The organism is Roseomonas sp. CCTCC AB2023176, from assembly GCF_042259275.1.
In the GTDB taxonomy this organism is placed as follows: Bacteria; Pseudomonadota; Alphaproteobacteria; order Acetobacterales; family Acetobacteraceae; genus Roseomonas.
In genome coordinates this window covers 1,950,852-2,849,950 of the sequence record NZ_CP170086.1, presented here as the reverse complement: position 1 = coordinate 2,849,950, position 899,099 = coordinate 1,950,852, and the positions used below count along the sequence as shown (strand labels likewise).

Annotated in this window: 818 protein-coding genes, 2 tRNA genes, 1 other RNA gene, 63 pseudogenes and 2 riboswitches (2 of these 886 cut by a window edge); of the genes and pseudogenes, 459 read left to right on the top strand and 425 right to left on the bottom strand. The window is 72.6% G+C overall.

Annotated elements, in window-relative coordinates; translation table 11 throughout:
• Positions 1–858: the 3' portion of a VacJ family lipoprotein gene (locus tag ACE7GA_RS14210; protein ID WP_376087484.1), read on the top strand. The gene continues 201 nt to the left of window position 1, outside the view; 858 of the gene's 1,059 nt are visible here — the last part of the coding sequence; its start codon lies off the left edge, out of view; the stop codon is at positions 856–858.
• Here the strand turns inward: ACE7GA_RS14210 and ACE7GA_RS14205 are convergent.
• The 4 genes from ACE7GA_RS14205 to ACE7GA_RS14190 all read right to left on the bottom strand — a co-directional run bounded on the left by ACE7GA_RS14205 (position 746) and on the right by ACE7GA_RS14190 (position 4,390).
• A complete protein-coding gene (locus ACE7GA_RS14205; RefSeq protein ID WP_376087482.1) occupies positions 746–1,345 on the bottom strand; it encodes an ABC transporter substrate-binding protein in 600 nt (199 codons plus the stop codon). The two genes, ACE7GA_RS14210 and ACE7GA_RS14205, sit on opposite strands and share 113 nt — an antisense overlap.
• A gap of 110 nt (positions 1,346–1,455) precedes the next feature.
• The gene (locus ACE7GA_RS14200) at positions 1,456–2,481 is read right to left on the bottom strand and encodes a Gfo/Idh/MocA family protein (RefSeq protein ID WP_376087480.1); all 1,026 of its coding nucleotides are present in this window, start codon (positions 2,479–2,481) and stop codon (positions 1,456–1,458) included.
• Positions 2,482–2,483: 2 nt separating this feature from the next.
• Positions 2,484–3,581 carry a mandelate racemase/muconate lactonizing enzyme family protein gene (locus ACE7GA_RS14195; protein WP_376087478.1) on the bottom strand — a complete coding sequence of 366 codons (1,098 nt, stop codon included), beginning with the start codon at positions 3,579–3,581 and terminating at the stop codon, positions 2,484–2,486.
• Positions 3,578–4,390: an NAD-dependent epimerase/dehydratase family protein gene (locus tag ACE7GA_RS14190; RefSeq protein ID WP_376087476.1), complete on the bottom strand. Its 813-nt coding sequence runs from the start codon at positions 4,388–4,390 to the stop codon at positions 3,578–3,580. Before ACE7GA_RS14190 ends, ACE7GA_RS14195 begins: the two co-directional genes overlap by 4 nt.
• Positions 4,391–4,515: 125 nt before the next feature.
• On the opposite strand from ACE7GA_RS14190, the gene ACE7GA_RS14185 reads away from it, so the two are divergent.
• A complete protein-coding gene (locus ACE7GA_RS14185) occupies positions 4,516–5,394 on the top strand; it encodes a hypothetical protein (protein ID WP_376087474.1) in 879 nt (292 codons plus the stop codon).
• Here ACE7GA_RS14185 and ACE7GA_RS14180 read toward each other — a convergent pair whose 3' ends face one another.
• Positions 5,395–5,847 (bottom strand): nuclear transport factor 2 family protein, encoded by a 453-nt coding sequence (locus ACE7GA_RS14180; protein WP_376087473.1) that lies wholly within the window; start codon positions 5,845–5,847, stop codon positions 5,395–5,397.
• A 5-nt stretch (positions 5,848–5,852) separates the two neighbouring features.
• Positions 5,853–6,641 carry a ribonuclease activity regulator RraA gene (locus tag ACE7GA_RS14175; RefSeq protein ID WP_376087472.1) on the bottom strand — a complete coding sequence of 263 codons (789 nt, stop codon included), beginning with the start codon at positions 6,639–6,641 and terminating at the stop codon, positions 5,853–5,855.
• Positions 6,642–6,747: 106 nt separating this feature from the next.
• On the opposite strand from ACE7GA_RS14175, the gene ACE7GA_RS14170 reads away from it, so the two are divergent.
• The 3 genes from ACE7GA_RS14170 to ACE7GA_RS14160 all read left to right on the top strand — a co-directional run bounded on the left by ACE7GA_RS14170 (position 6,748) and on the right by ACE7GA_RS14160 (position 9,656).
• Positions 6,748–8,406 carry an IclR family transcriptional regulator C-terminal domain-containing protein gene (locus ACE7GA_RS14170; protein WP_376087470.1) on the top strand — a complete coding sequence of 553 codons (1,659 nt, stop codon included), beginning with the start codon at positions 6,748–6,750 and terminating at the stop codon, positions 8,404–8,406.
• Positions 8,407–8,580: 174 nt separating this feature from the next.
• Positions 8,581–9,129, top strand: a complete 549-nt coding sequence (locus tag ACE7GA_RS14165; protein ID WP_376087468.1) for a hypothetical protein — start codon at positions 8,581–8,583, stop codon at positions 9,127–9,129.
• Positions 9,102–9,656, top strand: a complete 555-nt coding sequence (locus tag ACE7GA_RS14160) for a mannonate dehydratase (RefSeq protein WP_376087466.1) — start codon at positions 9,102–9,104, stop codon at positions 9,654–9,656. The genes ACE7GA_RS14165 and ACE7GA_RS14160 overlap by 28 nt, the downstream gene beginning before the upstream one ends.
• Before the next feature lie 89 nt (positions 9,657–9,745).
• Here ACE7GA_RS14160 and ACE7GA_RS14155 read toward each other — a convergent pair whose 3' ends face one another.
• From ACE7GA_RS14155 to ACE7GA_RS14125, 7 genes and pseudogenes are all read right to left on the bottom strand, one after another.
• On the bottom strand, positions 9,746–9,889 hold the full coding sequence (locus tag ACE7GA_RS14155) for a hypothetical protein (RefSeq protein WP_376100573.1): 144 nt from the start codon (positions 9,887–9,889) through the stop codon (positions 9,746–9,748).
• A 65-nt stretch (positions 9,890–9,954) separates the two neighbouring features.
• Positions 9,955–10,080, bottom strand: coding sequence for a hypothetical protein (locus ACE7GA_RS14150; protein ID WP_376100571.1), 126 nt, complete (start codon positions 10,078–10,080; stop codon positions 9,955–9,957).
• Positions 10,081–10,510: 430 nt separating this feature from the next.
• A pseudogene (locus ACE7GA_RS14145) lies at positions 10,511–10,897 on the bottom strand (amidase family protein); the annotation flags it as partial.
• Positions 10,898–11,154: 257 nt separating this feature from the next.
• Positions 11,155–12,600, bottom strand: coding sequence for an esterase-like activity of phytase family protein (locus ACE7GA_RS14140; protein WP_376087464.1), 1,446 nt, complete (start codon positions 12,598–12,600; stop codon positions 11,155–11,157).
• Between the two features lie 80 nt (positions 12,601–12,680).
• On the bottom strand, positions 12,681–13,328 hold the full coding sequence (locus ACE7GA_RS14135) for a transposase (RefSeq protein ID WP_376087462.1): 648 nt from the start codon (positions 13,326–13,328) through the stop codon (positions 12,681–12,683).
• A 463-nt stretch (positions 13,329–13,791) separates the two neighbouring features.
• Positions 13,792–14,151: a hypothetical protein gene (locus tag ACE7GA_RS14130; RefSeq protein ID WP_376087460.1), complete on the bottom strand. Its 360-nt coding sequence runs from the start codon at positions 14,149–14,151 to the stop codon at positions 13,792–13,794.
• A gap of 70 nt (positions 14,152–14,221) precedes the next feature.
• Positions 14,222–14,620, bottom strand: coding sequence for a RidA family protein (locus ACE7GA_RS14125; RefSeq protein WP_376087458.1), 399 nt, complete (start codon positions 14,618–14,620; stop codon positions 14,222–14,224).
• On the opposite strand from ACE7GA_RS14125, the pseudogene ACE7GA_RS14120 reads away from it, so the two are divergent.
• Together ACE7GA_RS14120 and ACE7GA_RS14115 are read left to right on the top strand one after the other, a co-directional pair.
• Positions 14,601–15,332, top strand: a pseudogene (locus tag ACE7GA_RS14120) (LysR substrate-binding domain-containing protein); the annotation flags it as partial. The gene ACE7GA_RS14125 and the pseudogene ACE7GA_RS14120 sit on opposite strands and share 20 nt — an antisense overlap.
• On the top strand, positions 15,251–15,691 hold the full coding sequence (locus ACE7GA_RS14115) for a LysR substrate-binding domain-containing protein (RefSeq protein ID WP_376100277.1): 441 nt from the start codon (positions 15,251–15,253) through the stop codon (positions 15,689–15,691). The pseudogene ACE7GA_RS14120 and the gene ACE7GA_RS14115, both read left to right, overlap by 82 nt.
• A gap of 156 nt (positions 15,692–15,847) precedes the next feature.
• On the opposite strand, the gene ACE7GA_RS14110 is transcribed toward ACE7GA_RS14115, so the two are convergent.
• A complete protein-coding gene (locus tag ACE7GA_RS14110; RefSeq protein WP_376087456.1) occupies positions 15,848–16,294 on the bottom strand; it encodes a hypothetical protein in 447 nt (148 codons plus the stop codon).
• Positions 16,295–16,537: 243 nt separating this feature from the next.
• On the opposite strand from ACE7GA_RS14110, the gene ACE7GA_RS14105 reads away from it, so the two are divergent.
• Entirely contained in the window at positions 16,538–16,726 is a 189-nt protein-coding gene (locus ACE7GA_RS14105) for a hypothetical protein (RefSeq protein ID WP_376087454.1), read from the top strand.
• Positions 16,727–16,904: 178 nt separating this feature from the next.
• Here ACE7GA_RS14105 and ACE7GA_RS14100 read toward each other — a convergent pair whose 3' ends face one another.
• Positions 16,905–17,396, bottom strand: a complete 492-nt coding sequence (locus tag ACE7GA_RS14100) for a DUF3429 domain-containing protein (RefSeq protein ID WP_376087452.1) — start codon at positions 17,394–17,396, stop codon at positions 16,905–16,907.
• 321 nt (positions 17,397–17,717) lie between these two features.
• Between ACE7GA_RS14100 and ACE7GA_RS14095 the strand changes: the two genes are divergently transcribed.
• Complete coding sequence (locus ACE7GA_RS14095; RefSeq protein WP_376087450.1) at positions 17,718–18,869, top strand: Acg family FMN-binding oxidoreductase; 1,152 nt, start codon at positions 17,718–17,720, stop codon at positions 18,867–18,869.
• 290 nt (positions 18,870–19,159) lie between these two features.
• Positions 19,160–19,615 carry a MarR family winged helix-turn-helix transcriptional regulator gene (locus ACE7GA_RS14090; protein WP_376087448.1) on the top strand — a complete coding sequence of 152 codons (456 nt, stop codon included), beginning with the start codon at positions 19,160–19,162 and terminating at the stop codon, positions 19,613–19,615.
• 8 nt (positions 19,616–19,623) lie between these two features.
• Here the strand turns inward: ACE7GA_RS14090 and ACE7GA_RS14085 are convergent, their stop codons facing one another.
• Positions 19,624–20,118: a TetR/AcrR family transcriptional regulator gene (locus ACE7GA_RS14085; RefSeq protein ID WP_376087446.1), complete on the bottom strand. Its 495-nt coding sequence runs from the start codon at positions 20,116–20,118 to the stop codon at positions 19,624–19,626.
• 94 nt (positions 20,119–20,212) lie between these two features.
• Between ACE7GA_RS14085 and ACE7GA_RS14080 the strand changes: the two genes are divergently transcribed.
• Positions 20,213–20,986, top strand: a complete 774-nt coding sequence (locus ACE7GA_RS14080) for an SDR family NAD(P)-dependent oxidoreductase (protein WP_376087444.1) — start codon at positions 20,213–20,215, stop codon at positions 20,984–20,986.
• Positions 20,987–21,058: 72 nt separating this feature from the next.
• Here the strand turns inward: ACE7GA_RS14080 and pcaG are convergent, their stop codons facing one another.
• From pcaG to ACE7GA_RS14055, 5 genes are all read right to left on the bottom strand, one after another.
• Positions 21,059–21,787, bottom strand: coding sequence for a protocatechuate 3,4-dioxygenase subunit alpha (gene pcaG / locus ACE7GA_RS14075; protein WP_376087442.1), 729 nt, complete (start codon positions 21,785–21,787; stop codon positions 21,059–21,061).
• A gap of 39 nt (positions 21,788–21,826) precedes the next feature.
• A complete protein-coding gene (locus tag ACE7GA_RS14070; protein ID WP_376087440.1) occupies positions 21,827–22,537 on the bottom strand; it encodes a protocatechuate 3,4-dioxygenase subunit beta in 711 nt (236 codons plus the stop codon).
• A 206-nt stretch (positions 22,538–22,743) separates the two neighbouring features.
• A complete protein-coding gene (locus ACE7GA_RS14065; protein WP_376087438.1) occupies positions 22,744–23,769 on the bottom strand; it encodes a tripartite tricarboxylate transporter substrate-binding protein in 1,026 nt (341 codons plus the stop codon).
• Positions 23,770–24,077: 308 nt separating this feature from the next.
• Entirely contained in the window at positions 24,078–24,914 is an 837-nt protein-coding gene (locus ACE7GA_RS14060) for an alpha/beta fold hydrolase (protein ID WP_376087436.1), read from the bottom strand.
• Positions 24,915–25,246: 332 nt separating this feature from the next.
• Positions 25,247–26,299, bottom strand: coding sequence for an MBL fold metallo-hydrolase (locus ACE7GA_RS14055; RefSeq protein ID WP_376087434.1), 1,053 nt, complete (start codon positions 26,297–26,299; stop codon positions 25,247–25,249).
• Between the two features lie 402 nt (positions 26,300–26,701).
• Between ACE7GA_RS14055 and ACE7GA_RS14050 the strand changes: the two genes are divergently transcribed.
• On the top strand, positions 26,702–27,067 hold the full coding sequence (locus ACE7GA_RS14050) for a hypothetical protein (protein ID WP_376087432.1): 366 nt from the start codon (positions 26,702–26,704) through the stop codon (positions 27,065–27,067).
• Positions 27,068–27,134: 67 nt separating this feature from the next.
• Here the strand turns inward: ACE7GA_RS14050 and ACE7GA_RS14045 are convergent, their stop codons facing one another.
• The gene (locus ACE7GA_RS14045; RefSeq protein ID WP_376087430.1) at positions 27,135–27,860 is read right to left on the bottom strand and encodes a GNAT family N-acetyltransferase; all 726 of its coding nucleotides are present in this window, start codon (positions 27,858–27,860) and stop codon (positions 27,135–27,137) included.
• Positions 27,861–28,298: 438 nt separating this feature from the next.
• Between ACE7GA_RS14045 and ACE7GA_RS14040 the strand changes: the two genes are divergently transcribed.
• From ACE7GA_RS14040 to ACE7GA_RS14010, 7 genes are all read left to right on the top strand, one after another.
• Positions 28,299–29,387 carry a hypothetical protein gene (locus ACE7GA_RS14040; RefSeq protein WP_376087426.1) on the top strand — a complete coding sequence of 363 codons (1,089 nt, stop codon included), beginning with the start codon at positions 28,299–28,301 and terminating at the stop codon, positions 29,385–29,387.
• Between the two features lie 256 nt (positions 29,388–29,643).
• Positions 29,644–30,324, top strand: a complete 681-nt coding sequence (locus ACE7GA_RS14035; protein ID WP_376087421.1) for a type 1 glutamine amidotransferase — start codon at positions 29,644–29,646, stop codon at positions 30,322–30,324.
• A gap of 146 nt (positions 30,325–30,470) precedes the next feature.
• Positions 30,471–31,271, top strand: a complete 801-nt coding sequence (locus ACE7GA_RS14030; RefSeq protein ID WP_376087419.1) for a ferredoxin--NADP reductase — start codon at positions 30,471–30,473, stop codon at positions 31,269–31,271.
• 138 nt (positions 31,272–31,409) lie between these two features.
• On the top strand, positions 31,410–32,549 hold the full coding sequence (locus ACE7GA_RS14025; RefSeq protein ID WP_376087417.1) for a TRAP transporter substrate-binding protein: 1,140 nt from the start codon (positions 31,410–31,412) through the stop codon (positions 32,547–32,549).
• 69 nt (positions 32,550–32,618) lie between these two features.
• Complete coding sequence (locus ACE7GA_RS14020; protein WP_376087415.1) at positions 32,619–33,305, top strand: TRAP transporter small permease subunit; 687 nt, start codon at positions 32,619–32,621, stop codon at positions 33,303–33,305.
• Between the two features lie 39 nt (positions 33,306–33,344).
• Positions 33,345–34,742 (top strand): TRAP transporter large permease subunit, encoded by a 1,398-nt coding sequence (locus ACE7GA_RS14015; RefSeq protein WP_376087413.1) that lies wholly within the window; start codon positions 33,345–33,347, stop codon positions 34,740–34,742.
• Positions 34,742–35,467, top strand: a complete 726-nt coding sequence (locus ACE7GA_RS14010) for a hypothetical protein (RefSeq protein WP_376087411.1) — start codon at positions 34,742–34,744, stop codon at positions 35,465–35,467. The genes ACE7GA_RS14015 and ACE7GA_RS14010 overlap by 1 nt, the downstream gene beginning before the upstream one ends.
• Before the next feature lie 107 nt (positions 35,468–35,574).
• On the opposite strand, the gene ACE7GA_RS14005 is transcribed toward ACE7GA_RS14010, so the two are convergent.
• Positions 35,575–35,949, bottom strand: a complete 375-nt coding sequence (locus tag ACE7GA_RS14005) for a hypothetical protein (RefSeq protein ID WP_376087409.1) — start codon at positions 35,947–35,949, stop codon at positions 35,575–35,577.
• A 251-nt stretch (positions 35,950–36,200) separates the two neighbouring features.
• Here ACE7GA_RS14005 and ACE7GA_RS14000 point away from each other — a divergent pair, with 251 nt between their 5' ends.
• The 3 genes from ACE7GA_RS14000 (at position 36,201) to ACE7GA_RS13990 (ending at position 40,017) form a co-directional block, all read left to right on the top strand.
• Positions 36,201–37,913, top strand: coding sequence for an MFS transporter (locus ACE7GA_RS14000; RefSeq protein WP_376087407.1), 1,713 nt, complete (start codon positions 36,201–36,203; stop codon positions 37,911–37,913).
• 183 nt (positions 37,914–38,096) lie between these two features.
• Entirely contained in the window at positions 38,097–38,456 is a 360-nt protein-coding gene (locus ACE7GA_RS13995) for a YciI family protein (RefSeq protein ID WP_376087405.1), read from the top strand.
• Between the two features lie 295 nt (positions 38,457–38,751).
• Positions 38,752–40,017 (top strand): RNA polymerase sigma factor, encoded by a 1,266-nt coding sequence (locus ACE7GA_RS13990; RefSeq protein WP_376087403.1) that lies wholly within the window; start codon positions 38,752–38,754, stop codon positions 40,015–40,017.
• A gap of 260 nt (positions 40,018–40,277) precedes the next feature.
• Here the strand turns inward: ACE7GA_RS13990 and ACE7GA_RS13985 are convergent, their stop codons facing one another.
• Complete coding sequence (locus ACE7GA_RS13985; RefSeq protein ID WP_376087401.1) at positions 40,278–41,300, bottom strand: glycoside hydrolase family 19 protein; 1,023 nt, start codon at positions 41,298–41,300, stop codon at positions 40,278–40,280.
• Between the two features lie 336 nt (positions 41,301–41,636).
• Here ACE7GA_RS13985 and ACE7GA_RS13980 point away from each other — a divergent pair, with 336 nt between their 5' ends.
• The 4 genes from ACE7GA_RS13980 to ACE7GA_RS13965 all read left to right on the top strand — a co-directional run bounded on the left by ACE7GA_RS13980 (position 41,637) and on the right by ACE7GA_RS13965 (position 45,952).
• Complete coding sequence (locus ACE7GA_RS13980) at positions 41,637–42,455, top strand: enoyl-CoA hydratase (RefSeq protein ID WP_376087399.1); 819 nt, start codon at positions 41,637–41,639, stop codon at positions 42,453–42,455.
• Between the two features lies 1 nt (position 42,456).
• Positions 42,457–44,091, top strand: coding sequence for an AMP-binding protein (locus tag ACE7GA_RS13975; protein WP_376087396.1), 1,635 nt, complete (start codon positions 42,457–42,459; stop codon positions 44,089–44,091).
• 229 nt (positions 44,092–44,320) lie between these two features.
• Positions 44,321–44,839: a GNAT family N-acetyltransferase gene (locus ACE7GA_RS13970; protein ID WP_376087394.1), complete on the top strand. Its 519-nt coding sequence runs from the start codon at positions 44,321–44,323 to the stop codon at positions 44,837–44,839.
• 54 nt (positions 44,840–44,893) lie between these two features.
• Positions 44,894–45,952 carry a hypothetical protein gene (locus tag ACE7GA_RS13965; RefSeq protein ID WP_376087392.1) on the top strand — a complete coding sequence of 353 codons (1,059 nt, stop codon included), beginning with the start codon at positions 44,894–44,896 and terminating at the stop codon, positions 45,950–45,952.
• On the opposite strand, the gene ACE7GA_RS13960 is transcribed toward ACE7GA_RS13965, so the two are convergent.
• From ACE7GA_RS13960 to ACE7GA_RS13935, 6 genes are all read right to left on the bottom strand, one after another.
• Complete coding sequence (locus ACE7GA_RS13960; RefSeq protein ID WP_376087390.1) at positions 45,944–46,513, bottom strand: DUF1643 domain-containing protein; 570 nt, start codon at positions 46,511–46,513, stop codon at positions 45,944–45,946. The genes ACE7GA_RS13965 and ACE7GA_RS13960 overlap by 9 nt on opposite strands.
• Positions 46,510–46,926 carry a DUF3592 domain-containing protein gene (locus tag ACE7GA_RS13955; RefSeq protein WP_376087388.1) on the bottom strand — a complete coding sequence of 139 codons (417 nt, stop codon included), beginning with the start codon at positions 46,924–46,926 and terminating at the stop codon, positions 46,510–46,512. The genes ACE7GA_RS13960 and ACE7GA_RS13955 overlap by 4 nt, the downstream gene beginning before the upstream one ends.
• A gap of 5 nt (positions 46,927–46,931) precedes the next feature.
• Entirely contained in the window at positions 46,932–48,062 is a 1,131-nt protein-coding gene (gene prfB, locus ACE7GA_RS13950) for a peptide chain release factor 2 (protein WP_376087386.1), read from the bottom strand.
• Between the two features lie 216 nt (positions 48,063–48,278).
• Positions 48,279–49,601, bottom strand: a complete 1,323-nt coding sequence (locus ACE7GA_RS13945; RefSeq protein ID WP_376100275.1) for a penicillin-binding transpeptidase domain-containing protein — start codon at positions 49,599–49,601, stop codon at positions 48,279–48,281.
• Positions 49,496–50,908: a transglycosylase domain-containing protein gene (locus ACE7GA_RS13940; RefSeq protein WP_376087384.1), complete on the bottom strand. Its 1,413-nt coding sequence runs from the start codon at positions 50,906–50,908 to the stop codon at positions 49,496–49,498. The genes ACE7GA_RS13945 and ACE7GA_RS13940 overlap by 106 nt, the downstream gene beginning before the upstream one ends.
• Before the next feature lie 338 nt (positions 50,909–51,246).
• The gene (locus ACE7GA_RS13935) at positions 51,247–52,047 is read right to left on the bottom strand and encodes an N-acetylmuramoyl-L-alanine amidase (protein ID WP_376087382.1); all 801 of its coding nucleotides are present in this window, start codon (positions 52,045–52,047) and stop codon (positions 51,247–51,249) included.
• A 663-nt stretch (positions 52,048–52,710) separates the two neighbouring features.
• On the opposite strand from ACE7GA_RS13935, the gene ACE7GA_RS13930 reads away from it, so the two are divergent.
• Entirely contained in the window at positions 52,711–55,917 is a 3,207-nt protein-coding gene (locus ACE7GA_RS13930) for an Rne/Rng family ribonuclease (protein WP_376087380.1), read from the top strand.
• A gap of 34 nt (positions 55,918–55,951) precedes the next feature.
• A pseudogene (locus ACE7GA_RS13925) lies at positions 55,952–56,955 on the top strand (bifunctional GNAT family N-acetyltransferase/(deoxy)nucleoside triphosphate pyrophosphohydrolase).
• 151 nt (positions 56,956–57,106) lie between these two features.
• Here ACE7GA_RS13925 and ACE7GA_RS13920 read toward each other — a convergent pair.
• From ACE7GA_RS13920 to ACE7GA_RS13910, 3 genes are all read right to left on the bottom strand, one after another.
• A complete protein-coding gene (locus tag ACE7GA_RS13920; protein ID WP_376087378.1) occupies positions 57,107–57,550 on the bottom strand; it encodes a BLUF domain-containing protein in 444 nt (147 codons plus the stop codon).
• A complete protein-coding gene (locus tag ACE7GA_RS13915) occupies positions 57,526–59,223 on the bottom strand; it encodes an EAL domain-containing protein (RefSeq protein ID WP_376087376.1) in 1,698 nt (565 codons plus the stop codon). The genes ACE7GA_RS13920 and ACE7GA_RS13915 overlap by 25 nt, the downstream gene beginning before the upstream one ends.
• A gap of 95 nt (positions 59,224–59,318) precedes the next feature.
• Positions 59,319–60,653 (bottom strand): metallophosphoesterase, encoded by a 1,335-nt coding sequence (locus tag ACE7GA_RS13910; protein WP_376087374.1) that lies wholly within the window; start codon positions 60,651–60,653, stop codon positions 59,319–59,321.
• A gap of 407 nt (positions 60,654–61,060) precedes the next feature.
• Here ACE7GA_RS13910 and ACE7GA_RS13905 point away from each other — a divergent pair, with 407 nt between their 5' ends.
• Positions 61,061–61,840: a competence/damage-inducible protein A gene (locus ACE7GA_RS13905; protein ID WP_376087372.1), complete on the top strand. Its 780-nt coding sequence runs from the start codon at positions 61,061–61,063 to the stop codon at positions 61,838–61,840.
• Here the strand turns inward: ACE7GA_RS13905 and ACE7GA_RS13900 are convergent.
• The 8 genes from ACE7GA_RS13900 to ACE7GA_RS13865 form a co-directional block, all read right to left on the bottom strand.
• On the bottom strand, positions 61,837–62,760 hold the full coding sequence (locus tag ACE7GA_RS13900) for a serine hydrolase domain-containing protein (RefSeq protein ID WP_376087370.1): 924 nt from the start codon (positions 62,758–62,760) through the stop codon (positions 61,837–61,839). The two genes, ACE7GA_RS13905 and ACE7GA_RS13900, sit on opposite strands and share 4 nt — an antisense overlap.
• A 46-nt stretch (positions 62,761–62,806) precedes the next feature.
• Entirely contained in the window at positions 62,807–63,568 is a 762-nt protein-coding gene (locus ACE7GA_RS13895) for a class I SAM-dependent methyltransferase (protein WP_376087368.1), read from the bottom strand.
• On the bottom strand, positions 63,565–63,954 hold the full coding sequence (locus tag ACE7GA_RS13890) for a type II toxin-antitoxin system VapC family toxin (protein ID WP_376087366.1): 390 nt from the start codon (positions 63,952–63,954) through the stop codon (positions 63,565–63,567). Before ACE7GA_RS13890 ends, ACE7GA_RS13895 begins: the two co-directional genes overlap by 4 nt.
• Positions 63,951–64,196 carry a type II toxin-antitoxin system Phd/YefM family antitoxin gene (locus tag ACE7GA_RS13885; protein WP_376087364.1) on the bottom strand — a complete coding sequence of 82 codons (246 nt, stop codon included), beginning with the start codon at positions 64,194–64,196 and terminating at the stop codon, positions 63,951–63,953. Before ACE7GA_RS13885 ends, ACE7GA_RS13890 begins: the two co-directional genes overlap by 4 nt.
• A gap of 80 nt (positions 64,197–64,276) precedes the next feature.
• Positions 64,277–65,047, bottom strand: coding sequence for an ABC transporter ATP-binding protein (locus ACE7GA_RS13880; protein WP_376087362.1), 771 nt, complete (start codon positions 65,045–65,047; stop codon positions 64,277–64,279).
• The gene (locus tag ACE7GA_RS13875) at positions 65,044–66,093 is read right to left on the bottom strand and encodes a FecCD family ABC transporter permease (protein WP_376087360.1); all 1,050 of its coding nucleotides are present in this window, start codon (positions 66,091–66,093) and stop codon (positions 65,044–65,046) included. Before ACE7GA_RS13875 ends, ACE7GA_RS13880 begins: the two co-directional genes overlap by 4 nt.
• 20 nt (positions 66,094–66,113) lie before the next feature.
• A complete protein-coding gene (locus ACE7GA_RS13870; protein WP_376087358.1) occupies positions 66,114–67,277 on the bottom strand; it encodes an ABC transporter substrate-binding protein in 1,164 nt (387 codons plus the stop codon).
• Between the two features lie 180 nt (positions 67,278–67,457).
• Positions 67,458–68,390, bottom strand: a complete 933-nt coding sequence (locus ACE7GA_RS13865; RefSeq protein ID WP_376087356.1) for a succinylglutamate desuccinylase/aspartoacylase family protein — start codon at positions 68,388–68,390, stop codon at positions 67,458–67,460.
• A 138-nt stretch (positions 68,391–68,528) separates the two neighbouring features.
• Here ACE7GA_RS13865 and ACE7GA_RS13860 point away from each other — a divergent pair, with 138 nt between their 5' ends.
• Positions 68,529–69,695: an aminotransferase class V-fold PLP-dependent enzyme gene (locus ACE7GA_RS13860; protein ID WP_376087354.1), complete on the top strand. Its 1,167-nt coding sequence runs from the start codon at positions 68,529–68,531 to the stop codon at positions 69,693–69,695.
• 57 nt (positions 69,696–69,752) lie between these two features.
• On the opposite strand, the gene ACE7GA_RS13855 is transcribed toward ACE7GA_RS13860, so the two are convergent.
• Positions 69,753–70,805, bottom strand: coding sequence for an amino acid ABC transporter substrate-binding protein (locus ACE7GA_RS13855; RefSeq protein ID WP_376087352.1), 1,053 nt, complete (start codon positions 70,803–70,805; stop codon positions 69,753–69,755).
• Positions 70,806–70,988: 183 nt separating this feature from the next.
• Here ACE7GA_RS13855 and ACE7GA_RS13850 point away from each other — a divergent pair, with 183 nt between their 5' ends.
• Positions 70,989–71,567, top strand: coding sequence for a YqaA family protein (locus tag ACE7GA_RS13850; protein ID WP_376087350.1), 579 nt, complete (start codon positions 70,989–70,991; stop codon positions 71,565–71,567).
• 22 nt (positions 71,568–71,589) lie between these two features.
• Here ACE7GA_RS13850 and ACE7GA_RS13845 read toward each other — a convergent pair whose 3' ends face one another.
• The 5 genes from ACE7GA_RS13845 to ACE7GA_RS13825 all read right to left on the bottom strand — a co-directional run bounded on the left by ACE7GA_RS13845 (position 71,590) and on the right by ACE7GA_RS13825 (position 76,501).
• Positions 71,590–72,555, bottom strand: coding sequence for a Bug family tripartite tricarboxylate transporter substrate binding protein (locus tag ACE7GA_RS13845; protein WP_376087347.1), 966 nt, complete (start codon positions 72,553–72,555; stop codon positions 71,590–71,592).
• A gap of 112 nt (positions 72,556–72,667) precedes the next feature.
• On the bottom strand, positions 72,668–73,540 hold the full coding sequence (locus ACE7GA_RS13840) for a LysR substrate-binding domain-containing protein (protein ID WP_376087345.1): 873 nt from the start codon (positions 73,538–73,540) through the stop codon (positions 72,668–72,670).
• Between the two features lie 13 nt (positions 73,541–73,553).
• On the bottom strand, positions 73,554–74,804 hold the full coding sequence (locus tag ACE7GA_RS13835) for a D-amino acid dehydrogenase (protein WP_376087343.1): 1,251 nt from the start codon (positions 74,802–74,804) through the stop codon (positions 73,554–73,556).
• A 67-nt stretch (positions 74,805–74,871) separates the two neighbouring features.
• On the bottom strand, positions 74,872–75,726 hold the full coding sequence (locus ACE7GA_RS13830) for a tryptophan 2,3-dioxygenase (protein ID WP_376087341.1): 855 nt from the start codon (positions 75,724–75,726) through the stop codon (positions 74,872–74,874).
• Positions 75,719–76,501, bottom strand: a complete 783-nt coding sequence (locus tag ACE7GA_RS13825) for a DsbA family protein (RefSeq protein ID WP_376087339.1) — start codon at positions 76,499–76,501, stop codon at positions 75,719–75,721. The genes ACE7GA_RS13830 and ACE7GA_RS13825 overlap by 8 nt, the downstream gene beginning before the upstream one ends.
• Before the next feature lie 207 nt (positions 76,502–76,708).
• Here ACE7GA_RS13825 and ACE7GA_RS13820 point away from each other — a divergent pair, with 207 nt between their 5' ends.
• The 3 genes from ACE7GA_RS13820 to ACE7GA_RS13810 all read left to right on the top strand — a co-directional run bounded on the left by ACE7GA_RS13820 (position 76,709) and on the right by ACE7GA_RS13810 (position 79,751).
• A complete protein-coding gene (locus tag ACE7GA_RS13820; RefSeq protein WP_376087337.1) occupies positions 76,709–78,058 on the top strand; it encodes a gamma-glutamyltransferase in 1,350 nt (449 codons plus the stop codon).
• A gap of 212 nt (positions 78,059–78,270) precedes the next feature.
• Positions 78,271–79,239, top strand: a complete 969-nt coding sequence (locus ACE7GA_RS13815; protein WP_376087335.1) for a pyridoxal phosphate-dependent aminotransferase — start codon at positions 78,271–78,273, stop codon at positions 79,237–79,239.
• Between the two features lie 257 nt (positions 79,240–79,496).
• Positions 79,497–79,751 carry a hypothetical protein gene (locus ACE7GA_RS13810; protein WP_376087333.1) on the top strand — a complete coding sequence of 85 codons (255 nt, stop codon included), beginning with the start codon at positions 79,497–79,499 and terminating at the stop codon, positions 79,749–79,751.
• 36 nt (positions 79,752–79,787) lie between these two features.
• Here the strand turns inward: ACE7GA_RS13810 and ACE7GA_RS13805 are convergent, their stop codons facing one another.
• The 8 genes from ACE7GA_RS13805 to ACE7GA_RS13770 form a co-directional block, all read right to left on the bottom strand.
• Positions 79,788–80,756 (bottom strand): MBL fold metallo-hydrolase, encoded by a 969-nt coding sequence (locus ACE7GA_RS13805; protein WP_376087331.1) that lies wholly within the window; start codon positions 80,754–80,756, stop codon positions 79,788–79,790.
• Positions 80,757–81,028: 272 nt separating this feature from the next.
• A complete protein-coding gene (locus tag ACE7GA_RS13800) occupies positions 81,029–81,904 on the bottom strand; it encodes a shikimate dehydrogenase family protein (protein WP_376087329.1) in 876 nt (291 codons plus the stop codon).
• Positions 81,901–83,136: a bifunctional glutamate N-acetyltransferase/amino-acid acetyltransferase ArgJ gene (argJ, locus tag ACE7GA_RS13795; RefSeq protein ID WP_376087327.1), complete on the bottom strand. Its 1,236-nt coding sequence runs from the start codon at positions 83,134–83,136 to the stop codon at positions 81,901–81,903. Before argJ ends, ACE7GA_RS13800 begins: the two co-directional genes overlap by 4 nt.
• A 408-nt stretch (positions 83,137–83,544) precedes the next feature.
• Positions 83,545–84,537 (bottom strand): isopenicillin N synthase family dioxygenase, encoded by a 993-nt coding sequence (locus ACE7GA_RS13790; RefSeq protein WP_376087325.1) that lies wholly within the window; start codon positions 84,535–84,537, stop codon positions 83,545–83,547.
• The gene (locus ACE7GA_RS13785) at positions 84,537–85,367 is read right to left on the bottom strand and encodes an ABC transporter permease (RefSeq protein ID WP_376087323.1); all 831 of its coding nucleotides are present in this window, start codon (positions 85,365–85,367) and stop codon (positions 84,537–84,539) included. The genes ACE7GA_RS13790 and ACE7GA_RS13785 overlap by 1 nt, the downstream gene beginning before the upstream one ends.
• Positions 85,364–86,116, bottom strand: a complete 753-nt coding sequence (locus tag ACE7GA_RS13780) for an ABC transporter ATP-binding protein (RefSeq protein ID WP_376087321.1) — start codon at positions 86,114–86,116, stop codon at positions 85,364–85,366. The genes ACE7GA_RS13785 and ACE7GA_RS13780 overlap by 4 nt, the downstream gene beginning before the upstream one ends.
• Before the next feature lie 21 nt (positions 86,117–86,137).
• Positions 86,138–87,184: an ABC transporter substrate-binding protein gene (locus tag ACE7GA_RS13775; protein WP_376087319.1), complete on the bottom strand. Its 1,047-nt coding sequence runs from the start codon at positions 87,182–87,184 to the stop codon at positions 86,138–86,140.
• Positions 87,185–87,295: 111 nt separating this feature from the next.
• A complete protein-coding gene (locus ACE7GA_RS13770; protein WP_376087317.1) occupies positions 87,296–87,571 on the bottom strand; it encodes a hypothetical protein in 276 nt (91 codons plus the stop codon).
• Between the two features lie 230 nt (positions 87,572–87,801).
• Here ACE7GA_RS13770 and ACE7GA_RS13765 point away from each other — a divergent pair, with 230 nt between their 5' ends.
• Both ACE7GA_RS13765 and chrA read left to right on the top strand, forming a co-directional pair.
• Entirely contained in the window at positions 87,802–88,602 is an 801-nt protein-coding gene (locus ACE7GA_RS13765; protein WP_376100273.1) for a chromate resistance protein ChrB domain-containing protein, read from the top strand.
• Positions 88,599–89,978: a chromate efflux transporter gene (chrA, locus tag ACE7GA_RS13760; RefSeq protein ID WP_376087315.1), complete on the top strand. Its 1,380-nt coding sequence runs from the start codon at positions 88,599–88,601 to the stop codon at positions 89,976–89,978. Before ACE7GA_RS13765 ends, chrA begins: the two co-directional genes overlap by 4 nt.
• Before the next feature lie 33 nt (positions 89,979–90,011).
• Here chrA and ACE7GA_RS13755 read toward each other — a convergent pair whose 3' ends face one another.
• Positions 90,012–91,946 (bottom strand): methyl-accepting chemotaxis protein, encoded by a 1,935-nt coding sequence (locus ACE7GA_RS13755; RefSeq protein WP_376087313.1) that lies wholly within the window; start codon positions 91,944–91,946, stop codon positions 90,012–90,014.
• Between the two features lie 245 nt (positions 91,947–92,191).
• Positions 92,192–93,157: a glycosyltransferase family 2 protein gene (locus ACE7GA_RS13750; RefSeq protein WP_376087311.1), complete on the bottom strand. Its 966-nt coding sequence runs from the start codon at positions 93,155–93,157 to the stop codon at positions 92,192–92,194.
• 321 nt (positions 93,158–93,478) lie between these two features.
• Between ACE7GA_RS13750 and ACE7GA_RS13745 the strand changes: the two genes are divergently transcribed.
• From ACE7GA_RS13745 to ACE7GA_RS13710, 8 genes are all read left to right on the top strand, one after another.
• Entirely contained in the window at positions 93,479–93,907 is a 429-nt protein-coding gene (locus ACE7GA_RS13745; protein WP_376087309.1) for a DoxX family protein, read from the top strand.
• A 153-nt stretch (positions 93,908–94,060) separates the two neighbouring features.
• Positions 94,061–94,525 (top strand): 30S ribosomal protein S6, encoded by a 465-nt coding sequence (rpsF, locus tag ACE7GA_RS13740; protein ID WP_376087307.1) that lies wholly within the window; start codon positions 94,061–94,063, stop codon positions 94,523–94,525.
• Positions 94,526–94,528: 3 nt separating this feature from the next.
• Positions 94,529–94,864 (top strand): 30S ribosomal protein S18, encoded by a 336-nt coding sequence (gene rpsR, locus ACE7GA_RS13735; RefSeq protein WP_376087305.1) that lies wholly within the window; start codon positions 94,529–94,531, stop codon positions 94,862–94,864.
• A 22-nt stretch (positions 94,865–94,886) separates the two neighbouring features.
• Complete coding sequence (rplI, locus tag ACE7GA_RS13730) at positions 94,887–95,456, top strand: 50S ribosomal protein L9 (protein WP_376087303.1); 570 nt, start codon at positions 94,887–94,889, stop codon at positions 95,454–95,456.
• 197 nt (positions 95,457–95,653) lie between these two features.
• On the top strand, positions 95,654–97,168 hold the full coding sequence (locus ACE7GA_RS13725; protein ID WP_376087301.1) for a replicative DNA helicase: 1,515 nt from the start codon (positions 95,654–95,656) through the stop codon (positions 97,166–97,168).
• A 2-nt stretch (positions 97,169–97,170) separates the two neighbouring features.
• On the top strand, positions 97,171–98,238 hold the full coding sequence (gene alr, locus ACE7GA_RS13720; RefSeq protein ID WP_376087299.1) for an alanine racemase: 1,068 nt from the start codon (positions 97,171–97,173) through the stop codon (positions 98,236–98,238).
• Positions 98,235–99,032, top strand: coding sequence for an MlaE family ABC transporter permease (locus ACE7GA_RS13715; RefSeq protein ID WP_376087297.1), 798 nt, complete (start codon positions 98,235–98,237; stop codon positions 99,030–99,032). The genes alr and ACE7GA_RS13715 overlap by 4 nt, the downstream gene beginning before the upstream one ends.
• On the top strand, positions 99,029–99,856 hold the full coding sequence (locus ACE7GA_RS13710) for an ABC transporter ATP-binding protein (protein WP_376087295.1): 828 nt from the start codon (positions 99,029–99,031) through the stop codon (positions 99,854–99,856). Before ACE7GA_RS13715 ends, ACE7GA_RS13710 begins: the two co-directional genes overlap by 4 nt.
• Before the next feature lie 71 nt (positions 99,857–99,927).
• On the opposite strand, the gene ACE7GA_RS13705 is transcribed toward ACE7GA_RS13710, so the two are convergent.
• A complete protein-coding gene (locus ACE7GA_RS13705; RefSeq protein WP_376087293.1) occupies positions 99,928–101,526 on the bottom strand; it encodes a calcium-binding protein in 1,599 nt (532 codons plus the stop codon).
• Between the two features lie 492 nt (positions 101,527–102,018).
• Here ACE7GA_RS13705 and radA point away from each other — a divergent pair.
• Both radA and ACE7GA_RS13695 read left to right on the top strand, forming a co-directional pair.
• Positions 102,019–103,436, top strand: a pseudogene (gene radA / locus ACE7GA_RS13700) (DNA repair protein RadA).
• A 234-nt stretch (positions 103,437–103,670) separates the two neighbouring features.
• The gene (locus ACE7GA_RS13695) at positions 103,671–104,435 is read left to right on the top strand and encodes a hypothetical protein (RefSeq protein WP_376087291.1); all 765 of its coding nucleotides are present in this window, start codon (positions 103,671–103,673) and stop codon (positions 104,433–104,435) included.
• A gap of 48 nt (positions 104,436–104,483) precedes the next feature.
• Here ACE7GA_RS13695 and ACE7GA_RS13690 read toward each other — a convergent pair whose 3' ends face one another.
• The 4 genes from ACE7GA_RS13690 to ACE7GA_RS13675 are packed head-to-tail and all read right to left on the bottom strand — an operon-like array spanning position 104,484 to position 108,015.
• Complete coding sequence (locus tag ACE7GA_RS13690) at positions 104,484–105,326, bottom strand: metal ABC transporter permease (RefSeq protein ID WP_376087289.1); 843 nt, start codon at positions 105,324–105,326, stop codon at positions 104,484–104,486.
• On the bottom strand, positions 105,323–106,180 hold the full coding sequence (locus tag ACE7GA_RS13685) for a metal ABC transporter permease (protein WP_376087287.1): 858 nt from the start codon (positions 106,178–106,180) through the stop codon (positions 105,323–105,325). The genes ACE7GA_RS13690 and ACE7GA_RS13685 overlap by 4 nt, the downstream gene beginning before the upstream one ends.
• 13 nt (positions 106,181–106,193) lie before the next feature.
• Positions 106,194–107,075, bottom strand: a complete 882-nt coding sequence (locus tag ACE7GA_RS13680) for an ATP-binding cassette domain-containing protein (RefSeq protein ID WP_376087285.1) — start codon at positions 107,073–107,075, stop codon at positions 106,194–106,196.
• Between the two features lie 7 nt (positions 107,076–107,082).
• Positions 107,083–108,015 carry a metal ABC transporter substrate-binding protein gene (locus ACE7GA_RS13675; protein ID WP_376087283.1) on the bottom strand — a complete coding sequence of 311 codons (933 nt, stop codon included), beginning with the start codon at positions 108,013–108,015 and terminating at the stop codon, positions 107,083–107,085.
• Positions 108,016–108,191: 176 nt separating this feature from the next.
• Between ACE7GA_RS13675 and mntR the strand changes: the two genes are divergently transcribed.
• The 4 genes from mntR (at position 108,192) to ACE7GA_RS13655 (ending at position 111,603) form a co-directional block, all read left to right on the top strand.
• On the top strand, positions 108,192–108,659 hold the full coding sequence (gene mntR, locus ACE7GA_RS13670; protein ID WP_376087281.1) for a manganese-binding transcriptional regulator MntR: 468 nt from the start codon (positions 108,192–108,194) through the stop codon (positions 108,657–108,659).
• Positions 108,660–108,824: 165 nt separating this feature from the next.
• Complete coding sequence (locus tag ACE7GA_RS13665; RefSeq protein ID WP_376087279.1) at positions 108,825–109,394, top strand: CvpA family protein; 570 nt, start codon at positions 108,825–108,827, stop codon at positions 109,392–109,394.
• Positions 109,391–110,854, top strand: a complete 1,464-nt coding sequence (gene purF / locus ACE7GA_RS13660; protein ID WP_376087277.1) for an amidophosphoribosyltransferase — start codon at positions 109,391–109,393, stop codon at positions 110,852–110,854. Before ACE7GA_RS13665 ends, purF begins: the two co-directional genes overlap by 4 nt.
• Complete coding sequence (locus ACE7GA_RS13655) at positions 110,851–111,603, top strand: SDR family NAD(P)-dependent oxidoreductase (protein ID WP_376087275.1); 753 nt, start codon at positions 110,851–110,853, stop codon at positions 111,601–111,603. Before purF ends, ACE7GA_RS13655 begins: the two co-directional genes overlap by 4 nt.
• Before the next feature lie 59 nt (positions 111,604–111,662).
• Here the strand turns inward: ACE7GA_RS13655 and ACE7GA_RS13650 are convergent, their stop codons facing one another.
• The 4 genes from ACE7GA_RS13650 to ACE7GA_RS13635 all read right to left on the bottom strand — a co-directional run bounded on the left by ACE7GA_RS13650 (position 111,663) and on the right by ACE7GA_RS13635 (position 116,121).
• On the bottom strand, positions 111,663–112,553 hold the full coding sequence (locus tag ACE7GA_RS13650) for an FkbM family methyltransferase (RefSeq protein ID WP_376087273.1): 891 nt from the start codon (positions 112,551–112,553) through the stop codon (positions 111,663–111,665).
• Between the two features lie 43 nt (positions 112,554–112,596).
• Positions 112,597–113,937 carry a ribosome biogenesis GTPase Der gene (der, locus tag ACE7GA_RS13645; RefSeq protein ID WP_376087271.1) on the bottom strand — a complete coding sequence of 447 codons (1,341 nt, stop codon included), beginning with the start codon at positions 113,935–113,937 and terminating at the stop codon, positions 112,597–112,599.
• Positions 113,938–114,031: 94 nt separating this feature from the next.
• Positions 114,032–115,420, bottom strand: coding sequence for a PQQ-binding-like beta-propeller repeat protein (locus ACE7GA_RS13640; RefSeq protein ID WP_376087269.1), 1,389 nt, complete (start codon positions 115,418–115,420; stop codon positions 114,032–114,034).
• Between the two features lie 8 nt (positions 115,421–115,428).
• On the bottom strand, positions 115,429–116,121 hold the full coding sequence (locus ACE7GA_RS13635; RefSeq protein ID WP_376087267.1) for a tetratricopeptide repeat protein: 693 nt from the start codon (positions 116,119–116,121) through the stop codon (positions 115,429–115,431).
• A gap of 439 nt (positions 116,122–116,560) precedes the next feature.
• On the opposite strand from ACE7GA_RS13635, the gene ACE7GA_RS13630 reads away from it, so the two are divergent.
• Complete coding sequence (locus ACE7GA_RS13630; protein WP_376087265.1) at positions 116,561–116,908, top strand: hypothetical protein; 348 nt, start codon at positions 116,561–116,563, stop codon at positions 116,906–116,908.
• 108 nt (positions 116,909–117,016) lie between these two features.
• Here the strand turns inward: ACE7GA_RS13630 and ACE7GA_RS13625 are convergent, their stop codons facing one another.
• The 3 genes from ACE7GA_RS13625 to ACE7GA_RS13615 all read right to left on the bottom strand — a co-directional run bounded on the left by ACE7GA_RS13625 (position 117,017) and on the right by ACE7GA_RS13615 (position 121,506).
• On the bottom strand, positions 117,017–118,579 hold the full coding sequence (locus tag ACE7GA_RS13625) for a sensor histidine kinase (RefSeq protein ID WP_376087263.1): 1,563 nt from the start codon (positions 118,577–118,579) through the stop codon (positions 117,017–117,019).
• On the bottom strand, positions 118,486–119,934 hold the full coding sequence (locus ACE7GA_RS13620) for a PAS domain-containing protein (protein WP_376087261.1): 1,449 nt from the start codon (positions 119,932–119,934) through the stop codon (positions 118,486–118,488). The genes ACE7GA_RS13625 and ACE7GA_RS13620 overlap by 94 nt, the downstream gene beginning before the upstream one ends.
• Before the next feature lie 237 nt (positions 119,935–120,171).
• Positions 120,172–121,506: a dihydroorotase gene (locus tag ACE7GA_RS13615; RefSeq protein ID WP_376087259.1), complete on the bottom strand. Its 1,335-nt coding sequence runs from the start codon at positions 121,504–121,506 to the stop codon at positions 120,172–120,174.
• A gap of 254 nt (positions 121,507–121,760) precedes the next feature.
• Between ACE7GA_RS13615 and ACE7GA_RS13610 the strand changes: the two genes are divergently transcribed.
• A complete protein-coding gene (locus ACE7GA_RS13610) occupies positions 121,761–123,080 on the top strand; it encodes an alkaline phosphatase (RefSeq protein ID WP_376087257.1) in 1,320 nt (439 codons plus the stop codon).
• 45 nt (positions 123,081–123,125) lie between these two features.
• On the opposite strand, the gene ACE7GA_RS13605 is transcribed toward ACE7GA_RS13610, so the two are convergent.
• The 3 genes from ACE7GA_RS13605 to ACE7GA_RS13595 all read right to left on the bottom strand — a co-directional run bounded on the left by ACE7GA_RS13605 (position 123,126) and on the right by ACE7GA_RS13595 (position 127,173).
• Positions 123,126–124,544, bottom strand: coding sequence for a hydrolase (locus tag ACE7GA_RS13605; RefSeq protein ID WP_376087255.1), 1,419 nt, complete (start codon positions 124,542–124,544; stop codon positions 123,126–123,128).
• Between the two features lie 64 nt (positions 124,545–124,608).
• Positions 124,609–125,436: a hypothetical protein gene (locus ACE7GA_RS13600; protein WP_376087253.1), complete on the bottom strand. Its 828-nt coding sequence runs from the start codon at positions 125,434–125,436 to the stop codon at positions 124,609–124,611.
• A gap of 81 nt (positions 125,437–125,517) precedes the next feature.
• Positions 125,518–127,173: an FAD-dependent monooxygenase gene (locus ACE7GA_RS13595; protein WP_376087251.1), complete on the bottom strand. Its 1,656-nt coding sequence runs from the start codon at positions 127,171–127,173 to the stop codon at positions 125,518–125,520.
• Between the two features lie 51 nt (positions 127,174–127,224).
• Here ACE7GA_RS13595 and ACE7GA_RS13590 point away from each other — a divergent pair, with 51 nt between their 5' ends.
• The 5 genes from ACE7GA_RS13590 (at position 127,225) to ACE7GA_RS13570 (ending at position 132,060) form a co-directional block, all read left to right on the top strand.
• Complete coding sequence (locus ACE7GA_RS13590; RefSeq protein WP_376087249.1) at positions 127,225–128,019, top strand: GntR family transcriptional regulator; 795 nt, start codon at positions 127,225–127,227, stop codon at positions 128,017–128,019.
• Entirely contained in the window at positions 128,016–128,762 is a 747-nt protein-coding gene (locus tag ACE7GA_RS13585) for a Fic family protein (protein ID WP_376087247.1), read from the top strand. The genes ACE7GA_RS13590 and ACE7GA_RS13585 overlap by 4 nt, the downstream gene beginning before the upstream one ends.
• Positions 128,759–129,946 (top strand): FAD-dependent oxidoreductase, encoded by a 1,188-nt coding sequence (locus ACE7GA_RS13580; protein ID WP_376087245.1) that lies wholly within the window; start codon positions 128,759–128,761, stop codon positions 129,944–129,946. Before ACE7GA_RS13585 ends, ACE7GA_RS13580 begins: the two co-directional genes overlap by 4 nt.
• 19 nt (positions 129,947–129,965) lie before the next feature.
• Positions 129,966–130,931 (top strand): Bug family tripartite tricarboxylate transporter substrate binding protein, encoded by a 966-nt coding sequence (locus tag ACE7GA_RS13575; protein WP_376087243.1) that lies wholly within the window; start codon positions 129,966–129,968, stop codon positions 130,929–130,931.
• Between the two features lie 229 nt (positions 130,932–131,160).
• Positions 131,161–132,060, top strand: a complete 900-nt coding sequence (locus tag ACE7GA_RS13570) for a DUF998 domain-containing protein (RefSeq protein ID WP_376087241.1) — start codon at positions 131,161–131,163, stop codon at positions 132,058–132,060.
• 95 nt (positions 132,061–132,155) lie between these two features.
• Here the strand turns inward: ACE7GA_RS13570 and pip are convergent, their stop codons facing one another.
• Positions 132,156–133,124 carry a prolyl aminopeptidase gene (gene pip, locus ACE7GA_RS13565; RefSeq protein ID WP_376087239.1) on the bottom strand — a complete coding sequence of 323 codons (969 nt, stop codon included), beginning with the start codon at positions 133,122–133,124 and terminating at the stop codon, positions 132,156–132,158.
• Positions 133,125–133,421: 297 nt separating this feature from the next.
• On the opposite strand from pip, the gene ACE7GA_RS13560 reads away from it, so the two are divergent.
• Entirely contained in the window at positions 133,422–134,027 is a 606-nt protein-coding gene (locus tag ACE7GA_RS13560; RefSeq protein WP_376087237.1) for a hypothetical protein, read from the top strand.
• An 84-nt stretch (positions 134,028–134,111) separates the two neighbouring features.
• A complete protein-coding gene (locus tag ACE7GA_RS13555) occupies positions 134,112–135,065 on the top strand; it encodes a metal ABC transporter solute-binding protein, Zn/Mn family (RefSeq protein ID WP_376087235.1) in 954 nt (317 codons plus the stop codon).
• Between the two features lie 209 nt (positions 135,066–135,274).
• Here ACE7GA_RS13555 and ACE7GA_RS13550 read toward each other — a convergent pair whose 3' ends face one another.
• Entirely contained in the window at positions 135,275–136,414 is a 1,140-nt protein-coding gene (locus ACE7GA_RS13550) for a M20 family metallopeptidase (RefSeq protein ID WP_376087233.1), read from the bottom strand.
• Between the two features lie 105 nt (positions 136,415–136,519).
• Here ACE7GA_RS13550 and ACE7GA_RS13545 point away from each other — a divergent pair, with 105 nt between their 5' ends.
• The 4 genes from ACE7GA_RS13545 to ACE7GA_RS13530 are packed head-to-tail and all read left to right on the top strand — an operon-like array spanning position 136,520 to position 139,085.
• The gene (locus ACE7GA_RS13545) at positions 136,520–136,939 is read left to right on the top strand and encodes a MaoC family dehydratase (RefSeq protein WP_376087231.1); all 420 of its coding nucleotides are present in this window, start codon (positions 136,520–136,522) and stop codon (positions 136,937–136,939) included.
• A gap of 10 nt (positions 136,940–136,949) precedes the next feature.
• Positions 136,950–137,480, top strand: coding sequence for a GNAT family N-acetyltransferase (locus ACE7GA_RS13540; protein WP_376087228.1), 531 nt, complete (start codon positions 136,950–136,952; stop codon positions 137,478–137,480).
• A 55-nt stretch (positions 137,481–137,535) separates the two neighbouring features.
• A complete protein-coding gene (locus ACE7GA_RS13535; RefSeq protein ID WP_376087226.1) occupies positions 137,536–138,132 on the top strand; it encodes a TIGR00730 family Rossman fold protein in 597 nt (198 codons plus the stop codon).
• Positions 138,133–138,143: 11 nt separating this feature from the next.
• Positions 138,144–139,085 carry a bifunctional riboflavin kinase/FAD synthetase gene (locus ACE7GA_RS13530; RefSeq protein WP_376100271.1) on the top strand — a complete coding sequence of 314 codons (942 nt, stop codon included), beginning with the start codon at positions 138,144–138,146 and terminating at the stop codon, positions 139,083–139,085.
• Positions 139,086–139,091: 6 nt separating this feature from the next.
• On the opposite strand, the gene ACE7GA_RS13525 is transcribed toward ACE7GA_RS13530, so the two are convergent.
• Positions 139,092–139,334 carry a hypothetical protein gene (locus ACE7GA_RS13525; protein WP_376087224.1) on the bottom strand — a complete coding sequence of 81 codons (243 nt, stop codon included), beginning with the start codon at positions 139,332–139,334 and terminating at the stop codon, positions 139,092–139,094.
• Between the two features lie 140 nt (positions 139,335–139,474).
• Between ACE7GA_RS13525 and ACE7GA_RS13520 the strand changes: the two genes are divergently transcribed.
• The 14 genes and pseudogenes from ACE7GA_RS13520 to mutL all read left to right on the top strand — a co-directional run bounded on the left by ACE7GA_RS13520 (position 139,475) and on the right by mutL (position 151,879).
• A complete protein-coding gene (locus ACE7GA_RS13520) occupies positions 139,475–139,741 on the top strand; it encodes a DUF3297 family protein (RefSeq protein WP_376087222.1) in 267 nt (88 codons plus the stop codon).
• A 20-nt stretch (positions 139,742–139,761) separates the two neighbouring features.
• Entirely contained in the window at positions 139,762–140,103 is a 342-nt protein-coding gene (locus ACE7GA_RS13515; protein WP_376087220.1) for a nucleotidyltransferase family protein, read from the top strand.
• Positions 140,081–140,542, top strand: a complete 462-nt coding sequence (locus ACE7GA_RS13510; protein ID WP_376087218.1) for a hypothetical protein — start codon at positions 140,081–140,083, stop codon at positions 140,540–140,542. Before ACE7GA_RS13515 ends, ACE7GA_RS13510 begins: the two co-directional genes overlap by 23 nt.
• Positions 140,543–140,700: 158 nt before the next feature.
• Positions 140,701–143,550, top strand: coding sequence for an isoleucine--tRNA ligase (gene ileS, locus ACE7GA_RS13505; RefSeq protein ID WP_376087216.1), 2,850 nt, complete (start codon positions 140,701–140,703; stop codon positions 143,548–143,550).
• Complete coding sequence (gene lspA, locus ACE7GA_RS13500) at positions 143,547–144,086, top strand: signal peptidase II (protein WP_376087214.1); 540 nt, start codon at positions 143,547–143,549, stop codon at positions 144,084–144,086. Before ileS ends, lspA begins: the two co-directional genes overlap by 4 nt.
• Positions 144,087–144,133: 47 nt before the next feature.
• Positions 144,134–144,553: a DUF3035 domain-containing protein gene (locus ACE7GA_RS13495; RefSeq protein ID WP_376087212.1), complete on the top strand. Its 420-nt coding sequence runs from the start codon at positions 144,134–144,136 to the stop codon at positions 144,551–144,553.
• Positions 144,436–144,711, top strand: a complete 276-nt coding sequence (locus tag ACE7GA_RS13490) for a DUF3035 domain-containing protein (RefSeq protein ID WP_376100269.1) — start codon at positions 144,436–144,438, stop codon at positions 144,709–144,711. The genes ACE7GA_RS13495 and ACE7GA_RS13490 overlap by 118 nt, the downstream gene beginning before the upstream one ends.
• A gap of 31 nt (positions 144,712–144,742) precedes the next feature.
• Positions 144,743–145,944 (top strand): annotated as a pseudogene (locus ACE7GA_RS13485) (M16 family metallopeptidase).
• Entirely contained in the window at positions 145,878–146,195 is a 318-nt protein-coding gene (locus tag ACE7GA_RS13480) for a hypothetical protein (protein ID WP_376087210.1), read from the top strand. The pseudogene ACE7GA_RS13485 and the gene ACE7GA_RS13480 overlap by 67 nt, the downstream one beginning before the upstream one ends.
• A complete protein-coding gene (locus ACE7GA_RS13475) occupies positions 146,192–146,731 on the top strand; it encodes a M16 family metallopeptidase (RefSeq protein WP_376087208.1) in 540 nt (179 codons plus the stop codon). The genes ACE7GA_RS13480 and ACE7GA_RS13475 overlap by 4 nt, the downstream gene beginning before the upstream one ends.
• On the top strand, positions 146,662–147,468 hold the full coding sequence (locus ACE7GA_RS13470; RefSeq protein ID WP_376100267.1) for a M16 family metallopeptidase: 807 nt from the start codon (positions 146,662–146,664) through the stop codon (positions 147,466–147,468). The genes ACE7GA_RS13475 and ACE7GA_RS13470 overlap by 70 nt, the downstream gene beginning before the upstream one ends.
• 101 nt (positions 147,469–147,569) lie before the next feature.
• Positions 147,570–149,186: a glucose-6-phosphate isomerase gene (gene pgi / locus ACE7GA_RS13465; RefSeq protein ID WP_376087206.1), complete on the top strand. Its 1,617-nt coding sequence runs from the start codon at positions 147,570–147,572 to the stop codon at positions 149,184–149,186.
• The gene (locus tag ACE7GA_RS13460; RefSeq protein ID WP_376087204.1) at positions 149,183–149,923 is read left to right on the top strand and encodes a metallophosphoesterase family protein; all 741 of its coding nucleotides are present in this window, start codon (positions 149,183–149,185) and stop codon (positions 149,921–149,923) included. Before pgi ends, ACE7GA_RS13460 begins: the two co-directional genes overlap by 4 nt.
• A 73-nt stretch (positions 149,924–149,996) precedes the next feature.
• Positions 149,997–151,879: pseudogene (gene mutL, locus ACE7GA_RS13455) on the top strand (DNA mismatch repair endonuclease MutL).
• A gap of 49 nt (positions 151,880–151,928) precedes the next feature.
• Here the strand turns inward: mutL and ACE7GA_RS13450 are convergent.
• The 8 genes and pseudogenes from ACE7GA_RS13450 to ACE7GA_RS13415 all read right to left on the bottom strand — a co-directional run bounded on the left by ACE7GA_RS13450 (position 151,929) and on the right by ACE7GA_RS13415 (position 157,591).
• Positions 151,929–152,504 (bottom strand): chloramphenicol phosphotransferase CPT family protein, encoded by a 576-nt coding sequence (locus ACE7GA_RS13450; protein WP_376087202.1) that lies wholly within the window; start codon positions 152,502–152,504, stop codon positions 151,929–151,931.
• A 49-nt stretch (positions 152,505–152,553) separates the two neighbouring features.
• Positions 152,554–152,808: a hypothetical protein gene (locus ACE7GA_RS13445; RefSeq protein WP_376087200.1), complete on the bottom strand. Its 255-nt coding sequence runs from the start codon at positions 152,806–152,808 to the stop codon at positions 152,554–152,556.
• 102 nt (positions 152,809–152,910) lie between these two features.
• A pseudogene (locus tag ACE7GA_RS13440) lies at positions 152,911–153,367 on the bottom strand (DNA polymerase III subunit chi).
• A 3-nt stretch (positions 153,368–153,370) separates the two neighbouring features.
• Positions 153,371–153,970, bottom strand: a complete 600-nt coding sequence (locus tag ACE7GA_RS13435) for a hypothetical protein (protein WP_376087198.1) — start codon at positions 153,968–153,970, stop codon at positions 153,371–153,373.
• A gap of 66 nt (positions 153,971–154,036) precedes the next feature.
• A complete protein-coding gene (locus ACE7GA_RS13430) occupies positions 154,037–154,762 on the bottom strand; it encodes a M17 family metallopeptidase (RefSeq protein WP_376100265.1) in 726 nt (241 codons plus the stop codon).
• Positions 154,726–155,406, bottom strand: a complete 681-nt coding sequence (locus ACE7GA_RS13425; RefSeq protein WP_376087196.1) for a hypothetical protein — start codon at positions 155,404–155,406, stop codon at positions 154,726–154,728. The genes ACE7GA_RS13430 and ACE7GA_RS13425 overlap by 37 nt, the downstream gene beginning before the upstream one ends.
• A gap of 135 nt (positions 155,407–155,541) precedes the next feature.
• Positions 155,542–157,137: a leucyl aminopeptidase gene (locus ACE7GA_RS13420; RefSeq protein WP_376087194.1), complete on the bottom strand. Its 1,596-nt coding sequence runs from the start codon at positions 157,135–157,137 to the stop codon at positions 155,542–155,544.
• A 67-nt stretch (positions 157,138–157,204) separates the two neighbouring features.
• Entirely contained in the window at positions 157,205–157,591 is a 387-nt protein-coding gene (locus ACE7GA_RS13415) for a DUF4112 domain-containing protein (RefSeq protein ID WP_376087192.1), read from the bottom strand.
• A gap of 220 nt (positions 157,592–157,811) precedes the next feature.
• On the opposite strand from ACE7GA_RS13415, the gene ACE7GA_RS13410 reads away from it, so the two are divergent.
• Positions 157,812–158,888, top strand: coding sequence for a TerC family protein (locus tag ACE7GA_RS13410; protein WP_376100263.1), 1,077 nt, complete (start codon positions 157,812–157,814; stop codon positions 158,886–158,888).
• Positions 158,889–158,959: 71 nt separating this feature from the next.
• Positions 158,960–159,208 carry a hypothetical protein gene (locus ACE7GA_RS13405; protein WP_376087190.1) on the top strand — a complete coding sequence of 83 codons (249 nt, stop codon included), beginning with the start codon at positions 158,960–158,962 and terminating at the stop codon, positions 159,206–159,208.
• Between the two features lie 70 nt (positions 159,209–159,278).
• On the opposite strand, the gene ACE7GA_RS13400 is transcribed toward ACE7GA_RS13405, so the two are convergent.
• The 5 genes and pseudogenes from ACE7GA_RS13400 to ACE7GA_RS13380 form a co-directional block, all read right to left on the bottom strand.
• Positions 159,279–160,319 carry an ABC transporter substrate-binding protein gene (locus ACE7GA_RS13400; protein ID WP_376087188.1) on the bottom strand — a complete coding sequence of 347 codons (1,041 nt, stop codon included), beginning with the start codon at positions 160,317–160,319 and terminating at the stop codon, positions 159,279–159,281.
• Between the two features lie 57 nt (positions 160,320–160,376).
• Positions 160,377–161,072 carry an HAD family hydrolase gene (locus ACE7GA_RS13395; RefSeq protein WP_376087186.1) on the bottom strand — a complete coding sequence of 232 codons (696 nt, stop codon included), beginning with the start codon at positions 161,070–161,072 and terminating at the stop codon, positions 160,377–160,379.
• Positions 161,073–161,075: 3 nt separating this feature from the next.
• Positions 161,076–161,452, bottom strand: a pseudogene (locus ACE7GA_RS13390) (DUF4166 domain-containing protein); the annotation flags it as partial.
• The gene (locus tag ACE7GA_RS13385; RefSeq protein ID WP_376087184.1) at positions 161,335–162,723 is read right to left on the bottom strand and encodes a saccharopine dehydrogenase NADP-binding domain-containing protein; all 1,389 of its coding nucleotides are present in this window, start codon (positions 162,721–162,723) and stop codon (positions 161,335–161,337) included. The gene ACE7GA_RS13385 and the pseudogene ACE7GA_RS13390, both read right to left, overlap by 118 nt.
• Positions 162,724–162,790: 67 nt before the next feature.
• Positions 162,791–163,276, bottom strand: a complete 486-nt coding sequence (locus ACE7GA_RS13380) for a thiol-disulfide oxidoreductase DCC family protein (RefSeq protein ID WP_376087182.1) — start codon at positions 163,274–163,276, stop codon at positions 162,791–162,793.
• A gap of 117 nt (positions 163,277–163,393) precedes the next feature.
• On the opposite strand from ACE7GA_RS13380, the gene ACE7GA_RS13375 reads away from it, so the two are divergent.
• A complete protein-coding gene (locus tag ACE7GA_RS13375; RefSeq protein WP_376087180.1) occupies positions 163,394–164,416 on the top strand; it encodes a Rieske 2Fe-2S domain-containing protein in 1,023 nt (340 codons plus the stop codon).
• Between the two features lie 21 nt (positions 164,417–164,437).
• Here ACE7GA_RS13375 and ACE7GA_RS13370 read toward each other — a convergent pair whose 3' ends face one another.
• Positions 164,438–164,785, bottom strand: a complete 348-nt coding sequence (locus ACE7GA_RS13370; protein ID WP_376087178.1) for a hypothetical protein — start codon at positions 164,783–164,785, stop codon at positions 164,438–164,440.
• Between the two features lie 166 nt (positions 164,786–164,951).
• On the opposite strand from ACE7GA_RS13370, the gene ACE7GA_RS13365 reads away from it, so the two are divergent.
• Both ACE7GA_RS13365 and ACE7GA_RS13360 read left to right on the top strand, forming a co-directional pair.
• Positions 164,952–165,716, top strand: a complete 765-nt coding sequence (locus ACE7GA_RS13365) for a 3'(2'),5'-bisphosphate nucleotidase CysQ (RefSeq protein ID WP_376087176.1) — start codon at positions 164,952–164,954, stop codon at positions 165,714–165,716.
• Positions 165,713–166,699 carry an L-threonylcarbamoyladenylate synthase gene (locus ACE7GA_RS13360; RefSeq protein WP_376087174.1) on the top strand — a complete coding sequence of 329 codons (987 nt, stop codon included), beginning with the start codon at positions 165,713–165,715 and terminating at the stop codon, positions 166,697–166,699. Before ACE7GA_RS13365 ends, ACE7GA_RS13360 begins: the two co-directional genes overlap by 4 nt.
• A 136-nt stretch (positions 166,700–166,835) precedes the next feature.
• On the opposite strand, the pseudogene ACE7GA_RS13355 reads toward ACE7GA_RS13360, so the two are convergent.
• Positions 166,836–169,197, bottom strand: a pseudogene (locus ACE7GA_RS13355) (xanthine dehydrogenase family protein molybdopterin-binding subunit).
• A 213-nt stretch (positions 169,198–169,410) separates the two neighbouring features.
• On the opposite strand from ACE7GA_RS13355, the gene ACE7GA_RS13350 reads away from it, so the two are divergent.
• The 6 genes and pseudogenes from ACE7GA_RS13350 (at position 169,411) to ACE7GA_RS13325 (ending at position 174,702) form a co-directional block, all read left to right on the top strand.
• Entirely contained in the window at positions 169,411–169,746 is a 336-nt protein-coding gene (locus tag ACE7GA_RS13350; RefSeq protein ID WP_376087172.1) for a winged helix-turn-helix domain-containing protein, read from the top strand.
• 58 nt (positions 169,747–169,804) lie between these two features.
• Complete coding sequence (gene modA / locus ACE7GA_RS13345) at positions 169,805–170,575, top strand: molybdate ABC transporter substrate-binding protein (protein ID WP_376087170.1); 771 nt, start codon at positions 169,805–169,807, stop codon at positions 170,573–170,575.
• A gap of 19 nt (positions 170,576–170,594) precedes the next feature.
• Positions 170,595–171,287 (top strand): molybdate ABC transporter permease subunit, encoded by a 693-nt coding sequence (gene modB / locus ACE7GA_RS13340; RefSeq protein ID WP_376087168.1) that lies wholly within the window; start codon positions 170,595–170,597, stop codon positions 171,285–171,287.
• 7 nt (positions 171,288–171,294) lie between these two features.
• A pseudogene (gene modC / locus ACE7GA_RS13335) lies at positions 171,295–172,409 on the top strand (molybdenum ABC transporter ATP-binding protein).
• Positions 172,410–172,594: 185 nt separating this feature from the next.
• A complete protein-coding gene (locus tag ACE7GA_RS13330; RefSeq protein ID WP_376087166.1) occupies positions 172,595–174,403 on the top strand; it encodes an ATP-binding cassette domain-containing protein in 1,809 nt (602 codons plus the stop codon).
• Between the two features lie 65 nt (positions 174,404–174,468).
• Complete coding sequence (locus ACE7GA_RS13325) at positions 174,469–174,702, top strand: hypothetical protein (RefSeq protein WP_376087164.1); 234 nt, start codon at positions 174,469–174,471, stop codon at positions 174,700–174,702.
• Positions 174,703–174,802: 100 nt separating this feature from the next.
• Here the strand turns inward: ACE7GA_RS13325 and ACE7GA_RS13320 are convergent, their stop codons facing one another.
• The 14 genes and pseudogenes from ACE7GA_RS13320 to ACE7GA_RS13255 all read right to left on the bottom strand — a co-directional run bounded on the left by ACE7GA_RS13320 (position 174,803) and on the right by ACE7GA_RS13255 (position 201,020).
• The gene (locus ACE7GA_RS13320; protein WP_376087162.1) at positions 174,803–175,519 is read right to left on the bottom strand and encodes a PP2C family protein-serine/threonine phosphatase; all 717 of its coding nucleotides are present in this window, start codon (positions 175,517–175,519) and stop codon (positions 174,803–174,805) included.
• 190 nt (positions 175,520–175,709) lie between these two features.
• Positions 175,710–176,072: pseudogene (gene tagF / locus ACE7GA_RS13315) on the bottom strand (type VI secretion system-associated protein TagF); the annotation flags it as partial.
• Positions 176,069–179,668: a type VI secretion system membrane subunit TssM gene (tssM, locus tag ACE7GA_RS13310; protein ID WP_376087160.1), complete on the bottom strand. Its 3,600-nt coding sequence runs from the start codon at positions 179,666–179,668 to the stop codon at positions 176,069–176,071. The pseudogene tagF and the gene tssM, both read right to left, overlap by 4 nt.
• Positions 179,665–181,056: a type VI secretion system protein TssL, long form gene (gene tssL, locus ACE7GA_RS13305; RefSeq protein ID WP_376087158.1), complete on the bottom strand. Its 1,392-nt coding sequence runs from the start codon at positions 181,054–181,056 to the stop codon at positions 179,665–179,667. Before tssL ends, tssM begins: the two co-directional genes overlap by 4 nt.
• Positions 181,053–182,390, bottom strand: a complete 1,338-nt coding sequence (gene tssK, locus ACE7GA_RS13300; protein WP_376087156.1) for a type VI secretion system baseplate subunit TssK — start codon at positions 182,388–182,390, stop codon at positions 181,053–181,055. The genes tssL and tssK overlap by 4 nt, the downstream gene beginning before the upstream one ends.
• Positions 182,391–182,440: 50 nt before the next feature.
• Positions 182,441–184,336 (bottom strand): type VI secretion system-associated FHA domain protein TagH, encoded by a 1,896-nt coding sequence (gene tagH, locus ACE7GA_RS13295; protein WP_376087154.1) that lies wholly within the window; start codon positions 184,334–184,336, stop codon positions 182,441–182,443.
• 180 nt (positions 184,337–184,516) lie between these two features.
• Positions 184,517–186,820 (bottom strand): serine/threonine-protein kinase, encoded by a 2,304-nt coding sequence (locus ACE7GA_RS13290; protein WP_376087152.1) that lies wholly within the window; start codon positions 186,818–186,820, stop codon positions 184,517–184,519.
• A gap of 88 nt (positions 186,821–186,908) precedes the next feature.
• The gene (locus tag ACE7GA_RS13285) at positions 186,909–190,643 is read right to left on the bottom strand and encodes a CHAT domain-containing protein (protein ID WP_376087150.1); all 3,735 of its coding nucleotides are present in this window, start codon (positions 190,641–190,643) and stop codon (positions 186,909–186,911) included.
• Between the two features lie 2 nt (positions 190,644–190,645).
• Positions 190,646–195,517 (bottom strand): beta strand repeat-containing protein, encoded by a 4,872-nt coding sequence (locus ACE7GA_RS13280; protein ID WP_376087148.1) that lies wholly within the window; start codon positions 195,515–195,517, stop codon positions 190,646–190,648.
• A gap of 13 nt (positions 195,518–195,530) precedes the next feature.
• Complete coding sequence (locus ACE7GA_RS13275) at positions 195,531–197,279, bottom strand: ShlB/FhaC/HecB family hemolysin secretion/activation protein (RefSeq protein ID WP_376087146.1); 1,749 nt, start codon at positions 197,277–197,279, stop codon at positions 195,531–195,533.
• A gap of 195 nt (positions 197,280–197,474) precedes the next feature.
• Complete coding sequence (gene cynS / locus ACE7GA_RS13270) at positions 197,475–197,921, bottom strand: cyanase (protein ID WP_376087144.1); 447 nt, start codon at positions 197,919–197,921, stop codon at positions 197,475–197,477.
• Positions 197,922–197,935: 14 nt separating this feature from the next.
• Positions 197,936–198,820, bottom strand: coding sequence for an ABC transporter ATP-binding protein (locus ACE7GA_RS13265; protein WP_376087142.1), 885 nt, complete (start codon positions 198,818–198,820; stop codon positions 197,936–197,938).
• Positions 198,821–198,824: 4 nt separating this feature from the next.
• Positions 198,825–199,673, bottom strand: coding sequence for a nitrate ABC transporter permease (gene ntrB, locus ACE7GA_RS13260; RefSeq protein ID WP_376087140.1), 849 nt, complete (start codon positions 199,671–199,673; stop codon positions 198,825–198,827).
• 6 nt (positions 199,674–199,679) lie between these two features.
• A complete protein-coding gene (locus tag ACE7GA_RS13255) occupies positions 199,680–201,020 on the bottom strand; it encodes a CmpA/NrtA family ABC transporter substrate-binding protein (protein ID WP_376087138.1) in 1,341 nt (446 codons plus the stop codon).
• A gap of 126 nt (positions 201,021–201,146) precedes the next feature.
• Here ACE7GA_RS13255 and ACE7GA_RS13250 point away from each other — a divergent pair, with 126 nt between their 5' ends.
• Both ACE7GA_RS13250 and ACE7GA_RS13245 read left to right on the top strand, forming a co-directional pair.
• Positions 201,147–201,488, top strand: coding sequence for an NIPSNAP family protein (locus tag ACE7GA_RS13250; protein WP_376087136.1), 342 nt, complete (start codon positions 201,147–201,149; stop codon positions 201,486–201,488).
• 80 nt (positions 201,489–201,568) lie between these two features.
• On the top strand, positions 201,569–202,930 hold the full coding sequence (locus ACE7GA_RS13245) for a GDSL-type esterase/lipase family protein (protein ID WP_376087134.1): 1,362 nt from the start codon (positions 201,569–201,571) through the stop codon (positions 202,928–202,930).
• Between the two features lie 7 nt (positions 202,931–202,937).
• On the opposite strand, the gene ACE7GA_RS13240 is transcribed toward ACE7GA_RS13245, so the two are convergent.
• From ACE7GA_RS13240 to argH, 4 genes are all read right to left on the bottom strand, one after another.
• On the bottom strand, positions 202,938–204,605 hold the full coding sequence (locus ACE7GA_RS13240; RefSeq protein WP_376087132.1) for an SDR family oxidoreductase: 1,668 nt from the start codon (positions 204,603–204,605) through the stop codon (positions 202,938–202,940).
• 287 nt (positions 204,606–204,892) lie between these two features.
• A complete protein-coding gene (locus ACE7GA_RS13235; RefSeq protein ID WP_376087130.1) occupies positions 204,893–205,051 on the bottom strand; it encodes a hypothetical protein in 159 nt (52 codons plus the stop codon).
• Positions 205,048–205,254 (bottom strand): hypothetical protein, encoded by a 207-nt coding sequence (locus ACE7GA_RS13230; RefSeq protein ID WP_376087128.1) that lies wholly within the window; start codon positions 205,252–205,254, stop codon positions 205,048–205,050. Before ACE7GA_RS13230 ends, ACE7GA_RS13235 begins: the two co-directional genes overlap by 4 nt.
• The gene (argH, locus tag ACE7GA_RS13225) at positions 205,251–206,669 is read right to left on the bottom strand and encodes an argininosuccinate lyase (protein WP_376087126.1); all 1,419 of its coding nucleotides are present in this window, start codon (positions 206,667–206,669) and stop codon (positions 205,251–205,253) included. The genes ACE7GA_RS13230 and argH overlap by 4 nt, the downstream gene beginning before the upstream one ends.
• Positions 206,670–206,688: 19 nt before the next feature.
• Here argH and ACE7GA_RS13220 point away from each other — a divergent pair, with 19 nt between their 5' ends.
• From ACE7GA_RS13220 to ACE7GA_RS13185, 8 genes are all read left to right on the top strand, one after another.
• Complete coding sequence (locus ACE7GA_RS13220) at positions 206,689–207,228, top strand: TlpA family protein disulfide reductase (protein ID WP_376087124.1); 540 nt, start codon at positions 206,689–206,691, stop codon at positions 207,226–207,228.
• A gap of 171 nt (positions 207,229–207,399) precedes the next feature.
• Positions 207,400–208,401, top strand: a complete 1,002-nt coding sequence (locus ACE7GA_RS13215) for a hypothetical protein (RefSeq protein ID WP_376087122.1) — start codon at positions 207,400–207,402, stop codon at positions 208,399–208,401.
• A gap of 11 nt (positions 208,402–208,412) precedes the next feature.
• Positions 208,413–209,471: a transporter substrate-binding domain-containing protein gene (locus tag ACE7GA_RS13210; RefSeq protein ID WP_376087120.1), complete on the top strand. Its 1,059-nt coding sequence runs from the start codon at positions 208,413–208,415 to the stop codon at positions 209,469–209,471.
• A 171-nt stretch (positions 209,472–209,642) separates the two neighbouring features.
• Positions 209,643–210,644 (top strand): TRAP transporter substrate-binding protein DctP, encoded by a 1,002-nt coding sequence (gene dctP / locus ACE7GA_RS13205; protein ID WP_376087118.1) that lies wholly within the window; start codon positions 209,643–209,645, stop codon positions 210,642–210,644.
• A 4-nt stretch (positions 210,645–210,648) separates the two neighbouring features.
• Positions 210,649–211,149 (top strand): TRAP transporter small permease, encoded by a 501-nt coding sequence (locus ACE7GA_RS13200; RefSeq protein ID WP_376087116.1) that lies wholly within the window; start codon positions 210,649–210,651, stop codon positions 211,147–211,149.
• A 9-nt stretch (positions 211,150–211,158) separates the two neighbouring features.
• Positions 211,159–212,439 carry a TRAP transporter large permease gene (locus ACE7GA_RS13195; protein WP_376087114.1) on the top strand — a complete coding sequence of 427 codons (1,281 nt, stop codon included), beginning with the start codon at positions 211,159–211,161 and terminating at the stop codon, positions 212,437–212,439.
• Entirely contained in the window at positions 212,436–213,323 is an 888-nt protein-coding gene (locus ACE7GA_RS13190; RefSeq protein ID WP_376100261.1) for a PfkB family carbohydrate kinase, read from the top strand. Before ACE7GA_RS13195 ends, ACE7GA_RS13190 begins: the two co-directional genes overlap by 4 nt.
• Before the next feature lie 28 nt (positions 213,324–213,351).
• Complete coding sequence (locus ACE7GA_RS13185) at positions 213,352–214,284, top strand: alpha/beta fold hydrolase (RefSeq protein WP_376087112.1); 933 nt, start codon at positions 213,352–213,354, stop codon at positions 214,282–214,284.
• A 43-nt stretch (positions 214,285–214,327) separates the two neighbouring features.
• Here ACE7GA_RS13185 and ACE7GA_RS13180 read toward each other — a convergent pair whose 3' ends face one another.
• Positions 214,328–215,371: a tagatose 1,6-diphosphate aldolase gene (locus ACE7GA_RS13180; protein ID WP_376087110.1), complete on the bottom strand. Its 1,044-nt coding sequence runs from the start codon at positions 215,369–215,371 to the stop codon at positions 214,328–214,330.
• Between ACE7GA_RS13180 and ACE7GA_RS13175 the strand changes: the two are divergent.
• From ACE7GA_RS13175 to ACE7GA_RS13160, 4 genes and pseudogenes are all read left to right on the top strand, one after another.
• Positions 215,265–215,855: pseudogene (locus ACE7GA_RS13175) on the top strand (aspartate/glutamate racemase family protein); the annotation flags it as partial. The gene ACE7GA_RS13180 and the pseudogene ACE7GA_RS13175 overlap by 107 nt on opposite strands.
• Before the next feature lie 119 nt (positions 215,856–215,974).
• Complete coding sequence (locus ACE7GA_RS13170; RefSeq protein WP_376100569.1) at positions 215,975–216,106, top strand: hypothetical protein; 132 nt, start codon at positions 215,975–215,977, stop codon at positions 216,104–216,106.
• A 515-nt stretch (positions 216,107–216,621) separates the two neighbouring features.
• Positions 216,622–217,467: a dienelactone hydrolase family protein gene (locus ACE7GA_RS13165; protein WP_376087108.1), complete on the top strand. Its 846-nt coding sequence runs from the start codon at positions 216,622–216,624 to the stop codon at positions 217,465–217,467.
• Positions 217,464–218,444 (top strand): hypothetical protein, encoded by a 981-nt coding sequence (locus tag ACE7GA_RS13160; protein WP_376087106.1) that lies wholly within the window; start codon positions 217,464–217,466, stop codon positions 218,442–218,444. The genes ACE7GA_RS13165 and ACE7GA_RS13160 overlap by 4 nt, the downstream gene beginning before the upstream one ends.
• A gap of 313 nt (positions 218,445–218,757) precedes the next feature.
• Here ACE7GA_RS13160 and ACE7GA_RS13155 read toward each other — a convergent pair whose 3' ends face one another.
• A complete protein-coding gene (locus tag ACE7GA_RS13155; protein ID WP_376087104.1) occupies positions 218,758–219,924 on the bottom strand; it encodes a helix-turn-helix transcriptional regulator in 1,167 nt (388 codons plus the stop codon).
• Positions 219,925–220,109: 185 nt separating this feature from the next.
• On the opposite strand from ACE7GA_RS13155, the gene ACE7GA_RS13150 reads away from it, so the two are divergent.
• The 14 genes from ACE7GA_RS13150 (at position 220,110) to ACE7GA_RS13085 (ending at position 233,608) form a co-directional block, all read left to right on the top strand.
• Positions 220,110–222,236, top strand: coding sequence for an acetate--CoA ligase family protein (locus tag ACE7GA_RS13150; RefSeq protein WP_376087102.1), 2,127 nt, complete (start codon positions 220,110–220,112; stop codon positions 222,234–222,236).
• Positions 222,236–223,105: a MaoC/PaaZ C-terminal domain-containing protein gene (locus ACE7GA_RS13145; RefSeq protein WP_376087100.1), complete on the top strand. Its 870-nt coding sequence runs from the start codon at positions 222,236–222,238 to the stop codon at positions 223,103–223,105. The genes ACE7GA_RS13150 and ACE7GA_RS13145 overlap by 1 nt, the downstream gene beginning before the upstream one ends.
• A gap of 74 nt (positions 223,106–223,179) precedes the next feature.
• Positions 223,180–223,746 (top strand): exonuclease domain-containing protein, encoded by a 567-nt coding sequence (locus ACE7GA_RS13140; protein WP_376087098.1) that lies wholly within the window; start codon positions 223,180–223,182, stop codon positions 223,744–223,746.
• Positions 223,743–224,558: an isocitrate lyase/phosphoenolpyruvate mutase family protein gene (locus tag ACE7GA_RS13135; protein WP_376087096.1), complete on the top strand. Its 816-nt coding sequence runs from the start codon at positions 223,743–223,745 to the stop codon at positions 224,556–224,558. The genes ACE7GA_RS13140 and ACE7GA_RS13135 overlap by 4 nt, the downstream gene beginning before the upstream one ends.
• Complete coding sequence (locus tag ACE7GA_RS13130; protein ID WP_376087094.1) at positions 224,555–225,271, top strand: 3-oxoacid CoA-transferase subunit A; 717 nt, start codon at positions 224,555–224,557, stop codon at positions 225,269–225,271. Before ACE7GA_RS13135 ends, ACE7GA_RS13130 begins: the two co-directional genes overlap by 4 nt.
• 10 nt (positions 225,272–225,281) lie before the next feature.
• The gene (locus tag ACE7GA_RS13125) at positions 225,282–225,932 is read left to right on the top strand and encodes a 3-oxoacid CoA-transferase subunit B (protein WP_376100057.1); all 651 of its coding nucleotides are present in this window, start codon (positions 225,282–225,284) and stop codon (positions 225,930–225,932) included.
• A gap of 52 nt (positions 225,933–225,984) precedes the next feature.
• Positions 225,985–227,055 carry an acyl-CoA dehydrogenase family protein gene (locus ACE7GA_RS13120; RefSeq protein WP_376100055.1) on the top strand — a complete coding sequence of 357 codons (1,071 nt, stop codon included), beginning with the start codon at positions 225,985–225,987 and terminating at the stop codon, positions 227,053–227,055.
• Complete coding sequence (locus ACE7GA_RS13115) at positions 227,048–227,830, top strand: enoyl-CoA hydratase/isomerase family protein (RefSeq protein WP_376100053.1); 783 nt, start codon at positions 227,048–227,050, stop codon at positions 227,828–227,830. Before ACE7GA_RS13120 ends, ACE7GA_RS13115 begins: the two co-directional genes overlap by 8 nt.
• 11 nt (positions 227,831–227,841) lie before the next feature.
• Positions 227,842–228,993 carry an acyl-CoA dehydrogenase family protein gene (locus ACE7GA_RS13110; RefSeq protein ID WP_376100051.1) on the top strand — a complete coding sequence of 384 codons (1,152 nt, stop codon included), beginning with the start codon at positions 227,842–227,844 and terminating at the stop codon, positions 228,991–228,993.
• Entirely contained in the window at positions 228,990–229,688 is a 699-nt protein-coding gene (locus ACE7GA_RS13105) for a DUF429 domain-containing protein (protein ID WP_376100049.1), read from the top strand. The genes ACE7GA_RS13110 and ACE7GA_RS13105 overlap by 4 nt, the downstream gene beginning before the upstream one ends.
• 27 nt (positions 229,689–229,715) lie before the next feature.
• Positions 229,716–231,197 carry an amidase family protein gene (locus ACE7GA_RS13100; protein ID WP_376100259.1) on the top strand — a complete coding sequence of 494 codons (1,482 nt, stop codon included), beginning with the start codon at positions 229,716–229,718 and terminating at the stop codon, positions 231,195–231,197.
• A 19-nt stretch (positions 231,198–231,216) separates the two neighbouring features.
• Complete coding sequence (locus ACE7GA_RS13095) at positions 231,217–231,453, top strand: CsbD family protein (protein WP_376100047.1); 237 nt, start codon at positions 231,217–231,219, stop codon at positions 231,451–231,453.
• Between the two features lie 151 nt (positions 231,454–231,604).
• Positions 231,605–232,660, top strand: a complete 1,056-nt coding sequence (locus ACE7GA_RS13090) for a serine hydrolase domain-containing protein (RefSeq protein ID WP_376100045.1) — start codon at positions 231,605–231,607, stop codon at positions 232,658–232,660.
• A 519-nt stretch (positions 232,661–233,179) separates the two neighbouring features.
• A complete protein-coding gene (locus ACE7GA_RS13085; protein ID WP_376100043.1) occupies positions 233,180–233,608 on the top strand; it encodes a hypothetical protein in 429 nt (142 codons plus the stop codon).
• 113 nt (positions 233,609–233,721) lie between these two features.
• Here the strand turns inward: ACE7GA_RS13085 and ACE7GA_RS13080 are convergent, their stop codons facing one another.
• Positions 233,722–233,910, bottom strand: a complete 189-nt coding sequence (locus tag ACE7GA_RS13080; protein WP_376100041.1) for a soj family protein — start codon at positions 233,908–233,910, stop codon at positions 233,722–233,724.
• 198 nt (positions 233,911–234,108) lie between these two features.
• On the opposite strand from ACE7GA_RS13080, the gene phbB reads away from it, so the two are divergent.
• From phbB to ACE7GA_RS13060, 4 genes are all read left to right on the top strand, one after another.
• Positions 234,109–234,831 carry an acetoacetyl-CoA reductase gene (phbB, locus tag ACE7GA_RS13075; RefSeq protein ID WP_376100039.1) on the top strand — a complete coding sequence of 241 codons (723 nt, stop codon included), beginning with the start codon at positions 234,109–234,111 and terminating at the stop codon, positions 234,829–234,831.
• A 315-nt stretch (positions 234,832–235,146) separates the two neighbouring features.
• Positions 235,147–235,473: a hypothetical protein gene (locus ACE7GA_RS13070; RefSeq protein ID WP_376100037.1), complete on the top strand. Its 327-nt coding sequence runs from the start codon at positions 235,147–235,149 to the stop codon at positions 235,471–235,473.
• 195 nt (positions 235,474–235,668) lie between these two features.
• Positions 235,669–236,658: an FkbM family methyltransferase gene (locus ACE7GA_RS13065; protein WP_376100035.1), complete on the top strand. Its 990-nt coding sequence runs from the start codon at positions 235,669–235,671 to the stop codon at positions 236,656–236,658.
• Positions 236,655–237,275 carry a YciI family protein gene (locus ACE7GA_RS13060; protein ID WP_376100033.1) on the top strand — a complete coding sequence of 207 codons (621 nt, stop codon included), beginning with the start codon at positions 236,655–236,657 and terminating at the stop codon, positions 237,273–237,275. Before ACE7GA_RS13065 ends, ACE7GA_RS13060 begins: the two co-directional genes overlap by 4 nt.
• A 6-nt stretch (positions 237,276–237,281) precedes the next feature.
• Here the strand turns inward: ACE7GA_RS13060 and ACE7GA_RS13055 are convergent, their stop codons facing one another.
• Complete coding sequence (locus ACE7GA_RS13055) at positions 237,282–237,626, bottom strand: phage holin family protein (RefSeq protein ID WP_376100031.1); 345 nt, start codon at positions 237,624–237,626, stop codon at positions 237,282–237,284.
• A 164-nt stretch (positions 237,627–237,790) separates the two neighbouring features.
• Between ACE7GA_RS13055 and ACE7GA_RS13050 the strand changes: the two genes are divergently transcribed.
• Genes ACE7GA_RS13050 through ACE7GA_RS13040 form a run of 3 tightly spaced genes read left to right on the top strand, consistent with a single transcriptional unit; the run spans position 237,791 to position 239,510 of the window.
• Positions 237,791–238,576 (top strand): DMT family transporter, encoded by a 786-nt coding sequence (locus ACE7GA_RS13050; RefSeq protein WP_376100029.1) that lies wholly within the window; start codon positions 237,791–237,793, stop codon positions 238,574–238,576.
• Positions 238,573–238,806: a hypothetical protein gene (locus ACE7GA_RS13045; protein ID WP_376100027.1), complete on the top strand. Its 234-nt coding sequence runs from the start codon at positions 238,573–238,575 to the stop codon at positions 238,804–238,806. Before ACE7GA_RS13050 ends, ACE7GA_RS13045 begins: the two co-directional genes overlap by 4 nt.
• Before the next feature lie 59 nt (positions 238,807–238,865).
• Positions 238,866–239,510 carry a glutathione S-transferase family protein gene (locus ACE7GA_RS13040; protein WP_376100025.1) on the top strand — a complete coding sequence of 215 codons (645 nt, stop codon included), beginning with the start codon at positions 238,866–238,868 and terminating at the stop codon, positions 239,508–239,510.
• A gap of 4 nt (positions 239,511–239,514) precedes the next feature.
• Here the strand turns inward: ACE7GA_RS13040 and ACE7GA_RS13035 are convergent, their stop codons facing one another.
• The 4 genes from ACE7GA_RS13035 to gloB are packed head-to-tail and all read right to left on the bottom strand — an operon-like array spanning position 239,515 to position 241,928.
• The gene (locus ACE7GA_RS13035) at positions 239,515–240,123 is read right to left on the bottom strand and encodes an SAM-dependent methyltransferase (RefSeq protein ID WP_376100023.1); all 609 of its coding nucleotides are present in this window, start codon (positions 240,121–240,123) and stop codon (positions 239,515–239,517) included.
• A gap of 13 nt (positions 240,124–240,136) precedes the next feature.
• Entirely contained in the window at positions 240,137–240,583 is a 447-nt protein-coding gene (locus ACE7GA_RS13030; protein ID WP_376100021.1) for a cupin domain-containing protein, read from the bottom strand.
• Entirely contained in the window at positions 240,580–241,173 is a 594-nt protein-coding gene (locus ACE7GA_RS13025; protein WP_376100019.1) for a glutathione S-transferase N-terminal domain-containing protein, read from the bottom strand. The genes ACE7GA_RS13030 and ACE7GA_RS13025 overlap by 4 nt, the downstream gene beginning before the upstream one ends.
• 17 nt (positions 241,174–241,190) lie before the next feature.
• Positions 241,191–241,928 carry a hydroxyacylglutathione hydrolase gene (gloB, locus tag ACE7GA_RS13020; protein WP_376100017.1) on the bottom strand — a complete coding sequence of 246 codons (738 nt, stop codon included), beginning with the start codon at positions 241,926–241,928 and terminating at the stop codon, positions 241,191–241,193.
• A 37-nt stretch (positions 241,929–241,965) separates the two neighbouring features.
• Between gloB and ACE7GA_RS13015 the strand changes: the two genes are divergently transcribed.
• The 7 genes from ACE7GA_RS13015 (at position 241,966) to ACE7GA_RS12985 (ending at position 246,251) form a co-directional block, all read left to right on the top strand.
• On the top strand, positions 241,966–242,808 hold the full coding sequence (locus ACE7GA_RS13015; RefSeq protein ID WP_376100015.1) for a class I SAM-dependent methyltransferase: 843 nt from the start codon (positions 241,966–241,968) through the stop codon (positions 242,806–242,808).
• A 79-nt stretch (positions 242,809–242,887) separates the two neighbouring features.
• Entirely contained in the window at positions 242,888–243,736 is an 849-nt protein-coding gene (locus ACE7GA_RS13010; protein ID WP_376100013.1) for a hypothetical protein, read from the top strand.
• The gene (locus tag ACE7GA_RS13005) at positions 243,733–243,894 is read left to right on the top strand and encodes a hypothetical protein (protein WP_376100011.1); all 162 of its coding nucleotides are present in this window, start codon (positions 243,733–243,735) and stop codon (positions 243,892–243,894) included. The genes ACE7GA_RS13010 and ACE7GA_RS13005 overlap by 4 nt, the downstream gene beginning before the upstream one ends.
• A gap of 9 nt (positions 243,895–243,903) precedes the next feature.
• On the top strand, positions 243,904–244,569 hold the full coding sequence (locus ACE7GA_RS13000) for a DUF2491 family protein (RefSeq protein WP_376100009.1): 666 nt from the start codon (positions 243,904–243,906) through the stop codon (positions 244,567–244,569).
• Positions 244,570–244,591: 22 nt separating this feature from the next.
• Positions 244,592–245,005: a DUF350 domain-containing protein gene (locus ACE7GA_RS12995; RefSeq protein WP_376100007.1), complete on the top strand. Its 414-nt coding sequence runs from the start codon at positions 244,592–244,594 to the stop codon at positions 245,003–245,005.
• A gap of 28 nt (positions 245,006–245,033) precedes the next feature.
• Positions 245,034–245,834, top strand: coding sequence for a hypothetical protein (locus ACE7GA_RS12990; RefSeq protein WP_376100005.1), 801 nt, complete (start codon positions 245,034–245,036; stop codon positions 245,832–245,834).
• A gap of 132 nt (positions 245,835–245,966) precedes the next feature.
• A complete protein-coding gene (locus tag ACE7GA_RS12985) occupies positions 245,967–246,251 on the top strand; it encodes a hypothetical protein (RefSeq protein ID WP_376100003.1) in 285 nt (94 codons plus the stop codon).
• Here the strand turns inward: ACE7GA_RS12985 and ACE7GA_RS12980 are convergent.
• A complete protein-coding gene (locus ACE7GA_RS12980) occupies positions 246,238–247,374 on the bottom strand; it encodes an acyltransferase family protein (protein WP_376100001.1) in 1,137 nt (378 codons plus the stop codon). The genes ACE7GA_RS12985 and ACE7GA_RS12980 overlap by 14 nt on opposite strands.
• A gap of 196 nt (positions 247,375–247,570) precedes the next feature.
• Positions 247,571–247,981, bottom strand: a complete 411-nt coding sequence (locus ACE7GA_RS12975; RefSeq protein WP_376099999.1) for a helix-turn-helix domain-containing protein — start codon at positions 247,979–247,981, stop codon at positions 247,571–247,573.
• A gap of 257 nt (positions 247,982–248,238) precedes the next feature.
• Here ACE7GA_RS12975 and ACE7GA_RS12970 point away from each other — a divergent pair, with 257 nt between their 5' ends.
• Positions 248,239–248,469, top strand: coding sequence for a hypothetical protein (locus ACE7GA_RS12970; protein WP_376099997.1), 231 nt, complete (start codon positions 248,239–248,241; stop codon positions 248,467–248,469).
• 235 nt (positions 248,470–248,704) lie between these two features.
• Here the strand turns inward: ACE7GA_RS12970 and ACE7GA_RS12965 are convergent, their stop codons facing one another.
• On the bottom strand, positions 248,705–248,986 hold the full coding sequence (locus ACE7GA_RS12965) for a hypothetical protein (protein WP_376099995.1): 282 nt from the start codon (positions 248,984–248,986) through the stop codon (positions 248,705–248,707).
• Between the two features lie 656 nt (positions 248,987–249,642).
• On the opposite strand from ACE7GA_RS12965, the gene ACE7GA_RS12960 reads away from it, so the two are divergent.
• On the top strand, positions 249,643–249,927 hold the full coding sequence (locus ACE7GA_RS12960) for a hypothetical protein (RefSeq protein ID WP_376099993.1): 285 nt from the start codon (positions 249,643–249,645) through the stop codon (positions 249,925–249,927).
• 166 nt (positions 249,928–250,093) lie between these two features.
• On the opposite strand, the gene ACE7GA_RS12955 is transcribed toward ACE7GA_RS12960, so the two are convergent.
• The gene (locus ACE7GA_RS12955) at positions 250,094–252,016 is read right to left on the bottom strand and encodes a type VI secretion system contractile sheath domain-containing protein (protein ID WP_376099991.1); all 1,923 of its coding nucleotides are present in this window, start codon (positions 252,014–252,016) and stop codon (positions 250,094–250,096) included.
• Between the two features lie 589 nt (positions 252,017–252,605).
• Between ACE7GA_RS12955 and ACE7GA_RS12950 the strand changes: the two are divergent.
• Positions 252,606–254,190 (top strand): annotated as a pseudogene (locus ACE7GA_RS12950) (ISL3 family transposase).
• Between the two features lie 959 nt (positions 254,191–255,149).
• On the opposite strand, the gene ACE7GA_RS12945 reads toward ACE7GA_RS12950, so the two are convergent.
• From ACE7GA_RS12945 to pckA, 6 genes are all read right to left on the bottom strand, one after another.
• Positions 255,150–256,073 carry a 3-hydroxybutyryl-CoA dehydrogenase gene (locus ACE7GA_RS12945; protein ID WP_376099989.1) on the bottom strand — a complete coding sequence of 308 codons (924 nt, stop codon included), beginning with the start codon at positions 256,071–256,073 and terminating at the stop codon, positions 255,150–255,152.
• Complete coding sequence (locus tag ACE7GA_RS12940) at positions 256,070–256,993, bottom strand: electron transfer flavoprotein subunit alpha/FixB family protein (RefSeq protein WP_376099987.1); 924 nt, start codon at positions 256,991–256,993, stop codon at positions 256,070–256,072. Before ACE7GA_RS12940 ends, ACE7GA_RS12945 begins: the two co-directional genes overlap by 4 nt.
• 1 nt (position 256,994) lies before the next feature.
• On the bottom strand, positions 256,995–257,744 hold the full coding sequence (locus ACE7GA_RS12935) for an electron transfer flavoprotein subunit beta/FixA family protein (RefSeq protein ID WP_376099985.1): 750 nt from the start codon (positions 257,742–257,744) through the stop codon (positions 256,995–256,997).
• Between the two features lie 187 nt (positions 257,745–257,931).
• On the bottom strand, positions 257,932–258,129 hold the full coding sequence (locus ACE7GA_RS12930) for a twin transmembrane helix small protein (protein WP_376099983.1): 198 nt from the start codon (positions 258,127–258,129) through the stop codon (positions 257,932–257,934).
• A 100-nt stretch (positions 258,130–258,229) separates the two neighbouring features.
• Complete coding sequence (locus ACE7GA_RS12925; RefSeq protein WP_376099981.1) at positions 258,230–258,670, bottom strand: hypothetical protein; 441 nt, start codon at positions 258,668–258,670, stop codon at positions 258,230–258,232.
• A gap of 29 nt (positions 258,671–258,699) precedes the next feature.
• Positions 258,700–260,343, bottom strand: coding sequence for a phosphoenolpyruvate carboxykinase (ATP) (pckA, locus tag ACE7GA_RS12920; protein ID WP_376099979.1), 1,644 nt, complete (start codon positions 260,341–260,343; stop codon positions 258,700–258,702).
• A 299-nt stretch (positions 260,344–260,642) separates the two neighbouring features.
• Here pckA and ACE7GA_RS12915 point away from each other — a divergent pair, with 299 nt between their 5' ends.
• Together ACE7GA_RS12915 and ACE7GA_RS12910 are read left to right on the top strand one after the other, a co-directional pair.
• The gene (locus ACE7GA_RS12915) at positions 260,643–261,617 is read left to right on the top strand and encodes a Bug family tripartite tricarboxylate transporter substrate binding protein (protein WP_376099977.1); all 975 of its coding nucleotides are present in this window, start codon (positions 260,643–260,645) and stop codon (positions 261,615–261,617) included.
• Between the two features lie 77 nt (positions 261,618–261,694).
• Positions 261,695–262,264 carry a glutathione S-transferase family protein gene (locus ACE7GA_RS12910; protein WP_376100257.1) on the top strand — a complete coding sequence of 190 codons (570 nt, stop codon included), beginning with the start codon at positions 261,695–261,697 and terminating at the stop codon, positions 262,262–262,264.
• Between the two features lie 16 nt (positions 262,265–262,280).
• Here ACE7GA_RS12910 and ACE7GA_RS12905 read toward each other — a convergent pair whose 3' ends face one another.
• Both ACE7GA_RS12905 and ACE7GA_RS12900 read right to left on the bottom strand, forming a co-directional pair.
• Complete coding sequence (locus ACE7GA_RS12905) at positions 262,281–262,736, bottom strand: DUF3237 domain-containing protein (RefSeq protein ID WP_376099975.1); 456 nt, start codon at positions 262,734–262,736, stop codon at positions 262,281–262,283.
• Positions 262,733–263,458 (bottom strand): HugZ family protein, encoded by a 726-nt coding sequence (locus tag ACE7GA_RS12900; protein ID WP_376099973.1) that lies wholly within the window; start codon positions 263,456–263,458, stop codon positions 262,733–262,735. The genes ACE7GA_RS12905 and ACE7GA_RS12900 overlap by 4 nt, the downstream gene beginning before the upstream one ends.
• Before the next feature lie 126 nt (positions 263,459–263,584).
• Between ACE7GA_RS12900 and ACE7GA_RS12895 the strand changes: the two genes are divergently transcribed.
• The 3 genes from ACE7GA_RS12895 to ACE7GA_RS12885 all read left to right on the top strand — a co-directional run bounded on the left by ACE7GA_RS12895 (position 263,585) and on the right by ACE7GA_RS12885 (position 266,247).
• Positions 263,585–264,286 carry a response regulator transcription factor gene (locus ACE7GA_RS12895; protein ID WP_376099971.1) on the top strand — a complete coding sequence of 234 codons (702 nt, stop codon included), beginning with the start codon at positions 263,585–263,587 and terminating at the stop codon, positions 264,284–264,286.
• A 6-nt stretch (positions 264,287–264,292) separates the two neighbouring features.
• Positions 264,293–264,481 carry a hypothetical protein gene (locus ACE7GA_RS12890; protein ID WP_376099969.1) on the top strand — a complete coding sequence of 63 codons (189 nt, stop codon included), beginning with the start codon at positions 264,293–264,295 and terminating at the stop codon, positions 264,479–264,481.
• An 80-nt stretch (positions 264,482–264,561) separates the two neighbouring features.
• A complete protein-coding gene (locus ACE7GA_RS12885) occupies positions 264,562–266,247 on the top strand; it encodes a stimulus-sensing domain-containing protein (RefSeq protein WP_376099967.1) in 1,686 nt (561 codons plus the stop codon).
• Positions 266,248–266,564: 317 nt separating this feature from the next.
• Here ACE7GA_RS12885 and rnhA read toward each other — a convergent pair whose 3' ends face one another.
• Positions 266,565–267,041, bottom strand: coding sequence for a ribonuclease HI (gene rnhA / locus ACE7GA_RS12880; RefSeq protein ID WP_376099965.1), 477 nt, complete (start codon positions 267,039–267,041; stop codon positions 266,565–266,567).
• The gene (locus ACE7GA_RS12875) at positions 267,031–268,020 is read right to left on the bottom strand and encodes a homoserine kinase (protein WP_376100255.1); all 990 of its coding nucleotides are present in this window, start codon (positions 268,018–268,020) and stop codon (positions 267,031–267,033) included. Before ACE7GA_RS12875 ends, rnhA begins: the two co-directional genes overlap by 11 nt.
• 183 nt (positions 268,021–268,203) lie before the next feature.
• On the opposite strand from ACE7GA_RS12875, the gene ACE7GA_RS12870 reads away from it, so the two are divergent.
• Together ACE7GA_RS12870 and ACE7GA_RS12865 are read left to right on the top strand one after the other, a co-directional pair.
• On the top strand, positions 268,204–268,410 hold the full coding sequence (locus ACE7GA_RS12870) for a hypothetical protein (protein ID WP_376099963.1): 207 nt from the start codon (positions 268,204–268,206) through the stop codon (positions 268,408–268,410).
• 121 nt (positions 268,411–268,531) lie between these two features.
• Positions 268,532–269,038 carry a GNAT family N-acetyltransferase gene (locus ACE7GA_RS12865; protein ID WP_376099961.1) on the top strand — a complete coding sequence of 169 codons (507 nt, stop codon included), beginning with the start codon at positions 268,532–268,534 and terminating at the stop codon, positions 269,036–269,038.
• A 21-nt stretch (positions 269,039–269,059) separates the two neighbouring features.
• On the opposite strand, the gene ispH is transcribed toward ACE7GA_RS12865, so the two are convergent.
• Complete coding sequence (gene ispH, locus ACE7GA_RS12860; RefSeq protein ID WP_376099959.1) at positions 269,060–270,061, bottom strand: 4-hydroxy-3-methylbut-2-enyl diphosphate reductase; 1,002 nt, start codon at positions 270,059–270,061, stop codon at positions 269,060–269,062.
• A 227-nt stretch (positions 270,062–270,288) separates the two neighbouring features.
• On the opposite strand from ispH, the gene ACE7GA_RS12855 reads away from it, so the two are divergent.
• The 11 genes and pseudogenes from ACE7GA_RS12855 (at position 270,289) to ACE7GA_RS12805 (ending at position 280,905) form a co-directional block, all read left to right on the top strand.
• Entirely contained in the window at positions 270,289–270,855 is a 567-nt protein-coding gene (locus ACE7GA_RS12855; RefSeq protein WP_376099957.1) for a hypothetical protein, read from the top strand.
• Positions 270,856–270,920: 65 nt separating this feature from the next.
• Entirely contained in the window at positions 270,921–271,445 is a 525-nt protein-coding gene (locus ACE7GA_RS12850; RefSeq protein ID WP_376099955.1) for a histidine phosphatase family protein, read from the top strand.
• Positions 271,446–271,488: 43 nt separating this feature from the next.
• A riboswitch (glycine riboswitch) is annotated at positions 271,489–271,592 on the top strand.
• A 3-nt stretch (positions 271,593–271,595) separates the two neighbouring features.
• Positions 271,596–271,696, top strand: a riboswitch (glycine riboswitch).
• Between the two features lie 45 nt (positions 271,697–271,741).
• The gene (gcvT, locus tag ACE7GA_RS12845; RefSeq protein WP_376099953.1) at positions 271,742–272,872 is read left to right on the top strand and encodes a glycine cleavage system aminomethyltransferase GcvT; all 1,131 of its coding nucleotides are present in this window, start codon (positions 271,742–271,744) and stop codon (positions 272,870–272,872) included.
• A 24-nt stretch (positions 272,873–272,896) separates the two neighbouring features.
• Positions 272,897–273,273: pseudogene (gene gcvH, locus ACE7GA_RS12840) on the top strand (glycine cleavage system protein GcvH).
• Positions 273,274–273,308: 35 nt separating this feature from the next.
• Positions 273,309–276,236 carry an aminomethyl-transferring glycine dehydrogenase gene (gene gcvP / locus ACE7GA_RS12835; protein ID WP_376099951.1) on the top strand — a complete coding sequence of 976 codons (2,928 nt, stop codon included), beginning with the start codon at positions 273,309–273,311 and terminating at the stop codon, positions 276,234–276,236.
• Entirely contained in the window at positions 276,233–276,820 is a 588-nt protein-coding gene (locus ACE7GA_RS12830) for an NUDIX hydrolase (RefSeq protein WP_376099949.1), read from the top strand. The genes gcvP and ACE7GA_RS12830 overlap by 4 nt, the downstream gene beginning before the upstream one ends.
• Positions 276,817–277,266 carry a GNAT family N-acetyltransferase gene (locus ACE7GA_RS12825; protein WP_376099947.1) on the top strand — a complete coding sequence of 150 codons (450 nt, stop codon included), beginning with the start codon at positions 276,817–276,819 and terminating at the stop codon, positions 277,264–277,266. The genes ACE7GA_RS12830 and ACE7GA_RS12825 overlap by 4 nt, the downstream gene beginning before the upstream one ends.
• Before the next feature lie 26 nt (positions 277,267–277,292).
• Complete coding sequence (locus ACE7GA_RS12820) at positions 277,293–278,216, top strand: alpha/beta hydrolase family protein (protein WP_376099945.1); 924 nt, start codon at positions 277,293–277,295, stop codon at positions 278,214–278,216.
• Between the two features lie 28 nt (positions 278,217–278,244).
• Positions 278,245–279,012: a substrate-binding periplasmic protein gene (locus tag ACE7GA_RS12815; protein WP_376099943.1), complete on the top strand. Its 768-nt coding sequence runs from the start codon at positions 278,245–278,247 to the stop codon at positions 279,010–279,012.
• A 93-nt stretch (positions 279,013–279,105) separates the two neighbouring features.
• Positions 279,106–279,731, top strand: a pseudogene (locus ACE7GA_RS12810) (ribonuclease HII).
• 88 nt (positions 279,732–279,819) lie between these two features.
• Entirely contained in the window at positions 279,820–280,905 is a 1,086-nt protein-coding gene (locus ACE7GA_RS12805) for a site-specific DNA-methyltransferase (RefSeq protein WP_376099941.1), read from the top strand.
• Positions 280,906–281,125: 220 nt separating this feature from the next.
• Here the strand turns inward: ACE7GA_RS12805 and ACE7GA_RS12800 are convergent, their stop codons facing one another.
• Positions 281,126–281,767, bottom strand: a complete 642-nt coding sequence (locus ACE7GA_RS12800; protein ID WP_376099939.1) for a Tat pathway signal protein — start codon at positions 281,765–281,767, stop codon at positions 281,126–281,128.
• A 177-nt stretch (positions 281,768–281,944) separates the two neighbouring features.
• Between ACE7GA_RS12800 and ACE7GA_RS12795 the strand changes: the two genes are divergently transcribed.
• The 8 genes and pseudogenes from ACE7GA_RS12795 (at position 281,945) to ACE7GA_RS12760 (ending at position 291,163) form a co-directional block, all read left to right on the top strand.
• Positions 281,945–283,753, top strand: coding sequence for a tetratricopeptide repeat protein (locus ACE7GA_RS12795; protein WP_376099937.1), 1,809 nt, complete (start codon positions 281,945–281,947; stop codon positions 283,751–283,753).
• Positions 283,754–283,764: 11 nt separating this feature from the next.
• Entirely contained in the window at positions 283,765–284,643 is an 879-nt protein-coding gene (locus ACE7GA_RS12790) for a 4-(cytidine 5'-diphospho)-2-C-methyl-D-erythritol kinase (RefSeq protein WP_376099935.1), read from the top strand.
• Positions 284,644–285,134: 491 nt separating this feature from the next.
• Positions 285,135–285,209, top strand: a tRNA-Gln gene (locus ACE7GA_RS12785).
• Positions 285,210–285,428: 219 nt separating this feature from the next.
• Positions 285,429–285,638: pseudogene (locus ACE7GA_RS12780) on the top strand (transposase); the annotation flags it as partial.
• Between the two features lie 104 nt (positions 285,639–285,742).
• A pseudogene (locus tag ACE7GA_RS12775) lies at positions 285,743–287,381 on the top strand (ISL3 family transposase).
• 613 nt (positions 287,382–287,994) lie between these two features.
• The gene (locus tag ACE7GA_RS12770) at positions 287,995–288,342 is read left to right on the top strand and encodes a hypothetical protein (protein WP_376099933.1); all 348 of its coding nucleotides are present in this window, start codon (positions 287,995–287,997) and stop codon (positions 288,340–288,342) included.
• A 37-nt stretch (positions 288,343–288,379) separates the two neighbouring features.
• Positions 288,380–290,185: a metallophosphoesterase family protein gene (locus ACE7GA_RS12765; RefSeq protein WP_376099931.1), complete on the top strand. Its 1,806-nt coding sequence runs from the start codon at positions 288,380–288,382 to the stop codon at positions 290,183–290,185.
• A gap of 207 nt (positions 290,186–290,392) precedes the next feature.
• Positions 290,393–291,163, top strand: coding sequence for an RMD1 family protein (locus ACE7GA_RS12760; protein WP_376099929.1), 771 nt, complete (start codon positions 290,393–290,395; stop codon positions 291,161–291,163).
• Between the two features lie 57 nt (positions 291,164–291,220).
• Here the strand turns inward: ACE7GA_RS12760 and ACE7GA_RS12755 are convergent, their stop codons facing one another.
• From ACE7GA_RS12755 to ACE7GA_RS12740, 4 genes are read right to left on the bottom strand one after another with little or no spacing between them, the layout of a single operon-like run.
• Complete coding sequence (locus tag ACE7GA_RS12755; protein WP_376099927.1) at positions 291,221–292,555, bottom strand: carbohydrate porin; 1,335 nt, start codon at positions 292,553–292,555, stop codon at positions 291,221–291,223.
• Positions 292,555–295,011, bottom strand: a complete 2,457-nt coding sequence (locus tag ACE7GA_RS12750) for a CoA transferase (protein ID WP_376099925.1) — start codon at positions 295,009–295,011, stop codon at positions 292,555–292,557. Before ACE7GA_RS12750 ends, ACE7GA_RS12755 begins: the two co-directional genes overlap by 1 nt.
• A 59-nt stretch (positions 295,012–295,070) precedes the next feature.
• Complete coding sequence (locus ACE7GA_RS12745; protein ID WP_376099923.1) at positions 295,071–295,919, bottom strand: transporter; 849 nt, start codon at positions 295,917–295,919, stop codon at positions 295,071–295,073.
• A gap of 7 nt (positions 295,920–295,926) precedes the next feature.
• Positions 295,927–297,552, bottom strand: a complete 1,626-nt coding sequence (locus ACE7GA_RS12740; RefSeq protein WP_376099921.1) for a CoA transferase — start codon at positions 297,550–297,552, stop codon at positions 295,927–295,929.
• 452 nt (positions 297,553–298,004) lie between these two features.
• Here ACE7GA_RS12740 and ACE7GA_RS12735 point away from each other — a divergent pair.
• Positions 298,005–299,026 (top strand): annotated as a pseudogene (locus tag ACE7GA_RS12735) (IS481 family transposase).
• Here ACE7GA_RS12735 and ACE7GA_RS12730 read toward each other — a convergent pair.
• The 5 genes from ACE7GA_RS12730 to ACE7GA_RS12710 all read right to left on the bottom strand — a co-directional run bounded on the left by ACE7GA_RS12730 (position 299,023) and on the right by ACE7GA_RS12710 (position 303,760).
• Positions 299,023–299,553, bottom strand: a complete 531-nt coding sequence (locus tag ACE7GA_RS12730; protein ID WP_376099919.1) for a DUF1269 domain-containing protein — start codon at positions 299,551–299,553, stop codon at positions 299,023–299,025. The pseudogene ACE7GA_RS12735 and the gene ACE7GA_RS12730 overlap by 4 nt on opposite strands.
• A gap of 41 nt (positions 299,554–299,594) precedes the next feature.
• Positions 299,595–300,539 (bottom strand): asparaginase domain-containing protein, encoded by a 945-nt coding sequence (locus ACE7GA_RS12725; RefSeq protein WP_376099918.1) that lies wholly within the window; start codon positions 300,537–300,539, stop codon positions 299,595–299,597.
• A gap of 59 nt (positions 300,540–300,598) precedes the next feature.
• Positions 300,599–302,242 carry an MFS transporter gene (locus tag ACE7GA_RS12720; RefSeq protein WP_376099917.1) on the bottom strand — a complete coding sequence of 548 codons (1,644 nt, stop codon included), beginning with the start codon at positions 302,240–302,242 and terminating at the stop codon, positions 300,599–300,601.
• 70 nt (positions 302,243–302,312) lie between these two features.
• Positions 302,313–303,317 (bottom strand): glutaminase A, encoded by a 1,005-nt coding sequence (gene glsA / locus ACE7GA_RS12715; RefSeq protein ID WP_376099915.1) that lies wholly within the window; start codon positions 303,315–303,317, stop codon positions 302,313–302,315.
• A 56-nt stretch (positions 303,318–303,373) separates the two neighbouring features.
• Positions 303,374–303,760 carry a hypothetical protein gene (locus ACE7GA_RS12710; protein ID WP_376099913.1) on the bottom strand — a complete coding sequence of 129 codons (387 nt, stop codon included), beginning with the start codon at positions 303,758–303,760 and terminating at the stop codon, positions 303,374–303,376.
• A 406-nt stretch (positions 303,761–304,166) separates the two neighbouring features.
• Between ACE7GA_RS12710 and ACE7GA_RS12705 the strand changes: the two genes are divergently transcribed.
• The gene (locus ACE7GA_RS12705) at positions 304,167–305,288 is read left to right on the top strand and encodes a helix-turn-helix domain-containing protein (RefSeq protein ID WP_376099911.1); all 1,122 of its coding nucleotides are present in this window, start codon (positions 304,167–304,169) and stop codon (positions 305,286–305,288) included.
• Between the two features lie 157 nt (positions 305,289–305,445).
• On the opposite strand, the gene ACE7GA_RS12700 is transcribed toward ACE7GA_RS12705, so the two are convergent.
• From ACE7GA_RS12700 to ACE7GA_RS12690, 3 genes are read right to left on the bottom strand one after another with little or no spacing between them, the layout of a single operon-like run.
• Positions 305,446–306,846 carry a patatin-like phospholipase family protein gene (locus ACE7GA_RS12700; protein ID WP_376099909.1) on the bottom strand — a complete coding sequence of 467 codons (1,401 nt, stop codon included), beginning with the start codon at positions 306,844–306,846 and terminating at the stop codon, positions 305,446–305,448.
• A 47-nt stretch (positions 306,847–306,893) separates the two neighbouring features.
• Positions 306,894–307,175: a YMGG-like glycine zipper-containing protein gene (locus ACE7GA_RS12695; protein ID WP_376099907.1), complete on the bottom strand. Its 282-nt coding sequence runs from the start codon at positions 307,173–307,175 to the stop codon at positions 306,894–306,896.
• Between the two features lie 18 nt (positions 307,176–307,193).
• Positions 307,194–307,595 carry a Rap1a/Tai family immunity protein gene (locus tag ACE7GA_RS12690; protein ID WP_376099905.1) on the bottom strand — a complete coding sequence of 134 codons (402 nt, stop codon included), beginning with the start codon at positions 307,593–307,595 and terminating at the stop codon, positions 307,194–307,196.
• A gap of 463 nt (positions 307,596–308,058) precedes the next feature.
• Between ACE7GA_RS12690 and ACE7GA_RS12685 the strand changes: the two genes are divergently transcribed.
• The 7 genes and pseudogenes from ACE7GA_RS12685 to ACE7GA_RS12655 form a co-directional block, all read left to right on the top strand.
• Positions 308,059–309,114, top strand: coding sequence for an AI-2E family transporter (locus ACE7GA_RS12685; RefSeq protein ID WP_376099903.1), 1,056 nt, complete (start codon positions 308,059–308,061; stop codon positions 309,112–309,114).
• 296 nt (positions 309,115–309,410) lie between these two features.
• The gene (locus tag ACE7GA_RS12680; protein ID WP_376099901.1) at positions 309,411–309,962 is read left to right on the top strand and encodes a hypothetical protein; all 552 of its coding nucleotides are present in this window, start codon (positions 309,411–309,413) and stop codon (positions 309,960–309,962) included.
• Between the two features lie 366 nt (positions 309,963–310,328).
• Positions 310,329–311,321 (top strand): Bug family tripartite tricarboxylate transporter substrate binding protein, encoded by a 993-nt coding sequence (locus tag ACE7GA_RS12675; protein WP_376099899.1) that lies wholly within the window; start codon positions 310,329–310,331, stop codon positions 311,319–311,321.
• 150 nt (positions 311,322–311,471) lie between these two features.
• Positions 311,472–312,584, top strand: coding sequence for a helix-turn-helix domain-containing protein (locus tag ACE7GA_RS12670; protein ID WP_376100253.1), 1,113 nt, complete (start codon positions 311,472–311,474; stop codon positions 312,582–312,584).
• A 335-nt stretch (positions 312,585–312,919) separates the two neighbouring features.
• Complete coding sequence (locus tag ACE7GA_RS12665) at positions 312,920–313,444, top strand: hypothetical protein (protein ID WP_376099897.1); 525 nt, start codon at positions 312,920–312,922, stop codon at positions 313,442–313,444.
• 310 nt (positions 313,445–313,754) lie between these two features.
• Positions 313,755–315,221 (top strand): alpha/beta hydrolase, encoded by a 1,467-nt coding sequence (locus tag ACE7GA_RS12660; RefSeq protein ID WP_376099895.1) that lies wholly within the window; start codon positions 313,755–313,757, stop codon positions 315,219–315,221.
• Between the two features lie 10 nt (positions 315,222–315,231).
• A pseudogene (locus ACE7GA_RS12655) lies at positions 315,232–315,413 on the top strand (IS630 family transposase); the annotation flags it as partial.
• Positions 315,414–315,535: 122 nt separating this feature from the next.
• Here ACE7GA_RS12655 and ACE7GA_RS12650 read toward each other — a convergent pair.
• From ACE7GA_RS12650 to ACE7GA_RS12615, 8 genes and pseudogenes are all read right to left on the bottom strand, one after another.
• On the bottom strand, positions 315,536–316,306 hold the full coding sequence (locus tag ACE7GA_RS12650; protein WP_376099893.1) for an HpcH/HpaI aldolase/citrate lyase family protein: 771 nt from the start codon (positions 316,304–316,306) through the stop codon (positions 315,536–315,538).
• On the bottom strand, positions 316,296–317,255 hold the full coding sequence (locus ACE7GA_RS12645) for an alpha-ketoacid dehydrogenase subunit beta (RefSeq protein ID WP_376099891.1): 960 nt from the start codon (positions 317,253–317,255) through the stop codon (positions 316,296–316,298). Before ACE7GA_RS12645 ends, ACE7GA_RS12650 begins: the two co-directional genes overlap by 11 nt.
• Positions 317,231–318,307: a thiamine pyrophosphate-dependent dehydrogenase E1 component subunit alpha gene (locus ACE7GA_RS12640; RefSeq protein WP_376099889.1), complete on the bottom strand. Its 1,077-nt coding sequence runs from the start codon at positions 318,305–318,307 to the stop codon at positions 317,231–317,233. Before ACE7GA_RS12640 ends, ACE7GA_RS12645 begins: the two co-directional genes overlap by 25 nt.
• Positions 318,300–318,704 carry a RidA family protein gene (locus ACE7GA_RS12635; protein ID WP_376099887.1) on the bottom strand — a complete coding sequence of 135 codons (405 nt, stop codon included), beginning with the start codon at positions 318,702–318,704 and terminating at the stop codon, positions 318,300–318,302. The genes ACE7GA_RS12640 and ACE7GA_RS12635 overlap by 8 nt, the downstream gene beginning before the upstream one ends.
• A complete protein-coding gene (locus ACE7GA_RS12630) occupies positions 318,704–320,017 on the bottom strand; it encodes a TRAP transporter large permease subunit (protein WP_376099885.1) in 1,314 nt (437 codons plus the stop codon). The genes ACE7GA_RS12635 and ACE7GA_RS12630 overlap by 1 nt, the downstream gene beginning before the upstream one ends.
• Positions 320,017–320,508 carry a TRAP transporter small permease subunit gene (locus tag ACE7GA_RS12625; RefSeq protein WP_376099883.1) on the bottom strand — a complete coding sequence of 164 codons (492 nt, stop codon included), beginning with the start codon at positions 320,506–320,508 and terminating at the stop codon, positions 320,017–320,019. Before ACE7GA_RS12625 ends, ACE7GA_RS12630 begins: the two co-directional genes overlap by 1 nt.
• 169 nt (positions 320,509–320,677) lie before the next feature.
• Positions 320,678–321,457: pseudogene (gene dctP / locus ACE7GA_RS12620) on the bottom strand (TRAP transporter substrate-binding protein DctP); the annotation flags it as partial.
• Positions 321,458–321,567: 110 nt separating this feature from the next.
• Positions 321,568–322,464, bottom strand: a complete 897-nt coding sequence (locus ACE7GA_RS12615; RefSeq protein WP_376099881.1) for a 3-keto-5-aminohexanoate cleavage protein — start codon at positions 322,462–322,464, stop codon at positions 321,568–321,570.
• Positions 322,465–322,605: 141 nt separating this feature from the next.
• Between ACE7GA_RS12615 and ACE7GA_RS12610 the strand changes: the two genes are divergently transcribed.
• Positions 322,606–323,367, top strand: coding sequence for a LuxR C-terminal-related transcriptional regulator (locus ACE7GA_RS12610; protein ID WP_376099879.1), 762 nt, complete (start codon positions 322,606–322,608; stop codon positions 323,365–323,367).
• Between the two features lie 150 nt (positions 323,368–323,517).
• Here the strand turns inward: ACE7GA_RS12610 and ACE7GA_RS12605 are convergent, their stop codons facing one another.
• The 7 genes from ACE7GA_RS12605 to ACE7GA_RS12575 form a co-directional block, all read right to left on the bottom strand.
• Complete coding sequence (locus tag ACE7GA_RS12605) at positions 323,518–324,435, bottom strand: hypothetical protein (protein ID WP_376099877.1); 918 nt, start codon at positions 324,433–324,435, stop codon at positions 323,518–323,520.
• A gap of 966 nt (positions 324,436–325,401) precedes the next feature.
• Positions 325,402–326,388, bottom strand: coding sequence for a Bug family tripartite tricarboxylate transporter substrate binding protein (locus tag ACE7GA_RS12600; protein ID WP_376099875.1), 987 nt, complete (start codon positions 326,386–326,388; stop codon positions 325,402–325,404).
• Between the two features lie 4 nt (positions 326,389–326,392).
• Positions 326,393–327,001: a glutathione S-transferase family protein gene (locus tag ACE7GA_RS12595; protein ID WP_376099873.1), complete on the bottom strand. Its 609-nt coding sequence runs from the start codon at positions 326,999–327,001 to the stop codon at positions 326,393–326,395.
• 4 nt (positions 327,002–327,005) lie between these two features.
• On the bottom strand, positions 327,006–327,395 hold the full coding sequence (locus ACE7GA_RS12590) for a RidA family protein (protein WP_376099871.1): 390 nt from the start codon (positions 327,393–327,395) through the stop codon (positions 327,006–327,008).
• A 9-nt stretch (positions 327,396–327,404) separates the two neighbouring features.
• Positions 327,405–328,559, bottom strand: a complete 1,155-nt coding sequence (locus tag ACE7GA_RS12585) for an LVIVD repeat-containing protein (RefSeq protein WP_376099869.1) — start codon at positions 328,557–328,559, stop codon at positions 327,405–327,407.
• Positions 328,552–329,688: a cupin domain-containing protein gene (locus ACE7GA_RS12580; RefSeq protein WP_376099867.1), complete on the bottom strand. Its 1,137-nt coding sequence runs from the start codon at positions 329,686–329,688 to the stop codon at positions 328,552–328,554. Before ACE7GA_RS12580 ends, ACE7GA_RS12585 begins: the two co-directional genes overlap by 8 nt.
• Before the next feature lie 78 nt (positions 329,689–329,766).
• The gene (locus ACE7GA_RS12575; protein WP_376099865.1) at positions 329,767–331,401 is read right to left on the bottom strand and encodes a GMC family oxidoreductase; all 1,635 of its coding nucleotides are present in this window, start codon (positions 331,399–331,401) and stop codon (positions 329,767–329,769) included.
• Positions 331,402–331,488: 87 nt separating this feature from the next.
• On the opposite strand from ACE7GA_RS12575, the gene ACE7GA_RS12570 reads away from it, so the two are divergent.
• The 4 genes from ACE7GA_RS12570 to ACE7GA_RS12555 are packed head-to-tail and all read left to right on the top strand — an operon-like array spanning position 331,489 to position 334,947.
• Positions 331,489–332,148 (top strand): FCD domain-containing protein, encoded by a 660-nt coding sequence (locus ACE7GA_RS12570; protein WP_376099863.1) that lies wholly within the window; start codon positions 331,489–331,491, stop codon positions 332,146–332,148.
• A 2-nt stretch (positions 332,149–332,150) separates the two neighbouring features.
• A complete protein-coding gene (locus ACE7GA_RS12565) occupies positions 332,151–332,660 on the top strand; it encodes a TRAP transporter small permease (protein ID WP_376099861.1) in 510 nt (169 codons plus the stop codon).
• Positions 332,657–333,925, top strand: coding sequence for a TRAP transporter large permease (locus ACE7GA_RS12560; protein WP_376099859.1), 1,269 nt, complete (start codon positions 332,657–332,659; stop codon positions 333,923–333,925). The genes ACE7GA_RS12565 and ACE7GA_RS12560 overlap by 4 nt, the downstream gene beginning before the upstream one ends.
• Positions 333,926–333,945: 20 nt before the next feature.
• Entirely contained in the window at positions 333,946–334,947 is a 1,002-nt protein-coding gene (locus tag ACE7GA_RS12555) for a TRAP transporter substrate-binding protein (RefSeq protein WP_376099857.1), read from the top strand.
• Positions 334,948–335,282: 335 nt separating this feature from the next.
• Here ACE7GA_RS12555 and ACE7GA_RS12550 read toward each other — a convergent pair whose 3' ends face one another.
• Complete coding sequence (locus ACE7GA_RS12550; protein ID WP_376099855.1) at positions 335,283–336,269, bottom strand: tripartite tricarboxylate transporter substrate-binding protein; 987 nt, start codon at positions 336,267–336,269, stop codon at positions 335,283–335,285.
• A 193-nt stretch (positions 336,270–336,462) separates the two neighbouring features.
• Here ACE7GA_RS12550 and ACE7GA_RS12545 point away from each other — a divergent pair, with 193 nt between their 5' ends.
• Both ACE7GA_RS12545 and ACE7GA_RS12540 read left to right on the top strand, forming a co-directional pair.
• Complete coding sequence (locus ACE7GA_RS12545) at positions 336,463–337,008, top strand: amino acid synthesis family protein (RefSeq protein ID WP_376099853.1); 546 nt, start codon at positions 336,463–336,465, stop codon at positions 337,006–337,008.
• A 167-nt stretch (positions 337,009–337,175) separates the two neighbouring features.
• Positions 337,176–337,625, top strand: coding sequence for an FAD-binding protein (locus tag ACE7GA_RS12540; protein WP_376099851.1), 450 nt, complete (start codon positions 337,176–337,178; stop codon positions 337,623–337,625).
• A gap of 117 nt (positions 337,626–337,742) precedes the next feature.
• On the opposite strand, the gene ACE7GA_RS12535 is transcribed toward ACE7GA_RS12540, so the two are convergent.
• Complete coding sequence (locus ACE7GA_RS12535; protein WP_376099849.1) at positions 337,743–338,393, bottom strand: hypothetical protein; 651 nt, start codon at positions 338,391–338,393, stop codon at positions 337,743–337,745.
• Positions 338,394–338,401: 8 nt separating this feature from the next.
• Positions 338,402–340,468, bottom strand: coding sequence for a PAS domain S-box protein (locus ACE7GA_RS12530; RefSeq protein ID WP_376099847.1), 2,067 nt, complete (start codon positions 340,466–340,468; stop codon positions 338,402–338,404).
• A gap of 440 nt (positions 340,469–340,908) precedes the next feature.
• Between ACE7GA_RS12530 and ACE7GA_RS12525 the strand changes: the two genes are divergently transcribed.
• The 3 genes and pseudogenes from ACE7GA_RS12525 to ACE7GA_RS12515 all read left to right on the top strand — a co-directional run bounded on the left by ACE7GA_RS12525 (position 340,909) and on the right by ACE7GA_RS12515 (position 343,398).
• Entirely contained in the window at positions 340,909–341,577 is a 669-nt protein-coding gene (locus tag ACE7GA_RS12525) for an IS630 family transposase (RefSeq protein ID WP_376100251.1), read from the top strand.
• A gap of 298 nt (positions 341,578–341,875) precedes the next feature.
• Positions 341,876–342,169: pseudogene (locus tag ACE7GA_RS12520) on the top strand (FAD-dependent oxidoreductase); the annotation flags it as partial.
• A complete protein-coding gene (locus ACE7GA_RS12515; protein ID WP_376099845.1) occupies positions 342,097–343,398 on the top strand; it encodes an NAD(P)-binding domain-containing protein in 1,302 nt (433 codons plus the stop codon). The pseudogene ACE7GA_RS12520 and the gene ACE7GA_RS12515, both read left to right, overlap by 73 nt.
• A 4-nt stretch (positions 343,399–343,402) precedes the next feature.
• Here the strand turns inward: ACE7GA_RS12515 and ACE7GA_RS12510 are convergent, their stop codons facing one another.
• Positions 343,403–343,852, bottom strand: coding sequence for a helix-turn-helix domain-containing protein (locus ACE7GA_RS12510; protein WP_376099843.1), 450 nt, complete (start codon positions 343,850–343,852; stop codon positions 343,403–343,405).
• Positions 343,807–344,586 (bottom strand): annotated as a pseudogene (locus ACE7GA_RS12505) (hypothetical protein); the annotation flags it as partial. The pseudogene ACE7GA_RS12505 and the gene ACE7GA_RS12510, both read right to left, overlap by 46 nt.
• On the opposite strand from ACE7GA_RS12505, the gene ACE7GA_RS12500 reads away from it, so the two are divergent.
• Positions 344,585–345,073: a cupin domain-containing protein gene (locus ACE7GA_RS12500; RefSeq protein ID WP_376099841.1), complete on the top strand. Its 489-nt coding sequence runs from the start codon at positions 344,585–344,587 to the stop codon at positions 345,071–345,073. The pseudogene ACE7GA_RS12505 and the gene ACE7GA_RS12500 sit on opposite strands and share 2 nt — an antisense overlap.
• Positions 345,074–345,075: 2 nt before the next feature.
• Complete coding sequence (locus ACE7GA_RS12495; RefSeq protein ID WP_376099839.1) at positions 345,076–346,068, top strand: transporter; 993 nt, start codon at positions 345,076–345,078, stop codon at positions 346,066–346,068.
• 765 nt (positions 346,069–346,833) lie between these two features.
• Here ACE7GA_RS12495 and ACE7GA_RS12490 read toward each other — a convergent pair.
• The 5 genes from ACE7GA_RS12490 to ACE7GA_RS12470 are packed head-to-tail and all read right to left on the bottom strand — an operon-like array spanning position 346,834 to position 352,465.
• Entirely contained in the window at positions 346,834–348,444 is a 1,611-nt protein-coding gene (locus ACE7GA_RS12490) for an ABC transporter substrate-binding protein (protein WP_376099837.1), read from the bottom strand.
• Between the two features lie 58 nt (positions 348,445–348,502).
• Complete coding sequence (locus ACE7GA_RS12485; RefSeq protein ID WP_376099835.1) at positions 348,503–349,405, bottom strand: ABC transporter permease; 903 nt, start codon at positions 349,403–349,405, stop codon at positions 348,503–348,505.
• Positions 349,402–350,355 (bottom strand): ABC transporter permease, encoded by a 954-nt coding sequence (locus ACE7GA_RS12480; RefSeq protein WP_376099833.1) that lies wholly within the window; start codon positions 350,353–350,355, stop codon positions 349,402–349,404. The genes ACE7GA_RS12485 and ACE7GA_RS12480 overlap by 4 nt, the downstream gene beginning before the upstream one ends.
• On the bottom strand, positions 350,349–351,368 hold the full coding sequence (locus tag ACE7GA_RS12475; RefSeq protein ID WP_376099831.1) for an ABC transporter ATP-binding protein: 1,020 nt from the start codon (positions 351,366–351,368) through the stop codon (positions 350,349–350,351). Before ACE7GA_RS12475 ends, ACE7GA_RS12480 begins: the two co-directional genes overlap by 7 nt.
• Entirely contained in the window at positions 351,368–352,465 is a 1,098-nt protein-coding gene (locus ACE7GA_RS12470) for an ABC transporter ATP-binding protein (RefSeq protein WP_376099829.1), read from the bottom strand. Before ACE7GA_RS12470 ends, ACE7GA_RS12475 begins: the two co-directional genes overlap by 1 nt.
• 51 nt (positions 352,466–352,516) lie before the next feature.
• Here ACE7GA_RS12470 and ACE7GA_RS12465 point away from each other — a divergent pair, with 51 nt between their 5' ends.
• A complete protein-coding gene (locus tag ACE7GA_RS12465) occupies positions 352,517–354,175 on the top strand; it encodes an ABC transporter substrate-binding protein (protein ID WP_376099827.1) in 1,659 nt (552 codons plus the stop codon).
• A gap of 117 nt (positions 354,176–354,292) precedes the next feature.
• Here ACE7GA_RS12465 and ACE7GA_RS12460 read toward each other — a convergent pair whose 3' ends face one another.
• Genes ACE7GA_RS12460 through ACE7GA_RS12440 form a run of 5 tightly spaced genes read right to left on the bottom strand, consistent with a single transcriptional unit; the run spans position 354,293 to position 360,192 of the window.
• On the bottom strand, positions 354,293–356,086 hold the full coding sequence (locus ACE7GA_RS12460; RefSeq protein ID WP_376099825.1) for a glycoside hydrolase family 2 protein: 1,794 nt from the start codon (positions 356,084–356,086) through the stop codon (positions 354,293–354,295).
• On the bottom strand, positions 356,083–357,177 hold the full coding sequence (locus ACE7GA_RS12455; RefSeq protein WP_376099823.1) for a hypothetical protein: 1,095 nt from the start codon (positions 357,175–357,177) through the stop codon (positions 356,083–356,085). Before ACE7GA_RS12455 ends, ACE7GA_RS12460 begins: the two co-directional genes overlap by 4 nt.
• Positions 357,174–358,004: a carbohydrate ABC transporter permease gene (locus ACE7GA_RS12450; RefSeq protein ID WP_376099821.1), complete on the bottom strand. Its 831-nt coding sequence runs from the start codon at positions 358,002–358,004 to the stop codon at positions 357,174–357,176. The genes ACE7GA_RS12455 and ACE7GA_RS12450 overlap by 4 nt, the downstream gene beginning before the upstream one ends.
• The gene (locus ACE7GA_RS12445) at positions 358,001–358,888 is read right to left on the bottom strand and encodes a carbohydrate ABC transporter permease (protein ID WP_376099819.1); all 888 of its coding nucleotides are present in this window, start codon (positions 358,886–358,888) and stop codon (positions 358,001–358,003) included. Before ACE7GA_RS12445 ends, ACE7GA_RS12450 begins: the two co-directional genes overlap by 4 nt.
• Positions 358,885–360,192, bottom strand: coding sequence for an ABC transporter substrate-binding protein (locus ACE7GA_RS12440; protein ID WP_376099817.1), 1,308 nt, complete (start codon positions 360,190–360,192; stop codon positions 358,885–358,887). Before ACE7GA_RS12440 ends, ACE7GA_RS12445 begins: the two co-directional genes overlap by 4 nt.
• Positions 360,193–360,274: 82 nt before the next feature.
• Here ACE7GA_RS12440 and ACE7GA_RS12435 point away from each other — a divergent pair, with 82 nt between their 5' ends.
• The gene (locus tag ACE7GA_RS12435; protein ID WP_376099815.1) at positions 360,275–361,270 is read left to right on the top strand and encodes a LacI family DNA-binding transcriptional regulator; all 996 of its coding nucleotides are present in this window, start codon (positions 360,275–360,277) and stop codon (positions 361,268–361,270) included.
• A 164-nt stretch (positions 361,271–361,434) separates the two neighbouring features.
• Here ACE7GA_RS12435 and ACE7GA_RS12430 read toward each other — a convergent pair whose 3' ends face one another.
• The 6 genes from ACE7GA_RS12430 to ACE7GA_RS12405 form a co-directional block, all read right to left on the bottom strand.
• Complete coding sequence (locus tag ACE7GA_RS12430; protein ID WP_376099813.1) at positions 361,435–361,839, bottom strand: hypothetical protein; 405 nt, start codon at positions 361,837–361,839, stop codon at positions 361,435–361,437.
• Positions 361,840–361,979: 140 nt separating this feature from the next.
• Positions 361,980–363,872 carry a potassium transporter Kup gene (locus tag ACE7GA_RS12425; protein WP_376099811.1) on the bottom strand — a complete coding sequence of 631 codons (1,893 nt, stop codon included), beginning with the start codon at positions 363,870–363,872 and terminating at the stop codon, positions 361,980–361,982.
• Positions 363,873–364,052: 180 nt separating this feature from the next.
• Entirely contained in the window at positions 364,053–364,847 is a 795-nt protein-coding gene (locus ACE7GA_RS12420; protein ID WP_376099809.1) for an amino acid ABC transporter ATP-binding protein, read from the bottom strand.
• Positions 364,848–364,881: 34 nt separating this feature from the next.
• Positions 364,882–366,018, bottom strand: a complete 1,137-nt coding sequence (locus ACE7GA_RS12415; protein ID WP_376099807.1) for an amino acid ABC transporter permease — start codon at positions 366,016–366,018, stop codon at positions 364,882–364,884.
• Between the two features lie 12 nt (positions 366,019–366,030).
• Positions 366,031–367,233 carry an amino acid ABC transporter permease gene (locus ACE7GA_RS12410; RefSeq protein WP_376099805.1) on the bottom strand — a complete coding sequence of 401 codons (1,203 nt, stop codon included), beginning with the start codon at positions 367,231–367,233 and terminating at the stop codon, positions 366,031–366,033.
• Between the two features lie 81 nt (positions 367,234–367,314).
• Positions 367,315–368,355 (bottom strand): amino acid ABC transporter substrate-binding protein, encoded by a 1,041-nt coding sequence (locus ACE7GA_RS12405; protein ID WP_376099803.1) that lies wholly within the window; start codon positions 368,353–368,355, stop codon positions 367,315–367,317.
• Between the two features lie 338 nt (positions 368,356–368,693).
• Between ACE7GA_RS12405 and ACE7GA_RS12400 the strand changes: the two genes are divergently transcribed.
• Both ACE7GA_RS12400 and ACE7GA_RS12395 read left to right on the top strand, forming a co-directional pair.
• Positions 368,694–369,356 (top strand): hypothetical protein, encoded by a 663-nt coding sequence (locus ACE7GA_RS12400; protein ID WP_376100249.1) that lies wholly within the window; start codon positions 368,694–368,696, stop codon positions 369,354–369,356.
• A gap of 34 nt (positions 369,357–369,390) precedes the next feature.
• The gene (locus ACE7GA_RS12395) at positions 369,391–369,657 is read left to right on the top strand and encodes a hypothetical protein (protein WP_376100247.1); all 267 of its coding nucleotides are present in this window, start codon (positions 369,391–369,393) and stop codon (positions 369,655–369,657) included.
• A gap of 4 nt (positions 369,658–369,661) precedes the next feature.
• Here the strand turns inward: ACE7GA_RS12395 and ACE7GA_RS12390 are convergent, their stop codons facing one another.
• From ACE7GA_RS12390 to ACE7GA_RS12375, 4 genes and pseudogenes are all read right to left on the bottom strand, one after another.
• Entirely contained in the window at positions 369,662–370,225 is a 564-nt protein-coding gene (locus ACE7GA_RS12390; protein WP_376099801.1) for a hypothetical protein, read from the bottom strand.
• A 135-nt stretch (positions 370,226–370,360) separates the two neighbouring features.
• A pseudogene (locus ACE7GA_RS12385) lies at positions 370,361–370,915 on the bottom strand (penicillin-binding transpeptidase domain-containing protein); the annotation flags it as partial.
• 80 nt (positions 370,916–370,995) lie between these two features.
• Positions 370,996–371,061: pseudogene (locus ACE7GA_RS12380) on the bottom strand (hypothetical protein); the annotation flags it as partial.
• Positions 371,062–371,494: 433 nt separating this feature from the next.
• Positions 371,495–372,256, bottom strand: a pseudogene (locus ACE7GA_RS12375) (transglycosylase domain-containing protein); the annotation flags it as partial.
• A gap of 101 nt (positions 372,257–372,357) precedes the next feature.
• Here ACE7GA_RS12375 and ACE7GA_RS12370 point away from each other — a divergent pair.
• The 24 genes and pseudogenes from ACE7GA_RS12370 to ACE7GA_RS12255 form a co-directional block, all read left to right on the top strand.
• A complete protein-coding gene (locus ACE7GA_RS12370) occupies positions 372,358–372,843 on the top strand; it encodes a hypothetical protein (protein WP_376099799.1) in 486 nt (161 codons plus the stop codon).
• A 324-nt stretch (positions 372,844–373,167) separates the two neighbouring features.
• Entirely contained in the window at positions 373,168–374,205 is a 1,038-nt protein-coding gene (locus ACE7GA_RS12365; protein WP_376099797.1) for an acyltransferase family protein, read from the top strand.
• A complete protein-coding gene (locus ACE7GA_RS12360) occupies positions 374,202–375,281 on the top strand; it encodes an NAD-dependent epimerase/dehydratase family protein (protein ID WP_376099795.1) in 1,080 nt (359 codons plus the stop codon). The genes ACE7GA_RS12365 and ACE7GA_RS12360 overlap by 4 nt, the downstream gene beginning before the upstream one ends.
• Positions 375,278–376,216, top strand: a complete 939-nt coding sequence (locus ACE7GA_RS12355) for a hypothetical protein (protein WP_376099793.1) — start codon at positions 375,278–375,280, stop codon at positions 376,214–376,216. Before ACE7GA_RS12360 ends, ACE7GA_RS12355 begins: the two co-directional genes overlap by 4 nt.
• Positions 376,213–378,093 carry a methyltransferase domain-containing protein gene (locus tag ACE7GA_RS12350; protein ID WP_376099791.1) on the top strand — a complete coding sequence of 627 codons (1,881 nt, stop codon included), beginning with the start codon at positions 376,213–376,215 and terminating at the stop codon, positions 378,091–378,093. The genes ACE7GA_RS12355 and ACE7GA_RS12350 overlap by 4 nt, the downstream gene beginning before the upstream one ends.
• Positions 378,094–378,210: 117 nt before the next feature.
• A complete protein-coding gene (rfbC, locus tag ACE7GA_RS12345) occupies positions 378,211–378,849 on the top strand; it encodes a dTDP-4-dehydrorhamnose 3,5-epimerase (protein ID WP_376099789.1) in 639 nt (212 codons plus the stop codon).
• A gap of 25 nt (positions 378,850–378,874) precedes the next feature.
• A complete protein-coding gene (gene rfbB, locus ACE7GA_RS12340; RefSeq protein ID WP_376099787.1) occupies positions 378,875–379,963 on the top strand; it encodes a dTDP-glucose 4,6-dehydratase in 1,089 nt (362 codons plus the stop codon).
• Complete coding sequence (rfbD, locus tag ACE7GA_RS12335) at positions 379,963–380,901, top strand: dTDP-4-dehydrorhamnose reductase (protein WP_376099785.1); 939 nt, start codon at positions 379,963–379,965, stop codon at positions 380,899–380,901. The genes rfbB and rfbD overlap by 1 nt, the downstream gene beginning before the upstream one ends.
• A gap of 13 nt (positions 380,902–380,914) precedes the next feature.
• Complete coding sequence (gene rfbA / locus ACE7GA_RS12330; RefSeq protein WP_376099783.1) at positions 380,915–381,790, top strand: glucose-1-phosphate thymidylyltransferase RfbA; 876 nt, start codon at positions 380,915–380,917, stop codon at positions 381,788–381,790.
• Between the two features lie 279 nt (positions 381,791–382,069).
• Entirely contained in the window at positions 382,070–383,281 is a 1,212-nt protein-coding gene (locus tag ACE7GA_RS12325; protein WP_376099781.1) for an inositol-3-phosphate synthase, read from the top strand.
• The gene (locus ACE7GA_RS12320; RefSeq protein WP_376099779.1) at positions 383,278–384,207 is read left to right on the top strand and encodes a hypothetical protein; all 930 of its coding nucleotides are present in this window, start codon (positions 383,278–383,280) and stop codon (positions 384,205–384,207) included. The genes ACE7GA_RS12325 and ACE7GA_RS12320 overlap by 4 nt, the downstream gene beginning before the upstream one ends.
• Complete coding sequence (locus ACE7GA_RS12315; protein ID WP_376099777.1) at positions 384,204–385,310, top strand: methyltransferase domain-containing protein; 1,107 nt, start codon at positions 384,204–384,206, stop codon at positions 385,308–385,310. Before ACE7GA_RS12320 ends, ACE7GA_RS12315 begins: the two co-directional genes overlap by 4 nt.
• Complete coding sequence (locus ACE7GA_RS12310) at positions 385,310–386,344, top strand: Gfo/Idh/MocA family protein (RefSeq protein ID WP_376099775.1); 1,035 nt, start codon at positions 385,310–385,312, stop codon at positions 386,342–386,344. The genes ACE7GA_RS12315 and ACE7GA_RS12310 overlap by 1 nt, the downstream gene beginning before the upstream one ends.
• Complete coding sequence (locus tag ACE7GA_RS12305; RefSeq protein WP_376099773.1) at positions 386,335–387,189, top strand: MBL fold metallo-hydrolase; 855 nt, start codon at positions 386,335–386,337, stop codon at positions 387,187–387,189. The genes ACE7GA_RS12310 and ACE7GA_RS12305 overlap by 10 nt, the downstream gene beginning before the upstream one ends.
• Positions 387,186–388,676: a YcaO-like family protein gene (locus ACE7GA_RS12300; RefSeq protein ID WP_376099771.1), complete on the top strand. Its 1,491-nt coding sequence runs from the start codon at positions 387,186–387,188 to the stop codon at positions 388,674–388,676. Before ACE7GA_RS12305 ends, ACE7GA_RS12300 begins: the two co-directional genes overlap by 4 nt.
• Positions 388,673–389,503: a sugar phosphate isomerase/epimerase family protein gene (locus tag ACE7GA_RS12295; protein WP_376099768.1), complete on the top strand. Its 831-nt coding sequence runs from the start codon at positions 388,673–388,675 to the stop codon at positions 389,501–389,503. Before ACE7GA_RS12300 ends, ACE7GA_RS12295 begins: the two co-directional genes overlap by 4 nt.
• Positions 389,500–390,738 carry a glycosyltransferase family 4 protein gene (locus ACE7GA_RS12290; RefSeq protein WP_376099767.1) on the top strand — a complete coding sequence of 413 codons (1,239 nt, stop codon included), beginning with the start codon at positions 389,500–389,502 and terminating at the stop codon, positions 390,736–390,738. The genes ACE7GA_RS12295 and ACE7GA_RS12290 overlap by 4 nt, the downstream gene beginning before the upstream one ends.
• A gap of 2 nt (positions 390,739–390,740) precedes the next feature.
• Complete coding sequence (locus ACE7GA_RS12285) at positions 390,741–391,472, top strand: PIG-L deacetylase family protein (RefSeq protein WP_376099765.1); 732 nt, start codon at positions 390,741–390,743, stop codon at positions 391,470–391,472.
• A gap of 162 nt (positions 391,473–391,634) precedes the next feature.
• Entirely contained in the window at positions 391,635–392,306 is a 672-nt protein-coding gene (locus ACE7GA_RS12280) for a uracil-DNA glycosylase (RefSeq protein WP_376099763.1), read from the top strand.
• A complete protein-coding gene (gene mdoH, locus ACE7GA_RS12275) occupies positions 392,303–393,988 on the top strand; it encodes a glucans biosynthesis glucosyltransferase MdoH (protein ID WP_376099761.1) in 1,686 nt (561 codons plus the stop codon). Before ACE7GA_RS12280 ends, mdoH (ACE7GA_RS12275) begins: the two co-directional genes overlap by 4 nt.
• Positions 393,989–394,075: 87 nt before the next feature.
• Entirely contained in the window at positions 394,076–395,422 is a 1,347-nt protein-coding gene (locus ACE7GA_RS12270) for an MFS transporter (RefSeq protein WP_376099759.1), read from the top strand.
• An 84-nt stretch (positions 395,423–395,506) separates the two neighbouring features.
• Positions 395,507–396,313 carry a lysophospholipid acyltransferase family protein gene (locus ACE7GA_RS12265; RefSeq protein ID WP_376099757.1) on the top strand — a complete coding sequence of 269 codons (807 nt, stop codon included), beginning with the start codon at positions 395,507–395,509 and terminating at the stop codon, positions 396,311–396,313.
• The gene (locus ACE7GA_RS12260) at positions 396,310–397,077 is read left to right on the top strand and encodes a glycosyltransferase family 2 protein (RefSeq protein WP_376099755.1); all 768 of its coding nucleotides are present in this window, start codon (positions 396,310–396,312) and stop codon (positions 397,075–397,077) included. The genes ACE7GA_RS12265 and ACE7GA_RS12260 overlap by 4 nt, the downstream gene beginning before the upstream one ends.
• A 23-nt stretch (positions 397,078–397,100) precedes the next feature.
• Positions 397,101–398,060 (top strand): annotated as a pseudogene (locus ACE7GA_RS12255) (asparaginase); the annotation flags it as partial.
• Positions 398,061–398,092: 32 nt separating this feature from the next.
• Here the strand turns inward: ACE7GA_RS12255 and paaK are convergent.
• The 3 genes from paaK to ACE7GA_RS12240 are packed head-to-tail and all read right to left on the bottom strand — an operon-like array spanning position 398,093 to position 400,583.
• Positions 398,093–399,376 (bottom strand): phenylacetate--CoA ligase PaaK, encoded by a 1,284-nt coding sequence (gene paaK, locus ACE7GA_RS12250; RefSeq protein WP_376099753.1) that lies wholly within the window; start codon positions 399,374–399,376, stop codon positions 398,093–398,095.
• Positions 399,373–399,795: a hydroxyphenylacetyl-CoA thioesterase PaaI gene (gene paaI, locus ACE7GA_RS12245; RefSeq protein ID WP_376099751.1), complete on the bottom strand. Its 423-nt coding sequence runs from the start codon at positions 399,793–399,795 to the stop codon at positions 399,373–399,375. The genes paaK and paaI overlap by 4 nt, the downstream gene beginning before the upstream one ends.
• The gene (locus ACE7GA_RS12240) at positions 399,792–400,583 is read right to left on the bottom strand and encodes an enoyl-CoA hydratase-related protein (protein ID WP_376099749.1); all 792 of its coding nucleotides are present in this window, start codon (positions 400,581–400,583) and stop codon (positions 399,792–399,794) included. The genes paaI and ACE7GA_RS12240 overlap by 4 nt, the downstream gene beginning before the upstream one ends.
• 158 nt (positions 400,584–400,741) lie before the next feature.
• Between ACE7GA_RS12240 and paaN the strand changes: the two genes are divergently transcribed.
• The 8 genes and pseudogenes from paaN to ACE7GA_RS12200 all read left to right on the top strand — a co-directional run bounded on the left by paaN (position 400,742) and on the right by ACE7GA_RS12200 (position 407,943).
• Positions 400,742–402,400, top strand: coding sequence for a phenylacetic acid degradation protein PaaN (gene paaN / locus ACE7GA_RS12235; protein WP_376099747.1), 1,659 nt, complete (start codon positions 400,742–400,744; stop codon positions 402,398–402,400).
• A gap of 89 nt (positions 402,401–402,489) precedes the next feature.
• Positions 402,490–403,626 (top strand): C45 family autoproteolytic acyltransferase/hydolase, encoded by a 1,137-nt coding sequence (locus ACE7GA_RS12230; protein ID WP_376099745.1) that lies wholly within the window; start codon positions 402,490–402,492, stop codon positions 403,624–403,626.
• Between the two features lie 93 nt (positions 403,627–403,719).
• Positions 403,720–404,697 (top strand): Bug family tripartite tricarboxylate transporter substrate binding protein, encoded by a 978-nt coding sequence (locus ACE7GA_RS12225; RefSeq protein WP_376099743.1) that lies wholly within the window; start codon positions 403,720–403,722, stop codon positions 404,695–404,697.
• Between the two features lie 109 nt (positions 404,698–404,806).
• Positions 404,807–406,075: a family 1 glycosylhydrolase gene (locus ACE7GA_RS12220; RefSeq protein ID WP_376099741.1), complete on the top strand. Its 1,269-nt coding sequence runs from the start codon at positions 404,807–404,809 to the stop codon at positions 406,073–406,075.
• Positions 406,072–406,797: an SDR family NAD(P)-dependent oxidoreductase gene (locus tag ACE7GA_RS12215; RefSeq protein WP_376099739.1), complete on the top strand. Its 726-nt coding sequence runs from the start codon at positions 406,072–406,074 to the stop codon at positions 406,795–406,797. Before ACE7GA_RS12220 ends, ACE7GA_RS12215 begins: the two co-directional genes overlap by 4 nt.
• 88 nt (positions 406,798–406,885) lie before the next feature.
• Positions 406,886–407,405, top strand: a pseudogene (locus tag ACE7GA_RS12210) (chromate transporter).
• Positions 407,406–407,407: 2 nt separating this feature from the next.
• Positions 407,408–407,689 (top strand): annotated as a pseudogene (locus ACE7GA_RS12205) (chromate transporter); the annotation flags it as partial.
• 35 nt (positions 407,690–407,724) lie between these two features.
• A complete protein-coding gene (locus ACE7GA_RS12200; protein ID WP_376100606.1) occupies positions 407,725–407,943 on the top strand; it encodes a hypothetical protein in 219 nt (72 codons plus the stop codon).
• Here ACE7GA_RS12200 and ACE7GA_RS12195 read toward each other — a convergent pair.
• A complete protein-coding gene (locus tag ACE7GA_RS12195) occupies positions 407,940–408,362 on the bottom strand; it encodes a type II toxin-antitoxin system VapC family toxin (RefSeq protein ID WP_376099737.1) in 423 nt (140 codons plus the stop codon). The two genes, ACE7GA_RS12200 and ACE7GA_RS12195, sit on opposite strands and share 4 nt — an antisense overlap.
• Positions 408,359–408,727: a hypothetical protein gene (locus ACE7GA_RS12190; protein WP_376099735.1), complete on the bottom strand. Its 369-nt coding sequence runs from the start codon at positions 408,725–408,727 to the stop codon at positions 408,359–408,361. Before ACE7GA_RS12190 ends, ACE7GA_RS12195 begins: the two co-directional genes overlap by 4 nt.
• 27 nt (positions 408,728–408,754) lie before the next feature.
• Here ACE7GA_RS12190 and ACE7GA_RS12185 point away from each other — a divergent pair, with 27 nt between their 5' ends.
• On the top strand, positions 408,755–410,209 hold the full coding sequence (locus tag ACE7GA_RS12185; RefSeq protein WP_376099733.1) for an FAD-binding oxidoreductase: 1,455 nt from the start codon (positions 408,755–408,757) through the stop codon (positions 410,207–410,209).
• Complete coding sequence (locus ACE7GA_RS12180) at positions 410,206–410,898, top strand: trypsin-like peptidase domain-containing protein (RefSeq protein WP_376099731.1); 693 nt, start codon at positions 410,206–410,208, stop codon at positions 410,896–410,898. The genes ACE7GA_RS12185 and ACE7GA_RS12180 overlap by 4 nt, the downstream gene beginning before the upstream one ends.
• 6 nt (positions 410,899–410,904) lie before the next feature.
• On the opposite strand, the pseudogene ACE7GA_RS12175 reads toward ACE7GA_RS12180, so the two are convergent.
• The 4 genes and pseudogenes from ACE7GA_RS12175 to ACE7GA_RS12160 form a co-directional block, all read right to left on the bottom strand.
• Positions 410,905–411,872 (bottom strand): annotated as a pseudogene (locus ACE7GA_RS12175) (Bug family tripartite tricarboxylate transporter substrate binding protein).
• 60 nt (positions 411,873–411,932) lie between these two features.
• On the bottom strand, positions 411,933–412,481 hold the full coding sequence (locus tag ACE7GA_RS12170) for a bifunctional precorrin-2 dehydrogenase/sirohydrochlorin ferrochelatase (RefSeq protein ID WP_376099729.1): 549 nt from the start codon (positions 412,479–412,481) through the stop codon (positions 411,933–411,935).
• The gene (locus tag ACE7GA_RS12165; protein WP_376100245.1) at positions 412,481–413,344 is read right to left on the bottom strand and encodes a TauD/TfdA dioxygenase family protein; all 864 of its coding nucleotides are present in this window, start codon (positions 413,342–413,344) and stop codon (positions 412,481–412,483) included. Before ACE7GA_RS12165 ends, ACE7GA_RS12170 begins: the two co-directional genes overlap by 1 nt.
• 5 nt (positions 413,345–413,349) lie before the next feature.
• Complete coding sequence (locus tag ACE7GA_RS12160) at positions 413,350–415,029, bottom strand: NADPH-dependent assimilatory sulfite reductase hemoprotein subunit (RefSeq protein WP_376099727.1); 1,680 nt, start codon at positions 415,027–415,029, stop codon at positions 413,350–413,352.
• A gap of 84 nt (positions 415,030–415,113) precedes the next feature.
• Here ACE7GA_RS12160 and cobA point away from each other — a divergent pair, with 84 nt between their 5' ends.
• Both cobA and ACE7GA_RS12150 read left to right on the top strand, forming a co-directional pair.
• The gene (gene cobA, locus ACE7GA_RS12155; protein ID WP_376099725.1) at positions 415,114–415,926 is read left to right on the top strand and encodes a uroporphyrinogen-III C-methyltransferase; all 813 of its coding nucleotides are present in this window, start codon (positions 415,114–415,116) and stop codon (positions 415,924–415,926) included.
• A complete protein-coding gene (locus ACE7GA_RS12150; protein WP_376099723.1) occupies positions 415,923–416,084 on the top strand; it encodes a hypothetical protein in 162 nt (53 codons plus the stop codon). The genes cobA and ACE7GA_RS12150 overlap by 4 nt, the downstream gene beginning before the upstream one ends.
• Here the strand turns inward: ACE7GA_RS12150 and ACE7GA_RS12145 are convergent, their stop codons facing one another.
• The 17 genes from ACE7GA_RS12145 to ACE7GA_RS12065 all read right to left on the bottom strand — a co-directional run bounded on the left by ACE7GA_RS12145 (position 416,085) and on the right by ACE7GA_RS12065 (position 434,905).
• Positions 416,085–416,510 carry an acyl-CoA thioesterase gene (locus ACE7GA_RS12145; protein ID WP_376099721.1) on the bottom strand — a complete coding sequence of 142 codons (426 nt, stop codon included), beginning with the start codon at positions 416,508–416,510 and terminating at the stop codon, positions 416,085–416,087.
• A gap of 4 nt (positions 416,511–416,514) precedes the next feature.
• Complete coding sequence (gene boxA, locus ACE7GA_RS12140; protein ID WP_376099719.1) at positions 416,515–417,747, bottom strand: benzoyl-CoA 2,3-epoxidase subunit BoxA; 1,233 nt, start codon at positions 417,745–417,747, stop codon at positions 416,515–416,517.
• Positions 417,748–417,805: 58 nt separating this feature from the next.
• A complete protein-coding gene (boxB, locus tag ACE7GA_RS12135) occupies positions 417,806–419,245 on the bottom strand; it encodes a benzoyl-CoA 2,3-epoxidase subunit BoxB (RefSeq protein WP_376099717.1) in 1,440 nt (479 codons plus the stop codon).
• 84 nt (positions 419,246–419,329) lie between these two features.
• Positions 419,330–420,988: a 2,3-epoxybenzoyl-CoA dihydrolase gene (gene boxC, locus ACE7GA_RS12130; RefSeq protein WP_376099715.1), complete on the bottom strand. Its 1,659-nt coding sequence runs from the start codon at positions 420,986–420,988 to the stop codon at positions 419,330–419,332.
• A 75-nt stretch (positions 420,989–421,063) separates the two neighbouring features.
• Entirely contained in the window at positions 421,064–421,864 is an 801-nt protein-coding gene (locus ACE7GA_RS12125) for an alpha/beta fold hydrolase (RefSeq protein ID WP_376099713.1), read from the bottom strand.
• Positions 421,861–423,426 carry a benzoate-CoA ligase family protein gene (locus tag ACE7GA_RS12120; protein WP_376099711.1) on the bottom strand — a complete coding sequence of 522 codons (1,566 nt, stop codon included), beginning with the start codon at positions 423,424–423,426 and terminating at the stop codon, positions 421,861–421,863. Before ACE7GA_RS12120 ends, ACE7GA_RS12125 begins: the two co-directional genes overlap by 4 nt.
• A 33-nt stretch (positions 423,427–423,459) precedes the next feature.
• A complete protein-coding gene (locus ACE7GA_RS12115; RefSeq protein ID WP_376099709.1) occupies positions 423,460–424,215 on the bottom strand; it encodes an ABC transporter ATP-binding protein in 756 nt (251 codons plus the stop codon).
• A complete protein-coding gene (locus ACE7GA_RS12110; protein WP_376099707.1) occupies positions 424,212–425,000 on the bottom strand; it encodes an ABC transporter ATP-binding protein in 789 nt (262 codons plus the stop codon). Before ACE7GA_RS12110 ends, ACE7GA_RS12115 begins: the two co-directional genes overlap by 4 nt.
• A complete protein-coding gene (locus tag ACE7GA_RS12105) occupies positions 424,997–426,010 on the bottom strand; it encodes a branched-chain amino acid ABC transporter permease (protein ID WP_376099705.1) in 1,014 nt (337 codons plus the stop codon). The genes ACE7GA_RS12110 and ACE7GA_RS12105 overlap by 4 nt, the downstream gene beginning before the upstream one ends.
• 1 nt (position 426,011) lies before the next feature.
• Positions 426,012–426,881 (bottom strand): branched-chain amino acid ABC transporter permease, encoded by an 870-nt coding sequence (locus ACE7GA_RS12100; RefSeq protein ID WP_376099703.1) that lies wholly within the window; start codon positions 426,879–426,881, stop codon positions 426,012–426,014.
• A 97-nt stretch (positions 426,882–426,978) separates the two neighbouring features.
• Entirely contained in the window at positions 426,979–428,166 is a 1,188-nt protein-coding gene (locus ACE7GA_RS12095; protein ID WP_376099701.1) for an ABC transporter substrate-binding protein, read from the bottom strand.
• Positions 428,167–428,295: 129 nt separating this feature from the next.
• Positions 428,296–429,894, bottom strand: a complete 1,599-nt coding sequence (locus tag ACE7GA_RS12090) for a hypothetical protein (RefSeq protein WP_376099699.1) — start codon at positions 429,892–429,894, stop codon at positions 428,296–428,298.
• A gap of 115 nt (positions 429,895–430,009) precedes the next feature.
• On the bottom strand, positions 430,010–431,026 hold the full coding sequence (locus ACE7GA_RS12085; protein WP_376099697.1) for a UDP-glucuronic acid decarboxylase family protein: 1,017 nt from the start codon (positions 431,024–431,026) through the stop codon (positions 430,010–430,012).
• Positions 431,023–432,141, bottom strand: coding sequence for a glycosyltransferase (locus tag ACE7GA_RS12080; protein ID WP_376100243.1), 1,119 nt, complete (start codon positions 432,139–432,141; stop codon positions 431,023–431,025). The genes ACE7GA_RS12085 and ACE7GA_RS12080 overlap by 4 nt, the downstream gene beginning before the upstream one ends.
• A 5-nt stretch (positions 432,142–432,146) precedes the next feature.
• Positions 432,147–433,232, bottom strand: a complete 1,086-nt coding sequence (locus ACE7GA_RS12075; protein ID WP_376099695.1) for a glycosyltransferase — start codon at positions 433,230–433,232, stop codon at positions 432,147–432,149.
• Positions 433,229–433,816 carry a histidine phosphatase family protein gene (locus tag ACE7GA_RS12070; protein ID WP_376099693.1) on the bottom strand — a complete coding sequence of 196 codons (588 nt, stop codon included), beginning with the start codon at positions 433,814–433,816 and terminating at the stop codon, positions 433,229–433,231. The genes ACE7GA_RS12075 and ACE7GA_RS12070 overlap by 4 nt, the downstream gene beginning before the upstream one ends.
• A 9-nt stretch (positions 433,817–433,825) precedes the next feature.
• A complete protein-coding gene (locus ACE7GA_RS12065) occupies positions 433,826–434,905 on the bottom strand; it encodes an inositol-3-phosphate synthase (protein WP_376099691.1) in 1,080 nt (359 codons plus the stop codon).
• A gap of 281 nt (positions 434,906–435,186) precedes the next feature.
• Between ACE7GA_RS12065 and ACE7GA_RS12060 the strand changes: the two genes are divergently transcribed.
• The 10 genes from ACE7GA_RS12060 to ACE7GA_RS12015 all read left to right on the top strand — a co-directional run bounded on the left by ACE7GA_RS12060 (position 435,187) and on the right by ACE7GA_RS12015 (position 445,446).
• Entirely contained in the window at positions 435,187–436,302 is a 1,116-nt protein-coding gene (locus ACE7GA_RS12060; RefSeq protein WP_376099689.1) for an NAD-dependent epimerase/dehydratase family protein, read from the top strand.
• Positions 436,299–437,366 (top strand): NAD-dependent epimerase/dehydratase family protein, encoded by a 1,068-nt coding sequence (locus ACE7GA_RS12055; protein WP_376099687.1) that lies wholly within the window; start codon positions 436,299–436,301, stop codon positions 437,364–437,366. Before ACE7GA_RS12060 ends, ACE7GA_RS12055 begins: the two co-directional genes overlap by 4 nt.
• Before the next feature lie 13 nt (positions 437,367–437,379).
• Positions 437,380–438,462, top strand: a complete 1,083-nt coding sequence (locus tag ACE7GA_RS12050) for a glycosyltransferase (RefSeq protein WP_376099685.1) — start codon at positions 437,380–437,382, stop codon at positions 438,460–438,462.
• On the top strand, positions 438,459–439,571 hold the full coding sequence (locus ACE7GA_RS12045; RefSeq protein ID WP_376099683.1) for a glycosyltransferase: 1,113 nt from the start codon (positions 438,459–438,461) through the stop codon (positions 439,569–439,571). Before ACE7GA_RS12050 ends, ACE7GA_RS12045 begins: the two co-directional genes overlap by 4 nt.
• The gene (locus tag ACE7GA_RS12040) at positions 439,568–440,353 is read left to right on the top strand and encodes a TIGR04290 family methyltransferase (protein ID WP_376099681.1); all 786 of its coding nucleotides are present in this window, start codon (positions 439,568–439,570) and stop codon (positions 440,351–440,353) included. The genes ACE7GA_RS12045 and ACE7GA_RS12040 overlap by 4 nt, the downstream gene beginning before the upstream one ends.
• Positions 440,350–441,267, top strand: coding sequence for a beta-xylosidase (locus ACE7GA_RS12035; RefSeq protein ID WP_376099679.1), 918 nt, complete (start codon positions 440,350–440,352; stop codon positions 441,265–441,267). The genes ACE7GA_RS12040 and ACE7GA_RS12035 overlap by 4 nt, the downstream gene beginning before the upstream one ends.
• Complete coding sequence (locus tag ACE7GA_RS12030; protein WP_376099677.1) at positions 441,264–442,247, top strand: zinc-binding dehydrogenase; 984 nt, start codon at positions 441,264–441,266, stop codon at positions 442,245–442,247. Before ACE7GA_RS12035 ends, ACE7GA_RS12030 begins: the two co-directional genes overlap by 4 nt.
• Before the next feature lie 17 nt (positions 442,248–442,264).
• Positions 442,265–443,254, top strand: a complete 990-nt coding sequence (locus ACE7GA_RS12025; RefSeq protein WP_376099675.1) for a Gfo/Idh/MocA family protein — start codon at positions 442,265–442,267, stop codon at positions 443,252–443,254.
• A gap of 96 nt (positions 443,255–443,350) precedes the next feature.
• On the top strand, positions 443,351–444,313 hold the full coding sequence (locus ACE7GA_RS12020; RefSeq protein ID WP_376099673.1) for a Bug family tripartite tricarboxylate transporter substrate binding protein: 963 nt from the start codon (positions 443,351–443,353) through the stop codon (positions 444,311–444,313).
• Positions 444,314–444,462: 149 nt separating this feature from the next.
• Complete coding sequence (locus ACE7GA_RS12015) at positions 444,463–445,446, top strand: hypothetical protein (RefSeq protein ID WP_376099671.1); 984 nt, start codon at positions 444,463–444,465, stop codon at positions 445,444–445,446.
• A 73-nt stretch (positions 445,447–445,519) separates the two neighbouring features.
• On the opposite strand, the gene ACE7GA_RS12010 is transcribed toward ACE7GA_RS12015, so the two are convergent.
• The 6 genes and pseudogenes from ACE7GA_RS12010 to ACE7GA_RS11985 all read right to left on the bottom strand — a co-directional run bounded on the left by ACE7GA_RS12010 (position 445,520) and on the right by ACE7GA_RS11985 (position 447,600).
• A complete protein-coding gene (locus ACE7GA_RS12010; RefSeq protein WP_376099669.1) occupies positions 445,520–445,888 on the bottom strand; it encodes a LapA family protein in 369 nt (122 codons plus the stop codon).
• 259 nt (positions 445,889–446,147) lie between these two features.
• The gene (locus ACE7GA_RS12005; protein ID WP_376099667.1) at positions 446,148–446,474 is read right to left on the bottom strand and encodes an integration host factor subunit beta; all 327 of its coding nucleotides are present in this window, start codon (positions 446,472–446,474) and stop codon (positions 446,148–446,150) included.
• A gap of 83 nt (positions 446,475–446,557) precedes the next feature.
• On the bottom strand, positions 446,558–446,953 hold the full coding sequence (locus ACE7GA_RS12000) for a S49 family peptidase (protein WP_376099665.1): 396 nt from the start codon (positions 446,951–446,953) through the stop codon (positions 446,558–446,560).
• A gap of 115 nt (positions 446,954–447,068) precedes the next feature.
• Positions 447,069–447,197 (bottom strand): annotated as a pseudogene (locus tag ACE7GA_RS11995) (S49 family peptidase); the annotation flags it as partial.
• On the bottom strand, positions 447,185–447,370 hold the full coding sequence (locus tag ACE7GA_RS11990) for a hypothetical protein (RefSeq protein ID WP_376099663.1): 186 nt from the start codon (positions 447,368–447,370) through the stop codon (positions 447,185–447,187). The gene ACE7GA_RS11990 and the pseudogene ACE7GA_RS11995, both read right to left, overlap by 13 nt.
• A gap of 2 nt (positions 447,371–447,372) precedes the next feature.
• The gene (locus ACE7GA_RS11985) at positions 447,373–447,600 is read right to left on the bottom strand and encodes a hypothetical protein (protein WP_376099661.1); all 228 of its coding nucleotides are present in this window, start codon (positions 447,598–447,600) and stop codon (positions 447,373–447,375) included.
• A 272-nt stretch (positions 447,601–447,872) separates the two neighbouring features.
• Between ACE7GA_RS11985 and ACE7GA_RS11980 the strand changes: the two genes are divergently transcribed.
• On the top strand, positions 447,873–448,325 hold the full coding sequence (locus tag ACE7GA_RS11980; protein ID WP_376099659.1) for a hypothetical protein: 453 nt from the start codon (positions 447,873–447,875) through the stop codon (positions 448,323–448,325).
• A gap of 245 nt (positions 448,326–448,570) precedes the next feature.
• Here ACE7GA_RS11980 and ACE7GA_RS11975 read toward each other — a convergent pair whose 3' ends face one another.
• From ACE7GA_RS11975 to ACE7GA_RS11955, 5 genes are all read right to left on the bottom strand, one after another.
• Entirely contained in the window at positions 448,571–449,836 is a 1,266-nt protein-coding gene (locus ACE7GA_RS11975; RefSeq protein WP_376099657.1) for a family 1 glycosylhydrolase, read from the bottom strand.
• A 114-nt stretch (positions 449,837–449,950) separates the two neighbouring features.
• Complete coding sequence (locus ACE7GA_RS11970) at positions 449,951–451,486, bottom strand: M81 family metallopeptidase (protein ID WP_376099655.1); 1,536 nt, start codon at positions 451,484–451,486, stop codon at positions 449,951–449,953.
• A 40-nt stretch (positions 451,487–451,526) separates the two neighbouring features.
• Positions 451,527–452,315: a dienelactone hydrolase family protein gene (locus ACE7GA_RS11965; RefSeq protein ID WP_376099653.1), complete on the bottom strand. Its 789-nt coding sequence runs from the start codon at positions 452,313–452,315 to the stop codon at positions 451,527–451,529.
• Between the two features lie 67 nt (positions 452,316–452,382).
• Positions 452,383–454,101: a 30S ribosomal protein S1 gene (gene rpsA, locus ACE7GA_RS11960; RefSeq protein WP_376099651.1), complete on the bottom strand. Its 1,719-nt coding sequence runs from the start codon at positions 454,099–454,101 to the stop codon at positions 452,383–452,385.
• Between the two features lie 216 nt (positions 454,102–454,317).
• Entirely contained in the window at positions 454,318–454,764 is a 447-nt protein-coding gene (locus ACE7GA_RS11955; protein ID WP_376099649.1) for a VOC family protein, read from the bottom strand.
• A 183-nt stretch (positions 454,765–454,947) separates the two neighbouring features.
• Here ACE7GA_RS11955 and ACE7GA_RS11950 point away from each other — a divergent pair, with 183 nt between their 5' ends.
• The 3 genes and pseudogenes from ACE7GA_RS11950 (at position 454,948) to ACE7GA_RS11940 (ending at position 457,715) form a co-directional block, all read left to right on the top strand.
• Positions 454,948–455,571: a glutathione S-transferase family protein gene (locus tag ACE7GA_RS11950; protein ID WP_376099647.1), complete on the top strand. Its 624-nt coding sequence runs from the start codon at positions 454,948–454,950 to the stop codon at positions 455,569–455,571.
• Between the two features lie 16 nt (positions 455,572–455,587).
• Positions 455,588–456,889, top strand: a complete 1,302-nt coding sequence (locus ACE7GA_RS11945) for an aminotransferase class I/II-fold pyridoxal phosphate-dependent enzyme (protein ID WP_376099645.1) — start codon at positions 455,588–455,590, stop codon at positions 456,887–456,889.
• Positions 456,886–457,715: pseudogene (locus tag ACE7GA_RS11940) on the top strand (PhzF family phenazine biosynthesis protein). The gene ACE7GA_RS11945 and the pseudogene ACE7GA_RS11940 overlap by 4 nt, the downstream one beginning before the upstream one ends.
• 109 nt (positions 457,716–457,824) lie before the next feature.
• Here ACE7GA_RS11940 and ACE7GA_RS11935 read toward each other — a convergent pair.
• A pseudogene (locus ACE7GA_RS11935) lies at positions 457,825–458,444 on the bottom strand ((d)CMP kinase).
• A 113-nt stretch (positions 458,445–458,557) separates the two neighbouring features.
• The gene (gene aroA, locus ACE7GA_RS11930; protein ID WP_376099643.1) at positions 458,558–459,919 is read right to left on the bottom strand and encodes a 3-phosphoshikimate 1-carboxyvinyltransferase; all 1,362 of its coding nucleotides are present in this window, start codon (positions 459,917–459,919) and stop codon (positions 458,558–458,560) included.
• Between the two features lie 120 nt (positions 459,920–460,039).
• Between aroA and ACE7GA_RS11925 the strand changes: the two genes are divergently transcribed.
• Entirely contained in the window at positions 460,040–460,360 is a 321-nt protein-coding gene (locus ACE7GA_RS11925; protein WP_376099641.1) for a TIGR02300 family protein, read from the top strand.
• 46 nt (positions 460,361–460,406) lie between these two features.
• Here the strand turns inward: ACE7GA_RS11925 and ACE7GA_RS11920 are convergent, their stop codons facing one another.
• From ACE7GA_RS11920 to ACE7GA_RS11910, 3 genes are all read right to left on the bottom strand, one after another.
• Positions 460,407–460,604: a hypothetical protein gene (locus tag ACE7GA_RS11920; RefSeq protein WP_376099639.1), complete on the bottom strand. Its 198-nt coding sequence runs from the start codon at positions 460,602–460,604 to the stop codon at positions 460,407–460,409.
• Positions 460,556–461,419 (bottom strand): cation diffusion facilitator family transporter, encoded by an 864-nt coding sequence (locus ACE7GA_RS11915; protein WP_376099637.1) that lies wholly within the window; start codon positions 461,417–461,419, stop codon positions 460,556–460,558. Before ACE7GA_RS11915 ends, ACE7GA_RS11920 begins: the two co-directional genes overlap by 49 nt.
• A 134-nt stretch (positions 461,420–461,553) precedes the next feature.
• Positions 461,554–462,069, bottom strand: coding sequence for a YdcF family protein (locus ACE7GA_RS11910; RefSeq protein ID WP_376099635.1), 516 nt, complete (start codon positions 462,067–462,069; stop codon positions 461,554–461,556).
• 130 nt (positions 462,070–462,199) lie between these two features.
• Between ACE7GA_RS11910 and ACE7GA_RS11905 the strand changes: the two genes are divergently transcribed.
• Positions 462,200–462,685, top strand: a complete 486-nt coding sequence (locus ACE7GA_RS11905) for a DUF892 family protein (protein WP_376099633.1) — start codon at positions 462,200–462,202, stop codon at positions 462,683–462,685.
• 204 nt (positions 462,686–462,889) lie between these two features.
• On the opposite strand, the gene ACE7GA_RS11900 is transcribed toward ACE7GA_RS11905, so the two are convergent.
• From ACE7GA_RS11900 to ACE7GA_RS11890, 3 genes are all read right to left on the bottom strand, one after another.
• Positions 462,890–465,793: a DUF4175 family protein gene (locus ACE7GA_RS11900; protein ID WP_376099631.1), complete on the bottom strand. Its 2,904-nt coding sequence runs from the start codon at positions 465,791–465,793 to the stop codon at positions 462,890–462,892.
• A gap of 129 nt (positions 465,794–465,922) precedes the next feature.
• The gene (gene lysA / locus ACE7GA_RS11895; protein WP_376099629.1) at positions 465,923–467,275 is read right to left on the bottom strand and encodes a diaminopimelate decarboxylase; all 1,353 of its coding nucleotides are present in this window, start codon (positions 467,273–467,275) and stop codon (positions 465,923–465,925) included.
• Positions 467,276–467,403: 128 nt separating this feature from the next.
• Positions 467,404–468,000, bottom strand: a complete 597-nt coding sequence (locus ACE7GA_RS11890; RefSeq protein ID WP_376099627.1) for a TetR/AcrR family transcriptional regulator — start codon at positions 467,998–468,000, stop codon at positions 467,404–467,406.
• Between the two features lie 128 nt (positions 468,001–468,128).
• On the opposite strand from ACE7GA_RS11890, the gene ACE7GA_RS11885 reads away from it, so the two are divergent.
• Positions 468,129–468,710 (top strand): ester cyclase, encoded by a 582-nt coding sequence (locus ACE7GA_RS11885; RefSeq protein ID WP_376099625.1) that lies wholly within the window; start codon positions 468,129–468,131, stop codon positions 468,708–468,710.
• A gap of 74 nt (positions 468,711–468,784) precedes the next feature.
• Positions 468,785–469,429: a glutathione S-transferase family protein gene (locus ACE7GA_RS11880; protein ID WP_376099623.1), complete on the top strand. Its 645-nt coding sequence runs from the start codon at positions 468,785–468,787 to the stop codon at positions 469,427–469,429.
• A gap of 41 nt (positions 469,430–469,470) precedes the next feature.
• Here ACE7GA_RS11880 and ACE7GA_RS11875 read toward each other — a convergent pair whose 3' ends face one another.
• Both ACE7GA_RS11875 and ACE7GA_RS11870 read right to left on the bottom strand, forming a co-directional pair.
• Positions 469,471–469,842, bottom strand: coding sequence for a cupin domain-containing protein (locus ACE7GA_RS11875; RefSeq protein ID WP_376099621.1), 372 nt, complete (start codon positions 469,840–469,842; stop codon positions 469,471–469,473).
• Positions 469,843–469,871: 29 nt separating this feature from the next.
• Entirely contained in the window at positions 469,872–470,240 is a 369-nt protein-coding gene (locus ACE7GA_RS11870; protein ID WP_376099619.1) for a cupin domain-containing protein, read from the bottom strand.
• Positions 470,241–470,355: 115 nt separating this feature from the next.
• Here ACE7GA_RS11870 and ACE7GA_RS11865 point away from each other — a divergent pair, with 115 nt between their 5' ends.
• Positions 470,356–471,282, top strand: coding sequence for a LysR family transcriptional regulator (locus ACE7GA_RS11865; protein WP_376099617.1), 927 nt, complete (start codon positions 470,356–470,358; stop codon positions 471,280–471,282).
• Positions 471,283–471,325: 43 nt separating this feature from the next.
• Here ACE7GA_RS11865 and ACE7GA_RS11860 read toward each other — a convergent pair whose 3' ends face one another.
• A complete protein-coding gene (locus ACE7GA_RS11860) occupies positions 471,326–472,231 on the bottom strand; it encodes a helix-turn-helix domain-containing protein (RefSeq protein WP_376099615.1) in 906 nt (301 codons plus the stop codon).
• A gap of 180 nt (positions 472,232–472,411) precedes the next feature.
• Between ACE7GA_RS11860 and ACE7GA_RS11855 the strand changes: the two genes are divergently transcribed.
• Complete coding sequence (locus ACE7GA_RS11855; protein ID WP_376099613.1) at positions 472,412–472,792, top strand: hypothetical protein; 381 nt, start codon at positions 472,412–472,414, stop codon at positions 472,790–472,792.
• Here ACE7GA_RS11855 and ACE7GA_RS11850 read toward each other — a convergent pair.
• The 4 genes from ACE7GA_RS11850 to ACE7GA_RS11835 all read right to left on the bottom strand — a co-directional run bounded on the left by ACE7GA_RS11850 (position 472,742) and on the right by ACE7GA_RS11835 (position 477,539).
• A complete protein-coding gene (locus ACE7GA_RS11850; RefSeq protein ID WP_376099612.1) occupies positions 472,742–474,487 on the bottom strand; it encodes a DEAD/DEAH box helicase in 1,746 nt (581 codons plus the stop codon). The two genes, ACE7GA_RS11855 and ACE7GA_RS11850, sit on opposite strands and share 51 nt — an antisense overlap.
• 65 nt (positions 474,488–474,552) lie before the next feature.
• Positions 474,553–475,311 carry an endonuclease/exonuclease/phosphatase family protein gene (locus ACE7GA_RS11845; protein WP_376099610.1) on the bottom strand — a complete coding sequence of 253 codons (759 nt, stop codon included), beginning with the start codon at positions 475,309–475,311 and terminating at the stop codon, positions 474,553–474,555.
• 4 nt (positions 475,312–475,315) lie between these two features.
• Positions 475,316–475,936: a TVP38/TMEM64 family protein gene (locus ACE7GA_RS11840; protein WP_376099608.1), complete on the bottom strand. Its 621-nt coding sequence runs from the start codon at positions 475,934–475,936 to the stop codon at positions 475,316–475,318.
• Positions 475,908–477,539 (bottom strand): phospholipase D-like domain-containing protein, encoded by a 1,632-nt coding sequence (locus ACE7GA_RS11835; RefSeq protein ID WP_376099606.1) that lies wholly within the window; start codon positions 477,537–477,539, stop codon positions 475,908–475,910. The genes ACE7GA_RS11840 and ACE7GA_RS11835 overlap by 29 nt, the downstream gene beginning before the upstream one ends.
• 182 nt (positions 477,540–477,721) lie before the next feature.
• On the opposite strand from ACE7GA_RS11835, the gene atzF reads away from it, so the two are divergent.
• Positions 477,722–479,491 (top strand): allophanate hydrolase, encoded by a 1,770-nt coding sequence (atzF, locus tag ACE7GA_RS11830; RefSeq protein ID WP_376099604.1) that lies wholly within the window; start codon positions 477,722–477,724, stop codon positions 479,489–479,491.
• On the opposite strand, the gene ACE7GA_RS11825 is transcribed toward atzF, so the two are convergent.
• The 6 genes from ACE7GA_RS11825 to ACE7GA_RS11800 all read right to left on the bottom strand — a co-directional run bounded on the left by ACE7GA_RS11825 (position 479,454) and on the right by ACE7GA_RS11800 (position 483,398).
• On the bottom strand, positions 479,454–480,389 hold the full coding sequence (locus ACE7GA_RS11825) for a DMT family transporter (protein WP_376099602.1): 936 nt from the start codon (positions 480,387–480,389) through the stop codon (positions 479,454–479,456). The two genes, atzF and ACE7GA_RS11825, sit on opposite strands and share 38 nt — an antisense overlap.
• Before the next feature lie 82 nt (positions 480,390–480,471).
• Entirely contained in the window at positions 480,472–480,999 is a 528-nt protein-coding gene (locus ACE7GA_RS11820; RefSeq protein ID WP_376099600.1) for an adenylate kinase, read from the bottom strand.
• A 4-nt stretch (positions 481,000–481,003) separates the two neighbouring features.
• Positions 481,004–482,200 (bottom strand): 23S rRNA (adenine(2503)-C(2))-methyltransferase RlmN, encoded by a 1,197-nt coding sequence (gene rlmN, locus ACE7GA_RS11815; RefSeq protein WP_376100241.1) that lies wholly within the window; start codon positions 482,198–482,200, stop codon positions 481,004–481,006.
• The gene (locus ACE7GA_RS11810) at positions 482,197–482,727 is read right to left on the bottom strand and encodes an invasion associated locus B family protein (RefSeq protein ID WP_376099598.1); all 531 of its coding nucleotides are present in this window, start codon (positions 482,725–482,727) and stop codon (positions 482,197–482,199) included. Before ACE7GA_RS11810 ends, rlmN begins: the two co-directional genes overlap by 4 nt.
• A 33-nt stretch (positions 482,728–482,760) precedes the next feature.
• On the bottom strand, positions 482,761–483,042 hold the full coding sequence (locus ACE7GA_RS11805) for a TetR family transcriptional regulator C-terminal domain-containing protein (RefSeq protein WP_376100239.1): 282 nt from the start codon (positions 483,040–483,042) through the stop codon (positions 482,761–482,763).
• Positions 483,042–483,398: a TetR/AcrR family transcriptional regulator gene (locus tag ACE7GA_RS11800; protein WP_376099596.1), complete on the bottom strand. Its 357-nt coding sequence runs from the start codon at positions 483,396–483,398 to the stop codon at positions 483,042–483,044. The genes ACE7GA_RS11805 and ACE7GA_RS11800 overlap by 1 nt, the downstream gene beginning before the upstream one ends.
• A gap of 33 nt (positions 483,399–483,431) precedes the next feature.
• Between ACE7GA_RS11800 and ACE7GA_RS11795 the strand changes: the two genes are divergently transcribed.
• Together ACE7GA_RS11795 and ACE7GA_RS11790 are read left to right on the top strand one after the other, a co-directional pair.
• Positions 483,432–484,097, top strand: a complete 666-nt coding sequence (locus ACE7GA_RS11795) for a glutathione S-transferase N-terminal domain-containing protein (RefSeq protein WP_376099594.1) — start codon at positions 483,432–483,434, stop codon at positions 484,095–484,097.
• Between the two features lie 47 nt (positions 484,098–484,144).
• Entirely contained in the window at positions 484,145–485,422 is a 1,278-nt protein-coding gene (locus tag ACE7GA_RS11790) for a class I SAM-dependent methyltransferase (RefSeq protein WP_376099592.1), read from the top strand.
• A gap of 31 nt (positions 485,423–485,453) precedes the next feature.
• Here the strand turns inward: ACE7GA_RS11790 and acs are convergent, their stop codons facing one another.
• Together acs and ACE7GA_RS11780 are read right to left on the bottom strand one after the other, a co-directional pair.
• Positions 485,454–487,388, bottom strand: coding sequence for an acetate--CoA ligase (acs, locus tag ACE7GA_RS11785; RefSeq protein ID WP_376099590.1), 1,935 nt, complete (start codon positions 487,386–487,388; stop codon positions 485,454–485,456).
• A 137-nt stretch (positions 487,389–487,525) separates the two neighbouring features.
• Entirely contained in the window at positions 487,526–489,121 is a 1,596-nt protein-coding gene (locus tag ACE7GA_RS11780; protein ID WP_376099588.1) for an ABC transporter substrate-binding protein, read from the bottom strand.
• Between the two features lie 91 nt (positions 489,122–489,212).
• Between ACE7GA_RS11780 and ACE7GA_RS11775 the strand changes: the two genes are divergently transcribed.
• Together ACE7GA_RS11775 and ACE7GA_RS11770 are read left to right on the top strand one after the other, a co-directional pair.
• Complete coding sequence (locus ACE7GA_RS11775; protein ID WP_376099586.1) at positions 489,213–490,433, top strand: amidohydrolase family protein; 1,221 nt, start codon at positions 489,213–489,215, stop codon at positions 490,431–490,433.
• 60 nt (positions 490,434–490,493) lie between these two features.
• Positions 490,494–492,083, top strand: coding sequence for an ABC transporter substrate-binding protein (locus ACE7GA_RS11770; RefSeq protein WP_376099584.1), 1,590 nt, complete (start codon positions 490,494–490,496; stop codon positions 492,081–492,083).
• Between the two features lie 38 nt (positions 492,084–492,121).
• Here the strand turns inward: ACE7GA_RS11770 and ACE7GA_RS11765 are convergent, their stop codons facing one another.
• The 10 genes from ACE7GA_RS11765 to ffs all read right to left on the bottom strand — a co-directional run bounded on the left by ACE7GA_RS11765 (position 492,122) and on the right by ffs (position 500,141).
• Positions 492,122–492,433 (bottom strand): hypothetical protein, encoded by a 312-nt coding sequence (locus tag ACE7GA_RS11765; protein WP_376099582.1) that lies wholly within the window; start codon positions 492,431–492,433, stop codon positions 492,122–492,124.
• A 164-nt stretch (positions 492,434–492,597) separates the two neighbouring features.
• A complete protein-coding gene (locus tag ACE7GA_RS11760) occupies positions 492,598–494,124 on the bottom strand; it encodes an amidohydrolase family protein (protein WP_376099580.1) in 1,527 nt (508 codons plus the stop codon).
• 8 nt (positions 494,125–494,132) lie between these two features.
• Positions 494,133–495,164, bottom strand: a complete 1,032-nt coding sequence (locus ACE7GA_RS11755) for an ABC transporter substrate-binding protein (RefSeq protein ID WP_376099578.1) — start codon at positions 495,162–495,164, stop codon at positions 494,133–494,135.
• Between the two features lie 110 nt (positions 495,165–495,274).
• Positions 495,275–495,619 carry a Rieske (2Fe-2S) protein gene (locus ACE7GA_RS11750; protein ID WP_376099576.1) on the bottom strand — a complete coding sequence of 115 codons (345 nt, stop codon included), beginning with the start codon at positions 495,617–495,619 and terminating at the stop codon, positions 495,275–495,277.
• Positions 495,616–496,023: an EVE domain-containing protein gene (locus ACE7GA_RS11745; protein ID WP_376100237.1), complete on the bottom strand. Its 408-nt coding sequence runs from the start codon at positions 496,021–496,023 to the stop codon at positions 495,616–495,618. The genes ACE7GA_RS11750 and ACE7GA_RS11745 overlap by 4 nt, the downstream gene beginning before the upstream one ends.
• A 126-nt stretch (positions 496,024–496,149) precedes the next feature.
• Positions 496,150–496,779 (bottom strand): HdeD family acid-resistance protein, encoded by a 630-nt coding sequence (locus tag ACE7GA_RS11740; protein WP_376099574.1) that lies wholly within the window; start codon positions 496,777–496,779, stop codon positions 496,150–496,152.
• 93 nt (positions 496,780–496,872) lie between these two features.
• On the bottom strand, positions 496,873–497,520 hold the full coding sequence (gene recR / locus ACE7GA_RS11735; protein ID WP_376100235.1) for a recombination mediator RecR: 648 nt from the start codon (positions 497,518–497,520) through the stop codon (positions 496,873–496,875).
• Between the two features lie 52 nt (positions 497,521–497,572).
• Entirely contained in the window at positions 497,573–497,920 is a 348-nt protein-coding gene (locus ACE7GA_RS11730; protein WP_376099572.1) for a YbaB/EbfC family nucleoid-associated protein, read from the bottom strand.
• A gap of 3 nt (positions 497,921–497,923) precedes the next feature.
• On the bottom strand, positions 497,924–499,966 hold the full coding sequence (locus ACE7GA_RS11725; RefSeq protein WP_376099570.1) for a DNA polymerase III subunit gamma/tau: 2,043 nt from the start codon (positions 499,964–499,966) through the stop codon (positions 497,924–497,926).
• A 79-nt stretch (positions 499,967–500,045) separates the two neighbouring features.
• Positions 500,046–500,141, bottom strand: an RNA gene (ffs, locus tag ACE7GA_RS11720) — signal recognition particle sRNA small type.
• A 253-nt stretch (positions 500,142–500,394) separates the two neighbouring features.
• Here ffs and ACE7GA_RS11715 point away from each other — a divergent pair.
• The 3 genes from ACE7GA_RS11715 to ACE7GA_RS11705 all read left to right on the top strand — a co-directional run bounded on the left by ACE7GA_RS11715 (position 500,395) and on the right by ACE7GA_RS11705 (position 502,349).
• Positions 500,395–500,841, top strand: a complete 447-nt coding sequence (locus ACE7GA_RS11715) for a YHS domain-containing (seleno)protein (protein WP_376099568.1) — start codon at positions 500,395–500,397, stop codon at positions 500,839–500,841.
• Positions 500,842–500,902: 61 nt separating this feature from the next.
• Positions 500,903–501,658 (top strand): hypothetical protein, encoded by a 756-nt coding sequence (locus tag ACE7GA_RS11710; RefSeq protein ID WP_376099566.1) that lies wholly within the window; start codon positions 500,903–500,905, stop codon positions 501,656–501,658.
• A gap of 82 nt (positions 501,659–501,740) precedes the next feature.
• Positions 501,741–502,349 carry a hypothetical protein gene (locus ACE7GA_RS11705; protein ID WP_376099564.1) on the top strand — a complete coding sequence of 203 codons (609 nt, stop codon included), beginning with the start codon at positions 501,741–501,743 and terminating at the stop codon, positions 502,347–502,349.
• Positions 502,350–502,834: 485 nt separating this feature from the next.
• Here the strand turns inward: ACE7GA_RS11705 and ACE7GA_RS11700 are convergent, their stop codons facing one another.
• A complete protein-coding gene (locus tag ACE7GA_RS11700; protein ID WP_376099562.1) occupies positions 502,835–503,146 on the bottom strand; it encodes a putative quinol monooxygenase in 312 nt (103 codons plus the stop codon).
• Positions 503,147–503,332: 186 nt separating this feature from the next.
• Between ACE7GA_RS11700 and ACE7GA_RS11695 the strand changes: the two genes are divergently transcribed.
• Complete coding sequence (locus ACE7GA_RS11695) at positions 503,333–503,689, top strand: H-NS family nucleoid-associated regulatory protein (protein WP_376099560.1); 357 nt, start codon at positions 503,333–503,335, stop codon at positions 503,687–503,689.
• A gap of 138 nt (positions 503,690–503,827) precedes the next feature.
• On the opposite strand, the gene ACE7GA_RS11690 is transcribed toward ACE7GA_RS11695, so the two are convergent.
• Positions 503,828–504,856: a UDP-3-O-acyl-N-acetylglucosamine deacetylase gene (locus ACE7GA_RS11690; protein ID WP_376099559.1), complete on the bottom strand. Its 1,029-nt coding sequence runs from the start codon at positions 504,854–504,856 to the stop codon at positions 503,828–503,830.
• Between the two features lie 127 nt (positions 504,857–504,983).
• Between ACE7GA_RS11690 and ACE7GA_RS11685 the strand changes: the two genes are divergently transcribed.
• From ACE7GA_RS11685 to ACE7GA_RS11675, 3 genes are all read left to right on the top strand, one after another.
• A complete protein-coding gene (locus ACE7GA_RS11685; RefSeq protein ID WP_376099557.1) occupies positions 504,984–505,172 on the top strand; it encodes a ClpX C4-type zinc finger protein in 189 nt (62 codons plus the stop codon).
• Between the two features lie 203 nt (positions 505,173–505,375).
• Complete coding sequence (nudC, locus tag ACE7GA_RS11680; protein WP_376100233.1) at positions 505,376–506,320, top strand: NAD(+) diphosphatase; 945 nt, start codon at positions 505,376–505,378, stop codon at positions 506,318–506,320.
• Positions 506,317–506,604 carry a hypothetical protein gene (locus ACE7GA_RS11675; RefSeq protein WP_376099555.1) on the top strand — a complete coding sequence of 96 codons (288 nt, stop codon included), beginning with the start codon at positions 506,317–506,319 and terminating at the stop codon, positions 506,602–506,604. The genes nudC and ACE7GA_RS11675 overlap by 4 nt, the downstream gene beginning before the upstream one ends.
• A 24-nt stretch (positions 506,605–506,628) precedes the next feature.
• Here ACE7GA_RS11675 and ACE7GA_RS11670 read toward each other — a convergent pair whose 3' ends face one another.
• The 4 genes and pseudogenes from ACE7GA_RS11670 to ACE7GA_RS11655 all read right to left on the bottom strand — a co-directional run bounded on the left by ACE7GA_RS11670 (position 506,629) and on the right by ACE7GA_RS11655 (position 509,779).
• The gene (locus ACE7GA_RS11670; protein ID WP_376099553.1) at positions 506,629–507,216 is read right to left on the bottom strand and encodes a phosphoribosyl-ATP diphosphatase; all 588 of its coding nucleotides are present in this window, start codon (positions 507,214–507,216) and stop codon (positions 506,629–506,631) included.
• Between the two features lie 17 nt (positions 507,217–507,233).
• A pseudogene (gene hisF, locus ACE7GA_RS11665) lies at positions 507,234–508,015 on the bottom strand (imidazole glycerol phosphate synthase subunit HisF).
• Positions 508,016–508,089: 74 nt separating this feature from the next.
• Positions 508,090–508,665, bottom strand: a complete 576-nt coding sequence (locus ACE7GA_RS11660) for a peroxidase-related enzyme (RefSeq protein ID WP_376099551.1) — start codon at positions 508,663–508,665, stop codon at positions 508,090–508,092.
• A gap of 85 nt (positions 508,666–508,750) precedes the next feature.
• Positions 508,751–509,779 (bottom strand): amino acid ABC transporter substrate-binding protein, encoded by a 1,029-nt coding sequence (locus ACE7GA_RS11655; RefSeq protein WP_376099549.1) that lies wholly within the window; start codon positions 509,777–509,779, stop codon positions 508,751–508,753.
• 239 nt (positions 509,780–510,018) lie between these two features.
• On the opposite strand from ACE7GA_RS11655, the gene ACE7GA_RS11650 reads away from it, so the two are divergent.
• The 11 genes from ACE7GA_RS11650 to rpsO all read left to right on the top strand — a co-directional run bounded on the left by ACE7GA_RS11650 (position 510,019) and on the right by rpsO (position 520,930).
• Positions 510,019–510,318: a hypothetical protein gene (locus ACE7GA_RS11650; RefSeq protein WP_376099547.1), complete on the top strand. Its 300-nt coding sequence runs from the start codon at positions 510,019–510,021 to the stop codon at positions 510,316–510,318.
• Positions 510,319–510,638: 320 nt separating this feature from the next.
• Complete coding sequence (locus tag ACE7GA_RS11645; protein WP_376099545.1) at positions 510,639–511,010, top strand: hypothetical protein; 372 nt, start codon at positions 510,639–510,641, stop codon at positions 511,008–511,010.
• Positions 511,011–511,029: 19 nt separating this feature from the next.
• Positions 511,030–512,148: a glutathionylspermidine synthase family protein gene (locus tag ACE7GA_RS11640; RefSeq protein ID WP_376099543.1), complete on the top strand. Its 1,119-nt coding sequence runs from the start codon at positions 511,030–511,032 to the stop codon at positions 512,146–512,148.
• A complete protein-coding gene (locus ACE7GA_RS11635; RefSeq protein ID WP_376099541.1) occupies positions 512,145–512,546 on the top strand; it encodes a DUF350 domain-containing protein in 402 nt (133 codons plus the stop codon). The genes ACE7GA_RS11640 and ACE7GA_RS11635 overlap by 4 nt, the downstream gene beginning before the upstream one ends.
• Before the next feature lie 203 nt (positions 512,547–512,749).
• Positions 512,750–514,171, top strand: coding sequence for an MFS transporter (locus tag ACE7GA_RS11630; protein WP_376099539.1), 1,422 nt, complete (start codon positions 512,750–512,752; stop codon positions 514,169–514,171).
• Positions 514,168–514,557, top strand: coding sequence for an acyl-CoA thioesterase (locus ACE7GA_RS11625; RefSeq protein ID WP_376099537.1), 390 nt, complete (start codon positions 514,168–514,170; stop codon positions 514,555–514,557). Before ACE7GA_RS11630 ends, ACE7GA_RS11625 begins: the two co-directional genes overlap by 4 nt.
• 108 nt (positions 514,558–514,665) lie before the next feature.
• Positions 514,666–515,940 carry a UV damage endonuclease UvsE gene (locus ACE7GA_RS11620; RefSeq protein WP_376099535.1) on the top strand — a complete coding sequence of 425 codons (1,275 nt, stop codon included), beginning with the start codon at positions 514,666–514,668 and terminating at the stop codon, positions 515,938–515,940.
• Between the two features lie 300 nt (positions 515,941–516,240).
• On the top strand, positions 516,241–517,491 hold the full coding sequence (locus ACE7GA_RS11615; protein WP_376099533.1) for an HlyD family efflux transporter periplasmic adaptor subunit: 1,251 nt from the start codon (positions 516,241–516,243) through the stop codon (positions 517,489–517,491).
• Between the two features lie 9 nt (positions 517,492–517,500).
• The gene (locus tag ACE7GA_RS11610; protein ID WP_376099531.1) at positions 517,501–519,486 is read left to right on the top strand and encodes a glycosyltransferase; all 1,986 of its coding nucleotides are present in this window, start codon (positions 517,501–517,503) and stop codon (positions 519,484–519,486) included.
• A gap of 239 nt (positions 519,487–519,725) precedes the next feature.
• Entirely contained in the window at positions 519,726–520,634 is a 909-nt protein-coding gene (truB, locus tag ACE7GA_RS11605) for a tRNA pseudouridine(55) synthase TruB (protein WP_376099529.1), read from the top strand.
• A 23-nt stretch (positions 520,635–520,657) separates the two neighbouring features.
• Positions 520,658–520,930, top strand: coding sequence for a 30S ribosomal protein S15 (gene rpsO, locus ACE7GA_RS11600; RefSeq protein ID WP_376099527.1), 273 nt, complete (start codon positions 520,658–520,660; stop codon positions 520,928–520,930).
• Positions 520,931–521,097: 167 nt separating this feature from the next.
• Here the strand turns inward: rpsO and ACE7GA_RS11595 are convergent, their stop codons facing one another.
• Both ACE7GA_RS11595 and ACE7GA_RS11590 read right to left on the bottom strand, forming a co-directional pair.
• A complete protein-coding gene (locus ACE7GA_RS11595; protein ID WP_376099525.1) occupies positions 521,098–522,093 on the bottom strand; it encodes an MFS transporter in 996 nt (331 codons plus the stop codon).
• On the bottom strand, positions 522,090–522,338 hold the full coding sequence (locus tag ACE7GA_RS11590) for a hypothetical protein (RefSeq protein WP_376099523.1): 249 nt from the start codon (positions 522,336–522,338) through the stop codon (positions 522,090–522,092). Before ACE7GA_RS11590 ends, ACE7GA_RS11595 begins: the two co-directional genes overlap by 4 nt.
• 695 nt (positions 522,339–523,033) lie before the next feature.
• Between ACE7GA_RS11590 and ACE7GA_RS11585 the strand changes: the two genes are divergently transcribed.
• Complete coding sequence (locus ACE7GA_RS11585; RefSeq protein ID WP_376099521.1) at positions 523,034–525,316, top strand: mechanosensitive ion channel domain-containing protein; 2,283 nt, start codon at positions 523,034–523,036, stop codon at positions 525,314–525,316.
• Positions 525,317–525,370: 54 nt separating this feature from the next.
• On the top strand, positions 525,371–526,009 hold the full coding sequence (locus tag ACE7GA_RS11580; RefSeq protein WP_376099519.1) for a DUF2231 domain-containing protein: 639 nt from the start codon (positions 525,371–525,373) through the stop codon (positions 526,007–526,009).
• A 307-nt stretch (positions 526,010–526,316) separates the two neighbouring features.
• Here ACE7GA_RS11580 and ACE7GA_RS11575 read toward each other — a convergent pair whose 3' ends face one another.
• Positions 526,317–527,087: a class I SAM-dependent methyltransferase gene (locus ACE7GA_RS11575; protein ID WP_376099517.1), complete on the bottom strand. Its 771-nt coding sequence runs from the start codon at positions 527,085–527,087 to the stop codon at positions 526,317–526,319.
• A 250-nt stretch (positions 527,088–527,337) separates the two neighbouring features.
• Here ACE7GA_RS11575 and ACE7GA_RS11570 point away from each other — a divergent pair, with 250 nt between their 5' ends.
• From ACE7GA_RS11570 to ACE7GA_RS11555, 4 genes are all read left to right on the top strand, one after another.
• A complete protein-coding gene (locus ACE7GA_RS11570) occupies positions 527,338–527,661 on the top strand; it encodes a hypothetical protein (RefSeq protein ID WP_376099515.1) in 324 nt (107 codons plus the stop codon).
• An 86-nt stretch (positions 527,662–527,747) separates the two neighbouring features.
• The gene (locus ACE7GA_RS11565; RefSeq protein ID WP_376099513.1) at positions 527,748–529,340 is read left to right on the top strand and encodes a cytochrome ubiquinol oxidase subunit I; all 1,593 of its coding nucleotides are present in this window, start codon (positions 527,748–527,750) and stop codon (positions 529,338–529,340) included.
• Positions 529,341–529,354: 14 nt separating this feature from the next.
• Positions 529,355–530,392, top strand: a complete 1,038-nt coding sequence (gene cydB / locus ACE7GA_RS11560) for a cytochrome d ubiquinol oxidase subunit II (RefSeq protein WP_376100231.1) — start codon at positions 529,355–529,357, stop codon at positions 530,390–530,392.
• A 1-nt stretch (position 530,393) separates the two neighbouring features.
• Complete coding sequence (locus ACE7GA_RS11555) at positions 530,394–530,498, top strand: DUF2474 family protein (RefSeq protein WP_376099511.1); 105 nt, start codon at positions 530,394–530,396, stop codon at positions 530,496–530,498.
• Positions 530,499–530,713: 215 nt separating this feature from the next.
• On the opposite strand, the gene ACE7GA_RS11550 is transcribed toward ACE7GA_RS11555, so the two are convergent.
• The gene (locus ACE7GA_RS11550; protein ID WP_376099509.1) at positions 530,714–531,256 is read right to left on the bottom strand and encodes a hypothetical protein; all 543 of its coding nucleotides are present in this window, start codon (positions 531,254–531,256) and stop codon (positions 530,714–530,716) included.
• Positions 531,257–531,282: 26 nt separating this feature from the next.
• On the bottom strand, positions 531,283–532,782 hold the full coding sequence (locus ACE7GA_RS11545; RefSeq protein ID WP_376099507.1) for a DUF4139 domain-containing protein: 1,500 nt from the start codon (positions 532,780–532,782) through the stop codon (positions 531,283–531,285).
• A 185-nt stretch (positions 532,783–532,967) separates the two neighbouring features.
• Here ACE7GA_RS11545 and ACE7GA_RS11540 point away from each other — a divergent pair, with 185 nt between their 5' ends.
• Complete coding sequence (locus ACE7GA_RS11540) at positions 532,968–533,387, top strand: hypothetical protein (protein ID WP_376099505.1); 420 nt, start codon at positions 532,968–532,970, stop codon at positions 533,385–533,387.
• A gap of 201 nt (positions 533,388–533,588) precedes the next feature.
• Positions 533,589–534,911, top strand: coding sequence for a dicarboxylate/amino acid:cation symporter (locus ACE7GA_RS11535; RefSeq protein WP_376099503.1), 1,323 nt, complete (start codon positions 533,589–533,591; stop codon positions 534,909–534,911).
• A gap of 68 nt (positions 534,912–534,979) precedes the next feature.
• On the opposite strand, the gene ACE7GA_RS11530 is transcribed toward ACE7GA_RS11535, so the two are convergent.
• The 5 genes from ACE7GA_RS11530 to coxB all read right to left on the bottom strand — a co-directional run bounded on the left by ACE7GA_RS11530 (position 534,980) and on the right by coxB (position 539,481).
• The gene (locus ACE7GA_RS11530) at positions 534,980–535,591 is read right to left on the bottom strand and encodes a cytochrome c oxidase assembly protein (RefSeq protein ID WP_376099501.1); all 612 of its coding nucleotides are present in this window, start codon (positions 535,589–535,591) and stop codon (positions 534,980–534,982) included.
• On the bottom strand, positions 535,588–535,809 hold the full coding sequence (locus ACE7GA_RS11525; protein WP_376099499.1) for a hypothetical protein: 222 nt from the start codon (positions 535,807–535,809) through the stop codon (positions 535,588–535,590). Before ACE7GA_RS11525 ends, ACE7GA_RS11530 begins: the two co-directional genes overlap by 4 nt.
• Positions 535,806–536,756, bottom strand: coding sequence for a heme o synthase (locus ACE7GA_RS11520; protein WP_376099497.1), 951 nt, complete (start codon positions 536,754–536,756; stop codon positions 535,806–535,808). Before ACE7GA_RS11520 ends, ACE7GA_RS11525 begins: the two co-directional genes overlap by 4 nt.
• A gap of 97 nt (positions 536,757–536,853) precedes the next feature.
• Positions 536,854–538,461 carry a cytochrome c oxidase subunit I gene (ctaD, locus tag ACE7GA_RS11515; RefSeq protein WP_376099495.1) on the bottom strand — a complete coding sequence of 536 codons (1,608 nt, stop codon included), beginning with the start codon at positions 538,459–538,461 and terminating at the stop codon, positions 536,854–536,856.
• 24 nt (positions 538,462–538,485) lie between these two features.
• Positions 538,486–539,481, bottom strand: coding sequence for a cytochrome c oxidase subunit II (gene coxB, locus ACE7GA_RS11510; protein WP_376099493.1), 996 nt, complete (start codon positions 539,479–539,481; stop codon positions 538,486–538,488).
• 499 nt (positions 539,482–539,980) lie between these two features.
• Between coxB and trxA the strand changes: the two genes are divergently transcribed.
• Positions 539,981–540,322, top strand: coding sequence for a thioredoxin TrxA (gene trxA / locus ACE7GA_RS11505; RefSeq protein WP_376099491.1), 342 nt, complete (start codon positions 539,981–539,983; stop codon positions 540,320–540,322).
• A 2-nt stretch (positions 540,323–540,324) separates the two neighbouring features.
• Positions 540,325–541,596 (top strand): PQQ-dependent sugar dehydrogenase, encoded by a 1,272-nt coding sequence (locus tag ACE7GA_RS11500; protein ID WP_376099489.1) that lies wholly within the window; start codon positions 540,325–540,327, stop codon positions 541,594–541,596.
• A 140-nt stretch (positions 541,597–541,736) separates the two neighbouring features.
• Here the strand turns inward: ACE7GA_RS11500 and ACE7GA_RS11495 are convergent, their stop codons facing one another.
• Positions 541,737–542,363, bottom strand: coding sequence for an NUDIX domain-containing protein (locus tag ACE7GA_RS11495; protein WP_376099487.1), 627 nt, complete (start codon positions 542,361–542,363; stop codon positions 541,737–541,739).
• Positions 542,364–542,379: 16 nt separating this feature from the next.
• On the opposite strand from ACE7GA_RS11495, the gene ACE7GA_RS11490 reads away from it, so the two are divergent.
• On the top strand, positions 542,380–542,862 hold the full coding sequence (locus ACE7GA_RS11490; RefSeq protein WP_376099485.1) for a glutathione peroxidase: 483 nt from the start codon (positions 542,380–542,382) through the stop codon (positions 542,860–542,862).
• Between the two features lie 197 nt (positions 542,863–543,059).
• On the opposite strand, the gene ACE7GA_RS11485 is transcribed toward ACE7GA_RS11490, so the two are convergent.
• The 4 genes from ACE7GA_RS11485 to ACE7GA_RS11470 form a co-directional block, all read right to left on the bottom strand.
• Positions 543,060–544,388, bottom strand: a complete 1,329-nt coding sequence (locus tag ACE7GA_RS11485; protein WP_376099483.1) for an NAD(P)/FAD-dependent oxidoreductase — start codon at positions 544,386–544,388, stop codon at positions 543,060–543,062.
• Between the two features lie 5 nt (positions 544,389–544,393).
• On the bottom strand, positions 544,394–545,572 hold the full coding sequence (locus tag ACE7GA_RS11480; protein WP_376099481.1) for an aminotransferase: 1,179 nt from the start codon (positions 545,570–545,572) through the stop codon (positions 544,394–544,396).
• 64 nt (positions 545,573–545,636) lie between these two features.
• On the bottom strand, positions 545,637–546,542 hold the full coding sequence (locus ACE7GA_RS11475) for a GNAT family N-acetyltransferase (protein WP_376099479.1): 906 nt from the start codon (positions 546,540–546,542) through the stop codon (positions 545,637–545,639).
• A gap of 52 nt (positions 546,543–546,594) precedes the next feature.
• Complete coding sequence (locus ACE7GA_RS11470; RefSeq protein WP_376099477.1) at positions 546,595–547,473, bottom strand: GNAT family N-acetyltransferase; 879 nt, start codon at positions 547,471–547,473, stop codon at positions 546,595–546,597.
• Positions 547,474–547,734: 261 nt separating this feature from the next.
• Here ACE7GA_RS11470 and guaD point away from each other — a divergent pair.
• From guaD to ACE7GA_RS11455, 3 genes and pseudogenes are all read left to right on the top strand, one after another.
• Positions 547,735–549,035 (top strand): annotated as a pseudogene (gene guaD, locus ACE7GA_RS11465) (guanine deaminase).
• Positions 549,036–549,303: 268 nt separating this feature from the next.
• Positions 549,304–549,837 (top strand): hypothetical protein, encoded by a 534-nt coding sequence (locus ACE7GA_RS11460; RefSeq protein ID WP_376099475.1) that lies wholly within the window; start codon positions 549,304–549,306, stop codon positions 549,835–549,837.
• Positions 549,834–550,313 carry a hypothetical protein gene (locus ACE7GA_RS11455; RefSeq protein WP_376099473.1) on the top strand — a complete coding sequence of 160 codons (480 nt, stop codon included), beginning with the start codon at positions 549,834–549,836 and terminating at the stop codon, positions 550,311–550,313. The genes ACE7GA_RS11460 and ACE7GA_RS11455 overlap by 4 nt, the downstream gene beginning before the upstream one ends.
• Before the next feature lie 252 nt (positions 550,314–550,565).
• Here ACE7GA_RS11455 and ACE7GA_RS11450 read toward each other — a convergent pair whose 3' ends face one another.
• Positions 550,566–551,390, bottom strand: a complete 825-nt coding sequence (locus ACE7GA_RS11450) for an EcsC family protein (protein WP_376099471.1) — start codon at positions 551,388–551,390, stop codon at positions 550,566–550,568.
• A gap of 125 nt (positions 551,391–551,515) precedes the next feature.
• Between ACE7GA_RS11450 and ACE7GA_RS11445 the strand changes: the two genes are divergently transcribed.
• From ACE7GA_RS11445 to ACE7GA_RS11430, 4 genes are all read left to right on the top strand, one after another.
• Positions 551,516–551,989, top strand: coding sequence for a hypothetical protein (locus ACE7GA_RS11445; RefSeq protein ID WP_376099469.1), 474 nt, complete (start codon positions 551,516–551,518; stop codon positions 551,987–551,989).
• A 169-nt stretch (positions 551,990–552,158) separates the two neighbouring features.
• Entirely contained in the window at positions 552,159–553,628 is a 1,470-nt protein-coding gene (locus ACE7GA_RS11440; RefSeq protein ID WP_376099467.1) for an ATP-binding protein, read from the top strand.
• Positions 553,625–554,071: a response regulator gene (locus ACE7GA_RS11435; RefSeq protein WP_376099465.1), complete on the top strand. Its 447-nt coding sequence runs from the start codon at positions 553,625–553,627 to the stop codon at positions 554,069–554,071. Before ACE7GA_RS11440 ends, ACE7GA_RS11435 begins: the two co-directional genes overlap by 4 nt.
• A gap of 2 nt (positions 554,072–554,073) precedes the next feature.
• Positions 554,074–555,138 (top strand): sensor histidine kinase, encoded by a 1,065-nt coding sequence (locus ACE7GA_RS11430; protein ID WP_376099463.1) that lies wholly within the window; start codon positions 554,074–554,076, stop codon positions 555,136–555,138.
• Positions 555,139–555,256: 118 nt separating this feature from the next.
• On the opposite strand, the gene ACE7GA_RS11425 is transcribed toward ACE7GA_RS11430, so the two are convergent.
• Complete coding sequence (locus tag ACE7GA_RS11425; RefSeq protein ID WP_376099461.1) at positions 555,257–555,904, bottom strand: CoA transferase subunit B; 648 nt, start codon at positions 555,902–555,904, stop codon at positions 555,257–555,259.
• A gap of 11 nt (positions 555,905–555,915) precedes the next feature.
• Entirely contained in the window at positions 555,916–556,698 is a 783-nt protein-coding gene (locus ACE7GA_RS11420; protein ID WP_376099459.1) for a CoA transferase subunit A, read from the bottom strand.
• A 174-nt stretch (positions 556,699–556,872) separates the two neighbouring features.
• On the opposite strand from ACE7GA_RS11420, the gene ACE7GA_RS11415 reads away from it, so the two are divergent.
• A tRNA-Ala gene (locus tag ACE7GA_RS11415) sits at positions 556,873–556,948 on the top strand.
• Positions 556,949–557,224: 276 nt separating this feature from the next.
• Here ACE7GA_RS11415 and ACE7GA_RS11410 read toward each other — a convergent pair.
• The 5 genes and pseudogenes from ACE7GA_RS11410 to ACE7GA_RS11390 all read right to left on the bottom strand — a co-directional run bounded on the left by ACE7GA_RS11410 (position 557,225) and on the right by ACE7GA_RS11390 (position 560,071).
• Positions 557,225–557,539 carry a hypothetical protein gene (locus ACE7GA_RS11410; protein WP_376100604.1) on the bottom strand — a complete coding sequence of 105 codons (315 nt, stop codon included), beginning with the start codon at positions 557,537–557,539 and terminating at the stop codon, positions 557,225–557,227.
• Between the two features lie 121 nt (positions 557,540–557,660).
• Positions 557,661–558,017, bottom strand: a pseudogene (locus tag ACE7GA_RS11405) (SDR family NAD(P)-dependent oxidoreductase); the annotation flags it as partial.
• A 61-nt stretch (positions 558,018–558,078) separates the two neighbouring features.
• A complete protein-coding gene (locus ACE7GA_RS11400) occupies positions 558,079–558,588 on the bottom strand; it encodes a hypothetical protein (RefSeq protein ID WP_376099457.1) in 510 nt (169 codons plus the stop codon).
• 47 nt (positions 558,589–558,635) lie between these two features.
• Positions 558,636–559,067, bottom strand: a pseudogene (locus ACE7GA_RS11395) (hypothetical protein); the annotation flags it as partial.
• Positions 559,068–559,618: 551 nt separating this feature from the next.
• Positions 559,619–560,071, bottom strand: coding sequence for a hypothetical protein (locus ACE7GA_RS11390; protein ID WP_376099455.1), 453 nt, complete (start codon positions 560,069–560,071; stop codon positions 559,619–559,621).
• 40 nt (positions 560,072–560,111) lie between these two features.
• Between ACE7GA_RS11390 and ACE7GA_RS11385 the strand changes: the two genes are divergently transcribed.
• The 9 genes from ACE7GA_RS11385 to ACE7GA_RS11345 all read left to right on the top strand — a co-directional run bounded on the left by ACE7GA_RS11385 (position 560,112) and on the right by ACE7GA_RS11345 (position 569,483).
• Positions 560,112–560,540 carry a hypothetical protein gene (locus tag ACE7GA_RS11385; protein WP_376099453.1) on the top strand — a complete coding sequence of 143 codons (429 nt, stop codon included), beginning with the start codon at positions 560,112–560,114 and terminating at the stop codon, positions 560,538–560,540.
• A gap of 24 nt (positions 560,541–560,564) precedes the next feature.
• Positions 560,565–561,404 carry an ABC transporter permease gene (locus ACE7GA_RS11380; protein WP_376099451.1) on the top strand — a complete coding sequence of 280 codons (840 nt, stop codon included), beginning with the start codon at positions 560,565–560,567 and terminating at the stop codon, positions 561,402–561,404.
• Between the two features lie 2 nt (positions 561,405–561,406).
• A complete protein-coding gene (locus tag ACE7GA_RS11375; RefSeq protein ID WP_376099449.1) occupies positions 561,407–562,054 on the top strand; it encodes an ABC transporter ATP-binding protein in 648 nt (215 codons plus the stop codon).
• The gene (locus ACE7GA_RS11370; protein ID WP_376099447.1) at positions 562,023–563,216 is read left to right on the top strand and encodes a capsule biosynthesis protein; all 1,194 of its coding nucleotides are present in this window, start codon (positions 562,023–562,025) and stop codon (positions 563,214–563,216) included. The genes ACE7GA_RS11375 and ACE7GA_RS11370 overlap by 32 nt, the downstream gene beginning before the upstream one ends.
• Positions 563,206–564,972 (top strand): polysaccharide biosynthesis/export family protein, encoded by a 1,767-nt coding sequence (locus ACE7GA_RS11365; RefSeq protein ID WP_376099445.1) that lies wholly within the window; start codon positions 563,206–563,208, stop codon positions 564,970–564,972. The genes ACE7GA_RS11370 and ACE7GA_RS11365 overlap by 11 nt, the downstream gene beginning before the upstream one ends.
• A gap of 176 nt (positions 564,973–565,148) precedes the next feature.
• Entirely contained in the window at positions 565,149–565,580 is a 432-nt protein-coding gene (locus tag ACE7GA_RS11360; RefSeq protein ID WP_376099443.1) for an alpha/beta fold hydrolase, read from the top strand.
• A complete protein-coding gene (locus ACE7GA_RS11355; RefSeq protein WP_376099441.1) occupies positions 565,568–566,011 on the top strand; it encodes an alpha/beta fold hydrolase in 444 nt (147 codons plus the stop codon). Before ACE7GA_RS11360 ends, ACE7GA_RS11355 begins: the two co-directional genes overlap by 13 nt.
• Before the next feature lie 56 nt (positions 566,012–566,067).
• Positions 566,068–567,402: a hypothetical protein gene (locus tag ACE7GA_RS11350; RefSeq protein WP_376099439.1), complete on the top strand. Its 1,335-nt coding sequence runs from the start codon at positions 566,068–566,070 to the stop codon at positions 567,400–567,402.
• 1,109 nt (positions 567,403–568,511) lie between these two features.
• Positions 568,512–569,483, top strand: coding sequence for a protein-L-isoaspartate O-methyltransferase (locus ACE7GA_RS11345; RefSeq protein WP_376099437.1), 972 nt, complete (start codon positions 568,512–568,514; stop codon positions 569,481–569,483).
• A 226-nt stretch (positions 569,484–569,709) separates the two neighbouring features.
• On the opposite strand, the gene ACE7GA_RS11340 is transcribed toward ACE7GA_RS11345, so the two are convergent.
• Complete coding sequence (locus ACE7GA_RS11340) at positions 569,710–570,951, bottom strand: NupC/NupG family nucleoside CNT transporter (protein ID WP_376099435.1); 1,242 nt, start codon at positions 570,949–570,951, stop codon at positions 569,710–569,712.
• Between the two features lie 104 nt (positions 570,952–571,055).
• On the opposite strand from ACE7GA_RS11340, the gene ACE7GA_RS11335 reads away from it, so the two are divergent.
• Complete coding sequence (locus tag ACE7GA_RS11335) at positions 571,056–571,280, top strand: hypothetical protein (RefSeq protein ID WP_376099433.1); 225 nt, start codon at positions 571,056–571,058, stop codon at positions 571,278–571,280.
• A gap of 247 nt (positions 571,281–571,527) precedes the next feature.
• Here the strand turns inward: ACE7GA_RS11335 and ACE7GA_RS11330 are convergent, their stop codons facing one another.
• From ACE7GA_RS11330 to tssA, 12 genes and pseudogenes are all read right to left on the bottom strand, one after another.
• Entirely contained in the window at positions 571,528–572,376 is an 849-nt protein-coding gene (locus ACE7GA_RS11330; protein WP_376099431.1) for a hypothetical protein, read from the bottom strand.
• A gap of 174 nt (positions 572,377–572,550) precedes the next feature.
• Positions 572,551–573,207: an OmpA family protein gene (locus ACE7GA_RS11325; protein WP_376100229.1), complete on the bottom strand. Its 657-nt coding sequence runs from the start codon at positions 573,205–573,207 to the stop codon at positions 572,551–572,553.
• 68 nt (positions 573,208–573,275) lie between these two features.
• Positions 573,276–574,766 (bottom strand): methyltransferase regulatory domain-containing protein, encoded by a 1,491-nt coding sequence (locus ACE7GA_RS11320; protein WP_376099429.1) that lies wholly within the window; start codon positions 574,764–574,766, stop codon positions 573,276–573,278.
• 268 nt (positions 574,767–575,034) lie between these two features.
• Positions 575,035–575,846, bottom strand: a pseudogene (gene tssG, locus ACE7GA_RS11315) (type VI secretion system baseplate subunit TssG); the annotation flags it as partial.
• Between the two features lie 371 nt (positions 575,847–576,217).
• Positions 576,218–578,050 carry a type VI secretion system baseplate subunit TssF gene (gene tssF / locus ACE7GA_RS11310; RefSeq protein ID WP_376099427.1) on the bottom strand — a complete coding sequence of 611 codons (1,833 nt, stop codon included), beginning with the start codon at positions 578,048–578,050 and terminating at the stop codon, positions 576,218–576,220.
• On the bottom strand, positions 578,047–578,541 hold the full coding sequence (gene tssE / locus ACE7GA_RS11305) for a type VI secretion system baseplate subunit TssE (protein ID WP_376099425.1): 495 nt from the start codon (positions 578,539–578,541) through the stop codon (positions 578,047–578,049). Before tssE ends, tssF begins: the two co-directional genes overlap by 4 nt.
• Positions 578,542–578,546: 5 nt before the next feature.
• Positions 578,547–579,050 (bottom strand): type VI secretion system accessory protein TagJ, encoded by a 504-nt coding sequence (locus ACE7GA_RS11300; RefSeq protein ID WP_376099423.1) that lies wholly within the window; start codon positions 579,048–579,050, stop codon positions 578,547–578,549.
• Positions 578,942–579,364 carry a tetratricopeptide repeat protein gene (locus tag ACE7GA_RS11295; RefSeq protein WP_376099421.1) on the bottom strand — a complete coding sequence of 141 codons (423 nt, stop codon included), beginning with the start codon at positions 579,362–579,364 and terminating at the stop codon, positions 578,942–578,944. The genes ACE7GA_RS11300 and ACE7GA_RS11295 overlap by 109 nt, the downstream gene beginning before the upstream one ends.
• A 34-nt stretch (positions 579,365–579,398) precedes the next feature.
• Positions 579,399–580,913 carry a type VI secretion system contractile sheath large subunit gene (gene tssC, locus ACE7GA_RS11290; protein ID WP_376099419.1) on the bottom strand — a complete coding sequence of 505 codons (1,515 nt, stop codon included), beginning with the start codon at positions 580,911–580,913 and terminating at the stop codon, positions 579,399–579,401.
• 42 nt (positions 580,914–580,955) lie between these two features.
• Positions 580,956–582,449, bottom strand: coding sequence for a type VI secretion system contractile sheath large subunit (gene tssC, locus ACE7GA_RS11285; protein WP_376099417.1), 1,494 nt, complete (start codon positions 582,447–582,449; stop codon positions 580,956–580,958).
• Positions 582,450–582,453: 4 nt separating this feature from the next.
• Complete coding sequence (gene tssB, locus ACE7GA_RS11280) at positions 582,454–582,957, bottom strand: type VI secretion system contractile sheath small subunit (protein ID WP_376099415.1); 504 nt, start codon at positions 582,955–582,957, stop codon at positions 582,454–582,456.
• Positions 582,958–583,132: 175 nt separating this feature from the next.
• Entirely contained in the window at positions 583,133–584,155 is a 1,023-nt protein-coding gene (gene tssA, locus ACE7GA_RS11275; protein ID WP_376100227.1) for a type VI secretion system protein TssA, read from the bottom strand.
• A 326-nt stretch (positions 584,156–584,481) separates the two neighbouring features.
• Between tssA and tssH the strand changes: the two genes are divergently transcribed.
• The 5 genes from tssH to ACE7GA_RS11250 all read left to right on the top strand — a co-directional run bounded on the left by tssH (position 584,482) and on the right by ACE7GA_RS11250 (position 590,617).
• Positions 584,482–587,148 (top strand): type VI secretion system ATPase TssH, encoded by a 2,667-nt coding sequence (tssH, locus tag ACE7GA_RS11270; RefSeq protein ID WP_376099413.1) that lies wholly within the window; start codon positions 584,482–584,484, stop codon positions 587,146–587,148.
• A 95-nt stretch (positions 587,149–587,243) separates the two neighbouring features.
• Complete coding sequence (locus tag ACE7GA_RS11265) at positions 587,244–587,720, top strand: Hcp family type VI secretion system effector (RefSeq protein ID WP_376094360.1); 477 nt, start codon at positions 587,244–587,246, stop codon at positions 587,718–587,720.
• 79 nt (positions 587,721–587,799) lie between these two features.
• The gene (locus ACE7GA_RS11260; RefSeq protein ID WP_376099411.1) at positions 587,800–589,707 is read left to right on the top strand and encodes a type VI secretion system Vgr family protein; all 1,908 of its coding nucleotides are present in this window, start codon (positions 587,800–587,802) and stop codon (positions 589,705–589,707) included.
• A gap of 1 nt (position 589,708) precedes the next feature.
• On the top strand, positions 589,709–590,311 hold the full coding sequence (locus tag ACE7GA_RS11255; protein WP_376099409.1) for a DUF6931 family protein: 603 nt from the start codon (positions 589,709–589,711) through the stop codon (positions 590,309–590,311).
• 3 nt (positions 590,312–590,314) lie between these two features.
• Positions 590,315–590,617, top strand: a complete 303-nt coding sequence (locus ACE7GA_RS11250) for a PAAR domain-containing protein (protein WP_376099407.1) — start codon at positions 590,315–590,317, stop codon at positions 590,615–590,617.
• Between the two features lie 24 nt (positions 590,618–590,641).
• On the opposite strand, the gene ACE7GA_RS11245 is transcribed toward ACE7GA_RS11250, so the two are convergent.
• Entirely contained in the window at positions 590,642–591,346 is a 705-nt protein-coding gene (locus tag ACE7GA_RS11245; protein WP_376099405.1) for a creatininase family protein, read from the bottom strand.
• Between the two features lie 121 nt (positions 591,347–591,467).
• Between ACE7GA_RS11245 and ACE7GA_RS11240 the strand changes: the two genes are divergently transcribed.
• From ACE7GA_RS11240 to ACE7GA_RS11215, 6 genes and pseudogenes are all read left to right on the top strand, one after another.
• The gene (locus tag ACE7GA_RS11240) at positions 591,468–593,063 is read left to right on the top strand and encodes an ABC transporter substrate-binding protein (RefSeq protein WP_376099403.1); all 1,596 of its coding nucleotides are present in this window, start codon (positions 591,468–591,470) and stop codon (positions 593,061–593,063) included.
• Between the two features lie 27 nt (positions 593,064–593,090).
• A complete protein-coding gene (locus tag ACE7GA_RS11235; protein WP_376099401.1) occupies positions 593,091–594,044 on the top strand; it encodes an ABC transporter permease in 954 nt (317 codons plus the stop codon).
• A gap of 10 nt (positions 594,045–594,054) precedes the next feature.
• A complete protein-coding gene (locus ACE7GA_RS11230) occupies positions 594,055–594,924 on the top strand; it encodes an ABC transporter permease (RefSeq protein WP_376099399.1) in 870 nt (289 codons plus the stop codon).
• A pseudogene (locus ACE7GA_RS11225) lies at positions 594,921–595,331 on the top strand (ATP-binding cassette domain-containing protein); the annotation flags it as partial. The gene ACE7GA_RS11230 and the pseudogene ACE7GA_RS11225, both read left to right, overlap by 4 nt.
• 107 nt (positions 595,332–595,438) lie before the next feature.
• Positions 595,439–595,846, top strand: a pseudogene (locus tag ACE7GA_RS11220) (oligopeptide/dipeptide ABC transporter ATP-binding protein); the annotation flags it as partial.
• Positions 595,847–595,988: 142 nt separating this feature from the next.
• On the top strand, positions 595,989–597,029 hold the full coding sequence (locus ACE7GA_RS11215; protein WP_376099397.1) for an ABC transporter ATP-binding protein: 1,041 nt from the start codon (positions 595,989–595,991) through the stop codon (positions 597,027–597,029).
• Between the two features lie 263 nt (positions 597,030–597,292).
• On the opposite strand, the gene ACE7GA_RS11210 is transcribed toward ACE7GA_RS11215, so the two are convergent.
• Positions 597,293–597,844, bottom strand: a complete 552-nt coding sequence (locus tag ACE7GA_RS11210; RefSeq protein WP_376099395.1) for a hypothetical protein — start codon at positions 597,842–597,844, stop codon at positions 597,293–597,295.
• Between the two features lie 540 nt (positions 597,845–598,384).
• On the opposite strand from ACE7GA_RS11210, the gene trpB reads away from it, so the two are divergent.
• From trpB to ACE7GA_RS11170, 8 genes and pseudogenes are all read left to right on the top strand, one after another.
• Positions 598,385–599,605, top strand: coding sequence for a tryptophan synthase subunit beta (gene trpB, locus ACE7GA_RS11205; RefSeq protein ID WP_376099393.1), 1,221 nt, complete (start codon positions 598,385–598,387; stop codon positions 599,603–599,605).
• 316 nt (positions 599,606–599,921) lie between these two features.
• Entirely contained in the window at positions 599,922–600,746 is an 825-nt protein-coding gene (trpA, locus tag ACE7GA_RS11200; protein WP_376099391.1) for a tryptophan synthase subunit alpha, read from the top strand.
• Between the two features lie 73 nt (positions 600,747–600,819).
• Positions 600,820–601,731 (top strand): acetyl-CoA carboxylase, carboxyltransferase subunit beta, encoded by a 912-nt coding sequence (gene accD / locus ACE7GA_RS11195; protein ID WP_376099389.1) that lies wholly within the window; start codon positions 600,820–600,822, stop codon positions 601,729–601,731.
• Positions 601,732–601,861: 130 nt separating this feature from the next.
• Entirely contained in the window at positions 601,862–604,036 is a 2,175-nt protein-coding gene (locus ACE7GA_RS11190; RefSeq protein WP_376099387.1) for a carboxypeptidase-like regulatory domain-containing protein, read from the top strand.
• A gap of 146 nt (positions 604,037–604,182) precedes the next feature.
• Positions 604,183–605,136, top strand: a pseudogene (locus ACE7GA_RS11185) (di-heme-cytochrome C peroxidase); the annotation flags it as partial.
• A 59-nt stretch (positions 605,137–605,195) separates the two neighbouring features.
• A complete protein-coding gene (locus ACE7GA_RS11180) occupies positions 605,196–605,885 on the top strand; it encodes a di-heme-cytochrome C peroxidase (RefSeq protein WP_376100225.1) in 690 nt (229 codons plus the stop codon).
• A 174-nt stretch (positions 605,886–606,059) separates the two neighbouring features.
• Entirely contained in the window at positions 606,060–606,998 is a 939-nt protein-coding gene (locus ACE7GA_RS11175) for a Bug family tripartite tricarboxylate transporter substrate binding protein (protein WP_376099385.1), read from the top strand.
• A 183-nt stretch (positions 606,999–607,181) separates the two neighbouring features.
• Positions 607,182–608,761: pseudogene (locus ACE7GA_RS11170) on the top strand (ABC transporter substrate-binding protein).
• Between the two features lie 6 nt (positions 608,762–608,767).
• Here the strand turns inward: ACE7GA_RS11170 and ACE7GA_RS11165 are convergent.
• A complete protein-coding gene (locus tag ACE7GA_RS11165; RefSeq protein ID WP_376099383.1) occupies positions 608,768–609,319 on the bottom strand; it encodes a 2'-5' RNA ligase family protein in 552 nt (183 codons plus the stop codon).
• Positions 609,316–609,789: a rhodanese-like domain-containing protein gene (locus tag ACE7GA_RS11160; RefSeq protein WP_376099381.1), complete on the bottom strand. Its 474-nt coding sequence runs from the start codon at positions 609,787–609,789 to the stop codon at positions 609,316–609,318. Before ACE7GA_RS11160 ends, ACE7GA_RS11165 begins: the two co-directional genes overlap by 4 nt.
• 171 nt (positions 609,790–609,960) lie before the next feature.
• Here ACE7GA_RS11160 and ACE7GA_RS11155 point away from each other — a divergent pair, with 171 nt between their 5' ends.
• Entirely contained in the window at positions 609,961–610,752 is a 792-nt protein-coding gene (locus tag ACE7GA_RS11155; protein WP_376099379.1) for a cupin domain-containing protein, read from the top strand.
• Here ACE7GA_RS11155 and ACE7GA_RS11150 read toward each other — a convergent pair.
• Positions 610,740–611,297, bottom strand: a complete 558-nt coding sequence (locus ACE7GA_RS11150) for a MarR family winged helix-turn-helix transcriptional regulator (protein WP_376099377.1) — start codon at positions 611,295–611,297, stop codon at positions 610,740–610,742. The two genes, ACE7GA_RS11155 and ACE7GA_RS11150, sit on opposite strands and share 13 nt — an antisense overlap.
• Positions 611,298–611,441: 144 nt before the next feature.
• Here ACE7GA_RS11150 and ACE7GA_RS11145 point away from each other — a divergent pair, with 144 nt between their 5' ends.
• Together ACE7GA_RS11145 and ACE7GA_RS11140 are read left to right on the top strand one after the other, a co-directional pair.
• A complete protein-coding gene (locus ACE7GA_RS11145; protein ID WP_376099375.1) occupies positions 611,442–612,035 on the top strand; it encodes a Bug family tripartite tricarboxylate transporter substrate binding protein in 594 nt (197 codons plus the stop codon).
• Positions 611,921–612,424 carry a Bug family tripartite tricarboxylate transporter substrate binding protein gene (locus tag ACE7GA_RS11140; RefSeq protein ID WP_376100223.1) on the top strand — a complete coding sequence of 168 codons (504 nt, stop codon included), beginning with the start codon at positions 611,921–611,923 and terminating at the stop codon, positions 612,422–612,424. The genes ACE7GA_RS11145 and ACE7GA_RS11140 overlap by 115 nt, the downstream gene beginning before the upstream one ends.
• Positions 612,425–612,494: 70 nt before the next feature.
• Here the strand turns inward: ACE7GA_RS11140 and ACE7GA_RS11135 are convergent, their stop codons facing one another.
• Complete coding sequence (locus tag ACE7GA_RS11135) at positions 612,495–613,016, bottom strand: hypothetical protein (protein ID WP_376099373.1); 522 nt, start codon at positions 613,014–613,016, stop codon at positions 612,495–612,497.
• Positions 613,017–613,110: 94 nt separating this feature from the next.
• Between ACE7GA_RS11135 and ACE7GA_RS11130 the strand changes: the two genes are divergently transcribed.
• The 23 genes and pseudogenes from ACE7GA_RS11130 (at position 613,111) to ACE7GA_RS11020 (ending at position 638,997) form a co-directional block, all read left to right on the top strand.
• Positions 613,111–614,361, top strand: a complete 1,251-nt coding sequence (locus ACE7GA_RS11130) for an aminopeptidase (RefSeq protein WP_376099371.1) — start codon at positions 613,111–613,113, stop codon at positions 614,359–614,361.
• Positions 614,358–614,828, top strand: coding sequence for a DUF1348 family protein (locus ACE7GA_RS11125; RefSeq protein WP_376099369.1), 471 nt, complete (start codon positions 614,358–614,360; stop codon positions 614,826–614,828). The genes ACE7GA_RS11130 and ACE7GA_RS11125 overlap by 4 nt, the downstream gene beginning before the upstream one ends.
• Before the next feature lie 64 nt (positions 614,829–614,892).
• Entirely contained in the window at positions 614,893–616,161 is a 1,269-nt protein-coding gene (glgC, locus tag ACE7GA_RS11120; protein ID WP_376099367.1) for a glucose-1-phosphate adenylyltransferase, read from the top strand.
• The gene (gene glgA / locus ACE7GA_RS11115; protein WP_376099365.1) at positions 616,161–617,633 is read left to right on the top strand and encodes a glycogen synthase GlgA; all 1,473 of its coding nucleotides are present in this window, start codon (positions 616,161–616,163) and stop codon (positions 617,631–617,633) included. The genes glgC and glgA overlap by 1 nt, the downstream gene beginning before the upstream one ends.
• A 58-nt stretch (positions 617,634–617,691) precedes the next feature.
• Positions 617,692–620,172 (top strand): glycogen/starch/alpha-glucan phosphorylase, encoded by a 2,481-nt coding sequence (locus ACE7GA_RS11110; protein ID WP_376100221.1) that lies wholly within the window; start codon positions 617,692–617,694, stop codon positions 620,170–620,172.
• Positions 620,172–620,729 carry a VUT family protein gene (locus ACE7GA_RS11105; RefSeq protein ID WP_376099363.1) on the top strand — a complete coding sequence of 186 codons (558 nt, stop codon included), beginning with the start codon at positions 620,172–620,174 and terminating at the stop codon, positions 620,727–620,729. The genes ACE7GA_RS11110 and ACE7GA_RS11105 overlap by 1 nt, the downstream gene beginning before the upstream one ends.
• Before the next feature lie 53 nt (positions 620,730–620,782).
• Positions 620,783–622,009: an ABC transporter substrate-binding protein gene (locus ACE7GA_RS11100; protein ID WP_376099361.1), complete on the top strand. Its 1,227-nt coding sequence runs from the start codon at positions 620,783–620,785 to the stop codon at positions 622,007–622,009.
• A 3-nt stretch (positions 622,010–622,012) separates the two neighbouring features.
• Positions 622,013–623,914 carry an ABC transporter permease gene (locus tag ACE7GA_RS11095; protein ID WP_376099359.1) on the top strand — a complete coding sequence of 634 codons (1,902 nt, stop codon included), beginning with the start codon at positions 622,013–622,015 and terminating at the stop codon, positions 623,912–623,914.
• Complete coding sequence (locus ACE7GA_RS11090; RefSeq protein WP_376099357.1) at positions 623,911–624,684, top strand: ABC transporter ATP-binding protein; 774 nt, start codon at positions 623,911–623,913, stop codon at positions 624,682–624,684. The genes ACE7GA_RS11095 and ACE7GA_RS11090 overlap by 4 nt, the downstream gene beginning before the upstream one ends.
• Positions 624,677–625,405 carry an ABC transporter ATP-binding protein gene (locus ACE7GA_RS11085; RefSeq protein WP_376099355.1) on the top strand — a complete coding sequence of 243 codons (729 nt, stop codon included), beginning with the start codon at positions 624,677–624,679 and terminating at the stop codon, positions 625,403–625,405. The genes ACE7GA_RS11090 and ACE7GA_RS11085 overlap by 8 nt, the downstream gene beginning before the upstream one ends.
• Positions 625,402–626,795, top strand: a pseudogene (locus tag ACE7GA_RS11080) (hydantoinase/oxoprolinase family protein); the annotation flags it as partial. The gene ACE7GA_RS11085 and the pseudogene ACE7GA_RS11080, both read left to right, overlap by 4 nt.
• 72 nt (positions 626,796–626,867) lie before the next feature.
• Positions 626,868–627,422, top strand: coding sequence for a hypothetical protein (locus ACE7GA_RS11075; RefSeq protein WP_376100219.1), 555 nt, complete (start codon positions 626,868–626,870; stop codon positions 627,420–627,422).
• Entirely contained in the window at positions 627,419–629,170 is a 1,752-nt protein-coding gene (locus tag ACE7GA_RS11070; protein ID WP_376099353.1) for a hydantoinase B/oxoprolinase family protein, read from the top strand. The genes ACE7GA_RS11075 and ACE7GA_RS11070 overlap by 4 nt, the downstream gene beginning before the upstream one ends.
• Complete coding sequence (locus ACE7GA_RS11065) at positions 629,167–629,727, top strand: FAD binding domain-containing protein (protein WP_376099351.1); 561 nt, start codon at positions 629,167–629,169, stop codon at positions 629,725–629,727. The genes ACE7GA_RS11070 and ACE7GA_RS11065 overlap by 4 nt, the downstream gene beginning before the upstream one ends.
• Positions 629,728–629,738: 11 nt before the next feature.
• The gene (locus ACE7GA_RS11060) at positions 629,739–630,008 is read left to right on the top strand and encodes a hypothetical protein (RefSeq protein WP_376099349.1); all 270 of its coding nucleotides are present in this window, start codon (positions 629,739–629,741) and stop codon (positions 630,006–630,008) included.
• Positions 630,001–630,747 carry a (2Fe-2S)-binding protein gene (locus ACE7GA_RS11055; RefSeq protein WP_376099347.1) on the top strand — a complete coding sequence of 249 codons (747 nt, stop codon included), beginning with the start codon at positions 630,001–630,003 and terminating at the stop codon, positions 630,745–630,747. The genes ACE7GA_RS11060 and ACE7GA_RS11055 overlap by 8 nt, the downstream gene beginning before the upstream one ends.
• Positions 630,708–632,717 (top strand): xanthine dehydrogenase family protein molybdopterin-binding subunit, encoded by a 2,010-nt coding sequence (locus tag ACE7GA_RS11050; RefSeq protein WP_376099346.1) that lies wholly within the window; start codon positions 630,708–630,710, stop codon positions 632,715–632,717. The genes ACE7GA_RS11055 and ACE7GA_RS11050 overlap by 40 nt, the downstream gene beginning before the upstream one ends.
• A 280-nt stretch (positions 632,718–632,997) precedes the next feature.
• On the top strand, positions 632,998–634,491 hold the full coding sequence (locus ACE7GA_RS11045) for a 6-hydroxynicotinate reductase (protein ID WP_376099344.1): 1,494 nt from the start codon (positions 632,998–633,000) through the stop codon (positions 634,489–634,491).
• Positions 634,488–635,330 (top strand): UPF0280 family protein, encoded by an 843-nt coding sequence (locus ACE7GA_RS11040; protein ID WP_376099342.1) that lies wholly within the window; start codon positions 634,488–634,490, stop codon positions 635,328–635,330. The genes ACE7GA_RS11045 and ACE7GA_RS11040 overlap by 4 nt, the downstream gene beginning before the upstream one ends.
• Positions 635,331–635,696: 366 nt before the next feature.
• The gene (locus ACE7GA_RS11035) at positions 635,697–636,275 is read left to right on the top strand and encodes an amino acid synthesis family protein (RefSeq protein ID WP_376099340.1); all 579 of its coding nucleotides are present in this window, start codon (positions 635,697–635,699) and stop codon (positions 636,273–636,275) included.
• Positions 636,276–636,329: 54 nt separating this feature from the next.
• A complete protein-coding gene (locus ACE7GA_RS11030) occupies positions 636,330–637,391 on the top strand; it encodes a spore photoproduct lyase family protein (RefSeq protein ID WP_376099338.1) in 1,062 nt (353 codons plus the stop codon).
• Positions 637,391–637,903, top strand: a complete 513-nt coding sequence (locus tag ACE7GA_RS11025; RefSeq protein WP_376099336.1) for an AAA family ATPase — start codon at positions 637,391–637,393, stop codon at positions 637,901–637,903. The genes ACE7GA_RS11030 and ACE7GA_RS11025 overlap by 1 nt, the downstream gene beginning before the upstream one ends.
• Positions 637,903–638,997: a spore photoproduct lyase family protein gene (locus ACE7GA_RS11020; protein ID WP_376099334.1), complete on the top strand. Its 1,095-nt coding sequence runs from the start codon at positions 637,903–637,905 to the stop codon at positions 638,995–638,997. Before ACE7GA_RS11025 ends, ACE7GA_RS11020 begins: the two co-directional genes overlap by 1 nt.
• A gap of 82 nt (positions 638,998–639,079) precedes the next feature.
• Here ACE7GA_RS11020 and ACE7GA_RS11015 read toward each other — a convergent pair whose 3' ends face one another.
• The 4 genes from ACE7GA_RS11015 to ACE7GA_RS11000 all read right to left on the bottom strand — a co-directional run bounded on the left by ACE7GA_RS11015 (position 639,080) and on the right by ACE7GA_RS11000 (position 643,135).
• A complete protein-coding gene (locus tag ACE7GA_RS11015; RefSeq protein WP_376099332.1) occupies positions 639,080–639,541 on the bottom strand; it encodes a YidB family protein in 462 nt (153 codons plus the stop codon).
• Positions 639,542–639,718: 177 nt separating this feature from the next.
• Positions 639,719–641,398, bottom strand: coding sequence for an amidohydrolase (locus ACE7GA_RS11010; RefSeq protein WP_376099330.1), 1,680 nt, complete (start codon positions 641,396–641,398; stop codon positions 639,719–639,721).
• 2 nt (positions 641,399–641,400) lie between these two features.
• Positions 641,401–641,832 carry a hypothetical protein gene (locus ACE7GA_RS11005; protein ID WP_376099328.1) on the bottom strand — a complete coding sequence of 144 codons (432 nt, stop codon included), beginning with the start codon at positions 641,830–641,832 and terminating at the stop codon, positions 641,401–641,403.
• A 76-nt stretch (positions 641,833–641,908) separates the two neighbouring features.
• Positions 641,909–643,135 carry a cytochrome P450 gene (locus tag ACE7GA_RS11000; RefSeq protein WP_376099326.1) on the bottom strand — a complete coding sequence of 409 codons (1,227 nt, stop codon included), beginning with the start codon at positions 643,133–643,135 and terminating at the stop codon, positions 641,909–641,911.
• Positions 643,136–643,230: 95 nt separating this feature from the next.
• Here ACE7GA_RS11000 and ACE7GA_RS10995 point away from each other — a divergent pair, with 95 nt between their 5' ends.
• A complete protein-coding gene (locus tag ACE7GA_RS10995) occupies positions 643,231–643,995 on the top strand; it encodes an IclR family transcriptional regulator (protein ID WP_376099324.1) in 765 nt (254 codons plus the stop codon).
• A 272-nt stretch (positions 643,996–644,267) separates the two neighbouring features.
• The gene (locus ACE7GA_RS10990; protein ID WP_376099322.1) at positions 644,268–645,533 is read left to right on the top strand and encodes a cation:proton antiporter; all 1,266 of its coding nucleotides are present in this window, start codon (positions 644,268–644,270) and stop codon (positions 645,531–645,533) included.
• A gap of 38 nt (positions 645,534–645,571) precedes the next feature.
• Here the strand turns inward: ACE7GA_RS10990 and ACE7GA_RS10985 are convergent, their stop codons facing one another.
• The 4 genes from ACE7GA_RS10985 to ACE7GA_RS10970 all read right to left on the bottom strand — a co-directional run bounded on the left by ACE7GA_RS10985 (position 645,572) and on the right by ACE7GA_RS10970 (position 649,256).
• Complete coding sequence (locus ACE7GA_RS10985; RefSeq protein WP_376099320.1) at positions 645,572–646,003, bottom strand: DedA family protein; 432 nt, start codon at positions 646,001–646,003, stop codon at positions 645,572–645,574.
• A complete protein-coding gene (locus ACE7GA_RS10980; protein WP_376100602.1) occupies positions 645,907–646,185 on the bottom strand; it encodes a DedA family protein in 279 nt (92 codons plus the stop codon). The genes ACE7GA_RS10985 and ACE7GA_RS10980 overlap by 97 nt, the downstream gene beginning before the upstream one ends.
• A 6-nt stretch (positions 646,186–646,191) precedes the next feature.
• Positions 646,192–647,868, bottom strand: coding sequence for an ArnT family glycosyltransferase (locus ACE7GA_RS10975; RefSeq protein ID WP_376099318.1), 1,677 nt, complete (start codon positions 647,866–647,868; stop codon positions 646,192–646,194).
• 230 nt (positions 647,869–648,098) lie between these two features.
• On the bottom strand, positions 648,099–649,256 hold the full coding sequence (locus tag ACE7GA_RS10970; protein WP_376099316.1) for a DegT/DnrJ/EryC1/StrS family aminotransferase: 1,158 nt from the start codon (positions 649,254–649,256) through the stop codon (positions 648,099–648,101).
• Between the two features lie 129 nt (positions 649,257–649,385).
• On the opposite strand from ACE7GA_RS10970, the gene ACE7GA_RS10965 reads away from it, so the two are divergent.
• Positions 649,386–651,023, top strand: a complete 1,638-nt coding sequence (locus tag ACE7GA_RS10965; RefSeq protein ID WP_376099314.1) for a helicase HerA-like domain-containing protein — start codon at positions 649,386–649,388, stop codon at positions 651,021–651,023.
• Between the two features lie 206 nt (positions 651,024–651,229).
• Here the strand turns inward: ACE7GA_RS10965 and ACE7GA_RS10960 are convergent, their stop codons facing one another.
• The 9 genes and pseudogenes from ACE7GA_RS10960 to ACE7GA_RS10920 form a co-directional block, all read right to left on the bottom strand.
• On the bottom strand, positions 651,230–651,568 hold the full coding sequence (locus tag ACE7GA_RS10960) for an OmpA family protein (protein ID WP_376099312.1): 339 nt from the start codon (positions 651,566–651,568) through the stop codon (positions 651,230–651,232).
• Positions 651,569–651,681: 113 nt separating this feature from the next.
• Entirely contained in the window at positions 651,682–653,643 is a 1,962-nt protein-coding gene (locus ACE7GA_RS10955) for a polysaccharide biosynthesis protein (RefSeq protein WP_376100217.1), read from the bottom strand.
• Positions 653,644–654,363: 720 nt separating this feature from the next.
• Positions 654,364–656,508 carry a glycosyltransferase gene (locus ACE7GA_RS10950; protein WP_376099310.1) on the bottom strand — a complete coding sequence of 715 codons (2,145 nt, stop codon included), beginning with the start codon at positions 656,506–656,508 and terminating at the stop codon, positions 654,364–654,366.
• Between the two features lie 534 nt (positions 656,509–657,042).
• Positions 657,043–658,263: a glycosyltransferase family 4 protein gene (locus ACE7GA_RS10945; RefSeq protein ID WP_376099307.1), complete on the bottom strand. Its 1,221-nt coding sequence runs from the start codon at positions 658,261–658,263 to the stop codon at positions 657,043–657,045.
• A gap of 305 nt (positions 658,264–658,568) precedes the next feature.
• Positions 658,569–659,770 (bottom strand): annotated as a pseudogene (locus ACE7GA_RS10940) (DegT/DnrJ/EryC1/StrS family aminotransferase).
• 189 nt (positions 659,771–659,959) lie between these two features.
• On the bottom strand, positions 659,960–660,526 hold the full coding sequence (locus ACE7GA_RS10935) for a sugar transferase (RefSeq protein ID WP_376099305.1): 567 nt from the start codon (positions 660,524–660,526) through the stop codon (positions 659,960–659,962).
• On the bottom strand, positions 660,519–661,787 hold the full coding sequence (locus ACE7GA_RS10930; RefSeq protein WP_376099303.1) for an O-antigen ligase family protein: 1,269 nt from the start codon (positions 661,785–661,787) through the stop codon (positions 660,519–660,521). The genes ACE7GA_RS10935 and ACE7GA_RS10930 overlap by 8 nt, the downstream gene beginning before the upstream one ends.
• A complete protein-coding gene (locus tag ACE7GA_RS10925) occupies positions 661,771–662,274 on the bottom strand; it encodes a hypothetical protein (protein WP_376099301.1) in 504 nt (167 codons plus the stop codon). The genes ACE7GA_RS10930 and ACE7GA_RS10925 overlap by 17 nt, the downstream gene beginning before the upstream one ends.
• 429 nt (positions 662,275–662,703) lie before the next feature.
• A complete protein-coding gene (locus ACE7GA_RS10920; RefSeq protein WP_376099299.1) occupies positions 662,704–663,675 on the bottom strand; it encodes a heparinase II/III-family protein in 972 nt (323 codons plus the stop codon).
• 845 nt (positions 663,676–664,520) lie between these two features.
• Between ACE7GA_RS10920 and ACE7GA_RS10915 the strand changes: the two genes are divergently transcribed.
• Together ACE7GA_RS10915 and ACE7GA_RS10910 are read left to right on the top strand one after the other, a co-directional pair.
• Positions 664,521–667,265 (top strand): SLBB domain-containing protein, encoded by a 2,745-nt coding sequence (locus ACE7GA_RS10915; protein ID WP_376099297.1) that lies wholly within the window; start codon positions 664,521–664,523, stop codon positions 667,263–667,265.
• A gap of 91 nt (positions 667,266–667,356) precedes the next feature.
• Positions 667,357–668,478, top strand: coding sequence for a hypothetical protein (locus ACE7GA_RS10910; protein WP_376099295.1), 1,122 nt, complete (start codon positions 667,357–667,359; stop codon positions 668,476–668,478).
• Between the two features lie 231 nt (positions 668,479–668,709).
• On the opposite strand, the gene ACE7GA_RS10905 is transcribed toward ACE7GA_RS10910, so the two are convergent.
• Positions 668,710–669,441: a DUF2064 domain-containing protein gene (locus ACE7GA_RS10905; protein ID WP_376099293.1), complete on the bottom strand. Its 732-nt coding sequence runs from the start codon at positions 669,439–669,441 to the stop codon at positions 668,710–668,712.
• 3 nt (positions 669,442–669,444) lie between these two features.
• Between ACE7GA_RS10905 and ACE7GA_RS10900 the strand changes: the two genes are divergently transcribed.
• Both ACE7GA_RS10900 and ACE7GA_RS10895 read left to right on the top strand, forming a co-directional pair.
• Complete coding sequence (locus tag ACE7GA_RS10900; protein ID WP_376099291.1) at positions 669,445–669,789, top strand: hypothetical protein; 345 nt, start codon at positions 669,445–669,447, stop codon at positions 669,787–669,789.
• A gap of 28 nt (positions 669,790–669,817) precedes the next feature.
• The gene (locus tag ACE7GA_RS10895) at positions 669,818–670,183 is read left to right on the top strand and encodes a Rieske (2Fe-2S) protein (protein ID WP_376099289.1); all 366 of its coding nucleotides are present in this window, start codon (positions 669,818–669,820) and stop codon (positions 670,181–670,183) included.
• A gap of 6 nt (positions 670,184–670,189) precedes the next feature.
• Here ACE7GA_RS10895 and ACE7GA_RS10890 read toward each other — a convergent pair whose 3' ends face one another.
• Positions 670,190–670,720 (bottom strand): gamma carbonic anhydrase family protein, encoded by a 531-nt coding sequence (locus ACE7GA_RS10890; RefSeq protein ID WP_376099287.1) that lies wholly within the window; start codon positions 670,718–670,720, stop codon positions 670,190–670,192.
• A 53-nt stretch (positions 670,721–670,773) separates the two neighbouring features.
• A complete protein-coding gene (locus ACE7GA_RS10885) occupies positions 670,774–672,012 on the bottom strand; it encodes an MFS transporter (RefSeq protein ID WP_376099285.1) in 1,239 nt (412 codons plus the stop codon).
• 129 nt (positions 672,013–672,141) lie between these two features.
• Here ACE7GA_RS10885 and ACE7GA_RS10880 point away from each other — a divergent pair, with 129 nt between their 5' ends.
• Positions 672,142–672,867, top strand: a complete 726-nt coding sequence (locus ACE7GA_RS10880; protein WP_376099283.1) for a helix-turn-helix domain-containing protein — start codon at positions 672,142–672,144, stop codon at positions 672,865–672,867.
• Between the two features lie 94 nt (positions 672,868–672,961).
• On the opposite strand, the gene ACE7GA_RS10875 is transcribed toward ACE7GA_RS10880, so the two are convergent.
• Entirely contained in the window at positions 672,962–673,546 is a 585-nt protein-coding gene (locus ACE7GA_RS10875) for a hypothetical protein (protein WP_376099281.1), read from the bottom strand.
• A 141-nt stretch (positions 673,547–673,687) separates the two neighbouring features.
• Between ACE7GA_RS10875 and ACE7GA_RS10870 the strand changes: the two genes are divergently transcribed.
• The 6 genes and pseudogenes from ACE7GA_RS10870 (at position 673,688) to mutM (ending at position 679,682) form a co-directional block, all read left to right on the top strand.
• Positions 673,688–674,326 (top strand): outer membrane lipoprotein carrier protein LolA, encoded by a 639-nt coding sequence (locus ACE7GA_RS10870; RefSeq protein ID WP_376099279.1) that lies wholly within the window; start codon positions 673,688–673,690, stop codon positions 674,324–674,326.
• Positions 674,327–674,438: 112 nt separating this feature from the next.
• Positions 674,439–675,235, top strand: a pseudogene (locus tag ACE7GA_RS10865) (gamma-glutamyl-gamma-aminobutyrate hydrolase family protein).
• Between the two features lie 358 nt (positions 675,236–675,593).
• Positions 675,594–676,277, top strand: coding sequence for a fumarylacetoacetate hydrolase family protein (locus ACE7GA_RS10860; protein ID WP_376099277.1), 684 nt, complete (start codon positions 675,594–675,596; stop codon positions 676,275–676,277).
• A gap of 13 nt (positions 676,278–676,290) precedes the next feature.
• A complete protein-coding gene (locus tag ACE7GA_RS10855; protein ID WP_376099275.1) occupies positions 676,291–677,112 on the top strand; it encodes an exodeoxyribonuclease III in 822 nt (273 codons plus the stop codon).
• Positions 677,113–677,156: 44 nt separating this feature from the next.
• Positions 677,157–678,551 (top strand): dihydrolipoyl dehydrogenase family protein, encoded by a 1,395-nt coding sequence (locus ACE7GA_RS10850; RefSeq protein WP_376099273.1) that lies wholly within the window; start codon positions 677,157–677,159, stop codon positions 678,549–678,551.
• A gap of 237 nt (positions 678,552–678,788) precedes the next feature.
• Positions 678,789–679,682: a bifunctional DNA-formamidopyrimidine glycosylase/DNA-(apurinic or apyrimidinic site) lyase gene (gene mutM, locus ACE7GA_RS10845; protein WP_376099271.1), complete on the top strand. Its 894-nt coding sequence runs from the start codon at positions 678,789–678,791 to the stop codon at positions 679,680–679,682.
• A gap of 1,743 nt (positions 679,683–681,425) precedes the next feature.
• Here the strand turns inward: mutM and ACE7GA_RS10840 are convergent.
• From ACE7GA_RS10840 to ACE7GA_RS10825, 4 genes and pseudogenes are all read right to left on the bottom strand, one after another.
• Positions 681,426–681,761: pseudogene (locus ACE7GA_RS10840) on the bottom strand (DUF6600 domain-containing protein); the annotation flags it as partial.
• Between the two features lie 1,076 nt (positions 681,762–682,837).
• Positions 682,838–683,221 (bottom strand): DoxX family protein, encoded by a 384-nt coding sequence (locus ACE7GA_RS10835; RefSeq protein ID WP_376099269.1) that lies wholly within the window; start codon positions 683,219–683,221, stop codon positions 682,838–682,840.
• A gap of 1 nt (position 683,222) precedes the next feature.
• On the bottom strand, positions 683,223–683,648 hold the full coding sequence (locus tag ACE7GA_RS10830) for a YciI family protein (RefSeq protein ID WP_376099267.1): 426 nt from the start codon (positions 683,646–683,648) through the stop codon (positions 683,223–683,225).
• 31 nt (positions 683,649–683,679) lie between these two features.
• Positions 683,680–684,120, bottom strand: coding sequence for a MarR family winged helix-turn-helix transcriptional regulator (locus tag ACE7GA_RS10825; protein ID WP_376099265.1), 441 nt, complete (start codon positions 684,118–684,120; stop codon positions 683,680–683,682).
• 71 nt (positions 684,121–684,191) lie between these two features.
• Between ACE7GA_RS10825 and ACE7GA_RS10820 the strand changes: the two genes are divergently transcribed.
• The 4 genes and pseudogenes from ACE7GA_RS10820 (at position 684,192) to ACE7GA_RS10805 (ending at position 689,475) form a co-directional block, all read left to right on the top strand.
• On the top strand, positions 684,192–684,677 hold the full coding sequence (locus ACE7GA_RS10820; RefSeq protein ID WP_376099263.1) for a VOC family protein: 486 nt from the start codon (positions 684,192–684,194) through the stop codon (positions 684,675–684,677).
• 278 nt (positions 684,678–684,955) lie between these two features.
• Entirely contained in the window at positions 684,956–686,179 is a 1,224-nt protein-coding gene (locus ACE7GA_RS10815; protein ID WP_376099261.1) for an FAD-dependent oxidoreductase, read from the top strand.
• Complete coding sequence (locus ACE7GA_RS10810) at positions 686,163–686,930, top strand: fumarylacetoacetate hydrolase family protein (RefSeq protein WP_376099259.1); 768 nt, start codon at positions 686,163–686,165, stop codon at positions 686,928–686,930. The genes ACE7GA_RS10815 and ACE7GA_RS10810 overlap by 17 nt, the downstream gene beginning before the upstream one ends.
• Positions 686,931–687,682: 752 nt before the next feature.
• Positions 687,683–689,475: pseudogene (locus ACE7GA_RS10805) on the top strand (gamma-glutamyltransferase family protein).
• Between the two features lie 319 nt (positions 689,476–689,794).
• Here the strand turns inward: ACE7GA_RS10805 and ACE7GA_RS10800 are convergent.
• The 3 genes from ACE7GA_RS10800 to ACE7GA_RS10790 are packed head-to-tail and all read right to left on the bottom strand — an operon-like array spanning position 689,795 to position 691,027.
• Positions 689,795–689,926 carry a hypothetical protein gene (locus tag ACE7GA_RS10800; RefSeq protein ID WP_376099257.1) on the bottom strand — a complete coding sequence of 44 codons (132 nt, stop codon included), beginning with the start codon at positions 689,924–689,926 and terminating at the stop codon, positions 689,795–689,797.
• Complete coding sequence (locus tag ACE7GA_RS10795) at positions 689,926–690,624, bottom strand: SirB1 family protein (RefSeq protein WP_376099255.1); 699 nt, start codon at positions 690,622–690,624, stop codon at positions 689,926–689,928. The genes ACE7GA_RS10800 and ACE7GA_RS10795 overlap by 1 nt, the downstream gene beginning before the upstream one ends.
• 16 nt (positions 690,625–690,640) lie before the next feature.
• Positions 690,641–691,027 (bottom strand): histidine triad nucleotide-binding protein, encoded by a 387-nt coding sequence (locus ACE7GA_RS10790; protein ID WP_376099253.1) that lies wholly within the window; start codon positions 691,025–691,027, stop codon positions 690,641–690,643.
• A gap of 281 nt (positions 691,028–691,308) precedes the next feature.
• Between ACE7GA_RS10790 and ACE7GA_RS10785 the strand changes: the two genes are divergently transcribed.
• Positions 691,309–694,371, top strand: coding sequence for a hypothetical protein (locus ACE7GA_RS10785; RefSeq protein WP_376099251.1), 3,063 nt, complete (start codon positions 691,309–691,311; stop codon positions 694,369–694,371).
• A gap of 106 nt (positions 694,372–694,477) precedes the next feature.
• Here ACE7GA_RS10785 and ACE7GA_RS10780 read toward each other — a convergent pair whose 3' ends face one another.
• Positions 694,478–696,058, bottom strand: coding sequence for a bifunctional metallophosphatase/5'-nucleotidase (locus tag ACE7GA_RS10780; RefSeq protein WP_376099249.1), 1,581 nt, complete (start codon positions 696,056–696,058; stop codon positions 694,478–694,480).
• Between the two features lie 258 nt (positions 696,059–696,316).
• On the opposite strand from ACE7GA_RS10780, the pseudogene ACE7GA_RS10775 reads away from it, so the two are divergent.
• The 6 genes and pseudogenes from ACE7GA_RS10775 (at position 696,317) to ACE7GA_RS10750 (ending at position 700,415) form a co-directional block, all read left to right on the top strand.
• Positions 696,317–697,220, top strand: a pseudogene (locus ACE7GA_RS10775) (sulfite exporter TauE/SafE family protein).
• A 41-nt stretch (positions 697,221–697,261) separates the two neighbouring features.
• Positions 697,262–697,989, top strand: a pseudogene (locus tag ACE7GA_RS10770) (TIGR02186 family protein).
• Between the two features lie 7 nt (positions 697,990–697,996).
• Positions 697,997–698,479 (top strand): universal stress protein, encoded by a 483-nt coding sequence (locus tag ACE7GA_RS10765; RefSeq protein WP_376099247.1) that lies wholly within the window; start codon positions 697,997–697,999, stop codon positions 698,477–698,479.
• Between the two features lie 14 nt (positions 698,480–698,493).
• Positions 698,494–699,057: an NADPH-dependent FMN reductase gene (locus ACE7GA_RS10760; RefSeq protein WP_376099245.1), complete on the top strand. Its 564-nt coding sequence runs from the start codon at positions 698,494–698,496 to the stop codon at positions 699,055–699,057.
• Positions 699,058–699,142: 85 nt separating this feature from the next.
• Positions 699,143–699,702: pseudogene (locus ACE7GA_RS10755) on the top strand (NifU family protein).
• 107 nt (positions 699,703–699,809) lie between these two features.
• The gene (locus tag ACE7GA_RS10750) at positions 699,810–700,415 is read left to right on the top strand and encodes a malonic semialdehyde reductase (protein ID WP_376099243.1); all 606 of its coding nucleotides are present in this window, start codon (positions 699,810–699,812) and stop codon (positions 700,413–700,415) included.
• A 22-nt stretch (positions 700,416–700,437) separates the two neighbouring features.
• Here the strand turns inward: ACE7GA_RS10750 and ACE7GA_RS10745 are convergent, their stop codons facing one another.
• A complete protein-coding gene (locus ACE7GA_RS10745; protein WP_376099241.1) occupies positions 700,438–700,806 on the bottom strand; it encodes a helix-turn-helix domain-containing protein in 369 nt (122 codons plus the stop codon).
• Positions 700,807–700,961: 155 nt separating this feature from the next.
• Between ACE7GA_RS10745 and ACE7GA_RS10740 the strand changes: the two genes are divergently transcribed.
• Positions 700,962–701,990, top strand: a complete 1,029-nt coding sequence (locus tag ACE7GA_RS10740) for an alpha/beta fold hydrolase (RefSeq protein WP_376099239.1) — start codon at positions 700,962–700,964, stop codon at positions 701,988–701,990.
• A 241-nt stretch (positions 701,991–702,231) separates the two neighbouring features.
• Here the strand turns inward: ACE7GA_RS10740 and ACE7GA_RS10735 are convergent, their stop codons facing one another.
• Complete coding sequence (locus ACE7GA_RS10735; protein ID WP_376099237.1) at positions 702,232–703,407, bottom strand: acetyl-CoA C-acetyltransferase; 1,176 nt, start codon at positions 703,405–703,407, stop codon at positions 702,232–702,234.
• Positions 703,408–703,491: 84 nt separating this feature from the next.
• A complete protein-coding gene (locus ACE7GA_RS10730) occupies positions 703,492–704,745 on the bottom strand; it encodes an alpha/beta fold hydrolase (protein ID WP_376099235.1) in 1,254 nt (417 codons plus the stop codon).
• A gap of 609 nt (positions 704,746–705,354) precedes the next feature.
• On the opposite strand from ACE7GA_RS10730, the gene phaR reads away from it, so the two are divergent.
• The 5 genes from phaR (at position 705,355) to ACE7GA_RS10705 (ending at position 709,614) form a co-directional block, all read left to right on the top strand.
• Entirely contained in the window at positions 705,355–705,960 is a 606-nt protein-coding gene (gene phaR / locus ACE7GA_RS10725) for a polyhydroxyalkanoate synthesis repressor PhaR (RefSeq protein ID WP_376099233.1), read from the top strand.
• A 1-nt stretch (position 705,961) separates the two neighbouring features.
• Positions 705,962–706,414: a GNAT family N-acetyltransferase gene (locus ACE7GA_RS10720; RefSeq protein ID WP_376099231.1), complete on the top strand. Its 453-nt coding sequence runs from the start codon at positions 705,962–705,964 to the stop codon at positions 706,412–706,414.
• A 173-nt stretch (positions 706,415–706,587) separates the two neighbouring features.
• Complete coding sequence (locus ACE7GA_RS10715; protein ID WP_376099229.1) at positions 706,588–708,267, top strand: calcium-binding protein; 1,680 nt, start codon at positions 706,588–706,590, stop codon at positions 708,265–708,267.
• A complete protein-coding gene (locus ACE7GA_RS10710; protein ID WP_376099227.1) occupies positions 708,210–709,100 on the top strand; it encodes a M10 family metallopeptidase C-terminal domain-containing protein in 891 nt (296 codons plus the stop codon). Before ACE7GA_RS10715 ends, ACE7GA_RS10710 begins: the two co-directional genes overlap by 58 nt.
• 55 nt (positions 709,101–709,155) lie before the next feature.
• Positions 709,156–709,614: a GNAT family N-acetyltransferase gene (locus ACE7GA_RS10705; protein ID WP_376099225.1), complete on the top strand. Its 459-nt coding sequence runs from the start codon at positions 709,156–709,158 to the stop codon at positions 709,612–709,614.
• Here ACE7GA_RS10705 and ACE7GA_RS10700 read toward each other — a convergent pair.
• The gene (locus ACE7GA_RS10700; RefSeq protein ID WP_376100600.1) at positions 709,599–710,174 is read right to left on the bottom strand and encodes a substrate-binding periplasmic protein; all 576 of its coding nucleotides are present in this window, start codon (positions 710,172–710,174) and stop codon (positions 709,599–709,601) included. The two genes, ACE7GA_RS10705 and ACE7GA_RS10700, sit on opposite strands and share 16 nt — an antisense overlap.
• Before the next feature lie 476 nt (positions 710,175–710,650).
• Positions 710,651–710,749 (bottom strand): annotated as a pseudogene (locus ACE7GA_RS10695) (zinc-ribbon domain-containing protein); the annotation flags it as partial.
• 148 nt (positions 710,750–710,897) lie between these two features.
• Here ACE7GA_RS10695 and ACE7GA_RS10690 point away from each other — a divergent pair.
• The 12 genes and pseudogenes from ACE7GA_RS10690 (at position 710,898) to ACE7GA_RS10635 (ending at position 731,471) form a co-directional block, all read left to right on the top strand.
• Entirely contained in the window at positions 710,898–712,343 is a 1,446-nt protein-coding gene (locus ACE7GA_RS10690) for a trypsin-like peptidase domain-containing protein (RefSeq protein ID WP_376099223.1), read from the top strand.
• Positions 712,344–712,633: 290 nt separating this feature from the next.
• The gene (locus ACE7GA_RS10685) at positions 712,634–715,789 is read left to right on the top strand and encodes an alpha-1,4-glucan--maltose-1-phosphate maltosyltransferase (RefSeq protein ID WP_376099221.1); all 3,156 of its coding nucleotides are present in this window, start codon (positions 712,634–712,636) and stop codon (positions 715,787–715,789) included.
• On the top strand, positions 715,789–719,067 hold the full coding sequence (gene treS, locus ACE7GA_RS10680; RefSeq protein WP_376099219.1) for a maltose alpha-D-glucosyltransferase: 3,279 nt from the start codon (positions 715,789–715,791) through the stop codon (positions 719,065–719,067). The genes ACE7GA_RS10685 and treS overlap by 1 nt, the downstream gene beginning before the upstream one ends.
• Complete coding sequence (gene glgB / locus ACE7GA_RS10675; RefSeq protein WP_376099217.1) at positions 719,064–721,193, top strand: 1,4-alpha-glucan branching protein GlgB; 2,130 nt, start codon at positions 719,064–719,066, stop codon at positions 721,191–721,193. Before treS ends, glgB begins: the two co-directional genes overlap by 4 nt.
• 47 nt (positions 721,194–721,240) lie before the next feature.
• Positions 721,241–723,358 (top strand): glycogen debranching protein GlgX, encoded by a 2,118-nt coding sequence (gene glgX / locus ACE7GA_RS10670; protein WP_376099215.1) that lies wholly within the window; start codon positions 721,241–721,243, stop codon positions 723,356–723,358.
• A complete protein-coding gene (gene treZ / locus ACE7GA_RS10665) occupies positions 723,351–724,940 on the top strand; it encodes a malto-oligosyltrehalose trehalohydrolase (RefSeq protein ID WP_376099213.1) in 1,590 nt (529 codons plus the stop codon). Before glgX ends, treZ begins: the two co-directional genes overlap by 8 nt.
• Positions 724,844–725,104, top strand: a complete 261-nt coding sequence (locus tag ACE7GA_RS10660; protein WP_376099211.1) for a DUF3459 domain-containing protein — start codon at positions 724,844–724,846, stop codon at positions 725,102–725,104. The genes treZ and ACE7GA_RS10660 overlap by 97 nt, the downstream gene beginning before the upstream one ends.
• Complete coding sequence (locus ACE7GA_RS10655) at positions 725,101–725,733, top strand: hypothetical protein (RefSeq protein WP_376099209.1); 633 nt, start codon at positions 725,101–725,103, stop codon at positions 725,731–725,733. The genes ACE7GA_RS10660 and ACE7GA_RS10655 overlap by 4 nt, the downstream gene beginning before the upstream one ends.
• Positions 725,655–726,188: pseudogene (locus ACE7GA_RS10650) on the top strand (4-alpha-glucanotransferase); the annotation flags it as partial. The gene ACE7GA_RS10655 and the pseudogene ACE7GA_RS10650, both read left to right, overlap by 79 nt.
• Positions 726,122–727,135, top strand: coding sequence for a 4-alpha-glucanotransferase (locus ACE7GA_RS10645; protein WP_376100215.1), 1,014 nt, complete (start codon positions 726,122–726,124; stop codon positions 727,133–727,135). The pseudogene ACE7GA_RS10650 and the gene ACE7GA_RS10645, both read left to right, overlap by 67 nt.
• The gene (gene treY / locus ACE7GA_RS10640; RefSeq protein WP_376099207.1) at positions 727,132–729,930 is read left to right on the top strand and encodes a malto-oligosyltrehalose synthase; all 2,799 of its coding nucleotides are present in this window, start codon (positions 727,132–727,134) and stop codon (positions 729,928–729,930) included. Before ACE7GA_RS10645 ends, treY begins: the two co-directional genes overlap by 4 nt.
• Positions 729,931–729,989: 59 nt before the next feature.
• Complete coding sequence (locus tag ACE7GA_RS10635; protein WP_376099205.1) at positions 729,990–731,471, top strand: sensor histidine kinase; 1,482 nt, start codon at positions 729,990–729,992, stop codon at positions 731,469–731,471.
• On the opposite strand, the gene ACE7GA_RS10630 is transcribed toward ACE7GA_RS10635, so the two are convergent.
• The 3 genes from ACE7GA_RS10630 to ubiA form a co-directional block, all read right to left on the bottom strand.
• Entirely contained in the window at positions 731,379–731,864 is a 486-nt protein-coding gene (locus tag ACE7GA_RS10630) for a response regulator (RefSeq protein ID WP_376099203.1), read from the bottom strand. The two genes, ACE7GA_RS10635 and ACE7GA_RS10630, sit on opposite strands and share 93 nt — an antisense overlap.
• 78 nt (positions 731,865–731,942) lie before the next feature.
• The gene (locus ACE7GA_RS10625) at positions 731,943–732,602 is read right to left on the bottom strand and encodes a methyltransferase (RefSeq protein ID WP_376099201.1); all 660 of its coding nucleotides are present in this window, start codon (positions 732,600–732,602) and stop codon (positions 731,943–731,945) included.
• Positions 732,599–733,498 (bottom strand): 4-hydroxybenzoate octaprenyltransferase, encoded by a 900-nt coding sequence (gene ubiA, locus ACE7GA_RS10620; RefSeq protein ID WP_376099199.1) that lies wholly within the window; start codon positions 733,496–733,498, stop codon positions 732,599–732,601. The genes ACE7GA_RS10625 and ubiA overlap by 4 nt, the downstream gene beginning before the upstream one ends.
• A gap of 29 nt (positions 733,499–733,527) precedes the next feature.
• Between ubiA and ACE7GA_RS10615 the strand changes: the two genes are divergently transcribed.
• From ACE7GA_RS10615 to ACE7GA_RS10600, 4 genes are read left to right on the top strand one after another with little or no spacing between them, the layout of a single operon-like run.
• Complete coding sequence (locus ACE7GA_RS10615; protein WP_376099197.1) at positions 733,528–734,244, top strand: 16S rRNA (uracil(1498)-N(3))-methyltransferase; 717 nt, start codon at positions 733,528–733,530, stop codon at positions 734,242–734,244.
• Positions 734,245–734,283: 39 nt separating this feature from the next.
• Positions 734,284–735,645, top strand: a complete 1,362-nt coding sequence (locus ACE7GA_RS10610; RefSeq protein WP_376099195.1) for a glutamate--cysteine ligase — start codon at positions 734,284–734,286, stop codon at positions 735,643–735,645.
• A gap of 20 nt (positions 735,646–735,665) precedes the next feature.
• The gene (locus ACE7GA_RS10605) at positions 735,666–735,959 is read left to right on the top strand and encodes a nucleotidyltransferase domain-containing protein (protein WP_376099193.1); all 294 of its coding nucleotides are present in this window, start codon (positions 735,666–735,668) and stop codon (positions 735,957–735,959) included.
• A gap of 5 nt (positions 735,960–735,964) precedes the next feature.
• On the top strand, positions 735,965–736,402 hold the full coding sequence (locus tag ACE7GA_RS10600) for a hypothetical protein (protein ID WP_376099191.1): 438 nt from the start codon (positions 735,965–735,967) through the stop codon (positions 736,400–736,402).
• Positions 736,403–736,418: 16 nt separating this feature from the next.
• On the opposite strand, the gene ACE7GA_RS10595 is transcribed toward ACE7GA_RS10600, so the two are convergent.
• Genes ACE7GA_RS10595 through ACE7GA_RS10560 form a run of 8 tightly spaced genes read right to left on the bottom strand, consistent with a single transcriptional unit; the run spans position 736,419 to position 743,217 of the window.
• Positions 736,419–736,877, bottom strand: a complete 459-nt coding sequence (locus ACE7GA_RS10595) for a GNAT family N-acetyltransferase (RefSeq protein WP_376099189.1) — start codon at positions 736,875–736,877, stop codon at positions 736,419–736,421.
• On the bottom strand, positions 736,874–737,587 hold the full coding sequence (locus tag ACE7GA_RS10590) for a hypothetical protein (RefSeq protein ID WP_376099187.1): 714 nt from the start codon (positions 737,585–737,587) through the stop codon (positions 736,874–736,876). The genes ACE7GA_RS10595 and ACE7GA_RS10590 overlap by 4 nt, the downstream gene beginning before the upstream one ends.
• A gap of 4 nt (positions 737,588–737,591) precedes the next feature.
• Positions 737,592–738,305, bottom strand: a complete 714-nt coding sequence (locus tag ACE7GA_RS10585; RefSeq protein WP_376099185.1) for a TSUP family transporter — start codon at positions 738,303–738,305, stop codon at positions 737,592–737,594.
• 12 nt (positions 738,306–738,317) lie between these two features.
• Positions 738,318–739,766, bottom strand: a complete 1,449-nt coding sequence (gene tldD, locus ACE7GA_RS10580) for a metalloprotease TldD (RefSeq protein ID WP_376099183.1) — start codon at positions 739,764–739,766, stop codon at positions 738,318–738,320.
• Entirely contained in the window at positions 739,763–740,155 is a 393-nt protein-coding gene (locus tag ACE7GA_RS10575) for an ATP-binding protein (RefSeq protein ID WP_376099181.1), read from the bottom strand. The genes tldD and ACE7GA_RS10575 overlap by 4 nt, the downstream gene beginning before the upstream one ends.
• Positions 740,128–741,219: a PAS-domain containing protein gene (locus tag ACE7GA_RS10570; protein WP_376100213.1), complete on the bottom strand. Its 1,092-nt coding sequence runs from the start codon at positions 741,217–741,219 to the stop codon at positions 740,128–740,130. Before ACE7GA_RS10570 ends, ACE7GA_RS10575 begins: the two co-directional genes overlap by 28 nt.
• Entirely contained in the window at positions 741,155–742,051 is an 897-nt protein-coding gene (locus ACE7GA_RS10565; protein ID WP_376099179.1) for a PAS-domain containing protein, read from the bottom strand. Before ACE7GA_RS10565 ends, ACE7GA_RS10570 begins: the two co-directional genes overlap by 65 nt.
• 20 nt (positions 742,052–742,071) lie before the next feature.
• Positions 742,072–743,217, bottom strand: a complete 1,146-nt coding sequence (locus tag ACE7GA_RS10560) for a COX15/CtaA family protein (protein WP_376099177.1) — start codon at positions 743,215–743,217, stop codon at positions 742,072–742,074.
• A gap of 449 nt (positions 743,218–743,666) precedes the next feature.
• On the opposite strand from ACE7GA_RS10560, the gene ACE7GA_RS10555 reads away from it, so the two are divergent.
• Both ACE7GA_RS10555 and ACE7GA_RS10550 read left to right on the top strand, forming a co-directional pair.
• Positions 743,667–744,449: a glycosyltransferase family 2 protein gene (locus tag ACE7GA_RS10555; RefSeq protein WP_376099175.1), complete on the top strand. Its 783-nt coding sequence runs from the start codon at positions 743,667–743,669 to the stop codon at positions 744,447–744,449.
• Complete coding sequence (locus ACE7GA_RS10550) at positions 744,446–745,168, top strand: TVP38/TMEM64 family protein (protein ID WP_376099173.1); 723 nt, start codon at positions 744,446–744,448, stop codon at positions 745,166–745,168. Before ACE7GA_RS10555 ends, ACE7GA_RS10550 begins: the two co-directional genes overlap by 4 nt.
• Here ACE7GA_RS10550 and ACE7GA_RS10545 read toward each other — a convergent pair.
• Complete coding sequence (locus ACE7GA_RS10545; RefSeq protein WP_376099171.1) at positions 745,148–745,780, bottom strand: hypothetical protein; 633 nt, start codon at positions 745,778–745,780, stop codon at positions 745,148–745,150. The genes ACE7GA_RS10550 and ACE7GA_RS10545 overlap by 21 nt on opposite strands.
• Before the next feature lie 76 nt (positions 745,781–745,856).
• Between ACE7GA_RS10545 and ACE7GA_RS10540 the strand changes: the two genes are divergently transcribed.
• Entirely contained in the window at positions 745,857–747,017 is a 1,161-nt protein-coding gene (locus tag ACE7GA_RS10540; protein ID WP_376099169.1) for a serine hydrolase, read from the top strand.
• A 47-nt stretch (positions 747,018–747,064) separates the two neighbouring features.
• Positions 747,065–747,895: an aldo/keto reductase gene (locus ACE7GA_RS10535; protein WP_376099167.1), complete on the top strand. Its 831-nt coding sequence runs from the start codon at positions 747,065–747,067 to the stop codon at positions 747,893–747,895.
• A gap of 334 nt (positions 747,896–748,229) precedes the next feature.
• Here the strand turns inward: ACE7GA_RS10535 and ACE7GA_RS10530 are convergent, their stop codons facing one another.
• Positions 748,230–748,625: a response regulator gene (locus ACE7GA_RS10530; RefSeq protein WP_376099165.1), complete on the bottom strand. Its 396-nt coding sequence runs from the start codon at positions 748,623–748,625 to the stop codon at positions 748,230–748,232.
• A 275-nt stretch (positions 748,626–748,900) separates the two neighbouring features.
• The gene (locus ACE7GA_RS10525; protein WP_376100211.1) at positions 748,901–749,167 is read right to left on the bottom strand and encodes a DUF3126 family protein; all 267 of its coding nucleotides are present in this window, start codon (positions 749,165–749,167) and stop codon (positions 748,901–748,903) included.
• 31 nt (positions 749,168–749,198) lie between these two features.
• Between ACE7GA_RS10525 and ACE7GA_RS10520 the strand changes: the two genes are divergently transcribed.
• On the top strand, positions 749,199–749,888 hold the full coding sequence (locus ACE7GA_RS10520; RefSeq protein ID WP_376099163.1) for a tripartite tricarboxylate transporter substrate-binding protein: 690 nt from the start codon (positions 749,199–749,201) through the stop codon (positions 749,886–749,888).
• Positions 749,889–750,153: 265 nt separating this feature from the next.
• Here ACE7GA_RS10520 and ACE7GA_RS10515 read toward each other — a convergent pair whose 3' ends face one another.
• Complete coding sequence (locus ACE7GA_RS10515; RefSeq protein WP_376099161.1) at positions 750,154–751,467, bottom strand: GTPase; 1,314 nt, start codon at positions 751,465–751,467, stop codon at positions 750,154–750,156.
• Positions 751,468–751,590: 123 nt separating this feature from the next.
• Between ACE7GA_RS10515 and ACE7GA_RS10510 the strand changes: the two genes are divergently transcribed.
• Together ACE7GA_RS10510 and ACE7GA_RS10505 are read left to right on the top strand one after the other, a co-directional pair.
• The gene (locus ACE7GA_RS10510) at positions 751,591–752,337 is read left to right on the top strand and encodes a hypothetical protein (RefSeq protein ID WP_376099159.1); all 747 of its coding nucleotides are present in this window, start codon (positions 751,591–751,593) and stop codon (positions 752,335–752,337) included.
• 236 nt (positions 752,338–752,573) lie between these two features.
• Positions 752,574–753,317: a hypothetical protein gene (locus tag ACE7GA_RS10505; RefSeq protein ID WP_376099157.1), complete on the top strand. Its 744-nt coding sequence runs from the start codon at positions 752,574–752,576 to the stop codon at positions 753,315–753,317.
• 65 nt (positions 753,318–753,382) lie between these two features.
• On the opposite strand, the gene ACE7GA_RS10500 is transcribed toward ACE7GA_RS10505, so the two are convergent.
• Entirely contained in the window at positions 753,383–754,345 is a 963-nt protein-coding gene (locus ACE7GA_RS10500) for a tripartite tricarboxylate transporter substrate-binding protein (protein ID WP_376099155.1), read from the bottom strand.
• Positions 754,346–754,582: 237 nt separating this feature from the next.
• Here ACE7GA_RS10500 and ACE7GA_RS10495 point away from each other — a divergent pair, with 237 nt between their 5' ends.
• The 8 genes and pseudogenes from ACE7GA_RS10495 (at position 754,583) to rbfA (ending at position 763,653) form a co-directional block, all read left to right on the top strand.
• The gene (locus tag ACE7GA_RS10495) at positions 754,583–755,695 is read left to right on the top strand and encodes a mandelate racemase/muconate lactonizing enzyme family protein (RefSeq protein WP_376099153.1); all 1,113 of its coding nucleotides are present in this window, start codon (positions 754,583–754,585) and stop codon (positions 755,693–755,695) included.
• A 680-nt stretch (positions 755,696–756,375) separates the two neighbouring features.
• The gene (gene rimP, locus ACE7GA_RS10490; RefSeq protein WP_376099151.1) at positions 756,376–757,038 is read left to right on the top strand and encodes a ribosome maturation factor RimP; all 663 of its coding nucleotides are present in this window, start codon (positions 756,376–756,378) and stop codon (positions 757,036–757,038) included.
• A 6-nt stretch (positions 757,039–757,044) separates the two neighbouring features.
• Positions 757,045–758,721, top strand: coding sequence for a transcription termination factor NusA (gene nusA, locus ACE7GA_RS10485; RefSeq protein ID WP_376099149.1), 1,677 nt, complete (start codon positions 757,045–757,047; stop codon positions 758,719–758,721).
• A 251-nt stretch (positions 758,722–758,972) separates the two neighbouring features.
• Positions 758,973–759,335: a DUF448 domain-containing protein gene (locus ACE7GA_RS10480; RefSeq protein ID WP_376099147.1), complete on the top strand. Its 363-nt coding sequence runs from the start codon at positions 758,973–758,975 to the stop codon at positions 759,333–759,335.
• The gene (locus ACE7GA_RS10475) at positions 759,239–759,811 is read left to right on the top strand and encodes a hypothetical protein (protein ID WP_376100598.1); all 573 of its coding nucleotides are present in this window, start codon (positions 759,239–759,241) and stop codon (positions 759,809–759,811) included. The genes ACE7GA_RS10480 and ACE7GA_RS10475 overlap by 97 nt, the downstream gene beginning before the upstream one ends.
• Positions 759,812–759,819: 8 nt before the next feature.
• Positions 759,820–759,942 (top strand): annotated as a pseudogene (locus ACE7GA_RS10470) (hypothetical protein); the annotation flags it as partial.
• 1,124 nt (positions 759,943–761,066) lie between these two features.
• Positions 761,067–763,157: a translation initiation factor IF-2 gene (gene infB, locus ACE7GA_RS10465; RefSeq protein ID WP_376099145.1), complete on the top strand. Its 2,091-nt coding sequence runs from the start codon at positions 761,067–761,069 to the stop codon at positions 763,155–763,157.
• Positions 763,158–763,233: 76 nt separating this feature from the next.
• Positions 763,234–763,653 carry a 30S ribosome-binding factor RbfA gene (rbfA, locus tag ACE7GA_RS10460; RefSeq protein WP_376099143.1) on the top strand — a complete coding sequence of 140 codons (420 nt, stop codon included), beginning with the start codon at positions 763,234–763,236 and terminating at the stop codon, positions 763,651–763,653.
• Positions 763,654–763,904: 251 nt separating this feature from the next.
• On the opposite strand, the gene glpK is transcribed toward rbfA, so the two are convergent.
• Positions 763,905–765,422, bottom strand: coding sequence for a glycerol kinase GlpK (gene glpK / locus ACE7GA_RS10455; protein WP_376099141.1), 1,518 nt, complete (start codon positions 765,420–765,422; stop codon positions 763,905–763,907).
• A gap of 40 nt (positions 765,423–765,462) precedes the next feature.
• Here glpK and ACE7GA_RS10450 point away from each other — a divergent pair, with 40 nt between their 5' ends.
• The 11 genes and pseudogenes from ACE7GA_RS10450 (at position 765,463) to ACE7GA_RS10400 (ending at position 775,883) form a co-directional block, all read left to right on the top strand.
• Positions 765,463–766,164 carry a glutathione S-transferase N-terminal domain-containing protein gene (locus ACE7GA_RS10450; protein WP_376099139.1) on the top strand — a complete coding sequence of 234 codons (702 nt, stop codon included), beginning with the start codon at positions 765,463–765,465 and terminating at the stop codon, positions 766,162–766,164.
• Between the two features lie 13 nt (positions 766,165–766,177).
• The gene (locus ACE7GA_RS10445) at positions 766,178–766,759 is read left to right on the top strand and encodes a hypothetical protein (protein ID WP_376099137.1); all 582 of its coding nucleotides are present in this window, start codon (positions 766,178–766,180) and stop codon (positions 766,757–766,759) included.
• Between the two features lie 74 nt (positions 766,760–766,833).
• Positions 766,834–767,115, top strand: a complete 282-nt coding sequence (locus tag ACE7GA_RS10440; RefSeq protein WP_376099135.1) for a hypothetical protein — start codon at positions 766,834–766,836, stop codon at positions 767,113–767,115.
• A gap of 24 nt (positions 767,116–767,139) precedes the next feature.
• Positions 767,140–767,397 (top strand): annotated as a pseudogene (locus ACE7GA_RS10435) (substrate-binding domain-containing protein); the annotation flags it as partial.
• Between the two features lie 29 nt (positions 767,398–767,426).
• Positions 767,427–767,921, top strand: a pseudogene (locus ACE7GA_RS10430) (molybdate ABC transporter substrate-binding protein); the annotation flags it as partial.
• A 460-nt stretch (positions 767,922–768,381) separates the two neighbouring features.
• On the top strand, positions 768,382–769,869 hold the full coding sequence (locus tag ACE7GA_RS10425) for a sugar porter family MFS transporter (protein ID WP_376099133.1): 1,488 nt from the start codon (positions 768,382–768,384) through the stop codon (positions 769,867–769,869).
• On the top strand, positions 769,818–770,069 hold the full coding sequence (locus ACE7GA_RS10420; protein ID WP_376099131.1) for a molybdate ABC transporter substrate-binding protein: 252 nt from the start codon (positions 769,818–769,820) through the stop codon (positions 770,067–770,069). Before ACE7GA_RS10425 ends, ACE7GA_RS10420 begins: the two co-directional genes overlap by 52 nt.
• A 231-nt stretch (positions 770,070–770,300) precedes the next feature.
• Complete coding sequence (locus ACE7GA_RS10415; RefSeq protein ID WP_376099129.1) at positions 770,301–772,547, top strand: PAS domain-containing protein; 2,247 nt, start codon at positions 770,301–770,303, stop codon at positions 772,545–772,547.
• A gap of 231 nt (positions 772,548–772,778) precedes the next feature.
• A complete protein-coding gene (locus ACE7GA_RS10410; protein WP_376099127.1) occupies positions 772,779–773,411 on the top strand; it encodes a transposase in 633 nt (210 codons plus the stop codon).
• A 130-nt stretch (positions 773,412–773,541) separates the two neighbouring features.
• Positions 773,542–774,531, top strand: a complete 990-nt coding sequence (locus ACE7GA_RS10405; RefSeq protein ID WP_376099125.1) for a Bug family tripartite tricarboxylate transporter substrate binding protein — start codon at positions 773,542–773,544, stop codon at positions 774,529–774,531.
• Positions 774,532–774,905: 374 nt separating this feature from the next.
• Positions 774,906–775,883: an SAM-dependent methyltransferase gene (locus ACE7GA_RS10400; RefSeq protein WP_376100209.1), complete on the top strand. Its 978-nt coding sequence runs from the start codon at positions 774,906–774,908 to the stop codon at positions 775,881–775,883.
• A 4-nt stretch (positions 775,884–775,887) separates the two neighbouring features.
• On the opposite strand, the gene ACE7GA_RS10395 is transcribed toward ACE7GA_RS10400, so the two are convergent.
• Together ACE7GA_RS10395 and ACE7GA_RS10390 are read right to left on the bottom strand one after the other, a co-directional pair.
• The gene (locus ACE7GA_RS10395) at positions 775,888–778,203 is read right to left on the bottom strand and encodes an NADP-dependent malic enzyme (protein ID WP_376099123.1); all 2,316 of its coding nucleotides are present in this window, start codon (positions 778,201–778,203) and stop codon (positions 775,888–775,890) included.
• 137 nt (positions 778,204–778,340) lie between these two features.
• Entirely contained in the window at positions 778,341–779,933 is a 1,593-nt protein-coding gene (locus tag ACE7GA_RS10390) for an ABC transporter substrate-binding protein (RefSeq protein ID WP_376099121.1), read from the bottom strand.
• 161 nt (positions 779,934–780,094) lie between these two features.
• On the opposite strand from ACE7GA_RS10390, the gene mutS reads away from it, so the two are divergent.
• The 8 genes from mutS to rsmA all read left to right on the top strand — a co-directional run bounded on the left by mutS (position 780,095) and on the right by rsmA (position 793,163).
• Entirely contained in the window at positions 780,095–782,803 is a 2,709-nt protein-coding gene (gene mutS, locus ACE7GA_RS10385; protein ID WP_376099119.1) for a DNA mismatch repair protein MutS, read from the top strand.
• A complete protein-coding gene (locus tag ACE7GA_RS10380) occupies positions 782,800–785,580 on the top strand; it encodes a [protein-PII] uridylyltransferase (protein WP_376099117.1) in 2,781 nt (926 codons plus the stop codon). Before mutS ends, ACE7GA_RS10380 begins: the two co-directional genes overlap by 4 nt.
• Positions 785,581–785,634: 54 nt before the next feature.
• On the top strand, positions 785,635–785,940 hold the full coding sequence (locus tag ACE7GA_RS10375) for a hypothetical protein (RefSeq protein ID WP_376099115.1): 306 nt from the start codon (positions 785,635–785,637) through the stop codon (positions 785,938–785,940).
• A 96-nt stretch (positions 785,941–786,036) separates the two neighbouring features.
• On the top strand, positions 786,037–787,194 hold the full coding sequence (gene lptF / locus ACE7GA_RS10370) for an LPS export ABC transporter permease LptF (RefSeq protein WP_376099113.1): 1,158 nt from the start codon (positions 786,037–786,039) through the stop codon (positions 787,192–787,194).
• Complete coding sequence (gene lptG / locus ACE7GA_RS10365) at positions 787,191–788,339, top strand: LPS export ABC transporter permease LptG (protein WP_376099111.1); 1,149 nt, start codon at positions 787,191–787,193, stop codon at positions 788,337–788,339. Before lptF ends, lptG begins: the two co-directional genes overlap by 4 nt.
• The gene (locus ACE7GA_RS10360; RefSeq protein ID WP_376099109.1) at positions 788,336–790,816 is read left to right on the top strand and encodes an LPS-assembly protein LptD; all 2,481 of its coding nucleotides are present in this window, start codon (positions 788,336–788,338) and stop codon (positions 790,814–790,816) included. The genes lptG and ACE7GA_RS10360 overlap by 4 nt, the downstream gene beginning before the upstream one ends.
• 168 nt (positions 790,817–790,984) lie before the next feature.
• Positions 790,985–792,331 (top strand): peptidylprolyl isomerase, encoded by a 1,347-nt coding sequence (locus tag ACE7GA_RS10355; protein WP_376099107.1) that lies wholly within the window; start codon positions 790,985–790,987, stop codon positions 792,329–792,331.
• A gap of 10 nt (positions 792,332–792,341) precedes the next feature.
• Positions 792,342–793,163: a 16S rRNA (adenine(1518)-N(6)/adenine(1519)-N(6))-dimethyltransferase RsmA gene (rsmA, locus tag ACE7GA_RS10350; RefSeq protein ID WP_376099105.1), complete on the top strand. Its 822-nt coding sequence runs from the start codon at positions 792,342–792,344 to the stop codon at positions 793,161–793,163.
• A 156-nt stretch (positions 793,164–793,319) separates the two neighbouring features.
• On the opposite strand, the pseudogene ACE7GA_RS10345 reads toward rsmA, so the two are convergent.
• The 3 genes and pseudogenes from ACE7GA_RS10345 to ACE7GA_RS10335 all read right to left on the bottom strand — a co-directional run.
• Positions 793,320–793,913, bottom strand: a pseudogene (locus tag ACE7GA_RS10345) (trypsin-like serine peptidase); the annotation flags it as partial.
• Positions 793,914–794,059: 146 nt separating this feature from the next.
• Positions 794,060–795,550, bottom strand: coding sequence for a glycerol-3-phosphate dehydrogenase (gene glpD, locus ACE7GA_RS10340; protein WP_376099103.1), 1,491 nt, complete (start codon positions 795,548–795,550; stop codon positions 794,060–794,062).
• Complete coding sequence (locus ACE7GA_RS10335) at positions 795,547–796,491, bottom strand: HAD family hydrolase (RefSeq protein ID WP_376100207.1); 945 nt, start codon at positions 796,489–796,491, stop codon at positions 795,547–795,549. The genes glpD and ACE7GA_RS10335 overlap by 4 nt, the downstream gene beginning before the upstream one ends.
• A 46-nt stretch (positions 796,492–796,537) precedes the next feature.
• On the opposite strand from ACE7GA_RS10335, the gene phnD reads away from it, so the two are divergent.
• The gene (gene phnD / locus ACE7GA_RS10330) at positions 796,538–797,497 is read left to right on the top strand and encodes a phosphate/phosphite/phosphonate ABC transporter substrate-binding protein (RefSeq protein ID WP_376099101.1); all 960 of its coding nucleotides are present in this window, start codon (positions 796,538–796,540) and stop codon (positions 797,495–797,497) included.
• A 286-nt stretch (positions 797,498–797,783) separates the two neighbouring features.
• Positions 797,784–798,932, top strand: a complete 1,149-nt coding sequence (locus tag ACE7GA_RS10325; protein ID WP_376099099.1) for an NADH:flavin oxidoreductase/NADH oxidase — start codon at positions 797,784–797,786, stop codon at positions 798,930–798,932.
• A gap of 13 nt (positions 798,933–798,945) precedes the next feature.
• Here ACE7GA_RS10325 and ACE7GA_RS10320 read toward each other — a convergent pair whose 3' ends face one another.
• The 4 genes and pseudogenes from ACE7GA_RS10320 to ACE7GA_RS10305 form a co-directional block, all read right to left on the bottom strand.
• Positions 798,946–799,080, bottom strand: a complete 135-nt coding sequence (locus tag ACE7GA_RS10320) for a hypothetical protein (RefSeq protein WP_376099097.1) — start codon at positions 799,078–799,080, stop codon at positions 798,946–798,948.
• Positions 799,081–799,265: 185 nt separating this feature from the next.
• A pseudogene (locus ACE7GA_RS10315) lies at positions 799,266–799,829 on the bottom strand (ABC transporter substrate-binding protein); the annotation flags it as partial.
• Positions 799,830–800,014: 185 nt separating this feature from the next.
• Positions 800,015–801,196: a mandelate racemase/muconate lactonizing enzyme family protein gene (locus ACE7GA_RS10310; RefSeq protein WP_376099095.1), complete on the bottom strand. Its 1,182-nt coding sequence runs from the start codon at positions 801,194–801,196 to the stop codon at positions 800,015–800,017.
• Positions 801,187–802,101, bottom strand: a complete 915-nt coding sequence (locus tag ACE7GA_RS10305; RefSeq protein WP_376099093.1) for a dihydrodipicolinate synthase family protein — start codon at positions 802,099–802,101, stop codon at positions 801,187–801,189. The genes ACE7GA_RS10310 and ACE7GA_RS10305 overlap by 10 nt, the downstream gene beginning before the upstream one ends.
• 111 nt (positions 802,102–802,212) lie before the next feature.
• On the opposite strand from ACE7GA_RS10305, the gene ACE7GA_RS10300 reads away from it, so the two are divergent.
• From ACE7GA_RS10300 to ACE7GA_RS10290, 3 genes are all read left to right on the top strand, one after another.
• Positions 802,213–803,196, top strand: a complete 984-nt coding sequence (locus ACE7GA_RS10300; protein ID WP_376099091.1) for a Bug family tripartite tricarboxylate transporter substrate binding protein — start codon at positions 802,213–802,215, stop codon at positions 803,194–803,196.
• A 609-nt stretch (positions 803,197–803,805) separates the two neighbouring features.
• Entirely contained in the window at positions 803,806–804,369 is a 564-nt protein-coding gene (locus ACE7GA_RS10295) for a chalcone isomerase family protein (protein WP_376099089.1), read from the top strand.
• A 36-nt stretch (positions 804,370–804,405) separates the two neighbouring features.
• The gene (locus ACE7GA_RS10290) at positions 804,406–805,872 is read left to right on the top strand and encodes a 2-dehydropantoate 2-reductase (protein WP_376099087.1); all 1,467 of its coding nucleotides are present in this window, start codon (positions 804,406–804,408) and stop codon (positions 805,870–805,872) included.
• Here the strand turns inward: ACE7GA_RS10290 and ACE7GA_RS10285 are convergent, their stop codons facing one another.
• Together ACE7GA_RS10285 and ACE7GA_RS10280 are read right to left on the bottom strand one after the other, a co-directional pair.
• The gene (locus ACE7GA_RS10285) at positions 805,873–806,823 is read right to left on the bottom strand and encodes a hypothetical protein (protein WP_376099085.1); all 951 of its coding nucleotides are present in this window, start codon (positions 806,821–806,823) and stop codon (positions 805,873–805,875) included.
• Positions 806,824–806,903: 80 nt separating this feature from the next.
• Positions 806,904–807,914, bottom strand: a complete 1,011-nt coding sequence (locus ACE7GA_RS10280; RefSeq protein ID WP_376099083.1) for an enoyl-CoA hydratase/isomerase family protein — start codon at positions 807,912–807,914, stop codon at positions 806,904–806,906.
• Between the two features lie 228 nt (positions 807,915–808,142).
• On the opposite strand from ACE7GA_RS10280, the gene ACE7GA_RS10275 reads away from it, so the two are divergent.
• From ACE7GA_RS10275 to ACE7GA_RS10250, 6 genes are all read left to right on the top strand, one after another.
• Positions 808,143–808,796, top strand: a complete 654-nt coding sequence (locus ACE7GA_RS10275; RefSeq protein WP_376099081.1) for an ATP-binding cassette domain-containing protein — start codon at positions 808,143–808,145, stop codon at positions 808,794–808,796.
• On the top strand, positions 808,709–809,314 hold the full coding sequence (locus tag ACE7GA_RS10270) for a TOBE domain-containing protein (protein WP_376099079.1): 606 nt from the start codon (positions 808,709–808,711) through the stop codon (positions 809,312–809,314). The genes ACE7GA_RS10275 and ACE7GA_RS10270 overlap by 88 nt, the downstream gene beginning before the upstream one ends.
• A complete protein-coding gene (locus ACE7GA_RS10265) occupies positions 809,311–810,366 on the top strand; it encodes an extracellular solute-binding protein (protein ID WP_376099077.1) in 1,056 nt (351 codons plus the stop codon). Before ACE7GA_RS10270 ends, ACE7GA_RS10265 begins: the two co-directional genes overlap by 4 nt.
• A gap of 831 nt (positions 810,367–811,197) precedes the next feature.
• Positions 811,198–811,488 (top strand): ABC transporter permease subunit, encoded by a 291-nt coding sequence (locus ACE7GA_RS10260; RefSeq protein WP_376099075.1) that lies wholly within the window; start codon positions 811,198–811,200, stop codon positions 811,486–811,488.
• Entirely contained in the window at positions 811,485–812,306 is an 822-nt protein-coding gene (locus ACE7GA_RS10255) for a hypothetical protein (protein ID WP_376099073.1), read from the top strand. The genes ACE7GA_RS10260 and ACE7GA_RS10255 overlap by 4 nt, the downstream gene beginning before the upstream one ends.
• A gap of 74 nt (positions 812,307–812,380) precedes the next feature.
• Positions 812,381–813,124, top strand: a complete 744-nt coding sequence (locus ACE7GA_RS10250) for a superoxide dismutase (RefSeq protein WP_376099071.1) — start codon at positions 812,381–812,383, stop codon at positions 813,122–813,124.
• Positions 813,125–813,287: 163 nt separating this feature from the next.
• Here ACE7GA_RS10250 and ACE7GA_RS10245 read toward each other — a convergent pair whose 3' ends face one another.
• Positions 813,288–813,749, bottom strand: a complete 462-nt coding sequence (locus ACE7GA_RS10245; protein ID WP_376099069.1) for a hypothetical protein — start codon at positions 813,747–813,749, stop codon at positions 813,288–813,290.
• Positions 813,707–813,934 carry a hypothetical protein gene (locus ACE7GA_RS10240; protein WP_376099067.1) on the bottom strand — a complete coding sequence of 76 codons (228 nt, stop codon included), beginning with the start codon at positions 813,932–813,934 and terminating at the stop codon, positions 813,707–813,709. Before ACE7GA_RS10240 ends, ACE7GA_RS10245 begins: the two co-directional genes overlap by 43 nt.
• Before the next feature lie 349 nt (positions 813,935–814,283).
• Between ACE7GA_RS10240 and ACE7GA_RS10235 the strand changes: the two genes are divergently transcribed.
• The gene (locus ACE7GA_RS10235) at positions 814,284–814,970 is read left to right on the top strand and encodes a CatB-related O-acetyltransferase (protein ID WP_376099065.1); all 687 of its coding nucleotides are present in this window, start codon (positions 814,284–814,286) and stop codon (positions 814,968–814,970) included.
• 115 nt (positions 814,971–815,085) lie between these two features.
• Here ACE7GA_RS10235 and ACE7GA_RS10230 read toward each other — a convergent pair whose 3' ends face one another.
• The 3 genes from ACE7GA_RS10230 to ACE7GA_RS10220 all read right to left on the bottom strand — a co-directional run bounded on the left by ACE7GA_RS10230 (position 815,086) and on the right by ACE7GA_RS10220 (position 819,394).
• Positions 815,086–815,688, bottom strand: coding sequence for a hypothetical protein (locus tag ACE7GA_RS10230; RefSeq protein WP_376099063.1), 603 nt, complete (start codon positions 815,686–815,688; stop codon positions 815,086–815,088).
• A gap of 5 nt (positions 815,689–815,693) precedes the next feature.
• Positions 815,694–818,213, bottom strand: coding sequence for a DNA translocase FtsK (locus ACE7GA_RS10225; RefSeq protein ID WP_376099061.1), 2,520 nt, complete (start codon positions 818,211–818,213; stop codon positions 815,694–815,696).
• A gap of 332 nt (positions 818,214–818,545) precedes the next feature.
• On the bottom strand, positions 818,546–819,394 hold the full coding sequence (locus ACE7GA_RS10220; protein ID WP_376099059.1) for an SMP-30/gluconolactonase/LRE family protein: 849 nt from the start codon (positions 819,392–819,394) through the stop codon (positions 818,546–818,548).
• A gap of 54 nt (positions 819,395–819,448) precedes the next feature.
• Between ACE7GA_RS10220 and ACE7GA_RS10215 the strand changes: the two genes are divergently transcribed.
• The 4 genes from ACE7GA_RS10215 to ACE7GA_RS10200 are packed head-to-tail and all read left to right on the top strand — an operon-like array spanning position 819,449 to position 823,297.
• Positions 819,449–820,132, top strand: coding sequence for a GntR family transcriptional regulator (locus ACE7GA_RS10215; protein ID WP_376099057.1), 684 nt, complete (start codon positions 819,449–819,451; stop codon positions 820,130–820,132).
• Positions 820,129–821,109 (top strand): Bug family tripartite tricarboxylate transporter substrate binding protein, encoded by a 981-nt coding sequence (locus tag ACE7GA_RS10210; protein WP_376099055.1) that lies wholly within the window; start codon positions 820,129–820,131, stop codon positions 821,107–821,109. Before ACE7GA_RS10215 ends, ACE7GA_RS10210 begins: the two co-directional genes overlap by 4 nt.
• Positions 821,110–821,114: 5 nt before the next feature.
• Positions 821,115–822,089 carry a Bug family tripartite tricarboxylate transporter substrate binding protein gene (locus ACE7GA_RS10205; protein ID WP_376099053.1) on the top strand — a complete coding sequence of 325 codons (975 nt, stop codon included), beginning with the start codon at positions 821,115–821,117 and terminating at the stop codon, positions 822,087–822,089.
• The gene (locus ACE7GA_RS10200) at positions 822,086–823,297 is read left to right on the top strand and encodes a mandelate racemase/muconate lactonizing enzyme family protein (RefSeq protein WP_376099051.1); all 1,212 of its coding nucleotides are present in this window, start codon (positions 822,086–822,088) and stop codon (positions 823,295–823,297) included. Before ACE7GA_RS10205 ends, ACE7GA_RS10200 begins: the two co-directional genes overlap by 4 nt.
• 6 nt (positions 823,298–823,303) lie before the next feature.
• On the opposite strand, the gene ACE7GA_RS10195 is transcribed toward ACE7GA_RS10200, so the two are convergent.
• From ACE7GA_RS10195 to ACE7GA_RS10150, 10 genes are all read right to left on the bottom strand, one after another.
• Positions 823,304–823,444 carry a hypothetical protein gene (locus ACE7GA_RS10195; protein ID WP_376099049.1) on the bottom strand — a complete coding sequence of 47 codons (141 nt, stop codon included), beginning with the start codon at positions 823,442–823,444 and terminating at the stop codon, positions 823,304–823,306.
• Between the two features lie 487 nt (positions 823,445–823,931).
• On the bottom strand, positions 823,932–824,123 hold the full coding sequence (locus tag ACE7GA_RS10190) for a hypothetical protein (protein ID WP_376099047.1): 192 nt from the start codon (positions 824,121–824,123) through the stop codon (positions 823,932–823,934).
• 921 nt (positions 824,124–825,044) lie between these two features.
• On the bottom strand, positions 825,045–825,452 hold the full coding sequence (locus ACE7GA_RS10185) for a DUF4149 domain-containing protein (RefSeq protein WP_376099045.1): 408 nt from the start codon (positions 825,450–825,452) through the stop codon (positions 825,045–825,047).
• Between the two features lie 16 nt (positions 825,453–825,468).
• Positions 825,469–826,872, bottom strand: a complete 1,404-nt coding sequence (gene ahcY, locus ACE7GA_RS10180; protein WP_376100205.1) for an adenosylhomocysteinase — start codon at positions 826,870–826,872, stop codon at positions 825,469–825,471.
• A 94-nt stretch (positions 826,873–826,966) separates the two neighbouring features.
• A complete protein-coding gene (locus ACE7GA_RS10175) occupies positions 826,967–827,422 on the bottom strand; it encodes a low affinity iron permease family protein (RefSeq protein ID WP_376099043.1) in 456 nt (151 codons plus the stop codon).
• A gap of 108 nt (positions 827,423–827,530) precedes the next feature.
• Positions 827,531–829,351 (bottom strand): phosphoenolpyruvate--protein phosphotransferase, encoded by a 1,821-nt coding sequence (gene ptsP / locus ACE7GA_RS10170; protein WP_376099041.1) that lies wholly within the window; start codon positions 829,349–829,351, stop codon positions 827,531–827,533.
• 138 nt (positions 829,352–829,489) lie between these two features.
• A complete protein-coding gene (locus tag ACE7GA_RS10165; protein ID WP_376100203.1) occupies positions 829,490–829,795 on the bottom strand; it encodes an HPr family phosphocarrier protein in 306 nt (101 codons plus the stop codon).
• 44 nt (positions 829,796–829,839) lie between these two features.
• The gene (locus ACE7GA_RS10160) at positions 829,840–830,268 is read right to left on the bottom strand and encodes a PTS sugar transporter subunit IIA (protein WP_376099039.1); all 429 of its coding nucleotides are present in this window, start codon (positions 830,266–830,268) and stop codon (positions 829,840–829,842) included.
• Positions 830,269–830,281: 13 nt separating this feature from the next.
• The gene (gene rapZ / locus ACE7GA_RS10155; protein WP_376099037.1) at positions 830,282–831,928 is read right to left on the bottom strand and encodes an RNase adapter RapZ; all 1,647 of its coding nucleotides are present in this window, start codon (positions 831,926–831,928) and stop codon (positions 830,282–830,284) included.
• 77 nt (positions 831,929–832,005) lie between these two features.
• On the bottom strand, positions 832,006–832,344 hold the full coding sequence (locus ACE7GA_RS10150) for a pentapeptide repeat-containing protein (RefSeq protein WP_376099035.1): 339 nt from the start codon (positions 832,342–832,344) through the stop codon (positions 832,006–832,008).
• Between the two features lie 69 nt (positions 832,345–832,413).
• Here ACE7GA_RS10150 and ACE7GA_RS10145 point away from each other — a divergent pair, with 69 nt between their 5' ends.
• The gene (locus ACE7GA_RS10145; RefSeq protein ID WP_376099033.1) at positions 832,414–833,367 is read left to right on the top strand and encodes a threonine/serine dehydratase; all 954 of its coding nucleotides are present in this window, start codon (positions 832,414–832,416) and stop codon (positions 833,365–833,367) included.
• Positions 833,368–833,613: 246 nt separating this feature from the next.
• Here the strand turns inward: ACE7GA_RS10145 and ACE7GA_RS10140 are convergent, their stop codons facing one another.
• Together ACE7GA_RS10140 and ACE7GA_RS10135 are read right to left on the bottom strand one after the other, a co-directional pair.
• Positions 833,614–834,687: a P1 family peptidase gene (locus ACE7GA_RS10140; protein WP_376099031.1), complete on the bottom strand. Its 1,074-nt coding sequence runs from the start codon at positions 834,685–834,687 to the stop codon at positions 833,614–833,616.
• 52 nt (positions 834,688–834,739) lie between these two features.
• Complete coding sequence (locus ACE7GA_RS10135) at positions 834,740–835,426, bottom strand: tripartite tricarboxylate transporter substrate binding protein (RefSeq protein ID WP_376099029.1); 687 nt, start codon at positions 835,424–835,426, stop codon at positions 834,740–834,742.
• Between the two features lie 489 nt (positions 835,427–835,915).
• Between ACE7GA_RS10135 and ACE7GA_RS10130 the strand changes: the two genes are divergently transcribed.
• Positions 835,916–836,314 carry a cupin domain-containing protein gene (locus ACE7GA_RS10130; protein ID WP_376099027.1) on the top strand — a complete coding sequence of 133 codons (399 nt, stop codon included), beginning with the start codon at positions 835,916–835,918 and terminating at the stop codon, positions 836,312–836,314.
• 31 nt (positions 836,315–836,345) lie between these two features.
• On the opposite strand, the gene ACE7GA_RS10125 is transcribed toward ACE7GA_RS10130, so the two are convergent.
• From ACE7GA_RS10125 to ACE7GA_RS10115, 3 genes and pseudogenes are all read right to left on the bottom strand, one after another.
• Complete coding sequence (locus tag ACE7GA_RS10125) at positions 836,346–836,765, bottom strand: DUF1028 domain-containing protein (RefSeq protein ID WP_376099025.1); 420 nt, start codon at positions 836,763–836,765, stop codon at positions 836,346–836,348.
• An 8-nt stretch (positions 836,766–836,773) separates the two neighbouring features.
• A pseudogene (locus ACE7GA_RS10120) lies at positions 836,774–837,001 on the bottom strand (DUF1028 domain-containing protein); the annotation flags it as partial.
• A 59-nt stretch (positions 837,002–837,060) separates the two neighbouring features.
• Positions 837,061–838,953, bottom strand: a complete 1,893-nt coding sequence (locus tag ACE7GA_RS10115; protein ID WP_376099023.1) for a calcium-binding protein — start codon at positions 838,951–838,953, stop codon at positions 837,061–837,063.
• A 243-nt stretch (positions 838,954–839,196) separates the two neighbouring features.
• Here ACE7GA_RS10115 and ACE7GA_RS10110 point away from each other — a divergent pair, with 243 nt between their 5' ends.
• The gene (locus ACE7GA_RS10110; protein ID WP_376099021.1) at positions 839,197–841,317 is read left to right on the top strand and encodes a YjbH domain-containing protein; all 2,121 of its coding nucleotides are present in this window, start codon (positions 839,197–839,199) and stop codon (positions 841,315–841,317) included.
• On the opposite strand, the gene ACE7GA_RS10105 is transcribed toward ACE7GA_RS10110, so the two are convergent.
• From ACE7GA_RS10105 to ACE7GA_RS10075, 7 genes are all read right to left on the bottom strand, one after another.
• Positions 841,305–842,102: a metallophosphoesterase family protein gene (locus ACE7GA_RS10105; RefSeq protein WP_376099019.1), complete on the bottom strand. Its 798-nt coding sequence runs from the start codon at positions 842,100–842,102 to the stop codon at positions 841,305–841,307. The two genes, ACE7GA_RS10110 and ACE7GA_RS10105, sit on opposite strands and share 13 nt — an antisense overlap.
• The gene (locus ACE7GA_RS10100; protein WP_376099017.1) at positions 842,099–843,055 is read right to left on the bottom strand and encodes a Bug family tripartite tricarboxylate transporter substrate binding protein; all 957 of its coding nucleotides are present in this window, start codon (positions 843,053–843,055) and stop codon (positions 842,099–842,101) included. The genes ACE7GA_RS10105 and ACE7GA_RS10100 overlap by 4 nt, the downstream gene beginning before the upstream one ends.
• A 91-nt stretch (positions 843,056–843,146) precedes the next feature.
• Positions 843,147–844,115 carry a Bug family tripartite tricarboxylate transporter substrate binding protein gene (locus ACE7GA_RS10095; RefSeq protein ID WP_376099015.1) on the bottom strand — a complete coding sequence of 323 codons (969 nt, stop codon included), beginning with the start codon at positions 844,113–844,115 and terminating at the stop codon, positions 843,147–843,149.
• Between the two features lie 22 nt (positions 844,116–844,137).
• On the bottom strand, positions 844,138–844,956 hold the full coding sequence (locus ACE7GA_RS10090) for a sugar phosphate isomerase/epimerase family protein (RefSeq protein ID WP_376100201.1): 819 nt from the start codon (positions 844,954–844,956) through the stop codon (positions 844,138–844,140).
• On the bottom strand, positions 844,956–846,116 hold the full coding sequence (locus ACE7GA_RS10085) for a dihydrodipicolinate synthase family protein (RefSeq protein ID WP_376099013.1): 1,161 nt from the start codon (positions 846,114–846,116) through the stop codon (positions 844,956–844,958). The genes ACE7GA_RS10090 and ACE7GA_RS10085 overlap by 1 nt, the downstream gene beginning before the upstream one ends.
• Before the next feature lie 4 nt (positions 846,117–846,120).
• Positions 846,121–847,275 (bottom strand): Gfo/Idh/MocA family protein, encoded by a 1,155-nt coding sequence (locus ACE7GA_RS10080; RefSeq protein ID WP_376099011.1) that lies wholly within the window; start codon positions 847,273–847,275, stop codon positions 846,121–846,123.
• An 84-nt stretch (positions 847,276–847,359) separates the two neighbouring features.
• Complete coding sequence (locus ACE7GA_RS10075) at positions 847,360–848,019, bottom strand: TetR/AcrR family transcriptional regulator (protein ID WP_376099009.1); 660 nt, start codon at positions 848,017–848,019, stop codon at positions 847,360–847,362.
• A 262-nt stretch (positions 848,020–848,281) separates the two neighbouring features.
• On the opposite strand from ACE7GA_RS10075, the gene ACE7GA_RS10070 reads away from it, so the two are divergent.
• Genes ACE7GA_RS10070 through ACE7GA_RS10055 form a run of 4 tightly spaced genes read left to right on the top strand, consistent with a single transcriptional unit; the run spans position 848,282 to position 851,172 of the window.
• On the top strand, positions 848,282–849,247 hold the full coding sequence (locus tag ACE7GA_RS10070) for an SMP-30/gluconolactonase/LRE family protein (RefSeq protein WP_376099007.1): 966 nt from the start codon (positions 848,282–848,284) through the stop codon (positions 849,245–849,247).
• The gene (locus tag ACE7GA_RS10065) at positions 849,240–849,854 is read left to right on the top strand and encodes a GNAT family N-acetyltransferase (protein WP_376099005.1); all 615 of its coding nucleotides are present in this window, start codon (positions 849,240–849,242) and stop codon (positions 849,852–849,854) included. The genes ACE7GA_RS10070 and ACE7GA_RS10065 overlap by 8 nt, the downstream gene beginning before the upstream one ends.
• Positions 849,851–850,729 (top strand): carbon-nitrogen hydrolase family protein, encoded by an 879-nt coding sequence (locus ACE7GA_RS10060; protein WP_376099003.1) that lies wholly within the window; start codon positions 849,851–849,853, stop codon positions 850,727–850,729. Before ACE7GA_RS10065 ends, ACE7GA_RS10060 begins: the two co-directional genes overlap by 4 nt.
• On the top strand, positions 850,726–851,172 hold the full coding sequence (locus ACE7GA_RS10055; protein WP_376099001.1) for a ketosteroid isomerase-related protein: 447 nt from the start codon (positions 850,726–850,728) through the stop codon (positions 851,170–851,172). Before ACE7GA_RS10060 ends, ACE7GA_RS10055 begins: the two co-directional genes overlap by 4 nt.
• On the opposite strand, the gene ACE7GA_RS10050 is transcribed toward ACE7GA_RS10055, so the two are convergent.
• Positions 851,144–851,608, bottom strand: a complete 465-nt coding sequence (locus tag ACE7GA_RS10050) for a LysR substrate-binding domain-containing protein (RefSeq protein ID WP_376098999.1) — start codon at positions 851,606–851,608, stop codon at positions 851,144–851,146. The genes ACE7GA_RS10055 and ACE7GA_RS10050 overlap by 29 nt on opposite strands.
• Positions 851,599–852,051 (bottom strand): LysR family transcriptional regulator, encoded by a 453-nt coding sequence (locus ACE7GA_RS10045; RefSeq protein ID WP_376098997.1) that lies wholly within the window; start codon positions 852,049–852,051, stop codon positions 851,599–851,601. The genes ACE7GA_RS10050 and ACE7GA_RS10045 overlap by 10 nt, the downstream gene beginning before the upstream one ends.
• Positions 852,052–852,147: 96 nt before the next feature.
• Here ACE7GA_RS10045 and ACE7GA_RS10040 point away from each other — a divergent pair, with 96 nt between their 5' ends.
• Genes ACE7GA_RS10040 through ACE7GA_RS10025 form a run of 4 tightly spaced genes read left to right on the top strand, consistent with a single transcriptional unit; the run spans position 852,148 to position 854,519 of the window.
• Complete coding sequence (locus ACE7GA_RS10040) at positions 852,148–852,474, top strand: hypothetical protein (RefSeq protein WP_376098995.1); 327 nt, start codon at positions 852,148–852,150, stop codon at positions 852,472–852,474.
• Positions 852,475–852,508: 34 nt separating this feature from the next.
• Entirely contained in the window at positions 852,509–853,147 is a 639-nt protein-coding gene (locus ACE7GA_RS10035) for an SDR family NAD(P)-dependent oxidoreductase (protein WP_376098993.1), read from the top strand.
• Between the two features lie 20 nt (positions 853,148–853,167).
• Entirely contained in the window at positions 853,168–853,617 is a 450-nt protein-coding gene (locus ACE7GA_RS10030) for an ester cyclase (protein WP_376098991.1), read from the top strand.
• On the top strand, positions 853,614–854,519 hold the full coding sequence (locus ACE7GA_RS10025) for a hypothetical protein (protein ID WP_376098989.1): 906 nt from the start codon (positions 853,614–853,616) through the stop codon (positions 854,517–854,519). Before ACE7GA_RS10030 ends, ACE7GA_RS10025 begins: the two co-directional genes overlap by 4 nt.
• Before the next feature lie 712 nt (positions 854,520–855,231).
• Here the strand turns inward: ACE7GA_RS10025 and ACE7GA_RS10020 are convergent.
• The 3 genes from ACE7GA_RS10020 to ACE7GA_RS10010 form a co-directional block, all read right to left on the bottom strand.
• Positions 855,232–856,671, bottom strand: a complete 1,440-nt coding sequence (locus tag ACE7GA_RS10020; protein WP_376098987.1) for a hypothetical protein — start codon at positions 856,669–856,671, stop codon at positions 855,232–855,234.
• Between the two features lie 144 nt (positions 856,672–856,815).
• Entirely contained in the window at positions 856,816–857,202 is a 387-nt protein-coding gene (locus tag ACE7GA_RS10015; protein WP_376098985.1) for an MAPEG family protein, read from the bottom strand.
• Positions 857,202–858,533 carry an aspartate aminotransferase family protein gene (locus tag ACE7GA_RS10010; protein WP_376098983.1) on the bottom strand — a complete coding sequence of 444 codons (1,332 nt, stop codon included), beginning with the start codon at positions 858,531–858,533 and terminating at the stop codon, positions 857,202–857,204. The genes ACE7GA_RS10015 and ACE7GA_RS10010 overlap by 1 nt, the downstream gene beginning before the upstream one ends.
• Before the next feature lie 78 nt (positions 858,534–858,611).
• On the opposite strand from ACE7GA_RS10010, the gene ACE7GA_RS10005 reads away from it, so the two are divergent.
• Together ACE7GA_RS10005 and ACE7GA_RS10000 are read left to right on the top strand one after the other, a co-directional pair.
• Positions 858,612–859,253 carry an arylsulfatase gene (locus tag ACE7GA_RS10005; protein ID WP_376098981.1) on the top strand — a complete coding sequence of 214 codons (642 nt, stop codon included), beginning with the start codon at positions 858,612–858,614 and terminating at the stop codon, positions 859,251–859,253.
• The gene (locus tag ACE7GA_RS10000) at positions 859,253–859,825 is read left to right on the top strand and encodes a GNAT family N-acetyltransferase (protein WP_376098979.1); all 573 of its coding nucleotides are present in this window, start codon (positions 859,253–859,255) and stop codon (positions 859,823–859,825) included. Before ACE7GA_RS10005 ends, ACE7GA_RS10000 begins: the two co-directional genes overlap by 1 nt.
• Here the strand turns inward: ACE7GA_RS10000 and ACE7GA_RS09995 are convergent.
• Both ACE7GA_RS09995 and ACE7GA_RS09990 read right to left on the bottom strand, forming a co-directional pair.
• Positions 859,794–861,124 (bottom strand): annotated as a pseudogene (locus tag ACE7GA_RS09995) (MFS transporter). The gene ACE7GA_RS10000 and the pseudogene ACE7GA_RS09995 overlap by 32 nt on opposite strands.
• 110 nt (positions 861,125–861,234) lie before the next feature.
• A complete protein-coding gene (locus ACE7GA_RS09990) occupies positions 861,235–861,726 on the bottom strand; it encodes a YbaK/EbsC family protein (RefSeq protein WP_376098977.1) in 492 nt (163 codons plus the stop codon).
• Positions 861,727–861,801: 75 nt separating this feature from the next.
• Between ACE7GA_RS09990 and hemW the strand changes: the two genes are divergently transcribed.
• From hemW to ACE7GA_RS09975, 3 genes are all read left to right on the top strand, one after another.
• A complete protein-coding gene (gene hemW, locus ACE7GA_RS09985) occupies positions 861,802–862,956 on the top strand; it encodes a radical SAM family heme chaperone HemW (RefSeq protein WP_376100199.1) in 1,155 nt (384 codons plus the stop codon).
• Between the two features lie 97 nt (positions 862,957–863,053).
• Positions 863,054–863,395: a VOC family protein gene (locus ACE7GA_RS09980; RefSeq protein ID WP_376098975.1), complete on the top strand. Its 342-nt coding sequence runs from the start codon at positions 863,054–863,056 to the stop codon at positions 863,393–863,395.
• A 215-nt stretch (positions 863,396–863,610) separates the two neighbouring features.
• Entirely contained in the window at positions 863,611–863,970 is a 360-nt protein-coding gene (locus ACE7GA_RS09975; RefSeq protein ID WP_376098973.1) for a hypothetical protein, read from the top strand.
• A gap of 252 nt (positions 863,971–864,222) precedes the next feature.
• Here ACE7GA_RS09975 and mdoH (ACE7GA_RS09970) read toward each other — a convergent pair whose 3' ends face one another.
• From mdoH (ACE7GA_RS09970) to ACE7GA_RS09925, 10 genes and pseudogenes are all read right to left on the bottom strand, one after another.
• On the bottom strand, positions 864,223–865,842 hold the full coding sequence (gene mdoH, locus ACE7GA_RS09970; RefSeq protein WP_376098971.1) for a glucans biosynthesis glucosyltransferase MdoH: 1,620 nt from the start codon (positions 865,840–865,842) through the stop codon (positions 864,223–864,225).
• A gap of 166 nt (positions 865,843–866,008) precedes the next feature.
• Complete coding sequence (locus ACE7GA_RS09965) at positions 866,009–868,192, bottom strand: M10 family metallopeptidase C-terminal domain-containing protein (RefSeq protein ID WP_376098969.1); 2,184 nt, start codon at positions 868,190–868,192, stop codon at positions 866,009–866,011.
• Between the two features lie 198 nt (positions 868,193–868,390).
• On the bottom strand, positions 868,391–869,440 hold the full coding sequence (locus tag ACE7GA_RS09960) for a calcium-binding protein (protein ID WP_376100197.1): 1,050 nt from the start codon (positions 869,438–869,440) through the stop codon (positions 868,391–868,393).
• Positions 869,420–869,473: pseudogene (locus ACE7GA_RS09955) on the bottom strand (hypothetical protein); the annotation flags it as partial. The pseudogene ACE7GA_RS09955 and the gene ACE7GA_RS09960, both read right to left, overlap by 21 nt.
• Before the next feature lie 202 nt (positions 869,474–869,675).
• Positions 869,676–869,894: pseudogene (locus ACE7GA_RS09950) on the bottom strand (calcium-binding protein); the annotation flags it as partial.
• Between the two features lie 80 nt (positions 869,895–869,974).
• Complete coding sequence (locus ACE7GA_RS09945) at positions 869,975–870,463, bottom strand: calcium-binding protein (protein ID WP_376098967.1); 489 nt, start codon at positions 870,461–870,463, stop codon at positions 869,975–869,977.
• 81 nt (positions 870,464–870,544) lie between these two features.
• Positions 870,545–870,661, bottom strand: a pseudogene (locus ACE7GA_RS09940) (hypothetical protein); the annotation flags it as partial.
• Positions 870,607–870,825: pseudogene (locus ACE7GA_RS09935) on the bottom strand (calcium-binding protein); the annotation flags it as partial. The pseudogenes ACE7GA_RS09940 and ACE7GA_RS09935, both read right to left, overlap by 55 nt.
• Before the next feature lie 126 nt (positions 870,826–870,951).
• Positions 870,952–872,451, bottom strand: coding sequence for a tripartite tricarboxylate transporter permease (locus ACE7GA_RS09930; RefSeq protein WP_376098965.1), 1,500 nt, complete (start codon positions 872,449–872,451; stop codon positions 870,952–870,954).
• Positions 872,451–872,966, bottom strand: coding sequence for a tripartite tricarboxylate transporter TctB family protein (locus ACE7GA_RS09925; protein WP_376098963.1), 516 nt, complete (start codon positions 872,964–872,966; stop codon positions 872,451–872,453). Before ACE7GA_RS09925 ends, ACE7GA_RS09930 begins: the two co-directional genes overlap by 1 nt.
• Before the next feature lie 152 nt (positions 872,967–873,118).
• Between ACE7GA_RS09925 and ACE7GA_RS09920 the strand changes: the two genes are divergently transcribed.
• Complete coding sequence (locus ACE7GA_RS09920) at positions 873,119–873,610, top strand: hypothetical protein (RefSeq protein ID WP_376098961.1); 492 nt, start codon at positions 873,119–873,121, stop codon at positions 873,608–873,610.
• A gap of 45 nt (positions 873,611–873,655) precedes the next feature.
• On the opposite strand, the gene ACE7GA_RS09915 is transcribed toward ACE7GA_RS09920, so the two are convergent.
• Positions 873,656–874,624: a Bug family tripartite tricarboxylate transporter substrate binding protein gene (locus ACE7GA_RS09915; protein ID WP_376098959.1), complete on the bottom strand. Its 969-nt coding sequence runs from the start codon at positions 874,622–874,624 to the stop codon at positions 873,656–873,658.
• Positions 874,625–875,205: 581 nt separating this feature from the next.
• Between ACE7GA_RS09915 and ACE7GA_RS09910 the strand changes: the two genes are divergently transcribed.
• Positions 875,206–876,435: a hypothetical protein gene (locus tag ACE7GA_RS09910; RefSeq protein ID WP_376098958.1), complete on the top strand. Its 1,230-nt coding sequence runs from the start codon at positions 875,206–875,208 to the stop codon at positions 876,433–876,435.
• Positions 876,436–876,741: 306 nt separating this feature from the next.
• A complete protein-coding gene (locus tag ACE7GA_RS09905; RefSeq protein ID WP_376098956.1) occupies positions 876,742–877,323 on the top strand; it encodes a hypothetical protein in 582 nt (193 codons plus the stop codon).
• Between the two features lie 225 nt (positions 877,324–877,548).
• On the opposite strand, the gene ACE7GA_RS09900 is transcribed toward ACE7GA_RS09905, so the two are convergent.
• The 3 genes from ACE7GA_RS09900 to ACE7GA_RS09890 all read right to left on the bottom strand — a co-directional run bounded on the left by ACE7GA_RS09900 (position 877,549) and on the right by ACE7GA_RS09890 (position 880,254).
• Positions 877,549–878,700 carry an MFS transporter gene (locus ACE7GA_RS09900; protein ID WP_376098954.1) on the bottom strand — a complete coding sequence of 384 codons (1,152 nt, stop codon included), beginning with the start codon at positions 878,698–878,700 and terminating at the stop codon, positions 877,549–877,551.
• A gap of 33 nt (positions 878,701–878,733) precedes the next feature.
• Complete coding sequence (locus ACE7GA_RS09895) at positions 878,734–879,387, bottom strand: methyltransferase domain-containing protein (protein WP_376098952.1); 654 nt, start codon at positions 879,385–879,387, stop codon at positions 878,734–878,736.
• 102 nt (positions 879,388–879,489) lie between these two features.
• The gene (locus tag ACE7GA_RS09890) at positions 879,490–880,254 is read right to left on the bottom strand and encodes an SDR family NAD(P)-dependent oxidoreductase (RefSeq protein ID WP_376098950.1); all 765 of its coding nucleotides are present in this window, start codon (positions 880,252–880,254) and stop codon (positions 879,490–879,492) included.
• Between the two features lie 115 nt (positions 880,255–880,369).
• Between ACE7GA_RS09890 and ACE7GA_RS09885 the strand changes: the two genes are divergently transcribed.
• A complete protein-coding gene (locus tag ACE7GA_RS09885; protein ID WP_376098948.1) occupies positions 880,370–881,407 on the top strand; it encodes a Bug family tripartite tricarboxylate transporter substrate binding protein in 1,038 nt (345 codons plus the stop codon).
• 7 nt (positions 881,408–881,414) lie between these two features.
• Positions 881,415–881,833 (top strand): annotated as a pseudogene (locus tag ACE7GA_RS09880) (RbsD/FucU family protein).
• Between the two features lie 342 nt (positions 881,834–882,175).
• Here ACE7GA_RS09880 and ACE7GA_RS09875 read toward each other — a convergent pair.
• The 5 genes from ACE7GA_RS09875 to ACE7GA_RS09855 all read right to left on the bottom strand — a co-directional run bounded on the left by ACE7GA_RS09875 (position 882,176) and on the right by ACE7GA_RS09855 (position 887,006).
• The gene (locus tag ACE7GA_RS09875; RefSeq protein WP_376098946.1) at positions 882,176–883,687 is read right to left on the bottom strand and encodes a tripartite tricarboxylate transporter permease; all 1,512 of its coding nucleotides are present in this window, start codon (positions 883,685–883,687) and stop codon (positions 882,176–882,178) included.
• A gap of 13 nt (positions 883,688–883,700) precedes the next feature.
• Positions 883,701–884,156: a tripartite tricarboxylate transporter TctB family protein gene (locus ACE7GA_RS09870; RefSeq protein ID WP_376098944.1), complete on the bottom strand. Its 456-nt coding sequence runs from the start codon at positions 884,154–884,156 to the stop codon at positions 883,701–883,703.
• A 140-nt stretch (positions 884,157–884,296) separates the two neighbouring features.
• Positions 884,297–885,304 carry a tripartite tricarboxylate transporter substrate binding protein gene (locus ACE7GA_RS09865; RefSeq protein WP_376098942.1) on the bottom strand — a complete coding sequence of 336 codons (1,008 nt, stop codon included), beginning with the start codon at positions 885,302–885,304 and terminating at the stop codon, positions 884,297–884,299.
• Positions 885,305–885,374: 70 nt separating this feature from the next.
• Complete coding sequence (locus ACE7GA_RS09860; protein ID WP_376098940.1) at positions 885,375–886,190, bottom strand: alpha/beta hydrolase; 816 nt, start codon at positions 886,188–886,190, stop codon at positions 885,375–885,377.
• Positions 886,191–886,205: 15 nt separating this feature from the next.
• The gene (locus ACE7GA_RS09855) at positions 886,206–887,006 is read right to left on the bottom strand and encodes a GNAT family N-acetyltransferase (RefSeq protein ID WP_376098938.1); all 801 of its coding nucleotides are present in this window, start codon (positions 887,004–887,006) and stop codon (positions 886,206–886,208) included.
• Positions 887,007–887,090: 84 nt separating this feature from the next.
• Between ACE7GA_RS09855 and ACE7GA_RS09850 the strand changes: the two genes are divergently transcribed.
• From ACE7GA_RS09850 to ACE7GA_RS09835, 4 genes are read left to right on the top strand one after another with little or no spacing between them, the layout of a single operon-like run.
• Entirely contained in the window at positions 887,091–887,918 is an 828-nt protein-coding gene (locus ACE7GA_RS09850; RefSeq protein WP_376098936.1) for a sugar phosphate isomerase/epimerase family protein, read from the top strand.
• Positions 887,915–889,345: a mandelate racemase gene (locus tag ACE7GA_RS09845; RefSeq protein WP_376098934.1), complete on the top strand. Its 1,431-nt coding sequence runs from the start codon at positions 887,915–887,917 to the stop codon at positions 889,343–889,345. The genes ACE7GA_RS09850 and ACE7GA_RS09845 overlap by 4 nt, the downstream gene beginning before the upstream one ends.
• Positions 889,342–889,953: a LysE family translocator gene (locus tag ACE7GA_RS09840; protein WP_376098932.1), complete on the top strand. Its 612-nt coding sequence runs from the start codon at positions 889,342–889,344 to the stop codon at positions 889,951–889,953. The genes ACE7GA_RS09845 and ACE7GA_RS09840 overlap by 4 nt, the downstream gene beginning before the upstream one ends.
• On the top strand, positions 889,953–890,468 hold the full coding sequence (locus tag ACE7GA_RS09835; protein ID WP_376098930.1) for a CAP domain-containing protein: 516 nt from the start codon (positions 889,953–889,955) through the stop codon (positions 890,466–890,468). Before ACE7GA_RS09840 ends, ACE7GA_RS09835 begins: the two co-directional genes overlap by 1 nt.
• 7 nt (positions 890,469–890,475) lie before the next feature.
• On the opposite strand, the gene ACE7GA_RS09830 is transcribed toward ACE7GA_RS09835, so the two are convergent.
• From ACE7GA_RS09830 to ACE7GA_RS09795, 8 genes are all read right to left on the bottom strand, one after another.
• The gene (locus ACE7GA_RS09830; RefSeq protein ID WP_376098928.1) at positions 890,476–891,507 is read right to left on the bottom strand and encodes a dihydrodipicolinate synthase family protein; all 1,032 of its coding nucleotides are present in this window, start codon (positions 891,505–891,507) and stop codon (positions 890,476–890,478) included.
• On the bottom strand, positions 891,494–892,519 hold the full coding sequence (locus tag ACE7GA_RS09825) for an NAD-dependent epimerase/dehydratase family protein (protein ID WP_376098926.1): 1,026 nt from the start codon (positions 892,517–892,519) through the stop codon (positions 891,494–891,496). Before ACE7GA_RS09825 ends, ACE7GA_RS09830 begins: the two co-directional genes overlap by 14 nt.
• A gap of 60 nt (positions 892,520–892,579) precedes the next feature.
• Entirely contained in the window at positions 892,580–893,194 is a 615-nt protein-coding gene (locus tag ACE7GA_RS09820) for a Maf family protein (protein ID WP_376098924.1), read from the bottom strand.
• The gene (locus ACE7GA_RS09815; RefSeq protein ID WP_376098922.1) at positions 893,194–894,045 is read right to left on the bottom strand and encodes a pyruvate, water dikinase regulatory protein; all 852 of its coding nucleotides are present in this window, start codon (positions 894,043–894,045) and stop codon (positions 893,194–893,196) included. The genes ACE7GA_RS09820 and ACE7GA_RS09815 overlap by 1 nt, the downstream gene beginning before the upstream one ends.
• Positions 894,046–895,070: 1,025 nt before the next feature.
• Positions 895,071–896,180, bottom strand: a complete 1,110-nt coding sequence (locus ACE7GA_RS09810) for a glycosyltransferase family 4 protein (RefSeq protein ID WP_376098920.1) — start codon at positions 896,178–896,180, stop codon at positions 895,071–895,073.
• A 138-nt stretch (positions 896,181–896,318) separates the two neighbouring features.
• The gene (locus ACE7GA_RS09805; RefSeq protein WP_376098918.1) at positions 896,319–897,941 is read right to left on the bottom strand and encodes a heparinase II/III family protein; all 1,623 of its coding nucleotides are present in this window, start codon (positions 897,939–897,941) and stop codon (positions 896,319–896,321) included.
• Positions 897,938–898,672, bottom strand: a complete 735-nt coding sequence (gene rpe / locus ACE7GA_RS09800; protein WP_376098915.1) for a ribulose-phosphate 3-epimerase — start codon at positions 898,670–898,672, stop codon at positions 897,938–897,940. The genes ACE7GA_RS09805 and rpe overlap by 4 nt, the downstream gene beginning before the upstream one ends.
• Positions 898,673–898,698: 26 nt before the next feature.
• On the bottom strand, positions 898,699–899,099 hold the final stretch of the coding sequence (locus ACE7GA_RS09795) for a pyridoxal-phosphate dependent enzyme (RefSeq protein WP_376098913.1). The gene runs 742 nt beyond the window's last position; only the last 401 of its 1,143 coding nucleotides appear in the window; the start codon falls outside the window, past its right edge — the gene reads right to left on this strand; its stop codon occupies positions 898,699–898,701.

The window sequence follows — 899,099 nt, the reverse complement described above, 5'->3', positions numbered from 1 at the left end:
GACTTCAACCTCGCCGTGGACGACGCCGTGCTCCGCCCCGTCGCCGAAGGCTACCGCGCCGCCGTTCCCGAACCTGTCCGCCGGGGCCTGCGCAACGTCGTCAACAACATGACCGAGCCCCGGGTCCTCGTGAACAACCTGCTCCAGGGCCGCTTCCTCGACGCGGGCCACACGACGATGCGCCTCTTCCTCAATTCCACCGTCGGGATCGGCGGCATCTTCGACATCGCGACCCCCGCCGGCATCGCGCGCCGCAGCGGCGACTTCGGCCAGACGCTCCATGCCTGGGGCCTCGACGACGGCGCCTACCTCATGCTCCCCATCGCCGGCCCCTCCAACGTCCGCGACACGTTCGGCCTCGTCGGCGACGCCTTCCTGAACCCGATCGGCTACGTCATCCCCTTCTACGCCAGCGCCGCGCGCGGCGCCGTGGACGGCCTCGACGTGCGCGAGCAGAACATCGAGAACCTCGACACCCTCCGCAGCGGCTCCCTCGACTTCTACGCCCGGCTGCGCAGCGTCTGGCAGCAGCGCCGCGACGCCGAACTCGGCCGTACGCGGGACGAAGCCGCCCCCAACGTCCTCGACGACCCAGGCGGCGACACCGCCCCGCCCGCGACCCTCCCCGCCGCCGCGGCGCCGGCCCCGCGCGCGGCCGAGCCGGCGACATCCCGCCGCGACCGCCTCTCCGCCCGCAGCACGCCGTCCCACCGCGTCATGGCGGTCCGGCACGTGCGGCCGCGCGTCACCCGCGCAGCAATCCGGCCGTCCGCTGCCGCAGCTCGGCGGCCAGCCGATCAGGCCCCCCGTCGCGAAGTATCGCTGCGAATTCCGATCGTCTGGACGCCAGTTCACTGATCGTCCCGGTCAGGTACACGTCCACGATCCGCAGCCCCCGCGGCGTGTTGCGGACCAGGTAGTTCAACGACACCGCCGCATCCCGCGGCCGGTTCAGCGTCGTCCGCACCAGCGTGTCCCCGTTCTGCAGCGCCTGCGTGCCGCCGGTGGAGAAACTCTCCCCCGAGAACCCGTCGAACCGGCTCGCATAGGTCGCGATGGACCAGTCCGCGAAGGCCGTCGCCACCGCTTCCTGCTGCGCCAGCGAAAACCCCGTCCAGCCCGGCCCCACCGCGATCCGTGCCATCGCCGGCAGGTCGAAGGCCTCCGTCATCGCCGCGCGCACCCGTTGCTCGCGTCCCCTGATGCCGAGGCTCCGCGCATCCCGCATCACCGCCAGCAGCGTCGCGTGGAACCGGTCCACGACCGCCGTCGCCGCGTCCTGCGCACGGGCCAGCACGGGGAACGCCGCGACCGAGGCGGCGAGGAAGGAACGTCGTCCGATCATGGGGCCGAGCGTAGCACGGAACCCGCGCCGGAGTTGTCTACCCCGTCCCGCCGTCGCGCGCCCGCATCGAACGGTGCGTCAGTGCCCCGCCCGAATCAGGCGTCGCCACGTCAATCCGCCACGACCCGCACCACCCGCCCCGTCGCCGAGGATTCCAGCACCGCATCGATCAGCCGATGCACCCGCAGGGCCTCCACCCCCGGCGCCACGGGCTCCCGCCCCTCGTCCAGCGCATCGAGGAAATCCGCCAGGATCGCCCGGTGATGCTCATGCGAATACCCCATCGGATCGGCACCGCCCCCGTGCGCGGCTGAGGACCCGTGATGCTCCTCCGCCCCATCCTCCGGGAACAGCGCCAGCGTCTCCCCATCCAGCCGCGCCGTCGCCCGCTCGAAAATGAGGTCGAGCCGCTCCGGAAATCCGGGACGCTGCGCCGTCGTCGCGTAGAGCGACCCGATTGCCCCGCCGGCAAAACGCAGCACCGCCGCCGCCACGTCCTCCGTCTCCATCCGATGCGCGACGGAGGTCCCGGCCATCGCCGCCACCTCTTCCACCGCCCCCGTAAAGGTCAGGAACAGGTCGATCGCATGGATCGCCTGCGTGATCAGCACCCCGCCCCCGTCCCGCGCCAGCGTCCCCCGCCCCAGCTCGTCGTAATACCCCTGCGTCCGCCACCACGGCACCGCGATGGACGCGGTGACGAGCCGCCCGAAGGCCCCGCCCGCCATCATCCCCCGCAGACGCCGCGCATGGGCCCGCGTGCGGTAATGCAGCACGGTCCCGAGTGTCACTCCGGCCCCCCGCGCGATCCGCACCACCTCGACGGCACGCTCGGTCGTCAGTTCCAGCGGCTTCTCCAGCAGGATCTGCTTTCCCGCCGAGGCCGCGAGCCGCACGTTCTCCAGATGCGCCGCGGGCGGCGTCAGGATCATCACCGCCGAGACCCGGGGATCCCGCACCAGCCCTTCCAGATCATCCGTTACCGGAAACCCGAGCGCCGCCGCCTTCTCCCGCCGCTCCGCCGTCCGGCTGTACACGCCGATCACCTCGGCCCGATCAGCCAGATCCTTCAACGACTGCGCGTGCGGCGCCCAGCCCATCCCCGCACCGACCACCGCGATCCCCCGACGAGCCATCGTCAAAGCACCCGATACCGCTCGACGACGGCCGGATCAGGCGAGAACCCGATCCCCACCCCCTCCGGCAGCCGCAGCACCCCACCCTCCGGCCAGGGCGCATCCACCCCGCAGGATGCCTCGGGTTCCACGTAGAGATGCTCGATCAAGGCGCCCTCCGGCAACGTCGCGGTGAGATGCAGCGTGGCCCAGTACCCCGGCCCGAAATAAGGCGAATGCGGCATCAACGTCCGTCCCCGCGCCGCCGCATCCCGCAACACCGACAGGAATTCCGACACGCCGCCGATCTTCGTCACGCTCGGCTGCGCATAGGTCACCGCATCCAGCACCCGCGCAAAATCATGCGCCGTCGTCACGTTCTCCCCGGCCGAGATCGCCAGCCCCGCCCGCCCCAGCCGCGCCAGCGCCGCGAAATCATCCGGCGGAAACACCGGTTCCTCCAGCCACAGCGTATCCACGTCGCGCAGGAACGGGATCATCGCCGCGGCCTCCGCCTCGTTCCAGGCCCCGTTCACGTCCACCATCAGCCGCGGCCCCGACCCCATCGCGTCCCGCCCCGGCGCGATCGTCTCGCGCGTGATCTCGTGCAGCTTGACGTGGCCGAACCCTTCGCGCGCCGCTTGCCCCGCGAAGCGCGCGACGAGCGCCGGATCGCCGTAGCGCACGAGGCTTGTATAGGCCGGCAAACGCACCCTCGGCGCATCGGTTATCAGTGACGCAAGCCCGACCCCCCGTCGCTTCGCCGCCAGGTCCCACAGCGCGATATCCAGCCCCGACAGCGCGAAGATCGTAATCCCGTGCCGCCCGAACAGATGCAGCCTCCGCTGCGCCTCCAGGTTGAACGCCTGAACATCTGCGATCGCCCGCCCCACCGCGAGCGGCCCCACCATGTCCGCCACCGCCGCCGCGACCGCGCGCCAGCATACATACCCAAAGGCCTCGCCCCAGCCGACGAGCCCGTCCTCCGCCTCCACCCGCACGAGCACGATATCCAGCGTGTCCCAGCGGTTCGGCGTGATGCCCATCCCCGACCCGCCGTCGCGGAAGGGAATGCGCAGGACGATCGGCTCGACGCTCCGGATCGGGACGGCGTCGCTCACCATTCCAGCACCCGCCGAGGATCGCCCTGATGGTCGAGGTTCGCGAAATGCCCGCCCATGACGATCGTCCCGACCTCGTCTTCCGGCTCCGGCTCCGTCGCCGCCAGAACGGCGGCCGCATAATCCTCCGCCCGGTCCTTCGGCGTGTAGCCCAGGTCGAACGCCACGCGGTTGTCGAAGAACCCGCGCGCATTGTCCGACGCGCCGTACACCACGGCGTAGCGCAGCGACGGATGCTCCAGCCCGATCCGCACCAGTTGCGCCAGGTCCCGCCACGACACCCAGATGGACAGCCGCCGCCGGTCCACCGGCGCATCCCCCGCGAAGCCGATCCGCACGCACAGAACGCGCAGCCCGTGCTTGTCCGCGAAAAGCGCCCCCGCGCCCTCCCCGAACGCCTTCGTCAGCCCGTAGCGGCTGTCCGGCCGCAGCAACACCTCCGTCCCGATCCGCCGCCGCCGCGGGTAGTACCCGACGACGTGGTGCGACGACGCGAACACCACCCGCTCCACCCCCGCGATCCGCGCGGCCTCGAAGACGTTCCAAGCCCCGACGACGTTCCCCTCGACCTGCGCCTCGATCGGCGCCTCCGTCGTACAGCCCGCGAGGTGCAGCACCCCACGCACCCCGCGCATCGCCGCGGACACCACGGAAAGGTCGGCGATGCTCCCCTGCATCACCTCGTCACCCGGTGCGGGATCGCTGACCGGTGCGACGTCCAGCAGCCGCATCCGCGGAAACCACGGCCGCAACTCCCGCCGCATAGCACGGCCGACGAGGCCGGCCGCGCCGGTGATCAGCAGATCCATCGCGTTCCTCCACGGCGCAGGATGGGCGCCACCCGCCGGACCGTCCACGCCACCCACCCACCGCCGTCCCGGATCGCGGGAACGCAGGGTTTGACCCAACAGCACGCGATCCGCAGCCTGCCGCCATGCCCCACATCATCGAACTCCGCCGCGGAACCGGGTCGCTGCGCCTCGCACCGCGTCTCGGCGGACGCGCGACGAGCCTTCGCCTGGATGCCGGCCACGGCGCGCGCGACGTCCTCGCCCCCTTCCCGGAGGATGCGACGCAACTCCTGCGCTGGCCGAAGGGCGGCATCTACCCGCTCCTGCCCTACGGCAACCGCATCCGCGACGCACGCCTGGACGCGTGGAACGTCACGCTCCGCCCGCACCCCGACGGCGCCCCGCACACCCTCCACGGCCCCGCGCACCGCGCCATCTGGACTGCCCACGCCCACGACGCCGCGACCGCGATCCTAAACCTCGACCGTCCTGCCGACGACGAATGGCCCTGGCACTTCGAAGGCGAACTCCGCTTCGACCTCGCCGCACCGGATCGCCTGTTCATCGCCATCGCCCTGACGAACCGCGACGCCACGCCCATGCCCGCGGGCATCGGCCTGCACCCGTATTTCACGACGGCGCCCGACGCGCTCATCTCGGCCGAAGCCCCGCTCGACTGGCCCTTCGCGCCCGACGGGCTGGCCGGTCCGTCGCGTCCCGCGCCGTCACCCCGCGGCACGCTGCCGGCGGGTGACCTCACCCTCTACCGCTCGGAATGGAACGGCCTGGCCGAAGCCGGCCTTCCCGGCGGTGGGCGCCTGGTCCTGCGCCGCCTCTCCGGCCCGCTGGACCACCTCGTCATCCACCGCCCCGCGACCAACCCGTATCTCTGCCTCGAGCCGATGAGCCACGTCGCCGACGCCTTCAACCTCGCCGTACGCAGCGTCCCCGGCACCGGCGCCGCGACGCTGCAACCCGGAGAGCGGATGGAGGGGTCGGTCGAAATCGCCCTGACTGCGTGATCAGCCTGGGCCCAGGTGGTACCCGCGCCCCGCGTATTCGAAGTCATGCAGCTCATCGATCGCCACGCCCTTCTGCGCCGGCGCCGCGTAATACGCCCGGATCTCCGTGATCAGCCCAGACGCCGGGTCGAAGCGATACCACTCATCCCCGCGCAGGGCCGTGCCCTGCTTGCGCTTCCAATGCGTCCACTCGATCACCGCTTCCGGCACGCGCTCCGCCCCGCCATCCGCGGGCCCGAGCAGGATGCGCTCGATCGTCCACTGGCTGCCGAGCGTCTCGACGCACCACACCCACCCCTTCGCGATCGCGTCCGCACCACGCCACGGCGCCCCCGGCAATCCGGGCGGGAAGTAGTGCACCGCATCCGGCGTGAAGCACGCGACAAGGGCGTCGTAGTCGCCCGCGTTGCAGGCCGCGAAGTAGCGGCGGATCATCGCCTCCCTTTGGTCCACCGGCCTCACTCCACCGCGGCCCGGGGCGCACGCACGTGCGGCGCATCCTCCGGCCGCGAACCCGCCGCCTGCCAGGCCGCGAAATCCGCGCGCGTCTGGTCGTTCGGCGGATAGACGCCCCAGAGGGACTCGCCCGCCTCGATCCGCAACGTCAGGTATCCTTCCAACGGATCGCGCCGCTCGCAAGCCTCCAGCACCTGCAGCGCGGCCTGGCGCGGGATGACCGTGATCCCGTCCCGCTCCCCATGCACGATGTCGCCGGGATAAACGGCGACACCCGCGCAGGCGACGGGCACGTTCAGGTCGGCCACGTGATGGAAGGACAGCCGCGTCGAGGCCACGACCTCCTTGCAATAGGCCGGTAGCGTCATCCCCGCGATCTCCGCCCCGTCGCGGAACGACCCGTCGGTCACCACGCCCGCGACGCCGCGCCGCATCATCCGCGTCATCAGGATATTGCCCATGCAGGCCGCGCGAGCGTCGTCGCGGCTGTCGATCACCATCACCTGCCCCGCCCCGATCTCCTCGACGCCGACCCATTGCAGGTTGTCCGGGTTCGGCCGTGGCGTCAGGGTCGCGTAGGTCTCCTTGTCCTCGCGCGCGGGGATCAGCCGCATCGTGTAGGCCTCGCCCGCGAAGGACGGCAGGTCCGGGTTCAGCGGCTTAACCCCGACGAGGAAGCACTGCTTGAAGCCCAGACGGAACAGCTCCGTCGTGATGGACCCGCTGCTGCATCGCGCGAGGCGCGCGAGGTGGTCGGGCGTGATCTCCGCCCCCGTCGTTCCGGCGTCCATGCGCGGCGTCTCCCCATCGTTGCCGCGACGGTGATCGTCCGCAACGCCGAGGGTCAACGCGCGCGGGCTTTCGCGAGGTGTCCGGCCGTGCCTACAGTCCCACATCATGGACCGGGTTACCCCCCTCAACTCGTCCCGCCCCGATGGCGCAGCCCTGCTCGGCAAGGCTTGCGACGTCCTCGAAGCCGTCGCCGCCGCCCCCGGCGGCATCGGCCAGGCGGAACTCGCCATCCGCCTCGGCCTGTCCCGCACGACGCTCTACCGCATCCTCGGTGCCCTCGTGGCCCGCGGCCTGCTGCGCCAGGACCCGTCGCGCCGCGTCTACGCCGTCGGCTTCCGCCTGCTGGAAATGGCGCAAGGCGTCACGCGGTCCCTCGGCGATGGCAGCTGGGCCGCGCCCGACCTCCCCGCCGTCGCCGCGCCGGAGATCCGTCACCTCCGCGACATCACTGGGGAGACGACCTACGTCGCCGTCCTCCAGGGCCGGGAGGTCATAGCCCTCGGCAAGTTCGAAGGAGCGCACGAGGTCCGCTCCGCCTCCCGCCTCGGGCAAGCCAAGCCGCTGCACTGCACGTCACAGGGCAAGGCCATCCTCGCCTTCCTCCCCGAAGCGGAGCGCGAGGACCTGCTGCGCCGCCTGCCGATGAAGGCTTTGACGCCCTACACCATCACCGACCGCCGCCGCCTCGCCGCGGAACTGCGGATCGTCGCCGCGCGCGGCTACGCGACGGACGACCAGGAGATCGTGCCGGAGGTCCGCTGCGTCGGCGCCCCCATCCTCGACGCGGAGGGGCGGGTACACGGCGCCATCTCCGTCGCTGGCCCGAAATGGCGCATGACGCTGGAACGCCTCGAACTCCTGGGGCCTGAAGTCGCCGCGGCCGCCCGCCGCATCGGCGCCGGACTTCGCCCCCCGCCGCGCGCCCCGAACTCCACCGCCGTCGCGCAACCGGGCCCCGCGGCCTTCCGCGGCTCCTCGCCGCGCTGGGCATCGGGGCGGCTGTGGTGGACCGACAACCTGGCCCCCGAAATTCGCATCGCGACGGGCGGCGAGGACCGGCGCGTCGCCCGCTGGGACGCCCCCCTGCGCGCCCTCGCCCCCGCAAGCGACGGCACCGCCATCGTGGTGGACGAGACCGCGACGGCCGCGCGCGTCGCGCCCGACGGCACGGTGGTGTCGCGCGCGACGCTGCCGGCGCTGTCGCATCTCCGCGCGCTGCGCACCCGGCCCGACGGCGTGCTGTGGGGCAGCGCGGAGGCCGAGGGCGGGAGCGTCGTCGGCCCCGTCGCCGCCGACGGCCATGTCCGCCAGGTCTGGCGCCTGCCTGGCGAGGTGCGCGCCATGGCCTGGGGCCCCGACGGCACGCTCTACGCCTCGGCGCTGCGGGAGGGGACGATCCACCGCCTCGACGAGGGGCGGCCCGCGCCGCTGCTGCTCGCCCGCTTCCCCGCCGGCGGCGGGCGTCCCGCCGGGTTGGCGGTGGACGCAGCCGGCGGCGTCTGGACCGCGCTGCGCGACGGCTGGAGCGTCGCGCGCCTCGCCGAGGACGGCGAGGTGGACCAGGTGCTGCCGCTGCCGGTGCCCGGCCCGACCGGCCTGTGCTTCGGCGGCCTGGACCTCGCCACCCTCTACGTGACGACGGCGCGGGAGGGCGTGCCCCTCGACACCCTCGCCTCCGCCCCGCTGTCGGGCCGGCTGCTCGCCTTCTCGCCGGGTATGACGGGGACGAAGGATGCGGCGGCCGATTGGCGAGCAGGCGTCTGATGCCCCGAGCCGGCAGGACGGAGCCCCGTCGACGGCCGGGGGGCCGGTGATCCGCGACGACCGCCGCGCAGGGTTCGCCTCGCAGTCCCGTCCCATGATTCGGGAGCCTGCTCCCGCATCGTCGTTGTCCCGCGTCGCTGCCGCGCGCCACATCGCCCGGGGGAGGAACGCGCGATGTATCTGGGCGAACAACTGATCAACCCGACCGAGGCGCGGCTGCGACTCTCGGCGCAACTCGGCGCCAAGGCGATCGTCGTGGACACGCGGCCGAACCTGCAGTTGCTCGACGAGGACGGGCGCTGGAACGCGCAGAAGGTCGCGGCGCAGCGGCGCTTCGTGGAGTCCTTCGGGCTGCGGCTCGAGGTGATGGCGCTCGACCTCGGCTCGATCCTGCTGGACTTCCTCTACGCGCCGGAGCGTGCGGCGGTGGTGGCGGAAGGCGTGCGGCGCGACATCCGCGCGGCGGCCGCGGGCGGCGTCGCGACGCTGAAATACAACGCGCAGATGGTCGGCATCACCCGCACCGGCACGGTGGAGGGCGCGGCGGCGTGCGGTGCTCGGCCTTCCGGGCGGCGGATTACGATCCGGCGCGGGACGCTCAGTTCTCCTACTGGGGCGTGGGGCACCCCGACGGCCACCGTGAGGACAGCGACGCCCCGGCCAATGCGGTCGGCACGCCGGAGGCCTGCGGGCAGGTGCTGGCAAACACCATCCCCGGCGTGACGGAGGCGCAGGGCTGGGAATGCCTGGAACGCTTCGTCGAGGCCGTGCTGCCCACCGCGGAGCAGGAGGGCGTGCGGCTGGCGGGGCACCCGCACGATCCCGCCTATCCTCCGGGCGGGTTGAACGGCGTGCAGCACGTGCTCGGCAGCACCGCCGGTCTGCGGCGCTTCCTCGACCTCGCGCCGGGAAATCGGAGCCACGGGCTCAACTTCTGCCAGGGCACGGTGGCCGAGATGTCGCCCGCACCGAACGCTACGGTGCAGGCGGCGATCCGGGAATTCGGCGCGCGGGGCCGGATCTTCATGGTCCATTTCCGCAACATCCGCGGCGGCTACTGCGATTTCCACGAGGTCTTCCCGGACGAGGGCGACGTGGACATGGCGGAGAGCATCCGGAACTACCGGGCGGTCGGCTATGACGGGATCCTCTGCCCGGACCATGTGCCGCTGAGCGACCTCGACCCGGGGCGGGAGCGATTCTTCGCCTTCGCTCTGGGCTACACGCGGGGGCTGTTGCAGGCGGCGTAGGTCCCGGGCGCGGCGGGGAGTCCTCGGGGCGTTCGGATGGTCGGTGGCCTTGGCGGGGGCGGGCGCGGCGGGGGGCCGTGCCCGCCGGGTCACGGGAGGCCGAGCCGGGCGGCGAGACGCTCGGCGAGAGCGAGGAGGGCGCGGTCGCGGCCAGGGGCGGCGACGAGGGAGAGGCCGACGGGGGCGCCATCCGCGGTGGCAGCGGGCATGGAGAGTTCGGGCAAGCCGGCCATGCCGGCGATGGCGGTGACGGCGACGGTGCGCTCGCGGACGGCCTGTTGTTCGTCGGGGGTCGCGTTCAGCCGGGGGCGGGCGCGGGGGAGGTCGGGTAGGCCAGGACGGCGCCTCCGGCGAGGAGGGCGCGGAGGCGGGCGGCGAAGGGGCGGCGGAAGGCACGGCCAGCGGCGGCCTTGGCGGGGGGCATGGCGCGGGCCTGCTCGAAGCGGGAGCCGACGCCGGGCCCGAAGTGCGGGTTCGTGGCGGCGACCCAGTCGCCGAGGGAGGCCCAGGCTTCCTCGGCCTGGACGCAGCGAAAGTGTTCGTAGAGGGCGGGCAGGCCCTCGGGGATGGGCGCGACCCGGAGGGCGGGGCCGAGTTCCGCTTCGAGGGCAGCGAGGGCCGGTTCCAGGGCGGCGGCGACGGCGGGGAGTGCGTTCGCCCAGGCTTCGTCGACCCGGAGCAGGGGGCCGGCGAGGGCGTCTGGGCCGGGGGGAGGAGGACCTCCCCGGCGCGGCGGAGGATTTCGGCGCGGGCGGCGAAGAAGCCGGCGGTGTCGAAGGAGGGCGCGAGGGGGCGGGCGCCGACGAGGGAAACGGCGCCGTGGGTCGGGCGGAGGCCGTAGATGCGCAGTAGGAGGCGGGGATGCGGACTGAGCCGCCGGTGTCGGAGCCGAGGGCGATGTCGGCCTGGCCCGCGGCGACGACGGCGGCCGAGCCGCAGGAGGAGCCGCCGGGGAAGCGTTCGGGCGCCTTGGGGTTGATGGGAGTGCCGAAATGGATGTTCTCGCCGGTCAGGCCGTAGGCGAGCTCCATCGTCTTCGTCTTGCCGAGGTAGCGGGCGCCGGCCTGGGCGAGGTCGAGGACCGCGACGGCGGTGGCCGCGGCGGGGCCGTGGGTGCGCGCCCAGTCCGGGTTGCCGTAGCCGGTGACCTCGCCGGCGACGTCGTAGAGGTCCTTCGCAGCGAAGGTCAGGTCGCCGAGGGGGCCGGGGACGTGGGGGATACGGGGCTCGGTGCCCGGCATGAACCCCGAGCCGCGATCCGCTTGGGTCATTCCGTCCATCGCCTCATCCCGCCCCGGTGACGGGGAGGGATGGTGCGGGAGGGGTGGGGTGGAGTCCACCCGGTCAGCCCGCGGCGCCGGTTGCCGCGAGGCCGCGTGAGTCCCGGCCGCGTGAGTCCGGGCCGCGTGAGTCCCGGCCGCGCGGGTTAGGGCCGCGCGGGGTGGGGCCGCGCGGGGTGGGGCCGTGCCGGGCCGGTCGGTGCGCGTGGCGGGTCGGGTCAGCGGGCACGGAGGAACTCGGGGACGCGGAGGAGGATGAACTCGTTGTCGTCGGCGCGGGTGAGGTGGCGTCCCGCGGAGAAGGGGAGGTTGTTGTCGTTGGCGACGATGATGTGGTCCGCGTCCACCATCGCCACGTCCTCGATGGTGAAGAAGGGGAAGGTGAGGACGTTGGCGGGGGCGTTGGCGGCGCGGTCGCCGCGCTGGCGGGCGAGGTTGCGGGGGTCGCGGATGGCCATGAGGTCGATGTGGCCGATGCGGCGGACGAAGCCGTCCTCCTCCGCGCCAAGGTCCACGAGGACGACGCGCTTGAGGCGGGCGGGGTCGTGGAAGCAGGCCGGCGGCGTCTGGCCTTGCGCGCAGGCCAGCGACGGGTCGCCCTCGCCGTTGTCGCGCTCGATGATGAGGGCGCGGCGGTCGTCGATCATGTTGAAGTCGCCGATGGCGGTCGCGCCCTGGGAGAGGCGGAAGCGGAGGGAGCGGCCGGTCCAGGCCCCGCGCTCGGTGGAGAATTCGAGGATGCGGAGGAAGGCGCCCTCCGGCTGGTCGGAGTTGGGGGCGTAGAGGGGCTGCTCGAGGAGGGCGTAGAGGGTGCGGCCGTCGGGGGAGAGGGCCATGCCCTCGTAGCCGCCGGAGCGACGGGCGCGGAAGGGGACGCCGGCGGTGGGGGTCGCGGGGACCTGGAGGGAGTGGTGGTCGGGGGAGCGGAGGGGCTGGCCGTCCAGCGTCGTCTCGATCACGCGGCGGACGCGGCCCTCGGCGTCGGTCTCAATGAGGTGGGGGCCGAACTCGTCGCCGAACCAGAATCCGCCTGCGACGGGCTGGATGGATTCGAGGTCGAAGTCGGCACCGGTGAGGTAGCGGCGCTCGGTGCCCTCGGTCGCGATGCGGAAGGGGACGCGGCGGTCGGGGTCGGAAAGGAAGATCGTACGCTCGACGGTGACCTGGCCCGTGGCGAAGTCGGGGCGGACCTTGTGGAACATCAGCATGGCGTCGCCGGAGTTGCGGCGGTTGCCGAAGCCGTTGTCGGTGACGACCCAGTAGGCGCCGGGCTCGCCGGCGACGGGCTTGATGCCGGAGAAGCCCTGGACGGGCTGGCCGCGGAAGGGCGTGGCGAGGCCCGTCGGGCGGCCGTTCGGCGCGGGGCCCGTGGTGCCCGGGAGGGATTCCGGGGCGTCCACGCGGAGGTTGCCGGGGCCGGTCCAGCGGCCGGAGATCCGGAAGTCCGCCGGGGCGTCGGCGGGGGGCTGGGCGAAGGTCGCGGCGGGGAGGATGGCGTGGCCGGCGAGTTCGGCCTCGAAGCGGGTTTCGGCCGCGGTGGCGGGCTGGGCGGCGGGCTGGGCGCTGGTTGGGGCGCTCGTCTGGGCGCTCGTCTGGGCGTCGGCCGGCGTGAGGGCGGCGGTGATGGCGAGCGTCGCCGCGGCGGCGAGCAGGATATTGCGCATGCGGTCAGGTCCCCCTTGGACGGGCGGGGGCGTAGCCGGGGCGTGTTGCGGTGGCGGGTCGGTGGCGTGACGGGCGCGTGTCACGGCCAGTTGCGGCGGAGCGACGGGTGGATGGTGCGGCGTCCCGCGGCCATGCGGTGGAGGCGCTTGAGGGTGGTGATCGTGTCGCGGAGGCGGGCGCGCCAGTCGCGGTCGCGCTCGCCGGGGCGTTGCTGCCAGTCCTTGCCGAACGCCATTCCCATCGTTCGCACGGCTTCGGACAAAAGCTGGTCGGGGAGGAGCCAGTAGGGGCCCGGGAGGGCGGATTGCAGGCCGAGGCGCTTGATCAGGAACAAGAGACGCAAGCCTCCGAGACGCGCGGCGCGGCGGCAGGCGCGGACGATGAAGTGCTCGATGCGGAGCGGGTGATCCGGTGAGAGTTCGGGCCAGGCGAGGCTCTCGAGGAGGGCGTGCCAGAGGCCGCCATGGGTGAGGCGGCGGAAGAAGCGGGAGACGGTGTCGGGCTTGCCGTAGACGTCGGGGACCTCGCGCCAGGGGATGCCATAGCCGCGGCAGGCCATGTGGAAGATCGCGTCCATCCGCGCCCGGAGGTCGCCGACCTGCCGGCCTTGCGGGGCGCGGCGCCAGACGTAGGGCAGGAGGGCGCCCCATTCGGTGTCGGAGAGGGGGGACCAGGGGCGGGGTGGGGTGAAGGGAGCGCCCGCGGGGCGGAGGGGGATGGCGGGCATGGGCGCGGTCCTCCGGCGGTTGGTGGGCTGACCTTATAGGAATGTGGACTTTATTGTCAATCTTTTCCTTGTAAAGTTGGGACGAGTGGGACGTGGCTGGTATCGGCGCGCCGGGCGGCTCCCCTGGGATGAGTGTCCAGGCGGGCATGGCCGGGACGGGTGGGCAGGGGCTGCTTCCCTGGACCGGACGGGCGAGCGTCGCGGTTCCCGTGGTGGGGGCGTGCGGAATGCTTCGGGCCACATCTCGATCCGCTGCCCGGCGTACGGTTGGTGAGACGGGCGGGCGATGCCGGCGGGACGCCGCCTCGAACCGCCGGATGGACGGAGCGGCGCGTGTGCGAAGCCGGGGCTCGGCGCCTCCGTGCCGCGGCGGGGCAGGAGCGGAATCCTTGCCCGGGCAGACGCGGCCAGGGCCGCGCGGGGGCGGTTGCCGCCCCGCCGGCCCCGGTCGCGTCGGGCCACGTCAGCCGCCGGCGGCGTGGGCGGGCCGCCAGTGCGGCCAAGTGACGTAGGCGGTCAGGGCGCCGCCGTCGTGGGCGCGGATCTCCACCGTCTCGCCTTTCGGCATGTGGACGATGTCGCCGGGCGTCGCGGTCCTGGCAGTGCCGTCCGAGGTGATGGTGAGCGCGCCGTCCAGGACGACCATCACGTCGTCCACGGCCATGGTCTCACGCAGGGCCTGGCCGGGGCCGTAGCGGCCGTAGCCGACCGTGACCGGGCCGCCGTGGCGTTCGTCCACGAGGTTGGCGACGGAGATGTCAGCGTCCTGTCCGGGAGAGCGCTCGAAGGGCGCGTCGGCGGGGGAGAGAACCTGGACCTTCATGGGTGTGTTCCTTGCGGGGGCTGGGGGTGGGCGGGCGGCGCCCGCTTCGGGGAGGTGGACGGGCCGGGCGTCAGGCACCGTCCGGGATGCGGGCGACGACCTTGATCTCGGCGTCGAAGCCGGCGAGCCAGGTCACGCCGACGGCCGTCCAGGCCGGGTAGGGCGGCGCGCCGAGCACGCCCTCCCGCACCGCCAGGAAAGTCTCGAACTGCGAGGCGGGGTGGGTGTGGAAGCTCGTGACATCCACGACGTCGGCGAAGGTGCAGCCGGCGGCGGCGAGCACCGCGGCGAGGTTGTCGAAGGCGAGCCGGACCTGGGCCTCATAGTCCGGCTCGGGGGTGCCGTCCTCGCGGCTGCCGACCTGGCCGGAGACGAAGAGGAGGTCGCCGGAGCGGATCGCGGCGGAGTAGCGGTGCCGCTCGTAGAGCGCGTGCGGGACGGCGGGGAGGATGGCTTGGCGTGCGGGCATCGGGGGGTCTCCGGCCTTGGCGGGGGGTGGTCTTCCGTCGGCGGGTTGGAGATATTCCCGGTGCCCGCGGGGTATAATCCGGGCGGTCGGCAAATCACCCGTGCAGCGGATGCAAGGACGGATGCAGGAACGGGCCCGGTCGCGGCTGGAGCAGATCGACGCCTTCGTCGCGGTGATCGAGCACGGCGGCATCTCGGCCGCGGCGCGGGTGCTCGGCCGCGATCCGTCCGTCGTCTCGCGGCGGATCGACGCGCTGGAGGCGCGGCTCGGCGTCAGGCTGCTGTCCCGCACGACGCGGCGGGTCGCGCCGACGGAGGCAGGCGTCGCCTACCTCACCCGCGTCCGGACGGTCCTGGCGGAGCTGTCGGCGGCGGACGCCGAGGCGGCCGAGGGAGCCGCGGCGCCGCGGGGGCTGCTGCGCGTGAGCCTGCCGGCGACCTATGCCCGGCGCTGGGTCGCGCCGCGGCTGCCGGGCTTCGTCGCCGCCTATCCGGGGGTGCGGCTGGAGCTGCTGCATGGCGACCGTTTCGTGGACCTCGTGGCGGAGGGGTTCGACGCGGCGGTGCGGATCGGGGGCATGGCGGATAGCAGCCTCGTCGTGCGGCACCTCGCGGATTTCGGGGTGATCCTCTGCGCCGCGCCGGACTACCTCGCGCGGCGGGGGGTGCCGGCGCGGCCGGAGGAGCTGGAGGGGCACGACTGCCTTCGCTACCCGAAGGATGGGTTCCGGGGGGCTGGAAGCTGCGGAACGGCGCGCGGAGCGTGGTGCAGCGCGTGTCGGGCTCGATCGTCTCGGACGAGGGGGAGGGGCTGCTCGTGGCCTGTCTCGCGGGGGCGGGGATCCTGCCGGCCTCGGACTGGGAGGTCGGGCCGGAGCTGGCGGAGGGGCGGCTCGTGCGGGTGCTGCCGGATTGGACGTTCGGCGACGGGGGCGCGGTGCAGGTGGTGCTGCCGCCGGGGCGGCTGGTGCCGGCCAAGACGCGGGTCTTCGTGGATTGGCTCGCGCGGGACTTCGTGCCGGTGCCGCCTTGGCGCCGCGGGGGCGCGGCGGGGCCGGGCCTGTCGGGGTAAGGGCCCGGCGGGAGGGCCGGGCGCCCCGGGCCCGTCGCGGCGACGGTTCGGCGGAAGGTCCGGGCCGAGGGCGACGGATGGGTGCGCGCCGGAGGGGCGGTCGGGACGGCGGCGCGCCGGCGGCGGCGGGAGGCGTGGCGGGCCGGCCGTCGCGGGTCAGCCGGGCATCATTCCCGCGCGGCGGGCGCAGGCGCGCATGCCGTTCAGGGCGGGCGAGGCGCCGGTCAGGGACAGGGTGATCGGGCGGGCGGTGCCGGGGGTGATGCGGACCTCCCTCCCCCGCTGCATCGCGACGAGAAGGTCGGAGAGGCGGCGTGCCTCCTCCTCGGTGTTCGCGGCGATGAGCATGGCGGGGCTGCCGCCGGGGTTGGCCTGGCCGGGGAACTCGAAGGTGCGGTCGTCCACGGCGAAGCGGATGGGGGCGTCGGCGGTGAAGTTCGCGCGCTCGGCGCGGACGGCGATGATGAGGATGACGCCGGCATCGGGGGTGCGGCCGATCGTGGCCTGGAAGCTTCCCTGGCCCTGGGCGCCGGTGCCGGCGATGCAGCCGTCCCGTCCGCCGCCGGTGACGCGGCCTTCCAGCCAGTTGCCGTGGCGGGTCATGCCCGGCGGGGCGCCGTTCTGGGCGCCGTTCTGGGGGGTGGGCTGGCCGCCGCGCGGGGTGGCGCCTTGGGCGAGGGCCGGGGGGACGCGAGGAGGAGGGGGGCGAGGAGGAGGGCCGCGAGGGCTCGGGAGGGCATGGGAGCCTTTTGGCGTGGGTCGGCGTTCCCTCACAACAGGGGCCGGGCGGCGCCGCGTTGCGGTCCGCAGTCTGGGTCCGCCGCGATCATCGCATTTTGAGGACGGGTGCGCCGGGGCATGGGGATGGTGGCGGAAGAGGCGGGCTGGACGGCGGAGGAGCGGCTGCGGGAGCTCGCGCGGGGGACGCGCCGGGCGGCGCGGCATGGGGGATTCGAGGAGCGGGCGGAGCTGCTGCGGATTGCCGAGCGGCTAGAGGCGGCGGTGGCGGAGATGGAGCGGCGGACGGGGGCGTGACGTCGGCGGCCAAGGGGTCGCGGGCCAAGGGGTCGCGGGCCAAGGGGTCGCGGGGTGGTGCGTGGGGCGGCCTGGTTTCGGCGACGGTGGCGGTGGGTAGGCGGCGAGGGTTCGTGCGGGTTCGCCGGGGCGGCCGTGTTCGGGCGACGGGTTCGGGCGAGGGGTTCGGACGACGGGTTCAGGCCACGGTCGCGGCGAGCAGCAGGAAGCCGGCGGCGCCGCCGCTGAGGAACCAGCGCAGGCGGAGGTAGGCGGGGGGCATGAGGCCGCGGCGGGTGGCGAGGGTCTCGATGCCGGCGGTGGCGAGGAGGAGGGCGGCGATCGCGACGAGGCTTCCGGCGCGGGGGAGGAGGAAGAGGGCGGCCCAGGCGATGAGGGAGGGGAGGACGCCGAGGGCGAGGCGGGGCCAGGCGGCCCATTCCTCGCCGGGGCGGGGGCGGAGGGCGAGGCCCCAATGAACGCCGCCGAGGAAGGAGGCGATGAGGGCGCCGTAGGTGACGAGGAGGACGAGGGCGGCGAAGCGCCATTCCGGCCAGACGAGCGCGGCCACGCAGAGGGCGGCGAAGGGGATGAGTCCGGCGGGGCCGAGGATGCGGGCGGGGGCCGGGAGGGTGTCGTCGGGCCGTGCGCCGGAGGGGGCGGGTGACGGGCGGCGGGGCGAGTCGGGCATGGGCGGGAGGGTGGGCGGATGGCGGTCCGGCGCAAGGGTGGGGGGGTGGGGGTGGCCGTTCCTGGTGTAGCGGTTCCTGGCGCTGCGGTTCCGGGGCGAGCGTTCCGGGGCGAGCGTTCCGGGGCGAGCGTTCCGGGGCGAGCGTTCTGGGCCGAGCGTTCTGGGCCGAGCGTTCTGGGCCGAGCGTTCTGGGCCGAGCGTTCTGGGCCGAGCGTTCTGCAGGGGGCGTTCCGGGGTCAGCGTTCCGGGGTGGAAGTTATGGCTTGCATTCGGTTCAACGTTTTACTATTTGGTTCAGCGTTGAACATTAGGAGAAGGCCGATGGCCTCGCGTCGTTTCGTCCTGGCCGCCGCTGGCGGCCTTTCCCTCGCCCTGGCGGGGCGGCGGCTCGTGGCGGCGGAGGCGGGGAATCCCGTCGGGCCGTGGGAGGAGGCGCCGCGGGCCGCCTCGCATCCGGACTGGCGGGTGCGGGCGGCGTCCTGGGCGGTGCTGGCGCCCAATCCGCACAACCGGCAGCCCTGGATCGTCGAGCTGGAGGGGGCCGATGCGGCGGTGCTGCGGGTGGACCTCGCTCGGCTGCTGCCCGTGACGGACCCCTATGACCGGCAGGTGACGATCGGGCTGGGGTGCTTCCTCGAGCTGTTCCGGATGGCTGCGGCGGGAGAGGGCATCGCGGTGGAGGTGCAGCGGTTCCCGGAGGGGGTGCCGGGCGGGCGGCTGGATGCGCGGCCCGTGGCGCGGGTGGTGCGGGTGGCCGGGCGCGCGGAGGCGGATCCGCTGTTCGCCCATGCTCTCGCGCGGCGGTCGGCGAAGCGGCCCTACGACATGGCGCGGCCGGTCGGGGCGGCGGCGATCGCGGCGCTGCGGGCGGCGGCGGGGACGGAGGTGGCCTGCGACGGGACGGAGGAGCCGGGGCGGGTCGCGGCCCTGCGCGACCTGATGATGCGGTCCGGGCTGATCGAGGCGACGGATGCGGAGACGCATGGGGAATCCGTGCGTCTCATGCGGTTCGGGCGGGCGGCGGTGGCGGCGAATCCGGACGGGATCGCGATGTGGGGGCCGGGGATCGAGGAGGCCGTGGCGAGCGGGCAGTTGTCCCGGCGGGCCGTGGAGTCGCCCTCGGCGCCGGCCTTCGGGCCGTATCTCGAGCGGTACCGGGCGATGATCGAGACGACGCCGGCCTGCGTGTGGATGAACACGGCGGGGGGGACGGCGGCGGATGCGCTGGCGGCAGGGCGGGCCTGGCTGCGGGTGAACCTGGCGGCGACGGGGCTGGGGCTCGGCGTGCATCCGATGAGCCAGGCCTTGCAGGAGTTCCCGGCGATGCGGGGGCCGTTCGAGGAGGCGCACCGGATGCTCGGGGCGACCGGTGGGGCGCGGGTGCAGATGCTGGCGCGGCTGGGATACGTCGCGGGACCGGCGCCCGCGCCCACGCCTCGGTGGCCGGCGGCGACGCGGATCCGGGCGGCGTGACGCGGGGGTGCGCGGGTGGCCCCGGAGGAAGGCGCGACCTCCCTCCGGACCGCCATCCGCCAGGGGACTTGTCCCCCGGCCCCCGTTCCATTGAACGCCCTTGGGGTAAGGGGTGGCCGCCGCGCGGCGACCACCCCTTACCCCAAGGGCATCCCCCGAAGACCGAGGACCGGGAGGCGGGCCTCCTGGTGGGTGGCAGGTTTGGAGGGAGGGCAGCGCCCGCCCTCCAAAGCAGGCCGCACGACCGCGAGCCGCAGCGCGGAGCGGCGCTGGCGGGCTATAGGGGCGGGGTGACCCGTCCGGACGACCATCCCTTCTTCGCGCTGCTCAATGAGGTGGGGATCATCGAGCAGCTGGCGCGCAACCTCTTCGAGGGGGCGCAGGAGGACGGGCTGCTGCTGCCGCACTTCGTCGTGCTGAACCATCTGGTGCGCGTGGGGGACGGGGCCAATCCGGCGCGGATGGCGCGGGCGTTCCAGCTCGCGAAGGGGGCGCTGACGAACACGGTGGCGCGGCTGGAGGCGCGGGGCTTCGTGCGGGTCGAACCCGATCCGCGGGACGGGCGGGGGAAGCGGGTCTGGCTGACGGAAGCCGGGCGGGCGCGGCGGGAGGCTGCGGTGGAGTCTGCGGTGCGGGTGCTGCGGGAGAGCGGGGCGGCGCCGAGCGAGGAGGAGGCTCGGGGGCTGGTGCTGGCGCTGCGGGCGGTGCGGCAGAGGCTGGATCAGGCGCGCGCGCGGGAGGACTGACGGCCGCGTCAGGCGAGGGTGGCGGTGGCGCGGTCGAAGGCGTCAGGATCCCCGAGGGTGCGGGCGACGAGCATGGCGCCTTCGAGGGTCGCCAGGATGCGCAGGCCGTCGTCGGGGGTATTGCCGGCGAGGCATTCGGCACCGCGCTGGAAGAAGCGCCGGGCTTCGGCGGCGACCTCGGGCGGAAGGGCGCCGGCTTCGGCGCCGAGGACGCCGCACAGGCACATGCGGCCGTCCTCGCGGAGGGCGTGGCGGAAGGCGGCGCGCCAGGCGGCGACGATTCGGTCGGGCGGCTCGGGCTCCAGCGCGGCGAGGAAGCGGTCGGCGTAGCGCCGGGCGACGGCCGCGGCCAGGGCGGCTTTCGTCGGGAAGTGGTGGTGCACGCTGGCGCTGCGGATGCCGACGTCAGCGGCGAGGTCGCGGAAGCTGAAGCCGTTGTAGCCGGCCTCACGGATCCGGCGCTCGGCCGCGTCCAGGATTTCGTCCGCCTTCGATGTGGCCACGCCGAACACCTCACCTATCGAGCGATAGGTAGGGCTTGCGGGCCCTCCGATCCAGCGGCTAGGCTGTCTATCTACTGATAGATAGGATTGGGTGATGCGCTTCAGCGGCAGGACGGCGGCAGTCACGGGCGGCGGGTCGGGGATCGGGAAGGAGGTCGCCCGACGGTTCGTCGCGGAGGGGGGCTCGGTGGTGATCAATGGCCGGGACGCGGCGAAGCTCGAAGCCGCGGCGCGCGAGATCGACGGGACCGGGGAGCGGGTCGCGACACATGCCGGCGACATCGCGGACCCGGCGGTCGGACGCGGCCTGGTAGAGGCGGCCGTCCGGCGCTTCGGCGGCCTCGATGCCCTGTTCAACAATGCCGGTGTGTTCCGGCCCAAGCCGTTCCTCGACCTGGAGGAGGGCGAGTACGACTGGTTCCTCGACACGATCCTGAAGGGGAAGTTCTTCGCGGCGCAGGCGGCGGCGCGCGCGATGCGGGAGGGCGGGCGCGGCGGCGTCATCGTGCAGACGGGGTCGATGTGGGCGCTGCAGGCGGTGGGGGCGACGCCCTCGGCGGCCTATTCGGCGGCCAATGCGGGCGTGCACGCGATGGTGCGGAACCTCGCGATCGAGCTGGCGGCCGACGGCATCCGCGTGAACGCGGTCGCGCCGGCGGTGGTCGAGACGCCGGTCTATCGGACCTTCCTGAGCGAGGAAGAGGTCCGGGCGACGCTGCCGACCTTCGACGCGTTCCACCCGCTCGGGCGGATCGGGCAGCCGGGCGACGTGGCGGAGGTGCTGCTGTTCCTCGCCTCCGACGCGGCGGCGTGGGTGACGGGCGTCGTGGTGCCGGTGGACGGCGGCGTCATGGCCGGGCGGCACTGAGGGTCGGTCCCGCGCCGAGGCCGTGACGCAGTGCGAGGCGATCGGGTGCGGGGCGGTCGGGGCGCGGGGCGGTCAGTCCTCGAAGTGCGGGGTCTCCTCCTCGGCGGGGCCGCGGAGGCGGATGTCGAGGCGGTAGGCGGGGTGGCCCTCGGCTTCGCCGTCTGGGGTCGTGATGAGGTGGGGGCGGCGGGATTCGGGGACGAGGGTGAGGATGGGGTCGTCGGCGTTCTCGGGCCCGAACATCGGGAAGAACGCGACGGTGCGGACGCGGCGCATGAGGCCGGCGCCCATGACGGTCAGGTTGACGTGCGGGGCGCGGCGGATCCCGGCCTCGGCATAGGGGCCGGGGAGGATCGTGTGGAAGGCGTAGCGGCCCTCGGTGTCGGTCCAGGCGCGGCCCCATCCGAGGAAGTCGGGATCGGCGAGGTGCCGGGCCGGGTCGAGGGGGTGGTTGAAGCGGCCCCCGGCGTCGGCCTGCCAGGCTTCGAGAATGGCGTTGACGCAGGGCGCGCCGCCTTCGCGCGTGACGATGCCGTGCAGGACGATGCGGGTGCCCCGGGTGGTGGGCGGAGCGTCGGGGGTGAGGCGCGTGAGGTCGTTGTCGCCGTCGCGGAAGAAGGTGGCGGGGAAGAAGGGGCCGATCGTCTGTTGGGCGGTGGGGAGGATGGAGGCGTTCGGGCGGGCGGGGGCGGCCCCGGTCCGGGGCGCGCCGGAGGGCGACGCGGCGTCCGGCGTCGGGGCGTCCGGCGTTGGGGCGGTGTCGGGATGTGCGGCGGCGGGCCGGGGCGGGGCGTCGGTCATCGGTGGGATCGCGGCGGGCGGGGCGTCAGGCATGGGGAGTCAGGCGGGGGGCGTCGCGTGGCGGCCGCGGAGGACGATGTCGAAGGCGAAGGCAAGGTGGGTGGTGCCGACCTCGGCGGGGTGGAGCTGGGTGGAGATCAGGCGGCGGCGCGAGGACTCGTCGGGCATGGAGTTCAGGATGCGGTCCCAGCCGTTCATCGGGTCGCCGGGGAAGTACATCTGCGTGACGAGCCGCGAGAGGGATGACGGGCCGAGGACGGAGAAGTGGATGTGCGGCGGGCGCCACCAGGTGTCGGGCACGGGGACGGGGTAGGCGCCGGGCTTGATCGTGAAGAAGGCGTAGCGGCCCTCCCCATCCGTGCGGACGCGGCCGTTGCCGACGAAGTCGGGGTCGAGCGGGGCGTCCCGCTGGTCGATCGGGTGGAAGTAGCGGCCCGCAGCATTGGCCTGCCAGAGTTCGACGACGGCGCCGGGGACGGGGCGGGAGTCCTCGTCGAGGATGCGTCCGGCAACGTGGATGAGTTGGCCCTGGGCGATGCGGCCGGGCGTGAGGCGGGCGAGGTCGCCGGAATCCGGGGGGAGTTTGCGCCAGAGGTCGAGCGGGCCGGTCGCTTCCGTGCGCGTCGTCGGTCGGCGAATGGCGGGCTGGGACGGCGTGTGGGTCCAGGTGTTGGGGTAGCCGGGGACCGGGACGGCCGGGTCCAGGCCCGCGGGCAACGGGTCGAAGCGGTCGGGGGCGTCGAGAGTCATCGGGGTCCTCCGCGCGGCGGTCGGGGCGGGTCGCCGCCCCACGGGGTGGCCGGGGCCCGCGGGCGGCGTCCCGACCGGTCGGTCTGTGATCCCGGTCGGACGTGGGGTCCGGGACGTCGTTCGAGCGGGTCGGGCGGGCAGGTCGGGCGGGCAGGTCGGGCGGGTCCTTGGCCGGACCCTCGGTCGGGCAGGTCGAGCGGGAGGGGTCAGTCGTCGGGGCGGAAGCCGGAGGCCTGGACGATGGGGGCCCAGGCGGCGAGCTCGCGGCGCATGCGCTCGGCGAAGGCGGCGGGGGCGAGGGTGAGCGGGGCCATGTCGATCCGGGTCAGGACCTCGCGGACTTCGGGCGAGGCGGCGGCGGCGGCGAGGGCGGCGTGGAGCTGGGCGACCACCGGTTCCGGCGTGCGGGCGGGGAGGAACGCGCCGTACCATTCCTCATGCGTCAGGTCGGCGTGGCCGGCTTCGGCGAAGGTCGGGACGTCGTCGAGGCGGGGCATGCGCTCCGGCGAGGTGACGCCGACGATGCGGACGTCGCCGGAGCGGTGGAAGGCGGTGAGCTCGCCGAGCGGCAGGAGGACCATCGGGATGGTGCCGGCGAGCAGGTCCTGCACCGCGGGGGCGGAGCCGCGATAGGGGACGTGGGTCATCGTCAGGCCGGTCTTGCGGGCGAGTTCGGTGCCGATGAAATGCGGCATGGAGCCGGGCACGGGCGAGGCCCAGTTGATGCCGCCGTTCTGCGCGCGGGACCAGGTGATGAAGTCGGGCAGCGTGCGCGCGGGGTGGTTCGCCTTCACCGCGAGGGCGAAGGGGAAGACGCAGGTGGGGGTGACGGCCACGAAGTCGGCGACGGGGTCGTAGCGGAGGGTGCGCGTGTAGAGATGGGGGTAGATCGTCAGCATCGAGGCCGGCGTGAAGCACATGGTGTTGCCGTCGGGGACGGCGGCCTTCAGGGCCTCGAGCGCGAGGCGGCCGCCGGCGCCGGGGCGGTTCTCGACGACGCCGCCGTTCGTGGCACGCAGGCGCTCCGTGTAGAGGCGGGAGACGCTGTCGGAGGTGCCGCCGGGCGGGAAGCCGACGAGGACGCGGGTGGTGCGGCCGGAGGGGGCCTGGGCTTGCGCGGGGGCGGAGGCGAGGGCCGCGCCGAAGGCGGTCGTGAGCGCCGTGGTGAGCGCGAGGGCGTCGCGGCGGGCGAGGGTCGGGGTGGGACTGGGGGTTGGGGCGATCGGGTGCATGGGCGTGTTCCTCCCGTCGTGGCGCGGGCGCGTTCGGCGCCTCGTCGGCGGGCATAGCACGCCGGCGCGGAGGGTGCGCGGGGCGCCGCGGGCGGTCAATGGGCCGGGTTTATGACCTTTTGGGCGGGCGGCGCGTCGGACGTTGGGAGTGGTCGGCCGCGTCGGGCGGCCGCGTCAGCCATCGTCGTTCGGCGTCCACATCCGGCGCGCGGGTTGCGGTGCACCGGGGGGGACGGCGGTCCTGCGCGGCCCGGGGCCGCCGCCGTCGCCAGCGGCGGCCCCGGGGATGTGGGCTGATCGCCGGCCGGTCAGGCCTGGATGAAGGCGAGGATGTCGGCGTTGAGGGTGTCGGGGTGGGTGGTGAGCATCCCGTGGGGCAGGCCGGGATAGGTCTTGAGCGTGCCGTGGCGCAGGAAGCCGATGGAGCGGCGGGCGCTGGCGTCGATCGGGACGATCTGGTCGTCCTCCCCGTGCAGGACGAGGGTGGGGACGCCGATGGCGCGCAGATCCTCGGTCTGGTCGGTTTCGGAGAAGGCGGCGATGCCGTCGTAATGGGCCTTGGCGCTGCCCATCATGCCCTGGCGCCACCAGTTCTGGACCACGCCTTCCTGCGTCGCCGCGCCGGGGCGGTTGAAGCCGTAGAAGGGGCCGGCGGCGACGTCGCGGAAGGCCTGGGCGCGGTTGTCGGCGACGGCCTTGCGGAAGCCGTCGAAGACCTCGATCGGCAGGCCGCCCGGGTTGGATTCGGTGCGCAGCATGAGGGGCGGGACGGCGCTGACGAGGACGGCCTTGGCGACGCGGCCGTCCGGCTCCCCGAAGCGGGCGACGTAGCGGGCGACCTCCCCGCCGCCGGTCGAATGGCCGACATGGACGGCGCCGCGCAGGTCGAGGTGCCGCATCACCGCGGCGGCGTCGGCGGCGTAGTGGTCCATCGTGTGGCCGTCCCAGACCTGCGCGGACCGGCCGTGGCCGCGGCGGTCATGCGCGACGACGCGGAAGCCCTTCGCGAGGAAGAAGAGCATCTGCGTGTCCCAGTCGTCGGCGGAGAGCGGCCAGCCGTGGTGGAAGGCGATGGCCGGCGCGTCGTGCGGGCCCCAGTCCTTGTAGAAGATCTCGACGCCATCGGGGGTGGTGACGAATGGCATGGGGATGTCCCTCCTTCCTAGGAGGCGCGGGCGGCGTCCCCCGGCGCGGGTCGCGCTCAAGGTCGGATGAGGGCGGAGGCTCGGCCGGAGGTCAACCGAAGGTTGCGTTTCAGCGCGACCGTCGCGTCGGGGCGGGAGGCGATCCTGGCCGCCCGCGCGGGCGGCGTGGCGAGGGAGGTGGGGCGAGGGAGGTGGGGCGGATTGGTGAGGCGCGGATCGGCATGGGGCGGGCCAGCGACGGACGGCGCGTGCCGTTCAGCGCCGTCGGGGCTGCGTGACCCGCGGGGCGTCCTCCGCCGACGTCCGGCGGCTGGCCGCGCCGCGGGGCCCGATCAGGTCGCGGCGGCCCAGTCGGCGGGGACGAAGCGGTAGCCGTCGCCGTCCTTCGCGACGAAGCCCGTCGCGGGGAAGGGGAAGTGGTAGCCGGTGACGCGGATGCGGTCCGTCGCGACGCGGTCGAAGGTGCGGCGGCGCGTGGCTTCCGCGGCGTTCGCGTCGAAGTCGAAGACGGCATGGAAGCCGGGGCGGCGGGCGAAGAGCTCCGGGCGGTTGGTGACGTCGGCGAGGTACATCATCTGGTCGGCCCCGTCGGAGACGTGCCAGGCGGTGTGTCCCGGCGTGTGGCCGTAGGCGGCGACGGCGCGGATGCCGGGGACGATTTCGGCGCCGTCGGCGACCTGACGGACCTTGCCTTGGTAGGGCGCGAAGCGGCGCGTGGTGTTGGCGAAGTTGGCGCGCTGGCCTTCGGGCGAGCGGGCTTCGTTCGACGCGTCGGTCCAGAAGCGCCACTCGGCCTCGGGGACGATGATCTCGGCGTTGGGGAAGACGGCTGCGCCGTCCGCGGTGGTCAGGCCGCTGATGTGGTCGCCGTGGAAGTGGCTGATGACGACGGTGTTGATGCGGGCGGGGTCGATGCCGGCGGCGCGCATGTTGGCGGTGGCGAGGCCGACGGGGGAGCCGGGGGCTTGGGCGCCGTTGCCGCTGTCGAAGAGGACGATGCCGCGCGGGGTCTCGACGCAGGTGAGGGTGAAGGGGATCCGGAAGGAGTCTGTGGGGAGGTAGGATTCGGCGAGGACGCGCTGCACCTCCTCGATCGGGGCGTTGCGGACGAAGCCCTGGAGCGGGATGGGGCGGCTGCCGTCATGGATCATCGTGACGGTGAGGGCGCCGACGCGGGTGCGGAAGAAGCCGGGGGCCTGGTTCAGCGGGGCCGGCGATGCGGTGGCTGGCGATGCGGGGGCTGGCGATGCGGGGGCTGGCGATGCGGGGGCTGGCGATGCGGGGGCCGGGGCTGTCGAGGTCTGGGCCGAGGCGGGGACGGCGCGGAGGAGCGCGGGGGCGGCGAGGAGCGCAAGGGCGGCGCGGCGGCCGGGCGGCGTGGGCATGCTGGGTTCTCTCCCGTCCGGGTCGGTCGGCGCTTGGCTGCGCCGGTTGGGGCGAAGCTGTGTCCGGACCGCGATGTGGTCAATGGACCGGCGGTCCCGCGCGCGCATCCCGGCGCGATCGGGCCAAAGGGGGAGTCCGGCGCGGTGACGCTTGCGGAACCACCGTTCCGTGATTCGCCGGACTCATCGCGGCGTGCGGGGATCGCCGTTAGCGTAAACATAGATCAGGTTTCCGCCCTGGCCTGCAAAACGCGCCATCCCGCGGCCCAGGACGACCTGTTCGGGAAGACGGCGGAGCGGAATCATCCGACGCCGGTTTCGGGAGCGCGTTCGGACGGGCCGGCGCCTCGCGGGAGGGGCGAGGGCCGGGTCGAGGCGTCCCGGCGGGAGGCCAGGGGAACCATGGCGAGCAGGGCAAGGAGCAGGCCGGGGCTGACGCACGAGGACCGGACCGAACTGGACGAATTCGTCGCGTCCCGGTTCGGGCTGACCGTGCAATGGGGGTTCACGGGGCGGGGCGAGGCGTTCGCGACGCTCTTCCTGGACTGGCCCGGCGTCGGGGACGACGTGCCGCCGCTGACGATCACGCGGGAGGAGGACGGCGTGCGCGTGACGACGGATGCGGGTGATGTCGTCGTGCGGGCCGCGCGGATGCGGGAGCTGGTCGCGGGGCTCTGCCCGCGTCTGCCCGGGGCGCCGCGGCCGGCGCTGCGGCGGGTGGAGACGCGGCCCGTGATGGAGCGCGGGGAGGCGATGAGCCCTCCCTGATGGGACGGCCTGACGCCGGCGCCGCGGGATCGGGGGCGTACGTCCCGCGCCGCCGGTGGCCGATCCGTCAGGTCGCGGCGATCCAGGGCAGCGGGTCGGCCGGGACGCGGGCGAGCGAGGATTTGGGCGCGCCGCCGGGGGTCCAGTTGGAGTCGTCGAGCCAGGCGGCGATGGCGTCGCGGCGGGCGGGCCATTCGTCTTCCAGGATCGAGAACCAGGCGGTGTCGCGGAGGCGGGACTTGATGACCTTCACGGCGCGGAGCGTGCCTTCGTAGCGGAAGCCCAGGCGCGCGGCGGCGGCGCGGGAGGGCGCGTTCATCGCGTGGCACTTCCAGGTCAGGCGGCGGTAGCCGAGGTCGTCCATCGCGTGGCGCATGAGGAGGAACATCGCCTCGGTCGCGGCGCGGCTGCGCTGCATGCGCGGGGAGAACCAGATGTGGCCGATCTCGATGTCGGAATCGGCGGGGTGGATCTCCATGAGGGTGAGCCAGCCGTCGGCGGTGCCGGTGCGGTGGGGGCGCACGGCGAAGGCCATGGGGTCGTGCTGCGCGGCGAAGGCGGCGACGTGGCGGCGCATGGCGTCCGCGTCGGCGAAGGGGCCGTAGCCGAGATAGGCCCAGGAGGGATCGGCGCCGGGGGATTGGGAGGCGCGGAAGAGGTCCTCGGCGTGGCGGGTGTGGAGGGGTTCGAGGTCCACGGAGCGGCCGCGGTGGGGGATGCGGGCGGGGAGTGGGCGGGGGGTGGGGTCGACGGGTTCGCCAAGCGGGGGGGCGACGGGTGCGGTGGCGTTCATCGGGGGATGGTGGCTGGGCGGGGTGGTGGGCTCAAGCCATGGCAGGCGCGGGGCGGGATGCGGCGTGTGGCCGGGGCCGACCGGGAGTCGGGCTGCGGTCCTGGCAGGGGCTATCACGGGCCCGTGATCAGGGTTGGCTTTCTGCTGCGTGGACCGCGCCGCGACGGGCGGGAGCCCTGGGGAGGGCGGTTCAGCGCTGCTTAAGCCACCGCGAGGCAGGATGCGGTGCGACGGCCGAGGGGCAGGTCGCACGGGGCCGATGCGCGCTGTCTCTTTCCGCGCCGTCACTTTCAGGGAGGCCGCATGGCCGTGAGTCAGGCGACCAGCGCCGCGCGGAGTGTCCTCGACGTGCTGTTTCCGGGGCGGGCGGTGCCGGCGGGTGGTGTTCGTTCGGGGGGAGTGCCTTCGGGGGTAGCGCCTTCGGGGGGCGGGCCGGGCATGCCGCCGGCGCAGAAGCGCCGGCTCCTGCTCGGCTGGGCGGTGCTGATCGCGGTGATCTACGGGGCGATCGGGATGGTCGCTGTTTCCGTCATTGGCGGGGAGAAGGTGGCGTCGCAGGAGAGCCACCGGCTCCGCATGACGCCGGGGCTGGCGGAGCGCGGGCAGACGCCGCCCGATCCGATTCCGGAGACCGGGGACTTCGTGCCGGTGACGATCGGGCTTTACCTCGACGGCGTGGACACGATCTCGATCCGCGATTCCTTCTGGACGCCGACCTTCTATGTTTGGTTCCGCTGGAACGGGGACCGGGCGCTGAACCCGGGCGGCCACTTCCGGCTGGTGGATGGCAGCATCACGCGGAAGGACCTGCAGGACGAGTACTACGGCGCCGACGGGACGAACTACCAGCGCTACCGCGTCACGGCGCGGATGACGAAGTTCTTCAACACGACGCGCGTGCCGCGGGATGGGCACCAGTTGAACCTCTACGTCGAGGATTCGCGGTTCGATGCCTCGCGCCTGCGCTACGTGGCGGATCGGGCGACGGGGATCAGTTCCCGCGTTCGCGTCCCGGGATACAGCGTGTCGCGCGAGGCGGAGCATGTGGCGAAAACCCATACCTACCGCACGGGCTACGGCGATCCGCGCGTGGACGGGAACGGGCGGCGGACCTTCAGCATGTACACCTACGGCGTGAACATCCAGCGCGACGGGATGGGCGTGTACTTCAAGGTGTTCATCGGGCTGTTCGCGGGCATGGCGCTGTGCTTCGCGAGCTTCGGGCTGCGCGCGTCGGATGCGGGGCCGCGGTTCTCGATGGTGGCGGGATCGTATTTCGGCGCGGTGGCCAATTCGTACCTTGCGGGGTCGCTGATCCCGTCCTCCGGTCAGTTCGGGCTGGTGGAGTTCGTGACCTTCCTCGGGCTGTTCACGATCTTCTTCTCGCTCATCGCGACGATCGCCTCGATCTACGTCTGGAACATCCGCGGGGATAAGGACCTGTCACGCGCCTTCGACCGCGTCACGGTCGCGGTGGCGGGGCTGGGCTACGTGGCCGTGAACATCGCGCTGCCGCTGAGCGCCTGATCTCCTTCGGGTGTTGCGCGGGTCCGGGAGGAGGGCCTTGCCCTCCTCCCGGACCCGCGACCCACCAGGGGGCAACGGCCCCCTGGACTGCGTTCCGTAAAGAGATGCCCCGGGGTGAGGGGGCGCGTCCCCTGGCGGATGGAGGTCCGGAGGAAGGCAGAGCCTTCCTCCAGGGCCACCCGGCGCAACATCCGAACGAGGTCTGCACCACGCGCCCGCTTGCCCGCGCCGGCGGGGCGGTGGCAGGACGGCGGGCATGACGATCGCCATCCTGCAATGCGGGGACGCGCCCGCGGAACTGGTGCCGGAGCATGGGCCCTATGGGGAGATGGTGCGGCGGCTGCTTGGGGGGCGGGCGGCGGTCATCCTGGACGTGACGCGGGGGGACCTGCCGAGGGAGGTCGGGGAGCACGAGGCCTACGTGCTGTCGGGGTCGCCGGCGGGGGTCTATGAGCCGCTGCCGTGGATTCCGCCGTTGCTGGAGTTCGTGCGGGGGGCGAAGGGGCGGGCGCGGATGGTCGGGATCTGCTTCGGGCACCAGGCGATGGCGCAGGCGCTGGGCGGGCAGGTCGTGAAGTCGCCGAAGGGGTGGGGGATCGGGCTGCAGCGCTACGGTGTCGAGGCGCGGGCGGGGTGGATGGATCCCGTGGATCACGTGGATGCGCCGGCGTCGCACCAGGATCAGGTGGTGGTGCGGCCGGAGGGGGCGCGCGTCGTGGCGGCGAGCGGGTTCACGCCCTTCGCGGCGCTGGATTACGGGGACGCGATCTCCTTCCAGTTCCATCCGGAGTTCACGCCGGAGTTCGGGCGCGCGCTGATCGAGGGGCGGCGGGAGCGGTACGGGGCGGCGGCGGAGGCGGCGGTCGCGTCCTATGACGCACCGAACGATTGCGCCGTCGTCGCGGGGTGGATCGGGCGGTTCCTCGACGGGGGGTAAGGCCCTTCCCCTGCCCTTCCGGTGCGGGTTCCGCGGAGGCGGCGGGCGGGGCGGGACCGGGGTTGCCGGCGGCCCGGAGGTGACGCACGGGTGGCGTGCGTGGATCGTGGATTGCACGATCGGGGCGGGCCCCCCATACGCGGGGCATGTCCGTGACGGCCCCCGCCAAGAGCGCAAACCCCGCCTTCTTCGAGGAGACGGTGACCGAGGTCCGGCACTGGACGGACCGGCTGTTCTCCTTCCGCTGCACGCGCGATCCGGCCTTCCGGTTCTCCGCGGGACAGTTCGCGATGATCGGGCTGCGGGTGGAGGGGAAGCCGCTGCTGCGGGCCTATTCCATGGGCTCGCCGCCCTGGGACGAGGGGCTGGAGTTCCTGTCCATCAAGGTGCCGGACGGGCCGCTGACGTCGCGGCTGCAACACATCCAGGCTGGGGAGACCGTGCTGATCGGGCGCAAGCCCGTGGGGACGCTGCTGCTGGACAACCTGCGGCCGGGGAAGACGCTGTGGCTCGTCTGCACGGGGACGGGTCTCGCGCCCTTCCTGTCGCTGGTTCGGGAGCCGGAGGCCTATGACCGGTTCGAGCGGGTGGTGGTGCAGCACACCGTGCGGGAGGTGGCGGAACTGGCGTTCCGCGACATGATCGAGGGGCTGCCGGAGCACGAGGTGCTGGGGGAACTCGTCGCGGGCAAGTTGCACTACCTGCCCAGCGTGACGCGGGAGGCCTTTCCGCGGCAGGGGCGGGCGCCGGACCTGTTCGGGTCGGGGCGGCTGACGGAGGAGCTGGGGCTGCCGCCGATCTCGCCGGAGCATGACCGGGTCATGCTCTGCGGATCCGAGGCCTTCAACGCGGACATGAAGGCCTTCCTGGAGGGGCGCGGGTTCCGGGAGGGGTCGAACCACGAGCCCGGCGCGTACGTGCTGGAGAAGGCGTTCGTGGAGAAGTAGGAGGCTCGGCGGAACGTATTGCAGCGGGGTTAGGAATCGGTAATACGCGCCCCAGCGCGCCGGAATCAGGCCCGAGAACGGGTCGGGCGAGCCGCGCCGAAGGGAAACGCGCGGCAAAGCCGCGCGGAGGGAGACGAGATGACCGAGAAGACCCCCGCCGGGCGTCGTGGCCTGCTTCGTGGTGCGGCCGTCGCGGCCACTGCCACCGCCGTCCTGGCGACGCCGTCCGTCAGCCGCGCGCAGACGACGACGCTGCGCTTCCAGTCGACCTGGCCGCAGCGCGACATCTTCCATGAGTTCGCGCAGGACTATGTCGAGCGGGTGAACCGCATGGCCGGCGGGCGGCTGCGGCTGGAACTGCTGGCGGCCGGCGCGGTCGTCGGGGCCTTCCAGGTGCTGGACGCGGTGAATGCGGGCACGCTGGATGGCGGGCATGGCGTCGCGGCCTATTGGTTCGGGAAGAACAAGGCGTTCTCGCTGTTCGGGACGACGCCGCCCTGGTTCGGGGATGCCAATCAGCTGCTGGGGTGGTTCTACCATGGCGGCGGCGAGGCGCTGTACCGGGAGCTGCTGCACGACATCCTCCGCGTGAACGCGGTGGGCTTCCTGTCCGGCCCGATGCCGACGCAGCCCTTCGGGTGGTTCAAGCAGCCGATCGAGCGGCCCGAGCAGATCCGCGGGCTGAAGTACCGGACGGTCGGCCTGGCGGCGGATCTGATGGCGGAGATGGGCGCGGCGGTGGTGTCGCTGCCGGGCGGCGAGATCGTGCCGGCGCTGGAGCGCGGCGTGATCGACGGGGCCGAGTTCAACAATCCGTCCTCGGACCGCGTGCTCGGCTTCCCGGACGTCGCGAAGAACTACATGATCCAGTCGTACCACCAGCGCGTCGAGAGCTTCGAGATCCTGTTCAACCGGACGAAGTTCGACGCGCTGCCGGCGGAGCTGCAGGCGATCATCCGGCACGGGGCTGAGGCCGCGTCCGCCGACATGTCGTGGAAGCTGCAGGACCGGTATTCGCGCGACCTGCTGGAGATGTCGCAGCGGCAGGGCGTGAACGTGCGGCCCCTGCCCCGCCCCGTGCTGGATGCGCAGTTGCGGGCCTGGGACACGGTGATCGCGCGGCTGGAAGGGGACAATTCCTCGCCGGCCAACGGGCCGTTCTTCAAGAAGGTCTGCGACAGCCAGCGCGACTGGTGCCGGCGGATCGGCAACTTCTTCCTGCGCTACGAGGCGTCGCCGGTGGTGTCCTACAACCACTTCTTCGCGCGCCAGGGCTGACGCCCGGCGAAGGGTACGACGCGGGCGGGGCCGGGGGGTCCCGCCCGTTTTCGCTTGGAAGGGGGACGCATGCAGCGGGTCCTGCTCGGGATCGACAAGCTCTCGACCGTGGTCGGGCAGGCCTTCGCGTGGTGCATTATCGCGCTGACGGGCGTCGTCACCTACGAGGTCGTGGCGCGCTACGCGTTCCGGGCACCGACGACCTGGGGCTACGACGTGACGTACATGCTGTACGGCACGCTGTTCATGATGGCGGGGGCCTACGCGCTGTCGCGCAACGGGCATGTGCGCGGCGACTTCCTGTACCGCATGATGCCGCCGCGGCGGCAGGCGATGCTGGACGGCGTGCTCTACGTGTTCTTCTTCTTCCCCGCGATCTTCGCATTCATGTACTACGGCTTCGGCTTCTTCCTCGACAGCTACCGGCAGAACGAACGGTCCATGTTCTCGCCGACGGGGCCGGTGATCTGGCCCTTCAAGTTCCTCATCCCGCTGGTGGGCTTCCTGCTGCTGCTGCAGGGGCTGGTGGAGCTGGTGCGCTGCATCCGCTGCGTGCGGGAGGGCGAATGGCCGCAGCGGCTGTCGGACGTGCAGGAGCTGGACCAGATCATCCTGGCGCAGGCCGAGGCGCGCGGCGCCGAGGCGCTGGCGGCGGAGCTGGCGCGGGGTGGCGACGCCGCGCTTGCTTCCGACGTGACGCCGCCTGCTGAGGCGACCCGGCGCGAGCGCGCGGGCGACCAGCAGGACGGGCGCTGAACCACACCCGCAGCATCGAGACCGAGATCCGGCAAGACCATGAGCGATCCCGCCCTCGGCCTGACCATGCTCGGGCTGTTCCTGTTCTTCATCCTGCTGGGATTCCCGATCGCCTTCACGCTGATGGCCATGGGGATCTTCTTCGGCTACCTCGGGATGGGAGACCGCGTCTTCGACCTGTTGGTGCAGCGCACCTACGCGGTGATGGCGAACGACGTGCTGATCTCCGTGCCGCTCTTCGTGTTCATGGGATACGTGATCGAACGGGCGAACATCCTGGACCGACTGTTCAAGTCCTTGCAGATGGCGTCGGGGAACATACCCGGGTCTCTGGCGGTCGCGACCCTGGCCACCTGCGCGCTGTTCGCGACGGCGACGGGGATCGTGGGCGCGGTCGTGACGCTGATGGGGCTGCTGGCATTTCCGGCGATGCTGAAGGCGGGCTACGACGTGAAGCTCGCCTCCGGCGTCGTGTGCGCGGGCGGGTGCCTCGGCATCCTCATTCCCCCCTCCATCATGCTGATCCTGTACGGGGCGACGGCGGGGGTGTCCGTCGTGCAGCTGTACGCGGCGGCGTTCATCCCGGGGGTGACGCTGGCGATCTGCTACATCCTCTACACCATCGTCATCGCGATCCTGAAGCCGGAGGTGGCGCCGCGGCTGCCGCCCTCCGAGGTGAACATCCCGTTCAGCCGGATCCTGCTGGCGCTGGCGACGTCCTTCATCCCGCTGGCGCTGCTGATCGCGTCCGTGCTCGGCGCGATCCTGATGGGGCTGGCGACGCCGTCGGAGGCGGCGGCGATGGGGTCGCTGGGGTCCATCGTTCTGGCGATCGTCTATCGCGCCTTCACCTGGGCGAAGCTGCGGGAGAGCGTCTACCTGACGGCGCGGACGTCCGCGATGGTGTGCTGGCTCTTCGTCGGGTCCTACATCTTCAGCAGCGTGTTCGGGTACCTCGGCGGGCAGCAGGTGGTCGAGGACTTCGTGAAGTCCCTGCCGCTGAACTCCTTCACCTTCATGATCCTCGCGCAGGCCATCATCTTCGTGCTGGGCTGGCCGCTGGAGTGGACGGAGATCATCGTGATCTTCGTGCCGATCTTCCTGCCGCTGCTGGATGATTTCGGCATCTCCCCGCTGTTCTTCGGGGTGATGATCGCGCTGAACCTGCAGACGTCCTTCCTGTCGCCGCCCGTGGCGATGGCGACCTTCTACCTGAAGGGCGTGGCGCCGAAGCATGTCCGGCTGGAGGACATCTTCAAGGGCGTGATGCCGTTCATCTACATCGTCGTGGCGACGATGCTGATGGTCTACGTCTTCCCGGGGCTGGTGACTTGGCTGCCCGAGACGCTCTACGGGGGGACGACGGCGGGCGATCCGGCGTTGCAGATGGAGGCGCCGCCGGCGGGCGGGTTCCAGGAGGAGGAGCAGCTGCGCTGATGGCGCGTCGGACGATCGCGCGCGGGGGCCGCGCGGAGCGGGTGGCGTCCTGGATCGCCGACGCGTTCTCGACGGGCAATCCGCTCGGGGCGGTGCCGGAGGACGACTTGCCGCGGACGCGGGCGGAGGGGGAGCGGATCGCCTTCCGGGTGCTGGAGGAGCTGGGGATCCCGCCCTGCGGGGTGCGGGTGTCGGGCGCGGGTCGCGGGGCGTTGGCGGGGCCTATGGTCGAGGGGCGGTTGCAGCCTTCCGGCACGCCGCTGGTCGGGCTGCGGCATTCCCGGGCGACGGCGGCGCTGGTCGGGGTGCTCGGGGCGTCGCTGGAGCCGGGCGAGGACGGGCCGCCGGTCATCGCGGCGGTGCATCCGGCGATCGACGTGGCGGATAGCCGGTTCACTGTCCCGCCGGCGGGCGTGGCGATGCGGGTGGCGGATGTCGGTGGGCTCGGGCAGGTGGTGATCGGGGATGCGGCCCCTCCCCCGCCGGACGGGATCATCGTGGCGGGCGCAGGCGGGCCGGTGCGGGTCGAGGTGCGGCTGGCCTTCGCCGCGGCGGCCGCGGCGGCGCGGCGGCTTGGCGGGTTGCCGGCCGGGGCGGTGCTGGTGGTCGCGGGGCTGGCACCGCTGGCGGCGCCCGATGCGGGGGACTGCATCGAGGCGGGGTTCGGCGCGCTCGGGACGGTCAGGACGCGGCTGGCGGCGCCGGTGCTGGGCCTGCCCGGTTGACCGGTGTTGCAGCGGATCCGCGCAGGGCGGAACCGCTCGGAGCGGTGGATCTGCCCTTTTGGGGGACGTGCCGCAGCGCTGTGCCTGACGCCGGTCGGGCGGACGCTCTAGCCCTCGAGCCAGGTCGCCACGAAGCCGATGATCCACATGCCGAAGGCGAGGGCGGCGACCCAGTCCGCATGGGCGAGCAGGCGTTCCTGCATCAGGCGGGAGAGCTCGCGTCCCGCCTCCGGCGGCATGGGGCGGCGGCGCCGGGCGGAGGCGAGGGCCAGGCCGAACTCCGAGTTGCGGTGGTCGCGGTGCGGGGCGGCGAGCGCGGCCGCGACGAGGAAGAGCCAGACGCCGGCGACGAGGACGGCGCCGCCGCGGAAGAGAAGGACGGCGTCGTAGCACAGGCCGAGGAGTGCGATGCCCACGGCGATCCCGACCAAGGTCAGGTTCCGGCGGATCAGGGTGTCGGCGACGGTGCGGGCGAGGTCCATCGGGGTCCTCCGGAGGCGGACGGGGGGCTTTCTCCCGCAACGCGGCAGGTGGGCACCCGGGCCGCTGACATCGGCTTGAGCGTTCAGGGTGGACCGGGTGATTGCCGCATCGCAACACCCGCGACGAAACCGTAAGGAATCAGTGGCTTTTCGGCGGCTTTCCCACGTGACGGAATGTCACGGCGCTGGCAGTTTGCCCGGGAGCGCGCGTCCAGGCGCGCGAAACGACGAAACGGGGGGACTCCGAACAGATGAGCACCACAACCGTGGGTGCCGCCAGCGCGGCGCGCCCGATGACGCAGGAGGAGCGGAAGGTCATCCTGGCCTCGTCGCTCGGCACCGTCTTCGAATGGTACGACTTCTACCTCTACGGGTCCCTCGCGGGGATCATCGCGGTGAAGTTCTTCTCGCAATTCCCCGAGGGGACGCGGAACATCTTCGCGCTGCTCGCCTTCGCGGCGGGCTTCCTCGTGCGGCCCTTCGGCGCGCTGGTGTTCGGGCGCCTGGGCGACCTCGTCGGGCGGAAGTACACCTTCCTCGTCACCATCGTGATCATGGGCGCGTCGACCTTCATCGTCGGCATCCTCCCGACCTCCGACCAGATCGGCATCACGGCGGCGGTGATCCTCATCGTGCTGCGCTGCCTGCAGGGCCTCGCGCTCGGCGGCGAGTACGGGGGTGCCGCGACCTACGTCGCGGAGCACGCGCCAAACGGGCGGCGGGGCTTCTACACCTCCTTCATCCAGATCACCGCGACGGCGGGCCTGTTCCTCTCGCTGCTGGTGATCCTCTTCACCCGGCAGATCGTGGGCGAGGCGGCCTTCGCCGACTGGGGCTGGCGCGTGCCGTTCCTGCTGTCCATCCTGCTGCTCGCGGTCTCCATCTGGATCCGGATGCAGATGCAGGAGAGCCCGGCCTTCAAGAAGATGAAGGAGGAGGGCACGGGGTCCAAGGCGCCGCTCTCCGAGGCGTTCGGGCAGTGGAAGAACGCGAAGATCGCGCTGTTCGCGCTGCTGGGCCTCGTCATGGGTCAGGCGGTCGTCTGGTACACCGGGCAGTTCTACGCCCTGTTCTTCCTCGGCTCCGTGCTGAAGGTGGACATCTTCACGACGAACCTGCTGATCGCCTGGTCGCTGCTGCTGGGCTCGGGCGGCTTCGTGCTCTTCGGCTGGCTGTCCGACAAGATCGGTCGCAAGCCGATCATCCTCGGCGGCTGCCTCCTCGCGGCGCTGACCTACTTTCCGCTCTTCAAGCTCATGAGCGCGGAGGCGAACCCGGCGCTCGCGGCGGCGCACGCAAACATCCCGGTGGTGCTGGAGGCGGACCGGTCGGGCTGCTCGTTCCAGTTCAATCCGACGGGGACGGCGCGCTTCACGCAGCCCTGCGACGTGGCGAAGGCCGCGCTCGCCCGGGCATCGGTGAACTACACGGTGCAGGACCGCCCGGGTAACCCGGCGGTGACCGTGCGGATCAACAACAACACGGCGGTCGAGGCGGCGAACAACCCGGCCTTCGCGACGCAGCTGGCCGCGGCCATCACGGCGTCCGGCTACCCGGCGGCGAGCAATCCGACGGTCGTGAAGATGTCGGGGCCCTTCGACATCTTCCGCGAGCAGCCGGCGGTGCTGATCGGGATCCTGACCATCCTCGTCATCTACGTGACGATGGTCTACGGGCCGATCGCGGCGGCGCTGGTCGAGATGTTCCCGACGCGAATCCGCTACACCTCGATGTCGCTGCCCTATCACATCGGCAACGGGTGGTTCGGCGGGCTGATGCCGGCGACGGCGTTCGCGATGATCGCGCAGACCGGCGACGTGTATTACGGCCTCTGGTACCCGATCGTCATCGCGCTCGCGACCGTCGTCATCGGCTTCTTCTTCGTGCCGGAGACGAAGGACCGCGACCTCTTCGCGGCGGACGACTCGATCGGACTGGGGGCGGGGCGGGCGTCCCGCACCTGAACCGGCCGCCCTCGGGCGGCGATGGAAGGGGCGCCGGGGAGACCCGGCGCCCTTTTCTTTTCGGAATCCGCACGGGCCGTGTCGAAATGGGTTGGGCTCGCGGCTCCTGGATATGCGCGGGCCAAGCCTTCACGCCAAGCCTTCACGACGGGCCCGCGCGGAACCGAGAAAGGGGATGACCCGATGCAGTACGTCATGCTGATCCACGAGGCCGCCGAGGACTCGGCGCAGCGGAACGACCCGGCGAAGGGGCCGGCCTATTGGGGCGGGTGGATGGCCTACGCCCAGGCGATTCAGGAGGCCGGGATCATGGTCGGGGGCAACGGCCTGGACCTCCCCGGCACCTCCACGACGCTGCGGCTGCGGGACGGGCAGCGGGTGGTGCAGGACGGGCCCTACGCCGACAGCAAGGAACAACTCGGCGGGTACTTCGTGCTGGACGTGCCGAGCGTGGAGGTCGCGCTGGACTGGGCGGCCCGCTGCCCGGCTGCGGCGCGCGGGACGATCGAACTGCGGCCCGTCCTGCCGGCGCCGAACGGGTGACGTTCGGGGTGTTCCCGATGAGGGAGCGGGTGGCACCGGAGGAAGGCGCTGCCTTCCTCCGGACCTCCATCCGCCAGGGGACTTGTCCCCTGGACCCCATCCCATTGAACGCCCCCGATCGCCGGGTGGTCGCCACGCGGCGCAAGCGCGCGTGGCGACCACCCGGCGATCGGGGGCATCTCTCAAATAGATCGAGGTTCAGGAGGCGAGCCTCCTGGTGGGTGGGAGGTTTGAAGGGAGGGCAAAGCCCTCCCTCCAAGGCAACCAGCGCCCCGGCATCGGGAACGCCCCCGACGTGACGCCGTCCGACGTCGTGCAGGGCGTGCTGCAATCCGCCTACGGGCGGCTGGTCGGTGCGCTGGCGCGGCGGACGGGGGATCTGGCGGCGGCGGAGGATGCGCTGTCGGAGGCCTTCGCGGCGGCGTTGCGGCGCTGGGCGGTGGATGGGGTGCCGGACCGGCCGGAGGCCTGGCTGCTGGTGGCGGCGCGCCGGGCGCATGGCCATGCGGCGCGGCACGGGCGCGTGCGGGAGGCGGCGGTCGCGGCGCTGCGGCAGCTGGAGGAGGAGCGGGCGGAGTCGGAGGGGGCGTGGCACGATCCGCGGCTCGGGCTGATGTTCGCCTGCGCGCATCCGGCGGTGGATGCGGGCGCGCGGGCGCCGTTGATGCTGCAGGCGGTGCTGGCGCTGGATGCGGGGCGGATTGCCGCGGCGTTCCTGGTGTCGCCGGCGGCGATGGGGCAGCGGCTGGTGCGGGCGAAGGCGCGTCTGCGGGAGGCCGGGGTGCGCTTCGAGGTGCCGGCGGAGGCGGAATGGCCGGAGCGGCTGTCGCCGGTGCTCGATGCGATCTACGCGGCGCATGCGGGGGGATGGGGCGATGCGGCGTCGGTGGCCGAGGGGACGGACGCCCGCTCGCCGGGGCTGACGGCGGAGGCGATCTGGCTCGCGCGGCTGCTGGCGGCGCTGCTGCCGGGGGAGGCGGAGGCGCAGGGGCTGCTGGCGCTGCTGCTGCACTGCGCGGCGCGGCGGGCGGCCAGGCGGGGGCCAGGTGGGGAATACGTGCCGCTGGATGTGCAGGACCCGCGGGACTGGGATGCCGGGCTGATCGTCGAGGCGGAGGCGGCGTTGCGCGGGGCCGCGCGGATCGCGCGGGCGCGACCGGGGCTGGGTTCGGTCGGGCGGTACCAGCTGGAGGCGGCGATCCAGTCGGCGCATGCGGCGCGGCGCAGTGGGGCGGGCGCGGATCCGGAGGCGGTCGCGCTGCTCTACGAGGGGCTGGTGATGGTGGCGCCGGGGCTGGGCGCGCTGGTGGGGCGGGCCGCGGCGATCGGGGCGGCGCGCGGCGCCGCGGCGGGGCTGGCGGCGCTGGATGGCCTGGCCGTCGAGGAGCCGGCGCGGTGCGCGGGGTACCAGCCCTACTGGGCGGTGCGGGCGCACCTGCTGGCGGAGGCCGGCGCGGGCGGGGCGGCGGAGGCGTATGACCGGGCGATCGGGCTGTCGGAGGATCCGGCGGTGCGGGAGTTCCTGCTCGGGCGGCGGGCAGGGCTTGGCGGCGCGGCCTGATGCCGGTCCTGGCTTCCTGGCGGTGTGGGTCGGTTGTCCTGGGAGAAGGGCGTTGCCCTCCCTCCAAACCTTCCATCCGCCAGGAGGCTCGCCCCCTGGACCTCGATCTATGGGGGACGCCCTTGGCTGAGGGCGTTCAACAGAATGGGGTCCAGGGGACACGTCCCCTGGCGGATGGAGGTCCGGAGGAAGGCAGAGCCTGCCTCCGGGGCCACCCAGCGCAACACCGCCAGGAAGCCAGGACCAGAGGCAGGCCGGCGTCAGGTCGGCTTCTTCTCGCCCCAGATCTCCTTCGCCTTTTTCGTCAGGGCTGCGCGCTTGGGGAAGGTCTTGGCGTCGTAGCGGTTGACGATCTTGGAGACGGCTTCGCTGTCGTCCTTCGTTGCCTTCACGTCGCATTTCTTCGTCAGCCAGAAGAAGAGGCCGGCGCGCAGGCCGACGGTGGCGTCGGTATCGAGGAGGTCGGGCTGCTCCACCACGGGCGGGGTGTCGGCGCCGGGGCTCTGCTCCTTCATCCACTTCGCGAACTTCTCGTAGTTCTCGCGGCCCGTGAGGTGGATGAAGCCGCGGCCGATGAACTTCCAGCCGTCGCCGGGCAGGGTGTTGCCGAGCGCGGGGCCGGTGGGGCCGTACTTGAAGTTGAAGTAGGCCTCCTGCGCCTTCCGGTTTTCGGCGGCGAGGCCCTTCAGTTTGGCCTGGAGCGCTTCCTTCGCCTTCTGCATCTCCGTCGTATCCGCCTTCGCGATGGTGGCCTTCGCGATCTTCTTGTCCAGTTCGGCGATCTTCTCCCGCACCTCGGCGGCGGTGCAGGAGGAATAGCGGGCGATCTGGTCCTCGGTGAGGTTCTTGTGGGCGGCGCGGACGTTCTTCTCGGTGTAGAAGGTGTCTTCCTTCAGCGCGGTGAAGCCGCCGGTCTCGTGGCAGCACTGTCCGAGGAAGTGGCAGAGCTGGAGGGGATCGGTCGAGATCTTGTTGAACCAGAGCGCGGCGGACGCGGCGTTGATGATCGCGTCGAAGATCGCTTGCTGCTTCGCGTCCTTCACCTCCTTCCGGCCGACGAGGAGGAGGAGTTCCTTCTGCGTGACCTCGATGTGTTTCAGGCCGGTGGCCGGGGCGCCCGAGACGGGGGAGGTGAGGTCGAAGGGCGAGCGCTTCGGGTCCACGCGGCACATGACGTCGGCGGCCTGGAAGCGGCTGCGGTCGAGGAGCGACGTGATGGGGTCGGCCGGGCCGAGGGGGCTCATGAGGCCGCCGAGGGTCGGGGTGCGCGTGGGCCAGGGCATGCGGGTCTCCGTGCGGTGATGCATAGCGGATCGGCGGGGGGCGAGCACGCGGGGCGCAGTCACACGGACGTGCGGGATGGCGAGGGCGGGGCGCGGCAGGGTCGGTGGGGTGGGGCGTAGTCGGGCAACGGTAAGCGGTGGCGGGTGACGGGTGACGGGTGACGGGTGACGGGTGACGGGTGACGGGTGACGGGTGACGGGTGACGGGTGACGGGTGACGGGTGACGGGTGACGGGTGACGGGTGACCCGGGGCCGCGGCGCTGTCCAGGGAACGGCCGGGCATTGCATCATCGGGCGGCCGGCGCGGTGCCGCTGGCGGTGGAGGAGGTCGCGTCATGCCGGATGGGGGTCGCGTGGAGGCGGGGCCGGTCCTTTTGCGGGACCAGGCGGCGGGAGGCGTCGTGACGTTGACGCTGAACCGGCCGGCGGCGCGGAACGGGTTGTCGCTCGCGCTGCTGGATGCGCTGCACGCGGCGTTGTCCGGGATCGCGGGGGATGCGGGCGTGCGCTGCGTGGTGATCGCGGCGGCGGGGCCGGTGTTCTGCGCGGGGCATGACCTGAAGGAGGTGCGGGCGGCGCATGGGTCCGAGGATCGGGGGCGCGTGCTGTTCGGGCGGATGCTGGCGCGCTGCGCGGAGGTGATGCAGGCGATCCCGTCGCTGCCGCAGCCGGTGATCGCGGCCGTGCAGGGCATGGCGACGGCGGCGGGGTGTCAGCTGGCGGCGGCTTGCGACGTGGTGGTGGCGTCGGACGCGGCGCGCTTCGCGACTCCGGGGGTCGATATCGGGCTGTTCTGCTCGACACCGGCGGTGGCGCTCGCACGGGCGGTGAACCGGAAGGCGGCGATGGACATGCTGCTCACCGGCGAACCCGTGGACGCGGAGACGGCGCTGCGGATCGGGCTGGCGTCGCGGATCGTGCCGGCAGAGCGGCTGCGGGAGGAGGTGGCGGCGTTGGCGGCGCGGATCGCGGGGCGGTCGGCGCTGGCAGTGCGGCTGGGGAAGCGGACCTTTGGCCGGCAGGTCGGGCTGCCGCTGGACCAGGCCTATGCCGTTGCCACGGAGGCGATGCTGGACAACATGCTGGCGGAAGACGCCGAGGAAGGCATCGCGGCCTTCGTCGAGAAGCGGACGCCGACGTGGAGGGATCGCTGAGATGGATGCCGTTCCGGGTGAACTGAACGCCTATGACGCGCTGCCGCGGACGGCCGCGAACTTCGTGCCCTTGACGCCGCTGCTCTTCATCGAGCGGGCGGCGGAGACGTTTCCGGATCGGGTGGCCATCGTCCACGGGGCGCATCGGTGGACCTGGCAGGCGTACCGGGACCGGGCGGTGCGGCTGGCCTCCGCGTTGTCCAAGCGCGGGATCGGGCGCGGGGATACGGTGGCGGCACTGCTGCCGAACGTGCCGGCGATGCTGGAATGCCATTACGGCGTGCCGATGTCGGGCGCGGTGCTGAACGCGATCAACATCCGGCTGGATGCGGACACGATCGGCTACATCCTTGACCATGGCGAAGCGAAGGCGATCGTCGTGGACCGGGAGTTCCTGCCGGTGCTGGAAAAGGCGATAGGCTTCGCGAAGGCGCGGCCTGTGATCATCGAGTACGACGATCCGACGGCGCGGTTCCCGCATTCTCTGGGGGGCGTGGACTACGAGGCGTTCCTGGCGGAGGGCGATGCGGGCTTCGCGTGGGTGATGCCGCGGGACGAGTGGGACGCGATCGCGCTGAACTACACGTCGGGCACGACGGGGCGGCCCAAGGGCGTCGTGTATCATCATCGCGGGGCGCACCTGGCGGCGCTGGGGAACGTGCTGGCGATCGGGATGCCGCCGGCGCCGACCTACCTGTGGACGCTGCCGATGTTCCACTGCAACGGCTGGACGTTCCCGTGGACCATGGGGGCGATCGCGGGGACGAACGTGTGCCTTCGCGCGGTGCGCGGGAACGCGATGTGGGAAGCGATCCTGGCCCACGGCGTGACGCATATGTGCGGGGCGCCGATCGTGCTGAGCACGCTGGTGCAGGCGCCGGAGCGGCAGGCGGGGACGGGGCTGGTCTTCGGCACCGCGGGTGCGGCTCCGCCGGAGGCGGTGCTGGCCGCGGCGGATGCGGCGGGGGTGCGCGTCAGGCACATCTACGGGCTGACCGAAGTGTATGGGCCCGCGACGGTGAACGAGTGGAAGTCGACCGATGACGCGAAGAGCGCGCCGGAGCGTGCGGCGCTGATGGCGCGGCAGGGCGTGCGCTACGTCACGCTGGAAGGGCTGGACGTTCTGGGCGAGGGCGACGTGCCCGTGGCGGCGGACGGCGTCGCGATGGGCGAGGTCGTCATGCGCGGCAACATGGTGATGAAGGGATATCTGAAGGACCTGCCGGCGACGGAGAAGGCGCTGCGCGGCGGGTGGTTCCGGACGGGGGACCTCGGCGTGAAGCATCCGGACGGGTACGTGCAACTGCGCGACCGGGCGAAGGACATCATCATCTCGGGCGGGGAGAACATCTCCTCGATCGAGGTGGAGGACGCGCTGTACAAGCATGCGGCGGTGGCCGTGGCCGCCGTGGTGGCGGCGCCCGACGAGAAGTGGGGCGAGGTGCCCTGGGCCTTCGTGGAGCTGAAGCCGGGGGCGAGCGCGACGGCGGAGGAACTGATCGCGCATTGCCGGGAGCGGATCGCGGGGTTCAAGGCGCCGAAGCGGATCATCTTCGAGGAGGTGCCGAAGACCTCCACGGGGAAGCTGCAGAAGGTGCCGCTGCGCGACGCCGTGCGGAGCGGGCGGTTCGGGTAGGGCGTGGGGCGACCGGGCGGAGTTGCCGGGCGCGGCGGGTGCGGCCATGGGGCATCCATCCCGATCGGTTCATGCCGGCAGCGACCGGTCTCCGTCGGCCAGGTCGTTGTGACGGCCGACGGTGCGCGCGGGGGGCGGCGTGGCAGTGTTCTGCGGCTTTCTTCGCGCCGGATGACGTGCGGCGGTCCGCCGGATTGCGCGCGGGGCGAGTTCGGATTTCCCTGCACAGATGGTTCGCGATTCGACGCCCGAGGACGTGCCTGCCATTGCTTCGATCTACGGGCATTGGGTGACGCACGGGCTGGCGTCTTTCGAGGTCGAGCCGCCGTCGGTCGAGGAGATGGGACGGCGGCGGGAAGCGCTGGTCTCGGGTAGGTATCCGCACCTCGTGGGCGAGGACGGCGGGCGGGTGCTGGGGTATGCCTATGCCTCGGCGTACCGGACGCGGCCGGCGTACCGGTTCTGCGTGGAGGATTCGGTCTACGTCGCGCCGGGGGTGTCGCGCGGGGGCGTGGGGCGGGCGCTGCTGGCGGCGCTGATCGCGCGCTGCGAGGCGGCGGGATTCCGGCAGATGATCGCGGTGATCGGGGATAGCGGGAATGCGGGCTCGATCGGGCTGCATGCGGCGCTGGGGTTTTCGCGCGCGGGGCTGCTGCCCTCGATCGGGTGGAAGCACGGGCGCTGGGTGGATTCGGTGCTGATGGTGCGGGCGCTGGGTCCGGGCGACGGCGCGCCGCCGGCGGGGTGACGCAACGGGGTCTCCGTATGGGCGTTGAGCGGGGACAACCAGAGTAGGTCACCGATGCCGGACACGAACCTCGCGCCGCCCGTCGCCGGCCATGGCGCGGCGCGGTTGGTGAGCGTGACGGTGGATGCCTACAACGCCGAGCTCCGCGACAAGGAAGGCTTCATCGGCGACCGCGCGAGCAAGCGGGCCTTCGGCGCGATCCTGGAGGAGTGGCGGGAGCGGTTGCGGAAGAATGGCGGCGATCCGCTGGGGGATGTGCCGACCGCAGACCTGAACAAGAAGCGCTTCGACCGGCTGCTGGCGGATGAGGCACCGGAGGTCGCGGCGCTGATGCACGGTGTCGTCGAGGAGTTTGCGCGGGAGCTGGCGGCAGTGACGCGACGCTTCCTGCGGCTGAAGGGGTGGAAGGACACGCAGCGGATCGTCGTCGGTGGCGGGATGAGCGGGAGCCGCGTCGGGCACCTGGCGATCGGGCGGGCGTCGCTGCTGCTGCGGGGCGAGGGGTTGGACCTGGGAATGCGTCCCATCCGGCACGCGGCGGATGAGGCGGCGCTGCTGGGCGCGGTGCACCTGGCGCCGTCCTGGATCTTCGCGGGGCATGATTCGGTGCTGGCGGTCGATATCAGCGGGACGAATGTCCGCCTCGGGATCGTCGAGTTGCAGCAGGAGAAGAAGGCGGACCTGTCGGCGTCCCGCGTCATCGGGCTGGAGCGGTGGCGGCACAAGGATGACGGGCCGACGCGGGAGCAGGCGGTGGCGCGGATCGTGGAGATGCTGCGCGGGCTGCTGCGGCGGGCGGAGGAGGAGAAGCGGCGGCTCGCGCCCTTCATCGGGATCGGGTGTCCCGGGGTGATCGCGGAGGATGGGTCGATCGAGCGCGGGGGGCAGAACCTGCCGGGGAACTGGGAGTCCTCGCGGTTTCACCTGCCGAGCGCGTTGCAGGAGGCGATCCCGGAGATCGGCGGGCATGGCAGCGTCGTGCTGATGCACAACGACGCGGTGTTGCAGGGGCTGTCGGAGATCCCGTGGATGCGGGACGTCGAGCGGTGGGGGGTGCTGACGATCGGGACGGGGTTGGGGAATGCGCGGTTCACGAACGTCGCGTCAGGGTGACGGCGGCGTCCAGGGTTCCGGCACGGTGTCGCCGGCGACGTAGAGCGGGTGGCCTGGCGTGCCGTCCGCGGTGACGCGGAGGGCCAGCGGCGTGATGCCGGCTTGGGCGAGGAGGGCGGCGAGGTCGGCGTTGCGGCGGCGGAGGGGTTTCGGGAAGAGGCCCCAGGCCGCGATGACGCGGTCGGCGCGGGTGGACCATTCGGCGATGGCGTCGTCGTTGCCGGGGCCGACGGGGTCCTCCGCTTCCAGCAGCATCTCGGGGCGGGTGGCGCGGAGGGCGAAGGCGTTGAGGACGACCATGGCGCCGCCGCCCCAGCGCCGCGTGAAGTCGCGGGCGCGACGGACGGTGGGGTCGTCCACGGTCTCGTCGGCGGTGGAGGGGTTCATCATGATCCAGGCGGTGAGGCCGGGGGAGCCGAAGGGTTGGTTGTCCCAGCGGCGTTCGAGGACGGTGCGGTAGCGGCCGTCGGGGGAGAAGACGGCGCGGGAGACGATTTCGGCGCCGACGCGCAGGCGGACCTTGCCGCCGGGGTCGTGGAGGTCCTGGGGACGAGCGGTCACCGCAGGACCTGCGTGTGCAGGAACAACGCGAGGAGGGCCGCGAAGATGAGACCCCAGACCAGGAGCGCGCCGCGGCCATAGGGGCCGTTGGCGGCGAGGGTCACGCGGCGGGGATCTGCCGGATCGTAGGCGACGAGGACGGTTTCGTTGCGGGAGCCTGCGTCGTCCTCCGTCAGCGTCACGGGGCCGCGGAGCCGGGCGGTGATAGCGCCGGCGGGCGTGTCGAAGGCCACGGACATGCGGCGGTTCGCGATGCGGACCGGGCCCGGCGGCCGGAGGAGGCGCGCGGTCGCGCGAGGCCAGGTGCGGGCGCGGCGGCGGGAGAGGAGGACGGAGGCGACGGCGAGGCCGGACGCGCCGAGGAGGAAGGTCCAGAGGACCGTCGCGACGGGGTTGATCCCGTTCAGGCCCATCGCGGCTACAGCGCGCTCGCGCTGGCCTCTGACCGCGTGGCGCCCACGCGCTGGGCCAGGGCGGCCGCCATGAACTCGTCGAGGTCGCCGTCCAGCACCGCGGCGGGGTTGCCCTTCTCCACGCCGGTACGGAGGTCCTTCACCATCTGGTAGGGCTGCAGGACGTAGGAGCGGATCTGGTGGCCCCAGCCGATGTCGGTCTTGCCGGCCTCAATGCCCGCGGTCACCGCCTCGCGCCGCGCGAGTTCGCGCTCATACAAACGGGCACGGAGCATATCCATCGCGATGGCGCGGTTGCGGTGCTGGCTGCGGTCCTGCGTGGACGCCACCACGATCCCCGTCGGAATGTGCGTGAAGCGGACGCCGGATTCCGTCTTGTTCACGTGCTGGCCGCCGGCGCCGCTCGCGCGGAAGGTGTCGGTCTTCAGGTCGGCGGGGTTGATCTCGATCTCGATCTTGTCGTCGATCACGGGGTAGACGTACACGCTCGCGAAGGAGGTCTGGCGCTTGTCGTTCCCGCCGAACGGGGAGATGCGGACGAGGCGGTGCACGCCCGTCTCGGTCTTCAGCCAGCCATAGGCGTTGTCGCCGGACACCTGGATCGTCGCGGACTTGATGCCGGCCTCGTCGCCCTCGGACTCCTCGGTGAGCGTCACCTTGTAGCCGTGCTGCTCGGCCCAGCGCATGTACATGCGCAGCACCATCTGCGCGAAATCCTGCGCATCGGTGCCGCCGGCGCCGGAATTGACCTCCACGAAGGCGTCGTTGGCGTCGGCCTCGCCGGAGAGCAGGCTTTCGATCTCGCGGCGCTTGGCGTCGGCGGCCAGGGCGTTGAGGTCGGCCACCGCGGCGTCGGCGGTCGCAGCGTCGCCTTCGGCTTCCGCCAGCTCGACCAGGTCGAGCGCGTCGGCCACGTCGCGCTCCAGCTTCCGCACGCCCTCGACCTGGTCGGCGAGGCGCGTGCGTTCGCGCATCAGCTTCTGCGCCGCCGCCGCGTCGTTCCAGAGGGAGGGATCCTCCGCGCGCGCGTTCAGTTCCTGGAGGCGCACGACGGCGCGGTCCCAGTCGAGGTGTCGGCGGAGCAGGGCGACGGAGTCCGTGATCTCCGCCTTCAGGTTCTCGGCATCGGCGCGCATGGCGGGCTAGGTCATCTTCAGGTGCGATTCACGCGTACGGCCTTCGGCCTCCCGCGACCGCACGGGGTTCAGGTGCGATTCACGCGTACGGCCTTCGGCCTCCCGCGACCGCACGGGGTTCAGGTGCGGTTCACGCGTACGGCCCTCGGCTTCCCGCGACCGCACGGGGTTTTGGTGCGATTCACGCGTACGGCCTTCGGCCTCCCGCGACCGCACCTAATAGAGTCCCCCCAGGCTGCTGTCCACGGAGGAGGCGGTGCCGCCGCGGCTGCCGCCCGTACTGGCGCTGGCCACCTCCCCTCCTCCGATCGGCGGGCGGGCGCTGTTCTCGGTGCCCGGGCGGAAGGGCTCGAGGATGGACTGTCCGTTGCTCGTCGTCACGCGCACCAGGGCGACGCCGGGCGGCGCGCGGAAGGGCACCGGCGGGGAGTCGCGCAGCGCCGCTTCCAGCACGTCGTGGAAGATCGGCGCGGCGTTGCCGCCGCCGGTCTCGCCTTCGCCGAGCGGGCGAGGGTCGTCGAAGCCGACCCAGACCGCGATGACGATGTCCGGCGTGAAGCCGACGAACCAGTTGTCGTGGTAGTCGTTCGTCGTGCCGGTCTTGCCGGCGATCGGGCGGTTCAGGCCCTGGCCGGCGCGGGTGCCGGTGCCGCGCTGCACGACACCCTGGAGCAGCGAGACCATCTGGTAGGCGGCGATGGGGTCCAGCGCCTCGCGGCGCGTGTCCTGCAGGCGCGGCGGGGAGGAGACGTCGCCGCCGCAGCCTTGGCAGCGCAGCGCGTCGTTGCGCCAGACCACGTTGCCGAAGCGGTCCTGCACGGAGTCGATGAGCGAGGGTTCGACGGCGCGGCCGCCGTTGACGAAGGCGGCGTAGCCGGCGGCCTGGCGCATGACCGTGACCTCGCCGGCGCCGAGCGACATGGACAGCAGGCGCGGCATGTTGGGGATGACGCCCAGGCGGGAGACGGTCTGGGCGATCTTGTCCATCCCGACCTCCTGCGCGAGGCGGACGGTCACGAGGTTGAGCGAGCGCTCCATGGCCTGGCGCATGGTGACCATGCCGTTGGAGGACGTGCGGTCGTAGTTGCCCGGACGCCAGAGGCCCTGGGGCGTGTTCACCTCGACCGGGGCGTCGAGCAGCATCTGGTTCGGCGGAATGCCCTGCTCCAGCGCGGTGACGTAGACGTACGGCTTGAAGGAGGATCCGGGCTGCCGCATCGCCTGGGTCGCGCGGTTGAACCAGGACTGCTCGAAGGACCAGCCGCCGACGACGGCCAGCACGCGGCCGGTGGAGGGGTCGATCGCGGAGATGGCGCCCTGGATCTGCGGGATCTGGCGCAATGCCAGGCGTTCCGGGCGACCGGCGGCGCGGGCGCCGGTTCCGCCCTGTCCCGCCCCTGCCTGACCGGGCTGGGCCGGCAGGATTTCCACCATCACCACGTCGCCGGGGGTGACCACGTCGGCCATGCGGCGCGGGGCGGCGCCGAGGCGTCCGTCGCGGTTCGGGCGCGCCCAGGCCGAGACGTCGCCGAAGTCCAGCGTGCCGGTGCGGGGCTGGGACGGCGCACGGGGGCCGGGCGCTCGCCCCAGCCGAGGCGGGCCTCGCGGTCGCGGACTTCCAGGACCACGGCGAGGCGCCAGTTCGGCAGCATGCCGGGAACGCGCTGGACGCCTTCCAGCGCCGGCATCCATTCGGCGGCGCTGGCGGAGACCTTCGTCACCGGGCCACGCCAGCCGCCGCGGCGGCGGTCGTAATCCATGAGGTGGCGCTGGAGGGCCTGTTCGGCGGCCAGTTGCAGCGCGGGCTCCATGGAGGTGCGGACGACGAGACCGCCCATCGTCGTCTGCTCGGGCCCGAAGCGGGAGGTCAGTTCGCGGCGCACCTCCTCGAGGAAGTACTGGCCGTGGGCGACGATCTCCGGGCGACCGCGCGCGCGCCTGCGGGGCTCGGCCTTCGCGGCGTCAGCCTCGGCGCGGGTGATGGCGCGGTCATCGGCCATGCGGTCGATCACCCAGTCGCGGCGAGCGCGGGCGGCGTCGGGATTGCGGGCCGGGTTGTAGTTGTTCGGGGCCTTCGGGAGGGCCGCGAGGAAGGCCATCTCGCCGATCGTGAGTTCGTCCAGGCCCTTGTTGAAGTAGTTCTGCGCGGCGGCGGCAACGCCGTAGGCCTGGGCGCCGAGGAAGATCTCGTTGAGGTAGATTTCCAGGATCCGGTCCTTGCTCATCGCCTGTTCCAGGCGGACGGCGAGGACGGCTTCGCGGACCTTGCGCATGAGCGACCGGTCGGCGCCCACCAGCATGTTCTTCGCGACCTGCTGGGTGATGGTGGAGGCGCCGATCGGGCGGCGGCCCGTGCCGAGGGTTTCGAGGTTGGTGACGGTGGCGCGGGCGATGGCCAGCGGGTCCACGCCGTGGTGGGTGCGGAAGGACTGGTCCTCCGCGCTGATGAAGGCCTGCTGCAGGCGCGCGGGGATGGCGCCGATCGGGACGAAGACGCGGCGTTCCAGCGCGAGTTCGGCCATGAGGCGCGAGTCCGCGGCGTAGATGCGCGACATCTGCGGCGGCTGGTAGTCGGCGAGCCAAGCGTGGTCCGGCAGGTCGGCGGTCGCCTGGCGCCAGACCGTGTAGGCGCCGATCGCGCCGACGGTGACGCCCATGACGAAGAGGGCCGCGACGGCGCCGAGGATGCGGCGGAACCAGGAACCGCGGCGGCGCTTCTTCTCGACCCGCGGCGGGGGCGGCGGCGGCGGCTCGGCGCCGTCCGCCATCGGGTCGGGCGCGTTGCCGGCGGGCGGGCGGCGCTCGCCGGTCAGGGGCCGTTCGGCGCGGAGGGGCGGTGGCGACATGCTGTCCTTATACGCGTCGGGCGCGCGACCGGATGACGGTTCCGCTTCCGCTTCGTCCCAGATGGGAGTGGGGGCGGATCCTTACATCACGGCGGCGCTGTGCGGGATGCCCGGCCTGCGGGTCGGGGTCGCACGAATGGGTTAAGCGGGGCGCCCGGCAGCGGTTGCCAGGGGCGCAACGATGGGGGCGGGCGTGGCGGGAAGGTCACGGCGCGGAGGATGCACGGGTGGCGGGGCCCTTCGGGGCCGGGCGCGCCGACCCGGACGCGGGGCGCGGGGTGTCGGTCATCCGCGGCGGGCGGGCATCACCCTTCCGGGCAGGGGCGCGCCGGCCGGGCCTACCCGATCCCGACCCCGGGGCGGGCGACGTAGTCGCCGACGGCGGCGGCGAGTGCGGTCGCGAGGGTCGCGCGGTGCTCGGCGCGCAGCAGCGCGGCCTCGTCCTCGGGCGAGGAGAGGAAGCCCATCTCGACGAGGACGCTCGGGACGTCCGGGGCCTTCAGGACGGCGAAGGCGGCGTGGCGGTGGGTATTGGGGAGGAGAGGCACGCGGGGACGGAGGGCGCCGACGGTGAGGTTGGCGAGGCGCGTGGCGCCCTGCCGTGTCTCTTGCCGGACCATCGAGATGAGGATGCGCTGGACCTCCGGCGGGACGGGGGGCAGGCGGAGGCCGCCGGCGGCGTCGGCGGCGTTCTCGCGCCGGGCGAGCGCGGCGGAGAGGGAGTCGGAGGCGGTTTCCGACAGCGTGTAGACGCTGGCGCCGCGGGCGCCGGGGGCGGAATCGGCGTGGAGGGAGACGAAGAGGGCGGCGTTCTGCCGGCGGGCGATGGCGACCCGCTCGGAGAGCGGAATGAAGACGTCGCGGGAGCGGGTCAGGCCGACGCGGCAGGTGCCCGTGGCCTCCAGCCGGCGCTTCAGGTCGAGGGCAGTGGCGAGGACGATCCGCTTCTCATGCGTGCCGCGGACGCCGATGGCGCCGGGGTCGCGGCCGCCATGGCCGGGGTCGAGGACGACGGTCGGGCGGGTGTCCGGGGCGCGGGCGCCGGGGCGGCGGGAGCTGGTCTGGGCGTAGGCGGGCGCGGCCAGACCCCCGAAGGCCAGGATGCCGAGTGCGACGCGACGCGGGAGCGGTGCGCCCATGATATGACTCCCCCTGATACAGGCCGTGCGGCGCCCGGCGGACCGAGCGGGCGCGGATGCCCGGGCGGCCCCCGACCGGCCCGGACGCCGCAACCATAGCATGGACGGAGGCGGGAACCGGGACACGAATCGGCGGAATGATGGCGGGGCGACGCAGCGGCGGTGCTTGCGGGGCCCGGTGCGGGGCGCCTATGTTGCATCGCCCCGGCGGCACGCCGCCGGAGGGGGATTGCGGTGAGCCCGGAGGGGTGCCGCGGCAGACCCCCGCGCCGCCCCGGACTGGGCCGCGCCCGCCTGACGCGGGTGGCGGTACCGCTTCCGCCGGGGGACCGGCCGGGACGCCCCCGATCCGGCGCGCGCCCCGCGGCGCGGCAGGGCCATCGATTCCCCTTTTGGAGACATGGGGGGTCCGTGTACCGCCCGCGCCCGTCGCCGGCCCGCGCGATACGCCCACATGGGATGATCGCCGCGGGGCCCGCGCGCGGCGCGCCGAACCATACGGGCCGACCGAAACCAGCTTTCGGGGCCCACAGCGGACGAAGGGAGGGAGCAGCACGATGCGACATGCCGTGCCCCGACCCGTCGCGCCGCCTCCCCCACCCGCATTCGCCGCCCGCCCGGGGTTACCCCCCTGGCGCCGCGCGGCCCGGAGTCCTGCGCCCCATGACCAAGCGCATGCTGATCGACGCTTCCCAACCCGAAGAGACGCGGGTGGTGGTGCTCGATGGGTCTCGGATCGAAGAATTTGATATCGAGACCGCCAATCGCCGCCCGCTGAAGGGCAACATCTATCTCGCCAAGGTCGTCCGCGTTGAGCCGAGCCTGCAGGCGGCCTTCGTGGAATACGGGGGTGGGCGGCACGGCTTCCTCGCCTTCGGCGAGATCCACCCGGACTACTACCAGATCCCCGTCGCCGACCGGCAGCGCCTGCTGGAGATGCAGGCCCGCGAGGCGGAGGAGGACGAGGGGCCGGAGGACGAGATCGAGACGGCCGCCGAGCGCCTGGCGCCGCACGACGACAAGGACCTGAACTCCGGCGGGCGCGGCCGGTCGGGGAGTCGTGGGCGGTCCGACGGGGCGGGCCACCGTTCGGAGCGGGGCGGCGGGGTAGACGCCGCTGCGCCGGGCGGGCACGCCGAGGCTGGCGCGGCAGCCCCGGACGCGGCGGCGCGTGGGGCCGCCATCGGGGAAACCGACCGGGCCTTCGCCGAGAGCGAGGCGGACGCCACGGGCCATTCCGAAGGCGCGTCCGGCGTCGGATCGGAGACGGGCGACGAGAGCGGCGCACCGCTGACGCCCGACGCGGCGCCGGCGGAGGATCGCCAGGAGGGCTCGGCGCCCGGCATGCCGTCCGACCCCGCTCCGGCCGGCGAGACGGGGGATGAGAGCGGGGCGGCGATCGCGCCGCCTTCCGACGCGCCTTCCGACGCGCCTTCCGGGCGGGGCGGCAGCGCCAAGGCGATGGCGATGGCGGTTGACCGGGTCTCGGCGGACGAGGAGGCCGGCGACGAGTCGGAGGGCGATTCGGGGGACGACGGCGGCGTGACCGTCGTCGAGAAGGCGCCGCCGCCGGAGACGATCGGCGGGCCGAGCGGCGAGAGCGAGGAGCACGAGGACGACCGGCCGCGTCGCGTCCCATCCCGCTGGCTACGCAACTACAAGATCCAGGAGGTGATCCGGCGCCGCCAGATCATGCTCGTGCAGGTCGTGAAGGAGGAGCGCGGCAACAAGGGCGCGGCGCTGACGACCTACATCTCCCTCGCCGGGCGGTTCTCGGTGCTGATGCCCAATTCGCCGAAGGGCGGCGGGGTGTCGCGCAAGATTTCCTCGGCGGGCGACCGCAAGCGGCTGCGGGAGGTCATCGACGAACTGGGGCTGCCGCGGGGAATGGGGATCATCGTCCGCACGGCCGGGGCGCAGCGGCCGAAGCCGGAGATCCGGCGGGACTGCGAATACCTGCTGCGGCTGTGGGACAACATCCGGGAGCGGACGCTCGCGTCCACCGCGCCGGCGCTCGTGTATGAGGAGGCGGACCTCCTCAAGCGATCGATCCGCGACAACTTTGCGCGGGACATCGAGGAAATCACGATCGAGGGCGACGACGCCTTCCAGGAGGCGCGCGAGTTCATGCGCGCGCTGATGCCGCAGCAGGAGAAGAAGGTCAGGCTGTATCGCGATTCCGCGACGCCGCTCTTCGCCCGCGCGGGCGTCGAGGCGCAGCTCGACGCGATGATGTCGCCGGTCGTGCAGCTGAAGTCGGGCGGCTACATCGTCATCAACCAGACGGAGGCGCTGGTCTCCATCGACGTGAACTCGGGGCGCGCGACGCGGGACCGGCACATCGAGGACACGGCGCTGCGCACCAACCTGGAGGCCGCCGACGAGATCGCGCGGCAGCTGCGGCTGCGGGATCTCGCGGGCCTCATCGTCATCGACTTCATCGACATGGAATCGTCGCGCAACGACGCGATGGTCGAAAAGCGGATGAAGGACGCGCTGCGGCTGGACCGCGCGCGGATCCAGGTCGGGCGCATCTCCCATTTCGGGCTGCTGGAGATGTCGCGGCAGCGGCTGCGGCCGTCGCTGACCGAGCATTCCTTCGTGACGTGCCAGCACTGCCAGGGGCTGGGGATCGTGCGGTCCGCGGAGAGCGCGGCGCTGGCGATCCTGCGCGCGATCGACGAGGAGGGGGCGAAGCGGCGCGCGGCGGAGGTCTGCGTGCACCTCCACCCCGAGCTCGCGATGCACATTCTCAACCGCAAGCGCGAGAGGCTGATGGCGATCGAGGAGCGGCACTCGATGTGCGTGCTGTTCCAGGGCGATCCGTCGCTGCACGGGACGGGGCACCGGATCGAGCGGACGCGCGCCCAGGTGCACGCGCCGCTGCCGGAGCGGAGTTCGGCGCCGGCGCTGCGGATGGACTACGCGCCGGAGGCGGAGCGCGTGCCGGAGGAGGTCGAGGACGAGGTCGAGGAGGCCGCGCCGGAGGAGGTGCGGCCCGCGGCGGCCGCGGGCGCGCCGGAGGAGGCGCGGGCCGAGGGCGCGGCGACGGGCGAAGGCGGCGAGCGGCGTGGGCGCCGGCGTCGCCGGCGGCGCGGGCGGCGCGAGATCATGCCGGGTGGCCCGGAGGCGGGTGCCGAGAACGGAGCCGAGGTGGGCGCCGAAGGCGAGGATGACGAGGCCGAGGGTGTCGCCGCGGCCGAGAGCGAGGAAGTCGGGGACCCGGCGGGCGAGGACGCGTCGGCCGAGGCGGTTGCCGAGGGTGAGCCGGAGGCTTCCGGCGAGGAGCGCGGGGAGCGGGGCGGTCGCCGGCGGGGACGCCGCGGCGGACGTCGCCGCCCGGAGGGCGAGGAGCCCGCGGAGGCGCCGGTGAACGTCGCGGACGCCGCGCCTCGGCAGGTGCCGATCCGCCCGGCCCCGCCGCCGCGCTACGTCGGGCCGACGCCGGCCGATCCCTTCGCGGGGACCTACGACCACCTGATGGAGGCGATGGAGGCGGTGGAGGAGGCTGCGGCCCGGCCGCGGACGCCGCCTGTGCGGCCCGCCGTGCCGGTGCCGGTCACGCCGGCGGTCGTGCGGGACACGATGGCGGAAGCGGTCGCCGTGCCTGCGGCCGCGGGCGAGGCGGTCCCGGACGTGACTGCCGGAGCGGTCGAGCCGGCGCAGGCTGCTCCGGCGGCGCCTGCCGCGACCCTGGAGGTGGCGGCCGTGGCCCCGGAGCCGGTGGCGGCGGAGACCCCTGCCCCGGCGCCCGCGCCGGCGGAGGAGGTCCGCGCGGAGCCCGTGGCGGCGCCGCCGGTCCAGCCGGTGGTGCTCGGCGCCGACGCGCCGCCGCCCGCGGCCCCGAAGCGGGGGTGGTGGCGGCGCTGAGCGGCGCCGCGCCGGGGGGCGCGGTGCTTCGCGCGTGACCGAGGAGCTCTTCGCGCCGCTGGAGGCGGAGGGGCTGGTCCTCCGCGCCCTGTGCGCGGAGGACGCGGCGGCGCTGCACCGGCTGCTGAACGACTGGCAGGTGGCGCGCATGCTGCGCCAGGTGCCCTTCCCCTATCCGCGCGAGCTGGCCGACGAGTGGATCGAGAGCAGCCGGGCGCGGATCGCGGCGGGCACGGCGTATCACCTGGCGATCGAGCGCGACGGGATGCTGGTCGGCGGGATCGGGCTGAGCGTGGAGGCGGACCGGTCGGGGGAACTCGGCTACTGGGTCGGGCGGCGGCACTGGGGGCGAGGATCGCGACCCGGGCGGCGCGGCGGATGGCGCGCTGGGCGCTCGCGAACCTGGACCTTGACGTGATCCGGGCCTCGGCGCTGGAGGAGAACCCGGCTTCGGCGGCCGTGCTGGCGCGGATCGGGTTCGTGCAGGACGGGGTCGGGGAGGCGGACAACACGGCGCGGAAGGCGCGGCTGCCCGTGCGGCTGTTCCGGGCAGGGCGGGAGGCGCTGTCCGGGGCGGAGGCTGTCGCGGAGGCGGCCCCCTCCCCTGCCCCCGCGGCGCCGGTGGCCGAGGCGTCCGGGGTCGGGTTGCTGCTCGTCGCGGCCTGCGCGCTGGTGGATACGGACGGGCGCGTGCTGCTGGCCCGGCGGCCGGAGGGGAAGCCCATGGCGGGGCTCTGGGAGTTTCCGGGCGGGAAGCTGAACCCGGGGGAGACGCCAGAGGCCGCGCTGATCCGAGAGTTGAAGGAGGAGCTGGACATCGACGTGTCCGCCGCCTGCCTCGCGCCGTTTGCCTTCGCGTCGCATCCGTTGGAGGGGCGGCACTTGCTGATGCCGCTCTACCTCTGCCGGCGCTGGGGCGGGACGGTGACGGCGCTGGAGGGGCAGGCGCTGGCCTGGGTGCGGCCGGCGCGGCTGGGGGACTATGCGATGCCGCCGGCGGACCGGCCGCTGGTGGCGCTGCTGCGGGATTTTCTCTGAGGCCGGGGGTGGGGCGGCTGGTGTGGCGAAGGTGGCCCGCTTCAGGAGGCCTCCTTCGGGCTTCCTCGAGCGGGGACGTTGAACAGGACGCGGGGTCCGGGGTGTCCGGGAGGCAGAGCCTCCCGGAGTCACCAGAACAACGCCGGCCGGATCAGGCTTCCGCGTATTCTTCCTCGAGCAGGCGTTCGTGCAAGAGGTCGAACAGGTCCTCGCCGCTGAGGCGGGCGGGATCGAAGCCGCTCTCGGTCGCGACGCCGGCGAAGAGGCGGGCCCCCGCCTCGCCGGCACCGACGAAGGCCATGCTCCAGTCGGGGAAGGCGCGGGTCTCGACGCGGGCGAAGGAGAGCAGCAGCACGTCGCCGTGGCGCGGGTCGGACTGGATTCGCTCGAAGGTCGCCTCGACCGTCTCGCGCGGGCCTTCCAGGACCTGGGCGAAGCAGCCGGCGTTGAACATCAGCGCGCCCGTGACGCCGTCGCGGAGGTTGTTGCGGCGGCTGACGGCGAGGATCTGGCGGACGGCGGCCTCGTGGCCCTCGACGGGGCCTTCGATGCGGTTGCGGCTGCTGTAGATCAGGCGGTGGAGGGAACGGGGCACGCGGACTCTCCGGTCTGGGCGCGGTTCGGGCGGGTAGCGAGGAAGGCGCGCGCGGCTTCGGACGAGAGGGGGCGGGAGATGAGGAAGCCCTGCACCTCGCCGCAGCCGTCCTCGCGCAGCTGGTCCCATTGTTCCGTGGTCTCGACGCCTTCGGCGCTGGTGTGGACGCCGAGGGAGGCGCCGAGGCCGGCGACGGCGCGGACGATCGCGGCGCAGTCGCGGTCGGTCGTCATCTCCGCGACGAAGGAGCGGTCGATCTTCACCTTGTCGAATGGGAAGCGCTGCAACTGCGTGAGCGACGAGTAGCCCGTGCCGAAATCATCCATCGCGATGCGGAGGCCGAGGGCGCGGAAGGTCTCGTCCGGGTTCTCGATCAGCGCGCCTTCCGTGATCTCCAGCGTGAGGCGGGCGGGGTCGAGGCCGGCGGCGGAGAGGGCGCCGGTGACGGTGCGGAGCAGGCCGGGATCGCGGAACTGCACCGGCGAGAGGTTGACCGAGATGCCGACGGGTTCGGGCCAGGCCGCGGCTTCCCGACAGGCGGCGCGCAGGACCCAGGCGCCGATCGGGACGATGAGGCCGAGCTCCTCGGTCAGCGGTACGAACTCGGCGGGGGAGACGAGGCCGCGCTCGGGGTGGCGCCAGCGAAGCAGCGCCTCGAAGCCGGAGACGGCGCCGGTGCGGGCGTCGAGCAGCGGCTGGTATTCGAGGGCGAACTGCTTCAGCGCGAGGGCGCGGCGCAGATCGGTCTCGAGCGTGCGGCGGGCCTGCATGCGGGCGCTCATGCCCGGTTCGTAGAAGCGATGGGTGCCGCGGCCCGCGGACTTCGCGTCGTAGAGGGCGAGGTCGGCGTGGCGGAGGATTTCGGCGGGATCGGTGCCGTCGGCGGGGATGAGCGCGACGCCGACGCTGGCGCCGATGTTCAGCATGTGGCCTTCGATGAGATAGGCGCGTCCCAGCAGGTCCACGAGGCGCGCGGCGAGGGCGGCGGCGGCACGCGGCGGGTCGTCCGACATCTGCACGACGGCGAATTCGTCGCCGCCGAGGCGCGCGGGGAGGTCGGCGTCGCGCAGCGCGCAGCGCAGGCGCTCGGCGACCGTGCGCAGCAGCGCGTCGCCCATCGGATGGCCGAGCGTGTCGTTGACGAGCTTGAAGCGGTCGAGGTCGAGGCAGAGGAGGGCGGCCTTCGTGCAGCCGGGGCCGCGTGCGTCCGCGGCCACGTCCTCCAGCCGGCGGAGAAGCGTGTCGCGGGTGGGGAGGCGCGTGAGGGGGTCGAGGCCGAGCCGGGGCGGGTTGGCGCCGAGGTCGGCGAGTTCGAGGAGCCAGCCGCGATCCCGGCAAGGGCGCAGGCGGGCGAGCACGGCGCGCTCTCCGATGGTGAGCAACCGGTCATCCGGCGCGGTGGTGCGGCCGTGGCGGAGCCCGTCCGGGACGGCTGCGAGCGGGACGGCGGCGAGAGGGATGGCTGGCATCGGGACGGCGGCGAGAGGGATGGCGGCGAGCGGGGGGACGGCTTCCGCGATCCGGCGGCCGAGGAGCGGCGCGGGGCCGAGCAGGCGCTCCGCCGCGCCGTTCAGGCCGAGGACGGTCCCCGCTTCGTCCAGCGTCATGATGCCGGTCGTGAGGTCGTCGAGGATGTCCGGGCCGAAGCCGGGTCGGTCGGGCGCGGCGGGCATGAGGGGTCCCGTGAGGTGCGGGCGGAGTGTCCGCCCGCCGGACTAACGGACCGTGAAGGCGCCGCACGGCATCGGCGCGTCCGGCGGCGGCGTGATCAGCCGCGGAAGGCGGCGAGGACCTGGGCCTTGAGCTTGGGGCCGGGCGGCGTCGTGAAGGCCAGGTCGCCGCGGCCGAGATAGCGGCCGGCGTTCTTCACCGCCCAGTCGGCCGCTGCCATGCCGCCGGCGCCCTCGATCCCCGGCGCGGCGTAGAGGAAGTCGCCGGAGCGGCGGTCCAGGGGCAGGTCGTCCTGGTTCGCGCGGTCCAGGATGGCGCGGACGGCGACCGCGTCGGCGTCGCTCGTCATCGCGTCGCCGTCAAAGCGGAAATAGGCGTCGTAGGCCAGGCGGTTCACGGGGCCGGCGGGCAGGCCGGTGCCGAAGGTGGTGTGCGCGATCAGGCCGACGCCCTTGCCGGCGTTGCGGGCGACGATGGCGCAGGCCCGGCGGGCGGCGTCGCCGAGCGGCATCGCGGCGGGGAGGGTGAAGAGGACTTCCCGGTCCTCGGCGGTCATGTTGGCCGCAAGGAAGTCGCGGACCGTCGCGGCGTGGGCCGGGTCGGATTCGGCGCCGACGGCGGTCGTGGTGAAGGCGATTCCGGGCGTGCCGCCGAAGGTGACGCCGGCGAAGGCGACGGCACGGTTCCAGGAGCCGGTGTGGACGTAGCGCGTGGCACCGATCCGGTGTTCCAGCATCAGGTGGTCGTGGCCGCCCATCATCAGCGTGCCGTCGGGGAGGAGCGGCAGGGCCTGCCGGTCGGCCGCGATGCCGGCGTGGGAGAGGACGAAGTTCAGGTCGGCGCCGCGGTCGAGGAGGCGGGGCAGGTTCTCGCGGGCCCAGGGGACGGCGTCGGGCACGCGGATCATCGGGCGGATGGGGGCGGGGTAGGTGTTGCGTTCGTCGGTCGCCATGGCGACCAGGCGCATGCGGCGGGGGCCGAGGGGGATGTCCACGTGGTCCGGCGCGAGCGGCTCGCCGGTGCGGGCGTCGGCGATGTTGGTGACGACCTGGACGTCGAGGGCGCGGAGTTTCGCGACGACGAGGGCCATCTCCTCGAAGTCCGGCTCATGGTTGCCGAGGTTGCAGATGACGGGGAGGCGGCGGCGGAGTGCGGCGACGAAGGCCCAGTCGGCCTCGCCCTTGCCGCGGCTGGCGACGGCATTGCCCTTCTCGAAGAGGTCGCCGTTGATGATGGCCACGGCCGGCGTGCCGCGGCGGGCGGCGAGGGCGGCGTCCACGATCGCGAGGACGCCGGCTGCGCCCTCCATGGCCGAGTGCTGGTCGGACATCAGGATCAGCAGGGCGTCGCCCGCCGGCGGCTGGTCGGCGCGGGCGCGGGCCAGGGGGAGCGTGAGGACGCCCGCGAGGGCGGCGCGGCGGGTCATGAGCATGGGCAGGGTGATCCGGGACGGGGCGCGGGGGAAGGCTGCGCGCACGGGGTGCGGCGCCGCAAGGGCGGTGGGCAGGTCGGGGGTCGCTCGTCGGCCGGGCTGGTTCTGGCGACTCCGGGGAGGCCCTGCCTGCCCGGACCCCTCCGCCGGGGACCCAACGGGGCCCCGGACCCCCGCGGACTGTTTAACGTCCCCGTTGGGAGGCCTCCGAAGTGGGGACCTCCCAACGGGGACATTCAAACGGATCGCGGGTCCAGGAAGCGCGTTCGCTCCCTGGTGGGAGGGTCTGGGAGGGGAAAGCCCTCCCAGGGGCCTCTGGCACCACACCGACCGACGACGCCCGGCGCAGGCCGCCTCCCACGCCGTTGCCGGCGCTGCTACACCGGCCGCCCTTCCGGAGACGCCGCATGACCGATCCCACCGCCTGCCTGCTCATCATCGGCAACGAGGTGCTGTCGGGGCGGACGCGCGACGCGAACCTGCAGCACCTGGCGACGGAGCTGGGGAAGGTGGGCATCCCACTGCGGGAGGCCCGGGTGATCCCGGACGTGCCGGAGACGATCGTGGCCACGGTCAACGACGTGCGGGCGCGCTTCACCTACGTCTTCACGACGGGCGGGATCGGTCCGACGCATGACGACATCACGAGCGAATGCATCGCGCGCGCCTTCGGCGTGCCGTGGGAAGTGCACGAGGAGAGCCGGCGGTTGATGGAGGCGGACTACGCGCGCCGCGACCCGCCCGTTTCGATGAACGCGGCGCGGCTGCGGATGGCGACGCTGCCGCGCGGCGCGGCGCCGGTGGTGTGCAAGGAGACGAGCGCGCCGGGCTTCCGGATGGAGAACGTCTTCGTCATGGCCGGCGTGCCGCGGATCATGCGGAGCATGCTGGAGGAGATCATCCCCACGCTCGAGGGTGGGCGGCCCGTGCTGCAGCGCGCGGTGCATGCGGACGGGCTGCTGGAGGGGAACATCGCCGCGGCGCTGGAGGCGATCCAGGCCAAGCATCCGGAGTTGGATGTCGGGTCCTACCCCTACTACCGGAACGGCGGGAACGGGGTGGCGCTGGTCGCGAAGGGGACGGACGAGGCGGCGCTGGACGCCGCGGCGGCGGAGATCACGGCGATGATCCGGGAGTTCGGGAAGGAGCCGGTGCAGGGCGAGCCGCCGCCGGCCGCGGCAGGTTAGGCGAGCGAGTCGAGGACGGCGGCGACGAGGCGTCCCACCGCGAACTTGTCCACGGTGCGGAAGGGCTCGACCTCGGTCTGGGCGCGGTGGACGAGGATGAGGTCGAGGCTCGGGATCACCAGCAGGACGTGGCCGCCCCAGCCGCGGGCGGAGTAGGCGTCGCGCGGGAGGATGATTCCGGGCAGGTGCACGCCGTCCCGGCAGACCCACCACATGTACCCGTAGGCGCCATCCTGGCCCGCGTCGGAGATCGGCTGGACGGAGCAGCGGACCCAGTGCGCGGGGACGATCTGGCGGCCGTTCCACGCGCCCTCGCCGAGCCAGAGTTGGCCGAAGCGGGCGAGGTCGCGGGTGGACAGGGTGATGGGGTAGGCGGGGTGCTCGCTCTCCGGCGCGTGGACGTGGGTCGCGTCCTCCGGGCGGAAGTCCTGCATCCCGAGGGGCGTCGCGAGGTCCTCGGCGAAGGCTTGCGGGATCGTGCGGCCGGTGGCGCGCTCGTAGATCGTCCCGAGGGCGTTGAAGTCCCAGTTGTTGTAGGTCCAGTGCGTGCCCGGCGCGTGGGCGTGGCGCGGGGGCTTGAGGGTCTTCATCCACGCGCTCTCGTAGCCCGCGGGGTGCATGATGCCGGAGCGGGCGGTGAGGAGGTCGTAGACGGTCACGGAGCGCTCGACGGGGGAGAGGCCCTCACGGTCGTCGATGCCGAGCTGTTCGAGGGTGGCGGAGAGGGTCATCTGCCCGCGCTCGACGGCGATGCCGATCAGGGCGGTCAGGATGGACTTGCGAATGGAGCGGAGGTTCGCGCGCCAGGTCGGGTCGCCGTATTGCGCGACGGTGCGGCCGTGGCGGAGGACGAGCAGCGCTTCCGTGCCGATCGCCTCGGCGATGCGGGTGATGGCCGGGGCCGGTGCGTCGTCTGGCATGCGGTGACGATGGCATCGCGTGGCGCATGGCGCCACCCGTACGTGGTCAGTCCGTGGGACGCGCGGCGGAGATCGCGAAGCGGACGGGCGCGGAAAGGCGCAGGCGGGTCGCGAGCGACGCGTCGCGCAGCATGATGCGGTAGAGGGCGCCGACCGGGTGGTCGCGGAAGCCGGCGAAGCCGGCGCGGGCGAGGTCGGCGCGGAGGGCGTCGGGACGCAGGCCGGCGCTGTAATGGACCTGGGATTGGATGCGCGCGGCGGTGTCGGCGCCTGGGCGGGACGGCGCGGGGGCGAGGCGGGCGGCGATGGCGCGCTTGAGGCGGCCGATCGCGGTGTAGGACACGAAGTCGCCGTCCACGATCAGCAGGCGGCCGCCGGGGCGGAGGACGCGGTGCCATTCCGCGAAGGCGGCGGGGGCGTCGGGGAGGGTCCAGACGAGGTGGCGGGTGACCACCGCGTCGTAGGTGGCGTCTCGGTCGGGGAGGGATTCGGCGTCGCCGAGGAAGGCGCGATGGTGCGGGCCGCCGTTCTTCGCGCGGGCGCGGGCGAGCATGGCCTCGGAGAGGTCGAGGCCCGTGACCTCGGCGCCGAGGGCGCGGAGCATGCGGGTGATCTCGCCGGTGCCGCAGCCCAGGTCGAGGACGCGCTGGCCGTGCAGGTCGCCGAGGCCGGCGCGGATGAGGGCCTTCCAGGCCTCGGCGACGGGGCCGTCGGGGATGCGGTGCGCGACGTCCTCGTCGAAGGTGGCGGATCGTTCGGTCCAGTAGGCCGCGATCTCGTCCTTCAGGGTGTAGTTGGCGAGGCTCATCGCGGTTCTCGATCGAACAGTCGCACGTCGTAGCGGCCCATCGTCTCGTCCGTGCTGACCAGTACGAGGTCTTCGATCTGTGCCTGGGCGACGAGTAGACGGTCGAAGGGGTCGCCGTGGTGGCGAGGCAAGGCGCCGGCGGCGACGCCGTGCGCAATGCTTACCGGCAGCGGTTCCATGGCAGCCCGGTCCAGGATCTCGTCGATCTCGTCGATCGGGAAGATCAGCCGTCCCGCGGCCCGCTTGATCGCAATCTCCCAGGCGGAGGCGGCGCTCACGTAAACCGCGTTGCGGGGCGCGGCGACGGCTTTCGCGACCCGCGGCGGCAGGCGATCCGGTTCGGTAACGGCCCAAATCAGGACATGCGTGTCGAGGAGGAGCCTCAAGGCTCCTCGCCGTCGAAGGCGCGCTGCATGTCCTCGGGCAAGGGGGCATCGAAGTCCGGTCCGACCGACACCCGGCCCTTGAGGAAGCCGAGCTCCCGCGGGCGGTCGCGGCGCGCCAGCGGAACGAGCCGGGCGAGCGGTCGGCCGCCCTTGGCGATGACGATCTCCTCCCCCGCCGCGGCGCGATCCACCAGGGCCGATAGTTGGGTGCGCGCTTCGTAGAGGTTCAGGGTTTCGGGCATGGCCGCATCCTCCGCCTGACGACGGCGATATCGTCACTTGAGCAATATTGGTCAAGGTCATCATCGTAAAGCCGAGGTCGCTACAGGTGCGCCTCGACGGTGATGGAACCACGGGAGTTGCGCTCGACGGCGAGGTGGACGCCGTAGGCGCGTTCGCAGGCGGGGGAGGAGAGGACATCCTCCGGGGTGCCGTCGGCGGCGATGCGGCCGGGTTCCAGCAGCAGCACGCGGTCGGTGTGGCGGCCCGCGAGGGCGAGGTCGTGGAGGGCGAGGATAACGATGGCGTCGCGTTCCGCGGCGACCTGGTTCAGGAGGGCGAGGACCTGGAGCTGGCGTTGCAGGTCGAGGGCGCTGGTGGGTTCGTCGAGGAGGAGGACGGGCGCCGGCGTGACTAGGCCCTGTGCCAGCGCGACCATCTGCTGCTGGCCGCCGGAGAGGGCAGCGACGCCGCGCTCGGCGAGGTCGGCGATGCCGAGGCGGTGGAGGATGGCGGCGACGGTGCGGGTGTCGTCCCCCGTGCCGCGTATGTCGATTCCAGGGGCCTGCTTCAGCGCAACGAGGACGGCGTCGAAGACCGAGAGGGACGCGGTGGTCGCGTAGGCCTGGGGGACGTAGCGGATGCGGCGCACGCGGTCCGCATGGCGCAGGCGCGTGAGGTCGGTGTCGTCCAGGCGCACGGTGCCCTTCGCGGGCATCAGGCCGGCGATGGCGCGGAGGAAGGTGGACTTGCCCGCGGCGTTGGGGCCGATCAGGGCGGTGACGGTGCCGGGGTGGAAGGGGGCGGGGCTGAAGCCCTCGATGACGCGGCGGCGGGCGTAGCCGGCGGTCAGGTCCTGGATCAGCAGGCTCATGCGGCGCGGCCCCGGCGGGAGAGGACGAGGGAGAGGAAGAAGGGCACGCCGACGAGGGCGGTGATGATGCCGAGCGGGAAGATCGTGCCGGGCACCAGCGTCTTCGCGACCACCGACGTCGCGGAGCAGATCAGGGCGCCGGAGAGGGCGGAGAGGGGGACGAAGAAGCGTTGGTCCTCGCCGACCAGAAGGCGCGCGATGTGGGGGCCGACGAGGCCGATGAAGCCGATGACGCCGACGAAGGAGACGGCGGTGGCGGCCAGCAGAGAGACGAGGGCGAGGACTTCGAGGCGGATGCGGCGCACGTCCACGCCGAGGGAGCGGGCGCGTTCCTCGCCCATGCGGATGGCGGTGAGCGCCCAGCGGCGGCGCCAGAGGAGCGGGGCGGCGACGGCCAGCACCCCGGCGGCGATCGCGATGCGCGTCCAGTTGGAGCGGCCGAGCGAGCCCATCATCCAGAAGATGATCTGCTGCAGCTGGACCTCCGACGCGCGGTACTGGAGCAGGCCGAGGAGGGCGTTGAAGGCGAAGAGGAGGGCGATGCCGAAGAGGATCATCGTCTCCGACGTCACGCCGCGCAGGAGGGTCAGGAGGTAGACGAGGCCGGCGGCGAAGAGGGCGAAGACGAAGGCGTTGGCGGTGATGGCGGCGTTGCCCGCAAGGCCCGGCAGCAGCGCCCAGCCCATGACGATCGCGACCGCCGCGCCGACGGAGGCCGCGGAGGAGAGGCCGAGGGTGAAGGGATCGGCCAGTGGGTTCGCGAGGATGGTCTGCATCTGCGCGCCGGCCAGGCCGAGCATGGCGCCGATGACGAGGGCCATGGTCGCGACGGGCAGGCGGATGTCCCAGACGATGACGCGTAGGCGCGGCGTCTGCGCGTCTGGCGAGAAGACGGCGGCCAGGATGTCGGAGAGCGGCAGGTTGCCCGGGCCGGTCGCGAGGTCGAGCAGGAAGCAGGCGACGGCCAGCACGGCGATGCCGGCGATCAGCAGGCCCCGCGTGCGGAGGCGTGCCCGGTAGGCGAGGACGGGCGCGGTGAGGGACATCGACATCTCAGCCCCGCATCTCAGCCCCGCGCGGGTTCGAGCGTCGCCCAGAACTGGCCGCCGAAGGGGATGGGCAGGAAGCGTGCGTGCAGGTCGCGGAAGGTCGCGTCGGGGTCGAGGTCGGCGAAGAGGTCGGGGTGGCACCACTTCGCGAAGGCCTGCAGGGCCACGACGTGGTACGGGCTCATGTAGAACTGGTGGTAGATCGAGTGGAACCGGCCGGCGCGCGTCGCGCGGAGGTTCGCGAAGACGGGGCGGCGGGCCAGGGCTTCGAGGCGACGTCGCACGTCGTCGGGCTTCGCGTCGTAGCCGAGGAGGACGCTGGTGACATCGGGCTTCGTCTCGGCCCAGTTGGCACCGGTGCCGATAATGACGTCGGGGTCGTCGGTGAGGATGGCTTCGGGGTTCACCATGCCGCCGGCGCCCGGGAAGCGGGACGAACCCCAGTTGCGGCCGCCGGCTTCCGCGACCAGCGCGCCGAGGTAGCCGTTGCCCCAGGTGCGGCAGCATTCGTTGGGATCGTAGCCCGCGGCCTGCTCGATGAAGACGAGGGGCTTCTGGGCGTCGGTCAGCGTGGCGACGCGGTCGTGCACGCGGGCGAGTTCGGTTTCGTAGAAGGCGATGTAGGCCTGCGCGGCGTCGTCGCGATCGAAGAGCGTGCCGAGGAGGCGGAGGGAGGGGACGGTGTTCTTCGTCATCTCCTCGCGGAAATCGACGAAGACGCTGGGGATGCCGGCGCGGGCGAGTTTGTCGATCGCGCCGGTCTCCTGCATGCGACGGAGGGAGGAGGTGGTGAAGACGACGGCATCGGCGTCGAGGGAGATCACGCGCTCCACGCTGAAGTCGCCGGAGGCGGAGGAGCCGAGTTCGGGGATGCGGGCCATCGCAGGGAAGCTGGCGCCATAGCGGCGGAAGGCGTCCGGGTCGTAGAGGCGGAGGTCGTTGCCCCAGGCGGCGATGCGGTCGAAGGGCCGGTCGCGATCCATCAGCACGGTGGCGTGCAGCAGCCGGCCCTCCCCCGGCACGATGCGGCGGGCGCCGCGGGGGATGTCCACGGTGCGTCCGGCGATGTCGGTGACGCGGGCCGTGCGGGCGGCCTGCGCCCGGACCCCCGGGGACAGGATGGAGGGGGCGGCCAGGAGGGCGGCGGCGCCGAGGAGGGTGCGACGGGTGCTGAGGGACATGCGGGGCTCCGGACGGGCCAAGCGTTATTGAGAGTTAGTCGCATCTGCAAGTGGCGGATGAGAACCGGAGGGCGGAGGGCAGGTTAACTCTCCGCCATGTGAGGCCCGTTCCGCCCGGCGAGGGGAGACGGCCTGGACGGGGATGGGCCGGTGGCCGGGGCCGCGGGCGTGGTGGTGCGATCAGCCGGCTTGGCGCGCGAGGCGCACGGCGAGGTGCCCCCGCATGATACGGGGCGTGGGCATCACCAGCATGCAGTCGTCGTGCGGCGTGCGGATGTCCGCCGCGCCGTCGCGGGCGATGAGGGTTCCGGCCGCGGGCACGACCTGCCCGCCGCGGACCGGCGTGACGAAGGTGAAGTCGCGCGTGGCCGCGACGATGCCCTGGGTGACGCGCCAGAGGCTCTTGGCGACCTTCCGGGCGGGCCTTGGGGGGATCAGGCCGGCGTGGCGGAGGATGGATGCGACGGCGGCTTCCAGGACTTCGACGGTCCCTGATTCCCAGTGCTGGCCGCCCTCGACGAGGAGCGCGGTGCGGTGACCGTCCTCGGCCGCGAAATCCGCGTGGTCGAGGAGGCGGCCTCCTTCCGGGTGTGCGTCTTCGGCGACCACGATTTCGGGGCCGGCGAGGGAGAGCGCGAGCGCGCGGGCGCGCGACGTTCTTCCGCACAGAACGAGCGGGTCGGAGGGCCAGAGCATCGAGTGGAGGTCGATGAGGATGTCGGCGGACTCGACGACGGGGCGGAGTTCCCGTGCGCGGCGGATCTCCGCGCTGTCACGCGGGCCGTCGAGCCATTCGGGGCGCCAGACGCGGTTCAGGTCCTCATCCACGTAACGGGAGAGGGTGGGGTCGGCGGGGTCGAAGCGCGCGAAGGCCGCGAGGTTGGCGAAAACGAGGGTCAGGCGTCCACGCGACGGGCGCAGGCCGTCCAGCAGCCAGCGGCGGAGCACGACGGCGCCCGCGAATTCATTGCCGTGGACAAGGGAGACGACGACGACGTGCGGGCCGGCGACGCCGGAATCGAAGGTCCAGACGCCCGGCAGCGCGTTGCCCGCCAGCACCGGATGCAGGTCCGGGACGGGGATGCGCACGGCCAGGCTGGGGGTGTCCAGCATGCCGGTCAGGGCAGCGATTCCGCCATGCTTGAGGCGCGCGGATCCGACTGCGGCGATCGTCGCGGCGTGAAACCCATTCCCCCTCTCCCGGGCGGCAGTCTAGACGCTATGTCGCGAACGACAATTCCAGGCGGGTTCATGGACCTTCGCGCGCATTTCTCCCGCTTCCTGAACGCCGTGCCGGGGCGGCTGCACTTCGCGGCGCATTCGCATCACCCCTGGCCAGACGCGACCCGCGAGGCGCAGCTGCAGGCCTGGGACGATGCGGCACGGCTGCAGGACGGGAAGTGGGAGCAGGTGCTGGGGCCGGTGACGGCGGCGTGCCAGGGGCATGTCGCGCGGTATCTCGGGTTGCCCGACCCGCGCACCATCGCCTTCGCGCCGAACACGCATGACTTCGTGCGGCGGATCCTCTCCTCCCTCACGATCGACCACGTGCCGCGGGTGCTGACGACGGATGGGGAGTTCCATTCCTTCTCCCGCCAGGTTGCGCGGATGGAGGAGGAGGGGCTGCTGCACGTGACCCGCGTGCCGTCGGAGCCGGCGGCCTCCTGCCTGCCACGGCTCTGCGACCTCGCGCGCTCCGGCTTCGACCTGATCTGGGTGAGCGAGGTGTTCTACGGCACCGGCGCCGCGGTGGAGGGGCTGGAGGACCTGGCGCATGCGGGGCGGGAGGCGATCGTCGTGGTGGACGGGTACCACGCCTTCATGGCCCGTCCCGTGAACCTGTCGCGCGTCGCCAACCGCGTTTTCTACGTGGGCGGCGGGTACAAGTACGCGATGGCCGGGGAAGGCTGCTGCTTCCTGCACTGCCCGCCGGGCTGGCTGCCGCGGCCCCGCGACACCGGCTGGTTCGCGGGCTTCGGGGCGCTGTCGCGGTCCGATGGCAAGATCGAATATGCCGGCGACGGCGGGCGCTTCCTGGGCGCGACCTTCGATCCGTCGGGGCTCTACCGGCTGGACGCGGCCATGCGCTGGTTCGACCGCGTGGGGCTGACGGTGGAGGCCGTGCACGACCACGCGCTGGCCATGGGCGAACGCTTCTGCGCCGGGCTGCGCGGTGCCGTCTTCGACGAGTGGCGGCTGGCCGTGCCGCTGTCGGAGGATCGCCGCGGCAACTTCCTGGCGTTCGAGACGGAGGACGCGGAGGACTGGCACCGCCGCCTGGAAGCCGCCGACATCGTCATCGACCGCCGCGGCCGCCGGCTGCGCTTCGGCTTCGGACCCTACCAGACGGAAGCCGAGGTGGACGCGCTGAACGAACGCATGGAACACCTGGCGACGGGGCTCCGCGCGGCGGCTTAGGGGGTGCGGGTGACTGCGGAGGGAGGGCCTTGCCCTCCCTCCGGACCTCCATCAACGCTACCGCATCGCCGGCGCGTAGATCAGGCCGCCGCGGCTCCAGAGGCGGTTCACGCCGCGGTCGATGCCCATGGGCGTCAGGGTGCGCTCGAACATCTCGCCGTAGTTTCCGACGGCCTTGATGGCGTTGTAGGCCCAGCGGTCGGAGAGGCCCATCATGGTCCCGAAGCCGCCGGTGACGCCGAGCAGGCGCTGGATCTGCGGGTCGGGGGTGCGGAGCATCTCGTCCACGTTGGCCTGGGTGATGCCGTTCTCCTCCGCCTCGATGAGGGCGAAGAGGGTCCAGCGGACGATTTCCAGCCAGCGCTGGTCGCCCTGGGCGACGACGGGGGAATAGGGCTCCTTCGACAGGACCTCCGGCAGCAGCACGAAGTCGTTGGGATTGGGCGCGCGGAGGCGGGTGCCGGCGAGCGCGGCGCGGTCCCAGTTGAAGGCGTCGCAGCGGCCGGAGAAGAGGGCCTGGAGAATTTCCTCGAGGTTCTGCATCACCAGCGGCGTCAGGCGGATGCGGTTGGCGCGGGCGAAGTCGGCGACGATGAGTTCGTTCGTCGTGCCGGTCTGCACGCAGACGGTGGCGCCGTCGAGCTGGACGGAGCGTTCGAGGCCGGGCGAGCGGCGGGCGAGGAAGCCGGCGCCGTCGTAATAGGCGACGCCGACGAATTCGAGGCCGAGCTGGATGTCGCGCTGGAAGGTCCAGGTCGTGTTGCGGGAGAGGACGTCGATCTCGCCACTCTGGAGCGCGGTGAAGCGCTGCTGCGCGGAGTAGGGCTGGTAGCGCACCTTGTTCGGGTCACCGAGGACGGCGGCGGCGAGGGCACGGCAGAACTCCACGTCGAAGCCGGTCCATTGGCCCTGGGAGCCGGGGACGGAGAAGCCGGGCGTGCCCTGGGAGACGCCGCAGCGGATGGCGTCGCGGCCGCGGACGGAATCGAAGATCGGGGTGGCGCCGCGCTGCGCCGCCGGTGCGGCGGGCTGCGCGGGCGCCTGCGCCCAGGCGAGCGGCGCTGCGACGAGTGCGGCGCCGATGGCGCCGAGGAATGACGGCAACTTCATTCTTCTGTCCCCCAGGCCCGGTTCGATCCGGGCGTGATTCGATGGGCATCCTGCCCGAGGGGCGGGGGTGGCGCCAATGCCGGGGCCTGCGGCGGGCATGACCCCGCGGTATGCGCGGCGGGGCGCGCGTTGCCACGGGGCGGGGGGCGTGCGAAGCGGCGAACGCTGTCCTGCCGGGTTCCCATGCTGCGTGCTCTCTACGACCGCGTGCTCGCGCTTTCGGCGCATCGACATGCCGGGCGCTATCTGGCGGCGGTGAGTTTCGCGGAGAGCAGCGTCTTCCCGATCCCGCCGGACGCGATGCTGGTGCCGATGTGCCTCGCGCGGCCGGATCGCGCGTACCGCTACGCGCTGACCTGCACGATCGCGTCGGTGCTCGGCGGGATCGCGGGCTACCTGATCGGGTTCTTCCTGTTCGAGGCGCTCGCGGAGCCGGTGCTGCGCGCCTACGGCCATGCCGATGCGCTGGCGCGGTTCCAGGGGTGGTACGACCGGTGGGGGGCACTGGTGATCCTGGTGAAGGGGCTGACGCCGATCCCCTACAAGCTCGTCACCATCGCTTCCGGTGCGGCGAAGTTCGACTTCGCGGTGTTCCTGGCGGCGAGCGTCGTGACGCGGGGGGCGCGGTTCTTCCTGCTGGCGGCACTGCTCCGGCGGTTCGGGCCGCCGATCAGGGATTTCATCGAGCGGCGGCTGACGCTCGTAACCACCGGTGCGGCCGTGGCGGTCGTGCTGGGCTTCGTGGCGCTGCGGTATCTCTGACGCGCGGCGCCGTCGCGAAGCATCAGTCCGGCTTCGCGCCGGAGAGGGTGACGACGTGTCCCCAGCGCTCCGTCTCGGCGACGGTGAAGGCACGGAACGCGCCGCGGTCGCGTTCGGGCGCGACGGAGCCGAGGGCGTCGAGCCGCGCCGCCAGGGCCGGCGAGGCGACGATGTCAGCGCATTCCGCGGAGAGCCGGGCCATGACGGCTGGCGGCGTGCGGGCCGGGGCGAAAAGGCCGCCCCAGATGAGCATGGTCAGGCCGGGGAAACCGGCTTCGGCGGCCGTCGGCATGTCCGGCAGGCGGGATGAGCGGACCGGCGCGGTGGTGGCAAGGGCCCGGACGCGGCCGCCCTCGATCCGCGCGAGCGCGGGGGCGAGGTTGTCGAACATGACCTGCACGCGCCCGGCCTCCAGGTCCTGCGCGGCCGCGGCGGCGGCGCGGTAGGGGACGTGCACCATCGCGATCCCGGCGATCTGGTTCAGCAGCTCCCCCGCCAGGTGCAGCGAGGTCCCGCTGCCGGAAGAGGCGAAGTTGAGGCGTCCGGGCTGATCCTTCGCGAGCGCGACGAGGTCCGCGAGCGACGACGCGGGGAGCGCCGCATTCACGAGGACGACGTTCGGCGTCATGTAGATCGCCGCGATCGGCCCCAGGTCCCGCAGCCAGTCGAAGGCGGGGCGGAAGAAGGTCTGGTTGATCGCGTTGTTCACCGTGCCGAAGAGCAGGGTCTGTCCATCCGGCCGGGCCCGTATGACGGCTTCGGTGCCGAGATTGCCGGCGACGCCGGGCCGGTTCTCGACGACGACGGGAACGCCGAGGGCCGCGCCGAGCGGGTCCGCGACGAGGCGCCCCATGAGGTCGGGCTGGCTGCCCGGTGCGAAGGGCACGACAAGGCGGATGGGTCCGTTCGGCCAGGCGCCCTGCGCCCGCGCGACGGCGGGACAGGCGAGGAGCGGGAGCACGGCGCGGCGGCTGACACGGTGCGGCATGGAGCATCCCCGGCGGTCCTGCATCCATGCGTGGCGCGGAGGCGGGCAGCCAATCGAAAGCTGTTCAGGGCCTATGCCGCCACTGCATGCGGCCGCGTCCGTTCCGGTCAGGTCAGGCGGCGATGGCCTGGCGGAAGGCCTCGACGAAGCGGCCCGCGGTGGCTGACGGCGCGCGGTGCGCGGCCTGGACGCAGGCGACGGGGAAGGGGATCGCCGGCGCGAGGGGGCGGAGGGTGACGCGTCCCCCGGCGGAGCGGGCGGTGTAGGCGTCCACGACCGCGGCGCCGACGCCCTGGGCCACGAGGGAGAGGGCGACGTGGTAGGTCTGCACCTCGACGGCGGGGGAGAGCGTGACCTCCGCGGCGCGGCATGCCGATTCGAAGGCGATGCCGAGCGGGTCGGCGCCGCGCAGGCCGATGAAGGGTAGGGCCGCGAGGTCGGCGAGCGTGCAGTCGCCGCGTCCCGCGTGACCCGGCGGGAAGATCGCGACGAGGGTGCCCTGCGCGACGTCGGTGCGGGTGAGGCCGGGATGCGGCGGCGGGTCGAAGGCGAAACCGAGGTCGAGTTCGCGCAGGAGCACGCCTTCGGCGACTTCCGCGGCGTGCAGCGTCTCGACCTCCAGCACCGTGTCGGGGTGACGGCGGCGGAAGGCGGCGATGGCGCGGGGGAGGATGTCGAGGGACAGCGCCGGGGCCGCGGCGACGCGCAGGCGGCCGCCCCCGCCGGCGCGGAGGGAGCGGGCGAGGCGGCGGAGGTGGTCGAGGCCGGCGAAGACGCGCTCGCCTTCCGCGTGCAGGGCGAGGGCTTCGGGGGTGGGGTGCAGGCGGCCCTTCACGCGGTCGAAGAGGCGGAAGCCCAGCGCGTCCTCCGCCTGCTGCAGCGCGCGGGTGGCGGCGGGCTGCGACATGTTCAGGAGTTGCGCGGCGCCGGAGACGGTGCCTGAGAGCATGACGGCGCGCAGGACTTCCGCGTGGCGCAGTCTCATGGAAGGGAGCGCATCACGGGGTGAAGCCGTCCAGCGGGATCGGCGCGGGACGGCCGGCGAGGAGGTCGGCGACGACGCGGCCCGATCCCATGGCTAGCGTGAAGCCGAGGCCGCCATGGCCGATGTTGAGGTGCAGGTTCGGGATGCCCGGCGCGGGGCCGAGGATGGGCAGCCAGGATGGCGTCGCGGGGCGCAGGCCGGCCCAAGGGCGCAGCGTCCGCCAGTCCGTCGCGTCGGGGAAGGCTTCCTGCGCCTGGCGGATCAGGAGGTCGAGGCGGGAGAGGTCGAAGTCGGTGGAATAGCCGACGATGTCCGCCATCCCCGCGACGCGCAGGTCGCGGCCGAGGCGGGCATAGACGGTCTTGTGCGCGTAGTCCGTGACGCTGATCCGCGGCGCCGCGTCGTCGCGGTGGATGGGGAGCGTGAGGGAGTAGCCCTTCAGCGGATAGATCGGCGCGCGGATGCCGAGGGGGCGGAGCAGGCGCGTGGCGCCGACGCCCATGGACATCACGACGGCGTCGGGTTCGATCACGTCCTGGTCCGTCGCGACGCCGACGACGCGGTTGCCGGCGAGGAGGATCTGGCGGGCCTCCTGGCCGAATCGGAACTCGACGCCGAGGTTGCCGTCGCGCATCGCGGATTCGAGGCCGGCGCAGAACAGGCGGCATTCCGCCGCGTCCTCCCCGCGCGTGAGGATGCCGCCGGCGAGGCGGTGCGCGATGCGGGAGAGGGAAGGTTCGATCGTGAGGCACTCGGCGGCGGTCAGGGCTTCCTGTTCGGAACCCAGCTGACGCTGGTAGTCGAGGAGGCGCTTCGCGGCTTCGAAGCCCGGCGCGTCGGAATAGACGACGAGTTTGCCGGCGTGGCGGAAGGCGCAGTCGATCGCCTCGTCCTCGATCACGGCGCGAGTCAGGTCGCGGGACAGGAACGAGAGGAGGAGCAGGCGGCGGGTCGAAAGGTCGGCGTCGCGCGCGTTGCAGGCGGCGAGGAAACGCAGGCCCCATTCCCACTGATGCGGGTCCAGGCGCGGGCGGAAGCGCACGGGGCTGTCGCCGCGCAGGAGCCAGACCGGCAGCTTGGAGATGATGCCGGGGCCGGCGAGCGGGGCGACGTAGGAGTAGGAGAGTTGCCCTCCGTTGGCGTGCGAGGTTTCCAGCGCGACGCCGCGGCGGCGTTCGAGGATGGTGACGGCGTGGCCGTCGCGCGCGAGGCAATAGGCGGCGGCCAACCCGGTCACGCCGGCGCCGAGGACGAGGACTTTCACGCCGTCAGGATGGCGGAAGCGCGGACGGCCGTCGAATGCGCGTGGGCTGGCCCGGCATGCGCCGGGGTTATAGCCGTCCCCGCACCGTCCAGAGTTCCGGGAAGAAGCGGCGCTCCACGGCTTTGGCGAGGTAGGAAACGCCGGCGGAGCCGCCCGTGCCGGTGCGGCCGCCGATGATGCGTTCCACCGTGCTCATGTGCCGGAAGCGCCAGGTGCGGTGGGCGTCGTCGAGGTCCACGAGTTCCTCGGCGAGTTCGTAGAGGTCGAAGAGACGGGCGCTGTCGCGGTAGACGGTTTCCCAGGCCGCGACGACGCCTTCGTTCGGCTGGTGCGGCGTGGCGGGGTCGCGGTCGAGGACCTCGCGCGGGACGGGGATGCCGCGCCGGGACAGCAGGGCCAGCGCCTCGTCGTAGAGGGACGGCGCGTGGAAGGCGCCCTCGAGCACCGCCCGGATGTCCTGCCGGTGCGCGTGGGGACGCAGCATGAAGGCGTCGCGGGCGCCCAGCTTGATCTCCAGCAGGCGGTAGCCCCAGGACTGGAAGCCGGAGGAGGAGCCGAGCGAGCCGCGGAAGGAGAGGTAGTCGGCGGGCGTCATCGTCGTCAGCACGTCCCAGGCGGAGACGAGCTGGCGCTGGATGGAGGAGACGCGGGCCATCGCCTTGAAGGCTTGCCCGGGGTCGTCGGCGCGGAGGCGCGCGCAGGCCAGTTCCAGTTCCCGGTTCATCAGCTTCATCCACAGTTCCTGGACCTGGTGGATGACGATGAAGAGCATCTCGTCGTGCTGGTCGGAGAGCGGTTGCTGCGCGGCCAGGAGCGCGTCGAGGTTGAGGTAGTCCGTGTAGGACATCCGCTCCGAGAAGTCGGTGCGGATGCCCGCGCCTTCCCGCGGCGCGTGCTCGGGCCCGGAGGGGCCGTCAGCCACGGCGGCCTTCCCGCGCCTCGCGGACGTAGCGCTCGAGGTCGGGGAGTTCGATCGCGCCGGGGATCAGGCGGTCGCCGATGACCAGCGCCGGCGTGCCCTCGACGCCGAGGCGCTGGGCGAGGGCGAGGTTCGTCTCGATGCGGCGCATGATCGCGGGGTCGTCCATGTCGCGGCGCAGGCGCGCCCAGTCGAGGCCGGCGCGCTGGGCCTCGGCCTGGATGACCGTTTCCGGCGTGTCGGTGCGCAGGCGCATGAGGGCGTCGTGCAGCGCCTCGTACTTGCCCTGGCGCTGGGCGGCGAGGAGGGCGCGGCTGGCGAGGGTGGAGTTGGGGCCGAGGATCGGCAGGTCCTTCAGCACGACACGCACGTTGCGGTCGCGCTGGAGCAACTGGTTCAGCGCGGGCTGGAAGGACCGGCAGTAGCCGCATCGCGCGTCGAAGAACTCGACGATCGTCACGTCGCCGCGGGCGTTGCCCTTGATCGGGTCGTCGGCGGTGCGGAACAGGGCCTCGGCGTTGGCGAGGAGCGCCTGGCGGCGGGTTTCCTCCTGCGCGGCTCGGTCGCTCTCCTGCAGGGCGCCGATGGCGTCACGGAGGATGGAGGGGTCGCGGCGCAGGGCGTCCCGCAGGACGGAGACGATCTCCTCCCGCTGCTCCGTCGTGAAGGAGGGCGCCGCGGCGGGTTGCGGCGGGGTGGTCGGCGAAGGAGTGGTCTGCGCGGGGGCGGCGCCGGCGAGGGTGACGCTGGCGGCCAGGGCGAGGAGGAAGCGCCGCATCGGGGAGTCCTTGTGGTCCGGGAGGAAGGCGTGGCCCGTCGGGAGGCGGGGCGCAAGGGCCTTGCGGGCGGGGCGGCAGGCGCGGCGCAGGGGCAGTGAGGTCAGGGGGGCGGGGGGGCCCTCCCCTTGCGCCCGCGGCTACGCTGTGGCCAGGAACGCGGCGACGAGGACGGCCGCGCCGCGGCCGGAACGATGCCGGAGGACGCGATGCAGCGAGGGTGGACCGCCCGTGTGCGGGGCGGGGGCATGGCCCGGCGGACGGCGCTGGCGGCCTCCGCGGTGCTGCTGGCGGGCTGCTCCTCCCTCTCGAGCGTCGTGAGCGGCGGGACCCAGGCGCAGCCCGGGCAGCGCGGCTACGTCACGGGTTTCGTGGGATACGTGGTCGCCGAGGAGCCGCGCGCGGCGGTCGTCGGGCGCGACATGCTCTCGGCCGGGGGGTCGGCGGCGGATGCTGCTGCGGCGGCGGCCTTCGCGCTGTCCGTGACGCTGCCCTCGCGGGCGGGGATCGGGGGCGGCGGGGCGTGCCTCGCCTACAACCCGCGCCGCAATGAGACGGAGGCCTTCGTCTTCCTCCCCGGCGCGCGGTCCGGCGTTCCGGCGGGGGCGGACCGTCCCGCCGCGGTGCCGCTGATGGCGCGCGGCCTCTTCGCGCTGCACGCGCGGCAGGGGCGCCGGCCCTTCGAGGAGACGATCGCCCCGGCCGAGGCCTTGGCGCGGTTCGGCACGACGGTGTCGCGGGCGCTGGCGGAAGACCTTTCGGCGGTATCCGGGCCGCTGATGGCCGATCCGGGCGCGCGGGCCGTCTTCGCGCCGGGCGGGCAGGTGCCGGGCGTCGGGCAGAACCTCGTCCAGCCGGACCTCGCGACCACCCTGGCTGCGATGCGGACGGCGGGGGTCGGCGACCTGCACCAGGGCGGGCTGGCGCGGCGGCTGGAGGCGGCGAGCGCGATCGCCGGCGGGGCGCTCACGGTGCCGGAATTGCGGGCCGCCCTGCCGCAGGCCGTGGCGCCGGTGTCGGAACGGCTGGGGAGCGACGTGCTCTACACGCCGCCGTTGGCGGTGGATGGCGGCGCTACGCTCGCGGCCTTCCGGGCCGCGGCGAACGGGCAGGCGCCCGGCGCGGTCGGCGGCACGGTGCCGGCCAGCACGGCGCTGGTGGCGCAGGACCGGGACGGCGGAGCGGTGACCTGCGCCTTCACGATGAACAACCTGTTCGGGACGGGCCGGGTCGCGCCGGGGATGGGCTTCCTGCTCGCGGCGGCGCCGAACATCGGGGCGGTGACGCCGCCACCGCTCGGCATGCTGCTGGTGGCGAACGCGCCGACGTCGCAGATGCGCTACGCCGGCGCGGGGTCGGGCCAGGGCGCGGCACCGGCGGCGGCGGGCGGGCCCGCGGGGCTGCACCTGGTGCGCCGCGCCTCGTTGCCGGACGCGGTGGTGGCGGGGGCGCCGGAGCCCGGGCGCGCCGTCGCCATTTCCTGCAGCGGGATCGGGGCAAATACCTGCGCGGCGATCGCGGATCCGCGGGGGACCGGGCTGGCCTCGGGCGGGAACTGACGTGACGCTGTTGCCATGGGGCTGAAGGTCGGGCGGGGGGCGCACGCGCCGCCCTTCCTCGTCATGGACGTGATCGCGGCGGCGAATGCGCGGGCCGCGTCGCTGCGGCCCGGCGAGCCCGGCGTGCTGCGGATGGAGGTGGGACAGCCCGGGACGGGCGCGCCGCGCGGGGCCGCAGAGGCTGCGATTGCGCGCTGCGGGACGGGCTGCCCATGGGGTATACCGAGGCCTTCGGGCTGCGGTCGCTGCGCGCGCGCATCGCGGCTCATCATGCGGCGCGCTACGGGCACGCCATCCCGGCGGAGCGGGTGGCGGTGACGGTCGGGGCGTCGGGGGCGTTCCCGCTGGCCTTCCTCGCGGCCTTCGATCCGGGGGACCGGGTGGCGATGGCCGCGCCCTACTACCCGCCCTACGTGAACGTCCTGACGGCGCTGGGGATGGTGCCGCAGGCGCTGCCCTGCGACGCCTGCACGCGCTTCCAGCCGACGGTCGCCATGCTGGAGCGGCTGGACCCGCGGCCGGCGGGGCTGATCGTCGCCTCCCCGTGCAATCCCGCGGGGACGATGCTGGCGCCGGAGGAACTGGCGGCCATCGCGCGCTGGTGCGCGGCGAACGGGGTGCGGCTGATCTCCGACGAGATCTACCACGGGCTGTCCTACGGCATGACGGAGGCGACGGCGGCGGCGCATTCGGATTCCGCCATCGTCGTGAATTCGTTCAGCAAGTACTTCTCGATGACGGGGTGGCGCATCGGCTGGATGGTGCTGCCGGAGGATCTGGTGCGGCCGGTCGAGCGGATCGCGCAGAACATGTTCATCTCCGCGCCGCACGTGGCGCAGGTCGCGGCGGAGGCGGCCTTCGACTGCGTGGAGGAGCTGGAGGGCAACCGCGCGGCCTATCGGCGCAACCGGGAGGTGCTGCTGGCGGGGCTGCCGGCGGCGGGGTTCGACCGGATCGCGCAGGCGGACGGCGCCTTCTACCTGTGGTGCGACGTGGGGCGCCTGACGAATGACAGCCCGGACTTCTGCGCGCGCATGCTGGCGGAAGCGGGGATCGCGGCGACGCCGGGCGTGGACTTCGACGCGGAGCGCGGGGCGCGATTCGTGCGGTTCTCCTATTGCGGGGCGGAGGGTGACATCGCGCAGGCGCCGGGACGGCTGGCGCGGTGGTTGCAGCGATAGGGGCGTGTTCCGCCTTCCGACCGCCTTCGACCCTACGTTCCTGCTGCGTGCCGGCGTGACGCTGCTGGTGCTGGCGGCGGTGGAGGCGGCGCGGGTGCTCTACGTCATGCCGCGCGGGGCGGTGGGCGACGCGGTGGCGATCTACGTCGCGGTGCTGCTGGGCGGGCTGTTCACGCTGCCGTCGCGCGCGGGGGTGCTGGACGAGGCCGCGGGGGTGGCCGGGTTCCTGCTGGCGCCGGTGGCGGTCGGCGGTCGGGTTGCTGGCGCTGCCCTGGGCGGTGGGGGCGGTGGACCTGCGGCTCGGCGCGGTGGTGCTCGGGGGCGGGGTGGTGGCCGCGCTCGCGGTGCTCATGGCGACGGCGCTGGTGCCTGCCGGAAGCTGGGCGCGGCGGGCGGGGGACGATCCGCTGGCGCGGACGGCGGGTGCGGCGGCGGGACTGCTGCGGTCGCACTTCCTGCCGGGAGGCGTGGCGGCGGCGGGCTTCGTGGTGGGGTCGCTCCTCCGCGGCTAGGCCGGCTTTGGGCTGGCGGTCGCGGGCATCACCGTGTCAGGGCGACCGCCTGTGGGGTGCAGGCCGTGCGTCGAGGGGTTGCCGCGGGTGGAGGTCCTCCGGGTCGGCGTTCCTGACGGAGCGGTCGTCAGGGCGGCGGGGGTCAGGGCGGCGGGTCGGACCAGGGGCCGGTCGCGTAGCGGCCGTCGCCGGGGGCGTGACGGGGTCGTGGGTGCAGAGGATCTCGACCTCCCCTGCCCTCTCCGCCGCCAGGCCGCGGAGCAGGGCGGCGGAGGCGTGCCTGGCCTCGCCGTTGGCCTGCATCATCGCCTCGTAGGACTTGGCCAGCGGTGGGGCGGCGCCTTCCGCGCGGAGTTCGCTGTGCATGAAGATCGCGTCGCCGGCGTGAAGAACCCAACCCCCTCCCTCGGCGCGCCCCGTGTCGATGGCGACGCCGCAATGGCCGCGCGTGTGGCCGGGCAGGGGGACGAGCAGGATGCCGGACGGGGCGCCGTGTTCGAGCGCCAGGGCCTGCAGGCCCATCCATTCGGTGCGGGCGTCGCGGGGGTCGTAGGTCTTCATGTCCGCGGGAAGTTGGGCGGGCTGGTAGCGCTGGCGCTCGATCACGCCGGCGCGCTCCACGGCGGCCGCGGCCTCGAAGGCGTGGACGTGGACCGTGGCGTTCGGGAAGTCGTGAATGCCGCCGGCATGGTCGAAGTCGAGGTGCGTCATGACGATGTGGCGCACGTCTTCCGGCCGGTGGCCGAGGGCGCGGAGACGGGCGACGGCGGTGTCGTCCGGGTTCAGGTCCGGGCGGTCGGCGGTGGCCATGGCGGGGAGGCGTTCGGCCGGCGTCTCGATGTCGCGGAGGCCGAAGCCGGTGTCCACAAGGACAAGTCCGTCATCGGCTTCGGCGACAAGGCATCGGCAGGCCAGGCGCGCGGGACCGAGGCCGTTCGTGAGCCCGTCCCAGAACCGGCCGCCATAGGGGCGCATGCAGCCGCAGTTGATGACATGGAGGCGCATGGGGGTCGAACGCGGCGGCGGGCGGGTTGTTGCCGGGCGGGGGCGGCCCCCGTCCGCCAAATCGCGGCTGATGCCCGGTGCGTCGTTTACTTGTTCCAAAGCCAGTCGATGACGAGGAAAGCTGTCGGCAGGCCAAGGATGGCCCAGAAGATCCAGTCGAACATTTGCGGCATGTTAAGTTCCTCCGTGTGACGGCGTGCGTCATCTACGGAAGCCGCGGGTGGGAGTTGCGAGTTGGTCGTGCTGCGCGGTTCACGTGCGCGCGGCGTCGGTCACGGTGACGCCTGGGGCGGTGCCTTCAGTGTGCGGCGATATGCCGGTCGAAGGCGGCAGCGATGGCGCCGGGCTGGGCGGTGTGGCCGCTGAAGAGGCGGAAGCCGTCCTCGGCCTGGGCGATGGACATCTCGCGGCCCGGCATGAGGGGGCAGCCGAGGCGCTGGGCGGCCTGGAGGAGCGGGGTCATGGGGGTGGTAGACCGCGTCGGCGACCCAGTGGCCCGGGTGGAGCGCGGCGGAGTCGAGCGGGGTGGTCGTGTCGGGAAGCATCCCGGCCGGGGAGGCGTTGACGATGCCGCGGGCGCCCTCGGCGGCGGATTCGGCGGATGCCGCGGGGGTGAAGCGAGCGGGGCCCCACTCGCCGGCCTCGGCGGCGAGGGCGGCGGCGCGGGTGGGGTCCTGGTCCACGACGCGGACCTCCGGCACGCCGGCCTGGGACAAGGCCCAGGCGATGGCACGGCCGGCGCCGCCGGCGCCGATGAGGACGGCGGGGCCGGTCCTCAGCGTGGTGCTGCCGATCGTGGCAAGCAGGGCGGCGAGGAAGCCGGTGCTGTCCGTGTTGTGGCCGGTCAGGCGGCCGTCGCGGACCGTGATGCAGTTCACGGCGCCGATCTGGCGCGCGCCGTCGTCCAGCGCGTCGAGGTGCGGGATGACGGCCTGCTTGTAGGGGAAGGTGACGTTGATGCCGGCGAAGCCGATGAGGCGCAGGCCGTCGAGGATGCGCCGGATCGTGTCGTCATTCGCGTCCTGCACGGCGATGAGGTGGTAGCGGAGGTCGAGGCCGACGGACGCGCCGGCGGCCTCCATCATCGCGGGGGCGGCGGAGTGGGCGATCGGGTAGCCCAGCAGCCCCAGCAGGACGCGCGGCTTCAAGACCGGTAGGACCCGTTGATGTCGATGTAGCCGTGCGTCAGGTCGCAGGTCCAAACCGTCGCGTGGCCCTTGCCGAGGCCGATGTCCACGGTGATCTCGATCTCGCGGCCCTTCATGTGCTGGGCGACGGGGGTTTCGTCGTAGTCGGGGCGGAGGCCGCCGTCCCTGGCGATCCAGGTGCCGCCCATGCCGACCGAGAGGCGGTCGCGGTCGGCGGGTTCGCCGGCCTTGCCGACGGCCATGACGACGCGGCCCCAGTTCGCGTCCTCGCCGGCGATGGCGGTCTTCACGAGCGGGGAATTGGCGATGGCGAGGCCGATGCGCTTGGCCGAGGAGTCGCTGACGGCGCCGGTGACGTCGATGCGGATGAGTTTCTGCGCGCCTTCCCCGTCGCGCACGACCTGCAGGGCGAGGTCGAGGAGGACGGCGTCGAGGGCCGCCTGGAAAGAATCGAGCGAGGCGCCGGAGAAGGCGGCGACCTTCGGGTGGCCTGCCTGGCCCGTGGCGAAGAGGAGGACGGTGTCCGAGGTCGAGGTGTCGCTGTCCACGGTCGTGTTGTTGAAGGACGCCTCCGTCGCGCGGCGCAGGCAGGCCTGGAGGACGCCGGCGGGGATGGCGGCATCGGTCGCGACGAAGCAGAGCATCGTCGCCATGTCCGGCGCGACCATGCCGGAGCCCTTGGCGATGCCGGCGATGGTGACCGCCGTGCCGCCGATCTCCGCGGTGCGGGCGGAGGCCTTGGGGAAGGTGTCGGTCGTCATGATGCCGCGCGCGGCGTCGGCCCAGCCGCGGGCGGACAGGGTGTCGCGCAGCGCGGGGAGGGCGGCGGTGAGCTTTTCGACGTTCATCACCTGGCCGATGACGCCGGTGGAGGCGAGGAAGACCTCCGACTGATCGCAGCCGACGAGCGCGGCTGCGGCGGTGGCGGTGGCTTCCACGGCCTCGACGCCCGCGCGCCCCGTGAAGACGTTGGCGTTGCCGGCGTTGGCGACGAGGGCGCGGGCGGTGCCTCCCTTGAGGGCGGAGCGACACCAGTCGATCGGTGCGCCGGGGCACTTGTTGGAGGTGAAGACGCCGGCGACGGTCGTGCCCTCGGCGAACTCCATCATCATCACGTCGGGGCGGCCCTGGTAGCGCAGGCCGGCGGCGGCGACGCCCAATCGCACCCCGGCCACCTCCGGCAGCGAGGGCAGCGGGACCATCAGGGGGGAGACGGGGATCGGGTTGGGCATCACAGGCGCGCTTCGCTGGCGCTCCGGCGGGGGCCGGCGCTCGGGAGAGGCGGTATGGAGGAGGGGCGGCGGGGGGACAAGCGCGCGGCGGGCGGGCGGCCGCGGATGTGGGCGCGGACGCGCTGCGGCTTCGTGGTGCCGCGCGGCAGGCGGACGTGGGGGCGGACCTGGACCGGACCGGACGCCTTCCCCTGGCGGTCGGCGGCGTGCACGGCGCGACAGGCGTCCGTGACACAGTCGGCGCAGTCCGGGCGTTCCGGGTGGTACGGCTGCCAGTACCGGGCGTCGCGGATCGCTCGAGGAAGAAAGCCGGGCGTGATGGTCAGGGCATCGGGCATCCGCACCGCCATGGGATGCCGTGCTATTACCCTGCGACTGTCGCTTGATGACCTTGCTTCCAGAAGGAAGCTACTCCGCCGCCATCTCGATCGCCTTCGCGTCGCCCGGCTTGTTCTCGGCGCCCCAGAGTTTCCGGGTGGACATGAAGCGGGAGACGAGGAAGTCGCCGGACAGGACGGGTTCGTACTTCGCGTCCGCGTCGGAGACGCCGAGCGCGCGCGGATCCACGAGGGTGCGGAAGTCGGGGTTGCAGAACAGCGGCATGGAGATGCGGTCCGCGTTCTTCTTGTGGATCACGCGGTGGATCGTCGCCTGGAAGCGGCCGTTGGTCCAACGTTTCATGAGTTCCCCGATGTTGATGACGTAGGAGCCGGGGATGGGCGGGACGTCGAGGTAATCGCCGTTGCGGTCCATCACCTGCAGGCCGCCGGAGGAATCCTGCCAGAGGATGGTGACGATGCCGTGGTCCGTGTGCGCGCCGGAGGCCACTTCGGTCGCACCGATCGAGAGCGCGGTCTCGTGCGGCCAATAGTGGTTCAGGACCATGTCGGCGACAGGCTTGGTGAAGTGGCGCGAGAAGAAGTCGGGCGCCTGGCCCAGGTAGAGGGCGAAGCCTTCCAGGACCTTCATGCCGACGCCGTAGCAGCCCCAGTAGTAGGCGAGCAGCGCGTCCTCGAAGCCCGGGAGGTCGGGGAACTTGTTGGGGGCGTAGAGCGGGGTGCCGGCCAGGACCTCCGGGTCATCGGCGGCCACGGGGAAGCCGAGGTCGAAGAAGTCGCGGGCGAAGGTGAGGCCGGAGCGGTGGACGACGTCTTCCTGCCCGCGGTAACCACGGTTGTTGCGGTCGGATGCGACTTTTCTCCGTTCCTCGATGGGGAGGGAGAAGAATTCGTGGGCCTTGGCGTAGGCGCGCTCCATCGTGGCCAGCGGCACGTCGTGGCCGACCGCGTAGAAGAAGCCGATCTCGTCGCAGGCCTTGCCGATTTCCGCTGCGACGCGCGCGCGGGCGTCGGGGTCGTCGCCGTAGAGGCCGGAGATATCCACCTTCGGAATCGTCTTCATCAGCCGCGCTCCTTGCCTTGGGGTTCACGCCAGTCGAGGCGTCGTCCGATCCAGTGGACGAGGCCGTAGACGGCCAGCGACAGCGTCGTCGCGATCAGCGCGACGGCGTAGACCTGGTCGCCGCGATAGGTCTGCATGGCCCGGTTGATGACGTAACCCAGGCCTTCGGAGGAGATCATCCATTCGGCGGAGATCGCGACGATCACGGCGGACGTGCCGGCGATCTGCTGCGCCGCGATGATGTGCGGGACGGCGAAGGGGAGGCGGACGGAACGGAAGGTTTCCCACCACGTCGCGTTGAGGATGCGCATGCGGTCCAGCAGCACCTCGTCCGCCGCGCGCAGGCCCTGCATCGTGTTGACCAGCACGGGGAAGAAGCAGGCGAGCGCGACGACGCCGGCCTTGGACCAGGGCGTGTCGCCGATCGCGAGCATGAGGACGGTGACGAGCGCGACGTAGGGGACGTTTCGCAGAGTGATCGCGGCGGGCATGAGCGCCTGGCGCGTCAGCGGGATGGTGTCGAAGAGGATGGCGAGGCCGATGCCCACGACGTTGGCGATGAGCAGGCCCAGCGTCGCGACGGTGAGGGTGGAGACGAGGTTCGTCGCGATGAGGTCGTGATCGGTGACCAGCGTCTCCAGCACGCGTTCGGGGCGCGGGATGACGAAGGCGGGGAGGCCGGAGAAGAGGATCGCGAGGTACCAGAGGCCGAGGATCGAGAGGATCGGGAGGACGACCCGGAAGACGGTGCCGGCCCAGGCCAGGGGGAAGCGCGGGGCGTGGCGGCGTTCGGTCGGCTGCGCGACCGTGTCGAGGGCGGCGTGGCTCATGCCGCAATCTCCGCACCGAAGAGGAGGCGGCGCACGCGCGCCGCGGTTTCGAGGAAGACGGGGTCACGGCGGAAGGAAGCGGGGCGCGGGCGGGGGATGGGAACCGGGACGATCTCGGTCACGCGGCCCGGGGAGGGCGAGAAGACGAGGATGCAGTCGGCGAGGAGGATCGCCTCCTCGATGTGGTGGGTGACGAAGAGGACGGTCTTGGGGCGCGCGGCGAGCTCACGGTCGAACCAGGCGCCGATTTCTTCGCGCTTCATTTCGTCCAGCGCCGAAAAGGGCTCGTCCATCAGCAGTACGGCCGGGTCGTGTGCGATGGCGGAGGCGAGGTTCACGCGTTGCAGCATGCCGCCGGAGAGCTCGCGGGGGCGCTTTCCCTCGTGGCCGGCGAGGCCGAAGTCGCGGAGAAGGTCCTCGGCGGGGAAGCCGGTGCGGCCGGCGATGCGCTGGGTGAAGCGGATGTCGGCGAGGGCGGCTTTCCAGGGCAGCACCGCCGGGCGCTGGGAGACGAGGCCGAGGGAGCGGTTGCGGCGCGCCTGGGAGGCGGGAACGCCGCCAATGCGGACCTCACCTTCCGACGGCGTCTCCAGGTCGGCGACGATGCGGAGCAGCGTGGTCTTGCCGCAGCCGGAAGGGCCGATGAGCGCGACAAACTCGCCGGCCGCGATGTCGAGCGTCGTGCGGTCGAGCGCGAGGCGGTCGCCAAAGCGGCGGGAGACGCCGCGGATGGAGATCGGCGCGGCCATGGCCGGCGCGTCCCGCGGCCGCTACGCGGGCCGCGGCGCGGGCAGGAAGCGGTTCGTCATGATGTCGGCCGGGGCGACGTCACGGGGGATCTCGTTCGCCTCGCGCAGGACGGCGGAGTTCTCGGACCAGACCGCGTCCTCCATGAACAGCAGGCCGGAGCGGTTGGTGGCGTCGGAGACGTAGAGCGGGTTCTGGACGTTCCAGCGCCAGGTCAGACGCTCGGCGCTTTCCACCTGGCCGGGGAAGCGTGCGACGACGGTCACGCTCTCCGCGGGGTTGTCGAGAATGAAGCGGACGGCGCGCTGCACGGCGCGGAGGTAGCCCTGAACGACCTCCGGATTGTCTTGCGCGAAGCGGGTCGTGGTGAAGATGGTGTCGGCGTAGGAGCGGACGCCCCAGCGGCCGAAGCGGATGCCCTGCCAGGTCTTCCCGCGGAGGTTCGCGGGGGCGTCGGGCTTCGCGATCTCCTGCTCGATCTGATAGGCCTGGTTCGTCACCCAGCCGAGGAAGTAATCGACGCGGCCGACGAGCAGCGGCTCGGCGTTCGCCTGCGCGGTGACGATGCGGACGCGGTCGGGGTTGACGCCGTTCACGCGGGCCAGGGCGCGAACGAGGTATTCGGAGCCGGCCTGCACACCGACCGACTTGCCGTCGAGGTCGCGCGGCGTCGGCTCGGGGTCCCCCGGGTTGGCGAGGCGGAGGAGGGCGGCGGGGCCCTGCTGGTAGAGCGTGCCGACGGCGATGACGTCCACCGGATCCCGTGCGACCTTTGCGGCGATGAGATGGGAGGAGGAGGTGGCGAGGCCGAACTGCGCCTGGCCCACCGCGACGGTCGGGATGGGGTTCCGGCCCGGGCCGCCATCCATGATGCGGTGCTGGATGCCCTCGGCCTCGAAGTAGCCCTGGGCCTCGGCGACGATGATCGCGGCGAATTCGCCGTTGCGGAGCCAGCCGAGCTGGGTGGCGGCGGGGATGAGGCGGCGCTGCGAGAGCGCAGGGCGGGCGAGCGTCGCCGCGCTGGCGGCGAGGAGGGTGCGGCGTCCGAGGAGGATTCGGCGGATGGTCATGCGGCGGTCCTCGCGGGGCCCGGGGCGGGGAGATCAGTCTCCGCCCGCGGGGCGTTCACCGGCAAGGGGCAGCAAGCGTCATGCCATCGGGGGCCGTACGGCCCCGGCGGGTCAGTAGCCCCGATAAGGGCGGCCGCGGCCGACCCAGACCTGGCGGCAGACGTTGCGGCTCACGCTGACGGGCCGGCCGAAGCGGTCGCGGCGGACGACAGTGACGGGGCGGCAGCGCGTGACGTAGCGGACGTCCTCCAGCAGGGTCGCGTCCGCGGCGGCGATACCGGCGAGCGGGGCGGCGGAGGGCATGGCGGCGGTTGCCGTGCCGGTCGCACCGAGGGCGCCGCCGAGGGCGAGGGCGGCGGCGAGGGCGGTGCGGGTCAGTCGGGTCATCGGCGTCTCCTGTCTCAATTCACGACGCGGGACATTACGCGTGGCGTCCGCGGCGGTTCCATGGCGAGTCCGTGGCGCTCGCGGGACCGACGTTGACAGGGGCGAGAGCGGTCCGCCAGGGTCCGCGGCGAGGGGTGCCGCGATCACCCCGTGAGGCCCCGGCCGAAGCATCGCGTCCACACCCCCGTGACGAGGAGCGGACGCCCATGCCGGGTCCCGACAGGATCTCCGTGAGCCAGTTGGCGCGTTTGGTCGGCCTGCCGGACTCGCCGGTCATCCTGGATGTCCGGACGGAGGAGGATTTCGCGGCCGATCCGCGACTGATCCCCGGCAGCCGATGGCGCGACTGGCGTCGGGCGGAGGATTGGGCGGGCGGGCTGCCGCCGGGGTCGGTCGTGGTGTCGTGCCAGCGCGGGTTGAAGCTGAGCCAGGGGGTCGCGGCCTGGTTGCGGCACGTCGGGCGCGCGGCGGAGACGCTGGAAGGCGGGTTCGCGGCCTGGGAGGCCGCCGGGCTGCCGCTGGTGGACAGCACGGCGCTGCCGGCGCGGGACGCGGCGGGGCGGACGGTCTGGGTGACCCGGGCGCGGCCGAAGGTGGACCGGATCGCCTGTCCCTGGCTGATCCGGCGCTTCCTGGACCCGGATGCCGTCTTCCTGTTCGTGGCCGCGTCGGAGTTGATGGCGGTTGCCGAAAGGTTCGGCGCGACGCCCTTCGACGTCGAGGGAGTGCGGTGGAGCCATGAGGGGCCGCTCTGCACCTTCGACACGATGCTTGCCGGGTTTGGGCTGCGGTCGCCGGCGCTGACGCGGCTGGCGACGATCGTGCGGGGGGCGGATACGGCGCGGCTTGACCTCGCGCCGGAATGCGCGGGGCTGCTGGCGGCCTCGCTCGGGCTGTCGCGGATGCACCAGGATGACCTCGCGCAGCTGGAGGCGGGGATGGCACTCTACGACGCATTCCATCGCTGGTGCCGGGACGCGACGGAGGAGACGCATGACTGGCCGGCGCCCGCGGCGAAGGTGCCGGCATGACGGCGGACGGGATGGATACGGCGGGGGCCGCTCAGCGCGCACCATCACTCCCGGCCATGCCGTCCTTCGCGGAAGCGGTGCGGGTCTGGCTGCGGATCGGGCTGCTATCCTTCGGGGGACCCGCGGGGCAGATCGCGTTGCTGCACCGCGCCGTCGTGGATGAGCGGCGGTGGATCGGGGAGCGGCGGTTCCTCCATGCGCTGAACTTCTGCACGCTGCTTCCGGGGCCGGAGGCGCAGCAACTCGCGACCTATCTCGGCTGGCTGATGCACGGGGTGCGGGGCGGGCTGGCCGCGGGGACGTTGTTCGTGGTGCCGGGGGCGACCGTCATGCTCGCGCTGTCGGTGCTCTACGCGACCGTCGGGAGCGTGCCGGTCGTGTCGGCGCTGTTCTACGGGCTGAAATGCGCGGTGCTCGTGCTGGTCGTGGAGGCGTTGATCCGGATCGCGCGCCGCGCGCTGAAGGGACGCGCGGCCTGGGCGCTGGCGGGGGCGGCGTTCGTCGCGCTCTATGCGCTGCACGTGCCGTTCCCGGTGATCGTGCTGGGGGCGGGGCTGGTGGGGTACCTGATGCCGGCAGCCTTCTCGGGCGGGGGGCACGGGGCGGCGAAGGGCGACTCCCCTGCCCTGCTGGACGCGGTGCTCGCGGTGGATCCGGAGCGGCCGGAACGCCAGGCGCGGGCGGCGCGGCGCGCCGGCGTGATCGCGGTCGCGGCCTGGCTGGCCCCGGTGGCACTGCTGCTGCTCGTCGGCGGGACGTACCGGGACGTCGCGCTGCTCTTCTCCAAGATGGCGGTCGTGACCTTCGGGGGTGCCTACGCGGTCCTGGCCTATGTCGCGCAGGAGGCGGTGGAGTCCTACCGCTGGCTGGCGCCGGCGGAGATGCTGGTGGGGCTGGGGCTTGCGGAGACGACGCCGGGGCCGCTCATCCTCGTGCTGCAGTTCGTCGGGTTCCTGGCGGGGTTCCGGGCGCCGGAGGGGCTGTCGGCGGTCGCGGGCGGGGTCGCGGCTTCGGTGTTGACGCTGTGGGTGACCTTTGCCCCATGTTTCGCCTTCGTCTTCCTCGGCGCGCCGGTGGTGGAGCGCTTGCAGGGACATCGCGCGCTGTCCTCGGCACTCGCGGCGGTGACGGCGGCGGTGGTCGGGGTGATCGCGAACCTCGCGCTGTGGTTCGGGCTGCGGGTGCTGTTCCGGGAGACGGTGCGGGTGGGCGCATGGCCGGCGGTGGACGTGCCGGTGCCCGGGAGCCTTGATCCGCTGGCGGCGGCGATCGCCGGGTTGGCGGCGCTGTGCGTGTTCCGGCTGCGGCTGGGGGTGGTGCCGACGCTGGGCGTGGCGGCGGTGGCGGGCGTGGTGCTTCGGCTGACCTTCGGGTGACCCCGGGAGGCCCGGGGGCAAGGCCGGACGGCATCAGAACTCCGCCCAAGCCTCGGCGGTCGCGGCGCCGGCCGCTGCGGCGCGGCGGATCGGGCGGATCCTCGCGGCTGGCTCCGGCAGCGCGAGGGCGGCGTAAGCCGGGGGACCTGACGCTTCGGCGACCGGGGCCGGCCTCGACAGGCCCGGGGCGGGAGCGCCGGTGTCGAAGCGCTCCAGCGCGTGGATGAGGTTCCGGCCCTCGTTCGAGAGGGAGGCGGCGGCCGCGCTCGCCTGCTCCACCGCCGCCGCGTTCTGCTGCATCACGCCGTCGAGCTGGGACACCGCACCGTTGATCTCGCGGATGCCGGTGGCTTGCTCCTTCGCGGCGGCGGCGATGGCTGACACGCGTTCCGTGACCTCGCGCACCTGGGCCACGATGCGGCCGAGCGCCTCGCTCGTCTCGGCGACGAGGCGCACGCCCTGCGACACGCCGTCGCCGGCGGACGCGATGAGGGCCTTGATGCGGCCCGCCGCTTCCGTCGCGCGGCCGGCGAGCGCCCGCACCTCGAAGGCGACGACCGCGAAGCCGCGGCCCGCATCGCCGGCCCGGGCGGCCTCCACGCCCGCGTTCAGCGCGAGCAGGTTCGTCTGGAAGGCGATCTCGTCGATCAGGCCGACGATCTGGCCGATCTCGCGCGAGGAGCGCTCGATCCCACCCATGGCTTCCATCGTGTCCCGCAGCACGGCGACGCCCGCCTCCGCCTCGCGCCGGGCCTCGCCCATCGCGTCGGACATCTGGCGCGCGCCCTGCGCGGTGCTCTCGACGGTCGCGGTGATCTCGGCCACCGCGGCGGCGGTCTGCTGCAGGGTGGAGGCGCCCTGCTCGGTCCGGCGGGCCAGGTCGGCGGCGGCGGTCGCCACTTCACCCGCGCCGTGGCCGATCTCGCGGGCGTTGCCGGATATGGCGGCGAGCGCCTCGCGCAGCGCCGCGACGGTGCGGTTGAAGTCGGCGCGCAGGCCCTCGTAGTCCGGCGCGAAGGGCTCGGCGATGCCGTCCTTCAGGTCGCCTGCGGCGAGGCGGCCGAGCCCGGCGCCGAGCGCCTCGACGACGCGCGCCTGCTCCGCAGCCCGCGCCCGGCCGGCGGCCTGGAGTTCCTCCTCCGCCGCGCGGGCGGCGGCCTTCTCCGCCTCCATCGCCTGTACGGCGAGGGCGTTTTCCCTGAAGACCTGCACGGTGCGCGCCATCGCGCCGATCTCGTCGGCGCGGTCGGCGCCAGGGACCTCGACGGACAGGTCACGGGCGGCGAGCCGTTCCATCGTTGCCCGCAGCGCCTCGAGCGGCGCCGTCATGAGCCGGCGGGCGAGCCGCATCGCGGCCCAGAGGCCGGCGAGGATGCCGGCGACCGCGAGGCCGACGGCGAGAAGGGTGCCGTGCCAGGCGCCCGCCGCCGCTTCCTCGGAGAGGCGGCGGTTCGCCTCGGTCTTCTCGACGACGAACTCCCGGATCTCGTCGTCCAGGCGCACGAGGGCAGGGTTGACGGTGAGCATGACCCGGAGCGCCGCGTCGTTCTGGTCCCGCGCGCCGAACTCCGCGGCGCGGGCGAGTTCGGTCGTGAGCGCACGCGCCTCGGCGTCGAGCCGGTCGAGGAACTCGCCATGCTCCGGCAGGAGGGCACGGGCCTCGCGCAGGCGGTCGGAGAGGCGGCCGAGGTCGGCCTCGTAGGCGGCCTGCGCCGCGCGGCCCTCGGCGCTCGCCTCGTCGTACTGGATCATGCGGTAGACGTCGTACCCCAGTGCCACCGCGTTGCGGCCGGCGCGGGCAAGGATCGGCAGCGCCGCGTCGCGCCGCTCGACGAGGTCGCGGTAGTCGCGCACGACGGCGGCGGTGTTCCAGGCGCCGTAGGCGGTCGTCAGCAGGCCGACGGCGGCGACGAGGCCGACAAGGGCGAGGACCTTGGAGGAGATGCGAAGGTTCTGCAGGCGCGACACGGGGGTCCCCTCGGCCTTGCCGTGGGCTTGGTCGCCCGCCGGTCCGGCGTGGGCACTTAGGCGGGGAGGGTGAAGGTTCCCTGAACGCCGCGGGGTCGCCCGGGGCCGGGCTTGTTCGGGGCGTTGAGCGTTGCCCCTGGAGCGTGGAGGTCCGGCGGAAGGCACAGCCTTCCTCCGGGGCTATCCGGCACGAGACCACGAAGAAGCCGGACCGAAAAGCCCGGGCACGGCTCCCCCGGGAAGCCTCAGCCCCGGCCGATGGCGCGAAGGGCTGCGCTGCGCAACGGCCCCGGCAGGCTCGCCACCGCGACCTTCGTGCGGACGCGCAGGGAGAGCGGACCGGCGCCGATCGCCTGGCGCACGGCGGGCAGGGCGTCGAAGTCCTTCCGGGCGAAGGCGGTTTCCAGGGCGGCGATCCGGCGTTCGCGGATGCTGGCACGGACCAGGTCGGCATGCGGGGCGGCGGCGGGGGTGACGGAGAGGAAGTGCTCGAGGATGCGGGCATCGCTCAGCAGCATCTTCTGCACGTCGCCGGAGTAGTTGCCGTCATGCTTGCGGATGCCGACGGTGGGTTCCATCACCACCCCGATCGGCGGATGCATGGACATGCGCAGCGCCGTGCCGAAATCGCCGGTGGCGCTGCGGTTCACCGCCTCGTCCCAGCCGCCGACGTCGCGCATGACGTCGGCGCGGGCGACCATGGCGGAGGGGAAGAAGGGCTGGAAGCGGACCATGCGCGGCAGGGTCGGCCCGTCGAAGACGCCGAGGCCGGGGCCGACCTCGCGGAGGCCGTTCCAGTAACCCTCGGGCGCGTCGGCGAACTTGTCGCGGTCCTCCCAGGTCGTGTTCCGGACGATGCGGAAGTTGGAGTAGGCGACCTTCGTGCGGGGCTCGGCCTCCCAGAGGCGGGCCATGGCGGCGAGGTGGCCGGGCTGCCAGAGGTCGTCGCTGTCGCAGAAGGCGAGGAGGTCGCCGGTGGCGAGCGGGATGCCGCGGTTGCGCGCCGCGACGTCGCCGGAATTGGCGATGCGCTCGACCCGGACGCGGTCGCCGAAGGACGCGGCGACGGCGGCGGTGTCGTCCTTCGAGCCGTCGTCCACGACGATGACCTCGCCCGGGGGCAGGGTCTGCGCCAGGATGGATTCGAGGGTGATGCGGATGAGGTCGGCCCGGTTGTAGGCGGGCATCACGACGCTGAAGCGCGGGGTCATGCGCGGTCGGTCCCGGTCCGCGGGTGGATGGTCGGTCGCATCGAGGTGTGTCCCACTTGCCCAATCCGGATGCCGCGTCGCGTCAGCAGGTGAGAATCGCGCGCCGCTCGCGGTAGCGGTGTTGACGCAGATGTCAGGGCCCCGGCGCATGAGATCGGGGGGGGGGGCCACTCGCGCGCCTTGGATCGGCGCAGGCGGGTCCGGGGAGGCCGTTCAAGGTCAGGTTGCGCGGTGCGGCAGCGTGGCCGACACTCTCCCCCTGGCCGGCCAGACGCGGGCGCCCGCGCCAATGCGGAAAGGGGGGAGGTGAGGATGTCGGGAATGACCGCCACGGGTGCGCGGACCTCGATCGCCGACGGGCAGGCGGACCTGGCGCTCCTTGTCGGCCGCGTGATGATCGGCCTGTTGTTCCTTGCCGCGGGCCTGCTGAAGGTGACCGACTTCGCGAATGCGGCGGTGGCGAGCATGGTGCGGAGCGGGCTGCCGGCGCCGACCGTGGTCGCCGCGCTGGTCACGGCGCTGGAAGTGGCGGTGCCGCTGTTGCTGATGGCCGGGTTCTACGCGCGGCCCGCGGCGGTGGTGCTCGCGCTGTTCACCCTTGCGGCCACCTTCGTCGCGCACCGGTTCTGGGAGTTCGGGGGGGCGGCCTGGTACGGGCAGTTCTTCAACTTCTGGAAGAACCTCGCCGTGATGGGCGGGCTGTTCGTCCTCGCCGCCATCGGGCCGGGGCGCTACGCGATGCGGCCGTAGCCGATGACGGGGCGGTGCGAGCCTTGCACCGGCCCGGTCGGTCCGCTACACGCCCGCCTCCCCTGCCGGGAGCGAGGCATCGCCCCCGGCTATGCCCATTCGTGTCCCCGCATCCCGCGTGGGGCGCCGGGCTGAGCATCCGAAGGGATACCGATGCCGCTCTATGAAACCGTGCTGATCGCACGGAATGATCTCACGCAAGCGCAGGTCGAGGCCATCGCGGACCAGGTCGGCGGTATCGTCGGCGAGGCCGGCGGCGAGATTCGCAAGCGCGAGTACTGGGGCCTCCGCGGCCTAGCCTACAAGATCAAGAAGAACCGCAAGGCGCACTACATGCTCCTTGGCCTCGACTGCACGCCGGCGGCCGAGAAGGAGATCACGCGCCAGCTGGGCCTGCACGAGGACGTGCTGCGCCACATGACGCTGCGGATCGAAACGATCGACGACGTTCCGTCGGCGATCCTGTCGAAGCGCTCCGACGACCGCGAGCGCGGCTTCCGCGGCCCGCGCCCGGCCGGCCGCTTCTCCTCGGGCCGCGGCCGCGAGCGCGGCGACGACCGGGAGGAGTTCCGCGCCCGGTCCCGCGACGAGCTGGAACCGATGGGCGGGGAGGAATAAGCCATGTCCGAGCGAACCACTGACGCCCGCGGCAACGATTCCCGCGGTGGTGATTCCCGTGGCGGTGATTCTGGCGACCTGTCCCCCGCCGGGCGCCGCACCGCCGTGGGAGCCCGCCGCCCCTTCTACCGCCGCCGCAAGTCCTGCCCCTTCTCCGGCCCGAACGCGCCGAAGATCGACTACAAGGACGTGCGCCTGCTGTCCCGCTTCCTGTCGGAGCGCGGGAAGATCGTGCCGTCCCGCATCACCGCGGTCTCGGCGAAGAAGCAGCGTGAGCTGGCGCTGGCGATCAAGCGCGCCCGCTTCCTGGCGCTGCTTCCCTACGTGATCAACGACTGAGGCCCGTAGGGAGCATATCGCCATGACGATCGAACTGATCCTGATGCAGCGGGTCGAGAAGCTCGGCCAGATGGGCGAGCTGGTGAAGGTGAAGCCGGGCTATGCCCGGAACTACCTGCTGCCCTCCGGCCGCGCGATCCGCGCGACGAAGGACAACCTCGCGCGCTTCGAGCAGCAGCGCGCGACGCTCGAGGCGCAGAACATCAAGCGGCGCGAGGAGGCGCTGTTGATCGCCGAGCGGATGGAGGGCCTCGCGGTCGTCCTGATCCGCGCTGCCGGCGAGAGCGGGGCGCTGTACGGCTCCGTCTCGGTGCGTGACATCGCGGATGCCTGCGCAGAGTCCGGGCTGCAGGTCGCACGTGACCAGGTGATCCTGGAGACGCCGATCAAGACCCTCGGCATTTTCAACGTCCGGGTCGCGCTGCACCCGGAGGTGGACCTGCCGGTGGCCGTGAACGTCGCCCGTTCCTACGAAGAGGCGGACAAGCAGGCGCGCGGCGAGGACCTGCGGGCCGAGACGGAAGCCGAGGAAGCCAGCCTGGAGGCCGAGCTGGCCGCCGAGCTGTCGGAACTGGGCGCCGCCCGGAACTGATCCGGGCCCCTCCGGGGTTCTTCGGGGCCGCGTCCGGCCGGGGTCTTCCCGGTCGGGCGCGGCCCTTTTCGTTACCGCGCGTCATGCCGGATCGGGACCGACCCAGCGCAGACCGGAACGGCACCGTCCCCGTGATCCACACCTGTCCACAGGCGGGGCGGGCGACGCCGGGGCGGATGGTCTGCTAACGTTCTCCCATGAACGCCTTCGATTCCCTGCCGGAGCCGGGGGGTGGCCTCCTCGGCCTCTCCCAGCGCATGCCGCCCTCCAACATGCAGGCGGAGCAAGCGCTGCTCGGGGCGTTGCTGGCGAACAACAAGGCCTATGAGCGGGTGTCGGAGTTCCTGGCGCCGGAGCATTTCGCCGACCCGATCCACGGCCGAATCTTCCAGGCCATCTCGCGGCGGATCGAGGCGGGGCAACTGGCCGACGTCGTCACGCTGCGGGCGGAGTTCGAGCATTCCGGGCTGCTCGACGAGGTGGGCGGGCCGGCCTACCTGGCGCAGCTGCTCACGGCGATGGTCGGCATCATCAATGCCGGGGAATACGGACGCGTCGTCTTCGACTGCCATCTGCGGCGGCAGTTGATCGACCTCGGCGAGGTCGTGGTGAACCGCGCCTTCGGGGCGGAACCGGAACTGGACGGCAAGGCGCAGCTGGAGGCGGCGGAGCAGGAACTCTTCAACCTCGCGAAGGACGGGGGGACGGAGGGGGGCTTCGTTTCGTTCGAGCGCGCGCTGACCGATGCGGTGGAACTGGCGGAGCGGGCCTTCTCGACGCCGGGCGGGGTGTCCGGGCTCTCCACCGGGTTGCGGGACGTGGACAGCAAGCTGGGCGGGCTGCACCCGTCGGACCTCGTGATCATCGCGGGGCGCCCGGGCATGGGAAAGACCGGCCTCGTCGTGAAGGTCGCCTGGGGGGCGTCGAAGGCCATCCTGCGGGAGGCGCTGGAGAAGGAGCCGGGGGCGGTGCCGCGCGGCGGGGTCGCGGTCTTTTCGCTGGAAATGTCGGCGGACCAGTTGGCGACGCGCGTGCTGGCCGAGGCGTCGCGGGTGTCGGGCGACCGCATCCGGCGCGGCGACATCTCGCAGAAGGATTTCGACCGGTTCGTGGAGGTGTCGCGCGAGTTGGCGACGCTGCCGCTGTTCATCGACGACACGCCGGCGATCACGCTCTCCGCGCTGCGGACGCGGTGCCGGCGGCTGATGCGGACGAAGGGGCTGAACCTCGTCATCGTGGACTACCTGCAACTGATGCGGCCCTCGGCCGGGTCGCGGCCGGAGAACCGGGTGCAGGAGATTTCGCAGATCACGCAGGGCCTGAAGGCCATCGCGAAGGAATTGTCGGTTCCCGTCATCGCGCTGTCTCAGCTCTCGCGCGCGGTGGAGCAGCGGGAGGACAAGCGGCCGCAGCTCGCTGACCTCCGCGAATCCGGCTCGATCGAGCAGGACGCGGACGTCGTGATGTTCATCTACCGCGACGAGTACTACCTGCAGCAGCGGCAGCCGAAGGAGATGGCCTTCGACAACGGGGAGAAGTTCTCCGAGGCCATGGAGAAATGGCAGCGCGACATGGAGCAGGCGCACAACAAGGCCGAGCTGATCGTCGCGAAGCAGCGCCACGGCCCCACGGGGACGATCCGGCTGTTCTTCGAGGGAGAGTTCATCCGGTTCGGCGACCTCGACGTGGTGCACGAGGGGGATTCGTACTGAGCATGGCGGGGTCTGGCGCGGGGGTCCTGACGGTGGACCTCGGCGCTGTCGTCGCGAATTGGCGGAACCTGCGTGCCGTGCACGGCGCGCCCTGCGCGGGGGTGCTGAAGGCGGATGGCTATGGGCTCGGGGCCGCCGCGGTCGGGCGGGCGCTTGGGGACGCGGGGTGCCGGGACTTCTTCGTGGCGCATCTGTCGGAAGGCGTGGCGCTGCGGGGGGCGATCGGGGCGGGGCCGATGGTCGCGGTCCTCAACGGCTTCCGGCCGGGCGAGGATGACGGGGCCGGGCTGACGGCCGTGATGAACACGCCGGGGGACGTCGCGGCCTGGGCGGCGGCCGGGGGCGAGGCGATCCTGCACGTCGATACGGGGATCAACCGGCTCGGCCTGACGGCGGCGGAGGTGGAGGCGCTGGCGGGCGATGCGTCGGCGTTGCGGGGCCTGCGGCTGCGCTTCGTGATGACGCACCTGGCCCGGGCGGATGAGCCGGGGGAGCCGATGAACGGGGCGCAGGCGGCGCGCTTCGCGGAGGCGCGGCGGCGGTTGCCGGGGGCGCCGTTCTCCTTTGCCAATTCGTCGGGGATCTTCCTGGGGCTGGGGTTCCGGTCCGACCTCGCGCGGCCGGGATGTGCGCTCTACGGGATCAACCCGACCCCGGGCGCGCCGAACCCGATGCGGCAGGTCGTGACGCTGGAGGCACCGGTCCTCCAGGTGCGGGAGATCGCGGCGGGAGAGAGTGTCGGGTATTCCGCCACATGGACCGCTGCCCGGCCGTCGCGGGTGGCGACGGTTGCGGCGGGGTATGCCGATGGCTATCTGCGCTCCCTCTCCGGTCGTTCCGTCGCCGTCCAGCGCGGGCGGCCCCTGCCCCTCATCGGCCGGGTGTCCATGGATCTGCTGACCTTCGATGCGACCGAGCATCCCGAATTGCGCCAGGGGGACCGGGTCACGCTGATCGGCGACGCAGAGGGCATCCGTCCCGATGACCTGGCAGCGCGGGCCGGCACGGTGGGGTACGAGATCCTGACCTCGCTGGGGCCGCGCTACGAGCGGCGGTACGTCGGGGGGTGACCGCCGTCCTTGATCCGGTGCTCGACTCTCTCGCCGCCCTCGGGCGGGGGGTGATCGGGGCGGTCCGCGGGGCCGGGGCGGTGACGCTCTTCGCGCTGGAAGGGCTGTCGCACGCGGTCCGGCCACCCTTCTACGGGCGGCAGTTCCTGCGGGCCTTCCTGGAGGTCGCGTTCTTCTCCCTGCCCGTCGTCGCGCTGACCGCGGTGTTCACGGGCATGGTGCTGGCGCTGCAATCCTATTCCGGCTTCTCCCGCTTCGGGGCGGAAAGCGCGATCGCCAGCGTCGTCGTGCTGTCTGTCACGCGCGAACTCGGGCCGGTGCTGGCGGGACTGATGGTCGCGGGACGGATCGGCGCGGCCTTCGCGGCGGAGATCGGGACGATGCGCGTCACCGACCAGATCGACGCGCTGACGACGCTCTCGACCGATCCGATGAAGTACCTCGTCGCGCCGCGGTTGCTGGCAGGGGTGCTGGCGATGCCGCTGCTGGTGGTCGTCGCGGACATCCTGGGCGTCGCGGGCGGGTATCTGATCGGGACGTTGAAGCTGGGGTTCTCGTCGGGGGCTTACCTGCGATCCACGCTGGACGTCCTGCAGGCAATGGACGTGGTGTCGGGGCTGGTGAAGGCGGCGGTCTTCGGCTTCATCGTCGCGTTGATGGGAACCTATTGCGGCTACACGTCCCGCGGCGGGGCGCAGGGCGTGGGCGGGGCGACGACGGCGGCGGTGGTGTCGTCCTCCATCCTCATCCTCGCGCTGGACTACGTGCTGACCGAGGCGTTCTTCGCGCGATGAGTGGCGCAGCTTCCGATCGCGCACCGGAGCGGAACGTGGATCGGACGCCCGGCGATGCAGCGCCGAAGATCCGGCTGCGCGGGTTGCGGAAGGCCTTCGGCGAGAAGGTCGTGCTGGACGGGGTGGACCTGGACATTCCCGCGGGACGTTCGACGGTGATCCTCGGGGGATCGGGGTCGGGGAAGTCGGTGACGATCAAGTGCATCCTCGGGCTGATCGTGCCGGATGCGGGGACGATCGAGGTGGACGGGCGGGACATCCTGGCGATGTCGGCGCGGGAGCGGGCGGCGATCCTCGACCGCACGGGGATGCTGTTCCAGAACGGCGCGCTCTTCGACAGCCTGCCGGTCTGGGAGAACGTCTGCTTCAAGCTGCTGGCGCAGCGGCGCATCGCGCGGACCGCGGCGCGGGACAAGGCGGCGGAGGCGCTGGAGGCCGTGGGCCTGGCGGCGAGCGTTGGCGATATGTCGCCGGCGGAGTTGTCGGGCGGGATGCAGAAGCGCGTTGGGCTGGCGCGCGCCATCGCGTCGGAGCCGGAGATCCTGTTCTTCGACGAGCCGACGACGGGGCTGGACCCGATCATGGGCGCGGTGATCGACGGGCTGATCGTGGATTGCGTACGGCGGCTCGGCGCGACGGCAGTGTCCATCACGCACGACATGGCGAGCGCGCGGCGCATCGGCGACCGCGCGGCGATGCTGCACAAGGGGCGGATCGTCTGGACGGGGCCGGCGGGCGATCTGGGGGAGACGGGGAACGCCATGGTGGACCAGTTCGCGCGGGGGGAGCGCGAGGGGCCGATCCAGATGGAGTTGCGGCGATAGGACGGGCCGTGGACCATCTCCGGCGCCGGGCGGGCGTGCGGGAGGTCTTCCCGCACGCTCCGTCCTGACGGCTACAGCATGAAGTCCGCGGCCGTCAGCGTGAACTTGCCGGCCAGCTGCACCGCGAAATCGGCCGCGCCGTCGCCATCGGTGTCGCCGTAGATCGTCGTCGCCTGCTGTCCCGCGTCGTAGCGGAGCTCGCCGGCGACCTTGCCGAAGGCGGCCGTGCCGATGAAGGCGAAGGCCTGGTTGCCGGCGAGGCCGGTGCTGGCGTCGATCGTCTGCAGGTGGATCTGGTCGAGTTCCGCCTGGTTGAAGTCCAGGATGCGGTCGCGGCCGGCGGTGGCGACCGTGCTCCCCGCGATGCTGTTGTACCGGAACAGGTCCGTGCCCAGGCCGCCGCACAGCACGTCCATGCCGGCACCGCCGACGAGGACGTCGTTGCCGTCCTGCCCGAAGAGGCGGTCATTGCCGGCGCCGCTGCTGATCAGGTCGTCGCCGCCCCGGCCCTCCAGCCGATCGGCGAGCTTGGAGCCGGTGAGGGTGTCCGCGTAGGCCGACCCGCGCACGCCCTCGAAGTTCGCGAAGACATCGCCCTCGGCGTCGCCGCCGCTGGCCTCTCCCGAGGTCAGGTTCACTTCGACGCCGGCGGAGGAGATCATGTAGGACAGCATGTCGGTGCCGGCACCGCCGTCCATCACGTCGACGCCCGCGCCACCCTCGATGACGTCATCGCCGTCGCCGCCGTCCAGCGTGTCGTTGCCGGCGAGGCCGAAGAGGACGTCACGGCCACCGCCGCCGTCGACCTCGTCGTTGCCGTCGTCCGCCTCGATCCTCTCTCCCATCGCGCCGCCGAAGACCGTGTCGTTGCCGGAACCGGCGACCACGCGGCCGATCAGGACGCCCTGCGCACCGTCGTAGAGGTCGTCGCCGTCGTAAAGGAAGACCCTGCCGGAAATCGTGCCGGTGTTGATCACCTGGTCGGCGCCGGCGTTCGTCGTCACGGCGCCTTGGCTCGGACTGCCGCCGATGAAGCCGCTGTTGACGAGCCTGACCTCGCCGCCGGAAAGGCCGTTACCGGCGGCGATTGCCGTGCCAGTCCCCGCGGCGATGCTGCCGGAGTTCGTGATCTCCGCGCCACCGAGGACGTTGATCGCGCTTCCGGACCCGGATCCACTCAAGGAGCCGTTTACGTATCCGTTGCCGTATCCCTCGATCTCGCCCGTGTTGAGGATCGTCGCCCAGCCGTTGGACCGGATGCCGTAACCCGAGACGATCTGCCCGCTGTTGGACAATGTGCCGCCCTGCCCCATGTCCACCGCGAAGCGTTCCGCCATGATGCTTCCGGCGTTCACCACGTCGTGGTTCGTGCCGGACATCACGACGCCGTCCATGGCGGAGGTGATGGAGCCGTCGGCCGTGATGGTCACGTCGGCGCCTGCTCCCATCACGACGGCATTCTCGAGCGCGGTGAAGAGGTCACCCCCGACCTGGACCGTGACGTTGCTGCCGCCCGAGACGATCGGGCTGCCGGCCGCGAGGCTCGCCAGCACGGCGTCGGGGCCGATCATCAGCGTGTCGCCGTTGCCGAGCGTGTGCATCGGCGAGTTCGCCACGGTCTTGGTCAGGTCGTTGTTCGTGAAGAAGACGGCCATGGTGCGTGATCCCATTCATCGAGGTTGCGGCCGCCGCGTCGGTCGGCCGTGTGTTGCGCCGTCGGGTCGCGCCGTTGCGGCAGCCGGGGTGGCCTCGCCGGACGACGTGCCCCGCGGTGAGGCGGGCTCGTTGTGAGGGCGGAAGATTTCGGACGGGTCGCATCGGGGCTGGCCGTTCGTCGCCTCTGTCGCGCGGAGGCTGGCTTACCGGGGCGGTGGCGGACGGGTTGGGAGTGCCGGGTGTGGCCGTCGTGAGAGGGTTCCGCGCGCGGGCCGGCCCCGGCGCGCCCGGCGGGTGAAGGCGCGGGAGCGGATCAGGGCGTCATCCTGGCTCCCCGACCGCATGCGACGCGGGCCCCTTGGGCGCGCGATCGGCACGGCATGGCGCCGCCGCTGGCCGGGCCCGGGATCGCGGCGATCCCGCCCGCACGGGATCGCGCCGGCGGCGCTTGACCCCCGCCCCCGGGGCCCCGACGTTCGCAACCTGTTCCCGTCCGGAGGCCCGCCTTGGCCAAGCCCAGCACCCGCTACGTCTGCCAGTCCTGCGGGACCGTCCACCCGAAGTGGCAGGGCAAGTGTGAGGGCTGCGGGGCCTGGAACACCCTGGCCGAGGAGACGGCGGGCGGGGCGACGCCGGCGACGGCGAAGGCTTCGGCGGGCGGGCGGCGGGTGGAGTTCCTGCCGCTGCGGGGAGAGTCCGCGCCGCCGCCGCGGTCGCGCACGGGGATCGCGGAGTTGGACCGGGTTCTAGGCGGCGGGTTCGTGCCGGGCTCGGTCGTGTTGGTGGGCGGCGATCCGGGGATCGGGAAGTCCACGCTGCTGCTGCAGGCCGCGGCGCGGGTGGCGGAGGGCGGGCGCCGCACGCTCTATGTCTCCGGCGAGGAGGCGATCGAGCAGGTGCGGCTGCGGGCGCTGCGTCTCGGGGTGCAGGATTCGCCGCTGGGGTTGGCGGCGGCGACGTCGCTGCGGGACATCATGGCGTCGCTGGACGGGGAGCGGGATGCCGGGCTCGTCGTCATGGATTCGATTCAGACGGTGTGGCTCGACAGCCTGGATTCGGCGCCGGGGACGGTGTCGCAGGTACGGGCCTGCGCGGCGGAGCTGGGGCGGCTGGCGAAGAGGCGGGGTTTTGCCCTGGTGCTGGTCGGGCACGTGACGAAGGAAGGGACGCTCGCGGGGCCGCGCGTGCTGGAGCACATGGTGGATGCGACGCTCTACTTCGAAGGGGATCGCGGGCATCAGTTCCGCATCCTGCGCGCGACGAAGAACCGCTTCGGCGCGACGGACGAAATCGGCGTCTTCGAGATGACGGAGGGCGGGTTGCAGGAGGTGCCGAACCCCTCCGCGCTGTTCCTGGCGGAGCGGCGGGGGAACGTGTCGGGCTCCGCGGTCTTCGCGGGGCTGGAGGGGACGCGGCCCGTGCTGGTCGAGGTGCAGGCGCTGCTGTCGCCCTCGGCCGGCGGGACGCCGCGTCGGCAGGTGGTGGGGTGGGATGCCGGGCGGCTGTCGATGCTGCTGGCGGTGCTGGAGGCGCGCTGCGGCATGACGCTCGGGATGAACGACGTCTATCTCAACATCGCGGGGGGTTGCGCATCCAGGAGCCGGCGGCGGACCTGGCGGTCGCGGCCGCGCTGGTCTCGGCCGCGACGGACCGGCCGGCGCCACCGGACACCGTGTATTTCGGGGAGGTCGGGCTGTCCGGGGAAATTCGGCAGGTGGCACAGACGGAACTGCGGCTGCGGGAGGCGGCGAAGCTGGGGTTTTCGGCCGCCACGCTGCCGCGGCGGGTGGCGCGGGGCGGGCGGGCGCTGTCGGCGCCGGAGGGGCTGCGGATGACGGAGGTCGGGCACCTGGCCGACCTCGTCGCGCCCTTCGCGGCGGCGCCGCGGAAGGGTCGGGCGCCGGCGAGGGAATCGGCGGCCTAGATCGGATCCGCGCAGGGCAGAAACGCCCGGGGCGGCGCTGCGGGTCTGCGGACAAAAAGCTAGGCCCTCTGATACCGACGACAGCCGGCCGGGAGCGAGTCCCGGCTTTGGCTGATCGATGCGTCACGGAATGTTTATGGGCCTTGCCGAACCGGCACTTGATCGTTGCCGTGCCCTGCTGCCTTGTCGCGAATACACGGTCACGGATGCGCGGCCGATGACGAGAGGGTGGTGATGCCTCAGTGGTTCCGACGGGCTTTCGCCAGCGTGGTGGTGGCACTCGCCTGTGTGTCGCACCTGCCGGCAAGGGCTGCCCCGGTGAACCCGTCCTACGAGACGTACCTCGATGCGGGCGCTTGGCTCTCGGCGGTTGCAGGCCGACAGCCCGCCGCGCTCGTCCCTCTCCGGACCAGCGGAGTCACGACCTCCGACGGCTACGGAACCTATACCGACCTCGATGCGCCTGTCCGGGTCACCAATTCCCAAGGGGAGGAAATCCTGTTCTCCCGCCGTCAGGCCTACGCGAACGGGCTCGCGCAGGAGCTGCCGCGTTCGGTGCCGGTCGCCACCGCGCCGGGGACCCTGGACCTGGGCTTCGGATGCTACGCCGTCTATTTCCCCTGCCTCGGCCTCAACGCGGCGACGGTGACGTTCGACCAGCCGATCCTCGGCTTCGGTGGTCGGCTGAGCACGGCTTTCCTCAACAGAGGAATCGTGGAGGAAGGCGGCAACCTGGACGACCTGCTTGCCGCGGTGGCGGCGCAGGCCGGGGAGGGTGTGGCGTACCGGTACGACGGCTTCTTCGGCATCCTCTTCGACCGGCCCGTCATGGCCTTCGACTTCGTTTACTCCCCTTCCGGGGGGGACGCGGCGGCGTACCTGACCTTCACGAACACCTTCGCGGTCGCCGCTGGCGTCCCGGAGCCTTCCACCCTCATGCTCCTCGCCCCCTTCATAGGCGGCTTGCTCATCGCGCAGCGGGCACGCTCGCGCGGCTGAGGACGGGCGGCCGCTAACGCCGCGGGACGGTGCCGCGCGGCTCTCCGGTCAGGCTGGCCGCGCGCGCAACAGCCCGTGCTTCGGCGAGACGGCGAGCGCCAGCGCGAAGAGCGCCGACAGCACCAGCACGATGCATCCGGCTGGGGAGATGTCTGCGACGTAGCTGACGTGCAGGCCGATGATGACGGCGATCCAGGCAGCGCCGACGGCCACCGCGCACATGCGGCCGAAGCGGTCGGCCATGAGGATGCCGATGGCGCCGGGCGTGATGAGGAGGGCGACGACGAGGATGACGCCGACGGCCTGGACGCCCGCGACGATGGCGGCGGCGAGCAGGGCGAGGAGGATGATCCGGAGCGTCGTGGGCGAGGCGCCGATGATCCGCGCCTGGCCCGGGTCGAAGAGGAAGAGGACGAGGTCCCTTCCCTTTATCGCGAGGATCGCGAGGCCGATGCCGGCCACGGCGAGGGTCTGCCAGAGGTCCTCTTCCTCGATGCCGAGGATGGAGCCGAAGAGGACGTGGGACAGGTGCACGTTGCTGCGCACCTGCGTCAGCATCACCAGGCCGAGGGCGAGCATGCCGGAGAAGACGACGCCGAGGGCCGCGTCCTCCTTCACGCGGCTCGTCGCGGGGACGGCGCCGGCCATGAGGGCGCAGGCCATGCCGGCCGCGAAGGCGCCGAGGACGAGGGGGATGCCGATGAGGTAGGCGCCGACCACGCCGGGCAGGATGGCGTGGGAGACGGCGTCGCCCATGAGCGACCAGCCCTTGAGGACGACGAAGCAGGAGAGCAGGCCGCAGAGTGTCGCGACGAGCAGGCCGACGGCGAGGGCCTGCAGCATGAAGGGCTGGGCGTAGGGACCCCAGAGGAGGGATGGCAGCCAGCTCATGTCGCGGCCTCCGCCGCCCGGCGCGCGGCTCGGCGGCCGGCGAGGACGCCATGGCGCGGCGCGAAGAGCCAGGCCGCCACGAAGACCAGCGCCTGGAAGACGACGATCGTCCCGCCGGTGGAGCCGTCGAGGAAGTAGGAGACGTAGGCACCCAGCAGGCCCGTCGCCCCGCCGATCCCGCCGGCCAGCGCCAGCATGTGCCCGAAGCGGTCGGTCAGCAGGTGCGCGGTCGCGCCGGGGATGACGAGCATGCCGATCACGAGGATGGCGCCGACGGTCTGGAGGGCTGCGACGGCGGTCGCGGCCATCAGCGCCAGCAGCAGGATGCGCATCCAGCGCGGGGAGCCGCCGATGGCGCGGAGTTGCACCGCATCGAAGCAGGCGAGCATCAGGTCGCGGCCCTTCACGGCGAGCACGGCGACGACGAGGACGGCGATGGCCGCCATTTGCCAGATGTCCTCGTCGGCGATGCCCAGGACGTTGCCGAAGATGATGGTGCGCAGGCGGATGTTGGACGGGAACAGCGTCAGCAGCACGAGGCCCGCGCCGAAGAAGCCGGTGAAGACGATGCCGATGACGGCGTCCTCGCGGATCGGCGTGCGTTCGCGGAGGGCGGCCATGAGCCATGCGGCGAGGAGGCCGGCGAGGAAGGCGGCGGGGGCGAAGGGGACGCCGATGATCCAGGCCAGCGCGACGCCGGGGACGACGGCATGGCTCAGCGCGTCGCCCAACAGGGACCAGCCCTGGAGGACGACGTAGCAGGAGAGGAGGCCGCAGACCGCGCCGACCAATGCCGCCGTGCCGATGGCGCGGAGCATGTAGTCGTAGGCGAAGGGAACAAGGAGTTCCTCCATCACGGTTCCCCCGTCACCGTTCCACATCGCGCTCGAGACGGCCGAGGACGCGGCCGTCGGGCGCCAGGACCAGGGGGCGCTCGTCGTCGGTGAGGATGACGGAATGGCCGCGCTCCGCGACCTCGGCGGTGGGTGCGACGCTGTGCTGGCGAAGCGTGCCGCCGAAGGCGCGCTGCAGGTTCTCGGCGGTGAAGATGGTCGAGGTGGGGCCGGAGGCCAGGACGGTGCTGTTCACCAGCACGACCTCGTCGCAAAAGGCGGGGACGGAGCCGAGGTTGTGGGTGGAGACGAGGACGATGCCGCCCTCGTCACGGTGGGCGCGGAGGAGGTCGGTGATCGCGGCCTCTGTCGTCACGTCCACGCCGGTGAAGGGCTCGTCCAGCAGCATCAGCCGCGCGCCCTGGGCGAGGGCGCGGGCGACGAAGACGCGCTTGCGCTGGCCGCCGGAGAGTTCGCCGATCTGGCGGTCGGCAAAGGCCCCCATGCCCACGCGATCCAGCGCGGCCGCAACGGCGTCGCGGTCGGCGGCGCGGGCGATGCGGAGCATGCCCATGCGGCCGTAGCGGCCCTGCAGGACGACGTCGCGGACGCGGACGGGGAAGTTCCAGTCCACCTCCTCGGCCTGCGGGACGTAGGCGACGAGGTTGCGGCGAAGGGCCTGCTCCACCGGCATGCCCGCGACCCGGACGGTGCCCGCGGCCGGGCGAACGAGGCCCATGATGGACTTGAACAGGGTGGACTTGCCGCTGCCGTTCACGCCGACCAGGCCGCAAATCGTGCCGGGCGCCAGGGTGAAGGAGGCGTCGCGCAGCGCGACGTGGCCGTTGGGGTAGGCCACCGTGACGCCCTGGACGGCCAGTCCTTCCGTCGCAGTCACGTAGGTTCCGTCGGGCATGGTGTATTCACCGCGTGGCCTGCGGGGCGGAGAAGCCGCGAATGATGGTCTCCGCATTGGCCTCCAGCAGCCGCAGGTAGGTGGGGGCCGGGCCGTCGGCGGGGGTCAGGCTGTCCACGTGCAGCACGCCGCCGAAGCGGGCGCCGGCCTCGCGCGCGACCTGGCGCATGGGACGGTCGTTCACCGTGCTCTCGCAGAAGACGACGGGGACGCGGGTGCGGCGGACCGTGTCGATGAGGGCGCGGACCTGGCGCGGCGTGCCCTCGTCCTCCGCGTTGATGGGCCAGAGATAGGCCTCGCGCATGCCGTAGTCGCGGGTGAGGTAGGAGAAGGCGCCCTCGCAGGTCGCGAGGACCCGGCGGTCGGCGGGGATGGCCGCGAGGCGTTCGCGCAGCCGGGCATCCACCGCGCGGATCTGCTGGGCATAGGCCTCGGCATTGCGGGCGAAGGTCTCGGCGTTGGCGGGGTCGAGGTCGGTGAGCGCTTTCCGGATGTTCTCGACGTAGCGGAGCGCGTTGGTCGGCGACATCCAGGCGTGGGGGTTGGGCTGGCTGCGGTAGGGCCCCTCGCCAACCGGGATCGGTTCGAGGCCGTCGGTCAGCACGGCCTGGCGGACGCCGTTCACGCGCTGGAAGAAGCGCTCGAACCACCGTTCCAGGCCCATGCCGTTCCAGAGGACGAGGTCGGCGGCGCCGGCGCGCGCGACGTCGAGCGGCGTCGGTTCGTAGTCGTGGATCTCGGCGCCCGGGCGGGTGAGGGATTCGACGAGGACGGCGGTGCCCGCGACGTTCTGCGCCATGTCGGCGAGGACGGTGAAGGTCGCGACGACGCGCTTGGGGCGGGCATCCTGGGCCAGGGCCGCGCCACCGCAGGTCAGGAAGGCCGCGAGGACCCAGGCGGTCAGGGCGGTCAGGCGGCGCGTGGGGGCGTGAGGGGGCATGGTTCTCCGTGTCCTGCTCCGGCGTCGTTTCGTTGCTATAGCCGCAATCCGTAGCCTTGCCTACACCTTCGGGCCGCCCCTGGTTTGGGTGGACGAATCGGGGAGGTGTAGGTAGTTCGACACCTTGTGATCATCGTGAGACATGCGCGGGGCCGGCTGCGGTCCTCCCCATGGCCGTGACGGAGCCGCCCCCGCGGGACGATCACGCGCGCCCGCCCGATGCCCTGCCGGCCGAGGGCACGCAGGCCGAGCGGCACCGCAGCGCCCGCGTCGCGCGGGCCAGCATCCTGATCGAGGACTACGTCGAGCTGATCGACGACCTGATCGCGACGGGCGGGGAGGCGCGCCCGACGGACATCGCGCGGCGGATGGGCGTGAGCCACGCGACGGCGATCGCGGCCATCGCCCGCGCCAAGGCGGCGGGGCTCGCGACCTCCAAGCCCTATCGCGGCGTGTTCCTGACGGCGGAGGGGCGGGACCTCGCGGCGCGGGTGCGGGCGCGGCACCGGCTGGTGGTGGACCTGCTGGTGGCGGTGGGGGTGCCGCCGGCGGTGGCGGAGACGGATGCGGAGGGGATCGAGCACCACGTCAGCGACGTCGCGCTTTCCGCCTTCGAGCGGTTCCTGGCGAGGCGGGGTGGGTGACCTGGCCCCGGTGGGCGCGGCTTGCGTCCGCGCGGAGGGCGGCGCGCGGGGTCCGCGCCCTCTGCCCCGCCGGTTCCGCCGCGTACCCCCTCCCCCGCCGGGCCTGCCTGACCCGCTTGCGGCGCGGATGACGGCGGGGCCGCCCCCCACTATACCCCGCCCCCGATGACCTGGGTTGATGCCATCGTCCTCGCGGTGATCGCCGTCTCGGGCATCGTCGCCTATTTCCGCGGGCTCGTGCGGGAGCTGCTGTCCATCGGCGCCTGGGTCGGCGCGGTGGTGCTGGCGGTCGCGCTGCAGCCCTGGAGCCGTTCGTTCTTCACCAACATCTTCCCGACCACGCCCTGGCTGGCGGACGTCGCGGGGCTGGCGCTGGTCTTCGTCGTCACGCTGATCGTATTGAAGATCATCATCGCGCTGATCGCCAAGGCCGTGCATGCCTCCGTCCTCGGCGGCGTGGACCGGGCGCTGGGGGTGCTGTTCGGACTGGCGCGCGGTGCATTCCTCGTCCTGCTCGCCTATATCGCGGCGGGTGCGTTCCTTCCGGCGACGGAGCGCTGGCCCGACCCGGTGCGGCAGGCGCGCAGCCTGCCCGCGGTCGCGGACGGCGCGGCCTGGGTCGTGGAGAAGCTGCCGCCCGAATACCGCCCGCGCCTGCCGGATCCGCCGACCACGCGCGCCCCTTCCGCCGATGAGTTGCTGCGCCCCCCGCGCGCAACCGGACCTGAGCCATGAGCATCACCGACCGCCCCCGCACGGAGGACGACGCGTTCCACGAGGAATGCGGCGTCTTCGGCGTCTGGGACCATCCCGACGCCGCCGCCATCACGGCGCTCGGCCTGCACGCGCTGCAGCACCGGGGGCAGGAGGCGTCGGGGATCGTCGCCCGGTCGCCGGATTCCGGCTTCCACGCCCACAAGGGCCTGGGCCTGGTCGGCGACATCTTCGGCGACGCGAAGGTCATGGCGGGGCTGCGCGGCGATGCGGCCGTCGGTCACAACCGCTACGCCACGACGGGCGAGACGGCGCTGCGCAACGTGCAGCCGCTCTATGCCGACTTCGCCTTCGGGGGGCTGGCGGTCGCCCATAACGGCAACCTGACGAATGCGGGGGAGCTGCGGCGGACCCTCGTGCGGCGGGGCTGCCTGTTCCAATCGTCCACGGATTCGGAGGTCTTCGTCCACCTCATCGCGATCTCGCTGTATTCCTCCGTGCTGGACCGGCTGATCGACGCGCTGAAGCAGGTGGACGGGGCCTATTCGCTCGTGGCCCTGCACGACGGCGCGCTGATCGGGGCGCGGGACCCGCTGGGCGTGCGTCCCCTGGTGCTCGGGCGGCTCGGCGAATCCTGGGTGCTGGCGAGCGAGACCTGCGCGCTCGATATCGTCGGCGCCGATTTCGTGCGCGACGTGGACCCCGGCGAGATCGTCATCATCACCGACGCGGGCGTCCAGTCGGTCAAGCCCTTCGGCGCGACGCAGCGGCGCTTCTGCATCTTCGAATATATCTACTTCGCGCGCCCCGATTCGGTCGTGGAGGGCACGCCGGTCTACGGCACGCGCAAGCGCATCGGCGCGGAACTGGCGCGGGAGAGCGGTATTTCCGCCGACGTGATCGTGCCGGTGCCGGATTCGGGCGTACCGGCGGCCATGGGCTTCGCGCAGGAGGCCGGGGTTCCCTACGAACTCGGCATCATCCGCAACCACTATGTCGGCCGCACCTTCATCGAGCCGACGGACCAGATCCGGCACCTCGGCGTGAAACTGAAGCACTCGGCCAACCGCGCGGTGATCGAGGGGCGGCGGGTCGTGCTGGTGGACGATTCCATCGTCCGCGGCACGACATCCAAGAAGATCGTCGAGATGGTCCGCGCCGCCGGCGCGCGCGAGGTGCACATGCGCGTCTCCTCCCCGCCCACGACCCATTCCTGCTTCTACGGCATCGACACGCCGGAGCGGGAGAAGCTGCTGGCGTCGCAGCACGACGTGGCGGAGATGGCGCGGATCATCGGGGCGGATAGCCTCGCGTTCATCTCGCTCGACGGGCTGTACCGGGCGCTCGGGCGGCCGGGGCGCGACGCGGCGAACCCGGGCTACTGCGACGCCTGCTTCACGGGGGACTACGCGATCCCGCTGACGGACCTGCTCGGCCACCCCGAGCGCAAGCGCGAGTTGCTGGCGCTGAACGGGGCATGAGCGCCGGCCTGCGCGTGGCGGAACACGGCGCACCGGCCGAGATGCGGCCGCTCGCGGGGCGCGTTGCCTTCGTGACCGGCGCGTCGCGCGGGATCGGGCAGGCGGTGGCGGTGGAACTCGCCCGCCTCGGCGCGCATGTCGTGGCGACGGCGCGCTCGCAGGGCGGGCTGGAGGAGACGGACGACGCGATCCGCGCCGCCGGCGGGGCGGCGACGCTGCTGCCCTTCGACCTCGCGCGCGACGCCGACAAGATGGACCCGATCGGGCCTTCGGTCGTCGAGCGCTTCGGGCGGCTCGACATCCTCGTGCATGCCGCCGGCGCGCTGGGGACGCTGACGCCGGTCGGCCACGTCGCGCCGAAGGACTGGGCGGAGGTCGTGTCGGTGAACATGACCGCGACCTACCGGCTGATCCGCACGCTGGACCCGCCGCTGCGCGCCTCCGACGCGGGGCGGGCCGTGATCCTGACCACGGGGCGCGTCCTACGACCGAAGGCCTATTGGGGGGCCTACGGCGCGACGAAGGCGGGGATGGAGCACCTCGTCGCGACCTGGGCGCTGGAGGTGGCGGGGACGCCGCTGCGGGTGAACCTGCTGGACCCTGGGGTCGTCGCGACGCGCATGCGCTCCGCGGCCATGCCGGGCGAGGATCCGTCCACGCTGCCGCAACCGGCCGACGTCGCGCCGGCGATTGCCGCGCTTTGCCGGCCGGAGGAGACGCGGCATGGGGAAGTCGTGCGGCTGGGGTGACGCGGGTGGCCCGGGAAGCAGAGCCTCCCGGAGTGACCGACGCGACCCCCGGCCGCCCGCTACCGCGTCAGCACCAGCATCCAGTCCTCGCGGCTCTCGCGCGCGAGGATCGCCTCCGGCGTGACGGGCAGGACACCACGCTCGGCGTCGATGCTCGCGACCGTGAAGCCGTGGCTCAGCACCTCGTCCAGGAACCGCTCGGGCGCGTCGTAGCGGTGCGCGTTGAACTCGAGGTACACCGTGAGCGGCGCGCCGCGGCGCAGGATGCCCGCCATGCCCGCCCAGACCTGCTCCTCCGCGCCCTCCACGTCGATCTTGACGAAATCCACCGGCGCATCGCCGACGAGGTCGTCCAGGGTGATCGTGCTCAGCGTGCGCTCGCGTCCCTCGCCAGGCGCGCGGAGCGTCGCGTTCTGCGGATGGTCCTCCGGCACGTCCAGCACCATCGAAACGTCGCTGCGGCCATAGGCCGGGCGGTCGCAGAGGGTGACGCGGGAGCCGAAGCCGTTGGCGAGGAGGGAGCGGCGGAGCAGCCCGACCATGCGGGCGTTTGGCTCGACCGCCGTGACCCGCCCGGCGGCGCCGACGAGGTCGGCGAGCAGGAGCGTGTAGTAGCCGACATTCGCGCCGCAATCCACGGCGTGCATTCCGGGGCGGACGGCGGAGGCCATCGCTTCCGTCACCCACATCTCCCAGTAGCCGTCGAGGAGGAGGTGGGCGGACAGCCCGGCGTCGCGCGTGTCCACGTAGGCCTTGTAGCGGCCGAGGATGCGGCAGAGCGCGGTGGCCTGCGCGACGAAGACCGGGCTTGCGAGCGCGCGCATCCAGGATTCGTTCTCCGCGCGCGTCCGGGTGCGGAGGTTCGCCAGGTCGAAGAGCGGGGCGGAGGGTGACGCCGGCGGCGCCGGCGGCAATGGGGAGGGCTGCCGCGACGACCGGAACAGGCTCATCGCCCCGCCCCCGGCGCGAGCGGTGGGACGGGGCGCGCGGCCGTCATTCGGTGCCGAAGGGGTTGTCGGTGCCGCGGGCGTTCACGCGGATCGGCACGCCGGGCATGTCGAATGCCTCGCGGAAGGAATTGACGAGGTAGCGGCGGTAGTCCTCGGGCATCAGGTTGGCGCGCGTGCCGAAGATGGCGAGGGTCGGCGGGCGGGCCTTCGGCATGGTGGCGTAGCGCATCTTCAACCGCTTGCCCTCCACCAGCGGCGGGGCGTGGCGGCTGATCGCGGCCTCGAACCAGCGGTTCAGTTCGCCCGTTGGGATGCGGCGGTTCCAGAGGGCATAGGCCTCGCGCACCGCGGGCATGAGCTTGTCCACGCCGCGGCCGTTGGCGGCGGAGATCGGCACGACGGGCAGGCCCCTGAGCTGCGCGAGGGAGGCGGTCAGGACGTCGTCCAGCCGCTTGCGGGCGATGGCGCGGTCTTCCACCGCGTCCCACTTGTTGAGCGCGATGACGACGCCGCGGCCCTCGCGCTCCGCGAGGCGCGCGATGCGCAGGTCCTGCTCGTCCATGCCGAGGAGGGCGTCGAGCACGAGGATCGCGACCTCGCATTCCTTCAGGGCGGCGATGGTGGCGGCGGTGGACATCTGCTCCAGCGCCTCGGTGATGCGGGCCTTCTTGCGCAGGCCCGCAGTGTCCACGAGCCGGACCTTGCCACCCGTCTCGTCGGTCCATTCGACGGCGACGGAGTCGCGTGTCAGGCCGGGCTCGGGGCCCGTGATCATCCGCTCCTCGCCCAGAAGGGCGTTGAGGAGCGTGGACTTGCCGGCATTGGGGCGGCCGACGATCGCGAGGCGGAGGGGGCGGTCGGGATCCTCGTCGTCTTCCTCCTCCGGCTCGGGCGGCAGCGCGTCGCGGATGGCGTCGTGCAGTTCGCCCATGCCGTCGCCGTGCTCGGCGGAGACGACCAGGGGTTCGCCGAGGCCAAGTTCGTAGGCCTCCAGCGCGTTCGCGGAACCCTGGCGCCCCTCCGCCTTGTTCGCCAGCAGGATCACCGGCTTGCCCTGCCGGCGCAGCCAGGTGGCGAAGGAGCGGTCGGAGGGGGTCAGGCCGGCGCGGACGTCCACGACGAAGAGGACGAGGTCGGAGCCCTTGAGGGCCGCCTCGCTCGAGGCGCGCATACGGCCGGGAATGGTGTCGGGTGCCGCTTCCTCGATGCCTGCGGTGTCGGCCAGCAGGACATCGCGGCCGGCGACGCGGGCCACGACCTCCTTCCGGTCGCGGGTGACGCCGGGCGTGTCGTCCACGATCGCCAGCCGCCGGCCGGCGAGGCGGTTGAAGAGCGTGGACTTGCCGACGTTCGGCCGGCCCATGATGGCGATGCGAGGGAGCATTCGGGGGTGGGTGGACACGACGCGGCGCGCCGGGTCAACCCGAACCGGTCCCTGCGCGACGGGGCGGCGGGGCGATCCGCCGGCGCAGTCGGGTTCAAGCGCCCCGGAACGCCGTCAGCGACCCGTCGTCGGTAATAGCGAGGATCGTCCCGTTCACCGCGGCCATCGGGAGCGTCGCGGGGCCCGCCGTGCGGATCCGGGCCGTGACGGCCCCCTCCGCCGGATCGGCGACGACGATCTCGCCGAGGGAGGAGGGCACCAAGATCTGGCCGCCCGCGAGCATCGGGGGGCCGAAGGTGGCGGGGTCGCGCCGGCGACGGTTCTCCGGGCGGTTGTCGAGGGCGGAGACCCAACGGATGCGGCCGTCGAGGCGGGAGAGGGCGACGAGCTCGCCCCCCGTGCTCGTCAGGAAAACCCAGTCGCCGGCGACGGCGGGGGTGGTGGCGCTGCCGACGTCCCGTTCCCACAGGCGGCGGCCGGAGCGGAGGTCCACGGAGAGGATCGTGCCGCCCATGCCCGTCGCGATGACGCGTTCCTCCGCGACCACCGGCAGGCCGGTGATGCCGCCGAGTTCGGCGATGCCGCCGCGGCGTGAACCCGGACCGCCGGAGACGCCCTCGCTCCACTGCACCCGCCCGTCGGCGGCGCGGAGGGCGACGAGCTCGCCGGAGGGGAAGCCGGCCACCACCGTCTCCCCCACCACCGCGGCAGAGGGCAGGCCGAGCGGGATCGCGAGCACCTGCTGGCCCCGGTAGGTCCAGAGGGTCCGCCCGTCCTCGGTCGAGAGGGCGAGGAGATGGTTTTCCAGCGTCGTGACGAAGATCCGGCCGCCGGCGACGGTCGGCGCGCCGCGCGCGGGGGCGGGGGTGCGGGCACGCCAGCGGACCTCGCCGGTGGAGGGATCCATCGCCAGGACCTCGGCCGCCCCGGTCGCGGCGTAGAGGACGCCACCGTCGAAGGCGAGGCCCGCACCGGCGACGCCCGCGCTTTCCCGCGGGGGCTTGCTGTCCACGCGCCAGCGGCGGCCGCCGCGGGCGAGGTCGAAGGCCGAGACCTCGGCGAAGGCGTCGGCGGTGAAGACCGTGTCGGCCGTCGCGATCGGGCCGGCGGTGATGCGCTGGCGGTAGCCGGAGCCGTCGCCGATGCTGCTGCGCCAGGCTTCGCGGAGGCTGCCGCCCGTCGCGACGTGGCCGGGGTTATGGGCGAGGTTGCCGCCGGCCTGGGGCCATTCGGCCGGATTGGCCGGGGCGGGCAGGGTCACCGGGCGGCTGGCGGCCGCGGGGTCGGCGGAGATGTTTCCGGCGGCCTGGAGGACGGATTGCCGATCGCCCGGCAGGGGCTTCTTGCTCTCGCCGAAGATGCTGTCGATCGTCTCGCAGCCCGCGAGCGCGAGACCGGCGCCGCCGAGGAGCAGCGTCCGCCGCGTGGCGGCGCCGGAGGGTACCCGCCGCGCCGCGGTGAGGGGTGGGGTCGCGTCGCTCATGCGGGGCCTCAGCCTTGCGGCGTGGCAGGAGGGGTGGGGGCCGGCGGCAGTTGCGCCAGCAGGCGCCCGGCACGGTCCCGGATGCCCTGGGGGGCGTCCGCATCGGCCACGAGCGTCTGGAGCGTGCGCCGCGCGGCCTCCGGGTCGCCGCGGCGCATGGCGACGAGGGCCGAGACCTCGCGGGCCGAGGCGCGCCAGGCGCTGCCCTCGGCGGTCAGGGGCTCGATCCGGGCGGTCAGGCGGGCGGGGTCGGTCCGGTCCAGGCCGTGCAGGACCCAGAGGAGGTTCGCGAGGTCGCGGTAGAGCCCGTCGGCCTCGCGGTCGCCGGCGATCCGGTCCCAGTCGGCCAGGGCACCGTCGAGGTCGCCGGCCTCCGACCGCAGGGCCGCGGCGCGCAGGCGGGCGAGGGTGCGGTAGCCGACCGGGGAGCCGTCGGCGATGCCGGTGAAGCGGGCGGCGGCGGCCGAGAGGGCGTCGGGCGCGGCGCCGACGAGGGCCTCGGTGGAGCGGTGCGCCTCCAGGAAGGCGGTCGCCACGCCCTCTGCCTTGCGGTTCTCGTTCCAGCGCCAGGCCTGGAAGCCGCCGACGCCGAGCAGGACGACCACGGCGATCCCGGCGAGGAGGCCGCCGTAGCGCGCCCACATCTTCCGAGCGCGCTCGGCGCGCAGTTCCTCCCGCGCCTCGTCGAGAATATCGGACAAGCGGTCCTTCCCCGTTCCCCCGGGGCCACCCGCGCGAGGCGGGGCCGGGGACCATGAAGCGGCGTCCTATAGCGGCGGCATGGCGGTTCGTTAAGCCGTGCGCCTGCCCGGGCCGGTGCGGGCGGGCGCGAAAGGGGGTGCGAGGGGTGCGGGACCCGCGGAAACCGGCGCCCGCCCGGTGTTTCGCGAGACGTTCCGGAGGGAGTTCCGGGAAGGGTGGCCGCCCGGTCGGCCGCGGCGCGGGGATCCCCGGCGGCGTCACCACTCCCGACCCCGTCCTTCCGCCTTCGGCCCGGAGACGCCTGACGCGGGGACCGGCGCGTGCGCCCCGTGCCGGGACTCCGGCGGCGCGGCCGCCGGAGTCCCCGGGCCGCGCAACGCTCGAAGCGTTCGACCGATGCGGTCACGCCCCGTTAAGGCGACCGGGGTGGAATGGCCCATGCGCGCCGCCGTGCCCCTCCTGCTCGTCGTCCTGCTGCCGGGCTGCGAGGCCGCGCTTGGGCCGGCGGTCGCGGTGAACGCCGTCTCGCTCATGGTCACGGGGCGGGCGGTGCCGGACCTGCTGGTCTCCGGCGTCACGGGGCGGGACTGCTCCATCGCCTACCTCGATGCGGGGGAGCGCTATTGCCGGCCGGAGGCGGTCGCCGTCGTGCAGCCTTTCTGCACGCGCAGCCTGGGCGGCGTGGATTGCTGGAACGGCCCGGTGCCGGGCTTGCCGCCCCCGCGCCCGGTGGCCGACGCCGCCCCGGGTGCCACGCCGGAGCCCTGGCCGGCGCGGCTGTTCTGAGGCCGGCCGGGTTCGGGGGTGGTCTCGTCCGGGGGTGTTGGGATGGGTGGCCCCGGAGGAACGGCGGAGCCCTCTCTCCAAGGCAACCCGCGCAACCGCCAGACGACATCATGCCCGGATCGGCGGCACCGCGGCGCGGGGGCGGATCAACGGGAAGGCGATGGTGCAGGCCAGGCCTTCCGGTCGCCAGTCCTGTTCCACCGTGCCGCCGAGTTGCGACGTGACGGTGCCTTCCAGCACGCGGGAGCCGAAGCCGCGGCGTGCGGGCGGGGCGGCGAGAGGCGGCCCGCCCGTCTCCGTCCAGGCCAGGCGCAGCGTCCCGTCCCGCAACGACCAGGTGATGGCGACGTGCCCGCCGGGGGCGGAGAGGGCGCCGTACTTCACCGCGTTCGTGGCGAGTTCGTGCACCGCCATGGCGAGCGGCTGCGCGGCGCCGGCGGGGAGCGCCACCCTATCCCCAGACAGCGTCACGCGCGCGGCGCCGCGGGAGAGGAAGGGAGCGAGCTCGCCTTCCAGCAGGGCGCGGAGGTCGGCGCCGGCCCAGCGGTCCTCGGCCAGCAGCGTCTGCGCGCGCGCGAGCGCGCCGACGCGCCCTTCGACGGCGCGCACGAAGCCCGGCAGGTCGCCCGCCCGCGTCAGCCGCAGCGTCGCCTGCACCACGGCCAGCGCGTTCTTCGAGCGGTGGTCCACCTCCCGCATCAGCAGCCACTGGCGTTCCTCCGCCGCGCGGCGCTCGGTGATGTCCACGACGACGCCGAGGAGGCGCAGCGGGCGGCCCGATGCGTCGTCGTGGCGGCGGGCGCGCACGGACACCCAGCGGACGCGCCCGTCGCCGTCCAGCACGCGGTATTCCGACGCGGTAGGCGTGCCGTGCGGCTGGGCGAGCAGGGCGCGGAGCTCGGCCACGCCGCGCGAGCGATCGTCGGGGTGCAGCCGCGCCGCGACCTCCCCGACCGGCAGGCCGGCGGCGGCGCGCTCGGGGTCCAGGCCGTAGATCCCCGCGAGGGTCGCGTCGGCGACGATGCGGGCCCCCGGCACGTCGTAGTCCCAGACGCCGATATTGCCGGCGGTGGCGAGGGCGAGGCGCAGGCGTTCCTCGCTCCGCGCCAGCGCGGTGACGCCGCGGAGCCGTTCCGTGGCGGTGCGGGTGCGTTCGGCGAACTCGCGTACCAGCGCCAGGTCTTCCGGCGACCATTGGCGCGGCGCGGCGTCGTTCAGGAAGAACATCGCGACGAGCCGGCCGCCTTCGACCACCGGCACGTTGATGAAGGACCGGGCGGCGCGGGCGATCAGGGCGGCGCCCTGGTCGGCCGTGCGCGGGTCGCGTTCGACGTCGCCGACGGTCACGACGGCACCGCGCTTCAGGTCCTCGACGAAGGTGCCGTAGTCGCGGAAACGGTGGGACCCGGCGAGGGATTCGACGCCCGGTGCGGTCCAGTCGCGCTCGATCGTCAGCGTCTCCGCCTCATGGTCCACCGTGCCGTAGCCGGCGCGGTCGACGCGGAGCGCGCCGCCGAGGAGGGCGGCCGCGGCCTGCGCGACGGAGGCGGGGTCGGCCGCGTCGCGGATCGCCTCGGTCAGGCGGGCGAGGAGGGCGCGGCGACGCTCGGCGGCGCGGGCCCCGGCCTCGGCCCGGGCGCGCTCGACGGCGTCCCAGGTGCGCTGCGCCACTTCCTCCACGGCGCGCCGCTCGGCCGGCGTCCAGGGGCGGGCGCGGCGGCGTGCACGAAGAGCAGCGCGGAGAGGCGGCCGGCCTTGACGAGCGGGACCACCACGACGGCCGCGATGCCGGCTTGCCGGAAGGCCTCGACCTCCGCCGGCGAGAGGCGCGGATCGGCCGCGATGTCGCCGATCGCGTCGGGCCGGCCGGCCCGGAAGGCGGCCAGCCGCGCGGCGCCGAAGGCGTCAAGGCGGTGCCGGCCGACGAGGCTCGGCAGGCCGCCCGGGTTCCATTCGCGGTAGACGGCGGCGGTGCCGTCCTCCTCGACCTCGGCGTAGCCGACGCGGTCTGCGGCGAGGGCGGTGCCCAGGACCTCCGCCGCGCCGGCCATGATGCCGTAGGCGTCGTCCACCGGCCGCAGGCGATCGCCGAGGGCGACGAGCATGCGCTGCAGCGCCTCCCCCTCCCGCAGCGTCGCCTGCGCGAGGACGCCCTCGGTCACGTCCGTGCCCTCGCAGAGGATGCCGGTGACCGTGCCGTCGGGGTCGCGGATCGGCTGGTAGACGAAGTCCACGTAGCGGGTGCGCAGCGCCCCGTCCGGGCCCGGCAGGGTCGCGGGCTGCGCCCGGCCGACATAGGGATCGCCGGTGCGGTGCACCCAGGCCAGCAGGTCCAGGTATCCTTCCGCCGCGAGGTGGGGCAGGGCGTCGCGCACCGTCAGGCCGGTCAGGTCGCGGCCGCCCATGAGGGCGCGGTGCGCGGCGTTCACGAGTTCGAAGCGGTGCTCCGGGCCGCGCAGGACGCAGAAGAAGCCCGGCGCCTGCTCGAGGAGGGAGAGGAGGCGGTCGGCCGTGTCCTGCCGCCGTTCCGCCCGCACCCGGGCCGTCGTCTCGCGGCAGAGGATGAGCACGCCGCCGATCCCGTCTGGCGCCGCGTCGTCGTGGACGGGGCTGCAGGAGTAGGTCCAGTGCACCTCCTCGATCGCGCCGTGGCGCCGGATGGGGAGGGGCTGGTCCTCGTGCCAGGTCGCGGGACCGCCGGACATGACGGCGGCGACCTGCGGGCCGATGACGGCCCAGGCCTCCGGCCAGGCGTTGCGTCCGGGCATGCCGAGGATGGCAGGGTGATCCTCCGACCCGAGCGAGGCGCGGCAGGCGTCGTTGCAGAAGCAGAGGTGGTCGGGACCCCAGAAGAGGAAGGCGGGGTGTCCGGTGATGAGGACCGTGCGGAGCGTGATCCGGAGGGCGGTCGGCCAGGTCTCCGGCGCGCCCAGCGGGGAGGCGGACCAGTCCCGGGCGCGGAGGATCGCGCCGACATCGCCGCCGCCGGAGAGGAAGGCGCGGGGGTCGTGCGGGCGGGCCGTCATGGCGGGATCCGCTGCGCCGGGGCGTGTCGGCTCATCCGCGTCCCCTCCGGCGTGGCATCGCACCTCCCGGGGCCCCGGTTGGCCTGACGATCCACCATAGGGCAAGTCGCGGCCGGGCCGAATGGGGAAGGACCAACGCGGCGGGACTGACGCGACGGGACCGGGGCGGCGGGACCGGGGCGGCGGGACCGGGGCGGCGGGACCGGGGCGGCGGGACCGGGGCGCGACGCGCCGGGCCTAGTCCCGCCGCGTGTCGGCGAAGCGGACGGGGCGACCGCGGGGGGCGCCCTGCACCGCGTCCTCCCGCATCGCGACGGCGCCGCGCAGGACGGTCATCGCGGGCCAGCCGGTGCAGCGGTGGCCGATGAAGGGGTTCCAGCCGCACGGGGTGGTGAGCCAGGAGGCCTCGATGGTGCGGGTGGCCTTCATGTCCACGACGGTGAGGTCGGCGTCGTAGCCCGCGGCGAGGCGGCCCTTGCCGACGGCGCCGTAGACGCGCGCGGGGCCGGCGGCCATGAGGTCGACGAGGCGCGACAGCGACAGGCGTCCGGCGGAGACGTGGTCCAGCATCATCGGCACGATGGTCTGGGTACCCGTCAGGCCAGCGGCGGTGGCAGGCCAGGGGCGTTCCTTCGCCTCCTTGCTGTGCGGCGCGTGGTCGGAGCCGACCGTGTCCACCGTGCCATCGGCGATCGCGGCCCAGGCCGCGTCGTAGTGGCGGCGGTCGCGGATCGGCGGGTTCATCACGGCGTAGGCGCCGAGCGCGTCGTAGGCGTCGGGCGACCACTGCGTCAGGTGGTTCAGCAGCACCTCGCAGGTCGCGACGTCGCGGAAGCCGGCGAGGTATTCCAGTTCCTCCGCCGTCGAGACGTGGAGGATATGCGCGGGGCGACCGGTCTTGCGGGCCAGCGCCATGAGGCGGCGCGTTCCGAGGAAGGCACATTCGACGTCGCGCCATTCGGCGTGCAGGCGGTAGGGCCCGCCGGCGGCGAAGGCGGGCTTGCGTTCCTGCAGGCGGTACTCATCCTCCGAATGGTAGGCGATGCGGCGGCGGCCGCCGCGCATGACGCGTTCCAGCGTCTCGTCGTCCTCGATCATCAGGTCGCCGGTGGAGGAGCCTGCGAAGACCTTTACGGCGCAGACGTTCGGTTCGCGTTCGAGGGTGCCGAGTTCGTTCACGTTGGACCGCGCGGCGCCGACGTAGAGGCCCATGTCGGTCCATGCGACCTCCGACACGCGGTCGCGCTTCCAGTCCAGCATGTCCCGCGTCGTGACGGAGGGCGCGGTGTTCGGCATGTCGTAGACGGCGGTGAGGCCGCCGAGGAGGGCGCCCTTCGTGCCCGTCGCGATGGTCTCGACGTTGGGATCGCCGGGCTCGCGCAGGTGGACGTGGGGGTCGGTCAGGCCGGGGAGGACGTGGAGGCCGGTGCAGTCCACGACCTCGGCGGCCTCGTGCGTGCGGAGGTTGCCGATGCCGGAGATCCGGCCGTCCTTCGCGGCGACGTCCGCCTGTTCGATGCCCCAGGGCAGGACGAGGGTGCCGCCGCGGAGGATGAGGTCGTGATGGGGCATGGGCGGGGCCTCCGGCGAGCGAACCCTCCTCCCGTGCCGGGGCGTGCGGCGCTTGTCCAGACGGGCGGCCGCCGCCGCGGCGCGCCGGCGCCGGCGCCGGGACAGGTGTTGGCGCGGAGCGGTGGCCGCGCCGGCCAATCGGCAAGATGAACGCAGCGTCACATTTCATCCATCTGTAACGGACGGGAACCCGTCCTGCCCCCAGATGCGCGCCGGCGCGGGCCGACGGCCCGGGACGATCATCGGGGGATCAGATGCGACGTACCTTCCTTGCCGCGGCGGCCGCCGCGGCGCTCCTGCCGGGCCTGGCCCTCGCCCAGGCGCCGGCGGCGCCGGCCGCCGCGAACACGGGCAACGTCATCTTCTTCCATCCCGACGGGCTCGGCGTGAACCACTGGGGCGCGGTCCGGATGCACTCCGTCGGGCCCGACGGGCGCCTGAACTGGGACCGGCTGCCGGCGACCGCCGTCTATCTCGGCCACATGAAGGACGGGCTGACCGGCACGTCGCATGGCGGCGCGACGGTGCATGCCTACGGCGTGCGCGTGCAGGCGGATTCCTTCGGCCTCGACGGCAGCACGCCGATCCGCGCCCTCGGGGGCCACCAGGGCTCGCTCATGCAGGAGGCGATGCGGCGGGGCCGGGCCGTCGGCCTCGTCAATTCCGGCGCGGCCTACGAGCCGGGGACGGCGGTCTTCGTCGCCTCGACCGAGCGGCGCAGCTCGCTCGAGGAGATCACGCGGCTCGTGGCGGAGAGCGGCGTGCAGGTGCACCTCGCGGGCGGCGAGCGCTGGTACCTGCCGCGCGGCGTGCAGGGACGCCACGGCGAGGGGGCGCGGACCGACGGCCGCAACCTGATCGAGGAACTGCGCGCGAAGGGCTACCGCGTCGTCTTCACGCGGGACGAGATGATGGCGCTGCCCGCCGACGCCGACCGCGTGTGGGGCATCTTCGCGAGCGACCACACCTTCCACGACCGTGCGGAGGAGGAGCTGGCGCGCGACAACCGCCCGCTCTACGTCCCGACCGCGCCGACGGTGGCCGAGATGTCGGAGCTCGCGCTGCGCATCCTCTCCCGCGCGCCGGCCGGCTTCTTCCTCGTCGCGGAGGAGGAGGGCACGGACAATTTCGGCAACGCCAACAATGCCGCGGGCGTGCTGGAGGCAGGGCGCCGCGCGGACGAGGCGATCGGCGTGTTCCGCCGCTTCGTCGAGGCCAATCCGCGGACGCTGATGCTGACGACGGCCGACTCCGACGCGGGCGGGATGCAGGTGATCGGCCCGGGCGCCGGGCAGACCGTCATCCGCGCTGGGCAGGCGCTGCCGGAGCGCGACCGCAACGGTGCGCCGCTCGACGGGCAGACCGGCACGGGCGGGCAGGCCTTCCTCTCGGCCCCCGACCGGAACGGCGCGCGCCATCCCTTCGCGGTCGCCTGGGCCACGCTGACGGACGTCTCGGGCGGCATCCTCGTTCGCGGGGTCGGGCTGAACAGCGAGTTCATCCAGGGCACGATGGACAACGTGGACGTCTACCGGATCATGCACCGGACGCTGTTCGGGGAGGTGTCGAACTGACGTGGCACGGGGGCGGGGCGGCCGCGATGCCGCCCCGCGACTGCCTCACCACGTCAGTTCGGCGACGGTCACCCTTCCCTCCGCCGCCGGCCAGGCGCGGGAGACCAGGCGTTCGAGGTTGAAGATGCCGGCGACGGGGCGGCCGAGTTCGGCAGTGGGCAGGCGCAGCACCGTCGTCGCGCCAGCGGCGACGCCGCGGGGGACGTCGGTCGGTTCGCGGCCGTCCAGCAGCACGACGTCGCGCGGCAGGCCGAAATAGCCACGGGGGCGGGTAAAGCGGATGACGCCACCGGCGGCACGGTCGGCGTCCGTGAGCGGGGCGGCGGGGCGGAGGTTCACGACCTCCGACGAGCGCGGGAACGGCGTGCGGTAGAAGTGCGTCGTGGGGTGATCGGGGGCCGTCACCACGATCTCCAGATACGCGTCCGGGGGTACGGTTGCGGGGCCCCAGGCGCCGCCTTCGCCCGTGACGCGGCGGTGGAGCGGTTCGCCGGTGCGTGCGGCGGTGGCGGGGTCGACGCGGAAGACCTCGACCGTCGCGCCGGCGACGGGGCGGTTGGTCTGCACGCCGCCGGGAGTGCCGGTGACGCGTCCGTTCAGGGTGACCCGCGCCTCCGGCGTAACGTCGAGGCGGTCGGGCTCGCGGCCCGCGACGAAGCGGAACATCTCGCGGAAGGCGCGGGCGGAATAGGCGGTCTCGCGGTGGTCGATCCCGGGCAGGACGACGTTCGTCGCGCCGCGCAGTTCCGGGCCTTCCGCCGTGATGCCCGTCGGTGTGCCGGGGCGGCCGACGAAGCGGCCATCGGGCTGCGCGTAGACGTCGTTGCCATCGGAGCGGATCGTGAGGAAGGCGGTGCCGGGGACTACGTCGGTGTCGCCGCCGTTCAGGCGGCGGAGGAAGGGGCCGCGGCCGTTGAACTCGCCGCCCGGCGAGAACTCCCAGTCGTAGACGCCGCGGTTGGGCGTGCCGCAGAGCACGCCGTGCGAGACCTCCGCGCCGCCGCCGTTCAGGACGACGTGGTTGCGGATGGGGTAGCCGCCGCGGGAATTGCCGATCAGCGCGATCCGCGCGGCGCCGGTGCGGGCGCGGAGCGCGGCGATCTCGGCGCGCAGTTCGCGCAGTGCGTCGTCCGTTCCCGAACGCAGGGGCTGGGGCACCGCGTCGTCGTTGCGCGCGAGGGGGTCGGTGAAGTCCAGCGCACGCAGGCGGTCGCGCGGCCAGCCATTGCTCTCCCAACGCCAGATCGTCGTCATCCAGAGGGCGGCGTGATCGCCGTTGCCGTGGACCAGGAGGAGGGGCGTCGGGGCCTGCGATCCCTGGGCCTGCGATCCCTGGGCCTGCGATCCTTGCGCCTGCGATCCTTGCGCCTGCGATCCTTGCGCGCGAAGGATCGCGGGCGCGAGCAGCGGGGCGGCGGCGAGGGCCCCGGGGACCAGGCGAAGCAGGGTGCGTCGGTGCGGCAAGCGGGGGTTCCTCCCTTCGGCAGGCTGTACCGGGTCGGGCGCCGCGCGTCGCGGCGCCGCACGATCACGGATGCGTCGCCGCGGCCGCGCGGGCCGAAGCGTCCGGCGCCAGGGCGTCCGAAGGCGTAGCGCCGGGCTGGCGCGCGGCCCAGCGTCCGCGCCAGTCCGCCCCGCCGAGCCAGCCCTCCAGGCTCCGCGCATCGGCCTGGCCCTGCGTGAGGGCCTCGACGCTCCGCCAGGCCAGGGCGAGCATGCATGAGAGCACCGGGGCCCCGCCGAGGCGCCCGTGCTTCAGGATCGGGCGCAGCGTCGGCATTCCCGTGCCGAGCATCACGATGGCGTCCAGCCCGTCCGGGTCCAGGTCCTCGAGAGCCGCGGTCGCACCGAGGCCGTCCATGGCGTAGATCGGGTGGAAGACGCCGTCCTTCAGCGCCGAGCCTGACACCCGCGCGACCTCGAAGCCCAGGGCCTGCCAGTAGGCGATCCCGGCGCGGGTCAGGTCGTCGGGATAGGGGGAGACGAGGCCGATGCGGCGGGCGGAGAGGGCGTGCAACGCGTCCCGGACCGCCTGGCCGGCCGTGATGACCGGCACGCCCCGCGCGGCTTCCATGCGTGCGACGATCGCGGCCTCCTCCGACGGCCCCGCGTAGTAGGAGGCGCCGGTGCAGGCGAAGGCGAGGGCGCCGACCGGGGCGTTGGCGAACTGGGTGGCCGCGCCTTCCAGGTCCCGCAGGTAGTCCAGCAGCCGTTCCACGATCGTCGCCTTCGGCGAGGTGAGGCGCGCATTGATCATCGCGACGCCGGGCGGGAGCAGGACGTGGAGTTCGGGCTCGACCGTCGTGTTGGCCTGTGGCGTCAGGACGCCGAGGAGGCCGCGGGGCGCGTATTCCAAGCCGGTGCTACCTCCGGGTCCAGCGCGGCGCACGGGTCTGGACCGGGTGCGTGTCACGGCGCGAGGTCGTCCCGCCCGGCGTCATGCCGCAAGCGCCGCCGGGAAGGCGGCGGCATCCGCGCCGCGCAGGCGCTCGACCACCGCGGCGGGGTCGGCCGGATCGGCGTTTCCGCGCCAGGCCACGTGGCCGTCGGGGCGCAGCAGGACGAGGGCGCGTTCGTAGAGCGCGGCCGCCGCGGGATCGCCGATGCGTGCTTCGGCCAGCGGGACGCCGGCCGCCGCGAAGGCGGCGCGCAGTCCCGGCGCGTCGGGGGCTTCCGCGCAGCGGATCAGGGTGAAGCCGTCGGTCTGCAGGTCCAGCGTGGAGCGCCCGTCCGGCAGCCAGGCGTGCGGCGCGCGCATCCCCGGCCAGGTGGAGGGCACGAGTTGATTGGGGTCGTCGGGCGGCTCCGGCGTGCCGTCCGGCACGACGATGGGGCTGTCGGCGTAGCGGTATCCCAGGTGCAGCCCGGCGGAATTGAACTGCTTCGACATCCAACGGATCTTGCCCCGCAGCACCGCGCGGGCCGCCGGGTCCTCCCCGATCGTGTCGGGCGTTTCCGCCATCACCATGTCGATGCGGTCGGAGTTGTTGGCGGAGACGACGGAGTTGCGCACCGCGACCGGCTTCCGCTCCGCCTCGTAGCAGTCGAGCAGGTGCGGGCCCGCCCAGCCCGCCCGCGCTGCCGCGATCTTCCAGGCGAGGTCGGCGGCGTCCCCGATCCCCGTGTTCATTCCCACGCCACCCGTCGGCACGAAAAGGTGCGCGGCATCGCCCGCCAGGAAGACGCGCCCCTGCCGCCAGCGCGACGCGACGCTCTGGTGGTGGTGCCAATGGGTCGTCGCCAGCAGTTCGAAATCGAAGGGCTTGCCCATCGCGCGGTGCAGTACCGTCGCCACGTCATCCAGCGCCGCGTCGCGCGTCGGGTCCGCCCAGTAGTACTGGTAGTTCCAGAGGTCCCGGCCGTTGACCGCCGTGAAGACGCCGTAGCAGCCCGGCGTGAAGCAGAAGTACAGGTTCGCCAGCCCCTTCCCGTGCGCCTCCAGGAAGCCCGGCGAGCGGAAGAGGAAGGACACGTTGCTCCGCATCCGCCCGCGGCCGGACATGCGGATGCCCAGCGCGCGGCGGATGCCGCTGCCGCCGCCGTCGCAGGCGACGAGGAAGTCGGCCTCGACGGCGCTCCGCGCACCCGTCGCCGCATCCTCGATCACCGCGCGGACGTGGTCGCCGCGGTCCTCGTGCGACACGAAGCGCGTGCCGTGCCGCATCTCCAGCGGCGGCAGGCGGCGCGCGTGGTCCAGCAGCACGGGTTCCAGCGCGGCCTGCCCGATCTGCGTTTTTCCATAAGGGCTCCAGGCCAGTTCGCGAAAGCGCGCGACGGTCGCGGGATCGCGCGCCCGGATCCTCTCGCTCGGCGGGGATTCGAAGCGGTGGATCTCGTGCCCGGCCAGCCGGTCGCAGAAGACGATGTAGTAGCCGTCGGCCTGGCGGATGCAGGCCTCGTACACCGCCTCGTCCAGGCCGCGGCGGCGGAAGATCTCCATGGACCGCGCGCCGAGCAGCGTCGCCTTCGGGTGTTCCGTCGGCCCCGTCCGCTCCTCGACCAGCAGGGACGCGACGCCGCGATGGGCGAGCTCGATCCCGAGCGTCAGCCCCACCGGCCCACCGCCGACGATCAGCACGGGCAACCGGGCCACGCACGCCTCCCTGGCGTCCTGACTGGACAGGTTGGACAGGTTGTGGCCCTTATGCAAGCGCCACCTTCGGAGAGGTCCGCCCTGGACGGCCTTCCCCGTGCCGCCCCCTTCTGGCTCCGCATCGCCGAGGTGCTGCGGGCCGAGTTGCGCGACGGCATCTATCCGCCGGGCCGACCGCTGCCCGGCGAGCATGAACTGGCCGCCCGCTTCGGGGCGGCGCGGATGACCTTGCGTCGTGCGATGGATGCGCTGGCCGCCGAGGGGCTGCTTCGGCGCGAAGCGGGGCGCGGCACGTTCGCGGCGGCGGCAGCGGCAGCGGCCGGCAACACGGCGGGATGGGCGGCGGATGTGCGCGGCTTCTCCGCCGCGTCGGAGGTCGCGATCCTTGCCCTCGGCCCCGCGCCTCTTCCCGCCGCCCCGGCCGTCGCGCTCGGCCTGGAGGCCGGCCTGGGCGCGATGCGCCTGGAACGCGTGCGCCGCGACGAGGCCGGTCCCTTCTCCCACGCCCTGTCCTGGGTGCCGCTGCCGCTCGGCGCGCGCCTGCCGCGGCGGCGCCTCGAGACCGGCGTGCCGCTGCCCGAGATCCTGGCCGACCGTGGCGCCCGGATGGCCAGCGCCGAGCAGGCGATCGGCGCCGAGGCCGCCTCCCCTGCCCTTTCGGCCGCGCTGGGCGTCGCGATCGGCGCGCCGCTGGTGCGCCTGGACCGCACGATGACGGACGCGGAGGGCGTGCCCTTCGTCCACACGCGGTTCCTCTACCGTGCAGACCGCTTCGCCTATCGGGTCCCGCTGGACGCCGAGGGACGCGCCCGCCCGCCACGCTGGGCGCCGGTGGTCCGTGCATGACGGAGGTTCGGGACTCGGTCGCCCGGAGGCGCGCCGAACTCGACGCGATGCGCCCGCTGCCGCCGGAAGCCCTGCGATTACCCGAGCACGCCTACGACCTGGAGATCACCTACACATCGAACGCCGTCGAGGGGAACACCCTCACCGCCGCCGAGACAAGCCTTGTCGTCGAGAACGGGATCACTGTCGGCGGGAAGCCGCTGAAGGATCACCTGGAAGCGCTGGACCACTTCGATGCGCTGCGTTTCGTCCGTTCCGCCGCGCGCGACCCGGCCCCGCTGCGGGAAGCCGACGTCCGGAACCTGCATCGCCTCATCCTGGCGCGCTCCGCCCCGGAGATCGCGGGGCAATATGCTCGGCACGGCCGCTTCGCGCTCACCGAGTCCGGCCGTCACGCCTTCCCCTCGCCCGCCGAGATCCCCGCCCTCATGGGCGACTTCGCGGCTTGGCTGTCGACGGCACCGGACGAGCCGGCCACAGCCTTCGATGCGCACCGGAGGCTCGTGGACATTCATCCCTTCGAGGACGGCCATGGGCGCACGGCGCGACTCCTGATGAACCTCATGCTCATCCGCGGCGGCGACCCGCCGATCGCCATTCGGCCAGAGGACCGACCGGCCTACCTCCGCGCCCTCGGCACCGGCCAGGCGGGCGGAGGGACGGAGGCCTTCGACCGGCTCCTCTGGCAACGACTCGGCGAGAGATTGGATGATATGCTCTGCGCGCTGAGGTCCGCAGGATGACACCCCGCATCGCCATCGTCGGCGCCGGCCCCGTCGGCCTGACCCTCGCCGTCCTGTTGCACCGCGCTGGGTTTGCGCCGCAGGTCTTCGAGGCGGGACCTGCCATCGCGGAGGAACTGCGCGCCTCCACCTTCCACCCCCCGACGCTCGACATGCTCGACACGATCGGCGTCGCGCGGCCGCTGATCGCACAGGGGCTGGTGACGCCGACCTGGCAGATCCGCCTGCACGAGACGGGGGATCGCGCGGTCTTCGACCTCTCCGTCCTGTCGGAGGACACGGGCTTCCCACACCGGCTCCAGGCCGAACAGCACAAGCTGTCGCACCTGCTCCTCGCGCTGCTGCCCGCCGGCACGGTCCGCTTCGCCACGCCCGTGGCGGCCGTGGCGCAGGACGCGGATGGCGTGACGCTTGAATTGGAAGGCGGTGAGACGGCCCGCGCCGACTACGCCGTGGGCTGCGACGGCGCGCGGTCGGTCGTGCGGCGCGCGATGGCGCTGGACTTCCCGGGCGACACCTATCCGGAGACGACGATCCTCGCGACCACGCCCTTCGCCTTCGACGCGGTCCTGCCCGGCCTGTCCAACGTGAACTACGTCTGGACGAGCCACCCCGCCTTCTCCGGCACGTTCTCGCTCCTCCGCGTGCCGGGGAAGTGGCGCGCCAGCCTCTACCCCGCCCCGGAGGAGACGGTGGAGCAGGCGCTGGACCCCGCGGCCATCGAACGAAAGCTCCAGGCGATCCACCCGAAGGATACGCCCTACGACGTGCCGGACCTCCGCCCCTACCGCGTGCACCAGCGCATCGTGGAGGACTACCGGCGCGGCCGGCTGATCCTGGCTGGCGACGCCGCGCACCTGAACTCGCCCTCGGGCGGGATGGGCATGAACGGCGGAATCCACGACGCCTTCGAACTGGCCCCGACGCTGACGGCCGTCCTCCGCGGCGAAACCGACGACACCATTCTGGATCGCTACACCCGCCGCCGCCGCCCGGTGGCCGAGCGCGAGATCATCGCCCAGGCCGACCGCAACCGCGCGCGGATGCGGGAGAAGGACCCGGACCGCCGGCGCACCCTGCTGGCGGAAATGCAGGTGCTCTGCGACGATCGGGGCCGCCTGCGGGAGCACCTGCTCCGCACTTCCATGATCACCGGCCTGCGCCAGGCCGCTACCATCACCTGATGGGCACCTGACGGGGACGATGATGACGACCAGCCGCCGTATCCTCCTCGCCGCCATGCCGGCCCTGGCCGCGCCGCTGCCGCTGCGCGCGCAGCCTGCCTGGCCCGCGCGCCCCATCCGTTTCGTCGTCCCCTTCCCGCCCGGCGGCACCACGGACATCGTCGCGCGCGTCTATTCGCAGCGGATGACGCAGACGCTCGGCCAGCCCGTGATCGTCGAGAACCGCGCGGGCGCCGGCGGCACCGTCGGCAGCGACGTCGTCGCGAAGGCGCCGCCGGACGGATACGCCTTCATCATGTCCAACATCGCGTCCCATGCGGTGGGGCCGAACGTCTATCCGCGCATGCCCTACGACAGCGTGCGGGACTTCACCCATATCGGGTTGCTGGCCGACGTGCCGTCCGTGCTCGCGGTCGGCGTGCAGTCGCCGGTCCGGGATTTTCCAGGCTTCCTGGCCGCGGCGCGCGCGCGTCCCGGCCTGACGATCGCCTCGCCTGGCAACGGCACGACGTCCCACGTCCTCGGCGCGACACTCGCGCGCCTGACCGGCACGCAGCTCACGCACGTGCCCTACCGCGGCTCGGCGCCCGGGCTGCAGGACCTCATGGCGGGGAACGTGGATTCCATGATCACCACCCTCGCCGAGACCGGCCGCAACGAGCGCACGCGCCTGATCGCCATCACGTCCGAACAGCGCACGCCGGGCTGGGACGGCGTCCCGACCTTCGCCGAACTCGGCCTGCCACAGATGAACGCGCCGACCTGGTTCGGCCTCTCCGGCCCGCCCGGCCTGCCCGACGCCATCGCGGACCGGATGAACGCCGCGATCCTCGAAGCTCTCTCGACCGAAGAGGTCCGCGCCCGCCTCGCCGACTTCGGCGCCGTGCCGCCGCCGCGCAGCCGCGCCTGGTACGCGGCCTACGTCGCGGAGGAAGTCGAGCGCTGGGGGCGGGCGGCGCGGGCGGCGGAGGTCCGGGCGGAGTAGTCCGGCTGAGGGGCGACGCGTTCGTTCTGCGCCTCGTGAACTACCGGTCACATGCCCTACCGTCGTCCGGTGGACCGCTAGCGACATCGCGGCGGGTCAGGGCATTACCGTGCGATCACCGATCCTGCGGTCGGGAAGACCCGCAACTTTAGGTTGCACCGACCCGATCGATCATGATCAAGTTCAGTGGCAGTTAACGCGCACATTCGCCAGAGGACGGACAGCGCTCATGTCGGAAGACGTGGCTGATCGGCAGGGCAAAGGTGGGGGCCGCACAGTTCCCAGCATCGCCGAGCAGTTCGACAACCTCGTCCGGGCGCCGAACAGGGCTTTGCGGGCGCTGGAACTCAAGAACCAGATCTCCGAGGAAGCGGCTGAGCAGGGTGAGCGACTTCGCTCAGCCCCTGCTGTCCGAAGCTCGCCCAGAGCGACCCTCCATGACCTTCTTCAGATCTCGTCCAGCTACTATAGTCTTCGCTGGGGGCTGGCGATCCTGGCCGTGTTGTTCCCCGTCCTCCTTGTCTTGCAGGGTGGCGGCCTCGCGCACGCGCAGGCGTCGCTGAGCGCCTATTACCATTACTCAGCCACTCACCCGACGCATTATGGAGCCGGCACCGCGCGAGATATCTTTGTCGGCGTTCTCTTCGCCATCGGTGCGTTCCTCGTGCTCTACCGGGGTTACTCCATCCGTGAAGATTGGGCGATGAACGTCGCCGGCGTCGCCGCGATCATCATTGCCCTCTGTCCGATGGACTGGCCGGTGAACGGCAGCGCCGAGGCTGCCCGCACTCGGACTGCCACGTGGCATTTCGGCGCCGCGGCGGTCTTTTTCCTGACGCTCGGCGTCACCTGCGCCTTCTTTTCCCAGGCCTCACTGAAGGTGCTGAAGAACGCCCAGGGCCGCCGCGTCTACACGGCGATCTATGCCGTCCTCGGCATGCTCTTTGCGCTCGTTCCTGGGGCTATCTTTGCCGTGTACCTGCTGTCCGGGCGGCCGAATGACAGCACGTGGGTCTTCTGGTTTGAGGTCGCCGGCATCCTGATCTTTGTGACGTTCTGGGCGGTCAAGAGCACCGAGATCTGGTGGATCGAGCACGAAGGGCAGTTGAAGCGACGGGCGAGGACGTGAGGAGCCCGCCCGCTCCTCGCATTCGGCGCCCGTGATGCTCGATAGCACAGCGCGTTGCGCGGTCCCGCTCTGCGTGGCCTTCGCGCAATCCCGCGCTACCCCCGCCGCCGGAACCGCTCCACCGCCGCCACCAGCGCCGTCCGCACGCCCGGTTCCAGCGCGGAATGGCCGGCATCCGGCACCACGGTCAGGCGCGCGCCCGGCCAGGCCTCGGCCAGTTCGAAGGCGGAGGTTGGGGGGCAGACCATGTCGTAGCGCCCCTGGACGATCTCGGCCTGCACGTGGGCCAGGTTGCGCATGCCACCCAGAAGACCCCCGGGCGGAAGGAACAGCTTGTTCGCGAAGTAGTGCGCCTCGATCCGCGCGAGGCCGAGGGCGCTGCGGTCCTGCGCGAAGGACGCGACGGTCTCGGGGGACGGCAGAAGCGTGCTGCACAGCCCCTCGTAGTTCGACCACGCCCGTGCGGCGGCCATATGGACGCCGGGGTCGGGGTCGGTCAGGCGCTTGAGGTAGGCGCGCAGCAGGTCGTCGCGCTCGGCGGCGGGGACGTGCTCGGCGAAGTTCTGCCAGGCATCGGGGAAGATGCGGCGCAGGCCGTAGAGGAACCAGTCCACCTCGTCGTCGCGGCCGAGGAAGACGCCGCGCAGCACGCAACCCGCGACGCGCAGCGGGTGCGCCTGCGCGTAGGCGAGCGCGAGCGTCGAGCCCCAGGAGCCGCCGAAGAGCAGCCAGCGCTCGATGCCGAGGAAGCGGCGAAGGATCTCGATGTCGCCGATCAGGTGCTGCGTCGTGTTGTCGCGCAGTTCGCCGAGAGGGCGGGATCGGCCGGCGCCGCGCTGGTCGAAGATGACGACGCGCCAATGCGCCGGGTCGAAGAAGCGGCGGTGCACGGCGCCGGCCCCCGCGCCGGGGCCGCCATGCAGGAACAGTACGGGCTGACCGCGCGGGTTGCCCACCTGCTCCCAATACATGACGTGCGACGGCCCGGCGCCCCCGGCGGGGGAGATCGGCAGCAGGCCCGTCTCGTAGGGCGCGATGTCGGGGAACAGGTCGCCGCGCGGCATGGTCGGCCCCGTTTTGCCGTGAGGGGCGGAGGGGACGCAACGGGGTGACCGTCGTGTCGGGGCCGCAACTCCTTGCGCGCGGGGCCGATAAGGCCTTCGCGCGGGCAGCGCCCGTGCTTAGGTAGAGAGAATCATGGCCCGCCCCCCGTTCCCGCGCCGCGCCAGGACGCCCGCCCCGCCGGGGGCCGCGGGGGCCTCCAGGCCTGCGCGGTCTGCGGGACGGAAAGCCGCCAGAACCGCTTCCGCCCTGCGCCGCCGGAGAGCGCGCCCGACCTGGACCTGCGGCCGGGGGAGCCCGTGCGGGCAACGATGGAGCAATGGCTCCAGCAATGCCCGCATTGCGGCTACGCCGCGCCGGAGATCGCGCGCGCCCATCCCGCGGCGATCGCGGCCGTCGGCACCGCGCCGTTCCGCGCGGTGCTCGCCGACCCGACCCATCCGCCCCTCGCCCGGCGCTTCCTGGGCTACGCCTACGTGCTGGAGGAGACGGGGGCGCTGCACGCGGCGGCCGAGGCGACGTTGCAGGCGGCCTGGGTGGCGGACGACGCGCGCCGCCCGGACCTCGCCCGCGCCTGGCGGCGGGATGCGGTGGCGCTCTGGCGCGCGGGGCCGGCGCTGGATGCGGAGCAGACGGTGCGGGTCGTGGACGCGCTGCGCCGGGCCGAAGCCTTCGACGATGCGGCCGCGGCCGCGGGGGCGCTGGCCGCGACGCGTCCGCCGGAGGCCGTCGCCGGCGTGATCGCGCTGGAGGAGCGGCTGATCGCGGCCGGCGATTCCGGCCGGCACACGGTGGCGAGCGCCCTTCCCCCGCCCTCCCGGCGCCCGCATGCGAGCCACGCCACCGTCGCGAAGCGGGGTGGCGGGCTGGCGGACTGGATGCGACGGTTGTTCCGCCGGGGCTGAGGGACGCGCCCCGGCGGGTCACTTGCCGGCGCGATGAATGTTATGTTATAACGTCCTTTATCCAGCACGGGCCCGAGGCTGAGCATGCAGCGCCGTACCCTCCTCCTCGCTCCGGCCGCAGGCCTCGCCCTCCCGGCGCTGGTCCGTGGTCAGGGCCTTCCGGCGGTCGTCGCCTCCTTCTCCATTCTCGGCGACGTCGTCCGCCAAGTGGCGGGCGAGCGGCCGCTCGCCTTGCAGGTCCTCGTCGGTCCCGACGCCGATGCGCACGAGTTCCAGCCGCGCCCTTCCGACGTGGAGCGCCTGCGCGGGGCCGCCCTGCTCGTCCGGAACGGGCTGGGCTTCGACGGCTGGATGGACCGGCTGGTCCGGGCGTCCGGTTCCGGCGCGACCCTCGTCACCGCGACGGAGGGGGTGACGCCGCGGGTCATGCAGGCCGGGCACAGCCACTCCCCCGGCAGCGGCGCGAGGCGGCGGCAGGCCCAGGCGGCCGCCCCGTCCCGCACGCCGGACCCGCATGCCTGGGGCGACCCGCGCAATGCCGCGACCTACGCGCGCAACGTTGCGGCCGGACTCGCCGCGGCCGATCCGGGGAACGCGGCGCTCTACCGCGGGAATGCGGAGGCCTATGCCGCCCGCCTCGCCACCTTGCACGAGGAGGTGCGGGCGGCGGTCGCGGCGGTGCCCGAGGCGCGGCGGGTGGTCGTCACGAGTCACGACGCCTTCGGCTACTACGGCGACGCCTACGGCATCCGCTTCCTCGCGCCGCAAGGCCCTTCCACGGGCGGGGAGGCTTCGGCCGGGGAGGTCGCGGCCCTCATCCGCCAGATCCGCGCCGAGGGGATCACCGCCGTCTTCGTCGAGAACATGTCGGCCCCCGCGACGCTGGAACGGCTGGCGCGGGAGGCGGGGGTGCGGGTCAGCGGGCGGCTCTATGCCGATGCCCTGTCCGGCGCGGGTGGGCCTGCCACCACCTACGAGGCGCTGGTGCGGCACAACACGGGGTTGATGGTCGCTGCGATGCTGCGCGGGGCGGCGTGAGGCGGTTTGCCCGGCCTTCCGCCATGAAGGCAGCCGCTCCGACAGCTCGGCCGCAGCCGGCGTGTCCACCAGGAGCGCGACGAGCGGGCGCCCGGCACCTTACGCCGGAGGGGAAACCGGCGGCTTACTCAGAGCGTCTCGGTAGCCCCGCGATAATCTGACCGCGCAGCGGGTCGAATGCGCGCGGGAGAGGAACGCCGACGCTGCGCTCAGAGCGTCTCCAGCAGCCCGGCGAGGACCTGCCCGCGGGGCGCGAGGTCGCGCCACAGGATATGTTCGTACGGCGCATGGGCGCCGGCGCCGGTGCAGCCGAGGCCGTCGAGCGTCGGGATGCCGAGCGCCGCGGTGAAGTTGCCGTCCGAGCCGCCGCCGCGGTGCTGCTTCGGCAGGTCGTAGCCCGCCTCCTTCGCCAGGGTCCGCGCGCGGTCGTAGAGGGCGAGGATGGCCTCGTCCTCGGCCATGGGCGGGCGGTTCATGCCGCCCTCGACGGTCACCTTGATGCCGTCGCGCTCATAGGCCAGGGCGAGGATCGCGGCCTCCATCCGCTCCCCGTCCGCGACGGTCTGGACGCGTAGGTCCACCTCGCAGCCGGCCTCCGGCGGGACGACGTTGGGGCGCGTGCCGCCCCAGACCGGGGCGACGTTCGTCGTGATGCCGCCCGGCAGGTCCACCATGGCGTGGAGGCACCCGATGATCTCCGCCAGCGCGACGACGGCCGACCGCCCCTCCGACCAGTTGCCGCCGGCATGGGCGGAGACGCCCTCGATCCGGATGGTGAAGCGCCCGACGCCCTTGCGCGCGGTCACGCAGGCGCCCCGCGCGCCGCCGGCAGGTTCGGGAATGAGGACGGCGGCGGCCCCGCGCGCCTCGCGCTCGATGATCTCGCGGGAGGTGGGGGACCCCACCTCCTCGTCGGGCGTCAGCAGCAGCGTGATCGGGCGGTTGGTCGGGACCTTCTGGCGCAGGATCTCCCGCACCGCGTGGAACGCCAGGAAGGACCCCGCCTTCATGTCGTAGATGCCGGGGCCGAAGGCCTTCTCGCCCTCCACCTTGAATGGCATCGAGGACGCCAGCACCCCGTGGTCCCACACGGTGTCGAGGTGCCCGGCGATCAGCACGGGCTGCTGGTTCGACCCCTTCGGTCCGGGCGTACGGGCGATCAGGTTGTCGCCGTAGCCGTCGCGCCCGGGAATCCGGGTGACCTCGGCGCCCACCGCCCGGAGTTCGGCCTCGGCCCGGTCCATCAGGCCGTTCACGGCCTTCGGGTCGGTCGTCGGGGTCTCGTGCAGCACCCAGCCGCGCAGTTCCTCCAGCAGGGCTTCGCTGGTGCCGATCTGGGTGCGGGGCATGCGGGACTCCTCGAGGACGGGCGGGCTTCTGGGCCGGGGGGCCCGGCTTGTCCACCGCTCCGGCCCCGCCTAATGCGGCACCGCAACGCAAGGGATCGCGCGCAGATGGACGGCGTGTTCTTCGAGGACCTGTCGGTCGGCCAGACCGCCTCCTTCGGCAAGACGGTGACGGAGGCCGACATCCTGATGTTCGCCGCGGTCTCCGGAGATACGAACCCCGTCCACATCAACGCCGAGGCCGCGGCGGCTTCGATGTTCAAGGAGCGCATCGCGCACGGAATGCTCTCCGCCGGCTTCATCTCCGCCGTGCTGGGCACGCGCCTGCCGGGGCCGGGGACGATCTACCTGTCCCAGACGCTGAAGTTCCGCGCGCCCGTGACGATCGGGCAGACGGTGACGGCGACCGTCGAGGTCACCGCGCTCGACGCCGCCAAGAAGCGCGCGACGCTCAAGACGACCTGCACGGCCGGCGGCAAGGTGGTGATCGAGGGCGAGGCGCTCGTCATCCCGCCCTCGCGCGGCTGACGCGGGCGCGATGGACGGCCCCACCCTCACGACCGACCGGCTGATCCTGCGCCTTCCCGTGGCGGAGGACCTCGACGGCTGGGCGGCGCTGATGGGCGACGAGGGTTCCGCACGCTTCATCGGCGGGCTGCAGACGCGGCTGGGCTCCTGGCGCGGCCTGGCCTCGATGGCCGGGTCCTGGGGCCTCCAAGGCTTCGGGATGTTCTCGGTGATCGAGCGCGAGACGGGGCAGTGGATCGGCCGCGTCGGGCCGTGGCGCCCCGACGGCTGGCCGGGCGACGAGATCGGCTGGGGCCTGCTGCGCAGCCACTGGGGACGCGGGCTGGCGGCGGAGGCCGCGGTCGCCACCATGGCCTGGGCGCACGACGCCCTGGGCTGGCGCGACGTCATCCACTGCATCCGGGCGGAAAACCTGCCGTCCCGCGCGCTCGCCCGACGGCTGGGTTCCCGCTTCCTGCGGATGGACCGCCTGCCGCCGCCGCACGACGAGGCGGAGATCGAGATCTGGGGCCAGACGCTCCCCGCCCGGACCGTGCCGTGAGCGTGAAGTCCGTGGCGGGTGGATGCCCCGTGGCCCGCATGCCACATACCTCCGCATGACAGGCAACATGAAGGGCGTCTGCGTCTTCTGCGGCGCGAACCCCGGCAACCGTCCCGAATACGCCGACGCCGCGCGCACCCTGGGCCACGCGATCGCCGCGCGCGGGCTCAACCTCGTCTATGGCGGCGGCAAGGTCGGGTTGATGGGCGTCGTCGCGGATGCCGCGCTGGAAGGCGGCGCGCGGGTGGATGGCGTCATCCCCGAAAACCTGATGAACCGGGAGCTGGGCCACGGCTCCGTCACGCAGCTCCACGTCGTCGGCTCGATGCATGAGCGCAAGGCGATGATGGCCGAACTCTCGGACGGCTTCGTCGTCCTGCCCGGCGGCTTCGGCACGCTGGAGGAAGCCTTCGAGGTCCTCACCTGGGGGCAACTCGGCCTGCACCGGAAGGGCGTCGTCTTCCTTGACGTGGACGGGTTCTGGTCCCGCCTCTTCGACATGATCCGGGGCATGGAGGCCGAGGGCTTCGTGCGGCCGGAGCACGGGATGATCGCCATGCGGGCGGACACGCCGGAGCAGGCGCTCGACATCCTCGCGAACTATCGCCCGCCGGAGGTGACGCGGTGGATCGAGCGGGTCGCCCAGGCCTGAGCGCGCCGCCCCTGACGACGCGCGCGCCCCGGATCTGGACCGACCACGCCCCACTGCCGGAGGACGCGCGGGGCGGGACGGTCGCGCTCGGCAATTTCGACGGCGTGCACCTGGGGCATCGTGCCGTGCTGGGCGCGGCCCATGCTGCGCGCCCGGACCTGCCCCTCGCCGCCCTGACCTTCGAACCCCATCCGCGCGAGCACTTCCGCCCGCAGGACCCGCCCTTCCGCCTGACCCTCCTGCCCGCCAAGGCCGCGGCCCTGGGCGAGGCGGGCTGCGCCCACGTCCACGCCCTGCCCTTCGACGCCGACCTCGCGGCGATGGAGGCGGATGCCTTCTGCGAGGCGGTGCTGCACCGGCACCTCGGGGCCCGTCACCTGGCCTGCGGCGCGGACTTCGCCTTCGGGCACCGCCGGGGCGGCGACATCGGCTTCCTGTCCCGCTGGGCGGAATCGCGGGGGATCGGCCTCTCCGTCGTGCCGCCAGTCACCGACGCGGCAGGCCCGGTCAGCAGCACGCGCGTGCGCCGGGCGCTGCAGGACGGCTACCCGGAGCGGGCCGCCGCCCTGCTCGGCCGGCCCTGGGAGGTCTGGGGCGAGGTCTTCCACGGCGACCGCCTGGGCCGCGAACTGGGCTGGCCCACCGCGAACATCTGGATGGGACGCCACCTCGAACCGGCGCGGGGCGTCTACGCCGTCACCGTCGCCCTGCCCGACGGGTCGGAGGCGAAGGGCGTCTCCAACGTCGGCCGCCGGCCGACCCTGGGCGGAGACCCGGAGACGCGGCTGGAGACGCACCTCTTCGACTGGTCGGGCGACCTCTACGGGCAGGGAATCGGGGTGCGGCTGGTCCGCTTCCTCCGCCCCGACGCGACCTTCGATGGGCTGGAGGCGCTGAAGGCCGCCATCGCGGGCGATGCCGAGGCGGCCCGGGCGGCGCTCCTGGAGGCCTGACCGCGCCTATGCGGCGTGCGGCAGGCCGCCGGGGAAGCGCCGGGTCGCGTGCCCTTCCGTGGACCGTGCGGGGCCGGAGGGCGCGAGGGCGAGCCACACGCAGACCGCCCCCGCGCTCGACGCCGTCCAGAGGATCAGGCGCAGCGCCAGGTTCGGCAGCACCTCCTCCGTCGGCCACAGCACGGGCGCGCCGAGCAGGCCCGAGAGCAGCAGGATCGCGCCGAGGAGGAGGAGGGTGGTCCGGGTCATGTTGCGCCGGGATGTAACGCGGCCCGCGCCCAGCGCCACCTGCGGCGGGCGCGGGGCTGGCTTGCCGCGCCCGCGTGGAAACACCCGAGCGCGGGGCGGTGGTTGGACAGCCGCGCCCGGTCTCGGCTAACCCGCGCCGCATGACGGATACCCCTCCCGACCGCCTCTCCGCCGATCCCGCCTCCCCCCACTTCGACGAGGAGTTGCTGCGCCGCGGCATCGGCATCCGCTTCAAGGGCGTCGAGAAGACGAACGTGGAGGAATACTGCGTCTCCGAGGGCTGGGTGCGCGTCTCGGTCGGCAAGACGCTGGACCGGCGGGGCAAGCCGCTGACGATGAAGATGCAGGGGAGCGTGGAGGCCTATTTCCGCGACCCGCCGCCGGCGCAGGACGCCGCACCGGAATAGGCCGTGCTAGACGGGGGCGCATGGACGGCTACCCGACCTATGAGGAGATCCGGGCACGCCGCCTCGCCGCGCTGAGGGCGGAGGCGATCGCCGCCGCGCGCGCGGCGGCCGAGGCCGGGGCGCGGCATGGGGTGCGGGTGGTCGTGTTCGGGTCCGTCGCGACGGGGCGGATGCATGAACGGTCGGACCTGGACCTGGCGCTGGACGGGCCGAAGGAGGCTCAGCGCGCTGCGGACACCGACGTCTGGCTCGCGGCAGCCGACCACGGCTTCGAGTCCGATGTCGTGCTAATGGCCTATGCCTCGGCCTCGCTGCTCGCCACAATCCGGAGGGACGGACGTGACCCCGCCGATCTGGTCTGACGTCTCAGCCGATCTGGAAATCGCGCTCACGGAGGCGAGGAGGGCCGAGGCGAAGGCCACGAACCTCGCCTCGCTGTCCGTCGAGGCGCGGGAGAACGCCGAGATGGCGATCGGGAAGCACCTCCACGACGCCTATTGCGCGGCGGAGACCGCGATCGAGCGCCTCCTCCTCACCGTCGATGGCGACGTGCCGCGCGGTCGGGATTACCATCGCGACGTCCTTCGCCGCGCCGCACGGCCGACCGAAGGACTGCGCCCGCCGATCATCCGGCACGAAACCTGGGCACTGCTCGGCGATCTCCTGAAGTTCCGGCACGCCTACCGCCACGCCTACGGGGCCTTCGCGTGGGACCGGGCCGAACCCAACGTCGCGCTCGCGGCCCGCGCGATCCCGCTGCTGGTGGAGGACCTGACCGCCTTCGCGAAACCGCGGGGCTGAGGCTTCGCCTTGACCCCACCCGGCGCCCCTCCCCATAACCGGCCCATGACCCGGCGGCCGAACGCGCGAATTCCCGGCCCGGTCCTCCTCTGAGGGCCGGGACACCTCCCCTTCGCGCCAGCCCCATCGCCGCGATCCGCGCGGCCCCGAGAACCCCGATGAACGACGCCCCCGCCGGGACGACCAGCGCCCCTGGCACCCGCGACTACCGTGACACGGTCTTCCTGCCGAAGACGTCCTTCCCTATGCGCGCCGACCTGCCGAAGCGGGAGCCCGCGCTGCTCGACCGCTGGCATCGGCAGGACCTCTGGGGGCAGTTGCGGCGGCGGTCCGCGGGGCGGCCGAAGTTCATCCTGCATGACGGCCCGCCCTACGCGAACGGCCCGCTGCACATCGGCCACGCGCTGAACAAGATCCTGAAGGACGTCATCAACCGCGCCGCGCAGATGGCGGGGTACGACGCCGACTACATCCCGGGCTGGGACTGCCACGGCCTGCCGATCGAGTGGAAGGTCGAGGAGGAGTACCGGAACCCCAAGGGCAGGTACCAGGGCGGCCGCGACAAGGAATCCGTCCCCGTGCTGGAGTTCCGCGCGGAGTGCCGCGACTACGCGGCAGGATGGCTTGAGGTGCAGAAGGGCGAGTTCCAGCGCCTCGGCGTCCTCGGCGACTGGCAGGGCCGCTACGCCACGATGGACTTCCCGTCGGAGGCCGCGATCGTCGCGGAGATCGGCAAGTTCCTCATGAACGGCTCGCTCTACCGTGGGCTGCGTCCCGTGATGTGGAGCCCGGTCGAGAAGACCGCGCTGGCCGATGCGGAGATCGAGTACCAGGACGTGACGTCGCCGACGCTGCATGCGGCGTTTCCGGTGGTGTCGTCGCCGGTGCCGGACCTGCGCGGGGCGCGCGTGGTGATCTGGACGACGACGCCCTGGACCATTCCTGGCAACCGCGCCGTCGCCTACGGCGACGAGATCGAATACGCGATGTTCCACGTGGATGCGGTGGAACCCGCATCGGTCGCGCGCGCCGGCGACATGCTGGTGGTCGCGCTGAAGCTGCTGCCGGACGTACTGAAGTCGGCCGGAATCGCCGCCCACACCGTCCGGCGCGTGCTGCCCGGCGCGGAACTGGCGGGCACGGTCCTCGCGCACCCGCTGCGCGGCTGGGAGGGTGCGGAGGGCGGCTACGCCTTCGACGTGCCGATGCATGCGGGCGACTTCGTCACGGATGACGCGGGCACGGGCTTCGTCCACATCGCCCCGGGGCATGGCGAGGACGACTTCGAACTCGGACGCGCCCACGGCCTGCCGGTGCCGGAGACGGTGAACGACGACGGCACCTACACCGTCCAGGCACCTGGCTTCATGGGCGTCCACGTCTTCAAGGCACACCAGCCCGTGTGGGACGCGCTGATCGCCAGCGGCACGCTCGTCGCCAAGGGGTCGCTGCACCACTCCTACCCGCATTCCTGGCGATCCAAGAAGCCGGTGATCTTCCGCGCGACGCCGCAATGGTTCATCGCGATGGACGACGGCAACGCGATCCGCGCGAAGGCGCTGCAGGCGATTGCCGAGACGCATTTCGTCCCGGACCAGGGCCGCAACCGCATCGGCGCGATGGTCGCGGCGCGTCCGGACTGGTGCATTTCCCGCCAGCGCGCCTGGGGCGTGCCGATCGCGGTCTTCGTGGACCGCCGCAGCGGAGAGCCGCTGCGCGACCCCGCGGTGATGCAGCGCATCGTGGACGCCTTCGCGAAGGAAGGCGCGGACGCCTGGTACAAGCCGGGTGCCGCGGCTCGCTTCCTGGGTGAGGGCCGGAACCCCGACGACTACGAGCAGGTCATGGACATCGTGGACGTGTGGTTCGAGAGCGGCTCGACCCACGCCTTCGTCCTGCGCGACCGCGGCCTGCCCTTCCCGGCGGATCTGTACCTCGAAGGTTCGGACCAGCACCGCGGGTGGTTCCATTCGTCGCTGCTGGAGTCCATCGGCGCCAACGGCTTTGCGCCCTTCAAGGCGGTGCTGACGCACGGCTTCGTCCTCGACGAAGCCGGGCGGAAGATGTCGAAGTCGCTGGGCAACACCACCGCGCCGCAGGACGTGCTGAAGGACTACGGCGCGGATATCCTGCGGTTGTGGGTGATGAACTCTGACACCGCGGACGACCTGCGGATCGGCAAGACCATCCTGGGGCAGCAGGCCGAATTGTACCGGCGCATGCGGAACACGCTGCGCTGGCTGCTCGGCAACCTCGACGGCTTCACTGCCGAGGAGGTGGTGCCGCACGAGGAACTGCCGGAGCTGGAGCGCTGGATCCTGCATCGCGTGACGGAACTGGATGCGCGGGTGCGGGAGGCCGTGCGGACGCATGACTGGTCCGGCGTGTATCCGGAGATCCATGCCTTCTGCGCGACGGACCTCTCGGCCTTCTACTTCGACATCCGCAAGGACAGCCTCTACTGCGACGCGCGCTCCGCGCACCGCCGGCGTTCCGCGCGCACGGTGATCGACGTGCTGCACCGCTGCCTCTGCGCCTGGCTGGCGCCCGTGCTGTGCTTCACGGCGGAGGAGGCGTGGCTGGCGCGCTTCGGCGATGATGCGGAGAGCGTGCACCTGGGGGACTTCCCGCTGGTCCCGCCGGAGTGGCGGGATGAGGCGCTGGCCGCGCGCTGGCGCGACATCCGGGCGCAGCGCGGCCGCGTGACGACGGCGATCGAGGCGGAGCGCGGCGCCGGTCGCATCCGCTCCTCGCTGGAAGCCTCCGTCACGGTCGGAGGTGGCCCCGCGCTCCTCTCCCCCGAACTCTGGGAGGAGGTGCTGATCGTCTCCGACTACGACGAGCTGACCTACGAAGGCGATGCCCCGGCGGAGCCGCATGTCCGCGTGGCACCGGCGTCCGGCACGAAGTGCGACCGCTGCTGGCGTGTGCTGGAGGAGGTCGGCCAGTCCGCCGCCCATCCGACCCTCTGCCGTCGCTGCGAGGCCGCCGTGGAAGCCGGGGCATGAGCCTCCTCGCCCGCGGCCTCCTGCTTGCCCTCGTCATCCTCGCCGCCGACCAGGCGTCGAAGTGGTGGATCCTAACTGTCGTGGACCTGCCGACCGTGCAGAACGTCCCGCTCTTCGAGGCCGGTCCCTTCGGCCTCGACCTTACCATGGTCTGGAACCGCGGCGTGACCTTCGGGCTGCTGTCGGGCTCGGAGCCCTGGCACGCCTGGGCGCTGGCGGGGCTGGCTGCGGCCATCGCCCTCTTCCTGCTGCGCTGGATGGCCCGGGCGGAGAACAACCGCACGGCCCTGGCCCTCGGCGCCATCGTCGGCGGCGCGATCGGGAACGTCATCGACCGGATCCGCTTCGGCGCCGTCGTGGACTTCGTGGATGCCCATGCCTGGGACTGGCACTGGTACGTCTTCAACGTCGCGGACGCCGCCATCGTGCTGGGGGTCGTGACCCTCCTGGTGGAGGCGCTGTTCCCCGACCGCTCCCGATCCCGGATGCGGACCGCGGCGGACCCGGCGGCGCCCCGGCGGCCGGACCCGCTGTGAACCGGCCCTTTTTCCGCCACCGCGACGGGTCTAAAGAACCGGCTGCCATGCCACCCAAGCCACGCGTCATCGGTCCCTGGGCCACCCTCCTGCTGCTGCCGCTCCTCGCGGCCTGCGGCGGCGACACGTCCCGCTTCCTCGGGCTGACGCGCGACGCGCCGGACGAGTTCCAGGTCGTGACGCGCGCCCCGCTGTCGCTGCCGCCCTCCCTCGGCAACCTGCCGCCGCCGCGTCCCGGGGCGGGGCGGCCGCAGGAACTGTCGGCGCGGGAACAGGGGAGAGCACGATCGCCCCCGGCGCGGCCCTCGGCCAGGGCGCGCCGCGCGCGCCCTCGACGGGGGAGGCCGCGCTGCTGGCGCAGGCCGGCACCGCGCCCGGTGCCTCGGCCAGCGACGAGGTCCGCCGCCGCGTGGATGAGGAAGCCTTCCGACTCGACCGCCCCACCCGGAACTTCGCGGACCGGCTGATCTTCTGGCAGGACGCCCCCGCGCCAGGGACCGCCCTTGACCCGACGCGGGAGGCGCAGCGGCTGCGGGAGAACGCGGCCCTCGGCCGAGCGCCGGGCGACGGCGAGACCCCGATCATCCAGCGCCGCCGTCGTGGGCTGCTCGAAGGGCTGTTCTGATCCCCGGGCGCGCCGGACCAGCTTCCGCCCGATGCTTGGCCGAGGGCAGGAACGGCCCCACATACAAGGCATGCCGTTGACCCGCCGTGCCGCCGCCCTCGCCGTGGCCGCCGCACCTGCCGTCGCCTTCCTGCCGCCGGCGCGGTCGCAGACCGTCCCTCCGCCGACGACGCCGGCACCCGTACTCTCCGCGGCGGACCGGCCGCTCTTCGGCGCGGGGCTCTGGCGCCTGCCGAACGGGCTGACGGTCGCCCATGTTGAGACGCGCGGTGCCCCGGTCGTCGCGCATTACCTGTTCTACGGCGTCGGCGCCGGCGAGGACCCGGCGGGCAAGTCGGGCGTCGCCCACTTCCTCGAGCACCTGATGTTCAAGGGCTCCCGCCGCGTGGCGGAAGGCGAGTTTTCCCAGCGCGTGGCGCGGGAGGGCGGGCAGGACAACGCCTTCACCTCCCGCGACGTCACGGCCTATCACCAGACCGTCGAAGCCTCGCGGCTCGCGCTTGTCGCGATGATGGAGTCCGACCGCCTCATCGCCCCGGCCTTCCCCGAGGCCTCCTTCGAGCCGGAGCGGCAGGTGGTGCTGGAGGAGCGGCGCCAGCGCACCGACTCCTCCCCCCGCGGCCGCTTCCGCGAGGCCTTCGAGGCCGCGATGTACGGCCCGCAGCACTGGCATGGCCGCCCGATTATCGGCTGGCCCGACGAGATCCGCGCGATCACCCTCGACGACGTGCGCGACTTCCACCGCCGCTGGTACTGCCCTTCCAACGCCACCCTCGTCGTCACCGGCGCCGTGACGCGGGAGGTCCTGCGGGACGTGGTGGAGCGCGAGTATGGCGGCGCCGAGAACCGTGCCGTCTCGCCGCGCCTGCGCCCGCCGCCGCCCGACGCCCCCTGGAATCCCGGCTGGTCCGGAACGACCCGCAGGTCCAGGAAGCCCAGATGATCCGCGCCTGGATGGCGCCGAACCTGACCTGGGGCCGCACGCCGGCGGACCGGGAACACGCCTATCCGCTGGAGGTCCTGGCGCACCTGCTGGGCGGCGGCCCCGGATCCCGCCTGCACCGCGCGCTGGTCGAGACCGGCCTCGCGGTCGGCGCCGGCGCGTCCTACGACTCGGACGAACTCGGCTCGGGCGATTTCGGCGTCTACGCCTCCCCCGCCGCGACGTGCCGCCGGCGCGCGTCGAGGCCGCGGCGGAGGAGACGGTCGCGCGCCTCCTCGACGGCGGCGTGACGGCGGAGGAGGTCGCGCGCTCCCAGCGCCAGTTGACCGCCGGGGCGCTGCTCTCGCTCGACGGGCTCGGTGCCGCGCCGCGGCTGATCGGCGGTGCGCTGGCCATCGGCCTGTCCCTCGACACGGTGGAGCATTGGCCGGCCCGCATCCGCGCGGTGACCCCCGAATCCGTCATGGCCGCGGCGCGCGCGGTCTTCACGCACCCCTCCCTCACCGGCTGGCTGCTGCCCGAAGGCGTGTCCGCGTCGTGAGCGGGTCCATTCCCGCGGCTTCGGGGCAGAGCGGCTTCACCCTGCCCGTCCAGGTCGTGCGCGGGGCCGGGATCACCGCCTGGCTGGCGGAGGACCATGCAGTTCCCGTCGTCTCCCTCACCTTCTCCGTCCCCGGCGGCGCGGCGCTCGACCCCGCGGGGCAGGAAGGGGCGGCGGCGCTGGCTGCCTCTCTTCTCACCGAGGGCGCGGGGGACCTGGACGCCAACGCCTTCCAGGAGGCGCTGCGGGACGCGGCGATCTCCCTCTCCTTCTCGGCGGACCGGGACGAGTTCTCGGGCTCCCTGCGCTGCCTGCGCGACGCCCTGCCGGAGACGGTGCGGCTCGCCCGCCTGGCGATCACCGCGCCGCGCTTCGACGCGCCGGCGGTGGAGCGGGTGCGGGCCCGGGCCACCGCCGGCGCGCGGCAGGCGCTGGAAGGTCCGCGCGGGAAGGCGGGCCTGGCCTTCTGGGCCGCCGCCCTGCCCGGCGCCTATGGCCGCCCCCCGGCGGCTCGCCGGAGAGCCTCGCCGGTCTGACGGCGGAGGCACTGCGTGCCCTGCCCGCGCGGCAGTTCCGGCGCGGCGGCCTTTGCGTCGCCGCCTCCGGCGCGATCACGGCGGACGAGCTCTCGGCCCTGCTCGGCGCCCTCTTCGGCGGCTGGCCGGAGGGCGCGCCGGACGGCCTGCCGCCGGTCCCCGGCTTTGGGGCGCGCGGCGTGACCGTGATCCCGGTCGAAAGCCCCCAGTCGAGCGCCCTCTTCGGCCAACCGGGGCTCACGACCGACGACCCCGATTGGGAGGCAGCAGGCGTGGTCCTGCGCGTGCTGGCGGGCGGCGGGTTCTCGTCCCGCCTGATGGACGCGGTGCGGGTACGCCGGGGCCTGGCCTATGGCATCTCCGCGGGCATGGAACCCGTGATGCGCCGCGGCCTGATCATCGGCTCCGTGGCCACCCAGAACGCGCGCGTGGGCGAGACGCTCGCGGTTCTGCGGGAGGAATGGGCGCGCATGGCCGCAGATGGCCCGACGGAGGAGGAACGCGCGGACGCGATCGCCTTCCTCACCGGGTCGCAGCCGCTGTCCTTCACCTCGACGCGCCAGGTCGCGAGCATCCTGCTGGCCCTGCAGCGGAACGAGCGGCCGCTGGACTGGCTGGAGAAACGCCCAGCGCGCCTGGCTGCGCTGTCACGCGAGAGGCTGGCGGCGGTTTCGGCGCGGCTGCTGCGTCCCGATGACCTTGCCGTGGTGGTGGCGGGGCGGCCGGTCGGCCTCTGACGCCGCGTCGCCGGGCATGGACTTCTTCGCCGACCTCTGACCGGCTACCCCGCGCCGCGCCGCGCCCGTAAGGTCGGGGCGGCACGGCGGAGGGACGGCGGATGACGGCTGCGGACGAGGCCTGGGCGCGCGTGGAATCGCAGGCCCGCGCGCCCGCCGGGCGCGCGATCCGCCCGCTCTTCGCCGCCGATCCGGGCCGCGCCGCCCGTCACACCCATCGGGCCGCCGGCCTGCTGCTCGACCTGTCCAAGACGAGCGTCTCGGAGGAGGCGCGCGGCGCCCTGCTGGACCTGGCCCGCGCGCGGGGCGTGCTCGCCGCGCGCGACGCGATGGCACGGGGCGAGGCGGTCAACGCGACGGAAGCCCGCGCCGTGCTGCACGTGGCGTTGCGCGCCCCGCGCGGCACCTTCCGTGTCCCGGCGCTCCAGGGGCGCGACGCAGGGTCGGAGGACGCGTCGGCCGCCGTCCACGACACGCTCGACGCCATGCGCGGCTTCGTCGCCCGCACCCACGCCGAGGGTCGCACCACCGACGTGCTGAACATCGGCATCGGCGGCTCCGACCTCGGCCCGCAGATGGCGACGCGGGCCTTGTGGCGTCACGGCATGCCGATGCGCGCGCATTTCCTTTCCAACGTGGACGGCCATGCCTGGGAGGCGCTGCGGCACGGCCTCGACCCCGACCGCACGCTCGTCCTCATCGCGAGCAAGACGTTCACGACGGCGGAGACGATGGCGAATGCCCGCCTCGCCCGCGACTGGCTCGGCGAATCCCGCCGCGGACAGCTCGTCGCGCTCTCCACAAACCTGACGGCGACCCGCGACTTCGGCGTGCCGGAGGAGCAGGTCTTCGGCTTCCGCGACTGGGTCGGCGGGCGATTCTCGATGTGGTCCGCGGTGGGGCTGGTCATCGCGATGGCCTGCGGCTGGGACGTGTTCCAGGGCCTGCTCGACGGCGCGCGCGCGATGGACGAGCACTTCCTCTCCGCGCCCGAGGCGGAGAACCTGCCGCTGCTGATGGCGCTGACCGAGGTCTGGCACGTCAACGGCCTGGGATACCCGACCCGCGCCGTGCTGCCCTATGACGAACGCCTGTCCCGCTTCGCGGCCCATCTGCAGCAGGTGGAGATGGAGAGCCTCGGCAAGCGCGTCACGCTCGACGGCGCGCCGGTCCCGCGCAACACCGGCCCGGTCATCTTCGGGGAGCCCGGGACGAACGCACAGCATTCCTTCATGCAGTTGCTGCACCAGGGCACGACGCCCGTCCCCGCCGACATCGTCCTCGTCGCCAATCCCGACCACGGTTTCGAGGAGAACCACCGCCAACTCCTCGCCAACGGCCTCGCCCAGGCCGAAGCCTTGCTGCGTGGCCGCGACGCGGCGGAGGTGCGGGCGGAAATGCAGGCGGCGGGCATCGCCCCGGACCGCATCGCGGCCGTCCTGCCGCACCGGCTCTTCCCCGGTGACCGGCCCTCGACGACGATCCTGCTGCCGCGCCTCACGCCGCAGGCGCTCGGCGCCCTCGTCGCCCTCTACGAGCACAAGGTCTTCTGCCTCGGCGCCCTCTGGGGCGTGAACGCCTTCGACCAGTGGGGCGTGGAACTGGGGAAGGTCCTGGCGACGGCGTTGCTGCCGGACCTCTCGCCCGGCGCGGCGCCGGGCGTGCACGATCCCTCGACGGCGGCGCTGATCCGCGAGATCGCGGCGCTCCGCGCGTGAGGATCGCCGCGATCGCCGACGTGCACGGCAACCTCCTTGCGCTGGAGGCGGTGCTGGACGACTTGGCGGGCTTCGCGCCGGACCTCGTCGTCAACCTCGGCGACACGGTGTCCGGCCCGCTCCAGGCCGCGGAGACGGCGGACCTGCTGATGGCGCGCAGCTTCCCGACGGTGCGCGGCAACCACGACCGGCACCTGATCCATCCGCCGGCGAAGGGCATGGGCGCCTCCGACCGTGCGGCGCATGCGGGGCTGGCGCCGCACCACCTGGCCTGGCTCGCGGCCCTGCCGGCCACGTTGCGGCCGGTGCCGGAGGTGCTCTGCCTTCACGGCTGCCCCGACGACGACACCGAACTCCTGCTGGACGACGCGGCGCGCAAGCGCGGCCTGGTGCGCGCCTCGGCCCAAGACATCGCTGAACGGCTGGGCGATCCGGGCGGCGCGACGCTCGTCCTCTGCGGCCATTCGCATCGGCCCGATGCGGTGGCGCTGCCCGGCGGGCCGCTGGTCGTGAATCCCGGTTCCGTCGGCCTTCAGGGCTTCGAGGACGACGAGCCCTTCCCTTACCGCTTCTCCGCGGGCACGCCCCATGCGCGCTACGCCCTCCTCGACCGAACGCCGCGGGGCTGGGCGGCGACCTGGCGCGCCCTGACCTATGACTGGGACGCGGCGGCGGAGGTCGCGCGGCTGGCCGGGCGCAAGGAATGGGCGTCGGCCCTCGCGACGGGCTTTCCCTGACGGGTCGTTAACCCCTCTCACGATCCCGCCTGCTAACTTGCGCCGGCCACCGCGCCGGGCCACCCCTGCCCCACTGCATGTCCCTGATTCGCCGCCTGCCCCCACCACCGCCGACCGCATCGCGGCCGGCGAGGTGGTGGAGCGCCCGGCCGCCGCGGTGAAGGAGCTGGTTGAGAACGCGCTGGACGCCGGCGCCACCCGGATCGCGGTGACGCTGGAGGGGGCGGGTCCGACCGCATCCTCGTCGAGGATGACGGGGCGGGGATGGGGCCGGACGACCTCGCGCTCTGCGTCGAGCGGCACGCGACCTCGAAGCTGCCGGACGAATCCGTTCTGTTCCGGATCGCGACCCTCGGCTTCCGCGGGGAGGCGCTGCCCTCCATCGGCGCGGTGTCGCGGCTGACCCTCACGACCCGGCCGCGCGACGGGGATGCCCACGCCCTGTCGGTCGAGGGTGGCCGCGTCGGCGAGGTCCGCCCCGCCGCCGCGCCGCCCGGCACGCGGGTCGAGGTGCGAGACCTGTTCTTCGCGACGCCCGCCCGACGAAAGTTCCTTCGCACCCCGGGCACCGAGGCCGCGGCGGCGGTAGAGGCGGTGCGCCGCCTCGCCCTCGCCTGGCCGGAGGTCGCCTTCCGCGTGACGGTGGAAGGGCGCGTGGCGCTGGAGGTCGCGCCCTCCGACCGCGCAGGGCGGGCGCGCGACCTGCTAGGCCGCGACTTCGCGGCCGCCGCGGTACCCGTCGAGGGGCGCTGGCCGCACCTCGACGGCGTCCTCGCGCTCGACGGCCTCGCGGCGCTGCCGACCCATTCCCGCGCGACCGCGGCGGAGCAGCACCTCGTCGTCAACCGGCGCCCGGTGCGGGACCCGATGCTGCGCGCCGCGCTGCGCGTCGCCTATCGAGACGTGCTCGCCGCGGGGCGTCACCCCGTCGCCGCGCTGTTCCTCGAGGTTTCGCCCGAGGTGGTGGACGTGAACGTCCACCCGATGAAGACGGAGCTTCGCTTCCGCGACGCCGCGGGCGTGCGGGGGGCGCTGATCGGCGCCCTGCGGCGGGCGCTCGGCGTCGCGGCGGGGGCGGCGCCGGACGCCGCGCCGGGTCCTGCCGTGGCGGGGGGCGGGATCGTGCTGCACGGGACGGCCCTGGGGGTGGGGGACGCCTCCGAGGTCTCCTGGCCTGCGGGCACCGACGGCCGGTTCGACGATCCGGTCGGCGGATGGGATGGCGGGACCGCCCCTGCCGTCGCAGTGCGGCCCGGCTTCGCCGAGGCGACGGGCTGGCTCGCGCCGCCGCCCGCGCCGGCGACCCAGGGACGGCTGTCCCTGCCGATGACGCCGCAGCCCTGGCCGACCCCGGGCGATGCGCCGGTCCCGGAGGGGCCGCTCGGCCGGCCCGTCGCGCAGTTCCTCGACACCTACATCGTCGCGGAGGCGCCGGACGGCGCGCTCGTCCTCGTGGACCAACATGCCGCGCATGAGCGGCTGACCCATGAACGCCTCTCCGTGCAGTTGGTCGCGGGCGGCGTGCGGTCGCAGCCCCTGCTGATGCCCGCGGTCGTGGACATGCCGGCGGCCGATGCCGCGCGGGTCGTAGGGCGCGCCGAGGACCTCGCGCGCCTCGGCCTGGAGGTCGAGGCGTTCGGGCCGGGTGCCGTCCTCGTGCGTGCCCTCCCGGCCCTTCTCGGCACGCCGGAGCCGGGCCCGCTGCTCACCGACATCGCGGCGGAACTGGCGGAGTGGGAGGAGAGCACCGCCCTCGAACGGCGCCTTGACGCGGCCGTCGCGCGGCTCGCCTGCCACGGCAGCGTCCGCGCGGGGCGGCGCCTCAACCCGGCGGAGATGGCGGCGCTGCTGCGCGCGATGGAGGCGACGCCGCGCGCCGCCACCTGCTCGCACGGGCGCCCGACGTTCCTGCGGCTGTCGGGCGAGGTCCTGGCGCGGATGTTCGGGCGGACGTAGCGCCGGTCCGGGCGGGCCGGACCCGCCGTCGCCGGGCTGGTGTCGCCGTTCAGGCCGAGGGGGCGGCGCCTGCCACGCGATCCGCAAGGGCTTGGAAGCGGCCAGGCGAGCTCCGCGCGAGCCAGGCGGCGATCACCGCCTCCGCGTTGCGCTCCGGCGGAAGCGACGAGTCCACGTCCAGGTCGTAGGGCCCGTAGCGGTCGAGCAGGACGAGGTCGCGCCTCGCGTCACCGGGAGGGCGATCGCCGCGGGCGCGCTCCCGGCGCTCCAGTTCCGGCAGCGGGCAATGGAGCCCGATGGTGAAGACGTCCCGGCCGGACAGCGCGGCGGACAGGTGCCGCGCCTGCCAGTCGTCCTCGATGATGACGTCCAGGACGAGGTCGTTGCCGGCCGCGGTCAGCGCGGCGAGGCAGCCGTAATAGCCGTCTTGCAGCCGCGGGCGGATGGCGGCGCGGCTGAAGGGCCCCTCGCGGTCCCGCCGCGCCGGCAGGATCGCGTCGCCGAAGAGGAAGAGGTCGAGCGAGAAACGGAGGAAGGGCGCCGGCATCGCGGCCTGGATCGCACGGGCGAGGGTGGATTTCCCCGCGCTGGAGGGGCCGTGGAGGAGGATGACGGAACCCGGCATGGGCCGCCCCGTAGCACGCGGCCCGGGGCGGCGGGATCGGGCGAGGCGGTCAGGCTGCCTCGTCGTCCTCCTCGTCTTCCTCGTCCTCGCGGAGGTCGCAGAGGATGACATAGCCCGGGCCGTCCTCGCCCTCGATCTCGCGGATCAGGTCCATGTCGTAGATCTCGACCTCGCTGTCCTCGTCGTCGTCCTCGGAATCCAGGACCACGCCGAAGACGATGGGGCGGTTGGGGTCGAGCCGCTTCAGCTCCTCGATGAGCTGCGCGACTGTTTTGCGGGGGGCGTCTTCGACGTCGTCGGACATGGTGCCGATCTCCGGATGGTGGGGGGCAGTTGGCAGGGGCGTGCCGAGGCGGCAAGCCGCGCGAGGGTCACGGCTGCGCCATCACGGGACGGCGCTATGGGATCAGGCGCTCTTGGTCCAGCCGCGCTCGCCCTGCTGCCAGTAGGTGAGGCCATGCCCGCCCTCCTTCCAGCGGCGCCAGCGCGCGCGTGCCGCGGCGACGGCCGCGGCATCGGTGCCGTCGAACAGGTCGAAGACGCGGTCGAAGGTGCCGGGGTCGGAGACCTCCGCGCCGTCGGCGAGGAAGAGGTGGCGGGCGCCGTTCGGCGCTTCCCCTCCCCTCCGAGGCCAGCGTCAGCCAGATCGGCTGCAGGTCCGGGTCGCCCGTCGCCGGCGTGCCGTGCGGCAGCCAGTCCGGGTCCGTCGAGAGCCAGAGCGAGGCGTCCAGCGCCGCCAGCCGCTCCGCATCGCCGAGCCGCACGACCGCCCGCGCGCCCGAGGCCAGGACCTTGCCGAGCAGCCGTGGCAACGCGGCCTCCAGCGGCGTGCGGGTCAAGTGGTAGAAGCCGATCTCCGCCACGCCTCAGCCCTTCGCGCCGGGGCGGGCGCCGCCGGGGGCGGATCCCGGAATGCCCCCGGGAATACCCCCTGGAATTCCCCCTGGAATTCCCCCTGGAATTCCCCCTGGGGCCGGGCCGGCCTCGCAGCGCAGCAGGTACCAGTTGTGCACGGGCGGGGCTGCGGCGCGGTCGGTGTAGCCGAGCCAGGTTTCCACGAGGATGTTCCCGTCGGGTTGCACGGTCGCGAGGTTGAAGACCGTGTTCCATGCTCCGGCCGGCGCCGCCCCCGGCGCCCCGGGGCGCGGGAAGGCGATGAGGCGGATCGAGGTGCCGTCGCGCCGCCCGGGCGAGAAGTCGGTGCGTGTGACCACCCCGCCCGGCAGGTCCAGCACGATGGTCGCGACGCGCCCGTCGCGGAGGAGGGCGCGCGTGCGCTCCGCGTCCCGCGCGTTCGGGTCGGCCGTGACGCCCTGCAGGCGCGTGCACGACAGAAGGTCGGGCGGCAGTTCGGGCGGGGCGGGACGCGTCGCCGGAGGCGGCGCGGTCGGACCCTTGGTCGGCTGCGCGAGGACCGGCAGCGGGGCGAGCATCAGGGCGAGAAGCAGCGTGGCGCGAGGCGTCATGGCGGGGTCTCCCGCGGCGAGGATAGCGGAAGCGGGGGCGTCATGCCCGCTCGAACCGCGCTTCGATCAGCCGGTCCAGGAGGCGGGCTCCGAAGCCGGTGGGGCCGGGTGGCAGGGGATAGGGGCCGGCCTCGTCGTCCTCCGCCCGGAGGTCCATTCCGGCGATGTCGAGATGCGCCCAGGGGATGTGCGGCCCGCCCCCTCTGCGTCCCCTGGCGCCGCGAAGTCGCGCAGGAAGGCGGCGGCGTGGCAGGCATCGGGGAGGAAGCGCGCGAACCAGCCGGGACCGCCGCCGCCGGCGGGGAGGCAGTGGCGGAGATCAGCGATGTCGCTCGCCAGGTCCTCGCGGTGCCGCTGCCCGATCGGCATGGGCCAGAGGGGTTCGCCCACCGCCTCGCCGGCCGCCAGCACCGCGTCCCGCAGCGAATCGTCGTTGCCGAAGAGCCCGGCGCGGTGATGGCCGAGGGCGGTGACGATGGAACCCGTGAGCGTCGCGACGTCGAGAATCGCGCGGGGGCGCAGGGCCCGCGCGAAGGCCAGCGCGTCGGCGAGGACGAGGCGGCCTTCCGCGTCGGTGTCCACGACCTCGACCGTCCGGCCCGACAGCATCCGCAGCACGTCGCCCGGGCGGTAGGAGGCGGCGCCCGTCGCGTTCTCCGCGATCGCGAGGACCGCGGTGACGGCGGCGGGCGAGTTCCGGCGGGCGCAGGCCAGAACGGCCCCGGCGCAGGCGGCGGCGCCGGCCATGTCGGCCTTCATCGCCTCCATGCCGGCGGCCGGCTTGATGGAGATGCCCCCCGTGTCGAAGGTGATGCCCTTTCCGACGAGGACGACGGGGCGGCCGCCCCCTTCCCGCCTCGACCCTTCCAGCGCAGGACGACGAGGCGCGGCGGTTCCGCCGATCCGCTGCCGACGGCGAGGAGGCCGCCCGCGCCCATCCGGTGCAGCGCGTCACGGCCGTGGACGCGGACGGTGATGCCGTCCTCCTCCAGCGCGCGGAGGCGGCGGGCGAAGGTGCGCGGTGTCAGGATGTTCCCCGGCTCCGCCGCGAGGGTGCGGGCGAGGCTGGCGCCGGCGAGCGCTGCCTCCGCACGACGCAGGGCGGGGGCGCAGGAACCCGGGTCCTCGACCCAGAGGTCGAGCCGGTCGAGCCCGGCCTTCGGCGCGGAACGCAGGTGGTCCGTGCGGTGCGCCCGCGTCCCTGCGCCCGTCGCCAGCGCCGCGACGGCCCAGGGCGCGCGCCCCCGGGCGTCGAGCGTCGCGCGGGAGTCGTGCGCGAGGCAGGAGGCGGCGAGGGCGCCCGCCGCCTCGAAGCCGGCGGCGGTCGGCGCGCCGATGCCGACGAGGAGCGCCGGCGGGTCCGCGAGCCGCAGCGACTGGCCCGCCGCGCCGGTGAAGCCGCCCGCCCGCGCCGCGGCGGCGAAGGGGGCGGGCACCGGGGCACCCTCTGCGACCGGGACGGCCAGGGGCGCATCCGGGCGCGGGGCAGTGCGGAGGCGGAAGGTCAGCACGGCGCGGCGGCCCGCCGGATCGCCCGCCTTGCCGTCACGCCGCGACGCACCACGGCGGGGTCAGCGGTTCCCGGTTTCAGGGGTGGAGGTCGCGGTGCCCTCGGCGAGGGCCGCGGGGGACGCGCCCCCACCGGCGACGGCCGCGGCGTCATCATCGGCCGGGGCGGGCGCTGCCGGCACGCCTTCGTGGTGGTCGGCGACGAGGCGGTCCAGCAGGCGCACGCCCCAGGCCGTCGCGCCCTTCGGCACCGTCGCCGCGTCCTTCGTGCTCCAGGCCGTGCCGGCGATGTCGAGGTGGGCCCAGGGGCAGCCATCCACGAAGCGCTGGATGAACTGGGCGGCGGTGATGGAGCCGCCGGGCCGCCCGCCGACGTTCTTCATGTCCGCGATGTCGGAGCGCAGGCCCTTGTCGTAGGCGTCGCCGAGCGGCATCCGCCACGCGAGCTCACCCACTGCCTTGCCCGCGTCAAGGATGCGGCCCGCCAGCGCCTCGTCGTTGCTGAACAGGCCGGCATGTTCGTGACCCAGCGCGATGATGATCGCGCCCGTGAGCGTCGCGAGGTCCACCATGAATTGCGGGTCGTAGGTCCGCTTGCACCACCACATGACGTCGGCGAGGACGAGGCGGCCTTCCGCGTCGGTGTTGATGACCTCGACGGTCTGTCCCGACGCCGTCGCGACGACGTCGCCCGGGCGCTGCGCGGTGCCCGACGGCATGTTCTCCACCAGCCCGACGATGCCGATGACGTTCGCGCGCGCCTTGCGGCCGGCGAGCGCCGCCATCAGCCCCGCGACGGTGCCGGCGCCCGCCATGTCCCACTTCATGTCCTCCATCCCGCCCGCGGGCTTGATGGAGATGCCCCCGGTGTCGAAGGTCACGCCCTTGCCGATGAAGGCGATGGGCTTCTGGTCCTTCTCCCCGCCGTTCCAGCGCATGACGACCATGCGCGGCGGGTGCTGCGAGCCCATGGCGACGCCGAGCATCGCGCCGAAGCCCAGCTTCTCCAGGTCCTTCTTGCCATGGACCTCGACGTCGAGCCCGAGCTTGCGCAGCTTCTCCAGCCGGTCGGCGAACTCCGGCGGGTGCAGGATGTTGGCGGGTTCCGAAACCAGCTCGCGCGTCAGGAACACGCCTTCGGCCACGGCCTTGCGCGGCGCCCACGCGGCCTTCGCCGCGGCGGGGTCGTCCGTCAGGATCTTGAGGGCGGAGAGCTTCGGCTTGTCCTCCGGCTTCTCCTTCGTGCGGTAGCGGTCGAAGCGCCAGGCGCGCAGCACGGCGCCCATGGCGAGGTCCGCCGCATGCGCCTCCAGCGCGCGCGCATCCACCGCCGCGTGGTCCTCGGGCGCCAGTGCGGCCGCGGCGCTGCCGCCCGCCGCCTCTACGTCCTTGGCGTCAAGGTCGGCGCGCTTGCCCAGGCCCACCAGCAAAACGCGCGAGAGCCCGCCGCCCGGTGCGTAGAGCGAGAGGGTCTGGCCGCGCTTGCCCTTGAACTCCGCCGCGGGCAGCGCGCGCCCGATCGTGCCGCCCAGTTGCCGGTCCCAGTCGTGCCAGGTCGCGCCGGAGGCCCCGACATCCTCCTCCGCGAGGGGCAGGACGAGCGCACCGCTCTCCGGCAGGCCGGACGGGGGAACCTTGGCGAAGGCGATGTCGAGCATGCGGCGGTCCGGAATCCTGGGGCGGAGATGGCGGGGGCGGGTAGATTACCACCCCGCGCCGCCCGCGCTACCGCGGGACCGCCACGTGATCCTTCAACAAGCGCAGGTTCCGCAGGTTGGAGCGGAGGAAGACGTCCCCCACCCAGCCCAGCACCGGTACCGCGCTGACGAGGGAGTCCAACCCGACATTCGCGGCCATGCGCAGCAGCGTCGCCTTCGGCACGCCGAGACGATGCGCCTCCCAGATGATCCAGGCGGACATGGCGATCGTCGCGGCGGTGCCAAGGCCGGGGATCACGTTCAGCGCGGCGTCCGCACCGAAGCGGATGGGCGTGAAGGGGATGCGCACCGCGCTGTCGAGCAGACGGGCGAGACGCTCGACCCGCGCGACGCGCTCCGCCGCGGAGAGCCCGCGGAAGGCGAGCGGGATGGACGGGACGGCAGGGACGGACACGATCGGCTCCTCCTCTCCCCGCCGGTCGCGGCGGGGAACGGAATCCGACATCGCGGCGACACGCCGCCAGAGGGGCCCGGATTCTGTGACGGGAGGTGGTCGCGTCGCCCCGCACGATCAAGCGTGAGCGGTGTCTTGAAACCGCGGCGGCGCTTCCGCATGTCCTCCGGCGAGACCCCTGATCCGGGCCCCTCTGGTGTCCGCCGCCGGCGCGGACGCGATGTCGGATCGCGACACCGTCGCGCCGGCATCATCGGAGGCACTTGTGGAACTCGCGTTCCTCTTCTCGGATTGGTTGGGCAAGCCGGCCTGGATGTGGCTGGCCTTCATGGGCATCGTCGCCACCCTCCTCGTCCTCGACCTCGGTGTTCTCCACAAGGATAGCCGCGAGATCGGGGTGCGGGAGAGCCTCGTGCTCTCGGCCGGCTATATCGGCCTCGGCCTGCTCTTCGGCGCCTGGGTCTGGTGGGCGCTCGGCGCGCAATCGGGCATGGAATACCTGACCGGCCTCGCGGTCGAGAAAGCGCTGGCGATGGACAACGTCTTCGTCATCGCGATGATCTTCGCCTTCTTTGCCGTGCCCCGGATCTACCAGCATCGCGTGCTGTTCTGGGGCATCCTCGGCGTGATCGTGCTTCGCGCGGTCATGATCGGGCTGGGCGCCGCGATCGTGTCGGAATTCGGCTGGGTCCTCTATGTCTTCGCGGTGTTCCTCATCGCGACGGGCGTGAAGATGCTCGTCTTCGCGGACCGGGAATACGACGTGGGCAACAACCCCGCGCTGCGCTTCGTCAAGCGCCGGTTCAACGTGACGGAGGACCACCACGGGGAGCGCTTCTTCGTGCGGCTCCCCGACCCCAGGCGGCCGGGGCGCACGGCGCCGTTCATGACGCCGCTCTTCCTCGCGCTCGTGCTGATCGAGATCGCCGACGTGATCTTCGCCGTGGACAGCGTCCCCGCGATCTTCGCGATCACGACGGACCCGTTCATCGTCTACACGTCCAACATCTTCGCCATCCTCGGCCTGCGGGCGCTGTATTTCGCCCTCGCCGCGATGGTGCACCGGTTCCACTACCTGAAATACGCGCTGGCGGTCGTGCTGATCTTCATCGGGTCGAAGGTCTTCCTCGCCGACCTGTTCGGGCTCGACAAGCTCCCGCCGGCCCTCTCGCTCGGCGTCACCTTCGGCATCCTCGCGGCGGGTGTGGGCTACTCGCTCCTCAAGACGCGCGGTGCCGGCGGCGGGGAACCCGTCACGCCCCGCGGCGCGATCCGCAACCCACCGTCCAGCCGATAGGAGGCGACGATGCTCCAGGACTTCTTCCTTTGGCTCCTGACTTTCTTCGTGATCGAGCCGATGCAGGCGGAGTGGACGACGCGGCTGAATGCGCTCGGCGCGCCGCCCGCCGTGGTCGGCGAACTCGGACGCTGCGCGCGACGGCGGCCGGGCCGGCGCTGGCGAACCGGGCGGCGGAGGATCCGTGGTGGGGCGTGTCCACCGCGGCCGGCGTCGCGCTGGGCTGGCGCGACGGGATCGCGGTGGTGGCGGAGGCGACGCCGGGCTGCGCCGCGGCGATCGCGGGGGCGCGGCCGTTCCTGTCCGGGCGGGCGACGTGAGGGATGTTTGGTGCGGGTGACTCCGGGATGGTCCGGGGAGGCAGACGCCCTCCCCGGGTCCGCCCGCCCCTCAGGCCGCGAAGCGCAGCGCCTCCTCCGGCGGCAGGAACTGCGGCATGTAGAACTCCTCGGCCCGCAGCGGCGCCGCAATCCCGAAGGCCTCGCGGATCGTGTCGATGGCGGCCTGCATGCGCGGCATCGGCAGGTTGCCGAAGCCGCCCGAGGCGACCTCCGGCGTGCGGATGAACTCGAAGTTCGCGACCAGGCGTGCCTTCTCCAGGTCCGCGGGCGCGGTCGCGTCGCGGCGGCGCAGCGCGGCGATCGCGGCATCCGGCTCGCGGAAGGCGTCGAGGTGGCCGCGGATGATCGCGCGGATCATGCCCGTGACGATGCGCGGGTTCGCCTCGGCATAGGGGCGCCGGCACTGCAGCGCGGTCGAAAGCAGCGTCACGCCGTGGTCGCTGTAGCGCATGGACACGATGTCGGGCCGCGGCACGTTCACGGCCATGAGGGAGAAGACGCCGGAGGTCTCGAAGCCCGTGATCGCGTCCGCGTCGCCGCGGGCCAGCATGGGCTCCCGCAACTGCGGCGTGACCGAGAGCCAGGAGATGCGCGACGCGTCGATCCCCGCCGCCTTCGCGAAGACCGGGAACATCTGACGGCCCGTGTCGGTCTCCGGTGCCGCGATCCGCTTGCCCTCCAGCCCCTTCGGCGTGGTGATGCCGGTTCGGCGCAGGGTCATCGCAGCGACCGGCGAGCCCTGCTGCAGGACGAAGGGCGTGACGATGTCGCTGCCCGCCGTCGTCATCCGCAGGCGCATGACCGGAGAGACGTCACCGACGCCGAACTCGTAGGCGCCGGAGGAGACCTTCACCGGCGTGTCGCCGGAGCCGAAGCCGCGGTCGATCGTGATGTTGATGCCCTCGTCGCGGAAGTAGCCACGGTCCATCGCCAGGAGGTAGCAGGATTGCGGCCCCTGGAAGGACCAGTCGAGGCAGAAGCGCACGGGCGTCAGCGTGGCCTGCCCGCGTGCCAGGCGCGGCGTGGCCAGCAAGGCCGCGCCAGCACCCAGGATCGGGGCGGCGAGAAGGCGACGGCGGGTGGGGGTCATGGGTGGCCTCCAGGTAAGATGGAGGAAAGTTAAGCAAGGCCCATGCCGCCCCGGCAGTCAGCCGATCTCCGCGATCCAGCCCGGCAGGTCGGCGAGCGATGCGAGTTCCCGGAAGCGCGGATGCCCCTGCGGCGCGTCCGCCGCCTCATGCGCCCAGACCAGCGGATAGGGGATCAGCGCCGCCCATCCGCCGGCGTCCAGCACGGGCAGCACGTCGGACCGGACGGAATTGCCGGCCATCATGGCCGCCGCCGGCGTCACGCCGTGCCGCGCGAAGATGCGGCGGTAGGTGTCCGGGCGCTTGTCGCCCACGATCTCCACCGCGTCGAAGAGACTGCCGAGGCCGGAGGCAGCGAGCTTCGATTCCTGGTGGAACAGGTCGCCCTTGGTGATGAGGACGAGGCGAACGGTGCCCGCCAGCGCCTCGACCGCGTCGCGCACCCCCGGGAGGGTCTCGACGGGATGGCGCAGCATGTCGCGCCCGGCCGCGAGGATGTCGCGCAGCACCGTTGCCGGCAGGCTGTCGCCGACGACGTCCAGCGTCGTTTCCAGCATGGACAGCGTGAATCCCTTCGCGCCGTAGCCGTAGAGCGCGAGGTTCCGCGCCTCCGCCGCTGCGAGGCCTGCCGCCACGGCCTCGGCGGAGGCATAGGGCGCGAGGAGGTTGCGGAAGCGCCCCTCTGTCATCCGGAAATACGTCTCGTTGTGCCAGAGCGTGTCGTCGGCATCGAGGCCGAGGAAGGTGATGGGCATCGGTCAGGCCGGGCGCAGCCAGCCGACGTAGCGCACGACACGGCCGAAGATCGGCAGGGCGATCGGCACGTCGAAGCGGAAGCGCCCGGCGTCGTCCAGCGATTCCGCGCATCGGATCGCGGGGCGAGGCGCGCGGGCAGCGGGACCGGCCCGATCCGCCAGCCGCGCACGCGCAGGCCGAGGCCGCCGGCGTCGGAGGGAACGGTGAGCCGGAAGATAAAGGGGCCGAAGCGTTCCCAGACCTCGCCGGGGCCGGCCGGGGTCAGCCGGCTGCGGAAGCGCGTGCCGCCGAAGTCACGGCGCCAGGTCTCGCCGGCGGCGTCGGCCTCGATCTCCACGCGGACGGGAACGCGGTCCGCGGCGGGCGGGAAGCCGAAGAGGCGCGCGACGAGGCGGGCGGCGACGGTTGCGGCGCCCTCCACCCGCGCCTCGCCTTCCAGCGCGAGCCAGGGCGCGGCGCGTGGACGTCGCGGACGGGCGCGGGCAGGGCGGCCCAGGCGGCCTCGCCGAGGACGCGCCGGAACAGCGGCACGACCGGCGCGGGCCGGTCCACGCGGATGCCGGAGGTGATGCGGTGCGGGGCGAAGGTCGCCTCGATCTCCGGCAAGGTCAGGAAGCCGGCGGCGGAGCGTGCGCCCGGCTCGACCGTTTCCTGAGCCAGCCGCCGCAGCGCGGCGAGCGCGGGCAGGCTCGGCACCCAGGGGCCGTCGCCCGCTTCGGCGACGAGGGTCCAGGTCGCCGCGACGGGATCGCCGGCCGCGTCGCGCCCCGTCGCCGCGGCGACCATCCCGCCCCGGTCGGAGCCCAGGCCGTCGAGCCATGAGGCGGCCGCGCGCACCGGCCGCGCGAGCGGCTCCAGCGACAGGCCGGGCAGGACCCGCAGGGGTAGGCTGGCGACGAGCAGGCCGAGGTGCATGAGGGGCACCTCCAGCCCCGCCCGGAACACCGCGGAGCGCCGCACGCCGTAGCGCGCGGGCACCGCGTCCAGGTCGGGCGTGTCGGCGAGGGAGGCGAGGCGCGGGCCAAGCCCCTCCGCCCGCAGGCGGCGCGTCAGGCCCCAGCCCGGCCGTTCCTGCCATCGGCCGTCGAGGAAGACGCGGACGGGCTTCCCCGCCCAGGAGAGGATGGAGCGGATGACGGCGAGGCCGCGCGGCGCGCGGTTGCCCGGCAGGATCGCGACCTCGACCGTGTCCACTCCCGTCCAGCCCGCGGTCAGTGCGTCCAGCGCGGCGCAGGACAGGGCGGGGGTGGAGCTGACGCCGGTGACCGCGACGAGACCGGCGGCCCGCGCCTCCGCGTCCAGCGCCGCCGGGAAGGCTGCGACGAAGGCGCGCCCGTCGGCGAGGTCGAGGTAATGCGCGCCCGCGCCGATCGCGGCCCGCGCGACGCCCCAGCGCCCTGCGACGAAGGGTCCCGACGCATCCACCACCGCCCAGGCATCGAGGGCGCGGAACTGCTCCGCGGTCAGGGCTTCCGCGTCGAGCTGCGCGGCGGCCGCGCCGACCTCGCGCGCCAGGGCCTCGACGCGCGGCAGCCCGCGGGCGCCGACGATCACGGCGAATTCCTCCCGCGCCAGGCCGCGTACCAGACGTTCCCCGAAGGCGCCGGTGCCGCCGAGGACGAGGACGCGTCGCGGCGTCGGCGCCGTCACGGCTCGCGGCGGACCCGGATGGGGCGTGCACGCCGCGGCGCCGTTGCCGCCGCGGGGGAGGCCGTCATCACGGTCGGGGCACGGTCCGTATACCCAAGGCGGCAAGGTCCGCCGGAACCTCGGTGCGCACTCGCGCGCGGAGGCCGGGCGGGGGCAGTTCACACGTCTCCGTCCGGCCGAAGAGGCGGTACCGGTTGCGCGCCACCCGGTCGTAGAGCCAGTCCCGCAGCGGCTTCGGCAGCATGCGCCCTGCCCGCGCCCAGCCCCAGCCCGGCAGCGTGCCGAGCACCGCCATGCCCGCATCCGACTTGAAGTGGATCGTCCCGCCGAGGACGACGGCATTCGTCTCCGGCATGTCCGGGGAGATGCCGTGGCGGCGGGCGATCGCCTCGCCCCAGGGCGACTGGACCGGCACGAAGGTGAAGCGCCCGCCGTCGCGCGCCGCGACGAAGCGGACGAAGCCGGAGCAGAGGATGCAGACCCCGTCGTAGAGGATCGTGCCGTCCGGCACGCCCTCCGCGGGTTGGGAGGCCCATCGCCCGCGCGCCGTCATCGCTGCCCTGCCTTCATGGGGCGCAGCGTACACCGCGGCGGGCGCCGCGTCGCCCCGCACGCGCCTTGCACGCGCCTTGCACGCGCCTTGCAGGGCCTGAGGCCGAGGAGGCCCGCAATGCTCGTCACCCGCCAGAAGGTCCTGCGCCGCTTCTGGTACCCCGTCCTGCCGATGTCGCGCCTGGGCGACAGGCCTGTGCCCTTCCGGTTGCTGGGCCAGGACATCGTGCTGTGGCGCACGGCCGACGGGTCGCCGGCGGCGCTGACGGACCGCTGCCCGCACCGCTCCGCTACCCTCTCGCCCGGCACGGTGGAGGACGGGGCGATCGTCTGCCCCTATCACGGCTGGGCCTTCGGCCGGGACGGCGCCTGCCTCCGCCTGCCGCAGGCACACGAGCCCGAACGCAACCGCCCGGGACGCGGTGCGACGGCGCATCGCTGCGCCGAACGCTACGGCTACGCCTGGGTCTGCCTCGACGAACCGCTGCTGGACATCCCACACATCCAGGAGGCGGAGGATCCGCGCTTCCGCCAGATCCACGAGTTCTACGAACCGTGGACCGCGGCCGGCCTGCGGATCATGGAGAACTCCTTCGACACCGCGCATTTCTCCTTCGTCCACCGCGGCACCTTCGGCATTCCCGACGACCCGCGCCCCGCCCCTTCCACTATCGAGCACGCGCACTGGGGCTTCACGATGCGCAGCGAGGCCGTCGTGGTGAACCAGGGCGTGTCGAAGGAGATCTTGCGCGACACGAACGAGCGGACGGTGCGGCGGATCGAGGGCCGCTGGCACCTGCCCTTCTTCCGCGCCAGCCGGATCGACTATCCCAACGGCATCACCCACGTCCTCTGCACCGGCGCGACGCCAGTGGACGACCGGGTCAGCCAGATCGTCCAGTGGGTCTATCGGTCCGACACGGAGGAGGACGCGCCGGCGGAGAAGGTGATCGCCTTCGACCGCGCCGTGACGCAGGAGGACCAGACGGTGCTGGAGACGACGACCTGGGACGTCCCGCTCTCGATGGGCGAGGAGCTGCATATGCCCGCGGACAAGCCGGGCCTTGAGATGCGCCGCCGCCTCGCCGCGCTGCTCGCGCAGCATGGGGAGGCGGAGGCGAGGCTGCCCGCGATGGCCTGAGGCCGCCGCGGGCCGCGGGGATCAGCGCGCCTCGATCCCGCGCGGGGTCGCGACGATCTCGCTCGTCGTGCAGACGTTGACCTGCATGAGTTCCGCGGTCTGGCCGTTCGCCCAGACCACCTTGAAGTCGTGGTTACCGGCGAAGCGGGACTGGAAGTTCATGCTGGCGCCGTTCGGCAGCACGCCCTGGCCCAGCTGGTCGTTGCCCCAGTTGGGGTTGGCGGAGGAGCCGAAGTAGAATTCGTTCACCTGCTGGCCCGAGGCGTTGCGGAGCGTGAAGCGGGTGTCGCACTGCGCAGAGGCAGCGCCGGCGAAGCCGAGCGTCAGGGCGGCGATGGCGACCCCGAGGGTCAGACGGCGGGTGAACATGGCGTTTCCTTTCGCGCTACTGGGCGCAGCAGAAGGCATCACGGCTTCGTGACAGAGACAAGCCGGCGCTGGGTGACATCGCGTCCATCCGAGGAGACGGTGCGATAGGCGGGGCGGCCCGCGACATCGTTCCGCCCGCGCCCGCGGCGCGGTATCTTCCTAGGCGATGACCGATGAAGAACTGCTAAACCTTGCAGCCCGCCTCGCCGGCCAGGCCGCTCAGGCCATCCGCGAGATCCGCGCCGCCGGCTTCTCCGTGGAGCGCAAGGCGGACGATACGCCGGTCACCCTCGCGGACCGCACGGCCGAGGCGCTGATCGTGAAGGGCCTACGCGCTGCCACCCCTGGCATCCCGGTGGTAGCCGAGGAGGAGGTCGCGGCCGGCCACTCCGTCGCACTCGCCGAGCGCTACTGGCTCGTGGATCCGCTCGACGGCACGCGCGACTTCGCGGGCGGGCATGATTCCTTCGCCGTGAACGTCGGGCTGGTGGAGGGGGACCGCGCCCATCTCGGCGCCGTCGCCCTGCCCGCGACGGAGGAGATCTTCGCGGGGATCGTCCCGGCCGGGATGGCCTGGAAGGAGGATGCGGCGGGGCGCCGCCCCATCCGCGCCCGCGCCGTGCCGGAGGGCGGGGCCGTCGTGATGGCGTCGCGGCACCACGGCGACGACCCGCGCCTCGACCGCTTCCTGGAGGGGCGGCGGGTCGCGGAGATTCACAAGATCGGCTCCGCCGTGAAGTTCTGCCGTCTGGCGGAAGGGGCGGGCGACCTCTACCCCCGCTTCGGGCGGACGATGGAATGGGACACGGCGGCGCCGCAGGCGGTGCTGGAGGCCGCCGGCGGCCGCGTCGCAGGCTTCGACGGCGCGCCGCTGCGGTACCGCAAGCCGCGTTTCGAGAACCACGCCTTCCTGGCGACCGGGGCCCCATGACCGAGATCCTGCAACCCCTCGAGGTCGCGCGCGCCGCGAAGCTGCTGCGGGAGGGGCGCCTCGTCGCCTTCCCGACGGAGACGGTCTACGGCCTTGGCGCCGATGCGCGGAACGCCGAGGCGGTCGCCGCGATCTTCGAAGCCAAGGGCCGCCCGCACTTCAACCCGCTGATCCTGCATTTCGGCTCGATCCGGTTCGCCTTCCGCGAGGTCGTCCCGGACGAGCGCGCGGAGCGCCTGGCGCGGAAGTTCTGGCCAGGCCCCCTCACCCTCGTGCTGCCGCGCCATCCCGACAGCCGGGTGGACCTGCTCGCGGGCGCGGGGCTCGACACGCTGGCGATCCGGGTACCGGGTCATCGCCTCGCGCTGGCGATGCTAAACCTGACGATGATCCCGATCGCCGCGCCCTCGGCCAATCCCTCCGGCGGGGTGTCGCCGACCACCGCGGCGCACGTGCGGGACGGGCTGGACAACGTGGTGGACGCGATCCTCGACGGCGGCCCCTGCGCGGTGGGCGTGGAGAGCACCGTCCTCGACCTCTCGGGCGGCGGCGCCGTGCTGCTGCGGCCCGGCGGCGTGCCGGTGGAGGAGATCGAGGCGGAGATCGGCCCCGTCGGCCGTCCCGTCCCGATCGAGGCGGGCGAGGCGACGCGGAGCCTCCGCTCGCCCGGCATGCTGCTGTCCCACTACGCGCCGGATTCACCGGTACGGGTCGGCGCGACGGAGGTGGGAGAGGACGAGGCGCTGCTGGCCTTCGGCGATCCCCTTCCGGGGGCGGCGGTGACCTGGAACCTCTCGCCGCGGGCGAATGTCGGGGAGGCCGCGGCCCGGCTCTTCTCCGGCCTGCGCTGGCTGGACCTGCGGGTGTCGCGCCTCGGGCTGAAGGGCATCGCGGCGATGCCGGTGCCCGGCGGGGGACTCGGGGCCGCGATCAACGACCGACTCCAGCGCGCCGCGGCCCCGCGGCCGCGGCCGCTGGTCTGACGGCGGGATTCGTTGTTCGGGGGCTGATCCGGGTGGCGTTGCTCGGGCGACTCCGGGGGCGCTGCCTCCCGGACCCTCCGCCGGGATGCCAACGGGCACCCCGGGGTGGCGCAGCCCGCCATCAGCCGCGCCGGCGCTACCCGCGCGACGCCTGGATCGCCTCCCAGATGCGGATCGGTGTCGCGGGCATGTCGAGATGCGCGACCCCGAACTCCGACAGCGCATCCATGAGCGCGTTGGTGACGGCGGGCAGCGACCCGGCGCAGCCCGCCTCGCCGCAGCCCTTCGCGCCGAGCGGGTTGGTGGTGGCGGGCACCGGGTGGCTCTCGAACCCGATCGGCGGCACGTCCGCGGCGCGCGGCAGGCAGTAGTCCATGTAGGAGCCGGTCACGGGCTGCCCGGCCTCGTCGTAGTGCACGCGTTCCAGAAGCGCCTGGCCGATGCCCTGCACGATGCCGCCATGCGCCTGGCCCTCGACCAGCATCGGATTCACGAGCGTGCCGAAGTCGCCGACGGTCGCATAGCGCACGACCTCCGCGATGCCCGTCTCCGGGTCGAGTTCCACCTCCGCGACGTGGCATCCGTTGGGGAAGGCGGAGGGCACGCCCTTGAAGACATGCGCGACGTCGAGCGTGCGCGGCAGGTCCTCCGGCAGGTCGGTGGCTTCCCGCACCCGGCGCGCGAGGTCGAGGATGTCCACGCCACGATCCGTCCCGGCGATGGTGAAGCGGCCCCCCGTTTCCCCCTTGGCGAACTCGATGTCCGCGGCGTCGGCTTCCAGGAAATGGGCGGCCAACTGCTTCGCGCGCTCCTCGACGATCCCGCTCGCCTCCAGGATCGCGCTGCCGCTCTGCATGATGGAGCGGGATCCGCCCGTGCCGCCGCCGGCGACCAGATGGTCGGAGTCGCCCTGGAACAGGCGAATGCGATCGAAGGGGATGCCCAGCCGGTCCGACAGGACCTGCGCGAAGGGAGAGGCATGGCCCTGGCCATAGTCCAGCGTACCCGTGACGATGGTCACGCCCCCGTCCGCATCGAAGCGGATGCCGCCCATCTCCGCGCTCTCGGGGGCCGTGACTTCCAGGTACTGGCCGATGCCACGTCCCCGGACCTTGCCGCGGGCGCGGCTCTCGGCGCGCCGGGCCTCGTAGCCGTCCCAGTCCGCGGTGCGGATGGCGTCGTCCAGCACGGCGGGGAAGTCGCCGCTGTCATAGAGCATGCCGGACGGCGCCTTGTAGGGCATCTGCTCCGGACGGATGTGGTTCAGGCGGCGCAGCGCGACGGGGTCCAGCCCCATCTCGCGTGCGGCCGTCTCGACCAGCCGTTCCATGTAGTAGTTGCCCTCCGGCCGCCCCGCGCCGCGATAGGCGCCGACGGGCGTCGTGTTGGTGAACACGCAGCGTGAGGAGACCTCGACGAGCGGCGTCGCGTAGACGCCGATGATGTTCTTCACCGTATTGGTCGTGGGCGGGATGACCGTCGCGTTCGACAGCCAGGCGCCGAGATTCGCGACGCCGGTGACGCGGAGCGCGAGGAACCGGCCCGCCACGTCCAGCGCCAGCTCGCAGGTCATGTCGTGGTCGCGCCCGTGGCTGTCCGAGAGGAAGCTTTCCGTCCTCCCGTCCGTCCACTTCACCGGCCGCCCGAGCGTCCGTGCCGCGTGCAGGAGCCCGATGTATTCGGGATAGACGGACGCCTTCATCCCGAAGGACCCGCCGACATTGCCGGTCAGGACCCGCACCTGCTCCTTCGGCACGCCCAGCACGGTCGCGATCCCGCCCCGCATCCCGAAGACGCCCTGGCAGCCGAGGTGAAGGACGTAACGGCCCGTCTCCGCCTCGACCTCCGCGATGGCCGAGCGTGGCTCCATGGCCGAGACGACGATGCGGTTGTTGCGCAGCGGCAGGCGCGTGACGTGGGCGGCGCGCGCGAAGGCCGCCGCGACCGCGTCCGAATCGCCGTAATGGAAGTCCAGGTGCACGTTGCCCGGCACGTCGGCGTGGATCTGCGGCGCCCCGGGCTCCACCGCCTCCGCCGCCGTGGTCACGGCCGGCAACGGCTCGATGTCCAGCGCAATGGCTTCCGCCGCGTCGCGGGCCTGCTGCGGCGTCTCGGCCACGATCATGGCGACGGGCTCGCCGACGTAGCGCACGCGGTCCGTCGCGAAGGGCTGCTGCGGCGGCCGCGGCGCCTCGCTGCCGTCCCGGTTCTTGTTCTGCGCGGCGGGCATGCGCGTGATTCCGGCCGCCGCGAGGTCCGCCGCGGTGATCACGGCCTGGACGCCCGGCATCCCGCGCGCGGCCGCGACGTCCAGCGGCGCCAGCACGTGTGCGCCATCGGGCTCCGCAACACCACGGCGTGCAACTGCCCCGGGACCTGCAGGTCGTCGGTGTAGCGCCCCTCCCCCGCAGGAGCGTCGGGTCCTCCTTGCGGGACACGGGCTGGCCCACCGCGAAGCGGCCGGCGGCGAGGGTAGCGGGGTCGAGGATCACGTTCATCGGGCGTCTCTGCTCAGGCAGGGGCCCCTCGCGCGGGGCGGGATGGGAAGCGCACGGCTCATCTAGGGAGGATCGCGCCGGGCGCGACCATCGCGACGCTCTCATGGGCTGGCGTGGGTTGGGGCGGATCATCCGCCCATCCGCCCTCTCCGTCGAGGCGGGCCGGTTCACGACATGGTTCACGCCGGGCACCGCCGGCGCTTGAATGGCCGCGTGACCGACCCGGCCCGGATCCCCCTGCGCGTCTCGCTGCGCCTCGACCTGCCCTCCGGCGGGCGGGTGGGGCCGGGGAAGGTCGCGCTGCTCGAGGCGATCGCGACGGACGGCTCCATTTCCGCCGCCGCACGGGCGCTGAAGATGTCCTACACCCGGGCCTGGGGGCTGGTGGAGGCGCTGGATGCGGCCCTCGGCACGCCGGTCGTGACCCGGGCGCCCGGGGGCGTGAAGGGTGGCGGCGCGGCGCTGACGGAGGCCGGCCGGGCCCTCGTCGCGCGCTACCGGGCGGTGGAGGCGGCGGCGCAGCGCCGGGCCGGACCGCCGCCGGGGTAGTTGGTCGTTATCCTCCGTCGTGTACAACGGGTCCCGGAAAGCGTTCCGGAGCCCCGCCATGCGCCGCGCCCTGCTGAAGTCCGCCCTTCTCTTCCCCTTGCTGGCCGCGACCCCGGCCCGCGCGCAGGAACCCGTGACCGTCTTCGCCGCCGCTTCGCTGACGGACGCGCTGCGCGACCTGTCCCGGCAGTGGGAGGGGCGCGGCAACCCGGCGCCGCGCCTGTCCTTCGCCGCCTCCTCCGCGCTCGCCCGCCAGATCGAGCAGGGGGCGCCGGCCGACCTCTTCATGTCCGCCGACGAGCCCTGGGCCGACTACCTGCAGCAGCGGAACCTGTTGGCCGAGAGCACCCGCACCTCCCCGCTCGGCAACGCGCTGGTGCTGATCGCACCGGCCAATGCCGCGCGCCCCGTCGAGGTCACCCGCACGACCGACATCGCCGCCCTTCTCGGCAACGGGCGCCTCGCGATGGGCGACCCGTCCAACGTCCCGGCCGGGCGCTACGCGCAGGAGGCCCTGGCCTGGATGGGCCAGTGGGACCGCGTGGGGCCGCGGATCGCGCGCGCCGACAACGTCCGCTCCGCCCTGCTGCTGGTGGAGCGCGGCGAGGCGCCACTCGGCATCGTCTACGCGACGGACGCTGCCGCGTCCCAGGGCGTGCGCGTGATCGGCACCTTTCCCGCGGAGAGCCATACCCCCGTCACCTACCCCTTCGCCCTGACGCGGCGCGGGGCGGGCAACGACCGCGCGCGGGCGCTACTGGATTTCCTGCGGGGTCCGGAGGCCGCGCCGACATGGCGCCGCTACGGCTTCACCCAGCGGCCTGAATGACGCGTTCGAGGCACCGTCCGTGCTGACACCGGAGGAGTGGCAGGCCGTCGCGCTGAGCCTCTCCGTCGCGACCCGTTCGGTCGCGGTCTCCCTCATCCCCGCCGTCGCGGTGGCCTGGGTGCTGGCCCGCACGCGCTTTCCGGGGCGCGCGCTGCTGGACGCGCTGGTCCACCTGCCCCTCGTCGTGCCGCCCGTCGTCGTGGGCTGGGGCCTGCTGCTGCTCTTCGGCGTGCGGGGCCCGATCGGGGCGCCGCTGAACGACTGGTTCGGGGTGCGCCTGGTTTTCACGACGGAAGGCGCCGCGCTCGCGACCGCCGTCATGTCCTTCCCGCTCATCGTCCGCGCGGTGCGGCTGGGGCTTGAGGGGGTGGATACGGGCCTCGAAGCGGCGGCCGCGACGCTCGGCGCGGGCCGCTGGGACCGGTTCGTGACGGTGACGCTGCCGCTGATGTCGCCGGGCATCCTCGCCGGCGCGGTCACGGCCTTCGCCGCGGGGCTCGGCGAGTTCGGCGCCGTCATCACCTTCGCCTCCAACATCCCGGGCGAGACGCAGACCCTCCCGCTCGCGATCTACTCCGCCACGCAGTCGCCGGGCGGGGAGGCGACGGCGGCGCGGCTCGCCGCGGTGTCGTTCGGGCTGGCCATCGGTGGCCTCCTGCTCGCGGAGTTCCTGGCGCGACGCATGGGCCGCTGGCTCGGGCGCGAGGCGTAGCGCGACGATGCTGGACGTCGCGCTGCGCCACCGCTTCGCCGCGCACGCCGGCTTCTCGCTCGACCTCGCCTTTGCCGCGCCGACGCCGGGGGTGACGGCCCTCTTCGGCCCCTCGGGCTGCGGCAAGAGCACGACGCTGGCCGCCGTCGCGGGGCTGCTGCGGCCGGAGGCCGGGAGCGTGACCCTGGACGGGGAGGCGATGTTCGATACGGCCCGGGGCTTCGCGCTGCCGCCGGAACGCCGGCGCTGCGGCGTCGTGTTCCAGGATTCGCGGCTGTTCCCGCATCTCTCCGTGCGGTCGAACCTGCGCTTCGGGATGCGGCGGGCGCCCCCGGCGGCGCGGGGCCGTCGGAGGAGGAGGTCGTCGCGCTCCTCGGCATCGGCGCGCTGCTCGACCGGCGCCCGCGCGACCTCTCGGGCGGGGAGCGGCAGCGGGTGGCGCTGGGCCGCGCCCTGCTGTCGCGGCCGCGGCTGCTGCTGATGGACGAGCCCCTGGCCTCGCTCGATGCAGCGCGGCGGGCCGAGGTCCTGCCCTTCCTTGCTCGCCTCCGCGAGGCCGCGCGCATCCCGATCCTCTACGTCACCCATGCGCTGGAGGAGGTGGACGCGCTGGCGGATACGCTGGTGCTGATGGAGGGCGGCCGCGTCCTCGCGGCGGGGCCGGCCGAGGAGGTCGCCGCGCGGACCGACCTGCCGCTGGCCGCGCGGCGGGACGCGGGGGTGCTGCTGCCCTGCACGGTCGCCGACCACGATGCGGCGCGCGGCCTGACGCGGCTGTCCTTCGCCGGCGGTGAACTCGTGGTCCCGCTGCGCGACGAACGGCCGGGCACCGCGCTCCGCGTCCGCCTCCGCGCCCGCGACGTCTCCGTCGCCACCCTGCGGCCCGAGGCGATCTCGGTGAACAACGTCCTCCGCGCGACGGTGGTCGGCGTCGAGGCCGTGCCGGGTTCCCCGCACGAAGCCTACCTTCGCCTCGCGGTCGGCCCGACGATCCTTCTCGCGCGGGTGATGCGCGACGCGTTGGCACGGCTCGCCCTCGCGCCGGGGGCGGAGGTCTGGGCGCTTGTGAAGGCCGTCGCCTTCCACCGGCCCGGCCGCGCGGAAGATGCGGCGCCGGGCTGACGTCGGTCCCGAACCTTCCATCGGCCGGGGTGCCGCGTGTCTTCCCTCCGTCGCCCATTGCGGCCGCGTCGGGGCAGCCATGACACGGTTCCGCCTCACGCCGTCGTGAGGACGCCATCATCCCCAGGCATAAGCGGATTCACGGGGCGGCCGGCATTCCGCCGCAGCGCCCCGGACCGAACGCCATGCGCCTCGTGCGGAACTACCTCCGGGTCCTCTCCCTCCTGAAGCCGCAGCGCGGGGTCGTGGCGCTGCTCTGCCTCGCCAACCTCGGTCTCGCCGGGATCGGCTTCCTCGACCCCATCCTGTTCGGGCGGGTGATCGAGCTGCTGGGACGCAGCGTGTCCGGGGAGGCGCTGTTCCGCGACGCCGCCGCGGTCATCGCGCCCTGGGCGGCGCTCGGGCTGATCGGGATCGGCGCGGGCGCGGCGGTCTCGCTGCTGGCCGACCGCATGGCGCACCGCGTCAAGCTGGAACAGCTCGACCGCTTCTACGGCCACGTCCTCGCCCTGCCGCAATCCTTCCACGCCGCGAACCACTCGGGCGGCGTGATGCGCGTCATGCACGCCGGCCTCGACACAATGTTCGGCCTCTGGCTCGGCTTCTTCCGGGAGCAACTGGTGACGCTGGTGTCGGTCGTGGTGCTGCTGCCCCTGACCCTGTGGTTGAACCCGGTCCTTGCCGCGGCGCTCCTCGTCCTCGCCGTCGTCTTCGCGGGCGTCACCGCCCTCGTCGTCACGCGGACCGAGGGCGCGCAGTCCGGCATCGAGTCCTTCCACACCGCGCTGGCGAGCAATGCGGGCGACGCCGTCGCGAACGTCACGGTCGTGCAGTCCTTCGGACGCCTTCTCGCGGAACGCCGCCGCGCCGCGGACCTGTCGCGCGCGGTGCTGGAGCGGCAGTTCCCCATCCTCGGCTGGTGGGCGCTGGTGCACGTGCTGTCGCGCGCGGCGAGCACCATCGCCGTGCTCTCCATCGTCGTGCTCGGTGCGCTGCTGCATTCGCGCGGCCAGGCCACGGTCGGGGAGATCGTCGCCTTCATGGGCTTCGCCGGCCTGCTGATCGGGCGGCTGGAGGGGCTGGTCTGGTTCGTCTCCCGCCTGTTCTCCGCCAATGCGGTGCTGGAATCCTACTTCGCGATCCTCGACGAACGCCGCGGCGTCGCCGACCGCGCCGATGCCGTCCCCCTGGCCGCCGGCCCGGGCGTCGTGCGGTTCGAGGACGTGGCCTTCGCCTATCCGGGCGGCGACGCCGTGCTCTCCGGCGTGTCGCTCGAAGCGCGGCCGGGCACGGTGACCGCCCTCGTCGGCCCGACGGGCGCGGGCAAGTCCACCGCCATGGCGCTGCTCCAGCGGCTCTGGGACCCGACCGCGGGGCGCGTGACCCTCGACGGCCAGGACCTGCGCGACGTCACGCTCGGGAGCCTGCGCGACTCCATCGGCGTGGTCTTCCAGGACGCGATGCTCTTCAACCGCTCGATCCGCGAGAACCTGCTCGTCGGCAGGCCCGACGCCACGCAGGAGGAGATCGAGCACGCCTGCCGCCTGGCCGAGGCGCACGACTTCATCCTGCGCCAGCCCCAGGGCTACGACACGCTCGTCGGCGAACGTGGCGCGACCCTCTCCGGCGGGCAGAAGCAGCGGTTGGCGATCGCACGCGCGCTGCTGAAGAACCCGCGCATCCTCATCCTCGACGAGGCGACGAGCGCGCTGGACGCGGCGACGGAGGCGCGCGTCGGCCGGGCGCTGGCGACGCTCATGGCGGGGCGGACGACCTTCGTCATCGCGCACCGCCTCTCGACCATCCGCGACGCGGACGAGATCCTCGTCTTCGACGGCGGCCGGATCGCGGAGCGCGGCGATTTCGCCGACCTCGTTTCGCGGGACGGGGTGTTCGCGGGGCTGGTGGCGAGCCAGATCACGATCGCCACGGCGGCTGCGCCGGCCCCGGCCGCGCTGCAGGACAACCACGCCGCCGCGCCGGTCGCGGCCTGACGGAGGCCCGCGGAAGGGGCCGTCCCGGGCGGGACGGTCTCTCCGCGTGATCGGGAAAGGATGCGATGTCCGGACGACTCTGGTCCCTCGGCGTGTTCCTCGTGGCGCTCGGCGTCGCCGCGCACGTCGTGGGGTGGGACACGCTGCTCTGGCTGCCCGGCGTGATCCTGGATTCGCTGATGTGGATCCCGGAGGCGGTCGTGGAGGCCGTGCGGACGGCACCGGCCACGGCAGGCGTGATCGCGCTCGGCGTGGTGCTGATGGTGGCGGCCCGCCTCGTTTCCCGTCGCAGCGGATAGAGCCGATCCGCGCGGGGCGGCATCGCCCGGAGCGGAGAAACCGCTCCCCCGGCAGCAGCCTCGGCCAGTTAACGTGGACGACGGTCGGCCTGGAACGGGTCTATTCGAGGCTGACGACGATCGCGGTGACGTTGTCGCGGGCCTGCGCGGCCAGTGCGGCGGCGATGAGCGTCTCGGCCGGGGCCCCGTCGCGCAGCATCGCCTCGACCGCGGTCTCCGGCAGCGCCTTGAACAGCCCGTCGGAGCAGAGCAGGAAGCGATCGCCCGCGGCCGCCCGTCCCGTCGCCTTCTCCAGGTCCAGCACGCCCTCCACCCCCACGGCGCGCGTGATGACGTTCGCCTGCGGGTGCGCCTCCGCCTCCTCCGCCGTGATCTCGCCCGCCTCCACCATCTCCTGAACGAGGGAGTGGTCCCGGGTCACCCGCAGCAGCCTCCCCCCGCGCAGCAGGTAGACCCGGCTATCCCCGGCCCAGAGCGCGGCGTAGTGCCCGCCCCGCAGAACCAGCAGCGCCACCGTGGTCGCCATGGGCCGCGGCCGCCCTTCCGCCGCGCTGCGCGCCTGGAGGGTCCCGTGCACTGCCCCGATCCGCAGCCGAACCTGCGCCAGCACCTCCGCGGCCGACAGGCCCGCCGGCACGTCCGACAGCGCCTCGATCACCGCCCCGCTCGCCACTTCGCCCGACCCGTGGCCCCCCGCGCCATCGGCGACCGCCCAGAGGCCGAGCTCGTCGCGCGACAGCAAAGCGTCCTCGTTCCGCGCCCGCACCACCCCCGGATGCGTGGCCGCCGTCGCCTGCGCCAGCACGACCGCGCTCACGGCACCGCGGGCACGCCGAGGCCCAGCAGCGCCGGGAACTGCCCCGGTGAGGGAAGCCCGGCCGTGACGACCAGCACCTCCTCCCCGCGCCAGAACCGGCTGTTGCCGTCGAGCGTGGCATCCGGATCGTCGGGTGCGCCGTCGGGAGGGGGATCAGCCCGGCGAGGATGTCGGCGTCCAGCGCCCCGCCGACGGCGCGTGCCGCCGCGTCCTCGGCCAGGTCGTACCAGTCGGGGCTCGGGTGCCCGCCTTCCGGCAGGATGGCGGCGACGGTCAGGGGGAAGCGTCGCCCCACCGTGTCGTTGCTGGGCAGCAGGACCCCGGCGACGGCGTCCGGGCCGCAGGCGCCGGGGGAGAGGCGGAAGCGGAAGCCTGCCGCGCCCTCCCAGGCCTCGGGCCAGGAATCGCCGAAGGTCCCGGACGCGTGCAGCATGCCGGCGGAGAGCCAGGCGTCCCAGGGTTCCACGAAGCGGCCGGGCAGGACGCGGCGGACGAAGTCGCCATGGGCCGGCATCTTCCCGAAGACGCCGGGGGCGGGGGCGGTGCCGCTCACGGGCCGGCGGCCGGCAGAACGGGGCAGCGGAACTCCGACAGCTCCCGCAGGCTGAACGGGTTCACGCTGCTGCCGGCCTGGAGCTGGAACTCCGCGCCCGGGCCGGATTGCGGAACGGTCAGGCGGAAGCGGTCCGGCCCACCGGCGCCGACGAGGCGGCCGAGCATCGCGAAGCGCATCGCCGCCCAGGGCCCCTCGAAGGACCAGGTGTTGCTCAGCGCCGTCTCCGGGTCGGTCTTCAGGCTGACGGGCGCGCGCGACGGCCAGGTCATCTCGACCGGGCGCGGCGGGTTCGGCGGAAGCGCGACCGCCGTCCCCTCATTGTCCAGCGTCGCCGCGGTGGCGCCGGCGGGAAGGCCGACGAAGGTCAGCCGCCAGCGCAGGCCGAGGCCGACACCCGGCACTCCCGATGGGAAGAAGGCGTCGCGGATCGCCTGGGCGCGCTGGAACTGGAGGATGTCGGCCTGCGACACCGCGGGCTCCAGCCCGTCCGCCGCCACGGGCCGCCAGGGGCGCTGCGTGATGTCCACGTGCGGGCGGATGTGCTGGGCGAAGAGCTGGTCCATCGCCCCGCCTGGCGCGAAGAGCCGCACGAAGTCGTCCAGCGGCATGTCCGGCGCGGAGAGGGTGCGGCGGAAAGGGAAGGAGGTCTCGACGGCGCGGCAGACCGGGGAGTTGCGGGCGGCGCCGCCCCCACCGCCTCCTCCGCCGCCACCGCCACCGCCACCGCCACCGCCACCGCCGCCCCCACCGAAGGCGGCAGTCCCGGCGGCGGCGATCCCGGCACGCGCCCCGCCGGCCCGCGCCTGTTGCGTGGACTGGGCGAGGGCGCGGAGCCAGTTGGCGATCGGTTGCGGCTGCCGTGCTGCTTCGGCCAGGAGTTTCTGGCCGGGGTCGAGGCCCGGCGCCGGCGGCAGCGTCGTGCCGGGCGGCGAGGTCGCGAGGCGCTGCACCTGGACGTAGAGCTCGTTCAGGATGGACAGCACGTTGTCGAGCGGCGCGCCGGAGGCGTCGCGGAAGTCGCGGAACTGCGCCTCCACGACGCGGGCCACGGGCTCGCCCAGGCTCGCGACGTTGATGCCGAGCGCGGTGGCCGACCGGCTGCCGATGCCCACTGCGTTCGTGACGGCCGAGGTCGTCCGGGACGCGACGGCCTGCCCGACCTCCTGCGCCGCCGCGGCCACGCCCGCGTTGCCGGCCGCCGTCAGGTTCTCGGGCGGCGTGCCGGGGGAGAGCTGGCGGGCGATGGCGCGGACCAGGTCCTTCATCGGCGAGTTGGGCGCGCCGAGGAGGTTCAGCTTCTCGGCCGCCTGCTGCAGCCCGGCAGGCGGCGGCAGGACGAGGTCGTTCAGCAGTTCCTGCCAGGCGCGCACGTAGTCCGCGGCGTAGAGGGCGAGGACCTCCGACTCCAAGGAGCGCGGGCTGGAGGCGCGGGCGGCCTCGGGGCCGAGGACCCAGGCCTCCGAGGACGCCTCGAGCACCGCGCGGGGCAGGCCGGGCAGAACGTTGCGGTACAGGCCGTCCACGGTGAAGAGGCCAGGGACGCCGTCCGTCAGCGGACGGCCGGAGGCGCGCGCGAAGTGCCGCACGCCGGCCGCGCCGAGCACGTCGGAGGGCCGCCATGGCGCGGCGTTCGCGGCGAGCGGCCGCAGCCGGGCATAGACCCGAACGGCCATCGGCACGCGGGAGAAGACGCGCCGCGCCTCGTCCACCAGTGCGCCGTCCAGGGGATAGGAGGGCAGGTCTTCCGCCAGCAGGGCTTCGAGGTGACGGGTCAGCGCATCGCGGCCCGGCTGGTTGACCGCGCCGGGATAGGCGACCTGCCAGTCCAGCCCGAACCATTCCTTGATGAGGTCGCGGTCCAGCGGCCCTTTGCGCCCGAGCATGAGATAGACGCGCGTGGCCTCGTAGAGCGCGTCGGGGCGCTGAAGGTTCTCGCGGATCTGCCCCTCGACGCGCGCGAGGAGGCGCGGGAGCAGCACGCGGCCGAGGGCGCGGCGATAGGCGGATTGGGACGCGGCCGTCAGGTCCCCTTCCCGCGACAGTCCGAAGCCCGGGCCGTCGCCGGCCGCCGCGGGCGGGAGGGAGCGGTTGGCTTCGAGGTAGGCGAGGACGCGGGACAGGTCGGGATCGGCCACGCGCTCCAGCGTGCCGGACTGTCCCGCCGAGGCTTCGGCCACCGTGACGGCTTGCGCGAGGCGCTGGGCGCGGGCGCCTTCCTGCTGCTGCGCGTACCAGGCATAGGCACCGCCGCCGCCGATCAGCAGCAGCGCGAGGCCCCAGGCCACGGCCTGCGTGACGAGGCCGCGGCGGCGGACGTTGCCCTCGCGCGCAGCGAGACGCGCCTCGTTGAAGACCACGTCCTTGAGGAGGCGGCCGAGGAAGTAGGACCGGCCCTTCTGCCCCATCACCGCCGCGGGGCGCCGCGGATCGAAGCCGAAGGAGCGGGACAGCGCGCCGGCGAGGCGGTCGAGCGGCGTCCCCTCCTGCGTGCCCGACGTCATGTACACACCGCGCAGCATCGGCGCGGGATCGAGGCGCGAGCCGCCGAAGGCCGCGCGCACGAAGGCCATGAGCGGCCCTTCCAGCGCCGCCATCTGCGCGGGGAAGCCGGAGATGAGGGCGCGCTGCTGCCCTCCGCGTTCCGTCTGCAGGCGTTCGATCACCCGCCCGTTCAGGCGGTCCAGCAACTCGGAGAAGCGCTTGGCGAAGGCAACGGGCGCGCCCTCCTGGCCCGCGGCCTCCTTCGGGTCGAAGGTGAAGCCCCAGACCTGCTCCCGCGCGCCGCGGTCGAGGTCGTCGAAGAACTCGACGAAGCCGGGCATCAGGTCGGCCTTCGTGACGAGGAGGTAGACCGGCAGTTTCACGCCGAGTTTCTCTTCGAGCTCCCGCACACGCCGGCGAACGGCCGCGGCGTGCTGCTCTCGCCCCGCATCGTCCAGGCGGGCCAGCAGGTCCGTGCCGAAGGCGACGAGGATGCCGTTCAGCGGCAGGCGCGGACGCGTGCGGCGCAACAGGTCGAGGAAGGAATCCCACCCCGCCTTGTCCACCGCCTGTTCGGAATCCTGCGTCGTGTAGCGACCGGCCGTGTCGATCAGGACGGCGCGCTCGGACAGCCACCAGTCGCAGGCGCGGGTGCCGCCGACGCCGGCGACGCGGCCCTCGGCCAGCGGGAATTCCAGACCGGAGTTCAGCAGCGCCGTCGTCTTGCCCGTGCCGGGCGGGCCGATGATGACGTACCAAGGCAGGTCGTAGAGGGCGATACCCTTGCCGCTCTTCTTCAGCGCGTTCAGGGCTTCGGTCAGCTTCGTGCGCTGCCCCTCCTCCTCCTCCGCGAGGCGGGAGGCGTGCTCGGTCTTCGGATCGGGCTTCGCGACCTCCTCCACGATCGTCGCGTCGCGCTTGCGGCGGCGGATCGCGATGATCAGGAAGACGAGGAACCAGACGAGGACCGGCACCGCGGCGAGCGCGGCACGGAGGGGCACGGAGTCGAAGGCCTCGCCCAGCAGCGGCGCGAAGAGCCAGATGACGACGGCGAGCGCGATCGCACCGAGCAGCGAGCCCAGCGACGACCAGGAGAGGAAGGTCCGGCTCATCGTGCGCCCTCCCGACGCAGCAGCACTTCGATGCGGCGATTGGCCTCCCGCCCCTCGGGCGTCGCGTTGTTGGCGACGGGTTCGGCGTCGCCGCGGCCATCCGAGCGGAAGCGCGAGGGCTCACCGTTGGCGCGGCGGATGACGTCCATCGCCGCCTCCGCGCGTGCCTGGGACAGCGCGCCGTTGGAGGGGAAGCGCAGGGTGCGGATCGGCACGTTGTCGGAGTGGCCGAGGACGGTGACCGCGCCGGGTTCGTCCTTCAGCCCCTGGCCGATGCGTTCCATGATGTTGACGAAGCGCGGATCGAGCGTCGCGGAGCCCGAGGGGAACATGCCGGTCCCCTTGATGCGGACGAGGATGCGCTGCGCGTCGCTCTCCACGCCCACCAGCCCCTGCGCGATCTCCGGCGCGAGGAAGCGGCGGAGCGAATCCGTGGCGTCGGGCGGCCGCGGCACGTCGGGCGGCGGGGGCGGCGGCGGGGCGGGCGGCACGACGACGGCAACGCGCTGGATCTCCGGCGGCATGCCGGGGGGCAGGGCGGCGATGCGGCGCTCCAGGTCCTCCGCGCGGTTGCCCAGCGCGTCGGAGGCCCAGAACCAGGCGCCGCCGATCGCCAGCAGCGCGACGGGCAGTGCGACCCAGGCGGGGATGCGCGCGCCGGGTGCACGATGCGGCGCGTCCACGCCGCGCCAGTGCGGCGACAGCTCCTTCTCACCGGCACCGCGGAGGTTGAGCAGCAGCTGGTACAGGCTGGTCCGGAACCGCTCGTGCTCCGCGGGGCCGTTCGGCATCAGCCGGAACTTGCCGATGAGGCCGAGCGAGAGGGCGAGGAAGCCGATCTCCAGCGCGCCGCGGAAGCGCCCAGGTTCGCGCTGCATCTGGGTCAGGCGGTCGAAGACGTGTTCGCCGGTTCGGACGTCGCGGTGGAAGGTGGAGCCGAGCGAACCGGCGGCCCAGGCGGAGCGCGCGCCCCAGGCGGTGGAGAGCACGACGTCGTCGAGCGCGGCGCAGAGGACGTAGTGCGCCTCCCGCATCTCCTCGGGGGAGGCGATGCCGGTGGCCTCGCGCTCGAACTCGCGCAGCGCGGTCAGGGTGCGTTCGCGGAGTTCGCCCGGTTCGGGCGCGGCCGTCATCGCGCCGGTGCCGATGCGGGCAAGGATCTCCAGCAGCGGCGCGGCCGCAGCCGCGAGCGGACCGACGCCGATGCGCGGCAGGGCCTCGACGCCGGCGGCCAGGATGGGCGCGGGCGCGGCAGGCCCGCGCGGTGCCTGCAGCGCGTCCGGCGCGAAGGGCTGCGGCGGGAGCGGCGCCGCCCCGGGCCGCGGCGCGGGGCCCCGCATCACCGTGCGATCGGAGTCGCCGGCCTCGTCGAATGGGTTGTCGCTCATGCGCGGATGGCCCACAGCGCGAGTTTGAGGTTCGGAAATTCGCCGGACACGTGGATCGCGAAGCCGCCGGCGGTCTGCATCTGCTGCCAGTGCGGCGAGCCACGATCCAGTTCGAAGTAGACGGCACCGGCATGGAACGGGATCTGCCGGGGCGCGACGGGCAGCGGCCGGACGTCAATGCCGGGCAGCGCAACCATGACGAGTTCGCGGATGCGTTCGACCGCACCGATCTTGACTTGCTGCGGGAAGAAGCGCCGCACCTGCTCGCTCGGCATGTCGGCCATCACGCTGAGGACGAACTGCGAGGCGCGGAGGACGTTGCGGTCCATGATGGGCCCGACGCGTACGCCGTGGCTGCGCTCCTGCAGCGGGATCTCCACCGCGTTGGTGATGAGGTCCACGGAGAAGCTGCGGCGCAGGTCCGCGACGACCGGCGCGAAGGAGCGCTGCAGGTCGTCGTGCCGGTAGCCTGGGTAGGCGGTCGGGCGCTTGTCCGGGGAGGTGAAGGTCGAGAGCTCCCCGGCCAGCTGCACGAAGGTGGCGTAGAGTGGCTCGGGATGGACGTTGCCGGTCTCCGCCCAATGGGCAAGAAGCGGCTGCCACCGGTTGAGGCACTGGAGGAAGAGGAAGTCCGTCACCTCGGCGACGCCGCGCGCGCCGGGCTGCGACAGCCGCGCCGCCAGCGCTTCGGAGCGTTGCGTCATCATGCCGACGAATTCGGGGATGAGGTTGCCAAGGACCGGCGTCGCGGAGACGCGGAGGCAGGACGGGATGTAGCGGTCCTCGACCACCACGCGGCGATCGGCCTGGACCTCGATGACGCGCGCGAGGCCGATGGTCGTGTAGCCGTCGCGCTCCTCGCTCTCGAGCATGAAGCGGAACCGGGGGCGCCCGATCGCCAGTTCGGCGGTGAGCGCCGCGCCGGAATGGGTGTCGAAGGCCTCGAACCCGCGCATGAGGTAGCGGGCGCCGGCGGCGTCGGGGCCTTCGCGCTCCGTCACCTCCTGCGCGCCGGGCTGCCGCACGGGCATGGCGAGGAAGACGACCTGGTTCCGCGTCCCTTCCGGCAGGTCGAGCGGCGCGGGCTGGTCGGCGGTGTGCGGGATGGCGAAGGGCGTGCCGTCCGGCATCACGCCGGCGCAGGCCGTCAGCGCGAACTTGCCGGCGCCCAGCAGGTCGCGGTCGAGCGCGAGCTCCGTCACGCCCCAGGGATGCGCGCGCAGCGGCGAGACGCGCGATTCCAGCCGGCCCTCGTGGTGCCGGTCGGCCTGCTGGAAGTGCTGCGCCTGCAGGAACATTCCTTCCTGCCAGACGACCTTGTCCTGCCAGTGCATCCCCACTCCTCATCGCCGCGCCGCCACGGCCCCCGCCGCGGCGGACGGCGCTATTCGGTACGCGTGTTCGCCTTCGCGGCTTCCTCGTAGGCGCGCGCGAAGGCGCGGCCGAAGGCGCTGTCGAAGTCGTCCTCGAACTGTTCGATGAGCTTGGCGTGGGTCGCCTTGTAGGCGGCCCACAGCGCCTTCTCGCGCCCGCCGAGCAAGCCGCCGCCGCCCGGATTGGCGGCTTCCACCTCCGCCGGCGCGACGCGGTCGAGCAGCGCGCGCGCGGCGGCCTGGGTCGCGGCGAGGGTCGCGACCTGATGGCGCGTCAGGTCCTCGACCGTCTCCTCGACCGCCGAGGCGCCGTTCGGGAGCGTCAGCAGCGCGGCGAGCGATGCCTCGTCGGTCGCGGCGAACTTCACCGGGTTGTTGTCGCGGCGGGAGAGCATGGTCTGCTCGATCCGGAAGGCGCGCTTCACGTCGGCCCGCGCGATAAGGAGCGCGCGCAGGCCGCCGATCGCGGCGCGCAACGCGACGCCGGCCGCGTAGAGGGAAGCATCGGGATCAGTGCCCGGCGGCAGGGGTGCCAGGTTGGCCCCGCGCAGGAAGGCGTCGAGGCCGGCGGCATCCCCGGGACCCGCCGGGACGGCTCGCGCAGGCACGGCGGCGGGCAGGGCCGCGTAGCCCGGCCGCTCGGCGAACGGGTCGCCTTCGGACGGCGAGGCCGCGTCGCGATCCGCAGCGGACATGGGCGGGCCAGAGGGCGGGCCAGAGGGCAGGTCGGAGGGCGGTACAGCAGGGGCGGGGGGCGGGACGGCGGGGGCGCCAAAGCCGGCCGGCGCGAAGGGGTCGGCAACCGGTGCGGCCGCGGGCGGCGGGGCGGCGGGGAAGGGGCCCGCGGCGGGCGGGAAGGGCTCGGCCGCCGGGGCCCCGAAGCCCGCCGGTGCGAACGGGTCGGCCGGGGTTGCGGCCGGCGTCGGGAACGGGGCGGCGGGCGGGGCCATCGGGTCGGGCGCGGCCGACGGCGTCGGCGCGGTGGGCCTCAAGTCGCTGAGCAGCGCGTCCCAGTCGGGCTCCTGCCAGCCGGCCGCGGACGGCGGGGGCGACGGGGCTGCGTTCCAGTCGGCCGGCAGGGCGGCGCCGAAATTCGCGCGCGGCGGCACGAAGGCATCGCTCGTCGCCGGCGCATGGTCCGGCCGGGTTGGCCCGAAGGGATCGTCGAAACCGGGCTGCGGGCCGAGCTTGCGGTCGGCGAAGGGGTCGAAGTCCATCGCCGGCGGAACCATCGACGGCCGGTCGTCCGGGCGGGACGGCATGCCGCGTTCGTCGCCGACGGGGACGAAGCCCTGGACGGGCTGGATCGGCGGGGCGGCCTGGAAGGGATCCGGCTCGCCCGCGAAGGGGTCCCGCAGCGCGTCGTTCGCCCGGGCGTCGGGGCGGAACCCACCGGGCGCGTCGAAGGGCGCCGGGTTCGGCGAAGGGCGGCGATAGCCCGCGCCGGGCGGCGCGGCGCCGTAGCCGCCGCCCGGTGCCGCGGGTGACCCGCCGAAGGGTGACCCTCCCGGCGCCTGGCCGAACGGGGGCGGGCCCAGGCCGCCGCCGGCGGGCAGGGACGACCAGGCCCCCGGCGTCGGGGCACGCGCGTCGCCCTCAACCCGCACCTCGAACTCGTAGCCGCCGAGGCGGAGGCGGTCGCCGTCCTCCAGCGGGGCGGCCTGGTCGCGGCCGACCGGGACGGAGGAGGCATTGACGAAGGTGCCGTTCACCGAGAGGTCGCGGACGCTCCAGAAGCCGTCGCGGAACTCCAGCGTGCAGTGGCGGCGGGACAGCAGCCGGTCGGGGTCCGACAGGACCCAGTCGCAGCCCTCGGCGCGGCCAAGCGTGTAGTCGCCGCCGGGGATGCTGCGGGTGCCCGGCGTGGCCGCGTCGGGGCAGCGGAGGACGGACAGGATCAGCCGCAACGCGATCTCCTCCTCTGCCCGGTGGCGTGTCCGACGGCCCCGTCGCCCCGGCCGGAGCCGATGCGGCGCAAGGGCGTCCGCGCATCACGGATGATGCGCCGCGCCGCGTGCCGCGCCAATCGCGGCGTCACGCCGCGACTGTCGCGTGCGTCGCGCCGGGTCGGGGGTTCCGCGGGCGGGTCACGGCGCGGTCTCGACGACGAGGGGCCGCAGCGCGACGCGCCGGTTGGACCGGCGCGCGCCTTCGACCGCCGCGGTGACCGCACCCGCATAGGCCGCCTGCGTCGGCTCCTCCGGCAGGTCGAGCGGGAAGATCGGCCCTTCCGAGACGATGACGACGAGGAGGTCGGTGCCGAAGGGCTTCGACACCTCCCAGCCCGGGAAGTCGGGCCGCGGGTCGCCGAAGCGGACCCGCGCGCCGCGCGGATGGACGGCCGCGCGCTCCATCACGTGGACGCTCCCGTCCCCGCCGAGGAAGGCGATGTGGAGGTGCGTCGCCCAGTCGGGCATCTCGATGTTCATGCGAATGAACTGGCCGCCACGCAGCGGCGACGGGCCATCCAGGGCAATCCGCGGCGGCGCCCCTGGCTCCGCCAGGGCGGTGCGGAATACGGGGAAGACGCTGCAATAGGGTCCCTCGAATGCCTCGAGGTCGAGGCGCGCGCTCCCCGAGGGCAGGTTCCGTTCGGCCAAGGCCGCGCGGAGACGCGGCAGTTCGGAGCGCGGAATGACGCCCTGGATCTCAATGCCCGACGGGCCGTTTCGCGTGGCGAGGAGGCCGCACGGCGCCGCGGCGGTCGCGGCGGCGAGGGCACCCCGCATGGCTTCCGCCTGGCGAGCGGCAGCCTGTTCCGCCGCTGCCCGTTCGGCCGCGGCCCGCTCGGCGGCCGCGCGTTGGGCGGCAGCATCCGCGGCAGCGCGTTCTGCGGCGGCCCGTTCTGCGGCGGCCCGTTCGGCAGCGGCCCGTTCGGCAGCGGCCCGTTCGGCGGCCGCGCGTTGGGCGGCAGCATCCGCGGCAGCGCGTTCTGCGGCGGCCCGTTCGGCGGCGGCCCGTTCGGCGGCGGCCCGTTCGGCGGCGGCCCGTTCGGCGGCGGCGCGCTGAGTGGCCGCGGCATCGGCGGCCGCCCGTTCCGCGGCGGCGCGCTCCGCCGCGGCCCGCTGGGCAGCTGCGTCCCCGGTCATTCGCTCGTTCGCGGCGCGCTGGGCTGCGTCGCGCTGGGCGGCGTTGTCCGTTGCCTCGCGCTCCGCGGCGATCCGTTCGTTGGCGGCGCGCTCCGCCGCGGCCCGCTGGGCGGCGTCCGCGGCCGCCCGTTCAGCGGCAGCGCGATCCTCCGCCGAGCGGTCCAGCGGTTGGAGATCGAGGGTCGTGGTTGTCGTTGGCGTCGGGGGCTGCGTCGCGGGCCAAAGGAGAAAGGCGCCGACGATGCCCGCGATCGCCAGCCCGCCGCCCCCGGCGATGGGCAACAGCCAGCCAGGCCGCCCGGGCCGGGCGGGTTCCGGGCGCGGCGGCGTCGGCGCCGTATCGCCCCTGGGCACGATCGGCGGCGGGCCGCTGACGACCGTCGCGTCGTCCGGGTCCACGCGCAGGTCCATGGGCAGGTCCACCGGCATGGGCGCGGGCGCGGGTCCCGCGGCCACCGGCAGTTCCATGGAGGCGACGATCGCGGCGGCGAAGGACTTGGCGTCGGCCCAGCGCTCGTCGGGGCGCTTGGCGAGGGCGCGCAGGACCACGGCGTCGAGCGCCCTTGGGGTCTGGGAGGAGAGGGCCGAGGGCGGCGGGGGCTCGGTGTTGAGCACCTTGTGCATCACCGCGGACAGGCCGCCCGAGAAGGGCTTCTCCCCCGTCAGCAGCTGGTAGAGCATCACGCCGGTCGCCCAGATGTCGGCGCGCGCGTCCACCGGTTCGCCCCGGAACTGCTCGGGCGCCATGTAGGACGGCGTGCCCATGAGGGTGCCGGCCTGGGTCATGGCCGAATTTTCGATGCGGGCGATGCCGAAGTCGGCGAGCTTGGCCCGCCCTTCCTCGGACAGCATCACGTTCGCGGGCTTGATGTCGCGATGCACGATGCCCCGCGCGTGGGCGTAGGACAGCGCGTCCAGCACCTCGCCCGTCAGTCGCACCACCTCCCGCAGCGGGATGCGTTCGTCGCGGTCGAGGATGTTCTTGAGCGAGCCGCCGGTGACCATCTCCATGACGATCCAGGCGATGCGCGCGTCCTCGCCGTAGTCGTACACGCCGACGATGTGCGGGTGCGACAGCCGCCCCGCCGCCTGCGCCTCCCGCTTGAAGCGGGCCGCCGCCTCCTGCCCTTCCGCATCGTCCGCCGGCGGCTTGCGCACGATCTTGATCGCGACCCGGCGCTCGATCGCCCGGTCGAAGCCGTCGAGGACGACGCCCATCGCGCCCTGCCCGAGCGTTCCCCTCACCTCGTACTTCGCGCCGCCCGACCAGTCGGTCATCTCGGGCGGGATCTGGCCGCTCATGCCTGGGTCAATCCGCCTGTCGCGGCCATGCTACCGTGCGGCGCGGCGGACGCACCACCCGGCACGGCGCGGCATTGCGTCGCGACCGTCATGCCGGCGCGAAGAGCGAGGCGGGGTCGCCGGAGAGGCGGACCTGGCCGTGGTGCTCCAGCAGGATCGCGGGGTCGCACCAGACCTCCCCGCCCAGGGCGCGCCAGCGGGCGCAGAAGAGGTAGTCCTCACTGAGGTAGCGCCCCTCGCCCGCGGCGGCGCCGGGCTCGATGCCCGCCTCGAAGAAGGCGTGGGCGTGGCCGCCCTCCGCGCCGCCCGCCGTGCGGTAGCGGATTTCCGGAAGAGCCTCGGCGAGGCGTTCCAGCACGGAGCGGTGGAGGAGGAGGAAGCCGGTGCCGAGCGCCGCCACCTCCACCGCACCGGTACGGGGGTCGCGGCGGGCGGGCTCGGGGCGGCCGCCCTGCCCGGTGGGGAAGGCGGCGACCCACTCCTCCCGCGCCTCGGTCTTCGCGCGGTAGAGGCCGCCGGCCACGGGGCGCGCATGCCCGAGCAGGCGCAGCACGGCGTCCGCGCCGAAGCCGATATCGGCGTCCACGAAGAGCAGGTGTGAGGCGGAGGAGGCGAGGAAGGCCGCCGCCAGGGCGTTGCGGGCGCGGGGGACGAGGCTCTCGTTCGTCGTCGTGGCCACCGCGACGGGCAGGCCGAGCGAGAGCGCGGCGCGCTGGGTGTCGAGCAGGCCGCGCAGCGTCGCGGCGGTCACCATCCCGCCGTAGCATGGGACGGCGACGAGCAGCCCGGTACACTCGACGGCGGAGCGGAAAGTGGGTGCGGAGGCCGCGATCCAGGGCGGTGCAGGGCGGTGTTCGAGGTGCAGGGCCGTCGCGCGGCCGTCGGGCGCTTCGCTCAAGGGCGGACCACGACGCTCATCCCGCGGTCGCGCCCCCGTCGCCGTACGGGTCGGGGCGGAGGGTCCCGGCCCGATGAGGGCGAAGGGCGCCCAGAGGGCTGGGTGGCCTGCGCCGGGGACGCGGAGGAGGTCGAGTTGCGCGCGGCGCAGGGCTTCGGCCGGCGGGTCGCCGGCGCGGGTGTTGCGGAGCGTGAAGGCGGCGACGCGTGCCGCTGCGACGTCGTTGACGTACCAGTGGGTGACGAGCAGCCCGCGCGCGCCGCCGAAGAAGAAGGCGCGGGCGAGGGTGGAGAGGCTCTCCCCCGCCGCGACGCCGCCGCCGGAATTGCAGGCGGAGAGGACGACGAGGTCGGCGTCGAGGTCGAGGTCGAGGATCGTGCCGGCGGTGACGAGGGCGCCGCTCGCGTCGGGCAGCGGCGTCGCGATGATCGCGGGCTCGGTGAGGCAGGTCAGGTCGCTCGGCAGCACGCCGTGCGTCGCGAAGTGCAGGACGCGGTAGTCGGACAGGCGGGTGTTGCGCACCGAACTGGCCGTGAATGCGGGGCCGAGGCGGAGGTCGGCAGTGGTGGCGCCGGTGACCTCCCGCGCCGCCGCCAGCTCGATCGCGGAGGCGGGGAGCGGCGCGAGGGAGGAGAGCGCCTGGCCGCAGGCGGGCTGTGCCGGGAAGGCGCGGGCGGCGACGGCCTGCGGCACGGGCCGCGGGTCCCCGAAGCCGAACCAGGGCCGCGCGGCGCGGGACGGCCCGGCGCGGCGGATGGCGACGAGGGAGGAAGCTGCGGGCACGTGCGCGACGGGCAGGCGCGCGAGGAGGAAGGAGGCGCCCTCATGCCCCGTCGGGCGGGACGGCGCCTCGGTGACGAGCACGCCGTAGGGGATGGAGAGGAGCGGGCCCTCCGGCACGGCGACGAGGGCCCGGGCGCGCGACAGGGGCTCGGCAACGCCGGAGAAGATCGCGGCGTGGACTGCGTAGGCCGCGGCGGCGTCGAAGGGCTTGTCGGCGGCGCCGGACTCGACGCTCGCGCGCAGGCGGGCGACGGCGGCGGCGACGGCCGGCGTGTCGGCGCCGACGCGGCCCGCGTGGATCTGCCCGTCGAGCAGCAGGAAGGTCCAGCCGCGGCGGTCGGGCGGCAGGGTCGTCAGCACCATCGCCTCGCCCGGGGCGAGGGCGGCCATGACGTCGCGCGCGGGGGAGACGGAGGCGACGAGCTGCGCGTAGCCCGGGGCAGCGGATTGCGCGGCGGCATCGGCCTCGGCGGCGGCGGTCTCGGCCTCGGCAATGCGGGCGTTCAGCGCGTCGAGGGGGCGGCCGTCGGCGGCGGCCTCGTCGCGCTCGCGGTAGCGGGCGGAGAGGTCGCGGTCCGCGGCCTCGCGCCGGCGCAGGGCCTCGGCGACGGCGGGGTCGCGCGCGCCGGCGGCGAGGCGCGCGGCGGCGCGGGCGATCTGCACGGCCGTGACGTTGCCCTGCGCCAGTTGCGCGGCCCCGAAGGCGTCGGCCAGGCCCTCCGGCGTGCCGGCGGCGGCGAATGCGTCCACGCAGGGCGCGATGCGGGCGGGCGAGGTGCCCTCCCGCAGGTTCGTCAGGATCGCGACGGCGTCGCGGCAGGGCCCGGCGGCGGCGGCGGGCGATAGGGAGGCGGCGCGCAGCAGCAGCGTGTCGGCGAGCGGGCGGGAGCGCGGGACGCCGCGGGCGAAGCGGTCGGCCGCCGTCGCGTAGGCCCGGTCGGCGGCCGCGAGGTTGCCGCCGCCCCCGGCGGCGATGGACCCGCCGGTGCGGGACACGCGGGCGAGGATGATGTCGGCGTCCGACCCGGCGGCGGAGCGGGCGAGGCGGGCGGCCTCGGCGGAAGCGGCCTCGGCCTCCGCGGCCCGGCCGGCGGCGCGGAGGATGGCGGCGCTGTTCCGCCGTGTCTCGATCAGGCCGATGAGGGCGCGGCTGGCGATGGGATCGGTGACAACGGCCGGCGCGCCGGGCGTGGGCGGCGGGGCGTAGCGGGCATAGGCGCCGCCGGCCTGGGACAGCAGCGCAAGGGCCGGGTCGGCGCGGCCGCGATTGGCCTCGTGCAGGCCGCGGTAGTGGGCGATGGCGGCCGTGGCGAGCGGGTCGGCGGCGCGGGGGGCGAGGGCGGCGGCGCGGGCGAACAGGACCTCGGCCTCGGGGTAGCGGCCCTGGTTCGAGAGCTGGAGGGCGAGCAGCGCCATGGGCTGGAAGGTGTCCGGCGCGTTGCCGCCCAGCGCCCGCTCCTGCAGCGTCAGCGCGGCGCGGTAGGCGGTCTCGGCGGCGACGAAGCGCTCGGCCTGGTTCGCGTCGCGGCCCGCCTGCATCAGGCCCTCGTAGCGGCCGATGTCGCCGGAGGTGACGGCCTCGCGCGCCATGCGGCGGATCATCGCGTCCAGCGCGGCGGAGGGGAGCGGGGCGGCGTCGGGGCGGATGCTGCCGCCGAGGACGCCGATAGACTGCTCGGCCGCGGCATAGGCGGGCAGCACGCCCTCGGCGAGCCAGGTGCGGTTGCCGGAGCGGACGGTGAGCGCGAAGGCGGGCCAGCCGCCGGCGCGGCGGCGGCAATCCATCAGCGCGGCGGGCTGGCCGCCGAGGGCCGTCGTCGGGCGCGGCGCGGCGCAGTCGAGGCGCGCGGCGAGGCCGGCGCGCGCGGCCTCGGCAGCCTCGAGCGGTGCCGCGGCCTCCGTGGCGCGGATGCGGGCGGAGGGGGAGGACCATTCGCCGCAGAGGACGTCGCCACCGGCGCCGGAGCGGGCGAGGCGGCACTCCTCACCCGCGGCGGTGCGGCCGATGGCGACGGACGTCGCGGTGCCGCCGCCGGAAACGTAGGCCGATTCCGGCGGGGCCGTGCAGGCCGCGAGGGCGAGGAGGCCGATCGTGAGAAGGCTGGTCGTGAGGGGGCGCGTCGTGAGGAAGGCGGCGCGCATGGTCAGTAATCCTCGCCGCGGATGTTGGGGGGTGCGAGTTCCTCCTGCTCCGAGCGGTCGCGGAAGAGGCGGACGCCGACCTCCGGTATCGTCGGGCGCAGGCGGTCGAGCGGCGGCGGGTTCGCGGCGGGGTCGGAGGCGAAGGGCACGTCGAAGGGACCGTCGGCAACCGTCGTGAGCCCCGCGAGGTCGGTGGCGGAGGGCGGCACCACCGGTTGCGGGGCCGGTCCGGGCGCCACGACGACGGGCGGCACCACGGGGTCCGGCAGGACGACCAAGGGCGGTGGACTGGGGGGTGGAGGACTGGGGGGCGTGACCACCACGGGACGGCAGACGGCGACCCCGATCGGGCAGTCGTTGAAGAGGAAGGCGGTCTGATTCGGGAGGGGCTCGGCGAGGATCGTGCCGCCGGCGGCGCCCCGTTGCCCGAGGGCGGCCGCGGGCTCGCCGGGGACGCCGGCGATGGACCCGAACAGGTTGACGCCGGAGCCGCCGAAGACGCGCAGCCCCGCCGCGGAGAGGGTGCCGGAGGCGGTGCCCGCGGCGCCGAGCCGGAGGTCCACGGGCGTCGTCGCCGCGTCGAGGCCCGTGAAGGTGACGGTCGGCGCGGTGATCGTGAGCCCCGTGCCGACCGCGCGCCCGCCGAGGGTCGCAAGGCCCGTCGCGTCCAGCCGGATGGCGCCGGCGGCCTGGATCAGGCCGTTGATCGTCACCGCGTTGCCCCCGAGGACGAGGGCGCCGGTGCGCGCGATGGCGGAGTTGCCGTTGACCGTCGTCGTGCCGGTGGAGACGAGCGACGTTGTCGTCCCGCTGACCGTGCCGTCCACCGTCAGGTCGCCGGTCTGCGCGATGCCGAGTCCGCCGGCGGCATTGACGAGGTTGCCGGCCGGGACGGTGAGGGTCGGCGCGGTGTTCACGAAGTCCAGGCTGCCGCCGAAGGAGGAGGCGGCGAGGCGGGACACCTCGTTCGCACCTGTCAGGATCGCGCCGTTCCCGGTGGCGAGGGACAGGGTGCCGGCGAGGATCCGGCCGGCGCCGGACTCCTGCAGCAGGCCGCCGGTGGTCAGTGACACGGTCGGTGCCTCGAGCGTACCGAGGATGGTCTGCCCGCCGGAGGTGCGCAGCGTGATGCTGCCGCCGGCGGCAATGTCCGCGACTTGCGCAAGCGCGTTGCCCGCATTCGCGAGCGTGAAGGCGCCGCCCGCAACACCGCTGAGCGTGCCGGACGAGAGCGTCGCGGCAGCCGCCTGCGTGACGTTCCCCGTTGTCCGGAGGTCGAGGGCGCTGGCGATGGTGGTGGGTGCCGCGATCCGGACGTCCGTCGCGGTCGTCCCGAGCGTACCGCCGAAGCCCGTCGCACCGATGCGGAGCAGGACGGCCGCGGTCGTGTTCGCGAGTAGGATGGGTGGAAGCACGACCTCCCCCGGATTGCCCGTGACCACGTTCACCGCCACCGCCCGCGCCGAGGCGGGCGCGAACTCGACGACCCTGCCCCGGTAGGTGCCGGGATCGTCGAAGGTGGGATTCGCGACGATGAAGGAACCAGCCTCAAGCGAGAGGGTGCCGGTTCCGGCGTTCACGTCGGTAATGAAGTTCCGGATAGAGCCGGTGGTGCGGAGGCCGATGCCGTTCGCGGTAAAGGACGGCCTGTCCTCGGCGCCGGAGCTACCGAATTGGATGTTGGTGACGCCGTTGTCGAGGATGAAGCGGCCGGCGACGCGGCCGCCCGGGAGGACGGCGATGGAATTCGGCGTTCCGGCCGCCGCGCCGTTGAGCAGGGCAGAGCCGCCTGAGATGACCGTGAACTCGTTCGCGACGATCTGGCCGCCGGTCTGGACGATACCGTCGGTTCCCGCGGCGAGAGTGACGAAATTGGCGTCACCCGGCGGGAGCCGCCCGACGCGTCCGGCGAGGACGATGCCGCCCGTCAGGGTCGGATCCCCGAGGGCTGAGGTGGAGCCCGAGCTCAGGGATACGAAGCCGGACCCGAAGTCCGACGTGGATTCGACGATGCCACCGGCCTCCACACGCAGCGTGCCCGATGCGCGGGCGTCGACCCCGCCGAGGGCGCGTAACGTCCCCCGGATCGAGAGGTCGCCGCCGTCCACGACGAGGCTGGCGGATGCGTTGTTGACCGCGACGGTTCCGACCACGTTGAGCGAGGTCACGTTCCGCAGCGAGAAGGGGCTCTCGACCGAGATGTCGCCGAGGTTGGCGATGCGGTTGTCGCCTTCCAACGTGAGGCCGTTGAAGCGGACCTCCGCGTTCAGCGTGTCCGCCGTGACGACGGATCCAGCGGTCTGGACGATACTGCCGGTGGCCCGCAGGGTGAGCGACAGGGCGCGGCCGACGGTGACGCCGTCGAGCGTGAGATCGGAGGCGCTGTTCCCGGTGCCGACGAAGGACAGGTTGCCGCCGACATTCGCCGTGATCACGTCGACGAGGTTGCCGTCGGTGAAGCTCGGCGGAGCGACGGCGAGGGAGACGTCGCCGGGCGTCGTGAGTTCGAGGCGCCCGGCGAAAATGCGGCCGCCGGTCTGGGTGATCCCGCCGGCGCCGGCGGTGAGGGCCATGGCCTCGGGCGCGGAGCCGAAGGCGATCCGGGAGATGACGTCCCCGCCCAGCGTCATCGTGCCGCCCGCCGAGAGCGTGACACCCTCGCCCCGGATGTTCGAGAGCTCCTCCGCGGTGAAATTGCCCGTCGCCGTGGCCGTGACCGCTCCGCTCCCCGCAGTGAGGCTGGCGCGGTTGCCGATGGTGAGATCCCCCACGACGTCGAGGGTGACGAAGCTGCTCGTGCTGTCGACGGAGCCCGAGACGGTGAGGGAGCGGAGATTGCGGAAGGAGATGCCGAAGAACGCGTCGAGGGTCTCGATCGTCCCGACGGAGTTGTCGCCGAGGGCGTTCACCGTGCTGGCAGTGCCGGTCTGGGCGAGCGTTCCCGCGGTGATGCCGGCCCCGTTCGTCTGGGTCAGGTTGCCGCCGAGGGTGACCCGGTTGGCATCTGGAACCCCGATAGGCCGGCTCATGCTCACGGAGCCGTTGAAGGCGAGGTCACCGCCGGAGAGGAGGACCGGTGCGCCGACATTCGTCGTCGAGAAGGTGGCAAAGGTCAGGTTGCCCGAGGCCTTCGAGACCGTGCCGCCCGACAGCGTGATGCCGGAGGTGGCCGTGAGGGCCGTGACGCCCGGCGCCACGACGACCCCCGTCCCGGAGGTGAGGTTGAGGACCGAGCCGGATCCCTGTGCGGAAAGGGTGGCGTTCAGGCGGATCTGCCCACCCGCATCCAGCGTGACGGAGCCGGACCCGTTCGTGATGGAGGCATCCACCTGGATTGCGTTCCCCGCGACGAGCGTGAAGGCGCCGGGGAAGGACGGGTTGGCGGGCCTGTTGATCGCCGCGGAGACGGTGATGTCGTTCGTCGCCTCCAGCCGCAGGTCGCCGGTGAAGCCGTTGACGAAGTTGGCACCGATCTGGGCGTTGGTCGGGGGATCGGCGGCGGCGAGGAGGCCGTCGCCGCCGACGGTGCCGTCATCCGTCCCGTTGCCCGCGACGATGGTGATGTTGGTGGGGTCCAGCAGGAAGGTGCCGTTCTGCCCCCCGAGTCCGGCCCGCACGTTCACCGTGCCGCCGATGATGCGGTAGCCCGCCTGCCCCGAGACCTCGACGAAGCCGCCGTCGCCGCCCGCGGGTCCGCCGGCGGCGGAGATCGCGCCGGCATGGGCGGTGTATTCGGTGGAGTTCACGAGGACGGTGCCGCCGCGGCCCGCGTCCGTCGCATCCGCGCGCACCGTCGCGCCCGCGGCGACGCCGGTCCGGCGCGACATCTGCGCCGCGGCGCTGCCGCGACCGTCGGTGCCGAGCGCCACGCGGCCGCCGCCGGCGCGGCCCGAGGCGTCCACCCGGGCGGCGCCCGCGACGAGGGTGTTCCCCGATCCGATCGCCTGGATCGAGCCGCCCGTCGTGCCCCCGGCGAGGCCGCGCGCCGTCACCTCGCCCTCGATCCGGACGGAGCCGCCGTTGCCCGCGACGACCACGCGGCCGGTGCGGCCGGTCGAGGCGTCGGTATCCGCGTTGATGCGGCCGCCGGCACGGACGAGGTCCTGCACGATTCCGTCCACGGCGGCGGCGGTCAGTTGCACGGTGCCGCCGGTCGCGGTGATCGTGCCGTCGTTGCTGACGAGCGCGCCGCCATTGGCGGGACGCTGCCGCACCGGGGAGGTCAGTTCCAGCGCGAGCATCCCGTCGCCGTGCAGGTCCACGACGCTCGTCTCGGCGCCGCCGAGGGCGACGCGGCCCATGCGCGCGGTGATCGTGCCGCGATTGGCGACCTGCGGCGCGACGAGGGCGGCGAGGCCGGTGTCGCGGACGGTGATGCCGCCGTTGTTCTCGATGCGCGCGTCGGGACGGCCGGGTTGGTCGAGCACCAGGCGGCCGCCACGCATGAAGGCCTGATTCGTCGTGTTCGCGGTGGAGACGACGAGCGTGCCGACATCTACCTGCGCGCCCTGATGGAAGACGACCCCCGATTGGTTGACGATCGCGACGCCGCCATTCGCCTGGATGCGCCCCGCGATCTGCGACGGGTCGGGGCCGGTGACGCGGTTCAGCGTCATCGACGTCGCGGCGGGCTGCTGGAACTGGACGGTGTGGTCGCGCCCGATGTCGAAGGAACGCCAGTCCAGGACCGCGCGGTCGGTCGTCTGCGTGACCTGCGTGCGTGCGGCATTGGACTGGTTGATCGTGGCGGTGCCCGCGACGACCTGGCCGCCCTGCGGTCGCGCGTTGGGTGCGGGCTGCGCGACGGCAAGGCCCGGGAAGGCGAGCGCGGTGCCGGCGAGGAGGGCGGCGCGGAGGGTGGTGATGCCGGTCATCGTCCGATGCCCCTCAGAACCGCGCCAGCACGCGCCAGAACACGGCATTCGCGTCCTGCGCCGGCACGTTGGCGCCGCCCGGGCGGCGTGTCACGCGGTGTACGCCCTCGACCAGCGCCTCGAAGCGGTCGTTGATCGTGGTGCGCAGGCCGAGGCCGTAGGATTGCAGGCGGCGGTCGGGATCGCTGGAGAGGTTCTCCCACGTCCGGCCGGCGTCGTAGAAGGCGTAGAGCGTTGGCTCCAGCCGCAGCGGCACGCCGAGGGCTGCGGTCTCGAAGCGCTGGGAGAGTTGCAGCTCGAGCGAGCCGGCCAGCGCACGGTCGCCCGTGACCTCGCCGACGTAGAAGCCGCGGCCCAGGCGGTTACCGCCGAGGTAGAACTTCTCGGCCAGCGGCAGGACGTCGTTCGTCCACTGCCCCGCGATCGTGCCCTGCAACGACAGCAGCGCGCCATCCCAGGGGGAGAAGAGCGCCTGGGTGCGCGTGGCTTCGGCCGCGATCTTCGTGAAGGCGGTGTCGGCACCCGCGCGGCCCGGTGTCGCGCCGTTCGCGTCGGCACCGAAGGCGTCGAGTCCCTGGGAGAGGCGCACCGTGACAAGGTTGCTCGCCGGACGGTCCTCGCCCAGCAGCAGGTCGTAGGTCGTCCATTCCGCGCCGAGGCGGACGACGCGGAGGGAATCGCGGGAGAAGCGCTGGGACCGGCCGGCCGCGTCGTCCAGGCGGATCTCCGTTTCCAGCACGTCGAAGGCGCCGGAGAGGTTCAGCGTCCCCTGGCGGCGGCGGATGAGGGGGTAGGAAACGGAGAGGCCGGCGGTCGTCGTGTCGCCCTCGTAGCCCAGGCGCTCGAGGACGCCCGAGGGCTCGGCCCGTCCGCGTCCCGCGTAGAGGCGGACGCGCAGGCCGTCGCCGCCGACGAAGAACTCCGTGCTGGCCTGGCCGAAGAGCTGGGTCGCGTCGCGGGCGATGAAGAAGGCGAGTTCCGTGCGCTCGCCGAGTTCGGTGAAGGAGTTGAACTGCACGGCCGCGAGGCCCTGCTCCGGCCCGGCGTAGCGGGGGCCGCGGTTGTCGGCGGTGACGTAGCCGCTGATGGCGGCGCGCGAGACCTGCGCGACGAGGGTCAAGGCGCCCGGCGCGGTGCCGGTCGGGCGCAGGACGCCGCGCACCGTCACGCCGGGAACGTCGCCGGCGAGGAGCAATTGCCGCTCGAGGGAGGCGACGTCGAGCGGGCGGCCGTTCACGAGGCGGTTGAGGAAACGCAGGACCTGGGTCCCGGCGGGACCGATGTCGCCGTCCAGCCGCACCTCGGTCACGGTGCCCTCGGCGACCCGCAGGCGCAGCGTGCCGTCGGCGCCGACGACGGCGTCGGCGGTGACGAAGGCATAACCGGCGCCGCGGTAGAGGGAGACGATCGCGGCGCGCGCGTTCTCGATCGCCTGCACCGGGACGGCCGGGCCGGTGAGGGGGCCGGCCTCGGCGCGGATGCGGTCCTCGGCGAAGGCGGTCGCGCCCTCGATCGCCACGGCGCGGATCGGGACGGCGCCCGCGACGCCCTGCGCCGGCGCCGCAGCCGGCGGCGTCGCGAGGCCAGGGCCGACGGCGGGCAGGGTCGCCGGGGCCAGTTGCGGGATGGGCGTGCCGCCCGGCGGTATCAGCCCACTCGGCGGCGCGGGCTGCGCGAGGGCGGGGTCCGCGAGGAGGGCGAGGGCGCAGGCCAGGGTGGCCGCCTGGCGGCGCCGCCGATCCCCGAAACGTGTGATACCCATATTCCCCCACCCCGGTGCGCGCGGCGACGCGTTCCGTCGGAGGGAGCGTAGCGGTGCTTTGAAATCCTTGTGAAGGGCGTCGTGCCATCAGCGCGACGGACACGACGCCGGCGGCTCACCTCACGGGATTGCGATCAGAACTTCAACACATCCGGGCCCGGTCGTTTCAATTGGCAGGATCGTCGTCCCCGTTGCTCAGTATCGCTTGTAAGGCAGGAACTTGCCGGACATGGTGATCCGCACGCGGTCACCCTTCTGGTCGGGCTGACGCTCCAGCGTCATGTCATAGTCGATGGCGGACATGATGCCGTCGCCGAACTCCTCGTGGATCATCTCCTTCCACGTGGTGCCGTAGACCATGATGAGTTCGTAGAAGCGGTAGACCAGCGGGTCCGTCGGCGGCATCGGCTGCGCGCCGCGGTAGGGGATCTCGCATAGCGTCGCCGCCTCCTCCTCATCGAGCCCGAGGATTTCGGCGACGCCCTTCGCGTGATGCGGCTCCGCGCTCATCTGGCCCATGCAGAGGGCGCAGGTCCAGACGGGGCTCATCCCGATCCGGGCAGCGATGTCCGTCCACTTCAGGCCCTTGGCCTTCTTGAGCTTGAGGATCTTGTGACCGAGTTCGGTCTTCGCGTCGTTCATCGGGATCCGGTTCGTCAGGCGGGTTGGGTGGTCAGCGGCGCGCGGGGCGTCCAGCCGGGTGGCGGGGCCTTCGCGTCGAAGCGGCTGCTGCGCGTCAGCAGGAAGTCGAGGATGTGGTCGCGCAGTTCGTGATAGCCGGGCACGTGGTGCAGGTTCGCGCGGGTGCGCGGGCGCGGCAGGGTATTGCGCACGACCTCCGCGATGCGGGCGTTGGGGCCATTCGACATCAGCAGGATGCGGTCGGCGAGGAGAATGGCCTCGTCCACGTCGTGGGTGATCATGAAGGCGGTCTGATGCGCCTCGGCCACCAGGCGCGAGACCTCGTCCTGCAACGCGCCGCGGGTCAGGGCGTCGAGGGCGGAGAAGGGCTCGTCCATCAGCAGCATCTTCGGTTCGAGCGCGAAGGCGCGGGCGATCCCGACGCGTTGCTTCATGCCGCCCGACAACTGCGCGGGGCGCCGGTCCGCGGCGTGGGACAGGCCGACCTTCGCGATCGCGGCGCGGGCACCTTCCAAGCACTGGGCCTTGCTCCACTTCGGGTGCCGGCAGGAAAGGGCGAAGCCGACATTCTGCGCGGCGGTCAGCCAGGGCATCAGCGCATGGCCTTGGAAGATCACGGCGCGGTCGAGCGAGGGGCCAGAGACCTCGGCGCCGTCAACGAGCAGGGCTCCGGAGTCCGGTGGCTCCAGGCCGGCCAGGATGTTCAGGATCGTCGTCTTGCCGCAGCCGGAATGGCCGACGAGGCAGACGAATTCGCCCCGTCCCACGCCGAACCAGACATCCTCGAAGACCGCGGTCTCGCCGTAGCGGCGGGCGATGCCCTCGACCGACGCATACGGGCGCGGGGCAGGTCCGCGCGCGGGCTCGTCGGGGCGCACGACGCGAAGGGGGACGTTCATGCGCCTATTCCGCGTAGGCCACTGAGCGCGCCGCGAGGCCGAGCAACCGGTCCAGGAACAGCCCCACGATCCCGATCAGCACGATCGCGATGACGATGTCCGCGATGGACAGGTTGTTCCACTGGTTCCAGAGCCAGTAGCCGATCCCCGTCCCGCCCACGAGCATCTCCGCTGCGACGATCACCAGCCAGGCGATACCGATGGAAATGCGCATCCCCGTCAGGATCGTCGGCGCCGCGGCGGGCAGGATGACGCGCAGCGCGGTCTTGAGGCGCCCGGCTTCCAGCGTGCGCGCGACGTTCAGCCATTCCCGTCGCACGCTCGCGACCCCGAAGGCCGTGTTCAGCAACATCGGCCAGATCGCGCAGATGAAGATGACGAAGATGGCGGAAATGCTGCTGTCCTTGATGGAGTAGAGCGCCAGCGGCATCCAGGCCAGCGGCGAGACGGGCCGCAGCACCTGGATGAAGGGGTTCAGCGCCCCGTAGAGCAGCGGCGACATGCCGATGAGGAACCCCAGCGGGATCGCGACGAGGCAGGCGAGGCCGAAGCCCAGCGCCACGCGCCCGATCGAGAAGGCCAACTGGATGCCGATGCCACGGTCGTTGGCGCCGCGGACGTAGAAGGGGTCCGCCAGCAGCTCGCCCAGGCGCTTCGCGATGTCCAACGGCCCGGGCATGGGCGTCTGCCCACCGGATTGCGCGGCCTGGCCGAGCAGGGCCGCGTATTCCGGATCCAGCGCCGGCCCGCTGCCGCCCACGGGGCGCACCGCGATCTCCCAGGCGCCGAGGAACAGCGCGAGGATGGCGACGGACAGCAGGGCGGACTTCCACGCCGCCACCGGCTTCTGCACGGTGCGTCAGCTCCGCCGCATCGGCAGGCTGTTCAGGTAGGCTTCGGGCTGCGCCGGGTCGAAGGTACGGCCCATGATCTGCACGGGGCGCATCGGGTTCTCCGGCACCGGCAGGCCCAACTCGCGCATCGCGCGCCCGGCTTCGAGCGAGAGGAAGACCTGCTGCGCGACGGCGCGGTAGTCGAGGTCGCGCTGCACCTGACCCCAGCGGCGCATCTGCGTCATGATCCAGATCGCCATGGTCTCGTAGGGGAAGGGGTCGAAGCCGATGCGGTCGGGCACGCGCTGCACGCGGCCCAGACCGTCGGCGAAGGTGCCGGTCAGCACCTGCTCGACGACCGTCACGGGCTGGTTCAGGTAGTTCTGCGCGGCGATGGCCGCCGCGACCTCCCGCCGGTTCTCGGGCTTGGCGGCGTAGGCGGTGGCTTCCACGATGGACCGCATCAGGGCGGCGAAGGTGTTCGGCGCCTCCGTCACCATGCCGCGCGGCACGGCGAAGGCGCAGCAGGGATGGCCATCCCAGAACTCCTTCGTCAGCACGTGGATGAAGCCGATCCCGTCGAAGACCGCGCGCTGGTTGAAGGGGTCGGGGCCGAGGAAGCCGTCGATGTTGTCCGCGCGGAGGTTCGCGACCATTTCCGGCGGCGGCACGGCGCGGATCTGCACGTCGCGGTCCGGGTCCACCCCGTTCTCCGCCAGGTAGGCGCGCAGCAGGTAGTTGTGCATCGAGAAGTCGAAGGGCACGGCGAAGCGGAAGCCGCGCCAGTCCTTCGGGTCGCGCTTCTCCCTGTGCTTGTTGGCGAGCGTGATCGCCTGTCCGTTCGTGTTCTCGATCGCGGCGACCGCCCAGGGGATGGGCTGCGCGACGCCCACGCCGAGCGACATGGCGACGGGCATGGGGGAGAGCATGTGCGCCGCGTCGTATTCCCGCGCGATCGCCTTGTCCCGGATGACCGCCCAGCCCGCGGTGCGGATGACCTGCACGTTCAGGTTCTGCCGCCGGTAGAAGCCCATGGGGTCGGCCATGATGATGGGCGTCGCGCAGGTGATGGGGATAAACCCGATGGAGAGGTCACGCTTCTCCGGCGCGGCCCCTTGCGCCGCGGCGTCGCGCACCGCCCCGATGGGCAGAACGTCGCCGATCGCGGCGAGGACCGTCGCCATCCCGAAGGTCTTCAGCATCGCCCGACGGGTCGGCGCGTGGGGCAGGACGGCGCGGATCACCGCGCGGTCGGCGGCGGCGCCCATCGCGCCGGTGCCGTCGGACGGGGCAGGCGCGTCGCAAAGCAGGGCATCGGCCGCGCAGCCGCATCCCGGGCGATGGGCGTGGGGGAACAGGGGGCGCATGGGACGTCTCCGAGGTCGGGACGGCTTAGCAACCGGCGTGCCGCGCCCCTCGCCCGGCGCCGGGGTAGCCAGCGCGCCGCCCCCGCCCGATCATCCGCCCCGGCGCAACCTTGGGGGAAATGCCGGATGATCGTGGACCTGCGGATCTACACCTGCCAGCCCAACCGCATGGCCGAGTTCGTGAAGCTGTATGAGGACGCGGCCTGGCCTCTGCAGAAGAAGTACCTGGGCCGCTGCCTCGGCTGGTACACGACGGTCGAGGGGCCACTGAACCGGGTGGTCCATATCTGGGCCTATGATTCGCAGGCCGACCGCGAGGCGCGGCGTACCGCCATGGCGAAGGACCCGGCTTGGGGCGACTACCTGCGGAAGGCGGCGGAACTCGGCGTGCTGACGGACATGCAGAACCGCATCCTCGCGCCGACCGCCTTCTTCAAGGCCTACCAGGACGAGCAGAAGCAGGCCTGACGCGGCGATTGGCACGGCGGTCCGCGCCATGCCAGCCTCCCCGCACCGGCGCCGCACGAGCGTCGGGTGGAGGAAATGCCATGACCGGGATCGTCGTGCCGCGCCGCGCGGCAGGTGCCCTGTTGGTTGCGGCCGCGGCCCTGCCGCGGGTCGCGGCCGCCCAGCCCCAGGGATCTGCCGCGGAAGCCTGGGCCACCAGTTGGGCGGCCTCGGTGCAGGGGCCGTACCCCGTCGGCAACCCTTCCGCCCAGCCGGACCAGGGCGTCATCTTCCCCTCGCGTGAGGCGGGGGCGCGCGACCAGTCCTTCCGCATGATCGTCCGGCCGACCGTGTGGGGACGGCAGGCGAGGCTCCGCTTCTCCAACGCCTTCGGCGCACGGCCGCTGACGCTCGATGGCGTCTTCGTCGGGCTGCAACTCGGAGGCGCGACGGTCCTCACCGGCACGAACCAGCCGGTCCGTTTCGGCGGCGCGCCCACGACGACCATCGCGCCGGGGTCGGACGCCTGGAGCGACCCCGTTGCCCTGCCCTTTGCCACGGACCCCTGGCGCGGCGCTGCTCGGGGGCGGAAGCTCGCCGTCTCCTTTCACGTCGCGGGCGAAAGCGGGCCGATGACCTGGCACGCGAAGGCCTTGCAGACTTCCTACGCCACCGCGCCCGGCGCCGGCGCGAAGGGCGCGGAGGAAGGCGAGGCGGCCTTCCCCCAACCCACCGCATCCTGGTTCTTCCTGGATGCCGTGGACATGATGATGCCGGGCGGCACGCCGGTCGTGGTCTGCTTCGGCGATTCGATCACGGACGGCACGGCCAGCACCATGAACGGCGACGACCGGTGGCCCGACGTGTTCCAGCGCCGCCTGCACGCCGCGATCCCCAACCGCGCGGCCGTGGTGAATGCGGGGATCGGCGGCAACCAGGTCGCCGGTCCCGCCGAGTACGGGCCGGAACGCCCCTTCCCCGGCGGCCCCGCCGCGGTCCAGAGGTTGGAGCGCGACGTGATCCGCCTCTCCGGCGTATCGCACTTCATCTGGCTCGAAGGCATCAACGACTTCTCACGCAACGGCAATGCGAGCATCGACACCGTGACGGGCGGGGTGCGGCGCGGCGTCGCGATGCTGCGGGAACGCGTGCCAGGGATTCGCATCATCGGCGCCACCGTGATCACGGCGCTCGGCAGCACCAGCCCGGCGCACGGCTTCCCGGAGCAGGACGAGAAGCGGCGCGCGCTGAACGACTTCATCCGTTCCGGTGTCTTCGACGCCGTGGTGGACTTCGACGCGGTGATCCGTGACCCCGCGACCGGCGGCATGCGCGCGGAATTCGTGCCGGAGAGCACGACCGGCGGTCCGGGTGACAAGCTGCACCCGAACCGCGCGGGCTACGTGGCCATGGCCAACGCGATCGACCCGGCCGCCATCCTGCCGGCGCTGGCGCGCCGGTAGCCCGGGGTCAGCGGGAGCGCAGCGCGGCCGCGATGCGCTCCAGCAGGCCACTGCCCGCTTGCTCGGCGTCGCGGTAGCGCGCCTCGGCCTCCCGCTTCGCGCGGGCGTAGGATGCAAGGCTCCGCTCCCGCGCATCGTCGGAACGGTCCTGGGCCTCGCGCCGCGCGCGGCCGAAGAGCGACCAGCCGCGGTCTCGCGCGTCGTCGGCCCGGTCGCGCGCGTCGTCGTAGTAGCCCTTGCCGCGGTCCCGCGCTTCGTCGGCGACGGAAGAGGCGTAGCGCGCGGCGCGGTCGGCGTAGCGTCCCGCCGTCTTCGCGGCGCCCTCGGCGTAGGGGGCCGCGGTCTTTGCGGCGGTCCCGGCGGCGGTCTCCGCGAAGTCCAGCGCGCGGGTGGCAATGCGGCCGATCTCCGCCAGCAGCCCGCCCGTCGCGTCATCGGCGTCGCGCGCCGCCTTGCGGCCGCGCTTCGACGCGGCCTCGTAGGTGTCGTCCGCGACCTTCGCCCAGCTGCGGCCCTTCTGGCGTGCCGTGCCGTAGGCGTCGTCCGCGTAGCCGGTCAGGCGGCGGCCCTTCTCGCTCGCGAAGTCCACGGTGTCGTCGAGGCGGTCCTGCATCCGCTCGAGGAAGCGGCGCGGGGCCGTCTTCTGCCGCTCCCGCCGGATCGTCGCCATGCCGATCGCGGCGCCGGTGATCAGCGCGGCCGCGCCGAAGAGCAGCCCGGTCGTGCCCAGCGGGTTCATCTGCGCTTCCAGCAGGAGCGACGTCTGGCGCGGCGGCGGGCCGGAGAGCGAGGAGGTTTCGGCCAGGTCCTCGCGCGGCGCGTAGAGGTTGTCGCGCCGCTCCTCGCGGCCCGTCTCCTCCGTCACCTGCATGGGCCGCGCGATCTTCGACATGACGAAGTCCGTCAGCCCGGGCATCAGGTTGCCCATGAGCGAGACGGCCAGGCCCCCGCCGCCGACCGTCAGGTCGCGCACGCGGTGCTCGCAGGCGTGCAGGATGCCGCGCGCGACGACGCGGGGGTGGTAGGCGGGCGGCGGGTTCCTCGTGCCCGGCGCGCCGGTCAGGTTGCGCGCGTGCTCCATGTACGGCGTGTCGATGGGGCCCGGCTTCACGAGCGTGACGGAGATCGGATAGCCCTCCGCCAGGAATTCCATCCGGAAGGAATCGGTGATCCCCTTCACCGCGAACTTCGCGGCGCAGTAGGGACCCTGCAGCGCGATCGCACGGTCGGACAGGACCGAGCCGACGTTGACGATGGCGCCGCCCCGCTCCTTCAGGTGCCGCGCCGCGACGAGCGTGCCGTGCACGACGCCCCAATACGTCACGTCGAACAGGCGGCGGTGGTCGTCCAGCGGGACGTCCTCCGTCTCGCCGTAGATGAACGCGCCGGCGACGTTGCACCAGGAATCGAAGCCGCCGAACGCCGAAATGGCGGTCTCGGCGATGCGCTCGACCTGCTGCATGTCCGCGACGTCGGCGACGACGGGCTGGGCGCGGCCGCCCTTGCTGCGGATCTCCTGCGCGATCTCGTTCAGCGCGGCCTCGTTGCGGGCGGCGATGACGACGGCGGCACCGCGCTCCGCGGCGGCACGGGCCGTGGCGAGGCCGATGCCGGAGGAAGCGCCGGTGATGACGATCACCTGCTCGGAGACGGGCTTGAGGCGAGGTGCGGGCATGGGGGCTCCGGGTCCGGACGGGCGTTTTTTCGGCCGCCCCGACCCGTCACGCCATTGCGGCGCCCGGCGGATTCGGGGCTGATCCCCGGCACAACGACGCACGCGCCGCAGGGTTCCGCCCCGGCCCACGCTTTCCGGGGGCAGCCGGTTTGGTCGGCGGGAGCCCGCACCTCCGCGCGGCGGGTAACTCCCTCCTCCGAGTGTTGCGACGCGGTGCCCCGCGCCGGGTCGGAACGCGTGGGGCGACCCGGCCCGATCTGTGGAACGGCGCTTCGGCGTGCCGGCCGTCAGCCCCGGCGGTGGAGGACGGCGCCCAGCACGATCGCGCCCATCGCCGCGCCCGCCGCCTGCTGCGCCCGGCCGGTGTCGCCGCCGAAGGCGAGGACGAAGGTCGCCACCACGCCCGCGGCGCCCGCGACGAAGAGGGCGGTCGCGAGCCCCCTCAACGGACGACCGGGACGCCGGGGATGACCTCGGAGGGGTTCACGCGGGGCGGCGCAGCGCCGGTCGCGGGGGCGATGCCCGGCTCGTAGGGGTAGACCCGGGGGTAGATGATCGCCTCGGGCGGCCCCGGGGGACGCGGCGGGCCGGGGCGGCCGCAGGCGGCCAGGGCGACGGCGACGCCGAGGAACAGGACGGCCCGGGTCATCCCAGCCGCTCCGCCCATTCCGCCGCCATGGCCGCGACGTTCGCCGGCGCCGTCCCCCCGTAGGACGTCCGGGACCGCACGGAGGCCGCGACGGAGAGGACGCCGAAGACGCCGTCCGTGATGCGCGGCTCCACCGCCCGCATTTCCCCGATCGTCAGGCCCGCAAGGTCCACGCCCATCTCCTCGGCCTTGGCGACGAGGCGGCCGGTGGCGTGGTGGGCCTCCCGGAACGGCATCTTCAGCTCGCGCACGAGCCAGTCGGCAAGGTCGGTCGCGGTGGAGAAGCCGGCGCCCGCGGCCTCGGCCAGCCGGCCGACCACGGGCTGCATGTCACGCACCATCCCCGCCGTCGCGGCCAGCGCGAGGGCCAGGTTCTCCGCCGCGTCGAAGAGGCCTTCCTTGTCCTCCTGCATGTCCTTCCCGTAGGTCAGGGGCAGGCCCTTCATCACGGTCAGCAGCCCGACGAGGGCGCCGGCAATGCGTCCGGGCTTGGCGCGCACGAGTTCCGCCGCGTCGGGGTTGCGCTTCTGCGGCATGATGCTGCTGCCCGTGGTGAAGGCGTCGGACAGCTTCACGAAGCCGAAATAAGGGTTGGTCCAGATCACCACCTCCTCCGCGAAGCGCGAGAGGTGGGTCGCGCAGATCGCGCAGGCGGCGAGGAACTCCAGCGCGAAGTCGCGGGACGCCACGGCGTCGAGGGAGTTGCGCATCGGCCGATCGAAGCCGAGCGCTTCCGCGGTCATGTGCCGGTCGATCGGGAAGCCTGTGCCGCAGAGGGCGGCGGCACCGAGGGGGCTCTCGTTCAGGCGGGTGCGGCAATCCGCGAGGCGGCCGCGGTCGCGGGACAGCATCTCGACATAGGCCATGAGGTGGTGGCCGAAGGTCGTGGGCTGCGCGGGCTGCAGGTGGGTGAAGCCCGGCATGACGGTGCCCGCGTGTTCCGCCGCCCGCGCGACGAGGGCACGCATCACGTCGGCCACCTGCGCGTCCAGCCCGTCCAATGCGTCGCGGACCCACAGGCGCACGTCCAGCGCCACCTGGTCGTTGCGGGATCGCCCGGTGTGGAGGCGCTTCCCGGCGTCGCCGATCCGCTCGATCAGGCGGGCTTCCACGTTGAAGTGGATGTCCTCCAGGTCCTCGCGGAACTGGAATGTCCCGCCCTCGATCTCCGCGGCGATGGCGTTCAGCCCGTCCCGGATCGCGGCCTCGTCCTCCCGCGAGATCACCCCCACGTGCGCCAGCATGGCGGCGTGGGCGAGGCTTCCGCGGATGTCCTGGCGCCACATCTTGCGGTCGAAGCCGATGGAGGCGTTGATCGCCTGCATGATGGCGGACGGGCCGTCGGCGAAGCGACCGCCCCAGGTATAGGCGGCGGGGCCCTCGGCGCTGGGGCGGGCGGTGACGTCGTCGGGCACGGAGGAAGGGATCTCTCGGATGATCGGTCGGCGCGCGGTTATGGCCGGGATCGCGGGCGGGACGCTAGGCGCCCCGGGGCCCTCGCGCGCTGCCGCGCCCGCGGGGCGCCTGCGCGAGAGCGAGCCCCGCGAGGTCCCGGCGATCGCCTTCACCGATGCGGCAGGCGCGCGGACCGACCTGTCGGCCTTCGCCGGCAAGGGCGTTCTGCTGAACCTCTGGGCGACCTGGTGCGCACCCTGCGTCGCGGAGATGCCGGCCCTCGACCGCGCGGCGACGGCGCTGGAGCCGGAGGGGATCGTCGTCCTGCCGCTGTCCTCCGACCGCGGGGGCAAGGGGCAGGTCGAGCCCTTCTACGGCCGGGTCGGCATCCGCCACCTCGGCATCTGGCTGGATGAGCGGGCGGCGGCGACGCGGGCGCTCGGCGCGCGGGGCCTGCCGACGACGATCCTCATCGGCCGGGACGGGCGGGAGCGGGCGCGGCTGGAAGGCGCGGCGGAGTGGGATTCGGCGGAGATGCTCGACGCGGTCCGGCGGCTGTGCGGAGCCGGGTCCGCCTGATCCGCAGCGGGTGACCGTCGCGCGGAGAGAAGGTTCGCGAACCGATGACAGATGGGTTTTGCCGGCTCGCAGCTTTGTGAATCGGGCGAACGTCCGATTTGTTTCGCCACGGTATCCTGTCTCCCGACATCGCCCCTAACCTCCGGTCGTATCATTACGATCGAGGTTCGCGTGTTCCGTGCCGTGCTGCTCGGCCTCGCCCTCATGACGGGTGCGGCCCTGGCCCAGACAGGCAATCCCGCCCATGACGCCCTCGCGGCGCAACCGGAAGTCGAGCGCCGGTCGACCCTGATGGTCGGCCTCTCCAACGCGGGGCTGCCCTGCTCCGGCGTCCTGGTCGCAGCCTTCGCCGGCATCGACATGGAACGGAACGCCTATTGGGACGTGCGGTGCCGGGATGGGCACCAATACCGCGGCACGGTCGCGCCGGCCCGCTTCACGGGGCCCGTCTTCCTCAGCTGCGGCGCCGCGGCGCCGGCACCCCGCGGCGGGCCCTGCTTCCAGCCAGTCAGCGCGGCCCCGCCGCCAACGGATGCGCCGGCGACCCCGGCGGGCCTCGTCGCCGTCTCCACGACGCGCGTCCCCGTGCCCGGCGCCCTGGCGACGTCGCAGACCAACGTCGTCGTGCCGCGCGGGACCACCATCACCGGCTTCGGTGCCGACCGGGAGGCCTCCTGCCGCGCCATGTGCGACCCGCGGGAGCCGAACCGCATTTCCGCCTGCATGGCGATCTGTGCCCAGGGCGGCGACCCCGACGCGCCGCCCTTCGGCTCGGACCCGCACATGAGGTTCGGCGCAGCCTATGCGACGCCGGCGCCCTGGGGAGCGGTCGGCTTCGGCAACGGGATGGCGGACCGGCTGGCCGTGAACCGGGGCGCCGCGGCGGCGTGCCAGACCATGGCGGGCCGCAACGCCTCCTGCATCTTCCAGGCGGAGTTCGTGAACCAGTGCGGCGCCGTGGTGCAGGCGATCGAGCGCTCGCCGCGGGCGATGGTCATCACCGCGGACATCAACACCTTCGTCGCCGCCCTCATCGTCACGGGCACCGGCGCGACGCAGAGGGACGCCGAGCGCATGGCGATGACGGCCTGCGAGCGGCAGCAGAACACGCCGGGGCGGCGCGCGGCGGGCGGGGGCGGGCCGGTCTGCCGCGTCACGGCGTCCGGCTGCTAGGGGATCAGGGGATGGACATGCTTCGGAACGGTCTTCGCGGCGCGGCCCTCGCGGCCGGGCTGTGCTTCGGCGCGGCGGCACAGCCGGCGACGGCGCCGGGCGGGGAGTCGGCGGCGCTCGATGGGGTGCGGCAGCGCGGCACCGTGCGCTGCGCCGTCATGGGCAACCTGCCCGGCTTCTCCGCGCCCGACGCTGCGGGGCAGATGCGCGGCATGGACGCCGACTTCTGCCGGGCCGTCGCGTCCGCGGCGCTCGGCGACGCGCGCAAGGTCACGTTCGAGCCCGCCGCGACGCCCGAGGACGCGATCCGGATGCTGATCGACGGGCGGGTGGACATCGCCGCGCGCAACATCACCATCACCTATTCGCGCGACGCTAACTTCGCGGTGACGCCGGCCGGCGTGCTGCTGTTCGACGGCCAGGGCTTCCTGGCGCGGCGTGATTCCGGCGTGACCTCGGCGCGGCAGTTGGACGGGAAGGTGGTCTGCGCCGCGGGCGGCGGCGGCGTGCTGGCCGACGGGCTGGTCCGCTCCTGGGCCACGGCGAACGGGCTGAACATCGCCGTCGTCACCCTGCCGAGCTCCGCCGACGTCACGGCGGCGCTGCGGGAGAACCGCTGCGACGCCGCCTCCGCCGACCAATCCGCCCTCGCCGCCCGGCGCGTCACCGAATTCGACCGCCCGGACGACTACGTGCTGCTGCCCGAGATCATCTCGCGCGAGCCGCTGGGCCCGCTCGTCCGCAGCGATGCCGGACGGTGGCGGGAGGTCGTGACCTGGACCCTGCAGGCGCTGATCGCCGCGGAGGAGTACGGCATCGCGTCCACCGGCGTGGACCCGACCGCCTCTCCCGGCAACCCGGAGGTCGCGATGCTGACGGGCATCGTGCCAGGGGCTGGCGCGGCACTCGGGCTGGAAGCCGACTGGGCGCGCCAGGCTGTGCTGCAGGTCGGCAATTACGGGGAGATCTTCGACCGCAACCTTGGGCGCCGCTCGCCGATCGGGCTGGGGCGCGGGCTGAACGACCTGTGGCGGGCGGGCGGGCTGATGTACCCGCTGCCGCTGCGTTGAGGCAGGCGACGCGGCTGGACTCGTCGCTCGGGATGGGGACGTCTGCGCCCACCTCGCGCTGACCCGGTGTGGAAGGGGATCCGCCCCTTCCCCCGCTGCGGCGGCCCGTGCCACGCTCCCGCCCCGGAACGAGCGGCCCGTCAGCGGCCGCCTGAGGAGGAGCGGCGCACGATGATCCAGGCCACCCGACGCGCGATGTTCGGTGCCTTCGGGGGTGCCGCGCTCGCCGCGCCTGCCCTCTTCCAGGGCGGAAAGGCCGGGGCCCAGACGGTCCGGGCGCTTCGCTTCGGCCACGTCCAGCCGCCGGATGGGGAGGTGAACCGCGGCATCCTCCGCGCCGCCCAGGCGCTGCAGGACTTCTCCGGCGGACGGATGCGCATCGACAACTTCCCAGCCTCGCAACTCGGCGGGGAGCGGGAGATGCTGACGCAGGTCAGCAGCAACACGCTGGACATGTGCATCACCGGGCCCGGCGTGCTCGGGTCCTGGGTGCGGCCGATCTCGATTTTGGAGGCGCCCTTTGTCGGGCGCGATTTCGCGCACAAGCTGCGGATGTTCGAGCACCCGGCGGTGCAGGCGTCCTTCCGCCAGTTGGCGGAAGGCCGGAACATGCGGCCTCTCGAGCCGTTCTACTACGGCACGCGCCACATGACGACGCGGGACAAGGCGATCCGCGTGCCGGACGACCTGCGCGGCCTGAAGATGCGCGTGCCCGAGGCGCCGCTGTTCCTCGACATGATGCGCGCCTTCGGGGCGGCGCCGACGCCGATGTCGCTGGGCGAGGTGTACCTGTCCCTCCAGACCGGCGTGATCGACGGGCAGGAGAACCCGCTGCCGACGATCGCGGCGAACAAGTTCATGGAGGTCCAGCGGTACATCAACCTGACCGGCCACATCCTCGTGCCTTTGGTGCCCGTCATCTCCAACCAGACCTGGACGGCGATGCCGGAGGCGGACCGGGACCTGCTGCGTCGCGCGATGCGTGAGGGCATCAAGCTCTCGGACGACCTGCTGACCGCGAACGAGACCCGGCTGCGGACCGAGTTCGCGGAGCGCGGCAGCCAGGTGATCGAGAGCGACCGCCCGGCCTTCCAGCGGGCGCTGGCCCCGATGTACCAGCGCTACGAGGAAGTCTGGGGCCGCGGCGTGCTGGCGCAGCTCGAAGCGCTCTAGCCGCGTGCGCGACCTCCTGCGGAAGCCGGAGGAGGCGATCTCCGTCCTCCTGGGCTGCGTGCTGTTCGGCGTGCTGATCTGGCAGGTCATCACGCGTTACCTGCTGAACGACCCCTCCACGGTCACGGAGGAAGCGGCGCGCTACCTCTATGTCTGGGTCGTGTTCTTCGGCGCCGCGGCGGCGATCTCGACGCGGACGCATATCGGCATGCCTTTCGTCGTGGAACGGCTGCCGGCCCGGGTGCGGCTGGCGACGAACCTGCTGACGCAGGGGCTGTCCGTCGTCTTCTGCGTCGCGATCGTCGTCTACGGCTTCCGTGCGGCGTACCGGGAATGGGATCTGCCGAGCGTCGCGATGGAGGTGCCGACGGGGCTGGTCCTCGCCGGCGTGCCGATCGCCATGGCCTGCGCGGCCGTGCGCCTGGTGCGGAACATGGTCGCGGACGTCGCGGAATGGCGGCGCCATGGCCACGTGCGCATCGCCACCGCGGCCTCGGACTTCTAGGGGACCGCGATGTTCGGCTTCTTCGGCGCCTGGCTCGCTCTGGTCATGGCGGCGATGCCCGTCGCCTTCGCGCTCGGCTTCGTCGCCGTGGGGTGGCTGCTGCTGGAGAACGGGCCGATGATCACGGCGCCGCAGCGGCTGATGGCCGGCGCCGACAACTTCGCGCTGCTGGCGGTGCCCTTCTTCATCCTGGCCGGCAACCTGATGAACTCCGGCGGGATCACCGACCGGATCTACGGCTTCTGCTCCGCCTTCGTGGGCCATTTCCGCGGGGGGCTGGGGCAGGTGAATATCGTCGGATCCATCGTCTTCTCCGGCATGTCGGGGTCGGCCGTCGCGGATGCGGGCGGGCTCGGCGCGCTGGAGATCCGGGCCATGACGAAGGAGGGCTACAAGCCGGAATTCGCGGGCGCCGTGACCTGTGCGTCCTGCGTTCTCGGCCCGATCATCCCGCCCTCCATTCCCTTCGTGCTCTACGCCGTCATCTCCAACACCTCGATCGGCCGGCTCTTCCTCGGCGGCATCCTGCCGGGTCTGGTGATCGCGCTGCTGCTGATGGTCTATGTCTGGTACGTCGCGAAGCGCGACGACCTGCCCCGGCAGCCGCGCGTGCCCTGGCGGGAGCGCGCCTGCTTCGCCGCCCGCGCCTTCCTGCCGCTGCTGACGCCCGCCATCATCATGGGCGGCATGTTCGGCGGCATCTTCACGGCGACCGAAGCGGCGGCCGTGGCCGCGCTCTACGCCCTGTTCCTCGGCGTCGTCGTGTACCGGGAGGTCTCGGGGGCCGAACTGCTGCGGGTGCTGCGGGAATCCTTCGCCCAGACCTGTACCGTCGCCTTCATCGTCTGCGCCGCCGTGCTGTTCAACTGGGTGCTGGCGCGGGAACGCATCCCGCAGCAGGTCGCCGAGGCGCTGCTGGGCTTCTCCTCCGACCCGCTGGTCATGCTGCTGCTGATCAACCTGCTGCTGTTCTTCCTCGGCATGTTCATGGAGGCGCTGGCGATCATGGTGCTGACCGTGCCGGTGCTCATGCCCGTGGTGCAGGCCGTCGGCATCGATCCCGTGCATTTCGGCGTGGTGATCACGCTGAACCTCATGCTCGGGTTGCTGCATCCGCCGATGGGGATCGGCCTCTTCGTCGTCAGCAAGGTCGGCAACATCGAGTACGAGAAGCTGGCAATCGCCGTGCTGCCCTTCTTCATCCCGCTGATCGGGGCGCTCATCGTCCTGACGATCTTCCCGCAGATCACGACCTTCCTGCCGAACCTCGTCTACGGGTCGCCACGCTGAGGGCAACGGTCCTCTGCCTCGGGATGGCGGTGTGGGACCGGATCCTGTCCCTGCCTGCCATCCCGACGGCACCCGTGAAGACCTACGGGACCGAACTGCGCGAGACCGGTGGCGGCCCCGCCGCGACCGCCGCCGTCACCGTCGCGCGGCTCGGCGGCGCGGCGCGCCTCGTCGGGCGCGTGGGCGACGACCCGGACGGGGCGCGGATCGCGGAGGAGCTGGCCTGCTTCGGCGTGGACACCCGCTTCCTGGCGCGGCTTCCGGGCGCGCGGTCCGGCACCTCCTCCGTCGGCGTGGACCCGGCGGGGGAACGGCTGATCCTGAACTACCCTGGCCGCGGCCTGCACGTCCCGCCGGACTGGTTGGATTGGGATGCGGCGATGGCCGAGGTCGGCTGCGTGCTGGTGGACATGGGCTGGCCGCTCGGGGCCGCGCGGGCACTGGCGGAGGCCCAGGCACGCGGCATCCCCACGATGCTCGACGCGGACCTCAACCCATACCCGGAAGCCGCCGCGCTCGTCCCGCTGGCGGACCATGCCGTCTTCTCCGAACCCGGCCTGGCGGCGCTGACCGGCATGGGGGAGCCGGAGGCGGCCCTCCGGTCACTCGACCTCCGCGCCACCGCCGGCGTCACCCTCGGCGCGCGCGGCTATCTCTGGCGGGACGCCGGCGGCCTCCACGAGGCGCCGGGCCTTCCGGTGGAGGCCTTGGACACGCTCGGCGCCGGGGACTGCTTCCACGGCGCCCTGTCGCTCGCGATCGCCGAGGGCGTGCCGATGGCCCGTGCGGCCCGTTTCGCCAACGCGGCCGCCGCCCTGAAATGCACCCGTCCCGGCGGCCGCCTGGGCCTGCCCACCCGCGCCGAAGTGGACGCGCTGCTGTGACGCGCCGGGCGCGCCCCATATGTGCACCGTGTCCTTCCGTCGCGTCCTTCGCCTCGCCCTCCTCCTGATCCTCGTCGGCCTCGGCGCGACGGCCTGCGGCCTCTACGCGCCCGACGCGCCAAGGCCGGAACTGGAGGCGCGCTACGCCGCCCCGCCGTCCCAGTTCATTCCGGTTGACGGCGTGCGGCTGCACGTCCGGGATACCGGTCCGCGCGACGCGCCGCCGGTGATCCTGCTGCACGGCTTCGCCTCCTCCCTCCACACCTGGGAGGACTGGGCGGGGATGCTGGCGGCCGATCACCGCGTCATCCGCCTGGACCTGCCGGGCTTCGGCCTGACCGGGGCGGACCCGTCCGGAGACTATTCCGATGCGCGGACCGTGGAGGTCATCACGGCCCTGATGGACCGTCTCGGCGTCGCGCGCGCGGACGTGGTCGGTTCCTCCATGGGTGGCCGCATCGCCTGGACCATGGCGGCGACGCGGCCGGAGCGGGTGGACCGGCTGGTCCTCATGGCGCCGGACGGCTTCGCCGGCCCCGGCCGCACCTACGGCACGCCGCAGCGCGTGCCCTTCCTCCTGCGCCTGCTGCCCTACACCCTGCCGACGCCGCTGCTCCGGGCCTCGCTCGAGCCGGCCTATGCCGACAAGGCCGTCCTGACCGAGGCGACGCTGGACCGCTACCGCGCGATGCTGCTCGCGCCGGGCGTGCGGCAGGCGATCCTGGATCGCAGCGCGACGGCGGTCCTGCAGGAGCCGGAGCCGATCCTACGTCGCATCCGCGCGCCCGTGCTTCTGCTTTGGGGACAGGAGGACCGGATGATCCCTGCCTCGCACGCCGCGGATTACCAGCGCGCCCTTCCCGAGGCGCGGCTGGTGGTCCTGCCCGGCCTCGGCCATGTGCCGATGGAGGAGGATCCGGCACGGTCGCTGGCACCTGTGCGGGACTTCCTGGCGCGGTGACCGTGCCCGGCCCGCGGCGTCATCGCTGCGCGGGCCGGCGGTCTCACGGGTAGGTGGTCACCCAGCCCTCGCCCTCGTGCTCCATCGCGCCGTCGGCGGCGCCCTCCTCCCTTGCAAATGGGCGCGTGGTCCAGGGCGTGCCGTGTTCCGTCAGCAGCGCGTTGATCGCGGCCATGTAGGGAACGCCGCCGGTGCGCAGCCGGCTCTCGAAGGCCGCCATGTCGGGGTAGGCGCGGAAGCCGTCGGCCCAGATCGCGCGGCCCGCCAGATAGCCGGAAGCGCCGGCCCGGAAAGCGTAGGTCAGGATGCGGCGGAAGGGTTCCATCCCTGCGCCGGCGGAGAGCATGACCCAGGGACGGTCCAGCAGGTCGTTCAGCCGGGCGAACTGGGCCTGGGTGTCGGCGACGTCGCTGCCCTCCCCTTCCGGGGCCGGTATCGTCGCGTTCGGCACGGGCGTTTCCAGCTTGAAGATGTCCACGCCGTATTCGGGCTTCCGGAACTCCCGCACCGTCTCGATCACCAACTCGGGGCGCTTGTCGGCGGATTCGGCGTAGGCCGAGGCGTCCTCTTCTCCCAACGGATAGACCAGCGGTTCCAGCAGGAAGGGGATGTCGGCCGCGCGGCAGCCCGCGCCGACTTCCCGCACGAAGGCGTGCTGGCGGTCGTTCACGGCCGTCGGCGCATCGGGGCGGTAGAACAGCATCAGCTTCACGCCATCCGCCCCGGCGCGGCGGATCGTGGCCGGGGACCAGCCGGGATAGGTGCGGGTCAGGCGCCCACCCTCCAGCATCTCGAACTCGAAGGTTTCGAGCGTCAGCAGCAGGCCCTTCGCCGGGTCCAGCAGCCGATGCGCGTAGGGCAGCGCGTAGCCCGGATCGAGCAGCATGGCCGATGCGTGGGGCTGCAGGGCGCGCAGGAGCGCCGCCTTGACCTCCCCCACGTTCTCCCAGGTGACGGCGGCCTCGCCCCGGGTCTCGCGGATGCGGTTGCGGATGGGGGGGCGCTGGTCCACCGCGACCATCCGGAAGAACCCCGCCGCGTCCGACAGCCGACGCAGCCCGCGCAGCTTGCCCGCCGAGATCGCCATCCCGTCCGTCCCCTCCGGTTCCCTGCTGCTTCACACGCTGATCGGTGCGTGCCAAGCCGGTGACGGGAGAAGCAACGCCGTGATCCAGCGCCTCGCAGTCCTCCACACCGTCCGCGCCCTCGCGGATCGTTTCCACGCAGCGATCCGGGAGGCGCATCCCGACCTCGACCAGTTCCACATGCTGGACGAGAGCCTGTTACAGGATCTGATGCGGCACGGACCGTCGCCGGCCATCACGCGGCGCGTCATGAACTTCGCGCAAGGCGCGGCGGATGCTGGGGCGGACCTGATCCTCTTCACCTGCTCCTCCACCTCCCCCGCCGTGGACGTGGCGCGGCAGACCGTCGGCGTGCCGATCCTGAAGATCGACGACCCGCTGATGGAAGCCGCGGCGACGGCCGGGGCGCGGGTGGGGATCCTCTGCACGACGACCTCCACCGCCGGCCCCTCGGACGCGCTGCTGCGGGAGCATGCTGCGCGCCTCGGCGTCGCGCCGGAGGTCGAGCTCGTGCTGGTTGCTCCCGCCTTCGCCGCGCTGTCCAGGGGGACCGCGCGCGGCACGACGCACTGCTGCGTTCGGCGGCGACCGACCTCGCGGGGCGGGTGGACGCGATCGTCCTGGCACAGGCCAGCATGGCGCACCTGCAGGAGGAACTGGGCGGGATCACGCACAAGCCCGTCCTCGCGTCCTTCCCGCTGGCGATGGCCGAGCTCGAGCGGCGCGTCGCGGCCTGACGCGCCGAAGCGGGCCGCTCTGCCGCGCCCGCAAGCATCGGACGGCGTCGCCGCGGTTCCGCCTGCGTCGCCGCCTCCTGGCGCGACACGGGTGCAGCATGGGCGCCGCACCCCCTCGATGAAGGCGCCGAGGTCGGCCGGCGGATGGGATGGGAGCCCGGCCCCGCCCGCCCGCGAAACACCGCGGGGACCCCCGATCCCGCATCGGCGTACCCCCCGGCCGCGGCACTCCACCGCTGGTCCGGGCGGATCGGTGCTCCATCGCCACGCGCCGTGCGGCAGCGGTCATGGGGCGCGTGGCGAAAGGCGCCACGAGGAGCCCGCCCCGCGCGGGCCCGGCCGTGCTGGCACCGAAACCATGGTCCTGCCGGCCCCAGCGGGGCCATGGCCTCCGTCCTTCCGCCCGCCTTCAACCTTTGCGTGAATCCCCCAATCGGGGGACGCGCGCGGGGCGTGTGCCCGCCAACCCTCGTCCCATCGGCACGCAACACGTCTCGCCGGTGACGGAGGTTACGATGCGACACGCCTTCCGCGCGCCCGCGCGGTTGTTCCCCGGCGCTCTGCTGCTCCTGGCGGCCCCGCTCCTGGCGTCCCTGGCGGCCTCGGCTGAACCTGTCGGCGTCGTCGCCGCGCGTGTCGGGCCGGCGGATGGCCCGTCGCGCCTCGTCTACGGCCTGTTCAATCATCCGGATGACGGCCGCACGCGCGCGCCGGTCGTCATCCTCGTCCACGACGAGGGCGGACCGGACGGGCGCGTCGGCGCGCTCGCGGCGTGGCTCGGCGAGCAAGGCTTCGCCACACTGGAACTCGACCTCGCCTCGCCCGATGACGAGGCGCTTCCCGTGCCCGCGAACGCTGGGCCCGCCGGCCGGGACCTCCTCGACGTGCTCGCCGCGATGGCGGAACTGGAGGCAGTGGATCAGGGCCGCATCGCGCTGCTCGGCCTCGGGCGCGGCGGGCGCGCGGCGCTCCATGCACTCGCCCTGTCGGACCTCTCGACGGGGCCACGACCCGCGGCGGCCGTCGCGCTCTATCCGGGATGCCGCGCCCTCGCGGCAGAGGGCTTCGCCCTGGCGCCGGGCTACGGGGTGCCAGCGCTCATCCTCGCCGCGGGCGCCGACGCGGATGACGCGGCGGAGGCCTGCGCCGCGCTGCGCGGGACGGCGCCGGACCGGATCGCGCTGCACGTTCTCCCCGGCGCACATTACGCCTGGGACGCGGACGAGATGGCCGGGCCTTCCGGCGTCACCGCCGTGCCCATCGCGGGGCGCGGCCTCGTCCGCGTGCGCGCCGACGGGTGGGTCGCGGACGAGGCGAGGCGCCGCCTCCGCATCTTCCTCCGGACGGTCCTCACGCCGTGAGGACGCTAGCCCGCGCGCGGCCGTCCCCAAGCACGGCAGTCGCGGCGGCCCTGTCCGGCGCGCTCCGCCGGACGCGGCCGTCCACGCTGCTGCCCGTCGCCCTGTCCGCGCCCCTCCTCGGCCTCGCCCTGGGCTTCGCCTGGCCGGAGGCGGGGCTGGCGGTACGGCAGGTCCTCGGGGCCGTCGTGCTCGTCCTCGTCTTCGCAGCAGTCGCCTCGACCGAGTTCGGTCGGCCGACGCGGGCCGAGGCCACGGCGACGGCACGGCTGCTCCTCGCGGCCTGCGTCGCGGCGCCGGTCGTCGTCGCCCTCGTCGCGCACGGCATCGCGCTGCCGGCCGATCTCGCGCTCGGCGCGGTGCTCGCGGCGGCAGGACCGGTCTCGATCGGCGCCTCCGTCATCGCGCGGCGGTTCGGCAGGCCGGCGCGCCCGGTGGTCTGGGGGGCGGTCGGCGGGCTCATCCTCTCCCCGGTGCTCGTTCCCCTCGCCGTCACGATCGGGGGATGGAGCGGGCCGCCGCCGGCGGAGCTCGCGCGGCAGGCGGCGCTCGTCGGGGTGGGGCCGGTCGCAGCCGCGCTCCTCCTCCGCCGCGCCGCACCGAAAGCAACGGAGGCCGCCTCCGCCGATCTGCGCGGCCTCGTCGTCCTCACGCTCGTGCTGCTCGCCTGCTCGGCCGGGGGAAAGGCTGCAACGGCGCTCGATGCCTGGGGCGCCTGGCCGGCGGCGGTCGCGGGCGCCACGCTCCTCGTCTCGGCTTGCGCGGCCTGGGTCGTGGGTGTCGTGACGGGCGGTGCCGTCGAGGGTCGGGCGCTCGCGGTCGGGGCGTGCCTGCGCAACAACTCCCTCGTCTGGGCCGCCGCGCTGGCCGCCGGCGGATTGCCAGCCCGGGCGGAGGCGGTGATGGCGCTGTTCCTGGCCGGAACCTTCCTCGTCACCTTCGGGCTGCTCATCGTGGCCCGGGGCCGTGCGGTGCGCTGAGGCTGGTCGGCCTCCTTCCCAAGTGGACCATGGGGCGTGGCGCCGATGACCCCGGTCGGCTCGGCCTCCCCGGTCCCGGCGCGAATGCGGGCCGTCGCGCATCGGCCGGTGGTGAACGCACGCCGGACCCCGCAGCCTGTTGGGTGTCCCTGGGGTGGCCGGCCCCCATTCCGGGGGCCGGCCACCCCGGGACTTCCGAACGGCCCGGGACTTTCAAACGGATGGCCGTCCCGGGTCGCGATCGCCCCTGCCGGGAGGGCGCGAAAGGGCGAAGCCCTCCCGCAGGCCGCCAGAACGACGGCCACGGATCAGTTCAGAGCGGCCCCCCACTCGTCTCCGGTCCCCAAACCCGGCGCGGCACGGCGGCAGAAAGGCGGGCGAGCGCGGCCTGGGACCGGGCGCCCGTCTTGTCGAAGCAGCGGGCCAGGTGGGTCCGCGCCGTCTCCCGCGACACGCCGAGGCGGGCGGCCGCGTCCGGCAGTCCCGCGCCGGAGCCGATGAGGACGGCCAGCCGTGCCTCGGCCGCGGTCAGGCCGAAGGCGTCCCGAAGCGCCTCGGCGTCCGCGGGCGCCTCGGGGTCGTGGGCGACGACGAGGACGGCGGGACGGTCCGCACCGGAGAAGAGGACGCAGGCCGGCGGCAACGGGGAGACTAGCAGGATCAGGGCGGAGCGGCCGGAAGGGCGCGCGACGCGGAGGCGTGCCCCCGGCTCCTCGCCCTTCGCGCGCGCCGTCGCCACGGCGCCCGCGATGGCCGCGAGGAGGGCGCGGTCGTCATCCGCGTGCCCGGCGCCCAGGCGCCCGCCGGAGAGGACCAGGCCGTCGGCGGCCCCCAGCATCGCCTCGCCCGCCGCGTTGGCGCGCAGGACCCGGCCTGCGGCGTCGAGGGTGAAGGCGGCGTCGGGCAGCCCATCAAGGAAGCCCGCCAGCGCGGCCCCGGTCACGCTGCGCGCCGCGATGGCGTGGCCAATGTCGAGGGCGCGGTGCAGGTGGGGTGTCAGGCGTTCCATCCGGCGCACCGTCTCCCCCGGCGCGTCGGCCACGCGGGCGCCGAGCTGGAAGGAAACGCCGCCGCTCGCGCCGGGCGCACGGCACCAGGGGCCGTAGGAGAAGGCAAGTTGTTCACGTACGCCCTGGGGCGCGAGGATATCGGCGTGGAACGCCGTGCGGCGCACCGCCGCTGCGTCAACGATGGCGCCGCCGAGCACGGGATGGCCCGGCTCGATGCGCGCGAGGGCGCGGGCATAAGCGTTGTCCGTGTAGCGACGCATGTACAGGTCGGTGAGGTCGGGATCGAGCCGGCCGACGAAGATCATGCCACCCGTGGGCGTCGGCTCCTGCCGCACGACCATGCCGCCCATCGCGCCGAGGTGGTCGGAGATCGCGGTAAGGACGACCGGCCAGCGCGTGGGTTCGACGGCCGCCTCGTAGATGGCGGGCAGGAGGCGCTCGAAGTCTGGGCGTGGGCGCGTCTTCGGCATGGGTCGTCGGCTCCCGGACCGGGTGAGGCGGTCGCGGGGCGCAAGCCTGGCCGCCGCGCGAGTCCGGACACAACCGAAACTGGTGCGACATTTCGCCGATAGGCCGGGCAGCGCCTGGCCTGGGGGCGCCCTTGCCCTGCCCCGCCCGCTCGCGCAGGTTGCCCGTAACGGGGAGGGGCGGGCGCATGGCCGATGGCACCGTGGGATCGGCGCGCTTCGCCTCGCTGGACCCGCTGATCGCGCCGCGCTCCGTCGCCGTGATCGGGGCGTCCGAGGATCGGTTGCGGATCGGCGGGCGGCCCATCGCCTACATGAAGGCGCGGTCCTTCGCCGGCGACCTCTGGCCGGTGAACCCGAAGAGGGACCGCGTGCAGGACCTGCCGGCATTTCCGGACGTGGCCGCGCTGCCCGCGGCGCCGGACGTCGCGATCGTCGCCGTGCCGGGCGCCGCGGCCGAGGAATCGCTGGATGGCCTGGGACACCGGGGCTGCCGTGCCGCCATCGTCTTCACCGCGGGCTACGCGGAGATGGACGAGGCGGGACGCGTCGCGCAGGACCGTCTCGTCGCGATCGCGCGCGGGCACGGGATGCGGCTGCTCGGCCCGAACTGCCTCGGCGTGTTCAACGCGGCGATCGGATACTTCCCGATCTTCTCCTCCTCCTTCGAGAATGGCTGGCCGAAGGAGCCGCGCGCGGGCCGCGGGCGTGTCGGCATCGCGAGCCAGTCGGGCGCCTACGGCACGCACCTGTTCGCCGTGGCGCGCGACCGGGGCCTGTCCACGCCGGTGCTGTTCACGACGGGGAACGAGGCGGAGGTCACGCTCGGCGATTGCATCGGCTGGATGGCGGAAAGCGAGGACATAGCGGTCGTCGCGGCCTATTCGGAAGGCGTGCGCGAAGGCCCGCGCTTCCTGGCCGCGTTGGACCTCGCGCGGCGCAACCGCAAGCCCGTGGTGATGATGAAGGTCGGCCGCTCGGCGCTCGGCGCGGCTTCCGCGCGGTCGCACACCGCCAGCATCGCGGGAGACGATGCGGTGACCGATGCGGTGCTGCGGGAATTCGGCGTACACCGCGCGCGGACCACCGAGGAACTGCTGGACGTCTGCCACGCCGCAACGCCGCGCATCTACCCCGTGCGGAACACGCTGGGCGTCGTCACCATCTCCGGCGGTGCCGGCGTGCTCATCTCCGATGCCGCGGAGGCCGAGGGGCTGCCGATGCCGCCCATGCCCGTCGAGGCGCAGGCGCGGCTGAAGGCGCTGATCCCCTACAGCAATCCCGCCAATCCCGTGGACTGCACGGCCCAGGCCTTCAACGACATGTCGCTCATCGGTACCTTCGGCCGCGCGATGGTGGGGGAAGGCGGCTATGCCTCCGTCATCGCCTTCTTCACGCAGGTCGGCGCCTCCCCCTCCATCGCGCCGCGGCTGCGGGAACAGCTGCTCGCGGTGAGGAACGACCATCCCGACCGGCTCTTCGTCCTCTCCGTCGTCGCGCCGCCGGAGCGGGTGGCGGAGTACGAGGAGGACGGGTTCCTGGTTTTCGAAGATCCGTCACGCGCCGTGGTCGCCCTGGCGGCGCAGGGCCACTTCGGCGTGGCCTTTGCCCGCCCGGCGCGGGAAGCGGTTCCGCTTCCCGCCGTGACGCTTCCCGCCGCCACGCCGGACGAGGCAGCGGCGAAGGTACTCCTGGCGGCCGCCGGCGTCGCGTCCGTGCCGGAACGGGCATGCGCCAACGAGGATGAGGCGGTGGCCGCGGCGCGCGACATCGGCTTCCCCGTGGTGCTCAAGATCCTGTCGCCGGACATCCTGCACAAGTCGGAGATCGGCGGCGTGCTGCTGGACGTCGCGGACGACGCGGCGGTGCGCACGGGATTCGCGACGCTGATGCAGCGCGCGGCAGACCGCGCGCCGGGGGCGCGGATCGAGGGCGTCCTCGTCGCGAAGCAGATCACCGGCGCGGTCGAAATGGCCGCGGGCATCCTGCGCGACCCCGTCTTCGGCCCCGTGCTGATGGCCGGGCTCGGCGGGGTCTTCATCGAGGTCCTGCGCGACGTCGCTTTCCGCCGCTGCCCCGTGACGCCCGCGGAAGCCGAGGCGATGCTGCGCACCCTCCGCGGCTTCCCGCTGCTGGACGGCGCGCGCGGGCGGCCGAAGGCCGACGTGGCGGCGCTGGCGCGATCACTCTCCGCTCTCTCGGCCTTCGCCGTCGCGGCCGGGGATGGGCTGGTGTCGGTGGACGTGAACCCCATCCTCGTCTTGCCGGACGGGCACGGCGCCTTCGCGGCCGATGCCGTGGTCGAGGTCGCCTGATGCCGATCGACCCCGAACGCCTGCTGCATTGGCCGATCCCGGAGGTTCGGCAGGACCTCACCTGGCGCGACACCATCCTCTACGCCGTGTCCGTCGGCATCGGGCACAACCCGCTGGACGAGGCGTCGCTGGCCTTCCTGGACGAACGGCGTCTCGCCGCGCTGCCCTCCATGGCCGTCGTCCTCGGCTATCCCGGCTTCTGGCTCGGCGACCCCGCGACGGGGGTGGACGCGGTTCGGCTGGTGCACGGCGAACAGTCCGTCGCCCTTCACCGGCCCCTGCCCGTGGGGGGCTCTATCCTCGGCCAGTCCCGCGTCACGCGGCTGCTCGACCGCGGCGAGGGCAAGGGCGCGATCCTCTATTGGGAACGGCTGATCCTGGGCGAGGACGGGACGCGGTACGCGACCCTGACCGGCAGCACCTTCCTGCGCGGCGATGGCGGCTTTTCGACGGGCGACCCGCGCTGGGGCGGGGAGACGCCGAAGCCGCACCCGGAACCCGACCGCGCGCCGGACCGGCACCTCGACCTGACCACGCGGCCGGAGCAGGCGCTGCTCTACCGCCTGAACGGCGACTACAACCCGCTGCACATGGACCCGGGCTTCGCGCGGCGCGCGGGCTTCGACCGGCCGATCCTGCACGGCCTCTGCACCTTCGGCGTCGTCTGCCACGCCCTGGTGCGCGACCTCTGCGGCGGCGATCCCGGGCGCTTCGGGGAGATGGCCGTGCGCTTCTCCTCCCCCGTCTTCCCCGGGGAGACGATCCGGACGGAGATCTGGGACGAGGAAGGCGGCGCCGCCTTCCGGGCGCGGGTGGCGGAGCGGGACAAGGTCGTCGTCTCCAACGGCCGCTTCCGCTTCGGTCCGTGATGCAGGGCGCGCCGCCCCGGCGCATCGCCGCGCCGCCGATGCGGATGAGACCGAACGGGTGTAACCTGCCCCACATGATCGGGACCCGCCCCGTCGTCGTCTTCGACACCGAAACAACGGGCTGCACCGGGCAGGACCGCGTCGTCTCGCTGGGCGCCGTGCGGCTGGACGCGGCGCTGGAGCCGGAGGCGACGCTGCACCTGGTGTTCTCCCCGGGCATCCGCTGTTCCTGGGGCGCGGCGCAAGTCCACGGGATGTCCGACGCCTTCCTGAGGCTCCAGCCCGCCTTCGTCGAACACGCGGCGGACATCGCCGACTTCTTCGGCGACGCCATCGGCTGCGCCCACAACATGGCCTTCGACCGCCGGATGCTCGGCGGCGAGTTCGACCGGCTGGAGATGGAACGGCCCTGGTCCGGCGAGGTCTGCACCATGCTGTCCTGGCGCCGCGCGCGCCCTGGGACCCGGGCGGGCCTTGCCCATGCCTCCGCCGCCCTCGGCCTTTCGCGGGAAGGCGATCTGCACGGGGCGCTGGAGGATGCCTGGCTCGCCGTCGGCGTGCTGCGCGCCCTGCACGGCCTGCCACCCCCGCCGATGCGCCTGCACGGCTTCACGAACGAGAGGAGGGCCAGGGCGGCATGAGCGACAAGGCCGAACGCTTCCGCGCGCTGCATGCCTCCGGCTGCTTCGCGATCGCCAATGTCTGGGACGCCGGCTCGGCGCGGCTGGTGGCCGGCTTCGGGTTCCAGGCGCTGGCCACGACCTCGGCGGGCCTGGCCTTCATGCTTGGGCGGCGCGACGGCGTCGCGGCCGTTTCGCGCGAGGAAGCCCTGGCCAACGCGCGGGACATCGTGGGCGCCACCGACCTGCCCGTCTCCGCCGACCTCGAGGATGGCTACGGCCCCGCGCCGGAGGACGCCGCGGTGACGGTCGCACGCGCGGCGGCAGCCGGCCTCTGCGGCTGCACCATCGAGGACACGACGGCCGATCCGGTCCGCCCGATCCACGCCTTCGATGCGGCCGTCGCCCGCGTCGCTGCCGCCGCCCGCGCGGCGCAGGCCGCCCCGCATCCCTTCATCCTGACCGCGCGGGCCGAAAACTTCCTCCACGGCCGCCCGGACCTGGACGACACGATCCGCCGCCTGACCGCCTTCGCCGAGGCCGGGGCGGATTGCCTCTACGCCCCCGGCCTGCCGGACGAAGCCGCCATCCTCGACGTGGTCCGCGCCGTCGCGCCGAAGCCTGTGAATGTGCTGACGGGGCCCCGCGCCGGCCTCGTCCCGCTGTCGCGCCTGGCGGAGCTGGGGGTACGGCGAGTCTCCGTGGGCGGCGCCATCGCCCGGGCCGCCTACGGGGCGGCGATGGAGGCGGCGCGGTGGCTGGCCGCAGGCGACCTGCCGCGCTACGCCGGCATCACGCCCCACGCGCAGATCAACGGGAACATGCGCCCATGATCAACAAGTTCGTCCGTACGATGGCCGAGGCGATGGAGGGCATCCGGGACGGCTCCACCATCCTCGTCGGCGGCTTCGGCGCGGCCGGCCAACCCGACGAGTTGATCGAGGGCCTGATCGAGCAGGGCGCGAAGGACCTGACGATCGTCGCGAACAACGCGGGCACGGGCCGCACGGGCCTCGCGCGGCTGATGGAGCTGGGGCGGGTGCGGAAGATCATCTGCTCCTACCCCCGCTCCGCCGGTTCCGTGGTGTTCGAGGAACTCTACGCGGCCGGCCGGCTGGAACTGGAACTGGTGCCGCAGGGCACACTGGCCGAGCGCATGCGCGCCGCCGGCGCCGGTATCCCCGCCTTCTACACCCCGACCGCCGCGGGGACGCTGCTCGCACGCGGGAAGGAGGTGCGCGACTTCAACGGCCGCCCCCACGTGCTGGAACAGGCGCTGCACGGTGACGTCGCCCTCGTCGAGGCGTGGGAGGCCGACCGCTGGGGCAACCTGGCGTTCCGGAAGTCCGGCCGCAACTTCAACCCGGTGATGGCAAGCGCCGCGAAGCTCACGGTGGTGCAGACGATGCACGTGCGGGAGGTCGGGGAGATCGACGCCGAGCGCATCGTCACGCCCGGCATCTTCGTCAGCCGCGTGATCCATGTGCGGCGCGGCGCCCCTTGGCATGTCGCGCCGGACGGCGCGCCAGCGAACGCCGCGGCGTAAGGAGGGAACGATGACACCCTGGTCCCGCACGCAGATGGCCGCGCGGCTCGCGGCCGACATTCCGGAAGGGTGGTACGTCAACCTCGGCATCGGCGTCCCCACGCTCGTTGCCGACCACGTCCCGCGGGAACGCGAGGTCGTGCTGCATTCGGAGAACGGCATCCTCGGCATGGGGCCAGCGCCGGAGAAGGGGCAGGAGGATGCCTGGCTCATCAACGCGGGCAAGCAGCCGGTCACGCTGCATCCCGGCGGGTCCTACTTCCATCACGCCGACTCCTTCGCGATGATCCGCGGCGGCCACATCGACCTTTGCGTGCTCGGCGCCTACGAGGTCGCGATGAACGGCGACATCGCGAACTGGGCGACGAGCGAGACGGACACGGCGCCGGCCGTCGGCGGCGCGATGGACCTGGCCGCTGGTGCCAAGCGCGTCTGGGTCATCATGGAGCACACGACGAAGGCGGGCGGCGCGAAGCTCGTCCGCGCCTGCTCCTACCCGCTGACGGCGATGGGGGCGGTCACGCGGGTCTACACCAACCTCGGCGTCTTCGAGGCAGCCCGCGACGGGTTTCGCGTGGTCGAGACGGCGCCGGGCGTGTCGCTGGACCATCTGCGCACCGTCACCGATGCCCCGCTGCTGACCGAGGCGCTGGCGGCGTGAGCGAGGCGACGCACCGCATCGCCGGATGGCAAAGCCGGAACGCGTGACTGCCATGTCCGCCACCGAGGACGAGGCCGCCGAGTCGATCCGGCTCATCCGCGACAGTGCGCGGGCGATCGCCGATCCCGCGAACCTGAAGCGCGCCCGGGCGCAGCGCTTCGAGGAGCCGGGTTTCGACCCCGGCCTCTGGCGAGAGATCGGGGAGCTCGGCTGGATCGGCCTGGCCGTGCCCGAAGCCGCCGGCGGGTCTGGACTGGGCATGCGGGAGTTCTGCGCCCTGGCCGAGGAGTTTGGCGCGGCGTTGACGCCGGAGCCGCTGGTGCCCTGCGCGCTGTCCGCGCACCTCCTGGCCGCCTGCGACGACCATGGTGCGCTTCCCCAGCTTCTGACCGGCGAGATGGTCATCGCGACGGCCTGGCAGGAAGCCCCGAACACGCTGGAGGCACCCGGCACGCCCGACGCACCGCGGATCTTCGTCCCTGCCGCGGCGGGTGCGGACGTGTTCCTGCTGCCGGTGCGGGATGGCAAGACCCTCGCGCTCTATGAGGTCCTGGCGGCAGGTTGCGAGGTCTCGCCGGAAGCGCTGCAGGACGGCGGGTACCAGGGTACGGTCCGTGCCGACCTGTCGCGGGGGAAGAAGCTGTCCTCCGACATCGGGGCGGCACTCTCCGTCGGCCTGGACCGCGCGGCGCTGGCGACCGCGGCCGTGATGCTCGGCGTCATGGACCGCGCCTTCGCGATGACGCTCGACTACCTCAAGACGCGCACGCAGTTCGGCAAGCCGATCGGCTCCTTCCAGGCGCTGCAGCACCGCGCGGCCGACCTGAAGATCCAGGTCGCGTTGACCCGTGCCAGCGTGGAGGCGGCCGCCGCCGCCTTCGATTCCGGCGCCATGCCCCAGGCCTGCCGCGCCGCGGCGTCGCGCGCGAAGCACCGCGCGTCGGAATCGGGGATGCTCGTCACGCGGCAGGCGATCCAGCTGCACGGGGGCATCGGCTACACGGATGAGCACGATGTCGGCCTCTACCTGCGCCGTGCCATGGTGCTGATGAACCAGTTCGGCAGCGCCGCCCTGCACCGCAGCCGCTTCATGTCGGCGGCCCCGGAGGAAACCGATGACTGACGCCCCGGCGCCGGAGATGCACCTGCACGAGGCGCGCGACGGCGCCGTGCTGACGCTGACGATCGACTACCCCGCGCGCCGCAACGCCCTCGCCCTGCCCCTGCGCGAACGCCTGGCGGCGGTGCTGGAGGCGGTCGAAGGCGATCCCTCCATCCGCGCCATCATCGTCACCGGCGCGGGCGGCATCTTCTGCTCCGGCGGCGATATCGCCGGCATGGACGTCTCCTCCGCCCTGAACGGGCGGGAACGGCTGCGGCGCGTGCACCGCGTCATCCGCTTCCTCGCCGCGGGGTCCAATCCCGTCGTCGCGGCGGTCGAGGGCTGGTGCGTCGGCGCCGGCCTCTCGGTGGCCTGCGCCTGCGACGTGATCGTGGCGGCGGAGGACGCGAAGTTCATGGCGGGCTTCGGCAAGGTCGGGCTGATGCCGGATCTCGGCCTGCCCTACACCTTGCCGGCGCGGATCGGCGCGGGGCGGGCGAAGCAGCTTTTCCTGTTCCACCGCCAGATCGGCGCGGCGGAGGCAGAGCGCATCGGGCTGGTGGATGAGGTCGTCCCGAAAGGGCAGGCGCTGGCCGTGGCAGGGGAACGCGCCCGCTTCCTGGCGGAACAGGCCCCGGCGCCGATGGCGCTGACCAAGGCCATGCTCGCGGCGGGTCTCGACGCCGCGCTGGAAGTGGAGCGGCACTACCAGACCACGCTGTTCCTTTCCGCCGACCACGCGGAGGGCCGCGACGCGTTCATGGGCAAGCGCGAGCCGAAGTTCCGGGGAGGCTGACGATGGATGCGATGACGCACGAGGACCTGGACGCCCTGCCGGAAGACGATTTCCGCCGCGAGGTCCGCACCTGGATCGAGGCAAACCTCCCGCCCGACCTCCGCGACGCGCCGAAACGCCTGCACTGGCACGAGAGCAAGCCCTGGTACATGAAGCTGTCCGAACGCGGCTGGCTCGCCCCGGGTTGGCCGCGCGAACACGGCGGCATGGGCCTCTCCCCCGGCAAGATGGTCGCCTTCATCGAGGAATTGGAGCGCGCCGGCGCCCCGCGCGTCTCAGACATGGGCGTCACCATGCTCGGCCCGCTGCTGATCAAGTTCGGCAGCGACGCGCAGAAGGCGCGCTTCCTGCCGCGCATCCTCTCGGGCGAGGATATCTGGTGCCAGGGCTATTCGGAACCGAACAGCGGCTCCGACCTGGCATCCCTTCGCACCGAAGCCGTGCTGGACGGCGACCATTACGTCGTCAACGGCCAGAAGACCTGGACGACGCTTGCCCACGACGCGAACTGGATTTTTGTTCTCGTCCGCACGGACCGGACTGCGAAGAAGCAGGAAGGCATCTCCTTCCTGCTCGTGCGCATGGACAGCCCTGGCATTACCGTCCGGCCCATCGTGAACCTCGACATGCACGATGAGTTTGCAGAAGTCTTCTTCGACAACGTCCGCGTCCCCCGCGAGAACCTCGTCGGCGAACCGGACAAGGGCTGGACGTATGCAAAGGCGCTGCTGGGCTTCGAGCGCATCTTCCTCGGCTCCCCGCGCCAGTCCTCGCACGCGCTGGCCCGGCTGCGGATGCTGGCGGACCGGATGGGCACCTGGGAGGACCCGGTCTTCTCCGACCGCTACGCGCGCCTGCGGATGGAACTGGAAGACCTGAAGACCCTCTACGGCGTCTACGTGGACAAGCTGCGCCGCGGCGAGACGCTGCCGCCCGATGTCTCCATGCTGAAGATCGTGCAGTCCGAACTCTACCAGCGCATCACCGACACGATGCTGGAGATCGGCGACGGCTACGCGGGGCTGCTGGGGCCGGTTCCCGGGAACCGCGAACTGAACCCCGCGGGTGCCTTCATGCAGGCGCGTCCCACGACGATCTACGGCGGATCGAATGAGATCCAGCGGAACATCATCGCGAAGAACGTGCTGGAGATGCCGGGGTGACCGCGGCGGCGCGTATCCTTGGCGTCGATGCCGCCAAGCGCGGCTGGGCGGTCGCCGAGATCGTGTCCAGCGCCGTCAAGCTTTCGGTGGACACATTCCTGGACGAAATGGTCGCCGAGGCTTCGCCGGGCCTCATCGCGATTGACGCGCCGATCGGGCTTCCCACCCGGTACGAACGTGGCGGACGGGCCTGCGAGCTCCAGGCGCGGAAACTCATCGGTCCACGTCGGAGCTCCGTCTTTGCAACGCCTCCTCGTGACATCGTGGGCATGTCCGGCAGGCGATACGACGAAGTCGCTGCTGCGATGCGCGAGCGGCGGGGCGTCGGCCTGAGCCAGCAATCCTTCGCCATCCATCCCCGCATCCGCGAAGTGGATGCTCTCGTCCGCCGCCTCGGCCAGAGCCGCGTCGTCGAGGTCCGTCCGGAGTTCTGCTTCTTCGTCCGCAACGGAAGATCACCTTTGTTCCATTCGAAGAAGGTGCCAGAGGGGTTGGAGCAGCGTAGAAGGCTTCTCGAGAGCGCCTTCGGACCGCTGAGGTTCGAACAGCCCCAGGGCGCGCAGATGGATGATTGTCTCGACGCAATCGCGGCGCTCTGGACGGCTCGCCGTGTTGCGAACGGCCAGCCCGCGAGGCTTCCGACCGAAGGTTCCCCCGTGGACGGATGCGGATTGAGAATGGAAATGTGGGCCTAGCGGAAACGGACGCCCCATGACCCACCCCTGGCGCCTCACGGCCACCGAGATCGCGGCGATGGTCCGCGCCCGCACGCTGAGCGCCGAGGAGGTCACCCGCGACGCCCTCGCCCGCCTGGACGCGGCGAACCCCGCCATCAACGCCGTCGTCCAGTTCATGCCGGACGAAGCGCTCGCCGCCGCCCGCGCCGTGGACCGCGCGATCGCCAGGGGGACGACCCAGGCCCCCTCGCCGGCGTGCCCGTCACCACGAAGGTCAACGTGGATCAGGCGGGCTACCCCACCACGAACGGCCTCCGCCTCCAGAAGGACAACGTCGCGAAGGCCGACAACCCCGTCGTCGCCAACCTCAAGCGCGCCGGTGCCGTCCTGATCGGCCGCACCAACACGCCGGCCTTCTCGCTGCGCTGGTTCACGCGGAACTCGCTCCACGGCCACACCAGGAACCCGCGCAACCCCGCGATCACGCCGGGCGGGTCGTCCGGCGGCGCGGCGGCAGCGGTCGCGGCGGGCATCGGGGCCGTCGCGCACGGGACGGATATCGGGGGGTCCGTCCGCTACCCGGCCTATGCCTGCGGCGTGCAGGGTCTGCGCCCGACGCTCGGCCGCATTCCCGCCTGGAACCCGTCGGGGCCGGACCGCGCGGTCGGGGCACAGTTGATGGCTGTCTCCGGGCCGCTCGCGCGATCGGTGGCGGACCTGCGCCTGGCGTTGCAGGCCATGGCCGCGCCGGACCCGCGCGACCCATGGTGGACCCCCGCCCCTCTCATCGGCCCGTCCTACCCGAAGCGCGCCGCCCTCTGCGTCGCACCGGAGGGGATGCCGACCACCCAAGCCGTCGAAGCCGCCCTGCGCGACGCCGCCCGGCGCCTGCAGGAAGCCGGCTGGACGGTCGCCGAGACCCCAACCCCGCCCTTCCGCGAACCCGCCCGCCTCCAGGCCCTGCTCTGGCTCGGGGAAAGCCGCCGGTACATGAACAAGGGCCTGCTGGACGAGGCCGACCCGGACGCCTCCTTCGTCTTCGCCCAGATGGAACGCCTCGCCCCCCACCCCACCTTCGAGGAGTTCCAGGACGCCCTCCAGCGCCGGGTCGCGCTGTGCCGGGAGTGGAACCTCTTCCTCGACCGCTACCCCCTCGTCATCACCCCCGTCTCGGCCGAACCACCCTTCGAGGACCTGTCGGATGTCCACTCCCCCGCCGACTTCGAACGGATCATCGAGTCTCAGCTGACCCAGGTCGGCCTGCCCCTGATGGGCCTGCCCGGCCTGTCCGTCGTCACCGACCTGACCGGCCCCGCCCCGCTCGGCGCGCAACTGATCGCCGGGCGCTACCGGGAGGACATCCTCCTCGACGCCGCCGCGGTGATCGAAGCCGCAGGGCCCCCGTCACGCCCGTGGACCCCGTCGCGGCCTGAAACCGCTCAAGACGGCGTCGCGGGTACAACCCGCGGCCCCCGCCCGCGTTCCTCCCGCCGTGGCGCGGCTCATCCGGGCTGCCCAACGGCTTGACACACGAAAGGGACGGCACATGGACAGCGACCGCATCATCGGCGCCGGCCGCGAAGCGGCGGGCAACGTGCAGGAAGGCATCGGCAGCCTGATCGGCGACAACCGCACGCAGGCCCGCGGCCAGATGAACCAGATGCGCGGCCAGGCGCAGAACTCCGTCGGCCAGTTGGAGGACTACATCCGCGACCAGCCCATCCAGGCCGCCCTCATCGCGGTGGGCATCGGCTGGCTGCTCGGCCGCCTGCGGATCATCTGATCCGGCCCTTGCGGGCGCGTCGCGCGGGCCGTCCGGCAACGGGCGGCCCGCGCTGCGTCCGGGGCGGCCTGTCGCGGCGCACGGCACCCGCCGCGTGTCGGATCGTATCGGCGCGCTGACAGCCCGACCGGCGGCCGCCATCTCGCGGGCGATGCCCGATTCACTTCATCGCCGACCGTTCTTCCTCGGTGCCGCTGCCGCCATGGCCGGCGCCGCGGCACGCGCCGCCGAACCGCCTGCGCTGACCGAGGCGCTGCGGGACGCCGCGCTGCTGCCGCGCCTGCGCAGCGTCATCGTCGCACGCGGGGGCGAGGTGCTGGCCGAGCGCGTCCTGCGCGGCCCCGGCCTGGACGTACCGACGAACATCAAGTCCGCATCGAAGTCGATCCTCTCCGCCCTCGTCGGCATCGGGCTGGCGCGCGGCGTGCTGCGCGGGCTGGACCAGCCGGTCATTCCGCTGCTCGGCCGCGCCCCACCCGGCGCGGATCCTGGCGTCGAAGCGATCACGATCGGTCACCTCGTCTCCATGCGCGCGGGGCTGGAGGGGACGTCCGGTGCGAATTACGGCGCCTGGGCCGCGAGCCGGGATCCCGTCGCCTACGCGCTCACCCGCCCTTTCCTCGACATGCCGGGCGGCGCGATGATCTATTCGACCGGCTCTTCCCACATGCTCGGCGCGGCGCTCGCGGCGGCGGCACGGCGGCCGTTGCTGGACCTCGCGCGCGACTGGCTGGGGCAGCCGCTGGGGGTCGAGGTGCCGGCCTGGCCACGCGACCCGCAGGGCCGATACTACGGCGGCAACGACATGCGCCTCTCGCCCCGCGCGCTGCTGCGCTTCGGGGAGGTCTATCGGAACGTCGGGCTGCACGGCGGGGCGCATGTGCTGCCTGCCGACTGGGTCCGGGAATCCTGGATCCCCCGCGGCCGCTCCGCCTGGTCAGGCCAACTCTACGGCTACGGCTGGTGGCTCGGCGAGGCGGCCGGGACCGCGGTGCCCTTCGCCTGGGGCTATGGCGGGCAGATGATCTACGTCGTCCTGGCGCTCGGGGTAACGGTCGTGATGACCTCCGACCCCGATGGCCCGCGGGACCGGGCGCATCAGGCCGCACTGCATGCGCTGATGGCGGAGAGGATCATGCCCGCCCTCGGCGCACGCCCGTCCGTGGCACGGGCGGAGCCGCTGCGCGTGCCGGAAGGCATGGGGTGATGCGCCGGGCCGCCCGGGCCCGTGGCGGGATGGGTGGCAACGCGTCCAGGGCGTCGTTCGAGGAGCAACCCCGGCGCCACGTCTGACGCGCGGGCCTGACCGGGCGTTGGGCGATCGCGGAGGTGAACCGCCGTCCAGATCCGCGCCCGGCGCGGGCGAATTCCGGCGATCGGCGCGACCATGGTCGGCGCCCGTGCCGTTGCTGTCACGCGGGCCGCCGGGGAGGGCACCGCGAGTCCCGCCCCGCGCCGGCGGCGTCATGCCGGCGCGGGGCCTTCAGCTTCCGCGGCCATTCGACCGCCCTGGCGGACGGACGCTTCCAGCGCCCCCCGCCGGACACGACATGGACGGGTTTCGGCCGGAGCACGTGCCGGGATTCCATCCCGGCGCACGCGACCGCGGCCCGTGCGGCCTATCGGCGGCATAGGACACGTCCCATCGCGCGGACCGTGCCGCATTCGCCATGGTCTTCCCGACGCCAGGGCCCATCCCGGGCCCCGCGCCGGGGAGATCCAGTTCATGATGACCAAACTCGCGACCGCCGCGGCGGCCGCCCTGCTGGCCCTTCCCGCGGCGACGCTGATGGGCACGGACGCCCGGGCGCAGACCGCCGTTCCCTGCGAGATCGCCGTCAACTCCGTCTACACGAACGGGATCGGGCAGAATCAGTTCGAGTACTTCGTGCAGGTGCAGAACCGCGGCAACGAGGCCCGGCAGGTGAGCGTCGGCTTCGGCAACTTCCCGCAGGACGTCACCCTGTTCAGCCCGCAGGTGACCCTCACGCTCCGCCCGTACCAGCAGGAGACCGTCCGCTTCGGACGCGGCACCCGGACGAACGACATCACGCTCGGCACCGTGCTCGTGACCCAGGGCATTGGCCTGAGTGGGCCGTTCAGCACGCGGCCCTACATCATCATCAGCAACTGCGTGGCGGTGCCGGGCGGCTGAAGCCGGTTGCTGGAGCAGACCCGCGGAGAGCGGAATCGGTCGGAGCGATGGATCTGCTCCTCATGACTGCATGCTGGAGCGCTTCGCCTGATGACAGCCAGGCTGGAAGCGCTCTAGGCCGCCATCCGCCGCTGCTCGCCCTCCTGCATCAGGCTCGCGGCCGCCTCCGCCAGATGCTGGGCCGCGTCGTCCGCACCCAGCTCCAGGCAGCGCCGCTCCAGATGCGCCATGAGGCGGGTCAGGGCCGACACGTCGCCCTGCGCGTGGTCGGGCCAGAGGACGGCAGCGATCGGGGTGTCCATGGTCGGCCTTCGGTCGTCGGGGTGGCGCGGTCTACACCCGCATCTCCGTCATGGGAACGTGTTTCGCGCCCACGGGAACGTGTTGTTTCGCCGAGGGGTTGAATCCGGCGCCGCAGCACGTTTGGCTCTCCCCCGGGGAGCGGACCGGGCGAGCCCGTCGTGCGCCCTCCCGAAGAACCACGTCCTGGGAGGACCTTCATGGCACGCGTCGCACTCGTCACCGGCGGCCAGCGGGGCATCGGCGCCGCGATCAGCGAACACCTGCTGCGTGCCGGTCGGAAGGTCGTCGCCTCCTACGCCGGCAACGACGAGGCCGCGCGCGCCTTCACCGAGCGCACGGGCGTCCCCTGCTACAAGTTCGACGTCGCGGACTACGACGCCTGCGCCGAAGCGGTGAGGAAGATCGAGGCGGAGGTGGGTCCGATCGACATCCTCGTGAACAACGCGGGCATCACCCGCGACAACACGATGAAGCGCCTGGACCGCAAGGCCTGGGACGAGGTGATCGATACGAACCTCGGCTCCTGCTACAACATGTGCAAGCTGGTGTGGGACGGGATGACGTCCCGGAAGTTCGGGCGAATCGTCAACATCGGCTCGATCAACGGCCAGGCCGGGCAGTACGGGCAGGTGAACTACGCCGCCGCGAAGTCGGGCATCCACGGCTTCACCAAGGCACTCGCACAGGAAGGTGCTCGCGCCTCGATCACGGTCAACGCGATCGCTCCGGGCTACGTGGACACGGAGATGGTGCGTGCCGTGCCGCCGGACGTGCTGGAAAAGATCATCGCCCGCATCCCGCGTGGTCGCCTGGGCACCGCGGACGACATCGCGCGCGGCGTGGCTTTCCTCACGGCGGACGAGGCGGACTTCATCACGGGCTCGACGCTCTCGATCAACGGCGGCCAGCACATGTACTGACCGGCGCCGCCCGCCACCCTGCTGCGCGGCGGGCCACCCTTCCCGAGGGCCCGCCGCCCGAGGGGCTGCAGGTCTCGGTCCAGGGACTGTCCACGCCCCCCGCGAGGAGCGCCTCGCCGAGTCGTGCTGCGGGTCGATGCACGCCCGTCGTGCGGCCTGTCAGCGGACCTGCGCCGTCGCCCGGGCCTGCCACTGATTCGATCCCGTAACGTCCCACGGGTTTCCATCCGGATGCGTACCGTCCCGCGATATCCGCACAAATAGGCGTTACCCCGGATGGCTGCGTGCCCTATGATCGAGGGCCCGGAGGTTGTGATGACGGATAGCATTCGAGTGCCGCCCGACCCGCGAGCTGGAAAGTTGGCGTCCTCGCCGCGCTACACGCGACGCCTGTCGGACAAGCTGCTGATGGTCTTCCATTCCGCCTGCGACCAGGGTCGCCTGGACGTGGCGGAGAGCGTCCTCGACCTGGCGGAGCAGGTGGTCCGGCGCGATCCCCCGCCGATGCAGCCGGAACGGCGGCGGCAGGACATGGTCGCGATCGTCCAGGCCTATGAGCGCCTCTGGGAACTGCGCAACCCCGGAAAGCCCTCCCGCGGGACGACCATGGTGGACCCCCCGGGTCACTATCGGGACGCCTGAGCTTCCGACCCGCTCCGGCCGAACTCCCGGCGGCATCCCGCGCCGGTGCCGCTTAGCGCCGAACATGCCCGGGATGACCGGACCGGGGCGCGAAGTGCAACCCTTCCGATGGCCTGAAGCGGAGCGCCTGGACAGGTCCGGGCGCGGTTCGGCACATGGCGCAGGCCGCTGCGGCGCGACGAAGAAGGGAACTCCATGGCGATCGTGATGGGCGCCGACCGCATCCTGGAGCGGATCGAGGCCCTCTGGGACGAGCTGAACGAGCTGGAGGACCGGCTGGCCGCGCGCTTCGGCGGCCCGCCCGAGACGACGGCTCGCCTCCTCGCCCTCGAACAGGCGGTGCGTGACCTGGGCGCGCGGCAGGAGGAGATCCTGGCCGGGACGGACCGGCTGCTGCGGCGGCAGGTGACCTACCTCGACGACGACGTCGCGCTGACCACCCTGGAGTCGGGTGAGCGCATCTACGCGGACCGGCGGGATGGCGGGATCGCCACGCACCTGCTGACCGCAGGGATGTGGGACCCGGCGCACCTGTCCCTGTTCCGCCGGCTGCTGCGTGCGGGGGACCGGGTGCTCGATATCGGCGCGAACCACGGCGTCTATGCGCTGGCGGCCGCCGCGGCCGTCGGCCCATCGGGCGAGGTCCATGCCTACGAGCCGAACCCGCGCCTCGCGGCCCTGGCCCGCCGGTCCGCCCTGATCAACGGCGCCGCGGGCTGGCTGCACGTCCACGAAGCGGCGGTGGCGGACGAGGCAGGCACGGGCGTGCTCGCCTTCGACGGCTCCTGGTCGGCCGCGGGCAACATCCGGAAGGGCCGTCCCGAGGCGGCCGGCCTGCCCGTCCCCGTCCTGGCCCTCGACGAGGTGTTCACCGATCCGAACCTCATCGTCCACGCGATCAAGCTGGACATCGAGGGTGGCGAGGGGCTGGCGCTGCACGGCATGCGCCGGCTGCTCGAGCGGTCGCCGGAGGTCCGGATCCTCGTGAATTTCGCGCCGTCGAAGCTGGCCGATGCCGGCACACCGGCCGAGGAGGTCGCGGCCATGCTCGCCGGCCTCGGCCTCACCCCCTCGGAGATCACGACGGAGGGAAGGCCGTCACCGGGCACCTGGGACGAGCTCCTCGCCGCGCCGGGCCGCATGGGGAAGATCCTCGTCGCCCGCGGGGAGGTCCTGGCCCTGTGACCGACCTCCTCGCCGTCATCGCCCGGGCCGCGCCGGACGCCGCGGACCGGATCGGCGCGCTGCGGCCAGCGCATCTGGGCGTGCTGACGCCACTGGTGGAGGCCGGGACCGTCCGGCTGGCCGTCCCCCTCCTCGACGACGCGGGGAGTTATCGCGGCAGCCTCATCGTGATCGAACCCGGGGCCGTCGAGGGCTACTTCGCGGCGGAGCCATTCAGGGCGATCTGGGTCTCGCACGAGGTCCGTCCCTTCCGGCTGGCCGGGTTGCCCTGGCCGCCCCTGCCCACCGGCCCCGTGCCGCCGGCGCCGACGCACGTGGTGCTGCTGGCCGGGGACGGGGCGGATGCGGAAGCGCCGGCCCGCCGGATGGGTGCGAGGCCGCGGCACTTCGCGCGGGTCGAGCGCTCCGCCGCCGACGGGATGCTGGCGCTCGGCGGAGCTTTCCTCGACGCGCCGGGCGGAGCGATGGTCGGGTCGCTTGCGGTCACCCGCCACGGGAGCATCGGGGAAGCCCAAGCCTGGTGGGCGGAGGACCCCTACCTTGCCGAGGGCGTCTGGCGCGACACGGAATGGTTTGCGACCCGCTTCGCCCCCCTGCCCTACCGCCCCCTGGCCTGACAGCGCCTACCCACGGTCGCCGACCAGGCTGTTGGCGATCCAGGACACGATCCAGATGACGACCGCGCCCCAGAAGGCCGCCCAGAAGCCGCGGACCTCCAGGCCCGGGATGAGCCACGCCGTGAGGCCGAGCATCATCGCGTTGATGACCAGCGTGAAGAGGCCGAGGGTCAGCACCGTCAGCGGCAGCGAGAGCAGGAAGATCACCGGCCGGATGAAGGCGTTGACCAGCCCGAAGACGACGGCGGCGATGATGAGCCAGCCCCAGCCGCGGATCGCGATTCCCGGGATCAGGGCCTGCGCCACGAGGAACGCGATGGCGGTGATGAGCGTGCGCGCGACGAAGCCCATGCGGTCCCCCTGGCTGGCCTCCTTGCCGGTGACGATGGTCGGGCAACGCCGCCCGGCGCGGACGGTTGCGGGAACGAGATGAGGCTGTCCAGCGCCAATCTGGCCGGCATCGGTGCGCTGCTGCTCTGGGCCTTCCTCGCGCTGCTGGCGCGGGGGCGGCGGGGTTGCCGCCCCTGCAGGTGACGGCGGTGGCCTTCGGGATCGCGGGCGCGGTGGGGCTGGGGGTGCTCGCGCTGCGCGGTCAGGTCGGGCTGCTGCGGCAGCCTGCGGTCGCCTGGGCGCACGGCGTCGGCGGGCTGTTCGGCTACCACGCGCTCTACTTCGCGGCGCTGGCCTGGGCGCCGGCGGTCGAGGCGAATCTCCTGAACTATCTCTGGCCGCTGATGATCGTGCTCCTCTCCGCACCGATTCTCGGCCTTCCGCTGGGGCCGCGTCGACTTGGTGGCGTCGTGCTGGGGGCGGCGGGATGCGCCCTTCTCGTCGGTCCCGGCGCGACCTTCCCGCCAGGGGCGGCGGCCGGGTTCCTCTGCGCGGCGGGGGCGGCGCTGACCTGGGCGGTCTATTCCGTGACGGCGAAGCGACTCTCGGCCGTGCCGACCGAGGCGGTGGCGGGGTTCTGCCTCGGCGCCGCGGCGCTGGCGGGGCTGGCGCACTTGGCCTTCGAGACGACGGTGCTGCCGGACCTGCGCGGCGCCGTGTCGCTGCTGCTGCTCGGCCTGGGGCCGGTCGGGGCGGCCTTCTTCCTATGGGATGTCGGGATGAAGCGCGGCGATCCGCGGCTGCTGGGGACGCTCGCCTATGCGGTGCCCGTCGCCTCGACGCTGCTGCTGCTGATCGCAGGGGAAGGCGCGGCGACGCCGCGCGTCGCGGTCGCGGCGGCGCTGGTCGTGGGCGGCGGCTGGCTCGCAGCCTCAGCGCGCGACGCGGTGCCGGAGGCGGCGCGGCCGTGACCCGTCGCGTCACCCTCATCGCGGCGCTGGACTATCCGGGCGAGGCGGAGTTCGCGGAGGACTGGATCGCCGCGAACCGGGCCCGGCTCTCCCACGTCTCGGCGCAGAAGGGCTGCGGCTGCTGCGTGCTGATCTGGGACATCGAGGGGCCGGACGCGGTCATCGCGACGCTCCCGCCCGACCTGGTGTCGGACCCCGGACGGCCGCGCTGGCGGGCGGATGGCGGGTAGCATGCGGCACCGTGGACGCGCCCGATCCGCCGCGCGATGAGGGCAGTGGAGGTCACGCCATGCCCGCCTATCGCCTGCACCACTGCCCGGAATCCGGCAATTCCTACAAGGTCGCGCTGACGCTGGCGTTGCTCGGGCAGGAGTGGGAGCCGGTCTGGACCGATTACTTCGGCGGCGAGACGCGCCGGCCCGAATGGCGCGCCGCGGTGAACGCGATGGGCGAGATCCCGGTGCTGGAGGACGGCGCGGACCGGCTGACCCAGTCCGGCGCCATCCTGCCGATGCTGGCCGAGCGCCACGGCGGCTTCGGCCCGGCCGATGAGCGGGGCCGGTGGGAGATCCTGCGCTGGCTGCTCTGGGACAACCACAAGCTCACGAGCTTCGTCGCGACCTATCGCTGGATGCGATGCTTCGCGCCGGACCACGACCCGGCCGTCGTCGCCTTCGTGCGGGGGCGGGCAGAGGGCGCGCTGGGCGTGCTGGAAGGGCATCTGGCAGGGCGCGCCTTCATCCTGGGGGAACGGCCGACGGTCGCCGATCTGTCGCTCTGCGCGTATCTGTCCTACCCCGGCGACGAGACCGGCTTCGACCTGCCGGCGACGCATCCGGCCATCGCGGGCTGGCTGTCGCGCATCGCGGCGCTGCCCGGGTGGCGGGCGCCCTACGACCTGCTGCCGGGACCACGCGCCGCGCGGTTGCGCTGATCCGTCACGGCGCTTTTCGCAGCAAGGCGCGCACGACTTCCGCGTGGCCCTGGTGCTTCGGGCCTTCGTCGAGAAGGACGGTTCCCTGCAGGCACTCGAGGATCTCGAGGCCGGCGAAGTGCTCGCGGACCAGGTCGGCGGTCCAGAGCAGGGCGGGATCGCGCGGGCCGCCGGAGCGACGGCCTTTCTGCGCGGGGCTGAAGCACTCCAGGACGAGGAGGCCACCGGGGGCCAGGGCGCGGCGGGCCGTCGCCGCGACCACGGCGCGGTCGGCGGGCGGGAGGTGGAGGAAGATCCAAGCGACGAGGTCGAAGGCCGCCGCCGGTGTCTCCCACCGCGTCAGGTCGGCGGTGACGAGGTCGGGCGCGACGCCGTGACGCACCGCGAGGGCGCGGGCCTTCGCGATTCCCGTCGTGGACCAGTCCACCGCCGTGACCGACAGGCCCTGACGCGCGAGCCAGACGCCGTTCCGGCCTTCTCCATCGGCCAGGGCCAGCGCGCGCATCCCCGGGCGGAGGCGGGGAAGGAGGGATTCGAGGTACCGGTTCGGCGCCTCCCCGAAGGCGAAGGCGCCCTCGGCATAGCGGGCGTCCCAGGCCGCGGCGTCGCTCACGGCGCGCGATCCGTCACGCGCCCGGCGGCTCCCAGCCGGGCGGGGCGAGCTTGAAGCCCTCGAAGCGGAAGGCGGGTGAGACGGTGCAGGCGACGAGCGTCCAGGCACCGAGGCTCTCCGCCGCCTGCCACGCGCCGGTCGGCACGAGGCCGAAGAGGGTCTCGCCCGCGCCGAGGTCGGGGCCGAGGCGGTGATCGGTGACGGTGCTGCCGTCCGCGATCCGCAGGCGCAGCGGGGCGCCGGCGTGCCAGTGCCAGGCCTCCGCCGCGTCCACGCGATGCCAGTGGCTGCGCTCGCCGGCCGCGAGGAGGAATAGGATAGAGGTCCCGGCGCCGCGGGACCCGTCGGCCGCCGCGTCGCGCCATGTCTCGCGGTAGTGCCCGCCCTCCGGATGCGGGGAGAGGCCGAGCGCGGCGGCGACGGCCGTGGCGGGCAGCGTGGCGTCGCGGAGGTCGGTCACGCCGGCGCCCGCGGTTCCGTCCGGGCGAGGGGCGGCAGTTGCGACACTTTCGCGAACCAGGCCGCGAGTTTCGGATGCGCCTCCCGCCAGGGCTCTTGCCCGAAGCGGAAGTCGAGGTAGCCGAGCGCGCAGGCCACGGCGATGACGCCGACGTCGTTCAGCCCGGCGGGCGGCGTCGCCTCCAGCAGCGCGAGGGCGCGGTCGATCGCGGCCTTCTGACGGTCCATGTTCGCGGTGCGCGCTGCCTCGGCCGGGCGCATCGCCTCCATCCGGCGCATGACCGCGGCATCGAGGATGCCATCGGCGAGCGCCTGCCAGGTGAGGACGCGGATTCGCGCTGCGTCGCGCGGCACGACGGGCGGCGCGGTGCCGATCGTGTCGAGGTATCCGACGATGACGCGGCTGTCGAAGATCGCGCGCCCGTCATCCGTGACGAGGCAGGGCACCTTGGAGAGCGGGTTCACCGCGAGGAGTTCGGGCGGGGAGGCGTGCGGGTTGGTCTCGACGGTCGGAAGGTCGATCCCCCGCAGGATGGCGCAGGCCATGACCTTGCGCACATACGGGGAAGCGGGGGACCAGTGGAGCAGCATGCGGGTGTCCTGCGGCGTCAGCCCCTGAAGTTGTCCTTCCCCGTGCGCCGGGCCGCAAGTTCCGCCACGTCACGCGCCCGCAGGAAGGGGTTGGTCGCGCGTTCCTGCGCCAGTGTCGTCGGCACCGTCGCCTTGCCCTCGGCCCGCAGGCGGCGAACCTCCTCGGCGCGGGCGCGCAGGGCCTCGTTGTCCGGCTCGACGGTCACGGCGAAGCGGGCGTTGCTCTCGGTGTATTCGTGCCCGCAGAGGATCAGCGTGTCCTCCGGCAGGGAGTTCAGGCGCCCCAGCGACCCGAACATCTCCTCCGCCGTGCCCTCCAGCAGCCGCCCGCAGCCGAGGGAGAAGAGCGTATCGCCGACAAGCGCGGCCTTCGCCTCGGACAGGTAGAGCGCGACGTGGCCGCGCGTGTGGCCCGGCGTGTCGATCACCGTGATGTAGCCCGTGCCGATCGGGACGACCTCGTCCACCGCGACGGCGAGGTCGAGGTGCGGCAGGCGGTGCGCGTCCTGCGCGGCGCCCATGACCTTCGCGCCGGTCGCCGCGACGACCTCGGCCACGCCGTTGATGTGGTCGGGGTGGTGGTGTGTCAGCAGCACCCAGTCCAGGCGGCCGGGTTCCGGCATGCCCTTCAGGGCGTCCAGGCAGGGTGCGGCCTCCCCGGGGTCGCAAAGGGCGACGGTGCCGTCCTTCTCGTCGCGCAGAAGCCAGGCGTAGTTGTCCGAGAGGTTGGGGACCGCCGTCACCGTCCAAGCCATCTTCGAATCTCCGGGGGTGAGTCCCTATATCGTGCGCATGAGGAACGAGGTCCACGGCGCGCGGGGTCACCTCACCGCGCCGAACCCCTGGGGATTGGAAGAATTCTACGCCTCCGCCCTGGGGCAGGTAACGCGCCGCGTCCTGCGCACCCGGCTGCGCGCCCTGTGGCCGGAGCTGGCTGGGCAGGACGTCCTGGGCCTCGGCCATGCCGGGCCGTACCTGCGGCTGTGGCGGCAGCGGGCCTGCCGGCTGGTCTCCGCGGCGCCGGCGCCGCTGGGCCCGATCGCGCCCTGGCCGCCGGATGGGCGCTGCGCCTCCGTGCTCGTGGAGGATGGGCGGCTACCCTTCGCCGACATGTCCTTCGACGCGGTGCTGATGGTGCATGGCCTGGAGGCGGCGGAGAACGTCCGGCGCGGCCTGCGCGAGGCCTGGCGCGTGCTGCGGCCGGAGGGGATGCTGCTGGCCGTCGTGCCGAACCGCCGGTCCATCTGGGCGCACCTGGAACGCACTCCCTTCGGGCACGGCCATCCCTACACGCCGGGGCAGTTGCACCGCCTGCTGGACCAGAACCAGTTTCAGGTGACGCGGCGCGAATCCGCGCTCTTCGTCCCGCCGGTCCGGATGCGGCCGCTGCTCCGGGGTGCGCGGGCCTGGGAAGCGGTGGGGCGGGCCCTCGCCCCGGAATTCTCCGGCGTGACGCTGATCGAGGCACGGAAGTCCGTCGCGGGCCTGATCCCGCCGCTGACCATCGCGTCCCGCCCTCGGCGGGCCCTGGTGCCCGCGGCCCGGCGCGCGCTGGCCTCGGCCGGGCCGCTCGTCGCTGCGGCGCGGGAGGGCGGGGAAGAAACACAGGCGCCCGAGCGCCCCGCGGGGAGTTGAACGGCCCCGTGCTGGTCGCCCCGGCCGTTCCGCGCAACATGCGGCCGCCCCGAGCGGGCGGCGGGACAGGGATGGATTGATGCGGAAGGGCCTGTCGCTCCTGGCCGCGGGGCTGGTCGCCCTGCCCCTCGCGCGACCCGTCACCCTCGTCCTCCCGGTCGGCCTGACCGCGGCCTTCGTCGCGGGTCAGGCGGAGGCGCAGCGGCGGTCGTCGGGCGGATATTCGCGGCCGTCCTATTCGGGGTCCCGGACGCCGTCCACCAGCAGCCGTCCCAGTGCGCCGCGCGCGCCGTCCGTCGGCGGGTCGGGGGGCTATTCGCGGCCCTCATCCGGCTCGCCTTCGGTCATTCCCGGTTTTGGCGGATCCGCGTCCGATCGCGGCTATGCGCGGCAAGGGTCGGGCGATGCGCTCCAACGCTACCGCGAGCGCGAGACGCCGCGCACGCCGTCCACGACCGCACCGGCCGGCCCGCTGCCGGGGCCCTCTGCCGGCGGGCCGCTCGGCTGGCCGACGGGGCGCGCGCAATCCGGCGGCGGGTGGAACACGAATGGCGGCTGGGGCAGCGGCTGGCAGCCCGCCCCCTATCGCGACGACTACTTCCGGCGCGGTGGCGGCTTCGGCTTCCCGGGCGGAGGCGTGCCGGGATCGGTCATTGCGGGGCCGAGGGGCTTCGGGGTGTGGGACGCGGCCTTCCTGTGGTTCCTGTTCTCCAACCTGAACCGGCCCGGCTCGACCGACTTCTTCCATAACCATCGCAGCGACCCCGCGATCCAGGACTGGCGCCGGCAGGTGGAACAGCAGGCGCAGTCTGACCCCGAGGTCCGGCGCCGGCTCGACGACCTGGATGCCGCGCTGCAGCAGCGCCGCAACGACCCGGTTGACCCGACCTACCTGCCGCCGGACGCGCCCCCGACGTCGCGACCGTGAAGCCCGACAGCGCGCGGACGCCGAGCCCGGCGCGGGCGTCTTCCGGCGGCAGCGGGCTTGGGCTGCTCGTGCCGATCGTGCTGCTGGTCGGCGGCGGGGCCGCCGTGTTCTGGATCGCACGGCGGCGGATGGCCGCGGCGACGCCGGGGGAAGCATAGGGGGGAAGCATGGCAAGCAGTCCCATCGGCACCGCGGCCGGGATGATCCGCGACAAGATCACCGGTGCGCCGCAGCGCGAGGCCGGGCGGCGCTACCGCGTCGGCATGACCGTGACGCTGGATCCCACGCCTTTCCTGCTGGCCGGCGACGCGCTGCGCGTGCCCGCGCCGCGGGAGGCGACGACGAGCGTGACGGAGGTCGGGCGCATCGGCGGCGACGGGCCGGGCGGCATGGTCCGGCTCTACACCTCCGGCGGCGGCTTCGTGCAGGTCGCGCTCGGGACGGGCGCGGAGGCGGAGGAGGCGCGCTACTTCGCGCCGATCGACGAGGTCACGCCGGCCTCCGAAGACGAGTGGGGCGCCTGGCTCGACCCGCGGGAGGGCATGATCGGCTTCCGCGAGTTCCAGACGAAGGACGGCAAGAACCACACGCGTGTCTGGCAGCCCGGGCCGGAGATGGTGCCGCCGCGCGTGCTGGAAGAGACGATCGAATCGGCCTCCGGCACCCGCACGGTCACGCACCGGTCGATGCTTTACGCGACGCCGACGCATCTCGGGGCCGGAGCTCCGGAGGCGGAGTTCGTCCTCGTCGAAATGACGGAGGAAGGGAGCAACGCCTCCGTGACGATCCACGCGGGCATCGCCCTCTCGCCCGCCTCGCTCTCCATCGTCTGACACAGCGGAACCGACCGACGCCATGAACGCCATCCTCGACGCGCTCTCCGCCGGGCTGCCCGTGCTGCTGCCGCAGTTCGCGCTGACGCTGGCGCTGCTGATGATCGGTGCGTCGCTCTACATGATCATCACCCCGTACAAGGAGCTGCCGCTGATCCGCGAGGGGAACGCCGCGGCGGGCGTGACCTTCGGGGGGACCATGGTCGCGTTGTCCTTGCCGCTGGCTGCGACACTCGCGACATCCCGGGCGATCCTCGACGTCCTGCTCTGGGGTATCGTGGCGATCGTGCTGCAGCTCATCGTCTTCTTCGTCGTCTCGATGCTGCTGCGCGGCATGCGCGGGCAGATCGAGGCGGGGAACGTCGCCGCGGCGACGCTGCTCGCCTGCATCCAGATCGCGGTCGCGATCCTCAACGCCGCCGCCATGGCGGGTTGATCCAATGCCAACACGGGAGAATGCCAGCATGTTCGCCTTCATCCGCAACCTCGTCGGCGTGAAGACCGACCAGGCCGCGAACGCGGCCATCGAAGCCATCGTCCGCTGGGACCCGCAGGGCGCCACGGAAGCCGAGCTCCGCACGATGGAGGAGCACCTGGACCGCCTCGGCCTCCAGGTCGCGCAGGCGCAGCAGGCCTTCGAGAAGGAGAAGCGCGAGGCCGACGCGATCCAGAGCCTGTCGCAGCAGCGGATGATGGCGGCGGAGCGGCTGCAGGCGCAGGCCGCGTCCGAGACCGACCCGTCGCGCAAGGCGGAGCTCGAGCGTTCGCTGACCACCCTCGTCAACATGCTCGAGGAGATGGCGGCCGACGTGGACCGCGAGAAGGCGGAAGCCGCGGACGCCGAGGAGTTCCTGACGGCACTGCGCCAGACCTACGACCAGGCGGGCCAGAAGCTGAAGGGCGCCCGGGCCGAGCTGAACAAGGCGCAGCGCGACATGGGCCGGGCGCAGCAGCAGCGGGAGATGGCGGAGCAACGCGCCAACGCGGCGCGGCAGGCAGCAGGGCTGTCGGGGGCGACGAGCAGCCTGTCCGTCGCGCTGAAGGCGATGCAGGACGCGGCGCAGAAGGACTTGGCCCAGGCCCAGGCGCAGAGTGCCAAGGCCAGGCTGCTGACGCCGAGCAAGCCGGAGCAGGATGACCCGAACATCGCCCGCGCGCTGGCCGAGGCGAAGGGCGCGGGCCCCGCGGCCACCTCCATCAGCGACCGGCTGTCGGCGCTGCGGACCCGGACGGGGACGCCCGCGACGCTGACCGGGCCGCGGTAACGCCGGGCCGGCGCGCGGCCGCCGCGCACCGCGCCCGTCCCTATGAGGATCGAAGCCATAACCCCCGCCGACGGAACCGTCGGCGGGGCTGTCGCGTTCGGGGACGGAACGGAACCGTCGGAGGACCCCGCCATGCCCCGCTTCGTCCCCTTCTGCCTGGCCCTTGCCGCCGTGACCGGCGGGCCGGCCCTCGCGCAGCAGGACGTGCCGCGCGTGCCGTCCACGGTGGAAATCCCGCGGGGCGTGCCGGGTGCGCCGATCGTCGTCACGCCTTCCCAGCCCGCGCCGGGCACGCTGCGGACGGAGAACGGGGTACCGGTGTACCGGGTGCCGGAGTCCTCCCGCTCGACCGAGACGGGGAACTACCGCGCGCCGAACCGCGACATTCCCGCGGGCTCCACGATCATCCTGCGCTGACGGGGCGGCCCAGGCGGCTGGCCCAGCGCCGGGTCGGGCGTTCGACCAGCCGGTGCAGGGCCAGCGCGGCGCCGAAGGACCAGAGGAGAGCGAGGGCCAGCGCGGCGGCGGGCGGCCAGCCCGCACGGATGGTCGCGCCCATGATGGCGAAGCCCGACACGCCGTGCACGACGTAGAGCGGGTAGGAGATGGCGGCGAGCCGTGACAGCACCGGGCCCACGCGCAGCCTGCGCCGCGCGAGGAAGGCGCCAAGGAACAGGACGGCGGCGAGCAGGTAGGACGGCACTTCCGGCAGCAGGCCCCCGGGCGGCCATAGGCCGGCCAGGACGCTGAAGGCCGCGAGCAGGGCCGCGATCAGCCATGGCGCCACGCGCGCCCATCGGTCGTAGCGCTCCGCGAGGTACAGCGCGGTCCCGATCGAGAGGAAGACGATCATCGTGGCGGCGAGGGAGAGGTTCATCAGCCCCTCCGGATCGTTCCTCGTCGTCAGGGCCAGGGCGAGGAGGCCTGCGCCGGCGGGCATCGCGAGCCAGGCGACAGACCCGCCGCGCAAGGCGGGCGCGATGGCGGCGGCGCAGAGGTAGAACAGGACCTCCACGTTCAGCGTCCAGACGATCCCGTCGAAGGTCGTCAGCCCCGACAGGCCCTGCGCGCCGGGGAGGAGGTTCGCGAGCATCTCCGCCGCCGTTCGCGGGAAGGTCGTCGCGAGCGCGGCGACGACCGCGGCCTGCAGTGCGTAGCCCGCCCAGTAGGTCGGCAGCAGGCGTGCCGCTCGTGCCGCCAGGAAGGCGCCGGCGCCGCGGTCCCGCAGCGCGAAGGGGATGACGTATCCGCTGATGAGGAAGAACAGCGCGACGCCGAGCGGGCCGGCGCGGATCGGGCCGAAGACGAGCGTCGCGAAGGCGTCGGTCCAGGCGGGCGGCGCGCGAAAGGCGTCGGGCTGGCCGGTCATGCCCGCGGCGAAGGGCTGGGCGTGCCAGTAGAGCGAGAGATGGTGGGACAGGAGGACGAGCAGGGCGGCCGGGCCGCGCAGGGCATCAGCGAAGGCGACGCGGTGTGGCGCCGCTTGGCCCCGGGGAGGCTCGGCCTTCCCGGCCCCCTCCGCCGGGGCGCCAACGGGCACCCCGGACCCCGCGGACTGGTTAACGTCCCCTGGCGATGGACGCCTCTTCGAGGCCCATCGCCAGGGGACGTTCGAAACAGATCGCGGGGCCAGGGAGCGCGTTCGCTCCCTGGTGGGTAGGTCTGGGAGGGCAGAGCCGCCCTTGCCGAACGGTGTTGCCGCCCATGCGCGCGGCCGAGGAGCGGTCATCCAAGGCTCATGCTTCCGGCGGTCGACGCCGACGTGGCGCACCACCCCCGGACGGCGACCGCTCCGGCCCGGGTGGGCCATAGGCGGCGAGAGCGCGCAGGATGCCGACGGCAAGGGGCAGTAGGATCTGGCCGAGTGCACCGACGAGGCGGAGAGCTTCGGCGCGCTCCACTGCGAAGGGGCCGCCGCCCCCTCGTTCCGCCGTGACGCCAAGGATCGGGTACGGCGTAGTCTCGAGCACCCGGCAGACAGCAACGAGGGTCGCGAGGTCGGGTTCTCGTACCCCGTTCGTGTAATTGGCATAGCGCGACTGGCTCAGCCCGGTGCGACGCGCAACCTCCGAGTCCGTCAGTCCGAGCTCGCGCGCACGGTCGCGCAAGCGCCTCGCCCAGGACGGCAGGTCGGGGTCGTCGGGCACGGGGCGGACCGTCTCCTGCCGTCCCGGCCATCGTAGCGCATGCGGGGGCTGGCGCGAGGGCTGGGGCAAGCGAGGCAGGAGCTCGCCCTGCAAACACGTAACGTGTTCTTTTTCGTCACGCATCGGCCCATGTCCCTCTCCATGCAACCTGCCCGGAGACGTACCTTGCTCCGCTCGCACCGCCCTTCCGATGCACCGCCCGTAGCGCCTCCAGAGCACCCCGACCGTTTGTCCCGGCTCCGGGCCGGGGCCGACCGATGCGGATCGGGGGGCAAGGGTGCGGCGGGTCCGACGGCGTTCGGGTCGGCCGCTACGTCATCCTCCATGACGGAGAAGGCACCCGCCACGCCCTATCGGCCACGACGGTCCAGGCGCTCTGCGAGGCCGACGAAGCGACCCTCCTCCTGCTTTCCGGCGGGCACCTCGTCCGGACCGAGCACCTGCCCCGGACGATCCTCGCATGGATCGAGCCTGGAGCGCGGCCGTGACGGCGCGCCTCCGGCGGGCCCCCGTCCCGACGATCGAGGCGTCGGACACCACGCCCGGCGCGGTGCATCCGCGCGATTCCGGCACGGCCCCCTGGGCGGGGGAGGCGGGGCGGCGTTCCTCCTCTTCGGGATCCGGTGCCTCGCGACGGGCCAGAGGTATGTCGGCCTCAGGACCAGCGCGTGGCACCCCGTTCAGGCGCCTCCTCCCCTACCGTCCGGGCCGGGCGGGGCCGCATCACGTCGCCACGCGACGGCGAAAGCGTCCTTCACTGTCCGGCGTGATGGCGGGCCACGCCCCGCGCGGGACGAGCGATGGCAGGTCGGCAATCGCCGCGGCCGCCTCGCGGGGTGGCAGGGCTCCGACGCCTGCGGTCGCGAGGCGGTCGGACATGAGCCACTCCCAGGCGAAGCGCCACGCGTCCTCGGCGGCGGCGTGCGTCGCGGGCGGGGCCCATCGGGCCAGCGACGGGCGAACGACACGCGGCTCCAGGCCGAGCGAGCGGTAACGGCCCGCCACCAGCGCACCGGCAGCGCTCTCCGACAGCGCCCATCGTGGCTCGCGGGCCCCGCTTCGTACAGCCGAGCGAGCCAGTCGGCATCCCAGCCGGATGCGCCGGTGTCCGTCGCGACGACACGGCCCTCCAATGCCGCGTCGAGGGCGTCGCAGGCGGCTGAGGCCGTCAGTCCCGACCGAGCCAGGTCGTCACGCACCAGGCCGTGGACGCGTTCCGCGGCAGGGTCCCAGGCCCCCTCGCGGCGCAACCAGTCGGGGTGCGGCCGGATGAGGATGCTGGAGAGCCGGATGCCGCCCAGAGGCAGCGGCTCGGCCCAGCCGACCTCGATTGGATAGGCCCCGCCGGTGATGCCGGACGACTCGACGTCGAGAAAGAGGGGCGGCTCGTTGGCGCTCATCCCGGGATGAGACTGCCGCTCCGGCGTGCCGTCCAGCAATGAGGCGCGCCCGGTGACCGCTTGCGCCACGAACGGGTGCGGAGCCCCGCGCCTCTGCCGTACGAGGGATCCGGTCCGGTCACACGCAGGCGCGGTCGGCGGCGCCTGCCTTCTCGTTCGCTTCGGCTATCCCGGTCGTCCCAGTACAGGGTGGGGTGGAGGCTGCTCGACGCCAATCTCGCCATAACACTGGCCCGGCGGCAGGCGGACGGAGCCTGCGTCATGGACGTGCTCGGGCGTGAGCCTTCGACCGTCAAGAATGACCTCAACGCGCGCATGCGCCTGCTGCACGGCGCGAAGATCACCAGGACCATCGAGGAGATCCCGCGCGCCTTTCCACCCCCACCGCTCCGGGCCCGCTACCGCCTGAACTCGGGCGACCGCACCGAGACACTTGTGGAACCGTACGTGGGGCGGACGGCCGAGATCCGCGCCTGGCCCGAGCTCATCGCCCGACCTGTACCAGCTGGAGGGCCTGCCACGGCACGACCAAGCCCGGAGCGTTGATGGCGCGGAGGGCGAGTGACGGGCGGAACCTGCACCGAGGCTTCCGCGATGATCAGGGTCTACGGGGACGGCGCCCGCAGGAGGTCGGCACTCGGCGATCTCACGCCAGAACCTGCGAACCGGCGCCTGGTGGACGACGCCCTCGTCGACCCGGACGGGGGAAGGGTCAGTCAGGATGGGGGATGGCAGGACGGACTCCTGCCGGTCTGCGCGGCATGCGCGCGATGAGTCGGATCTCCGTGCTCAACTCCTCCACGTCGAGCCAGGGGCGCATGTGGCAGACGGCCGCGGTCCTGCCGTCGGGAAGCGCCCTGAGCTGAAGGTTAATGCTGTGGAGCGGCTTGGGAATGAAACGTTCCTGCGCCGACGACCGGTCGCGGCCAGTAATGACGGATTGATCGTAGACGTATTCCGCCAGCCATCCCCGGAGGCACCCGGCCAGGGCCTCATCGTCCATCGAGCGAATGAACTCGGACGCCAGCACGCGCAGGGACTGCATGAACCGCCCCGTTCCCAGCACGAAAGGCAGCCTCGCCGCGATTGCCGCATTCTGGCTCGCGTCGGGCCGGTCGTACTGCCGCGGCTCGTGGACCATGCCGACACTCGGGAAGAAGGATTCGCCCGAAGCGGACACCGAAAGGGTGATCAACCCCGCTCGCGAGGCCGCCAGCTCCTGGCGGTCGGTCATGCGGGAATACGGGTTCGCGCCCTGGCCTCGTGCGCGGGCCAGGCCCGGCGACCAGCCATCCGGACGGAGGGACCGGACGCGGGTGAACCAGCCCGAGCGCGCATCCTCGTGCATCAACCGCGCGGCGAACACCCAAGCCGGGTTCATGGGCGGCGTCGCCCCATCCTCCTCCTCGAAGGCGAAGCCCGCCGCCTTAGGTTCAGCGGGCCCATAGGCCTCGCGCGCCGCGACGGGTGGCATGAGAACGCCCAGGTATTGGCTTCCGGGGAAGAGGGCGCGCAGCTCGCGCCAGGCGTCGCCTGCCTGGCCGCTCGCGACGACCCGGATCTCCGTATCGGCCCGCAGGTCCTCCCAAACCTCGAGGCCGACCAAGGAAGCCGCGGCGTTCGTCAGGGCGACCGCGTGACAATCGGCCGCGAGCCGGGCGAGGGCTACGAGGCATCGCACCTCTTCCGGATCGGCGCCGAAGGACCAGTCCACCACCAGTACGCTCGCCGGATACTCGGCCGGCCTCCGGCCCTCCCCATCCAGCTCGAACGGCAAGGTACAGAAGCGGGTGAACAGCGCGGATCCGGCAGTCAGGTCGGCAGTGACCTGATCCCGGGTGGCGTCGATGACGCAGACCCGGCGGGCAACGCCCGTCGTGCTGTGCAAGACGAGGAACCACAGGCCTCGCCACGTCGCCTCCAGCGCGACGAAGCGCGGATGGTGCACGATCGGCGTCATGGCTTCGGTCAAGCCCGCATCGAGAGTGCGGATGAGCCGCTCCAATTCGGCCAGGGGGTCCTGGCCAGCCGCTTGCGACGTGACGAACAGCTGACGGACCGCCGGGAGGACGTCCTCCTGCGCGGCGGAGTCCTGCCCGAATCTAGCCCGTGCGACCAAGTCATGCAGGAAGCTCACTCCCTCGGCGCCTCCGAGCCCGTCCGCCGCCCGGAGCACGGCCGAGCGCCGTGTCACGTCGTGCAAGGCTTCGGCGACTGCGTCCCGCAGGCCCGGCTCCTCACCCAGCACGCTCCGAAGCCGCGAGAGAGCGCGCCGGAGCCGCAGCGCCGGTCTGAGCGACGGAAGCTGCTCGGCGACGCGGTGCGGCGCGAAGTCCTCGATCCCGGCGAAACGCAGTTCGGCCACCCCGCCGTCAGGAAGAGCAGGCCCGACCAAGCGTAGCTGCGGGGCAAGTTCGCGCATGACGTCGCCGAAGCTGTCGTGATCGACCTCGATGGGGGAGCATGGAGCGAGCGATCCCTGCCGACCTGATCCGCCGTCCGCGGACAGGTCGGCGAGGACGGCAACGACGAAGGGCAATTGGCCCCGCGTGGCGGGCGATCCGGCAGCGAGCGGAAACTGGATGTTCAGGCGCGGCCCTCGCGCCGGGTCCAGCCTCTCGTCGGCGCTCGTCATCTCCTGGCTCCTGATCGAGGCGGGCGAGCACCCTGCCGGTCGGACGGCCCTCGCGCAGCGCCCGACGCTGCGCGGTTCAGGTAGCACTATCGCGGACGCTGCGTGAGGAATTAGCCATGATGTCACGCCTGCTCCTGACCCCTGACGAAGCGGGCAGACCGGCGCGCGGGGGCGCATGGTTCCACGGCCTGATCGTGCGACGCGAGATCGCGGTCAGGACGTCTCGGGGTGGTAACGTATGCGCCGTCGGGGCGCTCTCCCTCCCGGGTCAGGCCGCGGCGTTACCCAATTGGCCCGGGGCTCCATCGCGTCGGCGCGCGGGACCGACGCGACCCTTGGCGGGCTGATCGGCCTTGCCCAACGACCTTTGGTCGCAACGGCAGGCGGGTGGGATGGCACGTCATGGCTCGTCTCGGGTCTGCGAACCAACCACGCGTCCGCATCATAGCACTGGCCGCGATCGCGATACTGGCCGCATGCACGCAGGACCCTCAGTATGGAGTTGGAGTTGACCCGGCTCCGTGGTTCTTTCGCATTTTGTGTGGAGATTGTGGTCGACACGGTCCCGCTGCCCTGATTCAGGGTGGGGATGATCACGTCCACCGCTCTTCCAGGCTGCCTCATCGAGCGCTTGGAGCGCGGCCCTGCCGGCCTAGTCGTCGTCGCTCGTGCGCGACGGGAGCGGTGTCGCTGTCCCTCCTGCGGCAACCCAGGTTCCGCGGTTCACAGCCGCTACGTCCGGCACCCGTCGGACCTGCCAAGCTTTGGAGAGGCAACGCGTCTGCAGATCGAGGTCCGGCGGTTCTACTGCCACCACCGATCCTGCCCGCGCCGCACCTTCGTCGAGCCGCTGCCGCGGTTCCTGCCCCACCGGGCGCGGCGGGGAGCCGCCTTCTGGGGCAACTCGGCATGCCGGCGAGCGGGGACACCGTGTTGCGTCTCCTGCGCCGCCTCCCCGTGCCGAAGCCTCCAACGCCCCGGGTGCTCGGCGTCGATGATTGGGCGTTGCGCAAGGGGGGGACCTACGGGACCATCCTCGTCGACCTGGAGCGGCGGCGCGTCGTCGATCTTCTGCCGGACCGGCGCGCCGCGACACTGGCCGGCTGGCTCCGGCGGCACCGCGGCGTGCGGACCGTCGCCCGCGACCGCTCGACCGCGTATGCCCGCGGCATCGCGCTCGGGGCGCCGCGGGCGCGGCAGGTCGCCGACCGCTGGCACCTGCTGTTGAACGTGCGGCAGATGGCCGAGCGCTGGCTCGCCGGGGCGCACGGTCGCCTCCGGCGTCTGCCGCCCATTGCCCATCACCGCCCCTCGCCGGCGCGGCGCGCGGCCTTCCCGTGCAGCCGAGGCGAGCGTGCGGCCGGCCCGGGTGCGTGTCGAAGCGCCGTGGAGCGGAGCCGGAGGATGGCCCTCTACGAGGAGGTTCGGCGCCGCCATGCCGCCGGCGAGCCTCTGCTGGCCATCAGCCGCCGCATGGGGCTGGCCCGCGGGACGGTGCGGAAATACGCCGGGGCCGGAAGCTTCCCCGAGCGCGGTGCGGGGCGCCGGACCCAGCCTGCTGAACCCCTGTATCGCCCACCTCGAGGCGAGGCTCGCCGATGGCTGTGAGAACGCGATGGTGCTCTGGCGCGAACTGCGGGGCCTCGGCTACCCCGGTACGCCACCCCGGTACGCCGAAGCAGGTGCACCGATGGCTGAGCCCGCGGCGCAGCAGGCCGTCGAAGTTTGGGCCGGGGCGCGGAGGTGTCGTCGAGGTCGGACGGGCTGCCGACGGCGAGCGCACGCCGTCGCTGCCCTCACCAAGGCAACTCGCCTGGTATCTCATGCGGCCACGTGACCGGCTTAGCGCGGAACCGGCTTAGCGCGGAGGAGAACGCCGACGGCGAGCGCATCGGGCAGGATGCGGCTGCCGCCACCGTCTCAGCGCTCGTCCGCCGTCTCGCCGATCTCGTGCGGGACCGGAGCCTCAGCGCGGTGGCACCGTGCCGTGCGCCGCTTACGGCGCTCAAGGGCTGGCTCAGGGATGCGCGGCGCAGCAGTCAAGGCCGCTCTCACCACGCACCGGAGCAACGGACACCGAGGGGCAGGTGAACAAACTAAAGCTGCTGAAGCGACAAACCTTCGGTCGCGCGAGCTTCGTTCTGCTCCGCCGCCGTGTGCTCCTCGCTACCTGATCCACACAAAACGCGGAACAACCACGAAAGCGGGTCAATCCCAATCCCAGTCGCGACGCCGCCGCATCGCGCTCGCGGGCCGCCGCGCGCCGCAGGGCCGCCGCGTCCAACTCCGTCCGCGTCACCGCCACCGCGTCCGTCATCGCGCCCTCCATCCACCAACAGAGAGAGAGCGGATCACCAACCCGGCCGTGCCGTAACCCCTCGCAAGTCAGCCACCACGGCCGAGCGTGTCAGGGGCGGACGGCCCTGGGCTACCGGCCACCCGCCCCGGCGACGCTGCAGATCGGCCACGTTCCTCAGGTCCCGGGCTTAGGCCCAGGAGGAGCAGCACCAGCCCACACATGGCCCCTCCACTGAAATCAGGCCCGAGCCACTTCGGGGAGGCTGGTCACGACCATACCGCCGGGTACCGCGCCGCCCCGCGTCGCGCTCTACGCTCGTTACCCGTGGGGACTGCAGCGCAACACTTCCAGTGAGGATCGGGCCCGGGTCTGCCGCGAGCGCGCCGAGCGCGATGGGTGGAGCGTCACCCAAGTGTTCACCGACCGTACGCTCGACGGTCTGTGGATATGCAGGCCCGCCTCTCCTCGCTTGGTGCGCGGCGCGAGGTGCTGCGTCGTGACCTCACCGGGTCGCCCGCGCCGACGCCGAGGCTCCATCCCAATCTCGCGACCGTCTACCGGGACCGAGTGGCCGAACTCGAGGCGGCCCTCACGTCGGGTGCTGCGCCGGACGCGCTCGAGGTTGCGCGTGCCCTGGTCGACTACGTCGTCGTCCAGCCCCCGACCGGGCCGGGCAGTCCACTCGGCATCGACGTCGTGAGCGAGCTCACGGGTATGCTCGGTGTTGCGGGCGCCCTTGCGAAAGGAGGCGTTGAGGTTGCGGCGCCAGCCATGTTCGCGCGTTCGGCAAAGGCAGGTCTGGGAGGGTACAGCCCTCCAGAAGCCGCCAGCGCCTCAGCGCGATGGCCGCGGCGTCTCGCCGGAGTAGTCGTAGAAGCCCTTGCCGGTCTTGCGGCCGTACCAGCCGGCCTCGACATACTTCACCAGCAGCGGACACGGCCGGTATTTCGAATCGCCCATGCCGTCGTGCAGCACGTGCATGATCTCGACGCAGGTATCGAGGCCGATGAAGTCCGCCAGCTCGAACGGCCCCATCGGGTGGTTCGCGCCGAGCTTCATCGCCGTGTCGATCGAGGTGATGTTGCCCACGCCCTCATGGAGTGCGTAGCAGGCCTCGTTGATCATCGGGATGAGGACGCGGTTCACGATGAAGGCGGGGAAGTCCTCGCTCGTCGCCGTGGTCTTGCCGAGCTTGCGGGCCAGCGCGTCCACGGCCTGGAAGGTCGGCTCGTCCGTCGCGATCCCGCGAATAACCTCGACCAGCTTCATGACCGGCACGGGGTTCATGAAATGCATGCCGATGAAGCGCTCGGGACGGTCGGTCACGGCGCCGAGGCGGGTGATGGAGATGGAGGAGGTGTTGGAGGCGAGGATGGCGGAGGGCTTCAGGTGCGGGCAGAGCGACTTGTAGATCGCCCGCTTGACTTCTTCCTTCTCCGTCGCCGCCTCGATGACGATGTCGCAGTCGCCCAGAAGCGCGCTGTCCGTTCCGTGCGTGATGCGGGCGAGGGCGGCCTGCTTGTCGTCGGCGCTGATCTGCCCCTTCGCGACCTGGCGATCCATGTTCTTCGACATGACGCCGCGCGCCTTCTCGAGCGCGGCCGGGTTCACGTCGACCATCACGACGCCGAGGCCGGCGAGCGCCGAGACGTGCGCGATGCCGTTGCCCATCTGGCCCGCACCGACGACGCCCACCGACGCGATGACGGGGGAGGTGAGGGCGTCCTTCGACGGGCGCGGATGGACTTCGACGTTCACGCAGGCTTCTCCAGCTCGGCTTCGAGTTCGGGGATGATCTTGAAGATGTCGCCGACCAGACCGTAGTCAGCGACGCCGAAGATCGGCGCCTCCTCGTCCTTGTTGATGGCGACGATCACCTTGCTGTCCTTCATCCCCGCCAGATGCTGGATCGCGCCGGAGATGCCGAAGGCCATGTAGAGCTCGGGCGCGACGATCTTGCCGGTCTGGCCGACCTGCATGTCGTTCGGCGCGTAGCCCGCGTCCACCGCGGCACGCGACGCGCCGACGGCTGCGCCGAGCTGGTCCGCGATCCTGTCGAGGATATGGAAGTTCTCCGCGGATCCCAGCGCGCGGCCGCCGGAGACGATGATTCGGGCGGCGGTCAGTTCGGGCCGCTCCGTCTTCGCGATCTCGGCGCCGACGAAGGAGGAAAGGCCGGGATCGGTCGCGGCGGGCGCGGCCTCGATCGGGGCGGAGCCGCCCTCGGCCGCCACGGGATCGAAGGAAGCAGCGCGGACCGTCAGCACCTTCTTCGGGTCGGACGAGGCGACAGTCGCGACCGCGTTGCCCGCGTAGATCGGCCGCTGGAAGATGTCGGCGTCCACGATCGCGGAGACGTCGGAAAGCGGCTGCACGTCGAGCAAGGCGGCCACACGAGGCATGATGTTCTTGCCGAGGGCGGAGCCAGGGGCACCAATGTGCGTGTAGCCATCGGCCATGCCGACGATCATCGCGGCGACGGGTTCGGCGAGCGGGTGTTCGACGGCGGCGTGGATGACCTTGGCGACGCCGGGCAGCTTCGCCGCGGACTGCGCCACGGAATCGGGGCCGGCGACGAGAAGGTGCACGTCACCCAGCTTCCCCATGGCCGCGACCGCGGAGCGCGTGGGCTGGGAGACCTTCTGGCCGTCGTGGTCGGCGAGGACGAGGACCGTCATCTCAGATCACCTTCGCTTCCGTGCGGAGCTTCTGGACCAATTCCTGGACGGAGCTGACCTTGACGCCCGCCTGGCGCTTCGACGGCTCCTCGACCTTGATGACGCGCAGCCGTGGCGACGGGTCCACGCCGAGGTCGGCGGGCTTCATCGTCTCGATCGGCTTCTTCCGCGCCTTCATGATGTTCGGCAGGGAGGCGTAGCGCGGTTCGTTCAGGCGGAGGTCGGTGGTGACGATCGCCGGCATCTTCAGGCGCACCGTCTCCAGCCCGCCATCCACCTCGCGCGTGACGTTCACGGCGTCGCCGGCGACCTCGACCTTGCTGGCGAAGGTGCCCTGGGCCCAGCCGAGCATCGCCGCCAGCATCTGGCCCGTGGCGTTCATGTCGTCGTCGATGGCCTGCTTGCCCATGACGACGAGGCCGGGCTGTTCCTTCGCAACGATGGCCTTGAGGATCTTGGCGACGGCGATCGGCTCGATCGTGCCGTCATGTTCCACCAGGATGCCGCGGTCGGCGCCCATGGCGAGGGCCGTGCGGATCTGCTCCTGCGCCTGGGCCGGGCCGATGGAGACGGCGACGATCTCCGTCGCGACGCCCTTCTCCTTCAGTCGCACGGCCTCCTCGACGGCGATCTCGTCGAAGGGGTTCATGGACATCTTGACGTTCGCCGTCTCGACGCCCGTGCCGTCCGGTTTGACGCGGACCTTGACGTTGTAGTCCACGACGCGCTTGACGGGAACGAGGAGCTTCATGGGCTGGCGGGGTATCCTGTCGGCCCCTCTCCGGGGGCTGTTCCCTCTTCGGGTCTGGGGACCGGGCCGGTCCCTGGCGATCAGGCGGGATCAGTGGGGCGCATTCCCGGCGATCTCGCACTTGCACAATCGTCGCCTATACGCCCCGCTTTACACCCCCGCAATACCGCAGCGGGGCGCCGGCGGCTCAGCGTCGAAGGGCGAGGAGCAGCAGCGCGAAGATCACGAGCGCCGCGCCCTGGAACAGCACGCGGTAGCGCATGAGGGTGTTCGATCGCTGCCCGCCGGAATCGCCGCCGCCGACCATCCCGACCATCCCCATGAAGAGGGTGACGAGGGTGGCGCCCATCGCGAGGACGAGGAGGATGGTGAGGAAGGTTGTCATGGTGACGACCATGTGGGGCGGCGGCGGGGGGCCACAACGGCCGCTATCGCGGGGCGGCGATGCGACGCCGGCCGCTTGAATCAGCACTGAAAACAAGGGTTTATGGCGCGTCGGAGCTCTTCTTCCGCCGGCCCAAGGTTTTCACGTCCGGGACAGGTTCGGGCCCCGCCATCTTCCGCACGACCGTCAGCAGCGCGGCCTTGGTCGGGAAGTCCAGGCCGCGGTAGGCGCGCAGCAAGGCCTCCTCGTCGCCGGCCAGCAGGCCGAGCGAGCCCTGCTCCTCCTCCAGCCATTCCTGCGGCGGGATCACGTCGGGATCCATGCCGACGAGGTAGGAGACGGAGGTGCCCAGCACCTCGGCCAGTCGCTGCAGGCGGGCGCCGCGCGGCGGCTGGGCCGTGCCGTCGCGCAGGCGCATCAGCAGGTCCGCCGGCAGGCCGGCGGACCGGAAGGCGGCTTCGGGGGAGAGTTCGAGGCGCTCGAGACGCGCCTCGATCAGCTCCACCATCCGGGGCGCGTCGGCGTTGAAGTCCTCGGGCACGCCCCCGGAACGTGCCGCGCCGGCGGCGGTTACGCCGCCGCCCGGATCGCCGCCGCCTTCACCTCGTCGGAGACGGCCGAGGCGAAGGTCTCGAAGTTCTTCTCGAACCGGGACTGCAGGTCGCGGGCGGTGCGGTCATAGGCCGCCTTGTCCGCCCAGGACTCGCGGGGGTTCAGGACGTTCTCCGGGACGCCCGGCACGCTCTTCGGGATGGCGAGGCCGAAGAAGGACTCGGTGACGAACTCGGCGTTCGCGAGCGAGCCGTCGAGCGCGGCACGGAGCAGGGCGCGGGTGTGCATGATGCTCATCCGCTGGCCCGTGCCGTAGGCGCCGCCGGTCCAGCCCGTGTTCACCAGCCAGACCTGCGCGCCGTCGCGGGCGATCAGGTTCGCCAGCATCTTGCCGTAGTTTTCCGGGTGCCGCGGCAGGAAGGGCGCGCCGAAGCAGGTCGAGAAGGTCGCCTGCGGTTCCTTGCCCAGCCCCTTCTCGGTGCCCGCGACGCGCGCCGTGTAGCCGGACATGAAGTGGTACATCGCCTGCGCCGGCGTGAGCTTGCTGATGGGCGGCAGCACGCCGAAGGCGTCGGCCGTCAGCATCACCACATTCTTCGGCTTGCCCGCCATGCCCGACGGCACGGTGTTCGGGATGAACTCGATCGGGTAGCAGGACCGGGTGTTTTCGGTGAGCGAGTTGTCCTCGAGGTCGAGGTGCCCGCGCTCGTCGGCGATCACGTTTTCCAGCACCGCGCCGAACCGGTGAGAGGCGTCCCAGATCTGCGGCTCGGCCTCACGCGAGAGCTTGATGACCTTGGCGTAGCAGCCGCCCTCGAAGTTGAAGACGCCGTTCTCGGACCAGCCATGCTCGTCGTCGCCGATCAGCGCACGCTCGGGGTCGGAGGACAGGGTCGTCTTGCCCGTGCCGGACAGGCCGAAGAACAGCGCGGTGTCGCCGGCCTTCCCGACGTTGGCCGAGCAGTGCATCGGCAGCACGCCGCGCGCCGGCAGCAGCCAGTTCATGACGGTGAAGATGCTCTTCTTGATCTCGCCGGCGTAGGACGTGCCGGCGATGCAGATCGTTTTCTTCGCGAAGGACAACGCGATGAGCGTGGTGGAGCCGGCGCGGCCGCCATCGGTCTCCGGGTTCGCCTCCATCTCCGGGGCGTGAAGGATGACGTAGTCCGGCTCGAAGCCCGCCAGCTCCTCCGCCTTCGGGCGGATGAACATGTTGCGGGCGAAGAGGGCGTGCCAGGCATTGGTCGTGACAAGCCGCACGCGGATGCGGTGCGCGGGGTCAGCGCCGGCGTAGAGGTCCTGCGTGAAGAGCTCGGACTGCGTGCCGAGGTAGCCGCGGACGCGGTCGGCGAAGGCGGCGAACTTCCCCGGGGCAAGCTTCTGGTTGACCTTGCCCCACCAGATTTCGTTCGTGACCTCCGGGTCGTCGGCCACGAACTTGTCCTGGACGGAACGGCCGGTGTGGACGCCCGTCACGCCGATGAAGGCGCCGTCGGCGGAGAGCCGGCCCTCGCCGCGCCGCATCGCCGCGGCGACGAGGCCCGGCGCGACGAGGTTGGCATGCACGGGCGCCGTGCTGGCGACCCCGGTGCCGGACAGGGCGCCGGCTGGGGTCACCCCCGCCGCGACGTGGAGGGTCTCGACGGGACGGACGGCGTTCATGCGAGGTCTTTCCTTGGCGATCTTCGGGGTCGCGTTACGACCGGGTAGACGTGGGACGTTGCACGCGGTGTCGCCGCGCATCCAGGCGAAAGTACGGCGTTCGCTTAGCGAACGGAAGCGGCTCGCCGAGGTCGCAACGTCACGGATCGGTGGCCTTCCGTTGTGCGCCGCAGCAAGACGGGATCCGCCATTGGGGCATGACTCGGCTCCGGGGCTTCACAGAGTTAAGTCAGGACTGGTGCTCGAAGCGGATCGTTCTCCAGGCTAACGTTCAAGCATTGAACGATAAGGGAACTTCCATGAACCCGTTTTCGCGCCGCGCCGCCCTCGCCGCAGGGACCGGCCTGCTCGCCCTGCCCCCTGCCCACGCGCAGATGCCGGAACGGCCGGTGCGCCTCGTCCTCGGCTTCCCGCCGGGAAGCGGGCCGGACGTCGTCGGCCGCATCCTGGCCGAAGCCCTGCGGGAGGGCGTGCCGGCGGGCGTCGTCGTGGACAACAAGCCCGGCGCCGCCGGCGCCATCGCGGCGGGGGAGATCGCCCGTTCCGCTCCCGCCGACGGAACCGCCCTGCTGTTCGGGGAAGTCTCGCAGCTCGCCATGGCGCCCTCCACCTACGCCCGGTTGCCCTATGACCCCTCCCGCGACTTCGCGGCAGTGGCGGAGGTCGCCGCGGCCGACTTCGCCTTCGTCGTTCCGGCGAACACGCCGGCGAACGACCTTGCTACCTACGTCGTCTGGGCACGGGCGCGGCCGCAGACCTTCATGGGCACGTTCGGCGCCGGGACGCCGGGGCATTTCGGGGCGGCCCTGCTGTCCAACGGGGCGGGGCTGCGCACCGAGGCCGTGCACTTCCGCGCCACGGGCGATGCGATGACGGCGATCCTGGGCGGCGACGTGCAGGGCATGTTCGGCACCGTCGCGCTCGTCGCCCCGCATGTCCGGGCGGGCCGGCTGAAGGCGCTGCTGGTGACGGGGCCGTCACGGTCGCCCCTGCTGCCGGAGGTCCCGACGGCAGCCGAGGCCGGGCAACCCGCGCTGGCCTTCCACGCCTGGTTTGGTCTCGTCGCGCCGGCGGCGACGCCGGCCCCTGTGCTGGACACGCTGGAAGCGGCGGTCCTGCGCGCCCTGGCCAGCCCGGCCACGCGCACGCGGATGGAGGACGCGGGCTTCCGCGTCGCCGCGAACGGCCGGCAGTCCTTCGCGGCAATGATGGCGGCCGAGCGGACCCGCTGGGCGGAGGTCGTCCGGGCCACCGGATTCCGCGCGCTCGAGTAGCCTGTCCCGGACGAAGTCGCGCCCAGATCCCGCCGCCCAGACCCCGCACGAGGAGCCGTGTGTTGCTGACCCTGTTCATGGCGTCCGGATCCAGTTCGATGGCCCCGCACATCGCGCTGCGCGAGGTCGCTGCGTCCTTCGAACTTTGCCCGATCTCCCTCTCGCGCCGTGAGCAGCGCGATCCGGCCTACCTGGCGATCAATCCGGAGGGGAAGGTTCCCACCCTCCTGGTCGATGGGCGCCCGCTGACGGAGGTCGCGGGCATTCTCTTCTACCTGGCGCGGCGCTTCCCCGCCGCTGGGCTGCTGCCCGCGGGCGAAGTAGAGGCCGAGGCGCAGGTGGTGTCGTGGATGTCGAGCCTCGCCACGACCGTCCACCCGGCGCGGCGACAGGGGCTCGACCATGCGCGCCGGGTCTGGGCGGTCGTGGAGCGGCGGCTCGACGGGCGCGAATGGACCGTGGGCGATCGCCCCTCCGTCGCGGACATCCACCTGTTCCGGCTGTTCTGGCGCCTGCGGCGCTCCGCCGATCTTGCACCCGGCGAATTCCCCGGCCTGACGGACCACCACGATCGCATGATGGCACGGCCATCGGTCATCGAGACGATCGCGGCGGAGGAAGCCATCGGGTACGAACTGCCCGCCTGACCTTCCCCGCCCGGCGTCAGACCGCGAAGATGCGGATGCGGACGCTGTCGGGACGGCGCTCTCCGAGTCCCAGGAACAGGCTCCGCGTCAGCCAGGCATGGGCAGGCGTTGCCGTTTCGAAAACCGGGGCGGTGCGGAAGTAGACGCGGTCCGGCGGGACGGGTTCGCCGCGCAGCAGCCGTGCCATGTCCTCCGGCGCGGCGTGGCGCAGGCCGCGGTTGACGACGTAGACCAATGCGCCGTCGGAGAGGCGCAGCGCATAGCGCGCCTCGATCTCCGCGACGCCGTCCGGGCGGATGAGTTGGTAGTCGGCGCCGCCGGGGAGGACCTCGCCCGTCAGGCGGGGACCGGTGAGGCTGCCGCCGAGGATGGGAATGACCCGACGCTCCCCGTTCGGCCCGGGGCCGAGGCTCAGAGGCGGGCCGACGACCACCTCCAGCTCGGCGACGAAGTCCGGGGTGGGGTCGGTCACGCCGCCGCGGCCCGGGCCGCCCGGACCGCGGTGACCAGCGCGTCGCGGACCTCGCCGGCGGTCCGCGCCGGCTGCCGGAAGGGCATGAAGCGCACCTCCTCCTCGGCGCGGACCAGATCGCAGCCGTCGGGCGAGAGGTTGGCCATGCGCCACGCGCCCTCCCCGCCCCCGAGGTGCCGGGCAATGGCGGCGAGGGCGTCGGCGTGGTCCTCGTTCACGTGGGCCAGGACATCCGCTTCCGCCTCGGCCAGGGCCGCGACCGCCTCGGCCGGCGGGGCCAGGTCCGCGGCGCGGAGCCGGTGCGCTGCCGCGAAACCCCCGACCAGCAGCCCGCCGCCCGGCGTGATGCGCCAGAGGGAGAAGTCGCCGAAATCGGCATAGAGCGCGGCGTATGGGTGGCGCCCGAGCCAGCGCGCCTTCAGGGCCGGGTCGTCCACCTGCTCCGCAATGCCCGTCACGCTGACCCGCGGCGCGGTCTGCGGGTTGGCGTCGGCGGCCGGTCCTGCCGCCAGAAGGGCGCAGCGGGCCTCGGCCGTCAGGTGTCGGGTATGGGCGGAAAGGGTCGAAAGCCAGAGCAGGATCGTCCCGTCCGGCGCTACGGCCGGGGTCACGAGGGCAACGAAGGGCGCCCCGCCTTCCATCACCGTGGCCAGCGTCGCGGCGCCCGCCGAACGCAGGAGGTGGCGGGCCGTCAGCCCGTGATCGGGTGCCGTTTCGGTCACGGTGTCCTCACGCTTTCGCCATCATCGGCAGCCAGTCTGCGATGAAAGGGAGAGATGCCGATGACGACCGCCGCCGAAACAGTCATATCGGGTCACAAGACTGCCAACCGGGAGACCCGGCCCCCCATGCCGCACACCATCGCGCTCGTCGACGATGACCGCAACATCCTGACCTCCGTCTCCATGACGCTTGAGCAGGAGGGCTTCACGGTCCGCACCTACACGGACGGGGAGAGTGCCCTGCAGGGGCTGATGTCGCGGCCCGCGGACCTCGCGGTGCTCGACATCAAGATGCCGCGGATGGACGGGATGGAGCTGCTCCAGCGCCTCCGCCAGCGGTCGCAGATGCCCGTCATCTTCCTGACGTCGAAGGACGACGAGCTGGACGAGCTGATGGGCCTGCGGCTCGGCGCCGACGACTACATCACCAAGCCCTTCTCCCAGCGCCTGCTGCTGGAGCGCATCCGCACCCTGCTGCGCCGGAACGAGGCCTCGCGCGCCGAGGGCAGCGGCACGCCGGCAGGCGGCGTGATCGCGCGCGGTGACCTGGTGCTGGACGAGACGAAGCACACCTGCGCCTGGAAGGGGAAGCCGGTGCAGCTGACCGTCACCGAGTTCCTGCTGGTGAAAGCGCTGGCGCTGCGCCCGGGCATGGTGAAGAACCGCGACCAGCTGATCGATGCGGCCTATGGCGAGAACATCTACGTGGACGACCGCACGATCGACAGCCACGTCAAGCGCGTGCGCAAGAAGTTCCGCGCGGTGGACGACGAGTTCGGGCAGATCGAGACGCTGTACGGGATCGGGTACCGGTACAAGGAGGCCTGACGCGCGATGCTCCGCCCCTCCCTCATGCTCGTCCTTCTCGCCCTCGGCGGCTGCGGCGATGGCGGATGGCCGCAGGCCATCACGGTCGGCGGGGCCGGGCCGGCGCGCGGCACTTTGACCGGGGAGGAGGTCAACGACCTCCGCACCGCCCGGACGCGGCTGGAACGTCAGGCCCCGCCGACGAACCGTCCCTGACGGCGGGGCGGCGCGGGACCATGCGCGCCCCGTGGGTTTCCAAGCCGGCCACGTGCTAAGCAGACCGTGACGGAGGTTCCATGCCCGACGCCAGCGGCCCGGTGACGACCGCCCTACCGCCGGCCATCCCGGCGGAGCGGCGCGGGACGAACCGGCGCGTCTCCCCGCTGCTGCGGCGCATCCTTCTGGTAAACATGCTGCCGCCCTTCCTGCTGGTGGCGACGCTTCTCTACCTCGACCAGTACCAGGACGGGCTGCTGGCGGCGGAGGTCGCGGGCCTGCGGACCCAGGCGCGCATCTACGCCAACGGCATCGCGGAAGCGGCGGTACGCATCCAGGACGACCGCGCCCAACTGGTGCCGGAGACCGCGCGACCCCTGCTGCGCCGCCTGACGGAGCCCAGCCCGGGGACCCAGGCCAAGCTCTTCGACACGACGGGCCTGGTCATCGCCGACAGCCGCGTGCGCGAAGGCCCGGGCGGCACGATCGTGACGGAGCCGCTGCCTCCGCCCGCGGAACCGGGGCCGGTCACGGGAACGCTGGGCCGGCTCTACGAACGCGTGCTGGACTGGCTGCCGCGGCCCCGCGTTTCCGGCCCCGCCGTGGTGGTGGACGAGACGCCCGGCGCGCCGTCCTTCGATTGGCAGCCGGACCTCGGCCCCGAGCGGCGGGAAGAACTGCGACTGGCGCTGGAGGGCGGCGTGAACCCCTACGTCCGGCGCACCTCGGATGGCCGCCTCCTGGTCTCGGTGGCGGAACCCGCCCGGCGCGCCAACCAGTCGGTCGGAATCATCCTCCTGACGCGGGAGGCGCGGGAGGTGGACCAGCGGCTGCTGGAAATCCGCGCCTCCGTCCTCGCGCTGTTCGGGATCGCGCTGGTGCTGACGGTCGCGCTCTCGGCCTATCTCGCGCGCACGCTGGCGTCGCCGATCCTCGCACTCGCCCAGGCAGCCGCGGCGATGCGGCAGGGCAAGGGGCGCGGCGGGTCCATCCCCGTCCCGATCATGGCGCGGCAGGACGAGATCGGCGTGCTCGCGCGGGACCTCCAGGCCAGCGCCACCGCGCTCTGGGCCCGGGTGGACGCGAACGAGCAGTTCGCGGCGGACGTCGCGCACGAACTCAAGAACCCCCTGACCTCCGTCCGCTCGGCGATCGAGACGCTGCGGCGCGTGGAGGACCCGGAGCAGCACAAGCGCCTGCTCGCGATCATCGCGGAGGACGCGGTCCGGATGGACCGGCTGATCGGCGACATCTCGGACTCGTCGCGGGTGGATGCCGAACTGTCGCGCGCCGTGGCCGGGCCGGTGGAAGTGGCACCGATCCTCGACACGCTGGCGGAACTGCACAACGCGACGCGGCGCGCCGACGATCCGGTCATGGAACTGGACGCGCCGCCGAGCCTCGTCGTGCGCGGCGTGGAGGATCGGCTCGTGCAGGTCTTCCGCAACCTCCTGGGCAACGCGGTGTCCTTCTCGCCGCCCAACGGCCGGGTGTTCGTCCGTGCGCGGGTCACGGGCGCTATTGCGGAACTCGCGGTCGAGGACGACGGGCCTGGCATCCCCGAGGCGAAGCTTGAGGGCATCTTCAACCGCTTCTACTCCGAGCGGCCGCGCGGCGAGCGCTTCGGGCAGCATTCGGGCCTTGGCCTTTCCATCTCACGCCAGATCGTCGAGGGCCTTGGCGGGCGGATCACGGCGGAGAACCGCCGGCGGGACGACGGCACGGTCGCCGGCGCCCGCTTCGTGGTGCGGCTGCCCGTCGGCTAATGCGCTTCCACGCCTGACTTTGGTCAGGCGCGGCGTCCTTGCACTCCGTTCTCAAGCGCGGATTCACCGCTGCGAATGATTCCGCTCTCCGCCGGTCTGCTCCAGCACCACGCCCGCAGGTTGTTCTGCGCGCCCGGCCTAACCGGGCCGCGGCGAGGGCGTCGTGGCGACGAGGCCTGGTCGGGATGGCGGGCCGGCGCGGCCCAGGTGCTGGTCGGGCCCTTGCTCCCCCGCCTTGCCGGATCGGGCCGGCCCTGGAGGAAGGCGAAGGCGCAATGTGGCGCCGGATCGGACCGGCGGCGGATCACCCGGGGCGATTACGGCCCGGCGGCACCGCTCGCGCCAGCCAGCCCCATCCGCGCCGCGGTCGCCATCCGGTCCACACGCTCGTTCATCGGGTCGCCGGAATGGCCCTTCACCCAGCGCCAGTCCACCTGGTGCGGCTTCGCGGCGGCCAGCAGACGCTGCCACAGCTCGTAATTCGCGACAGGGTCCTTCGCCGCGTTGCGCCAGTTGTTCCGGACCCAGCCGTGCACCCAGCGCGTGACGCCGTTGCGGACGTATTCGCTGTCCGTGTGCAGGACGACGCGGCATGGGCGCGAGAGGGCTTCCAGCGCCGAAGCGGCGGCGGTGAGTTCCATCCGGTTGTTCGTCGTGGCGGGATCGGCGCCCGACAATTCCTTCTCATGCGCGCCGAAGCGCAGCACGGCCGCCCAGCCGCCGGGGCCGGGATTGGGCTTGCACCCGCCATCGGTCCAGATCTCGACCGCGGGGGCCGGAACGTCAGAGGCCATAGGCGCCGGGTCCTTCGGCCTGGGCGTGGAAGCGAAGGCGCCGCAGGTATTCCATCGGGTCCTTCCGCGTCACCAGCGCGCCAGGCGGCGTATTGGTCCAGTCGTAAAGACGTGTCAGGAGGAAACGGATCGCTGCGCCGCGGCACAGCACGGGCAGCGCGTTCCGCTCCGCCTCGGTCAGCGCGCGTCTCGCGGCGTAGCCGCGCAGCAGCGCGCGCGCCTTCGTCACGTTGAACTGCCCCGCGTTGCTGAAGCGATCGGGCTCGAAGCACCAGGCGTTCAGGCAGACCGCGATGTCGTAGGCCAGCAGGTCCGTGCAGGCGAAGTAGAAGTCGATCAGGCCGGAGACGCGCGGCTGCCGGTCCGCGTCGTCGAGGAAGAAGACGTTGTCCGGGAACAGGTCGGCATGGATGTGCCCGCGTGGCAGGTCGCGCGGCCAATCCTGCAGGATGCCGCGCAGCTGCGCGTCCAGCTCGTCGCAGAGCCCGGCCTGCACCGTGTCGCCGTTCGGCCGGCAGCGCTCCAGCAGCGGCGCCCATCCCGCCGGCCCCAACGCGTTGGGACGCTCGATATCGTACCCCTCGCCCGCCGCATGCAGGGCGGCGAGCGCGGCGCCGAGCGGCGCCATGTGCGCCACCCCCGGCCGCCGCGGCCACACGCCGGGCAGGAAGGTGCAGATCGCCGCGGGACGCCCCGCGAGTTCCCGCAGCGCCTCGCCGTCCAGCCCCGCGACGGGTTCCGGACAGGCCAGGCCGTGCCGCGCGAGGTGGCGCATCAGCCCGAGGAAGTAGGGCAGTTCCTGCGGGTCCACCCGCTTTTCGTAGAGTGTCAGGATGAAGTCGCCGGCCGTCGTGCGCAGCGCGTAATTCGAGTTCTCCACCCCCTCCGCGATGCCCCGGAAGGCAAGGAGTTCGCCGAGTTCGTAGCCGGAGAGAAAGGCGCGCAGCGCCTCGTCCGAGACTTCGGTATAGACGGCCATGGATGCGCGGCGGGAGTGGCCCGGCTGGCGGCGCTTGGCAAGCCCGTCGGCGCAGGCGCGATCACCAAAGCCGGAAGGCATCGCGACGGCGCGCCCGATCGGCTTGCGCGATTCCACCTTCGACCCCACCCTCCGGCCGAGGATCGCCGCACCGGCGCGGCGTCCGGCGTGGAAGCCCTGCCCATGTCGTCCGAAACCTTCGTCCTCCTGAACAGCATCCTTACGATGGGCGTGCCGATCCTGTGGTGCCTTTACGAGCTCTGGTCGCTGGGCCGCGCGCGGTCCGGCCGGGACGACCGTCGCGCCCCCGAGCCGCCGGCGCCCAAGCCCCTGCCGGATTGCCTCATTCCCAAGCCGATCGTGCGGCAGCGGGTGCTGGAGGACGCCTGACACGGCCGCACCAACGCCGTCTTGAGCGCCCGGCGGATCGAGTCGCCGCGGCCTCTACCCCCACGCATTCCGGCGGGCCTCGGCGCGCGGCATAAGCGCGGCGTCGTCCCCCGAGGCCCGCATGTCCGCCCCGCCCATCCCCACGCTCGTCACGGAGCGCCTGACGCTCCGCGCGCCCGTCGAGGCGGATTTCCCGGCCTATGCCGCCCTCATGGCCTCGGCCCGCGCGACCTGTATGGGCGGGCCTTTCGACCGGCGCGTGGCCTGGGGGATGTTCTGCCACGACCTCGCCTGCTGGCGCCTCTACGGCCACGGCGCGCTGATGCTGGCCGTCCGCGCGACGGGCGAATGCGTCGGCGGCGTCAGCATCAGCCACGGCCCGCTCTTCCCCGAAAAGGAACTGGGCTGGCAGGTCTACGAAGGGAACGAAGGGCGGGGCTACGCCACGGAGGGCGCGCGCGCCCTGCGCGACTGGGCGGCACGCACCCTCGGGCTGCGTGGCCTCGTCAGCTATGTGGACCCGCGCAACCACCGCTCGGCGGCCGTGGCGGAACGCCTCGGCGCGGTGCTCGATCCCGCCGCGCCGAAGCAGGATCCGGACGACCTGGTCTACCGCCACCCCGCATGAACGGGGCCCGGAACGGGTCGCCTACTTCGCGACGGCGGGCTGCTCCGCGAGGCCGGCCGGCAGCTTGAAGGTCACCCGCTCCTCCGCGACGATCACGTCCTCCGTTGTCACCGCGAACCGCTCGCGCAGGCAGGACAGAACTTCCTCGACCAGCACCTCCGGCGCGCTGGCGCCGGCCGTCACGCCGATCACCCGCAGCCCGTCGGCCAGCGCCGGGTCGAAGTCGCGCCCGCGCGGCACCAGCACGGCGCGGGGACAGCCGGCGCGCTCCGCGACCTCCCGCAGCCGGACGGAGTTGGAGGAGTTCTTGGCACCGACCACGACGATCAGTTCCGCCCGTCCGGCGATCGCCTTCACGGCGGCCTGACGGTTGGTCGTCGCGTAGCAGATGTCCTCCTTCACCGGGCTGCTGATCTCCGGGAAGCGGTCCTGCAGGACGGCGATGATCTCCGCCGTGTCGTCCACGGACAGCGTTGTCTGCGTCGTGAAGGCGATCCGGCCGGGCGGCGGCGTCACGGTGCGCGCGTCCTCCACGCCCTCGACAAGCGTCACCTGGCCGGGCGGCAACTGGCCCATCGTGCCGATGACCTCGGGGTGGCCGGCATGGCCGATGAGCAGGATATGCGCACCGGAGGCGTGGTGGCGCTCGGCCTCCCGGTGCACCTTGCTCACCAGCGGGCAGGTGGCGTCGAGGTACATCATCCGTCGCGCCCGCGCCGCGGCCGGCACGGCCTTGGGCACGCCGTGGGCCGAGAAGACGACGGGCTGGCCGTCATCGGGGATTTCGTCCAGTTCCTCGACGAAGACGGCGCCCTTGGCTTCCAGGCCCTCGACGACGAAGCGGTTGTGGACGATCTCGTGCCGCACGTAGACCGGCGCGCCGTAGCGGGCGATCGCCTCCTCCACGATCTTGATCGCGCGGTCCACGCCCGCGCAGAAGCCACGCGGCCCGGCGAGGAGCACCGTCAGCGGCGGCTTCGCTCCGGTGGTCGGCGGCGCGGCGGGGTTTGCGAACTCGGCCATGGCGTGCGACTTGGTCCTCCTACGCGGGCGCGAACAGCCCCCGGCGAGACCGGGCGGGGCGGGGCGCGAACGCTCCCTACACCGGTTCGGGGCCGATTGTCGTCGGCCCGGGCGGGGATGGGCTGTGCTTGACGAACCCGGTCCACCGCGTCGGGCAGCCCCTCCCCGCGCGGACCGGGGCCGCCAGGGGCGGCAGGGCCGCGGCAAACCCGATGAGGCCCAGGCTGGTGAGGCGCAGGCTGACGATGACGAAGACGGCGGTTCCCGCGGCCCTCCTGGCGCTCGGCCTCCTCGCGGGCTGCGGCTCGGGCACCGGAATCCCGACGCCTCCCCCGCGGGCCCCGTGCCCGAGCGCGGGCATCCTGTCAGACGCCGCGGACCTCACCCGCTACCGCGCGGGGGCAGCCGCCGACATCTCGACGACGGAACTGGAGGCGCGGATCGTCGGTCTGGACCGGCGCTGCGACTTCGCACCGCGGAACGCCGGCCTTGAGGTCACCGTCCGGGTCCGGGTGCAGGCGCAGCGCGGGCCGGCGCTGGCAGGCACGTCCGCCCGGATCCCCTATTTCGTCGCGGTCACGGACCGGGAGGAGAACCGGGTCTTCAGCCGCGGCACCGACGCCGTGACGGTGAACCTGCCGCGGAACGGCACCGGCGACTCCGTCCTGGGGGAGGAGATCAGCGTCCTCATCCCCGGCGACCCGAACGTCGCGGCCACGCGGCGTATCGTGGTGGGCTTCGTGCTCACGCCCGAGGAGGTCGCGCTGAACCGGCGCCGGGGACCGCGGAGCTGACGCAGCTGGCGGCGACGCTCCATGTCGTCACCCACCCGGAGGTCGTCATCGACCCGGCGGTGCCGGTGCCCCGCTGGCCGCTGACGGAGGTGGGCATCCGCCGCATGCGGGCCCTGGCCACCTGGTTCGACGCGGTCCCGCCGGCCGCCGTCTGGGCCAGCACGGAGACGAAGGCGATCGAGGGCGCCGGCATCGTCGCCAGGCGCTTCGGCCTGCCCGTCCACGTGCTGGACGGGCTCGGCGAGAACGACCGCAGCAGCACAGGCTACCTGCCGCTGGACGCCTTCCAGGCCATGGCCGACGCCTTCTTCGCCCGCCCGGACGAGGAGGTGCGGGGGTGGGAGAGCGCGCGCGCCGCCCAGGCGCGGATGGTCGCGTCCGTGAGCGAGGTTCTGCGCGAGTCGCCGCCGGGGGATGTCGTGGTCGTCGCCCACGGCGCCGTGTCCGCGCTGCTGCGGTGCCACCTGGCGGGCGCAGCGATCTCCCGGGCGTGGGACCAGCCGGGGGCGGGGTACCTTTTCGCCGTGGCTCGTGACGCCTTCCCGGGACCGGGCGTCGCGACGGAATGGGTCGCGTTGCCCCCAGGTTGAGGTTGCGCGGGGCGCGGCATTCGGGCATGCCCGTCTCACCCGTTGATCCCGCGCGGGAGAGAGGGGACCTTTCTTCGAGAGGGTTTCCCCCGCCGAAGGCGCAACCGGCCCCCGGAAACGCTCAGGCAGAAGGACCGCGCGGGGAAGGGACCTCTGGAAAGCCCGGGGCCGGACCATGGCAGCATGGGCGGCCTCGGCACCGACGGAGTAAGGCGGTTCGCCGCCGAATCTCTCAGGGACCGGGACAGAGGGGGGCCACGGACTCAACCGGCCGCGGAGGCGGTCACGGGGGAATCGTGGCCGATACCGAAGCGCTGCTGGAAACGCCGCTCGCCGCCCTGCACCGGGAACTCGGCGCGCGGATGGTGCCCTTCGCGGGCTACGCCATGCCGGTCGAATACAAGGGTGGGCAGTACCCCGCGGGCATCCTGGCGGAGCACCTGGCCTGCCGCGCGGGCGCCGCACTCTTCGACGTGTCCCACATGGGCCAGGCGCATATCGTCGGCGACGGCGCGGCGACGGCGCTGGAGCGGATCACGCCAGCGGAGGTCCAGGCGCTGAAGCCGGGCCGTCAGCGCTACGGGCTGCTGATGACGGAAGCTGGCGGCATCCTCGACGACTTCATGGTCGCCAATCTCGGCGACCGGCTGTTCGTCGTGCTCAACGCGTCCCGCAAGGCGATGGACGTGGCGGCGATCGGGGCGGCGCTGCCGGCGGGCGTGCGGATCACGCCGCACCCGGACCGCGCGCTGCTGGCGCTGCAAGGGCCGGGGGCGGAGGCGATCCTCGCGACGCTCGCCGAGGGGATCGCTGCCATGCCCTTCATGGGCGTGCTGGAGACGTCCGTCGCGGGCGCGCCCGCGCTCGTCACGCGGTCCGGCTACACCGGCGAGGACGGGTTCGAGATCGGCCTCTACGCCGCGGATGCGGAACGGGTGGCACGGGCGCTGCTCACGGCCGGCGCGACGCCGGCGGGGCTCGGGGCTCGGGATTCACTGCGGCTGGAGGCGGGGCTGCCGCTCTACGGGCAGGACATCGACGAGACCACGTCCCCCGTGGATGCCAACCTGACCTTCACCATCGGCAAGCGCCGCAAGATGGCCTGGGACTTCCTCGGCGCGGATCGCGTGCGGGAGGACCTGGACAACGGGCCGAAGCGGCTTCGCGTCGGCATCCTGCCGGACGGCCGCCAGCCCGTGCGGGCAGGCGCGGAGATCGGCGCGGACGGCACGGCGGTCGGCACCGTGACGTCCGGCACCTTCGGGCCTTCGCTGAACGCGCCCTGCGCCATGGGATACGTCGCGCGGGAACACGCGGCCGACGGCACGGCACTGGAATTGCTCGTCCGCGGCCGTGCCATCCCCGGCCGCGTCGCCCCCACCCCCTTCGTCCCGCACCGCTACAAGCGCGGCGTCGCCGCCGCCTGAACCGATCGCCTGAGGAACCCCGGAATGTCGGAACTCCGCTACGCCGCCAGCCATGAATGGGTCCGCCTCGAGGGCGGGACCGCGACGGTCGGCATCTCCACCCACGCCGCGGAGGCGCTGGGTGACGTCGTCTTCGTGGACCTGCCGCAGCCGGGCCGCGAGGTCGGGCCGGCGAGGCCGTGGCCGTCGTCGAGAGCGTGAAGGCGGCCTCCGACGTCTACGCGCCGATCGGCGGACGCATCACCGAGGTGAACGGGGCGCTGACCGACGACCCGGCCGGCGTGAACCGGGACCCGCAGGGCGAGGGATGGTTTTTCAGGATGGCGCCGAAGGATGCGTCGCAGGCGTCGTCGCTGATGGACGAGAGGGCCTACGCCGCGCATGCGGTGGCCGGGTCGTGACCGCGTCCGATCGCGGAGCGGTGGAGCCGCGGAGCGTGAATCGGCCGCAGGACAGCGCACTAAAGGAACTTGCCTCGCTTGAGGCGGCCGACTCCTTCGTCGCCCGCCACATCGGGCCGAACGAGGCGCAGGTCGCGGCCATGCTGCGCGCCGTCGGGGCGTCGAGCCTGTCCGAACTTGCGGACCGGACGGTGCCCGCGGCGATCCGCGACGACCATCTCGGCGCGCTGCCGCCGGCGGTGGACGAGGCGACGGCGATCGCCGAACTCCGCGCGTTGTCGGAGAAGAACGAGAGCCTCCGCTCCCTCATCGGCACGGGCTACCACGGCACCCACGTCCCGCCGGTGATCCAGCGCAACGTCCTGGAGAACCCGGGCTGGTACACGGCCTACACGCCCTACCAGGCCGAGATCGCGCAGGGCCGCCTGGAAGCGCTCGTGAACTTCCAGACGATGGTCGCGGACCTGACGGGTCTGCCGGTCGCCAACGCGTCGCTGCTGGACGAGGCGACGGCGGCCGCCGAGGCGGTGCACCTCGCGCTCGCGTCGCACAAGGGCAAGTCGCTTGACCTGATCGTCGCGGCGGACCTGCACCCGCAGGTCATCGCGGTGGTGCGGACGCGGGCGGAGCCGCTGGGCATCGCCGTGCACGCCACGGCACCGGCCGAGATCGCGGCGGCCTGCACGTCGAGGAAGCCCTTCGCCGTGATCCTCTCCTACCCCGGCACGACCGGCGAGGTGCGGGACATCGCGCCGGAGATCGCGAAGGCCCAGGCGGCCGGCGCGATGGCGATCGTCGCGGCGGATATCCTGGCGCTGACGCTGCTGACGCCACCGGGAGAGATGGGCGCCGACGTTGTCGTCGGGACGACGCAGCGCCTCGGTGTGCCGATGGGCTATGGCGGCCCGCACGCGGCCTACATGGCGGTGAAGGATTCGCTGAAGCGGCTGATGCCCGGGCGGCTCGTCGGCGTCTCGGTGGACGCGGCGGGGCGACCGGCGATGCGGCTGGCCCTGCAGACCCGCGAACAGCACATCCGGCGCGAGAAGGCGACGAGCAACATCTGCACGGCGCAGGTCCTGCTGGCCGTCATGGCCGGGATGTATGCGGTCTGGCACGGGCCGGAGGGGCTGACGCGCATCGCGCGGCGCGTGCACCTGCTGGCCTCGCTCTACGCCGACTGCGCGCGTCGCGCCGGCTTCCGCCTGCGTCACGACGCCTTCTTCGACACGGTCTGCATCGAGGCCGGCGCGCGCGCCGACGCGGTGATGGTCTACGCCCGCGCGGCCGGCTTCAACCTGCGCCGCGTGGACTCACGGACGGTCGCCGTCTCCTTCGACGAGACGGTGACGCGGCAGGACCTCATCGCCCTCGTCGCCGCGCTCTGCGAGGCGGCGGGGACGGATCGGATCGGCCTCGGCGAGCTGGATGGCGGCGAGTGCCTGCCGGCCGACCTGGTGCGCCGCGGCCGCTTCCTGACCGCCGGCGTCTTCAACACGCACCGGTCGGAGCACGCGATGCTCCGCTACCTCAAGTCGCTGGAGGACAAGGACGTCGCGCTGAACCGCAGCATGATCCCGCTGGGGTCCTGCACGATGAAGCTGAACGCGACGGCCGAGATGATGCCGGTGACCTTCCCGGGCTTCGGCGACATCCACCCCTTCGCGCCGGTGGATCAGGCGCAGGGCTACCTGGAACTGGTGCGGCGCCTCGAATCCTGGCTTTGCGCCTGCACCGGCTTCGCGGCGGTGTCGCTGCAGCCCAATGCCGGGTCGCAGGGGGAATATGCGGGCCTGCTGGCGATCCGCGCCTATCACCGCGCGCGCGGGGATGCACACCGGGACGTCTGCCTCATCCCGTCCTCCGCCCATGGCACCAACCCCGCCTCGGCCGTGATGGCGGGAATGCGGGTCGTCGTCGTGGGCTGCGACCGGGACGGCAACGTGGATCTCGGTGACCTCGAGGCGAAGGTCGCGCAGCACGCCGAGAACCTCTCGGCGCTGATGGTCACCTATCCTTCCACCCACGGCGTGTTCGAGGAAGCGATCCATACGATCTGCGACCGCGTCCACGCGGCGGGCGGGCAGGTCTACATGGACGGCGCGAACATGAACGCGCAGCTCGGCCTGACCTCGCCGGCGGCGATCGGTGCCGACGTGTGCCACCTGAACCTGCACAAGACCTTCTGCATCCCGCATGGCGGCGGCGGTCCCGGCGTCGGGCCGATCGGCGTCGCGGCGCATCTGGCACCGTACCTGCCGAACCATCCGATGCTGGCGGAGGCCGGGCCGCCGACGGGGTATGGGCCGGTCTCCGCGGCGCCCTTCGGCTCCGCTTCCATCCTGCCGATCTCCTACGCCTATATCCGCATGATGGGGGCGGCGGGGCTTCGGCGGGCGACGGAGGTCGCGATCCTCAATGCGAACTACCTCGCGGGGCGGCTCGCGCCGCACTACCCCATTCTGTACCGCGGCCTGAACGACATGGTCGCGCACGAGTGCATCCTGGACTGCCGCGCCTTCCAGCAATCGGCGGGCGTGACGGTGGAGGACATCGCCAAGCGCCTGCAGGACTACGGCTTCCACGCCCCGACCATGTCCTGGCCGGTCGCGGGCACGCTGATGGTGGAACCGACCGAGAGCGAGCCGCAGGAGGAACTGGACCGCTTCGCCGAGGCCATGATCGCGATCCGCGCGGAAATCCGCACGATCGAGGAAGGCCGTGCCGACCGCGCCGACAACCCGCTGAAGAACGCGCCGCACACCGCGGCGGAGGTCGTCGCGGACACCTGGTCGCACGCCTACACGCGCGAACAGGCCGCCTTCCCCCTGCCCTGGGTGCGAACTGCGAAGTACTGGCCGCCGGTGAAGCGCGTGGACAACGTCTACGGCGACCGCAACCTCGCCTGCACCTGCGCGCCGCTGGAGGCCTACATGGAGCCGCCGCGCATGGCGGCGGAATGAGCGGCAAGACCCTGCCCGGCGGCTGGACCCTGCTGTCCAGCCGCACGGCGCTGAAGGACCGTTGGATCAACGTTTCCGCCGATGCGGTGCGGGACCTCCGGGGCAACGTCCTCGACCCCTTCTACGCGCTGACCTATCCGGACTGGGTTCAGGTCGTCGCGATCACGCCCGCCGAGGAACTGGTCCTGGTGCGGCAATACCGGCACGGCGCGCAGGCGGTGACGCTTGAACTGCCGGCCGGCGCGATCGACGCGGCCGACGCCGACCCGACCGTGGCCGCCGCGCGCGAGCTGCGCGAGGAGACGGGTTACGAAGCGCCGTCCTACCGCGTGATCTCCAGCCTCCACCCCAACACCGCGACGCACCGCAACCGGTCCCACGCGGTTCTGGCCGAAGGTGCGGTCCTGCGGCACGACACGGCGCACGAACCGGGTGAGGACATCACGGTCGAGCTCTGGCCGCTGGACCGCGTGGTCCGCGGGCTGTCGGAGGGCTTGCTGCCACAGGCCATGCACGTGTCCGGGCTGCTGCTCGCGCTGGCGGCGAGCGGGCGTCTCGACCTCTCGTTGCGGAGTCCCGGATGACCGTTCGCATCATGCCCGCGGAACAGCGCCACCGCGCGGAGTGGGACACGCTCTACGCCGCTTACGCCGAGTTCTACGGGGTGACGCAGACGCCGGAGATGCGGGACCGCGTCTGGTCATGGATCCACGACCCCGCGCACGAGACCCGCGCCTTCATCGCGGAGGACGAGGGCGGCCACGCCGTCGGCCTCGCGCATTTCCGCCCCTTCGCGCGACCGTTATCCGCGACGGTCGGGGGTTATCTCGACGACCTCTTCGTCTCCCCCCACATGCGTGGCGCACGCGTCGCCGACGCGCTGATCGCCGCGCTGGCCGAGGAAGGCCGCCGCCAGGGCTGGAGCGTCATCCGCTGGATCACCGCCGACACGAATTACCGGGGACGGGCCGTCTACGACCGCGTGGCCAAGCTGACACCCTGGCGGACCTACGACATCCCGCTGACCTGACGCGGCGCGCGGTCCTCGTCGGCCCGGTGGTCCTCACGGGCTGCGCCGCCGCCGCGCAGCCAAGCACGGGAATCGTTCGCATCCAGCCGAACAGCATCAACGAGGCCCGTGTCACCGAGGAACGCGGGGTATGGCGCGACTCCCGCCGCGCACGCGACATCCCCGTCCTGACACGTGCGCCGCCCGGTCCGGGTCCCTTCCCCGCCGTCATCGTCTCCCACGGTCTCGGCGGCTCTCGCGAGGGCCTGGCCTATCTTGGCCGGGCGCTGGCGAATGCAGGCTACGTCGCCATCCACCTGCAACATGTCGGCACCGACGACAGCCTCTGGCGCAACGGCGGCGCCGGCCTTGCCGCCGGCGCGCTGGACGTGCAGGGCGCGCTGGACCGGCTGCTCGACACGAAGTTCGCGCTCGACAATCTGCCGCCGAGCGCCGACGCGCAACGTATCGCCATCGCCGGTCATTCCTACGGCGCCTGGACCGTCCAGCACATGCTCGGCGAACGGCTTCCGGGCGGCGACCGCGGCCTCGGCCTGCCTGACCCGCGGCTGAAGGCCGGGATCGCGCTCTCCCCGATCCCGGCGCGCGGCCTGCCGCCGCGGCTGGCCTATGGCGGCATCGTCGCGCCGGTGCTGCACGTCACCGGCACGAATGACGGGGGGTACATCGAAGGCGTGCAGCCCCGCGACCGCCGTGCGCCCTTCGAGGGCTCGGCGGGACCCGCCGCCCTCGCCGTGCTGGACGGCGCCGTCCACCAGTCCTTCGCGGACGAGGCCGCGGCCGGCCCGCGCTTCTCGGACCCCACCTACCACCCGCGCACCGCCGCCCTGTCCGTTACCTTCCTCGACGCCGTCCTGCGGCGCGACGAGGCCGCGCTGGCCCGCCTGCGTGACGCGCGCACGACGATCCTCTCCCCGACCGACGAGTTCGTGCTGCGCGGGCTGGCCTGACCCGCGCCTCGACGCGTCGCGCGCAGCCGTGCAGGTTGCCCGCGACATCGGCCGGACCCGCAGCATGCACCTGACGCGACGCATCCTCCTCGCGGCGCCCGCCATCCTCGCCGCGGCGCCGGCATGGCCGACGGAGCCGCTGGACATCCTTGCCTACGACCTCCGCCCGCTCTCCGCTCCCCCCACGGCCGACGGCCGGCATGGCATCGTCCTCGACGTGGTCGCGGCTGCGGTGCGGCGGATCGGCCGCGAACCCCGCTTCACCTTCGTGATCTTCCCCGAAGCAGTGGAGCGCGCCCGCACCGTTCCCGGCACCCTCGTGGCACCCCTCGGACGGGTGCCGAGCCGGGAGGACGCCTTCACCTGGGTGGCCCGCGTCCTGGACGTCCCGCAGGCCATGGGCACCCTCGCCGGCCGCCCCGCGGTGGATCTCGCGGCGGCCCGCGGCCTCGCCCGCATCGGCGTCATTCGCGGCGGCCTCCAGGAGGCCTTCCTGCGCGAGAACGGCCTGACGAACCTCGTCATCCTGGAAACCGGGCGCGACCTCGCCGTCGCACTCGCAGAGGGCCGGCTGGACGCCTGGTACAGCACGGCACCCGAGATCGCCCTTCAGTTCGAGGCGATCGGGCGTCAGGGCGGCGCCACGGTCGGCCCCACCCTCCAGGTCGCGCCGGCCTGGCTCGCGGCTCATCTCGACGCGCGCGACATGCCAGTGGCCGGGCTGCGCGCCGCGATGGATGCGCTGCATGCCGACGGGACCGTGGAGCGCATCTACCGTTCCTACGTCGGCGGCTGAGGGACGCGACGCGCCGATGCGTCGAGCGGAACCGCGTGCCCGTGCCGGTCCCCACTTCGCCTTGGAGGCTGAGGCGGGGGCCTCGTCGCCGGCGTGGACGAGGCGGGGCGCGGGCCGCTCGCGGGGCCCGTCCTCGCGGCCGCCGTCATCTTCCCCCGCCCCCGGACGACGCGCTTGCCGCGCTGCTCGACGACAGCAAGCGCCTTCCGGCCGCGGCGCGCGAAGCGGCTTTCGACGCGCTCCGCGCCGCAAGGCTGCGGGGCGACGCCCTGATCGCCGTCGCCGCCGCGAGCGCCGCGGAGATCGGTCGCCTCAACATCCTCCGCGCAACGCATCTCGCGATGGCGCGCGCCGTCGCGCGGCTGCCCATCGCCCCTGCCCTCGCCCTCGTGGACGGCAACCAGCCGCCGAGCCTCGGCTGCGCGGTGCGGTGCGTCGTCGGCGGGGACGCGCTGTCGCTGTCCATCGCCGCGGCCTCGATCATGGCGAAGGTCACGCGGGACCGCGCGATGGCGCGGCTCGGGCTGCGTCATCCCGGCTATGGCTTCGAGCGGCATGCGGGCTACCCGACGTCGTCGCACCGGGAAGCGCTCGTGCGCCTGGGGCCCACCCCGCACCACCGGCCTGGCTTCCGGCCGGTGGATGACGCTCGGAAACAATCCGTGATCTCGCGTTGCAGGGAAAGCACGGTGGATCAACCGCTTGCAGCGGAGTCCTGACACGTCGCTTGACCAGGGGATTCCGCTCTAGGCAAGGTCGCGCGTCCGTACCGGCTGGGGGGCCGGGGCCGACGCAGGGGGATCACCGTTGGGTACCGGCCTAGACCTGCCGCTGGACACCGTCCTGCGCGGCGATTGCATCGAGACGCTCCAGCGCCTCCCGCCCGCATCGGTGCACGCGATCTTCGCCGACCCGCCCTACAACCTGCAGCTCCGCGGGTCGCTGCGACGCCCGGACGACAGCATGGTGGACGGCGTGGATGCGGAATGGGACCGCTTCGCGGACTTCCCGACCTACGACGCCTTCACCCGCGCCTGGCTGTCGGAATGCCGCCGCGTGCTGCGGCGGGACGGCACGCTCTGGGTCATGGGGGCCTATCACAACGTCTTCCGCCTCGGCACGGCGCTGCAGGATCTGGGATACTGGATCCTGAACGACGTCGTGTGGCGCAAGTCGAACCCGATGCCGAACTTCCGGGGACGCCGCTTCACCAACGCGCATGAAACGCTGATCTGGGCCGCGCGCGGGCCGGAATCCCGCTACCGCTTCAACTACGCCGCGATGAAGGCGGAGAATGGCGGCAAGCAGATGCGGAGCGACTGGCTGTTCCCGCTCTGCACGGGGGCGGAGCGCCTGCGCGGGCCGGACGGGCGCAAGCTTCACCCGACGCAGAAGCCCGAAGCCCTGCTGGAACGCGTGATCACGGCCAGCACCGCGCCGGGCGAGGTCGTCCTCGACCCCTTCCTCGGCAGCGGCACCACCGCTGCGGTCGCCAAGCGCCTGGGCCGCCGCTACGTCGGGATCGAGCGCGAGGACCTCTACGCCGACGCTGCGGAAACCCGCCTCGCCGCCATCGAACCGCCCGCCGAGGGTAACTTGCCGCAGGTGGTCGAGAAGCGCGACCAGCCCCGCGTGCCTTTCATCAAGCTGGTGGACAAGGGCCTCGTCCCGCCCGGCACGAAGCTCTGGGACCGCCATCGCCGCTGGGCCGCCGAGGTCACGCGCGACGGGCAGCTGAAATGCGGCCGTGCCTCGGGCTCCATCCACCAGGTCGGCGCGCAGGTGCAGGAGGCGCCGTCCTGCAATGGCTGGACCTTCTGGCACCTGGAACGGCGCGACGGGTCGCTGCGCGTGCTGGATGAGTTGCGGGCCGAATTCGCGCCGGCGCCGTAGGCCCGTCCTGCGGATCCGCACCGGCGGCCGATCGGCGCCCGGCCCGAACCAGTCCGCGCCGGCGGCACCGCCTGCCTTGCCCGACGGAGCGCCGGGGCCGAAGCCAGCGTCGCGGCGTCCGCTCGCGGGCGCCCTGCCGGCCGGTGACGCGAAAGGCCCGGGGGGAATGTCCCCCGGGCCCTCCGGTACGCTCAGCGGCCCGGGTTCAGCGCCACCGGGATCAGCGCCAGATGATGTCGGTGCGGGAGCAGGTCTCGATGCCCCGGCGCTCGGCCGCGGCGCCGTTCATGTACACCACGCGGATGTCGCTGTTGCAGCCCAGCGAAGCCGGCAGGTTGATGTAGACCGACCCGCCGGGTGACAGGGTATTGGCGCCCAGCCGATCCCCGCCCCAGGAGTTCACGCGGGAAGAGGAGACGTAGATCTCCCGGATCACCGCGCCGCTCTGGTTGACGAAGTTGAAGGACGGGTTCGCGGCGACGGGCGCGCCGCCGATGACCGCCCCGGCACCCGAGCCGCCGCCGATGACCGCGCCGGCGCCGGCGCCGCCCCCGAAGGCGATGGTGTCGATGGAGCAGGCGTTGAGGCCGCGACGCTCCTCCGACCGGCCGCTGGCATAGACCACGCGGACGTCGAGGACGCAGTCGCCGAAGGTCGGCGTCACCCAGACCCGGTTGCCCGAGGGCAGGACGCCGGCGCCGAGGATGTCCGGCCCCCAGTTCGTGACGCGGGCCGAGGACACGTATGCCTCGTTGATCTGCTCCCCCGATTGGTTGACGAGGAAGAAGCGGTTCTGGGCCTGCGCCGGTGCTGCCGCGACGGCGGCGGCCAGCAGGGTCAGGGCGATGATCAGGCGGCGCATGGTCTCCTCCGCGCGGGATGGTGCTCGGCGGAAGGTCAACACGGGCAGCCGCCGTGCGGCAAGCCGTTGCCATGTCGCGTCGGTCATGCCGCGGAAATGCCACATCGGGCGCATCGCGAAGGGTGCAGCGCAGCACGGGGCTGGCCGGGCGGGGGCGGCGGACTCTAGGCTAGGTCCATGCCGTTCCGCGCGCCGTCCCGCGTTCCCGCCCCTGCCCTGCTGCGCCTGCCCCGGGCGTGGGGCCCGCGGGCGACGGCCCCCGTCCGCGCCGCCCTGGTCGCGGCCGCGCTGCTGGCGGGTTGTGCCGCGGGCGGCCCTGCCGAGCCGGAGGAGGACGCGCCGGCGGCGGAACGCGGGGACCTGCCGCCGGCCGTGGAACGCGCCGCCCGTCGCCTCGCGCCTTCCATGCGCGGTGCCTTCGGCGCCTACCTCGCCGGTCGCTTCGCCACGAGCGAGAGCGATGCGGGCGTCGCGGCGGAAGCGCTGATGCGCGCCCTGCAAGCCGATCCGGACGAGCCGGAACTTCTGGCGCGCGCCTTCAACGCGGCCGTGATGGACGGCCGCGCGGAGGCCGCCCGCCTGGCGCGGCGCCTGCCGGAGAACCAGCTGGCCGCGCTGCTGCTCGCTGGCTCCGACGCGCAGGCCGGGCGCTGGGACCGTGCGGAGCAGCGGATCCGTTCGCTGCCGCGGCAGGGCAGCGCGCAGGTCCTCCAGCCCCTGCTCCTCGCCTGGACCCAGGCGGGGCGTGGCAACGTCGATGCGGCGCTCGCGACCCTGCGGCCGCTGACGGAGGGCGGGCGCCTGCGCGGCGTGGCCTCCCTGCACGCGGCGATGATCGCCGACGTCGCGAACCGCCCGCGTGAGGCCGAGCGCTTCATCCGCGTGGCGTTGGCCGACGCGGCGGAGCCGAACCTAAGGCTGCTGACGGTCGCGGCGGGGATCCTCGCCCGCGCCGGGCGGGAATCCGATGCCGCCGCGCTGTTCGACACGATGGCGGTCGGCACGGACGACGTGGCGCTCGCCGCCGGTCCCGCAGCGCGCCGGGCCGCCATGGCGACGCGCGCCGTCGCGAGCGCCGTCGAGGGAATGGCCGAGGCGCAGGTCGCGCTCGGCGCCGCGCTGCGCGGCCAGGGCGCACCGGAGCTCGCCCTGACGCTCGCGCAGCTCTCCCTCCGGCTGCGGCCGAACTTCGCGCCGGCGCTCCTGCTGGCGGCGGAAAGCCTTGCCGACGACCGCCATCCGGAGGCGGCGATCACCGCCCTGCAATCCGTCCCGGCGACGGACCCGATGGCGCCGCTCGCGGCGCTGCGCCGCGCGAGCCTGCTGGATCGCGTGGATCGGGCCGAGGACGCGCTCGCCGTCCTGCGTGGCCTGGGGGAGGCCTTCCCGAACGCACCGCAACCCCCGGCGCGGCTGGGCGACATCCTCCGCGCCCGCGGCCGCGCGGCGGAGGCGGCGGCGGCCTACGACCTCGCGATCTCGCGCGTCGGCGCGCCGCGGTCCTCGGACTGGCCGCTCCTCTACGCGCGGGGCCTCGCGCGGGAGCGGGCAGGGGACTGGCCGGCGGCCGAGGCCGATTTCCGCGGCGCCCTGCGCCTGCAGCCCGAGCAGCCCTACGTCCTGAACCACCTTGCCTATTCCTGGGTCGAGCGCGGCGAGCGGCTGGACGAGGCCCGCGCGATGCTGGAGCGCGCCGTCGCGCTGCGGCCGGAAGACGGCAACATCATCGACAGCCTGGGCTGGGCCTTGTTCCGCCTAGGCGATATCCCCGGCGCGATCCGCTGGCTTGAGCGTGCGACGGAGTTCGAGCCGCGGAACGCCGTGATCAACGACCATCTCGGCGACGCCTACTGGGCCGCGGGGCGACAGGCCGAGGCACGATTCCAGTGGCGGCGCGCGCTGGGCCTCGAGCTCGAACCGGGCGAGAGCACGAAGATTGAGGCGAAGCTGCGCGACGGGCTCCCGGCCACGGCGGCGGTGCGCTGAACTGCCCGGCGATGGCGGCGCCCGCCCCCGAGGTGACGGAGGCCGCGCCGGCGAAGGTCAACTTGCACCTTCACGTCACGGGACGGCGGGCGGATGGCTACCACCTGCTCGACAGCCTCGTCGTCTTCGCCGCCGTCGGCGACACGGTGACGGCGTCGCCCGCGCCCCGGCTGGAGCTAACGATCAGCGGGCCGGAGGGCGACGGCCTGTCCGCGGGCGAGGACAACCTCGTCCTGCGCGCGGCGCGGGCCCTGGCCGGCGATGGCGCCAGGCTGCACCTGGAGAAGCGCCTTCCCGTCGCATCGGGCATCGGCGGCGGCTCGGCCGATGCCGCGGCGGCGCTGCGGGCCCTCGACCGGCTCTGGTCCCTCGGCCTCGGGCCGGAGGGCCTGCGGGACATCGCGGCGAGGCTCGGGGCCGACGTCCCGGTCTGCCTGGCCTCTCGGCCCACCGTGATGCGCGGGATCGGCGATGTCGCGCTGCCCGCCCCGGCCCTGCCGGACTTCGGAATCCTCCTGGCCAATCCGCGCCTGGCCCTGCCGACGCCGGCCGTCTTCGCAGCGCGCGAGGGCGCCTTCACGGCCCCTGCCTCCCTGCCCGCGTCCTGGCCCGATGCGGCGGCCATGGCGGATGACCTCCGCCTCCTCGGCAACGACCTGGAGCCGGCGGCGGTGCGGCTGTGCCCGCCGGTCGGGGAGGTGCTGTCCGCCCTGGCGCGACTTCCGGGGGCGCTGCTGGCGCGGATGAGCGGGTCCGGGGCGACCTGCTTCTCCCTGTTCGGCAGCGCGGCGGCCGCCGAACGCGCCATGACCGCGTTACCGTCGACCTGGTGGAGGTGGGCCGGAGCGCTTCGCGACGGCCTGCAGGTAGATCCGCACCTCGCGGGATGACGCGGACCGGAGGGGATGCCGTTCAGTGGTAAAGTCTTCACTTCTGTGCTGGAGACAACCGGCCTAAATCGATCTGGGGCGTGCGGTGTCAGCGGGCCGAGCGCGGCAATCTGGGCGGGTCGAGGCCGGGCCGCGCGGGTCCCGGCGCAGGCGGTTCGGTCAACCTCCGGGACAGCGGGCTAGAGCGGGATCGGGGCGAACGTCGGGCTCGGCGTCGCGCCGCGATCCCGATGCGCCCGCGCTTCGACACGCACCCGGACGGAGATGGGTTGCGGCCGGACGACACACCGGCACGCGGGGCACGCCGCGATGGCATGGCTAGATGGCCGAAGGCCGCCCGACGCTTCGGAGGTTGTTTGGGTGGGGGGAAGGCCGGGACGGTCGAGGCCGGGTATCGCCCGACGCCGGACACGACGCGTGTCACCCGCGGGGAGCGGCAGGTCGGGGCTTTACGGCAAGGGAGCACAGAGACATCTTGCGGCCGGAGCCGGTGGGGCGTCGCCAAGCGGTAAGGCAGCGGTTTTTGGTACCGCCATTCCCAGGTTCGAATCCTGGCGCCCCAACCAACCCGCTTTCCCTTATGAAACCAGCATCTTGCGAAGGGTCGGGGTGCTCCACGTGGAGCACCTCTGTGGAACACCTGACAAGGGGGTTCCTTGCACGGTCCGGGTCGTGTCCCCGTTGGTGGTGTAGGACCTGACCGCCTCTGAGAGGGCGGTCACCGCGGTGGTTCATAGCAGGGTTGGGTTGCTGAGACCTGCAACCCCGACCTTGGACCGACCACGATGACCGACGATGAGACTGCTCTTCGCGATCTCCTCGCGAAAGGCTCGGATGCGACGTTCCTGCGCGAGATGATTGGCTTCGCGGCCGAGCGGCTGATGGAGCTGGAGGTGGGTGAACTCACCGGCGCGGGCCATGGCGAGCGTTCCCCCGAGCGGCTGGTGCAGCGCAACGGCTACCGCGAGCGGGACTGGCAGACGCGGGCAGGCACCTGGGATTGGGATTGAGATTGGGATTCCCCCGCTTTCGTGGCTCTTCCGCGCTTGGCGTGGAAGTCCCGGTCGACACGGTCCCGCTGCCCTGATTCAGGGTGGGGATGATCACGTCCACCGCTCTTCCAGGCTGCCTCATCGAGCGCTTGGAGCGCGGCCCTGCCGGCCTAGTCGTCGTCGCTCGTGCGCGACGGGAGCGGTGTCGCTGTCCCTCCTGCGGCAACCCAGGTTCCGCGGTTCACAGCCGCTACGTCCGGCACCCGTCGGACCTGCCAAGCTTTGGAGAGGCAACGCGTCTGCAGATCGAGGTCCGGCGGTTCTACTGCCACCACCGATCCTGCCCGCGCCGCACCTTCGTCGAGCCGCTGCCGCGGTTCCTGCCCCACCGGGCGCGGCGGGGAGCCGCCTTCTGGGGCAACTCGGCATGCCGGCGAGCGGGGACACCGTGTTGCGTCTCCTGCGCCGCCTCCCCGTGCCGAAGCCTCCAACGCCCCGGGTGCTCGGCGTCGATGATTGGGCGTTGCGCAAGGGGGGACCTACGGGACCATCCTCGTCGACCTGGAGCGGCGGCGCGTCGTCGATCTTCTGCCGGACCGGCGCGCCGCGACACTGGCCGGCTGGCTCCGGCGGCACCGCGGCGTGCGGACCGTCGCCCGCGACCGCTCGACCGCGTATGCCCGCGGCATCGCGCTCGGGGCGCCGCGGGCGCGGCAGGTCGCCGACCGCTGGCACCTGCTGTTGAACGTGCGGCAGATGGCCGAGCGCTGGCTCGCCGGGGCGCACGGTCGCCTCCGGCGTCTGCCGCCCATTGCCCATCACCGCCCCTCGCCGGCGCGGCGCGCGGCCTTCCCGTGCAGCCGAGGCGAGCGTGCGGCCGGCCCGGGTGCGTGTCGAAGCGCCGTGGAGCGGAGCCGGAGGATGGCCCTCTACGAGGAGGTTCGGCGCCGCCATGCCGCCGGCGAGCCTCTGCTGGCCATCAGCCGCCGCATGGGGCTGGCCCGCGGGACGGTGCGGAAATACGCCGGGGCCGGAAGCTTCCCCGAGCGCGGTGCGGGGCGCCGGACCCAGCCTGCTGAACCCCTGTATCGCCCACCTCGAGGCGAGGCTCGCCGATGGCTGTGAGAACGCGATGGTGCTCTGGCGCGAACTGCGGGGCCTCGGCTACCCCGGTACGCCACCCCGGTACGCCGAAGCAGGTGCACCGATGGCTGAGCCCGCGGCGCAGCAGGCCGTCGAAGTTTGGGCCGGGGCGCGGAGGTGTCGTCGAGGTCGGACGGGCTGCCGACGGCGAGCGCACGCCGTCGCTGCCCTCACCAAGGCAACTCGCCTGGTATCTCATGCGGCCACGTGACCGGCTTAGCGCGGAACCGGCTTAGCGCGGAGGAGAACGCCGACGGCGAGCGCATCGGGCAGGATGCGGCTGCCGCCACCGTCTCAGCGCTCGTCCGCCGTCTCGCCGATCTCGTGCGGGACCGGAGCCTCAGCGCGGTGGCACCGTGCCGTGCGCCGCTTACGGCGCTCAAGGGCTGGCTCAGGGATGCGCGGCGCAGCGGCGTGGCCGCAGTGGTCACATTCGCCGCCGGACTGCAGGGGGACGGCGCAGCAGTCAAGGCCGCTCTCACCACGCACCGGAGCAACGGACACACCGAGGGGCAGGTGAACAAACTCAAACTGCTCAAGCGACAAACCTTCGGTCGCGCGAGCTTCGTTCTGCTCCGCCGCCGCCCCCTTCTCGCCGCCTGATCCACGCAAAGCGCGGAAGAACCACGAAAGCGGGGGAATCCCAAACCCAATCTCAATCCCAGTCAGGCTTCATCCGGTCAGCTTGGCCCAGCCACTTCGTTCCGGCCACAGGCCAACAACTTGGCGATGGCCGCGGTTGGCATCGCACACTCGTCGCAGCGTACGTTGCGCCCGACGCTTGTCCGCCTCGGCGGCACAACGGGCGCATCTCATCCTACGCCGGGCCGTCACGCCCAAGTGCCGCACCGACGATCGTCGCGGAGCATGGCGCGGCAACTCGGGCCCACGCACCCGTCGCCGGCTGTTGGCGCGACGTCCTGCGGCTGAGCGTTGCGTGCCAATCCGAACCCGCCTCCATGGCCGAGCGCCTCGCGGGTGATATCGCTGATGGCCAGCAAAGCCCGAAGCGCACGGGCTGTCCGCCCGTCCCGAAGCGCCGAGGAGTACGCTCTTGCAGACCGGATCATCCTTTTCCCGCCGTCTCCTGATCGCCGGCTTGCCGACCGCCATCGTCGCGGGCTGCGCGGCAGAGCCACCCGCCCCGTCCGTGACGGTAGGGCCCGCACCGTCCGCTGACCCAGGCGAGGAGGAAGTCGGCGCGCCGGATGCCCGCGTGGAAATCAGCCAGTTCACCGGTGGCTTCATCGGAAATGTCTCGTGGGGCTCCGGCACCCTGCTCTACGACGGGCGCCGCTACCCCTTCCGGCTGAACGGCCTCGGCCTCGGCGGCATGGGCGGGGCACGCGTCACGGCCAGCGGGGAGGTGTTCGGCCTGCGCAGTCCCGCCGATTTCGGCGGCGTCTTCGCCCAGTTCCGGGGCGGTGCGGCTGTCGGCGGGGACGTCATGCGCGGCTGGCTTTGGCTGCGCAACACGTCAGGCGTCCGCATGCGCCTGCGGCCGAACCGCAGCGGACTCGCACTGCAGCTCGGCGGGGACGGACTGCTGGTTCGCATGACCTGACGGGGCGATGATACCGAGGCCGGATTGCGGATCGGAGGTGGCGGCCCGGGCGCGTCCCGCGGGTGAGACAGGGTCACCCCCGGGCAGACGCAGCCAGCCCCCCTTTGAGTCCCTGCCCGATCCGCGGGACGGTGACATAGAGGACGACGCGTCGAACACGACGCGCCACTCGCTCCTGCGGCATGCATCGCGCCTGCTGCTGGAAATAAACCTTCCGAAGTTCTTCCTGGCTGTTATCCTCGCGCTGGCGCTGCCCGCCTTGCTGCTGGGTGCAGCGCCGAAGGTCGGCGTGTGGCTCGTGCAGGCGACCTGGTCGCAGACGCCAGACCTCGGGCGGGTGCTGACTCCCCTCGCGACGGCCGTCGCGCTGGCTGGCGCTGCTTGGTTCTGGGGCGGCACTCTTCTGCGCCTCGCGGAGGGCTGCTTCTGGGCCCTGAACGCCAGCTTCGTGCAGCCGCTCTACGTGATGATCCGCGAACTCGTGCGGCTCGCGGCCGAGGCGTTCCCGCCGCTCCGCGAGGTGGCCGGCACCCGTAGCGCCGCCGGCCTCGCCGCGGGCGGGCTGATCGCCCTCGGTGCGGCGGGCGTCGCCTGGTGGGCGGGTCCGCTACCGACGTTCCTCCCGGACGATGGATCGCTCGAAGGACTCCTATGGTCGGTACGCGCGGCGCTCGCCAACGGGGTCTGGGCGGCCATGCTGTACCTGGGCACCGGCGCGGTGGCCTGGTCCCTGGCCGAAGCCGCAAGCGGCGCGCCGGAGAGCTGGACGCCAACGGACGCGCCGGACGCGGATGCGACCCGTCCAGCCTGGCGCGTGGCCCATCTCTCCGACGTCCATGCCGTCGGCGAGCCTTACGGATTCCGCCTGGAGTCCGGTCGCGACGGGCCGCGCGGAAACGCATTCCTGGGTGACGTGCTGGCTCAATTGGCGGAGGAGGACCGGGCGCACCGCCTGGACTGCATCCTCGTCACGGGCGACCTGACCGATGCGGGCCGTAACGCGGAGTTCATCGCCCTGGAGGACGAACTCGCGGCCCAGCCAGGGCTGGCCAACCGGCTGCTCGCCTTGCCCGGCAATCACGACGTGAACATCGTGGACCGGGCGAACCCTGCACGGCTGGAACTACCCTTCGGCCCGGGTACTGTGCTGCGCCGCGTCCGCATGCTTGTCGCCCTGGCCCGGCTGCAGGGTGAAAGGGTGCACGTCGTGGATCGCGCGACGCGGCGCCTCGGCCCGACGCTCGCGGCCTTCCTCGCCGCGGAGGACCGCGAAGCCCGGCTGGCGCGCTTCATGGACCGGGGCGGCGTGCGCGCCGCGCTCGCGTGCCGGAGGATCTGGGACGAGAGCTTCCCGATGATCCGCCCGCCGTCGTCCGGCGGCCTCGGCGTGGTCCTGCTGAATTCCTGCGCAGAGACCAGGTTCTCCTTCACCAACGCGCTGGGCTTCGTCGGCGGGGAGCAGCTTCGCGCCACCGAGGACGTGCTTGCGCAGTTCCCCGATGCGCCGTGGCTCGTCGCCCTGCACCACCACCTCGTCGAATATCCGGGGCGCGGCGTCGCGGTGGCCGAGCGGATCGGCACCGTCCTCGTGGACGGCCACCGCGTACTGCACCGGCTGCAGCGCTTCGCGCCCCGCATCATCGTCCTGCACGGGCACCGTCACACCGACTGGATGGGACGGTGCGGGGAACTTCGTATCGTCTCCGCCCCATCCCCGGTCATGGGCCAGCCGTCGGCCGGTCGACCACCGGGCCCCTGGATCCACCATTTCCTCAGCGGGCCCGGGGGCGGGTTGGAAGCCGGGACCCCGCGGCGCGTCTCCGCAGGCCCGGACCTGACGTGAGGGGGTGAGCCTGCCGGCCGGCTCCGAACAGGCGCAACGCGGCGCGCGGCGCCGGCGCGACCTGGATTTCCCCGCCCAATCCTGTCCCCAGCGTCTCGACTGCGCGGCGCCGGACGCGCTGCGACTTCCCTCGGCGTGACAGGGGCCGAAGATGGCTCGCGGCGGTCGTCACGACCCCGCCGGGGGGGACCGATGTTCCTGCGCGACATGGCGGCCCCGATCCCCGTCGTGGCCATGCTGCTGGGGGAGCGCTTGGACACCCGTGGCCTCGGCCGCCGCGATAGCTCCCTTCCAGGCCTCGTCGTCATCCCCGCACCGGCCGGCATGGCCTTCGCGTTCCGCTGGGGAGCGGTCGTCACCCTGTCGCTTCCAGCCGAGGCGCGGGCCGAGCTCGCCACAGGACTGCGGTCGCGCCTGCAGGGTGCTCTGGATCGGCCAGTCGAGGAGACGGCGACGCTGCGCCTCGATCGCGACCGCGACGGGCTGGACGAGGATGGTTCGATCCGGGTGCCGGACCTCGATCTGCCCCGGCTGGCCATCGTCGCGGAAACCCTCGCCAAAAGCGGCCTGCTGACCCACGAGGAGTCCGAGCTCGCGGGCACGCTGGACCGCCTGGCGCCGGTCATCGCGGAGCTGCGGCGGGGCCGGCTCGTGCCGTCGCCCGGCGTTCCGCTGCGCTCGATCGGGGAAGCGCTCTCGGCACGCGCCCGCGCAGCGGCCCAGGTGGACACGGCGGCCAAGTCGGACCTGCTGTGGGAGCACCCCGAGCTGGAGCCGCTGCACGCAGCCCTCAGCACGGAGTGGGAGCTGGAGGAGCGGAGCGAAGCGCTGGGCCGCAAGATCGCGATGGTACGGGAGGCGTCGGAGACGCTGCTCGCCCTGATCCAGGCGCGGCGGTCCCGCGGGCTGGAGATCGCCGTGGTGCTGTTGATCGCGACCGAGGTCGCGACCGCCCTCTTCATGCTCGCAAGGCCCTGACACGCGCCCCGGTCCGCGGCGTCGTGGACTGGATCCGGCGACGCGGGCCCTGCCTCCTCAGAGAAAGACGCGGAACTTGATCTGTGGGATCGCGATGAAGTCCACGCTCGGATTGAAAGCCGGGTTGACGACCAATTGTACGCCGGGCGTCAGCGTGCTGTTGGGCGTCACGGCGATGTTCCAGTAGGCCTCCACGCCGTACTGGTCGCGGCGGGCGAGGCCCGGGATCAGGTTGCTGAAGGGCCTTGACCACATGCCGGCGACCGCAGCCTCGCCGTTGATCCCGAAGGGCCGGAGATAGGCGGCGCCGGCCACCGCGGTGTGGTTCGTGAAGGTCGTGGAGATCCCGCCGCCGCGCGCTTCGTTGTAGGTGTAGCTGGCAAAGCCGACCACGCGGCCGCGCTGCAGTTCCCCGTTGATCTTGAAGCCGCCGCCTGGCGAGTTCGGGGATGTGTCCACGTTGAAGGTACGCCGCGTGCCCGCATAGAAGACGAGCAGGGAGAGGTGATCGAACTCGCCGTTTGGCCGGCGCCACTGGTGCCCGACCTCGACCCCGCTGAACAGCTGGTTGGCGTTCAGCGTGCTCCAGTCCAGCCCCCGCTGGCCTGGCGAGCCGTTCATATCGTTCAAGGCGCCGTTGACGTAGAAGCCGTCGGCGAAGGAGCGCCAGCGGAAGGACAGACCCGCGCCGAAGGCCGGGTAGGGGATTGTGTCGTGAAAGGCGAGCGGGCTGGCGGTAAAGCCCGTGCGCGCGTCCTTGAATCGGAAGAAGTTGAGGGTCGCCTGCGGGGCTTGGTTGCCGATGCGGAAGTTAAAATTGCGTCCGATGTGCTGCTCGTAGAACAGGTCTTCCACGGCGAACCGGTTGTTCCACGACGTGAACTCGTAAGCCGACCAAGCCGAGCCGAGGTTCGCCAGACCGAAGGGGGCGGGCCACGTGTTGTTCCCGCCGAGCGCGCCGCGCCAGCCCCCGCGGAAGACGAAGGTGCCCTCGTAATCGCCACCGCGGTCGATCGGTGTCCAGGTCGCGCCGTAGCCGAACCAGCCTCCCACCGCCCAGTCCTGGCGGACCCCAGGCCGCGTGTCCGTCGCGTACTGAGCAAGCTGCTGATAGCTGGCGAAGAAGGTGATGCCGTGATCCTGGAACAGCCGCAGGCGGAACCGCTGGAGATCGGCGCGCCAGGGTGCCTCTAAACCCGGGAAGAGCGTGCCGCGCGGCGTCTCCGGCGAGGCCAGCGCCTCCGGCGCGCCCTGGTCCGGATCGTAGAGCGCGTCGGGTCCGGGAAGCCGCACCTCCGCGACCGGCCGCGGAGGGACGGCGGAGGACGCGACCTGCGCCGCCGCCGGCCCGGCAGCGAGCGTCAGGCCAAGGAAGGCACCGGCCCAGCGCATCAGCCCCGCGCCCATTCGGTTCGGCCCAGCACGCCCGCGGAGACCAACTCGCCGACTTGGGCGTCGGTGAAGCCGAGCTCGCGCAGGATGGCCGGGCCGTCCGCCCCGATCCTCACCGCGGCGGAGGGGCGCGGCTCGGGCCGACCGTCGAAGGCGAACCAGGTCGGCGCAAAGCATTCGGTGGACCAGCCGTCATTCGTCGTCTTCTCGAAGCGCACGGTCGTGCTTGGGCGCTCTCGGTGGCGGTCGGCCAGGTCCTTGCAGCTCTGCACTTCCGCGGCCGGGATGCTCTGCGCGCTGCACCAGGCCAGCGCCTCCGCCCGGCTGCGGCTTCCCAGTTCAGCCGTGATGTCCCGCGGCGCCTGGGCGAAGATCCAGCCATCGGAGAGCCGGTACACGCGAGCACCTGCCGTCATACCGGTCGCCAACTGTCCTCGCGCGCTGGCCGGCGGCTCCGTACCTGGCCGCTGGAACAGCAGCTGGATGAGCGTCGCTGCGTTGCAGAGCGAGGTCTCCGCCCAGTCGCCGCGGCCATCGCCCCGCTGCTCCCGCGCGTAGAGCGCGAGCACGCCGGCGAAGCAGCCGAGGTAGCCGCAGAGGTAATCCACCGCCGAGGCGATGCCGTGGAACGTCGGCGTCTCCGGCCCCCCGAAGCGCATCATGACGCCTGTCGTTCCCTGAATGGAGGGATCGTAGCCCTTGTCGTGGTGGCGCGGCCCGTGCCGCTCACCGCGCGTCGCGGTGATCTGGACGCCGATCGCGCGGGGGTTGCGCCGCGCGAGGCTGGCTGCATCGATCCCCAGGCGGACCATCTGGTCGTCCATCATGTTCGCGCAGACCATGTCCGCCGTGTCGGTCAGGCGCTGCGTGATGGCCTGTGCCTCCGCCTTGTGCCGGTCGAGGATGATGCTGCGCTTGCCCGCCGAGTTCTCGCCTGACCACATGACGTGGATCGTCGGGGCGTGCTGCGGATCCATGACGTCCACGCGCGTCACCGTCGCCCCGAGCTCGACGAGCATGCGAGTGCAGCTCGGCCCGGCCAGGACGTTCGTCATGTCTACGACCTTGTAGCCCGCGAGCGGCAGCCGGGCGTTCGCGCGCCCCGTCGTGGCGGGTGCGGCGGCGGACCGGGCGGGGATGGCTCCCCCAGCCTGACGCGGCGCGAGCGGCGCGTAGGGCTGAGCGCTGCGCGTCCACACCGCGCGCCCGATCTGGACGTCACCGCCCCCAACCTCGGCGAAGACGCCGGCGGTGCGCGCGTCCGCGTCCTTCTGCCATTCCTCCCAGGTCATGACGATGCTGCCGGCCGATCCGTTGGCCGCCAGGAAGCGCTCCCACTCCGCCGCGGTGCGGCGGCGGAAGGCGGGTTCCAGCAAGCCCGCAAGCTTGTCGGTGTAGGTGAAACCGAGAGAAAGGCTGTCGCCGAGGTTGCGGCGCATGTTCGCCATGTTGGCGGCGTCGTACGGATCGGCGAAGACGGCGCCGGTCGCCAAGGCCTCCTCCCACAGCCCCATCGCCTCAAGCAGGTGGCGGGAGAGACGGCCGTTCGGGCCGGCCATTGGAAGGATCCAGCGGTTGTCGAGCGTGCGGTAGCAGGTGGAAAAGGGGGCGAAGCGCCGCTCCAGCCACATCTGCCGCTCCGGCTCACGGAGCGCGTCGGCGACGAAGCCGCGGAACTGGTCGGGCGTCGTGCCAGGCGGAAGGCCGCCCACCACGATCGGCTCCAGGTGCTTCGGCAAGCCTTCCGATGTTATGGAGAGCGCCCCGATTGCGGAGAGCCCGCCGGCGATGCGGCTGCCGAACAGCTCTCGGCCAAGCCCGGTCCGCTGGCGGTCCACGAGGGATGCCACCGCGGCGACGGCGCCGTTCACGCCGCAATAGATCGAGGGCAACGGCAGTGGTGTGTAGATGACCGGGCGCCCTAGCACCGGTGCGGACACGCTCATGTTGGTGAAGAAGCCGGTCAGCGCATTGATCAGGTCCTCGGAGCAGTCATGTGGCAGGTGACCATAGGCGTCATCGCCGGGCAGCGCGGCGACGATGCGCAGCAGGACTTGATGGGGCGCACGCGTCTCAGGGGCGGTTCCATCCACGATGATGATGTCCGCCGTTGCGGCGTCGGCCGCAGCGACGGCCGGCACCACGGTCTTGCCGCGATCGAAGAAGGCGTCGTCCAGGCCCGTGGCCGGCGACCCGGCGGCGCGCACGACGAAGACCTCGGCTCCCTGGTCCGCGAGGAGCAGGCCGGCGAGCCGGCCCGAGAGGGTCGCGCTGCGTTCGACCACGCGGACGGTGCGCAGCGGCGGCGCGCCAGGCCGCGCCTCGCGGTGCCCCTGCGCCATCTGCGCAAGGGCCGGCGGGGCCACGAGGCCGCCGAGTGTGACGGAACCGACCGTCCCGCCGAGAGCAAGAAGGGCATCGCGCCGCGTGGCGCCGGTGATCCATTTATCGGCCATGGGAAGCCTCCACGGGTGGGGAACGGGCCTGGAGGAATCCAAGCCGCTGAAGCGCTGCTCTATCGCTGGAACACGAGTGTCAGGCGGAGCTGGAAGCCCCAACGGGATCCGCCTTCCGGCCGCTCGGCGTAGTAGCGGACGAGGCCGCCGAGCTGGATCGGCTGGGTACCGACGCGCAGGAGTTGATTGACCCCGGCTTGGATCGGCACGGTCCACTGCCCGGCGGTGGCGTTGTAGGTGCTTTCCGTGCTGACGAAGTACGTCGTCCGCTGCGGCGTGGTGTAGGCGATGGCGGCCTGCACGAAGCTCTGGCTCACGCGCTCCCGATCGTCCGGCGTGCCGCCGAGCGACCAGATGTGGTTCGCGAGGACAAGCCCGATCCAGGGGCCGCGCGTCAGCACCGCGACGGCAGTCGGCCCCGCCGCGTACTGGCGCGTTGAAGTGAACCGGTTCGTGCCGGTCGGCACCAGGATGGCCGGTCCGACACCCCAGGTCAGCCCCCACGACGTCGGCCGTGCCGGAGAGATCCAGGCGCTCGCGAGCGTGTCGCCGAGGCCCGTCTCGTGGTCCGGCGCGACGCGCTCCAGGTGGGCGAACGGGATGACCGTCCGCGTGATGATGTTCCAGTCCGCGTTGAGTTGGAACGGCAGGACGGGCTGCGCGACGGCGGTGTAGCGGAAGCCATCGCGGTTGCGTCCCAGCCCGTAGTCGAAGTTGTTCTGGATCGGGACGGTGATGAGGGTGGCCAGCGGATTGTTCAGCTGCTGCGCCAGGGCCTCGTCGCCCGTATAGGCCGGCGGCGCGGCCTCCGCGCCCTCGGTGCCAGCGTAGAGACGGACGTCCTGCGCCTGCGCCGGAAGCGCGGCGAAGAGAGCCAGCAATGCTAGGGCGGAGAGCCGGCGCTTCAACACAGGGTCAGCCCTCCCAGACGGGATGGGACCCGCCGCGGACGTCCAGCAACGGCTCGCGGAAGCGCGTCGGCGTGCGCGACAGCTTCACGAGCGGCGCGAGCCTTTCGTACTGGCCGTAGGCCGAGGCGGCGCGGACCGTCTCGGGCGGCCCCAGTCGGCTTTCCGGGCCAGGATTCGCCAGTTCTTCCGCCGGCACCTGACCGAGGCTCATGAACCACATCGCGCAGCGGGTCAGGTTGATCCGGACGTGGTAGCTGCCGCCTTCCTTCGCGCGGCGGCGCAGCGCGGCGAGGACGCCGGCGGTGCCGAGATAGCCCGCGATGTAGTCGTTCATCACGAAGGTGGGCGGGAAGCGCGGGCGGTCCGGCCCGCCGCCCTCGATCGCCGTGAAGCCGCTCACGGTCAGCGCCTCCATGTCGAAGCCCGCATACATGTTCCACGGCCCGGACCAGCCGTATCCACGCACCGAGCAGTAGATGACGCCGGGCTTGGCGCGTGCGACTTCCTCAGGCCCGAAGCCGAGCTCGCCCATCTTGCGGCCCCGGAAACCCTCGATGAACACGTCGGTCCGCGGCAGCAGCGCCTGCAGCTGCTGCCGGCCCTCGGGGATCTTCAGGTTCACGAAAGACGAACGCATCCCGATGTTCACGTCCTGGTAGATCGCGTCGTGCTCGAAGCCCTGGGCGCGCGCGATGTGCAGCACCTCCGCGCCCTGACCGGCGAGGTTGCGCGCAACGGTCGAGCTGGCGATGACGTGGGCGCAGGCCACCGCACGGATGCCGGAAAGCGGCTGCGTCGGGTTCGGCGTCCAGGGAACGATCGGGCCGTCGCCAATCTTCACGATCTCGACCAGAGGTGTGACGGCCACTGCGCGGCCCTGTGGGTGCACCGCCCATTCCTCCGCGGTCCGATGGACACCCATGATCATCCCGGCCTCTCCGACGCGCTGTTCCAGGTCTGCACTGTCGAAGGCGCGGATCCGCGCGGCGATCGATTCCGGGTCAGGTGACGCGCCGATTACCCGCAGGAAGCCGACGAAGTGCTGGGGATAGAGCCCCGTCGGCGTGACGCATCGGCCGTCCTTCGCCTCGAAGACGGCGAAGGAAAGGGGGTTCCCGATCGCAAGCGGCGCCTGGAGAGGCCGCCCGTTCATCGTCGGCTGCCAGGACCAGGCGGGCGGCAGCGGATCACCGGGCAGCATGTTCACGGCCCGCAGTTCCTCCACCAGCAGCCGCGCCCAGGGGGCGACGCTGTAAACGGCTTGGCGGAGATCCACGCTGAGGTCCTGCGACTGCCCGGTACGCTCGCGCCAGATCGCCGCGGCGTTCACGCCGGCGCCCATCGCCGGGATTGCCATACAGGCGCCCGTACGGAAGCGGCTCCGCACCAGGGGATCGCGGCCGGTGAAGGTGACGCGTCCGCCCGCATCCTCCGCATTGACGCCGAGGTCACGCATGAAGGTGCGGAAGGCCGCGTCGATATCGAAGTCTGCATTTGCCGGAGGCTGCGCGGCGACGGAGCCGGCCGTTCCAGCGAGCAAGGCCCCGCCTGCCAGGAGCTTCGCCAAGTCGCGGCGCGGCAGGTCGTGCCGAAGCGGGTCGCGCGCCGCGCTGTCCTGATCATTCGCCATGGCGCCACTCCGGATCTCGCTGCGGACGACCTTGCGTCGACGGTCGGAGACGGAGCAACGGGGCTGGGATGCACGGTACAGGCGGTGGACGCGGACCCTACGCGACGTGGCGCAACGACGATGTCTTGCTCTGCACTGACGCGGGATGGACGCTTCATCCCTCCTCCCGCGCACAGGTGGGAATGGCCATGCAGTGAGGACGATGCGTCCTGGCGAGCCAGCTACGGAAGGTCGCATCCGCCGGTGGCGGCGGATCTGCATGACAGCAGTGCTGTGTGCGGGGGAACAGCGGTGGTGCCATGGGCGTTGCAGGCCATGCGCCCATGAACTCTTCCGGCGTAGAACGAGCGCGGCACCCGCGCCCGGACGGTTGCCGCGGCGATGCTGGCGGCTAGATATTTTGTCCCACGGTGTAATGATACGCTGGAACGGCAAGCCTGGATGGACGGGCAGTGGGAGGGGTTCTTCACGGCGGCGCCACGACGACGGAGGCAGTCCGTCGCGCAATCCAAGCTAGTCAAGCGAGCGTAAGGGCCCTGGCGGCCCGCCATGACATCGGCCCGACGACGGTGCAGAAGTGGCGGCGTCGGGACTTCACCGCCGACGCCCCGATGGGGCCCCAGGCGCCCCGCTCCACCGTCCTCTCCCCCGAGGACGAGGCCGTCATCGTCGCCTTCCGCCGCCACACGCTCCTGCCGCTGGATGACTGCCTCTACGCCCTCCAGCCATCGCTCCCACACCTGAGGCGGTCATCCCTGCATCGCTGCCTCCATCGGCACGGCATCGCCCGCCTCCCCGAGGCGTCCGAGCCCGAGCGAGCCCGCTTCAAGGCCTACCCGATCGGGTTCTTCCATATCGACGTCGAACCAGCGGTTTGCCGGACATCGCCGAGGTGCACACCGAGGAGGGGCGGCTCTACCTCTCCGTCGCCGTCGATCGCACCTCGAAGTTCGCCTTCGCCCAGCTGCACGAGAAGGCCACGCGACGGATTACCGCCGACTTCCTCCAGGCCCTCGTCGCGGCCGTCCCCTACCGCATCCACACGATCCTGACCGACAACCGCACGGGGTTCGTCGACCGCACGCCGTCGAACGAAGAGGCCGAAGCCGCGGCCGACGCCATCTGGGCGGCCACCGACCAACCCCGCATCTGGCGCCGCCATGCCTTCGACCTCGCCTGCGAGCAGAACAGCATCGAGCACCGCACCACCAAGCCCGCCCATCCCTGGACGAATGGTCAGGTCGAGCGGATGAACCGCACGCTGAAGGACGCCACCGTCCGCCGCTACCACTACGGCTCCCATGACGAGCTGCCGCAGCACCTCAAGCTGTTCCTCGACGCCTACAACCACGCGCGCCGTCTCAAGACTCTGCGTGGCCTCGCCCCCTACGAGTTCATCTGCAAGGCCTGAACGGATCAGCCGTCCAGGTCCACCTCCGACCCGACCCACTACACCCTGGGACTAAACATCTAGACGCTGCCGGGCGCCGTCGCCGGCGCAGCGCGCGTGGCGGCCTGCGCGTGCTCCAAGGCCTCGCGCAGGGTTGCCTCCTTCGTCTCGTCGAAGGAACTCCGCATGACGCGCCCGCCCGTGCCGCTCAGTCCCGCCATGACCTTATCTGTCGTCATCTTCCGGATCAGTAGGAAGAGCCCGGCCTCGCCAGAGTCGAGGGTCGCAGCGATGTCCCGCATCAGGTCATCCTTGATCCCGACATCCGTCAGCCTCCCCGCGAGGGCGCCCGAAGCCGCCCCCAGGGTTGCACCGACGAGCGGCATGAGGACGATCAGGCCGATGAGGCTGCCCCAGAGCGCTCCGGAGGCCGCGCCCGCAGCCGTGGGAGAGAAGAGCTGGTTGAGTCGGACCGTGCCATCCGCCTCCTTCACCGCGACGACGGCGTCGCCGAGCTCGATAAGGTACTCCGACTGGAGAGAGAGGACGCGCTTGCGCGCATCCTCCGCGGCGGCTTCGTTCGCGTAGGCGATGACGAGGAGATCGGCCATGGATCCTTGACTCCGGGGGTGGGGGGAAGATTTGCCCGCCGTTACTGGTAGGACGTGCACACCGACTCGGTGGCTGGTCCCGCGGCGGAGCGAAGCACTAGGCCGAGCAGCAGGCGTGTCTTCGGGCCGGAGAGACATCCGGCGGGGATGAGCCCGCAGCCGAGCGGGTCCCGCTCGGACCCGTCGTCGCGGTCGGCTCCGGTAAGGACCGGACCCGTCATGCAACGCGACGCGAGATGACCGGCAGGCGCGTCGCGCACCTGCCTGGGGCGGCGCGATCCTTGCCGGCGCGTGGCCGCGCCCATGCCCGCGATGACCGCTCCCTCGTAACCGAGGCACGGCAGCACTTCGATCAGGCGTCTGTCCTCGGCCATGCCCCACCGAAGCAGCGCGACGGAACTCGGCGGCCCGCCGAAGGTCGGTGGGCTTGGGTCGCGTCGCAGATGTACGGACACCCTTCCACGACCGTTCCGACAGACCGGACCGGTACGCGGAAGGCAGGGGGCATCGCCGCGTGGGACGCCCGCGAGAAGCTCGCAGCATGGACGTCGTCGGTGAGGACGGTGACGGTCACCGACCCGCGCGCCTCCGGCGAGGCGACGACGCGGAGCGCCGCAGGCAGGCCCGCCGGGCGTGTCGGCGACACGCATTGCATCGGTCACGACGACTTGGCTTTGGCCGGCCACGAGCACGCCGGGGAGAAAGCTCCTTTCATCGATCGGATCGGTCTCCCGCGCGAGGGCGGTGCCGTAGAAGCCCTGCCCGAACGCCCCCTGCACGCGCCGGGCGACGTCCATGATGTCGGACCGCGCGAGGAACGCGCTGGGTACGCGCGCAACTGAATGGGCCTCGATAGCCGTAAGGTCCTGGAGGTCCGGCACGACGGCGACGTGCTCGGCCGCCCCGAACCTCGGCATCATCCCGCCCGCGGTCGCGCGGGACATCGTGCTGGTCGCGCGCAGCAAAGGGATGAAGACACGCGCCATGCGGGCCGGCTCCTGCCCCACGGGCAGGCCGCCAAGGGCCAGCCCCCGCCGCCGCGCGGTCACGCCCGGCGCCCGCCCGGCTCGTCGCCCGGCCGGTAGGCGGGAAGTCGGCTCGCCGGCACGATCGTCAGGAGGGAGAGACAGGCCATGATCAACAGGCCCATCTTCAGGGCCCGCAGCCGCGCTTCCGCGTTGATCCGCAGCGCCTCGTCCGACTGCTCGGGGGTCATGGTCGTGCGGGCCAGAACGTCGCGCAGCCGGTCGTTGCTGACGAAGTTGATGCTGTCCAGGTCAACCTGGGAACGGACCTCGGCCGGCAGCGTCGGGTTGTCTGCGACGGCCCGCAGGACGCCTGCGCTGAGAAGCCCGACGAGGAGTGCTCCGGCAAGTGCCGTGCCGACACCCGCCGCGAGATTCTGCGTCGTACCGCGCAGGCTTCCCACGTCGCCGGCGAGTTCCTTCGGCGCCGCCGTCACCAGCACGTTGAAGACGAGCGTCACCAGCGCGCCCTGGCCGATCCCGAAGAGTATGAGCCCGGTCATCACAACGGGCGCCGACCAGTCGTTGCGAATAACGATGGCAAGCCAGAGCAGTGCGACCGTGCAGAGCGTGAACCCAGCCATCCCGATCACCCGCGGCGCATAGCGTCCGTAAAGCTTGACGACCAGCAACGCCGTGAAGAACACCGTGAGGTTGAACGGCAGCATCGCGACCGCCGTCTCGATCGGCGACCGGCCCTGCACGATCTGGATGTACAAGGGTACAGAGAAGTTCAGCATCGCCTCGAGGCAGACTACCGAGAACATCGTCGTCAGCGCCGCAATCTCCCGGCCTGAGGTGATGACGCGCATGTCGAGGAGCGGCGTGCCGCCCGCGGCCTGAACCCGCCGCGTCCAGGCGATGAACGCCTGCAGCAGCGTCGCGCCGAGGACGATCATGATCGGTGCGGGCGAGAGGCCAAACATGTTGAACGGTGCGGATGGCTGGGCCAAGCCGAGGCCCCAGCGGTTGAGATTGTTGAAGCCGAAGACGATGAGAACGATCGAGGCGGCGGCGAGCACCACGCCGACCACGTCCACCTTCACCTCCGGGCGCGGCGGGTCCGGCCGCAGGCGGAAGCTCAGGACGAACACTGCGGCCGAAACGAGGACCAGGAGCCCGAAGACCGGCCGCCAGCCGAGGAAGGTGCCTAGGAAGCCGCCGATCAGGAAGGCGAGGACACCTGCCCCTGCGCGCGCCGAGCCCAGTGCCCCCACCGCCGTCGCCCGTTGTTGTCCCTTGTAGTGGTTCGCGATAAGGGCGACGAGCGCCGGCACATTCACCGCAGCGGCGAGGCCGGCCAGGAGCTGCGCCGCCAGCATCACCGGCGCCACGGGCGCGAGCGTCATGAGAACCTGGGCCGAGCCGAAGACCACCACGACGATCCGAAAGACCGTCGTGGACCCGAAACGCTGCACAAGCTTCGCGCCGAGCATCACGAACCCCGCGACCGCGAGGGAATACATGACGACCCCCGTGGCGACCGTCGTCGGTGGGACGCCGAAGCTCGCGACCATGCCGGACAGCGAGACGGGCAGCGCAGCGACGTTGTAGGACATGATTGCCTGGCCGAGCGCTATGACGATCATCGGCACCCACGACGCGCCGGCGTCCTCCGCATCCTCGGCCTGCCGCAGCAGGGCCGTCGTGCTCTGCACGCCCATCAGAGATCTTCCTTCAGCAGGTTTCGGTCGGCATCCGGGCAGGGGAGGAGCATCCGCCGGACCTGCCTGATCACGCTTCCGGCCTGGACGCGAAGAGGTTCAGGCCCATCCGGTCGGCGAGGAACCGGGTCACGAGCTGGCCGCGGACGCTGTTCCCGGCCTCGTCGAGAGGCGGCGAGAAGGTACCGAGCCCGCCCTTGCCGGGCGCGATGGTGACAAGGCCACCCGCGACGCCGCTCTTGCCGGGCAACCCCGTCTCGTAGAGCCAGTCGCCGGACTGCTCATAGAGCCCGGCCGTCGCCATGACCGCGAGGATCCGCTTGCAGCGGTCGGCGTCCACGACGTGCTCGCCCGTGACCGGGTTCGTCCCGCCGTCCGCTAGCGTCGCGCCCATCACGGCGAGATCGCGGGCCGTGACGTTCAGCGCGCATTGCCGCGTGTAGAGGTCCGTGACTTCGTCGGGATCACCGACCAGGGCACCATAGGCGTGCAGTAGCCGCGCGATGCCCTGGTTGCGGCCGTTGGTCGCGGCTTCCGACTCGTACACCTCATCGTCGATCTCAAGCCGCCGCCCCGCGAAGCGCGACAGTCCGTCTCGGATGAAGGTCCATTTGGCCGCACTGGTGTTGCCGGGAACCAGCCCGGTCGTCGCCAGCGCACCCGCGTTCACCATGGGGTTTACGGTCCGGCTTGCGTTGAGCTCTACCGCCATGATTGAGTTGAAGGGGAGTCCGGTCGCGTTGACGCCGATTCGCAGCCGGGCCTCCCTTCCCCCGAGCGCCTGGCAGACCAGCGCGAAGACGAAGGGCTTCGAAATGCTCTGGATCGTGAAGGTCCGATCTGCGTCGCCCACGGCATGGACCGCGCCATTCACTCCGACGACGCAGACGCCAAACCAGTCGGGCGATGCGCGCCCCAGTGCGGGAATGTAATCGGCCACCACGCCGTCCGTCACGGCCTGGTAGCGCTCCATGCTTTCGCGAACAAGGGCCGCGACTTCGTCTCCGTCCGGCAGGCGGCCGGTGGAGACGGTGGCCTGACCGGCCTCCGCCTCGCTGTGCAAGAGCCGATGCATCGCGAGACTGCCTCCCACCATCAACCCGTCGGCGCACCACCCCGTAGGCCGGTGATTCAGCGGACCTGCGTGACCTCGGCCACGACCTGGAGACCGTCCTGCTTGTTGAAGACGATCGCCTTCAGCGTGTTGTCCGGCAGGTGCACGACGGCGACGCCCCGACCCATGTCGGTCGCGACGATCCGGGCGCCCGGCCAGCGGGTGCCGATCTCGTTCAGGAGCATCGTCTCGAGCACGCCGCGGACCGTATTGCCGCCCGTTGCGCGACGCTCCACCTCGGCGCGGATCGCCGGCGATACCTCCGAAAGCTCCGCCTGCTGGAACTCGCGGGAACCCATGCTGGATTGCGCCAAAGCGGCCCCGGGAACCATCGGCACGCCAGACGCGACGCTCGCGCATACGACGGCCACTGCACCGAAGACCTTGGATCGGATGGTCATCATCAGGTCGCTCCTTCTGGTTCCGATGATCGCAGTGCCAGGGCCGGCTGCCGTCCGGCGAGGACCGTCCCCATCGCCGCCCGAACCACGGCCGCTACGTCATCGCCGAGTCAGACAATAGGCGACGCGGCGCGGCGACCGCATGAGCCGGTCGTCTCAGGCATACGCCGCACGTCTCAAAGGAGCGGGCCAAACAACGGAGGCCGTTAGGGTTCGTGCATTCGACGGTACGCCTCGGTGTGATCGCCTCAGCCCGCGCAACGCATCGGCGAAGGACCGGCTCCGGCCATGCGGCCACCGAGACGGCTTTCGCGAGCGGAAATACATCGCCGGCCAGCAGGGAACGACCCGCACTGCGCGCCGTGGCCAAGACGGTTCCGCCTCGGCGGGACATTGAGGGACGCGAACGATGCAGCCCAGCTCCATGGACGATCCCGCATTGCAGCCGACGAATACGATGCGTCCCTGGATCCTACCGTCGGCGGCACCGGGCGGCCCGCCGCAAGGGTCACCGCTGCGCCCGGCCCGCTTCTCGACCGGAGACGTGCCGGAGGAGAAGCAGTTCGCGGCGTGGCGCGACGAGTGCAGCTCGGTCATCGAGATGCGTAACGCACTGGGGACAGGCCCCGGCTTCGCGGCGCGCTACGAGATGTGGAAGCTCGGTTCCTTCGCGCTCAGCACGGCGCAGACGCCGGCCGCTAGCTACGCGCGCACGCGGGCCGCCATTCGGCGGGACGGCATCGATCATTGGGTCCTGGCGATCGTGCGCCGCGGCACCTTCGCCGTGCGGACCGCGTCCGGCGATGTCGTGCGGGTGCCGGCCGGCGTGCCGACGATCTTCTCACTTGCCGAGGTCTCCGAGGCCCAGCGGTCCGACATCGACTGGCTCTGCTTGTACTTTCCCCGTGAGATGTTCCCGGATTTCGCGCCGACCCTCGATCGCTGCTGCAACCGACCAGTCCCTAGCACGATGGGTCAGCTGCTCGCGGCCTATCTGGACGACCTGCGCGGGCGGCTGCCGTCAATGACGGAGCAGGATCTGCCGCGTCTGGTGGAGGCAACACGCGCGATGATTGCGGCCTGCGTCACCCCTCCGCCCGAGGCGCGGCTCGCGGCGACGGTGCAGCTGGACCAGGCGCGGATGGAGAGGGTGCGCCGCGCGATCCGGCAGAACTTGCGCTCGCCGACGCTGACTCCCAACCGGTTGTGCCGGACCGTGGGCATGTCGCGCTCGCAGCTCTACCGCCTCTTCGAGCCGATCGGCGGCGTCGCGCGCTACATTCAATCCGAGCGGCTTCGGGAGGCCTATCGCGCCCTCGGCGATGCGCGTGACACGCGCGATATCCACCGGATCGGGGAGGATCTCGGCTTCTTCGATCCCTCGACCTTCAGCCGCACGTTCCGCAAGGCGTTCGGATGCACGCCGACCGATCTGCGACTGGCGGCTCAGTCCGGAGAGCGGAGCGCCCCCGTCATCCGCGCGCCGCAGGAGGAGCGACGGGATTTCGCGAGCCGTCTGCGCGCCCTCTAGGGCGCTGCCAAGACGATCCGCTGGACATCGGTTGCAGCCCGGGCGCGCTAGACCGAACTCAACGGGGGTCGGCCCCTCCTGGTCCTCGGGCGGCCAGCCATGCGCGTGCCTTGCCGCGGCGTAGCCCTGCCCCGGCCGCGACGTCACGCACTGGACGTCATGGCTCCGGCGCGCGCTCCACCGGCAGTGAGGTCGACGCGGGTCGCCCCGCGGCATCGGCCGGCAGCGGCGTACGCGCCGTCGGAGCCGCCATCCGCCGCGTGGCAAGGTTGCCGACGGCGGCAGCGGGGGCGACCGACGGCGGCAGGCTCGTGACGGAAGGCGGCTCGGTCACCCAGCCGCGTTCGGCCCGCCCCTTTTCGTAGCCGTGCTCGAAGAGGGCCTGCATGAAACCCTGGTCGAAGGGCCCGCTGCGATCGGCCCGGAAGGCCGAGTCAATGTAGCTCAGGCGGAAGGCGACGCCGTCCCGCAGTGCGGTCAGGTAGATCCGGTTGATGTCACCGATCCCGCTGAAGTGCAGCAGCGTCGAGACGGAGCGGGTCGCGATGCTGAACACCCCGCGCGCCGTCGTCGCGCCCTCCACGTCCATGCGCCCGTTGCGGATGACCCAGACCGTCCGGTCGCGGGCCAGTCGGTTCTGCCGCACGATGCGGGCGAGCTGAAGGGAGGGCGGATAGAGGAACACCTGCGTCGCGGCACCACCATCGACGTGCATTTCCTGGTAGGTGCGACCGTCGGATTCGACGTCGATCAGCACTGGGGGGAAGGCACCGGGAATTGAGGCCGAGGCCAGAAGGATACGGCGGAACAGCGACAGCGCGTCGGGATGGCCGCTCGCTGCGATCGCCCCGATGTTCCAAACCACGGGACGCTGCAGGTCCAGGTTCGTCGTCCCGATCAGTAGCAGCCGGCCGCGCCTGTACTCCCTCGCGATGGCATCGAGCATGGCCATGTCCGCGTGGCGCTGGATCAGGCGGTAGAGCGGCGAGGTGTCGGCGATCGCCTCCCCGAAGGCGGCACCTATCACCGTGCGAAAGATGCCGGGCAGCACGAGGATGTCTCCCGGCGCATTGGCGGTGAAAACCTCACGGAGCTGCCCGTCGTAGGCCGAGCCGAGGAAGGCGAATGGCGCGATCAGCGCCCCCGCGGAGATGCCGGTGACGACATCGAATTCCGGTCGATTGCCGGACGCGGTCCAACCGACGATCAGTCCCGCGCCATAGGCGCCGTTGTCGCCGCCGCCGGACACCGCGAGCAGGTTCTGTGGTGGCAGCCGCTCCGGACCGCGGCGGCTCGCCGGAAACCGCTCGGCCTGCCGGCTCGCGGCGAGCAGGGCTTCCTGCATCAGGTCGTCGGGGCTCCCGTCCGGCCAGAAGCGCCCGTTCGGCACCCCCAGGACGGCGAGGCCGATCGTCGTGTCGGCGGGCGGGGGCGGTTGCCGCAGGATGCTGCTGCAGGCCGACAGCGCGCAGACAAGTAGGGCCGCGGCGACCGAGCTGCGCCACGCGCCCGCAGGTTCACGGTCCGGACGCAAGCCGGGAGCGGCGCGGATCGGCATGACGAGGTGCCCTCCTGGTCCGCGCGAGGCGGCGCGTGGGCGCCGCGCTACCGGGGCGTGGCCCGGCCGGCCGCGACGCCCCGTTCGAAGGCGCGGTCCTGGGCCTGCATGTGCCGATCCCAGGCGAAGCCGCCCGCGGCGCCGGTGCCCGCGCCGATTGCGGCGCCGAGCCCGGCATTGCCGGCCATCGCGCCAATCAGCGCGCCCGCCGCCGCGCCGCCGGCCGCGCCGGTCCCGGTGCGTTGCGCCGTGGGCGACAGGTCCGCGCACGCGGAAAGGGCGACCGTCGTGAAGGCGACGGCGCCCGTCAGCGCAAGACCACGTATCATGGTTAGCCTCCGGTCAGGTCAGCGGTTAGCGCGCGCGGTGCGCCGCGCCGCGCAGGGATAGGTCTCGGCGGCCCAGCGGAGCAGCCCGTCCACGGCGCGCTCGCGCCCGAATTGCGGGTTCGCCCGCGCCCAGGCGACGAAGGACTCCTCGGCCGCGGCGAGCGTCGGCGTGGGATCGGGAAGGCAGAAAGCTGGTCGTCCCCGCGCGGCAACCGCCGCGTGGTACTGCCCGGCGCTGACGATGAAACCGCGGCAGTAGCCCACGGCCGCGTTCGCCGCGGCGCCGGCGCCCTCGGTCGCGGCGCAGAGGCCGGCGAGCTCCGACGTCGTTACTCCGGGGCCGGTTCCGACCTGCGCCAGGCCCGGAAGCGCGAAGGCTCCGGACATGACCGCCACGGCCATCACAACTGCCTTGCGCATGGCGAAAGCCCCTTCCGTTCTCGCCAGCTCGCCTTTGCGAAGCCAGCCCTGTAGTATGACTGACCGGCGTCTCGGCGGACGCGGTCGGACCCGGTGCCGCATCGGCCGGACCGCCCTTCGTCGTTGCGGCGGCGCCGGTCTGCAAACATGCGGGCAGGCTAGGTCCGCGCCGCCGCGAACGACCATAGGCAGGCCGTGTGGAACCTGGGCGCGCCGTCCCACGGCGAGGGCCAGCGGTTCGTCATGCCGGCGACGAACCCTACCGGACGACCTGCCGCGGCGCGGTATTCCCCGTCGCGCCGGCACGCTGACCACGCGACGACCGACGGCAATGCGCTGATCGTCCGCAGCCTGGACCGGGCGTCCCCGCGACGCGTGCCAGGACAACCAGCGGCTTGCGGCGTCCGGCCCCGTTGAGGACTGATGACGCCACGCCGGGGCGGCGGAGCGGATACGAAGGCGCATGCCGATTCAACGTGGCGTAGTTCAGTCCGGCCCGCCGCGCGTCCTCCTGGGCCTCTGTACCGCCATCCTCGTGGCGGCGGCCCTGAATGCGGCTCAGGCCGTGCTGGCGCCCGTGGCCTTCGCGCTCTTCACCATCGCGATGGCGTGGCCGCTCCAGGCCCTCTTGGAACGGGTGCTGCCGAAGGGGCTCGCACTCGTCGTGACGGTGTTCGCGGCGCTCGTCGTGCTTGCGATCCTCGCGGTCGCGGCGGGCTGGGGCTTCAGCCGGGTCGCGCGCTGGGTAATCACCGACGCGGTGCGGTTGCAGGAACTCTACATCCAGAAGGTCGCCCTCGCCGAGCGCTGGGGTCTGCCGCTGGGTGGCGCGCTCGACGACGCCTTCGATGCGCGGCGGATGGTCCGGGTGGCCCAGTGGGTCCTGTCACAGGTGCAGGACATCCTCGCCTTCCTGGGCGTCACCCTCGTCTTCGTCATCCTCGGTCTGCTGGAGGTGAAGGCGGTCTCGGCGCAGCTCGCGGGCATCGCGCGCCGCTACCCCCCCGCCCTGCACGTTCGGGATGCGCTACGCGAGACCGCGTCCAAGCTGCGGACCTATATGCTCGTCCGCACGATCATGAGCGTGGCGACTGGCGTCGCGGTCTGGGCCTTCGCCGAGGCGGTGGGCCTGCAGCTCGCGAAGGAATGGGGCGTGATCGCCTTCGTCCTGAACTACATTCCGTTCATCGGGCCGCTCGTCGCGACGATCATCCCGACGATCTTCGCGGCGTTGCAGTTCGGGACTTGGCAGTTTCCGCTGCTCGTCTTTGCGGCGCTGCAGGCCATCCAGTTCCTGTCCGGTAGCACGATCGAGCCGCTTCTCGCGGGCGTACGGCTCTCGGTCTCTCCCTTCGCGGTGCTCGTCGCCGTGTTCCTCGGCGCGCTCGTCTGGGCCATCCCCGGCGCCTTCATCGGCGTTCCCGCGCTGATCGGCGCGCTGACGCTCTGCGAACGCTTCCCGCAGGCGCACTGGGTGGCCGACCTGCTCTCGGGGCGGGCGCCGGATCGAGCGGGATAGCCACGGCACCTGTCGGTTCCCGGGCCGGGTGCGGCGCCATGACCGCCCGGCACAGCGGTCACCCTGGGGTCCCGCCGGCCCGGCGACCGACCCGCGGGGAAAGCCAGGCCCCTCCGCATCGCCCCGTCCTGCGCAAACGGGCGTGAAGCGGTGTCCCGTCGCTTGACCCACCGTCCCAAAGTGGCGGCACGCGGAGGTGCTTTAGGCGCACGCAGCCTTCCTTCGGGCATAGACCGTCGGTGCCACGGGAAGCTGGACGGCAGGCGGCGATGCTCGCGGGGATCGGGACGCGAAGGATGAGTTCCGACGGGAGAGGACGGCTGGAACCGGGCTTCGGTGCCGTTCGCGTTGTCACGCTCGCCGGCGCGGCGCTCAACGGCTTCCTGCACCTCGCGATGTACCTCGTTGTCCTCGTGCCGGCGGCTCGCGGGGCGGTGGATGCGGCCTCCCTGCCCCTTAAGGTCGCGCCCTTCCTCCTCGCCATCGTTTTCGTCCTGCTCGCCTCACTCCCCGTGCGCGCGCTCCTCCGGCCGGGCCAGCGTGTCGGAATCGCCTGCATCGTTCTGGGTGTCGGATACGTAGCGCTCATGCTCCTCGTCGGGACCCCGGCGTCGCCGGGACCGCTGCATGCGCTGAACCTCCTGCTGCTGCCTTTCAAGGTGGCGTCGGGCGCCCTGCTCCTGCTGCTGGGCGTCGGCATCAACCCGATGACGGCTAGGGGCTGGGTTCCCGCGCCCCTGGACCTTCTCGTCGTGCTCTACGGCGTAAGCCTTATCTTGGGGGGATGGCTGACGGCACGGTCCGCCGCGCGGTTGACCCGTCCCGCATCGGGGACCGGCCATTCGTGAGCCCCGCCACGCCCGAACGCCGCGACGGCCGCCAACCGCCGTGGCCATTCCGATCCGCCGGCCGGATGACCGACTGCCAAGACGTCGGCAGGACGCTGCCAACGGGGGCCGGAGGCCGGCCCGATGGCGACGGCAGTCCATGACGGCCCTGCCGCAGACAGCGACAGACAAACCGTATGCGGATGGCTAACGTCTGCCATCCGTCGCGCCTTCGGGGCGGACGTCGCGGCGATGCTCGCGCGTTCAACGAGGCCGGCCGGCCCCCATCCGGCCGCGCCTTCGGAGAAGCCGCTCGGTTCTTCGCGACCCGCCGCCGGTCCCGGCGCCGGCGGCCCACGACGCCGAACATCCGCGAGGATGACGATCATGCCCCAAGCGCTGAGCCGGCGACGCGGCCTCGTCGCCCTTGCCGTGATGCTCGCGGTCCAGCGGGATGCCGGCGCGAAGCCACAGGGCTGGCTGCCGTCGCGCCCATTGCGTCTTGTCGTCCCCTCGGTCGCCGGGAGCACCCCGGACACCTTCTGCCGCTTACTGGCCGAGGAAATGCGCGGACGCCTTCTGCACCCCGTGGTGATCGAGAACCGGCCCGGCGGCGCCGGCACCATCGGCCTGCTCGAGGTCGCGCGCGCCGCGCCGGACGGCCACACGATCGGCTACGCGAACGTCATTACCCTTGCCATTAACGATGCCCTGCTCTCCAGCCAGCCCTACGTGATCGAGCGTGATTTCCGGCCCGTCTCCTTCACCGGCTCGTCGCAGAACCTCCTCGTGGCGCGGCCCGGCCTGCAGGTCGGGGATCTCCCGGGGCTTGTTGCCGCGCTGAAGCGGGCGCCGGGACGCCTGACCTACGGCACGCCGGGCAGTGGGACGATCGGCCACCTCGCCGGCGAGCTCTTCCGCCTGCGGACGGGCACGTCGATGCTGCACGTGCCGTATCGCGGCAGCCCGCAGGCGACGCAGGCCCTCGCGGCCGGCGAAGTGGACTTGGTCTGCGACAGCGTCTTCGCCGTGCTGGGCTCCGTTCGCGCCGGCGACGGCGTGCCCCTCGCCACGACGGGAACCCGGCGTTCCCCGCTGTTCCCCGCCGTGCCGACGATGGAGGAGGCGGGCCTCGCCGGTTTCGACATGACGTTCTGGGGCGGGCTTGTGGTGCCCGCGGCGACCCCCGCTGCCATCATCGAGTCGTTGAACGAGATCGTAAACGCCGCCCTGGCCTCCGCGGCACTTCGGGCGCGCTACGCCGCGCTGGGGCTGGAAGCGTCGGAACCAGGCCCGCCCCCAGTGTTGTTCGAGCGTGCCGCGACGCAGCGGGCCGGATGGGCGGCCCTCGTGCGCGCGGCGGGTGTCCAGATGAACTGAGATCGTGAAAATCGGATGTCAGAGCGCCGTCCCCGCGCGAGTCATGCACGCTACGGTTGCATCGCGGCTGCGTGAGGCGCAGGTTCGCGCGGCGTAATCATGCAGGTCCGCATGGTCGTCAGGCAGACCCGAAGAAGGCAGGTGGATTTCATGAGCTCGCGCCCCTCGGGGCCTGCGCCCAGCGAGCCGGACGACGTCCCGCAGCACGAACCGCCGGCCTCATCGGCGGCTCTGTTCGTGCCGTCCGTCGTCGAATCCACGTTGGACCTGGCCGTGCAGGACCAGTTCGGCCACTGGTGCGACTGCAACGGCAGCCTAGCGTATTACGACACCCCGCCCGACGGAGGGTCCTCGGGCTTCCCGGCGGAGGCGACGACCTGGCACTTCGGCGGCTTCGCGCTCATGACCGCCCGAACGCCGGCCTCGCACTTCCGGCGGCTCCCCGAGCATGTGCGCCGGGACGGCATCGACCACTGGGCTGTCACCCTCGCCGTGGAGGGTGAGAGGGCGATCCGTGTGGACGACGCCGTGGGCGTCGTGCGGCCCGGGCGCCTGTTCATCAACTCGCTCGACCAGCCCAGCGACTCTCACCGGACGCGCTCCCGCTGGATCACTCTCTTCATGCCGCGCGACGCCTTCCCCGCGATCGGCGGCAAGATCGATGCGTTGCGGATGAAGCCGGTCGTCACACCGATGGGCATGGTTCTTCACGACTTCCTGCAATCGCTCGCGGCTCGCCTGCCGCAGGTCCGGCTGGAGGAGGCCGCGCAGCTCGCGGCGGCCACGACCGCCATGGTCGCAGCCGTCGCCGCTCCCTCGGCCGACCGGCAGGCCGAGGCAGCTGTTCCTGTGCAGGCGGTCCTCGGGACCCGCATTCGCCGCCTTATCCGGGAGAATGCGCATCTCGCCACGCTCGGGCCGGAGCGGTTGTGCCGCATGCTCGGCATGTCCCGCGCTTCGCTCTACCGCGCCTGCGAGCCCTTCGGCGGCGTCGCGTCCTTGATTCAGACGGAGCGCCTGCGGGCGGCGCAGCGGGCACTCTGCGACCCGGCGGATGTCCGTGGCATCGCGGCCATCGCGGCGGATGTCGGGTTCTTCAACGCTTCCACCTTCAACCGCCTGATGCGCCGGCAGTTCGGCTGCACGCCCGGCGACATCCGCCGGGCCGCGCTGTCCGGGCGTTCCCTGCCGAGCCTGCTCTCGCCGGCCCAGACGACGCAGTCGAGCAACCTGCGTTCGCTGCTTGCGGGCCTCCAGGGATGAGCGCCCCGCCACCGGGTTAACGAGTCCGCTACAAGACCCGCCAGGCAGCGCCTCGTCTATCCGGTATCGGCGAACCGTCGGGAACGCCAGCCACAGCACGGGGACGGCAGGCTCATCACGACGGCACCCCCAGGTGCCCTATCCTGCGACGCGAGGTCGGCTCGGCGGCGGGTGTTGCGGGCCTGCACCGCCGGGGCGCACCGGCACGTCCGGAGAGGAGGGGTCATGCGGTCAGCATCAGGTCCGGAAGGACCGCTCGGCATGGTCCCTGGCGGTTCCGCCGAGGGCGGGGGCCGATCCGCGGACGGCGGGATGCTTGCGTGGAGAGCAGGTCGATGAGCATCGCCTTCGCCGCGGAACGACGGCTGCTGACCGAGGACGAGCTCGGCCCGATCCAGCGAAGTCACTACCCGATGCTGGAAACGCTCTCGCGTGACGAGTTGCAGGAGCTGGTGGGCTGGATGCGCGCGCGGCGCAACCGCGCGAGGGACCTGGTGCGGGATCACCGCAGGGCACGGCGGGGCAAGGCGCCGCAAGCGGCCGCCACGCCGGCGCCGGATGCCGACCGCGGCCTCGACGCGAAGAAGCAGGTCTTCGCCGGAGCCCTGAAGCGGGTAAATTCCCGGCTGGACGCGCTGCTGGCGGCGGAGCGGCGCCGCAACAACCTCGCGCGGCTCCATCAGGCCTTGGCGCGGAGAGCCGCAGCACCGTCGCGTCACCCCTCGGCCGGCGCGACCGCGCATGAGGAGGCCCGGTCCGTGCCGAACGGTCGAAGCCGGCCGATCATCGGCGGCGGCCGCATCGGCCGCACCGGGCAGGCGGTCCGCCATGCGCAGGCAGCGCGCGATGCCCGATCCTGACGCGCGAACATCGGTACCAGCGGGTGGTCCGGTAGGGCGAGGCGGGATGACGTCCCACCGCTGATCGGGGCGCGGCGGCGCGACGGGTTCAGGCCTCCCGCCCCGGGGGCACCGCGGCCCGCGTTGGCCGCGACGTCGAAGCCGGGTCGCCGCGCCATCGGAGTGCCGCTCACGGCACCAGGGTGGCGCGTGGCGCCCGACCGCCCTGCACGATCGCAGCCATGCCGAACCGGCCGGCTTGGGCCTCACAGCTTCACCCTCCCGGGATCCGCTCGGCGGGTAGGGGCGTCACGGAGTACCAGGAGACGCGATGCGGATTATTCGTTCGGCCTCTTGGCTCCTGTGGAGGATCGTCCTCGGAATAGGCGCATTCGCGATCGCCCTCGTCGCGTTCCGTGCGTGGGACAGCGAAAGGGGTCCGCCGCTGCAACCCTGGCACCTCGTCGTGCCGGAGGAGTTGCGCGCGGAGGCACTCGATGCCGCGGATTGGCCTGATTACCTCGCCGCGGAGGAGGCCACGTTCGCGGCCGTGCGCGCCCGGGTCACGGAGGCCCTCGAGCCCGAGGCGCGCATCCCGGCGAACCGCTACTTCCGGGAGAGCCCTCTCTTCCCCGGGCGCTTCCCACGGGACTGGAACCGATCCTTCGCCCTGGAGCCGGAGGGCGCCGATCCGCTCGGGGCCGTCGTGCTGCTGCACGGCCTGACCGACGCACCCTACAGCATGCGCCACATCGCCGAGCATTACCGGCGCCGCGGCTGGGTCGCCCTTGGCCTCCGCCTGCCGGCGCATGGCACCGTTCCCGCCGCGCTGACCGACGTGACCTGGGAGGACTGGCTGGCCGCGGCCCGCCTGGCTCTTCGCGAGGCGCGGCGGCGCGTCGGTCCGGGCCGGCCGATCCACCTCGTGGGCTACTCGAATGGTGGGGCGCTGGCGATGAAGGGGGCGTTGGATGCGCTGGAAGATCCGCGCCTGACGCGTGTAGACCGCCTCGTCCTGATCTCCCCCATGATCGGCGTCACAGCCTTCGCGCGCTTCGCAGGACTCGCGGCCCTGCCGGCCTCTCTCCCGCGCTTTGCGAGATCGGCCTGGCTCGACATCGTCCCGGAGTTCAACCCGTTCAAGTACAACTCCTTTCCGGTGAACGGGGCACGTCAGTCTTACCGCCTCACGACCGCACTGCAGCAGCAGATGCAGCGTCTTGCCGCGGAAGGACGCCTGGCGCTCCTGCCGCCGGTCCTGACCTTCCAGTCGGTGGTGGACTTCACGGTCAGCACGCGCTCGGTGGCGGAGGCGCTGTATGGTTCGCTGACCGGGATGGGCCATGAACTCGTCCTGTTCGACGTCAACCGGAGCGCCGCCATCGGCCCCCTGGTCACGCCCGCCGCGGCCGGGGCGCTGGATCGGCTGCTGCCGCCGTCGCCGCGTCCCTGGCGCTCCGTCGTCATCGGCGAGGCCGGCCCGGGGGACGGCGTCGTGGTGGAGCGGGTCACCGAGGCGGGCGGGCGCGAGGAGCGGGTGACGCCGATCGGCCTCCGCTGGCCGCGCGAGGTCTATTCGCTCTCGCACGTCGCGCTGCCCTTTCCCGCGGGTGACGCGCTCTACGGCTTCGACCCTGATCCGGCCGAGGATTTTGGCGTGCGGCTCGGTACCATCGCGCTGCGCGGCGAACGCGGAGTGTTGGCGGTCAGCCCCGCCGTGCTGGCCCGCCTCACCTTCAACCCGTTCTTCCCTTACCTCCTGGCCCGCATTGGCGAGGGGATCGTGCCGGCGCGGTGACGGGCGACGCTCGTGCGGACCGGGCCTGAACCTCATCGAGATGGCCTTCGCAAAACTCAAGGCCCTCCTCCGCCGCGCCGCCCACCGCACCCGCGACGCCCTCTGGCGCGGCATCGCCCAGTTCCTCGACACCTTTACCCCGCCGAGTGTCGCAACTACCTCGGCCGTTACGGCTACACACGGTCAGCGTGAACTGGCTTAAAGGACAAGGAGCTCTATCCGGCAGGTGTCTGCCCCCATCCTACCCCGCGGCGATCATCAGTTCGACCCGCGCACCGCAGCCCCGTCTGGGCCATCGTGACTCGATCTACGAGCTAAGCGCGGCCGATGCGGACCCAGCGCGCGGCGCTCTCGGCGAGCAGGATCTTGTCGGTACCGACGGTGAAGACGCGGACTCCCCGGCCTTCCCATTCGCGGATGCGGCGGGTCGCGGCGTCGGCGCTGGCCTCGAAGACCGGCAGGATGGCCGGGACGCCATGGCGCGCCGCTGCCTCGAGGAGGCCGACCATCGCGCGCTCGACCTCTGGATGGTGCCAGTCTCCGCGGTGCCCCATGGAGACCGCGAGGTCGAACGGACCGGCCATGACGGCGGTTAGACCCTCCGTCGCGCAGATCGCGTCGGCCTTGGCCGCACCGGCCGCGGTTTCGATGAGGGCGATGACGCTCGCCTCCAGCGATTCTTCGTAGGTCGGCCAGTCCAGGACGTAATGGCCCCCGGAACGGACGCAGGGGCAGGCGCCGCGGGTCCCGGCAGGGGCGAAGCGGGTCGCGGCAACCGCGGCACGGGCCGTCTCCGCGCTCTCGATGCCCGGAACGACGACGGCGACGGCACCCGCGTCGAGCACCTGCGGGATGTCAGCGATCCGACGCGGGCGGGCGACGGGTGCGAGGCCGTTGGCATCGCAGGCGCGCAGCAGGTCGGTCGCGCGTTCGATTCCGAAGTGGCCGTGTTCCAGGTCCACGATGGCGAAGTCGAAGCCGGCGGCCCCGAGGATGTCCACGGATTCCGGGTGCGGTATCTGCGCCCAAGTGCCGAGGATGCGCTCGCCGGACGCGAGGAGGCTGCTGAAGGATCTACGCGGCATCGCGCGCCCCGTCTCCGATGCGGCGGTGGACCAGCGCGCGGGCTGCGTCTTCGATACGGCGAGCATCGGGGATGACGGCGCGTTCGAGGGCGTCGTTGTAGGGCATGGGCAGGTCGGGGTTGCCAAGGCGCGCGACGGGGGCGTCGAGCCAGTCGAAGCAGTCCTCCATGATGCGGGCGGAGATCTCGGCGCCGATGCCGCCCGTCACGCAGGCCTCGTGCACGACAAGGCAGCGGGAGGTCTTCCGGACGGACTTCGCGACCGTCGCCATGTCGAGGGGGCGGATGGTACGGGGGTCCACGACCTCCGCTTCGATCCCGTCCCGCGCGAGGGCGCGGGCCGCGGCGAGGGCGCGGGGGACCATGGACTGGATCGCGACGATGGTGAGGTCGCGTCCCTCCCGCTTCACGTCGGCGATGCCGAGGGGGAGGGAGTAGGGCTGCTCAGGGGCCGGGCCGCGGCCTTCTACGTAGAGCAGCTTGTGTTCAAGGAAGACCACGGGCCCGTCGTGGCGGATCGCAGCGGCGAGGAGGCCCTTCGCGTCGTAGGGCGTGGCGGGGGCGACGACAACCAGGCCGGGAATGTGGGCGAACCAGGCTTCCAGCGACTGCGAGTGCTGCGCGGCGAGTCGGATGCCGCCGCCCTGCGGGCCGCGGACGACGAGCGGAACGGTGGTCGTGCCGCCGAGCATGAAGCGAGCCTTGGCCGCCTGGTTCACGATCATGTCCATCATGAGCGTGACGAAGTCGAAGATCTGCACTTCGACGACGGGACGGTAGCCGCGGATGGCACTGCCGACGGCGAGGCCGCCGATCGCCTGTTCGGAGATCGGCGTGTCGCGGACCCGGTCGGCACCGAAGCGGTCGCGCAGGCCGCGGGTACAGGCAAAGATGCCACCAAGCTTGCCGACATCCTCCCCGATCATCACGACGCGACCGTCGCGGTCCATCTCGCCGTGCAGCGCTTCGTTGATGGCCTGGACGTAGGAGATGACGCGCTCGCCCGGCGGGGGGCGTTGGGGGCGGCGGGCAGGGGCGGCGTGACGGCGGGGGCAAGGACGGACCAGTCGGGCTCGCGGGCCTGGCGCGCCGCCTCGACGGCGCGCTCGATCTCCGCTTCGGCGTCGTCCAGCAGGGCGTCGAGGTCGGCGGGCTCGTGGCCCTCCGCGATCAAGGCGGCGCGTTCACGGGCGATGGGGTCGCGTTCGCGCCACCGGAATTCTTCTTCCTCCGTCCTGTAGCGGGGGAGGTTGGCGCGCATGGAATGGTCACCCCAGCGGTAGGTCTCGGCCTCGATGAAGGATGGCCCTTCGCCGTTGCGGGCGCGCGCGACGGCACGGGCGACGGTGGCGTGGAGGGCGCGGGCGTCGTTGCCATCCACGCGCTCGCCGGGCATGGCGTAGGCGGCCGCACGGGCGGCAAGGCCAGGACCTGCGGTGGATTCGGACTGTGCCGTGGAAAGCCCGTACCGGTTGTTCTCGCACAAGAAGACGACGGGAAGGCGCCAGAGGGAGGCGACGTTCAGGGCCTCGTGCACGATGCCCTCGTTCGCGGCGCCGTCGCCGAAGAAGACGACGCCGATGTTGTCGCCCTGGAGTTGCGAGGCGAGGGCGGCGCCGATGCCGATGCCGGGCCCCGCACCGACGACCCCGTTGGCGCCGAGGACGCCGATCGACAGGTCGGCGATGTGCATGGACCCGCCGAGACCACCGCAGTAGCCGGTCGCGCGGCCCATCAGTTCGGCCATCATGCGATCCATGCTCGCGCCCTTCGCGATGCAATGGCCGTGTCCCCGGTGGTGGGTGATGATCCAGTCGCGCAGGGTCAGGTGCGCGCAGGCAGCGGCCGCGATCGCTTCCTGGCCGACGCAGGAATGCGCGGTTCCCTTCACCTCGCCGGCCAGGAACAGCTCGATGACCCGTTCGTCGAAGCGGCGGACGCGGAGCATCGTCCGCAGCAGCGCAAGCCGGTCGCGGGCGGCAGGTGCGGCGCCGTCAGGCATCGGTGGCGCCCAGGACGGCGGTGCACTTGATCTCGCAGAGGATGCCGGGCGTCGAGAACTCGACGACGCCGTAGCCGGTCCAGGTGGGGAACGGCGCGGTGGTGAAGTACCGGTCCTTCACACGCATGAAGGTCGGAAGGTGGGTGCGGAAGTCGGTGAACCAGGTCTCCATCTCCACCACGTCGGCGAAGGAGCCGCCGGCGGCGGCGAGGACCGCCCCGACGTTGTCGAGGGCCTGGGCGAACTGCGCCTCCGGCTCCTCCACCACTGTCATGTCGGGGCGCCGCCCCACCATGCCCGCGATGTAGAGCGTGTGGTCCACCAGCACGCCGGGCGAGTAGCGGAAGCGCTCGACGAGCGGTTCCATGCCGGGGGGGACGACGCTGCGCTGGGGCATCAGAGCACCGAGGGAAGCCAGGTGGCGAGGGAGGGAAAGGCGATGAGGAGCGCGAGCCCGATCGCCTGGAGGGCGATGAACGGCCACATGGCGCCGAAGATCTCGTCCAGCGTCATGTCGGGCGGGGCGACGCCCTTGAGGTAGAAGGCCGCGGGCGCAAACGGCGGGGAGAGGTAGGCGATCTGCATCGAGATGTTGAAGAGGATGCCGAACCAGATCGCGTCGAAGCCGAGCGCGGTGATGGTTGGGACGAAGATCGGCATCGTCAGCAGCATGATGCCGATCCAGTCGAGGAACATGCCCAGCGCGATCCAGACGGCGATCATGACCAGCACGACGCCGAGTGGCGGGAGGGGGATGGAGGAGAAGAGGGCGGTCGCGTAGGCGATGCCGCCGACGACGTTGTAAAGGCCGATGAGCGCATTGGTGCCGAGGACCAGCCAGAGGACGACGCCGCAGGTGGACATGGTCTGGAGCGCGGCCTCGCGCAGCAGGGGCCAGCGCAGCTCTCCCCGGATGGCGCAGGCGACCAGGGTGCCGGCGACCCCCATGCCTGCGCTTTCCGTGACGGAGGCGACGCCGAGGTAGATGGAGCCGAGGACGGAGAAGGCGACGAGGAGCGGCAGCGCGATGCCCCTCAGCAGGCGCAGCTTCTCGGCAAAGGGGATGTTCGCCTGTTCCGGCGGCAGGGGCGGGCCGAGGGCGGGGTTCATCCCGCAGCGGATGAGCGTGTAGGCGATGTAGAGGGCGGCGAGGACAAGTCCGGGGATGAGGGTGGCGATGAAGAGGTCGCCGATCGGGACGTTCGCGGTAAGGCCGTAGAAGACGAGGATGATGGAGGGCGGGATCATCGTGCCGAGGGAGCCCGCGGAGCAGATCGTGCCGATCGCCAGGCGCCGCTGGTAGCCGAGGCGGAGGAGCTGCGGCAGGGCGACGAGGCCGAGCACGACGATCTCGCCGCCGATGACGCCGACGGTCGCGGCCATGACGACGCCGACGAGCGTGGTCATCACCCCGACGCCGCCGGGCAGGCGCCCGGCCCAGACCGCGAAGGCGTTGTACAGGTCCCGCGCGAGGCCGCTCCGTTCGAGGATGGAGGCCATGAGGACGAAGAGCGGGACGGAGACGAGGATGTAGCTGTCGAGGAAGGAGTAGGTGCGGGAGGACAGCAGCAGCAGCGCGTCGGGGCCGAAGATCCAGAGGGTCAGGCCGACGGCTATGGCGCCGGAGGAAAACGCGAGGGGGACACCGAGGACGAGGGTGACCAGGATGCCGATCACGATGATCGCGGTGACGAGCTCGACGGACGGCATCACTCGGCGCGGCCCCGGATGACGGCGACGAGGCGTTGCGCGACGGCGGCGAGGAAGAGGAGCGTGCCGGCAGCGAGGGCGACGCGGACGATGGTGGGCAGCGGCCAGTTCGGCGGGCCAGGGGTGAGTTCAGGCGCCCATCCCGTGGCGTCGAACCGCCAAGCGGCCTCGGAGGCCTGTCCCCAGGCCGCGTAGCCGAGGCCGGCAAGGTAGATGACGCCGAGGAGGAGGGACAGGATTTCCAGCGCCCGTCGCGCGGACGGGCGGAACCGATCCCTCACGACGGTGATGCGGATGTGTTCGTTCCGCGCGAAGGCATAGGCGCCGCCGAGGGCGAAGCCGATCGCGCAGAGGGTGGTGGTGGTCTCGTGCGCCCAGTTTGTGGGGCGGTCGAAGAGGTAGCGGGCGCCGACCTCCCAAACCGTGACGACGACCGCCGCGAGGAATATCCAAGCGGCGGCGCGGCCGACGACGAGCGCGAGACGCTCCATGACAGGCAGGGCCGGGGTCAGGCAGGCCGGGCCTAGGCGAGCCGGCCGCGGAAGCCGCGCAGGCTCGCGAGGATCTGGCCGGCGAGGGGGAGCGCGGGCCGTAGGTGTCCTGCACCGCCGCCGCGACCTGGCCGAGCTTCGCGACCTCGGCGTCGGACCATTCGATGATGGTGATGCCTTCGGCGCGCATCTTCGCGAGCGCCTCGGCGTCCTCGCGCTCGATCGCGGCCTTATGGGCGGCAGACATGCGCTTGCAGGCCTCCGAGATGGCGGTACGCGCCTCCGCCGGCAGACCGTCCCAGCGGCGCTTGTTGAAGGACATCTCGCAGGTCGGCATCGAATGGTTCGCGGCGACGGAGAAGCGCGCGTTGCGATAGAGGCCGACGGCGTAGTTCAGGCCGGGGTTCGCTTGGTCCGCGGCGTCCACGACGCCGGATTGCAGGGCGTTGAAGAGTTCGGGGAGCGGTAGGTTCACGACCGCGGCACCAGCGCGGCCAAACATCTCGGCGATCATGCCGGGCGGGCAGCGAACCTTCAGGCCGCGCAGGTCTTCGACGGTGTGGAGAGCGCGGCGGGACGGGATATGTTCACCGGGCCAGTAGAACTGGTCGACGTAGTAGAGTCCGAACCGGTCGTAGAGCTGGCGCCCCAGCTGCACGCCATCGGATTCCGCGAACCAGCGGTCGCGTGCGTCTACCGACGGGAAGGTGGCGCCGGTGTCGCCCAGGATGACGAAGCCCGGATCCTTCGAGGCGAACCAGGACGGCGCGGCGAACTGGCCGTCCAGCAGGCCGTTGCGGACGGTGTCCAGCAGTTCCGTCGGGGCGACGACGGCGCCGCCAGGGAGGACGGAGACCTGCACGCGTCCGCCCGTTGCGGTCTTCACATCCTCCGCGAAGGCGGTGGCGACGGTATGCAGGGCGGCGTTGGTGCCGAGGAAGTGCTGCATCCGCAGCGTCATGCCCTGCGCCAGCGCTGGCGGGGCGACATAAGGCAACGCCAGCGCGGCGGGCGCGGACTTCAGGAGGGTGCGGCGGTTCATGGACGTGGTTCTCCCGTTCAGTTCTTGATGTTGAGGATCTGCCTGGCTTCGTCGGGGGTCGCGACCTCGCGCCCCAATTCGCGCGCGATCTCGGCGACGCGGCGGATGATGTCGACGTTCGTCGGCATCACGCCAGTTTGGCCGAGCTCGTGGTAGGTGTAGTCGCCGAGGCCGATGGAGATGTGGCCACCGGCCGCGATGATCGGCGCGGCGAGCGAGAAGAGATTCCCGCCGAAATTCACCACCGTCCATTCGATGCGGCGGTCGGGCGGCAGGAAGTCCAGATGCGCCTGCAGGCCGCGCAGCGTCCCGGGATGGCCGCCGAGGAAGGTGTTGTCCGTGAGGCAGAAGCAGAGATAGCCCGGCTCCTCCAGCAACCCCATGTCCATGAAGGCGCCGACATAGCGGGTGAAGCCGATCGTCCAGGAGACGAGGTAGGGCTTCAGCCCCGCGCCACGAATCGCGTCCGAGAAATGCGTCAGCGTGCCGGTCGAGTTGCGGTAGACAAGCTCGGTCGTCTCGAAGCGGCGGGCCTGTGCGTTGTACCGGTCCACGTTGACGGAACCCATGTCCATCGGCGCGAAGTGCGGCGCGCCGGCGGGGTCCTTCGCCATCTCCAGGATATGGGCGATCCGCGCCTCCGGCCCCTGGTCCAGCGTGACGTAGCCGAGGGTCGGGTGGACGAGGATGTCGGACGCCGCGCGGATGCGGCGCACGGTGTCGGCGTAGGACTCCGCGGCGTGGTCGGGCGACCCGTCAGCCTGGCGAGCGTGGAAGTGCAGGACGGCTGCTCCGGCGTCACGGCACGCCACCGCGTCGCGCGCGATCTCCTCGGGCAAGTAGGGGACGTTCGGGTTCCCCTGCTCGCGCATCATGTACTCGTTGACCCGCGCCTCGATGATGAGTTTGCGCAAGGACGTCCCCCGGAAGAACTATGCTGTTCGGCATAGATTGTTCTGTTTGAGGGAGGATGCGCCGGAGTGCGGTGCAGCATCAAGGGCGTTCTCGTCACGAAGGCTGGACGTTGACCTATGCTGTTCGGCATAGTTGGTGACATGCCCCGCAAAAAGGACACCGCCCTCAGCGTCCTCCTCGACCGCGTCGGTGCCCGCTTCCCCGGACACATCATGCGGCGGCTGATGCTGCCGGACGGGCGGTTCCGCTATACCTACGCGTCCCCGCACCTGCGCGACACCTTCGGACTGGATGTCGAGGCGATCGTCGCGGACGACCCGGCGACGCATTCCTGGATCCACCCCGACGACCGCGCAGGTTTCGAGGAGGCGCTGCGCGTCTCGGCACGCGACATGACGACCTTCGACGAGGAGGTGCGCGTCTTCACCGGGGATGGGCGGACGCGCTGGGTGCGGTCGCTCTCCACGCCCACGCGGCTACTGGACGGGACAGTGGCCTGGGACGGCATCGCCCTCGACGTGACGGAGCGGCGCGAGGCGGCGGAGGCGATGGAACGTGCGCTGCGCCTGGCGCGGGATGCGGAGGCGCGCGGGGCTGTGCCAGGCGTCGCACCGCCGGAGGTCGTGGCGGCGCTGGACATCCTGGACGAGGAGCGGCTGAGCGAGCGGGGCGTGGCGGCGCTGGCCGCGCTGCGGCGGGTGCTCGCGCCGGGTGCCGCACCGGCGGGCGGCCCCGCGCTTTCGCCACGGCAGCGGGAGGTGCAGTCGCTGCTCGCGCGCGGGCTGTCGAACCGGGAGATCGCGGAGCGGCTGGGCATCACACCGGGTACGGCGAAGCTGCACGTTTCCGCCGTGCTGAAACGGCTCGGGGCTGCGAACCGGACGCAGGCAGCCCTACGCTGAGCTGTTCCAGGTACGGCCCGTGAGGTCGGCATAGTGTGTGGCCGGATGCCGCCTGGCGGCTTTCGCGAAGCGGGCGACCGCCCGGTTCCTGGCGGAAGCGGTTCGCGACCGGCGGGGCGTCGGCCAGTGCTCGGCCGTGGCCGTGGCTGCCTACGGACCACTCGGCGCAGGGCGCGTCACGTGTCCATCCGGAAGGCTGACGAGCACCGTCTCGTCCTGCCAGTCCTCTTGACCCGCGAGCGCGGACCCGAGTCTCTTTCCCTCGACCGCGATGGCGGGCCGGTCCACCCCCTGGCCGTGGGTCGCGGGATCGTAATGCCAGGTCACGTTGGCCCAAAGCGGCACGCCCGCCACGCGGAGGGGCGCCTCGCGCCGCACATAGGCGCGGGCGAGTGACCCGTCCTCGTTGAGCGTCGCGACCTGCGGGAGCGGCCGCCCGATGCCCTGAGCCTCATCCGCGCGGGCACCAGGGGCGATGCTGATCTCGACCGTCCCCCGCTCCGGGTCCGGCGTGATCTGGGCCAGTGCAGGCAGGGCCCAACCCTTCCAGACCATCGTCCGCGACAAGCCACAGGTGACGAGTTCGCCTTCGCTGTTCACGACGACCGCGTTCTCGCTGCAGTCCCAGCCGCTGATCTGGGTCGGCGCGGCCAAGCGGACGTACCAGGTCCCCGCCTGCCGGGTGATGCCGCGGAGGGAGAGGCCGTGGAATTTCACCGGTTGCGGGAAGGAGGCGCTGGTCCAGTGAGTATGTGCCGGCGTGCTCCAGGTCACGTGGGTCCCGGCCGGGAAGGTCATGCCATCGAAGGTGGCCTCCTGTACCAGCACGGACTCGGTGCGGGTTCGTTCCGCCCGCAACTGGGCTTCCGATTGCATCCCGAATACCAGCAGGAAGCCGAACTCCAGCAGGGGAGGCACGATCAGGATCGCCATGCCGGCGAGGGAGAACCACCGGCGTCGTCCCCGGAACCGGACGGCAAGCCAGAGGAGGACCACAAGCAGAGGCAGTGTGATGGGCCAGAGGTAGATCGGTAGGAACGGGTAGGCCAGCCAAGGCGGGATGTGCATGCGATCGTCCTGTGGTCCGCTGCCGCGCCACCTTCCGCTGAACCCTGCGGCCGGTCTTCGGCGGCATCAGCGTCATGGCGTCGTGAGGAGGGCGTAGCGTGCCATCCGTCGCATGTCGGTTCCGCCGGGTTGCCCGAAACGTCGCGTGCGTCACGCCGGTGAGCCGCACCCTTGGGGGGGACGCTCGGCATGAGCGGGCGTGACACATCAGTTCGCGCGCGGCGGTACCGCCCAACGGGGCGAGGCCGACGGTGACTCTTCCGGCCTGACCCAAGAGGGTTTGGTGGACCCGAGCCGGGCTGTGGTTCGCTGCTCGTGGTTTTCGGTGGGAGCCGGCGACGTGGCCTGCGACGAGCCGTGTGGGGAACCGACGCGATGGCGTGAACGGCTACCCGAGAAGTCTGACGTCACCAGAGTGGACGGCACACGCGCCGCTGATCCCGCCCGCCAAGCCCGCGGGCCTCCGCGGGGACGGACATGCGATCCGCCGTGAACGCGCTCCTTTATCTCCTGCGGGCTGCCCTGGCGTTGTCTGCCGCGGCGGGCGCTGCCCGCTGCGAAGCACGGTCCACAACATTTCCCGGAGCCTCGGGCGCGACGGAGCGTGGGGGACATATCGGTGGCCCTTGTCGCGGCTGGGCGGCGACGGGCGGGACGCGAAGTCGAGCCGACGGCGGGCGTGCTCGACAGCCAGGCGGCGAAAGGGGGGGGCGCTGCACCGAACGCGTGGGCCATGCCACGGGCAGGCGCATGAAGGGGCGCTAGCGCCACCGCCCGACCCGGTGGCCTGCCGCCGCGGGCGCTGCCCGCATCTCCAACTCGTCCGGGCGGACGCCGGCCACTTCGCGTCAAGTGGACGCGGCGGTCGCCGCCGGCAAGGTCGTCGGCGCCTTCGATGGTCGCATCGCCAGGGCGGACCGCCTGTCAACACCTGCGAAGTCGCAAGCCGATCCGCCAGCCGCCGAGTTATTCGAGCACGCGGCCAGACAACCTCAAGCGCCAACCGGACAGTTGTCGCGCAACCTCCGCGGTGGTTTCTTCGGGCCTCAGGTACACCGGTTCGATGGAGAAACTGTCGAGGCGGCGCGTCCAGTCTGGGTCGCGGGCCATGGTCGCGACCGCATCGGAGATTCGCTGCGCGGTGGCTAGGTCCAGCCCTGCCGGAGCGAAGACCCCCCACCACGGGACGAGGTCCACCGAGGGGTAGCCGAGCTCTGCTGTGGTCGGAACGTTCGGCAGGTCGGCGTGCCGACGGGCGTTCGTCGTGGCCAGGGCGCGGGCACGGCCATCGTCCAGGACCGGCTTCGCGACGCCGGTGAGCGCGGGGAGGAAGTCCACCTCGCCGGTGAGCAGGCCGTTCAGCGCGGGGCCACCTCCGCGGTAGGGAACATGAGTGAGCAGGACACGCGCCGCGCCGGCCAGCGCGACGCCGGCCAAATGCGGGTCGGTGCCGACGCCGGGCGTCCCGTAGGTGAGAGGCCGCCCCAGATTCGCGCGAACGAGGTCGGACAGGCTGCGATAGGGCGAGGCAGAGGGCACGACGAAGAGAATGGCTTGCCGCGCGAGCGTCGCGATCGGCGCGAGTTCCCGTTCCGCGTCATAGGGAGGTGGGGGCTGCAACGCTGGCAGGACGACGAGGGCCGGGGACGAGGTGAAGAGCAGCGTGTACCCATCCGGGCGCGCGCGCGCCACCGCAGCCGTCCCGATGGCGCCGGAGGCACCGGCCCGGTTTTCCACGACGACGCTCTGGCCGAGAGATTCGCCGAGCTTCGTCGCGATCACGCGGGCCAGGATGTCGGTGCCGCCGCCGGGGGCGAAGGGGACGATCAGGCGGATGGGACGGGTGGGAAAGGCGTCGCCCTGCGCCTGCGCCGCGCCGACCGCCGCGCCGATCGCCGCGGTCGACAGGAGGAGGGTGCGCCGTGCAACCCGTCCGTCTTCGCCACCCCGCACCGGATCAGCCTTTCGTGGCCTTGCTGAAGGCGGGCCGCGCGGCGATGCGCGTACGCCATGCCTCCAGCGATGGCAGGGGTGGACGCTCCACCGGGAAGTCGAGGCAGCGCGCGACGATGGGCGCCAGGGCAATGTCGGCGAGTGTCAGGCGCCCGAGGGCGAACCATTCGCGACCCTTCAGTTCAGAGTCCAGTATCGCGAGGAGGCCGTTCATGTCTGCGAGTTGCGCGGCGAAGTCGGGGGCACGTTCGGCGGCCGGTTTCTTCGCTTCTCGGAACATGGAGAGGTAGGGCGCATTGAGCTGCGCGAGCACCCAATCCATCCAGCGCTCGACCTGCGAGCGGTCAGCCGGGGTCTCCCCGTGCATGGCCGGCGCGTGCGTCGCAGCGAGGTAGCGGAGGACGGTGTTGGACTCCCAGATAACGACGTCGCCATCCACGAGAGTCGGGACCTTCGCGTTGGGATTCATCGCCTTGTATTCGGGCGTCGCGGTGTTGCCAAACTGGCGGCCGTAGTCCTCCCGCTGATAGGGAATGCCGGCCTCCTCCAGCAGGAAGAGCACCTTCTGCACGTTCCCCGACGTCGCGCGTCCCAGCAGCTTCAGCATCGGCATCCCCTCACCCTCCGCGCGGCGCGTAGGCGATCGCGTCCATCTCGATCTTCGTACTGATGACGGCGCGCGCCTCCACCGTCGTGCGGGCGAGGGTCGCGTCCTTGAAGTGTTCGGCGAAGACCTTGTTGTAGCGGCCGAAGTCGCGCGTGTCCTCGAGGTACGTCGTGACGCGCACCACGTCCGCCAGTGTCAGGCCCTCAGCTTCCAGGATCCGGGCGATGGAGAGGATGGTCCACTTCGTCTCCTCCTCGATGGTGCCGTGGAACATGTTGCCGTCGGCATCCTTCGCGACCTGGCCGGAGACGAAGACGAAGTCGCCCGCGCGGACCGCGGGGTGGAAGGGCAGGTTCGGGTTCTTCTTGCCGATCGGGTAGACGTCGTCGCGGCGGCTCATCGGGGCTCCTCAGCGGACCAGGGGAGATTCGAGGATGTGCACGCCGGCGACGCGGTCCACGAGGTAGATCAGGCCGCGGTCGTCGAGCGTGACGTCGTTGGAGGAGGCGCGGTCCGCCCCGGGCGCGGGGTCGGGAACGAAGTGGCCGACCTCCTTCGGCGCGAAGGGGTCCGCGAAGTCCACGATCCGCAGGCCGCAGGCGAACCAAGCGCAGGGCAGTACCGTCCCGCGGAAGACCTCGGAAGGCTGGTGGCAGCCCGTCATCGCTGGCTGGGTCGATCCGTCGAGGTCGAGGCCCGGCACCTGGAAGGTCGAGATGACCGTCGGGTTCGTCTCGTCGGTGATATCGTAGAACCAGAGGAAGGCGGGCGGTGCGGGGTAGAGCTTCGCCACGTCTTCGTCCGCGACGATCAGGATGCGGCGGCCCTTTACCGGATCCGGCACCGGCATGCAGGTGTGGGTCGGGTGCGGGAAGGCGGTGGAGGTGTTGACGTGCGCGACGGGACGCGGGTTCGACAGGTCGGAAATGTCGAGCGTCCACATCCCGTGGTGCCAATAGGAGACGTAGAGGCGGTCACCCAGCCGCATCGGGTGGTGGCAGCGCGGGAAGGGCCAGCCTTCCGGCATGCGCTCCACCTCACCGGCCGCGGCGTGCTGGCCGGGGATCCACCAGCGCATGATCTCGCGCGGCGTCGCGGGGTCCGAGAGGTCGAGGATAGCGGGGAAGTGGCCGACATAGCCGTCGTCCGTCGCGGATATGTAGGCGAGCGTGCCGTCGAAGGTGAAGCGGTGGACGCCCTTGCCACCCATCCGGACCTTCGTGATCAGGCGCGGCTCGGCCGGCCTGGCGACGTCGTAGATCGCGAGGCCGCCGCCGAAATCCTCGTTCCCCGGCCCGAACTTCTCGTGGTTGACGAGCATCAGGCCATCGGCGACGCGCACCTTGTGGGAGTGCCAGCCCTCGGGGATGGGGATATGGTGCAGCACACGCGGGTTCCGCGGGTCCGCAATGTCCACCACCGTCGTCCCGTGCGGCGGGCGCATGTGGCCGATGTAGAGGTTGGTTCCGTCCACCCAGACCTGCCCCCCGCCGGGAACGTCCAGGCGGGAGATGAGATTGACGTTGCGGCTGCCGCGGAGCGCGGAGCGGTCGACCTCAGGCAAGTCGCGCGACCTCGCCGTTCCGGTCCTTGCCCCACTTGCGGTACAGCGCGAAGGCCTTCAGCGCGGGCTCGTCGCTCGCGACGAAGAGTATGGCGGGATCCTTGTCCGAGCCGTTCACGTGCTCGCACCAGGAACCGCCCGGGACGGCGAGCGTGTCGAACTCCCGCCAGTCGAAGCGCTTGCCGTCCACGATGGAATGGCCGGAGCCCCTAAAGGGCGCGACCAGCAGGCTGGCAGTTTGGCGCAGCGGCAGGGTGCGCTCGCCGGGGCGCAGCATCTGCGCGAAGAAGGTGATGGTCTTGAAGACGGGCCCGCCATTCGTGGGGTCCACATACTCCACCATGATGGCCTCATGCGGGTCGCCGTCCCAGCCGGCGTGGCGGTCCAGCACGGCCTGCATCGCCTCCCACCGGTACACGTACATGGGCGAGGAATGGCCAGCGCCGCGGACGTTCACGAAGCGCGGCTTCATGCCGCCCGTGCCGTAGATCCGGTGGGAATAGTCGTCCGGGAAGCGCGCGGACTGCTGCTTCTTGACCTCGTCGTCCTCGACGTAGTGGTGGTCGAAGGCGACGGCGTTCAGCGTCTCGACCAGCGGCAGGTCGAGGACGGAGAGATTGATCGCCGGCTCGTCGCCGACGGTGCCGTGGTTGTGCCAGGTGTCGATCGGCGTCAGCACCATGTCGCCCGGGCCGAAGACGATGTCCTCGCCCTCGACGCCCGTGAAGTTGCCCTTGCCCGTGAGGCCGAAGCGGATGGCACTCGGCGTGTGCTTGTGGGGCGGCATGATCTCGTTGGGGTCGTTCAGCCGGTACGCCGTGTACATCGTGCTGACGCTGGCCCGCTGAGGCGCAAGGCCCGGGTTCACGAGGATCACCGAGCGCCGGTCGCTGTCGGCGGTCGAGACGAGTTCGGCCGAGCGACGGAGGATCGGCTCGATGTCGTCCCGGTAGGACCAGAGGAAGGGCTGGGCCTTGCGGGTCGCCATCAACTGGCGGATCTCGTCGTGGTCCGTATCCTTCGACGTAGCCCAGAAGGGGAAGAGGTTGTGGCGCGCCAGGTCCTCGTACAGGGCCTTCAGCGCCGCCTCCCGGTTGCTCTCCGGGGCAATGTTGTGGTGCGTGTCCATGGGGCCTCCTGCGGGGGCGTCAGGGCAACCGATACCCAACCGTAGGGCCAACCATTCGGCGGCCGCAAGCCCGGCTGGTCAGGCCGCCGAGAGCACTGCGGGCGGTGCCAGCGCGCGGCCCAGGATGAGGTCGGAGGCCCGCTCCGCGATCATGATCACCGCGGCGTTGATGTTGCCGGAGACCGTGCCCGGCATCACCGAGGCGTCCACGACGCGGAGCCCCTCCACGCCGCGCACGCGCAGGTTCGCGTCCACCACGGCGCGGTCGTCCAGGCCCATGGCGCAGGTGCCGAGGGGGTGGTGGACGGTGATGGCGGTGTTGCGGACATGGGTGTCCAGGTCGGCGTCCCCGTCGCGTCCGGCACCCGGCGCGACTTCCCGCGCTTGGAAGGGCGCCATGGAAGGCTGCGCCATGGCCTGTCGGATCATGCGCAACCCTTCCCGCAGCCGCGCGCGGTCGCGCTCGGTCGAGAGGAGGTTCTGCCGGATGCGCGGGGCCGCGCGGGGATCGCCGGACGCCAGGGTGATCCGGCCCTCGCTGTCGGGGTGCAGCAGCACGGCGCGGCAGCCGAAGCCGTCCGGAAAGGGCCGGCGTAGCCAGGGCTGGGCCGTGAAGGGCGCGGCGGTGAAGAGTAACTGGACGTCGGGCGACGCGCCCGCGCTGCTGCTGCGGAGGAAGGCCGTGACGCCCCCAGGGACGTCGCTCGCGAAGCCGCTGCCGCGGAGGTAGGCGCGGGCAACCGAGAAGGCGATCCGGTCCACGCGGAGCGCCGCGGGGAAAGGTCCCGGCGCACCCCGCGCGTAGGCGAGCATCACCGAGGCATGGTCGCGGAGGTTGCGGCCGACGCCGGGCAGCGGGGCGCGGACGGCGACATCCAGCGCCCGGAGCGCGTCAGGATCGCCGATGCCCGACAGCATCAGGAGCTGGGGCGAGTTGATCGCGCCACCGGCCAGGATCACCTCGCGCGCGGCGCGGGCGGTGCGCGTCTGCCCGCCCTGAGCGTATTCCACCCCGACGCAGCGCCGGCCTTCGAAGACCAGGCGCGTGGCGTGAGCGCGCACCTGGATTTCCACGCGGCCGGCCCGCAGGGCCGGACGCAGATAGGCCGTGGCGGCGGAACAGCGGCGGCCGTTGCGGATGCTCATCTGCAGCCGCGCGAAGCCTTCCTGCCGCGCGCCGTTGTAGTCGTCGGCCCAGCCGAAGCCGGCGGTGCGTCCCGCTTCGGCGAAGGCCTCGACCAGCGGATCCTGGTAGGCGCAGGGCTGCACGCCGATCGGGCCGTCACCGCCGCGGTACGCGTCGGCGCCGCCGGACCAGCTCTCCTGCCGGCGGAAGTAGGGGAGGACGGAGTCGTAGTCCCACCCCTCCAGGCCCTTCGCCCCCCAGCCATCGTAATCCGCGCGGTTCCCCCGCACCCAGGCCATGGCGTTGGTCGAGGAGGAGCCGCCGACCACCTTGCCCCGGGCACATTCCACCGCGCGGCCGCCGACCGACTCCTCCGGCTCGCAGTCGTAGCCCCAGTCGTGCAGGCGCTTGATGAGGATGCGGCCCCAGCCGAGCGGGACGTGGATCCAGGGATCTCGGTCCCAGCCTCCCGCTTCCAGCACCAGTACGGTCGCGCCGCCTTCGGACAGGCGCCGCGCCAGGGTGCAACCCGCGGAGCCCGCGCCGATGATGACGTAGTCCCGCTTCGGACCGGCCTGCGCTGTCATGGGCGAACCGGACCATTCTGCGCGCAACCTTGTCAACCAAAGCCGGTCCTGGTTACGCTGGTTAGGTGTGCGGAGACCCATCACCCCATGACACTTCCCGGGGCGAAGGACGAGGACGAGGCCCTGCTGGCCGCCCTGCGCGCCCGCCTCGCGGCAGGCGGGCCCCTGCCGGCGGAACGCGCCCTCGCCGACGCGCTGTCCGTGAAGCGCCACCGGGTCCGCGCCGCGCTCGAGGCGCTGCGCGCGGCCGGCGAGATCGGCCCCTCCCGCCCCGGCCGCCGCGCGGGCGAGCGACGGACGGACGAGCTGGTCCGCGTCACCAATTCGGTGGAGGTGGTGGAGCTGCGGCTGATTCTTGAGCCGGGGATGGCAAGGCTCGCCGCAGTGCGCGCCTCGCCGATGGAGGTCGCGCGGATCGTGCGCCTCGCCTCGACCGATGGGGTGCAGGAGGCCGGAGCGGCAGACCTGGCCTTCCACGAGGCCGTGGCGGCCGCGGCGCGCAACGCCCTGGCGGCGGAACTCTACGCGCGCGTCCGCCGGATCGGCCGCGACGTCCGCGTTTCCATCGCGTCGTCCGCAGGCGCGGGGGCCAGCCGGCTGCGGCAGCGGGACGCGGAGCATCGCGCGGTGGCACAGTCCATCGCGGCACGCGACGCCGACGCGGCGGAGGCCGCGATGCGCGCCCACATGCTCGCGGTGAAGCGGCGGGTGATGGAGCGCCTCTCCCCCGGTCTGACGGCCGCCTAAGGATGAGCGAGGCCGCCCCCCTCATCGAGGCCAGGGGCGATGTCCGCCTGCCGCGCCTCGCCCTGGTCGTCGAGGAGGCGCTGACCCGGTTCCTCGGCGTGCTCATGGTGCTGATCGTCGTGCTGAACGTGGCCAACGTCGTGGGGCGCTACGTCTTCTCCGCCCCCGTGCCCGCAGCGGACGAGATCATGACTTATGTGATGGTCTGGGGCGTATTCCTTGGTGGCGCGGTGGTCACGCTGCGCGGGTCGCACTTGACGATGGACCTTGTCGTCGGATTGCTGCCGGCGGGGCTGCGCGCCGTAGCGGAGGTGGCGTCCCTGTTGACCCTAATCGGGGTGCTGGGCTTCGTGGCGTGGCAATCGCTCGACTACCTCGAGACCCTCGGGATGGTCGGGCTGACGAGCATGTCGGCGCGCCTGCCGATGACCTGGATCCACGCCGCAATACCGGTCGGCTTCGCGCTGATGATGGTCGCCGCGGCACTGCGGCTGCTGGGACGGCGCTCGTGACCGCAGCGCTGGTCGCCCTGCCGCTCGCGATGCTGGTCGCGGGCTTTCCCGTGTTCCTCGTGCTCCTGGCGGCCGCGACCGCCTATGCGATCTTCATCGCGGACGTGCCGGCGACCGTCCTGCACCAGACGATGTTCGGCGGCGTCGACTCCTTCGCGCTGCTCTCCATCCCCTTCTTTCTCTTCGCGGGGGAGGTGATGACCCAGGGCGGGATCGCGCGGCGTATCGTGGACCTCGTCGTCGCCGTGGTCGGGCGCCTACCCGGCTCGCTGGCCCTCGCGACGGTCGGGACCTCGACCATCGTCGGCGCCATCTCCGGCTCCTCCGCCGCGGCGACGGCGACGGTCGGCCGCATCCTCTACGTACCGCTGCAGAAGGCTGGCTACACGCGGCCCTTCGCGACGGGCGTCATCGCGGCCTCAGCGGGCATCGACGTGGTGATCCCGCCCTCCATCGCGATGATCCTCTATGGCGTGGTCGCAGAGGTCTCGGTGCCCAAGCTGTTCCTGGCGGGCATCGTGCCCGGCCTGGTGCTGGCGGGTTTCATGGCGGTCTTCATCATCATCCACGCCGCGGTCACGCGCGTGGGGGGGACCACACCGTTCAGCCTCGCCCTGGTCATCCGCGCCTTCATCCGCTCGCTTTGGGCGCTGGGGATGCCGACGATCGTCTTCGCGGGCATCTACGGCGGCGTCTTCTCGCCGACCGAGGCGGCGGGCATCGCCTGCGTCTACGCCGCAGCCGTCAGCGCCATGGTCTACCGCGATATCGGGCCGCGCGCGCTGTTGCGGCTCGCCGCCGACGCCATGGTGCTGACGGCGCAGATCATGGTGATCGTGGCGGCCGCCGGAGTCTTCGCCTGGATGCTGACGACGAGCGGCACGCCGGCGCGCCTGGTCGGCTGGATCGAGGGGCTGGACCTCTCGCCCTGGCAGGTGCTGCTCGTCATCAACATCGTGCTGCTGATCGCCGGCTGCTTCATCGACCCGACCTCGGCCATCCTCGTCCTCACGCCGCTGCTGATGCCGATCGTGCGGCATGCGGGGATCGATCCCGTACACTTCGGGATCGTGATGACGGTGAACCTCTCGATCGGGATGTTCACGCCGCCCTTCGGGCTGAACCTCTTCGTCATGCAGTCGCTGTTCCGCGTACCGACCGGAGACCTGTACCGCGGGGTCATGCCCTTCATCGCAGTGCAGATCTCCGCGCTGGCGGCCATCACCTACATCCCCGCCCTCTCGCTGTGGCTGGCCGGCGGATAAGTCCCGAAGGAGGCATGCCCATGACACCGATCACGCGCCGCGCGGCGCTCGGCACCCTCGCCGCAGCTGCCATGGCAACCGACGCGCAGGCCCAGGCGGCGACGCTGAAGATGGCCAGCGCTACCGTGAACGACGTGCAGCACGAATGGCTGCGCCGCTACGACGCAGCGCTGCGGGAGAAGCTCGGGGGGCGCGTGACGGGCGAGATCTACCCGGCGAGTCAGCTCGGCGCGATCCCACGCATGGTCGAGGGGCTGCTGCTCGGCACGATCGAGAGTTTCGTGACGCCGACCTCCTTCGTCGTGCCCGTGGACCCGCGCATGCAGGTCTTCGATGCGCCGGGCTTGTTCCGCTCGCCGGAGCACCTGCAGCGTGTGATCACCGACCCCGAGGTGCGGGCGCGGTCGCTCGCGCTGCTCGAGCCGCGCGGGGTGAAGGGCATCGGCATCTTCTACAACTCGCCGGTCGTCGTGCTATCGCGGAGGCCGATCCGGACGCTCGCGGACTTCCGGGGGCAGAAGATCCGCACCTTCGCTTCCCCGTTGCAGACACGTCCCATGGAACATCTCGGCGCGACCGCCGTGCCGATGGCGTTGTCGGAGGTCATGCCCGCGCTGCAATCCGGCGCCATCGACGGGCTGCTGGCGGGCATTCCCGTCCTTTCCGCGCTCCGCTACTTCGACGTGGCGAAGGCGGTGACGGAGATCCATCCGGCGATCGTTGTCTCGACCTTTCTCGTCAACAAGCGGTGGTTCGACCGCCAGCCCGCAGAGGTGCGGCGCGTCATGACCGAGGAAGGCGAGCGCATCGACAAGGATCTCTACGCCTGGACGACCAACGCGATCCAGGAAGCCAACTCCGCATGGACCGCAGGGGGCGGCGAGCTGATCCGCCTCGCCCCCGAGGAGCAGGAGCGGATGATGCGGGAACTGCGGACTCTCGGCGAGGGCATCCTCGCGAGTAGCGCGCCGGTGAAGGCCGAGTACGACCTGCTTCTCCGTGCTGCGGAGCGTCTGGCATGACGGTCGCTCGCAGCAAGCGATCGCGATGGCGCGTCCATGTGCGACGGATGTGACGCCGAGGCGATCCGCGCGTCGCTTTTCGGGCACCGCGATCTTCGGATCGCCGCATCGGCCCGTCGGGCTTGGCGCGCGGAGGGCGATGTCGTCGGCGCACTACGCTGGTCCGGGTTCCGGTCTACCGTTGCTGCGGAGGACGTCCTCCGCACGCACGCGACGCCTGGGACGACGGGGCGCGGCCTGAACCAACCTAAGGTCGGCAATAGCCCGGTCGATCCGGACGGTTCTCCGCGATCCTGAACGAGCGGCAGGCCTCGAAAGACCCTACGGGCGAAAGTCTATCCCGCGGTGATGCCGGCCTCCCGCGCGATCGCCGTCCACCGACGAACTTCCGCTCGGAAGAAGGCCGTGAAGGCGGCGGGGTCGCTGGGTGCGGCCTCGACGGCCAGCGCCTCGACGCGCGACAGCGTCTCGGGCATGGCCATGACCTGGAGGATCGCACGGTGCAGCGTCTCGACGATCTCGGGCGGCGTGCCGGCACGGACGAGGATGCCCTGCCAGGTCTGCACTTCCAGCCTGGCACCGAGCCCGGCCTCCGCGATTGCCGGTACCGCGGGATAGGCGGGCTGCCGCGCCTCGGCCATGACGGCGAGACCCTTCATCCGGCCTTCAGCCAGGAAGCTTCGCAGCGCAGTCGTCGGCGTGTCCAACAGCAGCGGCACGTCACCGGCGAGCAAGGCCTGCGCCGCCGGTCCGCCGCCGCGGAACGGGACGTGGACGAGGCTGATCCCCGCACGGCGCGCCAGGAGCTCTCCGGCGAGATGGGCGGAGGACCCCACCCCACCGGACGCGTAGCTGATCGTCCCCGGCGCGGCCCGCGCGGCCGCGACCAGTTCCGGCACGGTCGAGAACGGCGCGCGGGGCGAGGCGAGCAGGAAGACCGGAACGCGCACGACCTGCGAAACCCCGACGAGATCGGCGAGAGGATCGTAGGAAAGGCGCAGCAGCGCCGGCGCGACGGCGTGGGAGAAGACGGCGTAGAGGAGCTGCGACCCATCCGCCGGCCCTTTCGCGACGGCCTCCGCGGCGATGTTGGCCGCGGCGCCAGGGCGGTTCTCGACGATCACCTGCTGCCCGAGCACGCCCGACAGGCCCTGCGCGAGGACCCGGGCCATGGTGTCCACGGTTCCACCCGGCGCGAAGCCGACCAGCAGGCGGACCGGACGCTCGGGCCAAGCCGCGACAGCGTTCCGCGGGAGGGCGGCCACGAGCGGCGCCGTAAAGAGAGCGCGACGGGAAGGGATGATCTGCGGGGTGCGGAGCATCGGGACCTGTTCCGTGGCGCACTACGAGCCGAACACCTTCGGCGCCGCGGGTCAACGATCCTTGGACGCGCTTGCTAATCGGAGCGGGACCGGTGGCCGGAGGTGCCGGAGTCATGGCGAAGCACGGGCGCGCTACGAAGCACTCCCGCGCCCCTTTTTCGAGAGCTAGGCTCAGCCGCGGAGGGGCGCGCCCATGCTGAAGATCCGCAAGCTGCAGACGATCCGCGAGGAGGTCATGTCCGAGCTCGGGGCCGACGCCGAACGCCCCATCGTACGCTCCGTTGGCCTGGCGGTGATCCAGAACCCCTTCGCCGGCCACTTCGCGGAGGACCTTACGCCCTTGTGGGAGATCGGTGCCGCCCTTGGAGAGCGGCTCATGCCCGACCTCGCGAGGATGTTGTCGATGCCGGCCGTTTCCTACGGCAAGGGCGCGATCGTCGGTGTGGCCGGCGAGGTGGAGCATGGCGGTGCCTGCGTTCATCCGCAGCTCGGCAAGCCCATGCGGGCGGCGATCGGAGGCGGAGCCGCCGTCATCCCGTCAAACGTGAAGGTGGCGGCCGCGGGTACGCCGCTTGACCTGCCTCTGGGCCACAAGGACGACCCGTGGTCTTTCACCCACTTCGACACGATCACGGTCTTCCTTGCCGACGCGCCGCGGCCGGATGAGATCCTTGTCGCGATCGCGCTTGCGGACGGCGGGCGCCCGCGGAATCGCTGCGGATCGGGGCCGTTTCGGTAGGATCGGGGCCTGCCAGGCGGTTCGGCGGCTGGCAGCTTCGACCGATAGGGCCCTCGCGAAGTCCGTGTCGCGGGGGTCGCCGAACTCGTCCGGGGCTGCCTGCATGTGCGTGGGGTGCAAGCGTCCCCGGCGCTTGCCAGCCCGGTCCGGGTTGCTACCGTTCCCATATGACCCGGGTCGACGACCACCTGCGCTGCGACGTCCTCGTCATTGGCGGAGGCGGCGGCGGGCTTCGGGCGGCGGTTGCAGCCCGGGCGGCAGGCGCGGACACACTCGTCGTCTCGAAGGGCGTCGTCGGGCGATCCGGGCTGACGCAGACGGCGGTGACGGGGTTCCAGGTCGCGCTCGGTCACGCCGATCCGCGCGACAACCCTGGGGTGCACGAGGCGGACTCGCTCCGCGGCAGCTACGGGCTTGCGGACCCTGCCCTCGTCGCGGTGTTCACGGCCGAGGCTGCTTCTGCGCTCGCCGCGATCGAACAGATGGGCGCGCGCTTCGACCGGCTTCCGGACGGGCGCTACGCGCAGCGGCGAGAGACTTCAGCTGATCGGCGTCAAGACCTGGCCCGATGCCACGCCTGCCGCTGCGGCGTGGGTTCGCGCAGTCCGCGGGCATGACCGACGCGTTCTTCCCATTCCAGGACCTCCGATCGGGTGAAAACCTTATCCAGGTGTCCACCAAGCCGGCAGCAGGCCAGGCCGGGGGAACTACGCCGTTCGTCAGTCTTCGGCTGATCAAGCGGCCTCTTGCTCCTCACGCGTCAGCCGCTCGTAGCAGGGCGGGCAGAAGCCGTGGCTGAGCAGCGCAACCTCCGCACCCCCCCTGCGGTAATACTCAGCCGCCTCGATCCACTCACGGTCGGGCCCCGCCGTCCCGATCGGCCAGGCGACGCGCGCGCAGACCGTGCAAATGGTCAGGACTCCCACCTGTCCCTCCGCCGCAGCCTCCGCCGCAAACAGAGGCAAGGGCGGACGCTGCCGGGCATGAAGCAGCACGGACTGGTAAAGCAGGCCGACGACCGTTCCGGTTTCGAGGACCGGAGCGACGGCGAGCCGCATCTGCCGCTCGGTGTCCGGCGCGTCACAGCGGAAGTCGACCTTCACCCGCCGCCGCCGCCGGTGCGCCACATCGTCAAACAGGCGCCCGTAGGTCTCTCGGACCGGCCCGGGGGTCATGAACTCCGTGACCACTCTCCCGATGACGTCACAGTGCGGAGGAGATTGCCCCCCCGCCTGACGATACAGGTCGTCCCAGGCCCGCCAGCCGACGGCCCTGATCCGGAGCTGCGGGTCGAGGATGAGGGCGACGCCCTCCAGGGCCTCGAGCAGGGCCTGAGTGTCCAGGGCGAGCTCGGACCCCTGGCCTGATCCTGGAACATGCCCCATGCGACGGGCTATGCTGCGCCGGTCGCGTCGTGGAGAACCCTCGCCAGTTCGGCCCGTCGGTAGGGCTTGCGTAGGACCGGCCAGTCGGGCTCGGAATCCCAGCCGGTGAACTCGTGACGGAGCACCTCGTCCGAGTAGCCCGTGCACAGGACGACGGGGAGCCCAGGGCGAAGGCGGCGCGTCGCCTCCGCCAGCGCCCAACCGCTCAATCCCCCCGGCATGACAAGGTCCGTCAGCATGACGTCGAAGGCGGCGGGATCCGCCCGGAGCGCCGCGAGGGCCGTCGGGCCGTCCGCCGCGGCATCCACCTCGTAGCCGAGCGCGCGGACCTGCTCCTCGGCCTGCTTTCGGACGAGCGGGTCGTCCTCGACGAGGAGAACCCTCTGGCCTGCGCCGCGCGGTGGACGGGCTTGCCGATCCGTCACGTTCTCCGCGCGTGGCGCGCAGCGGGGCAGCAGGATCCTCACTGTCGTACCGCGGCCCACCTTGCTCTCGATCTCCAGGGCGCCGCCGGACTGCCGCGCGAAGCCGTAGACCATGCTCAGGCCCAGCCCGGTGCCCTGCCCCTCAGCCTTCGTTGTGAAGAAGGGCTCGCAGGCGCGGGCCAGGACCTCCGGCTCCATCCCGCCGCCCGTGTCCTCGACGGCGATGCAGGCGTAGTCGCCGGGTTCGACCTCGGCGCGGGGCTCGTCCAGACGGACCATGGTCGTCGAGACGGTGATCCGTCCGGCGCCGGGCAGGGCGTCGCGCGCGTTCACGACGAGATTCAGGACGGCCGTTTCCAGCTGGACGAGGTCGGCGTTCACGAGAACGGCGTCGGGCCCGCCGCTCGACCTGAACCGGAGCTCGGCCGAGGCGCCCACGGCACGGCGAAGCACGCCCTCCATCTCCCGGAGCGCCTCCGCCACACTCACCTCTCGCAGCCGGACCGGCTGCTCCCGCGCGAAGGCCAGAAGCTGCTTCGTCAGCGCCGCCCCACGATCAGCCGCCAGGAGGACGGCCTCGGCCGGCTCGTGCATCGGGTGCCCTTCGGGCGCGCCATCCAGGATCTCCTCCGCGCCGCCGATCACGGCCGTGAGGAGGTTGTTGAAGTCGTGCGCCACGCCCCCGGTGAGCTTGCCCAGCGCGTCCAGCCGCTCGGTCCGGCGGACGCGCGCCTTCAGGCCATCGCACTCCTCGCCAGCCCGCAGCAGCGCGGCCGCGCCTTCGTCGACGAGACGTTCCAGCTCCGCCTTGTCCCGCGCCAGCACCTCCGTCGCGCGCCGCTGGGCCGTCACGTCCAGCACGGTCCCGATGGTGCGGACCGCCACGCCGTCCTCGAATTCCACCCGGCGCCGCGCCAGGATGTAGCGCACGGCCCCATCCACGGCATTGATCACGCGGTACTCGATCTCGTCGGGTCCCTTCTGGCCAGGAACCCGCGAGGTGGCCATCGCGGCCCGTAGCCTCTCGCGGTCGTCGGGGTGTATCCCGGAGAGGGCATCGCCGACGCTGAGCCGCTGCTCCGCCGGCACGCCCCATAGCGCCCTGGCACGCTCGTCGGCCTCCAGCGCGCCGGTCCGTAGGTCGATCCCGAACGTGCCGATCTGTCCGGCATCGAGGGCGAGTTGCAGCCGCTTGTCGCTCTCCCGAAGGGCCTGCTCCGCTCGCCTGCGCTCCGTGATGTCCTGCGCGCTCCGGATCTCGCGCTGGGGCCTCCCGCCAGCGTCCCGCAGCAACGAGACCGAAACGTCGCACCAGGCCGTCATCCCGTCACCGCGGAGGTAGCGCTTCTCGATCCGGTACTCCTCGATCTCTCCCGCCATCAGCTGGCGTCGCCGCTCCGCCTCCGCCGCGAGGTCTTCGGCGGGCGTGACATCGGCCAAAGTGAGCCCGCCGAGCAGATCATGCCGGGAATGGCCGGTCGCGCGGCAGTAGGTCTCGTTTACCCGGACGAAGCGGCCTGTGTTCGGGTCGAGAACGGCGATGCCGATCGGTGCGCGCTCGTAGGTGGCACGGAGCAGCTCGGCGGATTCATCCGTCGTCTCCTCAGGCGGGCACGAGGAGCGCGAATCCGATGCGATGTCATGCGGCACGGCTGACCCCATTGGGGAACGGGCCTCCAGAACGGCGGGCGGCGCCGAGCGGCCGCCCTTGACCATACTGTACCAGACACTCACGGTTTCGTGAAGTGCGAGACCCGGCGGCGGTGGGGGGTGGTCGTCAACGACGGTCGGCGCGCGCGAAACCGATCAGGATCGACATCGTCGCATGCCGTCCAGCCGCGCCGCGCCATCGCGGAGACGGCGGACTGTATACCGGCCAGTAAGCGGCGAGGTTGCTGCACGTCGCCGAGGAGGATGCCGTGCCGAGGACGTGCTCCCATCGACGGCTCTGCGGGGAACGTCGCCTTGGCGACTCGTTGAAGGCAGCTGAGGACCAAGGGGCATTGCTCCTCTCAGCAGGCCTGTCAGGCTCTTCTGTCCGAAAGGGGACCCTTCCGTGCAGGCGGGCATGAGACCCGGATCGGAACCCAATCCGGTACGCCTTGCCGCATCGCAAACACGGCTCACGCCGACCCGAGATTTCCGAACGCGTCCGCAAGCAACTCGCAAGCGTCTTCCAGGGCGACTTCCCCGCTCTCGTGACCGCGGTCCTGCCACCGGAGGCCGTGGGCAAGCCGATCGAGGTCTGGCGGCAGCACGAGGCCCGCATCGGCCAGCGGGGCACCCTCGCTCGCGTCTGGGCAGAGGGAGGATCGCGTCCGCCCGCGCCGAAGGACTGCCGATCCTCTTGGGCCTACCTCTTCGGCGCAGTCTGCCCCGCGCGCGGCACAGGCGTGGGTCTCATGCTGCCCTACGCCAACGCCGGGGCCATGAATGTGCACCTTGCCGAGATCGGGCGCGAGGTCGCGCCCGGTGCGCTCGCCGTCCTCGTCCTCGACGGCACGGGCTGGCACCAGACCGGCGGCGGGCTCCGCGTGCCCGCCAACATCTCCCTCCTCCACCTCCCGCCCTACGTGCCGGAGCTGAACCCGGTCGAGAACCTCTGGGCGTTCCTGCGCGGCAACATGCTCTCGAACCGTATCCTCGCGGACAACAACACCATCCTCAACGCCTGCTGCGAGGCATGGAACTGGCTCATGCAGCAGCCCAAACGCATCACCTCCATCGCCAGCCGCCACTGGGCACAGGTCAACCAATGACGCCGGGCGTGCCAGCCGCCCCCTGAAACACAAGCCCCCAAACCGTCCATGAGGCGGCGAAACTGCAACGTTTCAGTCGTGCGCGCGGCGACGCTCGTCCTGTCAATCGGCGCGGAACTGGAAATCGACCGCCGCCGCGGGGCTGCGCCGCGGTCGTGCCCCGGACGTTCGGCGCCGATTGGAGAGGCGTCTGCGCCGCTCGGACAGCCCCCGCGTCGATCGGATAGCGATGTCGCGGCGGGCCGCGACACCCTGGCGGCCGGCCCGGGCGTGACCCCATGGGCCGGCGGAGGGGTGGATGTCCGTGTCCCAGCGCGTGCTCGTGATCGGCGGCGGCATCAGCGGCCTTGCGGCGGCGAAGGCCTTCCGCGCGCACGGACATGACGTGACGGTCGTCGAGAAGGCCGGCGAGCTCGGCGGCGTCTGGGGTCCGGCCCGGTCCTACCCCGGGGTGAGGACGCAGACCCCGCGCGACCTCTACGCCTATCCCGACTTCCCGATGCCGCGCGACTACCCGGAATGGCCAACGGGCGCGCAGATGCACGCCTACCTCGCGCGCTACGCGGAGGCGCACGGCCTGCGACCTCTCCTCCGGTTCGGGACGACCGTGGAATCGCTCGCGCCGGTCGGCGGCGGCACGGGGGCTGGACGGCGCGCCTCCACGACGCGCGCGGCGCGGCGGAGGAGGGCTTCGACCGGGTCGTCGTCGCGACGGGCCAGTTCAGCCGGCCGAACAGGCCCGACTTCCCCGGGGCCGAGACCTTCGCCGCGACGGGCGGGACGATCCTGCACTCCTCCGAGCACGTCGACGGCGCGGGCGTGCGCGGCAGCCGGGTCGTCGTCCTCGGCTTCTCGAAGAGCGCGACCGACGTCGCGGTGCACGCTGTGGAGGAGGGTGCGGCCGCGGTCACGCTGGTGCACCGCGACGTCGCCTGGAAGATCCCCTACTTCTTCGGCGGCGCGCTGAACTTCAAGCGCGTCCTCTATACGCGGCTTGCGGAGGCGATGTTCCTGCCCTTCGACGCCTCGCCCGGCCGACGCCTCGCGCAGCGCGCCTTCGCGCCGCTCACCTGGGCGAACTGGCGGGCGCTGGAGGCGCTGCTGACGGCGCAGTTCGGCCTGAAGCGCACCGGCCTCCGCCCGGGCGAGCGGATCGAGGACACGATCCATTGCGCCCTCGGCGTGGAGACGCCAGGCTTCTACCGCATGGTCGCCGATGGCCGCATCCGCGCGCTCCGTGGCACGATCGGGCAGTACGAGGGCGGCGCGGTCGTGACCTCGGGCGGAGAGCGGGTGGCGGCGGACCTCGTGATCCTCGCCACCGGCTGGCACCAGGAGCTTCCCTTCCTGGGGGAACGGGAGCGCGCGGCGCTGGTGGAGCCGGATGGCGCGTGGCGCCTCTACCGGAACATCGTGAACCCGCGGCTGCCGAGCCTCGGCTTCGTCGGCTTCAACTCCAGCTTCGCGACGACGCTGTCGGCCGATCTCGGCGCGCGCTGGCTCGCGCGCTACTGGGACGGGCTGCTCGTCCGGCAGCCGATGCCGGCGGAGATGGAGGCGGAGATCGAGCGCTCCCTCACGTGGCGGCGGTCGGAGCGGCCGGCGGCGGCGGGCTATGGCGGGCTCTGCATCGCGCCGTGGCATCACCGGCACTTCGGCCAGCTCCTCGCCGACATGGGCGCGCGCTCGCGCCCGGCGAACCCGGTCGCGGCCTGGCTGCTGCCACTAGACCCCGCGGCCTATGGCCGGCTGCTGGAGACCGCGCCGCCCGTCCGGCCGGCCGGCGCGATGGCCCCGACGCGGGAGAGCGTTCCCGCCTGATCGGTCACGCGCCCCGGCGCAGCCGCGCGAGCGTCTCCGACGGCGCCTCCCCGAAGCGCGTGCGGTAATAGGCCGCGGCGCGGCCGAGATGCGACAGGCCGACGGAGAGGGCGAGGTCGGTGACCCTCGCGTCCTCCGCACCCGCCTCCAGCGCCGCACGCCAGGCGCGCAGCCGCGCCTCCCGCACGTAGTCGGTGACGGTCGTCTCGCGAAAGCGCCGGAACGCCTCCTGCACGGAGCGCGGGCTGGCGCCCGCCGCGGCCGCGACGTCGAGGAGGGAAAGCGGCGCTTCGAGATCGCGCGGATATAGGTCTCCGCCCGCCGGAGATGCGCGGGCGAGGCGGCCGAGCGGCGGCCGCCGGCGAGCCGCGCGCTGCCGCCATGCGGCAGGGTGGCGAGGAGCAGGCCGCGGAGCGAGGCGGCGAGCTCGCCGAGAACGGTCGCCGAGCCGCACCCGGTCTCGGCGGCGTGGAGCATCAGGCCGGCGGTGGCCCGCACCGCCGCCCCCGCGGCGCCGGCCAAGTCCACCGCGGGATCGAACTCGACGGCGCGCGGCGCCTCGTCGAGCAGGCGGGCGAGGTGCCGCTCCACGTCCGTGCGGTCGAGCAGGATGATGAGCTTGTCGCAGCCTGCCTCCCAGGTCATCCGGGTCGGCAGCGTCGGGGACAGCAGGCTCGCGCGCCCCGGCCCGGCCTCCACGAGGCGCGTGGCGCAACGCACCGTCGCGTGGCCGCGCAGCGGAACCTGCAGGAGGAAGAAGCCGCCGAGGCAGCCCGGGTCGATCTCGACCCGGCTGCCGTAGGAGACGGCGTTGACCGAGAAGCCGCGCCCGCGGGCGCTGCGGTGGCGCGCGTGGAACGCGTCCCCGGTCGTGCCCAGCGGGGCCAGCCGATGTTCGCAGAAGATGCGGCCGACCTCATCGCGAGCCCGGTCCGGATCGCGCGTGTCCACCGCCGCGAAGCGGCCGAGGGGCAGGTCGTCGGTCACGGGAAGAGGCACGGTCGTCCTCCGCCAGGGCTCGGTGTCAGCGCGATGACAAGCATAGGCCGGGCCAGCCGATCCCGCGAGCGGAACGGGGCCGCCGCGCGCCGATCGCCGCGCGGAACGGATGACGCCCGCGTGTCGCGGATCGCGCGCCCGTGCCACCCGCCGCGACCTTCGCACGCCACGAAGGAGGGATGGAATCATGAGCGCGACAATGCCGGCATCCATCGGAACGGGACCGCTGCCGGGCTCGCTGCCGGCCGGGGTGACCCGCAAGGGCGAGGGGACGGCCTGGAACATCCTCGGCCACACCTACTGGCTGAAGGCCAGCTCCGAGAACGCGTTCGCCTTCGAGACCTACGACCCGCCCGGCACCTTCGTGCCGCCGCACGTCCACCCGACCCAGGACGAGTTCATCTGGGTGATGGAGGGCGCCTTCGACCTCTACCTCGACGGCACCTGGACGAAGGCGGGGCCGGGCGACCTGGTCTGCATGCCGAAAGGTCTCGTCCACGCCTACTACAACCGCGGCGACGTCGCGGCGCGCGCGCTGTTCTGGGTCACGCCGGGGCGGCGGCTGAAGGAGCTGTTCGACGCGCTCCACGACCTGACGGACCCGGAGGAGGTCGTGCGCCGCTCTGCCGCCTGCGAGGTGGACTTCCTGCCGCCCGGCGCCGTCCCGGGGGCGTGAGGATGCGGCCGTTCCGACGGGCCGGACGGCCCGCCCGCCTCGCCACCCTCGCCGCCGGCCTCCTCCTTTCCACCGTGTGGGGGCGGGAGGCGCGCTCCCTGGAGAACGGGTTGCCCGCCTACCCGATCGGCGTCGAGACGCTCTACCCCGCCGCCTTCCCGCCGGTGCCGGGCCTGTTCATCAACTTCTACACGCTCCAGTACTCCATCGATAACGTGCGCGACGCAGAGGGGCGCAAGGTCTTCACGCGCTTCGACGGCGACGTGACGGCCTCCGCGGTGCGGCCCTTCGTCGTGTGGGACGCCGAGATCCTTGGCGCCCGTCCGGTGACCTTCGTCACTCTGCCCGTGCTCTACCGGCACGTCTCCGCCGCGATCGACGCGGACACGCCCGCGGGGCCGCTGACCGTGTTCCAGGGAAGCCAGAACCGGACGGGCTTTGGCGACGTCAGCGTCGCCGCGCTGCTCGCCTGGAACCGGCCGGGCGGCCTCTCCTACACGGCGGGTTTCGAGACCTTCCTGCCGACGGGGGACTACCGGGCGCGCGAGGACTTCAACATCGGCGTGACCAACACCTACACCTTCTATCCGCAAGCCTCCGTCACCTGGCGCCCACCGGGGAACCACCACGCGTCGCTGAAGCTGATGTACGGCATCCCACTGCGGAACGGGTCGACGGACTACCGAAGCGGCCAGCACCTCATCGCGGAGGCCGCGGCGGGGGTGGGCGTCACCGACACGGTCGGCCTGGACCTGACGGGCTACGCCCTGGTGCAGACGACCGACGACAACGCACCCGGCCGCAGCTTCGCCAACGGCAACCGGACGCGGCTCTTCGGCGTCGGGCCGCAGCTGCGGGTGAATGTCGGACCGGGCGCGCTCTCCGTTTCCTACCAGCGGGAGTTCGGAGCGCGGAACGCGCCGGAGGGACACCGGTTCTTCTTCCGGATCGGCCTGCCCCTCTACGTGCCGAACCCGCCCGCTGCCGCGCGATGACGCGCGCGCCGGCCGCAACGGGGTACCCGTGCGGCCGGCGTTCCGCGGCGAGATCGAGCCGCGCCTTCTGTCCGGCGTGCGGAAGCGCGCTCGACGGCGCGCCCGCCTTGGCGTTGCTGACGGGCGCGTTCGACGAGGCCACTGCGGCGGCGCTACGCCGCGCCACCTCATCGCGTGGAACGAGGCGAAGCGCGTCATCGGATCGGCCCGTCTCCGCAGCCTGAACCTTCTCCGACGATCTGGACGCGCCCATCGGCGCGCGCCGGGACCGGGAGGTGGCGATGCCCACCCGTCAGGCGTAACAGCGAACGGAGACGGGACAACGAATGGGTGGTTCGAGGCACGGGCGGGCCTGGAGGCGGATCCAGCGGCCCAGCCCTTGCTGCGCCGCTACGCGCTCCGCTCCCTCCCGGAGGCCGGGATGGAGCGTGCCCGGCGTGACCTCATCGCGTCGCCGTTGCCGGCGGATGGCTTGGTCCTCGCGCTCCCCATGACGAGCCGCGACGTCGCTCAAAGCCCAACCCGAGGCGGGTCATGCTGCCGGCGAAGAGTGGGACGCCGGGCGCAGGGGCCTGCACCCGTTGGAACCGGCAGGCGGTAACGAGACCGCTGGAAACGGAGGCTGAGGACGGAGAGGGTGGCTCCGTCCTCTCAGGAGTTGGATGCTTCGGCGATCGCAAAGCGGTTCGCGCTGGCACAGCACGACTGCGCCAGCACCATCGCCACCCGCCCGTGGGCACAGGTCACCCCGCCACGCCCGGCGTGTCAGGACAGGGTGGTGAGGTCCTGGAACCAGTGCTGGGCCTGGACGTAGCCCCGCACGTTGCGGCCGAGGACGTGAGGGTTGGTGTCGTGCACGACGAAGACCAGCAGCGCCTGGTCCACCACGCGCTCGTGCACGCGGGCCATGAGGCGGTCCTGCTCTGCGCTGTCGAAGGATTGCACGGCGGCGTCGATCAGACGATCCGTCTCCGGGTCGCGGTAATGGGACCAGTTCACCCCCACGGGCGCGATCTGGTTGGAGTGGAAGAAGCGCACGAGGGCGTAGAGCGGGTCGGAGGTGACGTAGGCCACGTTGTTCGCGGTGACCCCGCGCAGCGATTCGTGCGCCGCCCCATTGCGCCAAGCGGTGTAGAGGACCTCCAGTTCGACGGGCTGGAATTCGACGGAGATGCCGACCTCCCGCCAGGCCTGCTGGATGTACTCGTTCATCGGCATGGACAGCATCTGGCCCGAGCCGCCGGTCGCGATGATGAAGCGCGTGCGCAGCGGGTTCTGGGGGGAGAATCCGGCTTCCCGGACCAGGCGACGCGCTGCGTCCGGGTCGAAGCGCACGCGGAACTCCGGCCGCCCGAACCAGGGCGAGGAGGGGTCCACGACGCCCGTCGCCGGCTTGGCCAGGCCCCCGAGGAGGGTCACGATCTCGTCGCGGTTGATGGCGAGGTTCGCGGCCTGCCGCAGGCGCAGGTCCCGCCAGGGCGAGCCCTCCAGCAGGCTGAGGTGGTAGTTCCAGACATGCGGCGTGACGTTCTCGACGACTCGGTTCCCGGCGGCGCGGAGCTGCGGGACCATGTCGAGGGCCGGCGTCTCGATCAGATCCAACTGCCCCGTGAGCAGGGCGTTGGACCGCGTCACCGCGTCCGGCGCGCAGACGAGGACGAGACGATCCACCTTGGGGACGCGGCTGGGGTTCCAGTACGCCGCGTTCTTGACGAGTTCCGCCCGTTCCCGCGGAACCAGCCGCGCCAGACGGAAGGGCCCGGTGCCCGAGGGCTCGGCCGCGAAGCGTTCCCAGGACCGGCCGAGACGTTCGTATTGCGCGGGCGAGGAGATCAGGAACCAGAGCAGCTGGTAGGGGAAGAGGCTGTCCACCGCCTTCGTCGTCAGTTCCACCGTCATGGCGTCGAGCTTGCGCCAGGACGCCAGGCTCGGCAGGCGCGGGCGGACCTGCGCCGCCTGCCGCTGGTCGAAGTGAGGCGCCTGGTTGTTCATCACCTTCTCGACATTCCAGATCACCGCGTCCGCGTCGAAGGCGGAGCCGTCGTGGAATCGCACGTTCTCGCGCAGTTTCAGCGTCCACTTCGTGCGGTCGGCCGGGTTCGCCTCCCAGGAGGTCGCGAGACCGGGGACGAGCTTCCCGGGGCGGTCGGCCACGTCCATCTCCCAGGCGACGAGGGAGTCGTAGATCGTGTGGCCGGTGAACTGGTAGGCACCGGCGCCGCGGTCCGGCTGACCCGTCGTCTGCGGGATGTCGGCCATGGAGATGCCGTAGCGCAGCACGCGCTCTCCGGACTGCGCCAGCGCGGGCGCGGGCACGGCTCCGGGCAGCATGGCGAGGCCGGAGGCGCCGAGGAGGGCGCGGCGTGAAAAGCTCATGGGGGCTCCGCGGGGCTGGATCGTTCCCGACGGCGCAAGCAACGGGCGTGCCGCGGCACTACTGCCGCACGTCCATCGCGGAACGCAGGCCGTCGCTGACCATGTTGAAGCAGATGCTCGTCAGGAAGATGCAGACGCCCGGCAGCATCGCGATCACCGGCTGTGTGTAGATCGCGGTCCGCAGGGTGTTGAGCATCAGCCCCCATTCCGGCTCCGGCGGCTTCGTCCCAAGGCCGAGGAAGGACAGGCCCGATGCCAGGATCATGGAGACGCTGACGAGGCTGGTGGCGTAGACGAAGATCGGCGCCAGCACGTTCGGCAGCACATGGGCCCGCATGATCGCAATCGGGCCCGCCCCGCTGGCGCGCGCGGATTCCACGTAGTCCAGGTTCCGTACCGCCGTCGTCGTGCTTTCCGCGACGCGGATAACCTGCGGAATGAAGACGAGGGTCAGGGACAGCATGGCGTTGGAGATGCCCGGCCCGAGCGCGCCTGAGATGGCGACCGCGAGAAGCACGGAGGGGAAGGCGTAGAACACGTCGGTCGTCCGCATGATCGCCGTATTGACCCAGCCCCCGGCGTAGCCGGCCAGGACCCCGAGCGCGCCGCCCACGACGAAGGCGATCAGGACGGGCGTGATGCCGAGGAACCAGGACAGCCGCCCGCCGTAGAGCAGTCGCGTCAGCATGTCCCGACCCAGCTCGTCCGTGCCGAGCGGGTAGCGCCCGTCCTGGAACCAGACGGGCCGTAGCCGGCGGATCATGCTGGTCTGGTAGGGATCGTGCGGCGCCAGGAGCGGCGCGAAGAGGATGGCAAGCGCCATCAGGAGCAGTACGGCCCCGAAGAACAGCGTCACCGGATCGCGCGACAGGCGCCGCGCGACCCCGGCCCAGTAGCCCTTGCTGCGGGACGGGGCGGCGGGCCCCTGGAGGACGGCGCCGGCGTGTAGGGTCGTGCTCATGCGCGGCGGATCCGGGGATCGAGGGCGGTCTGGAGGAGGTCCACGACGAGGTTCAGCGCCACGAAGAACAGCGCGAGGACGAGGATGGTGCCCTGCAGCACCGGCAGGTCCCGTTGGAAGATCGCGCTGTTCAGCAGAAAGCCGGTGCCCGGCCAGGAGAAGACCGTCTCGACGAGGATGGAGCCGCCCATCAGATACCCGAGCTGAAGCCCCATGACGGCGAGGACCCCCGGCGCCGCGTTCTTCAGCACGTGCCGCGCGATGCCGCCCCGGCGCAGCCCCTTGCCCCGCAGCGTCGTGACGAAGTCCTGGTTCAGCATCTCCATCACTACGCCCCGCACAGTCCGCGTGATGACGCCGAGCGGGATGACGGAGAGGGTCACCGCCGGCAGGACGAGGAACTGCATATGCGCCCAGTTCCACGCCCAGGCGCCCGAGCCGCCCGGCCCGGCGCCCATGGCGGGCAGCCAGCCCAGCGTCACGCTGAAGACGATCACGAGCACCATGCCGAGCCAGTAGTGCGGCACGGAGACGCCGGCGGCGGAGAAGCCGACCGCGACCTTGTCGAGGATCGTGCCTCGGAACACCGCGGCGACCGTGCCGAGGATCGAACCCAGCACGAACCCGATCATCGCCGCGCAGAAGGCCAAGGTCAGCGTGTTGCCGACCGCGCTGTACAGGTCCGCCGTCACCGGCCGCCCGGTGGCGAGCGACCGCCCGAGATCGCCCTGCAACACCTTCAGCAGCCACAGCCCGAACTGGACGTAGAGCGGCTTGTCCAGTCCGTAGTCGCGGCGGACCTGCTCCACGACCTCTCGCGGCGCGTCGCCGGGGACGATGGCGTTGATCGGATCGCCCGGGGCGATCTGTACGAGCATGAAGCATACGAGGCCCACGGCGAGCGCGATCGGCACGGCGTAGAGCACGCGCCGCAGCAGGTAGGTCAGCATGGGACGACGCCCCCGACATGGATGCAGCGCGCGGCATGGCCCGGCGTGGGGCTGCGGAATTCCGGCACGGCGGCGGTGCAGGCGGCCTCGGCCTCCGTGCAGCGGGGGGCGAAGGCACAGCCCTGGGGGAGACGCTCGAGGTTCGGCGGGGCGCCGGGGATCGTGGTCAGTCGTTCGCCGCGGCGACCCGCATGCACCGTCGCGCCGAGGAGGCCCCGAGCATAGGGATGCAGCGGCCCGCGCATCAGGTTGCGGACCGGCCCTTCCTCGATGAAGCGGCCGGCGTACATGACGGCGATGCGGTCCGCGACCTCGCCGGCGACGCCGAGGTCGTGCGTGACGAAGATGACGCCCATGCCTAGTTCCTCCTGAAGCCGCCGGATGAGGAGGAGGATCTGGATCTGGACCGTGGCATCGAGCGCGGTCGTCGGCTCATCGGCCAACAACAGCCTCGGGCGGCAGGACAGCGCGATCGCGATCATCGCGCGCTGCCGCAGGCCGCCGGACAGCTCGTGCGGGTAGGCCGCGAGGCGTCGCTTCGCGGAGGGAATCTGGACGAGTTCCAGCAGTTCCAGTGCCCGTGCCTCGCCAGCGGCGCGGGACACGCCCTCGTGCCGCATCACGGTCTCGGCGATCTGGCGGCCGATGGTGAAGACGGGGTCCAGCGCCGTCATCGGCTCCTGGAAGATCATGGAGACGGTGCGGCCGCGGAGGTCGGAGAGGGTCCTCTCGCTCGCGCCCACCACATCCTGCCCGCCCACGCGCAGGTGGCCGGAGACGACCGTGCGGCGCGGCGGGTTCAGGCCCATCAGCGCGCGCAGGGTCACCGACTTGCCGGAGCCGGACTCCCCAAGGATGCAAAGGGATTCGCGCGGCGCGAGGTCGAAAGAAACGCCGTTCACCGCATGGACCGTGGCATCGCGGGAAACGAAGCGGACCTGGAGGTCGCGCGCCTGGACGAGCGGCGCGGCGCTGGTCGGGATGACCACGGCCTCGGGCATCATGCCGTCCATCAGGCGGCTAGCCTGGACCCGGAAGGGGCCGCGCCGTGGCCGCTGCCGGGGATGACCATGAGGCAGGCGGCGGACTGGCCCGCCGGCGCCGGGGAGAGCGGCGGGACGACCGTCGCGCAGACGGGCTCCGCCCGGGGGCAGCGCGTGTGGAAGCGGCAGCCCGGGGGCGGGTTGATGGGGTTCGGCGGATCGCCGGTCAGCGGCGGCTCGGTCCGGCGGCGGTCCGGGTCCATCGAGGGGCGGCTGGCGAGCAGCGCGGCGGTGTAGGGATGGGCCGCGCGACCGTAGATGGCGTCGACATCCCCGACCTCCGCCACGCGCCCGAGATACATCACCAGCACGCGGTCCGAGACGTACTGCACGATGTTCAGGTCGTGCGAGATGAAGAGGTAGGTCAGCCCGAACGCCGCCTTGAGATCGAGCAGCAGGTTCAGCACCTGCGCCTCCACTGACTTGTCGAGGGCGGAGACCGGCTCGTCCAGGAGCACCAGCCGTGGCCGAAGGGCCAAGGCGCGGGCAATGTTGATCCGCTGCCGCTGGCCGCCCGACAGTTCGTGCGGGTAACGGCGCGCGAACTGGTCGGGGTTCAGCCCCACCGCCGCCAGCAGGTCCCGCGCGCGCGACCGCGCTTCGGCCCGTGCGAGACCGTGCACGACGGGCGCGAAGGCGATGGATTCCTCGACCGTCAGGCGCGGGTTGAGCGACGCGTAGCTGTCCTGGAACACCATCTGCACCTGGCGGCGATATTCCTTCAGCGTCAGGCCGCCGGGGCCGATGGGCTGCCCGTCGAACAGCACTTCGCCGGCGCTGGGCTGCATCAGCGCCATGATCAGGCGCGAGGTCGTGGACTTGCCGCAGCCGGACTCGCCGACGATGCCGAGCGTCTCGCCCTTGCGGACCTCGAAGGACAGGTCGTCGACGGCCCGCACAACCCCGGCCCGCCGGCCGAGGAAGCCCGACGTCAGGGCGAAGTGCTTCGTCAGCCCGCGGACGCTGAGCAGCGGCTGCGCGGGGCCGCCCCGGTCGGGCAGCGGTTCGGTGGGGTCCGACATCGCGAGGCGCGCCTGCAAGCCCCGGGCCACCCGGCCCCCCAGCATGGCACCGGGATTGCTAAGCTGTCACACGAAAGACAGGTCTCGGGGGAGCACATGATGGGGTTCAGGACGGCGCGTCGCCTGCTGCTGGCGACCACCCTGGCGGCCGGCGCGGTCCTGGCCGGCCCGGCCGCGGCGCAGGAAAAGGTGCTGCGCATCGGCATGACAGCGGCCGACATCCCGCGCACCCTTGGCCAGCCGGACCAGGGCTTCGAGGGCAACCGGTTCACCGGCATCCCGATGTACGACGCCCTGGTGAACTGGGACCTGTCGAGCGCCGAGCGTCCCTCCGTCCCGATCCCCGGGCTCGCCACCGAATGGTCGGTGGACGCCGCGGACCGGACGAAGTGGCGCTTCACCCTGCGCCAGGGCGTCCGCTTTCACGACGGCAGCCCCTTCAACGCCGAGGCCGTGGTCTGGAACGTCCGGAAGGTGCTGGACCAGGCCGCCCCGCACTACGACGCGTCGCAGGTCGGCGTGACGGTCAGCCGCATGCCGACCCTCCGCACCGCCCGCGCGATCTCGGAGTTCGAGGTCGAGCTGACAACGAGCGAGCCGGACTCCTTCCTCCCGATCAACCTGACGAACCTCTTCATGGCCTCGCCCGCGCATTGGCAGGCGAAGTTCGACGCCGTGCCGGCGAGCGTCACCGATCCGCGCCAGCGCGCGCAGCAGGCCTGGGCGGCCTTCGCGGCCGAACCCTCGGGCACCGGCCCTTTCCGCGGCGTCCGCTTCGTCCCGCGCGAGCGCTTCGAGATGGTCGCGAACCGCGACTACTGGGACGAGGGGCGCCGGCCGCAGATCGACCGCGTGGTCCTGTTGCCGATCCCCGAGGCCAATACCCGCACCGCCGCGCTTCTCGGCAACCAGGTGGACTGGATCGAGGCGCCGGCGCCCGACGCGCTGGCGCAGATCCGCGCGCGCGGTTTCACGCTCTACCAGAATGCGCAGCCCCATGTCTGGCCCTGGCAGTTCTCCTTCGCGGAAGGATCGCCCTGGCTCGACCGCCGCGTCCGCCACGCCGCCAACCTCTGCGTGGACCGCACCGAACTCAGCACGCTGCTCGGCGGGCTGATGGAAATCCCACGCGGAACGGTCGGCCCCTCCCACCCCTGGTGGGGCAACCCGGCCTTCGAAATCAAGTTGGACCGCGCGGCGGCCCAGCGCCTGATGCGGGAGGCCGGCTATTCCCCGCAGCGACGCCTGACCGTCAAGGTGCTGACCTCCGCCTCCGGTTCCGGCCAGATGCAGCCGCTCGTGATGAACGAGTTCCTGCAGCAGGCGCTGCGCGAATGCTACTTCGACGTGCAGCTCGAGGTCGCGGAGTGGAACGCGGTCTTCAACAACTGGCGTGAAGGAGCCCGGCACGCGAATGCCCGCGGCGCCAACGCGACCAACGTGTCCTTCGCGACCATGGACCCCTTCTTCGCGATGGTGCGCTTCGTCTCCACGGCGACGCAACCGCCCGTTTCCAACAACTGGGGGTACTTCAGCAATCCGGAGTTCGACGCGCTCATCGCGACCGCACGCACCACGTTCGACGCGGCGGCTAGGGACCGGGCGTTGGCACGCCTGCATGCCCGCATCGTGGAGGAAGCGCCCTTCCTTTGGGTCGCGCATGACGTCAGCCCCCGCGCGATCTCCCCGCGCGTGCGGAACGTCGTTCAGCCGCAGTCCTGGTTTATCGACCTTGCGGTCATGCGCATGAACTGACGGGGAACGTCCCGGGGCGGCGTCCCGGACAGCCCCCCATCCCCCTGGTGACGCCAGCAGGACGCGCGAGGCGAGCCGTCAGCCCACCGCTGACGGCTCGCGCCACCGGGCGGGCTCTCACGGACAAGCTGAGCGTGACGTCCGAAATGCCGTGAGGCCTTCCGCGACCGCCTGGAACGACTGCTTCCGCGTTACCTTGTCCTCGGCGATCAATCCCTTCCGGTTGAAGCCGCCCTGGGGACGTGCTTGTCGCCGAAGCGAGCGGAAGTCGTACAGCAGCCACACGGCAATGCCGCGCACGAAGTCGGCCTCCGACAGCGCGGCGAACTGGGCCTCGAAGAAGGCAGCCTGCCGCTCCTCTGTGAATAGCGCCGCGTTCCCGCCCCGCAGACCGGAGAGCGCATCGGCGCCGGTCTCGCTGATCACGACGGGCCGGTCCGGCGCGGAATTGACGAGAAGGCGGCGCAGCCCCTCCGTTCCCGTCTCATACCAGCCGAAGTATTCATTCAGCCCGATGACGTCGAGGTGCGAGGCGAGCCGGTCCTCGATGCGGAACGTCTCGCGGTTGATGAGGCAGGCGGCGGAGACCAGCCGAGACGGGTCGGCCGCCCGCGCCACGGCCGCCAGGTGCGCCATGAAGGCCAGCCGCGCATCGGTATCCGCGTTCTCGTTGCCGACGCCCCAGAGGATGATGCTCGCACGGTTCGCGTCGCGCAGGATCACCTCCCGCAGCTGGTTCGTCGCGTCCGCGAGCGTCCCCGGATCGTCGAAGCCGATGGCCCAGTAGACCGGGACCTCCGACCAGAGCAGGACGCCCGCTTCGTCGCAGAGCTGGGCGACACGCGGATCGTGGGGGTAATGCGAGAGCCGGAGGAAGTTCCCGCCGAGGGCGCGAAGATCGGCAATGCGCCGGCGAATGTCGGCCTCGTCCGTCACCCGGCCCGAGGCGAGGTCGTCTTCGTGGACGCAGGCGCCGCAGAGGACGAGGTCACGCCCGTTGAGCAGGATCCGCGTGCCGTCGGTCGCAAGATGGCGGAAGCCGATCCGGTCGCGCAGCACCTCCGCGCCGAAGTGGAGCTCGACGTCTATCAGCCGCGGCTCCTCCGGCGACCAGAGCGGCGGAGAGGCCTGGATCACGGCCTCGGCCACTCCGCCGCGCACGAGGACCGCTGCGTCCAGACCGAGCGCTGGGACCACCAGCCGCGCCGCGCCGTCCAACGGCTGCGACAGCACGGCGCGGAGAACGAGGTGCGGGCGGCCCGGTTCGCCGCCGAGATGCAGCGCGAAGCGCCGGACATGCAAGGCGGGCACGCGGTACAGGACGACGGACCGGTGCAGGCCGCCGTAGTTGAACCAGTCGAAGTGGTGCATTGGCACGCGCTCGGCGCGGCGCGCGTTCTCGACGAAAACCATCAGGCGATTGCGACCAGGGCGAAGGGCCGACGTGGCATCCAGCGAAAACGGCGTGGAGGCGCCGAGGTGGCCGCCGAGATGGACGCCGTTCAGGAAGACTTCGGCCCGGTAGGCTGCGGCACCGAAGTGAAGCAGGGCGGCCTCGCCCGGTACCACCTGAACCGTCTCGAAGTCCCGGACGTACCAGGCTCCACCCTCGTAGTGCAGCAACTCAGGCCTCAGGAGGTTCCAGCAGCCCGGCACCGGCGCGGGCTCACCCGCGCCCCATTCCCAGTCGCGCGGCGTCTCCCATTCGGAGGAGGACCGGTCGTCGTCCGCCCACCACCGCTGCCGCAGCCCTTCCTCGAAGGGATCGAGCGTCAGCCGCCACGTGCCGTCGAGGGACTGACCGGCACGCCCATACGGGTTGAACAGCGTCTCCGCCGTTGCGCGCCGGGCCGCGAGCGGCGCGCCATAGGCCTCGTCGTGCAGGTGCGCGAAGGGATCAGTGACGGTCACGCGCCGGGCATCCGGTAGCCGATCCCGACCATGTGGCGAAACCGCCAGGGCCATCGCCCGGGCCACAGGTGGTCGGCGATCATCGCGATCGCGATCCAGCGGAACCAGGTGGCAAAGGTGTTGGAAAGGCCCTGCGGCTCCTCGTAGCCCCGAATCCAGCCATCCTGCCGCCGCACGCCATCCCGCACGTCGCAGAACCCGCCGTCCGCGCCCTGCCAGTCCAACAGCCGCGGCAGCAGCGCCCCGAGCCAGTCAGCGACGTCACCGCGGCGGTGGCCGGTGAGCGCGACGCCGTGGACCAGCAGGTCCACGGCGTCCACGTCGATGCAGGCGCTGTCCACGGACGGCGGCAGCGTCAGCACGTAGTCCATCGCGCGGTCCAGGTACGGCAGCGGTCGCCCCGTCGCGTACCACAGGTGGAAGTTGTGCATGGAGCCCGCGAAGGCGTGCAGCAGCGCCGTCGCGTCGCCATGCTGGTTCACGCCCCAGAAGCCGGTCGTCGGCTCCTGCAGCCTGTCGTGCCATTCGAAAAGCAGCCGCATCGGTTCGTCGGCCTGAAGGACCAGCAGGAACGAGCCGAGGTTGACGACGTTGTTTCCCTCCTGCCACGGATCGCGCAGGTCCCGCCGTGCGAGCCAGGCGAGGAGTGTCGTCGGGTCTAGGAAGGGCCGAGCGAAGTCCAGTACGGCGGCCCGGACGGGATCCAGCACCTCGGCCGCGCCGATGCTGTAGTTCGTCACGTGGAAGTCGATGTAGCCCCAGGTCTCCGCTAGGTCCGGCTTCTTGAAGACGGCATCGTCGTGCATGCCCGGTATGCGGAAGCGGCCGTCCGGCAGCCGGTGCTGTTCCAGCCAGGCAACCAAGTCGCCACGCTCCGCCCCCGTGAAGTCGTCGAGGCCGCCGATCAGCGCGCGGCACATCACAGCGTTGTAGGTCCCGGGCAGCAGCACGCCGGGCCAGGCCGAGGCGTCATGCGCGGCGCTGATGCGGGAGACACCGCGGGGCTCGCCGGGTGCCTGCATCGCGTCCAGCCAGGCAAGGCTCCGCGCTCGGGCAGCCTCGATCCGCGCCGCCAGGGGTTCGATCCTCATCCCTTCACCGCACCTCCGGCCATGCCGGCCATCACGCGACGCTGCGCCAGCAGGAACAGGATCGCCGGCGGCAGCGTAGTCAGGACCGCCAACGCCATGACACCCTGGAAACTCGCCCCAAGCTCCGTGTTGAGGGAGAGCAGGGCAACCGGCAGCGTGTAGGTCTCTGGCCCGCGCGAGATGACAAGGACCGGAAACCACTGCGCCCAGTTCAGCAGGAAGGCGATCAGAGCCACCGTCGCCGTGACCGGCATCGCCATGGGAAGGACGACGCGCAGCAGGATCTGCCACTCGCTCGCGCCGTCGATCGTCGCGGCCTCGATCACCGCAGGCGGGATGGCGCGGAAGAACTGCTCGAACAGGAAGAACTGGATGGGGCCGAGCGAGAGGAACAGCACGATCCCCGCCGCGGATCCCAGCAGCCCGATCCGGTACATCACGATGTACACGGGAATGATGAGCAGCATGTACGGGTACATCATCGTCAGAAGAAAGCCGCCGCGGAGCAGCCGGAACCCCGGCAGCCGCGGCCGGCGCGTCAGCGCATACGCGCCAAGCGCCGCTGCCAGCGTGCCCAGCACCGTCGCCCCCGCCGTGAAGAGGAGCGAGTTGAGGAGGTAGGTCCCGAGCGGCGTCCCCCCGATCCGCGCGATGTCCGCCATGAAACCGAGGTCGAGGTTGGCAGGGATTAGCCGCAGCGGGTCCGACAGCACATCCCGCGTCGACCGCAGCGCGCCGGAGATCATCCAGGCGTAGGGGAACAGGAAGGCAGCCGACACGGGCAGCGCAACGGCATAGGCAAGGAGGGTTGCGATTGGCCGCTTCACGCACGCCCCCTCTCACCCGCGGCATAGGCGAGGAGGGAGATCGCGATGACGATGACGAAGAGGATCGTCGCCATCGCCGTCGCCTCCCCGTACCGCGCCTGATCGAACAGCTGGTAGGCCAGGTAGGATACGAAGGTCGTGCTCTCGGCCGGGCCGCCCTTCGTCATCACGACGACGACGGTGAAGGTCTTCAGGAACTGGATCGTCGCGTAGACGAGATTCACGACGATGGCGGGCCGCAACTGCGGCAGGATCACGTGCCGGAACCGCGCCCAGGCGCCCGCGCCGTCCACCCGCGCTGCCTCCTCCAGTGCGGGATCACGGATCGCGAGATTCGCGAGGAAGATGACGGCGTAGAATCCGGCGTGGTGCCAGAGCTCGGCAATCAGGATCGCGATCGTCGCCGTGTCCAGGCTGGCGAGGCCGCCAAATCGCGGTAGGCTGAGCAAGTCGAGCGCGGCGTTCACCGCCCCGAAGGACTGGTCGAAGAGCCAGCGCCAGACGACGTAGCCCGCGACGTCCGGCGTGACGACCGGCAGGAAGAGCGCGAGGCGGAACAGCATGTTGCCGCGACGCAGCAGCGGCCCGTCCAGCAGCATCGCCGCAGCCAGGGCGAAGGCGAGGTTCGCTGCCACGGCCAGCGCCGTATAGACCAGAGTACGGATGAGGCTGTCCCGAAATTGCTCATCGGCCAGCACGGTCGCGTAGTTCGCGAAGCCGATCCAGCGCGGATCCGACCCCAGTGCGCTGCCCGACGCCGTGAAGGACACGCCGACCGACAGGATAATCGGCCAAAGCCCGAAGAGGATCGTCAGCGCCGCGAAGGGCAGGACGAGAACGTAGAAGACCCCGTCCGCCCGCAGCCTCGGCAGGCCTGCGTTCACCCGCGCGCGAGCCGTGCCGCCGTCTCCTGCATTTCACGCCCGAGCGTGCGGACCGCGGCGTCCAGGTCGCGCGGCGGCGATCCGATCATGGCCAGAAGGCGCCGGTGGAACTGCGCCTCCAGCTCCGGATAGAAGGCGTGCGTCGCCTCGGGGAAGTCGTAGGCAATAAGGCGCTGGTCCGCCTTCGCGAACCACTGCCCGCGCGGCGAGAGCGAGGAGACGTCGAGGTCCTTTCGCACGGCGGAACCGACCGTTTCCAGGCTCGCCTGCTGCGCGGGGCGGGTGAGCATGAAGCGGGCCAGTTCGGTAGACAGCGCGCGGTCCGGCGCGTTCTCTGGGATGCCGACCCCGCGCATGCCGCCGATCACCACGGCGTTCGGCTTGTCCGCGAAGAACTTCGGCCAGGGCCCCGTGACGAAGTCTCCGCCCAGCGTGTTCGGCATGTCCCAGCGCCGGACGTTCCAGTCGCCCACGCGGAACATGCCGCCGCGCCCGCCCTCGATCACCTGGTACATCTCGGTAAAGCCGTGGTTGATCGTGTCCGGCGGGACCCAGCGGTAGGTTGAATAGGCACGCAGGAACTCCGTCAGCACCAGCGCGTGCTCCGGCCGGGTGATGGTAATCTCCCCCGCCGGGTCAATCAGCGTGTGCTGCAGCCCGCTGCCGAAGACGAGGAGGTCGAGCATGTGGATCAGGTCGCGCGGACGCGCTGCCTGCAGCGCGAAGGGGAATGTGTCGGCGCGCCCATTGCCGTCGGGGTCGTTGTCCCGGAACTTCGGCGCGACGCGCTTCACGTCGTCCCAGGTGTCCGGCAGGGTCTCGCCCGTGCGGTCCAGCCAGGACCTGCGCACGCCGAAGGCCATCTGCACGCGCTGCATCGGGATGATGATCATCCGGTCGCGATAGGTCGCGACGCGGAGATCCTCCGGCGAGAGGTAGGAGCGGTCTTCCACTCCCTCGAGCACGGCGCGCATGTCCAGCACCTTGTTCGTCTGGGACTGGATGCGGATGACGCGCTCGTAGTTGTTGAAGATCAGGTCAGGGGCGGTGCCCGTGTTGATCGCGCCGATGACGCGGCCGAACCACTGGTCCGTCGGGAAGGACTGGCTGCGCACCGTGACGCCTGGCCGGACCTTCGCGAACTCGGCGTTGAGCCGGTCGAACCAGGCGATCCCGTTGTCGCCGAGGTCGTGCCAGACGGTGATGGTGCGGCCCTGCGCGCGGGCCACCGCCGGCGCCGCGAGGGCAAGCGCCGCGCCACCCAGCGCGCGACGGGTGAGCGTGACGTTCGGCTGGAAGGCCATGCGGTTCGTCTCCTCATCGCGCCGCCTTCTCGTCGGGCGGGTAAACGTTTACCCTGACGAGCCTAGCCGCCGCGGAGCGCGCATGTCCAGGAGCAAGCCCACGGCCGCAAACCTCACCCTCGTCGCGCAGGCGGCCGGGGTTTCCATCGCGACGGCCTCCCGCGTCCTCAACGGGATCGGCGGCAAGGCGTCGGAAGCGACGGCGGCGAAGGTGCAGGCCGCCGCGGCGCGGCACGGCTACCGCCCCGTTGCCGCCGCGCGCGACCTGCGGCGGGGGCGCAGCGCCTTCGTCGCGGTGCTCGCCCCAAACCTCGCCAACCCCACCATGGCCGCGTACTTCGCGGCGATCGAGGCCGCCATCGGCGCGGACGGCTCGCGCCTCGTCCTGCTCGACACGCATGACGAAGCGGGGGCGCAGGATCGCGCGATCGCCGACGCGTGCGCCCTCGCGCCGCGCGGGATCGTTTTCCTCGGCGCCGTCGCGAGCCCCGGCCTCGCGGTCCTGCTGCGCGAGGAGGAGGGCGTCCTCCTCGTCGGCCGCCGTCCGCCGGGTGCGGCTGGGGTTGGCTTCGTCGGGCTCGACGACCGCGCAGCGGGCGCGGAGGTCGCGCGGCTTTTCCTGGCCGCCGGCGCCGAACGCCTCGGCCTCGTGCATGGCCCGCTCTTCTCCACCGCCACCGCGGACCGTGTGGCGGGTTTCCGCGACGCGGCGGGGGCGGCGCTGGACCGCTCGGACATCCACACCGCCGCGGGGCTCGACCACCTCGCGATCGGCGCCGCTGCGGGCCGGGCGATGCTTCGGAAGCGCGTGCCGGAGGCCGTGATGTGCACCTCCGACCTTCTGGCCTATGGGCTGCACCGGTCGCTCGCCGACGCGGGCGTCGCCATCCCGCGGCTCTGCGGGTTCGACGGCGGCCCGCTCAACCCGTGGCTTGCACCCTGGCTCGCCTCCATCGCCGTCCCGTACGGGGCCGTGGGCGACGCCGTCCGGGACTGGTTGCAGCGCCCCGGTCCCGGTGCCTGGACCCGCATCCTGCCCCACGTCCTGCGTCCGGCCTCGCCGCCCGTGGCGCAGTAGCTCGCCCCACGCCACCCGCTTTGGAGCCGATCCTCCCAGGAACGGGCGCCCGAAAGCAGGGCGGATGAATACACCCGGCGCGATCACGCAAAGTGTGGGGACGGACGACAGGAAGCCGCTTCGACACATGGCGGCTCCGGCCGATGCCCGTTGATGTCGTGGCTTCAGCGACCCAGGGCGGGCGACGCAGCGTCGCGCGGCAGGGCCTTCACGCCGACGATGCGCCACGCATGCTCACGGCCGTCTGGTTCGGCGATCGTGACGACCTCGCCCGGGCGACAGGGCGCGGTACGGCGGAGAACCGAGTGGATCGGTGCGTCCACCGGATTGTCGTCCCGCCGGAAGAAGCGGAGCGCCCAGCCCATGTCGTCGTCGTGGATGACGTCACCGTCCATCAGGCCCTCGCCCGGCCACCGGCGGCGGGCGACCCAGGAGTCCGGGTCCGCAAGCCATGCCTGGATATCCGGGAAGCCCTGCGGATCGAGGCCCAGTTCGACTTCGTAGCGATGTTCGGGACTGCCTTCCGGCAGGTCCGTCCCCCCGCTCGGTGACAGCACGATCAGCGGCATGGGGCCCTCCTCATCCGAACCGGCGTCCCGCGGCGGCTGCCCGGCACCGGCCCGCGCCGGTCCCGGCGGATCCGAGCCGGACCCCGGGATCCGGAAGCGGAGCGGCGAGCGACGCGCGCCCCTTTCTCGGTTCCCACCGGCTAGATCGCGACGCGCACGCCCAGCTCGACCACGCGATCGCTCGGGATACGGAAAAACTCGGTCGCCGGGACGGAGTTGCGGGCCATGATCGCATAGAGCCACTGCTGCCACCCCGCCATCTTCGGCACGGCGGAGGCGACGAGGGTCTCCCGGCCCAGGAAGTAGGAGGACTGCATCGGGTTGAATTCCACCCCGACCTCGCGGAGCGACTCCAGCTCCTTCGGAATGTTCGGCGTCTCCTGGAAGCCATAGCAGAGGGAGACCCGGTGGATGCCGGGCGCCAGCTCCTCGACCGTGCGGCGACGCTCGGCGACGGGCACGTCTTCCGTGTTCACCGTGACGAACAGGACGCGCTCGTGCAGGACCTTGTTGTGCTTGAGGTTGTGCAGAAGGGCGTTCGGCACGAGTTCGGCGTTGCTCGTCATGAAGACGGCGGTCCCGGGAACGCGGATGGTACGGGACTGCGGCAGGCGCGCGATGTAGGAGCGAAGCGGCAGGGAGTCCTGGCGAAGGCGGCTGGCCAGGAGGTCCCGACCTCGGCGCCAGGTCAGCATCGCCGCGAAGATGAAGATGCCAAGCAAGAGCGGAACATAGCCACCATCGGGAACTTTCAGCACGTTCGAGAGGAAGAAGCCGAGGTCGAGGAGGAAGAGGGGCACGAAGACCGCGACGACAAGCGGCAGCGGCCACCCGAACCGCCGGCGGAACACCAGCCCCGCCAGCGTGGAGGTCGCGACGAAGGTGCCGGTGACCGCGAGCCCGTAGGCCGCCGCCAAGCTGTCCGAAGTGCGGAAGGCGAGGACGAGGACGATCACGCCGGCGAAGATCGCGAAGTTCACCTGCGGCATGTAGATCTGGCCCTCCTCCGTCTCGCTCGTGTGACGGACGACGAGGCGGGGCATGAAGCCGAGCTGGATGCACTGCCGGGCGATGGAATAGGCGCCGGAAATCATCGCCTGGCTCGCGATGATCGTTGCGGCCGTCGCGAGGACGACAAGCGGCAGGCGGAACCAGTCGGGGGCGAGAAGGTAGAAGGGGCTCTCGAGCGCCGCGCCGTCGGTCAGCAGGAGACCACCCTGGCCGAGGTAGTTCAGCGCGAGGGCGGGCAGGACGAACCAAAGCCAGGCAAGCTGTATCGGGCGGCGGCCGAAATGGCCCATGTCGGCGTAGAGCGCCTCCGCCCCCGTCACGGCGAGCACGACGGAGCCGAGGGCGATGAAGGCGGCCATCTTGTAGGTCACGGCAAACTGGACGGCGTAGTGCGGCGAGAGGGCGGCCAGGACCTCCGGAGCACGGAGGACCTCGACAAGGCCGAGGAGGCCGATCGCGCCGAACCAGAGGATGGTGATCGGCCCGAAGACGGCGCCGACGAGGCCGGTGCCGCGATACTGCACGAAGAAGAGGCCGCAGAGCACGGCGACGGAGATCGGCACGACGAGGTGCTCGAGGGTCGGCGAGATGACCTTCAGGCCCTCGACGGCCGACAGCACCGAAATGGCGGGGGTGATCACCCCATCGCCGAAGAAGAGCGCGGCGCCGGCAATACCGACGATCGCGACCATCTTGCGGCCGCGTTCCGTGTGGGACGCGCGCTGGGCCAGCGCCATGAGGGCGAGGATGCCGCCCTCCCCCTTGTTGTCGGCGCGCACGACGATGAAGACGTACTTCACCGTGACGACGAGGATGAGCGACCAGATGATCATCGAGAGGACGCCGAGGATCTCCCACCGCTCCAGCCCGTCGGAGTTGAAGTGGAGAAGGGCCGCCCGCATGGAGTAGAGCGGGGAAGTCCCGATGTCCCCGTAGACGACGCCGAGGACGCCGAGGAGGGTGGCGTAGGTGAGGGGCGCCCGCGTGCCCAGCTTCGCCTCGCCGACGGTCGCGTCGCTCACGTCTGTTTCCGCCTCACCACGCGCACGGAGGTGTCCTGCGCGGAGACGTGCGGCCCTTGCCGCACGGCGGCGCGGGGCATAGGGCCCCGCGCCCGACCGGTGCAACAGCGGCGGGCCGCGGCAGTTGCGCTCCCGCTCCGCTTCCGGCGCATGGCGCGATCGCCCGCCTTGGGTTCGCCCTCAGTGCCCCCGCAGGATCTGGGACAGGAAGAGGCGGAGGCGGTCCGTCGAAGGCGAGTTGAAGATCTGCTCGGGCGTGCCCTGCTCCACGACCTCGCCGCGATCCATGAACACGACGCGGTCGGCAACCTGCTGGGCGAAGCCCATCTCGTGCGTGACGACGATCATCGTCATGCCGGTTTCCGCGAGCCCGACCATGGTGTCCAGGACCTCCTTGATCATCTCGGGGTCGAGGGCGGAGGTCGGCTCGTCGAAGAGCATGATCTTCGGCTTCATGCAGAGAGCGCGGGCGATCGCCACGCGCTGCTGCTGCCCGCCCGACAACTGGCCGGGGTACTTCTTCGCCTGCTCCGGAATCTTCACCCGAGCCAGGTATTCCATCGCCAGTTCCTCCGCCTGCTTCTTCGGCATGCGGCGGACCCAGATCGGGGCGAGGGTGCAGTTCTCCAGGATCGTCAGGTGCGGGAAGAGGTTGAAGGACTGGAACACCATCCCGACCTCGCGCCGGATCGTGTCGAGCGCGCGGACGTCATCCGTCAGTTCCGTGCCGTCCACGATGATCCGGCCCTCCTGGTGCATCTCCAGCCGGTTGATGCAGCGGATGAGGGTGGACTTGCCGGAGCCCGACGGGCCGCAGACCACGACGCGCTCCCCCGTCGCGACGGAAAGCGAGACGTCGCGCAGTACGTGCAGCGCCCCGTACCACTTGTTCACCTTATCCAGCAGGATCGCGGCCGGCGCGTCGGCCCGGACGGCGGAGGCGATGTGGGGCGCATCGGCGAGGACGGCGCTCATGATCTGATCCTCTTCTGGCTCATCGGGGCGTCGTTCAGCGGACGCGGTGGCGGTTCAGGTCCGCCTCCAGGTTCTGGGAGTACTTCGACATCGCGAAGCAATAGGCGAAGTAGATGATCGAGATGAAGACGTAGACCTCGACGCCGAAGCCCTGCCAGGCCGGCTCCACGATCGCGGTCTTGCCGGCGGTCAGCAGGTCGAAGATGCCGATGATCAGGACGAGCGACGTGTCCTTGAAGAAGCCGATAAAGGTATTGACCAGCGGCGGGATCACGAGGCGCAGCGCCTGCGGCAGGATGATGAAGCCGGTCTTCTGCCAGTAGGACAGGCCGAGCGCGTCCGCCGCCTCGTATTGACCCTTCGGCAGGGCCTGCAGGCCGCCGCGGACGACTTCCGCGAGGTAGGCGCCCGCGAAGAGGATGACGGCCACCTGGGCCCGCAGCAGCTTATCGATGTTGATCCCCTCGGGCATGAAGAGCGGGAACATCACGCTCGCCATGAAAAGGAGCGAGATCAGCGGCACGCCGCGGATCAGTTCCACGTAGACGATGCAGAGGATGCGGATGGCCGGCATCGAGGACCGCCGGCCCAGCGCCACGAGGATCGCGAGCGGGAAGGCGAAGGCCAGTCCGAAGGTAGCGAGGATGAGGGTGATGGCCAGCCCCCCCCAGCGTTCCTGCGGCACGTAGGTCAGGCCGAAGACGCCGCCCCACATCAGGACGCCGATGAGCGTGAGGGTCGCGGCCCAGACCAGCGCCAGTTCCCACCGCCAGAACCGGCGCATGGCCGAGACGATGTAGAGGCCGGTGAAGAGGAAGCAGACGATCAGCGGCCGCCAGTGCTCGTCGTAGGGGTAGGTGCCGAAAAGGATGAAGCGGTGCTTCTCCGTGATCACGGCCCAGCAGGCGCCCGTTCCCTTCGCGTCGCGGCAGACCTGGGTCTGGTTGTTCGGGACGGACCAGATCGCGTTGAGGAAGGCCCAGTCCACGAAGGAGATGGCGTAGCGGACGATCAGGTAGCCCAGCGCCAGCGTCACCGCCGTATTGATCCACGACGAGAACAGGTTGGCCCGCAGCCACGCCACGGGCCCGACGGCCATGGCCGGCGGTCGCCGCGGGGCTGAGGCCTCGGGGACGCCGGCGACGGAGGTGTTGAGGGTGATGTCGCTCATGCCACGTTCCCCTCAGCGCTCGACCAGCGCTATGCGCGAATTGTACCAGTTCATGAAGAACGAGATGGACAGCGAGATCGTCAGGTAGACCAGCATGATGATCGCGATGCCTTCGATCGCCTGTCCCGTCTGGTTCAGGGTCGTGTTCGCGATGGACACGATGTCCTGGTAGCCGATGGCGACGGCAAGCGACGAGTTCTTCGTCAGGTTCAGGAACTGCGACGTCATCGGCGGCACGATCACGCGCAGCGCCTGGGGCAGGACGATCTGCCGCAGCACCACGCCTGGCTTCAGGCCCAGCGCCTCCGCCGCCTCCCACTGGCCCTTCGCCACCGCGAGGATGCCGGCACGGACGATCTCCGCGATGAAGCCCGCAGTGTAGGTGACGAGGCCGATGAGGAGGGCGAAGTACTCGGGGGAAACGGTCAGGCCGCCGCGGAAGTTGAAGCCGCGCAGTTCCGGCCATTCCACCGTCCAGGGCGCGCCGCCGACGAGCCAGACGAGCACCGGCGCGCCGATCAGGAACGCGATGGCCGCCGGCCAGACCGCGCGGGGCTGCCCGTCCGCCATCTGCTTCCGCCGCATCGCCTTGGCGAAGTAGTAGGTCGCGAAGCACCCGGCGGCGAAGGCCAGCAGCGCCCAGGAATGCGGGACTTCCCAGTCCAGGAAGGGCAGTTTCAGCCCTCGGTTGGACAGGAAGATGCCCCCGCCCGGGTTCAGCGCCTGCCGCGGGCCGGGCAGGGACTGGAGGATCGTGTACCAGAACAGGAGCTGCAGCAGCAGCGGGATGTCGCGGATGATCTCGACGTAGACCGCCGCGATCTTCGACAGAAGCCAGTTCTTCGACAGCCGCGCGATGCCGACGAGGGTTCCGAAGATTGTCGCGACGACGATGCCGATCACCGCGACCTTCAGCGTGTTCAGTACGCCCACGGCGAGCGCGCGGAGGTAAGTGTCGGAAGGCGAGTAGTCGATCAGCGTCTCGCCGATCGGCAGCCCGGCCTCGCGCTGGAGGAAGCCGAAGCCCGTGGCGATCCGACGGACCTCCAGGTTGTGCTGCGTGTTCCGGACGAGCCACCAAACCACCGTGACGACGACGGCGACGATCAGCACCTGCCAGAAGATGGCGCGGACGCGTTCGTCGGCCCAGGACAAGCGCAGTTTCCGCTTCGGCGGCGGCCGGAGGAGGCGCGGGTCCAGGGTGCTCTGCGACATCCGGTGAAGCCTCTGTTCTTGTCGTTCGGACTGGTCAGGGTTGACCGCGGGGGCGGAGGGCCGTCCCCGCGGTCGTCGGGATCAGCGGACCGGCGGCGCGTACATCAGCCCGCCCTGGTTCCACAGGGCGTTCGGGCCGCGCTGGATGCCGATGGGCTGCAGGTTGCGGGTGAAGACCTCGCCGTAGTTGCCGACGGCCTTGATGACGTTCGCGGCCCAGTTGTTCTGCAGGCCGAGCATCGGGCCAAGATCCCCGGTGCGGCCGAGCAGGCGCTGCACGTCGGGGCGCGGGTCGTTGGCCATCTGGTCCACGTTGGCCGCGGTCACGCCCAGTTCCTCGGCGGTGACCATCGCGAAGTGCACCCACTTCATGATGTCGGACAGGCGCTGGTCGCCGTGGCGCACCGACGGACCGAGCGGCTCCTTCGAGATGACGTCGGGCAGGATCGTGTGATCGGCGGGGCGCTGCTGCGTCGCGCGCGTGGCCGCGAGGCCCGAGACGTCCGTCGTGAAGGCGTCGCACCGGCCGGAGAGATAGGCGCCGACGATCTCCTCGAGCCGCTCGATCACGACGGGCGTGAAGCGGATCCGGTTCGCGCGCGCCCAGTCCGCCAGGTTCTGCTCGGTGGTCGTGCCGGGCTGGACGCAGATGGTGGCGCCGTCCAGGCCGCGCGCGTTCTGCACGCCGGCGTTGGAGCGGACCATGAAGCCCTGGCCGTCGAAGAAGGTGATGACGTTGAACTCGAGGCCGAGCGAGGTGTCGCGCGACAGGGTCCAGGTCGTGTTGCGGGACAGCACGTCCACCTCTCCGGACTGGAGCGCGGTAAAGCGGTTCTGCGTCGTCGTCGCGACGTAGCGGACCTTGCTGGCGTCACCGAGGATGGCCGCGGCCATGGCACGGCAGAAGTCCACATCGAAGCCGCGATAGACGCCCTGGCTGTCCGGCTGCGCGAAGCCCGCGAGGCCGGCATTGACGCCGCAGATCAACTGGCCGCGCTGGCGGATGGCGTCCAGGCCGGCCGGCTGCTGTGGCTGCTGCGCCGCCGCGGGAAAGGCGGCCAGGGCGGTCAGGGCGGCGCCAAAGATGGCCCCCAAGCCCAGACGCGCGGTGGAAAGGTTCATTCGGGTCTCCCCCTTCGGATCTTGTGTCGTGTCGTCATCCCGGCCGCCATGCTGCGCCAGGGATGTGCCCCGATCAACGCTGACGCGCGTTGACGGCGGGGCCTTCCCCTAGCGGGACCGGCGCGGCGCGGCAAACCCCCGCCATGGCAGTCCTCGGCCGTAATCCTCGGCCGTAACGGGTTGCAAACGTCGTGCCGAACACGTGGCAAGCACGCAGGTCCCGGCATGAGCGGTCCGACCCGGCAGGCCGCCTCGCCGCCGCGGTCACCGGAAGGCGCCACCCCTTCCGCCTCGCGCTGCGGGATGCGACGCCTGCGGCGGACGAGGAGGCTTCGCGCTTGCTGAACCTGGACCACGCGCAAGTGGAGGCGCTGCTGCCCCCGGGGCCGCTTGTGGACGCCCTGGCCGCGATGTTCCGCACCGGCTGCGAGGCGCCGCTGCGCCACGCCCATGCGTGGCCAGCCGGGGCGGCGGCCGGGCGGATGGAGAACACGCTCCTGCTCATGCCCGCCTGGCAGCCACCACGGGCGGGGGTGCAGCGCTATTCCGGGGTGAAGATCGTCCACGTCGCGCCCGGCAACCCGGCGACCGGGCTGGCCGCAGTGCATGCGGCCTATCTTCTCTCCGATTCGGCGACGGGGGCGCCCCTGGCGCTGCTGGATGGCGGCGCCCTGACGGACCGGCGGACGGCGGCGGCGAGCGTGCTGGCCGCGCGGTTCCTCGCACGCCCGGACTCGCGGCGGTTGCTCGTGCTCGGCAGCGGCAAGGTCGCCCGGGCGCTGGCCGAGGCCTATGCGGCGGCCTATCCGCTCGAGGACCTCGCGGTCTGGTCGCCGACGGCCACGAACGCGGCGCGGCTGGCGGCGACGCTCCGCGACGGAGGGTTGCCGGCGCGGGGGTCGCGTCGCCCGATCCCGCGGGGTTCGACATGGTCTCGGCTGCCACGCTGTCCACCGCGCCGCTCGTGCGCGGGGCGGAGGTCTCGCCCGGAACCCATGTAGACCTCGTCGGCGCCTTCCGGCCGGCGATGCGGGAATCCGATGCGGCGCTGGTCGCGCGCGCGACGGTCGTCCTGGACACGCGCGCCGGGGGCTGAAGGAGGCGGGCGACATCGTCCGGGCGATCGCGGAGGGCGCGATCACCGAAGCCCACGTCGCGGCCGACCTCGCGGCGCTGTGCCGCGGCGATCATCCCGGACGGACGCGGCCGGAGGAGGTCACGCTCTTCAAGTCGGTCGGCTGGGCCGGGGAGGACCTGGCGGCGGCGATCCTCGCCTACGAATCGGCGCAGGGCCGCGGGTAGCCCCCTACCCAGACGAGGCGACCGCGGCAGCCGGGCCGGGGAGGGTCACGCCCGTCGCGCCGGCGCTCGCCGCCTCCACCCTCGCCCCGGCCGCGGTCAGCGCTTCCCGCGCAGCGTCTGAGATCGGCCAGGCGAAGGTGACGGTGGCACCGGAGATCCGCAGGGCGGGTCTTTCGCCAGGCGGCCGGTCGGAGGCGCCGGCCGCGGCGAGGACGAGGGCGGCGTCCAGCGTCGGGGACCGGACCTCGACCATGGCCTCGCCCTCTACCTCCAGCGGCAGGGGCCCGCCGGCGGCGAGGACGAAGAGCGGCAGGAGGTCGCGGAGGTAGCGCGCCGCGGCCATCGGCTTGACGGTCTCGTGCCGGCCGAGGGCGAAGTACCCGCGGATCAGGCGGTCGTAGTCCTCCGCGGCCTGGCGGGCGCGGACGACCTGGGCGGTGGCACGGTCTCCCGGCGGCAGCTTCGGCAGGGCCGCGTCGAGGTTCGCCGAGAGGACCATGGACAGGTTGTTCACCGCGTGCCGCACGGGGCGCAGCAGCAGGGCCATCGCGTCGTCGTTGGTGCTCAAGGCCCCTCGCCTCCCGAGAATCGTGTCGTGCGGTGATCCGCCCGGCCTTCAACGGCGGCCGCGCCGGGGGGTTCCGGTGAACTGCGGCGGTCTCCCGTCACGGACGCCAGCGTGAACGGGCGTCGCGGAACGCCGTCATGGACCGGCGGCGGGGGTGCGGGGAAGGGCTTCCAGGATGTCCCGGAACAGCCGCGCCGGCAGCGTGCCGCCTGCGACGCCGTCCATCGGGGCCGCGTCGTCGTTGCCGAGCCAGACGGCGACCACCATGCCGCCCGAGAAGCCGATGAACCAGGCGTCGCGGGAATCCTGGGTGGTGCCGGTCTTCCCGCCGACGGCGCGGCCGGGCAGGGCGGCCGCGCGTCCGGTGCCGGTGTTCACCACCGCCTCCAGCATCCGGCGCATCGCGGCGGCCTGGTCCGGCGCGATGACGCGGGCGGGGGCGCCGACGGGAAAGGGCGCGGGCCGGCCGTCGGCACGGGCGGAGGCGATGCCGTGCGGCGTGACGCGCAGGCCGCCATTGGCGAAGGCGGCGTAGGCCGCGGCGAGGTCGAGCAGCGTCGCCTCGCCCGTGCCGAGGGCGATCGTCGCGTCGTTCGGAAAGGTGCCGGCGAGGCCGAGGCGGCGGGCGACGGACGCGGCCTCCCGCGGGCCGCCGCCGCGCTGCAGGACGCGGACCGCAGCGGTGTTGACCGAATGGGCCAGCGCCTCTTCCAGCGTGATCTCCCCGCGGGAACGCCAGGCGCCGTTGCCCGGCGACCAGCGGCCGAGGGTCAGGGGGTGTCGGCGACGGTATCGGAGGGGGATGCCCCGTGTTCCAGCGCCGCCAGGAAGACGAAGGGCTTGAAGGCGGAGCCGGGCTGCCGGCGTGCGGCGACGGCCCGGTTGAAGGGGGATCGGCGGTAGTCCCGCCCCCGCCATCGCCCGGACCGCGCCGGAGGCCGCGTCGAGGACCACCACCGCGCCCTGCCCTACCCCCGCCGCGGCTCCGGGGCCGGCCAGCAGCGCCTCCAACCGCGCCTCGACCACGGCCTGGGCCCGCAGGTCGAGGGTGGTACGGAGGACGAGGTCCGCCGAGCCGGGAAAGCGGGTCGCCAGATCCTCGTTCACCCAGTCGGCGAACCAGCCGGTGTCGCGGGACGGGCGGGCCGGGAAGGCGATGCGCTCTGCCTCGGCCTTCGCCTGCGCCTCGGTCAGGGCGCCGGTCGCGACCATGGCGCGCAGCACCTCGGCCGCCCGTGCCGCGGCGGCATCGGGGTTGGCGCGGGGGTTGAGGCGGGAGGGGGCGCGGGGCAGGCCCGCCAGCACCGCGGCCTGCCAGACCGACACTCGCCGCGCCGGGACCCCGAAATACAGCCGCGATGCCGCGTCCCAGCCGAAGGCGCCGCCGCCCAGATAGGTGCGGTTGAGGTAGATCTCGAGCAGCTCGTCCTTGGTGAACCGCGATTCGAGCCACAGGGCGAGCATGGCTTCCTGCACCTTCCGCCGCAGCGACCGCTCGGGCGTGAGGAAGAGGTTCTTCGCGAGTTGCTGGGTCAGCGTGGAGCCGCCCTGGGCGACGCGGCCGCCCGTGAGGTTCACCCACGCGGCGCGGGCCAGGCCGAACACGTCCAGCCCGAAATGCGACCGGAAGCGGCGGTCCTCGATCGCGAGCAGGGCGGCGGGGACGTGCGACGGCAGGTCGCGCAGGCGGACCGGCTCCCCATAGAGGTCGCCGGCGGTGGAGAGGAGGCGGCCGTCGGCCGCCTCCAGCGTGACCGAGGGGCGCCGGGTCGTGGCCAGCGCATCCTCCGGCCGCGGCAGGTCCCAGGCGAAGACCAGGAGGAGGACGGCCAGCGCCAGGCCGCCCCATACCGCCAGCACGACGAGCCGGGCGAGCCAGCGGCGCCGGCGCGGTGCCGACGCCGCGGGCGCCGGCGCGGCCCGCGTGGCGCCTCGCGGTGGCCGGCCGGGCTTCGATGACCGCGTCGTCGCGTCCGTCGCGGCAGGCGCCCCGGCCCGGCGCAGGGTCGTTGCAGGGTGGGGCCGGGGCATGGCAAGAGGACCCTATCACGCTGCCGCGAGGGCCGCACGCCCGTCCCGGGCAATGATGCACCGGGCAGGGACGGCGGGCGTCACGAGAAGGTCCCGACCACATGCGGGAGTTCCGAGGTCCGGGGGTTGGGCTCGTCGCCCTGTCCCTCTCCATGCTGTTGCCCGTCGTCGCGGCGGCGCAGAGCCAGCAGTGCCGGATGGAGTGCGATGCCGGCGCCGCCACGAATCTGGCGGAGGCCCGCCTTTGCCTCGCGCGGTGCGAGGTGCGGGTGGCCGCGCTTGGCAGCCGGGGTCCTTCGGGGACGACGGCGATGCCGAACCCGCAGACGGCCTGGACGACCGGGCCGCAGGCCGCGCCGCGTGCTGCCGCCCCGCCGGCCCGCGCCGTGGCCGCCACGGCCGGACGGCCCGCGCGACGCGGCGCGACCAGCCCCCTGCCCCAGACCCTCACGACGGCCATGGCCAACGCGAATCCGGCGAACCCGTCGGGGGGCAACTTCATGGCACGGGTGATGGGGGCCCAGGCTGCGACGCTGCCAGCCAGCCCGGCGCCCGCACGGCCGGTGGCGGGGCGACGGACCCAGTGATGCTCCCGCCTGCGGGGTGATGCTCCCGCCTGCGGGGTCATGTCAGGGTCCATTGATCGGATGGGAGGCGCCGAAAGTCCCAGCAATCCGCAGGTCGTCCGGCGGGCACCCCTGCGCCGCAAGAGCCAGCGGACGGGTCGACGACGTGATCTCCGGCGGCGGCCCCCGGAACCTGGGGCGATCGGCATAGGGTCGCCGGGCCCCGGGGGGGGGCCGCGAGCGCTTGTGTCACGGGGCCGTTTCGGTATGTCTCGCATTGACATGCCCGACGTCCTCGCTCCCGCGCAGCACGCTGCGCCAAACGGCACGCGCATGCCGTCGGCGATGACGTCCCCGGCCCACCGGAACGGCTTCGATGCCGTTCGCATCGTCGCGGCCACGATGGTGATCTACGGACATGCCTTCCCGCTGACGGGCAACGTCGGCCCGGGGTTCCTCGGCAATTCGATCGCGACGATCGGGGTGAAGATTTTCTTCGTGACGAGCGGTTTCCTGATCACCCGAAGCTGGCTTTCCGATCCCGACCCAGTCCGGTTCGTGCTCCGGCGTGGCCTGCGGATTATGCCTGGATTGATCGGCGCGATACTCTTCACGATCCTCATCTTGGGTCCCGCCTTCACGGCGCTTGGCCTGGCCGAATACGCGGCCCATTCCGGGACGGCCCTCTATCTCTGGAACATCCTTCTCTTCCCGATCTACTACCTGCCCGGAGTCTTCACGCAGAACGTCTATCCCGGCGCCGTCAACGGCTCGCTGTGGAGCCTGCCGCCAGAGGTGCTGATGTACCTCCTGACCCCGTTTCTGCTCGGGCGGCGGGAACAATCGGGCAGGGTCGCCTTGCCCGTCTTCTGTCTCCTGCTCGGTACCCTCGCAATCTCCCTTGTGCGCGTCCTGCCGACACCCAGCCAGGCCGTCGTCTACGGGACAGGGGTGACGTCGCTCCTCGACGTCGCCGTCTATTTCCAGATCGGGGCCGTCTGTGCCCTGTTCGGCTGGGAGCGCTTCGCGCGACCATTGCTCTCTCTCGCCATGCTCGGATTATCGGCGTGGTGGGTTGTGCAGAATGCCGTGCTGACGGAACTCGTCCTCTTCCTCGTTCTCCCGTTCGCCGTCATCTCCGTCGGCCAGCAACGCTTGGCATTCCTCAGCCCCATCCTGCGACGGAACGACGTGTCCTACGGCCTGTACCTGTACGGCTTCCCGGTACAGCAGGCGCTCATAGCCTTGACCGGCAACCAGATGACGCCGATGGCGAACCTCGCCGCGGCGCTTCCGGTCACGCTCGTGCTGGCCGTGCTGTCGTGGCGCTTGATCGAACGGAGAGCCTTGTCGTGGAAACCGCAGCGCAGGCCCTCCCCATGAGCGCCGGCAGGGGGGTTTGCGTCGTCACCGGCGGCGCCGGCTTCATCGGTTGCGCCCTCTCGAGGTCGCTCCGGGAGCACTTCCACCGCGTGATCGCCTTCGACAACCTGCACCCGCAGATCCACCCCACGCGGATGCGGCCGCCGGCCCTGCATCCGGACGTCGAGCTGTTCCAGCACGACGTCACCGACGCGGCGGCCTGGGACACGCTGCTCGCGTCCGTTCAGCCCACCGTCATGATCCACCTCGCGGCGGAGACCGGCACCGGCCAGTCGCTGACGGAGGCAAGGCGGCATGCCGAGGTGAATGTCGTGGGCACGGCTGTCATGCTGGACGCCCTGACGCGCGCCGGGCAGGTACCCGCCCGCTTCGTCCTCGCCAGCAGCCGAGCGGTCTATGGCGAGGGCGCCTGGCGCTCGCGTGAGGACCGGGCCATCCGCTACCCCGGCCAGCGGTCGCGCGCGCAGCTCGCCGACGGCATCTGGGACTTTCCCGGCCTCGAACCGGTCCCGGCCTCCGCCGCCTGGACCCAGCCCTCCCCCGTGAGCGTCTATGGTGCGACCAAGCTCGCCCAGGAGCATATGCTCTCCTCCTGGGCGGCTTCCTTCGGGACGGAGCTGGTGATCCTCCGGCTCCAGAACGTCTACGGCCCCGGGCAGAGCCTCTCGAATTCCTATACCGGTATCCTTCCGCTCTTCTGCCGCATCGCGCGCGAGGGGACGAGCATTCCCCTCTATGAGGACGGGACCATGCTCCGCGACTTCGTTTTCATCGAGGACGTCGCCTCGGCCCTGATGCAGGCAGTCCGGATCGACACGCCACCCCGACAGCCCGTGGACATCGGGACGGGCGGGCGCGCCTCGATCTCCGATGTTGCGCATCGCATCGCACATCACTACGGCGCTCCCGTCCCGCACGTCTGTGGCAAGTATCGCTTCGGCGACGTCCGGCACGCTGCCTGCGACATCGAGGAGACGACGCGGGGGTTCGGGTGGCGTCCCCGGCGCGGGCTGGAGGACGGCGTGGCGACGCTGGCCGGCTGGGTCGAGAACGAGCTTTCGGGTAGGGCAGCATGAGTCTCGCCATCGTCACCCCGCAGACCGTGCTCTGGCATCCGCGCGCGATCGTCCAGGTGCAATCGGTCCTCTACAACAGTGACCCGGCCGCCGTGGCCCGTGCCGCGACGAGCGTCGCCCGGGCAGCCGACCTGGCAATCGGCGGTGGCGGTTGCGCCAAGGTCGTCCTCCGCTACGGCGATTGCTCCCCACTGCCCTGTCTCGGGGAAGATCAGCTTGCGGCGATGCGGGACGCAACCGCCGACACCATCACCATCGAGTACACGCATTTCGGCGCCAACCTCGGCTCGGCCCGCGGACACAACGAGCTGGCAGGCCTGTTCGAGGGCGACTTCATCCAGGTGCAGAACCCCGACGTCGTCATCTCGCCGCGGACGATCGTGACACTCCTGAAGTCGTTCGAGCGGCCGGGCGTCGGGATGGTCGAGGCGAAGCAGCTGCCGATCGAGCACCCGAAGGACTACGACCGCGCGACGGGCGAGACGTCCTGGGCCAGCACGGCTTGCGTTCTCATCCCCATGCCGGTCTTCCGCCACGTCGGCGGCTTCGATGCCGACAATTTCTTCCTCTATTGCGACGACGTGGATTTCTCATGGATGGTAAGGCTCGCCGGCTTCAGGGTGCTGCACCAGCCCGCGGCCGTCGTGCTGCACGACAAGCGCCTGTCTGCCTCGGGTGCGTGGCAGACCTCGGCGGCGGAGCGCTACTACTCCGCCGAGGCAGCCCTGATCATCGCACATAAGTGGTCCCGACCCGATCTGGTGGAGCAGTACGTGAACTTCTTCTGCAACGCCGGCACCGAGGAGATGAAGAAGGCGGCACGGGCTTTCGAGACGCGGCAGGCCGAGGGCCGCCTCCCGATGCCGCTGGACCCCGAGCACAAGGTAGCCCAGTTCGTCCAGACCTTCTACGCGCCGCACCGGTTCCAGCTGTGACCGGCCAGCTCGCGGGCGTGTACGACAACCAGTTCGCGCATACGAACGTGTACGGGCACGCGCTGGCGCTGCTGCAGCGTCACCGCGTCCGCGTCGATGGTGCGGCGATCCACCTGGACGTTGGGTGCGGGTATGGCCGCATTGCCGAGCCGTTGAGCGAGGTGCTCGGGCTCGCCTATGTCGGCGTGGACGGCGACGGGAATGGTCCCGCCTCTCTCCGCGACCGCGGGTTCGAGGCGCATCAGGCCTGGTTCGCGGGCGAGGAGGCGACCTACGAGGCGCTTCGGACCGCCGTCGGGGGGCGGCGGGTGGCCTCCATCACCATGCTCGACACGCTCGAGCACTTGCCGGACGGCGACGCCGTGCTGCGCGCGATCGCGCGCCTCGCGCAGGAGCACGCGGCCCACGTCGTCATCAGCGTGCCGAACGTCGCCCATCAGGACGTAGGCTACAAGCTCGCCTTCGGCCTCTGGGACTACACGCGAGCTGGTCTCCTGGACCACACCCACACGCGGCTGTTCAGCGCCGAAGTTCTGGACCGCGTCCTCCGCCGTGCCGGCCTGTACGGATTCGACCGCAACGACGTCCTGTTCGCCGAGAGCGACCAGCACTTCCCGCGGACGCATCCCGTGCTGGCGGGCGGCACCCAGCTCCGTGCCCAGTTGACCGCGATTCGAGGCGCGGCGAACCCCTCCGCGGACGTGAACCAGTTCGTCCGGATCTGCGCGCCCGGTGCCCCGGCCTTGCAGGACTGGTTCGTCGAACCGCGGGATGACCGGCAACGACCTTTCCTCAGCGTCGTCGTCCGGACGCAGGGAAAACGCGAACACACGCTGACCGAGGTCCTGGTCGCCATGGCCGGCCAGACCGACACCAGCTTCGAGGTCATCGTCGTAGGCCACAAGCTCGGCCTCGAGAGGCAGCTGAGGGTCGAACGCATCATCGCTGATTCGCCGACCTGGCTGCGCGAGAAGTGCCGGCTGCTGCTGGTGGACAGCGGCGAGCGGGCCCGTCCCCTGAACGAAGGCTTCGCCGCGGCGGAGGGGCAGTACATCGCCATCATGGACGATGATGACCTGCCTTTCGCCCATTGGGTCGAGACGTTCAGCTCGCTCGCGGAGAGACATCCCGGCCGGCTGCTCCGGGCCTCCTGCGTGCGCCAGACCGTGCAGACGGTCGAGGTCGGGGGCATACCGGGTCTGCGCGCGGTCGGGCCGATGGAGAACCTCTACCCCGGGGAGTTCGACTTCCTGGCCCACCTGCGGATGAACCAGACGCCGAACCACTGCCTGGCCTTCCCGCGCGGCGTCTTTCACGACCTGGGGATGCGCTTCGACGAAAGCCTGACGACCACGGAGGACTGGGACTACATCCTCCGCGTCGCCGCCGTGGCCGGGACGGCGTCGAGCAGCGAGATCACCTCGGTCTACCGCTGGTGGACGGAAGACGAGAGTTCGCGCACCGTCCATCCCCAGCAGGAATGGCGCCGGAACTACCAGCGCGTGCTGGACAAGATCGACTCGATGCCGATCCTGTTCCCGGCGGGAACGACGGAGCGGCTGCGCTATCTGCTCGACGCCTATGACCGGCATCATGCGCTTCAGGAGGGGATGGCCGCCGGGCGGCGCGACGGCGAAGTGGAGGCCGCGGAGGAACGCGCCCGCTATCTCGGCGAGGTGGCCGCGATCCTGACCTCGACCTCCTGGCGCATCGCCTGGCCCATCCGGTCGCTCGGACGGCTGCTCGGCAAGCCGGCACCGGATTACCGCGGCTTCTGGCACAAGGACACAGCGGAGCTGAAGGAGATGGTCAACTTCCTCCGGCACTCGACCTCCTGGCGGGCAACGGAGCCGCTCCGCCGCCTGCGCAGGAGCTGAATGCGGCCGGTTGCCGGCTCGGGTCGCGTCGCTCGAAGGCGCTTCCCGGCCCGTTCAACCTTGCCGTGCTCCGGACGTGTCACTAGACCGACGGCCGATGGCGACCGAGGAACACCGATGAAGGGCGACGCCTGTGCCTCAGCTCCGCAGGGTGAGGTCCGCACCTCGGGCAACGTGACCGCGCGCCTGGTAGACCCGGTCTTCGGGCCCGGGGGCCCCCTGCACGTGACGGTGCGCCGGTTCGGCGATCACCGCGGCTGGTTCATGGAGACCTGGTCCCAGCGCGACTTCGCGGCGGTGGGGATCGCGGTCGAGTTCGTGCAGGACAACCATTCGATGTCGGGCCAGGTCGGCACGCTGCGGGGGATGCACTTCCAGGTGCCGCCGCGCGCCCAGGGCAAGCTCGTGCGGGTGCTGCGGGGGGAGATCCTCGACGTCGTGGTGGACATCCGGCGCTCCTCGCCAGGCTATGGCCGGCACGCGGCGGTGCGGCTGGCGGGCGGGACGGGGGACGCCTTCTGGGTGCCGCCGGGTTTCGCGCACGGCTTCGTCACGCTGACCCCGGACACGGAGGTCGCCTACAAGGTGACGAACGTCTATGCGCCGGAGTGCGACCGGGGCCTGGCCTGGGACGATCCCGACCTCGCCCTGCCCTGGCCCGACTTCGTGGCGATGGGGTTGCCGGGCGGGCCGGTGCTGTCCGACAAGGACCGGCGGCATCCCCGGCTGCGCGATCTGCCCGCATGTTTCGACTGACCCCTTCCCCAGGACGGACCAGCCCATGCGCGTAATCGTCACCGGCGGGGCCGGCTTCATCGGCTCGGCCCTCGTGCGGCTCCTCCTCTCGCCGGAGGCGGGCGGGGGCCACGAGGTCGTCGTGGTAGACAAGCTGACCTATGCGGGCGACCGGCGGACGCTGGCGTCCGTCGAGGGCGCGCCCGGGTTCCGCTTCGTGCAGGCCGACATCTGCGACGCGGATCGCATGCGTGCGCTGTTCGAGGAGGTGCGGCCGGAGGCCGTGATGCACCTCGCGGCCGAGAGCCACGTGGACCGCTCCATCGCAGGCGCCGCGCCCTTCATCCAGACCAACGTCGTCGGCACGTTTGCGCTGCTGGAGGCCGCGCGCGCGCTGCTGGCGGGCTACGGGCCGGAGGAGCGGGCGGCCTTCCGCTTCCTCCACGTCTCGACGGACGAGGTCTTCGGCTCGCTCGGGCCGACGGGCGCCTTCACGGAGGAGACGCCCTACGACCCCCGCTCGCCCTATTCGGCCTCGAAGGCATCGTCGGACCACCTCGCGCGGGCCTGGCACGAGACCTACGGCCTGCCGACGATCGTGACGAACTGCTCGAACAACTACGGGCCCTACCACTTCCCGGAGAAGCTCATCCCGCTCGTCACCCTCAACGCGCTCGAGGGCAAGCCGCTGCCGGTCTACGGGGACGGCGGCAACGTGCGGGACTGGCTCTTCGTCGAGGACCACGTGCGCGCGCTCTGGGCGGCCGTGACGCGGGGCAAGATCGGGCAGACCTACAACATCGGCGGCCGTTCCGAGCGGACGAACCTCGAGGTCGTGCACGCGATCTGCGACACGCTGGACCGCCTGCGGCCCGCATCCCGTCCCCGGCGCGAGCTCATCACCTTCGTCGCCGACCGCCCGGGCCACGACCGGCGCTACGCGATCGACCCCGCGAAGGCGGAGCGGGAGCTGGGCTGGCGCGCCTCGCTCACCTTCGAGGAGGGGATCGCGCGCACGGTGGCCTGGTACCTCGACAACGAGGCGTGGTGGCGTCCCTTGCGGGAGGGCAAGTACGCCGGCGAGCGGCTCGGGCTGCTGCCGGGCGCGGTCACGGCCGCGGGCAAGGCGGCCTGATGCGGGTCCTCGTCGCCGGGCGCACGGGGCAGCTCGCGGTCGAACTCCTCGCTCGCCTGCCGCGGGACGGGCATGCGGTGGAGGCGCTGGAGGCGCCGGCGCTCGACCTGACGGACGCGGCCTCGATCGGGCGCGCCGTCGCGGGCGCCTTCGGCGGGGCCGGGCCGGAGGCGGTGATCAACGCCGCGGCCTACACGGCCGTGGACCGCGCGGAGGGCGCGCGCGACCTCGCGCACGCCGTCAACGCGACGGGGGCGGGGCTGCTCGCCGAGGCGGCGGCGCGGCGCGGGCTGCCCGTCGTCCACGTCTCGACCGACTACGTCTTCGGCGGCGACAAGGGCTCCCCCTACGTCGAGGACGATCCGACCTCGCCGCTCGGCGTCTACGGCGAGACGAAACTTGACGGCGAGCGGCTGGTCGCGGCCGCCAACCCGCGCTCGGCGATTCTGCGCACCGCCTGGGTTTGCTCCCCGCACGGGGGCAACTTCGTCAAGACCATGCTGCGCCTCGCCGCCGAGCGCGAGATCGTCTCGGTCGTCGCGGACCAGCACGGCGCACCGACCTTCGGGGCCGACCTCGCGGACGCCATCGCGCGGATGCTGCCGCGGCTCGCCGGCTCGCCGGCGGGCGATCCGGGCGACCCCTCCTCTCCCTGGGGCGTGTTCCACTTCACCGGCGCCCCGCACACCACCTGGCACGGCTTCGCCCGCGCGATCTTCGACGGCGCGGCGGCGCGCGGTCACAGGACCCCCGACTTGCGGGCCATCACGACGGCGGACTACCCCACCCCCGCCCGTCGCCCGGCCGACGGGCGGCTCGACTGCTCCAAGATCGGGCGCGTGCACGGCATCGCCGCCCCGGACTGGCGCGCCTCCCTCGCGGCCTGCCTCGACATCCTCATCGGCCCCCCTCTCGTCACACTGGACACCCACGCATGAAGGGCCCCACCGCATGAAGGGCATCGTCCTCGCCGGCGGCTCCGGCACGCGGCTGCATCCCGCAACCCTCGCCGTCTCGAAGCAGCTCCTGCCCGTCTACGACAAGCCGATGGTCTACTACCCGCTCTCGGTGCTGCTGCTCGCGGGCATCCGCGAGATCCTCCTCATCTCGACGCCGCACGACCTGCCGCTGTTCCGGCGGCTGCTCGGCGACGGCTCGCAATGGGGCATTTCGCTCACCTACGTGCAGCAGGACGAGCCGAACGGCATCGCGCAGGCCTTCATCCTCGGCGAGGAGTTCCTCGCCGGCGAGCCCTCGGCCCTCGTGCTCGGGGACAATATCTTCCACGGCGGCGACCTGGAGCACCGGCTGGCCGAGGCGCGGCCGGAAGGAAGCGGGGCCTCGGTGTTCGCCTACCACGTGGCCGACCCCGAGCGGTACGGCGTCGTCGAGTTCGACGAGACGGGGCGCGCCATCTCGCTCGAGGAGAAGCCCGCGACACCAAGGTCGCCCTGGGCGGTCACCGGCCTCTACTTCTACGACGGCCGCGCCTCGCAACTCGCCCGCTCCCTCACCCCCTCTGCCCGCGGCGAGCTCGAGATCACCGACCTCAACCGCCTCTACCTCGAGGAGGGGAGCCTGCGCGTCACCCGCCTCGGGCGCGGCTTCGCCTGGCTCGACACCGGCACCCATGACAGCCTGCTGGAAGCCGGCGAGTTCGTCCGCGCCATCGAGAAGCGCACCGGCATGAAGATCGCCGCCGTCGAGGAGATCGCCTGGCGCAAGGGCTTCCTCTCCGACGAGGGACTCCTCCGCCAGGCCAAGGACCTCAAGAAAAGCGGCTACGGCCAGTACCTCGAAGCCGTCCTCGCAGGCGGGCGGGAGTAGCGGCGAAACCGCGCCTGGCGTCCAACGCCAGGACGTCGAAGGACGCCCCGCGTCGTCGTTCGCCGCGTCGTCCCAACGCCGGCACGCGGAATGTGTTCCGCTTCCGCAGGCCACTCCGCCTCCAGAACGAACATCGTGGGCTTGAGCGTACATTCCCTCCGCTGCACCCGCTTCGAGCGCACGCCCGCGTGAGATGCCCCCGACCTGCACGTGCCTGTGATTGGCACATTTCCCAAGAAGGCCTTCCTTCCGCAGGGTAACCTTACTTGGGATGGAATCATGTCGGTCGCGCAAGCCCACCGTAAGCTCGGTGTGGCGGTGGTGGGGCTTGGCGGGGCGGTCGCGACGACGGCTGTCGCGGGTGTCGAGGTCATTAAGAAGGGCGCCAATCAACTTGAGGGCCTGCCGCTGGCCGAGGTGAACGTGGCAGGGCTGGTCGATTACCGCGACATGGTCTTCGGCGGCTGGGACCTCGACGGTTCAGACCTCGCCGCCGCCGCCGCACACCATAAGGTGCTGTCCGATGCGCAGCTGCGCGAGACCGGCGAGGCGCTGGCGGCCATCTCACCCTTCGCGGCCGTAGGATCGGGTGCCTGGTGCAAGGGCGTCACGGGCCGCAACGCGCAGGAGACCGCGGGCCACCGCGCCGCCGTCGAGGCGATCGCGAAGGACCTGGAACGCTTCCGCCGTGACTCCGGCGCCGATGGCGTGGTGATGATCAACCTCGCCTCCACCGAGCGCACGGCGCGCGACGGCGAGGCGCTGCACTCCATCGAAGCCTTCGAGCGTGCGCTGGACGCGAACGATCCGGCGATCGGGCCGGCCATGCTCTACGCCTACGCGGCGATTGAGAGCGGCGTGCCCTACGGAAACTTCACCCCCTCCGTCGCCGCGGACGCGCCGGCGCTGAAGGAACTGGCGCGCAAGCGCAACGTCGCCGTCGCGGGCAAGGACGGCAAGACCGGCCAGACCATGATGAAGACGGTGCTGGCGCCCGCGCTGCGGTCCCGCGCGCTGCACGTGGACGGCTGGTTCTCCACGAACATCCTCGGCAACCGCGATGGCGAGGCGCTGCGGGACCCGGACAGCCTGGCGTCGAAGCTCGACACCAAGGGCAACGTGCTCGACAGCATCCTCGGCTACCACGTCGAGGACCATGTGGTGGACATCCGCTATTACCGCCCGCGCGGCGACGACAAGGAGGCCTGGGACAACATCGACGTGTCCGGCTTCCTCGGGCACCGCATGCAGATCAAGGTCAACTTCCTCTGCAAGGACTCCGTCCTCGCGGCGCCGCTGGCGCTCGAGATCGCGCGGGTCCTCGACCTCGCCCAGCAGCGCGGGGATGGCGGCGTGCAGGAGCAGCTGTCGCTGTTCTTCAAGGCGCCGATGGTCGCGAACGGCCATGCCCCGGAACATGCTTTCCATGAGCAGGAGCGGATGCTGGTGGACTGGCTCGGCGCGCCGAAGGCGACGCGCCGCGACGCTTGACGGACGGGGTTCCCGCGCGGCCGGCGGCGGAAGTACCGCCGGCTGCACTGCTCGACCTGCTGCGCGAACTGGGGGACCTGAAGCGCGTCCGCTCGGCCGCGCATGACGGCTCCATCTCCGAGCGTCTCTTCGCCCATGCGTGGGGTTGGCTGGTCGCGGGCGGGGGCGTCGCGGATGTCTGGCGGTCCGTCGCCGCCGACGCGCTGGCCGCGACGCGCCTGGGCGATCTGGACGAGGCAGCCTTCACCGCCGTCGGCATCCCCGCCGAGGCGGCGCGCGACATACGCCGCCGGGCGTTGGAGGAGGCCTGCGAGGGATTGCCTGCCGCTTTGGTGGATGCGGTGGTCATCGGCCTGGACGTGGAGGCAGTACGGGAAGCCCCGCCGCCCTTCGTCGCGCGCCTGGCGCGTCAGCCACGGGCCGGCGTGACCTGCCCCGGTCGCCCGCGCCTGTTGCTCGAGCCGCCCGAGAACCACGCCGAACACTGCCTGATGACGGCGGTCTACGGCGTGATCCTCTCGCCCACCTACGGCGCCGATCCCGGGACGGTCTTCCTCGCCTCCCTCGCGCACCACCTGCACAACGTCTGGCTGCCGGATTCCGGCTTTGCGGGCGAGGTGCTGATGGGCGAACACCTGGAGCCCGCCTTCGCCCGCGCGACGGAGATGTCGCTGGCCGAATTGCCGGATGCCCTGGCCGCTGCCACCCGCACCGCACGGCGCATCCTTCCCGACGACGCGACGCCGGAGGGCCGCGCCTTCCACGCCGCCGATACGCTGGACCGCGTGTTGCAGATCGAACAGCACCTGCGCGCCGGCAAGGCCACGATGCGCTATGTCCTGCACGACATGGCCCTGGTGCACGAAGGGCCGGTGAAGACCTTCCAGGACCGTCTGCTGCGCGCGGTAGGCCTGCTGGAGCCGTGATCGCCGATACCGCGCATTCCCTAACGGACGAGTCAGGCCGCCGCTGGCCCGTGATCGACGGCATCGCATTCTGCCGCGCCTCCCGCCCTGCGCTGGCAGCCGAGGCCTTGGCCCGGCTGGACTCCGGTGACGGCGACGGAGCGCTCACGCTGCTGCTGGCGGACCAGGATGACTGGTGGCGCGGCCCCGCAGCCGATCCGAAGGCGGTGCGCGACCTCATGCGGAACCGGCATCGCCTGACGCTGAGGGAAGCGATGGCGCACCTGTCCTGGGGTCCCGTCGCCGACTACTTCGCGCACCGCTGGAGCGACCCGACCTTCCTCGCAGGCCTCGCGCTGATGGAGACGCACTGGACCGCGCCGCGCAGCGCCTTCGAACTGGCCTGCGGCATTGGTCACTACCTCCGCGCCTTGTCCCAGCGCGGCGTGGCGACGACGGGTGCCGACGTGGTCTTCGCAAAGCTCTGGGTCGCGCGGCACTGGGTCGCGCCGGAAGCGGAACTGATCTGCCTCGACGCCTCCGTGCAGCCCTGGCCACTGGATCCGTCGCGTCGGTTCGACCTCGCCGCTTGCCACGACGCCTTCTACTTCCTCGAACCGAAGGCGGAGATCCTGGCGACGCTGCGGCGCCTCGCGGACGGCGGCTGGCTTGCCGTCGGCCACGTGCACAACCGGGACTGGCCGAACCTGTCGGCGGGCAGCGCGATCACGGCATCCGAGCTCTCCGCGCTGTTCCCCGATGGGATCGTGTACGACGACGCGGAACTTACCAGGGCCGCAGTGGAGCGCCGCGTGCCGCGCAGCGCTCCGGCGGCGGCGCTGACGGGCGCGGAAGCCTTCTCGGTCGTCGCGGGCCCCGGCGCCTCGCCCGCGCGCGCCGTCACGGGCGCGCTGGCGATGCCGCCGCAGGGAACGCCGCTGCGACGCAATCCTCTCTACGACGGCGACCGGATCGCCTGGCCCTCGGACCGCTACGCCCGGGAATACGGCCCCCGCGCGACCTACCCCGCACGCCCCACCGCACCGGAACGCGCGACGGCCGACGCGACGACGGCGGACTGGGCGCTGCGCCGCGAACTGCTCGACCTGCCGGAGCGCTGGTGATGCCCGAGGCACCGCTGCCCGCCCGCAGCATCGGCTGGGGCGTCGTCGGCTATGGCTGGGTCGCCCGCGACTACGCGGCGCCCGCGATCCTCGCGGCGGGCCACCGCGTTGCAGGCATCTGCGATCCCGGCGCGGCTGCACGCGAGGCCGCGGCACGCGCGCATCCCGGCGCGGCGCTGCACGCCGAACTCGGCGCGCTGCTGCGCGACCCGGAGATCGAGGCGATCTACGTCGCCACGCCGAACCACCTGCATCGTGCCGCCGTGGAGGCCTGCGCCGAGGCAGGCGTACCCGTGCTTTGCGAGAAGCCGATGGCGGCGACGCTGGCGGATGCGGAGGCGATGTCGGCTGCCGTCGAACGCACGGGCGTCCTGTACGGCACGGCCTTCGACCAGCGCCACCACCCTGCCCACGTCGCCATCCGGGACGCGGTCCACGCCGGCGCGGTCGGCACGCCGACGGCGGTCCGCATCGCCTACGCCTGCTGGCTCGGCCGCGACTGGTCTGTGACGGGGGAGGGCGACAACTGGCGCGCCGATCCCGCCCGCGCCGGCGGTGGCGCACTGATGGACCTGGCCCCGCACGGGCTGGACCTGACGGACTTCCTGCTGGGCGACCCGGTGCAGGAGGTCGCCGCCGTCACGCAGCGCCGGGTGCAGGACTACGCGGTGGATGACGGCGCGATCGTCATGGGGCGCACCCGCGGTGGCGCGCTGCTGTCGTTGCATGTCGCGTATAATTGTCCGGACGCCCTGCCGCGCCGTCGGCTAGAGGTCCTCGGCAGTGGCGGCATGATCATCGCCGAGAACACGATGGGCCAGGACCCAGGGGGAAGCGTGACGCTGATCGGCGCCGATGGCGCACGCCGCGCGCTGGACGTGCCGGACGCCGATGCCTTGCCCTTCACGCGGCAGATGATGGCCTTCGGGCGGGCCGTGGCGACGGGTGACCGCGGCGGCTTCTCGGCCGAGCGTGACCTGCACACGATGCGCCTGCTGCAGCGCGCCTACGCGATGGACCCGCAATGCCCCTGACGCCCTGGGCCTGCGGCAATTGCGGCTTCTGGCAGAAGCATTTCGCGCCGCGCGGCTGCCCGGTCTGTGAGGACACGCGCAACGACCTGCCGCATGACGGCTGGGATTTCTGGCCAGAGGAACGCGTCGCCGCCCATCTGAGCGGCGCTTGGCGCTACCTGGACCGGGACATGGTGGCCTTCAGCACCACCCCGGCTTTCGGCCTCAACGGCACGGGCTGGCTGCTGCTGCATCCCGACGGCAACGTCGCCTTCGAGGCGGCGCCCTACTACACACCCCCGATGATCGAGGAGATCCGGCGCGTCGGTGGCATCCGCTACCTCGCCGCGTCGCACGTGCATGGCTACGGCGCGTTGTGGCAATTGCAGGACGTGTTCCAGCCGGAGGTCATGGCGATCCAGAAGGAAGACCTGCGCATGACCAAGGCCTTCCGCGTGACGTGGCCCTATGACGATGCGCTGGAACTCCGGCCGGGGCAGACGCTGATCCATGTCGGCGGCCACTACGAAGGCCAGGCCGTGCTCTACGACGAGCGGCGGCGCACGCTGTTCTGCGGCGACGCCTTCAAGGTGGACCAGTCCGCGGCGGGGGAGAACCTGGCGGTCTCCACCCACAAGGCCTTCCACAAGGATATCCCGCTCTCGCCCGCCGAGGTGCGCAAGTACCGGGAGGTCATCGCCGGCCTCGAGTTCGACACGGTCTGCACACCCTTCGAGCACGCGCACGGTGTGACGACGGAGATCGCGCTGGCGGTGCTGGACGACCAGCTCCGCGGCCCGCCTGGCGTCCGGCACATCCCGATGGAGGAGCTGCGGCGCCGCGCCGCAGCCAAGGTGAACGCATGAGCAGCACGAACGAAGCCGACCTGCGCCACGTCGCCGAGGCCTTCCGGGCCACGATGCCTGCGGATGCGCTGGTTTCCGTCTTCCGGATCGATCATCTGGACCGCACTGGCGTGCCCGTTGTTCAGGCCTCCCTCATCCGGGGCGAGGATCCGGCGATCACCGGATACGGCTACGGCGCCACGCCGATCGAGGCCGAAGTCGGGGCGCTGGGCGAGCTCTGCGAGGAAGTGCACGCCGCGGATTCCGTGGACCGCGCGGACTACATCCGCGGCACCTATGCCGAACTGTCCCGGACGCGAGCGGTCGTGGACCCGTTGACGCTCTGCCTGCCGGCCGGGTCGGACTACGACCCGGATGGCACCGCGATGGACTGGATGGAAGGCCACCGATGGCCCTCCGGCGAGCCGGTGCTGTTGCCCGTGGAATGGGTCGCGGCCTACCACGACCAGCTGAAGCGCACGAAGGCCGTGCTGATCACGCCGATCACGAATGGCCTCGGTGCCGGCTTCGACCTGGAACACGCGATCGCGCACGGCATCATGGAACTGCTCCAGCGCGACGGGAACGTGATCAACTACCGCGCGCTGGACCAGGGTGTCGTGGTGGACACGGAGGGGGTGACGGACCCCGTCGTCCTCTCTCTCACGCAGCGTCTGCGGGCCGACGGCATCGAGCCCGTCGTCAAGCTCGCCTGCACGGATTTCGGGATGGCGAATCTCTACGTCGTCGGGAACGACAAGGGCAATCCGATGGCCCCGATCCAGGTCACGGCCTGCGGGGAGGCGGTCTCGCCCGACCGGGAGAGAACTCTGCGCAAGGCGTTGCTGGAATTCTGCGGATCCCGCGCCCGCAAGGCCGCGACGCACGGTCCGATCGAATGGCTCGCGGCCAACATGCCGCCCGACTACGTCAAGCGGCAGATGGAAGTGGCGGAACTGGAGAACGAGGAGCCCCGCGCGCTGGCGGCCATGACGGAATGGATCGCGCAGGACGCCGGGGAGCTGCGGCGCCGCCTGTCCAGATCCGTCTTCTCGGAAACGCGCCGCGTGTGGTTCACCGACCTGCCGACTGTGTCCGGCACCACGATGCTGGACAGCCACACCCGGCTGCGGACGCTGGCGGATCGGCTGGAGGCGGAGGGTCTGGGCATCATCGCCGTGGACCTCTCGCCGCCAGGACATGGCGTCCGCGTCGTCAAGGTCATCGTGCCCGGCCTGGAGGCGGAGACCATGTCCTACCACCGCATAGGTTGGCGCGGCGTGCGCCGACTGAGGGCGCGGCAGGACCCGCTGATCCTTGACGCGCCGCGGGACGGCGCGAAGCGCGTTCGCCTGCGGCCCGAGGACGAGGCCCGCGCCGGCGGCCCCGCCTGGTTCGACGGCGCCCTGGCCGACCGCATCGTTGGCAAGCTTTACCCACTGTACCGGGAGACCGGCACCTTCTCCGCACAGCGTATGCTGCAGATGCAGCGGGCGGCCGCGGAATGACGCTCCGCTTCGCCTACAACACGAACGGCGCGTCCAACCACCGGCTGCACGACGCCGTCGCGATGACCGCCGATGCGGGGTACGATGGCGTGGCGCTGACGCTGGACCACCACCACCTGGACCCCATGGCAGAGGACTGGTCGCAGCAGGCCGAGGCGCTGTCGCTGCAACTGGCGCTGCGCAACCTCGGCTCGGTCATCGAAACTGGCGCGCGCTACCTCCTAACCCCCACCGCGAAGCATGAGCCCACGCTGGTCACCGCCGACCCGGAAGGCCGCGCGCGCCGCGTCGCATTCCTCAAGCGCGCCGTGGACGTGGCGGCGCTGCTCGGCAGCGAGGCCGTGTCATTCTGGGCCGGCGTCCCAAAGCCCGGGGTGGACCGCAACGCGGCCTGGACCTGGCTCCACGAAGGCGTCGCGGACGTCCTGGAATACGCCGCGACGAAGGAAGTCACCTGCGCCTTCGAGCCGGAACCCGGCATGCTCGTCGGGACGGTGGACGACTGGTCCCGCCTGCGTGACGGCCTCCCGCCGCTCACCCTGGCCCTCGATCTCGGCCACCTCCTCGTCACGGAAGAACGGGACCCGGTGACGGCGCTGCACGAATTCGCCGGCAACCTGGGCACCGTCGCAATCGAGGACATGAAGCGCGGCGAACACATCCACCTGCCCTTCGGCGAAGGCGACATGGACATCCCCGCTTGCCTCGATGCGTTGGAGGCCATCGGCTTCGACAGGCTGGTCTGCGTCGAACTCTCGCGCGAAAGCCATCGCGCCGACACGATGATCCCGGAATCGCTCCGCTGGCTCAGATCTTGCCGCGGATGAGGGTTCTGTTCTGCTCCCGCCGCTTCTTCCCCGCGATCAGCGGGATGAGCGTCTATGCCCTTAATCTGCTGCGGCAACTGGTCGCCCACGGCCACGACGTGACGATGGTCAGCCAGTACCGGGGCGATGCGACGGGCACGCGCGTCTATGGCGGCGGCCCCCCCCCGCCCGTGCCCGGCGTCAAGGTCATCGGCCGTCAGTCGCTGGGCGAAGAAGCCTTTGCCGAACCCGGCGGCGCCGATTTCGAACGCGACGTGCAGGACATGGTGGACACGATCGCCGCCGAGCATCGGGCAGAACCCTTCGACGTGCTGCACGCCCAGTACGGGTACCCCAACGGCTGGGCCGTGCTGCTGGCCGCGCGCCAACTCGGTATTCCGACCGTCGTCTCGATCCAGGGCGGCGACGGCCACTGGGTCGGGTCCTGCTGCGAGACGCATCGCCTCGCCATGCTTCTTGTCCTGGAACACGCGAACACGCTGTTGATCGGCTGCGATTCCTTCGCGATGGAAGTCGTCGAACGCCTCGCCGTACCGCGCGATCGCTTCACCATCGTGCCCGGCGCCGTGGACGTGCACCGATTCCACCCCACCCCCGGCCGTTCGCCGGGTGATGCGGAGGACCCCGTGCGCCTGTTCTACCACGGTCGCGTGGACCGCCGGAAAGGTGCGCTCGACTTCCTCGAGGCGCTCGCGGCGCTGCGGGCCGAAGGCCTGCCCTTCGCAGCCACGATCTCCGGAATTGGCCCCGACCTCGACGCGTGCCGGGAACGCGACGCGGCACTCGGCCTCGGCGTGCACTTCTCCGGCTACGCCGACTACGATGCGGCACCGGCGCTCTACCGCGAAGCCGACGTCTTCGTCTCGCCGACCTACGCGGAAGGCTTCTCCAACACGATCCTCGAGGCCATGGCCTCCGGAATCCCCTGCGTCTCCTGCCGCGCGGTCGGGGTGATGGACTGCCTGCGCCACGACGACAACGGCCTGCTCTCCGAGCCCGGCGACGTGCCGGCGCTCACCGCCAACCTCCGCCGGATCATCACCGACGCCCCGCTGCGGCACCGCCTGGCCGCGACGGCGCTGGAGGAATGTCGCCGCACCTATTCCTGGGAGGCGGTCGGCGCGCAGATCAGCGGGATCTACGGCGCTCTTCGCGGCCAGAAACCCGCCGTCAACTTCGACGTGAGCCTGCCCCGTGACGCGTGCCGCTTCCGCGCGCAGCCTCACCTGCTCTGACCATGCGCGCTTTCGCCATCTCCCCTCACCTGGACGACGCCGCCTTCTCCGCCGGCGGGACCCTCGCGGCCCTGGCGCGGGAGGGGTGGGACGTGGTGGTCGCGACGGTCTTCACCGCCTCCGTCCCAGCCCCGACCGGCTTCGCCCTGGCCTGCCAGACCGACAAGGGCCTGCCGCCCGAAGTTGACTACATGGCCATCCGTCGCGCCGAAGACGAAGCGGCCTGTGCCGCCCTCCACGCCCGCCCCGTCCACCTGCCGCTGCGCGAGGCCCCGCACCGTGGCTACCACTCCGCCCTCGCGCTCTTCGGCGACCTGCGGTCCGACGACACCGCGCACCTCGCCGCGGCCGAGGCCATCACACCGCTGCTGCGCGACATGAAGCCCGATCTCCTCCTCGCGCCGCAGGCCATCGGCGGCCACGTGGACCACATCCTCACCGTCCGCGCGCTGCAACTGCTGGACGCGGGTATCCCCACCCTCTGGTGGGCCGACTTCCCCTACACGACGCGCCGCGACACGCCGAAGCGCCCCTTCGCCGCGGCGATGGCCCGCCTGCCCGAAACGGCCCTCCCCACCGACCCCGCCGCGAAGCACCGCGCCTGCGCTGCCTATACGACCCAACTCGGCTACCAGTTCGGTGGCCCCGAGGGCCTGGCGCGCGCCCTCGTGGCGGCGGGCGCGTCGGAACCGATGCGCGGGACGGCGGTGCAGGCGGTCGCGCGGGCGGCTTGAGAGGCGTGGTGTCGGTGATTCCCGAGAGGGCTTTTTCCTCCCAGACCCTCCCACCAGGGGCGAGCGCGCCCCTGGACCGCGATCCATGTCGATGTCCCCGGTGGAGGAGGCCCGAACGGGACCTCCTCCACCGGGGACGTTAAACGGAACGCGGGGTCCGGGGTGCCCGTTGGCACCCCGGCGGAGGAGTCCCGGGAGGCAGCGCCTCCCCGGGGCCGCCCGAACCACGCCCCCCTCGCCGACCCACTGCAACTCGCCGCCCGTCACGCCATGCTCCCCGGCGCCGCGCACGTGGCGCCGATCCGCGCCCTCGCCGCCCGCATCCGCGCCGCGACGGCTAAACCCGTGCCCGAACCCGATCCCCTCGACGGCGGCGTGAACGCGCGGCTCCTCCTCCTGCTCGAAACGCCCGGCCCGCGCGTGCGGCAGGACGCGATCGTTTCCCGCGACAAGCCCGGCGGCACCGGCACGAACCTGCGGCGCTTCCTCGACGGCGCGGGGATCGCGCGGCGGGACATGCTGCTGTGGAACGCCGTGCCCTGGATCATCCACGAGCCCGGCGCCCGCAACCGCGCCCCGCGCCCGGCCGAAGTGCGGGACGGCCTGGCCTACCTCCCGCCATTCCTCGCGCTGCTGAGCAATCTTTGCGTCATCGTGCTCTCCGGCCGCACCGCGGCCGGGGCGGAAGCGACGGTTCGCCAATGCCTGCCGGACATCCCCGTCCTGATCATGCCGCATCCCTCGCCCACGATCGTCTGCACCTCCCCCGCCATCGGCGAGCGTATCGAAGCCACGCTGGCTGCGGCAGCCGCCATCCTGCGGAGCGCGGAGTGACCCGCGCCGCCCCGCTCCGGATCGCCTCCGGCCCCGTCCGCGTCGCCGACGCCGCGCCCGAACACGGTCCGATCCTCCGCCGGCGCGTCCATCCGCGCCGTTGGATGTTCGCCGCGCTCGTCGCGACGGTCACCGCAGGCCTGCTTGCCCTCGGCTGGCACGTCCTGTCGGCCGGCGGCTGGAGCCCATGGGAAGTCGCCCTCTTCGCGTGTCTCGCGGCGAACGCGCCCTGGCTCGGGCTGTCCGCGGCAACCGGCCTCCTCGGTCTCCTGATCCGTTGCACGGCCTCCGATCCCGCCTCCGTCGCCGTCCCGCTTCCGCGCGGCGCGCTGGACGCTCCGGTCACGCTGCGCACCGTCCTCGCCGTCTGCGTGCGGGAGGAGTTGATGGACGACGTCCTCGGCCCCCTTGCCGCGCTCCTGCGCGGCCTGGACCGCACGGGCTTCGGCGACCGCTTCGGCATCGCGATCCTGTCCGACACCGCCGCCGGCCCCACGGCGGACGCCGAGGCAGAGGCTGTCGCCCGCTTCGCCGCGCGCATTGGCCCGGACCGCGTCCTCTACCGCCGCCGCATCGCCAACACGGGCTTCAAGGCCGGCAACGTGATGGACTTCCTGGAACGTCACGCCGACTGCTTCGACCTCATGCTCGCGCTCGATGCGGATTCCGCGATGGAGACACCGGCGGTGCTGCGGATGGTCCGCACGATGCAGGCCCGCCCCGATCTCGCGCTGCTGCAATCCACCATCGCCGGCCACCGCGCCGATTCGCCCTTCGCGCGCCTAATGGGCCTGGGCCACCGCCCCGGCTCGCTCACCTGGGCCGTCGGCCAGGGCTGGTGGCAGGGGGATGAAGGACCCTTCTGGGGCCACAACGCCCTGCTGCGCATCGCCCCGTTCCGCACGCACGCGCACCTGCCCCTGCTGCCGGACGGCCGCCACATCCTCTCGCACGACCACGTGGAGGCCGCGCTGCTGCACGGTGCCGGCTGGGGCGTGCGGGTCATGCCCGACGACGGCGGATCGTACGAACGCCACCCGCCGAACCTGCCGGTTTTCCTCGACCGCGACCGCCGCTGGGCGGCGGGCAACATGCAGTACCGCCATCTGCTCCGGGACCGATCGCTCGGCGCACTCGGGCGGTTCCAGATGCTGCAGGCCATCCTGCACTACGCGCTCGCGCCGCTGTGGTTCGCGATGCTGCCGCTGGCGGCGCTGAACGCCGCCTTCGACGCGGAGGGCACGCCGCGCGGAGCGCTCGTCCTCCTCCTCCTGCTGTCATTCGCGGCGCTACACTTCCCGCGCCTGGCCGGGCACGCCGTGACGATCGGCCAGGCCTCCCCCGGCATCCGCGCCGCACGCCTGCGGGAAGCACTGGCGGAGTCAGGCTTCCTCCTGTTGTTCGATCCCGTCACGGCCTACGACAAGACCGTGACCGTTCTCGCCCATGCCCTCGGCCGCCCCCGCGCGGGCTGGCCCTCCATGCAGCGCAGCGCCCGCCGCGTGGGATGGGGAGAGGCGGCCGCGCGCCTCTGGCCGCACACGCTCGGCGGCTTCCTCATCCTCGGCCTGCTGCTCGCCTCGGGCTCCTGGTTCGCACTCCTCCTCGGGGCACCGGCCGTGGCCGGGCTGGTCCTAGCCGTGCCTTTCAGCGTCCTGACGGCGCGGCCCGATGCGACATAGACCCGCGCCGCATCCTGGCACCAAAGGGCTTCGGCACAGCACGGTGCCGGGCATGGCCACCGCCGCATCGCAAGCCGGACCGGCGTGGTGAGTGACCGCGTGGTCCGCGCCCGCCGCGCGCCGCCCACCATCGCCGCCCCGCGCTGGCGCTACGCCACGGTCTTCGCCCTCTATGCCTACCAGGGCCTCGTCGCGGGCTTCGGCACCGTCGCCGTCCCCAACGCCTATGCCGCCACGGGGTGGAGCACCGAGGCCGTCGGCGCCCACATCGCGACGATCGGCCTGCCCTGGATCCTTCAGCCGCTCTGGGGGCCGATCGTGGACCGCTACGGCGGCTTCGCGATGGGCCGGCGCCGCTTCTGGGTGCTCACCGCCTTCGTCGCGACGCTCCTCGCCCTCTCCGTCCTGCTGTTCCTGGACGGCGCGCCGCTGCCCGTCGTCTCCGCCGCCTTCTTCGTCCATTCCTGCGCCGCGGGCCTGATGGACACGGCGACCGACGGGATGATCATGGACGACGTCCCGACCGAACGCCTGGGCCTGACCAACGCCTTCACCCGCGCCGGCTTCACCACCGGCATGCTCGCGGGCTCGAGCGGCCTGGCCTGGCTCCTCCCCCCGCTCGGCCTGGGCGGCACGACCGCGGTGTTGATGGCGGCCGCCCTGCTGATCGGCACGGTTCCCGTGCGCGTGCGGGAACGGGACGGCGACCCGGCCCTGTCGCTTCGCCGCGACCGAACGCGGGAGGCGGGCCGCCTTCCCGACCTGCTGCGCGAACTGGGGCGGGAGGTCGTACGGGGCGGCAACCTCGCCCTCTTCGCCTTCTGCATCGCGCAGGAGGCCGCCGGCACGCTGCTGCAGGTGCCGCTCGGCGTGCACCTGATCCAGGTCCAGGGCTGGTCGGCGGAATCGCTCTCCTCCGTCCAGGGTCTGGTCACCTTCCTCGGCGGCACCGCCGGCGCGCTGCTGGCGGGCACCTGGACGGACCGCGTCGGCAGCGCGCGGGCGCTGTCGGTGCTGATCGGCCTGTCCGCCGCCTCGAACCTGCTCGCAGCGCCCCTTCTGGCCTGGTCCGATCCAGGGGTCGCGAACCTCGTCGGCCCGGCCGCGCTGACGCTCGCCAACCTGACTTCCGCCCTGTCCTACGTCGCGTTGGCGCCGGCGGTGATGGCGGCCTCGCGCGGCCCCGTCGCGGCAACCCGCTTCGCGCTCTACATGGCCGCGTTGAACCTTGGCGGCGTGACGGGATCGGCCGCGGCGGGTCACGTCGCCAGCGGGATCGGGCTGCCGCTGACCGCCGCCCTGTCCGGGCTGATGCTGGCCGCCGCTGCTGCCGCCGCGCCGAGCATGGTCCGGCGCGCCGCGGAACGGGCCGAGCAGCCCGGCCGCGGGACTGGAGCGCCGTCGTCCGCGCGGCCGCCGCCCCCGCAAGGGTGAACGGACCGCACCCCACCCCCGACGACTTTCCGCCCCGACCCGTATAGGCTTGCCTGCACCCGGCCCGTCCGGGATGGGGAGAGAATGCCGCCACGAGAGGCGACCGCCCTGCCAGTCCGCACCGTGCCTGCCACGGACCCGCGGCCCTGGCCCGTCCGGCTATCCGAGACGGTCCGGTTCTGGGCCTTCCTCACCGCCCTCGGCGGCCTGTTCCTGGGCTGGAGCCTCCTCGCCGGCGCCCTCCTGCCCCTATTGCCGCACCGCGCCGGGACGCGCCTCGGCCGCCGCGTCATCTCCGGCGGCTTCGGGTGGCTGCTGAACGTCATGCGCCGTATGGGCCTTGCCCGGCTGGACCTGTCGGAACTGGAAGCCCTGCGTTCCCTGCGGGGGACGATCGTGGCGGCGAACCACCTGTCCATGATCGACGTGATGCTGGTCATCTCGCGCATGCCCGATGCCGCCTGCATCCTGCGCGCGGACCTGTTGCGGAATCCCGCGCTCTGGGGCGCCCGGCTCGCCGGGTTCATCCCGAACGACGCCCCGCTGCCGATGGTGCGCCGCGCGGCGGAGGTGCTGCGTCAGGGAGGGAACCTCCTGATCTTCCCGGAGGGCACGCGGTCCCCCGACCGTCGCCTCGGCCCCTTCCGCCCGGGCTTCGCGCTAATCGCGCGCGCGGCGAAGGCCCCGGTACAGCTCGTGGTTCTGGAGAACGACACGCCCTACCTCTCCAAGGGCTGGCCGATCTGGCGGCAGCCGCGCTTCCCGCTGACCTACCGCGCGCGCCTGGCCGGCCGGTTCGAGTGGACGGGGGACGCCGAGACCTTCTCCGCGACACTGCACGCGGCGCTGCTGGCCGCGCAGGACGCGCCCTCACCGAAGCGGGACCCGTGACGCCGTCGCGAACGCACCTCGTCGTCATCCCGTCCTACAACACCGGCCCGCTCCTCCTCCCCACCGTCGCGGCGGCGCGGGCGGCCTGGACGCCGGTCTGGGTGGTCGTGGATGGCAGCACGGACGGGTCCCACCGCGCGCTGCGCAAGATCACCGATCCCGCCTTCCGCCTCATCGAGTTGCCGCGCAATCGCGGCAAGGGCGCCGCGATCCGCGCCGCACTCGAAGACGCATCGCGTGCCGGCTTCACTCATGCGCTGACGATGGACGCGGACGGCCAACACCCCGCCGAACGCATCCCCGCCTTCATGACCGCGAGCGCCACGCGGCCGGACGCGATGATCCTGGGCAACCCCGTTTTCGGTCCCGAGGCGCCGGCGCTGCGCGTCAAGGGCCGCCGCGTCTCCAACGGCTGGACGGGCCTGGAAACGCTCTGGGCCACGCGTGGCGGCGAGCCGATCCGCGACTCCCTCTTCGGCTTCCGCGTCTACCCGATCGCGCCGCTGCTGTCGGTCATGCGCCGCACGCCCTGGGGCATGCGCCGCTACGACTTCGATGCGGAATCGGCGGTGCGCCTGGCTTGGCGCGGCGTCCCCGCGGTGAACATCCCGGCACCCGTCCGCTACGTCCCACGGGAGGAAGGCGGCGTCTCCCACTTCCGCTACGGCCGCGACAACGCACTGCTGACGGCGATGCACACGCGGCTGATGCTCGGCTTCCTCGCGCGCCTCCCCCTTCTGGCGTGGCGACGCTTCCGGGCGTAGGACCGGGGCCGGGGAGAAACCACATGTCGTTCGCACGCCTGGCCGAGGTCCAACGCAACGGGACCGTCGAATCCATCCACCACGGCGTCGTCGCGGTCGCCGACGCGTCGGGGAAGATCGTTCATGCCTGGGGCGACCCGGACTTCGTCACCTTTCCCCGGTCCTCGCTGAAGCCGTTCCAGGCCCTGTCGCTCGTTGAATCCGGCGCCGCGGACGGGCTGGATGATGCGCACGTCGCGCTGGCCTGCGCCTCCCACCGCGCCGAGCCCTTCCAGGTCGCAATGGTCGAGGCCTGGCTTGGCCGTCTCGGCCTGACCGAATCCGCCCTGGTCTGCGGCCCGGCCTATCCAGGGGGCGAGGCCGACATGCAGGCCGCGATCCGCGGCGGCCCGAAGAAGCGTGTCTTCCACAACTGCTCCGGCAAGCATTGCGGCTTCCTCAACGCCTGCGTCGCGATGGGTGCCCCGACTTCCGGCTACGAACGCCCCGACCACCTGGCGCAGCGACATTGGATGGGCGGCTTCTCCGAACTCCTCGGACGCGACGCCGCAGCGTTGCCCCATGGCACCGATGGCTGCAGCCTGCCCGCGCTGGCGCTGCCCGTCGGCGACATGGCCCGTGCCGCTGCCCGCTACGCCGCCGTGGCGGTCGGTGGCGCGCGTCGGCAGGCCGCGATGCGCCGCGTGCTCGGCGCACTGGCCGCGCACCCGGACCATGTGTCGGGCCGCGACTCCCCGACGTCGAAGGTCGTGCGGGCCTGTGAGGGCCGGCTGTCCATGAAGGTCGGCGCCGAGGGCTTCGTGGTCGGCTTCCTGCCTGCGCAGGGCCTCGGGATCGCGATCAAGATGGCGGACGGCGCGTCTCGCGGAAAAATGGGCGTGCTGTCGTTGCTCCTGGGCCGCCTCGGCGTCATCTCCGCCGATCGTGCCGCCGCGCTGGCGGACGCGGTGGAGGACCCGATCAACGACAGCAACGGCCGCCCGGCCGGCTGCGTCGTGCGTCGCTGGACTGACGCCTACCGCGGCCGCCGGTCCACCACGCGCTTCGCCTTGCCGACGGAGCGTTCGACCGCGCCGGGGTCCCGCACGTTCACCGCAACGGTGACGCCGACGACTTCCTTCACGTGGTGCGTCAACACGCGCGCTGCGGCTTCGCGATCCGCCCCCGTCACGCCGGGCTCCGCTTCCACCTCCACAGCCATGCAGTCCAGCGCGCCGTCCCGCGTCAGAACGATCTGGTAGTGGGGTGAGAGGTCGGGGACGCGCAGCAACTGTTCCTCGATCTGCGACGGGAAAACGTTGACCCCGCGCAGGATGATCATGTCGTCGCTGCGCCCGGTGATCCGGGCCATGCGGCGGAAGGCCGGCCGCGCCGTGCCCGGCAGCAGCCGCGTCAGGTCCCGCGTGCGGTAGCGGATGACGGGCATCGCCTGTTTCGTGAGGGAGGTGAAGACAAGCTCCCCTTCCTCCCCGTCCGGCACGGGCTCGCCGGTCTGGGGATTGATGATTTCCGGGAAGAAGTGATCCTCCCAGATATGCGGCCCGTCCTTCGTCTCGACGCATTCGTTGGCGACGCCGGGGCCCATCACCTCCGACAAGCCGTAGATGTCCACGGCGTGGATGCCGAAGGACTTCTCGATCTCCGCCCGCATGGCGTCGGTCCAGGGCTCGGCGCCCAGGATGCCGATCTGCAGCGACGTCCCCCGCGGGTCCTTCCCCTGCCGCCGGAACTCGTCGCGCAGCGCGAGCAGGTAGGACGGCGTGACCATGATGATCTCGGGCCGGAAATCCTCGATCAGCTGGACTTGCCGCTCGGTCATTCCGCCCGAGACGGGGATGACGGTGCAGCCCAGCGCCTCCGCCCCGTAATGGGCGCCGAGCCCGCCGGTGAAGAGGCCGTAGCCGTAGGCCACGTGAACCTTCATCCCCGGACGGCCGCCGCTCGCGCGGATGGAGCGCGCGACGAGGGAGGACCAGGTCTCCAGGTCGTCATGCGTGTAGCCGACGACGGTCGGCTTCCCCGTTGTGCCGGAGGACGCGTGGATCCGCGCCACCTTGTCCTGCGGCACCGCGAACATGCCGAAGGGGTAGTTGTCCCGCAGGTCCGCCTTCGTCGTGAAGGGAAAGCGTGCGAGGTCGGGCAGGTCCCGGAAGTCGTCGGGCGTCACGCCTGCCGCGTCGAAGGCCCGCTTGTAGTGCGGCACGTTGTCGTAGGCGTGGCGCAGCGTCCAGGCGAGGCGCTGAAGCTGCAACGCGCGCATCTCGTCCAGAGTCAGCCTCTCGGCGGCGTCGAGCATCATGGGATGAGCGTCCCCTCGATGGTCCGGGACTGTCCGCGGAAGGTCGCGACGTCGCCCCCATCACCATCCCGGACGATCACGTCGTAAATGCCGCTGCGCCCGGCCTCGGCGGTGCGCGTCGCCGTCGCCGTCAGCACGTTGCCGAGCTTCGCCGGCCGCAGGTAGGTGATGGCGTTGGTCTGCGCGACCGCGCGGCGGTTGAAGGAATTGCAGGCGAAGGCAAAGGCCGAATCCGCCAGCGCGTAGGTGAAGCCGCCATGCGCGATGCCGTGGCCGTTCACCATGTCCGGCCGGATCGTCATCGTCAGCGTCGCGGTGCCCGGCCCCACCGCGACGATCACCATGCCCAGCCCCGGCGAGGCGCGGTCCTCCGCCCACATTGCAGCGGCGCAGGCCTCGGCGATCTGTTGCGGCGTCATTCCGGCGCACCCTGAAAACGCGGCGTACGTTTCGCCGCGAAGGCCGCCACGCCCTCCGCGTAATCCGGCGCGCGTCCCAGGGCGGATTGCACGTCCCGCTCCATGTCGAGCTGCGCGTCGAAGGGCTGGTCCAGGGCGGCGCCGAGCACGCGCTTCGTCTCCGCCAGTGCCCCCGCCGGCAGGCGTGCGAGCCGGGCGGCGAGGGCATGCGCCTCCTGCATGAGCAGTTCCGCCGGCACCGCGCGCCAGACCAGCGCCATGGCGGCCGCCTCCGTGCCACTGATCGCATCGCCCGTCATCGCGAGCGCCCGCGCCCGCGCCGGCCCGACCAGGCGTGGCAACAGCCAGGTCGCGCCGGTGTCCGGCACCAGCCCGATCTTGATGAAGGCCTGCGAGAACTTCGCATCCTCCGTCGCCAACGCGATGTCCGCGAGCATCGGCAGCGACGCCCCCGCCCCCGCCGCGACGCCATGCACGGCGCAGACGATCGGCTTCGGCAGGTCGCGCATCATCCGCGCCAGCCGGTTCCAGCCAGCGTCGATGACCTGCGCCAGGTCGGCCCCCGGCTGCGCCAGCACGGGATCCGCAAGGTCCTGCCCGGCGCAGAACCCGCGCCCCGCCCCGCTTAGCAGCACGACGCGGCAGGCCGGATCCTGGGCGGCCTCGCGCAGCGCGTCCTGCATGGCGCGGTGCAGCGCCGTGTCGAAGGAATTCAGCCGCGTGGGCCGGTTGAGCACCAGCGCGCGGTAGCCCGAATGCTGTTCGATCAGGAGAGGCGGCTCGGACACGCGATTCCCTCCGGCGACGGGCTGGTCCCGATCGGGCGCCGACGCCGTCCCGCGTTCCACCCCGGTTTCCGCGTTGCGCCGCGGCTCCGCGGGACGGTATTTATGTCACGGAAGCCGGTCAACCGGCCGCGATCCTGTAACGTATTGGGAGGGGCGCCATGCCCGACTTCGCCGCGACCCACCGGGCGACGCTCGATGGCGCCATCGCCGCCATCCGCGCGCGGGGTCACTGGTCGGCCTATCCGGAAATCCCCTCCGGCAAGGTCTACGGAGAAACCGCGAAGGTCGAGGGCGAGGCTGCCTTCCAGGCCATGCTGAACGGCCACTTCGAGACGGGGCAAGCCGCGGAGTCGTGGGTCGGCGAGGAGACGTCGCCGTTCGGCCCGGCGCTCGGCATCACCTACCCCGCGAACACTCCGGGCACGCTCGTCGCCCGCGGCGGGGCGGCGATGCCGGCCTGGGCCGCCGCCCCCGTCGAGGACCGCGCCGGCATCGCGCTCGAAGCCCTGCACCGGATCAACCGCGCCTCCTTCCTCATGGCCAACGCGGTCATGCACACCACGGGGCAGGCCTTCGCCATGGCCTTCCAGGCCGGCGGCCCGCATGCGCAGGACCGCGGGCTGGAGGCCGTCGCCTACGCCGTCGAGGAAATCTCCCGCATTCCCGGCGCCGCCCGCTGGTCCAAGCCCGCGGGGCGCGAGACGCTCGTGATGGACAAGACGTGGCGCGCCGTGCCGCGCGGCGTCGCCGTCACGATCGGATGCGCCACCTTCCCGACTTGGAACGGCTATCCCGGCATCTTCGCCTCGCTCGTCACGGGCAACCCGGTGATCGTGAAGCCGCACCCCAAGGCCATCCTGCCGCTTGCCCTCTCCGTCCGCGTGCTGCGCGAGGTCCTGGCCGAAGCCGGCCTCCCGGCGGACGTCGTGCAGCTCGCCCCCGACACGATCGAAGCTCCCATCACCGCCCGTCTCGCGAAGCACCCGGACGTGGCGATCGTGGACTTCACCGGCGGCCCCACCTTCGGCCGCTGGCTGCGGGAGAACCTCGGCCCCGGCAAGGCGCTGTTCACCGAGGAGGCCGGGGTGAACCCGGTCGTCCTCCACTCGACCGCCGACTTCGCCGGCCTCTGCCGCAACCTCGCCTTCTCGCTCTCCCTCTACTCCGGCCAGATGTGCACGGCGCCGCAGAACATCTTCGTGCCCAGCGGCGGGATTCAGACGGATCAGGGCCACAGGTCCTTCGACGAGGTCGGCGCGGCGATCGCGGCCGCCGTGGACGCGCTGCTCGCCGACCCCGCGCGGGCCGCGGGCATCCTTGGCGCCATCCAGAACCCGGCGACGGTGGATCGCGTGGCGGCTGCGCGCTCGCTCGGCCAGGTCGTGCGTAACTCGGCACCCGTCGAAGGCGCCCCTGGCCGCACCGCGACACCGCTGCTGCTCGCCGTGAATGCGGCGGACCGCGACGCCTGGATGGAGGAGCGCTTCGGCCCGATCGCCTTCCTCATCCGCTGCGCCGAGGCGGAAGAAGCACTGGCCCTCGCCGCCGGGTCCGCCCGGGAACGCGGCGCCATCACCGCCCTCGTCCATTCGACCGACGAGGCTTTCCTGGACCGCGCGACGGAGGCCTTCACCCGGGTCGGCGCCTCGCTCTCCGTCAATCTCACCGGCGGAGTCTACGTGAACCAGTCCGCCGCCTTCTCGGACTACCACGTCTCCGGCGCCAACCCTGCAGGCAACGCCTGCCTGACCGACGCGGCATTCGTCGCGAACCGGTTCCACGTCGCGCAGGTCCGGCGCCCGGCGGTCGCGGCGTAGCGCTGCCCTCCCCGGGGGGCGGACGGGGCGGGGTTCCCGCGTGTCCCCGCCGCGTGGCAAACCGCTGCACCACCCCGGAGGCCCCGCCCGTGACGATCGAGCCCTTCCCCTTCATCGAACTCTCCGGCACCCCGGAAGCCCGCGGCCGCGCCTATGGCCGTGCGGCCAAGGCGCGCGTGCACCGCAGCCTCGCGCATTACGGCGCGCAGCTCTCCGGCCAGGGCATGGACGCGTCGAAGGTCCACGCCATGGCCCGCGCCTTCGTCCCGCGGATCGAGGCCTTCGAGCCCTCCTTCGTCCCGGAGATGCGCGGCATCGCCGAAGGCGCCGACTGCGCCTTCGAGGACATCGTCATGATGAACTGCCGCACGGAGGTCCTGAAGCTCGCGCAGAAGGCCGAGGCCGCCGCGAAGGCCGACCGCGCCCAGCCAGACGGCTGCACCGGGGCGGTCCTGCTGCCCGAAGCCACCGCCGACGGCACGCTCATCCACGGCCAGAACTGGGACTGGAAGAAGGAATGCGCGGAGACCGGCGTGGTGCTGCGCATCCGCCGTGACGATGGCCCGGACGTGCTGACCTTCGTCGAGGCCGGCGGCCTCGCGCGGGCCGGCATGAACGCGGCGGGCATCGCGATCACCGCGAACTACCTCGAGAGCGACCGCGACTACCGCCAGGACGGCGTTCCGCTCTCCCTCCTCCGCCGCAAGGCGCTTGAGCAGGAGCACGTCGCGCTCGCCGTCCGCACCATCTACGCCACGCCCAAGAGCGCCTCGAACAACCTGATGGTCAGCCACGCCTCGGGCTATGGGGTGGATATCGAATGCGCGCCCGATGAATCCTTCCTGCTGCACCCGGAAGGCGGCGTGCTCGTCCACTCCAACCACTGGCTGTCGCCGGCGGCGCTGTCGAAACTCAAGGACACGGGCATCGCCAATACGCCGGACACGGTCTATCGAGACCGGCGCGTGCGCGCGGCGTTGGTAGCCAAGCGCGGCCGCCTGACGATGAACGACCTGCGGGAGGCCCTCTTCGACGACTGGGGCACGCCCTATTCCGTCTGCCGGCCGCCGCGCCCGAATTTCTCCGGCAATCTCTCCGCGACGGTCGCCATGATCTTGATGAAGCCGGCCGAGGGCGTGATGGAGATCGCGCCCTTGCCCGCGCTGAACCGCACCTTCACGACCTATACTCTCCGCGACGCGCCGGTCCGGGCCGCGGCGGAGTAGCGGCGGAGTAGCGGCGACCGGCGCGGACAGGGAACGCGGTGGACGGCACGCGACTTGCTGCGCACTCTCCCACCGAGCATCGGGGGATGTCGCATGCGTCGTCGTCAACTCGCCGGGCTGGCTGCGGCCGCCTCGGCCGCGGCCAGCCCGGCCTTCGCCCAGGGCGCGGCGGCCTGGCCGAACCGGCCCATCCGCCTCGTCGTGCCCTACCCGCCGGGCGGCGCCAGCGACATCGCCGGCCGGCTGCAGGCGGAGGTCCTGCAGGCCGGCCTCGGCGTCCCCGTCGTCGTGGACAACCGCGGCGGCGCCGGCGGCACGATCGGGACGGCCTTCGTCGCGCAGTCCCCGCCCGACGGCTACACGATCATGATGGCGAGCCCGTCCTCCCACCTCGGCGCGCCCCTGCTGTTCCGAAATCCGGGCTATGAGGGCGTGGACGACTTCACGGCCATCGCGACCTTCGCGACGGGCACGGCGGTGGTCTGCGTGCACCCCGCGCTGCCGATCCGGACCATCGCCGACCTCGTCGCCTATGCGCGGGCCAATCCGGGGCGGCTGAACTACGGCTCGGCGGGCGCGGGCGGGGCGAACCACATGCTCGGCGTGCTCTTCGCCATGCGGACGGGGGTGGACCTGACCCACGTGCCGTATCGCGGCGCGGCGCCAGCACTCGCGGACCTGATCGGCGGCAACATCCAGCTCGTCTTCGACTCCTATTCCGGCGTGATCGGCGCGATCCGGGCGGGGCAGATCCGCGGCCTGGCCGTTGCCTCACCGGAGCGCTGGCCCCTCGCGCCGGAGTTCCCGACGGTGCAGGAAAGCGGTGTGCCGGATTACGACCTGCCCTCCTTCTCCGCGGTGATGGGGCCCGCCGGCATCCCGCGCCCGATCGTGGAGCGCATGAACGCGGTCATCAACGCGGGGCTGCGCGAACCCGCGATGGTCCAACGCCTGGCTTCCGGCGGGAACATTCCCTTCCCGAAGATGCCGGAGGAGTTCACGGCGCTGATGCGGGCGCAGCGGGAGAAGTGGCGGGAACTGGTCCGGGTGTCCGGCGTGCAGCCCGAGTAACGCCCGCCGCGGCTCCCTCCGTAACGCGCGGTTACGATCGGAGCGGCATCGGAGCGGGCGCGGCTGCAACCCCGCCCCCGCCCGCGCCTTTGGGGCGCGAGGAGAGCCGATGTCCGACGAAGCGCCCGTGTCCCCCGGCCGATCCCCCTTCTGGGGTACGGCCGTCCCCTCCTTCATGTTCGCGACGGGGATCGAGAACTCGAATCCGATGGTGGACGGACGCCGCGTGGACCAGCTCGCGGCCTCCGACCACCTCAACCGCTGGCGCGAAGACTTTTCCCTGACGCGGGAAATCGGCTGCGAGTTCCTCCGCTACGGCCCCCCGCTGCACACGACGTGGCTTGCCGACGGGCGCTTCGACTGGTCCTTCGCGGACGAGACCTTCGCGGCGTTGCGGCACTTGCGCATCCACCCCATCGCGGATCTCTGCCATTTCGGCGTGCCGGACTGGATCGGCGATTTCCAAAACCCGGACTTCCCGCGCCTCTTCGGCCGCTACGCCCGTGCCTTCGCGGAACGCTTCCCCTGGGTGCAGCTCTACACCCCCGTGAACGAAATGTACGTCTGCGCCCTCTTCTCCGGTCGCTACGGCTGGTGGAACGAGGCCGGCACGACGGACCAGACCTTCGTGACGGCCATCAAGCACCTGGTCGGCGCGAACCGGACGGCGATGCGCGCGATCCTCGCGGTGCGGCAGGACGCGATCTTCATCCAGTCGGAATCGGCGGAGCAGTACCACGCCGCCTCCCCCGCCGCCTGGGCGGAGGCGCGGATGCGCAACGCCGAGCGCTTCCTCACCCTCGACCTGAACTACGGCCACCCGGTCGAAGCGCCGATGTACGAATACCTCATGGACAACGGCCTGACGCGGGAGGAATACGCGGCCTTCCGCAGCACGGACCTGAAGCGCCACTGCGTCCTCGGCACGGACTACTACGTCACGAACGAGCACCTGATCCACGATGACGGGCGCGTCGTCGCCGCGGGCGACGTGTACGGCTACGCCACGATCATCGAACAGTACCACGCCCGCTACGGCCTGCCCCTGATGCACACCGAGACCAACCTGCAGGACGGCGAACAGGGCGAGGCTGCCGCCTGGCTCTGGAAGCAGTGGGCGAATCTCATGCTGCTCTGGGAGCAGCGGGTCCCCGTGCTCGGCTTCACCTGGTACTCGCTGACGGACCAGGTGGACTGGGACACCGCGCTGCGGGAGAACAACGGCCGGGTGAACCCGGTCGGCCTCTACGACCTGGACCGGCGGATCCGGCCGGTCGGGACGGAATACCACCGCCTCATCGCGCAGTGGCGCGACGTGCTGCCGACGCGGAGCCTCGTGCTGCAACTGCCCCTCGCGCCGGTGGAGCCGATGTCATGACGCGCTTCGAGGGCAAGGTTGCCGTCGTCACGGGCGCCGCCGGCGGCATCGGCCGCGCGATCGCGGAACGCTTGGCGAGCGAGGGCGCACGCGTCGCGATCGCCGACCTGCGCGCGGAAGCGGCGGCGCAGACGGCGACCGCGATCCCCGGCGCCCGCGGCTACGGCTGCGACGTCTCGGACGAGGCGGCGGTGGACGCAACGGCCGCGCGCATCGTTGCCGATCTCGGGCGCCTGGACGTCGTCGTGAACAACGCGGGGATGATGCCTTTCAAGCCCCTGCCGGACTTCGCCGGTGCCGACTGGCTCCACGTGATCGGCGTCGACCTGATGGGCGCCGTGCATTTCACCCGCGCCCTGTTCCGCCATGCCACCGACGGCGGGGCGGTGGTAAACGTCGCCTCCGTCCACGCGGTCGAGACGACGCCCCAGGTCGCCCCCTACGCCGCAGCCAAGGCGGCCATGCTGTCGCTGACCCGCTCCACGGCCATCGAGGGCGCGGCGCGCGGCATCCGCGCCAATGCCGTGCTCCCCGGCGCGATCGATACGCCGATGCTGTGGGACAACCCCAACGTGAAGTCGGGGGTGGAGATGATCGACCGTTCCGCCGTCGGCAAACCGGAGGATGTGGCTGCCGCCGTCGCCTTCCTGGCGGCGCCGGAAGCCCGCTTCGTGACCGGCGCGGCGCTGGCGGTGGACGGCGGTCGGCTCGCCCGCCTGTAGCGGGCTTGCCGATCCGGCGGGGCCGGCGGAGTGTCCCGCGGTGACCCCCGCCGAGACCTCTCCCCCGCCCGGCATCGCCGACCTGTTCATGGGATACGCCAAGGCCGGGCTGATGGGCTTCGGCGGCGTCGCCGTCCACGCCCGCCGCGTCATCGTAGAGGAGCGACGCTGGCTTTCGGAACGGGACTACGCCGAAATCCTCGGCATCGGCCAGGTCCTGCCCGGGCCGAACGTCGGCAACGCCGCCATCATCATCGGCCGACGCTTCCACGGCCTCCGGCGCGCTGGCGGCCACCGTGGGGCTTTACGCCGGCCCCCTGCTGGTCCTCATCGGCCTGATGTTCCTCTGGCAACGCTTCGCCGAGGAACCGCGTGTCGCCGCCTTGCTGCACGGCCTGGCCTGCGCGGCGGCGGGCCTTGTCATCGGCAACGTCCTGCGCGTCGCCGGCCGACTGAAGCCGCCGCCGGAATTGATCGCCGTCGGCGTCGCGACGGTCCTCGCCGCCGCGGCGTTCAAGGTCCCGCTGCTGGTCACCGTCGCCGTCCTCGGCCCCATCGGGGTCGGCCTGGTCTGGCGGCGGACGCGCGCGGTGCGGGGACGGGTCTGACGATGCCCGACGCGCTGACCGTCCTGATCCTCTTCGCCCGGCTGTCCCTGCTGGCGATCGGCGGCGGCAACGCCACCATCCCGGAAATGCACCGCGAGATCGTGGAGCGTCACGCCTGGCTGGACGACGCAACCTTCGCCGAGGCCTGGGCCCTGTCCTCCGCCGCGCCTGGTCCGAACGTGCTGGTCGTGGTGGTACTGGGCTGGTCGCTCGCGGGCTTCCCCGGCTTCGCCGGGGCACTGCTGGGTTTCCTGGGCCCAGCGGCGCTGCTGGCCTGGGGCGTGGGGGCCTCGCGATCCGCGCGCACGCGCACCCCGCCATGGCGGCACTCCGCGGTGGGCTCGTACCGATCGCCTACGGCCTCTCCATGGCGACCGGCCTTGTCACCGCCGCCGCCGCGGCCAGCGGAACCTTGCCGGAGGAGGCCGTCTCCCTCGCCATCACCGCGGGGTCCGCACTCTTCGCGTGGCGGTCGTCACGGTCCCCGTTCTGGGCGCTGGTCGCCGGTGGCGTACTGGGGTTGCTGTTCCTTCGTTAGCCCGCCGCCGGCTCGTCGAACGGGTTCAGCACGGGAACGCCCAGGTCCCGCAAGCCGGCGTCGCGTGTCACGAGGACGAGACCGTGGACGACGGCCGTCCCGGCGATGAGGACGTCGGCGATCGGGATACTTCGGGCAACCGCAAGGCGGCCCCAGGCGTCCGCGACCTCGGCGTCCACCGGCAGCACGCGCTCGCCGAAGGTGCGGCCCAGTTCCTTCAGCCAGACCTCCAGGTGCGCGGCGCGCGCGGGGTCGCGTGGACGCAAGCTCTCGACACCCTTCCTGACCTCGCCGAGCGTCAAAACGCTGAGGAACAGGTTATCCGTGGACGCGGCCTCGAACCACGCGGTGACGCGGGGGTGGCATCGCCCGCCCTTTCGCAACTCGAAAACGACATTCGTGTCGAGCAGCCACGTCACCAGTCGATCTCGCGTCCCGTGTCGCGGGAACGCTCGAGATCGAGTTCTTCGAACGATGGTCCCCAGGTCAGGAATTGCTTGAAGTCCTTCGGCGGCGGGCCGAAGCGTTCGAGGAGATACGCCCGCGCGGCCGGCGCCTCCTGGGCGTCGTTCAATGCCGCGGCGATGCGCTTCAGCAACTCCGCGTCCTCGTTCCGCACCTGCACCTCCACCCGGCGCAGGCCCCGAGCCGCCTGCCGGCGCCGGTGCGCGGTGACGGGGGATTCAGGCTTCGGCTTCACGGCCATCCGCGGGTTCCACGCTTTCCGGAAACATACCCGGAAAGCATCGACTCCACCACCGGCAACACGCTGCTTGACCCCCACTCCGCCCGCGCGCTTCTTCGCGGCGCCATGCCTGACACCGCGATGCCGTCCCAGTCCCTCCCGGCCCTCCCGACAGGCCTGCTGGACGCGCTCTCCGGCATCCTCGGCACGCGGGGGGTCGTGACGGACCTGCGGGACCTGGAACCGCACCTGTCGGACTGGCGCGGCCTCTACCGGGGCGCCTCCCCCGCCCTCATCCGCCCGGCGACCACCGCCGAACTGTCCGCCTGCATGCGGCTGCTGAACGCGGCGGACGTTCCGGTCGTGCCGCAGGGCGGGAACACCTCCATGGTGGGCGGCGCCATGCCCGACGAATCCGGGCGGCAGGTCATCGTGTCCCTCTCCCGCATGAACCGCATCCGCGACCTCGACCCCGTGGACATGACGATGGTCACGGAGGCTGGGGTCATTCTGAAGACCGCCCAGGACGCGGCGGCCGCCGCCGGCTGCCTCTTCCCGCTGAGCCTCGGCGCGGAGGGCACGGCGACGATCGGCGGCGTCCTCGCCACGAACGCCGGGGGCAACACGACGGTGCGCTACGGCAATGCGCGGGACCTCATGCTCGGCCTCGAGGTCGTTCTGCCCGACGGCTCGGTCATCGAGGGGCTGCGGCGGCTGCGCAAGGACAACACGGGCTACGCGCTGCGCCATCTCTTCGTCGGCGCGGAGGGGACGCTCGGCTTCATCACCGCCGCCGTGCTGCGCCTTTTCCCCCGGGCGCGGTCCGAGGCCACGGCCCTCTGCGCCGTGGCGGACGAGGACGCGGCGCTCGCCCTGTTCCGCCGCTTCCGCGACCGCGACGAATCCGCCATCCGCGCCTTCGAATACATGTCCGGGCAGGGCATGGGCTTCGTGCTGCGGCACATCGAGGGCGCGGCGCTTCCGCTCGCGGAACCGGCGGAGCACTATGTCCTCATCGACCTTGCCTCGTCTCGCCCCGACGCGGACCTCCGCGGCTTGCTCGAGGCGGTGCTGGAAGGCGCCTTGGAAGCCGGCGAGGTGCTCGACGCCGCCCTGGCCGAGAGCGAGGCCCAGCGCGCCGCGCTCTGGCGGCTGAGGGAGGAACACCCGGAAGCCCAAAAGCGGGAGGGCGCGAGCGTGAAGAACGACGTCTCCGTCCCCGTCTCGAAGGTGCCGGAGCTGATCCGCCGTTCCTCCGAAGCGCTGCGCGAGCTGATCCCCGGCTCGCGCCCCGTCCCCTTCGGCCACATGGGCGACGGCAACATCCACATGAACCTCGAGCAGCCGGAGGGCATGGCGCCGACCGACTTCCTCGCCCGCTCCCACGAAATCATGGAGGCGGTGAACGACGTCGTGCGAGACCTCGGCGGTTCCTTCAGCGCGGAACACGGCGTCGGGCGGCTGAAGCCGGACATGCTGGCCGCATGGCGCGGCGGGGCGGAACTGGCGACGATGCAGGCGATCAAGCGGGCCCTCGATCCCAAGGGCCTGATGAACCCCGGAAAGGTTCTGCCTGCGTGAAGGTCCCGGGGCTCGCGCCTCTCTGCCTGGCGGGCGTGCTCGCGGCTTGCGCCGGCGGCGTTCCGGTTCCTGGGACGGGCCCGGTCCCGGCCACCGCGGCGGACAGCGTGCGCGCCGAGGTGCGGGCGGGGCGCGCGCCCGCCTGCCCGCTGCTCGGCACCGCCGTGCACCTCGGCGGCGGCCTGTTCCTGACGGCGGCCCATATCGTGGACGGCACCGCGGCCCGCCTGCGCCACTGCGACGGTCCGGAAACCGTGCCCTTGGTGCGCTACGGCGGCCGGGACCTTCCCGCGACGGTCCGGCGCGTCGGCCGCGGCGAGATCGCGGCGGGCGTCGGGCTCCGCTATGAAGGCGGGGCCGACCTTGCGCTGCTCGACACCCGCGTCGCCTCGGCCGGGCCGTCCGCGCGCCCCTGCCGCGGGGGCCCGGATGCCGGACAGCCGGTCATCATCGAATCGCGCCTGCGCACCGTCGTTGCGACCGCCGGCGGCATGATGCGTGAGGTCGAGCCGGCCTACGGCACCTATGCCGAGGTGCCCCTGCACATGGTCCCCGGTGAATCGGGCGCCGGGGTCTTCGACGCGCGCAGCAACTGCCTCCTCGGCATCGTCAGCCACCGCGAGGACACGGCGCCCGATACCGTGCGCATCGTGCCCTCCGCCGCGATTCGGACATTCCTTGGGGGCTGAGGCCGCTCAGGCTTCACCGGCCCGGATACCGGCGATGGGGGCGATCGCGGCGAAGCGCGCCACGGTCTCGCGCAGGATCGCCGCGAAGCGGGCCGGGTCCCCCGCCGCCACGTCGTAGCCCACCGCGGCGAAGCGGGACCGCACCACCGGATCGGACAGGGCCGTGACGCAGGCGGCGTGCAGACGCGCGACGGAATCGGGCCGCAGCCCGGCGGGGGCCAGGACGCCCATCCAGGTCGTCGCCGTGAAGCCCGGCGCAATCGTCTCCGCGGCGGTCGGCACCGACGGCGCGGTGGGGTGACGCTCCGGCGAGGTGACGACCAGGCCGCGAAGGCGCCCGTCGCGCATGTGCTCCACCGCCACGCCGAGGGTGACCGCGCCTGCGTCCACGACGCCGGCCAGGAGATCGGCGACCAGCGGCCCGCCGCCGCGATAGGGGATGTGCTGCGCCGCACCCCCGCCGCGTGCGCGAGGAGGGCGCTGGCGAAGTGCTGGGAAGACCCGATTCCCGGCACGCCGACGTTGGGCGGCCGCCGCGACCGCAGCCGCTCCGCGAAGGCCGCGGCGTCGGCGATCCCGGAGCGCGGGTGCGTCACGATGAGCTGCGGCGCAGTGATGCCGAGGGTAACGGGTGTCAGGCCCGCGACGTATCCGTCCCCGCCGGCAGCCGGCAGGGCCTCGATCGCCGCGAGCGTGTCGTTCGTGACGAGGAGCGTCAGCCCGTCCGCCTGCGCGCGGGTCACGGCGTTCGTGCCGATCCGCGACGATGCGCCGCCGATGTTCTCGATGACGACGTTGGTGCGCAGCGCCGCGGCCAAGGCCGGCGCGAGGGGACGGGCGAAGGTGTCCACCCCGCCCCCGGGCGGGAAGGGCACGACAAGGCGGAGGGTTCGCCCCGGGAAGTCCTCGGCCCGGAGGACCGAAGGCAGGGCGAGGAGCGGGGCGCCGAGGGCGGCGCGGCGGGTCAGGGTCATCGGGGCATCTCTTCGTCTCGGGTGGGAGTGCGGGAGGCGAAGGGCGAGGGGCCGCTGCGTTTAGCCGTCGAAGATCGGCTCCCTCGCCGGACGACATCGGGCGGGCTCCAGCAGGCCGCGGTCGCGGAGATGCGCCTGCACCGCGCGCATCACCTCCCCGGGCGGGCAGGCTTCCGCGCGGAGCCGGGTGCGGAGCGCCGCGGCCTCGGCGAGGTGCCCGGCCCATTCCGGGCCGAAGGCCTCGGCGAGCCAGGACCGCAACGCGGCGGAAACCCCGGGCGCCTGGCCGGCCGTCGAGACCGTGAGCAGCAGATCGCCGCGGCGGACGAGCGCAGGGACGTGGACGTCGCAGAGGGGCAGCACGTCCTCGATGTTCACGGGGATGCCGCGCGCGCGCGCCGCGGCGGCGAGCGCCTCGCCCTCCGCCTCCGACAGCCCGGCGCCGAAGACGAGGCGCTGGCCGTCCAGGAGCGACCCGTCCGGCGCCCCCTCCACGATCGTCAGCGCCGTCAGTCCGGCATCCTCCAGCAGCGCGCGCCGCTTCGCGAAGGCCGGCCCGCGGCCCGCGAGGAGGGTCGGCGTGCCCGGCAGGAAGACGAGCGGCAGCATCAGGCGGGGACGGGCGTCACGCCGCGGATCGTCGTGCGGTGCATGATCCGCGATTCGTCGTCCGGATAGGGCGTGGCCAGGTGCTGCACGGCGCGATTGTCCCACAGCACGAGGTCGCCGGGCTGCCAGGCGTGGCGATAGATCACGGTGGGCGCGGTCGCAGCCGTGAAAAGCTCGTCGAGCAGGGCGCGGCTCTCCTCCTCCGGCAGGTCGAGGATGCGGGTCGTGAAGCCCTCGTTCACGAAGAGGGCCTGGCGGCCCGTCGCGTCGTGGCGCCGCACGATGGGATGCACCACGGGCGGCACGGCGGCGCGCTGCGCCTCGGTCAGCGGAGGGCGGCCGGTCAGGCGGGACTGGATCGCCATCCGGTAGGGGTAGGAGTGCTCGGCATGCAGCCCGCGCAGCCGCGCCTTCGTCGCCTCGGGCAGCGCGTCGTAGGCGGCGTGCTGGCTGGCGAAGAGCGTGTCGCCGCCGGAAGAGGGCAGCGCCCGCGCCAGCAACGCCGAACCCAGGCTGGGCTGCGCGACGTAGGAGAGGTCGGAATGCCAATAGCGTCCGGCGTCCGCCAGGCCGACGGGCTTGCCCCCTTCCCGCTCGTTCGAGACGCGCAGGACTTCCGGATGATCGGGCAGGTTGAACTGGCTCATCACATGGACCTCCAGCGGGCCAAGGCGGCGGCTGAAGGCGACGTGCTGTTCCGGCGTGATGAAGGCATCGCGGATCACCAGCACCGATTCCCGCTCGAAGGTCCGCCGCAGCAGGTCGAAGCCGTCCTCGTGCAGGCTGGGCAGGTCCGCGTCCAGCGCTTCGGCCGCGAAGAGCGGGTGGAGGCGACGGATCTGGATGCGGTGCAGGACGGCCATGGGATTCACGCTGCCAGGGGTGGGGACAGCAGGGAGCGTAGGCCGTCCGCCCCGATGCGGGTGCAGAAATCGCCGAAGCCTTCGGTTCCCCGGCGCCCCGCGGCGTAAGCGGCGAAGAGCGGTTCCAGCGTCGGGGCGACGGAATCGGTCGGGACCTTGTCGGCGATCGGGAAGGACAGGCGCGTCCCGTTGAAGTCGCCGCCGACGAAGAGGGTGTAGAGGCCGGGTGCGCGCCCGACGACGCCGATGTCGCCGGCATAGGGGCGGGCGCAGCCGTTGGGGCAGCCGGTCAGGCGCAGGCTGATCCGTTCGTCGCGCAGCCCGTGGCGAGCCAGGGCGGCCTCGACCGCCGCGACCATCGGGGCATGGACGCGCTCCCCTTCCGTCAGTGCCTGGCCGCAGGTCGGCAGGGCGGTGCAGGAGAGGGACCAGCGAGCGAGCGGCGAGATGTCCTCGGCGAGCGTCACGCCGTTGAAGCGCAGCAGGTCATCGATCGCCCGCCGGTCGCGCGGCCGGATGTCGGAGAGAATGATGTCCTGCTGCGGCGTGATGATGGGGTTCGCGCCGAAGCGCGACACGACCTCGCGCAATGCGGTGCGCAACGCGGCCTTCGCGGTGTCGGCGACGCGGCCCGAGGTGACTGGGAGGCCGAGCCAGAGACGGCCGTCGCCCTGCGCATGCCAGCCGAGGAGTTCGGGGACACGGAGTTCGGGCAGGGAGGGAGGCAGCGGCAGGGTCCGGCCCATCGCCTCGCAGAGCCGTTCCCAGACCCAGGGCACGCCGCGTTCGGCGACGACGTATTTCAGCCGCGCGTGCTTGCGGTCGGTCCGGTCGCCGTGGTCGCGGGAGAGGCGCACGACGGCCTCAGCCATCGGCAGCACCTCGTCCGGGCCGATGACCGTGATGGGATCGGCCAGGCGTGGGTAGGTCGCGGGCTTGTTGTGCGTCATGCCCATGCCACCGCCGACCGTCACGATCCAGCCGGTCAGCCGCCCGCGCACGGTCCTGGCGATGAAGCCGAGGTCGTGCGTCAGGATGTCCGGCGTGTTGTCGTCCGGGTGAGCGAGGCCGATCTTGAACTTCCGCGGCAGGTAGGTCGGTCCGTAGAGCGGTTCCTCCTCCGCCTCGCCGACCGGTTCGCCGTCCAGGAAGATCTCGTGATGCGCGCGGCTTCGCGGCAGCAGGGCGGAGGAGAGGCCGCGCGCCTCCTCCTCCAGCCGCCGCCCGATCGCCGTGCGGCGCGGGGCGGGGGAGGTCACGACATTACGTACGACGTCGCCGCAGGCCGCCATCGTCGTCAGCAGCGCGCGGTCGATGTCCGCGATGCAGGCCTTCAGGTTGCCGCGCCGCACCGTGTGGAACTGTACGCCGCCGCGTGTCGTCAGGCGGATGGTCGAATCGGCGTAGCGGTCGGCGAGGGCATCGAGCGCGAGCCACTGCGCCCCCGTCAGCCGCCCGCCTGGGGCGCGGACGCGGACCATGAAACCCCAGTCCTTGTCCTGCCCCGCCTGCTTGCGGGCGGTCGCGGTGTCGCGATCGAACTGCTCGTAGGTCCCGTGGAACTTGAGGAGGGTGTAGGCGCCCTCCGACAGGCCGCCTGGCGCCTCGGCCGCGGCCAGCTCCTCCGCGATCGTGCCGCGGAGGGCGGCGCTGCCGGCCTTGATGCCTTCGACTCCGCCTGACATGGGCGTCACTCCGAAAAAGCCGCTTGCGAGAGTGAAAACACGAATCTACGTTCGTGTTAAGCGGTTCTTCCGGGATTTCACGTCATGGTGCTGGAATATGGGTCACGCCTGGCATCAGGCGATGCGCCAGCACCGGGGGAGGTTTGGCTCGTCGGGGCCGGGCCGGGCGACCCGGGGCTGCTGACGCTGCGCGCCGCCTCGGCGATCCGCGGCGCCGACCTGATCCTGCACGACGCCCTGCCGGAACGCGGCGTGCTGCGCTTGGCGGGGCCCGCCACGCGGCTGGAAGCGGTCGGGAAGCGTCGGGGCCACGCGCCCGTACCCCAGGCGGAGATCAACGCGCGCCTCATCGCCGCCGCGCGGGTCGGGTTTCGAGTGGTCCGTCTGAAGGGCGGCGATCCCTTCGTCTTCGGGCGGGGCGGGGAGGAAGCCCTGGCCCTGACCGCCGCCGGCGTGCCCTGGCGGGTGGTGCCAGGAGTGACGGCCGGAACGGCGGCACCGGCCGCGGCGGGAATCCCGATCACGCATCGTGGATTGGCGAGCGCCGTCACATTCATGACCGGCCACGACGAGACGGGCGCCCTACCGGACGGCCTGGACTGGGAGGTGCTGGGGCGGGCCGACGGGACGGTGGCGGCCTTCATGGCCCTGTCCCGGCTGGACGAGGTGGCGGTGCGGCTGCTCGCGGCGGGACGTGACGCCGCGACGCCGGTCGCGGTCATCGCGCGGGCCGGCCTGCCGGGGCAGGTCGCGGTACGGACCACACTTGGCCGCTGCACGCTGGAGACGCGGCGCGCAGGGCTGCCGACGCCTGCGCTCGTCGTCATCGGCGCTGCGGCGGGACTGCCCCTGGCGGCCGAGGCACCTTCCGGGCGGACGGCGGCGGTGGCGTCGTGAGGGACGTGCCCTGGCTCGGTGAGGAGCCGCCGCCGGAGGTGATGCCGACAACGGATCCCTGGGGGCTGGACGAGCCGCTGGTTCCCGCACCCATTGCGGCGGCACTGTCGGCCGCGACCTTCGCGATCCTTGCCCTCGTCGCGGTGATCGTCGCCTGATCAGGCGGGGACGAGGTCGGCTTCCAGCGCGGCGCGGTAGTCGTCTGGGATGGGCAGCGGACGCATCTTCGGACCCGTCACATCCACGAAGGCACAGGTGAGGCGGCCGTCGAAGGCGAGACGGCCGCCGACGCGGCCCGCGACGACGAAGGTCATCGAGGAACCGCCGATCCGAGCCACGCGGACTTCGGTGGCAAGCGTGTCCCTGGGTGTGAGAGGGGAGCGGAACTCCAGCTCCACCTTCACGAAGGGCGTGCCGCGGCCGTGGTCCACGTTCAGTTCGTAGTAGGCGGCGCCCCAGCGATCGAGCATCCAGGCCTCGATCGCATCCATCGCGAAGTCGAGGAAGCGGGCGGTGTAGGCGATCCTTGCCGGATCGGACTCGCCCCAGCGGATGCGGCGGACGTGGACGAAAGGACCAGCCAAGGGCTCAGTAAGTCTCGACATGCCAGCGGCCGGCCTCGCGCATTTCCGCGCGCAGGGTGGGCCAATCGAGGCCGGCGGTCGAGGCGATCTCGGTCAGCGCGGACTCGACGCCCGCCTCCAGCCCCTTCAGGCCACAGACGTAGATGTGGGTCGCGGGCTTGCGCAGCAGCGCGGCGAGGTCGGCCGCACGCGCGCGCATGCGGTCCTGCACGTATTCCTTCGCGACGCCCGGCACGCGGGAGTAGCAGAGGTGCTGGTCCATCAGCGCCGCCGACACCTTCTGGAGCGGTCCGAAATAGGGCAGTTCCTCCGGCGTGCGCGCGCCGAAGAACAGGTGCAGGCGGCCCTTGGCGACCGTACCCGCACGGCGGCGACGTTCCGTGAAGCCGCGGAACGGGGCGGAACCCGTGCCGGTGCAGATCATCAGGATGTCCGCGTCGGGGTCGTCGGGCATGAGGAAGGTCGCGCCGAAGGGGCCGACGACGTTCACCATGTCCCCGACCTTCAGGTCGCAGACGTAGTTGGAGGCGATGCCGTGGAAGGTCGTCCCGTCCTCCCGCGGCTCGGCAACGCGCTTGACCGTGAGCGCAAGGTTGTTCGCGCCGGTCTTCTCGCCTTCGCGGGGGCTGCTGATGGAGTAGAGCCGCATCGTATGCGGACGACCGTTCGCGTCGTTGCCCGGCGGGACGATGCCGATGCTCTGGCCTTCGAGCACGGGGAAGGTCAGGGCGCCGAAGTCCAGGATGATGTGGTGGACGTCCGACGAAGTGCCGGACTTCGTCACGCGGATATTGCCGGTGACGCGCGCGATCGCCGGGTTGGCGCGATTGAACAGGTTGACCTTCGGCTTGCTGGCGGAGAGCGGCGCGCGCGCCTTGCCACCGGCGCCGCTATGCGCGTCAGCGATGAGGGCGGCCGCTTCCTCGTCCATGGCGTCGGGCGCATCGTCGTCCGAGGCCGGCGCCTCGGCCGGCTTCGGCGGGAGTTCCTGCCAGGAGAACTGGTCATCCAGCGAGAAGGGCGCGTTCACCTGGAACCAGTTGTCGATGGCACCGGTCGGGCAGGGTGGGACGCATGCCATGCAGCCGTTACAGGTCTCGGCCTGGACGACGTAGTTGTTGTCGTCATGGGTGATCGCCTCGATGGGGCAGGTCGCCTCGCAGGTGTTGCAGCGGATGCAGATCTCCGGGTCGATGAGATGCTGCTTCAGGCCGCCCGCGGCGATCATGCCGTCCATCGTCGTGCTCCCCCAGGAAGTCGGCGCGTCCGGCCGGGGCCGGACGCGCCGGGGCCGATCAGGCCTCGTAGATCTTCACGTACTCGAACTCGCCGGGCTTGTTGTCGATACCGACCTTCGGCGGGGCGATCCAGCCAGCATACTGCCCCGGCCGGCCTTCGGCATGCATCAGGCCGGTGACGTAGAGGCTGTCGTCCGTGCTCGGCAGCCACTCGTCCTGCTTCGCCGCCCAAGCGCCGGCTTCCATGATCTCGCCATTGGGGGAGACGTGGGTGCCGTTGAACTCGCCAATGCGACGGTTGAAGGCGACGTGCGGGAGCTTCAGCTGGAACTGGATGCCGGCCTTCTCGATCACCTTGTTCCAGCGGCCGACGCCGCCCTGGCAGTCCTGCACGTAGTCGTCCCGCAGGCGCATGTTGAGGGCGGAGAGGGCGGGCACCTGCTCCTCGGTGATCGCGCCGTTCACCGGGCGGAGGACGGGGTAGGTCGCGTCCAGCAGGCGGTGGTCGTCGTCGATCTTGTCCTCGCGGTAGCGGCCCTTGAGGCCGGAGTTGTAGGCATTGGCCGCGTTCGTGCTCACCTCGTTGCCGAAGAGGTCGAGGGTCAGTGAGAAGTGCAGGTTCATCTTCTTCTGGATCGTCGGCAGGTCGATCACGCCGAGGGCGCGGATGCGATCCTTATCGAAGGGATCCTCGATGCCCGCCTGCTTCATCGCGGTCACCGTCCGCTCCACCACGCGCTGCACGCCGGTCTCGCCGACGAACATGTGGTGGGCTTCTTCGGTCAGCATGAAGCGGCAGGTGCGGGACAGCGGGTCGAAGCCGGACTGCGCCAGCGCCTCCAGCTGCATCTTGCCGTCGCGATCGGTGAAGAAGGTGAACATGAAGAAGGACAGCCAGTCCGGCGTCGCCTCGTTAAAGGCGCCAAGCATGCGCGGCGTGTCCTCGTTGCCCGAGCGGCGCTTCAGCAGGTCCTCCGCCTCCTCGCGCCCGTCCTTCCCGAAGTGCTTCTGCAGCAGGTAGACCATCGCCCAGAGGTGGCGGCCTTCCTCCACGTTCACCTGGAACAGGTTGCGCATGTCGTAGAGCGACGGCGCGGTCTTGCCGAGGTGGCGCTGCTGCTCGACGGATGCGGGTTCCGTGTCGCCCTGGATGACCAGCAGGCGACGGAGCATGCCACGGTATTCGCCGGGCACTTCCTGCCAGGCGTCTTCACCCTTGTGGGCGCCGAAGCCGATCTTGCGGCCCTCGACCTTCGGGGCCAGCAGGACGCCCCACTTGTATTCGGGCATGCGGACGTAGTCGAAGCGCGCCCAGCCCTTCGGGTCCACGCCGATAGCGGTGCGGAGGTAGACGAGGGAGTCCTGGAATCCCTCGGGTCCCATGTCCTTCCACCAGTCGATGTAGCCGGGATGCCAGGTTTCCAGCGCCTTGCGGACGCGGGCATCCTCGGACAAGCCGACATTGTTCGGGATCAGGCCGTCGTAGTCGACGTTCATGCCGTCGGGCATCGGTGTGGCTCCCTGTTCAAGCGTGGTCGGCTGAGGCGCAGCCGAAAGCGTAAGTCACGCGCAAAACCATGATCAGACGCGTTCGCGATCGAAGGTGGGCTGGACGCCCGTTCCGTAAAGCTTCAGGGCGCCCTCGGCGCCCACCGCATTCGGGCGTTGGAAGATCCAGTTCTGCCAGGCGGTCAGGCGGCCGAAGATGCGGGTCTCCATCGTCTCCGGCCCGACGAAGCGAAGGTTGGCCTCCATGCCCGTCAGCGCGTCGGGGGAGTAGGAGGCGCGCTCCTCGATCACCAGCCGGACCTCGTCGTCCCAGTCCGCCTCGTCATAGGCCTCGGTGACGAGGCCGGCCTCGGCCGCGTCCTCGGCCTCCATCGCCTCGCCGATACGGGAACGGGCCACGTCCACCTGCTCCGGCTCGCCGTAGAAGCGGGCCTGTAGGCGCGTCAGGCCGTTCGACATGGGATAGGGGCCGAAGTTCATCGGGGAGAGGTGCAGCTTGGCGGCTGGGCGGTTGTCGCCCGGGCGCGTACCGATGAAGGCGTATTGCCGGTCCGCCGCGAAGGCCAGCTCCGCGAGCGTGCCGGCGAAGCAGGAGCCCTGGTCCAGCAGCGCGATCATCGAGCGGGACGTCAGGTCCACGCGCTTGAACACGCGCTTGAGGTAATGCCCCACCTCCCGTACGAACCAGTCGGCCTTGTGCGCATCGAGGAAGGCGTCATGCGCCAGGACGTTCTCGGCATCGCCCGTAGTGCGGAATACGATGACGCCGAGCGTCGGCTCGTTCGTCCGGAGTTCGAGGATCGCGTCGTCCAGTTCGCGGGCGATGCGGAGCGGCCAGAAGGCGTCGTTCCGCGCAGCCTCTCCGTTCGCCGGCGGGGCGCCGGCGGGGGCGGAGACGGTGACCTCCGCCTGCCCCGTCGCACGGTCCAGGCGGACGATGACGTGGGAATAGGCGATCCCGTCTTCGGTGATCGTCTTGTCGAGGGCGCCGAGCGCCACGCCGGTCGCGCCCTCCGGCCGATCGGACGTCGCGGCCAGCGCCGCCGCACGCTCCGCGACCCGCTTGGTCCAGGCGGAAGGCGGCACGACCTCGTCCACCAGGCGCCATTCGACGGCCTTTTTTCCGCGCACGCCTTCCTCGACGGAGCAGAAGATGTCGGCGCGGTCGCGGCGCACGCGGCGCTTGTCTGTCACGCGCGTCAGGCCGCCGGTGCCGGGCAGCACTGCGAGCAGCGCGGTTTCGGGCAGCGAGACCGCCGAGCGGCGGTCGTCGATCAACATGATCTCATCGGCGCAGAGGGCGAGTTCGTAGCCACCACCGGCACAGGCGCCGGACACCGCGGCAAGCGACTTGAGGCCGGAGGATTCGGAGGCATCCTCCACCCCGCAGCGCGTCTCGTTCGTGAACTTGCAGAAGTTCACCTTGTGCGCGTGCGACGCCTTGCCGAGCATGCGGATATTGGCACCGGCGCAGAACACGTTGTCCTTGCCAGAGCGGAGGATGACGGCCCCGACCCCCGGATGCTCGAAGCGGAGCCGCTGGAGGGCATCCGACAATTCGATGTCCACGCCGAGGTCGTAGGAGTTGAGCTTCAGCTCATAGCCGTCGAAGAGCGTGGCGCTGGGGTCCACGTCCATGACAAGGTTGGCGACCCGCCCTTCGACCTCCAGCCGCCAGTGGCGGTAGCGGGAGGGATGTGTCTGGAAGTCCACGCGCCGCATTTCGATCATCGGCCGGTTCCTTCTGGACGTCCCAGTCGGATTTATAATTCCGTCGTCCCCGGAGTCAAGGAGAAAGCGGAACTATCATTCCGGTTCATGCAGCCGGAACAGCCGGTCCGCGAAGTCTCGGACCGCGTCGAGCGTGGCATCCGGAGCCTCGAGGTGCGGCGAGTGCCCAATGCCCGGCAGGGTCAGAGCGTCCAAGGGGGAATAGGCTTCCTGCCGAATGATCCGCAGGTGCTCCATCGTGCCATAGGGATCGGCCTCGCCCTGCACGACCAGGATGGGTACGCGGACATGGGCGATCTCCGGCTGCAGCTGGAGTGCCTCGGGGAAGCCGGGGTCGAGCCACGCGCGGTTCCACCCCCAGAAGGCGGCGTTCACGTCGCGATGGTACTTCGCCATCTTGGTGCGGAGGTCGGTCGTCTCGTACCGCTCCTTCGTCCGGGCGATCTCGGCGACGCACATCTCCTCCACCATGACGTGGGGCGCGAGGAGAGCGATGCCGCGGACCCGGTGGTCCTGCGTGGAACCGGCATAGATCAGGGCGATCGACGCACCGTCGGAATGACCGACGAGGATGCAGCGGCGGATGCCCTGGGCGTCCAGCACGCGGCCGAGCACCTCCTCGGCCTCTCGGTGCATGTAGTTCAGGGGACGCGGGACGGCGACCGTGTCCGACCCGCCGTAGCCGAAACGGGAGTAGGCGAGCACGCCGCAGCCCGTCGCCTCGGCCATTCGCTGCGGGACGTTCCGCCAAAGGGCAACGCAGCCCAGGCCTTCGTGTAGCAGGACAAGGGTCGGCACCTCGTCCGGGCCCGGCCCCCACCAGGCCGCCTCTACCTGCCGGCCGTCCAGGTCGAAGGAAACGTCTCGCGGCGTCACCGGAAGCCTCCTGTGTCCAATGCCGCGCGCAGTTTGAAGCGCTGGATCTTGCCCGTCGCGGTCTTCGGAAGGTCGTCCACGACCTCGACCCAGCGCGGGTATTTCCAGGGGCCGGCGTTGGCCTTCACGTGCTCCTTGAGGGATTCGCGCAGCGCGTCGCCGCCCGCGGCCCCGTCTCGCAACACGACGAAGGCCATGGGCTTGATGAGGTCGTCGGCGTCGGCCCGACCGATCACCGCGGCTTCCAGCACGGCGGGATGCGAAGCGAGCGCCGCCTCGACCTCAAAGGGCGAGACCCAGATTCCGCTGACCTTGAACATGTCGTCGGCACGGCCCTGGTAGCGGTAGCGGCCCTCCGGGTCGCGAACGTACTTGTCGCCGGTCAGCGTCCATTCACCGGCGAAGGTTCGGCGGCTCTTTGCCCGCTGGTTCCAATACCCCTCGGCCGCGGAGGGGCCCCGGACCAGCAATTCGCCGGTCTCGCCATCCGGCACATCCGCGCCGGCCTCGTCCACGATCCGAAGGTCGTAGCCGGGGACCGCGCGGCCCGAGGTGCCGTAGCGGATGTCGCCCGGCGCGTTGGAGAGGAAGATGTGCAGCATCTCCGTCGAGCCGATGCCGTCGAGGATGTCGGCCCCGACGACCTCCTTCCACCGCAGGCCCACATGCTCCGGCAGCGCTTCCCCGGCCGAGACGCAGAGACGCAACCGGTCCGACCCCGCGCCGCGCGACAGGGCGGGGTTCGCGAGCATGGCCGCGAACAGCGTCGGCACGCCGCAGAAGATCGTGGGCCGGTGCCGCGCCATGACGGCCATCACCGCATCCGGGGTCGGGCGGTCCGGCAACAGCACGGCGTGCGCGCCGACCGACATGGGGAAGGTCATGGCGTTCCCCATGCCGTAGGCGAAGAAGAGTTTCGCGGCGGAATAGACGGTGTCCTCCGCCCCGATGCCCAGCACCTGCCAGGCATAGGTCTCGCAGGTGGAACGCGCGGCGGAATGGACGTGCTTGACCCCCTTCGGCGCGCCGGTGGAGCCGGAGGAGTAGAGCCAGAACGCCACCTCGTCGTCGCCCGCCTCCACGGCTTCTGCGGCCGGCGTCGCAGCGGCGAGGAGCTGCGACAGGTCCGCGGCGCCAACGGGCAGCGCGGGGGCAGGCTTGCCGTCGAGCGATGCAACGATGACGCGCAGGCCCGGCAGCCCGTCCAGCACGGGACGCAGCGCCGGCAGCAGGGGCGCGGAGACGACGATCGCCTCGGCACGGCTGTCGGAGAGGATGTAGGACACCTGTTCCGGTGGCAGCAGCGTATTGACGGAGACCGGGACGACGCCCGCACGGACCGCTCCCCAGAACACGATGGGAAAGTCCACCGTATCCAGCATCAGCATGGCGACGCGGCGTTCCCGGCGGATGTCGAGTGCGCCGAACATCCCGGCTACACGCGCGCTGGCCGCCGCGACGTCGGCATAGGTGATGGAACGGTGCGGATCGGTGAAGGCCGGCCGGTCGCCGCGTCCTTCCGTGACGTGGCGATCCAGGAACCAGGTGACGGCGTTCGCCATCGAATCTCCTCCCAGGCGGTCAGGCGCCGCGCGTCACACGCCGAGATGGCGGTGCATCAGGTCGGGATCGGCACGCAGCGCCTCGGGCGTGCCGTTCCAGACGATGCCGCCCTTCACGAGGATCTCCACCCTGTCCACGACGGCGAGGACGGCGGAGACGGTCTTGTCCACGACGATCGTCGCGACGCCTGCTTCCCGCACCGTGCGGATGGTGCGCCAGATCTCGTCGCGGATCAGCGGCGCCAGTCCTTCCGTCGCCTCGTCCAGGATGAGCAGCCGCGGCGAGGTCATCAGCGCACGCCCGATCGAGAGCATTTGCTGCTCGCCACCCGACAATTGGTCCCCGCGGTTCGTCGCGCGCTGCGACAGGCGCGGAAAGATCGAGAGCACGCGATCGAGCGGCCAGGGAGTGGCGCCATCCTCGGCCGGGCGCGCGGCGAGCTTCAGGTTCTCGATGACCGTCAACGAGCCGAAGACGCCGCGTCCCTCCGGCACCACGGCGATGCCGCGGCGCGCGCGGCGGAAGGTCGGGGCGCGGGTGACGTCATCCCCGTCCACCCGCACCTCGCCACCCCACGCGGGGAGTTGGCCCATGAGCGTGCGGATGAGCGTCGTCTTGCCCATGCCGTTGCGGCCCATCAGGCCGATCGCCTCGCCCGGGTGCACCGCGATGGTCACGCCGCGCAGGATCAGCGCGTCACCGTAGCCGGACCGCAGGTCGCGTGCCTCCAGGATGGGGCGGGAGCCCGAAGCCGGGCGGGACGCGGCGGCAAGCGCGGCCTCGCTCATACGTCATGCCCCAGATAGGCTTCCCGAACGCGGGCGGAGCCGCGGATCTGCGGGGGCGGGCCGCATTCCAGCACGGTGCCGTCCACCATGACCGTCAGCGTATCCGCGACGGCGAAGACGACGTCCATGTCGTGCTCGATCAGCAGAACGGCGTGATCGCGGGAGAGTTCGCGCAGCAGCGCAGCCAGGCGCTCGCTCTCCTCCGGCCCCATGCCGGCGAGGGGTTCGTCCAGCAGCAGCACCGTGGGGTTCGTCGCCAGCGCCATCGCGATCTCCAGCAGGCGCAACTGGCCGTGAGACAGCTCCCCGGCGATGCCGCGGGCCGAGAGGCCGACGCGGTCCAGCGCCGTCTCCGCCGCGACGCGCGGGGCTGTTTCCCGCGCCGCAGGCCGCAGCCAGCGCCCCGGGCCGAAGGCGGGCGCGGCGGCGGAGAGGCGCACGTTCTCGAACACCGTCATGCCGCGCAGGACGTTCGTCTTCTGGAAGGACCGTCCGATCCCGGCCTGTGCCAGCCTGTGGGAGGGCCAGCCCGTCACGTCCCGCCCGCGCAGCATCAGTCGCCCGCCGCTCGGCGGCAGCGTGCCGGAGAGGAGGTTGACGAGGGTGCTCTTCCCCGCGCCATTCGGGCCGATGACGGCGTGCAGTTCTCCGACGGAGAGGGAGAGCGAGACATCCCGCACCGCCGTCAGCCCGCCGAAGCGCTTCGTCAGGCCGTCGGCGACCAGCACGGCCCCGGCGGGAGTAGTACCGCGGGTGTCGGATGCGGTTTCGAGCGCGGTGCTCACGGCGCGGCCTCTCGCACGACCGGCGCCGGGCGGCGGCGCGCGAGTCGGAAGCGCAGGCTGGCCAAGCCTTTCGGCAGCAGCAGCACGACGGCGAGCATGACCAGGCCCTGCACGAGGCGCTGCCGCTCCGTCACCATCGTCGCGACCTCCTCCAGCCCGACATAGGCCAGGGCGCCGAGGATCGGGCCGTGCAGTGCGCCGATGCCGCCGAGGATAAGCATCAGCAGCGCCTGCGCCGTCAGGTGCCAGGAGAGCAGCTCCGGGTTCACGAACGCCTCGTTCATCGCCCACATGTGGCCTGACACGCCGGCGAGGGCGCAGGCCAGGACGAAGGCGACGAATTTCAGCCGCGCCGTGTCGTAGCCCAGCGCCCGCATCCGCTCCTCGTTCGCGCGGATGCCCTGCAGCGCGGCACCGAGGCTCGTCCGCATGAACGCGACGAGCGCGGCATAGATCGTCGCGAGCAGGCCGAGGTTGAGCCAGAGCATCACGCGCGGCCAGTCGCGCCGCCGGACCTCGATCGCCGCGCCGAAGATCTCCAGCGCGGGGCGGGTGATGAAAACGCCGTCCTTGCCGCCGCCGAGCGGCGTGTCGTGGAACAGGAAGTAGACCATCTGCCCGAACGCAAGCGTGACCATCAGGAAGAAAAAGCCGCGGGTCCGCAGCGACATCGCACCGATCGGGACCGCGGCAACGGCTGCCAGTATCGCTGCAACGGGCAGGGTGAGGAGGACCGACATCCCTACGGGCATGAGGTACACGGTGTAGGCGCCGACGCCGAAGAAGGCCGCGTGCCCCAGGCTGACCAGCCCGACGCCGCCGACCAGAAGCTGGTACGATAGCGCGAACATCGCCCAGACCAGCGCCTTGGACGCGAGTTGCAGGTGATAGGTGCTGATCTCCGCCGCGCCGAACGAGAACTCGTAGTACCCCACCGCAAAGGGCAGGCAGGCCAGCAACGCGGCGCAGAGCGCCATGACGAGGTGACCGGTACGGGAAGCGACGACCACGTCAGGTCCCCCGCGCGAAGAGGCCCGCTGGCCGCCACAACAGCACCGCCGCCATCAGCAGGTAGACCATCAGCCCGGAGGCCGCGGGCAGGTAGGCCTTGGACAGCGTATCCACCAACCCAATGAGCAACGCCCCCCAGAAGGCCCCGGCGACGGACCCGATCCCTCCGACGACCACGACGACGAAGCAGATGATGAGGAACCCGTCCCCCATGTTGGGGTAGACGGAATAGAGCGGTGCCGCGAGCGCGCCTGCCAGCATCGCCAGCGCCGTCCCCACCGCGAAGACCAGCATGTGGATCCGACGCGCATCGAGGCCGAGCAGGTCCACCATCTCCGGCTTCTCCGCTGCCGCGCGTACGGCGGAGCCGATGCGCGTTCGCTCGATTCCTAGGAACATCAGGGCAGCGATCACGACGCAGACGACGAGCACCGCGAGACGATAAGCGGAGTAGGAGAACTCGGCCGTGACGGGGACGGAGAAGTCGAGGATCGGCGGCGTCGGCACCGAATGGAAGTCGTTCCCGATCAGGAAAGACCGCGCTTCCTCGAACAACAGGATGAGCGCGAAGGTTAGCAGGACCTGGTCCAGGTGCTCCCGCTTGTAGAAGCGCCGGAACAGGGCGGTCTCCAGCAAAGCCCCGAAGGCGATGCCGCCGAGGATCGCAAGCGGCAGGGCAATCCAGAGCGCCCCGGTTGCCCGCGCCACCACGAAGGCCAGGTACGCCCCGATCATGAACAGCGATCCGTGGGCGAGGTTGATCACGCCCATGACGCCGAAGATCAGCGTCAGGCCACTGCTGATCAGGAACAGCAGCAGCCCGTATTGCAGGCCGTTCAGCACCTGCGCGAGCAGGCCGGCTAGGTCCATGGCGGGCTCATCGGAACGCTGTCACTCCCCCGGGCGGCGCGACGGCACGCCGCCCCGCCCCGCTATGCCCCGCTGTGTCCGCAAGCCGCGTGCCGGATCAGGACATCCGGCAGCCGGTGCCCGGGTCGGCCAGCGCCTCGGCCGCGATGCCGACGACCTTGTTCTCACCGCCCTGGACTTCCCGCAGGTACATGTTCTGCACGGGGTTGTGGCTGGTCGAGAGAGTGAAGGCGCCGCGCGGGCTGTCGATGCGGGCGGCCCGGATGGCGCGCGCGATCTCCCGGTCCGCCGCCGCGTCGCCGCGCGTCGCGGTCAGGCCGATGTCGAGGATCTGCGCGGCGTCATAGCCCTGCACCGCGTAGACGTCGGCATCGCGCCCCGTCCGCTGCTTGAAGGCGGGCCGGAAGGCGTTGTTCTTGGGGTTGTCCAGGCCGTCGCCGTAATGCAGCGCGGTCTTGATGCCCTCGGCCGCCGCGCCCTGCCCTTGCAGCGTACCCTCGGTCAGGAAGCCGGAACCGGTGAGCGGAAACCGATCCTTCAGGCCCGCCGCCGCGTATTCGCGCACGAACTGCACGGCGCCGCCGCCGGCGTAGAAGGACCCGACCGCCTCGACGTTCAGCCCGGGGATCTGCGCCAGCAGCGGCTGGAAATTCGTCTCCGGAAAAGGCAGCAGCAGCGAACGCACCAGTTCCGCCCCGCCGGCCCGCAGCCCATCGCGGAACCCCGCCCCCGCCTCGTTCCCCGCCGCGTAGTCCCAGGACATCCAGGCCGCCCGCTTCACGCCGGACTTCGCGAGATGCAGCCCCGCCGCATAGGCCGGCTGCCAATTCGAGAAGGAGGAACGGAAGATCGAGGTGGAGCAGAGCTCCCCAGTCGCCGAAGCATTGCCGGCGTTCGGGATGACGAGCGGGATCTGCCGCTCCCGCGCGATCTGCACCAGCGCCATGACCACGCCCGAATGCACGGTCCCGACCAGCGCCTCGGCCCGGTCGCGGCCGACAAGGCGGTTCACGTTGGATACGGCGTTCGCCGGGTTGCTCTCGTCATCCAGGCGGATGAGCTGGACCTGCCGACCGCCGAGGCGCCCGCCCTTCTCGGCGATGTACATCTCCATCGCCGCGAGGATGTTCTCGCCGAGTGCGGCGAAGGTCCCGGAGAAAGGCAGCATCACGCCGAGGCGCAGCGGCGCCCCCTGCGCGATCGCAGGCATTGCCAGCCCGCCGGCCGCCAGCCCCGCCCCCGCGGCCATCAGGCCGCGCCGCGACACCGAGATCGTCCGATCCATCGAAGCCCCCACCCCGTTCCCATCCGGACGCGCCCCGCCCGGTTCTCATTGCATGGGACCATAGCACGCGGCGGCCGGGAACCTGCAATATCGTGCAGGTCAGGGCTTTGCAGGTCAGGGCTTCGCAGGTCAGGCAAGGAGGACGCGGCGCAGTCGGTGGGCATAGCGCGCCGCCGCAGCCTGGCAGCGCTCCGCCTCAGCACCGTCCGATGCCTCCGCGGCCATCGCCTCACGTCCCATCTGAAAAGCGAGGTAGCAGGGCAGGAGGAAGTCGAGCAGCACGCCCGGAACCTCTCGCCCCGCCACGTCCGACACCCCGCGCCGCAGAGCCTCCGACTGCTCCGACGGCAAGTCGAACTCGACCGCGGCGCCAGCCACGTCCCAGGCAATATCCTGGCAGCCGATCAGGTCGTGCGCCGCCGCATGATCCACGGCATCGGACTTCAGCAGGCCGCCAGGAATCTCCAACCATTCCCAGGCGTGCAGCCGGCCATCGGTCCAGACCGGGTGGGACAGGCGAGCCAAGCCGGGCAGGTGCCGTTCCCAGCGATCCAGACGCGCCGCGACCTCCTCACCCCAGGCGAGCGCGGCGTTGTGTCGCGCCATGCGCCACAGGGCCTTTGGCCCGGCGCCTCCCTCCTCCCCCGCGGGCATGTGGCGCGCCCGCCACCCCAGGTAGCGCGACAGGGGCACGACGATCCCGTCTCGATCGAGGCGCCCCGGGGCAACCGGGCGCGCGTCGCCGTGCCAGCGTTCCGCGACGAAGCCGTGCAGAAATCCCGCGACCTCCGGGCAGAACCCTGCTCGCGCCAGCGAAGCCGCGCGCGCCGCCTGCGCCTCCCCATGCAGGCCGAGGCCGACGAACTTCAACAGCCAGGTCGCGTCACGGGTCCGATGCAGGAACTTCAGCCGCTCCTGCCCCGCATGCACCGGCGGCCAGCCCGCCTCGTCCGGCCAGCGCAGCGCTCGCCAGGCGCCGCCCGACACGTCCTGCAGGGGTGCTTCCGCCCGCCCGAGCCGCTCGGCCGCCCAGGCGGGCAGGCGCCCGGACTCCACCAGCAGCGTCCGCGCGTCGGGGGCGGGAATACGGCGCAGCCGTTCCCAGCGCGCCCTGTGCCGCGGGTCGGCCTGCGGGCCCGGCGCGCCGGGATGGCTCGGCAGGGCGGTGATGCGCGTCTCGGCCACGCCGCGGCCTTCCAGCGCGTCGAGCACGGCCCCAAACGAAGAGCCGGAGAGACCAGGGCCTTCGTCAACGATCGCGACCTCGTCGCCGTAGGCCGGAAGCCGTGCCTCCGCCGACAAGGACAGGGTACGGCGGAACGGGTGCCCGGTCGGGCGGACCGTGACCGGCGCCGCCGCACCCGCGCCGGCCGCGACCACGGCGCCGAGCGTCGTGCCAATGCTGCGGATCCCGATCACCCCCGTCGTGGCCGGCAGCGCACGCGCCGCTTCGAGGTAGGCTTCGGGATAGAGCGCGTAGTACGCGAAGCCTTCCGCGCGGCCGAGGCGCAGCAAGCCATCCGGAAGTAGCCCGCGAAGGCCGCGAAGGTCGGTCGGCAGCGCACCGGGGTCGGCGCCGTGCCAGGATCGCCGCGTGGCCTCTGCGACGCGCAGTGTCAACGCCATCGCGGCATCCGCGCCCGCCGTGGGCACCTCCGCGCCGGCGGCCTCGAAGGCGGCGTCGGCGATGGCGGTGGCCAGGGACCCCGCCTCGATCAGCGCCGCCACGATCGCGGTGTGACGCTGGAGCCCCGCGCACAGCGACGCCGCGCGCCGGAGCGCCCCTCCACCTGATCCGCGGCGTCGCGGGCTTGAAGGAACCTGACCGCGTCGCCGTAGACGATCAGGCCGCGGCGATCCCGTGCGCGGCGCGCGCCGCATCCTTCGTCACCGGCCTGTCGCCGGCGAACCACGCGATGGTGTGTCGCAGCCCTTCCTCGAGATCCACCCGCGGCGCCCAGCCCAGCAAGGCCTTCGCACGCGCGATGTCCGGCCGGCGGCGCCGCGGGTCATCCACCGGCAGCGGCCGCCGCACGACGCGCGACGGCGAACGGGTCATGCGCAGCACCCGCTCCACCAAGTCGCCCACCGTCAGTTCCACCGGGTTGCCGAGGTTGACGGCACCGCGCGGGTCGGCGTCGCACCGCATCAGCCGCGCAAGCCCGTCCACGAGGTCGTCGACATAACAGAAGGACCGTGTCTGCGAGCCGTCGCCGTAGACCGTGATGTCGTCGCCCGCGATGGCCTGCGAGACGACGTTCGACACGACCCGCCCGTCATCCGACCGCATCCGCGGCCCATAGGTGTTGAAGATGCGGGCCACCCGGACCTCGGCGCGACCGGCCCGCGCGTAGTCGAAGCACAGCGTCTCCGCGGCACGCTTGCCTTCATCGTAGCAGGCGCGGGGACCGGTGGGATTTACGTGTCCCCAGTAATCCTCGCGCTGCGGATGGACCTCCGGGTCGCCATAGACCTCACTCGTCGAGGCCTGGAGGAAGCGGGCGCGCGACGCCTCGGCCAGGCGCAGCAAGGCGCGGGTGCCGAGGATGCAGGTCATCATCGTGTGCTCGGGATCCGCCTGGTAGTGCGGCGGGGACGCCGGGCAGGCCAGGTTGAAGACGAGGTCGGGACGCAGCCGCGGCGAGAGCACGCGCGCCGGCAGGTCCTCAGAGATGTCGGCCTCGACCAGCTCGAAGCCCGGCTCACGCTCCATTGAGCGGAGGTTGTCGCGCCGCCCCGTCTGCATGCTGTCGAGGCAGACGACGCGGAGGCCATCCGCGGCGAGAAGGTCGCAGAGATGCGATCCCAGAAACCCCGCCCCGCCCGCCACGAGGGCGGTGAGCCCGCGGCGCCGGCTCATGATGCCATCTCCGCCACGACGGCCCGGGCGGCGGACCGGCGCTCCCGCGCGTCGAGCAGGTGCGCTTCCAGCTCGGCTGCACGATGGGCGGCGGTGTGCGCCGAGAGGACCCGTCGTCGCGCCGCATCCGCCATCGCCCGCCTCCGTTCCTCGCTCGTTTCGCGCAACGCGCGCAGCACCCGATCCGGTTCATCGGCGAGGATGATTTCTCCCGCCGCCTCGCCCTCGTCCGGCACGAACATATCCGCGAGGCCGGCCCAGCGATCGGAGATCACCGGAGTCGCGCAGGCTCCTGCCTCGAAGAGCCTCACACTCGGCGAATGCCCCGCGCGGATCATGTCGGAGCGTGTCACGTTCAGCGCGAAGCGGGAGGAGGCGTAGAATTCCGGGTGATCGTTGGGCGAGACGTGGTGGAAGCGGTCCACGTTTGGGGGCCAGGCGATGTCGGCCGGGTATTGCGGCCCTGCGACGCAGAAGCGCAGGTCCGGTGCACGCCGTGCCGGTTCGATCAGCAGTCGTTCCAACGTCGGTTGGCGGTCGGGAGAATAGGTCCCGAGGTAGGACAGGTCCCACCGGTGCGGCACATCCATCGGGCGGTAGGCGTCCGGATCGACGGAGCAGTAGAGCGCTCGCGCCGCGGGCGCGCGATACTCGCGCTCCAGCCGGTCCAGGGTCGGTCCACCGGTGAAGGAGAGGTAGAGGTCGTAGCCGGGGATCAGGTCGACCGACAGGTATTCCTCATCCCCCCGTTCGAGCTTCGCGAGCGTCACCGGCGTGTCGATGTCGTAGAAGGCGGTGACCCCGCGCGCCGCTTCCTGGACCATGCGCCCCACCGCCACGCCGTCCGGTACGTAGGACCCCACGATCACCGCGTCCGCCGTGGCAATTGCCGCCCGCCAGTCCTCCAGCGACGCGAGGTCGGGATACAGGACGAGGCGGCAGAAATCGGGATCCGGCAGGTCACGGTGCTTTCCCGCATACCAGGGCACGTCCCGCTCCAGGAAGGTCACTGCATGCCCGCGCGCCGCGAAGGCCCGCAGCAGCGCGCGATAGGTCGTTGCGTGCCCGTTCCCCCAGGAGGAGGAGAGCGAGAGACCGAGCACGACGAGGCGCATCGGGCTCACGCCGCTGCCCTCGCGCCGACGTGCTCGCGCAGCAGCCTGTCCACCTGCGCCCCGCGGCGATCGTAGGTATGCTCGGCCAGGATGCGCCGGCGGGCGGCGTCGCCGATAGCACGGGCGCGTTCCGGCGTCAGCGCCTCGACGTGGCGCGCGACATCCGTGCCGTCGCGCGCGACCAGTACCTCCTCGCCTTCTTTCAGGAAGAGTTCCAGTCCGACCCAGGCATCGGTGATGAGGCAGGCGCCCGCGCCCGCCGCCTCGAAGACACGCGTCGCCGGCGAGAAGCCGACGCTCGCCATGCTGTCGCGGGCGATGTTCAGCACCGCGAGCGGCGAGGTGTTGAACGCGTTGTGCTCGTTCGTGGAGACGTGGCCGATATGCCGGACGTTGCCCGGCGTGCCCTTGGACTCCCACCCGTTTCCGCCGATGAGGAAGGACCGGCCGGGCCGCATCGCGGCGGGCCGCAGGAAGAACTCCTCCACCCGCGCCTCGCGGTCGGGCAGCCGGTTGCCCAGGAAGGAAAGGTCCGCCACGAAGCGCGGATCGGCGGGCACGGGATGGTGGGTCGTAGGGTCCAGCGCGTTGTAGACGGGCACGCAGCGCCGTGCGCCCAGGTCTTCGTAGGCCCCCACCACGGGCGGTCCGCCGCCATAGGTCAGCACGAAGTCGAGTTGCGGCAAGACGCGCCGCAGGGCGTGGTCCGGCGCCGGCGTTATCTCCGCGAGCGTCGCCGGCGCGTCCACGTCCCAGAAGATGCGTGTCGCATCGGGCCGCGCCGCGGCCATGACACCCTGCAGCAGTTCATGGTCGAAGACGCCGACGCCGCTCGCCTTCACCACGACGTCGGCGCGCACCGCCTCGGCCACGACCTCCCTCATCGCGTCCGGCGTCGCCGGCCATACGCGCACCTCCGCCCAGTCGGGCGGCTCGATGTCCCGGTGCTTCTGCCGGTCGAAGGCATCCGGCTCATAGAACGTGACCCGGTAGCCGCGGCCCGCGAGGTCCCGCAGCATGCCCCGGTAATAGGTCGCGGCCCCGTTCCAGTAGGACGACAGCAGCGACGATCCGTAGAACGCGATCCTCATGCCCCCAGAACCTCGTTCATTCCCGTCACGCGGGCACCCCCATCCCACATCACGACGCGGCTGATCGATGCCGGCGCGACGTCGATCCTGTCGTGGGCGTCGTCGCTCATCCCGAGCAGGCCGAGCAGGATGGCCTTCACCACGTCGCCATGACTGACGATCGCCACCGCCGAAGCACCCCGTTCGTCCCGGAGGCGATGCAGCCCCGTCATCGCGCGCTGCCGCACATCCTCCATGCTCTCTCCACCCGGCGGGCGCGACGAGCCGCGGCGGCTGTTCCAGGCCTGCCAGGCCGGATCACCGGAAAGCTCGTCGAACCGCCTTCCCATCCAGGCGCCGAAGTCGAACTCCTCGAAGGCCGCATCCACCGCGACCGGCAGCCCGAAGGCGCCGGCCGTTTCCACGGCGCGCTGCACAGGCGACGACAGGACGGCCGCAACGCCCGCGGCGCGCACGCGTGCGCCGAGCATCTCGGCCTGGCGCCTCCCCTCCTCCGACAGCGTCACGCCTGGCATACGGCCGCACAGCGTGTCGTGCACGCGCGAATGCGCGGCGTGGCGGATGAGGAGGAAGGTCGTGGCCAAGCCCGCACCTCAGGCCTCGCCGGCCACGAAGCGTCGCACACGCTCCTGCGCCTCGTGGTCATGGAATTGCTGCGGCGGAGATTTCATGAAGTACGATGACGGGCCAACGAGCGCACCGCCGATCCCGCGGTCCCGCGCGATCTTCGCGCAGCGCACCGCATCGATGACGATGCCCGCGGAGTTCGGCGAATCCCACACCTCGAGCTTCAGTTCGACATTCAGCGGTACGCCGCCGAACGCCGTCCCCTCCAGCCGGATATGCGCCCACTTCCGGTCAGTCAGCCAGGGCACGTGGTCGCTCGGCCCGACATGGACGCTCTCGGCAGGCAGCGGTACGTCGAACTGGCTCGTCACTGCCTGCGTCTTGCTGATCTTCTTCGACTCCAGCCGCTCCCGCTCCAGCATGTTCAGGAAGTCCGAATTGCCGCCGAAGTTGAGCTGGTACGTCCGGTCCAGCCGAACCCCCCGTTCCCGGAACAGGTTGGCGAGGGCGCGGTGGACGATCGTCGCGCCGACCTGGCTCTTGATGTCGTCGCCAATGATCGGCACGCCCCGCGCCTCGAAGCGCCGGCGCCAGCCCGCGTCGGACGCGATGAAGACGGGAATGCAGTTGACGAAGGCGCAGCCGGCGCGAAGCGCCTGCTCCGCGTAGAACTCCGTTGCCCGCTGTGAGCCGACGGGGAGGTAGGAGACCAGGACGTCCGTCCGCGTCTCCTCCAGCACCGTTGCGACATCGGCAACTGGCTCCTCGGACTCCTCGACCGAATCCCGCAGGTAGCGGCCGATTCCGTCGAGCGTCGGGCCGCGCAGCACGCGGACACCCGTCGGTGAGGCCTTCGCGAAGATCTGCGTGTTGTTCGGCGGCGCCAGGATCGCGTCCGCGACATCCTGTCCCACCTTGGCGGCCGACACGTCGAAGGCCGAGGCGATCTCGACATCGCCGACGTGGTAGCCGCCCATCTCGACATGCATCAGCCCGGGTACCGGTTCATTGGCCGAGGCGTCGCGGTAATAGGTGATCCCCTGCACGAAGGATGACGCGCAGTTCCCGACGCCGACGATCCCGACGCGAACCGCCTCGCGGCTCATCGCGCGGCCGCCGCCGCGAAGTGGATCAGATTCGGAACCATCATGCGTCCTGCTCCCCGCGAGGCCGCGCCGGGGCGCGGCTACAAACGATCAACTCGCCGCAAGGAACTTAGATGCAGGGAACCGTTGTCCGCCGCCGTGATTCGCGACACGAATCCGTGTGCGCTTCGGCTCAAGCTGTCGTGATGTTGTCACGCTGCAGCTAATGGCGGTCTCGCGGGTAAGTAGATCGCTCGGGACGGCATCGCGCCAGCCCGTTCGTCACGACGCGGGGGGCGACGGTGCCCGAGACGATCCTCATCACCGGCGGCGCCGGCTTTATCGGCCGCTACGTCTCCCGTGCGCTGCTGGCGCGCGGTGACCACGTCCGGATCCTCGATTCGTTCATCGAGCAGGTGCACGGCGATCGCGGCGAAGACGGCCTCGACGCCGACGTGGAGGTGTCGCGCGGCGACATCCGTGATGCCGATGCGGTCCGCACCGCGTTGCGTGGCGCCGACGCCGTGATCCACCTCGCCGCCGAGGTCGGCGTCGGCCAGTCCATGTACGCCGTGGATCACTACGTCAGCGTGAACGACCACGGCACGGCGGTGCTGTACCAGGAGCTGATCGCCAAGCCCGTCCGCCGCGTCGTCGTTGCGTCCTCCATGTCCATCTACGGCGAAGGCCTGTACCGCGACGCCGACGGTGCGGTCGTGGAGGACGTCGTCCGCATCCCGCGCAACCGGCCCGACGCTCCCTGGGACCCGCCTGATGCCAAAGGGCGGCCGCTCGTCCCCGTGCCGACGCCCGAGTGGAAGCGTCCGAACCTCGCGAGCATCTACGCCATCACGAAGTTCGTGCAGGAACGCATGACCCTCACCCTCATGCCCGCCTACGGCATGGAGGGCACGGCGCTCCGCCTCTGGAACGTCTATGGCGCGGGTCAGGCGCTCTCGAACCCCTATACCGGCGTGCTCGCGATCTTCGCCGCGCGCCTGCATAACTGCCAGCCTCCGATGATCTTCGAGGACGGCGAGCAACGCCGCGACTTCGTGCACGTGGAGGACGTGGCCCGCGCCTTCCTCCTTGCCCTTGATCACCCGAAGGCTCCGGGCCAGGTCTTCAACATCGCATCCGGGATGGACCGCACGGTGACGCAGGTCGCCACGGCCCTCGCCGCCGCCATGGGCGTCCCGGGGATCGCCCCGGAGATCACCGGGAAGATGCGCGTCGGCGACGTGCGCCACAACATCCCCGACCTGACCTGCGCGCGGGACGTGCTGGGATACGATGCCGAGCACACGGACTTCCACGCGGACTTGGCGGAGCTCGCCGACTGGGTCGGGCGCCAGCAGGCGAAGGACCGCGTGTCCAAGGCGCGCACCGAACTCGAGGCGCGAGGGCTGGTCGCGTGAAGGACGGGCCGGCCGTCACCGGGCGCCAGCCGATCCTCGTCACGGGCGGCGCAGGCTTCATCGGGTCCAACCTTGCCCACCGGCTGGCGTCGGAGGGGCACGACGTCCACGTCCTCGACGCCCTGTCCCGCCCGGGCGTCGAGGCCAACCTGGAATGGCTCCGCCGCGAACACCCCCGCCGGATCAGCGCGACGATCGCGGACGTGCGGGACGCCACCCTCACCGCGGATGCCGCGCAAGACGCGTCCGCAGTCTTTCACATGGCCGCCCAGGTCGCCGTGACGACGAGCATGGTGGACCCGCGCGACGATTTCGACATCAACCTCCGCGGTACGCTGAACCTACTCGAGGCACTGCGTCGCCGGTCGACCCCGGCGCCGCTGATCTTCGCCAGTACCAACAAGGTTTACGGCGACCTCGCCAACGTCCCGCTGGAGCTCGACGGCGAAGCGTATGCGCCGCGTGATGCAGCCCTGCGCGCCCGCGGTGTCGCGGAGGACCGGCCGCTTGACTTCCACACGCCATATGGCTGCTCGAAAGGCGGGGCGGACCAGTATGTGCTGGACTACGCGCGATCCTTCGGGGTGCCGACCGCGGTGTTCCGCATGTCCTGCATCTATGGCCAGCGCCAGATGGGAACGGAGGACCAGGGCTGGGTCGCCCACTTCCTCATCCGCGCCCTGAAGGGCGAGCCGATCACGATCTACGGTGATGGCTGCCAGGTCCGCGACATCCTCGACGTATCCGACGCCGTGGAGGCCTACGTCGCTGCCCTGCGCCGCATCGGCACCGTGTCCGGCCGCGCCTACAACCTCGGCGGTGGGCCGGCCAACGCGATCTCGCTGCGCCAACTCATCGCCCAGATCGGGCAGATGACGAACCGCCGGTTGGATGTGACCTACTCCGACTGGCGCGCCGGCGATCAGCGCTACTACGTCTCCGACACGCGCGCGGCGACGCGCGACCTCGGCCTGCGCGCCCCGCGGCCGTGGCGGGACGGCGTGGCGGTCCTCGCCGACTGGCTTCGCGCCCACCACCGCGCGCCGGAGCCTGCCCTGCCGTGAGCCGGGCGGCCGGATGACCCATCTGCTCATGACGGCCGACGCCGTCGGGGGCGTCTGGACCTACGCGCTGGACCTCGCGCGCGGGTTGGTCGCCTACGGCGTTCGCACCACCCTCGCCGTGCTGGGCCCGTCGCCGGACGGGTCAAAGGTGGCCCGGGCGCGGGCCGTCCCGGGGCTGGTCCTGCGTGACACCGGACTGCCGCTGGAATGGCTCGCCGACTCGCCGCAGCAGGTTGCGATGGCCGGCCAGGCGCTCGCGGACCTCGCGCGCGAGGTCCGGCCGGACGTTGTCCACCTGAATTCCCCGGCCCTGCTTGCCGAATCGCGCTTCACTGCGCCGGTTCTCGCCGCCTGCCATTCCTGCGTCTCGACCTGGTGGGACGCGGTGCGCAAGGGACCGCTCCCCGCCGACTTCGCCTGGCGCACCGACCTGCTGCGCCGCGGCTATGGGCGCGCCGACCTGCTGATGGCGCCCACCCGTGCCTTCGCCGCCGCGACCGCACGCGCCTATGCCCTGCCGGTCGCGCCGCGCGCCGTCCACAACGGGCGCGCCGCAGTTGCCGCCGTGCCTGCACCGGGCTTACCGCCACACTTCGCCTTCACCGTCGGCCGGCTCTGGGACGACGCCAAGAACCTCGCTGGGTTCGACCGCGCCGCCGCGCGTCTCGACCTTCCTTTTCTCGCCGCAGGTCCCACGCTCGCGCCGCACGGCGCCGAAGTGCGCGCGGCCCATGCCCACCTCCTCGGCCCACAGGACGAGGCCGGCATCGCCGCATACCTCGCGCATCGCCCGGTCTTCGTATCCCTCGCTGTTTACGAACCCTTCGGCCTCTCCGTCCTGGAGGCGGCGCAGAACGGCTGCCCCCTCGTCCTCTCCGATATCCCGACCTTTCGCGAATTGTGGGACGGCGCCGCGACCTTCGTTCCGGCACACGACGATGCTGCGGCGTCCCGCGCCGTCGCCGCCCTGTCCGCTGATCCGGCCGAGGCCGGAGAGCGCGCCCGCGCCCGCGCCGCCCGCTACACCGTGGAGGCCACGGCCGCCACGACCCACGCCCTCTACGCAGAACTTCTCCGCCGCCGGAGCGCCGCATGAGGATCGTCTACTTCACCCATTCCCTTGCGTCCTGCTGGAACCACGGCAACGCGCATTTCCTGCGGGGCGTGCTGCGCGACCTCGTCGCCCGCGGCCACGACGTCCGCGCCCTGGAGCCTGTCGGTGCCTGGAGCCTGCAAAACCTGCTGCGCGATCACGGCGAACCCGGCCTGGACGCCTGGCGGGAAACCTACCCCGACCTGTCCTCCACCATCTTCGCAACGGATGACGACGCGGAAGCCGCGCTCGACGGCGCCGACCTCGTCATCGTTCATGAATGGAACCACCCGGCCCTCGTCGGCGCCATCGGGCGCGCCCGCGCCCATGGTGGCCGGTTCACGCTTCTGTTCCACGATACGCATCACCGGGCGGTCTCCGATCCCGACGCGATCCGCGCCTTCGACCTGTCGGGCTACGACGGCGTCCTCGCCTTCGGCGCCACGCTGGCCGAGGTGTATGAGCGTTGGGGCTGGCGCGGCCGCGTCTTCGTCTGGCACGAGGCCGCGGACCTTCGCCTCTTCCAGCCCCCGGCGATCGCGACGGATCGCGACGGCCTCGTCTGGATCGGCAACTGGGGCGACGGCGAACGCACTGCGGAGTTGGAAGACTACCTCCTCCGCCCCGCGCAGCGCACCGGCCTCCCGCTCTCGGTTCATGGTGTCCGCTACCCGGACGAAGCCCTGGCGCTGCTGTCCCGCTACGGCGCGACCTATCGCGGCTGGCTGCCGAACGCCCGCGCGCCGGAAGTCCTGTCGCATCACCTCGCGACCGTGCACGTACCCCGAAGCTTCTACACCCGCGTCCTGCCCGGCATCCCGACCATACGCGTCTTCGAAGCGCTGGCCTGTGGCATCCCGCTGGTCTCCGCGCCCTGGAGCGACAGCGAAGGCCTGTTCCGCGTCGGCACCGACTTCCTGATGGCGCGCACGCCGGCGGAAATGGAACAGCACCTCCGCGCCATCCGGCACGATCCCGCGCTCCGCGCCTCACTCGTCTCACACGGGCTGGAGACGATCCGCGCCCGCCATTCCTGCACCGATCGCGTGGACGAACTCCTATCCATCTTCGCGCGCCTCGGCGCGCCCGCCGCAACGGAGGCCGTCGCATGACGCTGACCGTGAAGATCCCGATCGAGGAGGTCCGGCGCCGGGCCGAATCCCTCGGCGACTGGTTCCACAACCTTGACCTCGGCGGGGTGAAGACCGCGCCGAATCACTTCCTGCACGACTATCCCGCGACGAAGTTCCGCGGCTTCGCCCACGTGATCCCGGAGGACCTGACAGGCAAGTCGGTCCTCGATATCGGCTGCAACGGCGGGTTCTATAGCCTTGAGATGAAGCGTCGCGGCGCATCGCGCGTGCTGGGCATCGACAGCGACGACCGCTACCTGGCCCAGGCCCGCTTCGCCGCGGAAGCCACGGGCATGGACATCGAGTTTCGCCGCCTCGACGTCTACGACGTTGCGGCCCTCGGCGAACGCTTTGATCTCGTCATCTTCATGGGCGTCCTCTACCATCTCAGACACCCGCTGCTGGCGCTCGACCTGATCCACGAGCACGTCGCCGGCGACCTCCTGCTCTTCCAGTCTCTGCAGCGCGGATCTGCGGACGAATACGAGAACCAGGAGAACTACGACTTCTCCGAGGAGTCGCACTTCGACGACCACGCCTACCCAAAGCTCCACTTCGTCGAGCGCTACTACGCGGGCGATCCGACGAACTGGTGGATCCCGAATGCCGCCTGTGCGGAGGCCATGCTCCGCTCCGCCGGCTTCGAGGTGGCGGAGCATCCGGAACGCGAAGTCTACCTCTGCCGCCGCGTCACGCCGCCCTCCCTCGACGGCGCCGTTTACCCCGCGAAGGGTGTCATCAAGGAAGCCTTGGCCCGATGATCGAAGCCGCGATGATCTGGAACGAGCCGAACAACAAGTCCCACTGGGACCCCGAGCTCGATCCGCGCTGGGAGAAGTTCGGGGCCATGGCGAAGCTTGCGGGACGCGCCATCCACCAGGCCAACCCACGCATCACCCGCGTCCTCGGTGGCATGTCCCCGATCGACCCGTCCTTCGTGAACCTCATGGCGGGCTACGGCGCGCTCGATCACATGGACGCTGTCGCCGTGCACGGGTTCCCGCTGGACTGGAATCTCTGGAACATCCACGAGTGGCCAGGCAAGCTTGAGGAGATCAAGGCCGTTACCGACAAGCCTGTCTGGGTCTCGGAAGTCGGCATCTCCACCTTCGGCGCCGAGGAAGTCCAGGTCTGGGGCCTGGAGACTACGGCGAAGCACCTGATCGGCCGTGCCCCGCGCGTGCAGTGGTACTCCCTCTACGACCTGCCACAGGCCTGGGGCGCGACGACCCGCCACAGGGAAGCGGAAGGCTCCTCCTACTACCGCCATTTCTACATGGGATTGCTGCGCGAAGACGGCTCGCCGAAGCCTGCCGCGGACATCTTCCCCCGCTTCGCGCCGGAGATGGGCCTCGTGCAGTGGTTCCATTTCGAGGATCATCGCCTCGACGACGCCGTGCGATGGATGAAGAAACTCGGCGTCACCTACCTCCGCACCGGCCTGTCCTGGGCCGACTACTACCGCCCCAATGCGTTGGATTGGTTCGACCGGCAGATGGAGGCACTGGCCGACTTCGACGTGACCGTCACCTTCTGCTTCACGCCGGAGGACCGAGGCCCCGGGCAGCACCACACCTCCCCTCCCTACGATCCTCAGGAATTCGCCGATTTCTGCTCGGAGATGATCCACCGCTACGCCCCGGCCTCCGCCTCCGCCGAACCCGTGCCGGCATGAGCGCCGCGCTGAGACTGGCCCCGCAGATGCGCGCGGCGGTCCTGACCGGCCCCGGCACGCTGCGCCTGGCAGAAGCGCCGCTGCCGAAACCCGGGCCGGGACAGGTCCGCCTGCGCCTGGAAGGCTGCGGCGTCTGCGCCTCGAACCTCGTTCCGTGGTCGGGCCCGGACTGGATGCAGTTCCCGACCAAGCCCGGCGACCTCGGCCACGAAGGCTGGGGCGTGGTTGATGCGCTGGGCGACGGAGTGTCGAGCGTCGCCGTCGGCGACCGCGTCGCCGCACTCTCCTATAAGGCCTACGCCACGCACGATATCGCCGAAGCCGAAGCGGTCGTCCGACTTCCCGCCACCCTCGCCGGCGAACCCTTCCCCGGTGAACCCTTGGGTTGCGCCTTCAACATCTTCCGTCGTGCGGAAATCCGCGCCGGCATGACCGTCGCCATTCTCGGCATCGGCTTCCTCGGCGCAATACTGACGCGCCTCGCGACCGATGCCGGCGCGCGCGTCATTGCCATCTCGCGCCGCCCCTTCTCCCTCGACGTCGCCCGCGACTTCGGGGCAGCCGAGACAATCCCGATGGAGGATCACCACGGCATCATCGGCCGCGTGAAGGACCTCACCGACGGCCAGTTCTGCGACGTGGTGATCGAAGCCGTCGGCAAGCAATGGCCCCTCGACCTCGCGGCGGAGATCACGAAGGAACGCGGCCGCCTCGTCGTCGCCGGCTACCACCAGGACGGTCCGCGCCAGGTCAACATGTGGCTCTGGAATTGGCGTGGCCTCGACGTGATCAACGCCCACGAACGCGACCCGAACATCTATGTACAGGGCATCCGCGAAGCCGTGGACGCCGTGGCCAACGGCCGCCTCGACCCGCGCCCGCTCTACACCCACCGCTTTCCGCTCGACCGCCTGGACGAGGCATTGGACGCCACGCGCGACCGCCCCGACGGCTTCCTGAAAGCCCTGGTGATTCCGTGAGCGCGGCCCTGAAAGCGATGCCCGCCAAACCGCGCCTGGGCTTCCTCGGCGTCGGCTGGATCGGCCGTCACCGTATGGGCGCCATCGCCGAGACGGGCATCACCGAGATCGCCGCCGTCTCCGACCCGTCCGACGACATGGCCCGCGCCGCCGTCGAACTCGCGCCCGGCGCGGAGATCCTCCCCGACCTCGACGCCCTCCTCGCCGCCGGCCTCGACGGCATCGTCATCGCCACTCCCAGCGCCCTGCATGCCGAACAATCCATCCGCGCCCTGGAACGCGGCGTCGCCGTCTTCTGCCAGAAGCCGCTCGGCCGCAACGCGGCGGAAGCGCGTGCGGTGGTCGACGCCGCCCGCGCCGCGGACCGCCTGCTCTCCGTGGACCTGTCCTACCGCCACACCGCCGGAATGGTCGCCATCCGCGACCTGATCGCGCGCGGCGAACTCGGCCGCGTGTTCGCCGCCGATCTCACCTTCCACAACGCCTACGGCCCGGACAAGCCGTGGTTCTACGACCCCGCGCTCTCCGGCGGCGGCTGCGTCATGGACCTCGGCGTCCATCTCGTGGATCTCGCCCTCTGGGTCCTCGACTTCCCCGCCGTCACGCGCGTCGAATCGCACCTCGTGGCCGGGGGCGAACCACTCGCCGGACGCACCGACCGCGTGGAGGACTACGCCGTCGCGACGATGGAACTCGCGACGGGAACCGTGATCCGCCTCGCCTGCTCCTGGCGCCTCCAGGCCGGTCAGGATGCCGTGATCGCCGCCGCCTTCCACGGAACCGACGGCGGCGCCGCGCTGACGAACGTCAACGGCTCCTTCTACGACTTCGTCGCCGAACGCTACCGCGGCACCGCGCGCGAAACCCTCGCCGCCCCGCCCGACGCCTGGGGCGCACGCGCCGCCGCCGACTGGGCCACCCGCCTCGCGGCCGGCGCGCGTTTCGACCCGGCCTGCGAGTGGCTGGTCCAGGTCTCTGCCGTCCTCGACCGCATCTACGCCCGCTGACGCCCGGCTTCGTGCGGCCGGCCCCGCTTGTCCCGGGCCGACCCCCAAGCGATCTTCCGGATACGCGCCGGAAGGAGCAGGGAGGAACCGAACGCGATGATGCACAGGCGAACTCTCGCCGCGGCCGCCCTTCCCCTCGTGCCGGCAGCGCAGGCCCAGCCGACCTACCCCGATCGTCCGATCCGCCTGATCACCACGATCCCGCCCGGCGGCGCGCCCGACGTCGCGGCGCGAATCCTCGCACAGTCCCTCACCGAACGCCTGCGCCAGCCTGTGGTCGTGGAAAACCGCCCCGGCTCCAATGGCCTCATCGCTGCCGATGCCGCGGCCAAGGCGCGCCCGGACGGCACCACGCTCCTCTTCGCGCAGGACACGGTCTTCGCCGTGAACCCGTGGATCTACGAACGCCCGCCGGTGAACGTCGCGACGGACCTTATTCCGGTCGCCAGCGTCGCCTCCAACCAGTTCCTCCTCGCGATCAATCCGCGCCTCCCCGCCCGCACCCTCGCGGAGTTCGTGGACCTCGCCCGTCGGAGCGACCCGCCGCTGGCCTATGCGTCCGGCGGCTCCGGCTCCCAGCACCAACTGGCGATGGAAATGCTGATGCGCCGCGCCGGCATCAGCCTCCTCCACGTGCCCTTCCGCGGCGGAACGCCGGCGGTCACCGCGACCGTCGCCGGCGACACCGTCGCCGTCTTCTCCGGCACCTCCTCCGCCCCGCTCGTGCGCGATGGTAAGCTCCGCGCGCTCGCCGTCACGGGGCCGCGCCGGTCAGACGCCTTCCCCGACCTCCCCACGATCGCCGAGACCTACCCGGGCTACGAGGTCACGATCTGGCTCGGCCTCTTTGCCCCCGCCGGCCTGCCCGCGCCGATCCTGGCGCGGCTGCGCGAGGAGACGCAGGCCGCCCTCCAGGACGCTGACCTGCGCGCGCGTCTCGAGGCCGCCGGCGGCCTCGAGCCCTTCGCGACCACGCCCGAGGCCTTCGCAGCTCTCATCGCCGCGGACCGGGAGAAGTATGGCGCGCTCATCCGCGAAATCGGCATCAAGGTCGAGTAGAGCCGCCTCCGCCGGCCGGCGCCGGCGCCGGCCCGGCACCCCGGATCGCCATCGGCCCACTTCACTCCCGCGGCGGTCGCGCGGCATAGACCCCTCGGACCCGACGGACACCGCCGACGCCCGGGTCCGCCCACCGGAGCGCCCGTCCCTTGCCCAACATTCCCATCACCGTCGCGCTGTCCGAATACGACCACGTCCGCGACGTCCTCGATGGCACGGTGCCCGTGCCCGGCGCCGACCTGACGGTCCTCCGCATGCCGGTGGAGGAGATCTTCTACCGCTTCACCTTCCACCGCGAATGGGACGTCTCCGAGATGTCCTTCGCAAAGGTCGTCTCCCTCCTCTCCCAGGGTGACGACACGCTCGTCCCCATCCCCGCCTTCGTGTCGCGGATGTTCCGCCATTCGTCCTTCTACGTCCGCGCGGATTCGGACCTGACCGACCCGTCGCAGCTCGCCGGCAAGCGCGTCGGCGTGCCGGAATGGGCCCAGACCGCGGCGGTCTATTCGCGCGGCATCCTCGCCCACCACCACGGCGTGGACCTCGCCTCGATCCACTGGCACCAGGCCGGCGTGAACGACCGCGGGCGGGTGGAGAAGGTGAAGCTCGCCCTGCCCGAGGGGCTGCGCCTCACCCCCGTCCCCGACCGCTCGCTGTCCGAGATGCTGCTGGCCGGCGACCTGGACTGCGTCCTCTCCGCCCGTCCGCCGGCCCCCGTTTCCGACGGCCGCTTCCGCCGCCTCTTCGCCGACTACCGGGCAGCCGAGGAGGACTTCCTCCGGCGCACCGGCATCTTCCCGATCATGCACGTCGTCGTCCTGCGGCGGGACCTCTACGAGCGGCACCGCTGGATGGCGCTGAACCTGCTGAACGCGCTGGAGACCGCGAAGGACCGCTCCCTCGCGCGCCTGAACGACGTCACCCTCTCCTACTTCCCGCTCCCCTGGACCGCCGAGCGCGGCCGCGAAGCCCGCGACCTGATCGGCGGCGACGGCTGGCCCTACGGCATCGAGCCGAACCGCGCGACGCTGGAGGCCTTCACCACCTGGGCACACGAACAGGGTGTCTGCCACCGCCGACTCACGCCGGAAGAGATCTTCGCGCCGGAGACCCGGTCCCGCTTCAAAGTATAGCGGAGGCCCGCCGCGGGCCGCAGCCAGGTCCCGACGTGGCGCCGCGTCCACCGCTGCCCTGGCGCACCGCGCGTCAGGGCCGCGTGGAGCGACCATACGCCGCCGTGCGCAGCGCCCGGGACTCTGCGGGCAGCGCCTCGCCGAACCGCTCCGCCTCGACGCGCTTCGCCTCCCGCGCCCGATATTCCGAGACCTCGGCCAGCAGCCGGTCCCTTTCCCGCATCGCCGCGCGCCCGTCCCGCCGCGCCCGCATCCCCGCCGACCACGCAACGAAGGCGCCAAGCAGGAAGGCCACCGCCGACACGGCCAGGACCGCCATCGCGAGCGGCGCCTGCCAGACGAGGTCGAAGGGCCACAGCGTCACCGGCACCGGCGCCATGTTCGACAAGGCAAAGAGGATCAGCAGGACCAGCAGCGGCCCGATCAGCAACAGGCGCCACATGGCCCCGGCCTCCTTCCTGAGATGCGTCCGGCCCCGTTTTGGGCCCGACGGCCGCGGGCATCAACGGGTCCGGCGTTCCGCATGCGCGGCCGCGGACCCGCTGCTCCTCCGGGAGACAGGTCCCGGACGGCGCCGTCCGGGCGGCACGGCCAGCGGGGGCCTGACAGCCGGCACCTGCCGTGTATCGGATCACCCATCGGGGGCGCAGGAACCGGGCCACGCGCCTGGGGTCTCCCGCACACCCCACCGGCAGACCGGCTTATCCCTCCACCGAAACGGGCACCCGCCGCGACGCGCGCTGCAACGGGCCGCCATTCACCCGTTCCCGCAACTCCTTGCCCGGCTTGAAATAGGGCACCGCCTTCCCGGCCACCGCCACGGACTCGCCAGTCCGCGGATTCCGCCCCGTCCGCGCATCCCGCCGCTTGGCCGAGAAGGCACCGAAGCCGCGCAGCTCCACTCGGTCGCCGCGGGACAGCGCCGCCGTGATCTCGTCGAAGATCGTGTTGACGATCATCTCGGCATCGAGCGGCCGGAGATGCGGGTTCGCTTCCGCGAGGGCGGCTATCAGCTCCGACTTGGTCATGCTCCCCCCGCCCTGCCCGCCGGGCCGCATCGGTTCCGCCCCAGCGGCCGGAACCGACCGCGGCGAGGACGGGCCGAGTGCCTTCACCGCGCCGCGCTCGCACCCCTCCAGGTCCCCGGAGGCTGCCAAAGCGCCCGGATGCCGTCAACGCCAACCCCTTCAAGCACAAAGGTTTTCAGCGCCCGCGCCACGCCCGCGGCCATCCCCTCCCCGAAGGCTTCCGCGAGGCTTGCACCGAAGGCGCGATCCGTCAGGTCGCGCGTCCGGAGGTCGCGAACTGGCACCTCGCGCGCGATCCCGTGTGCCGTTGCCAGGTGGCCGCGCGCCTCCGCCTCGCCCCCGATCGCGTCCACCAGCCCGAGCGAGACGGCCTGCCGCCCCGTCACGACGCGACCGTCCGCGATCTCCCGCACCCGCTCCTCCGGTATGTTGCGACCGCGCGCGACCATCCCGACGAACTGCGAATGCAGGTCCGACACCACGGCCTGCAGCGCTGCCCGCCCTTCCTCCGTCAGCGGCCGGAAGGGGGGGCTGGTCCTTCAGCGGACCGGACGTGATGGCCTCTGCGCCCACCCCCAGCCGCCGCAGTGCCTCGCTCGCCTCGAAGGATTGCAGCAGGACGCCGATCGAGCCGGTGACCGTCCCTTCCCGCGCCCAGATCCGCTCGGCCGGCATCGCGATCATGTAGCCGGCCGAGGCCGCCGTGCCTGTCAGCGTCGCCACGACCGGCTTACCCGCCTGCCGAAACCGCGACAGCGCGGCATGGAGCGACTCACCCCCGCGACCGTCCCGCCCGGGCTGTCCACGACGAGGATCAACCCCCGGACCGAGGCATTGCGCGCGGCACGGTCCACCGCCTCCACCAGCCGCCTGTCCTCGGCGATCGTGCCGCTCACCGTCAGCCGCAGCAGGTGCGGCCCGCCGAACCCGGCGAAGGCGCCCCCTCCAGCAACTCGTTCCGCGCCAGCACCATCCCGATCCCGAGCAGAACGAGAAGCACGGCCGCCCCCCGCCACCAGCCGCGGCTGCGCTTCAGCCGGCGCCGATCGAGCAGCAGGTCGGCCTCCAGGCCTGAACCGGACCCCGGCAGCGGATCCGGACGCGGAAATGGGGAAGGGGTGGGCATGCCTCATCCTACATCCGGTCGCCCCCGGATGTCGTCGGCTCGGGCGGGCGCTAGCACGCTGTTTTCCTGCTCGAACCGAGGCAGGCATAGGCACCCGCTATCGGCAGCGTGCCGGGAGCGTCCGGCCGGGCGCCAAGGGAAGACCGACGCCTTGCCGGCCGCTCCGCTCCCTCCTTTGGGCGGGCGGCTGATCTGCCCCCTCCCCCCTGCTTGTCCGGGACGCTATAGTCCTCCTGACCCGCCCCCGCCCCATCAGGCGCGACGAGAGACGCATGACCGCACCACGCCCCGCCATCCTCCTCGCTACGCTGGCCTGGACGTCGCTCGCCTTGCCGGCCTTCGCCCAAACCCCAGCCCCTTCGAGCGCGCGGGAAGTCCGGTCCCGCGCCGTCGCGAATTCGGTCACCCCGCCCTCCACCGGCGACGCGACCTGCGACTCCGCCGTGGCAGCCTGGCGCGCCTGCATCGCCGCCTCGCCAAAGGCCGAGGCCGACCGCCGTCAGGCCAATACCGAGGTCGATAAGTTCGTCCGCGACGTCTACGACGCGCGAGGTCCCCACCGCGAAATGCTCATCCGCGCCTGCGGCCCGACCGCCCAGGGCTATCGCACGATGGTCGAGAACGGCACCTGCGCCGGCAACATCACCGGCGCCCGCGACGACCAGTCCACCCGCGTCGGCTCCCCGGCCGCAGCCGTGGCGGAACAGGCCCGGCGGCAGCGCTGAGCGCAGTCCGGTAAAGGCCCGTTGGGGTGGTGCTGGTGACTCCGGAGGAAGGCGCTGCCTTCCTCCGGATCTCCATCCGCCAGGGGACGCGTTCCCTGGACCCCACTCTGTAGACCACCCCTCAGCCCGGGGGCGCCTTCTTCCACATCGCGGGTCCAAGGGCGCGTTCGCCCCTGGTGGGTGGTGGGTCCGGGAGGAGGGCAACGCCCTCCCCCCGGGGCCACGCGCGTTACCCCAACAGGCCCCTACCGAACCGCGCTCAACGCAGGCTGCAGGCATGACCCGCCGCGGGCCAGCACCGACGACCAGTCGCGGATGAGGCGGGCGTAGGCACGCCCGACGGCGCGGGGACGGCGGTCCAGGTCGTAGAGGCCACGCGGGTTCACTTGGCCGCGGTGCTCGCGCAGCGCCGTGTCCCAGTCGATCTGGTCGGTCAGCGAGTACCATGTGAAGCCCAGCAGCGGCACGCCGTCGGCGCGGAGGCGCATGACGCCGGCCCACTGCTTCCACAGCCAGCGCTCCGCCTCGTCGCCGTTCGGGCCCTCGTCGCAGTTGGTCTCGGTGTGCATCACGGGCAGGCGGTAGCGTTCGTGATAGGCACGGGTGACCGGGGCGTAGCCGAAGACCTCGCCGGCCCAGCGGCTCCCGCCGTCCTCGCGGATCAGGTGCTCGTTCGTCGCGTACCAGTCATTGCCCATGATGCAGTGCGGGCGCAGGTCGGCAGCACCCATGAAGAAGCGGTAGTCGTCGCGCGTCAGGCCGTTGTCGAGGAGGAACTCGTACATCGTGCTGTCCACGCGGTGGCCGTAGTTCAGGTCGAGCGTGAGGAAGCGCTCGCCGTTGCGGAACTCCGCATGGTGCAGGGCGCGCGGGCATTCGGGGTGGAAATGCTCGGTGGACTCCGACTGCACGAAGAGCGCGTCGGGCCGCACCGCGAGGATCGCGCGCATTGCCAGCACGTTGGCCCGTACGATGTTCCGGATCGCCGTGACGTAGGACTGGTCGTCGCACCGGTGCTCGTTCCACCAGCCGTACTTCGCCGAGAAGACGGCTGTGATGAACATCTCGTTCACCGGGGTGTAGAGCTGCACCCAGGGAAAGCGCTGCGCGAAGGCGCCGGCGTAGTCGGCGAAGACCTCCGGGAAGTCCGGGTTCTGGAAGTCGCCGATGAAGTCGGGAACGCCGAAATGGCAGAGGTCCACGATCGGCGTGATCCCGTGCCGGCGCAGGCCCGCGAAGGTCTCGTCCGCGAAGGACCAGTCGTGCCGGCCCGGTGCCAGCAGCGTGCGGTGCAGCTGCGGGCCGTAGCGCAGGAACCGGCAGCCGACCTCGCGCACGAGGGCGAAGTCCTCCTCCCATCGCACGTCGTGGCCGCATTCGACGATCTGGTCGCGGCGCACGCCGTGCACGACGGGGGCGCTGTTCTCGATGCCCGTCGCGAACAGGAAGCCGGGCTGGCCGCCGGCCGCGACGGCCGCCTCGGCGGGCGAGAACTCGAGGGCGTCGAGCATGGAACTGCCTCAGGCCAGGGAGGGGTAGGGCTCCCGGATCACGGACACGTTACCAGCGCCCTGATCCCGGGCTAAAGCACAATCACACGCTCGGGAGGTGAAGTTTCGTTTCCGTCACGCCGGCCAGGCTGCGTCGGGATCGAGCGGATAGACCGGCCGCGGCAGGCCCTGGAACGCGAAGCGCGAGAGGACGGGGCTGACGAAGCCGGGACCGTCCACCTCCCAGACCCGCTCCTCCGGCGCGTAACCGGCGAAGCCCGCCCTGAAATGGCCGCGCGACTTCACGACGATGATCCGTGCCGCAGCGGGGTCAACACCCAGCAACTCGAACTGCGCGGGGTCGAGGCACTGGCGGCGCAGCGACCCGACGACGACCCGTAGGCCGCTTCCCTCCAGCTCCAGCAATGCGCTCGGCCCGAGCGAGAAGGCGCGCCCCGCGATGGTGCCACGACGGCCGACCCCCTGGCCGTCCGACAGGCGCCGCACGATGGCGCGCGCGGCGAACCGGTCCGCGAAGGGTGACGGCGTGCGGTTGAACACGGCCTCCAACGCCGCACCCTCGCCGGCGGCGTGCGCCTCTGCCGCCAACACGGGGTCCACGAAGACGCCGAGGATGACGCCTCTTGCGCCCGCCCCATGCAGCGCCGCCAGCAGTTCCGACGTGTTGCCTCCGCCGCCCCCGCCCGGATTGTCCGCCACATCCGCCAGGATGAGGGGCGAACGTGACGGGTCGGCCCCGGTCGCGACGGCCTCTGCCACCGCGTCGGGGATCGGGGTCAGGTCGCGCCGGAAGCGGTGCCGTTCGTCCCAGATGCCGCGGGCCAGCCGCTCCGCCGCCGCCCGCGCCTTGCCACCCTGCCCCGCCCGCGCGGCCACCCAGATGCAAAGGCCGCATTTCGCGATGTCCGTGAACACGAAGCCGCCGGTGACCGAGACGTTCAGGATATCCGGATCCGCCGCCCGCAGCCGCTCGCCCTCACGGATCGCCTGGGCGTAGGGCAGGCCGCCGTCGCTGAGCAGCGTCACGGTCGGGGGCGTCAGGGGCAGGCGGATGAAGGCCACGTCCGGCCGTGCCTCGCCCGCCAGCCGCGCACGGATCGCGTCGGCGGCCTCCGCGGCGCGTTCGCGCATGTCCACGTGCGGGTTCGTGCGGTAGCCGATCAGCAGGTCGGCCAGCGCGATCTGCCGGTCCGAGACGTTGCAGTGCAGGTCGAGCGTCCCGACGACCGGCACCTCCGGGCCCACGACCTCCCGCACCATCGCGAGGATGGTGCCGTCCGTGTCGTCGTCCTCCGCCGCGCGCGACGCGCCGTGGTTCGCGAAGTAGACCGCATCCACCGCGCCCGCCACCTCCAGGCGGCGCCGGACCTCGGCCAGGAATCGCGCGTACAGCCCCCGTTCCATCGTCCCGCCCGGCGGCGCGGCGATCGCGATCAGCGGCACCGGCTGCCAAGGTCCGGTCTCATCCATGCGGCGATAAAAGCCCGGGAACTCCGCCGGCATCTCCGTCACCGCGCCGCGGGCCGAGTGCGTGATCGCCTCGCCCTCCACCCAGCACTGCTGTTCGAAGTCACGTCGCGTCGTGGGCGGGGAAAAGGCATTCACCTCGAGATGCAGGCCGAGGATCGCGACGCGCGGCGGGTGCGGCATGCCAGGAGTAGAGGCGTCCGCGGCGGCCCTGTCGAGGCGATCAGCCCGGTGCGTCGAGGAACCGGCGGAGGCGCAAAGCCGCGTCCTCCGTCGCCGCCGGGTCGGGACGGATGACGTGCCCGAAATACACGCGGCCCGTGCCCCGCGAATCGAAGGCATGCGTCACGCCGGGATAGACCTGGAGCAAATACAGGCCGAACTCCGGCCGCCACGCCGCCCGGAGCGCCTGGCACCGATCCGCCGGCGTCCAGTCATCCGCATCGCCCGTCAGCACGAGCAACGGGCTGGCGAGGGGGGCCCCCGTGCGCGGGCACCAGGGATAGAAGGCCACCACGGCCGCGAAGGGTGCGGCCCCGTTCCGCTCGGCCGCAGTCCGGGACGCGACGACGAGCGCCGTGCTGCCCCCGTGCGAAAACCCGACCGCCGAGACGCCGTCCGGCCGCACATCGGAACGGGACCGGAGAAAGGCCGCGGCGGCGAAGGCGTCTTCCGCCCGCTCGCGCGGCGAGACGTTCACCCCGTCCCGCGGCGCGCTGCCGCCCGCCTCGCGACAGACGTTCCGCACGCCGCGCGGCCCGAAACTGTCGAGGACGAGGGCCGCATAGCCCCACCCGGCCAATTGCGCGGCCCAACGGCGGACGGTCGGCGTGATGCCGGAACAGCCATGCAGCAGGACGACGGCGGGATGTGGCCCCTCGCCGCGGGGCAGGTGCAGAACGTGGGGCGCGCCGCTCCCGGGCGGGCCGACCTCGCCCGGCCCGATCCGAACCGGCTGGGCCGTCGCCGGCACGGTGCAGAGGGCGAGCAGAAAGGCGACGAGCCGGACCACCGGCACCTCCAACGAAAAGGGCCGCCCCCGAGGGAGCGGCCCTATCCTAATCACCCTGTCGGGCGGATTACTCCTCGCCGACGTTCCGGCGACGGATCGCGGCGCCGAGGATGTCGCCGAGCGACGCACCGGAGTCGGACGTGCCGTACTCCTGCATCGCCTGCCGCTCCTCCTCGACCTCCTTGCCCTTGATCGTCAGGGTCAGGCGGCGCGCGGCGCGGTCCACGGCGGTCACCTTCGCGTCCACCGTCTCGCCGACGGCGAAGCGCTCGGGGCGCTGGTCGCCGCGGTCACGCGCAAGCTCGGCGCGGCGGATGAAGCCCGTCAGGACCTCGTCCACCTTCACCTCAATGCCGTTCGCCTCGACCTTGGTGACGGTGCAGGTCACGACCTCGCCCTTGCGGATCTTGTCCAGCACCTCGGCCGCCGGATCGCTCTCCAGCTGCTTGATGCCGAGCGAGATGCGCTCCTTCTCGACGTCCACGTCCAGAACCTTGGCCTTGACGATGTCGCCCTTCTTGTAGGCGCCCATCGCGACCTCGGCCGGCAGGTCCCAGGACAGGTCGGACATGTGTACCATGCCGTCCAGGTCCGGGCCGATGCCGATGAACAGGCCGAACTCCGTGATGTTCCGGATCTCGCCCTCGACCACGGAGCCCGGGGCGTTGTTCTCGAGGAACACCTCCCACGGGTTGCCCTGCGCCTGCTTGAGGCCGAGCGAAATGCGGCGCTTCGGCTCGTCCACGTCGAGGATGAGCACGTCCACTTCCTGCGACGTCGCGACGATCTTGCCCGGATGGACGTTCTTCTTCGTCCAGGACATCTCGGACACGTGCACCAGGCCCTCGACGCCCGGCTCCAGCTCCACGAAGGCGCCGTAGTCCGTGATGTTCGTCACGCGGCCGGAGAACTTGCCGTTCACCGGGTACTTCACCGCGACGCCATCCCACGGATCCGCCGCCAGCTGCTTCATGCCGAGCGAGATGCGCTGCGTCTCCGGGTTGAACCGGATGACCTGCACGCGCACCGGCTGGCCGATCGTCAGCGCCTCGGACGGGTGGTTGATGCGGCGCCAGGCGATGTCCGTGACGTGCAGCAGCCCGTCCACGCCGCCCAGGTCCACGAAGGCGCCGTAGTCCGTGATGTTCTTCACCACGCCGTCGAGGATCATGCCTTCCTTCAGGCCCTGGATCAGCTCGGAGCGCTGCTCCGCACGCGTCTCTTCCAGCACGGCGCGGCGGGAGACCACGATGTTCCCGCGGGCGCGGTCCATCTTCAGGATCTGGAAGGGCTGCGGCGAACCCATCAGAGGGCCGACGTCGCGCACCGGGCGGATGTCCACCTGCGACCCGGGGAGGAACGCGACCGCGCCGCCGAGGTCCACGGTGAAGCCGCCCTTCACGCGGCCGAAGATCGTACCGTTCACGCGCTGCTGCGCCTGGAACAGCTTCTCGAGGTTCGTCCAGGCTTCCTCGCGCCGCGCCTTCTCGCGCGACAGGACGATGGTGCCGTCCCGGTCCTCGTAGCGCTCGACGAACAGCTCGACGGTGTCGCCCGGCTTGACCTCGGGCTTGGCCCCCTGCGGGGCGAATTCACGGAGGGGAACGCGCCCCTCGCTCTTCAGGCCGACATCCACGACGGCGACGTCATCGTCGATGCGGACCACGCGTCCGGTGACGACGGAGCCTGCGAAGCCGGTATCCGGGCCAAGCGTCTCGTCGAGGAGGGCAGCGAAATCTTCCATGCCGCCGGAAGACGGGCGGTCGAGCATTGTGGCGGATGCCATGCGGTCGGTTTTTCCTGGGGTTCGGGCGCCCTCCTCTCGAAGAGGGCCGGCACCCGGGGGTCCTGCGCCCCGCTCCCGTAATGCGGGGCGGCACGTCTTGCCCGGGGTGACCGGGCCCGTGGGGGAGCGCCCGCGCATGCGAACGGACCGCGAGACCGCGGCTGCCGTCATCTAAAGATCGGCCTGCGCCCTTGCAAGCAAAACGATGACGAGCCCTTAACCTTCCGGCACCGCCCAGCCCGGCACCGCCCAGTCCGGCACTGCCCAATCCGGCCCCGCCCAGTCCGGCCGGTCGAAGCGCTGCACCTCCAGTTGGTATCCCGCGGGGTCGCGGAAGAAGAAGTGGGTCACCCGATAGTGGTCGGAATACTCCACTGCCGGCGGCACCTCGATCCCCGCCGCGGCCAGCCGCGCGTGCCAGGCCTCGACCTCCCGCGTCGCGAAGGTGAAGACCACGCCACCGACCGCCCGGGGGTTGTCCGTCGCCCGCGGGGCACGGGCACGGCAGACGCCAAGGAAGGCGCGCCCGCCTGGGGCGGCCTCATAGATCCGGCAGGTGCCCTGATCCTGCGCCAGCGGGAGTTCCAGCACCTCCTCATAGAACTGCCAGGACGCCTCGGCGTCGTCGCTGTAGAGGAAGGTGATCGCCTGTTCGAACCGCATGGCCGCCCACGGTGTCACGCCGCCGTCGCGGCGTGAAGCGCGACCCTCGCACGGCACGAAGGCGGCGAACCCTCAAGGCCGCTGATGCCCTGCATCAGCATTTCTGCTTTGCCCCAGGCACGGACCGCACGCGACAAGATGTTCGTTGCCGGGCCGCGAGAGCCGCCCGCGCGAAGGCGCCCCATGCTCCGCATCCTCGGCAAGGCCAGCTCGATCAACGTCCGCAAGGTCCTCTGGACCTGCGCCGAGCTCGGCCTCACCCCGGAGCGCGAGGATGTCAGCAGCGGCTTCGCCCCGACCGGTACGCCCGAGTTCCTCGCACTGAATCCCAACCGCCTCGTGCCGGTCCTCCTGGACGAGGCGGGCGTGCTCTGGGAATCCAACGCGATCTGCCGCTATCTCGCGAACAAGGCCGGCCGGACCGATCTCCTCCCCGCCCGACCGCGCGGCCGCGCCGTGGTGGAGCAGTGGATGGACTGGCAGGCGACGGAGCTGAACCCGTCCTGGCGCGCCGCCTTCCTCGGCCTCGTCCGCCGCGACCCCGCCCATGCCGAACCCTCCCGCATCGCGGCGGCGGTCCGCGGGTGGAACGCGGCGATGGCCATCCTGGAAGGCCGGCTCGCCCAGACTGGCGCCTACGCCGCGGGCGAGACCTTCACCCTCGCGGACATCGTCCTCGGCCTCTCCGTCAATCGCTGGCGGATGACGCCGATGGAGCGTCCGGACTGTCCGGCGATCGCCGCCTACCACGACCGGCTTCTCACCCGTCCCGGCTATCGCGAGCACGGCGCCAACGGCATTCCGTGACCAGGAGAAATCCCCCGTGACCACCCTTGACCGCGTTCCCGACGCCGAACTCCGCGCCCTCCTCGACCGCACGCGGACGGAGTACGAGGCCTTCCGCGCCCGTGGCCTCCGCCTCGACATGACGCGCGGCAAGCCGTCGCCCGAGCAGCTCGACCTCGCGAACGGGATGCTCACGCTGCCCGGCAACCGCGACTGGCACACGGAAGCCGGGGAGGACGCGCGGAACTACGGCGGCCTCCAGGGCCTGCCGGAAGCCCGCGCCCTCTTCGCCCCGGTCCTCGGCTGCCCGCCGGACCAGGTGGTGATCGGCGACAACTCCTCCCTCGCGCTCATGCATGACGTGGTGGCCTGGGCAATGCTGCACGGCGTCCCCGGCTCGTCCCGCCCCTGGACGCGCGAGGAGGCGCCCGCCTTCCTCTGCCCGGTGCCCGGCTACGACCGGCACTTCACCATCCTCGACGCCTTCGGCATCCGCGCCATCCCCGTCCCGCTGCTTGGGAACGGCCCGGACATGGACGTCGTGGAAGACCTCGTCCGCGACCCCGCCGTGAAGGGGATCTGGTGCGTCCCGCGCTACTCCAACCCGACCGGGGAGATCTACGCGGAGACGACGATCCGCCGCCTCGCCGCGCTGCCGGCCGGCGCCCCGGACTTCCGCCTGTTCTGGGACGATGCCTACGCCGTCCACCACCTGACGGAGCGGCGCCACGCCATCGCCAACATCCTCGACCTTACCGCGGAGGCCGGGCACCCCGACCGGGCCTTCCTCTTCGCCTCGACCTCCAAGGTCACGCTGGCGGGCGCCGGCCTCGCGCTCTTCGCCTCCTCCCCCGCGAATGTCCGCTGGTTCCTTGCCCGCGCGGCGGTGCGCACGGTCGGGCCGGACAAGCTGAACCAGCTGCGCCACGTGCGCTTCCTCCGCGACATGGAGGGGCTGCACCGCCACATGGACGCGCACCGCGCCGTCGTCGCGCCGCGCTTCGACGCGGTGCATGACGCGCTGACGGCCCGCCTCGGCGGCCTCGGCATCGCCCGCTGGACGAAGCCGGAAGGCGGCTACTTCATCACGGTGGACGGGCCGGACGGCACGGCACGCCGCGTCGTGGCCCTGGCGAAGGAGGCCGGGCTCGGCCTGACCCCGGCCGGCGCGACCTGGCCCGGCGGCGTGGACCCCTATGACCGCACGCTGCGCCTCGCCCCGACCTACCCGTCCCTCCCCGATGTGCGCGTGGCGGCGGAGGGCATTTCCCTCTGCATCCTCCTGGCCGCGTTGGAACGCGGGGCCGCGGCGCGGGCCCCGGCGGAAACCGCGGCATGAACGTCCAGCGCCTCGCCGCCTTCTCCGACGGCAACGCCGGCGGCAACCCCGCGGGCGTCGTCCTGCTCGACGCCCTGCCGGACGCGGCGACTATGCAGCGCGTCGCGGCGGAGGTCGGCTATTCCGAGACCGCCTTCGCCGTGCCGGAGCATGACGCCTGGCGCGTCCGCTACTTCGCGCCGGCGATGGAAGTCCCCTTCTGCGGCCACGCGACCGTCGCGCTCGGCGCCGCGCTGGCCCGGCATGCCGGCGACGGCACCTACCGCCTGCTGCTGAACGAGGCGGAGATCACCGTGGAGGGTCGCCGCGACGGGCCGCTCACCGCGGCGGCGCTGCAATCCCCGCCGACGTCGAGCGAACCCGCCGACCCCGCCCTCGTCGCGGCCGCCCTCGGGTTGTTCGGCTACGACGGGGCCGACCTCGACCCGCGCCTCCCGCCCCGAACGGCCCAGGCCGGTGCGCGCCACCTCCTGCTCGCGCTGCGCGACAGGCGCGGCTGCGCTCCATGTCCTACGACCTCGCGGCGGGGCGCGATCTGATGACCCGCGCGGGCCTCGTCACCATCGCCCTGGTCCAGGCGGAGTCGGACACCCTCTTCCATGCCCGCAACGCCTTCGCGGCCGGCGGCGTGTCGGAGGACCCCGCGACCGGCGCCGCGGCCGCCGCCTTCGCCGGCGCCCTCCGCGACGCGGGCTGGCCGCACGGCCCCGCGATCCGGATCGTGCAGGGCGAGGACATGGGCGTGCCGTGTCGCATCCACGCGGCGATCCCGTCCCTCCGGGGGACCAGCATCCGCGTTTCCGGAACCGTGCGGGAGATCGGTTGAAAGGGCCCCATGCGGAGCGGAACCGCCCGGGGCGGAGAAGCCGCGCTTCGAAGGATGACCCGGCCCCAGTGATGCCGACGATGGTCGGCCTGGAACGGGTCGAGCCCCGTCAGCCCCGCGCCGCCCTCACCACGTCCAGCGCGCGCCGGAGCACCTCCTCCGGGCCCAGCGCGGTGGTGTCGAGGATCGCGGCATCCTCCGCCGCCCGCATCGGCGCCGCGTCGCGCGCCGCGTCCCGCGCATCCCGTACCGCCATTTCGGCAGCGACCTCCGGCAGCGGGATCTCCTCCCCCGCGCGGCCCGTTCCCGCCAGCGCCGCTGCGCCCGCGCCTCCGCCGAGGCGGTGACGAAGAGCTTCACCGTCGCGTCGGGAAAGACGACGGTGCCGATGTCCCGCCCGTCCAGCACCGCGCCGCGACGGCGCCCGAAGACGCGCTGGAAGTCCAGCAGCGCGGCGCGGACGCCCGGTATGGCCGCGACCTGGCTCGCGCCCTGGTCCACGGCGGGCGACCGCAAGTCGTCCCGCTCCAGGTCGGCAGCGTCGAGGGATCGCGCGGCGGCCTCGGCTGCGACGGGGTGCGTCGGCAGCCCGCCAGTCGCCAGCACCCGTGCGGCCACCGCGCGGTAGAGCAGCCCCGTGTCGAGGTAAGGAACTCCGAGCTCCGCCGCGAGCCGCCGGGCCAGCGTCCCCTTGCCCGCCGCCGCCGGCCCGTCCACCGCAATGATCAGGGGCGCATCGGGTTCCCCGGCCATCCGCTGCGCCGCCAGGGCCGCGAGGGGCGTCCCGCCCTCCTCCGTCACGCCCTCCCCCGTCACGCCCTCCCCCGTCACGCCCACCTTCATCACGCCTGGGCCGCCTCGGCCGCCATGATCGCGCCGCCGCCCGCCAGCCCGTCCATCATGGCCGCGAAGCCGGGGAAGGAGGTCTCGATGAACGCCGAATCATCCACCGCCACCGGCCGATCCGACGCCAGCCCCATCACCAGCGCGGACATCGCCAGGCGGTGGTCCATCTGCGTCGCCACCACGCCCCCGCCGGCCGCCGGCGCGCCGTTCCGGTGCAGGATGAGGTCGTCCCCCTCGACCTCCGCCGCCACGCCGTTCGCGCCGAGCAGCGCGACGGTGGCCGAGAGACGGTCGCTCTCCTTCACGCGCAGTTCGGAAAGCCCCCGCATCCGCGTCGTCCCCCGCGCGAAGGCGGCGGCCACGGCCAGCACGGGATACTCGTCGATCATGGACGGCGCCCGCCCCGGCGGCACGTCCACGCCGCGCAGGTCCGAATGGCGCGCGGTCAGGTCGCCGACGGGCTCCCCGCCCTCCAACCGCTCGTTCGTGACGGTGATGTCCGCGCCCATCTCCCGCAGCGTCGCGAAGAGGCCGGTCCGCAACGGGTTCAGCCCCACGCCCTCGATCGTCACCTCCGATCCCGGCACCAGCAGCGCGGCGACGATCGGGAAGGCGGCGGAAGACGGGTCGGCCGGCACGACGACGTTCGCCGCGCGCAGTTCCGGCTGGCCCTCCAGCTCGATCACCCGCCCGTCCCCGCGCGCCTCCACGCGCACCGTCGCGCCGAAGTGGCGCAGCATGTTCTCCGTGTGGTCGCGGGTCGCCTCGCGCTCCTCCACCCGGGTCGTGCCCCGCGCGCAGAGGCCGGCCAGCAGCACCGCCGACTTCACCTGCGCCGACGGCACGGGCACGACATAGTCCAGCGGCAGCGGATCGGCCGCCCCCTCCACCGCCAGCGGCAGCCGCCCGCCCGACCGGCCGGAGAACCGCGCCCCGCAGGCGGACAGCGGCTCCGTCACCCGCCGCATCGGCCGCTTGCGGAGAGAGGGATCGCCCGTCAGCACCGCGAAGATCGGGTGCCCCGCCAGCAGCCCGCAGATCAGCCGCGCCGCCGTGCCGGAATTGCCCATGTCCAGCACGTCCGCTGGCTCCACCAACCCGCCGACGCCGCGGCCCGCCACGCGCCAGCGCCCCTCCCCGGCCCGCTCGACCTCCGCGCCGAGTGCCAGCATGGCCGCGGCAGTGCGGAGCACGTCCTCCCCCTCCAGCAACCCCTCGATCGTCGTCTCCCCGACCGCCAGCGCCCCGAACATCAGCGCGCGGTGGGACACCGACTTATCCCCGGGCACCCGGACCCGTCCGGAGAGGGGCCGGCCCGGTCGGGCGGCGCGGAGCGGCTGGGGGGCGTGGGCGGTCATGCGGAAGGCCGGGCAGGAAGCGGGCGCGTTTGACACGCGCGCGGCGCCCGTGGCAATGCGCCGCGCCCTTTCACGACCCCCTCGGCGCGCCCCTCGGCGCGCCCCAGTCCGAAGGTCCCCATGGCCAAAGCCGAACTCGGCCTCAAGCGCACCTGTGTCGCCTGCGGCACGCGCTTCTACGACCTGACCCGCACCCCCGCCGTCTGCCCGAAATGCGGCACGGAACAGCCGGCCGAGCAGCCCCGCGCCCGCCGCGCCGCGCCGCTGCCGGAGGAGAAGCCGAAGAAGCGCGTCCCCGCCGGGGATACCCCGGACATCGAGGACGTGGACGCCGAGGAGGTCGCGGACGATGCGGCCGTCGAGGACGCGGACGACCTCGAGGACGATGACGACATCGCCGAGGACATCGCGGTCGAGGGCGGGGACGAGGAGGAGACCTGACCTCCCCGCGGCCTGACCCGCGGCCCCACCCGCAGTCCCACCGGTATCAGGCCGCGCAGCCCGCACACAGGTCGGCCGTCGCCGCCATCTCCACCTGGAAGGTCGCGTGGCCGATGCCCCTGGCGCGCGCCACCTCCGTGGCCGCGACAAGGATGGCATCCGGGTCCGCGGCCGCCCCGCGTACGAGATGCGCCGTCACCGCGGTCTCCGTCGTGCCGAGCGCCCAGACGTGGAGGTCGTGCACCGCCTCCACCCCAGGCAACCGGCGCAGCGTGTCGCCGAGCGCCGCCGCATCCATCCCGGACGGCACGGCATCGAGCGACAGGTCCAGCGCGTCGCGGAACAGCCCCCAGGTGCCCCAGGCGATGATCCCCGCGACCGCCAGCCCCGCCGCCGGGTCCAGCCCCCCCAACCCGTCAGCGCGATCAACACGCCGGAGACGACGACGCCGAGCGAGACCGCCGCGTCGGCGGCCATGTGCAGGTAGGCGCCGCGGATGTTCAGGTCGTCGTGCCGCCCGCGGTAGAACAGCGCGGCGGTCGCGGCGTTCACGGCGATGCCGGCGGCCGCGGTCCAGATGACGATGCTCGCGGGAACCTCGCCCGGCGCGCCGAAACGCCGCAGCGCCTCCGCCCCCAGCAGCGCCGCCGCGACGAGCAAGAAGGCCGCGTTCGCGAGCGCGCCGAGGATGGAGGCGCGGCGCAGCCCGTAGGTCCGCGTCGCCGTGGCGGGGCGCCTGCCGAGCCGCGCGACCCACCAGGCCAGCAGCAGCCCCGCCACGTCGCCCAGGTTGTGCGCGGCATCCGCCAGCAACGCGACGGAATCGGCGTACCATCCCGCCCCCGCCTCGATCGCGACGAAGGCGACGTTCATCGCCGCGCCCAGCGCGAAGGCACTGTCATAGTTCGCGGGGCCATGCGCGTGGCCGTGATGATGCCCGTGGTGGTGCCCGCCATGGCCGTGACCGCCTGACGGCGGCGCGGGGCGGTCCGCATGGTCGTGCGCGGCGTCATCTTGGTCGTCGTGGACGTGGTCGCCGTGGGCGTGGCTGCGGTGCACGCGGCCGGCATGATCATGGCCGGCATGATCACGGCCGTCGTGAGCGTGGTCGCCGTGGGGATGATGCGCGTGGGCCAGGACCGCCTCCTCCGCGATGGAACGCGCGGCAGAGAGCGCGGATGACCGGCGTTACGCTATTGCTCCCGCCAGCGCCGCCAGGCCCCGGCGACCGCGTCGTAGGGCAGCGCGGGCGCCTCCCGCAGCCGCCAGCGCCACTCCGCGAAGCCCGGGCCGGGCTGGGCGGCCGCCCCACCCTCCGCCGGCACCCCGGCCAGCCGTAGCAGCATGACGCAGCGCCGCAAGTGATAGCCCGAGGACACCGCGAGCACCCGCCCCACGCCGCCACGCGCCCGCAGCAGCGCCGCGACCGCGAAGGCGGAGGAAAGGGTGTCGGTGCCCGTCGGCTCCTCCAGGATGTCGGCGGGGTCGACGCCTGCTTCCTCCAGCAGGCGCCGCATCAGCGTGGCCTCGGTCGGGCCGTTCCGCCCCAGCCCGCCCGTCGGCAGGTAGAGCGGCGCGACCAGCCCCATCGCCGCCTGCGCCGCCGCGATGACCCGGCGCCGCATCGTCTCGCTCGGCGTGCCGTCCGGGCGCACCGCCGCGCCGAAGATCACCACCGCCGTGCGGAGCGGAACGTCCCCGTCACGCATCGAAACCCTCGCGTCCGACCCCGGCAACTCGTCGTGCCCCGCCCCGCGTCAAGGAAATCGTGTTCCGCCCAGTCCGCAAACCACCGCGGCGACCGGCGTTCCCGCCGCGCCTTCCGAACGGAGAACAATCATGGCGACCGACGCGCGCGAATTCTACCTCACCGGCCTCCGCAACCAGCACGCCGTGGAGAAGCAGGCGATCGAGACGATCGAGAAGCAGCTCGACCGCATGTCCGCCTATCCCGACCTGCACGCGCGCATGCAGAAGGAACTCGACCGCTCCCGCTCGCAGCAGGAGCGGCTGGAGCACCTGATGGCGGGACACGGCACCGCGCCCTCCGCCGTGAAGGAGACGGTGACCGCCGCCGTCGGCACCGTCGCCGGCCTCGTGCACATCACGGCGGACGACGAGGTCATCAAGAACGTCCTCGCGGCCATCGGCTACAAGGCCTACGAGATCGCCTCCTACAAGACGCTCATCGCCGCGGCCGACCGCGCCGGTGCTTCCGGCGACAAGTCGGTGCTGGAGACGTGCATGAAGGAGGACATGGAGATGGGCGACTGGCTCGGCGAACACCTGCCGGGCTTCGTGGACCAGCACCTGTCGCAGCACTGACCGTCGGGCGTTTCGCCCGCCGTCCCGGGAGAAGGGCTTTGCCCTCCTCCCGGACCCTCCACCCACCAGGAGGCTTGCCTCCTGGACCTCGATCTATTTGGGATGCCCTTGATCGGCGGGGTCCAGGGGACGAGTCCCCTGGCGGATGGAGGTCCGGAGGAAGCCAGCGCCTTCCTCCGGGGCCACCAGCGCGACACCCCGCGCTCAGTACCGCGGCAGCAACCGCTCGATGTAGTCCAGTTCCCCAGCCGGCCGTTCGCGCTCCGCACTGCGGCGGCGGAGTTCGTCCTGCAGGCGGCGGGTGCGGAGCTGTTCCGCCTCATCCGGCACGCGGGTATCGCCGCCTTCCTCGTTCGAGCCGTTGGCCTCGCGAAGGCGACGTCCCAGCGGGTCGCGGCCCTCGCCGAGTTCAGCCATCCGGTCCTGGCCCTCGCCGCCCTGCATGCTGCCCTCGGCCATCGCGTCGCCCTGGCCCTCGCCTTCCTCCTCGCCCTCGCCTTCCTGCGGCGGGCCGAACTGGCGGGCCATGCGCTGCGCCATCTGGCGGCCGCCCTCCGACAACTCGCGGATGGCCTGCTGCTGGTGCGGGCGGGCGTCGCGGCCTTCGGTCAGGGCCTCCGCGCTCTCGCGCATCGCCTGATCGGCGCGGCCGAGCGGGGCGGGCACCTCGCCCGTCAGGTCGCCCTGCTGCTGCATCAGTTCGCCGAGGGCGCGCCGCAGGGCACGCTGCGTCCGGGCGTCGCGGTTGGCCTCGGCCTGCGCCTCCTCCCGCTCGCGGGTCGAGGCGCCGGGGTCGGGCTGCTGGAAGGGCGGGCGCTGCGCGAAGGGCGTGAAGGGCCGGCGTTCCCGGTTGCGGCGCGCCTCCTCCGCCGTATCGCGCTGGTGGGCGCCGTCCAGGAGGCGTGACTGGCGCCGCACCATGTCGCCGACGACGCCCATCTGCTGCTGCCCGCGCTCTCGCCGCTGCCGGCGCTGCTCCTGGTTGGACTGGGCGAGTTCGCCGTTCTCCAACTGGTCCAGCATGCGCTCGAGCTCGGCGAGTTCGCGCTCCGCGTCCTCCGGACGGTCGGCGCGGTTCTGTTCCTGCATGCGGCGGGTGCGGCGATCGGCCTCGCGGCGCTGCTGCTGGCCGGTCTGCGGGTCCGGCATCACCTCGTTGTTCTCGCGCTGCAACTGCTCGGCCAGCGCGTCGAGGTGGCGGCGGATGGCGTCGCGCAGTTCCTGGATGCGGCGGTCGGCGGCGGTGCGTTCGCGGGAACGCTGCTCGCCCTGCTCGCGCTGCGCCTGTTCCCGCTGCTCCGCCCGTTCGCGCGCGGCCTGCTCGCGCTGTTCGGCACGCTCCCGGGCCGCCTGGTCGCGTTGCTGGCTCTCGGCCTGCTCGCGCTGCTCCCGCTCCGCCCGCTGCTCGGGCGTCTCGTTCGCCTCGCGGGCCTCGCGTTGCGCCCGCTGCTCCGGCGTTTCGCGGTCGCGGCCCTCGCGCGCCTCCTGCTCGCGCCGCGCTTCCTCGGCGGCCTCGCGTGAGGCGCGGTCCCGTTCCTCGCGGTCGCGGGCCATGCTCTCGCTGCGCTCGCGCAGCGCCTCGCGCAGCCGCTGGCGCGCGTCGACGAGGGCGCGGGACGTCCGGTCGGTGCGACCCTCCTCCAAGGCCAGGGCGAGTTCCCACAGCGTCTGCTGCACCTCCGGCACCGCCTCCGCCCGCGCGTCATCCTTCAGGCGGCTGCGGGAGGAGCGGAGGGCGAGGAGCGTGCCGCTGTCGCCCTCGAAGGTCTCGGGGTGCTCGGCGATCGCTTCCAGCCCGGCGGCGGCTCGCTCGCGGTCGTGCGGTGCAACGGACAGCCCCTTGCGGATGGCGATCAGGGCCTGGGCGACGGGGTGGTTGAAGCTCCGCTCCGGCAAGGTCAGCGGCGCGTCGTCCGAGGCCCCCTCTTGCGCTGCGCCGTCGCGCGCGATGAGCCGGGCGCGGACCGGCAGCCCGGCCCAGGGATGGGCGGAGAGGTCGGGCGCGGCGACGCCGCGCGGCGCCTTCGGATGGCCGGGCGGAACGGAGAGGTCGAGGGTGATCGGCGCGGCGTCGGGCCGGGCTTCCAGCCGGATCTCGGCGCGGGCCGCGGCGACGCCCCAGTCGTCCTCCGCCCGCCACGGCAGGCGGATCGCAAGGCCGCGCTGCGCGGGTGCTGGCGGCTCGGCGAAGGAAATGCGCGGCGGGGCGTCCGCCTGGACCACGAGGGACCAGGTCGCGACCTCCGCCGGCCCCTGGCGCACCGTGATCCGGCCGCCGGTGTCGAGCGTGGCCTCCGCCAGGTGGCTGCCGGCGCCGAGGGTGGTGAAGGCCCCGGCCTCCGCCCCGTCGCGCAGCAACGTGGGCGTGGCGTCGGAGGCGCCGCCCGAGAGCGCGATCCGCAGCCGGCTGCCGGCCGGGACGGTGGCGCTGCCGCCGGCGCTGTCGAGGAAGATCGGCGCTGCGCCGGTATAGGCGGGCGGCGTGACCCAGGCTTCGAGCCGGGCGCCCGGGGCGACAGGGCCGGCGACCGGCGCCGCGTCGGGCCAGAGGGCACGTCGCAGCCGTTCCGGCGCCTCGCCCCCCGCCGCGACGAAGGCAGCGAGCAGCGCGACGACGAGGGCGTGGCGCAACGCCCGCGGGTCACGGGAAGGCAGGCGCGGGCGGGGCGTTCCGACGCGGAGCGCGCGGATCCGCGCGGCCTCCCGATCCTGGTGCACCTTCCAGAGGGCGAGGGATGCCGGATCGTTCCCGGTGGGACGGTCGGCGATCGTCGTCAGCGGCCGGTGCGGCAGGCCGGAGGCCTGTTCCAACCGACGATCCGCCGCATCGTCCCGCGGCATCGCGATCCCGCGCCAGGCGCGCAGCAGCGCGAGGCCGAGGCCGGTGACGAAGAAGGCCAGGATCGCCGCGTGGACGACCGGCGGCAGGATCAGGAATACCCCGGACAGCGCCGCGACGAGGAACAGCCCGAGGACGCCGAGAACGGGCCAGGCGAGGGGCCAGAGGCCTTCCCAGAGGAGGGCGAGGCGGGCGCGCCGCCGAAGCCCGGCGAGGCGGCGAAGGGCGGGGTTCGCCCCCGGTCCCTCGGGGCGCGCCGGCCCGGTCACGTAGCGATGCCCCGGGCTGGCGGGGCGACCGGGCGGCCCGCGGCGGGCGGGCGGGCGGCGGTGCGGCGGGCGGGTGCGCGCAGGGGGGCGGTGGCGCCGCGGCGCCGCCCGCGCGCCGGAACGGCGGCCTCACGCGGCGCCTCCGTCCAGCCATTCCGGCACGCGTTGGTGCGCGATCAGTGCCTCCACGTCCTGCCGCGGGCGGATCAGGGCGGTGCGGGCGCCGTCCACCAGCACTTCGGCCGCGAGCGGCCGGGCATTGTAGGTGGACGACATGGTCGCCCCGTAGGCCCCGGCATCGAGGAAGGCGACGAGAGCGCCCGGCGGCAGGTCGGGCAGGGACCGCCCGCGGGTAAAGGTGTCGCCGCTCTCGCAGACCGGCCCGACCACGTCCGCCGGGGCCAGCGGCGCACGCAGGGCGTCCGGCGCCACGGGCAGGATCCCGTGCCAGGCGTCGTACATCGCGGGGCGGAGGAGGTCGTTCATCGCGGCGTCCACCACCACGAAACGCCGCTGGGCCCCGCGCTTCTGCAACACGACCGACGAAAGAAGCACCCCGGCCGGCCCCGCGATCCAGCGCCCTGGTTCCAGCATCACCGGCAGGCCGAGCGGGCCGAGCGTCGCCTTGATGGCGCCGGCGAGCGCCGCCGGGGTCGGCGCGATCTCGTCGCGGTAGGGGATGCCGAGGCCGCCGCCGCAATCCAGCCTTTCGACCGGCAACCCGCGGGCGATCAGCCCCTGGGCCAATTCGGCGACGCGGGCATAGGCCGCGCGGAAGCCCGCCATGCCCTCGGTGATCTGCGACCCGATATGGACCGCGAGGCCGATCGGGCGGAGGCCCGGCATCCCCGCCATCCGCGCGTAGAGGGCCGCGGCATCGGTCCAGGCGATACCGAACTTGTTCTCCGCCTTGCCGGTCGAGATCTTGGCGTGGGTCCGCGCGTCCACGTCCGGGTTGATGCGCAGCGACACCGGCGCCATCGCGCCCATCGAGCACGCGACGGCGGAGATGCGCTCCACCTCCTCCGCGCTCTCGGCGTTGATCTGCATGACGCCGTGGGAGAGGGCGAAGGCGATCTCCCCCGCGGTCTTGCCGACCCCGGAGAAGACGATGGCGCTGCCGGGAATGCCCGCGGCGAGCGCGATCCGGAACTCGCCTTCCGACACCACGTCGGCGCCCAGGCCTTCGCTGCGGAGCACGCGGAGGACGGCGAGGCTGTCGTTGGCCTTCATCGCGTAGTGGATGGAAGCGTCCAGCCCGGCGTCCCGCAGAGCGGAGAGCAGCATCCGCGCCCGGCGCCGCAGCGTGCCGGCGGAATAGACCCAGGTCGGCGTCCCATGGTCCCGCGCGACGGCGGCGAGCGGCACGTCCTCCATCACCAGCCCGTCCATCGCGTGCGCGGTCAGGTGCGGGCGGGCCGCGAGCAGGTCGGCGAAGTCGGGATCGGGCGTATCGAGCACGACGGGGGCGGGTGCGGCCATGCCCCTAGTGTGGGGTCGCGCGGGGAGTTGAGGAACCCTTTTTGGAGGCACCCGCCGGGCCCGGGCAGCCCGCCCCCGAGCGCGGCGCTGCGCCGTTCGTCAGGCAACCGTGCGACGGACGCGCTGCGTCAGGCCGGCTGCGCCGCCGCGTCCAGCAAACCTTCCGCCACGCCGCAGATCGCCGCCGCCTTGTTGCGTGATAGGCCGCCACGCCCCTGAAGCGCCAGGCCCTGGCCGAGATTGGCGAGGAACTGCGCCAGCGCCCGGATGTCCGTCCCCGGCCGCAGCTCCCCTTCCTCCAGCGCGCGGCGGAGCGCCGCGTGGAAGGATTCCTCGATCGCGCCGTTGTGGCGCTCGGTGATCGCGGTCACCTCGGCGTCGCGTCCGAACTCGACGGTCGAGTTGCAGACGAGGCAGCCCTTGAAGCCCGGCGCCGTCACCGCCTCCACCCAGGCCACCAGCACGGCGCGGACGTTGGCGAGGCCGGAGCCCGGCGCGGCCAGTTGCTCGTGCAGCCAGCGGAACTGCGTCGTGCCGTAATGATCCAGCGCTTCGAGGAACAGAGCGCGCTTGTCGCCGAACGCGTTGTACAGGCTCTGCCGCCCGATCCCCATGGCCGCCTGCAGGTCGGGCAGGCCGGTGCGCTCATAGCCCGCCGCCCAGAAGGCGCGCATCGCGTCCTCCAGCGCCTTGTCCCGGTCGAACTCGCGCGGCCTGCCGCTCATGCCGGGGAGACTGGGCTTTTTGGACCGATCAGTCAAGATTTCGCTTGATTGTGGATCGATCGGTCCATATTCCGGAGCCAGGACGTGGCCGGCATCCCGCCGCACCCGTCCCGCCGGAGACTTCACCGATGCGCCGCAGCCTCCTCGCCGCGATGGCCCTGCTCGCCGCGACCCCCGCCCTCGCCCAGACCCGTCCCGCCACGCCGGCGACGCCCCGCATGACCGAGCCGCCGGCCGCGCCCGGCACCGTCGCCTACAACACCTGGCTCGGCCGCACCTTCTCCGAGGTCCTGCTGAACGAGCGGTCGCAGGAGGAGCGTGTGCGCATCCTCAACCGCATCGTCGCCACCGACTACATCCAGCACAATCCGCTGGTGCCCCAGGGCCGGCAGGGGCTGATCGACTTCATCCCCGTCATCTACCAGTCCATGCCGGACAGCCGCTTCATCCTGCACGACGTCTTCGCGACGACGGAGCGCGTCGTCACGCGCTGGACCTGGACGGGGACGCTGACCGGCGCGCCCTTCCTCGGCATCGCCGCGCGCGGGCAGCGCGTGGAGTTCGACGTGATCGACGTCTGGTCCGTGCGGAACGGCATGCTGCAGGAACACTGGGACCAGTTCGACTGGCCCCGTGCCCTCATCCAGCTCGGCGTGCAGGGGCTGCCGCAGCCCTTCGTGGACGTGGCCGCGCGCCCGGTCAGCCGCTGACGCGACGCATCGACGCAGCCCGGGGCCCGGCGGCAACGCCGGGCCATCCCCCGCTTCCGACAGGACCTGACCCGATGACCCTCACCGTGCATGGCTGGGGCTTCAGCCCTTATGTCCGCGCCGTCCGCGCCGCGCTGAACGAGAAACGCGTGCCGCACGAGCACCGCGACATGACGCCCGCCGACCTGGCCGATCCCGCGTTCCGCGCCATCAGCCCCTTCGGCAAGGTGCCGGTGCTGCGGCACGGCGACCTCGCCCTCTCCGAATCGATCGCGATCCTGCACTACGTGGACGAGGCCTTCCCCGGCCCGTCCCTCGTGCCGGAGGAGGCGGTCAACCGCGCCCGGATGCGCGCGCTGCTGCTCGGCGTCTCCGCCTACCTCTACCCGACGGCCGTGATGGGCGTGTTCTTCGGGGAGGCCTACGTCCAGGCCAATGGCGGCACGCCGGACGCGGAGGCGGTGCATGCGGCGGCGTCGCGCACCGCCCCCATTCTCGACTCGCTGGAATCGCAATGGGCCGGTCCCTGGGCAGTCGGCGAAGCGCTGACCCTCGCCGACCTGCTCGCCCTGCCGATGATCCAGAACCTGGCGATGACCGGGGTGGGCCGCGACCTCATCGCCGCCCGTCCCCGTCTCTCCGAATGGTTCGCCCGCGCCGCCGCGCGGCCGAGCCTGCGGGCGACCGAGAAGCCGATCCCCCTCTTCGGCCTGGGATAGGGAGCGGAAGGATGGCGGGACCGGCGCCGGCCCCGCCGCCCTCACACGAAGACGCTGTCGTCCGGGCCGACGCCCGGGTACTGGATGAACATCAGCGTGCAGCCCGTCTCCGTCGCATGGGGGCCGTGCAACACGCCCGGACCGTGGGAGAGCATGGAGCCGCGCGCCAGCCGCTCCCCGTCATTGATCATCTCGCCGTCCAGCACGTAGACCGCCTCGATCGCCTTGGGGTGGTAGTGCCGCGCGAGCACTGCGCCCGGCTCCAGCCGCAGCAGGGCCACGAACGGCGCCTGCGTCGTGTCGGTGTTCAGAAAGGCGGCCGCCGTGCCGCCGGTGAAGCCCGGGAGGCTGAAGGGGGAGAAGGTCACCTTCTCCGCCCGCAGCACCCGCCCTTGCGTCATTTCCTGGTTCATCGCCGTCTCCTTCCGATCAGCGCCCGCGTTCACTCGGCGATCCGGAAGTCGGTCGGGTCCACCTCGCTCGACTGGAAGAAGGCGATGGTCGCGCCGCCCTTCGTCTCGTGCGGGCCGTGCACCTCGCCGGGACGGACCGAGAAGAAGGTCCCCGGGCCGTAGGTGATACCCGCGTTGATGAAGTCGCCGTCCAGCACGAGGAAGGCCTCGGTCGAGCGGTCATGGACGTGGGCCGGGATGCGGGCGCCCGGCTCCATGCGCATGGCGGCGGTCACGGGGCCGGCGGTCAGGTCGCGGTTGAGAAAGGCCGCGCTGATCGTGCCGGTATGGCCGGGGATCGGGAAAGGGCCCCAGGCGTAGTCGGCCGGGGTCAGGATCTCCGTGGCACCCTTGGTCATCGTCGGTCTCCTCTCGTCCCGGGCGGCGCTCGCCGCCGATGGGAAGGGTTTGCCACGATGCGCCGAGACGCATAATCAGGCCTCTATCGAAATCATTATTGTTTCATGGGCAAAGATGTCCGACCGCCTCGGCCCGCAAGCCCTCTCCGACGTCGAGGTCTTCTGCCGCGTCGCCGACCTCGGCGGCTTCTCCCGTGCGGCAGGGGCGATGGGCCTCGCCCCCTCGGTCGTCAGCCGCTCCGTCGCGCGGCTGGAGGCGCGGCTGGGCACGCCGCTCTTCACCCGAACGACGCGTCGCGTGACCCTGACGCAAGAAGGCGCGGTCTACTTCCAGGGCTGCCGAGAGGCGCTCGCCTCCATCGAGGAAGCGGGACAGGCCGTCAGCGGCGCGGCGGGCCAGGTCGCGGGGCGGCTGCGCATCGCCGTGCCGACGACCTACGGCAACGTCCGCATCCTGCCGCGCCTGCCCGCCTTCATGGCGCGCCACCCCGCTGTCATGCCGGAGGTGCACGTGACCAACCGCGTCATCGACCTCGTCGAGGAAGGCTTCGACCTCGTCATCCGGATCGGGGAGCAACCGCCCTCCTCCCTCATCCAGCGCGTGCTGGAGACGCTGCCGATCGGCGTCTTCGCCGCGCCCGCCTACCTCGCGGCGCACGGCATGCCGGCGGTGCCGGAGGACATCGCGCGGCACCGCTGCATCGGCTTCCTCTGGCCCGGCGTGCCCCGGGCCTTCGACTTCCTGTTCCGCTGCGATGGAAAGCCGCTGGCGATCGCGCCGCCGCCGGGCCCTGTCATCGCGCATGACCCCATGGGCATGGTCGCACTCGGGCTGGCGGGGGGCGGGCTGTTCCAGACCGGCCACTACGTCGTGCAGGAACACCTGGACCGCGGCACGCTCATCGAGGTGCTGGCCGACCACGCGGGGGCGACGCGGTCCGTCGTCGCGCTCTATCCGCCGAACCGCCGCTTCTCCGCGCGGCTGCGGGCCTTCCTGGGCTTCTTCCGCGACGTTGGGGCCGGACAGGCCCGCACCCCGTAGCGCGTCCGCGCCGCCCTATTCGCGCCGCTCTGTTCGCCCCGCTCTACTCGCGCAGCGCGCGCCGGTAGGCGCCGGGCGTCAGGCCGGTCGCGCGGCTGAAGGCGGTCGTGAAATGCGCCTGGTCCGCGAAGCCGCAATCCTGCGCCACCTGTGCCAGCGGCAGCGCCGCTTCGGCCAGCAGCTCCCGCGCCCGCTCCACGCGGAGGCCAGCGACATAGGCACGCGGCGTCTGGCCCGTCGCGACCTTGAAGGCGCGGGCGAAGTGCCAGGGCGAGAGCCCGGCGGCCGCAGCCATCTCATCGAGCCCGAAGGATTCGCCGAGATGCGCGGCGACGAAGTCCCGCACCGCGCGCAGCCGCGCCGGCGGAAGCGAGGCGACGGCGTCCCGCGGTGCCTCGGGTGCCGCGAGGCGCGCGAGGGTCGCGAGGAGGGCGAGGATCACGCCGTCGGCGAAAAGCCGCCCGTGCGGGCCCTCGTCGCCCGCATCCGACCAGAGCAGGTCCAGCAACCGCGTCAGCAGCGCCGAGCGGAAGGCATCGTCGTGCAGGCGCCCGAACGCGACGCCGCCGGCAGAGGGCGTGGGAAGCCCGGCCGCGGCCGCACGCGCCGCGACGAAGGCAGCGGGGAGGGAAATGAAGCTCTTCCCGTGCGGCGCGTCGTTCGCGAAGAAGGTCGCGACCCCCGGCGGCTTCAGGACGAGGTCGCCGCGCCGGAAAGGACGCTCGCGGCGGCCGGTGCCGATGTCGAAGCGCATGCGTCCGCTGCCCCGCTCGCTCACCGCGAGCGTGAAATCGGTCGTCGGCGGGTCGGGGAACTCGCCGCCGGGCTGGGCGAAGCGCACGAGCGCCAGCGGCGCCGAGCCGGCGAGGCGGAGGCCGCGGGTGAAGGGCGCGTAATGGCCGCGGCCATACACCTCGGCGAGCGTCGGGTCCGGTCCGGCGCGGGCCAATGGGTCACTCCCGAGTCATTGCTGCATCGCAGCATCGTCGAGGAAGGAGGCTGCGGTCAAACCGGTCGCGGCAGCAAGCGGAGAAAATGACCGGCATCCCGGCACAAGACCCGGACCGCACCGGCGGCAGAGGCTTACCGCCAGGGGTCCCTCAGGCCCCGTCGGGGCGAGGGGTGCGGCGTGGGACGAGGCAGGGCAGAGGACAAATGGGCCGAGGACAAATGGGCCGAGGATAAGTGGGCCAATCCCCGCGGGTGGCTGGCGGCAGCCCAGGCGGGGTCCCGCCCGGACTACGTCGCCTTCCTGCGCTGGGCCGAGGCGCGGGCGCGCGGCCGGATCGGGAGGGGCGTCGAGGCGGAGGCCGGCGCGCGCGAAGCGCTACGGCTGATCCACGCGCTGCGGCACACTTGGGAGCCGTCCCGCTGCCCGGTCGCCTGGACCGATTCGGTCATCGGCTTCGCGATGCGCGGGGCGGCCGAGGCCGCCCAGGCGGCGAAGCCTCCGATCCGGTCAGGACGCCTGGCGGCGTGGCTTTCCCCGTGGCGGCGCCGCGCGGCCTGAGGCCGGGCGCGCCGCTGGACGTGGGCGCGGGGCCGCGTGGGGCACGGCGCCCATCGGTTCGATCCGCATGCGGGCGTCCTCCCCGCCGGCGGGGCGGCGGATGGCCTCGGCGAAGTGCGCAGCGGCCCAGGGGGCGACCTCGAACTGCGTCTCCTGCGCCAGGATGCGGATGCGGCCGATCTCCGCGCGCGATACGTCGCCGCGGCGGCAGAGGACGGGCAGGAGCCATTTCGGGTCCGCCTTCCCGGCGCGGCCGATGTCGAGGTGGAACCACACGCCGCCATCCCCGTGTTCGCCCGGCGCGCCGCGGCCGTCCGGGGCGTCGTGGGGCCCGGCCTCGCGCGGGTCGCGGCGTGCGGGGCGGGTGCTGACCTCCGCCAGTTCCTCCGGCGCGGGCAGGGGCGCGCGCAGGACGTTCACGAGGGCGGCGGCCAGCGGCAAGCGTGGGTCGCCCTCGGCCGCGTCGGGGATGAGGCGGCGGGCGACGGGCAGGTCTTCCTCGGCGATGCCTTCCGCGATCAGGGCGGCCGCCTTCTCCGCGAGCCGGTCGGCGTCGCGGCCGCGGACGGCCTCGGCGGTGGGTGCGGGCGACCATTCCGCCGTGATGCGCGCGGTACCCAGCAGGCGCTCCGCCGTGCGCCGGCGCGAGAGCGGCACCAGCAGCACCGAGGTCCCCTTCCGCCCCGCGCGGCCCGTTCGGCCGGAGCGGTGCTGGAAGGTCTCGGGGTCGCGCGGCAGTTCGGCATGGATGACGAGGTCGAGTTCCGGCAGGTCCAGGCCCCGCGCGGCCACGTCCGTCGCGACGCAGACGCGGGCGCGGCCGTCGCGCAGGTCGGCGATGGCGCGGGTGCGTTCGGCCTGCGTCAGTTCGCCGGACAGGGCGACGGCGCGGAAGCCGCGCTCGCTCAGGTTGCCGTGCAGGCGGGCGACGGCGGCGCGCGTGGCGCAGAAGACCATGGAAAGCGGCGCGTCCTCGAGCCGCAGCGTGTTCACCACCGCGCGCTCCAGGTCCTGCGGGGCGACGAGGTAGGCGCGGTGGGCGATGTCACCATGCGGCTCGTCGGCCGAGGAAGCCTCGATCCGCAGCGCGTCCTTCTGGAAGGTCTTCGCCAGGGTCGCGATGGGGCGGGGGACCGTCGCGCTGAACATCAGCGTGCGCCGCGTCTCCGGCAGCGCCGCCAGGATGGCTTCGAGCTCGTCGCGGAAGCCGAGGTCGAGCATCTCGTCGGCCTCATCGAGGACGACGGCGCGGACGTTCCCGGCACGGATGTTGCCGCGCTCGATATGGTCGCGCATCCGGCCGGGGGTGCCGACGATGAAGTGGGTGCCCTGCTGGAAGGCGCGGCGCTCGGCCACCGGGTCCATGCCGCCGACGGCCTGCGCCACCCGGCCCCCGGCCTGGGCGAAGAGCCAGGCAAGTTCGGACCGGACCTGCAGGGCCAGTTCCCGGGTCGGGGCAATGACGAGGGCGAGCGGATCCCCGGGCGCGGGCAGGCGGGCCGCGTCGCCCAGCAGGTCCGGGGCGAGCGCCAGGCCGTAGGCGACGGTCTTGCCGGAGCCGGTGCGGGCGGAGACGAGCAGGTCGCGCCCGGCCGTGCCCTCCGCGAGGACGGCGGACTGGACGGGGGTCGGCTCGGCGTAGCCGCGGGCGGTCAGCGCTTCCGCGAGCGGAGCGGGGAGGGAGGGAAAGGGCATGTTACGGTGGGGATATCGGGCATCGCCGCGGCGGTCACAATGAACGATCCCGCGCGGCAGGCATGTCAGGGCACCTCGAGCCGCGTTGTGGCCGTCGCGTCCCCGCCGACCAAGGCCAGGTCCGCGATCACCGGCAGGTGGTCCGACGCCTCCCGCGCCGCCTTGTCCGTCCAGGCCCGAAGCATGACCGCGCGCGGCCGGCAGTAGATCCGGTCGAGCGAGAGGAGCGGCCGCCAGGACGGGAAGGTCCGCGTCCCGCTACGGGACGGCAGCGGTCCCAGCAGCACCCGGTCCACCGGGCCGCGCGGCGTCCAGTCGTTGAAGTCGCCCATCGCGACGGTCGGGCAGTCCGGGTGGCGGCGCGCCAGGGCGGCGATCGCCGCGGCCTGGGCACGCCGTTCCCGCCATCCCAGGCCGAGATGGGCCGTGATGACCCGGAGAGGGCCGGCAGGCGTCGCGACCTTCGCGGCGATCGCGGTGCGGGACTCCCGCCCCGGGGCGGAGAGGTCGTGGAGCGACACGTCCTCCAGCGGAAAGCGGGTGATCAGCATGTGGCCGTAGCCCCCGGCCTCCCCGCGCATCGTCACGGCATCGGCCGCGTGGCCGCCGAGGGCGTCGCGCAGTGCCACGAAGGGCTGCTCCCCCGGCCGGTTGCGGCCCTCCACTTCCTGCAAAGCCAGGACATCGGGGGCGTGGCGGCGGATCAGGGCGATCACACGCGCCAGGTCGTAGGACCCGCGCGGGCAGACGCCGCCATGGATGTTCCAGGTCATGACGCGGAGCGTCGGCGCCCCCGCGGGGACGCGGAAATCGGGCGCGGCCATGGCGTCAGGCCCGCGCCTTGCCGTCCTTCCGGTCGCGGTGGCGTGATGCCAGCTTCTGCAGCGCCCAGGTCAGCCCCGCCCAGACCGCGATGACCGCGATCAGGATCCCGATCTTGCGCGGCGACGGATCGGAGAAGATCTGCCCCAGGTTATCCCCTGCGAAGGAGAGCAGCAGGATCCCCGGCAGCAGGCCCAGTGCCGTGCCCACCACGTAGTCCACCACGCGCACGCGCAGCGCGCCGGCGATGAGGTTGACCAGCGTGAAGGGCGCCACCGGCAGCAGCCGCACCGTCGTCACCGCGACGATGCCGTTGCGGTTCACCTTCTGCGCGATGCGGTTGACCCGGGGCCCGAGGAAGCGCCGCAGCAGGTCCGGCCCGAACCACCGCCCCAGCCCGTAGGTCGCGACCGCCGAGACCATCGCGCCGACCCCGGCATAGAGCAGGCCGGGCCAGGTGCCGAAAGCCGCCGCCGTCCCGACGATCAGCACGTTAACGGGGAAGGCGACGAAGCCCAGCAGCAGGAACAGCCCGAAGGCCGCGACCGGGCCCCAGTGCCCGCCGCCCCCAGCATCGCGCCGAGGTTCTCGGCGCTGCTCATCGTCGCGAGCGGCGTCGCCTTCCACAGCAGCGCCAGCGCGCCCGCGACGGCGAGGGTGACCGCGACGCGGAACAGCAGCGGCCCCGCACGGCCGGATGGCGGCGGCGAGTCAGGATGGCCGATGTAGTCGGCCAGCGCCTCGCCCGCCGCGATGGGGCGGCGCGGGTCGGCCGCGCGCTCGATGCGGGAGAAAAATCGCGCACGGCACGGCGCCCGTCCTTCACCGGAAGCAGGTCATGACCGTCGGCGCCGCCACGATCAACCGCGGCGATGAGGGAGCCGGTCTGGGCGAGACGCGACGCCACGTCCTCCGGCGACAGGCCGAGATGCTCGCCGATCAGCCGGTCGCGCATCCGCGCGATCGCCGCGCGCTGCGGCTCATCCCGCGCCTCGAACATGAGGTCGCATTCGGTGTCGAGGCCCATGGAGCGGTTCGCGATGTTCGAGGAGCCAACGCGCATCAGCCGGTCGTCCACGACCATGACCTTGGCATGGACCATCACCTCCCGCTCGCTTCCCGCGCCACTGCTTTGGGAGCCGGTGACGTGGGGGTAGAGCAGGCGCACGCGGTCGGTCAGGCGGGCACGACGGAACAGGTTCATGAAGCGTATCCGGCCAGCGAGCATCGTCCGGTGCTCGAGCCAGGTGTGGTGCGTCTTCGGCGCGACCATCACCACCTCCAGGCCCGGCTTCTGGCGCATGCGGCGGATCATGGCGCGCGCGATGCGGGAGCAGGTGAGGAACTGGTTCTCCAGGTAGACATGCCGCTCCGCCGTCGCGATGCTGTCGAGGTAGAGGGCTTCCACCTCCCGCCGCGGGGTCTGCAGCCGGTGCTCCGGCCGTGTGCGGGCGATGCCGGTGCGGATGTCCGTGACGTCCGGCGCCGTGGAAGCGGGCCAGGGGTCGTGCGACGCATCGGTCTCCGTGGGCGTCAGGCTTTCCCCAGCGGCGCGGAGCCAGCGGGTGCGGAACAGCGCGCCGAGCGTGGCCGCGGCTTCCCCATCCACCACGGCCTGCACGTCGTGGAAGGGCGGGTAGGGCTTGCCGGCGGGGTCCACGCGTCGCGGATCGTCGGGATCGTGGCGCTGCGTGTCCCAGCGGCGGATCGTCAGGTCCAGCCCGCCGCAGAACGCCACCTTGTCGTCCACCACGACGACCTTCTGGTGGTGGGACGCGCCGAAGGGCGTCTCGGCATCGAGGCAGAGTTCGACGCGCGGCGGCGTGTTCCAGCGGAGCGAGAGGACGGGCAGCAGCTCCCGCTCGATCGCGTAGAGGACGGAGTAGTCCCAGAGCAGCAGGCGGATCGTCAGGTCGGGGTTGAGGTCCGTCAGCGCGGAGAGGAAAGCGCCGAGCGTATCCGGAAGCCCGTCCGCCGGCGCCTGCCCCGCCGGAAGATCGCCGACCAGGCGCATGCGGCTGTCGATGTCCCAGCCCGCGACGTGGATCGTGCGGCGCGCGTTCAGCATGGCCTGACGCAGCGCGCCGAAATAGGTCGCGCCGTCGGACAGCACGGCCGCGCGCCCGGCCCGCGTCGCGCGCCAGACGTTGCGGCCGGGACGGAGGAGGGAGCCAGGGGCGCTTCCGTCGGGGTGGGCGCGGCGAAGGCGCCCGGGTGGGGTGATGAGCATCTGGACTCGCCAACGCGGAGGGCAGCGGACCGTTGCGGGGCCGTTCCGCCGTCTCCGCTGCACTGCGGGAAGAGCTGACCTGCGGCCGGCGCCGGGTTGGGGCAAGGGACGCGGCGCGGTCAGCCTTCGGTGTGGGGCGCGCGGCTTGCATCGCGCGGCGCGGGGCGACGGGGGAGCCGGTCATGCTGTGGGACATCGCGCGGGAGCAGGGGCCCGTGGCCGCCGCGCGGGCGGCGCTGGCGCGGATCGCGGCCTGGGACGACCCGGCGCTGTTCATCACGCGCTTCGCCGACGGCGCGGTGCTGGCCGAGGCGGCGCGGCTGGAGGCGGAGGGGCCGCGCGGCCGGCCGCTCTTCGGCCTGCCCTTCGTGGTGAAGGACAACATCGCGGTCGCGGGCATCGCGACGACCGCGGCCTGCCCGGCCTATGGCCGCGTGGCAGCCGAGGATGCGCCGGTCGTCGCCCGGCTGCGGGCGGCGGGGGCGGTGTTGCTGGGGACGGTGAACCTCGACCAGTTCGCCACGGGGCTGGTGGGCGTGCGTTCCCCCTACGGCGTGCCGCGCAACGCGGTGCGGGCCGACCTGATCCCCGGCGGCTCCTCCTCCGGCTCGGCGAGCGCGGTGGCGGCGGGCATCGCGGCCTTCTCGCTCGGCACGGATACGGCGGGGTCGGGGCGGGTGCCGGCGGCCTGCCAGAACATCGTGGGGCTGAAGCCGTCCCTCGGGCTGATCCCGACGCGGGGCGTGGTGCCGGCCTGCCGGTCGCTCGACTGCGTGTCCGTCTTCGCCCTGACGGCGGCCCAGGCCGCGGCGGTGCTGGACGTCGCCGCAGGGGCCGATGCGGCCGACCCCTATTCCCGTGCGGCGCCGGCCGGGTGGCGGGCCGCGGGCGCGGCGATGCCGCCGGGCCTGCGCGTGGCGGCGCCGGTCGAGGCCGATCTGGTCTTCGATACCGCAGACGACGCGGCGGCCTTCGCGGCCTCGCTCGAGCGGCTCACGGCCCTGGGCGCGCGTCTGACGCGGGTGTCGGTCGCGCCCTTCCTGGCACTGGCCCGCCGCCTCTACGACGGGGCCTGGGTGGCGGAACGGACCGCGGCGCTGCGGGACATGGTGGAACACCACGCCGACGCACTGCACCCCGTGACCCGCACCATCCTGGAAGGCGGGCTGCACCGCCGCACCGTGGACGCCTTCGACGACTTCCACGCGGTGGCCGAGGCGCGCGTGCTGATCCGCGACCTTTTCGCCGGGGCTGACCTGCTGGCGGTGCCGACGGTGCCGGGCGTGCCGACCCTCGCCGACCTGAATGCCGAGCCGATCGCGGCGAACTCCCGCCTCGGCACCTACACCAACTTCGTGAACCTGCTGGATCTCGCGGGCGTCGCGGTGCCCGCGGGGTTCCGGGGCGACGGGCGGCCGTTGGGCGTTACGCTGCTGGGGCCGGCCTTCTCCGAGGCGCTCCTCTGCGCCGCCGGCGGCGCGCTGCACCACGCGGCGGGGCTGACCCTCGGCGCGACGGAGGCGGCCACGCCGCTGTCGCCACCGGCCGCTCCGCTGGCGCCGGGTGAGACGGCGCTGTTCTGCATCGGAGCGCACATGGCGGGGCTGCCCCTGAACGGGCAGGTTACTGCGCTCGGCGGGCGGTTCCTGCGGGCGGACCGGACACGGCCGCTCTACCGGCTCCACGACCTCGGGCGGCGGCCCGGCATGGTGCGGGGCGGCACCGGGGTGATCGAGGGTGAGGTCTGGGCGCTTCCCACGACCGCCATCGGCGCGCTGCTGGCCCAGGTGCCGCCGCCGCTGGGCTTCGGGACGGTGGAACTGGAAGGCGGCCCATGCCTCGGCTTCCTCGCCGAAGTCGCGGGGCTGGAGGGCGCGCCGGACATCACCCGCCACGGCGGGTGGCGGGCCTTCCTCAGGGAGGCTTCGCCGGTGCCCGCAACGCCAGCGTGACACCGGTCAGGACCAGGACGAGGGACGCGAGTTCCCGCCACCCCACCGGCTCCCCCAGCGAAAGGGCGGCGGCGCCGATGCCGATGGGCGGCGTCAGCAGCGTGGCGATGGAGGCGGTGGAGGGCGGCAGCCGTTCCAGCGCCGCGAACCAGGTGAGGTAGCAGACGCCCATCGCGACGGCGGTCATGTATCCCAGCGCGGCCCAGGCCGCGGGGGTGACCGTCGTGACGTTCACCGTCTCCAGCAGCAGGGCGGGCGGGGCGAGGACGGCGCAGCCCAGGCCCACCTGCCAGGCGACGTTGGCGACCGGGGCGAGGCCGGTCGGCTTGCCGCGCGTCAGGACGGACCCCAGGGCGAAGCACAGGGCGGCCGCGAGCGCCGCGGCCACGCCCGGCAGTTTCTCCGGTGACAGCGCGAGGCCACCCCGTCCCGCGAAGAGGACGACGAGACCGAGGAGGCCGAGCAGAAGGGCGACCATTCCCCGCCAGCCCGGCTTCTCGCCGAGGACCGGCCAGGCGAAGACGGCAACCCAGAGGGGCATGGTGTAGGTCAGCAGCGCGGCCTCCGCGACGTTCAGCCAGGCGAGGCCGAGCGTCGCGAAGCCCATCCAGGCCGTGACGTTCGTCGCCGAGGACAGCACCACCCGCTTCCCCATGCCCGGCGGGATGCGGAGGGACTCCCCGCGGGCCCGGGCAATGGCCGCAAGGGCGGCGCCCGCGACGACACCGGCGATGGCCCTGGCCGTGAGCGGCGGCCACTCGGCCAGCAGGACCTTGGCGATGGGCCAGTTCAGCCCCCAGCCCAGGGTCGTCGCGACGAGGCAGAGCAGGCCGACCCGGCGCGCGGACGCCGCAGCGCCGCCGACGGTCGCTGGGCGTTGTGCCGCGGCGCTGGACATGCACGCGAGGGTAGCATGGCGCGCAAGGATTGTGACAGGGCACGCCCCGGATCGGGTTCCAAAAAGGTGGCCGCTGCGACGATCAGCCCGGCGCGTCGGTGAGGGCGAGGGCCACGGCTTCCCACGGGTGGCGCAGGCGGTGGACGACGAGGTGCGCGTGTTCCGGCAGCGCCAGCCGCGCCTCGATGGCGGCGCGGCGGGGCAAGGCGTTGCGCCAGGCGTAGCGGATCGGGTGGTCGGCGGTGAGGAGGGCCGACCAGCGTTCCCGGTTGCCGTTCCAAAGCGGGCGGCGCGTCGCGGCGCGGAGGAGGCTGCGCCGGATCACCCGCGCCATGATGATCCGGCGCGGGTAGTCCAGCCAGACGAGGTGCGTGGCCCTCGGCCAGAGCAGGTCGCCGACCTGGGAGACGTAGTAGCCGTCCGCGACCCAGCCCGGGGCGGCGATGGCGGCGCCGACCGAGGCGCGCATGGCATCGCGGCCGAACGGGGTCCAATCCGGTCCCCAGAAATACGCGTCGAGTTCGATGCGCGGCAGGCCGTGGGCCGCCGCGATCCGTTCGGCCAGGACCGACTTCCCCGCGCCGGAGATGCCGACGACGAGGACGCGCATGGATCTAGAGCGCGGCTGTCTTGGCGCGGGCCAGGCGCTCGCTTTCCGTCTTCAACTGGCCGCAGGCCGCGAGGATGTCGCGGCCGCGCGGGCGGCGCACCGGCGCGGCGAAGCCCGCATCGTTGACGATGCGCGCGAAGCGCTGGATCGCCTCGCGCTTGCTGGTCTTGTACGGCGAGCCCGGCCACGGGTTGAAGGGGATGAGGTTCACCTTCGCCGGTAGGCCGTGCAGCAGCCGCACCAGTTCGCGCGCTTCGGCCTCGGAATCATTCACGCCATCCAGCATGACGTATTCGAAGGTGATGCGCCGCGCGTTGGACGCACTGGGGTAGCGGCGGCACGCCGCCATCAGTTCGGCGATCGGATACTTGCGGTTCAGCGGCACGATCTCGTCGCGGAGTTCATCGGTCACCGCGTGCAGCGACACCGCGAGATTGACGCCGAGTTCCGCGCCGGCGCGATCCATCATTGGCACCACGCCGGAGGTGGACAGCGTGATGCGGCGACGGGATAGGCCGATCCCCTCATGGTCCATCGCGATCTTCAGGGCGGTCGCCACGGCCTCGTAGTTATAGAGCGGCTCGCCCATGCCCATGACGACGATGTTCGACAGCCGCCGAGTCTCGTCGTTGGGGGTCGGCCATTCGCCGTAGGAATCGCGCGCGGCCATGAACTGGCCGACGATCTCCCCGGCCGAGAGGTTGCGCACGAGCTTCTGCGTGCCCGTGTGGCAAAAGCGGCAGGACAGCGTGCAGCCGACCTGCGTCGAGATGCACAGCGCGCCGCGGTCGTCCTCGGGGATGTAGACCGTCTCGATCTGCTGGCCGTCGGCGAGGCGGAAGAGCCACTTGCGCGTGGCGTCCGTGCTCGTCTGCTCCGTCGCGACGGTCGGGCGCGTGATCTTGAAGCGATCGGCGAGCTTCGCCTGCAGCGGCTTGGCGATGTTCGCCATCCGGGCGAAGTCGGTGACGCCCTGGTTGTAGATCCAGCCCCAGACCTGCTTGGCGCGGAAGGCCTTCTCGCCGATCGCGACCATCTCGGCCGTCAGTTCGTCCTTCGTCAGGCCGACGAGCTCGCGCCGCCCTGCCTCGTCGGTCATGGGCGGCGGGGCGAAGATCGCGGACTTCGCCAGGATGCGGGCGCGCTCGGCCTCGGTCAGCGAGTCGGACGGGGCGAGCTGGATGGGGGTGCGGGCGTTCATCGGCGGGGAGCCCCTGCGGGACATTCCCGCGAGATCGCCTCATAGGCCGCGTTGAAGCCGTTGAGGGAGAAGGTGTCGGTCGTGCCGCCGCGGTTGCCGGGGCCCGGGCCGCGCGCCACGGCATCCCGCCCGTTGCGCAGCGCCGCGATCACGGCGGCGCCGCCGCGGGCGAAGCCCGTGTCGCCGGCGGTGTAGAAGGGGAAGTCGCGCTCCCCGATCCGGACCTGCAATTCCGCGTTGCGCGCGAAGGAATGCCCCACGCGCACGGCGACCTGGTCCCGGCCCTGCGGCCGGTGGGTGACGGTCATCAGCACGTTCTGGCGCTGTCCCCCGCCCTCGCTGCGGCTGGCGCGGGTGAAGGCATAGCAGACCTTGCCGCCGCCCTCCTGGTGCGTGGCCGCCGTCCAGGCGCCGAAGGTGCCGATCCGCTGGGGACCGGACGCGGCGGGGCGCTGCTGCTGTGCGTGGGCCGGCAGGGCGCAGAGGAGGGCTGCGCCCAGCAGAACGCCCGGGAGGGTACGGAGCATGGGGTTGGGAGATAGGCCTGCCCGCCGGGCGGCTCAACCGCGGATCGGGGGGCCGCAGATCAGGTCCACTGCGGCATCGGCCAGCGTATCGAGGACCACCCTCGACTCCCCGGTGCGTGAGCGGACCGCGAGGGACTGGAGCGTCGCCGAGGCCAGGAGGGCGAGCCGCACGGGGTCCGCGGCGGGGTCCAGCTCGCCCACGGCCTGCGCCTGGCGGAACCGCGCCTCGAAAGCCCGGTCGTGACCGGCAAGGGTCTCCCGCAGGATGTCGCGGACCTCCGGGTCGGTCGCGGCCCGGGTACTGGCCGTACCGATCAGCAGGCAGCCCTCCGGGGCCTCCTCCCTGTCGAGGTAAGGGCGAGGGCGTCGCGATAGACCGCCCGCAGCCCCTCCCGCAGCGGCCGGTCGGGCGACAGGATCCGGGCCATCGCGGCCGCGCCCCCTTCCCGCGCGCGGGAGAGGATGGCGGCGTAGAGCGCCCGCTTGTCCCCGAAGGCCCCGTAGAGGCTCGGGCGGTTCATCCCCGTGGCCGCGCTGAGGTCGTCGAGCGAGGTCGCGTCGTAGCCCTGGCGCCGGAACAGCCGCGCGGCCGCGTCGAGCGCCTTGTCGCGGTCGTAGGCCGGGGGACGCCCGCGCCGGCGCGGGGCCGAATTCTTTACCGTCTCGCCCAAAATGCCTTGACCTCGGATGCGGCGCCTGATTTCATGCAGAACGGTACAGAAAACAAGCGGAGCCTCTCCATGGACCTCTACTTCAGCCCCCTCGCCTGCTCGATGGCAACGCGCATCGCGCTCTACGAAGCGGGTGCGGAGGCGGGGTTCGTCCCGGTGGACGTGCGTGCCAAGCGGGTTGGCGACGCCGACTTCCTCGCGGTCAACCCAATGGGGCAAGTGCCCGTGCTGCGCATGGAGGACGGGCGGCTGCTGACGGAGAACACGGCGATCCTGCAATACGTCGCCGACCGGTTCCCGGAATCCGGCCTGGCCCCTGCTCCCTCCGCTCCGGAGCGGCCGGTGCTGAACCAGTGGCTCGCCTTCGTGACCTCGGAACTCCACAAGCTCGTCTTCGCGCCGCTGCTGGCGGCCGATGCGCCCCAGGGGGCGCGGGACTTCGCGATGGCGAAGGCCGGGCCGCGCCTCGCCTACCTGGACCGGCACCTGACGGGGCGGCGCTTCGTGCTGGACCGGTTCACGGTGGCTGATGCCTACCTCGTCACCGTGCTGAACTGGGCGGACCACGCCCGGCTCGACCTCGCACCCTATCCGGCGATCACGGCCTACCTCACGGCGATGCGGCGCCACCCCAGCGTCCGGCGCGCGCTGTCGGAGGAATTGGCGCTGTACCAGGAGGCAGCGCGTCGGGCGGCCTGATCCGCCCCGACTTCCGCGCCCGGCCCGGCGGCCCTATTCCCCCCGCCATGCCGGACGCGATCGACGCGCACCTCGCCGCCCAGTACGAAGCCTTCCCTTATCCCGCCCGCGACCCGCGGGACGAGGCGAAGCGGCTCGTCGTCGGGTCCCCGTCCCACCTGCGGGAGGTGGACCACTGGATTTTTGCCGCGCGCCGGCCTGCGACACAGCCACTGCGCGCGCTGGTCGCCGGCGGCGGCACCGGCGACGGCGCGATCATGCTGGCGCAGCAGATGGCCTGGCTGGGCCGGCCAGGGGAGGTCGTCTGGTACGACCGATCCGGCGCCGCCCGGAAGATCACGGAGGCACGCGCGGCCGCGCGAGGCCTGACGAACATCCGCTTCGTCGAGGGCTCGATCCTCAACCTGCCGGACGCGAAGCTCGGCACCTTCGACTACGTGGATTGCTGCGGCGTGCTGCACCACCTGCCCGACCCGGAAGCAGGGCTACGGGCGCTGGCGGCCTGCCTGAACCCCGGCGGCGGCATGGGGATCATGGTCTACGCCCCGCATGGACGCACCGGCGTGTACATGCTGCAGGAGGCCTTCCGGATCCTGGCGCCGGACAGCCTGCCACCGGGCGAACGGATCGAGACGGCCAAGCGCGCGATGCGTCACCTGCCCGCGACGGCGTGGCTCACGAAGAATCCCTTCATCACCGACCACCTGCCGCTGCCGCAGGGGGGCGGCGATCCCGGGCTCTACGACCTGCTGCTGAACCCGCGCGACGTCGCCTTCACCGTCCCCGCGCTGGCCGCAATGGTAGGGCGCGCGGGACTGCGCGTGGCCTGCTGGGTCGAACCGCTGCGCTACGACCCCGATCCGCTGCTGCCCGACCCGCGCCTCCGCGCACGCACCGCCGCGCTGGATCCGGTCGCGCGCGCGGCACTGGCGGAATCGCTCGCGGGCAACATGGGCGTGCACATCTGCTACCTCACGCGCGCCGCGGATCCGGTGGCACGCGCGGACTGGGACGATCCGGACGCCGTGCCCGTGCTGCGGGAGCTCGATCCCGCGGCCTTCGCGAAGTCGCTTCGCGGCGACACGCTGGCGGTGACCTTCGACGGCCTGCGCGTGCCCGTGCCGATCCCGCGCCTCTCCGCGGCGATCGTCGCGCGGGTGGACGGTCAACGGTCCTTCGGGGCGATCACCGCCGAGATCGTCGCCGCCGGCGCCGCGCCGGCGGCGGTCGCGCGCGACATGGCGGCGCTGCGGGCCGCGCTGGAGCCGATGAACCGGCTTCTGATCGCGTCGCCCGGCGGTGGGGCGGCTTCCGGGCCGGGGTGATCCTGCCGGTGTCGTGCCGATGGCCCCGGCGCTACCCCACGCGGTTCTCGACGAGGTCCTGCACGACGGACGGGTCCGCGAGGGTCGACGTGTCGCCCAGGCTGTCCGTCTCGTTCGCCGCGATCTTGCGGAGGATGCGCCGCATGATCTTGCCGGACCGCGTCTTCGGCAGGCCCGGCGCCCACTGGATCGCGTCGGGGGAGGCGATTGGGCCGATTTCCGTCCGCACCCACTGCACCAGCTCCTTGCGCAGCGCGTCGGTGGGTTCTTCGCCCGCGATCAGGGTGACATACGCGTAGATTCCCTGGCCCTTGATGTCGTGCGGCATGCCGACGACCGCGGCCTCCGCGACCTTCGGGTGGGCGACGAGCGCGCTCTCGATCTCTGCCGTGCCCATACGGTGGCCGGATACGTTCAGCACGTCGTCCACGCGTCCCGTGATCCAGTAGTATCCGTCGGCGTCGCGTCGCGCGCCGTCACCGGTGAAGTACTTGCCGGGGAAGGTCGCGAAATAGGTCTGCTTGAACCGCTCGTGGTCACGGAAGACGGTCCGCATCTGGCCGGGCCAGGAGTCGGTGATGACGAGGTTCCCCTCGGCAGCACCCTCGACGAGGTTGCCTTCCCCGTCCACCAGCGCGGGCTTCACGCCGGGCAGCGGGAGCGTCGCGGAGCCCGGCTTCTGCGGCACGGCGCCCGGCAGCGGGGAAATCAGGATCCCGCCCGTCTCCGTCTGCCACCATGTATCCACGATCGGGCAGCGCCCGTCGCCGACGACCCGGTAGTACCAGAGCCAGGCTTCCGGATTGATCGGCTCCCCCACCGAGCCGAGGATGCGCAGAGAGGACCGCGCGTGCTTCTTCACCGGTCCCTCGCCTTCCCGCATCAGCGCGCGGATGGCGGTCGGCGCGGTGTAGAAGATGTTGACCTTGTGCTTGTCCACCACCTGCCAGAAGCGGCCGGAGTCCGGCCAGTTCGGCACGCCCTCGAATATCAGCGTCGTCGCGCCGTTCGCGAGCGGGCCGTAGACGATGTAGGTGTGGCCGGTGACCCAGCCAACGTCGGCGGTGCACCAGTAAGTCTCGCCAGGGCGGTAGTCGAAGACGTTCTCGTGCGTGAAGGACGCCCAGACGCCGTAGCCGCCGGTCGTGTGCAGCACGCCCTTCGGCTTCCCGGTCGAGCCGGAGGTGTAGAGGATGAACAGGGGATCTTCCGCCCCCATCGCCTCGGGCTGGCATTCCGCGGGCTGCACGTCGCAGAGCGTCGCCCAGTCCTGGTCGCGGCCGTCCTGCAGGGAGACGGCGCCGCCGGTGTTCCTCGCGACGATCACGTTCTTCACGGTGGGGCAGGACCGCAGCGCCTCATCGGCGTTCGCCTTCAGCGGCACGGTGCGGCCGCCCCGGCGGCCCTCATCGGCCGTGATGAGCAGGGTACTGTCGCAGTCCTGGATACGGGACGCGAGGGAGTCGGGCGAGAAGCCGCCGAACACCACGGAATGTACGGCGCCGATCCGTGCGCAGGCCAGCATCGCGACCGCGGCCTCCACGATCATCGGCAGGTAGATCGTCACGCGGTCGCCGCGCGCGACGCCGAGCGACTTCATCGCGTTCGACAGCCGGCAGACGCGTTCCAGCAGCTGGCAGTAGGTGACCTTGCTGTCGGCCTTTGGGTCGTCGCCTTCCCAGATGACCGCGACCTGATCCCCGCGCCCGCTCTCCACGTGTCGATCCAGGCAGGAAACGGAGAGGTTCAGCACCCCGTCCTCGAACCACTTGATCGAGACGTCGCCCTCGAAGGAGGTGTTCTTGATGACCGTCGGCGCCCGCATCCAGGAGAGGCGGTTCATCTCCTTGCGCCAGAAGCCGTCGGGATCGCGCGCCGCTTCCTCAACCATGGCCTGCCGTCGCGCCGCGTCCACGTGGGCGCCCGCCGCGACCTCCGGCTTCACGTCGATCAGCTCGTCGGCCATCGCCGTTCCTTCCCCAAACCCTTGTTTCCGATAGATCGCGCGGCCCCGGGGGGAGCGTCAACGGCCCCCGCCCGGAACGAAGCGGGGCGGCCCCGGATGGGACCGCCCCGCCGCTCACGCCCGGTCCGATGCGGCGCTCAGCGCCGCATGCGCAGGGTCCGGAGCTCCAGGTCCTCGTTCACCCGCAGGGTGAAGTCCTGGACCGTGTCGCGCACCGCGAAGATCTGCGGCTCCTGGTGCAGCGGGATGATCGGCAGCAGTTCCCGGAAGCGCGTCCAGTACTGCTTGGCCATCTCCTGCCGCTCCGGCCCGATCGCCGTCTGGCCGATGCGGGTCAGCAGGTCGTTCATCTGCGGGTCACTGAACTTGCCCCAGTTGAAGGACCCCTCGCCCAGAAGCTCACGCCCTGGATTGGTGATGTCGAAGTTGCCGGGGGCCCAGCCGAGCAGCCAGAACTGAAACTCGTTGTTCGCCCCGCGCTGGAGGAAACGGCCGAAGGGCATGGAGTCCAGCCGCGCCTGGATGCCGACGCGCTGGAGCATCGCGACGATGGACTGGCAGATCGCCTCGTCGTTGATGTAGCGGTTGTTGGGGCAGCCGAGAGAGACACGGAAGTTCGTGGCCCCGGCTTCCTGCAGCAGGCGGCGCGCCGCGTCGGGGTCGTAGGGCAGGCGCTCGTTCAGCGCGGCATCGAAGCCGCCGATGGCCGAGCCGATCGGCAGGCCGGCGGCAACGGTGGAGTTGCGCAGCACCACGCGCCGGATCGTCTCCATGTCGATCGCCTGGTACATCGCGCGGCGCACGCGGGGGTCGCGCATGACGTTCGGCGTGCCCGGCGCCTCCAGGTTCTCCGGCCGCGTCACGTCCATGGCAAGGTAGATGGACCGCGCCGTCGGCCCCTGCACGACGCGCAAGCCCTGCTGGTTCTGCATCCGCGGCAGGTCCTGCAGCGGCACGTGGTACATCACGTCCACCTCCCGCGACAGGATCGCGGCGACGCGGGTCGGCGCGCTGGCGATCGGGCGGAAGATCGCGCGGGAGATTCCGTGGTTCGCGCGGTCCCACCAGTTCGGGTTCGGTTCCAGCACTGTCCGCTCATCGGCCAGGCGCTCGACGATCCGGAAGGGGCCGGTGCCGTTGGTGTTGAGCTGGACGAAGGTGTTGGTGGCGCCGGGCTGGCCCGCGCGGGCCACGGCCATCGCGTTGTTCGCCTCGACCCAGGGCTTCGACATGATGAAGAACAGGGTGAGGTCCTGGAGCAGCACGGGGTTCGGCCCGCGCGTCTCGAACTCCACCGTGTTGTCGTCCACCGCCCGCGCACTCGCGATCGAGGCAACGGTGTAGGCCATGTCGTTCTGGCGCACCCTTTCCAGCGACATCAGCACGTCGGCGGCGGTGAAGGGCTCGCCGCCGTGGAAGCGCACGCCCCGGCGCAGGTGGAAGCGCCACGTCGTGGGGCTCACCGTCTCCCACCGTTCGGCCAGCGCGGGGGCGAGCGAGCCGTCGGCCTCGCGCCGCACCAGCGGCTCGTAGACGTTCGACTTCATGGCGTTCGTCACGCCGTGGTTGTTGGCGTGCGGATCCAGGCCGAGGATGTCGTTGGCGGTCGCCCAAGTGAAGGTGACCCCGCCCGGCTGGGCGGGCTGCGCCACGACAGGCGATGCCGCGAGGAGAGCCGCGAGTGCGCCCGCGCCCAGCAGACCCGCGGCGCGGCGGGTCAGGTCGAATCTCATTCCGTATCCCCCGGTAGATGAAGCCCGCGTCATCTATGCCGTTCCGCCCGCGGCATTGTCGAGGGGGGCGTGCCGGGCTTCACTGGCCCCCATGATCCTCCTCGAGAACGCGACCTTCCTCGATCCCGTCTCCGGCGAGGCCCGGCCGGGCACCCATGTCCTGATCGAGGGCGACACGGTGCGGGAGGTGTCCGACCGCCCGCTCTCTTCCGCCTCGGCCGAGCGGGTGGACCTGGGCGGCCGCACGCTCATGCCCGGCCTGATCGACTGCCACGTCCACGTCGTCGCCGCGATCGTCAACCTTTCGCAGCAGGCCGTGCTGCCGGACGCCCTCGTCGCCTTCCGCGCCGCGGGGATCATGCGTGACATGCTGATGCGCGGCTTCACGACGGTGCGCGACCTCGCTGGGGCCACCCACGCGCTGCGCGTGGCCTGGGAGGAAGGGCTCTACACTGGCTCGCGCCTCAACATCTGCGGCAAGGCCCTGTCGCAGACCAACGGCCACGGCGACGGCCGCGGGCGCTACGACACGCGCCACCAGCCCCGCGGCCTCGGCGCCCTCTGCCGCGTCGCGGACGGAGTCGATGCCGTGCGCCGCGCCTGCCGGGAGGAACTGCGCCACGGCGCCGACTACATCAAGGTGATGGCCAATGGCGGCGTCGCCTCCCCGACCGATCCCATCGCCTACCTCCAGTATTCGGAGGCCGAGCTCCGCGCGATCGTCGAGGAAGCGGAGATGGCGAAGACCTACGTCGCCGCCCACCTCTACACGGACGAGGCGATCGCGCGCGCCGTGCGCTGCGGCGTGCTGTCGCTGGAACACTGCAACCTCATCCAGCCCGAGACCGCGAAGGCCGCGGCCAAGGCGGGCTGCATCGCCGTCCCCACCCTCGTCACCTACCAGGCCTTGAAGGAGGAGGGGGCCTCGCTCGGCCTGCCGCCGGAGAGTGTCGCGAAGATCGACGACGTGCGCCTGGCCGGCCTACGGTCGCTGGAGACGATGCGCGACGCCGGCCTGACCATGGCCTTCGGCACCGACCTTCTGGGCGCCATGCACCGTCGCCAGTCCGAGGAGTTCTCCATCCGCGCGGAAGTCCTCTCGCCGCTCGAGATCATCCGCTCCGCCACTACGGTCGCCGCGCGGCTGCTGCGGATGGAGGGGAAGATCGGCGTCATCGCGCCCGGCGCCTGGGCCGACATGATCGTGGTGGACGGGGACCCGCTGAAGGATGTCCGGATTCTCGCGCGCGGCGGGGAGGTCCTGCCGGCCCTCATCCAGGCCGGCCGCTTCGTGAAGCGCGAGCTGCACTGAGGAGTGCGGCCCGCCCCTTGCTTCGCTCCCGGCCGCCGGGAACGGGAGAGGAGGTTTGGGATGCGACGTCGTCACCTGATGGGGGCCGCCATCGCGGGGTCGGGGGCGGCGCTGCTCGCCCGCCCCGCCCTGTCGCAGGGTGCGGCGGCCCGCACGCTGCGTTTCGTGCCGCAGACCGACCTGACGATTCTCGACCCCGTCTTCACCACGGCCTACGTCACGCGGTATCGTGGACTGGCAATCTACGATCAGCTCTTCGGGCTGGATTCCGATCTGCGCCCCCAGCCGCAGATGGTCGAGACCTACGAGAACACCGATGACGGCCTGACCTGGCGCTTCCGCCTCCGCGAAGGCCTCCTGTTCCACGACGGGGAGCCGGTGCGGGGCCGCGACTGCGTCGCTTCGATCCGCCGCTGGGCGTCGCGGGACAGCCTGGGCCAGGTCATGCTCGCCCGCGTGGCGGAGATGACGGCGCCGGATGACCGGACCTTCATCATTCGCCTGAACCGCCGTTTCGGCCCGATGCTCGACGCGCTGGCGAAGCTCGGCCCGCCCGCGCTGCTCATCATGCCCGAGCGGATCGCCTCCGCCGACGGCACGACCCAGATCCGCGAGACGGTGGGCTCCGGCCCATTCCGTTTCGTGGCAGGGGAGCGCGTGGTCGGCTCCCGCGTCGTCTATGAACGCAACCCCGCCTACCGCCCGCGGGAAGGCACGCCGAGCTGGGCCGCGGGGCCGAAGATCGTCGGCTTCGACCGCGTCGAATGGGTCGTCATGCCCGATCCCAGCACGGCGGCCTCGGCGCTGCGCAACGGCGAGGTGGACTGGTGGGAGAACCCGGCGAACGACATCCTGCCGACCTTCGCCCGCACCCGCGACGTCGTGCTGAAGCGAGCGAGCCCGCTCGGTGTCTTCGGCACTGGCATCTTCAACACGCTGCACCCGCCCTTCGACAAGCCGGCGGTGCGCCGCGCGGTGCTGCGGGCCATCTCGCAAGCCGACTTCATGACCGCGGTCGCCGGCGCCGACCCCTCTCTCTGGCGCGCGGACATGGGGGTCTTCACCCCGGGCTCCCCGCTCGCGAACCGGGCGGGGATCGAGGTCATCACCGCCCCGCGCGACATCGAACGATCCCGCCGCGAATTGCGGGAGGCCGGCTACAACGGGGAGACGGTGGTGATGCTCGCGCCGTCAGACCAGGCGCCGCTCGCGGCGCTGGCGGAGGTCGGGCACGACCTGTTCCGGCGCCTCGGCATGAACGTGGATTACCGCGTCTCCGACTGGGGCACGGTGGTGCAGCGCCGTGCCAGCAAGGAGCCGGTGGAGCGCGGCGGCTGGAGCTTCTTCCACACCACCTGGAACGGCGCGGACGGGATCAACCCGGGCGTCGCGACCTTCCTCCGCGCCAACGGCGACGGTGCCTGGTTCGGCTGGCCCAGCATCCCGCGCCTGGACGCGGCGCGCACCGCCTGGTTCGACGCGCCGGACCTGGACGCCCAGAAGCGCATCGCCGAGGACATCCAGCGCGCCGTGCTGGAGGAGGTGCCCTACCTGCCGTCGGGCCAGTACTTCTCCAGCACCGCCTACCGGCGGACCATCAGCGAGCCGCTGTCGGAGATCACGGCCTTCTGGGGCACGCGGCGCGTCTGACCGACGGCCGGGCCGGCGCGTGGCCGGCCCGGGTTCCGTCAGCGGTAGTAGTACCGCGGGCCATGATGGCCGTAGTGCCGCGGCGGCGGGGGCGGCGCGTAGTAGCGCGGCCCGTAGGCCGGCCGGCGGTAGTACCAGGGCGGCGGGGGCGGCGGCGGGGCGTAGTAGCGCGGGCCGTGGTGGCGGTGGCGCCAATCCACCGGCACCACCGCGGGATCGGACAGCACCGACAGCGTGACGCCGGACGCGGCCTGCGCGGGGCCGACCGAGGGCGCCGCGACCAGCGCGCCGAGGGCGAGCGCGGCGGGCAGCACCACCTTCCGCGCGAGGGACGTGACGTGGGACAGCATGGAAACCTCCTGCGACCGGGCGGGAATCTCTCCCGATCACCCGTGCAGGATAACGGGGCGATCGGGGCGAAGGGTGGCCTGAACTGTGTCGTCCGTCGGGCGGCGTGTAACGCGCGTCACGCCGCTGCTCTCATTGCCGAGAGCCAGTACGGGCGCGCGCCGGCTCATCCCTCCCCGATCAGCCGCCGCATGCCGAGGTCCACGCGGGACAGTCGTTCGTTGGCGGCGAGCAACGGCGCGATCGCCGGCGCGACGCGTTCGCGCAGCGCGGCATGGTCCGCGTCCACGCGTTCCATGACCTCGGCCAGTTCGGCCCGGAAGGCCGCCTCGTCCACACGCGTCAGGTGCCCGTCGCGGACCACGACCTCGCCATCCACCAGCACGGTCCGGACGCCCCGGCCCGTTTCCGAATAGACGAGTTGCCGCGTCGCGCTGTTGAAGGGCTGCCAGGCCAGGTCAGCAAGATCCAGCAGCACGAGGTCGGCACGCATCCCCGGCGCGAGCGCCCCGATTTCCTCCCCTAGCCCGAGCGCGCGGGCGCCGCCCGCCGTCGCCGCCTCCACTGCGTCGCAGGCCAGCACGCCCGTCGGGTTCGCGTCGCTGCCCGCCGAGAGGAGGCAGTACATCTTCATCGCCTGAAACAGGTTCTGGCAGTCCGAGCAGCTGCTGTTGTCGCAGCCCAGCGCCATGCGGATGCCGGCCCGCTTGAAGGACAGCAGCGGCGCGACGCCGTTCTTCAGCTTCAGGTTGGCGAGCGGGTTGTGGACGACGCCCGCCCCGGCCTCCGCGACGAGCGCGACCTCCTCCTCCGTCAGGTGGACGGCATGGGCCAGCGTCGTCCGGGGCGTCAGGATTCCGCGCTCGGCCATGTGGCGGATCATGGAGCCGCCGAGGCCGGCATAGACGCGCCGCGCCTTCGCGAGCTGCGCCCGCGTCTCGTAGACGTGGGTCAGGATCGGCAGCCCGTGCGCCTGCGACAGCACCGCAATCCCTTCCAGCAGCGCGTCGGAGGATCGCTGGGGACCGGAGGGGCTGAGCGCCCAATGCAGCCGCGGCCGCAGAGGCGAGAGGCGCCGGACCTGCGCCTCCACGAAGGCCAGGTCCGCCGCCGGATCGCCAGGCTTACCGCCGACGATCGCCGCGACCTCCGCGGGCAGGTCCGGTGGCAGGAAGGGCGCGATGTCCAGGTCCGGCAGGTCGCGCAGCGCGATGGAGAAGACGACGCGGATGCCCGCTTCCTCGTAGGCCGAGAGGATTACGTCGAGCGTCTCCTCGTCCTGCGGGACGAGGCTGTTCATGTCCTGGATCGTGGTGATCCCGGCCTTGAGGCACTCCATCGCGCCGAGCAGCGTGCGCACGCGCAGCTCCTCCCGGCTCCGCCGTCCCCAATAGGCGGGCTGGGAGTGCAGGGCCCAGACGTCGAAGGGCATGTCCTCGAACTGGCCCTTCAGGAGCGTGTCGTAGGAATGGTAATGCGCGCTGACGAGGCCGGGGATCAGCAGGCAGCCCGCGGCGTCCAGGACTTCCGTTTCGGCGGGGATGTCGGGCGGCGCGTCGCCCGCCCCGAAGATCGCGGCGATCCGATCGCCGCGCACCAATACGTCCCGCGGGGGCGGCCGGTGCGGGTCTTCCCCCGCCGTCAGGACCCGCGCGCCGCGGATGAGCAGCGGGCGCGCGGCCGGATCGGGCAAGGGCGGGTTCAGCCCTGGGCCACGGGCAGGCTGCGCTCCGCCCGCGGCGGCAGGAAGTCGCGGCTGAAGACCTCCGCCGGCGTCGGCGTGCGCGGCAGGCCGAAGACCTCCACGACCTGCGCGATCGCACGGGCCAGGCGCGCGTCGTCCAGGTCGCCGGCGCCGAGGCGGCGTGCTTCCTCGACGTTGATCGACGTGCGCCAGGCAAGTTCCAGGCGGCGCTGCTCCACCGTCGTGTTGATCGTCGCCTCCACCCGCTGCATGACGGCCGCCCCCATCGCGGGATCGCGCCCGACCTCCAGCATCGCGCGGTTGATCACGGCGACGAGGGAGCGCACCGCCGCCGGGTTGTTGCGCGCGAGCCGCTGCGAGACCATCACGCCGTTCGAATAGGCCTCGATCCCGTAATCGGCGAAGAGGAACCAGCGGAAGTCACGGTCCGGATCCACGTTGAGGCCGAGCAGGTTGGAATGCGCGGTGATCGTGAAGGCGCCGACGGCATCCACCTGATCGCGGATCAGCATCGGCTCCTGCAGCGCCGGCGACATGTTCTGGATGCGGACCTTCGACGCGTCGATGTTGTTGAGCCTTGCCAGCAGCGGCCACATGAGCAGGGCGGAGGAGCCTGCGGGCCCGCCGAGCGAGCGGCCTTCCAGGTCCTTCAGCGTGCGGATCGGGCTGTTCGCCTTCACCAGGATCGCGAAGGGCCCGCGGTTGTAGATCTGGTAGACGACGAGCGGCTGTTCGCCCGGCCGCGCCGCGGCCTGCTGGACCACCGCGTTCAGGTCACCGAAGCCGGCATCGTAGGCGCCGGACATGACGCGCGTGATCGTCGCGGCGGAGCCCTCGCCCTGGTCCAGCGTGACGTCCAGGCCGGCGTCCCGGAACCAGCCGCGCTCCCGCGCCAGGTAGTACCAGGCGTGGATGCCCTGGTAGCGCCAGTCCAGCGTGAATCGCAGCGGTGTCAGCGATTGCGTCAGCGCCGGCGTGGCCAGCAGGGAAGCCGGCGAGGCCAGGAGGAGGCGGCGGGGGATGCGCATGGGTGGTCCTTCCGTCGCGGCCGGCCGCCCATCCGGGGAGTTCAGGCAGCGTCCCGATCGCGCGACGGATCAAGCAAGCACCGGGCCAGCATCAACGCGACAGGTCTAGATCAGCGGCCCGCATCGGCGGGCACGACGACCGAATCCCCCTCGATCCGCGCCGGGACGGTCTCGAGCGATTCCCCCGCGCAGGGGCCGGAGACGCAGAACCCATCCTCCACCCGGAAGCGTGCCCCGTGCGCGCAGCAGACGACGTGCCGCCGTGCCCCGTCCAGGAACCGGTGCGGCACCGGTTCCAGCGGCAGGCCAAGGTGAGGGCATGCGTTGACGTAGACCTGCACCGCATCGCCGCGCCGGATCGCGAAGAGCCCAGTGAAGCCGCCGGGGGCGGGCGGGAAGCCCCGCGCCCCTCCGTCCGGGATGTCGTCCAGCCTGCAAAGGATGCGGTCGCTCAAAGCCCGGCCATGTGCGCGATGACGCCCCAATGCTCCGCCGACACGGGCACGACCGAAAGCCGCGACTGCCGGATCAGCAGCAGCCCGTCCAGCGCCGGTTCCGCCTTCATCTCCGCCAGCGTCACGGGGCGCGGCACCGGGCCCACCGTCCGGACATCCACGCAGACCCACTTGCCCGTGCCATCCGTCGGGTCGGCGTAGGCCTCGCGCGCGACCTCCACGATGCCCACGACCTCCTTGCCCTCGTTGGAATGGTAGAAGAACGCCTGGTCGCCGACGCGCATGGCCCGCAGGTGGTTCGCGGCCTGGTGGTTCCGCACGCCGGTCCAGGGCTCGATCCCCGCGGTCACCATCTGCTGCCAGGAAAAGGCATCCGGCTCACTCTTGAGAAGCCAGAAGGACAGGGCGGGTTCCGCCGGCACGGGCGTGGCAGGGGAGGGGGCGGGGGAGGACGTCGCGCGGCGGGGCATGGCGCGATGGAACCGCGCCCCGCCCCGCGCATCAACCCGGCCCCGGACCGATCGCGGCGGTCACCCCGGCGTCGGATCGTGGTGGATCCGCCGCAGCCGGAGGGCGAGGGCAATCAGCATGACCCCCGCCGCCACCGCCTGCACCGCGACGAGCCAGATCAGCGCAAGCAGCCCCGCCCCCGGCGCGAGCACGAGCCAGATCCCGACGAGGATGCCGAGCACGCCGGACAGCCCCAGCAGCCAGGACCCTGCCCGTGCCGCCAGCAGGATGCGCAGGACGCCCGAGGCGATCATCCAGGCCGCGACGAGAATGACGATCGTCACCGCCGAGGTCAGCGGCGACGCGAAGATCAGGACCGCCGCGATGGCGGAGACCACGCCCTCCACCGCGAGCCAGACCCGGCCGCCCCGTACCGGATGCGTGCCGGCGTCGGTGCGCCCCGTCGCCGACTGGAAGAAGGACATGACGGCGTCCAGCAGCAGCCAGGCCGCGATCGCGCCGAGGATCACCGCCAGCCCGAAGCCCGGGGCCAGGAAGGCGAAGACGCCGAACAGGATGGACGCGATGCCGCGCAGCAGGAACAGCCACCACCCCCGCGCCAGTTCCCGCGCGAGTCGGAAGCGCATGGGCAGGGCGGTATCGCGCGGCTCGGTCACGGGACGCGATGCGTTGGGCGCGGTGGCGGACATGGGCGGAACTCCGCTTGGTGCCGCGCTCAAGCGGCGCGCCTTCGCGAAGGTTGCGCCGGACGGGAGGGCGTTGCGCTGCCGGACGCGCCGCCCCTAGGCCGGCCGCCGCGCCCGCAGCGCTGCCGTCAGCGTCCCGTCATCCAGCACGTCCAGCGCCCCGCCGATCGGCACGCCCTGCGCCAGGCGCGTCACCGCGACATTCAGCGGCTTCAGCCGGTCCGTGACGTAATGCCCGGTCGTCGCGCCCTCGACCGTCGCGGGCAGGGCGAGGATGACCTCCTCGATCCCGCCGGCGGCCACGCGCTCGACCAGCGGCTGGATGGACAGGTCCTCCGGCCCCACGCCGCCGAGGGCGGACAGTGTCCCGCCCAGCACATGATACAACCCGCGATGCGCCCCCGCGCGCTCCAGCGCCCAGAGGTCGGCGACCCCCTCCACCACGCAGACCAGCCCGCGTTCCCGCCGCGCGTCGCGGCAGACGTTGCAGGGGTCCTGCGCGTCGAGGTTGCCGCAGACCCGGCACGGGTGCACCGCCTCCGCCGCGGCTTCCAGCGCGCCGGCCAGCGGCAGCATCAGGCGCGCCGGGTCCTGCAGCATCTTCAGCACCGCGCGCCGCGCCGAACGCCGTCCCAGGCCGGGCAGGCGCGACAGCAGGGCGACGAGCTGCTCGACGGGATCGTTGACCAGCGCGTCGCGGCGCTGGGCGACCTCCGCGAAGGCGGAATCACGGTCGAAGGGCATCCGGCTCATGTGGGGCTTCGGCGCGGATTCCGGGAGTTCCGAAAAGGGCGGTTCAGAACGGCAGCTTGAAGCCGCCGAGACCCCCGCCGCCACCCATGCCCGGGATGTTCAGCCCGGCGGTCGCCTTCGACATCTCCTCGGCCATCATCGCCTCGACCTTCTGCTTCGCGTCGGCATGGGCGGCGACGATCAGGTCCTCCAGAACCTCCCGCTCATCGGCCGCCATCAGCGACGGGTCGATCGAGATGCCCTTGAGTTCGCCCTTGCCGGAGAGCGTGACCTTCACCATCCCCGCGCCGGCCTGGCCGTCCATCGTCGCGGCTTCGAGGCGCGCCTGCATCTCGGCCATCTTGGCCTGCATCTGCTGGGCCTGCTTCAGCATGTTGCCGAGGTTCTTCACGCGTCATTCCTCCAGGAAATCATCGCCCATGGCGTCGAGGCCGGCAGGCTCCGCGTCGGGCGGGGCGAAGCCGGGGTGGGTGTCGTCGTCCGGGGCATCCCCTTCCTCCGAACGCGCCGGGGCGGGAAGCCCGTAATCGTCGAGCGAGGTGTCGCGCACCTCACGGATGACGGCACCGGGGAAGGTGGCCAACACGGCCTGGACCAGCGGATGCGCGCGCGCCGCGTCCAGCCGGTCCGCGGCGGCCTCCTTGCCCTGCTCTGCGACCGTCGGCTCGCCCGGTTCGTTCGAGAGGGCGATGGTCCAGCGCTGGCCCGTCGTCTCCGACAGAAAGGCGCCCATCTGCGCCGCGAGGTCGCGGGGGGCGCCGTTCGCCGGGCGGAAGGTGATGCGCCCGCCCTCCGCCGTCGCCTCGAAGCGGACGAGGTGGACGAGCATCTTGAGGTCGGCGTGCAGCCGCGGCCTCACGCCGGAGGCCAGCGCCACGACCTCCCGGAACGATTTCGGGCGCGGCGGGGGCGCGGCTTGCTCGGCGACGGGTTCTGCCTGCCCCAAGGGGTGCGGTTCCGCACGCGCCGTCGCGGCCCCGCCCGCGATGGCCCTCAACCCGCCGCCGGACGGTCCCGCCAGCATGCCCGCGCCGACCGCATCGGCCATTGCGCGCGGGGCGCCGGCCGGCACCGTCGCGCGGGAGGCCGGGGCGCCGCCAGCGCCCGCCCCGCCCGGCGGGGAAGACGCCAGCCGCCGCACGATGTCGCCGGGTGTCGGCATCTCCGACAGGTAGGCCAGGCGGATCAGCACCATCTCCGCCGCGGCGCGGCGGTCATGGGACTTCGCGACCTCCTCGATCCCGCGCAGGAGCACCTGCCAGGCGCGGGACAGCACGGGGATGGTGAGCGTCTCCGCCAGCGCACCACCGCGCACGCGCTCGGTCTCGGGCACCGCGGGATCGTCGCGCAGCGCGGGCACCGCGCGGAAGCGGGTCAGAGTGTGCGTCAGTTCCGCGAGGTCCGACAGCACGACGCCCGGATCGGCCCCGCGTTCATGCGCCCGGTCCATGATGGCGAGGGCGGCGGGCAGGTCGCCCTTCATCACGGCGTCCATCAGATCGAGCACCAGCGCACGGTCCGCGAGGCCGAGCATGTCCCGCACCGATTCCGCCGTGACGACACCGTCCGTGTCGGGCAGCGCGATCGCCTGGTCCAGCAGCGACAGCCCGTCGCGCACGGAACCGTCGGCCGCGCGCGCGATCATCGCGATCGCCTCGGGCTCGACCCGCACCCCTTCCTTCTCCGCGATCGCGGTGAAATGGGGCCGCAGCACCTCGCCGGGCACGCGTTTCAGGTCGAAGCGCTGGCAGCGCGACAGGATGGTCGGCAGGACCTTCCGGATCTCCGTCGTCGCCAGGATGAACTTCACCTGCGGCGGCGGCTCCTCCAGCGTCTTCAGCAGCGCGTTGAACGCAGCCCCCGACAGCATGTGGACTTCGTCGAGGATATAGACCTTGAAGCGGCCCTGCGCCGGGCGGAAGCGCACCTGCTCCCGGATCTCCCGCACGTTGTCCACGGAGTTGTTGGACGCCGCGTCCAGCTCCATCACGTCGGGATGCCGGTCCGCGAGGATCGCGCGGCATTCGGGGCAGACGCCGCAGGGATCGGCCGTCATCCCGCCCCTCCCGTCCGGCCCGATGCAGTTCAACGCGCGCGCGATGATCCGTGCGGTCGTCGTCTTCCCCACGCCGCGGACGCCCGTGAGCATGAAGCCGTGCGCGACCCGGTTCTGCGCGAAGGCATTGCGCAGCGTGCGCACCAGCGTGTCCTGGCCGATCAGGTCCTTGAAGGTCGTGGGACGGTACTTCCGCGCCAGCACGCGGTAGGGCTGGTTTGGCAGGGGTACCAATGCGGGGGCCGCGGCGGGCGTTGGCGCCGTCTCCGCAGCCTTCGGCGCCGCGGGCGCAGGCTCGTCGAAGCCGAACAGGCCCGGACCCTCCGCAGGCGGCAGGGGCAGGTCGTCCTCGATCTCGGTGTCGGGCGTATCGCTGGTCATCCGTGCCGCCATGAAGCGCCACCATGCTGCGGCGTCCCGCAGCAGGGGGAAAGGGCGCCGTGTCGGAGCGGTGCGTCGGGTGGAAGACCGACCCCGACCCGGGCGGGAACCCGCCTTGGCTGCTTCCTTCCGGACCTGACCAGGTGGACGGGACGCCCGTCCGGAGCCGACCTTCCGCCGATGTATATGGTGGACGCCGCCCCCCAAGTCCATCGCGCCACGCCGATCGTGCCGGGTCCATCGCACCGGGCGGCCGGCGCGTCGTCGCGCCACCCGGTCACGGGGGCCCGCCGGGTGTCCAGCGGCGTGACGGGCGGGAGTGACGGGCGGGAGCGACGGGCGGGAGTGACGGGCCGGCGCGGCCGACCCGCCGGCGTAACGCTTCGCCGCGCCCCGGCGAAACCATCGGCAGAGTTCCGGAGGCCCGCATGTCGCCCGCCCGCCGCGCCTTCCTCGCCGCCGCGCTCCTCGCCGCCGGCCCGGCCTTCGCCGACCCGCCAGCCCGGGTGAATGCGGAGGGCGGCGTGGCCATCGGGGGAACCGATCCTGTCGCCTATTTCACCGATGGCCGGCCCGTTCCGGGCCGCCTCGAGTTCAGCCACCCATGGGCCGGGGCCACCTGGCGCTTCGCCTCGGCCGAGAACCGGGACCGCTTCGCCGCGGACCCCGAGCGCTACGCCCCGGCCTATGGCGGGTTCTGCGCCTACGCCGCCGCCCGGGACTACCTCGCCTCCGTGGACCCGCAGGCCTGGCGGATCGTCGAGGGGCGCCTCTACCTGAACCACGACCTCTCGATCCGCGACCGCTGGGCGCGGGACATCCCGGCCGAGATCGCGAATGCCGACCGGAACTGGCCCGGCCTGTCGCGGCGCTGACGCGACGGTCGCGACGCGCCGCGGCCTCGCGGCCCGGCGCCCCGGACGGCATCCTGCGGCCATGTCGCCTCCCATCGCCCGTCGCGGGCTCCTGCTCGGCCCGGCCGCGTTCCTCCTGCCCGCCGACGCTCGTGCCGCCGCGCTGCACGTTCTCGGCCGCCGCTTCGAGGTGCCGGGAACCCCGCCACCCGTCCCTGACGACATCACGGGCGACGCACCCTCCGACGAAGACGCGCTCGGCGAGGTGGAGGAACGCCGCTGGGCCGCGCGCCTGCGCCGGGAGATCGGGTCGCGGCCGGAGGCCCGGCCCCTCATCCCCGAGCCGGACCGCGCCCTCCGCCTCCGTTGGCTGGAGGAGCGGTTCCGCAGCCTCGACGCGCTGGCCCGCGCGATGCGCCTTGCCATGGGCCGGCCGGAGGTGCCGGCGGAGGGCGACTTCACGCCGCCCGGGGAGATCCCGCCGGACTTCGTCGCGCGCCATGCGGTCCTCGGCTTCGACCCCCTGGCCTCTCACGCCGCCTACCGCCGGGTCCGCGCCGCCTACCGCGCGGGCGACGTCGCGCTGCTGGCCGCGGCGTCGCGCTTCCCGGTGAACCTGAACCGGGGGCGAGACCGGGACCGGCGCGTGCTGCGCTCGGCGTCCGACATGACGGCCGTGCGGGACACAGTGATGCAGCCCCGCCTGCGGGACGTCGCCCTGGCGCAGCCCTTCGGGACGATGTTCGCCCGCGACGTCGGGCTGATGTTCGGGCATGGGGAACTCTGGCTGCGCTTCTATCCCGACGGCTTCGGCCTTTCGGCGATCAACCTGCCCTGACCTATCCGGTCCGGGGCGCCCTCCTGGCCGCCGGGCCCGGGCGGGTGCATCGTCGCGACCAGATCGCCTTTCGGAGTCGCCCGTGCCCCACCCGTCGCGCCGTGCCGTTCTCGCCGCCCTGGCCGCCGCCGCGCCGCTCGCGGCCCGCGCCCAATCCGGCGAGGCGGTGCGGCTGCGCGGCCGGATCATCGCCCTTTCCGGCAACATCCTGACCGTCGCGACGCGGGAGGGGCCGAACGCCGCCGTGACCCTGGCCGAGCCGCTGGCCGTCTCCGCCCTGCGCCGCGTCGCGCTGGCCGACATCGTGCCGGGAACCTCCGTGGGGGTCGTCGCGGAGCCCGGGGAGGGAGAGACCCTCCGCGCCGTCGCCATCACCGTCCTGCCCCCGGGCGCCCGGATCACCGAACGCCAGGTCGCCTGGGACCTCCGCCCCGGCACCTCGATGAACGACGGCCCGGTCGAGGCCGTGGTGCAGGCCGGCGAGGGGCGCGACCTGACCCTTACGATCTTCGGCCGGGCCGTGCGCGTCCGCGTGGGACCGGAGGTGCCGCTCCTCATGCCCGTTCCCGCCTCGCGGGCCGACTTGGTGCCGGGTGCCGCGGTCTTCCTCAACGCGACGCGGGCCGCGGACGGAACCGTCTCGGCCGCCCGGGTAGTGGTCGAGAAGGACGGCGTCGCGCCGGCGATCTGACCGGGCCTCGGCGGACATGTCCGGCTTCGGCTCCGGACAATCCCATCCGGCGGATTGTCGTCGGCACCGGCGGGCTTGAACCGACTTTCGTGGAAGGGACTGATCGTCCCGGACGGTCCCGCTCCGCGCGGTGCTGCCCGGCCAGCTCACCCCGCCTCCGCCGATCGCCGGTCCTCGTCGGGCGGAGATGGGGCCCTGGCGAACCAGCCTTTCAGGCCGCGTCGAGCACGGCCCGGTGGAAACGGAGCGCGGTCTCGGGAAACATGCAGGCCTCGACGCGCCGGGATCTCCCTATCGACTTTCGCGACCCGGCCGCCGATCCGGAAGATCGGACGAGGGTGATCGCCTCATTCCCAGGTCGAAAAGATTTTCGCGAGCATACCAAGGCCGAGTATGTCGGGGCCGAGCATACCGGGACATAGCTCCGCGGATTAACGCCTGACGAACCTGTCCGCCCCGGTACGTCCAACCGCGAATGCCGTCGCTCACGCCGCCGGCGAGAGCACGTGGATCACCCGGTTCGCGATCATCTCGCGCGTCTTCGCGGCATAGGCGGCCATGTGTGGCGCCACGCCGTGCGCCTTCAGCGCCTCCATGTCGGCCCATTTCTCGATCACGACGAAGGTATCGGTGCCAAGCGCGGTCTGGATACGTCCAGCGCCCTCGGCATCCACCGCGGGCCCGTATTCGATACAGCCCTCTTCCGCATGGACCGCCGGCATGTTGGCCCGGAATTCGGCCAGCACCGCATCCCGCAAGCCAGGCTTGGTCGTGATGGTCGCGAGCACGTGAATCATGCCGGACTTTCCCTCCGCCCCATTTGACTCGGGCTGAACAAGCATCCCAGACCATACCGCGCGAGACAAGTCGGGGCGGCATGGAGCCCATCCTTATCCCAGTTCGTTACATTCGGACCGAAGATTGACTCTTGCATCCATCGGATCATTCCGTATTTGGCTATTGCCAGTCGGGCGAGGATAATCATGGCCACGAAATCGCGAATCGATCAGATGGATCTGGATCAGCTCTCGGCGGAGGAACTGACGCAGTTGATCCGGACGGCCGAGGAAAAGCGCCGCGAAAAGCAGGAGGAGGCCAAGGCCTCGCTCCTCGATGAAATGCGCCGTCGGGCCGAGGCGCTCGGCCTTTCCCTGGACCAGCTCGTCGGAGGCGGTGAGGCCCGTGCCCCCGCGCGGCGGACGCGGCGCGACGCCGGCAAGCCCGCCGGGGTGAAGTTCCGCGGCCCCGGCGGCGAGGAATGGTCCGGCCGCGGTCGCCCGCCGACCTGGCTCACGAAGCTCGAGGCCACCGGCAAGAAGCGGGACGAGTTCCGCATCTGACCGCGCCCGGGGACCCTCCCCCGCGCGATCCCGCCGCGTCGCCCTGACGGTGGGACGCCCCGATCCGGGATCGCGGCGCGGCTCGCCCGAAGGGCAGGCTGGCGCGGCGCCCCGGGACGTGGCGGCCCCGGCCGCCCGTCACCGCTCTGCCGCCACCTCCCATCCACGGCCCCCGCCGAGGAGTTCCGCGACGAGCGCGTAGGTCAGGTCATGCGTCGGGACATGCGCGACGAAGCGCCCGCGCAGCGGCAGGCCGGCCAGTGCCAGGTCGCCGACCAGATCCAGCACCTTGTGCCGCACCGGCTCGTCCGGGAAGCGTGCGCCGCCGATGACGCGGCCCCCGATGACGAGGGAGACCCGCCCGGGCCGCGCGCCGCGGAGCAGCGGCTCCCGCCGCGGCGGCGCCAGGCGCGCCCGGACGTCGGCGGAGATCGGTCGTTCCCAGCGCGGCTCCGGCGCATTCGGATTGACGGCGTGCGTCGCCGCGACCTGCCCGCGCCAGGACCGGTGCCAGAGTGCGTCCCGCAGCCCCGCCGGCAGCAGGCGGGACGCCACGCGCGTCCGCAGCAGCAGCCGCCAGAGGACCGAGGGGTTGGCAAAGCTCCGGCTGGGCGCGATCGCCGTCCGGAAGCTCTCGGGCGTGACCTCCCCGGCCCAGCGCAGCACGCCGAAATGCGGCAGGCGGTCGGTCGTGACATCCACCGCGAAGCCGTCATGGGGTTCGGCGCGCAGGAAGCCGCGCAGGCCGTTCACCTGGACCGGCTCGGTGATCCGGATTACCCGGCGCGGCGCGTCCTGCAAAACCAGCCCGGCCTCCGCGACAAGCGCGCACCAGCGCTCCGCGGAGCCGTCGAGGATCGGAACCTCCTCGCCCCGTACCGTGACCAGCGCGTTGTCGAGGCCGGCCGCGGAGAGCGCGGCCATCAGGTGCTCGATGGTCCGCAGGCGACGGCCGTCACCGAGGTCGAGAGTCGTGCTCATTCGGCTGCCGGTGCGAGACCGCCAGGTCGCGGCGGCCGTCGCCGCCCGCCCGCCCGACAGGACGCGGAAAGCAATCCCCGAGTCCGGCGCCGCCGGGGCCAGCGTGACCTCGGCGGTCCGGCCCGTATGCAGTCCGGCGCCGGAGAGGGAGACGGCGCGGCCGAGCGTCGCCTGCCGCATCGCCATCGCACCCCCTTACCCGCCCGACCCCGCGGGACATGCGGCAGGACGCGCCGGCGCTCAAGCGACGCGGCCTGACCCGACGCTTGTCAGGCTCCACCCGCCTGTCAGCAAAGACCTGACAGGTCCCGCCATGTCCCGACGCCTGCACTGCTCCTTCTGCGGCAGGTCGGAGGAGGAGGAGGTCCGGAAACTCGCCGCCGGCCCCGGTGGCGTGCACATCTGCGACGAATGCGTCGCCGCCTGCGCCGTGCTGATGGAGGGGGAGGCGGAAGGGCGCCCGCGCCGCTTCGATCCGGCACCTGGCCGAAGGGTCGCCTGATCGCCCTGCTCGGACCGCTCAACGCCGCGACGGACGCGCATCGCCCGCACCTGCAGGAGGTCGTGGACGCCCTCCGCGCGCGGGAGGTGAGCTGGGGCGCGATCGCCGAGGCCCTCGGCGTCTCCCGCCAGACGTCGTGGGAGCGGTTCGGCGAGCCGCCCACCCTTCCGGCATCCGGGCGGGCATGGCACCACTCGCCGCGCATGCTCCCCATCCCCGCCAGCCGGCCAAACGCCTATACCGGGTCCCCGCTCGACCGCGTCTCCCACCTCCGCGACGACGAAGCCTTCGTGACGGCAGCGCTGGCGCGGCCCGACGCGCTGGTCGTCCCGGTCTGGCGCGCGAAGTCGCTGCTCCGCGGCGTCGAGTCCGGCGCGCCGGAGGCCGTGCTGCTGACGCGCGGGGCCGCGGAAGCGGTGCTGATGGCCGGCGGCCCCTGGGCGATGCTGGGGCTACGCGAGGACGGCACGCCGGTCTTCGCCGTGGACGCCTCCGCCGCCGAGGATCCGCTGCCCCTGCTGCCGGACGGCTTCGGCACCTTCCACGACCTGCGTACCGTCGCTGGCCTGCTGCCGCCCGGCGAGGCCTCCATGCTCGCCCACGCGCGCGGCCTGATGCACTGGCGCGTGCGGCACCGCTTCTGCGGCGTCTGCGGTTCGGCCTGCGCGCCGCGTTCGGCCGGCAACGCCGCGCGCTGCACGGCCTGCGGCACCGACCACTTCCCGCGCACCGACCCCGCGGTGATCATGCTGGTGGTCCGTCATGCCCCGGGGGGCGACCGCTGCCTGCTCGGCCACAATGCGCGCTTCCCGAACGTGACGATGTACTCGACCCTCGCCGGCTTCGTGGAACCGGGCGAGAGCCTGGAGGAAGCCGTCCGTCGCGAGGTGCGGGAGGAAACCGGCGTCCTCGTCGGCGACGTCACCTACCACTCCTCCCAGCCCTGGCCCTTCCCCTCCTCCATCATGCTCGGCTTTCACGGCGAAGCGCTGAGCGAGGAGATCGTCGTGGACCCCGGCGAGCTGCGCGACGCCCGCTGGTTCACGCGCGACGAGATCCGGAACCACGCCAGCGCCGGCTTCTCCCTGCCGCGCGTGGATTCCATCGCGCGACGCCTCATCGAGGACTGGCTGGAGAACGCCGCATGACCCGAATCACCGCCTCCGGGGCGGCCCTCGCCGGCCTCCTGTCCCTCGCCGCCTGCGGCACGACGACCCCGAACTCGCCGGAGGCCGCCTGCCGCGCGGAGGCGCGCGACGTCCCTGCCGTGCGCGACCTCGCGCGCCGGATGCCGCCGGTGGGCAACGTCAGCCAGCGCGAGACGGTGGAGCAGGAGGCCGGGTTGGCGGAACGCCGCGCCTACGTCCAGTGCATGCGCGCGCGCGGCCTGACGCCGCCGGGCGCGGGCGTGGAGCCGGAACGGCGGCCCTGACGGACCCCCGCCCCGCACCGGCCGCTACGGCAGCTTCGTCGTCCCCGCGCCGCGGACGATCGCCCGCGCCGATAGATTCTGCCGTGCCGCCTTCTCCGCGATGCCGCTGATGCCCTGGCGGCGGGCGAGCTCGGCCCAGACCTCCTCGGGATGGATGCCCGCATCCACCCACACCACGATGAGGTGGTAGAGCAGGTCCGCGCTCTCCGAAACCGTCGCGTCGCGGTTGCCGAGCGTCGCCTCGATGATGCACTCGACCGCCTCCTCGCCCAGTTTCTGGGCGACCTTGGCGGTGCCGCGCGCCAGCAGGCGGGCGGAATGGGACGTCGCGGTGTCGCCGGCCAGGCGCCGCGCCTCCACCGTGTCCCAGAGGTGGTCGAGCACCTCGGCGCCCGCGCGGCCGATGGCCTCGGCCAGGGGGATCAGGTGGCGGGATTCCGCCCGCCGCACCCCCTTCGGCGTCTTCGCGGCGACCGGGGCATCGCCCGGCGCCTCGGGCAACAGGGCCTCGGGCAGCGGAACGCGGCGCGTGGCCTTCTTCGGGGCCTTGGGCCCGCCCTTCGCCCCCGCTTTCGCACCCATCTTCGGCTTGTCCTTGGCGTTCTTCGCCATCGGTCGTCCCCGCCCCTTCAGCCTCGCGACGCCGGCCGCACCGGCAGCCCTGCCGCATCCAACGCCGCCTTCGCCTCGCCGATCCGGAAGCGGCCGTAGTGGAAGACGCTCGCGGCCAGCAGCCCGGTCGCGCCGGCGCGCGCGCCGTCCGCGAAGTGGTCCAGCGCACCGACGCCCCCGGACGCCACGATCGGCAGCCGCACCGCCGCCCGCATGGCGCGCAGCAGGTCGAGGTCGAAGCCCTCCCCGTGCCGTCGCGGTCCATCGAGGTCACGAGCAGTTCTCCCGCGCCGAGCCCGGCGACCCGCCGCGCCCAGTCCAGCGCGTCCACGCCCGTCGCGCGCCGGCCGCCATGGGTGAAGACCTCCCACCGCGGTGCGCCGTCGGGACCGTCGGCGCACCGCCGCGCATCGATCGCAACGACGATGGCCTGGGACCCGAAGGCCTCCGCCGCGCGGCGCACCAGGTCGGGGTCGGCCAGCGCCGCCGAGTTGATCGAGACCTTGTCGGCACCCGCCAGCAGAAGCGCCCGCACGTCCTCCACGCTCCGCACGCCGCCGCCGACGGTGAGCGGGATGAAGACCTCCGCCGCGGTGCGCGACACCACGTCGAGCATGGTCCCCCGCCCCTCGTGGGAGGCGGAGATGTCGAGGAAGGTGATCTCGTCCGCGCCCTCCCGGTCGTAGGCGCGCGCCTGCTCCACCGGATCGCCGGCATCGCGGAGGGCGACGAAGTTGACGCCCTTCACGACCCGGCCGTCCTTCACGTCCAGGCAAGGGATGACGCGGAGCGCGAGCATGCGCGCGCGATGCGCCCCGCGGCACGGGGGGTCAAGGGGTTGTGATCGCGCGCCGGGTCCGCGCCGGCCGCGGGTCAGCGGTTCGCCGCATAGGCCTCCGCGTTCGGGGCGACGCCGAGGCCGGAGTTCAGCCGGTTCGACAGGTTGAAGTAGGCGATGACCGCGGCGGCCTCGAGGATCGCGGTCTCGCCCAGCCCGGCCTCGCGCAGGCGGTCCAGGTCGGCCCGCGTGACCGCGGCGGGCGCGCGCGTCAGGCACTCGGCATAGGCGGCGAGCGCGGCCTCGCGCGGGGTCAGGGCGGCGTGGCGCCAGTTCACCTCGACCGCCGCGACCAGCAGCGGGTCGCCCGTGTGCTTCCGCAGCGCCGCGGCATGGGCGAAGACGCAGGGGACGCAGCGGTTCTCGACGCTCGTCACCAGCGCCAGCAGTTCCTTCTCGCGCGGGGAGAGTTCAGCGTCGGGGTCGCGGTTCACCGCATCCGACAGCGCCTCCGCCGCGGCCAGCAGGCGCGGGCGGTGCGCCTGGACGTGCTGGCCGTTGCGCTCGTAGCCCAGGCGCGCGCGGGTCTGCGCGAGGACCGCCTCGACCTCCGGCGTCCGCGGCGCCTCGGGGAGGTCGAGCCAGGAAAGGCGGGGGGCATGGGCGTCCATGCCGCCGAGCCTAGACCCGGCCAGTGCCCGCTGTCCCGTGGCCTCAGGTCAGGCGGGCACCGTCGCGGCGCCGGACGGACCCGCGCTAGCGGATCGGCGGGGCGTACATCAGCCCGCCCCGGTTCCACAGCGCGTTCGGGCCGCGTTCCAGGCCGATCGGCGTGTCGGCGCCGACATGGCGCTCGTAGATCTCCCCGTAGTTGCCGACCGCCTTGATGGCGAAATAGGCCCAGCGCCGGTCCAGGCCCATGGACGGGCCATGGTCGCCGGAGACGCCGAGCAGGCGCCGGATCGGCGGGCTAGGGTTCTGCAGCATCGCATCGACGTTGGCGCGGGTGACGCCCAGTTCCTCGGCCTCGACCAGCGCGTAGGACACCCAGCGCACGATGTCCGCCCACTGGTTGTCGCCGTGGCGCACGGCGAGGCCGAGCGGTTCCTTGCTGATGCGCTCGGCCAGGACGACGTGGTTCGCGGGATCCGGCAGCGCGGACCGCACGGCCGCGAGCTGCGAGGCATCGGTCGAGTAGGCGTCGCAGCGGCCGGAGATGTAGGCGCTGCGCAGCTCGTCCGTCCGCTCGAAGACCACGGGCTGGTAGCGGATGTTGTTGGCCCGCGCCCAGTCCGCGAGGTTCAGCTCGCTGGTGGAGCCTGAGGTCGTGCAGATCGTCGCGCCGCCGAGCTCGGTGCTGCGCTGCACGTTCATGCTGCGGCGGAGGAGGAAGGACTGCCCGTCGTAGAAGTTGATGGCCGGGAAATCGATGCCGGAGGCGTCGCGGGACTGCGACCAGGTCAACGTCTGGATCAGCACGTCCACCTGGCCCGACTGCAGCGCGGGCATCCGCTGCGCGCCGGACATCGGCACGAAGCGCACGCGCGGCTCGCCCAGCACGGCCGCGGCGATGGCGCGGCAGAAATCAGGGTCCAGCCCCTGCCAGACGCCCTGGCTGTCCGGCGCGCCGAAGCCCGGCGTGCCGAGGGCCGCCGAACATTCAAGCGCCCCCTTCGATCGGACCGACGCCAGCGTCGGCCCGGCGGCGACCTGCGCCGAGGCCAGGCTCGGCAGGACGAGGCTTGGCAGGACGAGGGCAAGGAGGGGCAGCACGAAGCGGCGCATCGGTTCTCTCCCGGGCTGGACGGGGAACGGTCCCGCGTCACGGGGTACCGCGTCAAAGACAATCCGCAGCCCGGTGCGGGCGGATCGCCGGCGGGGACCGGGCTCCCTGCCCAAGGAACGCCCCGCCTGCGTAACGCCACGGCACGCACCCGTGACGGCGCGGCACGCCCGACCTAGAAGACCGCCGCCTTCACCCGTCCCGGCCGGGCCCCGCCCGCCGCCCCTCAGAGGAACGTTCCGTGATCCGTCGTCTGGCCCCCCTACCCCTCCTCGCCCTCCTCGCCGCCTGCGCGGCCGAGCCGCCCGCCCCCGTCGCCGCGCAGCGGCCGGAGGAGGCGTTCCGCGCCCAGTGCCGCCAGCAGCTGCCGAACGCGTCGGACTTCGGCATGGAGAAGTGCATGGCCGATGCCTACGACCGTTCGCGCGGCCTGACCCCGGCCTCCGCCACGCCGGCGCCGGCCGCGGCGACGGCCGCGACGCCGTCGCGGAGCAGCACCCCGTCCCGCAACAGCGGCACGCCGGCGCGCCGGGCCCGGTAACACCCGTCGGGGGAGCGGGCGGTCGCTGCGCCCGGCCGGCCCGCCGGGCGCGGACCGCCCCCCGCCCCCCCATCGCCGCTGACGCGCCGGCCGATGGCCGCGTTCCCGCGCGACGCATGCGACGCGCCGGACGGCCCGGCGGGACAGGCTTGCGACATGCGGCCGGCTACAAGGGCGCCGGGCCGCCACTTCCCCCACGGCCCGACGGGCGTTCCCCCTCGCCCGGGAGACCCGGTCCGACGCCCCGGCCCCCACCCCGGCCGGCACGGACCGGGTCCACCCGCGGGGAGCATGGCCCGCGGGGAGCGTGGGAGAACCCGATGATGCGCCGCGGCCCCGATGCCATCCCCGCCCCGCCCGCCACCGGCGCGGCGGCCCATCCCGGCCCTGGTCGGACCGCCGCGCGGCCGATGCGCCGCCCCCGCGCGATCACGCTCGTCCTCGTCAGCGGGGCGGTGCTGACCCTCGGCGCCTGCGACAGCCAGCAGGAGCGGTGCCGGCGCGCGCGCGCCGAAGGCCGCCCGGACGCCGAGGCGGTCTGCGCCGGACGCAGCGGTTCCTCCGGCACGTCTTCCTCCTGGTTCGGCTGGAGCGGCAGCAACGGCAGCACGGCAACCTCGGGGACGGCCACCACCTCGACCCGCGGCGGCTTCGGCAGCACCGCATCCTCGCACGGCTCCTCGGGCGGTTGACGGGGGCGGCTGACCGACCGTGCGACGCATCACGAGCGAACCGCGCCCCGACCGCCGCGAACGCGCCCGCGCCATGGGCTTCGCCTTCGCCGAGATCGAGGGCGAGCCCTACTGGGACGAGACCGCGCATTATGAGTTCACCGCCGCCGAGGTGGACGTCCTGGACGACGCCACGAACGAGATCGAGCGCCTGACGCTGGAGGCCGTGGACGAGGCGGTGCGCCGCGACGCGCGGGAATGGTTCGGCCTGTCCGACACGGCCTGGGCCCTCGCGCGGCGGTCCTGGGAGAAGCAGGAGAGGCACCTCTACGGCCGCCTGGACCTGCGCTGGGACGGCAACGGCCCGCCGCTGCTGCTGGAATACAACGCGGATACGCCGACCGCGCTGTTCGAGGCATCGGTGGTGCAATGGGAATGGCTGACCTGCACCGACCCGTCGGCCGACCAGTTCAACTCGATCCACGAGGCCCTGATCGACGGCTGGAGCAAGATGGGCCTGCCCGGACGAGTCCACTTCGCCTGCGCCCGCGACAGCGCGGAGGACCGCGGCACGGTGGACTACCTGCGCGATACCGCGACGCAGGCGGGGCTGGACACCGTCTTCCTCCACATGGACGAGATCGGCTGGGACGGGCGCACCTTCCGCGACCTGCAGGAATCGCCGATCGCCGCCATCTTCAAGCTCTATCCCTGGGACTGGCTGCTGGCCGAGACCTTCGGCCCGCACGTCGCGACCGCCGGCACCCGCTGGATCGAGCCGGCCTGGCGCCTGATCCCGGCGGGCAAGGGTTTCCTCGCCTGGCTGTGGCACCTCTTCCCCGGCCACGCGAACCTGCTGCCCGCCTTCAACGAACCGGGCCGCACCGGCGGGCCGGAGGTCGGGAAGCCCTTCTGGGGACGGGAAGGCGCGAACATCACGGCGCCCGGACGCCCGACCACCCCCGGCCCCTACGCCGACGGCCCGAAGGTCTGGCAGGCCTGGGCGGAACTGCCGCGCTTCGACGACGGCTATCCCGTCATCGGCTCCTGGATCATCGCCGGCAGCGCGCGCGGCATCGGCATCCGCGAGGACTCGACCGCGATCACGCGCGACACCTCGCGCTTCGTCCCCCACCTCTTCCGCCCGGATCCCGCATGACGAGCCTCGCGACGCTGCCGAACTTCCTCCTGCACCTCGTCGTCGGGCTGGCGATCGTCGTCGCGGGGGCCTGGGCCTATATCCGGATGACGCCGCACGACGAGATGCGGCTGATCGCCACCGGGAACTCCGGCGCGGCGGTGAAGCTCGCGGGCACGCTCATCGGCTTCGGGCTGCCGGTGTCGCAGGCGATCCGCAGCTCCATCAACGTGCTGGACGCGCTGGTCTGGGGCGTGATCGCCCTCGTCGCGCAGATCCTCGTCTTCGTCGTCATTACCCGCGTCCTTCCGGACTGGCGCGCGGCAATGGAACAGCGCGGCGAGGTCGCGGGCGCGATCCTCTATGCCGGCGCGGCGATCACGGTGGGGATGGTGAATGCGGGCTGCCTGACGCCCTGAGGCGCGCCCGCCGCGCGGCCGTCTTCACGATCGGGGCCCTGGCACGCCGGCCGGACGGCGGCCCGGCCTCCGGCGGGCAGGCTGACGCCTTCGTGCGGGCCTGCCCCGCGACACCGGCCCTGGCGCGGCCCTGCGCACCGGCGCACATGCGACGGGATGGATGCGACACCGCCGCCGGACGAGGATCGCGCACGCGCCGCCTGGTGCTCCTCTACGGGTTCAGCGGCTTCGCCTCCTCCCTCGCCTCGCGCACCCTCGACCCGGTGCTGCCGGAGCTGGCAACGGAATTCGCGGTCACGGTCGAGACCGTCGCCCTCGTCGCCTCGGCCTTCGCGCTGCCCTACGCGCTGATCCAGCCCGTCCTCGGTCCGGTCGGCGATGGCCTGGGCAAGCGGCGGGTGATCCTCGTTGCGACCTTCCTGACGGCCCTTTGCCTCCTCGGCTGCGCGCTCGCGCCGAACGTCGAGGGGCTGTTCCTGGCCCGCGCCCTCGCCGGCGCCGCGGCGGGCGGGATCTTCCCGCTGACCATCGCGACCTTCGGGGACCAGGTGCCGATGGCACGGCGGCAGGTCGCGCTGTCCCGCGTGCTGGCCATGTCCATCGCCGGGCAGATCGCGGGCGGCGTCATCTCCGGCGCGGTGTCGGGCCATGTCGGCTGGCGGGCGGTGCAGGCGGCCGGGGCCGCCGTGCAGCTCCTCGCGGCCTTCGTGCTGTGGCGAGACCTGCGCGCGCGGCCGGATGGCCCGCCCGGGCGGGTGGACCTGGCGGGCTCGTTGCGGCGCTACGCGGAGATCGCCCGCATCCCCCAGGCGCGGCGTCTCTGGGGCGCCGTGGCGGCCGAGGGCGTGCTGGTCTTCGGCCTCTTCCCCTACGTCGCCGCGCTGATCGTCCGCTGGGGCATCGGCAGCGCGCCGGAGGCGGGGCTGGCGCTCTCCGCCTTCGGGGCGGCGGGGATCGCCTATGCCGCGCTGTCGGGCGTGCTGCTCCGGCGCCTCGGCCTGACCCGGATGCTCGCCGTCGCGGGCGTCCTCGGGCTGGCTGGGGATGCTGGCCTTCGCGGCGACGGGCTGGCTCGGCCCCGGCCAGCCCGCGGCGATCGCGGGGCTGATCGCCGGCATGTTCGTCCTCGGCCTCGGCTACTTCGCCATGCACAACTCGATCCAGACGGGGGTGACGGACGTGGCGCCGAAGGCCCGGGGATCGGCGGTGGCGATGCACGCTTTCTGCTTCTTCCTCGGCCAGTCCGTCGGGCCGGCGCTCTTCGGGGCCGGGCTGGCCGCGGTGGGGGCCCCGCTGACCCTCGTCGCGGCGGGCGCCGCGATGCTGGCCCTGGGTCTCTGGCTGTCGCGGATCATGCACCGCCCGGCGTGAGCACGGGCCGGGCCGGAAGGGGGCCGGATCGAACGAAGCACGAACGACACCGCGCCAATACGCCGGGGGATCAGGGACTTGGCCCGAGTCGCGCGAACGAATCGCTGACGGTCCCGCCCCGTTCCGCCCACACAAGACCTGGGCCCGCGACTCGGCGCCGGACCACAAGCGGGTTCGCCTGCCGTTCCAGGCGCCGCCCCGCGGCGGCGGCCGCGTCGACAGACCCGGGACGCCGCGCCACCCTCGGCCGATGAGCGAGACGCCGCCCGACGAAGCCCCGAAGATCCGCACCATCGCCATGCCCGCGGACACCAACGCCCAGGGCGACATCTTCGGCGGCTGGCTCATGGCCCAGATGGACCTCGCGGCCGGCAACGTCGCCCTCCGGCGCGCCAGGGGCCGCTGCGCCACCGTCGCGGTGGACGCCATGACCTTCCACCGCCCCGTCCATGTCGGCGACGAGGTGAGCGTCTATGCCCGCCTGGAACGGGTCGGCCGCACCTCCCTCCGCATCATGGTCGAGGCCTGGCGCCGTGACCGGCACGGCGACGCGGCGGAGCGGGTGACCGAGGCCGCCTTCACCTTCGTCGCGATCGACGAGGAAGGCCGCCCGCGGCCGGTGCCGCCCGAAGCCGGCTGACCCGGCGGGCGACCCCGCCCCACCCGACGAACCGCCCCGTCCCCCGGGCGTTCCGTCCCGACGATGGATGGACCGCCCCCCCGCAGCACCGCCCGGGACACTCCCAAGGTGGCCTGGCCCAAGATGGCCTGGCCCAAGGTGGCCTGGGTCTGCAACTGGCTCGACCCCTCCCTGCCGGAGGACGAGGCACGGCTGCTGAACTTCAGCGACACGACCGTCGCCTTCCTGATGCGCCAGGACCCGGCCGCGCGCGTGGAGAAACTCATCGGCCTCGTGCGCCACAACGCCACGGCGCTGACGAACCAGGTGAACCTGACCGCCGTCCTGCCGCCGCCGCGCCGCGCGATGCGGATCGCGACGCACTTGCTGCCCTGCTATTCCCACCCCGCGGTGCGCCCGATCTACGACGACCCCGCGCTGCGCGCGACGATCGAGGAGGTCACGGCCCCGCTCGGCCCACGCATCAAGGACGCGGGCATCCGCATCTCCACCCATCCCGGGCAGTATTGCGTCCTCGCGACGGAATCGGACGCCGTGCGCCAGGCCTCGATCGAGGAGATCGAGTACCACGTCCACGTCATGCGCCTGCTCGGCCATTCCGGAGGCTGGCACCCCCACGGAGCCCACGTGAACGTCCATGGCGGCGGCAGGGCCGCGGGGATCGAGGCGTTCCGCGCGAGCCTCGCCCTGCTGTCGGAGGACGCGCAGGGACTGCTGACCATCGAGAACGACGAGATCGCCTACGGCCTGGACGACGTGCTCCCGGTGGCCGACGCCCTGCCGGTGGTGCTGGACATCCACCACCACTGGGTCATGACGGGCGACTACATCCGCCCCGACGACCCGCGGATCACGCGCGTGATCGAATCCTGGCGCGGCACCCGCCCGGTCGCCCACGTCTCCTCCCCGAAGGAGGCGCTGGTGGAAGGCATGGACCCCGACACCCTGCCCGACCGCGCGGCGATGCTGGAGGCCGGCGCGAACACGCGGGACCTGCGCGCCCATTCCAACCGCCTGTGGAACCGCGCCCACGCCGCCTGGGCCGCCGGCCACCTGGCCTGGGCCGACATCGAGGTGGAGGCGAAGGACAAGAACCTCGCCACCCAGGACTTCGCCGTCGCGGCGGGGCTGGTGGAGTTCGTCGAGCCGCCGCCGGCCTACGTAAAGCCGGTGCGCGCCAGGAAGGCGGCCGCGGCGCCCGCGACGCCGGAACCGCGCAGGAAGGGTGTCCGGAAACCCGCCTCGGCGGAGAGCACGGTCCTCGAGCCGCGACGCTCGGCGCTCGGCGCCCCGGTTGCCAGTGCCGACACCGTGGTGATGCGGAAGCCGCGGCGGACGGCGAGGGCAGGTCGAAAGGCGGAATCCGGCACGTCGGACCGCTGACACCGCCGCACGGGGGACCTTCGGGCCGCGGCCTTCCGCACGCACCGAGTTCGCGGCGGCCGGCCGGCCAGCCCGGCACCCCGACCCTTGCTTGCAAAACCCGACACACGGCAACGCCGGCATTGGCGGAGGATGTGCGCGGCGTCGCTTCGCCGAACAAAGTCTTTGCGAAGTAGCAACCAGACGATGCCAAGAATCAGGCCGACCGCGACGCGTGATGTGCCCGAGCATTCACTGCAGCGACCTCATGTCACGGCATCGCGAGCGGGACCTACACGTCGGGCCAGGAACACCTGAACGATGCGCGATCAACCTGGCCTGGTCACGGCCCTCACGCCCGACATGGCGGCCCCGGCCGCCGAGCCTCGGCCGCCGCTGCCCGATCCGCGGCCTGCACCGGCGGTCGCCACGTCCACCCCCAACCGCGGTCGCCTGCTCCGCGTCGCCGTGAGTCTCGGGTTGCTCGCCCTCATCGGATACTTCGTCCAGGACCGGTTCTTCTCAACCGAGGCGGATGGGGCCTTCCTCGACGGCGCGCCCATAGCGGTTCGCACGCCGATCAGCGGGACGGTGAGCCTCGCGCCGGCGCTGTCGGTCGGCAACGTCATCCCGGCGGACACGCGGTTCGGAACGGTCGTCAATCCGCGCGCCGACACGTCGCGCCTGTCCGACCTTACCCTCGCTCTCTCCTCGGCCGAGGCGTCGCTGACCGCCCTGACCCGGCGCATCGCCTACGTCGAGGGCGAGATCGCGGCGTCCGAGCACAATCTCGGTGCCTTCCGCGACGCCCGGACGGAAACGCTGACCGCCCGCGTTCGGGAGATCGATGAGTCGGTCAGCGCCGCCGGTGCACGCCTGGCCGAGGCCACGCGGGGCCTGCGTCGGGCGGAAGCGCTGTCCGCCGGCGGCGTCGCCACCGTGGCTGCCCTGGAAGCCGCGCGCCGGGCCGAAGCCGTGGCGCACGCGGAACTGGACGGCGCCCGCAACCGGCGCGCCGCCACGGACGCGGAACTGCGGGCTGCCCGGGCGGGGGTAAACGTCGCGGATGCCGCAACCGATCGCTCGGCCTCGCAGCAACAGCGCGACCGGCTGCGCGACCAGTTGGAGGACCTTGCGGCGCAGCAGATCGAGCGTGAGGCACAGGTCGCCGCGCTGCGTCCGCTGATCGCGACGGAGACGGAGCGAACGGCCCGGATGGGCGAGGCTGCGCTGCAGTTGCACGCCCCCGGCCGCCTGCTGCGCCTGGTGGCACAGGCCGGCGAGCACGTGCAGCCGGGGCAGGAGATCGCCATCCTCGCCGACTGCGCCAACCCCGAAGCCACGGCGACGGTCTCGCCCGCCGTGTTCCGTCGCCTTCAGGTCGGTCAGACCGCCCGCTTCAAGGCGGCGCAGGACGACGCTTGGCGCAACGGGACCGTCTCCGCGCTCCGGGCCGAGCCCGGCGCGACATCCAACTCAGCACGCCGGCTCGAGGTCGTCGTCTCCTTCCCCGCGGAGGTCGGCAGCACCCGGGCCTGCGAGAGCGGACGCCTCGGCCGCCTCGCCTTCTGAGGCATCGCCGTGCCGGAATCCGACCTGCTGCTGGCGGCCGCGCCGGCGCTGCTTCTCGTCGCCTTCGCGGGCGCGGCGTTGCCGCTGCTGCGGCACGACCAGGCCTGGCCACGCTGGATCGGCGCGATGCTGACCATCGCGCTGATGGTGCGCTACCTCCTCTGGCGGGCGACGGACACGCTGCCGGGCATGGGCGACGGCGGCTGGACCGACCTCGGCACCTTCGTCCTGGCGCACGGCTTCTTCGCGGTGGAGGTGCTGAGCTGCACGGCGGGCATCCTCCTACTCCAGGTCCTGTCGCGCACGGTGAACCGCTCGGCGGAGGTGGACGCGCATCCCGTCGGGTCGCACCCCGGCGGGCCGCCGCTGATCGACATGCTGATCCCGACCTACAACGAGAAGCGCGAGATCCTGGAGCGCACGATCGTCGGTGCGACGGCGCAGGACTACCCGCGGTTCCGGGTCTGGGTGCTGGACGACGGTAAGCGGCCATGGCTCGCCGACCTCGCGGCCAGCCATGGGGCGCATTACCTGACGCGCGCCGATAACGCGCACGGCAAGGCCGGCAACATGAACGCGGCGCTGAAGCGGATCATGGAGCTGCCGGAGCCGCCCGACACCATCGCCGTGCTGGACGCGGACTTCATCGCCTCCCCGCAATTCCTCCGGCGCGCGGCCGCCCTGCTGCACGACCCCAAGGTCGCCTGCGTGCAGACGCCGCAGTTCTTCTTCAACCCGGACCCGATCCAGTTGAACCTGCGCGGCCTCTCCGTGCTGGCGGACGAGCAGCGGTTCTTCTTCGACATCATCCTCGCGAGCAAGGACGCGCACGGGACCGCCTTCTCCTGCGGCACATCGGCGCTGATCCGCACCAGGCCGTTGAAGGAGATCGGCTTCTTCCCGACGGAAAGCGTGACGGAGGACCTCCTCCTGTCCATCAAGTTCACCGCCGCGGGCTACCGCACCGTCTACCTGAACGAGCCGCTGACGGTCGGCCTCGCGCCCGAGGGGCTGCAGGAATACCTGACGCAGCGCGGCCGGTGGTGCCTCGGCACCATGCAGATCCTCCGCACGCCCTGGAGCCCCTTCTCCTCCCGCGGCGGCGTACCGCCGATCATGCGGCTGCACACGCTGGACACCGTCCTGTTCTGGACGGTCGGGTCGCTGATGCGCGTGCTCTGCCTCGTCATCCCCGTGCTGCACTGGTGGTTCGGGCTGGTCGTGATGCAGACGACGCTGGAAGGGCTGCTGTTGAACCTCGGCCCCTTCTGGATCTGCATGGTCGTCTATCTCGGCTGGGTCAGCCGCGGGACGAACATCCCGATGATGGCGGAGGCCATCGGCCTGCTCGTGACGAAGGAAGCCATGCGGGCGAGCGTCGTCGGCACCTTCGGCAGCCGGAACCAGAAGTTCAAGGTGACGGCCAAGGGCGCCAGCCGCGACCGCGTGGTGATGCAGTGGGGCATCGCCGCGCCCTACATCGCCCTCGCCGTCGCCACGATCGGCGGCATCGCCTGGCGGCTCTTCACCGGCGCGCTGCCCGACACGCCGCCGGATATCGAGGCGATGAACCTGTTCTGGAGCGTCTTCAACCTCGGCACGCTCGCCATCACCATCCTGATCTGCGTGGAGCAGCCACGCTTCCGGGCGGAGGAGCGCTTCGGCACGGATGAGCCCGTTGCCATCCGCTTCGCGGACGGCACGGGCGGGCAGGGGCGGCTGCTCGACCTGTCGGTCTCGGGCTGCGCGGTGCTCCTCGCGGCCCAGCCAGCCTGCGGAGAGGAGGCGGTCAGCCTCGTCATCCCCGATGTCGGGCTTGTCCGCGCGCGGGTGCGGCGGCGCAGCGGAACGCGGCTGCACCTCGCCTTCCTGCCCTCGACGGAGGCGCGGCGCAGCCTGATCGTGAAGCTCTTCTCCGGCTCCTACGTGCGGCCGGTCACGCGCACGCCGATGACCGACCTCCTCAGGGTCCTGGCGCGACGCGCCCTGTCCTGACGAGGGCGGCGGCGGCCTGAACGCGCGTGCGCCGGCAGGGCGGGTAGCTCGCGCACCCCGCGGGTCAGCCCCGCGGGCTCCAGGCGGTTCCTGCCCGGGGCAATCAGGGCTAGGACGCGGCCGATGCAGCAGAACTCCCCCCACGCGACCGTCCGGACCGAGGCCCCAACCAAGGCGGTCCCAACCAGGGCGGCCCCAAGCGCGGGTCCCACCGCCAGCGCAAGCCGCGCGGCCGCCCGATGGACGGCTGGCTGATCGTGGACAAGCCCTCCGGCATGGGCTCGACCGACGTCGTCACGAAGCTCAAGCGCGCCTTCGATGCGCAGAAGGTCGGGCACGGCGGCACGCTCGACCCACTGGCCACCGGCATCCTGCCGATCGCCTTCGGCGCCGCGACCAAGGCCGTGCCCTACGTCATGGACGGCACGAAGGTGTACCGCTTCACCCTCCGCTTCGGGGATGCGCGCGACACGGACGACGCGGACGGCAAGACGATCGGAACACATGACCATCGCCCGACGGATGCGGAGATTGAGGCGGCGCTGCCCGCCTTCCGCGGCGATATCATGCAGGTCCCGCCGATCTATTCCGCCATCAAGGTCTCCGGCGAACGCGCCTACGACCTCGCGCGCGAGGGTCAGGCCGTCGAGCTGCAGCCCCGCCCCGCCCGCGTGGATGCCTTCGACCTGATCGAGCGTCCCGACGCCGACACCGCGGTCTTCCACGTCCAGTCCGGCAAGGGCGTGTACATGCGCAGCCTGGCGCGCGATCTCGCGCGCGCCTGCGGCACGGTCGGCCACATCGCCGCGCTGCGGCGCCTGCGCGTCGGGCCCTTCCGGGAGGAGCACGCGATTCCGCTGGACAAACTTGTCGGCAGCGCGGATACCCCCGCCCCTCCCCCGGCGCCCCTGCTGCCGGTGACGACCGCGCTGGACGACATCCCGGCCCTGGCCGTCACCGAGAGCGAGGCCGCCCGCCTGGGCTTCGGTCAGGAGATCTCCCTGGTCGAGTTCCTGGGCCGGGTGCCGCCGGCGGCCAACCCCGATGGGGGCCTGGTCCGCGCGCTGGCGGGGGAGCGGCTGATGGGATTGTGCCGGCTCGAAGGCGGATTGGTCCGCCCCGAACGCTGGCTCGCCCGCGGCGCCTGACACCCCTATTCCAGGAACACACGATGTCGAGCATCACCCTCGAGCGTCGCGCGACGATCATCCGCGAATATGCCACCCGCCCGAACGACACGGGCTCCCCCGAAGTCCAGGTGGCCCTGCTGTCCGACCGCATCTCGATGCTGACGGAGCACATGAAGCAGCACCCGAAGGACTTCCACTCCCGGCGCGGCCTGCTCGTGCTCGTCGGACAGCGGCGCGGGCTGCTGGACTACCTGAAAAAGAAGGGCGGCGGGCGCTACGAGCGGCTGATCGCGCGGCTGGGCCTGCGGCGGTAGGTTCCGCGGCGGCCCTGGGGGAAGGCTCTGCCTTCCTCCGGACCTCCATCCGCCAGGGGACCAGTCCCCTGCACCCCGTTCTGTAGACGCCCCGGTTTGGACCGCGGTCCAGGCCGCCGCCTGGTCGGCGGGAGTTCGGGAGGGAGGGCAACGCCCAACCTCCGGAATCACCGCCGCCCTCCTCGCAGGCACCAGACCCCGAACAGCCCGCACGCCGCGCACAGGCTGAACCCCGGCGCATAGGAGCCGGTCGTCGCGACGAGCACCGAGAAGGCCGTGGGCATGACGATCTGCGTCAGCGCGAAGGCCGCCTGAAGGGCGGCCGTCGCCGCGCCGACGCGCCCGGATTGTCCCGGTGGGCCGAGGGTGAGGCCGATCCGCGCCGCCTCGGCGAGCAGCACGCCGTTGTAGCCGACCGCCGTCGCCCCCAGCACGACCCCGACGAGGGTGACCAGGACCTCGGGCCAGGACGGCCCGGCGAGGGCGAGCAGCCCGGTCGAGAGCGCTGTGCCGAGGCCGCAGAGGATCAGCACGCGCCGCGCCCCGATCCGGTCCGCCACCAAGCCCCAGACGACCCGCCCGACCAGCCCGCCCGCCTGCCCGATGGACAGGCGCAGCCCGGCTTCCGCCAGCGGCACCCCCAGCGCCGTGACCTGCCAAGCCACGAAGAACGACGCGAAGGAGAACTGCGCCACCCCGAAGGCCGCGCCGGCGAGGGTGATCGCGCGCAGCGCCGGCTCGTCGCGCAGCAGGGCGAGGGAGGAGACGGCCTCCCGGATCGCCGCGCCCGGTCTGCCCGGCGTGCCGGCCGGGGCGCGATCCGCGTCCAGCCCGCGCCGCAGCGGCTGCAACGCGACGGCGACCGTGACGGCCCAGGCGGCGCAGGCCAGCGCCCCCGCCCGCCACCCCGCGACGACCCCGATCGCCGGCGCCATGGCGGCGATCAGCATCGCCCCCGCCGGCACGCCGCATTGCTTGAGGGAGAAGATCATCCCCCGCCGCGCCGGCGGCGTCCGCGGCGCCAGCAGGTGCGACCCGGAGGCCGTCACGGGGCCGTGCCCCATCCCGCAGAGGAGCGACCCGAGGGCCAGCAGCCCAAGGCTCGCCACCGACGGAAGATCGTGGGAGGCGAGGGTCGTGACCGCGATCCCCGTCGCGATCACCAGCAGCGCCCCCTGGCAGGTCCGCAGCCCCCGAACCGGCGGAGGAGGGTCGCGGTGAAGGGAATGCTGAGCAGCCCGCCCGCATAGGCCAGCGCCGTGTGCAGCCCGGCGAGTGAGGGATCGAGCCCGAGCTCCGCCCCGATCGCCGGCGCCAGCACGGGCGTGACGAGGAAGGCGCCCATGCCCGCCAAGTGAACGGCCAGCAGCGCCCCCACCGTGGTCCAGACGGAGTGCCCCGGGCTCATGCGGCGATGCTGCGGTGCGGGGCGCCAGGCGTCCAGGCCACGGCCCGCTTGCGGTTATTGCGGGGGCGAACGCAACATCGGGGATGGTCCCGAACCGCCTCCTGCCGCTGGCGCTCCTGCTGTTGGCCGGTTGCGCGGCCGAGCCGGACCCGACTGCGAAAGCGCCGGGGGCCACGGGGCAAGGGGGCTGGATCACCGCGCCGGTGCCGCGCGTGCGGGAGGTCCGTTCCCCCGTGGCCTCCCCCGCTCTGCCTACGACTGGCCAGCCCGCTTCACCGCCGCACCGCCGGGCGCGCCCCGCCGACCTTTCTGAGGAGGCCGAAGGGCCTCCCGTTGCCTCGGGCGACTTGACCCGGCCTCACGAAGGAGGGTCCAACCACGGGATGCGACGCCTGACCTTCGTGACCCTCCTCGCGCTCGCGGGCTGTGCGGCCGACCCCGCACCGGAACCGCCGCGGGCCGCTCCCGCACCGGACGCTCCCGCCCGGCCGACGACCGACACCTCGAACTGGCAGAGGGCGCCCACGCCGGCGGCCTCGACCCTCCGGGGGACGAACCTGGCGCCCAGCATCGGCCCCAGCCCCGGCGCGGGCGCGGGCGTGAGCGGCCGGCGACTCGTCCGCTGACCCCCTCCTGATCCCGCCTCGGGCGCGCCGCGCTTGACCCGGCCAGCCCGGGCGGGTCCAACCCGGCGGATGCGGCACCGGACCCTCTTCCCGTTCCTGCTCGCGCTCGTGCTCGCCGTCGCGCCGGCCTGGGCTCAGGCTCCCGCGCCCGCAGCATCGCCCGGCGCGTCGGAGGCGGAGCGCCTTCTCGGCATCCTGCGGGACGACGCGCAGCGGGCCGAACTGGTGCGGAACCTCGAAGCCTTGTCGGCGGCATCCCGGGCGGGAGCACCCGGCGCGGCACCGGCCGCCTCGGCTCCCGCCGCCACTCCGCCGGCTGCAACCCCCGCCGCGCCGCCACCGAGCACCGAACTGCTGGCCCCCAACACGCTCGGTGGCCAGGTGCTGCAGGACATTTCGGCGCGCCTGGCGCTGCTGACCGACCAGATCATCTCGGCCGTGCAGACGCTGACGGACCTGCCGGGCATCGCCTCCTGGGCCTCGGGCGTCGCGCGGGATCCCGTGACGCAGACGCGGGTGACCGACGCCTCCTGGAAGGTTGCGCTCGTCTTCGGCCTCGGGCTGCTGGCGGAATGGCTGGTCTGGCGGCTCCTGCGCCGCTGGCGGGACAAGCTCGACGCCCATGCACCGCCGCGCGCCGACCTCTGGACCTGGCTGCGGCGCATTCCCTTCGTCGTCGCGCGGCTGTTCCTCGACCTGCTGCCGGTCGGCGCCTTCGCCCTCGTCTCCTACGGGCTGATCGGGGCGCTGCGGCCGCTGCCGACGACGGAACTGGCGCTGCTCATCGCCAACAACGCGTACATCGCGTGCAGGGCGGTGCTGGTGGCGGCGCGGATGCTCTTCTCCCCCAATTCCGCGCACCTCCGCCTCGTGCCCCTGCACGACGAGACGGCGGCCTACATCACCGTCTGGCTGCGGCGGATCGTCATCGTGCTGGTCGTGGGCTGGGCGGTGGCGGAAGCCGCGCTGCTCTTCGGCGTGCCCTGGGCCGTGTACGACGCGATCACCCGCCTGGTGCTGCTGGTCGCGACCCTCTTCCTCGTCATCGTCATCCTCCAGAACCGGTACGCCGTGGCCGAGGCCCTGCGTGCGCCGGAACTGAAGCCGGGCGAGGAGCCGGAACGGTCGCGCCGGTTCTTCCGTGCCCTGCGGGACCGCCTCGCCGAGATCTGGCACATCCTCGCCATCCTCTACCTCGTCGCCCTCTGGGGCGTCTGGGCGCTGCAGATCCGGGACGGGTTCACGCGGCTGCTGTGGATCTCCGTCCTCACCCTCGCGATCATGGCAGGCGCCAAGGCGGCGGACGCCCTGCTGCGGAAGGTTCTGGACCGTGGCTTCCGGATCACTCCGGACCTGGCCAAGCGCTACCCCGGCCTCGAGCAGCGGGCGAACCGCTACCTGCCCGTCCTCAAGGGCGTCGCGACGACCATCGTGACCGTCGTCGCCTTCCTCTCCGTTCTCGAGGCCTGGGGCTTCGACGCCTTCGAGTGGTTCTCGCGCGGCCGGGTCGGGGCGCGGCTCGTGACCTCCCTCGTCTCCATGGGGTTCACGGTCGTCGCGGCGATCGCGGTGTGGGAGGTCGCGAACGCCGCGATCCAGCGCCGGCTCCTGAAGCTGTCGCGCGACTCGCAGGCCGCGCGATCCGCCCGCATCCGGACGCTGCTGCCGATGCTGCGGACCGCGCTGTTCATCGTGATCGCGGTCTTCGTCGCGCTGAACATCCTGTCGGAGATCGGGGTGAACGTCGCTCCGCTGATCGCCGGCGCCGGCGTGCTGGGCGTCGCGATCGGCTTCGGGTCGCAGACGCTGGTGAAGGACGTGATCACCGGCATCTTCCTGCTGCTCGAGGACGCCGTCGCGGTCGGCGACGTCGTGACGATCGGCGGCATGTCCGGGACGGTGGAGCAGCTCTCGATCCGCTCCATCCGGTTGCGCGCGCTGGACGGGTCCATCCACATCATCCCCTTCTCGACCGTCACCTTCGTCACGAACCAGTCCCGCGACTTCGCCTTCGCCGTGGTCGAGGTCTCCCTGGCCTACGGCCAGGACACGGACCGCGCCGCGGCCGCCCTCAAGGCCGCGGGCGCCGAGCTGCGGGCCGACCCGAAATGGGAAAAGGCGATCCGTGACGACCTCGACGTCATGGGGGTCGAGAAGCTCCTCGAAACCGGCGTGCTCATGCGCGTGCGGATGAAGACCGAGCCATCGCAGCGCTGGGCCGTGGCGCGGGAGCTGAACCGCCGCATCCGCGCCCGCTTCGACGCGGAGGGGATCCGCATTCCCTCGCCCTGGCGGGTGGAGGCGATGCAGGACGACCCAGCCGTCGCGGAGTCAGCGGCGAAGGCGGCCTGAAGCCGGCGGGGCGCGCCGCGCGTTGTGCCGCGGAACGAACACGGACCCGCCGCCATGACCCTGCGCCTGACCGAGATCCACCCGAGCGTCGTCCACCTGCCCATCGCGCTGACGCCGACCGCGCTCGCGCTCGACGCGATCGGTGCGGCCGCGGGCAGCAAGGGCATGATGAATGCCGGCCGTCTCCTGATCGGCGCGGCCTTCGCCAGCGCCATGGCGGCCGCCGTGACCGGCGCCCTGGCCCAGGGCGCCTCCAGGATCGAGAACGAGGAGGCGAACGACCTCCTCACCACGCACCGCACGATGAACGTCGCGCTCGGCGTCCTCCTCGGCGGCATGGCGGCGGAGCGGGCCGTGGTGCGGAAGCCGGGGCGCGGGTACTTCGCCGTCGGCCTGCTGGCGCTCGGCGCGATGGGCTATTCCGCCTATCTCGGCGGGCGCATGTCCTACGAACACGGCGTCGGCGTCGCCCGCGCCGACGGGCTGCGGGAGAAGGCGACAATCGGGCGGGACTCCATCACCGACGTGGTCGAGGCGACCGTCGCCGCCATCGGCCGCGCGCTGCAGCAGAGCTGGGATGACATCAAGGCCGGCCGTTTCCTGCCGGCCCTGCGCCCCGGCAGCAGCACGCCCCGCGGCTACGAGCGCGTGCCGGCGCGGCCGGAGCCGGCGGAAATGGCGTCGGTCGGGTAGGGCGCGCGGTCGGCGCGGGGTGTCCTGCCGGCGTCATGCGGTTGGCCCCGGGGAGGCTTTGCCTCCCCAGACCGCTCCACAGACCGCTCCACCGGGCTGCCGACGGGCACCCCGGGCCCCGCGGACTGTTTGACGTCCCCGTCGGCAGGCCCCCACTTCGGGGCCTGCCGACGGGGACATTCCAACGGGATCGCGGTCCAGGGGCGCGTCCGCCCCTGGTGGGAGGGTCCGGGAGGGCAAAGCCCTTCCAGGCGCCACCAGCACGGCCTCGGCAGGACACCCCGCGCCGACCACGCACCCACCCCGATCAGCGCCGGCCCCGCGGGACCTCCTGCACACGGCAAGGCCGGATCGAGTCCGGCGCGGGCCGTCCTGCGGCGCTCGGCGCCGAGAAGGTCGCGAGGTAGCCGAGGTTGCCCCGAAGTTCGGTGAAGCCGATGAAACGGTAGCCAGCCCCCTCCAACTCGCAGCGCAGCAGCGCGCGCGGCGTGCCGTGCTGCCAGGTCACGCGGTCCAGGTCCACGATGCCGACGCGCGCGCCGGGCCGCAACGCGGGGACCAGGTTGTGCAGGAATGCGTAGGGCTGCGCGATCTCGTGGTACATGTGCACGAGGATCGCGACGTCGGTGGAGTTCTCCGGCAGTCGCGGGTCGTGCGGCTCGCCGAGGGTGAGCGCGACGTTCGGCAGCCGCATCTCCGCGACACGGCGTGCGAGGCCGGCGAGGTAGTCGGGCATGACGTCGTTCGCGATGACGCGCCCTTCAGGCCCTACGATCCGCGAGAGGCGGACGGTGTGGTAGCCACTGCCCGCGCCGACGTCGGCAACGGTCATCCCGGGACGGATGTCGAGCGCGCGGACGATCTGTCCCACCTCGTCCACTGCGTCGCGCTCGCGTTCCGTGGCCCAGATCGGGGAGACGATCTCGGCCACCGGCCGGTCGGGCGCGGGGAAGGCACCTGCGGGCGCGCCGGGTGGACCCAGCGGTCCCACGCCCTGCGCCGTCACCCCGTTCGGCGCGGCCGCGCAGCCAGTCGCCGCGAGGGCAGCAAGGACGGAACGGCGGTTCGGGTCGGGCATCGGGAGGATCCTCGCATCGCGCGGGACTGCAACGCGCGCGGGGCGGAGGTGGGCGCGGCGGGCACGGTTGCACCGGCCGCACGATGTCCGTTACGCTCCGTCCCATGACGACCTTCGGGACCGCCTTCGGGCGAATGCGGCGAATTACCAGCCCGGTCGCCTGACCGTCGCGCGGGGCTGACCCCGTGGCGGCGGGGATGGCGACCGGAACAGTCCCCGCCCCGCCCGCCCTTTCGTCCCAGGTCCGTCCATGTTCGATGCCGCGTCCCCCGTTCCCGCGCTCTCGCCTGCCGTCTGCTCCGCCGAAGCGGGGGAGCGACGTTACGCCATGCGCTACGTGCTGCTCGCCGAGCCCTCGCCCGGCCTGCTGCCGCGCATGTTGCAATTCCTCGCCAAGCGCGACCTGACGCCGGACCTGTTCCGCGCGCGGCGGCTCGGCCCGATGCTGCGGACGGAAATCGCCGTCGAGGCAGACGAGGACACGGCGAACCGCATCGCCGGCGACCTGCGCCGCGTCGTCGGCGTCGCGCGGCTCGAGGTGGAGCGCGGGCGCGTCGTGAAGGGCGCGTCGTGAAAGGCGCGTGACGCACGGATCGCTTGCACGTGCGCTGACGTTCCGGGCTAGGATCGCCACCTGACCGGGTGGGGATCCCACCGAACATGCTCGACGCCCTGCTGCCCTCCGCGCTCGACCTCTCGCGCTTCCAGTTCGCCTTCGTCGTGGTCTGGCACTTCCTCTTCCCGGCCTTCACGATCGGCCTTGCGTCGTACCTCGCGGTGCTCGAGGCGCTGTGGCTGTGGAAGAAGGACGCGGTCTACCTCGACACCTACCGCTACTGGCTGAAGGTCTTCGCCGTGACCTTCGCGATGGGCGTCGTGTCGGGCATCGTCATGTCCTACCAGTTCGGCACGAACTGGTCGCGCTTCTCCGATCTCGCAGGGCCCGTGATCGGGCCGCTGATGGGATACGAGGTGCTGACGGCCTTCTTCCTGGAAGCCGGTTTCCTCGGCGTCATGCTGTTCGGGCTGAACCGCGTGGGGCCGGCGCTGCACATGGCGGCGACGGCGCTGGTGGCCGTCGGCACCGCGATGTCGGCGTTCTGGATCCTGTCCGTGAACTCCTGGATGCAGACGCCGGCGGGATACGTGCGGGACGCGACGGGGCGGTTCCTGCCGGATGACTGGTGGGCGATCGTCTTCAACCCGTCCTTCCCCTATCGCCTCGCGCATACCGTCACCGGCGCCTACCTGACGACGGCGCTGATCGTGGGCGCCGTCGGCGCCTGGCACCTGTTGCGGGAACGCCAGGGCGCACCACCGCGGCGCGATCCCTCGGTCCAGGGGCGGCGCGTCGTCGTGCACGGGCCGGAGACGGCGGCGGAGACCGGCGGCGTGGAAGCGGCGCGGCCCGAGCCTGGCAGCGCGGCGGATGAACGGGGTGCGAAGCACGACGAGCGCGGGCCGAACCCCCGCGCGCGGCTGATGTTCTCCATGGCCATGTGGATGCTGGCGATCGTGGCGCCCTTGCAGGTCGTGCTCGGCGACCTGCACGGGGTCAACACCTTCCATCACCAGCCCGCGAAGCTCGCGGCGATGGAGGGGCACTTCGACACGGAACGGGGCGCGGCCGCCATCCTCTTCGGCATCCCGAACCCGGAGGCCGGGCGCGTGGACCTGCGCGTCGCGATCCCGAACCTCGCGAGCCTCTACCTGACCCATTCCTGGGACGGGGAGGTGCGCGGCCTGAACGACATCCCGCGGGAACAGTGGCCCACGAACATCCCCCTCGTCTTCTGGTCCTTCCGCGTCATGGTCGGACTGGGGATGCTGATGGTGACGCTCGGCCTGGCCGGGCTGGTGATGCGCGTCCGCGGGCGGCTCTACGACACGCCCTGGCTGCTGCGCGCCGCGATCGCGATGGGACCAGCGGGGCTGACCGCCGTCACCGCGGGCTGGATCACGACGGAGGCGGGGCGGCAGCCCTTCACGGTGTACGGGATGCTGCGCACCGCCGACAGCGTGTCCCCGATCGCGATGCCGGCGGTCGCGACGTCCCTCGCGATCTTCGTCATCGTGTACTTCGTCGTCTTCGGGGCAGGCGTCTGGTACCTCTTCCGCCTCTTCTCCCAGACGCCGAAGCCGCATGAGGAAGCGCCGCCGCAGGGCCAGCCGATCCGCAGCGCGGGGATCACGCCCGCGCCTTCCATGCAGGCCGGGACCTCGCCCGGCCCGCAGCCGGCCCCGGCGGAGTAGCAGCCGTGGAACACCTGACGGGCTGGGCGTGGTGGCTGCCCTTCATCTGGGGCGTGCTGATCGCGACGGCGGTCTTCCTCTACGTCGTCATGGACGGGTTCGACCTGGGGATCGGCATCCTCTTCCCGGTCCTGCGCGGCAAGCACGACCGCGACGTTGCGGTGAACACGGTCGCACCGGTCTGGGACGGGAACGAGACCTGGCTCGTGCTCGGCGGCGGCGGACTGCTGGCGGTGTTTCCGCTGGCCTACGCGATCGTCCTGCCCGCGCTCTACATGCCGCTGACGATCATGCTGCTGGGACTGGTCTTCCGCGGCGTCGCCTTCGAGATGCGGTTCCGCGCCGAATCACCGCGGCAGCAGCGCTTCTGGGACCGGTCTTTCTCCTGGGGCTCCATCGCGGCGACGCTGGCGCAGGGCATCGCGCTCGGCGCCTTCGTGCAGGGGATCCGGGTCGAGGGGCGGTCCTATGCCGGGGGGTGGTGGGACTGGCTGACGCCCTTCTCGGTCCTGACGGCGGGCGCGCTGATCGTGGGCTACGGGCTCCTCGGCTCCTGCTGGCTCATGTGGAAGACAGAGGGTGACCTGCACCGGCGCGCGGCGGGCTACGCGCGGGGCTTCGCGATCGCGACCCTCGTCGCCATCGCCGCGGTCTCCGCGACCATGCCCTTCCTGCAGCCGGAATTCGCGGCGCGGTGGTTCCGCTTCCCGCACCTTCTGATCGGAGCGCCGGTGCCGATCCTCGTCGTCGTGATCGCCGTGGCGTTCTTCCGGGCGCTGGCGGCGGATACGGGACGCGGGGGACTGGCGGATGCGCGGCCCTTCCTCCTCGCGCTCGGGCTGTTCCTGCTATCCTATCTCGGACTCGGTATCTCGATGTACCCAATGATCGTGCCGCCGGCGCTCGACCTTTGGGAAGCCGCGGCGCCGCCGTCGTCGCAAGCCTTCCTGCTGGTGGGGGCGGCGGTGCTGATCCCCGTGATCCTCGGCTACACCGGCTACGTGTACTGGCTGTTCCGCGCGAAGGTGACGCCCGACAGCGGGTACCACTGAGGTGGGGCGGAGACTGCTGTGGTTCGTCGGGTTGTGGCTCGGCGGGGTAGCGGCCGTGGGGGTGGTCGCGTTGCTGATCCGCGGGGCGCTGTTCGGGTTCGGTTGAGGATGAGGCGGCCTTGGAGGGAGGGCTTTGCCCTGCCTCCAAACCTCCCGCCCGCCAGGAGGCTCGTCTCCTGGACCTCGATCTTTGGGAGAGATGCCGTTGATGGGAGGGATGATGCCCACGCGCGCTTGCGCCGCGTGAACACCATCCCGCCCATCAACGGCATTCCATGGAAGGGGGTCCGGGGGAAGGCAGTCCTTCCTCCGGGGCCAGGCTCACCCCATCCGCCCGATCAGCTCCCCGGCCGCCCGCGCCCACGAGTCCCACGCCGCATCCGCCGCCGCGCCCGCCCGCTCCGCCGCCAGGCTGGCCGCGTTCAGGCGGCGGCGCGCCTCCTCCCGTTCCGGCCCGGTGCGGTCCTCGGCAGCGGTGCGGGCGCGGGACAGGGTGGCCTCGGCGCCGCGATAGGTGCGGATGGCGCCGCGCGCCTCGTCCAGCAGGCGGCGGAGGTCGGTCAGGCGGGTCACCAGATCGGCCAGAGCGTCGCGGCCCGGGGCGTTGGCGGGCAGGCGGTCCAGGATGGTGCGCAGGTTCTCCAGCGTGCCGGGGCCGCCGGGAAGCCGGCGCAGGCTGGCCTCCACGTCCATCTCGCGCCAGCGCAGCAGGATCGGATCGCCGAGGCCTGCGTCCCAGACCGGCATATCCACCCGCGCCTCGCGTTCCCAGGCGAAGCGGAGGGTGGTCTGGCCGGCCTCCAGCGTCGCCTCGTGGCGCAGGCCGAAATCGCCCTCGGCCGCGACGAGGAAGCGAGGCGTCATGCCGGGCCGCCGGGCGAGGTCCACGATCATCCGGGCACCGCGGCCGCCCCCGGCGGCGCCGCGAGAATCGACGGCGAGCGCCGCTTCCTCCGACCGGATGGCGCGGACGGCCACGACGCCCCGCCGCAGTTCGACCCCGATCGGGCGCTCGGACGACGACGTCGCGGAGGAGAGGCGCACGTCGCGGTCGCGCGCGAAGGCGAGGATGCGGGCCTCGTCCGGGGCGACCGCGCGGATCTCCGCGTCGCCGAGGTAGCCGCCGGCTTCCGCGCCCTCGGTCCCGAAGAGGGTGGCGAGGCCGTCCGGCAGGGTCGCGCCGCTGGTGTTCCGGACCCGCACGGCCGAGAGCGGGTTGCGGGCCGAGAGGTCCTGCACCCACCATAGCCGCTCCGCCGGCAGCGCGGCGTCGAGGAAGGGGAGGTTCGCAGTCTCCCCGCGCGCACCGTCACCGGCGTTGGCAAGGTGAAGGCGACGCGCCCTGCGGCGCTGGCGGACAGCGCGGGCGGCAGGGCCGCGACGGTATCGGCGAAGCGCGGCTCCGCTTCCTGCACCAAGCCGCCCACCACGGCCCGGCCGCGCGTCGGCGCGGCGGGCGCCATGGTGGGTGCGGCCATCGCGACCATCGGCGGCGGGGCGGGCGGGGGCGGCAGGGCACCCGTGTCCGGGCGGACCGTCACGCCCTCCGCCACGCGCACCGGCAGTTCGGGGCGGCTGACTGTGATTGGGGTGTAGAGGGGCTGGTGGAAGGCCGCCGGGTTGCCGGAGACGAGCGCGAGCCGCACCCCGTCCCAGTCGGCGCCCGAGCGGTTCTCGACCACGGCCCACCCCTGCAGGCGGGCCGGGCCGTCGCCGGGCGGGACGAGGAGGCGCCAGGACGGCTTCCAGACCGGCGCGGCCGTGACGGTCGCGACCGTCACCTCCCGCGCGGCCGCCGCCCCGCGGAGGCGGAGTTCGACCACGCGGGAATCAGCGGCGCGGTTGGCGGCCAGCGCCTCGGCCGCGCGGCGGACGCGGGCCGCAAGGTCCGGGTCGGTCAGGCGGACGTCGTCGCCCTCGCGCAGGGTGATCGTGCGGAGGCCGGATTCGGTGACGAGGGTCAGGCGGGTCGCGGTGGCGGTGGCGCCGCCCTCCCGCACCTCGACGTCCTCGGCATCCGCCAGGCGGCCGGCGACGCCACCCGCCTCCACCGCCTGCCCGCGCAGGGCGGACAGGAGGGCGGTGCGGCCCGCGAAGTCCTCCGGGCGCAGCGGCAGGCCGCGGAAGGCCTCGGCGGCCAGGTCGCGGGCGGGGAGGCGCACCCCCTCCACGACGCCGGCGGGGTCGCGGACGAGGAGGCTCTTCAGCACGTCGTCCACGTCTTCGGTCGGAACACGGAGGGTGACGGCGGCGGCGGGCGCCAACGGTCCGCTCCGCTCGACCTGGACCAGGCCGGCGTTGGAGAGGGTGACGGCACGCACCGGCAACTCGTCGGCGTCCGCGGGCACCGCGAGAACGAGAAGGGGGAGGAAGCGGGTCAGACGAAGCACGGCGGGTCCTCGAGACATCCGCCCCTAGGCTACGGCCGCGGTGACACGTGCCGCCAGGGCGGTACGCGTCGCGACGGTCGTGCCATGGGTGCGACGCCGTCCCAGGGCTGGCGACCCGTCCTGCATCCGCAAGAATTTCGGGGCCGCATCGGCAACCAGGGCGGAGACGGCTCCGTTCCCGCCGCATGATCCTGCAACTCGATCCCCCGCTGCCGATGGACACGGTCCGCGGTGCCGGCCTGGCGCATTTCCTCATCGACTACGGCCCGGAGACGCACCTGATGTGGGTCGTGTTCCTGGACGCCGACGGCGCCTGCTGGACCGTGCCCAACCCGGAGGTGCGGATGCAGCCCAACTGGTCCCTGCAGCGTCGCCCGGGGCGTGCGCGGATGGAAGGGTCGGGCATCGTCGCTCCGCCCGGCAATCCCGCCGCACCCATCCTGCGCGGGCCGACGGAGGGGGAGATGCTGAACGGTGCGGACGCGAACGCCCCCTTTGAGCGCGGCGCGCCGCTGAACGGCGCGGTCGTGAACGGCGTGACGCCCGGCGGGGCCAGGCCGGAGGCGCCGGGCGCCATCCGCTACGACGCCGCGCCCGCGGCCTGAGACGCGCCGCACGGAGGTCGTCGCTCAGGGCGACTCCGCGCGGACGGGAGCGCCACCCGGGATGAAATCCTCCGGCCGCCCCTGACACGGCTCAATCCGCGCTTGCTGAGCTGACCCGCGTCGGCAACTCTGGGCCGGCGCCAAGCGCTGGTGTGGAACGCGCCGCCTCGGCGCCTTGCCGGCGGCATCCGGGAACGTCCCATGCTCCGCCGCGCCCTCTCGCTCCTCTACGTCCAGGTCCTCATCGCCATCGTGCTCGGCGTGTTCGTGGGCGCGGTCTGGCCAAGCTTCGGCGCGGCGATGCGGCCGCTGGGAGACGGCTTCGTCAAGCTCATCAAGATGGTCATCGCGCCGATCGTCTTCATCACGATCGTGCACGGCATCGCCTCGGTCCGCGACGCGAAGAGCGTGGGGCGCGTCGGCATCAAGGCGCTGGTGTACTTCGAGGTCGTCTCGACCTTTGCCCTCGTCCTCGGGCTGATCGTTGCCAAGGTGTTCCAGACCGGGTCGGGCTTCAACATCGACCCGTCGCAGATGAACGCGGGCGCCGTGCAGTCCTACGCGCAACGCGCAGCGAATGATTCAATCGTCTCGCACCTGCTGGGGATCATCCCCGACACCTTCGTCGGTGCCTTCGCCAACGGCGCCCTGCTCCAGGTCCTGTTCATCGCGGTGCTGACGGGCTTCGCCATCAACGCCATGCCCGACCGGCTGCGGGAACCCGCGGCACATGCGGTGGACACGATCGGGCGGGTCTTCTTCGGCGTCGTCGCCATCATCGTGAAGGCGGCCCCCGTCGGCGCCTTCGGCGCGATGGCCTTCACGATCGGCGCCTACGGCGTCGGGTCACTGCTGCGGCTCGGCGAGCTGGTCGCGACCTTCTACCTGACGGCGCTGGTCTTCGTGATCGTCGTGCTCGGCGCCATCGCGCGGTGGTGCGGCTTCTCGATCTTCCGCTTCATCGCCTACATCCGCGAGGAATTGCTGATCGTCCTCGGCACTTCCTCCTCTGAATCCGTCCTGCCGCAGCTCATGCGGAAGATGGAGGCGCTCGGCGCCTCGCCGAAGGTCGTCGGGATCACCGTGCCGCTCGGGTATTCGTTCAACCTCGACGGCACGAACATCTACATGACGCTGGCGACGATGTTCCTCGCCTACGCGACGAACACGCACCTGACGCTGGGGCAGGAGCTGACGATCCTGCTGGTGGCGATGCTGACGTCGAAGGGTGCCTCCGGCGTCACGGGCGCGGGCTTCGTGACTCTGGCGGCGACGCTCTCCGTCCTGCCGGACATCCCGATCGCGGCGCTCGCGGTGCTCGTCGGCATCGACAAGTTCATGAGCGAGGTGCGGGCGCTGACGAACCTCATCGGCAACGGCGTCGCCTGCCTCGCCGTCTCGCGGTGGGAGGGGGAACTGGATCCCGTCCGGCTGCGGTCGGAGATGCACGGCATCCCCATGGCCGGCGCCGGCTCGCAGGCCGGCCGCGAAATGCCCCTCCCCGGCCCACGCCCGGCGGAGTAGGGCGGGCCGGCACCGACGGGCCTCCGTCCGCCCCGGCGAGGCGATCGGCAGGACCCGCGGCGGGGCCGCTACCTCACGGCACGCCCGACATGCGGCCCGGCGCTCGCCAGCGCCCCGGCGCGCTCGGCGTCGGCGAGGGTGCGGAAGAAGGTGTAGCTCAGCGTGATCGTGCGGATGTCCCGGGTATTCGGGTCCTCCGCCATCTTCGGATCCACCCAGAACATGACGGGCATTTCGGCGCTCTGGCCGGGCTCGAGCGTCTGCGCCTCGAAGCAGAAGCAGGCGACCTTGTGGAAGTAGCGGCCGACGACTTCGGGCGTGACGTTGTAGGTGGCCGTGCCCTCCACCGGGCCGGCGGTGGGGTTGGCGGCGCGGTAGAACGCGACGCCCTGTTCCCCGAGGTGGACGGTCATGGGGCCCTGCCCCGCCTCGAACTGCCAGGGGATGGAGGGGTGGATGATCGCGGCGAAGCGGACGGTGACCTGGCGCTCCGTCGCGCCGGGGGCCGCGGCGCTGCGGATCTGGACGGTGCCGTTGTAGCCCGTCGCGCGGCAGAACATGTCGTAGAGCGGCACGGCCGCGAAGGAGAGGCCCACCATCCCCGCGACGGTTGCGAAGGCGGCAAAGGCCACGCGGCCGTTCTTGCGGCTGATCCGGGCGCGGTCGGCAGGCGTTCTCATGATACGCCAGAGGTGGGGACGGCGAGCGCGCCCGTCACCGAGCGGGATGGCGGATCGCCCGAACTGACCTTCACCATGGCGATCGCATAGAAGATCACGACGAGCACGCAGAGGAAGGCGAGCATCGCGATGTTGCGGGACCGCCGCCGGCGATAGAACTCGGCGCGCTCTTCGGCGGACAGCTCCGGCGCGTTCATCTCGGGGCGGGTGTCGCTCACAGCGGGACCCAGTAGTCCACCGCGAGGGCGGCGAAGAGGGCCGCGAGGTGGAGCAGGGAGAACCGGAAGGCCTTGCGCGCCGCCGTGTCGTTGAGAAGGGAGCGGCCCGTCTCGTCCTGCTCCTCGCGCAGCACGCGCCAGGCGTGGAACAGGAAGCCAAGCCCGGCGACCAGCGCCGTGACCCCGTAGATCGCGCCCGCCAGGCCCAGCGCCCAGGGCAGCAGGGCGATGACGAAGAGGACGATCGTGTAGAGCATGATCTGGCGCCGAGTTTCCCGCGCACCGGCGACGACGGGCAGCATCGGTACGCCGACGCGCGCGTAGTCGCCATGGGCCCAGAGCGACAGCGACCAGAAATGCGGCGGCGTCCAGAAGAAGACGATCGCGAAGAGGATGAGGGGCAGCACGTCCACGCCGCCGGTCACGGCGACCCAGCCGATCACCGGCGGAAAGGCGCCGGCCGCGCCGCCGATGACGATGTTCTGCGGCGTCCGGCGCTTCAGCCACATTGTGTAGATCAGGACGTAGAAGAGAATGGAACCCGCGAGCCAGGCGGCCGCCGCCCAGTTCGTGGCCAGCCCCATCAGCATGACGGACAGGCCGGACAGCGCGATGCCGTAGAACAGCGCGGCTTCCGGCGTGATGCGGCCGGCCGGGATGGGCCGGCGCGCCGTACGGCGCATCCGCGCGTCGATGTCCCGGTCGTACCACATGTTGATGGCGCCCGCGGCGCCCGCTGCGACGGCGATGCAGAGCACGGCGACCACCGCCAGGACGGGGTTCAACTGCCCCGGCGCCACGATCATCCCGACGATGCCCGTGAGCACGACGAGGGTGACGACGCGCGGCTTGAGCAGCGCGATCCAGTCGCGGACCTCCGAAAGATCCTCCCCGGAACGGGTAACGGGGGCCGAGGCCCCCGTGGCGGTCTGCGTCGTGTCGCTCATCTCACTCCCCGCCGCGGCAGCGCCCCTTCAGAAAAGGGACCCGCCCCGGTTCACGCGCACTCAACAGATGCGCGGCCGTTCCTCGCCCCCCCGCGCATCAACGGATGCGCGGAAGCTCCTCAAAGGTGTGGAAGGGCGGGGGCGAAGCCACCTGCCATTCCAGGGTCGTCGCGCCCTCCCCCCACGGATTCGCCTGGGCAACGGCGCGGCGGCGGAAGGTGTCGTAGACGACGTAGATGAAGAACACGAAGGACGCGACGGAGATATAGGACCCGATCGAGGCCACCATGTTCCAGCCCGCGAATGCGTCGGGGTAGTCTGGGTAGCGCCGCGGCATGCCCTGTGCGCCAAGGAAGTGCATTGGGAAGAAGGTGATGTTCACCCCGATGAAGGTCATCCAGAAATGGATCTGCCCCAGGCGCTCATTGTACTGGTAGCCCGACATCTTGCCGATCCAGTAGTAGAAGCCGGCATAGATCCCGAACACCGCGCCGAGCGACAGCACGTAGTGGAAGTGCGCCACCACATAGTAGGTGTTGTGCAGGATCATCGTGACGCCCGCATTCGCCAGCTTCACGCCGGTGACGCCGCCCACGGTGAAGAGGAAGACGAAGCCGACCGCGAAGAGCATCGGCGTCTTCCACTCGTTGGACCCGCCCCACATCGTCGCGATCCAGGAGAAGATCTTCACCCCCGTCGGCACCGCGATGACCATCGTCGCGGCCATGAAGTAGGCCCGCGTATCCACGTCGATGCCCGACGTGAACATGTGGTGGGCCCAGACGACGAAGCCAACGACGCCGATCGCGACCATGGCGTAGGCCATGCCGAGGTAGCCGAACACCGGCTTCTTCGAGAAGGTCGAGATGACGTGCGACACGATCCCGAAGGCCGGCAGGATCATGATGTAGACTTCGGGGTGGCCGAAGAACCAGAACAGGTGCTGGAACAGCACGGGGTCGCCGCCGCCTTCCGGCCGGAAGAAGGCCGTGCCGAAGTTCCGGTCGGTGATCAGCATGGTGATCGCGCCGCCGAGGACGGGGACGGACAGCAGCAGCAGGAAGGCCGTCACGAGCATCGCCCAGACGAAGAGCGGCATCTTGTGCAGCGTCATGCCCGGCGCGCGCATGTTGAAGATCGTCGTGATGAAGTTCGCCGCGCCGAGGATGGACGACGCGCCGGCCAGGTGCAGCGCGAAGAGCGCCATGTCCATCGCGGGACCCGAATGGTACTGCCCGTCCGACAGCGGCGGGTAGATCGTCCAGCCCGCGCCCGCGCCTTGGCCAACGAACAGAGAGCCCGTCAGCAGCAGGAAGGCCGGCACGATCAGCCAGAAGGAAATGTTGTTCAGCCGCGGGAAGGCCATGTCCGGCGCGCCGATCATCAGCGGCACGAACCAGTTGCCGAAGCCGCCGATCAGCGCGGGCATGACGACGAAGAACACCATGACCAAGCCGTGGGCCGATACGTAGGCGTTCCACATCTGCCCGTCGGCGAAGATCTGCAGGCCGGGGCTCTGCAGCTCCAGCCGCATCAGGAAGGACAGGCCGACGCCGACGAAGGCCGCGATGATCGCGAAGCCGATGTAGAGCGTGCCGATGTCTTTATGGTTCGTGCTGAACAGCCAGCGCTGGACGAAGCCCGGCGCGTGGTCGTGGTGGTCGTCGTGCCCGTGGGAGTGGGCGTCGTGGGCGGCATTGGCCATCGTGTCTGTCCCCTGCGGGCCGCCTTACCGGCGGACCTCAGCAGTCTGGGTTGGCGCAGTCTGGGTTGGTGCAGTCTGGGTTGTCGCAGTCTGGATGGGCGTCGAGGTGGCGGCGGTCATGGCCGCACGATCGCGCTCCGGCCAGCCGGGGCCCTGGCCCTCGGCGAAGCGCGTCCGGGCCTGGGCAGTCCAGGCGTCAAACTCCTCGCGCGGTACGGCACGGACCGCGATCGGCATGAACCAGTGGTTCGTTCCGCAGATCTGGTTGCACTGGCCGTAGAACGTGCCCGGCCGGTCGGCCCGCATCCAGGCCTCCATCGTGCGGCCGGGGATCGTGTACTTCTGGATGCCGAGCGAAGGCACGAAGAAGGAATGGATCACGTCGTGGCCCGTCGTGATCACGCGCACCGTCGCACCCACCGGCACGACCAGCGGGTTGTCCACCGACAGGTTGCGGATCTGCCCCTGGTCCGGCCGCAGGTCGCTGTCGGCAATCGGGTAGGAGTCGAACTGGAAGTTGCCGTGGTCCGGATAGGCGTAATGCCAGTACCACTGCCGGCCCTGCACGTTGATCGTCAGGTCCGCGTCGCGCGCCCGGTCGGAATAGTAGATCAGGCGGAAGGACGGGATCGCGATCACCAGCAGGACCAGGACGGGAATGACGGTCCAGGCGATCTCGATCGGCGTGTTGTGGCTCGTGCGGGACGGCGTGGGGTTCCGGCGCGCATCGAACCGCCAGATCGTGTACGCCATCAGCCCGCCCACGAAGATCGTGATGGCGATGATGATCCAGAGCACGAGCTGGTTGAAGTCGTGGATCGCCTGCTTCAGCACGCCGCCCGGCGTCTGAAGGTCGATGCCCCAGGGAACCGGCGCGCCGATCATCTCGCCCGCAGGGGCGCCGGACAGCGGCGCGGTCGCTTGCTGCGCCAGCGCGCCGTCGGCCGCGCCGAACACCGCCAGGGCCAACCCCGCAAGGACCCCCGTCAGGGCCAAGGTCGTGAGAAGTGTCCGCCGCATCCCGTCATTCCGATCCCGGCGCCAGTCTCGCGGCGAGGTCGCCGCGGCACGCACCGCAAAGCCGCAAAGCCGTCAGGCCGGTCGCGCCGTGCGCCGTGCCGCGCCCATACCCGCGGCGGCGCATCCAGCGCGCACCCCCGGTCCCAGGCAGCGGCGACACACATCACGTTTCGCCGCGCCGCACAAGATTGGCGCGGTGCGCGGCGATCCCCGTCCTGACCACCAAGGTTGGCCCGGTCGGAACCGCCGCAAGGGGTTGATATGCAGGCCGATCATCGGGCGGACGACCGGGCTCGGAACCCGGTCGGAACCGGGCGCGCGCGTCATCCTGCGCCCGCCCCCAGCCCATCCGCGCCGGTCCGGGCGGCCATGCCCGGCGCTCCGGCCCCGCACTCCGGCCCCGCACTCCGGCCATACCGCTTGACCGCCGACCCGCGCACGCCGACCTAAGTGCCAATGCGCCTGCCGCAGCCGCCGGGCGCCCGGAGACACGGATTCCATGAGCGAGCACACCAAGGCCGTCAGCGACGACAGCTTCAAGGCGGACGTCCTCGATGCCCCCGGCCCCGTGCTGGTGGATTTCTGGGCGGAGTGGTGCGGCCCCTGCCGCATGGTCGGCCCGATCCTGGATGAGATCGCGCGCGACTACGGCGGCAAGCTGACGGTCGCGAAGGTCAACATCGACGAAAACCCGATGACCCCGAACGAATACGCGGTCCGCGGCATCCCCACGATGATCCTGTTCAAGGACGGCAAGCCCGTGGACACGATGGTCGGCGCCCGGCCGAAGGGGCAGTTGAAGGAATGGGTGGACGGCGCGCTCGGCACGGCGAAGGCCTGACCATGCGCCGCCCGGCCCGGTCCGCCCTGGCGGCCGCGGCCGCGTTGCTGGCCGCCTGCGCGGCCGAGCCCGCACCGGCGCAGCCGGCCGGGGCCACGGCGACCGGCGGCCGCGCCGAATCCATGCCCCGCTTCGGGGATTTCTCGCAGTTCGAGGTGGCGCCGAGCTTCACCGGCACCCCCTCGACCTGGAGTGGCCGGCCGGGGCCGGACGTGGTCCGGACCTCCCTCGCCTCGTTCCGCGTCACCTCCTTCGCGACCGGGCTGGCCCGGCCATGGGGTGCGGTGTTCCTGCCCGACGGGCAGCTGCTGGTGACCGAGCGTCCCGGACGCCTGCGCCTGATCGCCCGCGACGGCCGGGTCGGCCCGCCGATCGCCGGCGTGCCGGACGTCGTGGCGGAAGGCCAGGGCGGCCTGCTCGACGTGACCCTCGCCCCGGACTTCGCGACGACGCGGGAGGTCTTCCTCTGCCTTGCCGGCGCGGCGCAGGGGGGCGTTCTGACCCGCCTCGCCTCGGGCCGCCTGTCGCCCGACGGGACGCGGCTGGACGGCGTGCGCACCCTCCTCGACGCCACGCCGGCGCAGGATCGGGGACGGAACCACTATGGCTGCCGCGTGCTCTTCGGGCCGGACGGCAAGCTCTACCTCACCACGGGCGACCGCTACATCGAGAAGCCGCGGGCCCAGCGGCTGAACGACCTCGCCGGCAAGGTGCTGCGCCTCGAACGGGACGGGCGTCCCGCCGCGGGCAATCCCTACGCGAACACGCCGGGCGCACGGCCCGAGATCTTCGCCGTCGGCGTGCGGAACCCGCAGGGGCTGACGATGAACCCGGCGACCCGCTCCCTCTTCGAGATCGAGTTCGGCGCGCGGGGCGGCGACGAGGTCAACCTGCTGCGCCCCGGCGCGAATTACGGCTGGCCGATTGTGACCTACGGCATCGACTACGACGGCAGCGCCATCGGCAGCGGCCGCACCGCGGCGCCGGGGACCGAGCAGCCGCTCTGGTACGCGACGCCCGCGGCAAGCCCCTCCGGCGGGAACTTCTACGTCGGCGATGCCTTCCCGGCCTGGCGCGGCAGCCTCTTCCTCGCGGGCCAGTCGCCGCCAGGCCTCGTGCGCCTGACGACGGAAGGCGACCGCGTGACGGGGGAGGAGCGGATGCTATGGGGCCGCACGCGGTTCCGCCACGTGCTGCCCGGACCTGATGGGTTCCTCTACCTCCTGACCGACGAGAACGACGGGGCGATCCTTCGGCTGGAGCCAGCGGGGTAGGCCTGAGCCACCCTCGCCCGGACGTCGCGCCGGTTGCCGGTGAAGGGCCTGAACCCTCCCCCGGACCTGTCACCCACCAGGGGGCGAACGAACGCCCGCTACCCGCAAGCGGCGGGGCGATGTCCCGGGTTGGGCCAGCGTCAGCGCTGTTCCAGCAACCCGTGCAGCTTCGCGTGCTGCAACAGGATGATCGTCTTCGCGTCCTGGATCTCCCCGCGCCCGATCATCGCCAGCGCCTCGTCCAGGGTCGGCTCCAGGACCTCGATGTCCTCCCCCTCCCCTTTCAGCCCACCTCCCTCCGAGACCCGGTCGGACGCGCCGTAGCGTCCCACGAAATAGGTCAGTCGTTCGGTGATGGATCCGGGGCTGCTGAAGACCTCGAACAACCGCTGCGGGGCGGCGATCCGCACCCCCGCCTCCTCCTGCGCCTCCCGGCGCGCGGCGTCCTCCGGCGCATCGCCGTCCAGCAGGCCGGCGATTGCCTCCACCATCGGTGCGGCGCGGCCCGCCTTCCAGGTGGGCCAGCGGAACTGGCGGATCAGCAGCACCACGCCCCGTTCCGGGTCGTAGGGCAGGATGGCCGCGCCGTTCCCGCTCTCGTAGGTCACGCGCTCCTGCGTCTGCCAGGTACCGTCGCGGCGGCGCAGGTCGAAGATCGCACGCCGCAGCGTGGCCCAGCCCTGCCACAGGACCTCATCCTGCGTCAGCCGCACGCCGTCATCCATGCGCCATTCCTTCCCGCCGGTCGCCGGGGTGCTATCACGCACCCGACGCGGGGGCACCATGACCACGATCCATGACCTGACGGCGCGCACGGCGGAGGGCGGCACGCTGCCGCTTGCGGAGTTCCGCGGGCGGCCCATGCTCATCGTCAACACGGCGAGCAAGTGCGGCTTCACGCCGCAATACGGGGGGCTGGAACGCCTGCACCGGGACTACGGCCCGCGCGGCCTCGCGGTGCTCGCCTTCCCCTGCAACCAGTTCGGGCGGCAGGAGCCGGGGGATGCGACGGAGATCGCGACCTTCTGCACCAGGCGCTACGACGTGACCTTCCCGGTTCTCGGGAAGGTCGAGGTGAACGGCGCGAACGCTGACCCGATCTTCCGCCACCTCAAGGCTGCGGCCCCCGGCGCCCTGGGGACCGAGGCGATCAAGTGGAACTTCACCAAGTTCCTCGTGGACCGGGAGGGGCGCGTCGTCTCCCGCCACGCACCGACGACCGCGCCGGAGAAGCTGCGCGGGGAGATCGAGACCCTGCTGGGCTGACCCCGCTTCAGGCCGCCGGCCGTCGGCATCAACGAGCCCGGAGTCTGGTACCAGTCTCGTTCCAGTCTCGGCTTCGCCGCTCCGGGCGGTGCCGCTCTGCGCGGATCCGCTCCAACCCCGTTCCGGGACTAACGGACCCGCATCCCGGACGCTGACCGGGCTTCCTTGACGCCGCCGGCGGTCCGCCGGGACCGGGGCTATGCCGCCCGGTCCACCCGGTCGTCCGCCGCCGCGAAGCCCGTGCCCTCCCCGACCCGCGGCGGCGCCGCGCCGGTGATCAGTCGTGCCCCGCGCTGCCCCGTCAGGTAGCTCCACAACCAGATGAAGGAGACGACCACCCGGCTCCGGAAGCCGATCAGGTAGAAGACGTGCGCGATCCCCCAGAACCACCACCCGATCACGCCCCGCAGCTTCACCCCGCTGCGCAGGCTGACGACGGCGGAACGCCGCCCGACCGTCGCGAGGCTCCCATGGTCCGTGTAGGCGAAGGGTCCGGGCGCCGGCCCGCCCGTCGCGCGCGCGGCCAGCACCTCCCCGATGTAGCGCCCCATCTGCTTCGCGGCCGGCGCGATGCCCGGCACTTGCCGCCCCGTCCCATCGGTCGCCGTGACCGTGTCGCCCGCCGCGAAGATTTCGGGATGCCCCGGCACCGTCAGGTCCGGCCCGACCTGGATGCGGCGGGCGCGGTCGCGCGGCGCATCCAGCCACTCCCCGGCGGCCGAGGCCTGCACGCCCGCGGCCCAGACGACGCTGCTGGCGTCGATCCGCTCGTCGCCACAATCCACGCCGGCGCGGTCCACGCCGGTGACGCGGGTCTCCGTGCGCACCTCGACGCCCATGTGCTCCAGCGACCGCGCTGCCTCCGCCGCCAGATCCTCCGGAAAGGCCGGCAGCAGCCGCGGCCCGGCCTCGATCAGCACGATCCGCGCGCGGCCGGGGTCGGAGCGGCGGAACTCACCGTTCAGGGTGCGGTGCGCCACCTCGGCCAGCGCGCCGGCCAGCTCCACGCCCGTCGGCCCGCCCCCGATCACGGCGAAGGTCAGCAGGCGACGCCGTGATGCTTCGTCCGGCGCGACCTCCGCCGCCTCGAAGGCCAGCAGCAGGCGGCGGCGGATGGCCGTCGCGTCCTCGACCGTCTTGAGGCCCGGTGCGAACTCCGCCCAGTCGTCGCGGCCGAAATAGGAATGCGTCGCGCCCGTCGCGATCACCAGCGCGTCGTAGGGCACACGGTCGCCGCCGGCGGTCAGGACGACACGGGACGCCGTGTCCACGCCCGTCACCTCCGCCATCAGCACGGTCGCGTTCCGCTGGTTCCGGAACACGGACCGCACGGGCCAGGCCACGTCGCCGGGCGACAGCGCGGCGGTCGCGACCTGATAGAGCAGGGGCTGGAACAGGTGGTGGTTGGTGCGGTCGAGGATCGTGACCTCCACCGGTGCGTGCGCCAGGGCACGCGCGCATTGCATCCCGGCGAAGCCCGCCCCGACGATGACGACGCGCAGGGGCCGTTGTCGGGCTTCGTCCACGGTCGCTAGGCCGGCACGGCCGCGGTCGCCACGGCCCGCAGCCGCGACTCGAGCGCCGGGATGTCGGTCTCCGACAGGTTCGCGAAGGCGATGCGCAGGTGCCGCTCCTCTCCGCCGAAGGCCGGGCCGGGCAGCGCCATCATGCCATGCTCCCGCGCCAGATGCTCGCAGACACGCCAGGCCGATTCCGCGCCGAAGGGGTGGCGCGCATAGGCGAAATATACGCCGACGGATTCCAGCCGCCACCCGTCCAGCCGCGAGAAAGCCTCCCGCACCCGCCCCGCGCGCCGGGTCGCCTCGGCCCGGCGTTCCGCGCGCCAGCCGTCCAGCGCCGCCAGGCCCCAGGTCAGCGCGGCCTGGGCCCCGCGGTTGGCGCAGATCTGCACGCAGTCCATCACCTTCGTCATCTCCGGCAGCACCGAAGCCGGCGCTGCCAGCGCGCCGAGCCGGTGCCCCGGGATGGCGAAGGACTTGGAGAAGGAGGTCAGGCGGATCAGCGCCTCCGGCCAGTTCCCGCCCGCCAGCAGGTCGTGCGCGCGGCCGCCGTCGGGCAGGAAGTCGGCATAGGTCTCGTCCAGGATCAGCCAGGCGCCGCGGTCGCGGCACAGCGCGTGGAAGGCCGCGATCACCTCCGGCGGATAGATCGCGCCGGTCGGGTTGTTCGGGGTGACGAGGACGACCGCGCGGACGCGGCCATCGGCCATGCGCCGCGCCGCCTCCTCCACGTCCGGCACGAAGCCGTTCTCCGCCCGGCAGGGCAGCGGTCGCGGCTCGATCCCCGTCATCCGCGCGGCCATGGCGTGGTTGAAGTACCAGGGCGTCGGAATCAGCACGGCGTCCCCGGCATCCGCGATCGCGGTCAGGGCGACGAAGAAGGCCTGGTTGCAGCCGGCGGTGATCGCGACGTTCTCCGCCTCTCCCCCGCCAAGCGTCAGGCGCAGCTCCTCCGCAACCGCCTCCCGCAGCGTAGGCTCGCCAAGGATCGGCCCGTAGGATGCGCTCGCCGGCTCCCCGGCCGCCTCCGCAAGCCGCCGCAGCATCGCGTTCGGCGGGGGGTAGGCGGGCACGGCCTGGCACAGGTTCATCAGCGGCCCGCACGACCCGTCATAGGCGCGGCCCCAGGCCTGCACCTCGGGGATCGGGGGCGAGGCGGTGTCGAGCAGCGAGGCGGAGAGCGGCGGCATGCCGATGCAACGCGCGCCCGGGTCGTCCTTTCCCGCGCCGAATGCACGATCCGGCGAGGCGCCCCTATAACCCCCGGACCCATTCCTCCGAGACGTAGCGCCGGCCGAAGCCCTCTTCCTCCCGCGCCGAGGCGAGCGCCCAGCCCGCCGCCGCGTAGGTCCCCCGCGCCGCCGCCAAGTGCCCCATCGTCCAGAGCGTCATCCGCCGGTACCCCGCGCCACGGGCAAACTCCTCCGCCGCCGCGACGAGCCGCTTGCCCAGGCCGAGGCCCCGTGCGCCGGGATCCAGGATCAGCAGGCGAAGCTTCGCCACCTCCGCATCCACCCGCGCCAGCATCACCGAGCCGAGGCGCACCCCGTCGCGCTCCGCGATGAAGGCCGCCTCCGCCGCCCCGTCGCCGCGTTCGAGGAAGTCGGCGCAGATCCGGGCGACGAGCGCCTCGAAGCGCCCATCCAGCCCATGTTCCGCGGCATAAAGCGCCCCGTGCCGCTCCACGACCCAGCCCAGGTCGCCCGGGCCGTGTCGCCGAATGCGGATGTCCGGCGTCGCGGTGCCAAGCGTCCCGGCCAACTCCCCCGCCGCCGTCGCCAGCCGGCCCCGCGCTCCCTCCGGCAGGCCGGCGAGGAGGGCGGCGACCCGGTCCCGCGCGCCCCGGTCCAGCCGCGCGAAGGCGTCCCGTCCCGCGGCCGTGAGGACGAGCCGCCGCCGGCGCGTGTCCCGCTCGTCCCGCGGCCGGTCGAGCCAGCCTCGTTCCCCGAACCGCGCGAGGATGCGGGAGAGATGCCCCTCATCCAGGGCAAGTTCGGCCGCGAGGTCCCGGGCCACGCTCGCGTCCGACGCCGCGAGCTCGAACAGCACCCGCGCTTCGGTCAGCGGCAGGTCGCCGCCCGGCAGCGGCCCCAGCGCCCCCACCGCGCGGGTGAGCGCGCGGGAGGCGCGGCGGAGGGCGGCGACCTGTTCGTCCAGCATCGGGCCATCGCGCGCCCGACGCTTGCTTTCGTCAAGTGAATGCGCGCCGGTCCTACAGCGCCTTCCCCCAAACCTCGGACTCCACCACCGGGCCATAGGACGAATCGGGCGTCGAGGAGATGATGGTCCACCCCGTCCCCGCGTAGATCGCCCGTGCCGTTGTCAGGGGCGACAGCGTCCAGAGCACCATCCGGCGATAGCCCGCCGCCCGGGCGAAGGTCTCCGCCGTCCCGACCATGCGCTTGCCGAGGCCCGATCCCCGCGCCTCCGGCTCCACGAGCACGAGGCGGAGGCGGGCCGTTTCGCGGTCTTCACGCACCACGACCGTCGAGGCGACGCGCTGCCCGCCCTGCTCCGCGATGAAGGCGGCCTCGCAGGACGGGTCGTGCTCCGCAAGGAAGTCGGCGCAGATCCGGGCGACCACGGCTTCGAAACGCCCGTTCAGCCCGTATTCCCGGGCGTAGAGCGCAGCGTGCCGCTCGGCGATCCAGCCGAGGTCGCCGGGCCGGTGACGCCGGATCACCGCCGGCGCCGGCGCCAGGTCCGCGAGTGCCTGGGCCAGGCCGCGCGCCCCATCCGCCAGTCCCTCCCGCACCGAATGCGACAGGACGCCCAGCAGGTCGGTCACGCGGCCATGCGCGTCGTCCTGCAGCCGCTGGCCGGCGGCGCGGCCGGCGGCCGAAAGGCGCACGGGCCCGTTCAGCGCGTCGCCCGTCAGCCAGCCCCGCGACGCGAAGCGTTCCAGCACGTCCTGCAGCCTCGATTCACCCAGGCCGAGGGTCGTGGACAGGCCCGCACGGCTGACCCCGTCCACCGCCGTGAGTTCGAAGAGGACACCGGCCTCGGTCAGCGGCGCGTGGTCCAGCGCGCCGGCGGCCCCGACGAAGCCGCGCGCGAGGTGGCGGAGGGGGTGGACCTGGATATCCTGCATCGGCGCGGGTAGGCCTTCTCCTTCGCTCAACCCACGATAGCGGAGCAAACGTTACTTTCTAGTGCCCGAAACGATGAAGGCCGCCGATCCGCCGCGGTCGGCTTGCCGCTCCGCCGATGGTCCCCGAAGGTTGCGCCGCGGCGGGAAGGGGGCGGCGGCTTGGGTTCGGAAGCGTCAGGTCGGCACGCGCCGCGCCCCGCCGCGGGCGAACCCGATGCCCACGCGGCCGGGCGGCCCGGCGACGCCCCGAACGCGGTCGGCCTGCGCGGCCCGGTCCTGCGGCTCCGCCATGACCCCTTCCTCCACGACCCCGACGCGGCGCTGGAATCCCATCCCGACGCGCTGATCGTCATGCGCGACGGCTGGATCACCGCCTTCGGCGACCACGCGGCGGAACGGCCCCGGCACCCCGCGGCCATGCCCGTGGCCCACCACCCGCACGGCCTGATCGTCGCGGGCTTCGTGGACGCCCACGTGCACTACCCGCAGGTCGGCATGATCGGCGCCTGGGGCGCGACGCTGCTGGACTGGCTGCGCCGCTACACCTTTCCGGAGGAGGCGCGCTTCGCCGACCCGGCCGTCGCCCGCCGCGCCGCCGCCCTGTTCCTGCGGGAGATGCTGCGCGCCGGGACCACCACGGCGGCCGTCTATTGCACCGTCCACGCCCATTCGGTGGACGCCCTGTTCGAGGCGGCGGAACCCCTCGGCCTGCGCCTAATCGCCGGCAAGGTGCTGATGGACCGCAACGCCCCGGCGGACCTGCTGGACGGCCCCGGCCTCGGCATCCCCGAATCCGAACGCCTCATCGCCCGCTGGCACGGGCGCGGGCGCCTGACCTACGCGGTCACGCCGCGATTGCCCCGTCCTGCTCCCCCGAACAGCTCGCGGCGGCCGGCCGGCTCTGGCGCGACCACCCCGGGACCACCCTCCAGACCCACCTCGCCGAGACGCCGGATGAATGCGCCTGGGTGCGGGACCTCTTCGGGCGTGAGTACCTCGATATCTATGCGGATGCAGGGCTCGTCGGCCCGCGCGCCGTCTTCGGCCACGCGATCCACTTGGCCGAGCGCGACTGGGCCGCCCTGCACCGCGGGGATTGCGGCGTGGCGCATTGCCCCTCCTCCAACCTCTTCCTCGGCAGCGGGTCCTTCCGGTTGTCCGCGGCACGGCGGCCGGACCGGCCGGTGCGGGTGGGGATCGGGTCGGATGTGGGGGCGGGGACCTCGCTCTCCGCGCTGCGGACGCTCGGCGACGCCTACAAGATGGCGGCGGGGACGGGGACGCGGCTCTCCGCCGCGCAGGGCCTCTGGCTCGCGACCCGGGGCGGGGCGGAAACGCTGCACCTCGCCGACCGGATCGGCGACGTGGCGGTCGGGATGGAGGCCGACCTCGTCGTCCTCGATCCCGCCGCGACGCCGCTGCTGGCGCGCCGGATGGAGAACGCACCCGACGACGCCGACCGGCTCTTCGCCCTGATGACGCTCGGGGACGAGCGCTGCGTGCGGCAGACCTGGGTCGCGGGGCGCGCAGTCCACGACCGGGACGATCCGGGCACGGGGTGAAGGCGCGTCCCGGCGCCGTATCCGCCGCGCTCCTCCGCGCCGGCGGGGCGGCGGCGGCGGAGGGTCAGCCGAAGCGGGACGGCCCTCCCGCCCCCGGGCGCCCCCACACGGCCGGGAAGGGCCAGCGACCTCCTGCCGGCCCCGTTCAACCGCGCGGCGTACCCGGCGTTCCCGGCCCATGGGACTCCTGACCGCTCGATTGGCCGCATCCTTCGCATGGGCGGCAAATGCCGCGTCCAGCCGTCCCCGTGCCGCATTTCCACCGCCCGTGCCCCTGAGGCGGGTCGCCTCCGCAAGGTCCGCCCTGCCGCTGCTCCTCGTCGTGGCCCTCCTGCCCTCCTGCTCCGCCCTGCAGGGCGAAGCGGCGGCGGACGTCGCGGGAATCGGCGGCGCGGCCGTATCCGACGCGCTGGGGGCGAGCGGCGCGGCCGCAGCCGGGATCGGCCTCGGCGTCCGCGCCGTCACCCGGGCCGGGCTGCAATACGCGCAGCGCCGCGTCCGGGCGGCCGCGCAGGATCGCATTGCCACCGTCGCGGGACCGCTCCGCCCCGGTCAGGTCGCTGCCTGGTCCACCGACCACGCCCTGCCGCTTGAGCCGGAGGAGCGCGGGCGCGTCGCCGTCACCCGGACGGTTTCCCACGATCCCCTGGCCTGCAAGGAAATCGTCTTCTCGGTGGACGTGCGGGAGCGAGAGGAGGACGCGGCCCGCGGCTTCTACACCGCGACGATCTGCCGTGCCGGGACCACCTGGCGCTGGGCGACGGCCGAGCCGGCCGTTGCCCGCTGGGGCAACTTGCAGTGAGGGGCGTTCTGCTCGGCGGCGTCGCGGCCCTCCTGCTCGCGGGCTGCGACACCGTCGCGGACGCGACGGGCGCGGTGTCCGGCATCGCGGCGGGGACGGCCACGGGCAACCCGGCGCTGGGCTACGGCATCGGGCTCGGCGTCCGCGCCGGGGCGGCGGAGGCCCTGCGCTACGGCGCCCGCCGCTGGCACCGGACGGAGCAGGACGTGGTTGCCGCCGTCATCGGCGCCACCCCGCCGGGCGAATCCCGTCCCTGGCGCGTGCGCCACAGCCTGCCCATCGGCAACGAGGAGGGAGAGGTGCGGGTGCTCCGCGAGATCCGCTCCCCGCTCGCGACGTGCCGGGAGGCCCTGTTCTCCGTCGCGGAGGACGGCGGGGCGGCCTGGTTCGTCACGACGGCATGCCGCGCTCCGGACGGAAGCTGGTCCTGGGCCGCCGCGGAACCGGCCGTGCCCCGATGGGGAAACCTGCAATAGGCAGCTGGCTCAGCCGGGGCCGTCCCGCCCGGTGCGGCCGGCCGGCCACTCCTGCCGGGCCGCGTTGATCCTGATCCGCTCCTTGGGGCGCCGGTCGTCCCCGGAGGAAGGCGCTGCCTTCCTCCGGGGACGACCGGCGCCCCAAGACATGCATCAGGACCGGCACCACCCGGCAACACCACAGCCGCGGGGTCCATCCCTACCGAGTGGCATCGACGCGGAACCGAAGGGGGCGGCGGGCCGCCTCCGACCTCAGGCCGCCGTGCCGTCCCGCAGCGCCTTGTAGGCGGAGGCGATCCGGCCCTCCCCGTATTGCCGCTCCAGCCGTCGCACCGTGAAGTGGGCCCAGGCCGTGCTCTGGAAGTGGTTCATGAAGGCGAGGTTGATCGCCGCCCCCGTCGCCGCCCCGACCACCGGGACGGCCTGGGCCGACAGCTTCAGGCCCATCGCCCCCGTGAACCGCGCGGCGATCGCGCCGAGGAACCCTGGCAGGATCGAGGAGGTGAGGGACGTCGCGGCGTTCGGCAGCAACTGCGCCAGCGCCAGCCGCGCGGCGAAGTAGCCGGACTCCGCCGGATCGTCCTCGGCCGTCCGGGGCGACCCGAGGGCGAACACGGCGAGGCATTCAGCGGCCGTCGCCGCGATCTTCGGGTCCTCGCCCGCGGCGGCCGCCTCCGCCGCGATCTGCCGCAGCATGAGGGTCGTGGAGATCGGCAGTTCCGCGAGCGTCCCGAGGAAGCCCAGCGCCCCGCCCGCCGCCCCCGTCGCCGCGACGAGGCCGCGGTGGAACCAGGCCGGCGACATCCCGAGCGGGGTCCGCCGCGGCTCGGTCGAGACCGCCGTGCGCCAGGCCTGCTCCAGCGCCCGCCGCACCGCGCCGTCCACGCCGTCGCGGACGTTCCCCGGCAGGCGCGCCTTCAGCGCGTCCACCGAGGTCCCGACGACGCCCGCGATGCGCGCGGCGACGGAGGGGCCCTCGAGCGTCGCGACCGCGCGGGCCAGGTCGGCCTGCTGGTCCCCCGGCAGGGTTAGGAGAGCGGGAAGGGTCGTCCCGGCGCGCGTGTTCGGTTCACTCATGGCGGAGGGAGAATGGTGGCGCGCCCCTGCGGTTGCATGGGACTCGCGCGCCCCGCTGTTGCGCCGCACGCGTGCCGCTGGCAGGGGACGGCTCGTTTCGCCTGCGGCGGCTGGGGGAGTGCGGCTTGGAGTTCGTGAACGACCTGATGGCGCGGTTCTTCGCCGTGCCGTGGTGGGACTATGCCGCCCTCGCCCTCCGCTGGGCCGTGACCGCGGCGGTCCTGGCCGCCCTCGCCTGGGGCCTCTGGCGCGGGGCGCTCTGGCTCGTCCGGCAGCAGGCCATCTCCTCCCTCATGACGCAGCACGGCGGCTTCGACGATCGCCTGATCGGGGAGACCGGGGCGCTGCTCTTCGATTCGGGGGAGGCGCTGCTCGGCGTCGCCTCGCTCCGCCAGCGGCGCGTCCTGCCCTTCGACATCGTCCGGAAGTGGCGGGCGGAGCCGATCTACGACGTCAAGGGCCGCCGCCGCGGCTACGACTTCATCGTCGAGACGGGGAACCCCCGCGAGCCGATCTGGATGATCCGCATGCCCCGGGGGGCGGACCAGCGCACGGCCAACTTCTGGATGGCAAAGTTCTCCGCCCACCTGAACGGGTAGGGACTTGCCGGAAACCGCTCCGCCCGGAACCCCGCATCCGCCCCGCGCGGACGGGACGCGCGGCCGCCGGCGAAGGCCGGCGCCGATCCGCTTCCAGCACCCCCGCGCCGCAGGTCGTGATCCCGCGACCGGTTCCGCCCAAGTCGCCGGCGGGGCAGGAAGCGCCCCCATGCCCGATACCAGTGCGGCCGTCGTGCGGCGGACCACCGTCCTGCTCGCGGCAGGGGTCCTTGCCCTCCTCCTCATCATCGCCGGCGTCATCGCGCTCGCGACCCGCGCGGACGACTTCGTGGACCGCGTCGAGGAAGCCGGCGCCCTCCGTGCCCGCAACACCGAGATCCTCGCGAACCTCCGGGACGCCGAGACCGGCCAGCGCGGCTTCCTGCTGACGGGGGACGAGGCCTACCTCGAGCCCTTCAACGCCTCCCGCGCCTGGCTCGGGGCCGAAGCGGGGCGCCTGCGGGGGACCAACGGCCCGAACGCCGTCCGCGTCGCCGACGCGATCGAGCAGAAGCTCGCCGAACTGGACGACACGATCGCCCTCCAGCGCGCGGGACGGCGCGCCGAGGCGATCGCCGTCGTCCGGACCGACCGGGGCAAGGCGGCGATGGACGAGCTGCGGCGCTTCCTCGGTGAACGGGTCGCACTGCGGGACCGCCAGCTGAGGGACGCCCTGGACGGCCTCTCCTCCACGGCGCGCTGGCTGACCTGGGCGACGATCATCGGCGCGCTCGCGGTGCTGGCCTTCGGGGCGGGGGCGGTGTGGCTCCTCCTCCGCTACACCCGCGCGCTGATCGCGACCCAACGGGAGGTGGAGGCATTGAACGAGGGCCTGGAGGAGCGGGTGCGGGAGCGCACGGTCGACCTCTCCCGCGCGAACGACGAGATCCAGCGCTTCGCCTACATCGTCTCCCACGACCTCCGCTCCCCGCTCGTGAACGTCATGGGCTTCACGAGCGAGCTGGAGACGGGCCTGCGGGCCGTGACGCCGGCGCTGGAGCCGGGCGCACCCGACCCGGTGGTCGAGGAAGCGCGGACCGCGGTCCGGGAGGACATGCCGGAGGCGATCGGCTTCATCCGCAATTCCACCGCCAAGATGGACCGGCTGATCAACGCCATTCTCCGCCTCTCGCGCGAGGGGCGGCGGGAACTGCGGCCCGAGCGCGTGGACCTCGGCGCCGTGCTCCAGGGCGTCGCCGCGAACGTCCAGCACCAGGCCGACGCGGCGGGGGCGCGGATCGAGGTGCGCGGAGGGGCGCCGGCGCTCACGACAGACCGGCTGGCGCTGGAACAGGTGCTCGGCAACCTCGTGGACAATGCCGTGAAGTACCTCGATCGCGGCCGGCCCGGGGCCATCACCCTTTCCGCCGAGCGGCGGCGCGGGATGGTCGAGGTCACGGTCGCCGACAACGGCCGGGGGATCGCCGCCGGGGACCTGGAACGCGTCTTCGAGCTGTTCCGGCGCGCCGGCGTGCAGGACCGGCCGGGCGAGGGGATCGGGCTCGCACATGTCCGGGCACTCGCGCGGCGCCTGGGCGGCGACGTCACGGTCGAGTCGGTCCTTGGACAGGGCAGCCGCTTCCGCGTATCAATCCCCGCCGTCCCCGAGACCGTGCCGACCGGCAGGAAAGCCGCATGAGCGAGAACAGGAAGGGCCATCCCGTCCAGATCGTGATGATCGAGGACGACGACGGCCATGCCCGGCTGATCGAGCGCAACGTCCGGCGGGCCGGCGTGAACAACGAGATCGTGCACTACGCCAGCGGCACCGCGGCACTGGAATACCTCCAGGGTTCCGCCACGGCGTCGGGGCAGTCGCTCCTCATCCTGCTCGACCTCAACCTGCCCGACATGTCCGGCGTGGACATCCTGGCGCGGGTGAAGGAGTCGCCGATCCTGCGCCGCGCGCCCGTCGTGGTGCTGACGACGACAGACGACCAGCGGGAAATCCAGCGCTGCTACGACCTCGGCGCCAATGTCTACATCACGAAGCCCGTGGACTACGACGCCTTCGCGCACGCGATCCGGCAACTCGGCCTGTTCTTCTCGGTGATGCAGGTCCCGAAGACGGAACACGACTGACGGTGCCGGCCGGCGAGCACCACACGCCCCCGCGCCCCGCCGTCCGCGTCCTCTACGTGGACGACGAACCCGGCCTGGGCCGGCTGCTGCAGCGCGCCTTCGCGGCGAAGGGCATCGCCGTGGACCACGTGCTGACGGGGGAGGAGGCGGTGGAACGCCTCTCCGTCGGCGGCTACGACGCCGTGGCGCTGGACCATTTCCTCGCGGCCGAGACGGGGCTGACGGTGCTGGAGCGGGTCGGCGCGCTGACCGGTGCACCGCCCGTGGTCTACGTGACGGGGTCGGAGGACGCGCGCATCGCGGTGGCCGCTCTGAAGGCCGGTGCCGTGGACTACGTCTGGAAGGACATCGAAGGCCATTACCGCGACCTGCTGGCAGAGGCGATCGGCCAGGCATTGCGGCAGGAGGAGCTGCGCCGCGCCAAGGAGCGCGCCGAGCAGGAAGTGCGCGAGGCCCGCGACCGCGCGGAGATGCTGCTGCACGAGGTGAACCACCGCGTCGCCAATTCACTGAACCTCGTCGCCTCGCTCGCGCGGCTCCAGGCCAACGCCACGGGGTCCGAGGAGGCGCGGACGGCGCTGGTGGAAATGCAGGCGCGGATCGCCGCGATCGCCGGCGTGCACCGCAAGCTCTACACCTCGGCCGACGTGCGGTCGGTGGAGATGGGCGCCTACCTGCAATCGCTTGCCGATGAACTCGGCGCGGCGGTGGGCAGCGAGGACGGGGCGGCGCGCGTCCTCGTCCGCTCCGACCCCGGCGTGCAGGTGCCGACGGACCGCGCCGTCTCGCTCGGCGTGGTCGTGACCGAGCTCGTGACGAACGCGCTGAAATACGCCTATCCGGCCGGGAGGAAGGGCGAGGTGCGGATCGCGCTGCGCCGCGCGGAGGAAGGCCGGCTGTCCCTCTCCGTCGAGGATGACGGCATCGGCTGGCGGGGCGAGGGGCCGGTGCAGGGCACCGGGCTCGGCAGCCGGCTGATCAACGCGATGGCGTCGAGCCTGAAGGGCACGCTGACCTACGACACCTCGCATCCCGGCACCCGGGCGACGCTGGAATTCGTGCCGTAGGCAAGGCCGGGCGGGGGTTCACGCCCACGACCTCGCCCGCCGCCCCGCTCTCCTCGCGCCGGGACGGAGGCACCCGGTTTCCCCGTGCACCGCGACGCCCATCCGGGCCGGGGACGGATCAGGCGTTCTGGAACGCCACGTCGAAGGAGGCCTCGGTCTTCGACCGCACCTCCTCCTCCGTCACCTCCGGCGCGAGTTCGGTCAGGCGCAGGCGCCCCGCGTCCTTGTCCACCTGGAAGACGCCGAGCTCCGTCACGACCATGTCCACGACGCCCTGGCCGGTCAGCGGCAGGTTGCAGCGGTGCAGCAGCTTCGGCTTGCCGCCCGCCGTGTGCTCCATCAGCACGACGACGCGCTTCACGCCGGCGACAAGATCCATCGCGCCGCCCATCCCCTTCACCATCTTGCCGGGGATCATCCAGTTCGCGAGGTCGCCGTTCTCCGCGACCTGCATCGCGCCGAGGATGGAGAGGTCGATGTGCCCGCCGCGGATCATCGCGAAGGAATCGGCGGAGCTGAAGAAGGACGTCGTCGGCAGCGCGGACACCGTCTGCTTGCCCGCATTGATCAGATCCGGGTCCTCCTCGCCCTCGATGGGGAAGGGGCCGATGCCCAGCATGCCGTTCTCGGACTGCAGTTGCACCGAGATGCCGTCGGGGATGTGGTTCGCGACGAGGGTCGGGATGCCGATCCCGAGGTTCACGTAGAAGCCGTCCTGCAATTCCTGCGCGGCGCGGGCGGCCATCTGGTCGCGGGTCCAGGGCATGGGCGTGCTCCTCAGCTGCGCGGGGATTGGGCGACGGAGGACGGCGACGGTTCGCTTCCGGCGGCCGCAGGCGCCGGCGCCGGATCGGAATGGCGCGGCCGGACCGTCCGCTGCTCGATCCGCTTGGCGTAGCCGGGCGGGCAGACGACGATGCGCTTCACGTAGATGCCGGGCGTGTGGATCGCGTCGGGGTCCAGGCTGCCCTGCGGCACCAACTCCTCGACCTGCACGACCGTCACCTTCGCGGCGGTCGCCATCACCGGGTTGAAGTTCCGCGCAGTCTTGCGGAACATCAGGTTGCCCTCCGGATCCGCGCGCCAGGCGTGGACGATCGCGAGGTCGGCGACGATCCCGCGCTCCATCACGTAGGTCGCGCCGTCGAAGTCCTGCGTCGGCTTGCCCTTCGCGACCTCGGTGCCGACGCCGGTGCGGGTGAAGAAGGCGGGGATGCCGGCTCCGCCCGCGCGGATGCGCTCGGCCAGCGTGCCCTGCGGGTTGAACTCGATCTCCAGCTCGCCCGCGAGGTACTGGCGCGCGAATTCGGCGTTCTCCCCGACATAGGAGGAAATCATCTTCTTCACCTGCCGCGTCTTCAGCAGCAGGCCGAGCCCCGCATCGTCCACGCCCGCGTTGTTGGAGACGAAGGTCAGCCCCTTCACGCCGGAATCGCGGATGGCCTCGATCAGCAGCGTGGGAATGCCGCAGAGGCCGAAGCCGCCGGCATGGATCAGCATGCCGTCGCGCAGCAGGCCGTCGAGCGCGGCCCTCGCGTCGGGGTACAACTTCCTGCTCAACCCTGATCTCCCCGCGCTGGCGCGTCGTGATGCGGCGGAACCTAGAGCAGATCGTCGCCCGCTGAAAACGTCCCGGCACGCGCTCACTTCGCGCTGGCAACGGCGGGCGTTACGACCCGTCCGCCGCGGGCTTGCCGGGCCATCCGGCCGGCGCTATACGGCCGCTCCCGCTGGGGGGCCATAGCTCAGTTGGGAGAGCGCTTGAATGGCATTCAAGAGGTCGTCGGTTCGATTCCGATTGGCTCCACCAAGGATTTCAGTCGGTTAGCCCAGCGCTAACCGACTGACTTCCGGGACCCGCCCCGCCATCGGCCATCGCGACCGATTGTCCGATCAGGCCTCGCGCGCCGTCCGACGACGGAGCCCTGTTCACGCACCCGGATCGCGCATCCAGCGCCGAAAATCTGCTTCCCACGGCAGCGACGGGACACGACACGCACCGTCGCGGTTGACCCACGCAGCGAAGCCCCGACGCACACGGACGCGGGACGCGGCCGGGTGGCATCGCGACGACCCCGGGCCCGGCTCAATGCTCCGCCACCCGGAAGCGCAGCGCCCCCACCGCCCGGTCTGCCAGCCGCGCCGGCAGCAGCGACGCGGCCCGCAGCCCCAGCGCCAGCGGCCAGGGGAAGGCCACCGCGGACCGCCCCGCGCGCAGCGCAGCCTCGATCCGCATCGCCGCCGCGTCCGTCGTCATCGAGAACGGCCGTGCCCCGCGCCACCGCCGCCCCATGTCGCTCTCGAAGAAGCCCGGCGCGACGAGCGTGACGCCCACCCCGCTCCCGCGCAGCCCCGCCCGCAGCGACTCCCCCAGGACCAGAGACCCGCCTTCGACGCGCAATAGGCCGGGCTGTCCGGCAATCCGCGGAAGGCCGCGAGCGACGCCACCAGCCCGATCCGTCCCGCCCCCGCGCCCGCATCGCCGGCAGCAGCGGATGCACGAGGTTCATCGCCCCGATCAGGTTGACGCCCACGACGGCGGCTGCGTCCTCCCGCGTCTCCCAGGCCCCGCCCGGCCGCGTGCCCGTCGCGATCCCCGCATTCGCGACGACGAGGGTGACCGGCGCCGCCGCGTCCCAATCCAGCAGCGCCCGCGCCACGCCCTCCGCGTCCCGCACGTCGAGGGCTGCGACCCGCACCGCCGCGCCCATGGCCGCGCAGGCCGCCGCCGTCTCGTTCAACCCCTCCTTGCCGGGTCCTGGCTCTCCCCGCGCGATCAGCCCGAGCGTGACGCCGGGCCGCGCGAAGCGCCGCGCCAGCGCCGCGCCCAGCCCACGCGACGCGCCGGAAATGACGACCGACGCGAATCCGGGTTCCACCCCGCTCACCGTGCGGCCCCGGACCGGCCGGGGATCGCGGCCCTCCTGTCGGCCGCGCCCCTCACCGCCGCCCCGCCAGCCGCGCCAGGGTGCCGCGGACGACCCCCTCCAGGCCCCGGTGCAGCGTCGTCGGCGAGAGCCGCCAGGCCCCGGGCTCCTCCAGCCGGTCCAGCACGACCTCCACGGGGCAGGGCAGCATCGTCACGGGGTCTAGGTAGCGGGGGTAGAGGATCAGCGCCGCCGCGACGAGTTCGTCCAGCGTCCGCACCACCCCGCGCCGCCCCTCCGGCAGCGGGTCGCGGTCCTCCGTCAGGCCCCAGCCCGCATAGAAGGGCCGTCCCCAGGTCGTCACGGGTACGCCGCGCAGGATCGCCTCGAAGCCGGAGAGCGAGGTGACGGTGTGCAGCCGCGTCACCAGCGGGAACAGCGCGACCAGCGGCGTCGCGGCGGGGACGACGGCGTCCGCGAGCCCGCGCAGCTCCGTCGCGCGCAGCCGGCCGCGGCGGAAGCCCGCCTCCAGGTCCGGATGCGGCCTGTAGAGGACGTGGGCCTCCGGCTCCGCCTCCCGCACCGCCCGCAGCAGGCCGAGATCGTCCGGACCCCCGTCCCGCCGAGACGCATGGAGGCATCGTCCTCCACCTGCCCCACGACGAGCACCGCCCGCCGCCCGGCCGGCACCGCGGGCGGCGCCGCGCCGCCCGCCAAGTTGTACTTCGTCACCCCCCGCGCCACGATCGCCTGCCGCAGCCGCGCCGCCCGCTCCAGCAGCGCCGGCGGGAACCCGCCGCGCTCCAGCAGCGTTTCCAGCCCCGAGGGCCGGCGCGCGTCGTAATGCGCCCCGTGCGGGTCAAGGCAGTAGGACGCCCCCGGCAGGAACCGGGCCCCCAGCCCGCGGGACCGCACGAATCCGTCCTCCAGCAGCCGGACCTCAGCGCCCTCCCGCCGGATGATCGACGCCATCTCGTCCGGCGTGGCCGAGGCCCAGGAGACGATGGCCCCCGCCTCCGCCCGCGCGCGCTGGATCGCGCCGGGGATGTCGAGCGTGAACACCGGCCCGCCGCCGCCATGCGCGAGCAGCGCCGCCACGTGCCGCCGCTTCCAGAACGCGATGCCGAGGCAGGCGGAGACCGTCCGGTTCTCGCGCTCCACCGCAGCCCAGTCGGCCAGGAGCCGCAACGCCTCCCCCAGTCCCCAAGGCTTCCGGCGGAACGGGTCCGCCGCCCTCGCCCGCGACAGCACCGCGCGCAACGCCCCTGCCGGCCCGTCATGCGGCACCCCCGCCGCCTCGGCCAGCGCCGCCAGGCCCTCCCCCGCGCCATGCAGAGACGCGGCGGCGTCCAGCAGGGTCCAGGGCGCCAGAGGCTGGGGCAGCACCCGCTCGCCCGGCTCGGGCACCAGCGAGGGCGGGGCCTCGGCCGCCGCCCAGGGGTCGCGCGCCAGCAGCACGGGCCGCCCCGTCGCCCGCGCCGCCTGCAACGCCGCCTGGCCCGCGCCGGCGCGGCACGGATCGAGCACCACGGCACAGCCGCGCTCCGGCAGCCCGAAGGCCGCATGCCCCGGATCGGGCAGCCCCGCCGGCCCGCCGACCCGCCCATGCGCGATCACCGTCCCCAGCCCGTCCGGATCCCCGACCGCCGCGCCCTCTTCGCCCCGAACATCCCCGGGGACTTCCCCCCGGCTTCCCCCAGGGCCAGCACGATCAGCGGCGGCGCGTCCCGGCCGGCGAAGCGCGCCGGAGCGAAGGGGGCGAGGGTGAACCGCAGGACCTCGCCCGGCCATCCGCGCGGCGCCTCGTCGTCCTCCGGCAGCAACAGCACGGCGCCCGCCCCGGCCCGCTCGGCCGCCACCACTCGGCGTCCGGGCCAGAAGGCCGGCAGGTGCGGCCAGCGGTCCAGCAATGCCCGGGGAACCGCGATCGCCGGAAATGGCTCCTGCGCCGCTCCGCGGAAGAACCGCGCATCATCGTCCGAAGCCAGGCCGGCGCCGCCCAGCGGACCGCCCGTCCCGCCCCGGGCGGAAGCGCCGTCCCGATCGGAGGCGGAAAGATCGTTCACGGTTTTGCTACCTACGGCGGGACACGGTATCCTCCGCCTCATGCTCCAAGCCACTGCGACCGGCAACGCGCGCCGGCGCCGACATGCCGTTCCCGCCCTGCTCCTCCTCGCCCTCGCCGGCTGCAGCGCGAGCGCGGGCGACCAGACCTGGTGGAACCCGCTCGGCCTCGCCCCCGCCCCGACCAGCCCTCCGCCGGCCACGGGCGTCGTCCTCCCCGTCCGCGCCGCTGACCCCGTCGCGGCCTTCGCCGGCCGCGCCCAAATCGGCCAGCAGGAGAGCGTGCCCGTCCCGGACAGCGGCCGCCTCGTCACGGCGCGCCTCGCCCGCACCTACCAGGCCGCCTCCGGCCGCGAATGCCGGGAAGTCCAGTTCAGCGCCGGCGGCGGCGCCATCTACTGCAACGACCCCTCCGCCGGCTGGGTGGCCGCGCGCCCGCTCCTGCGCGGCGGCGCGGTCGCCCGCCCCTGACACCCTCCTGACACGCCCGCCCCGATGAGCGACGCCGCCCTCCCCATTCCCCCCGCCGGCCCCGCCGGCGGCGCGACGGGACAGGCGCGGGGCGTCGGCGGCTTCCTAGGCGTCCGCACCCGCGTCATCCACGCCCTCATCCTGCGGGAGATGCAGACCCGCTTCGGCCGCCACAACCTCGGCTTCGCCTGGCTCTTCTTCGAGCCGCTGTTCCTCGGCGTCATGGTCGGCCTCATGCACTCCGTCACGGACAAGGGCGTGATCGGCGGCGTCGACCCGTTCTACTTCAGCGTCATGGGCTACGTGCCCTTCTTCATGTTCCGCACGATCGTCGGCCGCTCCGCCGCCGCGCTGCACGCCAACCTCACCCTCCTCTTCCACCGCCAGGTCACGCCGCTCGACATCGTCCTCGCGCGCAACATCCTCGAGGGCGTCGCAGTCCTCGGCGTCGTCCTCCTCATCATCGCCGTCGCGTCCTGGGTGACGGAGAGCCTGCCGCACGACCCCTCGCTCGTCGTGGTCGCGCTGCTGATGTCCTTCCTCCTCGCCAACGGGCTGTCGATGTGCGTCGCCGGCCTCACCGCCCGCTGGGAAGGCCTCGAACGGCTCGTGCACCCCATCACCTACCTCATGCTGCCGATCTCCGGCGCCTTCTTCGCCGTCGCCCAGATGCCGCCGGAATGGCGCGAACTCCTCGTCTGGAGCCCCCTGGTCCACCCGCACGAAGCCATCCGCGAAGGCATCTTCGGCCCGCGCATCCCGTCCTACGCGGATTTCGGCTACCTCTCGCTCTGGATCCTCGGCACGAACCTCCTCGGCGTCGCCGCCCTCCGCGGCGCCCGCCGCAAGCTGACGATCTTCTAGCCGTGCTGGTCCTCGAGGACGTCTGGAAGGCCTATCCCGTCCGCGGCGGCCAGCGCGATATCCTGCGCGGCATCAGCTGCGTCGTCGAACGGGGCGACGCCATCGGCATCCTCGGCCGCAACGGCGCGGGCAAGTCCACCCTCATGCGCGTCATGGCGGGCGTCGAGGCGCCGACAAGCGGCCGCGTCATCCGCGGGATGACCGTCTCCTGGCCGCTCGGCTCCGGCTTCGGCCTCCAGGCCAGCCTCAGCGGCGCCGACAACGCCCGCTTCATCGCCCGCATCTACGGCCAGGACGTGGAGGAGACGCTCGACTTCGTCGCCGCCTTCGCCGAACTCGGCCGCTACTTCCACGAACCCGTGCGGACCTACTCCTCCGGCATGATGGGGAAGCTCCTCATGGGGCTGTCCTTCGCCGTGAAGTTCGACTGCTACCTCGTGGACGAGGTCATCTCGACGGGCGACCAGCGCTTCGTCAGCCGCTGCCAGGCCATGCTCGACACGCGCCTCGCCGGCGCGACCATCCTGATGGTCTCGCATTTCCCCGAACATATCAGGCAATACTGCCGCACCGCCGTCGTGCTCCGGAACGGCCGGTTGGAGCTGTACGAGGACATCGATGAAGGTATCGCCGTCTATAGCAGCCTCTGACCCGCCGGCCTCGACGCGGGCCGCGCGGCCGCCGCGACCGCCCGCGCGCCCGTCGCGCCGGCCGAGCAAGTGGCGCGGCTTCCTCCTCGCCGTGGTCCTGCCGACGCTGATCGCCGCGGGCTACCTCTACGGCATCGCGGCGGACCAGTACGCCAGCGACGCCCGCATCCTCGTCCGCACCGCCTCGCCGCCCATCGGCGGCAGCGGCAATTCCTCGTCCTCCGGCTCCCTCGGCAGCCTCCTCAGCGGCGGTACCCGCACCGCGTCCGACGAGACGATGGCCGTCCGCGACTTCCTGCGTTCCCAGGACGCCATCCGCACCATCGCGCCCCAGGTGGACCTCGTCTCCATCTGGCGCCGCCCCGAAGCCGACCTCGCGGCGCGGCTCTGGTGGAGCGAGCCGACCGGCGAGCAGCTGCACCGCTACTACGGCCGCATGGTCGCCGTGGACTACGACCAGGAATCGAACGCCGTCACCCTCCTCGTGAAGACCTTCCGCGCCGAGGACTCGAAGGCGATCGCCGAGGCCCTCCTCGCCGCCGCGGAGCGCCTCGTGAATACGCTGGGGCAGCGCCAGCGCGAGGGCACGCTCGAATCCGCCCGCGCCGAGGTCGGCCGCGCCGAGGCCCGCGTCTCGGCCGCCCGGGATTCCCTGACCCGCTTCCGCCTCGCCGAGCGAGCCATCGACCCGACCCGCGAGGTCGGCGGCAACATGGACACCATCCTCCGCCTGGAAGGCGCCCTCACCGAGGCCCGCGCCGAACTCCAGGAGAAGAGCGGCTACATGCGCACCGACAACCCGCAGGTGGCCGTCGTCCGCAACCGCATCGGCGCGCTGGAACGCCAGATCGCGCTGGAGCGCACCCGCGTCACCGCCGGCGAGCAGGCCCTCCCCCAGCAGCTCGCGGGCTACGAGCGCCTGCTGGTCGAGCGCGAATTCGCCGACCGCCAGCTGACCTCCGCCCTCGCCGGCCTCGAATACGCGCGCATCGAGACGGAGCGCCAGCAGCTCTGGCTTTCCCGCGTCGTGCATCCGCAGGTCGCGGACAGCGCCCGCTATCCGCGGGCCAGCTACATCCTCCTCAGCCTTTTCGCCGTGCTTTGTGCCCTCTATGGACTTGGCGCTCTCCTGATGGCCGGATTCCGCGAACATGCTTCCTGATCACACGCGCCGGCGCGCCCCGGCGCGCGCCCTCGCGCTCGCGGCCGTCCTCCTCGCCGGCCTTGCCGGCGAGGCCCGGGCCCAGTTCCCATCCTCCCCCGTCCTGCCCGCGATCCCCGGCCGCCTGGCCGGCGGCAGCGCCCTGAGCACGGCGCCCGTCAACACCGGCCAGCTTGCCGACCAAAACCAGGTCGAACGCCAGGGCACCACGACGGCGGCCGAGGCGTCCGTCACCGTCACCGGCCCGCTCGGCGAGCAGGGGCGCCGCACCTCGCCTTCGCAGACCGTCTTCGGCGCCGCGCTCTTCACCCGCCCCGCGCCGAACGCCACCGACGCGCCGAACCCCAACTACCGCATCGGCGTCGGCGACCGCGTCTCCGTCCGTGTCTGGGGCGCCGTGGAGGCCGAGACGGTCGGCCAGGTGGATGCGGAAGGAAACCTCTTCCTCCCCTCCATCGGCCCGCTCCGCCTCGCCGGCGTCACCGCGGGCGACCTCCAGCGCGTCGTGGAGGCCGAGGTCCGCCGGATCTACACGCAGCAGGTCCAGGTCTACGCCGTCCTGCTCTCGGTCAACCGCGTCGGCGTCTTCGTCACGGGGTTCGTCAAGTCCCCGGGCCGGCACCTCGGCTCGCCGGCCGAGAGCGTGCTCGACTTCCTCATGCGCGCGGGCGGCGTGGACCCGGCCCGCGGGTCCTTCCGCGACATCCAGATCCAGCGCCGCGGCCGCACCGTCCAGCAGATCGACCTCTACCCCTTCCTCCTGACGGGTCGCCTGCCGTTCCACCAGTTCGTGGAGGGGGACACGATCATCGTCGCGCGCCAGGGCGCCCTCGTCTCGGCCGACGGCGCGGTGCGCAACAACTACCTCTTCGAGGTTCCCGGGCGTGCCATGTCGGGGGATGAGTTCATCGGCCTCGCCTCCCCGCTGCCGTCCGCCACCAACGTCGTGGTGCGCGGCAGCCGCAACGGTGCCCCCTTCTCCCGCTACACCACGCTGGCCGACCTGCGGCGTACCGCGCTGCAGGACCAGGACGTCGCCTCCTTCATCACCGACGCGCCGGCGCAGACGGTGCGCGTGACGATCGAGGGCAGCCGCCTCGGCCCCTCCGTCCTCATCGCCGACCGCGATATCGGCCTTTGCCAGATCCTCGACCACGTGGCGGTGGACCCGCGCCTGGCCGACACTTCCTCGGTCTTCATCCTCCGTCCCTCCATCGCCGCGCAGCAGCAGCGCACGATCAACGAGACGCTGGACCGGCTGGAGCGGCAGCTCTTCACCGCGACCTCCTCCACCACCGGCGTCGCGGAGATCCGCTCGAGCGAGGCGCAGCTCGTATCCACCTACATCTCCCGCGCCCGCCGCGTGCAGCCGGAAGGGCGGCTCGTCACCGTGGACCGCCAGGGACGCTGCACCAACACCCGCCTGCTGGACGACGACGTCATCGTCATCCCCGAGCGGACGGAGACGGTGCTCATCGCCGGCGAGGTGAACGCGCCGCAGGCCGTGCTCTGGGCGCCGAACCTCACCCTCCAGAACTACGTGGACCGGGCCGGCGGCTTCTCCCAGCGCGGCAACCTGCGCAACATCATGATCCGCCGAGCGAGCGGGGAGATCGTGCTGAACCCGACGGAAGGGCCGCGCCCCGGCGACGAGGTGCTCGCCCTGCCCGTGCTCGACCCCAAGCTGTTCCAGGTGACGCGCGATGTCTTCCAGCTGATCTACCAGACCGCCCTCTCCGCGCGGATCTTCCAGTAGCTGCCGGGACCGCGGAAGCGGGCGGCAGCCGCCGGGCACGGCGCGGGCCCGCCCGGGGCGGCCGCCGCGTGCTTGAGCGTGTGCCCCGGGCCGCACATCCCCGGGTTCAGCCGACGCCCACGACCGTTGCGCCCGCGTCCGTTGACACGGGCCGGGCCGGGCCGGTTCATGCGCCCATGCCGATGCCCGCCCGGGTCACGCGGCGCGGCGCGCTGGCCCTCGCCGCGCTCGCGCCCCTGTCCCGCCCCGCCCGAGCCGCCCAGAGCCGGTTCATCCAGACCACCGACGGCGTGCGCCTGCACGTCCAGGAGGCGGGGCAGGGCACGCCGATCGTCATCGTGCCGGGCTGGTGCATGCCCGGCTGGTTGTTCGAACCGCAGCTGCGTGGCCTGTCGTCCCGCTTCCGCGTCGTCGTCATGGATCCCCGCGGCCAGGGCCAGTCGGACATCCCGGGCTGGGGCTACGACCAGAACCGCCGCGGCGCCGACATCGGCGACGTGCTGGACGCCTTGCGGATCCCCCGCGCGGTGATCCTGGGCTGGTCGCTCGGCGTGCTGGACACGCTGGGTTACGTCGCGAACCGCGGGGATCGCGGGTGGCCGGACTGATCCTGGTGGACAACTCGATCGGCGAGGACCCGCCGCCCACCGCCCCCGGCCCCCGCCCGCCGCGCCCGCGCCTGTCGCGCGAGGAATGGATGCGCCGCTTCGTGCGGGGCATGTTCCGCTACCCGCCGGCGCAATCCGTCCTGGACCGCCTTGCGAACGAGGCGCTGCGGATGCCGCCGGACGCCAGCCAGGCGCTGCTCTCCTACCCCGTGCCGCGCACCTACTGGCGCGACGCCGTCTATTCGACGAACAAGCCGGTGCTCTACGCCGTGCGCCCGCGCTTCGCCGGCCAGGCCGCGAACCTCCAGGCCCGCCACCCCAATGCGGAGACGGTCGTCTTCGCCGAAGCAGGACACGCGATGTTCGCCGACGAGCCGGACCGCTTCAACGCCATGGTGGCCGACTTCGTGCGGCGAAAGGTGGCGGCGTGATCGCCACGGCTCAGCGGGCGGGCCTGCGCACCCTTGCCCCGCTTTTCCTGATCTGCATGAGCGCGGTCGGATTCGAGATCGCGCTGACCCGCTTCTTCGCCGTCGCCCAGTGGTCCGAGTACGGCTACTGGATCATCTCCATCGCGATGGTCGGCTTCGCGCTATCGGGTGCCACCATGGCGATCTTCCGGGACGGCTTCGTCCGCCGCGGGGAGGCGATGCGCGCCTGGCTGCCGCCGCTCCTGCTCGTCGCCGCCGCCGCGGGCTTCCACTTCACCGTCGCCAACCCCTTCAACCCGCTCCGCCTCCAGAACGCGACGACCTGGTCCACCGAGATCTGGAACATCGCGGGCTACTACGCCGCCCTCTTCCCGTTCTTCTTCCTGACCGGGCTCTACATCTCCCTCTGCTTCGTGCTGAACAGCCGCGACGTCGGCCGCGTCTACGGCTACGATCTGCTTGGCGCCGGCGCGGGTGCCGTCACCGGCCTCGCGCTGATGCTCGTCCTCGACCCCTTCCACCTGCCGCCGGCCCTGATGGTGCCGCTGACGCTGGCGGCCTTCTTCACGATGCCGTCCTGGCCGCGCGCCTGGCGGATCGGGGTGCCCGTCGCAGCGGTGGCCGCGCTCCTGGGCGGCGGGGCGCTACTGCTTTCCCATCCCGGCGGCTTCAACGAGTTCAAGGCGATCTACGCGCCGCTCCAGACGCCGGACGCGCGGGTGCTCGCCGAACGCCGCCTGCCGCGCGGCCACTACATGCTGCTCGACGACTTCCTGGAACGGGTGGACACCGACCTCTCGAACAATGCGGGGATGATGGGCCTGCCCGGCCCGCCCTCCTCCTTCGGCCTGTACCGCGACGGCAACCGCATCGCCGCCCTTCCGAAGCCCCATCCCGAAAGACAGGGCGCGCTGGACGTCGGCTATGCCCCGTCCACCCTCGACTCCGCCCCCTACGCGCTGCGTCCGGGCGCGGCGGTGCTGATGCTCGGCGCCTCCGGCGGCTTCCGCCCCACCGCGGCCCTCTCCCTCGGCGCCTCGCGCGTCACGGTGCTGGAACCGGAACCCGTCCTCCGCGGCGCGCGCTCTGAACGGTCTCGGCCCGTCCCCGGCCCTGCCGCCCGACCCGCGCCTGACAATCTCGGGCGCCTCGCCCCTGGCGGCGCTGCGCGACGGCGCGGGCTACAGTATCGTGGACCTCTCCGCCGACTTCCTCGAGGCCGGCGAAGTCAACGGCACCGCCTTCACGGTCGAGGCGATCGCCGCCGCGCTCCGCGCCCTCGCGCCCGGCGGCATCCTGTCGCTGCCGGTCTCCATTCGCGACTTCCCGGTCTATGCCCCGCGCCTCCTCGCGACCGTGCGCGAGGGCGTGGTCTCCTCCGGCCTCGGTGACGCGCCGGCCCACGTCATCGTCTATCGCTCAGCCTGGAGCGTCCGCATCCTCGTCACGAACCGCGCCTGGGCGCCGTCCGACGTGGCCGCGCTGCGCCGCTGGGCCGAGGAACGCTCCTTCGACGTCTCCTACTTTCCCGGCATTACCCCCGCCGACCGCGAACGCGTCTTCAACGAACTCCCCGCCATGGCCTTCGACACGGGCACGGTCGGCTCCGACACGCAGGACGCGCTGGCCGAGGAAGTGGGCCCGATCCTCGCCGGCCAGCCCACCGCCACGGGCGAGGCCTTCTCGCTGCGCCCCGTCACCCTCGACCGCCCCGCCTTCTTCGCCGCGCTCCGCCTCTCCGAGGCCCGCTCCCTCCTAGAGCGCCTCGAACTGCTCCCGCAGCAGGAGATCGGCGCCCTCATCAACCTCGCCGTCCTCGCGCAGGCCTTCGTCATCGCGGGGATCGTCCTCCTCGTCCCGCTCCTCGGCGGCGCGGGCCTGCGCAGCGCGGAAGGCGGCGTGACGCGCCCCATGATCTACTTCGCCTGCCTCGGCCTCGGCTTCCTCATGCTCGAGATCATCGCGATCGAGCGCGCCTCCCTCCTCCTCAACGACCGCACCGCCGGCTTCGCCATCGTGCTGACGGGCATGCTCGTCTTCCTCGGCCTCGGTAGCCTGCTGGCCGTGCGGCATGAGGCCGCGCCGATGCGCGCCCTGCTCCCCTGCGGCGCCGTCGTCGTGGCCTGGGGCATCGCGATGGTCGCCGTCGCGGAGCCGCTGATCCTCGCCGCCCTCGACCTGCCCTGGCTTGCCCGCGCGGGCCTCGCCCTTCTCGCCGTCGCGCCGGTGTCCGTCGCCCTCGGGATGTTCTTCCCCCTCGGCCTCGCCCGGGTCGCAGAACGCCGGGACGCCGCGGGCCTCCTCCCCTGGGCCTGGGGCCTCAACGGCGCCTTCTCCGTCGTGGCCACACCGCTGGCAAATCTGATGGCGCGCGAGGCCGGCCTCGACGCCATCGTGCTGACGGGGGTGCTGCTCTATGTTACCGCGTTGCTGGCCTTCCCTTCCCCCGTCCGAGTGGTCCGCGATGCCTCCCTCCGCCTTCAACCCGACACGCCGTAGCTTGCTGGCCGCAGGCGGCGCGCTTGCGCTCGGTACGCCCGCCTTTGCCCAAACGGCCTTCGCCCAAACGGCCTTCGCGCAGGGTGCCGCCCCGGCCGCGGACGCGCCGGCGACGCCGCCGGCCGCCGCACCGTCCGTCCCCGCGACCCCGCGCGCCGCCAACCCCGGCGCGAAGGCCGGCGAGGGCTGGAACCACGCCGCCTTCCTCGAGGCCATGCGCAAGAGCGGCCGCAACACGAACCTCACGCCGCAGGGTTGGGCCGCCATCAACGCCCGCCGCCCCGCCGCCCTCCAGCGCATCGAGCGCTACCTGAAGGACCGCCTCGGCTCCGCCGATCCGGAGGTCATGCGCGCCTTCTCCGAGGTGCCGCGCGAGTATTACCACTACCTCTACCAGGCCAACGCGTCCCAGGCCGAAGCCGCCTACGAGACCGACCCGAAGCCCTGGGGCCTCGGCTACGGCTCCGCCCTCTCCGACTACCTGGGGCAGGCCTACATGACGCAGGTCTGCCAGCCCAAGGCCGGCGACGTTTCCCTCGAGATCGGCACCGGCTCCGGCTACCAGAGCAGCGTCCTGTCGCGCATCTGCCGCGAATCCTACTCGATCGAGGTCATCGAACCGCTCGGCCGCGCCGTCGGCCGCATCTTCGAACCGCTTGGTTACGCGAACGTCCGCTCCCGCGTGGGCGACGGCTATTTCGGCTGGCCGGAAGTCCAGGGCGGCTTCGACATCATCATCGTCACCTGCGCCGCGACCTACGCGCCGCCCGACCTGTTCCGCCAGCTCAAGCCCGGCGGCCGGATGATCATCCCCATCGGCCAGCCCTTCCGCCGGGGACAGGTCCTCTACGTCTACACGAAGGACGAGGAGGGACGCGTGCGCTCCCGCCGCGACGTCGGCGTGTTCTTCATCCCCATGACCGGCGCGATCGAGCGCCGGCCAGCGCCGCAGGGAACGCCGGGGCCGACCTGATCCGGCCTGCGTTGCACTGAGCGGCCCCTGGACCCCATCTTGTAGACGCCCCGGGTCGAAGCGTGGACGCCACGCGCGCTTGCGCCGCGCGGCGTCCATCCCTCAACCCAGGGCGTCTCTCTTCACAGGTCGCGGGTCCAGGGGCGCGTTCGCCCCTGGTGGATGGGAGGTCCGGAGGGAGGGCAAAGCCCGCCCTCCGGAGTTCACCCGCGCCACGTCAACCCGATCAGCCCGCCACCAGCATCCCCACCGCCGCCCCGGTCATGAGGCACGCGATCGTCCCCGCCACAAGCGATGGGAAGCCCAGCCGCACGATATCCGCGCGGCGTTCCGGGCACAGCGTCACCAGCCCGCTCACCATGATCCCCACGCTCGCCAGGTTCGCGAAGCCGCAGAGCGCCCAGGTCAGGATGATCCGGCTGCGCGGTGACAGCCCCGCCCCACCCTCGCCGGCGAGGGACAGGTAGGCCACGAACTCGTTGATCACCGCGCGCACGCCCAGCAGCCGCGCGGCCGCACCCGCCTCCTCGGCGGGAATGCCGGTCAACCAAGCCAGCGGCCAGAACAGTGTCCCGACCATGGCCTCCAGCGTCAGTCCCGTGACCGGACGCAGGATCATGTTGGCCAGTGCCACCAGCGCCACGAAGACGATCAGCGCCGCCGCGATGTTCAGCAGCAGCGCCAGCCCGTCCGACGTCCCGCGCACCAGCGCCTCCATCGTGCTCTCGTAAAGCCGCGGTGGATCCGCCTCCGCCTCGCCGCCGCTCCCCTCGTCCGGCAGCATCAGCCGCGCGGCCAGGATCGCCGCCGGCGCCGAGACGAGCGATGCCGCGAGCAACTGCCCCGCCGCATCCGGCACCACCGGCGCGAGGAACGTCGCATAGAGGACCAGCACGTTCCCGCTGATCGTCGCGAGCCCCGCCGTCATCACGACGAGCATCTCCCCCCGCGACAGCCGCCCGAACCAGCCGCGGATGAACAGCACAGCCTCCACCATGCCGACGAAGACGTTCGCCGCGACCGAGACGCCCGTCGCGCCCGACAGCCCGAAGGCCGCGCGCAGCACGCGCGACATCCCGCGCACCAGCAGCGGCAGCACGCGCCAGTGGTACAGCACGGCGGAGATCGCCCCGACCACCAGCACCAGCGGCAGTCCCTGGAAGAACAGGATGAACCCCGCCTCGGGCCGCGCGACGTCGAAGGGTGAGGGGCCGCCGCCGAGATAACCGAACACGAAGGTCGTCCCCGCCCGAGTCGCGGCCGCCAGCGCGTCCACGCCCGCGCCCACCGCAGACAGCGCCGCGCGCAGCGGCGGCACGTGCAGCATCGCCGCCGCCAGCACGACCTGCAGCACCAGCCCCGCGACGACGGCGCGCCACGGCACCGGCCGCCGGAACCCGCCGCACGCCCAGGCAAGGAACGTGAAGGCCAGCAGCCCGAAGGCCGACTGGAATTGCAGCATGTTCATGCGGGAACCACCGCGAAATCGTGGACGGATTCGCCCGGTTCGCATAGGGTCAGCCACAGCCGGCGACGTCGGGGGACGTGCTGGCGACAGGGGAATTTCTTATCATGAATCGCAGGGCCCTCTTCGGCACCCTTTCGCTCGGCCTGTTGGCCGGGCTCACCGCGACCTCGGCCGAAGCGGCGACCCGCCGCACGCGCCGCCCGACGCAGACGGCGGCCGACTGCCCGCGCTCTGCGCCGTGTACGTCCAGCCGCGGCACCCGCTTCTGGATCAGCGACGACGGCCGCCGCCACACGCTGCGCCGCCGCCGGACGACGACGCCGGCCTGAGGGCTGCGCTGGGTGGCCCTGGAGGAAGGCTCGGCCTTCCTCCGGACCTCGATCCGCCAGGGGACGCGTCCCCTGGATCCCATTCGGTGAAACGCCCTGGCTTGGATGGTGATCGCCACGCCGCGCAAGCGCGCGTGGCGATCACCATCCAAGCCGGGGCATCTTCTTTACGGAACGCGGGTCCAGGGGCGCGTTCGCCCCTGGCGGGTGGGAGGTCCGGAGGGAGGGCAACGCCTGCCCCCCGGTGTCACCGCCGCAACGCCGCCCGCAGCCGCTCCACCGCCACGTCGTCCAACGCCACGTCCCGCCGCGGTTCGAAGAAGCGCCGGTCCGGCGTGTGCAGCAGGTACGCGTAGGCCTCGTTCGCCATCAGCGTCTCGTTGGCCGTGTCGTATCCCTCGCGCGAAAGGAAGGCGCGGAACGCCGCGCGCTCCGCCGTCGTGAACACCTCCCGCCAGACCCGGATCACCTGCGCGGCATAGGCCGGGTCGGTCGAGAACACCCCGTGCCCGAACTCATGCTCCAGCACGGAACGCCGGGAGTCCGCGTCGAAATCCGGCCCCTCGTTCGGCAGGGAGATCAGCGCCAGCGGTCCCGTCCCGCCGGCCGCGCGGATCGCCGGCATCTGCGCCAGCAGCCAACGTTCCTCCGCGTTCAGCGCGATGTCGCCGGACGCGGCCATCGCGAAGAAGCGCTCCATGTCCGCCAGCGCGTAGTTGTGGCCGTAGTAGTAGGTCTCGGGCCGCTCGTTGTCCGCGGCGATCGCGGCGGCCAGTTCCCGGTCCGTCAGCACGCGGTCGCGCGGCGCCCGCGCCTTCTCCACCAGCGCGGCCATCCGGTTCAGCATCCGCCCCTGGGTGCCGAGGTCCGGCAGCGCCAGCAGGAACACCGACGGCCGCTCCGCGAAGCGCGCCAGTGTCGGCACCTCCGGCTGCCAGGCAAGGATCGCGGCACGGTCCCGCAGCGCGAAGCGCGGCACGGCAAGCGCCGGCGGGCCCTCGGACGGCCCGGGCACAGGCGCCGCTGCCTCGGGCAGCGACACGGTGTCGGAGACCGGCCGAAGGACGAACCACGCCCCGCCCCCGGCCGCGATCAACCCCAGGACAACGGCGCCGACCACCACGGCCAGCCGGGACCGGGCCCCGATGCCGGCGCGTGGAGGGACGGCGCGCGGAAGGGGGCGGGCGCAAGGGCGGCTGGCACCGTCAGCCGCACCGTCTCGTCCGGATCGACCGGCCCGGGCCGCGCCATCCCCTGGACGCTCCTGCGGTTAGGAACCGAGGTTGAGCACCTGCACCCGGCGGTTCCGCACATCCGACACGTTGTCGCCGGTCGGGATCAGAAGCTGGCTCTCGCCCAGCCCGATCGCCTCCAGCCGCTCCGCGGTCACGCCGAAGCGCTTGACGAGGTAGTCGCGCACCGCCTCCGCCCGCCGTTGCGACAGCTCACGGTTCGCGACGTCGGGGCCGACGGTGTCGGTATGCCCCTCGATCCGGAAGCGATAAGCCGAGAGCTGCGGGGAGGCCAGCGCCTGGCCCAGCGGCGTCAGCGCCCGCTCGGCCGCAGGCGTGATCGTCCAGGATCCCGTCGCGAACTGCACGGTAATGGAAACGGCCGGCACCTCCGGTGGCGCCGTGGTCGCCATCGGCGGCGGCGACTGCGAGGCGGGCGTCTGGGCCGGGCGCGCGGGAGCCGCCGCCACCGGCGCCGCGGGCGAGACCGTCGCGCCCGGCGACAGCGTCGGCGCGGCCTGCTCCGCCGGCGGCGTCTCGGCGCCGGGACGGCGGATGCCGCGCGTGCCGGACCCCGGCTGCAGCCGCTGGATCATGTCGAGCGCGGAGGGGGACTGGGCCGCCGCGGGCTCCGGCAGCGCCGCCGCGCCGAACAGGGCGGCGAGGCACGCAGCGGGAAAAAGGGAACGGGACATCGAGGCGTCTCTCCGGTGGTCGTTGCGCGCATCGCACCGAAGCGGCGATGCGGCGTGTTCCGACGTTTTCACGCTACACCGAAGCGCCGCCAGGCCGGCAGCCTTTCCTGTAGCGTCTGTGTCACTACCGCGGTCGCCTGCGCCAGGCCTTCGCCCTCCAGCTCCCCGGCGACGGCGACCGCGAGTTCCGCTGGGGCGCGCGTCGCCAGGTCGTCCCGTGCCGTCAGCGCGGCCTCCAGCGGCGAACAGCCGAGACCCGCGCCGATCCACGGCGATGCGAGCCCCAGGCGCGTATCCCCCACCCCTTGCGGCGCGAAGGTCTGCGCGAGCACGCGGTTGAACCGCCGCGCCCGAGCCACGGCGGCCGCATCGGGCTGCGGGTTCCAGATCGGCAGGACGGTGTCCGTTCCATCCAGCACGACCAGCAGTTCCTCCGGCGACATCCGGCCGCTGCCCGGCAGCGTCCGCAACTCGCCCAGCGTCCGCGGCCGCTCCTCCAGCGCCGCGAGGATCGGACGCGAGATCGCCTCGGGCACCTCGATCTTGCCGACGATCGTCCGCAGCGGCGGCAACGTTCCGTCCGCGCGATGCGCGGACAGGCCGACGACGATGCGGTCCAGAAGCGCGGTTCGGTCCGCCCGCCGCGCGCCGCGGACGAAGAGGTCGCGCCGGAACGGCCGGACGAGGAAGAGGTCCTTCACCAGTTCCCGCGGCGGTCCTTCCGGCACTTCCTCCACGATCGCGATCTGCTCGGGCTCGAGGACGAGCGAGGGGAAGTTCTCCGCCAGGGTGGCGCTGCCTGCATGCTCCATGCGTGCGGGCGCCAGCGCCTCGAAGAGGTCGCCGAAGAAGACGGGGCGCCAGTGGTCCGTCATCATCTCGTGCGCGAGATAGGCGGGGTCGGGGTTGCCCTCCTCCCCCACCACCATCTTCAGCATGCGCGTGTCCTTCAGGTGCATCGCGCCGGCGTCCCGCACCCGCTTCACGAAGGGCGCGGCCGACAGCACGCGCGACACGCTGTCCCCGCGCGAGGGCATGGCGGCGGCGACGCGCACGAGCCGCTGCAGCGCCATGTTCTCCCCGAAGCCGGGAAGCGCGTTGTAGGCGCAGTAGAACACGCCGCCCGCCTTCAGCCGCTGCGCCAGCAGCCGGACGATCCCGGCGCGTACGGGGTCCGCGACCCAGGTCCAGACGCCGTGCAGCATCATCATGTCCGCCGCCGGGATCGCGGCGAGGTCCGCGTCCGACATCGCGGCGAGGTCGGCCTCGAGGAACCGGAGGTTGTCGAGCCCCGCCTCCTCCGCGAAGGCCGTCGCCTCCGCCACGTGCGCGGGGTTGTAGTCCAGGCCGATGACCATCCAGGTCGGATTGGCCGCCGCCAGCACCGCCGTCGTCAGCCCGCGCCCGCAGCCGATGTCCACGAGCGTCATGCCCGGCCGGGGCCGCCAGTCCACGCCGTTGACCGCGAGGGCCATCGCCACGTGCGCCGGCGTCTGCTGGTGGTTGTACGACACGACGTAGGGGGCGTCCGCCACGTAACCCCGGCTCCAGCTCGTCATGATCCTGCGTTTCCCCGGTCGCGATGCGATGCGCCGTCCGTTCTAGATCGGGGCGGTCGCGCGGGGGACGGTGCGGTTGGTCACGCCTGTCGTGCGGCGGATCGGGCGCTGCCGATGATCGTCGCGCGTCACGGCCGCAGCAACGCGTCCGCCGCATCCTTCGACCGTGGCCGCCGCATCGCCATCCACCCGGTGCGTCCCAGCCGCGCCCCGCCCCCAGCCGCGCCGCCGGCACCTGCGCTGCCGACAGCACGGGGTTGACCGCGAAATCCGTCTCCGGCCCCACATGCAGCCGCGTCAGCTCGCAGACCCGCCGGAACAGCGGCTCGCCCGGCAGCAATTCGCGGAACGCCGCCTCGTCCAGCGGCCCGACCCGGATGATGAACCGCGCCGCGGGGTCCCAGACCTGCGACCCCGCCGCCGCGTCGGCCCCGAGCCGCGCATGCACCCGCCCGAGCCGCGTGCGCTCCTGCACCGGCAACCGCTGCCAGCCCCCGCGAACTCCACGATCTCGACGCGGCGGCCGATCTCCTCCTCCAGCATCGCGCAGAGCCGCTCCGCGCTCCGCGTCCGGTGCCCGAGGTTCCCCGCGTGGTACAGCAGCCCGGGCAGCGGCGTCGTCGTCCGCTCCGCGAGGCCCGGCGTCGCCATGCCGATCACCGCGGCCAGCACGGTCTTCGCCCGCTCGGGCTCCCGCGCCGGACGCACCTTCGCCCCCGCTTGCACCCAGAAGCCCGTGAAGCGCCGCGACAGCAGCTCGAGGAAGTTGCCGAGCGCCGTGCCCCGCCGCCGCAGGTTCGCCGGGAGGTTACGCAGCTCCGCCGCCGCCGTCGCGACGTAGTGCCGCGGCAGCGCCCCGCCCCCGAGTAGCCCGAAGGTCGGTGCGGTGACCGACCCGGACTCCACGTCGCCCGCCAAGACCTCGCCATGCGGCAGGTTCAGCCGGACGGCAGCCCGGTACGGAAGATCCGCAAAGGCACGGCCGCGCGAGACAACGTGCGCCGCCTGATCGAGGTCGAAGCGATCGGGCTGCTCGTGCAGCAGCCGGGCCGTGCTCGGCGCCGGAGCCTCCGGCGGCATGACGCCGAAGGGCGGCGGCAGGTCGGCCGCCCCGCCTTCCCCCTCCGCATCCCGCGCGGCGGCCGCCGGCGCGGCGGATTCGCCGGCCGCCGTCGTCGCGCCCAGCGCGGCCTCCAGCAGTCCCGCGCCGGCCGCAGGCACCCCGGACGGCGACGGCCCCGACGACCCGTTCGGCACCGCCCCGCCGGCCGCCATCCCCGCGGCATCGGGCGCCGTGGCGGCCAGGGCGGCCTCGAGCAGGTCCGCGCCGGCGGACGGCCCCATCCCGGTCCCGCGCCCCTCCTCCGTCGGTGCGGCGGGCCACGTCGCCCGCCGCGGCACGTTCAGCGTCGCGTCGGAGTCATCCGGCGGGGGCGGCCCCTCGCCGACGCTCACAGCAGCACCCGCGTCCCGCTGCGCGCCGGCCAGGACGCGGCCGCTTCCGACCGCCCGCGCAGCACCGCCCGCGTCCGCACGAAGCCGTTGACCGAGATCTGCAGCGACAGGAACCGCTCGATCACCGCCGCCAGCAGATGCAGCCCGCCCGATGTCCAGGCCCCCGGGTCGAAGGTCAGCGTCACGTCGATCCCGCGCGTGAAGATCCCGGGCCGCTGCCCCGGAATCCGGGCCAGCCCGGGCTTCGCCTCCACAGCCAGCAGCCCCGCGATCGCGTTCCGCGTTTCCGGCGCGTCGCGCAGGTCGTGCAGGCGCAACATCTCCCGCAGCGCCAGCGCCGCATCCTCCCCGCCCGTGACGCCGAGGTGGTTCAGCGCGAGGTGCGACACCAGCCGCCACCCGCCGCGCCCCCGCAGCGGGAAGCGCAGCGTCGAGGTCGGCGCCGTCATGTACTCCGCCCGCTCCGCCGCGATCGGATCCACCGGTCGCAGCGGCGGCTGGTTCCCGCCCGAGGGCAGCAGTTCCGGCAGGTCCCGGTTGGTGCAGAGCGCCTCCACCGTCAGCACGCCGTCCGCCGGCGCCATCGGGTCGAAGGCCGGATCACGGAGCATGACCCGCGTCTCCGTCCCCGTCAGCGGCGAGGGTGCGGGCAGCCGGCGCGCCACCCACTCCGCCTGCGCCGCCTCCTCTCCCGCCGGCACCGGCTCCCGCGCCAGGCGCAGGAAGGGCTGCACGACGCGACGCGCGCCGTCCGGCCCGGTCTCGCGCAGCGCGCGGATCGAATGCACCTCCAGCGCGTTGGGCCGCCGCGCATCGGGGATGACGAGCCAGTCTGACTGCGTCCCGTCCAGCGCAATGGGCTCACAGCGCTGCGGGAACAGGTTGACCGCCGGCGTACAGCCCAGCGCGAAGGTTTCCGCCCCCACGCTCCGCTCCAGCTGCGGCACCGCGCGGGAGAGATAGATGAAGACCTCCAGCCGGTCCTTGTCGTGCAGCAGCGTCCGCGCGTCCAACCCCTCGAGGTCGAGGTAGAGGAACTTGTCGGGGAACGCGAAGTACTCCGTCAGCAGCCGGTGCCCGTCGAAGGCCCGCCGCGGCCAGGGCAGCGCCGCCTCCTCCCGCGCGAAGCCGGCGGCCCGCAGCGCCGTCGGCGGCAGCAGCGTGGGCGCCGTGTCCACCGCCGTGTCCGCCAGCGCGATCCCGAGGCAGGCATTCGTCAGCAGGTCGTGCAACGCGAAGGCCGTCGGCCCCGCGCCGGGCAGGTGGATCCGCAGCCGGTCCAGCCCCATCGCCGCGAAGGTCAGGTCCGGCGCCCCGCTCCGCAGCGTCAGCCGCAGGCAGGCCGCCGCCCGCGGCGCCCCCGGATTGGCCGGCGCCGCGAAGGGCTGCCCCATCAGCCGCGCCCCCTCCACCCGCACGGGCCAGAGCGTCAGGTCGTGGCAGGTCGCGTAGCGCAGCGCATTGCCCCCCGCCACGGGCTCCGTGTCCAGCGCCGTCCCGCGCGGGATCGTCGCGCGTCCCCGCTGGTCCGGCTTCGGCGTGAAGCGCACCGTCGTCATGCTCGGCACCGGCGCCAGCAGGTGCGGCGACAGCAGTTCCAGCAGCGCGTCCGAGAACTCCGGAAGCTCGTCCTCCAGCCGGTGCTGCACCCGTGCCGCGAGGAAGGCGACGCCCTCCAGGATGCGCTCGACATGGGGATCGTCCCCCGTGCCGTCCCGCGTCACCCGCAACCGCCCGGCGACCTTCGGATGCGCGTCCGCGAACTCCCCCGCGAGCCGCCGCAGCGCCTCGAGCTCCGCGTTGTAGAAGGGCAGCAGGCTCTCGCTCATCCCTCGACCACCCGCACCTCGTGCGAGACCGCCTCCACCATGGTGTCGAAGGAAATCGGCTCCGGCACGGGATCGGTGCGCAGGACGGCGGAGATCCGCAGCCGCAGCGTGCGGTCGAGGTCCGACCCGCTCCGCAGGTTCACCGTCACGTTCATCAGCCGCGGCTCGAACCGCCGGATCACCTCCGCCACCTCCTCCGCCAGCGCCTCCCGCGCCTTGTCCAGCAGGAAGGACCCCGCCGTCGCGTCGGGAATGCCGTAGCCCAGGGGCGAGGCCGGCAGTTCCTCCAGATGCGCCGGCAGGAGCCACCGCCGCCGCCGCGCGTTCAGCAGCGCCTCCAGGTCCCGCCGTACCCCCGCGCGCAGCGCATCCAGCGCCGCCGCCGCGCTGACCGGAGCGTCGCGCACCTGCTCGGGCTCCGGGTCCAGCAGCCGGTCGAGCAACGGCAAGCGGACGCGGAGCGATCCCGGCCTGTTCTGGGTCCCTGACACCGCGCTCAGTCGAACTTCACGAAGGCGAGTTCCGACGCCGTCACCGCCTCCTCGCCCAGCAGGTAGAGCCGCTGCCCGACGCCACGCACGAGCGTCGCGCCGCCAGCCGTCTCCTCATGCCACTCCGTCACGCGCCCCATCCGCGCCGCGTCCGTCATCGCCCCACCGACGGGCGGATAGACGGCCGGCAGGAAGATCAGCCCCTCCGTCCCGTCCTTCAGCGTGATCTCCGCGCGCCGCCATACCAGGTCCCGCGCCCGCCGCCCCGGCGCGAAGGAGAGCGACGATACCCGCTCGAAGGCGACGAGCATGTGGTCGCCGGCCTGGGTCAGCACCTCCATCCCCGGCGAAATCAGGTCGTCCGCGTCGCGCATGTCGTCGAACGCGATCGTCTTGCCGTTCACCAGCTCCGCCGTACCCGGCGAACGCGGGCGCAGCGACTCGGCCTCGGCCGCCGCGGCCGCGGCCCCCGCGACGTCGCCCGCGCGCGCCAGCACGATGGCGCGCATCGCTGCCTCCTGCGCCGGCGTCGTCTCGCCGCCCTGGATGCGCGGCGCCCGCCCTCCTTCCACATCTGCTGCCGCGCGACCTCCGCCCGCAGCAGGCGCCGGAACTCCAGGACAGCCGGCACCGGCTCGTCCAGCACGGCGGCGTCCAGCATCTTGTCCGCCCGGTCCGCGTCGCCCTGCAGCAGCAGCACCTCGGCGAGCAGCCAGCGCGCCTCCTGGTCGCGCGGGGCGGCCTTCACCTTGGCCTGGGCCGAGGCGACGGCAGCGGCGAGGTCGCCCTCCCGGAGGGCGTCGGCGGTGGTGGTCGTGCTCACGTTCGGTCTCCCAATGCGATCATGCGGGGCGGCGTCATGCCGGTTTCGGCCCCGAGAGGTCGGTGACGAGGCGGAACACCGCCCCGACGTCGTCGAGCTGGTGGTGCGGCTGAAGGTGGACGACGCAGCCATAGGTGCCGGGGCGTCCCGGCTGCTCCCGCACCTCGACCCGCGCGTCGCGCAGCGGATAGCGCGCCGCCGCGTCGCCACCGCCGGCAAGGCCGCTGACATAGCCGCCGATCCAGCGCATCAGCCGGAACTGAACCTCCTCCGGCGAGAGGAAGGCGCCGACCATGTCGCGCCCCATGACCTTCACGCAATGCGCGAAGCGGCAGACGCAGAGCACGTTGTTCATCTGCGCGGACAGCCGCTGGTTCGCGTCCGCGACCTCCGTCGTCATGCGCGGCGGCCGGTGCAACGTCGGCAGGGCGGAGAAGGACGCCTCCGGCAGCGCGTCCAGCCCGCAGAAGGCGATGAGGTTGGCGTCGGCCAGCGCCCGCTCCTGCTCGTCGGTCAAGGCGAGTTCGACTGGCGGCCGCGGCGGCGGCCCCGGCGGGTCGGAAGGCAGCCGTTCCAGCGGCAGCCCTTCCACCACGCCGCCCGACGCGACGGCGGACGGCTCCGCCCCCCGCAGGTCGCCGGGCCAGCGGAAGTTCCGGAACGCCCGCACCGCGTTGGACGCGAAGGCGTAGATCGGCGCGGTCCAGACCCGGTCCGCATCGCCCGCGACGCGTTCCCGGTACACGAAGCGGTCGGCCCGCGTCCCGTCGTTGCGCCAGGCCGGCCGCCCCAGGGCGCGCGGCAGCACGACGCCGAGGAAACGCGTGTCCTCCCGCGTCGAGAGCGCGCGCCACCGCGCCCGGTCCGGCGCCCGCAGCGCCGCCGCAAGGTCGCCCGCCGCCGACGCCTCCCCGAAGCTGTCGAGGTTCAGCAGCGCGGGCGACGCCGGCAGCAGGATCGGGCAGAAGGCGGCCGCCGCCGTCGCCGCGAGCCGCCCGAGGAGGGAGATGTCGTCCACCGGATCGCCGCCGCCCGGCCCCGGCCTCACCTCGAAATCCGCGAGCAGGAGGGAATAGGGCTCGCCGCCGGCGATGCCGAACTCCTCTTCGTGCAGCTTGCGGAAGGTGATGGACTGGTCGAACTCCACCGCGCGCTCCAGGTCGCGCGACAGCTCCGGCTTGCGGATCGGCAGCAGCCGGATGCGGATGACGCGGTCCGCTTCGGCCCGCTCCGTCAGCCAGGCGAGGCCGCGCCACGAGCCTTCCAGCCGCGTCAGCCGGGGCTGGTGCAGCACGGCGTCCAACTGGCGTGAGATCAGGGCATCGAGCCGCGCGATGTCGCGGTCCAACGCCTCGCCGACCCGCTGCATCGGATCGGGCCGGCGCAGCATCTCGCGCAGCGCCGCGTCCCCGAACCACGCGCGCAGCGCGTCGGCCGCGCCCCGTTCGACCAGGAACTCAGCGAGCGCCCCGGCCGCAGCCGCGTGCCGGGCGCCGAAGAAGCGTCCGGCCCGCACGGCGTCCCGCAGGGCCGTGCGGGCCGAGGTCATGAAACCCGCGTCATGCCGGCATCTCCGGTCGGGAAGCCCCGATCAGGACTTCTGCGGGATGCGCGCGACCATGCGCATGGAGGTCGTCAGTTCCTCCATCTGCAGCCAGGGACGCAGGTAGGCCACGGCGTTGTAGGAACCGGGCTTGCCCGGGATCTCCTTCACCTCGACCTTCGCCTCGCGCAGCGGGTACTGCGCGCGGTTCGCCTGGCCCGCGCCCTCCATCGGGTTGACGTAGTTCTGGATCCAGCGGTTCAGCCAGGTCTCGCAGTCCGACGCCTCCATGAAGGAGCCGATCTTGTCCCGCGCCATCACCTTCAGGAAGTGCGCGAAGCGCGACGTCGCCATGATGTAGGGCAGCCGCGCGGAGATGGCGGCGTTCGCCGTCGCCTCGGGACGGTCGTACTTCTTCGGCTTCTGGATCGTCTGCGCCCCGAAGAAGACGGAGTAATCCGTATTCTTGTAGTGGCAGAGCGGCAGGAAGCCGAGGTTCGACAGCTCCGCCTCACGCCGGTCGGTGATCGCAACCTCGGTCGGGCACTTCGTGTCGGTGTCGCCGTCATCGGACGTGAAGACGTGCGTCGGCAGGTCGGTGACCTTGCCGCCGCCCTCCGCGCCGCGGATCGCGGTGCACCAGCCGTACTGCGCGAAGGCGTCGGTCAGCCGCGCGCCCATCGCGTAGGCCGCGTTCATCCAGCAGTAGTGCTCGTGGTTCATCTTCGCGGGCGACCCGTCCGGGTTGGTCGGCGCCTCCTCGTAGTTGAACTCCTCGACGGGCTTCGTGGCCTCGCCATAGGGCAGCCGCGCCAGCACCCGCGGTGCGACGAGGGAGATGAAGCGGGCGTCATCCTTGTCCCGCAGCGACCGCCACTTCGTGTATTCCTGCGTATCGAAGATCTTCGCGAGGTCCCGCGGCTTCGACAGCTCCGTCCAGTCCTTGAACCCGAACAGCCCGGCGCCCGCCGCCGAGATGAACGGCGCGAAGCCGGAGGCCGCGACGGAAGCCATGTGGCCGAGCGCCTCGATGTCGTCCGGGTGGTTCGTCCACTCGTAGTCGCCGATCAGCGCGCCATAGGGCTCGCCGCCCGGCAGGCCGAACTCGCTTTCGTAGATCTTCTTGAAGAGCTGGCTCTGGTCGAACTCCACGGCCTTCGTCAGGTCGCGGTGCATCTCCTTCTTGGAGAGCTGGACCATCCGGAGCTTCAGGGAAGTCCCCGTCTCCGACTTGTCCACGAGGTAGTGCAGCCCACGCCAGGAGCCCTCGAGCTTCAGGAAGCGCTCGTTGTGCATGATCGCATTGAGCTGCTTGCTGACCTTCTCGTCGATCGCGGCGATCGCCCGGTTGAAGGTCTGCGTCAGGTTGCGGTTGAAGGTGACGGTGCCCTTCAGCGCCTCCTCGGTCAGGGCCTTGATGAGGTCCTGCGCCCGGTCCTTCTCGGTCTGCTTCGTGGCGCCGACGACCTGGTCGAGGAGCGAAAGGCCGCCTTCCTCGAGGGTGGTGGCCGAACCGGCGGCTGCGGTCTGCGTCGCGCTCATCGGTTCAGCCCTCCTTGCCGAGGCCGAGGTCGGCCGACAGCTTGTTCAGCTTGTCCTGGTCCTGCAGGACCTGCTCGAGCAGCCCTTCCAGTTCCTCGGAATTGTCGGCCTTGCTCGCGAGGTCGCGCAGCTTCGCGCGGGTGTCGAGCAGCGCCTTCAGCGCGGGCACCTGCTCCGCCACCTTCGCGGGGTCGAAGTCGTCGAGCGAGCGGAACTTCAGGTCCACCGCCATTTCGCTGCCGTCGTCGGCGAGCGTGTTGTCCACCTTCAGCTTCAGGCCCGGCGCGATGCGCGCCATGACGTCGTTGAAGTTGTCGCGGTCGATTTGGGTGAACTTGCGGTCGGCCAGCGGCTTCAGCGGCTCGCTCGGGTCGCCCGCGAAGTCGCCCATGACGCCGACGACGAAGGGCAGCTCCCGCAGGATCGCGGCGCCTTCCGTCTCGACCTCGTAGGTGATGTGCACGCGCGGCTTGCGCACGCGGCTCAGTTTGTCGTGGACGCCGGACATGGTGGTCCCCCCGGGATCGTGGGTGTTGCTGGTGTAAGGACGGCGCGCCGCGGCCTCCGCCGCCTCGCGCGCCTCGAAACCGACGGGAAGCCTAGACGCCTGAAAAACCGGGCGTCAACGACGATGCGGGACAGTCATTGTCGCGACGGTCACGCCGAAAAAAGGTTACGAGGTACTAATAACCGGACTCCTGCGGCGGCCGGATGCCGAGCGCGGTCAGCATCCCGTCGCGTGAGGACTGGTCGGTCAGCACCTCCGCCAGCAATTCCGGCAGCGTCATCCGTCCGCGCCGCGCCGCATCCCGCAGCGTGAAGGCCAGGAAGGAATGCGGCTCCGTCCGTTCGAAGAAGTCGGCGATCCGCTCCAGCGTCTCCAGCGCCGCCTCGCGTGAGGCGATGGCGCCGGAGGTGTCGCCGACCACGAAGCCGCCCGCCACCCCTGCCATCGGCGCGCCGGGCACGCCCGCCTGCCCCGCCGCGCCTGCCTCGCTGGCCGCGGGCGCCTCCGCCGGCGCGCCTGCCAGCGTCGTCGCAACCTCGACCATCCGCTGCAGCAGGTGCGCGACGCGCGACGTCGGCACCTCGCCATGCTCGCTGAAGCGCGGCGTCAGCGCGGCGTCGAAGGCGCGCCACGCCCCCAGCGCCTCGGCCGCCTTCGCGCCGAAGCCGCGGATCTGCGGCCGCGCCCCGCGTGCCTCGGCCTGCACGATCTCCAGATCGGGCACCCCGGCTTCGTAGCGGCGCTGCCGGTATTCCGCATCCGGCCGCCCTGCCACCTCCTCCGCCTGGTCGTAGCGGTAAAGCGGCAGCGGCGTGTTGTCGGAGCGGATGAACACGGTCAGCCGCCGCAGCGGCTGCATGATCGTTCCGTCGGCGGACGCGCCGGACAGCCCGCCGAGCGTGATCGCGCGGTCCTCCAGCCCGTACTCGTCCAGCTCGGGGAAGCCCTCGTCCCAATACCGTTCGAGCATCCCCGTCAGCAGCCGGCATCCCGTGATCAACCCGTCCAGCCCGTGCTGCCGCACCATCGCCTCGGTCATCCACGCCGCCACCTCGAAGTCCTTCGACGCGCGCAGCACGTCCTGTCCCAGGCGCAGCACGGTCCGCCACCCGTCGGCGACGCTGTTGTCCTCCTCCCCCTCTGCGTCCCGCGCGCGCTCCTCGTCACGTGCCTCGGTCCGCGCGTCCTTGACGCGCAGCCGATCGGCCGACGAGTCGCCCCCTCGGGCGGCGCCAGCAACGCGTCCACGTCCAGCACGTCCGCCATCGCCATCCCCCTGTCGCGCACGCGGAGGCTAGACCGCCTTCGCGCGCGTTGGAACATGCCTGCCCGCCCCGCGGCGCGCGTCGCATTTTCCGCACGCGCCCCCGTAGGTGCGGCACGGGCGCGAGCGACACGCACGCGACAATCGGCGCGACCGTCCGCCCTGGACACTCGGCTTGGCACCGAAATAGGGTTCCCCGCATCGAAGGCGATTGCTCCGTCGGAGCGCCGCCGCAATGCGCCGGAAGGAGTAACCGTATCGTGGTGGCGATCGACCTGAAGGCGCTGGTGGGCCGGCTGACCGGCCTCGTGCGGCGGCAAGTGGAGGCCTCGGCGGGCCTCACCCTCTCCCGCACGCACTACAACGTCGAGATCGAGCATGTCCTGCTCAAGCTCGTCGAGGCGCAGGGCAGCGACATCGCCGCCGTCCTCACCTACTGCAACGTGGACGCGGGACGCGTCGCGGCGGAGCTGAACCGCGCGCTGGACAAGTTCAAGACCGGCAACGCCCGGGCGCCGGCGCTCTCCCCCGACCTCGTCACCTGGCTGCGCGAGGCGTGGCTCATCGCCTCGCTCGAGGGCGGCGCAGGCCGCATCCGCTCGGGCCACATGCTCGCCGCGCTCCTCGGCGACGAATCCCTCAACCGCACGCTGCGCGAAAGCGCGCCGAGCCTCGCCGCGATCCCCGAGGCGACCGTCCGCAAGAACCTCGGCGAGGCCGCGGCCAACACCGAGGAGGCGGCGCAGGCCGGCGAGATCGCCGGCCCCGGCGGTCCGGCCGGCGGCGTCCCGGCGTCGGGCGGCGCGGCGCCGGGCGCCCCCGGCGCCGGCGACGGCCCGCTGAACCAGTTCTGCGCCGACCTCACCGCGCAGGCCCGCAGCGGCAAGATCGATCCCATCCTCGGCCGCGACGGGGAGATCCGCCAGATGGTGGATATCCTGACCCGCCGCCGCCAGAACAATCCGATCCTCACGGGCGAAGCCGGCGTCGGCAAGACCGCGGTGGTCGAAGGTCTCGCCCTCCGCATCGCGGCGGGCGACGTGCCGGAGGCGCTGAAGAACGTCCGCCTCCTCTCCCTCGACCTCGGCCTGCTGCAAGCCGGCGCTGGCGTGAAGGGCGAGTTCGAGAACCGCCTGCGCGGCGTCATCGACGGCGTGAAGTCCTCGCCGACCCCCGTCCTCCTCTTCATCGACGAGGCGCACCAGCTGATCGGCGCCGGCGGCCAGGCCGGGCAGAACGACGCGGCCAACCTCCTCAAGCCGGCCCTCGCCCGCGGCGAACTCCGCTGCATCGCCGCGACCACCTGGGCCGAGTACAAGAAGTACTTCGAGAAGGATGCCGCACTCACCCGCCGCTTCCAGGTGGTGAAGGTCGAGGAGCCGTCGGTTCCCCTCGCCGCCGCCATGCTCCGCGGCCTCGTCCCCGTGCTGGAGAAGCACCACAGCGTCCGCATCCTCGACAGCGCCGTCGAGGAAGCCGTTCGCCTCTCCGCCCGCTACATCCCCGCGCGGCAACTGCCGGACAAGGGCGTCTCCCTCCTCGACACCGCCTGCGCGCGCGTCGGCATGAGCCAGGCCGCGATCCCCGCCGCGATCGAGGACCGCCAGCGCCGCGCTGCGCTCATTGAGACCGAACTCGCCGCCCTCAAGCGCGAGGAAGCCGCCGGCGGCAATCACGCCAAGCGCCGCGAGGCACTGGAAGCCGAGGCGAAGGCCGTCGCCGAAGACCTCGCCGCCCTGACCGGGCGCTGGGAGACGGAGAAGGGCCTCGTCACGAAGCTCCTCGACCTCCGCCGCGCGCTGGAAAGCGCGGAGGCGTCCGAAGACGCCGCGAAGAACCGCGAAGCCCTCGCCGCGGCCTCCACCGAACTGAAGTCGCTCCAGGGCGAGAACCCGCTCGTTCACCCCGTCGTGGACGGCGTCGCCGTCGCCGAGGTCGTGGAAACCTGGACCGGCATCCCCGTGGGCCGGATGGTCTCGGACGAGATCAGCACCGTCCTGAACCTCAAGAAGAAGCTCGAGGAGCGCGTCATCGGCCAGTCCCACGCGCTGGAGGCGATCGCGCAGGCGATCCGCGTCTCCCGCGCCGGCCTTGCCGACCCCCGCAAGCCGATCGGCGTCTTCCTCTTCGCCGGCACCTCCGGCGTCGGCAAGACGGAGACGGCGCTGGCCGTCGCCGACCTCCTCTACGGCGGCGAACAGAACCTGACGACGATCAACATGAGCGAGTTCAAGGAGGAGCATAAGGTCTCGCTCCTCATGGGCTCCCCCCCCGGCTATGTCGGCTACGGCGAAGGCGGCGTGCTGACGGAAGCCGTGCGACGTCGCCCCTACTCCGTCATCCTGCTCGATGAGATGGAGAAGGCGCATCCCGGCGTCCAGGACATCTTCTACAACGTCTTCGACAAGGGAAACATGAAGGACGGCGAAGGGCGGGACATCGACTTCCGCAACTCCGTCATCATCATGACCTCCAACGCCGGCACCGACACGATCGCGAAGCTCTGCGCCGATCCGGATACGGCGCCGGCGCCGAACGAGTTGGCGGAGGCGCTGCGCCCCGACCTGCTCAAGTCCTTCAAGCCGGCCTTCCTCGGCCGCGTGAACACGGTGATCTACTACCCGCTGGCGAACGACACGCTGCGGCAGATCGTCGGGCTGAACATGAAGCGGATCGCGCGCCGCGTGCGCGAATCCTACGGCGCGGGCTTCGAGGTCGTGCCCGAGGTCCTCGATGCCATCGTCGCCCGCTGCCAGGAAAGCGAGAGCGGCGCACGCAACATCGAGACTATCCTGAATCGGACCCTGCTGCCCGAGCTCTCGGCGCAGGTTCTCGAACGGCTGGCGTCGGGTGGACAGATCGGCGCCGTGCGCGTCGGCCTGGGCGCCGACGGCGGCTTCACCTACGCGCTGGCCCAGGAAGCCTAGGCGCAGGCCTAGCTTCCCCGGCGCGTTCCCCCCCGCCCCGTGCCGCCGCCGCAGCGGCACGGGACCCCCCGATCAGCGGCGAAAGGAACCCTAACATGGCAATTTTCTTCAAGTACGAAGGCCTCAACGGCGAGGTCACGGCAGTGGGCTACGAGAAGTGGGTCGAGGCCGGCAGCCTTCAGTTCGGCGTCGGCCGCGGCGTCTCCATCGGCTCCGGCGGCGGCTCCAAGCGTGAGGCCTCGGCCCCGTCGCTCTCCGAGTTCGTCATCACGAAGTCGATGGACAGCTTCGACCAGCTCATGCTGAAGGAGGCGATCGGCGGCGAGGCGAAGAAGGTCGAGATCCACATCACGCAGACCGACGGCAAGGGCAAGCACGTCGCCTTCCAGAAGTACAAGCTGGAGCGCGTGCTGATCTCCTCCTACTCGCTCTCGAGCGGCGGCGAGCGGCCGGCCATCTCCGCGTCCTTCTCCTACGCGGCGATCGACAGCGAGTACCTGAACATCGACGACAAGTTCAAGTCGACGACGACCGGTCACGTCACCTACGACATCTCGAAGGCTGACGTCTGAGTCCGGTCGGCCGCCGCGTCCCGCCCGTGCGGGACGCGGCGGTCCGGCTCCGGCATCCCGGCCCTGAAAAGACGAGCACGTGTCCGAAACACCGCTCCAGACCAACCGACTGCTGAAGATCAAGGGGCCCGCCGGGGAACTCGTGCTCCGTCGCCTGACGGTGCGGGAAGCGATCGGCGAATGCTTCCTCATCGAGGCCGAGGTCCTGTCCGCCGATCCGAACATCGCTCCGCCGACCATGGTCGGCAAAGCCGTGACCTGCAGCGTCGTCCACGCCGAACGCCCGGAACGGCACTTCCATGGCATCGTGTACGGCTTCGCCCGGGTGGGCACGAACGAGCGCAACCTCACGACCTACCGGCTCGAGGCACGGCCCCGCCTCTTCAACCTCTCACGCACGAGCGACAGCCGCATCTTCCAGCAGAAGGCGGTGAGGGCCATCATCCAAACCCTCGTCGACGAGGGATCGGCCGCCCCGGTCCGCTTCGGCACGGTGGACGCGACGCAGCGCGAATACTGCACCCAGTACGACGAGACCGACCTCGACTTCGTCTCCCGCCTCGCCGCGGAATGCGGCTGGGCCTGGTGGTTCGTGCATGAGGACGGCAACCACACGCTCAACTTCGGCGGCTCGAACGCCGACTTCCCGATGATCCCCGGCGACCCGCAGGTGCTCCGCGCCGACAACGCGCTTGATTTTGGCACGGTCTGGAACTGGCACCGCTGGTCCCGCCTTCCCACGGGAAGCGTCGTCGCCCTCGACCACGATCATCCGAAGCTCGCGACGGACATCCGCACGAACGCGAACACCGTCGTTCATGCCGCCCATGCCGGGAACGCGGAAACCTTCCTCTTCCCCAGCAGCAAGTCCGTCCGTCCGGAGGTCGATCCGGCGAAGCTCGCGATGGAAGCGGCCGAGGCGGCCTCCGAGCTCGTGACCACCACGGGCAACGACCCGATGATCTTCGCCGGTGGCCGCCTGAAGGTGAAGCCTGGCCTCGGCAGCGTCGGCGCCGAGACCTGGGTCGTCTCCGAGATCATCCACGATGCCGTGGACGAAACCCACCTCGTCGAGGGCGGCCTGCCCAGCTACGGCAACCGCATGGTCCTCATGCCTGCGACCCGGCCGTGGCGGCCCTACCCGCTGCCGCGGCGCCCCGTCATCCCCGGCCTGCAATGGGCCCGCGTCACGGGCCCCAGCGGGGAGGAGATCCACACCGACCAGCACGCGCGCGTGAAGGTCCGCTTCATGTGGGACCGCGCCGGCAAGACCGACGACACGTCATCGCGCTGGTGCCCCGTCATGCAGGGGCTCGCGGGCGTCTGGGGCGGCATGCAATACATCCCCCGCGTCGGCGACTGGGTCGCCGTCTCCTTCCTGCACGGCGATCCGGACCACCCCATCGTGCTCGGCAGCATGTACGCCTCCGACGCGCCGCCACCCTTTGCCCTGCCCGCGAACAGGACGCAAAGCGGCTACAAGACGCGCTCGACGAAGAACGGCGGCGCCAGCAACTTCAACATGCTGAAGTTCGAGGACCTCAAAGGATCCGAGCTCCTGCAGATGCAGGCCGAGAAGGACTACGACCTCCTCGTCAAGAACGACACCACGATCTACACGAAGCACGACCACACCGAGAAGGTGAAGAACAACCGCACGACGACGATCGAGGACGGGAACGAGAAGCTCACCGTCGCCAAGGGTGACATGTCCACCGAAGTGTCCATGGGCAACCAGGACAACCGCGTGAAGATGGGCAACATCACCGAGAAGGTGGACCTCGGCAGCAATACCTCCGAGGCGATGCAGTCCATCACCCTCAAGGTCGGCCAGAACTCCATCGTCATCGATCAGACCGGGATCACCATCAAGGGGATCACGATCAAGATCGAAGGCACCGCCATGCTGCAGACCAAGGCCCCGATGGCGCAGCACAACGCCGATGGGATGATGATCATCAAGGGCGGGATCGTGATGATCAACTGACATGAGCGAGGCCGGAACCAAACCCCCCCCGAACAAGCTGCAGGTGCCGCTCGCGCCGCTCCTGCCGCGCCTGGAACTGGAAGCGCCGCTCGCCGCGACGATCGCCGGCGCGGCCGACGCCATGGCGGCACTCGACGCCCTGCTCGCCGCCGCCGCCTACCCGGAAGCCGTGCGACTCGTCGCCCACGCGCTGCCGAAGCGCGAGGCGGTGTGGTGGTGCTGCATGTGCGCCCGCGCCGTACCCGATCCCGGCCTGCCCGCCCCCGACGCCGAGGCCCTCGTCGCCGCGGAAAACTGGGTGCGCCGGCCCGACGACTCGATCCGCCGCGCCGCGATGGACCTCGCACAGAAGACGGCCTTCCGCACGCCGGAAGCCTGGGCCGCCGTCGGCGCCTTCTGGTCCGGCGGCAGCATGGCGCCGGCAGGCCAGCCCGACGTGCCGCCCGCGCCGCACCTGACCGGCGTCGCGATCGCGGGCGGCGTGACGCTCGCCGCGGTCCGCGTCGCGCCGGAACGCGCGCCGCAACGCTACGCCCGCTTCATCGGCGCCGCGCGGGAGATCGCCGCCGGCGGCGCTGGCCGCATGGCACCGGAGGATGGCTGAGCCATGGGCATGCCCGCCTCCCGCGTCGGCGACATGCACGTCTGCCCCATGGTGACGCCGGGCGTGCCGCCGATCCCGCATGTCGGCGGGCCGGTGCTGCCACCCTGCGCCGTCACCGTCCTGACCGGTGCGATGCCGCAGGCGCGCATCACCGACATGTGCGTCTGCGTCGGGCCGCCGGACATCATCGTCCTCGGCAGCCCGACCGTGCTCGTCAACGGCCTCATGGCCGTGCGGATCGGGGATATGACGGCCCATGGCGGCACCCTCGTCATGGGGTTCCCGACCGTCCTGATCGGGCCGTAGGCGGCGCGGGGCCGGCGTACCGCGTCAGCCCCACCCGGATTCCAGCAGCCCCCGCGTCTCTTCCACCGCCACGCGCCAGATCGCCAGCATGTCGTCGTCCGCACGCCGGTAGAGCCCGCCGAAGTTCCCATCCCCCAGCTGCGCCCGCACCGCAACCGGCGACAGCGTCCGCAACCGCGCCGTGTCGGTCATCGGCTTGCGCTCCTCCGGCGGGCGCGGCGCGTTCGCCAGCCGCGTCCAGGGAAAGTTCTCCATCCAGGACGCATGGCTCGCGACCGGGTCGGTCGCCTGTACCGCCGACCAGGTCCGCGGCGCGTTCCACCAATCATGCCACCGCACCCGCGCGTCGGGATGCCGGGCCATGAACTCCAGCCCCGCCGCCGCACCGGGACCATTGCCGCCATGCCCGTTGCAGAGGAGCACGCGCCGGAATCCCTGTGCATAGAGCCCGTCCAGCACCTCCGTCAGGATCGTCAGGTAGGTGCGCGCCGAGAGCGTGATCGTCCCGGGATAGGCCGTGAACAGCGGCGTGATCCCGTAGGCCAGCACCGGGAAGACGGGCACCCCCAGCGGCTCCGCCGCCTCCGTCGCCACCCGCTCCGAAAGGATCGAGTCGACGGAGAGCGACAGCCCCGCATGCTGCTCCGTGCTCCCCAGCGGCAGGACGCACCGGTCGTCATGGGCGAGCCAGTTCTCTACCGCCCGCCAGTCCATCTCCGCGATTCGCATGCCCTGCCCTGCCCCACCCCGTGTTGACGCGCGCGCCGCGCGCTTCCTACCCTTCGCCCTTCAGGGCCCCCCCGATAGGCACCCCCCGTCAGGCACCCCCAAAAGGCCGAGGCTTCCGATCATGAACCGCCGCACGTTCCTGTCGAGCGCCGCCGCGCTCGCCGTCGCCCCCGTCCCCGGCGCGCGCCTGGCGAACGCCCAGGCCGCCGGCGGCCCGACCCTGACCATGGGTCTCCGCACCGGTCCCGAATCCATCGACCCCCACTGGTCCACCCTCGGCGGCCATATCGAGGCGCTGCGCCACGTCTTCGACAGCCTCATCGGCCAGGACGAGAACCTCGGCCTGAAGCCCGCCCTCGCCACCTCCTGGCGCGCCGTCGCCGACGACGTCTGGGAGTTCAAGCTGCGGGAGGGCGTGCGCTTCCACGACGGCTCGCCCTTCACCGCTGAGGACGTGAAGTTCTCGCTGGAACGCATCCCGCAGGTCACGGGCCCGATGTCCATGACCCTCTACACCAAGCGCGCCCAGTCCGCGGAGGTCGTGGATCCGCTGACCGTCCGCGTGAAGACCGACGGCCCCGCGCCGACCCTGCCGAACGACTTCACCCGCCTGATGATCGTACCCGCGAAGATCGGCATGACCCCGCGGAACGAGCAGTTCAACTCGGGACAGGCCGCGATCGGCACCGGCCCCTTCAAGTTTGTCCGCTGGGAGCCGCGCGGTGATTTCGTCGCCGAGCGCTTCGACGGCTGGTGGGGCGGCCAGCAGCCCTGGGGCCGCATCATCCGGCGCGAGATCCCGAACGACGCCGCGCGGGTCGCCGCGCTGAAGTCGGGTGGCGTGGACCTCATCAACTACGTCCCGGCGACCGACGTCGCGGGCCTGCAGCGCGATAACACGCTGGACGTGGTCATTGGCGACAGCGTCTACGTCTTCAACATCTACTTCCACCTCGGGGAGACGCTGCCGCGCAAGGTGAAGGTGGACGGGCGCGAGATCGACGCCAACCCGTTCCGCGACCTGCGCGTCCGCACCGCGATGGACCTGGCGATCGACCGCCGCGCCCTGTCCCGCGTGGTCTTCGAAGGGCTGGCGAAGCCCATGAGCCAGTTGATGCCGGACAACTTCTTCGGCGCCTCGCCCAACCTGCCGGAGCGCCGCCCCGACCTGAACCGCGCGCGGCAACTGCTCACCGAAGCCGGCTACCCCCGCGGCTTCGAGGTGGACTTCCACTCCACCGCCAACCGCCTCCCCGGCGACGGCCCGCTCTGCGAGGCGATCGCCCAGCAATGGTCGCGCCTCGGCCTGAAGGTGAACCCGCTGCCCACCACCGGCACCGTCTTCTTCCCCGCCTCCACCCGCGGCGACTATTCGCTGCAGATGTCGGGCTGGGGCACGCTGACCGGCGAGGCCGCCTACACCTACTGCGCGACCATCCACAAGCCGGACCCCGCCTCGGGCTTCGGCAACTTCAACCGCTCCGGCTACGACAACCCCGAGGTCAACCGCCTGCTCTTCGACGGCAGCCGCACCCTCGACGACAACCGCCGGCGCGAGATGTTCGCCCGCGCCGCGGAGATCAGCATGAACGAGCGGCCGATGCTGCCGACCGTCATGCCGCAGACCGTCTGGGCGCTGAAGAAGGGCGCGCTTTCCTTTACCGCCCGCGTGGATCAGGAATCGCTCGCGCACCTGATGACGCCGGGACGCCGCTGACCGGGAGCCACTGACCTGCTGGGTTTCGTGCTGGGCCGCCTCGCGCAGGCGGCCCTCGTCGTGCTGGCGATGTCGCTGCTGGTCTTCCTAGGCGTCTACGCCATCGGGAACCCCGTGGACGTGCTGATCGATCCCGCGGCGACGCAGGCGATCCGCGCGGCGCTGATCCGGCAATACGGCCTGGACCTGCCGCTGTGGGAGCAATACCTCCGCTTCCTCGGCAACGTCACGAGCGGCGATTTCGGCCGCTCCTTCGTCTTCCGCATCCCCGTCCTCGACCTGATCCTCTCGCGGCTCCCCGCAACCCTCGAACTGACCGTCCTCGCGATGCTCATCGCGACGATCATCGGCGTCCCCCTCGGCATCTGGGCGGGCTACCGGCCCGATGCGGCGTCGTCCCGCCTCATCATGGCGATCTCCACCCTCGGCTTCTCCGTGCCGACCTTCTGGGTCGGGCTGCTGCTGATCCTCGCCTTTGCGGTGGAGCTGCGCTGGCTGCCGTCGGGCGGACGCGCGGAGTCCGGCTCGCTCGGCCTTTCGATCCTCTCGCCCGACGGCTGGCGCTATATCCTCCTGCCCGCCCTCAACCTCTCCTTCTTCAAGCTCGGCCTGCTCATCCGCCTCGTCCGCGCCGGCACCGAGGAAGTCATGGGCAGCGAGCACGTCCGCTTCGCACGGGCACAGGGCCTCCCGGAACGCCAGGTCGTCGGCCTGCACGTCCTCAAGAACATCGGCATCCCCGTCGTCACCGTCTTCGGCCTGGAGTTCGGCTCCACCCTCGCCTTCGCCGTGGTGACGGAGACAGTCTTCAACTGGCCTGGCATGGGCAAGCTCATCATCGAGAGCATCACCTCCCTCGACCGTCCCGTGATGGTCGCCTACCTCATCCTCGTCGTGCTGCTGTTCGTGACGATCAACCTCCTCGTCGAATTGTCCTACGGCCTCCTCGACCCCCGCGCCCGTGCCGGCGGCGCCCGATGAGGACGGCCCCATGACGGGCCTCCGCGAGGCCTGGGAGGAATACCGCCGCTCCCCCGTCGCCGTGATCGCGCTGCTGGTCGTCCTCCTCATCGTCGCCGCCGCGATCCTCGCCCCCGTCCTGTCCCCCCAGGACCCCTACGACCAGGCCGCGCTGGACCTGATGGACGCGCGCCTCGAACCGGGCAGCGAGGGCTCCTCCGGCACCATCCACATCCTGGGCACCGACAATGCAGGCCGCGACCTGCTCTCCGCCATCCTCTACGGCCTGCGCACCTCCCTCGTGATCGCCATCACCGCCGGCATGACCGCGCTGCTCGTCGGCATCACGATCGGCCTCTCCGCGGCCTACTACGGCGGCACGCTCGGCGCAGTGCTCATGCGGATCGTGGACCTGCAACTCTCCATGCCCGCCATCCTGCTCGCCCTCGTCATCGTGGCCATGCTCGGACAGGGAATCCCGCAGCTCGTGGCGGCCCTCGTCATCGCGCAGTACGCCTACTTCGCCCGCACCGCCTACGGCGCCGCGACCGCCGAACGGCGCCGCGACTACGTCGAAGCCGCGCTCTCCACGCCCCTCTCCGGTGCCCGCGTCCTCTGGCGCCACCTCCTCCCCAACACCCTCCCGCCCCTCATCGTCGTCGCGACGGTGCAGGTCGCGACCGCCATCTCCCTCGAGGCCACGCTCTCCTTCCTCGGCCTCGGCCTCCCCGTCACGCGTCCCTCCCTCGGCCTCCTCATCGCCAACGGCTTCCAGTTCCTCCTCTCCGGCCGCTACTGGATCTCCGTCTATCCGGGCCTCGCGCTCATGGTGACGGTGCTCGCCATCAACCTCGTCGGCGATCGCCTTCGCCACGTCCTCAACCCGAAGCGCCGCCGATGACCGCCGTCGCGACGCCCGCCCCTCGCGCCGACGCGGTGAACGCGGCACCCGCCCTCGAAGTCCGCGGCCTGCGCACCGAATTTCCCACGCGCGGCGGCACGGTCCGCGCCGTCAACGGCGTCTCCTTCGCCATCCGCCGCGGCCGCATCCTCGGCCTCGTGGGCGAAAGCGGCTCCGGCAAGTCCGTCACCGGCTTCTCCATCCTCCGCCTGGTGGACCCGCCGGGCCGCGTCACCGCGGGACAGGTGCTGCTGGATGGAGAGGACATCTCCGCCCTCCCGCCCGCCGCCATGCGCGCGGTCCGCGGCGCCCGCGTCGCCATGGTCTTCCAGGACCCGCTGATGACGCTGAACCCCGTGCTCCGCGTCGGCACGCAGATGGCCGCTGCCGTCCGCGCCCACGACAGCGTCTCGAAGACCGCGGCCCTCGCCCGCGCCGAGGAGGCGCTCCGCATCGTGGGCATCCCCTCCCCCGCGACCGCCTCCGCGCCTACCCGCACCAGCTCTCCGGCGGCATGCGCCAGCGCGTCGCCATCGCGACCGCCCTGCTGCACCGCCCCGCCGCCATCATCGCGGACGAACCCACCACCGCCCTCGACGTCTCCATCCAGGGCCAGATCCTCGCCGAGGTCCGCCGCCTCGCCGACGACACCGGCACCGCCTTCCTCTGGATCAGCCACGACCTCGCGGTCGTCTCCTCCCTCGCCGACGACGTCTGCGTCATGTATGCCGGCCGCATCGTGGAACGCGGCCCCGCCGACCGCGTCATCGCGGCCCCGCGCCACCCCTATACCGGCGCCCTCATCGGCTCCGTCCCGACGGGCCACGAACCCGGCACCCGCCTCCCCCAGATCAACGCCGCCCCGCCACCGCCGAGCGACGATCCGGGCTGCGCCTTCCGCACCCGCTGCCCCCGCGCGAAGGACGACTGCGCCCTGCCGCCCCCCGACCGCGATTTCGGTGCCGGCCAGTCCGCCCTGTGCCGCTACCCGCTGGGGGAACCCGCCCCCCATGAAGCGCCCCCCGTGAAGCGTCCCCCCAGGAAGCGTCCCCAGGGGGAGCAGCATGAGCGCCGCCCTCCGCCCCGCCCCTCTCCCCGATACCGCCGCCCTCCTCGACGTCCGCGACGTCTCCAAGCGCTTCACCCCGCCCACGCCCATCGGCGACCGCATCGCCGCGCTCCTCGGCGCCGCCCCCCGTCCCGCCACCGTGCATGCCGTGGACCGCGTCTCCTTCACCCTCCCGCGCGGCGAGGTCCTCGGCCTCGTCGGCGAATCAGGCTGCGGTAAGTCTACCCTCGGCCGCATGATCGCCGGCATCTACGAACCGTCGTCCGGCGACGTGCTCTTCGACGGCACCCCCGTCATGCGCGGCGGCCGCAAGCGCACGGCGCGCGTGCAGATGATCCACCAGGACCCCTTCGCCAGCCTCGACCCCCGCATGAAGGTCGCGGAAACCGTCGCCGAAGGCCCGATCGCCCACCGCCTCGTCCCCCGCGCCGGCGCCGACGCCTACGTCGCGGAGATCCTCACCCGCGTCGGCCTCGACCCCGCGCTGCGCCAGCGCTTCCCGCACCAGTTCTCCGGCGGCCAGCGCCAGCGCGTCGCCATCGCCCGCGCGCTCGCCATGCGCCCCGACCTGCTCGTCCTCGACGAGCCCGTCGCCTCCCTCGACGTCTCGGTCCAGGCCGGCGTGCTCAACCTGTTCCTCGACCTCCGCCGCGACTCGTCCCTCACCGGCGTCTTCATCTCGCACGACCTCGGCGTCGTCCGGCACGTCTCCGACCGCGTCGCCATCATGTATCTCGGCCGCATCGTGGAGACCGCGCCGACGGCGACCCTCTATGCCGCCCCCGCCCACCCCTACACGCGCGCGCTGCTGGACAGCGTCCCGCGGCTCGGCCAGGGCCGCGGCATCTTCCGCCCCATCCAGGGCGAACTCCCCTCACCCCTGGCCCCGCCGCCCGGCTGCCACTTCCACCCGCGCTGCCCCCATGCCGGCCCGCGCTGCCGCGCGGAGGTCCCGGCCCTGCTCCCCGTCACGCCGGGCGGATCGGCCGCCTGCCATCTCCACCACGGCGGCGTCGGGCGAAGCGAACCGGCATGAGCGCCTGACCCCAGGTCCCGGACGGCGCGTCCCGGCGTATCGTTCGCGCCCCAACACCTTGCCCGGCTCGCCGACAGCCATGCTCCGGGCGTCTGGCGGGGCCGCGACGTCCCTCGCCGATCCGCTCCCGCCGGACGTCCGGATCAATCGCCGGGGACAGCGTCCGCCACAACGCTCACCGCCGACGCCCCGAAAACGACCGTCATCGCCGCGGCCGCGCCGGGCACATCGCCCGACGGCCAGCCTCACCGCGCGGCGCGGTCCTACCCCAGCCGCGCCAGCGCCAGCCGATACCGTTCCCGCACCACCGCCACGGGCCGCGTCCCGGGCTCCACCGGCACCTCGACGACCACCTGGTGCTCCAGCACGTGACGCCCCCTCATGACGTCCACGAACACCGTCCGCCGCCGCGGACGCATCGGGGCGACGATCAGCCCGAACGGATGGTCCGTCGTGTCCAGCGCCTCCGCCAGCCGCCGCGGCAGTCGCCCCGGAAGCCACCACAGGTCGCAGTCCGACAGCCCGACCGCGCCGCGGGTCAGCACCACGCGGCGATGCCGGACGATCTCGCCGTCCTCGCCCTCCAGGTGCCCCAGCAGCCCCGGCGGCGTCGGCTCGCCCTCCCCGGCCGCGCGGACCAGGCGGATCCGTCCCTCGCCGATGCAACGCTCCTCGCACCACTCCTGGAGCGTCCGCACGGCGCTGTCGCTCCGCAGCAGCCGGTCCGACAGGCGCCGCGCATCCGCCGCGCGGCCGGCCGCCACGAAGTCGGGCAGGGAAAGGAAGGGGGCGGGACGCAAGTCCGACATCAGCACGGCAACCTCCTGGGATCACGAACCCCGAGGCTGGCCCGCCATCGCCCTCCCCGTCCCGAAAGAGCCGCGAAGCCTCGCCGAATCCTGGCCGCCCCCGGCCGAAACCCGCCCGCTGCGAAGGGCCTGTGGGTCGGCCTGCTCATGGCCAGCTAGGAATTTAGTTGCATATCATGGAGAAATACCCTAGCCATAGCGGTCAAGCGCTGGAGGGACAGCCGTTGCCTCGTCCTCCCACCCAACCGACCCTCAACGCTCGACGGCATGGAGGCCTCCTCCCGGCCCCGCTCAACCGATGCCTTCATCCCGCCCCAGGGATCGGCCTTGCGACGGCGGCGTCCTCTGCCGGCCAGCCGCCGGGAAGGCGGCCACGGACCGCCCCGGCGCACCCAGCCCCCGTCGCGAAGGGACAGCGATCCTACTACCCCGCGCCCAGGCCCGCGCCCAGGCCCGCGCCCCGGCCCACGCCCCGAGTGGACGAGCCGCCGTCACGGACCACCTGCCAGCCTGTCCCGCAACCTCCCGGCCCGCTATGACACCCCCATGAACGTCCATGCGCCCCTCAACTCCCTCCGTCAGGGCCCCGACCTCCGCGGCCGCTTCGGCGATTTCGGCGGCCGCTTCGTCGCCGAAACCCTCATGCCCAACGTGCTGGAGGTCGAGGCCGCCTACGAAGCCGCGCGAAAAGACCCGGCCTTCATCACGGAATGGCGCCGCCTGCTGAAGGATTATGTCGGCCGCCCGTCGCCGCTCTGGTTCGCCGAGCGCCTGACGAACCACCTCGGCGGCGCGAAGATCTACTTCAAGCGGGAGGAGCTGAACCACACCGGCGCGCACAAGATCAACGCCGTGCTCGGCCAGATCCTGCTCGCCCGCCGCATGGGCAAGACCCGCATCATCGCCGAGACCGGCGCGGGCCAGCACGGCGTCGCGACGGCCACCGCTTGCGCCCTCTTCGACCTCCCCTGCCTCGTCTTCATGGGTGCGACGGACGTCGAGCGACAGAAGCCCAACGTCTTCCGCATGAAGCTCCTCGGCGCCGAGGTGAACGCCGTGACCTCCGGCGCCGCGACGCTGAAGGACGCGATGAACGAGGCCCTGCGCTACTGGGTCGCGAACGTCCACGACACCTATTACTGCATCGGCACCGTGGCCGGCCCCGCGCCCTACCCGCAGATGGTCCGCGACTTCCAGTGCGTCATCGGCGAGGAGACGCGGGAACAGATCCTCGCGGCCGAAGGCCGCCTGCCCGACGCCATCATCTGCGCCGTCGGCGGCGGCTCCTCCGCCATGGGCATCTTCCATCCCTTCCTCGACGACCCCGACGTCCAGCTGATCGGCGTGGAAGCCGCGGGCCACGGCCTGGGCTCCGGCATGCACGCCGCAGCGATCAACGGCGGCGCGCCGGGCGTCCTGCACGGCAACAAGACCTACCTGCTCCAGGACGCGAAGGGCCAGATCACCGAGGCCCACTCCATCTCCGCCGGCCTCGACTACCCCGGCATCGGCCCGGAGCACTCCTGGCTGCACGAGATCGGCCGCGCCCAATACGTCGGCGCGACCGACGACGAGGCCCTCGCCGCCTTCCAGCTCTGCAGCAAGCTGGAGGGCATCATCCCCGCCCTCGAATGCGCCCACGCCATCGCCGAGATCATCAAGCGCGCGCCCACGATGTCGAAGGACCAGATCATCGTCCTCAACCTCTCCGGCCGCGGCGACAAGGACATCTTCACCGTCGCCCACCACATGGGCGTCTCGCTGTGACCGCTCCCCGCACGGCCCCGGGCCTTTTGTCCGAAGCCCGCGCGTCCTTCGGGGATCCGGGTCACCGGTCGTCCGGCCCGCCCGCCCGCCGCACCCCGCCACGCCGACCGCCCGCAGCCCGCGCGCGCGCCGCGACCCGCAGCCGGCCTCGGCCCGCCTCCGGGTGGCTTTTGTCCGAAGCCCGCACGTCCCTCCCGAACCTCGTCCGGACCTCCGCCGGCCAGGCCAGCCGCCGGCGCCCGGGCCTTTTGTCCGAACCCCGCCTCCTTGCCGGCCAAACCGCCCAAACCCGGCGCGATCAAGGGCTTACCGCCCCATGACCCGCATCGCCGCCCGCTTCGCGAAACTGAAGCAGGAGGGCCGCGGCGCCCTCATGCCCTTCGTCGAGGCCTATGACCCCGACCCCGCCACCTCCATGGCGATCCTCCGCGGCCTCCCCGGTGCCGGCGCCGACCTCATAGAGCTCGGCGTCCCCTTCACCGATCCCGCCGCCGACGGCCCGACCGTCCAGCAGGCGGGCCAGCGCGCCCTCAGGGCCGGGGGATCGCTCGCCGGCGCCGTCGCCATGGTCCGCGACTTCCGCCGCGACGACGACGAGACGCCGATCGTCCTCATGGGCTACCTCAACCCGATCCTCGCCTACGGCCCCGCCCGCTTCTGCCAGGACGCACGGATGTCCGGCGTGGACGGCCTCATCGTCGTGGACATGCCGCCCGAGGAAGCCGACGAGATCGCGCCCCACGCCGCCGGCCTCGACCTCGTCCGCCTCATCGCACCCACGACCGACGAGGCGCGGCTGCCCCTGGTCCTGCGCGGTGCAGGCGGGTTCCTCTACTACGTCGCCATCGCCGGCATCACCGGCACCCGCTCGGCAGATGCCGCCGACCTCGCCGCCGCCATCCCGAAGGTCCGCGCCCAGACCGACCTTCCCATCGCCATCGGCTTCGGCATCAAGACGCCGGACCAGGCGGCCCAGGCCACCCGCATCGCCGACGGCGCCGTCGTCGGCAGCGCCCTCATCGAACGCCTCGCCGCGACGCTGGACGAGAACGGCCGCGCCACCGCGACCACGGTCCGCACCGTCCTCGACGACGTCCGCGCCCTGGCCGAGGGCGTGCGCAACGCCCGCGTCCCCGCGTGACCCCGGCGCCCCTTGCCCCGCCCCTTGCCCCGCCCCTTGCAGCGGCAGTGGCCCCGGCCCTAGGTCCGCGCCCATGAACTGGATCAGCGATTGGGCCCTGCCCAAGATACAGACGCTCTTCGGCGCCAAGCGCGACGTGCCCGACAACCTCTGGCACAAGTGCCCGTCCTGCGAGCAGATGGTCTTCCACCAGGACCTGGAACGCGGCCTGCACGTCTGCCCGCATTGCGGCCACCACATGCGGATCTCCGCGACGAAGCGTCTGGAGGTCACGCTCGATCCGGGCTGGCAGAAGATCGAACTGCCCCGTGCGCCCGCCGACCCGCTGCGCTTCCGCGACAGCCGCCGCTACGCCGACCGCCTGCGCGAAGCCCAGGGCGCGCACGCGATGGATGACGCCGTCGTCGTCGCCCACGGCATGATCGAGGGCCGCTCGGCCGTCGTCGCGGCCTTCGAGTTCGCCTTCATGGCCGGCTCCATGGGCGCCGGCGTCGGCGAGGCCCTCGTCACCGCCGCCCGCCTCGCCGTTCTCCAGGACGCCCCGCTGATCGTCTTCACCGCCTCGGGCGGCGCCCGCATGCAGGAAGGCGCCATCAGCCTGATGCAGATGCCCCGCACCGTCATCGCGACTCGGATGGTGAAGGAGGCCGGGCTGCCCTTCATCGTGGTGCTCTGCGACCCGACGACCGGCGGCGTCACGGCCTCCTTCGCGATGCTCGGCGACCTCCAGATCGCCGAGCCCGGCGCGATGATCGGCTTCGCCGGGGCCCGCGTGATCGAGCAGACCGTCCGCGAGAAACTCCCCGAGGGCTTCCAGCGCGCCGAATACCTCCTCGAACACGGCATCCTCGACATGGTCGTCAAGCGCGGGGAGATGCGCGCCACCCTCGCCCGCCTCCTCGGCTTCCTCCGCCCCGACCGCCGGGCCGCCGAGCCCGACCTGCCCGACTCCCTTCCCGCCCCGGAGCCGGCCGCTGCCGGCTAGGCCGGCACCAGGCCGGGCGAAGGCCCGGGAACACGCCCCGGTCGGGGCGACCGACCCCGCTCTTGCCGTCGTTGACACCGCGGCCGCCGTCCGTGCTGCTATCGCCCCCGGTAGAGGGGAGGACAGGCGCATGGTCCACGCGAACCGGGGGGCGTCGGGGCACGCCGCCGTCCTCGCCACGCTGCTTGGCGCGGCGCCGCTTCCCGCGGCGGCGCAGGTCCCCGGCGCGATCGACCTCCGCGGGTCGGAGATCGGCGGCACCGTCACCGGTCCCTCCGGCCCCGAGGCCGGCGTCTGGGTCATCGCCGAAACGACCGACCTGCCGACCCGCTTCGCCAAGATCGTCGTCACGGACGACCGCGGCCGCTACCTCATCCCCGACCTGCCCCAGGCGACCTACCGCGTCTGGGTCCGCGGCTACGGCCTGGTGGACAGTCCCCGCGCCGATGCGACCCCGGGCCGCCCGCTCGACCTCACCGCCACCCCCGCGCCCACCCAAGCCGCGGCGGCGGAATACTACCCCGGGGTCTACTGGTACTCGATGCTGCGCATCCCCGGGACGGATCGCTTCCCCGGCACGGCGGAGAACGGCATCCCCGCCAACCTCCGCACGCAGGATGGCTGGATCGACGTCCTGAAGCAGTCCTGCCAATCCTGCCACGCGCTGGGCAGCCGCAACATCCGCCACCCCAGCCCGGCGCTCGGCGAGTTCCCGAACCACGTGGACCTGTGGTGGCGCCGCATCCAGTCCGGGCAGGCCATGACGCAGATGGCGGGCTCCATCACCCGCCTGGGCCCGGAGCGCGGGATTTCCATGTTCGCAGAATGGACGGAGCGCGTCGCCCGCGGCGCCCTGCCCCCCGCCCAGCCGCCGCGTCCCGAGGGGCTCGAGCGCAACATGGTGGTGACGCTCTGGGACTGGGCGGAGCCGACGACCTACCTCCACGACTCCATCGCGACGGACAAGCGCGACCCCGCGCTGAACGCCAACGGCCTGATCTACGGCTCGCCCGAGGAATCGACGGACGACGTGCCGGTGCTCGACCCCCGCACGCACCGCACCTGGACGATCCGCCACCCCGTCGCCGACCCGCGCACGCCGAGCACGGCGGAGGACCCGCGCGGCCCTTCACCCTTCTGGGGTGACCGCGCGATCTGGGACAGCCGGACGAGCAACCACAACCCGATGATGGACCACCGCGGCCTCGTCTGGTTCACCGCGCGCATCCGTCCCGGCAGCGCGCAGCCCGCCTGGTGCCGCGCGGGCGGCGACCATCCGTCCGCGCGCGTCGCGCCGCTGGCCGCCGCCAACCGACATCTCTCGGTCTACGACCCCGCGACGGGCCGCTTCGACCTGATCGACACCTGCTTCAACACGCACCACCTCTACTTCGGCTACGACGCGGACCACACGCTCTGGACGAGCTGGGGCGGCGCGACAGGCGGCGCCATCGGCTGGCTGAACACGCGGCAGTACCTGGAGACGCGCGACGCCCGCGCGTCGCAGGGTTGGGCGCCGCTGATCGTGGACGTGCCGGGCTGGGGCCGGCGCGGGGACTACACGGAAGCCGACCAGCCCTTCGATCCCGCGAAGCAGCGGCGCGTGATCGCCGGCCTCTACGGCGTGCAGCCCAGCCCGACGGACGGCTCGGTCTGGGGCCAGTCCATGGATGCGGGCTTCACCGGGACCAGCCAGGCGGGATACCTCATCCGCTTCATCCCCGGCCCCGATCCCACGAACACCGGCCTCGCCGAGATCTTCCAGCCGCCGCCCGGCGCCTATTCCCCGCGCGGGCTCGACGTGGACAGCCGCGGCGTCGCATGGACGACGCTCGCGAGCGGACACATGGCGAGCTTCGACCGCTCCAGGTGCCGCGAACCGCTGACGGGCCCGAACGCCGCGACGGGACAGCACTGCTACGAGGGCTGGACGCTGTACCGGTTCCCCGGCCCGCAGTTCGAGGGCGTGGACCCGCGCGGCAGCGCCGACCACGCCTATTACATCTGGGTGGACCGCTTCAACACGCTCGGCCTGGGCAACGACGTGCCGGTCGCCAGCACCAACGGCAGCGAATCGCTGACGGTCCTGGTGGACGGGCGGCTGCACCAGTTGCGCATCCCCTACCCGCTCGGCTTCTTCACGAAGAACGTGGACGGCCGCATCGACGACGCGAACGCCGGCTGGCGCGGGCGCGGCGTCTGGACGACGACGGGCACGCGCACGCCCTTCCACAGCGAGGGCGGCGTGACCGAACGCCCCCGCGTCTTCCGCGTGCAGATGCGGCCGGACCCGCTGGCGCGGTAGCAACGCGTCTCGACGCGCCGGCGCCGATCCTCGGCGCGGCACGCCAATGGCGACGCGGGACCAGAGGATCGGAAGCCACCTTATTCTGGTTGTGGCGCGACGCGGGTACGCCTACCGTCGCGAGCGGTCCTCGTGGAGTGCCGCCGATGCACAGCAGCCCGATGCGTGCCATCGCGATCGCCGCGGTTCTGGTCGGCGGCATCGCGGGCTGCACGGATCTTCCGGCCTACCGACCCACCGAGCAGCTGACCTTCGCCGAGCAGAACTGGACCGATGCGCAGCGACGCTGGTTCTACCACGCATCGCAGGGAACGCGGCTCATGCCGCTCTCCTGGTTCCTCGCGCTGGAACAGCCGCAGCTCAGCGCGACAGGCGCGCCGCGCTTCGCGGCGCCGGAATACCTTGCGCGCTTCGGCTTCCTGCCCGACCCGCCTTCCGACGCCAATCCGCACGGGCTGCCCCTGGGCTTCGCGCCGGACGACCGCTTCGCCGGCGAGGACGGATCGCCGGAGACCATCGTCGGCCTGACCTGCGCGGCGTGCCACACCGGGCAGATCGAGCGAGGCGGCCGCGCCATCCGGATCGATGGCGGGCCGGCGATGACCGACACCGCGGCGTTCCAACGGCAGCTCGGCGTGGCGCTGCTGCTGACGCAGCAATCGGAACTTCGCTTCGACCGCTTCGCCGGATCCGTGCTCGGCGCGGGCGCCACGGCCGGCGCGCGCGACGCCCTGCGCGCCCGGCTGGACCGCGCCATCGCGTCCGGACGTGACGAGGCGGGGATTGCCCGGGAGGACCAGCTCTATCCCGTGGCGGAGGGCTTCGGGCGCCTCGATGCCCTGGGGCGGGGCGGCAACTTCCTCTTCGGGACGGTCCTCAACGACAGACGGAACTTCGCCGTGGCGGACGCGCCGGTGAGCTTCCCCGCCCTGTGGGACGCGCCGTGGTTCGACTGGGTGCAGTACAACGGCGCGATCCGGCAGCCGATGGGGCGCAACGTCGCCGAGGCGATGGGCGTGCGCGCCGGCACGAAGCTTTCGGGGCCGCCGGAGGATCTCTACCAGTCCACCGTCCGGATCGAGACGATCCATGCCATGGAGCGCCAGCTGGCCGGTCCTGCACCGGGCGCCGGACTGCGCCCCCGGCCTGGCCCGAGGACCTGCTCGGACCGATCGACCGCACGGCGGCGGGGCGCGGCGAGGTGCTGTACCGCAGCCTCTGCACCGGCTGCCATGAGGGGCGCTGGGCCACCGTGGCCGGTGCACCGGGTGAGCCGGCGCGGCGGGAGCTGCGGCTGACCATGGTCCCGATGGAGCGGGTCGGGACCGATCCTGCGGCCGCGATGAACTTCGTCCGCCGCCGCGCCTACCTGTCCCCCAACGACCCGGCGCCGGTGTCCGGGGCTGAAGGGCTGCAGCGCGTCACGAGCGCGGTCATCGGGCGCTGGTACGACGCGAACGGCATCACGCCGGAGCGGCGGCGCGAGATGGACGGCTACCGCGTCAACGAATGGCGCGCCCCGGCCGCCTATCGCGCGCGGCCGCTGAACGGGGTCTGGGCGACGGCGCCCTACCTGCACAACGGCTCGGTACCGACGCTCTACCAGATGCTCCTGCCCGCAGACCGGCGGGACCGCGTGTTCTTCGTCGGCAGCCGACAGTTCAACCCGCGCGAGGTCGGCTTCGAGACGACGCCTTTCGACGGCGGCTTCCGGTTCGATACGGCGGTCCCAGGCAATCTCAATCGTGGGCACGAGTTCCGGGACGCGCCGCGCGGCAACGGGGTGGTCGGCCCGGCTCTGACCGACCAGCAGCGCTGGGACATCGTCGAGTTCCTCAAGACGCTCTGAGACGCGGAGCATCGGCGCGGAAGCGGCCGCCCTGCCGCTCGCCCGCCGGTGGGGAAGAACGCCGCGGGTCGTGAAGCGCAACCTGCGCGGCGGTGTGGACGCCGCCGCGCCGCAGTGGGACGTTGCGGCCCGATGATGACGGGCCCCCTCCTCCCCCGCCGAACCCTGGCCGGCGTGACCCTGCTCGCAGGCCTGCCGGCCCTCGCGCAGGAAGCTTGGCCCGCGAAGCCCGTGCGCTTCATCATTCCCTTCCCGCCGGGACAGGCGACGGACACCCTCGTGCGCGTGCTGGCCGACGCGCTCTCCGCCCGCTGGCCGCAGCGCGCCGTGGTGGAGAACCGCTCGGGCGGCGCCGGCGTCGTCGGCACCGAAGCCGGGCTACGCGCGGCGCCGGACGGCTACACGGTCACCGTCACGACCTCCGGCACCTTCGGCATCGGCCCCAGCGTCATCCCGAACATCCCCTACGACCCCGAACGCGACGCGGCCTTCGTCACGACGGTCTTCACCGTGCCGCTCGTCGTCATCGCGCATCCCTCCTTCGCGCCGCGTGACATCGGGGAGCTCCTGGCCGCCGCGGGACGCGCGCCGGGAATCATCAACTACGGCAGCGGCGGCCCCGGAACGTCGCAGCACATGGCCGCCGAGCTCTTCGCGCATCGCGCGGGCGTGCGCCTCACCCACGTGCCCTACCGCGGCTCCGGCCCCGCCATGGCGGACCTGCTCGCCGGCAACATTCCCCTGATGTTCGACAGCCTGCCGAGCGCCCTGCCGCAGATCGGGGCGGGCCGCGTGCGCGCGCTCGGCGTCACCTCCGCCGCCCGCGTGCCGGCCCTGCCGAACGTCCCCGCCGTCTCCGAAGCCCTTCCCGGCTATGAGGCCATCGGCTGGGCCGGCTTGGCGCTGCCCGCCGCCACGCCGCGCCCGATCGTGGACCGCCTCAACGCCGACGTGACGGCCCTGCTGCGCGACCCCGCCCTCGTGGCCCGCATGGCCGAGCTCGGCGGCAGCCCCGCCCCGCAGACGCCCGAGGAATGCGCCCGCTTCGTCCGCGACGAGATCGCCAAGTGGCGCGAGGTCGCCCGCGCCGCAAACGTGCGGCTTGACGGGTAGTCGCGTCGGCGGGTCCTCTTCGGGTTCCGGGCTCGCGGGTTGCCTTGGTGGGAGGGCTTTGCCCTCCCTCCAAACCTCCCACCCACCAGGAGGCAAGCCTCCTGGCAGATGGAGGTCCGGAGGAAGGCAGAGCCTTCCTCCGGGGCCACCGGCGCGCCAGACCCGAAGAAGGAACCCACCGACATGATCACCCGTCGAGCCGCCTTGTCCGCCGCGGGCGCTGTCCTGGCGGCGCCGGTGTTCGCGCAGGGCGACTCCGCGCGCGTGCTGCGCTTCGTGCCGCAGGCCGATGTCAGCGTCCTCGATCCGCTGACGACCACGTCCTACGCGGTGCGGAACCACGGGCACATGTGCTGGGATACGCTGTACGGCATCGATGAGCAGTTCCGGGTGCATCCGCAGCTGGCCGAGCAGCACGCGGTCGAGGATGACGGCCGGCGCTGGACCTTCACGCTGCGCGACGGGCCGACGTTCCATGACGGGGAAAAGATCCGCGCGGCCGATGCGGTGGCCTCCATCCGGCGCTGGATGGCGCGGGACACGCACGGCCAGACGCTGGCGGGGCGTCTCGATGACATCCGGGCGCTGGACGACCGGCGCTTCGAGATGCGGCTGAGGAAGCCGTTCGGCGCGATGCTCGATGCGCTGGCGAAGTCGTCCTCCTACCCCTGCTTCATCATGCCCGAGCGCTTCGCGGCGATGTCGGTGACGCCCGGGATTTCGGAGGTGGTGGGGTCCGGGCCGTATCGTTTCGTCGCGAACGAGCGGCGCGCGGGCGAGGTCGCGGTCTACGCGAAGTACGACCGGTATTCGCCGGCGCCGGGCGGGCCTATCGCGGTGACGGCAGGGCCGAAGATCGCGCATTTCGAGCGGGTGGAGTGGCGCTGGCTGCCGGACCCCGCGACGACGGCGGCGGCGATGCAGTCGGGGGAACTGGACTGGTGGGAACGGGTCGCGCCGGACCTGCGGACGGTGCTGCAGCGCCGCCGCGACGTGGTGGTGGACCGGATCGAGGGCGGCGGCACGATGGGGATGCTGCGCCCGAACCACCTGCATCCGCCCTTCGACGACCCGGCGGTGCGCCGCGCGCTGCTGCCCGCGCTGAACCAGGACGACTTCATGCAGGCCGTGATGGGGGATGACCGCACGCGCTTCCGCACGGGGGTTGGGCCCTTCACGCCGGGCTCGCCGATGGCGGAGGCCGCGGGCGCGGGACCGCTGGCCGGCGCACGCAGCCTGGAGCGCGCGCGGGAGATGCTGCGGGCGACGGGCAAGGCCGGGGCGAAGGTGATCACGCTCAATCCGGCGGACCAGGTGAACAACTCGACGCTGACGATGGTCGCGATCGACCTGATGAAGAAGGTCGGGCTGGACGCGGAGGCCGCGACCTCGGACTGGACGACGATGCTCGCACGCCGCGCGCGGAAGGAACCGCCGGCGGGGGCGGCTGGAACGCGGTCTTCGTGGCCTTCGGCGGCGAGGACCTGACGAACCCGGGCGGCCATCCGCTGCTGCGCGGCAATGGCGGCGATGCCTGGTTCGGCTGGCCGACTTCGCCGCGTCTGGAGACGCTGCGCGAGGAGTGGTTCGAGGCGCCGGACGACGCGTCGCAGCGGCGCGTCGGCGCGGAGATCGGACGCGTGTTCTTCGAGGACGTGCCCTACTGGCCGCTGGGCCAGTACTACGTCGAGAGCGCGTATCGCCGGGGCCTGAAGGTAGAGCGGCGCGGGCTGACGGTGCCGCTGAACGTGCGACGGGAATAGGCGAGGTCAGCCGCCGAGGGGGAAGGTCGCGACGGTCCGCCAAGGGCCGGATTCGTCGGTGAGCATCGCGACTTCCCGCGCCTCGGCCCGGATCGGCAGGCCGGCTTCGGCGATGGGCGCGAAGGCGGCGGCCACGCGGGACAGGGCGGCCTCGTCCGCGGTGGCCGCGACGGTCAGGTGCGGCACGATGTCCGGGTACCGCCCGCCATAGGGCGGGAAGTCCGGAAAGGCGCGCCACGCCGCGAGGGTGAGCGCACGGAGCGGTTCGGCCGGCTCCGGCGCGACGTAGAGCACGCCGGGAAAGCGGGCAACGCGGGTCAGCGCGTAGCCAAACCGCGGGATGACCGCGAAGCACGCGGCGACGCGCGCCACGGCTGCTTCGTCCAGGCGGTGCGGCGGGATGAACGGATACAGGACGGTCACGTGGGCCGGGACGCCCTCGGCCGCCGCGGGATCGTGCTGAAAGCGGGTATCGGCGACGAGCGGCTCGGCCTGCGGCACGAGGACGACGAGGGCCGAGCGGCAGCCGGGGCGCGGCGGGCCGGCCGGGGCGCTCATCCCAGCAGCAGGCGGCCCCAGCGGGCGTCGTAGGGGTGGACGGCGGTGGTGGGGCCGCGGTCGTCCTCCATCGGCAGGCCGAGGCGGGACCAGCGGAACAGGCCGCCGCGCAGGTTGGCGACGCGGCGCGCCGGCAGGCCCGCGGCGATGAGGTCGCGCGCGAGGCGGCCGGAGCGGAGGCCGACGGAGCAGGCGAGCACGACGAGCCGGTCTTCCGTGCCCAGTTCGGGCAGGAGGGCGGCGGGCGGCGTGTCGGGCAGAACGAGCCGGGCGCCGGGGATGCGGGACACCGCGTGCTCCTCCGGCGCGCGGACGTCGAGGACGATCGGGCGTCCCGGCCGGTCAAGGCGTGCGGCAAGGGCGGGGGCGGTGATTTCCGGCACGCCCGTCAGGAATAGGTGGATCGCGCCCTCGCAGAGGAAGAGCGTGGCGCCGGCCGTGCCGGGATCGAAGAGGAAGGTCTGGGGCAAGGGGCGCGTTCTCCGCGGCGATGGTGGGCATGGCGGGGCGGCGGGGCCAAGCCGCCGCGGCGATGCTGCAACCGCGAGACACGGGGATGGGAAGGGAGGCGGGTCGGAAAGGGCTGGCGCGGTGGGCCAGGGGTTTAGTAACGTCCGTTACCAACACTCCTCCGGTGACCGATGTCCGCTTCCCTCGCCATCCGGCAGCGTCCCGGCGGCACCTACGCCTACGACATGCTGGCGGCGCCCTGGACGCCGACGGGGCGGCCTGGCCTGTCGCAGAAGGCGGTGCGGGCCAGCCGGGAGCAAGGGCAGTACCTCGGCCTCATCGGCTTCGACCCGATGACGAAGAGCGGGCTGCACCAGCACCAGGCGCCGGCATTCTCCTACTTCCTCGACGGCACGCTGCACGACTACGACGGCGCGGCGCGCAAGGGGGAGATGGGGATCAACCTCGCGGGCACGACGCATGACGCGGTGGCCTATGACCGCTGCGTGCTGGCGGCGCGGCTGGAGGGGCCGGTGCTCTATCCGCCGGAGGAAGGGGCGGACGGGCGCGTGCACACCGGCGCGCGCGTGGCGGAGTTCCGCAACCCCGCGCCGGAGGTGCCGCCCGACATCAACATCGTCGTCGCCGACCTGCCCGTGCAGGCGACGGGGATCGGCGGGCTGACGCGGCGGCTGGTCTTCGACCACCGGATCATCGGGGAGAACCGGCGCCTCGTCGTCTGGAACCTCCTGCCGGGGACGCGCGTGCCGGCGCACCGCGCCTCCGCCGACATCGAATGGTTCGTGCTGGGCGGCGAGGTGCGGGTCGGCGACACGCGCGCGAGCGGCGGGTCCTTCGTCATCGTGGAAGCGGGGACGGAGGCTGAGATCGTCTCCGACTTCGGCGTCCGCCTGATCGCCTGGGCGGACGGGCCGGTGAGCTGGCTCGACGGCGACGCGCGCCCGGAACCCTACGGGTTCTGATCCGTGCGCCGGTCCAGATCCGGGTCCGGCAGGGCCCGCGCCCGCGCGACGAGCCGGTCCAGCAGCGCGTCGAGCGTTGCGCGCTCCTCCTCCGTCAGCGCGGCGAGGAGCGCGGCCTCGCGCTCGCGGCCGGAGGGTTCGATGCGCGCGACGAGGGTGCGACCTTCCGGCGTGATCTCCAGCGCGATGCGGCGGCCATCCTCCGGGTCCGGGCGGCGGTGCAGGCGGGCGCGGGCTTCGAGGGCGCGGACGGCGCGGGAGACCGCCATCTTGTCCATCCCCAGCGCCTCCCCCAGCACGCCGGCGGTGATCGGGCCGGAGGCGAGGGAGAGGGCGCGGAGGACGCGCCATTCCGCCAGGCGCAGGCCGTGGACGCGTTCGTGCACCCGGGCGAAGGGGCGGGCGACGAGGTTCACCAGCAGGACGAACTGGAAGAAGGTGCTGCCGCCCGCGGCGACGCTTCCTTCGGTGCGATGCTTCAGGCGGGGCGTGTCGGTCGGCACGGGCGCATCGTCGCGCCGCGCGGCGCCTGGCGCCAGGGGCACGCCCGCGGCGGAGGTTCCGGCCAGCGGGGACGCGTGCGCGGCCGTTGCGATGCAGGGCGCGCCGCGCCCGGTCGATCGGATTGGCGCCTGCGTGACCGGCACGACGGCCTGGGGCCGGGACAAGCTCGGAGGAGAGGAACGCCCATGACGGCGGAACGCCCGATTATCCCGCGCCGCGCGGCCCTCGCGGCGATCGGCGTGCTCGCGGCGCCGACGGTGCGCGCGCAGGTGCCGGACCGGCCGCTGCGCGTCGTGCTCGGCTTCCCCGGCGGCTCCGCGCCCGACGTCGCCGCGCGCCTCCTCGCGGAGGGGATGCGGGAGGCGCTGCCGGTCGCCATCGTCGTGGACAACCGGCCCGGCGCCGGCGGGATGATCGCGGCAGCGGAGGTCGCGCGCGGCGCGCCCGCCGACGGCAGCACGCTGCTGTTCGGGGAGGTCGGGACGCTCGCCATGGCGCCTTCCACCTATGCGCGCCTGTCCTACGACCCCGCGCGCGACTTCACGGCGGTCGCGGAGGTCGCGGCGGTGGACTTCGCGCTTGCCGTTCCCGCGAGTACGCCGGCGGGGGACTTCGCCGCCTACCTCGCCTGGCGCGCGCGCGGCCGCAGGTCTTCATGGGCACGATCGGCGCGGGGACGCCGAGCCATTTCGGCGCCTCCCTGCTCTCGCTCGGCGCCGGGCTGCCGGTGGAGCCGGTGCATTTCCGCGCGCAGGGCGACGCGACGACGGCGATCCTGAACGGCGATGTCCAGGGCATGTTCGGAACGGTCTCCTCCGTCGCGCCGCTGGTCCGCTCCGGCGGGCTGCGGGCGCTGCTGGTGACGAGCCCGGCGCGGTCCCCGCTGCTGCCGGAGGTGCCGACGGCGGCGGAGGTCGGCCAGCCCATCCTGGCCTTCGAGGCATGGTTCGGGCTCGTCGCGCCCGTCGCGACGCCGGCGGCGGTCCTGGCGACGCTGGAGGCCGCGGCCCTGCGCGCGCTGGCCGCCCCCGCGACGCGGGCGCGCATGGAGGCGGCGGGCTTCCGCGTCGCCGCGAACGGGCGGGAGACCTTCGGGGCGCGCATGACGGCGGAGCGGGCACGCTGGGCCGAGGTGGTGCGCGCGACGGGGTTCCGCGCGATCGAGTGAGCGCGCCGAGGCCATCGCAGGGGACGCTCGTCCCGTGCAGCCCCAACCGTCCGGGCCGCAGGGCCTCCGCTCACCACCAGATCGCGCCGGGGTTGGCGTTTTCCTCGACCGTTCCGTCGGGAGAGAAGCCCGTCCAGCTCTCCGCGTTGTAGGCCATTCCGCCGACGTTGTAGGTCGTACCGCGGCCGCCGTAGAGCTTACGCCCCCACAGGGCGGCGATGGCCTTCAGGACGTCGACGTTGCGCCCAGCATGGCAGTTCATGAAGATCAGCCGCGCGTTCTCCGCGAAATGCCCGGCGAGCCGCGCCAGGTCGGGCGTCAGCGCCGGCATCGTGGAGGGCGTGAGGACGGAGCGGCCGATGCGCACGTGCTGCTCGCTGCCGTGGTCCAGGACGATGAAGGTCGTCATCGTCTTCTCGCCCAGCGTGGCGAGGACCTTGTTCGCCATGTCGTACACGTTGCCGACCACGACGGGATTGGGCGTCGTCGCCACGTCGCCCCACTGCATCAGCTTCTTGCCGACCGAGGTGAGGGAGAACTTGCCTGTGTCGAAGTCGCGGAACGTGTAGTAGCCGATGGCGCTGATGATCATGGCCGGGGCTGCCCAGGACGTTCGCGACAGGCTAGCAAGGGGCTCGGGGCCCCGGGTGCTCGCGATCGCTTGAGCGCGACAGAGGAGACAGAGCATGGATACGAACGCGCCGATGGTATCCTCCGACGCGGCACGGCTGGACCGGCTGGCGGAACTGGCCGTGAAGGTCGGCCTCGGCCTTGCGCCGGGGCAGGAGCTGGTGATGACGGCGCCGGTCGAGGCGGTGCCGCTGGTCCGCCGCATCACGGAACACGCCTACGAGGCCGGCGCGACGCTCGTGACGACGCTCTTCTCGGATGAGCAGCAGTCTCTCGCGCGCTATCGCCTCGCGAGCGACGGCTCCTTCGACGTCGCGCCGGCCTGGCTGTTCGAGGGCATGGCGCAGGCCTTCCGCGGCAACGCGGCGCGCATGGCGATCGTGGGCAACGACCCTTCGCTGCTGGCGGAGCAGGACCCGGCGAAGGTCGCGCGCGCCAACCGCGCGCAGTCGAAGGCCTACAAGCCCGCGATGGACCTGATCGTGGACAGCGCGATCAACTGGACCCTTGTGCCCTTCGCGCACCCGGCCTGGGCGCGGGCGGTGTTCCCGTCCCTGCCGCAGGAGGAAGCGGTGGCGCGGCTGTGGGACGCGCTCTACGCCGTGACGCGGGTGGATGAGGCCGATCCGGTCGCCGCCTGGGCGGAGCACAACGCGCGCCTCGATGCGCGGCGGGACTGGCTGAACGGCAGGCGCTACCGCGCGCTGCGCTACCGCGGCCCGGGGACGGAACTGGTCGTCGGCCTTGCCGAGGGCCATTCCTGGATGGGCGGCGCGTCCACCGCGCGCAACGGCCTCTACGGCAATCCGAACATCCCGACGGAGGAGGTCTTCACGACGCCTGACTGGCGCGTGACGGAAGGCACCGTCAGCGCGACGAAGCCGCTGTCCTACCAGGGCACCCTGATCGAGGGCATTCGCGTACGCTTCGAGGGCGGGGTGATCGTGGAGGCCCATGCCGACAAGGGGCAAGCCGTGCTGGAACAGATGATCGGCACGGACGAGGGCGCGCGGCGGCTTGGGGAGGTGGCGCTGGTACCCGCGTCGAACCCCATCGCGCGGACCGGGCTGCTGTTTCTCAACACGCTGCTGGACGAGAATGCGGCGAGCCACGTCGCGCTGGGCCAGGCCTATTCCAAGTGCTTCGTGGAGCGCGACCTGTCCGAGGAGGAGCTGGCGCGCCGCAGCGCCAACCGGTCGAACATCCACGTGGACTGGATGATCGGCTCACCCGAAGTCGAGGTGGACGGGCTGCGCTTCGATGGCGGGGCGGATCCGGTGATGCGCGGGGGCGAATGGGCGGCGTGAGCGAGTCGCGGCCGCCCTTCCCGCCCTTCGACGCGGAGAGCGCCGCGACCAAGGCCCGCCGTGCGGAAGACGCGTGGAACCGGCGCGACCCCGAGGCGGTGGCGCTGGCCTACACCTCCGACAGCCGCTGGCGGAACCGCGCCGAGTTCTTCGAGGGGCGCGAGGCGATCGTCGCCTTCCTGCGCCGCAAATGGGCGCGGGAGCTGGACTACCGCCTGATCAAGGAAGTCTGGGCCTTCCACGGCGACCGGATCGCGGTCCGCTTCGCCTATGAATGGCACGACGATACCGGCGGGTGGTATCGATCCCACGGCAACGAGCAGTGGGAGTTCGAGGGGGCGGGGCTGATGCGGCGGCGGGAGGCCAGCATCAACGACGTGCCGATCATCGAGGCAGACCGCCGGTTCCGCTGGCCGTCCGGCCCACGGCCGGCCGATCACCCCGGCTTGACCGAACTCGGGCTGTAACGGCGGCGTTCCCGCTCCGCCCGGGATGGCGTAGCCTCCCCTGCGGCGTGGAGGGAAGCGGCGGATGTACGGACGCACCGGGACCGAGGGGCCGCTCGCGCGCCACGCCATGGCCTATGTGCTGGCGGGCGGGCGCGGTTCGCGGCTGATGGAACTGACCGACCGGCGCGCGAAGCCGGCGGTGTTCTTCGGGGCGAAATCGCGGATCATCGACTTCGCGCTTTCGAACGCGCTGAATTCGGGCATCCGGCGCATCGCAGTGGCGACGCAGTACAAGGCACATTCCCTCATCCGCCACATGCAGCGGGGATGGTCCTTCTTCCGCGCCGAGCGGAACGAGACCTTCGACATCCTGCCCGCGAGCCAACGGGTGAGCGAGACGGAATGGTACGCTGGCACTGCGGATGCCGTGTACCAGAACCTCGACATCATCGAGTCCTACGGCCCGCGCTACATGATGATCCTGGCCGGCGACCACGTGTACAAGATGGACTACGAGACGATGCTGCGCCAGCACGTGGACAGCGGCGCGGACGTGACGGTCGGCTGCCTGGAGGTCGCGAGCGAGGAGGCGCGCGGCTTCGGCGTGATGCACGTGGATGCGTCCGACCGGATCATCTCCTTCCTCGAGAAGCCGAAGGATCCGCCCTCGATCCCCGGCAAGCCCGGCATCTCCCTCGCCTCCATGGGCATCTATGTCTTCGAGACGCGGTTCCTGGCGGAGGCCCTGCGGCAGGACGCGGCCGATCCCGGATCGTCGCGCGACTTCGGCAAGGACCTGATCCCGCGCATCGTCGCCGCCGGCGGCGCCGTCGCGCATCGCTTCGAGGAATCCTGCGTCCGCTCCGGCGACGAGGCCGAGGCCTATTGGCGCGACGTCGGCACGGTGGATGCCTACTGGCAGGCGAACATCGACCTGACGGACGTCGTGCCTTCCCTCGACATCTACGACCGGGACTGGCCGATCTGGACAAACGGGGAGGTGACGCCCCCCGCGAAGTTCGTCTTCGACGAGGACGGGCGGCGCGGGATGGCGATGGACAGCCTGGTGTCGGGCGGCTGCATCGTCTCGGGGTCCTGCATCCGCCGCTCCATCCTCTTCACCAACGTGCGGGTGCATTCCTACTGCACGGTCGAGGGCGGGGTGGTGCTGCCGGGCGTGCATCTGGGGCGGGGCTGCCGGCTGAAGAACTTCGTCGTGGACAGCGACGTGCGCATCCCGCCGGGCCTCGTCGTCGGCGAGGACCCTGAGGAGGATGCGCGCCGCTTCCGCCGGACGGAGAAGGGCATCGTCCTCATCACCAAGCCGATGATCGAGGCGCTCGCGAACTGATGCGCGTCCTCTCCGTCGCGTCGGAATGCTACCCGCTGGTCAAGACGGGCGGGCTGGCGGACGTCGTCGGCGCGCTGCCTGCGGCGCTGGCCGCGGAGGGCGTGGAGGTCCGGACGCTGCTGCCGGGCTACCCCGGCGTGGTGGACGCGCTGCACGGCACGGAGGTGGTGCAGGCGGAGGACGACCTGTTCGGCGGTCCTGCGCGGCTGCTCGCGGTGCGCGCGGCCGGGCTGGACCTGTTCGTGCTCGACGCCCCGCACCTCTACGCGCGCCCCGGCGGGCCCTATGCGGGGCCGGACCGGCGGGACTGGCCGGACAACGCGCAGCGCTTCGCCGCCTTGGGGTGGATGGCCGCCTCCGTCGGGCGCGGCGCGGTCGAGGGCTGGGCGCCGGACGTCGTGCACGCCCATGACTGGCAGGCGGGCCTGATGCCGGCCTACCTGCACTATGGCGGCGGAAGGCGGCCGGGGACGGTCCTGACCGTCCACAACCTCGCCTTCGGGGGATGGTTCCCGGCGGACCTGCTCGGCGCGTTGCGCCTTCCGGCGCACGCCTTCGACATCGAGGGCGTGGAGTTCTACGGAGGCATCGGCTTCCTGAAGGCGGGGCTGCGCCTGGCCGACCGCGTGACGACGGTCTCACCCACCTACGCGCGGGAAATCACGACGCCGGAGGAGGGCTACGGCCTGGACGGGCTGTTGCGGGCGCGGGGGACGGACCTTCGCGGCATCCTCAACGGGCTGGACACGGCGGTCTGGGATCCGACGCGGGACCCGCACCTGCCCAAGCCGTTCGATGCCGCGCGGATGACGGCGCGGGAGGCGAGCCGGGCCGCCCTGCGTCACCGCATGGGGCTGGACGATGATCCCGCCGCGCTCGTCCTCGGTGCGGTGACGCGCCTGACGCCGCAGAAGGGGACGGACCTGATCCTCGCGGCGCTGCCGGCGATCCTCGCCGCGGGGATGCGCCTCGCGGTCCTCGGCGCCGGCGAGGCGGGGCTGGAGGACGGCCTGCAGCGGGCCGCGGCGGAGCATCCGGACCGCGTCGCCGTCCGGATCGGCTACGACGAGGCGCTGGCGCACCTGATCCAGGCCGGCTGCGACGCCCTGCTGGTCCCGTCGCGGTTCGAGCCCTGCGGGCTGACGCAGATGGCCGCCCTTCGCTACGGCGCGCTGCCCGTCGTCTCCCGCGTCGGCGGTCTGACGGATACGGTGATCGACGCGAACGAGGCGGCGCTGGCCGTCGGCGCCGCCACGGGCATCGTCTTCGCGCCGGTCACGCCCGCCGGCTTCGAGGGCGCACTGGCCCGGCTGGCCGCGCTCTGGCACGACCGGGACTCATGGGCGCGCACCCAGGGCAACGCGATGGCGGCGCAGGTCGGCTGGGAGGCCTCGGCGCGCCGCTACGCCGCGCTGTACCGTGAGGTCGTTGCGATATCGCGTTCAGGCCTCACCGTGTTCACCGAAACGTGAGATCGTGCTGGACATCCCGCGCCGCGCCCGCGACACAAGACCGACGGACATGACGCATATGACCAACCTGCCCCGCACCGACCGCCTCCTCGGCCGTCCCCCTACGGAGAGGGAGGTCGAGAGCTTCCGGCAGGCCATCCTCGCGAAACTTGCCTACAACGTGGGCGGCAGGCGGGAGCGCGCGAGCAACCGCGACTGGTTCATGGCCACCGCCCTGGCCGCCCGCGACCACGTCGTGGATGGCTGGCAGGCCAGCTACGACGATGTGCGGCAGCACGGGCGGAAGGTGGTCTGCTATCTCTCGCTCGAATTCCTCATCGGCCGCGTCATGTCCGACGTGCTGGGCAACCTCGGGCTGATGGAGACGGCGCGCGCGGCGCTGTCGGGCATCGGCGTGGACCTCGACGCCGTGATGGGGGAGGAGGCGGACGCCGCCCTCGGCAATGGCGGCCTCGGGCGCTTGGCGGCCTGCTTCATGGAGAGCATGTCCTCCGTCGGCGTCCCCGCCTTCGGCTACGGCATCCGCTACGAGCACGGGCTGTTCCGCCAGGTCATCGCCGGCGGCGAGCAGCGCGAGGTGCCGGAGGATTGGCTCACCCTCGGCAACCCCTGGGAGTTCGAGCGCTCCGGCCTGTCGTACGAGATCGGCTTCGGCGGCACCGTCCGCGTCGGGAGCGGGCCGGCCCATTCTTCCGAAGGGGGCGCGCGCCCCGTCTGGACGCCGGCCGAGATCGTGCGCGCCATCGCCTACGACACGCCGGTGCCTGGCTGGCGCGGGAAGCGCGTGAACACGCTGCGCCTCTGGTCCGCCCGTGCCCCGGCGCCGCTGGACCTCGAGGACTTCAACCGCGGCGACCACCTCGGCGCGCAGGAGGAGCGGATGCGGGCGGAGGCCATCTCCCGCGTCCTCTATCCCGGCGACGACACGCCGGCCGGGCAGGAGCTGCGCCTGCGCCAGGAATACTTCTTCGCCGCGGCGTCGCTGCGCGACATCGTGCGCCGGCACATGGCCCGCTATGACGACCTGCGCACCCTGCCAGACCATGCAGCGGTGCAGCTGAACGACACCCATCCGGCCATCGGCATCGCCGAGATGATGCGCCTGCTGATGGACGAGCATGGGCTGGAATGGGAGACCGCGTGGAGCGTCACGCGCGCTACCTTCTCCTACACCAACCACACCCTGCTGCCGGAGGCGCTGGAATCCTGGCCCGTCGGGCTGATGGAACGCCTGCTGCCGCGGCACATGCAGATCATCTACCTGCTGAACGCAGCGCATCTCGAGGCTGCGCGTGCGTCGGGGGCGGATGATCGCACGGTCTCCTCCGTCTCCCTCATCGACGAGCATGACGGGCGGCGCGTCCGCATGGGGCACCTGGCCTTCGTCGGTGCGCACAAGACCAACGGCGTGTCGGCGCTGCATTCGCGCCTGCTGAAGGACACGGTGTTCCGGGAACTGGATGCCGTCCTGCCCGACCGGATCACGAACAAGACGAACGGCGTGACCTTCCGCCGCTGGCTGCACCGCGCCAACCCCGGCCTGACCTCCCTGCTGGTGGACTCCATCGGTCCCGCCGTGCTCGACGACCCGGAGCGGCTGCAGGACCTCCTGCCCCTCGCGCGCGACCCCGCCTTCCGGGACCGCTTCGCCGCGGTGCGCCGGGCCGCGAAGGTCCGGATGGCGGATCTTGTCTCCGCCCGCCTCGGCGTCACGCTCGACCCCGATGCGCTGTTCGACGTGCAGATCAAGCGCATCCACGAATACAAGCGCCAGTTGCTGAACATCGTGCAGACCGTTGCGCTCTACAACGCGATGCGCGCGATCCCCGGCAGCCACTGGACGCCGCGGGTCAAGCTCTTCGCGGGCAAGGCCGCCGCGTCCTATCACACCGCCAAGGCCATCATACGGCTCGCGAACGACGTTGCCGCGGTGGTCAACAACGACCCGTCCGTGCGGGGGCTGCTGAAGGTCGCCTTCGTCCCGAACTACAACGTCTCCCTCGCTGAGGTGATGATTCCGGCGACCGACCTGTCGGAGCAGATCTCGACCGCCGGTTTCGAGGCCTCCGGCACCGGCAACATGAAAATGGCGCTGAACGGCGCGCTGACCATCGGCACGCTCGACGGCGCGAACATCGAGATCGGCGAGCGGGTCGGCGAGGACAACATCTTCATCTTCGGCCTGACGGCGGCCGAGGTCGCCGCGCACAAGCGCGACGGCTACGACGCCCACGCGGCGGTGGAAGCCTGCCCCGAACTGAAGGGCGCGCTGGACGCCATCGCCTCCGGCGTGTTCTCCCCCGATGAGCCGGGACGCTACCGCGGCCTGATGGAGGGGCTGCTGAACGACGACCGCTACCTCATCACCGCCGATTTCGAGTCCTACGCCCACAAGCAGCGCGAGGCGTCCGAGCGCTGGAAGGATCCCGCGCGCTGGTGGCGCTCGGCCGTGATGAACACGGCGAAGGTCGCCTGGTTCTCCTCCGACCGTACGATCCGGGAATACGCGGCGGAAATCTGGGAGGTCACGCCGGTCTGATGGCGGGGCTGGTCGCGGGGCGGCGCGCCGGTATCGCAGCCTGGGTCGCGCTGGTCGGCTGCGCACCCGCCGCCAACTGGCTCATCCAGCACTGGGGCACGGTCTGCATCCCCAACGGGCCTTGCCTCATCCCCGTCGGCTTCGGGCTGATGGCGCCGTCGGGCGTGTTGCTGATCGGGCTGTCCTTCGCGCTGCGGGACATCGTGCACGACCGCCTCGGCGCGGCCTGGAGCGGGGCGGCCATCCTGGCGGGGGCGGCCGCGTCCCTCCCGTTCACGCCGCCGGCGCTGGCCTTCGCCTCGGGCCTGTCCTTCGTCCTGTCGGAAACGGCGGACCTCGCGATCTACGCCGCCCTGCGCGAACGCTCGCCGGCCCTGGCCGTCCTCGTCTCTGGCCTCGTCGGCGCGCTGGCGGACAGCGTTGCCTTCGGCTGGATTGCCTTCGGGACGGTGACCTGGACCGCAGGGCTGCTGCTGGGCAAGGCCTACGCGACCCTGGCGCTGGCCGCCCGGCGCGCGACCCGGGGCCGCTTGCGCGGTCGGATCGCCGGCCCGTAACCTGTCACCCCGTGGCGATCCGCCGGTCGGATCGCAGGCGCGGGGGCAAGACGATGGCGATCCTTTCGGTTGGACGGCGCGCGGTGATCGCGGGGGCCGCGGGCACCATGGCGGCGCCGGGGCTGCTGCGGGCACAAGGCGCGACCGGCGCGCCGGTCCGGATCGGCGAACTCAACTCCTACGCCCGCATGGCCGCCTTCGCCGTGCCCTACCGCAACGCGATGCAACTGGCGCAGGACGCGATCAACGCGGCGGGGGGCGTGATGGGCGGCCGGCGCCTGGAGTTCGTCTTCCGCGACGACGGCTCCACCCCCGGCGATGCCGTGCGCGTCGCGGAGGAACTGCTGACGCGGGAGAACGTCGCGTTCCTCGCGGGTACCTTCCTGTCCAACGTCGGGCTGGCGGTCGCTGACCTCGCGAACCAGCGCAAGCGCCTGTTCCTTGCGACGGAGCCGCTGACGGACGCGCTCACGATGGCGCAGGGCAACCGCTACACCTTCCGCGTGCGCCCCGGCACCTACATGCAGACGAAGATGCTGGTGGAGGCGATCCGCGGCCGGCAGCAGAAGCGGTGGGCGCTGGTGAATCCGAACTACGAATACGGCCAGTCCGCCGCCGCCGTCTTCAAGCGCCTGATCACCGAGGCCATCCCCGGCGCGGAGATCGTCACGGAACAGTTCCCCGCGCTCGGCCGCGTGGATGCCGGCGCGACGGTCGGCGCGTTGCTGCAATCCCGCCCCGACGCGATCTTCAACTCCCTCTTCGGCCCCGACCTCACCGCCTTCGTGCGGGAGGGCAACACGCGCGGCCTGTTCGAGCGCCGACTTGTCGTCTCCCTCCTGACGGGCGAGCCCGAATACCTCATCCCCCTCGGCGACGAGACGCCGGAGGGCTGGATCGTCACGGGCTACCCGCCGGAACAGGCCCCGGCCGGACCGCACAAGGACTTCGTGGACGCCTATACCCGCCGCTTCAACGAGACGCCGCGCAAGGGCTCGATCCTCGGCTACGTCACGGTGCAGATCATCGCCAACCTCCTCAACAAGGTCGGCGACCTGGACAACGAGAAGCTGATCGATGGCCTCAGCGACCTCTCCACCGACACCATCGTCGGCCCGGTCGCGATGCGCGGCCTGGACCACCAGGGCACGCTCGGCACCTGGGTCGGCGAGACGACGCTGCGTGGCCGCAACGGCGCCATGCGCAACGCCGTCTACCAGGACGGCGCACGCTACCTGATCCCGGAAGCCGAGGTGCGGGCCGCGCGCCGCTCCGCCTGACGCGTGGACCTGTCCTTCCTGCTGGCCCAGTCCCTTTCGGGGCTGGCCAGCGCCTCGTCGCTCTTCGTCATCGCGTCGGGGCTGACGATCGTCTTCGGCGTGACGCGGATCGTGAATTTCGCGCACGGCTCCTTCTACATGCTCGGCGCCTACGTCGCCGTGACGGTCGTGCCCTGGCTGCTGGAGATCGACCGCTCCCCCGCCTTGTTCTTCGCGGGTGTCCTGATCTCCGCCGTCGTGGTTGGCGTGCTCGGCGTGCTCATGGAAGTCCTGCTGCTCCGCCGCATCTACCGTGTACCGGAACTCTTCCAGTTGCTGGCGACCTTCGGCGTCGTGCTGATGGTGCAGGACCTCGTGCGATGGGTCTGGGGCCCGATCGAAGTCCCCGGCCCCCGCGCGCCCGGGCTGCGTCACGGTGTCGAGATCCTGGGCCAGCGCCTTCCGGCCTACGAGCTTTTCCTCATCGGCGTCGGCCCCGTGGTGCTGCTGCTGCTCTGGCTGCTGATGCACCGTACCCGCTTCGGAATCCTCATCCGCGCCGCGACCCGGGACCGGGAGATGGTCGGGGCGCTGGGCGTCAACCAGGCCGTGCTGTTCACCGCGACTCTCTTCCTCGGCTGCTTCCTCGCGGGCCTCGGCGGCGCCTTGCAGATCCCCCGCGTCTCCGTCTCCAACGGCATGGACCTGACGATTATTACGGAGGCCTTCGTCGTCACCGTCGTCGGCGGCATGGGCTCGGTCTTCGGCGCCTTCATCGCGGCGGTCATCATCGGGCAGTTGCAGGCCTTCGGCGTCCTGATCTTCCCGAAGATCACGCTGGTACTCGTCTTCCTGCTGATGGCAGTGGTCCTCGTCGTGAAACCCTGGGGCCTGTTTGGTCGGCCCGAGACGGTCGGGCGCGCGGCGCTGCCGGAAGGCATCCTGGACCTGCGCCGCTTCGGGGCAGTGGAGAAGGCGCTTCTCGCCGCGCTGGCCGTCGTCATCCTGGCGCTGCCCCTCTTCGCCGACGCCTACCTCATCAAGGTGGCGACGGAGGTCGTGATCTTCGGCCTCGCCGCCTTCGCGCTGCACCTCCTCGTCGGCGCGGGCGGAATCGTCTCGTTCGGCCACGCGGCCTATTTCGGCCTCGGCGCCTACGGCGCAGGCCTGCTGGTCACCCGCGCCGGGATGCCGATGGAGCCGGCGCTGATCGTGGCACCGCTCACGGCCGGCTTCGCCGCCTTCGCCTTCGGCTGGTTCGTCGTGCGCCTCTCCGGCATCTACCTCGCGATGCTCACCCTCGCCTTCGCGCAGATCGCCTATGCCGTCTGCTTCCAATGGGTCGAGGTCACGGGCGGTGACAACGGCATCGTCGGCGTCTGGCCCTCCGCCTGGGCGGTACCAAGGACGACCTACTACTATCTCACCGCCGTCCTCTGCGTCGGCGCGATCGCCCTGCTGCGGCGCGCGGTCTATGCCCCCTTCGGCTACACGCTCCGCGCCGCGCGCGACTCCGAAGCGCGCGCCGATGCCATCGGGATCGGCGTCCGCGACCACCGCTGGCTCGCCTTCACCGTCTCCGGCGCCGCGACGGGGCTGGCGGGCGGCATCTACGCCTTCACCAAGGGCTCCATCGACCCAACGCTCCTCTCCATCCCGCTCTCGGTGGACCTTCTCTCGATGATCCTGCTCGGCGGGATCGGCACCGTCATGGGCCCGCTGGCCGGCGCGGCCGCGCTGCACTGGGCGAAGGACGTCTTCCTGCCGCTGACGGATTTCTGGCGCTTCTTCCTTGGCGCCGCGATCATCGCCGTCGTCCTGCTGGCGCCGCGCGGCCTGGGCGGCGCCTATGCCGAGCTCCGCGCGCGACTGCCGCGCCGACGCGCCGTCCGGGAACCGGCGGCCGAGCGCGCGACGGCCCCGTGACCCTGCTGCTCGACGTCCAGGGCCTGGGCAAGCGCTTCGGCGGTGTCGTGGCGGCGCGCGACGTGTCTTTCACTCTGTCGCCTGGTGAGATGCTGGCCATCATCGGCCCCAACGGCGCGGGCAAGTCCACGACCTTCAACATGGTCGGCGGCCAGTTGCGACCCGACACCGGCCGCGTGCTCCTCGGCGGCCAGGACGTGACGGGACGACCGCCGCGGGAGGTCTGGCGCCTCGGCGTCGGCCGCACATTCCAGGTTGCGCAAACCTTCCTCTCCATGACCGTGGCCGAGAATGTCGGCATGGCCCTCATCAGCCATCACCGCCGTACGCGCGATCCCTGGTCGCGCGCCGGCGAACTCTACCGCGAGGACGCCCTCACCCTATTGTCCCGCGTCGGCATGGCCGATGCGGCGGAGCGGCCGATGTCCGAGCTCTCCTACGGCGACGTGAAGCGCGTCGAACTCGCTATCGCCCTCGCCGCCGATCCGCGCCTGCTGCTGATGGACGAACCCACTGCCGGCATGGCCCCGCGCGAACGCTCGGCGCTGATGACGCTCACTGCCGCGATCGCACGCTCGCAGGGGATCGGCGTCCTCTTCACCGAACACGACATGGACGCGGTTTTCGCCCATGCCGATCGCATCCTCGTCCTTGTCCGCGGCGAGATCATCGCCCGCGGCACGCCCGCCGAGGTCCGCGCGGATCCAGAGGTCAAGCGCGTCTATCTCGGCGCGCACGGGGCGGAGATCGCGGCCCGTGCCCGTGCCTGATCCCATCCTCGACGTCTCCGACCTCCGCGCCGGCTATGGCCCGGCCGAGATCCTCTTCGGCGTCTCCCTCACCCTTCGCGCCGGCGAGGTCCTGGCGCTGATGGGCCGGAACGGTGCGGGCAAGTCCACGACCTTCAAGGCCGTCATGGGCCTGCTGCCCCCGCGCGGCGGCCGCCTGCGCTTCGCCGGCCGGGACATCGCGGGGATGGCGCCCTACCGAATCGCCCGGCTTGGCCTGGGGTACGTGCCGGAGGACCGGCGCATCTTCACCGACCTCACCGTCGCCGAGAACCTGGAGGTCGGCCGCCGCCCCGCCCCAACCCCGACTCCCGGGGCCGGCCGCGAAGCATGGACGCCGGAGCGCCTCTTCGGCATCTTTCCCAACCTCGCGGAGATGCGGGGGCGCCGCGCCTCCGCCATGTCAGGCGGGGAACAGCAGATGCTGACGATCGCGCGCACCCTCATGGGCAACCCCATCGCCGTCCTGCTGGACGAACCGAGCGAGGGCTTGGCTCCCGTGATCGTCGAGCAGATGGCCGACGCCGTGCTGCGCATGAAGGCCGATGGGATCGCGGTGCTGCTGTCGGAACAGAACCTGCACTTCGCCGGCAGCGTCGCCGATCGCGCAGCGGTGATCGAGAAGGGCGTGGTCCGCTACGAAGGCACGATGGAAGCGCTGCGCGCGGACGACGCCGTGCGCGACGCGTACCTGTCCGTATGAGGCGCGTTGCCGGCATCGACGTGGGCGGCACCTTCACCGACCTGCTGCTGCAGGAGGCGGACGGCGCCGTGCGCCTCGCAAAGGTGCCGACCACCGCCGCGAACCAGGCGGGCGGCGTGCTGGCCGCCATCGAGGCCGCCGGTTCCTCCCCCGCCGAGCTCGATCTCATCATCCACGGCACGACGGCGACGACGAACGCCGTCCTCGAACGCAAGCTCGCCCGCGTCGGCCTCATCACCACCCGCGGCTTCCGCGACGTGCTGGAACTGGGGCGCCGCACGCGGCCCCGGGCCTATTCTCTCCTCGGAACCTTCGAGCCGCTGATCCCCAGGGAACTCCGCCTCGAAGTGCCGGAACGGATGGACGCGCGCGGGCAGGTCGTGACGCCGCTGGACGAGGACGCCGTTGGGGACGCTGCGCATCGCCTTCTCGCCCTCGGCTGCGAGGCCGTGGTGGTCCACTTCCTTCACGCCTATGCCAACCCGGCGCATGAACGGCGCGCGGGTGACATCGTCCGCGCCCTCTGGCCCAATGCCTACGTCACCCTCGGCCACGCACTGCTGTCGGAGTTCCGTGAATACGAACGCGGCACGACCGCCAGCGTGAACGCCGCGGTGCAGCCGATCCTCGATCGCTACGTCGCCTGCCTGCAGGGCGAACTGACGGCGCGCGGGCATCGCCGCGACCTGCTGGTGATGAACGGCAACGGCGGCACCGTCCCCGCGAGCCTCGTTGCCCGCGACGCCGCGAAGACGGTGATGAGCGGCCCCGCTTCCGGCGTCATGGCTGCGGCCGCCACGCTGTCCCAGACCGGCCTGTCCAACGCCATCACCTGCGACATGGGCGGCACCTCCACCGATGTCGCCCTCATCGCAGGCGGCGTGCCGGAGGTCTCGGCGGAACTCTCCATCGCCTACGGCCTGCCGATCCACCTGCCGATGGTGGACGTGCGGACGGTCGGCGCCGGCGGCGGCTCCGTCGCGTGGCTCGACGCCGCGGGCATGCTGCGCGTCGGGCCGGAGAGCGCGGGCAGCGAGCCCGGCCCAATCTGCTATGGCCGAGGCGGCACACGGCCGACGGTGACCGATGCCAACCTCGTCCTTGGCCGCCTCGATCCGGCGCGGCTGCTGGCCGTGCGCGACGCCGTCACGGTGGAGCGGGTGCGCGAAGCCTTTGCCGAGACCATCGGCCGCCCCCTCGGCCTGAGCGTGGAGAAGCAGCCGAGGCCACGATCCGCCTCGCCAACGTCCACATGTCCGGCGCCATCCGGATGGTCTCGCTCTCGCGGGGGCACGATCCCCGCGACTTCGTCCTCTTCGCCTTCGGCGGCGCCGGGCCGCTGCACGCGGTGGCGCTGGCCCGCGAACTCGGCATCCCGGAGGTTCTGGTCCCCGCTCGCCCCGGCCTGACGAATGCGCTGGGCTGCCTCGTCGCCGATCTGCGGCAGGACGTGGTGAACACCATGAACCGCGGCCTGGACGAGGTGGATGCGGACCGGATCGCCTCCATCCTCGCGACCCAGAAGATGCAGGCACTGGAAACCCTGTCGGGCGAAGCCGGCGAAGTCGTCCGCACCGAAATTCTGCATTCCGCCGACATGCAGTTCCGCGGCCAGACCCACCTGATCCGCGTCCCGCTCGGCAACGCGACGCCGACCCGCGCCGCCATCCAGGCTGCCTTCGAGGCCGCCTATTTCGCCCGGTTCCAGGTGCGCCTGCCGGAAATCCGGGCCGTACTCGTGAACCTGAACACCTCCGTCATCGGCCGCCGCCGCCCCTTCGCCCTATCGGCCCTGCTCGACCCCGCCGAATGGTCGAAGGACGCCCGCATCGGCACCCGCCCCCTCTATGCCGAGGGCGCCTGGCACGACGCCGCGGTCTGGCAGCGCGAACGCCTCGCGCCAGGCACGATGATCCCCGGCCCCGCCATCCTCCAGCAGGCCGACGCGACGACGGTGCTGGAGCCCGGCTGCACCGCGATCGTGGACGGCACCGGCAACCTCAGGATTTCCGCATGAGGACCGATCCCCTTACCCTCGCGGTCATCCAGGCCAGCCTCTCCCAGGCCTGCAACGAGATGGACATCGCCTTCGCGCGCGCCGCCTTCTCCCCCGTCATCGCGGAGGCCGAGGACCGCGCCGACGGCATCTACGACGCGGTGGACGGTTCCCTGATCGCGCAGGGCGAGCTCGGCCTGCCCGTCTTCGTCGGCGTCATGCAGCACTCCGCCGGGCACATCATCCGCCTCATCCGCGAAGGCGCCGTCGCGGCACCAGAAGACGGCGACATCTACTGCGTGAACGACCCCTATCTCGGCGGCACGCACCTGATGGACGTGCGCTTCGCCAAGCCCGTCTTCGTGGCAGGGCAGGTCTATTGCTGGCTCCAGAACACGGGGCACTGGCCTGATGTCGGCGGCATGGTCCCCGGCGGCTTCTCCGCCCACGCGACGGAGGTGGAGCAGGAAGGCCTGCGCCTGCCGCCCGTGAAACTCTTCAAGCGCGGCGAGCTGGACCGCGAGATCCTCTCGATCATCCAGTCCAACATCCGCGTCGCGGAGCAACGCATCGGCGACATCAAGGCCCAGGCCGCCGCCCTGCTTGTCGGCGAAACGCGCCTGCGCGAGATCATCGCCCGCTACGGCGTCGACGGCCTGCGGAACGCCATCGCCCTGATCCGCGATCGCTCGGCAGAACGCATGCGCGCCGAGATCCGCCGCATTCCTGAAGGCACCTATACCGCCGAAGCCTTCGTGGACTCCGACGGCGTCGTCGACGAACCGCTGCGTATCGCCCTCGCCGTCACGCGAAGCGGCGACGAACTGCGATTCGACTTCAGCCAATCCTCGCCGCCCTGCCAGGGCCCGATGAACTCCGTCTGGTCCACGACGTGCAGCGCGGTGTACCTCGCGGTCCGCCACGTCTTCCCCGACGTGCCGCTGAACGCCGGCGCCTTCGCGCCCCTCGTCATCCACCGCCCCGAGGGCACCTTCCTCGACGCGCGCTACCCCAGGCCCGTCTCCGGCTGCGCCGCCGAGGTCTCGCAGCGCATCGCCGAGGCGGTCTTCCTCTGCCTCGTCCAGGCCGTCCCCGACCTCGTCTGGGCCGCGCCTGCCGGTACCTCCGGCAACTTCGCCCTCGGTGGCTTCGATCCGCAGCGCGAGGTGGGCTACGTCATGTACCAGATCACCGGCGGCGGCTACGGCGGCAGCGCCGCCACCGACGGCCTGACGAACGGCTGCTCCACCATCGGAATCTCGAAGACCGCGCCCGTCGAGGTGATGGAGCAGGTCTTCCCCATCCGCTTCCACCGCTTCTGCCTTCGCGAAGGCTCCGGCGGCGCCGGCGCGACGCGCGGCGGCTTCGGCGTGGAATACGAGGTCGAGGTTCTGCGCGGCGAAGCCCGCGCATCCTTCGTCATGGACCACGGCCGCTTCGGCCCGCCCGGCGTGCTCGGCGGCGCCGACGGCGCGCCCAACGTCGTGCGCGTGCACCGCGGCGGCGAAACCCTGATCCCGAAACACCTCTCGAAGGACCAGGGCATCCCGCTCTCCCCTGGCGACCGCGTAGAGGTCCTGACGCCCGGGGGCGGCGGCTACGGCAACCCCTTCGCGCGCGACCCGGCCCTCGTCGCGCGTGACGTGGCCCGCGGCTACTACACCCCCGACGACGCCCGCCGCCTCTGGGGCGTGGCGCTAGACGATTCCGGCGCGGTGGACGGCGCGGGCACGTCGACCCTGCGCGGCGTGCGGAGAGCCGCGGAGTGACCCCGTACCACCGCCCCCGTAGCCTCGCCGAAGCCATCGCGCTTCGTCCCGGCACGATGCCTCTCGCCGGCGGGACCGATGTCTATCCCGCCCGCGCCACGCGCGCAGCCTGGGGCGATCCGACACATCCGCCGGTGCTGGACCTTTCCGCCATCCCCGGTCTTTCGACGATCGAGGCGACGGACACCGGCTGGCGCATCGGCCCTCTCGTCACGTGGTCCGCGATCCGCGACGCCGCCTTGCCGCCGCTCTTCGACGGCCTCCGCGCCGCCGCGCGGGACGTCGGCGGGCGGCAGGTGCAGAACCGCGGCACGATCGTCGGTAACCTCTGCACCGCTTCGCCGGCCGGCGACGGCATTCCCAACCTCCTCGCGCTCGACGCCGCCGTCGAGACGACCGGCCCGGGCGGCGTCCGGCACCTTCCGGTCGCGCAGTTCGTGACGGGCTACGGTCCACGGCCATCCTTGCGGACGAGATCGTCACGGCGCTTCACGTCCCCCGCCTCGAGGGCGGCCGCGGCTGCTTCGAGAAGCTCGGCGCCCGCCGCTACCTCGTGATTTCCATCGCGATGGCGGCTGGCGTACTGGCCTGCGACCCGGCGGGCCGGATCGCCGTTGCGCGCGTCGCGGTCGGGGCCTGTTCGGCGGTCGCGCAGCGCTTGCCGGCACTGGAGGCCGCACTGATCGGCGTGCCCCTGCGCGAGGCGGCGGAGGTGCCATCCGAACACCTCCTTCGCGAGCTGACCCCGCTGGACGACGTCCGTGCCTCCGCGGCCTATCGCCGATCCGCCGCGTTGCAGATCGTCCGTGACCTTCTGGCAGGCTGTGCCGATGCCTGACGCCGCCCCGGGCCTCGCCCCCGTCACCTTCACGCTGAACGGGGAACCCGTCTCCGTCGTCGCGCCGCCCTTCGCGCCGCTCTCCGACACCTTGCGCGAACGCCTGCGCCTGACCGGCACGAAGGTCGGCTGCGAGGCCGGCGACTGCGGCGCGTGCACGGTGCTGCTGGACGGTGCCCAGGTCTGTTCCTGCCTCATCGCGACGGCGCAGGCCCAAGGCACCGCGATCACGACCATCGAGGCGGATCACGGCGCCATCCCCCGCCTGCGCGCCGCCTTCCTGGCGCACGGCGCGGCGCAATGCGGCATCTGCACGCCCGGCATGATCCTCGCGGCCGCCGACCTACTGGCGCGCGAACCGACCCCCGATGCCGCGGCCGTGGAGGACGCCCTCGGCGGCGTGCTCTGCCGCTGCACCGGCTACCGCAAGATCATCGAGGCCGTGCTGGACGCCGCCACCGGCAACCTCGCACCCGCCGCGCATCCCGAAGCCGGCGCCGCCGTCGGCGCCCGCATCGCGCGCCTGGACGGATGGCCGAAGGTCGCGGGCACCGACCTCTTCGCCGCCGATGCGCCGCCCGCCGACGCGCTCTGGCTCCGCGCCGTGCGCTCCCCCACCCGCGTGCTCGCTTCACCCTCGGTGACCTCGATGCCGCGCGCAGCCGCCTCGGCCTCACCGCGATCCTCTCCGCTGCCGACGTGCCGGGGCATAACGGCTTCGGCATCATGCCGAACCTGAAGGACCAGCCCGTCCTCGCCCCGGGCCATGTGCGCTACCGCGGCGAGGCCGTCCTCGCCCTCGTCGGCAAACGCGCCGCGGTGGAAGCAGTGCGCGACGCCGACCTGCCGATCGCCTGGGAACCCCTGCCACCGCTGGCCGGGACGGAAGCGGCGCTCGCCGGCGGGGCCCTGCACGCTCACGCGCCCGACAACGTCCTGACGCGCGGCCACCTGCGACGCGGGGACGTCGCCTCAGCCCACGCCGCCTCCGCCGCCACCGCCAAGGGCCACTTCACAACCGCCTTCGTCGAGCACGCCTACATCGAACCCGAAGCCGGCCACGCCGTTCCTGTCGGCGACCGGATCGAGGTCACCGCCTGCACCCAGGCTCCCGCCATCGACCGCGAGGAGACCGCGCGCGTCCTCGGCATCCCCGAAGCCCACGTCCGCATCATCCCCACGGCCTGCGGCGGCGGCTTCGGCGGGAAACTCGACGTCTCCGTCCAGCCGCTTCTCGCCGTCGCCGCCCGCGTCACCGGCCGCGCCGTGCGCACCGTCTATTCGCGCATCGAGAGCATGGCGAGCAGCACGAAGCGCCACCCCGCCTCGATCAGCGCCCGCATGTCCGCCGATGCCGAGGGCCGCTTCACCGCCTACGAGATGGAAGGCGACTTCAACACCGGCGCCTACGCTTCCTGGGGCCCGACCGTCGCCAACCGTGTCCCCGTGCACGCCAGCGGCCCCTACCGCGTGCCGAACGTCCACAACCGGACACGCGCGATCTACACGAACGAGACACCGGCCGGCGCCTTCCGTGGCTTCGGCGTGCCGCAGGCCGCGATCGCGACTGAATGCCTTGTGGACGACCTGGCCGAGGCGATGGGAATGGATCGCTGGGCCATCCGCCGCCTGAACGCGATCGGCCACGGCGATGCCACGCCATCCGGCCAGGTCCTGCACGCCTCTGCCGGCCTGCCCGAATGCCTCGATGCCCTGCGCCCCGACTGGGACGCGATGCTGGCGGACGCGGCGGGCCTAAATGCCGGCAGCCCGCGCTACCGCCACGGCGCGGGCATCGCCTGCATGTGGTACGGCTGCGGCAATACCTCGCTCTCCAACCCTTCCACCATGCGCGTGGTGCTGGACCGCGACGGCACGCTCACCCTCTTCAACGGCGCCTGCGACATCGGCCAGGGCAGCACGACCGTCATCGGCCAGATCGCCGCCGACGCCATCGGCTTGCCCGTCGCGCAGCTCCGCCAGGTCATCGGCGATACCGACCTGACTCCCGATGCCGGGAAGACCAGCGCGTCACGCCAGACCTTCGTGAGTGGCCGCGCCGCCTACGAAGCGGGCAGCGCTCTGCGCCGCCGCATCCTACCTCTCGCCAATGCCGGCCCCGACGCGCACCTGCACCTGCACGGCACGACCCTCCGCGTGAACGACGGCGAGGCGACGCGGACAATCGACCTTTCGAGCCTCCCCGAACCGCTGGAAGCGACGGGATACTTCGACCCGCCGACCACCCCGCTCGACGCCGATGGCCAGGGCACGCCCTACGCCACCTACGGCTTCGCCGCCCAATGCGCCCTCGTCCGCGTGGACACAGCCCTCGGCACCACGAAGGTCCTGCGCATCGCCGCGGCCCAGGACGTGGGGCGCGCCATCAACCCCACGCTGGTCGAAGGCCAGATCCACGGCGGCATCGCGCAGGGCCTGGGCCTTGCCCTGATGGAGGAATTCATCCCCGGCCGCACCGAGAACCTGCACGACTACCTCATCCCCACCGTCGGCGACGTTCCCCCCATCACCGTCCACCTGATCGAGGACCCGGACCCCGAAGGCCCCTACGGCGCCAAGGGCGTCGGCGAACCCGCGCTGGTCCCGACCGCCCCCGCCATCCTCGGCGCCATCCGCCACGCGACGGGCGTCCGCGTCACCCGCGTCCCCGTCCTCCCGCATCGGCTCTGGGAGGCGTTGCAGGGATGAGGATTGGTCTTGCGACCTTGGAGGAAGGGCTTTGCCCTCCCTCCAAACCTCCCACCCACCAGGAGGCTCGCCTCCTGGACCTCGATCTGTTGAAGAGATGCCCCCGGTTGCTGGGTGGCTTGCACACGCGCTTGCGCCGCGTGCGAGCCACCCATCAACCCGAGGCGTTCAATAGAATGGGGTCCAGGGGACAAGTCCCCTGGCGGATGGAGGTCCGGAGGAAGGCAGGGCCTTCGTCCGGGGCCACAAGATCACCCATCACCGCGCAAGGGCGCTTCCCATGAGCGACCGGCTGACCGTCGAGGCGCGGTCGGCGCGGTTCGGCGCGGCCGAGGGCGACGGCATCGTGCGGTGCGACGCGTGTCCCGTGCTGTGCCGCATCCGCCCGGGACGCGCCGGCGCCTGCAGCCGCTACGCGAACGAGGACGGCCACCTGATCCGCACCGATCCTGCCGTCGTGCTCGCGCGCACGGTGGACGAAGGAGGCCGCGTCGCGGAGTTCGCCGGCGCCGAGTGGGACGGGAAGCTGCTGGATCCCTCGCGCGCCTTCGTCACGGGCATCGGCGCCGGCACGACCTACCCCGACTACAAGCCGGCACCCTTCATCGTCGCCGCCGAGCATGCCGGCGTGGATACCGTCACCGTGGTGACCGAGGGGATCTTCAGCTACTGCGGCGTGAAGGTGAAGATCGACACCGACCGCCACCTCGGCCCCGAAACCGCGCCCGTCCGCGCGAAGGGCGAACAGGTCGGCCACGTCACGACCGCCGAATACGGCTCGCAGATGCTCTCCCTCGGCGGCGTGCGCCACCTGACCGGCGGCTCGAAGCGGGAGGGCACGGCCACCTGCGAAACCCTCCTCACCCTCTGCGCTGGCGGAGAGGTGGAACTGACGATCGACGGCGGCCACAGCGTCCGCGTCGCCGCGAACCAGCCCCCCGTGGTGGAAGGCACGCCCGAGCGCCGCATGCGCGTTGGCTGTGGCAGCGCGACCGTCGGCATCTTCGCCAAGCAATGGCTCGGCCATGCCGACGAGGTGATCGTCGTGGATGACCACATCACCGGCGTCCTGACAGAGCACCAGGCCGGCAAGGTCCTGGGAATGCGCCCCGCCGGCCTCCGCGTGCGCGGCCGCCGTTCCACGCCGGGGCGATACTTCCAGGTCGCCAGCCCCGGCCTCGGCTGGGGCGGCACCGACATCACCGACCCCCTCTCGATCGTCGAGCGCGTGGACCCCGCCATCGCCTGGCCCGGCCTGCGCCTGCTGATGACCTCCACCACCGGCGACCACGCCGCGTGGTACGTGCTGGACGAGGCGCTGCGTCCCGTCGAGGCGGAGATGCCGCGTGCCATCCGCGCCGTCGTGGACCGCATCGGCGAGAACTGTGAACCCTCCCTCTGCAACGTCCTGTTCATGGCCGGCGCGGGCGGTTCCCTCCGCGCCGGGGTGACGGAGAACCCGGTGCTGCTCACGCGCTCCGTCGCCGCAGGCGAAACCAAGGTCACGCTGGGCGGCGCCCCCGCCTATCTCTGGCCGGGCGGCGGCATCACCGTCATGGCCGACGTCACGCGCATGCCCAAGGGCTCCTTCGGCTACGTGCCCACCCCCGCCCTCGTCGCACCGATCGAGTTCACCCTTCCCCGCACCCTCTACGAGCGCCTCGGCGGTCACATGGAGGACGTGGTGCGGGTCGAGGACGTGCTGCGGTCCCTCGGCCCGTCGCTGCGCGTGGACCATTGGGCCGACCGCAATCCCTGGCCCTTCGCGCCGTGATCGCGCGCCTGCGCGACGGCCGCCTGCACCTGCAGCACGGCCCGATCGACGTCGTGCTTCGCGCCTGGGGCGCGCCCGACGCGATCCGCGCCGCCGAGGACGCCGCCGCCCGCCGCTTCCCGGCAATCCTCCCCGAACTCTGCGAGGAACTCCGCGAACTCCGCCGCCCCATGGCCGAAGCGCCGCGCGTGACCGGCCCCGTCGCCCGCCGCATGGTCGCGGCCTGCGCCTCCTTCGCACCGGTCTTCGTCACCCCCATGGCCGCCGTCGCCGGCGCCGTCGCCGACGAACTTTTGTCTGTCATGCTGCACGCCGCCCCGCTCGACCGCGCCTTCGTCAATGACGGCGGCGACATCGCCGTCTACGCCGCACCCGGCCAAGCCCTGACCCTCGGTCTCGTCGCCCACCCCGACCCGTCCCGCGGTGTCGCCTATGACGGCGCGCTGCGTCTGCCCGGCGGATCCGGCATCGGCGGCGTCGCGACCTCCGGCCGCCACGGCCGCTCCTTCTCCCTCGGCATCGCCGACGCGGTGACGGTCCTCGCCACCGATGCTGCGACGGCGGATGCCGCAGCGACGCTCGTCGCCAACGCGGTGGACCTAGACAGCCCCTCGATCTTTCGTGTGCCGGCGCGCGACCTCGACCCGGACAGCGACCTGGGCGCCCGTCTCGTCACGACGGAGGTCGGGCCGCTGGCGGAGGCGGAGGTCGTGTCAGCGCTGGATGGCGGGCTCGCGCGGGCGGAAGACTACATCACACGCGGCCTGATCTGCGCTGCCGCACTGCGGCTGGTCGGGCGTGCCCGCGTGACGCTCGGGCTGGAGCGATTGGCTGCATGATCGCCTTGTGTGCTGAATGATTGCGGCGACATGACTCCATTCATCAGTGGTTCACTCAGTATCATTCTGTGCTGCTTGCTGCTCAACATCGTCGCCACGCGGCTCATCGCGCGGCAGGTTTACCGCGGATCAATTACGAAGAGCGTGTCTCAACGTAGACTGTTCGTTCTTGCTACGCTCCCCAACATCCAGCTGCCATCGCTCTACATTCGGAGTGGGGTGACGATACTGAGGAAGCCCGTCTTGTCCGGATATATGCCACCGTCGTCCAGACAATGAGCGTGATGATCGCGATCTTTGCCGTGATCGCTTTAGCGGCTACGTGACGACAGGGGTGCAAATGCCATCGTCGGACAACCTCAACGAATGATCGACGTCCGCAAGATCGTCACTGCCATCGAGCAGGTCCGCCACGACGGCGGCCCCCCTCTCGCCACCCCCATCCTGAAGGGTTGGGTCGCCGTCGTCCTGAAGAACCCGTTCGCCGGCCGCTATGAACCGGACATCGCGTGGATGATGGAGGACCTGAAGCCTCTCGGCCTGGAATGCGCGACCGCACTTCTGCAAGCCATGGGCAACGACCCCACACGCATCGAAGCCTACGGAAAAGGCTCCATCGTCGGCACCGCCGGTGAGCAGGAGCACGGTGCGCTCTGGCATATCGCCGGCGGCTACGCGATGCGAGGGCTGCTCGGCCGGGCGCTGGCCATCGTGCCGTCCATGACGAAGGTCGGCCCGATGGGCGCGCCGCTCGACATCCCCATCCACCACAAGGATGCCTGCTACGTCCGTTCCCATTTCGACGGCATCACCTGCACCGTCCCCGACGGCCCGCGCGCCGACGAAATCCTCTTCGCCCTTGCCATGACCACCGGCGGCCGGCCGCACGCCCGCGTCGGCGGCCTGACCCAGGACGGCATCGAGAAGTGGGACGGCCAGCGCTGACCTTGGGCTGAATACCTGATAAGCGCGGTCGGGAATCCCCATATCCGCGCTGCCATGGTTCGCGCGGACACCCTCCTCGACATCGACCGGATCTACCTCGAGCCCGCCGTCGAAACCTTCGCCCGCGGGCGGGAAGTCCTCGCCCGCTACCCCGATGCCGAGCGGATCCCCGTCGAATCCCACTGGCGCATCACCGACCTGCGCGACGCCGACCCGACCGACTATCTCCGCACGAAGCACGACACCCTCGTCCTCGGCGTGAAGAAGGGCCTGACCTTCCGCCCCAACGGCCGTTCTGCCGACTTCATCGCGCCCTCCACCTCCAACGGCTGCGCGATGGCCTGCGCCTATTGCTACGTCGCGCGCCGCAAGGGCCACACCAACCCCGTCTCCGTCTTCGTCAACATCGAGGAGATCGCCGAGGCCACCCGCCGCCACGCCGCGCGCCAAGGGCCGAAGCACGAACCGAACCAGGTGGACCCGCGCGACTGGGTCTACGACCTCGGCGAGAACGGAGACCTCTCGGTGGACGCGCTGATCTCCGACAACGTCCGCGACCTCGTCGCCCTCTTCCGCGGCATCCCCAACGCCAAGGGCTCCTTCGCGACGAAGTGGGTGAACCGCGACCTGCTGGCCTACGACCCGCGGGGCCGCACGCGCATCCGCATGTCCCTCATGCCCGCCGGCATGGCGAAGCTGCTGGACGTCCGCACCGCCCCCATCGCGGAGCGCATCGCCGCCCTGCCCGGCCTCCACCGAGCGGGCTACGAGGTCCACCTGAACTTCTCCCCCGTCGTGCTGCGGGAGGGGTGGGAAGCCGACTGGGGCGCGCTGTTCGAGGAACTCGACGACGTCCTTCCCGCCACGCTGAAGGATCAGCTCGCGGCCGAGGTCATCATGCTCACCCACAATGCCGGCCTGCACGAGATCAACCTGGCCTGGCACCCGCGCGCGGAGGACCTCCTCTGGCGCCCCGACATCCAGGAGGAGAAGCGCAGCGAAACCGGCGCCGCCAACCTGCGCTACCGCGCGGGCTGGAAGGGCCGCTGGCTCCGCCGCTTCCTCGACCTGCTGGAGGCCCGGATGCCCTATTGCCGCGTGCGCTACGCCTTCTGATGCCCGCCATCCTCATCGCCTTCGGCGGCCTGCCCGGAACGGGCAAGACCACGATCGCGCGCCGCCTCGCCCAGCGCATCCCCGCGGCCTACCTTCGCATCGACGTGATCGAGCAGGCGCTGCGCGACGCGGGCCTGACCGCCATCGGCCCGGCCGGATACGGCGTCGCGAACGCGCTGGCCGTATCCAACCTCGCCCTCGGCCAATCCGTCGTCGCCGACGGAGTGAACCCCGTTGCGGAGAGCCGCGCGGCCTGGCGCGCCACCGCCGCCCGTGCCGGCGCCGCGCTGCTGGAAGTCGAGATCGTCTGCACCGACGCGGAAGAACACCGCCGCCGCGTCGAAGGCCGCGTCGCCGACATCCCGGGCCACGCCCCGCCGGACTGGGATTCCGTCACGCGCCATCACTACGAGACCTGGCCCGAACCGCACCTGATCCTCGACACCGCGCGCCTGGACCCCGACGCCGCCACCGCCTTGATCGCGTCGCACCTCCCGGGCGGACGTGCCTGATGCCTGACGGCACTCTCTCACCCGACGCCGCGACGCGCCCGACCCGGCCCTGGACCCCCGCCCGCGTCCTCGTAACCCCCGGCGCGCTGTCCTGGCCGCACGGCACCGCTATGGCTGAGCGCGCGGCCGCCCTCGGCGCCGAAGTCGTGCGCCTGAAGGCCGACCGCCTCTCCAACCTCCCCGACGCCTACAAGGACGCGAAGCGCACCCTCGCCGTCGTCGTAGCCTCCCCGAGCCGCCGCCGCCCGCAGCCCATCCCGCCCTCCGCCGATTTCCGCTTCGACCTGGCCGAGGGCTGCCCCGCCCACTGTTCGTATTGCTACCTCGCCGGCTCCCTCGCCGGCCCGCCGATCGTGCGCGCGTACGCCAACCTGCCGGAGATCCTCGCCGAGCTCCCGCCCCTCCTCGGCCAGGGCCGCGTCACCTCCACCGACGCCGCCCGCGCCGCGGAGGGCACGACCTTCGAAGCCTCCTGCTACACCGACCCGCTGGGCATCGAGCACATCACCGGCAGCCTCGCCGAGACCATCCGCCACTTCGGCGCCTGGGACGCCGCCGGGGCCAACGGTGTCCAGCTCCGCTTCACCACGAAGTACGATGCGGTCGAGCCCCTGCTGACCCTCCCCCACACCCGCCGCACCCGCATCCGCTTCTCCCTCAACGCGAAGGGCACGGAGCGCTTCGAAGGCGGCGCGCCGCGCGTCGCGAACCGCCTCGCCGCCATGCAGCGGATGGCCCGGGCGGGCTACCGCATCGGCCTGACCATCGCCCCCATCATCCCCGTGCCCGGCTGGGAAGCGGCCTACGACGCGCTCTTCGCCGACTGCGCTGCGGCGCTCGACGGCGTGCCCGAGCCCGACCTGACGGTCGAACTCATCACCCACCGCTTCACCGAAGGTTCGAAGAAGGTGCTGGACGGCTGGTACCCCGGTTCCGCGCTCGAGATGGACCCGGACCAGCGCAGCCGGAAACTCACGAAGTTCGGTTCCGCCAAGTACGTCTATCCGAAGGCGACGATGGCCGACCTCCGCCGCGCGCTGGAAGCGTCCGTCGCGCGCCACCTCCCGGCGGCGCGCATCCTGTACTGGACCTGATCTCCGGAGACGCTTGGCGATCACAGAAGAGGCTCGGTGTCAGGCTCCGTCGAGCCCTCCTCAGGTGGCGGCCAGGGTCGCCCTACGTCGCCCGCCCCGGCCCGTCGGCGCTGGGCAACCGCCCGTCGGGCGTGTAGCGGTCCACCGCGTCGGGGAGTTCGCGCGTGAGCCGCGCGATGATCTCCTCGCGCGGCAGCCCAGTCTGCCGCGTCAGCGCGTCCAGCGTGTCGCCGCCGATCGCCGTCTCGACCTGGGCGGGCGCCACCGCGCGGTTCGGCCCATGCGCCACCCACGACTCGGCGGCGTCGCCGTGCCCGACCTGCCGGAAGCGGTCCACCAGATCGCGGATGCCCTCGGAAAGGAAGCCACCGATGCCGCCCGCGCCCGTCACCCCGGCCGTTGCTCCGGCGGTTGCCGACGCTCCGGCCGCCGACGGGCCGTTCGGGTCCGGTGCGTGGCCGCCGGTCAAGTTGCCGAGCATCTCCCCCAGCTTGTCGCGGTTCTGGTAGCCGGCGACGGCCAGTACGCCGAGCAACGCGGTCATGGACGGAAAACCCCGGGCCATCGGACACCTCTCATTCTTCGCCGACGACAACTCCCACCGCGGCGCGGGGTTCCCTGGCGGTCTTCTTTACCCCGACCGACCTGTCCCTCCCTCCACCGCCCCGTCCGATGCCGAACGCGCCCCGCGCCGAGCCGCAACGGAGGGAGGGACCGCGCCCTACATCCCCGCACGGTGCACGACGCGCCCTTCCACAACCGTCATCAGCGCCCGCGTCTCCCGGATCCGCTCCGGCTCCACCGTCAACAAGTCCTGGGACAGCACCACCAGGTCCGCCCGCTTCCCGACCTCGATGGACCCCAGCTCCTCCTCCGCCCCCAGCAGAGCCGCCGTTCCGCGCGTGTAGATCCGCAGCGCCTCCGCCGCCGTGATCGCCTGCTCAGGCCCCAGCCGGTATCCCGCCAGCGTCCCGCGCGTCACCATCCACCACATCGACTGGAACGGATCGCCCGGCACCACCGGCGCGTCCGTCCCGCCCGCCGTCTGGATCCCCGCATCCAGGATCGCGCGGATGGGGATGGAATAGGCGGCCCGCTCGTCGCCCCACCACCGCCGCTGGTTGTGCCCCAGCAGCACCGGATGGTTCTGCACCGTCGCCATGATGCCAAGGCGCGCCATCCGCGACAGCGCCTCCGGCGTCGGCAGGAAGATGTGCATCACGTTCCAGCGTAGGTTCCGGACCGGCCCCAGTTCCCCGTCCACCCGCTCGTAGAGCCGCGTGATCAGGTCGATGGTCGCATCGCCCACCGAATGCGTATGGAACTGCATCCCCGCGCGGTGCACGGCGCGCAGGCCTTCCAGCATCTCCTCCTCGCCGCCCGCCGGCAGCAGCAGGATGCCGCGGTATCCCGGATTCGTCTGCTCGCCCGGCACGATGCGGTACGGCTCGGTCATCCACCCGCCCTCGACGCCGCCATCCAGCAGGAACTTGATGCCGGCGGGCCGCACCATCGGGTGCTGCGGCCAGTCCCGCTGCGCCGCGATGCCGCGCTCGATGCTCTCCCGGTTCAGCCCGCGCCAGGCCACCCAGGCGCGCAGCGTCATGCGGTTGTCGTCACGCAGTTGCCGGTAGATCGCGGCCTCCGGCCCCATGATCCCCGGCTCGAAGATGCCGGTGATGCCGAGCCCGTTCAGCTCCCGCATCGCCTCGACCATCAGCCGCGCCTGCTCCGCCGCCGGCGGGGGCGGCGGCAAGGCCCGCCGCGCGATGGAAATCGCGCCGGCGATCAGCAGCACCCCCGTCGGCTCCCCGTCGTCGCGCCGCACGATCACGCCACCCGTCGGCTGCGGCGTGTCCCGCGTGACCCCGGACCGCGCGAGCCCCTGGCTGTTCACCGTCACCACGTGCCCGCCGCGCGGGATGAAGACGGGATTGTTCGGGGAAACCGCATCCAGTTCCCACCGCGTCGGCAACCGCCCTTCCGCCAGCAGGCTCTCGTGCCAGAGCGACGAGGCGATCACCCACTCTCCCGGCGGCGTCGCCGCCGCGCGCTCCCCGATCAGCTGCACGACGTCCGCGATGGACCGTGCGCCGAGCAACTGCACCGTCGGCGCGTTCATCGCGTACCCGTGCAGGTGCAGGTGCGCGTCCATCAGCCCCGGGATGACCGCACGGCCGCCCAGATCAAGCGTCTCCCGCGCCCCCATCCGCTCGGCCTCCGCGCCGAGCGCGACGAAGCGCCCGTCCCGGACCGCGACGGCCGTCGTGGTGGTCCCCGCGCGATCCACGGTGTGCACGCGCCCGTTGCGCAGCAGCAGGTCCGCCGGCTGCGCCAGCGCCGGCAGGGCCAGGACCGCCGGCGCCAGCGCGACGAGCGCCGTGAGGAGAAGCCGCCGCATCCTCAGCCCACCGCCACCGTCGCGTCGCGCAGCACCAGCCGCCCCGGCAGGTCCGGCACGGGGTCCGGCGCCAGAGTCAGCCGCCCCTCCACCTCCACCGTCACGTAGGGCGATGCGATGTGCGGCGCGTCCGGTGCATGCACCGCGACGACACCGACCGGCCAGTCATGCGTCAACCCGCAGAGCTGGCAGGGCGCGACGCTCGTCTCTGCCAGCACGAACCAGCCCGGTGCATGGCTCGGCACCGGCATCGGATAGCCGCGCAGCGCCACGCGCCGCCCGTCCAGCCCCCGTGCCAGCACCGACGGCGCCTCGCCCGCCGCGTCGTACAGTCCCCGCAACGGCGTCGTTCCGCGCGCCGCGGCCGTGCGCCCCGCCGCCAACCCGACACAGGCCAGCAGCCCCGCGCGACGCCCGATCCGCTTCCCGTTCATGCGACGCTCCCCATCCCTGCGGCGGGAAGCCTACACCGGGGCCACACGCCCCACGCCAGCGGAAAGCGACGACGGTTCACTTCACGCGTGCGCGCAGATGCGTGAACCCGCGGAACCGTGCACGCCGCGCCCGCACCGGCACTTCCGTCAGCGCATAGCCCGGGAACCGCGCCAGGAACGCCGCCAAGGCGATCCGTCCCTCCATCCGCGCCAGGTTCATCCCCACGCACATATGCGCCCCGCCCGCGAAGGCCAGGTGGCGGTTCGGCTGCCGCGCCACGTCGAAGCGCTCGGCGTCCTCGAACCGCGCGGGGTCCCGGTTCGCCGCGCCGATGCAGAGCGTCAGCAGGGTGCCCGCCGGCGCCATCACGCCACCGACGTCCGTGTCCGCCGCCACCCGCCGGTTCCCCAGCTGGTTCGACGACTCGTACCGCAGCACCTCCTCGATCGCGGTCGGCATCAGCGACGGATCACCCAGCAGCCGCGCGCGTTCGTCAGGAAAACGGTGCAGCAGTTCCAGCGCGTTGCCGATGAGGTTCGTCGTCGTCTCGTGCCCCGCATTCAGCAGGAAGATGCACTGGTGCAGCAGCTCCTTCTCCGTCAGCCGCTCGCCATCCTCTTCCCCCTGGATCAGCCGCGTCAGCACGTCCGTCGCCGGATCGCCCGGCGCCACGCGACGCCGCGTCACCAGTGTCCGCAGGTAAGCCAGGAACTCCGCCACCGCGGCATTCCCCCGCGCCTCCTGCTCCGGCGTCAGCCGCGGCTCAAGCGCGCCGAGGATCGCGAGCGACCATTCCCGCAACGGCCCCCGCTCTTCCACCGGCACCGCCAGCAGGTTGCCGATGACCTCGATCGGGATGGCCGCCGCGAAGTCCTCGATCAGGTCCACGGAACCCTTCTCCGCCAACCCGTCCAGCAGCCGGTCCACCAGCGCACGCAGCCCCGGCTCCATCGCGTTCAGGGCCCGCGGCATCAGCGCCCCCTGGATCAGACGCCGCACCCGCGTGTGCAGCGGCGGATCGTTGAAGACGAGCGACGTCGTATGGTGCTCGAACAACGGGCCGTCCCCGTATTTCGGCCCGAACTCCGCCTGCTTGTCGGATGAGAAGGCCCGCGTGTCCCGGTACACCCGGTCCAGCTCCGCCCAGCGCGTCAGGAACAGCGACCCGTCGGGCATGCGGTGCACCGGGTCCCGTTCCCGCAGCGCGCGATAGATCGGGTACGGGTCCGCGTAGAACCCATCATCCAGGTGCCCGAGGTCGAAGGCTTCGACGGGATCGGGCGGTGTGGCCAGGGCGCTCATCCCCCGACGATACGCCGATCCGCCTGCAGGTCACGCCGCCCCGCACACGCCGCCCGGCCCTTGCCACCCCCGCCGGAACCGGCGACCCATCGCCCATGTCCCCCGCCAAGCCCCGCCGCGGCATCGGCTCGCTCGAGACCGGCCTGCGCGTCCTGGCCGCCCTCGGCGACGCGGGCCGGGCAACGACCCTCTCCGACGTGGCGCGCCGCTCCGGCCTCTCCCCCTCCGCCGCGCACCGTTACCTCGCTTCCCTCGTCGCCGCGGGCTTCGCGACGCAGCCGCAGGGCGGGTCCCTCTACGACCTCGACTCCGCCACGCTCCGCATCGGCCTCGCCGCCCTCTCCCGCATCGCACCGCTCGATCGCGCCGACGCCGCCCTCCGCACGATGGTGGAGGCCACCGGCCGCACCGCCATGATCTCCGTCTGGGGCGATGCCGGCCCCACTGTCGTCCGCTGGATCGCCGGCACCCCGCCGGTCCTGACCACCCTCTCCCTCGGCTCCGTCCTCCCGCTCCTGCGCTCCGCCACCGGCCGCGTCTTCCTCGCCTACGGCGACGCACCGGCCATGGACGCCGAGGCCGCCCGTGCCCTCGCCACTGACCGCGCGGGCACCTCGCCCGACATCGCCGCCCTCCGCGCCGCCGTCCGGACCGAGCGCCTGGCCCGGGTCGAGGGCGAACTCATCCCTGGCCTGCGTGCCCTCGCCGCCCCGGTCTTCGACGCCGGCGGCCGCCTCGCCCTCGTGGCGACCTCCATCGCGACCGCCGCCACTGACCCGGCAGGCGACCCGCTTGCGGCAGATGCCCTGCTCGATGCCTGCCGCACCGCGACGGAGGCCGTGGGCGGAACCTGGCCCTGAGGTGACGTGGGGGGCCCGCGCCGCGCCCCCCGACCTCGCCTGACGCCCCCGTTCTCGCCTGACGTCTGCGCGCCGACCTGCCACGGCGTGTCAGGCGCGCCTTCCTGGGCTCGCCGTGCTGGGCCCGCCGGGCCAAGCGCGACGCATCGGGTATGGCGAAGGCGGCGTGACGGCGCGCAGCACTCCCGACGGCCGGCCTTCCCACATGACGAACCCCGGACGAACCGGTGCGCCCGGCGTTACGCCCCGGCCCCCGCCCGAGACACCGCCCGTTGGACACCTACATCCTCCTCCTCGTCGCCCTCGGAGTCCTGATCCTCCTGACCGCCTGGCTGCCGATGGTCTTGAAGGAGGCGCCGCTCTCCCTCCCCATCGCCTGCGTCCTCCTCGGCGCCGCCATCTTCGGCCTGCTGCCCATTCCCGGCCCGCCGCCCGACCCCATCGGCAACCGCGCGGCCACCGAGCGGCTGACGGAACTCGTCGTCCTCATCTCCCTCATGGGTGCGGGGCTGAAGATCGACCGCCCGTTCGGCTGGCGTGGCTGGGGCATCACCTGGCGCCTTCTCGGCCCGGGGATGCTCCTGACCATCGCGATGCTCGCGGTCCTCGCGCACCTCATCCTCGGCCTCGGCGCGGCCTCGGCCGTCCTGCTGGCCGCCTGCCTCGCCCCGACCGATCCGGTGCTCGCCTCCGACGTCCAGGTCGGCCCGCCCCGTTCGGGGGAGGAAGACGAAGTCCGCTTCGCCCTGACCTCCGAGGCCGGGCTGAACGACGGCCTGGCCTTCCCCTTCGTGCTCCTCGCCGTGATGCTCGCCGGCGGCGAGCGGGGCGGCGACGGCTGGTGGGGCTGGTTCACCTACGCCGTGCTCTGGAAGGTCGCGGCCGGCATCGCCGCTGGCTACGTCCTCGGCCGCGTCCTGGCCTGGACGACCTTCCGCATGCCGAACCGCGCGAAACTGTCCCGCACCGGCGCGGGCTTCGTGGCGCTCGGCATCACGCTGCTGGTCTATGGCGCGACGGAGAAACTCGGCGGCTACGGCTTCCTTGCCGTCTTCGTCGCCGCCCTCACCCTCCGCTCCGCCGAGCGCGGCCACGCCTACCACGAGAAACTGCACGACTTCGCCGAGGAGCTCGAACGCCTGCTGATGATGGCGCTCCTCGTCCTGCTCGGCGGCGCCGCCGCGGCGGGCGGGCTGCTGCACGCGGCGGATGGCTGGGTCGTCGCCTTCGCGCTCGCGGCCGTCTTCGTCGTGCGGCCGCTGGCAGGCTGGGTCGGGCTATGGGGCGCCGGCCGCCCGCCGGAGGAGCGGGCCACGATCGCCTTCTTCGGCATCCGCGGCCTCGGGACCTTCTACTACCTCGCCTTCGCGCTGGGCCACGCGGAGTTCGAGGAGGCGGGCACCCTCTGGTCCGCCGCGACCACCGTCGTCCTCGTTTCCGTCTTCCTGCACGGGACGACCGTGACGCCGGCGATGGCCTTCCTGGACCGTCGCCGCGGCGGCCAGCAGCTGGACCTGCCCCTGCCCGACCGCGCCTGACGCCGCGTCACCCCCGCCGCCTTACCCCCCCCGCGGCCTTACCCCCGCTGGCGCATCCAGCGGTGCCGCGTCCGCCACAGGTGCCAGGCATAGGTCCCGACCACCGCGAGGACGACGACGATCAGCAGCGGATCGAAGTACGGCTTCACCCGCTCCCAATGTCCCTCCAACAGCCACCCGGCCCCCATGAGCACGGCCGTCCACCCCATCGTCCCGAGCGTCGTCGCGACGTAGAACGTCACGCGGTGCATCTCCGCGATCCCCGCGGGCACCGAGATCAGCGTCCGCGGCCCCGGCAGGAAGCGGCACAGGAACACGGCCGGCAGCCCCCAGCGGCGGAACACCGCGGAGGCCTCCCGCACGTCTTCCCCGATCACGCCGAGGTAGCGCCCGTACCGGTCGGCGAGCGCCTCCACCCGCGCCTGCCCCACGGCCCGCGAGCCCTCGTACCAGAAGGCATTTCCCAGCACCGCGCCCGCGACGCCGGCCAGGTAGGTCGCGACCAGCGGCAGCTCCCCCGCGCCGCGTTGAAGCCGGCGACCGGCATGATCGCCTCCGACGGGATCGGCGGGAACACGTTCTCCGCGAACATCAGCAGGAAGATGCCGGGCACGCCGAGCTGCGCGACGATGCCGGCGACGGTCTCGAGCATGGGTCCCTATCCCGCGGCGTAGAGGGTGATCGCGACGCGCCGGCCGCGGACGTAGTTGAAGCCGTCGGTGGCCCCGATCGCGCGCGGCGACAGGCCGATCCGCGCCGCCTCGGCACGGAAACGTTCGGCCTGCCGCCCCTCGACCGCGACGGCGCGGCCGGGAGCCCCCGCGAGGAAGCGCGCCGCGCCCTCCCCATCCTGGATCAGGTTCAGCGCCGCGCCCGTCGCGAAGAGCATCGAGGGCTCGTGGTACCCCGTGATGCCCAGCCGCTCCGGCGGGACCCCGTTCGCCGCCGCCAGCGCCGCCACGCGGGTCGATACCCAGGGCGCGCGGAGATGCGGCAGCGTCCCTTCCAGCACCACCCAGTAGAGCGGGACGGAGAGCAGGGCCGCCGCCAGCACCGCACGCGGCCAAGCCGCGTCACGGATCGCGGTGGTGACGCCCCAGAGCAGCAGGGCCGCCGCGGGAAGCGCGAGGAGCGATGTCGGCAGCAGCGCCCGGTCCGCCACCACCGGCAGCGCGATGCAGGCCACCGCCAGCCCGATCCCCGTGCCCCAGAGCGAGGCCCAGCCCAGCCACGCCAGCCACCGCGGCGCGGCCCGGTGCAGCGGATCCGTCGCCCAGGCGCCCGCCAGCAGGAACAGCGCGGGATAGGCCGGCAGGACGTAATGCGGCAGTTTCGTCGCCACCGCCTCGAACAGCAGCCAGGTCGGAATCGCCCAGGCCAGCAGGAACCGCGTCGCGGGCCGCAGCCGGTTCGACCACGCATCGGTCACGGCGCGAAGCACGAGGAACGCCGCCGGGAAGGCCGCGATCCCGAAGCTCAGCAGGTAATAGCCCGGCGGCCCCCAATGCGCCTCCTCTCCCGATCCGACCTTCGCGAGCATGTCGTCGCCGATCGCCTGCGCGAAGAACCGCCCTTCCGTCGCGATGCCGATCGCGACGAGCCAGGGCAGCGCGCAGGCCAGCATCAGCGGCACGCCCCAGATCGGCCGCAGCGCCCGCAGCCAGGGCACGCCGCTGCGCCACCCCCGGTCCGCGACATACACGGTCACGCCCGCCAGCAGCGGCACCATCGGCGCGATCGGCCCCTTCAGCAGCACCCCCGCGCCCAGCGCCAGCCAGAACCACACCGCAGACCGCGTCCCGAAGGTCGCCGGCGAGAGATAGGCCCGCCCCATCAGCCCCATCGCCGCCACGATCGTCGCCAGCAGCGCCGCATCGGTTTTGGCGATGTGGGTCTCGACCACCAGCAGCATCGTCGCCGCCAGCGCCGCCGCTGCCAGGAACGCGGCCCGCCGCCCCACCAGCCCCCGCCCGAGCGAGAAGGTCGCGATCACCGCAAGCCAGGCCCCGATCGCCCCGGCCAGCCGATAGGCCCCGATCTGATCCCGCGCGGGCACCCCGACCGCCTCCAGCGCGTGCACGATGCCGGCCTGGGCCCAATGAATGCCGACCGGCTTCTTGTTCCGCTCGACCTCCCCGTTGCGGATGCGGACGTAGTCGGCCGTCTCGACCATCTGCCGCGTGGCCTGGGCGAAGCGGCTCTCGTCCCGGTCGCCCGCCGGGATGGTCCACAGGCCCGGCGCCCAGAGCAGGAGGCAGAGCAGGGAGAGCACCAGCCGGGGCCGCCGCGTCTCCGGCAGCCGGTCCAGCCAGCCGGCGAGCGGGAAGGGGGGCATGGGGGCGCCGTTTAGGCCAGGACCGGCGCGGCCGGAAGCGAGGGCTGGGGAATGCCGCCGATCCCGCCGCCGGTCACGGGCCGGTCCTCGCCGGGGAGGGACTTGTCCCGAATTCCTGGCCGAACTCCTGGCCGAGGTGCTGGCCGAGGTACTGGCGGGCGCGGGCTGGCCCGGACGCGGGGGCATGGGGCACGGCGCGTCGCCTGCGTCGCGGAGGCCGGTGCGGGGCGCTACAGCCCGGCGACGACCGCCTCGCAGACCCGGTCCGCCTGGCCTTCGTCGAGGTAGGGGTGCATCGGCAGGGACAGGATCCGCGTGCACAGCGCCTCGCTGACGGGAAGCGGCGGCGCATCGCGCAGGGCCGCGGCGTGGTGATCGCGATAGGCGGGCTGATGGTGCAGCGGCAGCGGGTAGTAGATCGCGGTCGGCACGCCCGCGGCCTTGCAGGACTCCTGCACACGCGCGCGCTGCGCCGCATCGGCCAGCAGGATCGAATAGAGGCCGTACGCGCTCTCCGCGCCGGCCAGGTCGGCCTGCACCTGCACGCGTCCGCGCAGACGCTCCCCGTACCAGACCGCAACGCGGGTGCGCGACGCCAGTTCATCCTCCAGCAACGGCAGCTTGCACAGCAGGATCGCGGCCTGGAGCGTGTCGAGCCGCCCGTTCATGCCGGTGCGCAGCACCTCGTAGCGCGTCTTGCCCTCGCCGTGGGTGCGGAGGGAGCGGTAAAGGTCCGCCTGCTCCGCATCGTCGGTCAGCAGCGCGCCGCCATCGCCGTAGCAGCCCAGCGTCTTCGTCGGATAGAAGGACAGCGCGGCGGCGCCACCCCAGGCGCCGAGCCGCTTGTTGTGGAGACGCGCGCCGAAGGCCTGTGCGGCGTCGTCCAGCGCGAACATCCCTTCCCGCGCGCAGATCGCCTCGATGGCCGGCCAGTCGGCGGGCAGGCCGAAGAGGTCCACGCCGATCACCGCGCGCGGCCGCAGGTTGCCTTCCGCCTTCACCAGCGCGACCCGCCGTTCCAGGTCCGCGAGGTCGATGTTGAAGGTGTGGGGGTCCACGTCCACGAAGACCGGCGTCGCGCCGAGCACGAGCGGCACCTCCGCCGTCGCGGTATAGGTGAACGCCGGCAGGAACACGGCATCGCCACGCCCGATCCCTTCCGCCATCATCGCGATCTGCAGCGCATCCGTGCCGGAGGACACGCCGACGGCGTGCGCGACGCCCGCGAAGGCCGCGAGCTTCTCCTCCAATTCCTGGCACTCCGGCCCCTGCACGAACCGGCCGGAATCGAGGACGGCGGCGATGCGCCGGTCCAGCTCCGCCCGGATCAGGTCCTGCTGCGCCCGCATGTCGAAGAGCGCGATGGGGCGGGTGGTCGGCATGTCCATGGCGCCGGGGTTTAGGCGCCCCACCCCCGCCTGTCCAAATCAAGCAGCGTTTCACGCCGCAACCCCGGCCCCTGCAAGCCGGCGGTCCGATCCCCTATACCGTTCCGCATCTGCGGAGTGTGAGGGGCCATGGCGGCGGACATCCTGATCGGCGGGGGGGATCGGCCCTGCGAATTGCTGCTCTCCCGCGCCAACCGACACGGCCTGATCGCCGGCGCGACCGGCACGGGCAAGACGGTCACGCTGCAATCGCTGGCGGAAGGCTTCTCCCGCGCCGGCGTCCCCGTCTTCGCCGCGGACATCAAGGGCGACCTCTCCGGCATGGCCGTGCCCGGCAAGCCCAACCCGAAGATGGAGGAACGCGCCCGCGCCATCGGCGTCCCCGACTACGCCTACGAGGCCGTGCCGGTTGTCTTCTGGGACGTCTTCGGGGAAGGGGGCCACCCCCTCCGCACGACGGTCGCGGAGATGGGGCCGCTGCTGCTGTCCCGCATGCTCGAGCTGAACGAGACGCAGGAGGGCGTGCTGAACATCGCCTTCAAGCTGGCCGACGACGAGGGCCTGCTGCTGCTGGACTTCAAGGACCTCCGCGCCATCCTGAACCATGTCGGCGAGCGCGCGGGCGACCTGCGGGAGGAGTACGGCCAGGTCGGCAAGGCGACGATCGGCACGATCCATCGAAAGCTCCTGCTGCTGGAGCAGGAGGGCGCAGAGAGCTTCTTCGGCGAACCCGCCTTGTCCCTGCAGGACCTGATGCTCGTCACGCCGGACGGGCGCGGGGCCGTCAACATCCTGGCCGCGGACAAGCTGATCCATTCGCCAAGGCTCTACGCCACCTTCCTGCTCTATCTCCTCTCCGAACTGTTCGAGGAACTGCCGGAGGCCGGCGACCTCGACAAGCCGAAGCTCGTCTTCTTCTTCGACGAGGCGCACCTGCTGTTCAACGACGCACCGCGCGTGCTGGTGCAGAAGGTGGAGCAGGTGGTGCGCCTCATCCGCTCCAAGGGCGTCGGCGTGTACTTCGTGACGCAGAACCCGCTGGACCTGCCGGCGCCGGTGCTGGGGCAACTGGGCAACCGCGTGCAGCACGCGCTGCGCGCGTTCACGCCCGCGGAGCAGAAGGCGGTACGCGCCGCCGCCGACACCTTCCGCCCCAACCCCCGCGTGAACGTGTCGGAGGCGATCACGGCGCTCGGCGTCGGCGAGGCGCTCGTCTCCACCCTGCAAGCCGACGGCACGCCGAGCATGGTGGAGCGCGCGAAGATCGTCCCGCCGCGCGGCCGCATCGGGCCACTGACGCCGGAGGAGCGGGCGGAGGTGATGCGTCGCAGCCCGATCGCGGGCCAGTACGACGAGGCGGTGGACCGCGAGAGCGCCTACGAAATGCTGGTCGGCCGCGCGACCGCCGCGCCGGCGAGCGGGCCGTGGCAGGGCACGCCGGCCCCCGTCCGCGCGAACGACCCCTGGGGCGGCCTGGCCCGCCCGCCGCGGCCGGCGCCGGAATCCGGTTCCTACCGCCGCCCGGACACCGCCCGCGTGCCGCAGACCGGCCGCGCCCGGTCCGGCGGCCCCTGGTCCGGCCCGGCGCCCGAGCCATCGAGCCCCTGGGGCGACGTGCTGGGGAGCGTCCTGACCGGCGACGGCCGCCGCGACGGCGCGCTGGACGCGCTGGCCAAGTCGGCGGCGCGGAGCATGGGGAGTTCCGTCGGGCGGCAGTTGGGGACGGCGGTGCTGCGCGGGGTGTTGGGGGCGATCAGGCGAAGGTAGATCGCGTTCTTTCTGACCGCGGGCGCCGGCGACTTTGCGGCCCGTCTTGCCCGCCTCTCACGACCGCACGGCCATTGGGTCGAGTGTCGCAGGAAGCATCGTGCTGCTTCCAATCTTCGTGGTCTGTATGCAGACCGAGAACGCCGTAAAATGGCGATCAGGCTGCGCCTCGAACGATGTGTGTCCAAGTGGAACGCGAGGACGCCTTAATCCCACCGATGGACCAACTCGACTCGGCGGTTCTGCGGCTCCGGTATGCCCACTCCGGTCGGTACAAGCGGGCGCGTCGCCCCGAACGCGACGAGGCGCAAACGGCTTCTGGATACCCCACGAGCGGAGATGGCCGCCGCAACGGCTTCGACACGGCGTCGACTCAGGCCTTCTGCCTCCGGCTCCGATAAGTCCGAATGTCCTGCCATCTCAATACGGGCCGACCCGGGCCGGTTTGCAAGAATGAGAACGGCCTCGTCTGCGAACTGCATCGAACGTTCACTGAGCGCGATGCTGTTCCAATCGAAAAAGAACAGGAGAAATGAACCAGACACCCTCGAGATAACGCCGGAAGCCGCGAGGGGAAGGGAGGAACGGGCGCCTGCGCGGTGAACCGTGGCAACCAGTGACGCGGCGGCGGACAGCGCGAGGCCGCGCCGCCCGATCCTCACGCCCGCCCCGCCACCGGCACATTCGGCGCATGCTCGAACTCCGGCACCATCCGCCCCAGCCCCACCAGCGCCAGCCGCGCGTTCCCGCCCCGCGCCGCCGCCGCGATCTCGTCGATCGCGCGCCCGACCAGCGCCGCGTCCGACGTCCGCGGCTTCGCCACCAGCAGCCCGGCGTATTGCGTGGGCCGCGGCGGCTCCTGCCCGTGGAACAGCTCCTCGAACAGCTTTTCCCCGGGCCGCAGCCCGGTGAAGCGGATCTCCACATCCTCGTCCGGGCGCAGCCCCGCCAGCCGGATCATCCGCCGCGCCAGGTCCACGATCTTCACCGGCTTGCCCATGTCGAGGACGAAAATCCCGCCCTCCCGCAGTTCGGGCGGCTGATCCTCCCGGTCCTCCGCCCCGACGACGGAGGCCTGCAGCACCAGCCCCACCGCCTCCCGCACCGTCATGAAGTAGCGGCGCATGTCGGGATGCGTGACGGTCAGCGGCCCGCCGCGCTCCAGCTGCCGCCGGAACAGCGGCACGACGGACCCCGTGGAGCCCAGCACGTTCCCGAACCGCACGGTCACGCAGCGCATCGGCACGTTGGACGCGCCCGAAGCGACGCTCCCCTGCCGCGCGGCCACATCCAAGGCCTGGCAATACATCTCCGCCAGCCGCTTCGTCGCGCCCATGACGGAGGTCGGGTTCACCGCCTTGTCCGTCGAGATGAAGACCATCGCCCGGCACCCGTTCGCCCGCGCCGCGTCGGCGACGACGCGCGTGCCCAGCGCGTTCGTCAGCAGCCCTTCCGACGGATCGTTCTCCACCATCGGCACGTGCTTCAGCGCCGCGGCGTGGAAGACGAGTTCCGGCCGCACCTCCTCCATCAGCCGCCGCACCCGCGCCTCGTCGCGGATGTCGGCCAGCACGGCACGGCGGGGAACGCCGGGATGCCGCTCCGACAATTCCAGGTCGATCTCGTAGAGCGCGAATTCCCCGTGATCGAGCAGCACGAGGTTCGCCGGCCCCAGCGCCGCGATCTGCCGCGACAACTCGGACCCGATCGTGCCGCCAGCGCCGGTGACCAGCACGCGCCGTCCCTGCACCAGCCGCGCCATGCCTTCCCGATCCAGCGGCACCTGCGGGCGGTCCAGCAGTTCCTCGATGGACACGGGCCGCAGGTCCATCCGCTTGGCCGGCCGCGCGGTTCCGTCGGGCCGCGCCTCCGCGGGGTCCAGTTCCGTCACGCGCGGCGCGCGGCGCACCGGGATGCCGTGCCGGTCCGCCGCGTCGAGCAGCGCGCCCAGCGCCTCGCCGGACAGGGCGGGGTCCGTCAGAATCAGCAGCCCGGGCAGCCGCCCCTCCGCCCGCAGCGCGTCGAGCACCGCCCCCGCATCCTCCGCCGCCCCCAGGATCGGCACGCCGAGGATACGCCGCCCCGTTGCCCGGGCCCGCGGCGCCAGGATCCCCGTCACGCGGTAGCCCGGCCCCCGCTGCGCCGTCAGCGCGCGGATGAAGAGGTCCGCCGTCTCCCCCGACCCCGCCAGCACCACCGGCTGCGGCGGGCCGGAGGCCTCGGGCCCCGTCCGGTGCGCGTGGCGGATGCGCCCGGCCAGCCGCGCCCCGCCCAGCAGCGCCGTCAGCACGCCGGCATGCAGCAGCGGGAAGGCCCCGTTCGCCGGCTGCCACCCGAGCAGGCCAGAGGCCGCGACCGCCCAGAACAGCAAGGCCGCCGCCCCCGCCGCGCCCATCAGCGGCAGGAAGTCCGGCAGCCCGACATAGCGCCAGTATTGCCGCGGCAGCCGCAGGGGCAGCGCCACCGCCAGGAACGCGACCGTCGCCGCCGCCAGCGCCGGCACCCACCACGCCGCCGGCGGCGATCCGCCGACGCCGGACAGGACGAGCGCTGCCGGCAGCGCCGCCGCCGCCAGCGCCAGGTCCAGCGCCAGGTTCAGCAGGATGCGGGGCGGCGCCATCACCCCCGCGTCCTTCGCCGGCGCTCCCTTGGGTCCTTCCGCCGCGCGGAGCATCTCCCAGGCCGCGGGGTCGCGGTCCGGCTGCCGCGGCGCGAAGGGCACGTGCCGCGCCGCCGCGTTGAGCAGCCGCAGGCGCCCGGGCGGCGTCGTGGCGACCTCGCCCTCGACGGGCGGCTGCGCCAGGAAGCCGGCGATCCGGTCCGGCAGCTTCGCGGTAGTGGACAGGTTGGCCTCGGCCAGCAACCGCGGCGCGTCCGGACGGGGGCGGGCGCCGGGTCGGCGGACGCAGCCTCCCCGGCTTCGAGACGTCGGGCTTCGCGACGTCCGGCATCGCCACAGGGCCCGCCGGCATGGCGGCGTCCAGCGCCGAGATCAGGGGGATCGGCGCGCTGCCGGCGGCGGAGGGCACGGCCGGCTCCGGTCGCGACGGCGCCCCGAACCGCATGGCCGGGCCGGAGGGCGGCGGCATCGCCGCGTCCAGCGCCGCGCGAGGGGGCGGGAAGCCCCGGCACGGGTGCCGGCCGCGGCGCATGGGCGGGACGGGGGGCCACGGGGCCGGATTCCGTCGGCGCCCCGGCGGGGGCGGCATCCCGCGCCTTCGGCATCGCCGCCTCGAGCGCCGCGAAGAGGGCGGGGACCCCGGCGGGCGCCGCCCCCGCGGGCGAGGTGGCCCGACCCGCCGGCAGGCCAGGCGCGGGTAGCCGGTTCTCAGGCGAACGGTCAGCGGGCAAGCGGTTCGCGGGCCGGTGGTCCGCAGCCGAAGAGGACGCGGGCGCAGCGGACGCGGGCGAAGCGGACGCGGGCGAACGGTCCGCCGGCGCAGAGGTCGCGGGCGGCAAAGCGTCGGCCGCAGCGCCCGGCGGAATCGGAGCGCCGCCGGATGGGCGGGGCAGGGCGGCCGGTCCCGCCAGACCCGTCCCCGGGCCGGGGTGCGGCAACATGCCAGGGGCGGGCGCGAGCGGTTCGCGTGCCGCACCATCCCCCTCGGCGGCATCGCCGCCTCCAGCGCGGCGAAGAGGGCGGGCATGTCCCGCGCCGCGGCCGGAACGGCGGCCGGCACCTGCGGTGGCGGTTCGGTCGGCATGCGGGCCGGCGGCGGCGCCGGACTCCCCCGGGTGCTGTGGCGCCGGGCGCGGCGGACCGCTGCACCGCGCCGGCCGGCGGCGGCGGTGCGGCGGCCGCGACGGGAAGGGGCCGCGTAATCACGTCAGGCGCTCCGACGCCCGCAGGATCCGCCGCCGTCCGCACCTGTTTCTCGGCAACCCGCCCGGATGCGTCGGGCAGGGTGGCCGGTACGGCGCCCGGTTCGGCGGCGCCGGGCGGCGGCGGCTCGGGGGCAGGGAGGACAGCGGCCGGACGAAGGATTTCCGGATCGGTCGCGCGCGCCGCGGCCGCCTCGCCGCCGGACCGGGCCAGGGCCACCGCCTCGGGTCCCGGCGCCGCGACCGGCGGGGACGGGGGAGCCGCCGCGGCGGGCCTGGCGACGGCCACCGGCTCGGTCGCCGGGGCGACGGTCACGGCGGGGAAGACCGCCGGTTCGGACCCGACCGGGGCAAGGGTCACGGCAGGGGCGGCTGGCGACGGCCCGGATTGGCCGGCAGGCCGCGCCGCGGGGCCCTTCTGGGCGGGCTGCCCGACCCCGCCCGGCAAGGGCACCAGTTCCCGGTAGAGCCGGACCAGCCGCTCCGCCTCGGTGTTCCAGGAGAAGCGTCCGAGAGCGGCGCGGCGCCCGTTCTCCCCCAGCTCCTGCCGCAGCGCCGGGTCGGACAGCGCCTTCACGGCCGCCGCGATCGCCTTCGGGTCCGTCGTGTCCACCAGGACTCCGCAACCGGCCTCCCGCACCACCTCGGCGACTTCCTCGGCGAAGGCGGGGACGATGACGGGGATGCCGGCGACCATGCAGTCGAACAGCTTGTGCGGCAGCGCGAGGCGGTGGTTCTCGATCCCCGGCTGGAAGAGCACGAGGCCGATATCGGCCCGCCCGGCCGCCATCCGCACCGCCTCGTCATGCGGCATCCAGGCATGGCCCTCGATGCGGTCGGCGACGCCGAATGTGACGGTCGCCTTGCGGAACTCCTCCTCCGACCCGTCGGTGAAGCGGCCGATGAGCAGCAGCCGCGTGTCCGTCGGCAGCAGGCGCAGCGTCCGCAGCATCTCCATCGCGCCCCGGGAGTGCCCGAGGGCGCCGAGGTGGACGAGAGTCACCGGCCCGGCCCGGTGCTGCCGCGGCTCCACCGGCACCGGCGCGGCGTAGTTCCGCACCGGCACGATGTCGGAGACCCGCGGGAAGGCGTCGGCCAGCCCGTCCTTCGCGACGATGACGGCATCCGCACGCTGCGCCACGCGCCGGCACATCCGCCGGATGGCCCAGCGCGCCAGGCCGCGGAAGGGCCGCCAGACCCGGTGGTCCAGGCGGGACGGGTAGTGCTCGTGCACGTCGAGCACGGCATAGGCGCCGGTCCGCCGGGCGACGCGGATGGCGGCGAGCCAGGAATCCGGCTCGTGCGCATGCACGACGTCCGGCAGCAGCGCCTCCGCCCGCTTCGCGAGCGCCTTGATGCCGCGGTAGCGCGCCACCCAGCCATAGGCGCGGGGGAAGGTCCTGATCTTGACCCCCTGCACGCTGTCCGGCGCGCGGCCGCCATCCTCCGGCTCCGGGCAGAGGTGGATGACCTCCCAACCCGCGGCGGCCAGCGCGGCTCCTTCCTTCGCGACGATGCGGACGTCGGCCGGCGGATGCGCCGAGGACAACATCAGCACCAGCGGCGGGGCGAGGGCCGGGGCAGGCGAGGCGCCGGGAGGCTTGGCCGATCCGTCGCTCACGTCAGGCGCTCCGCAGCCCAGGCGCGGGTTCGTTTCGTCCATGGGCCATCTGCCGAGATCCCCCGAGGGAGGCGCGCGCCGTGACGGTCCGCCGGAGGGTGGTCGCCCGATGCCCCCGATCATGCCCCCGAACATGGCCCCGGGCGCCCGGACGGGCCGTCGTGGCCCGAGCGTTGCGGCCATGCGGGCCGGGCGTGGCCCATCGTCCTGCCGCGCCCACGGGGCGGGCGGCAGAGGGGCGGGCGTGGCGACCGCGGCGGTTCACGGATCCGATCTGCGTCAGGAGATTCACCCTTTACTACTTCCTTTTGCCATGGCCGGCCGGACCTCCGAAAGTCGCCACACGGCCAGGGCGGCGCGCCGGGCGCGGGTGCCGTGACGCCGCGGCCACGGCACGCCCGTTTACCGTCCCGGCCCCCGCCCGGACGTCCCTCGTCTCCCCCTCCGGGGTGGCTCATCGCACGCTTCCCCAATGCGGCCTGCCTTTGCGGGCCGCGAGCCCTCCGGGCCCGCTGCTCCAGTCTCGATACGGCCGAGTGTCCGAGCCGGACCGAGCGGGCGGCAACCTCAACGGCGTCACGCCCTCGGCCCATCGGCGGAGACCCGGCTGGCCACGGAGTCCCGCGCTGCCGGCCGCGCGACCCCCTCCACCACCCGGCAGAGCCGCGCCGCCTGCAGCCGTCGGTCCCACCGCGTGACCGCCTGCGCCCGCGCGGCACGGCCCATCGCGGCGCGCCGGGCCGGATCGGCAGCCAGGCCCGCGAGCGCCGCAGCGAGCGCGCCCGCATCGCCCGGCGGCACGGCGATGCCGGACGGCCCGTCCTCCACGATCCGCGCCGCTCGGCCCGGCACGTTCGTCACGACGGGACGGCCCGCGGCCAGCCCGTCCATGAGCTTGTTGGGCGCCGTCCACTCCGCGAAGCCGGGGATGGGGGCGAGGCAGTGCAGGGCGACGCCGCTCCCCGCCAGCAGGGCCGCGATCGCCGGCTTGGGCAGGGGATCGAGGAAGGTGACGTTCTCCAGCCCGCGCCGCCGCGCCTCGACGACCAGCCGCGGCTTCTCGCCGCCTTCGCCGACCAGGACGATCCGCACGCGCCGCTCGCCGCGGTCCCGCAGCGCGGCGGCGGCGTCGAGCAGGGCATCCAGCCCGTTCGCGCGGCCATGCGCGCCGGCATAGGTCGCGAGCATCTCCCAGGATTGGGCCATCGCCGGCCGCCAAGATGGGATCTGGGGCCCGAAGAGGCCGAGGTCGCACCCGTTCGGCACGACATGGACCCGCGCGGGATCAGCGCCATGCGCGACGGCCGTCTCCGCCATGCCCTCGGTGAGGGCGACCACGGCAGCGGCGTGGCGGCATGCCGCGTCGGCCAGCCGATCCATCGCCCGCAGCACCGGGCCCGGTACCGCCCCGTCCGGCCAGGCCTCGGACAGGGCGCGGGGCAGTTCCGGCCAGGGGTCGCGGATCTCGAAGACGAAGGGGATCCGCGCCAGGCGGCGCGCCGCCAGCGCCGGCAGCGCCACCGTCAAAGGCGTGGAGGAGGCGAGGACGACATCCGGCCCCTCCCGCAGCGCGAGGTGCGTGGCCGCGATGGCGTAGCGCAGGAAGGCCGCGGCGCGGCGCGGGAGGGACTGGTCGTTGCCGTAGGCGATGGGGAATTCGACCACCTCGAAGCCGCCGGGCACCGGGCCGCGCCGGCGGCCACCGCCCACCCTCTCGCCCAGCCCCGTCTCGGCACCGGCATAGCGGCCGCAGGCGAGGGTGACCCGGTGGCCGCGCGCCGCCAGTGCCACGGCCATGGCGTGGGCGCGCGTCGCGGTGGAGCCCCCGGCCCCGAATAGTGCTGGTGCAGGTAGAGGATGCGGAGCGGGGCCGGCCGCTCCTCCTCCGGCGTCGCGTCCTCAGCGTCCAAGCCGGTCCCGCCGCGGTGCGACGGCCTGCCCCGGCCCGCCGGGCCGCCCGACCGGCGGCCCAACCGGCGGCGCGACCGGCGGCCCGGGCACGCGCTGCCGCTTCGCCGGGCCGAAAAGAGTGCAGCACGCGACGGCCCGGGCGGCAGCGCCGCGCCGCCCGGCGGCGCCCCGGCGCGGCGCGGCGCCGTGCGTCAGTGCCAGAGCGCCCGGATCGCCTCGACGACCCGCGCCTGCTCCGCCCCGGACATCGCACCGGAGGGCAGGCACAGACCACGTTCGAACAGGCCGGCCGCGACCTCGCCGCCGACGACCGACGCGCCGCGGAAGGCGGGCTGGAGGTGCAGCGGCTTCCAGACCGGCCGGCTCTCGATGCCCGCGGTGTCCAGCGCCCGGCGCACCGCCTCCCGGTCCGGGCCGAGGGCGGGGTCGAAGAGCGCGACGGACAGCCAGCGGGTCGAGCGGCACCAGGCCGGCTCGGGCATGAAGGTCACGCCGGGCAGGTCGGACAGGCCGGCGACGTAGCGCTCGAACACCGTCCGCCGTGCGGCGACGCGGATGCCGAGCGCCGCGACCTGCGTCAGCCCGACGGCCGCGAGGACGGAGGAGAGCCCGTAGGAATAGCCCGTGGTCTCGTGCTGGTAGTGGGCCGCCGGGTCCTTCGCCTGCGACGCCAGGTGCCGCGCGCGGGCGATCAGCCCGGGGTCGGATGAGGCGAGCGCCCCGCCGCCGCCGGCCGTGACAATCTTGTTCCCGTTGAAGGAGAAGGCGGCGAGCCGCGCCCCGATCCCGCGGGACGGCCGCGGAGCGTGGCGCCGAGGCTCTCGGCGGAATCGCTCAGCACCGGCACGCCCCAGCGGTCGCAGGCCGCGACGATCGCGTCGAGGTCGGCGCAGCCGCCGTAGAGGTCGGCCGGCACGACGACGCGCGGCAGCTTCCCGACCCGCGCCGCACGCGCCAGCGCGTCCCGCAGCAGGTCGGGGTCCAGGGTCCAGGAATCCGGCGAGACGTCGAGGAAGGTGATCTGCGCGCCCATCTGCGCCGCCGGGGCGATCGTCGCGACGAAGGTGAAGGTCGTCGTCCAGACCGCCTCGCCGGGCTCCAGGCCGAGGACACGGTAGCCCAGGTGCAGCGCGGCGGTGCCGGAGGCGACGGCCGCGACGTGCGGGATGCCGCAGGCCTCCGCGATCGCCTCCTCGAAGCGGGTGGGGACGGGGCCGGCCGGGGCGAGCCAGCCCGCCTCGAGCGTTTGGCCGAGCGCGGCCAGTTCGCCGCCGGTCAGCTGGGGCGGCGAGAGGAGGATGCGGTCGCGCCGCGGCGCCCCGGCCGGATGGAGGGGGAAGGCAATCACGCGGGTCTCGGCAGGGTCGGCCGCAGGGGTGAACCGCAAGGCCATCTGGCGCCCTCATCCTCACGACTTCGTGAAAGTGCTGACGAATGGGTGTGCCGGCAAGAGGCCGCTCAACCTTTGATTAACATTTTCTGGTTCTTCGCACGTTTTCGTTGGTCCGACCCCTGCCGTGGCACAGCAACCCGCGCTGCTCCGCCGGCAGCAACGGGGGCATCGTCGCATGCCCCGCCGCGCTCACGCCCGCCCCGCGCAGCACCACGAGGAGAGAGCCGAGGACGGCCCGGAGGTCGGCAGCGGGCGTGACGCCCTCGGCGTATCGCGCGTCCCATTCCAGGCGCTCCGTCCAAGGAACGGCATTGCGGCCGCGCGCCTGGGCCGCCCCCGCCAGCCCCGGCCGGACCGGAGCCGCGTCGCCTCCCGCGCGGAGTAGAGGGGCAGGTACTCCACCGGTAGCGGGCGCGGCCCGACGAGGCTCATCTCCCCCCGCAGCACGTTGACGAGCTGCGGCACCTCGTCGAGCGCCGTGGCGCGGAGCGCGCGGCCGAGAGGCGTCAGCCGGTCGGCATCCGGTTCGCCGGCATGGGCCGGGGGCCGCATGGTGCGGAGCTTCAGCAGCGTGAAGGGGCTGCCGCCCCGCCCGGCGCGGACCTGCCGGAAGAGGATCCCCGGCCCGTCCGCCGCCCGCAGGATGAGCGCCGCCGCGGCGAGGACGGGCGCGAGCAGGACCAGCAGGATGGAAGCCCCGACGACGTCGAGCGTCCGCTTTCCCCAGCGTGCGTACCAGCTCCCGGCTTCAGCCATGCCGGGGCGCGGCGGTGAGGCCCGGCGACAGCGCCAGTCCGAGCGCGAACCAGGCCATGCGGTTGCCGAGGTCGGTCGAGACCATGATCCCGATCGCGACCGGCAGCACCAGCGCGACGAGCCGCGCCGCGTCGCCCGGGGGCAGGTGGCGGATCCGGGCCAGCAGCACCGCGGCGCCGCCCCCGAAGGCCCCGAGCCAGAGCAGAAGGCCCGGCAGCCCGGCCTCCGTCAGGGCTTCGAGGGCGTGGTTGTGGGGGTAGAGGCCGCGCCGCTCGCCGCTGCCCGAGGCGATCGTGAAGGCGCCGGTGCCGAGGCCCCAGGGCGCCGCATCCCCGGCCCAGCGCAGCGCCTCTCCCCAAAGGATCGGTCGGGCGGAGGCAGCCACGCCCTCGCCCGTGAAGCGCTCGAGGGTGCGCAGCCCCTCCGCGGCCTGCGGGTTCAGCGCGAGCAGGCCGAGCGCGACCGCGAGCCCCGCGAGGCAGAGTCCCGCCCACCCGACCGCCGAGTCAGGCCGGCCGCGGGACCAGTGCAGCGCCGCCGGCGCGAGCAGGACCGTCGCGCCGAGGGCGAGGAGCGCCGCGCGGCCGCCGGGCAGGAGCGCGGCGGCGGCGAGGCCAGCGACGAGGACGCCGGGGAGGAGGCGCCGGAGCCCCCGCGCCTCCGCCACACGCACCGCCGCCAGCCCGGCCGCCCCGGCGATCGCGAGGCCGGCGAGCTGGTACTGCACGCGCACGAGGTCGGGGTTGGCCCCGGCCAGGCCGCCGAGGACCACCCCGCCGGTCGCGAGCCCGTGGGCGACGGAGGCCGCGACGAAGACGCCGATGGCAAGGGACGCGGCGCACAGCACCCGCCGCGCCGCTGGGTCCGCGCCGGTGAGGAGCCCCGCCGCGAGCATCGCGGGGCCGAGGAGCACGACCTCCGGCAGCTTCGCCTCGAGGACCACGCGCGACGGGCTCCACAGCGCCGCGGCGACGAGCCAGAGGAGGAGGCCCGCGCAGCAGGCGAGCGGGAGGGCGAGGATGCGGTCCACCCGCCAGGCCCGCCCGGCGAGGATCAGCGGCAGCGCCGGCAGCAGCAACGCCGCGGCGGCGAGGGTGAGGTCGAAGGAGAGGTTCGCCAGGGCCGGCGTGGACTTCAGCGCGCCTGCCAGGTGCATCGCGGCCGCCGGGGCGCCGGCGAGCGCGGCGAGCGCCGGGATGGTCGGCCTGGGGACGACCAGCGCCAGGAGGGGGCCGCCCGCCCCGTCAGTCCTCCCGCGCACGGGCCACGGCGAGGATCGGCTCGGGCCCGCGGCCGGCGCGCCGGGGACGCGGCCGGGGCGGCCCGAAGACGAGGACGAGGCAGGCGGCCCCGAGCAGGGCGGCGGCCGGCGCGGCCGCGGCGAGCAGGACGAGGAGGAGCGGCCGGTTCGGCACCTCCGGCGAGATGCCGACCATCGGCGGGGAGACGAGGCGCGCCGCCACCGCCTCGTCCGCCGAGGTCACGACGGCAGCGCGCTGGTGCTGGGCCAGGATCTCGAAGATCGGCGTGCGGACGAAGACGTCGCGCTCGGCGGAGAGCTGGCCCTCGAGCGCCGCGATGCGGCGGCGCCAGAGCTCGGCGAGGCTCGCGCGGACCTGCCCCTCGGCGAAGGCGTGGACGCGCCGGAGGATGTCGAGCGCGGCGTCCCGGTCCCGGTGCGTGACGGCCAGCGTCGTCGTGATGGTCTGGAGCGACTGGGTGACGGCGAGGTTCCGCTCCAGCCACATCCGCGCATCGTCGAGGTCGGCGGCCGGGGGGCGCCGAACGCGGTGCGGAGCGTCCCGACCAGGCCGGCCCGCCGGCGCTCGGTGAGGTAGTCCAGCAGCGGGGTCTCCCGCGCCAGGAGCTCCGCGGCTTCCGGCGCGCGGAGGAGGGCGAGGTAGATCGCGAAGTTGCCGGAGGCCCGCGTGTCCAGCAGCGCCCCGGGCATGGCCAGCCCGTTCTGGATGAAGGTGGAGGTGGCGAGGCCCGTCGTCTCGGACGGCGCGACGACCGCCTCCGCCACGTATTGCCGAGGCCAGAGGAGGATCGCTGCCGCGCCGCCAGCGAGGAGGAGGAGGGTCGCCAGCACCACCTGCCAGCGCAGGGCCCAGACGCCGCGGAGCAGCAGGTCGAGCGGCATCCCCGCCTCGGTCCTCACGAATACGTGATCGTCCTTAGACGCCCTGGCGCGCCGGGGCGCAATCCCCCGTTGCGGGGCCGAGGCGAATTCGCGTCGTCAGACAGGTAACGGGGGCCGGCGCACGCAGGACGAGGCAGGGCAGGCCGCGGACCTCCCCGTAGCCCGGGCTCTCCCAGGCCGGTTCGAGCGTGAGGGACACGGCGGCATCGGCGGAGAGGATGAGGCGGATGCGGCCGTCCGTGACCGACCCGCCCGACACCTCCCAGGGGCCCGGCGGCAGGTGCCAGCGGAGGGCGAGGTGCCGGAACGGGCCGGAAACCCGGTCCTCCACCACCCATTCCGCCCCCTCGCGCCGGACGGTGCGGGCGTGGCGGTTGCCGCGCGCGTCGCGGGTCGCGGCCCCGCCCGGCAGGACCTCCGTCGCGGGCCAGCGGGCGAAGAGGAAGCGGCTGGCTCGCGGCATCGGCTCCGCGTCGTCGAAGGTAACGACGTTGTGGGCCCGTGCGGCGGGGAAGTGGTCCGACCACCACGCGTCCTGCGCGGGCGGGTTGTAGGCCCCTGTCCCCGCGTCGCGCAGCACGTTCTCCAGCCCGTCCCAGAGGTCGAGGTGCAGCAGGTCCGCGTGCCCCGGCCGGAAGCGGAGCGGCCCGGTGCGGAGGAGGACCCGCACCCGCCCGTCCCGCCAGCCGCGGCTGCCGTCGCACCGCCAAGCCGTGTCGGCGGGGGTCGGCGGGCCGGGCGGCAGGCCGAGCCACGCGCAGCCCGGGTCATCCGCGACGCCCGCCGTCGCGCGGAGGAACAGCCGCGCTGCGCGCTCGACGCTGCCGCGCGCGTCGGCGGGACCGCGCAGCGAGAGGTCGGCGAGGCAGGACCCGTCCTGGTGGCCCAGCCGGGGAGTCGCGCCGGTCTCGGGGCAGGTGAGCCGGGCGAGCCAGCGCGTGGCGGCCGCGGCGCGGCGGGGATGGGGGCGGGCAGGGCCGGCGCGCCATGGACCCGGCGCAGCCATTCGACCGCAGACAGGGTGTCGAGCAGGAGCCGGTGATAGCCGCTGGAAACCACGGCAAAGGCCCCATCCGCCCCGACCAGTCGCCCGACGACGGCGGCGAGGTCGCGCGCGGCCCCTGCCGCGGCCCGGGCGTCGTCCAGCACCAGGGCGGCGGCGAGCAGCCCGGCCGCCTCGCTGACTGGATGGTTGTTGTCCTGCGCCAGCGCATAGTCGCGCGTCGCCGCGATCCGCCGCGCGTGCAGCCGCAGCAGGTCCGCCATCCCAGGCGTTGGCCCGGCCCCGAGCAGGGCGAGGGCGAGGGCGAGGTGGAGGACGCGCAGCGCCGCCTCCTGCCCGCAGGCCCAGTTCGGGCCGCGCCAGGGCGGGTTGGCCGCGATCCATTCGGCCAGCCGCGCCTCGGCGCGGGCGAGGTAGCCGCCCGCCGGGTCCAGCCGGTGCGCCTGGACGAGGAGCGGCAGCCAGGCGAGGCGGTTTGCCTCCCAGACCGGCCTGACGTCGCCCGGAGCGAAGAGGTCGAGCGACAGGGCCGGTGCACCGGGGTCGAAGGGGCCGTGGAACGCGGCCGGCCCGAGCCGGGCCGACGCGGCGAGGATCCCGGCCCCGGTTACCCCCTCCGGCGCGGGCCGGGGCGGGGCGGAGTGCAGGAACGGGCCGGACGGCACCCTGGGCTGGCCGAGGGTCCGGCGCACCCATCCCGACGCCACGCGCGAGCGGTGGCGTGCGAGACGCACGAGCGGCACAACGCCGAGGCGGAGGGCCGCGTCGAGCCGCAACGGGCGCGGGGGCGTCTGGAAAGCCATTTCGCCGCATGGTAGCACGATCACGAAAATGTTAACGAGCCGTGCATGCGACTTGGGATTGCAGAGCGGATGATCCGCCGCGTCGGATGGGTCCCCGCGCTCGTCGCCCTCGGCTTCCTCACCGGGCCAGCCTTCGGCCAGGCGGTCCCGCGCGGCGCCGACCAGATCCTCGCGCCGCCCAGCCTGCCCTCGAACCTTCCCCCCGGGTTCCTGCCGCCCGGTGGCACCGCCGCCGACGTCCTCCAGCGCATCCTCGAGGCGTCCGGGCGCGCGCCGTCCCCCGCGACGCCCGCGCCGCCGCCCGCCCCGGCCGCCCCGCCCCTTGCCCTGCCCGCCACCCCGGCCCCGGGCGCCGCCCCCACCGCGGCGGGCGAGCCGCTGTCCGGCACCGAGGCCTTCTTCGCCGCCCGCCTGCCGGATGCGCCGCCGCTGCGGCAGTTCGGCTACGACACCTTCCGGAATCTCGCGCCGCCCGGCTCCGTCCCCTCCGCCGTCGCGGGGTCGCTGCCGGACGACTACGTCCTCGGGCGCGACGACGAGGTGGTGATCGCGATCCGCGGGCGGTCCCGCGCCTCGTTCAGCCTGCGGGTCCAGCGGGACGGGACGCTCGTCATGCCGGACCTGCCGCCCTTCCCGGCGCTGGGGCGGACGCTGGCGGAACTGCGGGCCGACGTGGTCGCGCGCGTGGCGCGGGAACTCGGCGGGTCCGAGGCCTTCGTCTCGATCGGCCAAACCCGGCAGATCGGCATCTTCGTGGCAGGGGAGGTGGTGCGTCCCGGCCTCGCGCCGCTGCCCGCGCTGACCTCCGTGCTCGATGCGCTCGGTGCAGCGGGCGGGGTGCGGAAGACGGGGTCGCTGCGCGCCATCCGGGTGGAGGGGCCGGGCGGGGCGCGCGTGATCGACCTCTACGCCGTCATCGCGGGAACGCCGGGAACGCCGGACCTGTCGCTGCGCGAGGGGGACCGGGTGGTCGTGCCACCCTTGGGCGGCGTCGTCGCCATCGGGGGCGAGGTGACGCGGCCCGCCATCTACGAGATGCCGGCCCGCGCGGCCTCCGTCCCGCTGGGCGCGATGCTGGACCTCGCGGGCGGGGCGCTGCGGCCGCAGGGGAACCGGTATCTCTCGACGGGCACGGATGCCGGGGGGCGGCGCGCGGTGTCCGAACTCTCCCCGGCCTCCGCCATCCGCCGCGGCGACGCCGTGACGGTCACGCCGGGCAACGACGTGGCGGCCGGCGGGCTTCGACTGGCGGGCCATGTGACGGCGCCGGTGACGCGCGCCGCGGGCGGGCGTGTGGGGCTGCGTGCGCTGCTCTACGACCCCCGGCTGATCCGGCCCGATCCCTATGTCCGCCTCGGCGTGGTCTGGCGGGTGGAGGAGCGGACGCGGGTGCGGCGCTTCGTGGCCTTCGACCTCGGGCGCGTCATGGCCGGCGGCGCGGACCTGCCGCTGCGCGAGTCCGACGAGGTCATCCTGCTGTCCCAGGCCGACGTGCTGTGGCTGGCCTCCCCGCCCGTGCAGCGGGCGCTGCGGGGGGAGGTGGGGGTTGCGGCGCCGGCGCCCGCGGGAGGGACGGCGCCCGCCCCGGCACCGGACTGCCCGGCGCTGACGGCGCTGGCCGTCGCCGCGCGGTCCTCGCCGCTGCGCTTCGCGCATGCGCGCGGCGCGGGCTTCCCCGACATCGGCGCGCCGCCCTGCCCGCACGTCTTCCAGGATTACCCGGCCCTGCTGCCCTTCCTGCTGGACCAGTCGGTGCTGCTGACGGGGGAACTGCGCCTGCCCGGGCTGTATCCGCTGCTGGACGACACCGGCCTGGACGCTGTGATCGCCGCGGCGGGCGACGTGACGGAGACGGCCGACCTCGCGGCCGTGGAGTTCGCGCGGGAGCCGACGGAACAGGCCGGCGCCATCCCGTTGTCGCGGACGATCCTGGACCTGCGGTCGCGCAACTTCGCGGCGGTGCGGCTTTCCCCGCGCGACGCGGTGCGGGTGCCGCGCGGCTTCGGCGACCGCGACACGGGACCCGTCGCGCTGGTGGGCGAGGTCGCGCGGCCCGGTACCTACGACATCCGGCGCGGGGAGCGGCTGTCGGAACTGCTGGCCCGCGCCGGCGGGCTGACGCCGCAGGCCTACCCCTACGGCGCGGTCTTCACGCGGGAAAGCGTGCGGCAGCGGCAGCAGGAAGGCTTCGCCCGCACCGCGCGGGAACTGGAATCCAGCCTGCTGCAGGTGGCGGCGGGACAGGCGGTCGCCGGGTCGCGCGCCGGCGGCGTGGACCTGGCGGGCGCGATCAACGCGGGCCAGGCGCTGGCGACGACGCTGCGCGAGGCGCGGGCCGCAGGGCGCATGACGGTGGAGGCCAATCCCGTCGTGCTGGCGGCACGGCCGGAACTGGACGTGCTGCTGGAACCCGGCGACCTGATCGCGATCCCGAAGCGGCCGAACGAGGTGACGGTGGTGGGATCCGTCCTGAATCCTGGGTCGCTGCAGTTCACCACGGGGTGGCGCGCGTCGCAGTACGTGCGGGCGGCGGGTGGGCCGCAGCGCTTCGCCGATGAATCCCGCGCCTTCGTCGTGCTGCCGAACGGGCAGAGCGTCCCCGCGGGGCTTGGGTCCTGGCAGGCGGGCGGGCCGCCGGTGCCGCCGGGGTCGCTCGTCGTCGTGCCGCAGGATCCTTCGCCCTACGAGACCTGGGGGTTCATCCGCGACGTGACGCAGGTGCTGGGGCAGGTGTCCATCTCCGCCGCGTCGCTCGCAGTCATCGCGCGCAGCGCGACGAACGGGCGATAAGCGGCGTCGCCGTCTCGCGGGCGGGTATCCGGCGAAGGGAGTGCCCCCGGCCCGGCCTTGCGGTGCCAGGCCGGGCCGCGATGATCGCGGCGTGAAGGTCCTGATGATCCCCTCGGCCGGCGGCGGACTCGGCCATATCTCGCGTTGCGCGTCGCTCGCCCGTGCGGTCCGGCGGCTCGATCCCCGTGCGGATGTCGAGTTCGTCTTCGACACGGACCGGATGCGGCCCTTCAACGTGCAGGCGGCGGCGGCGATGGGCTTCCCGCCACGCCTCATGCCACCCCGGCCACGACCGGTGCGAGATGCGGTGATCGCGGAAGTTCTCGGCGATGCCGACGTGATCGTGGATGATTCGACGCGCTACCTCATCACGCATCGCGCGCGGCTGCCGCGTGCCGGGTGGGTTTCGGTGCCGATGCACCCGATCGGGGACGAGATCTTCCTGGACTGGCCGTTCATGCGGCAGATGGACGCGGTGATCTGGGCCTACGCGCCCCTCGTCGGGCTTCTGCCGGAACTCGACCTGGTGCGCGACCGGCTGGTGGTGACGGGGCCGTTCCTCGATTTCGGGGAGGTGCCGGGGCGGGACGCGGCGCGGGCGGCGCTGGGACTGGGGGGGCCGACGGTGCTCTACGCGCCGCGCGGCTTTCCCTTCGGCGCGGAATGGGGGCACGCGGCGCTGGCCGCGACGGTGGCCGGGGTCGCGGCGGCCCGGGCCGCGCATCCCGCCCTGTCGCTGCACCTGACGGCGGTCACCGATCCCTCGGCGCTGCGCGGCGTGCCAGGCCTACCCGATCCGCTGCCGGGCTGGATCACCGTCCACGGCATGCTGCCGGCCAAGGAAGCGCTGCTGCGCCTGTCCGCCGCCGCGGCGGTGGTGGGCGAGGGGACGAGCACGATGCACGAAGCCGCGGCGCTCGGCACGCCCCTCCTCCTCCGCCCCGGGCCGATCGAGGAGACGCGCCGCCTCGGCGAGGCGCTGGTGCGGGAGGGCGCGGGCTTCGATGCCGCAGGCGGGGCGGAGGCGATGACGCGGGCGCTGCGCGCGGTGCTCGACGATCCGGGGGAGGCCGCGCGCCGCGCGCTCAGGCCGGCGCGCTGGTGCGCGAGGGCGGCGGGGTGGACGCGGCGGCGCGGGTGGTGCTGGACATCGGGGCGGGGCGGCGCACGCCGCCGGGTTAGCAGTCCAGTTGCCCTCGCAACGATGCCCTAACCCCCGGCGGATCAGGGCAACCGTGGCATCAGCCCTTGTTGGCCTGTCTGCGTTGCACCCTGAGGCGTTTGCGGGCGGTCTTCCGGCTGCGTTTCGGCCTGATGCGCACGATGGTGCTCCCCTGCAGGAGTTGGAAAGTCGGGGGCCAGCCTGCTGGCCTCCGGCCGCAAACGGACGGCGCGGCGGTTCGGCTGCAGCGATCCGGAGATGCGCGGTTGTCGTGGCGGGGCGTCAGGCCATCGCGCGGAGCGTCAGGCTCGCCAGAAGGCTCCGCGTGTAGGGCGCGGGCGCGGCGGTCAGGCCGGGCTTGCAGAAATCCGGGGTGCGGCCCTGGAACTCGCCCTGCAGGACGGCGAAGGTCGTGGCGTCGTCCACGTCGTACCAGGTCGGCAGCAGGGTGACGGGCAGGCCGATTTCCTCCGCGCGGTAAAGGCTGCGGGGCAGGACTTCCGGCGTGCTCCAGTGGATGCCCTGGAACAGGCGGGCATGCGGACGCTTCAGGCCGACGAGGGTGTAGCCCCCATCCGTCGCGGGGCCATAGACCACGCGATCGCCGGGGGCGCGCAGCGCCTCGATGGCGGCGGTCACCAGCCCCGGCGGCAGGGTGGGCGAGTCCGAGTTCACGATGATCGCACAGTCGTGCCGCCCACCCGCCTCGGGGCCCAGGAAGGCCTCCATCCCGCCGAGGAGGACCTGCCCGAAATCCGGATCGTCCCGCGCGACCATGCCCCAGCCGGCCGGCAGCAAGGGGCGCAGCAGGTGCTCTGTCCCCTCCGGCGCGTAGAGGGCGTAGTTCGTGCGCCCGATCGACTCCGGCACCATCTCCAGCGCGAGGGAGGTATCGCGGATGAAGCAGGCGGAGAGGGCGGCCGATGATTCCGCGCCCACGAGCGGAAGGAGACGGGTCTTCGAGCGGCCGGGGATGGGCGTCTTGCAGACGATCGCGACGGCGGCGGTGGACATCGCGTGACTCCGGAAGGACAGGCCAACCTGCCGGGGCTCGACCCCCCGCGGAAGGCACGAGGACGCGAGGCGCTGCTCGCGCGCTGGGACGTGCTGACGCGGACGGTGCTGCCGGGCATGGCGGCCGCGGAGGGCTGGCCGATCGCGCTGGACCATTGCTTCATGCGGGTCTGCCTCGATGCCGCGATCGGGGCGCGGTGGGACGGGGTGGTGCGGCGCCCGGCCGTGCAGCACCTGAGCGACGCGCAACTTGCCGCCGCGGTCGCGGTGGCGGAGGAGGTCGCGGCGAACCCCGCGCGGCTTCCCGCGCTGAACGCGGCGTCGTTGCGGATGCGCGGGCATGGCTGAGGGCAGGTATGGGGAGGGAAGGAGTGCCGTGTCGGAGGATGGCGATGCGCCCGTCCTGGGGCACCTCGGGGCCTTCCCGGACGGCGCGGTGACGCGGCTGCGGGTCCAGGCCGGCGGCAAGACGATCGGGCTGGTCGTCCTGCGGCAGTGCGGGGCCCTGCGCGCGTACCTCGACCTCTGCCCGCACCAGTACCTGCCGCTGACCTGGAGGGGCGCGGGTGTCCTGAGCGCGGATGGCACGCGGATCCGCTGCTCGGTCCACGGCGCGGAGTTCGCGGCTGAGGACGGGCGGGCCCTCGCGGGAGTGCCGGAGGGATGCCGCCTGACGCCCGCCCCGCTGGAGGTCGCCCCGGACGGGACGGTGCGCCTGGCCGGCGTTCCGACGCCGCTGTAGCGGCGATCAGCCTGCTGGGCGCAGGCCGCCGGCGAAGCGGCGCCAGTTCGCGACATAGGCGGCGGCCGCTTCGCGCAGGCGTTCCGACACGCCCGGGCCGAGGGAGCGGACGACCTTCGCGGGCGCGCCGACGATGAGGCTGCCATCGGGGAACTCCGCGCGCTCCGTCACCAGGGCGTTCGCGCCGACGAGGCAGCCCGCCCCGATCCGGGCGCCGTTCAGCAGCGTGGCGCCCATCCCGATGAGCGAGCCGTCGGCGACCGTGCAGCCGTGGATGACTGCACGGTGGCCGATCGTGACGTCCGCGCCGATCGTCAGCGGCGAGCCGCGGTCGGAATGCAGGACGGCGCCGTCCTGGATGTTCGTGCGGTCCCCGATCCGGATCGGCTCGTTGTCGCCGCGGATGACCGCGCCGAACCAGACCCCGACCTCGTCGCCGAGGAGGACGTTGCCGATCACGTGGGCGTCCGGGGCGATCCAGTAACGGCCCTCCCCGGGGACGGTCGGGGTGATGTCGTCGAGGGCGTAGAGGGGCATGCGGCCTGCGGCTCCCGTAACGCGGCCTGGATAAGCCGGCTTGCGGTCGCCGCCTATTCGGCCGCGACCGGGTGCGCGCGGGCCCAGAGCTCGGGCTTCAGCTCCTCCTCCCGGTCGGGGAACAGCATGGCGCAGGCGAGTGTCACGCTGCCGACGACCGCGAGGACGATCATCGTCAGCGCCAGGTTCCCCGTCGCGTCGTGGAGGAAGCCGACGAGCGGGGAGGCTGCGGCGGCGCCGACGAAGCCGACGAAGAACCGGATGGAGTAGAGCTTCGCCCGCAGCTCCGGGGCGACGTAGCGGGCCGTCATCGTCTCGTTCACCGTGACTTGGCCGAAGATCGCGGCGGCCGCCAGCGCCGCGACGGGCAGCACCGCCCAGCCGCCGAGGAAGGACAGCGCTAGCAGCGCCGGCACCTGCGCCAGCGCCAGCGGCAGGAAGACGCGTTTCAACGTCATGCGGTCGATCAGCCGCCCCACCGTGAACTGCGTCAGGCCACCGAAGAGCGTGGCCGCGAAGGCCAGCGCGCCGACGACGGGCAGGAGGTCGGGGGAGCCGGCGAGGCGCTCCTGCATCAGCTTCGGGATCAGCAGGGTGAAGGCGTTGAAAACGAAGCCCGACGCTGCGGCGATGAGGAGGAGCGACGTGATGGCCCGGCGCACGACGGCCCGGGGGATGGCGGGGAAGGGCCGGTTGTTCTTCGCGTCGTGCCGCGCGTCGTAGGGCGTCTCCAGCAGCCAGAGGACGCCGAGGATGAGGGCGACGACGCCCGGCGCCACGAAGGCCCAGCGCCAGCCGACAGTTGCCGCGATGAAGGCCGTGGCGGCGGGGGCCAGCGCCACGCCGAAATTGCCGAAGACGCCGTTGTTGCCGACCGCCCGTCCCACGCGGTCGCCGGCGGCCTCCACCAGCATCGCCGTGCCGATCGGGTGGTAGATCGCGTTGAAGGCGCCGGCCGAGGCCAGGGCTGCCGCCAGCGCCCAGGGCCCCGGCGCGAAGCCCGCGAGGATGAGCGACGTCCCGACGCCGAGGAAGAAGGCCGCCATCAGCGCGCGGCGCCCGATCCGCTCGGCCAGCCAGCCCATCGGCAGCGACCCCACGCCGTAGAGCACGAACATGAAGGTGCCGAGGGCGATGATCGGCCCGTATTCGTTCCCGAAGCGCCCGGGATCCTGCGTGACGATGCCCAGCACGGCCGTCGCCAGGATCAGCAGCATGTAGTGGCAGACGGTGTGCGCCGCGTTGATGAACCAGATCTGGCGCGTCGCGGGCTGGTCGAGGTTGAGGGGCATCGGCTGGCGTTCTCCGTGGCAGCACTCTAGGCTGGCCGGGTCCCGACGTTCGGCCAGATGATGTCGCGCCCCGGCCAACCCAGTAAGAGCCAACCCCGCGCCCCGCGTCGCCCCCTTCCCCAGGATGGGGTGGACCGGCCGCTCGTCGCCTTCGCGCGGGATTATGCGGATGGGGAGACGACGGGGCGGCACGCCCACCCCCGCGCCCAACTGATCTACGGCCTCCGCGGCGTGATGCGGATCGCGACGGACCGCGCTGCCTTCGTGGTGCCCGCGGGGCGCGCCCTCTGGGTGCCGGCGGAGGAGCCGCATGCCGTGACGATCGTCGGCGAGGTCGCGATGCGCGCCCTGTTCCTGCGCGCCGACGCGGCCGCGGCCGGGCCGCCGGGCGTCGCGGTGCTGGCGACGACGCCGCTGTTTCGCGAACTCATCCTCGCCGCCTGCGAGGAGCCGCTGGAATGGGACGTTTCCGGCCGCGGCGGACACCTCGCCGCGCTGCTGCTGGACGAGATCGGGCGGGCGAAGGCCCTGCCCTTCGGCGTGCCGGAGGTCCGCGACCCCCGCCTACGGCGTCTCGCCGAGGCGCTGCGGACGGACCCGGCCTCCCCGCTTGGGCTGGAGGACTGGGCTGCGCGGGTCGGGGCATCGCCCCGCACGCTGTCGCGGCTGTTCCGCGGGGAGACGGGGCTGTCCTTCGCGGCCTGGCGCCAGAACCTGCGGCTGACCGAAGCGTCCGCGCTGCTCGCGGGCGGGATGCCGCCGGCCCGGGCAGCGGCGGCGGTGGGCTACGCCTCCGCGTCGGCCTTCGGGGCGGCGTTCCGGGCGGCCTTCGGCACGACGCCGGGTAATGTGTAACGCCGCGCGGAACCGCCTGGCCCGCACGGTTCCTGGGCACTGGGCGCCGCTGGGATCACGGCCCGCCCCCGGATTCCCGCCTCAGATCACTGCCTCAGACCACCGCCGGGCGATGCCGCGGGCGGAGGAGCGGGGAGGAATGCCCCGGCCGGAACAGGTCTCGTGCCCCTCCCGCGACACCGCGCGGCGCCGCCGGGCCGAAGCCGAGCCAGGAAGCAAGGCCGCACCGCGCGCGGACCACGGCTTCCCCGTCCCGCAGCGCGGCCGCGGCCCAGTACAGCCAGTCCGGCGCCGGCGGCCGGCGGACGTCGAGGAGGAAAACCGGGGCCTCCGCCACGCCGAGCATCCGGGCCACCCGGGCGGCGAGGCGGACGCAGGCATGGTCGTCCGGCGCCTCCGCCGTGGCGTGCAGGCGGAGGGGGTGCGGGAAGTCGCTCTCCCGGTCTCGCAGGATCGGCGCCACGACCTCGGGCTCGGTCGAGAGCACGAGAACGGCCAAGCCGCCCGCCGCGATCGGCAGGTCGGCCGGCCCGATCGCGGCAGCGAGCGCGTCGAGCATGCGCGGAAGGCAGGCCGCGCGGCCGGGCAGGACGGCCACGGCGACCACCGCGCCGGGCCGGACGGCATGCGGCGCGACGCGCGGCGGGCGCGAGCCCATGTCACCCGGGTACGCCGGCATGTCCGTTGCCCCCCAATCCTTGGACAGTGTGCAGACTTAAGATTGAACGGGTGATTAACAGGGTTGGGAGCCTCGGGTTCCATCATCCCGCCGACGGCGTCCGCCCTTCACGGGCCCTCGCGGCCGGGCCACATGCACCGCATGCTCCGACGCTCCCTCCTCGCCAGCCCCCTCGCCCTCGCGGCGTTCGCCCCCGGAGGGGCGCGGGGCCAGGGCGCCGCCCTGTCCGCCCGGGACCAGGCCGACCTCCGCCGCGCCGAGACCTACCTGAACGGGATCACGACGCTGCGCGCGCGCTTCGTGCAGATCGCCGGCAACGGCGCCTCGGCCGAGGGAACGGCGGTGATCTGGCGCCCCGGCCGCATGCGCTTCGACTACGACCCGCCGGAACCGCTGTTGCTGATCGCCATGGGCGGCCAGTTCCTGCACTTCGACAAGGAGCTGCGGCAGCCCTCCGTCATCCCGGTCTCCCAGACCCCGCTCGGCGTGCTCCTGCGCCCGCAGATCAGCCTCGCCGGCGACGTGACGGTCACGGCCGTTCAGCGCGAGGCCGGCTTCCTCCGCATCACCCTCTACCGGACCAATGCGCCGACCGAGGGACGCCTCACCCTCGTCTTCGCCGAGGAACCCTTCGAGCTGCGCCAGTGGCTCGTCCAGGACAGCCAGAGCCGGACCACCCGCGTGTCGCTGTCGCAAATCGAGACGGGCGTGCGCCTGCCCGCCGCCGCCTTCGACTTCAACACGCCCGGCTTCTTCGACGCCATCCCGGGCGCGCGCTGACCCGTCCCGCGGCAGGCTGCGCGATTCCCGCGCAGCAGCCCTGCCCCGGGCGGGTCACGGGACGGTCATGCCGCCTTGATCGTGCCACGGGCGGCTTCCAACATGCGCAGCCATGCGGCCCCTCATCGGCATCCCCTGCTGCGTGAAGGCCTTCGGGCCATCGGCGATGCCGAACCACGCGGTGTCAGACCACTACGTCCGCGTCGTCCTCGGCCCGGTCGGCGGCATCCCCGTGCTGATCCCCGCGGCCGGCGAGGACACCGGCCTCTCCCTCCTCGGGCAGCTCGACGGCCTGATGCTGACGGGCAGCCGGTCCAACGTGTGCCCGAGCCACTATGACGGCCCCTGCCACGCCGAAGGGACGCCGGAGGACCCGGACCGCGATTCGACGACCCTGCCCCTGATCCGCGCGGCCCTCGACCGCGGCCTGCCGCTGCTCGCCATCTGCCGCGGCTTCCAGGAATTGAACGTCGCCCTCGGCGGCACGCTGGATCAGCGGATCCAGGATCTTCCGGGCCGCATGGACCACTCCACGCCGACCGAGCAGACGCTCGGCCGCGTGAAGCAGGGCAAGGCGCATGCGATCCGCGTGGCGCCGGGCAGCACCCTCGCGCGACTCTGGGCCGGCCTGCCCTTCGATGCGGCGGCGGTCCCGGTGAACTCCCTCCACAACCAGGAGTCCAGCGGTCCGCCGACCGGCTCCGGCCGGAGGCCTGGGCGCCGGACGGCACGATCGAAGCCGGCAGCATCGCCGGCGCGCCAGGATTCGCGGTGGGTGTGCAGTGGCACCCGGAATACGACTGGGATCGCGATCCGCTGTCGCGTCGCATTTTCGAGCGTTTCGGAGAGGCTGCCCGGGCGCACGTCCTCAATCGCACCTCCGGATCGATGCCGATGGCTGCTGAATAGTTGGAAAAACCAACACAGGCGGAATGACGCGCCTGTGATGCATCCGCTCCCCCTGAAACCGGGGGCTGACCGCGCCTTCCCGTTGCTTCCCCCTGTGGATAGCGGTAATGTTTGAGCACCGGCCCGAAAGGTCCGGTGGTGTTCCGGTATCCCCTGCCGGCTCACCCGACCACGACTAGATCCGATCGGAATAGAGTGCGTATCGGCGCCCGGTGACCCCCCTCACCGGGCGCCAACTCGTTTGGCCCCCCGCTGGCCGTTCCGCGGTCCGGGGTGTAAGGGCGCCTCGCAGCCTGCCCCGCGAGACCGGTTCGAAGCCGGCGGTCCGGGGCCGCGCCCAAACCGGAACGGATCACCCATGGCCGACTACGTCATCGCCCCGCCCGCCATCGCCGCCGTCCCCGTGCGCGGCGGCGGGTCCTTCCCCGTGCGCCGCATCTTCTGCGTCGGCCGCAACTACGCCGAGCACGCGCGGGAAATGGGCCACGACCCCGACCGCGAAGCGCCCTTCTACTTCATGAAGCCCGCCGACTCGATGATCCTCGACGGCGGCGACATGCCCTACCCGCCGATGACGAAGGACCTGCACCACGAGATGGAGCTGGTCGTCGCTGTCGGCGCCGGCGGCATCGACATCGCGGAGAGCGACGCGCTGAAGCATGTCTGGGGCTACTGCGCCGGCCTCGACATGACGCGCCGCGACCTGCAGGGCGAGGCCAAGAAGGCCGGCCGCCCCTGGGACATGGGCAAGGGCTTCGACCAGTCCGCCCCGATGGGCGAACTCATGCCCGCCGGCTCCTTCGATCCGTCCAAGGGCAAGATCGAACTCCGCGTGAACGGCCAGGTGCGCCAGTCCTCCGACCTCGCGAAGCTCATCTGGTCCGTGCCGGAGGTCATCGCGAACCTCTCGCGCCTCGTGCGCCTGGAAGCCGGCGACCTCATCATGACCGGTACGCCGGAAGGCGTCGCGGCCGTCGTCCGCGGCGACGTGCTGGAAGGGATGATTGAGGGCGTCGGCACCGTCCGCACGCGTATCGTGTGACCGGGATCGTCTGATGCCGAAGCGCGCGCGGCCCTTCCGCGTCGCGACCTGGAACATCAACTCCGTCCGCCTGCGCGCGGGGTTGCTCCGGGACCTCGTGCAGGCGCTGGACCCCGATGTCCTGTGCCTGCAGGAGACGAAGACGCCCGACGAGTTCTTCCCGCACGAGGCCGCGGACGCGCTGGGCTACACCCACCGCGTCATCCGCGGCATGAAGGGCTACAACGGCGTCGCGATCCTCTCGCGCCACCCGGTCTCGCTGCGCCCGGGCGAGCCGGACTGGTGCGGCAAGGGCGACTGCCGCCACCTCGGCGTGGACGTGGACGCGCCGGGCGGCCCGATCGAGCTGCACGACTTCTACGTCCCCGCCGGCGGCGACGTCCCGGACCGCGACGCCAACGAGAAGTTCGCGCACAAGCTCGACTTCGTCGCGGAGACGACGCGCTGGACGCAGTCCCGCGGCAACGCGAAGCGCGCCATCCTCGTCGGCGACCTCAACATCGCCCCGCTGGAACATGACGTCTGGAGCAGCAGGCAGCTCCGCGACGTCGTCTCCCACACCCCCGTCGAGCGCGAGGCCCTGACCGGCTGGCAGCAAGCCGGCGGCTGGTTCGACTCCCTCCGCCACTTCGTCCCGCATGACGAGAAGCTGTACACGTGGTGGTCCTACCGCGCGAAGGACTGGCGTGCCGCGGATCGTGGCCGCCGCCTCGACCATGTCTGGGTCAGCGACGACCTGGCCGGGTCGCTCCGCCGCCACGCCGTGCTGAAGGACGCGCGGGACTGGCCGCAGACGAGCGACCACGTGCCGGTGATGGTGGAACTGGCGCTGTAGCGGGACGCATTCTCCTGCCCGCCAACCTCGACCTCGACCTCGCGGTGATCGGCGCCGGCGCCGCCGGCCTGTCCATCACCTTCGTCGCCGCCGGGCTCGGCCTCCGCGTCGCGATCTTCGAGCGCGCGCGGATGGGCGGCGACTGCCTCAACAACGGCTGCGTGCCGAGCAAGGCCCTGCTGACCGCCGCCCGCGTCGCGCGCGACGCGCGCCGCGCCGCGCGCTACGGCATCCGCCTGCCCGAGCCGGAGGTGGACTGGGACGCCCTCCGCGCCCACGTGCATGGCGCGATCGAGACCATCGCGCCGATGGATTCGGAGGAGCGCTACCGCGGCCTGGGCGCGGAGGTCGTCCGCGCCGAAGTGCGCTTCGCGTCCCCCGGCACCTTGATCGCGGCAGGCCGCAGCTACGCGCCGCGCCGCATCGTCGTCGCGGCCGGCAGCCGCGCCGCGATCCCGCCGATCCCTGGCCTGGCCGAAACCCCGCACCTCACGAACGAGACGCTGTTCGAGATGCGGGAGCGGCCGGCGCACCTCCTCATCCTCGGCGGCGGCGCGATCGGGACGGAGATGGCGCAGGCCCACGCCGCGCTGGGCTGCCAAGTCACCCTCGTCGAGGCCACGCGCCTCCTGAACCGGGAGGATCCCGACCTCGCCGCCGTCATCCGCGATGCGCTCGTTGAGGATGGCGTCACGATCATCGAGGACACGAAGGTCACGGCCGTCGAACCCGGCCCCACGCTCGTGCTGGAAGACGGGCGGCGTATCACCGGCACGCACCTCCTCGTCGCCGTCGGACGCCGGGCGAACATCGACGATCTGGGCCTCGACGCCGGCAACGTCGCCCACACGCTGCGCGGGGTCGCCACCGATGCCGGCCTGCGCAGCACCACCAACCCCCGCGTCTTCGCCTCCGGCGATATCGCGGACCCCGAGGGTATCGGCCCCCGGCAATTCACCCATGTCGGCTCCTTCCACGCGACCATTCTCGCGCGCCGGATGATCTTCCGCCTGCCCGCGCGCCTGGACTACGCCGCCCTCCCGCGCGTCACCTACACAGACCCGGAGCTCGCGAGCGTCGGCCTGACGGCGGAGGAGGCCCGCAAGTCCGGCCAGGCGGTGCAGGTCCTCGACTGGCCGATGCACGAGAACGACCGTGCCATCGCGGAAGGCCGGCCGCAGGGCCTCGCCCGCCTCGTCGTGTCGAAGCGCGGGAAACTGCTGGGGGCGGGCATCGCGGCCCCGCATGCGGGAGAGATGATCGGCCTCCTCACCCACGCCGTCGCGAAGGGCCTTCCGGCTTCCGCGCTGACGAACCTCATCGTGCCCTACCCCACGCGCGCCGAGGCGGTGAAGCGCGCGGCAGGCCGGCCCGGGCTCGAACGGCTGTTCGCCGCGGGCCCGCGCTGGGTCGCGCGGCGGCTGATGGCGCTCGGGTGACCTCCGGCCGGCGCGGGATCGCGCACCGGCAGAGGGTGAACGTGGCCGCCGGATCGTTGACGCCCCCGGCCGGGGACGGCGCCCCCTCGACGGCGCGCATCGGGGTCGATCGCGGTCCAGCCGCGCTCTCGTCCCCGGCAGGAGGTTCGGGGTCGGCCAGCCCCTCCGGGCAGCCTGCCGCGGGACACCGGCGAGCCACCTGTCGAACGCCCGCCCCGCCGGCCCATATTCCTCCCGATGCCCGAACTGCCTGAGGTGGAGACCGTCATGCGCGGCCTCTCCGCCGTGCTCACCGGCCGGACGATCGCCCGCGCCGAGACCCGCCGCGCCGGCCTGCGCTGGCCCTTCCCCGAGAACCTGTCCCACGCCCTGTCCGGCGCGCGGGTCGAGGGCTTCCGCCGCCGCGGCAAGTACATGCTGATGCGGCTCGACGGCGGCCTCTCCGTCCTCGTCCACCTCGGCATGTCCGGCCGCATGGTCGCGCGCGCGCCGGGCGAGGCGCCTGTGCCGCGGGACGGCCCGCAGGGCGCCGCCTCCGACGCGCGCGGTACGGGCGATGGCCTGGCCCATGAACACCTGCTCCTCGAAACCGAGGATGGCTGGCGGGTCGGGTTCCAGGACCCCCGCCGCTTCGGCTGCGTGGACCTCGTGGCGACGGCGGCGGAGGATCTGCACAGGCTCCTCGCCGGCATGGGGCCGGAGCCGCTGGACGATGGCTTCGACGCGCGGGCCCTCTCCGCCGCGCTCGCGGGGAAGAACACGCCCATCAAGGCCGCCCTGCTGGACCAGCGCGTCGTGGCGGGCCTCGGGAACATCTACGTCGCGGAGGCCCTGTTCCGCGCCGGCATTTCGCCGCGGCGCAACGCCGGCAGCGTGCGGGGCCTGCGCGCCGCGCGGCTGGTGCCCGCGATCAAGGCCGTGCTGTCCGACGCGATCGCGGCGGGCGGCTCTTCCCTGCGCGACTACGTCCGCGCCGACGGGGAACTGGGGCATTTCCAGGACCGGTTCGACGTCTACGACCGCCCGGGACAGCCCTGCGCGCGCTGTCCGGGGCCGCCGGCCTGCCCTGGCATCGCCCGGATCGTGCAGGCCGGGCGATCCACCTTCTTCTGCCCCCGCACCCAGCGGTGACGGGGCGGACGCCCGGTCGCGGGCCGCGCAGGCCCGCCCCTCTGACCAGCGCGTCGCAGGCAACCGAGGGAGACCGTCCCCGGCCCGTCGCCGGCCTCGGACCGCGTGGCGGCGGGACGGGGGAGCCGATGCGCGCTCCCGGGGCGCCCGGTCGCATCGCCGGGCCCGGGTCAGGCCGACCGGCGTCGGCGATCCTGGGCCATTCCCCGGAGAGCGGATTCCTCGCGCCGAACAGCCACCCGGACCCGTCCTAACCCCGCTCCCGCCCGCGTCGCTCTGCCTGCTGCGCCGGCCTGGGGGCCGAGACCTGCGGCGGCGGCCGGGACGGCGGTGCCGCGGCGACCGGAGGGGCCGGCCGGGGTGGCGGCGCGGCACGCGGCGGCTCCGGCCGTGGCTGGGGCGGCGCGAAGACCCGGGGCTGTACCGCGGCGACGGGCGGCTGGCGCGCGGCTCGGGCCGGGGCGCGGCCTGGGCGGGCGCCGCGAAGCGGGGCGGCGGCGCACCGCGCGGCACCTCGGCGACGGGCGGGGGGCGCCGCGGCTCGAAGGCGGGCCCCGCGAATCCGTCGGGCCTCGCGCGGGGCGGCACCGCCTCGGCCCGCGGCACGACGGCGGGCGGCATGGAGGGCGCGCGGCGGCCCCGCGGGTCGTCGGCCGTCCCCGCGATCCCGTCGGGCCCGACGCGGCCCGCCCCGGCCGGCGGCAGCGGGCGGGGCGCGATACCGGCGCGCGGCAGGTCGTCCAGCGTCCCGCGCAGGCCGTCGGGGCCCGCGGCGCCGATGCGCGGGGCCGCCGGCGCGCCCCGCGGCCCCTCGACGCGGCCGCGATCGGCCCGCGCCCGGTCGTCGGCCGTCCCGAACACGCCGACGGGCCCCGCGCGCCCGAGGCGCGCACGGTCGTCGGGCGTGCCGGGGATCCCGTCGGGTCCGGCGCGGCCGTTCTCGATGCGCCCTGGCTCGATGCGCCCCGTCTCGACACGCCCCGTCTCGACACGCCCTGGCTCGACACGCCCTGGCTCGACCTGGCCCGCCTCGACCCGCCCGGTCCCGACGCGGCCACCGGCCGGCCCCGGAACCATCGCGCCGCCGAAGCGGCCGCCACGGGCCGGATCGTCCGCGGTCCCCGGCACGCCGTCGGGTCCGACGCGGACGGCCCGCGCGCGGTCGTCGGCCGTGCCCGGGACGCCGTCCGGACCGGGGCGCGCGCCGGGCGTCCTGAACCGGTCATCCGCCGTGCCGCGAATCCCGTCTGGGCCGGCGCCGAAGGTGACCCGCCCATCGCGGATGCCGGGCGGGACGCTCGCCAGCGCCGGCGGAAGGGGCCGCGCGACGGGCGCCACGGGCTGGCGCGGGCGCAGGCCGGCCTCCGGCAACGCGGTCCCGGCCGGGGCATTGGCGTAGCGCGCGGCGGCGAGGCCGGCGGCACCGCCCGCTGCCGCCGCGGCGGCGAGGGCTGCGCCGCGGAAGCCCAGGCCACCCGGCGCGACGGCGGCTGGCCCACCGCCCGGCCCCGGCGGGAACGCGCCAGGCGCGCCGGGCGGCGCGACAAAGCCAGGCGCGCCAGGGGCCGCGACGAAGCCGGACGCGACAAAGCCGGGCGCGAGGTCCCGCGGCGCCCGGTTCACGACGGTGGTCCAGTTGTTCGTGACGACGGTCATGTTGCGCACGTTCGTCACGTTCACCCGCTCCACGTAGCGGGGTGAGGCACGGAAGGGCGGGTAGTAGGGCTCGAAGGGCGCGAGGGGCACCCAGCCCGCCGGCCGGGCGAAGCGCGGCCCGGGACCCACGAAGCCGACGACGGCCGGCGCCCAGACCGGGATGCGCGGCGGGGGCGCAGCGTGGATGGGCTGCGGGCACCAGGCCCAGCGAGGGCCGAGGCGGACCCAACGGCCGTAATGGCTCGTCGCGTAGCCCCAGGGGCGGTCGTCCACCCAGGTCTCGCCGTAGACGGGGACGGGCACCCAGGCACCCTGGCGGAACGGCACCCAGTCCGGCCCGACCTCCGGCGGGTACCAGACGTCGCCGTAGTCCGGCGACCGGTCCCAGGTGCCGACAACGGCGAGTTCCGCCGCGCCGGTCATCGCGCGGGCGGAGGGCGGCAGGGGCCGCGCGCCCGGCACGACCGGGTCGGTCCACGCGAGGATCGGCGGCGGCGCGCCTGCGCGGGCGGCGGTAACGGCGACGGGGGAGCCGTCCTCCCCCGCCAGGATCACGGCCTGGCCGCGGGTGAGGGAAACCTCCACCCCCGGTCCCGTCAGCCGGGCCGCGCCGTCGAAGACGGTCACGCGGGTCGGGGTGCCGGGGCCGCCAGCCTCGATGCCGTAGCGGCCGGGCACGGCCAGCTCGACCGTCGCACGGGGGGTGCCGATCTCGATCCGTGGTGGCGCGGCCTCTGGCCTGAGGATCGCAGCGAGGATCCCGCTTTCCAGCCCCGCCGCCAGCGTCTCGTCGTCCAGCGCCGTGACTTCCAGGCGCGAGCCGGATTCCAGCCCGAAGCGGCTCGGCCCGACCTCCAGCGCGGCGCGCCCGCCGCGCCCCGTCGCGAAGGCCGCGCCGGCGGTGACGGAGAGGTTCTGCCGCGCCGGCTCGAAGGCCTCGCCACCCGCGATGCGCGCCTCCACGGGGCCGCCGACGCGGGCGATGCGGCCGACGCGGGCCGGCGGGTCCACGAAGGCAGCGGGCGCTTCGTCCCCGGCCGGGGCGGTGCCCTGGGCAGGGGGCTGGGTCACGTCCGGTCCCGGCTCGCGGCCGGCCTGCGCGGGCGGGCCAGGAGGCAGGTCGGGGCCGGATCCCGGGGTGGGGAAGAACGCGGGTGGGGCGCCGCCGGGGTGATCCTCTCGGTCAGCAGCGGCGCCGGGCTCCGGCGCGGCGATCCGGGCGGGCTTGCCGGCCAGAGCCGCCGCCGGGTCCTTTACGGACCCCGGCGTCTGGGCCGGGGCAGCGCCGGCGAGGAGCGCGGCGACTGCGACGGCGGCAAGGAGCGAAGGTCGGAACGGGACGGGCATGCCGCGGTCCTCCTGGCGGGGCGTCGTGCGACGCGGGGGTCGGCAGGCCAGGGTGACGCGCCGTCTGCGGCGAAGTTGCGGCGCGGGCGTGGCGGCGCGGCATCCCGCGCCGCCGCCGCCGTCACGTCGCCGCGACGTCCACCCTCAGCGGGTCAGGCCCAGTGGATGAGGACGGAGCGGAGACGCGCATCCCGCAGCCACAGCCCGCCCCAGGCGAGCAGGCCGAGATAGACGCCGAACAGGACGTGCGTCGCGACCGGGCTGCCGACGCGCAGATGCGTCGCGACGGCGCCACCGAGCAGGCCGGTCATCAGCACCGCGCCGAGCACCGCCGTGCGCGGCCCGAGGTAGAGCGCGAGCAGCCCCAATTGCAGCAGCCCGATCCACCACCCCGCGCCCGCCGGCCATCCGAGCGTCGCGAGCGTCTCGTCCACCACCGGCAGGCCGAGGAGCTTGATCCCGACGTCGAGCGCCATGAACAGGGCGAAGATCCCGGTCAGCGCGACGCCGACGCGGCGTGCCCATGCGCCCGGCATGTCAGCCGTCGCCGAGCGCGGCGCGCATCGCGCTCTCCTGTGCGCGCACCTCCGGCGTGATGGCGTCGCCGAAATCCTCGAAGGTGAGGATCTGCCGGACCTCGATCTCCGCGGGCTTGCCCTGGCCCATCGGCGCGGGCGCGCGGCGCGCCCAGCCGATCGCGTCCTCGAGCGAGGCGCATTCGATCATCCAGAACCCGGCGAGCAGGCCCTGCCAGGGGAAGGGCCCGCGCTCCACACGCGTGCCCTCGGCCGAGAAGTGCACGCGGGCGCCTCGGGAGGAGGGGTGCACGCCCTCGCCGGCCTTCATCACGCCGGCGTCCACCATCTGCTGGTTGAAGGCCATCATGGCCTCGGCCAGGCCGGGCTCCGGCATAGCGCCGGCTTCGGATTCCGGCGTCGCCTTGACGATGAGCATGAAGCGCATGGGGCGGGTTCCTTTCGCGGTTTGGTCGTGGTCAGGCCAGGCCGCGCAATTCGCTGCGCAGCCGGTCGGCATCGGGGAGCGTGGCTTCCAGTTCCGCCAGCGTGCGTTCCCAGATCGGCATGGCCTGGGCGAGCAGCGCGTGCCCGTCCGGCGTGAGGAACAGGTGGCGGCTGCGCGCGTCCTCCGGATTGGGACGCGATTCCAGCAGGCCGCGGCGTTCGAGCGGCTTCAGCGCGGCCGTCACCGTCGTGCGGTCCATCGCGAGCAGCGCGGCGAGGCGCGACACCGTCGCGACCTCCGACCGGTTGAGCGAATGGAGGAGGGAGAACTGGCCGTTCGTCAGGTCGAGGGGACGGAAGGCGTTGTCGAAGCGCCGCCCGATCGCCCGCGCCGCGCGCTGCGAATGCAGGCAGAGGCAGCTGCGGTACACGCGCTGCGACGCCGCCAGGGGGAGCGATTCGGTCGTTGACATGAGCCGTTATATGTTGATATCAACATTACGGTCAAGACCCGATCCCGGGCTGACCCGGAGGAGACACCAGCATGAGCGCCACCACCCTGGAGCGCGAGGCCCCCGCCGCGCAGACGGCTCCCCCGATGCCGGAGGTCCGCGGCGGGGTCGTCGCGTATCTCTGCCTCGAAGGTGCCTTCGCCGCCTCCGACTTCTACGTCCGAGCCTTCGGTGCGACGGAAGTCGGCCGCATGCCGCCAGACGCGCAGGGGCGGACGATGCACGTCCACCTCTACGTCAACGGCACCTCGGTCATGCTGAGCGACCCCTTCCCGGAGCACGGCTGCGGCTTCCAGGCACCCGCGGGCTTCAACCTCATGCAGGTCGTGGACGACGTGGACGCTTCCTTCGCGAGGGCCTTGGAGGCCGGTGCCACCGTCATCATGCCGCCGCAGGACATGTTCTGGGGCGCCCGCTACGGCCAGGTGCGCGACCCCTTCGGCGTGACCTGGGCGCTCAGCAGCCGCGCCGGCGAATGCGCGATGCAGGACGCGATGGAGTGCGCCGGGCGCGCCTGACGTCGGCCGGGGTTGCGCCTGTTGACCCGGGAGAGGGCTTTGCCCTCCTCCCGGACGCTCACCCACCAGGAGGCTCGCCTTCTAGACGTCGATCTAGTTGGGACGCCCTTGGTGATGGGGTCCAGGGGACGAGTCCCCTGGCGGATGGAGGTCCGGAGGAAGGCAGCGCCTTCCTCCGGGGCCACAAGCACATCACCCCGGATGACGTCAGCGAAGCACGGCCGCCGTCGGTTCCGCAGGGCAGACGGAGCGGCGGGGCCGTGGCAGATACGGCCCCGATGGGAACCACGCACATCGTCGGCGCCGGCGTCGCCGGCCTGTCCGCGGCGCTCACGGCCCTCGCCCGCGGCCGCCGCGTCGTGCTGCACGAGGCCGCGACGCCCGGCGGCCGTGCGCGTGCGCTCGCGGACGGGACGGACAACGGCACGCACGCGCTGCTCGGCGCCAACCGCGCCGCGCTGCGCTTCCTGCGCGATGTCGGCGCGCGCGACGGATGGGTGGAGCCGGAACCCGCCGGCCTGCCCGTCCTGGATGTTGCCGACGGCAGCGCGCGCCGCGTGGCGCTCTCGCCGGCGGGATGGTGGCGCGCGTCGCGCCGGCCGCCGGGGCTGACGGCGGGCGCCTTCCTGTCGCTCCTCGGCCTGGCGGGCGGGCGGGACCGCGCGATCGGCGCGGCGATGGCGGCGCATCCCGCCTTCCTCCGCGGCTTCGTGGAGCCACTCGTCATCGCCGCGCTGAACACGCCGGTCGGCGAGGCGTCGTCGCGTCGGCTGGCCGCCGTGCTGCACCGGGTCGGCGCGCCGGGGGCCGCGCGGCTCTATGTCGCCCGGCACGGGCTGGGGCCGGACATGGTGGATCCGGCCCTCGCCGCCATCCGCGCGCGTGGCGGGGAGGTGCGGATGGGCGCGCGCCTCCGCACGCTCTCCGTCGAGGCCGGCCGCGCCGCGTCGCTCGGCTTCGGCGAGGCCGACGTCGTCCTGGCGCCGGACGATGCGGTCGTCCTCTCGCTGCCGCCCTGGGAAGTCGCGCGTCTCCTGCCCGCCACGCCCGTCCCCGCCGAGCACGCGCCGATCCTGAATCTGCACTTCGCCCATGCGACGTCCGCCGACGAGAGGGGCGGCCCGGTCCGCTTCCTCGGCGTGCTCGGCGGCCTGTGCCAATGGGTGCTCGTACGCCCGGGCGGCATCGCCGTCACGGTCAGCGCCGCGGATGCCGAGCAGCACGAGGCAGCGGACGACCTGGCCCCGCGCGCCTGGGCGGAGATCCGCGCGCTCGCCGCGGCCTTCGCGCTGCCCGGCGCGTGGCCCGACGCGCCGCCGCCCTGCCGTGCCGTGAAGGAACGCCGCGCGACACCGCGCCATGTCGTCGGCGCCCCGCCCCCGCCGGCGCCGCGCGCGCTGGCGAACCTCGCCCTCGCCGGCGACTGGACCCACCCCGTGCTGCCCGCGACCATCGAGGCGGCGATCCGGTCCGGGGCCCGCGCCGTTGCCGCCCTGCCCTGACCGCCTCACCCGACCGGATCCCGCCGATGCCATCCCCCGCCGAACGCCTCATCGCCGCCCGCCGCGACCACACCCCGATCCCCTGGCGCGAGGTCCTGCCCGCCGACACCGCCGCGGCCTACGCGGTCCAGGACGCGACCCTGCCAGCGCTGGGTGCGGTCGGCGGCTGGAAGGTCGGCCAGGGCGCGGCGGCGCCGGAACCCTCCGCCGCCCCCTTCCCGCCTCCGGCCTCGTCGCGTCCGGCGCGTCCTTCACCGGCCCCGGCACGCGGCTGCGCGGCGTGGAGGCGGAGGTCGCCTTCCGCGTCGGCCGTGACCTCGGCGCCGACCTGCCGGCCGATCCGACGGAAGCCTTCGACGCCGTCCTGCCCGTGATCGAGGTCTGCGAGTCCCGCTTCGCCGACTTCCCGGGAAGCGACCCGCTGGCGCAGCTTGCGGACTTCCAGACCCACGGCGCCCTGGTCCTCGGGGCGCCGTCCCCCATGACGGCGGAGGCGCTGGACCTGCGCCGCGTCGAACTCGTGCTGACCTTCGACGACCGCACCGTCGCCACGACCCGCGGCACGCGCGCGCCGGACGACCTGTGGCGGATGCTGCGCTGGCTCGCGGCGCATGCCGCCGGGCGCGGCCTGCCCCTGCGTGCGGGGCAGGTCGTGACAACGGGGTCGCTGCACGGGATGCCGCTCGCGGAAGCGGGGGTGGCGGTGACGGCGACGCTGTCGGGTCTGGGGGCGGTCGCGCTGCGGTTCTGACGGGGGAGGGCCCGTGACTCCGGGGCGGGCTTCGCCCTCCCCGGCCCCCTTGCACCAAGCGCGGGCGCGCCCCTGGGCCGCGATCCGCTCCGGTGGGGCCGGCGAGGCGCTGCTCAGCGCAGGGCGGCGCGGAACCCCGGGTCGTCCAGCAGGTCGTCGATGGCCTCGGCCAGCGCGCGGGTCGTCGTGTTGCGCAGGTCGCCCGGATCGGCAGCGATGCCCTGCGGCCGGCCGCGGCCGCTGGCGATGAGGTTCGCGACGCCCTCCCCCGCCAGACCACCGCGCCGTCGGCCCGGCGGAGGAGGCTGGCGTCGAGCGTGACGTTGGCCTCGGTGCGGCGCAGCTGGGACGCCCCGAAATCCGCGACGCGGACCCGCAGTTCCAGCCCGCCCGCGCCGTCCCCGGCCAGCACGCCGCGCGCGGCGAGCCCGTCGCGCACCGCGCCGGCCACGACCTCCCCCACGGGAAGCCGCGCATCCATCCGGCGCACCGGCTGGCCGAAGCCGCCGCGGATCGTGCCGAAGCGGGATGTGCCGGCCCAGGGACCCCGGCGCTCATCCGTCACGGGGCCGACGGAGACGAGGGTCGCCACTCGCGCGGACGGGACCGGGGCCGTGTCCGGCGCGTAGGGCATGGCGACCTCGGCCGGCGGCACGCAGGCCGCGAGGGCGAGGAGGGCAAGCAGCGGGAGGGGCTTGGCGGTCATGGCGTCGGTCTCCGTTCGGCGCGCCGCATAGGGGTCCGCGCGGGCGATGGAACAAGGCCAGGAGCGGAACGATCCGCCGGCATGTCACGGCAACGTGCGTCGCGGCGTTGGACGCGGCCCGCGTGCCGCCGCAGGATCGCTGGGTCCAGGAGGCGACTGCATGATCCGGCTTCTGCTGCTCACCCTGTTGCTGCTGCCCCCGGGGTTGCTGCTGCCCACACCCGCCCATGCCGAGGCGGTGCGCGCCGAGCGCCAGATGGTCGCAGCTGCGCATCCGCTGGCCGCCGGGGCGGGGCTGGAGATGCTGCGCCGGGGCGGCTCCGCCGCCGATGCCGCGGTCGCGACGGCGATGGTGCTGTCGGTCGTGGAGCCGCATGCCTCGGGCATCGGCGGTGGGTCGCTGCTGCTGCACTGGTCCGGCGCGGCGCGGCGCATGACGGGGTATGAGGGCCTGTCCGCGGCGCCCGCCGCGGCGCGGCCGACGCTGGGGGCCGCGGGCCTCGGCCCGGCGGAGGTAGCGCGGTCCGGCTTCGCGGTCGGGGTCCCCGGCGCGGTCGCCATGCTCGCGCTGGCCCACGCGGACCACGGGCGGCTGCCCTGGGCCGACCTCCTCGCCCCCGCGATCCGCGTGGCGGAGGAGGGATTCCCCGTCCCGCGCTCGCTTGCCCGCGCGGTGGCGGGGCGCACGCGCGCCTTCGCCGGCGATGCGGGGCTGGCAGGACTCTACCTCGACGCGGCGGGGCGGCCGCTTGAGCCGGGCGCGATCCTGCGGAACCCGGATCAGGCGGCGGCGCTGCGGCAGCTCGCGGCCGACGGCCCCAGGGCGCTGTACGGCGGCGCGCTCGGGGCGGCGGTGCTCGCGGCAGCCAGGCCGGGATGGCTGGCGGTGGAGGACCTCGCCGCCTACCGCGCCGTGCGGCGCGACCCCGTCTGCACCGAGGCCTTCGGGCGCCGCGTCTGCTCTGCCCCCCGCCTTCCTCGGGCGGGGTGGCGGTGGCGCAGCAGCTCGGCGTGATGGAGCGCCTGGGGATCGCGGCCATGGCGCCGGACTCCGCCGCCGCGGCGCACGCGATCCTCGAAGCGTCGCGCCTCGCCGCGGCGGACCGGCGGCGGTGGCTTGGCGACCCGGACCGGGGCGCGGTGCCGACGGCCGGGCTCGTTGCGGGCGACTACCTGCGGGAACGCGCGGGCCTCGTCGCGGCGGACCGCGCGATGGCCGGCGTCGCGCCGGGCACGCCGCCGCAGCGCCACGGCGCGCTGCCCGCGGAGTCCGAACCTCTCTCCCTCGCCGGCACGACGCATGTCTCCATCGTCGATGCGCGGGGTGACGCCGTGTCGCTCACCACGACGAACAACCTGAACTTCGGGGCGGAGCGCTCGGCCGGCGGCTTCCCGCTGAACAACGGTCTGACGAACTTCGCGACGGACCCCGGCCCCGCCTCCGCCCCCGCGCTCAACCGGATGGAGGGCGGCAAACGCCCCATCACGACGATGGCGCCGACGATCGTCCTCGGCACGGACGGGACACCCGAGATGGTCGTGGGCGCGGGCGGCGGGGCGCGCATCCCCGACGCCGTCGCCCTGGCCATCGTCGAGGTCCTGGCCTGGAACGCCGACGCGCACCGCGCCACCGCCCGCCCCCGCATCGGCGCCCAGAACGGCGTGGAGGAACTGGAAGCCGGCACCCCCGCCGCGACCCTGGCGCCCACCCTGGAAGCCATGGGCCACCGCCCCCGCGTGCTGGAGATGAACACCGGCCTGCAGGTCATCCGCCGCATCCCCGGCGGCTGGGAAGGCGCCGCCGACCCGCGCCGGGACGGCGCGGCGGTCGGCGACTGAAGGGGGTGTTCGTCGCGGCCTCTCTTCGGTCCGTGTCGCGCCTGTTGTCCCGGGAGAAGGGCTTTGCCCTCCTCCCGGACCCTCCACCCAGCAGGAGGCCCGCCTCCTGAACCTCGATCTATTTGGGACGCCCTTGATCGGCGGGGTCTCGCACGCGCGCTTCCGCCGCGTGCGAGACCCCGCCGATCAAGGGCGTCAATAGGGTGGGGTCCAGGGGACGAGTCCCCTGGCGGATGGAGGTCCGGAGGAAGGCAGCGCCTTCCTCCGGGGCCACCCAGCACAACACGACCCGGAGAGTGGCCAAGACGAACGCCCCCCGTCAGTGCAGCCGCGCGCGCCATTCCTCGACGACGGCGCGGGCGCGGGCCGTGGCTTCGCCAGCGGGCATGAGTTCCAGGAAGCGTTCCATCGCGGCGATGGCGGCAGAGAAGCGGCCGAGGGTTCCGTTCATCAGCGCCGCTTCCCGCCACAGGGGGCGGCGTCGGGGGCCAGGCGCAGCATGTTCATCGTGCAGACCAGCGCGCCTTCCGTCTCGCCGGCGTGCAGGCGGCGGAGGCGGATGTTCGTCTGCAGGCGCAGCAGGACGGCGCGGCGGCTCATCGGGACCAGCAGGCCGGGGCGGAGCTCGGCGGTGTCGCCCTCCACCGACTTGATGAGGGCGCGGAGGGCGGGCGGGTTCAGGGGCGCTCCGCCGTTGAAGGGGTCCACGACGGTCGCAGCGCCGGTGCCCTCGAGTGCCAGGAGGAAGTGGCCCGGGAAGTCCAGGCCGCGCGCGAGCCAGCCTGCCGCCGAAGCCGCGTGCAGCCAGAGGATGCCGAGGGAGACGGGCAGGCCGCGCTTCCGCTCCGTCACGCGGATGAGGTTGGTGTTGTCGGGGTGGTCGTAGGCCTCGGCGTCGCCGGCATAGCCGTGGCGGTCGTGGATGACCTGGGACAGCAGGGCCCGGCGCTTCTCCGCGTCGCCCGGATCGGGTTCGGCCAGCACGTCGCGGACGATGGCGGACAGCCGCCCCATCGCCGCGCGCCAGTCCAGTTCGGGCCGGTCCACGCGCGCGAACTGGATCGCGACGGCGCCGATGTCGAGCTCGTCGTCCGGCAGGCGGCCCGCCGCGTCGAGCGCCGCCAGCGCCTCGGGGCCGAGCTCGGACATGCCGGGGCTGCCGTTCTCAGCCGCTCGCCGGGACCATGCGGCCCAGCCGCCGTCCGGCGAAGAGGTGGACGTGGAAGTGCGGCACTTCCTGGCCTCCGTCCTGTCCGATGTTCGTGAGCGCACGGTAACCCGCGTCCTCCAGGCCGAGTTGCGCGGTGACCGTCGCGACGGCCCGCCAGAACCCCGCGATCTCCGCCTCGCTCGCGTGCCGGCCGAAGTCGGAAAGGGAGAGGTAGGGGCCCTTCGGGATCACCAGGACGTGCACGGGCGCCTGCGGCGCGATGTCGTGGAACGCGAGGGCGAAGGCGTCCTCGTAGACGCGCTTGCACGGGATCTCGCCACGGAGAATGCGGGCGAAGACGTTGGTGTCGTCGTAGGCCGGGCGGCCCGAGGCCTCTGGCATGCGGTGCGGACCCCCTGGTTGATCGTTCAACCTGCGGGCGGCCCGGGCGGGCTGCAAGGGGAGGACCGTGGCCCGCCCCGGGCGGCCGAGGCCCGCCCGTGCGGGGTGCGCCGCGGTCCCGGCGGCGAGTGGTCATCGGCCGCAGGAGAGGGTGCCCGACCCGGCCGGAGCGGGCGCCCCCTTCCCTCACGCGCTTGCGATGTCGCCCTCCCCCGATCGGGGGACGCGGCGGCCGGCCGGCCCCGGGGAGCCTCGGCCCGCTCATCCGGGGGAGATCTGTCTTGGCCGCATTCGAGGTGCTCACGGCGATCAAGGAGGGCGTCGATACCATCAAGACCATCAAGGGGTGGTTCGATGGCCCGGACACCTCCTTCAGCACGACGGCCGCGCAGATCGAGGCGCGGCTCAACACGATCGAGGACCAGATCGACAACCTCACCGAACTCGCGAAGAACATCCTGACGGCCACGAACCAGGCTTCGGCGCAGATCCGCGGGGCGGAGGTCCGGGCGGCCTACAACTTCGCCTCGACCGCGATCGACAACATCGAGTCCTACCGCCTCAGCGGATCGCAGGGGGACCTGGACAATGCGCGCAACAACTCGATCCAGGCGCTGAACGCGATCAACAACGTCGCAGCGACCTATCCGGAGCAGACGGACCTCCTCATCGGGCCGCTCTTCTACATCCTCGGTGTCCGAATCCGCGTGGGCCGGGAACTGGATGACGGCGCCTTCGCCGCGCCCGCGTATTCCACGGCGATCCAGAACGCGGTGAACGCCGCCACCGCCTTCGCGAGCCGCGTCGAGGCGACGCTGACGCGCGATGTCCCGCGGGTCACGACCCGGACCTTCACGGACTACGACTTCCGGCCGCCGATCATCACCACCACGACGGGGTGGAGCTACGTGAACGACACCGGCACCTTCGCCGTGAGCTACGGCGAGTCAGTCGAGAGGCAGGCCGGCCGGGTCCTCTCGCGCACGGTAGAGGGCGGGTACACCGAGCGCCTGGGGACCGACGGCCCGATCGTGCGGACGGGCAGCTATTCGGGCAGCCCGGCCTCCGCGGAAGCCGAGGGTTACGCGCTGGACCGGAAGTACCTCGGCCTGACGGACCTGCGCGCCGAGATCGCGGCCTTCGACGCGCTGAACAACGGCATCTACGTCACCGGCGGTGACGGGGCGGAGAACGTCGTCGGCGCCGGCGGGCGCGACGCGCTGTTCGGCGGCGGCGGGGACGACACCGTCACCGGCGCTGCCGGCCAGGACGCGCTGCGCGGAGAGGGCGGCAACGACCTGCTCAACGGAGGCACCGAGGCCGATGTGCTGCGCGGCGGGGACGGGGACGACACGCTCCTCGGCGGGACGGGGGACGACACGATCGACGGCGGCGCGGGGACCGACCGCGTCTCCTTCGCCGACGGGACGACGGGCGTAAGCGTCTTCCTCGCGCTCACCGTGGCGCAGGACACGGGGCGCGGCATCGACGTGATCCGCAACGTCGAGAACGCCACGGGCTCCGAGGGCGCGGACCGGCTGACCGGCAATGCCCTGGGCAACGACCTGGTCGGGCTCGGCGGCAGCGACACGCTGGATGGCGGGGACGGCAACGACACGCTGACCGGCGGCGCCGGCAACGACCTGCTCACCGGCGGTGTCGGGCGGGACCTCGTCCGCTTCGGGGTGGGCGGGGCGGGGGTGACGGTTGACCTCGGTACCGGCATCGCAACGGGACGGGCGGGGAGCCTGGAGGGCACCGACACGCTTTCCGGCATCGAGGACGTGGTGGGCAGCGCCTTCGCCGACTTGATCCGCGGGGACGCCAACGCCAATCGCCTGGAAGGCGCAGGTGGGGCCGACACGCTGGAGGGGAGCGCGGGCGCGGACACGCTGCTCGGCGAGGGCGCGGGAATTCCCGACGCGGCGGATCGCATCTCCGGCGGCGACGGCGACGACCGGATCGAGGGCCTCGCGGCCGGCGGCGCGCAGGACACGCTGGACGGCGGCACGGGGCGCGACACCTACGTCGTCGCGGCGCTGGGAACGGGCGTCGCCGACCTCATCCTGGACTTCCAGACCGGGGCCGGCGGGGACGTGCTGGACCTCTCGGTCCTCGGCCCGCTGGATGCGGGCGACGCCTTCGCCAGCGGTCGCCTGCGCCTGCTGCAGAGCGGCGAGGCGACCACGGAACTCCAGGTCGACACGGATACCGGGCCGGGGCGGGCCTACGCCTCGCTCGTCATCCTGCAGGGCGTGAGGGCGGCGGATCTGCAGGCCGTCAACTTCAGCCCGAGCGCCGGCTTCGCGCAGGGCGGCTGGCCGATCATCGGGACGCCCGGCCAGGACGGCCGCTTCGGCTCCGACTACGGCGAACTGATCTCCGGCCTCGGCGGGGACGACCTGATTGTCGGGCTGGGCGGGAACGACACGCTGGACGGGGGCGAGGGCACCGACACGACCTCCTACGCGCTGGCCGGGGCAGGCGTCGTCGTGGACCTCGCGGCCGGGAGCGCGACGGGCGGGGCCGGGACGGATGTCCTGACGGGTATCGAGAACGTCGCGGGATCGACCTTCGCGGACACGCTGCGTGGGAACGACGCGGCGAACGTGCTGAACGGCGGCTCCGGGCGGAACGCGCTGGCCGGACGGGACGGCGACGACTGGCTCATTGCGGGTGACGAGGGCGACTCGCTGTCCGGCGATGACCGCAACGACACGCTGACCGGCGGCGCGGGCGACGACACGCTGGAAGGCGGCGCGGGCGATGACGTCGTCCAGGGCAATGCCGGCACGGACCGGGCGGAGTATGCAGGCGCGGCGGCCGGCGTCGCCGTTTCCCTCCTCCTCAGCGGGCCGCAGGACACGCGCGGGGCGGGGATGGACGCGCTGTCGGGGATCGAGGCCCTCGGCGGCTCCGCCTTCCGGGACCGGCTGACGGGCGACGCGGGCGCCAACACGCTGGACGGCCGGGGCAGCAACGACGTGCTCGCCGGCGGGCTGGGGAACGACGCGCTGCGCGGTGGCGACGGTGCCGATGCGCTGAACGGCGGTGGCGGCAGCGACACGCTGGAGGGCGGGACAGGCGCAGACCGGCTGATCGGCGGCGGCGGGCGCGACCTCTTCGTCTTCGGCCCGGGGTCGGGCGCCGATGTGATCCTCGACTACGCGCCTGGCGTGGACCGCCTCGATCTCCGGACCTACGGCGTGGACACGCTCGCCGAGGCGCTGGCGGCGGCCGCCGATGTCGGGCCAGACCTGCGGCTTGACCTCGCCGGCGCCTCGATCCTCCTGCTCGGGGTGCAGGAGCTCGAGCTCACGGCGCGGGATTTCGTGTTCCGGTGAGGCGGGGCCCCGCCGGCCCTCGCCCGGTGCCGGGACCGGTCGGCCCGGCGGCGCGGGCGAGGAGCATCCTCCGGCGCGGCATCGGGCGCGACGGCGCGGACCGGGCCTACCCCCGCGTGATCCGCCCGTCCGTGCGGGGCGCGGCGGGGCCGCGTTCGGCGAGGAAGTCGGCCACGACGTCCTCCAGCAGCGGGCCGTCGTCGTAGGCCTCCAGGGCGTCGTCGCGGAACGTCGCGTAGCCGTCGCCGCCGCGCCGCATGAAGTCGTTCGTGACGACGCGGTAGGCGCGGTCGGGGTCGAGCGGGGCACCGCCGATCGTGGCCTCCCGCACGCGGCGGCCGGCGGGGGCGTCCGGGTCCAGCACCACGCGCATCCCGGCCATCTGCGGGAAGCGGCCGGCGGGGGTGGGGAGGCGGGAGACGCCGTTCTCCAGCCCCGCGCGGAGGGCGCCGCCGCGGATCGTCATCGTCGCCATGGTGTTGGAGAAGGGCAGCACCGCCAGCACGTCGCCGAGGGTGACCTGGCCCGCCGGCAACGCCGCGCGCAGGCCGCCGCCGTTGAAGAGCGCGACGTCCGCCCCGTGGCTTGCGGCCAGCATGGCCTCGGCCACGAGGTTGCCGAGGGCGCATTCGCCCGTGCGGCATTCCGTGTCGGGGAAGGCGGCCAGCGCCTGGCCGACGGGGTGGCGGCGGCGCTCGCCGAGCGGGGCCGCGTACTCCGCGACGACGGCGGCGACGGCGGGGTCCTCCGCGACGGTCGCGTCCACCGGGCGGACGGTGCCGCCATGGGCGACGATGCGGCCGTCCGGCGCGAGGTCGAGGTCCAGGCGGCCGAGGTAGCGGCCATGGCACATGGCCTGGACGATCCGCACGTCGCGCCCCTTGCCCGCGACGACGAGAGGGTGTGGCCCGACCGCGCCGGGCAGGCCGTTGGCGAGGAGCAGGTGGGAATGACCGCCGACGATCGCGTCCAAGCCCTCGACCTCCGCGGCGAGGCGGCGGTCCTCCGGCAGGCCGAGATGGGAGAGGACGATGACGGTGCCGATGCCCGCGCGGCGGAGGGTGAAGGCCTCGCGCTCCGCGGCCTCCAGGGGGTCGGTGAAGCGGAGGTTCGGACCTGGGGAGGAGGAGCCGGCGGTCGCGGGCGTGGTGAGGCCGACGATGCCGATCCGCCGCCCGCCGGCCTCGACGATCGTGGAGGGGGCGACGCGGCCGTTCAGGGCGGGCTCGCGCCCGGTGTCGAGGTTGGCGGAGAGGACAGGGAAGGAAAGGAGCTCGAGGTAGCGGGCCAGGTTCTCCGGCCCGTTGTCGAATTCGTGGTTGCCGAGCGACATGGCGGCGGGGGCGGTGATCCGCTGCACCGCGGCCTCCGCCGCGCCGCGGTGGATGGTGTAGAACAGGCTGCCCATGAACTGGTCGCCGGCGTCGAGGAAGAGGGTCGCGCGGCCCTCGGCGGCGGCCTCGGCCCGCGCGTCGCGGATGGCGCCGGCCAGCCGCGCGGCGCCGCCGAGGCAGGGGCGGTCCGGGCGGCAGACCGCGCCGGTCTCCGCCACGCCTTCGTGCTTCGAGTGGAAGTCGTTCATGTGCAGGACGGCGATGCGCGCCGCGACCTGCGCGAGGGCGGGGCGGACGAAGGGGGCGGCGAGCGCGGCGCCGAAGAGGGCGCGGCGGGAGAGGGACGTCGTCATCGCGACAGCCTAGCGCGGTCGTGACGTCCGTCGAAGCGACGGCTGCGTGACTCCGCCGCGCACCGGCCCGGTGCCCCCTTGCCCGCGGCGCGACACCGGGCCAAACCGGCCCATACCCCCGACGTCGCGCCCCCTGCCGCGACCCATCCGCGCGCGAGACGCGCGAAACGCCCGCGCGCGAGACGCGCGACCCGCCCGCGCGCGGACCGCGCGGAACGGCGTGCCCGTCCCCGCGGGCGCGCGCCCGGAAGGCCACCGATGCCGGTGTACCTGCCGATCGCCGAGATGTCGGTGGATGCCCTGCTGCTGCTGGGCATCGGCTTCGGCGTGGGCTGGCTGTCCGGCCTGTTCGGCGTCGGCGGGGGTTTCCTGCTGACGCCCATCCTCATCCTGATCGGCATCCCATCCCCCGTCGCCGTCGCCTCGGGCGCGAACCAGACGGTGGGCGCCTCGGTCTCCGGCCTCATGGCGCAGTGGCGGCGGGGGCAGGTGGACGTGCGGATGGGCACGGTGCTGCTGCTCGCCGGTCTGTTCGGCTCGGCGCTGGGGACGCAGTTGTTCGTGCTGCTGCGAAGGCTCGGGCAGATCGACCTCGCCGTGTCGTTCTTCTACGTCGTCGTCCTCGGCACCGTCGGCGCGCTGATGGTGCGGGAGAGCGTGCGGGCGCTCATCCGGCGCGGCACCGCGGTCCCCCGCCTGCACGAGCACACCTGGCTGCACGGCCTGCCCTTCAAGATGCGGTTCCGCAAGTCGCGGCTCTACATCTCCGTCATCCCGCCGGCGCTCGTCGGGTTCGGGATCGGCGTGCTGTCCGCGGTGATGGGCGTGGGCGGCGGCTTCATGCTGGTGCCAGCCATGATCTACCTCCTGGGCATGCCGACCGCGACGACGATCGGGACGTCGCTGTTCCAGGTCGTGTTCGTGACGGCCAACGTGACGATGCTGCAGGCGCTGCAGAACGGGTCGGTGGACGTGGTGCTGACGCTGCTGCTGCTGGCGGGCGGCGTCGCGGGCGCGCAGTTCGGGGCCTCCATGGGCACGCGCCTGCGGGGAGCAGACGCGGGCGCTGCTCGGCGCCCTGGTCCTCGCGGTGGCCCTGGCGCTTCTCGTGGACCTGCTGCGCACGCCGGCGCATCCCTTCACCATCGGTCCGGCCCGGTGAGGGGTGCATCGAGGGGGCTGCTCGCCGGAATCCTGCTCGCGATGCCGGTGTGTGGGGTGGTATGCGGGGCCGCGGCGCAGGAGGCGCCGCGCGCCGCGCTGACCGCGGAACTCGGCGCCCCGCGCATCGAGGTCAGCACAGCCTTCACCGGGACGGACCTGCTGGTCTTCGGCACGACGGACCGGCCGATCGGGCCGGGCGGGGACAACGTCGTCGTCACCGCGACGGGCCATGCGGAGGACCTGGTCGTGCGGCGCCGCGTCCGCTGGTTCGGCATCTGGGTGAACGGCCCGTCCGCGCGCTACCGCGACGTGCCGCACTACTACGCCCTCGCGGCCACGTCACCGGTCCGGACGCTGCTGGACGAGGATACGCGCTTCGAGAACCGGATCGGGCTGGAGGTCGTGGCCGACCGGCTGTCGGGATCGCGCGATCCCGTCTTCCGCGATGCCCTGCGCGAGCTGAAGGCGGCCCGCGGCGAGTGGGGGAGGACGAGGACCCGATCCCCGTCTCCGGCGGGCGGCTGTTCCACGCGCGGCTCCGCGTGCCCTCCACGGTGCATACGGGCGACTACCGCGTGGCGGTGCTGCTGGTGCGCGACGGCCGCGTCGCGGCCCGGCAGGAACTGACCTTCGGGGTGGAGCGGGTCGGCACCGCCGCGCGCGTGGCCGACGTGTCGCGCGACCTGCCGCTGCTGTATGGGGTGGTCTGCGTCGCCCTGGCCGCCCTCGCGGGATGGGTCGGCAGCGTCTTGTTCCGGAGGGGGTAGGGGGACGATGCCAGAACGAACGGCACAGGCCGACCGCGTCTTCCTCGTCGTCGTGGACGACAGCCCGGAGCGCGCGGTCGCGCTGCGCTACGCCTGCCTGCGCGCCCGCAAGTCCGGCGGGCGCGTCGCGCTGCTGCGCATCACGGAGCCCGTCGGCCTGCAGGAATGGGCGGGCGTCGGCGCGCTGATGCAGGAGGAGCGGCGCCAGGCCGCGGAGCAGACGCTCTCGGCGCTGGCGGCGGAGGTGCAGGAAATCACCGGCGGGCTGCCGCTGCTGCTGATCCGGGAGGGCGAGGCGGTGGAAACCGTGATCACCGTCCTGGAGGAGGATCCCCGCATCTCCATCCTCGTCCTCGCGACGGCGCCGGGCACGGGCGGGCCGGGGCCGCTGGTGACGGCGCTCGCCGGGCGGCACGCCGGGCAGTTGCGCTGCCCCGTGACGCTCGTCCCCGGCGGGATGGAAGATGCCGAACTCGATCGCGTGACCTGAAGGAAAACGACCGCATGCTGAAGCTCAACGTCATCGTCGCGAGCACGCGCCCCGGCCGCAAGGGCCCGGCCGTCGCGCGCTGGATCGACGGCTATGCCCGCACCCACGGCGCCTTCGAGCCGGTCTTCGTGGACCTGGCGGAGGTCGGGCTGCCGATGTTCGACGAGGCGAAGCACCCCGCCATGCGCCAGTACGAGCACGAGCACACGAAGCGCTGGAGTGCGATCGTCGGGGCGGCCGACGCCTTCGCCTTCGTGACGCCGGAATACAACTTCGTCCCGCCGCCCTCGCTCGTGAACGCGCTCGACTTCCTCGTGCACGAATGGGGCTTCAAGCCCGCGGGGATCGTGAGTTACGGCGGCGTCTCCGGCGGGCTGCGGGCGGCGCAGGCGCTGAAGCTGCAACTCACCGCGCTGCGGATGATGCCGATCCCCGAGGGCGTGCCGATCCCGAACTTCGCGTCCCACATCCGGGAGGATGGGGCCTTCCACTCGAACGAGATGATCGACACCAGCGCGAAGACGATGCTGGACGCGCTGCACCGCTGGGCCACGGCCCTGAAGCCGGCGCGGGGCTGACCGAGAGCGCGAGGCAGCACTGCGAGGGCGGTGGTTGCACGACGCCGCCGCCCGTCCCAGATGCCGGGCTGAAGGGGATCACGCCATGTTCATCGAGACCGAAGCCACGCCCAACCCGGCCACGCTGAAGTTCCTGCCGGGCCAGGACGTCATGGGCACGCGCGGCACCGCCGATTTCGCGGGCGAGGAAGCCGCCGCCCGCTCCCCCTCGCCGCGAGCCTCTTCGCGCTGGACGGCGTGGCCCGCGTGTTCCTCGGCTCCGACTTCGTGACGGTCACGAAGTTCGAGGCGGCGGAGTGGCAGGCGCTGCGCCCGCAGGTCCTCGGCGCGATCATGGAGCACTTCATGGCCGGGCGCCCGGTGATGGAGGGCGACGACGCCGAGATGGAGGAGGACGTGGACCCGGCCGATGCCGAGGTCGTCGCGCAGATCAAGGAACTGCTCGACACCCGCGTCCGCCCGGCGGTGGCCGGCGATGGCGGCGATATTGTCTTCCGCGGGTTCCGCGACGGCATCGTGCGGCTGCACATGCAGGGCGCCTGTTCCGGCTGCCCGTCCTCCAGCGCCACGCTGAAGCACGGCGTCGAGAACATGCTGCGTCACTACGTGCCGGAAGTCGTGGCGGTGGAGCAGGTCGAGGCCTGACGCACCCGCGCGGCGATCATTCGCCGCGCGCATGGAGGTGATCCGGGCGGCCGATTGGCGCCCGGCGCGGCAACGACGAGATGGTCGGGCCGAAGGAGATCCCTCCCATGCTCGACGCCGCCCTCCCCAGCCGTCTCGACGATGCCGCGCTGGACCGCCTGTTCCGCACCGCGCGCACCGCCAACCACTTCCACCCGACGCCCGTCCCGGACGAGACGCTTCGGCACCTCTACGACCTCGTGGCCATGGGGCCGACCAGCGCGAACCAGCAGCCCGGGCGCTTCGTCTTCGTGCGCAGCGCGGAGGGCAAGGAGCGGCTGCGTCCCGCGCTGTCCGCCGGCAACCTGGACAAGACCCTGTCCGCGCCGGTCACCGCGATCGTGGCCTACGACCCGAAGTTCTATGAATACCTGCCGCGCACCTTCCCGCATGCCGATGCGCGGTCCTGGTTCGTCGGCAAGCCGGACTTCGCGGAACGGTCGGCCTTCCTGAACTCCACGCTGCAGGTCGCCTACCTCATCCTCGCGGCGCGCGGGCTCGGGCTGGATGCGGGGCCGATGACGGGCTTCGACGCGGCGAAGGTGGACGCGGCCTTCTTCGCCGACACCGGGTTCAAGTCCACCGTCCTCGTGAACCTCGGCTATGCCGACCACTCCAAGACTTTCGACCGGCTGCCGCGGCTGCCCTTCGACGAGGTGGTGACGGTTGTCTGACCTGGGCGTCTGAACCCAGCGCCTACCGCGCCTTGGCCGGGGTGCGCGCGAGGACCGCGCGCATCTCCGCCAGGGCCTCGGGCGGCAGCGCGCGGATGCGGGCCGCGAGGGCGTTGGCGAATTCCGTCGCCTCGGGCGTGAGGCCCGCCGTATCCAGCACGACACGCGGGCGGGACGTGCGGGCGAGCCGCGACAGGTCGTCCGCATCGTCCCAGATCAGGCCGAAATACTCGCAGACCTGGTGCACCAGGCCGTCGGACGGCGTGCCGCGCCGGCCATGCTCGAGCGCCGAGAGGTAGGCGGAGGAGACCTGGAGCGCCGCGGCGAGGTCGGCCAGCGTCACGCCCCGTTCCCGGCGCAGGGCACGAAGGCGGGCACCGAAGGGCGTCATGCGGCAGGGCATCCGGGCATGGAGTCCATTCTGCCACGGGGAGGACCCGGTGCGGGAAGGCTGCCCCGGCATGGCGGCGCGATCTCCCCGTGTCGGGGCGTCCGTCCGGGCCGCGCCCTTCCGCAGCGCGCGGGGCCGGGCCACATCAGGCCTCCATGCTTCCGCCGACCCCGACATCCCGGCGCGCGCTCGCCGCGTCGCTGCTGCTCTCCGCCTGCGCGCCGCGGGTGATCCCGGCCGGGCCCGTGACGGGCGAGCCCGGGATCGCGGATGCACCGGACCGACTCGTCATGTCCGACGGGGCGCGGCTGCCGCTGCGGTCCTGGCTGCCCGACGGGCCGGTTGGGACGGTGCTGCTCTGCCTGCACGGCTTCAACGACAGCCGGAACTTCATGGTGGAGCCGGCGCCTGCGCTGAACGCGGCGGGGGTCGCGGTCTATGCCTATGACCAGCGGGGCTTCGGCGGCGCGCCGAACCGCGGGATCTGGCCGGGCGCCGCGACGCTCGCGGCCGATGCGTCGGCGGTGGCGCGGCTGCTGGCCGCGCGGCATCCCGGCGCGCCGCTCTTCCTCCTCGGTGAAAGCATGGGGGGCGCGGTGGTGCTGGTCGCCGCGGCCTCCGACGATCCGCCGCCGGTCGCGGGATCGATCCTGCTGGCGCCGGCGGTCTGGGGGCGCGTGACGATGCCGCGCTTCGTCGTGGGGCTCCTGGACGCGCTGGCGCACACCATCCCGATCGTCGCGACGGAGCCGGGCAACGCCTTCGCGATCACGCCGACGGACAATGAGGCAGCGCTGCGCCGCCTGTCGCGCGACCCCCTGACGATCCGGGAGACGCGGGTGGACGCGGCCTACGGCCTGGTGGGGCTGATGGACGACGCGCTGGCCGTCGCGCCGCGCCTGCCCGCCGCGATGCCGCCGATGCTGCTGGTGTATGGCGGGCGGGACCAGCTGGTGCCGCCCGTCGCGACGCGGCTGCTGCTGTCCCGCCTGTCGGACGCCGCGCCGTGCCGGGTCGCCTACTACCCGCGATCCTACCACCTGGCGCTGCGGGACTCCTCGGCGCCGATCGTCATCGCTGATCTCCTCGCCTGGATGCGGGCACCGGCGGCCCCGCTGCCCTCCGGGGCCGACAGGGCGGCGGTGGAGTGGCGGGCGCAGCCGCCGCGGGGCGGCGAGAGGTAGGAGCGCTTCACCGACTCCGCGGCGAGGGGCGGCGCCGGGAGGGCTTTGCCCTCCCAGACCCTCCCACCAGGGGCGAACGCGCCCCTGGACCGCGATCTATTTCGGTGTCCCGGGCTGATGGGCCTCACTTCGGGGGTCCATCAGCCCGGGACGCTGAACAGTCCGCGGGGTCCTGGGGGTGCGTTCACCCCCCGGCGGAGGGGCCTGGGGAGGCAAAGCCTCCCCGGAGTCACCCGCGCCCTCAGGCCGCCTCGACGCACAGCGCGACGCCCATGCCGCCGCCGATGCACAGCGTCGCAAGGCCCTTCTTCGCCCCGCGCCGCTGCATCTCGAACAGCAGCGTCGTCAGCACGCGCGCGCCGGACGCGCCGATCGGGTGGCCCAGCGCGATCGCGCCGCCGTTGACGTTCACCCTGGACGGGTCCCAGCCCAGGTCCTTGTTCACCGCGCAGGCCTGCGCCGCGAAGGCCTCGTTCGCCTCGATGAGGTCGAGGTCCTCGATCCTCCAGCCCGCCTTCTGCAGCGCCTTGCGGGACGCCGGGATGGGGCCGGTGCCCATGATCGCGGGGTCCACGCCGGCCGTCGCCCAGGACACGATGCGGGCCAGCGGCGTGATGCCGCGCTTCGACGCCTCGGCTCCGCGCATCACCAGGATCGCGGCCGCGCCGTCGTTGATGCCCGACGCGTTGCCCGCGGTGACGGAGCCGTCCTTCGCGAAGGCAGGACGCAGCTTCGTCAGGACCTCCATCGAGGTCTCGGGCTTCGGGTACTCGTCGTTCTCGACGACGGTGTCGCCCTTGCGGCCCCTGACGGTCACCGGCGTGATCTCGTCGTGGAACTTGCCGGCCTTCATCGCCTCGCCGGCCTTGCGCTGGGAGTTATAGGCGAACTCATCCTGCTGCTCGCGCGTGATCTGGTACTTCTGCGCGACGTTCTCCGCCGTGTTGCCCATGTGGTAGCCGTTGAAGGCGTCCCAGAGCCCGTCGCGGATCATCGTGTCGATCAGCTGCAGGTCGCCCATCTTCTGCCCGGCGCGGAGCTGTTGCGCGTGCGGCGCCTGCGTCATGCTTTCCTGCCCGCCGGCGACGACGATGTCCGCGTCGCCCGTCGCGATCTGCTGCGCGGCAAGCGCCACGGTGCGGAGGCCGGAACCGCAAAGCTGGTTGATGACGAAGGCCGTGCGCTCCACGGGGATGCCCGCCGCGACGGCGGCCTGGCGGCCCGGGTTCTGGCCGGTGGCGGCGGTCAGCACCTGGCCCAGGATGACCTCGTCCACCTCGGAGGCGTCGACCTTCGCGCGTTCCAGCGCCGCCTTGATCGCGACGGTGCCCAGCGCATGGGCCGGGAGGGCGGCGAAGGCGCCGTTGAAGGACCCGACGGGGGTCCGCGCGGCGGAGGCGATGACGATGTCGTCCATGGGCGTCTGTAATCCCGTCTGGCTGGCGTTACGGCGGATGTGCGCCGGGGCGGGCAGCGCCGCAAGCGCGAACCGGGTGGGCCGTCATGCGGCGGCGCGGCACCAGTCCCGCAGCGGGCGCCACAGGACCGCCTCGGCCCCCGCGCCGGCGGCCATGCCGATATGGCCCGCGGGGACGTCCAGGACCGTCGCGCCGGACAGGCCCTCGGCCAGCGCTCGGGCACTCTCCGGCGGGACGATCCGGTCGCCGCGGGGGATCGCGACGAGGGACGGTCCCCGCCACGCCTCCGGCCGCACCGGCGCGCCGGCCACCCGCCACAGGCCGCGGGCCGGCGTGTTCTCCCCGTACCAGCCGCCGAGGCATTCGCGTGCGACGGGGGCCGGCAGCGGCACGCCGTCGTTCAGCCAGTCCTCCAGCGCCACGAAGTGCGCGGCCTTGGCGGAGGCCGGGTCCAGCCGCCCGAAGGCGCGGAACTTCCGCGCGATGCCGTACGGGTCGAGCCCGGCGAAGAGCGCGTTCAGCACGTCCACGGGCAGGGCGCCCGTCGGTTCCATCCACGCCTCGAGTGCCGGCAACAGGGCCGCGGCGGCGCGGGCGCGCGACCGCTCCTCCTCCCCGCCCGCGTGAAAATCCCAGGGCGTTGCCAGCAGGACCAGCCCGCGCACCAGGTCGGGCCGCCGCAGCGCCGCCGCGAGCGTCAGCAGCCCGCCCATGCAGTAGCCCAGCAGCAGCACCGGCCCTCGCGCTGCCGCCACTGCCGCGGCGAGCGCGCGTTCCAGCCGGCCGGCGATCCAGTCGGTCAGCGTGAAGCCGCTCTCCTCCGCCCCCGGCCAGCCCCAGTCCAGCAGGATCGGCCGCACGCCACTCGCCGAGAGCCAGCGGCACATGGACCGTCCCTCCGCGAGGTCGAGGACGAAGGCGCGGTTGACGAGGGAGGGAACGAGCAGGATCGCGGGACCCGGCCCGCCGAAATCGAGCAGCCGCGCGGGCCCTTCCGCCCAGAGGGAAGGCGGGTCCGGCAGGTCCCGCGCGTAGGGATGCGTCCGATAGGCCACGAGGCCACGGAGCAGCGCCGCGTCCTCCTCCAGCAGGTGCCGCCAGACCGCGGCGCGGAGGCCGTCAGGTCCGTCGGGTCCGCTTCGCCCCCGGACGGCGCCGAGGATCCGTGCCGCCTCCCGCCTCCCCTCCGCCGAGCGCGGCGCGAAGCCCGGCCAGTTCGTGCTCCAGCCACTCGAGTCGTTCAGCGAGCCTTGCCGCCTCGACCCGCCCGAGGAGCCCGGCAGCGCCGCCATCGCCGCCCAGGCCCGCCCCGCTGCCAGGGCCAGGTGCATCGGCATCGGCCGCGGGCCGCGCCGCGGCGTCGGGGGGAGCGCGCCGGTCACCCGAATCCTGTCCCGTCGCCGCCGTCCGGAGAGGCGGTGCGGCCGCGGCGGGCAGGTTGGACCCGGCGACCGGGGCCGCGCCGCCGGGTGGCAAGGGGCCCGTCGCGGCGTCCAGTGGTCCAGGAGGCTGCCAAGCGGGCGGCCAGGACGGTGGCCATGGGGACACCCAGGGCGGGACGGGCGCACCCGACGGCATGGATGGTCCCGCCATCCCGGCCCCTGGCCCCGGCCACGGCGTGCTCCAGGGCACCGCGCCGGGTTCTGGCCAAGCCGGTGCACCCCGCGGCGGCGCGCCCATCGCCCGCGCCCATTCGGCCATGGCGCGCGACCACGCCGCCGAGGCCACCGCCCATTCCGGGTCGGCCGCCAGTCCCGCGACCTCCGACTGCCACAGCGCCACCCACTCGGCCGCGAGCCGCGCAACGTCCGGCCCCTCCTCGTCTCCCGCCATGCATCCCCGGCCCGTGGTCCCCGCGTCTTCCGCAATGCGGCATGGCGGGTCTAGCATCGCCTCCCGGCGCCGTCCCAATCCGCGGACGATCTGCCGCGGGGGAGACGCGAAACATGGCCGAGATCGCCGCGCCGGACACCCGCCCCGTCATCGTCAAGAAGTACGCCAACCGCCGCCTCTACAACACGGAAACCTCCTCCTACGTCACGCTGGAGGATCTGGCGGCGATGGTCCGCCAGGGCCGCGACTTCACTGTCTCCGACGCCAAGTCGGGGGACGACATCACGCGCTCCGTCCTCACGCAAATCATCGTGGAGGAGGAGGCGAAGGGCACGAACCTCCTGCCCATCCCCTTCCTACGGCAATTGATCGGCCTTTACGGCGACAGCATGGGCGCGGTCGTCCCGCGCTACCTCGAGGCCACGATGGGCCACTTCGCGCGCCAGCAGGAAGGCGTGCGGCGCGCGGCGGAGAACGCGATGGGCGGCTTCGGCGGCGCCGCGCATGCGTTCGAGGAGATCGGCAAGCAGAACCTCGCGATGTTCGAGCGGGCGATGAGCCTGTTCTCGCCCTTCCCGCGCGGGGGGAACGGCGCGGCGCCCCATCCCGGCGGCGGGCAGCCTTCCTCCGCGGAGGAGGTGGAGGCGATGCGGGAGGAGATCGCGACGCTGCGCCGGGAGCTCGCCGAGCTCCGCGCCGGGGAGGCGGGGCAGGCGTAGCGTGGCGGCCTTCCGGGCCGCGACGACGGCGGACCTGCCCGCGATCATCGCCCTCCTCGCCGACGATCCCCTCGGCGCCGCGCGGGAGGAACCGGGGCTTCCGGCGCATGCGGGATATCAGGCTGCCTTCGACGCTATCGAGGCCGACCCGAACCAACTCCTCCTCGTCGCGGAGGACGCGGGCGAGGTCGTCGGCACCCTCCAGGTCACCTTCACTCCCGGCCTGTCGCGGAAGGGTGCGTGGCGGGGGCAGATCGAAGCGGTGCGCGTCGCCGCTTCCAGCCGCGGCGCCGGGCTGGGCGAGCGGATGATCCGGCACGCCGTCGCCCTCTGCCGCGAACGCGGCTGCTCCATGGTCCAGCTCACGACGGACAAGTCCCGCACCGACGCGCACCGCTTCTACGACCGGCTCGGCTTCGAGCAGAGCCACTACGGGTACAAGTTGACCCTCTGATCGCCGCCTGGGCGTCCCGGCTTTCCCGTTTTTGATCCGCATCGAAGGGTGGGACGCCCTGTTCGGCCGTCCGGATCCTCGGCAACGTTCCGGCATTGCAACCCTCCGTGGGGAGCGTGGGCGCAACACCGGTGGCGCCCGCGTGGAGCCTCACGCGCCACGAGAACCGCCCGATGGCCTACAGCCCCGCCCCGACTTCCGGCGCCGACAGCATCACCGGGGACGACGCCGATGACCTGATCGACGGCCTCGGCGGCAACGACACGCTGCGTGGCGGCGGGGGGAACGACACGCTCATCGGCGGGCCCGGGGCCGACCTCCTGGACGGCGGGCCCGGCATCGGAGCCGATGTCGCGTCCTACGGCACCGCCCTGTCCGGCGTGTCGGCGAGCCTCACGACGGGCATCGGCACGATCGGGGATGCCGCGGGTGACACCCTCGTCGGCATCATGGGCCTGCTGGGCTCGGCCTACGCGGACACGCTCGTCGGCGATGCCGGCGGCAACCAGCTGCTGGGGGGCAACGGCGACGACATCCTCTCGGGCCTCGGCAGCGGGGACCAGCTTGCCGGCGGCGGCGGCGCCGACCTGCTCCTCGGCGGTGAGGGCGATGACACGCTGGACGGCGGCATCGGCGCCGACACGCTGACCGGCGGCATCGGCACGGACACCGCGACCTATGCGAACGCCGGCGCGGCCGTCGCGGTCAGCCTGGCACTCGGGAAGGGCACGGCCGGCGAGGCGGCGGGCGACCTGCTCACCGGCATCGAGGCGCTCACCGGCTCCGCCTTCGACGACACGCTGACGGGCAGCGCCGCCGCGGATCGCATCAACTCCGGCCGGGGGAACGACAGCGTCCTCGGCGGGGGCGGCGACGACGTCTTCCTCAACGAAGGCGGCGCCGACCTGCTGAAGGGCGAGGGCGGGAACGACAGCATGCTGACGCGAGGCGGCGGCAGCACGCTGGACGGCGGGGAGGGGAACGACTCCCTCTACGGTCAGGCAGCGCTGACCGCGATGCTCGGCGGCGCCGGCAACGACCTGCTGGACAACAGCGTCGGCTCCGTCTCCGCCACCCTCGACGGCGGTGCGGGGGCGGACACGATGAAGGGTGGCGCCGGCGACACGACCTACACCGTGGACGACGCGGCGGACGTGATCCTGGTCGCTCCCGGGGCAGGCCGCGGCCTCGTCGTCGCGCAAGGCGTGAACTGGACGCTCGGCGACGGGCTGGACGACCTCGTCTTCCTCTACGGTCCCGATCTCGATCCCGACCTGTACCTGGAGGCTCGCGGGAACACGCGGGACAACGTCATGACGGGCGGAGCCAGGGGCGACTACCTCGGCGGACTCGATGGCAACGACACCCTCCAGGGCGGTGACGGCTCCGACATCCTGGAGGGCGGCGGAGGGAACGACCTGATCGTCGGCGGGAAGGACGGCGACATCCTCGTCAGCGGCGGCGGCGCCGACACCCTGATCGGCGGTGCGGGCGACGACTTCTACATCGTGTCTGCCGGCACCACGGTCGCCGAGGAGGCGGACGGCGGCCATGACATCGTCCAGGCCTCGATCGACTTCGTCCTCCCCGAGCATTTCGAGGATCTCCAGTTCATCGGGTCGGGCGGCAACCTCCGGGGCTGGGGCAATGCCGCGAACAACACCATCATCGGCAACCCCGGGAACAACGGCCTGTTCGGCCTCGGCGGCAACGACACGCTCGCCGCAGCCGCGGGCAACGACGTGCTGGATGGCGGCGAGGGCGCCGACTCCTCCTGGGTGGCGAGGGCGACGACGTGCTGCTGGGCGGCGAGGGGAACGACACGCTGCGCGGCGATCCCGGCGCCGACCTGATCAATGGCGGGGCGGGGCGCGACACCGCCTCCTTCCTGACGAACGGGTCCGGCGCGACGGCGGTGACGGTGAACCTCGCGCTCGGCATCACCGGCGGCGGCGCGGCGGGCGACACGCTGATCGGCATCGAGAACGTCATCGGCTCGAGATCCGGCGATCTCCTCGTCGGCGATGCCGGAGTGAACCGGTTGGAGGGCGACGAGGGCGACGACACGCTGGAGGGCGGGGTCGGCGCCGACGAACTCCTGGGCGGTGCGGGCCGGGATGCCGTCTCCTACGCGGGTTCGGCGGCGGGCGTGACGGTCAACCTCCTCCGCCCCGCCGCGAACCGCGGCGATGCGGCGGGCGACGTGTTCTCCCGCATCGAGGACGTCATCGGCTCCTCCTTCGACGACGTGATCCGCGGCGATGCAGCGGCCAACCTGCTCGTCGGCGGGGGCGGCACGGACCGGCTGCGGGGCGAGGGCGGCGACGACACGCTCATCGGCGGGGCAGGCGCCGACGGGCTGCATGGCGGTGACGGGGCGGACAGCTTCCGCTTCGGCAGCCCGTCGGAGGGCCGCGACGTCATCCTGGACTTCACGCCGGGCCAGGACCGGATCGAGGTCTCCGCGGCCACCTTCGGCCTGCCCCCGGGACGGCTCTACGTCGTGGCCTTCCAGCCGTCGGTGACCGGCTCACCCTACGGCGACCACCCGCAATTCACCTACGAGACGGACACGGGCCGGTTGCGCTGGGATGCGGATGGCGACGGGCCGGGCAAGGCGGTCCTGATCGCGACCCTCGCGGGCCTGCCCATGCCCTCCTACGCCGATTTCTTCGTCGTCGCGTGAGGCGAGGGCCACGCCGGCCTTCGCGCCGCAGCCCGGCCCGCCCAGGCCTGGGACCATGACGCCCGTCCACGCCGTGACCCTGCCCGACGGCCACGTCGTCAGCGACGACCGGCGCCGGCTGGACATGGACGCCGTCCACGCCGCCCTCTCGACCGCCTACTGGTCCGCTGGCCGCCCGCGCGCCGTCACTGAACGGGCCTGGGCGCATTCCCTGCCGGTCGTCGTCACCGCGCCGGACGGTGCCGTGGCCGGCTTCGCGCGGCTGGTGACGGATCGCGCCCTCCGCGCGCACCTCGCCGACGTCTTCGTGCGGCCGGCATCGCGCGGGCTCGGCCTGGGCCGGGCGATGGTCGATTATGTCCTCTCGCATCCCGCACTCGCGACCGTCACGCACTGGACGCTGACGACGCGGGACGCCCACGGCCTCTATGCCCGCCTCGGCTTCGAGAGCGCGCCCGCCGACCCGGACTCGATGACGATGGTTCGCCGCCCCGCGGGTCAGCCCGGCACGTAGGCCCGCCAGGCCCGGTCCACCGCCCCTTCCGCGGCCATTGCCGCCAGAGCCTCCCGCAGCGCCGCGAGCGGCAGGTCGCCCGGGTCCGGCGAGGCCGCGAGCCAGGCGGTCGCCGTCACCACCGGCGGCCCCAGGCGGGCGGCGTGGCCGAGGGCGGCCATCTCCCAGGCGATCTGGCTCGCCGTGGCGTACCAGGCTTGCGCCCGGCCCTCCGCCAGGGCGCACGCGGCCTCGTGCGCTTCCTCGACGGGCAGGAGGTTCTCGAAGCCGCGGTCGCGCAGGAACCTCTCCTGCACCCCGCCGCGCGGCACGGCGATGCGGGACAGGCGCCGGGCGTCGTCCAGGTCCACCGCCGTGCCGAGCGTCCCCATCACCTGCGGCACGTCGAGGAGCGGCGCGACCCAGGTGAAGTCGCCCTCCCGCGACGGCTCGCGGCCGAGCGGTGCGATCAGCAGCCCGCGCGCCGCGCGGGCGCGGGCCACGGCCTCGGGGAAGGGGAGGAAGGAGAAGGCGGCGTCCCGCCCGATCCGCGCCGCCGCCGCGCGCAGCAGGTCGGGCACGATCCCCCCGCCTCGCCCCCGGCGATGGACAAGGGCCGGATATCCGCGGTGAGGACAGGGACGGGCGTCCCGCTCACCCCGCCAGCCCAAGGGCGGCGTAGGCGCGGATCGAGGGCGGCCAGGCCGCCATGACCTCCGCCCGGTAGGCCCAGGCGGCCCAGGCCGCCGCGGCCAGGATCACGAGCGACAGGGTCCAGGCGAGGGCGACGCGCGGCCCTTCCTCCGAGGTGCGGCGCGGCGGCGGGGAACGCGGGGTGGCCCGGGGGTCGGCGGGACCTCCGGCACCGGGGGTTGCATGGATGGCGGCAAGGGGGGACCGCCGTCCCGGGCCTTTCGCCCCCGCCGGCCCGGTCCCGGGTATTCTCCGGGACCGCCAGGGCGGGGGCCGAGAGGGGGGCCGAGACGGAGGACAGGGACGGGGACAGGGACGGGGGCGGCGGGGCAGCCGCGGGCGGCGGCGGCGCCCAGGCCGTTCCGCAGCGCGCGCAGCGGACCGTGCGAGCGCCGTTCAGCCGCGCCACCACTGCGGACGGCAGGTCATATTCGGCGCTGCAATGGGGGCAGGCGACGCGCATCGCCCGGAAGATGCGGGCGCCGGGCCGCCGCCGCAACAGCAGCGTCCCGCGGCTTCCCCGGGTGCGGGCGAAAGGTTATCGGATTTGCGTGAACGGCGCCGTCGGGAAGCCCGCCGGCCCGCGAAGGGAAGAAGGGAATAAGGACGCGATGAGCGCGCAGTACGTCGCGGACGCCACGGCGAAGCCCTGGCTTCCCGTCGTCCACATCACCAGCACCTTCCCGAGCGGCGCCGTCTACGGCGGCAGCGGCGTCGTGGTCGGCCGGAACGACGTGCTGACGGCCGCGCACATGGCCTTCAGCCTCCGCGACGGCGGCGCCGCGACGAAGGTGGAGATCGAGCCGGCCTACGACCCGGCGATCGGCACGGGGCTCCTCGGCACCTACTTTTCCATCAAGGCGACCTACTCCACCGCCTTCGACCCGGACGGGGACGGCTACCTCCTGACGGGCGACGGGCGCGCCGCGACGCGGGGCGGGAGCGAGCTGGATATCGCCCTGCTCGACCTCTCCGTGCCGATCGGCGACCAGACCGGGTGGTACAAGGTGGACTTCTCCGACAGCTTCCGGAGCGGCACCGCCACCCTCGCCGCCTACCCGGCGCGCTATGGCAGCCTCGTCACCGACACGGCCTACGTGTTCGACGACCTGCGCGACGATTTCGTGTGGACCAGCCTCCTCGACATCAGTCCCGGCAGCTCCGGCGGGCCGGTCTACGTGCAGTCGGGGGCGGACAGGCTCGTCGTCGGCATCGTCTCGACGCGGCTGGCGGCGGCGGACCCGGCGGGACAGGACGCGATCCGGCTGCGCCTCGACGCGAACGACGTGCTGATCGGCACGCCGGTCCAGCGCAAGGGCGGGCCCGGTGCCGACGAATTCGCCGGCACGGCCGACGCCGACATCCTCTCGGGCTTCGAGGGGAACGACACGCTACGCGGCGGTGACGCGAACGACCGGCTGATCGGCGGCGGCGGGAACGACCAGCTGGATGGCGGCGGGGGGCGTGACACCGCCTATTTCCGCGGCCCGCGGGCGGACTACGCCGTCACAGACGCGGGGGGTGTCGTCACCGTCTCCGACCGGGTGGCGGGCCGCGACGGGACGGACGTGTTGACGGGCGTCGAGACGCTCTCCTTCGCCAAGTCCGCGGTATACCGCTTCTTCAACTCCGTCGCCGGCGGCCACTTCTTCACCACCGACCCGGTGGAGCGCGACGCCGTTCGGTCCACGCTGCCGCAGTACCGCTACGAGGGCACGGGCTACTACGCCGAGGACGGCGACACGCCCGGCGCGGTCCCCGTCTACCGGTTCTTCAACACCGTCGCGGGCGGGCACTTCTTCACCACCGATCCGGTCGAGCGCGACGCCGTGCGGGCCCGCCTGCCGCACCTGCGCGAGGAAGGGGTGGGGTACTTCGCGATGCCGGGGGCCGAGGAGGGCTACGCCGCGGTGTACCGCTTCTTCAACACGATCGCCGGCGGACACTTCTTCACGACGAGCACGGCCGAGCGGGACGCGGTTATCGCGCGGCTGCCGCAATACACCTACGAGGGGATCGCCTACCACGTGCCGAAGGATTCCTCCTTCGACCTGTAGGGCCGATCGGTAGGGCCGATCGGTAGGGCCGCCCCCTGTGGCGCCGGCCCGCGGGGGGGGGGGCGGTCGCGCCGCGTCCCGCCGCCCCGGCATGCCGGCTCCTCGACGCCGCGGTGCCAGCACGCCCCCCCGCGCAGCCTCCCCCGGGGGTGCGAACCGCAGGGCAGAACGGGATCGTTGCGGAATCGGTGACACCTCACGCCCTCTTGCACGGGGCCGCGCTTGGCGGTCGCGACACGGCCTGCGAACACCGAGACATCCCCATGAAACGTCGCCGTCGGAAGGGAACCATGAGCGGCACCGGCCGTTCCCCGCCCGTGCCCCCCCTCGCGATCCATCACCTCGACCCCCTTCGGCTGGGGGCGCTTCCGGCTTGGCCGGCGGCGCTGTCCCGCGTCGCTGCGCTCGGCTTCACGGCGGTCTGCGTGCCGCCGCCGGTGGCTCCGGGACCGTCCGGCGTGGCCATGGGCGATCCGGACCGGGCGCACCCGGCGCTCGGCGCCGGGTTGGGTGCTGGTACGGAGGCGATCGCGGCCGTCGCGCAGGCCGCGGGCGCCGCCGGGCTGGCGCTCTGGCTGGACTTGGCACCCGAGGCCTTCGCCGCCGGCGGCGCGCTGGCGGGGACGCGACCCGACCTGTTCCGCCGCGACGAGGCTGCGCCGCCCGACCCGCGGCGGGGCCCGGTGCGGCTGGACGTGGCGGTCATGGACCTGGACCTGCCGGAGACCCGCGCCTGGTGGGGCGAGCGGCTGGCGGACTGGGTCGGCGCGGGGGTGGCGGGGTTCCTCGCGGGCTCGCCCGGCCGCCTGTCGGCCGAGGCCTGGGCCGCCCTGATCGCCGCGGCGCGCGGCGCACGGCCCGAGGTGATGTTCGCAGCGCTCACGAACGGCCAGCCTTGGGACGAGGCGCGGGCGCTGAAGGGCGCGGGGTTCGACGCCCTGTCCTCCTCCGTCGCGTGGTGGAACGGCCGGGACGCGTGGCTGATGGAGGAACGGGCGGCCCTGCCGGGGCCCTTGCTGGCCTTCCCGGCGCTCCCCGGCACGCGCCCTGCGCCGGAGGACAGGTTGCGGCTGGGCCTCGCCGCCGCGCTGGGCGACGCGCTGCTGGTGCCCGACGGCTTCGGCGCGTCCGACGACGCGTTGCGGGCGGCCTGCGCGACCCTGCGGGAGACGGCGGGAATGGGCGGCGCGACGCGGGTGCTCAGCGCCCCCGGCGCGCCGGTCCTCGCGGTCGCGCGCGCGGGGTCTGACCTGCGCGTGGCCGAGGACGCGCTGGTCGTGCTGGCGAATGCGGATACGGCACCGGCCACCCTCGATCCGGCGGCGATCGGCGCCGGGCTCGGCGCCTTCACGCTGCCGGACGGGCCGGTCGCGCTGGCCGCCGGCGAGGTGCTGGCCCTGCGCGCCGCGCGCGCGGCGGCGGTCCGCCGGCCAGGGCGCGGGGACGCGAAGGAGGGCGTCGCCGTCCCGCGCATCGGGATCGAGGCGGTGACGCCGCTCGTGGATGGCGGCCGCTTCGCCGTGAAGCGCACGGTGGGAGAGGTCGTGACCGTCGAGGCCGACATCGTGGCGGACACGCACACGACGCTCGCCGCCGCCCTGCTCTGGCGCGCGGCGGACGAGGACGAGTGGCGCGAAGTGCGGATGCGGCCGCTCGGCAACGACCGGTGGACCGCGTCTTTCCCGCTGTCGCGACTGGGGCGACACCAGTTCGCGGTGGAGGCCTGGGTGGATGCCTATGCCGCCTGGCGCGACGAGGTGACGAAGAAGACCGCCGCCGGCGTGAACGTGACGCTGGAACTGGAGGAAGGGCGCCGCCTCCTCGCGTCGCGCGGCGACGTGAAGGGCAAGGACCTGCGGCGTGCGATCGAGGCGCTGGCGGCGACGGTGAAGGGCGCGGACGACGCGACGCGGTTGGCTTTGCTGACCGCGCCGGAGACGGCGGCGCTCATGCAGGCCGCGGACCCGCGCCCGCAGCGAATCCGGCAATCGCCGCACGGGATCGTGGATGCGGAGCGGTTGGAGGCGCGCTTCGCGTCCTGGTACGAGGTCTTCCCGAGGTCGCAGTCCGGCAGCGAGACGCGGCACGGCACCTTCGCCGACGTCATCCGCATCCTGCCCCGCGTGCAGGCGATGGGCTTCGACGTGCTGTACTTCCCGCCGATCCACCCGATCGGGCGGAAGAACCGGAAGGGGCGCAACAACACGCTGACGCCGGGGCCGGAGGACGTGGGCTCGCCCTATGCCATCGGGTCGGAGGAGGGCGGGCACGACGCGATTCACCGGGAACTCGGCACGCTGGAGGATTTCCACCGCCTGCGCGACGCGGCAGCGGAGCACGGGCTGGAACTGGCGCTGGACTTCGCCATCCAGTGTTCCCCCGATCATCCCTGGCTGAAGGAGCATCCCGGCTGGTTCGACTGGCGTCCCGACGGGACGATCAAGTACGCCGAGAACCCGCCGAAGAGGTACGAGGACATCGTCAACGTGGACTTCTACGCGGAGGGCGCGAAGCCTTCCCTGTGGGTCGCGCTGCACGACGCCGTGCGCTTCTGGGTGGACCAGGGCGTCAAGATCTTCCGCGTGGACAACCCACACACGAAGCCGCTGCCGTTCTGGGAGTGGATGATCGGCGAGATCCGGGCGACGAACCCGGAGGTGATCTTCCTGTCCGAAGCCTTCACGCGCCCCAAGGTGATGTACCGTCTCGCGAAGGTCGGGTTCTCGCAGTCCTACACCTACTTCACCTGGCGCGAGACGAAGGCCGAGATGGCGGAGTACCTGACGGAACTCTCGACGCCGAGTCCTTCGGGTGGGGCGCCGTGTGACTTCTTCCGCCCGAACTTCTTCGTCAACACGCCGGACATCAACCCGCGCCACCTGCAGACGGGCGGGCGGCCGATGCATCTGGCGCGCGCGGCGCTGGCGGCGACCCTGTCGGGACTCTGGGGCGTGTACCAGGGCTTCGAGCTTTGCGAGGCGACGCCGCTTCCGGGGAAGGAAGAGTACCTGGACAGCGAGAAGTACCAGATCCGCGTCTGGCCGGAGCGCCGCCCCGGTGACATCGTGGATGAGGTCACGCGCCTCAATCACATCCGGCGCGCGAACCCCGCGCTGTGGACGCATCTCGGCGTGACCTTCCTGCCCGCGGCGAACGATGCCGTGCTGTTCTACGAGAAGGCGACGGCGGACCGGTCCAATGTCGTCCTGATCGCCGTCAGCATGGACCCGTCGCGTCCGCAGGACGCTGCGATCGAGATGCCGCTGTGGCACTGGAACCTTCCCGACGGCGCAGCGCTGGAGGTCGAAGACCTGATGACCGGTCGCCGATTCACCTGGAACGGAAAGCAGGGCCGCATCACCTTGACCCCCGAACAACCCTTCCTGATCTGGCGCGCCGCCCCGCAGGGTGGCTGGCGCCCGACCGCCCGCGACGGGAACACCTGATGCCCCCAGAAAGCGTCGGCGACGCGCTTCCCTCCGACAACCTGCCGCCGGTGCGGGAGGCCGATCCGCGCGACCCGCAATGGTACCGGGACGCCGTCATCTACCAGCTGCACGTGAAGTCCTTCTTCGATTCCAACCATGACGGGGTCGGGGATTTCGAAGGGCTCTTGCAGAAGCTGGACTACGTGGCCGACCTCGGCGTGGACACGCTGTGGCTGCTGCCGTTCTATCCCTCCCCGCGGAAGGATGACGGGTACGACATCGCGACCTATGTCGGTGTGCATCCGGATTACGGCACGCTGGACGACGCGCGGCGCTTCATCGACGAGGCGCATCGGCGGGGGCTGCGGGTCATCACCGAACTGGTCGTGAACCACACGTCGGACCAGCATCCCTGGTTCCAGCGCGCGCGCAACGCCCCGAAGGGGTCGCCGGAGCGGGACTTCTACGTGTGGTCGGACACCGACGAACTGTATTCCGGCACGCGCATCATCTTCCTGGATACCGAGAAGTCCAACTGGACCTGGGACCCCGTCGCCGGCCAGTACTTCTGGCACCGGTTCTACTCCCACCAGCCCGACCTGAACTTCGAGAACCCCGCGGTGCTGGAGGAAGTGCTGAAGGTCATGCGCTACTGGCTCGACGCCGGGGTGGATGGCCTGCGTCTCGATGCCGTTCCCTACCTCATCGAGCGCGACGGTACGTCCAACGAGAACCTGCCGGAGACGCACGCGATCCTGCGCGAGATCCGGCGGGAACTCGACCGCGGGCACCCCGGCCGCATGCTGCTGGCCGAGGCCAACATGTGGCCGGAGGACACGCAGCAGTATTTCGGCAGTGGCGACGAGTGCCACATGGCCTTCCATTTCCCGCTGATGCCGCGGATGTACATGGCGATCGCGCAGGAGGACCGGTTCCCGATTTCCGACATCCTGCGCCAGACGCCGGACATCCCGGAGGGCTGCCAGTGGGCGATCTTCCTGCGGAACCACGACGAGCTGACGCTCGAGATGGTGACGGACAAGGAACGGGATTACCTCTGGAACACCTACGCGGCCGATCGCCGCGCGCGGATCAACCTCGGCATCCGCCGGCGCCTTGCGCCGCTGCTGGAACGGGACCGGCGGCGGATCGAACTGATGAACGGCCTGCTGCTCTCCATGCCCGGCACGCCGGTCATCTACTACGGCGACGAGATCGGGATGGGCGACAACATCTACCTCGGCGACCGCGACGGGGTGCGGACGCCGATGCAGTGGTCGCCCGACCGCAACGGCGGCTTCAGCAAGGCGGATCCGGCCGGGCTGGTGCTGCCGCCGATCCAGGACCCGCTCTACGGCTTCCAGGCCGTGAACGTGGAGGCGCAGGAGCGCGACGCGCATTCGCTGCTGAACTGGACGAAGCGAATGCTGGCGACGCGCAAGCGATCCCAGGCCTTCGGGCGCGGGACGATGCGGCTGCTCTACCCCGGCAACCGCAAGGTCCTGGCCTACCTGCGGGAATACGAGGGGGAGACGGCGCTATGCGTCTTCAACCTGTCCCGCACGGCGCAGGCGGTCGAACTTGACCTTTCATCGCTGGCCGGGCGCGTGCCCGTGGAGATGCTGGGCGGCACGGCATTCCCCGCGATCGGGCAATTAACCTATCTGCTGACGCTGCCGCCCTACGGCTTCTACTGGTTCCTGCTTGCCACCGATCAGGTCATGCCGGCCTGGCACGTGAAGGCGCCCGAGCCCTTGCCAGATCTCCGCACCCTCGTCTTCCCGACCACCGCGACGGAGCTTGCGGGTGCCCAGCGGGAGGCGATCGAGCGCGACGCGCTGCCGCAATGGCTCGCGAAGCGGCGCTGGTTCGCGTCGAAGGGTGAGGCGCTGGAAGGCGTGCGACTGCGCGCCATCGCGCCGATCCCGGGCGGCCGCTTCACGCTGCTCGCCGAGGTGGAGGTGACGCTGCCCGGCCGTACCGAACGCTACGCGCTGCCGCTGGCGGTGGTGGAGGATGACGACACGGCTTCGCCGCTGGCCTACCAGCTGGCGCTGACGCGACTGCGGCAGGGGCGGCGCGTTGGCTACCTGACCGATGCCTTCGCGTCGGACCATTTCATCCATCGCGTGTTCGATGCGCTGCGGGGCCGGGCCGTCGCGAAGACGGAGGACGGGGAAGTCCACTTCGTCCCGGACGAACGTCTCCTTACGCTGGAACTGGGGCCGACGCCGGAGGTGCGGCGTCTGCCTGGGGAACAGTCCAACACCTCGATCATCGTGGGAGAGGCCACGGTGCTGAAGATCCTCCGCAAGCTCACGGCAGGCGTGCATCCCGAAGTGGAGATGACCCGCTACCTGACCGCGGCCGGCTACGAATCCGCGCCGCCGCTGCTGGGGGAAGTCGTGCGCCACGCGCCCGACGGGACGCCGGTGACCCTGATGCTCGTGCAGGGCTTCGTGCGGAACCAGGGCGATGCCTGGGGCTGGACGCTGGACTGGCTGTCCCGCGCAGCCGACCAGCCGGAGGATGGGAACGACGCGCTGGCGGGGTACCTCGCCTTCATCGCGGCGCTCGGGAAGCGGTTGGGCGAACTGCACGCGGTCCTGGCGCGACCGAGTGACGATCCGGCCTTCGCGCCGGAGGAAGCGGGGACGGCCGACCGCACGTCCTGGGCCGCCGGCGCCATCGCGCAGCTCGACCCGGCGCTGACGCTGTTGCGCGACGCGCAGGACTTGGCGGAAGAGGACGCGGCACTGCGCGACTCCGTCCTCGCCCGTGCGGACGGGCTGCGGGCCGCGGCGCGGCGGCTGGCGGCCTCGGCCGATGGTGCGCTGAAGACGCGGGTGCACGGCGACTTCCACCTGGGCCAGGTCCTCGTCGCGCAGGGCGACGCCGTGATCGTGGACTTCGAAGGGGAGCCGGCGCGCACGCTGGAGGAGCGGCGCGCGAAGGGTTCGCCGCTGCGCGACGTCGCGGGGCTGCTGCGGTCGCTCGACTACGCGGCGGGTGCGGCCGCCGGGCAGTTGTCGGCCGCCCCGGCGGAGCGCCGCGACGCGCTGCTGGCGCGCTTCCGGCAGGAGGCAGGCGCGGCCTTCCTGACGGCGTATCGGGAGGCCGAGGCCGCGGCACCGGTGAAGTGGGCGCCTGAGGCGACGACGGATGCGCTGATCGACCTCTTCACGCTGGAAAAGGCGGCCTACGAGGTGCGCTACGAGGCGGCGAACCGTCCGGGCTGGCTGCCGATCCCGCTGCGCGGCCTCGCGGCGCTGGCCGACCGCCTGGTGCGGGCGTGAGTGCGTCCGACGCGATCGCGGAGGGACGCCACGGCGATCCCTTCGCCGTGCTGGGTGTGCATGACGGGCGCCTCCGCACCTTCCAGCCCGGCGCGCGGGCGGTGGAGGCTTGCGGGCAGGCGCTGGAGCTCGTCCATCCCGCGGGTCTTTGGGAGGGACCTGCGCCGGCCGGCCGCGCCACGCTGCGCATCACGTGGGACGGCGGCGTGCAGGAGACGGAGGACCCCTATTCCTTCGGCCTGCTCCTCGGCGAACTGGACATCCACCTGCTCTCGGAAGGGCGGCACCACGAGATGGGCCGCGTCCTCGGCGCGCAGGTGATGACGGTGGAGGGCGTGCCCGGCGTGCGCTTCGCCGTCTGGGCGCCGAACGCGCGGCGCGTCTCCGTCGTCGGTGACTTCAACGCCTGGGACGGGCGTCGCCACCCCATGCGGCTGCGGCGCGAAGCGGGCGTGTGGGAGCTCTTCGTCCCACGCCTCCGGCCCGGCACGCGCTACAAGTTCGAATTGCTGGACCCCAACGGATCGCCCCTGCCGCAGAAGGCCGATCCCGTCGCGCTGCAGGCGGAACTGGCGCCAGGCACGGCGTCCATCGTGGCGGATCCCGCGCCGCATGCCTGGCGTGACGAGGCCTGGATGGCGCGACGCGCCGCCGCGCAAGCACCGGATTCGCCGATCGCGATCTACGAAGTGCATCCGGGCTCGTGGTGGCGCGCGGAGGACGGCCACGCGCCGGACTGGGACGGGCTGGCGGGGCGCCTCATTCCCTACGCGAAGGGCATGGGCTTCTCCCACATCGAACTGCTGCCGATCATGGAGCACCCCTTCGGCGGATCCTGGGGCTACCAGCCGCTCGGCCAGTTCGCGCCGACCGCGCGCTTCGGCGATCCCGCCGGCTTCTCGCGCTTCGTGGATACCTGCCACCGCGCGGAGATCGGCGTCATCCTGGACTGGGTGCCCGCGCACTTCCCCACGGACCCGCACGGTCTCGGACGCTTCGACGGCACCGCGCTCTACGAACATGCCGACCCGCGGGAGGGCTTCCACCGCGACTGGAACACGCTGATCTACAATTTCGGGCGGAACGAGGTGCGCGGCTTCCTCATCGCCTCCGCGGTGCATTGGCTCGAGCATTTCCACGTGGACGGGCTGCGGGTGGATGCCGTGGCGTCCATGCTGTACCGCGACTACTCCCGCAACCACGGCGAATGGGTTCCGAACCGCTACGGTGGGCGGGAGAACCTGGAAGCCGTGGACTTCATCCGGGAACTGAACGGCGTCGTCCGTCACCGCGTCCCCGGCGCCATCATGGTCGCCGAGGAAAGCACCGCCTGGCCGGGTGTCTCCTCCCCTGTCGAGGAGGGTGGCCTCGGCTTCCACTACAAATGGAACATGGGCTGGATGCACGACACCCTGCACACGATGCAGGAAGACCCGATCAACCGGCGCTGGCATTACTCCGGCCTGACCTTCGGGATGGTCTATGCCTATACCGAGCGCTTCGTCCTCCCGCTGTCGCACGACGAGGTCGTGCACGGGAAAGGGTCGCTCCTTCGCAAGATGCCGGGCGACGACTGGCAGAAGCGCGCGAACCTCCGCACCTATCTTGCCTTCCAGTGGACGCATCCGGGGAAGAAGCTGCTCTTCATGGGCACGGAAATCGCACAGCCCACGGAGTGGAACCATGATTCGCAACTGCCCTGGCACCTGCTGGACGATCCGGGCCATCGCGGCGTGCAGTCGCTGCTGCGCGACCTGAACCGGCTCTATCGCGACCTGCCCGCGCTGCATGCGTGCGACACGGCCCCGGAGGGCTTCGCCTGGGTGGTGGCGGACGACACGGTCAATACCGTGCTGGCCTTCACGCGCCACGCGCCTGGCGCGCCACCCGTGCTGGTCGTACTGAACCTCACGCCGGTACCCCGCGAAGAATACCGCCTGGGCGTTCCGGTCGCGGGCGCCTGGACCGAGGCGCTGAACAGCGATGCCGCGGGCTATGGCGGATCCAACCTCGGCAATGACGGCGTCGTCTTCGCCGAGGATGTCCCCGCCCACGGCCGCTCTCATTCCGTTTCGTTGACGTTGCCGCCCCTGGCCGCGCTTATTCTCGTTGCGGCTCAACCGTGACCGGTCCGGGCCGTTCCTCTAGGCCGAACACGGACAGTTGAGGTTTTATGCCCGCCACGCCCGACCGATTGCTGCCCGGTAGCCCCTACCCTCTCGGGGCCCATTGGGACGGCCTGGGCGTCAACTTCGCCGTCTTCTCCGCGCACGCCGAGCGGATCGAGCTCTGCCTCTTCTCCGGTGGCGGGCGGCGGGAAATCGCGCGCTTCGACCTGCCGGAACACACCGACGAGGTCTGGCACGGCTACCTGCCCGATGCCGGCCCCGGCACCATCTACGGTTTCCGCGCTCACGGCCCCTACGACCCCGCGCGCGGGCATCGCTTCAACCCGACGAAGCTGCTGCTCGACCCCTATGCGCGGCAACTGGTGGGCGGCATCGCCTGGTCCGACGCGCTCTTCGGCTACCGCGTCGGCGCCGGCCGTGGCGACCTGACCTTCGACCGCCGCGACAGCGCGGCCGCGATGCCCAAGGCCATCGTCACCGCCGAGGGCTTCTCCTGGGGCGAATCCCGGCCGCCACGGCGCCCCTGGAACGACACGCTGATCTACGAGGCCCACCTGAAGGGCCTGACCCGCCAGCACCCCGACATCCCGGAACGCGCGCGCGGGACCTTCGCCGCCCTCGGCCATCCGCGGATCATCGAGCACCTGAACCGGACCGGCGTGACCGCGGTGGAGCTGCTACCGGTCCACGCCTTCATGCAGGACCGCTTCCTGGTGGAGAAGGGGCTGACGAATTTCTGGGGTTACTCGACGCTGTCCTTCTTCGCGCCGGAGCCCGCCTATCTCTCGACCGGCAACCTCGACGAGATCCGCGCTACCGTGCGGCGCCTGCACGACGCGGGGATCGAGGTCATCCTCGACGTCGTCTACAACCACACCTGCGAGGGGTCGGAGATGGGGCCGACCATCTCCTGGCGCGGCCTCGACAATGCCTCCTACTACCGGCTGATGCCGGACAACCCGCGCCACTGCATCAACGACACGGGCACGGGAAACACCGTCAACCTCTCGCATCCCCGCGTGCTGCAGATGGTGACGGACAGCCTGCGCTACTGGGTCGAATCCTTCGGCGTGGACGGCTTCCGCTTCGACCTCGGCACCATCCTGGGCCGCGAGCCAACCGGCTACGACCCCGGTTCCGGCTTCTACGACGCGATGCGGCAGGACCCCGTGCTGAACCGCGTCAAGCTGATCTCGGAACCCTGGGATGTCGGCCCGGGCGGCTACCAGGTCGGCAACCACCCCCCGGGCTGGGCGGAGTGGAATGACAAGTACCGCGACGGCGTCCGCCGCTACTGGCGTGGGGAGGAGCATCGTCGCCCCGACCTCGCCGCGCGGCTGACGGGTTCGGCCGAACTCTTCGACCGCCGCGGGCGCCGCCCCTGGGCCAGCGTGAACTACGTGGCGTCGCATGACGGCTTCACGCTCCATGACCTCGTCACCTACGCCGATCGCCATAACGAGGCGAACGGCGAGGACAACCGCGACGGCCATGGCGACAACCATTCGGGCAACTGGGGATTCGAGGGCGAGACGGACGACGCGGAGATCGGGAAGACCCGGGCGCGGCTGAAGCGCGCGATGCTCGCGACGGTGCTCTTCTCTGCCGGCACGCCGATGATCCTGGCGGGCGACGAGATGGACCGCACGCAGCGCGGCAACAACAACGCCTATTGCCAGGACAACGAGATCTCCTGGGTGGACTGGGAACGCGCCGCGACGCCGAAGGCGCAAGACCTCATCGACTTCACGGGCCGCCTGGCGCGGCTGCGTGGCCGCCTCGCACCGCTCCGCCCCGCGCGCTTCCCGCACGGCCAGTCGCAGCCGCTCCCCGGCCTGCAGGACACGCAGTGGTTTGGCCAGGACGGTGCGGTGCTGACGCCCGACTCCTGGAACGACCCGATCGCCAAGACATTCCAGATGCTCCGCGCCGACGTGGCGCCGGACGGCGGCGTGGACACCGTGTTGTTCATGCTGAACGCGGACTCCGCGGACCAGCCCTTCACCGTGCCGGCGACGGGCCGGAACTGGTGCCTCCTCCTCGACAGCGCCGACCCTAAGGCGGAGGAGCGGATGCTGGACGAGGGCGAGACGACGCTCACGGTCGGCGCGCGCTCCGTCGCGCTGCTCTGGGCACGGCTCGACAAGGCCGGCGATGCCTGACCCGCTCTGGGGCCCGGTCCTGCGACAGGACGGCACGGCGGCCTTCCGCCTCTGGGCACCGTCGGCCGAGGCCGTGATGCTGCAGCTGGCAGGCCGCGCGGCCCTCCCCATGCGCGGCGACGCCTCGGGCTGGTTCGCCGCGGAGGCGCCGGCGCTTCCGGGCTACCAGTACCACTTCCGCGTCGGCGACCTGCTGGTGCCCGATCCGGCGTCGCGCTTCCAGGCGGGCGACGTGCACGACGCCTCGGTGATCGTGGACCACGGCGCCTATCGCTGGCGCCACGCCGACTGGCGCGGCCGGCCCTGGCACGAGACGGTGCTGTACGAACTCCATGCCGGAGCCTGCGGCGGCTTCGCAGGCGTGCGCGCGATGCTGCCGCGTCTGCGCGACCTCGGCGTCACCGCCGTCGAGCTCATGCCCATCGCCGACTTCCCGGGCCCGCGGAACTGGGGCTATGACGGCGTGCTGCCCTTCGCACCCGACGCTGCCTACGGCACGCCGGACGAACTGAAGGCGCTGGTGGATGAGGCGCATGGCCTCGGCTTGTCCATGTTCCTCGACGTCGTCTTCAACCATTTCGGCCCCGACGGCGCCTACCTCCACGCCTATGCGAAGCCCTTCTTCGACGAAGGCCAGCACACGCCCTGGGGCGCCGCCATCGACTTCCGCCGCCCGGAGGTCCGCGCCTACTTCGAGGAAGCGGCACTCACCTGGCTGCGCGACTACCGCTTCGACGGTCTGCGCCTCGACGCGGTCCATGCCATCTCCGAACAATCCTGGCTCGATGCGCTGGCAACCCGCGTCCGGCGGGAGATCACGGATCGCCACGTCCACCTCGTCCTGGAGAATGAGAGCAACACGGCGTCGAAACTCTCCCCGCACCTGTTTGACGCCCAGTGGAACGACGACGGCCACAACGTCCTGCACCCCCTGCTGACCGATGAGCGGGAGGGTTACTACGAGGACTTCGCCGAAGACGGCGCGCGGAAACTCGCGCGCGTGCTGGAAGGGGGTTTCCTCTTCCAGGGCGAGGTCATGCCGCACCTGGGCCGCCCGCGCGGCGAGCCCTCGGCGCACCTGCCGCCGACCTCGTTCGTCCTGTTCCTGCAGAACCACGACCAGGTCGGCAACCGCGCGATGGGGGAACGCCTGCCCGCGCTGGCGCATCCCGGCGCACTGCGGGCCGCGGCAGCGCTGCTGCTGCTGTCGCCCCAGATTCCCATGCTGTTCATGGGGGAGGAATGGGGCGCGACGGCGCCCTTCCTGTTCTTCGTCTCTTCCCCGATCCGGCGCTCGGCGATGCCGTCCGCGAGGGGCGCCGCCGCGAGTTCTCCCACTTCGCCGCCTTCCGCGATCCCGCAGCACGCGCGCGCATCCCCGACCCGACGGCGGAGTCCACCTTCGCCGCTTCCATCCCCGCCCCCACCGAAGCATCGCGCCCGCCGCACGACGCGATCCTCGCGCAGCACCGCCACCTCCTCGCGTTGCGCCACGCCGAGATCATCCCACGCCTGCCCGGCGCCACGGCCGAGGGCGCCGAGGCCGTCGGTCCCAAGGCGGTCCTCGCCCGCTGGCGCCTAGGCGACGGCGCGCGGCTGACGATCGCCTGCAACTTCGCCGACGCGCCCGCGGCCGTGACGGCCACCGGACGCCTCCTGCACGAGACCGCGCCGGGCGCCGCCACCACGCTCGCCGCCGGCACCATCCCGCCCCGCACGACGGTCGCGCTTCTGGACATCGCATGACCGAAACCCTGCTCGCCCTCGCCGGCTCCGCCGGCATCGCCGCTCGGTGGCGAGACGTGCGCGGGGAGGAACACGACGTCTCCCCCGACACGATGCGCCACCTCCTCGGCGCGCTCGACCTGCCGGCGGAGACGCCGGGGCAGGTCGCGGACAGCCGCGCGCGGCTGGAGGAGCGGCGGTTGCGCCTGCCGCCGCTCTGCACCGCGGTCGCCGGGCAGCGCGTCCTCCTCGGCCTGCCCGACGCACCGGCCTACCGGCTGACTCTGGAGGACGGCACGGTCCGCGAAGGCCGCGCCTTTCAGGCCAACGGGCTGCTGACCTTCGACGCGGTGGACCAGCCCGGCTACCACCGGCTGGAGATCGGCGGCGAACGCACGGTCCTCGCCGTCTGCCCCCCGCGCTGCCACGGCGTGGCGGAGGGAACGCGCCCCTGGGGCCTCGCCGCGCAGCTCTACGGCCTGCGGCGCCGCGGCGACGGCGGCATCGGCGATTTCGGCGCGCTGGCGGAACTGGCGCGTGCGACGACGGCGCGGGGGCATCCGCGCTCGCGATCTCCCCCGTTCACGCCCAGTTCTCCGCGGATCCCGAACGCTTCTCGCCCTATGCGCCGTCATCGCGCCTGTTCCTGAATGTCCTGCACGCCCGGACCGATGCGCTGGGCGAAGCGGCGCTGGCCGCTGCGCTCGACCGGACCGGCACGGGACAGGCCTTGGCACGCCTGGAACGCGCCGATCTCGTCGAATGGCCGGACGCGGCGCGCCTTCGCCTGCGACTGTTCCGCGCGATGTTCGATTCCTGGCCGGGCTCCGACCACTTCGACCGCTTCCGCGCCGAAGGCGGCGAGGCGCTGGAAAGCCACGCGCGCTTCGAAGCCTTGCACGCCCATCTCTACGGAGGCGACCAGAACCTCTGGAACTGGCGCACCTGGCCCGCCGAATACGCGCGCCCCGACGCGCCGGGCGTCGAAGCCTTCGCGCGCGACCACGCGCGGGAGGTCGCCTTCCACGCCTTCCTGCAATTCCTCGCCGGTCGCGGCCTCGCTGCCGCCCAGGCGGCGATGAAGGACGGCGGTGCCTCGATCGGCCTCATCGCCGACCTCGCCGTCGGCACGGACGCCGGCGGCTCCCACGTCTGGTCGCGGCAGGGGAGATCCTCCGCGGCGTCGGCGTCGGCGCACCACCCGACATCTTCTCGCCGCTCGGCCAGTCCTGGGGCATCTCGGCGTTCTCGCCGCACGGCCTGCAGGCCAACGGCTACGGCGCCTTCCTGGAAATGCTGCGCGCGGCCATGCGCCACGCCGGCGGCGTGCGGATCGACCATGTCATGGGCCTCGCGCGGCTCTGGCTCGTGCCGGAGGGTGCCTCGGCGGCCGACGGCGCGTATCTGTACTTCCCGGTCAGCGACATGCTCCGCCTCGTCGCGCTGGAATCGCAGCGGCACGGTGCGGTCGTCGTGGGCGAGGACCTCGGCACCCTGCCCGAGGGCTTCCGTGAACAGCTGGACTCCGCCGGCGTCATGGGCCTTCGGGTCCTGTGGTTCGAGCAGCGGCAGGACAAGTCCTTCATCCCACCTGCGCAATGGTCCCCCGGCGCCGTCGCCGTCACGACGACCCACGACCTGCCGACCGTCGCGGGCTGGTGGAAGGGCCGCGACATCCTGCGCCGTGCGGAACTCGGGCTCTTCGGCGAAGGGAATGACGGCGCCGAGCAGCGCGACGAACGCGTCCGCGACCGCCGCCTGATGTGGGACGCCCTGTGCGCCGCCGGATCGGCGGAAGGCGACATGCCCGACGAAGCGCGTGCGACGGCCGTCGTGGACGCCGCGGCCCGCCACGTCGGCCGCGCCGCCTGCACCCTGGCCCTGCTGCCGTTGGAGGACGCCCTGGCGCAGGAGGAACAGCCCAACCTCCCCGGCACGACGGAGGGGCACCCCAACTGGCGCCGCCGCATGCCCGGCGAGGCCGCGACCCTCCTCGACCCCGCCGACGTCACGGCGCGCGTCGCCGCCTTCGCGAAGGCCCGGTCGTCATGAGCGGTGACCGCCCGATCCGCGCCACCGCCCGGTTGCAGTTCCACAAGGACTTTCCGCTGGATGCCGCCGTGCCGCTGGTGCCCTACTTCCGGCGCCTCGGCATCAGCCATGTCTATGCCTCGCCGATCCTGAAGGCGCGGCCCGGTTCCACCCACGGCTACGACATCGTGGACCCCGACCGGATCAACCCCGAACTGGGCGGGGAAGAGGCGCTGTCCCGCCTCGTCGCCGCGCTGCGGGCGGAGGGGATGGGCCTCATCCTCGACATCGTGCCGAACCACATGGGCGTCGGCGGCGCGGACAATGGCTGGTGGCTCGACGTGCTGGAATGGGGCCGCCGCTCCCCCTTCGCCGAGTTCTTCGACATCGACTGGGACCCGCCCGATCCCGGGCTGCACGACAAGCTCCTCGCCCCCTTCCTCGGCGCGCCCTACGGCACCGCGCTGGAAGCCGGCGACCTGACCTTCAACTTCGAGGCGCATAGCGGCAAGTTCTACGTCGCCTACTACGAACACCGCTTCCCCATCGCGCCGCGCACCTACGCCGACATCCTCTCCGCAACCGAGGAACCCGCGCTGGAAGGCCTGGCGCAGACCTTCCGCGCGCTCGGCACGGGCGGCTCGCGCGATGCGGCGCGCGCCGCGGCGGGCCTCGCGCTCGACCTGCTCGCGCGCCACGCCGCGACGACGGAGGGCGGTGCGCAGATCGCCGCCGTCACCGCCGCGCACGACGCGAAGACGGCGGAAGGCCGCGCGCGCCTCCACGCCCTCCTGGAACAGCAGCACTACCGCCTGGCCTGGTGGCGCGCCGCGACGGACGAGATCAACTGGCGCCGCTTCTTCGACATCACCTCCCTCGGCGGCCTCCAGGTCGAGCGTCCCCGCGTCTTCGACGCGACCCATGCCACGATCCTGCGCCTCTACGCCGACGGGCTGATCGACGGCGTGCGCGTGGATCACGTGGATGGCCTGGCCGACCCGCGCGGCTACTGCCGGAAGCTGCGCCGTCGCCTGGCCGCCCTGGAACCCACGCGGCCGGCCGACGCGCCCGCCGGCCCTGCCCTTCTCGTCATCGAGAAGATCCTCGCCCCGAACGAACGCCTGCGCCGCGACTGGCTGGTGGACGGCACCACGGGCTACGACTTCATGGATGCGGTCGCGGCCGTCCTGCACGACCCCGCTGGCGCGGAACCGCTGACCGACCTCTGGCATGCCCATACCGGCCGCCCCCGCGACTTCGCGGAGGAGGCGAAGGATGCCCGCCGCCACATTCTCCGCTACAACCTGGCGTCCGAACTCAACGGCACCTCCGCCGCGCTGCGCCGCATCGCCTCGCGCGACCTCGCGACGCGCGACTTCACCCTCACCGCCATCCGCCGCGCGCTGACGGAGGTGCTGGTGCACTTCCCCGCCTACCGATCCTACGTCGGCGCCGCCGGACGGTCGGAGGAGGACGAGCGTCTGCTCGCCCGCGCCATGGCCGGCGCCCGCCGCACCGTCCGCGCGACGGAACGCCCATTGTTGGAATTGCTCGACGCCTGGCTCGGCGGCGACACGCCGCGCACGCTGCCGACCACGCTGCGGCGGGAACGCTGGCGCACCGCCATCCGCTTCCAGCAGCTTTCCGCCCCCGTCGCCGCCAAGTCGGTCGAGGACACGGCCTTCTACCGCTATGGCCGCCTGATCTCCCGCAACGAGGTGGGGTCGGAACCCTCCCACCTCGCGCTCACGCCCGCCGCCTTCCATGCCGGCAACCGCGAACGCGCGCGGCACTTTCCGCGCCAGATCCTCGCGACCGCGACACACGACCACAAGCGCGGTGAGGACGCGCGCATCCGCCTCGCCGTCCTGTCGGAACTGCCGGAGGAATGGTCCGCCGCCCTCACCCGCTGGACCCGCCTGAACGCCCCTTTGAAGAAGGAGATCGAGGGTGAGCCCGCCCCCGATTCCACCGACGAGCTGATGCTCTACCAGAGCCTCGTCGGCGCCTGGCCGATGGAGCTCGACCCCGCCGACGACGCAGGCGTGAACACCCTGATCGAACGCCTGTCGAAGTGGCAGGAGAAGGCGCTGCGCGAGGGCAAGCGGCGCTCCGACTGGGCCGCGCCGAACGAGGCCTACGAAGCCGCGTGCCAGGACTTCCTCCGCGCCATCCTCGCGCCCGACCGCGTCAGCCGCCTCCGCGACGACATCGCGGGCTTCGTCAACCGCCTCGCGCCCGCCGGCGCGCTGAACGGGCTGTCGCAACTCGTCCTGCGCTGCACCGCGCCGGGCATCCCAGACCTCTACCAGGGCACGGAGTTCTGGGACCTCTCTCTCGTGGACCCCGACAATCGCCGCCCCGTGGACTTCGCCGCCCGCCTCGCCGCGCTGGAGGCCGGGACGCCGCCCGCCGACCTGCTCCCGCACTGGCGCGACGGGCGGGTCAAGGCCGCGATCCTGCACCGCGCCCTGGACCTGCGCGCGCGCCACGCCCCCGTCTTTACCGGAGGCGAGTACCTGCCCCTGGAAACCGATGGCCCGCTTGCAGCCCACGTCCTCGCCTTCGCGCGGCGCGCCGGCGACGCGGCCTGCATCGCCGTCGCGACGCGCCTTTCCGCCCGGCTGCCGGGAACGGACACGGCACCGCAGGTTGCGCCGGACGCCTGGGCGGGCACCGACCTCGTCCTGCCCGACACGCTCGCCGGCCAGTCCTTCCGCGACACGCTGACCGGGGAGGCCTTCGCGGCCAGCGGGCGTCTTCCCCTCTCCGCCCTCCTCCGCCGGCTTCCCGTCGCGCTGCTGGAACCGGCCTGACCGGCAACCCCGCGCCGCGCCCCGCGCTTCTCTCCGGAGCAGCCGAGGGAAGGAGCCCCGTGCCCTTCTCCCACGCGCCCTTCTCCCCCGCGCCCTTGTCCAAGGATGATCCCCTCCTCGCCGCCGAGCCGGCATGGGCGCTCGAGCGCCTGGCCTTCGCGCTCGACGTCGCGGATGTCGTGGGCTGCTGGGACTGGGACGTCGCGCGGGACCGCGTCGTCGCCGATGCCCGCTTCTGCCGGCTCTTCGGCGTGTCCGAGGAGGAAGGCGCTCACGGGGTTCCCATCGCCGCCTTCCTCGCGGCCATGCACCCCGACGACCGCTCGCCGGTGCAGGCCACGATCGAGGAGGCACTCCGTGAAGACCGCCTCTACCGCGCGGAGTACCGCGTCGTGCAGCCCGACGGCTCCGTGCGATGGGTCCTGGCCCGTGGACGCGCGCTCCGCGACACCGCGAGGAACTCGATCCGCTTCCCCGGCGTCGCCGTGGACATCACGGACCGCAAGCAGGCCGAAGCCGCGTTGATCGAGAGCGAATCGCGCTTCCGCACCATCGCCGACGCGATGCCGCAGATCGTCTGGTCCACCCGGGCCGATGGTCACCACGACTACTACAACCGCCGCTGGTACGAGGTCACGGGCACCAAGCCCGGGGAGACGGACGGTGCGGGCTGGGCCGGCATCTTTCACCCGGACGACCAGCCGGAAGCCTGGCGGCGCTGGAACCACTCCCTCTCGACAGGCGAACCCTATGAAGTGGAGTACCGCCTTCGCCTGGCCGACGGCCGCTGGCGCTGGTTCCTCGGCCGCGCCGTCCCCGTGCGCGACGAAGCCGGCGCCATCACCCGCTGGTTCGGCACCTGCACCGACATCCACGACATGCGCCGCGCCGCGGAGGAACGGGAGCTCCTCAGTCACGAGCTGTCGCACCGGATCAAGAACATCTTCTCCGTCACTGCCTCGCTCGTCTCGCTCGCGGCGCGGCGGCATCCGGAGGCCCTGGCCTTCGCCGCCGACCTGCGCCGCCGGATCGAGGCGCTGGGCCACGCGCATGAATTCGCGCGCCCGCACAGCAAGGACAGCCGCCCTGGCCTCGGCCGGGGCACGCTCTTCGCCTTCCTGCGGGAACTCCTGGCACCCTATGCGGGCGGGGTGGAGGGGCGCCTGCGCCTGGACGGCGAGGACCAGATCTTCGACGACGGTGCGGCCACGCCGCTCGCGCTGCTGTTCCACGAACTCGCGACGAACGCCGCGAAATACGGCGCCTTCTCCGACCCGGTCGGCCACGTCGCGATCGACGTACGCCCGGACGGAGACGAGCTGCTGTTGACTTGGCGCGAAGGCGGCGGCCCCCGCGTCGGCGGCCCGCCGGCCCGCGATGGCTTCGGCACCCAGATCGCGACGCTCAGCGTCCAGGGCCAGCTCTCCGGCCGCGTGGAGCGACGCTGGTTACCGGATGGGCTGGAGGTGGAGGTACGCGTTCCCGCGGGGGCGCTGCGACGGCGTCGCGCCGTCCTCGGCCGGGCGGGGCAGGATCCGTAGGTCGTTCGGCACCGGCAGCGGCCGGCCCGCCCGCATCGCCAGAGCGAAGTTCACCGTGTCCTTGAGACTCTGCTCGGTGTAGGGCTTGGGGAGGATGCCGACCGGGCCTTCGATCCCGACCGCGGCCTGGCGGGGATTGGCCGTGAGGTGCACGACGGTGATGCCGAAGCTCCCCGCCAGTTCCCGCCCGAGCGCGGGGCCGGATGGGCCGTCGCGCAGGTTCAGGTCCACCAGGGCTAGTTCCACCTCGCCCGGACGCTCGGCCGCGGCGGCCCGCGCCGTCGCGGAGTCCGCGGCGACGGCCACGACGTCCAGGCCCATGGCCTGGAGCGTGTGCGAAAGATCCAGCGCGATCAGGATCTCGTCTTCGACGATCAATACGCGATCCGGCATGGGACATCACGCTGGTTTGTGGATGAGGTCTGGTGAACGGCCGCCGGCATCACGCGGTTGCGATCCGGACGCGGAACGTCAGGCGCCTTGCGACGGGTGCGACACGCGCCAGATCGTCACGTTCCGCTCGTCGTGGTCCTCCAGTTCCCGGCTGGTCGGGACGAGGTGGCGCGAGAGCGGTTCCAGGCCGTGCCTCGGCAGGTAGGCGCGGCCGGGATCGGCGAGCCAGACTTCGGCGCCAGCAGTGGCCATCGCGCGCAGCCACGGCAGGACGTGGTTCGTCATCGGCGCCTCATAGCAGACGTCGCCGGCGAGGATGCGGTCCCAGCGGCACGGCGAGCCAACCACGTCGCCTGGGGCCTCCGTGACCACCACGCCGTTCAGGCGCGCGTTCAGACGGGTCGCGGCATGGGCAAGGGGGTCGAGTTCCGCTGCCTCCACGGCCGCGGCCCCCGCCATGGCCGCCGCGATCGCCGCCAGCCCGCCGCCTGCCGCGAAGTCCAGCACGCGCAGCCCCGCGACGCGGGACGGTTCATCCAGCACGTAGCGGGCGAGGGCCTGGCTGCCCGGCCAGGCGAAGGCCCAGAAGGGCGGCTCGATCCCCTCCTCGCCCAGCCAGGCCTCCGTCGCCTGCCAGATCGGCGTGATCTCCGTCGCGAGGTGCAGCGCGACCTCCGGCACCAGGGGCGGCCGCGCGACGACGGTGTTCGCCGCGACGAAGGCCTCCGCGTCTCTCACACCCGGCCGAGCAGCAACGCCAGCGCGATCAGCAGCCCCGCGTCGCGGTTCGACCGGAACAGCCGCAGGCAGGCGGCAGGATCGGTGATGTCGAGGCGGCGGACCTGCCAGGCGAAATGGGCGGCCGGCAGCGCGAGACCCGCAAGGAACAGCGGGTTCAGCCCGGCCGATAGCCCGGCGGCCGCCAGCAGCGCGACCGTCCCGCCGAAGACGCCGATCAGGAAGGGTCGCGTCCGCTGCCCCAGCGTGCGCGCGGAGGAGCGGATGCCCACGAGGGCATCGTCGTCCCGGTCCTGGTGTGCGTAGATCGTGTCGTAGCCGAGGATCCAGCAGAAGCCCGCGAGCCACAGCAGCAGCCCGGGCATGGTCAGCGCCCCCGTCGCGGCCACCCACCCCATCGGCGCGGCGTAGGAGAAGACGACGCCCAGCACCGCCTGCGGCCAGTCCGTGACACGCTTCGCGAGCGGGTAGAGCGCGATCGGGACGAGCACGGCGAAGCCCAGCCAGACCGCGGTCGTCGGCAGTTGCAGCAGGACCGCGAGGCCGATGCAGCACAGCAGCACGAGGAAGCCGAGGGCCCCGCGCACCGACACCGCGCCGGAGGCCAGTGGCCGGCCTCGCGTCCGCTCCACCTGCCGGTCCAGGTCGCGATCCCACAGGTCGTTCACGACGCAGCCCGCGCCGCGCATCGCCACGGCCCCGATCGCGAAGAGGAGGGTCAGCCACGCCGCCCGTCCCGCGCTCGGCGCCGCCGCCGCGAAGGCCCAGAGCCCCGGCAGGAACAGCAGCCACGATCCGATCGGCCGGTCCAGCCGCATCAGCAGTGCGTAGGGGACGAGGGCGGGCGGCAACCAGCGGGCCGCGCCTTCCGCCCGGATGTCGGTGTAGGAGGTCACGGACCGCACGAAGCCCGGAACGTCCCTCGATGTCCATCCCGCGCCTGTTCACCGAGAGCGACCTGGTCGCGGGCCAGGCCGTCCCCGCCTCGGGACGCTACCTCGGCGGCGTGCTGCGGCGGGGGGTGGGGGATCCGGTAACCCTGTTCAACGGCCGGGACGGGGAGTGGCGCGGCCGCATCGCCCATCTCCGCAAGGACGACGCGGCCGTGGTGCCGGAGGAACGGGTGCGCCCCCAGGTCGCGCCGTCCGGCCCCGTGCTGCTCATGGCCGCCGTCAAGCGCGACGCGATGGAATGGGTCGTCGAGAAGGCGACGGAACTCGGCGTTCGCGCCATCCGCCCCGTCCTCACCGCCCGCGCCGTGCCGGACCGCGTCAACGCGACCCGCCTGACCCTCATCGCCCGCGAGGCCGCGGAGCAATGCGAGCGCCTGGACGTGCCGGAGGTCGGCGAGGCGGTCCCGCTGCACGCCGCCCTCGACCGATGGGACGGCACGCCCTTGCTGGTCGCCGCCGAACGCCGCGGCGCCGCGCCGCTGGCCGATGCAGTGGGGAACGCCCCAGCCATGCCCGCCCTGCTCGTCGGACCCGAGGGAGGGTTCACGATTCAGGAACTTGACGCCCTGACCCGCCATCCCTTTGTTGCAGCCGCGTCGCTCGGCCCCCGAATCCTGCGGGCCGAGACCGCCGCGGTCGCCGCGCTCGCGGTGATCCAGGCGTTGCGGGGCGACTGGGCCGGCCGGTGATGCGCTGGCTTGTGGGGGAATCGGGGTTGGAAAACGCGCATGTCTAACCCCGGCGAGGCCGATCCCACGCCGGTCACCGGCCTTCGCGACCTCGCCGCCTGGTTCGCGGCGGGCAGCAAGCCGCGCGACGCCTGGCGCGTCGGGACGGAGCACGAGAAGATCGGCTACCGCTTCGCCGACCTCTCCCCGCCGGCCTACGAGACGGATTCGGCCGGGCGTGGCGGGATCGGCGCGATCCTCGACGCCCTGGCCGCGCGGGGCTGGGAACCGATCCTCGACACGGGACGCACGATCGGCCTGACGAAAGACGGCGCCTCGATCTCCCTCGAACCGGGCGGGCAGTTCGAGCTGTCCGGCGCACCCGTTGCGTCCCTGCATGCCATGTCGGCCGAGCTGGACTCGCACCTGACGGGACTTCGCGAGGTCGCGGAGCCCATGGGCATCGGCTTTGCTGGCATCGGCTTCCACCCGCTCGCCACGCGCGAATCCATGCCGTGGATGCCCAAGACCCGCTACGCCATCATGCGGAACTACATGCCCCGGGTCGGGGACATGGGCCTCGACATGATGCTGCGCACCGCGACCGTGCAGGCCAACCTCGACTTCGGGGATGAGGCGGACATGGTGGAGAAGCTGCGCGTCTCCCTCGCGCTGCAGCCGCTCGCGACCGCCCTCTTCGCCAACTCCCCCTTCCGCGAAGGCCAGCCGACGGAATACCGCACCCTCCGCGGCCATGTCTGGAGCCGCACGGACCCCGACCGCACCGGCATCCCCGCCGTCGTCTTCGAGGACGGTTTCGGCTTCGAACGCTTCTCCGAGTTCGTGCTGGACGTTCCCATGTACTTCGTCATGCGCGACGGCCGCTTCGTGGACGCGACCAACGCCACCTTCCGCCAGTTCATGGCGCACGGCCTGCCCGGCCAGCCGGAGGTCCGTGCGACCATGGGCGACTGGGCGGACCACGTGACGACGGTCTTCACGGACGTGCGGCTCAAGCGCTTCCTGGAGATGCGCGGGGCCGATGTCGGCGCGACGCCCGCCATGATCGCGGCGCTCCCCGCCTTCTGGGTCGGGCTGATCTACGACGATGCCGCGCAGAAGGCCGCGCGCGCCCTGACCCGTGACTGGTCCGTCGCCCAGCTTCACGCCATGCGCGCCGACGTACCGACGCGGGCCCTGGACGCCATGATCGGCGGACGCACGCTGCGGGAGGTGGCGGTGGACGTCCTCGCCATCGCGCGCGACGGCCTGCGCGCGCGGGGCTTGGGGGAGGAACGCTACCTCGACCCGCTCGACGCCATCGCGGCGAGCGGCGAGACGCAGGCCGATGCCTGGCTGCGCCTCAACGCCGGCTCCTGGGGCGGCGACGTGTCCCGGGTGTTCGGGGAAGCGGCCTTGTGAGCGCGGCGGAGGCCCCGAAGGTGCGACTGACCCCAGCGGAGATCGCCGCGGTCAAGCGCATCGTGACGGAGGTCTTCGGTCCCGAGGCGACCGTCCGCGTCTTCGGATCGCGCGCCCGCCTGGACGTGCGGGGCGGCGACCTCGACCTCCTCGTCGAGGTGCCGCGCGCTGTGCCCGACGACCTGTGCTGGCAGGCGCAGGGACGCATCGAGCGTGCGCTCGACGACCTCTCGACCGATCTGATCGTCCGCTCCCGCGACCGCGAACCGCTGCGCATCGAGTGCGTGGCGGCGGAAACCGGTATCCCACTGTGACCGGCTTGGCCGACGCGGTCGTGACGGCCGAACACCTCGCTGCCCGCCTGCGCCGGTCCTTCGATTGGCTGTCGCCCCACCTGCCGCTGGACGCCGAAGCCCTGGCGCGGCTCGACGCCGCCCAGCCGGAGTTCCTGGACGCCTTCCTCCTCCGCTTCGAGAACCTGACGAACCACCTGCAGGAATCCGTCTTCCGCGGCATCGTCGTCGAGGTTGAGGAACGAGACCCGACGCGCATGTCGCGGCGCGACGTCGTCGAACTCATGGACCGCCTGCGCTACGTTCCTTCGGCCGACGCCTTCCGCGAGGCTGGCAAGGTCCGCAACATTCCCTCGCACGTCTATCCTGACGAGCCGGCCGTATCGGCCGCGATCCTCCACCGCGCCGCCGCCTCGGTGCCCATTCTGCTGGACACGGTTGCGATGCTGCCGCGCGGCACGTAGCGGTCCGCGCCCGCGCCTATCTTCCCGCCTGCTCCGGCAGCGCCTTTCGCATATGGACCCGCCTGAACCCGTCCTCCTTCCGCCGCTCGACCTCGACGAAGCCGGCGCGCGCGTAGATGCGGAGGTTCCGCTCCATCCGCTCGTTCGTGCACAGCCGAACGTCGCGGAACCCGCGCCGCCGCGCCTCCTCCTCCACGAAGGACAGCAGCGCGCGGCCGATCCCGCCACCGTGCAGGGACGGTTCCGCCGCAAGGTTCTCGATCCACAGGTGGTCCGGCGCGTCCTCGAGGATCGCCAGCGCGGCGATCGCGCCATCGCGTTCCAGCACGAAGGCCCCGCCGGCCGCGATGCGCGCGGCGAAGTCGTCGTCCATCGGTGCGGGGCGTCGGCCGATGACCGGCACGTAATCGGCATAGGCGCGCTCGGTCAGCGCGCGCAGGGCCTCCGCCTCCTCCGGCCGGGCGCGACGCATCATCCCGCGATCACCAGCGCCGCGCCGGACACGGTCGCCAGCAGCAGGATCGCCCAGCGGAGACGCGGCCCCACGAGCCAGCGCCGCGCCGGCCCGGACAGAGCCGCGCCGAGCGCCAGTCCGGGTAGCAAGGCCACGGCCATCCACAGATCCCCCGGATGGATGCGTCCCGCCGGAAGCGCGATCACCAGGATCGTCCCATAGGCGATCATCCAGAACAGCCCGAGGAACCCGCGCACCGCCTGGGCCGTCATCCCCGTCACCGCCAGCCCCATCAGCGGTCCATGCGTCCCGGCGATCCCGCCCATGGCACCGGACACCGCCGCCGCGGCGGCCAGCGTCGGACCCGTCGGCCGCAGCGGCGGGACCAGCAGCGACAGCGCGACGGCGACCAGCACCACCACGCCGCAGCCACGGCGCGATCCCAGTTCCGGCCAGGCCACCGCCAGCCCCATCCCGACGACGGTCCCCGCGACGACACCGAGTACCGAAGGCAGCAGCACCCCCTTCGGCACGGAGGCCGCATTCGACCGCCACTGGCCGAACAGCAGCACGATCCCCGCCGCCGCAAAGGGCACGGGGACCAGCCGCGGGTCCACCGCCAGCAGCAGCGACGCCCCGACCAGCCCGAAGCCGATCCCCGCCGCCAATTGCACGACCGTCGCCGCGGCCATCGCGAGGTTGGCGAGGGCGATGCCCGCGAGCGTCGTCACCGCCTCACCCCACCGCCACCAGCAGGCCGCCCGCGAAGGTTGCGACCGTTAGGATCGCGATCCGCAGCCGCGGCCCGACGAGCCAGCGCCGCGCCGGAGGCGAGGCGAGGGCCCCGACCGCCATCCCCGGCAGGAGCGAGGCTGCCAGCAGCCAGGTCCCGGAATCCGCCCGCCCCGCCGGGAAGGCCAGCAGCAGCACCGAGGCCTGCGCGACGAGGTAGAAGGCGCCGAGAAACCCGCGCAGCGCCCGCGCCGGCAGGCCCGAGACGGCCAACCCGATCAGCGGCCCGTGCACCGCCGCGATCCCTCCCATGACGCCGGAGGCGAATCCCTTCCCCGCCAGCAGCCGGGTGCTGGTCCGCAGTGTCGGCACCGCCAGCGTCAGCACGACGCAGAGCAGGATGACCACGCCGCAGCCCCGCCGCGACCCCACCGCCGGCTGCCAGGCGGCGAGCGCCATGCCGGCCGCGGTGCCGAGGAGCAGCGCCGTCGTCGCCGGCAGCAGCAGCCCGCGCGGCACCTCCCCCGCATCGGCACGCCACTGGTAGAACAGCACGGGCAGCGCCGAGGCCGCGAAGGGCCCGGGCACCAGCCTTGGGTCGATCAGCAGCAGCAGCGGCGCGCCGACCATCGCGAAGCCGAGGCCGACCGACAGCTGCACGACCGTCGCGACCGCGATCGCCGCGTTCGCGAGCCCCAGCCGGAGAGGGTCGAGCACCCGTCCGGGTGCTCAGACCGCCGTCCCGCCGATCGTCAGCCCCGTCATCTTCAGCGTCGGCTGCCCCACGCCCACCGGCACGCCCTGGCCCTGCTTGCCGCAGACCCCGATCCCCGGATCGAGCGACATGTCGTTGCCGATCATCGTGACGTTCGTCAGCGCCGTCGGCCCGTCGCCGATGAGCGTCGCACCCTTCACCGGCGCGCCGATCTTCCCGTCCTCGATCTTGTAGGCCTCGGACGCCGAGAACACGAACTTGCCCGACGTGATGTCCACCTGCCCCCCGCCGAAGTTCACGGCGTAGATCCCGCGCTTGACGGACCGGATGATCTCCTCCGGCGAATGCTGGCCACCCAGCATCACCGTATTGGTCATCCGGGGCATGGGGACATGCGCGTGGCTCTGTCGCCGCCCGTTGCCGGTAGGCCGCACGCCCATCAGCCGCGCGTTCTGCCTGTCCTGGATGAAGCCGGTCAGGATGCCGTCCTCGATCATGACGGTGCGGCCCGACGGCGTGCCCTCGTCGTCTACCGTCAGCGAACCGCGGCGGTCGGGGATCGTCCCGTCATCCACCACCGTCACGCCGGGGGAGGCCACGCGCTGCCCCATCAGCCCCGCGAAGGCCGATGTCCCCTTGCGGTTGAAGTCGCCCTCCAGCCCGTGGCCGATCGCCTCGTGCAACAGGATGCCCGGCCAGCCCGGGCCGAGCACGACCTCCATCTCGCCCGCCGGGGCCGCGACGGAATCGAGGTTCAGCACGGCCTGCCGCAGCGCCTCGTCCACCGCCGCGCGCCAGGTCGCGGCGGAGGTCACGCGGTCATACCCGAAGCGCCCGCCGGTGCCGTAAGACCCCGTCTCCCGCCGCCCGTTCGCCTCGACGACGACGGAGACGGAGAGCCGCACCAGCGGCCGCAGGTCCGCGACCTCACGCCCGTCGGGGCGGGAAATCCGCACCGCCTGCCATTCCCCCGACAGCGACGCCATCACCTGCACCACGCGGGGATCGAGCCCGCGCGCATAGGCGTCCATCTCCGCCAGCAGCGCCGCCTTCGCCGGGAAGTCCATCGCACCCAGCGGGTTCGCCGCGTCGTAGAGCCGCGCATTCGTCGCCCGCGGCCCCTCGGCCACGACGACGGCACGCTCCCCCGGCAGCCCGCGCACCGCCTCCGCCGCGCGCTTCAGCGCGGGCGCCGTGATCTCCCCCGCATGGGCATAGGCCGCCGCGGCGCCACGGACCGCGCGCAGGCCGAAGCCGCGCGTCGTGTCGAAGGACGCGGAGCGGATGCGCCCGTCCTCCAGGCTCGTCACCTCGCTCTCCCGGTATTCGAGGAACAGTTCCCCGTCCTCGCTCCCGTCCAGCGCGTGTGCGGTGATGCGCGCCGCCTCCGCCGGGTCCACTTCCCGGAAGAACAGCCGCCCCGTCGTCTCAAGCGCGGTCTCCAGCGCCGTCTCGCCCGTCATGCCAACTCTCCGTCCTTCACGTCCTGCGCCGCGGGCACGTCCTGCGCCGCGGGCACGTCCTGCGCCGCGGGCTGGGCCGCTTCCGCCCGCATCCGCAGCACCGCCGTCGTTCCCGCGCCCGGCGCGCTCTCCAGCGCCAGGTCCATGCCCATGGCCGTCGTCAGCGCCCGCGCCAGGTACAACCCCAGCCCGGATCCCGCGAAGCGCCGGTTCAGCCCGCTCTCCAACTGGGTGAAGGCCTCGAAGGCGCGGGGGACCTGGGAGGGCTCCATGCCGATCCCCGTATCCGCGATCCGCGCCACCACCGCCTCGCCCTCGGCCGCCGCGGTCACCCGCACCATCCCGCCCGCCGGCGTGAACTTCACCGCGTTGGACAGCAGCGCGTCCACCACCTGCCGCAGCCGCCGCTGATCCCCCTTACCTGGGGAAGCCGCCGCGGCACGTCCAGCGTCAGCGTCAGCCCCGCCTCCTCCACCGCGCCCGCCAAGTCGGCCGCCGCGGCCCGCAGCACCGGCGCCGGATCGAAGGCCGGGCCGCCCACCGCGTCCTCCCCCGCTTCGACGCGCGTCGCCGCCAGGATCCCGTCCACGAGGCTCAGCAGCGTCCGCCCCGCCGAGAGCACCTCCGCCGCATGCGCCCGCATCCGGTCGGGCCGCGTCTCCTCCAGGATCGCCTCGGAGAAGCCGATCACCGCGTTCAGCGGGGTCCGCAACTCATGCGTCACGGCCGCGAGGAAGCCGGACTTGGCGCGGGATGCCCCCTCCGCCACGTCGCGCGCCCGCTCCAGTTCCGCCCGCGCCTCGTATTCCTCCGTCACGTCGCGGTAGGTGCGGATGAACCCGCCATCCGGCGTGGGGTCTGTCCGGACTTCCAGCAGCGACCCGTCCGGCCGCCGCCGGACGTAGCGCCGCGGCAGGTTCCCGATCGTGGTGGACGACCGGGCGACGTATTCCAGCGCGGTCGGCGTGTCCGGTGCCCCGAACTCCCGTACCGCAAGTTGCAGGCGGCGCAGCTCGTCCAGCGACAGCCCGGGCCGCATCTCCTCCGGGGACAGGCCGGACAGCCGCGCCGCCAGCGCGTTGCAGGCGATCAGGATGCCCGCGCTGTCGAACAGCGCCACCCCGTCCTTCTGGTTGTCGAGCATGTCGCGCAGCGTCGTCGCGCGCCGCTCCGCCTCCCGCTCGGCACGGTGCCGCGCGGTGATGTCCGTCATGACGGTGATGTGCCCGCCATCCGGCAGCCGGCCCGCGCGCACCGACAGGACCGTCCCGTTCGGCCGGATCCTGATGCGGTCGAAGGCCGGGTCGCCCTCCTCCAGCGCGCGCATCACGGCGGCCGGCGCCTCCGCGTCGTACTCGTCCTCCGCCAGGCGCCGCGCCACGATCTCGTCATGGTGCTCGCCGACCCTCACCTCGGACCCCGCCATGATCCGCTGGTAGGCCGCGTTCACCATCGCGACGCGCCGGTCCGGCCCGTACACGCAGACCCCGTGCGGCAGCGCCGCCAGCACCGCGTCGAGCATCGCCGCGCGGCGCCGCACCTCGTCCTCCGCGCGGCGGAGCGGCGTGATCTCGTCCACCTCGACGAGGTGCCCGCCCTCCGGGAAGGGGCTGGACCGCGTCCACAGCACCGCCCCGTCCGGACGCCGGCGCTCGACCGAACGCGCCCCGCGGAGCCCCCCGCGGCAGGTCGGCCATCTGCTCCGGCGTCAGGTTCACGAGCTGCCCCGCGGCCTCCAGCACCTCGAAGACCTCGGCCAGCGCCATGCCGAGGCGGAGCGACCCCGGCGGGAAGCCGGTGAGGCTGCGATAGGCCGAATTGAAGTAGCGCAGCCGCCCCTTGTGGTCGTACTCCGCGACGCCGCTCGACAGGCGCTGCAGGATGTTGTCGAGCAGCGCGGCCCGCGCGATGGCCTCCGGCTCGGTCCGGTGCAGGTCGGTGACGTCCACCGACAGGCTGACCGACCCGCCGCCGGGGAGCGGCTCGCTCCGCAACTCGTGCCAGCGCCCCGCGACGTTGCGCGCAAGGCGGTGCCGGGACCGGCCGCGGTCCAGGACCAGGCCCTCCCGAACCCGGGTCGCCGCGTCGCCGGGCCCGTAATGGCCGGCCCTGGCCATGACGGTGATCACCTGCTCCAGCGTGGAGCCGGCCGGCAGGGCGGGCACGTCCTCGCCCGCCTGCCGCCACATCGCGGGATTGGCGTAGAGCAGCCGCCCGTCCGCGTCATAGGCCGCGACCCCGGCCGGCAGCGAGTCGAGTAGCGCCCGCAGCCGCTCCTCGGACACGGTCCCGGCGGGACCCCCGCTCACATCACGCGGTCCGGCGGACTCGTGCGCGCCGCACGCTCCGCCAGGCTCGGCGCCGGCGCGGCGCGCGGCACCGGCCGCGGCGCGCGCAGGGAATGCAGCAGCAGCAGCACCGCCGCCAGCACGCCCACCGCCACGGTCTGGTGCAGCGTGCCGAGCCAGACGGGCACGACGTGGACGAGCGTCGCGACACCCAGCGCGTACTGCGCCGCGACCACGCCGCCGAGGATCAACCCCGCCGTCCGCACCCGCCCCCGCGGCACCGCGCGGATGACGCGCCAAGCCAGCACCAGCGCCGCCACGCCCGCGAGCGTCGCGAGGAGCCGGTGATTGAACTGCACCGCCGCGAGGTTCTCGACGAGGTTGCGCGGGAAGGGCGACAGGTCCGCATAGCCCGGCGGGACCAGCGCCCCGTCCATCAGCGGGAAGGTGTTGTAGGTGAAGCCCGCCTTGGTCCCCGCCACGAACCCGCCCGCGAGCATCGCGAGCGCCAGCAGCCCCGCCGTCGCGTGCGCCATTCCCCGCAGCGGCGCCGCCGCCGGCGGCGCGTTCCGCATCGGCCGCAACAGCGTCAGCGCGGTCCAGACCAGCATCGAGAACAGCACGAGCGCGAGGCCCAGGTGGATCACCAGCCGCCAGGGGGACACGGCGGTCCGGTCCGCCTGGAAGCCCGAGGCCACCATGAACCACCCGACCGCACCCTGGAGCCCGCCGAGCACGAGCAGCAGCACCATCCGCCGCCCGTAGCCCTGGGGGATCGCGCGCCGCCACGCGAACCACGCCAGCCCGCCCGCGAAGACCAGCCCGATCAGCCGCCCCCAGAAGCGGTGGATCCATTCCAGCCAGAAGATTTCCTTGAACCCCTCCAGCCCGAAGCCGGCGTTCACCAGCCGGTACTGCGGGATAGTGCGGTAGAGATCGTAGAGCCGGTTCCACTCGGCCTCCGACAGCGGCGGCAGGAAGCCGGACAGCGGCGCCCATTCCATGATGGACAGGCCCGACCCCGTCAGACGCGTCGCCCCGCCGATCGCGACCATCACCCAGACCATGCCGGCAACGGTCAGCAGCCAGAACGCGACCGCGCGCCGCTTCCCGTCAGGGGCGGTCGCGGTTCCGAAGGCGGAAGAAGCGGCGTCGAAGGGCATGCGGTCCGGGCGGTGCGGGGGTACCGCGGGACTTGGGGCGACAACCGCGGCCTCACAACATGCGGCCGAATGCGGGGGGAGGAAACCACCTCCGCGCCGCGCGACGGTCACCTGTCGGGGATCGTCCCCGCGACGCCGGCCGATGACGCGCCCCGCCGGCCGCGTGGTGCCTGGCCTGCGCGCAGCCCCTGTCGAGTGGGCCGCCGCTCTTGGCCCGTAACCTCGGCCCGGCCCCGTCGGGACGGATCTCTGCCGGACGGACCGCCGCAGGAACGCCCCTGGCAGGAGTGACCTCGGCAGCAAGGCTTCCGGCGGGACGGACCACGGCGGGAGGGACTTGGAAGGACGGAAACGGGCAGGACGGACCCGCCCCCTGCCACCACCCGCCCGGCCCGCGCGGCCCGCCCGGGTGGACGCCCCCGGCGCCCCCTGCTACCCCCCGCCGCCGCATGCCCGGGCCATCGCCTGCCACCGGCCCCGCACCCCGTGATGGAGGGTCCGAGGGCCCCGGCGCCCTCCCCTCCCTCTCCGTCGTGATCCCCCTGCGGAACGAGGCCGCCAACATCGGCCCGTTGCTCGCCGAGATCGCCGCCGCCCTCGGCCCGGCGCCGCACGAGGTCCTCTGCGTGGATGACGGCTCCTCGGACGGGACAGCGGATGCCGTCCAGGCCGCCGCCGCCGCCGCGCCCGCGCATGGCCCCGTCCGTCTCCTCCGCCATGCCGAATCCTGCGGCCAGTCCGCCGCCGTCGCCACGGGCATCCGCCACGCCCGCGCGGCCTGGATCGGGACGCTGGACGGCGACGGCCAGAACGACCCCGCCGACCTCCCCCGCCTCTGGGACCGCGCCCGCGCCGAGGGCGGGCCAATCATGGTCGCGGGCTGGCGCACCACCCGGCGCGACACGAGGATCAAGCGCCTCTCCTCCCGCGTCGCCAACCGCGTGCGATCCCGACTGCTCGGCGACGCCACGCCGGATTCCGGCTGCGGCCTGAAGGTCTTCCCGCGCGACCTCTTCCTCGCCCTCCCGCATTTCGACCACATGCACCGCTTCCTGCCGGCCCTCGTCATCCGGGCCGGCGGCCGCGTCGTCAGCGAACCCGTCGGCCACCGCCCCCGCATGCGCGGCCGGTCCAACTACGGCACGCTCGACCGGCTGGCCGTGGGCCTCGTGGACCTGCTCGGCGTCGCCTGGCTCCAGCGCCGGGCGAAACGCCCCACCCTCGTCCCGTGACCGCGGCCACCCCGTCCGGCGCCGGACCGTCCGGCCTGCGCGCCGCCCTGCGCCTCGGCGTCATGGCGGTCGGCCTCGCCCTCGCCGGCTGGATCGTCCGCACCCTCGGCGTCGCCCCGGGCACGGACACGGGCATGGCCTGGGTGGACACCTTCATCCGGGGACAGGGCCTCTGGGGCGAGGCGATCTTCGTCGCGATCGGCGGCGCGGCCACCGCCGCCGGCCTGCCGCGCCAGGCCGTCGCCTTCCTCGGCGGCTACGCCTTCGGCGCGGGGGAGGGGATCGCCTGGTCGCTCCTCGCCCAACTCCTGGGCTGCGCCGCCTCCTTCGCCTGGGCCCGCCTCGTCGGCCGGGCCTGGGCGGAACGTCGCCTCCAGGGCCGCTTCGGCCGCCGCCTCCGCCCGCTGCGCGACCGACTGGCCCGCAATACCTTCGGCGCGACCCTCGCCATCCGGCTCCTGCCGGTCGGGAACAACCTCGCCCTCAACCTGCTCGCGGGAATCGGGGGCATCCGCCTCGCCCCCTACCTCGCGGCGTCCGCGATCGGCTACCTGCCGCAGACCCTCGTCTTCGCGCTGCTCGGCGACGGCGTCGCGGTGGACCGCACGGCGCAACTCGTCCTCGGCGGCGCCCTCTTCGTCGTCTCCGTCATCCTCGGCCTCTGGCTCCTCCGCCGTGGCGCCGCCGAGGACGACCCCTCACCCCTGCAGCAGCCGTAGCAGCCGCCCGAGCATCTCCCGCACGTCGAAGCCAGGCGGCGGGGGCGGCGCGCTTCCCGCCGGCACGCGGGACCGGAAGCGGGCCAGCGCCGGCCCCGTGTCGGACACCCGGATCTCCACCGGCTCCCGCATCGCCTGCGCCTCAGGCACCAGCAGCCCGGTGATGCGCACCAGCGCCCGGTCCGCCGCCGGCAGTTCGGTCGCGGCACGCGCCAGGTCCGCATCCCGCGGCGCGCAGACGAGCGAGCGCCCCTCCAGCGTGCAGGGCATGTCGTAGAACCGGTTCGGCGGGAAGCGCAGCTGCGCCGTTCCCGTCACCGCCAGCACGCCGCGCGCCGCGCCCTCCAGCGTCAGGTCCCGCGCCGTCACGGCCGGCACCAGCCGCCCGCCCCGATCCACCACCTCTAGCGCCAGCGCCGCGTGGCCGGGGGCAGCGGGCTCCACCGGCTGCCGGTGCAGCATCCGGCACTCCGCCGTGTCGGTCATGCGGTCCTGGAAGCAGGTCAGCAGCCAGGGCCCGAAGGTCTCCGTCCCCCCGGCGGCCGACTGCGCCGCGGCGACCCCGGGCAGGAGGAGCACGGCGAGCAAGGGCAGGGCGGCGGGGCGTGGCATGCCACCCCAGATAGGGGCACGGCGATCGGCCGACGAGGATCCCGCCCCCACCCGCCCCGGACCGAGGACCCGCCCGATGCCCAGGCCCCCCGACGCCCCGCCCGAGACCCACGCCGCCCTGCGCCGCCTCTTCGCCGGCGGCCCCGTGCCGGAGGCCTGGTTTGCCCCCGCCTTCCTCTCCGCCTTCCCCGCCGGCGGCGTCGAGGCCATCGTCGCCCGCCTCCTCCGCGACCACGGCCCGGCGGGGGAGATCACGGGCGACGCCGCCGAACCGACCGTCCACCTCGCCCGCGCCGAGGTGCCCGTCACCATCAGGCTCGACCCGGCGGGACGCATCGCGGGCATTCTCTTCCGCTCAGCCGTCCCGCGCGGCGGGCTGGAGGAGCAGGTGCTCGCCATCGCCGCGCTGCCCGGCCGCAGCGCCCTCCTCGTCACGACGGGGGAGGCGGTGCGGGCCGCCCATGCGCCGGACGCCGTCCTCGCGGTCGGCTCGGCCTTCAAGCTCGCCCTGCTCCGCGCCGTGCGCGACGCGGTGCGGGCGGGACGGATCGCCTGGGACACGGTGCTGCACCTCGACCCCGCCCTCCGGTCGCTCCCCTCCGGCATCCTCCAGGACTGGCCCGACGGCGCGCCGGTCACGGTCGCGACCCTCGCCAACCTCGCGATCTCGCTCAGCGACAACACCGCGACGGACGCCCTGATCCACCTCGTCGGGCGCGACGCCCTGGAGGCGCTGTCCCCCCACGACCGCCCCTTCCCCACGACGCGCGAGTTCTTCGCCCTGCGCGATCCCGGGAACGCCGCGCTGCTCCGGGAATGGACGGCGGCCGGCCCGGAGGCCCGCCTTGCGCTCCTGCCCCGCCTTGCGCCCCTGCCCCTCCCCAAGCCGCCGCCCGACCTCATCGTGGACGCGGACATCGGCTGGTTCGCGAGCGCGGAAGACCTCCTCGGGCACCTCCGGGCCGTCGCGGACCTGCCCGCGCCCTGCATCAACCCTGGCCCCGTCGAGCGCGGTCCGTGGCGGCGCGTCGCCTACAAGGGCGGGTCGCTCCCCGGCGTGCTCTGCCTCGCGGCGCTCCTGACCGGGCAGGACGGCCGCCAGCACGGCCTCGTCGCCACCTGGAATGACGCGGAGGCGCTGGAGGCCGACCGCCTCATCGGCCCGTTCCGTGCCATCGCCGCCCTTCTCGCCGCAGAGGACAGGGCCACGGAAGACGGGGCCGCGGTGGACGGGTGACGGCGCCGGCGGCACCCCATCTCCGCCGCGACGCGAGAGGAGCGACGATGCGCCAGGTCCGGTTCCCCGACGGCCGATCCGTCCCCGCCCTGGGCCAGGGCACCTGGAAGATGGGCGAGCGCGGCGCCGACCGCCGCGCCGAGGCCGATGCGCTCCGCCTCGGCCTCGACCTCGGCATGACGCTGATCGACACGGCGGAGATGTACGCCGACGGCGGCGCCGAGGAGGTGGTGCGCGACGCCATAGCGGGACGGGGGGACGAGGTCTTCCTCGTCAGCAAGGTCTATCCGCACAACGCCTCCCGCGCGCAGATGGCGAAGTCCTGCGCCGCCAGCCTGAAGCGCCTCGGCGTCGAAGCCCTCGACCTCTACCTCCTCCACTGGCGCGGCTCCGTCCCCCTCGCCGAGACCGTCGAGGCCTTCGAACGGCTGCGCGAGGCCGGCCGGATCCGCGCCTGGGGCGTCTCCAACCTCGACGTGGACGACCTGGAGGAACTGGGCCCCGCCCTGCCGGACTGCGCGACCGACCAGGTCCTGTTCAACCTCGAGGCCCGCGGCGTGGAGTACGACCTGATCCCCTTCTGCGCCGGCCGGACCATGCCGGTCATGGCCTATTCCCCCGTCGGCCAGGGCGGGAGCCTGCTGCGCCACCCCGCCCTCCGCCGCGTCGCGGAACGCCACGGCACGACGCCAGCCCAGGCCGCCCTCGCCTTCACCCTGCGCCACCCCGGCTTGATCGCCATCCCCAAGGCCGCCGACCCCGCCCACGTCCGCGCGAATGCCGCGGCCGCGGACCTGACCCTCACGACGGAAGACCTGTCCGAGCTCGATGCCGCCTTCCCGCCGCCGCGACGCAAGCGGCCGCTGGAGATGCTCTGAAGGCGGGGCGCTTCGCGGCTGGTTTTCTGCCGAGGTGTTGCGCCTGGTGGCCCCGGAGGAAGGCGCTGCCTTCCTCCGGACCTCCATCCGCCAGGGGACGCGTCCCCTGGACCCCACTCTGTAGACGCCCCGGCTGAGGGGTGGTCTCCACGCGGCGCGAGCGCGCGTGGAGACCACCCCTCAGCCGGGGGCATCTTCTTCCACATCGCGGGTCCAGGGGCGCGTTCGCCCCAGGTGGGTGGTGCGTCCGGGAGGAGGGCAACGCCCTCCCCCCGGGACAACCGACGTCACCCCGGCAGGAAGCCCGCCCCGAAGCGCCCCGGCCTCCGCAGTCTCAGCCGGCCGAGACCTTGCCCATGATCCGGGCGAGGCATGCCAGCACGTCCTCCGGGTCGTAGGGCTTCGTGATCACGGGCGCGTCCACGTGCCGGCCCTTGTTCACCTCCGACGGCTCAAGGCCCGTCGCGAAGACGAAGGGCACGCCCAGCTCGGCCAGGCGGTCGGCAACCGGCAGCGCCGTCTTCCCGTCCGCGAGCGTGTAGTCGATCACCGCGGCGTCGATCCCGCCCTCGGCCATGGACGTCCCGATCGCCGAGAGCGCCTCCGCCACCCGCGCAGCCTGCACGACCGTGCCGGCGCCGGCGATCATCAGCGCATCCTCCAGTAGGAAGGTAATCATCGGCTCGTCCTCGACCACGAGGATGCGCCGGCCCTGAAAATCCGAAGCCATGTGAACTCCCCGTGAACTCCCCGGCCGGGAACGGCCATGTGCCCGATAACACCGGTGACGCCGGGTCCCCAGACCCGGGGCCGGGCAATGGCCCTTCGAGGGACCATACACCCTTCCGCGGGCAAGGACCGCCCGGCTGCACGGCGGAAGATAGCCCGTCGCGAGAGGTTGACCATCCTCGCCGAAAGCGTCCGGGCCGGCACCCCCGTCCGCCCCGAATCCAGGACCCTGACGGCCAGTCTCTCGGCGACCCCGTCCGTCAGCGATCCCGTCCGTCAGCGACCGCGCCGGGCCCCGGCGGCCGTCGCCGGCGCCGGCTGGGCGGCCGGCGGCAGGTCTTCCTCGAGGACCGTCAGGTGCACGGCGTAGGACACCTCCCCGTCCTCCGCGTCGCGGTGGAGGGTGCCGATCACCTCGTCGCCGGCCGCGACCTCGATGCTCATCCCCGCGCGCGGCGGGGCGATGATCCGGATGCGCTCCGTCCCCAGCAGCCGCCGCAGGTAGGCTTGCACGCGCTCGATCTCGGACTTGGTCACGTTCAGGCCACTCCAGAAACAGGACAGGACATCGCCGGTGCCCGGGAAAACGGCGCGGACCACCGCGCGGTTGTCCGGCGATGCGGGGCTGACCCCGGATGCGGTCCACGACGCGGAATCCATGCCGGTGCAGGCCGCCACGTCGGCCACGCGCACGCCGGGCTGGTGGGACATGGCGCATGCGCGGCGCATCGCGCAAGGGCAGCACGCCTCCCCACCCGCCCGGCGGGCGAAGCCCGGACGCCGGAGGGCCCGCGGGCTCGGGGCTCCCACCGACCCCACACCCGCCCCGGCCGGCCCGCCGCGGCGGGCATCACCCCGCTGCACCTGCCCGACCAGGGCGGCGCCAGCGCTGCGCGACGTCGCCGTCGGCCACGTCGCGCTGGCGTTCGCGAACCCGTCGGGCACGCTGCCGCTGATCCGCCGCGACGTCGGGCGTAGCCCACTGGCGCCGGAGATCCCGACCTTCGACGAGGCCGGCATCCCCGGCGCGGTGACCTGGGCCTGGTTCGGCCTCGCCGCGCGGCGGGAGACTCCGGCGACGATCCTCGATTCCCTCAACGCCGCGCTGAACCGCACGCTGTCCGACCCCGCGACGGCCTCGCGCCTCGTCGCGCTCGGCATCCCGCCGCGGGTGATGGGCCGGGACGCCTTCGGCGAATTCCTCGCGCGCGCCTTCGAGGAGGATGCCGCGCTCATCCGCGCCGCCGGCGTCCGCATCGAATAGCCGCGCGCCGGACGGGATCGCCATGGGCCCGATGCTCCCGGCCTGGGGCCGGATCGCGAGCGGCTGCGTGCCGCCGGCCTTCGCCATGCGCCGCATGCGCCCGCGGCGACTCGCCGCCATCGCGAGCGACCTCGCCTTCATCGTCTGTGCGGCGCAGCTCGGCCTGCTGCCGATCCTGCTGCTGCACGCGTCCCTGCTTCCGCTGAACGCCTGGCGGCTGTGGGAGGACCGGGGCATTCCCCGCGGCCGGGCGGCCGAGCCGGCGTCAGAGCCGCGGCCGGAACCGCCCGAGGAACTCCGTCACCTCCGCCAGCGTCGGCGGCCGCGACAGCAGCGCCCATCGGTCCTTCGCGAGCGCAAGGTAGGCCGCGCCGAGCGCCCGCGTCGTCCCGTATGCGAGGCCCGCCCCCACCGCCGTCCCCGCGACGGTGCCCACGCCCGGGATGAACTTCAGCAGCGGCCCCAGCCCCCGCGCGGCCAGCCGCCCGCCGAGCCCCGCCGTCGCCGACCCGACGAGGGCGGCCACCACCGTCTCCGTCGGCAACTCGTCCACCGGCGTGCCCATCACGACCGTCACGTCCACGATCATCTTCGCCTGCGTCGCGAACAGGGCGGCGGCGTCCGCAAGGGGCACGGGGATGAGTGCCGTCCCCGCCGCCGCCGCCGCGTAGCGCTCGATCAGCGCCTCCGCCTCCGCGATCCGCGGGCCGAGGGCGACGAGGTTGGCGGCGGCGGCGGCAGCCCGGCGGCCTTCGGGCAGGGCCGCGACCGTCGCTTCGACCAGCGCCTCCAGCCCCCGCGCCTCGACCCGCGCCCCGCTCGCGAAGAGGCGCGGCGCCGCGACGACGCGCAGCACGGCACGCGCGCCGGGGATGAGGTCCCGCGCCGCCTCCGACAGCCGGTCCTCCCCCCAGGCCTTCGTCAGCACGACGAGCACGGGCACGCCATGCGAGGCCAGCAGCGCGGCGAGGTCGCGGTCCGCCGGCTCCACCCGCTCCGCCGCCGCGTCCACGCAGAGCCAGGCGAGATGCAGGCGTTCTTCCGGGTCCTCGGAGGCCGCGAGGCGGGTCAGTTCCGCCTCCAGCTCCGCCCGCGTCGCGGCGTAGGCCCCGGGCTCCAGCCCCCGCGTGTCCGCCAGCCGCAGCGGCCCGGCGGGATGCCGGTACCACGTCACCCCCGGCGTCACCGGCGCGCCCTCCGCCGCCTCCGCGACCACGCGGCCGAACACGGCGTTGACGAGGGTGCTCTTCCCCGCCCCGGAACGCCCGGCCAGCAGCACGTTGGCACGGAGCATCCCGTGCATCCGCGACTCCAGGCCCGGCAGGGCCGCCATCGCGTCGTCCACCAACCCCGTCCCGCGCCCGAGCAGCCGCCCGAACCAGGTGCCCCGCCGCGGCGCCGGCCGGGTGAAGCCATGCGCCACCGGCGCGCGATCCCCCAGCGCCGCCAGCTTCCGCACGCGCAGCGCCGCGAGGAGGGCAGGCAGCGCCGGCGGCGCCTCCGCCCCCTCGACCAGCGCCGGCCGCAGCGCCGTCGCGAGCGCCAGCGGGTCCTCCAGCGGACCGAAGCCGGCCGCCACCGCAACCTCCCGCCGCTCCTCCCGCGTCAGCAGCAGCAGCAGCGGCAGAGGGTCCCCCGCCCGAACCGCCGCGCGCGCGCGAAGCGGAAGGCCGTCGGGATCGGATCGTTGGACGGATCGGCCATGCGCCGTATCTGCCGCGCATGGCCCCGCCCGTCCAACCCACCGCCCCCCCCCGCCAACCTGGCGCCCGCCCCCGACGAGGGCGGGCAGTCCTCCCTCATCGCCGCCCTCGTCGCCGGAAGCGAGGCGGAGATCGCGGAGCAGCTGACCCCCGTCGTCGAGGCCTTCGTCGGCAACGCCATGTTCCGCTTCGTGACGGAGGAGGCGCTGGTCGCCATCGGCGTCACGGCGATCTTCTTCGCGCTGGCCTTCGCCTCGCCCTACCTGCCCGACGTGACCTGGGCGCTCGCGGCCGCGCTCGTCGTGCTGCTGTGGTACCTCGTCCACTTCCTGCAGGGGGTGGTCGCGGCCTGGCCGCTGGCGCGTTCGCTGTTCCTCCTCCGCGGCGCGCCAGTCTTCCGCTTCGCCCTCTTCGTCCTCGCGCGCCGCGCCATCACGACCGTCGAGGCGAGGATCGAGGAGGTCGGCCGCACCGCGACCTTCGTTCCGCGCATGGCGATCCGGGCGGCGCAGACCTTCTACCAGGACGACCGGGACCGCGTGGCGCTGGCGCTGGCCGACGCGCTGGCGCGGCCGGTGCGACGGGAACTGATCCGCGCGGCGACGCTCGGCCTGCTGCCGCTGCTCGTCGTCATGTTCGGCTTCCGCTCCGCGCTGATGTGGAAGGCGGGCTTCTACGGCGTGGCGCACATGGCCTGGTGGGAATTGCTGCTCCTGCCCTTCCGCAACTGGATCGGCGGCGGCTGACGCGGCCCCGATACGGCGGGCGCAACCGGGCGAGTACGCCCGCGGGCCGACCCGCTTGCCGGGACGCGAGCCCTGGAGCAGGGCCGAGGGGAACGACGCGGCTCCGGCGCATCGGCGATGACGACCGCGGGTATGTCGCACCGCACCGGCAGACCCGGCGCCGGTCCTCCTGGTTGGAACCGAGGAGTCCCCCGCCGGTCATTCCGCGGGGCCGGGGACTGACCTAACCTCACGCCATGCAGGAAGAACGGCCACGGCTGCTGATGGGCGTGGTGGCGCCCGCCACCAACATCTCCGTCCAGCCCGAGATGGAGGCGCTGCGCCCGGCCGGCGTCATCAACGCCCATGCGCGCATCCCCAATCCCGACCGTTCGGTGACGGGCGACGCCGATACGCTCGCCGTGCGGGCATCAATGGTGGACGGGCTGAACGCCGCGCTGGACACGCTGGTCCCGGCGACGCCCGGCCATGTCGTGCTCGGCGTGATGGCGGAGAATTTCGTGGGTGGCGGGGCCGCCGGGCAAAGGCTCGTGGCCGATTGCGCCGCCCGCGCCGGTTGTCGCGTGACGGACTATACCAGCGCCATCCTCGCCGCGCTGGACGTCCTGTTCGGCCGGAAGATCAGGCTGTCGCTGCTCACTCCCTTCATGCCGGTCGGCGATGCCGCCGCCCGGGCCCTGTTCGAGGATGCGGGACATGAGGTCGTGCGCCTGATCGGCCTGAAGGCGCCAAGCCCCGCCGCGATCGCGCGCATCCCGCGTGAACGCATCGTGCAATCCGTGCGCGACCTCGCGGGGCCCGAGGTCGAGGCGATCGTGCAGGTCGGCACCAACTCGGCCTTCCGGGTGCTGGCGCGCGAGATGGAGGCGGAACTGGGCTCGCCTGTCCTGGCCGCCAACCCCGTCCTCTACTGGCGGGCTCTTCGCCGGGAAGGCATCGCCGACGCCATGCCGCAGCACGGCCGGCTCTTCACCTTGTAGCGGGTCACCTTGTAGCGGGTCACCTTGCAGCGGGAATGCCGGCGCCGCTCGTCGTGGCGACAGGCCTAATCCACCCGCGCGCCGCTCACGCGGATCGCCTCCGCGTAATTCCCGTGTTCCTCGCGCAGGAAGGACGCGAAGGCGTCCGCTCCGCGCGCGGCGGGCGTGATCTGCATGTCCTGCAGCCGCCGGAGCGCCTCCGGCGCACGCAGCGAATCCAGCAGCGCGGACTCCAACCGTTCGCGGAGTGCGGCCGGCATGCTGGCCGGGGCCATGAAGCCGAACCAGGAGCTGGAAGCGACGGCGGGGCCCCCGTCCTCGCCGAGTGCGGGCACATCCGGCAGGCTGGGCAGCCGGGTATCCTGCGCCACCGCCAGGATCCGCACCTGGCCGTCCCTCGCGGGCCCGAGCAATTCCGTGACGGTGCCGATGACGAACTGTACGCGGTTCGCCAGCAGGTCCGGAAACCACTGCGCGAAGCCGCGGTAGGGGACATGGGTGAACGTCACCCCGGACCGCCGGGCGAACAGCTCCGTGTTGAGGTGGTTCGAGGTCCCGATGCCAGGCGTGGCGAAGTGGAGCGCGCCGGGCTGGGCGCGGGCCAGCGCCAGGAACTCGGCGACGTTCCGTGCCGGCACCGCCGGGCTCACGACCAGAACGTGCGGAATGGCGGCGGCGAGTGCCACGGGCCGGAAGTCGCGGAAGATGTCGTAAGGCAGGTTGGCTTGCAGCGACGGATTGATGGTGAAGCTGTTGGACACCATGAGGAGGGTCGGCGGGTTCGCCGGCGCGCGTGCCACCTCCTGCGTGGCAATGATGGTGCCCCCGCCCGGCCGGTTTTCCACCACCGCCGACAAGGCGAGCCGTTCCGCGACCATCCCGCCGAGCAGCCGCGCCTGGGCATCCGCCGACCCGCCGGGCGGAAAGGGCACCACGATGCGCAGCAGGCCCGCCCCTTGGGCCAGCGCCGGAGGAGCAGCCAGGGCGGCGAGCGCGACGCCAGCGGCGCGACGCGTGACGCGAATCATTCTGTGGTTCTCCGCGGAGTAGCATCGGCGGCGCCCCCTATCGCGGCTCCGCAGCGGCGGCGCGCAGGAAACGCAATGGGTGCACCGCAACATCCTGCCGAGGACGCGGCGCCGAAGGCAAGCACCCTGCAAGGCCGCGCCGTCGTTGACCGGCGGCCTGCGGGCCGCTGAAGCTCCGCGCATGCCGACGCGTCCCCTGCATGTCCGCCACGCCGCGATGCGCGAGCCCCGCCTCGCATGAGCCGCATCACCGCCGTCGAGCCGCACCCGCTGCGCCTGGCGCCGCAGGTGCCCGGCGGGCGCCGCGAGGAGTGCTTCCTGCTTCGCATCGTGACCGAGGACGGCACCGAGGGTTGGGGCGAGGCGCATGGCAGCCCCTGGCTGACCCGCGCCGCCATCGAGGCGCCGCACACCCATGCGACGGCCCAGGGGCTCCGTCATATCCTGCTCGGGCAGGCGGTGGACGACGTGGCCAGGCTGCGCCGGCTGATGGAACGCGGCACGCAATGGATCGGCCGGGACGGCGTGGTCATGCAGGCCATCGCCGCGGCCGAGCTGGCGCTCTGGGACATCGCGGCGCGGCGCGCCGGCCTGCCGGTGGCCCAGCTGCTGGGGGCCCGGCTGGTGGGGGCCGACCCGCGGGCCGCGCTCCCTTGCTATGCCAGCGCCAAGGTGCCGCCGACGCCCGAGGAAACCCATGTCCGCGTCGCCGCCGAACGCGCGGCGGGCTTCACCGCCCACAAGATCGGCTGGCCGCCCTTCGGCGCCTCGCTGCAGGGGGATCTCGCCTTCCTCGAGGCGGCGCGCGATGCGGCCGCACCCGGTGCGCTGCTGATGGTGGATGCCGCCCAGGCCTTCGACGAGCCGACCGCCCTCGCGCGCGCGCGGGTCTTCCGGCGCTTCGACCTCGCCTGGATCGAGGAGCCATTGCCGCGGGACGATCTGGCCGCCCTGGCGCGATTGCGCGCGGCGAGCCCGGTGCCCATCGCCGCGGGCGAAGGCGAGTGTTCGGCGGCGGGGCTGTCGCGCGTGGTCCCGGCGGTGGACATCCTCCAGCCCGACGTGACGCGCTGCGGCATTCTCGCCGCGCTGGACGCTGCGCCGCAGGCGCCACGCCTGTGCAGCCACTCCTACACCACGCTGCTCAATGTCGTGGCGCATGCCCATGCGCTGGCCGCCTTGCCCAATGCCTGGCTGCTGGAATGGCCCACCAAGGGCGTTGCCGACTGGGCGGAGCTCTTTCCCGACGCGCCGCTCGTCGAGGACGGCCACCTCGCCGTGCCGCAGGGTCCCGGCTGGGGCCTCCGGCCTGACCCCGCGGCGCTACGTCGCCACCGCATGCCCGATTAGGCCTGCCGGGACCGGCGCGCGATCGGGCGGCTCGGACTGCGGCGGCGGGTGGCGGGACCAGGTCGCGCCCACCTCCACCACCGCCCACGTTCACCACCAAGGATCCCGACGACCAGTCGGTCCTCGTGCATGACGCGACCCGTGGCTCTCACGACAGCCTCAGGGGTGGGAGCCTGACGAAGACCGCCCGAGCCTGCGCCCGACTGGCCGAGGCCAGCTTCCGGGGCCTTGGGATTGGGGCCGTTCTCCGCCCCCGCATCCGGCCGGACGCGCACCGGATCGCGAAATCCGCCGTGCGGCCGGGGCGCTACAAGGTTCCCGGCCCCGACGTGGCGGTGCCGGGAGGGGCGGTGCCGGGAGGGGCGGTGCCGGGAGGGGCGGCGCCGGGAGGGGCGGCGCCGGGAGGGGCGGCGCCGGGAAGGGCAGTGAAGGCCGACCCGCACCACGCGCAAGGCGCCCCTTGTCGTCCCCGACGGCTCCGCCGGCCGCAGCCTTCACGCCGACGTCCTGCGCAACATTCCCGACGCGTTCAGCGCGCGGGAGGTCGCCGGAGGCCGGGCCTTGCCGTGGCACGTCGGCTCTCGTATATGGGTGCCATCAGAAATCTTCCGCTTCGTACGGGGGGTGGCCTTAACGGGCCGCCTTTTTTGTTTTTGGACAGCGACGTTCCGCAGCACGCCATGCACGAAGATGGGGGCCTCGAGGCCCGCATCGCCAGCGCCATCGCGCCGACTCTCGGCGCCATGGGGTATGAGCTGGTGCGCGTGCAGGTCCAGGGGAAGGAACGGCCGACGGTCCAGATCATGGCCGACCGTGCGGACGGATCGCTCATCGGCGTCCGCGACTGCGAAGCCATCTCCCACGCCGTCGGCGCCGTGCTCGACGTGGACGATCCGTTCCCTGGTCTGTGGAATCTCGAAGTGTCGTCGGCGGGCATCGACCGGCCGCTGACGCGCACGAAGGACTGGGTGCGCTTCGCCGGCCACGTCGCGACGGCGGAACTGCACGTGCCGCAGGACGGGCGCCGCCGCTGGCGGGGCCGCATCCTCTCCGCGGACGAGGAAGGCGTGACGATGAAGCCGGAGGAGGGTGGGGAGGCCGTGACCATCCCCCACTCCGCCATCCGCCGTGCCAAGCTGGTGCTGACGGACGAGCTGATTGCCGCGACCGCCGCGCCGGCCGCGGACGATGACGAGGCGGAGGAGGCTCCGAAGCCACCGCCGCTCCGCTGGCGCAACCCGGCGGATACCGCGAACAAGCCCCGGCGCGGCCCTGGCCGCTTCGCAAAGACCCGTCGTCAAGATGATGGTACGGCCGCGAAGCCGCCCTCCGAGAGGAACTAGAGAGACATGGCCACGGACATCGCCCTCGCCCGGCCGGAGCTGCTCCAGGTCGCCGACGCCGTCGCCCGCGAGAAGATGATCGAGCGGGAAGAGGTGCTGGAGGCGATGGAGCAGGCCATGGGCAAGGCCGGCCGCGCCAAGTACGGGCAGGAGAAGGACATCCGCGCCTTCATCGACCGCAAGGACGGCCGCGTCACCCTGCAGAAGTGGACGGAGATCGTGGACGCGGAGCCGGTGGAGAACGAATCCACCCAGATCCCGCTGCGCATCGCGCTGAAGTTCAAGCCCGACGCCAAGGCCGGCGAGTTCATCGTGGACCCGCTGCCGCCGATCGATTTCGGCCGCATCGCCGCGCAGACCGCGAAGCAGGTCATCGTGCAGCGGGTTCGGGAAGTCGAGCGCAAGAAGCAGTTCGACGAGTACAAGGATCGCGTCGGCGAGATCATCAACGGCGTCGTCAAGCGCACAGAGTACGGCAACCTGATGGTGGACCTCGGCCGCGCCGAGGCCTTGCTGCGCCGCGACGAGACGATCCCGCGCGAGGCCTACCGCAACGGCGACCGCGTGCGCGCCTTCATCTACGACGTTCGGGAGGAGCAGCGCGGACCGCAGATCTTCCTGAGCCGCACGCATCCCGGCTTCCTGGCGAAGCTCTTCGCCCAGGAGGTGCCGGAAATCTACGACGGCATCATCGAGATCAAGGCAGTCGCGCGCGACCCCGGGTCCCGCGCGAAGATGGCCGTGATCTCCCGCGACAGCAGCATCGACCCGGTCGGCGCCTGCGTCGGCATGCGCGGGTCGCGCGTGCAGGCGGTGGTGGCAGAGCTCCAGGGCGAGAAGATCGACATCATCCCCTGGTCGCAGGACCCCGCGACCTTCATCGTGAACGCGCTGGCGCCGGCGGAGGTGACGAAGGTCGTCCTCGACGACGACGCGCACCGGGTCGAGGTCGTGGTGCCGGACGACCAGCTCTCGCTCGCCATCGGGCGGCGCGGGCAGAACGTGCGGCTGGCTTCCCAGCTCACGCGCTACGACGTGGACATCCTGACCGAGGCGGAGGAGAGCGAGCGGCGCCAGGCCGACTTCAAGAAGCGCTCCGACCTCTTCGTCGACGGCCTGGACGTGGACGACGTGATCGCCGGACTCCTCGTCACGGAAGGGTTCTCCACGCTCGAGGAGATCGTCGAGATCGAGGAGGAGGAACTGGCGGAGATCGAGGGCTTCGACGAAAGCATCGCGCAGGAACTCAAGCGCCGCGCCGCCGAGAGCCTGGAGAAGCGTGACGCCGAGCTTGACGAGAAACGCCGCGAGATGGGCGTGGACGACGCGGTCGCCGAGACCGGCGGCTTCACGCCAGCCATGCTCGTGGCGCTCGGCGAGAAGGACGTGAAGACGCTGGACGACCTGGCCGACCTCGCCTCGGACGAGCTGATCGAGATCATCGGGTCCGACGGCGTGGACGAGGAGACGGCGAACGCGATCATCATGGCCGCGCGGCAGCGCGCCGGCTGGTTCGGCGACGTGCCCGAAAGCGACGCGCCCGAAAGCGACGCGCCTGGGAGCGACGCGCCTGGGAGCGACGCGGCTGCGAGTAACGCCGGTGACGGCAACGAGGCGGCCGATGGTGCGGCGGAAGCGGAGGCGGCCGAAGCGCCGGCCGACGCCTCCGACCGCGCGCCATGAGGTGACCCGTGAGAGCCGGGCGCCCTGGGCGACCCCGGACAGTGCAGGGCGGCCCTACCGGGCCGCGGTCGCGCCCCGCCGCTGAGACGGCGGGCGCCTGGGTTGCGCCTGCGCCCGGGACTGCGTCTCAGGCGGCGCAGGGTGAAACGCGACCGCCGCTTCCCCATGTCAGCCCCGAAGCGAAGGCCGACGCCGAACGCGGCCCCCTCCGTCGCTGCATCGTGACGCGGGAGGTCGGGCCGAAGGAGGCCATGATCCGCTTCGTCCTGGCACCCTCCGCCGATGGTGGGGCACCGTCACTGGTGCCCGACCTGGCCGGGCGACTGCCGGGACGGGGAATGTGGTTGAGCGCGCGGGGCGATGTGCTAGAACGCGCGGTATCCCGCGGGGCCTTCCTGAAGGCGGCGCGCGGGCCGGTTCTCATCCCCCCGCCGGGCTGGCCGCCACGATCGAGGACGGGCTTCGACGCCGCCTCCTCGATCTCGTCGGCTTCGCGCGACGGGCGGGTCAGGCAGTGGTGGGGTTCCAGCAGGCGCGGGAATGGCTCCAGGCCGGCCGCGCCGCGGTGCTGGTGGAGGCGATGGACGGAAGCCCTGCCGAGCGGGCGCGGCTGATCGGTGGCAGCGACGCCACGGTCGTGGGTGCCCTGACCGCCGCGGAACTGGGCGGGGTATTCGGGCGCGACCACGCGGTGCATGTCGCCGTGGCGCCGGGCCGCCTGGCCCAGACGATCGTCGCGGAGGCCGCGCGCTGGCGCGGGGTGTCCGCGCCAGCGAAGGAAGAGCTGCGCAAGGGCGGCGGGAACGACCGGGCGACGCGACGCGCCGCCGGGCAACACGGGTCGCCCGATGGCGACGGAAAGCGGTCGCCGCAGGGCAGCCGCACCATCGGGTCGCCGGATGGCGGCAGCACCCCGGGGTCGCCTGATGGCGGCAGGGCCGTGCGGTCGCGACCCGGCGACAGTGCGACGGGGTCGCCTCGCGGCGGCAGCGACGAGCGGTCGCCTCGCGGCGGCAGTCACAGGACGTCGCCCCATGGCGACAGCCACAAGACGTCGCCTCGCGGCGACGGGCGGACGGGTCAGGTTTAAGGCATCGAATGAGCGACGAGAACACGAAGGACGGCGTGAAGGGCGGCAGGTTGTCGCTGCGCCCGAGCGGCGGTGTGGGCCTCGGCAAGACCGAGCAGGCAGGCAGCGTGCGCCAGTCCTTCTCCCACGGCCGTAGCAAGACCGTGCAGGTCGAGGTGGTGAAGAAGCGGGTCGGACCCGGCGCGGCGGCGAAGCCGACCGGCCCCGCCATCGCCGGCCCCGCCGCGGCCCCGGCCGCACCCACCGGTGGCGCCCCGAAGGCAGCCGGTCCCGGTGCGTCCCCCCGCCCCGCCGGCCCCGCGCCCCGCGCGCTGACCCAGGGCGAGCAGGCCGCCCGCCTGAAGGCGCTCGAGGAACAGCGCCGGATGGAAGCCGAGCGCCAGCAGCGCGAACGCGCCGCGCAGGCCGCCCGCGCCGCGGAGCCCCGGCCGCCGCAGCGCCCGCGCCCGCGCCGGCCCCTGCACCAACCGCTGCGCCAACCCCGGCCCCCGCGCCGGCACCCGTGGCGGAGCGCCCTGCCCCGCCACCGGCGCCGACCCCTGTGCCGGCCCCGGCGCCCGTGCAGGCGGAGGCGCCGCGCCCGCAGCCCGCCCCGGCGCCCGTCGCGCCTCCGCCCGCCGTGGCCCCTGCGCCGGAGCCGGTTCGCGCGGCCGCGCCGCAGCCGGAAGCACCGCGCCCGGCCCCGCCCGTCCCACCGTCGGCACCGGCGACGCCCGTCGCCCGGCCGCCGGTCCGCGACGACGCGCGCCCGATGCGCGACGACTCCCGTCCCTTCACCCCGCGCGACGACCGCGGCGGCTACGCCCCGCGTCCCGCTGGTCCCGGCGGCGACCGTGGCGGCTACGCCCCACGTCCCGCGGGTCCGGGCGGCGATCGCGGTGGTTACGCCCCGCGCCCCGCTGGCCCGGGTGGTGATCGCGGCGGCTACGCGGCCCGTCCGGCCGGCCCGGGTGGTGACCGCGGTGGTTACGCCCCGCGTCCGGCTGGTCCCGGCGGCGATCGCGGCGGCTACGCCCCGCGTCCGGCTGGTCCCGGCGGCGACCGTGGCGGCTACGCCCCACGTCCCGCGGGTCCGGGCGGCGATCGCGGTGGTTACGCCCCGCGCCCCGCTGGCCCGGGTGGTGATCGCGGCGGCTACGCCCCGCGCCCCGCTGGCCCGGGTGGTGACCGCGGTGGTTACGCCCCGCGTCCGGCTGGTCCCGGCGGCGACCGTGGCGGCTACGCGCCGCGTCCGGGCGGTCCCGGTGCCGGTCCGATGGGCGCGCGCCGCCCCGGCGCGGCGCCGGGCGGCATGGGCCTGCGTCCCCGCCCCGCCGACACGCCTGTGCCGATCGAGGAGGAGAACCGCCGCGCCATCGCGCGCCGCGCCGGTCCGCCGACCTCGACGACCGCCCGCAAGGGCGTGCTGCCGCCGAAGAAGCCGACCCTCGTCCCGTCCGACCGCCGTCGCGAAGGGCGCATCGACCTCGCCGCGGCGATCGAGGGCGACGACGATCGCGGGCGCTCCCTCGCCTCGGTCCGCCGCGCGCGTGAGCGCGAGCGGCGCCAGGCGGAACTGGCACGCCTACGTTCGGGTGGTGAGCGCGTCGTCCGCGACGTCATCATCCCCGAGACCATCACGATCCAGGAACTCGCGAACCGCATGGCCGCCCGCACGGGCGAGGTCGTGAAGGTCCTGTTCCGCATGGGCGTGATGGCCACGGCGACGCAGTCCATCGACGCCGACACGGCGGAGCTGGTGGCGACCGAGTTCGGCCACCGCATCCGCCGCGTGGCGGAGAGCGACGTCGAGATGGGCCTCGAGGGCGACGCGGATACGGAGGAGCAGCTGCTCCCCCGCCCGCCCGTCGTCACGATCATGGGCCACGTGGACCACGGCAAGACGTCGCTGCTGGACGCGCTGCGCAAGACCGACGTCGCGGGGCGCGAGGCCGGCGGCATCACGCAGCACATCGGCGCCTACATGATCGAGACCGAGGCCGGCGATAAGATCACCTTCATCGACACGCCGGGCCACGAGGCCTTCACCGCCATGCGCGCCCGCGGCGCGTCGGTGACGGATATCGTCGTGCTGGTGGTCGCGGCCGATGACGGCGTGATGCCGCAGACGGTCGAGGCCATCAACCACGCCAAGGCCGCGAAGGTCCCGATGATCGTCGCCGTCAACAAGATCGACAAGCAGGGCGTCAACCTCGACCGCGTGCGGAACGAACTCCTCCAGCACGAGGTCGTCGTGGAATCCCTCGGCGGCGACGTGCAGGAGATCCAGGTCTCCGCGACGAAGGGCACGAACCTCGACAAGCTGCTCGAGGCGATCGTCCTGCAGGCCGAGGTGCTGGACCTGAAGGCCAACCCCGACCGTTCGGCCGAGGGCGTGGTCATCGAGTCCAAGCTGGACAAGGGACGCGGCCCGGTGGCCACCGTCCTCATCCAGCGCGGCCTGCTGCAGCAGGGCGAGATCGTGGTGGCCGGCGCCGAATGGGGCCGCGTCCGCGCGATGCTCGACGACAAGGGTGACAACATCCGCGACGCCGAGCCGTCCCAGCCCGTCGAGATCCTCGGCCTCTCCGGCGTGCCGGCGGCGGGCGAGACGCTCGTCGCGGTCGAGGACGAGGCGCGGGCCCGCGAGGTCTCCGAGTTCCGCCAGCGCAAGCTGCGGGAGAAGGCGGCCGCCGCGATCTCCGCCGGGCGCGGCACGCTGAACGACATGCTCGCGCGCATCCAGGCCGGCGACCAGAAGGAGGTCGCGGTCGTCGTGAAGGCGGACGTGCAGGGCTCTGCCGAAGCCCTCGGGGTTACGCTGAACAAGCTGTCGCGGGAGGAGGTGCGGGTCCGCGTGCTGCACTCCGCGGTCGGCCAGATCACGGAATCCGACATCCAGCTCGCGAAGGCGTCGGATGCCGTGGTCGTCGCCTTCAACGTCCGCGCCACCACCCAGGCGCGGGAGATGGCGAACCGCGACGGCGTGGAGATCCGCTACTACTCCATCATCTACGAGGTGTCGGACGACATCGAGAAGCTGGTGAAGGGCAAGCTCGCGCCGATCCAGCGCGAGAAGTTCCTGGGCTACGCGACCATCCTGCAGGTGTTCGAGGTCAAGCGCCTCGGCAACATCGCGGGCTGCCGCGTGACGGAGGGCGTGGTGCGCCGCGGCGCGGGCGTCCGCCTGCTGCGCGACAACGTCGTGATCCACCAGGGCACGCTGTCCACGCTCCGGCGCTTCAAGGACGACGCGAAGGAAGTGACGAACGGCTACGAATGCGGCATGTCTTTCCATAATTACAACGACATCCGCGTCGGCGACATCATCGAGTGCTACGAGGTGGAGACGATCGCGCCGGAGTGACGGCGCCGTCGTCGGCCACGGCCTGATCGCCGCGTCCGGGAAACCGGGCGCGGCGGTCGCGTTTCAGGAGTTCACCATGCCCAACAAGAAGCCCGCATCCGCCCCGCCGTCCCAGCGCCAGCTGCGCGTGGCCGAGGAGGTGCGCCACGCCCTGGCCGCCGTGCTGGCGCGGGGTGACGTGCGCGACCCCGAGCTCGCCGATGCGCGCCTGACGGTGACGGAGGTCCGCGCCTCCCCCGACCTGCGCCACATGACCTGCTTCGTCTCGCGCCTCGGCCAGGCCGCCGACCGGACGCTGCTGGACCTGCTGCGGCGCAACCAGCCGGATCTACGCCGCGACGTGGCCCGCGCCGTGCGCCTGAAGTTCGCGCCGGAACTGCACTTCGAGGCCGACACGTCGCTGGACTATGCGATGAAGATCGACGCTTTGCTGAAGCGGCCGGAGGTCGCGCGCGACCTCGGGTCGGAGGGCGAGGACGGCAGCGTCCAGGGCTGACACGCGGCGCGCCCCGGGAGCACGGCACCATGCGGGCGCGGCGAGAGGGGTGGGTCCTGGTCGGACCGCGGTGCAGGGGCGCGTTCGCCCCTGGTGGGAGGGGTCCGGGAGGGGCGAAGCCCGCCCCGGCGCCACCGACACACGGCCGGCAAGATCGGCCTCACGACCAACAAGGCACGCGTCCACGAATGCCGCCGACGGTCGGCCTCTGACCGGCCTGGTCGCGGCAAGCATAGCGCGGCCCCGCACCCTCAGCCCCTCAGCACCCGCCCCACCGCCTCCCGCCACGCCGCGTGCCGTTCCCGCACCTCTTCCGCCGCCATCCCCGGCTCGTACCGGCGCGCCAGCCGCCAATGCGTCGCCGGATGGTCCGGCGAAGGCAGCAGCCCCGCCCCCAGCCCCGCAAGGTACGCCGCCCCCAGCGCCGTCGTCTCCGCGACCTCCGGCACCTCCACCGGTGCCTGCAACGCATCGGCGAGGAACCCCATCGTCCAGGCGCTCGCCGTCATCCCCCCATCCACGCGCAGCGTCGTCGCGCCACTGGCGCGCGGCCCATACGCATCGAGCGCCGGCCAATCCGCCCGCATCGCATCCAGCAGGTCCCGCGTCTGCCACGCCACGCTCTCCAGCGCGGCTCGCGCGATCTCCGCCCGCCCGCTCCCGCGCGTCAGCCCCAGGATCGCCCCGCGCGCGGAGGCATCCCAATGCGGCGCCCCCAACCCGGCAAACGCTGGCACGAGATGCACGCCGGACCGCGGATCCGCCCGCGCCGCCAGCTCCCCGGCCTCGCTTGCCGATGCGATGATCCCCAGCCCGTCCCGCAACCACTGCACCGCCGCGCCGGCGACGAAGATCGCCCCCTCCAGCGCATAGGTCCTCCGCCCGCCCAACTGCCACGCGATCGTCGTCAGCAACCGATGCCCCGACCGCACCGCCTGATCCCCCGTGTTCAGCAGCGCGAAGCACCCGGTCCCATAGGTCGCCTTCAGCATCCCCGGCGAGAAGCACGCCTGCCCCAGCGTCGCCGCGTGCTGATCCCCCGCCATCCCCCGCACCGGCACGGGCACGCCGAGCACCGACGCCTCCGTCACGCCGAACTCCGCCGCGCAATCCCGCACCTCCGGCAGGACCGCGCGCGGCACCCGCAGCGCCCGCAGCAACTCCTCATGCCAATCCCCGCGCCGGATATCGAACAGTGCGGTCCGCGACGCGTTCGTCGCATCCGTCGCATGCACCCGCCCGCCCGTCAGCCGGTACAGCAGCCACGAATCCACGGTCCCGAAGGCCAGCGCCCCGCCCTCCGCCGCCGCACGCAGCCCCGGCACCTCCTCCAGCAACCAGGCAATCTTCGTCGCCGAGAAGTACGGGTCCGCCAGCAGCCCCGTCCGATCCGTCAGCAGCGGCTCCACGCCATCGGCCCGCAACCGCTCGCAGATCCCCGCGGTACGCCGGTCCTGCCACACGATCGCATTGTGCACCGCGCGCCCCGTCGCGCGGTCCCACAGCACCGTCGTCTCCCGCTGGTTCGTGATGCCGATCCCCGCGACGTCCTCGACATCCGCCCCGCTGCCCGCCAGCGCCCCCCGCAGGCACGTCACCGAATGCGCGAAGATCTCCTCCGGATCATGCTCGACCCAGCCAGGCGACGGAAAATGCTGCGGCAGCTCCACCTGATGCACCGCCAGCGGCCGCAGCGACGCATCGAAGGCGATGGCCCGCGTGGAGGTCGTCCCCTGGTCCAGGGCCAGCAGCACCGTCATGCGCCCCACGCGCTTCCCCCCACTTCGTTCACGCCGCACGATAGTCGCGATGCCCGTGCTCCTCCACGACCTCTGCGGCGCCGACCCGACCCGCCGCTTCTCCCCCTATTGCTGGCGCGTGAGGATGGCCCTCGCCCACAAGGGCATCGCGCACGAAACCCTGCCCTGGCGCTTCACCGACCGCGCCGCGATCGCCGATTGCGGCGCCGAAAAAGTCCCCGTCCTCCGCCACAACGGCCAAGCCGTCTTCGAATCCCAACGCATCCTCGAATACCTTGAGGACACCTGGCCCGACGCCCCCACCCTCTTCGCCGGCGCCGGGGGCCGCGCCACCGCCCGCTTCGTCGCGGGCTGGGCCGACCTGATCACCATCGCCTCCGCCGCCCGCTGCGTGGTCTCCGACATCCCCCGACACCTCGCGCCGGAGGACGCCGACTACTTCACCCGCACCCGCGAGGCCCGCTACGGCACGACGCTCACCGCCCTCACCGCCAACCGCGAGCAGCACGTCGAAACCTTCCGCCGCGAACTGCACCCCCTCCGCGCCGCCCTGCGCTCAAGCCCCTTCCTCTCCGGCGACAACCCCGGCGCCGCCGACTACATCGTCTTCGGCGGCTTCCAATGGGCCCGCGTCGTCAGCGACTTCCCGCTGCTGACCCAGGACGACCCCGTCCACGCCTGGCGCGCCCGCCTCCTCGACCTCCACGGCGGCCTCGCCCGCAACATCCCCCACGAGGACCGCACCGCCTGACCCACCCCGCGCCATGACCCCCTGGCTCGATGCCTTCACTCCCGCCTTCGGCCTCCTCGCCCTCGGCGTGCTCCTCCGCCGCCGCCTCCTCCGAGACGACGCGGTCTGGTCGGGCATCGAGCGGCTCGTCTTCTACGTCCTCCTCCCCTGCCTCCTCGCCTCCGCCATCTCCGCCGTGAACCTCGCCGAACTCCCCCTCGGCCGCATGGCCCTCTCCATCTGGACGGCGCTGGCCATCGGCACCGCGGCCTCCCTCGCCATCGCCCGCGCCTTCGCCCTCACCCACCCCCCGATGACCTCCGTCCTCCAGGGCGGCATCCGCTTCAACAACCTCATGGGCTTCGCCATCGCCGGAGCCGTCTTCGGCCCCCCCGGTCTGGCCCTCGGCGCCATCGCCACCGGCCTCATCGTCCCGGCGGTCCAGACCATCACCACCCTCGCCTTCGCCCTCGGCCCAAATGGCGAGAATGGCCGAGGCCCCCCGCGCCCCCTGACCGTCCTCCGCCAGGTCGCCCTCAACCCCCTCATCATCGCCTGCGCCGCCGGCTTCGCCCTCGCGGCCCTCGGAGGACTCCCCCCGGCCTCGCCCCCCTGACCCGCACCCTCGGCCAGGCCTCCGTCGCCCTCGGCCTCCTCAGCGTCGGCGCCGCCCTCGGCGCACCGGTCGGGATGGGCGCCCTGCGCGACCGCATCCCCCTCCAGGCCGCGACCGGAGCCTGGAAACTCCTCGCCATGCCCGCCCTGACCTACGCCCTCGCAACCCTCCTCGGCGTCGAGCCCCTCCCCGCCGCCATGGCCGCCCTCTTCATGGCCCAGCCGACCGCCGCGACCTCCTACGTCCAGGCCCGCCTGATGAGCGGCGACGCCCCCCTCATGGCCGCCATCACCACCACCCAGCACCTCGCGGCCATCGTCACCCTCCCGTTGTGGGTCTGGTGGCTCGCCCGCTAGCCTGAAGGCGGAGGAACCCACGCCATGCCCGCCCCGACCCGCCGCGCCCTCCTCCTCGCCGCCGCCACCCTCCCGTGGCTGGCGCGCAAGGCCACCGCCGCCGAGCTCACCGTCTTCTCCTCCGGCGGCCTGAACGCCGCCTACCTCCTCCTCGCCCCCGACTTCCAGCGCGCGGCCGGCCACACCCTCACCACCGTCAACGCCTCCTCCATGGGCGCCGCCCCCGACGCCATCCCCCAGCGCCTGGCCCGCGGAGAGCCCGCCGACCTCCTCCTCCTCGCCGATGGCGGCCTCCCCCGCTCGCCGCCCGCGGCCTCATCCGCCCGGAGACGCGCACCGACATCGCCCGCTCCCTCATCGGCCTATGCGTCCGCGACGGCGCGCCGAAGCCCGACATCTCCACCCTCGACGCCTTCCGCGGGGCGCTCCTCAGCGCCGCCTCCATCGCCTACTCCGCGAGCGCGAGCGGCGTGTACATCGAAAACGAGATGTTCCGCCGCCTCGGCATCCACGAGCAGGTCATGCCGAAGGCGCGCCGCATCCTCTCCGAACGGGTGGCCGCCGTCGTCGCGCGCGGCGAGGCCGAGATCGGCTTCCAGCAGGTGAGCGAGATCCTGCCGATCGCGGGCGCCACCTTCGTCGGCACGATCCCCGAGGCGGTGCAGCAGCCCACCATCTTCACTGCCGTCATCACCGCGAACGCGCGGGAGCCGGACGCAGCCCGCGCCCTGATCCGCTACCTCGCCTCCCCCGAGGCCGCGCCGATCCTGCGGCGGACGGGTCTGGACCCTCTGGCCAGGGAGTAGCCGGCGCAAGGCGCCGAACGGCCCGTCCGTCACGCCCTGATCACCCCAGGCCAAAAGCGGACCGGCGGCTGACGGAGTCAGCACGGGCGAAAGCTCCGACCGCACACGCCCCCCACCGCCCGCCGCCCGACGACGCAATCGGACGCGGCCCGCGCGAACGCCGCCCGACCAGGCAGGGCGATGGCCGCGCGAACCCCGACGTGACCACCGAACGACGCCGGCCGAACCTGCTCCGGCCACCCGCGCCACGACGCACCGCCGCGCAGCTGGTCCCGCACTCGTGAAGAACACCGCCCACCGGCTTCGCGTGGGTTAGCGACCGGGCGCCCGCCAGCGCCTACCCCGCGGTCAAGACCGTTGCATGACCCGTCTCGAGCCGGGACGCGAGCGGCAACCCGTCGCGCCGCCACGCCGGAACGGTCGAGGCAAGCCGTGGTTGTTCGGGAGAAGGGACGCCACCATGCCGCACAGCGACATCACGCCAGGACCGGCATCCCGGCCCGCCATCAGCAGCTTCATGTGGCTTGCCGCCGGGACGGCCGCGATCGGCGGGTTCCTCTACGGGTACGACACCGGCATCATCTCCGGCGCGCTCCTCTCCATCAGCGCCGAGTACAACCTGACCCACGGCATGCAGGAAGTCGTGGCAGCCTCCATCCTGCTCGGCGCCACGATCGGCGGCGTCGGCGCCGGCGCCTTCTCCGACCGGTTCGGGCGGCGGCGCACCGTCATCGCCATTGCCGCCCTCTTCGCGGTCGCGGCCGTCGCCGCCAGCCTGGCACCGAGCGCCCTCCTGCTCGCACTCGCCCGCGTCGCGCTCGGCATCGCCGTCGGCGCCTGCTCGCAATCCATACCGGCCTATGTCGCGGAACTCGCCCCCGCCGCTCGCCGGGGCATGCTCGTCCTGATGTTCAGCGTCGCCATCGGCCTGGGCATCGTCACCGCGAGCCTCGTGGGATACGGCCTGCACGGCGTGCTGTCGTGGCGTTGGATGGTCGCCGTCGCCGCGGCGCCCGCGGCCGTGCTCTTCGTCGCGATGTTCGCCCTGCCCGAAAGCCCGCGCTGGCTCATCGCGCGCGGTCGCCCGGACGAAGCCGCCCGGGCCCTCGCACGCGTGCGGATGCCCGGCGCCGACCTCCGCACCGAACTCGAAGCCGTCGCCGAAACCGTCCGGCGCAGCCGGGAATCGCGCACGCGCGGCTGGCGCGGGCTGGCGCAGCCCTGGGTCCGGCCCGCCGTCATCGCGGGCTGCGGCACCGCCGCCTTCACGCAGCTCGTCGGCATCGAGATGATGATCTACTACACGCCGACCCTGCTGAAGGGCGTCGGCTTCGCCGAGACCAGCGCGCTGCAGGTCAATGTCGGGATCGCCGCGATCTACCTCGTCATGACGGCGCTCGGCCTCGCCATCGTGGACCGCGTCGGGCGACGCCGCCTGGCCCTGGTCACGCTCCCCGGCGCGGCGCTGTCGCTGGCCGTCCTCGGCACGCTCTTCGCGCTCGGCAAGACCGGCCCGGGCGACGCGCCTTACGTGATCGCCTGCCTCTTCCTGTTCATGGTCTTCCAGGCCGGCGGGCTGCAGGTCATCGGCTGGCTCACGGGGTCGGAGGTCTATCCGCTCTCCGTCCGTGCGGCGGGGACGAGCGCGCAAGCCGGGACGGTCTGGGGCTCCAACCTGCTCCTCACCGGCACGGCGCTCTCGCTGATCCACCACATCGGCGCGGGCGGCGCGATGTGGGTCTATGCCGGCCTGAACGCGCTGGCCTTCCTGTTCATCTGGCGCTTCCTGCCGGAATTGAGCGGCCGGAGCCTGGAGGCCGTCGAAGACGCGCTGCGTCGCGGCCGTTTCCGCCCGAGCGACTTCGCCCGGACGCCCGCCGCATCCTCTCCGAACGGGTGGCCGCCGTCGTCGCGCGCGGCGAGGCCGAGATCGGCTTCCAGCAGGTGAGCGAGATCCTGCCGATCGCGGGCGCCACCTTCGTCGGCACGATCCCCGAGGCTGTGCAGCAGCCCACCATCTTCACTGCCGTCATCACCGCGAACGCGCGGGAGCCGGACGCAGCCCGCGCCCTGATCCGCTACCTCGCCTCCCCCGAGGCCGCGCCGGCGCTGCGGCGTACCGGGTTGGAGCCGTTGGTGCGCGGGTAGGACAGGTCGGTTCAGCCCCGCCTACGGGCCAGAACAAGCATTCTGCCTCCGTCGTCCGCCCGACACATCGGACCTACGGCTTCACCGACCCGGCCGTCTTCCTCACTTTGTTCCGCCAACGAGCAATGTTCCCACTGGCCTCTCGCTTCTTTCCGACCCATTGAAACTCAGGCGCGATCGGCATCGCGGCTGGGTCGCGACACGAGCACCGGTACGGGGGGGTGCCAAGCCATGTCCTTGGTCGATCTGCGGCGATCGGTCCTGCCGCCCGCCAGGCTCGCGAGCATACCCGGTCTGGCAGTCTGGGAGTGGGACGTCGTCTCCAACCGGCTGGCCTGGTCCGACGCCCAGAAGCAGCTCTACGGCGTGGGCGGCGATCCGGAACGCGGCGAAATCGACTTCCTGAACACGGTGCACCCGGACGACCGGACCCGCGTCGAGGCGGAGATCGTCGCCTTCCTGGCGTCAGGCCAGGCCTTCGATCACCGGTTCCGCATCGTCCGCCCCGACGGAACCGTGCGCCACATCCTCGACCGCGGTGTCATCGAGCGCGGCCCGGACGGTGCCGCGGAGCGTCTCTTCGGCATCAACATCGACATCACGGCGGAGATCGAGGCGAGCCTCGTGGCACGTCGCGCGGAGAGCCAGCGCGAGGCGCTGACAGGACTCGGCGAGACGCTCCGCAACCTCACGGACTTCGCCCACGTCGACGTGCTCGGGGCGAGTATCGTCGGGCGCAGCCTCGACCTAATCCGCTGCGGCTTCGCCCTGGCGAGTGATGGCGGCAAGCATGCCGTCATCAAGCGGGACTGGGTCAGGGACGCGAGCATACGCAGCGGTGCCGGCTCATACCGGGCCTCGGACTACGGGCACTTCCTCGATCCGTTGCTGCAAGGCGAGACCGTCGCGATCGCCGATCTGGCGGCCGACCCGAGGACGTCGCGCGTCGCTGCGGTCTGGGCCGAATGGGATGTCAGGGCGGTCGCCTTCGTCCCGCTGCTCAGGAACGGCGAACTCGTCGCCTACATGTTCCTCCACTCCGGGCAACCTCGCGTCTGGAGCATCGCCGACCTCGGCTTCGTCAAAACCGTCGCCGACCGCATCTGGGCCGCCTACGAGAAGTCGGCCGCCCAGCGCGACGCGCTCGCGGTGTTCAACGCCGTGGACCAGATGATCTGGATCGCCCGTCCCGACGGCTATCACGAGCACTACAACGACCGGTGGTACGAGTTCACCGGCGTCGAGCCGGGCTCGACCGACGGCGAGATGTGGAACGGCATGCTCCACCCGGACGACCAGGACCGCGCCCGGGCCCGCTGGCAGCACTCGCTGCGGACGGGGACCCCCTACGAGATCGAGTACCGCCTGAGGCACCGTTCCGGCGAGTACCGTTGGGTCCTGGGCCGCGCCCGGCCGCTCTCCGACCTCGATGGCCAGATCATCCGATGGTACGGCACCTGCACCGACATCCACGACGCCAAGCTGAAGGAAGCGGAGCTGCGCCGGGCCACCGCCCTGCTGGAGCTGATCGGAAACAGCACGCCCGATCTGATCTACGCGAAGGACCGCGAGGGCCGGATCATCCATGTCAACGAGGCGGCCGCGCGTCTCCACGGTCGGTCCCGGGACGACATCCTCGGGCGCACGGACCGGGAACTCTGGGTGAGCGAGAACGAGGCGGACGCGTACGTCGCCAACGATCGGCGCGTGCTCGTCGATGGTGAGACCATCGAGGTCGACGAGACGCATGTCGGCGCGCACGGTGTGTCGCGGACCTTCCGGTCCGTGAAGGCACCGATCCGCGCCCCGGACGGGACGGTCGTCGGCCTGGTGGGACACAGCAGCGACGTGTCGGAGCAGCGTCGGCAGGAGGAGCGTGAGCGCCTCCTGACCCGCGAGGTCGATCACCGCGCCAAGAACCTGCTGGCGGTGGTGCTCGCCCTGGTGCGGATGACGCGCGACGATGACCCGACGAAGATCCGCGACAAGCTGCTCGGGCGGCTCATGTCTCTGTCGCGCACGCACTCGCTCCTGTCCGCCTCGCGCTGGGAAGGCGCATCGGTCCGCGCCATGCTGGAGGAGGAACTGTCGCCCTTCCTGGCGGCGGCCCAGCGCGTCGAACTGGACGGCGTCGCGATCAGCCTGTCGCCGCCCGCGGCCCAGGCCCTCTCCATGGTGCTGCACGAATTGGCGACCAACAGCGCCAAGTACGGCGCCCTGTCCGTCGAGGGCGGAGCCCTGACGGTCCGTTGGGACAAGGAAGCGCCGACCGGTGCGTTCTCGCTCGAATGGTCCGAGAGTGGCGGCCCGGCCGTGATGCCGCCCAGCGCTTCGGCGGGTTTCGGCTCGCTCCTCATCCGCAGCATCGCCGAGCGTCAGTTGAAGGGCTCCGTCGATTACGACTGGCGACCGCAGGGATTGTGCGTGCGGCTCTTCATCCCGCGCCTCGAACAGGCGGCCGAAGAGGCCGAGCGCTGAAGCGCGAGCGGAGCGCCGCTCGGGGCGTGAACCATCGGAAAGTGAGGCCGTCCGGAGGGCCTGTGGCGGTTCCCTGATGCCGCCCCCCATGCGTTCGCTTGAGCCGGTCGGGGCTTGGTCCGCGCAGCGATCCGCTTCGTTCGGACGAGGACACTCACGCACGGTGCGAATTCCCCTTGCATGAAGCAAATATTCTTATTATAGGTAGTATGTCTTGTCGAGGGTTCGACCATGCCCAACGCCTCCGGCTTCACCCCACCCCGCCCCTGGTCCCCCCTCTCCGACACCGAATGGGGCGCCCTCCTGCCCTACGTCTGGCGCCGCGCCCCCCAGGGCCGGCAGGTCGGCGACCTCCGGGCGCGGATGGACGCGATCTTCCACATGGCCTGCCGCGGCTACGGGGTCCCCTGGAGGGAAGTGCCAGAGGTTTACGGCAAGCCCGACACCGTCTCCCGCTTCTTCCGCCGCCTCACCCATGGCGGCCTCTGGCACGCCCTCCTCGAGAGCCTCGCCTGGCCCGAGCTCTCACCGGATCACCCGCTCCGCCGCATCGAGCACTACGTCGTCCGCGCCGCACGCCGCGCCGCACGCCTCGGGGGCCTCCGCCTCCTGTTCCTCATCAAGCGCCTCGGCCTGCAATCCGCCCTGCCCGGGCCGTACTGGCTGCTCCCCGACCAGCTTTTGTCCGAAGCCGTGCGGAGGATGGGAATGGCCTTCGGCAAGGACTGGCAGCAACGCCCCGGCGAGCGCGACCGCGACTGGCGCGCCCGCCTCCGCGACACGATCACCACCCTCAAGCGCCTCCACCGCATGGCCGCCGGCCGCGCCTACATCCACCCCTCCCTCCGCCGGAACTGGCCGTGACCCCGGCGCGAGCCTGTCCGCGCCCCGCGCGAGCCTGCCCGCCCCCCGCGCGCTCACGCCCCACCCCACCCCTTCCCACCCCCGCCCGCGCCGCCCCATGATGCGCCGCGACACCACCCCGGGACCGCCCATGCCCTCGCGACGCGACCTCGCGCGCGCGGCCCTCGCCGCCGCCCTCCCCGCCGCCCTCGCGCACCGCGCCGCCGCCCAGGCGCCGGCGGCCGCCTGGCCCGACCGCCCGCTCCGCCTCATCATCGGCTACCCGCCCGGCGGCGCCTCCGACACCTTCGGCCGCATCATCGCCAGCCAGTGGGGCCCCCGCCTCGGCCAGACCGTCGTCGTGGAAAATCGCCCCGGCGGCGGCGGCGTCGTCGCGGCCGAGGCCGCGGCCCGCGCCCCCGCCGACGGCTACACGGTCCTGCACGTGGACAACGGCATCATCGGCTACAATACAGCCCTCTACAGCCGCCTCCCCTACGACCCGGACCGGGACCTCGCGGGCATCGGCTTCATCGGCCGCTTCCCCCTTTTCCTCGTCATCCGCCCCGACAGCCCGGCCCGCGACTTCGCCGCCTTCGTCGCGGCCTCGAAGACCCGCGCCCCCACCTACGGCACCCCCGCCGTCGCCTCCCCCCACCACCTCGCGATGGAATACCTCAAGCGCCGCGTCCCCGGGCTCGAGGCGACGCACGTCCCCTACCGCGGCGGCCCCGCCGCTATGCAGGACCTCCTCGCCGGCAACGTGGACTGCGTCGTCATCGACTGCGCCACCGGCATCCCCTTCATCCGCGACGGCCGCGTCCGCGCCCTGATGGTGATGAGCGAATCCCGCTCCCCCTCCGCCCAGGCCGTCCCCACCATGAAGGAACTCGGCACAGACGCCGTCGCCTACGGCTGGCAGGGCCTCGCCGTCCCCGCCGCCACCCCCGCCCCGATCCAGTCCCGCCTGAACGCCGAACTCAACCGCGCCATCGCGTCCGAGGAAATGCAGGCCCGCTTCACCGCCCTCGGCATCGAAAGCGCCGCGATGACGCCCGCGGAATTCGCCGACTTCACCCGCCGCGACAACGCGGTCTGGCGCCCCCTGATCCGTGAACTCGGCATCCGCCTCGACAGCTAACCCCGCCCCCTCCGGGCCCCCCGGCCCGAAGCGATGCCCCTGACGTCCGAAGGCAGGCCCCGCCGCGCCCAGCCCGGCGCCGCCCGCGGTGGAACGCGGCCCGGCCAGGCCGCCACTCCTCACCGGCGGCCGCCACCCCCGGCCCACCTCGTCGCCCGGCGGAACCCGCCGCCCCGCACCACCCGCATTGGCCCCGGACCGGGGCGGCGCCTCGGCCTCGCCGGCAACCGCCCGCCATCCCCGGGCGGCCGCCCCGCCACGCCCCCCGCCCTTCGCCCCGGACGACAGTCTCGCCCGACCGGCGCCTCCACCCGCTGGCCCGCCCATCCCCGCCCCAAGCCGACCCCCGTCGGCCTCGCCCAGCCGTGATCGCGATGCTCTCCCGCCTCCGCACCTGGTGGCACGACCGCCCCGCCCGCATCGCCGCGCGGGAGTCCCGCCTGCTCTCCTGGAACGCCAAGGTGATGGGCTCCGCCCTCGCCGCCCGCCTCTACGCCGAGGGCTTCGCCACCCCCACCCCCGACCGCCCCTCCCGCACCAACTTCGGCGGCCGCCTCTGCCGTCAGGACGACATCGAGGCCGACTGGCTCCGCTTCTGGTGCGCCGAACTGAACTTCGCCCCCGTCTACCACCGCAAGCTCTGGGAGGACTGCTACGCCGTCCAGATGCTCTATGAGCGCGGGATGCTCACCCCGGGCAAGCGGGCCCTCGGCTTCGCCGTCGGCAGCGAATGGCTCCCCTCCCTCTTCGCCTCAGCCGGCGTGGATGTCGTCGCGACCGACCTCCCCGCACAGGACCGCCGTGCCAGGCCCTGGCTCAACGCCGCCCAGCACGGCGGCAACGCCGATGCCCTCTTCAAGCCCGAGGTGGTGTCGGAGGAACTCTTCCGCCGCCACGTCACCCTCCGCCCCGTGGACATGAATCACATCCCCGGCAGCCTCGAGGGCTTCGACTTCCTGTGGTCCGTCTGTTCCCTTGAACACTGCGGCACGCTGCAGAAGGGCATGGACTTCGTCGTCAACGCCATGCGCTGCCTCCGCCCCGGCGGCGTCGCCGTGCACACGACCGAATTCAACCTCGACCCCGACGGCCCCACCCTCGAACGCGGCCGCACCGTCCTCTACCAGCGCCGCCACATCGAAGCCCTCGCCGCCCGCCTCGAAGCCGCCGGCCACCGCATGCTCCCCGTCGATTTCGACCTGGGGGACGGCGTCCTCGACCGTTACGTGGACCTCCCCCCCTTCGACGCGCAGCCCTGGTTCCTGCCGCGCGCGCCCGTCCCGCACCTCCGCCTCGCCTACCGCGGCTTCGCCGTCACCTCCCTCGGCTTCGTCGTGGTCGCGGGCCGGTGACCGCCTACCGCCCAATCGCCTCATGCGCAGCCAGGCAGGCCATGTCGAGGATCTGGTTCACCCCCGCCCCGATCGTCAGCAGCTGCGCGGGCTTCGACAGACCCATCAGCATCGGCCCGATCGTCACCGCGCTCGTCAGCTGCGGCACTGCCTTCGTCAGGATCTGCGCCGCATGCAGCCCCGGCATCACCAGCACGTTCGCCGGCCCCGTCAGCCGGCAGAACGGATACAGGTGCCGCAGCGAGACATCGAGAGCGACGTCCGCCGCCATCTCCCCTTCGTACTCGAAGTCCACCCCCCGCTCGTCCAGCAGCCGCACGGCTTCCCGGATCGATCCGGGGATGGTCCCCCGCGGGTCGCCGAAGTTGGAGAAGGACAGGAACGCGACCCGCGGCTGCGCCCCGAAGCGCCGCGCCTGCGCCGCCGACTGGATCGCGATCTCCGCCAGCGTCTCGGCATCTGGCCGTTCATGGATCGCCGTGTCCGCGATGAAGACCGTGCCCGCGCGGCGGGAGACCATCATCGTCAGCCCGAACAGCACGCCCTTCCCACCGGTGGACGACGGCGCCGGATCCACCGCGATGGTGATCCCCTTGAGCGACGCGGAATACGACCGCGTGGTGCCCGTCACCATCGCGTCGGCGTCGCCCATCGCGACCATGCAGGCCGCGAAGACGTTGCGGTCCAGGTTCACCGCGCGCTGCACGTCGCGGAGGAGAAAGCCGTCCCGCTGCTTCCGGGCGTACAGGTATTCGGCATACCGCCGGTTGCTGTCGGACAGCGCGGCGTTGTGGAGCTCGATCCCCTCAGGCATCGGCACGCCGAGGGCTGCGACGACCGCGTTGATCCGCTCCTCCCGCCCGACCAGCACCGGCGTGCCGTAGCCCGCGTTGCGGAAGGCCATGGCGGCACGGATCGTCTTCTCCTCTTCGCCCTCGGCGAAGACGACGCGCCGCGGGTTCTGGCGCACGCGCTCCGTGATCAGTTCCAGCGCGGAGCCCGCGACGTCCAGCTTCTGCGCGAGCGACCGCGCATACGCATGCAGGTCAGCGATGGGACGGCGGGCGACGCCGCTCTCCATCGCCGCCTTCGCGACCGCCGGCGACACGCGGGAGATCAGCCGGGGATCGAAGGCGTGGGGGATGATGTAGTCCGGGCCGAAGCGAAGGCCCTGGCCGCCACCCGCGCCCGCGACCTCCTCCGGCACGTCCTCCCGCGCCAGCATGGCCAGCGCCTCGGCGGCCGCGATCTTCATCGCGTCGTTGATCGTGCTGGCCCGCACGTCCAGCGCGCCCCGGAAGATGAAGGGGAAGCCGAGGACGTTGTTGACCTGGTTCGGATAGTCGCTGCGTCCCGTCGCGATGATGCAGTCGGGGCGGGTACTGCGGGCTTCCTCCGGCGTGATCTCCGGATCGGGATTGGCCATGGCGAAGATGATGGGGTTCGGCGCCATGGACCGCAGCATGTCCGGCGTCAGCGCGCCCTTCTTCGACAGGCCGAAGAAGATGTCGGCGCCCTCCAGCGCCTGCGATAGGCTGCGGGCGTCCGTCTCGGTCGCGAAGGACGACTTCCACTGGTTCATGCCCTCGGTCCGGCCGCGGTACACGACGCCCTTGGTGTCGCACATGATGATGTTCTGCTGCCGCATTCCCATCGCGCGCGCCAGCTCCGCGCAGGCGATTCCGGCGGCGCCGGCGCCGTTGATGACGAGCTTCGTGTCGCGGATATCACGGCCCGTCAGGTGGCAGGCGTTGATCATCCCTGCCGCCGAGACGATGGCGGTGCCGTGCTGGTCGTCGTGGAAGACGGGGATGTCCATCAGCTCGCGCAGGCGCTGCTCGATGACGAAGCACTCGGGGGCCTTGATGTCCTCGAGGTTGATGCCGCCGAAGGAGGGGGCGAGGTAGCGGACGCAGTTGACGAACTCGTCCACGTCCTCCGTGTCCACGCAGAGGTCGATGCTGTCCACGTCGGCGAAGCGCTTGAACAGCGCTGCCTTGCCTTCCATCACCGGCTTCGACGCGACGGCGCCGAGGTTGCCCAAGCCCAGAACCGCGGTGCCGTTCGAGATGACGGCGACCATGTTACCCTTCGCCGTGTAGTCATAGGCGAGCGACGCGTCGCGGTGGATGTGCAGGCAGGGCTCGGCAACACCGGGGGAATAGGCCAGCGAAAGATCGCGCGCCGTCGCCAGCGGCTTCGTCAGACGGATCTCCAGCTTGCCCGGCTTGCCCTCGGCGTGGAGGGCCAGCGCCTCCTCGGCCGTGATGCGGGCGGTGCGGGTATCCCCGTCCAGGCCTGTGCGCCGCACGTCGTCCATTCGTCATTCCTCCCGCGTCGGTGCCGAGTATGGGGAAGGGGCACCGGCGCGGGAAGCGGCGTGATGGCGGCGGAACGAGACTTCGGCAGACCGAACCGGACCGTCGGGTCCGGTCCTCCTCGGGTGATGGGACCGCGTCAGGTCTTCTGGATGTTCCAGGGGTAGGGGATGCTGCCCTGCAACAGGCCGGTGAGGTTCCGACGGAAGGCCGTGCGGATGGTGAACTGCCCCAGCGGGACGGTTGAGACCTCGTCCAACGCCAGGCGGCCCAGTTCACCCGCGTAACGCGCGCGGGCCGCCTCGTCCGGGGCGTCGAGCCAAGCGGCCGTCAGTTCCTCCGCGCGGTCGGACTTCCACCAGCCGAACCATCCCGCCTCACCCTGGCCACGGACGAGAGGTGAGGTGGCGGGGGAGCCGTAGGTGGCGGTCGTGCCGGTCGTGTGGAAAATGGACCAGCCGCCGCGCTCCACCGGCTCCCGCGAGTTGCGGCGCTGGATGACGGTGCCCCAGTCGCTCTCGGCAAGTTCGGTGTTCACGCCGATGCGGCGCAGCGCGTCGTTCGTCACCTGCCCCAGCGGACCGATGTCGGGGAAGTCGGTGGGGTTGATGACGACGACCTTCTGGTTCGCGTAGCCGGCTTCCCGGAACGCGTTGCGGGCGGCGTCGAGGCTGCCGGGCATCAGGTCGGCGTGGTCGCGGAAGTAGGGCGTGCGCTTCGGGAAGAGGCTGCGGCTATCCGTCCAAAGCGCGGTGTCGTCGCCCTGCGCCGCGCGCATGTAGTTCTCCTGGATGACGGAGAGCCGGACGGCGCGGCGCATCCGCACGTCGTCGAAAGGCGGCTGCAGGCAGTTCAGGCGCATGAGGGCGAGGCGCCCGTCCACGTCCAGGATCTCCTGCCGGATGTCCCGGCTGCGGGCGAGCATCGGGCGCAGGTCGGAGAGCGGGCGTTCCCACCAGTCCACTTCCCCGTTCAGCAGCGCGGCGGCCGCGGTCGCGGGATCGGGGATGATGTGCCATTCGATGCGCGGGATATGCGCGACCTTCGCGCCCGACTGGCGGTCGGGCGGCTCGCGGCGGGGGACGTAGCCGTCGAACTTCTCGTACACGGCGCGCGACCCCGAATTGTACTCGTTCGCGACGAAGCGGTAGGGGCCGGAGCCCACCATCTCCGTCAGGCCGCGGTTCGGGTCGGTGTTCGCCAGGCGCTCCGGCATGATGAAGGGCGTGGAGGCATCGGCCTTGGCGAGGGCGTCGAGCATGAGGGGGAAGGGCTTGTTCAGCCGTGCCTCGAAGGTGCGGTCGTCCACGGCGCGCCATTCCGCGACGGCGCGGGCCAGCAACTGGCCGACGGGGTCGCGGACGCACCAGCGCTTGAGGCTCGCGATGCAGTCGGCGGCACGGACGGGTTCGTTGTCGTGGAAGCGCAGGCCTTCGCGCAGGCGGAAACGCCAGCGCTTGCCGTCCTCCAGCACCTCGTGGCCCTCGGCCATCTGAGGCTGGACGCGGGATTGCCCGTCCGTCGCGTAGAGCGTGTCGAAGACGTAGTAGCCGTGGTTGCCCGTAACCGTTGCCGTCGTCCAGATCGGGTCCAGGCTGGTCAGGTTGGCCTGGGGGACGAAGCGCATCACTCGGGCGCGGGCATCCTGGGCGACGGCGGGGGCGGCGAGGCTGGCGAAGGCGGCCCCGGCAGCGATGCCGGTTCCGGCCCCGAGGAGGCTGCGGCGTTTCATGCTCGGCGATTCTCCCGACGGGCCTCGGTCCGGGCCCTGCGCCCGAGCCTGCGCCGGGGAGCGCGCTTCGGGCAAGCGGATCGGTGCGATTCCGCCACACCGTCCCGCCGCCTGCCCCGGGGTGCTTCGGCAGGGGCGGGTTCCAGTCTAGGAGTTACGGGATGAACGTCGTCCTGCCCCCGACGCCGCCCGACCTTCCGAACCCGGCGGGCGCGACCCCGGCCCTGGCGCAGTGGTTCGCGGCGAAGGCCGCGCATCCCGACGCGATGGTCTTCTTCCGCATGGGCGACTTCTACGAGCTGTTCTTCGCCGACGCGGTGACGGGGGCGGAGGCGCTGGGGCTCGCCCTGTCGCACCGGGGCGAGCATGACGGGCAGCCCGTGCCGATGGCGGGCGTGCCGGCGCACGCGATGGAATCCTACCTCGCTCGGCTGATCCGCCGCGGCTTCCGCGTGGCGATCTGCGAGCAGATGGAGACGCCGGAGCAAGCCAAGGCCCGGAGGGCGTCCGCCGTGCGGCGGGAGGTGGTGCGGGTCGTCACGCCGGCGACGGTGACGGAGGAAGCGCTGCTGGAGGGCGCGCGGCCGTCCTGGCTGCTGGCATTGGCGCCGGCGGAGGGCGACCGGATCGGGGCGGCCTGGCTCGACGTCTCGACGGGGGCGGTGTGCACGGAAGTCCTGGTGGCGGCGGAACTCGGCGCGCTGCTCGCGCGGCTGGAACCCGCGGAGGTGCTGGCGCCGCCGGCCCTCGCCCAGGGCGACGCGCTGACGCCGCTGGGTGGCGTCGTACGGGAGGAGGTGCCGCCCCGCGACGCCGGGCGGCGGGCGGCGGAGGCCTGGGGCATCGCGGACCTTGCGGCCTTCGGCGCCTTCTCGGAGGCGGAGGTCGCGGCGCTGGCGATGGCGCTGGACTACGTGCGGGGGACAGGGGCGGGGACCTTGCCGCGCCTCTCGCCGCCCGAGGCGCGGGGGGAGAGGGCACGCTCAGGATGGATGGGGCGACGCGGCGGTCGCTCGACATCCTGCGTTCCGACAGAGGGGGGCCGAGCGCGGCGGGAAGGATTGCCTGCTGGCCGCGGTGGACCGGACGCTGACGGCGCCGGGTGCGCGGGAACTGGCGGCGCGGCTCGCCTCGCCGCTGGCGGACCTGGCGGCGATCGCGGCGCGGCACGATGCGGTGGCGTTCCTCGCCGTGAACTCGCTGCTGCGGGGGCGCTTCGCGAACAACTGCGTGGGGCGCCGGACATGGCGCGGGCGCTCGCACGACTGTCGGTGGAACGGTTCTCGCCGCGGGACCTCGCGGCGGTGCGGGACGGGCTCGCGCGTGCCGAGGCGATGCGGGACGCGCTGGCCGGCGCAGATGCCCCGATGCTCGTCGCGCAGGCCTCGACGGCGCTTCTGCCCGATGCGTCGCCGCGCGCGGAACTGGCGCGTGCGCTGGCGAAGGAACTGCCCGCGCGGGTCGAGGATGGCGGGGTGATCGGTGCGGGCTACGACGGCGAACTCGATGGGCTTCGGCGGCTGCGGGACGATGCGCGGGGGGCGATCCTCGCGTTGCAGATGGACCTGGCGCAGGCCTGGGGCGTCGCGTCGCTGAAGATCCGGCACCATCAGCAGTTGGGTTTCCTGGCGGAGGTGCCGGCGTCCGCCGGGGAGAAGTTGTTGCGGGAGGCGCGCGGGCCCGGGCCGATGGCGCCGATCCACCGGCAGACCATGGCGAACGCGCACCGCTTCACCTGCGAGGCGCTGGCGAGCCTCGACAAGCGGCTCTCCGACGCGCGGGACGACGCTGCGCGGCGGGAGGCGCTGGTGGTGCGGCACCTGCGGACGCTGTGCCTCGACGCAGCGGCCGCGATCGCGGCGGCGGCGCGCGCGATGGCGGAGATCGACGTGCATGCGGCGGGCGCGGAACTGGCGGCCTCCGGCGGGTGGTGCCGGCCGGAGATGGTGGAGCGGCCGGAGTTCCGGATCGTCGCGGGGCGGCATCCCGTGGTGGAGGCGGCGCTGCGGCGTGCGCGCGGGCCGGCCTTCGTGCCGAACGACTGCGACCTTTCGCCGGGGCAGCGGCTCTGCCTGCTGACCGGGCCGAACATGGCGGGCAAGTCCACCTACCTGCGGCAGAACGCGCTGGTGGTGATCCTGGCACAGTCGGGGCTGTTCGTGCCGGCGGAGAGCGCGCGGATCGGGCTGGTGGACCGCCTGTTCTCGCGGGTCGGAACCGCGGACGACATCGCGGGGGGGCGGTCCACCTTCATGGTGGAGATGACCGAGACGGCGGCGGTTCTGAACGCCGCGGGGCCGCGGTCCTTCGTCGTGCTGGACGAGGTGGGGCGGGGAACCGCGACCTGGGACGGGCTCGCGATCGCCTGGGCGGTGCTGGAGGCGCTGCATGACAGGCTGCGCCCCCGGACGATCTTCGCCACGCATTTCCACGAACTGACGGGGCTCGCGGCGAAATTGCCGGAGGTCGCGCCGGCCACGATGACGGTGCGGGAGTACCGGGGGAGCGTCGTGTTCCAGCACCTCGTCGCGGCCGGCGCGTCGGAGCGGTCCTGGGGGCTGCACGTCGCGCGTCTCGCGGGCGTGCCGCGGGAGGTGGTGGGCCGCGCGGAACGGGTGCTGGCCGCGCTGGAGGAGCGGGCGCGGGGGCTGGACCCGCTGGCGGGGGAGATGCCGTTGTTCGCGGCACCCGCAACGTCGGCGCCCCCCCCAGCCGCAGGGGACCCGCTGACGGCGGCGGTGGAGGCGCTGGACCCGGATGTCCTCAGCCCGCGCGAGGCGCTGGAGGCGCTTTATCGTCTCAAAATGCTTCTCGACCCCCGTGACGGCGTTGTTGCAGCGCAGGAGAAGCGCTTATCTTCGGAGGGATGACAGAAACCGGCCGACTGGCCGAAGCACACCTGCCCTACGGGACGGGATGGCGACCAACCCTCGGTGGCGACCTCGACGCGCTTTCCGCCGTGCCCCCGCGCGACCGGGCGCTGGTGCTGCTGCGACGGCACCTCGGGCAGATCCAGGGGCAGGTGCAGGCGGAGTTCGAGGCGGGGCGGCTCGCCGGCCTCGCGGCAGCGCGGACGCTGGCGGAGGCGATGGACGGGCTGATCGCCGCGATCCACCGCTATTCGCTCGCGGTCACCGCGCCGGCGCCGGGGATGCCGGCGGATGGCTTCTGCCTTGCGGCGACGGGGGGCTACGGGCGCGGGGTGCTCGCGCCCTTCAGCGACATCGACCTGCTGTTCCTATCGGACAACCCGCTCGACCAGCACGGGCGGCGGGCCGTGGAGTTCATGCTCTACCTACTCTGGGACCTCGGGGTGAAGGTGGGGCACGCCACGCGGTCGGTGGAGGAGTGCATCGAGGATGCGCGGACCGACCTGACGGTGCAGACGGCGCTGCTGGACCATCGCTTCCTCGGCGGCGACCGTTCGACCTATGCGCGCTTCGCCGACCGCTTCGCGGAGGCGCGGGCGGAATGGGGGATGGGCCAGTTCCTCGCGGCCAAGCGGCTGGAGCGCGGGGCGCGGCACAAGCGCTACGGAGACAGCCCCTACCTCGTGGAGCCGCACATCAAGGAGGGGCGCGGCGGGTTGCGCGACCTTCAGACGATGTACTGGTTCGCGAAGTATGCGTTCAACGTGGACAAGATGTGGCAGCTGGTCGGGCCGGACAGCCCGGGCGGGGGGCTGCTGACGGCGCAGGAGGCGCGGGCCTTCCGTCGGGCGTGGTCGTTCCTGTGGTCCGTGCGGTTCCACCTGCACTACGTGACGGGACGCGCGGAGGAACGGCTGACCTTCGACCTGCAGCCGGTGGTCGGCGCCCGCATGGGCTATACGCGCCACGGCAAGCAAGATGGCGTCGAGCGGTTCATGAAGCACCTCTTCCTCACGGCGCGGGAGGTCGTGCGGCTCAAGCGCCTGCTGGAACCGGCGATCGAGCGGGCGACGCTCGGCGCGCCGGCGTTGCAGCCCGTGGGGGACAAGGCGCTGGCCGCGGCGGGACTGGCGATGGCGGAGGGGCAGATCCTCTTCGCGCCGGGCTACGACGTCGCGGCGGACCCGGCAGTGATGCTGCGCCTCGTGCGCGCGGCGCGCGACCGGGCGGTCGAGGTGCATCCGCTCGCCCTGCGGGCGCTGATCCGAAACGCGCGCTACGCCGCGCGGCTGCGGCACGAGATGGCGCAGGAGGCGGGGGCGGCGGCTCTCTTCCTCGACATCCTGACGGGCAAGCAATCCGCGCGCTGGCTGCGGACGCTGAACGAGGCGGGGATCATCTCCCGCCTCATCCCGGACTGGGCGCGGATCGTCGGGCTGATGCAGTTCGACACCTACCACGTCTTCACCGTGGAGGAGCACACGATCGAGGCGATCGGCGTGCTCAACGCGATGGAGCGGGGCGAACTGAAGGACGTGGCGCCCGTCGCGTCGGAGTTGATCGGGCAGATCCAGTCGCGTCGGGCGCTCTACGTTGCGCTGCTGCTGCACGACATCGCGAAGGGACGGGGCGGGGATCATTCCGAGCTGGGCGCGGGGATCGCGCAGGAACTCTGCCCGAAGCTCGGATTGTCGCCGGAGGAGACGGAGACGGTCTCCTGGCTCGTGCTGAACCACCTGCTGGTGTCGCAGACCGCCTTCAAGCGGGACATCGACGATCCCAAGACGATCCTGGACCTGGCGGAGGTCGTGCAGTCGCCGGAGCGGCTGCGGCTGCTGCTGGTGCTGACGGTCGCGGACATGCGGGCCGTCGGGCCGAAGGTCTGGAACGGCTGGAAGGCGACGCTGCTGCGGGAGATCTACTGGCGCGTGGCGGAGGTTCTGGCGGGTGGGCTGTCCGTGCCGGAACGCGACGTGCGCGTCGCGCGCGCGAAGGAGGCAGCGGCGGCGCTGCTGGCCGACTGGTCGGCGGCGGACCGGGAGCGGTTCCTCTCGCGCGGTTATCCCGGCTACTGGCTGTCCTTCGACCCCGAGACGCATGCGCGCCACGCCGGGCTGATGCGGGAGGTGGAGCGCACCGGGGCGCCGCTGACCGTGCGGACGGAAGTGCTGGAGTCCCGCGCGGTGACGGAGGTCACGGTCTATACCGCCGACCATCCCGGGCTGTTCAGCCGCATCGCCGGCGCGCTGGCGGTGGCCGGTGCGTCCATCGTGGACGCGCGCATCCACACTATGACGAACGGCATGGCGCTCGACACCTTCTGGGTGCAGGACGCGGCGGGCGGGGCGCTGGACGCACCGCACCGGCTCGCGCGGCTGGCCGTCGTGATCGAGCAGGCGTTGTCGGGGCGGCTGCGGCTGGCCGAGGAAATCCGGAAGGTCCGGCGGGAGCCGGCGCGGCTGCGGGCCGTGACCGTGCCGCCGCGGGTCGTGATCGACAACCACGCGAGCAACACGCACACCGTCATCGAGGTGAACGGGCGCGACCGCCCGGGGCTGCTGCACGACGTGACCCAGGCCATTTCCGAGCAGGGCGTGCAGATCGCGTCGGCACACGTCACGACCTACGGCGTGCGGGCTGTCGACGTGTTCTACGTGAAGGACCTGTTCGGGCTGAAGCTCGACAATGGGCGGAAGGTGGAGGGGCTGCGGAGCGCGGTCCTGGCCGCCCTCACGCCGTCGCCCGCCCCATCCGGGGCCGAGGCCGCCCCGGCCTGACAACCGGCCGGCACGCCCGGCGTTCCCCGTCCTGACCTTCCGCAGGGGAACACCATGCCGGACGACCGCACGAGCCAGCCGCCGAGCAAGACGGAGAACTGGGGCTTCCAGGAGAAGACCGCGCGCCCCAGCAGCGTCGGCCAGCACGACCCCTTCCATGACAAGGGCAACGAATCCGGCCCCGGGCTGAATCCGGAGCGCGACTACAAGCCGGGCCAGGGCGATCACGAAGGCAGCAGCGACAGCATGCGGGAGGCGAAGCCGGAGATGGTCGCGGGTGCCGGGGTGAAGCCCGCCGACGACATCGAGCCGGGCGCCGAGCGCGACGCCCCGCCGCTGTCCGGCATGGCCCGGGAGTAGCGCCCCCCGCGGCTTGACCGGCCATCCTGGAGCCGGGGTTCCGTAACAAGGGGCTTCGTTGCCCCGCCCCGGCACCGCTTGTAGGTTGCGGCCCGCATGAGCCGGGTCACCCGTTACATCTCGCGACAGATCGCCTTCTCGCTGATTGCGGTCACGGTCGGGCTTGCGGCGCTGATCTGGCTCACCCAGTCGCTGCGGTTCATCGAGCTCGTGCTGGACCGCGGCCTGCCCTTCTCGGTCTTCATCGAGCTCACGGGGCTGCTGCTGCCGTCCTTCTTCGCGGTGATCCTGCCGATCACGACCTTCGTCGTGACGCTCTTCGCCTATGTCCGGCTGTCCTCGGACCGGGAGCTGGTGGTGATGCGCGCGGCGGGGCTGTCGGACTGGCGCCTGGCGCGGCCGGCGCTGCTCGTCGCTTCCGTCTCCACCGCGATCTGCTTCTTCCTCCAGCTCTACCTCGTGCCGGTATCGCACGCAGCCTTCAGGACCTGGCAGTTCGAGATCCGGAACCAGATGGCCGCGATCCTGCTGCAGGAAGGCGTGTTCAGCAGCGTCGGAAACGACCTGACGGTCTATGCGCGGGTCCGGGAGCCCGACGGGACGTTGCGCGGCATCGTCGTGCACGACAGCCGCGACCCCGGCGCGCCGGTCACGATCCTCGCCGAGCGCGGGGTGATCGGGAGCGGCGCGAACGGTCCCCGCGTGACGCTGTTCAACGGGCAGCGGCAGCAGGTGGAGCGGGCGGGGGCCGGCCGGACGCCGCGGCTGACGGTCCTCGCCTTTGAGGAGAACTCCGTGGACCTCGCCCGCACCGGACGCGCGGAGGAGGCGCGGAACCGTGACAGCCGGGAACGCTTCGTCGGCGAGCTGCTGGACCCCGACCCGGCCGAGGCGCTCCAGCCCCGCGACGTCAGGCGGTTCCGGGCCGAGGGATACGGCCGCCTGGCCTCGCCCCTGACGACGCTGTCCTTCACCCTCGTCGGGCTGGCCGCGGCGCTGGCGAGCACCTTCCGACGCTACGGCGGCGGCGCGGCCGCCGTCATGGGGGTCGCCTTCGTCGTCGGCCTGCTGGCGGTCGGGCTCGCGGTCGGCAATCTCGCGGCGCGGGACAACCGCTTCATCCCACTGATCTGGCTGCACGCGGTCGGACCCGGGGTGATCGCGGCCTGGGTGCTGTCCGGGGCACCGGGATGGCCGCGCCGCGCCCCGGCCATGCCGGGCGGGGACGAGAGGCTGGGGGTCCCCGCGGAGTGAGGCTGCCGCTGACCTTCGGCGCCTACGTCTCGCGCCGGTTCCTGTGGATGGCGCTGATGATGCTGGCCGCGCTGACCGGCCTCGTCGCGCTGTTCGACTTCATCGAGCTGCTGCGGCGCGCGGCGACGCGGCAGGACGCGTCCTTCGCGGTCGTCTCGACGATCGCGGGGCTGCGGGTGCCCTTCATCGCGCTGCAGGTGCTTCCCTTCTCGATCCTGCTCGGCGGCATCCTGGCGTTCTGGCGGATGGCGCGGGCCTCGGAACTCGTCGTCGCGCGGTCCGCCGGGATCTCGGCCTGGGGGTTCCTCATCGCGCGGCCGGTCCTCATCGGGCCGGTCATCGTCGCATCGCTGCTCGGGGTGGCCGCGACGACGGGGGTCTCGCCGCTGTCCTCCGTCATGCTGTCGCGGGCGGAGCGGCTGGACTCCCTCTACCTGCGCAACACGGGGGGGGTCTCGACCCTCGCCGGCGGGCGGCTCTGGCTGCGGCAGGGGGACCGGGGCCTCGATCCCAACGGGGTCGCGATCCTCGCGGGGCGGCCGGTGTCGGAGCGGGCGCCGCTGCCCGCCGCCGCCAGCGCCTTCCGGCTGGAGGACGTGTCGTTCTGGCGGCTCGGCGCCGATGACCGCTTCCTGCAGCGGATCGAGGCGCCGCGCGCCGCCCTGTCGGACGGGGCCTGGGTGCTGGAGGACGCGACGGTCTACGGCACGGACCGCCAGCCCCGCCCGGCCGGGACGGTACGCTTCCCGACCGACCTGACGCCGGACCGGATCGCGGATTCCTTTGCCAGCCCCGACACGCTGTCCTTCTGGACGTTGCCCGAATTCATCGACGTCCTGGAAAATTCGGGATTCTCGGCGGTGCGGCACCGGCTGCACTTCCAGTCGCTCCTCGCCCTGCCCATGCTGGCGGCCGCCATGGCGCTGCTGGCAGCCTGCTTCTCGATGCGGGAGGCGCGAAAGGGGGGCGTGGCGCAGATGCTCGGGGCGGGGGTCGCCTGCGGCTTCGCGCTGTTCCTGCTGGACCGCGTGACCGGGGAGTTCGGGGAGACGGGCACGCTGCCCGTGGTGCTCGCGGCCTGGGCGCCGGCGGCGGCGGGAATGATGCTGGCGCTCTCGCTCCTGCTTCACCTGGAGGATGGATGACCGAGGTGGGCGCGAGGGGGGAGCGGGTGACGGGAGTGCGGGTCACGGATGCCGGGCGGCGGGTGCCGCGTCGCGGGCGGCCGGGCCCGCGCGCGCCGCTGCCGGACGCACTGGCCCGGCCGGTCGCGCCGGGGCGGTCGCGGCGGCGGATGCTCTCGGCGGGCGTGGCCTTCGCGGCGCTGCTCCTCGCCACGCCGCCCTCCGACCGGATCGGGCGCGCGCTGGCGCAGATGGGGAGCGACCTGCCGGCGGGCGTGGTCCCCGGGGCGCCCGTGGCGAGCCAGCCGGGCCCGGCGGCCGCCACGGCCCCCGCCCGCGCCGGGTCGATCGGCCCCAACCCCGTAACCTTCGACCGCAACACGCCGGTGACCTTCACGGCGGAGGACGTGACCTACGACCAGGGCGCCAACCGGGTCACGGCGAGCGGCCGGGTCGAGGCCTGGCAGAACGACCGGCTGCTGCGCGCCGACCGCTTCACCTATGACCGCAACACCGGCGTCGCGGTGGCCGAGGGCAACGTGCAGCTGCTCGAGCCGGACGGACAGGTGCTCTTTGCCGACCGGGTGGAACTGCAGGGCGGGATGCGCGACGCGGCGGTGGACGGCATCCGCGCCCTGCTGGCGCAGAACGGGCGGCTCGTCGCGAACGGCGGCAACCGCGTCGTGACGCCGGGCGGGGCCGCGATCCTCGACCTGGCGCGGCCGGTCTATACGGCCTGCAACCTCTGCGCGGAGAACCCGGCGGAGCCGCCGCTGTGGCAGCTCCGGTCGCGCCTCGCGACGCAGGACGGGGAACAGCGGCGCATCCGCTTCCGCGACGCGGCGATCGACTTCGACGGGCTGCCGCTGTTCTACACGCCCTACCTCTCGGTGCCCGACCCGTCGAACCCGCGGTCGTCGGGCTTCCTCTCGCCCTCCTTCGGGCAGACGCGGTTCCTCGGCGCCTTCGTGGAGACGCCGTATTTCTGGGCGATCGACGATTCCACCGACCTGACGATCAAGCCGATCATCGCGTCCGAGCTGCCGCCGGGGCTGAACCTGGCCTACCGGCAGCGCTTCAACTTCGGCGAGATCAGCGCGCGCGGCACGATCGGCTCCCTCACGCGCGACCAGACGGACGGCTCGACCGGGCTCGGCGGCAGCATCTTCGCGCGCGGCAACTTCGTCCTCGACGAGAACTGGCGCGCGGGGTTCAGCCTGAACCGGGCGACCTCCGTCGACTTCCTCCGCGTCTGGCGGGAGCCGGTGAGCCTCGCGCTCAGCAGCCGCGCCTTCGCCGAGGGCTTCTGGGGCAGCCGGACCTACGCGCTGGCGGAGGGCCTGGCCTTCCAGGGGCTGCGACAGCAGGACGACGTGGCGCTGATCCCCTACGTCGCGCCGAATCTTTACTTCGACCACCGCTTCGCGCGCGATTCGTTCGGCGGCTGGCTCGGGCTGGATGCGACGGCCTTCAACCTCTACCGCACGGGGGGGACGAGCACGCGGCGGGCCGGCACGCGGCTGAGCTACGAGTTGCCGCGCTTCGACGGCCTGGGCGGCGCCTGGACCTTCCGCGCGCAGGCGGACGGGCTGGCCTACAATGCGGACCGGGTGGACGAGGCGCCCTTCTTCGGGCCGAAGGCGAACATCAACGAGGCGACGGGCAACATCCGCGTGGCGCTGGACTGGCGCATGCCCTTCGTGCGGCAGGTGACGGAGTTCGGCGGCCTTGGCCAGATCCTGATCGAGCCGCGGGTGCAGGTCGTGACCGGGCCGAGCATGGGCCGGCAGACCCGCATCCCGAACGAGGACAGCGTGGACCTGGAGTTCACGGACGCGAACCTCTTCGACCTTAACCGCTTCCCCGGCCGCGACCGGCAGGAGGGCGGGACGCGGGTGGACGCGGCGCTGCGGTCCGCCTGGTTCTTCCCGAACGGCGGCATGGTCGAGGGGCTGGTCGGCCGGTCCTACCGCTTCAGCAAGGAGGAGGTTTTCGACGTCCGCTCCGGGCTGGAGGAGCGGGCCTCGGACTGGGTGGCGCGGGCGCGGGTGCAGCCGACCCCGTGGCTCGGCGTCACCGGGCGGACGCGGCTGGAGGGTGAGACGCTGGACCGCCGGCTGGTGGACGTGTCGGGGACGCTCGGGCTCGGGCCGGTGGGGCTGGAGGGGACGTCGGTCACCGCCGGGTACCTCTACCGCATCCCGCTGGACTACCAGACGCCGCGCCGCTTCACGCGGGAGATCTATGGCGGCGTCAGCACGCGCCTGAGCCCGCAGTGGCGGGCCTCGGCCTTCGGGCGGTACGACCTCGAGGAGCGGGTGGGCGTCGCCGTCGGCGCCGGCGTCACCTACGAGGACGAGTGCTTCGTCTTCGACACGCGCTTCTACCATTCCTACGCCAACAGCACGACCCGCAACACGGCCTATGGCGGCGGGACGACGCTGCTGTTCCGGGTGTCGCTCAAGACCGTCGGGGATTTCGGGTTCCGGGCGCTGTAAGGCGCGTCCGCGGGGGCGGCCGCGGCCGGGGGCGTTGCGGCCGATCCGCGGGCGCCTGCCGGGGTTCGTGGACGCCGGCGACCTTCGGCCCGATGCGGGTCCAGGGTCGGGCGGCTGCCCGTCGGGCCGGCGATTGCCCCCGGCGCGCCACCGGGGTAAGGAGCGCGGATGCGACGTCCCCGCCCGCCGGCCCTCCTGTTGCCGGCGCTGATCCTGTCCCTCTCCGCCGCGGCGGTGCCCGCCCTGGCCCAGCCTTCCGGCCGCGCGGCCGCGCCGGCCCAGGCAGCGCCGTCCGGGTCCGCGCCGTCCGAGTCCGCGCCGTCCGGGACGAACCGCATCGTCGCGGTGGTCAACGGCGACGTCGTCACGGAATCGGAACTGCGGTCGCGGACGCGGCTGTTCGCGATCTCGGCGGGCATCCAGCCGAACGGCGACCTGCTCGCGCGCATCCGGCCCCAGATCCAGCGGCAGGTGATCGAGGAGCGGCTGCGGCTTCAGGAGATCGCGCGCCGCCGCATCCCCGTGAGCGACGACGAGGTAGCCGAGGCGATCGGCGACCTGGAGCGGCGTAACAACCTGCAGCCGGGCGGGCTGCGGGCGCAGCTCCGCTCCGCGGGCGTGGAGGCGCGCGTGCTGTACGATCAGATCCGGTCGCAGATCGGTTGGTCGCGCTACATCCGCGCGCTGCTTGGCGAGGGCGGCGGGATCACGGACGAGGCGGTGCGCGAGGCGATCGCGGCGCAGAACGCGCGGGTCGGGCAGCCGGAATACCTCGTCTCCGAGATCTTCATTCCCGTCGAGGACCCGTCTCAGGCGGCGCAGACCCGGCGCTTCGTGGACGACGTGATCGCGCGGCTGCGACAGGGCCTGCCCTTCCCCGTGGCGGCGACCCAGTTTTCCCAGAGCCAGACTGCGCTGTCGGGCGGCGACCTCGGGTGGGTGCGGCCGGACCAGATGGACCCGGACGCGGCGTCGGTGCTGCAGCGGATGCCGCCGGGCGCCGTCTCCAACCCGATCGACGTGCCCGGCGGGTTCCAGATCCTCGCGCTGCGCCAGAAGCGGGAGACGGGGCGGGAGAACGCGACGGTCGTGTCGCTGCGGCAGGCCTTCCTGCCCTTCCCCGGCCGGCTCGATCCGCAGAACCCGACGGAACAGCAGCGCGCGGTCCTCGCGCGCGCGCAGGGCATCCGCGGCGGCTGCGAGGCGGTGGAGGCGGCCAATACGGCGGCCGGATCCGTCCGCCCCGCCGATCCGGGCGAGGTGCGGGTGGAGGGGTTGCAGCCGCCGGCGCTGCGCCAGCTCGTCGCCGGGCTACCGGTCGGGCGGGCGAGCCAGCCGATCGTGACCCCGGAGGGAATCCTCGTCATCGCGGTCTGCTCGCGGGACGCGCGCAACGTCGCGGCGCTCACGCCGGATCAGGCGCGGGCGCAATTGCTGCGGGAACGGCTGGAGACGCTGTCGCGCCAGCAGCTGCGCGACCTGCGCCGCCGCGCGGTGATCGAGATGCGGAGCTAGCGCCGGCCGCGTGCCGGAACTTCCCAGCCTTCGCGAGGTCGTCGAGCGCCACGGGCTCGCGGCGCGGAAGGCGCTGGGGCAGCACTTCCTGCTGGATCCCGCGATCTGCGCGCGGGTGGCGCGGCTGGCGGGCGACCTGTCCGGGCGGCACGTGCTGGAGGTCGGGCCGGGGCCGGGCGGACTGACGCGGGCGCTTCTCGAGGCCGGGGCGGCGCAGGTGCACGCGGTGGAACTGGACCCGCGCGCGGTCGCGGCGCTGCGGCAGGTCGAGGCGGCCTATCCGGGGCGGCTGACGGTGACCGAGGGCGACGCGCTGCGGGTGGACGCGGCCGCCCTGCTGCCGGCGCCGCGGCAGGTCGTGGCGAACCTTCCCTACAATGTCGGCACGCCCCTGCTGATCGGCTGGCTGCGGGATGCGGGGGCCTTCGAGCGGCTGGTGCTGATGTTCCAGCAGGAGGTCGCGGAGCGTATCGTCGCCGCGCCGGACACGGAGCATTACGGGCGGCTCGCGGTGGTGTCGCAGTGGCGCTGCGCCTGCGCGGTCGGGATGTCGCTGCCGCCCGGCGCCTTCTCCCCGCCGCCGAAGGTGTGGTCGGCGGTGGTGGTGCTGGTGCCGCACGCGGTGCAGCCGGAACCGGCACTGGCGGCGGTGATGGAGCGGGTGACGGCGGCGGCCTTCGGGCAGCGGCGGAAGATGCTGCGGGGGTCGCTGAAGTCGCTCGGGCAGGCTGACGCGCTGCTCGAGGCGGCGGGCATCGAGGGGACGCGGCGCGCGGAGACGCTGAGCGTCGCGGAGTTCGAGCGGCTGGCGCGGGTGCTTCTGGCGCGCTGAGTCAGCGCGGCAGGGCGGAGACGGGGACGGCGACGCCGCCGGCCTCGCCGCGAAGGGAGCGGGAGGCGATGCCAGCGACGGCCCAGGCACCCCCGCCGTGCGTGCGAGGATTGGGGCGCCGCTGGCGCCGCGGGTGGCGTTGCAGTCGTGGCGCAGCAGCGGCAGGCCGGTCGCGTCGCGGGCGGAGCCGAGGGCGCGGCAGGATGCGTCGGCTATCAGCACCTCCGGCCGATCCTGCTGGTAGCCGCCCAGGAGGAGCGGGGTGCCCGGCTCGGGCAGGTCAAGCAGCCGGTCCAGCGGGCGGGCGCGCGGCGCGAGGTCGGTGGCCAGGGTGACGAGCGCCCAGTCGGCGCCGGCGGGGCCGCGCGTGGCGGCGTCGAAGCCGGGACCGGTGACGTAGGATGCGGCGCGCGCCTCGGCGGTCCAGCGGCCCTGGGAGTAGCCGAGGAGGAAGTGGACGGAGGCGGGCTGAACGGGTCGGCCAGACACCGGGCCGAGCAGGCAATGCGCGGCGGTGAGGACGAGGCGCGGGCCGATGAGGGCGCCGGTGCATCGGGTCCCGACCTCGGTCTGCACGCGGCCCAGCGCGTTCCAGGGCGGGCTGGCCGTATCCGCGGGACGACGGGGGTCGTCGGGACCGAGGCCGGGGCGCTCGGCGCGCGGGATGGGACGCGGCAGGTCCGTGGCCGTGGGCTGCGCTGCCACCGGGCAGGTGAGAAGCGTCGCGAGGAGCACGGCGAGGACGCGCATGGCGGCCAGCATCGCGCGCCCCCGACGCGGCGGGAAGCGCCGGCTAGACCCGCTTGAGGCCGACTTCACCGCCCGCAAGGGCTCTGACATGCGATCTGGAGAGCGGCTTCGCCGATCCGAGCGGTTCCGCCCGGCGCGGATGGTCGCTAGGCCCTGGTTGCCGTCATCGCGAAGTGTTCGGCGAACCGCTCCCGCTCAACGGGCGCCATGTGCAGGCCGCGCTTGGTGCGGCGCCAGAGGACGTCGTCGGGCGTCGCCACCCATTCGTGCTCGCGCATCCAGGCGAGTTCACGCGCGGTGATGCCACCGCCGAGGTCGCCGCCGAGATCGTCCAGCGACCGCGCGCCGTCGAGGACGCGGTCCAGTTCGCCGCCATGGGTGCGGACGAGACGGTTCAGGAGGTCACGGGGGAGCCAGGGGTGCTTGCGCCCCATCTCCTCGTGGAAGGCATCGCGGGAGAGGCCGCCGAGGTCGCCGCCGGGCAACGCCGCCGTGCCGGTCCAGGACGTGCCGGGGCGGCCGAGGGCGCGGCCGACCTGGTCCACCGCATCCTCGGCGAGCTTGCGGTAGGTCGTGATCTTGCCGCCTAGGACGGTCAGCAGCGGCGGGCCCCGGGTGTCCAGCGCGAGCGTGTAGTCCCGCGTGACGGCGGAGGGATTGTCGGAGCCGTCGTCGTGCAGCGGGCGGACGCCGGAATAGGTCCAGGCGATGTCGTCCGGCGTGATCTGGCGGCGGAACTGGCGGTCCACGGCCTGGCAGAGATAGGCGGCTTCGTCCGGCGTGCAGGTCGGGGGGCCGGCGTCCGGGTCGTGCGGCACGTCGGTCGTGCCGATAAGGGTGAAACGTTCCTCGTACGGGATGGCGAAGACGACGCGGCGATCGTCGTTCTGGAAGGTGTAGGCCCACTCGCCCTCGTAGATCGCGGGGACGACGATGTGGGAGCCGCGGATGAGGCGGACGCGGCCCTGCACCGTCGTGCCCGTGGCGTCGGTCGCGGCCATGACCCAGGGCCCCGCGGCATTGGCGATGGCGCGGGCGGTGAGGGTCCGTTCGGTGCCGTCGGCGGCGCGGAGGGTGACGGTCCAGTGGTCCGCGCCGCGATGGGCCGAGACGAAGGAGGTGCGCGTCAGCACCGTCGCGCCGCGCAGGGCGGCGTCACGGGCGTTCAGCAGGACGAGGCGGGAGTCTTCGACCCAGCAGTCGGAGTAAGCAAAACCGTTGGTCAGGTGCGGGTTGAGCGGCGCGCCCTGGGGAGCGGTGCGGAAGTCCAGCGCCTCGCTGCCCGGGAGGGACTTCCGGCGGGCCAGGTGGTCGTAGAGGAAGAGGCCGGCGCGGATCATCAGGCGCGGGCGCATCTCCGGGCGGTGCGGCAGGACGAAGCGCAGCGGCCAGACGATATGCGGGGCGATGGAGAGCAGGACCTCGCGCTCCGCGAGCGCTTCGCGGACGAGGCGGAACTCGTAGTATTCGAGGTAGCGCAGGCCGCCATGGATCAGCTTGGAGGAGGAGGAGGACGTGGCTTCGGCCAGGTCGCCGCGCTCCACGAGCGTAACGCGGAGGCCGCGGCCCTGCGCGTCGCGCGCGATGCCGCAGCCGTTGGCGCCCCCGCCGATGACGAGGAGGTCGGTATCGGTCACGCGGGGATCCGTGCCGCGGTGCGCGCGGCAAGAACGGCCCCTGCCAATTCGGCGAAGCCAGCGCCGCCCGCGGCGCGGGTGAGGTAGGCGGGCTGCGCTTCCATCATCGGCAGGAACGGCACGGCGTTGGCGACGCCGACCGAGAAGGGGATGGCACCGAACATCGGCGCGTCGTTCGGGCTGTCGCCGACGAAGGCCACGCGGTCCAGCACGGCATCCAGCGGGCGGAAGCGCGCGGCGAAGAGGGACGCGATGCCGGACAGCTTGTCCCAGTCGCCGAACCAGGCGTTGACGTGGATGGAGGAGATCCTTGCTTGTGCGCCACCGTTCCGGAAGACCTCCGCGACGCGGGCGGCAGCGTCACGATCGAGCGGTCCCGCATCCTCGGCGAAGTCGACGGCGGCGTCGAACAGGCGGAAGGGCTGGTCGGCGGCCATGCGGGCGCCGGGAACGGCGGCGATCGCGGCCTCGGCGAGCGCCATCAGGCGGGCGCGGTCGGCCAGGCGCGTGGCCTCCGGCTGGGCCTGCCAGCGGAGCATGGGGCGGGCACGCCGGTCCTCGGCGTACCACAGCGCGCCGTTCTCCCCGACGACAGCGGCGACGGGCCATTGGCGGGCGATCGCGTCGCACCAGCCGGCAGGGCGGCCGGTGACGGGTACGACCTCGATCCCCGCCTCGGCGAGGGCTTCCATGGCGGCCAGCGTCGCGGAGGGGAGGCGGCCCGCTTCGGTCAGCGTGTCGTCTATGTCGGTCAGCACCCAGCGCAGCGCGGCGAGCGCGGCGAGCGGCGCATCGGAGAGGGGGCGGGGGGCGGCATCGGAGGCGTGGTTCCCGGCACTGGCGCAGCGATCCCCGGCGCACCGTCCCTTCGGTGACCTGCGAGAGATCAGGATGGGCAGGTGCGGCCAGGCGCGCAACGGCGCTTCCCACGATGGGGCCATCCGTGTCACCTGATCGTCATAAACGTCCGCTCCGGAGTCCCCCCGCATGATTCGCCGTCGCGCCCTCCTCGCCGCCTCCGCCCTCCTGCCCGTCGCGGCCCAGGCACAGGCCCAGGCGCCGGCCATGCCCGCCGCCGGCCGGCGCGACTGGGCGGCGCAGGTCCAGCAGATCCGCATCGGCGTCCTCGGCGGCGAGAACGAGGGCGACCGCCTCGGCCGCTACGACGGGTACCGCGCGCTGTTCGAGAGCACCTTCGGCGTGCCCTGCCGGCTCTTCTTCTCCTCGGACTACGCCGGGGTGCAGCAGGCCTTCGCGGCGAAGACGCTTGAACTGTCGAACATGTCGCCGGCTGCCTATGCAGGCGTCTGGATGGACACCAATGGCGGCGTCGAGCCGATCCTCGTGACGAAGGAAGCGGACGGGTCCACGTCCTACATCGCAGTGCTCTATGTGCGGGCGGATTCGAGCATCACCTCGCTCGAGGGGCTGCGCGGCAAGTCCATGGCCTGGGCCGATCCGAACTCGGCCTCCGGCTACCTCATCCCTCGCGCCGAGTTGCGGGCGGCCGGCATCAACCCCGACGCCTATTTCAGCCGCACGGGCTTCGCGGGCGGGCACGAGCAGGCCGTCGTCGCCGTGCTGCAGCGCCAGTACGACGCCGGCGTCACCTGGACCTCCGGCCAGGGCGAGGAATCGCAGGGCTACACGCGCGGCAACCTGCGGGCGATGGTGGACAAGGGCCTGCTGAACATGCGCGACCTGCGCATCCTCTGGCGGTCCCGCCCCATCCAGAACGGGCCGGTCGTCGTGCGCAGCGACACGCCGGCATCGTTCAAGAAGGACATGGTGGACTTCCACCTGGCGCTGCCCACCAGCCACCCGGACATCCACCGCGCGGTCGAACGCGGCAGCGCCATCGGCTGGGCGCCCACGCGGCACGAGGACTACGCGGTCTTCGTGGACATGCGCCGGACGGAGGCGACGGAACGGCGTCGTCGGAACTGAGCGGGCGGTTGCGCCGGTGGCCCCGGAGGAAGGCGCTGCCTTCCTCCGGACCTCTATCCGCCAGGGGACTTGTCCCCTGCACCCTGTTCTCCTGAACGCCTTTGTTTGAGAGGTGGTCTGCATGCGCGCTTGCGCCGCATAGCGGCCACCTCTCAAACCAGGGCATCCCCATAGATTGAGGTCCAGGAGGCTAGCCTCCTGGTGGCTGGGAGGTTTGGAGGGAGGGCAAGGCCCTTCCTCCAAGGCCGCCCGCGAAACCCCTCAGATTTCCGACGGAGCCGCCCTGATGCCCCAGATCCCCGCGCTGTTCACGCCGATGGCGATCCGGGGGTTCACGCTGAAGAACCGGATCGTGGTGTCGCCGATGTCGCAATACGCGGCGGTGGAGGGCGCGCCGACGGACTGGCACCTGGTGCACCTCGGGAAGTTTGCGCTGGGTGGGGCGGCGCTGGTGTTCTGTGAGGAGACGTCGGTCTCCATGACGTCCCGCAAGACCTACGACGACCCGGCGATCGAGACGGAGGCGCAGGTCCGGGGCTGGCGGCGGATCACGGACTTCCTGCGCGCGAACGGGGCGCTGGCGGGCATCCAGCTGGGACATGCGGGGCGGAAGGTCTCGACGAAGGCGCCCTGGGAGGGGTTTGCGTCGCTGACCGAGGCGGATGCGGCGGGCGGGCGGGTGCCGTGGCAGGGCATCGCGCCGAGCGCGGTGCCGGTAAAGCCGGGCGGGCCGGTGCCGCGGGAGATGGATGCGGACGACATCCGCAAGGTCATCGCCCTGCACGTGGACGCGGTGCGCCGCTGCGGCGAGGCGGGGTTCGAGGTGGTCGAGATCCATGGCGCGCATGGCTACATCGTGCAGCAGTTCCTCTCGCCCGTCGTGAACCGGCGGACGGACGGGTATGGCGGCGACCGTCGCGGGCGCATGCGCTTCGCGCTGGAGCTGGCGGAGGCGGTACGCGCGGCCTGGCCGGCGGACCGGCCGCTGTTCTTCCGCGTCTCCGCCGTGGACGGCGCGGGGTGGACGATGGACGACACGGTCGCCCTGGCCGTGGAGTTGGCGGCGCGCGGCGTGGACGTGCTGGACTGCTCCTCCGGCGGGATCGAGGGGCCGCTGACGCTGTCCATCGTGCCGCGCGTGCCGGGCTACCACGTGCCCTTCGCGGAACGGGCCCGGCGGGAGGCGGGGATGCCGACGATGGCCGTGGGGCTGATCACGGACGCCACGCAGGCCAATGCCTATGTAGCGGAAGGGCGCTGCGACCTCGTCGCGCTGGCGCGGGAGCTGATGTGGGACCCGAACTGGCCGGCCCACGCCGCGGCGGAACTCGGGCTGGACGGGCTGGACCTGCTGCCGAAGCCCTATGCCTGGTGGCTGCGGCGGCGGGAGGAGGTGCGCCGCCTCTCTCCGACGGAGGCCGAGGCGGCGGAGTAGGCCGCGGGCCGGGTCACGCGACGGGCATCCGCGCATCCTGCGGGGGTAGGAAGCGGCCGTCGTAGATTTCCTCGGTCGGCGGGGTGCGGGAAAGGCCAAAGCCGGTCGCGGTGTTGGCGATGGTGGCGAGGAGCCGGGCGGGTTCCACGTCGCCGATGCCCGCGCGCGGGCGGCCGGCGTCAGGATCTGGCGATTGGCGAGCCAGGACAGGCGATCCGCTTCCAGCGACGCGTCGATGAGGGAGGATTGCGCGGCGATGACCGCGGCGGGCGCTGCGGGATTCGCCGCGGCCTCCCGCCACCCGCGCGCCGCCGCCAGCAGGAACCGGCGCACCGCATCGGGGTTGTCGCGCAGGATCGGCTGCCCCGCGAGGATGGAGTTGCCGTAGGAGTCGAGGCCGTGGTCGGCGTAGTGCAGGAAGGACACGTCCTCCAGCCGCGCGCCGTTGGCCTTGATGTTGAACCAGGTCGTGTAGTCGAAGCCCGTGACGCCGGCGACCTGGCGCGTCAACAGCATCTGGTCGCGCAGCTGCGCGGTGACCTGGCGACGCGTGACCTTCGCCTCGTCCACGCTGTTCAGCCGCAGGAAGGCGGGGAACATGCGTGACGCGGCGTCGGCCGCGCCGTTGCCGATGACCTTGCCTTCCAGGTCCTTCGGGGACGTGATGCCGGCCGACTTGAGGCTGATCACGCTTTGCGGCGACCGGTTCTGGATCACCATGACGGCGCGCGGCGCCGCGTCGGGCTGGCGCACCGCGAATTCGGTGAGGGTGGAGATGTCGCCCATGCCGAACTGGTAGGTCCCGGACGCGACGCGGGAGATGGCGTCGCCCGACCCGCCGGAGGGGTCGATCTGCACGTCCAGCCCCTGGTCGCGGAAGTAGCCGCGTTCCCGCATGAAGTAGAAGGGCGCGGTGGAGCCATCCACGCTGAAGTTGAGGACGAGCCGGACGCGGGTCAGATCCTGCGCGCGGAGGATGCGCGGGGCGGCGAGCGTCGCGGTGGCGGCCAGGACGGCGCGGCGGGTCGGGAACATGGCGTGGCCTCCGTGATGCGCCCCGGGGCAGGCAAGGCGCGTGCCGGTCAGGGTAGGGCGTGCGCCAGGACCGCCTCCGTCGGCTCCACTCCCAGGCCAGCGCCGGTCGGCACGGTCCAATGTCCCGCGCGGCAGTCCATGTCGCCGGTGACGAAGGCGCGGCCGCGATCGAAGACGGAGTGCTGGTATTCGTGCCAGGTCGTGCGGGACAGCGTGCTCGCGACCTGCAGGGAAGCTGCCAGGAAAACACCGACGCCGATCGTCGCGTGAGGGGCAACGGCGACGTGGAAGGCGTCGCAGAGGCTACCGATGCGGGCGAATTCGGTGATGCCGGTGCGGCCCATCTCGGGCTGCGCGATGCCCATGCAGCGCCGTTCGAAGCGCGGCAGCCATTCATGGGCGGTGCGGAGTTCCTCGCCGAGCGCGACGGGGACGCCGACGCTGCGTGCGACAAGGGCGACGCCCTCGATGTCCTCCGGCGCGCAGGGAGCCTCGGCGAAGGTGAGGCCATGCGGTTCCATGCGGCGGATCAGGCGGATGGCCTCCGGCGCCGTGTTCTTCCAGTGCAGGTCGGCCATGATGCGCGGTCCCTCGCCGAGGGCGCGGCGAAGGGCGGCGATCTCTGCCTCCGCGCCATCATCGGCGACGACGGCGGCGAACTTCACGGCGGGGAAGCCCTGGGCGATCCAGTGGCGGGCGAGGTCGCAGCGTTCGGGAAGCGTGGCGGCGGGGAGGCCGGAGACGTAGGCGGGGATCGTGTCGTGCCGCCGTCCGCCGAGGAGCGTGGACACCGGCACGCCGAGGCGCTTGCCCAGGATGTCCCAGAGCGCGATGTCCACCGCGGCCAGCGCGTCGAGCCAGAAGCCGCCGAAGTAGCCGCGGACGCGCATGAGGTCGTAGAGCTCGTCGTGGATCGCGGCGGGGGCGGTGGGGTCGTGGCCTTCCAGGATCGGCGCGACGACGTCGGCGATGAGTTCGCGCACGGCGCCGGGGGCGACGATGCCGTAGGTCTCGCCCCAGCCGGTGATGCCGTCGCGGGTGGTGATACGCAGCAGCAGGGAGCGATCGGTCACCGGATAGATCGTGCGGTTACCGCGGCGGACGACGTAGCCCGCGCGGTTCACCGCCTCCCCCGCGCGCAATGGGCCGAGATAGGGCGTGTCGCGCGGGATCTGGATGACGAAGGTTTCGATCCGCTCGATGGCGTCGTTGTTCGCTTTCAGGGACACGGAAGCGGATCCCGAAGGACAGGGCGGGCGGTGGCGAGGAGGTGGCCGATCTCCTCCAGGTCCATTGCGTCGGGCTTCGGTCCCGCGGCGCGGGCATCGGCGCTGTCCAGCAGGCCGCGGCGGCGCAGGACTTCCTTCGTCGCGCGGACGCGGAAGGTCATCTGGTACACCAGCAGGGGCAGGGTCGCGTCATAGATGCGGCGGGCCGTCGCGCGGTCGCCGGACTGCCAGGCGCGCCAGAGGTCCGCATGGGCGTCGGCGATCTCCAGCGCGGGCATGGTGCCGCAGGCGCCCCGGGCCAGTTCGTCCAGCACGAAGCGCGCGCCGGCGCCGCCGAGGACGCCGTCCAGGTGCGGTGCCGCGGCGAGGATGCGCGTGACGTTCTGGCCGCAGGGCAGCGTCTCCTCCTTCACGAACCGGATGGCGGGGACGGCGCGGCAGATTTCGGCGACGGCGTCGGGCGAAAGGCCTGCGCCGTTCGGGGGCGGGGCGTTCTGCAGCATGATCGACAGGCCCGGCACGCCCTCCGCGACCGCGGCGAAGTAGGCGGCCTGCTTCGCGGTGTCCTGCCCCGCGGCGGGCGGGGCCATGACCATGGCGGCGGCGGCCCCCGCTTCACGACCTTCCCGCGCGCGGGCGGCGGCGCGGGCAGGATCGGCGTCGGAGGCGCCGACGATGAAGGGGAGCCGGCCCGCGAGGTGGCGGCCGAGGGCGGCGACCAATCCGGCGCGCTCCTCGGGTAAAAGGGTCTCGACCTCGCTCGCCATGCCCGGAAAGACCACGCCCTGCACGCCGGCACCGACCGCGAAGTCGATCAGCCGGGGGAAGGCGGCCCCGTCCGGCGCGCCGTCCGGGCCGAAGGGGGTCGGCAGGACGGGGAAGACCCCGTGCAGCGATGCGGTCATGCGCGTCCGTTCCCCCGTCTCGCCGCGCCTTGTCTTGTCACGCGGCGCGCGGCGTCCGCAGACTGCCCCGTAAAGGCGGGCGGCGCGACCCGCCCCGGAGGAATCCCGCCCATGCGACATGCCACCCGCCGCGGCCTGCTAGCCGCCGGCGCCGCCCTCCTCGCAAAGCCCGCTCTCGCCCAGGCAAACTGGCCCGACCGGCCCGTGCGGCTCATCGTGCCCTTCCCGCCGGGCGGCGCGGCGGACCTGGTGGGCCGGATGCTCGCCGCGCATTTCGGCACGGCCTTCGGGCGGCCCTTCGTCGTGGAGAACCGGGGCGGCGCGGGGTCCTCCATCGGCGTGGACGCGCTGGCGAAAGCCGCGCCGGACGGGGCCACGATCGGGCTGATCAACATCGCAGCCAACGCCATCCTGCCGGCGGTGCGGCGCCAGCCCCTGCCCTACCGGCCCGTGGATGATTTCGCGCCCGTCGCGAACCTCGCGGTCACGCCGGCGATCGTGCTGGTGAACCCGCAGCGCCTGCCGCAGGTGCGGACCATCCAGGACCTCGTCGCTGCGGCGCGCGTGCGGCCGGAGGAGATCAACTACGGGTCGTCCGGCGTCGGCTCTTCGCTGCATCTCGGAATGGAATTGTTCATGCAGAAGGCGGGGATCCGGATGACGCATATCCCCTTCAACGGCGGCGGGCCGCTTCTCCAGGCGCTGACGGCCGGCACGATCGACGCGTCGCTCGACGTCGCCGCGACGACGGGACAACTGATCCGGGAAGGGCGCATCCGCGCGCTGGCGACCACGGCGCCGCGTCGCCTGCCCGACTACCCCGACCTGCCCGCGCTGAACGAGACCTATCCCGGCGCGGAGCTCGCGTCCTGGCACGGCTTCGCGGCCCCGACGGGAACCCCTGCGCCGGTGATCGGGCGGCTGGCCGCCGAGGCCGCACGCTTCCTCGCGCTGCCGGAGACGGCGGAACGCTACAGGGGCCTGTTCCTCGACCTGCCCGAGCATGCAAATCCCGCGGAGTTCACGGCCTTCATGCAGCGGGAGCTCGAATCGTTCCGCGCGCTGGCGCGCGAGGCGAACATCGTCGTCGATTGACGGCCGCTACCGTCCCGCACGCGGTCGCGGCACGCCGCGGAGGTGGACGAAGCGGTCGCCCTCGATGCGGTAGGCGTGGGCGCCGTTGTCGTCGTCCTCGTTCCGGAGGCCGTTCAGGATCAGCAGGCGGCTGTCCCGACGGAGCTCGACCGGCCCGCCCGGCGCCGGCTCCTCGTCGATGGGGGGTCTGAACCGTGGCGGGCAGGAAGGTGACCCGACCGTTCCGCGTGTTCACCGCCGCCCCCATGACGTACCCCGAGCCGCAGCCCCAGGTCACGACGACGTAGTGTCCCGCGAAGTTCGGGGCCTGCGCCGCCGCGTCGTGCAGCCGGGTGCGGAACATCATCTCCTGCGGCGTGCGGAGGACCACGGGCGCGTTGCGCGCCGGCGGCGTCGCGGCCGGTGGGGAAATCGGCGAAGTCCGGTACGCGGCGTGACGACGGCTGACCGGCGCGGGCGTTCCGTGCGAGGTTGTCGGGGCGTTCGAGCGGCCGGGGCGCGTCCGCGGCCCCGTTGCAGGCCTGGGCCCGCGCCGCCACCCCGGCCTGTGCGCCGGCCGGGTTCGGCAGGACGCTCGCCAGGACGAGGGCGGGGAGGATGAGAGCGCGCATGGACCGGAGCATCGTGTCGGGACGGCCGGACGGCATCGCCGCGCGCGGCCCATCACGTCTCGCGCGTCGCGCGATCCTCGCCGCCCTCCTGGCCTCGCCCGCCCGGGCGCAGGAGCCCTTCGCCGAGGCCGCGAGCCGGCGCCTCGTCCTGAACGGCACGGGCGTGCGGCGCTTCTTCGGGTTCCAGGTGTTCCGCGGATACCTCTACCTCGTTGCGCGGGAGAGCGATGCGGCGCGGATCATCGCCTCGCCGGAACCGAAACTGCTGCGGCTCGTGTATCTCCGCGACGTGGACCGGGGACGCCTCGTCTCGACCTGGGAGGAAGCCTTCGCCACCCATTGCGGCTGCGCCGTCCCGCCCGACTTCCGCGCGCGCTTCCGCGACCTGCGGGAGGGGGAGGTGGAGACTTGGCTCTTCACGCCGGCGGGCGCCGAGGTCCGCTACGGCAACGAGGCACCGGCGCGGGTGCCGGCGGCCGACGCGCCGCGGCTGCTCGCCTACTTCATCGGCGCTGACGCGCCGAGCGACGGGCTGCGGCGCGGGTTGCTGGGCCTGTCCTGAACCAACCGGGCGCGCGGCGGCGCGTTCGCCCCCGCCATGCCCGAGAGTTCCCCCGAGAGTTCCCCCGAGAATTCGGACGACCCGCGCGTGCTCTACGCCGCCGACCGTACCGTGCTGGCGGCGGAGCGCACCTACGCGGCCTGGGTGCGCACGGGCTTGGTCGCGCTGGTCGGCGGCGTCGGGGCCAAGACGACGCTCGGCGGGGTGATCCCGGAATGGCTCATCCTGTTCAACGCGACGCTCCTCGTGCTCTTCGCCGGGTTCTGCTTCGTCGCGGCAGTGTGGCGGAACCTGCATCCGGGCCATGATTCGCCGCGGCGGTCCGACGTGCGGCAGATCCCCCGCGCGCTGCTGGTCGTCGTCAATGGCGGGCTGCTGGTGGTGACGGCCGGCGTTCTGCTGGGCGTCTGGTTCGGGCGGACGGGGGCGAGTAGGCGCGGCTTGGCGTGCCGGGGATTCCGCGGCATCACCTCCCCATCTCGGGGGCGGGTGACAGGCGTGGCGGAAGCACAGGGACGTATCTGCATCGTCGGTCCGGGATCGGTCGGCGGGCTGGTTGCCGCGCGGATCGCGGCGATCAGGCCGGGGCAGGTGCGTGCGCTCGCGCGCGGGGCGACGCTGGGGGCGATCCGCCGCGACGGGCTGCGACTGGATGACGGCGACGGCCAGGTCCGCACGGTGGCGGTGGACGCGTCGGACGATCCCGCTGCCCTCGGACCGCAGGACGTGGTCTTCCTGTGCACGAAGGCCGGCGCGTTGCCCGCGCTGGCGCCCTCCCTCGCGCCGATGATCCACCGGGGCACGGTGCTCGTGCCGATGCTGAACGGCGTGCCCTGGTGGTTCTTCGCGGACTACGGCGGTGCGCTGGAGGGTCGGCGGCTGGAAGCGGTGGATCCGGGCGGCGTCGTCACGGCGCATCTGCCGCCGGGGCAGGTCGTGGGCTGCGTCGTCCACCTCGCGGCGAGCAATCCGGCCCCGGGCTTCGTCCGGCGCACGGCGGCCAACCGGCTGGTCCTCGGCACGGCGACGCCGGACGGGCCGGATGCGGGGCCGGATGCGGGGCCGGTGCGCGACCTGCTGGCACGCGCGGGGTTTGAGGCGGAGGTCGCCTCCGACCTGCGCTACGAGGTCTGGTACAAGCTCTGGGGCAACCTTTCCTTCAACCCGATCTCCGCCCTGACGCGCGCATCAGGCGACCGGATCGGGGCCGATCCGGAGGTGCGTCGCCTCTGCGGGCGGATGATGGAGGAGGCGGGGGCCGTCGCCGCGCGCTTCGGGCTGCGGATCAACTCCACCACCGAGGAGCGGCTGGCGATCGCCGCGCGCCTCGGCGCGTTCCGGACCTCCATGCTGCAGGACACGGAGGCCGGGCGGCCGCTGGAGATCGGCGCGTTGCTCGGCGCGGTCGTCGAGATCGCCGACGCCGTGGGCGAGGACGTTCCGTTCACCCGCGCCGTCTTCGGCCTGGCGCGGCTGCTGAGCGAGGGGCTGGAGCGCGGCTGATCAGCGCGAGGCCTCGAACCCGACCCGCGCCTCGTCGAGCCGCACCTCCTCCAGTCGCAGCGCGTCGCCGTCCAGCCGGAAGCGCAGCGTCGCCCAGCCGCCGGTTGCGCAGCAATTCGCGTCGCCGTCGCGCCAGAGCCGGGTGCGGGCGGTGAGGCGGCGCATGTCGTAATCCACGGGCCCGCGGAGCTCGAGCCCGGCGGGGAGGCGCGCGGCGAGGTCGGATTGCCACCCGTCCAGTCCGACGTCCCGCCAGCCGCCCGGCGTGCGGCGGTACAGGAGTTCGGCGTTGCCGCCCGTGGAACCGCCGCGGCGGCCGGGGATGAGGAGGAGCGGGCCGTCATCGCCCTCGACGAGGCGCGGTGCCTCGTAGGCTGCGCCCTCGAAGGCCCAGGCCAGGGGCGCCCAGGTTCCGTTCTGGGCGGGCGAGAGCAGGACGATTCCCGCGCGGAGGCCATCCCTCTCCGTGCGTCCGGCCTGAACCTGGAACAGCAGGCGTCCGGTGCTCCCTTCCCCGTTCAGGATCCCCGCGGCGGCGACGCGGCAGCCGGAGAGGGCGGCGGAGAAGCAGCGCGTCTCCCAATCCGCCGGGCGCGGGATGCCCGGCGGATGCGGCACGCAGGCGCGCGGGCCCTCGCGGCAGCCGGACCGCCGGCCGGCGGTCCGGACGGCGCGGTCCATGCGGGCAGCCTCAGCCATGTCCTCGGCCTCGCCGGTCAGGCGGGCGATGCGGTCGGCCTCGTCCTCCCCCGGCAGGGCGGCGAGGGCGGAGGCTGTGCGCTGCGCGGCGGTGACGTGGCGCGGGGTGACGGTCGCGAGCGCGGCGGCGGCACCGCGCAGGCCGCGTTCCGCGGCGCAGAGGTCCCGGTTCGCGCCGGGCGGGCAATCCGGGGCCTGGGCCGCGCCCGTTCCCGTGCCGGCGAGCAGGAGGATCAAGGCGAGAAGGCGCATCATCCGCACGGTTCCGGTCGTTCCGGCTCTAGGATAGGCTGGCCCTCTGCGGCACGCCTATGCCCCCGCGCGACGGACGTTCAGCCGAACATCGCGGCCACGTCGCGCTCCGACACCTCCTCCAGCCGCGCGGGCGACCAGCGCGGGGCGTTGTCCTTGTCCACGACGACGGCGCGCACGCCCTCCGCGAAGTCGGGGTGGCGCGTCACGGCGCGGGTCAGGCCGCGTTCCATCTCAAGGCAGGCCGGCAGGTCCATCGTCGCGCCGCGGCGCAGCAGTTCATGGGTGACGGCGAGGGAGGTCGGCGACATGCGCCGGATCGTCGCGGCCTGGGCGGCCGCCCATTCCGTCCCCTCCGCGTCGAGGGCGCCGAGGATTGCAGGCACGGTGACACCCGCGAAGATCCGGTCGATGGCGTCGCGGTTCGCGGTGACCGGGCCAGGCGGGACAGGGGCGGCGAGGCGGTCCACGGCGCCGGCATCGCCGTCCAGCAGCGCGGCGCGGAGTTCGGGCAGGCGGCCCTTCGGGACGAAGTGGGTCACCATGCCCGCCTCCACCGCCTCCGCCCCGCGCAGCCGCGCGCCGGTCAGCGCGAGCCACATGCCGACACCACCGGGCAGCCGCGGCAGGACGTAGGACGTGCCGACGTCCGGAAACAGCGCGATCGCCGTCTCGGGCATCGCGAGCAGCGCGGATTCCGTCACCACGCGGTGCGAGCCGTGAACCGAGACGCCGATGCCGCCGCCCATGCACACGCCGTCGATGAGCGACACCCAGGGCTTCGCGTATTCGGCGATGGCACGGTTCAGCCCGTACTCGCTCGTGAAGAAACGCTCGATCGTCGTGGCGTCGCCGGCGACCGCGGCGTCGCGTATGGCGCGCACGTCGCCGCCGGCGCAGAAGGCGCGGCCGCCCGCGCCCTCCAGCACCACCAGCGACACGGCGGGGTCGTCGCGGAAGCGCGCGGCGGCCTCGGCCATCGCGTCGATCATCGGCTGGTCCAGGGCGTTCAGGGCACGCGGGCGGTTCATGAGGATCGTGCCGGCGCGGCCTTCGATGCGCGCGACCACGCTCTGCTCCGACGAATCCATCCGCCCCTCCGGTGCTGCGCCCGCGTGGCTAGGGCAGATCGGGGCGGGGCGGAAGCGCCGTGGCCACCCCGCCGCGCGGCGACGGCAGGATGGGTCCGTACCGGCGTTGCCGCACCGCCGTTGGCCACCACCATCGCGCGCCACCGTTGCCCGGCACCGTTGACAGGCCGCGCCCGGGTCGCGAAGCCTCGCCCTTCACCGAACCGGACCGGAGGGGCAGGCAGGGCCGTGGCGCGCAGCTTCCTCGCCTTCGGGACCGAGGGGACCGTCTTCGACAAGGCGGCCCCGGCACGGTCCGCGCGCAGCGCGCCGAAGCCGCACCTGGTCCTCGAAGGCGTGGCGTTCACGCCGGCCGGCGGGCGGTGGGGCCGGGCCGCCCCGCCCGCGATCGAATGGCTGGACCTCTCGGTCGGGCGCGGGGAGATCGTGTCGCTCCTCGGCCCGGCGGGCGCGGGCAAGACGGCCTGCCTGCATCTCCTCGCGGGTTTCGTCGCGGCGGATCGCGGGCGGCTGGCGCTCGGCGGGCAGGTGCTGGGCCACCTGCCGCCGGCCGAGCGGAGCATGGGCCTGGTGCCGCGTCCCCTCGCCCTCTTTCCCCGCCTGACGGCGCTGGAGAACGCGGCCTTCCCGCTGGAAGCGCGCGGCATCGGCCGGGCCGAGCGGGAAAGGCGAGCCGCGGAGGCGCTGGCGCGGTTCGGCTTCCGCGACGCGCCGGGCGCGCGTCCCGCCGACCTGCCGGCGGAGGACGCGCTGGCGGTCGCGTCGCCCGGGCGACGGTGCACGGGCCGGAAGCCGTGCTGCTCGATGACCCGCTGGGCGGCCTGCCCGACGCGGCGGCGCGGGCGCCGGCCCTGCGGCGCGCGCTGCGTGAACTGGGCCTGACCGTCCTGCATGCCACGCGCGATCCGGCGGTGGCCTTCGCGCTGTCGGACCGCGTGGCGGTAATGGAGGCGGGCCGGGTGCGGCAGGTCGGGACGCCCCGGGCGCTCTACGACGCCCCGGCGGATGCCGTGGTCGCCGCACTGTCGGGGGAGGCGAACCTGCTGCCCGGCACCGTCTCGTCCCGCGACGACGATTCCTGCGTCCTGCGCCTCGATGGCGGGCTGGAGGCGATCGGGCAGCCGGTCGGCGACCTCGCGCCGGGGGCGCGCGCGATCCTGCTCATCCGGCCGGAGGACGTGGCCGTCGCCGCCCTCTCCGCCGAGGAGATGGGGGAGGACGCCGTGCCCGCCGTGCTGCTCGACGCGGCCTTCGCGGGTGCGGAGGCGCGGCTGCGGCTGCGGCTGGAGGACGGGACGGAGATCCTGGCGCGCCGCCCCGCGCACCTGCCGCTGCCGCAACCGGGCGGCGAGGCGGCGGTGGCCTGGGATGCCGGGACCGCGCGGGTGCTGCCGGAATGAACCGCGTCCCGCGCCGGGCCCTGCCCGCCCTCCTGCTCCCCTCCTTCGGCACGGCGGCGGGTGCCCGCGCGCAGGCGGTGCGGGACCTGACGATCGTGTCCTGGGGCGGCGCCTACCAGGAGGCGCAGCGGGAGGTGTTCTTCCGCCCCTTCCAGCAACGGGCCGGCGTCCGGCTGCTGGAGGAGACCTGGGATGGCGGTCTCGGCGCGCTCCGCACGCGGCTCGCGGCGGGCGTCGCGTCCTGGGACGTCGTGGTGGTGGAGGGCGACGAGCTCGCCCTGGGCTGCGAGGAAGGGCTGTTCGAGCGGCTCGACCCCGCGGCCTTCGGCGGCACCGATCGCTTCGTGCCCGGCGCCGTCCAGCCCTGCGGCCTGGGGGCTGCGACCTACGCCTTCACCCTGTCCTTCGACCGGGCGGCGATGCCCGGGGCGCCGGTCGGCTGGGGCGATTTCTTCGACCTCTCCCGGTTCCCCGGGCGCCGGGCCATGCGGCGTTCGGCCAAGAGCACGCTGGAGATCGCGCTGATGGGTGACGGCGTGCCGCCCGCCGCGGTGTACGGCGAACTCGCGACGGGCGCGGGAACGGACCGCGCCTTCCGGCGGCTGGAGTCCATCCGCGACTGGCTGGCATGGTGGGAGCGCGGCTCGGCGCCGCAGCGGCAACTCGCCGCGGGCGAGGTCGTCATGGCCGTCGCTTACAGCGGGCGCGTCGCCGTCGCCAACCGCGACGCGGGGCGGGACTTCGGGACGGTGTGGCGCGGGGCGATCCGGGCGATGGACTACTGGGCGCTCGCGCGCCAATCCCCGAACCGGGACCGGGCCCTGGAATTCCTGCGCTTCGCCGCAGACCCGGCTGTGCAGGCGGCGCTGCCGCCGCGCATTCCCTATGCCGTCACGGCGCGCGCGGCGCTGGAAGCGTTGCCCGCGGACCTGCGCGCCACGTTGCCGGACGCGCCGGAACGCGCGGCCGAGGGGCTGGGGATGGACGACGCGTTCTGGGCGCGGCACGGCGACCGGCTGTCCCGCCGCTTCGAGGCCTGGCTGGCGCGTTGAACCCCTCGCCGAAGCCCCTGCGAGGGCTGCTGCTGCTGCTCCCGCTGCTGGGGCTGCTGGCGGCCGGCTTCGCCTGGCCCATGGGGCGTTTCCTGTGGAACGCCGTGGCGGAGCGGGACGTCGCGGCCATCCTGCCGCGCACCACCGCGACGCTCGCGGCCTGGGACGGCCGGGGGCTGCCGGAGGACGACGCCTACGCCGCGCTGGCGGAGGACCTGCGTCTCGCCCCGATGCGCGACGGCGGGGCGGCAGCGGTCGCGCGGGCCGCACGGCGCCTGGCGGAGGCCGCACCGGAACTCCGCGCGGCCCTGCCGGAGACGGCGCGGCGGCTGTCGGACAGCCTCGTGCCGCCCGCCGCTTCGGTGCTGCTGGCCCATCCCGCCTGGGGGCGGGCGGAGTCCTGGGCGGCGATCCGCGCGGCGACGGGGCCGGCCGCGGCGGCGCACCTGCTCGCGGCGCTCGACCTGCGGCAGGGCGCGGACGGGGCGGTGCGGGCGATACCGGCCGAGGAGGCGATGCACCGTCCCTCCCTCTGGCGGACGCTGCGGCGGGCGGCGGCGGCGACGGCCCTGGCCGTGCTGCTCGGCGTGCCGCTGTCCCTGCTGATCGCGGCCGCGCCGCCCGGGATCGCCGCGGGGCTGGCTGCCCTGACCCTGCTGCCGTTCCTCGGGGGCGAGGCGGTGCGGGGCGTCGGGTGGTGGTTCATCCTCCAGGGATGGCCGAGGCTGCCGGGGGCGGGGGCGGGGGCGCTTGCGGCGGCGGCCGCCTTCCTGCCCGCGCTCGTCCTGCCCCTCGCGGCGGCGCTGCGCCGTCCCGCCGGAGGTCCGGGGCGTGGCGCGGTCGCTCGGCGCATCGGGGTGGCGGATCTTCCGCCGGGTCCTCTGGCCTTCCGCCCGGCGCGCCTTCTGGGCGGGGGCGGCCGCGGTCTTCGGGCTCTCGGCCGGGGAGTCGCTCGCGCCCTCCCTCCTCTCGTCGGCGCCGGGGCTGGCGGAGCGGATCGCGCGGCATGCCTGGGTGGCGGGCGACCCCGGGCTCTCGGCCGCGACCTCCGTGCTGCTGCTCGCCGTGCTGGCGGCCGCCGCAGGGGCGGCGTGGCTGCTCGCGGGGCGCCGGGGGGGATGAGGTGGGTCCTCGCCCTGCCCGCCCTGGCGCTGGTCCTGGCGCCGGTGGGCGGGCTGGTGGCCGCGGCGGGCCTCCCGCTTCCGGCCGAGGCCGTCGCGGCCCTCGCGCGTGGCATGGGCGTTGCCGTCGCCTCCGCCGCGCTGGCCCTGGCGGTCGGCCTGCCCGCGGGGCTGGCCTTGCGAACGGCTGGGCCTCGGGGGCGGGGGATCGTCCTCGCCCTCCTGGCGCTGCCCTGGCTCGTGCCGGCGGAGGTGCTGGCGCTGGCCGTCGCGCCCGTCGTGGGGCGCGCGGGGGGCGGTGCAGCGGGCGTGATCCTCGCTGGGGCGCTGCTGGCCGCCGGGCCGGTCACGCTGGCGGGCTGGCTCGCCATCCGCGGGGTGGCGGAGGTGGAACTCCGCGTCGCCGCCCTGGCCGGGGCAACGCCGGGGCTGATCCTGCGGCGCCTCCTCCTGCCGCGGCTGGCCCGCGGGGCCGCGATCGGCGCGGCGCTCGGCGGCGCGGCTGCAGCGGGGCAGGCGACGGTCGCGGCGCGGATCGGTCCGCCGGGCTGGCGCGGGCTGCCGGCCGCGTTGCCGGATTGGCTGCGCGATGCTGCGGGGCCGGAGGCTCTGCCGGGCGTCGCCCTCGCCGCGCTGCTCGCGCTGCTTCCGGCCGGCGTCGCTTGCCTGTGCTTCGTGCTCGCGCTGCGCCGGCGCGGGGCCGGTACCGCGGGACGGGAGCCCCACGGCCGACGCGATCCGGCGCGTCCTGAACATCCCCTGCGCCGGGCCGCGACCGCTCCTCACGGGATTGCGCGCGCCGGGAAGCATCCGAGTTGATCTGTGCCGCGTAACGAAGGCAGGCCTGTCGTCGCGGGAGACCCGGCGCGGCCCGACATGAGAGGAACCGCTCGATGACCCCCACCCCCACCCGCCGTGCCGCCCTGGGCGCCGGCGCGGCCCTCGCGGCCCTGGCCTTCGCCGAACCGCGCCGCGCCGCGGCCCAGGGCGCGGCGGCGCCGGCCCAGCAGGGACCGTTCGCGCTGCCGCCGCTGGGCTATGCCTACAACGCGATGGAGCCGCACATCGACGCGCAGACGATGGAGCTGCACCACACGCGGCATCACCAGGCCTTCATCACCAACCTGAACGCCGCGGCGCGGGAGTACCCGCAGATCGGGACGATGCCAGTGCCCGACCTGCTGTCGAAGATGGGGGAGCTGCCGGAGGCCGTGCGCGCCACCATCCGCAACTCCGGCGGCGGGCACGCGAACCACACGATGTTCTGGGAGGTGATGAATGGCCGCGGCGGCACGCCCTCCGGCGAGGTCGCGACGGCGATCCAGAACGACCTCGGCGGCTTCGACAAGATGAAGACGGACTTCAACGCGGCGGGCGCGCGGGTCTTCGGATCGGGCTGGGTGTTCGTGACGGTCGGGCGCGACGGCAAGCTCGCGATCGCGACGCGGCCGAACCAGGACAACCCGCTGTTCGACGGGACGCGCGTGCTGTTCGGCAACGACGTGTGGGAACACGCCTACTACCTGAAGTACCAGAACCGGCGTCCGGAATACCTCGCGAACTGGTGGAACGTCGTGAACTGGGAGAAGGTCGGGCAGCGCTACGCCGCGGCGAAGGCGGGGACGCTCGGGGTCTGATACGAGGCCGCGTTGATCCTGACGCGGTCCGTGGTGCGCCGGGTGGCTCCGGGAGGAGGGCAACGCCCTCCACCCGGGACATCCGGCGCACCACGCACTGGATTGGGACCGACGCGGGCCAGCATGACGGGGCGGGCTTCGCCTTCCCCGGCGCCGATCCCGCCTACCGCCGCTGGGCCGGCGGCATCGCGCCGAGTGCGCGGCCCATCTGCTGCATGTCCATCTGCTGGTATCCCGCCGGCACGCGGAACCGCGACGCGTCCTGCGCCGCGTAGGTCACGCGCGTGGCCTCCATCCCCTCCCCGCGCTCGTTGGCGGAGCGCAGCATGACGCCGTCATCCGTCAGGCAGGAGGTGCCGCGCTGCCCCTCGCTCTCCCAGCGCCAGTTCGTGCAGCGCACGCCGGCGATGGTCGCGGTGTCCGCGCGCGTCATCCGCGCGTTCTCCGCGAGACGCAGGCCACGCGCGAGGTCCGCCCCGCCGGGGTTGGTCATGACGGCCCGCAGGTTCTCCATGACGACGTCGGACCGGCCGGTGGCGAGGTCGGTCAGGCCCCAGGCGTTCATGCCGGGGATCACGGCGCTCATGTCCACCCGCAGCTTCCGCTCGGCGGCGAGGTAGGCCATGCCGATCTCCGGCGGGGCCCCGCCGCCCTGCGCGCCCCCTGCGGCGGCGCCGCGCCGAGCAGGCGGTAGTTCAGCACGACGTCGCGCGTCGGGAAGATGTTGGCGGGCCGCTCCTGCGCCATGGCCGGCGCGGCGGCGGCGAGGGTGAGCGCGGCGGCGAGCGCGGCGCGGGTGAAGCTCTGCATCGGCGATGCCTTTCGTCGGATCCCGTCTTGGTCGGGAGAGCATGCATCCCAAACCAGCGAACCAGATCAGGGGGAGAAAACAAACTTGCTCTGCGGCCACAAATGGCCCGCCGCGAGACGACTGGGGAGAGAGGGAACGACTGCCTGCTTGCCGACGCAAGCCGGGCGTTGTCACGCCTGTGTCAGCCAGGTCACCTCGGTGGAAGCCGAAAAGCGGAGCGACCTGCCACAGGAGAGCCGAAAGGAATCTCACGTGCCGTGGACACCTCCAGGAATGCCTAGCCTGGACGAGGACGCCGTCGTGTTCGACGCTGCATCAGTCAGAGGATACCGTGGAGACGGCGGACGCATGCGCCAGGCCCGTGACCTTTTCCAGAAGAGCTGCCCACCCGAACTGCACGCGGCCTGGGAAAGACTTGGCGGGTTCATAGGCGAGTACAGTTACGGGCCCATCAAGGTGACCGGTCTGGCTCCGGCTCTCGCGGCCGAGAATATCTTTACCATCGGCCGGTTCTGCTCGATCTCGAACGGGGTGACACTGTTCCTCTGCCACGACCACAATACCAAGTTCGTCACCACCTATCCGTTCAACGTACTGTTTGGGCGTGAATGGCCGGAGGTCCGCAAGCTTGGGGGACACCCGCGTTCCCGCGGCCCCATCCACATCGGGAACGACGTCTGGCTCGCCTCGGAAGTGTCGATCCTTTCTGGTGTGAGGATCGGGGACGGCGCGGTGATCGGGCACCGATCCGTCGTCACGCGTGATGTTGGGCCCTACGAAATCTGGGCTGGGCAGCCCGCTCGCAAGATCAGGAATCGTTTCGACGAGAAGGCTCGTGCAGCACTCCTACGCATCAAGTGGTGGGACCTGCCGATCGAGGACATTCGCCCGCTCGCGCCGCTGCTGATGAGCGAGGACCCGCAACCTCTCATCACCGCCGTTCGTACGCTGTTGCGCGAGTGGCGGCTGAAGCGCGACGACGATGCCGCCGTGCCTGCGGAACCGACTTCCGACGATGCGGGGCGGAACGCATGACCGCTGACCCCGGGCACATCGCGCAAGGCCCCGGCGGCCGATCCCTCGCCGCCATGGCCCGGTCTCGGCCCGCCGATTGTACCTTCCAAACTTCGCCGGCGCGGATCGCCATCCCTCACCGGGTTCTGCGTTTCAGCGTGGCTGAGTGCGTCCCCGCGGCGGCACGGCCTCCCTCACCTGGTAGCCGGACGGCACGCGGACGCGCGGGGTCCTGCGGCGCGAGGCTGATCTCCGTCGCCTCGGCGCGGATGGTCTGCTCGCCGATCGTTGCCTCCATCCGCAGAGGCAGGCCCTCGGGCGTGACGCAGAAGCGGCCGTTGCCCTCGGCGCTGCGATAGGCCCAGGTGGTGCAGGGGGTCCCGGCGATCCGCTCCTCCCGCCCGCGGGTCAGGGCGGCGTGCTCGGCCGGTTCGAACTGCGCCATCATCGCGGGATTGAGCGGCACGCGCAGGGCGGTGCGCGATCCGTCGTCGATGCGCACGCCGACGTTCGTGGCGCGCTCGATGACCGTCCAGGCGCCGGGCGCGGTGTCCATCCGCTGCTTCCGCTCCGCCGCGAGGTAGGCGATGCGGAGCACGTCGCCGTCCGTGCCGGCCGTCGCGGGGCTGCTGACGCGGTAGGTCACGGCGGCGTCGCGCGTGGGGAAGAAGCGAGGACGCTGGTCCTGTGCGGCGGCAGGGACGGCCAACAGGAGCAGGACGGCGACGACGGCGCGCACGGCGGTCAGTCCTCCGCGGCGCGCAGCACGTCGCGCTTGCCGACGTGGTTCGCCGGCCCGACGATCCCGTCCTTCTCCATCTGCTCGATCAGCTTGGCCGCGCGGTTGTACCCGATGTTGAGGTGCCGCTGGACGAAGGAGGTGCTGGCCTTGCCCTCCCGCGACACCAGCGCGACCGCCTGTTCGTAGAGCCCGCGCTCGCCCATGCCCTCGCCGCCGAAGGCCTGCATGACCGGGCCGGAATCGCCGCCGTCGTCGTCGACCTCCGTCACCTCGTCCACGTAGTTCGGCTCGCCCTGCTCCCGCAGGAAGTTCACGACGTGCTCGACCTCCTCGTCCGACACGAAGGGGCCGTGCACGCGGTTCACGCGCCCGCCGCCGGCCATGTGCAGCATGTCGCCCTGGCCCAGCAGCTGCTCCGCCCCCTGCTCTCCGAGGATCGTGCGGCTGTCGATCTTCGACGTGACGGCGAAGGAAATGCGGGTCGGGAAGTTCGCCTTGATCGTGCCGGTGATGACGTCCACCGAGGGACGCTGCGTCGCCATGATCACGTGGATGCCAGCCGCGCGCGCCATCTGCGCGAGGCGCTGCACCGCCGCCTCGATCTCCTTGCCCGCCACGATCATCAGGTCCGCCATCTCGTCGATGACGACGACGATCATCGGCAGCGGCTCCAGCGCCAGCGGCTGGTCCTCGAAGACGGGCTTGCCCGTCTCCGGGTCGAAGCCGGTCTGCACGCGCCGCGACAGGACCTCGCCCTTCTGCCGGGCGGCGACCACGCGCTCGTTGTAACCGCCGATGTTGCGGACGCCGAGCTGGGACATCGCGCGGTAGCGGCGCTCCATCTCCCGCACCGTCCACTTCAGCGCGCCGATCGCCTTCGGCGGCTCCGTCACCACGGGCGCCAGCAGGTGCGGGATGCGGTCATAGACCGACAGTTCCAGCATCTTCGGATCGATCATGATGAAGCGGCACTCCTCCGGCCCGAAACGGTAGAGGAGGGAGAGGATCATCGTGTTGATCCCCACCGACTTGCCCGATCCGGTGGTGCCCGCGATCAGAAGGTGCGGCATCTTCGCCAGGTCCGCGAAGACCGGCCCGCCGCCAATGTCCTTGCCCAGCGCCAGCGGCAGCTTGTGGGTATTCCGCGCCCAATCGTCGGACCCCATCATCTCGGAGAAGTAGACCATCTCCCGCTTCGCGTTCGGCAGCTCGATGCCGATGACGTTGCGGCCGGGCACGACGGCGATGCGCACCGCCATGACGGACATGGACCGCGCGATGTCGTCGGCCAGCCCGATGACCCGCGCCGACTTCGTTCCCGGTGCCGGCTCCAGCTCGTACAAGGTCACGACCGGCCCCGGCCGGATCTCCGCGATCCGCCCGCGCACGCCGTAATCCTCCAGCACCGACTCCAGCAGCCGTGCATTGGCCTGAAGGCTTTCCTCCGACGGCCCGGAATCCCGACGCGGCGGCGCGGGGTTGAGGAGGGCGAGCGGCGGCAGCCGGAAGCCCTCGGCCTGGAGGTCAAGGGCCGGCTGCTCCGGCGCACGCGCCGGCTTCTTCGCGACCACGGGCTTCGCCACGCGCGGCGCGATGGGGGAGGGGATCGGCGGCAATTCGGGTTCGGCCGCCGGGCGCGGCGCCTCCCGCACCACCGGCGCGCGCACTTCTTGCGCGTCTGCCGCGCGGTCGGCGTTGCGCAGCAGCGTCGCCAGTTCCGGCGAGGGTTCCGCGCGACGCCGGAACAGCCCGCCGACGGACCCCGCGGTGCGCGACAGGATGCCGGGCGTGCGCCCATCCTCGCGCCGCGATCGCAGGCGCTCCCGCCGGGCCGCGCGCCGTTCCCGTGCCGCCCGCAGCCGCCCGAACAATCCTACGCCCCCCGTCGCCGCCACGCGCCCGGCCCGCCGCCAGGACGCCAACGGCACGGCGAGCGCGACGTAGCAGGCCAGCGCCGACAGCCCCGCCAAGGCCAGGTTGGCCGTCAGCGTGCCGAGCGGCCCGAAGACCTTCGCCGCGGATTCCTCCAGCACGCCGCGCATCAGCGGCCCCATCGCCCCGCCCGGATTGGCCCCTGGCGTCAGCGGCGGCAGCGGCGCCGCGGCCAGCGCCGCCGCCAGCAGCGGCAGCCCCGCCAGCACCGCCGCCAGCCGCAGCGGGAAGGGCGAGAGCCCCCGATGCGTCGCGAGGCGCAGCGCCCAGGTCAGCAGGCAGGCCGCCGGCAGCAGGCCCGCCCAGCCAAAGCCCTGGAGCAGGGCATCCGACACGATGGCCCCGAAGGGCCCCGCGAGGTTCGTCGGCCGGTTCGCGGTGGCCGTGGACAGAGACGGATCGGCCGGGTTGTAGGTCGCGAGAGCGACGACGACGGCGAGCCCCAGCAGGCCCAGGACCATCCCCACCATCTCCGCCCCGCGCCGTCGCATGGCGGCGCGGACGGCGGGCGACGCGAATCGGGACGCGACGGATTCGCGCGCCGACGGCCCGCGTGATGGCTCGGCGACGGCGGCGGTGGCGCGCGGCATCCCTCTAGATCCCCCCTGAAGTCCCCTGGGCGGACGCGACCCCCCGGTTCACGCCCGATGCAAGGTTTATAGCCTAAGTCCTTGGCGTGCGCGCCACACCCGTCCCGGATCGTCGGGGCGCTCGATGCGGTCGCGGCGTGCGCACGGCCGTCGCCGGCGGCGACCGACCGGACCGCGGGCCGCGTCCCCCGGGGTGCCCGGCGCAGCGAGGGCCGCGCGCGGCAGCCCGCAGGTGCCCGCCTTGCACCCTGCGCGGGCTCGACGACGCCAGGACGCGGCGCAGGTCGTCGCGCGGGCAGGCCCGTGCCCGTCCAGACGGTCGGATCGTCCGGTCATCCCGCGTAGCGCGCGACGGGCACGCCCGCGACGCCCAGGTCAACCTCGACGATGCGCCCGTCATCCGGCCCGGCCTGGGTCGGATCGCGAATAAGGCTGGTCACGTAGCAGGTCCGCAGCCCCGGCCCGGCGAAGCACGGCATGGTCGGCCACTTCACGGGCAGCGGCACCACCCGGTCCAGCGTCCCGTCCGGCAGCCACCGGTTCAGCACGCCCGCGGAGACCCCAGCCGACCAGTACCCGCCCTCCACGTCGCAGGCCGCGCCGTCCGGGCGCCCCTGCGCCTCCGACACGGTCGCGACCAGGCGCCGGTTCGTCACCGCGCCGACGCGCCGGTCCCAGTCGCCGATCCAGATCACCCCGCCCCGGCTGTCGGAATGCCACACCGTCCGCCCGTCCGGCCCCCAGGCCAGCCCGTTCGAGACGATCAGCGCGTCGAGAAGCCGCTCCGCCGTCCCGTTGGGGTGCAGCACGTGCAGCCCGCCGGTCATCGTCTTGTCCGGCTGGTCGTTCATGGAGCCCACGACGAAGCGCCCCTCCGGCGAGACCTTGCCGTCGTTCAGCCGGTTCATCGGCCGGTCCGGCTCCGGGTTCACGATGAAGGTGACCTCCCCGCTCTCCGGGTGGAAGCGGTGCAGGCCGGAGCGCAGGGCCAGCACGATGTGGTCCCCCCGCGTCAGCGCGATGGAGCCGCAGGCTTCCGGCAAGGGCCAGGTCCGCGTCTCGTTCGTCGCGGGGTTCGTGCGGTGCAGTGCGGGGGCGGGGATGTCCACCCACCAAAGCACGCCGGCCCGGGCGTCCCAGACGGGAGATTCGCCGACCTTCGCATGGGGGGTCGGCAGCACTCGGGTCTTCACATCTTGCATTTTATAAAATCCTTCGTCACCCTGCACGGCATCATGCCGCCAGACGCGAGTCCATCCACCCCCGCCTATGCCCGGATGCGGGACGTCCTGCGGGCCGAGATCCTGGATGGTGGGTGGCAGCCCGGTGAGCATCGAACCCTGTCCGCCCTCGCCGGCCGCTACCGCGTCTCGATCTCACCCGTCCGGGAAGCCCTTTTGGGGCTGGAGGGCGAGGGCCTGGTCGAGATGCGACAGCACCGCGGTGCCGTCGTCCCGATCCTCGACGCAGCGATGCTGGAAGGCCTTTACGACCTTCGCGGCGCCCTCCAATCCCTCCTCGCCCGCCGCACGGCGGAACGCGCGGCGCCAGAGGTGCTGGCCATCCTGACCGAGGCCGATGCGGGCTACCGGGACGCCGCCCGCCGCGGGGATGCCGAGGCCGCCATCCGCCACAACGACACCTTCCACGAGGCGATCGAGCTCGGTGCCGGCAACGCCCAGGCCAGCGCCGTCTATCGCGCGCGCTCGGCTTTCGTGAACACCGCGCGCCTACGCCTGGGTTTCGGCCCGAACCGCATGGAGGAGGCCGCCGAACAGCACGGCGCGATCCTGCACGCGATCGCGGCCCGGGACGCGGAGGGCGCCGCCGCCGCGGCCTTCGCGCACGCCATGGCGGCCAAGCGCGACCTCATCGCGCGACTGAACGACGAGAAGGCAAGGGAAGGAAACGATACATGACCGGGATCACCCGGCGGGCTGCCCTCGCGCTGCCCGCCCTGCTGCCCATGGCGGCACGCGCGCAGGGAAGCGGCTGGCGCCCCGATAAGCCCATGCGCCTGATCGTCGGCTTCGCGGCCGGCGGCTCCGCCGACTTCGCCGCGCGCGTCGTGGGCATGGAGATGTCCCACCTCCTCGGCCAGCAGGTCGTCATCGAGAACCGCACCGGCGCCTCCGGCAACCTCGCGACGCAGGCCGTCACCTCCTCCCCGGCCGACGGCGCGACCATCGGCCTCGCCGGGCTGCAGCTCGCGGTGAACCCCGCACTGATCGCGCGCCTGGGCTACGACCCCGCGACGGACCTTCAGATGGTCAGCCAGATCACCGCCGTCCCGGTCCGCGTCTTCGCTTCCGCGAAATCCGGCATCCGCACGCTGCCCGAGTTGGTCGAACGATCGAAGCGGGACGACGGCCCGCTGATCGCCTGCGGCGGCTACGGTACCTCCTCCTTCATCGGGCCGGAGAAGCTGATCCGCGCCGCGGGCGGGCGCTACCAGCCCGTGCTGTTCCGCGGCGGCGCGCCGGCCTTCCAGGCCGTGCTGTCCGGCGACTGCGACGCAATGGTGGACATCGCCGCGTCCTATCACATCCCCGCCGCGCAGCAGGGCCAGATCCGGATACTGACGGTGCTGCAGGACACGCGCGAAGCGGCGCTCCCCGACGTGCCCGCCGTGTCGGAATTCGGCCTCGGCCCCGACGTACAGTTCCGCTCCTGGCAGGGCCTCTTCGTCCGCGCCGGAACGCCGGCGCCGGTCGTCGAAGCCCTGCACGCCGCGACGCAGACGACGCTCCGCACCCCCGACCTGGTCCGCCGCTTCAACGAAGTCGGCGTGGAAGCCGCCGGCAGCGCCAGCCCCGCCGCCTTCCAGTCGTTCTACATCTCGGAGATGCGCCGGTGGACCGAGGTCATCCGCACCGCCGGCATCCGGCCGGAGTAGCGCGCATGACCCCGCGCGTCCTCCCCGGCCGCCGCACCGTGCTTGCCGCCGTCCTCGCCGCGCCCGCCGTCGCGCGGGCCCAGGCCGCCTTTACGCGGCCCATGACGCTCATCGTCGGCTTCGCGCCGGGCGGCAGCATCGACTACGTCGCCCGCCTCGTCGCGCGCGAACTCGGCCCGATGCTCGGCCAGACCATCACCGTGGACAACCGCCCCGGCGCCGGCGGAAACCTCGCGACACAGGCCATGCTGCGCGCCCCGCCGGACGGCCACACGCTGGGCTTCGCGGGGATCAACCTCGCGACCAATCCCGCGATGATGAACATGGGCTACGACCCGCGTACCGACCTCCGCATGCTCGGCCAGATCGACGCGCTGCCGGTCATCCTCATCACCGGCACGCGCTCCGGCTACACCAACCTCCAGCAACTCGTCGAAGCGGGCCGCCGCACCGAACTGCCCTTCGGCTCCGGCGGCGTCGGCACGTCGTCGCATCTCGGCGTCGCCCTCCTCGCGAAGGCCACGGGCGTGAACTTCACGCATGTCGTCTTCCGCGGCGGCGCCCCCGCCGTGCAGGCCCTCATCGCCGGCGACACCGCCGCGATGTTCGAGCCCATGGCCCCCTACCACATCGAGATGTCGCAGGCCGGCCAGCTCCGCATCCTCGTCACGTTGCAGGACAAGCCCATCCCTGCCCTGCCGGAGGTCCCGACCGTCGCCTCCGCCGGCTACGGGCCAGAACTGATGTTCCAGTCCTGGCACGGACTCATGGTCCGCAACGGCACGCCGGAGCCGATCGTCACCGCGCTGCACGCCGCCCTCACCCGCGCGGTGCAAAGTCCGGCGGTCAGCGACGCCCTCCGCCGCAACGCCATGGAACCGGTGACGAGCCCCGACCCCGCCACCTTCCAGGCCTTCTACCTCTCCGAACTCGACCGCTGGTCCGCGGTCATCCGTGAAGCGGGAATCTCCATCCAATGAACGCCAGCAGCCCCCGCATCACGGGCATCCGCACCTTCCTCATGCAGGCCGGTCCCCTCGGCGCCTCCGCCTGGGGCGAGGTGAAGACGAGCATCACGACGAAGACCCGCAACTGGCTTTTCGTGAAGGTGGACACGGATGCCGGCATCAGCGGGGTCGGCGAGGGCAGCGGCTGGCCCCGCGTCGTCCGCACCGCCGTCGAGGACATGGCCCACGTCGTCATCGGCGAGGACGCCTTCGACATCGAACGCCTGTGGCAGAAGATGCACGTCGCCATGATGGGCCACGGCAACAGCGGCGTCGTGGGACAGGGCGCGATCGGCGCGATCGACATGGCGCTGTGGGACATCAAGGGGAAGGCGCTGGGCGTGCCCGTCTGGCAGCTGCTTGGCGGCCGGGTGCGGGACCGCGTTCGCGCCTACGCCCATGCCTCGACGCCCGAAGCAGCGCGCGACGCCGTTGCCCGCGGCTACACCGCGATCAAGACCGGCGGCGTGAAGAACCCGGTCGAGAAGGCCCACGCCATCCGCGACGCCGTCGGCGCCGACGTTGACCTGATGGTGGACCTGCACGGCCCGCCCTGGCTGCAGGCCGCCGACGCCATCGCCTATGCGAAGGCCCTCGAACCCCTCGCCCCGCTCTTCGTCGAGGAACCGGTGGCACCCGAGGACATCGAGGGCTACCGGAACTTCCGCCGCAAGGTGGACGTCCCGCTCGCCTCCGGCGAACGCCACGGCGGCCTGTGGGACATCGCGCCCCTGTTCTCAGAGGGCCTGATCGACGTCGCGCAGCCCGATACGGGACGCGCCGGTGGCATCACCGGCCTGCGGAAGATCGCGACGGTGGCGGAGGCCCGCTTCTGCACCATCGCCCCCCATGCCGGCTCGCTCGGCCCCGTGGCGGAGTTCGCCTCCCTCCACCTGCTCGCCGCCATCCCGAACGCGCTGATCCAGGAGAAGATGGACCCGGACTGGCCGGGCCGCGCGCAGACCGTGACCGCCATGCCCGAGCTCCGCGACGGCTACCTGATGGTCCCCGACGGCCCCGGCCTCGGCGTGGACATCGACGAGGCCTTCGTCACCGCCCACCCCTCCGAGCGGAACGTCGGCCTGCCCAGCGGCGGCTGGCCCGCCGGCACGGAAGGCGCGACGCTCTACGCCCAGCCCCGCCACGCCCGCCAGGTCGCCTTGCGGACGGGCCGGGGCTGAGGCCCCTCAACGGGCGAGGTGGATCGGCCAGTCGAAGGCGTATTCCAGGACGACGAAGGCCGCGGTGATTGCGACTGCGACGAAGAAGGCGGTCCGGGACCGTGTCGAAGGCGGAGTCACGGCGCTGCGCGGGGCGGTGGACGGCATGGTGACCTCCCGGAGCTGACGCTGCCCGGAATGCAGCCGGGCAGCCCAGAGATTACACGCCGTTCATCGTCCCGTCATTCACGGAAGTGCCTGTCACAGCTTCCCGGGACGCGGCACGGTGAGACAGCACGCCGGCCGTCAGAAGGACGGCGAGGAACCCTACGGTGAGGGAAGCGTGGATCAGCCCCGGATCTCCAGGAGGCCCCGGCGTTTGCACGCCTCCTCCGGGGGCGACACGACGCCGGCAGACTACTCCCGAGAACCGACGCCGCGCAGCAGGCCATCCGGTCCTGACGCCCCTGCTGGACGAAGCCCGTGATCACCTCCAAGCATCATGCGAACGTCGACCGGCAGGACTCCCCCTCCACCGCCGCCAAGGAACGGCCGAGCAGATCGGCTTGAGTCCGAAGCCGTTCGAGGATGACGGCCAGCTTCGGCGCGAACATCGCGGGCTCCCGCAGCAGCCCTTCCGCCTCCCCCGCCTCGATCAGGAAGGAGAGATCGAAGACGTCGCGGGCGTGAAGTCCTTGGCGCGGTAGAAGACCTTCTTCGCCAGGATCTCGAGCGGCATCTCGACCATGACGGGAGGGTCCGCGACGACCTCGGGGAGTGCATGCGGCTTCGTCAGGCGAGAGGCAACGATGAAGTTGATCTCACCCTCCGGCAGGACAATATTCACGAAATTCGACTGCGCGACTTAGGACGCCGGGTCGGCCCGTCACGCTGCCTCCGGTTTGAGCCGCGGGGAGAGGGCACCGAGGACCTGCGGGTCCGTCAAGAAGATGACGATGTCCTTGCTCGGCCGATGCCTGAACCGGCCGTACAACATGGTTCCGCCGCCGAAGGTCCAGCCCAGCCTGCCGCCGGTTAGCCCCTCGGCCTCCGCGATGATGCGGAGCGCGGCTTCGAACAGCGTCAGCCACGCAGCCAGCGGCTGATCCTCGGGGACGCACCGACGGTGGGCGCCACCTCCGCCAGTCGCCCGACGAGGGCATCGCGGGGCGGGCCGGGGTTTCGAAGACGACGGAGGCGATCATTTCGATCGGCGCCTCGGTCAGGGCGCGATGGAGGTGCGGCCAGTCGGCATCGGGCACCTGCCCCGACTCCAGCGCCGCGCGCTGGAAATTGCCCGTGATCGGGTCGCGGAACGGGACACTGGCGAGGCTCGCGAGGGCATCGTGAGCACGCATGGCCGGTTGAGCATAGACCCGCGCGTGTTCCGTTCCATCACCGGCGGGGATGTCCTGCTGTCAGCCGTCCAAAACAAGGAGGCTTACGGCGATGCCGATGGGGCACAACGCGACGAAGATGCCGCCCTTGACGGATTCGGCACCGGCGCTCAGAGCGCCCGGCCTCCCCGGCGGGTGACTGACCTGGATGGTTGTGCCGAGGCCTGGCAGGTGCTCGCCACCCCACCTGGGGGTCGCGAAGTCGGGGTAGCCCGCCTCCCCCGATGTACACGCTCACCGACATGTCGTCCGGGCTCTGGCCGACCACTGTGGCCGGTCGCGAAACCCAGTGTCGGCGTCGCCAAGTCGCGACGAGGCAGGCGATACCCAGGATCAGCACCAGCAATCCAAAGGCAACGCGTTCCGTCACGTCAAACGAAGCGCGCCAGCACCACCACCGCGACGACCATCTGCACGACGTTCACGATGACCGACCCGCGGTGCCCCTGGTTGAACCGCACCCGAGCCTCCGCGTCCCCCGCCTGCGCCGCGTCGGACCAGCGGTTGATCTGCCGCATCAGCCCTTGCCGCAGCCACACGGTCACCGCCGCGACGACCAGCATCGCCGCCGCATCGGGCCAACGCACGAAGAGCAGCGCCAGCCCCGCAACCGCCGAGGTCGCGAGGACGTAGAGGTAGTACACTGGGAACACCTTTCGGATGAACGGCCCGGAGACGCTCCCCGGAAGGTGCGCGAACACGACGGGCGCGAGGCCCGCCGCGAAGTAAACCATGCCCCCGAGGAGGAGGGCGGTCGCGAGAAGGGCGACCGTTTCCATCAAAGGGGCTCCACCATCAGTAGCGGTACTGCTCGGCCTTGAAGGGACCCGCAGGCGGCACGCCGATATAGGCGGCCTGCGCCGCGTTCAGCGTCGTCAGCGTCGCGCCGACCTTCGCCAGATGCAGCGTCGCCACCTTCTCATCGAGGTGCTTCGGCAGCGTATAGACCTGGTTCCCGTAGGCCTTGCCGTTGGTCCACAGCTCGATCTGCGCCAGCGTCTGGTTCGTGAAGGATGCGGACATGACGAAGGACGGATGCCCCGTGGCGTTCCCCAGATTCACCAGCCGCCCCTCGGACAGCAGGATCAGGCGCTTGCCGTCGGGGAACTCGATCTCGTCCACCTGCGGCTTCACGTTGTCCCACTTGTAGTTGCGCAGGGACGACACCTGGATCTCGCTGTCGAAGTGCCCGATGTTGCACACGATCGCGCGGTGCTTCATCGCCCGCATGTGCTCGAGCGTGATGACGTCGAGGTTGCCGGTGGCGGTGACGAAGATGTCGGCCTGCGGCGCCGCCTGCTCCATCGTGACGACCTGGTAACCCTCCATCGCCGCCTGCAGCGCGCAGATCGGATCGACCTCCGACACCATCACCCGGCAGCCCGCGTTGCGCAGCGACGCGGCGGAGCCCTTGCCCACGTCGCCGAAGCCGCAGACCATCGCGACCTTGCCGGCCATCATCACGTCGGTGCCGCGGCGGATCGCGTCCACCAGCGACTCGCGGCAGCCGTAGAGGTTGTCGAACTTCGACTTCGTCACGGAGTCATTCACGTTGATCGCGGGGAAGAGCAGCCGCCCCTCCTTCGCCATGACGTAGAGGCGGTGCACGCCCGTCGTCGTCTCCTCCGACACGCCCTTGATGGAATCGGCGAGGCGCCGGAACCAGCCGGGCTTCTTCTTCAGCGTGTCCTCGATGAGGGCGTAGAAAACCTCCTCCTCCTCGTTCGAGGCGGTCTTGAGGAAGGCCGTGTCGCCCTGCTCCGCCCGCAGGCCGTGGTGGACAAGCATCGTCATGTCGCCACCATCGTCCAGCAGCACGTTCGGCTCACCGCCATCCGCCCATTCCAGCGTGCGGCGGACGTATTCCCAGTATTCTGGCAGCGTCTCGCCCTTCACCGCGAAGACCGGCGTGCCGGTCTGCGCGATGGCGGCGGCGGCATGGTCCTGCGTCGAGAAGATGTTGCACGACGACCAGCGGACATCGGCGCCGAGCGCCTGCAGCGTCTCGATCAGCACCGCCGTCTGGATCGTCATGTGCAGGCAGCCCGCGATCCGCGCGCCCTTCAGCGGCTGGGACGGCCCGTATTCCGCGCGCACGGCCATGAGGCCGGGCATCTCGTCCTGGGCCATCGCGATCTCCTTGCGGCCCCAGGCGGCAAGGGAAAGGTCGCGAACGACGTAGTCGGTCTTCAAGGGCAGGGCGTCAGGCACGGGCGGGTCTCCGGAAAGGCCGCCGCCGGTAGCACGGCTCACCCGGGGCGCCAAGATCAATCACACAGACATAAGGATATCCTTATGTCGTGGCCCGCTCCGCCGCCCGCGCGGCCCGCCGGTTCGCCTTCTCCTCCGCGCAGTCCGCAGCCTGGGACAGGTTGGCCCGGGCCTCGCAGCGGTCCCGGATCTCCTGAAGCTCCTCCTCCGTCAGCCTTTCGATTCCGATATAGGCGTTCGCCGCCGCGGAAGTGCGGATCAGCTCGTCCAGCTTCGCCTGGATCGCCGCCCCGTCCCGGTTCTGCGTGTTCTGGATCAGGAACACCATCAGGAACGTCACGATCGTCGTCCCCGTGTTGATCACGAGCTGCCAGTTCTCGGAAAACCCGAAGAACGGTCCGCTCAGCGCCCAGGCCAGGACCATGGCGACGCAAAGCATGAAGGTGACCGGCTTTCCCGTCGCATGCGACACCCAGTTCGCGGCCTTGTTGAAGGTGCGCGTGAAGGCCGACGGAACGCGGTGGGAATCCTCGGACATGGGTCGTTCGCTCAACTGCCGCAACGAAAACGGAGGCAGGGGCGCGAGCGTTGCGCTAACCTGGGTTAAGTCTCCGTCATCTCGTTTCCCGAGCAGTACGGTCGGATATCATGACCGCTCCCCCGGCACGAAGGCCTCGACCAGCTCGGCGATCCGCTTCGGATCGCTCTGCTCCATCACCCGCCGCGCCAGGCGCGCGCAGTCGTCCACGTTCAGCGTCCGCACCATCTGCTTCACCCGCGGGATGGAGGCCGCCGACATCGACAGCGACCGGATGCCCAGCCCCAGCAGCAGTGGCACGAACTTCGCGTTCCCCGCCATCTCCCCGCAGACGGACACTGGCATCCGCAGCCGCAATGCGGCCTCCGTCGCGAATTGGATCAGCCGCAGCACGGCGGGATGCAGCGGGTCGTAGAGGTGCGCGACATCCGCCTCAGCCCGGTCCACCGCCAGCGTGTACATCGCGAGATCATTCGTCCCGATCGCGAAGAAATCGGCTTCCAGCGCGATGGCATCCGCCGCCAGCGCCGCCCCCGGCGTCTCGATCATGGCGCCGAGTGCCGGCAGCTTGTCGGGCAGCCGGTCCCCGCGGCGCCGAAGCCGCTTCGCGACGCGGTCGTAGATCTCGCGCGCCGCGCGCACCTCCTCGGGGATCGTCACCATCGGCAGCAGCACGCGGATGGGCCCGAGATGAGCGCAGCGCAGGATCGCCGCGAACTGCACGTCCAGCAGCTCGGGCCGCCGCAGCAGCATCCGGATGCCGCGCAGGCCAAGGGCGGGGTTCGGCCCGGCATGGAAGGGTTCCTCCCCCTCCGCCAGCGCCTCCATGTCCTTCTCGCCGCCCCAGTCCAGCACGCGGATCGTCGTGCCCGCGCCGTCCATCGCCTCGACGATCTGGCGGTAGGCGATGTGGTGCGCGTCCTCGTCCGGAAGCGTGCGGCGGTTCATGAACAGGAACTCGGTGCGCAGCAGCCCGATCCCCTGCGCCCCGGCCTGGGCGATCAGCGGCAGCTCGGCGGGGATCTCCAGGTTGGCCTGGAGCTCCATCTCCTCCCCGTCCGTCGTGACCGCCGGCAGGCGCCGCAGTTTTCCGAGACGCGTCCGCTCCTTCGCATAGGCCACGATGGCGTCGCGCCCGGCCGCGATCGCGGCCTCCCCGGGCCGCAGCACGATCGTCCCGGCGGCGCCGTCCAGCACCGCCGTGTCGCCGCGCCCCACCGCGCTCGTCAGCCCAGGCAGGGCGAGGACGCTCGGGATGCCCAGGGCGCGCAGCAAGATGGCCGTATGACCGTCTGCCCCGCCTTCCTCCGTCGCGACCCCCGCGATCCGCCCGGGATCGAGCAGCGCCGCATCCGCCGGCGTCATCTCCTCCGCGACGAGGATCGCGCCCGCCGGCACGTCCTTGAAGGACCGGAAACCCGATTCCGTCAGGTTCCGCGTCAGCCGCCGCGCGATCTCCCGCACCTCGCCGGCGCGGCGCCGCAGCCCCGCCTTGTCGTCGTCCCGCGCCGCGAGGATCAGTTCCGCGATCGCGTCGGCCTCATCCAGCACCGCCGTCTCGGCCGACAGCAACTCCGTCTCGATCCGCTTCCGCGCGCCGCGGATCAGCCGCGAATCCGTCAGCATCAGCGCGTAGGCGTCGAGCAGCGGCTCGAGTTCCTCCTGCGCCTCCTCCGGCAACACCGCCAGGCGCGCCTTCAACTTCGAAACCTGCTTGCGCGACGTGGCGACCGCAGCGCCGAGCCGCACGCGCTCCGCCTCCACCGCCTCGGCGGTAATGCTCCGGCGCGGCGGCGCAGCGGGCTGCCCCTCGCTGTCCCAGATCGCGCCGATGGCGACGCCGGGGGAAACGGGGATGCCCTTGATCGTCAGTTCCCGCGGCCGCTTGCGGCGCTCGGCGGACTTTGCCTCGGCGGCCGCAGCCCGCACGTCCGCCGCGCGCGCCTCCGCCCCCTTGCCGTCGGGTCCCTTCCCGTCGCCCCCTTCGCGTCGGGCGCCTTCGGGGACGGCGCGTCGGACTTCATCGCTCCCTCCCCCTGCTGGCCGTGCGGTGCGCGACGGTCCGGATCAATCCTCGCCGAAGCCGGCCTGGATCAGCGCCGCGACCTCGTCCAGCGCCTCGCGCGCGTCCCAGCCCTCGGCCTCGAGCAGCACCGTGGCGCCCTTCCCGGCGCCGAGCAGCATGAGCCCCATGATGGACCGCGCCGGCACCGTCTGACCGTCATGCGTGACGGACAGGCAAGCGCAATGCTTCTCGGCCAGGGTCACCAGCTTCGCCGCGGCGCGCGCGTGCAGCCCGCGGCAGTTCGGGATCGTCACGCTCCGGCGCAGCACCACGGCCGAGGACTCCGGCGGGGGACAATCGCCGGACATGCTCCGCCCCGAGAGGCTCGGCGAGGTCTCCAGGGAACCGTCCATCAGCGCTTCACTCCGTTGAGGGTCGCGTCCTTCAACTCGGACGTCGTCGCCATGTAACGCCGACCGGCCGTTACCGCCCGGTCCACCGCGTCCGCCAGCGGCTCGGACCCGCGCAGGCGCGCGAGCTTCACGAGCAACGGCAGGGAGATTCCCGCCACGACCTCGACCGCATGTCCTTGGCAGACGTCCTGCATGGAGGCCGCGAGGTTCGCGGGCGTGCCGCCGAACATGTCCGTCAACACCGCCACCCCGTCGCCGCGGTCCACATGCGCCACGGCGTCCCGGATATGGGCCCGCGCCCCCTCCAGGTCGTCATCCGGCCCGATGCAGACCGTCTCGACCGCCTGCTGCGGCCCGACGACGTGCTCCATCGCCAGCCGCATCTCCTCGGCCAGACGGCCGTGGGTCACAAGGACGAGACCGATCATCGCGGAGTGCCGGTCATCGCGAAGTCAGCGGCGCACGCGGCGCCGGGGCGGGCGTCGTGGTCCGGGCTGGGAGAGGGTCCGGTTCGGGGCCGGACAGGTCCGGCGTTCCGCCGGGAGCATCTTGGGGCATGCCAGTACGGGTCATATAGGCGCCGCCGGACCCGGAAGCGAGGGGGGCGGACGAGGGGGGTTTCAGGCTCTCGCGCAGGGACAGCTCCCGGTGGATCAGGTCCACCGGCCATCCCCCTGCGACCAGGTGTCGCGCCAACCGCTCGGCCGTCAGCACGGATCGGTGCTTCCCGCCCGTGCAGCCCAGCGCCACGGTGAGGTACTTCTTGCCCCCCGCCGCATAGGCGGGCAAGAGCGGGTCCAGCAGGGCCGTCATGTGCCGCCAGAACGGCTCCCAGGCCGGGTCGGCCGTCACGTAGGCGGCGATCGGCGCGTCCCGCCCCGTCATGGGACGCAGCTCCTGCTCGTAATGCGGATTTCGCAGGAAGCGCAGGTCGAGCACCAGGTCCGCCTCCCGCGGCAGGCCCTTCGGATAGCCGAAGGACATCACGGCGACCGAGAGCGGCGGCGCATCGGCGCCGTAGCGCCGCTCGATGATCCGCCGCAGGTCCGGCACTGCCAGGCTGGACGTATCGATCAGCAGGTCCGCCGCCGCCCGCAGCGGGGCCAGCAGCTCCTCCTCCCGCGCGATCCCGTCCGCGACGTTGTTTCCGAGCGCCCCGCCCGGCGCCAAGGGGTGCCGCCGCCGCGTTTCGGAATAGCGCCGCAGCAGCACGTCCTCATCCGCCGTGACGAAGACGATCTCCACCCCCGCTCCCCGGGCCCGGATGGCGTCGAGGCCGGAGACGAGCAGCGCCGCGTCCAAGCCCCGGCTCCGCGCGTCGATCCCCAGCGCCAGCGGCGCGTCGCCCGCCTCGGAAAAGAGGTCCGCGAGGACCGAGAGCGGCGGGTTGTCCACCGTCTCGTGCCCCAAATCCTCCAGCACACGAAGCACGCTCGCCTTGCCCGCGCCGGACAGGCCGGTGACGACCATGGCGCGTCGGGTCGGGGCCCTGTCGCTGCCCGGAGGTTCGAACGGTTCGGGCGCCCGGCGCCGGTCCGCGACGCGACGATCGGCCGCGGCGCGGCCATCCTCGGCGGTGTCGTCGGTCATGCTCGGGGCGCCGCCGGACGGCCCACGCCCCCGACCCGGCCCATCACGCCGCGGGCTCCAGCGCGCCGGCGGTGCAGGCCAGGCGCCCGGCGAGCACGTCGAGCGCGAGCGCGACCCGCCGGGGTGCCGAGGCGTCGGTCGCGTGCAGGGCGATCCGCGGGACGGCGCAGCCCAGGGCCTCGAAGCAGCGGGGGAAGGGAGGCGGGGCACCTCGGCCCGCGCCGCGCAGTCCACGGCGAGGCACAGCGGAACCTCGGCGGCGGTCGGGAAACCCGTGAGCAGCCCGATCCCCCGCACCTCGACCGTCCCGCGCAACCGCTCCGGCGCCGCCGCGAGCAGCCGTCCGCCGCCGTCCCGCAGCAGCACCTGATCGTCGGTGACGAGTGTCCATCCCGAATCCAGCAGGCGGATCAGGAGATCGGACTTCCCGGCGCCGGACGGCCCCAGCAGGAGCACGCCCTCGCCGTCCCGCGCGGCAACGCTGCCGTGTTGCAGCATGGTTGCGTGTTGTTCCCCCGGCCGGTCCCGGCCGGCGCGACGATGCCAAAAACAGAGTCCGGGCGGAAGCGCCGCGGTCAGGCCGGAGCGCCGGCCCGCTCCCGCCACGCCGCCAGCAGCTCCGCGACGGGGATGCCTTCGATGGTCATCCCCTCCATCCGCGCATCGACGATGGCCGCGCCCGTGAGGTTAGCGTTCGTGACCTTCAGCCCCGCGAGGTTCACGGCGTCCAGGTGCCAGCCCGCGAGGTTCGAGTCCTCGATCCGCGCGCCCGCGAAGTTCACCTTCCGCAACCGCCAACCCGCGAGGTTCGCGTTCACTATCGTGGTGCCCGCGAGATTGACGTCGTCGAAGGCGGAACCGGAGAGGTCGCTGTTGTGCGCCTCGATCCGTTCGCGCTGGCCATCGAGCCTCATGCGGAGTCCCCCAGGATCGCAACCCGATCCTGGACCGCCAACGCCGCTTCGCAAAGCACGCTTGCGGAGGTGGCGCCGCTGGGGCAGTCCCGCGACATGATCGACCGTCCCGAGATCTCCGCCGCCGCCGCGCGGATCGCACCCCATGTCCGCCGCACGCCGGTCCTGCGCCTGCCCGCGGCCGCGCTCGGCACGCCCTGCGACGTGATCCTGAAGCTGGAACAGACGCAGGTCAGCGGCTCCTTCAAGGCCCGCGGTGCCTTCAACGCCCTGCTGCAACGGCCCGAGGGTGCGGAGCTCGTCACCGCGGCGTCCGGCGGCAACCACGGCGCCGCCGTCGCGCACGCCGCGACCGCCCTCGGCCTCCGCGCCGAGATCTTCGTCCCCGCCATCTCTTCCCCCGCGAAGGTCGCCCTGATCCGGGACATCGGCGCGACGGTCGTCCAGGGCGGCGCCACCTACGTCGAGGCACTCGCCGCGATGGTCGAGCGCCAGGCCGAGACGAACGCCCTCTCCGTCCATGCCTACGACCAGGCCGAAACCCTCGCGGGCCAGGGGACGGTCGCGAAGGAATTCCTCGAGGATGCGCCGGAGGTCACGCACCTGCTGGTCGCGACGGGCGGCGGTGGGCTGATCGGCGGCATGGCGGCCTGGGCCCGCGGCGACGCGCGGATCGTCAGCGTGGAACCCGAGGGCTGTCCCGCCCTGCACGACGCCCTCCAGGCCGGGCAGCCCGTGGACGCCCGCGTCGGCGGCGTTGCGGCCGACAGCCTTGGCGCGCGTCGTGTCGGTGGCCTGATGTTCGAACTGGCCCGCGATTTCGTGCACGCCGCCGTGCTCGTCCCCGACGAGGCCATCCGCGACGCCCAGCGCCGCCTTTGGCAGGCCGCCCGCATCGTCGCCGAACCCGGCGGCGCGACGGCGCTGGCCGCTCTCCTCTGCGGCGCCTGGACGCCGCCGGAGGGCTCGCGCGTCGGCGTGCTGGTCTGCGGCGGGAACTGCGACCCGGCGTCGGTGGTGTAGGGGGAAGCGGCCTTGGAGGGAGGGCTTTGCCATCCCTCCAAACCTCCCGCCCGCCAGGGGGCTCGCCTCCTGCACCTCGATCTATTCGGGAGATGCCCTTGGTGATGGGGGTCTCGCACGGGGGCTTGCGCCGCGTGCGAGACCCCCATCACCAAGGGCGCCAATAGAGTGGGGTCCAGGGGACAAGTCCCCTGGCGGATGGAGGTCCGGAGGAAGGCAGAGCGTTCCTCCGGGGCCACCCGCCCCTCACCCCACCAGCGCCGGCACGGCCGGCACGCCCTCACCGCGCACCGCGCGGGCGTTCCCGACCGCGCGCAGGATCGCGGACTCCACCACGCGCGGCACGATGGCCTGCAGCGCGAGCATGTTGCCCGTCAGCGGGTTCTTCCCCGTCGCCACCGCGAAGATCGTGTCGCCGTCCACCATCGTGTGGATCGGGTCGATCGCGCGCGCCAGCCCGTCATGCGCGGCGGTCGCGAGACGCCCACACTGCGCCTTCGTCAGCGTCGCGTCCGTCGCGACGACGCCGATGGTCGTCGCCATCCCCGCCCGCAGGTTCTGCGGCAGGTCGCCCGCGAGGATCGCGTCGGTGGCCCGCACGAAGCCCGTCGCGTCCGGCGCGGTCCGCGCACCGGCGACGACCTGCCCCGTCGCGGGATCGATCACGTCGCCCACCGCGTTCACCGCAACGATCGCGCCGACCGTGACGTTGCCGACCTTCGCGGAGGCCGTGCCGATCCCGCCCTTCATCGCCCGCGCCAGCCCGAACAACTTGCCCACCGTCGCGCCCGCGCCTGCCCCGACCGACCCTTCCTCCGGCGCATTCGCCGAGGCCGCCTGGCACGCCGCGTAGCCCGACGCCGCGTCGGGACGGATGCGATGATCCCCCATCGGCAGGTCGAACAGGATCGCCGCCGGCACGATCGGCACGCGCGCCGGCCCGGCCGGATACCCGATCCCCTTCTCCTCCAGCCACCGCATGACGCCTGTCGCCGCGTCCAGTCCGAAGGCCGACCCGCCCGACAGCATCACCGCGTGCACCCGCTCCACGAGGTTCCCGGGATCGAGCAGGTTCGTCTCCCGCGTTCCCGGCGCCGCGCCGCGCACGTCCACGCCCGCGGTGGCGCCGTCCTCGGTCAAGATGACCGTGCAGCCCGTGGGACGCCGGTCATGCGTGAAGTGCCCGACCCTGATCCCCGCGACGTCGGTGATCGCGCCGCCGAGAAGGCGCGCGGGCGCGGCGGGCTGCGCCCCCGCCGTGCTCATCGCCGCGCCCGCGACGCCGAGCGCGGCGCCGGTGGTGAAGAGTCGTCGGTCCATGGCCTGCCCCCGTTCCGGTCGCGGGGACGGTAGGCGTCCCCGACACCCCGGTTCAAGCGAGCCCGAGGTCCTTCAGCACCGTCTCGGTATCCGCGCGATCACGGGCCAGGAAGGCGTCGAACTCCGCACCGGTGAGGAAGGCATCGTCCCAACCGCGCTCCGCCAGCAGCCCGCGCCAGGCCTCGCTCCCGTGCAGCGCCGTCACGAACTCCACAAGCGCCGCGCGGGCCGGCGCGTTGATGCCCGGCGCGGCGAAGAGCCCCCGCCAGTTGGTCGAGACCACGTCGAACCCGCTCTCCCGCAGCGTCGGCACGTCGGGCGACGCGCGCCGCTCGCCGGTCGTCGCCAACGCCCGCACGCGCCCCGCGCGCACCTGTTCGGAGAACTCGGCCCAGCCGGCGATCCCCGCGCGGACCTGTCCGCCGATCACCGCCGATTGCGCCTGCCCGCCGCCAGGGAAGGCCACGAAGGACGCGTCCCGCGCCGACTTGCCGATCGCCCGCAGCAGCAGGGCGAAAGCGACGTGATCCGTCGTCCCGACCCCGCCGCCCGAGACCGGCACCGCCCGCGCATCCGCCCGCAGCGCGGCGACGAAGTCCGCGATGGTGCGGTATGGACTGTCCGCCGGTACGACGATGACCGCGGACTCGTCCGTCAGCCGCGCGATCGGGATCGTGTCGCCCAGCGTCACCGGCGTCCGGTTGGTGATCGTCGCCCCCACCATCGCCGCGCCGGACACGAGCAGCGCGTCCCCCGCCCACGGCGCGTGTTGAGGAACCGCGGCAGCCCGACCGTGCCGCCGGCACCGCCGACATTCTCGAACTGGAAGGTGCCGACGAGGCCCGCCGCCTTCGCCGCGTACTCGACCGCCCGCCCCAGCCCATCCCACCCCCGCCGGGATTGGCCGGCACGAAGACGTTGAGGCTGGCGAAGTGCTGCCGCGGGGCTTGCGCGCGGGACGGCGCGGCGAAGAACGTGGCGGCGGCCGCCATCGCGGCACGGCGCGGAACGGTGGTGGGGATCGTCATGGCTCCTCCGAACGGCTTCTTCGGGCGGCCGCCGGGGCCGCCCCTTCAGCCGATGGTGCCGTCACCACCCGCCCCACGCCACGGCGCCACCGCGATTTTCCGCGCGTCCACGCCATCGGGAGGTCTAGGCTGCCGGGCGAGGCGGTGATGCGACCCGGCGATCCCGCCGGAACGGCACGGGCCACACGGGAGAATCGCCGATGCGCACCATGATCCTCGCCGGATCACTCCTCCTCGCCTGGGCCGCCGCGCCGGCCGCGGCGCAACCCGCCAGGCCCGACCCGGTGCTGCGCGAAACCGTCGAGGGCATGCCGCGGGGCGAGCGACAGGAGATCCAGGTCCTCACCGCGAACATCGCGCCGGGGCAGAGCACGGTGTTCCACACCCACCGCTTCCCCGTGACCGTGTACATGCTCGAAGGCACCTTCACGCTGGAGATGGAGGGCCGCCCGCCCATCGCCGTCCGCGCGGGCCAGTCCTTCGTCGAGCCGCCCAACGTCCGCATGACCGGCCACAACCGCAGCGCCTCCGAGCCGATCCGGCTCGTCATCTTCTACGTCGGCGACCCCGGCACCCCGTTCCTCGACCCGATCCACTGAGGCCCCCACTGAGCCCCGCCGGCCCGGGGCGTCACCCGCCCCGGGCGCGGTCCGGATCCGTTGCCCGCAGCACGAACTCCTCGATGCTCGGCGCATAGTCCCGGTAGAGCGCCGACAGCACGCCGATCGGCTCCTCCGCCCGGTCCACCCGCAGGTCCACCAGCGGGAAGTCGTGCGTGCCATGCACCTCGATCACGGCCGACAGCACCGGCCCGTGCTCCCCGCCCGCATCCTCCCCCGCTTGCAGGGCGTCCAGCAACCGTTCCGCCAGCGGCGCCGCGGGGTTGCGCAGGAAGGCCGCGACCATCGCCGCCGGCACGCCGTCATCCACCAGGATGTTCCCGATCGCGACACAGTCTGCCCGTGCGCGTGCCCATGCGCCGGCTTCACCCGCGCCCCGTGGAAATGCGCCGTCCTTCCCTGGGCGTCGATCGCCGCCAACTGCCGCCACCCGTGATGCGGCGTGGACGCCACCAGCGCCTCCACCGTCTCCCCCGCCGAACACCCGGAGCGCAGCAGCCCCACCCCGCGCGGCCCGAGCCGAGGGTCCGTCCGGTGCTGCGTCAGCACCGCCCCCGCGCCCGCCGCGATGTGCTGCACCCGCGCCCCCACCCCGATGTTCGAGGTCGCGGCGACCGCGCCGAACTGCCCGGTGCGGGCGCAGCGGCCGAGGAGGGAGTAGGTCATGCCCCCCGATGCTGCGACCCGGCCGGATGCCTGTCCAGGCCACGCTTTACCCGCGGCCGCTACGCGATGACCGTGAAGTCATTCGCGGTGACGGTGGCCGGGATGTTCTGGAGCAGGCCGATGGAGCGGGCCGTGCTGGCCGCGCCGCTCCCATCCGCGTCGTAGTACAGGTAGCCGTTCGACGTGTTGTAGAGGATGCGCTGGCTTTCCGTCGTGTAGGTGACGCTGGACGCCGCGATGAAGGCTGCGGCCCCGATGTTCCCCAGTGCCATGCCCGGCACGAGTTCCGACGTCAGCAGGATCCGGTCATCCACCGAGTTGAAGTCGGTGATCACGTCCACCGGCGTGTAGAAGGAGAACGGCGTATCCAGCGTGAAGGTATCGAGCCCCGCGCCGCCGGTCATGAAATCCCTCGCGGCCCCGCCTGTCAGCCGGTCGTTGCCGTCGCCGCCTTCCAGGGTGTCCCCACCCTCGTCACCGAACAGGACGTCGTCGCCGTCGCCGCCGCGCAGCATGTCGAATAGGGTCCCGCCCGACAGCACGTCGTTGCCGCCCAGCCCTTCCAGCGTGTCGTTTCCGGACAGGCCGTTGATCCGGTTGGCGCCCGCGTTGCCGGTGATCGCGTTGGCGGTGGAAGATCCCGTCAGGTTGATCGCCGCCGTCCCCGCCGCGTCGCTCGTCTGCAGGAACTCCACCTCGGCATTCCCGCCCAGGCGGTAGGTGACGGAGGCGATCACCGTGTCCGTGCCGCCCAGGGCGCCCTCGACGATCCGGTCGAGGGCGCTGTCCACGGACATCGTATCGTCGCCGGCGCCGCCGCGCAGCGTGTCCGCGCCCTTGCGCCCGTCCAGCACGTCATTCCCGTCGCCGCCCCGAAGGTCGTTCGCGTTCGCATCCCCGAAGAGCGTGTCGCCGAGATCCGTCCCGATCACGCCTTCGAAACGGTCGAGGATCGCATCCACCGCGGGACCGAGGTTGCCCGCTTCGTTCTGCAGGTCCACGGCGACGGGCGCGAGGAGGCCGCCAAGGGTGACGCCGGCGAAGGAGACGAGGTCGAAGCCCGCGCCGCCATCCAGACGATCGCCGCCGCCAGCCCCGGCGACGATGTCGTCCCCGTCGCCGCCGAGCAGCACGTCCGCCGCCGCACTGCCGTTGAGCGTGTCGTTCCCGGCGCCGCCGTCGAGGGTCGCGCCGTCCGCCTCATCCGCCAGGCGATCGTCGCCGCCGCCACCGCGCAGCATGTCGAGGCCGGCGCCGCCCGCCATCCTTTCGCCGCCGCTTCCGCCGACGAGCGTGTCGTCTCCAGCGCCGCCATCCACCACGCCGCTCACGGTGCCCGAGCCACCGTCGTAGAGGTCGTTGCCGAGCAGCAGGCTGACCTTCCCGAGGATGCGTCCCAGGTTGTTCACGGTATCCGCCTGGCCGGTGCCGCCGATCGCGCTGTCCGCGCCCGAGACCGTCCCGCCATTGTCCAACGTCAGTTGGCCGTTCGCCGTGCCGGCGATGCCGGTGGCGGTGCCGCTGATCGTCCCCGTGTTCACGATCGCCACGACGCGGTCCACGAAGATGCCGGTCGCACCGGTGATCGTCCCGTCATTGCTGATCGAGCCAGGGGCAGCGCCGTTCGAGATGATGATCCCGGTTTCCCCGGACAGGACGCCGGTGTTGACGATGTCGAGGTCGTCGAGCGGTCCGATCGAAACCGCCACACCGGCGCCGATGATCGTTCCGTGGTTCGTGAGCAGGCCGCTTTGTCCGCCCCCCACGGCGGCTGTCGAATCACCCATCGCCACGATGGACCCGAGGTTGAGGATGGTGATGTTCGTGCCGTTTGCCATGACCGGCGTTCCGGACTCTCGATACAGGGTACCCGTGGTCGTGACGAACAGCGTCTCGCTGTTGCCCAGCGTGACGGCGGCTTGCTCGGTGGTGGTCACGACCTTGCTCGCCATGGCTTCGTCCTTCCGGTTCCGACCGATCGTGGAGCGCTCCGGGACGTTGCGCATGCCCCATCGTCGGCCCGAAAGGATGTCGAGGGCAGGCAGAGCCCCTCAAGGGAAATTCCGCTGAAGGAACGCTGCATCGGCCATGGGGCGGATCGTCATGGCAGCCGGCCCGGGCAGATCGCGACTTGACCACCACCCCCGGTTGCGTCACGGAGACCTCACGAAATCGAGAGCGGGCGGGAGGCTCGGTTGCGGGTCGTCCTGGCCGCCCTTTGCCTGTTGCTGCTCACCCACGCGGCCATGGCGCAGGAGCAGGCGCCCTCCGCCGGCGACTTCGGCGGCGCCGGCCTGCTGGAGATGCGCAACGCCCGCTTCCAGCCCGACGGCACGCTGGAGGCCGGCGGCTCCGTTCGTCGCCAGCGCCGCTTCTACTGGATCAACTTCCAGGCCCTGCCCTGGCTGGAGGCGACCTTCCGCCTCTCCGAACGGCTCAACGCCACGACCGGAAGTGGCACCACGACCGACCGCTCCTTCGACGTGAAGGTCCGCCTGATCGAGGAAGGGCCCTGGACCCCCGCCGTCGCCATCGGCCTGCAGGACCTGATCGGCACCGGCATCTACGGCGGCGAATACGTCGTGGCGTCCCGCCGCTGGCACGACTTCGACTTCACGCTCGGCGCGGGCTTCGGCCGCCTCGGCACCTATCGCGACTTCGACAACCCGCTGACCCATTTCGGCGATCGCTTCGCTGTCCGCCCGCGCGACGTCGGCCGGGGCGGCACGCTGCGGCTCGACTTCTTCCGCGGCCGCGACGTCGCCCTCTTTGGCGGCGTCGAATGGTCCGTCCCGCCCGTCCCCACCCCCTGGGGCGACGTCGAAGGCCTCCGCGCCAAACTCGAATTCTCCGGCGACCGCCTGCGCGACGAGCGCGGCGGCTACCCCGTCCGCCGCGGCCCCTTACGCGGCGAAGCTGCCAGCCGCCTCAACGCCGGCCTCCAATGGTCCGGGGAACACGTGGATGCCGGCATCGCCCTCGTGAACGGCACCGACCTCCTCTTCCGCGTGGCGTTCCGGATGGACCCCGCGAACCCGCCCGCCGCGCCGCCCCTGCGCCCCGCCCCCGCCATGCCCCGGCGCGCCGGCACTTACCCCGCGCTCCCCGCCGACGCGACGGAATCCGACCGCGCAACGGCGGTGTTCCGGGCCGTCGAGGCCGCGGGCTTCCGCGCCATCGCCTACGCCGAGACCGACGCCGAATCCCGCATCGCCGTCGCCGAGGGCGGCTTCCGCACGCTTCCCCAGGTCGCCTCCCGCGTGCTCCGCGCCGTCAACGCGACCCTCCCGCCCGGCGTCGAGATGCTCCGCGTTTCCTGGTGGAGCGCGGGTGCCGAGATCGGCAGCCTCGCTGTCCCGCGCCGCGACCTCGAGGCCGTCGCCGCCTCCGCCGCGAGCGTCGAGGAAGCCTGGTCCGCGACGACCCTCTCGCCCGCCACCGGCAACCTCTGGATCGGCAGCGTGGAGAACCCGGGTCCCCGCCTCGACTGGGTCCTGGAGCCTCGCCTGAACCTGCAACTCGGCGACCCGTCCCGCACCGCGCGCTACCAGGCCGCCGGCGCCGCCGGCGCGCGCCTGTCCTTCGACGGCGGCTGGGCGGTGGCCGGCGCCGTGCAGCAGGTCGCCTTCGGCAACCTCGACCGCGGCCTGCCCTCCGACAGCCAGTTGCCCCGCGTCCGCAGCGACTACGCCCGCTACGCACGGGACGGCAAAACCTCGATCCCCGGCCTCTACGCCGAGCGTATCTGGAACATCGCGCCCGACTTCTTCGCCCGCGGCACCGTCGGCCTGCTCGAACCGATGTTCGGCGGCGTCTCCGCCGAGGTCCTGTGGCGTCCGCACGACAGCTTCTTCGCCGTCGGCCTCGATCTCAACTGGGTCCGCCAGCGCGAGTTCGACGGCCTGGTCGGCTTCCGCCGCTACTCCGTCGCGACCGGCCACCTCTCGCTCTACGCCGACCTGCCGGTCTGGAACCTCTACGCCGTGGTGCGCGCGGGACGCTACCTCGCCGGCGACTGGGGCGGCACGCTCGAACTGGGCCGCCGCTTCGATTCCGGCATCGAGGTCGGCGGCTTCGCCACCCTCACCAACGTCCCCTTCCGCCGCTTCGGCGAAGGTTCCTTCGACAAGGGCATCTACGTCCGCATCCCCCTCGATCTCTTCGGCGGCACGACGCGCGGCGTCGGCACCGCCCTCATCCGCCCGGTGCAGCGCGATGGCGGGCAACGCCTGGCCGTGGACAACCCGCTGTGGGAGGTGACGCGCGACGGGCGGGTTGACGCGGTGCGGCGGGGGATCGGGGGCTACGCGCGCTGATCGGCGGCGATCGCGATCCGCGCGGCGTCGAGCGGCACGTGCCGGATGATGGCCGTCTCCCCGCGCAGGTCGTACTCGATGAGGCCGGGGAAGGCGGGCAGCGGCGCCGCGGGCGGGTTGGCCTCGGCCAGCAGCGGCGCGACCGCGGGCGCCCAGACGACCGTGGCGCCCCCACGATGGAACAGCCGGAACTCGTGCCGATGGCCGCAGGCGACGATGCCCCGGAAACCTGACAACTCCTCCGCCAGCCGCAGGCGGGACGCCGCCGGGAGCGTCGCGCGCGTCGCGGTGCCGTCCGCCGCGGGATCCAGCAGGAACGGCGCCTTGTGCAGGAACAGGATGGCGCGCGGCGCCAGGGCCGCGAGCGCGACCTCCTCCCAGACCAGTGCCTCGTCCAGCCCGGTCTCGCAGCGCATGGCGTCCGCGCCGACGAGCGTCCAGCCATCGAGCAACGTGTGCCATTGCGCCGGGCCGTAGAAGGCCTCGAAGCGCGCGACGCGTTCGGCCGTGACGCTCGGCGGCCGCGGCGGGCCGTCGCCCACGTCGTGGTTGCCGGGGATGCAGCGAACGGGGCAGGGCAGGGCGCGCAGCAGCGCGGCGGCATGGGCGTGGTCCGCCTCCTCGTCCACCGCGCCACCCACGATGTCGCCGGTGTGCACGACGAGGTCGGGACGCCGCCGGGCGATCCAGCCCGCTGCCGTCGCGAAGGCAAGGTCCGCGGCCTCGTCGCCGCGCCGGAGGTGCGTGTCGGACACCTGGATGACGAGCGGCACGGCCGCGCTCACTCGGCCCGGATGTTCTGCTCCCGCACGAAGGCGGCCCAGCGAAGGATCTCCGCCCGATGGAAGGCGGCATAGGCCTCCGGCGTCCCAGGCGTCACCGTCACGCCCGCCGCGACGAGCCGATCCCGCACCGACGGCGTCGCGAGGGCGCGGTTCACCGCATCGTTCAGTGCGGCGACCACCGGTGCCGGCGTCCCGGCGGGCGCGACGAAGGAATACCAGGGCTCCAGCACCAGGTCCGGGAAGCCCGCTTCCGCCATCGTCGGCACTTCCGGCAGCGAGGGGTCGCGCGCCGCGCCGGTGACCGCGAGGGCACGGAGCGCGCCGGAGCCGAGATGGGGAAGCATCACCGAGGTCGGGTTGAAGAACAGCGCCACGCGGCCCGCCAGGTGGTCGTTCAGCGCCGGGCCACCGCCGCGATAGGGAACATGCAGCAGCTCGATCCCCGTCCGCGCCGCGAGGAGGACGGCCGCGAGATGCGTCGTCGAGCCGATGCCGGAGGAGGCGAAGGCCAGCCGCCCGGGCTGCGTCCGGGCGAGCGCGACGAAGGCCGCGACATCCGCCGCCGGCACGTCCCTGTGCACCGTCATGAGATTCATCGCATGGCCGACGAGCGCGACCGGCGCGAAGTCGCGTAGCAGGTCGTAGGGCAGGTCGGGCGTCAGCGCGGGACCCAGCGCGCAGTGCCCGAGGAAGCAATGGCCGAGGACGGAGCCGTCCACCGGCCCCCGCGCGACCTCGGCCATGCCGACCGCGCCGTTGGCCCCGCCGGCCCGGTTCTCCACCACCGCGCCCCGGCGGAGGAAGGGCGCCATCCCCTCGACCACCACGCGCGTCACGAAATCCGACGAGCCGCCGGGCGGAAACGGGACGATGACGCGGACGGGCCGGTCCGGCAGCTCGGCGCTGGCGAGGCGCGGCAGCAACAGCATCGCGACGAGGAGCAGGATTCGCATCGGCGGACCGTCCGGAGAGACGGCCCGTCGCTAAGGCGGCGTCGTGACGAGTCAGTGACGGAGGCGGGTCGCCTGCGTGAAAGCCGCCGTGTCAGTTCACGGTGATCCGCGCCTCCCGTACCACGCGCCCCCAGGTCGCGATCTCCCGGGACATCCGCTCCCCGACCTCCGCCGGCGTGGACGACACCGCATCCGCCCCCGCCGCCGCCAGCCGTTCCTGAACCTGCCCGTTCGCCAGCGCCTCGACGATGACCGCGTTCAGCCGCTCGATGATCGGCGCGGGCGTCCCCGCCGGTGCCATCACGGCACCCCAGGACGTCGCCTCCGCGTTCGGCAGCCCGATCTCGGCCACCGTCGGCACGTCCGGCAGCAGCCGCGACCGACGCGGCCCCGTCACCGCCAGCGCGCGCACCCGCCCGCCCTGCACCTGCCCGATCGCCGAGGGCAACTGGTCCAGCATGAACTGCACGTTGCCCGCGACGGTGTCGTTGAGCGCCGGCGCCGACCCGCGATACGGCACATGCGTCACCTCGACGTTCGCGGCCAGCCGGAACAACTCGGCCACCATGTGCGTGGACGACCCCGCCCCCGCCGAGCCGTAGGACACCCGCCCCGGATTGGCGCGGACATAGGCCAGGAACTCCTGCACCGTCCGGGCCGGCACGGCCGGGTTCACGATCAGCACGTGATCCGTCGCGAAGGCCATGGACACCGGCATCAGGTCCCGCGCCGGGTCGAACCCCATGCTGGCGTAAAGGTGCTGGTTGATCGTCAGCGTCCCCGTCGTGCCCATCAGAATCGCCGTTCCGTCCGCCGGGGACCGCACGACGTTCTCCACGCCGATGTTACCGCCCGACCCCGTCCGGTTCTCGACGATGACGGGCTGCCCGAGGCGTTCCGACATCCGCTCCGCCAGCACGCGCGCGACGACGTCCGTCGCGCCCCCCGCCGGGAACGGCACGACGAAGCGGATCGGGCGCGCCGGCGCCCAGGCCTGCGCACGAACGATGGACGGCGCAGCCAGCATCGGCAACGTGAAGGCGGTGCGGCGGGTGATCATTCGTCTCGTTCCTCCCGAAGCGTCAGCAAGACGCGGCGTGGCGCCGCACGATCTCCTCCAGCACGCGGTCCGGATCCTCCGCCCACCAGCGCCTGGACAGGATCTCGACCTCCACGTGCCCGCGATACCCCGCTTCCTCCGCCATCGCGCGGATGCCCGGAATATCGATGCACCCTTCGCCCGGCAGCCCGCGGTCGAAGACGGTGTCCACCGTCGGCACCTTCCAGTCGCAGGCATGGAAGGCCGCGATCCGCCGCCCCGCCCGCGCCATCTGCGATCGCAATGCCGGGTCCCACCACACGTGGTACACGTCCACCGCGACGCCCGAGCCCTCGCCCAGTTCGTCACACAGATCCAGCGCCTGCCCCAGCGTGGACAGGACGCTCCGGTCCGCGCAGGTCATGGGGTGCAACGGCTCCAGCGCGATCGTCATGCCGGCCGCTCGCGCATCCCCCATGATCGCATGCAGCCCGTCCCGCACCATGCCGCGCGCCCCGTCCAGGTCCTTCGACCCCGGCGGCAGTCCCCCGCACACCATGACGAGGCACGCCGCCCCGATCGCATGCGCCTCCTCGATCGCGCGACGATTGTCCTCGATCGCCGCCGCACGCCCCGCCGCATCCATCGCTGGGAACATCCCGCCCCGGCACAGCCCCGACACCGCCAGCCCTGCATCGCGGATCGCCCGCACCGCCTCCGCCACCCCCATCGCCTGCAGCACGTCCCGCCACGGCGAGATCGCGGGAATCCCGTGCCGCGCGCACCCTTCGATGCACTCACGCAGCCCCCATTTCTCCTTCACCGTGACGGTGTTGAGCGAGAGCGGCCCGGGCGCTGCCATCACGCGACGCCGTGCACGGCAAGCAGGCTCCGCATCCGCGCGACCGCCATGTCCGGATCCCGGAGCAGCCCCGCCTTGTCCGCCAGCCGGAACAGCTCGGAGAAATGCTGGATGGACCGCGCGGATTGCTGCCCGCCTACCATCACGAAATGGTCCTGGTGCCCGTTCAGCCAGGCCATGAACACCACGCCCGTCTTGTAGAACCGCGTCGGCGCCCGGAAGATGTGGCGGGACAGAGGCACCGTCGGCGCCAGGATGCCGTGGAAGGTCGATAGGTCGTTCCTCGACAGCGCCGCCAAGGCACCGCCCACCGCCGGTGCGATCGGATCGAAGATGCCGAGCAGCGCGTCCGAATGTCCCTCCGCGTCGCCCGCGATCAGCTCCGCGTAGTTGAAGTCGTCCCCCGTATACATCCGCACGCCACGCGGCAGCCGCCGCCGCATCGCAACCTCCTTCCGGTCGTCCAGAAGCGAGATCTTGACCCCGTCCACCTTGTCCGCATGCGACGCGATCACCTGCAGCGCGACTTCCATCGCCAGCATGTGGTCGCCGTGCCCCCAGTACCCTTCCAGCGCCGGGTCGAACATCTCGCCGAGCCAGTGGATGATGACGGGTGCACGGACCCCCGACAGCACACGGTCATAAACTCGGACGTAATCCTCCGGCCCCCGCGCCGCCTTCGCCAACGCGCGCGAGGCCATGAGGATGATCCGTCCGCCCATCGCCTCCACCGCCTCGCACTGCTCCTCATAGGCGCGGATGACGTCGTCCACTGTCACGTCGGGTCCCGGCGCGACATGGTCCGTTCCCGCGCCCGACGCGATCACCGCCCCCGGCACGTCCTTCGCGGCGTCCAGCGACCGCCGGATCAGTTCCTGCGCCGCGTTCCAGTCCAGCCCCATCCCCCGCTGCGCCGTGTCCATCGCCTCCGCGACGCCCAGACCCAGCGACCAGAGATGCTTCCGGAACGCGATGGTCCGATCCCAGTCCACCTTCGCGTCGAGCCACGGATCCTGCTCCGCCCGCGCATCCGCGACGACATGCGCTGCCGCGAAGGCGATCCGGGGATAGGGCGGCTTGGCCACCGGAAAGTCCCCCGGCGCCCCGGTCGCGTAGGCCTCGATGGCACCCGAGGCGGTCGGCAGGTTGACGGTGGGCATTGCCTCAGACCTCCAGCGCCGGAAGATCAACCCACCGCCGCTCCGCCCAGGACTGCAGCCCGGCCTCCGCCAGCTGCACGCCCTTCGCGCCGGCCAGCAGGTCCCACGGATACTCCGCCACCTCCCCCGCGACGTAGCGCAGGAACAGTTCCCACTGCACCCGGAACCCGTTCGGGTAGGCTTGCGTGTCCGGCACCTTCGACCACCCCTCGTAGAAATTGATGGGCTGCGGCACGTCGGGGTTCCACACCGGCTTCGGGGTGTTCACGCGCGACTGCGTCCAGCAATCCGTCAGCCCGCACACCGCGGAACCATGCGTCCCGTCCACGTGGAAGGTCACGAGGTCGTCCCGCCGCACCCGCGTCGCCCAGGACGAGTTGATCTGCGCGATCACCCCGCCTTCCAGCTCGAAGGTCGCGTAGGCCGCGTCGTCCGTGTCCGCGTGATACGCCATGCCCCGCTCATCGTACCGCTTCGGGATATGCGTCGCCCCGAGGCAGGAGACCGACTTCACACTCCCAAAGGTGTTGTCGAGCACGTAGCGCCAGTGGCAGAGCATATCGAGGATGATCCCCCCGCCCTCAGCCTTCTTGTAGTTCCAGGACGGCCGCTGCGTCGGCTGCAAATCCCCTTCGAAGACCCAGTACCCGAACTCCCCGCGCACGCTCAGCAACCGCCCGAGGGCGCCGGAATCGATCACCATCTTCAGCTTGCGCAGGCCAGGCAGGAACAGCTTGTCCTGCACGATCCCATGCTTGATGCCCGCCGCCTTCGCCAACCGCGCGACGTCCAGCGCATCCGCCAGGTTATCCGCCGAAGGCTTCTCGCAGTAGATGTGCTTCCCCGCCGCGATGGCCTTGCGGATCAGCTCCGCCCGCATCTGCGTCGTCGCCGCGTCGAAGAACACCGTGTCGTCCGGATTGGCGAGCGCGGCGTCGAGGTCTGTTCCCACGCGCTCCACGCTGTGCGCCCGCGCCAGCGCCTCCAGCTTCTCCCGGTTCCGCCCGATGATGATAGGGTCGGGCATCAGCCGGTCCCCGTTCGCCAGCGGCACCCCGCCATCCGCCCGGATCGCCGCGACCGAGCGGATCAGGTGCTGGTTCATCCCCATCCGCCCGGTCACGCCGTGCATGATGAGCCCGATGCGCCGCTGCGCCATGAATCCGTTTCCCCCAGGTTCGATCTAAGTAACCAGTCGGTTACCTAAGCGGCGCCACGAACCCGCGTCAAGCGCCCCGTCACATCACGGCCTCAACCACCCAAGCACGACCTCGACGCAATGCGCTTCCCGCGCCTCCAGCGCCGGCTCGGCCGCAAGGTCCGTCCCGAAGATCGTGGACAGCGTATGCAGGTTCGCCACGTAGAAGTGCCCGATGCCCACGAGCGTCACGTAGGCCTGCACCGGATCCACCCCCGCACGGAACACCCCCGCCACGGCACCGCGCTCCAGCACCCGCCGCAGAGTGTCCACCATCGGCGAGTACAGCGCCCGGACCTCCGCGCTGCGCGCCAGGTACGCCGCGCGGTGCACGTTCTCCTGGTTCAGCAGCGCGACGAATTCCGGGTGCCGCGCCGTGTAGCGGAAGTTGAACCGCACCAACCGCGTCATCGCCTCGTCGGGCGGCAGCCCGTCCACCGCCAGCGACCGCTCCTCCTCCCGCTTCCGGCCATAGGCAGCCTCCAGCACCGTCAGCCAGAGGTCCTCCTTCGACCCGAAATAGGCGTAGAGCATCCGCTTGTTCGCGCCCGCGCGCGCCGCGATCTCATCCACCCGGGCTCCCGCAAGCCCATTTGCCGCGAACTCCACCAGGGCGGCGTCCAGGATGCGCTGCCGCGTCGCCTCGGCGCGCGGGGATCGGGGGATGGCACGGGCGGACAGCGGGTCCGCGATCGGCTGGTCCATGGACGCATCCTGTGCGCCCAGGCCGGGGAAGGCCAGCGCCCCGGCAACCACGGCCGACGGCGGCGCGGACCCTTGCCCGCGCCCCGTCAGCCCCTCGTCGTCAGCTCAGCGCGCCGAACAGCCACAGCAGGATGATGATCGGGATCGGAATCCCGATGAGCCACATCAGACCACCCTTCATCATGACGCCGATCCTCCGTTCCGGTATCGCTCCAACGCGGGGGGCTCGCGGCCGGTTTCACGGGCGGCTAGCCTGCCGCGCATGAGCGAGACGCCGCACAACGAGACGCCCTGGACCCCCTCGCAGCGCTACCCCGACGAGCGCTGGCGCGACCTCGATCCGTCCTTCGCGCGCTACCGCCCGATGAACGCGCCGGTGATGAAGCTCTTCGGCGGCGCGATGTGGAGCGAAGGCCCCGTCTGGTTCGGCGACCACCGCTGCCTCCTCTGGTCCGACATCCCGAACAACCGCATCCTCCGCTGGGACGAGGAGACGGGCGCCACCACCGTCTTCCGCAAGCCCTCGAACTTCGCCAACGGCAACACCCGCGACCGCGAGGCCCGCCTGATCACCTGCGAACACGGCGGCCGGCGTGTCACCCGCACGGAGTACGACGGCAGCATCACCGTCATCGCCGATTCCTTCCAGGGCAAGCGCCTCAACTCCCCGAACGACGTCGTGGTCAAATCGGACGGCACGATCTGGTTCACCGACCCGCCCTTCGGCATCCTGCACGACCACGAAGGCGGCCGCGCGGAACAGGAACTTCCCTGGGCCGTGTACTGCGCCGACCCGGCGCGCGGCACGCTGCGCATCGTCGCCGACGACGTCGTCGGCCCGAACGGCCTGGCCTTCTCCCCCGACGAATCCCTCCTCTACGTCGTCGAATGCCGCACAGACCCGCGAAAGATCCTGTCCTATCCCGTGCGCGCCGACGGCACGCTTGGCCCGCGCCGCGACTTCGTCACCGCCGAACCCGGCGGCACGCCCGACGGCTTCCGCGTGGACGAGGACGGCAATCTCTGGTGCGGCTGGGGCATGGGCACCGCGGAGCAGGACGGCGTCCGCGTCTTCAACAGCGCCGGCGCCCCGATCGGCCACATCACGCTGCCCGAGCGCTGCGCGAACGTCTGCTTCGGCGGCCCGCACCGCAACCGCCTGTTCATGGCGGCCTCCCGCTCGCTCTACACCGTCGGCACGAACACGCGGGGCCTGCGGGGTGGCTGAACCCCGCCTGGTCACGCTGACCGGCGAGGCCATCCGCCCGCGCCTGCGCGACCTCGCCCGCCTCCGCGCGACCGTCTTCCGCGACTGGCCCTACCTCTACGAAGCCGATGCGGCGCAGGAGGACGAATACCAGGGCGCCTACGCGCGATCGCCGCACATGCACCTCATCCTCGCGCTCGACGGCGAGGAAGCGATCGGCGCCGCCACCTGCCTTCCCCTCCGCGACGAGTCCGCGAACGTCCGTGCCCCTTTCGAATCCGCTGGCCTCGACGTCACCCGCTTCTTCTATTTCGGCGAATCTGTCCTGCTGCCCGCCTACCGCGGCACCGGCCTCGGAGTCCGCTTTTTCGAGGCCCGCGAAGCCATCGCCCGCGCGCACGGCAATGCCGCCTTCGCCACGTTCTGCGCCGTCATCCGCCCCGACGACCACCCGCTGCGCCCACCCGCCACCGGAGACCTGCACGCCTTCTGGCGGAAGCGCGGCTACGTACCCATCGCCGTCGAATGCCGCATGTGCTGGCGCGACCTCGGCCAGCCCGACGAGACGGAAAAGACCCTCCGCTTCTGGGCCAAGCCCCTCCGCGATGAGCCGCTCCCCGTCGCATGACCCTCCGCCTCGGCACGCTCGCCTACCCCGTGACGCGGGTCGGATCCCTCGACGCCTGGGCCACCAAGCTCGACGTCCTCGTCGCCGAAGGCGCGCGCAACGCGGACCTCCTCCTCATGCCGGAATACGCGTGCATGGAAACCGCCGCCGCCCTCGGCGCGGACGGCGACCCCGCCGACGAACTCAGCGCCGTTGCCAACGCCGCAGCCACGATCCTTCGAATCATGCGCGACGCCGCGCGCCGCCGCCGCGTCTGGCTGCAGCCCGGCACTCTCCCCTGGCGCAGCGGCGACGCCGTCGTCAACCGCGCCCCCTTCATCAACCCCGACGGCGCCGTCGCCTTCCAGGACAAGTCGGCCATGACGCGCTTCGAAGCCGAATCCTGGTGCGTCACGTCAGGCGCGCCGCCCGTGGTCTTCGAAACCACCTGGGGCCGCATCGGGCTCGCCATCTGCTACGATGCCGAGTTCCCCACGCTCGTCCGCCCGCAGGTCGAGGCCGGCGCATGGCTCATCCTCGTCCCCACCTGCACCGACACCCCGCACGGCTTCAACCGCGTCGAGATCGCGGCACGCGCCCGCGCGATGGAGAACCAGTGCCACGTCGCCGTCGCCCCGACGGTCGGCGACGCCCCCTGGCTCGCCGCGCTCGACGTCAACCGCGGCCGCGCCGTCATCTCCGGCCCCGTGGATCGCGGTTTCCCCGAAGACGGCATCATCGCCGCCGGCGCGATGGACACCCCCGGCTGGACCTTCGCCACCCTCGACCCCCACGCCATCGCCCGCGTGCGGGAAGACGGCGCCGTCCGCAACCATCGCGACTGGCCCGCGCAGATCCCGCCGCCGCGCATCATCACGCCGGAGCAGCACCCGTGACCGACGCCGAACGCCTCATCCGCACCTATTACGATGCCTTCGACCGCGGCGACCGCGACGCGATGCTAGCGCTTCTCACCGACGACGTGGTCCACGACATCAACCAGGGCAGCCGCGAGACGGGACGCGACGCCTTCGCCGCCTTCATGGCACGCATGGACCGCTGCTACCGCGAACGCCTGTCCGACATCGTGGTGATGACGGACAGCGCGGGCACCCGCGCATCGGCCGAATACGTCGTGCATGGCACCTACCTGGCCACCGACGAAGGACTGCCCAAGGCACGCGGCCAGACCTACACCCTCCCCGGTGGCGCCTTCTTCGCCCTCCGCGACGGCCGCATCGCCCGCGTGACGAACTTCTACAACCTCGAGGACTGGTTGGGTCAGGTCGCACGGCCGACGGTCACCGCCCCTACACTGCCGCAGCCAACCCCCGGATAGTCTCCCGCAGCCAACCCAGCGCCCGGTCGTTCCGCGCGCTCGCGGGCCAGAGCATCGAGACCGTCCAAGCCTCCACGTCCACCGGCAGGTCGAAGATTTGCACGCCCCCGTCCTCCGCCACCCGCCGGGCGAGGCGCGACGGCAGCGACGCGACGAGGTCCGTCCCCTCCAGCGCGACCGGCAGCGCCATCGCGTAGGGCAGCGTCAGCGCGATCCGGCGCTTCAGGCCGCGCGCCGCCAGCGCCTCGTCCACCGCACCTGTCGCGTCGCGCCGCGTCGTGACCAGGGCATGCGGCAGGCCCGCGAAGGTCGCCGCATCCATTCGCCCGCCCACGATCCCCGGATGACCCCGCCGGGCCACGCCGACGAAGCGCTCCTCGAACAGCGGCGCCACGACGGCGCGCTCCGGCGGCCGCGGGAACACGCCTACGGCCACGTCCACCTCCCCCGGTCCAGCATCTCCGCCACCGTCCCCTTCTCGTAGCCGATGACGTGAAGGTCCACGCCCGGCGCGCGCCGCCGGAGATGCGCGACGAGCGGCGGCAGCAGGACGAGCGAGGTGTAGTCCGTGCTGCCGAGCGCGAACCCCCGCGACGCCGCGCCCGGCTCGAAGTCGATCCCCGCCTCGAAGGTGTGCCGCAGCCCCGAGAGGGCCGCGACGATGCCCGGCGCCAGTTCCAGCGCCTTCGCCGTCGGCCGCATCTCCCCGCCCGACCGCACGAACAGCTCGTCGCCGAGGATCGCGCGGAGCCGCCCGAGCGCGGCGCTCGTGCCGGGCTGCCCCAGGCCGAGGCGCCGGGCCGCGGCCGACACCCCGCGCTCCAGCAGAAGCGCCTCGAAGACGAGGAGCAGGTTCAGGTCGAGGGCCGAGAGGTTCATCGTCACGGATGATACGAACTATGCCGACTATCGAATGGCGGCATCCCCGGGGCAAGGCGCAGCATCCGTGATGCCGTATCAGGGACGACCCCCAACATGCGCATCTTCGCGACGAGCAAGCCGACCCCGGCCGCCACCGAGGCCGCCCTCATGGCGGACATGGAGGAGGAGCTCGCGGCGGGCCGCCGCTTCTACGAGGAAGGCCTGATCCTCCAGGCCTACATGGACCCTGCCTACAAGCGCACCTTCATGGTCTTGGAGGCCGAGAGCGTCGAAGCCGCGAAGGCCCGCTTCGACACCTACCCGCAGGTCGCCCGGGGGCTGATCGCGTTCGACTACACGCCGCTGATCGGCATGCCGGCGATCGCACAGGTTCACGAGCAGAAGGCGACGCCCCTGCCCGACTGGTGGCCCCGGTCGTGAATGAGCCCACGACGATGCACGACGGAAACCCTGCATGACCCGCCCCCTCTGCACGATCATCGGCTTCGGGCCTGGCGTCGGGGCCGCGGTGGCCCGCCGATTCGTCGCCGGCGGCTTCGACGTGGTCGGGCTGGCCCGCGACCCCGCGCGGCACGCCGCCCTGGCCGGCCCCGGGATCACCCTGCGCGCGGCGGACGCCGCCGACCACGCGTCGCTCACGGCGGCGGTGCCGCCCGGCGCCGAGGTGCTCGTCTACAACGCCTACCGCGCGAGCATGGCCACGCCCGGCCCCTCCGCCCTCGCGCCGGCCGACCTCGCGGCGGACCTCGCGGTTAATGTCGTCGGCGCGCTCGCCGCGGCGCAGGCCGTGCTGCCGGGCATGCGGGCGGCGGGACGCGGCAGCATCCTCCTCACCGGCGGCGGCCTGGCGCTCAGCCCCACGGGATGGCTCCCCGCCGCCTCGCTCGCGGTCGGCAAGGCCGGGCTGCGCAGCCTCGCCCAGACCTTGCATGCGGAGCTCGCCCCCGCTGGCATCCACGCGGGCACCGTCACCATCGCGGGCGCCGTCGCCCCCGGAACCGCCTTCGACCCCGACCGGATCGCCGAGGCCTTCTGGGACCTGCACGCCGACCCCGCCGGCGCCTTCCGCGCCGAGATCATCTTCAAGGGCTGACCCGCCCGGAGGTTCATGCCATGTCCCGGAATATCGACACCGTCCGCCGCTTCGTGACCGACTTCCTCGGCCGCGCCGACCTCGCCGCCGCCGACGCGACCGCGCACCCCCGCATCCAGGGCATCACCGGCCTGAAGCCGACGGGCCCGATCGACGGGCTCGACGAATACAAGGGTATCCTCACCGCCTTCGTCGGTGCCTTCCCGGCCGAGTCACCCGTCCAGATCATCGACCAGTTCGAATCCGCCGACGGCACGCGCGTCGTCACCCGCTTCCACTCCCGCCAGCGCCACGCCCGCGACTTCTTCGGCGTGCCCGCGACGGGCCGCGTAGTCCTCTTCGACGAGACCCACGTGGCGCGGCTGCGCGACGGCCTGATCGTCGAGAACATCGTCAGTGCCACGAACCTGGAATTCGAGATGCTCATGGCCCCCATGCTCGCACCGATGATCCTGGGCGAAACCCGATGATCAACCGCCGCACCCTCGGCCTCCTCGCCGCCCTTCCCGCCCTGCGCATCGCCCGCGCGCAGGGGGCCGTGGACATCCTCGTCCGCTTCCCGAACGGCACCTTCCTCGAGAACCTCGTTGTCGAGCCCGATGGCCGCGTGCTCTTCACGAACTACTTCGCGCGTCGGCTGGAAGCCTGGTCGCCCTCAGGCGGCCACGCCACCTTCGCCGAGGTCCCGGCCCATCCGGTCAGCCTCACCGCGCTCGGCGGCGGGCGGCAGGCGCTGGCCGTCCACGGCGCCTCCTTCATGGACGGGCCCGCGGCGATGCGGGGGCAGGCGGCCGTGCTGCTGCTCGACCCCGCCGGCGCCGTGACGCGCCGTATCGCGCTGCCCGAGGCCGTGTTCCCGAACGGCGGCCTGCTCCTCGCGCCGGACAAGCTACTGTTGGCGGATAGCGCGCTCGGCCGGGTCTGGCTCGTGGACCTCGCCGCCGGCACTGCGTCCGTCTGGCTCGACGACCCGCTCCTCCGTCCGGACCCCGCGCACCCCTATCCCGGCGTGAACGGGATCAAGCGCGCCGGCGACGCGATCCTCCTCTCAAACTCCGCGACGCGGCAGCTCCTGCGCGTGGCCCCTGACGGCCGGGGCCTGGCGGTGGCGGCCTCGATGCCGCTCGGCATCGACGACTTCGCCGTGGCGCCCGACGGCACGATCTACGCCGCGACCCATGCGGAGGGCTTGGCACGCCTGCCGCCCGGCGCCGCGACGCCGCTCCCCATCCCCGCCCCGGGCGTCGAGGGCAGCACCGCCGTCGCCGTCACCCCTGACGGTCGCGCCCTCTACGCCCTCGGCACAGGCGGCCTCGCCGCAGGCGGCAAGGGCGAGGCCGTGCTGGCGCGGGTGCCGATCCCCGTCGCGTAGGGCAGACCCCCGCAGAACGGGATCGCCCGCACCGGCAGACCTGCCCTTCGAGGGACGGCCCAGACCGATCGACGCCAGCGCCCATCGGCCTGGACCGACCCGGGCTCACCGGGACCGGACGCCATCGCGCGACCTGCCTGTTCTCCGGCCCCGGCCGTTCGGCCCGCGACGGTCGGCAGAGCGATCCGCGACCGGCCGACCTTCGCACCGCGGCGTCGTGCCGAGGACGTTCCGCCCCGGGGCGCCGGCGGCCCGAGGCACCGACGGAAGGCGAGGCGTGATGCCGGGCTGCGCTGGTCGGGGGACGGACGCTGCTGGCGGGCCGGTGGCCCCGGGGCGGCCTTCGCCCTCCCAGACCCACCCACCAGGGGCGAGTGCGCCCCAGGACCACGGGCCATTTGTGATGTCCTGGGCTGAGGAGGCCCGAAGGCGGCCTCCTTAGAGCATGCTTGTTTCTGTCTGAATCGCTTTCGGGATTTCGGTGGGTGCAACTACCTCCGCCACGCAGGCTACGCTTCAACGTGAAGCAAACAGGCTCTAGTCCGGGACGTCGACCGGAACGCGGGATCCGGAAGATCCATTCGCCCCCGTCGGTGCGCGAACGCAAGCGTTGGCGCAGGGGGCCGGAAGGCAGTGCCTCCCGAACTCACCCACACCATGGCACGAGGATCGGGCCGAGCCCGGCACGGCCTCGTACCGGAACAAGGCTCCGTCAGCGGGCGGGGGCGGGCTGGGTCCCGGCCGGCGCCGTGCCCTCCGTCTGCCGCTGGCGGTCGGTCACCTGTCCCTCGAGCCGCAGCACCTCGGCCCGCAGGCGCTCCAGCTCCGCCTCCCGCGCCTGCACCTCGGTCCGCAGAGCCACGGCCCGCTGCTCCACCTCCTGCACCTGCCGCTGCGCCGCCTCCCGACGCTGGGCCACCTCGTTCTCGGCGGCCGCGATGCCGTTGCGGGCTTCGGCCAGGCGGCGCTCGGCCTCTTCGGTCTCGGACCGGCGGGCGTTCAGCGCGGCCTCGGCCTGGGACGCCTGGCCGCCCAGTGCGGCGACGCGCTGCTCCGCCTCGCTGGCACGACGCCGCGCCGCCGTGACGTTCTCCTCCGCGGCCGTCAGCGCTGCCGTGAGCTCGCGCTGGCGCGCCTCGGCCGTGCCGCGGGCGCTCGTCGCCTGCTCCACCGCGGCGGCGAGGCGGGCGCGCTCACCCTCCGCCGTGGTCACCGCGGACTGCAGTTCCGTCACCCGCGCCTCCAGGCCGCGGGCCCGCTCGGCCTGCGCCTCGGCGGCGCGCGTCACCTCGGCGAGCTGCGTCTCGGCCCCGGCGAGCGCGCTGTTGCGCGACGCCAGGCTGGCCTCGACCGCGGCCAGCGCGTCGCGCAGCGCGGCCTGACGCGCCTCGATTCCCGCAATCGCGGCCTGGCGGGCCGTCAGCGCTTCCTGCGCCCGCCCCGCCTCGGCCGAGAGCGCGGCCACCCGCGCCTCGGCGGCCTGGATCGAGGCGGCGAGCTCGCGGGCCCGCGCCTCGGCGTCGCGGACCTCGGTGGTGCGGGTGTCGCGCGTCGCCTCGAGCTGCGTCACCTGCGCCCGGCGCTCCGCAACGGCCGCCTCGGCTGCGGTGATCTCACCCCGCAGCGCCTCGGCCCGGGCCTGCGCCTGCTGGGCGGCCGTCTGCAGCTCGGTCGTCCGCGCCTCGGCGGCCGTCACGCTCTGCGCCAGTTGCGCGAGGCGTCCCTCGGCCGCGGTGACCTGTCCCGCCAGTTCGCGGCTCCGCGCCTCGGCCTCGGTGTTCGTGCGGGTGAGTTCGCCTTGCCGTGTCTCGGCGGTGCCGAGGCCGGCGCGCGTGGCCTCCAGCCGCTGGCTCAGGGCGGCGAGGTCTCCATTGGCCTGGCGTTCCCGGTTCAGCGTGCCTTCCAGTTCCGCCGCGCGGGCGGCACTGCTGCGGCCGGTCGCCTCCGCGCTCTCCAGCCGGTTGCCCCGGGAGATCGCCATGGACCAGCCGATGATGAGGAGCAGGAGGAGGACGGCCGCCGCCCCGAGGACCGGCCAGGAATAACCGAAGAGTCCCCCGGAGAGCGGGGAGGGTCCGGGATCCACCGGCCCGCCCGGCGGGGTGCTGACCCGCACGGTCGAGCTTTCGTTCCGTCGCTTCGCTTCACCCATCGTGCTGCTCCCAAGGCCCCCGGGCCGTCGAGGGCACGGGTGGCGCGGCGCCGGTTAAGGCGCCCTTCAGGGGTGCGCACGTGACATTCGCGCGACGGGAGCCGCGCCGTAACGACGCCGTGGGGGAAGCCCCGCCCGCCCCGGTCAGCGCAGGGCGCCGATGAGGCAGGTGAAGGACAGCGACGCGATGACCGCGAAGGTGATCGCCATGCCCGTGACGCGGAAGCGAAAGTTCTCCGGTTCCTGCGCGATGCCCAGCGCGTGGCTGACGCGGCCGGCGAGGAGCAGCGCGCCGGCGGCGTGCGCCGCCCAGCCCGCCATTCCCGACAGTTCCGCGAGGAGGAGGAGGAGCAGCGCGAAGGGCACGTATTCCGCGAAGTTGCCGTGGGCGCGGATGGCCCGTTCCAGCGTCCGGTCGCCGCCATGGCCGAGGGCGGTGCGGGCCTGCCCCCGCGCCCGGATCACCCGCACGGCGAGGCCGAGATAGACAAGGCCGAGCAACCCGGCCCAGAGGAGCGTGGCGCGGGGCATCAGGCGGCCAGCGCCGCATCGACGGCCGCGCCGAGCCGTTCGATGGTCAGGTCGATCTCCGCTTCCGTCGCCGTGTAGGGCGGGGCGATGAGGACGTGGTCGCCCGCGTGCCCGTCCGCGGTGCCGCCGCCCGGGTAGATGGCAAGGCCCAGTCCCAACGCGCGTTCCCGCACCGCCATGTTCAACCGGCGCGCCGGGTCGAAGGGCGCCTTCGTCGCGCGGTCCTCCACGAGTTCGATGGCGAGGAAGAGGCCGCGTCCCCGGACGTCGCCGACGTGGCGGTGGTTCCCGAAGCGTTCGGTCAGCCCCGCCTCCAGCCGCGCGCCCAGCACCCGCACGCGGTCCAGCAGCCCGTCGCGCGCGATGACGTCCTGCACCGCCAGCGCCGCCGCGCAGGCCACGGGATGCGCGAGGTAGGTGTGGCCGTGCTGGAAGGCGCCGGATCCCTCGCGGATCGGTGCGATGACGCGGTCGTTCATCAGGATCGCGCCGATCGGCTGCACGCCGCCGCCGAGGCCCTTGGCGATGGCCTGGATGTCCGGGGCGACCCCTTCCTGCTCCCAGGCGTGGAGGGTGCCGGTGCGGCCCATGCCCGACATGACCTCGTCGAGGATCAGCAGTGCGCCGTGGCGGTCGCAGATCTCCCGCACGCGGCGGAAATAGCCGGCCGGGGGCGGAACGCAGCCGGCGGTCGCGCCGACCACGGTTTCCGCAATGAAGGCCGCGACGTTGGCGGAGCCCAGGCGATGGAACTCCGCTTCCAACTCTCCCGCCAGGCGATTCACGTAGGCTGCCTCGTCCTCCTCGTCGCGCCGGCCGCGATAGGCGAAGGCGGGGGAGACGTGGCTGAAGGAACCAGCCAGCAGCGGCGCGTAGGGCGCGCGGCGCGCGGCGTTCCCGCCAGCCGCGAGCGCGCCGAGCGTGTTGCCGTGGTAGGATTGGCGGCGCGCGATGAATTTCGTCCGCTGCGGCTCGCCCTTCTCCAGGAAGTGCTGGCGGGTGAGCTTCAGCGCGGCCTCCATCGCCTCCGACCCGCCGGAGACGAAGTAGGCCATCGTCAGGCCACCCGGCGCATGGCCGACGAGGCGATCGGCCAGCGCCTCCGCGGCCTCGTTCGTGAAGAAGCCGGTGTGGGCGTAGTCCAGCACCCCGACCTGCCGCTGCACGGCGGCCACCACGTCCGGGTGGTTGTGGCCGAGGCAGGACACCGCGGCACCGCCGGAAGCATCGAGGATGCGCCGGCCATCGGCCAGGTGCAGCCAGGACCCTTCGCCCCGCACCGCCAGGGGCGGTGTCGCGGTCATCGTGCGGTGGAGAATGTGGGACGGCATGCGGACATGGTGCCCCGGCAGGGCGGGGTTGCGTAGGGGGCGCTTGCGGCCACGCTGCGCGCCCGCGACCGTGCCCCGATGCGTGTCGCCCTGATCCATGCCCTCCGCCACTCCCCGCCACCGATCGAGGCGGCCTTCGCGCGGCTGTGGCCGGAAGCCCGGCTGGCGAACCTGCTGGACGACAGCCTCTCGGCCGACCTCGCGCGCGACGGCGCGCTGACGCCGGTGATGACGGAGCGCTTCCTGACCCTGTCGCGCTACGCCGTGGGGGCGGGGGCGGACGGCATCCTCTTCACCTGCTCGGCCTTCGGGCCGTGCATCGAGGCCTGCGCGCGGGACCTCGCGCCCCGGCCCGTGCTGAAACCGAACGAGGCGATGATCGAGGAGGTCGTTGCCAGCGTCGGCGCCGGCGCGCGGGTCGGGCTGCTGGCGACCTTCCCCGCCTCCCTCGTCTCCATCCCGCCGGAGTTCCCGGCGGGCGTGATGGTGGTGCCCTGCCTGGCGGAGGGGGCGCTGGCCGCGCTGGATGCGGGCGACGCCACGGCGCATGACCGCCTCGCGGCGGAGGCGTCGCGGCGGATCGCGGACTGCGATGCGATCGCGCTGGCGCAGTTCTCCCTCGCCCGCGCGGCGCCGCTGGTGGAGCAAGCGACGGGCAAGCCGGTGTTCACGACGCCCGACTCCGCCGTACGCGCGCTGCGGCGGCGCCTGGGGGCGTGATGCTGCAACTGGTCCGTCCCGCGTCGGAGCACCTGCCCTCCTACGCCGCGGCGCTCGAAACCGGGTGGTCGCCGGACAACACGCGGCCCGAGGCTGCGGCGGAGCAGTTGGAGGCGATCGCGCGCGACCCCGCTGCCTTCATCGCGGGCCTGGAGGACCGGGAGGCGAAGGGGCCGCCGATCACCCTGCCCGACGGGTCGCGGATGCCGCGCCTGCCCGGCTTCCGGCGCTGGATGTGGGACGGCGCGTTCTGCGGCTCCATCGGCCTGCGCTGGCAACCGGGGACGGCGGCACTGCCACCGCACGTGCTGGGCCACTGCGGCTACGCGGTGGTGCCCTGGAAGCGCCGGCGCGGCTACGCCACGGAAGCCTTGCGCTTGCTGCTTCCGGAGGCGCGGGCGCTCGGCCTGCCCTGGATCGACCTGACGACGGATCCGGACAACGCCGTGTCCCAGCGTGTGATCCTGGTGAATGGCGGGGTGCTGGTGGAGCGTTTCGCCAAAGCCGCGGCCTACGGCGGCGAAGGCCTGCGCTTCCGCATCATCCTCGATCCCGCAGCCGCATCAGGCTGACGACCGCCGCGAGCGCGGCGAAACCGGCGCCGAGCCACAGAGCGTTCGTCGGCCCCGCCGTCATCGCCTGTGCCGACGCGCCTTCGGCGCCGCGCGCGAGCACCAGCGCCACCAGCACCGCCCCGATCGTCTGCCCCGACAGCCGCGCGGTGGAGAGCATCCCCGACGCACCGCCCGAGCGTTCCCGCGGTGCGGCCGTCAGCATCGCCCGGTTGTTCGGCGTATTGAAGAAGCCGAAGCCGCCGCCGCAGACCGCCATGCGCCAGGCGATGTCGAGCGGATGCGGCTGCGCCGGCAGCAGCGCCAACGCGACCAACCCCAGCGCGAGCGTCCCCAGCCCAATGCCGCAGAGCAGCCCCGCCGGATAGCGGTCCGCCAGCCGCCCCGCGAGCGGCGCCGTGACCGCCGTCGTCGCGAACCAGGGCGTCGTCAGCAGCCCCGCCGCCAGCGCGCTGAAGCCGAAGCCCGATTGCAGCAGGAAGGTGAGCGAGGCGAAGGCCAGCGCCTGCGCGACGAAGGTGCAGATCGACGTCGCGATGGCCATCCGGAAGGGCGGGATGCGCAGCAGGTCCAGCGGCAGCACGGGGCGCCGCGCGTGCAGTTGCCGGCGGACGAGCCAGGCGCCGGTGACCAGCCCCAGGGCGAGCCAGCCGATGATCGCCCTCGCGCCCTGCCCGTGCGCGATGCCGTCCAGCCCCAGGATCAGCCCGCCCAGAGCGAGCGCGGTGAGGAGGGAGGAGAGCCAGTCGAAGCGATCCCGTGCCCGAGGGGTCTGCGGCAGGGTCCGCAGCCCCACCGCGAAGGCCGCGATCCCGATCGGCACGTTGATGAGGAAGATCCACGGCCAGCCCACCGCGGACAGGATCGCCCCCCGATCGCCGGCCCCGCCGCGGCCGAGGTCGCGACGACGACGGCCACCAGCCCGATCGAGCGCCCGAGCCGGGCACGCGGCTGGATGTAGCGGACGAGGGCGGAGTTGATCCCCATCAGCCCCGCCGCCCCTAGTCCTTGCACGGCGCGGGCCGCGATGAGCCAGCCGAGCGAGTCCGCATAGGCGCAGGCCAGCGAGGCCACCGTGAAGACGACGAGGCCGGTGAGGTAGACGCGCCGGAAGCCCACGATCTCCCCCAGCGCCGCCAGCGGCAGCAGGGCGACGGTGATCGCAAGCTGGTAGGCGTTGACAACCCAGATCGTCTCGGCCGGTGCCACGCCCAGCGCCCGCCCGATCCCCGGCAGCGCGACATTGGCGATGGATCCGTCGAGGACGGACACCGCGACCGAGAGAAGGACAGCGGCCATCGCCCAAGTCCGGCGGGGCTGGGGCAGGCCGTCGGCCTCGGGGGCCTGTTCGTCAGCCTGTCGGGGGGCCTGTTCGGGGGCCTGTCCGGGGGCCTGTTTGGAACTGGGGGTCACCCGCGCGCGGCGACCTCGGCACGCCGTCCGCCGCTGATCAGCAGAAGATCTGCCGCCGTCGTCCGGAAGACGTGGCGTGGCGACCCGGCGGCGGCCCAGACGGGGTCGAGGGCGAACAGGTCCTCATCCACCAGCACGACGGGCGGGGTGGCGTGGCCGAGCGGGGCGACGCCGCCGATCGCGAAGCCCGTCGTCGCCCTCACCCAGGCGCCGTCCGCCCGCCCGATCGGCAGGCCGGTGAGGGCAGCGACCTTGCCCGTGTCCACCTGGTTGGCGCCGGAGGCGATCACCAGCACGGGGGTCTCCCCGCCCCGGAAGATCACGGACTTCGCGATCTGCGCGACCGTGCAGCCGATGGCCGCGGCCGCGTCGGCGGCGGTCTTCGTGCCGTCGGGAAACTCCTGCACGGCGTCGGCGTGCCCGGCCGCGCGGAGGGCGGCCCTGACCCGTTCGACCGACCCTGTCGCCTCGCCCGTCGTCGTGCCCATATCGCCCCAGTGCCTGAAAGCCTGTCCGAGAACGTGTCCGAAACGGTGATCGCGGCAGCCCCGGCCGATGCGGCCGTGGACCATCCGCTCGCCCTCTACATCCACTGGCCCTTCTGCGCGGCCAAGTGCCCGTATTGCGACTTCAACTCCCATGTGCGCGAGGGGGTGGATGCCGCAAGGCATGGCCGCGCCCTGCTGGCGGAGCTGGAGCACGAGGCGGCGCGGACCGGCCGGCGGCGCCTGGGTTCCGTGTTCTTCGGGGGCGGGACGCCCTCGCTGATGCCGCCGGAGGCCGTGGCGGCGCTGGTCGAGTCGGCGCGTTCGCTCTTCGACCCCGATCCGGACCTGGAGGTGACGCTGGAGGCCAACCCGACCTCCGTCGAGGCCGGGCGGCTTCGGGCCTTCCGGGATGCAGGCGTGAACCGCCTGTCGCTCGGCGTGCAGGCCCTGGACGCGGCGGCGCTCGGCTTCCTCGGGCGGAACCATTCGGCGGGGGAGGCGATCGCTTCGCTGGAGCATGCGCGCGCGACCTTTCCGCGGCTTTCCTTCGACCTGATCTACGCGCGTCCCGACCAGTCCGAGGCGGCGTGGCGGGAGGAACTGCGGCGCGCCCTCTCGCTCGCGGCCGATCACCTCTCGCTGTACCAGCTCACGGTCGAGCCGGGCACGCGCTTCGCGACCGAGCACGCCCGCGGCGCCTTCGCCCTGCCCGCGGACGACGATGCCGCGGCGATGTACGCCGCGACCGCGGAGGAAGCCGCGCGCTTCGGCCTGCTGCCCTACGAGGTCAGCAACTACGCCAGGCCCGGGGCCGAGAGCCGCCACAACCTCGCCTACTGGCGCTACGCCGATTACCTCGGCATCGGCGCCGGCGCGCACCAGCGGCTGACGCGGGGCGGCGCGGTGCTGGCGGCCCGGCGGCACCGGGCGCCGGAGGTCTGGCTCTCCCTCGTCGAAGCGCAGGGTCACGCGCGGGTGGAAGAAGCGGCACTGTCCAACGTCGAGCGCGGGCGCGAGGCGATGCTCATGGGCCTGCGGTTGACCGAGGGCGTGGACCCCGCGCGGATCGCGCGCCGCGCCGGCCTGGCCTGGGAGGCCGTGGTGGACCCGCCGATGCTCCAGGCGCTGCGGGAGGAGGGTTACCTGGAATGGCTCCCCGACGGCCGCCTGCGGGCGACGGGGGAGGGGCGGCTCCGCCTCGACGCCCTTCTGCCGGTCCTGCTGCGATAGCGCGGCGTGACGAGCGGCTGCTGACAGGAACTGTCATCGCCCCCTGCGACCTTGCGCCCGCCACCCACACGGAGCGAGCGCGATGTCCCACCCCCGCATGACCATCCTCTACGTCGAGAGCGCGCCGGCGAGCGCGGCCTTCTACGAGGCCCTGCTCGGGCACGCGCCCGCCGAAGCCTCCCCGGGCTTCGCAATGTTCCCGCTGCCCTCCGGCGGCGCGCTCGGCCTCTGGACGCGGGCCGGGGTCTCCCCCGCCGCGGAAGGCCGGGGCGGCGGCGAGCTCGTCTTCCCGGCGGAGGACGTGGACGCGGCCCATGCCGAGTGGCGGGCGCGCGGGATCACCATCCTGCAGCCGCCCGCCGACGCGGAGTTCGGCCGGAACTTCGTTGCGGCCGACCCGGACGGCCATCGCCTCCGAGTCATGGCACCTCCCGCCTGACCGGCTGGTCCGGCGCGGCGGTCGGCCGGGCTGCCCGCGGGCGCGAGGGGGCCTTCGGCAACCCCGCCCCGGCCGGGCCGGTCGACCTGCCGGTAGGCCGGCCCGTGGCCGGACACGGGCCCGAGCCCGGACGCTGACCGGAACGCCGCTCCGCCTATCGCGGGGATCGCCACGATCGAATGGCCTCGGCACTGCGCCGGCGCGACCTTCGCCGCATGCCCCGGACAGGCGAACGACCGATGTATGCCGCCGTCTTCCTGCTCTCCCTCCTCCTCGCGATCTGCGCGGGCGAGGCCGCGGCGCGCCGGGTGGAAGCGCGGGCCTCCGCGGCGGAGCCGCGGCGCGACTGCGTCGCGCTCGGCTACGCGGCCGTGGAGTCGATCGTGACCGAGGGCCTCCCTCGGGGGCGCGACCTGACCGGCGCCGGCTTCCTGCACGTCGCGGCGCTGCGGAACCGGCTCGCCCGCCCGCTCGAGGTGGAAGTCACCTTCGAGGCGTCGGAGGCGAGCGCGGCGACGCGGGAGGGGGCTTCATCCTGCCGCCGCGCGGCCTCGTCCGGGTGCCGCTCGGCGTAACCCCCGTTAGGCCGACCGATGGCGAGTTGCGGTCCACCGTCGTCGTGCGCTGCGCGGCGTAACGGGGCGGCACCGCGTTCCGGCACGGCGGATCATCCGGGGCCGGTTCCCCACCTCTGGAACGCCGCCCCGACCGGGTGGGCCTCTCCATCCGCCGGGAGAGCCGGCCGCTGCTCCCCCGTCCCGGTCAAACTCGACCCACTGCCGCCCGCGCCCTGCCGGCGGCATTGGGTCACTGCCGTGGCTCTTGCGTCAGGGCTGGCGCGCGCCGGCCTGGCACGCGACGACGGGACGCGCGGCGACGTCCCGTGAGCCAGCCCCGACCTCTTCCGGCGTCGCGGCGATCCCGCGCGCGACCAGCATGGCCGAGAAACCCGGCGCGGCCGTGACGACGCAGAGCGGCACGGCCAGCGCCAGCCCCGCAAGGAAGGGCAGGGACAGCAGCGCCGCGGCCGCCGACACCGACATCAGGGCGAAGAGGCAGATCACGCCGAGCAGCGTGTGCGGCCAGAGGAGGCGCGCCGCGTCGCGCCATGCCACGCCGCGGTCCACCCGGTTCTGCGGCGCCCAGGTCGCGCGCCGGCCGAAGGCGAGGAAGGCCAGCGCGATCGCCTTGTTCACGGTGGAGACGGGCTCCGCGAGGAGGCTGAAGGCGACCTCCGCCGCCGCGCCACGGAGGAAGGCCGCCCGGCCGCTGTAGCGCGCCGCGAGGCCAGGCTTCGCCAGCACCTCGGCATAGCCACAGAGCTTCGGCGCCGCGTTGCAGGCCCAGGTGAGGAACAGCAGCGCGGCCAGGGCGCCCATCGGTGTCGCCGCCCCGCCGCCCGTCACCGCGTTGGCGACCGCCGCGACGAGCATCACGACCCAGAGCGGCGCGCAGAGGAACAGCAGGATCGCCTGCGCCAGCTGCCAGCGGCCCATCGCGTGCAGGCCGGGCCCGAACAGCAGGTGGCGGTACTGCATGTTGCCCGCGCCCCAGCGCACGTCGCGCGCGAGGAACTCCGGCAGGGCCGGCGGATTGCCTTCCAGCGACCCGTCCTCGGCCGGCAGGCAGCGCACCTTCCAGCCAGCGGCGCGCAGCCGCACCGCCTCGACCATGTCGTGCGACAGGATGGGGGAGCCGTCGGGCAGCGGCGCCAGGCGGGCGTGCGCGCGGAAAGGCGCGATGCGGAAGACGGCGTTGTGGCCCCAGTAGGGGCCGTCATCGAGTTGCCACCAGCCCTGCCCCGTCGCCCAGGTCCGCATCCCCGCGCGCATGCCGAACTGGAACAGTCGGGGGAAGGCGCGCGGCGCGGGCCGCCCGACGATGAGCTGCTGGATGAGCGCCAGGCGCGGATCGGCCTCCATCCCCGCGACGAGGCGCAGGACCGCGGCCGCCGACATCTCCGAATCCGCATCGAGCATGACGGCGAGGTCCAGCCCCGCCGCGTGGTGGTCCAGGAACTCCATCACGTTCCCGGCCTTGAAGCCCGCATTGTCGGTCCGGCGGCGCAGGCGGACGGGGATGCGGCCCGCGCCGGCGCGGGCGGCGGCGAAGGCCGCGATGGCCGCGTCCTCCGCGGCCGCGAGGACCGGGTCGCGCGTGTCGGAGAGGAAGCAAAGGACAAAGCTCCCCCCGCGCCCGTCGCCTCCAGCCCGTCGAGCAGGCGCGCGAGGGGCGGCAGGACGGCCGCCATGTCCTCGTTGCGGACGCAGACGAGGATGCCGGTCCGGAGGCGCGGCCCGGCCGGAGGTGTCGCGACCTGCGGGACGAGGAAGGCCGGCGCGTCCTCCTTCGCGAGCAGGATGACGAGGCCGAGCACCGCGTTGCCCACGCAAATCGCCGTCCAGGGCAGGGTGACGAGGTAGGCGGCCGCGATCGCCATCTCCCACCCCGTCCAGCCGCCGGGCGCGACGACGCGCCAGAGCAGCGCCCACAGGCCGAGGCAGACGAGCAAGCAAAGCGCGGCGAAGGCGGCGCGCCGGAGGAGGACGGATTCGTGGGGCACGGACGCACCGTGTCACGGAAGGATGGCGAAATCGCGCCCGGCGCCGCCGCTCAGAGCAGGACGTCGGAGGCGGAGAGGCTCGTGATGCCCGCCAGGACGACGACCAGCTCGGCCGTCCCGTTCCCGTCGGCGTCGAGGGAAACGGCCACGCCGCCGGCCCGCGCCACCCAGGACACGGTCGGTATCCCGCCACCAGGGACGGGGCCGTTGCCGCCGAACGACACGTCGTATTCGCGGAAGTCCAGCCGGTCCCCCGAAGCCCCGTCGAAGTCGCGGATCACGTCCCGCTCGGCCGGGGCGGAGTCGAAGGTCGAGGCCCAGACGAACAGGTCGGCCCCGGCGCCGCCGAACAGGATGTCGGCCCCGAGGCCGCCGCGCATCGTGTCGGCGCCGGCGCCGCCGTCCAGCACGTCGCGCCCGGCCTGGCCGTTGAGGGAATCGTCCCCCGTCCCGCCGAGCAGCCTGTCGCCGCCGTTTCCGCCGACGAGGGTATCGCCGCCCGCGCCGCCGTTCAGGACGTCGTTCCCGTCCCGCCCGTCCACGACGTCCGCCCCGCCGCCGCCATCGAGCCGGTTGCCCCCGTTCGACCCCGAGATCGTATCGGCGAAGGCCGAAGCCAGCACGGATTCGAAGCCGAGGACCGTGTCGCCCGTAGCCTCCCCCTCGGAGCCGCGGCCGAGGATGAGGTCCACCGCGATCCCGGACGCAGCGCCCCGGTAGTCCGCCGTGTCCACGCCCCCCGCACCGTCGAGGAGGTCCGCGCCGGTGCCGCCGGCGAGCGTGTCGTTCCCCGCACCGCCCGTCAGCGTGTCGTCGCCGCCGCGCCCGTCGAAGAGCGTGCGCGTCGCGTCCGCAAGCATCGAGTCCGCGAAGGCCGAGCCGCGAACCTGCTCGATGCTGTCGAAGAAGTCGGCGGATCCGTCGCCGTCCTGCTGGGCCCCGAACTCGATGACGACGCCGGCGGCGCTGCCGCCGTAATCCGCCGTGTCCCAGCCGTCGCCGCCATAAAGCGCGTCGGAGCCCGCCCCGCCGACCAGCGTGTCGTTGCCTGACCCGCCGGTCAGCGTGTTCTGCCCGCCATTGCCCTCCAGCCGGTCCGACCGGCCGGAGCCGATCAGCGACTCCACGCCCGCCAGCGTGTCGCCCACCGCGTCTCCGGCGGTCCCAGTCCCGGTGAGGAGGCTGACGATCACCGCCCGCACCGATCCCTCGTAGGACGCGGTATCTCCGTCCGCCCCGCCGAGGATCCGGTCGGCCCCCGCGCCGCCCTCCAGCACGTCGAAGCCGGCCGCGCCGAGGAGGAAGTCGTCCCCGTCCCCGCCGCGCAGCGTGTCCTCCCCCGCCCCGCCCACGAGGTCGTCGCGCCCGGCCCCGCCGGCCAGCGAGTCGTTCCCGCCCTCTCCCGAAAGCCGGTCGTCCCCGCCGCCGCCGGTCAGCACGTTCGCCGCCTCGTCCGCGAAGATGACGTCGTTGAAGGGCGTTCCGGTGAGGTTCTCGATCGCGATGAGGACGTCGCCCTCCGCGAAGCCGCCCTCCTGCGGCTCGTCGCCGAAGAAGACGATGATCGCCGCGTCGGACGCGGCGTAGGACACGAGGTCGGTGCCCGTGCTGCCCTCCAACCGGTTCGCGGCGGTGCTCGCGACGTAGCTGTTGCCGGCGCTGGCCCCGACGACGTTCTCGAAGCCCGAGATGACGTGGGCCTCGCCGTCCACGCGGGCGACCCCGGTCACGAGATCCACCTCGAAGAAGGCCTGCAAGGTCAGCACCAGCGTGTCGGACCCTTCCCCGCCGTCGAGGGTGTCCGTGCCGCGTCCGAAGGCGTCGATCGTGTCGTTGCCGGCGCCGCCCGACAGCAGGTCGGCGCCGCGGCTGCCCGAAATCGAGTCATCGCCCGATCCGCCGATCAGCGTGTCGGCGAACCATGTGCCGCGGAGGAGGGAATCCCCCGAGGTGCCGGACACGTCGAACAGCACGCCCCCCGAGGTGGTGCTGTCGAACGTGCCACCCGTAGCCGTCGTCAGCCCGCCCGTCAGCTCCGTCCCGTCCTCCCGCAGGAGCCGGAAGGCCATGCCGGGCTGGTCGAAGACCGGGATGGACCCGCCGGGGCCGGCCTGCACGCGATCGTCCGGCCGGATCGTACCCGTCAGCGGCGTCCCGCTGGACGCGACGAGGAAGTCGGCGCTGTTCGCGGGGTCGTAGCCGGCCCCGATCGTGTAGCGAAAGATCCCGACCATGTGCCGTGCTCCCCGACCGCGGCGGCTGAGGCGGTCCGCCGACCGGCCCGGGACTCGAGCCTATCGGATCACCGCGCCGCCTTGCACATGACGAGCTTGTGTCGGCCGGCGCGCCGCATGGCGCACCGGCCGTCTGCGGGGCGGCGCTGGCCGCCACGCGCCAGGGGAAGTCCGGCAGGGCCGGGTCGGCGTTCCCCGCTACAGGATGAAGTCACCGGCCGAGAGGCTGGCCACGCCCTTGAGGTTGAACGCAAGGTCCAGCGTCCCGTCCCCGTCCGCGTCCAGCCGCACGAGCGTCGTGCCGTTCGCGTTGGACGACCAGGACACCGCCGCTTGACCACCACCCGGAAGGGCTCCCGTCCCGACATAGACCGCCCCGAAGGCCGAGAGATCGAGGCGATCGCCGGCGGCACCGTCGAAGTCCGTGACGAGGTCGCGCGCGGCCGGGCTGCCCTCGGCCACCTCCGTCCAGACGAAGCGGTCGGCACCGCCGCCGCCGGTCAGCGCGTCCGCCCCGAGCCCGCCGATGAGCACGTCCGCCCCGCCGCCGCCGTTCAGGCGGTCGTCGCCCTCGGCACCGTCGAGCGTCTCGGCGGCCGAGCCGCCGGTCAGCACGTCGGCAACCTGGCCGCCCACCACCTGCTCGATGCCGGAATACCGGTCGCCCTCGGCAACCCCGCCGCGGCCGATTCCGCGCGCGAGGTCCACCGTCACGCCTTCGAACCGCGCGGCGGCGTAGTGGACGAGGTCGATGCCGCCGCCGCCAACCAGGACGTCGACGCCGCCGCCGGCACGCAGCACGTCGTCGCCGTCGCGTCCGTCGAGCCGGCCGCCGGCGAAGCTGGCGGTCAGGTCGTCGGCGAAGGCGGAGCCGATGATGTTCTCGATCGCGGTGAGGGCGTCGCCCTCGGCGTCGCCGCCCGACTGGGCTCCCGTGTTCCGCAGGTCGATCCTGATGCCCGCCGAGCTCGACCGGTAGTCCGCGGTGTCCTGCCCGTCGCTACCGATGAGGACGTCGGCGCCCGCACCGCCGGAGAGGAAGTCGTCGCCGGAGTCGCCGTAGAGGAAGTCCGCGCCCGAGGAGCCGTAGATCGTGTCGCCGAGGAGCGAGCCGAAGACGCCGTCCACGCTGCGGAACCGGTCGCCTGCGGCGTCGCCCGCTGTTCCGCGCCCCGCGGCGAGGTTCACCGCGATGCCCGCGAGCGCGTCGGAGTAGGACAGGAAGTCCTCCCCGCCCCCACCATCCATGACGTCCGCGCCGGCGCCGCCGCGCAGGAGGTCGGAGCCCCCCGCCGCGGATCACGTCGTCCCCCGCGTTGCCGTCGAGGGCGCGGCCGCTGTCGCTGCCGATGATCGTGTCCGCCCCGTCGCCGCCGGTCACCGGGCCGACGGCGCCGCCGACGGCGCCAGCCGTGATGACGATGACGTCGTCGCCATCCCCGCCGTCGAGCGTGTCCGCGTCGTCACCGCGGAGCGTGTCGTCGCCGAGGCCGCCGCTGAGCATGTCGGCATCCGCCCCGCCGTCGAGCACGTCGTTCCCCTCGCCGCCCTCAAGGACGTCGGCGCCGCCGCTGCCGCGGATCCGGTCCGCCCCGTCTTCGCCGAGGAGCGAATCCGCGCCGTCGCCGCCGTCGATCGCGTCGTCGCCCGCAGCGCCGAAGAGTGTTTCCGCACGCGACCCGCCGACGAGCAGGTCGCCCATCTCGCCGCCGCGGACCTGCTCGAAGCCGATGAGGATGTCCCGCCGCGCGATGCCGCCGGCACCGCTGTCCTTCTGCAGGTTCACCGCGACGCCCGCGAACCGCGCCCCGCTGTAGTCGAGCAGGTCCACCCCGTCGCCGCCGAGGAGCGTGTCGCCCCCGCGCCGGCCACGACCGTGTCGTCGCCCTCGCCGCCGACGAGCTGGCTGCCGAAGTCGCTCGCGGTCAGCGTGTCCGCGAAGGCGGAGCCCAAGGCGACCTCGACCGCGATGATGACGTCGCCCTCCGCGTCGCCGCCCGAGGAAGGGCCCGTGGCGCCGAGGTCCACCGTGACGCCCGCCGCGCTCGCGCCGTAGTCCACGGTATCGAGGCCGACATCGCCGAGGAGGAAGTCGGCCCCCGCACTGCCCACGAGGAGATCCGACCCGGCGCCGCCGTAGAGCGAGTCCGCGCCGCTCCAGCCCTCGAGCGTGTCGTCGAAGGCCGTCCCGAAGACGCCGACGACGCCGACGAGCGTGTCGCCCTCCGCCTCGCCCCCGCTCCCGGAGCCTGTGGCGAGGCTGACGTTCACGCCCGTCGCGCCGTCGCGGTAGTCGGCGAGGGCGCCATCCGCCTCGCCGTCCAGCAGGTCGGCCCCGGCCCCGCCGTTCAGCAGGTCGAAGCCGGTGCCGCCGCGGAGGGTGTCGTCGTCCGCGCCCCCCGCAGCAGGTCCCCTTCGCTGCCGCCGAGCAGCGTGTCCTGTCCGCCCTCGCCGTCGAGCGAGTCGGATCCCGCCCCGCCATCGAGCGAATCATCCCCGAACCCGCCGAGGATGGTGTCCGCGCCGCCGCCGCCGAAAACCGTATCGTTCCCGCCGAGGGCGTCGATCACGTCGCCCGCATCGTCGGAGTTGATGAGGTCAGCCCCGGTCGTCGGGGTGGGAGAGAAGGCCATCAGTGCGCTCCGGTCAGATATCCGGCCCAAACCTGTCGGGACCGGATCGTTTCTGCCCGGAATCTGTCCGGCTTCTCAACCGACGGTTACATTAATTCCATCTATCGCCGCGTGAGGCAGCGTCGATCAGGCAGCGCGACGGCGGCGCACCGCCGCCCAGATCCACGGCCCCGCCAGTGCGATCACTGCGACCGCCAGGATCGACGCGGAGATCGGCCGGGTCAGGAACGTCGTCCAGTCGCCCTGGCTGATCGTCATGGCCTGCCGCAGCGCCTGTTCCGCCATGGGCCCCAGGATCATCCCGATGACCACCGGCGCCGTCGGGAAGTCGAAGCGCCGCATGAACATCGCGATGATCCCGATGCCGTAGAGCAGCACCAGATCCACGACCGAATTGCTGATGCCGTAGGTCCCGATCGTCGCGAAGACGAGGATTCCGCCATAGAGCTGCGGCGTCGGGATCTTGAGGATCTTCGCCCACAGGCCCACCAGCGGCAGGTTCAGGACCACCAGCATGACGTTGGCGACGTAGAGGGATGCGATGAGCGTCCAGACCAGCGCGGCCTGTTGCGTGAAGAGCAGCGGCCCGGGCTGGATGCCGTAGGACTGAAAGGCGCTCAGCATGATGGCGGCGGTCGCGGAGGTCGGCAGGCCCAGCGTCAGCATGGGCACGAGGATTCCCGCGGCCGCGGCGTTGTTCGCGGCCTCCGGCCCCGCCACGCCCTCGATCGCGCCGGTCGTGCCGAACTCCTTCTTCGCTTCAGGCGAGGCGAGTTTCCGCTCGGCGAAGTAGGACAGCATGGTCGGCATCTCGGTGCCGCCCGCGGGCATCACGCCGAAGGGGAAGCCGAGCAGCGAGCCGCGGAGCCACGGTCCGATGCTGCGCTTCCAGTCGCTCCCGCTCATCCACAGGCGGCCGACGGGCAGCACGACCTGGCCGCCCTCGACGTGGCGCCAGGCGAGGTAGAGCGTCTCGCCCACTGCGAAGAGCGCGACGGCGACGAGGACGACGTTCACGCCGTCCAGCAGTTCGGGGATGCCGAAGGTCAGGCGCGGCTGGCCCGTCTGCAGGTCGATGCCGATCAGCCCGAGCATCAGCCCGAAACCGAGCGACGCCAGCCCCCGCAGCGCGGAGCCGCCGAGCACGGCGGAGACGGTGATGAAGCACAGCACCATGAGGGAGAAGTATTCCGCCGGCCCCAGCAGCAGCGCGTATTCCACGACGACGGGCCCGAGGAAGGAGATGCCGAGCGTCCCGATCGTGCCCGCCACGAAGGACCCGACGGCCGCGGTGAAGAGCGCGGGGCCCGCGCGCCCGTTCTTCGCCATCTTCGAACCCTCAAGGCTCGTGATGATCGAGCCGGACTCGCCGGGCGTGTTCAGCAGGATGGAGGTCGTGGATCCCCCGTACATCGCGCCGTAGAAGACGCCGCAGAACAGGATGAAGGCGCCGGTGGCCTCCACCTTGAAGGTGATGGGCAGCAGCAGCGCAATGGTCAGCGCGGGCCCGATGCCCGGCAGCACGCCGATCGCGGTACCGAGGAAGCAGCCGAGCAGCGCCCAGCCGAGATTCGTGACCGTCAGCGCGTTGGCGAAGCCGAGGGTGAGACCGGCGATCGGGTCCATCAGATGATCCCCTCGAGGATGCCCGCGCCGATGTTCACGCCGAGCAGCCGGTCGAAGCCGAGATAGGCGGCGAGGCAGACGACCGCCCCGATCAGCAGGTCCCGCAGCGGGTGGCGCGACCCGAAGGCAGCGCAGACCAACACGTACTGGATCGTCGCGGCGATGACGAAGCCGAGCCATTCGATCAGCGCGAGCTGCACGAGAAGGGCTGCGAAGATGATCGCGAGCGACCGCCAGTTCACCGGCGGGGCGTCGATCAGCTCCTCCAGTCCGTGCGACCATCCGCCGCGCAGGCCGACGAGGGAGAGCAGCACGCCGATGACGACGAGGAAGACGCCGACCACGATCGGGATCGCCGTCGCCCCGACCTGCGCGTAGAGCGGCGAGGCCGGCACCGCGTAGGCGCCGTAGAGGGTCAGTGCGCCGAGGAAGGTGACGAAGCCGCCGACGGCCAGGTCCGCCCGCGGGGTCGCCGGTGCCACGGGGCCCGCATCGGGCAAGGGGTCATCGCTCAACGGCCGTATCCTCCCGACTCGTCCCGGTAGGCTTGGCATGGGACGGCCCGCCGCGCCACCAGCCGGCGTGACGAACGCGACCCGGATGGATGCTGCGCCGGGGCGCCGGCCGGGGCATCAGGCGCGCCCCGACCCGGATGCCAGGACACGCCATGCACCGCACGCTGCTCGCCCTCTCCACCCTGCTGCTCGCGACGCCCGCGATGGCGCAGCAGTATTGGCTTCCCAACGGCCCGGGCGGGACGACCTGGAACAACCCGCAAGGGTCGTTCATGGGGACCGTGAACGAGCACATGCTGCAGCGCCACGCACAGCAGCTGCAGTGGCAGCGCCAGCGGGAGGCCTCCGCGGCGGGCGTCCCGCAGGCCGCCGCACCGTCGCAGGCCGCCGGCGCCGACCCGTCCTTCCGCCTGAACAACGGCGGCGGGCGCACGGTGCGGGAGGTCTATGTCTCCTCCTCCCAGGATTCAGGCTGGGGCGCGGACCGGCTGGGACAGGACGTGATGGGGCCGGGCGCGCGGCTCGTCGTGCGGCTGCCGATGGGGCAGTGCGTGAACGACATACGCGTCGTCTTCGCCGACGGCACGTCGCAGGAACGGCGGGGCGTCAACACCTGCGGGCTGACCGACCTGTCGGTGCGCTGAGCCCGGGCCGGACGCGTAGCGGACCGCCACGCGCCCGGGGTGACCTCAGGCCAGCCCGATGTCCCGCAGCACCGCGCCCGTCGCTTCCTCGTCGCGGCGGATGAAGGTGACGAACTCGTCGCCGGCCATGAAGGCGTCGTCCCAGCCGCGGGTCTGCAGCAACTCCCGCCATTGCGGCATCGCGTGCAGCGCCGTCAGGAACTCGATGTGCTTCTGCCGTGCGTCGGCCGAGAGACCCGGAGGGCCGAAGACGCCGCGCCAGTTGCCGCTGGTGATGTCGAGGCCGCTCTCCTTCAGCGTGGGGATGTCGGCCTCGGACCGTGCGGCACCGGAGGTCGCCAGCGCCCGCATGCGCCCCGCCTTGATCTGCTCGGAGAACTCCGACAGCCCGGAGATCCCGGCCTTCACCTGCCCGCCGAGAATCGCGGCCTGGGCGGGCCCGCCGCCGGCGAAGGCGACGTAGGAGGCCTCCCGCGCGTTGCGTCCCAGCGCCTTCAGCATCTGCCCCAGCAGGATGTGGTCCACGCCGCCGGCCGAACCGCCGCCGACCGCGACCGCGCCCGGATTGGCCTTCAGCGCGTCGAGCAGCCCGCGGATGTCGCGATACTCGGAATTGGCCGGCACGACGATGACGGCGACCTCGTCCGTCATCCGCGCCAACGGCGTGATGTCCTTCATGCCGACCGGCGAGCGGTTCGTGAGCGTGGACCCCACCATCACCGCGCCCGCCACCATCAGCGCGTCGGGGCGTCCGCGGCGCTGCTGGATGAAGCGCGGCAGGCCCACGACGCCGCCGGCGCCGCCGACATTCTCGAACTGCATGGAACCGACCATACCGGTCTGGCGTGCCACCTGCTCGATCGCGCGGCCCAGCCCGTCCCAGCCGCCGCCTGGGCCGGCGGGGATGAACATGTTGAGCGAGGCGTAGCGCTGCTGTTGCGCCTGCGCGCGCGCGGCGGCCGGCAGGAACGGCAGGGCAGCGGCGCCCCGCAGCAGGTGGCGGCGTTCGATCATCGGCGTCTCCTCAGGGGGCGTCTCGCCCTCTTGCCCCGGACCTTACCCGCGGAGCGCAGACGCGCAACGGCACGATGCGATGCAGGCGTGTCTTCGGAAACATCGGCCGACTGTGTCTTTTGGGTCATGGCCCTGTGGCAATCGCGCCGATATCTTGCGGCGCAGCACGCCACCGGACGGGTCCCCCGCCATCCGCTGGCCCTGCGACCGGAACCCGCCATGCGCGCCGTCCTCTGGGGTCTCGGGCTCTGCCTCCTGCTTCCCGCCGCAGGGCTGGCCCAGCCGCGCCCCGATCCTGCCCGGCCCGAATCGCCCCGCTCCGAATCGCCCCGGCCTGAGTCGCCTCGACCCGAAACCCCGCGCGCTGAATCGCCGCGTGCCGAGGCACCGCGCACCCCCGCGGAGCGCGAGGCGACGGTCGTCAACGAACTCGGCCTCGCGATCCGCGAACTCTACCTCGCGCCGGCCGGGCAGCCCGACCCGGGCCCCGACCGGCTCGGCGCGGACACGCTGCCGCCGGGGGGAGCTTCCGCATCCGGCTCGGCCGCAGCCAGCCCTGCGTCTTCAACCTCCGCGCGGTCATGGCCGACGAATCGGTGCAGGAGCGCCGGAACCTCGACCTCTGCCGCAACCCGCGCGTGACTTTCGGCGACCCCTCCCTCCCGCTGCGGGAGGCGACGGTGGTGAACGACACGGACATGACGGTGCGCGAACTCTACGTCACCCCGCCCGGCGCCGCGGTCTCCCCCTCGGGGCGCGGCCCGGACCGCCTGGGGGCGGAGGTGATCGCGCCCGGCCGTTCCTTCCGCCTGCGCCTGGGGCGCACCCGGGACTGCGTCTTCGACGTCGTCGCCGTGATCGAGGACGGGTCGGAGGTCTCTCGGCAGAACCTCGACCTCTGCCGCAACACCCGCCTCACCCTCGCCGACCCGGCCGTGCCCTGGCGGGAGGCAGGGGTGATCAACCGTGCGGGGCGTCCGATGGTCGCGCTCAATGCCGTCCCCGCGGGACGCGCGCCCACCGGGAACACCCGTTCGGAGGCCTGGGGCCCCGACCGCCTGAACGAGGCGACGCTCGCGGATGGCGCCCGGTTCCGGCTGCGGCTGCGCCTGCCCGCCTGCGCCGCCGACCTCCGCGCCACCTATGCCGACGGGCGGGCGGAGGAGAAGCGCGGCCACGACCTGTGCCGGGAGGGCACGATCGTCTTCGACGGCTCGGGCATCCCGCGCCCCGTGCAGCGCCCGGTCACGCTGGTAAACCGCCACGGCGCGATGCTGGAGGAGATCTACGTCTCCTCCTCCACCGACGGCGAGTGGGGGCCGGAACGCCTGCCCGGCGGCCTGGCCCGCGGCGCGCGGGAAACGCTGAACGTCGCGGTCGAATGCAGCGTGGACATCCGCGTCGTATTCCCCAACGGCGCGGCGGAGGAGCGGCGGGAGATCGACGTCTGCGCCGGCCCGACCGTCGTCGTGCGTGCGGGCTGGACCCTCGCTGCCCGCCTGGACGAGGGCGAGGCGGAACGGCCGGAGGGCCCGACGCCCGGCGCCGTGCGCCTGCGCAACGCCGCGCGCGTGCCGCTGGTCGAGCTCTACCTCGATCCCCCGGGCGGCCCTGCCGGCCATTCCCGCAGCGGACCGCGCGGCGCCGACCGCCTCGGCGCGACCGTGCTCGGCGTGAACGAGACGCTGGACCTCGCGCCGCCCGAGCCAGGCGCCTGCAACGTTCGCCTGACCGCGATCTTCCGCGACGGGCGGGAGGTCGTGCGGGAACCCTTTGACCTCTGCGCGGGCACGGAGGTCGCGCTGCCATGATCCGATCCCTCCCCCGATCCTTCGCCGCCGGTCGCGTGCCGTCGTCGCGGCGGCCCTGCTCGCCGCGGTCTTGCTCGGCATCGCGCCGGCGACCGCGCAAGACATCGCGCTGCCTGTCCCCGAGGCGCTGCGCGGCGCCTGGTTCACCGGCGAGTGCGGGAACCCCGGCGCGATGCTCGCGCTCTCCGCCCGCGCCGTCGTGCGCATCCCGGGGGATGGCGGCGCGCGGCTGCTCCGCTTCACCGCCACCCGCCGGGAGGGGGACTGGATGGTCGGCACGGGTCGGGGCGCGGAGGCCCCCGGATCGTGCTGCGGGGCGACGCCGGGGCGCTGGACACGGCCGAGCCGTCCAACAAGGTGCGCGACGACCGGCTGCCGGGCGACGCGCCGGTCACCCGCTGGCACCGCTGCGCCGTGCCGCCGCCGAACCTCGCCATCCTGCACGGGGAAGGGCTGGCCATGCTCGGCGGGCTCGAGGCGCTGGAGGCGGCCTGCGCCCACGGCCCGATGCAGGCCTGCGCCGAGGCGGCGATCCGCGCGGGGGACGTATCCGGCGACGGCCTGCTCAGCGTCGCGGAGGTCGCGCGGATGGTCCGGGGCTTCGCCTGGGTCGTCGCCGCGAGCCAGGAGGGAACGGCCGGCTCGCTCGGGCTGGTGGGCGGCGCCGGGGCGCTCGGCGGGCTGGCCGCGGCGCGCGTTCTGGTGGAGAGCCTGGACTACGACGGGGACGGACGGCTCTCGGCCCGGGAGCTGGCGCAGGACCGGGCGTCGCTCTCGACCGGCGGTGATCCCGCCGGCCGGCCGCTGGCCCTGGAGCGGGTCGCGGATGCCGTCGGGATCCTCCGCGCCCTCGTCGAAGGCCTCATGGCATCGGGGAGTGCCGACTAGAGCGGGTCCGCGCAGGGCGGAATCGCTCGAAGCGGCGAATCTGCTCTTCATCCAGGAGCCCAGACCCGGTGATCCCGACGCAGTCGGCCTGCAGCGGGTCCAGGGCGGGACCGCCCGGAGCGGGGCGCCCGGCCCTCGGGGCAACGGTCCGGGGACCGGGGGCGAAGCCAGCCTCGGCGCCGCCTGATCCCCGACACCAAAGACCCCGCCCGACGCGGCCCGGCCTCACCCCCGGTCGGCCCGCAGCCACGCGCCGAGCGCCAGGATCCCGATTCCCGCGCCGATGAAGGACCAGCGGTATCCCGCCGCCCCGATGATCGCCCCGAAGATCAGGCTGCCGACGCATTGGCCGAGGAAGAGGGCCATGGCGAAGCCCGCGACGCTCGTCGCGCGGGCCTCGGGCAGGGCCTCGGTCGCGCGGGCCTGCAGGACTCCGTGCAGCATGAAGAAGCCGAGCCCGAAGGTGACCTGGGCGGGTGCCACCCACCACCAGTCCCGCGCGACCGCCACGGCGGCGAAGGCCACCGCCAGTGTGGAGGCGCCGGCGGTGAGCAGGCCCTGCTCGCCCAGGCGCGCGACCAGCCGGTGGGCCAGGCGCGTGTAGGCGAGGGAGCCAAGGCCGAAGCCTGCGACGACGAGGCCGGCCCCGCCGGGGGAGAGGTGGAATTCCTCGATCAGGTAGGATCCGACGAAGGGAAAGCCCCCGCCGAAGAGGAAGACGCCGTCCCCGGCCGTCGCGAGCATGAGCCGACGCGGCCCCGGGCGCGACAGCAGCAGCAGGAAGTTCCGGAACCCCGGCGCCCGCGCCGCCGGGTCGGGGCCGGTCGGGAGCGCGAGGACCCGGACCCGCCAGGCGAGCACCGCCGCCGTCAGCAGCGCCCCGAAGCCCGCGAGGAGGAACACACCTTGCCACCCCGTTGTCTGCGCGATGAGGCCGGAGACCGGGCCCGAGAGGAGCTGTGCGAGGACGACGCCGGTCAGGACCCGCGAGATGGTCGTTTGCCGCTCCTCGTAGGGTGTCGTGGCGCCGAGATAGGCGAGGACGAGCGGCATCACCGCGCCGCCGACGAGGCCCGTCGCCGTGCGGAAGGCCGTCATGCCGACGAGGGAGGAGGCGAAGACCGTCAGCGCCGTCACCGCGCCGTAGAGGAAGAGCGCGGTGACGAGCACCCGCAGCGCCCCGAGCCGGTCGCCGAGCCAGCCGACCAGAAGTTGCCCGCCGCCATAGGCTAGCGCGAAGCCCGCGACGACCGGCGCCATCTCGGACACCGTGACGCCGAAGTCGCGCGCCAGGCCGGGCAGGATCGGGTCCATCAGCCGCATGCCCCAGCCGGCCGCGAGGGCGGCGAGGGTGAGCAGCGGGATGATGGGTGGCATGGCCGGGGAAGGGGCGCCCGGGAGCCGGACGCGTCAAGGCCGGGTCAGGCGGGGCTCATGCCGGTCCGCGGTGCGGCCGATGACGGCGTAGAGGGGATCGCTCCGCCGCCCGTCGCGCAGGACCCGCGCCTCCACCGACGCGAAGCCGGCGCGGCGGAGGTAGAGGTCCACGAGCGCGACATGCCCCGCATCGTCCAGCGCGGACCAGACGGCGACGGCCTTCGTCGGGAAGCAGCGGTTCGAGAAGGTGATCGCGACCGGCGCCCCCGGCCGCAGCGCGCGGGCCAGGTCTGACAGGACCTCCAGCGGGCGCTGGAGGTACTGGACGGAGACGCAGCATCCCGCGCCGTCGAGGGAGGCATCGTCCAGCGGCAGGCGGGGGTCGGCGTTGAGGTCCTGGACGAAGTGGCGGGTCAGGCGCGGGTTGGCGGCCAGTTCCTCGGCGTTCAGCCCGTGGCCGATGACCTCGGCGTAGGCGACCTCCTCCGGCAGGTGGCTGACCCAGGAGGACATGAGGTCGAGGATACGGCCGCCCGCCGGAAGCACCTCCCGGTAAAGCGCCGTGACCGCGCCGATCGCCGCGTCGTCGATGTGGGTGACGAAGCGCGGCTGCCCGTAGAACAGCGGGTCGGGCGAGGCGTCAGGCTTGCGGAAGGCGCCGGGCGGCAGTTCGGGCAGGATGTCCATCGCTGGCGATATGGGCGGGTCCGCGCGGTTCGCGCCCCCCAGTTGACGCCTCCTCGCCCAACGCCCCCTCGCTCAACGCCCCCTCGCTCAGCGCCCCCTCGCTCAACGCGCCGTGTAGCCGCCGTCCACGAGCATGTCGGTGCCGGTGAGGAAGGAGGCTTCGTCGGACGCGGCGAAGACGATGGCCGCCGCGATTTCCTCCGGCCGCCCCACGCGGTTCAGCAGGTGCGCGGGGCCGAGGGCGGCGTCGGTCGCCTCCTCCGACCCGAAGCGGGGCAGGATGCGGCCGGTCATGACCGCGCCGGGTGAGATGGAAACGGCGCGGATCCCTTCCTGCGCGTGGTCGATCGCGATGTGGCGGGACAGGGCGATCAGCGCCGCCTTCGTCACGCCGTAGGTGCCGCGGTCCTTCTGCCCGACATGGCCGAGCTGCGAGGCGATGGAGATCACCACGCCCCGGCACTGCGCGCGCATCGGCGCGAGCGCGGCGCGCGCCATGAGGAAGGCGCCGGTGAGGTTCGCATCGAGCGCGCGGGACCATTCGGCCGTCGGCGTCTCCGCGATCGGGAAGGGCGGCGTGATCGCCGCGGCGTTGTTCACGAGGATGTCGAGGGTTCCGAAGGCGTCCAGCGTGCGCGCCACGGCCTCCGCGCAGGCCGCCTCCTCCGTGATGTCCGCGGCGATCACGAGGATGCGGGGCGGATCGAGCGCGTCCTCGGCAACCACCGCCTCGAGGCGGCCGGCATCGAGGTCGAGCAGCGCCACGCGCGCCCCGGCGCGCAGGAAGCGCGCGGCTGTCGCGCGCCCGATGCCGCCGGCGGCACCCGTGATGAGGGCGACGCGGCCGGAGAGGGTGGTTTCGGTCAAGGGCGGTCCTTCCGGGTTCCGCGTATCGTGGCGCGGCTGAGGCACGCGGTCACGCCATCGCCCCCGGCGTTGACCGGGGGACGGCCCGGTGGAAGCTTCGTCGGCGGAGGTGCCGATGAACGTTCCGCCATTCTTCGTCCGGGGCCGAGCATCGTCGGCGTCCCGGACCGGACCGTCCCTCGGCGGCCGACGCGGGGTGCTGCTGGGCGGCGCGTCAATCCTCGCCATGCCGTCCGCGGTGCGGGCACAGGACTACACGAACCGCCCCGTGCGGATCGTCGTGCCCTTTCCTGCCGGCGGCACGGCCGACCTGACCGCGCGCCTCGCGGCCCGGGTGCTGCAGGGGCGCCTCGGCCAGCCCGTGGTGGTGGAGAACCGCGCGGGCGCCGGCGGCAACATCGCGGCGGAACACGTCGCGCGTTCCACGCCGGACGGGCACACGCTGCTGCTGGCGGGGCAGGCGATCCTCGCGATCAACGCCGCGCTCTACCCGCGGCTGTCCTATGACCCCGCGGCCGACTTCGCCTTCCTCGGCATGGCCGGGATCTCCGCGAACGTCCTGATCAGCCATCCCGCTGCGGCGCCGGCGCGGACGATCGGGGAACTGATCGCGGTCGCGAAGGCACGGCCGGGCGCGATCGCCTACGGCTCCAACGGGCCGGGATCGCTCGCGCACCTGACGGTGGAGGTGCTGGCGAAGGAGGCCGGGATCTCCTTCCTCCACGTGCCCTATGGCGGCGCGGCGCCGCTCCTGACGGACCTGCTGGCCGGGCGGATCGGCTTCTGCCTGACGGCCACGCCCGTGGCGCTGCCGCCGGTGCGCGACGCAAGGCTGCTGGCGCTGGCGGTGACCACGGGCGCGCGCATCGCGCCGCTGCCGGAGGTGCCGACGCTCGTCGAGTCCGGCTTCCCCGCACTGGATGCGCCGAGCTGGTTCGGACTGGCCGCGCCGGCCGCGACGCCCGCCCCGATCCTGGCACGCCTGCGGGCGGAGATGGACGCCCTGAACCGGAGCGAGGCCTATCGTGCCGAGCTCGCCGGCCTCTTTTCCGACCCCATGCCGCTGACCCAGGCGGAAGCGGACGCCCTGCTGACGCGGGAACGGCGGACCTGGACGGAGGCCGTGCGGTCGTCCGGCGCCCGGGCGGAATAGGGCGCGGCTGCGCGGCCTCGATCCGCTGCTGACGCCGGACCTGCTGCACGCGCTGACGAGCGCGGGGCATGGCGACCGCATCGCGGTGGTGGATGCGAACTTCCCCGCCGCAGCGAATGCGCGACGCCTGTGCGACTGCCCGGCGCGGATGCGGCGACGGCCCTGCGCGCCATCCTCTCCGCCCTGCCGCCCGACGACTTCAAGCCCGATCCGGCCGGCGTAATCGAGGTGGTGGGCGATCCCGCTGCGGTGCCGGAGGCGGTGACGGATGTCACGAGAGTCTCCGCCGGCATAAGCGCCGCCCCGCCCGCCCGACTGACCCGGCACGACTTCTGCGCCGCGGCGCGCGACGCCTTCCCGATCGTCGCGACGGGAGAGCGGCGGCTCTACGGCAACATCATCGTGACGAAGGGCGTCGTGCGGTAACGCACGCAGATCAGCGTCTGCGGTAACGCACGCGGATCAGGGTTTTCGGTAACGCGCGCGGTTCGGCGTTTGCGGTGACGGACGGGGATCAGGTTTCGCGGTGAGGCGCGCGGCGGCGGAGGGTGCCGTGACGCCCGCGGGCAAGGGTCCGTTGTGATAGGCGGGCCTGCGACGGGTCCGGTGACGCGCGCGGCGCCGACGGTCGCGCGAGCGCGCGCCGGGACCGGCCGCGCGTCGTCCGGAAGATCGAGGTCCAGGAGGCTAGCCTCCTGGCGAGTGGCGGGTCCGGGAGAAAGGCGCTGCCCTCCTCCCGGGACAACCGCCGCGACACCCCGGACGACGTCACGACAGGCGTGCCTCCCGCCGCCCGAGGCCGCGCAGCCGGTCGGCGATCGCCGGGACGGACCAGGCCGCCGCGGCGACCGTCAGCACGCACAGCACCGCCGAGATCGGCCGCGTGAAGAACGGCGTGACGTCCCCGCCCGAGAGCACGAGTCCGCGCAGCAGGTTCTTGTCCAGCAGGTCGCCGAGAACGATGCCGAGGACGAGCGGCGCCATGGGGAATCGCAGTTCCCGCAGCACGAAGCCCAGCAGCCCCGCGCCGAGCATGACGTAGATGTCAAAGAGCCGCTGCGTGATGGCGAAGGCCCCGACGACGCAGAGGACAAGGACGATCGGCATCAGCCTCTCGCGCGGGATCAGCAGGACGTAGAGCAGCGGGCGGACGAGCACGTAGCCGTAGAAGAGCTTCACCATGTCCGCGACGATGAGCATCGCGACGATGGAATAGATGAACTCCGGCGTGGTGATCGCGAGCATCGGTCCCGGGTTGATCCCGTGGATCATCATCGCGGCCATAAGGACGGCGGCAGGTGCGGATCCCGGGACGGCGAGGGTGAGGACGGGGATGATGGCACCGGGGACGCAGGCGCTCTCGCCGGTCTCGGCGGCCATCAGGCCCTCGATGCTGCCCTTGCCGAACTTGTCGGCCTCGGCCGAGCCGCGCTTGGCCGCGGCGTAGGAGGTCCAGGCCGCGATGTCCTCGCCCAGGCCGGGCATGGCGCCGATGAAGGTGCCGATGCCGCCGGAGCGCAGGATGGTGCGCCAGTATTTCAGCACGTCCCGCGGGCGGGGGAAGATGCTGTCCACCTTGCTGATGACGGCCTTCGCCGCGGGGCCGCGCATGGATTGCAGCACCTCCGCGACCCCGAAGACGCCGACGAGGACGGGGAGCAGGCCGAGGCCGCCGGCGAGGTCGGCATTGCCGAAGGCGAAGCGGGCGTAGGAGTGGTTCGATTCCTGCCCGATCGTCGCGATGAACAGCCCGATGAATCCGGCGATGTAGCCCTTCAGCGGGTCGCCACCGGACAGTGACCCCGCGATGACGATGCCGAAGAGCGCGACCCAGAACATCTCGTAGGAGCCGAATTTCAGCGCGAACTCCCCGAAGATCGGCGCGAACATCGCGAGGCAGAGCGCGCCGAAGAGCGTCCCGAGCCAGGACCCCGTGGTGGAGATGCCCATGGCGCGGCCTGCCAGGCCCTGGCGCGCCAGCGGGTAGCCATCCAGCGTCGAGGCGGCGGAGGCCGGGGTGCCCGGGATGTTCAGCAGGATGGCGGATCGCGAGCCGCCGTAGATCGCGCCGATATAGACGCAGATCAGCACGAAGATCGCGACGTTGTGGTCCATGCTGAAGGTCAGCGTCGTCAGCAGCGCGACACCCATGGTAGCTGTCAGTCCGGGCAGCGCGCCGATGACGATGCCGACCAACATGGCCCAGAAGGCGTGCAGGATGATGCCGCCGGAGAGGATCTGGCCGAAGCCGGTCGCGAGGTGGCCGAGCGCGTCGTTCATGGGGCCTCGGCCGTCAGGGCAGTCGCACGAGGAAAAGTCGCTCGAACAGGAGCGTGACGGCGCCGCCGGTAGCGAGGCCGATCAGCGCGGCGTCGGCCAGCCGCCGCGGGCGCCCGGCGGGGCCGCGCGGCCATTCGAAGCCCGCGATGAAGAGGAAGACGAAGACCGCCGTCGCAAGCCAGAAGGGAAGCCGGCCGATCAGGACGACCGCGTAGAGGAGGGCGAGGCCGGCTGCGAGGGCCAGGCTGCCGTTGTCGTTACCGGTCTCGGCAGGCCCCGTCCCGGCAGGGCGCGCGGGATCGTTGCGCCGGAGCGTCCGGAGGGCGAGAAAGATGGCGAGGATCGCGATGACGACGCCGTAGAAGCCGGGGACGATGCCTGGCGCGGTCAGGCCGGTGCCCGACTGCTCGGCGAAGGTGGGCATGCCCAGGCACTCGACCACCACCGCGATGCCGAAGGCGAGCAGCACCGCGGCAGTGACCAGGTCGGCACGGACCGAGGGCGGCGCCTTCTCCCCCTCGAAGGGGAGGCCGTCTCGACCGGGCCGTCGCTCACGCGGCCACTCCCGCGCAGTTCACGGCCGCAGCCCGTACCGGCGCGTCACGCCGCCTAGAGCCGCTGGATGCCGAGCGTGTCGGGCGACACGCGGGCCTTGCCGCCGTCAAAGTAGAGCCAGGCGGTCTGGCGAACCATCTTCCAGGCCTCGTCGTAGGCTTCCTGCCCGGCGAGCGGCGTGAAGAGCGCGGCGCGCTGGTCCGCGTAGTCCTTCAGGCGCTGGGAGTTCGCGATCTTGTCGCGCCAAACCGCGGACACCGTGTCCACGACGTTCTGCGGCACGCCCTTCGGCGTCCAGACGCCGAAGTAGTTCAGCGGCGCGGGCACGTTCGGCAGCCAGCGCTGGATCGAGGGGATCTCGCCGAAGCCGGAGAGGATGACGGGCCGTTCGCTCTGCACGGCCAGCGGGATCAGGCGGCGCGCCTTGATCATCTCCGCCGCCTCGACCATCAGCATGGCGCCGACGGGGACCTCGCCCGACACGACCGCGATGGTCGCAGGGTTGCCGCCGTCATAGGTCGCGTGGCGGTACTGGATGTTCGTCGCGGCGCGGATCGCCTCCATGAAGTTGTGCCCCGCGGAGGACACGCCGGCGGTGGAGATCGCGACGGAACCGCCCCGCGTGCGCAGCGCCTGCAGGAAGGCGTCGAAGTCGCGGAAGCCGGAGGACGGGTTCGCGCAGATCGTGTTCACGTTCGCGACGGCGAAGAACAGGTTCCAGTCCGACAGCTGCGTGTCGAGCAGGCCGAGGGTCTTGTAGCAGCCGACATCCACGGCGGCGCCGGCGGCCCAGGTCAGCCCGTCCTTCGCCGCCTCCAGCGCGTTCTTCGTACCGATGGAACCCGACGCGCCGGGCTGGTTCACCACGACGAAGCGCTGTCCGATCGCGCCTTCCATCTCCGCCGCGACGAGGCGGGCCATCTGGTCGGTGGAGCCTCCCGCGGCCCAGGGGACGATGAGCGTGACCGGGCGTTCGGGACGCCAGGCCGTGCCCTGCGCGCGGATGGAGGGCGGGGCGGCGAGGCCCGCAGCGGCGGCCCCGAGGAGATGACGACGCTTCATCGGACGGTTCCCTTCCCTGCTCGCATAACCGGCTGGTTACGCAAAGCCTGCGCCCGCGCGCGGGAGGGGGTCAAGCCGGGGTGAGGCGCGCGAGGAAGGCGAGGACCGCGGCCATCGCACGCCCCGACGCATCGGCGTAGAGCGCGGGGTGCCCGACGCCGGGAAGGACGACGGTCTCGACGCGGCCCCCGGCTTCCGCGATCGCAGCGGCCATGCGGCGGCCCTGCGCAACGGGGATGACGCCATCCGCTTCCCCGTGCAGGAGGAGGACGGGCGCGCGGATCGCGGCGACATTGGCCAGGCTGTCGAAGGGGTGCCGCAGGAACAGGCGCACGGGCAGGAACGGCGCGGTGCGCGCGGCGAGCGCGGCGACCGAGGTGTACGGCGCATCGAGGATCAGGCCCGAGGCGGGCCGTTCGGCGGCCATGCGCGTCGCGACGCCCGTGCCGATGCTCTCGCCCCAGAGGATGAGCGGGGCATCGGGCCAGCGCGCGGCGGCCCAGTCCAGGTGGGCGCGCGCGTCGGCGAGGAATCCGGCCTCGGACGGTGCGCCGGGGTTGCCGCCGTAGCCGCGGTACTCGGCGAGGACGAGTCCGTATCCCGCCGCGGTCACGGGACGCAGCAGGGCCACGCGGTCCGCCGCGTTGCCGGCGTTGCCGTGGAACAGGACGATGACGGGCCGCCCCGGGGCGGGCGGGGCGGCGAGGAAGCCGAGCGCAACGCCGTCGGCCGTCGTCAGCCGTTCGAGGCGGAAGGACTCAGCCTCCCGCGGTACGGCGAGGGGCCGCGCATCGGGGTAGAAGATCAGCCGTTCCTGCGCCGCCCAGAGGAAGGCGGCGCAGAGGAGCCAGAGGCCGGCGAGGCCGAGCACGAGGGTGAGCAGCACGCGCGGGCCAGCGCCTCATCCGAATTCGGGGCCGGCGACGGCGTGGATCAGGGCGGTCCTGCCGTGCGGGGACGTGCCGCGGGCCATGCGCGTGAAGCGCCGGCGCGCGGTGCCGCCCGACGCCGCGGCCCAGGCGGCGAGGTCCGTGCCGTCGCGGAGGTCGGCGATCAGCGGACCGTTCACGGCGGATCGGAGGCGGGAGAGGAGGGCCCGCGCCGTGGCGTCGTCCTCCGCCAGGATCGGGCCGATCTGGGACGCGAGGCGGCCGTCCCGGCCGAGCGCGGCGCCGCCGGGGAGAGTGACCGCCGCCGCGGGCAGGCGCATGCGGAGGTGGTCCAGCAACGCGTCGCGCCGGGCGCCGAGTGCCGCGTGGTCCAGCGCGGCGGCGTCGGCGGGCGGGCCCCGCCCCGGTGTCGCTTCCGGCAGCGCGTCGGGCAGGGACCAGCGCGTGAAGGTCCAGAGGTCGGCGAAGCCGAGCCGGCGATAGACCTCCCGGCCCTCGGCCGTCGCGTCCAGGGCGACGCAGCGGGTCGCGGCCAGCGCGTCGAGCGCCCAGCGCATCAGCGCCGTGGCGAGGCCGGCGCGGCGCCGGTCCGGGCGAACCAGCACCATCGAGATCCAGGCCAGGTCCGGGCCGAAGGGCAGCACGGCCGCCGTCGCGGCGAGCATGTCGGGGTGGCCGTCATCCAGCGCGCGGGCGCGGCCATGGTCCAGGAAGACCCGCCAATCCGCCTGCACCTGGTTCCAGCCGCAGGCGGCCGAGAGCGCGGCGGCGCGCGGCAGGGCGTCCGGGGTCAGGTCGCGCCATGCCTCCACGCCCAAGATGGCGCAACGGGACGGCGGGCGCGTCAAGCCTGGACAGGCGCGCGGCGAGGTGCACCGATGCGGCGGGAGGGTCCGATGACTCTGCGGATCGCGTTGTGCAACGAGGTCGTGCGCGACCTGTCCTTCGCGGCGCAATGCGACCTCGCGGCGCGGCTGGGCTATGACGGGCTGGAGGTCGCGCCCTTCACGCTGGACGCGGAGGCGCCGCATCGCCTGGACGCGCCGCGGCGTGCGGAACTGCGGCGCGCGGCGGCGGATGCGGGCATCCCCATCACGTCGCTGCATTGGCTGCTGGTCGCGCCGGCAGGACTTTCGATCTGCACCGACGACGCTGCGCTGCTGGATCGGACGCGGGAGGTCATTCGCGGGCTGATCGTCCTGGCGGCGGAACTGGGTGCCCGGGTGCTGGTGCATGGTTCCCCGGCGCAGCGGCCGGTGCGCGACGCCGAAGGCGCGGCGCGAGCGGAGGAGACGCTGCGGCTGGCCGGCGAATGGTCGCAGGATGCCGGCGTGACCTATTGCCTAGAACCGCTGGATGCGGGGCAGACGAGCTGGGCGCGAACGGTGCAAGAGGCGGCGGGAATCGTCCGGCGCGTTGCCTCCCCGGGGCTGGCGACGATGATCGACGTCTCCGCGGCGGGGAACGGAGAATTCGAACCGGTGACAGATCTGCTGGACCGCTGGCTGCCGACGGGGCTGATCCGGCACGTTCACTTCAACGACCGGAACCGGCGCGGACCGGGACAGGGCGACGACCGCTTCGCACCGATCGTCGCGGCGCTGAATCGTCATGGATATGACGGCTGGTGCGCGGTGGAGCCCTTCGATTACGTCCCCGACGGGCCGACGGCCGCGGCGCGTGCCATCGGCTACCTGCGGGGCATCGAGGAGTCGCTGGCATGACGGCGCCACGTTTCCGACTGATCGCGACGGAGCGGCGCGAATGGCCGTTCCGGCTGCGCCTGCCCTTCCGCTTCGGCGTCATCACCGTCACGCATGGCCGGCAGGCCGTGGTGACCGCACGCATCCGCCTGGAAGACGGGCGGGAAGCCGAGGGGATCGCGGCGGAAACGCTCGCGGCCAAGTGGTTCGACAAGGACCCGCGCTGGACCGATGCGCAGAACGAGGACCAGTTGCGGCGTGCTTTGGAAATTGCTTCCGACGCGACGCTGGCCGCCGGCACGAACACGGCGTTCGGGCATTTCGCGGAATCCTGGGCACCCTGCGAGGCGACGGGGGCCGCGGAGGGGTTGAATCCGCTTGTGGTCGCGTACGGCCGCGCGCTGCTGGACCGCGCGATCCTCGACGCGTTGCTGCGGGCGCATGACATGTCCTTCTTCGCGGGCATGCAGGCGAACATCGGGGGGCTGCGGCCGCACGCGGTCTGCGCCGACCTCGGCGACTTCGACTTCGACCGCATGCTGGACAAGACAGAGCCGGCGACGACGATCCAGGCGCGCCATACGGTCGGCCTGGTGGATCCGATCACGATCGCGGACCAGGCGGAGCGCGTGGGCGACGGGCTGCCCGAAGCACTGGAGGAAGTCGCGGGGATCTACGGGCACTGGTACTGGAAGTTGAAGGTCGGGGGGAACGTGGAAGCCGACGTGGACCGGCTGTGCCGCATCGCCGCCGTGCTGGATATCGGGCCACGGTACCACGCCACGCTCGACGGGAACGAGCAGTATGAGGACGCGGAGGGCGCGGCCGAACTGTGGCGCGCGATGGAGCGGGAACCCCGGCTCGATCGGCTGCGCGCCTCCATCCTGTTCATCGAACAGCCGGTGAAGCGGGCGAAGGCGCTGTCGGTGCCGATGACGGCCCTGGCGACGTCACGGCCCGTGATCGTGGACGAGAGCGACGGGCCGATGGATGCCTTCGTGACGGCGCGCGGCATGGGCTATTCGGGCGTGTCCACGAAGGCCTGCAAGGGGATCTGGCGGTCGCTCATCAACCACGCGCGCTGCCGGGCCTGGAACGCGGAGGCGGGTGACTACCGCCACTTCATGTCCGCAGAGGACCTGACGACCTTGCCGGGAACCTGTGTGCAGCAGGACCTGGCCCTCGTCGCCCTGATGGGGATCACCCATGTCGAACGGAACGGACATCACTTCATCGCGGGCTTCGAGGGGCGGCCCGAGGCGGAAGCGGAACGCTTCGCACTGGCGCATCCGGACCTGTACGGGGTGACGCGTCACGGCCCGCGGCTGCGCATCCGGAACGGGGCGCTGGAGATCGGGTCGCTCGACACGCCGGGGCTGGGAGCGACCGTCATGCCCGACCTCGACGCCATGCAACCCATGCCCCGGTCGGAGTGGCGCGCGCCGTGAGCCCAGAGTTCCTCCTCACTTCCCTCATCGTCGTGGCATCGCCGGGAACGGGCGCGCTGTACACCATCGCAACGGGGCTGGGCCGCGGTCCCCGCGCGAGCGTTGTCGCGGCCTTCGGCTGCACGCTCGGCATCGTGCCGCACATGGCGGCTGCCATGCTCGGCCTCGCCGCCATCCTGCACGCAAGCGCGCTGGCCTTCGAGGCGGTGAAATGGGCGGGTGTGCTCTACCTGCTGTGGATGGCCTGGAACACGCTGAAGGAACGCGGGGCGATGCGGGTCAGCGGCGATCCCGATCCGCGGCCCCCCATCGCGATCATCGTGCACGCGGTGCTGATCAACATCCTGAACCCAAAGCTGTCCATCTTCTTCCTCGCCTTCCTGCCGCAGTTCGTCGCGGCGGACGAGGCCCGGCCGCTGGCGGTGATGACGGCGCTGTCCGCGGTCTTCATGCTGATGACCTTCGCGGTCTTCGCGCTCTACGGCCTCTTCGCGGCGGCGGTGCGGGACCACGTGATCACGCGGCCCCGTGTGCTGGCCTGGATGCGGCGGGGCTTTGCCGCGGCCTTCGTCGCCCTCGGCGCGCGTCTCGCGGTGCAGCAGCGGTGATGCGCGGGGCGCTCGTTCTCCTCCTGGCGCTCTCGGCCTGCGCGGCGGAGGGAACGGCGCCCGGCGCGACGGTCGCTGTCGGCGATTGCAACGCCGGGCGCGACTGGCCCGCGGCGGAGCCCGGCGCGGCGCGGCTTCGCACCCTCGTCAACGCGCACCGGGCCTCGCGCGGGTTGCCGGCGCTACGGGCCGACCCGCGGCTGGACGCGGCGGCGGAGTGGAAGGCGAGGCACACGGCTTGGCTGCGCTATCTGGAACACGACGACCGCGCCCCACCGATCCGGCGGACCTTCACGGCACGGATCGAGGCTTGCGGCTTCCGTGCATTGGGGGCGGCGGAGAACATCGCTTCCGGCGACCCGACCCCGGAGGCAGTGATGCGGACGTGGCTGGCTTCCCCGGCGCACCGGCGAAACATGGAGGGCGCGGAGTACACGCATTTCGGCGTGGGTGCGGCGCGCGGCGCGAACGGGATGATCTACTGGGCCCAGGACTTCGCACGCGCGGGGATGTGACCCGGGGCTAGGCCAGCCAGCGCCGCAGGTTGTCGCGCACGAAGTCGTCGTCGGTCAGTTCGGGGTAGCGCGTCGCGACGGCGGTGAGCAGCTCGGCCTGGCCGGGGCGCAGGCCTTCGCCCGGGTCCAGGCACCAGGTGCCATCCAGCAGGCCCTGGCGCCGCAGCACCTCGTGGCAGCCGGCGATGACGCCGTGAAAGGCGTGGGCGACGTCGAAGACCGCCGCGTTCATCTCCGTCACCGCGGCGTCCAGCGCGAGAAGGTCCGCCGGGATTGCGCCGTCGCGCACCGCGGCGCAGCGGGCCTGCAACTGCACGGCGGCGCGGGTCCAGACGGACCAGTGGCCGAGCAGCCCGCCGACGATCCGTAACGTGCGGCGCTCCCCGCCATGCGACAGGGTGAAGGGCGTCAGCAGGTCCGCGACGATATGGTCGTCATTGCCGGTGTAGAGGGCAACGCGGTCCCCGGCGTTCGCTTCCAGCACGCCCCGGATCACGTCGAGCGTCGCGTAGCGGTTGAAGGGCGCGATCTTCACGGCGACGACGTTCGGGATGGCCGCGAAGTACCGCCAGAAGGAGGCGGAGAGCGGCACGCCGCCGACGGCGGGCTGGAGGTAGAAGCCGAAGACCGGGATTTCCTCCGCGACGCGGGCGCAGTGCTCGACGATCGCGTCCTCGCTGGCGCCTTTCCAGGCCGCGAGGCTGAGAAGGCCGGCGTGGTAGCCCGCCTGCCGCGCGACGCGGGCCTCGCGCAACGCCTGCTCCGTTCGGCCGACCAGGCCGGCGACAAAGACCGCGTCGCGTCCACGCGCCTCTTCCGCCGCCAATCGCAGCACCGGCTCGTACAGGCCGACGTCGCGGATCGCGAACTGCGTGGTGTGCACGCCGACGGCCAGGCCGCCGACGCCCGCGTCGAGGTAGTAGCGGGACAGGGCGCGCTGCCGCCGTTCGTCGAGCGTCCGCTCTGCCGTCAGCGCCAGCGGATGGGCGGGGATCGCGCAGCCCGCGCGTAGGCGGGCGCGCCAATCAAAAGCGCCCATCGCGCACCTCGAACTTCGTCGCCTTGCCGAGGGAGCGGCCGCCGGCGGCGACCCAGTCGGCCACCCAGCCTACCATGCGCAGCAGCGGTACGCTGGGGTAGCCGAAGGTGGCGAAGGCCAGCGCGGCATTGGACAGCAGCGCCGTCGGCGCTTCCTCCCCGCTGAAGACGGGCGCGCGGCCCAGTCGTTCGCCGAAGCGCGCCGCGAGCCAGCGGATCGAGACGGTCTCCGGCCCCGTGACGTTGAGGATCGGACATTCCGCGGAGGCGTGCCGCAGGGATCGCAGCGTCCAGGCATTCGCGTCGCCCTGCCAGATGACGTTGGCGTGGCCCATCGCGAGCGGGACCGGCACGCCGTCGCGGACCTTCACCGCGACGTCGTGCAGGACGCCGTAGCGCAGGTCGATCGCGTAGTTCAGGCGGATGCCGAAGCAGGGCGTCCCGCGCGTGACCGCGGCGTGGCGGAACACCCGTTCGCGGCCGAGGCAGGAGGCCGCATACTCCCCGACCGGCGCGGGCGTGACGCTCTCGTCCGCGCCGCCGGAGGCGACGGGCATCAGCGGCAGAACGTTGCCGGTCGAGAAGAAGGCGATGCGCGAAGGCGGGAACCGCGCCGCGACCTGGGCGGGCAGCAGCACGTTCATCGCCCAGGTCTGCTCCTCCGCGCCCGTCGAGCCGAACTTGCGCGCGGCCATGAAGACGAGGTTCGGGGCATCGGGCAGCGCGGCGAGGGTCGCGGGGTCCGTCAGCTCGGCCGTCCGGCACTCGATGCCCCAGGACTCCATCCGCTCCCGCAGCCCGGGCTCGGAGAAGCGGGCGACGGCGATGACGCGGCGTCCCGGATCGGCACGCTTCGCCATGCGGCAGAGGGTCGGGCCCATCTTCCCCGCGGCGCCGAGGACGAGCAGGTCGCCGGGAACGGCGGCCAGGTCGGCCCGCAGCGCGTCGTCGGGGCGGGAGAGGGCGTCTTCCAGCGCCTCCTCGTCCCGGATGGTCTCGGGCCAGTCCTGCATCGCGTTCCTCCGGCCGCATCGTCGCCCCGGGTGGCCGGGGCGGCAACCCGTGGGCCGGCGCTAGCGGAGCAGCACGCCGTGGCCGCGCAGGAACTCCAGCAGCGGCAGCAGCGGCAGGCCGAGGATCGCGGCGTGCTCGCCCTCGACGCGCGAGAAGAGCTGCACGCCCGGGCCCTCGAGGCGATAGGCGCCGACGGAGGACAGCACCGCCTCTCCCTCCACGGCCAGATACGCGTCGAGGAAGGCGTCGGTGACGTCGCGCATCGTCAGCCGCGGTTCCGCGACGTGGCCCCAGATGCGCTGCCCGCCGCGCCAGGCGACGACGGCCGTCGCGAGGGTATGCGTGCGCCCCCGCAGCGCGGTCAGGTGGGCACGCGCGCCCTCCATCCCGACGGGCTTGTCGAACCAGGTCTCGCCGAGCACGAGGATCTGGTCGCAGCCGAGGATCAGCGCCTCCGGCCGACGGGAGGCGATGCGGCGGGCCTTCGCCTCGGCCAGCAGCGTCGCCGCCTCGCCGGCGGTCAGGCCTTCGGCGCGGGCGGATTCCTTTAACGCGGCCTCGTCCACCGCAGCGGACAGGGCTTCGAAGCGCAGCCCTGCCCCGTCCAGCACCGCGCGGCGAGCGGCGGAGGCACTCGCCAGGATCAGCGTCGGGACATCCGATTGCAGCGGCATCACGCCGCGGGGGCCCCGCCGCGGGCGCGGGCGTGCCAGGCTTCCATCAGCTGCAGCACGGTCGCCGCCGTCTCCTCGATGCTGCGGCGCGTCACGTCGATCACGGGCCAGCCGCGCTGGGTGCACAGGCGTCGCGCGGCGAGGACCTCGGCCTTCACGGATTCCAGGTCCACGTAGTCCGTCGTGTCCTGCCGCACGCCGCCGGCGCCGATGAGCTTCAGGCGGTGACGGCGAATTTCGATCAGGGAGCCGGCCTCGATCGTCAGGCCGATGACGGGGCAGGGCGGCACGTCGAGTTCCGGCGGCAGGGCGGCACCCGGCACGATCGGCACGTTCGCCGCCTTGATCCCACGGTTCGCCAAGTAGAAGCAGGTCGGGGTCTTGCTGCTGCGCGACACGCCGACCATGCAGACATCGGCTTCCGCGATCCCGGCCGTGCCCTGGCCGTCGTCATGTGCCAGGACGTAGTGCATCGCATCGATCCGGCGGAAGTAGTCGGCATCCAGCACGTGCTGCGCGGCCCGCTTCTCCTTCGCCGTCATCCCGATCTCGCGCTGCAGCAGGTCGAGGACGGGGTCGAGGACGGACATGCAGGTAACGCCCAGGCGCCCGGCGAACTCCTCGATGGAGTGCCGGAGCGACCGGTCTGCGAGGGTGAAGAGCACCGGCCCCGGCTCGGCCTGGATCCCCTCCAGCACCTGCTCCAATTGGAACCGGGAGCGGACGAGGAACCAGCGGTGCTGGATGACGTTCGGCGCCTCGAACCGCGCGAGAGTGGCGCGGGCTACCGAGTTCAGCGTCTCCCCCGTGCTGTCGGAGACGAGGTGGAGGTTGGTGACGTGGGTGGCCATGGCCCGCGCAGCCTAGATCAAGCGGCCGCGCGCCGCACCGCCACCGAGGCCGCCCTGCGAAGGATCTCCCGCCCCCCGCGGGTCCCGGTGGCCACGGCGACGCCGTCATCCGGCGCTCCTGCCGGCATCGGCCCGCGGTTTGCCTTGCCGGCGGCGACGGGGATCGCGGCCGGGAGCGGGCCGGCTTCGAGCAACGACCCGGCCAGGAGGGGCGAAGGGCGCTGTTCCGCCCCAGGTTACGGAACCGCACACAACTTTAACGTGTATTCGGGCGGCGAGGTATGCGAGGTTCGAAGATGGGGAGGCAGCCCTGCCCCCCCGCGCGCCCGAAGCCCATGAGGAGGAGATCCGATGCATCGCCGCTTCCGGAGCGGCCCCACCCGGCGGCGAGGCGGTATGCCCCGCGCCGTCCATCACCCCGACGCATGCGCCCACGAGGCCCGTCGCCCGGGATCCAGCCCCCGCGCACCGTCGATGCGGCGTGCGGATGATCCGCGAAGGCCCGCACGGGAGAAGACCTGGGAGTCGGCCGGCGCCCCGGGCGCAGGGCAGGCGCGTCCTGCCGGAGATCGGCCGCGTAGCAGCGCCGAGGGGTGCACCCCATCCGAAGACCGGAGCGTCACGATGTCGCGTCGGAGGGCATAGCCCGTGACCTACACGCCGAAGGTGGCGACGAAGCAGGAGGATCCGTCGGTCCGGACCCTCGGGGTCCCCAGCTTGCTCCGCGGGGTACGGGCCGGAGGACGGGCCCGGAAGGACCGCTTGCCACGCGGCCTCGCCGCCGGGATCGTGCTTCTCCTCTCCGGCGGGCTCTGGGTCGCGATCGCCCTCCTCCTTCTCTGGGCGCTCGGATAGGGCGAGGCGGGGCGCTCGACGCGCTGGGTACGGCCGCGGGCACGACGGGGCGGAGCCCTGCGGCTCGTGGCGCGGGACGGCGCCGGGGCCCGGCGCGGGGTCGAGCGCCGTCCTCGGGCCACGCCCCGCGCGCCCGTCCCGCCCGCCGCGTCGGCTCGCTTTGGCCGACCTCAGAGCCCGAGCAGCGTCATCGTGCGCGCCATCTGCCCGCGCTCGTCGTAGCGATCCATGGCCCGGGCGCGGCCCGCCGCCCCCATCCGCACGCGCAGCGCCGGATCCTCCGCCAAGCGGTTCAACGCCCGCGCCAGGGGCTCGACGGTCATCGGCGGGACGATGAGGCCGGTCTCCCCGTCCGCCACCATCTCGCGCGGGCCGGAGATGTCGGTCGCAACGACGGGCAGGCCGGTCAGCATCGCCTCGATGACCGACATCGGCAGCCCCTCGAAATGGGACGGCAGGCAGAAGATGTCGCTCGCCGCGAGGATGCGTCCCACGTCGTGGCGGTAGCCCAGGCGCTTCAGGCGGGGCCCCAGCACCTCCGCGGCGCGGGCGAAGGCGGGTTCCAGGTCCTCCCCGTGGTCGGAGGCCAGGCGTTCGCCGACCACCCAGAGGATCGCGCCGGGGACTGACTCCATGGCGCGCAGCAATTCCGGATGGCCCTTGTGGCGCACCAGGCGGGACACGGCGGTGACGACGCAGTCGCCCTCCGCCGCGCCGAGTTCGGCGCGGATCGCGGCCCGCGCCTCCGGGTCCGGGCGGAAGCGGTCGGGATCGCGCCCGTTCAGCACCGCGACGGCCTCCCGGTGGATGCCGAGGCGGCGGGCGTCCCGCGCCTCCTCCTCGCTCACCGTGATGAACACGTCGGTCAGCCTGCCACCCAGCCGTTCCAGCGCGAGCGACAGGCCGCGCCGCCACATCGGTCCGGGCTGGTTGAAGAGGAAGCCGTGGCAGGTATAGGCGACCCGCGGCACGCCTTCCCGCCGCGCCGCGATGCGCGCCAGCAGGCCGGAGATCGGCATGTGGCCGTGCACGAGGTCGGGCTTCTCCGCCCGGATCAGCGCCTGCAGTTCCCGCAATGCGCGCCAGTTCGCCGCCGGCGACAGGCCGCGCACGAAGGGCATGGCGACGACCCGGAAACCTTCGGAGCGCGGAATGTCCAGCAGCGGCCCCTCGGCGCAGGCGCCGATCACCTCATGCCCCCGCTCCCGCGCCGCGCGCATCAGCGGCAGCACGAAGTGGCGGAGGGAGAAATCCACGTTGACGACGAAGAGGACCTTCACGGGGACGCGTATCGCCTCGTCAGATGATGTCGCCCCGAGCCACCGGGGGAACCGTCAGGGGGACCGGCAGCGGGACCAGCGCCGCGGCGCGATCCGGAACGGTGTGGCCGGTCGGGACGCGCCGGTCGCGCGGGACCGTCAGCCCTCCGCCGGGGCGACCCGTCCGATCGCCCACTGGATTTTCTGCGTGCCCGCATCGGCCGTCACGACGACCTGCTGCGTGCGCCGCGGCTCCCCGAACAACTGGACGCTCTCCTCCACGCCCACGCGGCCGCCGCCGGCGCGCAGGCGCCAGCCCGCGCCGGAGGGCAGCCGGAGCAGGACGGAGGACCCGTCCTCCTGCACGCTCGCCGCGACGCCGGGGTGGAGGTGGAAGCGGACGATGAAGCCCGGCGTGTTCTCGCCCTCCACGAGGTCTTCGCCGCGCAGGTCGTCCCCGGACTCCGCGAGGTAGAGGCGGCGGCGATGGATCGTGCCGAAGCCCCGCTTGTAGCCGTCGTGGAAGGCTTCCAGCCATTGCGCGCCGCCGGCTTCGTGCCGCTCGGCTTCGACCCGGTCGGGGCGACGACCCAACCCGTCCTCGGTGAGTTCGGAGGAGTTGGTCTCGGACAGGATCAGCGTCGAATGGGCGGCGGTCGCGCGCATCGCGTCGCGCCACGCGCCCTCCGCGGCCGGGGCGGCGCCGCAGTTCACGATCAGGCGGTCGCGGCCGACCGACATCTCGAAGGACAGGGTGCCGGCGTGGTGCACCCGGTCGGCGCCCCGCGACAGGCCGGCGATGGCCGCCCCTCCCCGCTCCGGCGGCTTGCCGCAATCCGCGATGACGAGGGTCCGCCCGGCCTGGAGGCGCTGGAAGCCGCCTTCGGGCAGGATCAGCGGCGCCCGTCCCCGCGCCTGGGCCTGGGTGAGGACGAGGTCGAGGAGGCTCGCCGCCTCCTCCCGCGTCCCGTTGAAGGCGGCAAGGCCGCCATCGCCGTGGCGGAACAGCCGCAGCGCCGGCGCCGCGCGGTCGAGCGCCAGGGCAAGCGCCGGCGGGGCTTCGATCTCCGCGCCGTGCAGCAGGTTGCGGATCTCGATCAGGTCCTGGATCGCCAGCAGCAGCGCGATCGGGGAGCGTTCGACGTGGGAGCCGTCCGGCAGGATCTGACGCTCGATCTCCTGCGGCAGGAAGCGGATGCAGCGGGTGATCCAGGCCTCTTCCTCGACCGCGACGCCCGCCGCCAGCGCGCCCTTCAGGGCGACGAGCGCGCCGCGGTGGCGCGCCTCCGACGGCAGCCCGACCACGAGGGCGCGCAGATCGGCCGCCAGGCGCGCCATCATGGCCTTGCGCAGCGCGTCCTCGGCGGTCGCGGCGACGAAGTCCCAGTGGCCGAGCCAGGCGGAGATGCGGGCACCCGCGACCTCCGGCACCTCGGACACAGGATCCGTGGAGCCGCGGGACAGCCAGTCCGCCACGATGTCGCGGGCCCGCATCCGCGCGGCATCGGTGCCGAGGGCGCGGAGGTCGCGCAGCCAGGTGAAGCCGTGCAGGGCCGCGCGCCAGGCCGGGGAACCGTTGGAGGGGCCGTAGCCCGTGGCGCCCTCGGGGATGGGGCGTGCGCTGCCGCCGCATTCCAGTTCGCCCTTCAGGATACGCTGGCCGCGCGCGGCATCGCCAGGCCAGAGGTCGCGGAAGGCGCGCGACGGTGCCTCAGGCACGCGCACGGGCTTGAGGCCCGAGACCTTCTGCCGGACGCCCCGGAAGAACCCGCCGCCGCTCATGCCGCCACCTGGCCGGCCGCCTCGCCGCGCAGGGGGTCGCCGCGCAGGGACCGGATCGCCGCGGCGTAGTCCCGCGCGCCGAAGACGGCAGTGCCGGCGACGAGCACGTCCGCCCCCGCCGCCACGCAGAGCGGGGCCGTCGCCGCGGTGACGCCGCCATCGACCTGGAGGGCGATGTCGCGGCCGCTCTCCGTGATCATCCGCCGCAGGGCGCTGATCTTCGGGAGGCCGGATTCGAGGAAGGACTGCCCACCGAAGCCGGGATTTACGGTCATGACGAGGATGAGGTCCACGAGGTCCAGGACGTGCGCGACGGCATCGAGCGGCGTCGCGGGGTTCAGCACCACCCCGGCCTTCGCCCCCAGCGCCCGGATGGTCTGCAGGGAACGGTGCAGGTGCGGCCCGGCCTCCGGATGGAGGGAGATGACGTCCGCCCCGGCCTCCCGGAACGCCGCGAGGTAGGGGTCGGCGGGGGCGATCATCAGGTGGACGTCGAAGGGGATGCGGGCCTGCCCACGCAGCGCCTTCACCAGCCCGGGGCCGAAGGAGATGTTGGGAACGAAATGACCGTCCATGATGTCGAGGTGCAGCCAGTCCGCGCCGGCGGCGGCGACGGCGCGCACCTCCTCCCCCAGCCGGGTGAAATCGGCGGCGAGGAGCGAGGGCGCGATACGGACGGGAGGGGCCTCGGACACCGGGGCGTTATGCGGCAGGGCCCCGGGGGCGTCCATCCGGGGTCCGCCCCTGCCTGCCGCGGTCAGGCGGGCACGCCGAGCAAGTCGGCGTAGCGCGGGGTCGCCTTCAGGCCGGTCCCGGTCAGGACGACGACGACGGCCTCGCCCGGCTGGATGGCCCCGGCTTCCGAAAGCTGGCCGAGCGCGGCAACGGCCTGCGCGCAGGTCGGCTCCACGTAGATGCCCTGGCGCGCGAGGAAGAGGGCGGCTTCCGCGATCGCCGCCTCCTCCACCAGCACGGCGCTGCCGCCGGATCGGCGGATGGCACCCGCGACCTCGGCGGGGCGGATGGGCCGCGCGATGGCCGTGCCCTCCGCGATCGTGGGCTTGGGCGGCTCGGGCGGCAGGCCCAGCACGTCGCGCGCGATCGGGCCGCAGTTCGCAGGCTGCGCGGCGTAGAGGCGCGGCAGGCGCGCGATCCGGC

Bases quoted from the DNA above. Each gene is read 5' to 3' on its own strand.
- ACE7GA_RS14205 (WP_376087482.1), bottom strand. From the start codon at position 1,345: ATGATCGGACGACGTTCCTTCCTCGCCGCCTCGGTCGCGGCGTTCCCC.
- ACE7GA_RS14200 (WP_376087480.1), bottom strand. From the start codon at position 2,481: ATGGCTCGTCGGGGGATCGCGGTGGTCGGTGCGGGGATGGGCTGGGCG.
- ACE7GA_RS14190 (WP_376087476.1), bottom strand. From the start codon at position 4,390: ATGGATCTGCTGATCACCGGCGCGGCCGGCCTCGTCGGCCGTGCTATG.
- ACE7GA_RS14185 (WP_376087474.1), top strand. From the start codon at position 4,516: ATGCCCCACATCATCGAACTCCGCCGCGGAACCGGGTCGCTGCGCCTC.
- ACE7GA_RS14175 (WP_376087472.1), bottom strand. From the start codon at position 6,641: ATGGACGCCGGAACGACGGGGGCGGAGATCACGCCCGACCACCTCGCG.
- ACE7GA_RS14170 (WP_376087470.1), top strand. From the start codon at position 6,748: ATGGACCGGGTTACCCCCCTCAACTCGTCCCGCCCCGATGGCGCAGCC.
- ACE7GA_RS14165 (WP_376087468.1), top strand. From the start codon at position 8,581: ATGTATCTGGGCGAACAACTGATCAACCCGACCGAGGCGCGGCTGCGA.
- ACE7GA_RS14155 (WP_376100573.1), bottom strand. From the start codon at position 9,889: ATGGCCGGCTTGCCCGAACTCTCCATGCCCGCTGCCACCGCGGATGGC.
- ACE7GA_RS14150 (WP_376100571.1), bottom strand. From the start codon at position 10,080: ATGCCCCCCGCCAAGGCCGCCGCTGGCCGTGCCTTCCGCCGCCCCTTC.
- ACE7GA_RS14140 (WP_376087464.1), bottom strand. From the start codon at position 12,600: ATGCGCAATATCCTGCTCGCCGCCGCGGCGACGCTCGCCATCACCGCC.
- ACE7GA_RS14135 (WP_376087462.1), bottom strand. From the start codon at position 13,328: ATGCCCGCCATCCCCCTCCGCCCCGCGGGCGCTCCCTTCACCCCACCC.
- ACE7GA_RS14130 (WP_376087460.1), bottom strand. From the start codon at position 14,151: ATGAAGGTCCAGGTTCTCTCCCCCGCCGACGCGCCCTTCGAGCGCTCT.
- ACE7GA_RS14125 (WP_376087458.1), bottom strand. From the start codon at position 14,620: ATGCCCGCACGCCAAGCCATCCTCCCCGCCGTCCCGCACGCGCTCTAC.
- ACE7GA_RS14110 (WP_376087456.1), bottom strand. From the start codon at position 16,294: ATGACCCGCCACGGCAACTGGCTGGAAGGCCGCGTCACCGGCGGCGGA.
- ACE7GA_RS14100 (WP_376087452.1), bottom strand. From the start codon at position 17,396: ATGCCCGACTCGCCCCGCCGCCCGTCACCCGCCCCCTCCGGCGCACGG.
- ACE7GA_RS14095 (WP_376087450.1), top strand. From the start codon at position 17,718: ATGGCCTCGCGTCGTTTCGTCCTGGCCGCCGCTGGCGGCCTTTCCCTC.
- ACE7GA_RS14080 (WP_376087444.1), top strand. From the start codon at position 20,213: ATGCGCTTCAGCGGCAGGACGGCGGCAGTCACGGGCGGCGGGTCGGGG.
- pcaG (WP_376087442.1), bottom strand. From the start codon at position 21,787: ATGACCGACGCCCCGCCCCGGCCCGCCGCCGCACATCCCGACACCGCC.
- ACE7GA_RS14070 (WP_376087440.1), bottom strand. From the start codon at position 22,537: ATGACTCTCGACGCCCCCGACCGCTTCGACCCGTTGCCCGCGGGCCTG.
- ACE7GA_RS14065 (WP_376087438.1), bottom strand. From the start codon at position 23,769: ATGCACCCGATCGCCCCAACCCCCAGTCCCACCCCGACCCTCGCCCGC.
- ACE7GA_RS14060 (WP_376087436.1), bottom strand. From the start codon at position 24,914: ATGCCATTCGTCACCACCCCCGATGGCGTCGAGATCTTCTACAAGGAC.
- ACE7GA_RS14055 (WP_376087434.1), bottom strand. From the start codon at position 26,299: ATGCCCACGCCGCCCGGCCGCCGCGCCGCCCTTGCGCTCCTCGCCGCC.
- ACE7GA_RS14050 (WP_376087432.1), top strand. From the start codon at position 26,702: ATGGCGAGCAGGGCAAGGAGCAGGCCGGGGCTGACGCACGAGGACCGG.
- ACE7GA_RS14045 (WP_376087430.1), bottom strand. From the start codon at position 27,860: ATGAACGCCACCGCACCCGTCGCCCCCCCGCTTGGCGAACCCGTCGAC.
- ACE7GA_RS14040 (WP_376087426.1), top strand. From the start codon at position 28,299: ATGCCGCCGGCGCAGAAGCGCCGGCTCCTGCTCGGCTGGGCGGTGCTG.
- ACE7GA_RS14035 (WP_376087421.1), top strand. From the start codon at position 29,644: ATGACGATCGCCATCCTGCAATGCGGGGACGCGCCCGCGGAACTGGTG.
- ACE7GA_RS14030 (WP_376087419.1), top strand. From the start codon at position 30,471: ATGTCCGTGACGGCCCCCGCCAAGAGCGCAAACCCCGCCTTCTTCGAG.
- ACE7GA_RS14025 (WP_376087417.1), top strand. From the start codon at position 31,410: ATGACCGAGAAGACCCCCGCCGGGCGTCGTGGCCTGCTTCGTGGTGCG.
- ACE7GA_RS14020 (WP_376087415.1), top strand. From the start codon at position 32,619: ATGCAGCGGGTCCTGCTCGGGATCGACAAGCTCTCGACCGTGGTCGGG.
- ACE7GA_RS14015 (WP_376087413.1), top strand. From the start codon at position 33,345: ATGAGCGATCCCGCCCTCGGCCTGACCATGCTCGGGCTGTTCCTGTTC.
- ACE7GA_RS14010 (WP_376087411.1), top strand. From the start codon at position 34,742: ATGGCGCGTCGGACGATCGCGCGCGGGGGCCGCGCGGAGCGGGTGGCG.
- ACE7GA_RS14005 (WP_376087409.1), bottom strand. From the start codon at position 35,949: ATGGACCTCGCCCGCACCGTCGCCGACACCCTGATCCGCCGGAACCTG.
- ACE7GA_RS14000 (WP_376087407.1), top strand. From the start codon at position 36,201: ATGAGCACCACAACCGTGGGTGCCGCCAGCGCGGCGCGCCCGATGACG.
- ACE7GA_RS13995 (WP_376087405.1), top strand. From the start codon at position 38,097: ATGCAGTACGTCATGCTGATCCACGAGGCCGCCGAGGACTCGGCGCAG.
- ACE7GA_RS13985 (WP_376087401.1), bottom strand. From the start codon at position 41,300: ATGCCCTGGCCCACGCGCACCCCGACCCTCGGCGGCCTCATGAGCCCC.
- ACE7GA_RS13980 (WP_376087399.1), top strand. From the start codon at position 41,637: ATGCCGGATGGGGGTCGCGTGGAGGCGGGGCCGGTCCTTTTGCGGGAC.
- ACE7GA_RS13975 (WP_376087396.1), top strand. From the start codon at position 42,457: ATGGATGCCGTTCCGGGTGAACTGAACGCCTATGACGCGCTGCCGCGG.
- ACE7GA_RS13970 (WP_376087394.1), top strand. From the start codon at position 44,321: ATGGTTCGCGATTCGACGCCCGAGGACGTGCCTGCCATTGCTTCGATC.
- ACE7GA_RS13965 (WP_376087392.1), top strand. From the start codon at position 44,894: ATGCCGGACACGAACCTCGCGCCGCCCGTCGCCGGCCATGGCGCGGCG.
- ACE7GA_RS13955 (WP_376087388.1), bottom strand. From the start codon at position 46,926: ATGGGCCTGAACGGGATCAACCCCGTCGCGACGGTCCTCTGGACCTTC.
- prfB (WP_376087386.1), bottom strand. From the start codon at position 48,062: ATGCGCGCCGATGCCGAGAACCTGAAGGCGGAGATCACGGACTCCGTC.
- ACE7GA_RS13940 (WP_376087384.1), bottom strand. From the start codon at position 50,908: ATGTCGCCACCGCCCCTCCGCGCCGAACGGCCCCTGACCGGCGAGCGC.
- ACE7GA_RS13935 (WP_376087382.1), bottom strand. From the start codon at position 52,047: ATGGGCGCACCGCTCCCGCGTCGCGTCGCACTCGGCATCCTGGCCTTC.
- ACE7GA_RS13930 (WP_376087380.1), top strand. From the start codon at position 52,711: ATGACCAAGCGCATGCTGATCGACGCTTCCCAACCCGAAGAGACGCGG.
- ACE7GA_RS13915 (WP_376087376.1), bottom strand. From the start codon at position 59,223: ATGCCCGCCGCGCCCGACCGACCCGGCTTCGGCCCGGACATCCTCGAC.
- ACE7GA_RS13910 (WP_376087374.1), bottom strand. From the start codon at position 60,653: ATGCTCATGACCCGCCGCGCCGCCCTCGCGGGCGTCCTCACGCTCCCC.
- ACE7GA_RS13905 (WP_376087372.1), top strand. From the start codon at position 61,061: ATGACCGATCCCACCGCCTGCCTGCTCATCATCGGCAACGAGGTGCTG.
- ACE7GA_RS13900 (WP_376087370.1), bottom strand. From the start codon at position 62,760: ATGCCAGACGACGCACCGGCCCCGGCCATCACCCGCATCGCCGAGGCG.
- ACE7GA_RS13895 (WP_376087368.1), bottom strand. From the start codon at position 63,568: ATGAGCCTCGCCAACTACACCCTGAAGGACGAGATCGCGGCCTACTGG.
- ACE7GA_RS13885 (WP_376087364.1), bottom strand. From the start codon at position 64,196: ATGCCCGAAACCCTGAACCTCTACGAAGCGCGCACCCAACTATCGGCC.
- ACE7GA_RS13880 (WP_376087362.1), bottom strand. From the start codon at position 65,047: ATGAGCCTGCTGATCCAGGACCTGACCGCCGGCTACGCCCGCCGCCGC.
- ACE7GA_RS13875 (WP_376087360.1), bottom strand. From the start codon at position 66,093: ATGTCCCTCACCGCGCCCGTCCTCGCCTACCGGGCACGCCTCCGCACG.
- ACE7GA_RS13870 (WP_376087358.1), bottom strand. From the start codon at position 67,277: ATGTCCCTCAGCACCCGTCGCACCCTCCTCGGCGCCGCCGCCCTCCTG.
- ACE7GA_RS13865 (WP_376087356.1), bottom strand. From the start codon at position 68,390: ATGCTGGACACCCCCAGCCTGGCCGTGCGCATCCCCGTCCCGGACCTG.
- ACE7GA_RS13860 (WP_376087354.1), top strand. From the start codon at position 68,529: ATGGACCTTCGCGCGCATTTCTCCCGCTTCCTGAACGCCGTGCCGGGG.
- ACE7GA_RS13855 (WP_376087352.1), bottom strand. From the start codon at position 70,805: ATGAAGTTGCCGTCATTCCTCGGCGCCATCGGCGCCGCACTCGTCGCA.
- ACE7GA_RS13850 (WP_376087350.1), top strand. From the start codon at position 70,989: ATGCTGCGTGCTCTCTACGACCGCGTGCTCGCGCTTTCGGCGCATCGA.
- ACE7GA_RS13845 (WP_376087347.1), bottom strand. From the start codon at position 72,555: ATGCCGCACCGTGTCAGCCGCCGCGCCGTGCTCCCGCTCCTCGCCTGT.
- ACE7GA_RS13840 (WP_376087345.1), bottom strand. From the start codon at position 73,540: ATGAGACTGCGCCACGCGGAAGTCCTGCGCGCCGTCATGCTCTCAGGC.
- ACE7GA_RS13825 (WP_376087339.1), bottom strand. From the start codon at position 76,501: ATGCGGCGCTTCCTCCTCGCCCTGGCCGCCAGCGTCACCCTCGCCGGC.
- ACE7GA_RS13820 (WP_376087337.1), top strand. From the start codon at position 76,709: ATGCAGCGAGGGTGGACCGCCCGTGTGCGGGGCGGGGGCATGGCCCGG.
- ACE7GA_RS13815 (WP_376087335.1), top strand. From the start codon at position 78,271: ATGGGGTATACCGAGGCCTTCGGGCTGCGGTCGCTGCGCGCGCGCATC.
- ACE7GA_RS13805 (WP_376087331.1), bottom strand. From the start codon at position 80,756: ATGCGCCTCCATGTCATCAACTGCGGCTGCATGCGCCCCTATGGCGGC.
- argJ (WP_376087327.1), bottom strand. From the start codon at position 83,136: ATGCCCAACCCGATCCCCGTCTCCCCCCTGATGGTCCCGCTGCCCTCG.
- ACE7GA_RS13790 (WP_376087325.1), bottom strand. From the start codon at position 84,537: ATGAAGACGATTCCGAAGGTGGATATCTCCGGCCTCTACGGCGACGAC.
- ACE7GA_RS13785 (WP_376087323.1), bottom strand. From the start codon at position 85,367: ATGAGCCACGCCGCCCTCGACACGGTCGCGCAGCCGACCGAACGCCGC.
- ACE7GA_RS13780 (WP_376087321.1), bottom strand. From the start codon at position 86,116: ATGGCCGCGCCGATCTCCATCCGCGGCGTCTCCCGCCGCTTTGGCGAC.
- ACE7GA_RS13775 (WP_376087319.1), bottom strand. From the start codon at position 87,184: ATGACCATCCGCCGAATCCTCCTCGGACGCCGCACCCTCCTCGCCGCC.
- ACE7GA_RS13770 (WP_376087317.1), bottom strand. From the start codon at position 87,571: ATGACCCGACTGACCCGCACCGCCCTCGCCGCCGCCCTCGCCCTCGGC.
- chrA (WP_376087315.1), top strand. From the start codon at position 88,599: ATGACGGCGGACGGGATGGATACGGCGGGGGCCGCTCAGCGCGCACCA.
- ACE7GA_RS13750 (WP_376087311.1), bottom strand. From the start codon at position 93,157: ATGACCCCGCGCTTCAGCGTCGTGATGCCCGCCTACAACCGGGCCGAC.
- ACE7GA_RS13745 (WP_376087309.1), top strand. From the start codon at position 93,479: ATGACCGCCACGGGTGCGCGGACCTCGATCGCCGACGGGCAGGCGGAC.
- rpsF (WP_376087307.1), top strand. From the start codon at position 94,061: ATGCCGCTCTATGAAACCGTGCTGATCGCACGGAATGATCTCACGCAA.
- rpsR (WP_376087305.1), top strand. From the start codon at position 94,529: ATGTCCGAGCGAACCACTGACGCCCGCGGCAACGATTCCCGCGGTGGT.
- rplI (WP_376087303.1), top strand. From the start codon at position 94,887: ATGACGATCGAACTGATCCTGATGCAGCGGGTCGAGAAGCTCGGCCAG.
- ACE7GA_RS13725 (WP_376087301.1), top strand. From the start codon at position 95,654: ATGAACGCCTTCGATTCCCTGCCGGAGCCGGGGGGTGGCCTCCTCGGC.
- alr (WP_376087299.1), top strand. From the start codon at position 97,171: ATGGCGGGGTCTGGCGCGGGGGTCCTGACGGTGGACCTCGGCGCTGTC.
- ACE7GA_RS13710 (WP_376087295.1), top strand. From the start codon at position 99,029: ATGAGTGGCGCAGCTTCCGATCGCGCACCGGAGCGGAACGTGGATCGG.
- ACE7GA_RS13705 (WP_376087293.1), bottom strand. From the start codon at position 101,526: ATGGGATCACGCACCATGGCCGTCTTCTTCACGAACAACGACCTGACC.
- ACE7GA_RS13695 (WP_376087291.1), top strand. From the start codon at position 103,671: ATGCCTCAGTGGTTCCGACGGGCTTTCGCCAGCGTGGTGGTGGCACTC.
- ACE7GA_RS13690 (WP_376087289.1), bottom strand. From the start codon at position 105,326: ATGAGCTGGCTGCCATCCCTCCTCTGGGGTCCCTACGCCCAGCCCTTC.
- ACE7GA_RS13685 (WP_376087287.1), bottom strand. From the start codon at position 106,180: ATGGAGGAACTCCTTGTTCCCTTCGCCTACGACTACATGCTCCGCGCC.
- ACE7GA_RS13680 (WP_376087285.1), bottom strand. From the start codon at position 107,075: ATGCCCGACGGAACCTACGTGACTGCGACGGAAGGACTGGCCGTCCAG.
- ACE7GA_RS13675 (WP_376087283.1), bottom strand. From the start codon at position 108,015: ATGCCCCCTCACGCCCCCACGCGCCGCCTGACCGCCCTGACCGCCTGG.
- ACE7GA_RS13665 (WP_376087279.1), top strand. From the start codon at position 108,825: ATGACCTGGGTTGATGCCATCGTCCTCGCGGTGATCGCCGTCTCGGGC.
- purF (WP_376087277.1), top strand. From the start codon at position 109,391: ATGAGCATCACCGACCGCCCCCGCACGGAGGACGACGCGTTCCACGAG.
- ACE7GA_RS13655 (WP_376087275.1), top strand. From the start codon at position 110,851: ATGAGCGCCGGCCTGCGCGTGGCGGAACACGGCGCACCGGCCGAGATG.
- ACE7GA_RS13650 (WP_376087273.1), bottom strand. From the start codon at position 112,553: ATGAGCCTGTTCCGGTCGTCGCGGCAGCCCTCCCCATTGCCGCCGGCG.
- der (WP_376087271.1), bottom strand. From the start codon at position 113,937: ATGCTCCCTCGCATCGCCATCATGGGCCGGCCGAACGTCGGCAAGTCC.
- ACE7GA_RS13640 (WP_376087269.1), bottom strand. From the start codon at position 115,420: ATGAGCGACGCGACCCCACCCCTCACCGCGGCGCGGCGGGTACCCTCC.
- ACE7GA_RS13630 (WP_376087265.1), top strand. From the start codon at position 116,561: ATGCGCGCCGCCGTGCCCCTCCTGCTCGTCGTCCTGCTGCCGGGCTGC.
- ACE7GA_RS13620 (WP_376087261.1), bottom strand. From the start codon at position 119,934: ATGACGGCCCGCCCGCACGACCCCCGCGCCTTCCTCTCCGGCGGCGGC.
- ACE7GA_RS13615 (WP_376087259.1), bottom strand. From the start codon at position 121,506: ATGCCCCATCACGACCTCATCCTCCGCGGCGGCACCCTCGTCCTGCCC.
- ACE7GA_RS13610 (WP_376087257.1), top strand. From the start codon at position 121,761: ATGCGACGTACCTTCCTTGCCGCGGCGGCCGCCGCGGCGCTCCTGCCG.
- ACE7GA_RS13590 (WP_376087249.1), top strand. From the start codon at position 127,225: ATGCAAGCGCCACCTTCGGAGAGGTCCGCCCTGGACGGCCTTCCCCGT.
- ACE7GA_RS13585 (WP_376087247.1), top strand. From the start codon at position 128,016: ATGACGGAGGTTCGGGACTCGGTCGCCCGGAGGCGCGCCGAACTCGAC.
- ACE7GA_RS13580 (WP_376087245.1), top strand. From the start codon at position 128,759: ATGACACCCCGCATCGCCATCGTCGGCGCCGGCCCCGTCGGCCTGACC.
- ACE7GA_RS13575 (WP_376087243.1), top strand. From the start codon at position 129,966: ATGATGACGACCAGCCGCCGTATCCTCCTCGCCGCCATGCCGGCCCTG.
- ACE7GA_RS13570 (WP_376087241.1), top strand. From the start codon at position 131,161: ATGTCGGAAGACGTGGCTGATCGGCAGGGCAAAGGTGGGGGCCGCACA.
- pip (WP_376087239.1), bottom strand. From the start codon at position 133,124: ATGCCGCGCGGCGACCTGTTCCCCGACATCGCGCCCTACGAGACGGGC.
- ACE7GA_RS13555 (WP_376087235.1), top strand. From the start codon at position 134,112: ATGCAGCGCCGTACCCTCCTCCTCGCTCCGGCCGCAGGCCTCGCCCTC.
- ACE7GA_RS13550 (WP_376087233.1), bottom strand. From the start codon at position 136,414: ATGCCCCGCACCCAGATCGGCACCAGCGAAGCCCTGCTGGAGGAACTG.
- ACE7GA_RS13545 (WP_376087231.1), top strand. From the start codon at position 136,520: ATGGACGGCGTGTTCTTCGAGGACCTGTCGGTCGGCCAGACCGCCTCC.
- ACE7GA_RS13540 (WP_376087228.1), top strand. From the start codon at position 136,950: ATGGACGGCCCCACCCTCACGACCGACCGGCTGATCCTGCGCCTTCCC.
- ACE7GA_RS13535 (WP_376087226.1), top strand. From the start codon at position 137,536: ATGACAGGCAACATGAAGGGCGTCTGCGTCTTCTGCGGCGCGAACCCC.
- ACE7GA_RS13525 (WP_376087224.1), bottom strand. From the start codon at position 139,334: ATGACCCGGACCACCCTCCTCCTCCTCGGCGCGATCCTGCTGCTCTCG.
- ACE7GA_RS13520 (WP_376087222.1), top strand. From the start codon at position 139,475: ATGACGGATACCCCTCCCGACCGCCTCTCCGCCGATCCCGCCTCCCCC.
- ACE7GA_RS13515 (WP_376087220.1), top strand. From the start codon at position 139,762: ATGGACGGCTACCCGACCTATGAGGAGATCCGGGCACGCCGCCTCGCC.
- ileS (WP_376087216.1), top strand. From the start codon at position 140,701: ATGAACGACGCCCCCGCCGGGACGACCAGCGCCCCTGGCACCCGCGAC.
- lspA (WP_376087214.1), top strand. From the start codon at position 143,547: ATGAGCCTCCTCGCCCGCGGCCTCCTGCTTGCCCTCGTCATCCTCGCC.
- ACE7GA_RS13495 (WP_376087212.1), top strand. From the start codon at position 144,134: ATGCCACCCAAGCCACGCGTCATCGGTCCCTGGGCCACCCTCCTGCTG.
- pgi (WP_376087206.1), top strand. From the start codon at position 147,570: ATGACGGCTGCGGACGAGGCCTGGGCGCGCGTGGAATCGCAGGCCCGC.
- ACE7GA_RS13450 (WP_376087202.1), bottom strand. From the start codon at position 152,504: ATGCCGGGTTCCGTCATCCTCCTCCACGGCCCCTCCAGCGCGGGGAAA.
- ACE7GA_RS13445 (WP_376087200.1), bottom strand. From the start codon at position 152,808: ATGTCCGACGACGTCGAAGACGCCCCCCGCAAAACAGTCGCGCAGCTC.
- ACE7GA_RS13435 (WP_376087198.1), bottom strand. From the start codon at position 153,970: ATGACGCCTCGCGCCACGCTGCTTCTCGCCCTGATGCTCGCCCCGCTG.
- ACE7GA_RS13420 (WP_376087194.1), bottom strand. From the start codon at position 157,137: ATGCTCGACATCGCCTTCGCCAAGGTTCCCCCGTCCGGCCTGCCGGAG.
- ACE7GA_RS13410 (WP_376100263.1), top strand. From the start codon at position 157,812: ATGTCGGATCGCGACACCGTCGCGCCGGCATCATCGGAGGCACTTGTG.
- ACE7GA_RS13400 (WP_376087188.1), bottom strand. From the start codon at position 160,319: ATGACCCCCACCCGCCGTCGCCTTCTCGCCGCCCCGATCCTGGGTGCT.
- ACE7GA_RS13395 (WP_376087186.1), bottom strand. From the start codon at position 161,072: ATGCCCATCACCTTCCTCGGCCTCGATGCCGACGACACGCTCTGGCAC.
- ACE7GA_RS13380 (WP_376087182.1), bottom strand. From the start codon at position 163,276: ATGACGGCGCGCGGGCGATGGGCCTCCCAACCCGCGGAGGGCGTGCCG.
- ACE7GA_RS13375 (WP_376087180.1), top strand. From the start codon at position 163,394: ATGCTCGTCACCCGCCAGAAGGTCCTGCGCCGCTTCTGGTACCCCGTC.
- ACE7GA_RS13370 (WP_376087178.1), bottom strand. From the start codon at position 164,785: ATGTTCACCCGCCGTCTGACCCTCGGGGTCGCCATCGCCGCCCTGACG.
- ACE7GA_RS13365 (WP_376087176.1), top strand. From the start codon at position 164,952: ATGACCGATGAAGAACTGCTAAACCTTGCAGCCCGCCTCGCCGGCCAG.
- ACE7GA_RS13360 (WP_376087174.1), top strand. From the start codon at position 165,713: ATGACCGAGATCCTGCAACCCCTCGAGGTCGCGCGCGCCGCGAAGCTG.
- modA (WP_376087170.1), top strand. From the start codon at position 169,805: ATGCGCCGCGCCCTGCTGAAGTCCGCCCTTCTCTTCCCCTTGCTGGCC.
- ACE7GA_RS13330 (WP_376087166.1), top strand. From the start codon at position 172,595: ATGCGCCTCGTGCGGAACTACCTCCGGGTCCTCTCCCTCCTGAAGCCG.
- ACE7GA_RS13325 (WP_376087164.1), top strand. From the start codon at position 174,469: ATGTCCGGACGACTCTGGTCCCTCGGCGTGTTCCTCGTGGCGCTCGGC.
- tssM (WP_376087160.1), bottom strand. From the start codon at position 179,668: ATGAGCCGGACCTTCCTCTCCTGGTCGTCGCTGGGCTCGCTGCTCGGT.
- tssL (WP_376087158.1), bottom strand. From the start codon at position 181,056: ATGAGCGACAACCCATTCGACGAGGCCGGCGACTCCGATCGCACGGTG.
- tssK (WP_376087156.1), bottom strand. From the start codon at position 182,390: ATGCACTGGCAGGACAAGGTCGTCTGGCAGGAAGGAATGTTCCTGCAG.
- ACE7GA_RS13290 (WP_376087152.1), bottom strand. From the start codon at position 186,820: ATGAGCGGCCAGATCCCGCCCGAGATGACCGACTGGTCGGGCGGCGCG.
- ACE7GA_RS13285 (WP_376087150.1), bottom strand. From the start codon at position 190,643: ATGCGCGCCGCCTTCCTCACGACGCGCCCCCTCACGACCAGCCTTCTC.
- ACE7GA_RS13280 (WP_376087148.1), bottom strand. From the start codon at position 195,517: ATGACCGGCATCACCACCCTCCGCGCCGCCCTCCTCGCCGGCACCGCG.
- ACE7GA_RS13275 (WP_376087146.1), bottom strand. From the start codon at position 197,279: ATGGGTATCACACGTTTCGGGGATCGGCGGCGCCGCCAGGCGGCCACC.
- cynS (WP_376087144.1), bottom strand. From the start codon at position 197,921: ATGAACGACGCGAAGACCGAACTCGGTCACAAGATCCTCAAGCTCAAG.
- ACE7GA_RS13265 (WP_376087142.1), bottom strand. From the start codon at position 198,820: ATGAACGTCCCCCTTCGCGTCGTGCGCCCCGACGAGCCCGCGCGCGGA.
- ACE7GA_RS13255 (WP_376087138.1), bottom strand. From the start codon at position 201,020: ATGCGCCCCCTGTTCCCCCACGCCCATCGCCCGGGATGCGGCTGCGCG.
- ACE7GA_RS13250 (WP_376087136.1), top strand. From the start codon at position 201,147: ATGATCGTGGACCTGCGGATCTACACCTGCCAGCCCAACCGCATGGCC.
- ACE7GA_RS13245 (WP_376087134.1), top strand. From the start codon at position 201,569: ATGACCGGGATCGTCGTGCCGCGCCGCGCGGCAGGTGCCCTGTTGGTT.
- ACE7GA_RS13240 (WP_376087132.1), bottom strand. From the start codon at position 204,605: ATGCCCGCACCTCGCCTCAAGCCCGTCTCCGAGCAGGTGATCGTCATC.
- ACE7GA_RS13230 (WP_376087128.1), bottom strand. From the start codon at position 205,254: ATGACCCGGGCCGTCCTGTTCCTCGGCGTCGCCGTCGCCCTGGCCGCC.
- ACE7GA_RS13220 (WP_376087124.1), top strand. From the start codon at position 206,689: ATGATCGGTCGGCGCGCGGTTATGGCCGGGATCGCGGGCGGGACGCTA.
- ACE7GA_RS13210 (WP_376087120.1), top strand. From the start codon at position 208,413: ATGGACATGCTTCGGAACGGTCTTCGCGGCGCGGCCCTCGCGGCCGGG.
- dctP (WP_376087118.1), top strand. From the start codon at position 209,643: ATGATCCAGGCCACCCGACGCGCGATGTTCGGTGCCTTCGGGGGTGCC.
- ACE7GA_RS13195 (WP_376087114.1), top strand. From the start codon at position 211,159: ATGTTCGGCTTCTTCGGCGCCTGGCTCGCTCTGGTCATGGCGGCGATG.
- ACE7GA_RS13180 (WP_376087110.1), bottom strand. From the start codon at position 215,371: ATGGCGATCTCGGCGGGCAAGCTGCGCGGGCTGCGTCGGCTGTCGGAC.
- ACE7GA_RS13165 (WP_376087108.1), top strand. From the start codon at position 216,622: ATGCGACACGCCTTCCGCGCGCCCGCGCGGTTGTTCCCCGGCGCTCTG.
- ACE7GA_RS13155 (WP_376087104.1), bottom strand. From the start codon at position 219,924: ATGCCGAAGACGCGCCCACGCCCAGACTTCGAGCGCCTCCTGCCCGCC.
- ACE7GA_RS13150 (WP_376087102.1), top strand. From the start codon at position 220,110: ATGGCCGATGGCACCGTGGGATCGGCGCGCTTCGCCTCGCTGGACCCG.
- ACE7GA_RS13145 (WP_376087100.1), top strand. From the start codon at position 222,236: ATGCCGATCGACCCCGAACGCCTGCTGCATTGGCCGATCCCGGAGGTT.
- ACE7GA_RS13140 (WP_376087098.1), top strand. From the start codon at position 223,180: ATGATCGGGACCCGCCCCGTCGTCGTCTTCGACACCGAAACAACGGGC.
- ACE7GA_RS13135 (WP_376087096.1), top strand. From the start codon at position 223,743: ATGAGCGACAAGGCCGAACGCTTCCGCGCGCTGCATGCCTCCGGCTGC.
- ACE7GA_RS13130 (WP_376087094.1), top strand. From the start codon at position 224,555: ATGATCAACAAGTTCGTCCGTACGATGGCCGAGGCGATGGAGGGCATC.
- ACE7GA_RS13125 (WP_376100057.1), top strand. From the start codon at position 225,282: ATGACACCCTGGTCCCGCACGCAGATGGCCGCGCGGCTCGCGGCCGAC.
- ACE7GA_RS13120 (WP_376100055.1), top strand. From the start codon at position 225,985: ATGTCCGCCACCGAGGACGAGGCCGCCGAGTCGATCCGGCTCATCCGC.
- ACE7GA_RS13115 (WP_376100053.1), top strand. From the start codon at position 227,048: ATGACTGACGCCCCGGCGCCGGAGATGCACCTGCACGAGGCGCGCGAC.
- ACE7GA_RS13110 (WP_376100051.1), top strand. From the start codon at position 227,842: ATGACGCACGAGGACCTGGACGCCCTGCCGGAAGACGATTTCCGCCGC.
- ACE7GA_RS13095 (WP_376100047.1), top strand. From the start codon at position 231,217: ATGGACAGCGACCGCATCATCGGCGCCGGCCGCGAAGCGGCGGGCAAC.
- ACE7GA_RS13090 (WP_376100045.1), top strand. From the start codon at position 231,605: ATGCCCGATTCACTTCATCGCCGACCGTTCTTCCTCGGTGCCGCTGCC.
- ACE7GA_RS13085 (WP_376100043.1), top strand. From the start codon at position 233,180: ATGATGACCAAACTCGCGACCGCCGCGGCGGCCGCCCTGCTGGCCCTT.
- ACE7GA_RS13080 (WP_376100041.1), bottom strand. From the start codon at position 233,910: ATGGACACCCCGATCGCTGCCGTCCTCTGGCCCGACCACGCGCAGGGC.
- phbB (WP_376100039.1), top strand. From the start codon at position 234,109: ATGGCACGCGTCGCACTCGTCACCGGCGGCCAGCGGGGCATCGGCGCC.
- ACE7GA_RS13070 (WP_376100037.1), top strand. From the start codon at position 235,147: ATGACGGATAGCATTCGAGTGCCGCCCGACCCGCGAGCTGGAAAGTTG.
- ACE7GA_RS13065 (WP_376100035.1), top strand. From the start codon at position 235,669: ATGGCGATCGTGATGGGCGCCGACCGCATCCTGGAGCGGATCGAGGCC.
- ACE7GA_RS13055 (WP_376100031.1), bottom strand. From the start codon at position 237,626: ATGGGCTTCGTCGCGCGCACGCTCATCACCGCCATCGCGTTCCTCGTG.
- ACE7GA_RS13040 (WP_376100025.1), top strand. From the start codon at position 238,866: ATGCCCGCCTATCGCCTGCACCACTGCCCGGAATCCGGCAATTCCTAC.
- ACE7GA_RS13025 (WP_376100019.1), bottom strand. From the start codon at position 241,173: ATGCTGCTCCACTGGTCCCCCGCTTCCCCGTATGTGCGCAAGGTCATG.
- gloB (WP_376100017.1), bottom strand. From the start codon at position 241,928: ATGGCTTGGACGGTGACGGCGGTCCCCAACCTCTCGGACAACTACGCC.
- ACE7GA_RS13015 (WP_376100015.1), top strand. From the start codon at position 241,966: ATGAGGAACGAGGTCCACGGCGCGCGGGGTCACCTCACCGCGCCGAAC.
- ACE7GA_RS13010 (WP_376100013.1), top strand. From the start codon at position 242,888: ATGCGGAAGGGCCTGTCGCTCCTGGCCGCGGGGCTGGTCGCCCTGCCC.
- ACE7GA_RS13000 (WP_376100009.1), top strand. From the start codon at position 243,904: ATGGCAAGCAGTCCCATCGGCACCGCGGCCGGGATGATCCGCGACAAG.
- ACE7GA_RS12995 (WP_376100007.1), top strand. From the start codon at position 244,592: ATGAACGCCATCCTCGACGCGCTCTCCGCCGGGCTGCCCGTGCTGCTG.
- ACE7GA_RS12990 (WP_376100005.1), top strand. From the start codon at position 245,034: ATGTTCGCCTTCATCCGCAACCTCGTCGGCGTGAAGACCGACCAGGCC.
- ACE7GA_RS12985 (WP_376100003.1), top strand. From the start codon at position 245,967: ATGCCCCGCTTCGTCCCCTTCTGCCTGGCCCTTGCCGCCGTGACCGGC.
- ACE7GA_RS12970 (WP_376099997.1), top strand. From the start codon at position 248,239: ATGCGGATCGGGGGGCAAGGGTGCGGCGGGTCCGACGGCGTTCGGGTC.
- ACE7GA_RS12960 (WP_376099993.1), top strand. From the start codon at position 249,643: ATGGACGTGCTCGGGCGTGAGCCTTCGACCGTCAAGAATGACCTCAAC.
- ACE7GA_RS12955 (WP_376099991.1), bottom strand. From the start codon at position 252,016: ATGACGAGCGCCGACGAGAGGCTGGACCCGGCGCGAGGGCCGCGCCTG.
- ACE7GA_RS12940 (WP_376099987.1), bottom strand. From the start codon at position 256,993: ATGACGGTCCTCGTCCTCGCCGACCACGACGGCCAGAAGGTCTCCCAG.
- ACE7GA_RS12935 (WP_376099985.1), bottom strand. From the start codon at position 257,744: ATGAAGCTCCTCGTTCCCGTCAAGCGCGTCGTGGACTACAACGTCAAG.
- ACE7GA_RS12930 (WP_376099983.1), bottom strand. From the start codon at position 258,129: ATGACAACCTTCCTCACCATCCTCCTCGTCCTCGCGATGGGCGCCACC.
- pckA (WP_376099979.1), bottom strand. From the start codon at position 260,343: ATGAACGCCGTCCGTCCCGTCGAGACCCTCCACGTCGCGGCGGGGGTG.
- ACE7GA_RS12915 (WP_376099977.1), top strand. From the start codon at position 260,643: ATGAACCCGTTTTCGCGCCGCGCCGCCCTCGCCGCAGGGACCGGCCTG.
- ACE7GA_RS12910 (WP_376100257.1), top strand. From the start codon at position 261,695: ATGGCGTCCGGATCCAGTTCGATGGCCCCGCACATCGCGCTGCGCGAG.
- ACE7GA_RS12895 (WP_376099971.1), top strand. From the start codon at position 263,585: ATGCCGCACACCATCGCGCTCGTCGACGATGACCGCAACATCCTGACC.
- ACE7GA_RS12890 (WP_376099969.1), top strand. From the start codon at position 264,293: ATGCTCCGCCCCTCCCTCATGCTCGTCCTTCTCGCCCTCGGCGGCTGC.
- ACE7GA_RS12885 (WP_376099967.1), top strand. From the start codon at position 264,562: ATGCCCGACGCCAGCGGCCCGGTGACGACCGCCCTACCGCCGGCCATC.
- rnhA (WP_376099965.1), bottom strand. From the start codon at position 267,041: ATGGCCTCTGACGTTCCGGCCCCCGCGGTCGAGATCTGGACCGATGGC.
- ACE7GA_RS12875 (WP_376100255.1), bottom strand. From the start codon at position 268,020: ATGGCCGTCTATACCGAAGTCTCGGACGAGGCGCTGCGCGCCTTTCTC.
- ACE7GA_RS12870 (WP_376099963.1), top strand. From the start codon at position 268,204: ATGTCGTCCGAAACCTTCGTCCTCCTGAACAGCATCCTTACGATGGGC.
- ACE7GA_RS12865 (WP_376099961.1), top strand. From the start codon at position 268,532: ATGTCCGCCCCGCCCATCCCCACGCTCGTCACGGAGCGCCTGACGCTC.
- ispH (WP_376099959.1), bottom strand. From the start codon at position 270,061: ATGGCCGAGTTCGCAAACCCCGCCGCGCCGCCGACCACCGGAGCGAAG.
- ACE7GA_RS12830 (WP_376099949.1), top strand. From the start codon at position 276,233: ATGAGCGGCAAGACCCTGCCCGGCGGCTGGACCCTGCTGTCCAGCCGC.
- ACE7GA_RS12825 (WP_376099947.1), top strand. From the start codon at position 276,817: ATGACCGTTCGCATCATGCCCGCGGAACAGCGCCACCGCGCGGAGTGG.
- ACE7GA_RS12800 (WP_376099939.1), bottom strand. From the start codon at position 281,767: ATGCGCCGCCTGATCATCGCCCTGACCCTGCTGGCCGCCGCCGTCGCG.
- ACE7GA_RS12795 (WP_376099937.1), top strand. From the start codon at position 281,945: ATGCCGTTCCGCGCGCCGTCCCGCGTTCCCGCCCCTGCCCTGCTGCGC.
- ACE7GA_RS12790 (WP_376099935.1), top strand. From the start codon at position 283,765: ATGGCGGCGCCCGCCCCCGAGGTGACGGAGGCCGCGCCGGCGAAGGTC.
- ACE7GA_RS12760 (WP_376099929.1), top strand. From the start codon at position 290,393: ATGGCGGCCCCGATCCCCGTCGTGGCCATGCTGCTGGGGGAGCGCTTG.
- ACE7GA_RS12755 (WP_376099927.1), bottom strand. From the start codon at position 292,555: ATGCGCTGGGCCGGTGCCTTCCTTGGCCTGACGCTCGCTGCCGGGCCG.
- ACE7GA_RS12750 (WP_376099925.1), bottom strand. From the start codon at position 295,011: ATGGCCGATAAATGGATCACCGGCGCCACGCGGCGCGATGCCCTTCTT.
- ACE7GA_RS12740 (WP_376099921.1), bottom strand. From the start codon at position 297,552: ATGGCGAATGATCAGGACAGCGCGGCGCGCGACCCGCTTCGGCACGAC.
- ACE7GA_RS12730 (WP_376099919.1), bottom strand. From the start codon at position 299,553: ATGGCCGATCTCCTCGTCATCGCCTACGCGAACGAAGCCGCCGCGGAG.
- ACE7GA_RS12725 (WP_376099918.1), bottom strand. From the start codon at position 300,539: ATGGCGCGTGTCTTCATCCCTTTGCTGCGCGCGACCAGCACGATGTCC.
- ACE7GA_RS12720 (WP_376099917.1), bottom strand. From the start codon at position 302,242: ATGGGCGTGCAGAGCACGACGGCCCTGCTGCGGCAGGCCGAGGATGCG.
- glsA (WP_376099915.1), bottom strand. From the start codon at position 303,317: ATGCATCGGCTCTTGCACAGCGAGGCGGAGGCCGGTCAGGCCACCGTC.
- ACE7GA_RS12710 (WP_376099913.1), bottom strand. From the start codon at position 303,760: ATGATGACCATCCGATCCAAGGTCTTCGGTGCAGTGGCCGTCGTATGC.
- ACE7GA_RS12705 (WP_376099911.1), top strand. From the start codon at position 304,167: ATGCAGCCCAGCTCCATGGACGATCCCGCATTGCAGCCGACGAATACG.
- ACE7GA_RS12700 (WP_376099909.1), bottom strand. From the start codon at position 306,846: ATGCCGATCCGCGCCGCTCCCGGCTTGCGTCCGGACCGTGAACCTGCG.
- ACE7GA_RS12695 (WP_376099907.1), bottom strand. From the start codon at position 307,175: ATGATACGTGGTCTTGCGCTGACGGGCGCCGTCGCCTTCACGACGGTC.
- ACE7GA_RS12690 (WP_376099905.1), bottom strand. From the start codon at position 307,595: ATGCGCAAGGCAGTTGTGATGGCCGTGGCGGTCATGTCCGGAGCCTTC.
- ACE7GA_RS12685 (WP_376099903.1), top strand. From the start codon at position 308,059: ATGCCGATTCAACGTGGCGTAGTTCAGTCCGGCCCGCCGCGCGTCCTC.
- ACE7GA_RS12680 (WP_376099901.1), top strand. From the start codon at position 309,411: ATGAGTTCCGACGGGAGAGGACGGCTGGAACCGGGCTTCGGTGCCGTT.
- ACE7GA_RS12675 (WP_376099899.1), top strand. From the start codon at position 310,329: ATGCCCCAAGCGCTGAGCCGGCGACGCGGCCTCGTCGCCCTTGCCGTG.
- ACE7GA_RS12670 (WP_376100253.1), top strand. From the start codon at position 311,472: ATGAGCTCGCGCCCCTCGGGGCCTGCGCCCAGCGAGCCGGACGACGTC.
- ACE7GA_RS12665 (WP_376099897.1), top strand. From the start codon at position 312,920: ATGAGCATCGCCTTCGCCGCGGAACGACGGCTGCTGACCGAGGACGAG.
- ACE7GA_RS12660 (WP_376099895.1), top strand. From the start codon at position 313,755: ATGCGGATTATTCGTTCGGCCTCTTGGCTCCTGTGGAGGATCGTCCTC.
- ACE7GA_RS12650 (WP_376099893.1), bottom strand. From the start codon at position 316,306: ATGCCGCGTAGATCCTTCAGCAGCCTCCTCGCGTCCGGCGAGCGCATC.
- ACE7GA_RS12645 (WP_376099891.1), bottom strand. From the start codon at position 317,255: ATGGACCGCGACGGTCGCGTCGTGATGATCGGGGAGGATGTCGGCAAG.
- ACE7GA_RS12640 (WP_376099889.1), bottom strand. From the start codon at position 318,307: ATGCCTGACGGCGCCGCACCTGCCGCCCGCGACCGGCTTGCGCTGCTG.
- ACE7GA_RS12635 (WP_376099887.1), bottom strand. From the start codon at position 318,704: ATGCCCCAGCGCAGCGTCGTCCCCCCCGGCATGGAACCGCTCGTCGAG.
- ACE7GA_RS12630 (WP_376099885.1), bottom strand. From the start codon at position 320,017: ATGCCGTCCGTCGAGCTCGTCACCGCGATCATCGTGATCGGCATCCTG.
- ACE7GA_RS12625 (WP_376099883.1), bottom strand. From the start codon at position 320,508: ATGGAGCGTCTCGCGCTCGTCGTCGGCCGCGCCGCCGCTTGGATATTC.
- ACE7GA_RS12610 (WP_376099879.1), top strand. From the start codon at position 322,606: ATGCCCCGCAAAAAGGACACCGCCCTCAGCGTCCTCCTCGACCGCGTC.
- ACE7GA_RS12605 (WP_376099877.1), bottom strand. From the start codon at position 324,435: ATGCACATCCCGCCTTGGCTGGCCTACCCGTTCCTACCGATCTACCTC.
- ACE7GA_RS12595 (WP_376099873.1), bottom strand. From the start codon at position 327,001: ATGCCGATGCTGAAGCTGCTGGGACGCGCGACGTCGGGGAACGTGCAG.
- ACE7GA_RS12590 (WP_376099871.1), bottom strand. From the start codon at position 327,395: ATGAGCCGCCGCGACGACGTCTACCCGATCGGCAAGAAGAACCCGAAC.
- ACE7GA_RS12580 (WP_376099867.1), bottom strand. From the start codon at position 329,688: ATGGACACGCACCACAACATTGCCCCGGAGAGCAACCGGGAGGCGGCG.
- ACE7GA_RS12575 (WP_376099865.1), bottom strand. From the start codon at position 331,401: ATGACAGCGCAGGCCGGTCCGAAGCGGGACTACGTCATCATCGGCGCG.
- ACE7GA_RS12570 (WP_376099863.1), top strand. From the start codon at position 331,489: ATGACACTTCCCGGGGCGAAGGACGAGGACGAGGCCCTGCTGGCCGCC.
- ACE7GA_RS12565 (WP_376099861.1), top strand. From the start codon at position 332,151: ATGAGCGAGGCCGCCCCCCTCATCGAGGCCAGGGGCGATGTCCGCCTG.
- ACE7GA_RS12555 (WP_376099857.1), top strand. From the start codon at position 333,946: ATGACACCGATCACGCGCCGCGCGGCGCTCGGCACCCTCGCCGCAGCT.
- ACE7GA_RS12550 (WP_376099855.1), bottom strand. From the start codon at position 336,269: ATGCTCCGCACCCCGCAGATCATCCCTTCCCGTCGCGCTCTCTTTACG.
- ACE7GA_RS12545 (WP_376099853.1), top strand. From the start codon at position 336,463: ATGCTGAAGATCCGCAAGCTGCAGACGATCCGCGAGGAGGTCATGTCC.
- ACE7GA_RS12540 (WP_376099851.1), top strand. From the start codon at position 337,176: ATGACCCGGGTCGACGACCACCTGCGCTGCGACGTCCTCGTCATTGGC.
- ACE7GA_RS12535 (WP_376099849.1), bottom strand. From the start codon at position 338,393: ATGGGGCATGTTCCAGGATCAGGCCAGGGGTCCGAGCTCGCCCTGGAC.
- ACE7GA_RS12515 (WP_376099845.1), top strand. From the start codon at position 342,097: ATGGCCAACGGGCGCGCAGATGCACGCCTACCTCGCGCGCTACGCGGA.
- ACE7GA_RS12500 (WP_376099841.1), top strand. From the start codon at position 344,585: ATGAGCGCGACAATGCCGGCATCCATCGGAACGGGACCGCTGCCGGGC.
- ACE7GA_RS12495 (WP_376099839.1), top strand. From the start codon at position 345,076: ATGCGGCCGTTCCGACGGGCCGGACGGCCCGCCCGCCTCGCCACCCTC.
- ACE7GA_RS12490 (WP_376099837.1), bottom strand. From the start codon at position 348,444: ATGAGCTTTTCACGCCGCGCCCTCCTCGGCGCCTCCGGCCTCGCCATG.
- ACE7GA_RS12485 (WP_376099835.1), bottom strand. From the start codon at position 349,405: ATGAGCACGACCCTACACGCCGGCGCCGTCCTCCAGGGGCCCGCCGCC.
- ACE7GA_RS12480 (WP_376099833.1), bottom strand. From the start codon at position 350,355: ATGCTGACCTACCTGCTGCGGCGCGTGCTCTACGCCGTGCCGATCGCG.
- ACE7GA_RS12475 (WP_376099831.1), bottom strand. From the start codon at position 351,368: ATGGACGGCATGATGCCCGAGGCCGTGGTCATCCCGACCAGCGCCGCG.
- ACE7GA_RS12470 (WP_376099829.1), bottom strand. From the start codon at position 352,465: ATGCTGGGGGGCCGGGTGGCCCGGGGCTTGCAGGCGCGCCTCGCGATG.
- ACE7GA_RS12465 (WP_376099827.1), top strand. From the start codon at position 352,517: ATGATGGGGTTCAGGACGGCGCGTCGCCTGCTGCTGGCGACCACCCTG.
- ACE7GA_RS12455 (WP_376099823.1), bottom strand. From the start codon at position 357,177: ATGAGGATCGAACCCCTGGCGGCGCGGATCGAGGCTGCCCGAGCGCGG.
- ACE7GA_RS12440 (WP_376099817.1), bottom strand. From the start codon at position 360,192: ATGGCCTTCCAGCCGAACGTCACGCTCACCCGTCGCGCGCTGGGTGGC.
- ACE7GA_RS12435 (WP_376099815.1), top strand. From the start codon at position 360,275: ATGTCCAGGAGCAAGCCCACGGCCGCAAACCTCACCCTCGTCGCGCAG.
- ACE7GA_RS12430 (WP_376099813.1), bottom strand. From the start codon at position 361,839: ATGCCGCTGATCGTGCTGTCACCGAGCGGGGGGACGGACCTGCCGGAA.
- ACE7GA_RS12420 (WP_376099809.1), bottom strand. From the start codon at position 364,847: ATGAGCGCCGTCCTCGCCGATGCGCCCCACATCGCCTCCGCCGTCCGG.
- ACE7GA_RS12415 (WP_376099807.1), bottom strand. From the start codon at position 366,018: ATGAGCGACATCACCCTCAACACCTCCGTCGCCGGCGTCCCCGAGGCC.
- ACE7GA_RS12410 (WP_376099805.1), bottom strand. From the start codon at position 367,233: ATGTCGCAGAGCACCCTGGACCCGCGCCTCCTCCGGCCGCCGCCGAAG.
- ACE7GA_RS12405 (WP_376099803.1), bottom strand. From the start codon at position 368,355: ATGAACCTTTCCACCGCGCGTCTGGGCTTGGGGGCCATCTTTGGCGCC.
- ACE7GA_RS12370 (WP_376099799.1), top strand. From the start codon at position 372,358: ATGCGGGAGTTCCGAGGTCCGGGGGTTGGGCTCGTCGCCCTGTCCCTC.
- ACE7GA_RS12365 (WP_376099797.1), top strand. From the start codon at position 373,168: ATGACGTCCCCGGCCCACCGGAACGGCTTCGATGCCGTTCGCATCGTC.
- ACE7GA_RS12360 (WP_376099795.1), top strand. From the start codon at position 374,202: ATGAGCGCCGGCAGGGGGGTTTGCGTCGTCACCGGCGGCGCCGGCTTC.
- ACE7GA_RS12355 (WP_376099793.1), top strand. From the start codon at position 375,278: ATGAGTCTCGCCATCGTCACCCCGCAGACCGTGCTCTGGCATCCGCGC.
- rfbC (WP_376099789.1), top strand. From the start codon at position 378,211: ATGAAGGGCGACGCCTGTGCCTCAGCTCCGCAGGGTGAGGTCCGCACC.
- rfbB (WP_376099787.1), top strand. From the start codon at position 378,875: ATGCGCGTAATCGTCACCGGCGGGGCCGGCTTCATCGGCTCGGCCCTC.
- rfbD (WP_376099785.1), top strand. From the start codon at position 379,963: ATGCGGGTCCTCGTCGCCGGGCGCACGGGGCAGCTCGCGGTCGAACTC.
- rfbA (WP_376099783.1), top strand. From the start codon at position 380,915: ATGAAGGGCATCGTCCTCGCCGGCGGCTCCGGCACGCGGCTGCATCCC.
- ACE7GA_RS12325 (WP_376099781.1), top strand. From the start codon at position 382,070: ATGTCGGTCGCGCAAGCCCACCGTAAGCTCGGTGTGGCGGTGGTGGGG.
- ACE7GA_RS12310 (WP_376099775.1), top strand. From the start codon at position 385,310: ATGCCCGAGGCACCGCTGCCCGCCCGCAGCATCGGCTGGGGCGTCGTC.
- ACE7GA_RS12305 (WP_376099773.1), top strand. From the start codon at position 386,335: ATGCCCCTGACGCCCTGGGCCTGCGGCAATTGCGGCTTCTGGCAGAAG.
- ACE7GA_RS12300 (WP_376099771.1), top strand. From the start codon at position 387,186: ATGAGCAGCACGAACGAAGCCGACCTGCGCCACGTCGCCGAGGCCTTC.
- ACE7GA_RS12295 (WP_376099768.1), top strand. From the start codon at position 388,673: ATGACGCTCCGCTTCGCCTACAACACGAACGGCGCGTCCAACCACCGG.
- ACE7GA_RS12290 (WP_376099767.1), top strand. From the start codon at position 389,500: ATGAGGGTTCTGTTCTGCTCCCGCCGCTTCTTCCCCGCGATCAGCGGG.
- ACE7GA_RS12285 (WP_376099765.1), top strand. From the start codon at position 390,741: ATGCGCGCTTTCGCCATCTCCCCTCACCTGGACGACGCCGCCTTCTCC.
- ACE7GA_RS12265 (WP_376099757.1), top strand. From the start codon at position 395,507: ATGCCGCCACGAGAGGCGACCGCCCTGCCAGTCCGCACCGTGCCTGCC.
- paaK (WP_376099753.1), bottom strand. From the start codon at position 399,376: ATGATGCTCGACGCCGCCGAGAGGCTGACTCTGGACGAGATGCGCGCG.
- paaI (WP_376099751.1), bottom strand. From the start codon at position 399,795: ATGACGCCGCAACAGATCGCCGAGGCCTGCGCCGCTGCAATGTGGGCG.
- paaN (WP_376099747.1), top strand. From the start codon at position 400,742: ATGCCCGACTTCGCCGCGACCCACCGGGCGACGCTCGATGGCGCCATC.
- ACE7GA_RS12225 (WP_376099743.1), top strand. From the start codon at position 403,720: ATGCGTCGTCGTCAACTCGCCGGGCTGGCTGCGGCCGCCTCGGCCGCG.
- ACE7GA_RS12220 (WP_376099741.1), top strand. From the start codon at position 404,807: ATGTCCGACGAAGCGCCCGTGTCCCCCGGCCGATCCCCCTTCTGGGGT.
- ACE7GA_RS12215 (WP_376099739.1), top strand. From the start codon at position 406,072: ATGACGCGCTTCGAGGGCAAGGTTGCCGTCGTCACGGGCGCCGCCGGC.
- ACE7GA_RS12200 (WP_376100606.1), top strand. From the start codon at position 407,725: ATGGCGGCACTCCGCGGTGGGCTCGTACCGATCGCCTACGGCCTCTCC.
- ACE7GA_RS12185 (WP_376099733.1), top strand. From the start codon at position 408,755: ATGCCTGACACCGCGATGCCGTCCCAGTCCCTCCCGGCCCTCCCGACA.
- ACE7GA_RS12170 (WP_376099729.1), bottom strand. From the start codon at position 412,481: ATGCTGCCGCTCGTCTTCCTGCCGGGCACGCCGACCCTCCTCGCGGGC.
- ACE7GA_RS12165 (WP_376100245.1), bottom strand. From the start codon at position 413,344: ATGGCCGTCCTGCACCGCATCCAGATCCGTCGCCTCCACCCGCTCTTC.
- ACE7GA_RS12160 (WP_376099727.1), bottom strand. From the start codon at position 415,029: ATGTCAGGCGGAGTCGAAGGCATCAAGGCCGGCAGCGCCGCCCTCCGC.
- cobA (WP_376099725.1), top strand. From the start codon at position 415,114: ATGGTGCTGGAATATGGGTCACGCCTGGCATCAGGCGATGCGCCAGCA.
- boxA (WP_376099719.1), bottom strand. From the start codon at position 417,747: ATGGACGGCATGATCGCCGCGGGCGGCCTGAAGCAGCATCTCATCGAC.
- boxB (WP_376099717.1), bottom strand. From the start codon at position 419,245: ATGAACGTCGACTACGACGGCCTGATCCCGAACAATGTCGGCTTGTCC.
- boxC (WP_376099715.1), bottom strand. From the start codon at position 420,988: ATGATCGAAATGCGGCGCGTGGACTTCCAGACACATCCCTCCCGCTAC.
- ACE7GA_RS12120 (WP_376099711.1), bottom strand. From the start codon at position 423,426: ATGGCGAACGCCGTCACCTGGTTCCTGGATCGCCACGTCACGGAAGGA.
- ACE7GA_RS12115 (WP_376099709.1), bottom strand. From the start codon at position 424,215: ATGAGCGAGGCCGCGCTTGCCGCCGCGTCCCGCCCGGCTTCGGGCTCC.
- ACE7GA_RS12100 (WP_376099703.1), bottom strand. From the start codon at position 426,881: ATGGACCTAGCCGGCCTGCTCGCGCAGGTGCTGAACGGCCTGCAATAC.
- ACE7GA_RS12095 (WP_376099701.1), bottom strand. From the start codon at position 428,166: ATGGATCGGACGATCTCGGTGTCGCGGCGCGGCCTGATGGCCGCGGGG.
- ACE7GA_RS12085 (WP_376099697.1), bottom strand. From the start codon at position 431,026: ATGAGCCGGCGCCGCGGGCTCACCGCCCTCGTGGCGGGCGGGGCGGGG.
- ACE7GA_RS12080 (WP_376100243.1), bottom strand. From the start codon at position 432,141: ATGCGCCTCGTCGTGCTCGGTCTCTCGCTCTCCTCCTCCTGGGGGAAC.
- ACE7GA_RS12075 (WP_376099695.1), bottom strand. From the start codon at position 433,232: ATGAGGATCGCGTTCTACGGATCGTCGCTGCTGTCGTCCTACTGGAAC.
- ACE7GA_RS12065 (WP_376099691.1), bottom strand. From the start codon at position 434,905: ATGAGCCGCGAGGCGGTTCGCGTCGGGATCGTCGGCGTCGGGAACTGC.
- ACE7GA_RS12050 (WP_376099685.1), top strand. From the start codon at position 437,380: ATGACCCATCTGCTCATGACGGCCGACGCCGTCGGGGGCGTCTGGACC.
- ACE7GA_RS12045 (WP_376099683.1), top strand. From the start codon at position 438,459: ATGAGGATCGTCTACTTCACCCATTCCCTTGCGTCCTGCTGGAACCAC.
- ACE7GA_RS12040 (WP_376099681.1), top strand. From the start codon at position 439,568: ATGACGCTGACCGTGAAGATCCCGATCGAGGAGGTCCGGCGCCGGGCC.
- ACE7GA_RS12035 (WP_376099679.1), top strand. From the start codon at position 440,350: ATGATCGAAGCCGCGATGATCTGGAACGAGCCGAACAACAAGTCCCAC.
- ACE7GA_RS12030 (WP_376099677.1), top strand. From the start codon at position 441,264: ATGAGCGCCGCGCTGAGACTGGCCCCGCAGATGCGCGCGGCGGTCCTG.
- ACE7GA_RS12025 (WP_376099675.1), top strand. From the start codon at position 442,265: ATGCCCGCCAAACCGCGCCTGGGCTTCCTCGGCGTCGGCTGGATCGGC.
- ACE7GA_RS12020 (WP_376099673.1), top strand. From the start codon at position 443,351: ATGATGCACAGGCGAACTCTCGCCGCGGCCGCCCTTCCCCTCGTGCCG.
- ACE7GA_RS12010 (WP_376099669.1), bottom strand. From the start codon at position 445,888: ATGTGGCGCCTGTTGCTGATCGGGCCGCTGCTGGTCCTGCTGATCCTC.
- ACE7GA_RS12005 (WP_376099667.1), bottom strand. From the start codon at position 446,474: ATGACCAAGTCGGAGCTGATAGCCGCCCTCGCGGAAGCGAACCCGCAT.
- ACE7GA_RS11985 (WP_376099661.1), bottom strand. From the start codon at position 447,600: ATGCCCACCCCTTCCCCATTTCCGCGTCCGGATCCGCTGCCGGGGTCC.
- ACE7GA_RS11980 (WP_376099659.1), top strand. From the start codon at position 447,873: ATGACCGCACCACGCCCCGCCATCCTCCTCGCTACGCTGGCCTGGACG.
- ACE7GA_RS11975 (WP_376099657.1), bottom strand. From the start codon at position 449,836: ATGCTCGACGCCCTCGAGTTCTCGCCCGCCGAGGCGGCCGTCGCGGCC.
- ACE7GA_RS11970 (WP_376099655.1), bottom strand. From the start codon at position 451,486: ATGCCGCACCCGCCGCGCGTCGCGATCCTCGGCCTGCATCTCGAGGTG.
- rpsA (WP_376099651.1), bottom strand. From the start codon at position 454,101: ATGGCATCCGCCACAATGCTCGACCGCCCGTCTTCCGGCGGCATGGAA.
- ACE7GA_RS11955 (WP_376099649.1), bottom strand. From the start codon at position 454,764: ATGCGGTTCGAACAGGCGATCACCTTCCTCTACAGCGACGACGCCGAG.
- ACE7GA_RS11950 (WP_376099647.1), top strand. From the start codon at position 454,948: ATGCTCCGCATCCTCGGCAAGGCCAGCTCGATCAACGTCCGCAAGGTC.
- aroA (WP_376099643.1), bottom strand. From the start codon at position 459,919: ATGACCGCCCACGCCCCCCAGCCGCTCCGCGCCGCCCGACCGGGCCGG.
- ACE7GA_RS11925 (WP_376099641.1), top strand. From the start codon at position 460,040: ATGGCCAAAGCCGAACTCGGCCTCAAGCGCACCTGTGTCGCCTGCGGC.
- ACE7GA_RS11910 (WP_376099635.1), bottom strand. From the start codon at position 462,069: ATGCGTGACGGGGACGTTCCGCTCCGCACGGCGGTGGTGATCTTCGGC.
- ACE7GA_RS11905 (WP_376099633.1), top strand. From the start codon at position 462,200: ATGGCGACCGACGCGCGCGAATTCTACCTCACCGGCCTCCGCAACCAG.
- lysA (WP_376099629.1), bottom strand. From the start codon at position 467,275: ATGGCCGCACCCGCCCCCGTCGTGCTCGATACGCCCGATCCCGACTTC.
- ACE7GA_RS11890 (WP_376099627.1), bottom strand. From the start codon at position 468,000: ATGAGCGGCAGGCCGCGCGAGTTCGACCGGGACAAGGCGCTGGAGGAC.
- ACE7GA_RS11885 (WP_376099625.1), top strand. From the start codon at position 468,129: ATGCGCCGCAGCCTCCTCGCCGCGATGGCCCTGCTCGCCGCGACCCCC.
- ACE7GA_RS11880 (WP_376099623.1), top strand. From the start codon at position 468,785: ATGACCCTCACCGTGCATGGCTGGGGCTTCAGCCCTTATGTCCGCGCC.
- ACE7GA_RS11875 (WP_376099621.1), bottom strand. From the start codon at position 469,842: ATGAACCAGGAAATGACGCAAGGGCGGGTGCTGCGGGCGGAGAAGGTG.
- ACE7GA_RS11870 (WP_376099619.1), bottom strand. From the start codon at position 470,240: ATGACCAAGGGTGCCACGGAGATCCTGACCCCGGCCGACTACGCCTGG.
- ACE7GA_RS11865 (WP_376099617.1), top strand. From the start codon at position 470,356: ATGTCCGACCGCCTCGGCCCGCAAGCCCTCTCCGACGTCGAGGTCTTC.
- ACE7GA_RS11850 (WP_376099612.1), bottom strand. From the start codon at position 474,487: ATGCCCTTTCCCTCCCTCCCCGCTCCGCTCGCGGAAGCGCTGACCGCC.
- ACE7GA_RS11845 (WP_376099610.1), bottom strand. From the start codon at position 475,311: ATGGCCGCGCCCGATTTCCGCGTCCCCGCGGGGGCGCCGACGCTCCGC.
- ACE7GA_RS11835 (WP_376099606.1), bottom strand. From the start codon at position 477,539: ATGCTCATCACCCCACCCGGGCGCCTTCGCCGCGCCCACCCCGACGGA.
- atzF (WP_376099604.1), top strand. From the start codon at position 477,722: ATGCTGTGGGACATCGCGCGGGAGCAGGGGCCCGTGGCCGCCGCGCGG.
- ACE7GA_RS11825 (WP_376099602.1), bottom strand. From the start codon at position 480,389: ATGTCCAGCGCCGCGGCACAACGCCCAGCGACCGTCGGCGGCGCTGCG.
- ACE7GA_RS11820 (WP_376099600.1), bottom strand. From the start codon at position 480,999: ATGCGCGTCCTCGTCGTCGGCATCTCCGGCGCGGGGAAGTCGGTCCTG.
- rlmN (WP_376100241.1), bottom strand. From the start codon at position 482,200: ATGAACGCCCGCACCCCCATCCAGCTCGCCCCGTCCGACTCGCTGACC.
- ACE7GA_RS11810 (WP_376099598.1), bottom strand. From the start codon at position 482,727: ATGCTCCGTACCCTCCCGGGCGTTCTGCTGGGCGCAGCCCTCCTCTGC.
- ACE7GA_RS11795 (WP_376099594.1), top strand. From the start codon at position 483,432: ATGCAGAACGGTACAGAAAACAAGCGGAGCCTCTCCATGGACCTCTAC.
- ACE7GA_RS11790 (WP_376099592.1), top strand. From the start codon at position 484,145: ATGCCGGACGCGATCGACGCGCACCTCGCCGCCCAGTACGAAGCCTTC.
- acs (WP_376099590.1), bottom strand. From the start codon at position 487,388: ATGGCCGACGAGCTGATCGACGTGAAGCCGGAGGTCGCGGCGGGCGCC.
- ACE7GA_RS11780 (WP_376099588.1), bottom strand. From the start codon at position 489,121: ATGAGATTCGACCTGACCCGCCGCGCCGCGGGTCTGCTGGGCGCGGGC.
- ACE7GA_RS11775 (WP_376099586.1), top strand. From the start codon at position 489,213: ATGATCCTCCTCGAGAACGCGACCTTCCTCGATCCCGTCTCCGGCGAG.
- ACE7GA_RS11770 (WP_376099584.1), top strand. From the start codon at position 490,494: ATGCGACGTCGTCACCTGATGGGGGCCGCCATCGCGGGGTCGGGGGCG.
- ACE7GA_RS11765 (WP_376099582.1), bottom strand. From the start codon at position 492,433: ATGCTGTCCCACGTCACGTCCCTCGCGCGGAAGGTGGTGCTGCCCGCC.
- ACE7GA_RS11755 (WP_376099578.1), bottom strand. From the start codon at position 495,164: ATGCGCATCCCCCGCCGCCTCCTCCTGGCCTCGCCGGCTTCCCTGCTG.
- ACE7GA_RS11740 (WP_376099574.1), bottom strand. From the start codon at position 496,779: ATGTCCGCCACCGCGCCCAACGCATCGCGTCCCGTGACCGAGCCGCGC.
- recR (WP_376100235.1), bottom strand. From the start codon at position 497,520: ATGCCCTTCGACCGTGATTCCGCCTTCGCGGAGGTCGCCCAGCGCCGC.
- ACE7GA_RS11725 (WP_376099570.1), bottom strand. From the start codon at position 499,966: ATGACCAGCGATACGCCCGACACCGAGATCGAGGACGACCTGCCCCTG.
- ACE7GA_RS11715 (WP_376099568.1), top strand. From the start codon at position 500,395: ATGTCGCCCGCCCGCCGCGCCTTCCTCGCCGCCGCGCTCCTCGCCGCC.
- ACE7GA_RS11710 (WP_376099566.1), top strand. From the start codon at position 500,903: ATGTCGCCTCCCATCGCCCGTCGCGGGCTCCTGCTCGGCCCGGCCGCG.
- ACE7GA_RS11700 (WP_376099562.1), bottom strand. From the start codon at position 503,146: ATGATTCACGTGCTCGCGACCATCACGACCAAGCCTGGCTTGCGGGAT.
- ACE7GA_RS11695 (WP_376099560.1), top strand. From the start codon at position 503,333: ATGGCCACGAAATCGCGAATCGATCAGATGGATCTGGATCAGCTCTCG.
- ACE7GA_RS11690 (WP_376099559.1), bottom strand. From the start codon at position 504,856: ATGGCGATGCGGCAGGCGACGCTCGGCCGCGCCGTCTCCCTCTCCGGC.
- ACE7GA_RS11685 (WP_376099557.1), top strand. From the start codon at position 504,984: ATGTCCCGACGCCTGCACTGCTCCTTCTGCGGCAGGTCGGAGGAGGAG.
- nudC (WP_376100233.1), top strand. From the start codon at position 505,376: ATGCTCCCCATCCCCGCCAGCCGGCCAAACGCCTATACCGGGTCCCCG.
- ACE7GA_RS11675 (WP_376099555.1), top strand. From the start codon at position 506,317: ATGACCCGAATCACCGCCTCCGGGGCGGCCCTCGCCGGCCTCCTGTCC.
- ACE7GA_RS11670 (WP_376099553.1), bottom strand. From the start codon at position 507,216: ATGGCGAAGAACGCCAAGGACAAGCCGAAGATGGGTGCGAAAGCGGGG.
- ACE7GA_RS11660 (WP_376099551.1), bottom strand. From the start codon at position 508,665: ATGGACGCCCATGCCCCCCGCCTTTCCTGGCTCGACCTCCCCGAGGCG.
- ACE7GA_RS11655 (WP_376099549.1), bottom strand. From the start codon at position 509,779: ATGCGCCGCTTCGTGCTGCCCCTCCTTGCCCTCGTCCTGCCAAGCCTC.
- ACE7GA_RS11645 (WP_376099545.1), top strand. From the start codon at position 510,639: ATGATGCGCCGCGGCCCCGATGCCATCCCCGCCCCGCCCGCCACCGGC.
- ACE7GA_RS11635 (WP_376099541.1), top strand. From the start codon at position 512,145: ATGACGAGCCTCGCGACGCTGCCGAACTTCCTCCTGCACCTCGTCGTC.
- ACE7GA_RS11625 (WP_376099537.1), top strand. From the start codon at position 514,168: ATGAGCGAGACGCCGCCCGACGAAGCCCCGAAGATCCGCACCATCGCC.
- ACE7GA_RS11615 (WP_376099533.1), top strand. From the start codon at position 516,241: ATGCGCGATCAACCTGGCCTGGTCACGGCCCTCACGCCCGACATGGCG.
- truB (WP_376099529.1), top strand. From the start codon at position 519,726: ATGGACGGCTGGCTGATCGTGGACAAGCCCTCCGGCATGGGCTCGACC.
- rpsO (WP_376099527.1), top strand. From the start codon at position 520,658: ATGTCGAGCATCACCCTCGAGCGTCGCGCGACGATCATCCGCGAATAT.
- ACE7GA_RS11590 (WP_376099523.1), bottom strand. From the start codon at position 522,338: ATGAGCCCGGGGCACTCCGTCTGGACCACGGTGGGGGCGCTGCTGGCC.
- ACE7GA_RS11585 (WP_376099521.1), top strand. From the start codon at position 523,034: ATGCGGCACCGGACCCTCTTCCCGTTCCTGCTCGCGCTCGTGCTCGCC.
- ACE7GA_RS11580 (WP_376099519.1), top strand. From the start codon at position 525,371: ATGACCCTGCGCCTGACCGAGATCCACCCGAGCGTCGTCCACCTGCCC.
- ACE7GA_RS11575 (WP_376099517.1), bottom strand. From the start codon at position 527,087: ATGCCCGACCCGAACCGCCGTTCCGTCCTTGCTGCCCTCGCGGCGACT.
- ACE7GA_RS11570 (WP_376099515.1), top strand. From the start codon at position 527,338: ATGTTCGATGCCGCGTCCCCCGTTCCCGCGCTCTCGCCTGCCGTCTGC.
- ACE7GA_RS11565 (WP_376099513.1), top strand. From the start codon at position 527,748: ATGCTCGACGCCCTGCTGCCCTCCGCGCTCGACCTCTCGCGCTTCCAG.
- ACE7GA_RS11550 (WP_376099509.1), bottom strand. From the start codon at position 531,256: ATGACGCCTCGCTTCCTCGTCGCGGCCGAGGGCGATTTCGGCCTGCGC.
- ACE7GA_RS11540 (WP_376099505.1), top strand. From the start codon at position 532,968: ATGATCCTGCAACTCGATCCCCCGCTGCCGATGGACACGGTCCGCGGT.
- ACE7GA_RS11535 (WP_376099503.1), top strand. From the start codon at position 533,589: ATGCTCCGCCGCGCCCTCTCGCTCCTCTACGTCCAGGTCCTCATCGCC.
- ACE7GA_RS11530 (WP_376099501.1), bottom strand. From the start codon at position 535,591: ATGAGAACGCCTGCCGACCGCGCCCGGATCAGCCGCAAGAACGGCCGC.
- ACE7GA_RS11520 (WP_376099497.1), bottom strand. From the start codon at position 536,756: ATGAGCGACACGACGCAGACCGCCACGGGGGCCTCGGCCCCCGTTACC.
- ctaD (WP_376099495.1), bottom strand. From the start codon at position 538,461: ATGGCCAATGCCGCCCACGACGCCCACTCCCACGGGCACGACGACCAC.
- coxB (WP_376099493.1), bottom strand. From the start codon at position 539,481: ATGCGGCGGACACTTCTCACGACCTTGGCCCTGACGGGGGTCCTTGCG.
- trxA (WP_376099491.1), top strand. From the start codon at position 539,981: ATGAGCGAGCACACCAAGGCCGTCAGCGACGACAGCTTCAAGGCGGAC.
- ACE7GA_RS11500 (WP_376099489.1), top strand. From the start codon at position 540,325: ATGCGCCGCCCGGCCCGGTCCGCCCTGGCGGCCGCGGCCGCGTTGCTG.
- ACE7GA_RS11490 (WP_376099485.1), top strand. From the start codon at position 542,380: ATGACCACGATCCATGACCTGACGGCGCGCACGGCGGAGGGCGGCACG.
- ACE7GA_RS11480 (WP_376099481.1), bottom strand. From the start codon at position 545,572: ATGCCGCCGCTCTCCGCCTCGCTGCTCGACACCGCCTCGCCCCCGATC.
- ACE7GA_RS11475 (WP_376099479.1), bottom strand. From the start codon at position 546,542: ATGCTGGACGAACAGGTCGCCGCCCTCCGCCGCGCCTCCCGCGCGCTC.
- ACE7GA_RS11470 (WP_376099477.1), bottom strand. From the start codon at position 547,473: ATGCAGGATATCCAGGTCCACCCCCTCCGCCACCTCGCGCGCGGCTTC.
- ACE7GA_RS11450 (WP_376099471.1), bottom strand. From the start codon at position 551,390: ATGAGTGAACCGAACACGCGCGCCGGGACGACCCTTCCCGCTCTCCTA.
- ACE7GA_RS11440 (WP_376099467.1), top strand. From the start codon at position 552,159: ATGCCCGATACCAGTGCGGCCGTCGTGCGGCGGACCACCGTCCTGCTC.
- ACE7GA_RS11435 (WP_376099465.1), top strand. From the start codon at position 553,625: ATGAGCGAGAACAGGAAGGGCCATCCCGTCCAGATCGTGATGATCGAG.
- ACE7GA_RS11425 (WP_376099461.1), bottom strand. From the start codon at position 555,904: ATGCCCTGGACCCGCGACCAGATGGCCGCCCGCGCCGCGCAGGAATTG.
- ACE7GA_RS11385 (WP_376099453.1), top strand. From the start codon at position 560,112: ATGCTCCAAGCCACTGCGACCGGCAACGCGCGCCGGCGCCGACATGCC.
- ACE7GA_RS11380 (WP_376099451.1), top strand. From the start codon at position 560,565: ATGAGCGACGCCGCCCTCCCCATTCCCCCCGCCGGCCCCGCCGGCGGC.
- ACE7GA_RS11370 (WP_376099447.1), top strand. From the start codon at position 562,023: ATGAAGGTATCGCCGTCTATAGCAGCCTCTGACCCGCCGGCCTCGACG.
- ACE7GA_RS11365 (WP_376099445.1), top strand. From the start codon at position 563,206: ATGCTTCCTGATCACACGCGCCGGCGCGCCCCGGCGCGCGCCCTCGCG.
- ACE7GA_RS11360 (WP_376099443.1), top strand. From the start codon at position 565,149: ATGCCGATGCCCGCCCGGGTCACGCGGCGCGGCGCGCTGGCCCTCGCC.
- ACE7GA_RS11350 (WP_376099439.1), top strand. From the start codon at position 566,068: ATGAGCGCGGTCGGATTCGAGATCGCGCTGACCCGCTTCTTCGCCGTC.
- ACE7GA_RS11340 (WP_376099435.1), bottom strand. From the start codon at position 570,951: ATGAACATGCTGCAATTCCAGTCGGCCTTCGGGCTGCTGGCCTTCACG.
- ACE7GA_RS11335 (WP_376099433.1), top strand. From the start codon at position 571,056: ATGAATCGCAGGGCCCTCTTCGGCACCCTTTCGCTCGGCCTGTTGGCC.
- ACE7GA_RS11325 (WP_376100229.1), bottom strand. From the start codon at position 573,207: ATGTCCCGTTCCCTTTTTCCCGCTGCGTGCCTCGCCGCCCTGTTCGGC.
- ACE7GA_RS11320 (WP_376099429.1), bottom strand. From the start codon at position 574,766: ATGACGAGCTGGAGCCGGGGTTACGTGGCGGACGCCCCCTACGTCGTG.
- tssF (WP_376099427.1), bottom strand. From the start codon at position 578,050: ATGAGCGAGAGCCTGCTGCCCTTCTACAACGCGGAGCTCGAGGCGCTG.
- ACE7GA_RS11300 (WP_376099423.1), bottom strand. From the start codon at position 579,050: ATGCGCGCCATCGTGCTGGCGCGCGCGGGCGACGTCGCGGGGGCCGCG.
- tssC (WP_376099419.1), bottom strand. From the start codon at position 580,913: ATGACCTCGGCCCGCACGGCCCTGCGGGACGCCGTGCGGGCCGGACGC.
- tssC (WP_376099417.1), bottom strand. From the start codon at position 582,449: ATGAGCGCGACGCAGACCGCAGCCGCCGGTTCGGCCACCACCCTCGAG.
- tssB (WP_376099415.1), bottom strand. From the start codon at position 582,957: ATGTCCGGCGTCCACGACAAACTGAGCCGCGTGCGCAAGCCGCGCGTG.
- ACE7GA_RS11265 (WP_376094360.1), top strand. From the start codon at position 587,244: ATGGCAATTTTCTTCAAGTACGAAGGCCTCAACGGCGAGGTCACGGCA.
- ACE7GA_RS11255 (WP_376099409.1), top strand. From the start codon at position 589,709: ATGAGCGAGGCCGGAACCAAACCCCCCCCGAACAAGCTGCAGGTGCCG.
- ACE7GA_RS11250 (WP_376099407.1), top strand. From the start codon at position 590,315: ATGGGCATGCCCGCCTCCCGCGTCGGCGACATGCACGTCTGCCCCATG.
- ACE7GA_RS11245 (WP_376099405.1), bottom strand. From the start codon at position 591,346: ATGCGAATCGCGGAGATGGACTGGCGGGCGGTAGAGAACTGGCTCGCC.
- ACE7GA_RS11240 (WP_376099403.1), top strand. From the start codon at position 591,468: ATGAACCGCCGCACGTTCCTGTCGAGCGCCGCCGCGCTCGCCGTCGCC.
- ACE7GA_RS11230 (WP_376099399.1), top strand. From the start codon at position 594,055: ATGACGGGCCTCCGCGAGGCCTGGGAGGAATACCGCCGCTCCCCCGTC.
- ACE7GA_RS11215 (WP_376099397.1), top strand. From the start codon at position 595,989: ATGAGCGCCGCCCTCCGCCCCGCCCCTCTCCCCGATACCGCCGCCCTC.
- trpB (WP_376099393.1), top strand. From the start codon at position 598,385: ATGAACGTCCATGCGCCCCTCAACTCCCTCCGTCAGGGCCCCGACCTC.
- trpA (WP_376099391.1), top strand. From the start codon at position 599,922: ATGACCCGCATCGCCGCCCGCTTCGCGAAACTGAAGCAGGAGGGCCGC.
- accD (WP_376099389.1), top strand. From the start codon at position 600,820: ATGAACTGGATCAGCGATTGGGCCCTGCCCAAGATACAGACGCTCTTC.
- ACE7GA_RS11190 (WP_376099387.1), top strand. From the start codon at position 601,862: ATGGTCCACGCGAACCGGGGGGCGTCGGGGCACGCCGCCGTCCTCGCC.
- ACE7GA_RS11165 (WP_376099383.1), bottom strand. From the start codon at position 609,319: ATGAGCGCCCCGGCCGGCCCGCCGCGCCCCGGCTGCCGCTCGGCCCTC.
- ACE7GA_RS11155 (WP_376099379.1), top strand. From the start codon at position 609,961: ATGTCCGCTTCCCTCGCCATCCGGCAGCGTCCCGGCGGCACCTACGCC.
- ACE7GA_RS11145 (WP_376099375.1), top strand. From the start codon at position 611,442: ATGACGGCGGAACGCCCGATTATCCCGCGCCGCGCGGCCCTCGCGGCG.
- ACE7GA_RS11135 (WP_376099373.1), bottom strand. From the start codon at position 613,016: ATGATCATCAGCGCCATCGGCTACTACACGTTCCGCGACTTCGACACA.
- ACE7GA_RS11130 (WP_376099371.1), top strand. From the start codon at position 613,111: ATGGATACGAACGCGCCGATGGTATCCTCCGACGCGGCACGGCTGGAC.
- glgC (WP_376099367.1), top strand. From the start codon at position 614,893: ATGTACGGACGCACCGGGACCGAGGGGCCGCTCGCGCGCCACGCCATG.
- glgA (WP_376099365.1), top strand. From the start codon at position 616,161: ATGCGCGTCCTCTCCGTCGCGTCGGAATGCTACCCGCTGGTCAAGACG.
- ACE7GA_RS11110 (WP_376100221.1), top strand. From the start codon at position 617,692: ATGACCAACCTGCCCCGCACCGACCGCCTCCTCGGCCGTCCCCCTACG.
- ACE7GA_RS11105 (WP_376099363.1), top strand. From the start codon at position 620,172: ATGGCGGGGCTGGTCGCGGGGCGGCGCGCCGGTATCGCAGCCTGGGTC.
- ACE7GA_RS11100 (WP_376099361.1), top strand. From the start codon at position 620,783: ATGGCGATCCTTTCGGTTGGACGGCGCGCGGTGATCGCGGGGGCCGCG.
- ACE7GA_RS11075 (WP_376100219.1), top strand. From the start codon at position 626,868: ATGAACCGCGGCCTGGACGAGGTGGATGCGGACCGGATCGCCTCCATC.
- ACE7GA_RS11070 (WP_376099353.1), top strand. From the start codon at position 627,419: ATGAGGACCGATCCCCTTACCCTCGCGGTCATCCAGGCCAGCCTCTCC.
- ACE7GA_RS11060 (WP_376099349.1), top strand. From the start codon at position 629,739: ATGGCGGCTGGCGTACTGGCCTGCGACCCGGCGGGCCGGATCGCCGTT.
- ACE7GA_RS11055 (WP_376099347.1), top strand. From the start codon at position 630,001: ATGCCTGACGCCGCCCCGGGCCTCGCCCCCGTCACCTTCACGCTGAAC.
- ACE7GA_RS11045 (WP_376099344.1), top strand. From the start codon at position 632,998: ATGAGCGACCGGCTGACCGTCGAGGCGCGGTCGGCGCGGTTCGGCGCG.
- ACE7GA_RS11035 (WP_376099340.1), top strand. From the start codon at position 635,697: ATGATCGACGTCCGCAAGATCGTCACTGCCATCGAGCAGGTCCGCCAC.
- ACE7GA_RS11030 (WP_376099338.1), top strand. From the start codon at position 636,330: ATGGTTCGCGCGGACACCCTCCTCGACATCGACCGGATCTACCTCGAG.
- ACE7GA_RS11025 (WP_376099336.1), top strand. From the start codon at position 637,391: ATGCCCGCCATCCTCATCGCCTTCGGCGGCCTGCCCGGAACGGGCAAG.
- ACE7GA_RS11020 (WP_376099334.1), top strand. From the start codon at position 637,903: ATGCCTGACGGCACTCTCTCACCCGACGCCGCGACGCGCCCGACCCGG.
- ACE7GA_RS11015 (WP_376099332.1), bottom strand. From the start codon at position 639,541: ATGACCGCGTTGCTCGGCGTACTGGCCGTCGCCGGCTACCAGAACCGC.
- ACE7GA_RS11010 (WP_376099330.1), bottom strand. From the start codon at position 641,398: ATGCGGCGGCTTCTCCTCACGGCGCTCGTCGCGCTGGCGCCGGCGGTC.
- ACE7GA_RS11005 (WP_376099328.1), bottom strand. From the start codon at position 641,832: ATGAACGGGAAGCGGATCGGGCGTCGCGCGGGGCTGCTGGCCTGTGTC.
- ACE7GA_RS11000 (WP_376099326.1), bottom strand. From the start codon at position 643,135: ATGAGCGCCCTGGCCACACCGCCCGATCCCGTCGAAGCCTTCGACCTC.
- ACE7GA_RS10995 (WP_376099324.1), top strand. From the start codon at position 643,231: ATGTCCCCCGCCAAGCCCCGCCGCGGCATCGGCTCGCTCGAGACCGGC.
- ACE7GA_RS10980 (WP_376100602.1), bottom strand. From the start codon at position 646,185: ATGCTCGAGACCGTCGCCGGCATCGTCGCGCAGCTCGGCGTGCCCGGC.
- ACE7GA_RS10975 (WP_376099318.1), bottom strand. From the start codon at position 647,868: ATGCCCCCCTTCCCGCTCGCCGGCTGGCTGGACCGGCTGCCGGAGACG.
- ACE7GA_RS10970 (WP_376099316.1), bottom strand. From the start codon at position 649,256: ATGGACATGCCGACCACCCGCCCCATCGCGCTCTTCGACATGCGGGCG.
- ACE7GA_RS10965 (WP_376099314.1), top strand. From the start codon at position 649,386: ATGGCGGCGGACATCCTGATCGGCGGGGGGGATCGGCCCTGCGAATTG.
- ACE7GA_RS10955 (WP_376100217.1), bottom strand. From the start codon at position 653,643: ATGGCGCCGCCCCGCATCCTGCTGAACCTGGCGCTGGACCTGGCGCTG.
- ACE7GA_RS10950 (WP_376099310.1), bottom strand. From the start codon at position 656,508: ATGGACGAAACGAACCCGCGCCTGGGCTGCGGAGCGCCTGACGTGAGC.
- ACE7GA_RS10945 (WP_376099307.1), bottom strand. From the start codon at position 658,263: ATGGCCGTGGCACTGGCGGCGCGCGGCCACCGGGTCACCCTCGCCTGC.
- ACE7GA_RS10935 (WP_376099305.1), bottom strand. From the start codon at position 660,526: ATGGCTGAAGCCGGGAGCTGGTACGCACGCTGGGGAAAGCGGACGCTC.
- ACE7GA_RS10925 (WP_376099301.1), bottom strand. From the start codon at position 662,274: ATGTGGCTGGAGCGGAACCTCGCCGTCACCCAGTCGCTCCAGACCATC.
- ACE7GA_RS10920 (WP_376099299.1), bottom strand. From the start codon at position 663,675: ATGGCTGCGCCGGGTCCATGGCGCGCCGGCCCTGCCCGCCCCCATCCC.
- ACE7GA_RS10915 (WP_376099297.1), top strand. From the start codon at position 664,521: ATGCGACTTGGGATTGCAGAGCGGATGATCCGCCGCGTCGGATGGGTC.
- ACE7GA_RS10905 (WP_376099293.1), bottom strand. From the start codon at position 669,441: ATGTCCACCGCCGCCGTCGCGATCGTCTGCAAGACGCCCATCCCCGGC.
- ACE7GA_RS10890 (WP_376099287.1), bottom strand. From the start codon at position 670,720: ATGCCCCTCTACGCCCTCGACGACATCACCCCGACCGTCCCCGGGGAG.
- ACE7GA_RS10885 (WP_376099285.1), bottom strand. From the start codon at position 672,012: ATGCCCCTCAACCTCGACCAGCCCGCGACGCGCCAGATCTGGTTCATC.
- ACE7GA_RS10875 (WP_376099281.1), bottom strand. From the start codon at position 673,546: ATGCCGGCGTACCCGGGTGACATGGGCTCGCGCCCGCCGCGCGTCGCG.
- ACE7GA_RS10870 (WP_376099279.1), top strand. From the start codon at position 673,688: ATGCTCCGACGCTCCCTCCTCGCCAGCCCCCTCGCCCTCGCGGCGTTC.
- ACE7GA_RS10860 (WP_376099277.1), top strand. From the start codon at position 675,594: ATGGCCGACTACGTCATCGCCCCGCCCGCCATCGCCGCCGTCCCCGTG.
- ACE7GA_RS10855 (WP_376099275.1), top strand. From the start codon at position 676,291: ATGCCGAAGCGCGCGCGGCCCTTCCGCGTCGCGACCTGGAACATCAAC.
- mutM (WP_376099271.1), top strand. From the start codon at position 678,789: ATGCCCGAACTGCCTGAGGTGGAGACCGTCATGCGCGGCCTCTCCGCC.
- ACE7GA_RS10835 (WP_376099269.1), bottom strand. From the start codon at position 683,221: ATGCCGGGCGCATGGGCACGCCGCGTCGGCGTCGCGCTGACCGGGATC.
- ACE7GA_RS10830 (WP_376099267.1), bottom strand. From the start codon at position 683,648: ATGCGCTTCATGCTCATCGTCAAGGCGACGCCGGAATCCGAAGCCGGC.
- ACE7GA_RS10825 (WP_376099265.1), bottom strand. From the start codon at position 684,120: ATGTCAACGACCGAATCGCTCCCCCTGGCGGCGTCGCAGCGCGTGTAC.
- ACE7GA_RS10820 (WP_376099263.1), top strand. From the start codon at position 684,192: ATGAGCGCCACCACCCTGGAGCGCGAGGCCCCCGCCGCGCAGACGGCT.
- ACE7GA_RS10815 (WP_376099261.1), top strand. From the start codon at position 684,956: ATGGGAACCACGCACATCGTCGGCGCCGGCGTCGCCGGCCTGTCCGCG.
- ACE7GA_RS10800 (WP_376099257.1), bottom strand. From the start codon at position 689,926: ATGAACGGAACCCTCGGCCGCTTCTCTGCCGCCATCGCCGCGATGGAA.
- ACE7GA_RS10795 (WP_376099255.1), bottom strand. From the start codon at position 690,624: ATGTCCGAGCTCGGCCCCGAGGCGCTGGCGGCGCTCGACGCGGCGGGC.
- ACE7GA_RS10790 (WP_376099253.1), bottom strand. From the start codon at position 691,027: ATGCCAGAGGCCTCGGGCCGCCCGGCCTACGACGACACCAACGTCTTC.
- ACE7GA_RS10780 (WP_376099249.1), bottom strand. From the start codon at position 696,058: ATGACGACGTCCCTCTCCCGCCGCGCCCTCTTCGGCGCCGCGCTCGCC.
- ACE7GA_RS10765 (WP_376099247.1), top strand. From the start codon at position 697,997: ATGCCAGAACGAACGGCACAGGCCGACCGCGTCTTCCTCGTCGTCGTG.
- ACE7GA_RS10760 (WP_376099245.1), top strand. From the start codon at position 698,494: ATGCTGAAGCTCAACGTCATCGTCGCGAGCACGCGCCCCGGCCGCAAG.
- ACE7GA_RS10750 (WP_376099243.1), top strand. From the start codon at position 699,810: ATGCTCGACGCCGCCCTCCCCAGCCGTCTCGACGATGCCGCGCTGGAC.
- ACE7GA_RS10745 (WP_376099241.1), bottom strand. From the start codon at position 700,806: ATGACGCCCTTCGGTGCCCGCCTTCGTGCCCTGCGCCGGGAACGGGGC.
- ACE7GA_RS10740 (WP_376099239.1), top strand. From the start codon at position 700,962: ATGCTTCCGCCGACCCCGACATCCCGGCGCGCGCTCGCCGCGTCGCTG.
- ACE7GA_RS10735 (WP_376099237.1), bottom strand. From the start codon at position 703,407: ATGGACGACATCGTCATCGCCTCCGCCGCGCGGACCCCCGTCGGGTCC.
- ACE7GA_RS10730 (WP_376099235.1), bottom strand. From the start codon at position 704,745: ATGCCGATGCACCTGGCCCTGGCAGCGGGGCGGGCCTGGGCGGCGATG.
- phaR (WP_376099233.1), top strand. From the start codon at position 705,355: ATGGCCGAGATCGCCGCGCCGGACACCCGCCCCGTCATCGTCAAGAAG.
- ACE7GA_RS10715 (WP_376099229.1), top strand. From the start codon at position 706,588: ATGGCCTACAGCCCCGCCCCGACTTCCGGCGCCGACAGCATCACCGGG.
- ACE7GA_RS10705 (WP_376099225.1), top strand. From the start codon at position 709,156: ATGACGCCCGTCCACGCCGTGACCCTGCCCGACGGCCACGTCGTCAGC.
- ACE7GA_RS10690 (WP_376099223.1), top strand. From the start codon at position 710,898: ATGAGCGCGCAGTACGTCGCGGACGCCACGGCGAAGCCCTGGCTTCCC.
- ACE7GA_RS10685 (WP_376099221.1), top strand. From the start codon at position 712,634: ATGAGCGGCACCGGCCGTTCCCCGCCCGTGCCCCCCCTCGCGATCCAT.
- treS (WP_376099219.1), top strand. From the start codon at position 715,789: ATGCCCCCAGAAAGCGTCGGCGACGCGCTTCCCTCCGACAACCTGCCG.
- glgX (WP_376099215.1), top strand. From the start codon at position 721,241: ATGCCCGCCACGCCCGACCGATTGCTGCCCGGTAGCCCCTACCCTCTC.
- treZ (WP_376099213.1), top strand. From the start codon at position 723,351: ATGCCTGACCCGCTCTGGGGCCCGGTCCTGCGACAGGACGGCACGGCG.
- ACE7GA_RS10655 (WP_376099209.1), top strand. From the start codon at position 725,101: ATGACCGAAACCCTGCTCGCCCTCGCCGGCTCCGCCGGCATCGCCGCT.
- treY (WP_376099207.1), top strand. From the start codon at position 727,132: ATGAGCGGTGACCGCCCGATCCGCGCCACCGCCCGGTTGCAGTTCCAC.
- ACE7GA_RS10630 (WP_376099203.1), bottom strand. From the start codon at position 731,864: ATGCCGGATCGCGTATTGATCGTCGAAGACGAGATCCTGATCGCGCTG.
- ACE7GA_RS10615 (WP_376099197.1), top strand. From the start codon at position 733,528: ATGTCCATCCCGCGCCTGTTCACCGAGAGCGACCTGGTCGCGGGCCAG.
- ACE7GA_RS10610 (WP_376099195.1), top strand. From the start codon at position 734,284: ATGTCTAACCCCGGCGAGGCCGATCCCACGCCGGTCACCGGCCTTCGC.
- ACE7GA_RS10595 (WP_376099189.1), bottom strand. From the start codon at position 736,877: ATGATGCGTCGCGCCCGGCCGGAGGAGGCGGAGGCCCTGCGCGCGCTG.
- tldD (WP_376099183.1), bottom strand. From the start codon at position 739,766: ATGACGGGCGAGACGGCGCTGGAGACCGCGCTTGAGACGACGGGGCGG.
- ACE7GA_RS10570 (WP_376100213.1), bottom strand. From the start codon at position 741,219: ATGGTGAACGCGGCCTACCAGCGGATCATGGCGGGGTCCGAGGTGAGG.
- ACE7GA_RS10560 (WP_376099177.1), bottom strand. From the start codon at position 743,217: ATGCCCTTCGACGCCGCTTCTTCCGCCTTCGGAACCGCGACCGCCCCT.
- ACE7GA_RS10555 (WP_376099175.1), top strand. From the start codon at position 743,667: ATGCCCGGGCCATCGCCTGCCACCGGCCCCGCACCCCGTGATGGAGGG.
- ACE7GA_RS10545 (WP_376099171.1), bottom strand. From the start codon at position 745,780: ATGCCACGCCCCGCCGCCCTGCCCTTGCTCGCCGTGCTCCTCCTGCCC.
- ACE7GA_RS10540 (WP_376099169.1), top strand. From the start codon at position 745,857: ATGCCCAGGCCCCCCGACGCCCCGCCCGAGACCCACGCCGCCCTGCGC.
- ACE7GA_RS10535 (WP_376099167.1), top strand. From the start codon at position 747,065: ATGCGCCAGGTCCGGTTCCCCGACGGCCGATCCGTCCCCGCCCTGGGC.
- ACE7GA_RS10530 (WP_376099165.1), bottom strand. From the start codon at position 748,625: ATGGCTTCGGATTTTCAGGGCCGGCGCATCCTCGTGGTCGAGGACGAG.
- ACE7GA_RS10510 (WP_376099159.1), top strand. From the start codon at position 751,591: ATGCGCCGTATCTGCCGCGCATGGCCCCGCCCGTCCAACCCACCGCCC.
- ACE7GA_RS10505 (WP_376099157.1), top strand. From the start codon at position 752,574: ATGCAGGAAGAACGGCCACGGCTGCTGATGGGCGTGGTGGCGCCCGCC.
- ACE7GA_RS10500 (WP_376099155.1), bottom strand. From the start codon at position 754,345: ATGATTCGCGTCACGCGTCGCGCCGCTGGCGTCGCGCTCGCCGCCCTG.
- ACE7GA_RS10495 (WP_376099153.1), top strand. From the start codon at position 754,583: ATGAGCCGCATCACCGCCGTCGAGCCGCACCCGCTGCGCCTGGCGCCG.
- rimP (WP_376099151.1), top strand. From the start codon at position 756,376: ATGCACGAAGATGGGGGCCTCGAGGCCCGCATCGCCAGCGCCATCGCG.
- nusA (WP_376099149.1), top strand. From the start codon at position 757,045: ATGGCCACGGACATCGCCCTCGCCCGGCCGGAGCTGCTCCAGGTCGCC.
- ACE7GA_RS10480 (WP_376099147.1), top strand. From the start codon at position 758,973: ATGATCCGCTTCGTCCTGGCACCCTCCGCCGATGGTGGGGCACCGTCA.
- infB (WP_376099145.1), top strand. From the start codon at position 761,067: ATGGGCGCGCGCCGCCCCGGCGCGGCGCCGGGCGGCATGGGCCTGCGT.
- rbfA (WP_376099143.1), top strand. From the start codon at position 763,234: ATGCCCAACAAGAAGCCCGCATCCGCCCCGCCGTCCCAGCGCCAGCTG.
- ACE7GA_RS10450 (WP_376099139.1), top strand. From the start codon at position 765,463: ATGCCCGTGCTCCTCCACGACCTCTGCGGCGCCGACCCGACCCGCCGC.
- ACE7GA_RS10445 (WP_376099137.1), top strand. From the start codon at position 766,178: ATGACCCCCTGGCTCGATGCCTTCACTCCCGCCTTCGGCCTCCTCGCC.
- ACE7GA_RS10440 (WP_376099135.1), top strand. From the start codon at position 766,834: ATGGGCGCCCTGCGCGACCGCATCCCCCTCCAGGCCGCGACCGGAGCC.
- ACE7GA_RS10425 (WP_376099133.1), top strand. From the start codon at position 768,382: ATGCCGCACAGCGACATCACGCCAGGACCGGCATCCCGGCCCGCCATC.
- ACE7GA_RS10415 (WP_376099129.1), top strand. From the start codon at position 770,301: ATGTCCTTGGTCGATCTGCGGCGATCGGTCCTGCCGCCCGCCAGGCTC.
- ACE7GA_RS10410 (WP_376099127.1), top strand. From the start codon at position 772,779: ATGCCCAACGCCTCCGGCTTCACCCCACCCCGCCCCTGGTCCCCCCTC.
- ACE7GA_RS10405 (WP_376099125.1), top strand. From the start codon at position 773,542: ATGCCCTCGCGACGCGACCTCGCGCGCGCGGCCCTCGCCGCCGCCCTC.
- ACE7GA_RS10400 (WP_376100209.1), top strand. From the start codon at position 774,906: ATGCTCTCCCGCCTCCGCACCTGGTGGCACGACCGCCCCGCCCGCATC.
- ACE7GA_RS10395 (WP_376099123.1), bottom strand. From the start codon at position 778,203: ATGGACGACGTGCGGCGCACAGGCCTGGACGGGGATACCCGCACCGCC.
- ACE7GA_RS10390 (WP_376099121.1), bottom strand. From the start codon at position 779,933: ATGAAACGCCGCAGCCTCCTCGGGGCCGGAACCGGCATCGCTGCCGGG.
- mutS (WP_376099119.1), top strand. From the start codon at position 780,095: ATGAACGTCGTCCTGCCCCCGACGCCGCCCGACCTTCCGAACCCGGCG.
- ACE7GA_RS10380 (WP_376099117.1), top strand. From the start codon at position 782,800: ATGACAGAAACCGGCCGACTGGCCGAAGCACACCTGCCCTACGGGACG.
- ACE7GA_RS10375 (WP_376099115.1), top strand. From the start codon at position 785,635: ATGCCGGACGACCGCACGAGCCAGCCGCCGAGCAAGACGGAGAACTGG.
- lptF (WP_376099113.1), top strand. From the start codon at position 786,037: ATGAGCCGGGTCACCCGTTACATCTCGCGACAGATCGCCTTCTCGCTG.
- ACE7GA_RS10360 (WP_376099109.1), top strand. From the start codon at position 788,336: ATGACCGAGGTGGGCGCGAGGGGGGAGCGGGTGACGGGAGTGCGGGTC.
- ACE7GA_RS10355 (WP_376099107.1), top strand. From the start codon at position 790,985: ATGCGACGTCCCCGCCCGCCGGCCCTCCTGTTGCCGGCGCTGATCCTG.
- ACE7GA_RS10335 (WP_376100207.1), bottom strand. From the start codon at position 796,491: ATGGCCCCATCGTGGGAAGCGCCGTTGCGCGCCTGGCCGCACCTGCCC.
- phnD (WP_376099101.1), top strand. From the start codon at position 796,538: ATGATTCGCCGTCGCGCCCTCCTCGCCGCCTCCGCCCTCCTGCCCGTC.
- ACE7GA_RS10325 (WP_376099099.1), top strand. From the start codon at position 797,784: ATGCCCCAGATCCCCGCGCTGTTCACGCCGATGGCGATCCGGGGGTTC.
- ACE7GA_RS10305 (WP_376099093.1), bottom strand. From the start codon at position 802,101: ATGACCGCATCGCTGCACGGGGTCTTCCCCGTCCTGCCGACCCCCTTC.
- ACE7GA_RS10300 (WP_376099091.1), top strand. From the start codon at position 802,213: ATGCGACATGCCACCCGCCGCGGCCTGCTAGCCGCCGGCGCCGCCCTC.
- ACE7GA_RS10295 (WP_376099089.1), top strand. From the start codon at position 803,806: ATGGACCGGAGCATCGTGTCGGGACGGCCGGACGGCATCGCCGCGCGC.
- ACE7GA_RS10290 (WP_376099087.1), top strand. From the start codon at position 804,406: ATGCCCGAGAGTTCCCCCGAGAGTTCCCCCGAGAATTCGGACGACCCG.
- ACE7GA_RS10285 (WP_376099085.1), bottom strand. From the start codon at position 806,823: ATGCGCCTTCTCGCCTTGATCCTCCTGCTCGCCGGCACGGGAACGGGC.
- ACE7GA_RS10280 (WP_376099083.1), bottom strand. From the start codon at position 807,914: ATGGATTCGTCGGAGCAGAGCGTGGTCGCGCGCATCGAAGGCCGCGCC.
- ACE7GA_RS10265 (WP_376099077.1), top strand. From the start codon at position 809,311: ATGAACCGCGTCCCGCGCCGGGCCCTGCCCGCCCTCCTGCTCCCCTCC.
- ACE7GA_RS10255 (WP_376099073.1), top strand. From the start codon at position 811,485: ATGAGGTGGGTCCTCGCCCTGCCCGCCCTGGCGCTGGTCCTGGCGCCG.
- ACE7GA_RS10250 (WP_376099071.1), top strand. From the start codon at position 812,381: ATGACCCCCACCCCCACCCGCCGTGCCGCCCTGGGCGCCGGCGCGGCC.
- ACE7GA_RS10245 (WP_376099069.1), bottom strand. From the start codon at position 813,749: ATGGCCTACCTCGCCGCCGAGCGGAAGCTGCGGGTGGACATGAGCGCC.
- ACE7GA_RS10240 (WP_376099067.1), bottom strand. From the start codon at position 813,934: ATGCAGAGCTTCACCCGCGCCGCGCTCGCCGCCGCGCTCACCCTCGCC.
- ACE7GA_RS10235 (WP_376099065.1), top strand. From the start codon at position 814,284: ATGCGCCAGGCCCGTGACCTTTTCCAGAAGAGCTGCCCACCCGAACTG.
- ACE7GA_RS10225 (WP_376099061.1), bottom strand. From the start codon at position 818,213: ATGCCGCGCGCCACCGCCGCCGTCGCCGAGCCATCACGCGGGCCGTCG.
- ACE7GA_RS10215 (WP_376099057.1), top strand. From the start codon at position 819,449: ATGCCGCCAGACGCGAGTCCATCCACCCCCGCCTATGCCCGGATGCGG.
- ACE7GA_RS10210 (WP_376099055.1), top strand. From the start codon at position 820,129: ATGACCGGGATCACCCGGCGGGCTGCCCTCGCGCTGCCCGCCCTGCTG.
- ACE7GA_RS10205 (WP_376099053.1), top strand. From the start codon at position 821,115: ATGACCCCGCGCGTCCTCCCCGGCCGCCGCACCGTGCTTGCCGCCGTC.
- ACE7GA_RS10200 (WP_376099051.1), top strand. From the start codon at position 822,086: ATGAACGCCAGCAGCCCCCGCATCACGGGCATCCGCACCTTCCTCATG.
- ACE7GA_RS10195 (WP_376099049.1), bottom strand. From the start codon at position 823,444: ATGCCGTCCACCGCCCCGCGCAGCGCCGTGACTCCGCCTTCGACACGG.
- ACE7GA_RS10185 (WP_376099045.1), bottom strand. From the start codon at position 825,452: ATGGAAACGGTCGCCCTTCTCGCGACCGCCCTCCTCCTCGGGGGCATG.
- ACE7GA_RS10175 (WP_376099043.1), bottom strand. From the start codon at position 827,422: ATGTCCGAGGATTCCCACCGCGTTCCGTCGGCCTTCACGCGCACCTTC.
- ACE7GA_RS10165 (WP_376100203.1), bottom strand. From the start codon at position 829,795: ATGTCCGGCGATTGTCCCCCGCCGGAGTCCTCGGCCGTGGTGCTGCGC.
- ACE7GA_RS10160 (WP_376099039.1), bottom strand. From the start codon at position 830,268: ATGATCGGTCTCGTCCTTGTGACCCACGGCCGTCTGGCCGAGGAGATG.
- rapZ (WP_376099037.1), bottom strand. From the start codon at position 831,928: ATGCTGCAACACGGCAGCGTTGCCGCGCGGGACGGCGAGGGCGTGCTC.
- ACE7GA_RS10150 (WP_376099035.1), bottom strand. From the start codon at position 832,344: ATGAGGCTCGATGGCCAGCGCGAACGGATCGAGGCGCACAACAGCGAC.
- ACE7GA_RS10140 (WP_376099031.1), bottom strand. From the start codon at position 834,687: ATGGACCGACGACTCTTCACCACCGGCGCCGCGCTCGGCGTCGCGGGC.
- ACE7GA_RS10130 (WP_376099027.1), top strand. From the start codon at position 835,916: ATGCGCACCATGATCCTCGCCGGATCACTCCTCCTCGCCTGGGCCGCC.
- ACE7GA_RS10115 (WP_376099023.1), bottom strand. From the start codon at position 838,953: ATGGCGAGCAAGGTCGTGACCACCACCGAGCAAGCCGCCGTCACGCTG.
- ACE7GA_RS10100 (WP_376099017.1), bottom strand. From the start codon at position 843,055: ATGCGAATCCTGCTCCTCGTCGCGATGCTGTTGCTGCCGCGCCTCGCC.
- ACE7GA_RS10095 (WP_376099015.1), bottom strand. From the start codon at position 844,115: ATGATCACCCGCCGCACCGCCTTCACGTTGCCGATGCTGGCTGCGCCG.
- ACE7GA_RS10090 (WP_376100201.1), bottom strand. From the start codon at position 844,956: ATGGCAGCGCCCGGGCCGCTCTCGCTCAACACCGTCACGGTGAAGGAG.
- ACE7GA_RS10085 (WP_376099013.1), bottom strand. From the start codon at position 846,116: ATGCCCACCGTCAACCTGCCGACCGCCTCGGGTGCCATCGAGGCCTAC.
- ACE7GA_RS10080 (WP_376099011.1), bottom strand. From the start codon at position 847,275: ATGGCGCAGCGGCGCATCGGGCTCATCATGCACGGCGTGACCGGGCGG.
- ACE7GA_RS10075 (WP_376099009.1), bottom strand. From the start codon at position 848,019: ATGGACCAGCCGATCGCGGACCCGCTGTCCGCCCGTGCCATCCCCCGA.
- ACE7GA_RS10070 (WP_376099007.1), top strand. From the start codon at position 848,282: ATGAGCGAGACGCCGCACAACGAGACGCCCTGGACCCCCTCGCAGCGC.
- ACE7GA_RS10060 (WP_376099003.1), top strand. From the start codon at position 849,851: ATGACCCTCCGCCTCGGCACGCTCGCCTACCCCGTGACGCGGGTCGGA.
- ACE7GA_RS10045 (WP_376098997.1), bottom strand. From the start codon at position 852,051: ATGAACCTCTCGGCCCTCGACCTGAACCTGCTCCTCGTCTTCGAGGCG.
- ACE7GA_RS10040 (WP_376098995.1), top strand. From the start codon at position 852,148: ATGCGCATCTTCGCGACGAGCAAGCCGACCCCGGCCGCCACCGAGGCC.
- ACE7GA_RS10035 (WP_376098993.1), top strand. From the start codon at position 852,509: ATGACCCGCCCCCTCTGCACGATCATCGGCTTCGGGCCTGGCGTCGGG.
- ACE7GA_RS10030 (WP_376098991.1), top strand. From the start codon at position 853,168: ATGTCCCGGAATATCGACACCGTCCGCCGCTTCGTGACCGACTTCCTC.
- ACE7GA_RS10025 (WP_376098989.1), top strand. From the start codon at position 853,614: ATGATCAACCGCCGCACCCTCGGCCTCCTCGCCGCCCTTCCCGCCCTG.
- ACE7GA_RS10020 (WP_376098987.1), bottom strand. From the start codon at position 856,671: ATGGGTGAAGCGAAGCGACGGAACGAAAGCTCGACCGTGCGGGTCAGC.
- ACE7GA_RS10015 (WP_376098985.1), bottom strand. From the start codon at position 857,202: ATGCCCCGCGCCACGCTCCTCTGGGCCGGGTTGCTCGGCCTTGTCTAT.
- ACE7GA_RS10010 (WP_376098983.1), bottom strand. From the start codon at position 858,533: ATGCCGTCCCACATTCTCCACCGCACGATGACCGCGACACCGCCCCTG.
- ACE7GA_RS10005 (WP_376098981.1), top strand. From the start codon at position 858,612: ATGCGTGTCGCCCTGATCCATGCCCTCCGCCACTCCCCGCCACCGATC.
- ACE7GA_RS10000 (WP_376098979.1), top strand. From the start codon at position 859,253: ATGCTGCAACTGGTCCGTCCCGCGTCGGAGCACCTGCCCTCCTACGCC.
- ACE7GA_RS09990 (WP_376098977.1), bottom strand. From the start codon at position 861,726: ATGGGCACGACGACGGGCGAGGCGACAGGGTCGGTCGAACGGGTCAGG.
- ACE7GA_RS09980 (WP_376098975.1), top strand. From the start codon at position 863,054: ATGACCATCCTCTACGTCGAGAGCGCGCCGGCGAGCGCGGCCTTCTAC.
- ACE7GA_RS09975 (WP_376098973.1), top strand. From the start codon at position 863,611: ATGCCCCGGACAGGCGAACGACCGATGTATGCCGCCGTCTTCCTGCTC.
- ACE7GA_RS09965 (WP_376098969.1), bottom strand. From the start codon at position 868,192: ATGGTCGGGATCTTTCGCTACACGATCGGGGCCGGCTACGACCCCGCG.
- ACE7GA_RS09960 (WP_376100197.1), bottom strand. From the start codon at position 869,440: ATGGATGGTGGGGGCGGGGAGGACTTCCTGTCCTACTCCGACGCGCTC.
- ACE7GA_RS09930 (WP_376098965.1), bottom strand. From the start codon at position 872,451: ATGGACCCGATCGCCGGTCTCACCCTCGGCTTCGCCAACGCGCTGACG.
- ACE7GA_RS09920 (WP_376098961.1), top strand. From the start codon at position 873,119: ATGCACCGCACGCTGCTCGCCCTCTCCACCCTGCTGCTCGCGACGCCC.
- ACE7GA_RS09915 (WP_376098959.1), bottom strand. From the start codon at position 874,624: ATGATCGAACGCCGCCACCTGCTGCGGGGCGCCGCTGCCCTGCCGTTC.
- ACE7GA_RS09910 (WP_376098958.1), top strand. From the start codon at position 875,206: ATGGCCGACGAATCGGTGCAGGAGCGCCGGAACCTCGACCTCTGCCGC.
- ACE7GA_RS09900 (WP_376098954.1), bottom strand. From the start codon at position 878,700: ATGCCACCCATCATCCCGCTGCTCACCCTCGCCGCCCTCGCGGCCGGC.
- ACE7GA_RS09895 (WP_376098952.1), bottom strand. From the start codon at position 879,387: ATGGACATCCTGCCCGAACTGCCGCCCGGCGCCTTCCGCAAGCCTGAC.
- ACE7GA_RS09885 (WP_376098948.1), top strand. From the start codon at position 880,370: ATGAACGTTCCGCCATTCTTCGTCCGGGGCCGAGCATCGTCGGCGTCC.
- ACE7GA_RS09875 (WP_376098946.1), bottom strand. From the start codon at position 883,687: ATGAACGACGCGCTCGGCCACCTCGCGACCGGCTTCGGCCAGATCCTC.
- ACE7GA_RS09865 (WP_376098942.1), bottom strand. From the start codon at position 885,304: ATGAAGCGTCGTCATCTCCTCGGGGCCGCCGCTGCGGGCCTCGCCGCC.
- ACE7GA_RS09850 (WP_376098936.1), top strand. From the start codon at position 887,091: ATGACTCTGCGGATCGCGTTGTGCAACGAGGTCGTGCGCGACCTGTCC.
- ACE7GA_RS09845 (WP_376098934.1), top strand. From the start codon at position 887,915: ATGACGGCGCCACGTTTCCGACTGATCGCGACGGAGCGGCGCGAATGG.
- ACE7GA_RS09835 (WP_376098930.1), top strand. From the start codon at position 889,953: ATGCGCGGGGCGCTCGTTCTCCTCCTGGCGCTCTCGGCCTGCGCGGCG.
- ACE7GA_RS09830 (WP_376098928.1), bottom strand. From the start codon at position 891,507: ATGGGCGCTTTTGATTGGCGCGCCCGCCTACGCGCGGGCTGCGCGATC.
- ACE7GA_RS09825 (WP_376098926.1), bottom strand. From the start codon at position 892,519: ATGCAGGACTGGCCCGAGACCATCCGGGACGAGGAGGCGCTGGAAGAC.
- ACE7GA_RS09820 (WP_376098924.1), bottom strand. From the start codon at position 893,194: ATGCCGCTGCAATCGGATGTCCCGACGCTGATCCTGGCGAGTGCCTCC.
- ACE7GA_RS09815 (WP_376098922.1), bottom strand. From the start codon at position 894,045: ATGGCCACCCACGTCACCAACCTCCACCTCGTCTCCGACAGCACGGGG.
- ACE7GA_RS09805 (WP_376098918.1), bottom strand. From the start codon at position 897,941: ATGAGCGGCGGCGGGTTCTTCCGGGGCGTCCGGCAGAAGGTCTCGGGC.
- rpe (WP_376098915.1), bottom strand. From the start codon at position 898,672: ATGGACGCCCCCGGGGCCCTGCCGCATAACGCCCCGGTGTCCGAGGCC.